Below are 912701 nucleotides of genomic sequence, written 5' to 3' on the forward strand. Positions count from 1 at the left end.
AACGAGAAGCTGCTCTCCGGACAGCAGGTCCAGCTGACCTTCGACTTCGGCAACGGCCGGGTCATCCGTACCGGCGCCCCGGTCGGCGTCCCGCTGACCCCGGGCGCGCCGGCCTCGCCGATCGTCAGCCGGGAGGGTGGCGCGGGTGAGGGCGGCGCCGGCCACGGCGGCTGACCGCAGGCGTACGAGAGTCGACGGCACCGTCGGCGTGGCGACCGCCACGCCGACGGTGTTCTCGTTTTCGCTGGGTTTTGGTCGTACCGGGCGGTTAGCGTCCTGGGGTGACCACCTCCCGATCGACTCCCGCCCGCGCCGGTTCGGGCACCGGCCGCGGCCGGGCCGCCGCCCGCGAGCCACGCCCCGCCTACGAGTGCGACGCCTGCGGCCACCAGCCGCCGAAGTGGGTGGGACGCTGCCCGGAGTGCGGCGAGTGGGGCTCGGTGGTCGAGTGCACGGTGACCGGGCCGCTGGTCTCCGGCAGGGTGGTCAGCTCCCGGATGCCGGCCGAGCCGGCCCGGCCGATCGCCACCATCAGCGCCGCCCCGGCCCGGGCCCGGCCGACCGGCGTCAGCGAGCTCGACCGGGTGCTCGGCGGCGGGCTGGTGCCCGGCGCGGTGGTGCTGCTCGCCGGTGAGCCCGGGGTGGGCAAGTCGACCCTGCTGCTCGACGTGGCCCAGCAGTGGGCGGTCGGTGCGGGCAGCCCCTCCCTGGTGGTCAGCGGTGAGGAGTCGGTCAGCCAGGTGCGCCTGCGCGCCGAGCGGATGGGCACCCTGCACGACCAGCTCTACCTGGCCGCCGAGAGCGACCTGTCGGCGGTGCTCGGGCACCTCGACGCGGTCAAGCCGGGTCTGCTGGTGCTCGACTCGGTGCAGACCATCTCCACCACCGGCACGGAGGGGGTGCCCGGCGGGGTGACCCAGGTGCGGGCGGTGACTGCGGCCCTGGTCGCGGTCGCCAAGGAGCGGGGCATCGCCACCGTGCTGGTCGGCCACGTCACCAAGGACGGCCAGGTGGCCGGCCCCCGGGTGCTGGAGCACCTGGTCGACGTGGTGCTGCACTTCGAGGGCGACAAGCACTCGTCGCTGCGGATGGTCCGCGGCGTGAAGAACCGGTTCGGCGCGGCCGACGAGGTCGGGTGCTTCGAGATGCACGAGGGTGGCATCAGCAGCCTGGCCGACCCGTCCGGGCTCTTCCTCACCCGCTATTCGGAGCCGGTGCCCGGCACCTGCGTCACGGTGGCGATGGAGGGGCGGCGGGCCCTGGTCACCGAGGTGCAGGCGCTGATCGGCGCGACCGTGGCCGGCTCACCCCGGCGGACGGTCTCCGGTCTCGACGGCGCCCGGCTGGCGATGGTGCTGGCGGTGCTCCAGCGGCGCACCGAGAAGCTCACCCTGCACGACCGGGAGGTCTTCGCCGCGACGGTGGGCGGGATCCGGGTGGTGGAGCCGGCGGCCGACCTGGCGGTCGCGCTCGCGGTCGCCTCGGGCGGCCTCAACCTGGCCATCGCGCCGCACCTGGTAGCGATCGGCGAGGTCGGGCTGACCGGCGAGGTGCGCCGGGTCGGCGCGGTGCCGCGCCGGCTGGCCGAGGCGGCCCGGCTCGGCTTCCGGCTGGCCCTGGTGCCGCCCGGCTGCGGCCCGGACAGCAGCGGCGTGGCCCCGGGGAACATGCGGGTGATCGAGGTCACGGACGTGCGCGCGGCCCTCCAGGCTGCCGCTCGCGCGTCGGCGGAGTGACCGACGGTGAGCACGAGGAGGGGCCGGGTGGGCGATATCGGACAGCCGGCACGCCAGGTCGCCGAGCAGGAGAGCCGGACATCGTGACACATCACAGTAACCACGAGAGCACCCACCGCAGGGCAGTCCGTAGACTGTGCCCGTGCCGATCGACCGCGATGCCACCAAGCCCGCCGCGACGACGCCGCACGCCCGCACCGGCGCCGTGGGCTCTTCCGCCCGTCCGATCAGCGTCAGCGTGACCGGGAACGTCGGCGGAGCCAGCGGCGACCCGCTGCGGGCCAATCTCGCCCTGATGGCGCCGGGCACCGCGCTCCGCGACGGGCTCGAGCGGATCCTGCGCGGCCGCACCGGCGCGTTGATCGTCCTCGGCTACGACAAGGTCGTCGACCAGATCTGCACCGGCGGCTTCCCGATGGACGTGGAGTTCTCCGCCACCCGGGTCCGTGAGCTGTGCAAGATGGACGGTGCCGTGGTGCTGTCCAGCGACGGCACCCGGATCGTCCAGGCCGGCGTGCACCTGATGCCGGACCCGTCGATCCCGACGGAGGAGTCCGGCACCCGGCACCGCACCGCGGAGCGGGTGGCCCGGCAGACCGGCTACCCGGTCATCTCGGTCAGCCAGTCCATGCGGATCATCAGCCTCTACGTCAACGGCCAGCGCCACGTGCTGGACGACTCGGCGGCGATCCTGTCCCGGGCCAACCAGGCGCTGGCCACCCTGGAGCGCTACAAGCTGCGACTGGACGAGGTCTCCGGCACCCTCTCCGCGCTGGAGATCGAGGACCTGGTCACCGTCCGGGACGCGGTCGCGGTGGTGCAGCGACTGGAGATGGTCCGCCGGATCGCCGACGAGATCGCCGGTTACGTGGTCGAGTTGGGCACCGACGGCCGGCTGCTGGCCCTCCAGCTCGACGAGCTGATGGCCGGCGTGGACGCCGACCGCACCCTCGTCATCCGGGACTACCTCCCGACCGGCCGCAAGCCGCGCACCCTCGACGAGGCGCTGGTCGAGCTGGACCTGCTCAGTGCCACCGAGCTGATCGACCTGGTGGCGGTGGCCAAGGCCATCGGCTACCCGTCCGCCTCGGACGCGCTCGACGCGGCGGTGAGCCCGCGCGGCTTCCGGCTGCTGGCCAAGGTGCCCCGGCTCCCGGTCGCGGTGGTCGACCGGCTGGTGGTGCACTTCGGCAGCCTCCAGCGGTTGCTCGGCGCGACCGTCGAGGACCTGCAGGCCGTGGAGGGGGTGGGCGACGCCCGGGCCCGGGGCGTCCGGGAGGGCCTCTCCCGGCTCGCCGAGGCGTCCATCCTGGAACGCTACGTCTGAGCCGATCGCGGCTACCGGCCCGGCCGCCGGTCAGCCGGTGATGGTCAGCTTCACCGGTTCGCTGAGCTTGGTGCCGACCCGGGCGAAGACCTGGTAGGTCCCGATCTGCGCGAAGTCACCGGCGGCCACCCCGTTGCTGCACCGGCTGGCGTCCCGGCCGTTCCAGCCCAGCTCGTAGAGGCGCTCGAAGCCCGGCGTGAAGGACTGCACGTCGGAGCCCTTGCCGGTGCCGCAGGTGTCGGAGGACCAGATCTTCTCCGCACCGGCCTTGATGAACAGCTCCTGCACGTCCGCGCCCACGTCCCGGCTGCAGGTGCGCTGGGACTTGTTCTTGATCTTGAGCTGGAGGTTCACCACCGTGCCCCGCTGGGCCGTCGCCGGCACCGCCACCGGGGTCACCAGGATCTCGGCGTCCGTGCAGGTGCCGTCGTCCACCACCGGGGCGACCGGCGCGCCCGGACCGGCCGGAGCGTCGCTGGTCGCGGTGCCACCACCGGCCGGAGCACCCCCACCGGTGTCGCCGGCACCCGGCCCACCGACACCCGGCCCACCGGCACCCGGGCCGCCGCCGGAGTCGCCCGGCGTGGCGGACGGATCCCCCGACTGCGGGGTCAGCACCGACCCAGACGCCTCCGGAGCCGCCGCCGACGTGGTCGGCGTCGAGGAAGACTGCGGTGTGGCGCCGGTGTTGCGCTCCGTGCCGTTGCAGGAATAGAGCAGGACAATCAGGAAAAGAAGCCCCGCTCCGAGTACGACGGCGCGACGCCGCCAGTACACGGTGGATGGCAGGGGGCCGACCGTCAGACGCATGATGTCCTCACCGTAGCCCGGTGGCGCACGGGGTGCGGGGCGACGCGCCGGGATCGATACGGCCCGCCGTCGATGGTGTCCACAGTCGACACGATCCGTGAGCCCTCAGAGATAGACCTTGCGCTGGTAGACGGCGTGCGCCCCGGCCACCCGGTCGAGGAAGAGCAGACCCGCGCAGTGGTCGATCTCGTGCTGCAGGGCGCGCGCCTCGAAGCCGTCGGTGACCAGCCGGACCTGACGGCCCGTACCGGGGAGTGCGCCCTCGACCACCAGGCGGCTGGCCCGCTTCACGTCGCCGGTCAGGTCGGGCACCGACATGCAGCCCTCCCGCCCGGCCTTCCACCGGCTGGCCTCCACCACCCGCGCGTTGCAGAGCACGAAGACCCCGTGCACCGTCACCGCCTTGGGATGCCCCGTCACGTCCACGGCGAAGACCTGGGCGGCCACCCCCACCTGCGGCGCGGCGAGGCCCACACAGCCCGGCGAGACCCGCATCGTGGCCACCAGGTCGGCGGCCAGCCGGACCACCTCGTCCGACGTCGGGTCCACCTCCGGCCCGGGACGGCTGAGCACCGGTTCGGGGGCGCAGACCACCGGGCGGACCACACCCGGCACGGCGAGCGCCTCGGGGGTCCAGCCGCCGAGGCCGACGTCCTGAGCCGTCACAGCAGGTCCGTGTCCGCCGGGCGGAGGCTCACGCCGACCCCCAGGTCGGCAGCCGTACGCGCCAACCGGCCGGCCACCTCGTCGGAGCTGCCCGGCGGCAACTCCACCTCGGCCACCACCACGTAGAGCGAGCCGGTCAGCCGGGTGCTCAGGTCGGTCACGTTGCCACCCGCGTCGGCCAGCACCCGGGTCATCGCCGCCACGATGCCCATCCGGTCCGCGCCGTGCACCGCCAGCACGTACGGCTCACCGGCCGGCGTCGTCCCACCGTCGGGGGTGACCGCGCGTACGGTCGCCAGCAGCTGGCCGTCGGCGGCGAGCGGGGCCAGCGCGGCCTCGACGTCGGCGGCGGCCGGGCCCACGCAGATCAGCGTCATCGCGAAGTGTCCCCGCAGGCGGGTCATCGTGGAGTCGGTGAGGTTCGCGCCGAGCCGGGCGAGCGCCTCGGCCACGTCGGCCACGATGCCGGGGCGGTCCCGGCCGATGACGGTGATCGCGAGCTCGTTCATCCGGACATTCTGCCCCGACGACGTCGGCCGCCTCCGCCGGCCCGCCCTGCCCGCCCATCCAGCGGGAATCCGGGCCGTGACATCATCGGCAACGCGATGTCTGAGCCCACTTTCGCCACCCTGGTCAGCCGGTGGTACGAGGAGAACGCCCGCGACCTGCCGTGGCGCGAGCCCGGCACCACCCCGTGGGCCATCCTGGTCAGCGAGGTCATGCTCCAGCAGACCCCGGTGGTGCGGGTGCTCCCCGCCTGGCAGGCGTGGCTGGCCCGGTGGCCGGTGCCGGCCGCGCTCGCCGACGACACGCCGGCCGAGGCGATCCGGATGTGGGGACGGCTCGGCTACCCCCGCCGGGCGGTACGCCTGCGCGACTGCGCGGTGGCGATCGTCGAGCGGCACGGCGGCGAGGTGCCGGACCGGTTGGACCAGCTGCTGGCGCTGCCGGGGGTCGGGACGTACACGGCGCGGGCGGTGGCCGCCTTCGCGTACGGGCAGCGGCACCCCGTGGTCGACACGAACGTACGCCGGGTGGTCTGCCGGGCGATCGCCGGCGAGCCCGACGCCGGACCGGCCACCCGTCCCGCCGACCTGGTCGCCACCGAGGAACTGCTCCCGGTCGAGCCGGCCGCGGCGGCGCTGGCCAGCGCGGCGTTCATGGAGCTCGGGGCCGTGGTCTGCACCGCCCGGTCACCCCGCTGCCCGGTCTGCCCGGTCGAGCAGGTGTGCGCCTGGCGGGCCTCCGGCCAGGTCGCCCCCACCGGCCCCACCCGGCGTCCCCAGCGCTACGCGGGCACCGACCGGCAGGTACGCGGTCTGCTCCTGGCCGTGCTCCGGGAGGCCACCGGCCCGGTGCCGCACCAGCGCCTCGACCAGGTCTGGACCGACGACGTGCAACGGGCCCGGGCCCTGGCCGGGCTGGTCACCGACGGCCTGGTCGAACCGGTCGGCCAGGAGTCCTTCCGCCTCGCCGGCGACGGTCCCGCCGTCCCGCTGCCCCACCCCTAGCCACCCGCCACGCACTCTCCCGGAGAGACGCCCGACGCACTTTCCCGGAAAGAGTGGCCTCCCGCCGCAGAATGGCCACTCTTTCCCGGAAAGAGTGGCCATTCGCGGGCCGGACCGGCCGGGAGCGGAGGGGTGCCGGTGCGGAAAGGGCGACGGCCCCGGTGGGCTCTCGCCAACCGGGGCCGTCGCCCTGATCAGATGTCGGTTACTCGTCCGCGCCCGCGGTGGCGGCGCCGCCGAGGTCGGCCGGTACGGCGTCCGGCACCTCGACCGGCTTCTCCGCACCGCGGAAGACCAGCTTCGACTTGTCGATGTTGGTCGGGTCGCCCTCGCAGTCCACCACCACGATCTGACCCGGGGTCAGCTCGTTGAAGAGGATCCGCTCGGAGAGGTTGTCCTCGATGTCGCGCTGGATCGTGCGGCGCAGCGGCCGCGCGCCCAGCACCGGGTCGAAGCCCTTGGTCGCCAGGTACTTCTTGGCGTTGTCGGTGAGCTCGAGGCCCATGTCCTTGTTCCGCAGCTGGGTCTCGATGCGGGCGATCATGATGTCGACGATCGACAGGATCTCGTTCTGCCGCAGCTGGTGGAAGACGATGGTGTCGTCGATCCGGTTCAGGAACTCGGGCCGGAAGTGCTGCTTGAGCTCGTCGTTGACCTTCTGCTTCATCCGGTCGTAGTTGGACTCGGAGTCCTCCGACGCCTGGAAGCCCAGGGAGACGGCCTTGGCCACGTCCCGGGTGCCCAGGTTGGTGGTCAGGATGATGACCGTGTTCTTGAAGTCCACGATCCGGCCCTGGCCGTCGGTGAGCCGCCCGTCCTCCAGGATCTGGAGCAGCGTGTTGAACACGTCCGGGTGGGCCTTCTCGATCTCGTCGAAGAGGACCACCGAGAACGGCCGACGCCGCACCTTCTCGGTCAGCTGCCCGCCCTCGTCGTAGCCGACGTAACCGGGAGGGGCACCCACCAGCCGGGAGACCGTGTAGCGGTCGTGGAACTCGGACATGTCCAGCTGGATGAGGGCGTCCTCGCTGCCGAAGAGGAACTCGGCGAGCGCCTTGGAGAGCTCGGTCTTACCGACGCCGGACGGGCCGGCGAAGATGAACGAGCCGGACGGCCGCTTCGGGTCCTTCAGGCCGGCCCGGGTCCGCCGGATCGCCTTCGAGACCGCCTTGACCGCGTCCTCCTGGCCGATGACGCGCTTGTGCAGCTCGTCCTCCATGCGCAGCAGGCGCGAGGTCTCCTCCTCGGTCAGCTTGTAGACCGGGATGCCGGTCCAGTTGCCGAGCACCTCGGCGATCTGCTCGTCGTCGACCTCGCTGACGACGTCCAGGTCACCGGCCTTCCACTCCTTCTCCCGCTGGGCCTTCTGGCCGAGCAGCTGCTTCTCCTTGTCGCGGAGCTGGGCGGCCCGCTCGAAGTCCTGCGCGTCGATCGCGGACTCCTTGTCGCGGCGCACCTGGGCGATCCGCTCGTCGAAGTCACGCAGGTCCGGCGGCGCGGTCATCCGGCGGATCCGCATCCGGGCCCCGGCCTCGTCGATCAGGTCGATCGCCTTGTCCGGCAGGAAGCGGTCGGAGATGTACCGGTCGGCCAGGGTCGCGGCCGCCACGAGAGCAGCGTCCGTGATCGAGACCCGGTGGTGCGCCTCGTAGCGGTCGCGCAGGCCCTTGAGGATCTCGATGGTGTGGGCCAGCGAGGGCTCACCCACCTGGATCGGCTGGAAGCGGCGCTCGAGGGCGGCGTCCTTCTCCAGGTGCTTGCGGTATTCGTCGAGGGTGGTGGCGCCGATGGTCTGCAGCTCACCACGGGCCAGCATCGGCTTGAGGATGCTCGCCGCGTCGATCGCGCCCTCGGCGGCACCCGCACCCACCAGGGTGTGGATCTCGTCGATGAACAGGATGATGTCGCCGCGGGTGCGGATCTCCTTGAGCACCTTCTTCAGGCGCTCCTCGAAGTCACCGCGGTAGCGGGACCCGGCGACCAACGCACCGAGGTCGAGCGTGTAGAGCTGCTTGTCCTTGAGGGTCTCGGGCACCTCGCCCTTGATGATCTTCTGGGACAGCCCCTCCACGACGGCGGTCTTGCCGACGCCGGGCTCACCGATCAGGACCGGGTTGTTCTTGGTACGGCGGGAGAGCACCTGCATGACCCGCTCGATTTCCTTCTCGCGCCCGATCACCGGGTCGAGCTTGCCCTCCCGGGCGGCCTGGGTCAGGTTGCGGCCGAACTGGTCCAGCACCAGGCTGGTCGACGGCGCGGCCTCGCCCGGCGTGGCGCCCGCCGCGGCCGGCTCCTTACCCTGGTAGCCGGAGAGCAGCTGGATCACCTGCTGGCGGACCCGGTTGAGGTCGGCGCCGAGCTTGACCAGCACCTGGGCGGCCACGCCCTCGCCCTCACGGATCAGCCCGAGCAGGATGTGCTCCGTGCCGATGTAGTTGTGGCCGAGCTGCAGCGCCTCGCGCAGGGACAGCTCCAGCACCTTCTTGGCCCGCGGCGTGAACGGGATGTGCCCGCTCGGTGCCTGCTGGCCCTGGCCGATGATCTCCTCGACCTGCTGGCGGACGCCCTCGAGGGAGATGCCGAGGCTCTCCAGGGCCTTTGCCGCGACGCCTTCACCCTCGTGGATGAGGCCCAGCAGGATGTGCTCCGTACCGATGTAGTTGTGGTTGAGCATCCGGGCCTCTTCTTGGGCCAGGACGACAACCCGTCGCGCTCGGTCGGTGAACCGCTCGAACATGCCCTCGTGCTCCTCACGTGCCGTGCGCCTTGATGGTCAAGATCTTGGCGGGGCCGGTGCGCGGACGTCCGGGACGGGCGTCCGTGCCTCCTTACTCTATCGCCGCGGACCGACTCCGCTGAGGTCGTGTCTCCCCGCGAAAGCCCGTGTACGCGTCGTTTCTGACAACCGTCCGCGCTCAGGAGGTGTTCCGGTACCCCCGCCTGTACGCGCAGAGCGAAATTCGACCGTCGGCGGAAAAGCCCGGTCGTGGCTCCCGGGAGGGTTCCCGGGGCTCCGGGTCGACCGGCGACGGTGCCGTCCGTCGGTCGTCCACAGCTGTGGACACACTCTCCACCGCCTGTGGACAACACCCGTCCCGGCCCGGTTCTTCCCACCCGGACCCGCGTCCCACGCGCCCGTCCGGCGGGTGGGGACGGACCGGACAGAGGGCGCGGCCGGGCGGATACGGCGACGCCGGCCCGGAGTGGTGCTCCGGTCCGGCGTCGTGTCGCCCGTGACGGGTCCCGCGTCAGTGGCCCGCCTTCGAGTGGAACTCGTCGACGATCTCCTGCGGGATGCGCCCCCGGTCGGAGATGTCCTTGCCGGACTTCTTGGCCCACTCCCGGATCGCCCGGTTCTGCTCCCGGTCGGCGGTCGCGCCGCCCCGGCCGCGCGCCGCCCGGCCGCCCACGACCACGCCGCCCCGACCGACCTTCGTGCCGGCCGCCACGTACGGCGCGAATACGTCGCGCAATTTTTCAGCGTTGGAAGCGGAGAGGTCGATCTCGTACTGCACTCCGTCGAGCGCGAACTTGACGGTCTCGTCAGCGTCCCCGCCGTCCAGGTCATCGACCAGCTTGTGAATGATCTGCTTGGCCACGTCCCACATTCCTTTCGAGCAGGGTCTGCTCCTGCAACTAATCAAGGAGCACAATAACCTGCGCGATGCTTGCCGCGTCAATAGGACGCGGTAACGAGCCGGAGAAGCTCCGCGGCTACTCCGGCCGGACCAACGGGAACAGGATGGTTTCCCGAATTCCCAGGCCGGTCAGCGCCATCAAGAGCCGGTCGATTCCCATTCCCATACCACCGGCGGGGGGCATTCCGTACTCCATCGCCCGGAGAAAGTCCTCGTCGAGCCGCATCGCCTCGTCGTCGCCGCGCGCCGCGAGCTGCGCCTGGGCCACCAGCCGCTCGCGCTGCACCACCGGGTCCACCAGCTCGGAGTACGCGGTGCCCAGCTCGAAACCGAGCACGTAGAGGTCCCACTTCTCGGCCAGTCCCGGCTCGCTGCGGTGCGACCGGGTGAGCGGGCTGGTCTCCTCCGGGTAGTCCCGCACGAAGGTCGGCTCCTGCAGGCCCGGCACGACCAGTTCCTCGAAGAGCTCCTCGGCCAGCTTCCCGGGCCCCCACTTCGGGTCGACGGAGACGCCGACCTTGTCGGCGTACTCGACCAGACGGGAGCGGTCGGTGCGGACCGTCACCTCCTCGCCGAGCGCCTCGGAAAGCACACCGAAGAGACTCACCGAGCGCCACTCGCCGCCCAGATCGAACTCGCGGCCGTCCGCGTGGGTCACCACCGTCGAGCCGCTGACCGCGATCGCCGCCTGCTGCACCAGATTGCGGGTCAACTCGGCCATCGTGTTGTAGTCGCCGTACGCCTGGTAGGTCTCGAGCATCGCGAACTCCGGCGAGTGCGACGAGTCGATGCCCTCATTACGGAAGTTGCGGTTGATCTCGAAGACCCGGTCGACGCCGCCGACCACGGCCCGCTTGAGAAACAGTTCCGGTGCGATTCGCAGATACAGATCGGTGCTCAACGCATTGCTGTGGGTCACGAATGGGCGGGCCGCCGCGCCGCCGTGCAGCAACTGGAGCATCGGGGTTTCCACCTCGACGAAGTCCCGCGCGTGCAGGGTGTCCCGCAGGCTCCGGACCGCCGCCGCCCGGGTGCGTACCATCTGGCGGGCCTGCGGGCGGACGATCAGGTCCACGTACCGCTGGCGGACCCGGGCCTCCTCGCTCAACGGCTTGTGCGCCACCGGCAGCGGGCGCAGCGCCTTGGCGGTGACCGCCCACTCGTCGGCCAGCACCGACAGCTCACCGCGCCGGCTGGTGATCACCTTGCCGGTGACACCGACGTGGTCACCGAGGTCGACCAGGCGCTTCCAGTCGTCCAGCCGCTCCGCGCCGACCCGGTCCAGGGAGAGCATCGCCTGCAGCTCGGTCCCGTCGCCGTCCCGCAGGGTGGCGAAGCAGAGCTTGCCGGTGTTGCGTACGAAGATCACCCGGCCGGTGACCGACACCCGGTCGCCGGTGGCGGTGTCGGTGGGCAGCTCGGCGTACTTCGCGCGGATCTCCGCCAGGGTGCTGGTGCGGGGGAAGCCGACCGGGTACGGCTCGACGCCCTCGGCGAGCATCCGGTCCCGCTTCTCCCGGCGGACCTTCAGCTGCTCGGGAAGGTCGTCGGCGGGGTCCACTGGCACGGCGTTCTGCTCGGTCACGGCACGCTTCCTCAGGAGGGAGTTGTCGGGCGGGGTCACGCCCGAGCGTACTCAAGGCCCCAGGTCGACCGTCACGAGATAACCGCCGCGCCCACCCGGTGGTCCTCAGGTGTTGCGCTCGTAGACCATGCGCAGCCCGATCAGGGTGATCATCGGCTCGTGGTGGGTGATGCTGCGGCACTCACCGATCACCACCGAGGCCAGCCCTCCGGTGGCGATCACCGCCTTCACCTCGCCCAGCTCCTCGACCATCCGCTCGACGATCCGGTCCACCTGGCCGGCGAAGCCGAAGTAGAGGCCGGACTGGAGGCACTCCACGGTGTTCTTGCCGATCACCGAGCGGGGCTTGGTGGCCTCCACCTTGCGCAGCTGGGCGGCGCGGGCGGCGAGCGCGTCGAAGGAGATCTCGATGCCCGGGGCGAACGCGCCGCCGAGGAACTCGCCCCGCCCGCTGATCACGTCGAAGTTGGTGGTGGTGCCGAAGTCCACCACGATCGACGGCCCGCCGAAGAGGGTGTACGCCGCCAGCGTGTTCACCACCCGGTCGGAGCCGACCTCCTTCGGGTTGTCGATGGCGAGCTGCACCCCGGTCCGCACCCCGGGCTCCACGATCACGTGGGGCAGGTCGGCGTAGTAGCGGGCCAGCATGGCGCGCAGCGAGCGCAACGCGGCCGGCACCGTCGAGCAGGCGGCCACCCCGGTGATCTCCACGGCGTCACCGGCCAGCAGCCCCCGGAACATCAGACCCAGCTCGTCCGCCGTGGAACGGGCGTCGGTCTTGATCCGCCAGGAGTGCACCAGCTTGTCGCCGTCGAAGGTCGCCAGCACGGTGTTGGTATTTCCGATGTCGATGCAGAGCAGCACGCACGCAGCCTAGACGCCGCGGGCCGCCACCCTCACTCCTCCCGGAGGTCCAGCGCGATGTCCAGGATCGGCGAGGAGTGCGTCAGCGCACCCACCGAGATGAAGTCCACGCCGGTCGCCGCGTACTCGGCCGCCACCGCCAGGGTGAGCCCACCGGTCGCCTCCAGTTCGGCGCGGTCGCCGACCTCCGCCACCACCTCGCGCAGCGTCGGCGGGTCCATGTTGTCCAGCAGCAGGAAGCCGGCTCCGGCCTCGACCGCCTCCACCGCCTCGGCGACCGTGTCCACCTCCACCTGCACCGGCACGTCGGGGAAGGTCTCCCGGACCCGGCGGTAGGCCGCCGCGACGCCGCCGGCCGCCAGCTTGTGGTTGTCCTTGATCATCGCGACGTCGTGCAGACCCATCCGCTTGTTGGTGCCGCCGCCGGCCCGGACCGCGTACTTCTCCAGGGCGCGCAGGCCCGGGGTGGTCTTCCGGGTGTCCAGCACCATCGCCTTCGTGCCGGCCAGGGCGTCCGCCCAGGCCCGGGTGTGGGTGGCCACCCCGGACATCCGGCAGAGCAGGTTCAGCGCGGTCCGCTCGGCGGTGAGCAGCAGCCGGGTCGGGCCGGTCACCGTGGCCAGCACGTCGCCGCGCGCCACCCGCTGCCCGTCGTGCGCCACCGTCGACACCTCGACCGTACGACCGCTGCCGGTCACCTCGCCGACCAGCTCGAACACGGCGGCGGCGACGGCCAGCCCGGCCACCACGCCGTCGGCTCGGGCGACCAGGTCGGCGGTGTCGGTCTGCGCGTCCGGGATGGTGGCGACGCTGGTGACGTCGAGGAAGTCCGGCCCCAGGTCCTCGGCGAGCGCGTCGACGATCACCCGCCGGACCCGCTCCGGGTCCAGCCCACCGTCGACCAGCGCCTGCCGGGTCGAGTCCTTCACTGTTGCTCCTTCGTTCGCGACTGCGGGGCTCGCAGAACCGGCTCACTCCTCGCGCTCACGGTGCCGGCTCCCACTGCTGCGCCAACCGGCCCTGCGCACCGACCGCCTCGACGAGGTGACCGCGCCACCGTTCGTCGACCGTCGGGAAGTCCTCCCGCCAGTGGCAACCCCGGGTCTCCTGGCGGGCGTACGCGGCGGCGACCAGGGTCGACGCCACGGTGACCAGGTTCGTCGCCTCCCAGTCGGCGGTCCGCGGGGTGCCCCGCGCGGCGCCCAGCTCGCCCAGGGTGGTGGCGGTGGCCGCCAGGGTCGCCGCCGAGCGCAGCACCCCGGCGCCCCGGGTCATCGCCCGTTGCAGCGTCGCGGTGCCCTCGGCGGGCACCACCCAGCCCGCGCCGCCCACCCAGGCACCGGTATCCGCCGGCTTCGCCTGCTCGGGCAGGCCGGCGGCGATGTCCTCGGCGATCCGTCGGGAGAAGACCAGCCCTTCCAGCAGCGAGTTGCTGGCCAGCCGGTTGGCGCCGTGCACGCCGGTGCAGGCGACCTCGCCGCAGGCGTACAGGCCGGGGATGGAGGTGCGGCCGTGCAGGTCGGTGCGGACCCCGCCGGAGGCGTAGTGGGCGGCCGGGGCGACCGGGATCAGGTCGGTGGCCGGGTCCACCCCGATGGCCAGGCAGGACGCGACGATGGTCGGGAAGCGCCCGGCCAGGAAGTCGCCGCCGAGGTGCCGGGCGTCCAGGAAGACGTGGTCCGCGCCGGTTTCCAGCAGCACCCGGTGGATGCCCTTCGCCACGATGTCCCGGGGGGCCAGCTCCGCCAGCTCGTGCTGGCCGAGCATGAACCGCTTGCCGTCGGCGTCGACCAGGTGGGCGCCCTCGCCGCGCAGCGCCTCGGAGACCAGCGGCTGCTGGGCCAGCCCGGCACCGGGCACCCGGGCGTGCTCGGGCACGATCAGCGCGGTCGGGTGGAACTGCACGAACTCGACGTCGGTGACGGCCGCGCCGGCCCGCAGCGCCAGCGCCACCCCGTCACCGGTGGAGACCGCCGGGTTGGTGGTGGCCGCGAAGACCTGCCCCATCCCGCCGGTGGCGAGCACCACGGCCCGGGCCAGCAGCGCGCCGACGCCGTCCTCGCTGCCCTCGCCGAGCACGTGCAGGGTGATGCCGCAGGCCGGGCCGAGGCCGCCCGGGCCGTCGCCGGGGGCGCGCAGCAGGTCCAGCACCAGGGCGTGCTCGACCAGCCGGATCCACGGGTCGCGGCGGACCGCCGCGTGCAGCGCCCGCTGCACCTCCGCCCCGGTGGCGTCGCCGCCGGCGTGCACGATCCGGTCGGCCCGGTGCCCGCCCTCGCGGGTGAGCATCAGCGACCCGTCGGGGTTCCGGTCGAACTCGGCGCCGATCCGCATCAGCTCGCGCAGCCGGGTCGGGCCCTCCCGCACCAGCACCCCGACCGCGTCCGGGTCGCAGAGCCCGACCCCGGCGACCTCCGTGTCGTACGCGTGCGCGGCCGGGGTGTCCGCCGGGTCCAGCACGGCGGCGATGCCGCCCTGCGCCCAGCGGGTCGAGCCGTCGTCGATGTTGACCTTGGTGACCACGGTGACGTGCAGCCCCGCCTCGCGCAGGTGCAGCGCGGCGGTCAGCCCGGCGACGCCGGAACCCACCACGATCACGTCGGTGGTCTCCACCCAGCCGGGCGCGGGAGCGGCCAGCAGGCTGGGCAGGGCCGGCAGGTCGACGGTCGAGACGTCCATGGGCACAGTCAACCCGAACGTTCCTCGTCCCGGGCGGCGGGGGCGGGACGAGTGGTTCCGGCTACTTCGTCCGTACCGGAAGGGCGGTCGGGCCGGCGGACTTCAGCGAGGCGGTCACCGACCGGTCGCTGAGCCAGAGGTAGCAGCGGATCCCCCGGTCCCCGGCGGTCCACCGGCCCGCGCCAGGCGGCCGGACCACCACGCCGCTGCGGAAGCGCAGCAGCGCGTCGTTCGCCACCCCCACGTAGGTCGCCAGGACACCCCGGCACCCGGCGTAGAGCGGCGCCCAGTCGGCGTCCTTCTTCGGGTACGGCCGGTCCGGTGCCCGCCACACCCCGACGAATTCGGCGTCGTGCCGGCCGGTGCATGCCACCGGGGTCAGCGTCTGCACCCGCCGCGCCGAGATGCCGGTCTGCTGGCAGCCCAGGCGCAGCGCGGACGGCCCCTTCAGCGCGTCCCGCAGGCTGCCCGTCCGGGTGACCACCTCGGCCTTCTCCTCGACCGTGGTCAGCTCGGTCAGGTCGCACCGGTACCAGCGGGAGCCGGCCGCCCAGCCCGGTGCCGACGGCAGCGCCAAGGCCAGCCGCAGCCGCCCGGCCCGCCAGTCGGCGCCGACGTAACCACTGGCCCGGGTGTCGCAGTCGGTGAAGGCACCCCGCAGCTCGGCCGAACCGACCGTGGGCGGTGCCGCCGGGGCCGTACCGAAGACACCGACGTGCACGGTCTCCACCCGGTGCGGCAGGTCGCACCCCACCGGCTCGTACGCGGCCAGGGTGAGCGTGCCGCCGGTGTCGGCGACCTGGCACACCCCGGCGGCCGGGGTGAAGGCGGTGGCCGCCGGCGGGGCGGCCCAATCGTCGGTGAGGTCCCCGTCCAGCCCGCCCGTGGCGGCGCAGCCGGTCAGCGCGGCGCCCGCCACCAACGCGGCGACCACAGTAGTCATCGCTCGGCGCATCGCGGCCTCCCCCAGCCGACGACCGTCACTCGACGGTCCGCTCAGGGTAACCAGAAATGACCTTCCGGTGACAGACCGGAAAGTGCGGCTCAGCCGACGACGGCCAGCGGGCTGGGGACCGGGTCGCCTGCGGTGCCCGGGGCGACGGTCGCCGGGTCGGCGCCCAACTCGATCACCCGGTTCTCCGCGTCGACGTGCACCACCCGGGGCTGCCAGGAGCGCGCCTCGGCGTCGTCCATCTGCCCGTACGAGATGAGGATGACCAGGTCACCGGGGTGTACCAGGTGCGCGGCGGCGCCGTTGATGCCGATCACGCCACTGCCCCGCTCACCCGGGATCACGTACGTCTCCAGCCGCGCCCCGTTCGTGACGTCCACGATCGCCACCTGCTCGCCGGGGAGCAGGTCGGCCGCGTCGAGGAGATCCTGGTCCACGGTCACCGAGCCGACGTAGTGCAGGTCGGCCTGGGTCACCGTGGCCCGGTGGATCTTCGACTTGAGCATGGTCCGGAACATTCGGGATGCCTTTCAGCGGGAGGTGGTGGTGGGGTCAGGAACGGGGGGCGAGCCGGATCGCGGTGTTGTCGATCAGGCGGGTGGTGCCGACCCACGCCGCGACGAGCAGCCGCGCCGGACCGGTCACCGGGCCCGGCTCCAGGTCCGCGTCGGTGAGCACCAGGTAGTCCAGCCGGGCGCCGGGCGTACCCGAGTCGAAGGCCCGGTGGGCGGCGGCCAGCACCGCACCCGCGTCCCCACCACGGTCGGCGGTCTCGACGCCGGCCCGCAGCGCGGCCGAGAGGCCCAGCGCGACCTGGCGCTCCGCCGGGGAGAGGTAGCGGTTGCGGCTGGACAGGGCCAGCCCGTCCGGCTCCCGCACCGTCGGCACACCGACGATCTCCACCGGCACGTCCAGGTCCCGGACCATCCGCCGGACCAGGGTCAGCTGCTGGTAGTCCTTCTCGCCGAAGAAGGCCAGGTCACCTCGGGTCAGCTGGAGCAGCTTCAGGACCACGGTCAGCACCCCGTGGAAGAAGCCCGGCCGGCTCAGCCCCTCCAGGTCCTCGCCCAGCGGGCCCGGGTCCAGCCGCACCTTCGGCTGGCCGTCCGGGTACATGTCGGTCACCGAGGGCGCGAAGACCACGTCCGCGCCGGCCCGCCGGCAGATCTCCAGGTCCGCGTCGAGGGTGCGCGGGTACCGGTCGAAGTCCTCGTTCGGGCCGAACTGCAGCGGATTCACGAAGATCGTCACGAGGACGTGGTCGGCCCGCTCCCGGGCGGCCCGCAGCAGGGCCTCGTGGCCGGAGTGCAGCGCGCCCATGGTCATCACCACGCCGACGGTGCCTTTGAGCCCGTCCCGCGCCGCCGCCAGTTCCGCGCGCGTGTGCACCAGCTCCGTCACGCCAGGGCTCCCGTCCGCGACCGTCCCCGAATCGGCTCGTTCCTCACGCCGCCACCTCCCGATGGATCCCGGCCAGCACGTCCAGCAGCGACTCGGCGTCCACCGGCCGCAGCCGGCCCGCCGCGATGGCCCGGTCCGCCGTCCGTCGGGCCAACGCCAGGTAGGGGGCCACCGATTCCGGCGCGGTCGCCGCCAGCCGGTCCAGGTGCCGGCGTACGGTGCCCGCGTCGCCCCGGGACACCGGGCCGGTCAGCGCGTCGTCGCCCAGCCGCAGCGCGTTCTCCAGCGCCGCCCGCAGCAGCGGGGCGAGCACCTTCTCCGGCCGGTCCACCCCGGCGTCGCGCAGCCGGTCGGCCGCCTCGTTGACCAGGGTGACCAGGTGGTTCGCCCCGTGCGCCAGGGCCGCGTGATAGAGCGCCCGGTCCGCCTCGCCGACCCACTCCGGCACCCCGCCCAGGTCCGCCACCAGCCGGGCGGCGAACGGGCGCAGCTCCGCCGGGGCGGTCACCCCGTAGGAGATGCCGGGCAGGTGGGTCAGGTCGTCCGGCGTACCGGTGAAGGTCATCGCCGGGTGCAGGGCCAACGGGTGGGCGCCCACCGCGGCGGCCGGGGCGAGAACGGTCAGGCCGTGCGCGCCGGAGGTGTGCGCGACCACCTGTCCCGGGCGCAGCGCCCCGGTCTCGGCCAGCCCGGCCACCACGCCGGCCAGGGCGTCGTCCGGCACCGCCACGATCAGCAGGTCGGTGGCGGCGCGGGCGACCGAGGTCGCGGAGCGGTTCCGGGTGCCGGGGAGCAGCAGCGCGATCCGGGCCTTCGCGGCCCCCGAGACGCCGGCGGCGGCGACCACCCGGTGGCCGGCGGCGGACAGCGCCGCGCCGAGCACGGCACCGACCCGGCCGGCGCCGATGACGCCGACGGTCAGGGTACGGGGGAAGACGAGCGGGGCGCCGGCGATGGCGCCACCCGACGGCGCGGCAGGCCCCTGCGGGGCGGCCGGGCGCGGGCGCAGCGGTGCGCTCATGGCAGTCGATCCAGTCCTCGTGCGGGGGTACCGGTCGATGGCAAGTATGCGCCGGGGTTACGGAACGAAAACAAGGATGTGTGAAAACCTTCACCGGGCGCGTGGAGGCCGGAATTCCGGGCCTCGTCCGACCTGCCCGGACGGCGCTCCGGCTACCTTGCGACAGTCACCCGGGACGGTGGCCGTACGGTCGGTCGGTGACGTTCCCCGAGCAGCGAGTGCCGTGGCGGGTGGCGATGGAGCGGGCGCTCTACGGGCCCGACGGCTTCTTCGTCTCCGGGGCCGGGCCGGCCGCCCACTTCCGTACCAGCGTGCACGCCTCCCCGGTCTTCGCCGCTGCCCTGTTCCGTCTCCTCTCCCGGGTCGACGCGGCCCTCGACCATCCGGCACGGCTGGACGTCGTGGACGTGGGCGCCGGTCGGGGCGAACTGCTGCGTGCGCTCCTGGCCGCAGCCGGCTCCCCTGCCAGGTCCGGTGGCGGGTCCGCGGTGGGGGTTTCCGGGGAGCCCACCCGCTCCGGGCGGTCAGGCTTGATCCCTGCGCGGGCGGGCTCCCCGGAAACCCCGACCAGCACGGCCGCCGCCCGCCCCTCGCCGGCCGCCCCGGCCCCGCTCGCCGATCGGGTACGCCTCACCGCCGTCGAACGGGCCCCCCGTCCCCCGGACCTCCCGTCGGAGATCGACTGGGTGCCCGACATCCCCGCCGGGATCACCGGCCTGCTCCTGGCCACCGAGTGGCTGGACAACGTCCCCCTCGACCTGGCCCGGCACACTCCGGAAGGCTGGCGCTACCTGCTGGTCGACCCGGCGACCGGCGCGGAGTCCGTTGGTGCCCTCGTCAACCCGGAGGACGCCGACTGGCTGACCCGCTGGTGGCCGGCGGTCGACGAGGCGCGGGGGGAGATCGGGCGGAGCCGGGACGAGGCGTGGGCCGGGGCGATCGGCCGGATCGAGCGCGGACTGGCGCTGACCGTGGACTACGGGCACCTGCGGGATGGCCGGCCGATCGACGGGACGTTGACCGGATATCGCGGTGGGCGGCAGGTGCCGCCCGTACCCGACGGATCCTGTGACGTCACCGTGCACCTCGCCGTGGACTCGGTCGCCGCCGCCGGGGAGCGGGTGGCGGGGTGTGCGTACTCGCTGGTCACGCAGCGGGAGGCGCTGCTCGCGCTGGGGGCCGACGGCGGGCGACCACCGATCAGCCTGGCCGGCACCGACCCGGCCGGGTACGTGCGGGCGCTGGCCGCCGCCTCGACGGTGGCCGAACTGACCGACCCGGCCGGGCTCGGCGGACACTGGTGGCTCCGGCAACCGGTCGGCATCGACCTCGACGCGCTCATGGCACGATGACGGGCATGACCACGGATGCCGGCGACCTCCGCGAACTGACCGTCGGCACCGGCGCGGGCGGCGAGCAGCTCGGCACCGACATGGTGCTCAACATCGGCCCCCAGCACCCCTCCACGCACGGTGTGCTGCGGCTCAAGCTGGTCCTCGACGGCGAACGCGTGGTCGCCGCCGAGCCGATCGTCGGCTACATGCACCGGGGCGCGGAGAAACTCTTCGAGGTACGCGACTACCGGCAGATCATCGTGCTGGCCAACCGGCACGACTGGCTGTCGGCCTTCTCCAACGAGCTGGGCGTGGTGCTCGCCGTCGAGCGGCTGATGGGCATGGAGGTGCCCGAGCGGGCCACCTGGCTGCGGATGGCGCTCGCCGAGCTGAACCGGGTGCTCAACCACCTGATGTTCCTCGGGTCGTACCCGCTGGAGATCGGCGCGATCACCCCGGTCTTCTACGCGTTCCGGGAGCGGGAGACCATCCAGGCGGTGATGGAGGAGGTCTCCGGGGGCCGGATCCACTACATGTTCAACCGGGTCGGCGGGCTCAAGGAGGAGGTGCCGGCCGGCTGGACCGGGCGGGCCCGCGCCGCCATCGGCGAGGTACGCCGCCGGCTCCCCGACCTCGACCACCTCATCCGGCGCAACGAGATCTTCCTGGCCCGTACCGTCGGGGTGGGGGTGCTGTCCGCCGCCGAGGCCGCCGCGTTCGGCGCGTCCGGGCCGGTCGCCCGGGCCTCCGGCCTCGACCTGGACCTGCGCCGCGACGAGCCCTACCTGGCGTACGACCAGCTCGACGTGCCCGTGGTCACCAAGACCGCCGGGGACTGCCACGCCCGCTTCGAGGTGCTGCTCGACCAGGTGTACGTCTCCCTCGACCTCGCCGAGCAGTGCCTGGACCGGGTCGACCGGCTCACCGGGCCGGTGAACACCCGGCTGCCGAAGGTGGTCAAGGCGCCCGAGGGGCACACCTACGCCTGGACCGAGAACCCGCTCGGGATCAACGGCTACTACCTGGTGTCCCGGGGCGAGAAGACCCCGTGGCGGCTCAAGCTGCGCACCGCCTCGTACGCGAACGTGCAGGCGCTGGCCACCCTGCTGCCCGGGTGCCTGGTGCCGGACCTGATCGCCATCCTCGGCTCGATGTTCTTCGTGGTCGGCGACATCGACAAGTAGGCCGGCCGGTCAGCGCCGGCGGCCACCGGCCCGGGGGACGTCGTCGCGGGGCGGATAGCCGTACCGCTCGCCGTCGCCGCGCGGCTGGTCGTAGCGGACCGGTTCCGGCTCGGCCGTCCGCCACAGCGGCTCCGCGCTCCGCTGCCGCGGCGGGCGCCACTCGTCGGGCACCGGTACGCCGCCGACCGGGAGGGCCGGCCGGTTCTCCTCCGCCCAGCCGCCGCCCCAGCCGGCGTCGTCGTCCGGTTCGCGGCGGGGTTCGGCCCGGCGTACGGAGGCCCACCGGTCCTCCACCCGGTACTCGGTGCCGCCGCCGTCGGCGTGCACGGCGGCCCGCCGCTCACCGACCCGTACCTCGCGGCCGTGCTCGTCCTGGCGCACCGAGGCCCACCGGTCCCCGGCGCGCAGCTGCGACCAGTACTCCCCGTCCTGGTCGCCGACGGCCGGGGCGGACGGTTCGGGGGCGTCCCAGGACCGGCCGTCGGTCGGACCCCAGGCCTGCCCCGTCGAGCCCTGCCCCGCCCAGCTCGGCTCGTCGTCGGCGGACGTGGACCACCGGTCGTCCCGAGGAGCCGCGGCGGCGGACGCCCAGGGCCGGCCGTCGTCGTGGCCGGCCCGGTCGTCGACCGGGGTCGCCCAGGACCTGTCCCGGGCGGCACCGGGACCCGGGCGGCCCGCCCCTCGGCCCGCTCGTCGCGCTGCCCCGACCAGGACCGCTCCTCCGGCGCGGCCGCCGACCAGGAGCGGTCGGGCTGCGCGGCGCGGGACCGGTCGTCGGCCGACCAGCCCCGGTCGTCGCCGTAACCGGAGCGGGGGCGCTCGTCGGGCTCGGCGGCACCCCGGGACCGCTCCTCGGGGCCGGGGACCAGCGGCCGTAGCGGTTGCCGGCGGCCGGATCGGCACCGTCCACGATGGTGTGCCGGGTGGTCACGTGCACGGTCTCGGTGTGGTGCACCACCCCGACCGGGCGGGGCCGGGCTCCGGCCGGCCGTCCTGCTCGGCGGCCCGTGCGGCCCCGTAGCCGCCGGAGGGGGCGGTGCCGTAGACGCCGGCCTGGCCGCCGTAGCCGCCGGACGGAGCGCCGTGGACGCCGGACTGGGCGGCGTACCCGCTGGACTGGGCGGTGCCGTGGACGCCGGACCGGGCGGCGGCGGGCTGGGCGGCCACGCCGGGGTGCCCGGCTGGGCGGTGCCGTAGCGGCCGACGGGCCGGGGGCGGCGGGCCGCCTCGTCCTCGTCGTGGCGCTCGGCCGCCGGCTCGCTCCACGCCGACTCGTCCGGCGCGGCGTAGCGGCCCCGGGGAGCCGGGTCGTCGTACCCCTCTCCAGCCGGCACCCGGGCACGCCCGCCGACCGCCTCGTCAGCCGGCGCAGCGGTGACACCCGCGGCGGCGGCGATGCCCGCGGCCATCGCGTCGAGCCGGCGGCGCATCGCGGTGACCGAGTCCTCGGCCCGCTGCGCCTGGTCCATGGCCTGGTTGCCGCGCTGGGCGGCGGCCACGATCTCGGCCCGCAGCTCCCGGCGCAGCTGCTCGATCTCGTCGCCCAACTCGACGGCGGGAGCGCCGCCCTCGGCCCGCAACGCGATGGAGAGGCCGATCAGGACGACGGCCAGGATGGCGAGCACGGCACCGAACCGCAGCGGACCGTTGCCGTCGGCCACCAGCAGGATCAGCGCGGCCAGGGGCGCGAGCCCCACCCCGATCCAGAACAGGACGGTCAGCAGGGCGGGAGTGCGCTTCTCGGCGAGAGCAACCGGGGCGGGCATGGCTGTGCACAGTACCGAGAGTTCCGGCCCCGGGGAACGGGCCGAAAGCACCGATGTGCCCCGGTGAGAAGGGAAATCCGGCCGCCGCCGGACCCTCAGTGGGCCCGGCGGCGGCCGGAATCGGTCAGCTGGCGGCGAGCGCCGCGTCGGAGGAGAAGACCAGACCGACGCTGGCGCTGCCGGTCTTCAGGGCGTTCTTGGTCTGCGGCCCACCGGCGTCCAGCGAGCTGAACGAGCCGGCCTTGAAGTCGTAGACCTGGACCAGGCCGGCCTGGCACTTCGGCCGCTGCGGGCACTCCGGCGGGCCGGCCAGCACGGTGGCCTGGCCGGAGCACTTGGCCGCCAGGTCGGAGAGGCTGGTCACGCCGTACTTGTCGGCGAAGGCCTTGGTCACCGCGAAGGCGTTCTGGTCCTGCGCGGCGGCCGGCTTGCCGAAGCTGATGCCGGCCTTGTCACCCGCGGCCTTGAGCGCGGCCACCGTCTTGTCCAGCTCCGGCGAGGAGACCGGCTGGGCGTCCTTGCCGTTGGCCTTGGTGTTCAGGAACTCGGCCATGGTGGCCGCGTACTCCGGGACGACCTGGATCTCGCCCTTCTCCAGGGCCGGCTCGTAGAGCTCCCGGTTTCCGACGGTCTGCACCTTGACCTGGTAGCCGGCCGAGGTGAGCGTGATCTTGTAGAGCTCGGCGAGGAGCTGGCTCTCGCTGAAGTTGCCGGCGCCGACCACGATCGACCCGCCCGGACCCTTCTCCACCCCCGAGGTGAGCCCGTTGGCGTCCGCGAACTCCTTCGCCGCCACCTGCGGGGTCTTCCGGTCCACGTCGACGGCCTTGTTCAGCCCGATCAGCTTCGGCGTGTCCAGCGCCGCGGAGACCTTGTCCAGCGCGGCCAGGAGCTGCGGGTTGGCCGCCTTGGCGTTGACCGCCGGGATGATGTTGTCGGTGTTCTGGAGCTTCTTGTCGTCGTTGAGGACCATTAGCTGGTCACCCGCGACCGGGGCGCACCCCGCCCCGGAGGCACCCTTGTCCGGCGCGTCGGTGCCCGAGGAACCGGCGTCGCCGCAGCCGGTGAGGAGCCCGGCCGCGGTCAGGGCCCCCATCGCGCCGATCGCCAGCCGTGTACGTGCGCGCATCCTGCCCGCCTTCCGTGTCCCGGCGCGACCCACCGGGTCGGCCGCGTGTCCGACGGGCGATCCGTATCGGTCGCCCGCGATCTCCACCCAACATCGTCACCGGCGGCACCGACAACCCGAGGGGATCTTCGTCACCGGATCGTCACCCGCCGTCGGGGCGTACCGGACGGATCAGGTCCCTTCGACCGCATTCGCCGCCCGACGGGCCGCGCGGCGGCGGACCGGGCGCAGCGGGCGCGGGGTGACCGCCCGCTCGACCAGCGCGAGCACCAGCTCCACGGCGATCGCCAGCCCGGCCACCAGCACGCCACCGGCGATGATCTGACCGCCACCGGCGGCGATGTCCAGCCCGAAGCCGGCCCGGATGATCTGACCGAGACCGCCGCCGTTGACGAAGGAGGCCAGCGCCGCCGTGGCCACCACCTGCACCGCGGCGGTACGGAAGCCGGTCGCCAGGTAGGGCACGGCCAGCGGCAGCTCCACCCGGCGCAGCACCTGCCCGCCGGAGAGCCCCATCCCGCGCGCCGCGTCCCGCGCCTCCGGATCCGCCTGCCGCACCCCCGTGTACGCGTTGGCCAGCAGCGGCGGCACCGCGAAGACGGCCAGCGCGACCACCACCGACGGTCGGCCGAAGCCGAGGAAGGTCAACGGCAGGATGGTCAACAGGGCGAGCGTGGGCACCGCCAGGCTGACGTTGGAGACCAGCAGGACCAGGCCGCCGCCCCGACCGCTGTGCCCGAGCCAGAGGCCGAGCGGCCAGGCCACCAGGCAGCCCAGCAGCACCGCGGCGGCCGACATCGACAGGTGCTCGCCGAGCCGGTCCAGGACGCCGCCCGGGTTCGTCCAGTTCAGCGGGTCGTTGAGCCAGAGCACCGCCTGCCCGATCGCACTCATCGTGCCGGCCTTTCGTTCGCGACTGCGGGGCTCCGCTTCGCTGCACTCCTCGCGCTCACCGGTTCCGCCCGCGCAGCCAGGGGGTGAGCAGCCGGCCGACGCCCGCCAGCAGCAGGTCCAGCGCCAGCGCCAGCAGGACGCAGAGCAGCGTGCCGGTCATGATCTGCGCCTTGTAGAAGTTGTTCTGGAAGCCGGCGAAGATGAGCTGGCCGAGACCGCCCCGGCCGACCACCACCCCGACCGTGACCAGCGCCACCGTGGAGACGGTCGCCAGCCGCAGGCCGGTGAGGATGCCGGGCAGCGCGAGCGGCAGCTCGACCCGGAACAGGCGGCCCCAGCGGCCGTACCCCATCCCCTCGGCCGCCTCGCGGACCTCGGGAGGCACCTGGTTCAGCCCGGCCACCGCGTTGCGGACGATCACCAGCAGGGCGTACAGCACCACCACGCTGAGCACGGTGACCACCCCGATGCCCAGATAGGGCGCGAGGAAGGCGAAGAGCGCCAGCGACGGGATCGTGTACAGCACCCCGGTCAGGGCGAGGATCGGCCCGGCCAGCGACCGGAACCAGTACGCCGCCACCGCCAGCGGCAGCGCCACCACCGCCGCGATCAGCACCGCCCGCGCGGTGAGCCAGGCGTGCTCGCGCAGCGCGTCGAGGATCGTGTCAGAGTTGTCCCGCACGTACTGCCAGGAGAACCACGGGTTACCGGGAGCGGCCCGGTAGCTCAGGTGGAAGGACACACGTGGACGTTACCCCGGACACCACCGTCGACGCCGGACACAGCGCGGCGTCGATCACGCTGGACGGCATCCGCAAGCGCTATCCGGACGGCACCGAGGCCGTCCGCGAGCTGAGCCTGGAGGTGAAGGCCGGCGAGCTGGTGGTGCTGATCGGGCCCTCCGGCTGCGGCAAGTCCACCGTGCTCCGCATGATCAACCGGCTGATCGAGCCGACCGCCGGCCGGATCCTGCTCGGCGACGACGACGTCACCGAGGTCGACCCGGTCGAGCTCCGCCGTCGGATCGGTTACGTGATCCAGAACGTCGGTCTCTTCCCGCACCAGACGGTCAGCGCCAACGTGGCCACCGTGCCCGGGCTGCTCGGCTGGTCGCGGGAGCGTACCCGGCAGCGCGTCGACGAGCTGCTGGAACTCGTCGGGCTGGACCCGGCCCAGTTCGGCCGCCGCTACCCGCACGAGCTCTCCGGCGGCCAGCGGCAGCGGGTCGGGGTGGCCCGGGCCCTCGCCGCCGACCCGGTGGTGCTGCTGATGGACGAGCCGTTCTCGGCCGTCGACCCGATCGTCCGGACCCGGCTCCAGGAGGAGTTCCTCCGGCTCCAGGCCGAGGTCCGCAAGACCATCGTGCTGGTCACCCACGACCTGGACGAGGCGGTCCGGCTGGGCGACCGCATCGCGGTGCTCTCCGAGGGCGGCACGCTCGAGCAGTACGACACCCCGGCCGCCCTGCTCGGCGCTCCCGCCTCGGCGTTCGTCCGCGAGTTCGTCGGTGCCGACCGGGGCATCCGCCGGCTGGCGGTGACCCCGCTGACCCGGGACGTCCTCGACCCGTTCCCGGCCGGCGACACCACGGACCTGCCGACGGTGCCGCTGGGCGGCTCGGCGTACGACGCGCTGGCGGTGCTGCTCACCTCGGCCACCGAGCGGGTGGTGGTCACCGAGGACGACCGCCCGGTCGGGGTGCTCGACCGGCAGCGCCTGCTCGCCCTCGGCCACCCCGAGCGCTGACCCGCCGGTCGGGCCGGCCCTGAACGAGCCGGTCCGGCCGGACGGTCAGGCGCGACCGCCGAGGCTGGCCAGGCCGATGACCCAGCCGGCGAAGAAGCCGTAGGTGGCGCCGACGCCGGTGGCCTGGAAGGCGGCGTAGAGCGAGCCGTCCGGCCCGAGGAGGGCGGCCAGCAGCGCGGCGAAGCCGGCGGCCAGCACGTAGGCGGCCCAACCGGAGAAGAACTGACTGGCCGAGCCCTGCACCCGGGCCACCTGCGAGGTGGGCAGCAGATAGAGGAAGGTGACCGCCAGGATCACCAGCAGGATGGCGCGCAGGTCGTGCGCGAACACACCCTGCTGCGGGTCGTCGGTGTGCAGCTTCCAGGCCGGCCAGGCGAGCAGCCGGAGGAAGAAGCCACCGGCGCCGTTCGGGTCGGTGTGGTCCTGCACCCAGCCCACGTACATCGGGCTGCCACAGATCGCGACGAGCAGGAAGGCGGCCAGGGAGCCGGTGCCTGCGGCGGTGCCGTACCCGCTGACGGTCCGGGGGCGGTTGGTGAGGGCCATGGGGCGCTCAGTTCCCGGCCCCCGCCGCCGGGCAAACCTGCGGGTACGCGCCACCGCCGCAGGCCGGCGGGTCGCCATCGCCCTAGTGCTTCAGCAGGTAGTCGATGAAGGCGGCCCGCAGCAGCGGCGCCGACTCCTCGTAACCGTGGCCGGTCAGCTCCCGCCACAGCGCCGACGCCTCGTCGATGGTCGGGCCGACCGAGTTGGGCGCTCCGTCCAGCGCGGCGGCCTCGTCGGCGTTGGGCAGGTGCCGCAGCACCGACCAGAAGAACCTGACGTCACGCCGCTCCCGGGCCAGGTGGAACGCCTGCTCGCGGAGCTCCTCGGTGGAGAGTCGGTCGAGCTCGTCGAAGGTACGGCCGCCGGCGCCGGTGGCAGGAGTCTCGGTCATGCGCCGAGCCTAACCGGCGAGATCACCGGCGGCCCGTCGGACGCGGCGCGACGCCGGTTCACCGGTCGTCGGCGTCCCACCGCTGGGCCCCGGTCTCCCAGCGCGGAGTCGACTCCCACGGGTCGACGGCGCTCTCGGTGGCCTGCACCGGCAGCACCGGGGGCCAGTTCTGTGCCCGGCCGGGCCGGGCCAACGACCAGCCGGCGCTGATGGTGCCGTCGGCGGGCGGGAGGGTCTCGACCTCGCCGGTCGCCGTCCGGGGCCGGCCGAACGCCTCGACCAGGCGGGTGACCAGCAGGCCGAGGGCCAGGGCGACGCCGCCGACCGCCCACCGGCCGGGTGCCCAGCCCCGGGCGTGCGCCCAGGCGAGGAAGACGGTGACCAGGGACACCGCGATCAGCGTGCCGAACATCCCGCCCCGGCGGCCGTACGCGCTGGTGCCCGCGAGCAGCGCGGTGCCCACCGCCAGCACCGTCCAGTCCAGTCCGGCGGTGGGCTCGACCGGCCCGTCGCCGTTGGCCGCGATCAGCACCCCGGCGAGCGCCGCCAGCACGGTCGACACGATCAGCGCCAGCGCGGTCACCACCGCCGCGACCGCGCCCCGACGCCGGGCCGGGTCGGCAACCGGCCGGAACCGGCCGACCAGCCGCCGGATCGCCCGGACGGCACCGAGCAGTCCGCCGAGGACGGCCACCGCCGCGAAGCCGGCGAAGAGGTAGAAGGCCGTGCCGCGGGGTCGTACCCGCCCTGGACCGCGACGGGTGCGGTCCGCCGCCCGATGTACACGACCACGCCGGCCGCCGCCGCCAGGCTCGCCGCCCAGGCGGGCACGTGCAGCAGCACCACCGCCAGGGCGAGGGCGAGGCCGCCGAGCGCGGCGGCCACCAGCGCGGGCAGCAGGGCCGCCCGGACACCCCGGTCGCCCTGCTCGGCGAAGTGCAGCGCGGCGGCCACCGCGACCGGGCCGACCGCCAGGTTCACCGCGGCGACGCGCAGGCTCAGGCCGGCGGCGAGCACCAGCAGACCGAGCGCGACCGCGTCGACCAGCAGGGACCTCAGCCCGTCGGCGCGCAGGGCGGCCGCGTCCACCCGCCAGAGCAGGTACGCCACGGCTCCCAGCCCGGCCAGCAGGAGGATCTCCCAGACCACGTGGACGGCGATCCGGTCCCGGCCGGGCTCACCGTGCAGGGGGTCGTCGAAGACGTTCTCCAGCACCGCCGCGGGCACTCCGGACGACGGTTCCGCCGACCCGGTCCGGCCCGTTTCGTCGTACCCCATGGCGGGTGCCTCCCACGTCGCGGCCGGCAGGGTCCGACGCGGCGGGCGGACCGGCGGCGGCCGTTGCTTCCGGTCGCCAGGGACGGTACCTGCGGGCGCGGGTGGCGGGAACCCCCCCGGCTCAGCGCTGGCCGGGGCGCCGGTCCCGGTCGCCGGGCAGCCGGTCCTCGTCGTCCTCCTGCTCCGGCACCCGGCAGGCCCGCTCCAGCCAGAGCGCGGCGGCGACCAGGGCGAGCGAGGCGAGCAGGCCCGCGCCGGCGGACGGCCGGTCCCCGATCGCGGCGTTGGTGTCCTCCACGAAGAGCCACCCGGTGAGCGCGGCGTACCCGCCGACGAAGATGGCCCCGGCCAGCGCGGAAGCCTTGGCCAGCACGACGAACCGGGCCACCAGCAGCGGGTTGACCGGGTCCCGGCCGGGCCGACGCTCGATCCGGGCGCGCGTGTTGACCGCCGCGTACGCCTCCAGCACCGCGAGCCCGGCCAGCGTGACCACCGGCAGCCAGGGCAGGTTGGGGGTGACGTCGTAGTAGAAGGTGCTGATCAGCAGCCAGGCCAGCGCCGCGGCGGCCAGGGCGGCGACGACCAGCGTGGAGATCCGGGTGGGACCCATCCGGAAGTCGGGGTCGCCCCCGCGCGGGGACTGCGCCTGGCTCATGCCGTCCGGCTCCACAGGGTCATGCGTCCGACTCTAACGCCAGATCGGGCCGGGGACTCAGTTCCAGCGCGTCGGACGCCAGTGGCTCGGCGTTGAGCAGGTCGGTCAGCCAGCCGTGGCCGGGCAGCCGGCCGTGCGGCTCCATGTCGATCCACGGCCGCAGCACGAAGGCCCGCAGGTGGGCCCGGGGGTGCGGCAGGGTCAACTCCGCGTCGTCGCTGAGCACCGGCTCGCCCGCGTCGTCCCAGACCGCGATGACGTCCACGTCGAGCGTGCGCGGCCCGAAGCGGCGTTCCGGGTCGCGGGTCCGGCCGGCCGCCGCCTCGGCGGCGCGGGCCCGGGCCAGCCAGTCCCGCGCGTCCGCCGCCGGGTCCACGACCATGACCGCCGCGTTCAGGTACGCCGGCTGGTCGGCGTCCCCCCACGGTGGAGTCTCGTAGACCCCGGACACCACCTGCACCGCGTCGCCGAGCGCGGCCACCACGCCGCGCAGGTGGGCGAGCCGGTCGCCGAGGTTGCTGCCGATCGACAGCACGGCCCGGGTCATCGGGTACGCCGCATCGTGACGGCCACGTCGGCGAAGGTGTGCGGGATCGGGGCCTCCGGCTTGTGCACGGTGACGGTCGCCGCGCCGACCAGCGGTTCGGCCAGGCAGACCGCGAGCAACCGGTCGGCCAGGGTCTCGATCAGGTTGACCGGTTCGCCGGTGACCACCGCGACCAGCTTCTCGGCCAGTTCGCCGTAGTGGACGGTGTCGGTCACCTCGTCGGAGCGGGCGGCCGGGGCGAGGTCGAGTTCGAGGACGGCGTCGACGACGAACTCCTGCCCCTGGGCGCGCTCGAAGTCGTAGACGCCGTGCCGGCCGTACGCGCGCAGGCCGGTCAGCTCGATCCGGTCGGTCATTCGTCTCCTCTGTTCACGGCTGCCGGGCGGGCGAGGCGGGGGCGGCCGGTGGCGCGCCAGACGGCGAGGGCGTCGGCGGTGCCCTGGACGTCGTGCACGCGTACCCCCCAGGCGCCGGCGGCGACGGCGAGCACGCTGGTGGCGATGGTGGCCGCCTCGCGCCCGGCGGTCGGCCGGGGGGTGCCGTCCGGGCCGGCGAGGAGCCGGCCCAGGTAGGACTTGCGGCTCGCCCCGAACAGCAGCGGGAAGCCGAGGTCGAGCAGCTCCGGCAGGCGGGCGCTGAGTTCCCAGTTGTGCGCGGCGGTCTTGGCGAAGCCCAGCCCCGGGTCGACGATGATCCGGTCGGCGGCGACCCCGGCGGCGAGCGCCTCGTCGACCCGCTGCCCCAGCTCGGCGCGGACGTCGGCGACCACGTCGGTGTAGCTGGCCAGCTCGCGCATGCCCCGCGAGTGACCGCGCCAGTGCATCAGCACCCAGGGGCAGCCGGCGTCGCGGACCACCCGGGCCATGTCCGGGTCGGCGAGACCGCCGGAGACGTCGTTGACCACGTCGGCGCCGGCGGCGAGGGCCGCCTCGGCCACCCGGGCCCGACTGGTGTCGATGCTGACCGGGATGCCGGCCGCGGTCAGCTCCCGGATCACCGGCAGCACCCGGGCCGTCTCGGTCTGCGCGTCGACCCGGTCCGCGCCGGGTCGGGTGGATTCGCCACCGACGTCGATAAGGTCCGCGCCGGCCGCGCGCAGTCGCACTCCGTGTCCGACGGCGGCGTCGAGATCGGCGTATCTCCCGCCGTCGGAGAAGGAGTCGGGCGTGACGTTGAGGACGCCCATCACCACCGGGGCCTGCGCCCGTACCAGATCGGTCACGACTAGACCGTACCGGTCGTGGAGAGGGGTTCCCGCAGCCCGGGGCGGGGCCGTCCGCAGCGCCCCTGACATGCGAATTGGAACAGGTGTACGATCGGTCGTCCGGGCCGGATCGGGTCGAGTCTTCGCGGGTTGTCGCAAAGGGGGCCGGCCCGTACGCTTTGGAATTGCCCAGCAGAGAGACGGCGAAGCCTGGAGGGAGGGCCGAAGCGGGATAAATCCCCCCAAAGCTCACCACCCTCCGTGGTGGGTGACAAACCCAGCGTCGCCGACGCTGAGCACACCGAGCACATCCCGCCAGGCTTGACTACTGCACCACCGCGGCACCGCCGGCCGCGACATGGGGAGGTTTCCAGTGATCGCCATCGAGCTCATGGGGACGGTGACGTCCACCGTCGACCACGCGCTCCACACCCTGGCGTCGACTCCACTCGCCGAGCCGGCTCCCAAGGGCATCGACACCAACGGCATCGTCACCTTCTTCGCCAGCAAGATCGCGCCGATCCTGCTCGCCGTGCTCGGCGTCATCTTCATCGGCCGCGCCAGCCGGGGCGAGATCTCCAAGGTGCTCACCAGTTCGGCCATCGCCATCGTCGGCCTGGCCTTCATCGCCGGCGCCGCCACACTCTTCTTCGTCGGTGACTACCTGATCGACCTGATCTTCCAATAGGACCGGGCGACAATGCGGCTGCGCACCGACGACGACATCTACCGGGCCCGCCTGGTCTACCTCGGGCCGCCCGGCTACACCCTTCCCGTCCACCTGCCGTACGCCCAGTACGGCCTGTTCATGCTGCTCGTACCCCTCTACATGTTCATCCACTGGTTGTTCACGTTGCAGGTGGAACTCTTCCCCGCCTGGGAGATCGCCCTCGCCATCGTGACCACCTCGTTCATCTTCCGGCACGTCGACCCGGACCGGCCGGCGCGGATGGTCATCCGTACCGCGCTGACCGACTGGCGACGCACCCGGGAGCCGGCCGCCGAGCTGCGCGACCCGCGCCTGCGGGCGAGCCGGATCAGGATCCGGGAGGAACTGGCATGACCGGGCGTACACACGGGCAGTCGAACCACGCGGGTGAGGCGGTCGCATGAATCGCTCGTCCACGCCGGGTTCCCCGGCAGGCCGTCAGGTCGGCCCGCACGGTAACCGAGCGCGATCGTTCGACTACCCGACGGATGAGGAGCTGGACGAGGTCGAACTCGACCCCGCCCTGCTGAGCGCCCCTGGGCACGGCCGCGTCGGTGTCTTCCAGCCGCCCCGGCCGACCGCGCAGCGCGCCGCGTCGGCCGGCGAGCAGCCCGTGCTCCCCGACGGTGGTGACATCGACTCGCCCTTCCTCGACCTCTTCGGCGGGGCGCAGCCCGGTGCCCGCCGCCCGGCGTCACTGCCGGCGGGACGGCCCGCGGCGCTGCCGGCCATCGAGCCGGTGGTGGCACCGCCGCGACGCGGAGTGGGCCGCGAGGCACTGCCGATCCCGCACCAGCACGCGGCGCCCACCGGCCCGGCCGGCGCACCCCCGTCGAGCGCCGACCCGCCCGGACCCCGGACGGCCCGCAGCAGCCGCCGGCACCCCGGCACGCCACCGAGCAGGACCGGCCGGCGGTCCGGCAGGCACCGGAACCGGACCGGTCGGCGACGCGGCACGCACCGGAATCGGACCGGCCTGCGGTGCGACACGCACCGGAACCGGACCGGCCGGTGGCCCGGTCCCGCGCGCACACCGACCTCGACGCACCGGCGGGCCGGCCCCTGGAGGTCGACGTGGACCGGCTGGCGGGCCGGTCCCGCGAGGCCGAACTCGACCCACCCGGCCGACCGCACCGGCTGCCGGACCTTCCGCCGCCGCCCGCTCTCCAGCGTCCGGGCGCGGCGGCCGACCGGGTCGGTGGCGTCGAACCGCGCGCACCGGCCGGCGGCCCGGACCCGGGTGCCGCACCAGGCCGGGGACCGGCTCCCCGCGCTCCGACCGACCGTCGACCCCGACCTGACCGAACCGGAGCCGGAGCTCCCGGCCGGGCCGCCGGCTCTGGACGGTGCGCCGGCCACCGGAGTCGGCCACGACATGGCCGCGCCGCCCGCCCGCGAGCTCACCGGGCCGCCGGCCCGCGACGTCGCCGCTCCGCCGGGCCGCGAGGTGGCCCCACCTCGGCAGCGGTCGGCCGCCGAGCGCCGCGACCGACCCGTCAAGCCGACCCGGGTACGCCCCCCGAAGATCAAGTTCGGTGACCGCGATCCCGCCATCGACCTGGCCGTCACCGAGATCGCGGGCCACCTCACCTTCACCCCCAACACGGTCACCGCCTGGTACTGGCTGCCCGAGGTGCGGTGGGCGTTCCGGCCCGACGCGGAGCGGGAGGCGCTGCTCTCTGCCATCTCCGAGCAGTACGCCGGCCTCGCCGGCTTCCGACTGCACCTGCGCCGCACCACCCGGCCGTTCCCCGCCGACGAGTGGGCCCGCACCATCGACGCGCACACCGCGTCGCCGCTGCCCGACGTCCCCGGCACCCAGGGCTGGGCCGACCACCTGGTCGCCGCCCAGCGGCACCTGATGGCGGTCAACCACGCCGAGGGGCAGACCTACCTCGGTGTCACCTTCGCCCGGCGCTCGCTCGGCGACTCGCTCACCGAGCGGCTGCTGCGCACCTTCGGCCGGGGCACCGCCGACGCCGAACGACGCAAGCTCGGCCGCACCGTCGAACAGTTCGACGAGGTGCTCGGCGCGTTCGGCATGCGTGGCCGTCGGGTCACCTCGCAGGAACTGGAGTGGCTGCTCTACCGCTCGGTAGCGCTCTGCATGGCACCGCCCAGCTCGCTCTCCCCGGTGACGAACGGCCACTGGGAGCGGGGTGACCTGCTCGCCCTCACCGAGCAGGTCGAGCGCTACCGCACCCCGTACGGCTCCACCGTCAAGCTGGTCAACCGGATGACCGGCGAGGAACGGCACGTCGCCGTGCTGGCCGTCGGCCGGATGGAGCCGTTGGAGATCCCCGAGCGGCACGAGCCGTGGCTGCACTTCCACGAGCGGCTGCCGTGGCCGATGGAGATCTCCACCCGGGTCGACATCCTCGGCCCGAACGACTCCTTCCGTAACCTCGAACACCGGCTGCGGATGATCCGCTCCCAGCAGCTCGACTACGCCGAGCACGGCATCGACGCGCCGCCCGAGCTGGAACGGCTCGCCAAGCGGGCGCTGGTGATCGGCGACGAGATGACCACCGGCCTGCCGGTGGACTCGGCGCGCGCCCACGGCTGGCACCGGATCGCCGTCGGCGGCCGGACCCGCGAGGAGTGCCTGGAACGGGCCCGACGGCTCATCCAGCTCTACTCACGCGAGCTGCGGATCTCGCTGCAGCACCCGAAGAACCAGGACTGGCTGGCCCGCGAGTTCATCCCCGGCGAGCCGATCGCCAACACCGGGTACGTCCGCCGGATGCCGGTCAACCTGCTCGCCGCCGCACTGCCGCAGGCCGCCTCCACCGTCGGCGACCGGCGCGGCGACCTGATCGGGCGGACCGCCGGCACCTGCCGCCGGCCGGTCTTCCTGGACCTGCACTTCCCGATGGAGGTGCGGGAACGCTCCGGCCTGGCGGTCTTCGTCGCCGAGCCGGGCGGTGGCAAGTCGACCCTGCTCGGCGCGCTCGGCTACCTCGCCGCCCGGCGCGGGGTCCAGGTCACCCTGCTGGACCCGTCCGGCCCGCTGGCCCGGCTCTGCGCCATGCCGGAGCTGCGGCCGTACGCGCGGGTGCTCAACCTGACCGGTTCCGAGCAGGGCACCCTGGCGCCGTACTCGCTGATCCCGACACCGCTGCGCAGCGAGTTCGGAGTGGGCGCGGCCGGCGACCGGGAGTTCGAGATCGCCGTCTCCAACGCCCGCGCCGAGCGCCGGATGCTGGTGCAGGACATCTGCATGATGCTGGTGCCGCCGCAGGTCGCGCGCGAGTCGAGCACCGCCACCCTGTTCCGGCACGCCGTACGCCAGGTGCCGGCGGAGGAGACCTCCACCCTGGACGACGTGGTCGCCTGCCTGCAAGGGCTGGACGACGACGCCGGCCGGGAACTGGCCAACCTGCTGCTGGACACCGCCGAGATGCCGCTGGCGATGCTCTTCTTCGGCCGGCCGCCTGAAGGGCTGCTCGGCGCCGACGCGGCGCTCACCGTGATCACCATGGCCGGGCTGCGGCTGCCCGACCTCAAGATCGAGCGGGAGTACTGGTCCGCCGAGGAGGCGCTCGCCCTGCCGATGCTGCACACCGCGCACCGCCTCGCGGTCCGGCGCTGCTACGGCGGGTCGATGGCGTCCCGCAAGCTGGTCGGCCTGGACGAGGCGCACTTCATGGAGGGCTGGCGGTCCGGCCGGTCGTTCCTGGTCCGGCTCGCCCGCGACTCCCGCAAGTGGAACCTAGCCGCGCTGGTCGCCTCGCAGAACCCGAAGGACATCCTCGGCCTCGACGTGCAGAACCTGGTCTCCACCGTCTTCGTCGGCCGGATCGCCGAGGACTCCGAGATCGCCTCCGAGGCGCTCCGGCTGCTCCGGGTCCCGGTCAACGACGGCTACGAGGCGACCCTCGCCTCGCTCTCCCAGGCGGACGCCGGCTCGGCCGCCCGCCTCGGCTTCCGCGAGTTCGTCATGCGGGACGTCGACGGCCGGGTGCAGAAGGTCCGGGTCGACGTGTCGTACGTCGACGGACTGCTGGAACACCTCGACACCACTCCCGCCGCGGTCGCCCAGGCCGCTGCGCTGCTGCCGACCATCCTGCCTGACCTGGAGGCGTGACATGGCGAGGGCCCGGGCACGGATCACGGCGCTCCTCCTCGCGCTCGGCGTACTCGCCGTGGCCACCGTCGCCTGGCCGGTGCTCGGGACGACACCGGCGTACGGCGCGACACCGGTCGCCCAGGCCCGGGCCGAGCTGTGCAGCACCAAGGAGTGGCAGGCCGACTTCCGCGCCTGCGTCGCCAAGCTCCAGGAGGTCAGCCAGGACCAGGTCGAGTGCCGCAACGCCCCGGTCCCCGACGCGCCGGACTCCGGCCTGGCGGGCTGGTTCGCCGCCCGCCCGGACTCCGCCAAGCTGCCCGGCCCGAAGGGGCTCTACAGCGACTACGGCTACGCCGGCTACAGCTACACCACGTACGACGTGGACGGCGGGTGCGCGTCGTCGGTGCTGCACCCGGACTACCGCTTCACCACGATGGTGGCGAACGGGGAGTTCATGTTCGCCGACGCGGTGATCGGCGCCTCCAACGCCCTGCGCGAGCGCGCCTGGGATCCCCGCTCGATGTGGCGCTGGGCGGACCCGCTGGTGGAGCAGGCCACCAAGGCCGTCTACCAGAAGGTGTTCAGCGTCTTCGGCATCATCACGCTCTGCGTGGTCGGCCTCTATCTGCTCTGGCGCTCGCGCCAGTCGGACATGAGCAACGCGATGACCACGGCCGGCTGGGCGCTGCTGGTGATGGTGGCGGTCACCGCCCTGGCCGCATGGCCGGTCAAGTCGGCGAACATCGCCGACAACACCCTGGTCACCACCCTCGGCGTCGTCCACGACGCCGTCGGCCCGGCGACCAGGGACCTCCCACCCGGCCAGTGCGACGACCCCACTCACCCTGAGGCGTGCAAGGACCACCGCCCCCCGGCCGTACGGGCCAGTGACACGGCGACCGAGACGATGCTCTACCGGAACTGGCTGCGCGGCGTCCTCGGCTCGGCCGACAGCGAGACCGCGAAGAAGTACGGCCCGGCGCTCTACGACGCCAAGTCGCTCTCGTGGGAAGAACTCGAGAAGCTCCGCAAGAACCCGGCTACCCGCGAAGCGACCATCAAGGCCAAGCAGCAGCAGTGGGCCCGGGTCGCGGAGCAGATCAAGTCGGAGGACCCGGAGGCGTACCAGTATCTCCAGGGCGTCCGGGACATGGACCGGATCGGTGCGGGCTTCATCGCGGTGCTGGCCTCGCTGCTCTTCGCGATGTTCGACCTGACCGCCTCGGTGCTGGTGCTGCTCGGCTTCCTGATCTTCCGGTGGGCGGTGATCGCCGCACCGATCCTCGGCACGGTGGGTCTGATGCGTCCGGCGAGCGCCGGTCTGCGTCGACTGGCGAACGCCGTGGTCGCGGCCGTCTTCAACATCGCCATCTTCGGCACCGGCGCGGCCGTCTACCTCTTCGCGGTCGACCTGATCATGAACACACCGACCCTGCCGGGCTGGCTGCAGGTGGTGCTGGTCTGGCTCTGCGGCGTGGTGGGCTGGCTGCTGCTGCGCCCGTACCGGCGGATCACCCAGCTCGGGGGCAAGGACGGCAGCGAGGCGGTCAGCTCGGCCGGATCGTGGCACCGCCGCTTCTTCCGGGACATGCGGGTGGCGGCCCGGCTCGACGTGGTCGAGCCCGGCGGCACCGCCGAACCGGCGATCGGCCGGCGACGCGGGCCGTTGCTGGAACAGACGAACCTGCGGCCGGAGGCGCGGCACGAGGACCCGTCGCACTCCGCCACCACCGCGACGGAACGGCAGCGGCCGGACGGTCAGGAGCGGGCGGACGAGGCTCCGCCGCCGGAGCGGCAGTCGGCCGGCGGCCGGACCGCGCCGCGTCCCCGGCGTCACCAGCCGGCCAGCTGGACCGAACCGGACGTACCGGAGGAGGCGCCTTCCTTCGCCGTCTACCGTCCCGACTCGGCCGAGCGCGCACCGGCGAACCCGACCCCCCGGGTGCGCTCCGAGGCCCGGTGAGTGCGATGCGACGGGCGCTGGAGTTCCTCTTCACCCGGGTCCTGCGGTCCCGGCTCGGCATCGCGGTGGTGATCGCCGTCCTGGTCTTCGGGGTGATCGGCGCCGCCCGACTGGTCGCCGGTCCGACCGACCCGACGAGCGGCCTCAGCAACCGGCCGGCCGAGCCGATCAGCACGGTCGACCCGGAGGCCGGTGACGACGGTGTGCTGGCGTCGGCGGCCCCGGCCTCGCCGAAGACCCGCCCGGGCGAGCTGACGCCCGAGCAGACCGCCGACCGCTTCACCACCGCCTGGCTGGGCGGCCCGGGCAGCAGCGGTGACGAGTGGCAGGCCCGGCTGCGTCCGCTCTCCACGTCCGCCCTCACCGAGAAGCTGACCGGCGCGGACCCGGAGAGCGTTCCGGCGCGGCGGGTGACCGGTGCGGTCACCCTCCGACCCCGGACCGACGCCTTCGTCGAGGCGCTGATCCCCCTCGACAACGGTCGGCTCCGACTCGAACTGGTGGCCCCCGACGGCCGGTGGCTCGTGGACGCGGTGGACTGGGAGCGGCAATGACTGACCTGCCCGGGGAGACCGGTTCCCCGCCGCTGCGCCGGAAGCTGCGGCTGGGCGTGCTGGCCGGCGCGCTGACCGCGGTTCTCTCCCTGCTCTGCTGCGTCGGTGGTGCGGCGGCGTTCTTCCTGACCGAGCTGGGCGGCGAGGAGAAGGACGGGACGAGCAACGCGGGGCTCGCCTGCACGGTGGGCCAGCAGGTCAGCATCACCGGCGCGATGCCGCGGTTCGCCGAGTACGGCGAGGGCCAGCTCCGCAACGCCGCGGTCATCATCAAGGTCGGCCAGGACATGAAGGTGCCGGCCCGGGGCTGGGTGATCGCCCTGGCCACCGCGATGCAGGAGTCCGCCCTGCGGAACCTCGCCAACACCACGGTACGGGCGTCCCTGTCGCTGCCGCACGAGGGAGTCGGCTCGGATCACGACTCCCTCGGCCTGTTCCAGCAGCGGCCCGGCTGGGGCAGCGTGCAGGAGCGGATGACGCCCTCCTACACGGCCCGCAAGTTCTACGAGAAAATGATCAAGGTGCCCAACTGGGAGCACCGGCCGCTGACCGTGGTGGCGCAACGGGTCCAGGTCAGCGCCTTCCCCGACGCCTACGGCAAGCACGAGGAACTGGCCAGCCGGATCGTGGACGCGCTGGCCGGCGGTGCCGCACGGACCGTCCAGATCGCCGGCAAGGCGGTCTGCGACGCCGCCGCCGGCGCCCGGATCGCGGCGTCGGGCTGGACGGCACCGATCCCCGGGCGGGCCGGCTCCGGTTTCCGGACGGCCGAGCGGCCGAAGCACAACGGCGTCGACATCGCCGCCGAGAAGCGGACCGAGATCCACGCGGCGGCGACCGGACGGGTGCTGGTGGCCCGCTGCGACCCGGACCACTCGGGTCGACGGGACTGCGACCGGGACGGCTGGCCGGGCAAGGGCGGCTGCGGCTGGTTCGTCGACATCCTGCACGCCGGCGGCTACATCACCCGCTACTGCCACATGATCGAGCGGCCGCACGTGGTGCCGGGTCAGCTGGTGGCGGCCGGTGACGTGATCGGTCTCTCCGGCACCAGCGGCAACTCGTCCGGTCCGCACCTGCACTTCGAGGTGCACGTCGACGGTGACCGGTCCAGCCGGGGCGCCATCAACCCGGTGCCCTTCATGCGGGAGCACGGCGCGCCGCTGGGAGGCACCCCGTGAGGCCCGCCGACGCATGACCGGCCCGCTGCCCGACCCGTTCGCGGACCAGCCTGACTGGGCCCCGCTACCGCCCCGACCGATCGAGATCGTCCCCGCCACGGCCCGGGTCGACCTGCGCGGTCGCCGGGTGCTGGTCGGGCTGCCCGGGCTGGGCTGGCGCGGCGACCTGCGCGCCGACGAGCGCGTGGTCCAGGGCAGTCGGACGTACGTGCCGGTCATCCCGGAACACGAGTGGTACCGCGCCGAGTCGGAGCAGGTCGAGGTCTTCGCGCCGCTGGTGCCGGTCGAACGGGTCTGGGTGGAGACGCTGGGCGACCGCCGACCCACCACCCGGCCCTCGGAGTCGGGGATCCGGCTGGTCTCGCTCGACGCGCCGAGCCGCCCGGCACCGACCCCGGTGTTCGAGGCGGACGCGGTGACCGGCCGGCGGGTCGTGCACGTCGCGGAATCGGTCGAACACCGCGACCTGCGCGCGGTCACCGAGACCTACTCGGGCGCCGACGGCGACATCTGTGTGCGGGTCACCCCCGAACTGGAGTGGTACCGCTGGGCCTGGCGCGGCCAGGCACCCACCACCCTGGAGGTCCCGGTCCACCTGCTCTGGATCGAATAACTGCGTTAGGCAACCTTGCGACCAGCGCAAACCCGCCAGCCGTCCTTGTCGACCACTTCGAACTGCCAGTCCTCACGCCGGCTGCTGCGCGTCTGCCCGTTCGATGCGCTGGCGATGGTCAAAGTCGTGGTCACGGACTCACCACTCTGACTCTTCGTCCTAGTCAGCGCTCCCCAGCTGACCTTCACTACAACGTTAAAGTTCACCTCTCGCTGCTGCAGTTCGGTTCGCAGATCGCGTACAGCACTGAGGTCAGCGTTGCCTTCGCAGGTGTACTGGCTGGCCTTGGTGTCGTTGCGGTCCACCAGGAACGCGCGTAGGTAGTTGTCCACCACCACGTCCGGAGCGCTGCGGTCCGGGGCGGTTGCGCGGTCGTACAGGACGTAGCCGGCGACCGCACCGCCCGCGCAGAGCAGCGCGAGCGCCCCCGCCACCACGGTGAGGACGGTGCGCAACCGGCGCGGCGGACGCGCGGGTGCCGGAGCGGGCGCGGGGGGCGCCAACTGCTCGGACGGCGGGGTCCGCTGCGCCGGTACGCGGGAGACCTGGGAACCGGCGGGGGGCTGCACTGATTCCACCTCCTGAGGCTATCGGCTGCGCGCCGCGTACCCAATGCCCCAGATCCACCGATCGTGGCGAACCGCCGGTAAAGACCGGCGCAGCGCCGACCGACATCCGGCGGGCGGACCGCCGCCTGGGATACCGTCACTGGTCGGAGGAGATGTCGGCCTCGGGAAGAGAGGTGGACGCGGTGGCCAGTCCGAAGGCGCGAGCCGGCCGGGCCGCCGCCCTGCACCGGCGGGCCGCGGCCACGGCGGTCGCCGCGGCCGGGATCCTCGACGAGATCCGGCCGGCCCCCGCCGACCATCACCGGCAGTACGAGCTGGCGGAGCGGCTCCGGGCGGCGGCGGCGCTGGCCGCGCCGGGCTGGTCCGGCGAGCCGCTGGAGCGCCTGGCCCAGGACGTCCCGCCCGGTGAGGGTCCACCGCCGTTGGTCCGGGTGGGCACCGCCGCGCCGCTGGACGACGCCCGGTTCCCGGCCCTGGTGCCGCTGGTCGGCAGCGGTCACCTGAGCGTGGACGCCGATGCCACCGAGCCCCGGGTGGCGGGGCTGCTCCGGGCGGTCCTGCTGCGGATGCTGGCCGCCACGCCGGCCGGCGCGCTGCTGGTGCGGGCGGTGGACGCCGTCGGGGACACCTTCGGGGCGTTCGCGCCGCTGGCCGACGCGGGGCTGCTGCCCCGCCCGCGGTGGACGTGGCCGGGCTGCGCGCGGTCCTCGACGAGGCCGAGCAGTGGGTCGGCGCCGGCTCCGCACGGCAGCGCGGGCACGACCGTACGCTGCTGGTGATGGTGGCCGCGCTGCCCGCCGGCACCGGCGCCGCCGAGATGGGGCGGCTGGAAGCCCTGGCCGACCAGGGCCCCCGGGCCGGCCTGCACCTGGTGGTGGCCGGCTGGCCGGCCACCGGGCGGGACCCGCTGCCCCGGACCACCCCGATCGCGGTACGCAACGCGTACGCGCTGGTGGGGGATCCGCCGGAGGCGGCGTTCAGCAGTCCCGGCGGGGAGGCGCCCGGCGGTCTGAACTCCCCCGTCTTCGTGGACGACGACCCGCCGGCGGAACTGGTGACCGGGGTGTGCCGGCGGCTGGCCCGGCTGATCGAGGACGGCTCCCGGCTGGCCCTGACCGATCTGCTGCCCGCCGGGGAGCTGTGGGAGTCGACCTCCGCCGAGGGCCTGGCCACCACGGTCGGCGACGCCGCCGGCCGGCCGGTGACCCTCGGCTTCACCGAGTTGACCCCGCACTGGCTGGTCAGTGGCCGGTCCGGGGTGGGACGGTCGGCGTTCCTCACCAACGTGCTGTTCGGCCTGACCGCCCGGTACGGCCCCGACGAACTGGTCCTCTATCTGGTCGACCTCGCCGACGGCGAGTCCTTCGTGGAGTTCCTGCAGACCGAGCGGGACCGCTCGTGGGTGCCGCAGGTCCGGGCCGCCGGGATGGCCGCCGACCGGGAGTACGTGGTCGACGTGCTCGGCGAGCTGGAGGCGGAGCTGCGCCGCCGGGAGGAGGCGGGGCGGCGGGCCGGCGGGCAGCGCTTCGGCGAGCTGCGCCAGCACCAGCAGCTGCCCCGGATCGTCTGCGTGATCGACAACTTCCCCCTGCTGGTCCGCGAGCGGGACCGGCTGGCCGGTGACTTCCTGACTCGCCTGGACTCGCTCGCCCGCACCGCCCGGGCGTACGGGATCCACCTGGTGCTGGCCGGCGAGGGTGACCTCGGCCTCGGCGGTCCCCGGGATCCGCTGCTCGGCCAGTTCCCGGTGCGGGTGGCGTTGCCCGGCGGGTCGGCGGTGCTGGAGCCGACGAACGACGCGGCGGCCGGCCTGCCGGTCGGCAGCGCGGTGGTGAACACGGCCGGTGGGCTGGGTGGGCCGCGGGGAGCGACCCGGGGCCACGAGCGGATGATCCGGTTCCCGGACCCGCACGACGATCCCGACACGGTGGCGAAGTTGCGGCACCGGCTCTGGTCGGCCCGGCCGGAGGAGGCCGCCGCGCCGCTGGTCTTCGCCGGCTACGCCCGGCCGGTGCTGGCGAACGATCCCCGCTACCGGGCGGCGCTGGCGGGACGGGCGCACGGGCCGGCCGTGCTACTCGGCCGGCTGGTGGACGTGCGTCGCTCGACGGCGTCGGTACCGCTCGGGCCGGCCGCCGGCCGGAACCTGGCCGTGCTGGGCCGTGACACGGAGGCGTGCCGGTTGCTGGTGACCGCGGCCCGGAGCCTCGCCGCGCACCGTCCCGCGACGCGGTTCGTGCTGGCACCGCTGGTGGAGGGCTCGACGGCGGCGGCCGGCGAGCTGGCCGCCGCGCTGGACGGGCACCGGGTGGAGACGGTGGACGTCGCCGGCCTGCGGGCGGCGATGGAGAGCGACGAGCCCGGCTACCTGGTGGTGTTCGGGTTGGACGTGCCGGGCGAGGCGGAGCTGCCGGCCGAGCTGCTGCGGTCGCTGCTGCTGGCGGGCCCGCCGGCGGGGGTGCACCTGCTGGGCTGGTGGCGGACGCCGACCCCGCTGGCCGCGCTGCTCGGTGCGGAGGGCGAGGTGGGCAAGCTGACCGCGGTGGTGGTGACGGACCTGCCGGGCAACCGGTTGGAGCAACTCTTCGACCGGCCGGTGCTGTGGCGTCCACGCCCGGGCCGGGCCGTGCTCTGGGACGGCCCGGACGAGCAGGGCACGGTTCTGGTGCCGTTCGGCCAGGAAGCACCATGAGCGAGAGCGGCACGGCGGTGCCCGCGCCCCGACCGGGTCGCCCGGCGACCGAATCCGACCCGGTCGGCGCGGCCTGGGCGGACTATGTCGCGGCGGCCCGCCAGCTCGACGGGGTACGTCGGGCCGCGGCGACCGCCGCCGGTGAGCAGGCCCGTTCGGTGCAGGCCGCCCGGGACGAGCTGACGGAGGTCCGGGCCCGGCTGGCGCCGCAGAGTTCCCGGCTGCGGGAGCTGGGCGTGGCCCCGATCTCGCTGCTGCCGACACCGCCGGAGCTGACCGAGGCGGCGCGGTCGATGGCGGCCGGGCCGGCCGCGGTGCTGACGTCGTTGCAGGCCGCCCGGAAGTGGTCCGAGGCGGCGGACGACACGCTGGCCGCGCGGGGCCTGCCGCGGATCGCCCGCTGGCCGTCGCAGCCCCGCAACCTCCTCGTGTACGGGCCGCTGGCGCTGGTGGTCCCGCTGCTGCAACTGGTGCTCTTCCTGGCCACCGGCACCGGACCGGTGAGCGTCCTGGCGCTGGTGGTCGGGTTGCCGATGCCGGCGGTCGCCTTCATGACGGGTTGGCTGGCGGTGGGTCGGCTGTTCCGGCCCCGCCCGACCGACCGGGTGGACCGGACGCCACGGTTGGGTGCGCTGGTCTGCCTGGTCCCGGCGGTGGTGGCCGCCGCCGGGATCGTGCTGGCGATGCTGGCCGGCTGACCGTCGTCCCGGTACGTCGATAAGGGCCCCTCCTCCGGGTGGAGGAGGGGCCCTTTCGTGAATCGTTCAGCGGGGGATGATCAGCGCCATCGCTTCGGCGCGGGACTTGGCGTCGTCCTTGAGGGTGCCGCGGACGGCCGAGGTGATGGTCTTGGCACCGGACTTCTGGATGCCGCGCATCGCCATGCACATGTGCTCGCACTCGAGCACCACGACGACGCCGCGCGGCGCGAGCCGCTCCATCAGCAGGTCGGCGATCTGCGAGGTGAGCCGCTCCTGCACCTGGGGGCGGCGGGCGAAGACCTCGACGAGCCGGGCCAGCTTGGACAGGCCGGTGATCCGCCCGTCCGGGCCGGGGATGTAGCCGATGTGCGCGCTGCCCCGGAAGGGCAGCAGGTGGTGCTCGCAGAGGCTCATCACGTCGATGTCCCGGACCAGCACCAGTTCCTCGTGGTTGGCCTCGAAGGTGGTGCTGAGCACCTGCGCCGGGTCGACCCGCAGGCCGGCGAAGAGTTCGGCGTACGCGCGGGCGACCCGGGCCGGGGTCTGCTGGAGGCCGTCGCGGTCCGGGTCCTCTCCGACCGCGATGAGGATCTCCCGGACGGCCTTCTCGATCCGGCCGAGGTCGATGGCCTCCTCGACCGGTCGGCCGGTGAGCTTGCCGCTGATCAGTCGGGCGGCGACGTAGTCGAGGGCTTCGTCACCGTCGGGTTCGGTGGACGAAGCGGCCAGCCCCGAGTGCTCGGGGCTGGCCGCGTGGTCGGTGTTCAGTGGGTACCGTCCGAGTTGTTCGAGGAGCCACCGACGGAGATGCCGTCGGCGGTGGCCTGCGCCTGGAGCTTCTCCTTCTCGGCCGGGGTGAGGACCGGCGGCTCGGTGGAGGGCTGGCGCTTGCCGAAGCCGTGGTACGGGGCCATCGGCGGGCGCTTCACCACCCGGGCGCAGATCCGGGCCATGTCGGCGGTGGAGAGGGTCTCCTTCTCCATCAGCTCCAGGACCATGGTGTCCAGGACGTCCCGGTATTCCACCAGGATCTCCCAGGCCTCGTCGTGCGCCAGCTCGATCAGCGCACGCATCTCACCGTCGATCTCGGCGGCCACCGCGTCGGAGTAGTCCCGCTCGTGGCCCATGTTGCGGCCGAGGAACGGCTCGTCCCCGCTGGTGCCGTACTTGATCGCGCCGAGCTTGGAGCTCATGCCGAACTGCGTGATCATCGCCCGGGCCAGCCCGGTGGCCTTCTCGATGTCGTTGCCGGCGCCGGTGGTGGGCTCGTGGAAGACGAGCTCCTCGGCGGCCCGGCCACCCAGCGCGTACGCCAGGGTGTCGATCATCTCGGCCCGGGTCTGGGTGTACTTGTCCTCGGTCGGCAGGACCAGGGTGTGCCCCAGCGAGCGGCTCCGGGACAGGATGGTCACCTTGTGCACCGGCGCGGCGTGCGGCAGTGCCCAGGCGACCAGCGCGTGCCCACCCTCGTGGTACGCGGTGATCTTCTTCTCCTGGTCGCTCATCACCCGGGTCCGGCGCTGCGGGCCGGCGATCACCCGGTCGATCGACTCCTCCAGGGTGTCGTTGCTGATCGCCCGCTGTTCCTTGCGCGCGGTGAGCAGCGCAGCCTCGTTGATCACGTTGGCCAGGTCGGCGCCGCTGAAGCCGGGGGTACGCCGGGCGACCGAGTCGAGGTCGACGTCGGGCGTGAACGGCTTGCCCTTGGCGTGCACCCGCAGGATCGCCTTGCGGCCCTCCATGTCGGGGGCGTCGACCGGGATCTGCCGGTCGAAGCGGCCGGGGCGCAGCAGCGCCGGGTCGAGGATGTCCGGCCGGTTGGTGGCGGCGATCAGGATCACGCCGCCCTTGGTGTCGAAGCCGTCCATCTCGACGAGGAGCTGGTTGAGGGTCTGCTCCCGCTCGTCGTGCCCGCCACCCATGCCGGCGCCACGGTGCCGGCCGACGGCGTCGATCTCGTCGACGAAGACGATCGCCGGGGCGTTCGCCTTGGCCTGCTCGAAGAGGTCGCGGACCCGACTGGCGCCGACACCGACGAACATCTCCACGAAGTCCGAGCCCGAGATCGAGTAGAACGGCACCCCGGCCTCGCCGGCGACCGCCCGCGCGAGCAGCGTCTTACCGGTACCGGGCGGGCCGAAGAGCAGCACACCCTTGGGGATCTTGGCGCCGAGGGCCTGGTACTTCGCCGGGTTCTGCAGGAAGTCCTTGATCTCGTGCAGTTCCTCGACGGCCTCGTCCGCGCCGGCCACGTCCCCGAAGGTGGTCTTCGGGGTGTCCTTGGTGATCATCTTCGCCTTGGACTTGCCGAAGTTGAGCACCCGGGAGCCGCCGCCCTGCATCTGCGACATGAAGAACAGCAGCAGGAGCACGAGCAGCGCGATCGGCAGCAGGTTGACCAGCAGGCTCACCCAGATGCTGTCCGAGGAGACCTTGGCGTCGGCCGGCCCGGTGACCCGGTTCGCGGCCTTGGCCTCGAGCACCTGGTTCCAGACGTCGTCGCCCGCCTCGTACGGGAACTGGGCCTCGATCCGGTCGGTGGTGGTGTCACCGAACTTCGTCTTCTGGGCCAGGTCGAGCTGGAGCGTCTGCTCCTTGTCCTGGAAGACGACCCTGTTGATCTTCGAGGTGTGGAGCTGGTCCAGCGCCACGGACGTGTCCACCCGGTGGTAGCTGGGACCAGCGGTGAAGAGTTGACTGAGCACAACGGCGCCGAGGATGACCAGGATGATCCAGACCACCGGTCGGCGGAAGAAACGCGTACGTTCCATACTGTTGTCGGGCACCGAGGCGCCCGCATCCTCCTGATCGACGTCCTGACCGTCTGAATGGTGTCGCCGCATCGGGCGGCGGCCGGAGCCGCCGTGCGGGCCGGCCTCGACCCCGAAGCGCGCGAATTGCCGCGCTGCGGTCATTCGACGGTACACCGTGCGTGCCAGATGTGAGCCCGCGAGCCCAGCTGTTACGCGTACGGCGAACCGGCGTTTCAGCCGGCGTGGCGGGAGCTCCGGCGCCCGGCCACCCGACCGCACGGTCGGGCGGCGCGGGGGTCGGGCGTGGAGGGTGCCTCCACGCCACCGACCCCTACCGTAGTCCGAACAGCTGAGAGTCCGCTGAACGTCCGCTTGACGACCACCGATACGGGCAGGTCAGCGAGCCGGTCAGGCCCGGGCGTACACCTCGGGCTTGAGCACGCCGACGTAGGGCAGCTCCCGGTAGCGCTCGCCGAAGTCGAGGCCGTAGCCGACCACGAACTCGGTCGGGATGTCGAAGCCGACGTACTTCACCGGGACCGGCACCTTGACCGCGTCCGGCTTGCGGAACAGGGCGACCACCTCGACGCTCGCCGCCGAGCGGGACTCGAGGTAGCGCAGCAGCCAGGAGAGGGTCAGTCCGGAGTCGACGATGTCCTCGACCACCACCACGTGCCGGCCGGCGATGTCCCGGTCCAGGTCCTTGAGGATCCGGACCACCCCGGAGGAGGTGGTGCCCTGGCCGTACGAGGAGATGGCCATGAAGTCCAGCTCGGCGGGGGGACCCTGCCGGCCCAGCGCGCGGGCGAAGTCGGCCATGAACATGACCGCACCCTTGAGCACGCAGACGAGCAGCAGTCCGTCCTGCACGTGGGCGTAGTCCGCCGAGACCTGCTTGGCCAGCTCCGCTGTCTTCTCGCGGATCTGCGCCTCGGAGATGATCACGTGGTCGATGTCGGCGTCGTACCAGGAGCCGTCAGCCATGCTCCTAGCCTGCCGTACGCCCGATGGCCTCCGTCGGCGGGGCCGCCCCTTTTGGCGCGGTCCCGCCGGGGATTTTCGGCTCGGAACGGGCAAATCACCTCAGCAGGTGCCGGAGCGCCAACGGCGACCGTCGGCCGTGGGCTTCCAGTCGGCCGAGTCGCGGGTGTCGGCGCCCAGTCCGGCCGCTGCGGCGGCGACCAGGATCAGCAGGAAGAGAAGGAACAGCAGGAACTCCATGGCGGCGCTCGCTTTCGCGTGGTTGGGGTGGGTTTCGCCGCCGGTGCGCACCGGGCTGACTCCAGTCTGCGACCACCCGGGTCGGCCGGACAGTGGCAGGAATGCCATTACCCGTCGATTTTCTGCCAGCCTCGGGGTTACCCTCGTCACATGCTCAGGTCCGTGGCCGTCGTCGCGCTCGATCAGGTCGCCGCGTTCGAGTTGGGTGTCCTGGCGGAGGTGTTCGGCACCGACCGGACCGCCGACGGCTTCCCCGGCTACCGCTTCGACGTCTGCACGGTCGACGGGGCCCCCGTACGCAGCCGCTCGGGCTTCCTGCTCACCCCGCACGCCGACCTGACGCCGGTCGAGGACGCGGACCTGGTGGCGGTGCCGGCCCATGGCGACGGGGCGGCCGTGCCCGAGCCGGTGCTCGACGCGCTGCGCCGGGCCGCCGACCGGGGCGCCTGGCTGCTCAGCGTCTGCTCCGGCGCGTTCGTGCTCGGCGAGGCGGGGCTGCTCGACGGCCGCGACTGCACCACGCACTGGCGCCACGTCGACGAGCTGCAGCAGCGCAACCCGAAGGCCCGGGTCCGGTGCAACTCCCTCTACGTCCAGGACGGCCGGCTGCTCACCAGCGCGGGCACCGCCGCCGGCATCGACGCCTGCCTGCACCTGGTCCGTCAGGAGCACGGCTCGGCCACGGCCACCCGGCTGGCCCGCCGGATGGTCGTACCGCCGCACCGGGACGGCGGCCAGGCCCAGTACGTCGAGGCGCCCATCGCCCGCGCCCCCGAGGCGCCCACCCTCGAACCGGTGCTGGAGTGGCTGATGGGCCACCTCACCCGGCCGGTGACCGTGGACGAGCTGGCCACCCGGGCGGGCATGGCCCCCCGGACCTTCGCCCGCCGGTTCCGGGCCGAGACCGGCACCACCCCGCACGACTGGCTCACCAACCAGCGGGTGCTGCTCGCCCGCCGGCTGCTGGAGGAGACCCAGCTGAGCGTGGAGACGGTCGCCGACCGGACCGGCTTCGGCGACGCGGCGGCGCTGCGGCACCACTTCACCCGCCGGGTCGGCACCACCCCGCAGGCCTACCGGACGACCTTCCGGGAACGGGTCGAGGCCTGATCACCAGCCCAGCATCGCCCCGTCGACCCGAGACTCCGAGCCGGCCACGTACCCGCCCGACGGGTGGCGCCAGATCGCCTGGCCGTACCCGAAGACCGACGGCTCGCCGACGACGGTGACCTGGTGGCCGCGGACCCGCAGGTCGGCGACCACCTCGGGGTCGAGCGTGGGCTCGACCAGCACCGTGCGGCCGGCGTGCCAGTACCAGCGCGGGCTGTCCAGCGCCGCCTGCGGGTCGAGGCCGGCGTCGACGGTCGCGGCGACCAGCTGCACGTGCCCCTGCGGCTGCATGTGCCCGCCCATCACCCCGAACGGGCCGACCGGCGCGCCGTCCCGGGTGAGGAAGCCCGGGATGATGGTGTGGAACGGGCGCTTGGCCGGCGCCACCACGTTCGGGTGCGCCGGGTCCAGCCGGAAGCCGGTGCCCCGGTTCTGCAGGGCGAACCCGCGGCCGGGGAGCACCACGTGCGAGCCGAAGGCCAGGTAGGTGGACTGGATCAGGCTGACCATCATGCCGCCGGAGTCGGCCGTGCAGAGATAGACGGTGCCGCCCCGCTCCGGATCGCCGGCCGTCGGGTCGCCGGCCCGGTCGGTCACCAGGGCCCGGCGGGCGGCGAGGTAGCCCGGGTCGAGCAGCGCCGCCGTGGCCGGCACCGGCGCCCGCTCGGGGTCGGCGACGTGGGCGTGCGCGTCGGCGAAGCCGAGCTTCACCGCCTCGAGCTGCCAGTGCAGCCGTTCCTCCGGCGGCAGGGCGGCCAGGTCCACCCCGTCCAACACGCCCAGCGCCTGCAACGCGGCCACCCCCTGGCCGTTCGGCGGCAGCTCCCACACCTCGTGTCCCCGGTAGCGGACGCTGACCGGGTCGACCCAGGTGGAGGTGTGCCGGGCCAGGTCGTCGCCGGTGATCAGCCCGCCGGTCCGGGCCGCGTGCGCGTCCAGCGCCGCCGCGATCCGGCCGTGGTAGAAGTCCGCCGCCCCGGTCGCCGCGATGCGGCGCAGGGTCTCCGCCGCGTCCGGGTTGCGCCACCACTGACCGGGCCGGGGTGCCCGGCCGGCCACGGTGAACACCCGCTCGAACTCGGCGTACTCCTCGGCGACCGGGCCGGCGTGGGCGGCGACGCCCCGGGCCCAGGTCGCGGCGGTTCCGGCGGCCACCGGGTAGCCGCGCTCGGCGTAGCCGATCGCGTCCGCGAAGAGCTCGGCGAAGGGCAGCGAGCCGAACCGGTCGTGCAGGTCCCGCCAGCCGGCCGGGGCGCCCGGCACGGTCACCGGCAGCCAGCCCCGGGCCGGCATCGCCGGCCCGGTCGCCTGCGCGCCGCCCAGCGCGTCGACCGGCTCCGCACCCCGCCGGTCCGTCGCGGCGAGCACGATCTCCTGGTCAGCCCGGCCGGGGACCGCCCCGAGGCGTTCAGCCCGTGCAGCCGCTCGCCGTCCCAGACGATCGCGAACAGGTCGCCACCGATGTCGTTCGAGGGCGGCTGCACGACGGTCAGGGTGATCGCGGTGGCCAGCGCGGCGTCGACGGCGTTGCCGCCGCGCCGCAGCACGGCCAGGCCCGCGGCCGCCGCGAGCGGCTGGCTGGTCGCGACGGCACCGTTGGGGGCGAGGAGCGGCTGCCGGGGGTACGCCATGCGCCATGTCTACCGCGTTCCGCGGCTCCCGGGCTCACCGACGGACCGGGGCGAACGCCGGCGGTGACCGGTCTACCGTCCCGGCCGACGGTGCCCCGCGCTCGGGTGGGCCGTGAGGCTCAGCCCAGCGCCGTCAGCCGAGCGAGCAGCTCGGCCCGTGGCCCGGTGACCCGCTCGTCCGCGACGGACGTCCACGGACACGCGATGTCCACGGCGACCACGCGGCCGGTCGCCACCACCCGGCGACACGCCGCCACCACGTCGTCGGCCGACGGGCCATCCGGGGCAGGGAACAGCAGTCCGGGCAGGACGGCCGCGTCGACGACGTCCACGTCGACGTGCAGCACGATCGGGCCGTCCGGCAGCGACCCGGCAGCCAGCTCGGCGACCGGCACCCGCCGGACCGCGCCGCCGGCCAGGAAGTCGGCCTCCGCCGGGTCGAGGTCACGCGCGTCGACCAGCACCGCCCGCTCCTCCGCGACCGGCCGCAGGCCGAGCGGCTGCGCCACCAGCTCCGGGTGCGCACCGAGGACCAGCCGCAGGGACAGCCCGCCCAGGTATCCGGACGTGGTGGTCTCCAGCGTGTGGACGTCGCCGTGCGCGTCGAACCAGACGATCGCCGGGTCCAGCCCGGCACGCTGCACACCGGCCACGGTGCCCAGTGCCACGAGGCAGTCCCCGGACACCACCGTGGGAACGGCGTCCGACGCGGCGACCGCATCGGCGACCGCCGAGTAGAGGCTCACCAGCCGCGACCAGATCTCGCCCGCCGGGAGGTCGGCGACGACCGTCGCGCTCTGCCCGTCGGGAAGCGGGAAGTGCGCGGGCGGCAACTGCTCGTCCTGGTGGTACGGCACGAGGATGGTGGTCATTCCACGAGGCTAATCGGCCCCACCCACATGGTGGAGATCACGACGGTCCGGCGCTACCCCGAACCGGCGTCATCCGAGTCCTCCCGGCGGGCGTCGACCAGGGCGAGCCGGCCCGCGCGGCGGACCACGCGCAGGCCGCCGGGCAGGTGGACGGAGCCCTGTCCGCGCCATCGCGTCACCAGTGCGTCGAGCGCGGTGACGTGCCGGTGCGACAGCGCTGCCGGTGCGGTGCCCAACTCCCGGGCCCAGACGTGCAGCACCCGGGTCCGCAGCGCCGCCGGGAGCGGGTCCAGTGCGTCGACGGCGAGTCCGCCCTCGGGTGAGCGGGCGCGGGCCAGGGCGGTGGCGGCGAGGTCGTCCAGCGCGGCGGTGTCCGCGGCCAGCAGCCGGGCGGTCCGGGCCAGGTTGTCCAGCACCCCCGGGCCGAGCGCCTCGACCAGCACCGGCAGCACGTCGGCCCGGACCCGCGCCCGGGCGTACGCCGGGTCGGCGTTGTGCGGGTCCTGCCACGGGGTCAGCCCCAGCGCGGCGCAGGCCTTGCGGGTGTCCTCCCGGCTCACGTCGAGCAGCGGTCGCAGCAGCGGCACCCCGTCGAGGTCGCGGCGCTCCGGCATGCCGGCCAGCCCGCGCGGGCCGGCGCCCCGGGCCAGCGCGAGCAGCACCGTCTCGGCCTGGTCGTCGCGGGTGTGGCCGAGCAGCACCGCCGCCGCACCGTGCCGCCGGGCGGTGGCGACGAGCGCCTGGTAGCGCGCCTCGCGGGCCGCTGCCTCGGGACCACCGGGGCGACCGTCGACGGTCACCGCGACGGAGTCGACCGGATCGAGGCCCAGCTCGCGGGCCCAGCCGGCCACCGCGCCGGCCCGCTCGGCCGACCCGGGTTGCAGCCCGTGGTCCACCGTCACCAGGCCGGCCGGTCGACCGGACCGGGGCGCGACGAAGGCGGTTGCGGCGGCGAGGGCGAGCGAGTCGGCGCCGCCCGAGCAGGCCACCAGCACCGGCCCGTCGCCGGTCAGCCCGGTCAGCGCCCGGCGGACCGCGGCCCGGACCGCGGCGACCGGTGGTGCGAGCGCGGCCACCCGGTCAGTCCGTCGCTCGCACCGGCCGGGTTCGCCGGACCGACCCGATTCGTGCGCGCACGGCCGGCCCGGTCAGCCGGCGGCCGGCGTGGCACCGGCCGGCCCGTGCACCCGGGCCACCCAGGCATCCGGGTCGCCCAGCTCCTCCAGCCGGGGCAGGGTCAGCGGCGAACCGAAGATGCGGTTGAAGCCCGCCATGCCGACCCGGTCGACCACCCCGTGCACGAACTTGCGGCCCTCGGCGTACTGGCGCATCTTGACCTCGACGCCGAGCAGTCGGCGGATCGCCTTCTCCAGCGGGTTGCCGGACTCCCGACGCCGGTTGAACGAGGCCCGGATCGACTCCACGCTCGGGATCACCTGCGGGCCGACGCCGTCCATCACGAACTCGGCGTGCCCCTCCAGCAGCGTCATCAGGGCGGTGAGCCGGTCCAGGACGGCCCGCTGCGCGGGGGTCTGCACGATGTCCAGCACGCTGGCCCGGCTCTCCGGGTCCTTGACCGCGTCGGAGAGCGTCGCCACGCCGCGCCGCAGCCGCTCCAGCAGGTGCTCGCCGCCCTGCGAGGCGTCCACGAACGCCTGCACCTCGCTGAGGAAGTACGCCCGCATCCACGGCACCGCGGTGAACTGGGTCCGGTGGGTCACCTCGTGCAGGCACACCCAGAGCCGGAAGTCGCGTGGGTCGGCCCCCAGCTTCCGTTCCACCTCGACGATGTTCGGCGCGACCAGCAGCAGCTGGCCCGGGTCACCGGCGAAGACCTCGTACTGGCCGAGGACCCGGCCGGAGAGGTAGGCCAGCACGGTGCCGGCCTGCACGCCGGTGAGCCGGGAGCCGATCGCCTCGGTCAGCGGCCCCGGCTTCTTGTCGCCGGAGAGCCGGTCCACCAGGGGAGTGATCACCTCACGCAGCCCGGCGATGTTGGCGGCCGCCCAGTCGCGGCGGTCCACCACCCGCACCGGCGGGTGGGCCACCTGCGACCGCAGGCCGGTGTAGTCGGCCACGTGCCCGGCCGCCTCCTCGGTCAGCCGTCGCAGGTCGCCGACCACGTCGGTGGCTTCCGCGTACGACACCCGGGGGCCCGACTTGCTCAGCGCCCCCGCGGTCGCGGCGGCCAGATCCCAGTCCACGAACTGCGCCATGCACCCACCGTACCCGCGCCGGAACACCCCAACCGGGGCCCGCGTCGCGGCCCGGGTCAGCGGCAGCCGCAGCCGGCCAGCGCGGAGCTGATCCGGTCGAGCGCCTGCCGGGTCGCGTCCAGGGTGTCCGGCGGGGTCCGGTCGGTGAGCACGGCGAAGGTGAGCAGCCGGCCGTCGGCGGTGGTGACCAGCCCGGCGATCGCGTTGACCCCGGTCAGCGTGCCGGTCTTGGCCCGGACCACACCGGCACCCGCCTTCGTGCCGGCAGCCTGGTAGCGCTCGTCCAGGGTGCCGGACCAGCCGCCGACCGGCAGGCCGCCGAAGATCGCCGCCAGCTCGGGGTGGCTGCCGTTGCCGGCGAGGGTGAGCAGGTCGGTCAGGAGCGACGGGCTGATCCGGTTGGTCCGGGACAGGCCGCTGCCGTCGGCCAGGCTGATCTCGTCGGCCGGCAGCCCCAGCTCGGCGATCACCTCGTCGGTCGCGGCGGCGCCGCCCGCGAAGGAGGCGGGCTTGTTCCGGGCCAGCGCCACCTGCCGGGCCATGAACTCGGCGATCACGTTGTCGCTGTCGCTGATCATGATGTCGACCAGCCGGATCAGCGGCAGCGACTCGACCTTGCCCAGCTCGGTCCCGGGCGTCGGCGCGCCGGCCGTCGGGCTCGCCCCGGTGGCGGCGGGCGCCTTGCCGCGCCCCACCGCGGCGGCGTCGCCGGTCAGCCCGAGCAGCCGGGCGAACTGCCGACCGGCGGCCAGGTCGGGCTGCGGGACCCGCTCGGCGGCGTGGTTGGTCTGGTCCTGGGTCTTCCGGGCCGTTTCCGGGTCCCGCCGGGCGCCGTCGGTCATCAGCGCGGTGATGGGTGCGCCGAAGCCACCGGTCGGGATGTCGGCGTCCCAGCCGGGCTCGTAGACCGGGCCGGTGAACAGGGACGAGTCGACGGTCACCCGGGCCGGCGCGGTGCCGCCGAGTGCGGTGCGTACCTGGGCGGCCAGGTCGTCGAGGCGGGCCGCGCCCGGATAGAAGCCGTGGCCGTCGACGGCCAGGGTCGGGTCGCCACCGCCGACGAGGACCACCTCGCCGGGGTTCGCGCCGGCCACCGCGCGGGTGGGGATCCGGTACGCCGGGCCCCGGGCGGCCAGCACCGTCACCGCGGTCGCCAGCTTCGTCACCGACGCGGGCACCGTCGGGGTGTCCTGCCCGCTGCCGTAGAGCGCGGTGCCGGTGGTCACGTCGGCCACCGAGATGTTCACCCGGTCGCCGAGGGCGGCGGCGCGGGCCAGCGGTTCGAGGGCGGCGCGGACCCCTCGGGGGTGGGCAGCGGCGCGTTGGGGTCCGGCCGGCGAGGACGGCCGACGGGTCGGGTTCGGGGGTCCGGCGCCGGCCTGCGGCGTGGTCGCCCCGCCGTCGAGCCAGCCGGCCACCGGGCCGGGACGCACCACCGCGACGCCGACGCCGGCCAGCACCACGAGCAGCACCACGACCAGGACGAGCGGCCAGCGGCGCCGCGACGGTGCCGGGCCGGGAGCCGCCGGGACGCCGCCGTCGACCGGGCCGGCGTCGTGCTGCGGTGCGCCGAGGTCCGGGGCCGGGTCGTGCGGCCGGGGGCCGGCGGGCGGCTCCGGGCGTACCCTGGACGGGGCCGACCGGCGCGGAGCCGGCGGCGGCGCCGGAGCTGCCGGGGAGGTACGCGTCGGGCACCGGGACCCGGCCGCTGGCGCTACCGGAACCCGGACTTTTCGACATCCGCCCGTCAACCCCTTCCGGGCGGTAGTGTGAATCTTCCCTCCCCACGACCCCCTCCTCCCCCGCCGAAAAACACCTTGGGTGACACTACTTCGGTCCGAACACTATGCGGCGGCCGGAGCCGACGGGTGGCATTCACCTGTCCGGGAGCGGCGCCACTGGTTCCGTTAGCCAGCGTGGGCAAACGAGGGAGCGTGGGAAATGGATTTCGACGTCACGGTTGAGATCCCGAAGGGTCACCGAAACAAGTACGAGGTGGACCACGCGACCGGCCGCATCCGGCTGGACCGCACCCTCTTCACGTCCACGCAGTACCCGGCGGACTACGGCTTCATCGAGGGCACCCTGGGCGAGGACGGCGATCCGCTGGACGCCCTCGTGCTCGTCCCCGAGCCGACCTTCCCCGGCTGCCTGATCCGCTGCCGCACCATCGGCATGTTCCGGATGACGGACGAGAAGGGCGGCGACGACAAGGTCCTCTGCGTGCCCTACGAGGACCCGCGCCAGGAGCACCTGCGGGACATCCACCACCTGGGTGAGTTCGACCGCCTGGAGATCCAGCACTTCTTCGAGGTGTACAAGGACCTGGAGCCCGGCAAGTCGGTCGAGGGCGCGACCTGGGTGGGCCGGGTCGAGGCCGAGGCCGAGATCCGGGCCTCGTACCAGCGGGCCAAGGACGCCGAGGCGCACGGCGACGCGCACTGATCACTGCACGCTGACGGGCCCGGGTCGCCACGCGACCCGGGCCTTTCCGTCGGTTCAGCCCAGCAGGCCGCGGGCCCGGTCGTAGAGGTCCAGCACCGCACAGGCCACCGGGACCACGGAGACCACCAGCGCGGTGTCGGTCAGGTCGGCCAGCCGACCGAGGTACGGGGAGACGGGCCGGCGGGCGTACGTGGTGCCCGCGGCGACCGACACCAGGGCCAGGAGCAGCCCGCCGACGGCGAGTGCCAGCAGCGCGTCCGGACCGGCCCGGCCGGCGAGCACCCCGCCGAGGACGGCCGACCCGGTCAGCCCGGCGGCGACCGTGGGCACCCGGTGGCGTACCGCGACGAAGAGCCGGGACCGCAGCAGCAGCACCGCCGACCCGACCGCCACCAGCAGCCGCCCGGCCACCCCGCCGGCCGTGGCGAGCACCGTCGCGGCGGCCACCGCGAGGACGGCGTGCCCGAGCAGCATCCCGGTCAGCATCTCCTCGGTCCGGCCACCGCCGCGTGCACCCGCCCGCGGTCGGGCAGGTCACGAACACCGTCCGGCCCGCCGGAGGGGCGGTCGACGGGAGGGTGATCGGCGGCAGCGGCAACTTGCCGAGCCGGATCGCCAGCAGCGGCAGCGCGCCGAGGGCGAAGACCAGTACGCAGAGCAGCACCGCCGCGGTGCCCTCCGGGCTGAGCACGAGCCCGCCCAGCCCGGCCGCCGCGCCGACCAGGCCGACCGTCGTGCCGGCCACGAAGACCCGGGACCGGCTGGCCACCCCGACCAGGCCGAGCACCGCCACCAGCAGCAGCGCCACCGAGCCGGCCAGCAGCTCCGGTGCGCCGAGCCAGCGCAGCGGCGCGAACGGGCCGACCGGGTCGCCGGAGCCGACCGCCAGCGCGCCGGCCGCCGCCGCGTACGGCAGGGCGTACCCGCCGAGGGTGGCGCCGGTCGGGCCGTCCCCGTACGCCCGGGAGGCGGCGGTGCCGGCGAGGGTGAGCAGCAACGCCACCCCGAGCGCGACGGGCCAGCCGGTGGGTCGACCCGGCCCGGCGACCAGCACGGCGACCAGCCCGACGGCGAGCGGCACGCCGGCACCGGCCAGCACGGCGGTCCGGGTGGCGGCCGGCGACCAGGCGCTGCCCCGGCGGCGGGCCGTCGGCGATCGCCTCGACCACGTCGTCGTACTCCAGTTCCGGCCACTCGGCGTGGGCCGGTACCAGGTGCAGCACCTCCCCGTCGCGGACGCCCTGCGGCAGCAGCGCCTGAGCGGTGGTCAGGACCACCCCGTCGGTGCGGCGCAGCACCCAGCCACCGTGCCGTTCGCCGTCGTCGGCCAGCCCCTCACCGGCGTGCCGGAGCACCTCGGGGAGCAGCTCGGCCAGGGGAACCTGCTCCGGCAGGGCCACGTCGAGGCGCCGCTGCGGGGCGCTGATCGTGACCCGGGCCAGCCCGGATTGCATCGACGTGACTCCATATCGAGCGGGAACGGTGGCTGACGGACGACCGCACTTTACCTACCATGAGCCAGGCTCGGGTTACCGAGCGCTGTCAGGAGGTGCCGTGTCCACTGTCGTCATCAAGCGGCCACCCCGTCGCCCGGCACCGGAGATCCCGGTCGGCGAACTGCCCGTCGACCCGCCGCCGGAGATCCCCGCCGTGGCCGGTGGACGCTGGCAGCAGGCCCTGATGGTGCTGCCGATGGTCGGCGGCACGGTGGCCATGGCGATGATGTTCGGCCGGGGCGGCGGCGCCTACTCGTACGTGGTCGGCGGCATGTTCGGGCTCTCCTCGGTGGCCATGCTGGTCACCACCTGGGGCAGCGCCTCCGGCATGCCGAAGAAGTCGGAGATGATGGCCGCCCGCCGGGAGTACCTGCGGCACCTCACCGGGCTGCGCCGCCGGGTCCGGCAGACCGCCGGCGCCCAGCGGGCCGGGCTGCACTACCGGCACCCCGACCCGGGCCGGCTCTGGTCCACCGTCGACAGCCACCGGGTCTGGGAACGCCGGCCGGGCGACCCCGACTTCGCCGTGGTCCGGGTGGGCGTCGGCCCGCAGACCCTGGCCACCCCGCTCGTACCGCCGGTCACCCGGCCGCTGGAGGAGCTGGAACCGATGACCGCCGGGGCGCTGCGGCGCTTCCTCGACGCGTACTCGGTGGTGCCGGACCTGCCGGTGGCGCTCTCGCTGCGCAGCTTCGCCCGGGTCTTCGTCCGGGGACCGGCCGGCGGGCGGGGCACCGGGGCACCCGCCGCCCAGGCGCTCGCCCGGGCTGTGCTCACCCAGCTCGCCGTCTTCCACGCCCCCGAGGAACTGCTCGTCGCCGTCTGCGCCGGACCGGAACGGCGCGGGCTGTGGGAGTGGGTCAAGTGGCTGCCGCACGCCCACCACCCGACCCGTACCGACGCGCTCGGCCCGGTCCGCCTGGTCACCAGCTCCGCCGTCGAGCTGGAACGGCTCCTCGACGACGTGCTGGCCAGCCGCTCCCGGTTCAGCCCGGTCGGCTCCGCCACCGACGGCCCGCACGTGGTGGTGGTCCTCGACGGCGGCGACCTGACCGGGTCGACCGACCTGGCCGGTGACGGCGGCATCGACGCGGTCACCCTGCTCGACCTGGACACCCCGCCGCCCCGCCTGCTCGACCGGTACGCCCTGCTGCTCGACGTGGTCGACGGCCGGCTGCACTCGTACGCGGCCGACGGGCAGGCCGAGGTGGGCACCCCGACGCGCTGGCCGTCGCCGACGCCGAGGCGGTCGCCCGCCGGCTCGCCCCGCTGCGGCTCGCCAGCACCGTACGCGGACCGGACGACCCGGCCGGCGCCGAGCTGGGCCTGCCCGAGCTGCTCGGCATCGGCGACCCGGACAACTTCACCGCCGAGCAGGGCTGGGCGCCCCGGTCGGCGCGGGACCGGCTGCGGGTGCCGATCGGGGTGGGCGCCGACGGCGGCGCCATCGAGCTGGACCTGAAGGAGTCGGCGCAGGACGGCATGGGCCCGCACGGCCTGCTCATCGGGGCCACCGGCTCCGGCAAGTCGGAGCTGCTGCGGACCCTGGTCCTCGGCCTGGCCGCCACGCACAGCTCGGAACAGCTCAACTTCGTCCTGGTCGACTTCAAGGGCGGGGCGACCTTCGCCTCCTTCGAGCGGCTGCCGCACACCGCCGCCGTGATCACCAACCTGAAGGACACCCTGCCCCTGGTCGACCGGATGGTCGACGCGATCAACGGGGAACTGGTCCGCCGGCAGGAACTGCTGCGCCGGGCCGGCAACTTCGCCGGCCTCCGCGACTACGAACGGGCCCGCGCGGCGGGCACCCCGCTCGCCCCGCTGCCGTCGCTGCTGCTGATCTGCGACGAGTTCTCCGAGCTGCTGTCGGCCAAGCCCGACTTCATCGACCTGTTCGTGCAGATCGGCCGGCTGGGCCGGTCGCTGGGGGTGCACCTGCTGCTGGCCAGCCAGCGGCTGGAGGAGGGGCGGCTGCGCGGGCTGGACACCCACCTGTCGTACCGGATCGGGTTGCGGACCTTCTCGGCGCTGGAGTCCCGGACGGTGCTCGGCGTGCCCGACGCGCACGAGCTGCCGCGTACCCCCGGGCACGGCTACCTGCGCGCCGGCACCGACCCGCTGGTCCGGTTCAAGGCCACGTACGTCTCCGCGCCGGTCCGCCGGGCCGGCGGGCCCGCGGGCGCGGCCGGTGCCGGCGTACCCCGGCTGCTCGCCTTCTCCACCCACCTGGTGCCGGTCCCGGAGCCGACCGTCCCGGCCGCGCTGCCCGCCGCCGAGGAGGAGCCCGGCCGGGAGACCCTGGTCGACGCGCTGGTCGACCGGCTGGTCGGGCAGGGCCCCCCGGCGCACCAGGTGTGGTTGCCGCCGCTGGACCTCTCCCCCACCCTCGACGACCTGCTCGGCCCGGTCGGCACCGACCCGGTACGCGGCCTGGCCGCCGCCAACCCGGAGCTGCACGGTGCCCTCCAGGTGCCGGTGGCCGTCGTCGACAAGCCCTACGAGCAGCGCCGGGACCTGTTCTGGCTGGCCCTGGACGGCGCGGCCGGGCACGTCGCGGTGGTCGGTGCGCCGCAGAGCGGCAAGTCGGGCCTGCTGCGGGCGCTGATCTGCGCGCTGGCGCTCACCCACACCCCGGCCGAGGTGCAGCTCTACTGCCTCGACTTCGGCGGCGGCGGGCTGGGTGGGCTGCGCGACCTGCCGCACGTCGGCGGGGTGACCGGCCGCACCGACCCGACCGCGGTGCGGCGCACGGTCGGGGAGATCGCCACGCTGCTCGCCGAGCGGGAACGGCGCTTCGCCGAGCTGGGCGTGGAGTCGATGGCGAGCTGGCGTCAGCGGCGGGCCGCCGCGCTGGCCACCGGGCAGCCGGGCACCGACCCGTTCGGCGACGTGTTCCTCGTGGTCGACGGCTGGCACACCCTGCGCGCCGAGTACGACGACCTGGAACCGCTGGTCACCGACCTCGCCACCCGGGGCCTGTCGTACGGGGTGCACGTGGTGGCGAGCGGTCTGCGCTGGACGGACTTCCGGCCGGCGATCCGCGACCTGTTCGGCTCGCGGCTGGAGCTGCACCTCGGTGACCCGGCCGACTCGGCGCTGGTGAAGCGGGTCGTCGCGGCGAACGTGCCGGAGAAGAAGCCCGGCCGGGGCATCACCGCCGAAGGGCTGCACTTCCTGGCCGCCCTGCCCCGGCTCGCCGGCCTCGGCGACGGCACGGGCGACCTGGTGAAGGCGGTCGCCGGGGCGTGGGCCGGTCCGGTGGCACCCCGGGTCCGGCTGCTCCCGCCGGTGCTGCCGTACGCCGAACTGGACCTGGCCGCGACCACCGGGCTGGCCTTCCCGGTCGGGGTGGCCGAGGCGGACCTGCGCCCGGTGGTGCTGGACTTCGCCACCGAGCCGCACTTCCTGGTCTTCGGCGACGCCGAGTGCGGCAAGTCGTCGTTCCTGCGCGCGCTGGCCACCTCGATCGTCGGCCGGTTCACCCCGGAGCAGGCCCGGGTGATCCTGGTGGACTACCGGCGCAGCCTGATGGGGACGATCGAGACGCCGCACCTGATCGGGTACGGCACCGCCGCGCCGTACACCACCGAGCTGATCGAGTCGGCGGCCGGCTACCTGCAGAACCGGATCCCCGGCCCGGACGTCACCCCCGCCCAGCTGCGCAGCCGCTCCTGGTGGTCCGGTCCGGAGCTGTTCGTGCTGGTGGACGACTACGACCTGGTGGCCGGCGGGCCGACGAACCCGCTGCGGGCCCTGGAGGAGCACCTGCCGCACGCCCGGGACGTGGGACTGCACCTGGTGCTGGCCCGCCGCTCGGGCGGCGCCGGCCGGACCCAGTTCGAGCCGATCGTGCAGCGGCTGCGGGAACTCTCCACCGCCGGGCTGGTGATGTCCGGCAGCCCGGAGGAGGGTGCCCTGGTCGGTCAGGTGCGCCCGGGTCCGCTGCCCGCCGGTCGGGGCCGGCTGGTCACCCGCCGGGAGGGCGTACGGCTGGTGCAGTTGGCGCATCTGCCGCCAGGTTGAGTGGTGTCCCCGGTTTCCACCGGGGCGGGCGGGAAAACCGGTAATCTCCGAGCAGCATGTTTCTGTCGCGATGAATGGCTGGGGATGTGACCACGGATCGGCACGGAGGTCGGATCGCGACCCGACGGCTCGTCGGACGCGCGCTGCTTTCAGTGGCGGCGACGGCGGCGACGGTCGCCGGTCCGCTCGCCCCGCCGGCGCACGCCGCTGCGGTCGTCCAGACGCGACCGGCCGCCGGTCGGGCACCGGCCTGGCTGGCACCGGACCGGCCCAGCCGGGTCGACCAGGTCCGCGACGAGCAGTGGCAGCTCGACGAGTTGCGGGCCCGTACGGCGTGGCGCACGTCCACCGGTCGCGGCGTGATCGTCGCGGTGATCGATTCCGGGGTGGACGGTTCCCACCCGGACCTGGCCGGTCAGGTGCTGCCCGGCATCGACCTGGTCGCCCCCGGCGGCGGCGAGGGTCCCGACCCGGTGGGGCACGGCACCACGGTCGCCGCGCTGATCGCCGGGCGCAACGACGACGACCGGGGGGTCGTCGGGCTCGCCCCGGACGCCCGGATCCTGCCGGTCCGGGTCCTCGACGACGAGAACCGGTACGACGACGCGATGATCGTCGCCAAGGGGGTGCGCTGGGCGGTCGATAACGGCGCCAAGGTCATCAACCTCTCCCTCGGCGGCAGCGGCGACAGCCCGGCCCTGGCCGCCGCCCTCGACTACGCGTTCGCCCGGGACGTGGTCGTGGTCGCCTGCACCGGCAACCTCGCCACCTCGAACAGCCCGAAGGTCTGGTACCCGGCCCGGGAGCCGGGCGTGATCGCGGTCGCCGGCCTGGAACGCAGCAGCGAGAACCTCTGGTCGGGTTCGATCACCGGGCACGAGACCGTACTGACCGCCCCGGCCACCTCGCTGTACGGTGCCCGGCCCCCGGACGGCTACTGGCGGGTGCAGGGCACCAGCTTCGCGTCGCCGCTGGTGGCCGCCACCGCCGCGCTGGTCCGGGCCCGCTATCCGGAGCTCCCCGCCGGGGAGGTGGTGAACCGGCTGCTGGTCACCGCCCGGGACATCGGCCCCACCGGCCGGGACGACCGCTTCGGCTACGGCCTGGTCGACCCGGTGGCGGCGCTCACCGCCGACGTGCCGCCGGTCGGCCGCAACCCGCTCGACGACAACGACTCGCCCGGCGTGGTCGGCTTCGGTCCCGCCCCGGGCACCGGCCGGGACGCCGGGACCGCGGGGCGCGGCCCCGACCCGTTCACCTTCTCCGCGCCCAAGCAGCAGAGCCGGTGGGCGGCCCGCCCGGCCGGTGAGGTGGACGATCCCGCGCCGGAGCGGCTCTGGACCGGGCTGGCCCTCTTCGCCGCCCTGCTGACCGGTGCCGCCCTGATGATCCACCGGTTCCGGCGGTCCCGCCGCTGAGCAGCGCCGGATCGGCGGTCTGACCGGGGCCCGGGCTGGGTAGTGCTGCCTCCATGAGTACGTCAGGTCAGCCCGGAACGGTCTCCGCGACGCAGCGGTCATGGCGCAGCCGCCGCCTCGACCGGGACCACTCGCTGGGTCTCCGGCTCACCGTCGCGTCGGTGGCCGCGTTCCTGGTGCTGGTGCCGTTCGCGCTGCTGGCCCTGCTGGTGCTGGGCGCCTGGCCGCCGCTGTTCCGGCTGGACGCCGCGGTGACCGACGCGCTGCACGGCTATGCCCTCGACCATCCGGCCTGGGTACGCCTGATGAGCGGTTGGACCGACATGTTCGGCCCGGGACCGATGCGGACCGTGGTCGGCGTCGTGGTGGCCTGGCTGCTGTTCCGCCGGGCCTGGCGGCTGGCCCTGTGGGCGGTCACCACGATGGTGGTCGGCGGTCTGCTCGGCGCGCTGCTCAAACTGCTCGTCGGGCGGCACCGGCCGGACCTGCTCGACCCGGTGGCCCGGGCCGCGGGCTTCTCGTTCCCGTCCGGGCACGCGCTGAACGCCACCCTCGCTGCCGGGGTGCTGCTGCTGGTCCTCCTGCCGTACGCCCGCAACCGGCGGCCACTGCGCTGGCTGCTCTGGGCCGGGGCGCTGATGATCGCCGTGGTGACCGGGTTGAGCCGGATCGCCCTCGGGGTGCACTGGACCAGCGACGTGCTGGGCGGCTGGGTGCTCGGGGTGGCGGTGGTGGCGGCGACCTCCGCGGCGTTCGCGACCTGGCGGACCCGGACCGGACGGCGCCCGACGCGTCCCGTCCGGGAGGGGGTGGAGCCGGAGCTCGCCGAACCCGGCCCGGACGAGGCACGCCCGGGGCACGCGTAGTTGCCGGCTCCATGGGGTAATGCGCGGCGCATGTCCGATGTCGCGGTCCAGGTCGTCAAGCGGGTGCTGCTGCCGGTCGCCCTGCTCTTCTCCGTCATGGTGGGACTGGGTCTCCTGGTCACCCGGGTGCTGGCGAAGAGCTGGCCGTTCACCGTGGAGGACGCGGTCAACCGCGAGCTGGCGGCCGACCGTACCGGCGGGTGGAACGACGTCTCGCTGGTGTTCAGCACGCTCGCCAGCACGCAGCTGATCGTCGTGGTGACGGTGCTGGTCGCGCTGGTGCTGCGGCTGGTGCTGCACCGGTGGCGGGAGCCGCTCTTCCTCTGCGCCGCGGTCACCGCCCAGGCGCTGGTCTTCCTCTTCACCACCATGGTCATCGACCGCAGCCGGCCGGCCGTCGAGCACATGGACGTCTCGCCGCCGACGTCGAGTTTCCCGTCCGGGCACACGTCGGCGGCGGTGGCGCTCTATGTCGGCATCGCCGTGCTGCTCGCCCTGCGGGCGAAGAGCACCCCGGCGAAGGTCACCTGGTGGACGCTGCTGGTGCTGGTGCCGATCGGCGTCGCGGTCACCCGGATGTACCGGGGCATGCACCATCCGAGCGACGTGGTGGCGTCCTTCATCAACGGCGGCACCTGCGTGGCGATCATGGCCCGGGCGGTGCTCGACCGGAGTCTCACCTGGGGCCGCGCCAAGCTCCCCGGCCTCGGCAAGCCGGGCGACGACGTGACCACGGCCCCGGCCGCCGCGAGCTGACCCCACCCCGTCCAGGAATCGTGGCAGGGCCGGCCCCCTGCCACGTCCGCCGCCGCACGGACGCTCAGGTGCACTCGCCGGTGCCGACCCCACGGGTACGCTCCGCGCCGGCCAGCGCCACCGGCCGGGCCTCCTCGGCGGTGACCGCGAAGCCCGTGTTCGGGTCGTCGGCCGCCGCCGCGAAGATCACTCCCAGCACGAGGCCGTTCGCCGAGACCAGCGGGCCGCCGGAGTTGCCGCTGCGCACCAGCGCCCGGATGGTGTAGATCTCCCGGGTCACGTCCCCGGAGGAGTAGATGTCCGGGCCGGTGATCCGGTCCACGTCCCGCACCCGGGCCGGGCGGGCGTCGTACGGGCCGTCGAGGGGGAAGCCGAGGACGATCGCGTCCGCCCCGCTGCCCGCCTTGCCGGCGGCGAACCGCAGCGACGGGCCGGGCAGCCCGGGCACGTGCAGCACGGCCAGGTCCCGCTCCGGGTCGTAGACGACCACCTCGCCGTCGTACCGCTCGCCGCGCAGCTCCACGGCGACCGAGCGGGTGCCGGCGACGACGTGCGCGTTGGTCATCACCCGGTCGTCGGCGTACACGAAGCCGGAGCCCTCGATGCGGCGCGCGCAGCTCGGCGCGGAGCCGAGCACCTTGACCACCGACCGCTGGCTGTTGGCGACCACCTGCGAGCCGGCCAGCGCCGGGTCGGGCGGGGAGACCTGCCGGGCCCGGGTCGGCGCGAGGTCGCCGAAGACGTCCGGGAAGCCGTTGGTGTCGACGGTGTCCCGCAGCGCGGTGGAGAGCTCCTGGGCCTGGTCGGGCAGGACCCGGTCGACCACGGTGAGCAGTGCGCTGTTCCGGATCGACGAGGCCAGCCACGGCAGCGACGACGAGCCGAGCGGCACCGCCACCAGCCAGGCCACCAGCATCACCGCGAAGACCGAGATGAACGCCCCGCCGATGTCGTCGATCTTCCGCCCGGCCGGGTCGGTGATCGCGGCCCGCAGGTTGGAGCCGAGCCAGCCGGCGAGCGCCTGGCCGAGCACGGCCAGTCCGAAGATCGCGACCAGGGAGATCAACACCCGGGTGCCGCTCTCGGCGAACTGCCGGGCGACCAGCGGGCCGACCTGGAGGCCGAGCAGCGCGCCCAGGAAGAACCCGGAGAACGACAGCGCCCCGATGACGAAGCCCTGACGGTATCCGCTGATCGCGAACACGAGCATGAGCAGGAGCAGAACGAGATCCACGGCGGACACGGCTCAAGGGTACGGGCAGACGTCGCGTCTCCGGCCCGCCGCTCGCGGAACGTGACCGTCAGGTCAGCGGACCGGACTCTCGTCCACCTCGTCGGTGCCCGCCGAGGGGGCCGGGTCGGCCCCGGAAGGCGGCAGTTCGACGACCCGTCCCTGCGGCCACGGGCGGGCCCAGCCACCCATCTCCAGCAGGGTGGCCAGCACCCCGGCGGTGAACCCCCAGACCAGCATGCCGCGGGCCGAGAAGGCCGGTCCGATCCAGCCGCTCGGGTGGCGTACCCGCATCCGGTTCTCCGGATCCACCAGCTCGGCGACCGGCAGCCGGGCGACGTGCGCGACCTCGGCCGGTTCCCGGGGGTGCACCGGGTGCGGGGCGTGCCACCAGGCCAGCACGGGGGTGACCACGAAGTCGCTGACCGGGATCCACAACCGGGGCAGCTCGGCGAGCACGGTGACGCTGGTCGGGTCGAGGCCGACCTCCTCGTTCGCCTCGCGCAGCGCGGTGGCGCTGGCGTCGACGTCCTCCGGGTCGGCCGCGCCGCCCGGGAAGGCCGGTTGGCCGGCGTGGTTGCGCAGGGTGGCGGCACGCTGGAGGACCAGCACGTCGGGGCCGCTGCCGGGCTCCTCGCCGAGCAGCACCAGCACCGCGCTCTCCCGGCCGCCGTTCTCCGGCGTGGTGAGTCGGGTGAAGTCCTCCGCCGTCGCGGTGCCGAGCCGGCCGAGCAGCGGCTCCAGCCAGGTCGGCGGCTGCCTGGTCACGACGGGGTCACCTCCGGTCGCGGCTGCCGGGCTGTCGTCGCGTTCACCGGACCTCGATGCCCAGGTGCGTACGGACCAGCTCGGCGAGGTGGGCGTCGTCGAGGGCGCCGGAGGCGTCGGTGTGCCGGATCCGGCCGTCGGCGTCCACGAAGAGGGTCAGCGGGAAGGAGTTCCGGTTGAGCGCCCGTTCGAAGGCGTCCCCCTGGTCGACCAGCATCGGGAAGCGCACCCCGAAGTCCTCACCGATGGACTGGGCCCCGCCCCGGCTGTCCCGGCTGTTCACCCCGACCACCTGGAACCGGCCGGCGGCCCGCTCGCTGAGGCGCTGGAAGGCGGGCAGCTCCTTGCGGCAGGGTGGGCACCAGGACGCCCACACGTTGATCACCGCAGGGCCCCGCACGTCGCGTACCGCGACGGGGGCGCCGCCGGTGAAGCAGGAGAGGGTCAGCTCGGGCAGGGCAGCACCGGCCGGGCCGGGCGGCGCGGGTACGGCCGAGGCCGGCGCGGCGGCCAGCGTGGCACAGTCGGCGAACGGGGAGGGGCGTTCGGCGCGGGTCGGCGCCGCCCCGGACGTCGCCTCCTCGGTGGCGGTGCAGCCGGCGATCATGAGCAGCGCGGGCACGAGCAGTACGGCGAGTCGGCGGTTCACGGCACCTCCGCGGCGACCGCCTGCTGCGGCACCAGCTCCGGGTCCAGCCCGACGGCCACCGCGAGCTCCCGGGCCCGGGGGCCCTTGAGCAGCTTCACCGCCGCCGCCGGCTCGGTCGGCCCGGTCCCGTACGACGGGCAGAGCTTGGCGAGCGTGCAGGCCCCGCAGGCCGGCTTGCGGGCGTGGCAGACCCGCCGGCCGTGGAAGATGATCCGGTGCGACAGCATCGTCCAGTCGCGCTTCGGGTAGAGCGCGCCGATGGCGTGTTCGATCTTGACCGGGTCCGTCTCGGTGGTCAGCTTCCAGCGCTGCACCAGCCGCTGGAAGTGGGTGTCGACGGTGATGCCGGGGACGTCGAAGGCGTTGCCGAGGATCACGTTGGCGGTCTTGCGGCCAATCCCGGGCAGCGTCACCAGGTCGACCAGCTTGCCGGGGACCTCGCCGTCGTACCGCTCGCAGAGGGCCTGACCGAGGTTGATCAGGGAGCTGGTCTTGTTGCGGTAGAAGCCGGTGGGCCGGATCAGCTCCTCCAGCTCGGCCCGGTCCGCGCCCGCGTAGTCGGCGGCGCTGTGGTAGCGGGCGAAGAGCTTCGGGGTGACCTCGTTGACCTTCTTGTCGGTGCACTGCGCCGAGAGGATGGTGGCGACGGCGAGCTCCAGTGCCGACGAGTGGTCGAGTTCACAGTGCGCGTCGGGGTGCGTCTCGGTGAGCACCCGGCCGATCCGCCGGGCGCGGCGCGTACGGCCGAGGTCGGTCTCGGGGGAACTGGTGGTCACGCCGGCCAGCCTACGTCGCGCCCCCGACGCTCCGGCGGGCCCACGCGCCGGGCTAGCGGGCGGTGATCCGCCCGGCGTCGTCGAACTGCGCCCCGGTCTGCGGGAAGTCGGCCGCACTCACCTGCCGGACCAGCCCGAGGCCCTTGCCGGCCGGGTCGATCGCCGGCCGCCCGACGCCGTTCATCGCGGTGGAGGTGAACGTGCCCTCGACGAAGCTGCCGTCCGGCTTGAGCGACACCTTCAGCACGCCGCCCCAGCCGAGCCGGCCGGTGGACTGCAACGACTTCCCACCGCCGGAGAAGTTGCCCAGGCTGTACGCGATCAGCCGCCCCTGGTAGACCTCCATGCCGCGCAGCACGTGCGGGCCGTGCCCGACGACCAGGTCGGCCCCGGCGTCGATCACGGCGTGCGAGAAGCGGATCGGGTCGCCCCGGTTCTCGCCGAAGAACATCTCGGTGCCCGGCTTCACCCGGGTCCGGTCCGCACCCTCGGCGCCCATGTGCACCTGCACCACGACCACGTCGGCCATCCCGGTGGCCATGGTGATCACCTTCTTGGCCGCCTGGATGTCGGTGAGGCTGTTCGACCACGGGTACGACGAGAAGCCGACCACCGCGACCTTCACCCCCGCCACCTCGACCACGGTGATCTCGCCGGGTGCCCCGGTGTGCTTGAGGCCGTGCGCCTCCAGCGTGCTCTGGGTGTTCTCGTAGCCCTGCGGGCCGTAGTCGTAGCCGTGGTTGTTGGCCTGGTTGAGCAGGTCGAACCCGGCGTCGCGCAGGTGCGCCGCCCACTTCGGGGGCGCCCGGAACTGATAGCAGTTCTTCGGGGTGGGGCCGCACTTGCCGGCACCGGTGTCGTCGGTGAGCGGCTCCTCCAGGTTGCCCATCACCAGGTCGGCCTCGAGGGCCTTCTCGACCTCGTCGAAGAAGCCCTTGCCGCCGTTGGACGGCAGCCGGGACGGCGCGTTGCCCATGATCACGTCACCGGTGGCGGCGAGGGAGATGGTCTTCCCCCCGGCCGCGTTCGCCGGCCCGGCCTTCCCGCCGGACCCGGTGCCGCCCGGGACGGTCGAGCCGGCGGCTCCGCCCGGCTGCCAGACCGGGCCACCGTCCGGGTCGTCGCTGCCGCAGCCCGCCGCCAGGGCGGCGACGAGCAGGGCGACGAGCAGGGCGGAGAGCCGACGACGGGTACGGGGCGCGGAGCGGACGGAAGAATGCATCACCCACGACGCTACCGGGCGGGAAACACCCGGACGACGGCCGATCGGCTGGAAGATCCGTCCGGCTGCCCCCGGCGGCCCGGACGGCTCAGCGGGCTCGCCGATCGGACCAGGGGACGACGGTGCCGGCCCCGCCGGCGAGGACGGCGGCGTGCACGGCCCGGGCCAGCGGGGCGCCCCAGGTCGAGCGGGGGCCGCCGTAGGGGACGGGATCGCCGGTGGCCGGGCAGAGCACGGTGACCGCGTCGGTGGGGGTGCCGGTGGCGGGCAGGCCCAGCTCCCAGATCGCCTGCGCCTTCGCCTCGGTGGCGGTGGCGACCGCGTTGACCAGGGCGGCGTCGCCGAGCGGAGCCGGGACGTACGCGACGATGTTGACCGTGCCGACCCGCTGCGCGGGCGGCGCGGGGGCGGGGTCGGCGGCCCAGACCGGGGTGCCGAGCCCGACGGTCGCCCAGACCCGGACCCCGCCGTCGGTCCGGGTCAGCACCTCGGTCACGTCGACCCCGGTGAGCAGGCCGATCCCGGGCCCGGCCAGGCCGAGCCCGGCGGCCAGTCCGGCCAGGTGGGCGGCGGGGTCGTCCCGGTCGTACGACATCGGCACGGTCGCGTTGACCACCCACCGCCGGACGCCGACGCCACCGCCCAGCGGGGCGGAGCTGACCGCGCGCAGCGGCCCGTCGGCCCGCCACACCAGCAGCGGCACGTCCCACCCGTCCTCGTGCCGGGTGGTCAGGATCGGCTCGTTCAGCACGCCGATGACCCTACGATCGGGTCGGGGACGGAGGGTCACCGCCCGCACGGGGGCGGGAGCATAGTGTCTGATCAGGTCGGGAAGGTTACGCCCACCGATCAAGATTCCAGGGGTGCACCTCTGATTCCTGCTCACGTGCGCCTAGACTGGCTGCGCGCGAGGGGATCAGCGGACGGCGGACCCCGCCGACGGACGGCACGCGCTGGCGGAGGTGCGCATGGACGAGGTACTGGCCCGCAGCGGGATCTTCCAGGGTGTCGACCCGGAGGCCGCCGAGGCGCTCGCGAAGGAGATGGAGACGATCGAGGTCCGCAAGGGCGAGATCGTGTTCAACGAGGGTGAACCCGGCGACAGTCTCTACATCCTCCTGTCCGGCAAGATCAAGGTGGGTCGTCGCGCCGCCGACGGCCGGCAGAACCTGATCGCCGTGATGGGCCCGTCGGACATGGTCGGCGAGTTGTCGCTCTTCGACCCCGGCCCGCGTACGGCGACGGCCACCGCGGTGACCGACACCCGCCTGGTGCGGCTGCGCAAGCAGGCGCTGCGCCCCTGGCTGAACAACCGTCCCGAGATCGCCGAGCAGCTGCTGCGGGTGCTGGCCCGCCGGCTGCGCCGGACCAACGACTCGCTGGCCGACCTGATCTTCACGGACGTGCCGGGCCGGGTCGCCAAGAACCTGCTCCAGATGGCCGGCCGGTTCGGCACCCGCGACGGCGGCGTGCTGCGGGTGACCCACGACCTGACCCAGGAGGAGATCGCCCAGCTCGTCGGCGCCTCCCGGGAGACCGTCAACAAGGCGCTCGCCGACTTCGCCTCACGGGGCTGGCTGCGACTGGACGGCAAGAGCATCATCATCCTCGACCCGGAGCGACTGGCCCGCCGCGCGCGGGTCTGACCCTCCGGGCTCGGCCCCACCCGATCCACCCGGCCCGGCCCGGCCCGCGTCAGCGGTCCGGGCCGGTCCTGTTCCACCCCCGCGGCCCGGCCCGCCACTGGGTCCCCGCGGATCGCGTCGAGACACTGCCCGACGGCGCTTCCGGCTCTGCCCGGCGCAGAATCGCTGGACCGGGGGCCGAGGGAGCGACGACGGTGGGCTGATGTCCGAACGCGTCGCCGTCCTCTCCGACATCCACGGTGTGCTGCCCGCGCTGGAGGCGGTGCTGGCCGAGCCGGACGTGGCCGCCGCCGACCTGGTCGTGCTCACCGGCGACATCGCCTCCGGCCCGCAGCCGGTCGAGGTGCTGGACCTGCTGGCCGGTCTCGGCGACCGGGCCTGCTGGGTGGGTGGCAACGGCGAGCGCGAGCTGGTCGAGGCGCGGGCCGGCCGCCGCTCCCCCTTCGCGGTCGCGAACTGGGCCGCCACCCAGCTCCGCGATGACCACGTCGCCCGGCTGGCGGCGCTGCCGCTGACCGTCACCCTGCCGGTCGCCGGGCTGGGCCGGGTGCTCTTCTGCCACGCCACGCCCCGCGACGACGAGGAACTGGTGCTGGTGGACTCCCGGCCGGCCCGCTGGGCGGAGGTCCTCGCCGGGCTGCCGGGTCAGGTCGACGCGGTGGTCTGCGGGCACACCCACATGCCGTTCGCCCGACTGGTCGACCGTCGCCTGGTGGTCAACCCGGGCAGCGTCGGCATGCCGTACGGCGGCACCGGTGCCTGGTGGGCCCTGCTGGGCCCCGGCGTGCAGTTGCGGCGCACCCGCTACGACGTGGACGCCGCCGCCGCCCGGATCGCCGCCGGATCCGCCTTCCCGGAGGCGGCGCAGTGGGTCGACGAGTACCTGCGCGGGCGGTATTCGGACCTCGACGCCCTCGACACCTTCGGTCCCGGGGACGGCCGCTGACCCGGCGGACCCTCCACCCTGGACGGGGTCATCCTGATCCGCCACTCTGCGATAGCGTGGCGAGATGGGCAGGCGCTACCGGGTGCTCCTCGTCTCCAGCAGCGGTGGTGTCCTGCTGGACCTGCTCGCGCTGCGCCCGTGGTGGGAGCGGCACGACCCGGTCTGGGTGGCGGTCCGCGCCCCCGACACCGAGGTCGCGCTGGCCGGGCAGCGGGTGCACTGGCAGCCCGAGCTGTCGACGCAGACCCGCCTGCGGGTGCTGCCGGCTGCCTGGCGGGCCCTGCGGCTGCTGCGCCGGGAGCGCCCCGACGTGGTGGTGTCGGCCGGCACCGGCGTGGCCGTCGGCGTCTTCCTCGCCGCCCGCCTGCTCCGGGTGCCGTCGCTGTGGTTGGAGACGTTCAACATGACCGGGCCCGCCGGTGCCGCCGCCCGGCTCTGCTCCCGGCTCGCCGCCGCCGTGCTGGTGCAGCGGCCCGCCCTGCTGGCGTCCCGGCCCCGCGCGGTGCTCATCGGGGAGCTCTACTGAGCATGGCGCGCGTCCTGGTCACCGTCGGCATGGGCCCGTGGCCGTTCGACCGTCTGGTCGACGGCATCGCCCCGCTCTGCGCCGCGCACGAGGTGTTCGTCCAGACCGGCACCTCGACCGTGACACCGCCGTGCCCGCACGCGGCGTTCCTGCCCCTGGACGACCTGCGGGAGCGGCTGGCCGCCGCCGACGTGGTGGTCACCCATGCCGGCAACACCGTACGGCTGGTCCAGCGGCTCGGCCGGGTGCCGGTCGCGGTGGCCCGGGAGGCGGCGCGGGGCGAGATGGGCAACGACCACCAGGTCGCCTACCTGCGCGAGGAGGAGCGTTCGGGCCGGGTGCTCGCGGTGTGGGACGTCGCCGACCTGGCCGCCGTGGTGGCCGCCCACCCCGAGCGGCAACGCCGGTTGCTCGCCGAGCGGCCGCTGCCCGGCGCGGTCGACGGCGAACGGCTGGCCGCCACGCTGGACGCGCTCTGCGCTCGGCTGGTCCGATGAGCCGGGCCACCGAGGCGGCCCGGCAGCCCTTCGCCACCCACCCGCTGCGCCGGTACGCGTTCGCCTGGGCGGTGCTGGCCGGCCGCACCGGCCGGCACCTCGACCTGGGCTGCGGTCCCGGCGACTTCCTCGCCGTGCTGCACGAACACGGCACCGTGGCCTGCGAGGGCGCCGACCCGCACCCGGGCTACCTGGCCGGGCTGGCCGCCCGCCACCCGGGCCTGCCGCTGCACCGGCTGACCGTCGGCGGGCCGCTGCCGTTCCCCGCCGGCCACTACGACTCGGTCAGCCTGCTCGACGTGCTGGAGCACGTACCCGACGAGGCGGCGCTGCTCGCCGAGGCGCACCGGGTGCTCGCCCCCGGTGGCCTGCTCGTGCTCACCGTGCCGCGCCGGCACGTCTTCAGCTTCCTCGACCCGGACAATGCCAAGTTCGACTTCCCCCGGCTGCACCGCCGGATCTACTCCTGGCGGTTCGGGTCGGAGGTCTGGCACCGCCGGTTCGCCGACCTCTCCGACGGCCTGCGCGGCGACATGTCGGTGGGTCGGGACCGGCACACCAACTACCGCACCGGCGACCTGCTCGACCTGCTGCGCGCGGCGGGCTTCGCGCCGACCACGGTGACCGGGGCGAACCTGTTCTGGCGCTGGTTGCAGATCCCCGCGCTGCTCACCGGCGGGCCGGTACGCCGCCTGCTGGAACGCGGCATCCACCTCGACGGCCGGCTGTTCCGCTCGGCCAACCTCTTCGTCGCCGCCCGGAGGCTGCCGTGAGCATGCCGCACATCCGCCCGGAGACTGCCGCGAGGCAGGCCGACGCCGCCCGGAGGCTGCCGTGAGCGTGACCGACACCGCCCGGCTGGCCTGGTTCTTCGGGCGGCTCGCCGTCAAGGAACGGGTCGCACCCCGGCTGCACGTCCGGCCGCTGGTCGCCGAGTTGTTCCTCACCGACAACTGCAACCTGCGCTGCACGAGCTGCGGCTGCTGGACCAGCAACACCAAGGGCGAACTCTCCACCGAGGAGTGGCGGGACGTGCTGCGCCAGCTCGTCGCGCTGCGGATCCACAAGGTCAACTTCACCGGCGGGGAACCGTTGATCCGGCCGGACGCGCTGGAGCTGATGGCGTACGCCCGCGAGGTGGGGGTGCGCCACCTGCACCTGAACACCAACGGCATCCGGCTCACCCCGGTCGTCCTGCAGCAGGTGTTCGCCGCGGGCGTACGCAGCTTCAACGTCTCGGTCGACGGCCCGACGGCGCTGGTGCACGACCGGATCCGGGGTCGGCTCGGCGCGTTCGAGACGACGACCCGGCACCTGCGGAACCTGATCGCCCAGCGCGACCGGCTGGGCCTGAAGGTACGGATGAACTTCACCGTGATGCGGGACAACGTGGACAGCCTGCCCGGCATCGCGGCACTGGCCCAGGAGCTGGGCGTGACCCTCTATCTCAACCTGGTCACCGACCGGACGTTCCTGTTCCGCACCGACGCGGTCACCGGGCAGACCGAGGTGGCCGGCGACCGGCTCGACGCGGCGCTGGCCGAGCTGGAGGCGATGGCCCGGGCCGACCGGCGCTGGCTGCCCCGCTACTCGGAGCTGCGCTACCTGCGCGGGCACTTCGACGACCTGCTGCAACGCGACCTGCCCTGCGCCGAGTCGCAGCTCAAGCTGATGATCCACTCCCGGGGTGAGATCGGCGGCTGCTGGGCGCACGACCCGACCGCGTCGGTACGCCAGCGTCCGATCGCGGAGATCGTCGACGCCCCCGAATACCGCGCCGAGCACGAGCGGCTGTTCCGCAAGGAGTGTGTCGGCTGCGGCAGCAACTACAGCCTCAACCTGCGCTGGCGGCCGGGCACCTATCTGGCCGACCGGCAGTGGCGGCGCGGGCGGCGCAGCCTTGTCTGAGCCGATGCGCCCCAGCCAGCCGCTGTACGACGCGCTGGCCCCCGGCTACGAGGAGCACTTCGCGGTGCCGCACCGGCGGGCGTACGACGACCTGGCGTGGGAGCGGGTGGAGGCGCTGCTGCCGCCGGACGGCCCGGTGGTGGACGCCGGCTGCGGGGTGGGCCGCTGGGCCCGGCGGCTGCTCGACCTCGGCCATCCGGTGACCGGTGTCGAGCAGTCGCCGGGGATGCTCGCCGAGTTGCGCCGCCGCCCGCCCGGGCCCGGCTTCACCCTGGTCGAGGGCTCGATGACCGAGGTGGCGCTGCCGGCGACGGCCGGCGCGGTGCTGGCGATGGGGTCCCTGCAGTACACCGCCGACCCGGAGCGGGCGGTGGCCCACCTGGCCGGTTGGCTGCGCCCGGGCGGGGTGCTGGCCGTGCTGGTCGACTCGCTGGTGGGCCTGGTGCTGGAGCTGGTCGGTGCCGGCCGGGACGAGGAGGCGGTGGACCGGTTGGCCCGCCGCCGGGGTGTGTGGCGTTCCGAGGGGCAGGCTGCCGACCTGCACCTGCTGGACCGCGCCCGGTTGGAGGCCGCGTTCTCCGCCGCCGGCCTGGTCGAGGTCCGCAGCGCCGGGCTGCTGGTCAGCGCCGGGCCGCTGGGCCGGGGCGGTCTGGCCGAGCGGCTGGCCGGCGACCGGGAGGCGCTGCTGGCGCTGGAGCGCCGGCTCGGCGACGATCCGCTCCTCGCCGACGCCGGCAAGCAACTGCTGGTGACCGGCCGCCGCCCTCCGGCCTGACCGCCGGGTCAGCCCAGGCAGCGGTGCAGCGCGGCGACGACCCGTTCCGCCTGCTCCACGGTGAGTTCCGAGGACATCGGCAGGGCGAGCGCCTCGGCGTCCAGCCGCTCGGTCACCGGCAGTCGCTCGCCGCCGCCCAGCGGACCACGGTGGATCGCCGCGAAGTAGGGCTTGGTCTGCACGCCGAGGGCGGCCAGCGCCGCCGCCACCCGGTCCCGGTGGGCGACCCGGGCCACCCAGTGCACCCAGCAGTGCCGGTCCCCGGGGCGGACCTGCTGGAACTCCACCGGCAGGCGGCGAGCGGCGGCCGCGTACACCTCGGCGACCTCGGTCCGGCAGCGGACCAGCGTGTCCAGCTCGGCGAGCTGGTCGACCGCGACGACGGCGTGCAGCTCGTTCATCAGTTCCGAGCGGGTCCAGCCGGCCGGGGAGGCGAGCACCGCCTCGGCGGCGTCGGCGGGCAGCACCAGCGCGCCACCGGCCCCGCCGGCCGAGACCACCTTGGCGAAGCTCATCGAGTACGAGTGGGCCAGCGCCTGCTGCGCCACCGGGCGCCCCTGGTGCAGGCTGCCGAGGGCGGCGGCGGAGTCGGCGAGCAGCGCCACCCCGGCCGGGTCGCAGACCGCCCGCAGGGCCGGATAGTCGCACGGGTTGCCGAAGGTGTCGACGCAGAGCACGAGTCGTACGCCGCCCTGCGCGACGGCGACGGCGACCCCCTCCGGGTCGAGCGTCCAGGTCGCCGCGTCCACGTCGACGAAGCGCAGCGCGTACCCGAGCTGGACCAGGATCTCCGCGGTCGCGGGAAAGGTGTACGACGGCAGCACCGCCACGTCGCCGGGGCGGGCCGGACCGACGGTGGCGGCCACCATGATCCGCAGCGCGGCGGTGCCGGACGCGGTGACCAGCACCCGGTGGTCGTCGTCGAGGTCCAACTCCTTGCCGAGTCGTTCGGTGAGCTCCCGCGTCCACCGGTTGCCGTGCTTGACCTCGCCGCTGGTGAGCGCCTCCTGCTGGCGGGCGGCCACCAGCTCCGGGTGGACCGGCGGCGGCGGTACGACCACCGGCAGCGGCGGCCGGAACAGCGGCGTCGGGTCCCGGTCCACCTCGGCGACCAGCTTCGCCAGCTGGGGGCGGAGCGGACCGATCCGGTGCCCGGCAGCGGTCAGCCGGTCGGTGACCACCAGGCCGGAGCTGTCCGGCGTCCGGCGGGGGGTGGTGAGCAGCGGTGCCGACGAGTCGCACAGCTCGCGGATCTGCGTGGCGAGGTCGGTCAACGGCACCGGCTCCCCGCCGACGTTCCAGACGCCGGGGCCGATCCCGTCGAGCAGCAGCCGCGCGAGGGCGTCGGCGGGCAGGAAGCTGCGTACGGTGTCCGCGGTGACCGGCAGCGGCAGCCCTTGGCGGGCCCGGCGGGCCAGTCGGGTGGCGACCCGGTGCTGGCCGGCCCCGATGACGTTGGCGAGCCGGAGCACGGTCAGCCGGTCGGGGTCGACCGCGCCGGTGACGAGCCGTTCCTGGGCGAGCTTCGCCAGCGCGTACGTCCACCGGCCGGTGGGGTCGGCGTCGGCCACGGCCCGGGCCAGCGGGGCGGCCCGCCAGGGTGGGCAGGGTGACCGGGCCAGGTCGCGGGCCCGTACGCACCAGCGGTCGATCTCCTCGACGGTCCACGGCAGCTCGGGCGGGGTGTCCTCGGTCAGCGGGCCGGCCGCGCCGCCGTAGACCTCGACGGAGGAGGTGAGCACGACCTGCCGGCCGGCCAGCCGGGGCAGCAGCCGGGCGGTGCTGATCGCGTTGTGCAGCGGCAGCGTCCAGGGCCGGCGGGGGCGGGGGTCGCTCGCGCCGAGCAGCACCACGACCACTCCGGGGGGCAGCTCGGGCGGGTCGTCGACCAGCAGGTCGACGCGGAGCCAGTCGACCGCGCCGGCCGGCGGATGGCGGTCCACCGTGGTCACCCGCGCGCCTGCGGCCAGCAGTGCCTCGGCGGTCGCGGTGCCCAGGAAACCGGACCCGCCGACCAGCACGAATTGATCCATGGTCGTGCCTCCCCGTGAACGGAGCACAGTATCGCGGAAAGGGCCGCCGGAGGGTGTCGGATAACGGCTCGGGGAGCGGCGCAGAAAAAAGTCAGGCTTGACTGTTTGTTTCCGGGACGGGACGCTGTCCCCGTGCCCACCGCATCGACCCGCGTGCCGCAGCAGGAACGCAGTCGCGCCACCCAGGCCCGGCTGCTGGAGGCGACCGTCGAGTGCCTGGTGGAACACGGCTGGTCCGGCACCACCACGACCGTGGTGGCCGCCCGGGCCGGCGTCTCGCGGGGTGCGCAGCTGCACCACTACCCCACCAAGGCGGCCCTGGTCACCGCCGCCGTCGGTCACCTCGCCGAGCGCCGGGCGGTGGAGCTGCGCACCGAGGCGGACGCCCTGCCGGCCGGCCCGCAACGGCTGGACCGGGTGATCGACCTGCTCGGCGCGGCCTTCACCGGGCCGCTCTTCGTCGCCGCCCTCGAACTCTGGGTGGCCGCCCGCACCGACGCCGAGCTGCGCGCCGCGCTGGTGCCGCTGGAGGCCACGGTGGGCCGGGAGATGCACCGGCTCACCGTCGGGTTGCTCGGCGTCGACGAGCGTCGCCCCGGCGTCCGGGAGGCGGTGCAGGCCACCCTCGACCTGCTGCGCGGACTGGGCGTGGCCAACCTGCTCAGCGACGACTCGCCCCGCCGTACCGCCCTGCTGCACACCTGGAAGCGCCAGCTCGCCACCCTGCTCACCCCGGACACCGCCGACCCCACCCACGTCGACCCGGCCGGCCCGGAACCGACAGCCGGTGAGCCGGCCGCACCCGGGCCGCCCGGCGGCGACCCGCACTGACCCGAACGCCCCTGACCGGCCCACCCGCCCGGAGGCACCATGGTCGACCTGACCGCACTGCTCGCGGATCTCGCCGCCGAGTCCGACCAGCTCGACGCCCTCGTCGGCGGGCTGCCCCGCCAGGACTGGGCCCGGGACACCCCGGCCGCCGGGTGGACCGTCGCCCACCAGATCGCCCACCTGGCCTGGACCGACCACGTGGCCACGCTCGCCGCCACCGACCCCGACGCCTTCTACGCCTCGGTCCTCTCGGCGCCCGACCCGGCGCGGCTGGTCGACGACGGGGCGGAATCCTTCCTCGCCCCGCCGGCCGCGCTGCTGGCCGCTGGCGCGACGGCCGGACCGCGCTCGCGGCGGCCCTCGCCGCCACCCCGGCCGGCGAGAAGCTGCCCTGGTACGGGACCCGGATGTCGCCCGCCTCGATGGCCACCGCCCGGATCATGGAGACCTGGGCGCACGGCGAGGACGTCGCCGACGCGCTCGGCGTCAGCCGTACCCCGACCGCCCGGCTGCGGCACGTGGCGCACCTCGGCTTCCGTACCCTCGGGCACGGTTTCGCGGCCCACGGCCGACCGGTGCCGGCGGACCCGGTGCGGGTCGAGCTCGCCGCCCCGACGGACGGTGACGTCTGGGTGTTCGGGCCGGCGGAGGCGACCGACCGGGTGACCGGCCCGGCGCTCGACTTCTGCCTGCTGGTCACCCAGCGGCGGCACCGCGCCGACCTGGCGCTGACCGCGACCGGCCCGACCGCCGACGCGTGGCTGGACGTCGCCCAGGCGTTCGCCGGGCCGCCCGGGACCGGCCGCGCGGCGTCCGCCGCCGGCCCCGCGGGGACCCGGGCATGAGCGGGGTGCTGCGGGTCGGCAACGCGTCCGGCTTCTACGGCGACCGGTTCACCGCCTGGCGGGAGATGCTCGACGGCGGCGAGCTGGACGTGCTGACCGGCGACTACCTGGCCGAGCTGACCATGCTGATCCTCGGCCGGGACCGGATGCGCGACCCGTCGCTCGGCTACGCGAAGACGTTCCTGCGGCAGGTGGAGGGCGTGCTCGGCACCGCGCGGGAGCGCGGGGTCACCCTGGTCACCAACGCCGGCGGCCTCAACCCGGCCGGCCTGGCCGACGCGGTACGGTCGCTCGCCGCGCGGCTCGGCCTCGACGTGCGGGTCGGGTACGTCGAGGGCGACGCCCTCCAGCGCCCCGACGCGCTCACCGCCAACGCCTACCTCGGCGCCTTCGGCATCGCGGCCTGCCTGGACGCGGGGGCGGACGTGGTGGTCACCGGTCGGGTCACCGACGCCTCGCTGGTGGTCGGGCCGGCCATCGCCCGGTTCGGCTGGGGGCGGGACGACCTGGACGCGCTGGCCGGCGCGACGGTCGCCGGGCATCTCATCGAGTGCGGCGCGCAGGTCACCGGCGGCAACTTCAGCTTCTTCACCGAGTTGCCCGACGGCGGCCACCGGCCCGGCTTCCCGATCGCCGAGCTGCACCCGGACGGCTCGGCGGTGCTCACCAAACACCCCGGCACCGGCGGCGCGGTCACCGTGGAGACCGTCACCGCCCAACTGTTGTACGAGGTGGGCGGCCCGGACTACCTCGGGCCGGACGTGGTGACCCGGCTGGACACCGTCGAGCTGACCCCGGACGGTCCGGACCGGGTCCGCGTCTCCGGCGTCCGGGGCACCCCGCCACCGGACACCCTCAAGGTGGGCGTCAACAACCTCGGCGGCTTCCGCAACTCGATGACGTTCGTGCTCTGCGGGCTCGACATCCCCGCCAAGGCGGCCCTGGTCCGGGGCCAACTGGAGGCGGCCGTCGGCACCGACGGGCTGGAGTTCGACCTGGCCCGTACGGACCACCCCGACGCGACCGGGACCGAGGCGGCGAGCGCGCTGCTGCACGTACACCTGCGGGACGGTGACAAGGCGCGGGCCGGGCGGGCGTTCTCGGCGGCGGCGGTGGAACTGGCGCTGGCCTCCTACCCGGGCTGCACGCTGACCACGCTGCCCGGCGACGCCACCCCGTACGGCGTCTTCACCGCCGACACGGTGCCGCAGGACGCGGTCGCCCACGTCGCCGTGCTGCCCGACGGCACCCGGATGCCGATCCCCCCGCCCCCCGTGACGACATGTTTGCAGGGGCCCCCTGTACAACAGAATGCGTTAACAGGGGGCCCCTCCTTACATCCGACCCGGCGGGGAGCGCTGGGCGAACTGGTGGGCGCGCGCTCCGGCGACAAGGGCGGGGACGCCAACCTGGGGGTCTGGGCGCGCACCGACGCGACCTGGGCCTGGCTGCGCGGCTGGCTGACCGTCGAGCGACTGGCCGAGCTGCTGCCGGAGACCGCGCCGCTGACCGTCGAACGGCACGAGCTGCCCAACCTGCGGGCGGTCAACTTCGTCATCCGAGGGCTCCTCGGGCAGGGGGTGGCCGCCTCCACCCGCTTCGACCCGCAGGCCAAGGCGCTGGGCGAGCTGCTCCGCTCCCGCGTGGTCGACCTGCCGGCGGAGCTGACTCCCGCGGTGCCGTCATGACCATCGTGGACACCCCGGAGCGGCGGCAGCTCCGCGAGCTGACCCGGGCCTTCGTGACGAAGGAGGTGCTGCCGCACCTGGCCGACTGGGAACGGGCCGGCGAGGTGCCCCGGTCGCTGCACCGGACGGCGGCGGAGATCGGGCTGCTCGGGGTCGGCTTCCCCGAGTCGGTCGGCGGCAGCGGCGGCGACCTGCTCGACTCGATCGTCGTCACCGAGGAGATCATCCGCTCGGGCGGTTCGTCGGGGCTGATCGCGGCGCTCTTCACGCACGGCATCGCGCTGCCGCACATGGTCGCCGCCGCCGGTCGCCGGACCGGCGGTTCGCTCGGCGGACGGCCGGCCGGCAGCCCGAGCCCGACCGACGACGACCTGGTCGACCGGTACGTCCGCCCGACGCTCGCCGGCACCCTGATCGGCGCGCTGGCGATCACCGAGCCGGACGGCGGCTCGGACGTGGCCGCGATCCGGACCACCGCCCGCCGGGACGGCGACCACTACCTGGTGAACGGGTCGAAGACGTACATCACCAGCGGGATCCGGGCCGACTTCGTGACCACCGCCGTCTGCACCGACTTCCCCGGCAGCGGGGAGCTCAGCCTGCTGGTGATCGAGAAGGGCACCCCCGGCTTCACCGTCGGGCGACGGCTGGAGAAGCTCGGTTGGCACTGCTCGGACACCGCCGAACTCTCCTTCGTCGACGTCCGGGTCCCGGTGGCGAACCGGATCGGCGCGGAGAACACCGGCTTCCTGGCGATCATGCAGCAGTTCGCCGCCGAGCGGCTCTCCCTGGCCACGCAGGCGTACGCGACCGCGCAGCGCTGCGTGGAGCTGGCCACCCGCTGGTGCCGGGACCGGTCCACGTTCGGCCGGCCGCTGGCCAGCCGGCAGCTCGTCCGGCACCGGCTCGCCGAGCTGCACACCCGCGCCGAGGCGGCCCGGGCGTACGTGCACGAGGTGGCCACCCGGGTCGCCGCCGGTGAACCGGTGGTGACCGAGGTGGCGATGGCGAAGAACGTCGCGGTGGCCGCCTGCGACCACGTGGTCGACGCGGCCCTGCAACTGCACGGCGGCTTCGGCTATCTGCGCGACGCCGAGGTGGAACGGCACTACCGCGACGCGCGCATCCTCGGCATCGGCGGCGGCACCACCGAGATCATGAACGAGATCATCGCGAAGGGCATGGGACTGTGACCACCTTGGACAGCGCGATCGACCCGTCCGCGCCGGCCTTCGCGGCGAACCGGGAGGCGCTGCTGGAACGTCTCGCCGAGCTGGACGCCGCGCTCGACCAGGCCCGGGCCGGCGGCGGCGAGAAGTACGTCGCCCGGCACCACAAGCGCGGCAAGCTGCTGCCCCGGGAGCGGATCGAGCTGCTGCTCGACCAGGACAGCCCGTTCCTGGAGCTCTCCTCGGTGGCCGCGTACGGGACGGACTTCCCGGTCGGGGCCAGCACGGTGACCGGCATCGGCGTGGTCGAGGGCGTGGAGTGCCTGATCGTCGCCAACGACCCGACGGTACGCGGCGGGGCGATCAACCCCTGGTCCCTCGCCAAGACCCGGCGGGCCGGCGAGATCGCCCTGGCCAACCGGCTGCCCATGGTGAACCTGGTGGAGTCGGCCGGCGCGGACCTGCCCACCCAGGCGGAGATCTTCATCCCGGGCGGCCGGGTGTTCCGCGACCTGACCCGGCTCTCCGCGGCGAAGATCCCCACGGTCAGCGTGGTCTTCGGCAACGCCACCGCCGGTGGCGCGTACGTGCCGGGGATGTCCGACTTCACCATCATGATCCGGGACCGGTCGCAGGTCTACCTGGCCGGCCCGCCGCTGGTGAAGATGGCCACCGGCGAGGTCACCGACGACGAGTCACTGGGCGGCGCGGCGATGCACGCCTCGAAGTCCGGCCTGGCGGACTTCCTCGCCTCCGACGAGCGGGACGGCATCCGGCTGGCCCGGCAGTGCGTCCGCCGGCTCAACTGGCGCAAGCAGGGCCCACCGCCGCGTACCGCCTCCCCCCTGGAGCCGAAGTACGACCCGGAGGAGTTGCTCGGCATCGCCAGCGGTGACCTGAAGGTGCCGTTCGACCCGCGCGAGGTGCTGGCCCGGGTGCTGGACGGCAGCGAGTTCGACGAGTTCAAGCCGAACTACGGCACCGCATTGGTCACCGGCTGGGGCGAGCTGCACGGCTATCCGGTCGGTGTGCTCGCCAATGCCCGGGGCGTGCTGTTCAGCGAGGAGGCGCAGAAGGCCACCCAGTTCATCCAGCTCGCCAACGCCGCCGACACCCCGCTGGTCTTCCTGCAGAACACCACCGGCTACATGGTCGGCACCGAGTACGAGCAGCGCGGCATCATCAAGCACGGCGCGTTGATGATCAACGCGGTGTCGAACTCGACGGTGCCCCACCTGACGGTCAACCTGGGCGCCTCCTACGGTGCCGGGAACTACGGCATGTGCGGCCGGGCGTACGAGCCGAGGTTCCTCTTCACCTGGCCGAACGCCAAGTCGGCGGTGATGGGGCCGGCGCAGCTCGCCGGGGTGCTGTCGATCGTCGCCCGGCAGGCCGCCGCCGCCCGGGGCCGGGACTACGACGAGGACTCCGACGCGGCGATGCGGATGATGGTCGAGCAGCAGATCGAGTCACAGTCCGGGGCGCTCTTCCTCTCCGGTCGGCTCTACGACGACGGGGTGATCGACCCCCGGGACACCCGTACCGTCCTCGGGCTCTGCCTGTCGGCGATCCACAACGGACCGGTGAAGGGCGCCGACGGCTTCGGCGTCTTCCGGATGTGAGGATGAAGATGATCCACAGACTGTTGGTCGCCAACCGGGGGGAGATCGCCCGCCGGGTCTTCGCCACCTGCCGGGCGCTCGGCGTGGAGACGGTCGCCGTGCACTCCGACGCGGACGCCGACGCGCCCTTCGTCGCCGACGCCGACCAAGCCGTCCGGCTGCCCGGGAACACGCCGGCCGAGACGTACCTGCGGATCGAGCTGATCCTGGACGCGGCACGCAGGGCCGGCGCGGACGCCGTGCACCCGGGTTACGGCTTCCTCGCCGAGAACGCCGACTTCGCGGCGGCAGTGACCGACGCGGGCCTGACCTGGGTCGGACCGCCGGCCAAGGCGATCGCCGCGATGGGCGACAAGATGGCGGCGAAGGCGCTGCTCGCCGAGGCGGGCGTGCCGATGCTGCCGACCTGGACCGACGCCGACCAGGTCACCGCCTTCCCGGTGCTGGTGAAGGCGTCCGCCGGTGGCGGCGGGCGCGGCATGCGCGTGGTCCGCGACCCGGCCGGCCTGGCCGAGGCCGTCGCCTCCGCGCGCCGCGAGGCGGCTGCGGCGTTCGGCGACGGCACGGTCTTCATCGAGCGGTACGTCGAGCGCGGGCGCCACGTCGAGGTGCAGATCTTCGGCGACACCCACGGCACGGTGCTGGCCCTCGGGGTACGCGACTGCTCGATCCAACGCCGACACCAGAAGATCGTCGAGGAGGCACCGGGGGTGCTGCCCCCGGCGGTGCGGGAGCGGCTGCACGCCGCGGCGGTGGCCGCCGGCCGGGCCGTCGAGTACGTCGGCGCGGGGACCGTGGAGTTCCTGCTCGCGCCGGACGGTGAGGTGTACTTCCTGGAGATGAACACCCGACTCCAGGTGGAGCACCCGGTCACCGAGGCGGTCACCGGGCTGGACCTGGTCCGGCTGCAACTGCTGGTCGCCGAGGGGGAGCCGCTGCCGCTGACCGGTACCCCACCGGCGGACGGCCACGCGATCGAGGTAAGGCTCTGCGCCGAGGACCCGGCCCAGGGGTTCCGCCCGGCGACCGGCACTCTGCACCGGTTCGCGATCCCTGGTGTGGCCGGCGAGTTCACCCCGCTTCGAGGGCTCCGGTCGGACTCGGGCGTCACCGACGGTTCGACGGTGAGCGTGCACTACGACTCGATGCTGGCCAAGGTCGTCGCCTGGGCGCCCACCCGGGCCGAGGCGGCCCGCGCCCTGGCCGGCGCGCTGGCCCGGGCCGAGCTGCACGGCGTGGCCACCAACCGGGACCTGCTGGTCCGGGTGCTGCGCAGCCGCGAGTTCGGGGCCGTGGAGATCGACACCGGCTTCCTGGAGCGGCACGCCGAGGTCTTCGCCCCGCTGCTGCCGGCCGACCAACTGCCCCTGGCGGCCCTGGCCGCCGCCCTGGCCTCGGCAGGCGGCCGTCGGTCGGCGGCCCGGGTGCTCGCCGGGCTGCCCTCGGGCTGGCGGAACGTGCCCGCCTTCCCGCAGGTCACCCGCTTCGCCGGGGCGGACGGGGGCGAGGTCGAGGTGCGCTACCGGCTGGACCGGGCCGGCGGTCTGGCCGAATGGTCCGTGGAGCGGACTGCGGGCGCGGGTGCCGCAGCCGCGACGTCGGCCGACCGGACCGGGGTCGGAGCCGGCGAGCCCGGCGGGTCGGCGGTGGGCGACGATGCCCCGACCGTCGCCCTGGTCGAGGCGGCCCCGGACCGGGTGGTGCTCGACGTCGACGGGGTGCGGCGGGTGTTCCGCGTACACCGGGTGGGGTCGGCGGTCTTCGTGGACGGCCCGGCGGGGGCGGCGAGCCTCGTCGAGCTGCCGCGTTTCCCGCTGCCCACCGCGGAGCTGGCGGCCGGGTCGCTGCTCGCGCCGCTGCCCGGCGCGGTGACCCGGGTGCACGTCGAGGTCGGCCGGCGGGTGACCGCCGGTGAGCTGCTGCTGACCCTGGAAGCGATGAAGCTCGAACATCCCGTGCTCGCCCCGGCCGACGGGGTGGTCACCGAGCTGCCGGTGCCGGCCGGCGGTCAGGTCGAGACCGGTGCCGTGCTGGCCGTGGTCACCACCGAGGAGGACGACCGATGAACTTCGACCCCACCCCCGAACAGGACCAGCTCCGCGACGCCGTCCGGGCGCTGGGCCGGCGGTACGGCCACTCCTACTTCGTCGAGAAGGCGAAGTCGGGCGGGCACACCACCGAGCTGTGGCACGAGGCGGGCCGGCTCGGCTACCTCGGCGTCAACATCCCCACCGAGTACGGCGGCGGGGGCGGCGGCATCACCGAGCTGGCCATCGTCTGCGAGGAGCTGGCCGCGGCCGGCTGCCCGCTGCTGCTGCTCGTGGTCTCCCCCGCGATCGCCGCCACCGTGATCAACAAGCACGGCACCGAGGAGCAGCGCAAACGGCACCTGCCCGGCCTCGCCGACGGCTCCCAGAAGATCGTCTTCGCGATCACCGAGCCGGACGCCGGCTCGAACTTCCACCGGCTCGGCACGGTGGCCCGCCGGGACGGCGACGACTGGCTGCTCTCCGGCCGCAAGGTCTACATCTCGGGCGTCGACGAGGCCGGTCACGTGCTGGTCGTCGCACGCACCGAGGACTCGGCGACGGGCAAGCTCAAGCCGGCGCTGTTCATCGTGCCGACCGACGCGCCCGGCCTGGAGAAGTCCCGGCTGGACATGGAGATCCTCTCCCCGGAGAACCAGTTCCTGCTCTTCCTGGACGACGTGCGGCTGCCCGCCGACGCGCTGGTCGGCGAGTCCCTCGACGCGGGCCTGCCGGCGCTCTTCGCCGGCCTCAACCCGGAACGGATCACGGTCGCCGCGATGGGCGCCGGCACCGGCCGGTACGCCATCGAGCGGGCCAGCGAGTACACCGCCACCCGCAAGGTCTGGGGCGGGCGTTCCATCGGCTCGCACCAGGGCGTGGCGCATCCCCTGGCGCACGCAGCGGTGCAGGTGGAGCTGGCCCGCCTGATGATCCACAAGGCGGCCACCCTCTACGACGCCGGGCGCGACCTGGAGGCCGGCGTCGCCGGCAACATGGCCAAGTACGCCTCCGGCGAGGCCGCCGCGCTCGCCGTGGACACCGCCGTCCAGGCCCTCGGCGGGGCCGGCATGACCACCGAGTACGGGGTGGCCACCCTGCTCGGCGCGGTGCGGGCCGGCCGGATCGCCCCGGTCAGCCGCGAGATGATCCTGAACTTCGTCGCCCAGCACGTCCTCGGCCAGGAGAAGTCCTACTGACCGACGCCGGGACCGGGGCACGGCGGACGTCGATCGTCCACCGTGCCCCGGTTCGCCTCAGCGGACGGTGAGGGTGCCGGTCACCGGGAGCGGGGCGACCACGGGCGGGAGCCGCTTCGGCTCGCCGCGCCCCGGCTGGCCGGCCCGGGCCAGCGCGCTCTTGGACGACTCCGCCCGGACCGCCTCCGGCAGCTCCTCGAACGGCTGCGAGTCACCGAAGCAGCGGGTGCCCCGCGCCGGCAGCCTCCCGGTCAGCAGGTACGAGTCCACGGCGGCGGTCACGCACTCCGAGGTGCCGTACGCGGTGTGGCCCCAGCTGTCGCTGCTGAGCAGCCGGCTGTTCGGCAGCAGCGCCGCCGAGCCGACCGCCCCCTGGTAGTTGGTCGCCGGGTCCCAGTAGTTGCCGACCACCAGCACCGGCGCGTCGGTACGCCGGTTGAACGGACCGGTATAGGCGTCGGAGTCCCGTACCGTCCAGGCGTTCCGGGCGCAGGGCGCGGTGCCCCAGGCCCAGGCCCGACCGAAGTACGGCGCCCGCTTGTCCTCCGCGGCGGAGAGCGCCGGCCAGTCGGCCAGGTCCTTCGGGTGGAAGCCGTCGGTGCAGTCCACCGTCAGGAAGGTCTCCAGCCCGTTGTCGTACGGGAAGTCGTAGCCGCGCTGCTGCCGGGCCTTCGCGGCGCGCTGCACGAGGGCGGCCCGCGCCGTCGCCCGGGTCGCCGGGGCGGCGGCCGGATCGGTCAGCGCCAGCAACTGCTCGGTGATGCCGATCACGTCCTGCCAACCGTACGGGTCGTAGAGGGCGCTGAGGGTGGCGCCGACGAAGTCGGCGTAGCGAACGGTGAACGAGCCCTGTTCGGGGTCGTCGATGACCACCGGCTTCTGGCGCAGCCGCTTCGCGACCAGCTCGTACGCGGCGACCGGGTCCCCGGCGGCCAGCGAGCAGGTCTTCCTACCGGCCTTCGCGCAGCGCACCAGGATCTCGTGCAGCGCCTTGTACGCGCCGTCCGCGCTGCGCAGCCGGGTCTCCTGGAGCTGGTTGCGGGCGCTGCCCTGGCCGACCCAGGCGTTCGGGTTGAGCACGCCGTCGACCACGAGGGCGCGGAACCGGTCCGGGAACATGTTGGCGTAGTACTGGCCGAGCGCGGTGCCATAGCTGAAGCCCAGGTAGCTCAGCTTCCGGTCACCGACCCCGCGGCGCAGCACGTCCATGTCGCGGGCGACCTCGGCGGTGGAGGCCGCCCCGGTCAGTGGCCGGCCGCTCGTCGAGCAGGCCCGGCCGACCGCCTTCGACGACGCGAGGTAGGCCTTCTCCTCGGCCTTCGTCCACGGGAAGGCGACGTTCAGCCCGGCGTACGCCCGGGACTGTTCCTTGGCCGACGGGAAGCACTTGACGTTGTCGCTGGCCGCGATGCCGCGCGGGTCCACGCCGACGATGTCGAACCGGTCCAGCAGGTCGTCGCCGAGGAAGTACGGCGCGGCGAGGGCGATGCTGGTGCCGGAGCCGCCCGGACCGCCCGGGTTCACGAAGAGGCTGCCGATCCGGTGCTTCTGGTCCCGGGCCTTGACCCGCAGCACCGCCACCTCGGTGGTGGCGCCCTTCGGGTCGTCGTAGTCGAGCGGCAGCCGGACGGTGGCGCACTCGGCGTAGTCGTAGCAGCCGTACCAGTCGAGCTTGGGGGTCGGCACGCTGTCGACCCGCCTGGCCTCGACGGCGCTGGTGCGGTCCGAGCTGGACGGACGGCCCGAGCCGGTGAGGGTCGGCGCCGCGGCGGCGGGCGTGACCGCCATCCCGGCGAGGACGATACCGGCGATCCCTGTTGCGGCCAGGGACCGGACTGTACGTGGCATGTGGACGCCTTCCGGTGGGGAACGGGGTCTGTCGAGGAGACCTCGACCTTCGTCACTCTAGGGACTGCGGACCAGGAAAGCGGGTCGTCAAACACCCACCAAAGCGACAAGTTGCCGATCGACGTAACGAATTTTTCATGGTCGACGCTGTTCGCTCCATCGCCGAAGACGGACGCCGCTCGCCGACCGGGACGTCGGACCCCGGGGCCGCCGCCCGATCCGGCGGTTGACAGCGTGGTGACCTACGCCATGCTTGTCGGGTGAGCTCGTTCCCCAAGCCCGACGCGCGCTTCCGGGCCGCCGCCGCGATCCTGGCCGCGGTCGCCCTGCTGGCGACACTGCTGATCTGGCGTCCGGACGGTGTCCTGGCCGTGGTGCTGGCGCTCGTCCTCGTGCTGCTCGCGATGACCGCGGGCGTGGCCGTGACCGCGGCCCGGGAGACCCCCCGCGCCACGCCGGCCCCCGCCAACCCAGCCGGCCAGCCGCTCCCCGCCGACTACGGCGTGGACGCCGACACGCTGGAGGCACTGGACCCCCGCGCGGTGCGCGACCGGCGGCGACTGGACGCGGACACGCTGGAGACCCTCGACCCCCGGCAGGTCCAGGACTGGCGGACGGTGAACGGGGTCAGCGACCGGTGAGCGTCGGCGCGGCGAGCGCGTCCACGCCCCGTCCCGCCAGGCAACGGTAGGTCCGGTCGGCACCTGCCCCCGACGGCGGCAGCACCTCCAGGTTCCAGCCGGTGGCATAGCGGATGCCGCTGGTGAGCCGGAACGTGCGGACGTTGCAGACCTGCCGGACGGTGGGATCGGCGCTGACCTCGGTGTGCCGCGCACCCACCAGCGCCGCCGGCAGCTCACCCTCGGCGTAGCTCTCCCAGGTGTGCCGGCCGTCGCAGGGCACCCGGGTCGCCTCCGCGTGGTCGCGGCGCAGCCGCACCGGCCCGAAGCACTCCAGCTCCGGCACGCAGTGCCCACCCGCCGGCAGGATCAGGCCGGCGGTCGAGCAGCCCGGCAGCACCGCCGGCCCGGTCGGGTCGGCGATCGCGCTGGCCACCGGCGTCGGCGACACCACCTGCGGCGCCCCGCCGGCCAGCCACGCCCCGGCACTCGCCGAGGCGGCCAGCGCCAGCACGCCGGCACCCCCAGGAACCAGCGCCGCCGCCGACGGCGCTGCGGGGTCGCCACGGTGGGATGACCGTCGTCGGCCGGCGGGCGCGGCCCCGGCTGACCGGCCCAGCCGTACGGGCCGGTGGTGCTCTCCCCCCAGGTCGGCCCCCCGCTGACCGGGACGCCGGAGACCGGGGCACCGCTGACCGGGGACGGCCCCGGGTCCAGCGGGAGCCCGGCGAGCAGCCCCCGCAGTTCCACGGCGGACGGACGATCACCCGGGTCGTTCGACATCCCGGCCCGGAGCACGTCGATCAGCTCCTCGGGCACGCCGGGCAGCCCGGGGATCGGCTGGTGGAACATCTCCAGCACGGTCACCAGGCTGGGGCTGCGCTCGGACTGCCAGCGCGGCGGCCGGCCGTGCATCACCGCGTAGAGGGTGGCGCAGAGGGCGTAGACGTCGACCGCGGGCGACGGCGGGCTGTGGCTGAACATCTCCGGCGGCGCGTACGCCGGGGTGAGCACCTCCAGGGTCACCGAGGCGTCCCGCACCTCGGCCAGCACCGCCAGCCCGAAGTCGGCCAGCACCGCCGGGTTGAAGTGCGAGTGGAGGATGTTCGCCGGCTTCACGTCCCGGTGCAGCACCCCGGCCGCGTGCGAGTGGGCCAACGCGTCGGCGATCTTGACGCCGAGGTCGCGGGCCTCCGCCGGACCCAGCGGCGAGGTCCGCATCCGCTCGGCGTACGAGCCGTCGCAGAGCTCCATGATCAGATAGGGGTGCTGGTCGACGGTGACCCCGACGTCGAAGAGGTCCACCACGTGCGGGTGGGACGACATCTTGCCGGCCGCCCGCGCCTCGCGCAGGAACCGGGCCTGGTCCCGTTCGCTGTCCAGGGTGCGGTTCTCGACCTTGACCGCGACCTCGCGCCCGACCGAGATCTGGGTGGCCCGGTAGACGGTGGCGTACCCGCCCCGGGCGAAGACCTGCAGATCGGTCAGACCGGGCACGATGGGCAACCGCAGGGCGCCGGGCGGGGTGTCGGTCACGACTCGAAAATACCTGTCCGCACCGTCGGCTCAGCGGGCCGGATCAGCCGTGGGGGTGCCACCTGCGACATCGGCCACCGCACCGGACCGGGTGGACTCCCCGGCCCGACCGGCCGGCGACCCGACGCGGCGGGCGTCCCACCGCAGGGCCAGCGCGGTGGCGACCGCGCCCAGACCCTCCCACGCGGCCACCCCGAAGAACCGGTCCGGGGCGACGTCGGAGAGCACCGCGATGCTGAAGACGGTGAACGTGACCAGCCGGAAGACCACCGTGAAGCGGTAGAACGCCCGCCACTCGGTCGCCGCGGAGAGCAGATAATAGACACCCATGTTGAACGAGGCCATCGAGGACGCGGTGAGGAACGTGCCGGTGTAGTCCCCGGCGGCGCGGCGCGCCGGCACCTCGAAGCCGAGCAGCCGCAGCTGCGCCTCCGGCCAGATCAGCCCGAGCGCGCCCAGCAGCAACGCCAGGACGCCGAAGACGGCCATCGTCCAGCCGGCGCCGGAGCGCGGCAGCCTCATTCGTCCTCCCCCACCCGGACGGTCACGACGGACCGCCTCCCCTCAGTCAGCACACACGCTAACCGCCACCGGGGACGGGCACATCCCCGGAACCGTCAGTCCTGCCGACACCGGGCCGGGGGTCAGGGCCGGGTCAGCCCGGCGCGGAGGGCGTCGGCGGCGGCCCGCTCGCTGCGCTGCTCGGTCGCGTACGCCAGGCGTACCGCCTCGTCGGCGCTGGCCAGCGCCTCGACGGAACGCCCGCAGGCGGCCAGCGCCTCGGCCAGCACCATGGCGGCGACGACCTGGCTGCGGACGTCCTCGGCCGGGGCGGCGACCGCCCGCTGCGCCCAGTCCAGCGCCTGCTCCCGCTGCCCGTGGGCGAGCAGCGCGGAAGCGTACCGGGCCATCGTCTGGCGGCGGGAGAAGAGCAGCGACGGGGTGTTCGCGGCGGTGGTCGCGACCGGGGCGAGCAACCCGACCGCGGTCGCCGGGTCGCCGGCCGCGAGCCGGGCCATGGCGAGCAGCACCCGGGGCCCCACCTGCGCCGGCGCCTGCGGGTTGTGCGGCTCCACCGTGGTCAGCACCGCCCGGGCGTCCCGCTCGGCCGTCTCGCAGTCGCCCATGTCCAGCGCCACGAAACCGCGCAGCGTGCCGGCCATCCCGGTGAGCAGCGGGTGCGACGTCCGCTCGGCGAACCCGAGTGCGTCGGTGAGCAGGTCCGCGGCGTGCTCCGGCTCGCCCAGCCCGCGCGCCACCACACCCCGTACGACCAGCGCGAAGCCCTGCCCCCAGTCGTCGGAGACCTCGGCGAACTCCCGGTAGGCCTGGCGTGCCCCCCGGTCCGCCTCGGCCAGCTCGCCCAGCTCGGCGGTGGCGTACGCCTCGACCGCGCGCAGGGTGCCCACCGCCCACGCCTCGCCGACCCGCTCACCGAACGGCAGGAAGACCTTCGCCATCCGGCAGGCCTCCTTCAGCCGGCCGGCGAGCAGCCGGGCGAACGCGGTGGTGCCGCGCAGCCAGGCCCGCCCGTATGGGTCCTTCAGCTCGGCGAAGAGCCGGGCCGCCCGGCCCAGCACCGCGTCGGTGCCGGCGAAGTCGCCCCGGGTGGTGGTCACCCAGGCCAGGTTCTGCAACGACCAGGCCTGCCCGCGCGGGTCCTTCGCCGAGAGGCTGACCTGGTAGGACGCGGCGAGCCGGCTGCTCGCCTGGCCGAGTCGGCCGCCGATGAAGTCGGCCATGCCGAGCCGGCGCATCGCCGAGGCCCGCAGCGTGGGCAGCTCGGCCTCGGTCGCCACCTGCAACGCATCCTGCCAGCAGCGTTCCGCCCGGGCCTGGTCGCCGAGGGTCTGGTGGGCCTGCCCGGCGAGCAGCAGCGCGCTGACCCGGGTCGCCGCGTCACCGGCGTTCGCGGCGATCTTCTCGGCGAAGGCGAGCGCGTCGGCGGGTCGGCCCACCTGCAACAGTGCCCGGGCGTGCACCACCCGGTCGGCCGGCGGTACGCCGTCGCGGGCCAGCTCGGCAGCGCGTTCGGCGTACTCGACGGCGAGAGCCGGCTCCCGGCGCGCATCGAGCGGCGGGCGGCCCGGCCGAGGGCGGCGACGCCGAGCGGGACGACCGCCCGGGCCGGCGCGTCGGGGCGCAGCTTCACCGCGTCGGCGAGGGCGGCGGCCCGCTCGACGTGCTCGGCGACGAGGTCGTCCCGGTCCGCCTCGGTGGAGCCGCCGGCGACGCTCGCCCCCGGGGCGGCACTCTCCGGCGCGGCCCAGCGGGCCAGGGCGGCGTGTCGCTCGGCCAGCTCGGCCTTGCTCACCCCGGCGTACGCGGCCTCCCGCATGAGCGGGGTGGCGAAGGCGTACCCGGTGCGGGTGCGGTGCAGCATCCGGCGTTGCAGCAGCTCCTCCACGGCCCGGTCCAGCTCGACCGCGACCACCGCCCCGGCCGGCCGTCCCGCCCGGCACGCTGGTCGCGGAGCGCCTCCAGCGCACCCGCCGGCACGGTGTCCCCGACCACGGCGGCGTCCCGCAGCACCGAACGGGCGTCCACCGGCAGTGCGTCGATCCGCGCCGCGAGCACGGCGGCGAGGTCCCGGGAGAGCAGCCGGCTGCCCAGCGAACCGGGCACCAGCCGCCAGCCGACGTCGGCGCCGCGACCCGGCCCGGCGGTCAGCGCCCCGCGCTCCATCAGCAGGGTGACCAGTTCGGCCAGATAGAACGGGTTGCCCTGGGCGGTGGCGAGCAACCGGTCGGCGTCGGCCTGCGGCAGCCTGCCGCCGCCCAGATAGCTGGTGAGCAGCCGGGCCGCGTCCGCGCCGCGCAGCGGCGGCAGCGCGTGCACCTCGGCGTCCGCGAGCCGGGTCAGCGCGCCCGCCGTACGCACCAGCTCGGGGCGACCGAGCAGCAGCACCAGCACCGGGCCGCCGAGCCGGTTGAGCGTCAGGGCGAGCGCCTTGACGGTCTCGGCGGTCGCGTCGTGCAGGTCGTCCACGACGATGACCAGGGGCGCCTCCACGGCGAGCGCGCTGAGCAGCTCCGCCACCGCGTTCGGCACCGCCTCGGCGTCCGGCGGCGGGGAGGCCACGTTCCACTCGCCGTTCTCGGCGGCGGCGGGAAGTTCGGCGTACCCGAGCAGGGCCAGGAGCTGGTCGGTGGCGAGCGGCGGCAGGTCTCCGGGGAGCCGGCCGAGTCGCTGGCCGAGCCGGCGCAGCCGTTCCTCCACGGCCGGTCGGGTGAGCGCGGTGGCAGCGTCGTTGGGCAGGCCGACCGCCGCCCGGACCAGGTCGGCGAGGGGGGCGAGGCGGCGCCGCTCGCCGAACGCGGCGCAGCGTACGGAGAGCACCCGGGCGCCGGTGTGCGCGGCGTACCGGCCGGCGCCCACGTCGTAGCCGGCGGCGAGCCGTTCCACCTCGGCGGCGAACCGGGACTTGCCGATCCCCGCCTCGGCGGTCATCAGCAGCACCCGGGGTTCGCCCCGGTCGATCACCTCGGCGAGCCGGCCGGCGACCCGCCCGATCTCGGTCTCCCGGCCGACGTACGGCGCCTCGTCGCCGAGGCCGGAGCGGGTGCCCGGCGCGTCCAGCAGACCCAGCAGCTCGTACGCCTCGACCGGCTCGCGCTTGCCCTTGAGCCGCAGCGGGCGCAGCGCCCGCCAGGAGGCGACGTGCCGGGTGGCGGCGGACGTCCGCGCCCCGGCGTAGACCGCGCCGACGGCGGCGGCGTCGGCCAGCCGGGCGGCGGTGTTCACCGTGTCGCCGATGACGGTGTACTCGATGGCGGCCTGGATGCCGGCGATCACGTCACCGGTGTTGAGGCCGACCCGCAGGCCGAGCGGCGCACCGCCGCCCTGCTCGTCGTCGAGCACCCGGCGGACCGCCCGCTGCATGGACAGCGCGGCCCGGACGGCGCGTTCGGCGTCGTCCTCGTGGGCGACCGGCGCGCCGAAGACCGCCATGATCCCGTCGCCGGTGAGCTTGTCGACGTGCCCGCCGAAGGTCTTCACCGCGCCGGCGAGGGCGGCCAGCACCCGGTCGGTGACCGCGCCGACCCGCTCCGGGTCCAGGTCCTCCGACCAGGAGGTGAAGTCGGAGAGGTCGCCGAAGAGCACGGTGACGACCCGCCGCTCGGCGGCGGGCAGGGTCGCGGCGGCCGGCAGGGCCGCCCCGCAGTTGTGGCAGAACCGCGCGCCGGGGACGGCGACGGTGCCACACACCGGGCAGGTCACGTCTGCTCCAACCCACCGGCCCCCGCGCCGGATTCCCGGTCCTCGACACCGAGATGGGCGAGCTGGGCCCGGACCGACCATTCGGCGGCCCACCACAGCGACCGGTCCACGTCGGCATAGACCCGGGCGACCACCTCCGGCGCGCTGGTGACACCCTCGGCGACCACCTGACGGACCTGGTCGAGCCGGGCGCGGCGGTGGGCCAGGTAGAAGTCGGCCGCCGCACCGCAGTCGGCCAGCGCCGGGCCGTGCCCCGGCAGCGCCGGGATCCCCCGGTACGCCGACAGCAGCTCCAGGCTGGCCAGGTAGTCACCGAGGTGGCCGTCCGGGTGGGCGACCACGGTGGTGCCCCGCCCCAGGATGGTGTCCCCGGTGAGCACCACCCGCTCGTCGCCGTGGCCGACCAGGAAGCAGACCGAGTCGGCGGTGTGCCCGGGGGTGGGCACGAGCCGCAGGCTGAGGCCGGCGGCGTCGAGCGGGGTGTCGGCGGTCAGCGGCTCGGCGCCGACGGTGTGCGCGGGGTCGACGGCGCGTACCGGTGCCCCGTCGAGCAGTTCGTGCAGCCGGGCGGAGCCTTCGGTGTGGTCCGGGTGGCCGTGGGTGATCAGGACGGCGGCGACCGGCCCGTGCGCCGCGATCGCGGCCAGGTGTGCCTCGTCGGCGGGGCCCGGGTCGACCACCACGGCCGGCTCACCGGGGGCCGCGCGCAGCACCCACGTGTTGGTGCCGTCGAGGGTCATCGGCCCCGGGTTCGGCGCCCGCAGCAGGGTGACCCACCCCGGCACCTCGTCGGCCAGCGCCCCTGCCGCTCCCGTCACACGCCCGCCCATGGCAGCGATCGTACGACCCCGCCCGCCACTCCCCGCGATCTTGCCGCCCGGGCCACTGGTTCGTGCCCCTTCACGGCTTTCGCCGCGTCGACGGACCGCAGGATCGCGGGGAGGGAAGGGTCAGCCGACCTCGACGATGACCTCGACCTCGACCGGGGCGTCCAGCGGCAGCTCGGCCACCCCGACGGCGCTGCGGGCGTGCCGGCCGGCCTCACCGAAGACGGCGCCGAACAGATCCGAGGCGCCGTTGATGACGCCGGGCTGGCCGGTGAAGCCGGGGGCGCTGGCCACGAAGCCGCTCAGCTTCACGATCTTGACGACGTTCTCCAGGCCGACGAGCGAGTCGATCGCGGCCATCGCGTTCAGCGCGCACCGCTCGGCCAGGTCCTTCGCCTGCTCGGCGGAGACACCCGCGCCAACCTTGCCGGTGGCGAGGAGCTTCCCCTCCGCCATCGGCAGCTGGCCGGAGACGTAGACGTGCTGGCCGGACTGGACGGCCGGCACGTAGCTGGCCACCGGCGGCACCACCTCGGGCAAACTCAGACCCAGCTCGGCGAGCTTCGCGTGCGGTCCGTTGCTCATGCCGCCGCCCCCTCGCTGCGCTCGCTCATGCCTTCGGCCGCTTCAGGTAGGCGACGAGCTGCTCCGGGTTGGGTCCGGGGACCACGGAGACCAGTTCCCAGCCGTCCTCGCCGAAGTTGTCGAGGATCTGCTTGGTCGCGTGGACCAGCAGCGGGGCCGTGAAATATTCCCACTTCTGCATCGCTGGCGGGTTTCCTCTCCTGGCGTAGGCTCTTCCGACACAGCCTACGGTCCCTCCCAGGAGCGGGGAGCGGGACGCTGCTCGGGCGGCCCGGGCGGCTCCGGCAGCTCACCGCAGGGCCCCTCGTGGCCGTAGCGCTGGGGGCAGCGGCTCCGGTCGGGCAGCAGCAGGTCGCAGAAGACCCGGTGCCGGTTGTTCTGGTCGTCGGCGTTCGAGACGGTGGTCTCCCCGGCGTCCAGCTCGCTCAGGAAGCCGAGCGAGACGGCCACCGTGCCGGCCAGCGCGGTGGCGGCGGCCAGGTCGGCCACCCGGACCGGCAGGTGGATGACGTATCCCGGGTCCTCGTCGTCCCGGCCCCGCTCGCCGGGACGGATCAGCGTACGGATCACCTCGGCCGACTCGACGCAGCGGCGGTACGACCGCTCGTTGAACGGCAGGCCACCCCCGGGACCCTCGCCCTCACCTGGCCGCCCGGCCCGGTCTCCCGCCGGGAACTGGGCTCGGGGAACGTTCTCCGCGTCGCGCATTCACTGCCTCCGGGCGTCTTACCTGGTCAAAGTCACCACCGTCCGGCTCGGACTTCCCGCCCGGTCCGGCCCCCGCACCGCGACGAACGTAGGACCGATCCGAGGTGCCGGCAACGGGACGCGCACGCGTGATCACCTCAAGTCACATATGCGACACATGCATAGTCCGGGAGGTGACAACATGCTCACGTTCCACGGTGGTGAGGAACCCCGGCTCGACCCGGCGCGGCACGCGGGGCAGGCAAGCAGCCCATCGACCGCTACCCTTCCGGTCGGACGGGCCACGCGTGCTCGCCCGCCACGCTCGAACACGCGTCGGTCGCCAGGGGCGGCGACCGCGCCGCACCCCGGGGGAACGACATGACCCAACCGCCCATCGGCGGCGCCAGCGGATCGCCCGCCGGGCCGGCGCACCAGGACCCGCCGGGCGTCGGCCAGGCCCCCGGAGCGGTTCCCCCGCCCGTGCCGGGCCACCCGGCGTACCAGCACCCGGCCGCGCCGAAGCGGAAGCGCGGCCTGCTGATCGTCTCGATCGTGCTGGCCGCGGCCCTGCTGCTCTGCGGCGGCGGGGGGACGGCCGCGTTCCTCGCCCTGCGCAACGCGGAGGACGGCCAGGGCGCCAAGGACCCGACGGTCGCGGTGGACAGCTTCCTCACCGCGGTCTACAAGGACCGGGACGCGAAGAAGGCCGCCACCTTCGTCTGCTCCGCCGCCCGGGACGACAAGAAGATCGCCGCCAAGGTCGCCGAGGTGCAGAAGTACGCCGGGGAGTACCAGAACCCGCGGTTCCGCTGGACCAGCCCGAAGGTGGACAACCAGACCGGGGACCGGGCCACGGTCACCACCAAGGTCACCATGACCACCTCCGACGAGAAGGTCGCCGACCAGGACCTGCGCTTCACGGTGGTGCGGAAGACGGGTTGGTGGGTCTGCGAGGTCGCCTGAGCCCGGCGGCTGGATAGGCTCGACGGGTGGCAGCAGCAGAGCAGCCGGCCGATCCGGCCGGCACCGGATGGCCGGCCCGCCTGCACGTGGTGACCGGTAAGGGCGGCACGGGCAAGACCAGCGTGGCCGCGGCGCTGGCCCTCGGGCTGGCCGCCGGCGGGCGGCGCACCCTGCTGGTCGAGGTGGAGGGGCGGCAGGGCATCGCCCAGCTCTTCGGCACCGACCCGCTGCCGTACGAGGAACGGCACCTGACCGACGCCCCCGGCGGCGGCGAGGTGCGGGCCCTGGCGGTGGACGCCGAGGAGGCCCTCCTCGAATACCTGGACATGTTCTACAAGCTCGGCGCGGCCGGCCGGGCGCTGCGCAAGCTCGGCGCGATCGACTTCGCCACCACCATCGCCCCGGGCCTGCGGGACGTGCTGCTCACCGGCAAGGTGAAGGAGGCGACCACCCGCACCAGCGGGCAGCGCCGGACGTACGACGCGGTGGTGCTGGACGCGCCGCCGACCGGGCGGATCGGCCGCTTCCTGAACGTGACCGCCGAGACCGCCCGGCTGGCCCGGGTCGGCCCGATCAAGACCCAGAGCGAGGGCGTCTCCGCGCTGCTGCGCTCGCCGATGACGGCCGTGCACGTGGTGACGCTGCTGGAGGAGATGCCCGTCCAGGAGACGGTCGACGCGATCGGCGAGCTGACCGAGCTCGGCTTCCCGGTCGGTCGGGTCATCGTCAACGGCGCCCGGCCGCCACTGCCCGCGGGCCGGGCGGTGACCCAGGCGGAGCTGAAGCGGGGGCTGCTCGCCGCCGGGCTGCCCGCCGACCGGGAGACCGTCGCCGGGCTGGCCGGGGAGGCCCGTGACCAGCTCGTCCGCCGGGAGCTGGAGGACTCGCTCCGGGGCGACCTGGTGGAGCTGGGCCGGCCGGTGACGGAGCTGCCGCTGCTCCCCGACGGGGTGGACCGGGCCGGCCTGGAGACGCTGGCCGACCTCCTCGTCCGGGCGGATTGACTCACACCTGGGGCCGGCACGGAGCAGAGACACCCTCCGGCCCGATACGCTCGATTGGTGCCTTCCGAAGACGCGGCGCCGCAGCTGGACGTCGACCAGATCCTCGCCGACCCCGGCGTACGGATCGTGGTGTGCTGCGGTGCGGGCGGAGTGGGCAAGACGACCACCGCGGCGGCCCTGGCACTGCGCGCCGCCGAACGGCACGGCCGGCGCACGGTGGTGCTCACCATCGACCCGGCCCGCCGGCTGGCCCAGTCGCTCGGGCTGACCGAGCTGGACAACACCCCGCGCCAGGTCAAGGGGATCGACGTCGAGGCCAGCGGCGGTGAGCTGCACGCCATGATGCTCGACATGAAGCGGACCTTCGACGACGTGGTGCTCCAGCACACCGATCCGGCGAAGGCGGCGGAGATCTTCGCCAATCCCTTCTACCAGGCGATGAGCTCGACCTTCGCCGGCACCCAGGAATACATGGCGATGGAGAAGCTCGGGCAGTTGCACGCCCGGGGCGAGTGGGACCTGATCGTGGTGGACACCCCGCCGTCCCGTTCGGCGCTGGACTTCCTCGACGCGCCGGCCCGGCTCTCCCGCTTCCTCGACGGGCGGATGCTGCGGCTGCTGCTCGCGCCGGCCCGCAGCGGGGGGCGGAGCATGTTCAGCTTCGTCACCGCGAGCTTCGGGATGTTCTCCAAGGTCGTGCAGAAGGTGATCGGCGCCCAGCTGCTCACCGACCTCTCCGGCTTCGTGGCCGCGCTGGACTCGATGTTCGGCGGGTTCCGGCAGCGGGCCGAGCAGACGTACCGGATCCTGCAGGCCGACGAGACGGCCTTCCTGCTGGTCGCGGCCCCGGAGCCGGACGCGGTCCGGGAGGCGGCCTACTTCGCCGGGCGGTTGCGCGCCGAGCGGATGCCGCTGGCCGGCCTGGTGCTCAACCGGGTGCACCGGCCGGCGGTGCCGGGGCTGTCGGCGGCCGACAGCCTGGCCGCCGCCGAACGGCTGGAGCGCGAGGGCGGGCACGAGGCGACCGTCGACGTGCTGCGGGCACACGCCGGGCTGGCCCGGCAGGCGGCCCGCGAGCAGCAGGTGGCGGCCCGGTTCACCGAGGCCTTCCCGGCGGTGCCGGCGGCGTCGGTGACGGCGCAGCCCGCCGACGTGCACGACGTCGACGGGCTGCGGACCATCGGTACGGCGATCAGCCGGCCCTGACGCGCGGCGCTCAGCCGGCGGTGGTCACCAGGACCTTGTCCTTGCCGGCCTTCTCCTTGGCGTTCTTCCTCATCGCGGCCTCGAACATCTTGCGCCAGCTCGTGACCTGCGGGTGACGACGCAGCAGCGCCCGGCGTTCCCGCTCGGTCATGCCGCCCCACACCCCGAACTCGATCCGGTTGTCGAGCGCGTCGGCCAGGCACTCGTACCGAACTGGGCAGCTCCGGCAGATCCTCTTCGCCACGTTCTGTTCGGCGCCTTGGACGAACAACGCGTCCGGGTCCCCGTTCTGACATGCCGCCAGTGACGGCCAGTCAGCGATCATGCCCATGTGTACACGTCCCCCCTTGCAGTACCTACCGACTTCGCGCGACCAGCCGTCGATTCCCCCCGTCGTCCGTCCGGCCTCCCCAGGGCGGCACGGACGACATGTGGCTGCCTGTCGCCGCCATCATCATGCTCTGTAGTCGCCTGATTACGCAACGTTGTCGGCGAAATCCATCATTCCGGACACTCCCGGCTTCCCGGGCCTTCGCCCGCCGTCTACCCGTCCCGAGTACGTGAAAACGCTGCGCGGGTCCGTCGTTCTCCAGAAGACTCATCGGCGGGTTCACGCAACCTCGCACCAGGGTTCGTGCGTTTAGCACAACGAGGTCGGCGCGCGCAGGAAATGGGGAAACATGGCCCCGCGCCCCTCGTTCCCTACTCGCGTACCCTGTCGAGGTGACCTGGATGCGGAAACGTGACCACAATGTGCTGACCAACGCCGCATCGCTACTCATCTGTGGCCTGTTGGCCGGCGTGGTGGTCGCAGCGGCGGCCTTCCCCGCGGTGGCGATGTCCGGACTGGCCGCGAAGGCCGGGGCGGAGACCTTCGGCGCGCTGCCCAGCGAGCTGACCGTGGCGCGGGCGCCACAGATCAGTTACCTGCTCGCCTCGGACGGCAAGACGCCGCTCGCGACCATGTACGACGAGAACCGCAAGGACGTCAAGCTCAAGGACGTCTCGCCGCTGATGCAGAAGGCGATCATCGCGGCCGAGGACCACGACTTCTACAAGCACAACGGCGTCGACCTCAACGGTGTCGCCCGCGCGTTCGTCAACAACCAGTCCGGCGGGGGGAACGGCCGCCAGGGCGCCTCCACGCTGACCATGCAGTACGTCCGGCTGGCCATCGCGTACTCGGCGACCCACCCGGCCGACGTGGTCGCCGCGACCGAGGACACCAGCGCCCGCAAGCTGCGTGAGATGAAGTACGCGCTCCAGATCGACAAGGAGCTCTCCAAGGACGAGATCCTGGAGCGCTACCTGAACATCGCCGCCTTCGGCAACGGCGCGTACGGCATCTTCGCCGCCAGCCAGGTCTACTTCGGCGTGCCGCCGAGCAAGCTCGACATCCAGCAGTCGGCCATGCTCGCCGGCATGGTGAAGGCGCCGACCGCGTTCGACCCGACCACCCCCAGCGGCTATCCGCAGGCGGTGGGCCGGCGCGACTACGTCATCCAGAACATGGTGCAGATCGGGGCCATCACCCAGCAGCAGGCCGACCAGGCCAAGGCCGTCAAGCTGGTGGTGAAGGACAAGCGCACCCCGAACGGCTGCGTCGACACCAAGGAGAAGACCTGGGGCTTCTTCTGCGACTACTTCTACCGCTGGTGGATGGGGCAGGAGACGTTCGGCTCGACCTCGTACGACCGGGAGCGGCGGCTCAAGAGCGGCGGCTTCACGATCGTCACCAGCCTCGACGTGCAGGCGCAGCGCGCCGCCGACAAGGCGGTCCGCAACCACCTGGGCGTGAACAGCAAGGCAGCCAGGATGGTGGCGGCGATCGAGCCGGGCAGCGGCCGGGTACGGGCCCTCGCGGTGAACCGGAACTTCAAGCTCGACGACCCGAACCACCCGCAGAACAAGATCTCGAGCGACCCGCGGAAGGCGAAGAAGAAGCTCCGCGGCAGCTACCCGAACACCACCAACCCGCTGCTCAGCGGCGGCGGTGACATCACCGGCTACCAGGCCGGCTCGACGTTCAAGATCTTCACCCTGGTGGCGGCGCTGGAGAAGGGCTACCCGCTCAGCTACTCCATCAACGCGGAGAAGCTCTTCAAGTCGGAATACATCGTGGAGCAGGGCTCCCCGGCCGCCTGCCCCGGCACGCACTTCTACTGCCCGACGAACGCGAACCCGGCGATGGTCGGCGTGCACAACATGTGGAGCGGCTTCGGCTTCTCGGTGAACACCTACTTCATCCCGCTCCAGCAGCGGGTCGGCGCGGAGAACGTGGTCAAGGCCGCGGAGAAGCTCGGCATCACCTTCCGGGCGCCGAGCGACGCCAAGTTCGCGGCGACCAAGGACGCCGCCCACCAGTGGGGCGCGTTCAGCCTCGGCGTCTCCCAGACCACCCCGCTGGAGCTGGCCAACGCGTACGCCACCCTGGGCGCGGACGGCAAGTACTGCGAGCCCATCCCGGTGCAGGAGATCCGCGGCCCGGACGGCGACAAGCTCGACGTCGCCAACCCGCGCTGCGAGCAGCGGATCAGCACCGAGGTGGCCCGCGCCGCCGTGGACGCGGCGCGCTGCCCGCTCGGCGACCACTCGGCGACCTCGAAGTGCAAGGTCGGCACCGCGCGCAACGTCCGTGGGATCGTCGGCGCGCCGGTCGCCGGCAAGTCCGGCACCACCGACTCGGAGAAGACCTCCGCCCTGGTCGTGATGACCAAGCAGTACGCGGTGGCCGGCATCATGGCCGACCCGGACTGGCCGCAGACCAACCAGAAGATGGGGCACGACGTCCCCACCGGCATCAACCCGGCGGTCTACGAGACGCTGCGCGACGCCATGAAGGGCAAGGAGCGGATCGAGTTCACCCCGCCCAGCGGGAAGATCATCGAGGGTGACCAGCGCTCCATCCCCGGGGTGAAGTGCGAGTCGGTCGAGACCGCCAAGTCGCGGCTGCGCGGTGCCGGCTTCGAACCGGTCGTCTCCAGCAGCAAGGTGCCGTCCGAGTGCCCGGCCGGCACCGCCGCCGGCACCAGCCCGGACGGGCGCACCATCAAGGGCGGCGTGGTGACCATCGAGGTCAGCGCCGGCGGCGGTAACACCCCGCCGGCCGGCGGCAACACCGCCGGGCCCGCGGTCCCGCCGCCGGCCAACAACGGCCGCCCCGGACGACCGCCGGGCCGCTGACCGGCGACACCCGACAGCGGGCGGGCACCCAGGTGGGTGCCCGCCCGCTTCGTCATGACCCGGCGTACGCGGGTGGCCGGGGCGACGGCCCGGCGTACGGTCGGTGCAGGGCTTCTCCGGTCAGAGAGCGAGTTGCCGGCGTACCTCGGCGGCCACCCGGCCCCCCTCGGCCCTGCCGGCCACCGCGGCCTGGGCCGCCTTCATGGCCGGGCCCAGCTGCGCCTTCCCGGTGAAGCCGCCCGCGGTGAGCGCCCCCGCGACCAGCTCGGCCAGCTCGTCGTCGGAGAGCTGCTTCGGCAGGTAGCGCTCCAGCACCGCACCCTCGGCGGTCTCCTTGGTGGCCTGCTCGGTACGCCCGGCGTCGGCGAAGGCGGTCGCGGCCTCCCGCCGCTTCTTCGCCTCCTTGGTCAGCACCGCGAGCACCTCGTCGTCGGTGAGCTCGCGCTTGGCCTTGCCGGCGACCTCGGCGTTGCCGACGGCGGCCAGGGCCATCCGCAGGGTGGACGTGGTCAGCTCGTCGCGTGCCTTCAGGGCGGCGCGCATGTCTGCGGTGAGGCGGTCCTTCAGCGTGCTCATGGTCGGTCAAACTACCCTGAACGCCATGCGAAAGCGCACACTATTCCGGCTCGCCGCCGGGACCGTCGCCGCGGGCACGGCCACCCTGGCATACGCGTCGCTCATCGAACGCAACATGTTCACCCTGCGCCGCTACGACGTGCCGGTGCTGCCGGCCGACGCCGAACCGCTGCGCGTACTGCACGTCTCGGACCTGCACATGATGCCGAACCAGCGGCGCAAGCAGGACTGGGTCGCCTCGCTGGCGGCCCTCGACCCGGACCTGGTGGTCGTCACCGGGGACAACATGGCCCACCCGGACGCCCTACCGGGGGCGCTGCGGGCGTTGCAACCACTGCTGGACCTTCCCGGTGCCTTCGTCTTCGGCTCGAACGACTACACCGGGCCGGTCTGGAAGAACCCGTTCAGCTACTTCCTGCCCGACCGGGAGTACACCGAGGGCGCGGCACTGCCGTACGAGGAACTGCGGAACGTCCTCACCGGCGCCGGCTGGGCGGACCTGAACAATGCCCGGACCGCGCTGAAGGCTGGCGGCCGACTGATCGAACTGCTCGGCGTCGACGACCCGCACATCGAGCGGGACGACTACGCCGCCGTCGCCGGGCCGGCCAACCCGGAGGCCGACCTCTCCGTGGCGCTGACCCACTCGCCGGAGCCGGCCGTGCTCGACCGGATGGCCGCCGACGGCTTCGACCTGCTGCTCGCCGGGCACACCCATGGCGGGCAGGTCTGCGTGCCGGGCTACGGCGCGCTGGTCACCAACTGCGGACTGCCCCGGTCCATGGCCCGTGGCCTGCACCGCTGGCCGGGCTCCGACGCCTGGCTGCACGTCTCCGCCGGGCTCGGCACCCACCCCACCGCGCCGGTCCGCTTCGCCTGCCCACCGGAGGCGAGCGTGCTCACCCTCATCCCCCGCTGAACCCTGCCGCCGGGCCCCGGACCGGGGCCCGGCGGGGCGGGGGTACCGAATTTGATCCTGGGGCCGGGTGGGCTACTATTTGTCGGCACGCCTCGGGGTGTGGCGCAGCTTGGTAGCGCGCTTCGTTCGGGACGAAGAGGTCGTCGGTTCGAATCCGGCCACCCCGACCAGAGGTAAGAGTCAGGGCCCCTCCACGGAGGGGCCCTGACTCATTCCAGGGCTCCTTCTCTGCGTGATCGTCTGCATGCCCCGGCTCCGACCCGCCGGTCGCGAGTGCCGGGAACGACAAACGATCGGAAGCACAGCGGTGATGCTGCCGACCTCCCGCCGAAAGGGCACCCGACCGGATTTCCTGGCATTGTTGACCGATGGCGGCCCTGATCAGATCCCGAGTGACCGACTGGACCTTCGTCGTACCCCTGATCGCGGTGGTGGTGCTCGCCGCCGCCTGGGGGCGGGACCTGCCCGGGGTGCTGGTGACGGTGGTGGCCGCGCTGCTGGCCGGCGCGGTGCTGGCCGCCGTGCACCACGCCGAGGTGGTCGCCCACAAGGTGGGTGAGCCGTTCGGCTCGCTGGTCCTCGCGGTGGCGGTCACCGTGATCGAGGTGGCCCTGATCGTGACGCTGATGATCAGCGGCGGCGACAAGGCCCAGGCGCTGGCCCGGGACACCGTCTTCGCGGCTGTCATGATCACCTGTAACGGCATCCTCGGGCTTTCGCTGCTGCTCGGGGCGTTGCGCCGCCGGGTGGCCGTCTTCAACCCCGAGGGCACCGGCGGGGCACTGGCCACCGTGGCCACCCTGGCCACGCTCAGCCTGGTGGTGCCGACCTTCACCACCAGCCGTCCCGGCCCCGAGTTCTCCCCCGCGCAGCTGGCCTTCGCCGCCGTGGCGTCGCTCGCGTTGTACGGGCTCTTCGTGCTGGTGCAGACCGGCCGGCACCGGGACTACTTCCTCCCGGTCAGCCAGGACGGACGGATCGTCGACGCGGACGGGGACGGGCACGCCGACCCGCCGTCGGCGCGCACCGCCTGGACCAGCCTGGCGCTGCTGGTCGTGGCGCTGGTCGCGGTGGTCGGCAACGCAAAGATCATCTCGCCGACGATCGAAGCCGGAGTGTCCGCCGCGAACCTGCCGCAAGCCTTCGTCGGCGTGATCATCGCCCTGCTGGTGCTGCTGCCGGAGACCCTCGCGGCGTCCCGCGCCGCCCGCCGCGACCGGGTGCAGATCAGCCTCAACCTGGCCCTCGGCTCCGCCATGGCCAGCATCGGCCTGACCATTCCGGCCATCGCGCTCGCCTCCATCTGGCTGGACGGCCCGCTGCTGCTCGGCCTCGGTGGCACCCAGCTCACGCTGCTCGCGCTGACCGCCGTGACCGGCGTCCTCACCGTCGTACCGGGCCGGGCGACCGTGCTCCAGGGCGGGGTGCACCTGGTGCTCCTCGCCGCCTTCGTCTTCCTCGCCGCCAGCCCCTAGCCCTGCTCCCGCCACGGCGGGCGGCGCGGGCGGGTCAGTCGTGGAGTTCGGTGCGGGCGACTTCGGCGAACGCGGCGGCCAGGTAGCCGGGCAACGGCCGGCGGGTGACCGCCAGCAGGTCGGCGACGAGCAGCGGGGCGTGTCGGGCGATCTCCCCCGGACCCGGGGGCGCGTCGTCCTCCCCGGGGTCGTAGACGCCGAGGGAGCTGGCCAGCAGCACCAGCAGCACGTGCGGGTCGACCTGTGGCCACCACGGCAGCACCGACCGGACGCAGCGCTCCAGCACCTGGCGTACGTCGTCACCGTCCAACCCGTCCGGATGGCCCTCCTCCAGCAGCAGCCGGACCACCCCGCCGAGCACCAGACCGGCCCGGTCGGCGGCGGTGAGGCGCTCCACCGCCGGCTCGTACGCCTCGGCGTCCCGGTCCCGGGCGGCGTCGACAGCGGCCGTGGCGGCCGCCGCGATCTCACGGGCCGGGGCGGGCAGGTCTCGCCAGGTCGCGGTCACCGGGTCAGCATGGCAGACCACGGTCGTCGGCTCCCCCACCGGCTCCATCGTCGCGGGACCGTCGGTTATCCGGTCGCGGATGGTCGTACCCGGCGCAGAGAATCCAGCCATGCTGCGCCGCGCCCTCCCCGCCCGCCCGGAAGCCCGCCGGATCCTGCTCGGCACCCTGCTGTCGGCCGTCGGGCGCGGCCTGACCCTGCCGTTCCTCTTCATCTACCTCACCGACCTGCGTGGACTGAGCGACACCACGGCCGGTCTGGCGATCGGCTGGTTCGGTGCGGTGACGCTCGCGCTGTCCCCGGTGGGCGGCGCGTTGATCGACCGGTTCGGTGCCCGCCGGGTGGTGCTGCCCTGTCTGGTGCTGGAGGCGGTGGGCACCGGGTCGCTCGCCCTGGTCCACTCCACCGGCAGCGCCTTCGCGGTCCTCACCCTCGTCGCGGTGGGCAGCTCGGCGCTCTGGTCCGGGCAGGCCACCATCCTCGCGTCGTTGACCGACGACGGCGAGCGGCAGCGCGTCTTCGGCCTCCAGTTCGCCCTGCTCAACCTCGGCATCGGGCTGGGTGGCCTGGTCTCCGGCGCGGTGGTGGACGTGACCCGCCCGGTCACCTTCCAGGTGATCTACCTGCTGGACGCGTTGAGCTACCTGGTGCCGGCGGCGATCCTGCTGACCCTGCCGCACGTCGGCCACCGGCTCGCCACCGCCACGGGCACCGAGCACCGGCCGGCCACCGGGGGCTACCTCACGGTGCTGCGGGACCGCCCCTTCCGCCGCCTGGTCGTCTTCGGCCTGGTCCTCACCACCTGCGGGTACGCGCAGATCGAGGTGGGCTTCACCGCGTACGCGGTCCGGGTGGTCGGGGTGTCCCCACGGGTGGTGGCGTGGGCCCTCGCCGCCAACACGGTGATGATCGTGCTCGCCCAACTGGTGGTGCTCCGCCGGCTGGAGGGACGCAGCCGGACCGGCGCGCTCGCCGCGGTGGGCGCGGTCTTCGCCACCGCCTGGCTCGTGCTGGGCGCGGCCGGCCTGATCGGTACGCGGAACGCGCTGTTCGCGGCGCTCGGCGTGGTGGCCTGTTCGGCGATCTTCGGCTTCGGCGAGACGCTGCTGTCACCGGTCATGCCGGCGCTCACGAACGCGCTCGCCACCGACGAGCTGCGCGGCCGGTACAACGCGATGAGCTCGATGATCTTCGGGATCAGCGGGGTCATCGGTCCGGTCACCGCCGGTCCGCTGATCGGCGCGGCGGACGGCCGGATCTGGGTGGTCGCCGTGGTCGGCGGCTGTCTGACTGCCTCGGTGCTCGCCCTCTCCCTGCGCCGGCTGCTCACCCCCGGCCAGGACGGCCGCGCCACACCGGCCTCGGTCCGCGAGCCCGAGGCCGTCGCCCGCTGACGGCCACCCCACCCGGAGATGCGGACGGGCCCCGGAGCGGTTGCTCCGGGGCCCGTCGGGCGTACGGCCTGCCGTCAGGCGGCGGGCACCTCGGCGGTGGTCTGGATCCGGTCCAGCGCCGGCGCGGAGACCGGCGACTTCGCGGTCAGGTACGCGGTGAAGGCGTCCAGGTCGATCATGCCGGTGACCTGGTTCGTGCCGCCGGTGAGGACGCTGAAGCCGTCACCGCCGCCGGCGAGGAAGTTGTTCACCGTGACCCGGTAGGTCGCGGTGTCGGTGACGGGAGCACCGTTGATGGTGAGGCTGCCCCGGACCACCCGGCTGCCGCTGCACGGCGCGCCGGCCGCGGCGGTGGTGCCGTTGGTGTCCACGACGTAGTGCACGGTCGACGAGGCGTACAGCACCCGGGCGACGGTGAACTGCTGCTCCAGCATGCAGTAGAGCTGCGCGCCGGTGAGGTCGAGCGTCACCAGGTTGTTGGCGAACGGCTGCACGGTGAACGCCTCGGCGTAGGTGACCGGGCCGGCGTCGAGGTCGGCGCGGACACCACCGGGGTTCATGAACGCGGCGACCGCGTTCTGCTCGTTGTCGGTGGCGGCGAGCTGGGCGTCGGCGATCACGTTGCCCAGCGGCGACTCACCGGTCTGGTACGTCGGCTTGCCGTTGGCGTCGACACCGGTCTGGTACAGGTTCTCCTGGGTCTTGGTGATCGCGCTGGTGGTCTCGCCGACCACCTTGTCGGCGACCGGACCGAGCGCGGTCTTGTAGTGGTTGATCAGCTCGGTGCTGGCCGGGTCCTTCGGCACGTCGCGGGTGACCACGGTGTTGTTCGCGGTGGCGCTGACCACGTCCCGGGTACGCGGGTCGATCTTCAGGTCGATGTCGGTGACCAGGCGACCGAAGGAGCTGGCGCTGGTGACCAGCTTGCCGTTGATGTTGCAGTTGTACGCGGCGTGGGTGTGCCCGCTGACGATGACGTCGATGGACGGGTCCATCCGGTTGGCGATGTCGACGATCGGGCCACTGAACCCGGTGCAGTCGTTGATGCCGCCGCCGTTCTGCACGCCACCCTCGTGCAGCAGCACGACGATGCTCTGCACGCCGAGCAGGCGCAGGATCCTGGCGTACTTGTTGGCGGTGTCCGCCTCGTCGGCGAAGCGCAGGCCGGCCACGCCCTGCTGGCTGACGATGTTCGGCGTGCCCTCGAGGGTCATGCCGATGAAGCCGATCGGAACGCCCTTGACGATCTTGATGCCGAACGGCTGCATCAGGGGCAGGCCGGTGGAGGTCTTGAAGGCGTTCGCGGAGAGGTACCGGAACTTCGCACCGTCGAACGGGGTGCCGTCGGCGCAGCCGTCCACCGGGTGGCAACCGCCCCGCTGCATGCGCAGCAGTTCCTTGGCGCCCTCGTCGAACTCGTGGTTGCCGACGCTGGTGAACTCGAGCCCGGCGAGGTTCATCTCCTCGATGGTGGGCTCGTCGTGGAAGGCCGCGGAGAGCAGCGGCGAGGCGCCGATCAGGTCACCGGCGGCGACCGTGACGGTGCCCTTGCCCTGCTCGGCGGCGGCCGCGCGCATCGCCTTCAGGTGGCTGGCCAGGTATTCCGCGCCACCGGCCGGCTGTCCCGCGATGGTGCCGCTGGACCCGGTCGGGGGCTCCAGGTTGCCGTGGAAGTCGTTGATGGCGAGCAGCTGGACGTCGACCGGCTTGGCAGCGGCCTCCGCCTGGGCGGGGTGTACGGCGACCGCACTGAACGCGGTCACGGCGAGTGCGGCCAGGCCGACGGCGGCCCGACGCATCCCGGGGACGGACATGGAACTCCTCGTGAGATAACGACGCGTGGCATCCGGGCGATGGTTCGCCCGGCGACCGGTGAACGTGTCGTGACAGGGGTCGGCGCGACGGCGGCAGTCGGGGGGACGCCACCCCGCCGGGGCAAGCTTGCCACCCGAGGCACGATCGGTCGACCGGACCAGTCCAGCGGACCTTCGCATACCGGGGGCGACATGTGCGGGTCCGACGGACGTGTCGGACATGACGGGCAGGTGAAATCCTTCACGAGCCCCCGCTGTCAGGGGGTCGGGCTAGAAAGTAGCCATGACGTCGATCCCCACTGCCTGGACGGTGGACTCGGTCCGCTCGGCCGACGGCACCACCATCGCCTACGAGAGGGCCGGCGACGGCCCGCCGATCATCCTGGTCGGTGGGGCCTTCAACGACCGATCCACCACCCGGCCGCTGGGCGCGGCCCTCGCCGCCGACTTCACCGTGTTCGGCTACGACCGGCGCGGCCGCGGCGACAGTGGCGAGACCGCACCGTACGCGGTGCCGCGCGAGATCGAGGACGTGGCGGCCCTGATCGAGGCGGCCGGCGGCCGGGCGTACGTCTACGGCCTCTCCTCCGGCGCGATCCTCGCCGCCGACGCGGCGGCCGCCGGGCTGCCGGTCGCCGGCCTGGCCCTCTTCGAGCCACCGTTCCGGGTCGGCGGGCCCGCCGGCACCCCACCCGACCTTCAGGAACGGCTGACCGAGCTGGTGTCGGCTGGCCGGCGGGGCGACGCGGTCGAGCTCTTCCTGACCGTCGCCGTGGGGGTGCCCGCCGAGGCCGTCGCCGGAATGCGGGGCGACCCGGGATGGTCCTGGATGGAGGGGCTGGCCCACACCCTGGCCTACGACTGCGCGGTGAGCGGCGACGGGGCCCTGCCGACCGACCGGCTCGCGGCCATCGCCGCGCCGACCGTGGTGGTCGACAGCGCGGGCAGCCCGCCCTGGTTGCGGGAGGCGGCCGTCGCCACGGCGGACGCGATCCCGGGTGCCGTGCACCGCAGCCTGCCCGGCGGCTTCCACGAGGTGCCGCCCGAGGTGCTGGCGCCCGAGGTGCGCCGTCTCCTGCTGGGCTGAGCCCGGGGTCCCACCCGGCACGGGGCCGGCTCCCAGGGACCGGGGAGCCGACCCCGTGGCACCACAGTGGTGTCCGCCGCAGGTGCGGCCACGGAACCACCAGCAGGGTGGATCAGCAGGGCTCTCGCCCAGAACGACGTTATAAGTGCCGGACGGCAATTGTGACCCTGGGAAACCTTCCCATCGGCAAGTACGTCCGCCGGGCGGAGGCCGTCCCATCCGGACGGTGACCCCGCGTTGGGCCGGTCGGTCGGACATTCGGTGATCCGGTTTCGGCACCGCCAACGTCCGCGTGTCAATCCGGTGGGAAGGCCGCATCGGATGCCCGCTGCACGACGATCAGGGCCACTTGCCGCGACGCGTCCGCCCGGGTCAGAACGCGCAGGTGCTGCCGGCGGCGTGGCTGACCTGGACGGTGTGGGTGACGCAGCCACCGTCGGCCACCCGGTGCAGCAGGAAGGCGCTCGGCTCGCCGACCAGCCCGATCTCCTCGTCGGCGCTCATCGTCAGCGTGGACTGCACCCAGGTGCTCGGGGCGGTGGTGAGCACCGTGCCGGCGAACGCGGTGGTCACCGACCGGTGCAGGTGGCCGGCGGTGACGCGTACGACGTGAGGGTGGCGGCCGACGACGGCCGCGAGCGCGGCACCGTCGGCGAGCCGGATCTCGTCGGCGGCCGGGATGCCGACCCCGACCGGCGGATGGTGCAGGCACACGACGGCGGGCACCTCCGGCCGGCCGCCCAGCACCCCGTCGAGCCAGGCGAGCTGGTCGTCGCCGAGCTGCCCACCGCTGCTCCCCGGCGTGAGCGAGTCCAGCACCACGACGGTCGCCTCGGCGTGGTCGACGTGGTAGTAGGCCGAGAACCCGCCACCGAGGCAGGGTGTGCCGCCGAAGGTGTCCAGCAGCGACTCCCGGTCGTCGTGGTTGCCGGCGGCCAGGTGCACCGGCAGCGGGAACCGGCCGATGATCTCGCGGAGCGCTGCGTACTCGTCCGGTCGGCCGTGGGCGACCAGGTCACCGGTGATCACCACGCAGTCCGGACGGGGTCGCACGGCGAGCACCCGGCCGAGGGCCCGGTGCAGCCCGGACGCCGGTTCGGCGGCGAGCAGGCCGGTGGTCACGTGCGGGTCGCTGAGCTGGGCGATGAGCATCGACGCCTCCTCGGGGACCGGACCCCCACGCTATCGCCGATCGTCCCCACCGCGCGGCCCCGCGCCGTCCACAGGCCGCATCCACAGGCTGTGGATAGCACATGTGTACGAAGGTCGGCCGACTCGTCGCTGAGTACCCTTGATCGCGTCACCCGGCCTGTCCGGCCCCTCTCACCAGGAACGACGTGGATCACGAGCGAGTCGTCCGAGACGTCACGGTCCGCCTTCCGATGGCGTCGACCGCCCTGGAGGCGTGCCAGTGGACGATCGCCACGCTCGCCCGGTACACCCCGGCGACCGTCTCGATCCTGCTCCAGGTCCACGACCGGCTCCGCTGCGTGGCGGCCACCGGCGCCTGGCAGGTCTTCTCCACGGTGCCGCCGAAGGCCGGCATCGTCGGCCGGGTACACGCCTCCGGCACGCCCGCCGCCGTCGCCGACGTCACCGCCGACCCCGACTACCTGCCGATCCGACCCGACGTCACCAGCGAGGTCTGCGTTCCGGTGCTGGACCCGGCGGGCCGGCCGCTCGGGGTGCTCGACCTGCAGTGGAGCGACCCGGCCGACCTCGCCGCGTGGCAGCGGACCGCGGCACGGCTGGCCGCCCGGCTGGGCGCGCGGATCGTGGCGCTCGGTGGGCCGCCGGCCGAGAGCCGCAGCGAGAAGCTGCTCCGGCACGCCGCCGCGATGACCTCCGCCCCCACCGACTGGGACCCGATGGCGGCGGCGATCACCGCGGCCCGGGACGTATCCACCCTCTCCGCCGCCGTGCTGGTGCTCGCCGGCCGCAGCGGGCCCAGACTCGGCGCGCCGACCAGCGCTCCCGGCGAACTGGAGTCGCGGATCCGCGCCGAACTCGCCGAGGTCGGCGCCGGACCGCTCGGCCGGCTGATCGCCCGGGCGCACCGGAACGGCTCGTCGTACACGCTGGGCGAGGCGGGACACCCCCCGACCGGCGACTACCAACCGCTCGCCCGGGCCGGGGCACGCACCCTGGTGGCGGTGCCGGTCGGCCCGACGGACGGCGGCGGGGTGCTGCTGGTGGCCGACGAGCGGCTGCTGCGCCCCGACCCGACCACGGTCAACCTGATGGAGTTGCTGGCCGGCCAGGCGTGGACCTGCCTCGACCGGCTGCGCAGTCTGGCCCGGCTGCGTGAGCAGGCCAGCTCCGACCCGTTGACCGGGCTGCGACACACCGGGCCGTTCGGGCAGCGGATCGCGGCGGCCACGCCGGGGCGTACGGCCCTGCTGGCGATCGACGTGGACGGCTTCAAGACCGTCAACGACACGTACGGCCACCAGGCCGGTGACCGGGTGCTGGTGGGGCTGGCCCGGGCGCTGGAGGGGGCGCTGCGCCAGGGCGACGAGCTGTACCGGGTCGGCGGCGACGAGTTCGTGGCGGTGATCGAGGTGAGCCGCCCGGACGAGGCGGTCCGGATCGCCGAGCGACTCACCGAGGCGGCCCGGCACACCGGCCGCACCATCAGCATCGGGGTCGCCCTCCCCCAGCCCGGCGAGTCCCCCGAGCTGACCCTCCGCCGCGCCGACCAGGCCCTCTACGCCGTCAAACGCCAGGGCCGCGACGGCGTCCACCTCGCCGCCGCCTGACCCCCACCCTCCGCCCTCCGCCCTCCGCCCTCCGCCCTCCGCCCTCCGCGGCGATCATGGAGTTGTGGTGCCGGACGAACTGCGCAGAACCGGCAGACGAGGCACCCCAAGTCCATGATCGACCGGACCGGGGGACGTGGGGGGCGGGGTGCGGGCCGACGGCGGGTGGGTCAGGGGTGGGTCAGTTCCTTGGCGAGGAGTTCGGCGATCTGGGCGGTGTTGAGGGCGGCGCCCTTGCGGAGGTTGTCGCCGGTGACGAAGAGGTCGAGGGCGCGGGGGTCGTCGACCGCGCGGCGGATGCGGCCGACCCAGGACGGGTCGGTGCCGACGGCGTCGATCGGCATCGGGAACTCGCCGGCGGCCGGGTCGTCGACGAGGATCACGCCGGGGGCGTTGCGCAGCGCCTCGCGGGCTCCCTCGGCGTCCACCTCGGTGGCGAAGACCGCGTGCACGGCCACCGAGTGGCCGGTGACCACCGGCACCCGTACGCAGGTGGCGGAGACCTTGAGGTCGGGCAGCCCGAGGATCTTGCGCGACTCGTTGCGCATCTTCAGCTCCTCGGACGACCAACCGCCGTCGGCCAGCGAGCCGGCCCAGGGCACCACGTTGAGCGCCAGCGGGGCCGGGAACGGACCCAGCTCGTCGCCGACCGCCTGCCGCACGTCGCCGGGGCGGGAGCCGAGCACCCGGTCACCGGCGATCTTGCCGAGCTGGGCGTGCAGCGTGTCCACGCCGGCCTGCCCCGCCCCGGAGACCGCCTGGTACGACGCGAGCACCAGCTCGCGCAGGCCGTACTCGCGGTGCAGCGGGGCGATCGCCACGATCATCGCCAGGGTGGTGCAGTTGGCGTTGGCGACGATGCCCCTGGGGCGGTTGCGGACCTGGTCCGGGTTGATCTCGGGGACCACCAGCGGCACGTCACGGTCCATCCGGAACGCACCGGAGTTGTCCACCGCCACCGCGCCCCGGGACACCGCGACCGGCGCCCACTCGGCGGAGACCTCGTCCGGCACGTCGAACATGGCCACGTCCACCCCGTCGAACGCCTCGGGGGTGAGGGCCTGGACGGTCAGCGTCTCGCCCCGGCACTGCACCTGCCGGCCCACCGAGCGCGCGGAGGCGAGCAACCGGATCTCGCCCCAGACGTTCCGCCGGGCGGAGAGCAGCTGGCACATCACCGTGCCGACGGCACCGGTCGCTCCGACCACGGCGAGGGTGGGCAGCGACGACACGGGGGCTACCGCCCGGTGCCCGCGTAGACCACGGCCTCGGCGTCGCCGCCCAGTTCGAACTGGTCGTGGATGGCCCGGACGGCCCGGTCGAGGTCGGTGTCCCGGCAGACCACGGAGACCCGGATCTCGGAGGTGGAGATCATCTCGATGTTCACCCCGGCCGCGCCGAGGGCGGCGAAGAAGCCGGCCGCGACGCCCGGATGCGAGCGCATGCCGGCACCGATCAGGGAGACCTTGCCGACGTGGTCGTCGTAGAGCAGGCCCTTGAACTTGACCGGCTCCTGGATCTTGCTGAGCGCGGCCATCGCGGTCGGGCCGTCGGCCTTGGGCAGGGTGAACGAGATGTCCGTACGCCCGGTGCCCTCGGTGGAGACGTTCTGCACGATCATGTCAATGTTGATCTCGGCACCCGCGACGGTGTCGAAGATCCGCGCGGCGGCGCCCGGCTCGTCCGGCACCCCCACGATGGTGATCTTCGCCTCGCTGCGGTCGTGGGCGACCCCGGTGATCAGTGCCTGTTCCACGGGAAGGTCCTCCATCGATCCGGTGACCATGGTGCCGGTGTTGGTCGAGTATGACGAACGGACGTGGATCGGCAACCCCGCGCGCCGGGCGTACTCCACGCTGCGCAGGTGCAGCACCTTGGCGCCGCAGGCGGCCAGTTCCAACATCTCCTCGTAGGTGATGTGCTTGATGTGCCGGGCGTTCGGCACGATCCGCGGGTCGGCACTGAAGATGCCGTCCACGTCGGTGTAGATCTCGCAGACGTCGGCGTGCAGCGCGGCGGCGAGCGCCACGGCGGTGGTGTCCGAGCCGCCCCGACCCAGCGTGGTGACGTCCTTGGTGTCCTGCGAGACGCCCTGGAAACCGGCGACGATGACCACCGAGCCCTCGTCCAGCGCGCCCTTGAGGCGGCCGGGCGTCACGTCGATGATCCGCGCCCGGCCGTGCACCGAGGTGGTGATCACGCCGGCCTGCGAACCGGTGAACGAGCGAGCCTCGTATCCCAGGTTGTGGATGGCCATGGCGAGCAGCGCCATGGAGATCCGCTCCCCGGCGGTGAGCAGCATGTCCAGCTCGCGGCCCGGCGGCAGCGGGCTGACCTGGTTGGCCAGGTCGAGCAGCTCGTCGGTGGTGTCGCCCATCGCGGAGACCACCACCACGACGTCGTCGCCGGCCTTGCGGGCGGCGACGATGCGCTCGGCCACCCGCTTGATCCGCTCGGCGTTGGCGACGGAGGACCCGCCGTACTTCTGCACCACGAGTGCCACGACGGCGCACTCCCTCCCAGCGACGACCCTGAGCGTGCCGACGCCGCCGGGTTCCGGTCCGGCGGCGCGTGTCAGACCACCTCAGGGTATCGGTCGGCGCGGCGCGGCGGGTCGGGTGATCCCACCATCCGGCCCGGCGTGGGGCGGCTCACCAGCCCGTGGGGGCGTTGCGGAGGTGCCGCGACACGCCGTGACGGCAGCCGTCCGGCGGACTCCGGCCGTCGGTCCCGCACCGCAGAATGACCCGGTGCACGCTCATCTTCGCGCGGCCCGAGGGCTGACGGCCGCCCTGGCGCTCGGCCTGCCGGCACTGCTCGCCGCCTGCACCGCCGACGACCGGCCGAGACCCGCCCCGCCGTCGACCACCGCCGATCCGGTGCCGGCCGGGGTGGACGCCGCCCGGGACGAGCTGGCCGCGCTAGCCGCCGCCGCGCTCGACCGCCACCTGACCGCCCGCTACACCCTGGTCACGCCGGACACCCCGACCCGCACAGTGCTGGTGACCAGCGCGAACGACGGCACCTGGCGGGTCGACGTGCCGGCCTGGGGGCTGGGCGGCACGGTGGACGTCTCGCTCGTCACCACGCCCGACGGGCTGTTCCAGTGCGCCCTGCCCTCGCCCGGCCGACCGGACCCGGCGAGCTGCGTACGCCTCGGCGACGCCGACGACACCGTCCCCCGCCGGCTCGACCCCCGGGTGCAGCACCCCTTCACCGACTGGCTGGACGTGCTCACCGACCGGCGTGCCCCGCTGGCGGTCTCCCCCGCCGCCGCGCCGGCCGGCGTCCCTGGTGGCTGCTACTCGGTGGAGTCGACCTCCGCGTCGTTGAACGCGCCGTTGGACGTGGGGATCTACTGCTACCTGCCGGACGGCACCCCGACCTACGTACGGGCCGCGCTGGGCACCCTGACGCTGGCCGGTACGCCGACACCCGGCCCGGCCACGGCCCCGCTAGCCGGGCCGGTGGTGGAGAGCGAGCCGATCGGCCGTACGGCACCCGAGCCGACCGACAGTCCGATCGCGGGAACGGGCTGACCCCCGCCCGGTTACGGGTGTTATGGGACACAGCGGGCTGACCCGACGTAAGAGACGAATCGCCCATCTGGGACGCTCTTCGCATGGTTGACCTCACCCCGCTGCTCGCCTTCCGCTGGAGTCCCCGCGCCTTCGACCCGGACGCGACCCTCAGCGGCGACGAGGCTGCCTCCCTGCTGGAGGCCGCCCGCTGGGCCCCCTCGGCCGGCAACGCCCAGCCGTGGCGATTCGCCCTCGGCCACCGGGAGGAGGCGACCTGGAAGCGGATCCTGGTCAACCTGCCGGCCGGCGACCAGCGGTGGGCGCGGCACGCGTCCGCCCTGGTGGTGGGCGCGCACGTCGGGGGCACGCGGGGCCCGGCCCGCGGCGGAGCCGTCGAGCGGGCCGCCTACGACCTGGGGCAGGCGGTCGCCCACCTGACCGTGCAGGCCACCGCGCTCGGCCTGCACGTGCGACAGATCAGCAACTTCGACCCGGTCGGCCTCGCCACCGAACTGGACCTGGCGGACGGGATCCACCCCCTGGTGGTCGCCGCCGTCGGTCGACTCGGCGACCCGTTCGCGCTCCCCGCGGAGCTACGGGCCCGGGAGACCGGGCTGCGCCACCGGCACCCCGTCGCGGCCCTCCTGCTCCGCTGACCACGACGCGACGCCCGGAGGCTGCGACACCCATCTCAAAGTCCGGACCTGCCTTCCCACTCCCCGTCTCACCACGTAGGGTGACCCTGTCATGTGGCAGGCGTACCTTCTCCTTGGTCGCCGCGACGGGGCCTGACCAGGCCGGCACCTCGTCGCGGAGTCGAACCGCGCCGTCCAGCACATCCGAACTTCACCTCGGCACCGCCCGGCACCGCCGCCGCGCACCTCGCCGACACCTTCCGATTGCTGACGCCAGATGTTCCCAGGGAGCACTCCGCCATGGCACAGACCGCCACTGACGCCGAGACCGATCCGATCGCCCGGCAGCGCCCCAGCCGGATGCCGTTCCAGCGCTACCAGCCCTACGACCAGCAGTTCCGGGTCGACCTGCCGGACCGCACCTGGCCGACCCGCCGGGTAGAGGCCGCCCCGCGCTGGTGCGCGGTGGACCTCCGCGACGGCAACCAGGCGCTGATCGACCCGATGTCCCCGGAGCGCAAGCGCCGGATGTTCCAGCTGCTGGTGCAGATGGGCTACAAGGAGATCGAGGTCGGCTTCCCGTCGGCCAGCCAGACCGACTTCGACTTCGTGCGGCAGCTCATCGAGCAGGACCTGGTCCCGGAGGACGTCACCATCCAGGTGCTGACCCAGTGCCGCGAGCACCTGATCGAGCGGACCTTCGAGTCGCTGCGCGGCGCCCGCCGGGCCATCGTGCACTTCTACAACTCGACCTCGACGCTCCAGCGCCGGGTGGTCTTCGGCCTGGACCGGGACGGCATCACCGACATCGCCACCCAGGGCGCCCGGCTCTGCCGGAAGTACGCGGAGATCCACACCCCGGACACGGACATCCACTACGAGTACTCGCCGGAGTCGTACACCGGCACCGAACTGGAGTACGCGCTGGAGGTCTGCAGCAAGGTCATCGAGGTGATCGACCCGACCCCGGACCGGAAGCTGATCATCAACCTGCCGGCCACCGTGGAGATGGCCACGCCGAACGTGTACGCCGACTCGATCGAGTGGATGCACCGCCGGCTGCCCCGCCGGGAGAGCCTGGTGCTGAGCCTGCACCCGCACAACGACCGGGGCACCGGGGTGGCCGCCGCCGAGCTGGGCCTGCTGGCCGGCGCCGACCGGATCGAGGGCTGCCTCTTCGGCAACGGCGAGCGGACCGGCAACGTCGACCTGGTCACCCTGGGCCTGAACCTCTTCTCCCAGGGCATCGACCCGATGATCGACTTCTCGAACATCGACGAGGTCAAGCGCGCGGTCGAGTACTGCAACCAGCTGCCCGTGCACGAGCGCCACCCGTACGCGGGCGATCTGGTCTACACCGCCTTCTCCGGCTCCCACCAGGACGCCATCAAGAAGGGCTTCGAGGCGCTGGCGAAGGACGCGGCGGCGGCCGGGGTGCCGATCGACGAGCACACCTGGGCGGTGCCCTACCTGCCGATCGACCCGAAGGACCTGGGCCGCACCTACGAGGCGGTCATCCGGGTCAACTCGCAGTCCGGCAAGGGCGGCGTCGCGTACATCATGAAGTCCGAGCACCAGCTCGACCTGCCGCGCCGCCTCCAGATCGAGTTCTCCGGCGTCGTGCAGCAGGTCACCGACCACGACGGCGGCGAGGTCGACCCGGGCACCATGTGGGAGATCTTCGCCCGCAACTACCTGGTCGACCACCAGGTCGACCCGGCGGTCACGCTGGCCGGCTACACCATCGGCACCGTCGACGGCAAGGTCGAGATCGAGGCCCAGGTCGGTCTCGGCGGCGAGGCCCGGCCGCTCACCGCGGTCGGCAACGGCCCGATCGACGCGTACGTCAACGCGCTGCAGTCCGTGGGCGTGACGGTACGCGTGCTCGACTACCACGAGCACGCGCTCTCCTCGGGTGGTGACGCGCAGGCCGCCGCGTACGTGGAGTGCGAGGTGGACGGTCGGACGGTGTGGGGCGTCGGTACGGACGCCAACATCGTCACCGCCTCGGTGAAGGCGGTCACCAGCGCCGTCAACCGCGCCCGGAGCTGAACCGGGGAGGGTCCCCGGTCTCGTCGATCGGGGACCCTCCGCCATCGCTCCGGACCCGTCCGTCCCGTTCCGGTGCCGCCGGTCGTTGATCCGTCCGGAGCCGGTCGCCCGACCGGACCGGAAGGGATCCGGATGCACCGCCAGCCCGTGACCCGGCGTGGCCTGCTCGTGGCCGGTGGACTCGCCGCGCTCGGCCCGACGGCGGTGACCGCCGCGGCGACGGCCGCCGCAGCGGCCGGGAGACCCGCCGCCCCGCCGGTCCGCACCGCTGCCCCACCCCGCGACACGGGCACCCAGCCGCAGCCCGGACCGCGCGCCGCGCTGGCGGCGCTGCTCGCCGGCAACCGGCGGTTCGCCGCGGGTCGGGCGGAACGGCCGCGCCAGGACCCGGACACGCTGCGCCGGCTGGCTTCCGGGCAGCGGCCGTACGCGGTCGTGCTCGGCTGCGCCGACTCCCGCGTACCGCCCGAACTCCTCTTCGACCAGGGGCTCGGTGACCTCTTCGACGCCCGACTCGCCGGCAACCTGGTCGACGAGTTCGTGCTCGGCACCGTCGAGTACGCCGTGCTGACCTTCGCCAGCCCGCTCGTCGTGGTGCTCGGCCACGAGCGGTGCGGGGCGGTCGCGGCCACGGTCGACGCGCTCCGTAACGGCACCACCCCGCCGTACCACGTCGACGCCCTGGTGGCGGCGTTGCGGCCGGTCGTCGCACCGGTGCTCGACCGGCCCGGCGACCCGGTGGAGAACGGGTGCCGGGCGAACGTCCGGGCCCAGGTCCGCGCTCTGCGCGACGGCAGCCCGTTGCTCGCCGGACGGGTGGCCCGCGGGGAACTGCTGATCGTGGGGGCCCGCTACGACCTCGACGACGGGCTGGTCACCCCGGTCTGACCGGTTGCCCGGGGGCCGACTGTCCGTCGGCGGGTCCGCGCGGCGGGCGGTGGATGAGCAGGGCGGCCGTCGCGGCGGCGGCGAGCAGCAGCCCGGCGCACCACAGCAGCGCCCCCCGGTACGCGCCGGTCAGCGCACTTCGCTGCTCGTAGCCGGTCCCGGAGAGGCCGACGAGCAGTGGCAGGGCGGCCACGGCCAGCAGGCTCCCGGCCCGGGAGGCGGCGTTGTTGAAGCCGCTCGCCACCCCGGCGAACCGGTCGGCGACGGCGGCCAGCACCGAGGCGGTCAGCGGGGCCACCACCAGCGTCAGGCCCGCTCCGAACAGGACCACCCCCGGCAGCACGTCCACCCAGTACGACGCCCCCGGCCCGACCCGGCGCAGCAGCAGCAGGCCGACCGCGGCGACCACCGGACCGACGGTGAGCGGCAGCCGGGGGCCGATCCGGGCGGCCAGCGCCCCCGCCCGCGACGAACCGAGCAGCAGCAGCACCGTCATCGGCAGCGTGGCCAGCCCGGTCAGCAGGGCTGACCAGCCGACCACGTTCTGCAGGTAGACGGCGAGGAAGAAGGTGAACCCGCCCAGCGCGGCGTACACCGCGACGGTGAAGAGGTTGAGCACGGAGAAGAGCCGGCTGCTGAAGAGGCCGGTGGGGAGCATGGCGGTGTCCCCGCGCCGCCGTTCCACCAGCACGAAGACCACCGCGGCGGCCACCCCGACCAGCGCCGAGGCCAGCACCGGCAGCGTGCCGGCCCCGCGCGCCGGGGCGTCGATCAGGGCGTACGTGACACCGCCCAGGCCGACCGCGCCGAGCAGTGCCCCGGCCACGTCGAAGCGCCGCCGCCCCGCCCCGGTACGCGAGGCGTCCTCGTCCCGGCTCTCCGGCACCCAGCGCAGCGCGGCGAGCAGCACGCCCACGGCCAGCGGCAGGTTGATGAAGAAGATCCACCGCCAGGAGAGCGCGTCGATCAACCAGCCACCCAGCAGCGGGCCGAGCGCGGTGGAGACACCGGACAGTCCGGCCCAGGTGCCGATGGCCCGCCCGCGGTCGTCCGGGTGGAAGCTGGCCTGGAGGACGGCGAGCGAGCCGGGGGTGAGCAGCGCGCCGCCGGCGCCCTGGAGGAACCGGGCGGCGACCAGCCAGCCGGTGCCCTGGGCCAGCCCGCAGAGCACGGAGGCGACGGCGAACCAGGTCACCCCGAGCAGGAAGACCCGACGACGCCCGAAGCGGTCCCCGAGCGCCCCGCCGAGCAGCACGAACGCGGCCAGCATCAGCAGGTAGCCGTTGACCGTCCACTGCAGATCGGCGACCGTCGCGCCGAGTTCGGCGCCGAGCCGGGGCAGGGCCACGTTGACGACGGTGCTGTCGAGGAACACCATGCCGGAGGCGAGGATCGCGGCCAGCAGGGTGCCCCGCGCGGCGGGGGTTCCCGTCCGGAGCGCGGGAGCGGATGCGGTCATGGCTCCAATCTGCCCGGCGATCGGTCCCGACGCCACGAATCACGGAAACCGCGCCGGGGTACTGTGCCAACTCGCCGGGAGCCCGCAAGCTGGAGAGGTGTCGTCTGTGCGTACCAGATCAGGAGCCCGGGCCGCGATGGCGGCCGCGTTGGCCGCGGCGCTGGCCCTCGCCGTGGCCGGCTGCGACCCGGCCGTCGAGCCGGATGCGCCGCCGCCCAGCGGCGGCAACGTCACCCAGGAACTCGGTGAGCTGACCGTCGCGGCCGCCGGGTCCATGAAGGGCTACAGCCGGACCCGGTTCCCGCACTGGCGGGACACCGGCAAGAACTGCGACGTACGTGACAGCGTGCTCCAGCGGGACGGCGAGAGCATCAAGCTCTCCGGCTGCAACGTGGTGGGTGGACGCTGGGAGAGCGCCTACGACGGCCGGGTCTTCACCGACCCGTCGGACGTGGACATCGACCACGTGGTGCCGTTGGCCAACGCGTGGCGGTCGGGTGCGGACGAGTGGGACGACTCGAAGCGCGGCGACTTCGCCAACGACCTGACCCGCCCGCAGCTCATCGCGGTTTCCCTGACCTCCAACCGGGCAAAGGGTGACCAGGACCCGTCGCAGTGGAAGCCGGCGAACCGGTCGTACTGGTGCCAGTACGCCGCGGACTGGGTGACGGTCAAGCACTACTGGCGGCTGACGGTGACCAGTGCCGAGAAGGCCGCCCTCACCGACATGTTGGAGGGCTGTACATGGGCGAGCAAGCGGTGACCGGGGCCGGGGGGACACCCGCGCCGGAGCGGACGCCGGCCGCCGGGGACGCCGCGGCGGCCACCGGCAGCGCGACCGGCGCCACCTCGGCGGGGATGACCGCGGACGGCACGCCGGCGGCGCCCGCCGACGTCTCCGGGGCCGGCATGTCCGCCGACACCACCCCGCCGGCCGCCGGGGCCACACCGGAGGCCGGGGCCGCGCCGGGTGCCGCACCCGCCGAAGGCGCGGCGCCCGCCGGGGCGGCGCCGGCCGGGGGTACGCAGGAGCGCACCGCCGACATCACCCCCGGTCCGGGCGGCGTGATGACCGACGAGGTCGGCGTGGTGACCGGCGAGCTGACCCTGCGCACCGCGTACGCCGACGGCCAGGTGACCCTGCACGTGCAGTACAAGGACGCCGACGAGTGGTACGCGGTGACCGGCGGAAAGGCCGCGCTGGCCGACCCCGCCGGCCTGGACGCCGTGCACGGCATCGCCGTCGCCCTGCTCCATCGCCCCGAGGGCTGAGCTGCGCAGAGGCCCCCTTCCCGGGATCGGGAAGGGGGCCTCGTGCCGTGCTCAGGGGGTCGGGATCAGCTCACCGGTGTCGCCCGGTGCCGCGCCGTCGTCCGGGCGGACCAGCTCCGGCTCCACCTCGTGCGGCCGGAGCCGCCCGGCCGCGATGTCCTCCGCGTAGTGGCAGGCCACCCGGTGTCCGTCGAGCACGTCGCGCAGCGCCGGCCGCTCGTCGGCGCAGCGGGTCGGCTGGGCCCACGGGCACCGGGTGTGGAACCGGCACCCGGGCGGCGGGTTCGTCGGCGAGGGCAGGTCGCCGGCGAGCAGGATCCGCTCGCGGCGGTCCTCCACCAGCGGGTCCGGCACCGGCACCGCCGACATCAGCGCCCTCGTGTACGGGTGCATCGGCTCGCGGTAGAGGTCGTCGCTGGACGCCTCCTCCACCAGGCCGCCGAGGTACATCACCCCCACCGTGTCGGCGATGTGCCGGACCACCGCCAGGTCGTGGGCGATGATCAGGTACGTCAGGCCGCGCTCGTTCTGGATGTCCTCGAGCAGGTTGAGCACCTGCGCCTGGATGGACACGTCCAGCGCCGAGACCGGCTCGTCGGCGACGATCAGGTCGGGGTCGAGCACCAGGGCCCGGGCGATGCCGATGCGCTGCCGCTGACCGCCGGAGAACTCGTGCGGATACTTGCTCAGCGCCGAGGCGGGCAGGCCGACGGCGTCCAGGGCGTCCCGCAGCCGCTTGGCGGTGGCCGCCTTGTCGTCGGCGAGGCCGTGCGCCTTGAGCCCCTCGACCAGCAGCGACTCCACCGACTGGCGGGGGTCCAGGCTGGACAGCGGGTCCTGGAAGATCATCTGCATCCGGCGGCGGGCCTTGCGCATCGACTCGCCCTTGAGCGAGCGGACGTCCGTGCCGTCGAAGACGATCTCGCCGTCGGTCGGCTCGACCAGCCGCAGCAGGCCCCGCCCGAGGGTGGACTTGCCGCAACCCGACTCGCCCACCAGCCCGTACGTCTCACCCGCATTGATCGACAGCGAGACGCCGTCGACGGCGTAGACGTACCCGACGGTGCGGTCGAAGAGCACGCCGCTCTTGATCGGGAAGTGGACCTTGACGTCGCGCAGTTCGACAAGTGGTCCGGTCCGCTCGGTCACGGTACCGCCACCTCCTCGGAGACAGGGTTGTTGCAGCGCAGGTCGCCGCCGGTCGCGGTGGGTTCGAGCGGGGGCGTGCCCTCCAGGCAGGCGTCCACCACGTTGTCGCAGCGGGGCGCGAAGGCGCACCCCTCACCCCACGGGATGTTGTCGGCCACCGAGCCGCGGATGGCGTGCAGCCGCTCGCCCCGGGGCGAGTCCAGCCGCGGCACCGAGCTCAGCAGCCCGTGCGTGTACGGGTGCCGCGGCCGGGCGAACAGCTCGTGCCGGGCGGCCCGCTCGACCACCTTGCCGCCGTAGAGCACGTTGACCGTGTCGCAGAGGCCGGCCACCACACCCAGGTCGTGCGTGATCATGATGAGCGCGGTGCCGGTCTCGTCGACGAGCTGCTTGAGCAGGGTGAGGATCTGCGCCTGGATGGTCACGTCCAGCGCGGTGGTCGGCTCGTCGGCGATCAGCAGCCGCGGCTTGCAGGCCAGCGCGATGGCGATCAGGGCGCGCTGCCGCATCCCGCCGGAGATCTGGTGCGGGTATTCCTTCAGCCGCCGCATCGGGTCGGGGATGCCGACCGCGTCGAGCAGCTCCCGGGACTCCTTCAGGGCCGCGCTGCGCTTCATCCCCCGGTGCCGTTCCAGCACCTCGGCGACCTGCACCCCGATCGGGACGACCGGGTTCAGCGAGGAGAGCGGGTCCTGGAAGATCATGCCGATGTCCCGGCCGCGCCGGTCGCGCAGGTCGTCCGGGCGGAGCCTCAGCAGGTCGGTGCCGTCGAAGAGCACCTCCCCGGAGACCTTGTTGCCCCGCTCGGGCAGCAGACCCATGATCGCCAGGCTGGTCACGCTCTTGCCGCAGCCGGACTCGCCGACCAGGCCCACGGTCTGCCCCGGCTCCACGCTGAAGCTGACCTTGTCGACGGCGGTGAACGGCCGCTCACCGCGACGCTGGAACACCACGCTCAGATCGCGTACGTCGAGCAGGCTCATCGGGTCACTTCCTCACTGCGCTGGTGCGTGGTTCCCATCGCCGTCACCGCCGGTTCTTCGGGTCGATCGCCTCGCGCATCGCCTCACCGAGCAGGGTGAAGCCGAGCGCGACCACGATGATCGCGGCGGCCGGGTAGTAGGCCAGCTCGGGCCGGACCTCGAAGTACCGCTGTCCGTCCACGCCGAGCATCAGGCCCCACTCGGCGCGGTTGATGTCCGGGTCGCCGAGGCCGAGGAAGGAGAGCGAGGCCGCCTCCAGGATGGCCGTGGAGAGGGTGAGCGTGGCCTGCACGATCACCGCGGTCATCGCGTTGGGCAGCATGTGCCGCAGCACGATGGCGTGCTGCTTCACGCCGAGCGCCCGGGCGGCCAGCACGTGGTCGCTCTCCCGCTGGGCGAGCATCGAGCCGCGCAGCAGCCGGGCGAAGATCGGCACGTTCACGACCGCCACCGCGAAGATGACCGTCCACTGGCTGGACCGGCTGGCCATGGCCACCAGGCTGATCGCCAGCAGCAGGGCGGGCAGGGCCAGCATCACGTCGGTGAAGCGCATCAGGATGTTGTCGACCCAGCCGCCGAACGCGCCGGCCAGCGCGCCGATCAGCACGCCGAGGCCCAGGCCGATCAGGGTGGCCACCACGCCGACGAAGAGCGTCTGCTGGCTGCCGTAGATCATGCGGGAGAGGAAGTCCCGGCCGAGCGGGTCGGAGCCGAGCGGGAACTCGCTGCTGCCACCGGGGATGCTGTCGACGGTGAGGTTCTTGGTCAGCTCGTCGAAGCGCTGCGCCGGGTCGTGCGGCGCGAGCAGCGGCGCGAAGATCGCCACCAGGACGAAGAGCGCGACGATCGACGCGCCGACGATGGCGACCGGGTTGCGCCGCAGCCGGCGGAACGCGTCCCGGACGAGGCTCACGCCACCGGAGTCGGCGCCGGCCCGGGCCAGCGCGTCGAGCCGCGCCTTCTTCCGCTCGCCGAGCAGGGCGAGGTTGCGGGGGGTCACGCCCTCGGGCTTCTCCCGGGCCTCCGACGGGTCGGCCTGGGTGAGGTCGGACTCGGGCAGGCCGGACTCGTCCCGGGGAGCCGGCACGTTGGGCCGGGTGATGGGGTCGCTCATGCGGCCACCTCGCTTCGCTCGGCGGCCGCACGAGGCTCCGCCGCACTGTGCCTGATGATTCCCTCGCTCCGCTCGCTCATCGCACACGCACCCTCGGGTCGATGAAGGCGTAGGAGACGTCGACCAGGAGGTTGACCACCACGAAGACCAGCGCGGCCAGCAGGATCAGCGCCTGGAGCACCGGGTAGTCGCGACCACCGCTGATCGAGTCGTAGATCAGCGTGCCGAGGCCGCCCCAGTTGTAGACCTTCTCGGTGAGCACCGCGCCGGAGAGGAGCGCGCCGGTCTGCAGACCGATGGTGGTCACCACGGGCAGCAGGCCGTTGCGCAGGATGTGCCGGCCACGGATCGTCCGGTGCCGCAGGCCCTTGGCCTCGGCCGTCCGGACGTAGTCCTCGTTGAGCACGTCCAGCACGCTGGCCCGGGTGATCCGGACGATCACCGCCAGCGGGATGGTGGCCAGGGTGAACGCCGGCAGGATCAGGTGCCAGAGCGCGTCGGCGGTGACGTCGAACTCCCGGGTGAGCAACCCGTCGAGGACGAAGAAGCCGGTCACCTCGGTGTTGTCCATTCCGGTGCTGAGCCGCCCGGAGGGCGGGAACCAGTGGACGTTCTGGGTGAAGACGTCCTTGAGCAGATAGCCCAGGAAGAAGATGGGGATCGAGATGCCGAGCAGGGTGCCGGCGATGCTCAGGTTGTCCAGCAGCCGCCCGTGGTAGCGGGCGGCCAGGTAGCCGAGCGGCACGCCGATCCCGATCGCGATGATCAGGGCGGCCACAGCCAGCTCGATGGTGGCCGGGAAGGCGCGGCCGATCACTGAGGTGACGGCGTCGCCGGACCGGATGGAGTTGCCGAAGTCGCCGGTCACGACCCGAGACATGAACTTGCCGTACTGGACCAGGATCGGCTGGTCGTAGCCGAGCGCCTTGGTCAGCAGCGCGCGCCGCTCCGGGGTGGCCCGCTCACCGAGCAGCGCCTCGATCGGGCCACCGGGCAGGTTCCGCAGCCAGACGAAGATGAGCGCCGACAGCGCTATCAGGGTCACCACCAGCTGGAGCAGGCGGCGGACTATGACTCGCAACATCTCTCACACCAGATTCTCGATATCAGCGGTTCGGCCCGGGCCGGGGGTCTTGCCCCGGCCCGGGCCGATCCGCGTACGGCGTCAGTGGTTCAGCGTCGTCCTCAGGAGACGCTGACCGTGTTGAAGCGCTCGTCGGTCAGCGGGCTGGCGACCAGACCCTTGACGTTCTTGGTGACCACGATGGCCGGCGGGGCGTGCCAGATCGGCACGGCCGGCAGCCACTTGGCGGCGATGTCGCGGTTGACCTGCTCCCACGCGGCCTTCTTGCCGGCCTCGTCGACGGCGGCGTCGGCCTTGGCGATCGCGTCGAACATGTCGGTCATGCCCTGGTCACCGAACTCGCCCTTGGCGCGGCCGAAGAAGGTGCCGACGAAGTTGCCCGGGTCGTTGTAGTCACCGGTCCAGCCGAGGATGTGCAGGTCCTGCTTGCCGAACTGCTGCACGTCGTCCTTGTAGCCACCGTTCCACGGGCGGGCCACACCGTTGACCTTGATGCCGACCGACTGGAGGTCGTTGGCGAGGACGGTGAAGATCTCCTGCGGGTTCGGCATGTACGGCCGGGAGACGTCGGTCGGGTAGTAGAAGTTCAGGGTCAGCCCCTCGGCCCCGGCCTCCTTGAGCAGCTGCTTGGCCTTCTCCGGGTTGTAGTCGTACTTCTGCACGTCCGGGGCGTAGCCGAGCACGCTGTCCGGCAGGAACTCGTCGGCGACCTTGGTGCCACCCGGGCCCTTGGTCTGGACGAGCTGCTGGCGGTTCAGGGCGTAGGCGATCGCCTGACGCACCCGCAGGTCCTTGAGCTTCGGGTTGTTCTTCTGGTTGATGCCCAGGTAGAGGATGTTGAACGCCGGGCGGTTGATGACGTTGAAGCCCTCGCTCTCCAGCGCCTTGCGGTCGGCCGGCGCCGGGAAGTCGATGCCCTGGACGGTGCCGGCGCGCAGCTCCTGCTTCCGGGTGTTCTCGTCCTTGATGATCTTGATGATCATCTTGTCGACCTTGGCCTTCTCGCCCCAGTAGTCGGGGTTCCGGTTCAGGGTGATCTCACCCTTGGCCTTGTCCCAACCGCCGAAGGTGAACGGGCCGGTGCCCACCGGGTGCTCGGTGGCGAAGGCGCTGTACTCGAAGGAGTCGCCGTTCTGCTTCACCGTGTCGGCGTCGTACTTCTTCAGCGCGTCCGGGCTGGCGATGGAGAGCGCGGTCAGCGCGAAGGCGCCCGGGAAGGCACCCTTGTACTGGTTCATCGTGATGACGGCCGTGGCGTCGTCCTTGGCCTCGCACTTGTTGTAGACCGCCTGGCCGGCACCCTCGGCCTCGTTCTTGGCGAAGCCGCCGAAGACGTCCGAGTAGTAGATCATCTGCGACTGGGCGGCGGCGCCCTTCATGTTGTACCAGCGGTCGAAGTTGTAGCAGACGGCGGCGGCGTTGAAGGCGGTGCCGTCGTGGAACTTGACGCCCTTGCGGAGCTTGAAGGTCCAGACCTTGCCGGCGGGGTCGTGCTCCCAGCTCTCGGCCAGGCCACCCACCAGGTCCGCCGTGCCCGGCTTGTTCATGACCAGGGTGTCGTACATCTGCCGGACGGGCCGGAACGACTCACCCTCGTCGTTGAAGATCGGGTCGAAGTTCTTCGGGTCACCCGCCCCCGCGAAGACGAAGGTGCCGCCAGTCTTGGCCTCACCGCTGCCCCCGTCACGCTCGCTCTTCGCGCAGCCGGACGCCCCGACCGCCAGAGCGGCAACGGCCGCGAGGGCCACAGCCGCCTTTAGCCTGCCTGCCTGCATCTCTCACCTCTGTCATGCGCATGACCACGCCGAGTTGTGGCTCAGTCTGTGAGCCGGAGGCTATGACAGGACTCACGGAAGCGGAACGCCCGTTAGGCAATCGCTATCAAGCCGACACCAAGTCACCGGGTCTGACAGCGTCTGATCTCCAGACAAAGGGGACTGTCACAGGTCGGGGAGAACCGCGAGTGGGGCGAAAGCCCCTAAAATGCCGATCGCCGGCCGACCCCCGGAGGGAGCCGGCCGGCGGTACGGATCAGACCGCCCGACGACCCTCGAAGGCCCGACCCAGCGTGATCTCGTCGGCGTACTCCAGATCGCCGCCGACCGGCAGACCGCTCGCCAGCCGGGTGACCGCGATGCCCATCGGCTTCACCATCAGGGCGAGATAGGTAGCGGTTGCCTCACCCTCCGTGTTCGGATCGGTGGCCAGGATCAACTCGCGCACCGTGCCACCGCTCAGCCGGGTCATCAGCTCCCGGATCCGCAGGTTGTCCGGGCCGATCCCCTCCAGCGGATTGATCGCGCCGCCGAGCACGTGATAGCGCCCGCGGAACTCACCGGTCCGCTCGATTGCCACCACGTCCTTCGGTTCCTCCACCACGCAGAGCACCTCGTCCGTACGACGGGGGTCGCGGCAGATCCGGCACTGCTCCGACTCGGCCACGTTGAAGCAGGTGGTGCAGAACCGCACCAGCTCCTTGACCTTGCGCAGCGCGCCGGCCAGCCGGTTGACGTCGGCCGGGTCGGCGGACAGGACGTGGAAGGCGATCCGCTGGGCGCTCTTCGGGCCCACGCCCGGCAGCCGTCCCAGCTCGTCGATCAAGTCCTGGATGGCACCCTCGTACATCTGCCGCTCAGAAACCGGGCAGGCCGAGGCCGCCCATGCCGCCGGTGACCGGGCCCATCTTCTTCTCAGTCAGCTCGCGGGCCGCGTCGGCGGCGTTGCGCACGGCCGCCACGACCAGGTCCTCCAGGGTCTCCATGTCGTCCGGGTCGACCGCCTTCGGGTCGATCTTGATCGCCTTCAGCTCGCCGGTGCCGTCGACCGTCGCGGTGACCAGCCCGCCACCGGCGGTCCCGGTCAGCTCCGCGTCGGCCAGCTCGGCCTGGGCCTTGGCGATCTGCTGCTGCATCTTCTGCGCCTGCTTCAGCATCTGCTGCATGTTCGGCTGTCCACCTGGGCGCACGGATGGCTCCTTCTCGCACTCGTCTGCTCGGCCGCGCCCAGCCTAGTCGGGCGGCGGCACCCGTCCCCGCCGGTCGCCCACGCGCCTCAGCGCGCGTCGACCTCGTCGATCTTCTCGGCGCCGAACGCCTCCCGGAGCAGCTGCACCGCCTGCTCCTCGCTCGACTGCCGGGCGGTCCGCTCGTCGATCACCTCGTCCAGCGGCTCGTCACCCGGGTCGAAACCCTCGTAGGCGGGAGCGGCCGGGGCGGCGCTCGCCCGGGCCCCGCCACCCCGGATCGGCCCGTCGTAGTCCGGGTCGTAGGGCGGCTCGCCGGCCCACTCCGGGTCGGCGGTCTTCCGCCCGGACGGCGCGGGCCGCGGTCCCCGACCCGCGCCGGCACCCGCCGCAGCCGCCCGGGCCGCCGCGATCGCGCTGCTCACCGGCGGTCCGCCGGTCGCGGCCGGGGTCGGCTGCGGCACCGGCCGGGGTACGGCGGGAGCCGCCGTGGCCGCCGGGGCGGCGACCGCCGTCGCGGTGGCCGTGGCACCACCCGGCCGGGCCGGCTCGGGCCACGCCTCCGCGTCGCCGGTCGCACCGCCGGGACCGGCCAACTCGGAACGCTGGTCGGCGCCGGGCGCGCTGCCGCCCGGGCGGGCCGGCTCGGGCCAGTCCTCGTCGTCGACCGGCGCACCCGACACGCCATCGCCACTGGCCATCTGGCTGCCGGAACCGGTCATGCCCGGCCCGGAAGCACCGGCGGACGCGCCGGCCGAAGCGTGGGACGCGCTCCCCACCGGGCCGCCAGCCGGTCCGGCGCTCCGACCCGGCGCACCGCCGGCACGACCTGCCGGCCCACCGGAGTTTCCGGCCGGGCCGCCGGAGCCGGCCTGACCCACGGAGCCAGACCCGGTGGCCTGACCCGGGCCGGCGACCGGCGCGGATGCTCCCGGACCACCGGACAGGTTCGGCGCACCGGACGGACCTTGGCCACCGGAGGGACCTGAGCCGCCGGACTCGCTCGGACCACCGGACGCGCTCGGACCGCCGGCCTGGGCGGACGAGCCTGGGCCACCGGGCTGCGCGGACGGGCCTGGGCCGCCGGCCTGGGTGGACGGGTCGCCGGACGGCGGTGCGGGAGCCGGGCGGGCGGGACGCGAGGAGCCGCCGAGCGACACCCCGCCCCGCTCGCCGGCCACCTCGCAGCGGATCTGCCAGCGACCGCCCAGCTCCTCGTAGAGCGCGTCGGTGAGCACCGCGGCGTGGTCCGACATCATCTTGGCCAGCACGGTCGACTTCACCGTCAGCACCAGGACGTCGCCGTCCAGCTCACGGACCACCGCGTCCCGCATCAGCGCGGCGATCCGCTTGTTGGTCCGGTTGACCTTGCCGACCACCTCGGGCCAGACCCGGCGTACCGCGACGGCGTCCAGCGCGCCGGGGGCGGCGGCACCGGGACGCGGCGGCTCGGGGTGCCGGGGTCGGGCATGACCGCCGACGGCGGCACGACCCGCCGGGGCGGGACCCCGGAATCCGGGCCGGCCGGACCAGCGGCGGCGACGCCGGCCGGCACGCCGCCACCGGGGCCAATGGATTCAGGGGCGGAACGGGCGGCGTTCGCCGAGTCGGGGACGGCCGGTGCGGAACGGGCGGCGGTCGCGGCGGCGCGGGCGGCAGCCGCCCCGGTCGGCGCGGCGGCGGCCGCCGGCGGGCCGGCGGTCTGCGGGTCGGACGCGGCGCTCGGGGCGGGCGGCTCCTGGCGTACCGGAGAAGGATGGGCGACCGGTACGGAGCCGGCGGCGGCCGGCGGCGGCTCGGAGCCACCCAGGGTGAGCCGGCGTTCCATCCGCTCCAGGCGCTGGAGCAGGCCACCGGTGGTGTCGTCCACGCCGGGCAGCAGCATCCGGGCGCAGATCAGCTCCAGCAGCAGCCGGGGCGCGGTGGTGCCGCGCATGTCGACCAGGCCGTTGTGCACGATGTCGGCGCAGCGGGACAGGGTGCCCGGGCCGAGCCGCTGGGCCTGGGCGGCCATCCGCTCGATCTGGTCGGACGGGCCGTCGATGAGCCCCTTGGTGGCGGCGTCCGGCACCTGCTGGAGCACGATCAGGTCCCGCAGGCGCTCCAGGAGGTCGGCGGCGAACCGGCGCGGGTCGTGCCCGGCCTCGGCCACCCGGTCGACGGTGGCGTACGCCGCCGCGCCGTCCCCGGCCGCGAGGGCGTCGCACATCTCGTCGATCAGCGCCGAGTCGGTGACCCCGAGCAGCGCGGCGGCCCGGGCGTAGCCGACCCCGTCGGGGCCGGCGCCCGCGATGAGCTGGTCGAGCACGGAGAGGCTGTCCCGGGCACTGCCGCCACCGGCGCGCACGACGAGCGGGAAGACGGCAGGGTCGACGGTCACGCCCTCGGCCTCGCAGAGCTGCTCCAGATAGGGCCGGAGCGTCTTCGGCGGGATCAGCCGGAACGGGTAGTGGTGGGTACGCGACTTGATCGTGCCGAGCACCTTCTCGGGCTCGGTGGTGGCGAAGATGAACTTGACGTACTCCGGGGGCTCCTCGACCAGCTTGAGCAGGGCGTTGAAGCCGGCCGACGAGACCATGTGCGCCTCGTCGATGACATAGATCTTGAAGCGGCTGCGGGCCGGTGCGAAGAACGCCTTCTCGCGCAGCTCCCGGGCGTCGTCGACGCCGCCGTGGCTGGCCGCGTCGATCTCGATGACGTCGATCGAGCCGGCGCCGTCGGTGGCCAGCGAGCGGCAGGACTCACACTGCCCGCACGGCTCCGGGGTCGGGCCCTGCTCGCAGTTGAGCGAGCGGGCCAGGATCCGGGCGCTGGAGGTCTTGCCGCAGCCCCGGGGGCCGGAGAAGAGGTACGCGTGGTTGAGCCGCCCGCTGCGCAACGCCTGCGACAGCGGTTCGGTGACGTGCTCCTGCCCGATGACCTCGGCGAACGTACGGGGCCGGTACTTGCGGTAAAGGGCCAGTGCCACCCGTCCCGCCTCCTCTCGACCGAGCCATTCTGCGCCGGTCAGGCGCGGGTGACCACCCACCACCCCGTGACCTGACCCGCAGGGACGTTACCGGCACCCGGAGACAGAAAGGCCCCCCGTGCACCCGTCAGAGCCCGCTTATCCTTGCTGCCTTCCGGCCCTGGGGAGGTTCACGAGATGCACGCCGCACGGGGGGTGCCGCCAAGCCTACCCGACCCGGCGTGGATCTTCAGGGGGTGGTGGGGTGGCCGGCCGTCACGGGACCTGTATCCTGGCTCGCGGAGGATTCGCCTAGAGGCCTAGGGCGCACGCTTGGAAAGCGTGTTGGGTTAACACCCTCACGAGTTCGAATCTCGTATCCTCCGCCTTCGACAAAGGGCCGGCCCGGTTCAGGGCCGGCCCTTTCTCGTTCCACGAGCCGCCACGGAGGCGTGCACCGGCGACATCGCGGCCCGGAACGCGGCGTCTGATCACCGCCAGACGGCCGGCCCGCCGCCGAGCAGGCTGGTGGCATGAGCGGAGTTCTGGACGGAAAAGTGGCGTTGGTGACCGGCGGCAGCCGGGGGATCGGGGCCGCGGTGGCCCTGCGGCTGGCCCGGGAGGGCGCCGACGTGGCGCTCACCTACGAGCAGCGCGCCGACCGCGCGACGGAGCTGGTCGAGCAGATCAAGGCGGTCGGGCGCCGGGCGTGGGCGGTACGGACGGACAGCGCGGACGAGACCGCCGTACGCGCCGCGGTGGACCGGACCGCCGCGGAGTTCGGCCGGCTGGACGTGCTGGTGAACAACGCCGGGGTGCTCCTGGTGGGCCCGGTGGAGGAGCTCGGTCCGGCCGAGTTCGACCGGACGGTGGCGGTCAACGTGCGAGCGCCGTACGTGGCCTCGCAGGCGGCGGCCCGGCACATGACCGAGGGTGGGCGGATCATCAGCATCGGCAGCAACATGGCGGAGCGGACGGTGTTCCCCGGTTTCGCCCTGTACGCCCTGAGCAAGACCGCCCTGGTCGGCCTGACCAAGGGTCTCGGCCGGGAGCTGGGTGAGCGGGGCATCACGGTGAACCTGGTGAATCCGGGACCGACCGACACCGACGCCAACCCGGCCGACGGGCCGAACGCGGGAACCGTCCGGGGCTTCACCGCGCTGGGCCGGTACGCCGCGCCGGCCGACATCGCCGGCGCCGTGGCCTTCCTGGCCGGGCCGGACGGCGGCTACGTCACCGGCGCGACGCTGAACGTCGACGGCGGCTTCACCATCTGACCCGTGACGGTGCGGCGCGCAGCTGCTCCCGTGGCTCGCGCCGCACCGTCGCTCTGGAGCGGTTCAGCTTCGTTTGCTGCAAACAGATGGGCAATGAGCAAGTCGAAGACGACCGGAGCGCAGATTTGAGGCTTGACAAGTTAACCGGTTCATCAGCACCATCGTCGATATCTTTCTCTGGTCCGGCCGTCGGGGGCAACCGGCAGCCGGGCCGGTCCGGGCAGAGCTGGGTGACCACCACAGGGACGCGCCACGTCCGTACCCACCACCACCCGTACGGGAGATCCTGATGACCCATCGCACCCGCACGCGGGCCTGCCTGGCCGGGGCGGCGGCAGCCGTCACCGTGCTGGCCGGCACCCTCGTGACGATGCCGTCCGCGCAGGCCGCGGCCGGCACCTGCTCGGTCCAGTACCAGGTCACCAACGACTGGGGTTCCGGCGCGACCACGAACCTGACCGTCACCAACCTCAGCGCCACCCCGGTCAACGGCTGGACCCTCGCCTGGACCTTCCCCGGCAACCAGGTCGTCGGCGACATCTGGAACGCCACCAAGACCCAGTCCGGCGCGAACGTCACCGCCACCAACGTCAGCTACAGCGCCGGGATCCCGGCGAACGGCGGCACGGTCAGCTTCGGCTTCAACGTGACCTACAGCGGGTCGAACCCGGCCCCGACCGCGTTCACGCTCAACGGGGCGGCCTGCGGCGACCCGACGCCCGGTCCGAGCGGCACCCCGACCGGCACGCCCAGCCCCGGCCCGACGAGCCCGAGCCCGAACCCGAGCCCGAGCAGCACCGCGCCGGCCGGCAACCTGGCGTTGAACCGGCCGACCACCGCCTCGTCGAACGAGAGCACCAGCCTCAGCTCGAACCTGGCGGTCGACGGGAACGGCGGGACCCGCTGGTCCAGCCTCTACACCGACCCGCAGTGGATCCAGGTGGACCTGGGTGCGACGTACCCGATCTCGCTGGTCCGGCTCCGCTGGGAGGCCGCCTACGGCAGGGCGTACCAGATCCAGACCTCGACGGACGGGACCAGCTGGACCCCGGTCTACAGCACCACCAGCGGCGACGGCGGCACCGACGACCTGGCGGTGACCGGCAGCGGCCGGTACGTCCGGATGTCCGGCACCGCGCGCGGCACCGCCTGGGGTTACTCGCTCTACGAGTTCGAGGTGTACGCGGTCAAGCCGCCCACCCCGCCCGGCCCCAACTGCGGCCAGGAGCCGGCCGACCCGCAGGCGAACTCGAAGGTCCGCAACCTGATCTGCTACCTGAAGACGCACTCCTACGTCAGCGGGCAGACCGACCTGCCGGACGCCGACAAGGTGCAGCAGCTGACCGGCCGCTACCCGGCGATCGTGGCGTTCGACTTCATGGAGTACACCAAGGGCAGCATCCAGACCCAGCAGGTGATCGACTGGGCGAAGAACCGCAAGGGCATCGTCGCCTTCCAGTGGCACTGGTACTGCCCGCGCGGCGGCAACTACTCCGCCCCGTGCGACTTCCAGCCCGACCTGAACAACCCGTCGTCGCAGCTCTACAAGGACATCGACCTGGTGGTGGCCGAGCTGAAGAAGATGGGCGACGCCGGAGTGCCGGTGCTGTTCCGGCCGCTGCACGAGGCCAACAACAACTACATGTGGTGGACCAAGAAGGGTCAGGACGCCTACAAGCAGCTCTGGCGGCTGATCTACCAGCGCGCCCAGCTCGCCGGGGCGCACAACATCGTCTGGGTCTTCAACGGCATGGCCTCCGGCCAGGGCAGCTCGCTGGCGTCCTGGTACCCGGGCGACGCCTACGTCGACCTGGTCACCTCCGACTACTTCCAGAGCTGGAGCGACTTCGACACGACGAAGGCGGTCAGCAGCAGCAAGACCACCGGGGTGGCGGAGACGTTCAGCCCGCTGAACCCGTCGTCCGACCCGGCCTGGCCGTACTTCGTGGTCTGGGCGTCCCGCGACTGGGCCGGCAGCGGCAAGGACGTGGCCGGTCTGTGGAAGACCGCGATGGCGAACCCGAAGACCATCTCCATCGACCAACTGCCGGACATGTCCGCCTGGTGATGACCTGACCGCAAAGGGGCCGGCTCCGCGCGGAGCCGGCCCCTTTGCGGGTACGGACCCGGTTGCGATGATCTGTGCCGGGGCACCCGGACCGGCAACGGCGGATCCGTCGTACACATGTTCCATCCACAGGCTGTGGACGGCGAGAGGATCGGATGAGTTACCAGCTCAGCGCGGTGGTGGCCGACGTGGACCTGTTGCGCGAGCAGACCGCCGAGTTGGACCACGCGGTGCTCGGCGCGCTGCGACAGGACTTCGCGCTGCTACCGGTGACGCCGCAGCTGGTGCAGGAGCTGACCGGCGCGCTGCCGGACTTCGCGGTCGAGGAGCCGTCGGCCGAGCAGCCGTTCCAGCTCGTCCTCTCGCCCCTGCTGGCGGAGCTGTTGGCCGGCTGGTCGCGGCGGGGACCGGTGGCGTATCTGGAGGCGGAGTTCGCCGGCGGGCTGGGCCATCAGGCGTCGGTGGTGTGGCTGGGCGGCGAGGTGAGCTGGGGCCCGCACTTCGACGACGCCCTGGACCGGCCGCGCGAGCAATGGCCGATCAACGAGGCGCTCGCCCGGCTGGGTGCCGAGCCGGGACCGTGGATCGACCCGTTCGCCGAGCTGGGCCTGCACCTGGAGCGGGACACCGCCGGCTGGCTGGCGCACGGCCGGCGCGGGCTGTCCGCCGACTACTGGGACGAGCTGGCCGAGGAGTGGGAACTCCGGCAATCCGGCCGGCACCAGCAACCTGATCGCCCCGGTCCCGTTGGGGACTGGGGGATTCCATGAAATTGCGACAATTTGCTTTTATCACTGTGCTGCTGGTGGCCGCGTCGGCGGCCGGCAGCGGCGTACGTCCACTCGGGCCGCAGGTGCCGGTCCGCCCGATCGGGGCCGCCGAGGTGGTCAGCCTCGACGGGTTGGACGACATCGAGTTCGGCGCCACCGAGGAGGAGCTGGTCCGGCGCGGGGTGCTGCACACCGGGACCGACTCCTGCGGTTCCGCGCTCACCGGCCACGGCGACGTCAGCCCGGTCTTCGTCGACGACCGGCTGGTGCTGCTCTGGCTGGACGACCCGATGAGCACGCCGGAGGGGATCACCGTCGGCACCCCGGTCGACGAGGTACGGGCCAGCTATCCGACGGCCGTCCCGCTGCACGCGCCACGGCGGACCGAACGGTTCGACGGTCTGCTCGTCCGCAACGGCGACCGCGCCTACCTCTTCCTGCACGACGGGACGACCGTCCGGGAGATCATCGCCGGGTACGCCGAGTGGGCGCGACGCCTCTTCGACGAGGCGTACGGCCCCTGCTGACCGGCTGACCGGAGATGACGAAGCGCCCGGGATCCCCGGGCGCTTCGGTTGGCGGTGGCGGCGGGATTTGAACCCGCGGAGGGCGTAAACCCTCACACGCTTTCGAGGCGTGCTCCTTAGGCCACTCGGACACGCCACCGCCGACGAGGGTACAGGACCCCGGGTTGGGACGCCGAACCGGTATCCCCGTCGTCGGCCTGGCAGGATCTTTGCCATGAGTACGCACATCGGCGCTAAGCCGGGAGAGATCGCCGAGCGGGTCCTGATGCCGGGCGACCCGCTGCGGGCCAAGTGGATCGCGGAGACCTACCTCGAGGGCGCCACCTGCTACTCGACGGTCCGCGGCATGCTGGGTTTCACCGGTCGCTGGAACGGCGTCGAGGTCTCCGTCCAGGGTTCCGGCATGGGCATGCCCTCCGCCTCCATCTACGCCCACGAGCTGATCAACGAGTACGGCGTGAAGACGCTGATCCGGGTGGGTTCCTGCGGGGCCCTCTCCGAGGAGCTCCAGCTGCGCGACGTGGTCGCCGCGATCGGGTCGTCCACCGACTCGAACATGAACCGGATGCGGTTCGACGGGCTGATCGACTACGCCCCGGTCGCCGACTTCGGGCTGCTGCGTACCTCGGTCGACGTGGCCGAGCGGCGCGGCATCAGCATGCGGGTCGGACCGATCCTGGCGGCGGACGCCTTCTACACCGACCGGCCGGACCTCTACGACACGCTCGCCGACTACGGCGTCCTGGCGGTGGAGATGGAGTCGGCGGCGCTCTACACGATCGCGGCCCGGTTCAAGGCCCGGGCGCTGACCATCCTGACCGTCAGCGACCACATCAAGACCGGCGAGAAGACCACTTCGCAGGAGCGGGAGCAGACCTTCGGCCAGATGGTCGAGATCGCCCTCGACACGGTCATCGCCTGATCCGGCGTGTTAACAGGGGCCCCTTCATATACCGGAGGCGTTAAGAGGGGGCCCCTCCTTACCTGAAGAAGGCGCGCAGCAGGGCCGCGCTCTCGGTCTCCAGCACACCGGCGTAGACCTCCGGCCGGTGGGTGAGGCGACGGTCCCGCAGCACGTCCCAGAGCGAGCCGACGGCACCGGTCTTCGGCTCCCACGCGCCGAAGACCACCGTCGAGATCCGGGCCAGCGCGATCGCGCCCGCGCACATCGTGCACGGTTCCAGGGTCACCACCAGCGTGCAGTCCTCCAGCCGCCAGCGGCCCAGCCGCTCGGCGGCGCGGCGCAGCGCCAGCACCTCGGCGTGCGCGGTCGGGTCACCGGTCAGTTCCCGCTCGTTGCGCCCGACGGCCAGTTCCGTGCCGTCCGGGCCATAGAGCACCGCGCCGACCGGGACGTCCTCGACGGCGTCCGGGCCGGTCGTGCCGACCGTGTCCGGGCCGGTGACGGCGACCTCCAGGGCCCGCCGCATCCAGCGTTCGTGCCGCTGCCGCCGGCCGGTCCCGTCCGGGTCGGCCAGACCCTCGTCAGCGCCCGGCCCGACCCGGCCGACCGCGCCGGGCGTGGGCTGCCCCGGGCGTACGGTCTCCAGCGCCGGGTCGGTGACGTCGGCCGGCTCGCCGCCGACCGGTCCGAGCCCGTCCGGGTCAGACCTCACGCAGCTCCTCGACCTCGTCGGCGCAGCCGAGCACCTGGCAGATCTCGGCGGTGACGTCGCCCGGCAGCATCCCCTCGTGGGCGCAGAGGTTCAGCAGCTTCTGCGCGGAGATGCCCAGGTCGGCGAGGATGTCGGCGTCGCCGACCGGGTCGGCCTCCGGGTCCACCGCCGGCTGTTCCGTCTCGTCGTCACCGCCGGTGGCCGGGCGCGGCTCGTCGCCGTCGTCTATCCCGGTGACCGACGTCTTCAGGTCACCGACCAGCAGGGCACCCAGCTTGGACTCCTCCGCGTACGCGGAGTCCGAACCGAAGATCCGCAGGTCCTCGCCCTCGTCCAGGCGCAGGATCACCAGGTAGGCGTCGTCGGCCTCGACGAAGAGCAGCGACAGGTCGGCCTCCAGCTCGACGTCGCGCAGCCGGTCGGCGACCTCGTCGATGTCGGTGGCACCGCGCAGGTTCACCTCCGCGGCGGTCCAGCCGCCCTCGTCGCGCGCCACGGCAGCAGCGAAGTACGACACGGTCCCCCCAAAATTGGCCTCGGCAGCACGCCGACTCGTTACGCGTGCACGTTAACCGGTCGCGTCGGCGGGCGACCGGTCAACGCCCCGAAGGGCCGCTCAATCCCGGTGAAAGTGGCTCGACCCGGGACGGTCGCCGGGTGGCGATGAGCTGCCGCAGCTGATCGGTACGGACCCGCTGTGGCCGCACCCGCTGTCGTACCGTGCGGGCACCGGCCAACTCGGCGAGGAGTTGCAGGCGGCGGCGGCATCGCTCGGGGTCGAGCTGCGGGGTGTCCCAGGCCATATTGCGAGCGTGGACCGTCACAGCGGGTACGTCAAGGTGCTCTTCGCTGCGCAGCGGAACCGGTACGCCACGTCACCAGAGCGGCCAGTCACCGGCCTGTGCCCAGCGCACCGCCAGCACCGCCGCGGCGATGCTCCAGCCGCCCGCGGTGACGATGGCGATGCCCGTCGCCACGCCCCGGTCGCCGTACCGGACGAGGGCCAGGGCGGCCAGCCAGGCCAGCCCGCCGGCCACCACCGTCCACCACGCGTAGCCCGCCACGTCGTGCCCGAGCAGGCCGAAGAGGACCAGCCAGAGCGCGGTCAGCGCGCCGCCCGCGGCCACCCCGCCACCGGTGACCGGGTACGGCTCCCGCCAGGTGGGTCGGGTCGGCGGCCCGGACGGGAAGAGCCCCGACGGGACGTGCGGCATCGGACGGGCCCCGCCGGACGGCGGCTCACCGGGACCGGCGTTCCAGTTCATCGCCCTGCTCCCTTCACGGACCGTACCCGGCACGTCGCCACGAACGGTGACGCTGAGCGACCGCCCGGGTGTCGACGCGGTGCCACGCCGTTCGGCTTTCGTCCCTACGGTAGTGGTCTGTCAGGATGTCCGAATGCGCTCGCGATCGATCGGACGCCGCCGCGCGCGTTCGGCGTACCCGGTCCTGCTGCTGCTCGCCCCGGCGCTGGTCGCCGGTTGCGCGTCCGGCGCCCGCCCCTCGGCGTCGCCGTCGAGCGTCTGGGCAGGTCCGTCCGCGATGGCGACGGCCGAGCAGCCGCCCGCCACCCGGGCGACGCCGGCGCCGAGCCCCGCTGCCCCGACGCCGTCGCCGACCCGTACCGACCTGCGACACGTCTTCCCGGTCCGCGCCGGCAACGTCGACTACCACCCGACCCACTCCGCGTACCCGGGGACGGACATCTTCGCCGACTGCGGCGAGCCGGTGGTCGCGGTCACCGACGGGAAGATCCTCGAGGTGAGCCGGGTGGACCGGTTCGACAAGCGCGGCCCGTTGGGGCCGTACAACGGGGGGCTCTCGGTGTCGCTGCTCGGCGACGACGGGGTCCGCTACTACGGCTCGCACCTGAGCGCCATCGCCACCGGCATCAGCGCCGGCGTACGGGTCGAGGCCGGTCGGCAGCTCGGCCGCGTCGGGCACACCGGGAACGCGAACAACGTCTGCCACCTGCACTTCGGTCTCTCCCCGGCGTGCCGGGGCCACGACGACTGGTGGATCCGGCGCGGGGTGGTCTGGCCGGCCCGCTACCTGGACTCGTGGCGGAAGCGGGGCAACCGGTCGCCCGCCGCGGAGGTGGTGGCCTGGCAGCGCAGGCACGGCTGCCCGAAGGCCCCGACCACCACCAGCGGCGCCGGCTGACGGTCGTCCACCGGGGACGCCGGTCGCCCGGCGTGGGACACCCCGCGAACGCCGGCCCGGGCGCGTAGGTTGCAAGGCATGAGCGCCCGGGACCCGATCGCCGACCTGCGCCGGATCGCCTTCCTGCTGGAACGGGCCAACGAGGCCACCTACCGGGTCCGGGCGTTCCGCTCGGCCGCCACGGCGCTCGCCGCGCTGCCCGCGTCGGAGCTGGCGGAGCGGGCGCGGACCGGGAAGCTGACCGAGCTGCCGGGCGTCGGTGACGTCACGGCCCGCTGCGTGGCGGAGTCGCTGGCCGGCGAGGAGCCGGTCTATCTGCGCCGGCTGGTCGCCACCGAGGGCACCGACCTGGACGCCGCCGCGACCGCGCTGCGGGAGGCGCTGCGCGGCGACTGCCACACCCATTCCGACTGGTCGGACGGCGGGTCGCCGATCGAGGAGATGGCGCTCGCGGCGGTCGAGCTGGGCCACGAGTACGTGGTGCTGACCGACCACTCGCCCCGGTTGAAGGTGGCCCGGGGGCTGACCGCGGACCGGCTGCGCAAGCAGCTCGACCACGTGGCGGCGGTGAACGACGCGCTGCCGAAGGGCTTCCGCATTCTCACCGGCATCGAGGTCAACATCCTGGCGGACGGTTCGCTGGACCAGGACGAGGAGTTGCTGGCCCGCCTCGACGTGGTGGTCGGTTCGGTGCACAGTGGCCTGAACGACGAGCGGGCGAAGATGACCCGGCGGATGCTGACCGCAGTGGCCAATCCGCACCTGGACATCCTCGGTCACTGCACGGGCCGGATGGTGTCGTCCCGGCCGGCCGGGGTGAAGGGGCCGGGTGACCGGGCGCACCGGCCGCGTACCCGGGCGGAGAGCGACTTCGACGCGGACGCGGTCTTCGCGGCCTGCGCGGAGCACGACGTCGCCGTCGAGATCAACTCCCGGCCGGAGCGGCAGGACCCGCCGAAGCGGCTGATCCGCCGGGCCCTGGAGGCGGGCTGCCGGTTCGCCATCAACACCGACGCGCACGCGCCCGGCCAGCTCGACTGGCAGCGGTTCGGCTGCGAGCGGGCGGCGCTCTGCGGCGTACCGGCCGACCGGGTGGTCAACACCTGGAGGGCCGACCGGCTGGTGAAGTGGACGCACACCCGCCGCTGACCCGCCACGGGCAGGCGATCGGACGGTCGGCCCGGCCCGCCCGGCGGCAGCCGGCCGTCAGGTGCGGGTGGCCGGCTCGACGGCGGGCACGGCCGGCGTACCGGCGCTGACCGGGGTGGCCCGGCGTCGGCGGCCGACGACGCCCTGGGCGATCGCCACGCCGAGCAGCACGACCAGCGCGCCGACCGGCTGGTGCCAGTTCATCCGCTCGCCGAGCACCACGGCTCCGACCAGCACCGCGAAGACCGGGATCAGGTAGGTCACCGTGGAGGCGGTGCTCGCACCGGCCACCCGGATGTTGCGCAGGTTGATCACGAAGGCCAGCCCGGTGCCGAGCGCGCCGAGGGCCAGCACACTGCCGACCACCCGGGCGGAGAGCCCGGTCGGCACCGGCGGGGCGCCGGCCACCAGCGGCGCCACCACCGCGAGTTGCGCGGTCGCGACCAGCAGCTGCGCCGCCGAGAGGGAGAGGCCGGAGTACGCGCTGCCGGCGACGAACTTCTTCTGGTACGGGATGGCCACGCCGTAGCAGGCCGCCGCGCCCAGACACATGAGCTGGCCGGTGAAGTGTGCCCCGCCCACGCCCTCCCAGACGCCCAGCACCACCAGCACGCCGAGGAAGCCCAGCCCCAGCCCGACCCCCCGCCGCACGGTCAACCGCTCGGTACGGAACACGAGCACCGCCAGCGGCAGCACGATCAGCGGGGTGGTGGCGTTCCAGATGCCCGCGAGCATCGACTCGACCCGCTGCTCACCGAAGCCGAAGAGGGTGAACGGGATCGCCACGCCGAACGCGGCGATGACCACCATGTGTGCCCAGACCCGGGGCTCGCGGGGCAGCCGGTCGCGGAGCACGGCGAGCACCACCAGCAGGGTCACCGCCCCGGTGGCCACCCGGTAGAGGGTGAGGTGCAACGGGTGCAGCTCGGCGACCGCGACCTTGATGAACAGGAAGCTGGAACCCCAGATCACACCGAGCGCCACGAACCCGGGCAGCCAGCTGCGCAGCGCCGCCCGGTCAGGAGTGAAGTCCGTTGTCACCCCTGACACTCTGCCCGAGCCGTACGACGAAGTCCCGCGAAAATCGGACGCCGTGTCGACCACCACAGCAACCGCCTCACATTGGAGGCGTTGACCAGCTCAGGAGGTGGGCAGGATGGCCATGCCGCAGAAGTTCGACCCGCTCTACGACCTGGACGGCGAGTGGACGACACAGCTGGCTGACCGCTTCCTTCCGACGCGCGAACTACCCGACGCGCGGTACGAGTGCGTAGATGGAAGGCTGGTCATGACCCCAGCGGACGCCGGCGCGAACAGCTTCGGCGAAGCGAAGCTGATTCGGATCCTCGGCCCGGCGGCGGAGGCTGCGGGGCTCTACGTCTATGGCCAGGTCAACCTGACGTTCAACCCGCGCAGTTGGATCCAGCCGGACCTGACCGTGCTGCACACCGTGCCGAAGACGGACGACGAGGACCGGTGGGTCCCCGGGCAGTACTGCACGATGGCGGTGGAGTTCGTCTCTCCCGCCGGCCGACAGCAGGACTTCGTGGACAAGCCGCGCCGCTGCGCCGAGAACGGCGTGCCGTACTTCATGCGGGTCGAGATCGTCCGACGGTTGCGACACGTCTCCGTCGAGCTGCACTCCCTGGGCGACGCGGGTGCCTACGTCCCGTTGGCAGCGGCGACCGGCGGGCACCGGCTCCAGGCCGACGTGCCGTTTGCGATCGACTTCGATCCGGCGGAGCTGCTGCCCTGAACACGGCAAACGGGGTCGACAGCGGGGCACCCGGTTCCCGTAGGGTCACAGCGTGGGACGAATCGATGACCTCGCCAACCGTTACGTGGCCGACTGGGCGCCGCTGAGCCCGACCGGCGCCACCTACGTCGGCATCGCCGGCTACGACGACCAGCTGGACGACCTCTCCCCCGAGGGCTACGCGGCCCGCGCCGAGCTGACCCGGCGCACCCTGGCCGACCTCGACGTGACCGAGCCCGACTCGGAGTCGGAGCGGACCGCCAAGGAGGCCATGCAGGAGCGCCTCGGCCTGGAGCTCGCCCGGCACGAGGCCGGCGAGACGACCAGCGAGGTCAACGTGATCGCCAGTGGGCTCCATGAGATCCGCATGGTCTTCGACCTGATGCCGACCGAGGGCGACGACGCGAAGGCCAACGTCGCCGCCCGGCTCAACCGGTTCGCCGGGGCGCTGGAGGGCTACAAGACGACCCTGCGGGAGGCGGCGGCCGCCGGCCGGGTCAGCTCCCGGGCCCAGCTGGTGGAGGTCGCCAAGCAGTGCGACGTCTGGACCGACCCGGCGGGCGACAACTTCTTCCACGGTCTGGTCGAGCGGCTCGGGGCAGAGGGCACGCTCGGCGCCGAGCTGCGCAAGGGTGCCGCCGCGGCCACCGCCGCCACCGCCGGGTTCGGCGAGTTCCTCCGCACCGAGTTGGCCCCGCAGGGTCGGGAGAAGCAGGCCGCCGGCCGCGAGCGCTACGAGTTGGCCTCGCAGTACTTCCTCGGCGCGAAGGTCGACCTCGACGAGACGTACGCCTGGGGTTTCGCGGAGCTGGCCCGGCTCGAGGCGGAGATGCGGACGGTGGCCGGCCGGATCGCCGGCCCCGGTGCCACGGTCGACGAGGCCGTGGCCAGGCTGGACGCCGACCCGGCGCGGACGATCCAGGGCAAGGAGGCGTTCCGGGACTGGATGCAGGCGCTCGCCGACAAGGCGATCAGCGAGCTGCACGGCACCCACTTCGACATCCCGGAGCAGGTCCGCCGGATCGAGTGCTGCCTCGCCCCGACCAGCGACGGCTCCATCTACTACACCGGCCCCAGCGAGGACTTCTCCCGCCCGGGGCGGATGTGGTGGGCGGTGCCGCAGGGCATCACCGACTTCTCCACCTGGCGCGAGGTGACCACGGTCTACCACGAGGGCGTGCCGGGTCACCACCTCCAGGTCGCGCAGACCGCGGTCCGGGCCGAGCTGCTCAACCGCTGGCAGCGGCTGCTCTGCTGGGTGTCCGGGCACGGTGAGGGCTGGGCGCTCTATTCGGAGCGTCTGATGGACGACCTGGGCTATCTGGAGGACCCGGGCGACAAGCTCGGCATGCTGGACGGGCAGGCGTTCCGCGCGGCCCGGGTGATCGTCGACATCGGCATGCACCTGGAGCTGGAGATCCCGAAGGACAATCCGTTCGGGTTCCACCCGGGCGAGCGGTGGACGCCGGAGCTGGGCTGGGAGTTCATGCGGGCGCACTGCCGAGTGCCGGACGAGAACCTGCGGTTCGAGCTGAACCGCTATCTGGGCTGGCCGGGGCAGGCTCCGTCGTACAAGGTGGGCGAGCGGATCTGGCTGCAGGCCCGGGACGAGGCGAAGGCCCGCAAGGGCGCCGACTTCGACCTGAAGGAGTTCCACCGGCAGGCGCTCGACCTTGGCTCGCTGGGGCTGGACCCGCTGCGCCGGGCGTTGGCCCGCCTCTGAGTGGTGGGACCGGGGGCGGGTGGATCGACCCGCCCCCGGTGCCCGGTGGTGGTGGGACGGAGGTCAGACGAGGCTGAGTTCCAGCGTGGGCCGGGCGGTCAGCGTGTTCGAGTCGACGAAGGCCAGGTCGATCACCGGGTCGGTGAAGGTGATCGGGATCGGCGAGGTGATCGGGATGCCGTCCGGGAACGGCAGGTCCGGGGTCAGCGTGATCTTGATGCCGAGCAGCCGGCCGACGAACCGGGTCGCATAGAACGCCACGTCGCCCTGCACGGTCAGCCGGTCGGTCGCGTACTGCTGGTGACGGCCGGCGGGACCGTCCGCGACCAGCTTGAAGTCGTCGGTCACCGCCTTGGCCATGCTGAACTTCAACGCCTTCAGGGTGCCGTTCGCGGTCGGCAGCTCGACGATCCCCTCGAAGCGCAGCCCGGTCATGGTGACCTTCGAACCGGTCAGCTTGGACGGCCGCTGCGCCACCCTCGGCTGCCCCGGCTCCGGGGCGATCTTCGGCATCAGCCGGCCCGGCTCGACGGTCCGGGACGGGCCCGGCTGCACCGGCGGGCAGCCGGTGGGGGCACCGGACGGGCGGCCGGCGGTCGGCGTCGGCCGGGCCGACGCGCGAGGCGTCCCGGTCGCGCTCGGCCTCGGGCTCGCCGACGGGCTCACGGTCGGGCTCGCGGTCGGCGTGCTCCGCTGACCACCGGTGAGCAGGTCCCCGATGCCGTGCAGGATGTCGGTGATGATGTTGCCGCCCGAGCTGGGCGTGGGCGACGGGCTCGGGCCGGCCGTGGGCGTCGCGGGCGGCGTGCCGGGACCGCGCGGGGTGGACGGCGTGGGGGTGCCGGACGGCTTCGAGGCGCCGGCGGTGGGCGTAGGGCAGGCGGTCGGGGCGGTGACGGGTGCCGCCGGAGCGGCCTGCACCGGTGCCGGTCGGGCGATCATCAGGCCACCGGCGGAGAGGCCGAGCACCACCAGCACCACCCCGAGGTGGCGGGCATCCGGGTGTCCCCCGACCGCCGGACCGGCGGCACCGGGCGCGGGTGGGACCGCACTCGCGCCCGGTGCCACCGGAGCCCACACCGGCGCCACCTCGTCGCGCGGCCGGGGTACGTCGGGCAGCGGCTCGCCCGCCCGGTCGTCGGGTTCCGGCCCGGTCGGGTCGGACGACCCGACGGGCGGGGCGGTGGCGTCGGGGCCGGCCGGGGCGGGGCGGCTGATCGGGGTCCACGCGAACGCGAGGGCGCTGCCGACCAGGCCGAGCAGCAGGCCGACGAAGAACCCGCCGAGGTTGAGGCCCATCAGCGAATAGATCGTGGTGACCGCCGCGACGATCGAATAGAACAGCCGCTGGGCCGGGCTGAACCAGAGCAGCAGCGCGCAAGTGACCAGGATGATCGGGATGAGCAGGGAATACAGGCCGGTCGCTCCGCTGTGGAAGCTCAGGCCGTTGATCGTCATCCGGGTGGAGGCGAACATCTCCACCCCGGCCAGCGCGGTGAACAGGCCGCCCCAGAACGGCCGGCTCCGCCGCCAGCGGCGGAAGCCCTGCCACACCCGGCCGACGCCACCGGCGCGGACGTGTTGCGGATCGGCGGTTGTCACGTACTCCTCCTGGCGGCGCTGGGGGACGAGGGACCGGGAGCGGCCCGCGGCGGGTGCGCGCCGCGGGCCGCGGCTCAGCTCAGAAGCACTCCTTGTCCTTCGCGGCGTCCCCGACGTTGACCTTGAGCCGCAGCCCGGTCAGGTTGAAGGTGGCGGCGGTGGTGTAGCGGGACACCTGCCGCAGGCCGAGGATCGTGACGTGCTTGGAGTTCTGGCCGAAGGACCCGGCCTGCGCGGTCGGGTTCAGGTCGGTGGCGTCCCGGCCGATCTTGATGTCGGTGAAGGTGGCGTCGCCCTCCAGGGTGTCCATCGCGATCAGCATGTCCTTGGCGGTCGCCGGGTCCTTGTCGCCGGCGTTGATGGTGAGCACCACCGGGAGGCCGGGCAGGTCCGCACGGACCGACTGGCAGAGCTTGTACAGGTCGGCGCTGCCGATCTCGGAGAGGGCGACGGGGTGGACCTTGCCGTTCTTCTCCCGGACGATGCCGCCGTACTGCTTGAAGCCCTCCCCCTCCAGCCGCTCGGCCCCGATCTTGAAGGTCTGGCCGGAGACGGTGATGTCAGAGGCGATGGCGCCGCTCTGCATGCCGAACAGGATGGCACCGACCGCTGCGGTCGCGGGCACCATCATCGCGGCGAATCGCCGCCAGCGGGTACGTCCGGAATTGTCGACCGGATCCTGCACGGCTTCCTCCTCTGGTGGGGGCTGCTGCTCTTCGGGGTGGCCGGTCGGCGGTGGTGGCCCCGGGCCGGGCCGCAGCACCTGTTACCGGCGGGTAACGAACGTGCGGCCTGATGGTGCACCCGATGAGGCGCGGGTCACAAGGGCTCGGCTACCGATTGGTAACCGACGGACCGGGAGCGGCAACCCGTCCACTCACTCCGGGTGCACCGCATCGCGTACCTCTGACCAGCGAAAAGCCGACCAAGGGAGCGTGGCCCGCCACCGAAGGTCACGCTGAGCAGCGAAACCATCGACACGTCACGATTTCGTAACGAGTGCGCAGGGTGACGACGGAGGTGGCGGAGCGGAAACCCCGAGGGGCGGACCGGAGAACCGGTCCGCCCCTCGGGGTCCGCCGTACGGCGGGTTGTCGTGCTCGCGGGTCAGTGCTCCCGCCCGACCTCGGTGTCCGCGCCACTGGCGGGTGCCCCCGCGGTCACCTCGTCGCGCTCCGGCGCCGCCGACTGCGCCGGCACGTCGTCGACCACGTCGTCCGCCCGGTGCCGGGCGGCGGCGGTGGACCGACGGCCGGCCAGGAACAGCCACAGGCCGGCGATCAGCGCCAGCGCGCCGAGCACCGCCAGGGCCAGCGGCAGCGTACGACCGACCAGGTTGAGCTGGTCACGGGTCTTGCCGGCCGACTCGGCGCTGTTGGCGATGGTCTTGTCGTTGTAGACGAAGTCCGCGTCCAGCAGGGTCGTCGGCGTGCCACCGTCCGGCATCAGCATTTTCTTCTGCTGCTCACGCACCTTGATGTAGTTGCCGCTCACCGGCTCGACCCAGAGCGTGCGGGTGTTGGAGTACATCACCTTGCCGCTCGTCGCGGTCGGTGCGAACGTGCCGAGCAGGAAGCTCAGCTTGTCCGCCGCCGGACTCACGTCGGTCTCCGGGATCACCTGCTCGAACCGGTACACCTCGGTGCCCTTGATCGTCTCGGTGCCCTTGAAGCTGATCGGCACCGCCTTGCGCAGGTCCCGGTCGAAGTACTGGTAGGTCTTCTTCTCGGTGTGGAAGGGGAACTTGTAGATCTGCCCGGCGAAGGTGACCTCGTCCGGACCGTCCGGACCGTCGGCCTGGAGGTACTGCTTGTCCCAGGCCACCGCGGCGGCAGTCTCGCGGTCGATGGCGAACTCGGCCGCGTACTGGCTGATCACCTCGTTCTTCTCGGCCCACTTGACGGTGCCGTAGCCGTCCCAGACGACCGCCTTGCCGTCGAGCTTGCCGGTCATCGCCTTCTCGGTCGTCTCGGCCTGCGGCGCCACCTCGGTGGTGGCCTCCAGCGTGCCGGTCTGGACCGTCGGCGGGGTGTCCTTCTTGAGCTGCAGGAACTTCGCGTTCTCGGCGACGGCGACGCTCGGTTTCAAACAGCCCTCCGGCTTACCGTCGGCGTTGCACAACTGCAGGTCGTACGGCAGCTTCGTCACCGTCGGCGCCACGTAGAACGCCACCCCGGCGGCGACCACGAGGCACAGAACTCCTATGCCGAACAGCAGGGCCCCCAAGCGAGCCTTCACTGATCCTCCTCAACAAAGACAGTCAGCCGGTGTCCGGCGAGCGGTCTGGTCCCTAAACTTGGCCGCACGTTACTCCCCGGTTACTTATTCACGCGACCCTCTGGACGGCTGATGTCTGCGCCAATTCCGCAACAAGTGATGCGTCGGCTACCCGCGCTCGACGCCGTGCGGATCATCGGCGCGCTCGCCGTGGTCGGTCACCACGTGGGCTTCGCGACCGGCCGCAACACCGGCGACAGCGCGCTCGGGGCGTGGCTGTCCCGACTCGACGTGGGCGTCGCGATCTTCTTCGTGCTCTCCGGTTTCCTGCTCTTCCGGCCGTACGCCCAGGCGCTGGCGACCGACCGGCCACGGCCGCGCACCGGCCGCTACCTGTGGCGACGCGCCACCCGGATCCTGCCGGCCTACTGGGTGACCGTGGTGGTGTGCCTGCTCGTGCTGCCGCAGAACCGCCCGGCGTCGACCGGCGACTGGCTGCGGCACGCCACCCTGACCCAGATCTACCAGCACGGGCAGCTCCGCCACGGGCTCAGCCAGACCTGGAGCCTGGCCACCGAGGTCGCCTTCTATCTGGCCCTGCCGGTGCTGGCCACGCTGCTGCTGGGCCACCGCTGGCGACCCGGCCGGGCGGTCACCGTCGCGGTCGCCGGGCTCGCCGTCACCGCGGGGTGGCTCGCCCTGATGGCCGCCGGCCTGCTCAACATGGGCCTGCACACCATGTGGCTGCCCTCGTACGCCGGCTGGTTCGCCGCCGGCATGGCGCTGGCCACCGTGCACGTGTCGTTGCGTACCCACGGCGACGCTCGCTGGCGCTGGCTGGACGACCTCGGGGCCGCCCCGCTGGCCTGCTGGGCGGTGGCCCTCGCCGCGCTGGCCGTCGCCACCACCCCCGTGGTCGGCCCGCGCGACCTGGCCGAGCCGACCGCCGCCCAGTTCGGCCTCAAGCTGGTGCTCTACGCGGTCGTCGCGGTGATGGTGGTGCTGCCGGTCGCGTTCGGTCCGGAGACCCGCACCATGGCCGTCCTCGGCAGCGGGCCCGGCCGGTGGCTCGGCCGGATGTCGTACGGGCTCTTCCTCTGGCACCCGTTCGTGCTGGAGGCCATCTACGTGCTCACCGACCGGCCCGAGTTCACCGGCGACCCGCTGGACATCTTTCTGCTCACCACGCTGGGCGGGCTGTTCCTCGCCACCGTCAGCTACTACCTGATCGAACGCCCCTTCCAGCAGTGGGGCAGTCAGTGGCCGGGCCGGCGGCGCAGCACCACCGAGACCCAGAGCGCCGTGGCGGTGGCGACCGCCGCCAACTGAGGCGCCACGGCGGTGTGGCCGCCGAGGGTGACCGCGTACCAGGCGGCCACGGCGAAGGTGCCGACCGGCAACCAGCGCAGCAGCGCCTGGTAGAGGCCGCGCGCCCGACGCCGGTCCGGCGGGTGCAGGTGCGGTTCCAGTCCCCGGGCCAGCAGCAGCAGGACCGCCCAGAGCAGCGCCACCCCCACCGCCGCCGGGCCACCGACCAGCAGCAGGGCCGCCCCGCCGAAGACGGCGACCAGCAGCCGCCGGCCCCGCCGGGCGGGCACCCGCACGGCCACCGGTACGGCCCTGCGCCGGCCCGGCAGCACCGCCACGACGGCCACCCCGGCCAGCAGCAGCGCACCCGCGCTCAACGCCAGCACGTACCCGTTGTCGGGGGCGAACCGCAGCACCACCTCGCCGGTCAGCCCCGCCGGCACCAGCCAGCCCTGCTGCCAGCCGTCCACCACGAACGGGGTGAGCGTCCGGCCGCCCGCGGTCGCCACCCAGCCGGCGTTCGCGTTCTCCCGCAGGGCGAGCACCCGCTGGTCCGGGTACGCGTCCAGGTGCAGCCTCCGCTCACCCGCCGACCAGCGGTCGATCCGCACCGGGGTCCGGACGACGGTCGGCGTACCACCGGCACCGGCGACGGTCGAGCCGCCGGCGCCGGCCGGCTGCCCGGCACCCGGGGTCAGGACGAGTTGCGTCGGCGTGGCCAGTCGGCTCCCCGTCGCCACCACCCGCACCTCCCCGGCGGCCAGGGCGAGCGGCACCCGCGCCGGCGGACCGCAGAGTCGCGCGTCGACCTCGCTCAACTCCAGCAGCTGCCGACGGCTGACGTCCAGCGTGGTCTGCCGCCGTACGCCACCCACCTGCACCGTGGGACCGCTGCCGCAGGGCAGGGTCACCCGCTGGTCGGGCGGGTAGCGCAGCACCGGCGGGTCGGCGAGCACGGTCAGCTCGCCGATCCCGACCGGCAGGTTCTGGGTGAGCCGCCGGTACGGGTCGTACGACCGGGCCGGGACCACGTCGGAGATCAGCACGGTGATCTCGTTGCTGCGCAGCGGGCGGTCGAAGATGACGGTGCCGCCCTCGTCCAGCGCGCCGCCGCGCATGCCACCGTCCCCGATCACGGTCACCTGCCAGGGTCGGGCCGCGGCGGCGGTCGGCGGCAGGGTGATCCGCAGGCCGCTGATCGTGCGCGCCCTCGGCCAGGTCAGCCGCACCCAGGGTTGGCGGTCCGAGTCCGCGGCGTACCAGGTGGTGGCCGGATCACCGTCGACCACCGCGCCGGGCCGGGCGGTCGGGTGCAGCACACCGGCGCTCGACGCGATGACCACCGGCGTGACGCCCCGGGTCACCGCGGCCCGCCCGCCCGCGTCGAGCAGGTCGTTGAGTTCCCCGCCCGGTCGGGGGCGCACCCGCAGCGCCAGCTGGTAGTCGGCGGCCACCGGCAGGTCGACCGTCCGGTCGATCCGGTTGCCGTCCTCCGAGTCCCGGGCCAGCCCGCCGTCGCAGATCGGCCGTCCCTGGTCGAAGACGCAGGCCGGGGCGTCCGGCGCGGCGGTCAGCACGACCCCGGCCGGGCGGTCGGTGGCCGGTGGCGCCGGCACGTCCAGCGTGCGCTGCGCGGTGACGCCGGGGATGGACAGCTCGGCGATGCCCACGCCGCCGAAACCGGCCCGGATGTCGAAGACCTGGTCGATGGAGACCCGTACCCGGCGGGTGGGGTAGCCGGCGGGCAGCGTGACCAGGGTGGTCTGGCCGGGGTTGTCGACCACGGTCTGCTGCCGGCCGGCGCTCACGGTGATCCTGGTGGGTACGGAGTCGGCGCCGGTGTCGAAGCTGATCCGCACCTGGCCGACCGCTTGCGGCTCGGTCAGCTCCACCTCGAACCACTGCTGGGTGGCCACCGTCCCGGGTGCCGACCGCCAGGAGGTGTTCGGGTCACCGTCGAGCGCCGCGTACGGCTGGTGCGCGGGCCGGCCACCGACCAGGGGCTGGGCGTCGGACCAGGAACTCGACGCGGTGACGCCCTCGATGCCCAGGTAGCGCACCGTGGTGGCCTGCGCGTCACCCCATTCGGGCAGGTAGTCCCGGGCGGGTGCGCCGAGCTGCGCCCGCTCCGTGCCGGTCATGGTGGCGGAGACGTTGTCGTGCGGCTGGCCGAAGGCCACCTCCCGGCGGCGCATCCCGTCGGTGAGCAGCACCGGCCCACCGGTCAACTCCTTCGGCCGGTCGCCGGCCAGCACCGTGGGCGCGTCCGTGAGTCGTCCTGCCGCCGCCGCCCAGAGCAGCGACTCGGGTCCGCCGACGACCGTGGTCAGCCCGGCCGCGTCGTACGCGGCGACGGGGCTGACCGGGCCGGTCACCTCGTACACCTCCAGGGCGGGGACCTGGACGTCCAGGCCACGGTCCACGAAGTTGCCGGGGAGCTGACCGCCGCCGACCTGCGGTCCGAAGGCGCGTACCGCCCGGATGCCGGGCGACCGTTTCAGCGCCTGGCGGACCACCACCGGCTGGGTGGCACCGGAGTGCCCGTAGTCCAGGTCGGAGCGGAGCAGCAGGTAGCGGACGCCGGAGCGGGCCAGCAACGCGGCCAGGCCGGGCGAGCCCTCCCCGTTGGCGAGCGCCGACTCGACGGCGTCCAGCAGCCGGATGGTTCCCGGCGGGGTGAGCGGTACCGAGCTGCGTACCCCCCAGGGGGTCTCCAGCAGCGGCTGGGTGATCTCGTCGCTCGGGCTGCCCCACAGATAGCGGGGGAAGCGGGCCGCCGGCACGACCAGCACCCGGTCCTCGCCGACGTTCCGGTCCAGCCAGGAGGTGGCCTGCCGCCAGTAGCCGGGGACGTCCCGGAAGCTGCCCTGCGCGGCCAGCCCACCGGCGAGCGCCGGGCTGGCCACCGCCGCCACCGCGACCAGGGCGGTCCCGGTCAGCAGGGTGGCCCGCAGGCGGACCGGTTGCAGCTGGCGCGGCAGTCCCGGGTTCAGCTCCGGCCGGTCGGCGACCCGGGCGGCCCGGAGCACCAGGCCGACCAGGTGGGCCAGGCCGAGGATCAGCGGCAGCCGCAGCACCACGTCGAACTTGTGCACGTTGCGCAGCGGCGCGCCGGCCGCGTCGAGGAACGTCCGCTGGGTCTGCGCGCCGAAGCCGTCGATCGTGGCGACGTGGCCGAGCCCGACCAGGGCCAGCCCGACCAGCAGGCCGGTGATGAGGAACCGCCGGTGCGGCATGCCGCGGCGGGCCAGGCCGGCGATGCCCAGACCGGCCACGAGCAGGGTCGCGACGACCAGGGGCCGCTCGGTGGCCAACCGCCAGCCCGCCGTCCACGGCGGGCCGTACGCGCCGTTGAGGTACGCGTGCCAGTGCGACGCGCCGCGCAGCACGGTGACCATGTCGGTGGGGCCGGTGGTGACCGGCCCGGTCTCGATGTAGTCGAGGAACGGCGGGCTGTACCGGCCGAGCAGCAGCAGCGGGATCAGCCACCAGGCGGTCGCGGCGGCCACCGCCAGGCCCCAGGCCAGCAGCGCCTTGACCCGCAGCCGCGCCGGGTGCAGGCCGAGCAGCCAGAGCCCGGCCAGCGGCACCACGGCGAGCACGGCGGTGGCGTTGACCCCGCCCGCGCACGCCACCACCAGGGCGGAACGGGTCACGGCGCGGCGTACCGGCACCCCGTCGGCGAGCCCGATCAGCGGGACCAGCACCCAGGGGGCGAGCGCGCTCGGCCACGCCTCCACCGAGATCGGGCCGAGTTCGGTGAGCAGCCGGGGGGAGAGCGCGAACGCGACCCCGGCCAGCAGCCGGGCCCAGGGCGTGCCGATGTGCAGCCGCCCGGCCAGCCGGACCACACCGGTGCAGGCCACGATCATCAGCAGCGCCCACCAGAGCCGCTGCACCACCCAGGCCGGTACGGCGAGCAGCTTGCCGAGAAGGAAGAACGGTCCCATCGGCCAGAGATATCCGTACGCCTGATTCTGCAGCTGCCCGAAGGTCCCGTCCGGGTCCCAGACGTGCAGCGCCCGGCTCAACCATCCGGCCGGATCGATCGCCAGGTCGACCTTGGTGTCGATGGCGATCAGGCCCGGGTCCTGGATGAACGCGAGCGCGGTCAAACCAAGACAGACCGCAACCAATCGAAGGCGCCAGACGGCCTTCGATGTCCGCTCCGTCCCTTCGACCGGCTCCCGACGGCCCGGCGCCTGCAGCATCTCGCCTCCGATCGGGCATTGCGGGTTCCGTGACGCAGCCCATAGTGTGACGCGACCGCGAAGACTACTCGCCAGTAGGAGCGACGTTGGAAGCACCGGCTGCCCCCACCCGGCACGTACTCTTCCTCAACTGGCGAGACACCCGGAACCCGGAGGGCGGCGGCTCGGAGGTCTACGTCGAGCGGATCGCCGGGGAACTCGTCCGGCGCGGTCACCGGGCCACCCTGCTCTGCGCCGGCCACACCGCCGGCCCGGCCGAGGAGATCACCGCCGACGGCGTACGGGTGCTGCGGCGCGGCGGCCGGCACACCGTCTACCTGCGGGCGGCGCTGGTATACCTGGCCGGCGCTCTCGGCTTCGGCCCGCTGTCCCGGCGCCGCGGTGGCCGCCCCCACCTGATCGTGGACGTCGGCAACGGCCTGCCCTTCCTCTCCGCGCTCTACGCCCGCCGCCCGGTGATCGCCCTCGTGCACCACGTGCACCGGGAGCAGTGGCCGGTGGTGCTGGGCCCCCGCCTGGCCGCCTTCGGCTGGTGGGTGGAGTCCTGGCTCGCGCCCCGGGTCTACCGCCGCTGCCAGTACGTCACCGTCTCGGCGGCCACCCGGCGGGAACTCGCCGGCCTGGGCATCGACGAGGACCGGATCGCGATCGTGCACAACGGCACCCCGGACATGACCGTCGGCCCGGTGCCCCGCACCCCGCACCCCTCGCTGGTGGTGCTGGGGCGGCTGGTCCCGCACAAGCAGGTCGAGGTGGCGCTCCGGACCGTCGCCGCCCTCTCCACCGAGCTGCCCGAGCTCACCCTCGTGGTCGCCGGTCAGGGCTGGTGGGAGCCGCAGCTGCGGCAGCAGGCCGCGGACCTGGGCATCACCGACCGGGTCCGGTTCACCGGCTTCATCAGTGACGAGGAGAAGCGGACGCTGCTGGCCGGTGCCTGGGTGGCGCTCACCCCCTCCCTCAAGGAGGGCTGGGGGCTCACCATCGTCGAGGCCGGCGCGGTCGGCACCCCGACGGTGGCCTTCCGGGGCGCCGGTGGGGTGGAGGAGGCGCTGGTCGACACCGAGACCGGGCTGCTCGCCGACGGCGTCGAGGACTTCGTGACCAAGGTGCGCGGGCTGCTGGTGGACGACGCGTACCGGGCGGCGATGGGAGCCGGGGCGCGGGCGCACGCCGCGCGGTTCACCTGGCCGGTGTCGGGAGAAAAGTTCGCGGCCCTCGTGGCGAGGGCCGCGAACGCGCCGGCGCTGGAGCCGGTCAAGCAGATGGAGCCGGTGGAGCCGTCCTACCTGGTGCCGTAGACCAGCGGGGTGTTGCCGCTGGCGTCGCCACTGCCCGAGCCGCCGGTACGCGCCGCCTGCTCGGTCTTCGCCGCCTCCGACGAGGGCGTACCGTCCAGCGTGCTGGCCAGCGCCACCGTGCCGAAGACGCCGAGAGCGAGGGCGATCACTCCGGCCAGGACCAACGAGAGAGCACTGCGCATGGTTGCTGTATTCCTCCTCGTGAGCTGCGTGGGTCGGGACGTTACCACCAAGTAGCCAGCGAAAGGAGGGCCGCGAGGGCGATCAATCCCGGCGGCTCGGCCAGGATCATCGGCGCGGCCCGACCGCCGGATTCTCGTACAGGGACAGCTCCTCGCCCAGGTAGACCGGGCGGAGCCCGGCCAGCACCGCCGGGTCGACCCGCGGACCGCCGGCCAGCCGTTGCACCACGACCCAGCGCATCCCCGTCGCGGCGGCCGGTGCGCCCTCCGCCAGCAGCCGCCGGACCCGGGCCGCCCGCGGATTCTCCCCGGCCACCTCGGTGTCGCCCACCCAGAGCGTGTCGTCGACCAGCACGTCCGCGTCGACGTACCGGGGCAGCGGGTCGAGCACGGTCCGCGCGCCGTTCCACGGATACGCCCGGTAGGCGCCGAACGGCAGCGACAGCACCTCGCCCGGCCGACCCGCCAACCGGGCGGCGACCGCGTCCCAGTCCGCCGGGTACTGCACCGGACGCAGCCGGCCGGCCACCCCGAACGCCAGGTCGGGCAGGAGCGCCACCGGCAGCAGCAGCGCACCGGCCAGGACCGCCACCCCACCCGTACGCCCCAGCCGGGCGGCGACCGCCCCGGCCAGCCGCTCCGCACCGAGCGCGAACCCCACGGCGACCAGCAGCGCGTACGGGACGAGGAACTTCTGCCCGTCGCGCAGCAGCCCGGCGCCCGGCACCGTGGCGACCAGCCACTCCAGCCCGGCGGCCACCCCGGGCAGCACACCCAGCGCGGCGACCACGAAGGAGGCGGCGGCCAGCCCGACCAGCCGACCGGCGAAGCCGCCCGGCCAGCGGCGGCGCAGCAGTCGCCAGCCGAGCACCGCCACCGCCAGCACCAGCACGGTGCCGACCGGGGCGAGCGGCGACGAACGGCTGACCGGGGCGGTCTGCGCGTTCCAGATGCCCCCGGTGCCGGCCAGCGCACCCAGCGCGCCGCTCCAGTTCTCCGCCCGGGCGGAGAAGGCCGCCACCCCGTCCGGGTCGCTGCGGCCGCTCGCCCCGGTCGACGCCGCCGCCACCAGCCACGGGGCGTTGAGCAGCAGGACCCCGCCGACCGCCACGGCGGTCACCCGGGCCGCGCCGCGCCGGGCCAGCAGCACCGCCGTCGCCGCCAGCGCGATCAGCCCGCCGGTGGGGGTGACCGCCGCCGGTGCGGCGGCCAGCAGCAGCACCGGCAGCGCCCGCCGACGCCTCTCCCGTACGCCCAGCGCCGCCGCCACCAGCCAGGGCAGTGACCCGTACGCCAGCAGCAACCCCCAGTGCCCGATCACCAGCCGCTCCGCCAGGTACGGCGTCCAGGCGTAACCGACGGCGGCGACGAGCCGGGTCACCGGGTGCCGCGCCGGCACCAGCCGACCGGCGCCGAGCGCGGCCAGCAGCAGCACGGCGGCGAGCACCAGCCGTTGCAGCAGCCAACCCGGCACCGCCTGGCCGGCCAGCGAGACCAGCGCGTCCAGCGGCACCGCCCGGGGCAGCGACTGCGCGGGCGCGACGAGTTCGGCGCGCAGCGGTTGGTGCGGCACGAACACCATGTCGTAGCTGAGCACGTAGCCGGGCGCCGCCAGCGGGGCCAGCACCAGCAGCGTGACGAGCAGACCCACCCCGGCCAGCATCGACCTCTCGCGCAGGGTTGACCTCCTCATTACGCTGACCGGTCGAGGGCGCCGGTGTGGCGACACTGTACGCGCGCCGGCACGGGCCCGGCGGAGCCGGCGACACGGGGCGGTCATGCAGAGAGAGTCGGACGGGCGGGCGGCCGGGCTGGGCGTCGCCGGGGTCGCGGTGACCCTGGCCGGTGTGTTCGTCAACGGCCTGGCGTACGTGGTGCCGGTGCTCGGCGCCCGGCACCTGCCCCCGGCGGAGCTGAGCGCGCTGGCCACCCTCCTCGCGCTCGGCTCGATCGGTGGGGTGGCCAGCACCGGCCTGCAGATCGCGGTGGCGGTGCACCGGGCCCGGCACGGGCGCGCCCCGACCACCCGGCCGACCCTGCTGACCGTGGGCGTGACCGCCGCGCTGCTGGCCGTCGGGCTGCCGCTGGCCGCCACGCAGCTCCGGCTCACGCCCACCGCGGTGCTGCTGCTCGGCGTGCTCACCGTGGCGGTGGTGGCCGCCGGGCGCTGGCTCGGCGAGTTGCAGGGCGACCAGCGTTTCCTGCGGCTGGCCGGCGGGATGGCCCTGCTGGCCGCCGGCCGGTACGGCGGCATGGTCGCCGGGCTGGCGCTGGGCGGCGGCCTCACCGGCTCACTGCTCGCGGGCGCGGTCACCTCCGTCCTGGTGCTGGCCCTGCTGGTCCGGCTCAACCGGGGCGCCGGGGTCGACCCGACCGCCCCGACGCTGGCCACCCGGACGGTGCTGACCGCCGGGGCGGCCACCCTGGCGATGCTGGTCGTCTCGTACGCGGACCTGCTGCTGGCCCGGCGGTTCCTGCCGGCCGACGCCTCCGGGGCGTACGCGGTCGGCACGGTGTTGACCAAGGGCGCGCTCTGGGCGCCCCAGGTGGTGACGGTGATCGCGCTGCCCCGGCTGGCCCGGGGCGACCGGCGGACCCTGGTCACCGCGGTGGCCCTGGTCGCCGCGTCCGGGGCGGCGCTGGTGCTGGCCGCCGCGCTCGCCGGCGGGCTGGCGTTCCGGCTGGCCGGCGGCCCCGACTATGTCGACCAGGGCCGCAACGCGGTGCTCTTCGCCGGCGCGGGCGCGCTGTACGCGCTGGTCTTCGTGCTGATCAACGCCCGGGTCGCCGCCGCTGCCCGGTGGCCGTCGGCGCCGCTGTGGGCGTCCACGGTGGCCTTCGTCCTGGCCGTGGTCACGGTCGTGCCGCACACCGTCCCGGGTATCGCCGGCGCCGCCCTGGTCACCGCGGCGGTCACCGCGCTGGTCACCGGAGTGCTGACATTCGGGCAGAAAACCTCCGCGCTGGCCGTTTCCAACCGTCCGGCCGCTTCCGTGACGACCGGGGGACGTGACACGCTACCGGCCGAGTGACCAGTGGACGGGGGTTTCTGGTGACCGGACCGGCCGACGGTGGCCGCCTGACGGGTGCGCGCCGGCACCGCCGTTGGCTGCTGCTCGCCCTGCCCGCCGTCCTGCTGCTGGCGGTCGGCTTCGCCGTCGTCCCCGACCGACGGACCGACGACCGGGGCGTCGCCGCCGCCCGCCTCACCGAGCTGTTCGACCGGTACGGCGACACCTCCGGTCAATGGAACGGCGCCGACCGGACCGCCTCCGTCGCGTTGCCCGACGGCCGGACGCTCTGGCTCTTCTCCGACACCTTCCTCGGCCCGGTCGGGCCGGACGGCTCCCGGCCGCGTACCGCGCCGTTCGTCAACAACTCGGCCGTGGTGCAGCAGGGCGACGAGCTGCGGGAGACCGTGCACGGCGGGTCGGCGGCGGACCCGGCCTCGCTGGTGCCGCCCCCCGCGCCCGACGAGTTCTACTGGATCGGTGACGCCGAGGTCGTCGGGCAGAGCGTTCAGGTGCTGGTGAACCGCTACCGGCGGACCGGTTCGGGGCCGCTGGACCACGCCCTGCTCGGCACCGCCCTGGCCACCCTCGCCCTGCCCGCGCTGACCGTGACCATGCTGCGGTCGCTGCCGCTGGGGGCCCGGATCTCGTGGGGTTCCGAGGTGCTCCACGACGGCGACCACACCTACGTGTACGGCACCGAGACGGTCGGCGAGTCCCGGTTCGCGCACGTCGCCCGGGTGGACGGCACCGACCTGGGCGGCCGGTGGGAGTTCTGGACCGGCTCCACCTGGGCACCGGCCGAGGATGCCTCGGCGCGGCTGCTCAGCGGCGTCGGCACCGCCTACGGGGTGCAGCGGGTGGCCGGCCGGTACGTGCTGGTCACCCAGGAGAACAACGTCGTGTTCAGCCCCGACGTGGTGGCGTACACGGCCGACTCACCCACCGGGCCGTTCACCGGGCCGGACTATCTCTACCGCGCCCCGGAGAACGCCGCCGGGCACATCGTCTACGACGCCGACCTGCACCCCGAGCTGGCCCGCCCCGGTCGGCTACTGATCTCCTACAACGTCAACGACCTCGACGACGCCGTCACGTACGCCGACGCCGGGGTCTACCGTCCGCGCTTCGTCGAGGTCGACTGGCCCCGCCGCACCGACTCGGCGGACCTGCCCCCGCAGCCCACCGACCTGACCGCCGTGGCCGACGGGGCGGGGCACGCCCGGCTGGCCTGGCGGGCGCCCCGGGCCGGACTGCGCTACCAGGTGCACCGGCGGGACGTCACCGCCGGCCACACCCACTTCGTCCGGCTCGGCGAGCCGGTCGACGGCACCGGATTCTCGGCCGACTTCCTGGTCAACGGGCACGACTACGAGTTCCGGGTGACCACGGTCAGCGGCGCGGCGGAGAGCCGGCCGTCGCCGGTGGCCACGATGACGGCCCAGGTGCCGCCACCACCGCCGCCGGCCGGCGTACGGGCCGTGGCGGGGAAGGCCGGCGACGTCGCGCTGCACTGGGATCCGGTGCCGTTCGTGCAGGTGTTCCGGGTCCAGCAGCGCAACCTGACCACCGGCGAGCGGACGTCGGCGGGTACGCACACCGGCACCAGCGCCACCGTCGGGTCGCTGCGGCACGCCCAGACGTACGAGTTCACCGTGACCGCGGTCGGCGGTGGCGGCGACAGCGTGCCGTCGGCGCCGGTGCGGGCGACCGCCTTCGTCACCCCGCCGTCCCCGCCGGCCGGGCTCACCGCGACACCGCGACCCGACGGCACGATCGCCCTGACCTGGGACACCCTCGGCCGGGGCGTCTCCTACCGGGTCTACCGGCGGGACGTCACGGCCGGGGAGACCACGCTGGCCCGGCCGTCCCTGGACACCCGGGCGGCGCACACCGCCGGCCAACTCGTCCACGACCACGAGTACGAGTTCGCGGTCACCGCCGTCAACAGTGGCGGCGAGGGCCCGAAGTCCACCCCGGTACGCGCGACCGCCCGCTACACGGCCCCGGGCACCGCCCCGACCGGGTTGCGCGCCGAGCCGGGCCGCGGCTCGGTCGAGCTGACCTGGCGCTCGCCCCAACCGGGCGGATGGCACCGGGTCTACCGGCGGGACCTGACCGCGCAGGAGCGGGAGTTCACCCCCGAGGAGGTCGCGGTCCGGGGCCAGCGGGCCACCGTCAACCGGCTGCGCAACGGCCACGAGTACGAGTTCGCGGTGGCCGCCGTCAACCAGGCCGGCGCCGGGCCGATGAGCGAACCGGTCCGGGTCACCCCGCTGCTGCCCGTCCCGACCGGGCTGACCGCGACCGCCACCGGCAACGGCGAGGTGCGACTGAGCTGGCGCTCCGCCGGGCCGGGCCTGTTCTACCGGCTCTACCTGCGCGACAGCACCACCGGTGAGGCGTGGCACCCGGACCCGTACCCGGTGTCCGACACGTCGTTCACCGCCGTGCTGCTGACCCGCGGCCACCGCTACGAGTTCCGGGTGGTCACCGCGGACGGCACCGACGAGAGCCGACCGACCGAGCCGGTCCCGGTCGACGTCCGGTGAGCCCCGGCCTCAGTCGCCGGCGGCGAGCCAGGTGCCCAGCAGGTGGCGGTCGATCGAGTCGATCCGGCCCAACGGCCGGCCCTGTGCCACCCGGGCCCGCAGCTCCGCCCGGGTGAACCAGCGCGCCTCGACCAGTTCCTCGCCGTCGACGCGCACCTCCTCCGACGTCGCGGTGGCCCGGAAGGCCACCATCAGCCCGGCCGGGAAGGGCCAGGCCTGTGAGCCCTGGTACGCCAGGTCGGTGACGGTCACCCCGGCCTCCTCGGCCATCTCCCGCCGGACCGCGTCCTCCAGGCTCTCGCCGACCTCGACGAAGCCGGCCAGGGTCGACCACGAGTCGGACCGCGCGCCGCCGTGGCGGGCCAGCAGGCAGCGGTCGGGCGCGTCCGGCGCCTGCACCAGCACGATGACCGCCGGCTCGATCCGGGGGAACGTCAAACGGTCACAGCCCGTGCAGAACCGGCTGTGCCCACCGTCCCGGGCCTCGGTGGCCGCGCCGCAGCCGCCGCAGTACCGCTGCCCCCGGTGCCAGTGCAGCAGCCCTCGCGCGTACGCCTGGACGGCTGCGTCGGCCGGCTCCAACCCGCCCACCACGGCCCGCACGTCCACCGTCTCGACCGCCCCGGCCAGGGCCAGCGCCGCCGCCTCGGTCGACGGGGAGAGGTCGACGGCGAAGACGGCCGTGCCGGCGTCCAGCCCGAGGAAGACGGTCTGCCCGGCGGCGGCCAGCAGCTCGGCGGCGGCGGCCACGTCGACCCGTACCGGGGTGCGGTCGGCGGCCACCAGGCAGCGGTCCCGCCAGAGCGGCACCAGCACGCTGCCGGGTTCGGCCAGTCGCGCCGCGATCCAGTCGGGATCGGCCCGCCGGTCACCCGCCCGGTCCAGCCACCCGCCCCCGTACGTCAGGCCCCGCTCGTCGGTCCGCACCCCCATACCGTGCCACGGGTCCCCGCCGGGCGGAGGACCGGACTCCGCGTGCCATCGGTGACGGGCCCGACACCGTACGGTGCGGCCTGCGACACGCGCCACCGGGCAGGCCCGATCGGAGACTCCCGGGCGGCCCGAGCGTTGGTTACCGTAGGTGTCTTCCGGGTGGGGGAGCGTTCCCCACGTGGTACTTCCGATCGAGGTTCCTGTGACGCTGTACGGCGAAAAACCCCCGGTCGCCGACGACCGGCCCACGGTGCAGGTCACCGCGGTGACCTGGCCCGACGACGCGCCGGGCCCCGACGCCGCACCGGCCGGCGGTCGGCCGGACGGACCGTCCCGCGCCAGGCGCGGCCGGCTGTTGCTCGCCGGCGGTCTCACCGCCGCACTGCTGGCCGCCGGGGTGGGCGTCGGCGCCTACGCGTACGCCGGGGACGTGCCCCGGGGCACCACGGTGCTCGGCACGGAGCTCGGCGGGCGCAGCCGGGCCGACGCGGCCCGGGAGCTGCGATCGGCGCTGGAACGGCGCGCGGCGACCCTGGACGCCCCGGTGCAGGTCACCGTGGGCGAGAAGGTCACCGAGGTGAAGCCCGCCGACGTGGGCCTGACGGTGGACGTCGACGCCACCGTGGCAGCCGCCGCCGAGGCCGACGCGCACGCGGTGAGCCGCCTCGTCGGTTCCCGGACGGTCGACCCGGTGGTGTCCGTGGACGTCGCCCGGCTCGACACGGTGCTGCGCGGCGCGCTGGGTAAGCAGGGCCGGGAGATGACCATGCCGGCGATCATCTTCACCGGCACCAAGCCGAAGCCGGTCTATCCGAAGCCGAGCCTCAGCCTGGACCCGCCGCGCTCCGCCGAGGTGGTGAAGCAGGGCTGGCTGAGCGGCCGGCCGGTGACCGTGCCGCTGGTGGAGAAGGCCCCGGCCACCAGCCGGGCGGAGGTCGACTCGCTGGTCGAGGAGCTGGCGAAGCCGGCCGTGGCGGCACCCGTCACGCTCACCACCGACAAGGGCTCGGTGACCATCCCACCGGCCGCGATCGCCCGCAGCCTGCGCTTCTCCGCCGACGAGGCGGGCAAGCTGACCCCGCGGGTGGACGTGGAACGGCTGCGCGACGCCCTGGGCGACACCCTGACGAAGATCGAGGTGGCGCCGAAGGACGCCGGCCTGACCATCTCCGACGGCAAGCCGAAGGTGGTGCCCGGGCGGGCCGGCCAGCAGGTCGACTCGGCCGCGCTGGCCCGGGACCTGCTCGCCGTGCTGCCGAAGGCCGACGGCCGTACCGTCACCGGCCGGTTGGCCGCGGCCCAGCCGGCGCTGACCGAGGCGAAGCTGGCGGAGCTGGGCATCAAGGAGCGGGTCTCCACCTTCACCACGAAGTTCCCCGGCGGGCTCTCCTCTCCGCGCAGCCAGAACATCATCCAGGCGGCGAAGGACGTGGACGGCACCATCGTGCAGCCGGGCGAGACGTTCTCGCTCAACGGCCACACCGGTGAACGCGGCTACGACCAGGGCTACCAGGACGCGCCGGTGATCGTCGACGGCAAGCTGGTCCCCGGGGTGGGCGGTGGCGTCTCCCAGTTCACCACGACGCTCTTCAACGCCAGCTACTACGCGGGTATGGAGGACGTCGAGCACAAGCCGCACTCGTACTGGTTCGACCGCTATCCCGCGGTGATCGAGTCGACCATCTTCTGGCCGAACCTGGACTTCAAGTTCCGCAACAACAGTCCGCACGGTGTCCTGATCGACACCTCGTACACCGCCAACACGGTCACCGTGTCGATGTGGAGCACGAAGATCTACGACAGCGTCAAGACGGAGTACGGCCCCCGGCGCAACATCACCAAGCCGAAGACCATCCACCTGACGCCCGGCCCGAAGTGCATCGCGAGCAACGGCATCGACGGCTTCAGCCAGGACGCCTACCGGGTGATCCGCAAGGACGGCAAGGTGATCAAGCGGGAGAAGTTCAGCTGGACCTACCAGGCCGAGCCGAACTACGTCTGCGGGCCCAAGCCCTCCTGAGGTCCGGGCAGCGAGAAGCCCCGCCGGCTGCGTCGCCGGCGGGGCTTCTGCTTCTCGTACGGCCTCAGGGTCGCGCCTCGGCCAATCCCTTGCGTACGCCGTCCGCGTCGCGGTCGGTGCCGTAGACCGGGGTGTCGGGCTGCTGGCGCCAGCTCTCGTCGAGGGTGCCGGCGTCGACCGGGTCGAAGCCGAGCGCGTCCACCAGCTCCATCACCGTCTGCTTGGCCTGGGCGTCGTCGCCGGCCACGGGCAGGGCGATCCGGTCGGCAGTGCCGGCGGGCCGGCCGCTCTCCATCAGGTGCGCCGCCTGGATGTTGTTGAACGCCTTCACCACCCGGGCGCCCTTGAGGTGCTCCGCGGTCCACCGGCTGGAGCTCAGGCTGCGGTCCAGCAGCTCGGCGATGTCGCCGTCGCGCTGCGGGTAGTAGTTGTTCGCGTCGACGACCAGCCTGCCGTCGAAGAGTTCCACGGGGAGCGCCGGTACGGCCTTGAGCGGGATGGCCACGACCACCAGTTCCGCCCCCTGCACCGCCTCCTCCAGCGTGCCGGCCGTGGCACCGGTCTCCGCCGCGAGGTCCGTCAGGCTCTGCGGGCCGCGCGAGTTGGTCACCGTGACGTCGTGCCCGAGCGTGCTCAGTCGACGGGTGAGGGTGCCGCCGATGTGCCCCGACCCGATGATTCCGATCTTCATGCCCACTCCTGCCTCCGCCAGCACCTGGCGGTCAGTTCCGGCCGAACCATCAGCAGGTACCCCGACCGCTCCGGTCCACCCCGATACGGGACGAGGCGTGCGCCACGTCCCGTTCCCGGCCACGAGTGCGAGGACGTCCCGGGGGAGTGGTTCCCGCACCGACGGTACCGAGGCACGGGTGCAGGAGCGGGCCGATTCACGGAACGCGCCGTTGCGGTGCCGGCGGAAAGCGTGTGGAAACGCAGTTGAGGCCACCCCGCAAGGGGTGGCCTCAACTGGAATGTTTGTCCGGCGGTGTCCTACTCTCCCACACCCTCCCGAGTGCAGTACCATCGGCGCTGGAGGGCTTAGCTTCCGGGTTCGGAATGTAACCGGGCGTTTCCCCTCCGCCATGACCGCCGTAACTCTATGAACATGTCAAAACACACCGGGCTGACTCACGGGTGTTCGCTTGTTCAGAGTTGCACAGTGGACGCGTAGCAGCTTCGTAGTCAAGTCCTCGGCCTATTAGTACCGGTCAACTGAACCCGTTACCGGGCTTACATTTCCGGCCTATCAACCCAGTCGTCTAGCTGGGGGCCTTACCCCACCAAAGTGGGTGGGATACCTCATCTTGAAGCGAGCTTCCCGCTTAGATGCTTTCAGCGGTTATCCCTTCCGAACGTAGCTAACCAGCCGTGCCCCTGGCGGGACAACTGGCACACCAGAGGTTCGTCCGTCCCGGTCCTCTCGTACTAGGGACAGCCCTTCTCAAGTATCCTACGCGCACGGCGGATAGGGACCGAACTGTCTCACGACGTTCTAAACCCAGCTCGCGTACCGCTTTAATGGGCGAACAGCCCAACCCTTGGGACCTGCTACAGCCCCAGGATGCGACGAGCCGACATCGAGGTGCCAAACCATCCCGTCGATATGGACTCTTGGGGAAGATCAGCCTGTTATCCCCGGGGTACCTTTTATCCGTTGAGCGACACCGCTTCCACTCGCAAGTGCCGGATCACTAGTCCCGACTTTCGTCCCTGCTCGACCTGTCAGTCTCACAGTCAAGCTCCCTTGTGTACTTGCACTCAACACCTGATTGCCAACCAGGCTGAGGGAACCTTTGGGCGCCTCCGTTACCCTTTAGGAGGCAACCGCCCCAGTTAAACTACCCACCAGACACTGTCCCTGAACCGGATAACGGTCCGAAGTTAGATACCCAAATCAACCAGAGTGGTATTTCAAGATTGCCTCCACCCATACTGGCGTATGGACTTCACCGGCTCCCACCTATCCTACACAAGCTAATTCGGATACCAATGTCAAGCTATAGTAAAGGTCCCGGGGTCTTTCCGTCCTGCCGCGCGTAACGAGCATCTTTACTCGTAATGCAATTTCGCCGGGCCTGTGGTTGAGACAGTGGGGAAGTCGTTACGCCATTCGTGCAGGTCGGAACTTACCCGACAAGGAATTTCGCTACCTTAGGATGGTTATAGTTACCACCGCCGTTTACTGGCGCTTAAGTTCTCCGCTTCGCTCGTGAGAGCTAACAGGTCCCCTTAACGTTCCAGCACCGGGCAGGCGTCAGTCCATATACATCGAATTACTTCTTCGCATGGACCTGTGTTTTTAGTAAACAGTCGCTTCCCCCTGCTCTCTGCGGCCATACAACGCTCCACCCGCGCGGGGCTTCACGTCTCCGGCCCCCCTTCTCCCTAAGTTACGGGGGCAATTTGCCGAGTTCCTTAACCACAGTTCGCCCGATCGCCTCGGTATTCTCTACCTGACCACCTGTGTCGGTTTGGGGTACGGGCCGCTAAGAACTCGCTAGAGGCTTTTCTCGGCAGCATAGGATCACTGACTTCACCTGAATCGGCTCGGCATCACGTCTCAGCCTACATGCACCGCGGATTTGCCTACGGTACGGCCTACACGCTTACCCCGGCACAACCACCGGCCGGGCTCAGCTACCTTCCTGCGTCACCCCATCGCTTGACTACTACCCGCCAGGTTCCCACGCTCCCCACCTTTGGTCCGAAGACCGCCGGCGGTTCGGGTGGTTAGCACAACGAGGTTCATCAGGGACGCTCTTTCGCGGGTACGGGAATATCAACCCGTTGTCCATCGACTACGCCTCTCGGCCTCGCCTTAGGTCCCGACTCACCCAGGGCGGATTAGCCTGGCCCTGGAACCCTTGGTCATCCGGCGGAAGGGTTTCTCACCCTTCTTTCGCTACTCATGCCTGCATTCTCACTCGTGCCGCGTCCACAACTAGGTCACCCCGTTGCTTCACCCCCGGCACGACGCTCCCCTACCCATCCACACACCTGCACGGCACATCAAGGCGCCGCGAGGTTGAAATGTGAATGCCACAGCTTCGGCGGTGTGCTTGAGCCCCGCTACATTGTCGGCGCGGAACCACTTGACCAGTGAGCTATTACGCACTCTTTAAAGGGTGGCTGCTTCTAAGCCAACCTCCTGGTTGTCTATGCGACCCCACATCCTTTTCCACTTAGCACACGCTTAGGGGCCTTAGCTGGTGATCTGGGCTGTTTCCCTCTCGACTACGAAGCTTATCCCCCGCAGTCTCACTGCCGCGCTCTCACTTACCGGCATTCGGAGTTTGGCTGATTTCGGTAAGCTTGTGGGCCCCCTAGACCATCCAGTGCTCTACCTCCGGCAAGAAACACGCGACGCTGCACCTAAATGCATTTCGGGGAGAACCAGCTATCACGGAGTTTGATTGGCCTTTCACCCCTAACCACAGGTCATCCCCCAACTTTTCAACGTTGGTGGGTTCGGCCCTCCACGCGGTCTTACCCGCGCTTCAGCCTGCCCATGGCTAGATCACTCCGCTTCGGGTCTAGAGCATGCGACTACAGAGCGCCCTATTCAGACTCGCTTTCGCTACGGCTCCCCCACACGGGTTAACCTCGCCACATGCCACTAACTCGCAGGCTCATTCTTCAAAAGGCACGCCGTCACCCCGCAAGGCTCCGACGGATTGTAGGCGAACGGTTTCAGGTACTATTTCACTCCCCTCCCGGGGTACTTTTCACCATTCCCTCACGGTACTCGTCCGCTATCGGTCACCAGGAAGTATTTAGGCTTACCAGGTGGTCCTGGCAGATTCACGGCAGATTTCAGGGGTCCGCCGCTACTCGGGAACACCCACAGAAGATCAGCAACTTTCACGTACCGGACTCTCACCGTCTACGGTCAGCCATTCCAGACTGTTCCGCTAGCCACTGACTTTGTAACTCCTCAAACGAGTGTCAGCTCGTTTCGCAGGGTCCCACAACCCCGACCACGCAACCCCTGACAGGTATCACACGCAGCCGGTTTAGCCTCAATCCGCTTTCGCTCGCCACTACTCACGGAATCACTATTTGTTTTCTCTTCCTACGGGTACTGAGATGTTTCACTTCCCCGCGTTCCCCCCATACACCCTATGTGTTCAGGTGCAGGTGACACCACATGACTGGTGCCGGGTTCCCCCATTCGGACACCCTGGGATCACAGCTTGGTTGACAGCTCCCCCAGGCCTATCGCGGCCTCCCACGTCCTTCATCGGCTCCTGGTGCCAAGGCATCCACCGTTCGCCCTTGACAACTTGACCACAAAGATGCTCGCGTCCACTGTGCAATTCTCAACAAACGACCAACCCACAACCCGACAGTCTCCCACCAGCCCGACGTCACCGCCGGCGGTATGAGAAACCAGGCCATGCCTGGCAGACTCCCGAAACCCACCATCGGGCTCCGCAGCAGTCTCCGAAAGAAACAACCAAAAGTTGTTCTTTCAGGACCCAACAGGGTGCTCTACGCCAGTCACCAGCCGCACCAGGACCAACCCGTTCCCACCACCCCGAAGAGCAGCTGTACTAGGAAGTCCCGGCCGTTGCCGGCGCCTGACTGACCAGTGTCTCCGCCATTCGAGCACCCCACCATCGCATTCGGACGGTGCGGGCTCCATGCCGTCTTTCGACGGATGGTGCTCCTTAGAAAGGAGGTGATCCAGCCGCACCTTCCGGTACGGCTACCTTGTTACGACTTCGTCCCAATCGCCAGCCCCACCTTCGACGGCTCCCTCCACAAGGGTTGGGCCACCGGCTTCGGGTGTTGCCGACTTTCGTGACGTGACGGGCGGTGTGTACAAGGCCCGGGAACGTATTCACCGCAGCGTTGCTGATCTGCGATTACTAGCGACTCCGACTTCACGGGGTCGAGTTGCAGACCCCGATCCGAACTGAGACCGGCTTTTTGGGATTCGCTCCACCTCACGGTATCGCAGCCCATTGTACCGGCCATTGTAGCATGCGTGAAGCCCTGGACATAAGGGGCATGATGACTTGACGTCATCCCCACCTTCCTCCGAGTTGACCCCGGCAGTCTTCGATGAGTCCCCGCCATAACGCGCTGGCAACATCGAACGAGGGTTGCGCTCGTTGCGGGACTTAACCCAACATCTCACGACACGAGCTGACGACAGCCATGCACCACCTGTGACCGCCCCCGAAGGACCCCCCATCTCTGGAGGTTTTGCGGCCATGTCAAACCCAGGTAAGGTTCTTCGCGTTGCATCGAATTAATCCGCATGCTCCGCCGCTTGTGCGGGCCCCCGTCAATTCCTTTGAGTTTTAGCCTTGCGGCCGTACTCCCCAGGCGGGGCGCTTAATGCGTTAGCTGCGGCACAGGGAACCGGAGAGGCCCCCCACACCTAGCGCCCAACGTTTACAGCGTGGACTACCAGGGTATCTAATCCTGTTCGCTCCCCACGCTTTCGCTCCTCAGCGTCAGTATCGGCCCAGAGACCCGCCTTCGCCACCGGTGTTCCTCCTGATATCTGCGCATTTCACCGCTACACCAGGAATTCCAGTCTCCCCTACCGAACTCTAGCCTGCCCGTATCGACTGCAGGCCCGCGGTTGAGCCGCGGGTTTTCACAGTCGACGCGACAAGCCGCCTACGAGCTCTTTACGCCCAATAAATCCGGACAACGCTCGCGCCCTACGTCTTACCGCGGCTGCTGGCACGTAGTTGGCCGGCGCTTCTTCTGCAGGTACCGTCACTTACGCTTCGTCCCTGCTGAAAGAGGTTTACAACCCGAAGGCCGTCATCCCTCACGCGGCGTCGCTGCATCAGGCTTCCGCCCATTGTGCAATATTCCCCACTGCTGCCTCCCGTAGGAGTCTGGGCCGTGTCTCAGTCCCAGTGTGGCCGGTCGCCCTCTCAGGCCGGCTACCCGTCGTCGCCTTGGTAGGCCATCACCCCACCAACAAGCTGATAGGCCGCGAGCCCATCCCAGGCCGAAAAACTTTCCACCAAAAGACATGCGTCCAAAGGTCGTATTCGGTATTAGCCCCCGTTTCCGAGGGTTATCCCAAAGCCTAGGGCAGGTTGCTCACGTGTTACTCACCCGTTCGCCGCTCGAGTACCCCGAAGGGCCTTTCCGCTCGACTTGCATGTGTTAAGCACGCCGCCAGCGTTCGTCCTGAGCCAGGATCAAACTCTCCAACAAAAACTTGTTGAAAAAATGTCCCGACAACAAAAGTGTTGCCAAAGGAATCCCCACCAGCCAGACCTCCGAAAAGGACCGACCAGTGCGGGGTATAAAACAATTGGCACTGGCTTATCAAGCACCCTGTTGAGTTCTCAAAGAACAACCACACACCGCCGCGAACCCCACACCGTGGAGCCCAACACCCGGGGCATTTCGTCCGTCCGCGTCCGCCGCTCTCGCGCCGGGCACTTTTACTACGTTACCTCACCGTCTTCCCCGTGTCAACCGGTGTGTCCCGGTGTGTCACGCTTCGTACGGTTCAGCGCCGCTGAACACACGCAGCAGCGAACCACTGCGCCTGATCCTCGGATTTGGCAGGACGGCCGCCCTGCGGTCTCCCGCGAGCTCGTCCGTTTCCCTGCCGGTCGAAAACCTTACCCGGTCGGCTCCGCTCCGCCAAATCCGCCTCGCGGCTGATCCGTCGGGCCCCGCCCGGACCGTGTCGTTCGGGAGCGAACTCCCGGCTGACCCGGCGCCAGTCCGGTTCGGCGCTCCAGGACCTTCATCCTGTTTGCCCCGTTCCGCGCTGGCAGAGAGAAAGTTACGCGTCTGCGGGTTTGATCGTCAAATCCGCGGGTAGCGTCCCCGGTCACATCATTTCCGCCCGGCTATCTTGCCTGGTCAGCGCGGTGCCAGGGGCACACGCGCCAGGCCGGTGAGTCGGCCCGGGGACCCGACGAGCTGGTACGCCCGCACGAACCACCGGCAATCAGCTCGCTCCGGGCGCCGCGCCCGGTCGGCCCGTCAGGCGGCACGGCGGGCACGGACAGCAATCCGGCGATGGTTCGACCCGCAGGCAGCACGGCGGACAGCGGACCGCGATCAGTCGACCCGCCGGACAGCGCGGCGACGCGCCGACCGGAAGCCGCGGACTCCCAGCACTCCCACGGTGGTGCCGATCGCCAGCGACGCCGCGATCAGCACCGCGTGCACCCAGAGGAAGGCGGTGGCCGGACCGCTGCCGACGGTGCCGCTGGACCAGGCGCGCGGGTCGTTCCAGATGGCCAGCGCGAACCTCGGCCAGATCACCCAGGTCCAGACCCCGACCCCGACCAGGAAGAGCGACCAGCCGCGCGACAGCACCATGGCTGACCAGTATGCCAGCGCACCGGACGCGTGCCCGGTGAGCCGCTTCCGGGATCCGGCCACCGGCACCGCTTCGCTGTCGACGACGTACCGGAGGTGGTCGTGCGGCCGTTCGATCCCCGGACCTGGCGGGCGCCGTCCGCGCCGGCCCGCGGTACGACCGGACCGGAGAGCTACCGCCGGGGCTGAGGGGCAGCCGGGAGGCCGTCCCGGCGGTTACCGTGTCAGGCATGGTCCGGCCGAGCATCCCCACGACGGAGACCCGCGGTGGTCTCCCGGTGGCTGCCGCGCCGGTTCTCCCGGTCCGCGCCGACGACGGCCGGGAGCAGATCCTGGACGTACTCCGTGCCGGTGGGCTGCGCTTCCGCGCCGGCGGGCGATGGCGGTTCGCGCTCTGACGAGCCGTCCCCACTGATCCGGCACCGCCGGGTCGGTCCGCGCGCCCGCGCGCCCTCCACCGTTTCCTCGGCACGAAAGGCGTACCACCATGTCCGCAGCACGGATGCTCACCGGCGACCGCCCCACCGGGCGGCTGCACCTCGGGCACTACGTCGGCAGCATCGCCAACCGGGTGCGGCTGCACCAGCGCTACGAGAGCTTCTTCATCATCGCCGACCTGCACATGCTCACCACGAAGAACACCCGCGAGGACATCGCGCAGGTCTCCGCCAACGCCCGCGAGATGGTCACCGACGTCCTCGCCGCCGGCGTCGACCCGGCCCGGGCGACGTTCTATCTCCAGTCGGCGATCCCGGAGGTCGGCGACCTGAACACCCTCCTGCAGAACCTGGTCACCGTGCCCCGGCTGGAGCGGGTCCCGTCGCTGAAGGAGATGGCCCGGGACTCCGGCAAGGAGGAGATGCCGTACGGGCTGCTCGGCTATCCCGTCCTCCAGGCCGCCGACATCCTCTGCGTGAAGGGCCAGGTCGTGCCGGTGGGGAAGGACAACGCCGCGCACGTCGAGGTGACCCGGGAGATCGCCCGGCGCTTCAACCACCTCTACGGCGACGTCTTCCCGGTGCCCGAGCTGATCATGTCGGAGACGCCCACCCTGGTCGGCACCGACGGGGCGGCGAAGATGAGCAAGAGCAGGGACAACGCCATCGCCCTCTCCGACGACCCGGCGACCGTCCGCCGCAAGGTGATGGGCATGTACACCGACCCGAACCGGGTCCGCGCCGACGTGCCCGGCACCGTCGAGGGGAACCCGGTCTTCGCGTACCACGACGTGTTCAATCCCGACCGGGGAAAGGTCGAGGAGCTCAAGCAGCGGTACCGGGCCGGGCGGGTCGGTGACGTCGAGGTGAAGGAGGAACTGGTGGCTGCGCTCAACCGGTTCCTCGACCCGGTCCGGGAGCGGCGGGAGCGGTTCGCGTCGACCACCGGGCTGGTCGACGAGTTGATCGTGGAAGGCACCGAACGGACCCGCGAGCAGGTCCGCCGGACCCTGGTCGAGGTGCGCCGGGCGATGGGCCTGACCAGCGCGTACACCCAGGTGCGGCGGAGGGCCGAGCGCTACCGCAAGGCCGTGGGCACGCCGGCCTGACTCTTCGCGTACGCCATCGGGCCGGCCCGGGAACGGCCTTGCGTCGTCCCCGGGCCGGCCGGTTACGCTGCTCCCGTGACCAGCTTCCGCACCTTCGTACCGACGTCCTGCGACGTGTCGGTCGGTGCGCGACGCCGGCGGTCCCACGACCGCCTGCGCTGAGTTCACCCTCCTGCGACCGGCGGCTCGAGCCGCCGGTCGACGTCGATCGCCTCTCGGTCCGCCCCGCACTCCCCGTCCGGAGATCCGCGAGCGGCGGATCCGAGCGAGATCGGCGTACCCATGGATCTGGAGAAGTTGCTGACCGACCGGCTGGCGCCGGCGTTCTCGGCGGTGGCCGGCGGCCCGGTCGACCCGGTGGTCCGGCGCTCCCAGCGCGCGGACTTCCAGTCGGACGCGGCGCTGGCGCTGGCCCGGCGGTTGGGCCGGCCGCCGCGCGCGATCGCCGAGGAGGTCCTGACCCGCGCGGAGCTCGACGAGCTGTGCTCCTCGGCCGAGGTGTCCGGGCCGGGGTTCATCAACCTGACCGTCGCCGACCGGACCCTCGGCGGGCTGGTGTCGGCGTTGGCCGCCGACCCGCGGCTCGGCGTGCCGGTCAGCGCCGAGCCGGAGACGGTGGTGGTGGACTACTCGGCGCCGAACGTGGCGAAGGAGATGCACGTCGGGCACCTGCGGTCGACGGTGATCGGCGACGCGGTGGCCCGGCTGCTGGAGTGGCGGGGGCACCGGGTGGTCCGGGCCAACCACCTGGGCGACTGGGGCACCCCGTTCGGGATGCTCATCGAGCACCTGGTCGACCTGGGTGAGGCCGAGGCGACGCAGGAACTGTCGATGGGCGACCTGGACTCGTTCTACAAGGCGGCCCGGGCGAAGTTCGACGCCGACGAGGCGTTCCGGGAGCGGGCCCGGCTGCGGGTGGTGGCGTTGCAGGGCGGCGACGAGCGGACCCGGCGGCTGTGGCGGCTGCTGGTGGAGCAGTCGGAACGCTACTTCCTCACCGTCTACGACCTGCTCGACGTGACCCTGACCGAGCGGGACTTCCGCGGCGAGAGCAGCTACAACGACCTGCTCGGACCGGTGGTGGACGACCTCGACCGGCTCGGGCTGCTGCGGGAGAGCGAGGGTGCGGCCTGCGTCTTCCCGCCGGGCTCGGTCGGCCGGGACGGCGAGCCGTTGCCGCTGATCGTCCGCAAGTCCGACGGCGGGTACGGCTACCCGGCCACCGACCTGGCCGCCGTCCGGCACCGCACCGGGACGCTGGACGCGACCCGGCTGCTCTATCTGGTCGGCCTGCCGCAGCAGCGGCACTTCCAGATGGTGTACGCCGCCGCCGCGCAGGCCGGTTGGCTGGTGCCGCCGGCCCGCGCCGAGCACGTCGGGTTCGGCTCGATCCTCGGGCCCGACGGGCGGATGCTGCGCAGCCGGACCGGCGAGTCGGTGAAGCTGGTCCGGCTGCTGGAGGAGGCGGTGGCCCGGGCGACCGCGCTCACCCGGGAGCGGAACCCGGAGCTGACCGACGCGGAGGCGGCCGAGGTGGGTCGGGCGGTCGGCATCGGCGCGGTCAAGTACGCCGACCTCTCCAACGACCGGCACCGCGACTACGTGCTGGACTGGGAGCGGATGCTGTCGCTGGACGGGAACACCGCGCCCTACCTGCAGTACGCGTACTCCCGGATCCGGTCGATCTTCCGGCGGGCCGGCCTGACGTCCCCGCCCGCGGCGGCGGTCAGCCTGACCGGGCCGGCGGAGCGGGCCCTCGCGTTCGAGCTGGTCGGCTTCGCGGCGGTGGTGACCGGAGTGGAGCGGAGCCTGGAGTTCCACCACCTGACCGGTTACCTGCACCGGTTGGCCACCGCGTTCAGCGCCTTCTACGAGCGGTGTCCGGTGCTGCGCGCCGACGAGCCGGTCCGGGACAGCCGGCTGGTGCTGGCCGACCTGACCGCGCGGGTGCTGCGGCAGGGCCTGCACCTGCTCGGCATCCGTACGCCGGAACGGTTGTGACCGGCGGTCAACGGGCCGTCCAGGTCTGCACCTCGACGAGGTTGCCCTCGGGGTCGCGCAGGTAGGCCGAGCGGACGCCCCAACCGGGTCGGTCGGCGGGCGGAAGCGCCACCGACCCGGCCGGCAACCCGGCGATCATGGTGTCCACGTCGGGCACCGGCAGGACCAGCAGTACGCCGCCGCCCCGGCCGGCCGGCAGCACGGCATCGGCCGCGGACCGGTCGAGGATCGCCAGCACGGTCTCGCCGCCCTGGTCGAAGCTCGCGTACCCGAACTCGGGCACGAGCCGTTCGGGGGTGCCCAGCAGGTCGGTGTAGAAGCGCAGGGTCGCCGGGAAGTCATCGGCCACCACGCGCGCGTGCAGCGCCATGCCGTGACCGTAGCGGGGTCGACGGCACGGCGCTGCCCGCCCGGGTCACTTGACGACGGACTTCGGGGTGGTCTTCGAGTCCAGCCAGGTGTTGATCAGTTTGGTGAGGTCCCGGCCGGTCTGCTCGTTGACGAAGGCGATGAAGGCGGCCCGGTCCTGCTGGGTGTTCTTCCGCTCCTGCACCCAGGCGGTCGCGAGCGCGAAGAACTTCTTGTCGCCGATCAGGTTGTGGATCTCGCGGAGCATCGCCTCGGGGCAGAGATAGACATTGCCCTCGGCGAAGTTCTTCGGGTTCGGTCTGCCGGGCGGCCCGAGCTTCGCCCGCAGCTTGGCGTCGGCCTGGCGCAGGTAACGGTCAAGGCTCGCGTCGCTGAGCTTCAGGGTCTCCTGGGTGTAGAGGTCCTGGGCGTAGGTGGCGAAGCCCTCGTTGAGCCAGAGGTCGTTCCAGGTGGTCGGCGTGACCGAGTCCCCGAACCACTGGTGGGCGTACTCGTGCAGCAGGTCGGTGCCCCAGCGGTCGCGCCGGGCCTTGCTGTCCTCGATCTTCCGGCCCATCGTGATCATCTGCTGGGTCTCCATGCCGGACTCGGAGTCCACCAGCACGATCCCGCCGGAGGGGAACGGGTACGGCCCGAACCGCTTCTCCAGCCATGCGAGGTACTGCGGCGACTTCTTCAGGTACGGCAGCAGCTTGTCGTCGGCGCCCTTGCGGTACCAGTAGGTGAGCGGGATGCCGTGCGGCCCGGTCGCGGTCAGCTTCTGGTACTTCCCGACCGCGAGAGTGGTCAGGTACGTCGCCACCGGGTCGGTGCTGCGGTAGGTGAAGGTGGTGCCGGACGGCGGCTCGGGGGTGCCGCTGGCGATCGCGGACCAGCCCGTCGGGACGGTCACCTCGATGTCGTAGAGCGCCTCGTCCGACGGCATGTCGTTGGCCGGGTACCAGGTGAACGCCCCGAACGGCTCCTGCATCGTCCAGAGGCCGCCCTCCTTGGTCACGGTGAGCCCGAGCGGCTCCACGTCGCTGCGGTGCGAGGGCATCGGGGTGGTCCTCGGGCTGCCGTGGTACTTCACCACCAGGGTGACCGGCTTGTCGGCGGTGACCGGGGCGGCGACGGTCAGCTTCTCCTTCGCCACCGCGCCGGTGACCGTCGTGCCGTCCAGGGTCACCGCGTCCACCTGGTAGGGCATGAAGTCGAGGACCAGGTTCGGTGCGTCCTTCGTGGGGCGGATCCGCAGTGTGGCGGTGCCGGTGAGGGTCTTCGTGGGCGGTGCCCAGTCCAGCGCAAGGCCGTAGTGCAGCACGTCGAGCGCGGCCGTGCCACGGGCCGGATACACCGGGTCGGCGACCGGGGTCGACTTTCCGGCCTGCCAGGCCGTGTAGTCGACAGCCGGGGTGCTCGGGCTGGCCGAGGCGGCGGGGGTGCCGGTCGCCGGGGCCTTCGCGGTGGAGGTGCAGCCGGCCACGAGCAGCGGCGGCAGCAGCAGCAGGGTCAGGAGTACGGGGCGGCGCATCAGCGCACCGTACGGGAGCCACGGTGCACCGTGGGGGCACGGCGTGACCACCCGTCCCCGGTCGCAATTATCAAACGCCGGAAACAATCGAAACAAACTGCACCGTTGATACTGTCCTCACAGGACCAACGGCCCATTGGAATCCCGTTTGGACGGATGCTAGAAAGGATTCGACAACAGGAACGTGAGGCGAGCCCGAGACACAAATCACAGGGCTTGAGCGGAATCGGTGACCGCCGTCACGCATTGCCCCACGTTCCGCCATTCCCACAAGGAAAGGGGTTCAGCCATGTCTGCCATGCTGCGCGTCATCGGACGGGCCATCACGGCGTTTGCGCTGCTCATCGGCGTCGGCGGCGGGTTCCTGGCGATCGCCGGACCGGCCCAGGCCGCCCGGAGCACCGCCGAGCAGGTCACCGTCACCCGCACCGGCGGATTCGCCGGTCTCACCACGGAGTTCACGGTTGCTTCCAACACCGTTCACGCCGCCACCACGGATCTGATCTACACCGTGAACGGACGGGAATTCCGCACTCTCGCACCGTCGTACCTGCCCAGCTCGAATGGTGCCGACCGGTACGTCTACACGGTGACCGTGTCGTACTCGAACGGCGCCACGAAGACCGTGACCACCATGGACGGCGCCGAGGCGCCGGCCGTGCTGTGGCAGGTGATCGACACCACCGTGCAGATCACCAACGACCTGGCCGCCGCCACCATCGGCTGAACCCCGGACCACCTGTTGGCCGGCCCGCACCTGCGGGCCGGCCAGCACATCCGGACAAAGGTTCCTTTCGCGGCGTTCCTCTCAGGCCCTGCCGGGTGCCGCCCAGCACACCGGGCGGCACCGGAGAGGACCAGACGTTGAGCGGCAACCAGTACCAGGAGCAGTACCGCGGGCCGGATGAGCAGACCGGCGGCAAGCAGTCGGCGGGTCCGGACGGCTGGCGGCCGTCGACGGCCGGTCGGCCATCCGTGCCGTCCGACCGTCCTGATCGGAGCTGACGGTCTCGTCGATGTCTGCCGCTCGTGCGATCCTTCCCTGCGCGGGCGCTCGGCATGTTGCCCGCCATCATCACGGGGAGGACCAGCTTGCGTGCCCACGCGCGCGCTTCTCGGCGCTTTTTGTCAACTGCCATGGCCCTTGTCATCGGCTGCGGGACGGTGGTCGGCGCGAACGCCAACCCGGCCGCGGCCGATGTCGGCGGGCCGACCGAACTCACCACCGCCGGCCAGGCGTGCGCCGCACAGGCACCCGGGCCCTACCTGAGCCCGGACCGTCTCAACGACGCCCACGCCGTGGTGCTCCAGGGCACCTGGACCCAGGCGCCCCAGAGCACCGACCCGCAGGCCGACTTCCAGGTGTGGGACGTCACCAGGCCGGATGAGCCGCAGCAGTGGCGCGACGGGGTCGACCAGCGCAACAACCGGGTCTACATCCAGCTTGAGGACCCCGCCCGCCAGCTCGACGGCGTCACGTACGCATGGCGGGTCCGCGTCCTCGACGGTGCGGTGACGTCGCCGTGGAGCGACACCTGCTACTTCACGCTCGACCGCACCGGCGGTGCGGCACCGGCCGTCGCCTCGACGAAGTACCCGTCCGGGAGTTGGGACAACGCCGGCGGTGAGGTGGGTGCCCCCGGGGACTTCGTCTTCACCTCGGCCTCCGACGACACCGTGAGCTACCGCTACCGGTTCTATTCCGGGGAGACCGGTGGCGACGACGACTACTCGACGGTGCCGGCGACGAACCTCGGTGACCCGGCGACCGTCACCTGGACGCCGAACGGCGCCGGCTACCACTCGGTGACCGTGTACGCCGTCGACCGCGCCGGGAACTGGTCCGACCAGGCGGTCTACGAATTCTGGGTACGGGAGACGCGGCCCTCCGTCTTCTCCGCCGCCTATCCGGACTGGAGCACCAACCTGGACTACGGCATCGGCGTACCCGGAGCGTTCGAGTTCACCGCCAACGTCCCGGGCACGAAGTCGTTCGCCTGGCGCATCGACGGCGACGGCCCGTCCGGCTCGGTCGCGGCCGACGCCGACGGCAGGGCCGTGGCGATGGTCGCCCCGACCCGGGCCGGCCGGCAGACCATGTACGTACGCAGCGTCACCAGCGACGGCACGACGCACCCGGAGCGGGCCTACACGTTCGTCGTCGACAACGCGCCCCGGGTCACCGGCGACGTCGACCGGAGCGTCATCATCGGGTCGTCCCTCCGGTTCCACCTCGCTCCGCGCATGCCCGACGTCGAGTCCTACCTCTACTGGCAACGCGACTACAACGGGAACGAGTCCGACCAGAAGACCGTCCTGCCGGCCGGCGCGGACGGCACCGCGGACCTGACCTGGACCGCCACCAACGAGAACATGAACACGCGGGCGCTTCTCGTGCAGAGCCGCAGCGCCGACGGCACCCTGTCCGAGCCCCGGTTCATCGCCATCTCGGTCCAGGACGCCAGCCCGTACGTGACCCGCAGCGGCGGCGACGTGCTCGGGTCGACGGCCACCTTCACCGCGCGCACCGAGATGGCGAACGTCGCGGAGTACGAGGTGCTCCTCAACCGCGACCCCGCCACCCGGCAGGTACTGCCGGCCGCAGCCGACGGAACGGTGACCTTCCGGTACACCCTCACCAAGCGCGGCTACACCTACGTCACCGTGGTCGCCCGGAACGCGGCCGGCGTGCGGACGGGCGAGGGTGGCACCTCCTGGTCGGTCACCGACTCCCCGGTGGTCGTCTCCACCGACTTCCCCTCGTCGGGCTCCGGCAAAATCGCGCCGGGCACCTTCACCTTCAAGCCGCGGCAGCCCGGCGCGGTGAAGTACACGTACCAGGTGGGCGGCGTGGAGGAAACCGTCGCGGCGGCGGCGGACGGCACAGCGACGATCACCTGGACGCCGCCGGACTCCGGCTACCACACGCTCTACGTGAAGAGCCTGACGGCGGACGGCGTCCAGTCGTTGCAGACCTCCTACTCCTTCTACGTGGCACCCGACCCGCTCACCGTGACGTCCGTGTCGCCGACCTCGGTCGTCGCCGGCGGCGTACGCACGATCACCGTCACCGGTACCGGATTTCACCAGGAGGACCAGGTCACGGTCACTCCGACGGGCGGCGCGACGCTGACCGCGACGGTGCAGAGCGTCTCCGCCGACCACCGGACCCTCACCGCCGAGGTGGACCTGACATCCGCCGCCGCGGGCAAGGCGTCCGTCTCGGTACGGCCCAACGACTGGAGCGACGCGGTGTCGCTCGCCGGCGCGTTCTCGATCACCTCTGCACCGGCCATCCGGTCGGTGACCGCGCCGACCATCACCGGCACGGTGGCGGTGGGGGCGACCGTCCGCGCCTCGACCGGGCAGTGGAGTCCGGCCGCCACGGCGTACACCTACCGGTGGGCGGCCGACGGCACCGCGATCAGCGGGGCGACCGGGTCGACCTACCTGATCCCGGCGTCCCTGCTGGGCAAGCGGCTGACCGTGACGGTCACCGCGACCAAGCCCGGCTACTCGGCGGGGCAGGCGACGTCGAAGGCCACCGCGCCGGTCGTCAAGGGCGCGGCGCTGCGGGCCACGGTGAAGCCGACCATCACCGGTACGGCACGGGTCGGCCAGACCGTGCAGGCGACCACCGGCACCTGGACGCCGGCCGCCGACTGGTACCGCTACGAGTGGCGGGTGGGCGGGGTGCTGTCCGGCACGACGACGAAGACGCTGAAGCTGACGGCCGCGATGCGCGGCAAGGCGGTCACCGTGACCGTGATCGCCGGGAAGGCGGGCCACACCGCCGGCCGCGCCACCAGCACAGCGGTGACCGTCCGCGCATAGCACGACAGACCGGCCGGTGCGCCACCTCGCCGATCCGACCCACGGGGCGGCGAGAGGGCGTACCGGCCCGGTCCGGGCAACGATCCACCGACGAGGGCTCAGGTCTCGATGATGTTGTTGTTCTCGTCGATGCCGTGGCTGCGCCAGTAGACGTCCCACTCGTCGTCGACGTGCTTCGGGACCTTGCCCTCCGGATAGCGGACGTACGGCGGGGTCGGCTCCTGCCCGTCCGGGAAGCAGGCGCTGCCGCCCTGCGCGCCCACCGCGATGGCCGGATACTCACCACCGGCGCAGATGCTCTCCTGGAACGAGCACCCGGTGGTGGCCATCAGCCCACCCAGGCCGGCCACGGCCAGGACGATCATGATTCGCGTTCGCATGGGGAGAATTCTGGTCGCCCCGGCCACGCCTGCCATCCGCACGTGTACTCAATCCGGGCACCGCTCCGGCCATCCGTCGCACTGAGCCGGAGGAAGCCATGACCGCTGCTGTACCGCACGGAAAAGGGGCCGTCCCGGCTTCCCGGAACGGCCCCTCACCTGCTGTGCGCCCGAAGGGACTCGAACCCCTAACCTTCTGATCCGTAGTCAGATGCTCTATCCATTGAGCTACGGGCGCTTGCTGCTCGGCCAGTCTACACACCGGCTTTCGCGCGGAGACTCCGGGATTCGAACCCGGGAGGGGCTTTAAGACCCCAACCGCATTAGCAGTGCGGCGCCATAGACCAGACTAGGCGAAGTCTCCCTGGTGATCCGGAGACCACCGCGCCCGAGAATACAGGTCCCCACCCATCGGGGGCAAAGCGGCTATCGACGCCGCGCCCAGCCCTGCGTTTCCGAGGTGTGCGAGGTCACTGTCGGGACTACGCTCCATCGATATGCAGGAGCAGCCGCCGAGCGACCCGCCCCGCCGCGAGCCCACCGGCAAGGCCCGGCGGAGCCGCTCCCCGAAGGCCACCTTCACCCCGCCTACCAGCCCCGAAGCTGCCGTACCGCCGGCCCGGCAGCCCGAGACGGCGGAGCCGGGGACGTCGCCGGCCCGACGGGCGAGGCCCGCGCCGGCCGTGCTCTTCCAGCCTCCCGAGCGGGAGGAGGCCGCCGCCACGCCCCGGCCCCGACGCACGCCGGCAGCTGCCGGGCCGACCGGCGACGACAGGGGTACGCAGAGCCCGCGCCCCGGGTCGCCCGGCCCAGCGGCGGTCAGCGAGCCGGAGCGACCGGCCGGCCCGGTACCGGAGGCGGTCAGCGAGCCGGCCGCCGACGAGGCGCGGAGGCCCGCGCGCCGGGTCACGCCGAAGAAGGCGACCCCGGACGCACGGAAGCGGGCCGACCGACCGGTCGCAGAGCCGACGGCACCAGTCAGTGATCTGCCACACATCGATCCGAAGACGGGGGCCACGGCACCGGGGACGGGGGCCACGGAACCGACCGGACCGGTCGGCTCGTCCACTCCCACAGATCCGGTGACGGCGATCGGCCCGGCGGCGTCCGCCACGGCGGAGCCACTGCCGGCGACCGGGCCGTCGACGCCCCGGAAGTCGAACCCGCGCGGCACCACCGCGAAGAAGACCGCCAGCACCCCCAGGAAGACCACCACCGCCGCGAAGTCGACCGGCAGCACCACGACGAAGGCCGGCAGCACCGCCGAGAAGACCGGCAGCGCCATGACGAAGGCCGGTAGCACCGCCGAGAAGACCGGCAGCGCCGCGACGAAGGCCGGCACCGCGAGGACCGACGGCACCGCCCGGACGGGTCCGGGCACCGGGACGGCCGGCGTCGTCACCCCGACCCCGCCCGACCTGGTCGAACAGTCGGTGTCGCGTACCCCCGGGGTGGAGCTGCGGGCGGTGCGGGCGCGGATGCTGGAGCACCCGGGGTTCGCCCCGGAGCTGCTGGCCCTGGCCGCGGTCGAGACGCTCGGGCCGCGCGCGCGGGAGTGGGCCGAGCGGCTGCGCGAGGCGTACCCCGATGCGGACGCCGACGGCTGGCCCGGCTGGCGGCCCGGCGGTTCGTCCGGCTGGCCGGCACCGGCGCGGCGGTGTCCGCGGCGGCCGGGCTGTTCGCACCGGTGGCGGAGCTGGCGACGGTGCTGTGGACGCAGGCCAACCTGGTGCTGCACCTGGCGGCGGCGTACGGGCGCGACCCGGCCCACCCGGACCGCGCGGTGGAGCTGCTGGTGCTGACCCAGGTGCACCCGGACGCCGACAGCGCCCGGGCGGCGCTGGACGCGGCGCGGGCGGCGGACGGGCCGGGGAGCAGCCGTGGCCACGGGCGGCCGAGGCGGCCTGGCGGTTGGCGGCCCCGCTGGCCGCGCAGGCCGGCGGCTGGCTGGGGTTGCGGTTGGCCTCGCGGCTGCTGCCGGGGGCGGCGGCGCTCGCCGCAGCGGCCGGGAACACGGCCGCCGCGGAACGCCTGGCCGCCCGGGCGGTCGGTGCCTACCGGCCGGCGCGGGCCCGCTGACCGGTCAGAGCCAGTCGAACCAGGCCCTGGGCAGCAGCGCGTAGCCGACGAAGGCGACCACGTCGAGCAGGGTGTGCGCGACGATCAGCGGCAGCACGCGGCGGGTGCGCAGGAAGAAGAACGCGAAGATCACGCCCATCACGGCGTTGCCCAGGAACGCGCCGAAGCCCTGGTAGAGGTGGTAGGAGCCGCGCAGGACCGCGCTGGCCGCGAGCACCGCGCCGAGCCGCCAGCGCAGCTGCCGCAGCCGGGTGACCAGGTAGCCGACCACGATCACCTCCTCCAGCACGGCGTTCTGCACGGCGGCCAGGATCAGCACCGGCACCGCCCACCACAGGTGCGGCAGCGCCGCCGGGACCAGGGTGGCATTGACGCCGAGCTGCGCCGCCGCCCAGAACAGGGCCAGGCCGGGCAGGCCGATCAGCGCCGCCAGACCGGCGCCCCGGGCCAGGTCCGACCCGGGCCGCCTCAGGTCGACCCCGAGCGTCCGCGCCGGCTCGCCCGGGTCCCGGGCCAGCAGGTGTACGGCGAGCAGCACCGGCAGCAGCGCGAAGCAGATGCCGACGAGCTGGTACGTCAGGTCCAGGTAGGGCCGGGGCGACTGGGAGGTGTTCAGCGCCGCGGTCTGCTTGGACAGCGGACCCGCGGCGGTCAGCTTGGCGGCCAGCGAGACGATCGCGTAGACCGCGGACTGGCCGAGGGAGAGCCCGAGCACCAGCAGCGTCTCGGTGCCCAGCATCCGGCGGGACACGCCACCTTCTGTTCGCGACTGCGGGGCTCGCTGGCCCGGCTCGCTCCTCGCGCTCACGGGACCCACTGTGCCGCATGCGAGGCCCCGGTGGCACCGCCCTCACGACCGGCGTGAGGTGATCGCACATTCTGTGCGACCGATGTGCACGCTCCGTGGACATTCTATGCGGGCCCGATCCGCCGTAAGGAGAAGGAGCGTGCCCCCGTGGAGAACTTCGCGCGGCTGTTGAAGGAGAGCTGGACCCTGGTCGAGGAGGACCGGGAGCGGCTGAGCGGGCACTTCTACGCCCGGCTGTTCCTGCTCGACCCTGAGCTGCGCAAGCTCTTCCCGGTGGCGATGACCGGGCAGGGCGACCGGATCCTCGAGGCGATCGTCACCGCCACCCAGACCGTCGGCGACCCGGAGAGCTTCGACGAGTACCTCCGCGCGCTGGGCCGGGACCACCGCAAGTACCACGTCGACGCGGCGCACTACGAGACGATGGGCGTCGCCCTGCTGGACGCGCTGCGCAGCACCGCCGGGGACGGCTGGAACCTGGAGTACGACCAGGCCTGGCGGGACGCGTACGCGGGGATCTGCGAGAAGATGCTGGCCGGGGCGGCGGCGGACGGGAACCCGCCGTTCTGGCACGCGGAGGTGCTGACCCACGAGCGGTACGGCCCGGACACCGCGGTGCTGACGGTCCGCGCGTTGCAGTCCCCGCTGGTCTGGCAGGCCGGCCAGTACGTCAGCGTCGAGGCGCCCCGGCACCTGCCCCGGGTGTGGCGGACGTACTCGGTGGCGAACGCGCCGAACGACGACAACGTGCTGGAGTTCCACATCCGTACGCCGGCCGGCGCGGGCTGGCTCTCCGGTGCGCTGGTCCGCCGCACCAAGCCGGGTGACCTGCTGCGGCTGGCCGCGCCGATGGGCTCGATGACGCTGGACCGGTCCTCGCCGCGGGACATCCTCTGCGTGGCCGGCGGGGTGGGGCTGGCCCCGATCAAGGCGCTGGTCGAGGAGCTGGCCACGGTCAACCGCACCCGCTGGGTGCACGTCTTCTACGGCGCCCGCCACCGGGAGGAGCTGTACGGTCTGGCCGGCCTGGCGGAGCTGGTGGCCGCCCATCCCTGGCTGTCGGTGACCCCGGCGTGCAGCGCGGACCCGGACTTCGACGGTGAGCTGGGCGACATCTCCGACGTGGTGAGCCGCTACGGACCGTGGACGGCGCACGACTGTTACGTGTCGGGCTCCGCCCGGATGGTCCGGTCCACCCTGCGCGTACTGGCCGAGGACGAGGTCCCGCCGGACACCATCCGGTACGACACCTTCGGCAATCTCTAGACATTCCTCCCCCCGAGCCGGGTCGCGTGCCCCCGCCCCCTGGGGCACGCGACCCGGCCCCCCGTTCGCCGGTACGCGGGCCGGGCCGGCAACCGGCCCGCGTACCGGGATCTCAGTAGCGCCAGGGATTCCCGGTCTCGCGGTACTCCTCGACGGGCACCAGCGGTACGCCCGGGGCCATCCGGTCGACGTAGAGCCGCCCCTCCAGGTGGTCGATCTCGTGCACGACCAGCCGCGCCATCGCGTACTCGAAGGACGTGATGATCCGGCTGCCGTCCCACTGGGCGTGTTCCACGTCGATCCGCAGCGGGCGGGGCACCAGGCCACGGTGGTCGAAGAAGGAGAGGCAGCCCTCGTACTGCTCGTCGGTGTCGTGGGCGGTGTCCACCACCCGGGGGTTGAGCAGCACGACGGGCTCGGCGGCCCGGTCGGCGGGTCGGATCACGGCGGCGGCCCAGCCGAGGCCGAGCTGGGGAGCGGCGATGCCGACGCCCTTGCTGAACGGGTGCAGCTCGTCCAGGCGGTCCAGCATCGCGGCGAGCCGGTCGACCACGGACCGGGCGGTCCGTTCGTCGCGGGGCAGGTCGAACTGCCGGGCGTGCTGCCGGAGCACATCCTCGCCGCGCTGGACGATGCCGATGTCGCGCATCCGGTCGCTGGGCCGGACGCGGGCCCCGCCGGCCGGCTCCGGTTCGACGTCCGGCGGTTGGCCGCGGAACCGCCACTGGAGGCGGTAGCGGGCGTTGAGCGGCGGTTCGTCGGTGGCCCAGTCGAAGATCGCCCGGCCGCCCCGGTCGTGGCGCTGGATCTGCGTACGCAGCGGGCCCTCCTCGGCGGAGAGCGAGGTCTGCACTCCCCAGACCTGCGGGTCGAGGTCGGCGGGCAGGTCCAGCCGGACGGCGAGGTGCCGGGTGGGCAGCCGGACGGCCCGCTGGAACCACGGCCCCCACTTCTCCCGCCCGACCTGGTACGAGTACTCGATGGTGACCCGGTCGCCGGGATAGAGCGGGAAGCGACCTTCGCCGTTCTCGAAGAGCAGCCAGATCTCCTTGAACGCGTCCCGGTCGTGCTTGGCCCGCCAGTGCATCGGCTCCCGTTCGCCCCCGTCGTCCCGGTAGGCCCGCAGGTCCAGCTCGGCGAAGGTGAGCGGGTGTTCCCGGTGGTGCCGGTTGGAGCGGCCGGGGTCGTTGGGGTAACGGTCGACGGCGACCCGGACCAGGTAGCGGCTGACCGGCTCGGTGCCGGCGTTGTAGAGCTCGCGGCTGATGACGCAGCGGTAGCCGTCGTCGGTGTGGGTGAGGGTGGCCAGTTCCCGTTCGACCACCAGGCCGGTGCCGGGCGGCAGCCACTGGCCGGGCACGGGCAGCTCGCGGTGGCCGTTGCCGGTGCGGGCGTGCCGCAGGTCGTCGTACTCCCGGAAACGCTGCCAGATCGCGCCGCTGGCCTCCAGGACGGCCTCGGCCCGGCGGGCGAAGTCCTCGGTGGGGCGGTGCCGGCGGCCCTCGACGTGGCTGACGTACGACGGGTCGAAGCCCATCAGGGTGGCGAGCTGCTTCTTGGACAGCCCCCGGCCGGTGCGGTGGCGGGCGAGCTCGGCCGCGAACGAGTCGGCGGCCCGCTCGATGGGAGAGGTCGTCATCAGTTTCCTCGTGGCCGGGAGTAACCAGTTTCACGTTCCGTGCCCGAACGTGTACTGAAACTGCCTCGTATTCGACAGTGTGCTTGACAATCCAGCAATGTTCGTCAATGCTTTCGCCGCCTCGACGCCCCGCTGGCCGGCGTTTTCCGGCCCCACCGCCGGGTAGTAGGCGGATACGGGTCGCCGGAGTGACCGGGACCTCCTCATCCGCCGCCGCCGTCCCTTCCCCCGGACCGACCGCTGTGGTTAGGCTAGCCTTAGCTCAGCTGACAGGTACGGGCCGAGCGCCCGGCGACCAGACAGGGGACGGATCAGGTGACAGCGGTGATGCCGGGGCAGGACGTCGCCGCGCCGCTCGCCCCGGTGACCGCGACCCTGCGTGCCATGTTCGGCACCGACGACCTGCCCGGCCTCACCCCCGGGCTGCTGGTCACCACGGAGGAGCCCCACTGGAGCCCGGCGACCCGGCTGGTCGACGGCACCCTCCTGCCCCGGTTCCTGCAGGCCGCCTCGGTCCGCTGGGGCGGTACGCCGCACGCCTGCGCCGCGCTTGCCTGGAAGTCGTACAGCTACTGGGCGGCCCTGCCGGTCGTGCTCGGCTGGGCCTCGGCCCGGCGGGTGCCGCTGCTCGACCCGGCCGACGTGCTGGTCCACTTCGAGGACCACCGGCCGCTGCTCACCCTCGGCCTGCGCCGCTCGACGACGGTCGCGGTGCTGCCGACCGACCCGCTGGCGCTGACCGGCGCACCGGAGATCCGGGTGGTCGCCGACGAGGCCGCGCTGCTGGCGCAGCTGCGGGGCTCCCTGCTCGACGCCCACCTCGCCCCGCTGATCTCGGCGATCCAGGCGGAGGTCCGGCTCGGCACCCGTACCCTGCTCGGCTCGGTCGCCTCCGGGATCGCCCACGGCATCCTGCGGGCCGCCGACGCGCTGCCCGGCTCGTCGACCCGGAGCATCGGCACGCTGCTCGACGCCCTCGACCTGGCCGACCTGGTGGAACTGGTCCCTGGCCCGGCCGGCGAGCCGACCGTGCAGCGCCGCACCTGCTGCCTCGCCTTCACCCTGCCCCGGCCGAAGATCTGCCAGGGCTGCTGCGTCCGCCCCTCCTGACCGCTGCCGTTCAGTCGACCAGCGGGCGGACGTCCCAGAGCCAGACCCCGCCGGTGCGGACCGGCTCGATCCCGGTCAACGCGGTCATCCCCCGGTACAGCGAGCCGGCCTGCCGCAGCCGGGGGTCGAGGATCACCGCCCCGGCCCGCCAGTAGCGCAGGTCGTCGACCGCGGTGACCCGGTCCAGCGGGCTGATCGGCGGCACCGCGTCCGTCTGCCGGATGATGCCGAAGAAGGTGCTGGTGCGCCGGGGCGGCGCGGTGAACAGGGCGACCCGGTGCGCGCCGGGCCGGGTGTCCGGGCCGAGGAAGTAACCACGGGCGAGCGGCATCCCGAGCCGGGTCTCGGCCGACCAGCGCAGCGGGTCGGCGTAGGTGGTGTCCGGCAGCGGCAGGGTGACGATGCTGTGCCCGCCCGCCACGTAGGGTCGCCAGGCGCCGGAGGTGACGAACCGGGGCGTCGGGTCGAGGCGTACCGAGGGCAGCGGGGTGGGCAGGATCGGCAGCAGGGCCATCGTGAGCACGGTGGCGGTGGTGAACCGGATCCCCGGCCGGGCGGCCGGATGCCGCCGGGCCAGCAGGCGTACCTGCTCGGCGCCGAGGGCCAGCAGCACCCCGATGATCGGGGTCAGCGCGAGGGACCAGCGGGTGGGCACCACCGAGTGCAGGACCGGCAGGTTCTCCAACGGGGCCCACGGCCCGGGGATCCCGGTCTCCCGCCCGTCGTAGACGATCTCGCGGCCCAGCGAGAAGAGGCCGAAGAGCAGGCCGAGGGCGGCCAGGCCGAGCACGACCGCGCTGCGCCGCAGCCACCAGACCAGCGCGATCACGAGTACGACCAGCGGCCAGCCGAAGAAACCGTTCTCCTCGGTGGCGTTCCTGGCCAGCCAGGCGCTGCCGCGCGCGTCCCCGGCCAACGACTCCCGGGACCAGGCGACGAAGGAGGCCAGGTCGGTGCGGTAGCCCCGGATCAGCGGCGACAGCCCCCGGTACGCGCCCGGCCCGAAGAACTGCACGTACAGCGGGTACGCCAGCAGCGTCCCGGCGACACCGGCGGCCACCGCGAGTCCGGCGCCGAACGGCCGTACGCCCCGGCGCAGCTCCGGTCGGGCGAGCGCGAGCACGGCCACCATGACGGCGAGCCCGATCGCGGTCATCAGCAGGATCTCCAGGTTGAGGAACGCCTGCCAGACGACCAGCAGCCCGAGCAGTACGCCGTTGCGCAGCCACCGCCCCGGTTCGGCCAGCCGCAGGGTGCGCCAGACCAGCAGCGGCACGACGAACTGCGACACGATGTTGGGGTGGGCGTTGGCGTGCGACACCATCGCCGGCGCGAAGGCGCAGAAGCCGGCCCCGAGCCAGGCCGGTCCCCGGCTGCCGACGAGCACCCGGGACAGCACGAAGTACCAGGCGACGCCGGTGGCGATCAGCCCGGCGGTGAGAAAGACCAGAAAGGCCGTCCGGGGACCGAAGAGCACGGTGACCGGCGTCATTGGCAATGAAACGGATAATACGGACGTGTTCGCCATGAGATTGACGGCGTCCGGGACATTCATCCGGTCCGAGGTGAATGGATAGGCTAATTGCGTGACCACTCGCGCACCGTGCGCCATCATCCACTCGAACTGCGCCTGATCGGTACGGTTGTCCCGTACGCCGGCGGCCGGGTGCAGCCAGAACCGCCCGGTCACCCAGAAGGCGAGCAGCACGAAGCTGAGCACGGCGGCGGCATCGGTCCACGCGCCCCGGGCGACCCGACCCGGGGCCTCGCGCGCGTCCGATTCAGGAGTAGTCATAACAATTCGGAGCGTAGTCAGGGTATGGCAGGCCCGTGACATGTTTCTGAGTACTGGCGTACTATGTGCCGGGTTCGCCGACCGCCGATCACGTGCCCACCCCCGACCGCAATTCGGCCACCACGGTGCCCCGATTCTTCCGCCGTCCCTCTGGATGGTTCACTCTGTCGGTCCAGGCGCGGGTCAGTCATATCGTGAGGAATCGACGCATGGCAGAAATCACTGGGGATCAGCGCGTCCAGTCGGAGGTGCTCGAAGGCCTGGCAACGGCGGTCAACCACCGTAGGTGGTTCGTCGAGCTGGCGGTGCCCTACCTCGGTGACAACCCCATCGAGATCGGCAGCGGGCTCGGTGACTATGCGCTGGAGTGGTCGGCGCACCTGCCCCGGATCACGGCCACCGAGGCCGACCCGGACCGGCTGGTCCAGCTCAAGGAGCGGCTCGCCGAGCACCCCAACATCGAGGTCCGGCAGATGCTGCTGCCGCACTCCGAGCGCGGCGACTACAGCGCGGCCGTGTCGTACAACGTGCTGGAGCACATCGACGACCACGTGGGCGCGCTGCGCAGCATGCGCGAGCTGGTCCGGCCCGGCGGCGCGGTGGTCATCATCGTGCCGGCCTTCCAGTTCGCCATGAGCCCGGCGGACATCGCCACCGGCCACGTGCGGCGGTACACGAAGAAGAGCCTCTCCGCTGCGATGACCGAGGCGGGGCTGACCGTCGAAAAGATCCACTACGCGAACGCGCTCGGCCTGATCGGCTACTTCATGGCGACCAAGGTCTTCCGGCTGATGCCGAAGGAGGGGCCGATGGTCAAGGTCTACGACACCCTGGTCCTCCCCGCGACGAAGGCGGCCGAGCAACTCGTCCGGCCGCCGTTCGGGCAGTCCGTCTTCGCCGTCGCCCGCGTCCCCGCCTGAGCGGTGCGGGGAGGGCCTCGTCGACCGGGGCCCTCCCCGCCTCCCGCTACTCGCTCACGTGGAAGGTCGGGCGGATGACCGCCCGGGCCAGGGTGTGGAACGCCAGGTTGAAGCCGACGTACGCGGGGCTGGCCCCCGGGCCGACGTCGAGGCGCTCCACATCGAGCGCGTGCACCGCGAAGACGTAGCGGTGCGGGCGGTCACCGGGCGGCGGGGCGGCGCCCCCGTACCCGGTGTCGCCGTAGTCGTTGCGGACGCTGAACGCGCCGCCCAGGTCGGCCTCCTTCACCCCGCTCGGCAGCTCGGTGACCGAGGCGGGGACGTCCACCAGCACCCAGTGCCAGAAGCCGCTGCCGGTGGGCGCGTCCGGGTCGAAGCAGGTCACCACGAAGCTCTTCGTCTCGTCGGGGAAGCCCAACCAGGCCAGCTGCGGGGAGACGTTCCCGCCACCGACGCTGTCGTGCGCGTACCGCGCGTCCATCGGCTCGCCGTTGTGCACGTCGTCGCTGGTCAGGGTGAACGACGGCACCGTCGGCAGCAGCTCGTACGGGTCGGGGGCGATCGGTCGTTCCAGGGTCATCGGGACGGGTCCTTCCGGTACACGGGTTCCTGCGCCCCCTTCATACCCCCTCCGCACCCCCGTCCGAACCGAAAGCCCGCCGTGTCCGAGCCGACCCTGTTCGTGGACGAGTCCCTCCGGACGTACGAACACCCGGGCGTGATCTTCCGATCCGGCCCGGCCGGCCGCCGGGCGGCGCTCAACGGCGGCCCGGACGTCTGGGAGGTGGTCGGCGCACTGCACGCCGTGCGCGCCGAATCCCCCGACCTCGAAGGTGAGAAGCTGGCGGCCGAGCTGATGGAGGTCACCGGACTCGGTCGGGAGCAGATCGCCACCGCCCTGCGCTACTACGCCACCTACTCGGCGGAGATCGACCAGCTGATCAGGGCCAACCACGAGGCCGCCGAGCGGGAGGAACGGCTGTGGCAGGCCGAGCAGGGCCTGCTCCGGCGCCGCGACGCATGACCGGCCTGCTGCTCGACGAGATGTACCCACCGCTGCTCGCGCGTCAGCTCCGGGAACGGGCCCACGATGTCCTGGCCGCGCTTGACCTGGAGGTCGGCCTGTCAGCCCGCTCGGACGAGGACGTCCTGGCCTGGTCCACCCGGCACGAACGCTGCGTCGTCACCGAGAACGTCAGCGACTTCGCCCGGCTGGCTCCGCTGATGCCCCACGCCGGAATCGTCCTCGTGTCGGCCAGGCGGTTCCCCGGACCCGACCAGGGCTCGTCCGGTGAGCGGACGCGCTGGATGCGGTGCTGACCAAGCGCCTCCCGGCCCTGACGGCGTGAGCTGGCTGGGTGTCGGCTGAGACTGCGGAGGGTGTGGGATTCGAACCCACGAAGACATCGCTGCCTTACCGGTTTTCAAGACCAGCGCCATCGGCCACTAGGCGAACCCTCCCGGCCCGCGCCCCCGAGGGGTACGCGCCGTGCCTAGTCTGCCACGCGCCGGCCGTCGGGCGAGCGCGTGTCCCACCGTCGCTGACAGGATGGCGGGATGTGGGAGACCCCGTCGGTGGTCCTGATCACCGGAATCATGGCCGCCGGCAAGTCCACAGTGGCCGAACTGCTGGCCCGGCGGCTGCCCCGCTCGGTGCACCTGCGCGGTGACCTGTTCCGCCGGATGGTGGTGAACGGCCGGGCCGAGATGACCGCGCAGCCGTCCGAGGAGGCGCTGCGGCAGTTGCGGCTGCGCTACGACCTCGCCGCGCAGGCCGCCGACGGGTACGCGGTGGCCGGCTTCACCGTCGTACTTCAGGACGTGGTGCTCGGCGCGGAGCTGCCGGCCATGGTCGCGCGGATCCGGCACCGGCCCCTCGCGGTGGTGGTGCTCGCCCCGCGTCCGGAGGTGGTCGCGGCGCGCGAGCGGGACCGGCCCAAGCGGGGGTACGGCGACTGGCCGGTCGCCGACCTGGACGCGGGCTTCCGGGCCGACACCCCCCGGATCGGGCTCTGGTTGGACACCTCGGCGCAGACCCCGGCGGAGACGGTGGACGAGATCCTGGCCCGGGCGTGGACGGACGGCCGGATCGGGTAAGACTGGGCCATGCGCGCGATCACGATCCCGGAACCCGGTGGACCCGAGGCACTCGTCTGGGCGGAGGTGCCCGACCCGCAGCCCGGCCCCGGTGAGGTGGTGGTGCAGGTGCGGGCGAGCGCGGTGAACCGCGCGGACCTGCTCCAGCGGCAGGGGCACTATCCGCCGCCGCCGGGCGCGCCCGCGTACCCCGGGCTGGAGTGCTCCGGGGTGGTCGCCGCCCTCGGTCCGGACGTGACCGGCTGGGAGGTCGGCCAGGAGGTCTGCGCCCTGCTGGCCGGCGGCGGGTACGCCGAGCGGGTCGCGGTGCCGGCCGGGCAGCTGCTGCCGGTGCCGGCGGGCGTCGACCTGGTCGACGCCGCGGCGCTGCCCGAGGTGGCCTGCACGGTCTGGTCGAACGTGGTGGCGCTGGCCCGGCTCGCGGCGGGCGAGACGCTGCTGGTGCACGGCGGCGGCAGCGGCATCGGCACCTTCGCGGTGCAGCTCGGGGTGGCGCTCGGCGCGACCGTGGTGGTGACCGCCCGGTCGGCGAAGCACGAACGGCTGCGCGAGCTGGGTGCCGCGCACACCATCGACTACCGGGAGCAGGACTTCGTCGAGGAGGTCCGCAAGGTCACCGACGGTCGGGGCGCGGACGTGGTCCTGGACATCATGGGCGGCGCCTACCTGCCCCGGAACGTGGCGGCGCTGGCCACCGGCGGCCGGCTGGTGGTGATCGGCATGCAGGGTGGCCGCAAGGGCGAGCTGGACCTGGGGATGCTGCTGGCGAAGCGGGCCTCGGTGGCGGCCACCGCGCTGCGGTCCCGGCCGCTCGACGAGAAGGCGGAGATCGTCCGCGGGGTCCGCGAGCAGGTGTGGCCGCTGGTCGCTTCTGGTGCGGTCCGGCCGATCGTGGACCGCCGGGTGCCGATCGCCGACGCGGCGCAGGCGCACCGGCTGGTGGAGGCGAGCGACCACTTGGGCAAGGTGCTGCTGGTGGTGTGACGGCTCAGACGGGTGCCGGGTCCGCTCCGGCGTGCGGCAGCACGAGCCGCGCGCCGGGGCCCTCGGCGGCCAGCGAGTCCTCCGGGTTGTAGAGGGCGCAGCGCTGCAACGACAGGCAGCCGCAGCCGATGCAGCCCTCCAGGTCGTCGCGGAGCTTCCCGAGCAGCCGGATCTTCTCCTCCAGCCGGTCCCGCCAGGCGGTGGAGAGTTCCGCCCAGTCGGTGGCGGTCGGCGTACGGGAGGCCGGCAGCGAGTCCAGCGCGGCCCGGATCTCGTCCAGCGAGACGCCGACCTGCTGGGAGATCCGGATGAACGCCACCCGGCGCAGTTCGGAGCGGGCGTAGCGGCGCTGGTTGCCGCCGGTGCGGTCGGCCCGGATCAGGCCGAGGCGCTCGTAGTAGCGCAGCGCCGAGGGGGCCACGCCGCTGCGCGCGGCGAGCTGGCCGATGGTCAGCAGGGATTCGTGCATCACGTCGCCTTGAGTTGAAGTGCCCTTCAACTTGCAGGCTAACCGCATGACCACGACCACCGCCACCGCCCTCGGACCACTGCTGGAGCGGGTACGCGCCGGCCGCGAGTTCGGCCCCAACGTGTACTCGACCCTCGACGTGCTCCAGGTGCTCTACGACCGGGTGCTCCGGATCACCCCTGCCACTGTCGACGACCCGGACCGGGACCGCTTCCTGCTCTCCAAGGGGCACGCCGTCGCCGGCTACTACGCGCTGCTCGCCGCGAAGGGCTTCGTCCCCGTCGAGTGGCTGGACGACCAGGGCGGACCCGACAGCCGGCTCGGCGACCATCCGGACCGGCTGCTGGTGCCCGGCGTGGAGATCGGTTCCGGCTCGCTCGGGCACGGCCTCGGCCTGGGCGTGGGCACCGCGCTCGGCCTGCGCGCCCAGGGCCGACTCGACCCCCGGGTGTACGTGCTGCTCGGCGACGCCGAACTGGACGAGGGCAGCAACCACGAGGCGATCGCGTACGCCGGGGCGACCGGGCTGGCGAACCTGACCGCGATCGTGCTGGACAACCGCTCGGCGAGCCACGGGTGGCCGGGCGGGGCCGCCAGCCGGTTCACCGTCAACGGCTGGACCGCCGCCACCGTCGACGGGCGGGACCACGACGCCCTGCACGCCGCCCTCACCGGGCACGACAACCACCGGCCGCACGTCGTCGTCGCGGTCGTCAAGGACGGGGAGTGACATGCGGGAGACGTTCATCGACACCATGACCGGGCTGCTGGCCGAGGACCCGCGTACGGCGGTGGTGCTGGCGGACATCTCCGCCGCCGCGTTCGCCCCGGCGGCGGAACGCCACCCGGACCGGGTGCTCAACGTGGGGATCCGGGAGCAGTTGATGGTGGGGGTGGCCGGCGGGCTCGCGCTGACCGGGCTGCGGCCGGTGGTGCACAGTTACGCGCCGTTCCTGGTCGAGCGGGCGTACGAGCAGATCAAGCTGGACCTCGACCACCAGGGCGTCGGCGCGGTGCTGGTCGGCATCGGCGGCTCGTACGACCGGGCGGAGGCCGGGCGTACCCACCTGGGGCCGGCCGACGTGGCGCTGCTCGACACCCTGAACGGCTGGACGGTGCACGTGCCCGGGCACCGGGACGAGGTGCCCGGTCTGCTGCGCGACGCGGTGGCCGGGGAGGGCTCGACCTATCTGCGGCTGTCGACCCTGAGCAACGACCGGGCCCACCCGGGCGACGGGAGCCTGCGGGTGGTCCGGGACGCCGGCCCCGGCGCGCCGCTGCTGGTGGCGGTCGGCCCGGTGCTCGACGCGGCGCTGGCCGCGGTGGCCGGGGTGCCGGTGACCGTGGCGTACACCCATCGGCCGCGCCCGTTCGACGCGGCCGGGCTGCGGGCCCTGGCCGGCACCGAGGTGATCCTGGTGGAGCCCTACCTGGCGGGCACGTCGGCGCGGGTGGTGGCCGAGGCGCTGGCCGACCGGCCGCACCGGCTGCTCGCCCTCGGCGTGGGCCGCGCGGAGCTGCGCCGCTATGGCTCGGCCGAGGACCACACCCGGTGGCACGGCCTGGACGCGGCCGGCATCCGCCGCTCGGTCGACGCGTTCCTCACCCGGGTCCCGGCCGCCGCCTGAGGCCCGGGGTTCCGGCCGGCGCCAACGGGGACGGCACCATCCAGTTCGGACCGGTGGCCACCGACTGCGCCGTACGCCGGGTCTTCCTCCAGGGCACCTGCTACGGCACCTACACCGACCAGTGGACGATCCGCACCGACGGCAGCCGGCGCGCGGTGATCGACGCGGTCGACTCCATCCGGCAGACCATGACCGGGGCCGGCTACCTCCGCTCCGACTACGAGCTGGTGCTGATGTCGTACCCGAGCCCGGGCAGCCCGGACGTCGAGGACAACCCGAACTTCCCCGGCTGGTACTCCGGCGGCTGCCTGCTCTATCTGGCCGACGCCGCGTTCGCCCGGAACAAGGCGGTGCCGCTCTTCGAGTCCGCGCTGCGCGCGGCGGCCACCGCGACCGGCACCCGCTACCTGGACGCCAGCCGGCTCTTCCACGGCCACGAGGTGTGCACCGACAACACCTCCGTACGCGGCCTCTACATCGAGGTCGGCATCTGGGACGAGAACGCGGCCCGGCAGTCGTTCCACCCCAACTACCGCGGGCACGGCATGTTCGCCCAGTGCATCACCCAGTTCTGGAACTCCGGCCAGCAGCAGGCCACCTGCGTCGACCCGGCCAGCACCGGGCAGGGCGTGCTCTATCCGGGGCTGCTGGAGTTCAAGCAGCTCCGCAACGCCGCCACCGGCACCTGCGTGGACGGCAAGGGGTACGACTCACGCAACGGCACGGTCCAGCAGTCGTACGCCTGCCACGGCGGCCGTAACCAGGGCTTCTGGTACGACCCCATCCGGCAGAGCCTGCACTCCGAGCTCTCCCACGACCGCTGCCTGGACGTCTCCGGCGGGTCGCTGACCGCGAACACGGCGGTCAACATCTACGACTGCCACGGCGGGGCCAACCAGAAGTTCGTCTTCGCCGGCAACCAGCTCAAGCCGGCCGGCGCGACGAACCTCTGCGTGGCGTTCGACAACCCGTGGCTGGGCACCCCGCGGCTGCGGCTGGCGACCTGCTCCACCAGCACCCGCCAGCAGTGGTCCTTCGAGTCGAGGTCGTTCGCCAACCCGGTCGGCTACGGCCACGACGACTTCATCGGCTCCCGGGTCTACTGAGCCGACGTGTTAACAGGGGCCCCCTGTACAACGGAATCCGTTAACAGGGGGCCCCTCCTTTCAGCTCTGCTTGCGCGGGACGACGACGAGCCGGGCGACGCCGCCGGAGCCCTCCTTCGCGCCGGCCACGCCGACCGTGGTGCCGACCTTGACGTCCGTCGACTGGATGGTGCTGCGCCGCTCGACCACCCGCAGGTCGTCGCCGAAGGTCCAGGTCATGGTGAAGCCGTCGGTGGACTTCACGGTCATCGACTTGTCGTCGATCGCGGTCACCTGGCCGCGCTGCACGGCGACGGTCTTCGTGCCGCCGTCCTTGGTCTGCACCACGACCTCGCCGTGCAGGGTGTTCTTCCGCAGCAGCACCCGGGCCCGGTGCCGCTTGCGCCACTCCTGCCCCCGGGCCCCCTGCTTGTCCTTCGGACCCGCCTGGGTGGAGGCGGACGGGTCGGGCGACGCGGTGGCGGCGACCGGCTCCACGTCCAGGTCGGCCGCGTCGAAGCCCATCGCGGTGAGCGCCTGACCGTCCGCCCCCATCGCGGCGGCCACGTCGACCGCGGTCTGCTTGGCCGTACCCTCCGCCAGTTGGGCCGGGCCGCAGCCGGCGAGGCCGAGCGCGGCGGCGGCGAGCAGCGCGGTGACGCCGGTGGCGATTCCCTGACGTGACATCGGTTGTCCTCTCGTCCGTGGAACCCCAGCCTCCCGCGCCTCGGCGAGCGGAGCGTCAGCCCCGTGTTCGGGTCAGGTAAGGATCACCGGGCAGCCGGACCGTGAAGGCCGCCCCGCCCTCCGCCGCGTGCCCGGCGGCGATCTCGCCACCGAGCCGGCGGACCAGCCCGGCGGCGAGCGCCAGCCCGAGCCCGCTGCCCACCTTGCGCACCCCCCGGTACCGCTGGTGCAGCGCACCCCGCTCGAAGGCCACCGCCAGGTCGTCGTCGGTGAAGCCGGGTCCGCCGTCGCGGACCTCCAGCACGCCGCCGGCCGCCGGGTCCGCGCCCGCCGGCCGGACCGCGAGCACCACCTGCGCCCCCGGGGGTACGACCCGCAGCGCGTTCTCCAGCAGCCCGTCGACCACCTGCCGGATCCGCCCCGGATCGGTGTACGCGGGCACCGGCCCGGCCGGCACCTCCACCCGGAACGGCACGCCCATCGCCGCGCACCGGTCCGACCAGGTGCGTTCGGCGTCCATTGCCAACCGGGTCAGGTCGACCGGTCCCGGGTCGAGCGGGAAGTCGGCGGCCTCCAGGCGGGCCAGCGCCAGCAGGTCCCGGACCAGCCGGTCCAGGTGTTCCGCCTCGGCCAGCATGGTCCGCCCGGTGGCGGGTGTGTCGGCTGCGTCGATCACCCCGTCGGCGAGCGCCTCGGCATAGCCCCGGATCGCGGTCAACGGGGTGCGCAGCTCGTGCGAGACGGAGAGCAGGAACTCCCGCTGCCGTCCCTCGCTGGTGGCCAGCGCCGCCGCCAGCCCGTTCAGCGCGTACGCCAGGTCGGCGACCTCGTCCGGCGGCTCCACCGGTACGCGTACCGCCCGGTCCCCGGCGCGCAGCCGGGCGGCGGCGGTCGCGGCGACCCGGATCGGGCGGGCCAACCGGCGGGCGAGCAGCAGCCCGGCCACCACCCCGGCGGCGAGCCCGGCGAGCAGTGGCAGCCAGAGGCTGCGCAGCACCTGCCGCCAGGGGCCACCCCGGGTGGTCCGGGTCAGCACCACGCCGTCGCCGCCGGGCAGCGCCCGCCCCTCGACCAGGGCCCGTTCCCCGTCGACCAGCCGCCGGCCGGAGACGTTTCGACCGGCGGAGACCCGGTTCACCACCTGCTGGGGCAGCCCGGGGCGGTCGGCCCGGCCGGCGTGCACCACGTACACGTCGATCTCCTGCTGCTGGAGCTGGCGGATCAGCCGCTCCCCGGCGGTGTCGCGCTGCCGGGCCGGGCGGATCCGCAGCACGTCGGCGGCGAGGCGGGCCTGCGCGGCGAGCGCCTCCTGGTCGCGTCGTTCCACGCCGCGTACCGCCAGCGGCACCGCGACCAGCGCGGTGACCAGCACCGAGACCAGCGCCACCGCGCAGGTGACCAGCACCGCGCGGGCGGTGAGCGTGCGGGCGAACCGGCGGCGGGCGCCGGCGGCGGCGCGGTCCGTGCCCCGATCACGGGCAGGGCGACGGTCGGCTGGTGCGCCCGGCCCGCCCCGGCGGACGGCGGTGGGCCGGCGGGCGGTGGGCCGGCGGGGTCAGGCATCGGCCGCGTACCCGACGCCGCGGTGGGTGCGGATCACGCTGGCCGGGCCGAGCTTCGCGCGGACCTGGGCGACGTGCACGTCCACGGTCCGGGTGCCGGCGTGCGCGGCGTAGCCCCAGACCCCGGCGAGCAGTTCCTCCCGGGTGAAGACCCGGCCGGGGCGGGCCATCAGGTGGGCGAGCAGGTCGAACTCGGTCGAGGTGAGCTGGACCGGGCGGTCGGCGGCGGTGACCGTCCGGCGGGCCGGGTCGAGGGTGACCGGCCCGACGACGCGCGGCTGCTCCGCCCCGGCCGGTGCCCCGGCGGTGCGGCGCAGCACCGCGCGGACCCGGGCGACCAGTTCCCGCGGGCTGAACGGCTTGGTCACGTAGTCGTCCGCACCCAGCTCCAGGCCGACGATCCGGTCCACCTCGTCGTCGCGGGCGGTGAGGAAGATGACCGGCGTCCAGTCGCCGGCCTCGCGGAGCCGCCGGCAGATCTCCGTACCGGCCAGGCCGGGCAGCGCGATGTCGAGAACGCAGGCCACCGGGCGCAGCCGCCGCGCGGCGGCCAAGCCCGCGGTGCCGTCCCGTTCCAGGTGTACGCCGAACCCGTCCCGGCTCAGATAGAGCCGGACCAGGTCGGCGATGGCCGGTTCGTCCTCCACCACCAGGACGAGCCCGCGCTGCGCGGCGTCGACGGTCACCGGCCCATGATTACCGACCGGTGGCCGTCGCAGTGGTCAGCGGAACGTTCGGATCAGGTAAGGAACTCGTCAGCGCACCGGAGCCGGGCGGAACGCCGCCGGCCGGCCGGCGGCGGGCGACTCGCCGATGGTGGCGACCAGCCGCTCGGCCGGCGTCCGCAGGCGGGTCCGGAAGGCGTGGTGCAGCAGGGTGTCCAGCTCCCACACCTGCTTCGGGTGCTGGGTGCGGATGAGGAACCGCTCGCGCAGCCCGTCGACGGCGGTGGCCGCCAGCTCGACGCTGTGCGAACGCGGGTCCGGGCTCCAGGTCACGTTGCTCAGCTCGCGGAGCTCGGTGTTGAGGTGCAGGCGCAGCCGGTGCAGGACCCGGGTCTGCTGGGTGACCACCAGCCGGCGGTGGGTGAGCAGCAGCAGGTAGTCGCCGCCGACCGGGTGGTCGGGGCGGCTGCACCGGGCGACCAGGACGGTGGCGTCACCGGAGCCGACGCAGCGCCGGAAGATCGGCATGTGCCGGCTGACCGTCTGGGTCGCCAGGCCGGTGTCGGCGGCGGCGGGAAGGAACGTTCGGGAGAAGACGTCCATGCCCTGTGCAACGACCGCTGAGCAGGGGTGATATGGGTCACCGCCGATTTCTGCAACTTCCACCGCGCACATCGCACGTGCTGTCCGACGCCGGATCGCACCGGCAGACCGGGTCGGACCGGCAGGGGGTGAGACCGGCGGGTCGGGTCAGACCGGGAGGTCGGGTCAGACCGGGAGGTCGGCGAAGAGCTCGCCGAGCCAGCCGGGCACCGCCGACGCGTACTCGGCGCGGGCCGGGTCGCTCGTGCGCAGGGCCCGCCGCCAGGACAGCGCCCGGCCCACCGTGGCCACCCGCATGGCCAGGCCCGCCGACTCCCGCAGGGTCGGACGGTCGTACCGGTCGGTCCAGGGCTCCAGGTAGGCGTCCCGGAGCCGGACCAGCGCCGGGTCGCCCGGCTGCAGCCCACCGGCGTACGCCGCCGAGCGGAGGGTCACCAGCAGGGTGCCGAACGGATGCGCCACGGAGGCGTCCCCCCAGTCGAAGAAGCGGTATCCGTCGTCCGCCACGAAGACGTTGCCGTCGTGCAGGTCGTCGTGCTGGATGCTGGCCGGCACCCCCGTCGCCGCCAACCGGCGGCAGAGCTCCCCGAACTCCGGCCGGTACGCCCGCAGCCGCCCGTGCAGTTCGGCGGTGAGGCCGTCCGGCGCACCGAGCAGCAGCGCCTCCCCGTCGGCCAGCAGCCGGTCGAACAGCGCCGGCATCCGCTCCGGCCGCTGGTCGGGCACACCCCGCCCCACCAGGCGTGCCGCCTCCGGCGCGACCGCGATCTGGAGCGCCGCGTACGCCGGCAGCACCCGCTCCCAGTGCGTCACGTCGGGCCGCCCGGCCAGGGTGTCGCGCAGGCTCGGACCGCCGTCGGGCAGCAGTGACCAACCGCGCTCCTCGTCCACCGCGATCGGGTCGAGCAGCGCGCCGGGGCAGCGGCCGGGCAGCTCGGCGAGGAGCACCGTCTCGTACCGGGTGCCCGGGTTGTTGGCCTTGAACCAGACCGGGCCGGCGTCGGTGGGCAGCCGCCAGACCAGCGACCAGGGGCGGACCCGGGGCTCGGCCGGACCGGTGACCCGCCGCCCGTGCCGGGCCAGCGCGGCACCGACCCAGGCCAGCGCCTCGTCCTGCCACCGCTCGGTCGACCACTCCGGTCCCGCTGCGGCCGCCTGCGGGCCGCCGGCAGGCGTCGTCTCCGAACTGTCGGCGGGGAACTGCTCCGGCGCGTCGGTGCGGGGCGTCGTCACGCCCCGGAGACTAGGCGGTGGCCGGGCCGGTGGCGAGCAGATTCCGGCCCGCCACCGGGCGCAGCGTCAGCGGGTCAGAGCAGCTCGACGATGGTGGCGTTGGCCATGCCGCCGCCCTCGCACATGGTCTGCAGGCCGTAACGGATGCCGTTGTCCCGCATGTGCTGGAGCATCGTGGTCATGATCCGGGCGCCGGAGCCGCCGAGCGGGTGGCCCAGGGCGATCGCCCCGCCGCGCGGGTTCAACCGCTCCGGGTCCGCCTCGGTCTCCGCCAGCCAGGCCAGCGGCACCGGGGCGAACGCCTCGTTCACCTCGTACACCCCGATCTCCTCGATGCCCAGCCCCGCGCGGCGCAGCGCCTTGGCGGTGGCCGGGATGGGGGCGGTGAGCATGACCACCGGGTCGTCGGCGGCGACCACGGCGGTGTGCACCCGGGCCAGCGGGCGCAGCCCGTGCCGGCTGGCCCACTCGCTGGTGGTGACGGCGAGCGCCGCGGCGCCGTCGGAGATCTGCGACGCGGACCCGGCGGTGACCACCCCGTCCTCCCGGAACGGGGTCTTCAGCTCGCCCAGCTTGGCCAGCGTGGTGTCCCGGCGGATGCCCTCGTCGGCGGCGAACTTGCCGCCGTCGGCCAGCGCCACCGGGGCCAGCTCCGGGTCGAACGCCCCGGCGTCCTGCGCGGCGGCCGCCTTCTCGTGGCTGGCCAGCGCGAACTCGTCGAGCTGGGTGCGGGAGAAGTGCCACCGCTGGGCGATCAGCTCGGCCCCGACGCCCTGGTTGAAGGGGAGCGGGGAGTCAGCGGCGACCCCCTCGACGCCCCGGTAACGCTCCAGGATCGCGTCGCTGAACGGCATGCCACCGGCCACGCTGGAACCCATCGGCACCCGGGTCATCGACTCGACGCCCCCGGCCACCACCAGGTCGGCCTGGCCGGAGAGCACGGTGGCGGCGGCGAAGTGCAGCGCCTGCTGGCTCGACCCGCACTGCCGGTCGAGGGTGGTGCCGGGGACCGACTCGGGCCAGCCGGCGGCGAGCACGGCGTTACGGGCGATGTTCCAGGACTGCTCGCCGACCTGCGACACGCAACCCCAGACCACGTCGTCGACCAGCTCGGGGTCGATGCCCGTCCGCTCGGCGAGGGCACGCAGCACGTGCGCCGAGAGATCGACCGGGTGGACGCCGGCGAGGCTGCCCTTGCGCCGCCCGACCGGGGTCCGTACCGCACCGACGATGACCGCGTCACTCATGTTTACTCCCCGGTAACTTGGGCTGCTCCCGATATTACGTCCTGCGGGGCCCGTCGTCCGCCCCCGTCCGGCGACCGGTGCGCTGGCATGCTGGGGCGGTGCATCCATCCCCGAACCGGCAGTGGCGGGTCCCGAGGGTCCTGCCCGTCGCGAAGCTGATCGGTGCGGCGTTGCTGGTCGCGCTCGGACTGCTCCTCGCCGACGGCGACCCGGTCCGGCCGGTGGTGGCCGGGGTCGTCGCCGCACTCCTGGCCGGCTGGGCGGCACGCGACCTGGTCGCCCCGGTCCGGCTGGCCGTCGATCCCGGCGGGATCACGGTGGCGCACGGTTTCGCCGGGCGTCGTCGCCTGCCCTGGTCGCAGGTCGAGGCGATCACCGTGGCACGCCGGTCCCACCGGGGGCTGACCAGCGAGACGCTGGAGATCGACGCGGGCGAGTCGCTGCACCTCTTCGGCCGGTACGACCTGGACGCGCCGCTCGACGAGGTGGCCGGGACACTGCACGCCGCCCGGGACGCCGCCCGCTGAGCCGTCGACGCGCCGCCGGGGCCTCCGGGCGCCCGCTGGGCGTCCGGGCCGACGCCGGTGAGCCGCTGCCTCAGCCGCCGGTCAGCATCCCGGTGCGGACCAGGGCCAGCCCGACCAGCGCCACCAGCACGATCGCGCTGCCGGCGGCCTGGAAGACGGTCCGCCGCATCCGCGGGGCGTACGCCAGCACCAGCGCCATCACCGCACCGATTACCAGGCCGCCCAGGTGACCGGCGATGGAGATGCCCGGCACGGTGAAGGTGAAGATCAGGTTGATCACCAGGATCGGCACGATCGACGAGGTGTCCCGGCCCAGCCGGCGCATGATCACGAAGATGGCCGCGAAGAGGCCGAAGATGGCCGTCGACGCGCCGGCCGACGTGCTGTTGGGCGCGCTGAACAGATAGACCGCGACGTTGCCGCCGAGCCCGGCGAGCAGATAGAGCGCCAGGAAACGCAGCGGACCGAGCACCGCCTCCAGGGTCCGGCCGAGCACCCAGAGCGCCCACATGTTGAGCAGCAGGTGGACCACGCCGTAGTGCAGGAACATCGCGGTGACCAGGCGGTACCACTCACCGGCCGCGACCCCGTGCAGCGGCCCACCCTCGGTGTACGTGGCGTAGGCCAGCACCGAACCCCAGTCGGTCAGCGGGGTGCTGCCGCCCATCAGCCCGCCGAAGCCGGAGCCGCCGGCCGCCGCGTCCCCGCCCCGGTCCGAGGCGATGGAGAGGACCATCATCAGCACGTTCAGCGCGATCAGGACCTTGGTCACATAGCCGTGCCGGCCGGCGGCACCGCCACCGAAGGCGGTACGCGCCGGCCGCACGCCACGGCGTCCCTCGCTCACACACTCCGGGCACTGGTGCCCGACCGACGCGTCCCGCATGCATTCCGGGCAGATCGGCCGGTTGCACCGGGTGCAGCGGACGTACGTCTCCCGGTCGGGGTGGCGGTAGCAGACCGGAGTGGTCGGCACCGACCCACCGGTGGTGTCGCCTGCCGGCCCGGAGCGCTCAGTCATGTGGGCAAAGGTACCCGGCTGATGCTCAGACCGGCTTGCGCTCGATCTCGACGCGCTCGATCACCACGTCCTGGCGCGGCCGGTCGCTCGGGCCGGTCGGGGTGTTCGCGATCTGGTCCACGACCTTCCGCGACGCCTCGTCGGCCACCTCACCGAAGATGGTGTGCCGGTTGTTCAGGTGCGGCGTCGGCGAGACCGTGATGAAGAACTGCGAGCCGTTGGTGCCCGGCCCGGCGTTCGCCATCGCGAGCAGGTACGGCCGGTCGAAACGCAGCTCCGGGTGGAACTCGTCGGCGAACGTGTAGCCCGGCCCGCCGCGACCGGTGCCGGTCGGGTCGCCCATCTGGATCATGAAGCCGCTGATCACCCGGTGCGAGATGGTGCCGTCGTAGTACGGCCCGTTGCCCGGCTGACCGGTGCGCGGGTCGGTGTACTCCTTGGTGCCCTCGGCCAGGTCGACGAAGTTGCGGACGGTCTTCGGCGCGTGGTTCGGGAAGAGCTCCAGCCGGATCGGGCCAGCGTTGGTGTGCAAGGTGGCGTAGACAGCCTCGGCCACGGGTACTCCTCACTCGTTGGTCAGTTCCATGCGGATCCTCCCATGTGCCCGATCTGGCATCGCGGAGGCATCCGAAGGTGGAGGATGACGAAGGATCGACTCCCAGGAGGTGGGAACGTGTTTGGAATCGGGCGGCGTAAGACCCAGGGGCAGCTGGCCAAGGCCGAGCTGAACCAGGGCATCGGTCACCTCAGGCAGGCCGCGACGTACGCGGCGAAGGGTGCCGGCGCCACGGTCGGCCCGCGGGTCCAGGCAGCCCGGGGTGCCGTCGCGCCCACCGCGGTCGTCGTGCGGGACCGCGCGTCGAGCGGTGTCGCGTCGACGGTGGCGGCCATCGCGCCGCTGGTGCTGGCCGTGCGCAACGCGCAGGCCCAGACCGCGGGCAAGGCTCTCACCGGCCGGAAGGCCGCCGCCGCCAAGATGTCGGCGGCGGGCAAGCAGGCCAAGGCGAAGAACCTGAAGGCGGCCAAGAAGAAGCAGAAGAAGTCGCGCGGCGGCATGATGACCGGCCTGCTGGCCGCCGGCACCGTCGCCGGCCTGGCCGGGGCGATGGCCATGCGCCGCCGCCGCGAGCAGCAGGAGTGGGCCGAGTACGACCCGACCGGCAAGCTGGACCCGATGCGCGAGGACGTGGACACCATCGTGGTGGAGACCCCCGACCCGAGCGCGAAGGTGACCGACGCCTCGACCATGTCGAGCGGCTCGGGCATGGCCGGTGGCCCGACCGGCGCCGGCAGCTCGGCGGTGGCCGGCGGCGACAGCGCCTCCACCACCACCCCCGGCACCCAGCCGGTGATCCACCCGAACGACAAGGTCCCGTCGGTCGCCGAGGGCGCCACCGAGGTCACCGGCCGGCCGGCCGACGACATCACCAAGGCGCTGAACAACGGCAGGAGCACCGCGAAGACCAGCGGTCGTCGCTGACCACCGGGTCACGGAAAGCGCCGGCGCGCGGGGATGCCCCCCGCGTGGCCGGCGCTTCCGCGTCCCGGTCCGGCGCTTCGGCCGTACGGGTCAGAGCCAGCCGTTGCGGCGGAACCAGCGGTAGAGGAGGAAGGACAGGCCCAGGTTCACGGCCCACACCCCCGGATAGCCGTACGTCCAGCCCAACTCCGGCATGTTCTTGAAGTTCATGCCGTAGATGCCGGCGATCGCGGTCCACACCGCGCCGATCGCGGCCCAGGCGGCGATCTTGCGCATGTCGTCGTTCTGGTCGACGGTGACCTGGGCCAGCCGCGCCTGGAGGATCGAGTTGAGCAGGTCGTCGTAGGAGTTCACCTGCTCGACGGTGCGGCTCAGGTGGTCCTGCACGTCGCGGAAGTAGCGCCGTACCTCCTGCGGCACCTCCCGGTTGACCTGCGCGGTGAGCGTCAGCAACGGGCGCTGCAACGGCATCACCGCGCGCTTGAACTCCACCAGCTCCCGCTTCATCTGGTAGATCCGCTGGATCCGGCCGTTGCCCTGCCGGTCGAAGACGTCCGCCTCCAGCACGTCGAGGTCGTCCTCCAACTGGTCGGCGACCTCCAGATAGAGGTCGACCACCCGGTCGGTGACCGCGTACGCGACCGCCCAGGGACCGTGCAGCAGCAGGTCGCGCTTGGCCTCCAGGTCGGCACGGACCGGGGCGAGCCGGCAGGCGTCGCCGTGCCGGACGCTGATCAGGAAGTTCGGCCCGATGAAGAGCATCACCTGGCCGGTCTCCACCACCTCGGAGTTCTCGGTCAGCTCGGCGTGCTCGCAGTACCGGGCGGTGCGCAGGACCAGGAAGGTCACCTCGCCGAAGCGCTCCAGCTTGGGCCGCTGCTGGGCCTTGACGGCGTCCTCGACGGCCAGCTCGTGCAGCCCGAAGGTGTCGGCGATGGCGGTCATCTCGGTCAGTTCGGGCTCGTGCAACCCCAGCCAGACGAACGCGTTGCGCTCCCGGCGGGCCGCCTCCAGCGCGTCGGCGTAGTGCCAGTCGCCGGGCTGACGCTCACCGTTGACATAGAGGCCGCAGTCGACCACCCCGCTGCGTCCCGGACCGGCCGGCGCGGGGGTGCGCGGCGAGCCGTCGGCGTTGAGGATCCGCGACATGGCGCGCACCGGGGCCGCCCAGGGGCGCGGCCTGACCATCCGGTTGCCGTCCTGCCCGGTGGATCGGTCGCGTTCCGTCCGGTCCGTCATCTCGCCCCCCTCCGCGCGCTGACACTGCGGGTTGCAGGTTACGCCGCCGTGGGTGACCCCGCGCGCGGGCGAGCGGGCCGGGACGGTGGGCGGTGCCGGGCGGGCCGGCCGCGTCAGGGGGGTGAGGGGCGACACGGCCCACCCGGCACCTCGGGGGCGGGAGTGATGCTGCGCGCGCCGGGCTCCGGCGGCGGCCGGGGGTACGGCTACCGAGCCTCGGACCTGACACCGGAAAGGTGAACGGCGCTCGCAGCATTGTGGGCCGCCGGTCGACTCAGGGGGAGACCCGAGCCGACCGGCATCGCTCAACTGTCGGAAACTCGACAGAAATCAGCCTCGGACGGCCTCGACCGCCTCGGCCAACCGCCGGACGCCCTCGTCGATCCGGTCCGCGGTCACCGCGGAGAACGCCAGCCGCAGCGCGTGCCGGCCGCCCTCCAGGACGAAGTCGCTCCCCTTCACCACGGCCACGCCCCGCTCCGCCGCGGCCGGCGCCACCCGGTCCACCTCGACGTCCTCCGGCAGCTCCACCCAGAGGAAGTAGCCACCGTCCGGCTCCACGAACCGGGCCTCCGGGAGGTGCCGGCGCAGCGACTCCGCCAGCACCCGGGCCCGCTCGCCGAGCGCCGTCGAGACCGTCCGGATCGAGCGCTGGATGTCACCGGAGACGCAGAACTGGTGCACGATCGCCTCGGAGACCATGCCCGGCGAGATGTAGAGGTTCGTCGCCTTCTTCGCAATGTTGGCGATCAGGTCGGTCGGGCCGACCAGATAGCCCACCCGGACCCCCGGGCAGACCGTCTTGGTGAAGCTGGACGCGTGCACCACCACGCCCCGGGTGTCCATCGACAGCATCGACGGCAGCGGCTCGCCCCGGAACCGGATGTCCGCGTACGGGTCGTCCTCGAAGATCGTGAACTCGTACTCGGCGGCGAGGTCCAGCAGCTCCCGGCGCTTCTCCAGGGAGAGCGTCACGCCGGCCGGGTTCTGGTAGTTCGGGATGACGTGGGCCAGCCGGGGACGCACCCCGGACTCCAGCAGCTTGCGCAGCTCGGCGGTGTCCAGACCGTCCGGCTGGATCGACACGCCGTGGATCTCGCCGCCCATCTTCTGCAGGTTGAGCAGCGTCCGGTCGTACGTCGGGCGCTCGACCACCACCGCGTCCCCGCGCCGCACCAGGTGGTCGAAGAGAAAGGCGTCGGCCTGGAGCGAACCGTTGGTGATCAGCACCTGGTCGGCCTCGACGCCGTGCTTCTCGGCGATCCACTTCCGCAGGGGCGGGTAACCGACGGAGGTGCCGTACGCGGTGACCCCGGCGGGGTCGGCGTCGAACGCGCGGACGGCGGCGGCCTTGAGCCCCTCGACATCGACGATGTCCAGCGAGGGAGCGCCACGGGCGAAGGAGATCAGCTGCTCGGCGGTCATGGGCACGAGCCTAGGGCCTGGCCCGGGCGGTCCGACCGGCATACACGCCAAGTTCAACATGCGGGCAACCGAACCCACCGGAGACCCGAAACCGGCTCGCGACCTGTCGCCCATCGGACCGTACGCTGGCGTCGATCGCAGGGCGACCGGATGATTGCTGGTCGCTGTCGGACCAGCACGAGGTGGTGGCGCACGTGACCCAGGACGGAACCGGTCAGCTCGACGACCAGGCCTTCGCGGAATGGCTGGCCGGGGAGGCGGGCGCGGCGTTGACCGCCCTGCGGGCCCGGCAGGGCTTCGCGGACCCGGCCGCCCTCAAGGACGCCGGTGACCGCGCCTCGCACGAGCTGATGACCGCCGCGCTCGCCCGCTGGCGCCCGGCGGACGCGGTCCTCTCCGAGGAGGAGGCCGACGCCCGGCGTGCGTGGGCCGCCGGGGAGGGCGACGCCCCCGCCCGGCTCACCGCCGACCGGGTCTGGATCATCGACCCGCTCGACGGCACCCGGGAGTTCTCCGAGACCGGGCGGACCGACTGGGCGGTGCACGTCGCCCTCTGGCAGCGGTCGGCCGGCCCGGACGGTGCGCTGGTGGCGGGCGCGGTCGGCATGCCGGCACGGACCACGCCGGACGGTGCGCCGCTGGTCCTCGGCACCGGCTGCCCGACCCCGCCGGCCGTGGACGGGCCACTGCGCATCGCGGTCAGCCGCAGCCGTCCGCCGGCCTTCGTCGGCGAGCTGGTCGAACTGCTCGGCGCGCGTACCGTGCCGATGGGCTCCGCCGGGGTGAAGGTCTGCGCCGTGGTGACCGGCGAGGTCGACGCGTACGTCCACGCCGGCGGCCAGTACGAGTGGGACTCGGCGGCCCCGGTCGCCGTCGCGCTGGGCGCCGGGATGCACGCGTGCCGGGTCGACGGCTCGCCGCTGCGCTACAACCGCGCCGATCCCCGCCTGCCGGATCTGGTGGTCTGCCGCCCCGAAGTGGCCAGCCAACTGCTCGACGCGATCGCCCGTACCGGGGTCAAGTTGCCCGCTTCGGCCGTCACCGGCAGCACCGGTCAGGCGTTCGGTTGAGTGTTGCGGTACCCACGGCCCACCTGACCGGGAGATAGTGTCGGGCGGAAAGGCACCGCCGACCTACCGCCCGTGACGGGCCGCTGTCCAGCCAGGGAGGGTCATGCCGGCCGACCGAGACCATCACACCGCCCCCGGGACGGGGCAGTCCACCAGCCTCTGGCCGGGTCAGGACATCCCCCGCCAGCACGGCTCGCCCGACGCCGACCCGGCCCTGCCGTGGCCGGACGTCGAGGCTCCGCACCGACCGGCACCGGCTGCCGTCCGGTCGTCGCTGCCCTGGCCGGACGGTGACCGGCCGACGCAGCCGGTCGGCCGGCAGGCCCACCGGGGACAGTCGTGGCCAGCCGACGGCCACGAGCCACAGTGGCCGGCCGACCACCCGGCCGACGGCTTCCCGCAGCAGTGGGCGGAGGGCACCACTCCGACCGACGGCTACGCCCAGCAGTGGGCGGAAGGCGCCGCGTCGGCCCACGGCCACCCGCAGCAGTGGGCCGCTGCGGCCGTACTCGATGACGGCTCGCCGTCGGCAGCCGGCGCGCCACCGGTCGCCCTGGCGGACGAACCGTCCTGGTCGGACGCCGAGCACCGGGCGGCCGGCCCGGACGGCGGCTCCGCACCTCCGCCGGTGGGCCCGGACCTGCGGTTCCCCGGCCCGCCGCCGGTCTCCGCACCGTCCGGCGGTGAGCGACGTCGCTGGACGATTATCGTCGCGGCGGCCGTTGCCCTGGCCGTCGCCGGCGGCGGAGTGGCCGTGGCCACCATGCGCGACCCGGACCGGGCCCCGGAGCAGGCGATCGGCACGGCCGAGAGCGGCGTGGCCAGCGCGCCCGCACCCGGTGCCAACGGTGCCGCCGCTCCCTCGGCCACCCCGGGCGGCACCCAGGGGCTGGGCGACCGTCCGGCCAGCGCGTCACCGCCGGCCGCGGCCGTACCGGGCCAGGCACCGCCCTTCGCCGGCACCCGCCAGACGCTTCCCGGTGCCTCGATCGCGGTGCAGAGCGGCGAGACCTTCTCCCAGGCGCTCAACCGCTCGGACCGCACCTTCGGCACCCTCAAGATGGCCCGGGTCTTCTACCCCGGCCTGCCGCCCGCGTGGGAGAAGAGCCGGGCCGACGTCGCGGACCGGACCGTGGTGGTCTCCTTCAAGGCGTCACCGCAGGAGGTCAACACCGGCAAGTACGACGCCCGCCTGACCTCGTGGTTCCGCTCGATCCCCCGCGACCACAACGTCTACTGGTCGTACTTCCACGAGCCCGAGGACGACGTGGAGCGGGGTGCCTTCACGGCCGCCGCCTACAAGTCCGCCTGGCGGCGGATCGCCGGACTCGCCGCGAAGGTGGACAATCCCAAGCTGATCAACACGCTGATCCTGATGTGCTGGACGCTCGACCCCAAGTCCCGGCGCAGCTTCGACTCCTTCTACCCGGGCAGTGACGTGGTCGAGACGCTCGGCTGGGACTGCTACAACTGGGGCGCCAAGTGGAAGCGGTACGCGCCTCCGCAGGAGATCTACGGCGAGATGATCAGCAAGTCACGGGAACTGGGCAAGCCCTGGGGCGTCGCCGAGACCGGCAGCGACCTGGTGCCGGGCGACTCCGGCACCGGGCGCGCGGCGTGGATCCGCTCGATGACCAGCTACCTCAACGGCCAGCGGCCGGAGTTCGTGGCGTACTACAACCAGGTGGTCAGCCAGGGCGACTTCCGCCTCCAGGACGCCCCGAGCATCCAGGCCTGGCGATCGTTCTGCGTGGCCTGACCAGCTGAGCACGGAAAGGGCGGGTGACCGGTCGGTCACCCGCCCTTTCCGTCGGCTCAGATGCCCCGGCCGCGCTTGTGCAGCGTGCGCAGCACCCGGTCGGCGTGCACCGCCCGGCTGGCCACCGCCAGCGCCAGGTAGGCCCGCGGCTCGCGCGGGTTACGGGCCAGGGTGCGCCGGGCCCAGCGGACCGCGTCGCGGCGGTTGCCCATGGCCGCCTGGGCGAACGCGATCTGACCGGCCACCCGGGCCTCGCCGTGCGGCACCGTGGCGAACTCCGGGTAGCGCCGCAGCAGCCACTGCAGCGCGGTCGAGATGGTCTCCCAGCGCTGCGCGAAGTACGACCGCTTGTGCCAGCGGACCAGCACGTACGGCGCGTCCACGTTGACCAGTGGAGCGTACCGGGCGGCGCGGAGCAGGAACTCGTAGTCCTCGGCGTAGCTGCCCGGGATCTGCTCGTCGACCAGGCCGATCGCGTCGAGCAGGGCGGCCCGCCGGATCAGGAACGTCGACGGGTGCAGCTCGGTCAGCCGGTCCCGCAGCAACGCCTCCAGTGACACCCGGGACCGGTCCAGCGACCGGTCCACCGTCCGGTCGTCGTAGCTGACCCGGATGCCGCAACTCACCAGGGCGCCGTCCGGGTGCACGTCGAGCGCGCCGAGCTGGGCCGCGAGCTTGCCGGGCAGCCACTCGTCGTCGTCGTCGCAGAACGCGACCAGGTCACCGGTCGCCGCCTCGATGCCGGTGTTGCGGGCCCCGGCCAGCCCGGGCGTGTGGGTGTTGGTGATGACCCGGACCCGCCGGTCACCGTGATCGGTCTCCAGCGACCGGTCCGGCTCCGACTGGTCATAGACCACGATCGCCTCGATCGGGCCCGGGTGCGCCTGGCTGAGGATGGCGTCGAGTGCCGCCCGCAGCAACTCCGGACGGTCCCGCGTCGGCACGACGACGGAGATGCTCGGACCACTCACTGTGTCTCCTCGGTTCGCGACTGCGGGGTCGTTCCCTGCTGGCCCAGGTAGCCGTAGCGGACCCGGAACGGGAGGGTGGCCAGGCTGACCATGGCGCGGCTGCGGCGGGGCAGCCGGGACCGCCAGGCCTCGTCCCGGCGTACCTGCAGCGGGCCGCCGCTGAACCGCAGCGGGTTACCGGCGATGCTGTGCGCGCGGACCGGCTCCGCCGGCGGATCGGTGAGGATCCGCAGCGCCTCCGGGTCGTCCGGCAGCCCGGCGAACTCGCGGAGCCGGCGGACCGTGCCGGCCGGGTCCGCGGTGAAGTCCTCGTAGCGCAGCCGGAGCACCGACGCGCGGGAGGCCAGCAGGTGGAACGCGGCGTTCTGCGCCGTCCACAGCTTGCTCACCTCGAACGGCGAGAAGGTGGGCATGAAGTCCTCGCCGTCGACCACCTCGGGCCGCCGGACCTGCTTGCCCCAGGAGTACGCCACCGCACGGCTGTCCCGCACCAGGTGCAGCACCCGCAGGTCCAGCCCCTCGGCCCAGCGCAGCGCGAAGGCCAGCGAGGCGTGCTTGCTGGAGTCGACCACCACCCGGGCACCGGTCACCTCGGTCGCCGCCCGGTAGATGCGGGTGTAGAGATCGGCGTACCGGCGGACGTCGGCGAGTTCGGCGTCGCCGAGCGAGCCCTTGGCCAGCCGGGGGATGTGCCGGGTCCGGTCGACCCGGTCCTTCAGCGCCAGCGTCTCGTCCCGGTCCACGCTCGACCAGCCGCCGAAGGCGCGCTCACCGACCTGCTGCCAGAACGGACAGGCGGTGAAGCGTTCGCCGCAGCCGCACCGCTCGTCGGCGCCGAGCGCCCGCTCCCACAGGTGCACCACCTCGCCGACCGCGCAGACGTCCGGGCTCTGGGCGAGGAGCAGTTCCAGCAGGGTGGAGCCGCTCCGGCCGAGCCCGCCGACGAAGAGCACCCGGGGCAGGTCGGGCGGCAGGTCCGGGGTCATCCTCGCCGCCCACCGGCGCGCTGGCGTACCCGGCGGGCCACCAGGTCGTCGACCACCTGCCCGACCCGGGCCACCGCCTCGGCACGCGGGTCCGGGCGGTCCGGGTCGGCGGCGAGCACGAAGCGCGACGGGTCGGCCACCCCCTCGTCGAGGGCGGCCACCAGCTCGGTCTCGGACTCGCAGAGCCGGACCAGGCCGGCCGCGCCGAGCCGGCGGGAGAAGAGCTGCTGGTGGTTGTCGACGTGCTCGTCGTGCGCCGGGTTCCGGGGCACCACGATCGGCAGGTGTCCGGTACGACGGGCCTCGGTGATGGTCGCCGGGCCGCCGTGGCTGACCACGAGCGTGGCCTCGGCCATCGCCCGCTGGAGTTCCTCGTGGCCGAGGAACGGGGTGGCCTCGGGCAGTCGCGGAGGGCGGCTGTGGCCGTACTGGAGCACCAGGCGGACGGCGTCGGAGCGGCCGGCGTGCCAGCGCTCCAGCCACTCCACCAGCCGGTCGAACCGGTGCACGTCGGTGCCGACCACGGCCAGCACGTACGGCACCGCGCCGCGCTGCCGGGGCACGAACCCGCTCACCGTGACTCCTTCGTTCGCGACTGCGGGGCTCGCAAACCCGGCTCACTCCTCACGCTCACAGCGCTCGCCTTCGTTCGCGACTGCGGGGCTCGCAGGACCGGCTCACTCCTCGCGCTCACAGGAGATTCCCCACGACGGTCGCCTCCGGGTACATCCGGCGCTGCTCCTCCCACTGCACGAGCATCGCGGAGAGGAACGGGCGGCAGAGCCGGGCGGTCAGCGTCGCGCTGTCGATCCGGTCGTACACCTCGATGTAGACGGTCGGGACGCGGCGCAGCCGGGCCGCGACGACGAACGGCACGGCGACCCCCGCGCCGGTGGTGACCACCGCGTCCACCCGACGGCCGCGCAGCACCCGGAACGCCAGGAAGGCGTTGCGGATCAGGTTGCGGACGTTGCGGGTGGTGGGGTGGTAGGCCCACACCACGTCCTCGCCGTCGAGCAGCGACCGGGCGTCCGGCGTGTCGAACGTCACCCACGCCCGACGCCGGTCCCGGTACCAGGACTCCAGCGCCAGGAGCTGGGCGAGATGCCCGCCGCTGGATCCGACCAGCAGGATCTGCCCCGAGTCCTCGGTTGACCCGCCCACCAACGTTTCCTCCCCGTCCCGTCATGACACGTCCGGATTTTCGTGAATGACCCACGGACGCGCCCTGACAACCTACTGGCGGGTGGGTGGACAACTGAAGGGGCCGTTGGACCGATCCGGTCCCGCCGGTCGGCTCACCGTCCGATGGACGGCCCGACGGCCGGACGCCGACTCCACCGTGTCGGCCCGGCGTCGAGGTCAGGCCCGGTGCCGGGGCCGGAGCACCCGAATCTTCACGTGATGTGTCAGGATTCCGTCACCCGCTCCGGACGACTGTCGACGTGGACGCCGCGCCGTGGTGGGTCGGCGCGGAGGCCGGTGCCCCGCCGAATGGTCAAGCGAGGGTCGGCCGATCCGTGCGGACTGCCTACACCTGGACAGTCTTGCCGGGCGTGAGCGGACTTCCCCTCGTCGTTCGGATCGGGGACACTCGAGTCCACGGTCCGGTCCAAGCTGCGCCGTGGACTGCCCGGCTCGGTCGAAAGGGAGCGACAGAATCCGATGCCCTCACCCCACCTGGCCGAGAGCGACTCCGACGGACCCGTCCTGATGGCATATCTGGGCTGGCTCCGCCGCCGCTGGTGGATCCTGCTGCTGGCAGCGGTCCTCGGCACGGCCGGTGGGCTCGCGGTGAGCCAGGTCCAGCAGGCCCGCTACACCTCCACCACCTCGCTGCTGGTGCGGCCGGTGGGCGCGAGCGCCGGCGACAGCAACCCGAACGCGAAGGTCAACCTGGACACCGAGGCGCAGGTGGTCCGGTCGCTCGTCGTCGGGGAGCGGGCCAAGGGCCTGATGAAGAGCAGCACCCCGGCCGACGAGCTGGTCCAGTCGGCGACCGTCAACGTGCCGCCGAACAGCCAGGTCCTCCAGGTGTCGTACGAGGCGGACAGCCCGAAGGAGGCGCAGGCCGGTTCGCACGCGTTCGCCCAGGCTTACCTCGACCTCCGCCGGGCCACCGCCCAGGCGTCCCTGGACAACCAGGTGAAGAGCCTCCAGCAGCAGATCGCGGACCTCAACAAGCAGCTCACCGCAGTCTCCGGGAAGGTCGCCGCGGCGCCGGCGAACTCGGTCGAGCGGAAGCGGGCCGAGGCCGACCAGAGCGTGCTGACCAACAATCTGACCTCGCTGAACAACCGGCTCAGCCCGCTGCTCTCCGAGGGCATCGACCCGGGCGAGATCATCTCCGACGCCCCGCTGCCCGACAGCCCCAGCTCGCCGAACCGCACCCTGAACCTGGCCAGCGGCCTCGGCGCCGGCCTGCTCCTCGGCATCGTGCTGGCGCTGGTGCTGGACCGCCTCGACACCCGGGTCCGCCGGGGCCGGGACATCAGTGACCGGACCGGGCTGCCGCTGCTGCTGGAGCTGCCGCAGAAGACGGCCACCGTCGGCGTGCTGCCCGCCACCCACAAGATCTCCCGGGAGCTGGGCCGGCTGCGCAACGTGCTGCTCTCCGCGGTGCCCCCGGCCCGGGAGGCCGGGCGGGGACGCCTGCTGCTGCTCTGCGACGGCTCGTCCGGCTCGGCGGCCGGCTTCGTCGCCGCCAACCTCGCCGCCGCGTACGCCCGGACCGGGCAGCAGGTGGCGCTGCTGACCACCAAGCCGGACTCCACGCTGACCGCCATCACCGGCGTCACCGAGGGCCGGCACAGCCTGGCCGCGGTGCTCCGGCGGGACGTCCCGGCACTGAAGGCGCTGACCCCGGTCCCCGGGCTCGGTCAGCTCCGGGTGCTGGTCCCCGGCGACCTGGAGGCCGACGTGGAACTGCCGGTGGCGGCGCTGCTGGAGATCCTCGCCGAGCTCTCCGCCCGCTTCGACCACGTGCTCATCGAGACCGCCCAGCCGACCGTCGCGGTCGAGGCGCAGGCGCTGGGCCGGCACGTCGACGCGGTGATCGTGGTGGCCGAGAGCGGCCGTACCCGCAGCGGCGAGATCAGCGCCGCGTTGAAGCAGTTCGAGCAGGTCGACGCGCCCGTCCTCGGTGCCGTGCTGGCACCCCGGATGCCGGCCTCGGCCGCCCCGGCGAAACCGGCACCGACCGTTGCGAAGCCGCGGCCCCGGCCGAGCCCCGGGCCCTCCGGGGGCGCCCCTTCGGTGGAGTCGACCATGGTGCTGCCCCGGATGAACCCGTCCCCCACGGGCGCCTCCGCCGGGTCGGCCAAGCCGGCCGGTCCGCCCAAGCCCACCGGTCAGGCCAAGCCGACGGGTCAGGCCAAGCCGACCGCCCCCGCCGGACCGGTGCCGGTGGCCGGCAGCGGTCACGGCCACGGCAGCACCTACCGGTCCCGCGGCGACGCCGGGTCCGTCGACGGCTCCGGCCGCAGCTACGCCCTCGACTCCGGCGAGGACCTGGGGTGAACCGACGGCAGATGCTCCGCGCCGCCCTCGTCCCGGCCGTCGTGATCGGCCTCGGCACGGCCTGCAGCGAGCCACAACCGGCCGGCAGCACCGACGTGGTCGACCCCGGCACGGCCGCCCCGACCAGCGCCAGCCCGACCCCGAGCCAGCCGGCGGCGCCGCTGACCGGCCTGCCGGTCGCCGCCGCGGCGGTCGCCGCCCGACCCGCGGTCGCGGTGCCGATCCGGGTCAGCCCGGCCACCACGCCGGCCGGGCTCGGCTCGGCGGACCTGGTCTACGCCGAGTTCGCCGAGTCCGACACGCTGCACCTGACCGCCGTCTTCCACTCGAAGGACGCGGCCAAGGTCGGGCCGGTCACCGAGATCCGCCCGGTCGACATCCGGTCACTCGGTGTGCTGCACCCGTTCGTCGGCTATGCCGGCGGGCCGACCGGGTTCCTCACCCAGTTCGAGAACTCCAAGCTCGCCGGGGTGACCCCCGCCGACGACGGTGACAAGGTGTTCGCCGGCGACCAGACGTCCACCGCGGCGCTGTGGAAGGCGGCCCCGAAGGGTGCGCAGCCGCCGCCGAGCGTGCTCGACTACGCGACCCCCGGCTCGGCGCTGGCCGGCCGGGACGTGACACCGGCCCAGGAGCTGACCATCAGCGTCCCCGGTGGTCCGCCGCAGGTCTGGCGGTACGACGCGGCCAAGTCGACCTGGGTCGGCAAGGTCGGCACCGCCACGGTCACCGCAGCCAGCGTGCTGGTCCTCACCATGGAATACAAGACGCTCGACGTGCGGAAGCCCTCGCCGCGCTCGCTGCCCTCGGCGAACGTCTTCGGCGAGGGGGCCGTGGTGGCGGTCTCCGGTCCGTCGGGTGCCAAGGGCAAGTGGCGCAAGCCCGGGCTCGACCTGGTCTGCAACATCACCGACCTCAACGGCGAACTGCTGCACCCGACGCCCGGCAACGCGTGGGTGTTCTACGTGCCGAGCAGCGCCAAGGTCACTCTCAGATGAGTACGGTCACCCCGAACCGCCCGGCCCGCGGCTCGGCGTCGGTCGTCGGCGTACCGGTCTCGCCGGTGGCCACGCCGGCGCCCGCCCGGCCGAAGTCCTGGTCGCTGCGGCTGCCCAAGGCCTGGCCGCTGACCGCGCTGTTCGTGCTCTACCCGGTGTGGTGGGCGCTCGGGGTGGCCTCCTTCGTCGTCGTCATCCTGGCCGTGCCGATGGCGGTGCAGCTCTACCGGCGCGGCCCGGTACGGGTCCCGCCGGGCTTCGGCATCTGGTTGGTGCTGCTGCTCTGGGTGCTGCTGTCGGTGGTGATGCTCGACCTCACCGCGCCGGACACGCTCCCGCCGGGCGGCGGCGGCCGGTACATCGGCTGGGCGATCCGGCTGGCGAACTACGTGGCGACGACCGTGGTCATGCTCTACGTGTTCAACCTGAGCGAGCGGGAACTGCCCCGGCGCCAGGTGATCCGCAACTTCGGCTTCATGGGCGTCGTCGTGGTGATCGGCGGCTGGGTGGGCTCGCTCTTCCCCACCGGGGGCTTCGTCGCGCCGCTGCGCTTCGTGCTGCCGCCCTCGATCGCCAGCCAACCCTTCGTCGCCTCGCTGATGGACGTCAAGTTCGCCCAGGTCCAGCAGGTGATCGTCGGCGAGGCGACTTCACCCCGGCCGTCGGCGCCCTTCGCGTACACCAACTCGTGGGGTGAGAACACCGCCGTCCTGCTGATCTGGCTGATCGTCGGCTGGGTGGTGCTGGGCGGCCCGGTGCGGCGGGTGCTCGGCATCGCGATCGCCCTGGCCGCGGTCTTCCCGATCGTCTACTCGCTCAACCGGGGCCTCTGGATCGGTCTCGGCATCTCCGCGGTCTACGTGGCGGTCCGGATGGCGTTGCGCGGCCGGATGGCGGTGCTCGGCGGGTTGGCCCTGGCGGTGGGGTTGATCGGCATCCTGATCATCGCCACTCCGCTCGGCAAGACCTTCGACGAGCGGCTGCAGAACGGCCACAGCGACGAGATCCGCACCACCCTCTCCGAGTCGGCCCTCACCGCCGCGAACCACTCGCCCGTGCTCGGGTACGGCGGCAACCGGGCGCTGATCGGCAGCAACCGCTCCATCGCGATCGGTAAGACCGACGACTGCAAGCAGTGCGGCAACCGGGAGCTGGGCAGCAACGGCCAGCTCTGGGCGTTGCTGGTCGGCCAGGGCTATGTCGGCGCGCTCTGCTACAACGGGTTCTTCCTCTACAGCCTCTGGCGCTACCGCCGCGACCACAGCGCGATCGGGATCGCCGGCAGCCTCGTGCTCGTCCTGATGCTCTTCTTCCAGTTCACCTATGGCGCAATGGAAGCCACCCTCGCCTACGGCCTGATCTCGGTCGCCCTGCTCGCCCGCAACGACCGGCTGCGCCGGGCCGTCGCGCCGGCGCCGCCGTTGGGCACCGTGGGCGGGCTACGGGCCCGACTCGAAGCAGCCGGTGACCGCTGATGGTGTTCCGTGTCCCTCCGGACGGCGACGGCCGCTCCGCGTACCTCGCCGACCTGGCCGGGCTGATCTGGCCTGCGCCCGCCGAAGCCACGCTGCGTCGGGGCGGGCGGGACGGCTGGGTGGTCGTACCGTCGGCGACCCGGCCACGGCTGCTCGTGCCGACCGGGTCGGGGCGGGCGGCGGCCAGCGCCGTCCGGCACTCGACCGAGGCGGTCGGCCGGAAGGCGAAGCTGGTCCGGCAGGGGCTGGCCACCGCGTTCCGGCTCGGGCTGGGCCCGCTGGTGTTCCGGGACCGGGTGGCGGTGACCGGCGGCGGGCTGGACGCGTACCTGGCCGAGGTGCTGGGCACGCCGACGCTGGTCAGCATGCACATCGGTCCGGCCCGGGCGAACCGCAAGCCGGTCCTGCAACTGCTCGGCCCGGACGGGCGGGCACTGGGCTACGCCAAGCTGGGCGTCGACCCGCTGACCCGGGCGCTGGTGGACGTGGAGGCCGCCGCGCTGCGCCGGCTGGCCGAACTGCCGCTGGGCCCGGTGACGGTGGCCGGGGTGCTGCACCACGGCGACTGGCACGGGCACGCGCTGCTGGTGCAGGAGGCGCTGCCGGTACGGCTGCCCCGGGCCGCCCCGGCCGCGGCCGAGGCGGCGGAGCGGGCGGCGATGGTGGCGGTGGCCGGCTGTCTCGGGGTACGGCACCGGTCGTACGCCGGAAGTTCGCACGCGGCCCGGCTGGCCGAGGAGATCGACGCGCTGGGCGGTCGGCCGGAGGCCGGGCGGCTGCAGACGGTGCTGAAGACCGTCGCGGACGCCGACCCGACGGTCGCCTTCGGTGCCTGGCACGGCGACTGGAACGGCGGCAACAGCGCGGTCCTCGCCGACGGCCGGGTGCTGGTCTGGGACTGGGAGCGGTTCACCGGTGACGTGCCGGCGGGTTACGACGCGCTGCACCGGGTGGTGCAGACCGCCATCGGCCACGACGGGGTGGAGCCGACGGACGCGGCGCGGGCCCTGATCGCCGGCGCGGCGGGCACGCTGGCCCCGTTCGGGCAGGACGGCCGGGACGCCGACCTGGTGGCCGTGCTCTACCTGGTGGAGCTGGCCACCCGCTATCTGCGGGACCGGCAGGCGGAGGCGGGTGCGCGACTGGGGCACGTCGACGCCTGGCTGCTGCCGGCCGTCGAGGAGCACCTGGCCCGTCGGGCCCGGTGAGAGTGAGGAGTGGGGACGTGACGGTGGCCAAGGAGCAGGCGCTCCGCGCGGTGAAGTCGATGAGCCGGACGGTCGGCCGGTTGACCGCCGGGAGCCGGATGACGCCCGGTTTCCTGATCGTGGGAGCGCAGCGCTGCGGCACCACGTCGCTGTTCAAGACGCTCTCCCAGCACCCGGGCGTGCTGCCGCCGGCCTACCACAAGGGCGTGCACTACTTCGACACCGACTACCACCGGGGGATGAACTGGTACCTCGGGCACTTCCCCACCACCGCGAAGGCGGAGGCGGTCCGGGCGCAGCTCGGCGTCCGGGGGATCACCGGGGAGTCGAGCCCGTTCTACATGTTCCACCCGCTGGCCGGTCAGCGGATCGCCGCGGACCTGCCCGGCGTACGGCTGCTGGTGCTGCTGCGCGACCCGGTGGAGCGGGCGTACTCGGCGCACTCGCACGAGCTGGCCCGGGGTTACGAGACCGAGTCGTCGTTCGAGCGGGCGCTGGAGCTGGAGGAGGAGCGGACGGCCGGTGAGCGGGAACGGATGACCGCCGACCCGAAATACCTGAGCCACCACCTGCAGCACAACGCGTACCTCGCCCGGGGGCGGTACATCGAGCAGCTGGAGCGGCTGGAGGCGCTGGTCGGCCGGGAGCGGCTGCACGTGATCGACAGCGACGACTTCTTCGCCGACCCGCGCCCGTCGTTCGACGCGGTCTGCGACTTCATCGGCCTGCCCCGCTGGGCGGACATCTCCTTCGGCAAGCACAACTCGCGGTCACGGTCGCCCATGTCGGCGCAGCTGCGGGCCCGACTGGAGGACCACTTCGCCCCGTACGACGAGCGGCTGGCCTCCTGGTGGGGACGCGTGCCGTCGTGGCGGCGGTGACTCGGACGGACACCGGTGACGACCCGACGGTGATCCTGCCGGCCGTCGGTGGGTCGACGGCGCCCGGCGGCGGACCGGCGGCAGCCGGCGCGGGTCTGGGCGGCGCGGCCCGGCAGGGCTTCGCGAACCTGGTCGGGGTGGGCATCGCGGCGGTGGCCGGCTTCGGGCTGAACATCGTCATCACCCGGGGCTGGTCGGTCCGGGACGCCGGCATGTTCTTCGCCGCGACGAGCGCCTTCATGATCGCCGTGTCGGCGGCCCGGCTGGGCACCGACGTCGGCACCGTCTACTTCGTCAGCCGGCAGCGCACGCTCGGTCAGCGGGACCGGATCCGGGGCACGATCCTGGCCGGACTGCTGCCGGTGCTGGCCGTCGGGGCGCTGCTCGCCGGGGTGGGCTGGCTCGCCGCGCCGGCGCTGGCCCGGCTGACCATGCCCGAGGCGGGTCCGGGCGCGGTGACCGCACTGCGCATCCTGCTGGCCTTCGTGCCGCTGGCCGCGCTCAGCGACTACGCGCTCGCCGCCTGCCGGGGCTTCGGGCAGATGCGTCCGCTGCTCACCGTGGAGCGACTCGGCCGTACGCTGATCCAGTTCGTGGCGGTCGCGGTGGCCGCCTGGCTGGGTCTGAGCGCCACCCGCGCGCTGCCGCTGGCCTGGGCGGTCCCTACCTGCTCGCCGCCGCCGTCGCGCTGGCCTGGCTGGGCCGGCTCGTCCGGCGTGCCGAGCGCGAGGTGGCCCGGCCGGTGCCGACGGCCGAACTGGCCGGGCCGTTCTGGCGGTTCACCGGGCCCCGGGCCCTGAGCAGCCTGGCCGCCATCGTCGTGCAGCGGCTCGACATCGTGCTGCTCAGCGCGTTGCGCGGGCCGGCCGACGCGGCGGTCTACACGGCGGCGACCCGGTTCCTCGCGCTGGGTCAACTCTCCAGCGTGGCGCTGGCCGGTTCGGTGCAGCACCGGATGGCCGCCGCCTTCGCCCGCTCGGACAACGCCGAGGCACGGCAGCTCTACCAGGCCGCCACCGGCTGGCTGGTGCTGCTCTCCTGGCCGGCATACCTGGTCTTCGCGGCGTTCGCCGGGCCGATGCTGTCCCTCTTCGGCTCCGGTTACGGCGCGGGCCGCCGGGTGGTGCTGCTGCTCGCGCTGACCATGCTGGTGGCCACCGGCTGCGGCATGGTGGACATGGTGCTCAACATGGCCGGGCGGACCGCCTGGACCTTCTACAACGCGATGGTCGGCACCGTGGTCAACGTGGTCGCCAACGTCGCGCTCATCCCGGTGTACGGCATCCTCGGCGCCGCCCTGGCCTGGACCGCGTCCATCCTGGTCACCAACCTGGTGCCGTTGGCGCAGCTCTGGTGGTCGCTGCGGCTGCACCCGTTCGGGCGCGGCACCCGTACCGCGATGGCGCTCGCCGTCGTCTGTTTCGGCCTCCCGCTGGGGCTGGCCAGCCTGCTCGGTGCCGCCGCGCCGCTGCTCGCCGTGGTGAGCGTGGCCGGCGCGGCGGCGTACCTGGCCGGCGCCTGGCACTGGCGGACCACCCTGCACCTCGACGCGCTCCGCGCGCTGCGGCGCGGCCGGAACCGCTCCGGCCCGACGCCGGCCGCTCAGTCGTGACCTGCCCCTGCGTACCGATGGGACACCGATGACCAGCAGCACGCCCCTCGCCCCGCACACCGGCCTCTCCGCGGTGAAGGCCGCGAAACTCGCCGCCGTCGGTCTGGTGGCGGACCGGAAGGAACGCCGCGAGCTGGAGCGGCCGGTTCCCGCGGCGAACCGGAAGTTGAGCCTGAAGGTCGAACGGCCCATCTTCATCCTGGGTGCGCCGCGCTCGGGCACCACCTTCCTGGGCAGCTGTGTCGGCGCGTTGCCGGAGGTGTCCTACCACTTCGAACCCCGGCTGACGAAGGCCGTGGCGCGCTGCGTCTACGAGGGCAGTTGGACGCCGCAGCGGGCGGCCCGCTACTTCCGCGGCTACTACGGGGCGCTGCTGGCCGCGTCCGGCCACGGCGGGCTGCGGTTCGCCGAGAAGGATCCGGAGAACTGCTTCATCGTGCCGTTCCTCACCGAGGTCTTCCCGGACGCGGTCTTCCTGCACGTCTACCGGGACGGTCGGGACGTGGCGGTGTCGCACGCCGAGCAGCCCTGGCTGAACGCGTCCTCCACCGGCTCCGGCAAGAGCGGCCGGGGCGGTACGCCGTGGGGCGCCGCGCCCCGGTTCTGGGTGGAGCCGGAGCGGCGCGACGAGTTCAGCCGGGTGTCCGACCTGGCCCGTTCGGCCTGGATGTGGCGCCGGTTCACCAGCAGCGCGCTCACCCAGCTGGCCGAGCTGCCCGCCGACCGGGTACGCCACCTGCGCTACGAGGACATCGTCAGCCGCCCGGCGGAGGCGGCCGAGGCGGTGGCGGACTTCCTGCAGGTCGGCGACGCGGCGGGCCGTCAGGCGCTGCACGCCCGCTTCGGTAAGGCCCGGCCGAACTCGGTGGGGCGGTGGCGGGCCCGGCTCGACGAGAACGACCTCGCCGACGTGCGGGCACAGGCCGAACCGCTGCTGACCGAGCTCGGCTACACCACGTGAACGTCGCCCCACTAGTAGAGTGCATGGGGTCGTCCGCCCGCCCCGGCGGTGCGCCCCGCCGTGGCGGGGTGGTCGGGGCCTCCTGACAGCCGGGCCGACGATCTTCCTGGGGAGAGGTTGCGGTGATGGCTCGACTACGGCGGACGATGGCGGCTGTGCTCACCCTGGCCTTCGTGGTCCCGGCGGTGGCGGCGTGCGAGTCGGAGAAGCCGGCCCGGCAGGACCAGCCGAGCCCGACGACGACGGCGCCCACTGTGGAGCCGCGGACCGCTCCGGTGCGGACCACCGGGCGGGGTCCGGAGCTGCCGGCGGAGGGCGCCTGGCTGGGCGCGTGGGTGAAGCCGCAGTTCCACACCGCGGCCGGGCGGGCCGAGGCGCTGGAGGAGTTCGACCGGGCCGCCGGCGGCAAGCTCGCGCTGGCGCACATGTTCCACCAGTGGAACGAGCCCTTCCCGGGCCCGACGGAGCAGGCCTTCCAGAGCCTGGGCAAGCTCCAGATGATCTCCTGGCAGGGCACCGACACCCGCTCCACCACCAGTGGCATCTACGACTCGCTGATCCGGCAGCGGGCGCAGGACGTCAAGGCGTTCGGCGTGCCGGTGCTGCTGCGCTACCGCTGGGAGATGGACCGGCCCAACCTGGCGGCCACCATCCACTCCCCGGAGGACTACGTGGCCGCGTGGAAGCACGTCCGGGCCATCTTCACCGAGGCCGGCGTCACCAACGCCGCCTGGGTGTGGTGCCCGCACGCGGACGGCTTCGCCGAGGACGAGCGGGCCGCCGAGGCGTACTACCCCGGTGACGACCAGGTGGACTGGCTCTGCGCCGACGTCTACCCGAGCCCGGAGTGGAACGGCTTCGGCGAGCGGATGGACCATTTCATGGCCTTCGCCCAGCAGCACCCGCGGCCGGTGGTGGTCGGTGAGTTCGGCCTCACCCAGGAGGGCCGGCCGGGGCAGCGGGCCGCCTGGCTGCGCGAGGTCGGGCCCTACCTGAAGAAGCACCCGCAGATCAAGGCCGCGGTCTATTTCGCCGCTAAGCAGACCCAGAAGCCGTTGTACGACAGCACGTTCCGCAACGATCCGGAGAGCGCGGCGGTCTTCAAGGAGTTGGCGACCGACCCGTACTTCACCCAGCCGCCGCCCGACCTGTCTCCGTCCGCCGGAGCGTCGCCCACCCCGGCCCGGTGATCATCCCTCGTCTTTTCGTGTGACCTGTGGGGGTTGCTCGGCGAAAAAGGCGTTCCGGGGTGGACGCGGACCGGCCGGATGCGAGAAGGTGTTGCTTTCACGTCTGCGGTCGGCCGCCCGGGCGCCTCACCCCGCGCCGATTTCCGGTCCCGATCGCAGCGTCTCCGACGTGCACCCGGAGTTGCCTGTGGCTTCCTCTGTACTGAGACACCGCTCGGTGTCCGCGCTCGGCGCTGCCATCCTCGGCATCGCCACGCTCTTCACCCCCACTCCCGCGCTCGCGGCCGCACCGAACCACGACACGATGGTCTCGGACGTCTCGTCCAGCCTGTCGCCGAACATCATCGACGGCAACGTGGTGGCGATCTACGACGCCGGCACCAAGATCATCGCCGCCGGTTCGTTCACCCAGGCCCAGAACCGCGGCACCTCGCAGCCCGTCGTGACGCAGAAGTACCTGCTGGCCTTCGACAAGGCGACCGGCAAGATCGACACCTCCTTCGCCCCGGTCCTCGACCGGGCCGTCACCGCGGTGATCGCCGGTCCCACCCCGGGGACGTTCTATGTCGCCGGTGAGTTCACCCAGATCAGCGGGGTCAACCGGCGCAAGCTCGCCCTGCTGAACGTGGCGGACGGTTCGCTGGTCACCACCTTCAAGCCGCCGGCGCTCAACGGCAACGTCAACGACATCGCCAAGGTCGGTGACCGGCTGCTGCTCGGCGGCATCTTCAGCACCGCCGGCACCGCGACCCGCAACGGCCTGGCCTCGGTCGACGCCACCACGGGCGCGCTGGACGAATACCTCACCGTGTCGCTGTCCGAGCACCACAACTGGACCACCGGCAGCACCGGTGCGTCCTCCGGCGTCGGCTCGGAGAAGCTCGCGGTCTCGCCGGACGGCAAGCAGCTCGTCGTCATCGGCAACTTCAAGAAGGCCGAGGGCGTCGTCCACGACCAGATCGTCCGGATCAGCCTGGGCGACACCTCCACCAGCATCATGGACTGGAACACCGACCGGTACTCGGCCGCCTGCCTGTCGGACTCGTTCGACTCGTACGTGCGGGACGTGGCGTTCTCGCCGAACGGCAAGTACTTCGTCGTGGTGACCACCGGTGCGCCGTTCCCGGGCACGCTGTGCGACGCCGCGGCCCGCTGGGAGACCTCGGCCACCGGCGCCGGCCAGACGCCCACCTGGGTGAACTACAGCGGCGGCGACACCTTCCTGTCGACCGGCATCAGCGAGGAGGCCGTCTACGTCGGCGGTCACTTCCGCTGGGCGAACAACCCCGCCGGCAAGAACGTCGCGGCGCCGGGCGCCGTCGGCCGGGCCAGCATCGCCGCCCTCGACCCGGCCAGCGGCCTGCCGCTGTCCTGGAACCCGGGCCGCCATCCCCGCGGCTACGGCGTGACCGAGATGCTGGTCACCCCCGAGGGCCTCTGGCTCGGCAGCGACCAGGACTGGATCGGCAACTTCGACGCCAAGCGCGGAAAGATCGCCTTCTTCCCGCTGACCGGGGGCAACGCGCCGCACTCCACCGCCACCAAGGGCCTGCCGGGCGACGTCTACCAGGCCGGCCGGGCGGCGCAGACCGAGGTGCTCTACCGGATCAACGCCGGCGGCCCGACGGTCAACGCGATCGACGGCGGCCCCGACTGGGCCGGCGACACCGCCACCGCGCCGAGCCCGTTCCACAACGCCGGCAGCAGCGTCACGACGTACGCGGCGGACGCGACGGTCGACTCGACCGTCCCGTCGAGCACGCCGATCTCGCTCTTCAGCAGCGAGCGGTGGGACCAGACCACCGCCCCGGACATGCAGTGGGACCTGCCGGTCCAGGCCGGCACCCGGGTCGACGTCCGGCTCTACCTGGCCAACCGGTTCGCCGGCACGGCGACGGCCGGCAAGCGGAAGTTCGACGTCAGCATCGACGGCGTGCTCAAGCTGAACGACTTCGACCCGGTGGCCGCGGCGGGCGGCAGCAGCAAGGGCACCATGCGGTCCTTCTCCGTGGTCAGCGACGGCATGATCGACATCGACTTCGGTCGCGTCCTGGAGAACCCGCTCGTCCAGGGCATCGAGGTGGTCAAGACCGCCCCGACGCCGACCGCGTCGGACGTCCTCTACCGGGTCAACGCCGGTGGCGACACGCTCCCCGCGGCCAGCGGGCCGAGCTGGGCCGCCGACACCTCGGCCGCGCCGAGCGCCCTGCACAACACCGGCAACGAGGTGACGAACTACTTCACCAACGCCACGCTCGACTCGACGGTGCCGACCGGCACCCCGGTGGAGCTGTACAACTCCGAGCGCTGGGACCTGACCGGCGCGCCGAACATGGAGTGGAACTTCCCGGTCCCCGCGGGCCAGCAGGTCCAGGTGCGGCTCTACCTCGCCAACCGGTACGCCGGCACCGCGACGGTCGGTAAGCGGAAGTTCGACGTCAGCATCGACGGCGTGCTCAAGCTGAACGACTTCGACCCGGTCGCCGAGGCCGGTGGCACCAACCGGGGCACCATGCGTGCCTTCGCCGTCACCAGTGACGGCAACGTGGACGTCGACTTCGGTCCGGTGCTGCAGAACCCGCTGGTCCAGGGCATCGAGATCGTCAAGATTCCCGCCGTACCGTCGGTCACCACCGCCAACTCGGTGAGCAAGCGGTCGTACGACGGCGCGACCGGGGTCGGTACGCCGACCTCGGTGGGGAACCCGGACGGCACCTCCTGGTCGAGCGTCAAGGGCGCGTTCTGGGTGGGCGGCGACCTGTTCTACGGCATGAACGGCGCGCTCTACCGCCGCAAGTTCGACGGCGTCGACTTCGGCAGCCCGACCAAGCTGGACCCGTACCACAACGCCAAGTGGGACGCGGTGCAGACGGGCTCCGCCCCGGAGGGGCAGACCTACGTCGGCGTCACCACGAACTTCTACGCCGAGATCCCGAACGTGACCGGCATGTTCTACAGCGCCGGCCGGATGTACTACACGCTGGCCGGTCAGAGCACCCTGTTCTGGCGCTGGTTCACGCCGGACACCGGCACCGTCGGTGCGGAGCGCAACACCGTCACGGGCACCACGGCCTTCGCCGACGCCGGTGGCATCTTCCTGGACGGCGACACGCTCTACGTCGTCTCCCGGAACACCGGCAACCTCTCCTCGATGGACTGGTCGAGCGGGGCCCCGACGGGTGCCGCGACGGTGCGCAGCGGCCCGGACAAGGACGACGTGGACTGGCGGGGCACGGCGGTCTTCGTCGGTCCGTGACCTGAACACCTGCCACAACGCGATGGCCCGGCCGGTATCGGCCGGGCCATCGCCCGTTCCGGGGTCCGGGGCGACCGGCCCGCCGGTTCAGACCCGGGTGGGGGTGTGCTCGCGGGCCCAGACCCGCATCAGGTCCCGCACCGAGATCACCCCGGCCACCTCCCGGCCGTCGAGGACCACCAGGTGGCGGAAGCCGCCGCGGGCCATGGCGGCGGCGGCCTCCTCCACCGTCCAGTCCGGTCCGGCATAGACGGCGTCCCAGGTCAGGTGGGCGGCGGTACGTTCGACGTCGCAGTCCAGGCCGGCGCCGATCGCGTTGAGCACGTCGCGTTCGGTCATGATCCCCACTCCTTCGGAGTCCGGGTCGATCACGACCGCCGACCCGACACCGCGGGCCGACATCATCCGGGCCGCCTGGCGGAGCGTGTGCTCCGGGCCGACCACGAGCACGTCGCTGGACATCGCTTCTCGAACCTGCATCACGCATCACCCCTTTGGGACGGCGGCACCGGTACGGACATGGTGGGCCATCGATGCGTACCGGGACAAGACCGGGCATCGCCGCAGCGGTGCGGGCTCGCTACTGTCGTGACGTGCCCACCGACCCGCTCCGCCGCGCCGGCGCGCTGATCGTGGACGCCGCTTCGTGAGCGACTCGACCGTCGGGGACCGCTGCGCGGCCCGGGCTTCGACGCGCCGCGCCGGAACGGCCGACCAGGTCGAGCTGGCGCCGCACCGGTTCGCCGGGCTGGTCGCCCCGGCGGTCGACCGGGCCTTCGTCGCCGGCATGCTCGCCGGCCGCGACGGTGGCGGCGCCGAGCTGAGTTCACGGTACGGCGGTCCGGCGGCGACCGCCCTGCTCGTCGAATTCCGGACCCGGCTGGCCGTGCCGGGCGGGACGGTCGACGGGGCGGGTTTCGCCGCGGTGACCCGCTACCGCGATCCCGCCGCCTCCCAGCGGACGCTGGACCGGCACGTGGCGCACGGCATGGTGTACCGGATGCCGGACGGCGGCTTCGCCGCGACCGAACGGGGCATCGCCTTCCTGACCGAGATCTATCAGGTGCACGGCGAGGTCACCGAGGAGCTGTGGGCGGGTCACGACGACCGGGTGGTCCGCTTGGTGGAGGCGCTCGGGCGGGTGCTCGCGTACGCGCTGGTGCTGGCGGAGCCGGCGGGGCCGGGGGCGTTCGGCACGATGGCGCCGCCGTACGAGCCGGAGGGCACCGCGCCGGGGGTGCTCCTGCTCAACCGGTTGAGCACGCTGCGCTACCACCGGGCGGACGCGCACGCGGCGGCGTGGGGCGCGGCGGGGCACACCGCGGCGAGCATCGCCGAGCTGCCGCCGGGTCCGGAGCTGCTGGCGATCGAGCTGGAGACCGACCGGCGGGCCGCCGGCCCGTACGTGGTGCTGACCGCCGAGGAGCGGTTGACGATGCTGGCGGACCTGGCCGCCCTGCCGGGCTGAGACCGGTTGGCGGCGGCCCGACCGTGCTCCGGCGCTATCCTCCACCGGTGACCCGGAGTCGTACTGAGGAGGAGCCCGGCATGATCGGGATGGTGCTCGCGGCCGGTGCGGGGCGCCGACTGCGCCCGTACACCGACACCCTGCCCAAGGCGTTGGTGCCGGTGGACGGTGAGATCACCATCCTGGACATCGCGTTGCGCAACCTCGCCGAGGTCGGGCTGACCGAGGTGGTGATCGTGGTCGGCTACGCGGCGGACGCGGTCGTCGCGCGGCAGGCGGCGCTGGAGGAGAAGTACGGCGTCACGATCACGCTGGTGCACAACGACAAGGCCGAGGAGTGGAACAACGCCTACTCGCTCTGGCTGGCCCGGGAGCACTTCGCCCGGGGGGTGCTGCTGGTCAACGGTGACACCGTGCACCCGGTGAGCGTGGAGAAGACCCTGCTGGCCGAGCGCGGCCCGGGGATCCTGCTGGCGGTCGACAACATCAAGGCGCTGGCCGAGGAGGAGATGAAGACCACCTTCGACGCGGCCGGGCAGCTCACCCGGATCACCAAGCTGATGGACCCGGGCGAGGCGTACGGGGAGTACATCGGCGCGACGCTGATCGAGCCGCAGGTGGCCGACGCGCTGGCCGACGCCCTGGAGGCGACCTGGCGGCGGGATCCGAACCTCTACTACGAGGACGGCTACCAGGAGTTCGCCGACCGGGGCGGCGAGGTGCGGGCGGCGCCGATCGGCGACGTGTCCTGGGTCGAGGTCGACAACCACGCCGACCTGGCCCGGGCGCGGGAGATCGCGTGCCGCTACTAGCCCGGACCATCCTCACCCCGCTCCACATCGACGTGCGGCGGGGTGCGGTGGCGGACCTGGCCGCGATCCTGGTCGACGGGCGGATCTCGGCCGGCGGTGACGTGGCGGTGGTGGTCGGCCCCGGGCAGGGCGAGCAGATCGCCGAGCTGATCCGGCCGTCGCTTCGCTCGGCGGACGTGTTCACCGTGGCCGGCGGCACCCTGGACGCCGCCGACGACCTGGGTGCGAAGCTGCGCCACCGGTCGTACGACGCGGTGGTGGGGATCGGCGGCGGCAAGACCATCGACGTGGCGAAGTACGCCGCCACGCGGCGCGGGTTGCCCATGGTGACCGTGGCGACCGCGCTGGCCAACGACGGCATCGCGTCGCCGGTGGCGAGCCTGGTCACCGACGGGATCAAGGGCTCGTACGGGGTGCACATCCCGATCGCGGTGATCGTGGACCTGGACTTCGTCGAGGCGGGCCCGGAGCGGCACAACCGGGCGGGCATCGGCGACGTGGTGAGCAACATCAGCGCCCTGGCCGACTGGGAGCTGGCCCGGCAGGTACGCGGCGAGCCGGTCGACGGGTTGGCCGCCTCGCTGGCCCGGATGGGTGCCGAGGCGGTGCTGGCGCACCGGGGCGACATGACCGACGACGCCTTCGTCACCGTGCTCGCCGAGGCGCTGATCTCCAGCGGCCTGGCGATGGCGGTCTGCGGCACGAGCCGCCCGTCCAGCGGCGGCTGCCACGAGATCATGCACGCGGTCGACGCGCTCTTCCCCGGCACCGCCTCGCACGGTGAGCTGGCCGGGCTGGGGGCACTGTTCTGCACGTTCCTGCGCGGCGACGAGCGCCGGTTCGCCGAGATGTCGGCCTGCCTGTCCCGGCACAACCTGCCCCGGCTGCCCGCCGACGTGGGTCTCACCGACGACCAGTTCGTGGAGGCGGTGCAGTTCGCGCCGGCGACCCGGCCGGACCGCTACACGATCCTCGAACACCTGGCGATGTCGCCTACCGAGACGCGGGAGCGGCTGGCAGACTACGCCGGTGCACTCCGCGACCTTGGCTGAGCCGTCCCGCCCCACCGTCGCCGACTTCCACCGGGTGAACCGGGGCGGCGGCCTGTTCAGCGAGTCGGTCAGCCAGTGGCTGGGCGCGGTCTTCGCGCTGGGCGCCCAGCGGCTCGGCCTGCGCCCGACCGCGCTGACCATCGCCAACCTGCTGCTCGGCCTGGCCGCCTCGGTGACCGTGGTGGCGCTCGCCGGCCGGGTCGCCGCCGGGTCCGTCCCGGCCTGGGTGGTCGGGCTGGTCGCGCTGCTGGGCTGGCAGATCGCGTACGCCCTGGACTGCGCCGACGGCCAGCTCGCGCGGGTTACCGGTCAGGGCAGCGCGGCCGGTGCCCGCGTCGACGTGCTCTGCGACGTGGCCGCCCAGATCGCCCTGGTCACCGCCCTCGGGGCGACCGCCGTGGCGCAGCGCCCGACGACGCCGACCTGGCTGGTGGCGGTCTTCGCCGGCACCTGGATGGTCAACCTGGTGACCTCGGTGATGCAGGCGGGCCCGAACGCGGCCAGCATGGTCACCTCGACGTCCCTGCCCGTACGCGTGCTGAAGCTGGTCCGCGACTACGGCGCGGTGATCTTCCTGGCCGGCCTGGTGCTGACCTTCGCGCCAGCCCTGACGGTCTGGGTGATCGTGGCGTTCACCGTCGTCAACGGCGGCTTCCTGCTGGCGAGCATCGCCTTCTCCGCCCGCGCCTCCCTGCGCTGAACCCCGTCCGGCTGCGGCCGCAAATTCAGAGAAAGAGTGCCTATAAGGCGCCGAAAAGACACTTTTTCCGTGAATTTGCGCGCCGTTGGGCGGCGGGGGCGGCGGGTCGCCTGGGTCAGGCGGGGTGTGGGGGGTGGGGTACGCCGGCGTAGATGTCGAGGAGCTGCCTGGTGACCACTTCGGGGTGGAAGGTGCGCTCGTAGCGGGCGCGGGCGGCGGGCGCCAGCGCGGCGGCACCGGCCCGGGCCACCGGCAGCGCGGCGGCCAGCGCGGCCGGCTCCGGGGCGACCACCCAGCCGGCCTCGCCCGACTCGATCCCGGCCGGCAGCGGGGCCGGCACGGCAGCCGACGAGAGGGCCGGCCCGGCAGCGGAACCCGCGACGGCCGAGTGGGCGCCGGCCGGTCCGGTGCCGGCGGGCTCCCGGGGGGCGTCCGCGCCGACCAGATAGGGGATGCCGCCGAGCGCGGTGCCCAACACCGGCCGGCCGCTCGCCAACGCCTCGATGATCACGGTCGGCAGGACGTCGTGCCAGGTGGAGGTCGCCAGGACCACCGCGCTGGCGTCCAGCGCGGCGCGCACCCCGGCGCGGTCGAGCGGACCCAGGAACGTCACGTCGGCCCGCTCGGCGGCGGCCGCCTCGACCAGTGGGCGCAACTCGCCGTCGCCGGCGATCCGCAGCGGCCCCAGCGCGCCGTCCGGGTGCCGTCGCCACGCCTCCAGCAGCAGGTCGAGGCCCTTCTCCGGCGAGAGCCGGCCGAGGAAGAGGAAGCCCTCGCCGAGCGGCGCGGGCGGGCCCGGGTCGGGAATCGCGTTCGGCTTCACCACGATCCGCTCCGCCGGGATGCCGTAGTCCCGCAGGTGGTCGGCGACGGCGGTGGTGAGCGCGATGAACCGGTCGACGGACTTCCAGGTGGGCCGGTGCACCGCGAGCGTGGTGGCCATCAGTGCGCTCTGGGCCCGGGAACCCCGGTAGCAGCGGTGCACGATCGCCGGCACGCCCAGCGCCCGCCCCCGGCAGTCCTGGCAGATCACGCCGTCCCGGAAGTAGAGCCCGGAGGAGCAGACCTGCCGGTAGTTGTGCACCGTCTGCACCACCGGCACGCCGTGCCGGTGCGCCGTCCGCACCACCCAGGGCGAGAGCAGCGGGTACGGGTTGTGCAGGTGCAGCACGTCCGGCCGGTGCGCGGTGAGCAGGCGGTCCAGGTCGTGCTGGGCCTTCGGCGCCCAGATCGGCGAGATCGGCAGCAGCGCCTTCGCCGTCCGCGACATCGACGGGATCTCGTCGGAGCTCCGCAGGAACGGCAGCACCTCCACGCCGGCCGCGGTCAGCTGGTCGATCTCGGCGTCGACGATGGTGTTCTCGCCGGACGGCTGAGCTTCCCGGTACCGGTTGTGTGCCACCACGATTCTCACGGGAAAGAAGGCTACCGTTGGGTGATGCCTGAGCTACCGGAGGTGGAAGCGCTCGCCGGCTATCTGCGGGAGCGCGCGGTGGGGCGGCGGGTCGACCGGATCGAGGTCGCCGCGATCAGCGCCCTGAAGACGTACGACCCGGCGCCGAGCGCGGTCGCGGGCCGGCCGGTGGTCGGCGCCGGCCGGCACGGCAAGTTCCTCGACGTGGTCTTCGACGGCGGCCTGCACCTGGTGGTCCACCTGGCCCGGGCGGGCTGGCTGCACTACCGGGAGGCGTTCCCGTCCGCCGCGCCGCTGCGCCCCGGCAAGGGCCCGATCGCCCTGCGGGTACGCCTCGACGACGGCTCCGGGTTCGACCTGACCGAGGCCGGCACCCAGAAGAAGCTGGCCGCCTACCTGGTGACCGATCCGGCCCAGGTGCCGGGCGTGGCGAAGCTCGGTCCGGACGCGCTCGGCGCCGACCTGGCCACCTTCGCCGAGCGGCTGCGCAGCCGGCGGGGCCAGGTCAAGGGAGTCCTGACCGACCAGGCGGTGCTGGCCGGGATCGGCAACGCGTATTCGGACGAGATCCTGCACGCGGCGAAGCTCTCCCCGTTCGCGATCACCGACCGGCTCACCGACGACCAGCTCGCCACCCTGCACGCGGCGACCCGCGCGGTGCTCGGCGACGCGGTACGCCGCTCGGCCGGGCAGCGGGCCGCCGAGCTGAAGGGGGAGAAGCGGTCCGGGCTGAAGGTGCACGCCCGCACCGGCCTGCCGTGTCCGGTCTGCGGCGACTCGGTGCGCGAGGTCTCCTTCGCCGATTCCAGCCTCCAGTACTGCCCCACCTGCCAGACCGGCGGGAAGCCGCTCGCTGACCGTCGGTTGTCCCGACTCGTACGGTGAGTAACAACACGATCTGGTTACGGAGAGGAATCGGCCCCCGATCGCCGAAGCTCCCGGTCCACGCCTCTACCGGGGCCGCCATCCATCGGTATAGTGGCTCGGTCCCCGGCTTCACAACCGATCCGGAGCCGGCCAGATCCCCACAGGTGACGACGCGCGGTGGTGTCCCCCGGGACAACGCCCGGTTCGGAACCCGCGTGGGAGACTGGGACGGTGGGCGACCCGGGCCCTCACTGCGAGTGAGTGGCGCGAGTCATGCGGGAGGACATGGGTTGAGGTGACGACAAGCCTCCAGCGCCCGGTAACCAACACAGGCCGGAGCAAGAGCGTGCGGCACGTCGACAGCTTCGAGATCCAGCCGCCGACTCCGCCGTCGCACAACGGCGTACCCCGGTCGGCGTGGGCCCGCGCCCGTCGGCGGGTGTCGCGCTGGCACCGTCCCTACATCCTGCTGCTGCTGGTGCTGGACTTCGGTGCGGCGGCCCTGGCCAGCTGGGCCGCGGTCCAGACCTTCGACCAGGCCGCCTCGGGCTTCTCCGGCACCAAGGAGGACCCGACCTGGTTCCACACCGTCTCCTTCCTGCTGCTGCCGCTCGGCTGGTTGATCATCCTGTGGGGCAACCGGGCGTACGACCGGCGCTATCTGGGCCTCGGTCCGGACGAGTTCAAGCGGGTCGTCCGGGGTGGGGTGGCGGTCGCCGCGACCGTCTCCTTCATCGCCTTCGCCACCAAGACCGAGCTGTCCCGGTGGACCGTCGGCTTCGCGCTGCTCGGGGCGCTGCTGCTCATCCTCTTCGGGCGCTTCATGGCCCGCTTCCTGCTGCACCTGCTGCGCCGCAGGGTGGGCCAGGCCGGACACCGGATGGTGCTGGTGGGCACCCTGCCGGAGTGCCTGGAGGTCTACACCGCGGTCACCCGCAACACCGGCGCCGGCCTCCTCCCGGTGGCCATCCACCTCACTGACGGTTACGCCGCCGCCCGGGGCATCGAGACGCCGGTGCCGGTCCACGCCGGCCGGGACGTGCTGGCCCTGGTCCGGGAGGTCGGCGGGGACACCATCGCGGTCTGCGGCTCGGCCAGCGCCGAGCCGGGCGAGCTGCGCCGGCTCGCCTGGCAGCTGGAGGGCTCCGGCGTCGACCTGGTGGTCGCCCCGCAGCTCACCGACATCGCCGGCCCCCGGGTGCACATCCGCCCCATCGAGGGCCTGCCGCTGCTGTACGTCGAGGAGCCGACCCTGTCGGGGCCGGCGCTCCTGGTCAAGAACCTGATGGACCGGGTCGCCGCCGGGCTGGGCCTGCTGCTGCTCGCTCCGCTCTTCCTCGCCATCGCCATCGCCATCCGGATCTCCGACCCCGGACCGGTCTTCTTCCGCCAGCCCCGGGTCGGCCACGAGGGGCGGACCTTCCGGGTCTGGAAGTTCCGCACCATGTACGTGGACGCCGAGGAGCGGCTGGCCGGGCTGGTCGACCAGAACGAGACCGACGGCATGCTGTTCAAGATGAAGGAGGATCCCCGGGTCTTCCCGGTGGGCCGCTTCCTGCGCGCCTCATCGCTGGACGAGCTGCCCCAGCTGATCAACGTGCTGTGGGGCGAGATGTCCCTGGTCGGCCCGCGTCCGCTCCCCGCCGACGACGGCGACTTCCTGGGCGACGTACGCCGCCGGCTGCTGGTGCGGCCGGGCATGACCGGGCTGTGGCAGGTGTCCGGCCGGTCCGACCTGTCCTGGGACGAGGCGGTCCGGCTGGACCTCTACTACGTCGACAACTGGTCGCTGGCGTACGACCTGAGCATCCTGTGGCGCACCGTGGGCGTGGTGCTGGCCCGCAAGGGCGCGTACTAGCGCGGACGGTCGTCCACCGGTCAGGATCGCTGCGTGGGTGGCAACCTCTCCGCCGTCGTCGGCGTCGTCTCGCTGGTCACCGCGCTGGCCGCGGCGCTCTGGGCGGTGGTCCGGCTGCGCGCCCGACGGGGCATCGCCACGGCCACCCAGCGGGCCACGTACGAGGTGCTGCACACCGCCGGCCTGGCCGCCGAGCCGCTGCGGGCGGGACTCAGCGGCGCGGGCGCGGCGAAGGCCGTACGTCATCTGCGGGCGCTGGTGGGCGCGGCCGGGCTGGCGCTGACGGACCGGGAGGCGCTGCTCGCCCTGGACGGGCGGGGGCGCACCACGGTGACCAGCTGCTCGCGGCGGCCCGGCGGGCGGCCACGGCCGGCCGGTCGACGGTGCTGCGCGAGTCGGAGTTGCGGTGCGACCTGGTGGACTGCCCGGTACGCGGCGCGGTGGTGGCCCCGCTGAGCGCCGACGGCCGGGTGGTCGGCGCGCTGGTGGCGATCGCCGACGGGCCACCGGCCCCGGGCCTGGTGCAGGCCACCCTGGAGACCGCGCACTGGGCCGGTGACCAGCTCGCCCTGGCCGAGCTGGACTCGTCCCGGGAGCGCCTGGCCCGGGCCGAGGTACGCGCCCTGCGCGCCCAGATCAGCCCGCACTTCATCTACAACGCGCTGACCGCGATCGGCTCCTTCGTCCGCACCGACCCGGACCGGGCCCGCGAGCTGATCCTGGAGTTCGCCGAGTTCACCCGCTACTCGTTCCGCTCGCACGGCGAGTTCACCACGCTCGCCGAGGAGCTGCGCTCGATCGACCGCTACCTGACCATCGAGCGGGCCCGGTTCGGCGACCGGCTCCAGGTGCGGTTGCAGATCGCGCCGGAGGTGCTGCCGGTGACCCTGCCCTTCCTCTGCCTCCAGCCGCTGGTGGAGAACGCCGTCCGGCACGGGTTGTCCCGCAAGCCGGGCACCGGCATGGTGAGCATCGAGGCCCGGGACGCGGGCGCGGAGTGCCACATCACGGTGGAGGACGACGGAGTGGGCATGGATCCGACCACGCTGACCGCCGGGATCGCCGAGCTGACCCGGGCCGGCAGCGATCCGACCGAGGACCCGGGGCAGCACGTGGGCCTCTCCAACGTCGACGAGCGGCTGCGGTCGGTCTTCGGGGACCGGTTCGGCCTGGTCGTCGAGACGGGCCTCGGCTCGGGTACGCGGGTGAGCATGCGGGTGCCGAAGTTCCACCCCGGCGTACGGGCGGGTTCGTGAGCGAGCCGCAGCGGGTCGGCGCGGTGGGCACGTCGGGATTCCTGCGGGTGCTGGCGGTGGACGACGAACCACCGGCGCTGGACGAGTTGGCGTACCACCTGCGGGCCGATCCGCGGGTGGCCCGGCTGCACACGGCCGGGGACGCGACCGAGGCGCTGCGGGTGCTCCGCGACGGTGACGTGGACGTGGTCTTCCTCGACATCCGGATGCCCGGTCTGGACGGGATGGAGCTGGCCCGGGTGCTGCGCCGGTTCGCCCGGCCGCCGGCGATCGTCTTCGTCACCGCGTACGACGACGGCGCGGTGGACGCGTTCGACCTGGGCGCGACGGACTACGTCCGCAAACCGGTCCGGGCGGAGCGGCTGGCCGAGTCGCTGCGCCGGGTGATCGGCGCCCGGGTGGTGCCGTCGCATCCGGCCGCCCTGGCGCGGGCGGAGGAGGACCCGGCCATCCCGATCGAACTGGCCGGGACGACCCGGATGCTGCCCCGCTCGGCGGTGCGCTGGGTGGAGGCGCAGGGCGACTACGCACGGCTGCACACCGCGGAGGGCTCCCACCTGGTCCGGGTGTCGCTGGCCACGCTCGCGGAACGCTGGGCGGATGCCGGCTTCGTCCGGGTGCACCGGTCGTACCTGGTGCAGTTGAAGCTGATCGCCGAGCTGCGCCTGGTCAACTCCGGCTATGTGGTGGTGGTCGACTCGACGGAGCTGCCGGTCAGCCGCCGGCACACCCGGGAGCTGAAGGACAAGCTGGTCCGCGCGGCGAAGCAGGACTGGAGCCGCTGAGTCGGGGCCGGCCCCCGTGGGGCGGACGGGTGTCCGCCCCACGGAGGTGGTCAGGCGTACGCCTGCACCGGGTGGTCAGGCATACGCCTGCACCGACCAGAGGGAGTAGCCGAACGGCGTATCGCGGGCGGTGTTGTAGATCCGCAGGTAGCGACCGCTGCCGTTGAGCCCGGTTAGGTCGTCCAGCCCGCCGTCACCGGTGGAGGTGGAGTAGACCGATGTCCAGGTGATTCCGTCGTTGGACAGTTGCACCTGGTACGTCTTCGCGTACGCGGCCTCCCAGTTGAGCATCACCCGTCTGATCGTTTGCGTGGCCCCGAGGTCGATCTGGAGCCACTGCGTACCAGCCAGGATGGTGGCCCAGCGGGTACCGAAGTCGCCGTCGACGGCTTTGTCTGCGGAAAACGCGTCCGCCTGGGTGGTGGACGCGGTGGCGGGCCGGTCACGAGCGAGGTCAGGCGCGCTCACCGTGCTGTGCCGGGCGATCGCCTGGGCCGTGGCGATGCTCTGCATCATCATCTCGACCGCCGGGATGCCCTCGGTGTAGCCGGGCTGGGTGGCCAGGCGCACGCTGGCCGCTTCCAGCCGGTCACTGAGGCTGGCGGAGCGCGTCGTGGCGAGCCACCAGACGCACTCGCCCACCGGGTCGGGGTTGACCACCGACGCCCGGTCCGGGTGGGCCGTCGAGGTGCACGGCAACAGCTTCGGCCGGCCGTCGTTCTGCCCGGTACGCGGGTCGAGCACCGTGTCGGGCCGCACCACGCACCTCAGCCCGTCGATCTTCGAGCAGTAGGTGTCCCGGGCCTTGCGGAACGGTGCCACCACCTGCGACCAGCCGAACTCCGACGGCAGCCGGTCCACGCCGGTCAGGGTCAGCGCCAACTGCTCGTCCTGCAGCAGCGAGCGGGCGAAGCCGAGCCGCACGTACGCGTCGAGCAACCGCGCCGAGGTGGTCATCTTGCGGACGTTGCCGTACATCGTCCCCGTCGGCGTGATCATCTCGCGCTCGACCTCGGCGTAGTAGTCACCGGCGATCGAGTTGTGCCAGTCGCGTACCCGGGCGACGGCGGCATTGTCCTCCGTCACGGTCTGGGCGGCCGACGACTCGAACTGGGCCTTGTAGGTGGAGCCCCACTTCTCGTCCAGCACCTGCTTGGGCGACTTCAGCCAGGTGGTGTACCGGCTGCCCGGCGGGTAGTACTGGCCGATCTTGCCGTACGGGTGGACCCGCTCCCACTGCCGGACGGTGATGAACTGGCCGTCCCAACCCTGCTGGACACGCATCGTCACCTTGAGGTCGGCGTAGGTGGCGTACGGGACGTCACCCTCGGTCTCCTCGGGCTGCACCAGGTTCGCCCAGGCCAGGTCGTAGCACAGCCGCACCGAGGTGTTCGGCCGCGCGTAGGCGGCCACCCACAGCTCCTGCGGTACGGCCAGCAGCGACACGTTGGCCGGGCGACTCGGCATCGGGTCGGTCGGCCGGGTGCAGCTGGCGACCGTGGTCGGCTCGGCGGTGGGCTTGCCCGGCACGGCCTGGTCGGGCGGACCGAACTGGTTGTACGCCGGTCGTCCTTCCCTGGTCTTCTGACGCATCGTGTCGAGGGTGTCGCGGATCCCGTCGGCGGCGTCGCGGTAGTCGGTGATCAGCTTCTTCATGACCGGGTTGAGTCGGCTCGGGTCGGTGTCGGGCGTGCGCGGCCTGCTGAACTTCGCGGCCGCGTTGAGAATGTCGTTGCCGGCCGCCAGGGCCAGGTCCGGCCGGGTGGGCTGACTGCGGGCGTGGTCGGGGTTCTGGGTCATCAGCATCCGGTACGGCTCCGTCGCCGCCAGCCAGAACTCCACGTTCGGCGTCTGGCCGACCGCGTCGGCGGCCGGCATGCCCAGGTAGCGGCGGGCGTAGTCGTTGAGGTACTGCAGCGACCCGAAGTAGCCGTAGGTGGACAGGACGGTCTCGACGTCGGCGTCCGGGTTGGCGGCGTCCACCGTGGTCGTGCGGGCCATCGGCTCGATCCGGCTCTCGTTGCTCGCCGCCGTCACGAACGTGTTGGCGGCGGCCAGGTAGCTGGCCGGGATCGGATCGTTCCACGGCAGGTCGCGCCCGTTCATCGCCTTGAACCCGACCGCGCCGTTGGTCCACCAGGCCAGCGGTGCGTACCGGTCGGCCCGCTGCCCCTCGAACAGGGTCTTGCCCCAGAAGTCGACCCGGTAGGTCAGGTCGGCCAGCCGGCGGGTGATGGCGGCGAGCTGCTGGCCGGTCGCCTCGTGCAGTTCCAGCAGTGTCTTGAACTGCGTGAGCATCTGGCCGTAGATCTCGGTGAGCGCCGACTCGATCCGGTCGAACCGGTCGTTCATCTGGTTCGACAGGTCGTCCACCTGCTGGCGGAGCTGCTGCAGCTCTTCCAGGACCTGCTGGTCGGGGGAGGGTCCCCCGCCGAAGAGCGGCACCAGCGCGGTGATCGCGCCGAGCACGTTGCCGGCCATCGCCAGGGTGCTCATCGAGGTGAGCGCCGCGCTGAGCCCCTTGCCCGCGATGGTCGGCACCCAGGCGTTGATGGCGGTGGCGATCTGGATGGCCGCCTTGCCGCTACCGGCGGCGATCTCCCCGGCCCGCTGGTCGGCGAACCCGATCAGCGTGGAGAGCAGCTGTACGGCACCGGCGGCGCCGTCGAGCCACGCCTGCCGCTGGGCGGCCTCTGCCTTGGCCCGGTCCAGCGCCGCCTGCCCGGGACTGGTGCCGTTGACCGGGAACTGGGCGTTCAGCGTGGACGCGGCGGCCGCGGTCTCGGCCAGGTGGGCGTTGATCTGGTCCAGCAGGCGCTTGAGCTCGCTGTTGCCCTCGGCGACGTACTCGGCCAGGTTGGTCGAGTGATCGAGCAGGCCCTGCACGCTGAGGTACGTCGCGATGACGGGGTCCGCCTGCAACTGGTCCGAGCTGGCCGTGGCCGACACGTTGTACCGGAGGCCGAACTGCCCGTCCCAGGCCTGGGCGAACGTCGGGTCCGTCTCGCCGAGCCGGGCCACGCTGCCCCAGACCCGGTCCTGGAACGCGTACACCTGCTCGAAGAACGAGTACTGGAACTGTGACGCGGCGACCTGGTCGACCATGTCCCCGTAGTTGCGCAGCTGCTTGCCCAGCGTCGACTCGATCAGGTTCTGCATGATCGGCGACGCGACCGCTCCCGCCGGATGTTTCGCCGACAGTTCGATCAGCTTCATCACGAACTGGTACGCCGGCCGCTCCAGGTCCTCGACCCGCAGCTTGCTGTCGTACCAGTTGCCCATCACCACCGCGTGATCCATCAGCTCCTTGGCGGTCGCGGCCGGGTGCTGCTGGCGGTAGCCGATCATCTCGGCGCTGAGGAACATGTGCCGCAGCCCCTGCACGCCCTGCGCCCGGTTGCGCATGTGCGCGGAGAAGAGCCGGTCCCGCAGTGCGGCGTTGTCGACCTGCACCTCACCGGCCGCATACGCGGGCCCGGCCGGCACCGCGCCGGTGCCGGCGATCGTCGCCAGCACGAGGACCGCGGCGAGCAGGTGCCGCCAGCGTCCGGCGGGCAGCCCCGGCCGGAGCCCTCGCCGTCGTCTTCCGAACATGGTGGTGTCCCTTCCGGCCGCGCTTTCCCGAGCGGACAGTCCCGCGCCGGGGCGGCCCGCGAGCGGGACCGCTGCCGTCGGCCAAGACGACCCTCGATGGGGACCTGTCCCGGGCACGAGGGACAGGTGTCCCGGGCACCCCGGACCGTTGCTGTCCGGTCGCGGACATGCCATCGCCGGAGAATTCGTGGCAGCGGAACACCGAGATGCCGTACGCTGTACGGTAGACCGTACGACACTCGTGGAGGTCACCGTGTCCGAGTCCCTGTCTACCAGCGCCGCCCTGCCGTTCGACGCCGCAGCCGAGTTCGACCGGCAGGTCGGCACCCTGCTCCGGCTCGGCTACCCGGCCCTGGCCGGACTCACCGAGCAGGCCTTCACCGACCTGGTCACGCCGCTGCGGGCGGCGGCCGTCGCCGGCCCCCCGCCCACCGAGGGCACCCCCACCCCGATCCCCGGTACGCCCACCGACGCCCACGTGCCGTTCCTGCTCGTCGTCACCCGCGACCTGGTCGGCGTGCAGGAACGGCTCGGGCTGACCACGCTGGCCGGGAAGCGCAAGCCCGGCGTCCTGGACCGCAACTTCCCCGCCGCCGACCTGCCGACCTTCCAGCCGATCAAGGAGCTGGAGGTGCCGGCCGGCCCGGCGTACCTGCTCTTCGACGTCGACCGGGGCGAGGAGTTCCGCAACCTGCCGCCGGCGACGGCGCTGGAGCAGATGACCGCCCAGGGGCGGCTGCCGCTCACCATCGACGAGGGGATCGCCTTCGTGACGCTCCACCCGGCGGCGCTGGCCTCGAACCGGTGCTTCTCGCTGGTCGGGTCGCGCTGCGGGGACAAGCGGGTGCCGGCGCTCTGGATCAGCCAGGGCGCGCCGAAGCTCGGCTGGTGCTGGTACGGCAACCCGCACACCTGGCTCGGCTCCGCCACCGCCCACCCCGTCCGGGTCGGCCTGGACTGAGCACCACCGGCCGGGGCTGCGACACGGACGTGCCGCTGCCCCGGCCGGCCTCACTCGGGCAGCGGGAACCGCGTCCAGGTCACTCCGTCCGGCGACAGCTGGACATGGTCCGGCCCGACCAGGGAGCGGTCGTCCCGACCGTAGAGCCAGACGAAGCCCCGACCCGCCCCGACGCCGCCGTCCTCGCCGACCTGCTCACCCCGGATGAAGTGCCGGCCGCCGTCGCTGCTCACCCGGGCGAACGAACCGAACCCGTCCGGGTCGACGTCACCGACGAGCAGGACACCGTCCGAGCCGACCGTGAACTGTCTCATCATGCTGGTGGTGGGCAGGTCCGTGCCGACATCGGTCCAGGTCCGGCCACCGTCGGTGGTGTGCATGAGCCGGGAGGAAGCCGCCCCGGGCGCTGTCGTCGGCTCCGACGGCACCGGCTCGGTGAGCAGGTACGCCTCCTGTCCGCGACCTGCCGCCACCGAGATGGTCGTCGTGCCCACCGGCGCCCGGGAATTTGTCCAGGTCGCACCCCGGTCGAAGCTCACCGCGATCGTGGACGGCTTGCCGTCGCCCGCCCAGAAGGTCGCCCAGAGCGCGCCGTCACGACCCTCGTCGACGCTGGACGGCGGGTACGGCGACGGTGGATATCCGCTGAGCCGGTACACCCTCCCGGTCGCCGGGTCCACCGCCATCAGCCGCCGTACCAGGTCACAGGTGGGCTGACAGCGCACCGGCCGGGTGCCCGCCGGAAAGGCGGTGACGTCCAGCATCGCCGAGTCGGCGTCCCGCCAGGTCCGCCCGGCGTCGACGGACAGATAGACCCGGTTGTCGACGCTGATCAGGTAGGAACGCTCACCGAGCACGGCGTACTCGACGTGGGAGCTGACCTTTCCCTCCGACTCGGGGCGGCAGGTGCCGCCGTAGCGGGCCGGTTGGAAGTCGGTCCAGCTGCGACCGCCGTCACTGGTGCGGGTGAAGCGGATCGTGCAGCCGTATCCGGTGACCTCGACGCCCACGGCGGTCCGGTCGTCGAGCACGTAGAGCTGGGTTCCCCTGGACCGGATCTCCACGTCGTCGTCCGAGCCGGCCGGGCCGACGCCGCCCAGCCGGCCGGCGATCGGCCCGAACGCCATGCCGGCCATGGCGATCATCAGGACCAGCGCGACGCCCACGTTGCGGCGCCTGCTGCGGGCCCGGGCGGCCGACCACAGGTCGTCCAGGGGCGGCTGGCGGACGGAGTCGACGACCGTGTCGACGTCGAAGCCGGTGAACTCACGATCGGACATCGATCCTCCCGGTACGCGTGCTGTCGGTGGCGTCGGAGTCGGAGTCGGTGAGCAGCGCCGCCAGCGCCTGCCGGCCCCGCGACAGGCGGGACTTGACCGTGCCGGCGGACACCCCGAGCGTCGCCGCGACCTCGTCCACCGGCAGGTCGACGAGGTAGTGCAGGGCCAGCGCGTGCCGCTGCCCCTCGGGGAGTCCGCGCAGCGCGGTGAGCAGCGCCAGGTGCTCCGGCGACCGGTCGGCGACCACCGGCGGTGGCCCGATCCGGCGCAGCAGCCCGTCCAGCACCCGCCGCCGCCGGTGCCGGCTGCGGGCCACGTTCACCGCGACCCGGCGCAGCCACGCCTCCGGGTTGTCCAGCGCGGCGAAGCGCCGGGGTCCGGCCAAGGCGCGGATGAACGCCTCCTGGACCGCCTCCTGCGCCTCGCTCAGGTCGCCGGTCACCGCATAGAGCTGGACCACCAGCCGGCGGAAACAGGCGGCGTACAGCTCGGAGATCAGATCACCGTCGGACACCGTCACCTCCCTTCTCCACCTCTTCCACTCCCCGGCCGGCGGAAAGGTTCCGTCGTCCACAGCGAATCCGCGCTCGTCCACCGGGTTATCCACAGGGGTGAGGCGTTCTCCACAGGTTGTTCACAAGCCGCGCCACCGATCTCCACGGCTGCTCCCTACAGTCGGGAGCCATGAACGAACGCCGGGTACTGGTCGTCGAGGACGAACGGACCATCGCCGAATCGGTCACGGCCCGCCTGCGCGCCGAGGGGTTCGCCGTCGACATCGCCGGGGACGGGCCGAGCGCCGTGGAGCGCTTCCGGACCGGGCGGTACGACCTCGTCGTCCTCGACGTCATGCTGCCCGGTTTCGACGGCCTGGAGGTGTGCCGGCGGATCCAGGCCGACCGCCCGGTCCCGGTGCTGATGCTGACCGCCCGGGACGACGAGACCGATCTGCTGGTCGGGCTGGCCGTGGGTGCCGACGACTATCTGACCAAGCCGTTCTCGATGCGGGAACTGGCCGCCCGGGTGCACGTGCTGCTGCGTCGGGTGGAGCGGGCCGCCGCGGCCCCGCCGGCCACCCTGCGGCTCGGCGACATCGAGATCAGCCCGGCCGAGCGGCGGGTGGTCCGGGCCGGTGCCGAGGTGCACCTGACCCCGACCGAGTTCGACCTGCTGGTGCACCTGGCCGGTCGGCCGCGCACCGTACTGCCCCGGGAACGGCTGCTCGCCGACGTCTGGGGCTGGGCCGACGGCGCGGGCACCCGGACGGTGGACAGCCATGTCAAGGCGTTGCGCCGCAAGCTCGGCGCGGACCTGATCCGCACCGTGCACGGCGTGGGGTACGCCCTCGAGGTGCCCGCGTGACCGGCAGGACGGTCGACTGGCTGAACCGGGTGCTGCCCCGGCCGCTGGACCCGGTCCGCTCGATCAAGATGAAGCTCGGCGTCCTGCTGGTCGCCTCCTGGGCGGTCGCCGTCGGCTACTTCTGGTACGGCGTCGGCTGGCTGCCGCCGGGCACCGCGCTGACCGCCATCGGCATCGCCCTGCTCACCGCGCAGGTGCTGGCGCACGGCATGACCTCCCCGTTGCGGGAGATGACGGCGGCGGCCGGGGCGATGGCGCGCGGCGACTACACCCGCCGGGTCCGCGCCACCTCCCGGGACGAGGTCGGGGAGCTCGCCCAGGCGTTCAACAAGATGGCCGGCGACCTGGCCGCCGCCGACCAGCGTCGGCGCGAGCTGATCGCGAACGTCTCGCACGAGCTGCGTACGCCGATCACCGCTCTGCAGGGGGTGCTGGAGAACCTGGTGGACGGGGTGGCCGCCCCGGAACCGGCGGCGTTGCGGGCGGCGCTCGGGCAGACCGAACGGCTCGGGCACCTGGTGGCCGACCTGCTCGACCTGTCCCGGCTGGACGCGGGCGTGGTGCCGTTGCGTCGGGTCCGCATCGACGTCGCGGACTTCCTCGACGAGGCGGTGGAGCACGCCACGGCGACCGCGGCCGGGGCCGGACGGGACGTCACCTTCCGGCTGGACCCGCTGCCGGCCCCGCTGATCGTGCACGCGGACCCGTGGCGGCTGCACCAGGTCTTCGCCAACCTGCTGGACAACGCGGCCCGGCACAGCCCGCCCGGCGGGACGGTGCTGGTCACCGCCGAGGAGCGGACCGGGCAGCTGCACGTCGAGGTGACCGACGAGGGCGAGGGCATCCCGCCGGCCGAACGGTCCCGGGTGTTCGAGCGGTTCACCCGGGGCGAACGGACCGCCGGTGGCGGCACCGGGCTCGGGCTGGCGATCACCCGCTGGGTGGTGGAGCTGCACGGTGGCACCATCCGGGTCGCCGACCCGCCGGCCCGGACGGGTGGCGCCCCGCCCGGCTGCCGCATCCAGGTCACCCTGCCGCACGTCACCTCCGCCGGAGAAGAGGAAGCATGACCACCGCGCCCCCACCCCAACCGCCGATCGACCGGCGCGTCGCGCTGCCCGGTCCGGTCGTCGCAGGTCAGCAGCACTTGCCGCGTCCGGCCGCCGTCCGCCCACCGGTGGGACCGTCGGCGTGGGAGCGGCGGTGGCCCGGGGCCACCGGCTCGGCGCGACCGGTGGTGCTCGGGACGGTGGCGGTCGCGGCCACGGTCGCCGCGTCGGTGGTGCCGCTCGACCGACCCGGGCTGGGCTGGCTGGTGGCCACCCTGGCCGGGGCCGCCGCCCTCGGCACCGCCGCCCTCGCGCCGTCCCGGTCGACCCTGCCTCACCGCACCCGGCACCGCCAGGTTCGACCACGCAGGTACCCCGGGCCCGACCACACCGCCACCGCCAGGCACGACCACGCAAGCCGCAGCCACGCCGGCACCGGCAGGCGTGGTCACCCCGATGCCGGCCGCGGCGGCGGCTGCGAAGGCACCGGCGGCGCCGCGCGTACCGGAGGAGAGCAGCACCACGACGGGGGCCGGCAGGGCCGTCCGTCCCGGCGCCACGGGGGCGTCGGGCCGGGCGGTCCGGCTGGCCTGGACCGCCGCCACCGTCGCCCTGGTCGGCGTGGGCACGGTACGCGCCGCCGGGTGGCTCTTCGTGCTCTGCGTGCTCGCCGCCGTCGGCACCGCCTCACTCGCCGTCTCGGGCGGCCGGACGCCGCTCGGCCTGCTCACGGCCGGGGTGCTGCCACCGGTCGCCGCCGTGCGGGCGCTGCCGTGGGCGGCCCGCGGCCTGCCCCGGCAACGTCCCGACGGTACGAGCGTCGGCCGGATCCTGGTCAGCGTCGGCGTCTCGGCCGCCCTGCTGCTCCTCTTCGGGCTGCTCTTCACCTCCGCCGACGCGGTCTTCGCCGACCTGGTGGCCGGGGCGCTGCCGGACGCCGCCCCGCCGAACGTGTTCGGCTGGGTGTTCCGGCTGCTGCTCGTCGGCGCGGTGCTGCTCGGTGGGGCCTACCTGCTGGCCGCCCCGCCGGACCTGGAGTTGCGGGCCGGACCGGCCCGTACGGTCGGGCGGCTGGAGTGGGCCCTGCCGCTGGCCCTGCTCGACGTGCTCTTCGGCGCGTTCGTGCTGGTGCAGCTCGCCGTGCTCTTCGGCGGCTCCGGTCACGTGCTTCGCACCGCCGGCCTCACCTACGCCGAGTACGCCCGCGGCGGCTTCTGGCAGCTGCTCACGGTCTCCGCGCTCACCCTGCTGGTGATCGCCGGCGCGCTGCGCTGGGCGCCCCGGCGGACCGGGACCGACCGGGTGCTGATCCGGGTGCTGATCGGCGGGCTCACCGTGCTGAGCCTGGTGGTGGTCGCCTCCGCCCTCTACCGGATGTGGGTCTACACCGACGCGTACGGCGCGACCCGGCTACGGCTGGTGGTGGCCACCGCCGAACTCTGGCTCGGGCTGCTCTTCGTGCTGGTCGGGGTGGCCACGATCCGACTCAGGGGCGACTGGCTGCCCCGGCTGGCGCTCGGCACGGCGGTGGTCGCGCTGCTCGGGCTGGCGGTGGTGAACCCGGACCGGTCGGTCGCCGACTGGAACGTGGACCGCTACCGGCGGACCGAGCGGTTGGACGTGGCCTACCTGTCGCAGCTCTCGGCGGACGCCGTACCGGCGCTGGACCGGCTGCCCGAGCCGATGCGGTCCTGCGCGTTACGGGACATCGCCGGGCAGTTGCCGGCGGACGGGTGGCGCAGCGGAAACCTCGGCCGGGCCCGGGCCCGGGCGCTGCTGCGGTCCGACCCGGTGACGGCGGACTGTCCCCTCCCACGCTGGTGACCGGGCGGGAGCGGCAGCCCTTGACATTCCCGGCGGGCGGGCGAGACTGCCGGGGATGACCGGAGCGGCGGAGCAGGACCGCCCGGGGCGGCCGGCCGGGGCCGTCCCGGTCCCGGTGCCGCGCCCGCCGCAGCCGCGTACCCGGATCGTGCTGGCCGAGGTGTCCCGCCGGGACCGGCCCGCCGACCGCACCCGCACCGAGCTGACCCAGCAGACCCGGGTCGGCGAGGCGCTGGTCCAGGGCCTCGTCCGGGCCCAGTTGGCGCTGGCGCTGCGGCTGAGCCTGGTGGTGCTGATCGCGCTCGGCGGGCTGCCCTGGCTGTTCGCCATCGCGCCCTCGGTCGGCCGGGTCACCGTGCTGGGCGTCAACCTGCCGTGGCTGCTGCTCGGGGTGCTCTCCTTCCCGTTCCTGATCGTGGTCGGCTGGGCGTACGTGCGGTGGGCGGAACGCAACGAGCAGGACTTCACCGACCTGGTCGAGCGGCCGGAGCGCTGAGGTGGGCAACGGCTACGTGGTCCCGGCGATCGTGGCGGTCACCCTGGTCACCGTCGGGATCGGCTTCTACGGGCTGCGGCTGGCCCGGACCACGTCGGACTTCCTGGTCGCCTCCCGGGCGGTCAGCCCGACCTGGAACGCCGCCGCGATCGGCGGGGAGTACCTGTCGGCGGCGAGTTTCCTGGGCGTGGCCGGGCTGATCCTCAAGTACGGCGTCGACGTGCTCTGGTACCCGGTCGGCTTCGCCGCCGGCTATCTGGCGCTGCTGCTCTTCGTGGCCGCCCCGCTGCGCCGCTCCGGGGCGTTCACCCTGCCGGACTTCTGCGAGGTGCGGCTCGGGTCGCGGCGGCTGCGCGGGATCGCCACCGTCTTCGTGATCTTCATCGGCTGGCTCTATCTGGTGCCGCAGTTGCAGGGCGCCGGGCTGACCCTGGCCACGGTGGCCGGCTCGCCCTATCCGGTGGGGGCGCTGCTGGTCGCGGTGGTGGTGACCGCGAACGTGGCGCTGGGCGGGATGCGGGCGATCACCTTCGTCCAGGCCTTCCAGTACTGGTTGAAGTTGACCGCGCTGGCCGTACCCGCGATCTTCCTGGCGTTGCAGTGGCAGGCCGACGCCCGCCCGGCGGTGACCCCGCCCGACGGGCCGGCGTTCCGGACCGCGACCACCGTCGTGGTCGAGCACCGCGCCACCCTCACCCTCGCCGACGGCGACATCCGGGAGGTACGCCCCGGCGACCGCCTCGACTTCGCGGCCGGCGACCCGGTGCCGGAGGTCTCCGGTACGGCCACCGACGCGGCCGACTGGCTGCTGCCGGACACCGCCGGGGACGACGACCGAGGGCTGTTCGCGACGTACTCACTGATCCTGGCGACCTTCCTGGGCACCATGGGGCTGCCGCACGTGCTGGTGCGCTTCTACACCAACCCGGACGGCGCGGCGGCCCGGCGCACCACGCTGGTGGTGCTCGCCCTGGTCGGCCTCTTCTATCTGCTGCCCACGATCTACGGCGTGCTGGGCCGGATCTACACGCCGCAACTGCTGGTCAGCGGGCAGACCGACGCGGTGGTGGTGCTGCTGCCCGGGGCGGCGCTCGGCGGCGGCACGACCGGGCGGCTGCTCGCCGCGCTGGTCGCCGCCGGGGCGTTCGCCGCCTTCCTCTCCACCTCGTCCGGGCTGCTCACCAGCGTCGCCGGGGTGATCTCCACGGACGTGCTGGGCCGCGGCTCGGTACGCGGTTTCCGGCTGGCCACGATCATCGCGGGCGGGGTGCCGGCCGTGCTCGCCCTGAACGTCTCCGGGCTGGACGTCTCCCAGGTGGTGGGGCTGGCCTTCGCGGTGGCCGCGTCGAGCTTCTGCCCGCTGCTGGTGCTGGGCATCTGGTGGCGGGGCCTGACCGACCTGGGCGCGACGGCCGGGGTGCTGGTCGGCGGCGGTGCCGCGATCGGGGCGGTGCTGGTCACCGTGCTGGGTCCACCGCTGTCGGGCTGGCCGGCCACGCTGACCACCCAGCCGGCGGCGTGGACGGTGCCGCTGGCGTTCACCGTGATGATCGCGGTTTCTCTCGCGACCCGCCGCCGGCTGCCTTCCGACGTCGGCGCGACGATGCTCCGCCTGCACGCCCCGGAGGCGCTGCGCCTCTAGTCCCGGCGGCGCTCGACCGGCCGGTAGACCGGGCCCTCGACATGGACCTCCTGCTGCGGCTGGAGGATGACGTTGCTGCCCTCGTTGTGCATGGTGCCGATCATCAGCCCGCCGGCGACCGCCGTGGGCGCCAGGTCGGCACCGGGGCCGCCGGGAAGGGCATCGTTCCTCGTCCCGGTCCTGTCCGGTGCCGGGGCCCGGCGCATCGTCCAGAGGCTCAGTCCCAGGCCGATGAAGGCGATCACGAAACTGCCGACCCCGGCGTACTCGTCGGCCGCGCCGAGTTCGCGGCTCGCCAGGAAGACGAGGGCACCGACCAGCACCGCCGCCAGGGTCAGCGGCAACCACCACTTCGTCACGTCTGCTCCTCCCACCCGCGCTGCCGGCTCGCCGTCAGAAACCGAAACTGAAATCGAAGTCGTAGCCCCGGCGGTGCGGTTCCGGCTCCGGCTCCGGCTCATCAACCGCCTGCTCCGCCACCGCGCGCTGCAACTCGGCCAGCTCGGCCGCGTGCTCGGCCACCTCCGTCACCACCTCGAGCCCCTGGGACGGGGCGAGGCCGTAGACGTCCGGGCGTCGCACCTCGAGACTGCGGTCCAACCGGTTACCGGTACCGAGCAGCACACCCACCGCGTCACTGACCACCTCGTGGCCCACGGCCCGGAACACGCTCGTCCCGGGGTCGCGCAGATCCTGGGCGCCCCTGATCAGTTCGAGGTCCTCGACCTGGCCGGCGGCAGCGGCGAAGAGACTCGTCAGCGGCTCACGGGAGGCCAGGTCGACCGAGGTCAGGTGGTCGAGGAAGGCATTGACCAGCCCGGAGTCCCGGGCGAGCAGTTCCACCGCGTCGATCGTGGTCAGCTCACTGATGAACTCGACCTTCCGAGTGACCCGGGTGCCCTCCCCGAGCACGACGGCCGAGGCCCGGGTGGTGACGGAGACCGGTTGCCGGACACGCAGCCGCGCCTGGTTGTCGGTCTCCGGCTCGGGGGGCGGCGCGCAGAGCCCGCGTACGGCGTCCCGGAAGTGGCGGGTGTGCCGGGAATCGCCCGGCTCCGCGAGCGCCACCCTGAGCGCGTCCAGCGCCTCCGGGGACTCGACGAGCCGGTCGAAGGAGACCTCCACGTGGTGGAAGTGGAAGTGCTCCTCCTGCCGGAGGACGCAGCCGTCGCCGATCACCGCGGTCGACCTTTCGAGGTGAACCGTGTCGGCCGGGAAGAAACGGGCGACGCCGGTCAACCGCACGGTGCCGTGCGTCGCCATCGTCACCGTCAGGTCGACCGGCAGCCGGCGCGGCCGGACCTTCAGCGGCCCGCTCTCGGTGTGGACGGTGAAGACGGACACGTCGCCGCCTTCGCCCTCGTGGCGCGAAGGTCCGAACTGCACGGCCACCTCCCAGGAGCACGTGAGGTCGCCTCATGGTGACATCCCGTATCCATGGCCGCCAGGGATCGTCCGGCGTCGACCCGGCAACCCTGAGCGGCCCGGCCGCATCCGTACCGCTCAGGGAGGAGGAGAAGATCATCCTTCGGCCGGAACTCCGGCTGGCCGCGAGCGGCTACGGTCGGGGCATGACCGATCACCAGCCGGCGCTGTCCCTTCGTGGCCTGGCCAAGCGGTTCGACAGCAAGGTCGCGGTGGCCGGGGTGGACCTGGACGTCCCGGCCGGGTCGTTCTACGGGCTGCTCGGCCCGAACGGCGCCGGCAAGACCACCACCCTCTCGATGGCCGTCGGCCTGCTGCGGCCCGACGCCGGCGAGGCCCGGGTGCTCGGGTACGACGTCTGGGGCGACCCGGTCCGCGCCAAGGGCCTGCTCGGCGTGATGCCGGACGGCGTACGCCTCTTCGACCGGCTGAGCGGGGCGGAGCTGCTGGCGTACCACGGTCTGTTGCGCGGCATGGACCCGGCGGTGGTCGACCAGCGGGCGGCGGAGCTGCTCGACGTGCTGGCGCTCACCGACGCGGGCCGGACCCTGGTGGTCGACTACTCGGCCGGCATGAAGAAGAAGATCGGCCTGGCCTGCGCGTTGCTGCACGGCCCCCGGCTGCTGGTGCTGGACGAGCCGTTCGAGGCGGTCGACCCGGTCTCGGCGGCGCTGATCCGCGACATCCTGCACCGGTACGTGGTGGGCGGCGGCACGGTCGTCTTCTCCAGTCACGTGATGGAGGTCGTCGAGCGGCTCTGCTCGCACGTGGCGATCCTGGCCGAGGGCACCATCAAGCGGGTCGGCACCCTCGCCGAGGTGCGCGGCGACCGGTCGCTGGAGGAGGTCTTCGTCGAGGTGGTCGGCGGACGGACCGCGACGGGTGAGGAACTGTCGTGGCTGTCCCGGTGACCGCGCCGGCCGGACCGGCCCGGCGGGTCTCCGCCCGGCACTTCGTACGCCTCAAGCTGCGGGTGCTCGGCAACAACTTCCGCGGCCAGGGCTGGCGGATCGCGCTCTTCGTGGCCGGCGTGCTGGTCGGGCTCTGGTTCGCCGCCACCGGCTTCTTCGCGCTGGCCGCGCCCGGCCTGGCCGGCGAGCCCCGGTACGCGCTGATGACCGCCGCCTTCGGCGGCGGGCTGCTGGTGCTCGGCTGGCTGCTGCTGCCGCTGGTCTTCTTCGGCGTCGACGAGACCCTCGACCCGGCCCGGTTCGCGCTGCTGCCGCTGAGCCGCCGCACCCTGGTCACCGGCCTCTACGTGGCCGCCCTGGTCAGCGTGCCCGCGCTGGCCGCCCTGCTGGCCATGTCCGGGCTGGTGGTCACCGCCGGGCTGCTCGGCGGCTGGTCCGCCGCGCTGGTCGAACTGGTCGGGGTGGTCGCCGGGCTGCTCCTCTGCGTCGCGGCGGCCCGCGCGGTGACCAGCGCGTTCGCCACCATGCTCCGGTCCCGCCGGGTACGCGACCTGGCGGCCGTGCTGCTGGCGGTGCTCGCCGCGCTGCTGGGCCCGTTGCAGATCGCGGTGCTGGCGGCGGTCCGCCAGGCCGACTGGGACCGGCTGACCGGAGTCGCCCGGGTGCTCGGCTGGACCCCGTTCGGCGCGCCCTGGACGGCGGGGATCGACCTGGCCGAGGGGCGGGTCTGGGCCGTACCGGTGAAGCTGCTGATCACGGCGGCGAGCATCGGCGCGTTGCTGCTCTGGTGGTCCCGCTCGCTGGAGACGGCGATGGTGGGCGCGGCCAGCGCCGGCCCGGCCCGGGACCGACGCGGCCCGGTCGGCGGCGCCGTCGCGCAGCTCTTCCCGCGCGCGGTCGGCTGGACCCGCCGGGACCGCTTCGGGGCGCTGGTCGCCCGCGAGTGCCGCTACTGGTGGCGGGACGCCCGCCGCCGGGCGAACCTGATCACCATCGCGGTGGTGGGCATCTTCGTGCCGTTGATGGTCAACCTGGGCGGCCCGCAGTTCGTCGACGAGGGCGGCGCAGCGTTCGACGACGCCGCCGCCAGTTCCTCGCCGGTGCTGGTCGGCCTCTCGATGCTCTTCGTCGGGGTGCTCGCCTCGGTCACCCTGGCCAACCAGTTCGGCTTCGACGGCAGCGCCTACGCGGCGAACGTCGTGGCCGGCGTGCCGGGCCGGCTGGAGCTGCGCGCCCGGATGACCGCCTTCGCGGTGTACGTGCTGCCGATGCTGGCGGTCGTCGCGGTCGTCCTGGCCGTGCTGCTGCGGCACCCTGGTTGGCTGGGCGTGATGGCCGGCACGCTGCTCGCCGCGTACGGGGCCGGGCTGGCGATCAACGGCTTCGTCTCGGTGCTGGGCGCGTACTCGCTGCCGGAGACGAGCAACCCGTTCGCGATGAACAGCGGCGCCGGGGTGGCGAAGGGTTTCCTCACCCTGCTGTCCATGCTCGCCTCGGCGGTGGCCGCCGCCCCGATGGTGGTGGCCGCGGCCCTGCTCGGCGACCTCTGGCTCTGGTTGGCCCTGCCCGTCGGCCTGGCTTACGGGTTGGGTGCGGCGCTGCTCGGGTCGTACCTGGCCGGCGAGGTGCTGGACCGGCGTCAGCCGGAGCTGCTGGCCACGGTCACGCCGCGTCGCTGACGCCGCTCGACTCGCCCGACCGGTCAGGCCGTCCGGCGCATGGCGGCGTAGATGTGGTGTCCCTCCCCGACGGCCACGATGTTGACCAGTTCCCAGCCGTAGTTCGACAGGTGCTCGACCGCCTCCATGAGCGGGGGGAAGGCGCTGCGGCTGAAGGTGTGGCGGGCCTTCAGGACGAGGTGCCGGTACGGATAGGCGCGCAGGTCGACCTGGCCGCCGAGGATGACCTCGACCTCGACCACCCGGTCCTGCGCGAGCTGCTGCGGCGACATGAACGACATGCGTGGCACGCTAGTCGGTCCACGCTCGGCGTACCCGCGCCGCCGCTCCCGGTCGATGGCGCGGGGTCGGGTGCCGGCGCTACCCGGTCAGCGGCGGTGCAGGAACGCGTAGAGGAAATGGTTGCGGCTGACGCCGGTCACGTTGACCAGCTCCCACCCGAACTGCCCCAGGTATTCCACGCCCTCCAGCAGCCGGGTGACGCCGCTGCCCGTCAGCCCCGGCTGGACCATCAGGGCGAGGTTCCGGTGCGGGTAGGTCCGCAGGTCCACCTCGTTGCGGGCCAACGCGTCGACGTCGAGGACCCGGGTCTGGGCGAGCTTCTGCGGTGTCAGGGGGGCCATGCCCGGCACGATAGGCGCTCCGCGCACCCGCCGTGTGGGCCGGCCGTCGGTGCGGTGGGCCCGGCCGGTGCGGGTGTGCGGTGGGCGGCTTGCGGGCGGCGACACAATGGGGCGATGCCAGTCGTCGAAGCGGTGACCACCGTGCCCGTGCCACCCGAGCTGGCGTTCGCCGTGTCGCAGACCGTCGCGCCGGTACGCTACCGCTGGGATCCGTTCGTCCGCGAGCAGCACTTCACCGACGGCGCCACCCGTCCGGGCAAGGGCGTCCGCACGTTCACCCGCTCCCGCCACGGCCTGGTGATGGTCAGCGAGTACGTCTCCTTCGCCCCGCCCAGCCGCGTCGGGATGAAGATGGTGCGCGGCCCCTGGTTCTTCGAGATGTTCGCCGGTGGCTGGCGCTTCGCGCCCGCCCCGGAGCCCGGCCACACGGTCGCCACCTGGCGCTACAACTTCCGCTGCCGCCCGGCGTTCCTGCGCCCGGTCGCGGACCGGATCGGGGTCTGGCTGCTCGGCCGGGACATCAACCGCCGCATCGCCGGCTACGCCGCCGGCTGCACCGACCCCGAGGTGCTGGCCGCCGCCCGCCGCTCCCTCACCCCCGACGGGACACGCGACCGGGCGTGATCGCCACGCCCGCGCTCACCCTGCCTGCCCCGCAAGGGCGGCGCTCGCCCTGCGCAAGATCGTGCTCGATCCGGGAAGCAGTGGCCTCGTAGGCGCTTGGCTTCAAGTGGTTGTTGCAACGGCTGGTGGGAGGGCACTGTTTCCCGGATCGAGCGTGATCTTCGGGTCAGAACTCAACGCATGGCCGGCCGAGCTGCACGAGCGCTTCCCGGGTGGAGCACGGGCGCGGGGCGGCACAATGTTTCACGTGAATCATGAGCCGGGCGCCGAGATCCACCACACCGACCCGTTCGCCGTGCCGGCCGGGCAGCGGTCACCCGTACGCCGGTTGCGCGGGCGGCTCGCCGCCCCGGTCACCCTCTGGACCGCTCCCGGGCCGGCCGGGCTGACCGTCTCGTCCACCCTGGTCGCCGAGGGCGAGCCGGACCGGCTGCTCGGGCTGATCGACCCGGAGGCCGACCTGTGGGCCGCGATCGAGGAGGCGGGCCGGTTCGCGGTCGCCCCGCTGGGGCCGCCGCACCGGCAGCTCGCCGATCGCTTCGCCGGCCTCTTCCCGTCCCCGGGTGGCCTCTTCGCCACCGGTTCGTGGACCGAGACCCCTTACGGCCCGGTGCCGTCCGACGCCGGCGGGTGGGCCGGTTGCCGCCTGGACACCGCCCGGGAGTACGGCTGGGGCCTGCTCGTGGAGGCCACCATCGAGGCCGTCGACCTGGCCGAGGAGTCCACGCCGCTGCTGCACTACCGGGGCCGCTACCGGGAGCTGACCGACTAGGCCGCCGCCCGCTGGGACGCCGCAACTCCACCAGGGTGACCTGCGGCGGTGCACCGACCCGGACCGGCGGACGACCAGGGCGTCCGGCGGCGTCGCCAACGGGCGACGACCGCTCAACGGAGTGATCCAGGTCACTCGGCGCAGCCCGGCGGCCGTTCGGCGCAGCCGTCGACCGCCTTCGATCCCGCTCTTCCCCGGCGGGGAGCGCGCTCTCTACCGTGCGCGAAACTCCCCACGCCTGTGAAGGTGGTGATCCACAGATGTCCACGGACACACCCGCGTCCGCGCCCGCCGAGTCGGCGGCGGAGCGGTACCTCGCCGTACAACGGTCGGACGAGTTCGCCGGGTTGCGGCGCGCGCTGCGCGGCTTCGTCTTCCCGATGACCGTCGCGTTCTTCCTGTGGTACGCGCTCTACGTGATCCTCTCCGCCTACGCGCGCGGCTTCATGGGCACGAAGCTCTTCGGCAACATCAACGTCGCCCTCGTCTTCGGCCTGCTCCAGTTCGTCTCGACGTTCGTGATCGCCTGGCTCTACTCGCGGTTCGCCGACCGGCGGATCGACCCGGTCGCCGACCGGATCCGCGCCGAGATCGGGGAGGTGACCCATGACCACGGTCCTCGCGGCTGAGGCGGGCGGCACCACCGCCCGGAACCTCACCATCACGCTCTTCCTGGTCTTCGTGGCGATCACGCTGGCCATCACCGTCTGGGCCAGCCGGCAGACGAAGACCGCCACCGACTTCTACGCCGGCGGCCGGTCCTTCTCCGGCTTCCAGAACGGCATGGCGATCGGCGGCGACTACATGTCGGCCGCGTCCTTCCTGGGCATCGCCGGGATCATCGCCCTCTACGGCTACGACGGCTTCCTCTACTCGATCGGCTTCCTGGTCGCCTGGCTGGTGGCGCTCCTGCTGGTGGCCGAACTGCTGCGCAACTCCGGCCGGTACACGATGGCCGACGTGCTGGCGTTCCGGATGCGCCAGCGTCCCGTCCGGACGGCCGCGGCGGTCTCCACCATCACCGTGTCGATCTTCTATCTGCTGGCCCAGATGGTCGGCGCGGGTGCGCTGGTCGCGCTCCTGCTCGGCATCAAGCCGGGCACCACCTTCCTCGGCATGGACGCCGACACGGCGAAGGTGGCCACGATCATCATGGTCGGCGCCCTGATGATCATCTACGTCACCGTGGGCGGCATGAAGGGCACCACGTACGTCCAGATCGTCAAGGCGTTCCTGCTGATGACCGGCGCGGTCGTGATGACCCTGCTGGTGCTGGCGAAGTACAAGTTCAACCTGTCGTCGCTGCTCGGCGACGCCGCCGCCGCGTCCGGCAAGGGGAGCAACTTCCTCGAACCCGGCCTGCGGTACGGCGTGGAGACGCCCGGGGACGCGCTGAAGACCTTCTACAGCAAGATGGACCTGCTGTCGCTCGGCATCGCGCTGGTGCTCGGCACCGCCGGCCTGCCGCACATCCTGATCCGCTTCTACACCGTGCCGACCGCCAGGGCGGCCCGCAAGAGCGTGCTCTGGGCGATCGGCATCATCGGCACCTTCTATCTGCTGACCCTGGCCCTCGGCTTCGGCGCGGCGGCGCTGGTGGGCGGCAAGGCGATCACCGCCCAGGACAAGGCCGGCAACACCGCCGCGCCGCAGCTCGCGGAGGTGCTCGGCAAGGACTTCCTCGGCGGCAACCTGGGCGGCGCGACCCTGCTGGCGATCATCGCGGCGGTCGCCTTCGCCACCATCCTGGCGGTGGTCGCCGGGCTGACCCTGGCCTCGTCGTCCAGCCTGGCGCACGACTTCTATGCCAACGTCATCAAGAACGGTCAGGCTTCCGAGCGGCAGGAGGTCCGGGTCGCCCGGATCTCCGCGCTGGTCATCGGCGCGGTCTCGATCGCGTTGTCGATCTATGCGCAGAGCCTGAACGTGGCCTTCCTGGTGGCGCTGGCCTTCGCGGTGGCCGCCTCGGGCAACCTGCCGGCGATCCTCTACAGCCTGTTCTGGCGCCGGTTCAACACCTCCGGCGCGGTCTGGGCGATCTATGGCGGGCTGCTCGCCGCGGTGGTGCTGGTCTTCTTCTCCCCGGTGGTGTCCGGGGCGCCGACGGCCATGTTCCCCGACCACGACTGGCACTGGTTCCCGCTGTCCAACCCGGGCATCATCTCCATCCCGTTCGGCTTCCTGTGTGGCTGGATCGGGACCCTGGTCTCCAAGGAGAACGACGCGGAGAAGTACGCGGAACTGGAGGTGCGCGCCCTGACCGGCGCCGGCGCCCACTGACGCCACACCCCTGGTGGGCCGGAGCCGCGAACGGCTCCGGCCCACCGGCCTGGGTAGGCTGACCGGCATGAAGGTAGAGCCCCGCTTCGGACCCGGACACCGAATCCTCGTCACCGGCGGCGGCGGCTTCGTGCCGTCGCACCTGGTCGACGCGCTCATCGCCCGCGGCTGCACCGTCGTGGTGCTGGACAACTTCGTCACGGGCTCCAAGGACAACGTCGCCCACCTGTTCGAGAGGCCGACCTTCACGCTGGTCGAGGCGGACATCTCTGAGGGCCTGCCGACCCACCCGGCGCTGACCGAGCGGTTCGACGCCATCCTGCACATGGCCTCCCCGGCCAGCCCCACCGACTTCGAGAAGCTGCCGGTGGAGATCCTCCGGGTCGGCTCGGTGGCCACCCTGCACCTGCTGGAGCGGGCCACCGCCGACGGCGCCCGGTTCCTGATGGCCTCCACCTCTGAGGCGTACGGGGACCCGAAGGAGCACCCGCAGCGGGAGACGTACTGGGGCAACGTCAACCCGATCGGCGTGCGGGCCGTCTACGACGAGGCGAAGCGCTTCTCGGAGGCGGCCACCATGGCCTACCACCGCAGCAAGGGCACGGACACCGCGATCGTGCGGATCTTCAACACGTACGGCCCGCGGATGCGCCCGGACGACGGTCGCGCCATTCCGACCTTCATCTCGCAGGCGCTGCGCGGCGAGCCGATCACCGTGCACGGCACCGGCAACCAGACCCGCTCGATCTGTTACGTCGACGACCTGGTGCGCGGCATCCTGCTGCTGCTGGACTCCACCGAGACCGGTCCGATCAACTGCGGCACCGAGCACGAGATGTCGATGCGGCAACTCGCCGAGACGATCGTGTCACTCACCGGAAGCACGTCCGAGGTGAGCTACATCACCCGCAGCGCGGACGACCCGGAGATGCGCCGCCCGGACCTCACCCTGGCCCGCGAACTGCTCGGATACGAGCCCACCGTGGCGCCCGAAGACGGCCTGGGACGCACGATCGGGTACTTCCGCGAGCGGCTAGGGTACTGAACCCGGCTGGCAGCACGCTGACACCGGGACGCGCCTGAGGGCGATGCTGGCCCCGGCGACCTACCCTCGGTGACATGTCAGCTAGCACCTCTGCCGGCGTCCCCCTCCCCCACCTGAACCGGAGCGCGGGTCGCGCCCAGGTCCCCGGCCCCGGCCGGGGCGCCTCCGGGCGCGCCCGCTCCGCCGAGGCGCAGTGGTACCCGTCGTACGACGAGGAGCCCCGCCGGGGCGGTCCCGGTGGCCCGGTCGGACCCATCGGTCCGGGCGGCCGTGGTCCGGGCGGGCGCGGCCCCCGCCCGCGGTGGGGACGGATCGGCCTGGTCGCGGGCATCGCGGTGCTGGTGCTGGCGCTGCTCGGGGGTGCCGGCGCCTGGTTCTACGCCCGCAACCTCAACGGCGACCTGGCCCGCACCGACCCGTTCTCCCAGATCACCGGGGGGCGGCCGGCCAAGACGGTCGACGGCGCGCTCAACATCCTGCTGGTCGGCAGCGACTCCCGGGACCCGGACGCCCCGGTGGAGAGCGCCGGCAAGTGGCGCGCGGACACGCTGATCGTCATGCACATCCCGGCCGACCACAAGCACGCCTACCTGGTCTCCATCCCGCGTGACCTGTACGTGCCGATTCCGGAGAACGCTGGCGCCTCCTGCGACACCGACCGGCGGGCCAAGGTCAACGCCGCGTTCGCCTTCGGCGGTCTGCCGCTGGCGGTGAAGACCGTGGAGTGCTTCAGCGACGTGCGGATCGACCACGTGATGGCGATCGACTTCGCCGGGTTCAAGCAGGTCACCGACGCGTTGGGCGGGGTCGACCTGAAGGTCGAGCGGAGCATCACCTCGATCCACAAGCCGTACCGGAAGTTCGCCAAGGGCGTGAACCACATGGACGGCGCGGAGGCGCTGGACTGGATCCGGCAGCGCAAGCAGTTCCCCGAGGGCGACTTCGCCCGGATGCGCCACCAGCAGGAATTCCTCAAGGCGCTGATGGACAAGGCGGCGAGCACCGACACATTGACCAACCCCCGGAAGCTGAACGATTTCCTGAAGTCGGTCACCGACGCCGCGACCGTGGACCAGGGATTCTCGGTGGTCGACATGGCGGTGCAGTTCCGCAGCCTGCGGGGCCAGGACCTGACCTTCATCACCAACCCCAACGTCGGCAGCCAGACCATCAACGGCGAGTCGGTGGTGGTCTCCGACCGGGAGAAGGCGCTGGCGATGTACAAGGCGATGTCGGGGGACACGATGGCCGACTGGGTCAAGGCCAACCAGCCGAGCGACGGCAACTGACGCCGGCACCTCCGGAACACGCCGCCGGTCGGCGGTCAAGCTCGTCCCATGGCGAGCCAACCGCCGACCGGATGCTTTCAATTGGCCGTTCGGGCAATTCACGTCGACGACTGCCGGGACAAGCGGGAATAGCCGGACAAGGAGGTCGCCAGAACGGGAACCGGTACGTACAGTGGTCCCGCCCCCCGATCACGAGCTGGAGCACGCATGCCGGTTCAGACCAGCCGTCGCCCACAGTCACTGGAACCCGGCGCACCCGGCCGGGTGCCGCCGATCATCCCCACCCAGCCGGGCGCCGGCGGTCGGGGGACCGGTGGCGCCAAGAAGAAGCGCCGCAAGGATCCGCTCTGGGCTCGACTGACGCTGATCTTCGGCGCGGTGCTGATGATGACCAGCGGCCTCGCCATCGTCGGCAGCAAGGCGGTGATCGGTCAGGCCACCGGCAACATCGCCCAGCGCAACCTGCTCGGTGACGCCGGCAAGACCGACGCCGAGGGCGGCAACAGCCTCGACGGCCCGATCGACATGCTGCTGCTCGGCGTCGACGCCCGGGCCCGCTGGGCCGCCGACGACGTCCGCTCGGACACCATCATCATCCTGCACATCCCGGCCAGCCACGACCAGGCGTACCTGATCTCGATCCCCCGGGACACCGAGGCGCAGATCCCGGCGTTCGAGAAGAGCGGCTACAAGGGTGGCACCGACAAGATCAACGCAGCCTTCCAGGCCGGCGCCCGCAACGGCGGCGGCTGGGAGGGCGGCGCGCAGCTGATGGCCAAGACCATCAAGAAGATGACCGGGATCAGCTTCGACGGCGCCGCGATCATCAACTTCGGCGGCTTCAAGAACGTCATCGACGCCCTCGGCACCGTCCGGATCTGCGTCAGCCACGAGGTCCCCTCGCACCACATGTCGATCGTCGACGGCAAGCCGATGTGGAACGCCGACGCGAAGAAGACCGGCAAGCCGATGAAGCCGGTGGTGCACAAGAAGGGCTGCAAGGAGATGGAGGGCTGGGAGGCGCTCGACTACGCCCGCCAGCGCTACGGCCTGCCGAACAGCGACTACGACCGCCAGCAGAACCAGCAGCAGCTGATCAAGGCGATGGCGAAGAAGGCCACCGAGAGCGGCACGCTGAGCAACCCGATCAAGCTGAACGCGCTGATCAAGGCGGCCGGCAAGGCCTTCGTCCTGGACACCGGCGGGGTGCCGATCGACGACTTCATCTACACGATGAAGGGTGTCAACGGCAACGACCTCACCACGCTGCGCACCAACGGCGGCACGTACGCCACGGCGGCCAGCGGCCGGGAATCGCTCAACGAGCTGAGCATGGAGATGTTCCGGGCGGTCAAGGAGGACAAGCTCGCCGAGTTCGTGGTGGCCAACCCGAGCGTCCTGTCCACGCGTAAGTGACCTCGCGCTCCGGCGGCTGCGGCGAAAGCGGCACCGCCGGGCGGCGCGGACCGTAGCCTGACGTGAGCGGGTCTCACGTCACGGCTGCGGGGAGGGTGCCACGTCCAGGCCAGCACGGCGTACACCCGGGCGGGGTCGACCCGCCCGCTGGTCCCGCTGGTTGCTCGGCGTCGGGCTGGTGCTCGTCCTGCTGGCGGGCGTCGCCGTGGCCGGGCTGCACTGGCTGACCGGCCGCTACGACCGCACGGTGGTCAAGGAACAGCTCCTCGACCCGATCGCCCGCACCCGCCGCACCGACCTCGCCGGCCCGCTCAACTATCTGCTGATCGGCTCCGACCACCGGCCCGGGGCCGACGCCGACGACCAGCGCTCCGACACCGTGCTCATCGTGCACGTGCCGGCCGGCACGGAACAGGCGTACCTGATCTCGGTCCCGCGCGACCTGCTGGTCGCCATCCCGCCCGCCGGCGACTGGGGCGGCGGCCCGGACAAGATCAATGCCGCGTACGAGCACGGCGGCGGCGGTGCCGGCGGTGCCCGCCTGCTCTCGGCCACCCTGGCCCGGCTCACCGGGATCCGCTTCGACGGGGCCGCCCTGGTCGACTTCTCCGGCTTCAAACAGGTGATCGACCTGCTGGGCGGCATCCGGATGTGCGTGGACACCCAGGTCCGGTCCATCCACACGAAGACCCTGTTCACCCCCGGCTGCCAGCAGATGGACGGCGCCCGGGCGCTGGACTACGTCCGCCAGCGCTACGACCTGCCCGGCGGGGACTACGACCGGCAGCGGCACCAGCAGCAGATGCTCCGCGCCGTGCTGGACAAGGCCGGTCAGACCCACCTGCGCAACGACCCGGTGAAGCTCGACCGGGTGCTGCGGGCGGTGGGCGGCTCGCTGACCGTGGACACCAACGGCGTACCCCTGGAGGACCTGGTGCTCGCGTTCCGCTCGCTGCCCGCGGACGCGCTGCGGGGGGTGCAGGTGCCGTCCTATCCGCAGACCATCGACGGGGTCTCCTACGTGGTGCTCGACAACGGCGGCGGCGGGCTCTTCGAGGCCGTCCGTGGTGCCCGGCTGGCGGACTGGGCCGGGGCCAACCCCCGCTGGGTCACCCGGCTCTGACCGTCGGGGCACCCGGCCCGGGAGCACTGTCCGGCTGGGCAGGGGCCGCGCGCCCGGTGTGCTCATCTGGTCAATGCGCCGCACAGACGACGAAGAAGACACTCAAGGCATCCCATCATCGTTCCGAAAGGGGTGCCATGTCCGTCTCACTCCGCACGCGCCGGGCGCTGACCGCGCTCTTCGCGGCCCTGCTGGGGGCGCTGACCCTCGCCAGCGTCGCCTCCCCGGCCGCCGCCGCCCCCGCCACCATCCAGGGCGACCGGATGATCATGAACTACACGGACATCTGGGGGGCCCACGAGGTCGGCTGGTACGACTACAAGCTCTCCCTGGACTTCGTCAACAACCGGCCCAGCGTGTACGGCTCGATCCTGGCGATCCAGCCGTACAACGGGTGGAACGCCGTCGGCTACGGCAGCCAGACGCTGGTCCAGTGCACCAACGGCCTCTGGAGCGGCTCGTACTACTTCTCCCGCTGCTACGTGAAGGCGAAGATGGAGAAGCCGGGCAACGTGGTCGGCAGCATCAGCGGTAGCTACAAGGGCGTCACCTTCAGCGGTGGGTACGACTCCGGCAGCGGCCGGTCGTACATGTTCTTCACCGGTGAGGTCACCGTCCGCCGGGACAGCTGGGGCTCGCCCTACACGGTCTGCTACGTGTACGGCAACGCCCGCTGCGTGAACTACATGGTCTGATCCGGACCGTCTGCCGGGTCGGCTCACCGCCGGCCCGGCACCCGGCGTTCAGGGCGCGGTCCGGCGGAGCCGCCGTGCACAGAGCGCGGCATTGAGCACCAGGGAGCCCCGGGCGGTGGTCGGCGAGTGGCCGGTCAGCTCGGAGATCCGGTGCAGCCGCAGTTGCAGGGTCCGCCGGTGCAGGAACAGCGCCCGGGCCGAGCGGGTCCGGTCGAAGTCGTTGGCGAAGAACGTCTCGAGCGTCTCGATCAGGTCGGGACGACCGTCGAGGCCGTCCAGCACACCGGCGAGCCGGTCCGCCGCCGAACCGGCACCCACCACGGTCGATTCCAGCACCACGTCGGTCAGGGTGTGCACCCGGGCGACCGCGCCGGTGGCCACCGCCAGTCTCGCCACCAGCCCCGCCTCGGCACGCGCGCGGGGCACCTCGGCGCGGGTCGGGGCCCAGGCCCGGCCGGCGGTCGCCTCGACTGCGTCCCGGGCGAGCACGTCGACGAGCTGCTGCGCGGACGCCTCCACCACCCGCCGCCGCGCCGCGACGTCCCCTACCGCCGACACGCCGAAGAGGAACACCTGCTGGCCGGCCTCGACCAGGTGCAGGACCCCACCGGGCGGCGGACGGTCGGCCGGCCCGCCACGGACCACCAGCACGAGGAAGGAGGCCGGCAGGGTGAGACCGGCACTGGCGGCGAGCGCGTCGACGTGGCGCCCGGCGAGCAGAGCCTCCGCCAGCATGCGCCGGACCCGGACGGTGCCGAACTGTTCGCGGAGCTGCCCGCAGTATCCCCGGCTGACCGCCGCCAGGGTGGCCGGCAGGTGCTGGTGCAGCCAGCTGCTCAGGTGGAGCAACTCCTCGGTGCCGGTCTCGTCGATCAGCGACCACAGGGTCTGCAGGCTGACGTTCACGCACACCCGGACCCCGAACTCCAGCGGGCCGGCCGGTATGCCGAGCGCGGCGGCGTGCCCACCAGCCCGGGCGAGGAGATCGAGGTCGGCCGGCGTCCACGGTTCGCCGGCCGCCGCCCGGCGCAGCGCCCGACGGAGGAACACCCGTACCAGGCGTCCGGGCGAGTGCCGGGGCCGTACCGGCCGGCCGGCCGGGGCCGGGAACTCGCCGGCCAGCGCGTGATCGACGGCGGACGCGGCCTGCCCGACATGTCGCACCAGGGCCGAGGAATGGCGTGGCGCACGCGACAAGGCTTTCCCTCCCAGGTCGTCACCATCAGTAACTTGGAGCGTTCAAAGACGTACGCTCCGTACTGAGTGCAGTGTCGAAGACGGTGGATGCCCCTGCAACGCTTAGCCCGGAGCTGCAAGCGGGATGAAAGCGGGGCGCCGCCACGCCCGGTTGCGACCACCCCTCCGGGTGGGCATCATGATTCACGTGCATCGATGCAGAGGCTCGCCGGTGGGAGGCCCTCGGGAACACGGCCGGCTGCTCGGTGGCGTCGGTTGGGAGGTCGCCGGCACCCCGCTGCCGATCAGCGGACGACAGCGGCGTCTCCTGCTGGGCCTGCTCATGCTCCACGCGCCCGCGGTCGTACCGGTCTCCCGGATCGCGACCGCCCTCTGGCCCGGCCGGGACCCCGCCGACGCCCGACCCGCCGTCCACGTGCAGCTGCACCGGCTCCGGCGGGCACTGCCCGCGCTCGACCTGCCGGGCGGACGGATCCCCGCCGACCAGAGCGGCTACGCGCTACGCCTGGACGGGCTGGACCTCGACGTGCTCGTCTTCCGGCAACACCACCACGACGCCCTCCGGATGGTGGACGAGGGCCGCCCCGACCTCGCGCTGAACCTCCTCCGGGAGGCCCTCGGCCGGTGGACCGGCCACCCGCTCGGCAGCCTCCACCCGCAGGCCTCGGGCTGGCCGGAGGTGGCGGCGCTCGAGGACGCCCGCGAGCGCGCGCGGGAAACCCTGGTCGACCTGGAGATCGCGCTCGGCAGACCGGCCGCGGCGCTCCCGGTGCTGCGGAAGGCCGTCGCCGAACACCCGGAGCACGAAGGCTTCCAGCGACGGCTGGTGCAGGCCCTCACCGAATGCGGCCGCCACGAGGAGGCGGTCGACGCCTACCGGGCGTACCGGTCCCGGAGGGGCGCGATCCCCGGCGGGGAACCCGGCCCCGCACCGTGGAGCCCGCGCCGCACGTACCAGGGCCGCACCCCCGCCCCGGCGGTACGCCCGACTCCGTCGGCACCGGCCGACCCGCACCCGGCGGCCCGGCACGCGCTGCTCCGCGCCGCCGACTTCGCCGAGCGGACGGGTGGGCACGGACAGGCCCAGGAGTGCCTGGCAGCCGTGCTCGCCACCACCGCGCCCGACGAACCGGAACGCCCCCGACTCCTGGTACGCCTCGCGGACCAGCGGGCCCGGGACAGCGGCGAGGGCGTGAGCGAGGCACGGGAGGCGCTACGGATCTTCACCCATCGGGGCGACCTCGCCGGCATCGCCGAGGCACGGCTGCTCCTCGCCCGGATCGCCTGGTGCCGCAGTGACCGGCGCGCGGCGCTCGACGCCGTGGCCCCAGCCCGTCAGGTGCTCGCCGCGCGACCCCAGGTGACCTGGCCGGTGCCGCTGGTCGCCTCGCTGGTCGGCCTGCTCGCGGTCACCGGGCAGCCGGACGAGGCCGTCGGCCGGGCGGACGCGGCGCTGCGCTCCGGCGAGCGGACGCCCGCGCCACGCGATCGCAGCCGCCTGCTCAGCAACCGGGGCATCGCCCGGCTGGACCTCGGCGACCCGGGCGGGTCCGGCGACTGCCTGGACGCCATGACGTCTCACGAGCGCAGCGCCGGCTGGACGCCCGTCGTGCTCTCGGTGAACGCCATGGACGCGGTGGCCGGCCTGGGCGACCTCGCCCGGTACGCCCGGATCCTCGCCCGGGCCCGCGCCACCGCCGAGACCCGGGGCTGCACCCAGGACCTGCGCTACCTGGACGCCGCCCGCGCCTGGTGCACCTTCTGGTCGGGGGACCCGGCCGACGCGGAGCGACAGGTCCAGCACTGGCTGGCCCACGAGGACCGGCACTTCCTGACCGACCAGTGCCTCTATCTGGACGGCCGGCTGAAGCTGCTCCGGGGCAACAGGAGCGGGGCGGCGCAGGCCCTGGAACGGCTCACCGAGCAGAGCCGCCGGGGCGTCCGCTGGCAGGCCCGGGTCTATGCGGCGGTGCTCGCGGCAGCGCTCGCCACCGGGCGGAACCGTCCGACGCGCGGGGTGCCCGCCCTGGTCGAGGAGGCCATCGGCGTCGTCGGGACCGCCTTCCTGCCGCCCGAACTCGGCGTGGACCTGCCGATCCTGATGCGGATCGCCGGGGTGCCCGCGACCGCGCTCGCCCGGGTCGCGCCGAGTCCCTGGCGGAGCGCGGCCGAGGCGTACCTGAGCGGGAACCGCCACCAGGCGGCGCAGCGGTACCGGGTGATCGGCTCGCGTACCGACCTGGCGGGCTGCCGACGGCGGGTCGAACTGCCACCCCGGACCGCCGCCGCACGCCGGTCGTCCCACTAGGCTTGTCCCCGTGTTCGGACCCCAGATTCCCAGCGTGCCCGCGTCGGCCGTGCCCGACGACAGCTACCTGCTCGACGTCCGGGAGGACGACGAGTGGACCGCCGGCCACGCCCCCGGTGCCCACCACCTGCCGATGACCGAGCTGCCCGGCCGGCTCGCCGAGGTGCCGAACGACCACGAGGTGTCGGTCATCTGCCGCTCCGGCGGCCGCTCCGCGCAGGTCGTGGCCTATCTGCTGCGCAACGGCTGGGAACAGGTGCGCAACGTCGACGGCGGGATGGGCGAGTGGGCCGCCGCCGGTCGACCGGTGGTCACCGACGACGGACAGCCGGGCCGGGTCGCGTAACGGCCGACCGGCATGGGCGACCCCCTGGTCTTCGCACACCGCGGCTCGTCGTACGACCTGCCCGAGCACACCCTCGCCGCCTACCTGCGCGCCCTGGACGAGGGTGCCGACGGGCTGGAGTGCGACGTCCGGCTCACCCGGGACGGGCACCTGGTCTGCGTGCACGACCGCCGGCTGGACCGGACCAGCAACGGTCACGGGCTGGTCAGCGCGCGTACCCTCGCCGAGCTGGAGACCCTCGACTTCGGCTCCTGGCACCCCGGCGCGGTGCCGGCCGAGGGCGACGAGGTGCTGGACGACACGCACACCCGGCTGCTCACCCTGGAGCGGCTGCTCGACGCCGTACTGGCCGCCGGCCGGCCGGTCCGGCTGCTGGTGGAGACGAAACACCCCACCCGGTACGGCCGGGACGTGGAGCGGCGGCTGGTGGCCCTGCTGCGCCGCTACGGGCTCGCCGAGCCCGGCCCCGACGACCCGGTACGGGTCACCGTGATGTCCTTCTCGCCGCTCGCCGTCCGGCGGGTGCGCGAACTCGCCCCGGCCCTGCCGACGGTGCTGCTGCTGGAGGTGCTGCCGCGCTGGCTGCGGCTGGGCCGGCTGCCCTTCGGCACCCGGATCGCCGGGCCGGGGATCGCGCTGCTGCGGGCCCGTCCGCAGCTCGTACCCGCGCTCCGGGCCGCCGGCAACCAGGTCTACGTCTGGACGGTGAACGAGCCCGACGACCTGGCGTTGGTCCTCGACGCCGGGGTGGACGGCGTGATCACCGACCGGCCCGCGCGGACGCTGGCCCGGCTGGGCCGCTGAGCGGGCCCCGCGCCGCCCGGTCCGACCCGCCCCGATGGCCGGCCCGGTCCGAACCGCGCGACGGTCGGCCCGGCCCGGACGGTGGTCGACCCGGGCCGGACGGGCGGGGGTGTCCCGTGGACCGGTCGGCGGGGCACACTCGGGACATGCCGGAGCAGACCGATTTCGCCGCCCTCATCGCCGGCCACACCAGCGTGATCAAGATGATCAACTGCGGTGAGTCCGGCCTGCCGGTGCTCACCCGCCTGCTCAGGGTGGTCCAGCCGGCGATCGGTGCGGCCAGCCTCGCCTTCGTGGAGTTCGCGCCCACCGGCGGGCGGGTGATCGCCGCCACCGGCGGCGCCGAATGGACCATCGGCCGGCCGCTGCCCGCCACCGACCCGGCCACCGTCTGCCTCCTCTCCGGGCCACCGGTCCGCGAGGTGTCGGTGGACCGCATCCCCGGAGCGCTCGCCGGCGAGGTGGCCGGCCGGGGTCTGCGTCGCATGATCGTGGCCCGCGCCGAGATCGGCGGCCTCACCGTCGGCAGCCTGCACGCGCTCTATCCCGACGGCGACCCGCTCGACAGCTCCCAGGCCGCCGTCCTGGGCTACGTCGCCTCCTGCATCGCCCACATGTACGGCGACCAGACCGGCCTGCCGGTGCACGGCGACGGCCCGGTCGTCGCGGCGCTCGCCGACGGGTTGGCCGTGGTCGACCGGGAGCACCACGTACGGCTCTGGAACCCGGCCGCCGCGCTGGTCACCGGCCGCCCCACCGGTGAGGCGATCAACCGGCCGCTGCCCTTCCCGCTGCCGGAGTCCGGGCAGGTGCTCGACCACCGGCTGCCGGACGGCCGCTGGCTGCGGATCACCTCCGGCGAGCTGCCCGGTCCGGGCGCGCTGCGGGTGGTCACCTTCCGGGACATCACCGACCAGCAGCGGCGCGACCTCGACCGCGACCTCTTCGTCGCGGTGACCAGCCACGAGCTGCGCACCCCGGTCACCGTCATCAAGGGGTACGCGGACACCCTCACCGACCACTGGAACTCGCTCGGCGACGACGACCGGCGGCAGGCGGCCCGGATCATCGGCCAGCGCGCCAACGAACTGGCCCGGCTGGTGGACCGACTGCTCACGGCGGCCACCGAGCACCGGCCCGGCAACGAACCGGCCGCCCCCTTCGACCTCGCCGACGCGCTCCGCGCCGCGGTGGTCGACCTGCCCGCGGATGTCCGGCACCGGATCGTCCTCGACCTTCCCGACGACCTGGCCAAGGCGCTCGGCGACCGGCACAGCCTGGCCACCGTGCTGACCGAGCTGAGCACCAACGCCGGGAAGTACTCGCTGCCGGACACCCCGATCGAGGTGACCGCCGAGGCGAACGAGCGGACGGTCTCCTTCCGGGTCGCCGACCGCGGCATCGGCATCCGCCCGGAGCACGTGGAACGGGCGTTCGACCGGTTCTGGCAGGGCGAGTCGGGCGACCGGCGGCGCTATCCGGGGGCCGGACTCGGTCTCTATCTCGTCCGGCAGATCGTTGAACAACAGAATGGCTGGGTATCCCTTCGACCGAGGACCGGTGGCGGTACGGTCGCAGAGGTGCGGCTGCCACGGGCCTGACCTGACCCGGACAGCGGGGCGAGAAGGGACGGCGGTGTCGACCGAGTCGACGGAGCGTTCGTGGTGCGTGGTGGTGCCACACCACGCGACCGGTGCGCGCCTCGCCCGGCACCGGCTCGCCGACGAGCTGGCCGACGTCGTACCCCCGGCCCTGCTGGCCGACCTGGTCGCGGTCCTCGCCGAGCTGGTCGGCAACGCGGTTCGGCACGCCGACCCGCTGCCCGGCGGGGTGGTCCGGGTGGCCTGGCGGTTGCGCCCGACGCCCGACGGGCCGTGCGTCCAGCTCCGGGTCACCGACGGCGGTGCCCCCTCCGGCCCCCGGATGCGGGCGGCCAGCCCGGACGCCGTCGACGGGCGCGGCCTGCACATCGTCTCCGGCCTGGCCAGCCGCTGGGGCGTCGAGCGGGACGGCCTCGGACAGAGCGTCTGGGCCGAGTTCGACCCCGCCGGTACGCCCCGACCCGACCTGGTCCCGGCCGGCTGACACCTGGTCCCGCCCGGCCGGGCGGTCGCCGGGGCGGGTCGTCCCCACCCGGCGCCGGCCGAGCTCTAGGCTGTCTCGCCATGAGCGAGCGCAGCGAGCGAATCATCAGGCACCGTGCAATGGAGCCTCGTGCGGGTGCCGAGCGGAGCGAGGCGACCGCATGAGCAAGCGTCGGAAGAACCAGCAGGCCGCCGGAGCCGTACCGAAGCGGGAGAAGGTGCGCGACGTCTTCGTGCCCCGCCCGTTCGAGGGGCTGGTGGACGAGCCGGAGTGGATCGCGCTGCGCGAGCTGGTCCCGGCCGCCTCCGCGCCGCTGCGGCTGACCCCCGAGCTGACCGAGGAGTACGGCGACCGCCCGGTCACCCTGGCCACCGTGCTGCCGATGGCCGCCCCGGCGATGGCCAAGGCGGACGGCCGGGTCTTCGTCGGCCTCCAGCGGCACCAGCAGTCCGGGGACGTCTCCCGGGACCTGGCCGAGGCGCTGCTCTGCGCGCTGCGTACCGAGCCGGGTGGCCAGGTGAGCGTGCCGCCGCTGCCCGGCCCGGGACCGCGTCTGCAGGACGTGCTGGTGGACGGCCCGCTGGAGATCAGCATGCACGACGGGTTCGACTTCTGGCTGGATCCGGGGGCGACCGACGACCCGACCGTGCAGGCGTCGCTGGAGCGGGCCAACGCGGCGGTCTACCCGACCGTACGGTTGGCGGCGGCCCGGGCCGCGTACTGGTGCCAGGTGCCGGAGAAGGCGCACGTGCGCTGGGTGCTGCCGGAGGACGAGGACACCGCGCTGGACACGCTGTCCCGGCTGAGCGCGGCCGGCACGCTGACCCTCGGCGAGCGGACCCGCTTCGCGGGCATGTTCCGGGCGCACGGCCGGCTGGTCCCGGTCTGGGACCTGCCCGAGGACGTCCCGGCGACCGAGTGGGAGGCCCCGGTGGCCGCCTTCGCCGAGCGGTACGCCGCCGCGCTGAAGGAGACCGACCCGCTGGACGCCGCGGGCCGCCGGGCCCGCCAGGGCCTCGTCGGTCGCCAGCTCACCCTCCGCTGACCCCGGATGCAAGCAGGGGCCCCCTCTTAACGCCTGGTGTTAACAGGGGGCCCCTGTACAACGTCCGGCGTTAACAAGGGGCCCCTCCTTCAACCGCCGAGCGGGTCGCGGACGAGGGGGCAGGACATGCAGCGCGGGCCGCCCCGGCCGGAACCGAGCTCGGAGCCGGCGATCGGGATGACCTCGATGCCGGCCCGCTCCAACTGGGCGTTGGTCTCCACGTTGCGTTCGTAGCCGACGCAGAGCCGCGGCGCGAGGGCGAGGGTGTTGTTGCCGTCGTCCCACTGCTCGCGTTCGGCGGTGACCGGGTCGAGCCCGGTGTCGATCACCCGGAGCTGGTCCAGGCCCATCGCGTCGGCCGCCGCCCGCAGGAAGGGCGCCGGGCCGTCGACCCGCGGGTCGTCGCCGTCCGCGCCGGCCACCACGGTGTACGCCGACAGCGTGCTGGCGATGTTCGGGTACATCAGCACGGCGTCCACGTCGACCATGGTGCAGACGGTGTCCAGGTGCATGGTGGCTCGTTCCTGGGCGATCGGGACCACCAGGATGGTGTGCGCGAGGCCGGCGGCGAAGACCTGCCGGGCGAGGCGTTCCGCGCCGGCCGGGGTGGTCCGCTCGCCCACCCCGACGGCGAGTACGCCCGGCGCGAGCAGCAGCACGTCGCCACCCTCCAGGTGCTCCAGTTCGGGGTGGTAGACGAACCCGGTGCCGGCGAAGCGGGGGTGGTGGCGGTAGATCGCGTCGGTCAGTGTGGTCTCCCGGCGGCGGGCCGGCATGGCGAGGCTGGTCACCCCGACCCGGTCGCCGATCCAGACCGAGGAGTCCCGGGTGAAGAGCAGGTTGGGCAGCGGGTCGATGACGAAGTCGTGCCGGTCCATCAGCGTCCAGACCAGACCGCCCGGCCGGTCGCGGCCGAGCCGCAGCTCCTCGTGGGCGAGCCCGGCGGTCAGCACGTCGGCGAGGGCCACCGGGTCGAGGTAGGCGAGGTGGTCGGAGACCCGGCGGCGGAGGGTGTCGCCGAGCCGGGGCGAGCGGAGCACGAGGTCGACGAGTTCGGCCCGGGCGTCGGGGACGGCGAGCGTCTCGGCGAGCAGGGTGGCCAGATAGAGCACCTCGACGCCCCGGCTGCGCAGCTCGCCGGCGAAGGCGTCGTGCTCCTCCTGCGCCCGTCCCACCCATGGGATAGCGTCGAAGAGGAGCGAGTCGTTGTTGCGGGGGGTGAGTCGGGCGAGTTCGGGCCCCGGGCGGTGCAGCAGCACCGTGCGGAGTCGGGCGACCTCGCTGTCCACGAAGTGGGTCACCTTCGCAGCGTAGGGCAGGCGTGAGCACCATTCGAGAAAAGAACAGCGGATGAATATGGCATTCATCCGCACTCATTCCGGCGCTCCAACTTGCCGAACACCGGGGTCGGCAACGTAGGGTAGTGGAGACATAACTTCGAGGGACCTTTTGCCGGAGGTCGCGATGACTGTCTTTCCCGCTCGTCGAGCCGTACCCACGCGGGCACTGCCGCCCGCCTCGGTGCCGCACCCCCGGGTCGAGCCCACCTCGGTGCTCGAACCGGCCCGACCCACTCCACTGGAGTGGGCTCGTCGTCGTCGCGCCGAACGGGGTGCCCGCCGGCTGGAGGCGGCCGGTGCGCGCGCCCTCGGTCAGCTCGACCACCTCGGGCCCGGGTGGCACGTCATCGAGTGGCCCCGCACGGACATGGCCGACGTCCTGCTCGACCGTGGCCAGGAGGAGCGCGCCGGGTTCCTCGCCATCGGCCCGAGCGGGCTCTTCGCGGTCACCATCGCCGACCACGGCCGGGCCCGGGTGCTCGTCGCCGGCGACGTCGTGCAGATCAACGGGAAGCGTCCGCCCTATGTGGCCGAGGCCCGCCGGGACGCGAAGCGGGCCAGCAAGGCCCTCTCCGACGCGGTCGGTCTGCAGATCCCGGTGACGCCGGTGCTGACCTTCGTCGGCTCCGGCGTGATCAGCGTCTACGGCCTGCCCAAGGACTGCCTGATGGCCACCCACCGGGAGCTGGACCGCCTGCTCGTCGCCGGGGGCAACCGGATCAGCCCGGCCACCGCCGAGAAGCTGTCCCGGGTCGCCCAGCACCCCGGGACGTGGCTCAACGGCACGTACCGTCCATCCGCCGACTACCGGTGGTACGACGAGGGCCGAACGGCCGCTGACAAGCGGGCCGCCCGCCGGTAACGTCTCCGACGACGCCACGCGGTCGCCGAACCCGCCCCGGCGGTGCCGTCGGTCCGCGCCGTCACCGGCGCACGCGCCGCAGCACCCCTGGTGGGCGGGCAGCTCACCGGGAGCGGCGGCCGGTGGCACCAGCTCGGTCGTCGCGGTGACCGGCTAGCGTGGACAGACCGTCGGTGCATATAGGAGGCGCGGTGGCCCACGTCGAACTGTCGCTCTCGGAAGTGTTCGTGCCCGCGGCACGGACACCGGCAGAGCACGAGTTCGACAGTGTCGGGCAGTGGTCCCACACGGTCTCCCACGCCGCCGAGCCCTGCCTGCTGATCGACGCCGACACCACCGTGGTGGCGATCTCGTCGTCCGGCTGCGAGCTGCTCTGCCTGGGCGACCCGGAGGACGTGATCGGCCGGCCGTTGCTGGACGGCGGGCTGCGCCTGGTCGACTTCACCGCCTACAGCAGCGAGCTGACCGAGCAGGAGTCCGACAAGATCCCCCCGCTGCTCGCCCTGCACTCCGGGCGGCTGGCCCGTGGGCTGCTGCGGGTCCGCGAACCGGACACCGACGCCCCGGGCACCACCGTCGACGCGATCTCCACGCCGGTGCTGGCCGACGGCGACGTCGCCGGTTCGCTCACCTTTTTCTCGAAGGTCTGACCAGCAGGGACGGTCGGTGACCCCGACTGTGTCCACAGGCGAGCTTCACCTCGCCCGGCGATCCTCCTACGATGGGCTCGGCCACCCGGCCGCAACCATGCCTGTCGATGCGAGGATCGGATCGTGCCGCCCACCGCACCGCGTCCCGCCGGTCCGCGCCGGCTCGCCGCCCCGGTCGCGCTGCTCGTCGTACTGCCCCTCACCGCCTGCGGCACCCCGCCGGAACTGCGGCAACCCCCACCCTCGGCGGCGGTCGCCCCGACCGCCAGCGGCTCGCCCGTGCCGGTCACGCCGAGCGTCGCGCCGACCACCCCGGGCGCCCCACGGCCCGTACCCACCCCCGCCGACCTGGTCGCCACCCGATGCACCGACGGGCCGTCGGGGAACCGGGTGGCCCGGCTGCTGCGCGGTCCGGACGGGATCCTGCCCGCAGCGGTACGGGTCACCGTCCGGACCGGGCCGCTCTGCGCCGGCGAATGGCAGTACACCGTGCTGGCGGTGACCGGGCACGAGGAGCTCCAGGTGGTCACCCGGGGCCGGTCGGCGGCACTGGAGCTGGTCACCGCCGGTACGGACGTCTGCGGGGTGCAGGTACGCGCCGTCGCGCCGCCCGGCATCCGGACCTTGGCCTGCGACGGCACGCCGGGTGCGTAGGCTGGTCGGCATGCCGGGAACACCGCCGACCCGCTTCGTCTACCTCGGGCCCGAGGGCACCTTCGCCGAGCAGGCGCTGCGTACCGTCTCCGCCGCCGAGCGTGGTTCCCGTACGCCCGCCCGCAGTGTCGGCGAGGCGCTGGACAGCGTACGGGTGGGGGACGCGGACGCGGCCCTGGTGCCGCTGGAGAACTCGATCGGCGGTGCCGTCGGGGTCACCCTCGACGAGATGATCGAGGGGGAACCCCTGGTCATCACCCGCGAGGTGATCCTGCCGGTGGAGTTCGTGCTGGCCGCCCGCGCGGGCACGTCGCTCGCCGACGTCCGGGGCGTGGCCGCCCACCCGCAGGCGTCCACCCAGTGCCGGGGCTGGCTGCGCGACCACCTGCCCGACGCGACCGTGGTCGACGTGCTCTCCAACGGCGCGGCGGCGGCCGGTGCCGCGACCGGCGAGTACGACGCGGCGATCTGCGCCCCGATCGGGGCGTCCCGACACCGGCTCACCGTGCTCGCCGAGAAGATCGCCGACCACCCGGACGCGGTGACCCGCTTCGCGCTGGTGTCCCGCCCCGGCCCGCCCCCGCCCCCCACCGGGGACGACGTCACCTCGCTGGCGATCTACATCGCCCACGACCGGGTGGGTGCCCTGCTGTCGGTGCTGATGGAGCTGGCCGTCCGGGGGGTCAACATGTCCCGGATCGAGTCCCGCCCGACCGGCGAGGCCCTCGGCCGGTACGTCTTCTTCCTCGACTGCACCGGTCACGTCGCCGACGTCCGACTGGGTGAGGCGTTGCAGGGGCTGCGCCGGGTCTGCGCGGACGTCCGCTTCCTGGGGTCGTACCCCCGGCACCGCTGGAGTGCGGCGGCGGCCGAACGGCCGGTCCCCGCACCGGCCGGCCTCTCCGACGTCGACTACGCCGACGCGGCGGCCTGGGTGACCCGACTGCGCGCCGGTGAGCTGAGCTGACGGTGCGCGGGCGCCCCACCCCGGGCGCCCGCGCACCGGGCGGTCACTGCAGCAGGCCGCCGAGCAGGCCACCCTGCTGCTGCTGTGCTCCGCTGCCCTGCACCGGCGGCTCCTCCGACGGCTGCACCACCACGAAGCCCTGACCGGCGAAGCTCATCGTGAACGCCTCACCGGTGCTGCGGCCGAGCAGCGTGCCCAGGCCGAGCTGCTCGGCCCGGTGGTAGCCGGTCTGCAGGTTCGCCGACCAGCAGACCGCCGCCTGCGGGTCGACGTAGGTCGGGGCGTCGACGTTGAGCACCACCGGGGTGCCCTTGGTGGTGATCGCGATCCGGCCGTGGCCGGTGAAGACGCAGTTGAACAGGCCGGACGAGGACGCCATGCCCATCCCGCTGACCATCTTGATGTCGTACTGGAGGGTGGAGTCGAAGGCGAGCACGCTGGACCCGTTGATCGACAGCGCGTCGCCGGGCTCCAGGTCGATGATGTGCACGTCCTTGGCCAGCTCGGCGAGGAAGACGTCACCCCGGCCGGAGAGCTTCATCAGCGGGACACCCTCGCCGGTGAGGCGCTGCTTGATGAACTTGCCGATGCCGCCGGAGCCGAGCGCCTGGAACTGCACCTGCCCCTGGTAGGCGACCATCGACCCGACCCGGGCCATCGCCTCGCCGTTGAGCTCGATCTTCAGCATCTTGGAGTTCTGCAGCCGCATGCCCGGCTGCTGGGACTCCTTCTCGAGGTTCTCCGCGGAGAACAGGGCGCTGCGCATGGGTTTCCTCCTGCATCGGGGTGTGCCTGTTCCGCAGGTTAGGGGACCCGCGCAACGGCCGGCATCGGCCGAGCGGGGTGGAGCGGGGTGGACCGGTCAGCCCCAGCCGAGGGCGTGCAGCCGTTCGTCGTCGATCCCGAAGTGGTGGGCGATCTCGTGCACCACGGTGACCGCGACCTCCTCGACGACGTCGTCGTCGGAGTCGCAGATGCGCAGGATGGGCTTGCGGTAGATCAGGATGCGGTCCGGCAGGACGCCGGAGTAGTCCCAACCCCGGTCGGTGAGCGCGTGCCCCTCGTAGAGGCCGAGCAGGTCCTCGCCGGGCGGCGGGTCGTCCTCGACCAGGATCACCACGTTGCTCATCAGCCCGAGCAGCTCCTCGGGCACCTCGTCGAGGGCCTCGCCGACCAGCTCCTCGAACCGCTCACGGCTCATCTCCACGGCCACCCGACCATTCTCCCCCGCGCGGCGCCGCCCGTACCGGCCGAGATCGGGGCAGCGGGACGGAAGCGGGTGCCCGCCGACATCGCGACGGGCACCCTTCCGGGACCGCGCGGGCCGCGCGCCCGCCCGGGGTGGGACGTCAGGAGGCCAGGCGGGCGTTCAGGGTGATCTGGGCGCCCGGGGAGAGCAGCCGCGAGATCGGGCAGTTCTCCTTGGCCGCCTCGGCGAGCTTGCCGAACTGGGCCTCGTCCATGCCCGGGACCTGGCCGACCGTGTCCAGGTCGATCCGGGTCACGGTCATGCCCGCGTCGGTCTTGTCGAAGTGGACCTTGGCGGTGGTCTCCACCGAGGTGTCGGTGGCGCCCGCGTCGGCGAGCTGCTTGGACAGCGCCATCGAGAAGCAGCCGGCGTGCGCGGCGCCGATCAGCTCCTCGGGGTTGGTCCCCTCGCCCTCCTCGAAGCGCGACTTGAACGAGTAGTTCCCGGTCAGGCCGCCCTTGCCGGTGCGGACGGTCCCGGCACCCTCGGTGAGGTTGCCCTGCCAACGTGCGGATGCGGTACGGATAGGCATGCCCCGACGCTAGCCGAAACCGGACGCGGGTGCACCGAGCAGCACGGACCCGCCTGCCGGACTCGCGGTGCCGGTTGTCGAGTGCCGGCTGTGGAATGATTCGACTCTGGCCCGCGCACTCGGAAGGGTGGCCATGTCCCAGGATCTCCCCGTTCCCAGGCAGGACAGGCGGCCCGACGGGACGACCGTCGTCGAGTGGGGTGACACCGGTACGACGTCCCCGGGCCGGCTCGGGCGTTCCCTCGCCGACCTGGGTCGGGACCGCCGCCTGCCGCCGGTGCTCGCCGGACTGGGTGCGGTGGCCGCGGTGGCCTCGCTGGTCGGCGAGTGGCTGGTGATGACGGTCCCGAACGGCGGTCCGGAGGGCAACACCCCGATCCGGGTGCCCGCCGGCGTCTCCGACGTGGCCGGCTTCGGGGTGGGCTACCTGGTGGGTCTGCTCGGCCTGGCCGTCGCGGTGGCGCTCGCCCTGAGCGGCACCGCCGCCGTCCGGCGCAACGCCCGGGTGGCGGGCCTCGGTCTGGCGGCGGCTCTGCTGGCCGTGCTGACCGCGACCGCGCTCTCCCTGGACGACTCGGGCCAGCGGACCCTCTTCTACTCGTCCGAGGAGGGCTTCCGGGTCGAGTACGGACGGGGCCTGGTGACCGCCTTCCTCGCGACCGCCCTGCTGGCGGCGGCGCTGCACCTGTCCGGCCGGTCCACCGCCGAGCCGGTCGGCCCGGCGGCCGAGGGCGCGGACGACGGGTCGGACCCGGCCGAGCCGCCCCCGGTGCACCGGCGCCGCCGGGCGCGGTCGGTCGACGAGCGACCGCCCGCGCCGGCCGATCTGACGGTCGAGCCCACGGTGCCGTTCGCCCGCCTCGAACCACCGCGCTGACGACCGGGTGCCGCACGTCCGAGGGCGGGTGATGGACACCGGACGGCCACCCCGGGTTGGTGCCCGATTCGTCGGGAAGCCGTGGTTGCGGCCGGTTCGGCGAGGTACGGTTGCTGCCCGCCGTTCGTGGGCCGAGGCACCGACGACCAGGACGGCTGGCGTGACGGCGGCGGGCGAAGGAGGACCGATGACCCGCCCGGGACTGCCCAAGCTGATCGCCACCGACCTCGACGGCACGCTCGTCCGCAGCGACGACACCGTCTCCGCGTACACCCATGGGGTGCTCGACCGGGTCCGGGCCGCCGGGATCCCGGTCGTCGGCGCCACCGGTCGCGGGCCGCGGCTGACCGAGCTGACCCGCAACGACATCCGGGCCGCCGACTTCCTGGTGATGGCGGGCGGGGGCCGGGTGGTCGACCAGAGCGACCCCGCCGGGCCGGTGGTGCTGCGCGACGAGCGGCTGCCGGCCGAGGTGCTCGCCGGCCTGCTGGCCGGCCTGGAGGCCGAGGTCGGCCCGCTGACCGTGATGGTGGAGGCGTCCGACGAGCACGACGCGCCGCTGTGGGGCGACTACCACCCGAGCTGGCCCTACCAGGACCGGTTCGAGGCGCGCAGCCGGGCCGAGTGCCTCTCCTGCGACGTGATCAAGGCGTTCGTCCGGACCGCCGACCACCACGTCGACGAGCTGCTGGAGGTGGCCCGGGCGATCGTGCCGCCGGAGGTGGCCACGCTCACCCAGGCCGGTCTCAACTTCGTCGAGATCTGCCCACCCGGGGTGGACAAGTCCACCGGGCTCAGCGTGGTCGCGCAGCGCCTCGGGGTCGATCCGGCCGAGGTGCTGGTCTTCGGTGACATGCCCAACGACCTGCCGATGTTCGCCTGGGCCGGCTGGGCCCGGGTGGCCGTCTCCAACGCCCACCCCGCCGTCCGCGCCGCCGCCGACGAGGTGACCCTGCGCAACGACGACGACGGAGTCGCGATCTACCTGGACCGACTACTGTCCCGGTGATGCGAGAGGTACCCCGGCTGGTCGCGACCGACATCGACGGCACCCTGATCGACGACGACCGGGTGGTCAGCCCGCGTACCGCGGGGGTGCTGCAGCGGATCTCCGCGGCGGGCACGCCGGTCGTGCTGGTCACCGGCCGCCCGATCCGCTGGCTGCAACTCGTGTACGACCAGCTCGCCGCCCCGCTCCCGGCGATCTGCGCCAACGGGGCGGTGGTCTACGACCCGGTCGCCGACGAGGTGCTGCGGGCCGACCCGCTCGCCCCGGAACTGCTCGCCGAGGTGGCCCGGCGGCTGCGGGCCGAGGTGCCCGGGGTCAGCTTCGCGGTGGAGATCGTGGACAGCCGGCAGATGCGGCACGAGGCGCACTACCCGCTGCGCTGGGACGCCGACGCCGAGGCGATCCGGGCGATCGAGTCGCCGGAGGAGCTGCACTCCGTGCCGGCGGTGAAGTTGCTGGCCCGGGCCGGCGAGCAGGACCCGGACGCGTTCGTCCGGGTGGTGGCCGGGGCGTTGCAGGGGCTGGCCGAGGCGACCCACTCGTCGTACAGCGGGCTGGTCGAGATCTCCGCCGCCGGGGTGACCAAGGCGGCGGGACTGGCCTGGTACTGCGCCCGGCTCGGCATCGACGAGCGGGACGTGCTGGCCTTCGGCGACATGCCGAACGACGTGCCGATGCTCACCTGGGCCGGCCGGGCGGTGGCCGTGGCGAACGCGCACCCCGCCGTCCTGGAGATCGCCGACGAGGTCACGGCGGCGAACTCCGCCGACGGCGTGGCGGCGTACCTGGAGCAGGTCTTCGGGCTGGCCTGAGCGGGCCCGGGCGCCGCCCTTCGCGCGGCGCCCGGGCCCGGTCAGAGGTACTGGCCGGTGCTGTGACCGTCGCCGCCCTGCGGCTGGCCCATGCCGGGCATCCCCGGCATGATCCCGCCGGGGCCGCTGGGGAGCGCCTGCCGGCCGGAGCGCATCTGCTCCAGCTGCACCCGGGCGGCCATCTGCTGGGCCACCAGCGCCGCCTGGATGCCGTGGAACAGGCCCTCCAGCCAGCCGACCAGCTGGGCGTGCGCGATCCGCAGCTCACCCTCGCTGGGCGCCTTCTCCTCGGTGAAGGGCAGCGAGATCCGCTCCAGCTCCTCGCGCAGCTCGGGGGCGAGGCCCTCCTTCAGCTCGACGATCGAGCGTTCGTGGATCTCGCGCATCCGGTGCCGGCTGGCGTCGTCGAGCGGCGCGGACTTGACCTCCTCCAGCAGCTGCTTGATCATGCTGCCGATCCGCATCACCTTGGCCGGCTGTTCGACCAGGCGGGTGGGGTCCTCGCCGTGGCCCTCCTCGGTCGGCACGGCGCCGACCGGCCGGCCGTCCGGGCCGACCACCACCACGGTGCCGGGGATGCCGTCCTGGCCCGGCTCGTCATTCTGTCCAGCTGAGCGCGCGTCGGTCATGCCACCCATCTTTACCCAGCGCCCGCCGGGCACACGCGCCGGGACCGGCTCCCGGGGCGGCGGGACGCCGCCGGGCCCGCGCTACCGTCGCTGCCATGTCCACCGACCCGCGCGACGTGCTGACCCGGCCCGCCCCGGCGCCGGACGTCACGGTCGCCTACGGCGACCGTCCCGACCAACTTGCCGATCTGCGCCGACCCGCCGGCAGCGGTCCGGCCCGCCCGCTGGTGATCGTCGTGCACGGGGGCTTCTGGCGAGCGGAGTACGACCGGAGCCACACCGGCCCGATGGCGGCGGCACTGGCCGCGCTGGGCCACCCGGTCGCCCAGGTCGAGTACCGCCGTACCGGGCAGCCCGGCGGGGGCTGGCCGGGCACCCTCACCGACGTGCTGGCCGGGGTGGCCGCACTGCCCGGACTGGCCGCCGCCGCACTGCCCGGCCGGGTGAGCGCCGCGCCGCCGATCCTGGTCGGTCACTCGGCCGGCGGCCACCTGGCGCTGTACGCGGCGGCGCAGGCCCCGGCCACGGTCGGCGGGGTGCTGGCGCTGGCCCCGGTGGCCGACCTCGCCGAGGCGTACCGGCTGGACCTGGACGGTGGGGCGGTGGCCGCGCTGCTCGGCGGGGGCCCGGCCGAGGTGCCGGACCGGTACGCGGCGACCGATCCATCGGCGTTGGTGCCGATCCGAGTACGCACAGTAGTCGTTCACGGGACGCTGGACCGTCAGGTCCCGATCGCGATGAGCCGCTCCTGGGTCGCCGCGGCCCGGGCGGCGGGTTCCCAGGCCACGCTGGTTGAGCTGCCCGAATCGGAGCATTTCGGTCTCATCGCGCCGGGATCGTCGGCCTGGCCGACAGTCCTCGACGCGTTGCGGTCCCTGCACGGTGATCTTCGGGGCATTGACGCAGCGTCGCCAAGCAGGTAGAACGCCGGAGGGGCGGTCAGCCCTGCCAGCGCTTTTGGAAGGAAACCGGTGTCGCAGATGAACCGTAGGCGGGCACTCCAACTGCTGGCCGCACTCGGCACCACGGGGCTGGCGGCCGGCTGCGGCCCCGACTCCGACGGCGCGGGGGACGAGCCGGGCAGCGCGGTCAAGATCGGACTGATCGCGCCGGGCACCGGGCCGAACAAGCCGATCGGCGACGAGATCACCAACGGTTTCGAGCTCTTCCTCGCCCTCAACGACCAGCGCCTCGGCGGCCACCCGGTGACCCTCGTGCAGGCCGACGAGGGCGACAGCGCCAAGAGCGCCCAGACCGCCGCGGACCGGCTGCTCAAGGAGGGCGTGGTGGCCCTCACCGGCGTGGTCGGCTCGACAGCGATGTCCGGTATCCGGGACATGGTCGAGCAGGCCCGCGTCCCGTTGATCGGCTCGAACGCCTCCCCGGCCAGCCTGCAGAGCGTCGTCTACATCTGGCGCACGTCGTACGTGCTGGACGAGCCGGGCCAGGCGCTCGGCGACTACCTCCGGCAGACGCTCAAGGCCGGCGACCGGCTGATGATCGTGGCCCCGGAGGGGCAGGGCAGCCTGGACGTGATCGCGGGCTTCCGGCGGGGCTACGAGGTGGGCGGGGTACGCCTCACCGACGCCCCGATCATCACCACCAACAGCGCCAGCCCGAGCAAGGGCGACTTCGCCCCCTACATCCGCCGCGCGCTCAACCGCAAGCCGACCGCCATCTTCTGCCACTACGCCGGCAAGCCGGCGGTCGCGTTCATCAAGCAGCTCTACGACGAGGGCTACCAGGGCCGGATCTACGCCCCCGGCTTCCTCACCGAGGGCTCGGTCCTGGGCGACCTGGAGAGCGAGACCAGCACCATCGAGAAGTACGGCATCGAAACGGCGCTGAACTACTCCGCCGACCTGAACAACACCGCCAACCGGGTGTTCGCCTCGGCCTACCGCAAGACCTACAACAGCTCGCCGACCACCTACGCGATGGCCTCGTACGACGCCGCGCAGGTGCTCGACAAGGCACTCCGGATCGCCGGACCGAACCCGAACCCGCAGCAGGTCAACCTGGCGCTCGGTCAGATCGGTCAGATCGACAGCCCGCGCGGGGCCTGGCAGTTCAACCAGCCGCGTACGCCGCAGCAGAAGTGGTACCTGCGCCGGGTGCAGAAGGACGGGCAGCTGTTGTCGAACGTCGTGATCAGCGAGCTGGCCACGCTCGGCTGAGCGGCCCCCCCGTACGCCGACGGGCCGGCCTCCGCGAGCGGAGGCCGGCCCGTCGTCCGCAGCGTCAGTCGCGCAGCTCGGCGATGCAGCACTTCACGCTGCCGCCGCCCTTCTTCAACTCGGCCAGCTCCACCGGCACCGGATGGTAGCCGGCGGCCTTGAGCTTGCCCGCCAGCCGGCTGGCCTCGCTGTTGAGCACGACGTTGAGGCCGTCGCTGACCAGGTTCAGCCCGAAGGCCAGGGCGTCGGAGTCGTCCGCGTGCACCGCGTCCGGGAAGAGCTGGGTGAGCACCCGCTGGCTGGCCGCCGAGAACGCGCCCGGGTAGTAGACGACGTTCCCGTCGTCGATCGAGGCGAGCGCCACGTCCAGGTGGTAGAAGCGCGGGTCGACCAGGCGCAGCGACACCACCGGCCGGCCCAGCGCCTCCTGCGCCTCGGCGTGCGCCGGCAGCTCCGTCCGGAAGCCGTGCCCGGCCAGGATCAGGCCGCCGTGCGCCTCCGGCAGGTACGCGAAGTCGCCCTCGCCCTCGTTGGTCTCGCTCGGCGCGATGAACCGCCAGTCCCGCGACTCGTAGAACGCCCGGTGCAGGGCGGCCTCGGCGGCCCGCTGCTCGTGCTTGAACTGGGCGCCGTAGACCGTGCCGTCGACCACGAAGGCGCCGTTGGCCGCGAAGACCATGTCGGGCAGCCCCGCCTCGGGCGTGAGCAGGTGCACCTCGTGACCGAGGCCGACCAGCGTCTCCCGCAGGCGGTCCCACTGCTTGACCGCCAGTTCGGCGTCGACCGGCGCGGTCACGTCCATCCAGGGGTTGATGGCGTACTCGACCGCGAAGTGCTCAGGCGAGCACATGAGATATGTCCGCTTTCGCGGGACTCGCTGCTGGTTCACGGTCACCAAGAGTAGGTACGGTACAACTTTGGTAACAGCCACAACCATTGCTTCCCAGAGGCGGAACGTTGCAGATAGATGCGGTCGACCAGCGAATCATTGCGTTGCTCGTGGCGGACGCCCGCGCGTCGTACGCCGACATCGGCACCCGGGTGTCACTCTCCGCCCCCGCCGTCAAGCGACGGGTCGACCGACTGCGCGCCACCGGGGTCATCCGCGGCTTCACCGCCGTGGTCGACCCGGCCGCCGTCGGCTGGACCACCGAGGCGTTCGTCGAGCTGTTCTGCGCCGGCCGGACCACCCCGGCACAGATCGGTGCCGCGGCCCGCCGCCACCCCGAGGTGGTCGGCGCGTACACCGTCTCCGGGGAGGCCGACGCGCTCGTCCACCTGCGGGCCGCCGACATCTCGCACCTGGAGGACGCGCTGGAACGGCTGCGGGCCGAATCCTTCGTCACCTCGTCGCGCAGCACCATCGTCCTGTCCCGGCTGGTCGAGTCGCCCGGCGTCGGCCCCTCCACCGGCTGACCCCGGCCGTCGACGCTGCGGGGGAACCGGGGCGGGCAAGCCGCCGTCGAACCGGACATGAACCGGATGACCGCCTCCGCCACGACCGGCACGCTGCTCGCGCTGAGCCTCCTCGCCGGCAGCGGCGTCACGCTCGGGGCGGCCGTACCCGAGGCGGCGTCGCCCACCGGCACGGTCCGGCTGGTCTCCTACGACTCCTGCGCGGAGGCGCTGGCCGGGCTGCGGGCGGCGGCCGCAGCCTCGGTCGGGCCGTGGGGCCACGGCGGCGGTTGGCGCACCTTCGGCGGCGAGGGGCCGGCGCCGGCCGGCCCCGCCCCCGGCGGCATCGCGGCCCGGCCCGCCGACGTGGCGGGCGGCGCCGCCGAGCACTCGCGGACCAACAGCCACGAGCCGGGCGCGGACGAGCCCGACCTGGTCAAGACCGACGGCCGGCGGATCGTCACCGTCACCGGGGGCGTGCTGCGGGTGGTCGACCCGGCCACCCGGCGACAGACCGGGCGGCTCGACCTCGTCGACGGGCAGCCGGGCCGCTGGTGGCCGGAGGCGAACCTGCTGCTGCACGGCGACCGGGCACTGGTGCTGCTGCGCCCGGGTGCGCCCGAGGCCGGCCCGGACCAGGCCGGCCCGGTGCGCCGCGCCGACCGCCCCGACGGGCCACGGCTGCTCCTGGTCGACCTGACCGGACCGCCCACGGTGGTCGGCACGTACCGGATCCGGGGGAGCCTGCTCGACGCCCGGCAGACCGGTGCGACCGCCCGGGTCGTGGTCCGCTCGCAGCCCCGGTTCTCCTTCCCGTACGACGAGCGGCGCGACAAGACCGCGCGGACCGCCGCGAACCGCGCGGTGATCGCCAAGGCCGGCCTGGACGCCTGGCTACCCGGCTACGAGTGGACCGACGGCGTTGGCACCCGGCACGCCGGCCGGGTCGGCTGCGACCGGCTGAGCCGCCCCGCCACCGGCACCGGCACCGCGCTGCTCACCGTGCTCAGCTTCGACCTCGCCACCGGTTCCCTCGGCGACGGCGACCCGGTGAGCGTCGCCGCCGACGCCGACACCGTCTACGGCACGGCCGGCAGCCTCTACCTCGCCGGGCAGACGAATCCGGGCTGGCCGACCGGGCGGGTGGGCCTCCGGCGGCCCGGGCCCGAACGCACCGAGATCTACCAGTTCGACGCCACCGGCCCCGGCCACCCCCGCTACCTGGCCGCCGGCAGCGTGCCCGGGACGCTGGTCAACCAGTACGCGCTCTCCGAATGGCAGGGGCACCTGCGGGTGGCGACCACCCGGACGGACGGCGCTGCCGGCGCGACCGAGTCCGCCGTACACGTGCTGGTCCGGCGGGGCGACCGGCTGGCCGGGACGGGCCGGGTGGACGGCCTCGGCCGGGGCGAACGGATCACCTCCGTACGCTTCCTCGGCGGCACCGGCTACGTGGTCACCTTCCGCCGGACCGACCCGCTGCACGTGCTCGACCTGACCGACCCGACCACGCCCCGGCTCACCGGTGAACTGAAGATCACCGGCTGGTCCGCGTACCTGCACCCGGTGCCGGGAGAGCGGCTGCTCGGCATCGGCCAGGAGGCCGACGAGCTGGGCCGGGCGCAGGGGCTCCAGCTCTCCCTCTTCGACGTCCACGACCCGGCCCACCCGACGGTCCTGGCCCGCCACCACCAGCCGTACGACACCTCGGCGGCCGAGTTCGACCCGCACGCTTTCCTGTTCGAGCCGACCACCGGACTGGTGGCCCTGCCGGTGGCCCGGGGCGGGCTCCGCCTGTTCACGGTGACCGACCGGGTGATCCGGGAGATCGGGACGGTCACCGACCGGCAGGGCGGCGCGGTCACCCGGTCACTGCTGGTCGACGGCCGGCTCTGGACCGTCTCCGACACCGGCCTGACCGTCACCGACCCGACCACCGCCCACACCCTCGCCCGCCTCCCCTGGACCTGACCCACCCGGTCCCCCGCCCCCGCCCCCGCCCGTGCCCGTGCACTTTCGGTGAAAGCGTGGCCATTTCGCGGGTGATGGGCGCTCATTCCCCGAATCAGCGGCGTGGCGGGTCGCGGGGTGGTGGGTCGGGGGTTGGGGGGTGGGGGTGGGTCAGAGGTACATGCCGGTGCGGTGTTCGGCCGACTCGGACCGGGTCGGCTTGTCGCCCTCGCCGAAGAAACGCTTGCCGCCGAACTCGCCGTGCAGCCGGTCGTCCAACTCGTCGGCCAGCCCGGTCATCACCTGCACGGCCAGCATCAGGTGGGTGGCCTGGAAGTTGCGGCCGAAGACCGGGATCGAGGCCCAGACCGTGTCGTCGGCGCAGTAGAGCCGACCGATCGGCATCCGGTTGGTGAGCTCGGAGAGCTTCACATAGAGCCGCTCGGTGGGCTCGACCTCGGTGAGCACCGGGGAGAAGACGTCCACCAGCGGCGGGTTGTCCCGGACCCGGACGAACACCATGGCCGAGCCGGCCCGGATGTTGATGTCGCCGTCGGAGTCGATCTGCAACTGGTCGGAGTCCGACTTGAGCATGGTGGAGACGACCGTACGGACCCGCTCCTCCAGCGCCAGCACGTCGTTCTCGCCGGTCTGCGCGGTCGCGGCGGCTGCCAGCGCCTCGTCGAGGTCCGCCTCGATGTTCCGGTCCGGGCCGAACTCGCTCCGCGCGGTGCCCATCGGCTCCACCGGCAGCGGCTCGCCCTCCGCGTCGTGCACGAGATAGACCAGGAACGCCGGATGCGGTGCCCCGTAGACGTCGCGCAGCGTGCGGGAGAGCACCGCCGCCAGGCGGTTCGACTCGCTGGTGACGCAGTCCAGACCGAAGTGCTCGCCGGAGCCCTCGACCACCCCGGGCGGGGACCAGCCGAGCGCGATCATGTCGGCCACCGCCGCCCGGTCCAGCCGGTAGCCCGGCGGCAGGGTGGCGTTGCCGACCGCCCGCGCGGCGAGCCGCCCCTCGTCGCCGACGTCCACGCTGATCGAGTAGACGGCGTCCCCCGTACCGGAGGCGGTCGGGTCGAGGGTCAGCTCGACGTGCGCACCGGTGGGCAGCGCCCGCACCCGGTCGGCGAGCGCCCGGGCGAACTCCCGCCACGCCTCGGTCACCTTCGCCCGCAGGTCGGCCGTGGTCGGCTCGTCCAGCAGGATCGACTCGTACTGCTCCGGCGCCTCGCCGGCGCGGTCACCGATCGGCGCCGAGGGGTGGTCTGCCGTCATGATCGCCTCCGTCCGTCACCGCCACCCTACCCACCGGGTAAGAGGGTCGAATCAGCCCGGACCGGGATCGGACACCCTCGGTCAGCCCGCGGGAGTGGTCCCGTCGAGCTCCACCGGCCAGGTCCCGGCCAGCCCGCTGAGCCGGGCGGCCGCCGTGGCGAGGTCGGCGCCCCGACCGACCGCCAGCCCCAACAGGTACGCGCTGACCGGCGCACCGGGGCGCAGCACCTGGTGGGCCACGTCCTTGGCCAGGTCGAGCACCACCGGCACCGGCACCTCGGCCGGGTCGAGCCCCAGCTCGGCGCAGGCCGCCGTGACCCACTCGTCCATCACCGTCATCGTGTCCACTCCTCGGCCCGGCGTACGTCCTCGTCAGTGTCGCAGTCGAACCACGGCGGCGGACCGGAGCCCGACCACGGCACCTCCAGCACGGTCAGCCCGCCCAGCAGCGCCCGGAACGGGGCACCGTCGAGCGTCCCGCCCCGCTCGGCGGTGAGCCGGTCCAGGGCGGCCCGCAGCGCGGCGACCCGCCACATCCCGCAGAGCTGCTGCCGGCGACCGTCGCCGTCGAGGTGGCAGACCCCGTCGGCCGTCGACCCGGCGAGCCGCCGCAGCAGGTCGGCCACCGCCTCCGGGGTGAGCAGCGGCAGGTCGCCGGCGAACAGGGCGACGGTGGTCGTGCCGGCGTCGAGCAAGGCCAACCCGGCAGCGGTGGCGGCGACGGGACCACCACCGGGCGGCTGCTCGCGGGTCACCCGCACCCCGGCGGGCGCGTGGTCCACCGGCCCGACCAGCACGCGCGGCTCCGCGTCGGCGACCGCGGCCAGCACCCGGTCACGCATCGGCCGACCCCCGACCGGGAGCGCCGGCTTGTCCACGCCGCCCATCCGCCGGGCCGCGCCGCCGGCGAGCACCACCGCCGCATACGTCATCACCCGTCCCACGCTAACCGCACCGTCGCCGACGGCGATCGACCGCGGCCACCCCGCACCCCGCTCGATCCCGGCGGCCCGGCTCCGGTCGCCGTGCGGGTCACCCGGTCGGCGGGGCAGGATGGGCGCCATGGGACGGGCGACTGACCGGCGGGGCGTGCAGCGGATCGACCTCGACGCGGCGGCGGACGGACGCGCCTCGGTACGTCGCCAGGACACCCTGGCCGTCGAGGAGCCGCTGGAGATCCGGGTCGGGCCGGGTGGTCCCGGCCGGCGCAAGCCGCTCGCGGTGACCATGCGGACCCCCGGCGACGACCTGGACCTGGCGATCGGCTTCCTGCTCACCGAAGGGCTGATCCGCTCCACCGACGACGTGCACACCGCCCAGCTCTGTGCCGGCGCCGAGACCCCGAACACCTACAACGTGGTCGACGTGGTCCTCGCCCCCGGCGTGCCGGAGCCCGTCACCGACGTGTCGCGCAACTTCTACACCACCAGTTCGTGCGGGGTGTGCGGCAAGGCCAGCATCGACTCGGTGCGTACCCGATCGCGCTTCGCCCCGGCCGACGATCCGCTGGTCGTGCCGGCCGGCACCCTGGCCGACCTGCCCGACCGGCTGCGGGCGGCGCAGCGGGCGTTCGACCGGACCGGCGGGCTGCACGCGGCCGGGCTGTTCACCGCGGCCGGTGAGCTGGTGGCGCTCCGGGAGGACGTGGGCCGGCACAACGCCGTCGACAAGGTGATCGGCTGGGCGGTACGCGAACGCCGGCTGCCGCTGGCCGGGCACGTCCTGCTGGTCTCCGGCCGGGCCAGCTTCGAGCTGACGCAGAAGGCCTGGATGGCCGGGGTGCCGCTGCTGGCGGCGGTCTCCGCGCCGAGCACCCTCGCCGTCGAGTTGGCCGACGAGGCCGGGATGACCCTGGTCGGCTTCCTGCGGGGCCGGACGATGAACGTCTACACCGGGGCACACCGCGTGCGCGACACCGACTGAACGGGCCCGGTCCCGCCGCGACGCCGGTGACCGGAGCACTGTCCCGGTCGGGGGCGGCATCAGATCGTCCGGCGGGAGACACCGCGTCGGCGGGCCCGCCGCCGGACCACGCCGGGTAGGCCGACCGCCGGCCAACCGTCCAGCTCGGACGGCGGTACGCCCCGGCGGAGCAGGTCGTCGAGGAGCAGCGCGAGCGAGTAGTCGGGGTGCGCGGCCAGCACCCGTTCCAGGGCCACCGCGGCGAGCGCGCCGAGCCCCGCGCGCCAGGCCGCGAAGGCGAGCAGGCTCCCCGGGGCGGCGGTCAGTTCCGGCTCGGCGCGGCGCAGCACGTCGGTCCACAGGCTGATGTCGGTGTCCCGCCCGTCGGTGCGTTCCCACGCGTGGTCGCGGACCGGGAGCCGGGTGAGCAGGACGCTCAGCCAGGCCGCCTCGTCGTCGGTGAGCCGCTCGCCCCGGCGGTGCCGGCGCAGCGCCACCCGGACCGCGGCGACGCCCGCCGAGCGGACCGACCGGCCGCCGACCAGCGTCTCGTCCAGATCCTCGGTCAGCTCGGCCAGCCGACTCCTGGCCCGGGCGGTGGCCTGGCGCATCGCCACCCGGACCGGCCCGTCGACGGGGGCCACCTGCGCGGTCAGCGCCGCGCGGTCGGGGAGGGCCACCTGCCCGGCGAAGACCGCCGCCGCGCTGACCTCGCTCGCGCCCGGGTCGTACGGAGTGCCGTCGGGCGGGCAGCAGTCCGGCTCGGTGCAGAGGTAGGACCACCAGCGTCCGTCGGTCACCCGCAGCGAGTCGAGGACGACGAGTCCGGCCCCGGCCAGCGCGTCGCTGACCGCGTCGACGGCCGGGGTGACCCGGGCGGCCGGGCCGTACCCGACGACGGTGGCGGCAGCGGCGTGCTGCCGGGCGATCACGTCGGCGAGGTGCCGGGCCGCCTGCTGCGGCTCCGCCGTGGGTGGTGGCAGGTCGGCCCGGGCGGCGAAGACGACCCGTCGACCGCGCATCGCGACCACCACCACGCTGTCGGTGGGGTGGAAGCCGAGCAGGTAGGGCACGGCGGCGATCAGGTCGGCGGGTGAGCGGACGGCGAGCCGGGGGCGGTCGGTCGGAGTCATGCCGGGAGCGTGCGACGGCGCCACACCCCACCGACAGGCCCTGTGGACGACACGCTGGTTGTCCACAGATACGGAGAGTATTGATGCAGGTCCGGGCGTTTCGGCACCTGTCGGGGAGCGGCACGACCCCCGCCGTCGGGCGGGACGGGCTACGTTGCGCTCATGGACCTGGCGTACCTGCGGGCACACCCGGAGCACCTGCCGACCTTCCTGACCCACCAGCGGATCCGGGAGACGCCGGTGCCCGGCGGCGACAGCTGTGCCGCCTCCCGGCTCACCCTGGACGACGGTCACTCGATCTTCGCGAAGACCTGGCCGGAGGGGGCGGGACGGCCGGCGCCGGCGGACTTCTTCGCCACCGAGGCGGCCGGCCTGCGGTGGCTGCGCGCGGCGGGCACGGTGGCCGTACCGGAGGTGGTGGTGGCGCTGCCGCAGCTGCTGGCGCTGGACTGGGTGGAGACCGGCGAGCCGACGCCGGAGGCCGCCGAGCGGTTCGGCCGGGAGCTGGCCGGGTTGCACCGGGCCGGCGCACCGGCGTTCGGGGCCGAGTGGACCGGCTTCATCGGCGCGGCACCGCAGGACAACACCCCCGATCCCGGACCGTGGTCGGAGTGGTTCGCCCGCAGCCGGCTCCTGCCGTACCTCCGGATGTCGGTCGACAACGGTGCCCTGACCGGGGCCGGGGCTGCCCTGGTCGAGCAGGTCGTCGAGCGGATCGGGGAAGTCGGCGGCGACGAACCGCCGGCTCGGATCCACGGTGACCTCTGGCCGGGCAACCTGCTCTGGGGCGCCGACGACCGGGTGTGGCTGGTCGACCCGGCGGCGCACGGCGGGCACCGCGAGACCGACCTGGCCCAGCTCGCCCTCTTCGGTGGTCCACCGCACCTGGACCGGATCCTGGCCGCCTACGACGAGGCGTGGCCGCTGGCCGACGGGTGGCGGGCCCGGGTGCCGCTGCACCAGCTCCACCTGCTGCTGGTGCACACCGCGCTCTTCGGCGGCGCGTACGCGGACGCGGTCGGCAGCGCCGCCCGTGCCGCGCTGGGTGGGGCCGGACGCGCTACCGTCGACAGGTGACCGCCGCCCCGACCACCGACGGGGTCCTCGTCGACCGGTACGGCCGTGTCGCCCGGGACCTGCGGGTCTCGCTGACCGACAAGTGCAACCTGCGCTGCACGTACTGCATGCCGGCCGAGGGGCTGCCCTGGCTGGCCGGGTCGCAGCTGCTGACCGACGACGAGATCGTCCGGCTGATCCGGGTCGCGGTGCGGCGTCTCGGCGTCACCGAGGTCCGCTTCACCGGCGGTGAGCCGCTGATCCGGCCCGGCGTGGTGGACATCGTGGCGGCGGTGGCGGCACTGGAGCCCCGCCCCCGGATCTCGGTGACCACCAACGGCATCGGGCTGGCCCGGCTCGCGCCCGCCCTGCGCGGCGCCGGCCTCGACCGGGTGAACGTCTCGCTGGACACCCTCGACCGGGACCGGTTCGCCGCCCTGACCCGCCGGGACCGGCTGGCCGACGTGCTCGCCGGCCTGGCCGGGGCGGCCGAGGCGGGACTCACCCCCGTGAAGATCAATTCGGTGCTGATGCGCGGGGTCAACGACGACGAGGCCCCGGCGCTGCTGCGCTTCGCCCTGGCCCACGGCTACCAGCTGCGCTTCATCGAGCAGATGCCGCTCGACGCGCAGCACGGCTGGGACCGCGCCACCATGGTCACCGCCGACGAGATCCTGGCCGCCCTGGGCCGGGAGTTCGCGCTCACCCCCGATCCGGTGGCGCGGGGTGCCGCGCCCGCCGAGACCTGGCTGGTCGGCGGCGGCCCCGCCAAGGTCGGCGTGATCGGCAGTGTGACCCGACCGTTCTGCGGTGACTGCGACCGCACCCGGTTGACCGCCGACGGCCAGGTGCGCGCCTGCCTCTTCGCCACCGAGGAGTCCGACCTGCGCGCCGCGCTGCGCGGCGGCGCGGACGACGCCGAACTGGCGGCCCGCTGGCGTACGGCGATGTGGGGCAAGCGCGCCGGCCACGGCATCGACGACCCGACGTTCCTGCAACCCGCCCGACCGATGTCGGCGATCGGAGGCTGACCGGTGCAGCTCACCGTCCGCTACTTCGCCGGTGCCCGCGCCGCCGCCGGCCGGTCCGAGGAGACCGCATCCGCCGGGCGATCCCTGGACGAACTCCTCGACGAACTCACCGAGCGGCACGGTGACCGACTCGCCACCGTACTGAAGGCGGCGAGTTTCCTGGTCGACGGCCTGGCCTGCCATGATCGTCAGGCACCGCTGCCGGCCGGGACGACGGTGGACGTACTGCCCCCGTTCGCCGGGGGCTGAGGAGGCTCACGTTGTTGGCGATGGCGACCTTCGTGGGCTTCGCGGTGCTCGTGACCGCCCTCATCCACCTCTATCTGTGGAAGCGGCTGGTCCGGGACACCACCGGACCGGGCCGCTGGCGCCGTTTCGGCGGCCTCGTGGCGCTGCTGCTGGCGCTGCTGGTCCCGGCCACCATGGCGGGCACCCGCAACGGCATGTACTGGCTGGCCTGGCCGGGCTACGTCTGGCTCGCGCTGATGTTCTACCTCCTTGTGCTGCTGCTGGTGCTGGAGGTGCCGATGGCGGTGGCGAAGCTGGTGCTGCGCCGCCGGGCGGTGGCCGCCGCGCCGGCCGTCACCGCCCCGGAGCCCGCCCTGGTCGGCGCCGAGTCCAACCCCGTGCCGGCCGGCCCCACGTCGACCCGGTCCGACTCCGCGTCGGCCGGGGCCGATCCCGCAGTCGGGCCCGACCGGTCCGGCACCGTGCCGACCCGGCCCGCAGGCCCACCGGCCGTCGCGGATCACCCGGACCAGGCGGACCACGATCCGTCGCGGCGGCTGCTGCTGGCCCGGGGCGCGGCGATCTTCGCCGGCCTCACCGCCGCCGGCGTCACCGGGTACGGCGTCCGCACCGCGATGGGCCCCCCGCAGCTCGACCGGGTACGCATCCCGCTGGCGAAGCTGCCGCGCAGCATGGACGGCCTGCGGATCGCCACCGTCTCGGACATCCACCTCGGCCCGCTGCGCGGACGGGCGCACACCGAGCGGATCGTCGAGATGATCAATCGAATGGACGCCGACCTGGTGGCCGTCGTCGGTGACCTGGTCGACGGCTCGGTCGCCGAGCTGGGCGAGGCGGCGGAGCCGCTGCGCGACCTGCGCTCCCGCTACGGCAGCTTCTTCGTCACCGGCAACCACGAGTACTACTCGGGCGTCGAGGAGTGGGTCCGGGAGGTCGACCGGCTCGGACTGCGGGTGCTGCAGAACGAGCGGCAGGAGATCCGGGCCCGGGGCGGCGTACTGGACCTGGCCGGGGTGAACGACGTGAGCGCGGCCGGCACCGGTCTCGCCGCCCCCGCCGACTACGCCGCCGCCCTCGGCGACCGCGACCCGAGCCGTCCGGTGGTGCTGCTCGCCCACCAGCCGGTGGCCGCGCACGAGGCGGCGAAGTTCGGCGTCGACCTCCAACTCTCCGGGCACACCCACGGCGGCCAGATGGTGCCCTTCAACCTGGCCGTCAAGCTCCAGCAGCCGGTGGTGTCCGGTCTGGGCGAGGTGGACGGCACCAAGGTCTATGTGACCAACGGGGCGGGCTTCTGGGGCCCGCCGGTCCGGGTCGGCGCACCGCCGCAGGTCACCCTGGTGGAGCTGCGCACCCCATAGCGCGCCGGGGCCGCGCAGTCCAGCACCGGATTGCTCAGGTCACGCGTACGCGTGGCGGCGCACGGGTAGTGGACCGGCCGTGACAGGATGCGGCGTGCCTCCGTTCAGTGCCGTACCCTCCGGTGGCCTCCCGTCGTTCGTCGCGGACCTGCACATCCACTCGAAGTACTCGCGCGCGTGCAGCCGCGACCTGACCCTGCCGAACCTCGGCTGGTGGGCCCGGCGCAAGGGCATCGGCGTGCTCGGCACCGGCGACTTCACCCACCCCGCCTGGTACGACCACCTCCGCGAGACCCTGCACCCGGCCGAGCCGGGGCTGTACCGGCTCTCCCCCGAGGCGGAGCGGGACATCGCCCGCCGGCTGCCGCCCCGGCTGGCGAGCGCGGCCGAGGCGGACCCGGTGCGGTTCATGTTGAGCGTGGAGATCTCCACGATCTACAAGCGGGACGACCGGACCCGCAAGGTGCACCACCTGATCTATTTGCCGGACCTGGACGCGGTGGCCCGGTTCAACGCCGCGCTCGGCCGGATCGGCAACCTGGGCTCGGACGGCCGCCCGATCCTCGGCCTGGACTCCCGGGACCTGCTGGAGATCACCCTGACGGCCAGCCCGGACGGCTACCTGGTCCCGGCGCACATCTGGACGCCGTGGTTCTCCGCGCTGGGCTCGAAGTCCGGCTTCGACGCGATCGCCGACTGCTACGCCGACCTGGCCGACCACATCTTCGCGGTGGAGACCGGCCTCTCCTCCGACCCGGAGATGAACTGGCGGGTCGGCAGCCTCGACCGCTACCAGCTGGTGTCCAACTCGGACGCCCACTCACCGCCCGCGCTGGCCCGGGAGGCCACCGTCCTGGACTCGGCCCGGGACTACTTCGCCATCCGGGACGCGCTGCGGACCGGTGACGGACTGGCCGGGACGATCGAGTTCTTCCCCGAGGAGGGCAAGTACCACGCCGACGGGCACCGGCTCTGCGGCGTCAACTGGTCGCCGGAGCGGACCCGGGAGGCGGGTGGCCGCTGCCCGGAGTGCGGCAAGCCGCTGACCGTGGGGGTGCTGAGCCGGGTCGAGGAGCTGGCCGACCGGCCCGAGGGGCACCGGCCGGCGCACGCCCGCCCGGTCACACACCTGGTGCCGCTGGCCGAGATCCTCGGCGAGATCAACCAGGTGGGCGCCCGCTCGAAGCGGGTCGAGGGGAAGCTCAACGACCTCGTCGCGGCGCTCGGCCCCGAGCTGGAGATCCTGACCAGCACCCCGCTGGACGAGGTCGGCCGGGTGGGCGGGGAGCTGCTGGCCGAGGGGATCGGCCGGCTGCGCCGGGGTGACGTGCGCCGGGTCCCCGGCTACGACGGCGAGTACGGCGTGATCACCCTCTTCGACCCGGCCGAGCTGGCCGGTGGCGGCACCCCGGGGACCCAGGACACGCTCTTCGACGTACCCGTGCCGGTGCAGCGACGGCCGACGGAGCCGACGGCGAAGGCGAAGGCCGGACGCCCGGCGGCGGCGAAGGCCGAGCCGAAGCGGAAGGCCACGCCGCCACCGCCCCCACCGATCGCGCCGGCACCCTCCCCGCACGAGCCGTTCGAGCCGATGCTCGCCGGCATGGAGGAGGTCGGCACCGGCCTGCTGGACCGGCTGGACGCGATGCAACGGGTGGCGGCCTCGGCGCCGGGCGGGCCGCTGCTGATCGTGGCCGGCCCGGGCACCGGCAAGACCCGGACGCTGACCCACCGGATCGCCTATCTCTGCGCGGAGCTGAACGTCTTCCCCGAGCAGTGCCTGGCGATCACGTTCACCCGGCGGGCCGCCGAGGAGCTGCGGCACCGGTTGGACGGCCTGCTCGGGCCGGTCGCCGAGGACGTCACCGTCGGCACCTTCCACTCCCTCGGGCTGGCCATCCTGCGGGAGAACGCCGAGGCGGCGGGGCTGCCGGTGGACTTCCGCATCGCCGACGACACCGAACGGGCCCAGGCCCGGTCCGAGGCGGGCACCGACGACGCCGCGTACACGGCGCTGCTGCGCAAGGACGACCTGGTCGACCTGGACGAGCTGCTCACCCTGCCGGTCGCGCTGCTGAAGGCGGACCGGAAGCTGGTCCGGGAATATCGGGACCGCTGGCGGTGGATCTTCGTCGACGAGTACCAGGACGTCGACGCCGTCCAGTACGAGCTGCTGCGTCTGCTCAGCCCCGCCGACGGCAACCTCTGCGCGATCGGCGACCCGGACCAGGCGATCTATTCCTTCCGGGGGGCCGACGTCGGCTACTTCCTGCGCTTCTCGCAGGACTTCACCGACGCCCGGCTGGTCCGGCTGAACCGCAACTACCGCTCGTCGGCGCCGATCCTGGCCGCCGCGGTGCAGGCCATCGCGCCGTCGTCGCTGGTGCGCGGTCGCCGGTTGGACCCGGCCCGGCTCGACCTGGAGGCCCCGCTGGTCGGCCGTTATCCGGCGGCCACGGTCGCCGACGAGGCCGACTTCGTGGTCCGTACGGTCGACGAGCTGGTCGGCGGCCTCTCCCACCGGTCGCTCGACTCGGGCCGGATCGACGGCCGGTCGACCACGCTCTCCTTCTCGGACATCGCCGTGCTGTACCGCACGGACTCCCAGGCCGCGCCGATCGTGGACGCGCTGTCCCGGGCCAACATCCCGGTGCAGAAGCGCTCGCACGACCGGCTGCGGGACCGGCCCGGGGTGCTGGCCATCGCCCGCGAACTGCGGCACGCCGACGGGCTCGACGGCGCGTTGGCCGCCCGGGTCCGGCTGGCCGGGCAGGTGCTGGCGGAGCGGTTCGCCGTACCGACGCTGGACGGCACGGGCAGCGTCCGCCCCGAGGACGTCCGGACGGCGGTGGACCTGCTGACCCCGCTGGCCCGGCGCTGCGGCGACGACCTGGGGCTGTTCCTGGCCCAGCTCGCGACCGGCGCGGAGGTGGATGCCCTCGACCCGCGCGCCGAGGCGGTCACCCTGCTCACCCTGCACGCGGCGAAGGGCCTGGAGTTCCCGGTCGTCTTCCTGGTGGGGGCGGAGGACGGGCTGCTGCCGCTGCGCTGGCCCGGCAGCGAGCCGGACGACGACGCGGTCGCCGAGGAGCGCCGGCTCTTCTTCGTCGGCCTCACCCGCGCCCAGGACCGGCTGTACGTCAGCCACGCCGCCCGCCGGGTCCGGCACGGCGCGGAACGCGACTGCCGCCCCTCGCCGTTCCTGGACGTCATCGACCCGGGCCTCTTCGAACGCTTCGGCGAGGCCGAGCCGCGCCGCCCGAAGGACCGCCAACTGCGGCTGATCTAGCCGGGCCGGATCCGTGCCGCTCGGCTGAGCGGTGCGGGGCTCAGCCGAGCAGCACCGCCAGCCAGAAACCGGCGAGGAGGGCCGGGCCGAACGGCAGCGCGGTGTCCCGGCGTACCCGTCGGGTGGCGAGCAGGGCGAGCACGGCGACCCCGTTGAGCAGGTGCGGCAGGAGCAGTCCGAGCCCGAGGGCCGGCCAGCCCAGCCAGCCGAGCGGCAGGCCGAGCGCGGCGGCGAGCTTCACGTCACCGAACCCGAGCCGCGAGCCGGGCAGCAGGGCGAGCACGACGTAGCCGGCGAGGAGAGCGCCGCGCCGGCCAGGGCCGGGAGCAGCCGGCCGGGCGCGCCGGTGGCCAGCGCCGCGCCGGCCAGGCCCAGCCCGCCGCCGACCGCCACGGCCGCCACCAGCGGGTCCGGCAGCCGCAGGCAGGCCAGATCCACCGGTACGAGCACCAGCCCGACCGCCGCGACCAGCAGCAACGCCGGCAGTGCCGGGTCACCGCCCCGGTCGGCGGCGAGCCCACCGAGGACGACCGCCCCGACGGCTGCTCCGACGGCCGACCCCCATCCCGGTCGGGCCGGCCGAGTCGACAGCGACGGCGACGCAGCTGGCCGGACCGGTGGCGCGTCCGGCGGACCCGCGTCGGGCGGTCCGGAAGTGGTGAAGCGGCGGGCCACCACGGGGGCGGCGCCGCCGGCCAGCCCGCCGAGCAGCGCCACGGCGGTCACCAGTCCGGCGGACACGAAGCGGGATGTTACCGGCGGGCCGCCGCCGGTTCCGCCCCGTCGACCGGCCGGCGGGGTCGCTCGGTGCTCACCACCAGCGCCACCCCGGCCACGATCACCGCCCCGCCGAGCAGCACCTGCGCGGTGACCGGCTCCGCCGCGACGAGCGCGCCGAGCGCCACCGCGACCCCCGGGTTGACGTACGCGTAGGTGGAGACCAGGGAGATCGGCGCGTGGTGCAGCAGCCAGACGTACGCGGTGAAGGCGACCAGCGAGCCGGCCACCATGAGGTACGCCAGCGCCGCCCAGGAACGGCCGGTCACCCGGTCCGGGGAGAAGTCGCGCAGCTCGCCCCGGACCAGGGCGAGCCCGGCCAGGGCGGCGGCGCCGGCGACCATCTCGTAGACGGTGGCGACGAAGGGGTCGGTGGGCATCCGGAGCCGGTTGGACAGGAACGAGCCGACCGACCAGCAGGTGGCGCCCAGCACCACGGTCAACGCCCCGAGGATCGGCACCGCGCCGGACCCGCCGGTGGGGAGCACGAGCAGCACCAGGCCGAGGAAGCCGAGGGTCACCCCGGCGAAGGTCCAGAGCCGGGGGCGGTCGCCGGTGAGCGTACGCAGCAGCACCACCAGCAGCGGGACGGTCGCCACCAGCAGCGCGGCGATCCCGGAGGGGAGCGCGACGCCGGGCGGCCCGGACTCGGCGAGCACCACCAGACCGTTGCCGCCGGTGAGCAGCAGCACCCCGACCAGCGCGGCGGAGCCGAGCTGCCGCCGGTCGACCCGGAGCGCTCCCGGTCCCCGGCGCAGCCGCAGCACGACCGCCAGCACCAGGGCCGCGGCGGCGAACCGGAGGGCCGCCGAGGCGAGTGGCGGCAGCGACTCGACGGCGATCCGGATGCTCAGGTAGGTGGAACCCCAGAGAACGTAGACGAGGATCAGTGCGGTCCAGATCAGCGCAGGTCGGGTAGGGGCGGCGACCTGCGCCGGGGCGGTTCCGGTGGACCCGGGACCGGGTGGCGTCGCACTTGCGGGAGGTGAGCTCATCGGTGGTCCACGCTACGGTGACCACGGCGTCGCGTCGCCTCCTGGTGGCCGGCTTCTCACCACTGGCGTACGCGGGAGGGCGTTGATGACGAACTTCGGACCACCGACCGGCGGCTCTGGACAGCCGTGGGGACGGCCCGACGACGCGTACCGCCCGGCACCCGATCCCCGTTACGGGCCGCCGCACCAACCGTCGCCGGGTGGGTGGGAGCAGCCGGCCGTCGGTGACGGCTGGGACGAGCCGGCGGGCGGGAGCGACTGGGACGCCGGTCAGCGGGGCCGCCAGCCGGCCGCCGCCCCGGGTTACCCGCCCTACCAGCCGGCGACCGAGGCGTACCCTGCCGGCCCGCAGCCCGGCTACCCGAACGGCCCGCAGCCCGGCTACCCGAACGGCCCGCAGTCCGGCTACCGGCCCGACCCGTACGCCCCGCCCGTGACCCCGTACGCCGAGCCGACGCCGCCGAAGCGCGGCCGTGGGCGGCTGATCGCGGTGCTCGCCGCGCTGGTGGTGCTGGTCCTGGCGGGCGCGGCCGCGGTGGTGTTCCTGGGCCGGGACGACCCGCCGCCGGCGAAGACGCCGACCGGCCTGCCCTCGCAGGTCACGGAACCGACGGCGGTGGCGACCGAACCGGCCGCTCCGCCGTCCAGCGCGCCCGCTCCGCAGTCGTCCGCCGACCCGCGCTTCGTGAAGGTGGGGCAGTGCGTCCGCAACGAGGGCCCGGCCGGCGGCAAGCCGAAGCTGCTGATCAGCGAGTGCGGCCCGAAGACCTACCAGGTGCTGCGGCGTTTCGACGGCGCGACCAGCGGTGAGAAGGACGCCGAGGCGAAGTGCGCCAAGGTCGACGGCTACACCAACTGGTTCTTCTTCGACAGCGAACTGGACACCCTCGATTTCGTGCTCTGCCTCAAGCAGCGCTGAACCGCCCCTCACCCCTGGGAATCGCATGTCAACCTACGGTCCTTACGACTCCGGTCGGTCCGACGACCCCTACCAGCGCCCGGCCGGCCCGCCGCCGGTCGACCCGACCCTCCCGCAGTGGGGGCCGCCGCCCACCGAGCCGCCGACCACTCCGTACCCCGGCCAGCAGCCCACCGCCGGCTACCCGCCGCCCCCGGCGGGGAGCTATCCCCCGCCCGGCGGGGCGGTCCCGCCGACCTCGGGTAGCGGCTACCCGCCACCCCAGGGGAGCTACCCGCCGCCGGGTGGCGGCTATCCGCCGGTGGGTGGGGCGCCGGTGTCCGGTGGCGGCTATCCCCCGCCGCCGGGACCGTATCCGCCTACCGGGCCCACGCCCGCGCCGTTCCCGCCGGCCGGCGACCCGGGTGCCGCGCCGTGGGGTCAGCCCCCCGCGACCGGGTACCCGGTCGCCCCGCCGGCACCGAAGCGCGGCGGGCGGGTCGCCCTGATCGTCACGCTGGTGGTGCTGCTCGTGCTCTGCCCCTGTCTCGGCCTGGCGGGTTGGGGCTTCTACCAGGCCGGCAAGGACGACGACAAGCCGGTGACGCCGTCGACCAGCGCCCCGGCACTGCCGACGGACGAGCCGAGCGTGGAGCCCACGACCGCGGAGCCCAGCCCGAGCGAGACCAAGGACTACAGCTTCGTCAAGGGCGACTGCGTGGTGAACGACGGTACGGACGCCGACGCGTCGCTGCGCAAGGTGAAGTGCGGTCCCGGCACGTATCAGGTGCTGCTGCGGATCCCGGGGACCACCGACGGTGACAAGTGCAAGAAGGCGGCACCGACGGCGACGGCCAACTACGTCAGCGACAACCCGCTGGACTCCCTGGACTTCGTGCTCTGCCTGAAGAAGCGCAGGTAGGTCCGCCGGTAGCCGAAACTAGGGCTGTCTAGCGTCCACGCTAGACAGCCCTAGCTTTGTCTCGACAGCCCCGACACGCCGGTAGCCGCATCTATCCATCTCTAGCCCACCGGCTAGACGGCCCGATACGGTGCGAGACGTGGATCCGGTCCGCAACCCGTACGCCCCGGGCGCCGGCCAGCGCCCGCCCGAACTCGCCGGGCGGGGGCGGGAGCTGGACGTCTTCGACGTGGTGCTGGAACGGATCGCCCGGGGCCGACCCGAACGCAGCCTGATGCTCACCGGGCTGCGCGGCGTCGGCAAGACCGTGCTGCTCAACACCCTCCGCTCACAGGCCATCAACCACCTCTGGGGCACCGGCAAGATCGAGGCGCGGCCCGACCAGTCGCTGCGCCGCCCGATCGCCGCCGCCCTGCACATGGCGGTCCGCGAGCTGGCTCCCCGGCACCGGGCCCCGGACCGGATCGACGCGTTCCTCGGCGTGCTCAAGGCGTTCGGCCAGCGTCCCGCACCGGCCGGGCGCGGCGCGGCCACCGCCAAGCTGCGCGACCGCTGGCAACCAGGCATCGACGTGCCGGCCACCATCGGCCGGGCGGACTCCGGGGACATCGAGATCGACCTGGTCGAGCTGCTCAGCGACGCGGCGGCGGTGGCCGCGGACGTCGGCACCGGGATCGCGATCTTCATCGACGAGATGCAGGACGTCGGCGCCGAGGACGTCTCGGCGCTCTGCGCCGCCTGCCACGAGTTGTCCCAGCTCGGCGCGCCGCTGATCGTGGTCGGCGCCGGGCTGCCGCACCTGCCGGCCGTGCTCAGCGCCGCCAAGTCGTACTCCGAGCGGCTCTTCCGCTACCAGCGGATCGACCGGCTGGACCGGATCGCCGCCGACCAGGCCCTCTGCGCGCCGGCCGACCGGGAACAGGTCGAATACGAACAGAAGGCCCTCGACCTGCTCTACGAGAAGTCCGGCGGCTACCCCTACTTCGTCCAGGCGTACGGGAAGGCCACCTGGGACCACGCGCCGCGCTCCCCGATCACCGCCGCCGACGTACGGGTCGCCGCCCCGGAGGCCGAGGCGGAGCTGGCGGTCGGTTTCTTCGGCTCCCGCTTCGAACGGGCCACCCCGGCGGAGCGCGAGTACATGCGGGCGATGGCGACGCTCTCGCTGGTGGAGGGGGAAGAGGGCGCCGGCCGTGACGACATGGACGCGGCCGTCCCGACGGCGGAGATCGCCCGGTCCCTCGGTCGCAAACCGGCCAGCCTCTCCCCGGCCCGGGACGCGCTGATCAAGAAGGGGTTGATCTATTCCGGGGAGCGCGGCACGGTCGCCTTCACCGTGCCGCACTTCGGCCGCTACCTGCGCACCCAGCCGGCCTGACCGTGGACGCGGCCCGGAACCGGCCGGACCGCCGACGCGCGCGGCGGGACACGGGACGGGCCCGGCTGCGGGCGGGAGGTGCCGCAACGCGCCGGCGCGGGCCGGCCGTTCACACCTTCGACCAGGGCGGCGGGAAGACCACCTCGCCGCGCGGCGGTGGCGACTCGCCGCTGACCGACGGCGGCAGCTCCAGCGCCTGCCACGGGTCGCCCAGCCCGGACCAGGGGCTGGTCAGCCCCATCCGGTCGGCGCGGGCGAAGCCGAACCGCCGATAGAAGGCGGGGTCGCCGAGCACCACCACCAACCGCTCGTCCAGCTCCGTGGCGGCATCCAGGGCGGCCTGCACCACGGCGGTGCCGTGCCCGATCCGCTGCCGGTGCGGTGCCACCGCCACCGGGCCGAGCGCGAGCGCCGGGGCCGAACCGCCGTCGGAGCGGACCCGGACCCGGCTGAGCAGGGCGTAGCCGACCACCTCCCCGCCGGACTCGGCGACCATGGCCAGCTCGGGGATCCACGCGTCGCTGTGCCGCAGTTCCTCCACCAGCCCCACCTCGGGCGGGGTGGCCACGTCGGGTCGGGCGAAGGCGGCGGCCAGCACCCGGGCGACCGGTGCCTCGTCGGCCGGGTCCTCGGGGCGGAGCCGCAGCGTCGTCACCCGCGCGACGTTACCGCGCGTACCGGGTCCATCCGCGACGGTCGCTGGAATTCGGCGTGGCGACCCCGCCACCGACGGACGTCCATGTCGGCCGATCCCTTTCGGGTGTTGCGGGGGTAGGCGCGTCCGCGGCGGGGTATGACTGATCCATGAAACCCGTGCGATCCCTCGCCCGTGTCATGTTGAGCGGCATCTTCGTGGTCAGCGGCGCCCGCAATCTGCAGAACCCCGGCCGGCTGGTCCCCGCCGCGAAGCCGGTCACCGACCGGGTGACCCCGCTGCTGCAGAACCTCTCCCCCCGGATCCCGACCGACACCGAGAGCCTCGTCCGGATCAACGCGGCCACCCAGCTCGTCGGTGGGCTGATGCTCGCCACCGGGAAGTTCACCCGCCCGGCCGCGCTGGTGCTCGCCGGGACGCTGGTGCCGACCACCGCCGCCGGCCATCCCTTCTGGAACTCCGAGGACCCGGCGTCGCGCAACAACAACCAGATCCACTTCCTGAAGAACCTCGGGCTCCTCGGTGGCCTGCTGCTCGCCGCCGCCGACACCGAGGGCAAGCCGGGGCTGCGCTGGCGTACCGGCCACCGGATCGGCCACTCTCGACGTTCGGTGCAGCGGGCGGTCCGCACCGCCCGTCGAGAGGCAAAAATCGCCGTACGCTCCGCGGCCACCGCCCGCCGACTGCCCGGCTGACCTGCATCTATCCGGCCACCACCCCCCGCAAGGCCGCGAATTACCTGAACCACCAGACACCCGTTAACGCGGTGGAAATGTCGCAAACATGTGTGGGATCGGACACGGTCGTATAACGCGGGAGGCATCAACGTGAGGCGCCGTTCTAGGCTCCGTGCTGGACCTGGACGGGCACAACGACCTTGGTACGGGGGTGGCCACGCCATGCCGGCGACCGTCGGAAGACGGATGAGCCGCTTCGCACCAGTCCACCGGGTGACCCGTGGGATCGATCGCAGGACAGTCGTACGGACCGGCATCGTGGCCGCCGTCGCCTACGCCGCATGGCTCGCCATCGGCACTTTCGGGCGGCCGTACAACTTCTTCGACATGAAGATCTATCACGGTGCCGTGGTGTGGTGGGCGAACGGCAACGAGCTCTACGACTTCATCGCACCCTCGACGACCCTGGGTTTCACCTATCCGCCCTTCGCCGGCCTGGTCATGCTGCCGATGTCCTGGCTGCCGGTCGAGGCGGCCGGCTGGCTCAACGCGCTGGCCAGCATCGCGGCGCTGGCGGTCGTGCTGGCCGCACTGCTGCGTCCGGTGGTGGACCGGCTGGGCTGGTCGCTGCGCTTCACGGTGGCCATCGCGGTGCCGATGGCGGTGGCGATCGAGCCGTCCCGGGAGACCCTCGGCTACGGCCAGGTCAACCTGCTGCTCTTCGCGTTGATCATGGCGGACCTGGTGGGCCTGCGCTGGCGGGCGAAGCGGGGCACCCACCACGACACCGCCGACTCGGCGGCGGCCCGGTTCCTCTACAGCGGGGTCTGGGCCGGTGCGGGGATCGGGCTCGCCACCGCGGTCAAGCTGACCCCGGCGCTCTTCGTCGTCTACCTCATGATCACCCGTCAGTGGCGGGCCGCGATGACCGCGGTCGGCACCACGATCGGCGTCACACTCGGCTCGTTCGCGCTGGTCGGCGAGGAGTCACGGACGTACTTCACCAGCGTGCTGTGGCAGACCGAACGGGTCGGCGCCGCCGACATGACCCCCAACCAGTCCCTCGCCGGACTGCTGGCCCGGCTGTACGACTCGATCGAGACGCCCAAGCTGCTCTGGCTCGCCTTCGCCGTGCTGGTCCTCGCGCTGGGCCTGTCCCGCGCGGCCACCGCCCGGGCCGACGGCGACGAGCTGACCGCGTTCACCCTGGTCGGCCTCACCGCCAACGTGATCAGCCCGATCTCCTGGTCGCACCACCTGGTGTGGGTCATCCCGGCGATCATCGTGCTGGCCGACGCCGCGGTACGCCGCCGCGAGGCGAGCCGCGGGCTGCTGCCCCGGGTCACCTCGTCCACCGCCGGCGGGCCGCCTGCGGTCACCAACCTGCGCCCGCCGATCTGGTACCCGACGCTCACCGGCCTGCGCCACGGCGTGGCCGCGCTCGGGCTCTATCTGCTCTTCCTGATCTCGCCCATCTGGCCGTACGAGCACCAGCTGCCCGAGGTGTCGCACTATCAGGACGGCCTCTTCGGCGCGCTGATGGAGAACTCCCTGGCGATCGCCCTGATCGTGCTGGTGGCGGCGCTGCCCTGGCGCCCCGGGGCCGAGCCGGCGTTCTATCACGACCGGCTGACCCGGGCCGGTCAGCTCACCGGCCGCCGCTGAGGCGTCCGGGCGGACGGCGACCGGCCGGACCGCCCGCTCAGGGGCAGTTCACCCACTCCTCGGTGCCGTCGGCGAACACCTGCCGCTTCCAGATCGGCAGCCGGGCCTTGACCTCGTCGACCAGTCGGGCGCAGGCCGCGAACGCGGCGGCCCGGTGGGCGGTGGCGACCGCCGCGACCAGGGCCGCGTCACCGATCTCCAGCGGCCCGATCCGGTGCGACACCGCCACCGCGTAAACGTCCGGGTCGGCGGCGATCTCGGCGGCGACCTCCCGGAGCACGGCCTCGGCGGTGGGGTGGCCCTCGTACTCCAGGCTGGTGACCCCGCGACCGTGGTCGTGGTCGCGGACCACGCCCTGGAAGGAGACCACCGCGCCGGCCCGGCGGTCGGCGACCGCCGCCTCGTGCGCGGCCAGGTCCAGCGGCTGATCGGTGACCGTGCCGTACGCGACCGTGCCGGCGGGGCTCACCACGTCCGCTCCCCGGGCAGCAGCGGCAACGGCACGACCGGCACCCGAGCGCCGACCTCCCCGCTGGTGCCGGGCCGGATCACCGCGAACCCGTCCGCCCCGGCCAGCCCACGCAGCATCGCCGAGCCGACGTGCCGTACCGGGTGCGCGGTGCCGGCCGCCCGGTCCAGCCGGACCAGGGCCAGGTGCGTGTAGTCGCCCCGACCGGGGATCGGCTCGGCGAGAGTGGCCTGCGGCAGCACCGGCATGGGTCGACCCTGGAGGCCGGCCAGCAGCGGGGCGACCAGCGACACCAGCGCGACGATCGCGGACTGCGGATTGCCGGGCAGGCCGGCGACGAAACGGATCCGGCCGTCGGCGCCGACCAGCCGGGCCAGCAGCATCGGAAAGCCGGGCCGGACCGCGACCGTGTTCACCACGTAGTCGGCACCCAGCGCCTCCAGCGTGGGGTGCAGGTGGTCGACCGGGCCGTGCATGGTGCCGCCGGTGGTGCAGACCAGGTCGGCGGTGGCCAGCGCCCCGCGCAGGGCGGCCACGTGGGCGGGCAGGGTGTCCGCCACCGGGCCCACCACGTCGACCGGGCGCACCACGCAGCCGTACCGGCGCAGCCAGGCCGGCACCGCCGGTCCCAGCGCGTCCCGCACCCGACCGGCGGCGGGCGGGCCGGCGGTGAGCAGCTCGTCACCGAAGACCAGCAGCGCCGCGCGCGGCTGCCGACGGACCCGCAGGGAGTCGTGGCCGCAGGAGGCCGCCAGGCCGATCAGCGCCGGGTCGACCGGGGTCCCGGCCGGGACCAGCTCCTCACCGGCGTACGCCTCCTCGCCGGGCTCGCGCCACTCGGGCGACGGGCGCGGAACACCGGTGACCAGGCCCTCCGCGGAGCGGGTGGATTCCTCGACGCGCAGGATCGCGGTGGTCCCCTCGGGCACCATCGCGCCGGTGGCGATCTCGACGGTGGTGCCGTCGGCGGTCAGCGGTGGCGGGGTGTTGCCGGCGAGCACCCGCCCCACCACCCGCCACGGGCCGTCCCCCCGCAGCGCCCAGCCGTCGATGCTGGAGGTCGGGAAGGCCGGCAGGTCCGTCCGGGTGGTCAGCGGCTCCGCGAGGGTGTGCCCGTCGAGGTCGGCGAGCGCCCGGTTGACCGGGGGGAGCGCGGCGGCGAGGCCCACCGCGTACACCCGGGAGCGGGCCTCCTCCCAGCCGGCGGGCGGCGGCGCGGCGACCGGGGCCGCCTCGGCTGCGGTTTCCGTGCTCATCCGGCGAGCCTAGCGCCGCGACGGCACCCCCGCGTGGTCAGTGGTCCCCGCCACGGAGCTGGTCGACGGCGTGGACGAGGATCGGCCCGAGCACGGCCAGCCCGTCCTTCGCGCCACCCCGCGAGCCCGGCAGGTTCACCACCAGCATCCGGCCGGCGACGCCGGCCAGCGCCCGGGAGAGGGCGGCGGTGGGCACGCTGTCCCGGCTGTGGGCGCGGATCGCCTCGGCGATGCCGGGGATCTCGTAGTCGAGCAGGGCGCGGGTCACATCGGGGGTGCGATCGGTCGGGGTGATCCCGGTGCCGCCGCTGGTCAGCACCACGTCGACCCCGTCGTCCCGGGCGGCCCGCAGCGCCGCACCGACCGGATCGCCGTCGGGCACCACCACCGGCTCGTCGACCTCGCAGCCCAGCTCGCGCAGCCCGGCGACGAGCAGCGGACCGCTGGTGTCGGCGTAGACCCCGGCGGCGGCCCGGTTGGACGCCACGATCACCCGGGCCCGGATCACGGCCGGTCCGCCGGTCGGACCCACTCGCCGGTCTTGCCGCCCTCCTTGCGGAGCACCCGGACCGCGTCGACCGACGCCGCCGGGTCGACCGCCTTCACCATGTCGACCAGGGCGAGCCCGGCCACCGCCACCGCGGTCAGCGCCTCCATCTCGACGCCGGTGCGGTCGGCGGTCCGCGCGGTGGCGGTGATCTCCACCGTGTCGGCGGTCAGCCGCAGGTCGACGGTCACCCCGTGCAGCGCGATGGGGTGGCAGAGCGGGATCAGGTCGGGGGTGCGCTTGGCCCCCATGATGCCGGCCAGCCGGCCGACGGCGAGCGCGTCACCCTTGGGCAGACCGTCGCGGCGCAGCAGGTCGACCACCTCGGCGGTGGTGCGCAGCCGACCGGCGGCGACCGCCGACCGGCCGGAGACCGGCTTGGCGGAGACGTCGACCATCCGGGCCGCGCCGGCCGGGTCGACGTGGGTGAGCTGGGCGGGATCCGTCACGGTCGCGAGCCTATCTTTCGGGTACGACCAGCACTCCCGGGGCGTTCGGGAAGCCGCAGCGCGATGGTTTCCGCCGGGACGTGAAAAGGACAGCGAGGAGTGCAGCGATAAGAAACCCGTAAGCGCGTCCATTGGAGCCGGCGGGCGTTACCGGGGCTGCTGGCGATACGACGCCGCACCCGATGCTGCTCGGGCCTGCCCCACCAGACGGAGAGGGTCGGTGGACGGCCGGTCGAACCCGATTCTCGACCGGCCTGCCCGAGCGTCGATCGCCATCGAAGAGGTGCGGAAGTCTAGCGACCACCTCCGCGTCTCGCCGCCTCGGGGTGCGAATGAGGGCTCGGGACGGTGGCCCCGTGGCGGAGCAGGGATCAGCGCAAACACCGACCGAACTGCTGATGAAGATTGGCGGGAAAGCGGTAAGGCTGACGATCGGGATTGACCTGCACACACGACGGGGATTGCCGTAGGCGACGAGCCAAATACTTCTCGCGTACGAGTGAATGCGCTCCGCACAGTGACTGTGGACAGAACGTCATGAAGCACCACGATGTTAGCTAATATTGCGCATACTGACATTTATGCCTTCAAAACTTGCACACCGAACCTCTAATCTGTCTTTCGCAGGTTAAAGGTCCTGTCGGACCTTTCAGAAAAGACGGATCTGAAAGGAGTCGGGCGATGCGCGGCAGCGAGTGGCACTGACCAAGACTTCACGCAGGGAACCTCTGACGGTAGGCTCCGGGCATCAAGATGCTGGTTGATGCCGGCCCAGGCTTCAGCCGTTCAGCCACTGGAGCTGGATGAGCCACACCGACGGACGACGTGATGAGACCGATCGGCACTTGGTGGCGCTCGTCGGTCTCGTCGTCCTTCTGGCCTCCGCCGCCACGGCCTCGGCGTTCATCTTCTTCCTACGAGACCCACCCGACTCCGTCCGGGACTTCGCCACCCTGACGACGCTGACCTTCCTGATCGCGGTCAGCGTGATCGTGAAGACGCCCGTACGGATCCGCTCCACCACCCTCGCGATCGCCTGGGTGGAGACCGCCATCGTGGTCGGGGTGGCCATCGCCCCCCGGTCCTGGGTCATCCTCGGCACCGGCGTCGGTGTGGCCGCCGCCTCCGCCGCCCTCCGTCTTCCCCCCATCAAGACCGCCTTCGGAGTCGCCAAGAACATCCTGATCGCGGCGGGCACCGCGTGGACCGCCAGCGTGCTCGACTGGCACTGGACATCTGCCTCGATCGGTGACCTGATCGGCACCCTCGGCGCGGTGTACCTGGTCGCCGCCCTCCTGGACGACCTCCTGGCCATGCCCGTCATCGCCCTCGCCTCCGGCACCCGCATCTCCCGCCAGTTCCGAACCGACCTCGATCTCCGTCTCGCGGGCTTCGGCGTCCGTTTCGTCGTGGCCGCGTGCACCCTGCTCATCCTGCGCGCCGATCCCCGGCTGCTGCTCGCCGTGCCACCGCTGGTGCTCAGCCTGCACCTCGCCTACTCCACCCGGATCCGCACCCGTACCGAACAGCAGGCGTGGCAGCGGCTCGCCCGCACCACCGACGCACTCAACGTCGTCGACCTCGACGAGGTGCTCACCACGGCCGTCACGCAGGCCGCCGAGCTCTTCTCCGCCGACGAGGTGGAGATCGAGCTACGGGGCACCGAACGCATGCTCCGGGGCACCGCCGCGGGCATCGGCTACGACGGCGCCGCCGCCGAACCGAGCGAGGTCGCCGGCACCGTCATCCCGGTGGCACTCGAGGGCCACGACCGCTCGATCGACCTCGGTGTGCTGCGGTTGCGCTTCACCGGCCCGGTCGCGCTCTCCGAGCGGGAGCAGTACACCCTGCGTACCTTCGCCTCCGCGCTCTGCACCGCGGTCCGCAACGCCCAGGCGTACGCCGAGCTGGCCCGGATCGCCGAGGAACACGCGTACGCCGCCAGCCACGACGCGCTGACCGGGCTGGCCAACCGGCGGCAACTCCTCGACGAGGGCACCGAACAGCTCGGCAGGCGGCACGCCGAGGGGGTGACCGCGCTGGTGCTGATCGACCTGAACCACTTCAAGGAGGTCAACGACACCCTCGGGCACGCCGCCGGGGACCAGGTGCTGATCAAGGTCGCCGACCGGCTGCGCGGAGCGGCCCGCCCCGACGACCTGGTGGCCCGGCTCGGCGGGGACGAGTTCGCCGTACTGCTGCGCGGGCTGCCGGCCCCGGCGGTCGCCGCGCACCGGGCGGAGGCACTCCTCGGCGCGCTGCACGAGCCGCTGGACGTGGACGGCATGCGGATCAGCGTGGAGGCCAGCGGCGGCATCGCCATCGCGCCGGCCAGCGGTGGGGTGGCCGAGCTGCTGCGCCGCGCCGACGTGGCGATGTACCAGGCGAAACGGGCCGGCCAGCGGATCTCCACGTACGCCCCGACGCGGGACACCGCGGACCTGGGCCGGCTCACGCTCGGCGGTGAGCTGCCCCGGGCCGTGGCCGACCACGAGTTCACGGTCAACTTCCAGCCGATCGTGGACCTCGGCACCGGGCAGGTCACCGGCGCCGAGGCCCTGGCCCGCTGGCACCACCCGACCCACGGCATGATCGACCCGCTGCGCTTCCTGGAGGCCGTGGAACGCTCCGGCCTGCTCCCGGCCTTCGCGGAGGCCATCCTCGACCAGGCGCTGATCGCTGCCGGCAGTTGGCGGGCCGCCGGCCACGACCTGCCGGTCTCGGTGAACGTCTCCCCGCGCAGCCTGCTCGACGCCCGGTTCCCCGGGGCGGTGCTGGCCCGGCTGCGGGCGCACGACCTGCCGCCGGACCGGCTGGTGCTGGAGCTGACCGAGACCCTGACGCTCAGCCAGCTCGACGTGGTCGACCGGGTGCTCAACCGGCTGCGCGACTCGGGCGTCCGGCTGGCACTGGACGACTTCGGCACCGGCTACTCCTCGCTCTCCCTGCTCTCCCGCATCCCCGTACACGAGCTGAAGATCGACCGCAGCTTCGTCACCGCCATGGAGAGCTCGGCCGAGGCCGCCGCCGTGATCCGTTCCACGGTGGACCTGGGCCGCAGCCTCGACCTGGCCGTGGTGGCCGAAGGCGTGGAGAGCGAGCCGCAGCGCCGGGCGCTCTGGGAGTTGGGCTGCGCCGCCGGGCAGGGCCACCTGTTCGCCCGGCCGCTGCCGGCCGGCGCGCTGCTCGCCGCGCTCCACCGCGGTGCGGGCGGCCGACCCGGCACCCTCGCCCCACCGCTGCACGACGCCGGCGCGGTGATCCGGCTGCCCGGACGCCGCCAGGTCGGCCGGGGCCGGCCCGCCGCGACCGGCAACGGGCAGACCGCCGACGAGCCGCGCCGACGCTGACCCGCGTCGGACGGGGCCGGCTCCGCCGTCTGCCAGACTGGCCCGCGTGACCGCCACCCCGACCCGGAACCGCCCACCGAGCGTCGCTGGTCGGCGCTGGACACCGCCGCCGGTGGCCTCGCCCTCGACCTCGGCCTGTACGCCGTGTCGGCGCTCTTCGCCGCGGTCACCGCCGTCACCTCGACCCTGCCGCCGCACCGACCGTGGGGTGCCGTCGCGGCCGTCGGATACCTGGTCGCGGCGCTGGCCGTAGCCGGTCAACTGCTGCTCCGCCGCCGGCACGGCGACTCGCCGGCCGCCGGGCTGACCGCCCGCTGGACGGTGACCGGGTTCGCCTGGGCCACCACCACCCTGCTGCCGCTGATCGTGGAGAGCTGGCAGCGGGCGTCGGGGCGTACCGGCCGGGCACAGGAGGAGGTGGTGGTGGTCGAGCACGCCGGGGCGCGGCTCGCCGAACACGGCACCCCCTATCTCGGGCACGACGCGATCGCCGCGCTGCCACCGGCCGAGCAGCTGCTCGGCTACACCCCGTACCAGCCGGGGATGGCGCTGTTCGGGCTGCCCCGCGCGGTCGTCGACGCCTGGTGGACCGACGCCCGGGTCTGGTTCGCGCTGGCCACCGTCGTGGCGCTGGCCCTCGCGGTGGGCACCCTGCGCCGCACCGCTTCACCCACCCCCCGACGGGACGCGGCAGTGCTGCGCGGTGTCCAGGCCGCCACCGTGCTGCCGGTCTGCGCGCTGACCCTGGCCACGGGGGGCGACGACCTCCCCGTACTCGCCCTCTGCCTGCTCGCCCTCGCGCTGGCCGCCGCCGACCGGCCCGGCCGGGCCGGCGTCGCGGTCGGCCTGGCCGGCGCGCTGAAGCTCTTCGCCTGGCCGGTCGCGGTCGTCCTGATCTGCTGGGCGGCGACCCGGCGGGCCGGCCTGCGGACCGCCGCCGGCGCGCTCGGGCTGCCGGCCGTCGCGCTGCTGCCCGCCCTGTTGATCGACCGGGACGCCCTGGTGGAGAACGTGCTCCGCTTCCCGCTCGGGCACGGCCTGGTGACCAGCCCGGCGCAGTCCCCGTTCCCCGGCCACCTGATCGCCACGGCGCTGCCCGCCGGCCGGGTGGTCGCCGCCGCGCTGCTCGTCGCGGCCGGCGTGGCGATCGCCGTCCGGCTCCTGCGCCGACCACCCCGCACCGCCGCGACCACCGCGCTGATCTGCGGGTACGGCCTCCTCGCCGCAATCCTGCTGATGCCCTCGACCCGGTTCGGCTACCTGCTCTATCCGCTCGCCCTGCTGGTCTGGGCACCGGCGCTGGCGCGCACCGAACGGCCGGCCCACCCGCCCCTCGGCTGACCGGCTTCCGGCAAGTTCCGGACGCGGCGCACCGCCAGGGCGTAGACCTGAGACATGACCACGTACCGCGACCGGACCGAGGCTGGCCAGGTGCTGGCCGACCGGCTCGCCGACCTCGCCGGGCACTCCGACCTCGTCGTCCTCGGGCTGGTCCGGGGCGGCGTACCGGTGGCCCGGCAGGTCGCCGAGCGGCTCGGCGCACCGTTGGACGTGCTGGTGGTCCGCAAGCTCGGCATGCCCTGGGCACCCGAGGTGGCCTTCGGCGCGCTCGGCCCCGGTGGCGTGCAGGTGCTCAACGAGATGGTCGCCGGCCGGCTCAGCGACCGCGACCGGGACCAGGTGCGACGGCGGGAACAGGCCGAACTGGACCGCCGGGAGAGCCGCTACCGGGCCGGCCGGCCCCCGCTGGACCTGCACGGTCGGACCGCGATCGTCGTCGACGACGGCCTCGCCACCGGCGCCACCGCCCGCGCCGCAGTGCAGGTGGCCCGGCGCCTCGGCGCCGCCCGGGTGATCGTCGCCGTCCCGGTCGGCGCCGAGCAGGCGTACGACCTGCTGGCCCCCGAGGCGGACCAGGTGGTCGCCGCCCAGCTGCCGCCGGACTTCGGTGCGGTCGGCGCGTACTACGACGACTTCCACGAGGTCTCCGACGACGAGGTCACCGAGGCGCTCGCCACCACCGCGTGAGCCCACCCGGTACCGTCGGTGCCATGCAGCTCACCTGCCCCAAATGTCACGGAGACATGCGCCAGTACGAGCGCAGCGGTGTCGTCATCGACCAGTGCGGCGAGTGCCGCGGCATCTTCCTCGACCGCGGCGAACTCGAGAAGCTCTTCGAGGCCGAGGCGAACTGGAACCGTCAGCACACCGCCCCGACCCAGGCGCCGCCGCCCGCCGCCGGCGGTTACCCGCCGCCACCGCCACCGCCGCCCGCCGCCGCCCCGCACCAGCCGGGCTACGGCACCGTCCCCCCGCCGCCCCCACCGCCCCCGCCGGGTCACGGCTACGCCCAGCCCGCATACGGGCAGCAGCACTACGGCTACCACGGCCACTACCGGCGCAAGAAGCACCACGGCGGGTTCCTCGGCGAACTCTTCGACTGAGCGCGAACGGGCCGGGGCGGGTGCCCCGGCCCGTTCCGCCGTACCCGCCGGTCCGGGCTGGCCGTGCGGCGTTGCCCGTGCGACGCTCGGGCGATGACCGGGCACATCGCGCTGGCGCAGGCCTACGACGGCATCACGCGGGTGGTGTCCGACCTCTCCGACGCGGATCTGCAACGACCGACGCGCTGCCGCGGCTGGCTCGTCGCCGACCTGCTCCTGCACGTCCTCGTCGACGCCCAACGGGCCCTGGTCGCGCTGGCCAGCCCCGCCGAGGGACCGGCCGACGTCGACGACGTCAGCTACTGGCGCGAGTTCACCCCCGGCCGGGACGACGAGGCCGCCGCGCACGCCTGGTGGGTACGCCGCTCCGCCGCCGCCTTCGGCCGGCCGAGCGGCGTGGTCCGGGTCTGGTGCGACACCGCACCCGCCGCCGTCCGCGCGGCCGGCGCCGCCGACCCGTCCGGCTGCGTCACCACCCAGGGGCACGTGCTCCGCGTACCGGATCTGCTGGCCACCCTCACCACCGAGGCCGTGGTGCACCACCTCGACCTGGTCGTCGACCTGCCGGCCGCGCCACCGCCCGGCGCCGCCGCCGTCGCGGTGGCGGTCGCCACCATGGACGGCCTGCTCAGCGACGACGCGGTCCGACCGACCGGCTGGGACGACCGGGACTATCTGCTCAAGGCCACCGGTCGGGTGCCGCTCACCGAGCGGGACCGGCGGGAGCTGGGCGAGGCCGCCGGCTGGTTCCCGCTGCTCGGCTGAGCGATTTGTAGGGCCTTATAGTTCGAGCCATGAGCCAACGCTGTGTTCTGCGGGTTTGTGCGTTGTCTCACGAGTTGCCGAGAAGCCTTGTCTCACGACGGTGTCAGCTCCTCGGCCGGCGACAGCAGGGTGCGTGGTGATCTCGCGGTCGACCCGAGCGCTTCCGTTTCGGCAGCCAGCACGCATGCCTGCGCTGTCCCATATGCTGCTACCAGCTGCACCGGTACAAGATCAGCGCGAGCAGTCCGCTAGGGAACCCGGGCAAAACTGCTGAACAGCTGATCACGGGCCCGGCGATCTGGCCAGCAGGGCTTAGGCACCTCAGCGAGAGCGGGTCTACGGCGAGGTGACTCCCACGATGGCCAGCAGGTAGGCGGGCGCGGAAACTCTTCGTAAGGGCGCCAGCGCGTCGCTTAGATGCTCGGAGTTGCGCCGCGCGGCTGCAATGGTGGTGTCCACGCCGACGATGCGTCGCTCAAGGTTCGCGCGCTTGTCCTGAGCCTCATTCTCCATCCGCTTCTCTTGCGCGTCCATGGCCACCTGGGCGGCCCTTTCCGCAGCCCGTGCTTGTGCCACTTCACTACGGGCGTGCTGCTTGGCCGCGTTCTCTTCAGCGTTGAGGGCGGCGTGGAACTGCTGGACCTGGGCGGTGACTTCCTGGCGTTGCTGCGAGGTGAGGGACTTGGGCGCCTGGCTCTCGGCGCGCGTCTTGATGCTTTCGCGCCATTGCAGCAGTGACTGAGCGCGTGCCTCCCCGACGTTCTCCACGTAGGTACCAGAGTCAGACGGGTGCCGCCTGATGAAGGTTCGTTCGTAGCGGCCATACCCGGACGCGGTGCGGTACCCGGTGAAGTCAGCTGCCGTGCGGAAGCCGTGTATGGCCAGCGTTCCGGCAATCTTCGCGTTGACCATGCGGGGCGGGTTCTTGGCGATGACGGCGTTGCTCAGCGCGCGCTGAACGTGCTCCGCTGCGATTTCGGCGAGTCGTTTCTGCTCTCGCGCCTGCTGGGTGTTGCTCCAGTCCGAACGCCGCTGCGCGATGCCCTGCAGGGTCTGCTGCAGGACTTGCTGTGCTTGCGCCGTCGCGGTGTCACGCTGCCGGATAGCGGCGTCCCGCTGGCCGCGCAGCGCCTGTTGCTGGGCGGTTATGGTGGCATCTAGTTGGGCCCGCGTCCCCCGGACGGCCTGAGCCTGGGCTTGGGCGGCGGTCAGTTCTTGCTGGGCGGCGGTGCAGGCGTCGCGAGCCTTGCGGCGGGTCACGACCAGCGGATGAGCCAAATAGCTGCCGGCGATCACGACCACGGCGGCTATGACGGTGAGGATCCAGGCGACCGCGGGTATGGCGGCCAGCAAGGACACGCCGACGCCGGCTGCGACAGCACCGGCAACGCCGAGCAGCAAACCAGCGGCAGCGAGGCGGGCGACGTTCAGATGCCTTCCGGTGAACGAGTACACCGGGGTGCCGGCCGGTGTCTCGGCGGGTGCGGCCGGGCTGACCGGCGGTGTCCCCGGTAGGTGGTCGGCCAGCCAATCGGGTATCTCTGTCGCGGAAGCAGCGCGTGCTGCCGGTACCGATGCGGTCACCGTGCCCGCAGGCATGGCCTCCAGTACGGGTACCTGTGAGGGAGTCAGACGGGTGAAGGTGGCGAGCCGGTCGGCGAGAGCGGCCAGATGGGGCGGACCCGCGGCGCGGAGCGTTTGGAAGGCACTGGAGGCCACCGGGTCGAGGTAGTCGTCGGAGGCGAACAGCAGTTTGGTGTCGTCGTCAGTGGCGCGCAGCCGTCGCCAGAGTTCCGGGCGGGCGGCGAGTGCGATCAGGCTGGTGTAGATCACCCAGGCGGAGAACCGGTCGAGGCCGGGCCCGTAGTCGCTGTCGCCGCGGCGGGGATGCTGATAGTTGACAAGGCCTTTCTCGTTCGGTGGCAGCCCAGCGATCTCCGGAACGTACATGCCGTCGTAGTCGATCAGTTTCAATTCGTCCTGCCCAGTGATCAGCAGGTTGCCGTGTTGCAGGTCGCCGTGCGCGATGCCCGCCTTCTCCAGCGTGGTGATAACGTTGAGGAACTGATCGGCAACGCTAAGGAGCCGTTCCGGGTGTGAGATGTGCGTTTCCAGCCACGGCATGAGGCCTTGGGCTTGAACCCAACGCATCTTTAGCAGCGGGTAACGCACGCCGGCCACCATGACCCCGTCGACCTGATAGTCGAAGTCCACCAGGGCCGGATGGCGCAACGCTTGCAGAGCGGTGGCGATCGCGCGGTACCGCCGGTGCCGGTCGAGGTCGGGACGGACAAAACACTTGACCGCCCACTGCTCGCCCGTAGTCCCATAGACATGGAAGACGGAGGCGAAGTTGCCCGATACCGGCTCCGGCATGCCAAGGTCGTCAGCCTTGACCGTGCTGGCCCGCAGCTGCGGGTCGGCGAAGGCCAGGCCCGGCGATTGCAGCGCATCGACGTAATCGCCGCCGGTCGGGTACCGGGCCGGTGATCTCTGCTGGGTCACGGTTGCCGTCCTCGCGCTTCAGCGGTTCACAGGTCGATGCGTAACAGCGTGGTGTCGTCGTTCTTCAGCGACCCGTTGGCGCGGCAGCCGTCGACGAGGGCGGCGAACCCACCGATCTCCGCGTCGGTGCCGAGATCGGACAGGGTGCGCCACGGTGTCCCGCCGGCTCGGGCCTGCGCCAGGAACCACTGGGCCAGCGCGTCACTCGCCAGCAGCAGCTGATCACCCTGCTGCCAGGCGGTGCGCAACGCCACGACATGTTCGCCGATCTTGGCGGGGTCCAGGGGACGGGACGGGGCCAGACCGGGCCGGGTGGTGAACTCGTCGGGGTCGTCGATCGGGAACGCGGTGATCAGAGTGTCGTCGCGCACCTGGAACAGGCAGGCGTCGCCCAGCGCGGCCACCAAAAGTGGCCCCTGCCGGTCGGTGTGGCCGTCCAGCAGGTGCGCGCCGACGACGGTGGCGTAGGCGCCCCGGCGCAGCCCGTCCTCCTCGTACCAGGCGATCGGCTCGCCAGCCTCGTCGCGGGCATGCCGGTAACCGGCCTCGACGTCGTCCCAGCCGGCGGCCGCCGCGAGGATCGTCGCGGCCAGGTCCTGGCCGGCGGGCGCACCCGTGAACGTGGTGGTGAGGTGCCGTGCCCAGCGTCCGGCGAGCATGGCCTCGCTGGCACCGTCGGCGACCGCGGCGGCCAACCATGGACCGGTGACCTCCGCGTCGTCACCGGCCGCGGGTCGCACGTCGCTGGCGTCCTCGTACTCCTGGTCCGTCGAGCCGGCCTTGGGGACTGCGAACGTATTGACGAATGCGCGCATGAGCTATCGCGTCTTGAGGCTCAGCGCAGGTCCGTGGCGCGGGTGCCGATGTCGAGGAACTGCACGATCGTGATCATGTCGGCGTTGTAGACGAAACCGCGGCTGGTGTCGTCGACGGCGATCCCCTGCTGTGCGGCGTAGGAGCGCATGTGCGGGGGCAGCGGGGAGCTCATCGAGAACAGGGTGCGGGCGTACTCATCGTTCAGCTCAGCCGACGCTCTCGGGAAGATGGTCGGCTTGCCACCTTCGCTGGACACGTGCAGGTTGAACAACAGGACGTTGCCGTCGGTGGACGCCAACTCCCGCACCGCCTCTGCGGCGGGGCGCGGATCGCCGTCGGTGGATTGCCCGTCGGTCAGGTTCAGCACCACTGGCGGAAAGCAGTTTTCGTTGGTCGCCAGGAAAGTGTTGGCCAGTACGGCGGCCTGGCGCAGCGCCTCGACCATCGGGGTGCCGTGATTGCCGACCGGCTCCACCCAGACCGGGAACTTGGTCGGTTGCTCGACCAGGCCACCGGCGCCATCGGGAACCTTCTTCATCCGCTCTTCCACCCGGGCCGGATACTTCGCGACCTGCGACAACGGCACCAGGTCACGCCCGCTCAGTTCTCCCTCGAACACCGAACCGACGCGCACGCCGTACCCGATGACCGCCACGTGGAAGTAGTCGCGGACGCCGCCCTCCTTGGCGCACTTGATTGCCAGCTCACGCAGCAGCCGGTTCAGCGCGTCGGCGACCACGTCTGCCTTGCGGCGCACGACCTCGCCTTCGGTGATCTCGTCGAGCATCGACGCCGACTGGTCGAGCAGGAAGATAAAGCAACTGGGGTTCGAGCGGCTGATCTCGGCGGTGTACGCCACGGTGGTTCCTTCCAGGTTTGGGTCGTACAACGGGCAGGTCACGTCTCGATGGGGCGCGACGACAGCTCTGTCGGGGCGAAGGCTTACCGAGGACGGCTTCGTGTCGGACACGGCTCAGACATGGCAGCGGTATTAGGGCGTCTCGTTCCACCACTCCGTCCTGGCCGGGGCGACGACCGGCGGCGGTGCGGTGTTCGCCGGTGTGGTGCTCGCCGGCGCTGCCGGCGCAGGTTGTCGGGCCGCAGGAGCAATCGGCCTTGAACACCGCCGTTCTCGCCTCGACGACCACACCGCCCGTAAGTCGTAAATACGCCGGGCTACTGGAAGCCGTATTAGCCACGCCGGCGCGGAGGTGACCGGCTGGCCGGGAATCGAGGCGATCGGCAACGACAGCGAGTCCGCCCACCGGCCGAGCGTGTCGCGGTCGACGACGCTGATGTGGCACCGCCGGGCCACATCGACGGCCTGAGCGGTGAGGTAGTTGTTCGTGACCAGCAATGCCACGTCCGCGTCATGGATGTGCCGAGCAGTTCCGGCGAAGCGTTGCACCTCAGGGCTGCCGACCTTTGCGCTGTATCGCTTGCACTGCACGACCAGCCGCTGCCCGTCCGGGGCGTATCCGGTCACGTCGGCACCCATGTCGCCAGAACCGCCGGACACCCGCACCCGTCGGCATCCGCTGGCCCACATCAACCGGGCCACCCAGTGCTCGAACTGCGAGCCGGACATGACGTCAGTGACGGCGACCGTACGCTCCTGCTGCACCAGCCGCCGCGACCGCTGAACCCACAACCATCCACTCCCGCACGCCGTCGCCAGCACGGCCACCGCGATCAGGGACGCAGCCACCGGGTGCTGTTGCACCAGCTGCATGACGATGCTGATACCCAGCAATGTCGCGCCTGCCAGCCACCAGAAAGTGTCCGAGCTGATACGCCGGGTTGTGCGTCTGCGTCTAGCCATGATCGTCTTTCTCGCGCCGTCGGTCGCAGCCGTGCGTGGAAAACTGCTTGTCGACTGTAGAGGGAGAGTCTGACGCTTCCGCCAAAGTTGATCTACGCCTCGGCTGTCAAAAACCCGACACCGACGCCTACTGCATCAGCCTTACACGCATCGCCCTCGACGCATTGCCTTGCCGGTCAGTTCGGGGTGAGCGCGCTGCGACTAGACAGGCGAACGCGAATCTCAGATAGACGCCATTTATGGCATACGTATGGCGTTAAGTGAGAGGTTATGGCGCGGGCGTGAGGACCTACACGATTCGACTCAGACGATCGCCATGTCGACGAAGCGGGAGAGGTGCAGCTGCGCCGCGACCGTCACGGTGTCGGTCGGACCATTTCGATGTTTGGCCACGATGAAATCCGCCTCGCCGGCGCGCGGCGACTCCTTGTCGTAGTAATCGTCACGGTGCAGCAGAATCACGACGTCGGCATCCTGCTCGATCGAATTGTGGGTGGCGATGCCGTTGGCGATGAAGTTGTGAGTGCCCAGAACAGTGGCATCGTAGACGTCGCGTTCACCGATGGACTCGATCGACACGATGTCGTCCCAGAAGACGTCGTTGGTCGCGTGCAGGTCTAGATCCGCCGAGTCCAGGACCCCGGCGATCTTCGCAAGCCTGGTACGACTCGGTGCGTGCTTCCACATCGTGCTGCCACAGAACTGTGTGCCGACGGCAGCAGCGAACTGCCGGTGGCTCATGCCCTGTTCTGCCAGGATCTCCCGCACGCGCGTCCAGACGTCGGTCGGCACCGTGTCGACATTTGTGTTGCTCTGCATCGACTCCAGCGAGGTCAGCAACGCTTCGCATCTCGCCGCCCGTACGCCGTGCACACCGATCTCCCGCAGGAACCGGAGCTGGTCGTCCCGCCCGGAAATGTCGAGTGTGTACTGCGGCCTGTGCCGCACAACGGGTACCTGCTTCAGGCGAGCTGTGATCCCGTACCTGAGCAGGAGACGTGAGACGTCCTCGATCATCCGGCGACTGGTGGAGGAGAAGTACACCCGCCCCCCTCGACCGGACTTGTTGACGGTGACGGATCCGTCGGTCGCCCAGAGATGCCGCAGGAACAGGGTGATTTGCTCCTTGGGAAGGCTGAACACCGGTTGTGGCACGAACTTCTCATGAGACCTGAGCCCGAAGAGTCCAAGCTCGTCGAGCCATTCGGCCACCGGATTGCGCCGTCCGCGCGCGAGACGGTAGGGGGCAGGGAGACGGAGAGTGGTGACTCGCGTAGCAGGGTAGTCATCCCGGACCGCAGTGATCCCGAAGTGCTTCGCCGCATCGGCGACCGCCTGAAGGTTCAACTCGTCGCAACTCGCGTAGCGGACTGGCTGACGTCGAACGAAAGAGCCGTCACCCAGCAGATGTGCCAGCAGCACTACTTCACCTTCCGCCCATGGACGAATGTCGAGCGGGGGCGGCACATGGCGAGGAGTGGCGATGCGAGTTCCGACCGTCAATTCCCCGAGCGGCATCCATCCGGCGAAGGTCAGGAACGGGTGGTTCGCGGTCGCCTCGATCAGCTTGCCGGAGGCGAGATTCATTCGGTAAACCTCACGAGTTCCACTGGGGAACACATGCGTCATGGTGCGAGGGGTATAGCGGAGACTCTCGTCCAATGCCCAGACGGGAATGTCGCGAGCCCTGTCCGCCAGTAGCTGACCCAGAGTGACCTCGGCGTTGTTGTCGGCCCGCATCAGTCGCGTCTCCGCGGTCAGACAGCCCGATTCGCGCAAATCAGACAGCTGCGGTCGCTTGTCCGTACGCTGCTCGGGGCCCCGGTTCAGCTGACTCACCGCGATCACCGGGCACTCGACCTCCTTGGCCAGCAGCTTCAGGCCACGGGACAGGTCCGCGACCTCCTGCTGCCGGCTTTCGGTGCGCTTCGGTGAGGTCATCAGCTGGAGATAGTCGACGACGATCATCTTGAGGTTGTGCTTCTGCTTGAGCCGGCGTGCCTTGGCCCGGATCTCCATCAGGTTCATGCTCGGCGTGTCGTCGACGAAGAGCGGGGCCTCGCTGATCTCGCCCATGCACCGGGCGAGCTTGGTCCAGTCGTCGTCGGAGAGCTGCCCGCTGCGCAGCACGTGCAGCGGCACGCGGGCCTCGGCCGAGAGCAGTCGCATGACGATCTCGACCTTGCTCATTTCCAGCGAGAAGATCGCCGCCGCCTGATTGGCCCGAATAGCGGCATTTCGGGCAAAGTCCATACTTGCGGTCGATTTGCCCAGACCAGGCCGGCCGGCCACGATGATGAGCTGCCCCGCGTGCAGGCCGTTGAGGAGCCGGTCCAGGTCGCTGAAGCCGGTCGGCACGCCGGTCATCACGCCGCCCTGCGCGCCGACCGCCTCGATCTCGTCGAGGGTCGGCTGGAGCATGTCGGCGAGGACGGCGAAGTCCTCACTGACCCGGCGCTCGGTGATCTCATAGACGGCCTGCTGGGCCAGGTCGACCACGTCGTCGACGTCGCGGCTGCCGCCCTGGCCGGTGCCGTACCCGAGCTGGACGATCTTCGTGCCGGCCTCGACCAGCCGGCGGAGCACGGCCCGCTCGCCGACGATCCGGGCGTAGTAGGAGGCGTTCGCCGCGGTGGGCACGCTCGCGATCAGGGTGTGCAGGTAGGGCGCGCCGCCGATCCGGGCCAGGTCGCCGGAGTCGGCGAGGGCCGCCGCCACGGTGATCGGGTCGGCCGGCTCGCCCCGGCCGTAGATGTCGAGGATCGCGTCGAAGATCGTGGCGTGCACGGGACGGTAGAAGTCGTTCGACTTCAGGATCTCCACGACGTCGGCGATGGCGTCCTTGGACAGCAGCATGCCGCCGAGCACGCACTGCTCGGCGGCCACGTCCTGCGGCGGGGTCTTGTCGAACTGGCTGTCGCGCTGTGGTGGTGGCGCGGACGACGGCCCCCCGGCCCGCTCCGTCCGCATGTCGTCGGTGACCGACACGGGTCCCCCCTCGTTGCGTCGGATCGAGTCCAGCTCTACCGCCGGGGTCTGACAACTCCCGACGACCCCCTCCGGTCGATCGGGGGCCACCGCCCGGACGGTCGGGGGCCAACGATACGGAACCCGAGGTCAGCCCCTCAACAAGGCCGGTGGACGAGCCTCGGGACAACCTGTGGACGCCGGTGGACGGACATGTGCGCAGGGTGTGCACAGCATGTGGATAAGTGATGGGGAATCCCGGCACTAAACGCTCTGACCTGCGGTTATGCAATCCCCAGCCTGTGGAGGAAAGATTTCGGGTCGAGCCGGGGCGCCGTTCGTCCCGTACTATCTCAGCGAACGGCTACACCTGGACAGCGGATTGCACTTTCGGTTGAGAAGGGTCACGCTCCGGCCGTGAGTTACCGGGACTGGGGACGCGGGGAGGGCAGCCCGCGCGAGCGCCAGCCGATCGCCCCGTGGGACGCTCCCGCCGAGTCGCTCCCGGTCGACCCGTACGCCGCCGACGTCGACCGCTACCGCACTCCCAGCCGCCGCCGCGCGATCGAGCGTGGGCAGGACGAGCCGGTCGACGCGTACCTGCCGCAGTGGGCGCTCGAGTCCGGCATCCGGCGCGCCGACGGCGGTGGCCGGCACGCCGCCCCGGACGACGACGCCGACCAGCCGCGAGCGGACACCGGGTGGCGCGGTGCGACCGACGCCGGCCGGCGCCGCGAGCTCGGCCGGCGCGACGTCCGCGCGATCGGTGCCGGCCCGGCCGCCGAGCACACCGCAGAGTGGATCCTGGACACCCCGCAGGAGCAGGGGTACGTCGGCAGTCGGCGTGCCGAGTCCGCCGAGGACGAGCCGGTCTCCGGGGCGGTCCCGCGCAGCCGGCCCCGCCGCGCCCCGGCCCGTCGCCCACAGGTGGTCTGGTCCGGTCTGGAGGAGTCCGATCAGTCCGCTCCCGGGGTGGATCCGGGAAGTGGCTGGGAGGGCGGGCGGACGACCCGGCGCAGCCGGCGCGCGGCCGAGTCGTCGTGGTCCCGTCCGGCGGCCGAGTCGTGGGACCGGAGCAGGCCGGTCGAACCGGACCCCGCCGAGCGTCCGGCGGTCGACCCGTGGGACGCCTCCGGGGTGCACGCGTGGGATCGTTCCGCCCCGGCCGGCCGCTGGGACCAGGCGGACGGCACCGGCCGCTGGGACCAGTCCGACCACACCGGAGAGTGGGACCGGTTCACCGACACCGGCCAGTGGGACCGCTATGCGGAGCCGGCCCCGTCGGAGCGGTACGCCGACGTCGACCGGTGGGACCGGACGGCACCGCCCGGCCCGGTCCGGGACCGGGCGGCCGAGGGTCGGGCGTCGACGGAGCAGGCCGAGGGATTCTGGTCGGGCACCCGGTTGGCCGGGGACGATCCGCGCTGGGTGGATGCGCCGTCGTCGGCACCTCGGTCGCCCGTGGTGGCGTACACCGCTCCCCGCCCCGTTGCGGCGCCGCGCCGCCGGGTGGGGCCGGCGGGTACGGGCCGGGGCGCCGCTGGCGCGTCGACCCGGAGTCGGACCGAGCCGGCCGGTGGCGGTTCGTGGAGCCGCCGGATCGAGGACGACCTGCTGGATCCGGATCCCGGTGGTCCACTCCGTCCGCTGCTGTACACCGCGGCGTGTTACCTGGTGCCCGCCGTGCTGGTCTTCGGATGGCTGCTGACGTTGAGCGGTCAGGCCCCACCGGGGTGCGTCACCGACGTCACGGGCGGTGGGTGTGACTCACCGCGGGCGCACGCCTTCGACTCGCTCGTCGCCGGGGCTCCCCGCTTCGCCCTGGCGCTGGTCAGCAGCCTGGTGGTGGCGGTGCTGCTGCGCCGGGTAGGCACCACCTGGCGGTCCGCGACCGTGGCGGTCGCCGCGGCGGTGGTCGGCGGTGGTCTCTCCACGGTGATGATCAGTGCGGTGACGGGCCAGCCGATCGGCTGACGTGCCACCGGCGACAGGCACCAGAGCGACAGGCACCAAGGCGACAGGGCCCGCACCGGAGTTCCGGTGCGGGCCCTGTCGTGGGTGTCGCGGGTGTCAGCCCTGAACGACGTTCAGGTCGAACTTGGCGCTCACCTCGGGGTGCAGCTTGACGCTGACCGGGTAGGCGCCGAGCGACTTGATGTGACCGGGCAGCTCCAGCCGACGACGGTCGAGGGTCGGACCGCCGGCCGCCTTGACGGCGTCGACGATCTCGGCCGGGGTGACCGAACCGAAGAGCCGACCACCGTCACCGGCGCGGGCCTTCAGGTTGACCTTCAGGCCCTCGAGCTGGGCCTTGACCTCGTTGGCGTGGCCGAGGTCGCGGATCTCACGGGCCGAGCGGGCCCGCTTGATGACCGTGACCTGCTTCTCCGCACCCTTGGTCCAGCTGATCGCGAAGCCCTGCGGCAGCAGGTAGTTACGGCCGTAGCCGTTCTTGACCTCGACGATGTCGCCGGGGGCACCGAGACCGGAAACTTCCTGGGTCAGGATGATCTTCATGTCGGTGCCTCCTCTCAGCGGGCCGTGGCGGTGTACGGCAGGAGCGCCATCTCACGGGCGTTCTTGACCGCACGGGCGATCTGCCGCTGCTGCTGCGAGGTCACGCCGGTCACCCGTCGAGCGCGGATCTTGCCGCGGTCGGAGATGAACTTGCGCAGCAGCGCGGTGTCCTTGTAGTCGATGTAGGTGATCCCGTCCTTGTCGAGCGGGTTCACCTTCTTCTTCGGCTTGCGAAGTGCCGCAGCCTTGGCCATTGCACGTGCTCCTGGTTTGCGATCGCGGGCGCTTTGCGCCATTAGAACGGAGGCTCCTCGTCGAAGTTTCCGCCGCCCGAACCACCGCGCGAGGGAGCGGGCGCAGCCGAGGCCCAAGGGTCGTCGAAGTTGCCTCCGCCGCCACCCTGGTTGCCACCGCCACCGCCGCCGAAGCCGCCACCGCCGCCGCCGGAGCGGGACATCTTCTGCACCTTCGCCGTGGCGTAGCGCAGCGATGGGCCGATCTCGTCGACCTCGAGCTCGATGACGGTGCGCTTCTCGCCCTCGCGGGTCTCGTACGACCGCTGGCGCAGCCGACCCGAGACGATCACGCGGGCGCCCCGCTGGAGCGACTCGGCGACGTGCTCCGCCGCCTGCCGCCACACGGTGCAGGCCAGGAAGAGCGGCTCGCCGTCCTTCCATTCGTTGGTGGTCTTGTCCATGAACCGGGGCGTCGAAGCGACCCGGAACTTGGCGACCGCCGCACCGGACGGGGTGAACCGCAACTCGGGGTCATCGGTCAGGTTGCCGATGACCGTGATGGTGGTGTCTCCTGCCATGACCATCTCCTCGCGCACTCAATCAGGTCTGTCGTACAGGCTCTCAGAGCCCTCCGACAGAGCTGGTGAGGCTGGTCCGGACGAACCGGAAAGGGGGTGAATGCTTAGCGCATCTCCGGCCGGATGACCTTGGTGCGCAGCACGGACTCGTTCAGCCGCAGCTGACGGTCGAGCTCGGCGACCGCCGCAGGCGTGGCCTGCAGGTCAACGACGGCGTAGATGCCTTCGGCCTTCTTGTTGATCTCGTACGCGAGGCGCCGGCGGCCCCACACGTCGGTCTTCTCCACCGAGCCACCCGCGGTGCGGATCACGTTCAGGTACGTGTCGAGCGACGGGGCGACGGTGCGCTCCTCGAGGCTGGGATCGAGGATCACCATGATTTCGTAATGACGCAAGACGTACTCACCTCCTGTGGGCTATGCGGCCACGGTCCTTCCGTGGCAGGAGGTCTGCGTCGTGGCCCGCTCTGACACCGGGGGAACCCGGCCGGGTGCGGACAACCTGACCAGGATAGCCGGTCCCGACGATCATGCCCGGGCCGGTCGGGTCCGCCGGGCCGGGACGGTGACAGGGGTCCACCTCCGGCGACGAGCGCCGGTGGTGGACCCCTGTCCACGGGGCCGCGGGGTGTCCCGTCCGCATTCCTTGGGTGGGACCTGGGGAGGAACGACCACACCGATGAGGTTGGATCGAGGACACCCCGCGGAGCTTTATCAGGTTGTTATCTGATGTGACCATACAACGGCTCTCGTCACCTCTTGTGGTGATTGGCGGAATTAGCCCGATAATTTGTCGGGCACCGTCGTGGCGAGGTCGGATCCCGCCCCGTCGTGCCGGGCCGCACGGCGGGGCAACCCGTTTCCGGGAGTCCACCTGCCGGCCGGACGCGTTGTGGACCGCGCCCGTCCGGAGCGTCGACCATCGATCCCACCTCGCACAACGACCGCCCGCCCGGCGGGTGACGCGGGCCGGGCGAAGCGCCGACGACGGTCGATCCCCGGATCGGGGTCACCGCGACTCCCCGCCGCCGTCACCCCGCACGTCGCAGGGGCGACGTAGGCTCCCCTGCATGCGAATCGGAGCCCATGTCGATCAGGCCGACCCGCTCGCCGAGGCGACCGCCCGCGACGCCGAGGCCGTGCAGTTCTTCCTCTCCGACCCGCAGGGCTGGAAGGCCCCGAAACCCCGGGAGGACGCCGAGCGGCTGCGCCAGGCGGACGTCGACCTCTACGTCCACGCGCCCTACGTGATCAACGTGGCCACCCTCAACAACCGGATCCGGATCCCCAGCCGCAAGCTGCTGCTCGGCCACGCGTCCGCCGCCGCGGCGATCGGCGCGAAGGGCCTGATCGTGCACGGCGGCCACGTCAACGCCGGTGACGACCTGGCGGTCGGCTTCGACAACTGGCGCAAGACCTTCGCGTACGCGGCGGACTCCGGCGGCTTCGGACTGCCGGTGCTCATCGAGAACACCGCCGGCGGGGACAACGCCTGCGCCCGGCACCTCGACGCGCTGGCCCGGCTCTGGGACGTCCTCGGCGACCACGAGGTCGGCTTCTGCCTGGACACCTGCCACGCGCACGCCGGCGGCGAAGACCTCCTCGGGCTGGTCGACCGGGTCAAGGCGATCACCGGGCGGATCGACCTGGTGCACGCCAACAACTCCAAGGGCGCCTTCAACTCCGGCCAGGACCGGCACGACAATCTGCGCGGCGGCACCATCGATCCCGAACTGGTGGTGGCGGTGATCCGCGCGGCGGGCGCGCCGGTCGTCGTGGAGACCCCCGGCGGGGTCGACGGCCAGGCGGCGGACATCGCCTTCCTGCGCGACCAGCTCGGGGCGGGGAGCCGGGCGGCATGACCACCGGGCAGTCCGACGCGACGGGCGGTCGCGCCGAACCGGCCGGCACGGACGCCCCGGCACCGGCGGGCGCGACCGGTCCCGGCGCGGAGAAGGCCAGAGCGGCGACCGGCGAGATCGTCACCGGCACCGACGGTGACGAAGGCGGCAGCGCCGACAGCAGCCGGAAGCCCGACGACGCCGAGGACGCCGACGCCCCTGCCAGACCCGATACCCCTGGCAAGCGCGACGCCACCGCCGAGGCGGACCAGGGCCACGGGGCCGACGCCACCGCGAAGGCAGACGCGGACCACGGGGCCGACGCCACCGCGAAGCCGGACGGCAGCGGGAAGGCGGTGACCGACGCGAAGGGTGAGGGCCCGGTCGGCGACGGCAAGGGCACGACCGGGCGCAGCGGCCGGCAGAAGGCCGACCTGTGGGACTCCTTCGGACCTGCTCCGGAACCGGTGCCCACGCGGCTCGGCCGGGTCGGCCGCGCGGTCGGCCGGTTCCTGGTGCACGAGTGGACGCTGGCCGCCGTCGCCGCCCTGGCCCTGGCCGTCCTGCTCACCTGGCCGACCCTGCGCTACCCGCTCTACACGCTGCCGCAGGACTACTGGGACCCGAGCCTCCAGGCCTGGCAGATGGCCTGGTCGGGGCACATCCTGCTGACCGACCCGGCGCACCTGTGGGACTCGAACACGTTCTTCCCGGAGCCGTGGAGCTTCGCCTTCTCCGACACCCTGCTCGGCTACGCCCCGGCCGGCATGATCGGCACCGGGCCCGAGGCGGCCGTGCTCCGCTACAACATCATGTTCGTGCTGGCCCACGCCCTCGCCACGTTCGGGGCGTACGCGCTGGCGCGGCAGTTGGGCGCGGGCCGGATCGGGGCCGCGGTGGCGGGAGCGAGCTACACGTACGCGCCGTGGCTGCTCGCCCAGGCCGGACACCTGCACATCGTCTCCAACGGCGGAATCCCGTTGGCGCTGGCCATGCTGGCCCGCGGCCACGGCTGGTCGCTGCGCCACGGCTACCGCCCCCAGCGTCGGCACGCCGGTTGGGCGTACGCGGGATGGCTGGTGGCGGCGTGGCAGCTCAGCCTCGGGTTCGGCATCGGGCTGCCGTTCGCGTACCTGCTGGGCGGCATCGTGCTGGTCTCGGTGGTGATCTGGACGGGCCGGCGGCTGACCGGGGTCCGGCGTCCGTTCGGCGTACGGCTGCTGGTGGCCGACCTGGTGGGCGGCCTGCTCTTCGCCGCGGTGGGCGGCCTGCTCGCCGTGCCGTACTTCAAGGTCAGCGAGCTGCACCCCAACGCGGTACGGACGATCGGCGACATCGCCATCTTCTCGCCGCCGGCGACCGGGTTCTTCACCGCGCCCGCCGAGTCCCGGATCTGGGGCGGGTTGCACGAGGGGGCGCGGGCCGCGCTGCCCTGGCACCCGGAGATGACCCTGCTGCCCGGCTTCGTGCTCTACGCGCTGGCCGCCGGTGGGCTCTTCTTCTCGGTCTGGCGGCTGCGGCACCGGCTGTTGCTGCTGGCGGGGGTGCTGGTGACGATGGTCCTCGCCATGGGCACCCGGTTCCTCGACGGCACCTACACCTACGTCCCGCTCTTCGAGCACCTGCCCGGCTGGAACGGGCTGCGTACGCCCGGCCGGATGATGCTCTGGACCACCCTGCTGCTCGGCCTGCTCGCCGCGGGTGCGGTCACCGCCTTCTGCGCCCGGGTACGCGAGCTGGCCGCCGAGCGGGTGCCGCCCTGGCCGGGCCCGTGGCTGCGACTGGCCACCCTGCTGCCGCTGCTGCTGGTGCTCGGGGAAGGGCTGAACACGACCCCGCACCCGGTGGTGCCGGTGCAGCCGGCGGCGCTGCGCAGCGTGGACGGTCCGATGCTGGTGCTGCCGAGCAGCCAGAACCTGGACCAGCCGGTGATGCTCTGGTCGACGTCCCGCTTCCAGGACATGGTCAACGGCGGCAGCGGCTTCACCCCGGATGCCCAGGCGAAGGTCCGCGAGCTCACCCTCGGCTTCCCCGACCGGCCCAGCGTCGACTACCTGCGCGGCCTCGGGGTCCGCAACGTGGTGGTCCTGCGCGGTCAGCTGGCCGGCACACCCTGGGAGCGGATCGTGGACAAACCGGTCGACGGGCTCGGCATCACCCGCGAGGAAGTTGCGGACGCGGTCGTCTACCGCCTCTGACCCGGCCCGACGGGTGGTCCGGGCAGGTCAGGCCGGGGCGGGTTCGGCCGGCAGGTTCGTCGCCTGCCGGCCGCGGCGGCGGACGTACCAGGGCGCGTCGGGGGCACCGTCCAGGACGCCGCCGTCCGGGTCGTCGGCGTAGGTGGCGCGGACGGCGTCCTGCTCGGGGTGCAGGATGTCCCGGATCACCAGGCCGCAGAGCACCGCGACGGTGACCAGCCGGAGGGTGGCGGCCAGCACGAAGACGCCCTCGGGAAAGACCGGACGGCTGGTCGCCGCGCCGAGCAGTTCGCCGTAGAAGGCGGCGAAGTAGCAGACCTCGGCGAGCTGCCAGGCCAGGAAGGCGCCCCAGCGCGGTCGGGCCAGCACCGCGAGCGGCAGCAGCCAGAGCACGAACTGCTGCGACCACACCTTGCTGAAGATGAGGAAGGCGGCGACGACCAGGAAGGCGAGCTGGCCGAGCCGGGGGCGGCGCGGCGCCAGCAGCGCCAGCGCGGCCACGCCGAGGCAGGCCAGCCCGAAGAGGGCGTACGACACCCAGTTGAGGGTGGGGATGTTCGCGTTCAGCCACTCGAAGGGCCCGAGGTCGCCGGGGGCGGACGGGCTCACCTTGCCGTCGAGGTAACGCCCGATGTACCAGAGGGTGCCCCAGTCGATCGGCCGCGTGGTGTTCAGCTCGAAGAAGCGGTTCCAGTTGTCCCGGTAGGGGATCGCGACGGGCAGGTTCACCAGGACCACCGTCACTGCGGCCGAAGCGACGGCGAGCAGGGCGGTCCGGATCCGGCCGGCCCGGACCGCGAGCACCAGGATCGGCCCGAGGAGGAACAGCGGCCACATCTTCGCCGCGCCGCCGAGCCCGATCAGGGCCCCGGCCAGGACGGCCGGTCCGGCGCTGAGCCGATCGGGTCTGGTCCGCGACCAGGCGTACAGGCCGAACGCGGCGAGACCGATGGCGAGCAGGTCCCAGTTGACGGTGGCGGTGAGCGCCAGCGCGGGGGCGAGGGCGAAGAGGGCCGCGTCCCACGGTCGTCGGCGGCGCAGGGCGAGGATCACCCCGACGGTGGCGACGGCGAGCGCGCCGAGCACCAGCGCGTTGAGGTTGTAGAACCACTGACCCTGGTTGATGCCCGGGTCCTTTGCGCCGAGGGCGTGCACCGGCAGCCCGAGCGCGCCCATGAAGTAGCCGGTCAGCACGGGGTATTCGACGGGGTGGTCGACGTAGGGCACCTTGCCCTCGTTGAGGCCCTCGGCATAGTAGAGCGCCAGCACGTCGGTGTAGCAGAGGCGGGTGTACTGCACGTTGTTCTGCCAGGCGCCGTCCTGGCAGGGCGACTTCTGCACCCAGTGCAGGGCGAGCGTCAGGCAGACCAGCGCCAGCACGATCCGGGCGGCCGTCCAGAACCGGCCCTCGCGGCCGGCGGGCCGGTCCAGGGCGACCGCGTGGTCGCCCAGCGGTCCACCGATCACCTCGGAGACGCCCCGGACGAAGCCGTCCGAGCGGGACGGGTGGTCGGTCGTCCCGGTGTCGTCGATGCCTGCCGTCGACTGGGTGCTCATGGAGACGCATCCTGCCGTACATCGGGGGTCGCCGTCCCGCCCCGCGGGCAAAGATTCCGGTACGCGGAAACGCCGACGGCGGCCGGACGTGGTGTCCGGCCGCCGTCGGCGGCGCTGGCTCAGACGGTCAGTACGTCTGGCGTGGCGGTGTGCTCGGCAGGATCCCGCCACCGCCGCCGCCGGGCCGGCCGCCGCCACCGTTCGGGCCGCCCGGTCCGTTGTTCCCGCCACCGTTGGTCGGCGGGCAGAAGATGCCGAGCGGGTCGGCGCAGTTCGGCTGCTGCGGCTGCTGCGGCTGCGTCGGGTCCGGCGCCGGGGGCGGCGGCGGGGTGCCGTTACCGACGTCGTCCTTGCCGACGTGCGCGGGGGGCGGGAAGTCCATCTTCTCCTCGCCCTTGAGCGCGTCGTTCATGAAGCGCTGGAAGATGGCGCCGGGCATCCGCGCGCCGCTGATCATCCGCTTGTCCTTGTCCCTGATCGCCTTCCGGGCGCCCTTGTTGCCGACCCAGACGGCGGTGGCGAGCTGCGGGGTGTAGCCGATCATCCAGGCGTCGCCGTTGTCGTCGCTGCCGTCGCCGAGTTCCCAGGTGCCGGTCTTCTCGGCGGCCTTCCGGCCGTTGGCCAGCTCGCGGTTGATGCCCTGCGGGTACTGCTCCAGCACCGAGGTGACGTCGGCGACGATGTCCTTGTCGATGCGCTGCTTCGAGGCCAGCTTCTCGCCGCCGACCGTGTCCCACTTACCGGTGGTGGTGTTCTGCTTCTGCACCCGCTTCACGAAGTGCGCCTTGTTGTAGACGCCCTGGTTGGCGAAGGTGGCGACGCCGTTGGCGTGGTCCAGCACGGTGACCGGGTACTGACCGTAGCCGACCACGTTGAAGAAGGGGTCGGGCGCCAGGTCCTTCGGGTCCGCCTTGGTCAGGTCGTACGCCTTGGCGGGGTTGGTGTCGGTGCGCCACATCGTCGTGATACCGGCCTGCTTGGCCATGTCGACGACCTTGTCCGGGCCGATCTTCTCGGTGACGTAGTAGAACGGCACGTTGTAGGAGCGCAGGGTGGAGAACTCGAGGGTGCAGGAGTCGCCGCAGGAGACCTTGTCGGAGCCGGCGTTGCTGACCTTGAACTTGGTGTCCTTCGGGGTGAACGCCGACGCCTTCCACAGCGACTTGACGGAGATGCCCGCCTTGAGCGCCGCGGCGAGGGTATAGATCTTGAAGCTCGAGCCCGGCGAGTGGCCGCCGGTGACCTGGCCGTTCTCGTAGTTCTTGCCGGCGTAGTCGGTGCCGGTGCCGTTGTCACCGCCGTAGTAGGCGCGCACCCCGCCGGTCTTCGGGTCGATCGCCACCACGGCCGCCATCAGGTTCTTGGGCTGTCCGTACAGCTCCGAGTCCTTGTTGGTCGGCTGGGCCGCCTCGACCGCCGCCTTCTGCATCTCGGGGTCGATGGTGGTGGTGATCCGGTAGCCACCCTTCTGCAGGGCCTGCGAGCAGAGCGGCTTGGCCGTGGTGACCTCGGCGTCGTTGTCGGTGCAGAGCTTCATGTCCCGCATCTCCTGCGAGACATAGTTGATCACGTTGCCGTACGGCGTGTTGACCCCGAAGTCCGCAGAGTTGCCCTTCAGGTTGGGCTTCTTGAGCGTCTTCGTCGGGTATTCCGTCGGGTGCGCCGGCTTACCGGAAGCGTCCAGCCAACCCTTGGTGATCATGCCGCTGACCACGTAGTTCCACCGGTCCAGGGCGGCCTCCGGGTTGATCGCCGGGTCGTAGCCCTTGTGCGTGGCGCTCGGCTCCGGCTGCTTGATCAGCGCCGCGAGCACCGCCGCCTCGGCGACGTTCAGGTCGGTCACCGACTTGCCGAAGTACGTCTTGGCCGCCGCCTGGATGCCGTATGCGCCCCGCCCGAAGTAGATGACGTTCAGGTAGTGCTGCATGATCTCCGGCTTGCTGTACTTGTCGTTCAGCTTGGAGGCGAGGATCGCCTCCTTCACCTTGCGACCGTACGTGTCCTGCTGAAGATTCGCGTAGGCGTTGCGGGCGTACTGCTGGGTGATCGTCGAGGCACCCTGCTTGTCGCCGCCGGTGAGGTTGTTCCACGCGGCGCGGGCGATGCCCTTGTAGTCCACACCGGAGTGCTCGTAGAAGTTCCGGTCCTCGGCTGCGGCGACCGCGTCCTGCACGAACTGCGGGATCTGCTGGATGGTGACGAACTCGCGGTTCTCCGCGCCGACCTTGGCGATGGCGGTCTTGCTGTCCTTGGCGTAGATGGTGGTGGCCAGCGGCGGGGTGACGTCCTCCGGAAGGATCACCTTGGTCGAGTAGTAGGTGAACCCGACCACGCCGATGCCGGCGAGCATGATGAAGACCGCGAAGCCGGCGATCAGCATGTTGATCCGTCTGCGCTTCCTGGCCCGCGCCGCCGCGTTCGGGTCGTCACCGCGACCACCACGACGGGGACCGTTCGGCCCGCCGGGACCACCCGGACCACCGCCGGCCATGCCGGGGACACCCGCCCGGGCCACCGCGGCCCGACCGCCCACGGCTGCCGAGCCGACGCTCGCCCGGCCGGCCGTACCCACGCTGGCCGCGCCGACGGAGGCGCGCGCGGCCGGGGCACCCGGAGCCGGGGAGACCGGCACCGACGCGCGGCCCGGAGCCGGCGAGACCGGTACGGAGGCGCGGCCCGCGCCGGCCCGACCGGTGGCGCCGCCGGGTGCCGGGGAGACCGGGACGGAGGCCCGGCCCGCGCCGGCCCGACCCACCGGGGCCGCGCCGGAGGCACCGCCACTGCGGGGCACCGGGGCCGCGCCGCCGACCGAGGCGCGTCCGCTGGACGCGGAACCCCGGGGGTCACGGAGGCCCGGGCCGAGGCCCCGCCGCCCTGCCCCGATGTCCAGCCGTCCCCGGCCGGGCTACCGCCGGGGTCGCCGTTCGGGCCCGGGACCTGGGCCCGCCCACGCGAAGAACTGGGATCGCCGTAGTTCATTCCTCACACCCTGCCGGTCGCGGTGGGGCGCGGGCGCGCCACCACCGGGTTGCCGTGAGCCGGAACACGCGACGCTACACCCCGGACCAGCCGGGGCGCAGGCGTCAATTCCTGATTATTCGGACCAATCAGACCTACGAGCTGTCGAGTGTCCCGTCCCTCGTCCACCGGACCAGGATCGGCCGACACCGCTCGAATCACCGTTGCGCCTCTCGCCTTCGACGAGGGGCCGACCCGGACGTGGTGGCCGAGCCACCCATCGCGTCCTGACCCGACCCGTCCTCCGTGCCACCGGCCAGCCCGTCCCGCCCGAGCAGGAACTGCTCGACGAGATGGTTCCAGTCACACCCGGGGCACACCTCCACCACGAAGACCTGGAACTCACGCACCGTCATCGCCAGGACGGGCAACTCGGCCCGGGTACGCGCCTGGCCGGCGGACTGCTTGAGTTCGTCACCGTAAATGTAGTGGACGTGGATGAGGTTCTCGCTCCGGCAGATCGGACAGCGCTCATCGGTCGGCTCGCCGTGGAACCGGGCGGCGTTCTTCAGGTACGGCGACGCGTCGCAGACGTCGTACGTGCCGACCCGGCCGGCGAGGAGTTCACGCAGCACCGCTCGCTTCCGGAGCGAGTAGTCGACAACCTGGCGCTGCGTACGCATGCGGCAAAGGGTACGCGGTCCGACGGGGCGAGGCGACCACCGTAACCATCAGTGACGACGACATCCCGCGTCCAGGGTTTGCCCTGATCATGGGTCTCCGCTAACGTGCGATGTATCGGTCCGATACATCGCGGTGGTTACCGGGCCCGGTGCCGGGGTAAACAGCTCCGCGCCGGGGGTTGAGAAGGGGTGGCCATGCTCGAGCTCGCCATCCTGGGCCTGCTGCAGGAGGCCCCGATGCACGGCTATGAGCTGCGCAAGGAGTTGACCGCCAAGCTCGGTGCCATCCGGGCGGCGATCAGCTACGGCTCGCTCTACCCGACCCTGCGGCGGCTGCAGGCGGCGGGCTGGATCACCGAGGCCGCCGAGACACCCGCGACCGCCGAGGAGGTGCCCGCCCTGACCAGCCGACGCGGTCGGGTGGTCTACACCATTACCGCGGAGGGCAAGGAACGCTTCGCCCAGCTGATAGCGCAGGCTGGGCCCGAGACGTACGACGACACGGGCTTCGGCGTGCACTTCGCGTTCTTCGCCCGGACCGACCAGGCCACCCGGCTCCGGATCCTGGAAGGTCGTCGCCGCAAGATCGAGGAGCGTCGCGAAGGACTTCGTGACGTGCTCGGCAGGGCAGCCGAGCGGCTCGACGCGTACACCCTGGAACTGCAGCGCCACGGCCTCGACGCCTGTGAGCGTGAGGTCCGCTGGCTGGAGGAGCTCATCGCCAACGAGCGCTCCGGCCGAGCCCCGACCGTCCCGCCCGGGACAGCCGGCGGCCGACGAGAAGACAACAGCCCGCCCCCGCCTGGCGCGTCCAGGACAGAGCGGCCGTGATGAAGAAGAAGGAGGCAGACGCTATGGGCTCCGTCCGCGTCGCCATCGTCGGTGTGGGTAACTGCGCCTCGTCCCTCGTGCAGGGCGTGGAGTACTACCGGAACGCCGACCCGAACGACCGCGTCCCGGGTCTCATGCACGTCACCTTCGGCGACTACCACGTATCGGACGTGGAGTTTGTCGCGGCGTTCGACGTGGACGCCAAGAAGGTGGGCATGGACCTCGCGGAGGCGATCGTCGCCAGCGAGAACAACACCATCAAGCTCTGCGACGTGCCGCCGACCGGCGTCAGCGTGCAGCGCGGTCCGACCTTCGACGGTCTGGGCCAGTACTACCGCGAGATCGTCGAGGAGTCGGACGCCGAGCCGGTCGACGTGGCCCAGGCGCTGCGCGATGCGCAGGTCGACGTGGTCGTCTCCTACCTGCCGGTCGGTTCCGAGCAGGCCGACAAGTTCTACGCCCAGGCCGCGATCGACGCCGGTTGCGCGTTCGTGAACGCCCTGCCGGTCTTCATCGCCTCCGACCCCGAGTGGGCGAAGAAGTTCGAGGACGCTGGCCTGCCGATCGTCGGTGACGACATCAAGAGCCAGGTCGGCGCGACCATCGTGCACCGGGCGCTGGCGAAGCTCTTCGAGGACCGCGGTGTCGAGCTGCTGCGCACGTACCAGCTCAACTTCGGCGGCAACATGGACTTCATGAACATGCTGGAGCGCAACCGCCTGGTCTCGAAGAAGATCTCGAAGACCCAGTCGGTGACGTCCCAGATCCCGCACGAGATGAGCAAGAGCGACGTGCACATCGGCCCGTCGGACCACGTGCCGTGGCTCGACGACCGCAAGTGGGCGTACATCCGGCTGGAGGGTCGCTCCTTCGGTGACACCCCGCTGAACGCCGAGCTCAAGCTCGAGGTGTGGGACTCGCCGAACTCGGCCGGTGTCATCATCGACGCCGTCCGGGCCGCGAAGATCGCGCTGGACCGCAAGATCGGTGGCCCGATCCTCTCGGCCTCCTCGTACTTCATGAAGTCCCCGCCGAAGCAGTACGCCGACCACGACGCGCACGCCGCCGTCGAAGCCTTCATCAAGGGCGAGGTCGAGCGCTGACGCGCTGAACCACGCAGCACCGAGGGCCGGGTCCGCAAGGACCCGGCCCTCGGTCGTTCAGGCCGCCATCTCCGGGTACGGCGACAGCCGCCAACTCGCTCGGACCGGGGCGGACGACGTGTGCGATCAGCCCTCGGGCAGCCAGGCCACGCGCAGCGCGACCGCCGCCTCCAGCTCCAGCAGGGTCACCTTGCGGGGCAGGCCGCCGCCGAAGCCGACCAGCTTGCCGCCCGCCCCGACGATCCGGTGACAGGGCACCAGCACCGGCACCGGGTTCCGGTTGCACGCCACCCCGACCGCCCGCGCCGCACCCGGCTCGCCGACCGCCCGCGCCACCTCGCCGTAGGTGAGCGTCTCGCCGTACGGAATGCGGGTCATCTCCCGCCACACCGCCCGCTCGAACGACGAACCCCGGGGTGCCACCACCGGCACCGTGAACCCGGTCGACTCACCCGCGAAGTACGCCCGCAGCTCCGCCACGGCCAGCCGCGCCACCTCGTCACCGGGTGCCTCGACCGCCGACTCGACCCGCCCGAAGTGCGCCCCGCACACGGCCTCGCCGTCGGTGGCCACGGAGAACTCGCCGATCGGCGAGTCGAGCACGGTCCAGCGCATGTCCGCCATTCTGCTCCTGCCCCACGACATCGACTCCACGCACGGACCGGGGCAAAGTTTCCGGCGTGGCCCGCGTCCTGGATAGCGGAGGTGGGCGGTGACTGAGGTGACCGACGGGGAGTTCACCGCGTTCGTCAACGAACGGGGCAACGCACTGCTGCGGATCGCGTACGCGCTCGCCGGCAACCAGCACGCCGCGGAGGACCTGCTGCAGAACGCGTTGGCCAAGGCGTACGCCCGGTGGCCGAGGATCCGCGGTGACGCCGAGCCGTACGTGAAACGGATCCTCTACCACGACCAGGTCTCCGGCTGGCGGCATCGGGCACGGCGCCCGGAGGTGCCGGTCGCGGTGCTGCCGGAGCGGGCGGCGACCGGTGACAGCGGGCACGACGCCGACCTGCGGATGCTGCTGCGTGAGGCGCTGCTGGCCCTGCCGCCCCGGCAGCGTGCCGTGCTGACCCTGCGCTACCTGGAGGACCTCAGCGTCGAGCAGACCGCGGCGATCCTCGGCTGCCGGCCCGGCACCGTGGCCAGCCAGGCGTCGAAGGCGCTCGCGAAGCTCCGCGTACTGGTGCCCGGACTGGACGACCTGACCGACCGCTCGGAGGTGACGCGATGACCCGGTCGACGGAGGACGCCCTGCGGGCGGCCGTACACGACCTCGCGGACGGGGCCCGGCCGGTGCCGGACCTGGCCGGCCGGGCGCTCGACCGGGGCCGCCGGCTGCGCCGCCGTCGCCGGGTCGCCACCGCCGGGGCCGCCGTGGCGGCGGTGGTCGCGGTGCTCCTGCCGTTCGCGCTGCTGCGGCCCGACCCGGCACCGCACCCGGGCACGCCCCCGCCACGGGCACTCCCGACCCGACCAGGCTGCCCGAGCCGGGGCCGGACTGGACCACGAGGCCGGTGCTGCTGCCGGGCGACCGGCGGGTGGTCGGGGCGGCGTTCCGGAACGGCGCGGGGTCGGCCTTCGTCCTCGACCGGGCCACCGGCCAGTACCGCCGGACCGGCAGCCATGACGGCGTCTATCCGGCGCCCGCCGGGTCGTCCGTCGCGGTCCGGGACGAGAAGCGACCCCGCCAGGTCGGCCTGACCGACGTCCGCACCGGCAAGCTCCACTGGTACGAGGTGGGCCGGGCGCTCTCCGGCCCCCAGTGGTCCCCGGACGGCCGCCGGCTGCTGTTCACCACGCACCAGGTGGACCGGTTCGGCTTCGTCGTGCTGGACACCGACGGCACGACTCAGACGCACCTGACGAACGCGTGGATCGGCTCGTGCAGTGACTTCTGCGACTTCGCCTGGACCAGGGACGGCCGGGAGGTGGCGTTGACGCTCTCCCGTCGCCGGGACGAGGGAGCACCGCGCGACCTCGCCCGGGGCGTGCAGCTCTTCTCCGTCGCCGACGGGCGGCCGACCCGGTTCCTGTCGATGCCCGGCAGACCGATCGGGCCGGATTCCTGGTCACCGGACGGCACACGGGTGGTCGTCCAGGGGCAGCGGGAGCCCTTACTGGTCGACATCGCCACCGGCGAGGTGGTGAACCCACTGCCGGCCGCCGAGGTGGTCTGGGTCGCCGACGACCGGCTGCTCTACCGGCGGCCCTACGGGTCGCACGACTTCGTGCTCGCCGACCTCACCGGACGGGAACTGGTCCGCCAGCCGCTGCCGCGGGAACTCGCCGAACGGGAGATCACCATCGGTCGGGACTGATTGGTCGCTCAGGTCGCTGGGGCGGCCACCGACTTGCCCCAGGGGGCTACCGTGCAGGTCGTGGCCACGGGGACGCTCGTATTTCTGATCATCGGCGGCGTGGGCGTCGGCGTGCTGGCGGTCGCCCTGCTCGGTGCGGGACTGCTCCACATCGGCCACCCCGACGTCGACGGTCCGGTGTCGGTGGAGGCGGTCGCCGGCTTCACCGGCGCGTTCGGCTTCGGGGCCGCCATCGTCAACGAGCTGCTCGGTGGTCGTACCCCCGGGATGGTCGCCGCGGCGGCGGCCGGGGGCGTGCTCGCGGCGGTGCCCACCGCGTGGCTGGCGGTCCGGCTCACCCGGGCGGCGCGCGACATGCGGACCGACCCCACCCCCACCCGCGACGACCTGGTCGGCGCGATCGGCCTGGTCGTCACCCCGGTCCCCACCGGCGGCTACGGCGAGGTCCGGGTACGCGTCGCCGGCCAGCCGGTCAAGCTCAACGCCCGCGCCGACAAGCCGATCCCGGTCGGCGCCCGGGTCTTCGTGGTCAACGCGCTCAGCGAGACCAGCGTGCACGTCGAAACCTACTGAATCCCCGACAGACGGGAACTCCCATGCCCCTGCTCGTCGCCATCGGCGGCGCGGTCCTCCTCGCCGTCGTCCTCGTCCTCTTCGTGCTCTCCCGGATCAAGGTGGCCGGCCCGAACGAGGCGTTCATCGTCACCGGCCGCAAGGGTCGGACCACCCAGAACGCCGAGGGCCTGCGCTCCACCGACATGTCCGGGCAGAAGGTCGTGCTCGGCGCCTCGGTCTTCGTCCTGCCGGTGGTGCAGAAGCTCCAGTCGCTCGACCTGTCCAGCCGCCGGATCGACGTCGGCATCAAGGGCGCGGTGAGCAAGCAGGGCATCCGTACCGAGCTGCACGGTGTGGCGATCGTCAAGGTCGGCGGGACCGAGGACGCGATCCGCGCCGCCGCGCAGCGGTTCCTGCACCAGCAGGACGAGATCGACAACTTCACCCGGGAGGTGCTCGCCGGTGCGCTCCGCTCGATCGTCGGCCGGCTCACCGTCGAGGAGATCATCCGGGACCGGGCGGCGTTCGCCAGCGCGGTCGCCGAGGAGGCCGAGCACTCGATGACCAACCAGGGTCTGGTGCTGGACACCTTCCAGCTCCAGGACATCCTGGCCGAGGGCTCCTACCTGCAGGACCTGGGCCGGCCGGAGGCCGCCCGGGTGCTCAAGGACGCCGCCATCGCCGAGGCGCGGGCCCGGCAGCAGGCCGAGCAGGAGCGGCTGCTCGCCGAGGAGGCGATCGCCGAGGCGAACCGGAACCTCTCCCTCAAGCAGGCCGGCATCCAGGCCGAGATCGACGCCGCCAAGGCGAAGTCCGCCGCCGCCGGCCCGCTCGCCCAGGCCGAGCGGGACCAGGCGATCCTCACCGAGCAGCAGAAGGTGGCCGAGCGCAACGCCGAGCTGAAGCAGCGGCAGCTCGACACCGAGGTGCGCAAGCCGGCCGACGCGGCCCGCTACAAGGTCGAGCAGGAGGCCGAGGCGGCCCGCAACGCGGCCGTGCTGAACGCCGACGCGCGCCGGCAGGCCACCATCGCCGCCGCGCAGGCCGAGGCCGAGCAGGCCCGGCTCACCGGTGAGGGCGAGCGGGCCCGCCGGGCCGCGCTGGCCGAGGCGAACGCGATCGAAGGTGCCAAGGAGGGTGAGGCCGAGCAGCGCCGGCGTACCGCGATCGCCGACGCGATCGAGCGCGAGGGCCAGGCAGAGGCCGCGGCGATCCTGGCCAAGGGCCAGGCCGAGGCCGAGTCGATGGCCCGCAAGGCCGAGGCGTTCGCCGCGTACGGCGAGGCGGCCGTGCTCGACCTGCTGGTCAAGGTGCTGCCGCAGGTCGTCGAGGCGGCCAGCGCCCCGATCGGCGCGATCGACAAGATGACCGTCATCTCCACCGACGGCGCCTCGTCGCTGACCAAGTCGGTCGCCGGCAACGTCGCCCAGGGCCTCCAGCTCGGCACCGACCTGACCGGCATCGACCTGGCCGGCCTGCTCGCCAAGCTGGGCGGCGCGCACACCAACGGCAAGGCCACGGTGGACGGCAGCACCGTCGAGCACTGACCGACCCGCAGAAACGACGGTGCCCGCCGGAGGAATCCGGCGGGCACCGTCGTCGGGTGGTACGTCAGGGCTGGACGGGGGTGAGCGTGAACCGCTCCCAGGCGCCCAGTCCGAGGGTCGGGCTGGAGTAGTCGACGGTCCGGTTCGCGATCAGCGGCTTACCGCCACCGCTCTCCGCGGTGATCGCCTTGTTGTTGACCGCCGCCACCAGATAGAGCGTGCCGTCGGTGTTGTAGTCGAGCACCCAGAGCTTCTCCCACGCCCCGGCGCTGGTGCCCCGGGCGATCAGCGGCTTGGCCCCGCCGCTCTCCGCGGTGACGAACTTGTTGTTCACCTTGGCCCGCAGCGCGATGAAGCCCAGGCCGGCGTCGACCACCTCGTACTTCTCCCAGAGACCGACCGCGGTGGCCTTGGCGAGCAGCGGCAGGGTGCCGCCGTTCTGCGCCGTGACGAATCTGCCGTTGGCGGTGGCCTTCATGCTGATCGTGGGAGGGGGAGCGGCGAAGTCGAACTTCTCCCACAGGCCGATCGCGGTGGACTTGGCGACCAGCGGCAGCTTGCCGGAGTTGTCGGCCGTCACGTACCTACCGTTGGAGGCGGCCTTCAGGCTGACGCTGCCGTCGGTGTTGTCGACGAGGGTGAACTTCTCCGCCGTACCCACCGTGGTCTTGTTCGCGATCAGCGGCGAGGTGCCCGAGGCGGGCGCGGTGACGTACCGGCCGTTGACCTTGGCGCGCAGCGCGACGAAACCGTCCGCCGTCGCCACCACGTCGAACTTCTCCCACGGCCCGAGCGCGGCGCCCCGGGCGATCAGCGGCAGGGTGCCCGCGCTGTCCGCGGTGACCAGCCGGCCGTTGACCCGCGCCTTCAGGCCGAACGAGGAGCGGGCCGCCTGCGTCGCACCGACGTGCAGCAGCCGGTTCACCGAGTTGCGGGCGTCCTGCACCGGGCCGGAGATGCCGCCGGTCACGATCGCGTCGCGGACCTGCTGCGGGGTCCAGTCGGGGTGGGCCGAGAGCAGCAGGGCGGCGGCGCCGGCCACGTGCGGCGAGGCCATCGAGGTGCCGCTCTCCACCGCCGAGCCGTTGGTCTCCCCGATCGACGAGGTGATGTTCACGCCCGGCGCGAAGACGTCCAGGCAGGGCCCGTAGTTGGAGAACCAGGCGCGGAAGTCCAGGTGGTCGGTGGCGCCGACGGTGATCGCGCCGGGCACGTGCGCCGGGGAGGAGAGGCAGGCGTCGCCGTGGTCGTTGCCGGCGGCGACGGCGTACGTGACGCCGGCCGCGATGGAACGGTTGACCGCGTCGTCCACCGACTGCACGATCCCGCCGAAGCCGAGGCTCATGTTCACCACGGCCGGCTTGGCGGCGTTCGCGGTGACCCAGTCGATGGCGGTGAGGAGATCGTCGCTGTAGCCCTCGCCGTTGCAGTCGAGCACCCGTACCGCGACGAGCTCGACGTCCTTGGCGACGCCGTACGTGCTCCCGCCGACGGTGCCGGCGACGTGGGTGCCGTGACCCTCGCAGTCGTCGGCGACCGCGTCGTTGTCGACGAAGTCGTAGCCGTAGCTGGCCCGGCCGCCGAACTGCTGGTGGCTGATGTCGATGCCGGTGTCCACGATGTACGCGGTCACGCCGGCGGCGGTGTTCGGGTAGGTGTAGGCGCGGTCGAGCACCGGGGTGGTCTGGTCGATCCGGTCCAGCCCCCACGACGGCGGGGTGCCCTGGGTGCCGGCGACCTTGAACCGGCGGACCTGCTCGACGTACGCGACGTCGGGGTCGGCGGCGAGCCGGGCGGCCTGGGCCGGGCTCAGCTTCGCCGACCAGCCGCGCAGGCCGCTGGAGAAGATCCGGCCGACCGAGCCGCCGGTGGCCTCGACGAGCGAGTCGGCGGTGGTGCGGACCGTGCGGGCGTTGGCCTTGCGGTCCTTGAGTACGACGATCCAGCGGCCCGGCACGGCGTCGGGCGCGTCGGTGCCGCGCACCTTGTCCGGTGCCAGCGGCGCTGCCGAAGCCGGGCCACCGGTGGTGACGCAGGCCAGTGAGGTCGCGGCGGCGAGGGCGAGCCCGGCCACCGCGGTACGGCGTAGCACGTGTGTTTTCTCCCCGTGGTTCGGCGACCGTCCATGCGGGACGGGCGACGGGTGATCGACGCGTCCCGCCCCGGACATCGGTCAGCGGGGCAGAAGGACGCCGATACATCATGCGGGAAGATCGCCGTGACCGGCGTCAACCTTTCGGTCGATACGCCGGCGTGTCGTCGTCGGAGGCGGCCGGTCGGGCCACCCGGCTCAGCCGACGACGCCCTCGTCGCGGGCCCAGCGCAGCAACTCCGCCTCGGCCTCGTCGCGGTCCAGCGGCCCGCGCTCCAGGCGCAGCTCCTTCAGGTGCTGCCAGGCCCGGCCCACCACCGGTCCCGGCGGTACGCCGAGCAGCTCCATGATCGCGTTGCCGTCCAGGTCGGGGCGGACCCGGGCCAGGTCCTCCTCGGCCGCGATCCGGGCGATCCGCTCCTCCAGCGCGTCGTAGTCCGCGGCCAGGGCGGCGGCCTTGCGCCGGTTCCGGGTGGTGCAGTCCGACCGGGTCAACTTGTGCAGCCGGGAGAGCAGGTCACCGGCGTCGGCGACGTACCGGCGGACCGCCGAATCGGTCCACTCGCCCCGGCCGTACCCGTAGAAGCGCAGGTGCAGGCCGACCAGCTTGACCACCTGGGAGGTGACGTCCTTGGGATAGCGCAGGGCCTTCATCCGGGCCTTGGTCAGCCGGGCGCCGACCACCTCGTGGTGGTGGAAGCTGACCCGACCGTCCGAACCGACCGCCTTGGTGGCCGGCTTGCCCACGTCGTGCATGAGCGCGGCCATCCGCAGCACGAAGTCGCAGCCGCCGGACTCCATCGACATGGCGTTCTCGACGACGGTGAGGGTGTGCTCGTAGACGTCCTTGTGCTGGGCGTGCTCGTCGATCTCCAGCTTGAGGCCGGTCAGCTCGGGCAGGAAGCGCTCGGCCAGCCCGGTGTCGACCAGCAGCCGCAGCCCGGTGATCGGGTCCGCCCCGCAGAGCAGCTTGGTGAACTCGTCCCGGATCCGCTCGGCGGTGATCCGGTCCAGGTCGGCGGCCATCCGCGCCATCGCCGCCCGGACCTCCGGGTGGACGGCGAAGCGGAGCTGGGCGGCGAACCGGGCCGCCCGCAGCATCCGCAGCGGGTCGTCGCGGAACGACTCCTGCGGCGTGCCGGGGGTACGGATGACCTTGGCGGCCAGGTCGGCGAGGCCACCGTGCGGGTCGGTGAACCGGTGCTCGGGCAGGCTCACGGCCATCGCGTTGATGGTGAAGTCGCGCCGCTTGAGGTCGTCGTCGAGGCTGGTCCCGTACTCGACCACCGGGTTCCGGCTGACCTGGTCGTACGCCTCCGCGCGGAAGGTAGTGATCTCCAGCTGGAGGCCGTCGCGTTGGCAGCCGATGGTGCCGAACTCCCGACCGGTCTCCCAGATCGCCTCCGCCCAGCCCTTGACGATCTGCAGCGTCTGGTCGGGGTGGGCGTCGGTGCAGAAGTCGAGGTCCTCGCCGAGCCGGCCGAGCAGGGCGTCCCGGACGGAACCGCCCACCAGGTGCAGCTCGTGGCCGGCGGCGGCGAAGCGGCGACCCAGCTCGTCGGCGACCGGCGAGACGCGGAGCAGTTCGGCGACGGCGTTGCGCTGCGCGGCGGTGAGCTCGCGGCGGTCGGCGGCGTGGGGTGCGGAGGCTTCGGACATGGGATCGCCAGCCTATCGGTCCTCTCCCGGAACACCGCCGCCGGGCGCGGGTAAGAGGTACAGGTTGACTAAGGTTCTTCACCGTCGGGTCGGCATCCTGCCCCGACGTGACCCTGGGAGGCTCCGATGAGCGGCGGGCTCTACCGCAGTTCCAACGCCACGCCGGACGGCGCGATCCCTCCCACGGACGAGGCGACGTTCATCTCGGCCGAGCCGCTGAACCAGCCGGCGGTGGAGGCCACCGCCCCACCGGCGGAGGTGGTCGCCGAGACCAGCGCCGCCGCGAACAGCGCGGTGATGGCCGTCGGCAGCCTGGTCAGCCGGGGTACGGGCTTCATCCGCAACCTGATGATCGGCGCCGCCCTCGGCGGTGGCCTGGTCGGTAACGCCTACACCACCGCCCAGTTCCTCCCGAACCAGGTGTACGAGTTCCTGCTCGGCGGCGTGCTCACCAGCGTGCTCATCCCGGTGCTGGTCCGCCGCCGCAAGGTCGACCCGGACAAGGGTGAGGCGTACTCCCAGCGGCTGCTCACCCTGGCGGTGCTCACGCTGGCGGGCGCCGCGCTGATCGCGGTGATCCTCGCGCCGGTGCTGACCGCGCTGTACGCCAGCGGCAAGGACGGCGCGTACACCGGACTGGTCAACGACCTGTCCTACCTGATGCTGCCGATGCTCTTCTTCACCGGCGTGAGTGCGCTGATCGCGGCGGTGCTGAACACCCGGGGGCACTTCGCCGCCCCGATGTGGGCACCGATCCTCAACAACCTGGTGGTCATCGGCACCTGCGCCGTCTACATCGCGGTCTTCGGGGCGAAGATCCTCAAGCCCGCCGAGATGGGGTGGGCCCGGATCCTGCTGATCGGCGGCGGCACCCTGCTCGGCGTGGCGGTGCAGGCCGTCGGCCTGCTGCCCGCGCTGCGCAAGGTCGGCTTCCGGTGGAAGTGGCGGTTCGACTTCCGCGAGCTGGGGCTGCGCGAGCTGGCCAAGCTCGGCGCGTGGATGTTCTGCTACGTGGCGGTCAACCAGCTCGGTCTCTTCGTGGTGGTCAACCTGCTCACCCGGGCTGCCGGCGACGACAACGCCGGCATCATGATCTACAACAACGTCTTCCTGCTGCTGATGATGGCGCACGGGATCATCGCCGTCTCGATCATCACGGCGCTGATGCCCCGGATGAGCGCCGCCGCCGCCGACGGCCGGTTCCGGGACGTGACCGCCGACCTGTCCCGGGGCACCCGGATGGTCAGCGCGGTGCTCGCCCCGATCGCGGTCTGCTATGCCGTGCTGGCCGGCCCGATCTCCGTGGTGGTGTTCCGCTACGGCGCCTTCACCGGGGAGAACGCAACCGCCACCTCCACCGTGCTGCTGGTCGCCGCGGTGGGGCTGGTGCCCTTCGCGATCAGCCAGCTCTTCACCTTCGCCTTCTACGCGCTGCCGGACACCCGCACCCCGGCGCTGATCAACATCCCGGTGGTGGCGCTGCGGGTGCTCCTCCAGATCGGGCTCTTCCTCGCCTTCTCCGCCACCTTCGCGGCGGCCGGCATGATGCTCGGCAACGCCGTGTCGTACCTGGCGGCGGCGATCATCTCGGCGCTGCTGCTGCGGCCCCGGGTCGGCCGGATCGGGTTGGGCGCGATCATGCGGACCCTGGGCCGGGTGGTGCTCGCCGCGCTCGGCGCGGCGCTGGTCGGTCTGCTCGTGGTCAAGTTGCTGCCCGGTGACCCGGCGCACCTGAGCTGGGTGGCCGCCGCCGTCCAGCTGGTGATCGGCGGTGCGGTGATCGCCGGGACCTACCTGGGACTGGCGATGGTGCTGCGGATCAGCGAGATCACCGAAGTGGTCGGGATGGTCCGCCGCCGGCTGGGTCGCTGACCCGGCTGCCGGTCGAGCCCGCCGAACACGGACGGTAAACGAGGATCACCAGCCTGGGGACACGCCTGTGGATAACTCGGTTTTCCACCGCTCAGCAGGCCTATCGGCCTGTGGACAACCAACCGTACGGATGAGGGTGACGGCCCGAACGGGGGGAATTCGGCAGAGCGTCGGAACGGTCGCCACACCGGTGCCGCCCCTGCGTCGACTACTTGCGGTCAACCTCTAGATTGGCTGGTGCATGTGCCCGCTACGGGACGGACGACGGTCGGCGACCGATGGTCCGCCCCGGCTGCTGGCTCCCCACCGGCCGCGGCGGGAAGATGACATGTCGGAGAACCGGGCATCCCGGGTAAGGTCGCTCTCGACGGGTACGGCAGGTGCCGACGCTGCGGGGTCGACGCCGCTGGGCCGGTTCCACCGAAGGCAGAGCGGAAAGCACATGCCCAGCAGCGCGGATCCATCGATCGACACGATCACCGAGGGAGGACGGGTGACCCAGGTCGGCGAGGGTCAGGAGGCGGAGGAGACTGCTCCGCCGGTCGTGACCTTCGGTGCTCCCACGGCCGGCGAGATCCTCGCCGAGCGGTACGAACTGGTCGAGCACATCAACAACGACAGCGCGGGCCGGCTGGTCTGGCGCGGGGTCGACGTCGTGCTGCGCCGTCCCGTCGCGGTGGTCCTCCGTTACCCGGGTGGCGACTCCGCCACCGAGATGCTCCAGGCCGCCGTCGCGGCCAGCCGCGTGATCCACCCCAACCTGGTCGGCGTCTACGACGCGATCGACGAGGCCGACCGCGCGTACGTGGTCCGCGAGTGGGTGGACGGGCAGTCCCTGCGGGAGATGGTCACCACCGACGGGCCGCTGGACCCGGCCCGGGCGACCGCCATCGGCAACGCGGTGGCCAGCGCGCTGGCCGCGGTGCACGCGACCGGCATGGTGCACGGCAACGTCCACCCCGGCACGGTCATGATCAGCGACGAGGGCCGGGTCGTGCTGGCCGACGCCCGCACCGACGGCGCGGACAGCCAGGAGAACGACATCCGGGCGGTCGGCGGCATCCTCTACTTCGCGCTGACCGGCCACTGGCCGCACGGCGAGGCCCCGCTGCACGGTGCCACCGCCGGACACGGCCGCGCCGCCATCCCGGACGCGGTTCGGGACGCCGCGGGCGGAATCGCCGCGCCCCGCCAGGTCCGGGCCGGTGTCCCGGCCTACCTGGACGACCTGACGATGGACCTGCTCGACCCGGAGATCGCCCCGCCCTCCTCGGACGTGCTCGCGGCCGAGCTGGGCCGGCTGGACATCCCGGCGGACGAGCACTTCCTGGCACAGGCCGGCCCGCTGCGGTTCTCGGCCGACACCGAGGAGGAGCGGTCCCCGCTGGCCGCCGCCGGGGGACGCAAGGTCGCCCTGGGCATCGCCGGTCTGCTGGCCGTCGCGCTGGTCGGGCTGCTCATCGGCATCAGCGCGCTCGGCGGCGGCGACGACAAGGACCCGAAGCCCGAGCCGGTCGGGAAGCCCTCCAACAGCGCTCCGGCCGGTGACACCACCTCGGCCGCGCCGATCCGCAAGCTCGCCGTGCAGGACGTCCGGATCATCGACCCGGACAGCAAGGTCCGCGACGAGCTCGACGACGCCGAGAAGGTGATCGACGGCAGCGAGGACGAGGGCTGGGAGACCCAGACCTACAAGACCGCGAAGTTCGGCAACTTCAAGAGCGGCATGGGGGTCTGGATCGACCTCGGCGCCCCGCACACGGTCAAGTCGGTGCAGGCGCTGCTCTCTGCCAGCGGGGCCAGCGCCAGCCTCTACACCGGCACCAGGGACCAGAAGTCCGACTCCGCCGGGGACAAGGCGCTGGTGGCGGAATACCTGAAGACGCCGATCGGTGAGGGCTTCAACCCCGCCGAGGGCACCACGCTGACCTTCAGCAACGGCTTCGACCCGGACAAGAAATACCGTTACCTGCTGTTCTGGCTCACCGAGCTGCCCCAGAACGACCGGGGCTACAAGATCGGTGTCCAGGAGATCACCGTTCAGGGTTCGTGAACCGGCCGGGGCGTACCGGGGCGGGCGCGGAGGCGTCCGACGTCGACCTGCTCCGCGCCCACGTCGCCGGTGACCGGGACGCCTTCACCGAGCTGTTCCACCGGCACTCCGACCGGCTCTGGGCGGTCGCCCTGCGGACCATCGGCGACCGGGAGGAGGCGGCGGACGCCCTCCAGGACGCGCTGCTCTCGGCGCACCGGGCGGCGGCCCGGTTCCGCGGCGACTCGGCGGTCACCACCTGGCTGCACCGGATCGTGGTGAACGCCTGCCTGGACCGGATGCGCCGGCGACAGACGCACGCCACCGTCCCGCTGCCCGACGGCGTCCACACCGACGCCGAGTCCGGCCGGCACACCGGCGGCGTGGAGCCGGCCGCACCCGCCCGGGACCACGACACCGCCCTGGTGGTCCGCCAGGCGCTGGCCGAGCTGCCCGTCGAGCAGCGCGCCGCCCTCGTCCTGGTGGACGTGCAGGGCTATCCGGTCGCCGAGGTGGCCCGGATCCTCGGCGTCGCCGAGGGGACGGTCAAGAGCCGCTGCGCCCGGGGCCGGGCCCGGCTGGCGGTGCTCCTCGGTCACCTGCGCACCGGCTCCGACGAGCCGAGCCCGGTGGGTCGACCGGCCGCCCGTACGGCACCCGACGTGCCCCGGGTCACCGCCGGGAACCCCAGGGCGTCCGGCAGCGTCGGATCGTCGTCGGGGCTCGCCCGACGGGACCCCAGCCAGGAGGAGACGTGACGTCCGGGAGGTTCAGGGAGGTCGACCACGACCTGCTCGCCGACTACCTCGGCGGCGCCCTGGACGGCACCCCGGAGCAGGTCACCGTCGCCCGGCTGGTCGACGAGGACCCGGCCTGGCGGGAGGCGTACACCCTGCTGGCGCCGGCGCTGGACCTGGTCCGGGCCGACCTGGCCGACTGGGCCGCCGCCCGCGCCGGAGCTGCCGCTGGCGGTCGCCGACCGGATCACCGCGGCGCTGGCCGGCGCCGGACCGGCCGCCGCCGACGTGCCGCAGCCCCGCGCCGCCACCGCCGACGGCCCGGCCACCCCGATCCACGGCGAGACCGCCCCCGACACCGACCTGCCCGGCACCGCCCGTCAGCGGCGCACCGCCGCCCCGGCGGCCACGGCCGTGGGGCAGCGGCCCGTCGGCCCGGGCCGCAGCAACCGGGCCGACGGACCGTCCCGGCGCCGGTCCGGGCGCCGGCAGCGCCGGTGGGCCCGACTGGCCGGGCCCGTGGCGTTGGCGGCCGCGTCCCTCGCCGCCGTCGGGCTGGGCGTCAACCAGCTGGTCGGCACGGCGGGCGGGGACGGCGCGGGGGTGACCGCGCAGGACCAGCGCGCCGGGAGCGCGGCCCGCCCCGGCCCGCTGGCCGCGGCGCCGTTCCGCACCATCGGCCCACCCCGCCGCAGCGGTACGGACTACACGCCCGACCGGTTGTCGGGCGGCGACCTGACGACGACCTCGCCCGAGCGCACCCTGGGCATGGTGCCGCCCGGCGGCACCGGGGGATCGAAGAGCCCGCAGGACGGGCCACAGGACGACCGACAACGGCTCCCCGCCGTCGGTGACCTGGGCCGGCTCACCGGTCCGGACGCCCTCGGTTCCTGCCTCACCGCGGTGGCCGCCGAGCACGCCGGCGGTGCGCTCACCGTCGACCTGGTCGACTACGCCTCCTTCCAGGGCCGGCCCGCCCTGGTGGTCGCCTTCGTCGACGCCGCCGGAGCCCGGTGGGCCTGGGTGAGCGGTCCGGAGTGCGGTGTGCCCGGATCCGGCGCGGACACCCGTTTCCGTACGCGGGTAGGGTGAGGGCGCGGTCACGACAGGTTGTCCCGCCACGTGACCTGACCCACCGGATGACCGGCTCGGGAATCCCCGCTTCGTACGATGACGTTCTGCAAGTCAGGCGCCGACGCCGCTGAGCCGTCGGCACTCGGGATCGACATCGTCCGGCGGCAGATCAGCCGGAACGGATGACGAACACACACATCGGGAGACGGCAGTGGACGAGGTCCGCAACCTGATCATCATCGGCTCCGGGCCGGCCGGTTACACCGCGGCGGTGTATGCCGCCCGGGCCAACCTGAAGCCGCTCGTGATCGAGGGCGTGCAGTCCGGCGGCGCGTTGATGACGACCACCGAGGTGGAGAACTTCCCCGGTTTCGCGGACGGCATCCTCGGTCCCGAGCTGATGGACAACATGCGCAAGCAGGCCGAGCGCTTCGGTGCCGAGTTCCTCACCGACGACGTGACCCGGGTCGAGCTGAAGGACACCGGCGACACCGGTTCCGGCGCGGTCAGCACCGTCTGGGTCGGCGAGACGGCCTACCGCGCGAAGGCGGTCATCCTCTCCACCGGTTCGGCGTGGCGTCCGCTGGGCGTCCCCGGTGAGCAGGAATACCTGGGCCACGGCGTCTCGTCCTGCGCCACCTGTGACGGTTTCTTCTTCCGCAACCAGCACATCGTGGTGGTCGGCGGCGGCGACTCGGCGATGGAGGAGGCCAGCTTCCTCACCCGGTTCGCCGACTCCGTGACGATCATCCACCGCCGCGACTCGTTCCGGGCCAGCAAGATCATGGCCGAGCGGGCGCTCGGCAACGAGAAGATCAAGGTGGAGTGGAACTCCACCGTCGAGGAGATCCTCGGCGACGACGGCAAGGTCAGCGGGGTCCGGGTGCGCAACGTGCACACCGGCGACACCAAGGTGCTCGACGTCACCGGCGTCTTCGTCGCCATCGGGCACGACCCGCGCAGTGAGCTCTTCCGCGGGCAGGTGGAACTCGACGACGAGGGGTACGTGAAGGTGCAGGCGCCCAGCACCCGGACCAACGTGCCGGGTGTCTTCGCCGCCGGTGACGTGGTCGACCACACCTACCGGCAGGCGATCACGGCGGCCGGTACGGGTTGTGCCGCCGCCCTGGACGCCGAGCGTTTCATCGCCACCCTGCAAGACTGAAAAACCTTCAAGAAAGCAGTTCCCGGAGGAGGGGTTCATAGTGGGAGCAACCAAGGCCGTCACCGACGCGAGCTTCGCGAGCGACGTCCTGAAGTCCGACAAGCCGGTGCTGGTGGACTTCTGGGCGGAGTGGTGCGGCCCGTGCCGCAAGGTCTCGCCGCTGCTCGAGGAGATCGCCGGCGAGATGGGCGACCAGGTCAGCATCGTCAAGCTCAACATCGACGAGAACCCCGAGACCGCCCGGGCGTACCGGGTGATGTCCGTGCCGACCCTCACCGTCTTCAAGAACGGCGAGCCGGTGCAGTCGATCGCCGGGGCCAAGCCGAAGGGCGAGCTGGTCAGGCTCATCGAGTCCGCCCTGTAGAGCCGACGTACCCCTGCGGAACCCCGCGCCCGATCCCGGGCGCGGGGTTCCGTTCTTTTCCGCCGCCCACGCCGATGACCTGCGCGAACCCGGCGCCGCTCGGTGACCGGCCACGGTACGCTCCGTAAGCATCCGCAGCAGAGGGGGTCGTGCGTGCGTCCGATCCGACCCGGTGACCGGGGACCCGCGGTGGCGGAGATCCGTACCATCCTCGCCGGCCTCGACCTGCTTCCGTCCGACGGCCACGGGGACGACTTCGACGCCGGGACGGAACGCGCCGTCCGCGCGTTCCAGCAGTCCCGCGGCCTGAGCGTGGACGGCCGGGTCGGCACCGAGACCTGGCAGGCGCTGGACGCCGCCCGCTGGCGGCTCGGCACCCGCACCCTCTACCACGCGGTGCCCGAGCCGCTCATCGGCGAGGACGTCCGATCGCTGCAGGAACGGCTCCTGGAGATGGGGTACGACACGGGCCGCGCCGACGCCATCTACGGCGTCCGCACCGCCCGGGCGGTCGCCCAGTTCCAGCGAGAGATGGGCCTGAAACCGGACGGCTCGTGCGGCCCGCACACGATGGGCGCGCTGCGCCGGCTCGGCCGGAAGGTGGTCGGCGGCCGGCCCCAGTGGCTACGCGAGTCCGACGCGATCCGGCAGGCCGGGCCGACGCTCGTCGGCCGGACCGTGGTCATCGATCCGGGGCACGGCGGCACCGACCCGGGCATGGTGGTGCCGGACGGGCCGCTGCGCTGGACCGAGGCGGACCTGGTGCACGACCTGGCCAGCCGGCTGGAGGGCCGGCTCGCCGCCGCCGGGGTGCGGGTGCAGCTCACCCGGGGCCCCGCCCCGCAGACCTGCCTGCCGGACGCCGACCGCGCCCAGCTGGCCAACGCCCTCGGCGCGGACGTCTTCATCTCGCTGCACACCGACGGGCACGCCAACCCGGCCGCGAACGGCGTGGCGACCTACCACTACGGCACCGACAACGGGGTCACGTCGGCCACCGGTGAGCGGCTGGCCGGCCTGGTGCAGCGGGAGATCGTGGCGCGGACCGGGCTGCGCGACTGCCGTACCCACGCCAAGGCGTGGGACCTGCTCCGGCTGACGAGAATGCCGGCGGTACGGGTCGAGGTCGGCTACCTGACCTCACCGGAGGACCGGGGCCGGCTGGTCGACCCGAGGTTCCGGGACCGGGTGGTCGAGGCGATCGTCGCGGCGGTGCAGCGGATGTACTTCCCGATCGAGCGGGACGTGCCGACGGGCTCGATCGACGTGAGCGAACTGCGGGCGGTGGTGGCCGCCGGCACGGTGGTCGACTGAGCGCCGGCCGGTGCGTGGGGCGGTGGCTCAGCCGGTCGTCGAGCGGGTGGCCGGGGCCGGGCGTACCGGCCGCAGCAGCGTCTCGGGGCTCATCGAACCGAGCAGCTTCTCCAGCGCGTACTCGACGTCGGACTTCCAGCTCAGCGCGGTACGCAGCTCCAGCCGCAGGCGCGGGTAGCGGGGGTGCGGGCGGACCGTCTTGAAGCCCACCGACAGGAAGAAGTCGGCCGGGGCGACGCAGGCCCGGGTCGGGTCGCTGTCGTCGCCGTCGCCGAACTTCGCGTCCCCGAACGCCTCGATCGCCTTGATGCCCCGTTTGGTGAGGTCCCGGGCCACGCCCTGCACCAGCATCCGGCCCAGGCCCCCGCCGGCGAAGGCGGGCACCACGTTGGCGGTCATCAGCAGCGCGGCGTCGGCGGAGACCGGCGAGGTCGGGAAGGCCATCGAGCGGGGCACGTAGGCCGGCGGGGCGTACATGACGAAGCCGGCAGGCATGCCGTCGACGTACACGAGCTTGCCGCAGGAACCCCACTCCAGCAGCGTCTGGGAGACCCAGGCCTCCTTCTCCAGACCCGGGTCACCGGCGGCGCAGGCGCGGTCGGCGGAGACGGGGTCGAGCTCCCAGTAGACGCACTGCCGGCACGGGCGGGGCAGGTCTTCGAGGGTGTCGAGGGTCAGACTGACCAGACGTCGCGACATCAGCGCATCCCCACAACTCGGTTCGGAGGGGGAACCGCCGCGGCCCGGCACCGCCTTCCTGCCCCCGACGAGCGATCGTACGCCCCCGTCGGACCGTACGGGAGGGGACGCGCGAACGCCCACCCGGGCCGGTGACGACGGTCCGGGATGTGGAAGGACCGCACCACGTGGGGTCGTTCCAGGCCAGGGCGGACTACCATCGAACAACCGGTGTCCGCACACCGCCATGGTCGCCGGCGTCGCGGGTACCACACCGGGCGGCAGCTCCGCCGACACCCGATCGAGGTGATGTCATGACCGGCACGACGCTCGACGACTACACCGACCGGTACGCCCGCCGCGTCCGGGGGATGACCGCCTCCGAGATCCGGGCGCTGTTCGCGGTGGCCAGCCGGCCGGAGGTCGTGTCGCTCGCCGGTGGGGCCCCCTACATCGCCGCGCTCCCGCTGGACGCGGTCGGCGAGATGCTCGGCCGGCTCGGCTCCGAGCACGGCGCCACCACCCTCCAGTACGGCATCGGCCAGGGCACCCTGGAGCTGCGTGAGCGGATCTGCGAGGTGATGTCGCTCTCCGGGATCGACGCGTCCTGCGGCGCCTCCCCGGAGGACGTGGTGGTCACCGTCGGCGGCCAGCAGGCGCTGGACCTGGTGGCCCGGCTCTTCCTCGACCCGGGTGACGTGGTGCTCGCCGAGGGCCCGACCTACGTCGGCGCACTCGGCGTGTTCCAGGCCGCCCAGGCGCAGGTCGTGCACGTGCCGATGGACGACGACGGGCTCGTCCCCGAGGCGCTGGAGGCGGCCATCGCCGACCTCGCCCGGGCGGGCCGGCGGGTGAAGTTCCTCTACACCATCCCGACCTACCAGAACCCGGCCGGCGTGACGCTGAGCGAGGAACGCCGGGAGCGGGTGCTCGACATCTGCGAGCGCGCCGGCCTGCTGGTGGTGGAGGACGACCCGTACGGTCAGCTCGGTTTCGAGGGTGAGGCCCCGAAGCCGCTGCGCGCCCGGCGGCGCGACGGCGTCTTCTACCTGAGCACCTTTTCCAAGACCTTCGCCCCCGGCCTGCGGGTGGGGTGGATCCTCGCGCCGCACGCGGTCCGCGACAAGCTGGTGATCGCCAGCGAGGCGCAGATCCTCTGCCCCAGCGGCTACGCCCAGGCGGCCGTCTCGACCTACCTCGGCACCATGCCGTGGCGGCAGCAGCTGAAGGTCTACCGGGAGGTCTACCGGGAGCGCCGCGACGCGCTGCTCGACGCGATGACCGACCTGATGCCGACCGGCACTACCTGGACCACGCCCGCCGGTGGCCTCTTCGTCTGGGCGACCCTGCCGGACGGCCTCGACTCGAAGGCGATGATGCCCCGCGCCATCGCCGCGCGCGTGGCGTACGTGCCCGGGACCGGCTTCTATGCCGACGGCACCGGCACGGGCAACATGCGGCTCAACTTCTCCTTCCCGTCCCCGGAGCGGATCCGGGAGGGCGTCCGCCGGCTGGCCGGCGTGATGGAGCAGGAGATCGCCATGCGCCGGGTCTTCGGCGCGGTGGGCGGTCCCGGTCCGCGGCGGCGCCAGGGCGGCTCCGACGCGCCCGGACCCGACTTGGCATGATTCCCGCATGGCCGTCAGCTCCACCGCCCGGAATCCCATGACCGACCCTGCCGTCGCCGGCGACCTGCACGTGCTGGTCCTCGCCGGTGGGCTCTCCTACGAGCGGGACGTCTCGCTCCGCTCCGGCCGTCGCGTGCTCGACGCCCTGCGGGCGGTTGGCGTGGAGGCCGAGCTGCGGGACGCGGACGTCGCGCTGCTGCCCGCGCTCGCCGCCGACCCGCCGGACGCGGTGGTGATCGCCCTGCACGGCGCCACCGGCGAGGACGGCTCGCTGCGCGGCGTCCTCGACCTCTGCGACGTGCCCTACGTCGGCTGCGACGCCCGGGCGTCCCGACTCGCCTGGGACAAGCCGTCGGCGAAGGCGGTGCTCCGCGAGGCCGGCATCCCCACCCCGGACTGGGTGGCCCTGCCGCACGACCGGTTCTCGGAGCTCGGCGCGGTGGCGGTGCTGGACCGCATCGTCGACCGCCTCGGCCTGCCGCTGATGGTCAAGCCGGCGCAGGGCGGCTCCGGCCTGGGCGCCGCGGTGGTCCGGGACGCCGGGTCACTCCCGGCCGCGATGGTCGGCTGCTTCGCGTACGACCAGACCGCCCTCGTCGAGCGCTACGTGCCGGGCATGGACGTGGCGGTCTCCGTGGTGGACCTCGGCGACGGCCCGCAGGCGCTCCCGCCGGTCGAGATCGTCCCCCGCAACGGCGTCTACGACTACGCCGCCCGCTACACCGCCGGCCGGACCACCTGGCACGCCCCGGCCCGGCTGGACGACGAGGTGACCGGCCGGGTGGCCGAGGTGGCGCTCGCGGCCCACCGGGCGCTCGGTCTGCGGGACCTTTCCCGGGTGGACCTCATCGTCGACGCGGCCGGGGAGCCACACGTGCTGGAGGTCAACGTCTCCCCGGGTCTGACGGAGACCTCCCTGCTGCCGTTGGCGGTCCAGGCCGCCGGGCTGGACCTCGGCCGGGTTCTCGGCTCGCTGGTCACCCGCGCGGCGGCCCGTCGGCCCTGACCGTTCCTCGGGCCTGACCGTTCCTCGGCCCAGGCCGCTCCTCGGGCCTGACCGTTCCTTGGGCCTGACGGCCCTTTCGGCCCTGGCGGCTCTTTCGACCCTGACAAGTCCCTCGGTTTGACTGGCCCTTGACCCTGATCGGCCCCCGGCCCGGGCCGCTGCTCGGATGGGGGCGGTCAGCTCGGGCGGGGGGCCTTCGCGTGGTCGTCGGTCCCGTCGGTCTCGGTCTCGGTCTCGGGCCCGGTCTCGGTCTCGGTCTCGGTCTCGGTCTCGGTCAGAGGCTCCGGCTCGGGGATCTCCTCGGCCGCTTCGATCACGGACACCGGCTCGTCGTCGACGACGTCGGCATCCGGCGTCGGGGAGGCGGAGAGGCTCGACGGTGCCTGCCACTGAATGCGCGGCGGCTCCGCCAGCGGTCGACCACCGAACTCGGCCAGCCAGGCGGCGACCATGGCGAGGTTCTCTCTCCACTGCGACTCGGAGATGGGCGGCAGGATCGAGTCCCAGAGGGAGAGGAAGGTGCCCCGGAGTTGGAGCCGCCCGTACGGCCGGGCGAGGAACCACATGTGCAGGTGAGCCGAGCCGTCACCCCAGCGGTTGACATGCACCCGGGCCACGCCGTCGAGCGAACGGATCGCGCGCTCGAGTCGTACCGTCATCACGCCGAGCTCGGCGGCGAGCAGGTTCGGCAGGTCTCCGAGATCCAGGTGCGACCGGGATTCGAGGATGAGCACCATCGGCAGGCCGGTCGGCCGGTCCATCGTGCGGACCCGCCATCGTTCACCCACCCAGATGTACGCCTCATCGGGCGCATTGCACGCGGTGCATTCCCGGTCTCCCTCACCCCGGCGGGGCGGTTCGACCGGAACCGGGTCTTCGAGCTTCTTGACGCGGAGGTCGCCCTCGAAGGGGAAGGAGGGCCACAGGGTGAAGTCCGGAACTGAGGGAGGGGTGTCCTGCACGACGCTGACCCTAACCGAGACGGCGACCGCTGTCCCTACCCGAATTCGCTTCGGGTCACCCGAGCCTCCGAGCGGATCGTCCTCCGTTTCAGCCTCGTCCACGAGGTTGTCCACAGGGTGCTGAGATCACCACCACACCGCGTCATCCACAGGTCAGCATGCGTTTTTACGCGGGGTTTCACGTGAAACAGGGGTGGCCTGTGGAAAACCGCTGTGGATAACCGAGGGGTCGTGGCGACCCGTCATCCACAGCCCGTGATCCGTCCCGCCGGACCCTCTTTCCCTAACGAACGAACCCGAGATCGGTACCGCCCAGGACCGAGGTTTCTGGGCCAGTCGGCGCGTACTCCGATTGCGCTCGTTCGGGTCGCCGCGTGAGACCGCGTCACCGGCCGGCATCGTTTCACGTGGAACATGGCCGTTCCTGCGGGGCCGGACCGCACCATCCGGACGCCCGGCCTAACGCGCGTGGGGAACGGTCCGCATCTCGCGGACGAGGCGACCGATGCTTCCCGCGGTCAAGGGCGGCAGCGGCCCTGTGGCAGCTCCGCTCGTCGGCAGCGGCAGTGTTGGCCTTTCCCGAGTGGGTCAGTCGACGCCAAGCGCCCCGATCTGCGGTCGACGGAAACGCCCCCTCTGACGGCATCGCTGGTACAGGCTCGGTCGAGAGCGCGATCGCGGACCGGCGCCGCTTGGGCGCGTTTCACGTGAAACCGGGAACGTCGACAGCACCGCCGATACGCGTTTCACGTGAAACCGAGGAAGCCGGCCCGGGTAGCTGACGCACGAGGCGTCCGAACGCCCTCAGCGGCACGCAGAGAGGCTGCCGTCCGGCGCGGGTGCCGCGGCCAGGCTCACCGCACTCCCGCCGCTGAGAAGCGCCCAGGCGAACACGAGTGCACTGCGACACTGGCACCCGCAGAGCCGAGGACCTTCACCTCGCCGGTGGGCAGGTTGCCGAGCGCCGCTACCGCCCTCGCACCGAGGTGCCGAGGTGCCGAGGTGCCGAGGTGCCGAGGCACCATCTCCGATGACCAATGGATTCGCCAAGTCGCCCGGGCACCGTTCGGAGCAGCCCGGTCCGGCGACCTTCGCGGGACCTCCCGCACAAATGAATCGGCCGCGTGCCCCGGTCAGGGGGACGCGGCCGAAAGCCGGACGGGTGGGTCACTCGCCGGGCTGTTCCTCCTCGGTGACCCCGATGATCCCCACGATCCGCTCCAGGTCGTCGACCGTGGCGAACTCAATGGTGATCTTGCCCTTGCTCCGGCCGATGTCGACCTTCACCCGGGTGTCGAACCGGTCGGAGAGCCGGTCCGCCAGGTCGGTCAGGGCGGGTGCGTGCGGCTTCGAGCGCCGCTTGGCGGCGGGGGTCTTCGCCGGTCCGTCGGCCAGCGCCAACGCCACCAGTTCCTCGGTGGCGCGTACGGAGATGCCCTCGGCGACGATGCGCAGCGCGAGCTGCTCCTGCGCCTCCGCGTCGTCGAGGCTCAGCAGTGCCCGGGCATGGCCGGCGGAGAGCACCCCGGCGGCGACCCGGCGCTGCACCTGAGCCGGGAGGTTCATCAGCCGGATCGTGTTGGAGATCTGGGGCCGGCTCCGGCCGATCCGCCGGGCCAGCTCTTCATGCGTGGCGCCGAACTCCTCGAGCAACTGCTGGTACGCCGCCGCCTCTTCCAACGGGTTCAGGTTGGCCCGGTGGATGTTCTCCAGCAACGCGTCCCGGAGCATCGCGTCGTCCTTGGTGTTCCGGACGATCGCGGGGATGTGCTCCCGGCCGACGGCCTGGGCCGCCCGCCAGCGCCGCTCACCCATGACAAGTTCGTACTTCTCGCCGTCGAGTTGGCGCACGACGATCGGCTGAAGGAAGCCGACCTCCTGGATGGAGGTCTTCAGCTCCTCCAGGGCCTCCTCGTCGAAGACCTGCCGAGGCTGCTTGGGATTCGGCAGGATCGCGTCGACCGGGATCTCGGCGAACTGCGCACCGGGCACCGGACTCAGCTGCGGACCGGTCTCCGCCGCCGGAGGCACGGGGGCCGGGACGGATGGTTCGGGGACGCCGGCCGTCGTCGCCGGGCCGGACGCCTCCGGCTCACCGTTCAGCGGAGCGGCGGGCTCCACCGGCGCGGTCGGGATGAGTGCCCCGAGCCCTCGGCCCAGACCGCCACGGGGACGGTTCTTCATGCGACGCCTCCCAGCGACTTGTCCGCACTACGCATTCCGGCTCACCGGCTCCTTGACGCCGCGCTCCGCGATTTCCTGGGCGGCTTCGAAGTAGCTCGTCGCCCCCCGCGATCCGGGATCGTAGGTCATGACGGACTGCCCGTAGCTGGGTGCCTCGGAGACCCGGACGTTGCGCGGGATGACGGCCTGGAGCACCTTGTCGCCGAAGTGGTTGCGGACGTCCTGCTCGACCGCGTCGGCCAGGCGGGTACGCCGGTCGTACATGGTGAGCAGGATGGTGGAGACCTCGAGCTGCGGGTTGAGGTGCTGGCGAACCAGGTTGATGTTGTTGATCAGCTGGTTGAGTCCTTCCAGCGCGTAGTACTCGCACTGGATCGGGATCAGCACCTCCTGCGCCGCCACGAGCGCGTTGACGGTGAGCAGACCGAGCGAGGGCGGGCAGTCGATGAAGACGTAGTCGAAGTGGCCGGGGTAGGCGGCGATGGCCCGGGCGAGCCGGGACTCCCGGGCGACCACGGAGACGAGTTCGATCTCCGCACCCGCCAGGTCGATGGTGGCCGGTACGCACCACAGGTTCGGGATGCCCTCGACCGCCTGCGCCACCTCCTCCAACGGCACGCTGTCGATCAGGCAGTCGTAGACGTCCGGCACGCCGGTGTGGTGCGGGACGTTGAGCCCGGTGGAGGCGTTGCCCTGTGGGTCGAGGTCCACCACGAGTACCCGGTTGCCGTGCAGGGCCAGCGCCACCGCCAGGTTCACCGTGGTCGTGGTCTTCCCCACGCCGCCCTTCTGGTTCGCGACGCACATGACCCGCGTCCGTTCCGGGCGAGGCATGGTCACTTCGCCACTCGGATTAAGGATCTGCACGGCGCGCATCGCCTCCATAGCCAACGGTGGGTCATCCTCTTCGCGCGTCGGGGTTTCACGTGAAACGTACGTGCTGGGGTCGGGGTCGGCACCGAAGCCGGCGGCTGATGGCGTGTCGCCCGGGAGCACGACGGCAGCGACGTCCGCAACCGAGTGCGGGGACGGCTGCTGGGGCACCACTGCGGCCACGCCGGTGGCGGGTGACTCGAACCGGGCAGCCGCCGCGGCGTTCCCTCGTACGGGCACCGGCCGGGAGGCGGCCACGTTGGCCGGCCGGCCGGTGGTCTCCTGCCCGTCCCGCACCGGCGGCAGATTCGCCGGAACCGACGCGGCCGGCCGGACCCCACCGACCACGGGCGGCTCCCGCCGGACGACAGGATCGCAGTTCTCGGGGCGTACCGAGGGGTCGCGGGAGTCCCCGTTCACCGGCCAGTCCTGGTGCTCGGTTTCACGTGAAACGGGTTCCGCGCCGGAGGGTCGCCCTCCCGGCCCGGTCACCCGTGGGTCGTCGTACCTACCGTCGTCATGCACCTGTCATCCCTGCCCGCTCCGGATGGTCGGTCCGCACCCCGTCAATCGGCCGTACCCGTGCTCGCACCGCACGGCGTACGGCCCGTCGAGAACGGTCGGGGTCGGGTGCCACCCGGCACCGCCGTTCCACACTATCGACGCGCGGTCAGCCTACGGCGGACAGGCGTAGCGGGTCCACGTCGGGTTCTGATCGATCGGCCACCTCGCACCCTTTCCAACGACCGAACCGCCGGCCGGAAAGGCGTTACGCCATCAGCGTTCCCGGCCACGATCCCCACGCTTGCGGCCACCCCGCGACCGCTTCGCCGCGGTCTTCTTACCCGCCGGTCCGACCACCCGCTCCCGCACGACCTCGATGACGGTGGCGGGCGGCTCGATCACGTCGACCCCGCACAGGTGCACCTGCGGCTCACTCCCACCGAGCTTGGCGACCGCCTCGGTGTGCTCCGCTGCCTCCTCGGCGGCGGACGCGCCCTTCAGCGCGATCAACCGTCCCTTCGGCACGACCAGCGGGAGACACCAGGCGGCGAGCCGGTCCAGCGGCGCGACGGCCCGGGCGGTCACCACGTTCCCGCTCAGCGCGGGTCGCTCCCGCGTACCGGTGGCGGCTTCCTCGGCGCGCCCCCGGAACACCCGGACCATCTTCGTCAGGCCGAGTTCCTGCACCGCTTCGATGAGGAAGGAGGTCCGTCGGGCCAGCGGCTCGATCAGGGTGACGGTCAGGTCGGGCCGCGCGATCGCCAGCACCAGGCCGGGCAGCCCGGCGCCGGAACCCACGTCCAGCACGGTGGCACCCTCGGGAATCCGCTCGGCCAGCGCCGCGCAGTTGAGCAGGTGCCGCTCCCAGATCCTGGGGGCCTCACGGGGGCCGATCAGACCGCGGACCACGCCGTCCGTGGCCAGCAGTTCCGCGTACGCGGCGGCCAGGTCGAGCCGGTCGCCGAAGAGGGTACGGGCGGCCTCCGCCAACTCCGGTGGCAGCGTCACCTCCGACGCGGCGGGTGGCCCGACGGGCACCTCCCCGGCCGGCAGGTCAGCGGTGGCCTTGTCGTCGGCCGACGGTTCGTCGACACCGTCCGACGAGGACGCAGCGCGCTCCTCCACCCGAGCGGGCTCGACGGCCGGGCCGGACGACACTCCTGGAGCGACCACCTCCGGGCGATCGGCCGCACCCTCGGCACGCGCCACCCCGGTCCGACCCGGCGGAATCTCGGAACGCGCCGGCTCGGCCTGGCGCGACGAACCCTCCGAGCGGGCCCGCTCAGCCGCACCCGACGGGCCCTCGGAACGCGCCGGACCAGCCGCGCCCGACCGAGCCTCGGCACGGGCCCGCCCGGCTGCGTCCGAGGAGACGTTGGGACCGCTCGTACCGGTCCTGCTGGCCGAGCCGTCGGCGAAGGCGGGACCGACCTCACCGGTGGGGGCGACGCGGCGCGCGGCCTCGGGCTGGGGCGAGGAGAACGCCGCGTCGACGGAGCCCGCCGGCGCGGCCGGGACGGCCCCGTCCGACGGGCTGGACGGCGTACCCGAGAAGGGTGCCTCCGGGGTCGTGGCCGGCGCCGCCGGTGCGGTCGGGGTGTGCTCCGCGTCCTCGGAGAAGAGTGGGGTGGCCGGGTCGCCGCGCTCGGGGCGGACAGGCGACGGCCCGGGCGGCGTGCCACCCGGGCCGGACACGGCACCCGCCGTGCTGTCGTCGTGGGTCACTCGATCAGTCCGCCGGCCGGACGATGATGCGCCGGTTGGGCTCGACGCCCTCGGACTCGCTCTCCACGCCGCTCATCGCGTTGACGACGTCGTGGACGCACTTACGCTCGAACGCGTTCATCGGCTCCAGGCGCACGGCCTCACCGTGCTCCTTGACCTTCTCGACGGCGTTCTTGGCGACCGCGGCGAGTTCCTTGCGGCGGTTGGCCCGGTAGCCACCGACGTCGAGCAGCAGGCGGCTCGGCGAACCGGTCTGCCGGAACACGGCGAGCCGGGCCAGCTCCTGGAGCGCCTCCAGGGTGGCACCGCGCTGACCGACCAGGTTCTGCAGGCCGGCACCGACCACCTCGACGACCGGGCGGCCACCGGCGACCAGCTCGTCGATGTCACCGTCGTAGTCGAGGATGTCGAGCAGACCCTCGACGTAGTCGGCGGCGATCTCGCTCTGCTGGAAGAGGTCGCTCTCGGCCGGGGACTTCTTCTCCCGGGTGCCCGCCTCCACCTCGTCGGCGTCCTCGGTCACGGCGGCCGGCGTGGTCTCCTCGTCCAGGGACTGCTCGGCGCTGGGGATGCTGGTGTCGGTCACGGTCTCTTCTCCGTACTCGCTCGGCCGGACCGTCGGGTCCGCTGGTCTCCCGGGGCCGGCAGGAGGTCCGGCCGGTGCCCACGGGCACGTCTGTACGGGCCAGTCTCGCCCGTGACCGCGCTGCGCGCGGCGGTTCCGGACCGGCGCCGACCGTACGGTGGCTGCGCGGTGCCGGAGCCGGGCCGCCGCCGAGCTGGCAGCGGCCCGCAGGGGTTCAGCCCTGACGCTTGGCGGGCCGGCTCTTCTTCGGGTTCATCGGCTTCGCGCCCGGCTTCGGACCGGCCACCTTCGGGGCGGCCGGCTTGGCGGCGGGCACCTGCGCGGCGGGCTTACGACCGAGCAGGCCACCGGTCTTGGCGGGCTGCGCTCCGGCGCGGGCCCCGGCGCCGGTCTTGGCGGTCACCAGCGGCGGGAACTTGCGCAGCACCCACTGCTGCTGGCCGAGGGTGAAGAGGTTGTTGGTGACCCAGTAGATGATCACACCGATCGGGAAGATCGAGCCGGAGACCAGCAGCGAGACCGGGATGCCGTAGAGCATCAGCCGCTGGACCATCCGCTGCTGCGGGTCCTCTGCCCAGCCGGTCTTGAGGATCATCTGCCGGCTGGTCAGGTACGTCGTGGCAATCATGATCGCGACCAGGATGCCGGCCACGATCTTGACGGTGTGCCCGCTGGCGCCCAGCCGGGCCAGCTCGTCGGCGGTGGAGCCGAACTTGCCGGCGATCGGGGCGGTGAAGAGCTTGGCGTTCGCGGCGCTGTTGAACTGCTCGACGGTCCAGCCGTAGAGGGTCTTTCCGGCCTCGCTCTTGTCCGGGCTGAGCCGCCGCAGCGTGTGGAAGAGGCCGAGGAAGACCGGAATCTGGAGGAACATCGGAAGGCAGCCCATCAGCGGGTTGGCCTTTTCCTTCCGGTAGAGCTCCATCATCTCCTTCTGGAGCGTCTCCCGGTCACCCTTGTGCTTCTCCTGGAGCTCCTTGACCTTCGGCTGGAGCGCCTGCATGGCCCGCTGCGACTTGATCTGCTTCACGAAGACCGGGAACAGGATCACCCGGACCGTGACCACCAGGAAGATGATGGCCAGGATCCAGGACCAGTTCGTCCCGATCACCGCGTCGACCGGCACCCCGATGGCGTTCCAGGCCGAGTGCCAGGTCAGCAGGATCCACGAGATCGCGTAGTAGACCCAGTCAAGACTGAACAATTCTCAGGCTCCAGTCACATCGGCACGGCGGTGACCGCCCGGCTCCGGCACCGGGTCGTGTCCACCTGGGTGAAAGGGGTGGCAGCGCGACAGCCGTCGGACCGTCAGCCAGGCTCCCCGGAGCGCGCCGTGCCGCGACAGCGCCTCGACGGCGTACGCACTGCACGACGGGTAGAACCGACAGCGGGCCGGCAGCGCCGGGCTTATCCACCGACGGTACGCGATGACGGGGGCGATCAGCACTCGGGCACCGATAGAGCCCCGCCGCGGCGCGGCGCTCGTGCCGCTCACCGCGACCGCCGGTCCCGAGCCGTCCGCGCGGCGGCGAGAGCGGCGTCCAGGTCGGCCCCGAGTCGGGCGTACGACGCCTCGGCGGCCGGCGGCAGCGCGCGTACGACGAGGGTGCTGCCGGCGGGGAGCCCGGGCAGCCGCTCGCGGACCAGGTGCCGCAGCCGACGGCGGACCGTGTTCCGGACCACCGCGTTGCCGACTGCCTTGGACACGACGAAGCCGGCGCGGGTCGGCACGGATGTCTCCGCACCGACGTTCCGCGCCGGCTCCGGCGAGGTTGTCGCGGCAGCTCCGGTCGTGGCTCGGGGAAGGGTCAGGTGGACCACGACGGCGCCTCGGCCGACGCGTCGCCCACCGCGGACCGCTGCGGCGAAGTCGTTACTGCGCCGCAGTCGCTGTGCGGCGGCCAGCACGACTGCCCACGTCCCCGGACCGGACCGATCGGCCTCAGGCCGACAGGCGGGCGCGGCCCTTGGCGCGACGGGTCGAAAGGATGGCGCGGCCGGCACGGGTGCGCATGCGCAGCCGGAAGCCGTGGGTCTTCGCGCGCCGGCGGTTGTTCGGCTGGTAGGTGCGCTTGCTCACGTCAGGCTCTCCGTTTTCGTACGCGCCCCGCGCGACGGGATCGCCGGGGTCGTGTGGTGGTCCAGGCCACCTCTGCGGTGGCCCCGATCGGTGCTGCCCGGGCGGTGCGGGACCTCGACGGCGCGAGGAGACGACCGCGGACAGCAAGCACCCATCACCCTAGCAGAGGGCGAGAGAGCAGCCGCTCCAGCCTACGCAGGGGGGCAACGACCGTCAAACATCACACTCGGGCCCCGGCCAGCGGCGCAGCACGACCGAAGGGGCGGTTTTCGCTGATGTTGACAAGGGCACTACCGCGTCGACGGTTGATGGCGTGGGGTCCACGCTGTTAGCGTGCCCGATTGCGGTCAGCGTCGGTACTCCGGGTTGTCGCTGACAGGCAAGACCGGACCAGGTAGTGAATCGTTCGGCACGGTGAACCCGCTTCAGCGCCTCTCGCGAACCAGGGGGGCAGGTCCGACCCGCGTCCGGTGGGCGGCCACAATCGGTCGGTACACACAGGCTGTGGATAACTTGTGGACGACGACCGGTCGGCCGTCCGGGAGGGTGTGACGTACACCCCATCGGGACGCGGTGGACGGGCCGGGACGGCCGGTGGGCAGCAGCGGCGGTCGGAGCAGAGGCGAGGGGGTGGCACGACGGTGACCGGAGCGACCGACCTTGCCGCGGTGTGGACGGCGACCACGGACGAACTCGCCGACGAGATCATCTCCGCGCAACAACGGGCGTACCTGCGGCTGACCCGGCTGCGCGCGATCGTGGAGGACACCGCGCTGCTCTCCGTCCCCGACGCGTTCACCCGGGACGTGATCGAGTCGCGGCTGCGGCCCGCGATCACCGAGGCGCTCAGCCGTCGGTTCGGTCGTGCGATCCAGGTCGCCGTCACCGTCCGGGTCGCCGAGGACCCCGCCGGCCGCCCCGCCGGCACCGTCTACCGCAGCGCCCCCGAGGCCGCGCCCGCCGACCTCGACGGCCAGCCGGACCTGCTCCCCGGCTTCGACCCGTCCGGACCCGCCCCCGACTACTCCGACCGCCGCTTCCCCGACGAGTCGGGCTACCCGGCCGAGTCCAGCTACCGGGACGAGCGCGGCGAGCCGGCGGCCGAGGAGACCGCACCCCGCCAGCGCGCGGCGGTCGACGGCGGCAGGTCGCACCTGATCCCCACCAGCCGTGACGGTCAGGACACCCTCTTCGGCACCGCCTTCGCCGAGCCGGCGCGGACCGCCCGGCCACCGGCACCGCCCGAGCGCCGCGGCTTCGACGAGCGCGCCCGGGTCGAGCAGCCCTCCGCCGACCCACGAGGCTACGAGCCGCGCTACCGGGAGGATCCCGGGCCACGGGACCAGCAGCCGATGCGGGGCCTGCCCCGGGACGGCGGCACCGACAGCGGTCCGGGTCGCAGCGGCTCGGACCACCGGCCGGGCGGCCGCGACGACCGGCGGCTCCCCGGGGGTACGGAGAGCGGCGGGAACCGGCTCAACCCCAAGTACATGTTCGAGACGTTCGTCATCGGCTCGTCCAACCGGTTCGCGCACGCGGCGAGCGTCGCGGTGGCCGAGTCGCCGGCGAAGGCGTACAACCCGCTGTTCATCTACGGGCACTCGGGGCTGGGCAAGACCCACCTGCTGCACGCCATCGGGCACTACGCCACGACGCTGGGCAACGCCCGCTCGGTCCGGTACGTCTCGACCGAGGAGTTCACCAACGACTTCATCAACTCGCTCCGGGACGACAAGACCAGCGCGTTCCAGCGGCGCTACCGCGACGTCGACATCCTGCTGATCGACGACATCCAGTTCCTGGAGAACCGCGAGCGCACCCAGGAGGAGTTCTTCCACACCTTCAACACCCTGCACAACGCCAACAAGCAGATCGTGATCACCTCCGACCGGTCGCCACGCCAACTGGCCACCCTGGAGGACCGGATGCGGACCCGGTTCGAGTGGGGGCTGCTGGCCGACATCCAGCCGCCGGACCTGGAGACCCGGATCGCGATCCTGCAGAAGAAGGCGGCGCAGGAGCGGATGTACGCCCCGCCGGACGTGCTGGAGTTCATCGCCTCCCGGGTGTCGAACTCGATCCGCGAGCTGGAGGGGGCGCTGATCCGGGTCACCGCGTTCGCCAGCCTCACCCGCTCGAGCGTCGAGCTGTCGCTGGCCGAGGAGGTGCTGCGGGACTTCATGCCCGACGGCGCCGGCCCGGAGATCAACGCCGACCAGATCATGGCGTCGACCGCCGACTACTTCGGGGTGAGCCTGGAGGACCTGCGCGGTCAGTCCCGCTCCCGGGTGCTGGTCAACGCCCGCCAGGTCGCCATGTACCTGTGTCGGGAGCTGACCGAGCTGTCCCTGCCCCGGATCGGGCAGGCCTTCGGCGGCCGGGACCACACCACCGTCATGCACGCGGACCGGAAGATCCGGCAGCAGATGGCCGAGCGGCGCTCGCTCTACAACCAGATCGCCGAGCTGACCAACCGGATCAAGCAGAACACCTGAGTCGTACGACACGTCGTCGCCCGGTCGGGATCTCCCGACCGGGCTTTTTGGTGTCCTCCGGAGGCCCGGGAGTTGACCCTCGACCGGGTCGAGGCCCCAGCATCGGTGTCATGTTCGTCCACAGCACGACCCGGTTGTCCACATCCCCTGTTCCACAACGGTGGATAACCACGCTCCGCACAAGACCGGTTACCCACAGACTGTGGACAACTCCTGGGGACGAGGCTGTGGACGCCTGGGGACAACGTCACGGTTGTCCACCGAAGACGGTGTCCCTGTGGGCGAGCTGTTGAAGGTTCTGGGGACAACGTCGACCGGGGCCGGCGCGTTCGTCCACAGCGTTGGGGAGAAACCCGGTGGATTACCGGTGGACAACCGGTGGACAACTGTGGGAAACCTGGGGACCGCCGCCGCCTGTGGATCGGGCCACGGGTTTTACCCCTGGTTCTCCACAGCCAAACCACCGGTGGATAACCTGTCTGACCTGCGCAGACGCTAGTTCTCCACAGTTTGCACAGGTGCGATGAAGACGATGAGTTATCTCTTCTAAAGAATCAAAAACCAATCATCACCGTTGGACTTCCTGTGGATCGGGCCGGAGCGCTGCCGTCGGCAGTCACCCCGGCACCTGGATCCACGGGGTCGGGCGCACAGCCGATGCCCGCGCGCCCTAAGGTGCGATGGGTACCCGCACGGTCGGGCGGGACGGCAGGCAGCGGTCGGCATGAGAGAGTTGTCGCTGACGTCGACGCGGAGGCATTGATGAAGTTCCGAGTGGAGCGCGACGCGCTCGCCGAGGCGGTCGCGTGGACCGCCAAGAGCCTGCCCAGCCGGCCTTCCGTACCGGTGCTCGCCGGGGTGATGCTCCGGGTCACCGACGGCAACCTCCAGGTCTCCGGCTTCGACTACGAGGTCTCCAGCCAGGTCACCGTCGAGGTGCAGGGTGACGCCGACGGCGCCGCGCTCGTCTCCGGCCGCCTGCTCGCCGAGATCACCAAGGCCCTGCCGGCCAAGCCGGTGGACATCGCCGCCGTCGGCGCCCACCTCGAACTGGTCTGCGGCAGCGCCCGGTTCACCCTGCCCACGATGCCGGTCGAGGACTACCCCAGCCTCCCGGAGATGCCGGAGAGCGCCGGCACCGTCGACGCGGCCGCCTTCGCCGCCGCCGTCGCCCAGGTCGCCGTGGCCGCCGGCCGGGACGAGACCCTGCCGATGATGACCGGCGTCCGGATCGAGCTCACCGGCACCACCCTCGCCATGCTCGCCACCGACCGCTACCGCCTCGCGCTGCGCGAGATGGAGTGGCGCCCGGACGACCCCGACGTCAGCATCAACGCCCTGGTGCCGGCGCGTACCCTGCACGACACCGCGAAGGCGCTCGGTCCGCTCGGCGGCCAGGTCACCATGGCCCTGTCGCAGGGCGGCGCGGGCGAGGGCATGATCGGCTTCGCCGGTGGCACCCGCCGGACCACCAGCCGGCTGCTCGACGGCGCCAACTACCCGCCGGTGCGGTCCCTCTTCCCGGCCACCCACAACGCCGAGGCCCGGGTCCCGGTCAGCACACTGATCGAGGTGGTCAAGCGCGTCGCGCTGGTCGCCGAGCGGACCACGCCGGTGCTGCTCAGCTTCAGCGCTGACGGCCTGGTCGTCGAGGCCGGTGGCACCGAGGAGGCCCGGGCCAGCGAGGCCATGGAGGCCACCTTCACCGGTGACCCGCTGACCATCGGCTTCAACCCGCAATACCTCATCGACGGCCTGAACAACCTGGGCGCGCAGTACGCCCAGCTGGCGTTCGTCGACGCGTTCAAGCCGGCGGTGATTTCTCCCGCGGGTGAGGATGGCGAGGTCATCCCGGGGTACCGATACCTCATCATGCCGATCCGCGTGTCCCGCTGATCGCACCGGAGAAGACCCGACGCACGGAGGTAGGAGCAGATGCAGCTCGGCCTGGTAGGACTCGGCCGGATGGGCGGCAACATGCGCGAACGGTTGCGCGCCGCCGGGCACGAGGTGGTGGGCTACGACCGCGATCCGCAGCTGAGCGACGTGGCGAGTCTGGCCGAACTGGCCGAGAAGCTCGAGGCGCCGCGTGCGGTGTGGGTCATGGTTCCGGCCGGCGTCACCGACGCCACCATCGACGAACTCGCCGGGGTGCTCGGCGAGGGCGACCTCATCGTCGACGGCGGCAACTCGCGGTTCAGCGACGACGGCCCGCGCGCCGAGCGGCTGAACGAACAGGGCATCGGCTACCTCGACGCCGGGGTCTCCGGCGGCGTCTGGGGCAAGCAGAACGGCTACGCCCTGATGGTCGGCGGCGCCCAGGAGCACGTCGAGCGGCTGATGCCGATCTTCGAGGCGCTCAAGCCGGCGGGCGAGTTCGGGTTCGTGCACGCCGGCCCGGTCGGCGCCGGCCACTACGCGAAGATGGTGCACAACGGCATCGAGTACGGCCTGATGCACGCCTACGCCGAGGGCTACGAGCTGCTGTCGAAGTCCGAGCTGGTGACGAACGTGCCCGGCGTCTTCAAATCCTGGCGCGAGGGCACCGTGGTCCGCTCCTGGCTGCTCGACCTGCTGGACCGGGCCCTCGACGAGGACCCGGAACTGGCCGAGCTGAGCAGCTACACCGAGGACACCGGCGAGGGCCGCTGGACGGTCGACGAGGCGGTCCGGCTGGCCGTCCCGCTGAACGTCATCACCGCCTCCCTCTTCGCCCGGTTCGCCTCGCGGCAGGACGAGTCGCCCGCCATGAAGGCTGTCGCCGCGCTGCGCCAGCAGTTCGGCGGGCACGCCGTCCACAAGCGCTGAGCGGTATCCACAACCTGTGTACGTCCGCCGGCTCGAACTGGTCGACTTCCGCTCCTACGAGCGGGTCGGCGTCGACCTCGACCCCGGTCCGAACGTGCTCATCGGCGCCAACGGCGTCGGCAAGACCAACCTGGTCGAGGCGTTGGGCTACGTGGCGACCCTGGACTCCCACCGGGTCGCCACGGACGCCCCCCTCGTCCGGCTGGGTGCCGCCTCGGCGGTGATCCGCTGCGCGGTGGTGCACGACAGCCGGGAACTGCTGATCGAGCTGGAGATCGTCCCGGGCAAGGCCAACCGGGCCCGACTGGGACGATCCCCCGCCCGCCGGGCCCGGGACGTGCTCGGCGCCCTGCGGCTGGTGCTCTTCGCCCCGGAGGACCTGGAACTCGTCCGTGGCGACCCGGCCGAGCGCCGCCGCTACCTCGACGACCTGCTCGTCACCCGCCAGCCCCGGTACGCCGGCGTGCGCGCCGACTACGAGCGGGTGATCAAGCAGCGCAACGCCCTGCTGCGGACCGCGTACCTGGCCCGGAAGACGGGCGGGTCGCGGGGTGGGGACCTGTCGACCCTCGCGGTCTGGGACGCCCACCTCGCGCAGCACGGCGCGGAACTGCTCGCCGGCCGGCTGGAACTCGTCGCCGCGCTGACCCCGCACGTCGCGAAGGCGTACGACGCGGTGGCGGCCGGGAAGGGCGCGGCGGGGATCGCGTACCGGCCGTCGGTGGAGCTGCCCGACCCGACGGTGGACCGGGCCACGCTGGTCGAGGCGTTGACCACCGCGCTGGCCGAGTCCCGGTCGGCGGAGATCGAACGCGGCACCACCCTGGTCGGTCCGCACCGGGACGACCTGGCGCTCACCCTGGGCCCGCTGCCCGCCAAGGGGTACGCCAGCCACGGCGAGTCCTGGTCGTACGCGCTGGCCCTGCGCCTGGCCGCGTACGACCTGCTGCGCGCCGACGGGATCGAACCGGTGCTGGTCCTCGACGACGTCTTCGCCGAGCTGGACGCCGGTCGCCGGGAGCGGCTGGCCGGACTGGTCGGCGGGGCGAGTCAACTGCTGGTGACCTGCGCGGTGGACGACGACGTGCCGGCGGCCCTGCGCGGCGCCCGGTACGAGGTCGGCGAGGGGACGGTACGCCGTGTCGGATGAACCCCTGCTCCCGCCGGCCCGGCTCGGGCCGGGACGCGGTGAACGTACCCCTGCTGCCGGAACGGGCGGCGGCGCGGAACGGACCGGTGGCCGGCGCGCGGTCGATGCCGGCGCGCCGGGCGGAGCGGCCGGCAGGGACGCCGCGGCCGGCGGACCTGCCGCAGCGGGTGGCGACGCCGCGGCGGGCGCGGCCGGGCCGGAGCTGGCCCGGGCGGTGCTGGACGCGGCGAAGGCGCGGCGGCAGGCGGCGGCCCAGAACCGCAGGCGCAGCGCGGTCGGTAACGAGGGCGGCGGCGAGCGGCGGCTGCGCGGCTATTCCGGCCCGGGCCCCGATCCGCGCGATCCGCAGTTGCTCGGGGCGGTCCTGGAGCGGCTGGTCAAGGCGCGCGGCTGGCAGCAGCCGGCCGCCGAGGCGACCGTCTTCGGCGCCTGGGAGCGGGTGGTCGGCGCGGAGGTGGCGCAGAACAGCCGCCCGGTGAAGCTGGAGAACGGCGAGCTGACCGTGGAGGCCCGGTCCACCGCGTGGGCCACCCAGCTGCGGCTGCTGGCCGGCTCGCTGCTCAAGCAGATCGCCAGCGAGGTGGGCCACAACGTGGTCCGCAAGCTGCACATCCACGGACCGGCCGCACCGTCCTGGTCGCGGGGGCCGCGACGGGTGCGGGGCCGCGGACCGCGCGACACCTACGGCTGACCCGGCCGCCGCCGCTCCCGGCGCGATCCGGCCGGCAGCGGCGGCCGGCGGTCAGGCGTCGGCGTAGACGGCGAAGCCCCGGTCCGCGCAGCGTCGGTAGAAGGCGGCCAGCACGCTCAGCTCGGCGCAGGTGAAGTTCCACTGCGGTGGGTCGCCGCTCTCGTCGCGCAGCCCGTCGAGCCGGCTGTCCAGCCAGCGCAGCTGCTGCTCGGCCAGACGCCCGTCGCCCAGCAGCGAGCGCAGCACCTCGCTGACGGACTCGAACGTCACGGCCTCACCGAACGGCCGGTGCTGGACGACGAACTTCTCCACCCCACCGGCGATCCAGGCGCAACCGTCCGGGTCGATCACCGGATCCTCGTCCTCCGCCGCCGCCTCAGTGGCGTAGAGCACATTTTCCAGGCCGAGGATCAGGTCCACCAGTTCCGTGTACGCGGTCGCCCGCACCGTGCCCGTCTTCGCGATCAGTTCGGCGAGCGCCGCGGTGGGCGCCGAGATCCGCGGCATGTCGACGATCTCGCCGAAGTCCACGAACTCGGCCGGTGCGACCGGGTCGTAGAAGCGGCCGGTACGCGGCCAGTGCACCGCCACATTGTCCAGCCCCATCTGGCGTCACCTCTTACAGCACGTTGTCGGACCGGTCGGGTCGATCGTCCCGGTTCGACCCGGGAAAGATCAAGACCGGCGGCGGTGGGCGCCGCAAAGGTACGGCACACCGGCGTTCGACGCGACCCCCGAGGGGCCGTGCCGGGGTGTCGATCCGGTGCCCGGCCAGGCCCGGGGATCACGAGCGGTCGGAACGCGTCTGACGCCGCACCGCTACCGGAAGCCCTCCGTGGCGTGTAGGGGGAGTCGCAGACAGCAGGATTCGGGCCGCTACGGAGTTCTCAGACGCCTTGCGGGGGTGCCGAGTGGCGGTTCTGTCGTGCGCGCACAGTAAGATTGGACGCGAGACGACGACCCGACACGGAGCGACGGACACGGGCCCCCCAGGGCCCTTGATCATTGTACCGGGTCAGGTCCCGCCGATCGCGATCCGCGGGCAACCGCGGCGACCGGCGTACGAGATCCGTGACCTGGAGTTCCGGGCCGGTCCGTGCGCCGACGTCGCGTCCTGTCCGCCGAACCCGCGCCCCCGCGCCTCGGCGCGGTCGGCGCGAGAAAGTGGCCGAGGGTGGCAGCGCAGGACAAGCAGGAGTACGGCGCCGAGTCGATCACCGTTCTCGAGGGGCTGGAGGCCGTCCGGAAGCGGCCCGGTATGTACATCGGGTCCACCGGCGAGCGCGGCCTGCACCACCTCGTGTGGGAGGTCGTGGACAACGCGGTGGACGAGGCGATAGCCGGCTACTGCGACACCATCGACGTGGTGCTGCTGGCCGACGGCGGCGTCCGGGTCACCGACAACGGCCGTGGCTTCCCGGTCGACCTGCACCCGAAGCTGAAGAAGCCGGGTGTCGAGGTCGCGCTGACCGTGCTGCACGCGGGCGGCAAGTTCGACGGCAAGGCGTACGCGGTCTCCGGCGGTCTGCACGGCGTCGGCGTCTCCGTGGTGAACGCCCTCTCCACCAGGATGGCCGTGGAGATCCAGAAGTCCGGCTTCTACTGGCGGCAGCAGTACGACCACTCCAAGCCGACCCCGCTGGAGAAGGGCGAGCCGACGGACGGGACCGGTTCGGCGGTCTCCTTCTGGCCCGACCCGGACGTCTTCGAGACCGTCGAGTTCGACTTCCAGACGATCTACCGCCGGCTCCAGGAGATGGCCTTCCTGACCCGCGGCCTCACCATCCACCTGCTCGACGAGCGGGTCCCGGAGGGCGAGGAGGGCAAGCTCCGCGAGGTCACCTTCCACTACGAGGGCGGCATCGCCGACTTCGTCCGGCACCTCAACGCCTCGAAGAACCCGATCCACAAGACCGTGGTCGAGTTCGGCGCCGAGGAGGAGGGCATGTCGCTCGAGATCGCCATGCAGTGGAACGAGTCGTACGGCGAGTCGGTCTACACCTTCGCCAACAACATCAACACCCACGAGGGCGGCACCCACGAGGAGGGCTTCCGGTCCGCGCTGACCAGCGTCGTCAACCGCTACGGCGCGGAGAAGAAGCTGCTCAAGGGCGACGAGAAGCTCTCCGGCGAGGACATCCGCGAGGGCCTGGCGGCGATCATCTCGGTCAAGCTGACCAACCCGCAGTTCGAGGGTCAGACCAAGACCAAGCTGGGCAACACCCCGGTCAAGAGCTTCGTGCAGCGGGTCTGCAACGACCGGCTGGTCGACTGGTTCGACCGGAATCCGGCCGAGGCCAAGACGATCATCCAGAAGGCGTCCCAGGCGGCCCGGGCCCGGATCGCCGCGCAGCAGGCGCGGAAGCTGGCCCGGCGCAAGTCGCTGCTGGAGTCCGGGTCGATGCCGGGCAAGCTGGCCGACTGCCAGTCCACCGACCCGCGCGAGTCCGAGGTCTTCATCGTCGAGGGCGACTCGGCGGGCGGCTCGGCGAAGCAGGGGCGCGACCCACGGGTCCAGGCGATCCTGCCGATCCGCGGCAAGATCCTCAACGTGGAGAAGGCCCGGATCGACCGGGTGCTGAAGAACAACGAGGTCCAGGCGCTGATCACCGCCCTGGGCACCGGCATCCACGACGACTTCGACATCGAGAAGCTGCGCTACCACAAGATCGTGCTGATGGCCGACGCCGACGTCGACGGCCAGCACATCCAGACGCTCCTGCTCACCCTGCTGTTCCGCTTCATGCGGCCGCTGGTCGAGCTGGGCCACGTCTACCTGGCAGCCCCGCCGCTCTACAAGATCAAGTGGAACAAGAAGGGCGACGACGCCCAGTACGCGTACTCGGACCGGGAGCGGGACGGGCTGATCGCGCTGCGCCAGCAGAAGAAGCCCAACGCCAAGCCGGACGACATCCAGCGGTTCAAGGGTCTCGGCGAGATGAACTATCCCGAGCTGTGGGAGACCACGATGAACCCGGCCACCCGTACGCTGCGCCAGGTCACCCTCGACGACGCGGCAACCGCGGACGAGCTGTTCAGCGTGCTGATGGGTGAGGACGTCGAGGCGCGCCGTTCGTTCATCCAGCGCAACGCCAAGGACGTTCGGTTCCTCGACATCTGACGGTCCGCCCGGGCCGGCGGTGCAGCCACCGGCCGGCCCGACGGTCCACAGAGTTATCCACAGCTTGGCCGCTTTCCACAGCGGTTATCCACAGCACGAAAACGACTCTGAGTCTGATAAGGGTTAACAGTGACCGATACTCCCGAGTCCACCCCGAGCGAGCCGGAGAACCCGGAGACCATCGCCGCCGTCGTACAGCACGACCGGATCGAACCGGTCGGGCTCGAGGTGGAGATGCAGCGCTCCTACCTCGACTACGCGATGAGCGTCATCGTCGGGCGGGCGCTGCCGGACGTCCGGGACGGGCTCAAGCCGGTCCACCGCAAGATCCTCTATGCCATGTACGACTCCGGCTACCGGCCGGACCGGGGCTACGTGAAGTGCTCCCGGGTCGTCGGCGACGTGATGGGTCAGTTCCACCCGCACGGCGACTCGGCGATCTATGACGCGCTGGTCCGGATGGCACAGACCTGGTCGCTGCGCTACCCGCTGGTCGACGGCAACGGCAACTTCGGCTCGCCCGGCAACGATCCGGCTGCCGCGATGCGCTACACGGAGTGCAAGCTCGACCCGCTGGCGATGGAGATGCTGCGGGACATCGACGAGGACACCGTCGACCTGCAGGACAACTACGACGGTCGGGCCAAGGAGCCGACGATCCTGCCGTCCCGGATCCCGAACCTGCTGGTCAACGGGTCCGAGGGCATCGCGGTCGGCATGGCCACCAAGATCCCGCCGCACAACCTGCGCGAGATCGGCGCGGCGGTGCAGTGGTGCCTGGAGAACCCGGACGTCGACGAGGCGACCACCCTCGAGGCGCTGCTGGAGATCGTCAAGGGTCCGGACTTCCCGACCTACGGTCTGATCGTGGGCCAGTCGGCGATCCAGGACGCGTACCGGACCGGGCGTGGCTCGATCCGGATGCGCGCGGTGGTGGAGGTCGAGGAGGACAAGCGGGGACGTCCCGCGCTGGTGGTCAGCGAGCTGCCCTACCAGGTCAACCCGGACAACCTCGCCGAGCGGATCGCCGAGCTGATCAAGGAGGGCAAGCTCGCCGGCATCGCCGACATCCGGGACGAGTCCTCCGGGCGTACCGGCATGCGGATCGTGCTGGTGCTCAAGCGCGACGCGGTCGCCAAGGTGGTGCTGAACAACCTCTACAAGCACACCCAGCTCCAGGAGACGTTCGGCGCCAACATGCTGGCCCTGGTCGACGGGGTGCCGCGGACGCTCAACCTGGCCCAGTTCATCCGCTACTACGTCGAGCACCAGATCAACGTGATCCGCCGGCGGACCGCGTTCCGGCTGCGCAAGGCGGAGGAGCGGGCGCACATCCTGCGCGGTCTGGCCAAGGCGCTGGACGCCCTCGACGAGGTCATCGCGCTGATCCGGCGTTCGCCGACGGTGGAGGACGCCCGGCAGGGCCTGATCCGGCTGCTGGAGATCGACGAGATCCAGGCGACCGCGATCCTGGACATGCAGCTGCGCCGCCTGGCCGCCCTGGAGCGGCAGCGGATCATCGACGACCTCACCAAGCTCGAGATCGAGATCGCCGACCTGAAGGACATCCTGGCCAAGCCGGAGCGGCAGCGGAAGATCGTCTCCGAGGAGCTCGGCGAGATCGTCGCGAAGTGGGGCGACGAGCGGCGTACGAAGATCATCCCGTTCGACGGCGAGGTCTCGATGGAGGACCTGATCGCCCGCGAGGACGTGGTCGTCACCATCACCCGCACCGGGTACGCCAAGCGCACCAAGGTCGACCTCTACCGCTCGCAGCGGCGGGGCGGCAAGGGCGTCAGCGGGGCGACGCTCCGGCAGGACGACATCGTCAGCCACTTCTTCGTATGCTCTACCCACGACTGGATGCTGTTCTTCACGAACAAGGGTCGGGTCTACCGGGCCAAGGCGTACGAGCTTCCCGAGGCCAGTAGGGTGGCCAAGGGCCAGCACGTGGCCAACCTGCTCGCCTTCCAAGCAGACGAGCAGATCGCCCAGATCATCGAAATCCCGAACTACCAGGTCGCTCCCTACCTGGTACTGGCCACGAAGAACGGCCTGGTGAAGAAGACGCGGCTCGAGGAGTTCGACTCCAACCGGTCCGGCGGAATCATCGCGATCAACCTGCGCGATGAGGACGAGCTGGTCGGTGCTGCCCTGGTGGGCCCGGAGGACGATCTGCTGCTGGTCTCCAAGAACGCCCAGGCGATCCGCTTCAACGCCACCGACGAGGCGCTGCGGCCGATGGGCCGGGCCACCTCGGGTGTGATCGGCATGCGGTTCAGCGAGGACGACGTCCTGCTGGCGATGGAGGTCGTCCGGGAGGGCCTGGACGTGCTGGTCGCCACGAACGGGGGATATGCGAAACGTACCCCGATCGAGGAATACCCGGTCCAGGGCCGGGGAGGTAAGGGCGTGCTGACTGCGAAGATCACCGAGCGACGCGGTGGTCTGGTCGGCGCGGTGGTGATCGATCCGGACGACGAGTTGTTCGCGATCACCAGTAACGGTGGTGTCATCCGGACTCCGGTGAAGCCTGTACGCCGTACGCGTGACCGGAACACAATGGGGGTCAAGCTGATGGACCTCCCGGACGGCGTGACTATCGTGGCGATTGCTCGCAATGCCGACGAGCCTGACGAACAGGACTAGTTGATGACGGAGACACAGGCGAAGTCGGGGAACAAGGGGACCTCGGCCAACCCGGTCGACGAGGAGGCCGCAAAGGGCGGCACACCAGCGACCGGCCGCGCGGCCGTGGGCCGGGCCACCGTCCCCGCCGACGCGCCTGCCCCGAAGTTCACCCGGGCCCCCGGCATGGTGCCGCCGCCGGAGACACCGGGTGAGGAATCGGGGGCGAGCGACGAGTCGCCCGACAAGACGCGGATCGACGCGCCGACCTCCGCCGACGGCCTGGCCGCCCCGGCCGTGTCCGCGGCGAAGCCGGCGACCACCCAGCCCGTCAAGGCCGGGGCTGCCACCCGGCCGTCGAGCGGCACCACGGGCACCCAGCCCCGGGTGACCGGTGCCGGGACCGCCGCCGCTCCGTCGGCGGACGGTGCCCGCCCGGCCGGGGGCGCCCGCGAACGGTGGGGGCCTGCCGCCGGGGATCAGCGGCGCGGCGGCCGTCGGGGCCGCCCGCGTGGGTGAGGCGGTACGCGCTGCGCGTACCTCGGTCAGCTCGGCGGCGTCCCGCGGGCCGCGCCGGGCCCGGCTGAACCTCAAGCGGATCGACCCGTGGTCGGTGATGAAGTTCGCCTTCGCGGTCTCGGTGGTGCTCTTCATCGTCGTGGTCGTCGCCACCTCGGTGCTCTATCTCGCCCTGGACGCGATGGGCGTGTTCAAGAGTGTCAACGACAGCCTGACCGACCTGGTGAGCGCCGGCGGTGGGCAGGGTGCCAACGGCTTCCGGATCACCGCCAAGGGCGTGATTCTCAGCTCGGCGCTGATCGGCCTGGTCAACGTGGTGCTCTTCACCGCGCTGGCCACCCTCGGCGCGTTCGTCTACAACGTCTGCGCCGACCTGGTCGGCGGGATCGAGCTGACGCTCGCCGAGCGGGACTGAACTGATCCTCCGACACCGGGGCACCGCGTAAAGCGGTCGCCCCGGTGTCGCGTATCCGGGTAGGTTCGACTCGTGCGGGCGAGGGGTTCGCCACGGCCACCCCGATTTGGGGGCGGACGAGGCGATGGGTTAACCTTGCTCGTCGCCAACGCGGGGCTATAGCTCAGTCGGTTAGAGCGCAGAGCTGATAACTCTGAGGTCGCTGGTTCGATTCCAGCTAGCCCCACCGCACATCGTCCGACGGTAGTCGAGCGCGAGGGGTCGCCCCAATGTTCAAGAAGCTGCTGATCCTGGCCGGCATCGTCGGAGTGGCCGCCGTCGTGGCCAAGAAGGTCAAGTCGTCGAACGACGAGCGCGCCCTGTGGCACGAGGCGACCACCGCCCCCGACCTGCGCTGAGCGTCCGCCAGCACCGGGCGGCTCCGTCCGCCTTTCGGGGCCCTAGCTCAACTGGCAGAGCACTGCCTTTGCAAGGCAGGGGTTAGGGGTTCGAGTCCCCTGGGCTCCACCAGCACTTCCACCGGTTGACCTCGGTCCCGAGTACAGCCAAGCGGTCACGCCGTCCCCTCCTCGCCCAGCACCCGGTCGATGGCCGAGGCAGCCTGACGAGCCCGCGCCGGCAGGACGTGCCCGTAGGTGTCGGCCGTCATGCGGATCGTGGAGTGCCCGAGCAGCTCCATCACCGTTCGCAGCTCCTCGCCCTGGTCGAGCAGGAACGTGGCGAACGCGTGCCGCAGGTCGTGCAGGTGCAGCCACTCCAGCCCGGCCGCCGCGCGGAGCTGGTCGAAGCGCCGGTTGACGTTCCGCGGCTCCATCCCGGTGCCGATGGTGCTGGCGAAGACCAGGCCCAGATCCGTCCACAGCTCACCGGCCGCGAGCCGTTCCTTGGCCTGGCGTACCCGCTGTGCCTCCAACGCCCGAACGGCCAGAGCCGACAGCGGCAGAGGACGACTCGACCGGTGCGTCTTCGGTGGCACGAACTCCAACCCGTGATCCGTCCGCTGGAGCGTCTGCCGAACGAACTGCGCCCGTCTCGGCAGGTCCACGTCCGACCACCGGAGACCCAACAGCTCAGCCCGCCGCAGCCCGGTCGCCAGCGTCAGGACGAACAGCGATTCGAGCCGGTCCCCGGTCAGGGCCGACAGCAACGTCTTGGCTTCCTCAGGCGTCAACGCGCGCCGTTCGGTCCGGCCGAGAGCCGGCGGCTTGGCGGCCTTGGCGACGTTGCGCGGCACCAGGTCCATCCGTTCAGCGTCGGCCAGGGCGACGCGCAGGACGGCGTGCACCTTGATGATGCCGGCCGGCGCGAGCTTGCCCCGGAGTCCGGTCAGGAACCGCTGCACGTCCCGAGGCGTCAACCGATCAAGGCGGCCCGCAAGCGGGCCGCGCCGGCCCGGCCCGGCCTGCTGGCGACCTCCGGCCGGCATCGGCCGGGCCGGCCGGCAATGCTTTGGAACGACCAGACCATGAAGACCTCGGGGCTCCGCCCCGAACCCCGACCCTCCTCAGAGATGCCGCCGCGGCTCACCTCGCCGGGCACCACAAGGGCTACCCGCCTCCCCGGACGGGGGCCAGGTCGTTCGTCCGGCAGGGCGCTCCACCTGGCCCCCGTCCGGGGAGGCTGGACGGTCTGACGACTGCCCGACGAGGAGATCCGCTGAAGCGAGCATGCCGTTGACCCCGCTGTCACCCGCAGGGGGGAGAACGCCGGGGTCAGGTACCGGTTGGGGCAACGCCGATCTCGCCGCGCAGTCGGGGTAGCCACTGAAATTCAGGCATGTAAAGATCACGCCGTGCTCACCCCGTCAACATTCCCGCCTGTCCCCGTCGTGTGGGGCTTTGTGCTTTTCGGCATCACTGGCATAGCTCTAGGCATCGGAATAATCGTCACGCGGCGTGTCCCGTGGCTATTTCAGGAGGGACTCGTCTTCAAGAGCCGACAGTCGCCACCCCGACCGACTCGTACAGGCGGCTCCGTCGCCCTGGGCGGTGGCGCCGTCGTCCTGTATACGTCAGCGTGGTTTCCATCGGTGCCGCATCCGGTCGCAGTAGCGCTGACCGCAGCGTCTTTTGTCACCGGTGCGGCCGGCGTGGCCTGGAAGAGGTTTGTGAAGCGCTAGCAGCCAAGTCGGCTAGATCGACCACTCCCATGTTGACAGTTTGGGAGCCACCGGGGCGGACTGGACCGAACGGGACGGGACCGATCGAGTTGCCGAGCGCTTGAGGACCAGGACCAGGCGGACGGCATCGGTCCCGAGTACAGCCAAGCGGTCACGCCGTCCCCTCCCGCCCTGGTCGAGCAGGCACGTGGCGAAGGCGTACCGCAGGTCACGCGGGTGCAGTCAGTCCGATCCGGCTGCCAGGGCTCGGTTGCGTAGTCTCGCACGGTGACTGCGATGAAGCCTGACGTGACCGTCATCGACAAGATCGCCTGGATTCGGCTGGAGGACGGCGCGATCCTGAGTTCCCGCTCACGGGGCAAGGACGTCTACTACATTCCCGGCGGCAAGCGTGAACCGGGTGAGAGCGACATGGCCACCCTGACTCGTGAGATCCGGGAAGAACTGAGCGTCAGCATCGCTGTCGACACCGCCGAACACGTTGGGACCTTCGACGCTCAGGCTCACGGACACCCTGACGGCACGATCGTGCGAATGACCTGCTATTCCGCCGACTACCAAGGCACGCTGCAGCCGGCCAGTGAGATCGAGGAGATCGTCTGGTTGACCCACGCCGACCGCCACCGCGTCTCCCCAGTCGACCAGATCATCTTCGACCACCTACACCAGACGGCCCGTCTTCGTTGACCAGTGATCCTGGCCAACTACGGGCTTGACGTACAGCCGAACCGGTTGACAGACAGCAGCGGGAACCGACGGCAGTCGACATATCGAGCAGGCCCGGCTGCCGCTTACAGCTGCTCGAAGAGCCCGCGGCTAGCCACCCGCGCCGGCACCTGGGCCAACTCCCCACGGCGAGGCGGCCGGAGACGGGTCGGAGCCGGTGCTTGCGGTCTCCTCGATCGGCCACGGCACGGGATCGGGACCTGGACGGTGGGGCTGCGCCCAGAGGAAGAGGCCGAGCAATCCACACGTCGCCACCACGGAGATCAGCAGGATCACGACGACTGTCACCACGGCGGTCCGAATGCCCCCGCGACGAGCCTCCAGCGTCCCGCTCTCACCAGCGCCCATGGCAGGAGGGTAGGGGTCCAGGGTGCGGGTGCCAATGGCCGACCAGCCATCCGCGATCTTCTTCTGATCCCAAGGCAGCCACGGGCCTCCGTCAGGCGGCACCGACAAGAAGGTGGTCCGTGGGACCGTAGTCGATCTTCCAATCGGCGTGGACGCCCAACGTGCCGTCCCGGGTGCAACGCAGCGCCGCCGATCACCCCCGAGGGGGAAGGCGCACCCTCCACACGGGGAGGTCCCCCGCATCGATCCTTCCTACCGTGAACGGCATGCGGAAAGGTGAAGGGCGGGAGGGCGCGGTGTCGCCCGGCTCGGTGGTCGGCACAACGGCGGGAGTGGCCGACCCGTACGCGACGACGGAGACCAACCGGTCGAGAGTCGGGCGTGTTGCTGCGTACGGCGCAGCGGTGGCCATGACGCCGTACTTCGTCATGAAGATCTTCTGGACCATGGACGGGCTGCGTGGCGGAGGTCTGCACGAAGGAGCCTGGAGCCACCTCGACTGGGCGGTCGTCAATGGACTGACGGTGGTCATGTCCGGGCTCGCCATGCTGCTCGGTCTCGCGCTCGCGCAGCTCTGGGGGCTGCGGGTGCCGGCCTGGCTGATGCTGCTCCCGGCCTGGATCGGCATGGGTTTCCTGGTGCCGGTGATCCCGCTCATCCCGGTTCTGGCGCTGATCACGGAGACCGGCGGCACCACCGGCGAAGCGCCCATGAGTGCCGGGGAGACGGCTCTGCTGTCCGTGTCGTTCGCCGGGTTCGCGCTCGGGGTGGCGATCGCCGCCCCGGTCTACGCCGCACGGCGCTGGCCTGAGGCGTTCTCCGGCGGGGCTGTCTCGCGGCTGGGCCTGCGGGTCACCATGGCGCGGCTGGCGGCGGCGCTCTGCGTCGCGCTCGGCCTGCCGCAGCTGTTCTGGGCGTTGGGCGGGACGTTCGGCCTGAACGGGGCGACCCTCGCCGGTCGCGACGTGCGGTGGCACCTGCTGACCGCCAACGGTGCGGTGTGGGCGCTGTGTGCCGCCGCCGGGTTGTGGCGGTTGACCCGCCGGGTGAGCCGGGCGACCCTGCTGTTGTCGTGGTTGGCCTCCGGTTTCCTGTTCGCGTGGGGGTCGTGGAAGGCCACTTTCTCCTTCGCGGTGGCGCCCGAGTCCCCGTCACCGGAGCAGCCGTGGGTGTCGACCCTGGAGAACCACTTCGGTGCGGTCGCCGGGCTGCTGATCCTTGTCGTGGTGCTGCTCACGGTGGCCGAACGCCGGCCGCCCACCGGCGTGCTCCCGGCTCAGAGTGGGCCGAGCGCCGACAGCAGCAGCCGGGCGACGGCTGCCGGCCGGGTGACCATCGCCAGGTGATCGGCGTCCATGCCTCGGACCAGATATCCGTGCTCTTCCGCCTGTTCCGCAGTGGCCCGGTAGGCGGCGCTGAGCTGGAGGTAGACCCGCCTGGCGGCGTGCCACGCCGCGCCCGCCTCGGGCAGCACCTCGGACACGATCGTCCACGGGAGTTCGGGCAGGCCGGCCAGGACCTGGTGCCGCCGGCCGGGGTCGGGCAGGAGTTCGTCGAGGGAGAGGTCCGGGAACCAGGTATCCCACGAGGGCAGCCGGCCCGACCCGGCCATCCCACGCAACCAGGCGGCCCGCTCCGGGTCGAGCGAGCCGATCCAGCTCGTGCCGGGATGTGGCAGGCGGGCGTCCAGGAAGACGACGTCCAGCCGGTCGCCGCCGATCGCGTCGGCGATGCCGGGCAGGTAGGCGCCGGCGCGGCTGTGGCCGATGACGACGGTGGGCGTACCGGGGGCGATGCCGGCGGCGGCTGCCGCGCAGACCGCCGCGTGGAAGGACGGCGCCTCGACCAGGGGGCGGAGGTCCGGCACGCAGACGCGCCACCCGGCCGCTTCGAGGTGCGGTCGGAGGGCGTCCCACGTCGCCGAGGTGAGCAGCGGACTGTGGACGAGGAGCATCGTCGGTTCGCCGGGCACGTCTGCCATCCTGCCGGCGGTCCGTACCGGGCCGGTCGCGGTCAGCGTCGGGCGTCGGCCAGCACCTCGGCGAGCGCGTGGGACGTCTGGCGGATCATCCCCGGGTTGGTGTCCCAGTAGTAGGACATCGCCATCACCGCCTGGAGGAGCGCCCAGCCGCGACCCCGCAGCCACGACGCGTCGTCCACGGCCAACTCGGCGCGGAACCGTCGCCTGCTGTCGCCCGTGAAGACGTTCCACGCCGGTTGCAGGTCGCACGCCGGGTCGCCGACGTTGAGGCCACCGAAGTCGATGACCGCGGAGAGCCGGCCGTCGACCACGAGCAGGTTGCCGGGCAGCAGGTCACCGTGCACCCACACCTCTTGAGCGTCCCAGACCGGGGCGTCCAGGGACTGCTGCCAGGCACGCAGCGTTGCGGGCCCGTCGATCCGGTCGCCGAGCTTCGCCACCGCCCGGCGTACCGCGTCGTCGAACTCCGTCAGCGGCCCGCCCCGCTTGCCGGGTGGCCGGGCGTACGCGCCGGTGGTGTCGACGCGACGCAGCGCGACGATGAACGCGGCCAGGTCCACGGCGGCCCGGTCCAGGTCGTCGAGGGTGCCGTTGGCGTTCTCACCGGGCAGCCACTCGTAGACCGACCAGGTGAAGGGGTAGCCCTCGGCGGGGTCGCCCAGCGCCAGCGGCACCGGCAGGGCCAGCGGGAGGTGGGGGGCCAGCCGGGGCAGCCACTCCGCCTCCCGGGCGGCCTGCTCGGTTGCCCAGCCGATGCGGGGCAGCCGGACGGCGAGCTGCTCGCCGAGCCGGTAGATGTCGTGGTCGGTCCCGTAGGACTCGACCAGCCGCACCGGCAGCCCGGCCCACCGGGGGAACTGTGCGGCGAGCAGCCGGTGGACGAGCGCGTCGTCCGTCTCGACCTCGTCGGCGTGCATCCTGACGCGACCCATGCCGGCCATCCTGGGCCGGCCACCGCCGGCCGGCAACCGACTTACCCACGGCCGGTCACGCCGTACCGCCGACCCGTGGCGCCGGTCCGCCGCCGGCAGGCTAGCGTCGGGGCGTGAGCACCGGATCCCCGCGCGTCCTGCCCGCCGACAGCGGCGTCGCCGAAGCCGCCGCCGTCCTGCGTACGGGAGGGTTGGTCGCCTTCCCCACCGAGACGGTGTACGGGCTCGGTGCGAACGCGCTCGACGCCCGGGCCGCCGCGCGGATCTTCGAGGCGAAGGCGCGGCCCAGCTTCGACCCGCTGATCACCCACCTGGCCGACGCGGCGGACCTGACGGAGCTGGTCGGCCCGGTCCCGCCGGCGGTGGCGGCGCTGGTCGAGCGGTTCTGGCCCGGCCCGCTGACCCTGATCGTGGACCGGCCGGCGGTCATCCCGCCGATCGTCACCTCCGGGCTGGACACCATGGCGGTCCGGGTGCCGGACGAGCCGTCCGCGCGGGCGCTGATCGCCGCCGCCGGGGTGCCGGTCGCCGCGCCCAGCGCCAACCGGTTCGGGCAGCTCAGCCCGACCCGGGCCGAGCACGTGGTGGCCGGGCTGGGAGACGCGGTGGACGTGGTGCTCGACGGAGGGCCGACGCGGTGCGGCATCGAGTCGACGATCGTGGACGCGCGCGGTGAGCGGCCGGTGGTGCTGCGGCTGGGCGCGCTGCCGGTGGAGGCCCTGGTCGAGGCGGTCGGCCCGGTCACCGTAAGGCCGGGCAGTTCGGGTCAGCCGGTGGCGCCGGGGACGTTGGCGGCGCACTACGCACCGCGTACCCCCCTGGTGTTGGGGGCGGCGGGGCCGGCGGCCGGCGAAGGCGGCCGACGCGGCTTCCTCGCCTTCCGGGACCGCCCGGCGGACGGCTGGGCCGCGGTCGAGGTGCTCTCGCCGGAGGGTGACCTGACGGCGGCGGCCGCGCGGCTCTTCGACGCCCTGCACCGGCTCGACGCCGCCGGGGTGACCGAGATCGTCGCCGAGCCGGTGCCCGACGAGGGGGTCGGTCGGGCGATCAACGACCGGCTGCGGCGCGCGGCGGCCACCTGGCACTGACCGGGCTCACCGCAGTTCGGTGGCGATCCGGTCGACGTCGGCGCTCAGCTCGGCATAGCCGGCCGCGGTCAGCCTGCCGCCGCGCCGCAGCTCGGCGAGCTTGTCCCGCAGCTTCTTGAGCTGGTCCGCGGCCCGTTTCGGGTCGCCGTTGGCGGTCTCCTTGGCGATCGCGTCCACCTTGGCGTGCAGGTCCTTCGCCGCGTCCGGGTTGAGTTGGCCCGTGGCGACCTGCTCCTGGATGGACAGCCGGATCGCCACGATCGGGTCCGCGGGCGGTGCCGGCGTGCGGGACGTGGGCGGCGGGCTCGGCGTCCGGCTGGTCGGGGACGGTGTGGTGGGGGTGGACGTCCGGGGCGCCGGGGTGGTCGGGGCGACGGTGACCGGCACCACCGGTGCGGCCGGTGCCGGTGCCGTGGCCGTGGCGGCCGGGGTGGGCGCGACGGTGGGCTCGGCGACCGGCGATCCGGTGTCGCGGTCCAGCAGGGTCACGCCGGCGAGCGCCAGCAGCACGACGCCCGGCACGGCGACCGCCGCCAGCGCGAGGCGGCGGCGGTGCCGGCGGACCGGCGGCTCGCCGGATCCGCCGGCCGGCGATGTGCGCTCCCCGGCCGCGGGCGGCCCCGCCGGCACCGGGACGGCGGAGGAACCCGCCGCCGGCAGCAGCGCCGCGAGCCGGTCCCGCACCGCGGCGGCGTCGGTGGGCCGGGCCGCCGGGTCCTTCGCCAGCAGCTCCGCCACCAGGGCGTCCAGTTCCACCGGTACGTCGGCGCGACGGTCCCGCAGCGGCGGTGGTGGTTCGTTGACGTGCTGGTGCAGCACGCTCAGCGGGTCGCCCGCGAACGGTGGGCTGCCGGCCAGCATCGCGTAGAGGGTGCAGCCCAGGCCGTACAGGTCGGTGCGGGCGTCGACCGGCCGGCCCAGGGCCTGCTCGGGGGACATGTACGAGCTGGTGCCCAGCTTGGTCGCCGGACCGGTGAGGGTGTTCTGGCCGGCCGTCCGGGGGAGGCGGGCGATGCCGAAGTCGCAGATCTTCACGGTGCCGGCCGGGGTGACGATCAGATTGCCGGGCTTGACGTCCCGGTGCACCACCCCGGCGGCGTGCGCGGCGGCGATCCCGTCGCAGGCCTGCCCGGCGATCGACAGCGCCCGGTCGACGGGGAGCGGCCCGTCGGCCATCAACTGCGCCACCGTACGGCCCTCCACCAGCTCCATGACCAGGTAGGAGTCGTCCTGTTCGGTGCCGAAGTCGTAGACCGCGACGATGTGCGGGTGGCTCAGTCGGGCCGCCGTACGGGCCTCGCGGTCGAAGCGTTCGGCGGCCTGCGGCTCACCGAGGCCGGCCTCGGTGAGCACCTTTATCGCGACCGGGCGGTCGAGCCGCAGGTCACGCCCCCGCCACACCTCACCCATGCCGCCGGTGCCCAGCAGCTCCTCGGACTGGTAGCGGCCATCCAGCAGACGTCTCAGCACGACGTCACTCTTTCCAGTCGCGGCCCCCGCTACACGGGCTCACGGGTGGCACGGTCCGTCCGGCGCCCGCCGGGCGGGGGTCTGCGGACCGGTCGTCGGGAGTTGCTCGCCGTGGACCATCCCCCACGTCAGTGGGCGGGCGGCCGGATGCCGGCGCTCCGGGTGCCACCGCTGAGCAGGGTGAACCCACCGATCCGCAGTACGGTCGTGGCGGTGCCCACGAAGGTCACCTCGGGTACGTCGCCGGCCATCCCTGAGCCCTACCCCGCAGCGCCGTCCTCGACCGGGGGCCCGCCCGGCACGGTGCGGTCGACGAGGCGGGTGAGGGCACCGTTGGCGAGGGTGGCGCCGAGCGCCGAGCCGGCGGCGATGCCCCAACCCACCGGACCCAGCGGCGTGCAGCCGAAGAACTGGCTGACCCCCGGGGTCTGCACCACCGCGACCAGCACCCCGACAGAGGCGGCGGTGGAGGCGAGCACGGTGGGGCTGGTCCCGCCGGCCAGCACGGTCTGCCCGAGCTGGGTGCCGACCAGCGAGGCCAGGGCGACCGTGCCGGCCCGCCGCCGCCGACCGGTGTACCGGGCGAGCGTCCAGCCGGCGGTCGCGCCCAGCGTGGTGGCGGCGGCCCGCAACGCGATCTCCCGGGTCATCGTCTCGCCGAGCGAGGTGTCCGGGCCCTCCCGCAGCAGGTGGTCGGCACCGTCGGCGGCGGGCGGCCGGACCGCGATGGCCAGCGCCGGGGCCAGGTCGGTGAGCAGGTTGACCAGGAGCAACTGCCGGCCGGTCAGCGCGGACCGGCCGGTCGAGGCGGCGGAGAGCACACTGAACGCGATCTCACCGAGGTTGCCGCCGACGAGGATGCTCAGCGCGTGCCGTACGGAGGACCACATGGCCCGCCCCTCGACGAGGGTGGCGATGATGGTCTCCAGCCGGTCGTCGGTGACCACCAGGTCGGCGGCGGCCCGCGCGGCCGGGGTACCCCGCTGGCCGAGGGCGATACCCACGTCGGCCAGCCGGATCGCCGGTGCGTCGTTGGCACCGTCGCCGGTCATCGCCACCGTCCGGCCGCACTTCTGCAGCGCCTGGATGATCCTCACCTTGTGGGCCGGGGTGCAGCGGGCCACCACGTCGGTGTGGGCGAGCCGCTCGGCGAGGGCGTCGTCGTCGAGCCGGTCGAGGTCGGTCGCGGTGACCACCCGCTGCGCGCCGTGGTCGGGGCTGATGGTGGCGGCGATCGCCTCGGCGGTGGCCGGATGGTCCCCGGTGATCATGATGGTGTGCACGCCGGCCTGCCGGATCCGCCGGACCGCCGGGGCGGCGCTCTCCCGCACCCCGTCGGCCAGCGCCAGGAAACCGACGAAGACCAGTCCGCGTACCTCGTCGTCGGTCACCTCCTCGGTGCCGATCCGGCACTCCGCCACGGCGAGGATGCGGTGCCCGGCACCGGCCCGCTCGGCGAGCATCGCGTGCAGCGCCGCCCGGCCGCCGTCGTCCAGCGGCTCGTCGCCCGCCCCGGTACGCCGGGCCGCGCAGCGCGGCAGCACCGTCTCGGGTGCCCCCTTCACGCTGAGCAGCAGCCCGTCGGCGTCGCACCCGACGGTGGCGTGGTAGCCCCGGGACGGTTCGAAGGGCAGCCCGCCCAGCGCCGTCCAGCCGGTCGCGCCGGTCTGCTCGGTCACGTCGGCCACGGCCGCGCCGCGTCGTACCGCCCGGTCGGTGTGCTGGGGCAGTTGGTCCGGGTCGGCCGCCGCGGGGGTGGCGCGCAGCGCCGTCGCCAGCGTCGACCGGAGCGGTTCGTCCAGCCGGTCCGGTGGGTCGTACCGGTGACCGTCGCCGTCGCCCACCCCGGCCAGCAGCAGCTTCCCCTCGGTGAGGGTGCCGGTCTTGTCGAAGCAGAGCACGTCGACCCGGCCCAGCGCCTCGATGGTGCGCGGGTTGCGGACCAGGGCGCCGTGTTCGGCCAGCCGCCGGGCCGCCGCCAGCTGGGCGGCGCTGACCAGGAACGGCAGCCCTTCCGGCACGGACGCGACGGCCAGGTTCGCGGCGGTCGCGGCCGTCTCCGCCAGGGGTACGCCCCGCAGCAGCCCCGCCCCGGCCACCGCGATCGCCGAGCCGGCCGCCAGGGGTACGGCCGCGCTGGTCAGCTTGCCGAGCCGGGCCTCCACCCCGCTGGCCGGGGGCGCCTGCCGGGCCAGGGCGAGGCTCCGGCCCGACTCGGTCTCCGGTCCGGTCGCCACCACGACGGCGGTGCCGTGTCCGGCGGCGACGGTGGTGCCCTCGTAGAGCATGGAGCGTCGGTCGGCGACGGCGGCGGCCACCACCGGTTCGTCGGTCTTGGCGACCGGCAGCGACTCACCGGTCAGTGACGACTCGTCGGTCTCCAGCCCGTCGGCGCCGAGCACCCGGCAGTCGGCCGGGATCGCATCGCCCGGACCGACCGTGATCACGTCCCCGGGCACCAGGTCCTCCGCCGCGAGCACCTGTTCCGCGCCGTCGCGGAGCACCCGCGCGGTCACCGCCGAGCGGGACAGCAACTCCGCCAGGGACCGTTCCGTGTTGCGCTGGTGCACCGCGCCGACCAGGGCCGAGCCGCCCACCACCCCGCCGACCAGGGCGGCGTCGACCAGTGAGCCGAAGGCGGCGGAGAGCACCGCCCCGGCGGCGAGCACCGGGGTGAGCGGGTTGGCCAACTCGTCGAGGAAGGCCCGGAGCAGCCCGGCCGGGCCGGTGCCGTCGCCGGTCACCACGCACCGGCGGCGGGTCGCCTCGGCGTCGCTCAGTCCCTGCGGCCCCGTGTCGAGTTGCCGCAGCACGGTCTCCACCGGCATCAGATGCCACGCGGTGAGCGCCGGTACGGGGGTGGCGCTCCGGTCCGGCAGCCGGCGGGCCCGCCACACCCCGTGCGCGAAGGCGAGCGCGGCGGCACCGTTCACCGCGATCAGTGACCGCCCGGGAAGCTGGCGGGGGTCGGCGGTGAACGCCCCGAGCGCGCCGAGTCCGCTGCCGGCCATCGCGATCCGGATGTTCTGCTCGGTCATCCGGCGGGCCACGCCGGTCGCCTCGATCAGCAGGGCGGGCACCCGCAGGTCGGTGCCGACCAGCAGGTGGGCGCCCCACGGCGGCAGGTCCTCGTCGTCGGCCACGCCCAGTCCGCAGTCGGCGGCGGCGAGCGCCGCCCGATCGCCGGAGACCACCATCACCACGGCCCCGTCGCGTTGCAGGGCGCGGACGGACTCGGCGAGCCGGTCGCCGCCGGGCAGGAGGGCGTCGGCGAAGCCGTACCGGCCGTCGTCGTCGCCGGCCACCACCAGCCGCAGGCCGGCCCGGCGGGCGGCGGTCGGCAGGGTTTCCACACCGGGGGCGGGTTCCGGCTCCACCCGCAGCAGCGCGGCGAGCCGACCGCCCTCGGCCAGGCCCAGCAGGGTGCCGCCGGTCTCCCGGAGCCGCCGGCTCTCCTCGGTGTCGCCCGGGTCGTCGGCGTCGACCCGGTCCAGCGGGCCGAGTCGCCAGCCGTCGGCGCGCTGCAACCGGTCCGGGGCGGCCGGGTCGAAGAGCGCGAAGGCCTGCGCGGCCACCCGGCCGGTGTCCGCGCCCGGCAGCGGGGCCAGGTCGGCCAGTACGCCCCGGTCGGAGCCGAGGACCGCCGCGTCCAGCACCACGGTGTCGATCCGGTCGAGTTCCCGCAGCACGCTGCGGTCCATCGCGATGACGCCCCGCCGGGCCAGGATCCGGCCGAGCTGGGCGGCGTATCCCTCGCGCCCGCTGCCGGGTGCCTTGGGCAGGCTGGCGAGCGCCAGCGCGGCGGCGCGTTTCGGGCCGACCACCGGCAGGGCCGCCGCCCCCGCCGCCGCCCCGAGGGGAAGCACCCGCTGGATGTACCGCTCGACCGGCCCGTCCGGCTTCGGGGTGGGGCGTTCGCCGTCGGGCACCCGGGCCACCGCCCGGTCCGGGTCGCCGGTCAACCGTGGTTCGGCCTTCGACCAGGCGGTGAGCTGGGCGCGCGCCTCGCCCCACTGCACGATGCGCTGCGCGCCGTCCAGCACGATGCCGGCCCAGCCGCCGGTGAGGCCCTGCACCACCGCCTCGGCGAGGGGGAAGAGCACCTCGGCGCGCGGGTCGGCGCGCAGTCCCCGGCCGGCGAGGTGGTGCAGCTTCGGGTGCAGGTCGATCGCGCCGAGCAGGCCGGCCACCTCGCCCGGCACCGGGGTGAAGGGCAGGATCCGGGTGGCCGCCGAGATGGTCAGGCCGAGCGCGTCGGAGGCCAGGCCGCCCAGGGTGCGGGGCGTCCGGGGCCCTTCCTCGGGCGGGTGCGGGGGTGGGATGTCCGGGTCGGGCTCGTGCGGGCAGACCCGTTCGGTGCGGGCGACCGTGGCGATCAGGTCGCGCAGCGGCGGCTCGGGCTCCTCGACGGCCACCACCACCCGGCCGGAGGGCGCGTTGACCCGGGCCCAGGTCACCCCGGGGATCCGTTCGAGCGCCTGTTCGACCTGGCGGGCCAGCCGGTCGCCGCCGTCCTGGCAGACGCCGTGCACCTCGATGTGGTGCCGGCCGTCGCGGGACCAGACCCGTCGGCGGGTCAACCCGGCGACCCGGGCCAGCCGTGCGGCGGCGGCGCCCACGCTCCGCGCGGCGTCGCCGACGGGCTCGGGCACGGCGGCCCGGGCGGTGCCGCCGAGGGCCGCCCCGCCGGTCCGGGCCGCGTCCGGCACTGCCGACGCCGCGTGCCGCGCCGCATCCGGTAGGGCCGTGGCGACACTCCGGGCCGCCTCCGGCACGGCGGCGGCGACGGTACGGGCCGCGTGCGCCACCACCTCCGGCACGCCGAGCGGCGGCAGCAGGCGACCGGCGGCCCGGCCCAGCAGCGTCATCGAGGGGTACGGCCGAACCGCCGGCCACGCTCCCCGGTGCCACCGTCGTGCCCGCCGTACGCCATCTCGCCTCCCACGCCTCGTCCCGGCGGCCTGGCTTCCCGGCACCGCGTCCGTTATGCCACCGCAGGTGGCGGAAGTTTCCGGTGCGTGCCGAGGCATGGACGGCGTCCCCGGTGGAATGCGTCCGGACGTCGATGGCCGTTGGCGGAGACGGGGAACCGGGGAGGCCGGGATGAGCACGTTGACGCGACACCTCAGCGGGGCGCACGAGACGATCCGGACGTACAGCCGGCGGGTGGAGATCCCGCTGCTCGGCGAGGTGGCGGTGCCGCCGCCGGACAAGGTGGCCTACTACGCGGGGCTGGGGGTGCTGGCCGCGCTCCAGGTCATCGAGTGGCCGCTGGCCCTGGTCGTTACGGCCGGGCACCTGCTGGCCGACCAGCACATGTCGGGACTGGTGAAGGGGGTGGGCGAGGCGTTGGAGTCGGCGTGACGAGACCGGGCTCACGGTTGACCTCAATCCGGGTTGAGGTCGGAAGCTGAGCCCATGCCGATCCCGACCCCCGGCGGTCAGCGGTGACCGTCACCGCCGCTGCCGCGGCCCCTCCCGAGCACCTGTACGCCCCGCGCCTGCGCGCCCTGACGGTGGGCAGCGTCGCCCTGGTGTCGCTGCTGGCGTTCGAGGCGCTCGCGGTGGGCACCGCGATGCCGACCGTGGCCCGTCACCTGGACGGGTTGGCCCTCTACGCGCTCGCCTTCGGCGGCCCGTTCGCCTCCGGTGTGGTGGCGATGGTGGTCTCCGGCATCTGGTGCGACGCCCGGGGGCCACGGGCACCGGTGTGGCACGGGGTGGGCTGGTTCATGGTGGGGCTGCTCGTCGCCGGCAGCGCCCCGACCATGGGGCTGCTGGTCGCCGGTCGGGTGGTGCAGGGCTTCGGCTCCGGACTGCTCTCGGTGGCGTTGTACGTGGTGGTCGGGCAGGCGTACCCGGAGGTGTTGCGGCGGCGGATCTTCGCCGCGTTCGCGGCGGCGTGGGTCGTACCGTCGCTGGTCGGTCCGGCGCTGGCCGGGCTGATCGTCGAGCACCTGGGCTGGCGTTGGGTCTTCCTCGCGGTGCCGGTGGTGGCGGTGCCGGCGGCGCTGCTGGTCCAGCCGGGCCTCCGGGCGCTGGGCGCGGCGGTGCCGGTCCGGCCGCCGGCCGGTGCGCGGGCCCGGATCGGCTGGGCCGTCGGGGCGGGGGCGAGCGCCGCACTGCTGCACCACGGGGGCAGCAGCGCGGCGTGTCCGCCGCCGTCACGGTCGCGGTCGCGCTGGCCGGGTTGCTGTCCTGCGCGCCGCGCCTGCTGCCGGCCGGTTTCCTCCGGGCCCGCCGGGGGTTGCCGACGGTGATCGGGCTGCGCGGGCTGGCCTCGGCGGCGTTCGCCGGCGCGGAGGTGGTGATCCCGCTGATGCTGTCCCGGGAGCGCGGCTTCTCGCCGACCGCCGCCGGCCTGGTGCTCACCGTCGGCGCGGTCTCCTGGTCGGTGGGTTCCTGGGTGCAGGGCCGGCTCGCCGCGCCGCGGTCCGCCGCGACGCTGCCCCGCGTCGGCTTGACCTGCATCACCGCCGGTACGGCGACCGTGGCGCTGGCCGTCCTGCCGTCCGTGCCGGTGCCGCTGGCGGTGCTCGGCTGGGCGACGGCCGGGCTGGGCATGGGCCTGCTCTATCCGTCGCTGTCGGTGCTGACCCTGGCTTTGTCCGCCCCCGACGAGCAGGGCCGGAACAGCTCGTCGTTGCAACTGGGCGACTCGTTGTTCGCCGCCACCGTGCTGGCCCTGACCGGTGCCGTGCTGGCCGCCGGGGCGGCCCCGGGCCCGGGCAGCTATGCGACCACCCTGGCGGTGGCGGCCGGCTGTGGACTGCTGGGCGTCCTCCTCGCCGGCCGGGTGGTCGTGCGGGCCTAGCGCGACGCCTCCCCGGGAGCCGTGGCGCGGCCCGGTGCCGTCACAGGTGCGAGGGCTGTCTCGTCCGAGGGGGCGAGGGAGGGGTTGTCGATGAGGGTTCTGGTGACCGGGGCGAGTGGCCGGCTCGGCCGGGTGGTGCTGCCCGGGCTGCGCGCCGACGGGTTCACGGTGCGGGCGGCGAGCCGGCACCGCCGCGCGGATGCCGGGGTGGAGTGGGTGGCAATGGACCTGGCCACCGGTGAGGGGCTGGTCGAGGCGGTCGCCGGGGTGGACGCCGTGCTCCACCTGGCCTCCGCGCCGAACGCCGGCCGGCGTACCCACGAGGTGGACGTGCTCGGCACCCGGCGGCTGGCGGTGGCCGCCGGTCACGCGGGCGTCGGGCACCTGGTGTACGTGTCGATCGTCGGCGTCGACCGGGTGCCGTTGGCCTACTACCGGCACAAGCTCGCCGCCGAGCAGGTAGTCCGGTCCGGGCCGGTGCCGTGGAGCATCCTGCGGGCCACCCAGTTCCCGGAGTTCCTGGACGAGCTGCTGCGCCAGGCGAGCCGGCTCGGGCCGACGCTCGGGGACCGGGCGGTGCTCGCCCAGCCGGTCGACGCGCGGGAGGTGGCCGGTCGGCTCACCGGGATGCTGGCGGCCGGCCCGTCGTCCGCGATCGAGGACTTCGGCGGACCGCAGGTCCTCCGCTTCGACGAGGCGGTACGCGCCTGGCGGGCGGCCCGCCGGTCGCGCCGGCCGTTCCTGCCGGTACGGATCCCCGGGCGGCTCGGTCGGGCCCTGCGCGCGGGTGCACTCGTCACCACCGCCACCCCGACGGGCACGCGCACCTGGGCGGATCACCTCGCCGACACGTACGGGGGAACCGGCGGGAAGTGAGACCGCCACCCGTTCACGTTCGTCCTACGGTGAGTTCATGCTGGTCATGGTCATCACGGTCATCCTCTACGTGTGCGGCTTCGTCTTCCTCTACGGCGTGATCCGGCTGGGTGTCCGGCACGGGATGGAGGACGTCGAGGCGGCTCGGGCCCGTACCCTGCGCGCGGAGCGGGTGATGTCGGCGCAGGAGCAGGACTTCGCCCGGCAGAACGCGTTCCTCACCGGCAGCAACTGACCCGCGCCGGGTCGGGCCGCCGCCGGGGCGCGGCACGTCGACGAGCGGATCCGGGTGGCGGGTGCGAGGATCCACCTCGTGATGGGGACGCTGAAGACCGAGCCCGCCCGGACCCGACTCGACCTGCTGGCGCCGCCGGTGGCCGCGGCGGTCGAGCGGTGGCCGGCCGAGGCGCCGGTGGACGTCGACTCGGTGCTGGTCGCGCCGATCGACGCGGACCTGGCCGACACGGCCGCCTTCTGCGTGGCGTACGAGGTGGGGCTGGACGAGTCGGCCAACTGCGTGGTGGTCGCCGGCAAGCGGGAGGGCGAGATCAGGTACGCCGCCTGCATGGTGCTGGCCACCACCCGGGCCGATGTGAACGGCACGGTCCGCCGGCTGCTGAACGTGCGCAAGGCGAGCTTCGCGCCGATGGTCGAGGCGGTGGAGCTGACCGGCATGGAGTACGGCGGGATCACCCCGATCGGCCTGCCGGAGCAGTGGCCGATCCTGGTGGACTCGCGGGTGATCGCCACCCCGCATGTGATCATCGGGTCCGGCGTGCGGCACAGCAAGATCGCGCTGCCCGGCCCGGCGCTCGGCGCGCTGCCCGGCGCGACGGTGGTGGAAGGGCTGGCCAGGCCCGCCTAGAACGTCACATCCGTCGATACCGTTGCACGTGAAACATCACCGGCGTCGATACGTCAGGCGGCACCGGACTCCCGGCGTTCGACCTCGGTGAGGGCGGCGAGCAGCGTCTCGGGCTCCTGGGCGCCGGTGACCGCGTACTTCCCGGCGAGTACGAAGGTGGGCACGCTGGACACCCCGATCTCGTGGGCGGCGGCGAGGTCGGCGGCGACCTCCCGTCGGCCCAGGTTCGACTCCAGGTAGTCCCGGGTCTCGGCCTCGTCCAGGCCGACCTCGGTGGCGAGGGCGACCAGCGCCTCCGTCGAGCCGACGTCGACCCCGTCGGTGAAGTGCGCCCGGTAGAGCGCTTCGATCATCTCGGTGGCCCGGTCCCGCTCGGTCGCGAACCGGATCAGCCGGTGCGCCTCGAACGTGTTGGCCTGCACCGCCCGGTCGAAGCGCAGCTCCAGACCCACGCCGGCTCCGACCTGGCTCACCTGGGCGAACATCGCCTCGGCCCGCTCCCGGCCGCCGAACTTCGCGGCGAGCGCCTCGACCAGCGGCCTCGGCTCGGTCACCGGCGTCGGGTCGAGCTGGAACGGGCGGTACCGCACGGTCACGTCGCCGTCGTACGACGCCAGGGCCTGCTCCAGCCGGCGCTTGCCGATCCAGCACCAGGGGCACACCACGTCGGCGTAGATCTCGATCTCCATGATCGAGGTGAACGCCCAGCTCAGCCGGCTTGTTCCCGGACCTGCCGCTTCATCCGGGCGAGGATCGCGGTTCCCCCGCGTACGCGCAGCGGGCTGATCGCCTGGGCCAGCCCCATCCGCTGGTAGAGGTCGTCCGGCACGGCCAGCACCTGCTCGGCGGTGGCCCCGGCCAGCCCTTCGGCGAGGATGCCGGCGAAGGCCCGGGTGGTGGGCGCCTCCGGCGGGCAGTCGAAGATCGTGGTCACCGTCCGGTCCGGGTTGACCCGGGCGCGCAGGAAGAAGGCCGTCTGGCACTCGGGGACCTGCTCCAGTTCGGCCCGGTCCACCCCGGCCGGCAGCGGCGGGATGACGTCGGAGTATTCGAGCAGCAGCTCCAGCACCACGTCGCGGGGCGCGGTGGCGAACTCGTCGACGATCTCGGCCAGCTTGGTCGGCATCTCGGGCATCCCGCCAGGTTACCGCCGTCCGCCCGGCCCGCCACCGCTACGACAGGTGTTAAGAAGGGGCCCCTGCTCTACCGGAGGCGTTAACAGGGGGCCCCTCCTTTCAGTTGTTGGGGGCGGCTTCGCTGATGTCGGCCAGCGTGGAGTTCGGGTCGAGCTGCACGGCGAGGTCACCCAGGGAGACGATGCCGACGAGCTTGCGGTCGGTGTCGCAGACCAGCACCCGGCGGATGTTCCGCTCCCGCATCAGCGCCGCCGCCTCGCCGGCCGTGGAGTGCTGCTCGATCATGACCACCTCACGGGTGATGATCGAGCCGATCGTGGTGTTCGCCGGGTCGGCGCGCTCGGCAACCGCCCGCACCACGATGTCCCGGTCGGTGAGCAGGCCGGCCAGGGTGGCACCGTCGGTGACCACCACGTCGCCGATGTCCGACTCCTTCATCACCCTGGCGGCTTCGTCCAGGGTGGTCTCCGCCGACAGGTAGACCACCTGCTTCGTCATCACGTCACTGACCCGGTACATGAGAGCCTCCGAACAAACCTTGGTCGATCCCGCTGCGGTACCCCGTGGCGCGTCCGCTACACCCGGTCGCGGCGCGCCGCGACCACCTCTTCGGTCAGCCGCTCGACCAGACCGTCGAGCGGCAGCTCCACCCGCTCGCCGCGGGCGCGGTCGCGCAGCTCGACGTACCCGTCGGCGAGACGGCGGCCGACCACGACGGCGCGCGGGATGCCGATCAGCTCCGCGTCGGTGAACTTCACCCCGGCCGAGACGTGCGTGCGGTCGTCGACCAGCACCCGCAGGCCAGCGGCGGCCAGGCGTCCGCCGAGGTCGAGCGCCGCGTCGAGCTGCGGCCCCTTCCCCGCCGCCACCAGGTGTACGTCGCACGGCGCCACCTCGGCCGGCCAGACCAGTCCCCGGTCGTCGTGGTGCTGTTCGGCGATCGCCGCGACCGCCCGGGACACCCCGATGCCATAGCAACCCATGGTCGGCCGGACCGGCTTCCCCTCGGGACCGAGCACGTCCACCGCGAACGCGTCGGTGAACCGCCGGCCGAGCTGGAAGATGTGTCCGATCTCGATGCCCCGTCGGATGACCAGCTCACCGGCCTGGCACACCGGGCAGGGGTCACCCGCGCGCACCTCGGCGGCCTCGATCGTGCCCGCCGGGGTGAAGTCCCGACCGCAGACCACGTGGACGGCGTGCCGGCCCGGCTCGTTGGCGCCGGTCAGCCAGGCGGTCCCGGGCACCACCCGGGGGTCGACCAGACAGCGGACGCCGAGCTTCGCCAGCAGCTGCGGCCCGAGGTAGCCGCGGACCAGGTCCGGGTGGGCCGCCCAGTCGTCGAAGACCTCGACCGTGGCCGGGTGCAGGGCCGCCCCGACCCGCTTCAGGTCCACCTCCCGGTCGCCGGGCACCCCGACGACCAGCAGTTCGGCCTCCTCGGCGCCGGGCCGGCGTACGGTCAGCACCACGTTCTTGAGCGTGTCGGCGGCGGTCCAGTCCCGGCGACCGCCGAGGCCGCGCGCGTTCGCCAGCTCGACCAGCGAGGCGATGGTCGGGGTGTCCGGCGTGTCGTGCACGGTCAGCGCCGGGTGCGCGTCCGGGTCCCCGGCCGCCGGGGCGCGGGTCAGCACCGCCTCCGTGTTGGCCGCGTAGTCGCAGGCGGTGCAGCCGACGAAGGTGTCCTCGCCGACGGGAGTGGCGGCCAGGAACTCCTCCGACGCCGAGCCGCCCATCGCCCCGGACATCGCGTGCACCACCGTGAAGTCCAGCCCCAGCCGCTCGAACACCCGGACGTACGCGTCGCGGTGCCGCTGGTACGCGGCCCGCAGGCCGGCGTCGTCCAGGTCGAACGAGTAGGCGTCCTTCATCAGGAACTCGCGCCCGCGCAGCAGACCGCCCCGGGGCCGGGCCTCGTCCCGGAACTTCGTCTGGATCTGGAAGAGCGTCACCGGGAAGTCCCGGTACGACGAGAAGACGTCCTTGACCAGCAGTGTGGCCAGTTCCTCGTGGGTCGGTGCGAGCAGGTGCTCGGCTCCCCGGCGGTCGGCCAGGGTGAAGATGTCGTCGCCGTACTCCGTCCACCGACCGCTGGTCCGGTAGGGCTCGGCCGGCAGCAGCGCCGGGAAGTGCACCTCCTGGTCACCGATCGCGGTCAGCTCCGACCGGACGATCTCACTCACCCGGTCCAGCACCAGCTTGCCCAGCGGCAGCCAGGTGTAGCCGCCCGGCGCGGCGCGGCGGACGTAGCCGGCGCGCAGCAGGAGCCGATGGCTCGGCACCTCCGCGTCCGCCGGGTCCTCACGCAGGGTCCGGAGCAGCAGGGTGGACATGCGCAGCAGCATCACCGCAGCCTACGAAGGACCGGGGCGACCGGCGAGCGGATTCCGCCCGCAGGTCCGGCCGTCCTGCCTCCCCGCGCGGTGGCGCCGCACCGAGCCGATCGGTGGAGGGCAGGTGGATCGTGGGGTGGGGCGGGTGGCCGGTGCGGCCGGAATTGATGTCGAGCGGTCGGTTTCCGGCCACGGCTCTTATCAATAGCGGTCAGCGCCCCTACGGTGACTCCGGTACTCCCGCGGGTGGACGGTGCCGGGGTCCGCCCGGTGGCGCGCTCCGGGCGTTTACAGGGGGTTCTCTCGATGCACGTACGGAGCCGCGCGATAGCCGGCCTGGTTGCCGGGGCGGTCGTGTTGACCGCCGTGCCGGCGGCGGCGAGCACGATGGCGGGGAGTCTCGGCGACGCCGCCGCCGCGGGCACCGCCGCCCGCGCCGTGGTGAAGACCGTCGGCAGCGACGCGGTGGACACCGTCGCCCGCACGGTCGCGCTCGCCGCCCAACCGGTGCCGGGGCAGACCCGGCTGGTGCCGAGCACGCCACGCACCGACACGCCGCGGATCAACGACGGCGAGATCAAGGACATCGAGGTGATCGGTAACCGGGTCTTCATCGCCGGCACCTTCACCTCGATCGCCAACGTCGGTGGGACGGCGATCACGCAGCGGTCACTCGCTTCGTACAACATGGACACCGGCAAGGTGGACACCGGCTTCCGGCCGACGTTCGACGGCTCCGTCGAGGCCGTCGAGGCCTCCCCGGACGGCACGGCGCTCTATGTCACCGGGTCGTTCAACACCGTCGGTGGCGTCACCAAGCGCAAGATCGCCAAGCTCAACCCGACCACCGGCGCCCCGGTCGCGGCCTTCACCGCCACCGCGGACGGCCGGGGGACGGCCCTCGCGGTGAGCAGCACCGCCGTGTACGTGGGCGGCCAGTTCAACAAGGTGAACGGGGTGAGCCGGCCCAGCCTCGCCGCGGTCAACCCGACCACCGGGGCGGTGGACACCGGGTTCAACCTGCCGCTGTCCGGCGGCATCGGCATCGGCGGCCTGCTCACCGTGCAGCAGCTCAAGCTGACGCACGACGGCAAGCGGCTGCTGGTGGTGCACACCGGTCGGCAGATCGCCGGCCAGGACCGGTACGGCGTCGGCCTGGTCGACACCGCCACCAAGGCGCTGCTGCCCTGGCGGACCCGCCTGTGGGAGGACAACCTCTCCTTCGTCGGCGGCATCCAGCGGGTCTTCGCCGGTGACATCGCCCCGAACGACTCCTACTTCGTGGTGACCAGCGGCTCCGGTGGCGACCGCCCGCCGATCAACGACACCGCGATCGCGTTCTCGATGACCGGAAACGACAACGTGGAGCCGCTCTGGGTGTCCCGGCACTTCGACAGCATCTACTCGGTCGCCATCACCGAGAAGGCGGTGTACGTCGGCGGTCACTTCAGCTGGCAGGAATCGCCCACCTCCAACGTGCCGTGGCCCGGCCTGGACAACGTCGGCTACGGCACCGGCCAGGGCCTGAGCGGCTACGGCCTCGGTGACCAGGTGGTCCGCCGCGACCACCTCGGCGCGCTCGACCCGACCACCGGCACCGCGCTGGAATGGAACCCCGGTTCCAACTCGTACGAGGGCGACAAGGCCATGCTGGCCACGCCCCGCGGTCTCTTCGTCGGCGGCGACGGCAACATCAAGGGCGGCAAGACGGTCGGCCGGGTCGGCTTCTTCGACCTGTCGAAGGAGCCGGCGGCCTCGGCAGTCGACACCACCGTCGTCACGCCCATCGAGGGCGCGGTCAAGCAGGCCAACGAGGCGTTCGTGCTGGACGGCAAGGCGATCGCGCCGGCCGGCGTCAGCCGGGTCCAGGTCGAGATCCAGAACCGCGGCTCCAAGCAGTACCTCCAGGACGACCTGAAGACCTGGGGCGCCGCGAACAGCATCAACGCGACGCTCGCCGCGCCGAACGCCACCTCCACCGGTTGGTCCCTGTCGGTGTCGCTGCCCGTCGCCGAATACCAGGTCCAGGCCAAGGCGTTCGCCCGCGACGGGACGAGCGACCCCACGAAGACGGTCAAGAAGATCGAGACGTTCCGCTTCGACGACCTGCCGCCCACCACGGCGGTCGCCGCGCCGGCCGCCGGCCTGCTCACCACCAAGGCGTTCACCGTCACCGGCACCGCGACCGACGACAAGGGCGTCAGCGCGATGACCTACTGGCTGCGTACGGCGGACAACCGGTACCTCCAGGACGACGGGACGCTCGCCCCGGTCTACAACACCTTCCGTGGCGAGCCGGACGTGATCGGTGCGCTGTCGACCACCTGGCAGCTGGAGGTGAACCTGCCGGTCGAGGGCGACTGGAAGCTGATGGCCACCGCCGTCGACACCGCCGGCCAGGCGGACCTGCGCGGTGCCACCCGGGAGTGGACCGTCTCGTCCACGGGTGTCGCCCCGACTGTGGCGATCAGTGCCCCGGTGTCGATGACCCCGCCCACCGCCGCCCAGCCGGTCACGGTGGCGCCCGGTGAGCGGATCACCTTCTCCGGGACCGCCACCGACGACGACACCGTGAAGTCCGTCGAAGTCTACCTCCGCAACACCACCACCAAGGAGTCGCTGGCCGCCGACGGCAGTTGGGGCGTCGACGCGGTCGCCGCCTACCACCGGGTGTCCCCGACGAACCTCAGCGCTCCGTCGTACACCTGGTCCTTCACCACGGAGCCGCTCACGGCCGGCGTGTACGACTTCCGGGTGCGGGCCACCGACAACCTGGGCCTGACCACGCCGACGGCCAACCTCGGCAAGCTCACCGTCACCGCCCAGGTGCCGAACGACGCATTCCCGAACGGGACGCTGAACTTCACCGGCACCGACCAGAACATCGAGCAGTTGCACCTCGACCTGGCCGGCAAGGCGACCGACGACAAGGGCGTGCAGGCCGTCCGGGTGGCCCTGCGCGACCTGGACACCGGCCGGTACGTGCAGCCGAACGGCACCATGGCGGCGGCCTTCGCCACGGTGAACGCCACGCTCGCCTCGCCGGGCGCGACGAGCACCACGTTCACCCTGCCGATCGACCTGCCGACCAAGGGTGAGTACAGCGTCGAGGCGTGGGCCGTGGACACGGCGGGTCAGCTCGACGGCTCGACCTCCGGTGCCACCGCCAAGTACCTGGTCTACCCGGGTGACCTCGACCCCCGACTGGAGCCGAGCCTCACCCCGACCGACGGTCAGGTCTACACCGAGGGCCGGATCATCGCCAGCGGGCGGGGCGTGGACGACGTCGGGATGCTCCGGGTGGAGATCCAGATCGTCAACTCCGCGGGCAAGGGGATGAACTCCACCGGCGTGTTCGGCAACAGCACCCCGTGGATCACGACCTTCCTCACCAGCCCGGGCTCGCCGGGGTCGAACTTCGCGTACACCTCGCCGGTGATCCCGGCGGGCGCCTACACGGTGTCGATCCGCGCGGTCGACAACTACGGGCAGGTGCAGCAGACGCCGAAGGTCGTCACGGTGACCGTCAGCTAGTCCCGATCAACGGCACGACGATGGCCCCGGCGCTCAGCGCCGGGGCCATCAACGCATCATCCGCAGCGGCGCGGCGACCAGCACCAGGGTGGCGACGACGGCCAACAGCACCCGCGGCGTACGCAGGCCACGCCACCACGGCACCAGCCAGAGCAGCAACCACACCGCGCCGAAGAGCACGGCGTGCTCGCCCAGCATGGCGAGGGTCTTCTCCTCGCACCGGTTGTCACTGACGACCGACTCGCAGAACGTCGGTGACTGGGAGAAACCACCGCCGAGCAGGATGAGCACCCCGACGGCGCCGGCCGTCACGGGCGCCGCCACGAGCGTGACCAGCGGGGTCAGCAGCCACCCGGCGAGATCACGGCGTCGATCCGGCCAACGGGCGCGAAGCATGTCAGGGCGGTGAGCTTCCGGCACCACGAGAACGTTACCGATCCGGCCGGCCCCTGACTGTCCCGTCGCGGCCGTGCCTGAATGATGGCTGCCGTACTAGTCAAACTTGCAGCTCCCGCCAACCACGCCACCAGTCGTTCCGTATCCACCAGTCACGGCCGATCCGACAAATGTTCCGTCATCGAGCCACCAGTTTATGTTCATGACAACAGCAGCGATGTTGGCCTGGAAGCTGCCGGACCTTCCCTTGATCTCGCGGTAAGGGAAATTCAGCCAAGCCGTGCCCCATCCCTGACCAACTCCGAGAATCAATCCGCCGCCCATGCCGGAGACCGATCCCACTGAGGAGCCCGCCTCCTTGAGATCAGCGGTGACCGCCGTGAAGTAAACGCCGGCTATGGTCAGCATGCAGTCGTAACTGTGAGTCTCGTGTGCGTCAGGAAAGCCGGGCGGCATCACCATCTCAGCATCTGGATTAGCCTGGGCGATGCGACTGATCTGCTGATTGATGTTCCGAAAGACTTCTTGCGCCTCGTCGGCGTGCTTCTGTACGCGAGTGTCCGCCCGAGTTGCCATCTTCTACCACACCTTCCCGATAAGAGGATCGGAAGAAATAATCCGGAACACACCAGTGTCGCTGGCGGATCCGGTGCTCCCCCGGAGATCCTGGATGTGGTCAGGTTACAGCGGTGAAATCTCACTCACCTGCGGTAAGCGAGAATTGCCGTAGCAGATAGTCAGGTTTATCAGACGGCGAGAAAATGGCGTTGCGATCTTCTTTCTCCGTGGAGGACTGCAGCACCGCCTCCGTCAATGGTGCTTGGCGTACTGGATGAAGGTGCGCCAGGTGTCGGAGGTGAAGGTGAGGGCCGGGCCGGTCGGGTCCTTGCTGTCGCGTACGCCGACCACACCGGGCAGGTTGTCGGCCACCTCGACGCACTCGCCCTGACCGCTCCGGCTGGACTTCCTCCAGATAGCGTCGATCAGCTCCATGACGTCATCACTTCCTTCATCAGCTCGATCGACTGCCTGCGGGACAGGGCCTCGTTACGAACGCTCTCCCATCTCGACAGGAGAATAGCCAGATCCTCGTCCCTGTCGACGACCACGCCGCCGAGCTGGGTCTCCAGGTGGCCGACCCATCCGCCGTTGGCGTCCCTGCCCAGGACGAAGGGGCCGATGAGTCCTACGTGCACGCTGACCTCGACGGGGATGACGTGCACGCTGACGTGTGGCCGCTCGGCGCACTCGATCAGGTGGGCCGTCTGCTCGGCCATGATCGCCTTGAAGCTTTCGTCGGCGCGCCGGAGGACGGCTTCTTCGATCACCGCAACGAACTGCGGTGGCTTTGGTTTCGAGAGGATCGACTGCCGATCCAACCTGACACTCAGCCGCTGCTCCACCTCGTCCTCGCTCAGGGTGTCAGCCGATCTGATGACCGCGCGGGCGTAGTTCTCCGTTTGTAGGAGCCCCGGAATCAGAGTGGGTTGATAACAGCGCAACTGTTGCGCCTGCTGCTCGGCGTCCAGCCAGGGGCGTAGCCAGCTCGGTTGGCCGTCGCGTTCGGCGAGCTTGAGCAGGGACGTCAGCAGGCCGCCCGTGCCCAGCACCTCGTCGGCGCGCTGGAGGAAGAACCGGTCGAGCGGCCGTTGGCCGAGCTCGACCGCCGACACCTGGGAGCCGGAGAAGTGGACCAGCCGGCCGAACTCCTCCTGGCTCAGGTCGGCGGTCAGCCGCAGCCTGCGTAGCTGGGCCCGGATCAACTCGGCGGTCGGCTCACCTTCCACACGTCCTCCACGACTCTCCCGGCGTCTCCACAGCCTCGCCGCTCGGCCCTGCCCCCCGACCTGACCTCGCCCCGGCCGTCGTCGGCGGCTTCCCAGGGTAGTGGTGTCCTCAGCAGACTGTCACCCAGTGGGTCACCCTCCGTCAGATCCGCTGCGGGGCCGCCCGTGTCCCCCCGTGCAGGGGCGGCCCCACCCGTCGAAAGGAGCTCGTCGGTGATCCTCGGACCGCTCCCGGTACCGCGCCTCGGCCCGTACGCCGATCGGCCGCGCGCCCACCCGGCGGACCGGCCGCCGCACGTGCCGCTGCGTCCGCTCTGGATGTGCCGGGCCTGTGGGTCGCCGTGGCCGTGCGCCGCCGCGCGCCTGCTGCTCAAGATCGAGTACGACAGCAGCCCCGTCGACCTGGCCGTCTATCTCTCCGGGCTCTATCACGAGGCGACCCACGACCTGTTCCGGCTCAACCCGTACGACGGCCCGACCCCGCGCGAACTCTTCGAACGCTTCGTCTCCTGGGGCCCGTACCGGAAAGGGCCGGCCGGAACTTGACAGCGGGGCACGGCAACCACGATGGGTGAGGGTGACGTCTGGAAGGGCGTCACGATGGTGCACCACCTCACCCCAAGGATCGGCTCGTGTGGACCCTCTGTTGAGTGAGTTCGACTCGTTCGTCCGCCACCGCACGCCGGCGCTGCTGCGCTCGGCCTACCTGCTCACCGGCGACCAGCACCTGGCCGAGGACCTCGTCCAGTCCGCGCTGGCCCGGACCCACCGGTCGTGGGGCCGGCTGCACGACAGCGGCAACGCCGAGGCGTACACCCGCAGGACCATGTACCACCTGCAGGTCTCCTGGTGGCGGCGACGCCGGGTGGCCGAGTCGATGCCGGGCGACCTGCCCGAGCCACGCGGAGGCGACTCGGCCGCCGACCACGCCCAGCAGACCGCGCTCCGGCTGACCCTGCGGGCCGCCCTGGCGAAGCTGTCGGCGAAGCAGCGGGCCGTGCTGGTGCTGCGGTTCTTCGAGGACCGTTCCGAGGCGGAGGCCGCCGATCTGCTCGGCGTCACCGTCGGCACTGTCAAGAATCGTTAGAAGCTATGGTCGATGTTGCCGACACGAACGTCGATCTAGGGGGACGGTTCTGATGGTACGGCGTAGGGCCCGGTCGGGGAACCGGGGCCGGTTCGACAGCAAGGACGCGCTGCTGGCCGGTGGCGTAGAGGTGCGCGCGTTGCGGTATCAGCGCGCGAGTCAGGACAAGAAGGAGCAGGGCAAGAGTGTTCACGACCAGGGTGTGCTCAACCTGGCGGAGATCACGAAGCGGTCGTGGACGGACGCGGGGTCGTTCACGGACAACCACCGTTCGGCGAGCCGGCGTGCGACGAAGGAGCGGGAGCAGTTTGAGTTGTTGATCGAGCAGATCCGCGCGGGCAAGGGTGACGTGTTGGTGGTCTGGGAGATCTCCCGCAAGGAGCGGGACCTCGCGGTGTTCGTGAAGATCCGGGACATGTGCCACGAGGTCGGTCTCTACTTCTGGCTGGTCGGCGGGGTGCTGTATGACCTGCGGGACAAGAACGACCGGATGATGCTCGGCTTCCAGGCGGTGCAGGCCGAGTGGATGGCCGACTCGATCCGCGACAACGTGCTGCGCGGCATCGTCGGCGCCGCCGAAGCCGGGCGCCCGCACGGGAAGATCACCTACGGGTACCGGCGCATCTACGACCAGCGAACCAAGGCCCTACTGCGCCAAGAACCCGACACCGAGATCCACACCGCCGTGGCGGCGGATGGGACGGTGACGGAGTATTCGCACGCGCAGGTGGTGCGGGACACCTTCCGCAAGATCGCCGAAGGCATGCCCCTGACCGTGCGGGAGGCGGAGTTGAACCGGCTCGGGATCCCGGCCTCGCAGGGCGGGATCTGGCGGCGGGGGATCCTGCGCAAGCAGGTGATGAACCCGGCCTACATCGGCAAGCGGGTGCTCCGCGGGGAGATCGTCGGCGATGGGATCTGGCCCGCCCTGGTGGACGAGGAGACGTACTGGTCGGTGGTGCGGATGCTGGAGGACCCGTCCCGTACGACGACTCGTCCGGCCCGTGCGGTGCATCTGCTGTCGTACATCGTGCGCTGCGGCGTGTGTGACGGGCCGTTGTCGTCGCAGCGGGTGAACCGGCACGGCTGGACGGGGCAGGTGTACTCCTGCCTGCACAAGCGGTGCGCCGCGGTGAAGGCCGAGTTCCTCGACGAGTATGTGCAGCGCGCGGTGGTGGCGTGGCTGTCCCGCCCCGACGTGTACGACATCCTCACCGCCGCTAGTGCCAGCGACGAGGAAGTCGCTCACGCCCGCGCCGAAGCACAACGGCTGCGGGGAGAGTTGGAGGAGTGGCGCAAGCTCGGCGAGGAGGGCGAGGTCACCGCGATCGCCTACGCCCGCGCCGAGAAAGGTCTCCTCGCGCAGATCGCCGAGCACGAGCAACGCGCCGCCGACGCCGGCATCCCCGCCGTGCTGCGCGGACGCATCGGCGACCAGGCCGTGCAGGCGTGGCAGGACCTCGGCGACGACATCCCGGTCAAACGGGAGATCATCCGCCTCGTCGCCGACATCAAACTCCTGCGCGCCGGGTTCAAGGGCGAACGCCGCACCTTCGGCCGCCATCGCCTCGGCTGGCGGTGGAAGTTCGGCCCGCAAGACCGGCAAGCGGCCTGAGTCGCGTCGACAGGTGCGAGCGTCGGCGGACGCCTTGACCTTCCGGCCGGCGTGAGCGTCGATCATGTCCACCGCCCGGCCCCGGACCTGCTGGGTCCAGGTGGTGTGACCCCTTGACGGGAGGTGGACCGCCGTGGAGAGACTCAGCGCCCTGGCTGTGGTGCCGGACGACGCGACCCATCCACTGCTGGGGCGGCTTGCTCTCGACGTCGCCGCCGCACGTCAACCCAACGAGCACGGTGACTGTCGCAACCTGTAGTGCACCGGCTAGCGGGGCATGTGCGCTGAGGCGCGCCACGGGCGCCGCGCCATGAGACTCGCCCGACGGTGCCGTCCGGCTGCCGCGCAGGCCACGCCGGTTCGTAGTCGAGCCGTCGGCCGCGTTCGGGTGCCCACACCCTATCGCGCTGGTTCGCAGGTCCAGCTGCCTAGAAGCTGCCGTCGGCTCAGCCGCATCTGAAGCAGGTAGTCGAGGTGGCCTGCTGCTGAAGGTGGGGATGGACGACCTTGACCCAACACATCGAAGGTCTTGCCTTTCAGTGGTGGTCCGAGTGCGTTCGGTGAGACGCGGGGGTGTCCTGATCGATTCAAGGCCTTGAGGTCGCCTCTTGTGTTTCGCGACTCCCAGGAACGAGACCTGCTCAATCTGAGCGGAGGAGTGCGATCGAGGGCAGTCGAAGCGCTAACTCCTTGCCTTCTTGGTCGTTCGCGGGTGCGTCGCGATCACCGCAACCAGTCCGGGGACGAAGCCGTTCTCGGACCAGCGACAGGGAGGTCGGATGAAGAAGAAGTTGCTCGCCGTTGCGGGTGGGTTCCTGCTGTCGGTCGGAGCGTGGGCGGTACCGGCGCTTGCCGGTGATATCGGCATTCAGTCTGGTGTCTGCAACAGCAATGGGTCCGCATGCAGCTACGACTACTCGAACTGGGGCGGCGTCCAGATCAGCGACCAGGCATGTGACAGTGCCGGGGTGTATTCGAACTACTACCGCGACACAGGCGGCCAGCAGACGCTCAACAACTACAACGGTTGCCAGCATGACGTGCAGTCCGGAGTGGACAGTAGCAACCGGGTCAGCAGTCACCGGGCCTGCACGAACTACACCGGCCCCGACTGGTGCTCCAGCTACGTGAGTCGGTGAGCGTGCCGTGGTCGCACGGCGGCGACGGCCTCCGTGCGGCCACGAATCGCGCGGTCAGATTGCGCTTTATCCTGCGCAGGCAGGCGGCGAGCCACCTTGCCCTTCCCTGGCAGGCGCGGTGTACTTGAGCCGATAGACTGCGCGATTCGTGTGTGTGGCCGCGCGAGTGGGTCCGTGCCGCGGAAGACCTCGCGCCATCACCTAGACCGATGGGTGTAAGAGTGCCAGTTAACACCGACGAGTCTGCGCTAGTCGTTAACGACCTCGCCTACGAGGTCGATGATCGAGTTCTCCTGAACGAGGTCAACCTCGACGTTCCGGCCGGCTGTTCCGTCGCCATCATGGGTCCTAGCGGCAGCGGCAAGACCACCCTGCTCATGTGTCTGGCGGGCCTCCTGCCTCCCGCCGAGGGCACGGTGCTCGTCGGCGGCCAGGACATGACGCGAGCGTCCACCCGGCAGCGCGCGCGAATCAGACTGCGCGACATCGGAGTCGTCTATCAGTTCGGTGAACTGATTCCCGAGATATCGCCGAAAGAGAATGTTGCTCTTCCGGCGTTGTTGGCTGGCACTCCGACTGGGCAGGCATACGCGAGGGCGATGCACCTGCTCGAGCAGATGCGGATCGCTGAGCTAGCGGAGGCCAAAACGGTCACGTTGTCCGGAGGGGAGCGGCAACGGGTCGCGATTGCCAGGGCATTGATCAACGAACCGCTTCTTGTTCTCGCTGACGAGCCCACGGGAGCATTGGACAGTGACACCGCGCGCGAGGTTACTGACCTGCTTTTCGCTCTGCCCGAGCAGCAACGCTGCGCCCTAGTCGTGGTGACGCACAACCATGGGGTCGCTCGCGCGGCGGACCTGTGCGTCCAGCTCGAGGCTGGCTACCTGAGCGGGGTCGACGCGTGAGGGCCGGGGTGGCGACATCAGCCATCATGCTGCGCCTCGGCGGGAGGCTCTCCATCCGGCCGCACGTCGGCGCGACCGCGCACCGCATCGCACTCGTCGTGGCCAGTGCCGTGGCGTTTCTGACCGTATGGGTCTTCATCGGCGCGCACCTGGTCGCGACCGAGCGCGGCGCGCGTGTAGCCAGTCGTGAACCGATTTTCACGACAAGCGCAGGCGGCAGCTACGGGTTCTGGGTCGCCCGTGCCGACTTCGTCGACGATAAGCAGATCACCATCATCTACATCGACCCAGGCCGGTCAACTCTGCCTGCCCCGCCTGGCTTGGATGGCTGGCCGAGGCCCGGCGAGGCGTACCTTTCCCCCGCGCTGCGCAGCGATATGCCTGTCCGGGACGGCACCTGCGTCTACGGGAGGCTCGCCGGCATCATCAAGCCGGCAGGGCTGTCCGACCCGAACGAGAAGATCGCCTATATCCGCCCTCGAGATTCCACGGTGTTTGCCCGGTACGATGGTCCCGCTCGGATCAGCGGCTTCGGCCGCGTCCCCACGGACGACTATCCCGCGTACTCGACCGACAGAGCTGGGCGCACGATCGGCGAGTTCTACTGGCTCACGATCATGGTGCTGGCGGTACCCACGATTCTACTGCTACTCATCGCCGCCCGCTCGAACGCCGAGCTGCGAGATCGTCGGCTCGCAATGCTCGACGCGCTGGGAGCACCCACAAGCAGCAGGATCTTCTTGATCATCGGTGAGGCGGTAGGAGCGGCGGCGGTCGGTACTCTGCTGGGCGCCATCACGGTTGCCCTCGCCATGTGGCACGGAGTCCGCATTCCTATCATCGACTACAGCGTCCGCGGGTCTGACCTGGCCACCGGCCTCATCCTCCTTCCCTTCACAGCCTTGGGGTTCACCGGCTTCGTCGCGCTGTTTTGTCTCGCCGCGCAAATACGTTCCCGGAAGGTGGCAGGAACCCGACCGAACATCATCCACAGCCGGCTGCAGGGGTGGCCGAGTCTGGTCTTCCTAGTCGCGTTCGCGATCCTGATTTGGATTTCCACCACCGCGTATCAGGGTGGTGGCGTTCCCTTCTTCTCGCGCCGCACTCAAGGCTTCCTGCTGACCCTCGTGATCGTTATCGCCGCGCTGCCTGCCACGATTGCTTCCATCACGAGCCCGCTCGGCCGAGCCGTCGGTTACATCGGCGCCAGACGAGGATGGCCCTCCGCCCTGATCGGTGGACGCTGGATCGCCGAGCGGCCTACCGCCTTGGCCCGCATGTGTGCCGCTACCGTCGTCGGACTCGCCCTGCTGACGCTGTCCCAAGCGCTGGTCAGCCAAGCCGCGAACGCTAACCAGCCACAGACCAACGAGACCCGTGCGGATCGGGTCATCTCCATCCGAACCACCGCAAGCACCGAGCAAGAAGTCAGCCGCTTCCGTGAGGCGATCGGAAGCGGCCACACCCTCACCGTCTATCAAACACCGCATGAAGAACCCGTCATCGTCGCTGCGTGTCCGGCGCTCGCCGCGCTCGGCCGTCTCGGCGCCTGCGTGGACAGCAGCCTGACAGAGGTGGAGCTACAGCAACTGAGCCCGCTGGGCACCGAGGTCCTCGACCGCGGGGCCTCGATCCTCATCGACAGACCAGCCAGACTGCTCACGCAACCATCAACCGGAGCGTCGATCGTCGGCCTTGTCATCCTCAACGACCAAGGATCCAACGGTGTTCAAGCGGCAAAAGCCCAAGCCTTCCGCGACCTTGCCTTTCCCGGAATCTCCACCATCGGCCAGTATGGCGTCGGCGGGGACACCGAGCTCGCATTGGTCTACACCTGGCTATGGGCGTTCCTGCTGCCCGGCATGGCAATCCTTCTCATCGCCTCCTTGGTCAGCGCCATTGACACCTTCCTCTTGCAAGCACGCACCTTGGGCTTCCTCGGAAGCCTGACCCAGAAGACATCTCTGTACTTCTCGATCGCTCTCTGGAGCATCCTGCTGCCCCTCACCGCCGCCGCCCTAGGAGGCGCCGGCGTCGCCGCGATCCTCGGCAACCTCTTCGTCAAGCTCCGGGCGACCGGGCACGTGCACCTTTCGTCCATCGCCTTCGGTGTCCTTGCGATCTCGATCTTCGCGGTGGCCCTGACTTGGGCTTGCGCCGTCATCGGACTCAGATCGGCGCGGCGCTGGTCCCCGTCCTCGGACTGACGCTCCTAGCCTCTATGGGTGGTTGGGGCGCGACCGCCGGGCGCGCGAGATCCGCGTGTTGAGATCGGCATTTCGAGCTTCGGGCGGCCTCGAAGGTTTTTCTGCCGGATGACCGGACGGGATTGGACTCAGGAATAGCGGAGCGGTGTGGGTAGCACTGCACCGGGCTGGTGGCAAGACCCGGTTACCTAATCGTTATAAAGGAGAGGTTGACTCCATCGGCTTCCCGGGGCGTAATGGAGTGACGTTCCCGCAGCGCCGGTTGGCGCGGTCGGCCACGCACGCAGCGGGCAGGCACCCCCGGACGGGGTGCCTGCCGTTGTTCGTGCCGACGACGCGCGGGGCGTTGAGAGTAGGGAGGCACCACATGAAGGATCGCCCGTCGGCGAGTTGAGCCGCCGCACCACCTGAGCGCTTCATGGCGCTGGCGGTGGTGAGTTCCGATCTGTGGCTCGGCTTGGCCGTCTGCCCTATGTCCGCGCGTCGAAACGCAGCCCTGTTATGCGGGTTGTGTCGATGCCTGCTGCCCTGGTGCCTGCCCGTGCGCGGGGTGAGGCGTGTTCGTTGACTTGACCATAGCGTCTTCTTTGCCGTCCCCTGCCCAAGCGACGGATACGCCCGGCCAGGCGTCACCCGGCAGGGTCGCGCCTGCCCGGAAGCTGATCCCGAGCCGGGCAGGCTCGACCTGGGGCCGATCGTTCCATGCCCGCACCCGCAACCTGATCGAGGAGCAGAACATGATGGCGCACCACACCAACCTGTCCGAGACGCCGGCTGCCGTCGCAGACCGCCGTCACACGACAACGCCGTCCGCAGCCGTGCACGCGCCGCCTGGACCGAGGCGGTGGGCCGTTGGCGACACCTGACCAACGAAGCCCCCGCTCACCGACCGAGGCGGGGACGAGGCGGCAGCGGTGGGAGGACCGCGTCCAGGTGGCGATCATGCTGTTGATCGGCGGCGCGGCTGGCGCGGCGTCGTTCACCCACGTGCACGATGTCGCCGCCGCGCACGGCCAGCCGGGCTGGCTGGCCTGGGCCAATGCGATCGTCCTCGAGCTGATGTCGATCGCCGCCGGTCTGGAGCTGCGCCGCAAGCGGTGCCTTGGTAACCCCGTCGCTTTTCCTGCAGCAGTGCTCGTGGTGGCGGTACTGCTGTCGCTGGCCGCCCAGGTGGTCGAGGCGGAGGCGTCGGTGATCGGCTGGATCGCCGCCGCCCTACCAGCCCTCGGATTTCTGGCGATGGTGAAGATTGCCCTCGGCCGCGCCGACTCCACCTCGCCCAAGCAGACCGCCCCGCCCAGTCAGACGGAGCCCGGACCGCCGCCCGCTGTCGACGCGTCAGTCCCGCATACCGCCACTGCGGTCCCCGTCACCGCCACTGCGGTCCCGGACCGCAGGACTGCGGTCCCCGTCGTTGCGGACCAAACCCCGGCGGTCCCGGACCGCCGGGACACCGAGATGACGACAGACGAGGACGGTCCGGAGGTCGCCGCGCTGGTCCCGGCCGCCCGGACCGCCGCCCACACCCTCACCACCGAAGGGACACCGCTGTCCCGCAAGGCCCTCGCCCACCAGCTACGCGCGGACGGGCACCAGCTGTCCAACGCCACCGCCTCCGCGCTCGTGCGCGTTCTCCGCGCCGAGACCACCCTGCCCGAATCGGATCTGTCACCGCAGGAGGCTGCGTGACAGAGCTTCGAACAGCGGCTTCTGTCAGATCGAGCCGCCGCTGTCAGACCCGCATTCACGTCTGCCAGAAGACTCGGCAGCTGACACCACCTGACCAGACCTGTCAGCGCGTTCCCGCCGGCCGCCGGCGGGCAGACACGCACCACACACCCACCCACATCCTCGCCCCTGGAGCAGCAACGATGATGACCCCAATCGACGACCTCCACCGGCACCGCCGACCGGACTCACACAGACTTGCACGGCGCCGTCGCTCGGCACCCGTTGTGCCCGGCGGTTCAGCAGTCAGTGCCGCTCTCCGTTCTACTGTCCGTCTTGATCCTGACCCCCAACCTGACCCCTCACGGCCGCTCACAGCCCAGGTCAGACCCGCTGTCAGGAGTCTGGGATTGCTCCAGACAGACCCTCCAGTCTCGGGTCTCCCCCCAGGGGCTTCTGCTCATGGGTAAACACCTACCGACTGCGGATCCGCTGCTTCGCCTGCAGGCCAGCATCACCGCCCGCGACGACCGGCTGCTGGGCTGGCTCTACGACCACGGCGTGCTCACCACCGACCAGATCGCCGCCGCCCTGTTCCCGTCCCTGGACTTCACCCAACGCCGCCTACGCCGCCTCACCGCCCTGCGGGCGGTCGACCGGTTCCGACCCAACAAAGCCGACGGAGGCTCCCACCCCTACCACTACGTCCTGGACCAACTCGGCTACGACCACGTTCACGTCCAACGCGGACTCCCACGAGGCCGCCGGGACCAGGCCCGCCGCCGCAAACAATCGCTGACCTCCCGGCCGGACCTGCCGCACTTGCTCGGCGGCAACCAGGTCTTCATCGACCTCGCCGCCCACACTCGCACCCACCCCGACACCGAGCTGGTCCGCTGGCAGCCCGCATCCGCCTACCACGAACCGGGCACTCTCTACCGCGAAGGCGGCGACCCGCAGATCATCATCGCGGGAGCGACCGGCTTCCCTCGCCCGGACGGCGCCGGGGTGTGGACCGAGGGCGGACGGTCCGTGCCGTTCTTCCTCGAGTACGACACCGGTGGGGAAAACCTGCAGGTCCTCATCGACAAGGTCATCAAGTACGAGCGGCTTTACAAGATGAGCACCTGGGCATGGCCGGTGCTGTTCCATCTCCCCTCCGCACGAAGGGAGGCGAACCTGCACCACCGCCTCGCCGCCGTCCCCGACCTGACAACGGTCATCGTCACCACCACCGCCGAACTACGCACCGCACTCGCCGCCAGCCCCGCCCACCAGATCTGGCAGCTACCCGGCCGCAGGGGCCGGCACTGCCTCATCGACCTGCCCTACACCGACGCGCACCACGATGAGGAATACCGCAGCCGAGACCGGCCCGCCCCAGATGAGCGGGTGGCCTGATGAAGTCTGGCGGGACATGGCGTGTACGGCGGCCCTGAACGCCCACACCCCGCCGGACCTACCCGCACGCCAACCAGTCGAGGCGGTAGCCGTTGTTCGCGTGCGGGCGCGAGGGCGACGAGAGCGGACCGCCCGCGTCGAACAACTGTCAGAGTCTGTCAGCAGCGCAGTTCGGCGACGGACCCGCGTCCGTCCGAGTACTCACACCGACGGCACGCCGCTGTGAGTCGCTGTGAGTCGCTGTGAGTGACGAACCCTGCACTTCCGCGGCCACCGGAGGTACCGTCCGCGGCCCTCCACGCGCTGCTCGCCGCACCCGAAGTCGCCCGACCGGCAACCGCGTCGATCCGCCGCCCGGCTCCGGCTGGCGGAATCCGGCGATCGATCCTGCGAACTGCCTGCCAACCGAGAGAGGAGATGCCCATGGCCCTACACCTCACCCCCATGCCACGAGCCGTCCTGGGAGGGACATGGCCACACGCCGTGACCGGCAATCACGTGCGAACACACCACACCCGTCGTCGCCGACCGCGCCCACGTGGACAACCGGCGGCGAGGCCCCGACCGCACGCCCCGACGCGGATGCTCCGCTCCTGCCGGGGACGCTATCGATGGCCCACTACCTGACCGACTCGGCCACCGAGACCGAGATCCAAGCTTTGGCCGCTGAAGCCGGCCTCCCGACCGTTGACCAAGCCGCCACCCTCGCCCGCCTGCTCCGCCTGCACCACCCCGCTCCGCCCCGCGCCGCGTGACCTGCGCCCGCTCCCCATCGGAGCGGGCGCAGGCTCCTTCACGGATCGCCAACCGAGTGAGCAGCCATCGCAGGCCGCGATCCCTGCCGCCCGCGACGAGGTGCATAGCCAGCAGGTGTGGGTTCGACGATCACCACAAGGGGTGGCATGACGGACGTAGAAAATGCTTCAGGAACCGAGTTCTACCGTGGCGTACGGTTCCCACACGTACATGCCCTCGTCCCGGTTGAGGACAATGAGCTGACACGAGGTGATCAGCGCGTCGGCGCTGATCTTCGGGGCGGCGGAGAGGGCCTCGATGAGCGGCGCTGCGGGACCGTCGGTGTTGGTGTAGGCCAGGCTGAGGTGAGGGTTGTAGGGCTCGGCGGCCTCGGGTACGCGGTCCTGCCCCCAGACGTCGGCGATGGCGGCACGAATGGCGGCGCGTAGTTGCCGCACGGGCTCGATTGGGTCGACAGCGATCTGGATGGACTCGGGATCGACGTGGGGGGTGCCGATGGTGAGTTTGAAGGGTGACAGGCGCGAGCACCGGTCAGTGGCGGCAGCCACGATGGCGTCGACGTCGTCGGTGGCGACATCTTGGACGAAGCCGATGCCCTGCATGGTGAGGTGAAGCCATCGGTTCGGAATGACGTCGAGGCTGGGCTGCGAAGATAGTAGGGACCGGTACTGGTCAGCGAGCTTCTCGACTTCGGGTTGCCCGTTGAAGGTGATGTGCCAGGTGTAGAAGCGGGAGCCGATTCCCCAACCCGGTCGCCAGTACCAGTGGTTACGGATATTGGTGGCGTGCGGGACTGCCATGGGTTCTCCAGGTTTCATGGAAGTTGCCGGGCGGCGCCGGTGGCGCAGAACTCGGTGATGGCTGCTTGGACACTGCGGGCCTCGATGCTCGCGCGCAGTGACGGGTTGCCGGCGATGTTGCGCCCGACGCCCCGTAGGCGGTGCACCAGCGGGTCGAGCCGCTGCTCGGGTGGTAGAGCCAGCACCGGCGACAGGACCGAGACCGCGCCGTCGATGCTGCCGGCTTTGAGATGTGCTGCGGCGGCCCAGATGCGGATTTGGGCGAGCGTGCCGTACGCGACCGAGGGGTCTGCGGCGGCTTCGGTCAGTGCGTGCTCGGCGTGTTCGATGGCGTTGGCGGCCTCGCCGATGCGGAGCAGTACTGATCCAGCGTAGTTGTGTTGGCGCACCGTGCCGCAGGCGAGTAGGCCACCCACCGGGTCGCGGCTGGCATGTTGGCGGGCCTCTTCGGCGCGTTGCAGTGCTGCCCGGGCCGGCTCGACGGCGCCGATCTCCGCCCACGCGTCCGCTTCCTGGCACGCCAGCATGACTGCCGCGCTGCCCTCGGCGGCATGGCCGTAGCCGCGCACGGCGGCGTTGGCCGCGTCTTCGAACCGCCGCTCCCACAGGTGCGTCTTGCTGATCGTGGAGAGGACCCAGGCGCGGAGGGTGTTGTCGCCGACGGTCTCGGCGCACATCCAGGCGGTGCGTGCCTGGGATTCAGCCGCGGCTGGGTGTCCGAGATCGCCGGCCATCCAGGCAAGCAGCGTGCAGAGGTAGCCCGCCCAGGTGTAGAGCTCCCGAGACTGATCAGGGTTCTGACGCCCAGTCTGCAGAAGGCGGAATACGCGGTCGGCCAAGAGCCCGGCCCGCGCGTAGACGACGACGGGCGGCTCGGTCAGGTAGTCGACGGCGATCCTGCGGGTGGTGGCGGCGACATCGTCGAGGGTGAAGGGCCCGACGTTGGAGGCTTGCGCCCATGCGCCGAAGCTCGCCGTGCGTTCTGCCATCGCTATCACCAGTTCCGTCTCGTCCTGCAGCGCGCCGAGGTCCCACCGCAGAGGCTCAGCCATCGCGCCAGGCGGTGCTGAAGATGCGACCGATGGTGCAGGCATCGGGGCGGCGCTCCTGCCGCTCAGCACCACTCGGTCTGCTTCCGGCATAGCGGTCAGGTCGTCGAGGTCGACCAGACTGCTCGGTTCGGTGCCGAAGACCTGCGCCAGTGCGTTCAAGGCGGCCAAGGTGGGCCGACGACCGCCGAAGGGCCACCGCTCGTAGTCGCTGATCCGCGCCCCGGTGAACGTCGCCGAACCGTTTCCTTTGGCGTTCAATTTTTCGGCTACCGAGTCCTGGGTCCAACCATGGGCCTGGCGGAAGGCATCCCGGGGGCGTAGCCCGAAGCGGCGCTGCAGCTCGGCGGCGATGGCTGTGGGTGTCGCTCCGAAATCGGCCAGTGTCTGGCGTACGTGATCACGCTGCGCCTTGGTGCCCGTCGTCCTTGCCATCGCGGTCACCTCCTACGTGCGGCCTCCTGTCGCACGGTAGCGCCCCTCTCATCGGAATCGGTACGGGGCGCGGCGAGGCCACCGGCCCGGGGGTGGGGAGCTAGCCGCTAATTGATCAAATTTTGTGCAGGTCGCGAGCGTGCGCGGGTGGGGGAAAATCTCACCACCTCTGGGGATCCATTGACGTGGATGCGCTTGGCAAGCTTGCTGAGCCGGATCACCGTCGGTCCGGATGTAGCCACCACCAGTGATGAATGGAGTGGCTGCCATAGCACCGTCAACTGCGGATGCCCGTCGCCGTCGGGTCGTTGATGACCACCCGGCAGGCGTCTCTCCGCGCCCTGCTCGTGCTTCTCATCCTCGTGAGGATTACCGATGACAACCTCGAACGACTTGGCCCGCTACGGCTATCGGCAGGAACTCAGCCGCCAGCTGCGGTTTCGGGACCTGTTGGCGTACGGCTTGGTGTACATGGTGCCGATCGCGCCGATGGCGATCTTCGGCAGCGTCTATGCGGGCTCCGGTGGCATGGTGGCCCTCGCCTACGTCATCGGTGTGGTGGCGCTGGTGTTCACCGCGTTCTCGTACGCGCAGATGGTGAAGGCGTTCCCGATGTCGGGCAGTGTCTACAACTACGCGGGTCGGGGGATCAGCCCGCCGGTCGGGTTTCTCGCCGGCTGGGTGATCCTTCTCGACTACGTGCTCGTGCCTGGTCTGTTGTATCTGGTGGCGTCGGTGGCGATGCACTCTACGGTGCCGGCGGTGCCGGTGTGGCTGTGGTTGCTCGGGTTCGTCGCGGTCAACACGGTCGTCAACTCGGTGGGCATCCGCATGACGGCGGTGGTCACTCGGGTGATGCTCGTCGGTGAGTTGATCGTCTTGGCGTTGTTCCTGGTCGTCGCCGGTTGGGCGCTCGCGACGGGTAGGGGCCGGTTCAGTTGGGACGCGTTCTACAACGCCGACACCTTCACCTGGTCCCTGGTGGCGGGGGCGGTGTCGATCGCGGTGCTGTCGTTCCTGGGCTTCGACGGCATCTCCATGTTGGCGGAGGAGACCCGTGACGGCGCCCGGCAGATCGGCCGGGCGATGGCGGCTGTGCTCGTCCTGGCGGGGGTGTTGTTCATCGCGCAGACGTGGCTGGCGGCGATGCTCGTGTCCAACCCCGACGGGCTGCTGGCCGAGGGTGATGTGAACGGCACTGCCTTCTACGACGCCGCCGCGGTGGCCGGCGGGGGCTGGTTGGCGACGGTGTGCGCGGTGGCGACGGCGATCGCGTGGGGTTTGCCGAACTCGATGGTCGCGCAGGTCGCCACGTCGCGGCTGCTGTACGCGATGGCCCGTGATCGGCAGCTCCCGGCGTTCCTGGCGAAGGTGTCGGTGCGCCGCAGCGTGCCGATCAACGCGACCCTGCTCACCGGTGTCGTGTCCCTCGCCCTGGGCTTGTACATGGCCACCCGCTCCGACGGGATCACGCTGTTGTCGTCGCTGATCAACTTCGGGGCGATGGTGGCGTTCCTGGTCCTGCACGTCTCCGTGGTCGTGCACTACCTGATCCGCCGTCGCAGCGGCGACTGGTTCGCGCACCTGCTCATGCCCGCAGTCGGGTTCGTGATCCTCGCCTACGTGGTGGTGAACGCCAACATCGCCGCCCAGCGCCTCGGTCTGGCCTGGCTGGCCCTCGGCGTGGTCGTCCTCGCCTGCCTGTATCTGACTGGCCGCCGGCCGGTGCTGTCCGGCCTGGCCCCCACCCAGGCCGCCGGGCGTGACATGGAGCGGGTGTGATCGCGATGAGCCCTTTCACCTACCGACCCGCCCGCGACGAGTTGGCCTACACCTTCGGTGGACGCCTGCCCGTGGCGCACGTCCGCTCCGGCGACGTGATCACCGTGCACACCGAGGATTGCTTCGGCGGCCTCGTACGGGGACCTGCGGACCTGCCGTCGCAGGTCTGCCAGATGCCGTATCTGAACCCGGTGTCGGGGCCGTTCTTCGTCGAGGACGCCGAGCCCGGCGACACCCTCGCCGTGCACCTCCTGTCGATCGAACCGGCCCACGACTGGGGCGTATCGGCGACGTTCCCGTACTTCGGGGCACTCACGTCGACCTCGCACACGGCCACCCTGCAGCCGCCGCTGGAGGAGCGGGTGTGGGTGTACGGCGTCGACCGGCAGGCGGGTGTTGTCCGGTATCGGGCCACCGCGAGTGATCACCTGGTCGAGCTGCCGCTGGATCCGATGATCGGCACGATCGGCGTCGCCCCAGGTGGCATGGAGTCCCGGTCCACGATCGTCCCCGACTACTACGGCGGGAACCTCGACACACCGGAACTGCGCGCCGGGACCACCCTGTATCTCGGGGTGAACGTGCACGGAGCGATGCTCGCCCTCGGCGACGGACACGCCCGCCAGGGCCACGGCGAAGCGTGCGGGGTTGGCGTGGAGATCGCCACCGTCACCACACTCGCGATCGAGGTGATCAAGGGTGCCGGCACCGCCTGGCCGCGCCTGGAAACCGACACCGAGATCATGTCGGTCGGCTGCGCCCGCCCGCTGGAGGACGCCTACCGCATGGCTCATCAGGACCTCACCGCCTGGACCGTCGACCTGTGCGGCCTGCAGACCCTGGACGCCTATCAGCTCATCTCGCAGGCCGGGCGGGCACCCATCGGCAACGTCTGCGACCCCAACTACACCGTCCTGGCCGCCATCGACAAAGCGCTGCTTCCGCAGCCGCAGCCCGCCTACCGCGACGCGCACGCCCGGCTGCGGGACATTGCCGCAGTTCAGGAATAGGGGCGTGGGATGACCGCGTCGATACCCCAGCTGTCGCTGCGCGACGAGCTGTTCCTGCTCGGGCACCACGACGACACCGGCCAGCCGCACGTGCACCGCCAAGCCTTGGCCCTCGGCATGGCCGGCGCAGTGCTGATCGACCTGTTCCTAGCTGGACTGGTCACCCTCGGCTCCTACGACGACCACCCGGCCTCCGACCGGTGGCTACGCCTGAACTCCGACCAGCCGGTCGGTGACCTGATCGCCGACACCGCCCTCGCCGCGATCCACCACTCCCGGACCACCCCGACCGTGAAGGCGTTCCTGCGTAGCTTCGCCGACGACCTGTACGAACGCACCCGCGCCGGACTCGTCGCCGCCGGCATCCTGCGCCACACCGCCCGCCGCCGCCTCGGCGGCCTGGTCCGCGCCGACGCCTACCTCGCCACCGACACCAAATGGGCCGTCGTCGCCCGCGCCCGCCTGCGCTACCTCGCCGCCGGCCGCGAACAACCGGACAACCACACCGCCGCCCTCGCCGGACTCGTCGCCGTCCTCGGCCTCGCCGACCACCTCTACCTCGACGACGACACCACCACCCTCACCGCCCACCTGAAAACCATCGCCGCCCAACACCACCGCCCCGTCCGGGAGATCACCGCCGCGGTCGACGCCGCGGTCGGTGACCTCGCCACCGCCGCCTACCGATAGACCGCCGAGGGGGACGACAACACCGTGGACTCAAGTGTTCGTATCCGCGCCGCCCGCTGGACAGACAGACAGGCCGTCGCCGCGTTGATCGCCGACGCCCTGCACCCCAGCCCGTTCGCCGGCTGGCTGGTGCCGGACGCGGCCCAGCGCCGCCGGGTGATGACCGAGGTCGTCGCGGTGTGGGTGGAGCACGCGATGTTCTTCGGCGACGTGCACCTCACCGACGACCTCACCGCCACCATCGTCGGCTTCCACCGCTACCGGCCGATCCCGCCACCGGCCAACTACCCGACCCGCCTCATGGAGGCCACCGGGTCACACGCTGAGCGCTTCACTGCCCTTGAGGGCCTGATCGCCCAGCAGCAGCCCACCGAACCGCACTACCACTTGGCGCTCCTCGCGGTATCCCCAACCCGGCAGAAGACCGGCTACGGCAGCGCCCTGCTCAGCCATCACCGCGCCCGTCTCGATCGCATCGACCTGCCCTCCTGGACCACCGTCCCCGCCGAAATGGAGCACCTGCTCGCCCGCTACGGGTACACGCACCGCCCGCTCCTCACCCTGCCAAACGGACCAAGCCTGCGACCCATGCGCCGCAACCCCCACCACGCCAGCAGCCCCATGCCGATCAACCCCGCCCGCCCAGCCAGCAATCACTGGCATGACCAGCACGCCTAACCCAGCCACCCCCTCTCACGGACAGGTCATGGCCTTCCCCCGCAGATACCCACCCGACCTCGTGGACGCCGTCGTCCAGCGGGTCGCCGACGCCCGCACCGTCAAGGCCTACGGCGCCGTCACCACCGTCGCCCGGCAGCTGGACCTCGATCCCCGCACCGTGCAGAAATGGGTCACCAAGATCACCGCTCCCCAGGCGCAGCAGGCAGACCGACGGGCGAATGGCACCGGACCGTGGGAGTTCTCCTTGCACCCCGGGCTGCTGCACTGCAAGTTCTGCCGCCAACCAGCGACTCGATCCGAGACAACCGATGCGCCCCCGGCGTACCTCTGCGGAAACGACTGCTGGCCCAGACCACTCGATGCCATCGCCATCGCCGATCATGTCGGTCGAGCGATCCTGCGACACGCGCCACGAATCGTCCCCTCCCACGCAGGGACACCGACGCCTCCACACCTGGCCGCCCTCCACGCTCACCGCGTCCTGACCCGCGTCACCGTCGGCGCCACCGCCCGCGATATGACCCTCACCTGGCGGGCGGCACCCCTGGCCAACCCAGACCGCTGGGAGACCGAACGCGCGCAGCGGGTCGCCGCCGCCCGCGACCTGACCATCGGCGATCCGCTACGCGCCCGGCAGCTCCTACACGAAAGCCTCACCGGCATCGACCCTGCCACCGCCCCACCCCACCCGGTGCACACCGAAGCCGCCACCCTCCTGGCCGCACTGCACCTGCGGCTCGGCGACCTCGACGCCGCCACCGCCTGGGCCGGATACGCCCACCACAGCGCCGACCACCTCTACGGCCCCACGCACCGGCGCAGCCTGCACGCCCTGCACCTGTTCGCCGCAGCCCACCGCCGCGCCGGTCACCACCAACGCGCATACCACCTCTACCGGCAGCTCGGCGAGCACCACGCAAGCAGCGACAGCCCTCGCGGCCACCGCACCCTCGCCGTTCACGCCACCACAGCCCTCGTCCTGCACGACCTCGGCCACTGCCAAGCCGCCCAGGACCTCCTCGCCGACACCATCGCCACGCAGCGCCGTGAGCACCCCGGAAACCCCACCACCGCCCGCATGACCCACCACCTCGCCCGCATCCGACAGGACTGCGCCACCAACAGTCACCACCACGAGGACGGTCAGCGATGAGCGTCCCCCCGTGACCGCCCTCATCGCCACAACGCCAGCACTGCCGTCGCCACCGACCGCTCAGTGCCAGGAAGGAACCCCGACACCGTGATGGCCACCCCGACTGCCCCCGCCCGCCGCCTGGCCGTCAGCCTCCTCGGCAGCGTCCTCCTCACCGGCTGCCACACCACCACCCCAGCCCACCAGAAACCTCCGCCGACGGCGCCCGCCGTAACCGACAGCCGGGCCATCGCCACGCAGCCGGCCGCTACCGAGCCGGGTCTCACCCCGTCACAGCGGCTGACCGCCCTCGCCGACACCGTCACCGCCACGCCCGGCGACACCACCACCGCTCTGCCATACACCTACCTGCACACCCAGTCCTGGACCCGCGCCACCAACGCCGTCACCCGCACCGAACTGCGCCAATGGCGCCGCCACACCGACGGCTCGGGCCAAGAGAAAACTCGCCGCCTCCCCGACCTGCCGGGACTCAACCACCAACCCGAACGCCGCGAGCCGGCCCAGTTCACGCAGGCGCCTGAGACAACGACTCAGCACCTCTCAGGCGACCTGCACCCATATCTGCCAGAACCGCTGCCCAACGACGCGCACACCCTCGCCGACATGCTCGCCCCCCGAGAACTGGCCAACGAACCCGCCTACCCGCGGCTGCTCGCCAACGGCGTCGTCGCACTCGTGAGCACCCAGTACCTCAACCAAGCCCAACGGGCCACAAGCCTGCGCGTCCTCGCGGCCATCCCCGGCATCACCTACCGCGGACAGAGCACCGACATCCTCGGCCGCACCGGCCTGACCTTCACCATCACCGCCGACGGATCCACCTCTCAGCTACTGATCAACCCGCACAGCGGCGAGATCCTCGCCGCGCACGAGCGGCTGAGCAGGCGCCGGCCGGGCCTGTTCTCCGCCGTCCTCATCCTCGAACGCGGCCACACCACTCACACCGGCACCACCCTCCGCCCCTGACAGGCCAAGCACCGGCCGCCGCCCTACCAAGGACCAAGGAGGCTCACCCATGCCCCTCCGCTCCGTCGGTGACCCACCACTCGCCCCCGACCCGCAGCGTTGTCCACCGCTGCCCAGCTCAGACCTAATCACCAGTACGTTCGGCGGCCGTCGGCGAGTTCTGCCAGAGGTGTGGGCGGTGCCCCTTCACGCGGCGTCCCGGCTCGCCTCGCACCACCGCGAACAATGGGCGGCGGAGACGATCTCCCGCGACTCGGCTGCTGACGACCACGTGGTGGCTGCTGCCAAGAGATCGATCGATCGTCTCAACGCCACTCGCGTCGCTCTGGTTGGGGAGATCGACTCCTGGGTCGAGCATGTGATCAGGCCGCCGGGCGGGGCACCGTTGCACACCGAGACGATCGGCTCCGTGATTGACCGCCTGGCCATCGCATGGGTTCGGTGGAGGCAATTCTCGGAGACCGCCCAGCTGGACCCGAGCGACGTCGATCCTTCACTGGCGCTCCAGCAGTTCACCGAGCTCACCGAAGCCTTCGACACCCTTGTGCTCGACATCCATGAAGGTCGCCGCCGCATTCCTCACTGGCGCACGCTCAAGAGCTATCGGGAGCCGCGATGAGGACTGCCGTCACCCTCAACGGCGCCGACAACGTAGGCAAGACCACGAACGCCCGCTGGCTGGCGTCGGCGATGCCGGATATCGAGTTCACCGGGACAGTCGATCGGTGGGACCGGCGATGGGCCGAGGTGTCGCGACAGGACTTCAGTCAGTGGTGGTTCGTCGACAGCACCACCGACGAACACATCGACCTCGTTTTCAGCTCCCACGCCGCACGGTGTGCCGCTGGCGGCCCCTTGGCTTTGGAGGACCGCGGTTGGCCGATGCTTGTGGCGACCTGCGCGGCGACAGCGGCGGTCAAGGACGGCACCTCCACCGTCGAGGCGCTCGCGCAAGTCGAGGCCAGAGCACGCCGCTATGCCCCCGCGCCGCGCCGTGAGCTACACCTGCTGCTGCGCCACAGCGACCAGCCGGCGGCCGAGGCGCACCACGCCATGGCGCGTGAACCCGTGCCGACCACCGAGCGCTACGCCGAGTATCAGCGTCGACTGGCCGAGGCGATCGACCTTCAAGTCGGCAGCGGGGAGTACCAGGCCATCGTGGTACGCGGGCACCGCCCACTCCTCGATGTGCAGCGCGAAATCCGCCAAATCCTGACGCAACTCGACGTGCCCGTCGTTCCGCTGCCGCCAGACCGGATCCAGCACCTATGGGTGCTCGCTGGCATGTCCGAGAGTGGCAAGAGCACGGCCGGCGAGTTGCTCCGCACGGAGCACACAGCCACCAGGCTGAAGATCGGCTACCTCATGCAGCTTGCCGCCGATCGGCTCGGTGCGGCAGATCCGTATCGCGAATGGGACGAGCTGACCCAGGCGCAGATGCTCACAGAGGAGATCCTGCGGTTCGCCGCGCTGAACCCGGGCTCGCACCGGATCAGCCTAGAAAGCGCGCACCGCTTCGACGCCACGGCACATCTCCGCAGGATCTGGGGTGAGCGCTGCGAGATTGTGTTCCTCCGCCTCCCGGCCAGGCTTCGCGCGCAGCGCGCCACCGAGGCCATGCAGTCGCTCTCCGCCCGCGACGCGATCAAGCGAAGCCGGGGCGGAGACCGCATCGCGTCAATCGCCGACACGGTCATCGACAACGGCCACAGCCTCGCCGCGCTGAAGAGGGCGGTCACGGAAGTTGTTCACCCCAGGTCCGGGGCAAGGGTTCCACCGCACGCGGACACGGCCATCCCCGATGCCCTGCAACCGGTACTCGCCGACTGCGTCGCCAAACTGACCGATTCTGAGACTGCGCTCGTCGCCGCCACCGGGAGCCTCGCCCATCAGGGCTGGCAACCGGGATGGAGCGACATCGACCTCCTTGTCGTACGCGACACGCTGCCGCTGCACTGGCTCCGGAACAGGCGTGTACCCCGGAGCGGACCGGCGGGGGAGAAGATCGCACTGTCGTCGTTCACCACCCGGGAGATGCTCGCCGGGTTGGTCCCACCCCGGGTACTGCACGCGGTGCGGCAGATAGCCCGCGATGGCTGCGGCCTGCTCTACCGCCGAAGCGACCTCGTACTCAACGCCTTCGACGCACCAGCCGACGACCGCGCCTCACGCAGCGAGCTGCCGCTCGTGGCGATGGTGCTGCGGCGACTCGCCGCGAACCCCGAGCCTGATGTCCGCGCGGTCTACAAGCACGTCGTGCTGATCATGAAGATCATCCTGCGTGCCGACGGGGTGGACCTCGACGCTAGCGAGGAGGTCCGTCTCGCCTTCACCACCAGCCATCCGGACGCCGACATCGACCTCCCACCGGTCGCCGAGATCAGTGGCAACCGGTGGCGACAGGACGAAACCCTCTCCCATCGGGTCCGCGGAGCCGCCGCCAAAATCCTCGCCTACCACGACACGCTCGGCTGCTCGGCCGCATTCAAGACGTCCCAAATGGAAGGATCAGATCTTCAATGACCACAGCCTTTGACGAGGTCTTGCACGCCGATCGGGTGACCCGGCTCGGGGTGGGAGACACCGCTCGTCCGATCCGCGTCGTCCACGGCCTTGATGGCATCCGCACCGACGTGGCCGCGGAACAGGTCCTGGCGACGGGACGCAGCTTGTGGAAGCGATGGTGCGAGCACCCGGCGTATCGGCCGCACGATCTTCTCCTGGGCCTGGACGCCGGCGGCATCGTGCCGACAATCGCGGTGGCCTGGGCCAGTGGTAGCCAGTATCGGCTCGCCTGGAAGGTCAACCTCGACCTACCCGGGAAGCTCGTGTTCCACGAGCCGCATGCCCGGCGTCTTGAGGTCTTCGCCTACGGCGACTTCGAAGGACTGCGCGTCCTCATCGTGGACGACGAGATCACCACTGGACTCACTCTGGCCAATCTCGTCGAGGCGCTTCGCGCGGCCGGCGCCGACATCACCGGCGCGCTCTGCCTCGTCGAAGACACCGCTGGCGAGGGCCGACAGCTACTCGAACGCAATGGGGTCCCGCTGTGCGTACTGACAACGCTGTGACCCTCACCGAGGAACCGGTGTGCCACCGTGGCGGACGGTACGTCGTCCGACGTGAACAGGCGCCGCTCGGCCGGCTCCTGCCGTATCGCCGGGCCAACGGAGAAACCCCACCCCGGCGGGCACGCCTCGACGCGGTTCGGGAAATCGGGTGGCGCGTCGACTTCGGCTCTCGCGGACTCGGCGACCTGCTACTCGGCCTCGCCATGGCACAGGCGCTTCACGACGCCACACACGACCAATTCGGCGCCCTGGAGTACGTCGGCAGCCGGGCGGACCTGATCGCCCGGTGCACCCTTCCAGTCACGGTCACTGGCGGCGACGGGCACCAACTGGGCACGCTCGGCAGCGAAGACACCTTGCAGTTCAACGCGGTACCGGAATCGCCTCCAACACTGCTCGACCTCATCGACGCCGACATTGTCGAGGTCCATGCTGCGCTGCCGATGCGCTACTACCTCGACGTCGAGCAAGCCCTCGGAGTCAGGCTCCCCGCATCCGATGACCCGTCCCCCAGGTTCCGGTCGTCGGTCGCAGCGCCGAAGCCCCTCCACGTGATCTTCGTGGCCACGACGAGTCGCCCCGACCGCAAGGACTACGGCATCGACAAATTCGGCGCGCTCGCCGAACGCCTGTCGGCCCGCCACTCGGGCGCCTGGCGCTTCAGCCTGGTGACACCACCGGGCCACCAGCCACCGGCATCCGTCGGGCAGATCGAGGTACTTCACGGACCAACGGCGGTCGAGTGCATTGATCTGTTCGCCGCCGCCGAACTGGTCATCGGCAACGACACCGGCCTGACCCATCTCGCCGCGCTGACCATCCGAGGGGACGGCACCCAGCCGCAGGTGGTCGGCCTCTACGGACGGCACGGCTACGCCAAGTGGATCACCGGATCAGCAGGGCACCACGCGGTGGCCACCCCGTTCTCGCACCTGATGTCGGTCGCCGACGCGTGTCCCGTGCGGGACCGCTACGACGACACTCTCTGGTCCACCGCGAGCGACCTTCGCGCCATCCCCGCCAAGGTCATAGCCGACTTCGCGGGGCAGTGCGCGGGCTGGTGGACTCGATGATCCGCGTCGGCCGCTACCGCCGCTTCACCATGAACCGCACCTTCCACCTCGACATCGGCGCACACCGCCTCTTCGCCAAGCTGAACCCGAACCCCGTGGAGGCCGCGGCCGAAGTCGCCGGGTACCACCGGATCCGCAACCACTACCGGCTACCGAAGCTGCATTCCCAGCACCGCGTCGGGCACTGGACCCTCACCCTCTACGACCGCCACCGACCCGATCTTCCGGACACCGGCCTACTCCTCGACGCTCTCACGTCCACCGGCCCCGGCAGCGCGGCCAACCTCGACTGCGGGCTCGACGCAACCTTCCGGCACTACCGCCGAACCATCGACGCGACCATCTGCCGAGTCCCCGCCTCACGCACCAACAGCAAGCTCTACCGCGACCGGGCCCAGCCCGGCGGCAGGCTGGACCACTACTACCGCCACAACCCAATCGTGCTCAAACTTACCGACGCCGACGCCGACGCCGACGCCGACGCCGACGCCGACGGTCTCCGGCCCTCCGAGCTGCGGGAGACCACCCTCATGGTCAACGGACAACCCCGACGGCTCGACCTTCCTGCCCTCCTCGGGGAGCTACGCGACGCCTTCCACCCGAACGAGCAGGTCTGGGCCGCGATGACCCAGGGCGACCCCACCGACTTCAACATCGGCCTCGACACCGACAACCAGCCCGTCTGGTTCGACTACGACACCGCAGGCCTCAACGCCCTCCCCGGCGAGATCGCCTGCTTCCTCTGGTACCAGAGACTGCACGGCGCCTGGCTCGTCCCGCACTACAACACCGACGCCTACGCCGACCACAGGAAAGCACTCGCCGAAGCTGTCGAACCCACCGTACGGCTCAGAAGACTTTCCCACCGAGCCGTCGGCATCGACTACCAGCACCAACCATCGCCGGCCCGGCAGCAAGCCATCACCCGATACCTCACGACGCTCGCCCGGCCGCTCGCACTCTCCGCCGCCACGGATCTGCTCACCTGGATACGCCCGTACCTCGCCATGCGGATCCTCGCCGTCTACCCCCTACAGCTCCTGGAACCCCGCGACGCCGCTCTGTCGCTGGGCCTACTCGCCGACCTCTACGCACCCGACGCCGACCTGGAGCAGATCCTCGGACTCACCACTCATACGCCAGCGGAGCCGCCCTCATGAATCGCCCCATCGCGGTCATCACCGGAGCAGGCACCGGCATCGGAGCGGCCATCGCCGCCCGGCTGTCAGCCGCCTTCGACCTCGTCCTGACCCACCTGCACGACGACACCAACCTCGACGCGGTCGTCGAGGCCGCCCACCGCCACGGCGCACAGACCCACACCGTCACCGGCGACCTGACCGCCGCTGACACCCAGACCGCACTCCGTACCACCGTCGAGCAACACGCCACCCAACTCGCAGTCCTGATCAGCAACGCCGGCGCATACCCACGCATCCCGTGGAGCCGGACGGACCTCAACATCCTTCGCGACCAGCTCGAACTCAACCTCGTCACGCACGCCGCCGCGATCCGCGCCGCCACACCAGCCTTCGTCGCCAACGACTACGGCCGAGTCATCGTCGTCTCCTCAGTCATGACCCAGCTCGGACGCGTGGACCTCGCCGGCTACATCGCCGCGAAAAGCGGCCTGGAAGGACTCGTCCGCGCGCTCGCCCGCGAACTCGGCCCCCACAACATCACCGTCAACACCGTGCGGCCCGGCTCGATCGAGGTCCCTGCAGAGCACAGCGTCGTACCCGATCACGAGGCCATGGTCCGACGCCAGCTCGACCGACAGTGCATCAAGCGACGGGGTCAACCCTCGGACGTCGCCGCCGCCATCGCCTTCCTGGCCACCCCAGAAGCGGGATTTATCACCGGCCAAGCGATCAACGTTGACGGCGGTTGGCACCTGTCATGACGACCCTCTGGATCCGCCACGGAACCAGCCTCGACGGAATCACCATCCCCCACGCCCATGCCCGACCCGACACGCCCCTCACCGCGCGCGGCGCGGCACAGATCGCCGCCACCGCCCACGTACTTCGTGACCGCGGTGTCCGGCCCGCAATCGTGTTGACCAGCCCGCATCCGCGCGCCGCCACAAGCGCGGAGATCCTGGCTGCGCTGCTCGGCGTGCCGCTCGCCGCCCCCAACCCGCTATACGCCGAGTGGCGCGCCCCCGACTGCGTCCTCGGCAAAGGACCTGACGAGTACCCATCTGAGTACCAGACCTGGCGCACCCACCGGCTCCGCGACCCGGACTCAACCCTGGCCGGCGGCGAAAGCCTTACTGCGTTTTACGAACGGGCGATGGCCGCCGCGACGGTCCTCGGACACCCGGTCGAAGGAAACATCGCCCTGATTGTCTCGCACCGAGTGCTCATCGGCGCCGTCGCGGCGATCACCGCCGGAGCGAGCCGTCCCCAGGACGTGTTCCAAGCCGCGCGCCGATTCATGCTCGAACCCGCAGGGATCTGGCCTGCCTTAGCTGAACTCCGATAGCAACGCGTCAGTGTTCGCGAGGATGAAATCCTTCAGGGCCTCAGGCTTCAGATCGACCTCGGGAAGGCGGTCGACAGCCACCCGGTCCAGGGCATAGCCACCACGGCCCGGATCAGTGAACTCCGCGCCCGTGCGGGCGCTCTCGTCTACCCGGGTGAGCCGGCAGGATACGAAGTACTGTACGGACACTCCCTCGCCCGACAGCGAGCTGAACAAGAACACCTGGCTGAGCCGTTCTGCCTCTGCGCCCAACTCCTCCCGCAGCTCACGGCGCAGGGCCGCATCGAGCGATGCGTCCGTCGGCTCAAGGCCGCCACCGGGCGCAGTCCAGTAAGGGGCTTGGCCAGGCTTCGTCCTCTTGATCAACACGAGCTGATCGCGTTCATCCCACAGGATCGCCCGTACTGACCGACGCACGACTTCGCGCATGTAGACCCCATCACATTTAGACGACCCTGCCGAACCAAAGTTACCGCGAGACGTACGGCGGACGTCACCGTCCGGGCCATGCCGAGGACCGTCCGACAACCATCGATGGTTACCCACCGGGCCGCACCCGGACCTACCGGCACACGAACGGCTCCCGGCTGGCTCTTGGCACAAAGCACCTCGACCACGACAGCGACTGCACTGTCGTACGGGCGTCCTAGCGTGGCACGCATGCGTAGGTCGATGGGAAGTCCGACTGGCCGTTACCAGGCAGCCTGCGGTGATGGGCACTGCGCGTTGCAGGGCGGCGCGGGCCGCTCCAAGTTGCAGGGGCAGATCTTCACGCTCCTAGACCTGGCCCTCGGGCCGGGCATCAGCGACGCGCCGGTCGCTACGGCGGTCGGCCGTGTCAACGTCGACATGCTCTTCCGCCTCGGCGCGGGCAACATCGTCGTGGAGTACGACGGCGCCTACTTTCACCAGCACCGAGCGCGCACAGACAGGATCAAAGCGGACGCGTTGCGAAGACGTTCGGAGCTGCTGCCGGCACACGTGCTGCGCATCCGGGAGCAGCCGCTGCCGCGCCTACATCATCACAATGTGCTTGCACCGCCGCGGCCGACGCCGCAGCAGTGCGCACAGCTTGCGCTGTTACACATGCTGCACACTCTGTCTCGAAGCCTTCCCGGGGACGTGTTGGCCGAGCTCGAACCTCGCATCCAGGCTTTCCTGCAGGCCGGAAAGCAGCTCGCGCCCGATGTGATCGCGTGCGTGATGTGTCGGCATCTCCAGCCGGCCCTGCATAGCGACTTTCGTGACCGATGGTGCTGCGGCGGCCCGACGGAATTCCGGTACCGCGAGGTGCTGCGGCGGGCGAGGCGAGACTTGCTCGTCGCCAGTGACCCCGATTGATCCGTGGCCGAGGGCCACAGGCCGACCGCCTAGTTGGCGCGTAGCCAAAATACGTCACCTGGCGGCAAGTGAAGCAGCGAGCGGAGGCAGTATGGGTGTTCCTCGTAATCCGTTGCGCTTGCCCGACGGCCGCGTGGTATATGGCCGGTGGCCGCAGGGGATGCCCGCGACAGGTGAGGGTCCCTACATCGCTGCCTTGGCTCGCCAGGCCGGCGGCGTCTGCGAGGTGGTTCTACCGGTGGGCCGGGCTGACGTGGCCAACCCCACGACCGTCTTCGAGGTCGAGCCTGCCAGCCAGTGGCGGACTGCCATCCGCCAGGTCCTCGGCTACGCGGGGCAGACCGGCCTGGTTCCGGCCATCGCGCTTTTCGGCCCGGAGGATTACCTGCGCATCTATCTGTTCGTGCGGGATCGCCTGCCGGGTCTAGAGCTCTGGGTCTACCGGCATCGGTGGGAACATGTCCAGAGCAGGAAGGCCGCCGCTTTGAAGTACCAGTCGTCCTACACAATCCGCACCTGACCCCAGGACACCCCGACAGGTCGTGTCCGTGTTTGGCAGCGGGTGGCTGCAGAGCTGTCTGGTCTAGCCATCTCTGCCTGCCCTGCTCGTCCGAAGCCGGCGGCGAAGCGGCGTCAAGCGGGGAGGCTCGGCAACCCGGCTGAATTTGTGGGCCCTGGCGCGGTCGCTATCGAATCGGTTCCAGGTGACGGCGCTTCAGCAGGTGGCAAGCGGACAGGAGCAGGAAGTACGTTGACTTGGCCGCGAGCAGGAAGGCTTCGTCGTCGATGACAAGCTCCACGGTGAAGCCACCGGGAACCTCGGCCTCGACTTTCCGGTGGGTTCCGTTCAGCAGCGCCCAGCCGAGGCCATGTTCGAAGCCGGAGAGTAGACGCCAGGTTGCTACCAGAAACGGAGCGAACTCGCGCTGCTGCTTGACGAAGCTCAGCTTGGGCAACTCATCCGCGACGTTGACTTTCTGGTGCACCTTGTCCCACGGGCGCCCAAGTTTGGCCGCCTCTTCGCGATATGTCTTCAGTGAGCCTCGGTCAAGATCCTTCTCGGCCTTCTCGATGAGGTGGCGAACCTCGGGGAGGACCTTGAAGGCCGCGCGTTGGCTGCGCTGCTGGTAGCAGTCGTTGACTTCGCATCGAAGCCCCCGGGTTCGGCGTTCACGGCCGTCGTCCGGGTCAAGCAGCCATGCGGCGTAGAAGGATGTCTCGAAGGTGGGCCGCAGCAGACTCCACGGCGCCCACAGCGTGGCGCCGTGATGCTTCAGCAACGCGAGCAGCGCGAGGTGGTTATCTCTGGCGACGCCGAGGTACCTGATCACCTCCATGTAGGTGCGAGGACCGGCTACCTGCGCCTGGTCGAATGCCCGCGCGGACAGCAGGCGGTGCCCCTCCAGGGAAGGCAAGGCGTCAAGCGCCTTGAACTCCTGGTCGATCGCCTGCCAGTAGATCTGAAGGTTGCCGAGACCCATCGACTCGCCGGTCAGAAAAGGTTCCCGCACGTCGCACAGGGTAGGCGTGACTGGCCGATCCGCCTATTGGTTATGCGCCCGCCGCGCTGCCCGGTCCCATCGACGGTTCTTTGTCTGGTTCCGCAGGCAGCGAGCTGACCACGGGCGACGAGCCGTCGGAGGACCTGAATTGTGCGACAACGTCGGTTCCGGCCCGGGCGGCGGCCTCGACTTCAGCGCGATTCTTAACGACGACGCGGGGGAAGCGGATCTCCACAGGACCGAGTTCTAGCTGCATGCCGGCGGGGCTGACAGCAAGGTTAGGGTGTCTGAGCACGAGCTCGCCGGGCTCGCTGGACCAGAGCGGGTGTTCCATGAAGGCGCTGACACCGTCGGCGGCCACAGGGTGGTTAAGGACGGCATTCGGCCAGCTACCGTGACCGGTCGACAGAACCGACCAGGCCATCGCGAGCGTCTGAACGTCCGGCTCGGTCAGATCATCCGGTACCGGCTCTGACAGCCCAAGGTGCTCCTGCAGATCGTCGAGGAGCAGGACGAGGTCGGCGACATCGGCCAAGTCGGCCATGATCGGAGCAGGCAGGCTGGCCAGCCGCTGCCTGCCGAGGCAGACATGCAGCGACGCGCCGCCACCGACGCATGCCTTGACCAGCTCGGCCATCGGGCGCAGCGTCGACGGCAAGTGTCCGGCCGGACTCGCCCAGCCGAGCTTCAACTGCCCCACCAGGGCCTGCCAGCCGTCTTCCACCTTCTCGCCCGGCGGCATCGTGTAGCTCAGCTGCAGATTAGCTGTCACCGTACCCGACACGTCGGCGCCGACAGTCGTCGCGCCCGTGGAGCCGGCGAGGCGAGTGGTGAAGCTGATCGGAAGGCTGCACACCTGTCTGCCGCCGCTGTCCTCGGCAACGAGGTGAAGCAGCACTGGGGTCGCCAACTCGGCCTGCGGGGAGCTGAACTGAACCGTCCCGGGCCCAAAGCTGGGAGGAAATAGGTCCTGCAGGTCCTCCGGTAGCACCATCGTCACGTCTTCGACGAAGCGCTCCTCGACGGTCACCGAGCCTCCGAAGGCGAGGGCGTCCAGCCAACTTTGCTGAACAGCGGCGGCTGCGGCGTCGTCGGCTGGAAACGCGAACTTGCCGCGCACGGTGAAGGTTGCGTCGTTGCCGGGACGAGGCCTGATCTCGACCTGCTGGTAGTTCTCATCAGTCGAGATCGTCCAATCCCATCGCCGAGGCGCCATCTCTGCGGCCCGGGTGTGAAGTGTTCGCTGCCGGCGGAACAAGTCAGGTACGCCGTTGACCATCCCCGCCTGCTCCATGTTGAGCTCGGCGAGACGTTGGCTGACTTGGTACTCGTCGCCTTCGAGGAAACGGCGCAGGCCCTCGTCTTGGTTGAAGTGACCGTCGAGCCAGTCGATGCACCACCGGTCCAGCCTGACGTCCGGGTACTGCGCTTCCAGCCTTTCCCACCAGACGATTTCCGCTGGCGAGAACTCAAGTGGGACGATCAGGACCCACTCCGACGGCGAGTGCTCCTTGACGGCCTTTGCCAGCGACTTCTTGGTCTGCGACCGCCGCGATCCGGTCATCCGGCCTGTGAAGGACTTCACCTCGTAGACTCGCACGCCATCCCCGGAGACGTAGCGGCTGGGGATGTAGCTGTCGCGGCCACCGTCGCCCCCGGCGCCGTCGACGCCTTGCGCGTGCGGATCGATCTTCTTGATGAGAATCTTCACCGCGCGCTCAAACCGCGCCGGGTCCCGAGCAGCAGACGGCCAATGGATCATGACAGCCCCTCACACTTCAGTCGGCCACTCACCGTAGCCCGGCGCGCACGCGGACCCGCAACGACACTCGCGCCTCGATGTACGCCAGCCAAGCGAGCGCGGACGGCATCGGAGCGCGCGGATCAGATCGCCCGCAGCGTCTCGGAGAGTCCTGTTCGGCTGGTCCGCCCAGTTGCCCGGTATCGCCGCGACCAGGGACCTGCCCGCCCCGCGAAGCGGTGGCCGGCAGTCCATGCGGCCAGCAAGGGCTGCGCCGGCGGTGAGTTGGCGACGGGCGACGGCTGACCGCTGCTCGAGACGGCGGTGGAAGGGATATCCAATATCTGGCTTCTATGAACGCTTGACTACGGTGAAGGTGCACCATTCAAATAGGTTGACTCCTACCCAATCTAGGCAATGGTGTTGATACCGCCCTGACCTAGTCGAGCAGCCCGCGTATGGCGCTCGCGAGGTTGGCAAGCCTTTCGTCTGCGCGGTCGCGTCGGTGTTTGACCCATTCCTTGCCTTCGGCGGCGACGCCTTCGAGGACGTGCAGGGTGTGACTGAGCCCGGCAGCGTCTAGTGCCTCGTCACGCGGCCTTGAAGGGGTAATCTGGGTGGCGGATCTTGGACTTGGTCGCGTATCCCGTTTTCGGACGGGCGCGCTGGTTGTGCCAGCGGATGTAGTCGCCGATGACGGTGTCCTGCTCGGCGTGGGTGCGGTGGTCGGTGCCGTTGAGGGCGAAGTAGCGCAAAGCGGCGAACTCGGCTTCGATCCAGTTCAGCCAGGAGCTGTAGGTCGGCAGGAAGACCAGCTCAACGTCGTTGGCCTGGCACCAGGCCCGGACGGTGGGGTGCTTGTGCGGGGAGAAGTTGTCCAGGATCAGATGCAGCGTCTGTCCTGGCCAGCGGCGCCGCAGGGTCTTGAGGAAGTCGAGGAACTCGCTCGATCGTTTCCGGTCCCGGATCCGGTAGTGGATTCGTCCGGTGGCCAGGTCGAGGCTGGCGATCATGTGCCGGACACCGTGGTCACGGTGGTAAGTCGCCCGGAGTCGGACCGGGTTGCCCTGCGGTTTCCAGGCTTTGCCCGGCCGGGGCTGCAGGTTCAGCGGCCCGAACTCGTCGACGCAGATGACCCGGCCGCCGGCCGGTGGATGGTCGTAGAGGTCGAGGACCCGACGCATCTTGGCGGTGAAGTCCGGGTCGTTGCTGGCTTTCCACGTCTTCGACGTCTGCCAGGTGACGCCGCGTTCGTGCAGGATCCGCCGGACGGTCTCGATGCTGATCGTGTCCACCTGGCCAGTGGCGATCAGGTAGTCACGCAGCTTGGACAGCGACCAGGTCGAGAACGGCTGGCCGAGGAAGCGGGGGTCACACCGGGCGATCACACAGATCCAGTCGCGGGTCTGCTCATTGATCTTGTTCGGTGTGCCCCCTCTCCATTTTGGGTCCAGCGCGTCGAACCCCCGCTCGTTGAACGCGTGGATCACGTCGCGGACGTAGTCCTCGGTGGCCTTGAGCAGGTACGCGATGTCGGGCGCCGGCTGGCCCTGGCCAGACATCAGAACCACGATCGCCCGGCGCAGCTTGACCGGGTTCTTCGCGGTCCGCGTGATCTTCTGCAGCCGCTGGCCCTCGGCCATCGACAGCGCCCGCACGAACACCTCCGGGCGTCGTCCCACCCGGCATCACCTCCCACACAACAGCGAGAGGGACAGCCTGCCCGAGACGGCCTCCGAACCGACGGATTACACGGCCAACGTCCAAAGACGAGGCACTAGCGACAGTTCAGCGATCTTGGTTGGGTTCTCGTCGTGCTGGAGCGTCCCGTTGTCAGGATCGCTCACTCGGATTGAGATGGGTTCTCCGTTGAACAGAGTCAGCTCGAAGGTCTGCTGTCGGGTGGCGATGCCGTCGATCCGTACGGCGGCGACGGCGTCGAAACGGTAGTTGAGCCGTTGGGTGGTGCGGCTTGCGGAGGTTTCGAAGTCGAGATCGATGTTGACCTGCCGGACGCCGTCGTCGGTGAGGAGAAACAGCAGCAGGCGATACCGGGAGTACCGCCATGGTCCTTGCGGGTAGCGAGCCTTTTTGCATGAGGGTGCCGGCGCCTCGATGAAGGCGTGTGCGATTACCTGGCTGGGGCGGAGTCGGTATTGCTGCATGGCTTGGTCGACCAGGACTTTGCGGTCGCTTTCCAACCAGGTGGCCATCTCGGTGTCCGCCGGCTTGTCGGACAGCTTGTGGCACCACCGGTGGTATGCCGCCCAGCGGGCCGTGTCCTTGTCGTTGCGTTCCGCTTGGTCGTCGGCGACCCTGCGTCGCTCGGCGACGATCCGAAACGACGAGCGCACCGCCGGCACCGCGGACGCCATCGCGAGCACGAACCAACCTGTGCCGGACAAGGGGGCGCTGGTCACGACGGCAGGAACGGCCCAGAGGCTCCCCGTGGCAAGGAGGGCCAGTCCCCCGACGTGGAGGGCCTTGGTCCTGGCAGGGTTACGCAGCTGCTGGCGGTACGCCGTCAGCGTGTCTCGTTCCCATTGCCCTCGGACATCTCCCACCAGGTGTCGGACGAGCCAGGCGACCCGTTCGGCCTCGATGCGCTGTTCCCGGTAGAGCTCGACCACCTCGTCGCGGAGGTGCCGCCGGATCCCCGCCGTCTGGTCGAGCCAGTAGGCTCGGTCGGTTCCTTCGGGCACGTACCGGCGGAAGTAGCGGTCGAAGAGCCGGTCCACCTTGCGGGCGAAGCCTCCCGGTGGCGCCTCTCTTCGCCGCTGCTGGGGTGGACGGATCTGTGCTTCCTTCGCGCGCAGCCGTGTTCCGCGGTAGTACCGGTCCGCCCCACCAACGCAAAACGCGGCCAGTCCGACCAGGGCGGCGAATAGACCGAGGAACGGGTCGAGCGTGCCGCGGTCCGTCGCCAGCACGATCATCTGCACCACGGCGAGAGTGAACACGGCCGCGCCGGCGCCGGCGCGTAGCCAGTCGCGCAGCGCAACAGCAGCGGGTTGCACCGGAAGGGTCCGAGGCTGCGCGGGTGTGGGATGAAAGAACTTCCAGACGCGGTTGAATCGGTCCGCCGCTGTGCGCTGCGAGTCCGCCAGGGCGACGGACTTCCGCCACATCTCTTCTTGCATCGCGCCTTCGAGTAGCGCTTCGAGGTGGCCGTAGATCCCGTCGCGTTGACGCCGGTTTAGCGCGTCGATCTCTTTGACCACGAGATCCGTCTCGGCGGCGCCGACGGGGGTCAGGAGGCGGGTGATTACCTTCAACCCCGCAGTCCACTCGTCATTGTCGTCGAGATGGGGCAGTCTGGCGCAGATGGCGGTGAGGCGATCCAGCTCCTCGGGGGCGAGTTGGCGCAGGGTACGTCCGCTTAACAGGGCGATCAGCCGGTAGAACTGGACCTCCGTGGTCGCATACCCACCGGCGACGGCCTTTTCGATGAGCTCGCGCGCCTGATCACGAACTCGCGCGTCGAGATACTTCAGCGCGAAGGCGAACTGCTCCTCCGGACTCGGGTTTGGCGGCAGCCGGTAGAAGTTGACGTCACCGTGGACTACGCCTGCCTGTACGTCGACGTGCGCATCTCCTTGGGCGACGTTGGTCGTGGTCGTGGTCGTCATCACATGCCCCGCACCACGGCGATGATCGCCGCAAGCCGCGCCGCCAGCTCAGACACGTCGGCTACCAGGCCCCGCAACCGCTTGAGCGCGACCATCAGGCCACTCTTCTTCTCGGCTGTGCCCGCCGAGACGCATGCCGTCGCCGTCTCCAGTTCCGACTCGGCCGCGGCGTAGGTTTCTTCGTCCACCTGTCCGTCGAGGTGGGCCTGCTTGAGGTGCGTTCGCAGGTCTGCGATGCTCGCTGCCAGATCGATCGGCTGATCGGCGCCAGCGCCGACGGTGACGTTGCCGTAGATCTGTCCAGCTTGCACTCCGACGTGGGCGTTCCCGGTGGCGATGTTGCGGTTGGTCGTCGGCATCGTGGGGCTCCCGTCCCGGTTCGCGCCGCCTCGGCTGGCCGGCCCGTCGATGATGAGTTCTCGCGCCAGTGCGGTGGCGAAGGCGGCGGCGTGGCGTGCGGCCTTCGGTTGCCAGTCCTGTCCGTCCGTGGCTGCCTTGCTGCCGTCGGCATGGTCGCTGATGCCGCGCACGACAACCACGGGCAGGGCACGGTTGAGATGGCCCGCCTGGGCCACACCGGCCGCTTCCATCTCGATCGCTACGGCGTCGTTGTAGTGCTGGCGGATCCAGCGGGCCTGTTCCGAGATTCCCGAGTCCTGCACCACTTCCCCTGCCGCAATCGGCCCGAAGTGGACTTTGGGCGCTGCGCCTACGGGAAGACCCCGGCGCCACGCGGCGGACCTGTCGACGTGGTGGGCGATCTGGTCGGCCTCGTGGGGGATCTCCCACGCCTTCGGTCGGGCCTTCAGACCGTCGTCCTCGCTGGTGCCGCCGTGGTAGGCGTAGATTTTGCTGGCGACGACGACATCACCGAGTCGGATGTTGGGCCAAAGGCCACCGGCGACTCCCACGAACAGCACAGCGGCCGGGGAGAACTCGGCCATCGCCCGCTCGGCGAGCACCGCGGCCGGATGATTGCCCTTACCGACCAGCCCCAAGGCGACCCGGCAGTCGCTTTGACTGATCCGGCCGACCTCGAAGCGGGTGCCGGCGGGGTGCCGCCGTACACGTAGGTCGGTCAGTTGGTCGCGGACCGCTGCGTATTCGAGGTCCAGCGCCGTGAGGATCACGACGAGACCGCTGTTCGTGCTCACGCTGTCTCCCTGTCTGCCTGGCTGAGGGGGCGGATCATCGGAGGGTGCAGAGTCGTGCGGGGCCCGGGACGGAATAGCCGAGCGGGACGCCCACCATCGGTCTTGCGACTCGGCCCGGCGGGGACGATGAAGCCGTCCACGCTCTGCACTTTCCGGTAGAAGTTCCGCGCATCGAGCGGCACGCCCCACACCGCCTCGTAGACGTCCTGAAGCTCGGAGATCGTGAAGGTTGGACCACAAAAGGCGGTGGCGAGCGCCGAGCGCTCCAACTTCTCCCGCGCCCGGTCGATCCCGTCGGTCAGGATCTGCTCATGATCGAAGGCGAGTTGCGCGTCACCGGACAACGCCTGCTCCACCGGGGTCCACCACGCCCGGGATGCGTCGGTGCCGGCGACCGGCTGAGGTAGCCGAGGGGCGATGGCCAGGTAAGCCGCGGAGACCACCCGCCCTCGGGGGTCACGATCCGGCGCACCGTAGACGCCAAGTTGTTCGAGGTGCAACTGATCCGGCCCCAAGCCCGCCTCCTCGGCAAGCTCTCGATGGGCAGCCGCCACGAGGTCTTCCTTCTCGTGGCCGAGGAAACCGCCCGGCAGGGCCAAGGCGCCCTGGTAGGGCTCAACCCCGCGCTCGATCAACAACACATGAAGGCAGGACTCCCGCAAGGTGAGGATGACGAGGTCAACCGCAAGAAAAACGGTCGGCGGAACCCAACGATCGTCAGACATGAATCAACCATAGGCTTATTGTCGCTCTGACAGGAAGGCTGCCGAGTGTCGGATTTCAGCGCCCGCGCACACAATCTGGCTTCTATCAACGCTTGACTACCGTCAAGAGCCAGACCTCGAAGGCCCTGGCCAGGCTGCGCACCGTCGCCCCGGAACTCGCCGAGCTGTACGTCCTGGAAGGAAGCGCCCGATGAACCACGACCGCCTCCGGTCCGACCTGGCCGGGCTCGCCGACGAGGTCACCCCGGTCGACCTGCGGGACCGGGCGCTGCGTACGTCCCGGCGGCTCGGCATCCAGCGCACGGTCGCCACCACGGCGGCGGCCCTGGTGCTGCTCGCCGCCGCCACCGGCACCGCCCTCGCGGTACGCCCGAACGGCTCACCGCCCCCGGCCCCGGCCGGCCCCAGCATCACCGGCACCACGCCCGGGCCCGACTCCACCCCGACCCGCGCACCGAGCACCGAGCCGAGCGCCGGACCGAGCAGCCCTGCCCCGGATGCCGGGGAGTCCGGGCCGGCCGCCCGGATCGGCCGGGTCTTCTACGGGGCGGCGCCCGGCACCCAGGATGTCGGCGACACCCGGCTGCGTTCCTGGACGCCGGGCGGCGCGCCGGTGTCCCTGCTCAGCATGCCGACCAGTTCGGCCTGGGCGAACGCGGCCGTGTCGCCGGACGGCGAGCGGGTGGCCTGGGTCGACCGGGACGCCACGCTCTGGGTGGCGGACGTCGACGGGTCGAACCGGCGCAAGCTGCACAGCGACGTGGACGGCCTCTGCTGGGGGCCGACCTGGCACCCGGACGGGAAGACACTGAGCGTCGCACTCAACGACATGACCGGGCGGGGCGACATCACGCGCGGCAACCTCGACGTCCGCACCGGCAACTTCACGAAGCTGAGCTGGAAGCAGGAGGGCTGCCACCCGCTCGCGTCGGCAGACGGTCATTACCTGGCATACCCGGACGGATCCACCGGCCGGGTGTTCGTCACCACCGCCGGGGGAAAGGTGGTCCGGACCGTCCCCGGGCTGGGCGGCAGTTCGAAGTACGACTGTTTCGACGTGGCGAGCCTCTCCCCGGACGGATCCCGGATCGCGTTGTTCCGCCGGGGTCCCGGCGACGACGCGGGTGACGTGGCGCGCGAGTTGACCGCCGACGCGGTGCTCGACACCCGCACGGGTGCGGAGCTCGACCTCCCCCTCGGCCCCCGCACCTTGGATCAGGCCTTCTTCCAGTCCGACGGGACGATCGTGGCCCGGGCCCTCTCGTTGACCGGGAACGTCCTGGTGCTGATCGGTGCGAACGGTCGGAAGATCAGCGAGGAGCCCGAACCGTCCGCGTTCAGCGACATGCAGATCATCGCCGTCGCTGGTTGACGCTCTGCGGGGGCGGGCCAGTGCGGCCCGCCCCCGCATCGATCGGGATGACCTCCGCCACCTCCGACGGCGGGTGCGGGTAGCCCCTGCCGGTGGCGGTGACAAACTGGCTGACGCAGTTCTGCCGGGACGTCACAGGGGAGGCTCACGTGCGCTGGCGCAGTTACGTGGCGGTGGGGGACAGCTTCACCGAGGGCATGGACGACGCGTACCCGGACGGCAGCTACCGGGGCTGGGCCGACCTGGTCGCCACCCGGCTCGCCGCCGAGGCCGGCCCCGATTTCGGGTACGCGAACCTGGCGATCCGCGGTCGCCTCTTCCCCGGCGTGGTGGCCGAACAGGTGCCGGCCGCCCTGGCCATGAAGCCCGACCTGATCAGCTTCGCCGCCGGCGGCAACGACGTGCTGCGCCGTACCTTCGACCCGGACGCCCTGGTCACCCGCTTCGACGACGTGGTCGCCCGGCTGCGTTCCGGCGGGGCCGACGTGATCCTCTTCCGGTTCGCCGACGTGATGGCCCGGCTGCCCGGGCAGCGCCTGGTGGCTCCCCGGATCGCCCTGCTGAACAAGGCGGTCGGTGAGACCGCCGAGCGGCACGGCGCGATCCTGGTCGACCTCTTCGCCGACGACACCTTCCTCAACCCGATGCTCTGGAGCACCGACCGCCTGCACCTGTCGGCGGCCGGGCACCGCCGGGTCGCCGGGCAGGTGCTGAACGCGCTCGGTGTCGGCTGCGACGAGGACTGGCTGATGGTGCCGCCGCACCCGGCGCCCAGCCCCTGGCTGGCGGCCCGCGCCGCCGACCTGCGCTGGGCGGGCCGGCACCTGGCCCCCTGGATCAAGCGGCGGCTCACCGGCCGTTCCTCCGGCGACACGGTCACCGCGAAGCGCCCGGTGCTCGGCCCGCTGGTCGACTGACCGTGCGGACCCTGCACGCCGCCCCGCTGCTGCGGCACACCCTCGACGCGCCACCCGTCGCCGACCACGCCGTGCTGGTGACCGGTGCCCGGATCGAGGCGGTCGCGCCGGCGGCCGAGCTGACGGCGGCGTACCCCGAGGTGCGGGTGCGGCGGTGGGCCGGCACCCTCGGGCCGGCGCTGGTGCACGACGGGCCGTTGCCGCCGGCCCCGACCGCACGCGAGCGGGTGCACGCCCTGTTCCGGCTCGGCGCGACCGCCGTGCTCGCCGCCCACGTCACCGACCCGGAACTGCGGGCCGCCGCCGGTCGCAACGACGTCGCGGTGCTGGACCGGGTCCGACCGCCCGCGCTGCGCGCCGGCGACCGGGCCGACCTGGCGGTCTTCGCCGGCGACGGGAGCTGCCTGGCCACCGTGGTAGCCGGCCGGCTGGTCCACCGCCGCGCCTGAGGCACCGGACGCCCGCTGTGCCGGTCGCCACATCCGTGGCACCCGATTTCCGGTGCCCGACCGTCGGCCCGGCCGGCGGGCGTACCTTGGGGATCATGCCTGTGCCGAGCGATCCGAATCCCCGCCTCCAGTCGTACGCCGACCCGCAGCGGCTGGTCACCACCGAGTGGCTGGCCGAGCACCTGGGCGACGAGGGCCTCGTCGTGGTGGAGTCCGACGAGGACGTGCTGCTCTATGACACCGGGCACATCCCAGGTGCCGTCAAGGTGGACTGGCACACCGAGCTGAACGACCAGGTCACCCGCGACTACCTGGACGCGAAGAGCTTCGCCGAGCTGTGCGCCGCGAAGGGCATCGGCCGGAACGACACCGTCGTCTTCTACGGCGACAACTTCAACTGGTGGGCCGCGTACGCCCTCTGGGTCTTCTCCCTCTTCGGCCACGCCGACGTGCGGCTGCTCGATGGCGGCCGGCAGAAGTGGATCGCCGAGGGGCGGGAGCTGACCCGGGAGAAGGCGACCCGGCCCCGCGCCGACTACCCGGTGCCGCAGCGGAACGACGCGCCGATCCGGGCGTACCGGGAGCAGGTCATGGCGCACGTCGCCGCCGGTCGTCCGCTGGTCGACGTCCGTTCGCCGGGTGAGTACACCGGCGAGATGCTGCACATGCCGGACTACCCGCAGGAGGGCGCGCTGCGCGGCGGGCACATCCCGGGCGCGGTGAGCAAGCCGTGGAAGTCCGCCGCGAACGACGACGGCACCTTCAAGTCGGCCGAGGAGCTGCGCGCCATCTACGCCGACCAGCTCGGGCTGAGCCCGTCGGACGACGTGGTGGCGTACTGCCGGATCGGGGAGCGGTCCAGCCACACCTGGTTCGTGCTGCACCACCTGCTGGGCTACCCGCAGGTGCGCAACTACGACGGCTCGTGGACCGAGTGGGGCAACCTGGTCCGGGCCCCCGTCGTGAAGGGCGACCAGCCGGGCGGCCTCGCCCGCTGACGCCTTCCCACGCCTCCGACGGCCGTGGTCACCTCCGGGTGCCCACGGCCGTCGCCGTTCCGACCGTGGGGGCGGGGGCGGTGAGGTAGCGCTGGACGGTGGGGGCGACCCAGGCGACCAGCTCGGCGGCGGGTGCCTCGGCCAGCGGGGGCAGGGCGACGATCCACCGGGTGAGGGCCAGCCCCAGGATCTGGCTGGCCACCAGGCCGGCCCGTCGGGCGGCGGTCACCGGGTCGGGGTCGAGCCGGGCCACGGCCGTACCGAGCTGACCGGCGAAGATGTCGCGCATCCGCTGGGCGGCGACCGGGTTGGTGCTGGCCGTACGGAGCAGTGCGGCGAGGGTCTCGTCTCCCTCCCAGCGGTCCAGGAAGTGCCGGACCAGCACCTCGCCGAGCCGGTCGGTGGGCACCTCGGCCAGCGCGGGTAGCCGCAGGTCGAACTCGGCGGCGGCGGCGAAGAGCCCCTCCTTGCTGCCGTAGTAGCGCATCACCATCGACGGGTCGATCCGGGCGTCGGCGGCGATGGCGCGGATGGTGGCCCGCTCGTACCCGTCGGCGGCGAACCGCTCGCGGGCGGCCCGCAGGATCTCGGCCCGGGTGGCGTCGGAGCGGCGGACGCGGGGTGCGGCATCGGTCATGTCCACGACTGTAGGCCAACAAGCGTTGACATTGACGGCGGGACGCGCCTAACGTTGCCAACAAGTGTTGGCAAACAATTGTTGACCTGTGGAGGTGGGCCATGCTGCCCGAACGCACCGACGTCCTCGTGGTGGGAGCCGGCCCGACCGGCCTGGCCGTCGCCGTGACCCTGGCCCGGCGCGGCGTCGAGGTGACCGTCGTCGACCGGCGGGACCGACCGGCGGAGACCTCCCGCGCCGCCGTCGTGCACGCGTACACCCTGGAGGTGCTGGACCGGATCGGGGCCGCCGCGCCGCTGGTGGCCCGGGGACTGCCCGCGCCGGGGTTCACCGTCCGCGACCGGGACCGGACGCTGCTCAGCGTCCCCTTCACCGCGCTGCCCTCCCGCCACCCGTACGCACTGCTGGTCTCCCAGGCGGAGACCGAGGCGGTGCTCACCGCGCGGCTGACGACGCTCGGCGGCCGGGTGCTGCGGCCGTACGAGATGACCGGCCTGACGCGCGACGAGGCCGGCGCCACGGCCCGCTTCGCCGGCGGGGAGACGGTCCGGGCCCGCTGGGTGGTCGGCGCGGACGGCATGCACAGCACCGTCCGTGAGCTGGCCGGCATCCCGTTCGGCGGGCCGGCCGACCGGGGCGAGTCGTTCCTGCTCGCCGACGTCCGGGTGGACAGCGCGCTCCCCCGCGACCAGGTCTCCCTCTTCATGGCCCGGCAGGGACCGCTGGTCTGGGCGCCCCTGCCGGACGGCCTGGTCCGCCTCGTCGCCACGGTGGCCGACGCGCCCGCCGAACCGGACCTCGCCACGTTCCAGGCCCTGCTCGACGAGCGCGGCCCGGCCCGCCGGCCGGACCGACTGACCGAACTGCTCTGGGCCTCCCGGTTCCGCATTCACCACCGGGTCGCCGGGACGTTCCGGTCCGGTCCGGTGCTGCTGGCCGGCGACGCCGCGCACGTGCACAGTCCCGCCGGCGGGCAGGGGATGAACCTGGGCATCTGCGACGCGGTCACCCTCGGCGACACCCTGGCCGACGTACGCGACGGCGGTCCGGAGCAGCTGCTCGACGACTGGGCCGCCGCGCGCCGGCCCCGCGCCGAGGAGGTCGCCGGCTTCGCCGACCGGCTGACCCGGCTCGCCACCCTGCCGCCGGCCGCCCGACCCGTGCGCGACCTGCTGCTGCGTACCGTCTCGGCGGTGCCGCCGGCCCGGCGGCGGCTCGCCCTGCGGCTCTCCGGCCTGAGCCAGCGGGCCGGCTGACCCGCGCGGACCGACCGGGGACGGCGGCGTGCGGAGGCGACCGGCGGGTAACCGAGGCTCCAACTGGGCGGGCGCGAGGTCTAGGCTTGCCGGCGTGGCGGTGGAACAGCAGGCGCGGGGCGGAGCGAACGCAGTGACGGGTGCGGGTCGACGGCGCTCCCGGCGGGACGAGATCCTGGAGATCGCGGTCGGCCTCTTCGCCGCCCGTGGCTACCACGGCGTGTCGATGGACGACATCGGGGCGGCTGCCGGCGTCACCGGTCCGGCGCTCTACCACCACTTCGCCGGCAAGGAGGCGATGCTGGCCGCCGCGCTGATCCCGGTCAGTGAGGGGCTGCTCGCCGGTGGCGGTGAGCGCGCCGGCGACCATCCGGGCGACCCGCGCGCCGCGCTGGAGTCGCTGATCGACTTCCACGTCGACTTCTCGCTGGCCAACCCGGCGGTGATCGCCCTGCACCTGCACGAGCTGGACCGCCTCCCCGACGAGCCGCGCCGCCGGATCCGCAAGCTCCAGCGGCTCTACGTCGAGGAGTGGGTCACCGTGCTGACCGCGCTGCACCCGGGGCTGCCGGACGGCGAGGCGCGGGTGCTCGCCCACGCCGCGTTCGGTCTGATGAACTCCACCCCGTTCCTCGGCGGCGAGGTGGACCGCCGTCGGCGGGCCGAGCTGCTGCGGGCGGCCACCCTCGCCGCCCTGCTGGCCCCCACCGACCCCACCTGACACGCCGCCCGCGCCTTAACGCATGTTAAGAAGGGACCCCGGGTGTGCACGAGGCGTGGAGAAGGGGCCCTTCCTTGCAGAACATGATTGAGTCGGTGCTGGTCGCCAATCGGGGCGAGATCGCCCGCCGGATCATCCGGACCGCGAAACGGCTCGGCATCCGGGCGATCGCGGTGCACTCGGAGGCCGACGCGGGGCTGCCGTTCGTCACCGAGGCCGACGAGGCGGTCTGCGTCGGACCGGCCAACCCCGCGTCGAGCTACCGGAACGTCGAGGCGATCATCGCCGCCGCGAAGCAGACCGGCGCGCAGGCGATCCACCCCGGCTACGGCTTCCTGTCGGAGAACGCGGAGTTCGCGCGTACCGTCGAGGCGAGTGGCCTGATCTGGGTGGGGCCCGGCGCGGACGCGATCACCGCGATGGGCGACAAGATCAACGCGCGGAACCTGATGGCGGCGGCCGGGGTGCCCGTCGCGCCGGGCACCACGGACCCGGCGGCCGACGTGGCCGCGGCGGTCGCCGCCGCGGCCGGGATCGGCTACCCGGTGATGGTTAAGGCCGCGGCCGGTGGCGGCGGCATGGGCATGGGCGTGGCCACCGACGAGGCCGCGCTGCGCACCGAGTACGACAAGGTCCGCGCGTTCGCCGAGCGGATGTTCGGTGACGGCTCGGTGCTGATCGAGCGCTACTTCCCCCGGGTACGCCACGTCGAGGTGCAGATCCTCGGCCTGGCCGACGGCCGGGTGGTGGCGCTGGGCGAACGCGAGTGCTCGGTGCAGCGCCGCAACCAGAAGCTGGTGGAGGAGTCGCCCTCCCCGGCGGTCTCCCCGGAGCTGCGGTCGCGCTTCCTGGCCGCCGCCGTGCGCGCCGGTGAGGCGGTGGGTTACCGCAACGCCGGCACCGTGGAGTGCCTCCTCGATCCCGAAACCGGCGAGTTCTTCTTCCTGGAGATGAACACCCGGCTCCAGGTCGAGCACCCGGTCACCGAGTACGTCTACGGCGTCGACCTGGTCGAGGAGCAGTTGCGGGTGGCGGCGGGCCTGGCCCCGACCTTCGACCCGGACGCGCTCACCCCGCGCGGCCACGCCATCGAGCTGCGGATCAACGCCGAGGACCCGAAGCGCTTCCTCCCCGGCCCGGGTGTGATCGCCACCTGGAACGAGCCCACGGGCGAGGGCGTACGGGTCGACTCCGGCTATGTCGCCGGCAACACGGTCACCCCGTTCTACGACAGCCTGATGGCCAAGCTGATCGTCAGCGGGGCGACCCGCGCGGAGGCGCTGGACCGCGCCCGGGCGGCGGTCGCCGGGTTCGAGATCGCCGGCCCGAAGTGCAACCTGCCGTTCTTCGCCGAGCTGCTGGAGAACGACGAGTTCCTCTCCGGCGACTACGACACCGGCATCGTGGGCCGGATGCGCTGATCACCGGCCGGCCCGGGCCGGGTGGGATGCTGGGAAAACCCAATCACGTACCACCGTCACAGTGAGGTGACCCCTTATGGCGGACATGCCAGGTTCGGTGTCGATCCGGGAGGTCGGGCCGCGGGACGGACTCCAGAACGAGGAGCCCATCCCCACCGACGCCAAGGTGCGGCTGCTCGACGCGCTGTCGCGTACCGGCGTGCGGCGGATCGAGGCGGTGTCGTTCGTGCACCCGAAGGCGATCCCGCAGATGGCGGACGCGGACGAGGTGTGGCAGCGGGCCACGAAGGTCGACGGCGTGCGCTATTCGGCGCTGGTGCCGAACACCCGGGGCGCGCAGCGGGCCCTGACCGCCGGGTTCACCGAGATCGAGGTGGTGGTCTCGGCCAGCGACACGCACAACCGGCGCAACGTGAACCGCTCCACCGACGAGTCGCTCGACGACATCGCCGAGCTGATCGACCTGCTGCACGGCGCGGGCGCCCGGGCCGAGGTGATCGTGGCGACCAGCTTCGGCTGCCCGTACGAGGGGGACGTGGACCCGCAGCGGGTCGCCGGGATCGTCGACCGCGTGGTCCGCGACGGCGCGGACCGGGTCGCGTTCGGCGACACCACCGGCATGGGTACGCCCCGGCGGGTCCGGGAACTCGTCACCGCGGTCCGTGACCGCAACGCCCAGGTCCCGGTGCTGCTGCACTTCCACAACACCCGGGGCACCGCCCTGGCCAACATGCTGACCGCGATGGAGCTGGGGATCACCGAGTTCGACGCCAGCGTCGGCGGTCTCGGCGGCTGCCCCTACGCCCCCGGGGCGAGCGGCAACCTGGCCACCGAGGAGGCGGTGCACATGCTGCACGACATGGGCATCGACACCGGCATCGACCTGAACGCCCTGATCGAGGCGGCCGAGCTGGCCGAGGAGCTGGTCGGCAAGAAGCTGCCCTCCGGTGTGCTGCGGGCCGGCCCCCGCACCCGGCTCACCCCGCTGCCCGCCTGACCCTGGCGGGAGCGCCGACGACGGTACGACAGTCATGACCGCCGTACCGTCGTCGGCGACCCGTCAGCGGGTGGGGCGTTCGGTGGTGCTGTCCACCACGCTCGTCGTGCGGACCACGGAGAGGGCGCCGGCAGTGCCGAGGAGTTGCCCGCTGCGTGGGTCCAGGATCAGCCGGTAGTCGCCGCTCAGTGGACCACCGATGGCGATCCCCCGGCGACCCAACGCGTCGGTCTCGGACCCGTGCTTCTGGATCCCGGGAACCCGGGACAGCGCCCGCATGACGGTCGCCCTCAGCTGCGGCGTGAGGTAGGGGGAACCACTCCAGAGCAGGGCCGCCAGGTATTCGAAGGTCCGCTGGTCCTTCTCCTCGGAGCCGGCGGCGGTCGCGTCACGGAGCGCCCGCTCGTACAGCGCCCCGGGGCCGGTGGGTAGTTCGGCGACGAACGCCGCGGTCGGGGTGTCCCAGTCGCCCCTGCTCGCCGCGTTGACCGGTTCGTCGAGGGCCATCTTCCGGCAGCCCTTCTGCGCGGGCAGGACGGCCGGATCGCCGTGCCAGTCGGGACCGGGTACCTTGACCCCGTCCGCTCGCACCACCCGGCCCGCCCGCTTGCCGTCGGCGGCCTGCCACAGTTCGTAGCTCAGTCCGCAGCCGCGCTGCGCGCCGATCTCCCGGTAGTAGACGAACTGGTCGGGTCCTGGCACCGGCGGGGCCGGCGCCCGTTCGGCAGCCGCCGCCGTGCTGTTCAGCACGGCGGCCGCAGCCGAACTGCTCGGCCCGTCACCCCCGAGCGGGAGAACGGACGGAGCCACCACGACGCCCGCGACCACCGCGGTGGCCACCGCGAAGCCGGCCAGCAGCCGACGTCCGGCCAGCCCGCGCCGGCCGGGTGCCGGGTTGCCTGCCAACAGCTTCACGGCACCGACGGGAGGTGCCTCGGTGGGCAGGTCGGCCAGCGCGTGGCTGAACTCGTCGCTCAGCTTCCGGTCGAGATCACGCATTGTGGTTCAGCCTTTCGCGCAGTCGTGCCAGGGCACGGTTGATCAGCGACTTGACGGTGCCCGGCCGGCAGCCGAGCACGGTGGCGATCTCCTGCTCGGAGAGATCCTCGTGGTAGCGGAGGAACAGAGCCGCGCGTTGACGCGGGGACAGGGGGGCCAGCATCGCGACGAATTCCAGCGTCACCGCGGGCACGTGGGTCGCTGCCCCGAGCTGTTGCCGGTGACGGCGTTCCACCTGGCGCCGCCGTACCCAGGAGGTCACCCGGTTCGCCACCGCGTGGCGTAACCACGCCTCGGGACGCTCCACGGTGTCCCGGTGCCGGTAGAGCTGCACGAAGACGTCCTGTACGACCTCCTCAGCGTGAGCCAGCGATTCCGTGGTCACGTAGGCGAAGCGGACCAGCGGACCCCACTGCCGGCGGTAGACGACGTCGAAGTCCCACTGCTCGCCTGATGTTCGCCACACATCGGTCCTACTCTCAGCAAGTGTCACGTCGGAAGGGCGCACAGCAGCGGCCGCAGGTTCCGTGGTTCTCGGGGGGAAGGTCCGACCCTGCCCGCAGCCGGGGGGTCGCCGGACCATCGTGCGATACGTTAACCTAACGATCGTTCAGGTCAGTTGGTCCGCTCACGAGGCGGTCCATGGCGAGGGAGTCGGCGTGACGCTCGACGGTGAGGCACTGGAGCAGCTGCGTAAGCGGGCCCGGGCCGGTGGTGCGGACAAGTACCACGCGGCGAACGCCGCCAAGGGCAAGCTCTTCGCCCGCGAGCGGGTCTCGCTCCTGGTCGACGAGGGCTCCTTCGTCGAGGACGGCCTCTATGCCAACGCGATGGCCGAGGGCCTCCCCGCCGACGGCGTGGTCACCGGCACCGCCACCATCGACGGCCGGCCGGTCTGCCTGATGGCGAACGACTCCACGGTCAAGGCCGGCAGTTGGGGCGCGCGTACCGTCGAGAAGATCATCCGGATCATCGAGCGGGCCTACTCGACCGGCGTGCCGATGGTCTACCTGGTCGACTCGGCCGGTGCCCGGATCACCGACCAGGTCGACCTCTTCCCCGGTCGGCGCGGCGCCGGCAAGATCTTCTGGAACCAGGTCCGCGCCTCCGGCTCGATCCCGCAGGTCTGCGCGCTGTTCGGGCCGAGCGCCGCGGGCGGGGCGTACATCCCGGCGTTCTGCGACGTGGTGGCCATGGTGGACGGCAACGCCAGCATGTATCTCGGCTCCGACCGGATGGTCGAGATGGTCACCGGGGAGAAGACCACCCTGGAGGCGATGGGCGGGGCCAAGGTGCACTGCGCCGAGTCCGGCGTCGGGCACTTCCTCTGCAAGACCGAGGCCGACGCGCTCGACGTGGTGAAGACCTACCTGTCGTACCTGCCGGGCAACTGGCAGCAGCAGCCGCCGGCCGTCGCGCCGGTGCCGGCGTCCGAGAAGGTCGACCTGGCCGCGCTGGTCCCGGCCAGCGAGCGGCAGGCGTTCGACATGCGCCGGTACGTCAAGGGCCTGCTCGACGAGGGCTCCTTCTTCGAGATCCAGGCGCTCTGGGCCAAGGAGCTGACCATCGGCTTCGGCCGGCTGAACGGCGAGGTCGTCGGCGTGGTCGGCAACAACTCGATGTTCAAGGGCGGCGTGCTCTTCGTCGACTCGGCCGACAAGGCGACCCGGTTCGTGCAGCTCTGCGACGCGTTCAACGTGCCGCTGCTCTTCCTGAGCGACGTGCCCGGGTTCATGGTCGGTAGCGCGGTGGAGAAGCAGGGCATCATCCGGCACGGCGCCAAGATGATCACCGCGATCTCCGAGGCGACCGTACCCAAGATCTGCGTGGTGGTCCGCAAGGCGTACGGTGCCGGCCTCTATGCGATGGCCGGGCCCGGCTTCGAGCCGGACGCGACGATCGCGCTGCCCACCGCGAAGATCGCGGTGATGGGCGCGGAGGCCGCGGTCAACGCCGTCTACGCCAACAAGATCGCCGCGATCGAGGACGAGGCCGAGCGGGCCGCCTTCGTCGCCGCGAAGCGCGAGGAGTACGAGCGGGACATCGACGTCGTCCGGCTCGCCAGCGAGCTGGTGATCGACGCGATCGTCGAGCCGCACGAGCTGCGCGCCGAACTGGTCCGCCGGTTCACCGCCGCCCGCACCAAGGACCGGCACTTCTCCCGGCGCCGGCACGGCGTCACCCCGGTCTGACCGGACCGCGATCCCGCGGGACCGCCACCGCTCGGCACCGCGAACAGACCCAGCGATCCTCCGGCGTCACGAGCGACCGGCGGAGCCGTCCTTGACAGGAGGAACCGATGGACTTCCGGCTCAGCGAGGAACAAGAGGCGCTGCGGGAGAGCGTGCGGGAATTCGCCCGCGAGGTGGTCGCCCCGACCATCGCCGAGCACTACGAGAAGCACACCTTCCCGTACGAGATGGTCCGGCAGATGGGCAAGATGGGGCTGTTCGGCCTGCCCTTCCCGGAGGAGCACGGCGGCATGGGCGGCGACTACTTCGCGCTCTGCCTGGCCCTGGAGGAGTTGGCCCGGGTCGACTCCAGCATCGCGATCACGCTGGAGGCGGCGGTCTCCCTCGGCGCGATGCCGATCTACCGGTTCGGCACTCCGGAGCAGCAGGCGCAGTGGCTGCCCAAGCTGCTCAGCGGTGAGGCGCTCGCCGGCTTCGGGCTGACCGAGCCGGGCACCGGGTCGGACGCCGGTGGCACCCAGACCCGTGCCGTGCTGGACGAGACGACCGGCGAGTGGGTGATCAACGGGTCGAAGGCGTTCATCACCAACTCCGGCACCGACATCACCGCCCTGGTCACCGTCACCGCGGTCACCGGCACCCGGCCGGACGGCTCGAAGGAGCTCTCCACCATCATCGTGCCGTCGGGGACGCCCGGCTTCACGGTCGCGCCGGCGTACTCGAAGGTCGGCTGGAACGCCTCGGACACCCACGAGCTGACCTTCGACGACTGCCGGGTCCCGGCGGCGAACCTGCTCGGCGAGCGCGGCCGGGGCTTCGCCCAGTTCCTGCGCATCCTCGACGAGGGGCGGATCGCCATCGCCGCCCTGGCCGTGGGCCTCGCCCAGGGCTGCGTCGACGAGTCGATCAAGTACGCCAAGGAGCGGCACGCCTTCGGCCAGCCGATCGGCAACTACCAGGCGATCCAGTTCAAGATCGCCGACATGGAGCTGAAGGCGCACACCGCGCGGCTGGCCTACTACGACGCGGCGGCCCGGATGCTCGCCGGTGAGCCGTTCAAGCGGCAGGCCGCCATCGCCAAGCTGCACGCCAGCACCATCGCCGTGGACAACGCCCGCGAGGCCACCCAGATCCACGGCGGCTACGGCTTCATGAACGAGTACCCGGTGGCCCGCTTCTGGCGGGACTCCAAGATCCTGGAGATCGGCGAGGGCACCAGCGAGGTGCAGCGCATGATCATCGCCCGCGACCTCGGGGTCTGAGTAAGGAGGGGCCCCCTGTTAACGCCTCCGGTAGAGCAGGGGGCCCTGCTTAACACCCGCGTCGCGGCAGCCGCTGTCGGATATCCGCAGCCGGCCGTCGGTTGGCCGACGCTGTGCTGCCGATCGTCGGACCCGATCCGTACTCTTCGGGCCCATGACTCCGGATCATGATCGTTCGCGGAGCCCGATCGGCCGTACCGGACTGGCCGATCTGCTGCGGGGGCACCGGCGTACGGCCGGTCTGACCCAGGCCGAGCTGGCCTCCCGGGCGGGCGTCGGCGTGCGGACCGTCCGTGATCTGGAGCGGGGTCGTGCCGCGCGACCCCAGCGCACCACCGTCGAGCTGCTCGCCGACGCCCTGGCGCTGACCGGCGGGGCCCGCGCCGCCTTCCGCGCCGCGGCCCGGCCGGCCGCCACCGCGCCGCCCCACGAGGCCGCCGGGCAGCCCCGGCCACCGCCCCGGAGGCGCCGCACCACGAGGCCGCCCGGCAGCTCCCGGTCACCGGCCCCGCCGGCACCCCCACCGGTACGCCGATCGCGCTCCCGCCGCCGGTCCCGCTGGTCGGCCGGGACCGGGACGTCGCCGAACTCGCCGGGCTGCTCACCGCCGACCCGCCCGTGGTGAGCCTGGTCGGGCTGGCCGGGGTCGGCAAGACCGCGCTGGCCCTGGCGGTGGCGCACACCGTCGCCGCCGGCCATCCCGCCGGTGTCGCCGGGGTGCTGGTGGGGGAGGAATCCGACCCGGCGGACGTGCTCGCCACCTGTGCCGCGGTGTTCGGGGTGACCCGTCCGCACGAGCTGCCCGGCCGGTTCGCCGGACGGCCGGCGCTGCTGGTGGTGGACGCCGTCGAACGTGCCCCCGGGCCGGTGGCCGAGGCGCTGCACCGGTTGGTGGCGGCGGCCCCCACGCTGCGGGTGCTGGTCACCGGTCGGCATCCGGTGGGCGTGCCCGGCGAGCGGGTCTGGCCGGTCGCGCCGCTCGACGTGCCGCCGGCCGGGACCGAGCTGTCCGACCCGGCGGCTTTGGCGCGCTGGCCCGCGGCCATGCTCTTCACCGTCCGGCTCGCCCAGGCCCGCCGCGACCCGCCGACCCCCGCCGAGCTGCCCGCCCTGGTGGCGCTGGTGCGCCGGCTCGGTGGGCTGCCGCTGGCGATCGAGCTGATGGCCGCGCGCGGCCGGATCCTCGACGTCACCGAACTCCTCGACCGGTACGGCGACCGGGTGCTCGACCTCGCCACCGCCCCCGGCGGCCAGCCGACCTGGGACGCGTCCGACCGGGCGGCGGGCGCGGTGACCCTGCGGGAGGCGGTCGCGGCCAGTTACCGGCTGCTCGCGCCGGACGAGCGGGCGGCGCTGCGCCGGCTCTCCGCCTTCCGCAACCGCTGGTCGGTGGAGCTGGCCGAGGACCTGCTCGCCGAGGGCGTCGACGGGCAGGAAGCCGTCGACCCGGTGCCGGTGCTCGACCGGCTGCGCGAGCTCGGCCTGCTCAGCGTCCGGGGCACCGGCCCGTTGCGGTTCCGGCTGCTCGACGCGGTCCGCGACTTCGCCACCGAGCAGGCGGCCGGCGAGGGGGAGCTGACCGGCGTACGACGCCGGCACGCCCGGGTCGTCGCCGCCCTGGTGACCCGGACCGCGCCGGACCTGCTCGGGGTGGACCTGCCCGGGGCGGCGCACCTGCTGGACGAGTCGACCGGCGACATCATCGCCGCCCTGACCCACGCCGCCGTCGACGAGCCGGTCACCGCGCTGAGGCTGGCGGCGGCGCTGCCCCGCTGGTGGCGGCTGCGTGGTCGGGACGTGTCGGGGCGGCAGTGGCTGCGCCGGCTGCTGGCGGATCCGCGTACCGCCGCCGCGGATCCGGTGCTGCGGGCGTGGGCGTTGCTGGGGGTGGCCCGGCTGGCCGCCGAGCACGGGGCGGGTGCCGAGGAGTTGCCGGCGGCGCGCACGGCGTTGGCCGTGTTCCGGGACGCGGGTGAGGTGACCGGGGAGGTGTCGGCGCGGACGGTGCTCTGCGCACTGTTGCAGGCGACCGGCGGGCACGAGGAAGCCCGCGAGCAGGCGGAGGCGGTCCTGGAGCTGGCGACCCGGCACGGTCGTACCCGGGACGTCGCGGTGGCCCAGAACAACCTGGCCTGGCACGACGTCCGGGTGGGTGACCTGGCGGGTGCCCGGCGACGGCTGGCCAGGGTCGACCGGCTGGCCGCGCAGTCCGGGCAGCAGCGCCTGCGGTTGCTCGCCCGGGCGAACCTGGCGGAGGTGACCCGCCTGGAGGGCCGGTACGCGGACGCGGCGGAGCAGGGTCGCCGGGTGGCGACGGCGCTGGCCGGACTGGGCGACCCGGGGCATCGGCGCCGGGTGCTCGGCACGGTGGGACTGGCGTTGGCGCAGGCCGGCCGTTCCGCCGAGGCGATGGAGGTGGTGGCCGAGCTACGGGCCGGCGGGGCGCGCGGGCCGGGTGGCGACGGCGACCGGCCGGAGGTGACGGTCTGCGCGCTGATCGAGGGTCAGCTCGCGTTGCACCAGGGGGACCGGGAGTTGGCGGCCGAGTGGTTCGCGGCGGCGGCCGAGGCGGGGGTCGACGGCCAGGACCGGCGGGACGTCGTCGAGGCGCTGGTGGGTCTGGCCGCGAGCACCGCCGACGTGACGGTGCTGGACCGGCTGGACCGGGTCCGGCGGACGGGTGGGATCACCCTGCTGCCGCACGAGGAGGGGTTGCTCTACGCCCTGATGGCGCGGCGGGCCGGCGGGCCCGGTGGAGGCGTCGCCCGGAAGTGAGAGCGGGGGGTGGCGCGAGCGAAGAAGCCCCCTGGTGTTGCCCCTCGCTCATCGCTCGCGCCGGCACCCCCCGGTGCTCCCCCGCTGCTCGGTAGCCTATCCGCCCCCGCTGGGCTGATTTGTCGGTTTCGGGACGCTATTCGCCGCCGGCCGGTGAGTTCTGCCGGTCCTTCTGCCGGTTCCCGGTCCGCCGCTTCACCGCGCCGCCCGTTGGCGGTCCGTCGGTCGACGTGGGGTGCCGCGGGGCCGGGGTTCAGGGCTTCGGGCAGGTGGACTCGTCGGTCGGGGCGGGATCGGTGCTGCCGGCGGTCGCGCCCGGGTGGACCGCGTCCCGGACCCGGCGGAGGCCGTCGAGCAGGGCGTCGAGCGCGGCCGGCGCCAACTGGCCGGTGAACCACTGCTCGATGATCTGCAGGTGCCCGGGCAGGGTCTCCTCGAGTCGTTCCATGCCGGCCCGGGTGACCACCGCGTACGAGCTGCGGCGGTCGGAGGGGCAGGCCCGGCGGCGGAGCAGTCCGTCACGTTCCATCCGGTCCACCACCCGGGTGACACCGCTGGTGGAGAGCGAGGTCTGGGCCGCGAGGTCGGTCATCCGCAGCTGGTTCCCGGGCGAACGGACGAGCCGGGTCAGCACCTCGAACTCCACCGGGGAGAGGCCGTGTTCCTCGTACTGGGCGGCGAACCGGGCGAACAGGCCGGCGTGTGCCTCCACGAGGAGGCCGACGGCGGTGATCCGGGGGTCGTCGAACGCGTTCTGGTCCACGAAGCCATCCTAGCAGTACTTGACAGGGGGAATATTGCTGTGGCTATAGTTGCTACGTCAGCCGTTGGGCTACTAAACAAACTTCCCTGGAGGACAGCACCATGACCAGCAGCACCGGATCGGTTACCCGCGAGTGGGGCGGCCTCACCATCCCGGCGGCCGGCACCTACCTGCTGGACGCCGCGCACAAGCGGGTCGGCTTCGTCGCCCGGCACATGATGGTCAGCAAGGTCCGCGGCGAGTTCGCCGACGCGACCGCCACCGTCACCGTCGCCGAGGACCCCATGCAGTCCTCGGTGACCGCCACCATCCAGGCGGCCAGCATCGACACCAAGCAGGCCGACCGGGACGCGCACCTGCGCAGCCCCGAGTTCCTGGACGCCGAGGCGTTCCCGACCCTGGAGTACCGCAGCACCGGGGTGAAGTCCCGCGACGGCAACGAGTTCGTCCTCTCCGGCGAACTGACCATCAAGGGCGTCACCCGGCCGGTCGACCTGGAGGTCGAGTTCGAGGGCGTGGGCCGCACCCCGTTCGGCACCGACGTCTTCGGCTTCACCGCCAGCACCGAGATCGACCGTGAGGACTTCGGTCTGACCTGGAACGTCGCCCTGGAGACCGGTGGCGTCCTGGTCGGCAAGAAGATCAAGATCGAGATCGAGGGCGAGGCCGTCCGCCAGGGCTGACCTCCCGCACCACGAACCACGAACCACGGGCCCGCGCCGTCGCACCACGGCGCGGGCCCGTTCGCGTACGACCGGCCGGGGTGCGAATTGTCACCCGATGTTCGGCGCCGGGACCCGGTGACCGTCGCCCCACCTGGGTAGAGATCGGCCGGGAGCGCACCTCGTCGCCGTACCGCCCGTGATCCGGTGGATCCGACCTCTGGCCCCGACGACGTGGGCGCTCCTAACGTAAAGGGTTCACAATGCGTTCCGGAGCGGTACGGTTCCGTTGCGCCGCGCGCCGGGAGGACACATGGGCAGGGACGTCGAGCAGGGCGCCTTCTCCCGGGAGGACCGGGTCCGCTACCGGCAGAAGGTCCGGCGGTGCCTGGACGTCTTCGCGCTGATGCTGGACGACTTCGGCTTCGACGCGGACCGCCCGATGACCGGGCTGGAGATCGAGCTCAACCTCGTGGACCCGGCCGCCGAGCCGGCCATGCGCAACGACCAGATCCTCGCCGACATCGCCGACCCGCTGTTCCAGACCGAGCTGGCCCAGTTCAACCTCGAACTGAACGCGTCGCCCCGCCTGATCGAGGGCACCGGCTTCGCCGACTACGAGCAGGACCTGCGGGGCAGCCTGAGCCGCGCCGAGGAACGGGCCGCCGGGTCCGACGCCCGGATCGTCATGGTCGGCATCCTGCCCACCCTCACCGAGGACCACCTGGTGGCGGAGAACCTCTCCACCGACGAGCGCTACCGGGTGCTCAACGACCAGATCGTCGGGGCCCGGGGCGAGGACATCGAGCTGGACATCCGCGGCGTCGAGCGGTTGCAGACGCACACCGACTCGATCGCGCCCGAGGCCGCCTGCACCAGCCTCCAGTTCCACCTCCAGGTCGCGCCGGACAGCTTCGCCGACTACTGGAACGCCTCCCAGGCGATCGCCGGTGTGCAGGTGGCGATCGGCGCCAACTCACCGTTCCTCTATGGCCGGCAGCTCTGGGCGGAGACCCGGATCGCCCTCTTCGAGCAGGCCACCGACACCCGGCCGGACGAGCTCAAGGCCCAGGGGGTACGCCCCCGGGTGTGGTTCGGGGAACGCTGGATCACCTCGATCTTCGACCTCTTCGAGGAGAACGTCCGCTATTTCCCGCCGCTGCTCCCGATCTGCGAGGACGAGGACCCGGTCGAGGTGCTGCACGCCGGCGGGGTGCCCGAGCTGGGCGAGCTGCGGCTGCACAACGGCACCGTCTACCGGTGGAACCGGCCGGTCTACGACATCATGAACGGCCGCCCGCACCTGCGGGTGGAGAACCGGGTGCTGCCGGCCGGCCCGACCGTGGTGGACATGCTCGCCAACGCCGCCTTCTACTTCGGGCTGGCCCGGGGGCTGGCCGAGTCGGACCGGCCGATCTGGAGCCAGCTCACCTTCAGCTCGGCCGAGGAGAACTTCCACGCCGCCGCCCGACGGGGCATGGACGCCGTGCTGCACTGGCCCCGGCTGGGCGAGGTCCCGGTCACCAAGCTGGTCCTCGACGTCCTGCTGCCGAAGGCCGAGCAGGGGCTGGACCGGTTCGGCGTCGCGCCGGCCGAACGGGACCGGCTGCTCGGCATCATCGAGCAGCGCTGCCGTACCGGCCGCAACGGCGCGGTGTGGCAGACCGAGACGGTCTGGGCGGCCGAGCGGCACCGGGGGATGGACCGGAGCGCCGCGCTGCACCACATGCTGCAGTGCTACGCCGATCTCCAGCGCGGCAACGAGCCCGTGCACACCTGGCCGGTCGGCTGACCCGCCGGGCCCGCACCACGCCGGCCCGTCCAGGGGTACGACGGTCCTCACCCGGGGCCGCGCCACCGGGCCTCGCCCGCGCTGGAGAGGAACAGCCCGGTCCCGCCGGCAGGTCGGCTCAGCGGCTGCGCCGCCCGGGCCGGCTCCTCGCCCCGCCGGCCGGTACGTCCGCCCCACCGTCCACCGACCCGGTCGACTCCGTCGTGCCACCCATGTCGCCTGTCGGTTCCGCCCCGCCGTCCACCGGTCCGCCGGTCTGCGCCCTGCCACCCACCGGCCCGATCGGGTCGGTGGTGCCGCCCCGCCGTCCGGTCCTCCCGATCGCGGCTTCCGATGCTGGAGTCGGCTCCGCCGTGCCCTCGCTCCGGGTGACGGCGCCCGGGGTCGGACCTACCGGATCGGCGGCAGGTGCGGTCGTGGAGGTGGTCGCTTTCGGCGGGACAGCGGTGGACCGGGCCCGGGAGGACGCTGCGCGGGTGGCGGCCGGCCGGGTCCGGGTGCCGGCGCGCGGGGCGGGCGAGCTGTTGTCGACCGTGGGCGCGACCAGGGTCGGGGTCGACCCGTCCGGCGTCCGGTGGGACGTACCCGGCTCGGAAAGGTCTCCGCCCGCGGCGTCCGGTGGATCGACCGCGAGCGCGTCGTCGGACCCGCCGGTCCGCTGCCGCGGCACGGTGACCCCGGCGTGCGCGGCGGCCCGCCGGTCGCGGCGCTGCGCCAGCGCCGTCACCAGCACCGAGCCACCCACCCCGGCGATCACCGCGTACGGGGCGATCAGGTGGGCCGACAACTGCTCCGGGGCGATCCCGGCGAGCCTCGGCACCGCCAGCAGGTACGCCACCGCCACCAGCAGCGGCCCGGCCGCCCCGGACGCCGCCGCCCCCACCCGCCGGTGGGCCGACCGGGCGGCACCCCGGGCGGCGAGCGCGCCGATCACCAGCGCCGAGCCGGTGGCCAGGACCGCGCCGGGCCAGTAGAAGTAGTCCCGGATCCAGAACGAGCCGCGGTCCGCGCTGATCTGCCAGATGCCGAGTTGGGCGCTGGTCAGTCCCCGTCCGGAGAGCACGCCGTCGACCACCGCGACGACGGCGAGCAGCCAGAGCCAGCCGACCGTGGCGATGACGTTGCCGGCGGCGGCCCGCGAGTGCAGCGCCCAGAGCGCCACCAGCGCCCCGGTCAGGAGCCCGGCCGCCGCGTAGCCGGCCGCGACCGCCTGGGGCGAGCCGACCTGCGGCACCACCGCCGCCCGGGCGGGCACCGCGACCAGCAGCACGGTGACCAGCGCGCCGACCGCTGCGGCGAGGGTCAGGGCCAGCTTCGACCCCGAACCGCCCGGCGACTCCTCGTCGGCGCCGCGGTCGCGTAGCCGCTGGGCGCAGATCGCTCCCGCGATCACGGAGGTCGCGGCGACCCAGGTGGCCCAGGCGAGGCTCGCGACCCAGGCGGCCTCGGCCCGGTCGCCCCCGGCCGTCGTCCAATTGATGATCCCCAGGCCGTAACCGAAGCCCAGTTGCGCCGCACCCGCACCGGCAGCGACACCGATCGCGGTGGCGATCGATCCTCCCCAGCCTCGTCTGGCCATGCGGGGGAGCGTAACGTCCCGTGGTCGGCGGGGCGAGTCGTGCGCAGCAGCCGTCACGCGCCGTGACAGCGGGCTTGGCGCAACCGGATACGGTCGCCGGTGAAGAGGCGGTGGGCGTGATGACGGACGGATATCCGGAACGGGCGGGCGGGTCGGACGGGCCGGACCGGACCCGGCTGCTGCTCGGCGGCGCGGTGGCGACCGTGCTGCTGGTGGTGATCGGCGCGAGCGGCGGCTGGGTGCTGGCCGGCAGCGACGACGGCGCCCCGCCCGACCGGCCGGTCGCCGCCGCGACCACCGACGCGGCGACCCCGCCCACGGACGAGCCGACCAGTTCGTCGCCCCGTACCAGCGGTCCGGCGCCCCGCACGACGGCGCCCTCCTCGGCCGGGCTGACCGTACCGGAGGTCGTCGGTACGGACTTCGAGTCGGCGCGGGAGCGGCTGCGCGAGCACAAGCTCGGCTGGCGGCTCGTCTTCGGCACCGGCACCGGACAGGACGTCACCCGCAGTTCCCCGGCACCCGGCACGCCGGTCCGCAAGGGGGTCACCGTCACCCTCTGGGTGGCCGGCCCGGCGCCCGCCGTCGACGTACCGGAGCTGACCGGGGACGACTGCGGCGACGCGGCCGACGACCTGGTCGAGGCCGGCCTCTATCCCCGGTACGCCACCGGTCGGTCCGGGAAGGTGAGCGCCCAGGAACCGGCGGCGGGTACGGCGGCCCGGTGGAACGACCCGGTGAGCATCTCCTGCGGCACCGGGCCGTCCGCGTCGCCGACGCCGTCCGCGACACCCTGACCCGGCACGCCGCACGGGTCCCGCCGACGGGTCACCCGCCGCGCGACCGGTGACGCGGCGCGCGCCGATCCCGCCCGTCCCTTGCCCCGCGGGCTAGCGTGAAGGCGGGGGCCGTCACGCCGCCCGGTGGCGAGAGGACGTGCCATGAGCAACGACCGTCAGGAACCATCCGCCGGGGAGAACGTCGACGCCACCCGCCCGCTGCCCCGGGCGGACCGGAGCGGTCCACCGGACGCGGACGCCACCCGGCCGATCCCCGGCGACGCGGAGCGCCCGGCGCCGGCGAACCCCACGGCACCTCTGCCGCCCACCCCGCCCGCGTGGTCCGGCCGGGCCGGGGTCCCGCCGCCGCGACCGCCCGACCAGTCCACCGACTGGTACACCGAGGAACAGGCCGACCGGCGTTGGTGGATGCCGATCCTGCTGGGCATCCTGGCCCTGGCGTTGCTCGCCCTGATCGGGCTCGGTGTGTGGCTGGTGCTCCGGGCGGCGGACGAGGGTCCGGCACCGTCCCCCACGCCGTCGCCCCGACCGACCACCGCCCCGGCGACCAGTGCCGCACCGACCTCGGCGGCGCCGAGCACCGCACCGCCGACGACCCCGCCCGCCACCACCGCTGCCGCCGAGGTGCCGATGCCGCCGCTGGTGGGACTGCCGGAAGCGGCCGCCCGGCAGATCCTGGACCGGCTGGATGTCGACTACCGGGTGCGGACCCGGACGTCGGAACAGCCGGCCGGCACGGTGCTGGAGACGGACCCCGGGGCGGGTGAGCCGATCCGCGAGGGCGACCGGGTCACCGTCGTGGTCGCCGGGGCCGCGGCCCCGACGAGCAGCGCCGGCACGCCCACGCCCGGCCCGTCGGCCACCTCGACCCCCTGACCCTCACCACTGCCGCCGTCTCGTGCCGACCAGGCCGAGACCGGCGAGCGAGATGGTGAGCCCGAGCAGCCCGGAGTAGAACAGCGACCGGCTGACGTCGCCGGCGGTGGTGCCGCCGCCCCCGACGCCGGTCAGGGCCTCGGCACCGCCGCCGGCCCCGGCCGTGTCCGGGGTGGGCGCGGGATCGAGGGGCTCGTCCACCGGCCAGCCCGGTTCGGTGGGATCCGTCGGGGGGCGGTCGCCCGCGCCGGCCACCGTGATCTCGGGAGCCGGCACCGGTTCGCGCAGTTCCTGCGCCTCGGAGACCGCCGGGTAGCGGGCCACGACCAGGAGGGCGGTCGTGGCACCGAGCAGTGCCAGCAGCCCGAGGGCGTAGCCGATGCGGGACCTGTGGTGCCGCCGCGCGGCGGGCAGATTGACCATGGCCATCCCAGGTTCAGGGTCCGGGACGCGCGGGGTGGAGACTTCGCCGGGGTGGGCGTACCGATTCTATGGCGGCGGCACGCCCCCCGACCTGGTAATCGTGGGTCAGCCCACTCGGACCGGGGTCCGGGTGACCGGCCGTCGGGCGCCGCCGCGCACGTTGTACGGGCGGGTGGCGGTGTGCGGACGGGGCGCGGGCGCGGCCTGGAGCTGCTCGAGCCCGGCCGACTGTACGAAGATCGACCGCCGGTTGACCGCGTCCCCCGCCGCGTTCAACTCGTAGCCGTCGAGCCACAGCCAACCGTCGTAGGTGGGCCAGTCGAGCACCCGGATCACCCGGAACGTGATGGGTCTGAGGAACTGGACACTCGCCGCGCGAGTCACGCTCAGTACGTCACCGGAGCGGGGAAGCACATGGGCTCCTGGGGAGGATCGGCCGGCAGCGGGCCGGCGGGGGCTGATCGGGGGGACAGGTCGGCCCGCTTCGCGGGATCGTGCCTGGTGGGCCGGCTTGCTCAGGTCTCCGGTGGTGGTCGGGCCGTACCCGCTGGTGGCGTGCCGCCACCCGACCATCACCCGGCTGCTCCGGTTACCGCTCCCGCCGCCACAGCCAACTGGCGTGCAGCGGCGAGGTCATCACCCCGGGGCAGGTCTTCGTAACGCGGCGCGGGAGGGCTCCCCGCCCGCTGCCCCACGGTCGGTGGGATGACCACTCCGAGGGATCATGCGAGGACGGTGAGTAACCCGTGCCATACGGACAGACTGCATCAGCGGCGTGCGACATGCAAGTTGCACGTCGCCTTTTGCTCATACGTGAGCAGGACACGTGAACGGCATGCTTGAACACGTGTACACCGGGGCGGCACACTGGACGCCGGTTTCGCCCGTCGCGGCCGGTCGACGACCGGCACCACCCCATGCCGCGAACGATCGCCCGCCGTCGACGGTCGCGCCCCCGGCGGGTGTGGATCCGGGCGCGATCGACCGGAGGTAGCCGGGTGAACGCGAAAGGCAGACGTTCCCGTCCGACGACCACCGGAGCCGCGTCGTGAGTGAGCGGCGCAGTCCCACGATCCGGCGTCGCCGGCTGGGTGCGGAACTCCGGCGCCAGCGGGAGACCGCCGGCATCACCATCGAGGCGGTCGCCGAGCAGCTGGAGTGCTCGGCCTCCAAGGTCTCGCGGATCGAGACCGGCCACACCACCGCCACCCCACGCGACGTGCGGGACATGCTCCGGATCTACGGGGTCGTCGGCGCCGAGAGCGACGAGCTGGTGCAGATCGCCCGGGAGGCCCGGCAGAAGGGCTGGTGGCATCCGTACAGCACGGTGCTGGTCGGGGCGTACGTGGGGCTGGAGGCGGCGGCCGGTTCCATCCGGGCGTACGAGCAGCAGGTCGTGCCGGGACTGCTGGAGACCGAGGAGTACGCGGGCGCGATGATCCGGGCCGCCCGGCCCGACTTCACCGCCGACCAGGTACATCAACGGGTGCGTGTCCGGTTGGGCCGTCAGTCGTTGTTGACCCAGGACGATCCGGTCGATCTGTGGGTGGTGCTCGATGAGGCGGTGCTGAGCCGGCCGGTGGGCGGCGACGCGGTGATGCGTGGCCAGCTCCAGCGGCTGGTGGAGGTGGCCCAGTTGCCGAACGTGACGTTGCAGGTCCTGCCCTTCGACGTGGGAGCGCACGCCGGCATGGACGGCACCTTCACCATCCTCAGCTTCCCCGAAGCGAGTGATCCCGATGTCGTGTACGCGGAGAACGCCACGGGTGGGCTCTTCCTGGAGAAGAGCGACGAACTGCAGAAGTACAGCTTCATCTTCGATCACATTCGAGCAGCGGCCATACGACCGGAGGAATCCATCGCACACATCGCAAAACTGGCAGAGGAGCCACTGTGGAAATCGCGACCAAGGAGTTCCCCGCGGACCTGACGCAGGCGACCTGGTTCAAGAGCTCGAAGAGCGGGCCGAACTGTGACAACTGCGTGGAGGTCGCGTACGTGACCGGGGCGGTCGGGGTCCGGGACTCGAAGGACAAGCGGGGTCCCGCTCTGGTCTTCGCCCCGGGTGACTGGCACGCCTTCGTCGCCGGCGCCAGAGACGGTGTGTTCGCCGGGGCCTGACCCGGCGATTCCGGACCCGGCGTGGTCCCGACCGGCAGCGTCGCCGGGCGGGCCACGCCCTGGGTCCGGGTGGAGAGTGGACGGTGGATCGGCCGGGATCCACCGTCCGCCCGTCGCCACTTCCGTCCCGCCTCGTTGTACCCCTCGGTACGGCGCGGGTCGACGACCCGCCGCCCCCGGGATCGGCAACCGAGCGAGGCAGGCGAGACGGATGACGACGATCGGCTCAGAGAACCTCACGAACGGCCCGGGCAAGCCCGAGCGGTTCGGCGGGAAGTACCGCGGGGCACGCCGGGACACGGTCCTCACCGAGGTGGTCTCCAGCGACACCGAGTTGGACGGCCGGGACGGCGGCCCGTCCGCACCGGAGCAGGCCGCGCCGCCGCTGTCGCTGCCGTCGCTGGACCCCAACCCGCTGACCGAGCCGTCCTTCCCGCCGGCCGGCTGGCCGCCGGAGCCCACCGAGTCCCTGGTGGACCACCCACTGCTGCGGGGCCTGCTGCTGGAGCTGCCCCCCAGGGGGAGCGTCCCGCCGCCCGGCTGGCTGGACCGCTGGTTCGAGGCGACCCGGGCGATCCTGGAGCTGCTATACGTGCAGGGCGCCGGCCGTTCGCGGTGAGCTGACCGCCGCCGGCATCGCCCGCTCGGCGAGCCGGTTGTGCCGCAGCGCGTGGCGTACCCCGATCGCGGCCACCGCCAGGACGCCGACGGTGACCGCGGCCCCCGTGACGCCGGGGTCGGCGAAAAGGTCCCCGGCCGCGGCCGGGACCAGCGCCGCGACGGTCGCCAGCGCGGTGACCTGGAGGGGCAGGCCGACCAACGGGTGCGCCGCGGCGGCCCGCAGGCCGTGCGCGCCGGGGTCTCCGGTGCCCGGGCGAAAGCGCCCGCGCCGGTCCGCAGCCGCCGCACCCGGCGGACGGTGCAGACCGCCACCACCAGCGCCGGGGTCGCAGCGAGGCCCAGACCGGCGGCGGCCCGGTCCAGCACGGTGGTGGTGCCGGCGCTCTGCAGGCCGCCGAAGAGCACCGCCGCCGTCAGCCCCAGGCCGGTCAGGGTCAGGGCGGACAACCATCCGGTACGCCGGCGCAGCGCTCGGGCGCGGTCCAGCCGGGGCAGTCCGTCCGCGACGATCCCGGCGGCCGTCCAGACGGCCGCGATCGGGAGCAGTACGGCGAGATGGTCATCCATGCCGCCAGCCTTGCCCACTTCGACGTCGGCCGAATCCGGGCCGACCCCCGGTTCACCCCGGACAGCCGACCCGTAGGGGCGGTCCGGGGGCGTCCTCGCCGGACGGACCGGGTCAGACGGCGAAGGTGGCGGGACGTTCCGTGGCCGGGGGCGGTGGAGTGGCCTTCCACAGGCCGGTCTTCTGCGCCGCCAGCCGGGCCAGGTAGGCCGGGTTGAGGATCACGTACCGGCGCCAGAGTCGCTTCGGTTCCAGGCCGAGCCGCCAGAACCACTCCAGGCCGGCGCGCTGCATCCACGGCGGCGGGTTGCGCAGCAGGCCCGCGTGGTAGTCGAAGGCCGCCCCGACCGCCATCATCGGCATGTCCAGCAGCGGTCGCATCGCGTACGCGAAGACCTCCTGGCGGGGGCAGCCGAGCCCGACCAGGACGAGCCGGGCCCCGCTGGCCTTGATCCGGTCGGCGATCTCGACGTCCTCGCCGGGCTGCACCTGCCGGAACTTCGACGGTTCCACCCCGGCGATCTTCAGGGCCGGGAACTTCGCCTCCAGCGCCGGGATCAGCCGGGCCAGGGTCTCCTCGGTCGAGCCGTACAGGTAGACCGGCAGGCCCTCGTCGGCGAAGCGGCACAGCACCCGCAGGGTGAGCTCCGGGCCGTAGACCCGGTCGGTGAGGCCGGCGCCGTGCAGCAGGTTGAGCGCCCAGCGGACCGGCTGGCCGTCCGGGGTGACCACGTCGAACGAGTTCAGCCGGGCGTTGTGCGGCGGGTCGAGCACGCCGGTCATCACGCCGTGCACGGCCAGCGCGGTGAGCGCCATCGGCCGGCGGTCCCGCGCCGCCGCCAGCACCGCCTCCGTGGCCCGGGTGTAGTCGGTCGCGTCGACCAGCACGCCGAGGACGTTCCGCTTGGTGCCGGTGGTCATGCCTGCGGCACCCACTTGTCCACGTTGGCCTCGTAGATCTCGCGCGCGATCATCGGCACGTCGTAGACCTGCTTCCAGTCTGGGTAGTCGGCCTGGAACGCCTCGTTCGAGCCGATCCACCACTTGTGGTCGCCGATCCGGTTCGCCTCGACGTACTCGCTGATCATCTCGTGGCCGGTGATCTCCTGGGCCAGCGCGAAGACCTCGCGCATCGAGATGTTGGAGTGCCGGCCGCCGCCCAGGTTGTAGACCGCCGCCGAGCGCGGGTTGCGGAAGAACGCCTCGAACGCCGACACCACGTCCGAGCTGTGGATCGCGTCCCGGACCTGCTTGCCCTGGTAGCCGAAGATCTTGTACGTCCGGCGCTCCATGTTGGCCCGCATCACGTAGCCGAGGAAGCCGTGCAGCTCGGTGGCCGAGTGGGCCGGGCCGGTCAGCGTGCCGCCCCGGAAGCAGGCGGTTCGCATGCCGAAGTAGCGGCCGTACTCCTGGACCATCACGTCGGCGGCGACCTTGGAGGCGCCGAAGACCGAGTGCAGGCAGGCGTCGATCGACATGTCCTCGCGGATGCCCTGGAAGTAGGGGTGGTCCTCGGGCAGCTCGTAGCGGGTCTCCAGCTCCACCAGGGGCAGGCTGTTCGGCCGGTCGCCGTAGACCTTGTTGGTCGAGCAGTGGATCACCGGCGCCTCGATGCAGTGCTCGCGGACGTTCTGCAGCACGTTGAGGGTGCCGCCGGCGTTGACGTCGAAGTCGGTGAACGGGTCGCGCACGGCCCAGTCGTGCGACGGCTGGGCAGCGGTGTGGATCACCACGGCGATGTCGTGGCCGTACCGGGCGAAGAGCTTGCCCAGCGCGGCCCGGTCCCGGATGTCGATGCTGTGGTGCGAGTACGCCGACCCCAGCTCGTCGGTCAGCCGCCGCACGTTCCACGCGGTCGACGCCTCGGCGCCGAAGAACTCCTGCCGCATGTCGTTGTCGATGCCGACCACGTCGAGACCGAGGCCGGCGAAGTGCCGGACCGCCTCGGAGCCGATGAGACCGCCCGAGCCGGTCACCAACGCGACACTCACACGACACTCCTGGTCAATGGGAGGCAGGAAACCATCGGAGCATAGCGCGGCGCTCGATTCGCCCCGATACGACGCGAGGGCCCCGCAAGTTGCGGGGCCCTCGTCGATCTGGTGGGGATGGGGGGAGTTGAACCCCCACGTCCTTTCGGACACACGGACCTGAACCGTGCGCGTCTGCCATTCCGCCACATCCCCGTGGCCTGACTCGGGTCAACGTAGCTGATCCGGCTCCCGCTCCGTGCGGCGGGTTGCCCGGACATATTACGCTGGTCCCGGTCGTCGCCACGAGCGATAACCGTTCGTGGCGGACGAAACTGTAGCACGGTCGCAGGGGTCTCCTCGAACGGGCCGCCGGCAGCTGGCCGAGCGGCATGTGAGCTGCGGAGGCGGTGTCCGGATACCATCATGTCCTCGGGACCCGAGGAGGAGCCGGTGAGCGTGCTGCAACGCTTCGAGAAGCGTCTGGAAGGCCTGGTAGAGGGGGCCTTCGCCAAGGTCTTCAAAGGGGTGGTCCACCCCGTGGAGATCCTCAACGCCATGCAGCGGGAGGCCGAGGCGCACAAGGCGATCCTGGCCGGTGGGCGCACGTTGGTGCCCAACCGCTACGTGATCGATCTCTCGCCGTACGACCACAGTCGGCTGGCGCCGTACGCCGCCGCGCTGGCCCAGGAACTGGCCCAGTCGCAGGCGGAGTTCATCGGCGAGCAGGCCTGGACGGTCTACGGCGACGTGATCGTGGAGATTGAGCGCGGCGAGGGGCTGGACACCGGGATGTTCCGGGTCACCGCCGAGGTCTACACCGGTGGCGACGTCGCCCCGGTCTCCGCGCCCGGCGGTTACGACGCCGGCCCGCCGGCCTACCCGGCGTACGACCAGGGCGGCGGCTACGGTCCCCCGCCCGGCCACGGTGGCGGTCGCAACGTGCGGCTGGTCTCCGGCGACGGGCGTACCTATCCGCTCCAGATGGGGTCGACGGTGATCGGCCGCGGTGACCAGGCCAACCTGCGCCTGCCCGACGTCGGGATCTCCCGGCGACACGCCCGGCTGGACTTCGACGGTGGGCAGGTCGTGCTGACCGACCTCGGCTCCACGAACGGGACGATGGTCAACGGCCAGCGTGTCTCGGCGGTCGCCCTCAACCCCGGCGACATGATCCAGCTCGGCACGACCACCCTGACCTTCCGCGTGGACGGCTGACCCGCCTTGCCGGAACTGGTCATCACCGTCGCCCGGTTCGGATTCCTGATCCTGCTGTGGATCTTCGTGTTCACGGTGGTCGGCGTCATCCGCCGGGACCTGTTCGCGGGGGCCCGGTCGGGTCGGCTGGTGGCCGCGCCACGCGCGGTCGGGGCGTCGACGGGACAGGCGGCGGCGAAGCCGGCGAAGGTGAAGCGGGGCAGGGCCGCCCACCAGCTGGTGGTGACCGCCGGCCAGTTGGCCGGCACCCGGATCACTCTGGGTGAGGCGCAGATCACCATCGGTCGGGCCGAGGACTCCACGCTGGTGATCACCGACGACTACGCCTCGGCGCGGCACGCCCGGCTGGTGCCCCGCGAAGGACAGTGGTTCGTCGAGGATCTCGGCTCGACTAACGGCACATACCTGGATCGCGCTAAGGTCACCGGACCAACCCCCGTCCCCCTCGGCGTGCCGATCCGGATCGGCCGCACTTCTCTCGAATTACGGCCATGACTCTGACCCTGCGCTATGCGGCCCACAGCGACCGCGGTCTGATCCGAGACGGTAATCAGGATTCCGTCTACGCCGGACCGCGGCTCCTCGCCGTCGCCGACGGCATGGGCGGCATGGCCGCCGGTGACGTCGCCAGCAACATCGTCATCGGTGCCATGGCGCCGCTCGACGAGGACGTCCCGGGGGACGCCCTCGTCGATGCGTTGCGTTCGGCCGTCGGCACCGCCAACCAGCAGCTCCGTGACACCGTGGACGCCAACCCGCAGCTGGAGGGGATGGGCACCACGCTCACCGCCACCCTCTTCTCGGGCAGCAAGCTCGGCATGGTCCACATCGGTGACTCGCGGGCCTATCTCCTGCGCAACGGTGAGTTCGCGCAGATCACCAAGGACGACACGTACGTCCAGATGCTCGTCGACGAGGGCCGGATCAGCGCGGAGGAGGCGAGCAGCCACCCCCAGCGCTCGCTGCTCACCCGCGCCCTGGACGGCCGCGACATCGACCCGGAATACAGCGTCCGCCAGGTGCTGCCCGGTGACCGTTACCTGATCTGCAGCGACGGGCTCTCCGGCGTGGTCAGCGCGGACACCATCGGCGACACGCTGCGCGAATACCCGGATCCGCAGCAGTGCGTCGAGCGCCTGGTGCAGCTCGCGCTGCGCGGCGGCGGCCCGGACAACATCACCGTGATCATCGCGGACGCCACCGACCAGGACATCGTCGAGGCGTCCCCGATCGTCGGCGGCGCCGCCGCCCGGGACCGCGGCATGGCCACCTCGGCCGACGTCTCCACCCCGGCGGCCCGGGCCTCCGCGCTCAACGCGCCCCGGCCGCCCGCGCCGGAGGAACCGGCGGACAACCGGGACGACGAGCCGGAACGGCGCCGCCGCCCGCTGCGCACCGTGGCGATGGCGCTGGCGCTACTGGTCATCCTCGGCGGCGGCCTCTTCGCCGGGTGGAGCTACACCCAGCGGCAGTACTACGTCGGGGCGACCGACGAGGGCCGGCTCGCGGTCTTCCGGGGCGTACCCGGACAGGTCGCCGGGCTCGACCTGTCCAGCGTGCACTCGACCAGCGACGCCAAGCTGGACGACCTCACCCTGGCCGCCCAGGAGCAGGTGAAGCAGGGCATCCAGGCCCGCAACGAGCCGGACGCCCAGCGCCGGCTCGCCGAGCTGACCAGCGACGACCCGGCGAACCCGAACCTCAAGCCGATCTGCCCGCCGAGCCCGACGGCCACCCCGCCGGCAGCCACCCCGCCCGCGCCCACCGGCACCCCGGTGGCGCCGGCGGCCAGCGGGAGCGCCGGGCCGGTCGGCAGCGTCCCGGCCGCGCCCACCACCACGCCCGACGCCGTTCCCTCCGACACGGTTCCGCCGGTCGACCCGGCGGGCTGCCGGTCGCCCGAGTGAACGTCGGCTCGACACCGAGGACCTCTTCGTGACCGCAGCGGCCGTACCCGCAGCCTCGCCCGCCTCGACGGGCGAGCAGCCCGGCGTACGCCTGGCCCGGTCCCGGCGCAACGCCGAGCTGTCGCTGCTGCTGCTGGCCATGGTGCTGGTCGCGGCGTACGCGGCGACCGTCGAGGCGAACGTGCTGGACACGGTCACCCCGGACTTCTGGATGCCGGCCGCCGCGCTGGGACTGGTCTTCCTCGGCCTGCACCTGGTGATCCGCTGGCTGGCGCCGTTCGCCGATCCGGCGCTGCTGCCGGCGGTGGCCCTGCTCAACGGCATCGGGGTGGGCTTCCTGCGCCGGTACGACCTGGCCAAGGCGGCCCCGGCCGACCGCGAGACGCTGGCGATCTTCGCCGGTACGGGTGGCCGTCAGCTCGCCTGGACCCTCGGCGCGGTGATCCTCGCCGCCGGCCTGCTCGCCCTGATGCGCGACCACCGGTCACTCTCCCGGTACGCGTACACCCTGGGGTTGGCCGGCATCGTGCTGGTGATGATCCCGGCGGTGCTGCCGGCCCGCTTCTCCGAGATCAACAACGCCAAGCTGTGGATCCGGATCGGCGGCTTCTCGATCCAGCCGGGTGAGTTCGCCAAGCTCGCCCTGCTGGCGTTCTTCGCGTACTACCTGGTCCGCAAGCGTGAGGTGCTCTCGCTGGCGAGCCGGCGGGTGCTCGGCATCGACTTCCCGCGCGGGCGGGACCTCGGCCCGGTCCTGGTGGTCTGGATGATCAGCCTCCTGGTGCTGGTCTTCGAGAAGGACCTGGGCACCTCGCTGCTCTACTTCGGCATGTTCGTGGTGACCCTCTACATCGCCACCGAACGGGTCAGTTGGCTGCTCATCGGCCTGACCCTCTTCTTCGGCGGCGCCTACCTGGCCTACTTCCTCGGCAGCACGGTCGGCGGTCCGTTCCTCAACTTCTACGACCGTGCGCAGATCTGGCTGGACCCGTTCGCCGAGCCGTACGACCGCGGCTACCAGCTGGTCCAGGGTCTGCTCACGCTCGGCACCGGCGGTCTTTTCGGGGCCGGCCCGGGTGGCGGCCAGCCGACCCTGCTGCCGGAGGTGCAGACCGACTTCATCTTCGCCGGCATCGGTGAGGAGATCGGTCTCTTCGGGCTCTCCGCGCTGCTCGTGGTGTATCTGTTGATCGTCGAGCGGGGCCTGCGGGCGGCGCTGGCGGTGCGGGACTCGTTCGGCAAGCTGCTCGCCGGTGGCCTGGCCTTCACCCTGGCGCTGCAGGTCTTCGTGATCGTCGGCGGGATCAGCAAGCTCATCCCGCTGACCGGCCAGACCACCCCGTTCCTCTCCGCCGGCGGTTCGTCGCTGATGGCGAACTGGCTGCTCATCGCGATCCTGCTGCGGGTCTCCGACGGGGCCCGGCGGCCGGTGACCGGCGGCGGTCCGGCCGCCCGTCCGGCCGGTGCCCCGCCCGAGCAGCTGCACGGTGCCCCCACGGAGGTGATCCGGCCGTGAACGCACCCCTGCGCCGCGTCGGCGTCGTTGTCATGATCCTGTTCGGTCTGCTCTTCGCGAACCTGAACTGGATCCAGGCCTACAAGGCCGACGAATACCGCAACAGCGACTACAACGGCCGGGTCCAGGTGGCCGAGTACGAGCGCAAGCGCGGCAACATCGAGGCCGGCGGCACCGCCCTGGCCACCAGCAAGGAGACCGGCGGCAAGCTGCGGTTCCAGCGGACCTACCCGGGCGGCGAGAAGTACGCCCACGTGCTGGGCTACAAGCCGGTCAACCTCGCCGACACCGGCATCGAGAAGATCGAGAACGACTTCCTCGCCGGCACCAGCGACCAGCTGATCGCCAACCGGGTGAAGGACATGTTCACCGGCGACGAGACCGGCGGCGGCAACGTGCTGCTCACCCTCTCGAAGCGGGCCCAGGAGACGGCGTACAAGCAGCTCACCGACAACCAGGTGGGGGCGACCAAGGGCGCGGCGATCGCGATCGACCCGCGTACCGGGGCGGTGCAGGCGCTGGTCTCGATGCCGAGCTTCGACCCGAACCCGCTGGCCAGCCACGACACCACGGTGGCCGAGACGGCGTACAACAAGCTCGACAGCGACCCGGCCGGGCCGTTGAAGAACCGGGCGCTGTCGGAGACGCTGCCGCCCGGTTCGACCTTCAAGATCGTGGTGGCCGCCGCCGCCCTGGAGAACGGGGTCGGTAAGACCACCCAGATCCCGGCGGGACCCAGCTACACCCCGCCGACCTCGGGCCAGCCGATCCGCAACGCCGCCCCCTCCATCTGCCCGGAGGCACAGGTCAGCCTGATCGAGGCGGTCACCGAGTCCTGCAACACCGGCTTCGCCCAGCTCGGCGTGCGGCTGGGTGCCGACAAGATCAAGGAGAAGGCCCGCCAGTTCGGCTTCGAGCAGGAGGACCTCACGGTCGGGCAGCTCGGCGAGGGCGGCCTGGGCGTGGCGGCCAGCCGGACCGGTGACATGGAGGCCCCGGGCGGCGCCACCGACCCGGCCGCCCTGGCCCAGTCCTCGATCGGCCAGCGAGACGTCCGGATGACCCCGCTGCAGGGCGCACTGATCGCCGGGTCGGTCGCCAACGGCGGGAAGCAGATGCGGCCCTACCTGGTCAAGCAGCTCCTCGCCCCGGACCGCACCACCAGCTACTACACCGCCAAGAATCCCCGCGAGCTCCGCCAGCCGGTGAGTGGCCAGGTCGCCGCCGACCTGCGGGACATGATGGTCAGCGTGGTCGAGAACGGCACCGGGCGGAAGGCGGCGATCGACGGGTACACCGTCGGCGGCAAGACCGGCACCGCCCAGTCCGGCCCGGACACGCCCGACCACGGCTGGTTCATCGGCTTCGCCATCAACAAGAACGGCGAGGCGGTCTCGGCGGTCTGCGTGGAGCTGGAGCAGGCCGGCAGCGGCGGCAGCTCCGAGGCGGCCCGGATCGCCGGGAAGATCATGCAGGCGGCCATCGCCGACTCCGGAGGCCGCTGACATGCTCAGCCCGGGGGTGCAGCTCGGCAACCGCTACCGCCTCGACGAGCGGATCGCCAGCGGTGGCATGGGCGACGTCTGGCGCGGCACCGACCAGGTGCTCGGCCGTACGGTCGCGGTGAAGAGCCTGCTCCCGGCGCTGCTCGACGAGCCGGGCTTCGCCGAGCGGTTCCGCGGCGAGGCGCGGACCATGGCCACCATCAACCACCCCGGCGTGGTCGACGTCTACGACTTCGGCAGCGACCAGCACATCGCCTTCCTGGTCATGGAGTACGTCGAGGGCGACGCTCTGTCGTCGACGCTGAGCCGGGTCGGCCGGCTCACCCCGGCCCGCACGATGGCCCTGCTCGCGCAGGCCGCCGACGCGCTGCACGCCGCCCACGAAAAGGGCATCGTGCACCGGGACGTGAAGCCGGGCAACCTGCTGGTCCGCCCGAACGGCACGCTGGTGCTCACCGACTTCGGCATCGCCCGCTCGGAACTGGTCGGCCAGCTCACCGCCGCCGGCTCGGTGCTGGGTACCGCGTCGTACATCTCGCCCGAGCAGGCCACCGGCGCGGTGGCGACGCCCGCCTCGGACGTCTACGCGCTCGGCGTGGTCGCCTACCAGTGCCTGGCCGGCCGCCGCCCGTTCGAGGGCGACAACCCGCTCGAAATCGCCATGAAGCACGTCCGGGACACCCCCCGGCCGCTCCCCGGTGACATCCCGCCGCAGGTCAAGGCCATCGTCGAGCGGGCCCTGGCGAAGGATCCGGCAGCCCGCTGGCCGAGCGCAGCCGCGCTGGCCGGCGTCGCCCGGCAGGCCAAGGCCGCCCTCTCCCAGCAGGCACGCGCCGGCCACTCCGGCCCGATCTCCGGCGTACCCGCGTCGCCGGCCGCGCCGTCGGCCCGGGCCCAGGTCCCGACGTCCGCCCGGCCGCCCGTCGCGCAGCCGCAGCCCCGGCCGCCGGTGGCGCACCAACAGCCCCGACCGCCGGTGGCACAGCCGCAGGCCCGGCCGCCGGTGGCGCCGCAGCGCCCGCCGGCCATGGCTCCCCGGCCGACCGCGGTGGCGCCGGTCGCGCCGCAGCACCGGCCGCCGATGGCGCAGCCGGTCCCGCCGCGCGGTGCGGCGGTCGTGCCGCCCCGCCAGCACCACCCCCTCGGGTACGCCCGGCCGCCGGCCGCTCCGCCGCCGGCCCCCCGCCGGTCCAGGTCGGGACTGTGGCTGGTCGCCGTCCTGCTCGGCGTGCTGGTCGTGCTCTGCTCCGGCGTGATTTCCTACAGCCTGAAGAAGGGCAACGCGTCCGGTGACCCCGGCGTGTCGGCCCCGGTGAGTGTCGACTCCGGCGCGCTGCGGGGCCACGGACGCGACGATCTGGCCCGGGCGTCGTACCGTCGGATGGTATGGCTCCAGCCGGGTGGCGCCGGGACGACGACGAGCGAAGGACGAGAGACGCGATGACAGCGCAGGCCCGCCTGCTCGGTGGCAGGTATCAGGTCGGCGAGCTGCTCGGCTACGGCGGCATGGCAGAGGTGCACCGCGGTCGCGATCTCCGGCTCGGTCGGGACGTGGCGATCAAGATGCTCCGGGCCGACCTGGCGCGGGACGCCACCTTCCAGATGCGGTTCCGCCGGGAGGCGCAGAACGCCGCCTCGCTCAACCACCCGGCCATCGTCGCCGTGTACGACACCGGCGAGGAGACCGGGCCGACCGGCGAGACGCTGCCGTTCATCGTGATGGAGTTCGTCAACGGGCGGACCCTCAAGGAGGTGCTGGGCGCCGAGGGGCGGCTCCAGCCCCGTCGGGCGCTGGAGATCTGCGCCGACATGTGCGCGGCGCTGGAGTTCAGCCACCGGCACGGCATCATCCACCGGGACATCAAGCCCGGCAACGTGATGCTCACCCAGACCGGCCAGGTCAAGGTGATGGACTTCGGCATCGCCCGGGCCCTGGCCAGCGGCGCCACCACGATGACCCAGACCAGCGCCGTGATCGGCACCGCGCAATATCTTTCCCCCGAGCAGGCGCGGGGCGAGGCCGTCGACGCCCGCTCCGACGTGTACGCGGGCGGCTGCGTGCTGTTCGAGCTGCTCTGCGGGCACCCGCCGTTCGTCGGGGACAGCCCGGTCAGCGTCGCGTACCAGCACGTGCGGGAGGCGCCGCCCACGCCGAGCGACATCAACCCGGACGTGAACCCGGCGGTCGACGCGATCGTGCTGAAGGCGCTGTCGAAGAACCCGCTCAACCGCTACCAGAGCGCCGGCGAGATGCGGGCGGACCTGCTCCGCGCCGCCGCCGGCCGGCCCGTGCTGGCCACCCCGGTCATGCCGGCCGAGGAGACCGCGCCGATGGCTCCGGCCGCCGCCGGCTACCAGCAGACCCAGGTGATGGGTCCGCAGACGCGGCAGCAGATGCCGGCCCGGGTCGGCGACCCGCGCAAGCGGAAGAGCTCCTCCTGGGTGATCGCCACGTTCGCCGCGCTGGGTGTGCTGGCGGTGATCGCCCTGGTCGCCGCCCTGATGCTCAACAAGAGCGGCAGCGGGAAGGTCCAGGTGCCGTCGGTCAAGGGGTTGTCCCAGGCCGCGGCGGAGGCCGAGGTCCGCAAGGCCGGCCTGATCCCGGTGGCCGGCGACCCGGTGCAGAACACCACCTGCCAGAAGGGCAGCGTGGTCGACCAGGAGCCGCCGGCGAACTCGGAGCTGGAGAAGAACCGCAACGTCACCCTCTCCGTCTGCACCGGCCCGGGGAAGGTCACCATCCCGCAGGGGCTGGTCAAGTCGCAGTTCACGAACGTCAAGCAGCAGCTCGAGGCCCTGGGACTGAAGGTCGACGACACGCTGGTCAACGACAGTGCGCAGGAGGGCACGGTCGTCGACATCAGCCCCAACGAAGGGACCGACGTGCCTCCGAACAGCACCGTCAAGGTGCAGGTCTCGCGGGGCAACGTCACCGAGGTCCCGGACGTGCGGGGCTACACCAAGGAGCAGGCGACCAAGCGGCTGGAGGACGCCGGCTACAAGGTCCGGACCCGCGACGGCGACGAGGTGCCGGCGGCCGAGGCAGGCAAGGTGACCGATCAGTCGCCGAAGGCGGGGACGAAGCTGGCCAGGGGTGAGCGGGTGACCATCGAGGTGAGCGTGCCGCTGCCCGAGCCGTCCGACTCGCCGAGCGCCACGCCGACCAGCCCGGCTCCCTCCGGATCGCCGACCACCCCCGGGGGTACGGGTGGCGGCGGCCTGCCGTTCCCGACCACCCCGCCCGGCCGGCTCCCGGTCGACTGACCCCGGCGCCGGTCCGCTCGACGCCGCCGTCGACCAGGGCGGCCGGCTGCTCGATGGCGGTCAGGTGGTGGCGAAGGCGGCGCGGCGACGGGCGTCCACCTCGGCGGCCAGCTCCGGGGCGCGCTCCAGCGCCTCGGTGAAGCCGCACACCGCCAGCCAGTTCGCCAGCATCAGGTGACCGCCCTCGGTCAGCACGGACTCCGGGTGGAACTGGACGCCCTCGATGGGCAGCGTCCGGTGCCGCATCGCCATCACCACCCCCGATTCGGTCCAGCCGGTCACCTCCAGCTCCGCCGGCAGCGTCTCGGGCAGCACGGCGAGCGAGTGGTAGCGGGTGGCGGTGAACGGGTCCGGCAGGCCGGCGAGCACGCCGACGCCGTGGTGGCGTACCTCGGAGGTCTTGCCGTGCAGCAGTTCCGGCGCCCGGGTGACGGTGCCGCCGAACGCCTCGCCGATGGCCTGGTGGCCGAGGCAGACGCCGAAGAGCGGGAGCTTCCCGGCGTACTCCCGGATGACGTCCAGGCAGATGCCGGCGCGGTCCGGGCTGCCCGGTCCGGGCGAGAGCAGGACGCCGTCCGCGCCGACCCGGCCGACCTCGGCCACGTCGATCTCGTCGTTGCGGCGGACCTCGCAGTCCACGCCGAGCTGGCCCAGGTATTGCACCAGGTTGAAGACGAACGAGTCGTAGTTGTCGATCACCAGGACGCGCATCGGTTCACCTGTTCGGGGTGGAGGGCGGGGCGTTGTTCGAGTGGGTGCTGTACGGCAGTTCCTCGTCGGTGGGGGCGTTGCTGGGCACCGTGAGGCCGCCGTCGCCGCTGTCACCGGGCACCCCGGAGTCCTGGGTGACCTGGACGTCGTCGAAGGGGAGCAGCGGCTCGGCCCAGGGGAAGACGACGAACCAGAGCAGCGCCACCGTCGCGGCGGTGATCAGCACCGAGCCGACCAGCTTGCCGGGCAGCCCGAACGGGAGCTTGCGCCAGATCCACGCGTACATGTCAGCCTCCCAGCTCCGCCGGACGGCCGGCCGACTTGGCCTGCACGTGGTCCAGCCGGGCATGGATGATCAGGCGCTGGTAGTTGTCGAACTTCGGGTTGCAGGTGGTCAGGGTGAGCAGCTTCTCGGTCGGCTTCGCGCCGGGCTTCATCGGCACCGGTGCCACCGCCTCGACCTGGCGCGGCGTGACGATGTGGCTCTGGTAGACCTTGTAGACGTACCACTCGGTCTGGCCCTCGACGACGATGTCGTCGCCGCTGTTCAGCTCGTCCAGCCGCCAGAAGGTGGCCCGGATGCGGTGCCCCGCGACGGCGAAGTTGCCCACCTCGCCGGGGAGCGCGCTCTTCGGGTAGTGGCCCGGGGCGTACCGGATGTCCTCGGGGGTGACTCCCTCGACGACGATCCAGTGCTTGTCGAACTTGGGGATGTAGAGCCCGGCGATGGGCTTGCCCTCCACCGGGGGCCCGGGCTTCTTGGTCGGTCCCGGCGTCGGCCCGACCGTGGGATCGGGCGCCCAGGCCTGGGCGAGTTGGCTGTTCAGGTCGTTCTGACGGGCGTCGACGATGATCGACTTGCCCCAGATCTCATAGCCGGCGAAGAGCAGTACGACCAGGCCGAAGGTGATCAGCAGCTCACCGGTGACGCGGACGCCGGTCCGCAGCCGGGAGGTCAGTGAGGGCCGGGTCAGCTCCGAGTAGACGCTCTTGTAGCCCTCGCCGGTCTGCTCGGGCCGCAGCTGTACGACCCGTTCGCCCCGGCGGGGGCGCGGCGGTTCGGCCGGGGTGTCGCCCTCCCCGTCGGCCGGTTCGCCGGTGTCCCGCACCGGTGGTACGGCACCCATCAGGGCCGTCGAGTCCACTGGCGGGGTGGGTCGTCGACCGGTGACCGGCGGGATCACGGCGGTGGCCCCCGGATCCACGGGCCCGCCCGGTTCGCCGTGGGGTGGCTGCCGGCGGCCCGCACCGGGCGAGTCGGGCCGAGCGGGGTCGTTCCTGCGGGTGGGCCCGGGACGGTCACCCACCTTGGGGATGATCGCCGTCGGCGCCTCGCCCATGGCCGCCGGCCGTACCGTCGGCGGGCCGGGCCGATCGCCACTCGCCCGGCCGTCGAGCGGCCCGGCTGCAGGATCGTGGGGTCCGTCGAGCGGGCCGCCGGTGGCCGGCGGCCGCGGTCCCGGGCGTTCGTCCCGGTCGCCGGTCGGCCGTCCCACCGCAGGCCCGGGGCCGCCGGGCCGCCGTTCGGCCGGTGGCGTCGCGGAGCTGCGCGGTCCGACCGGCGGAACCACCTCGGTGGGCCCGTCGACCGGACCGGCCGCAGGGGTACGTCGCTCGCCGGGGGAGCGGTGAAGGCAGGAGACCCACCGGCCGGGCCACGCCGGCCGGCCGGCGTGGCAGCGGGACCCCGTCCACCGGTACGCGGAGCATCGGTGGGTGGGGCGGTGGCGCGCCCGCCGAACGGGTCGCCCGGCGGGGCGCCGGTCGGACGTCGGACAGGCTCGTCGGCGGCACCCGGCCGGCCGGCGGGCTGGCGCTGACCGGTCCGGCGGCGGCCGGACGCTGCGCGGGGCCGGGAGCCGGGTGCTGGGGGGTGGCGGCGGTCGAGCGCTGCGGGGCGGGCTGGCGGGTGCCCGGGTCGGCGGCGGCCGGACGTTGGGGGGCACCGGGAGCCGACGGTCCGGTCGGGGCGTTGCCGGGCCAGGCGGGCGGCGGGGCGCGGAACCGGTCGCCGCCGCCCCCGGGGGCACGGGCACCGGTGACGGGTCGGGCGGTACCGGCGGCGGGCCGGGCCGGGCGACGGGCCGGTTCGGCCCGCCGGTCGTCGTCCGGCCAGGGCAGGTCGAGCGGCGGCCGGGGCGGGCCCGGCCGGTCGACCTTGCGGAGGAACGCGGTGGGGTCCTCGCCCTGATCGCGGTGACGCCCGTCGCGGTCGTCCTCGGTCACCGGGGGACCTTCGCCGAGCGCAGGGTGGTCGAGTCCTCGAACGCCGGGACGGTGACCGGGGAGACCGTCTGGCGGTAGCCGAGCTGGTAGTGGTCGACCGCTTCCTTGAACAACCGGACTCCCTCAGACGCGGCGAGGGCCTGCTCGAGGGCAGCGGGATCGCCAATCGCTACGATCTTGAACGGAGGGGAGTACACCCGGCCGTGCAGCAGCAGGGTGTTACCGACGCAGCGTACCGCGCTGGTGCTGAGCACGCGGACGTTCATGATTGACATGGCTTCGGCCCCGCCGGCCCAGAGCGCGTTCACGACCGCCTGGACGTCGCCCTGGTGGACGACCAGGTCGTCGTTGCTGGCCCCCTTGGGCAGTGGCTGGTCGTTGCGTCGGGGCGGCGCGTCGTTCAGTTCGATCGTGATGCCGGTCCCGGTGAGCGCGGTCAAGCCGGCGGCCTGCCGGCTGGCGGCGGCCCGGTCCTGTTGCAGTTTGATCGGCCTGTCGGTGTTGGCCAGGGCGGCCGTCTCGCTCTCGACCTCGGCGCGCAGCCGGGCGGCCCGCAGTTCGCTGGCGGCCACCTGCTCCCGCCGGTCCTCGATCAACTGGGTGAGCTGGGGACGCCGGTCCTCGCGCAGGGCGGTGCCGCCGGCCGTGGTGGCGGTGGTGGTGAAGAGCAGCCCGGCGGCGGCGGCGATCAGCGGCACCCCGACCGACCAGCCCGGCCGTCGCTGCCGGGGCCGCCGTGGCAGCAGGCCGGCGACCGCCCGCCGGAGCACCTTCTGCCAGGAGGCCGCGCCGGATGTGTACTCCACCGAGCGTTCCTTCCCCGTCGTCTCGTGCCGGGCCGCGGGCTGCGGACCGGGTGCCCGACCCGAAAAAGTCGGTCACTCCGCGCACCGGCCTGACCCCATTCGTGGCCTGGACGGTCCGTCGGGACTACGCTAGCTGTCGAACATTATTGGCCATGGACCGTCGCCCCCGCGCCCGGTTGTCAGGCCGGACGAGGTCGTCACCCCCTCTGGAGAGCGTCGTGCCCAAGTCTCAGGTCCGCAAGAAGAAGGTGTACACCCCACCGACGGACGTACGTCCGACGGCGACGGCGGCGACGCGCAAGCCTAGCCCGGTCTGGCTGCCGATCACCGCTGTCGCGCTGATCGTGGGTGGCATCGGCTGGCTGGTCGTCTACTACCTCTCCGAGCAGGCCTACCCGGTCGCCACGTGGGGGTACTGGAACCTCGCGGTGGGCTTCGGCGCGATGGTCGCCTCGCTGGTCCTGCTCTCCCGCTGGCGCTGACCCGGTCGAGGTCCGGCCCGGTTCCCGACGGCTCCGGCCCGGCGCGTCCCGCGCCGCGCCGCGACCGTCCGGGATCCGGGCCGTCGTCGTGTGCCGGGCCGTCCGGTCCATCCGGCCGGGGGCCGTCCCGGCGGGCGGACGTACGTCACGCCACGACGCCCCTGACCGGCGCGCTGCGCCGGGTCCACCTAAGGTGTGCGCAGGGCGGCGTGGCCGGATGCGAGATGACTCACGTTACTGCTGGGTAACCTTGCGCGTAGGCTGCACTGCATGACCGAGCGGAGCGAGGTCATCGACCGGTCGGGTCGGGGAAGCGGGTCGGGCACCACGCCATCCGCTCCTTGAGCCGACCCCGGTCGCCGAGCCGCTCGACCAGGCAGCAGACCGGGAGGCCAACTCGATGGGCAGCGTCCAGATCGTCACCACGATCCTCGCGGCCGCCATCACCGCGGTGGCGGTGTGGCTTGCGGTGCGCGCGGTCATGAAGATGACGGCGGTGATCCGGCTGGGGCAACCGGCGCCGGAGCGCTTCACCGACAAGGGCACCCGTACGAAGACCATGCTGACGGAGACCGTCGGCCACACCCGCATGCTCAAGTGGAGCGTGGTGGGCGCGGCGCACTGGACCGTGATGGTCGGCTTCGTCGTGCTGTCGCTGCTGGTGCTCGAGGCGTACTTCGAGGTCGTCACCCCGACCGGCGGGCTGCCGATCATCGGGGGCTGGACGGTCTTCGGCCTGGTCACCGAGTGGATCGGCATCCTCGGCCTGATCGGCATCGTGGTGCTGATGGCGATCCGGCTGCGCAACCGGCCGACCCGGCCGGGCGGGCGGTCCCGGTTCACCGGCTCCACGATGTGGCAGGGCTACTTCGTCGAGTGGATCGTGCTGCTGGTCCTGATCTTCGGCTTCGTGATCCGGGGCTTCAAGGTCGCCACCGACCACTTCGAGTACCCGGTCTGGGCCACCCCGCTCAGCCACGCCGTCGGCGCGGTGCTCCCCGCCTGGCAGAGCGGTGCCAGCGTCGCCGCGCTCATCAAGATCATCATTTCGATGACCTGGCTCATCGTCATCTCGCTGAACGTCACCATGGGTGTCGCCTGGCACCGCTTCCTGGCCTTCCCGAACATCTTCTTCAAGCGCGACCCGGCGAAGCCGGCCGGTTCCGGCCTGGGCCCGCTCCGCCCGATGATGAGCGAGGGCAAGCCGCTCGACTTCGAGGAGGCCGACCCGGAGAAGGACCAGTTCGGCGTCGCCCAGGTCGAGCAGTTCAGCTGGAAGGGCCTGCTGGACTTCAGCACCTGCACCGAGTGCGGCCGCTGCCAGTCGCAGTGCCCGGCCTGGAACACCGGCAAGCCGCTGTCGCCGAAGCTGCTGGTGCTGAGCCTGCGCGACCACGCGTACGCCAAGGCGCCGTACCTGCTGGCCGGCGGCGGCAAGGACCTGACCGGTGAGGAGAAGGCCACCGAGGCGCAGCTCGCCCACCTGGACGTGCTGACCCTGGCCGAGTCGAACAAGCCGCTGATCGGCACCGCCGACGAGGGCGGGATCATCGACCCGGACGTGCTGTGGTCCTGCACCACCTGCGGCGCCTGCGTCGAGCAGTGCCCGGTCGACATCGAGCACGTCGACCACATCGTCGACATGCGCCGCTACCAGGTGCTGATCGAGTCGAGCTTCCCGTCCGAGGCCGGCGTCATGCTCCGCAACCTGGAGAACAAGGGCAACCCGTGGGGCGCCCCGCAGAACACCCGTGAGGACTGGACCAAGGGGCTGGACTTCGAAGTGCCCCGGGTCGGCGAGGTCGAGGACTTCGAATACCTGTTCTGGGTCGGCTGCGCCGGGGCGTTCGAGGACCGGGCCAAGAAGACCACCCGGGCGGTCGCCACGCTGCTCAACGAGGCGGGCGTGAAGTTCGCCATCCTCGGCGAGGGCGAGACCTGCACCGGTGACCCGGCCCGCCGGATCGGCAACGAGTTCGTCTTCCAGATGCTGGCCCAGCAGAACGTCGAGACGCTGAACGAGGCGTTCGAGGGCCGGGAGAAGACCAAGCGCAAGATCGTCGCCACCTGCCCGCACTGCTTCAACACCCTCGGCAACGAGTACGGCCAGCTCGGCGGCGAGTTCGAGGTGGTCCACCACACCCAGCTCCTGGCCCACCTGGTCAGCACGGGCAAGCTCACCCCGGTGCAGCCGGTCGACGGCGGTGTGACCTACCACGACCCCTGCTACCTGGGCCGGCACAACCGGGTGTTCGCGGCTCCGCGCGAGGTGCTCGGCGACTCCATCCAGGGTGAGCTCACCGAGATGCCGCGCAACAGCGAGCGCTCCTTCTGCTGCGGCGCCGGTGGTGCCCGGATGTGGATGGAGGAGAAGATCGGCAAGCGGATCAACGTGGACCGGGTCGAGGAGGCCATGTCCACCGGGGCGAAGACCATCGCGGTCGGCTGCCCGTTCTGCTCGACGATGCTCAACGACGGGGTCAACGGCAAGGGCGCCGGCGAGGACGTCGAGGTCGTCGACGTCGCCAGCGTGCTGCTCCGCTCCCTCAAGCCCGAGGACGCCGCCGGCGCGCCGGAGACCGCCCCCACCGCCGGCTGACCTTCACCCACGCCCGACCAGCGGCGCCACCCGTACCCCGGGTGGCGCCGCTGTCGTCGGCCGAGGGCCGGGCACGCGCCGCACGGGTGGACGGGTGGGGACCAGGTGCGCGGCTCGTCCGGTCGGCGGGCTCGTGGGAGAATCGCGGCGAGGTGAGGCGATCATCGACGGGCTCCTGGTCACCACGCTGTTGCCCCTGGTCGGTTTCGTCCTGCTGACCGCCGGCAACGCGTTCTTCGTCGTGGCCGAGTTCGCCCTCGTCACGGTGGACCGCGCGGAGATCGAGCGGCGGGCCGGCGAGGGTGACAACCGGGCCGCCACCGTACGGCGGGCGCTGCGCGAGCTCTCCTTCCAGCTCTCCGGGGCGCAGCTCGGCATCACCATCACCGCCCTGCTCACCGGCTATCTGGCCGAGCCGGCCCTGGCCCGACTCTTCGCGCCGCTGCTGCGGCCGGTGGGCGGGGCCGAACGGTTCAGTCCGCTGCTCGCCCTCGCCCTGGCCACGCTGCTGTCGATGCTCTTCGGCGAGCTGGTGCCCAAGAACCTCGCGCTGGCCCGGCCGATGCCGGCCGCGCTCGCCACCGCCGCCCCGATGCGGAGCTTCTCCCGGGCGTTCGGCTGGCTGATCCGGGGGCTGAACGACTCGGCGAACCGGCTGGTCCGGCAGCTCGGCGTGGAGCCGCAGGAGGAGCTGGCCAGCGCCCGGTCGCCGGAGGAACTGGGGCTGCTCGCGGCGATCTCCGCCCGGGCCGGCGCGCTCCCGCCGGACACCGCGATGCTGCTGCGCCGCACCATCCGGTTCGGCGACAAGCGGGCCGCCGAGGCGATGACCCCGCGGGTGGACGTGGTCGCCCTGCGGGCCACCGCGACCGTCGCCGAGCTGCTGGAGCAGTCCCGGCAGACCGGCCGGACCCGCTTCCCCGTCTTCGAGGAGACCCTGGACCTGGTCACCGGCGTGGTGGGGGTGCCGGACGCGCTCGGCGTACCGCTGGACCGCCGGGCCTCGACGACCGTCGCGGCGGTCGCCCGGGAGCCGGTGTACGTGCCGGAGAGCCTGGACCTCGACGGGGTCCTCGCCGCGTTGAAGGCGGCCGGGGCCGACCTGGCCATCGTGGTCGACGAGTACGGCGGCACGGACGGCGTGGTGACCGTGGAGGACCTGGTCGAGGAACTGGTCGGGGAGATCGCCGACGAGTTCGACCCGGACGCGGTCGACGACCTCGGCCCGGTCGAGCTGACCGTGCCGGGCGGTGAGCGGACCGTCCTGGTCGACGGCGTGCTGCGCGAGGACGAGCTGGCCGAGCAGACCGGCTTCCGGCTGCCCGAGGGCCCGTACGAGACGCTGGCCGGCTTTCTGATGGCCCGGCTCGGGCACATCCCGGTGCCCGGCGAGACCGTCGACGAGGCCGGTTACGAGTTCACCGTGGTCGAGGTGGACCGGCACCGGATCGAGCAGGTCCGGGTGCTGCGGCCGGAGGAGCCCGACGACGGTGAGTGAACTGCTGGTGGCCGCGCTGCTGCTGTTCGGCAACGCGTTCTTCGTGGGCGGCGAGTTCGCCCTGATCGCCTCCCGCCGTACGGTGATCGAACCGCTCGCGGCGGCCTCGAAGCGGGCCCGGTGGGCGCTGTCGGCGATGAACCAGATCCCGCTGATGATCGCCGGGGCGCAGCTCGGCATCACGGTCTGCTCGCTGGGGTTGGGCGCGATCGCCGAGCCGGCCCTGGCGCACCTGCTGGAGGCGCCGTTCGAGGCGGTCGGGCTGCCGACGGGGGCCGTGCATCCGGTGGCCTTCGTCATCGCCCTGGGCGTGGTGGTCTTCCTGCACACCGTGGTCGGCGAGATGGTCCCGAAGAACATCACCCTGGCCGGACCGGAGCCGTCGGCGCTCTGGCTGGGGCCGGCCATGCTGGCCTTCTGCGTGGCCACCAAGCCGCTGCTGCTGGCCATGAAGTGGGCTGCCCGGCAGGTGCTGGGGCTGTGGGGGATCGAGGCGACCGACGCGGTGAAGACGGTGTTCACCGCCGAGGAGATGGCCGGCCTGGTCTCCCAGGCACGGACGGAGGGGCTGCTCGACGCGGAGGAGCACGCCCGGATCACCGGTGCGCTCGCGCTGCACAGCCGGACGGCGGGGGACGCGCTGCAACCATGGTCGACGGTGACCACCGTCGCCGAGGACGTGTCGCCCGCGTCGTTGGAGGTGCTGGCGACCCGGACGGGCCGGTCCCGTTTCCCGGTGGTGCAGCGGTCGACCCGTCGGGTGCTCGGATTCGTGCACGTGAAGGACGTTCTCGGCTACTCCGGCGCGGGCCGCCGGGCCCCGGTGCCGGCGGAGGTCTACCGTCCGCTGGCGGTGGTGCCGCCGGACCGTACGCTGGCCGACCTGCTGCTGTCGATGCGGCGCGAGCGGCGGCACATGGTGCTGGTGAGTGACGGTCGCCGTCCCCTGGGTGTGGTGACGCTCGATGACGTATTGACAGCTATCGTTGGGACCTGACAAATACCCTTTGTGTGCAAGCGGTTGCACAGACGTGACTGAACAAAAGGTCACCTTGATTCCGCTCCCGGCCTTCCCTAATGTGGGGCACCGGTCGCTGTGGCTCGTCAGTCTCGCCCTTCCCCCTTCGCGAGGCGCCCGGCGGCCGGTCGCAAAAGGAGTCGGTGCCGGTGGCAACCATGCCCCCTCATCGTCACGTCCCGATCCCGCCGCTCACCCGGCCGGTCGGCGTGCGCCGGGTCGTACACCGTCTGCTCACCCTGGTCGCGGCCGTCGCGGTCGGTGCCGGGGTGGCCGTCGCGCCCGCGCACGCGGCGCCGCCCTCGGTGGATGAGATCGAGGCGCAGATCGACAAGCAGTGGGAACAGCTCGAGCCCACGATCGAGAGCTACAACAAGGTTCGTGCCGAGCTGAAGGTCAACCTCAAGAAGTCGGCCGAACTCGAGAAGAAGATGGCTCCGCTGGAGCTGGAGTCGACGCTCGCCATGAACCGGGTGGGCGACCTGGCCTCCCACTACTACATGCAGGGTCCGTCCCAGGACCTGGGCGCGCTGCTGGTCGACGCCAAGCCCGGCGCGCTCGCCGAGCAGCTGACCATGCTCGACCGGCTGGCCGCGCAGGAACGCAAGCAGGTCGCCGGCGTACTCGCCATCCGGGACAAGTACAACAAGCAGAAGCAGAAGCTCGACGCACTGATCGCCACCCAGGTGAAGCAGCAGAACGACCTGGCGGCGAAGAAGAAGCACATCGACTCCGAGATCAAGCGGCTGACCGCCTCGCTGCCGAAGACCACGGTGAAGGTCACCGGCTGCCCGACCATCAACGGTGTGGTGAGCAGCGCCGCGCAGACCGCGATCCGCGTGGCGTGCCAGCAGGTCGGTGACCCGTACGTCTGGGGTGCCGTCGGCCCGAACTCGTTCGACTGCTCCGGTCTCACCCAGTACGCCTACAAGGCGGCCGGTATCTATCTGACCCACTTCACCGGTGCCCAGTGGAACGAGGGCAAGGCCGTCTCCCGCGACGACGCCCGCCCCGGCGATCTGGTCTTCTTCTTCAGCGACCTGCACCACGTCGGCCTCTACCTCGGCGACGGCATGATGATCCACGCACCCCGGACCGGCAAGCCGGTCCAGGTCACGAAGATCGCCTACATGCCGGTCGCCGGCTTCCGTCGGGTCACCTGATCCCCTGCCGCGCACGAAGGCCCCCGCTCGATGCGAGCGGGGGCCTTCGTCGTCGGCGGGCGAACTACTGCGGTGCGCCGACCGCGGCCGGCAGGATCTGCACGTCGTCCAGGTTGGCGAACATCACCCGGTGGCCGAACTGGATCTGCACGTACCGGTTCGTGCCGCGGACCACCGTGCGGTCACCGGGGGCGGAGCCGTCGAAGGAGACCGCCCGGTAGTACTCGCCCGGCACGATCCCGCCGAGCGCGTACCGCTGCCCGGCCGCGAAGGTGTACTGCAGCGGTGAGATCGACTGGTACGGGATGGTGTCCGGGTACGCCTCCCGTTCCGGATAGGCCCGCCCGTACACCGGGATGCTGGCGCGGCCGGGCTTCGGGGTGACCACGAAGCCCTGGGCCCAGGTCGCCGTCGGCGCGGCGGCCGGGTTGAGGAACCAGGCCCGCTGGCCGAGGTACCAGATCGCCGTCCAGTCGCCCTGCACGCCGGCGAGGGCGTACGTCTGGCCGGCGGAGGCGCGGGCGCCGTGGTCGGAGATGTACATGGTGTCCGGCGTGCCGTTGGGCCGCAGGCCGCGGTCGTTGACCAGCGGCGCGTCCGGGCTCGGCGCGGTACGCAGGATGACCGACGAGGAGCCGCGCAGCGGGCACGGGGCGGCCGGCGGGGTGGGCTTCGGCACGCCGGGCGGCTGCTGGTTGCAGCCGGTGAAGGCGGGCTGGTTGGTGGCGTAGTCGGGGTCGATGGTGACCAGGCCGGTGTGGCTGGTGCCGGTACCCCGGAACGGCGCCTTCATCAGGTCGAAGTAGTGCGACCAGTCCCAGTAGGGCCCCGGGTCCCAGTGCATGCCGGCCACCGTCCCGGCGGTGGTGCCGGGGACGTTGTCGTGGCCGAGGATGTGCTGCCGGTCCAGCGGGATCTGGAACCGCAGCGCCAGGTGCCGGACCAGCTTCGCCGAGGCCCGGTACATCGCCTCGGTGTACCAGGTGCCGTGGCCGGCGAAGCCCTCGTGCTCGATGCCGATCGACTTGGCGTTGACGTACCAGTTGCCGGCGTGCCAGCCGACGTCCTTGGCCTTGATGTGCTGGGCGACGTAGCCGTCCACCGAGCGCAGCGTGTAGTGCCAGCCCAGGTAGGTCTTGGTCTGCACCAGCTTCACGCTCGGGCCGAAGTAGCCCTCGGTGTCGTGGATGACGATGTACTCGATCTTCTGCTGCGCCGGCCGCTCACCGAGGTCGTGGTTGCCGTAGTCGCCCGGGTTCGGGCCGTACTTCTCGTAGGGCGCGGGGATCCACTCGCAGGCGAGCCGCACCGGGCACTCCAGGCCGTCCGGCCGCTCGGCCCGGCGCAGCCCCAGCTTGTGCAGGCCGGACTCGTCGGGCGTCACCGACCGGGCGGCGAGGGTCACCCGCTGCCCGTCGTCGGTGGTCCGGCTGGCGCCGAGGCCGATCTGGTCGTACACCTCGTCGGCGAAGGCCGCCGCGGCGTCCTCGGTGTCCGCGCCGGAGTAGCGGGCCACCGCGCCGTACCAGGCCGCCGGGTCGCTGCCGGCGCCGACGGGCGCGGCCAGCTCCTTCTGGTACGACGCCAGCAGCGCCGCGCCGCCCCGGATGTTGGCGGCGGCGTCGTCCCGCAGCGTCTCCTCGGCCACCCCGGTGAGCGCGGCGGCGGTGTCGAGGGTCTGCAGGGACGCCGACGGCAGCAGGTCGCCGGTCGGCTCGGCCGCGGCGGCGGTGTCCACGGTCAGCGGCCGGGAGTCGTCGCCCCGGGGGTCCTCGTTCTCGTCGACGTGCGCGCCGGACGGGGTGGCGGCGACCTGCACGGCGTCGGTCAGGTGCATGGGCCCGTAGCCGCCGCTGGTGCTCGGCTGGCCGGGATGGGTGTCCCAGCGGGACTCGAGGTAGGAGACGCCGAGCAGGACGCTCTCCGGTACGCCGTACTCGGCGGCGGCGGTCGCGTACTGCTGCTGGCGGTCGGTGGGTTGGTCGGTCCCGGTGGTGGCCGGGTCGGCGGTGACCGGGCCGGCGGTGAGCAGGACGGTGGCCGCCGCCACGGCGCCGGCGAGCAGGATCCGTCGGCGTGGCGGGACGGGGGTGAGGTGCATGGAACCTCCAGGTTCGATGGGGGTCACTGCGTGCCCACCCTCGCCCCCGGTACCGCTTCAGGTCAATACCTTCCGGTTAAATGATGTTGCCTGAAAGATTTCTTCACGAACCGCGATCCGGCGCCCTCAACAGGTACGGAGTGTCACGGCGTCGCGGGTTGCGGATCGATAACGGCCATCTCTACTCTGGTCAATCGTCGACCGGAAACTGGACCGTCCATCCCGGGCGGTCACGGTCGGACACCGCCGAGTCGCCTCCGGGCGAGCCGGGGACCCAGGTAACCGGGGTGAATCCGCAGCACTGCGGTAGGGCGGCTCCCTTCCCGCCCGAACCCGTCAGCTAACCCGGTAGGCGGTCACGCAGAAGGAGTACGGAAGCCCGGTGGCACACCATGCCCCGCGGCGACCGTCGGTCCGGTCGGTCGACCGGATGACGGCTGCGCCGCGCCCACGCTGGTCCCGCTTCACCACCCTCCTCGCCGCCCTGGCCGGCACCGCCGTCATCCTGACCGGCGGCGCCACGGCGGCCCACGCCGAACCCTCGGTCACCGAGATCGAACGCCAGATCGACCAGGACTGGGAGAAGCTCGAACCGATCATCGAGCAGTACAACGCCACCAGTCAGGACCTCGCGGTCAAGAGCCGGCAGGCCGACGCCCTCGCCAAGCAGATCGCCCCGCTCCAGCTCCAGGTCGACCTCGCCATGGGGCAGGTCAGCGGGCTGGCCGCCGAGGCGTACAAGGGGCAGAACGTCTCCACGGTGAACGCGCTGCTGGGCAGCCGCTCGCCGGGCGACGTGCTGGCCGGCCTCGAACTGCTCGACCGCTTCGCACACCGCCAGCAGCAGGAGGTGCGGTCGGTCGTCGACCTGCGCGACCAGCTAACCGCGAAGAAGAAGCCGCTGGACGAGATGGTGACCCAGCTGACCCGGACCAAGGCCCAGCTGGCGGCGAAGAAGCAGCAGATCAACGCCGAGATCGCCCGCCTCGGCAAGCTCCGGCTCAAGGTGTACGGCAGCGGCGGCGGCGGTCCGCTGCGGCCCGCGCCGTGCCCGTCCGGCTACCCGGGTGGCCCCGCCGGGGTCGCCGTCAAGTTCGCCTGCGCCCAGATCGGCAAGATCTATGTCTGGGGCGCCGCCGGCCCGGACCACTTCGACTGCTCCGGTCTGACCATGGCCGCCTGGGACAAGGCGGGTGTCTCGCTGCCGCACAACGCCCGGCAGCAGCACGACGTCACCCGACGGGTCAGCCGCAGCGAGCTGCGCCCCGGTGACCTGGTCTTCTACTACAGCGACCTGCACCACGTCGGCATGTACGTCGGCGACGGCTGGGTGGTCCACGCCTCCCAGTCCGGCAAGCCCATCACCATGAAGCGCGTCGACGACGGCCAGATCAACAGCTACGGCCGTCCCGGCTGACGGTGAAAGGAGGGGCCCCTTCTTAACGCCTCAGGTAGAGGAAGGGGCCCCTGTTAACACTCGGCTGGCCGGTCAGCGGGTCGGCCAGGTGCGCCAGTTCTGCCAGGCGCGGCTCGGGGTGGGGCCGCGCTGCCCCTGGTAGCGCGAGCCGTAGACGACCGAGCCGTACGGGTGCTCGGCCGGCGAGGAGAGCCGGAAGATGCAGAGCTGGCCGATCTTCATGCCCGGCCAGAGCGTGATCGGCAGGTTCGCCACGTTGGACAGCTCCAGCGTGACGTGCCCGGAGAAGCCCGGGTCGATGAAGCCGGCGGTGGAGTGGGTGAGCAGCCCGAGCCGGCCCAGGCTGGACTTGCCCTCCAGGCGGCCGGCGAGCTGGTCGCCCAGCGAGATCACCTCGAGCGTGGAGGCGAGCACGAACTCGCCCGGGTGCAGCACGAACGGCTCGCCGTCGGGCACCTCGACCATCGAGGTCAGGTCGTCCTGCTGCATGGCCGGATCGATGTGGGTGTAGAGGTGGTTGTTGAACACCCGGAAGAGCTTGTCCAGGCGTACGTCGATGCTGGACGGCTGCACCAGCGTGGGCTCGAAGGGCTCCAGCGCGAGGGTGCCCGCCTTGATCTCGGAGACCAGGTCACGGTCGGAGAGCAGCATCGGAACACCATAGCGACCGATACGGGCGAGCTGCGTGTCGGACTGCGCGTTAGTACGTGTGTTCGATAGAATGTCGGCATGGCTTCCTGGTCCGAATTCGCCGCCGACGAGCCCCGCCTCGCCGACGAGATCCGCCTCCTCATGCAGCAGTACGGGCCGGGTTTCGGCTATCTCGCCACGGTCCGCGCCGACGGTGGGCCCCGGGTCCACCCGGTTTCCCCGGTCATCACCGACGACGGGCTCTACTGCTTCGTCGTCGACTCGCCCAAACGCCGCGACCTGGAGCGCGACGGCCGCTACGCGCTGCACTCCTTCCCGCCGGAGGAGAGCGACGACGAGGCCTACGTGGCGGGACGCGCGCGCCCGGTGACTGACCCGGCGCGGGTGGCACGGCTGGCCGAGCTCGGTCGGGCCGCACCCCAGGTCGACTGGCGGCTGTTCGAGTTCACCGTCGACGTGGCGATGCTGACCCGCCGCGACCAGGGCGGATTCCGTCCGGCCGAGGCGCGACCGGCGGTGCAGGTCTGGCTCGACCCCCGGGGCACTGCGACGGCGTCCCCGATCACCGCCGCCGGTGAGAGCCTGCGCGGCCGGCACGGCTTCGACACCCGCCGCACGGCCGCCTGAGCCCGGGCAGCCCCTAGCCCCGCAGACACGCCGGTGCCGGCCCCGTTCGAGGGGGCCGGCACCGTTGTCGTGCTGGTGGTTACGCCGCGCGGTAGGCGTTCCACGCGGTCAGCATCCGGCTCGCCTGACCAGGGGTGAACTGGTACATGCACGAGTCGTAGGTGTAGTCCATGAAGTTGGTGATCGGGTCCAGGCCGGTCGCCGAGCAGGTGTCCCGCCCGGTCGGGCACTGGTACGCCGGCGAGGACTCGGCCGGGGTGTCACCGACGCTGTCGCCCGAGCCGGAGCAACCACCCTGGAAGGTGTGGTAGAGGTTCAGCCAGTGGCCGATCTCGTGGGTGCCGGTGTCGCCCTGGTTGTAGTTGGTGGCGGTGCCGCCCGGCAGCGACTCGTTCAGCGCGACCACGCCGTCCATGCTGTCCAGCTTGCGCTTCGGGAAGGTCGCCCAGCCGAGCAGGCTGTCGCTCAGCTCGCCGAGGTAGATGTTCAGGGTGTTCTTGCCGCCCTCGCGGAGCGAGGTCTTCATGTTCCGCTCGGCGGTCGAGCCCTGCACGATCGGGTACCACGCGGCGTTGGTGACGTGGTGGACCTTCGACAGCTGGAAGCTGAACGCGGTCGCCGCGCCGCCGGTGGCCCCGCTGTACGCCTTGTTCAGCACGTCGATCTGCGCGGTGACCAGCGAGTCCGGGATGTTACCGCCGGCCCGCGTGGTGTCCCGCTGGATGACGTGCACGACGACGGGGATGGTGACCGTGGCGAGCGGGGTGGCCCCGGCGCCGGCACGGAAGTTGGCCCGCTCGCGCAGTGCGGCGGCGAGGTCGGCCTCACGGTCGCGGACCTGCTTGGCGGTCAGCTCGTTCGGGTCCAGCTTGGCCGTGCCGCCCTTCTTCACCCGGGCGTTCGAGTGCGCGTCCGTCGGCTCGGCGCAGGACGCACCGGGCGCCGCGGAGAAGGCGGATGCAGCGGGAACGACGCCCACCGCAGCGGTGCTGAGCAGCAGCGCGAGGGTCGTCGACGCGACGCCGGCAGCACGCCGGGTCAGCAGGTTGGGACGGAGTCCCATGGGCCCACCTCTTTCTGGCGGCGCGACAGGGGGTATGTCACGCCGTGGCTGAGAACGTGTGGGAGACGTTACATCGCATCGACAGATTTGAGAACGGGCATATATTGCCGCAGGGAAACTTTCTGGTGCATCGGCTCATGCCGGTGATTTCACGATCGTGTCGGGCAGGTTTCGCTGCTCCGGACAGGTGCGCGCGGAGTGCGGACGCGCCCGGGGTACCTGGGTGCACGGGGGTGGTGACCTCAGGTACAGTGGTCCCGCCTGCGGGTGTAGTTCAATGGCAGAACATCAGCTTCCCAAGCTGACAGTGCGGGTTCGATTCCCGTCACCCGCTCCAGCGCGAGGCCCCAGCCCAGGACAGGTTTCCTGGCTGGGGCCTCGGTCGTTGCCCTGCTTGCCGCGCCGGCCGTCCCACGTCCGGAACGGGTCCGGCTACGCCGGGACCTCGGCGAAGAACTCGCGCAGGGTGTCCGCGACCAGGGCGGGTGCCGTCATGGTCACGAAGTGGGACTGCCCCGGCCAGCTGACCTGCCGCGCGCCGGGCACCGCATTCGCGAGGGCGTCCATCGTGCTGGGCATCGGTTCCCAGGTGTCGGCACCCCCCATCAGCAGGGTCGGCACCGCGATCGAGGACCAGCGACCGATGTCCGTGTCGTCCTGGGCGAGCGCTTCGAGGTCGTGCAGCCAGCCGATCGCCGAGCGTCGGGCCTCCACCGGGTCGGGCGTCCGGTCGCCCGCGGCGGCGGCGAACGCGGCGACGATCTCCGCCGGAACCCGGGTGACCTCGTTCAGTACCGCAGCCATCGCCGCGGCGTCGTCCCGCTCGAAGGCGGCACGGTACCGATCGAGGAGTGGCGCGATCCGCGCCCCGGCCGCGAAGAGCGGGGGTTCGAAGACGGCGAGCGACCGAAGGTCGCCCGGGGCCGCCGACGCGGTGTGCAACGCCAGCGTCGCCCCGTAGGAGGCTCCGACCAGGTGTACGGGCTTCCCGGCCGACTCGTACGCCGCCCCGACGACAGCGGTCAGGTCGGACGTCTCGTCCTGGAAGGAGTTGGGTCCGGGCGGGACGTCACTGGGGCCGTATCCGCGTCTCGCCGGCATCCAGAGCTCGTAGTGGGCGGCGAGCCGGTCGGCGACCGTGGCCCAGGAGTGCAACCCACCGCCCGACCCGTGCACCAGGACGACAGGGTCACCGCTGCCCACCCGCCGGACCACCAGGCGGGTGCCGTCGGCGGACCTGACGTCCTGATCGCGGTACTCGTGGTCGTTCACTGCTGATCCCTCTTCCGTCCGGTCGACTGCTCACCGTCGACTGTGGTTCGTACCGGTGGAGGGCGCCACAGATTTAGGGAACTCGTGACCCTCGGCGCCGGCCAGGCGGTTCGCGCATCCGCCCGCCGCTGTTGCGCCCGGCCTGCGGTCGCGGTCGCCACGATGCAGACTGGCCTGCGGAGGTGACGAAGGTGACCGAGCGGGAAAGCGTGCCCAAGCTGTGTCAGGTGGTGCTCGACTGCACCGACGCCCGGGCGCTGGCGGAGTTCTACCGGTCCCTGCTCGGCCTGGTCTACCGGCCCGGTGACGAGCCGCCGGAAGCGGGGCGGCCGGACGAGCGCGGCCGGGACTGGCTGGTGCTCCGGACGCCGGACGGCACCCCGCAGATCGCCTTCCAGCAGGTCGACCAGCTGCCGGCGGCGAGCTGGCCGGAGGGTCCGGTGCCGCAGCAGCTGCACCTGGACCTGACCGTCGCCTCGGTGGAGGAGTTGCGGGTGCAGCACGACCGCGTCCTGCGCCTCGGCGGCCAGCTGCTGCGCGACCGCATCGACGACCCCGAGGAACCCCTCCGGGTGTACGCCGACCCGGCCGGCCACCCGTTCTGCGTCTTCGTCGGGTAACCCCTCGGCGCGGATGCCGGCGAGGCGCTCGGTGGCGCGTACCTGAGAGCCTATGGACGTGGAGAGGCCGTGGCGCACGACCCGTACCCGGGAACCGGACGAGGCGACGGCCGTCCCTGGCTCACTGCCGTGGCAGGTCGTCGGGGCACTCCTGGCAGCCGTCCTCCTGGCGATCGGCAGCTCAGTCTCGCTGTGGCTGCTGCTCGGTCGGCCGGGCCTCGGCCCTGCGCGTACGACGCTCGACCCGAAGGACCTGTACGACGGGCTCCGTATCTCACTGGCCGTCGTCGCCGGGCTCGGCGGTGTGATCGCACTGGTGGTGGCCTATCAGCGCCAGCGGGTCACCGAGGCGCAGCATGCGCTCGCCCGGAGCGCGGACCGGCGCGAGGCCACCAAGCTGTTCGGGGAGCGGTTCCGGTCCGCGTCGGAGCAGCTCGGCTCGACCGAGGCCGCAGTGCGGCTCGCCGGCGTCTACGCGATGTTGAACCTCGCGAACGACTGGCCGTCGGGTCGACAGATGTGTGTCGACGTCCTCTGCGGCTATCTGCGGATGCCGTTCGACCTCGCGGCGACGGATCCGGAGATCGCCTACTCACGGCTCTATCCGAAGCGGGAGGCCCCGCAGCCGGCGGGTGGCCCGGGTGGCGGGCCGCCGGCAGCGGCGGGCCGGAAGAAGAGGCAGGAGTTGCAGGTCCGGCTGGCGATCCAGCGAGGTCTCGCGGCTCACCTTCGTGACCCGTCGGACGACCATGACCACGACGAGGAGATCCTCGACTTCTGGCCGGAGATCCGGCTCGACTTCTATGGTGCGACGCTGTGCAACGCCGACTTCGAGGGTTGCGACGTGGCCCTGCTGGATCTCCGCAGGGCGACGCTGCTGGGGGACGCGCAGTTCTGGCAACTCCGGGTACGGCGGAAGGCCGACTTCACCGGGGCGACCTTCACGGGCGGGGCGCTGTTCAGTGGAGCGGCGTTCGACGGCCACGCGAGCTTCGTCGAGGTTCGCTTCGAACGCAAGGCGGCCTTCAACACGGTCCGGTTCGGGAACGACGGCGAGTTCCACCGGGCGGTCTTCGGCGGTGATGCGAGCTTCACGAGGGCCACGTTCGGCGGCGGCGCCTACTTTCCCGAGGTGCGCTTCGCGGGAACGGTGTCGTTCCGGCGGAGCAGGGCGGAAACCGGCCACCGGCTGGACGGCGCGGAGGTCGGGAGCGTGAAGCGGCGCCACGTGTGGCCGGCGGGCGTCGAGGTGGTCGGCGGACGTCTCCGGCGTACGGCATAGGCAGGCCGTGACTTCCCTCCGTGCCGCGGTCGGCCCGTGGGCTGATGGGTGTCGTACCCGGCTGGCAGCCTTTGCGACATGCGCGTGCAGATGGAGATCCGGGCGCTGGTCGAGTCGATGACGCCCCTGGACGAGCTGGAGGTGCGGCACCGGGCGGAGTGCCTGACCTGGCTGGCCACGACCGACGACATCTTCCGGCGGGAGAAGCCGCGCACCCCCTCACCGCACCTGGTGGCCTATTTCCTGCTGCGCGACGCGGCGGACGGCAGCGTGCTGCTGGTGGACCATCGCCTGGCCGGGATGTGGCTGCCGAGCGGCGGTCACGTCGAGCCGGGCGAGCACCCGGCCGACACCGTACGCCGGGAGATGGTGGAGGAACTGGGCGTGCCGGCCGTCTTCGCGCCGGAGTCCGGCGAGCGTCCGGTCTTCCTCACGGTGACCGAGACGGTCGGGCGGCCGGAGGAGCGGCACACCGACGTGAGTCTCTGGTTCGTGCTCAGCGGCAGCCGCGACCAGAAGCTGGTCCCGGACCTCGACGAGTTCCGTGGGGTCCGGTGGTGGACACCGCAGGAGGTCGCCGCCGCCGGTCCGGGGACGTGCGAACCGCATCTGGGCCGGATGTTGGCCAAGCTGTCCATCTGACCCGAGGGCTCGCGGCGTTCAGCCGGCGGCGGCGACCGCCACCCCGAGCAGGGCGGTGACCGAGCCGAGCAGGAGGAAGGGCCCGCCGGCCGGTTGGCCGAGCCATTCCCACAGCGGCGGCCACTGCGGGTGCGGCTCCCGCACCAACTGCCGGACGGTGAGGGTGCCGAAGAGCGCGACCGGGATCCACCAGAGCAGCATGGTGGCCCCGAAGAGCTGGTTGGCCAGCGCCCGGGCCGAGCGGGAGCGGTCGGTGCGCCGGCTCGCCCAGCCGAACACCAGCCAGCCGGTCACGGCACCGAGCAGCCCCGCCGAGGCGGCGGCCGGGTACGCGACGGTCGGGGTCCGGCGCTGCAAATCCACGAAGAGGTATCCCGGGTCCGGTCCCGGACGTCCGGACTGGACGATCAGGTGCAGGACGGTGTCCCCACGGCCGGCGATCAGGATGCTCTCGGTGAATGCCGGCCCGGAGCCGGTCCTGACCTTGTCGACCTGCCGGTCGACGTGCCAGCCGGCGGCGTGCAGGTGTCGTCGGGCCAGGCCGAGCACCTGCTCGGCGGGGACCGGCGGGGTGCCCTCGGCCGAGGCGGTGACGGTGCCCTCCCGGTATTCCCCACCGTCGCCGAGCAGCAGGTCGACCAGACCGTGCCGGCGCAGCGGCTCGTCGTACATGACGAAGAGCGACGGTGGGACGGAGATCTCGCCGAGGTGGTGTTCGGGCAGGGCGGTGCCGAGGACCGCGCCGGCCTCGGCGCGGTCCAGCTGCGGACGGGAGGTCTCCCAGGCCAGCCGGGTGGCCACCGCCGCGGAGAAGAGGCCGCAGATCAGCGCGGCGAGCGCGGCCCACCCCACGACGGTACGGCTGGCCGGCCGGCCGAGGCGGCAGCGGAGCCCGCTGCGGACCAGGTCGACGGCCACCCGGACGGCCGGACGGGTCCGCCCGGCGGGGGTGGTGTCCAGCAGCAGGTCGAGCAGTTCCGCGCCGCGTTCCCGGCGGTAGGCGCGGGGATAGCAGCGCAGCAGCCGCTGGTAGCGGCGGACGAGCGGGTCGCCGGTCGACGACATGATCTCCCCCTCCTCGGGTCCGGGCGGATCAGGCGGTACGGGGGCGTAGGGCGCGCAGCCGGGCCTCGGCGGCGGTGGCGAGCTGCCGCAGCCGGGCGGTCTCCGCGTCCAGCGCGTCGATGCCGGCCGGGGTCAGCCGGTAGTAGCGGCGCAGCCGGCCGTCGACCACCTCCTCCCGGTCACGGCACACCAGCTCCTGTCCGGTCAGCCGGTCGAGCGCGGTGTAGAGGGTGCCCGGCAGCAGGGTGACGCGCTGCGCGGACAGGGCGGCCACCTCCTGGATGATCCCGTAGCCGTGCCGGGGGCCGCCGGCCAGCGCGGTGAGGATGAGGAACGTCGGCTCGCGCATCGGGGTCATGTAGGCAACATATATAGATGATCGATGCATGGTCAAGCCGTCGCCGGACCGGATCCGCCGCCGGTCCGCGTACCCTGGCGATCATGCGGATTGGCATCGTGATCCTTCCCGACCAGCGCTGGTCGGACGCGCAGCGCCGCTGGCGGCAGGCCGACGAGTGGGGCTTCGACCACGCCTGGACGTACGACCACCTGGGCTGGCGGGACCTGGTCGACGGGCCGTGGTTCGACTCGGTGACGACGCTGACCGCCGCCGCGACGGTGACCTCCCGGATCCGGCTGGGCACCCTGGTCGCCTCGCCCAACTTCCGGCACCCGGCCACCTTCGCCCGGCAGGTCACCGCGCTGGACGACGTCTCCGGCGGCCGGCTGCTGCTGGGCCTCGGGGCCGGCGGCATCGGCTTCGACGCGACCGTGCTGGGCGGGGAGACCCTGCCGCCCCGGCAGCGGGTGGACCGGTTCGCGGAGTTCACCGAGCTGCTCGACGCGATCCTGCGCGGGGACGGGACGACCTGGCGCGGTGACTGGTTCGCGGCGGTGGACGCCCGCAGCAACCCCGGCTGCCTCCAGCAGCCCCGGGTGCCCTTCGTGCTGGCCGCCAACGGCCCGCGCTCGATGGGGCTGGCGGCACGGTTCGGCCAGGGGTGGGTGACCATCGGCACCGACACCGAGGACCTGGCGGCCTGGTGGTCGTCGGTGGCGGAGCTCTCCGCGCGGATGGACGCGACGCTCGACCGGGTGGGCCGCGACCCGGCCACCCTCGACCGCTACCTGTCCCTCGACTCGGCCCCCGTCTTCTCGCTGAGCAGCGCGGACTTCTTCGCCGAGCAGGTCGACCGGGCCGCCCGGCTCGGCTTCACCGACGTGGTCACCCACTGGCCCCGGGCCAGCAGCTGGTACGCCGGCGACGAGGCCGTCCTGGTCGACGTCGCCACCCGCCTCCTGCCCGACCTGCGCCGCGTCTGACCGGCGGCGGGGTCGACCCGGGGCCGCTGTTCGCCACTCAGGTGCTGAGGTCGCCGGTGGTGACGGCGTCGCCGGTGGAGACCAGCCGGAACCGGATGCAGACGATCTCGCTGTCGTCGGTGACCGGGGTGCCCTGCCGGGCCCAGTAGGCGGAGTGACCCTCCCGCCACTCCTCGATCGACCGGTCACCCTCGCCCTCCGAGCGGGCGAAGTCCCACGGGACGTCGGCGAGGCGGACCACCTCGACCCCGGTCACCTCGACCACGCCGACCAGCGCGTCGTGATCGTCGACCAGGGCGAGCCGTTCGCCGACGTGCTCCAGTTCCTCGTTCTCCTCGGCGTACTCGGTGCTCAGGCCGGCGGTCGCGGTCTTCACGCCGGCCAGCACCAGGGTGTTGAGGGTGGCGCGCAGCTCGCCGGGCGTGCCGAGGGCGAGCGTGCGGAGTCCACCGATCCGGGGCCACATCCTGCCGAGGCTAGCCGGGCCTCCGGTGGCACGTCGCGGCATTTCGCGTGCCGACCACTCGCTGCTGGTCCCCGGCCCGCTGGCCCGCTCCGCCGAGGTGCTGGGCCGTGTCTGCACGGCCGTGGAGGAGTTCGTCGGCTGAGCCTCCGAACCGGTCGACCCGGGCGGGCGCCGTCGGGCCGGGTCGCGGTGGTGGGCGGTGCGCGTCAGGCCAGCAGGCGCTCGGCGTCGACCAGGGCGTGCACCCCCAGCTCGGTGGCGACCTGGGGTGGGCAGTCGGCGACCACGGCGGCGGTGCCGACGACCTCGGCGCCGCGCCGCGCGCAGATGTCGTGCAGCGCGCGCAGTTGGGCGCCGGTGGCCACCCAGTCGTCGACGAGCAGCACCCGGTCGCCGGGTCCGAGGTGCCGGTCCCGTACGCCGAGGGTGACCTGCCGACCACGGAAGTCGGGCGGGCTCTGCGCCCAGCTCACCGCCCCGGCCGGCAGTCGCCCGTCGCCGGCCTTGTACGCCGGCACGAAACCCACCCCCAGGGCGGTCGCGGCGAGCGGACCGAGCAGCACGCCGGTGACCGCCGGGGCGAGCACCACCGTCGGGCGGGCCGGCCGGAAGGGCGCCACCAGGGCGGGACCGAGCGCGGCCAGCACCCCCGGGTCGCGCCACCAGCCGGAGACGTCGCTGACCAGATGATCGCTGCCCGGGCCGGGGTCGACCCAGCGGAACAGCTCGACCAGACGATCGTTCAGCACCATCCCATCCTGAGGCACCGACGTCGGGCGATGACGCACCGGCTCCGGCCAGCGATCATTCCCCCGATCGGGCCAGTCGACCTCGGCCGATCGGCTACACGTACCAGGGTAAACACGGGCATACCACCATGATCACGTTGACTTCGGAAGTGCTTCTCTCGCTACGGTCCGACCCGTTCGTTCCGCTGACGAAAGGATCCGGCCGGTGGCTGGTAGGCACTTCCGCAACCGCAAGTTCTCCTCGCCGGCCGGCATCGCGGCCACCGCCGCGGTCGGGGTGGCACTCGCCGTCGGCGGCACCGTCGGTGCGGTCCAGCTCACCTCCGGTCCGGCCACGCCCGAACCGGCCGTGGCGGAGGCGCTGCCCAGCACCCTCGCCCCCAGTTCCGCGTCCCCCTCGCCCAGCGAGTCGGTCGCGCCGAGCCTCAGCCCGTCGCCGACGGCCACCTCGCCGAGCCCGAAGGCCACCCGGACCCAGGCGGCGTCCCGCAGCAAGGTGCGGACCGCCATCCCCCGGCCGACCGCCACGGCGACGAAGAAGAAGGCCGCCCCGGCCGTCAAGGTCCTCGAGAGCGGCTCCTGCGGCGCCTCCTTCTATGACGAGGGGCAGATGACCGCCAACGGGGAGACCTTCAACCCGGACGCGCTCACCGCCGCGCACAAGACGCTGCCCTTCAACACCAGGGTGCGGGTGACCAACCCGGCAAACGGCAAATCCGTCGTCGTCCGGATCAACGACCGCGGGCCGTACGTCGACGGTCGCTGCATCGACCTCTCCCGGGCCGCCTTCGCGGCCATCGCCTCGGTCGACCTCGGCGCGGTCGACGTCAAGTACGAGGTGCTCGGCTGATCGGGTGACCGGCGGCGATCGGGTCGGTGGCGGCATCCGGCCGGGCAGAACGTCCTCGGACGACGGGCCAGGTTCATTCACCTGTTCACGTCGATCAGGCATGCTGTCCGATGTACGCACGCAACCCTTCCAGTCGGGCCGAGGCCCACTGAGTCCCGGATCCCGCGCCGGCCTCGGCGCGGCCCTCGCGGTGCTCGCACTCGTCTCGGCGGTGGAACTCGCCGACGGCCGGCCCGCCCACTATGTGGCGTTGATGGTGGCGGCACCCTTCCTCGCCGCCGCGCTGGCGTCCTGGCGGGTGGTGCTCGGGGTGGGCGCGCTGGCCACCCTGATCGGGGCGGGGTTCGCCCTCGCCGAGCGGACCATGTCGCTGGTCACCGCGGTCAACGTCGCCGGTATCGCCCTGGCCACCGGGATCGCCGCGGCGGTCGCCTCGGTCCGGCAGGGGCAGGCGGAGCGGATCGCCGAGTTGTCCAAGCTGGCGGCGGTGGCCCAGCAGGCGGTGCTCCGGCCGCTCGGTCCGCAGGTGGGCACCCTCTCGGTGGCCGGTCGTTACATCTCGTCGACGGCGACCGCCGAGATCGGCGGCGACCTGTACGAGGCGATGGACACCCCGTACGGCGTCCGCATGATCATCGGTGACGTCCGGGGCAAGGGGCTGGACGCGGTCCGGCTGGCCAGCATCGTGCTCGGCTCCTACCGGCACGTCGCGTACGAGCGGGCGGACCTGCGTGCCGTGGTGACCGACCTGGACCGAGCGGTGGCCCGCAACGTGGGCGACGAGGACTTCGTCACGGCCGCGCTGGTCGAGGAGCGCGGCGGCACCCTCACCATCGTCAACTGCGGTCATCCCGCGCCGCTGCTGCTGCGCCGGGGCCAGGTGATCCCGCTCGAACCACCCGCGCCCGCGCCGCCGCTGGGCTTCATGCCGGTGGTCCGTCCCCGGGTCGAGCGGCTCGAACCGGGCGACCGCCTGCTGCTCTTCACCGACGGGCTGGGTGAGGCCCGCCGGGACGGCGAGTTCTTCCCGACGGCCGACCGGGCCTGGCGGCTGCTCGGCCACGGCACGGTCGGCGACGGGCTGGCGTCGCTGGAGACCGCGCTGGTCGAGTGGGTGCACGGCCGGCTCGACGACGACATCGCCCTGGTGCTCATGGAGTACACCGGCTCACGCCGTGCCCCGAGTGCTGCCGTGCCGAGCTGGGAGGTCGGCGCGGCGGAGAGCTGAGCGCCCTCCGGTGAACCGCAGGTGTGTAATCGCTGTCACTTCCTCGATCGGCTTGTCGTTGCCTACCCGCGAGTAATACAGTCGGGGTTACTGATCGGTAACACCTGTCCGGAAGCGGGGCCAGCGAGCATGACCCACTACAAGAGCAACCTTCGGGACCTCGAGTTCAACCTGTTCGAGGTCTTCGGGGCGGACCGGACGTTCGGCCAGGAGCCGTACACGGACCTGGACGTCGACACCGCCCGTAGCTTCCTCTCCGAGGTCGACCGCCTGGCCCGCGAGGACCTGGCCGCCAGCTACACGGACAGCGACCGCAACCCGCCGGTCTTCGACCCGGCCACGCACACCGCGCCGCTGCCCGAGTCGTTCAAGAAGTCGTTCCAGGCGTTCATGGACTCCGAGTTCTGGCGGCTGGACCTCCCCGAGGCCCTGGGCGGCACCAACGCGCCGCGCGCCCTCTGGTGGTCGCTCGCCGAGATGGTCCTCGGCGCCAACGCCCCCGTCTGGATGTACGCCTCCGGCCCGTCCTTCGCGCACGTGCTGCACGTCGAGGGCACCGAGGAGCAGAAGAAGTGGGCCCGGCTCTTCATCGAGAAGCAGTGGGGCTCGACCATGGTGCTCACCGAGCCGGACGCCGGCTCGGACGTGGGCGCCGGTCGCACCCGGGCCATCCCGCAGCCGGACGGCACCTGGCACATCGAGGGCGTCAAGCGCTTCATCACCTCGGGTGAGCACGACCTGAGCGACAACATCGTCCACTACGTGCTGGCCCGTCCGGTCGGCGTCGAGGGCGTCGGTGGCCCGGGCACCAAGGGCCTCTCCCTCTTCGTCGTGCCGAAGTACCACTTCGACGCCGAGACCGGCGAGCTGGGCGAGCGCAACGGTGTCTACGCCACCAACGTCGAGCACAAGATGGGCCTGAAGGTCTCCAACACCTGCGAGGTGACCTTCGGCGAGCACGGCGTACCGGCCAAGGGCTGGCTGCTGGGCGAGAAGCACGACGGCATCCGGCAGATGTTCATGATCATCGAGTACGCCCGGATGATGGTCGGCACCAAGGCGATCGCCACCCTCTCCACCGGCTACCTGAACGCCCTGGAGTACGCCAAGAACCGGGTGCAGGGCGCCGACCTGATCCAGCAGGCCGACAAGACCGCCCCCCGGGTGACCATCACCCACCACCCGGACGTGCGCCGCTCCCTGCTGCTGCAGAAGTCTTACGCCGAGGGCCTGCGCGCCCTGGTCTGCTACACCGCCTCCTGGCAGGACAAGGTCGCCATCGCCGAGGCGGCCGGCGACGAGAAGGCCACCAAGCTGGCCAAGCGGGTCAACGACCTGCTCCTCCCGCTGGTCAAGGGTGTCGGCTCGGAGCGGGCGTACGAGCTGCTCGGGCACGAGTCGCTGCAGACCTTCGGCGGCTCCGGCTTCCTCCAGGACTACCCCCTGGAGCAGTACGTCCGGGACGCCAAGATCGACACCCTGTACGAGGGCACCACCGCGATCCAGAGCCTCGACCTGATCTTCCGGAAGATCGTCCGGGACAACGGCAAGGCCCTGATGGCGGTCGCCGGCGAGATCCAGGAGTTCATCGCCACCGAGGGCGGCAACGGCCAGCTCAAGGAGGAGCGGCAGGCGCTCGGCAAGGCGCTCGCCGAGATCCAGAACATCCTCGGCGTGATGACCGGCTGGATGGGCGAGGCCCAGGCGGGCGACGCCCGGGCCCTCTACAAGGTCGGCCTGAGCAGCCGCCGGTTCCTGCTGGCCATCGGCGACCTGGTGGTCGGCTGGCTGCTCCAGAAGCAGGCCGACGTGGCGCTGAAGGCGCTGGCCGGTGAGGTCTCCGCCACCGACAAGGCGTTCTACACCGGCAAGGTGGCCGCCGCCCGGTTCTTCGCCCGCGAGGTGCTGCCCCGCATCGGCGCCGACCGGCGGATCATCGAGGGCGCCGACCTGGAGATCATGGACCTCCCGGAGGAGGCGTTCTGATCCCCTCGGGGATCCGGCACTGACCCGGCGGCCGGCGAGCGACAGCTCGCCGGCCGCCGTCGTGCTTCCCGTATCGAGGAGGCCGGGTCGGAAATGCGGGTCGGGGCCGGTAGGCCGGCCGCCTGGCGGGTAACCGTCGCGGACCACGTCAGGAGCACGCCCAAGGGCCATCGCACAGGGGAGTGCAGCGCACATGGGCATTGGTAGCGGCATCTTTCTCATCGCGCTCGGCGCGATCATGACCTTCGCCATCCGGGCCAACGTCTGGTGGATCGACCTGCGCGCGGTCGGCTGGGTGTTCATCCTGGCCGGGCTGGCCGTGCTGCTGACCACGCTCTGGTTCTGGCAGGACCGGCGCAAGCGGGCGCGCACGCTGATCGTGGAGGAGAACCGGCTCTCCCACCCGACCGCGATGATGCCCCCGCCGCCCGACCCGCCGCCGCCCACCGCCCCGCCGTCCTGACCCGTACGGCCGGGCAGAGTGTTAACAGGGGGCCCCGGTACAACCGAATGCGTTAACGGGGGGCCCCTCCTTGCACCTCAGCCGCGTGCGGTGTGGCGGGTGGTGATGGGGGCGTGGGTGAGTTCGGACCAGGGGTTGGTCGGGCGGTGCACCACCAGGTCGGTGGTGCGCAGGCCGTCCTGGTCGGCCCGGTCCGGGTCCAACAGCGCGGAGAGCAGCGAGATGCCCGGGTTGTGGGCCACCAGCAGCACCGTCCCGACCGTCGGCGACACCGACCGGACCAGCTCCAGCAGCTGTTCCGGGCTCGCCTCGTACGCGGCCGGCTCGTAGCGCACCAGCGGTGACGACCCCGCCGGCCCTCCTTCCGGCGGGGATCCCGTCATGCCCAGCGCCACCCCGTGCCAGGTCTGCCGGGTGCGCCGCGCGGCGGAGCAGAGCACCACGTCGGGCAGGAGTGCGTGCCGGGCGAGCCACGCGCCGGCCGCGGCGGCGTCGGCGTGCCCCCGGGCGGTCAACCGGCGTTCCGCGTCCGGGGTGCCCGGGGACTGTTCGGCCTTGGCGTGCCGGAGCAGCACCAGTGTCCGCTCCTGGGTCCTGCCGTCCGTCATCTGCACAGCTTGCCTGATTGGCGATGGAAGTGCCTGGGTAAGTCGATGGATGCCGCTACCTCATCCGTGGCCGCGGCGGGTAGCAAACGCCAGCGCAACGCCAAGGAGGCGACGTCATGGGCATCGGTGCCAGCATCTTTATGATCGCACTGGGTGCGATCTTCGCGTTCGCCGTCAACGCCAACCTGGGGTGGCTCGACCTGCACGTCGTCGGCTGGGTGCTGATGCTGGTCGGCCTCGTCGGTCTGGCCCTGACCCTCTACTTCTGGAACACCCGTCGCCGCGTGGTGGCCGCGCCGGTGCGGCAGCGCGTCGTCGCCGACCCGACCGTGCCGGTGCAGGACGGCCGGGTCGTGCGCGAGGAGTACCGCGAGGTGCGCCGCCCGGGTTACCCGGCCTGATCGACCCGAGACCTCGGGGGCCCCGCAACGGCGCGGGGCCCCCGATTTCTGTGCCCAGGTCAGGCGAAGAGCGCGAAGTAGATGGCGACGTGGTGGCAGATCGCGGCCAGCAGGGTGCAGGCGTGGAAGAACTCGTGGTGCCCGAAGACGGTGGGCCACGGGTTGGGCCGGCGCAGTGCGTAGAAGACCGCGCCCACGCTGTAGATCACGCCGCCGACGCTCAGCAGCACCAGCGCGGTGACCCCGCCGGAGTGCAGGATCTCGGGCAGCATCGTCACGGCGACCCAGCCGAGGGCCAGGTAGAGCGGCGCGGAGACCCAGCGCGGCGCGTGCGGCCAGATCAGCTTGACCGCCACGCCGGCCAGCGCCCCGCCCCAGACCAGGCTGAGCATGACGGTGGCGTGCCGGGTGTCCAGCAGCAGGGCGCAGAACGGCGTGTACGTGCCGGCGATGAACACGAAGATCATCGAGTGGTCCATCCGGCGCATGATCTGGTAGCCGCGCTCGGACCAGACCCGCCGGTGGTAGAGGGCGCTGGTGCCGAAGAGCCCGCACACGGTCAGGCTGTAGACGAGGCAGCTGACCAGGGGCGCCCAGCCGGGCCGGCTGGCCGCGATCGAGCAGAGGACGATGCCGCAGACGACCGCGACGAAGAACGCGTACGTGTGCAGCCAGCCGCGCATCCGGGGTTTACCGATGTCGACCGGCTTGAGCCGAAGCGGTGCGGAGGTAGTCACGCCCATCAGGCTACGGCACCGTAGGTTACTTTCAAGTAGTGTGTGAGGCTTCCCGAGAATGGTTTGGTGCTTCACCCGACCGGCCCCACCCGGGGAACCCGGCCGCCCACCGCGTCCGCGAGTATGGCGGGATGCGGATCCGACCCGTCGGCGCACACGCCCTGCTGCTCGACTGCGAAGACCCCGACCAGGTGCAGGCGTGGCGGGCCGAGCTGTGGCACCGCCGCGACGCGGGCGAGCTGACCGCCGTCGAGATCGTCCCGGCCGCCGCCACCGTCCTGCTCGACGGCGTACCCGACCCGGCGGCGACCGCCGCGCTCATCGCCGGTTGGACGCCACGCCCGACGACCACCACGGCCGCCACCGACCAGGTCGAGGTCCCCACGGTGTACGACGGGGAGGACCTGCCCGTCGTCGCCCGCCACTGGGGCGTCGACGTGACCGAGGTGGTGCGGCGGCTGCGACGGACCGAGTTCCGGGTGGCGTTCTGCGGGTTCGCGCCCGGCTTTGCGTACCTGACCGGGCTGCCGGCCGGGCTGGCCGTGCCCCGGCTGGCCACCCCCCGCCCCCGGGTGCCGGCCGGGTCGGTGGCGCTCGCCGGCCCGTACGCCGGGATCTATCCCAGCGCGTCCCCCGGCGGCTGGCTGCTGGTCGGCCGGACCGACCTGGTCCTGTTCGACGTGCACGCGGACCCGCCGGCCCGGCTCACCCCCGGCACCCGGGTCCGCCTGGTCGCCCGCTCATGATCGAAGTGCTCCGGGCCGGTGCGCTCACCACCGTGCAGGACCAGGGCCGACCCGGGTACGCCCACCTCGGCGTGCCCCGCTCCGGCGCGCTCGACCCGGCGGCACTGCGGCTGGCCAACCGGCTCGTCGGCAACCCGGAGAACGCCGCCGGCCTGGAGATCACCCTCACCGGCTGCGAGCTGCGGTTCACCCGGGCCACCACCGTCGCCCTCACCGGCGCGCCCGCCGACCTCCGGATCCGGTACGCACCGACCGGCGGAACCCGCGACGGGCGGCCCGGTGCCGGGGCGGAGCGCGCGGCGGACGTGGGACGGGTCCTCGCGCTCCCCGCCGGGGCGGTGCTGCGGGTCGGGCCGGCCCGCGCCGGGGTGCGTACCTGGCTGGCGGTCTCCGGCGGGATCGCCGTACCGCCGGTGCTGGGCAGCAGGTCCACCGACACCCTCGCCGGCCTCGGGCCGGCCCGGCTGCGCGACGGCGACCGGCTGCCGCTCGGCCCGGCCCTCGGGCCACCCGCGCCCGTCGACGAGGTGGTGCTGCCGGCCGTCCCCGCCGAGCTGCGGCTCACCCTCCGCCCCGGCCCCCGCCACGACTGGTTCGCCCCGGCCGCGCTGGAGTTGCTGTGCGGCACCGCGTACACGGTCAGTCCGGTGAGCAACCGGGTCGGCGCGCGACTGACCGGCGCGGCCCTGCCCCGCGCGGTCGCCGGGGAACTGCCCAGCGAGGGACTGGTGCTCGGTGCGGTGCAGGTGCCGGCCGACGGGCAGCCGCTGGTCTTCCTCGCCGACCACCCCACCACCGGCGGCTACCCCGTCATCGGGGTGGTGGCCGACGTGACCGGGCTCGCGCAGGCCCGCCCAGGGACTACGGTGAGGTTCCATGGACCTCAACGCTGACCTCGGCGAGGGATTCGGCATCTGGCGGCTCGGCGACGACGAGGCGCTGCTGGACCTCATCACGTCGGCCAACGTGGCGTGCGGCTTCCACGGCGGCGACCCGGCCACCATGCACCGGGTCTGCGAGGGCGCCGCGCGCCGCGGCGTCGCCGTCGGCGCCCAGGTCGGCTACCGGGACCTCGCCGGCTTCGGCCGCCGGGCCATCGCGTACGACTTCGCTGAGCTGCGCGACGAGACGATCTACCAGCTCGGCGCGCTCGACGCGTTCTGCCGGCTCTACCGCACCCGGGTGCGCTACCTCAAGCCGCACGGGGCGCTCTACCACGCGGTGGCCTGCGACGAGGCCCAGGCCGCCGCGCTGGTCGCCGCCGTCAGCGGATACGACTACGAGCTGCCGCTGCTCTGCCCGCCCGGCTCGGTGCTGGCCCAACTCGCCGTCGGCGCCGGACTCCGCGTGATCGCCGAGGGCTTCGCCGACCGCAACTACCGGCCCAACGGCTCGCTGGTGCCCCGAAGTGCGGCGAACGCCCTGGTCACCGACCCCGACCAGATCGCCGAACGGGCCGTCCGGATGGCCACCGAGGGCACCGTCGTCGCGGTCGACGGGACCGTCGTCCCCTGCCCGGTCGAGTCGATCTGCCTGCACGGCGACACCCCCGGCGCCGTACGCTCCGCCGAACTCGTCCGCGCCGCCCTCCTCAACGCCGGCACCACCCTCACCCCCTTCGCCTGACCCGCCCCGCCCCTCCCCTCCCGCCCCCGCCCGCCCAAGCTCGGCGCCAAATTCACGGAATCAGGGGCCATTCTCCGTTCGGAAGGCACTGATTCCGTGAAACTGCGGGAAGCCTCGGGCGGGGGCGGGGGGGCGGGGCGGGGGGTGGGGGTCAGGTGTCTAGGCCGCGGAGGATGAGGGGGAGGCGGGTGGTGCCGCCGTCGACCACGCGGACGGGGACGCCCCAGTCCTGCCGGGTGAGGTGGCAGGCGGCGTGTTCGACGTCCGCGTCGCAGGTGGCGGCTTGGGCGGTCACCTGCAGCACGCCGCCGTCCACCGTGCCGTCGACCACCAGCCGACGGGACAGGTCGGTGGTGGTGCCCGCCCCCTCCAGCAGCAGCTCCGGCGGGGACGCCGAGACCACCAGCCGGGTCGACGGGCCGTACGTGTCGTCCAGCTTCTGACCCGGCGCCGGGGTGAAGATCACGTCCAGGGTCAGCTCACCCGGCGCCACGTCGGTCGGCTTGCGTTCCAGCCGGTGCCGGGGGCCGTCGACCGTGTTCGCCCCGGCGGCGGTCAGCGCGCCCGGGGCGAGCCGGGTCAGCCGGTGCGCGGCCGACTCGACCACCAGCACCTCGCCGTCGGCGGTCAGCACCAGGTCGCTCGGCTCGGCCAGGCCGTCCGCCACCGTGCCGACCTGGCCGGTCGCCGGGTCGAAGCGGCGCACCGCCCCGTTGTACGTGTCGGCGACCAGCACCGAGCCGTCGGGCAGCGCGCACACCCCCAGCGGGTGCTGGAGCAGTGCCCGGTCGGCCGGCCCGTCCACGTGCCCGAAGTCGAAGAGGCCCTGCCCGACCGAGGTGTGCAGCACCCCGTCCTCGACGTACCGGACGGCGCTGGTCTCGCTGTCGGCGATCCAGAGCCGCGTGCCGTCGGCGGAGACGGAGAGGCCGGACGGCTGCGCCATCCAGACGTCCGGCAGGGGGCCGTCGCGCAGCGCCTCGACGGTGGTGCCCGCGTACATGCCGGCGGTCCGCCTGATCGGGTCGAACCACCAGAGCTGGTGGATGCCGGCCATCGCGATGACGATCCGGTCGTCGTACCAGGCGACGTCCCAGGGGGAGGAGAGGTCGACGACCCGGGCGTCGTGGGCGTGGTCGTCGACCGTGGAGCGCCACTGCCGGCCGGTGCCGGCGACGGTGACCACCTCACCGGTGGCCAGCTTCACCCCGCGCAGCAGGTGGTTGACGGTGTCCGCGACGACCAGGTCGTACCCGGCCACCTCGGCGGCGTGCGCGGGGAGCAGGCAGAGCCCCTGCGGCTCGGAGAAGGTCGCGGTCTCCGCCGGACCGTCGGCGTGGCCCCGGGCACCGGAGCCGATCCGGCGGAGCAGCTTCTCGCCGTCCGGGGCCAGCTCCACCAGGGAGTGCCGGGCCGAGTCGGAGACCAGCAGGTTGCCGCCGTCGAGCACCACCGCCTTGCCGGGGAAGCGCAGGGTGGTCTCGGGCTCGGCCGGCGGGACGTACGGGCCGTCGCCGCGGTGCAGGGTGCCCTTCGCCTCGTGGGTGGCGATCAGGTCGTCGATCAGCCGGGACAGCCCTTCGGCGTGCCCCTCGCCGGCCATGGTGGCGACCACGTAACCCTCGGGGTCGACCACGGACAGGGTCGGCCAGGCCTTCGCCGCGTACTGCTGCCACATGTCCAGCTCGGGGTCGTCGAGCACCGGGTGGTGCACGCCGTACCGCTCGACGGCCGCGGCGAGCGCGTCCGGGTCCTTCTCGTGCTCGAACTTGGGCGAGTGCACGCCGATCACGACCAGCACGTCGCCGTACTTCTCCTCCAGCGGGCGGAGCTCGTCGAGCACGTGCAGGCAGTTGATGCAGCAGAAGGTCCAGAAATCCAGCAGGACGATCCGACCCCGCAGGTCGGCCAGCCGCAGGTCCTTGCCGCCGGTGTTCAGCCAGCCCCGGCCGCGCAGCTCGGGGGCGCGTACTCGTGCACTCATGCCGACAAGCCTGCCATGTCCGACGGCGGCCGACCCGGGGCCGTGGCCGACCCGACAGCGCGCCCGACCCGCCCACGACAACCGAAAGCGCCCGTCCCAGGTCGGGACGGGCGCTTTCGGTACGGCGGGACCGGGCGGAGCTGTTACTTGCCGGCGGCCGGCTTCAGGCAGAGCACCTTGTTCGGTACGTCACCCTGCAGCATCACCTGCGGCTGCGCCGGGTCGGGGCACTTCTCCTTGGCGTCCACCTTCGACACGACGGTGAAGGCGTCCGGCTGACCGCACTCGACGGCGACCGCGCTCTGGCCGGACTGCTTGACGCAGGAGCCCACCGCCGGGTCGAACGCGGCCGGCTTGTCGTCGCCGCCGATCTTGCCGAGCAGGGTGAGCAGGCCCAGCGGGACGGCCAGGATGAGCACCGCCGCGATCAGCACCAGGGCCAGCACCTTGCCGTTGCGTACCTTCGGCGCGGGTGCCTCGGTCTTCGGCTCGGCCTCGGGCTTGAAGGCGTCGAAGCGGCCCTGGTCGGATTCTCCGCTGCCAGGGCTCTGCTGCTGCTGCCAGGCCGGCGGGGCGGTCTGGGACGGCGGCGGGAAGCCACCCGGACCGTTCACCGAGGCGCGACCGGCGCCCGGACCCGCGAACGCGTCCCCGGGCCCGCCGAACGGGTCGCCCGGATTCCCGGGCCCGCCGAACGGGTCGCCGGGACCACCGGGGCCGCCGAACGGGTCACGCGGACCGTTCTGGCCCACGAAGGAGTCACGCTGACCGCCTGGACCGGCGAAGGGGTCGCCGGGACCGCCGGGACCACCGAAGGGGTCGCCGAACTGGTCCGCGGGACGGTCGTCGTTGTGCGGATGCACCCCGTTGACCGGGCGGTTGTTGGCGGGCTGGTCCACGAACGACGGCACGCCGGGCGGGAAGGGCGGCGGACCGGCGGGCGAGGACGGCGGCGCGGAGGGCACCGGTGGCGCGTCGGTGAAGGCGTTCCGGTGCGGCTCGGGCTCGTCGAAGTGGGGCTGCCCGCCCTGCTCGGGGTGACCGTCCGGGCCGTCCTGCCCGGGGCCCTCCTCGGGCTCGGGACGGGCCGGTCGGCCGTACACCCGGGGCTGCGGGGCCGCGGTGCCGCCGGGCAGCTGGACCTGGTCGGTGGGGGGCGTCACCCGGCTGGCCAGCGGCACGGACGCGCTCGCCGAGACGCTGCCCGCTCCGCCGGGCTCCGCCGGGGGTACGGACGCCCGCCCACCGGCTCCCGACTCGGGGGGTACGCGGGGCCGGCACCACCGGTCCGGCCGGCGACTGCGGCTCCTCGTGTGCCGGCTCGCCACCGCCCCAACCGCCCGCCCGCTGCGGCTCGTACGCCTGCGGCGCGCCACCGTGCTCCGGCGGGCCGAACTGGCCGGCGGCGCGTAGTCGGCCGGGGGTGCGGCGGCCAGGCTGGCCCCGGGCACCCGCTGCTCCTGTCGGGGCAGCGGCACCGCGTTCTCCGGCGAGATGCCCGGGCCGAGGCTCGGCTGGTAGGCCGGCGGTTCCTCGGCGCGGCCCTGGTCCCAGCCGGTGGACTGCGCCGCAGCGGGCTCGGCCTCGGCGGCCCGGCCCCACACCTCGTCCGGCGACCACGGTTCGCCCTCGGGGACGACCGGCCGCTCGGGGCGGTTCCACTGCGGCGCCTCGGCGTCCGGGGCGGTGCCCCAGGCGGGCGGCCGTCGCCGGCCGGCACGGAGGCGCTGGCCCGGGCGTTGCCCGGCGGGGTCCACTCCGGCGCGTCCGATCGCTCGTCCCGCGCCGGTACGGACGCGGCCGCCCAGCCGCCGGACTGCGCCGGCTCGTCGGGCCCGCCCCAGTCCGGGGTGGGGCGTCCTGCTGCTGCGGTGCGTCGCTCCAGCCCTGGGCCGGCGAGTTCTCCGGGGCACCCCAGGACGGCTGCTGCTCCACCCGGGCGGCGGCCCGGCCGGCGGCCCACCCGCCGGAGCGGTCGGGGTCGTCGTCGCGCGCGTGCGCGGTGCCGGCCTCCCAGCCGCCGGAGCGGACCGATTCGTCATGTTCCTGGCCGGTGCCCGGGTTCCAGGAGCCCTGCTCACCGTCGTCCTGCCGGGCCGGGGTGGGCCAGCCGCCGGAGCGGGCCGGGTCCTCCTGCTGCGGGGCGGGCGTCGCCCCCCACGCCTCGCGCGGCTGCGCCGCCGGGGCCGACACCTGCGCGGCACCGCGCCGCGGGCTCGCTTGCCGTCGCCCAGCCGACCGGTCCGCCCGGCTGTGCCCAGGCGGGCTGGTCGCTGCCCGGTCCACTCTGCTGTGCCCAGGCGGGTTGATCGCCGCCCGGTCCACTCTGCTGTGCCCAGGCGGGCTGCTCGCCGTCGACGGGCCAGGCGGCCGGGCGGGCGGGGCCGTCCTGCGGCTGGGCGGCGGCACCCACGGGCCAGCCGCCGGAGCGGTCGTCCTGGGCCTCGGGGGCGGGCTGCCAGCCGCCGGAGCGGGACGGCTCGTCCTGCTGCGGTGCGCCGGCCCAGTCGCGGGCGGGGGCGTCCTGCTGCTGCGGGGCCGGGACGGGCACCTGCGCGGCACCCCGGGCGGCGGGCTCACCGGCCTGCGCCCAGCCGGGCTGGGGCTGCTCGCCGGCGCCACCGGCCGGGCCGGCCCAGCCGGGGCGGGACTGCTCGCCGGCGTTCCCGGCCCACGCGGGCCGGACTCCTCGGGTGGGTTCACCCAGGCCGGCGTGGGCAGCTCCTGCGGGGCGGCGGCGGCCCGGGCGGGACCACCCTGCTCCTGCGGGGGAGTCCAGGCGGGCTGGGGCGGGTTCCAGCCGGCGGGCTCACCCCGCGCCGGCACCTGCGCGGCTCCCCAGGCGGCGGTCGCCGGCTGGTCACCCTGCTGTCCCCAGGCGGGGGCGGGCGGGTTCGGCCGGCCAGCCGGCGGGGGCGGGGCCCAGCCGAGGTCGGGGGAGCCGGGATACCCGTTGTCCTGGTGCGCCGTGCGGTCGCCGTACGGCGCCGGTCCGCCGGCGCCCGACGACACCTCGCCCGGCTCCTGGCCAGGGCGGTGCGGGGCCTCGGACGTCATGGGTGCGCCTCCTCCATCACATGTCGGCCGCCGATGCCGGTCGGGGACCGTCGGCATGGTTGCCGGCGTCGCCGGCGGGTACCGGCCGTGCGGGCTCCCCGCACCGTATCCGGTGGCCGCCCGGAGGCGTCCGGGGAGCACCGGCCGTCACTCACCGTCCTCGACCGGTGTCGATCGGTTTCTCTCGGCTCGCGGTGCGCGCCGGACCGGTGGGTGGCGACCGAGCCCCACCGTACCGGGCGGTGCGGCGAGGTGGAATCCCGGTGTCAATCGCACCCGAAACGCCGAGGACCCGCCCGGTGCGACCGGGCGGGTCCTCGAACTGGAGGAGGTGAGGAAAGTTTTCGGGGCGTCAGCTCATGTGACGCTGGGCGATGGCGAGAAGCTCATCGCGGACCGCGGGCGAGTTGGCGGAACGCAGCGCGTGCTCGATGGCGCGGGCACGGCGGTTGGCGTCGCGGCGGGTGCGGATTCGCTCGATCATGCTCATCTCGGGTCTCTCCTCCTGGCTATTCGGTTGTTGGCCCCTTGATGTCTCTATTGAAGCGCAGAACGCCGCCAAATTCCATCGATTCTTAGGTGAGCTGAACCACGCACCTTTGGATCGTAGGTCAAGAGCCGGTCCGGGCCGACGATTCTTCCCGCAACGGCAACGGCCGGTGTGCCGGGCGTTCACCCGTGGCACACCGGCCGTTGCCTGGTGCGTGGAACCGTCAGGTCCAGGCGAGCAGCGCCGCCTCCGGATCGGCCAGGAAGTCCCCGATGTCGCGCAGGAACTTCGAGCCCAGCTCCCCGTCGATGATGCGGTGGTCGAAGGAGAGGCCGAGCGTGGTGACCAGCCGCGGCTTGACCTTGCCCTTGTGCACCCACGGCATCTCGCGTACGGCGCCGAAGGCCAGGATGGCCGACTCGCCGGGGGGCAGGATCGGCGTACCGGTGTCGACGCCGAAGACGCCGACGTTGGTGATGGTCAGCGTGCCGCCGGACATGTCGGCCGGGGAGGTCTTCCCGGTCTTCGCCGTCTGCACCAGCGCGGTCATCGCGTCCGCCAGTTCGCGCAGCGAGAGCCGCCCGGCGTCCTTGATGTTCGGCACGATCAGGCCGCGCTCGGTGGCCGCCGCGATCCCGAGGTTGACGTAGTCCTTGACCACGATCTCGTCGCCGGCCCAGGTCGAGTTGACCATCGGGTACCGCTTGACCGCCAGCAGCACCGCCTTCGCCACCAGCAGCAGCGGCGAGACCCGGACGTCCCGCCACTCCCGCCGCTCGCGCAGCCGGTCCAGGGCCTTCATCGCCCGGGTCACGTCGACGGTCAGGAACTCCGTCACGTGCGGGGCGGTGAACGCCGAACGGGACATGTTCTCGGCGGTGAGCTTGCGTACCCCCTTGACCGGGATGCGCTGCTCGCGGTCCGCGCCGAAGCTCGCGGCGGCCGTGGCCGGCGCCGCGACCGTCAGCGGCTCGGCCGCCGCCGGGGTCCCGCTCGCCGCCCGCTGTACGTCCTCCCGCGTGATCGACCCCAGCGGCCCCGACCCGGTCAGCGTGGCCAGGTCGACGCCGAGGTCCTTGGCGAGCTTGCGCACCGGCGGCTTCGCCAGCACCAGCCCACCGGCCCGCCCGCCACCACCGTTGCGTCGATCATGGAGCTGTGGTGCCGCATTTGTGGCGATCGGGGTGGCCTTGTTCCCCGCCACAACTCCATGATCGACGGAGGTGGGGGTGGGGGTGGGTTGGGCCGGCACGCCACCCTTGCGCGGGCGGCGCTTGGCCGGGGCGTTGCGGGGGCCGTAGCCGACCAGGACGGCGGTACGGCCGCCCGGGGCCACGCCACCGATCAGGCCCGGCTCGACCATGCCCTCCTCGGGGGCGATCTCCACCGCCGCCAGCGAGGCCGCCGACGGGGTGGGCAGCGCCGACGACGGGGCGGCCGTGGTCGACTCCTCGATCGGGCCGGCGCCCGGGTCGGTGTCGATCGAGATGATCGGCGTGCCGACCTCGACCGTGGTGCCCTCCGGCTGGAAGATCGCCCGCACCTGGCCGGCCCACTTCGCCGGGATCTCGACGGCCGCCTTCGCCGTCTCCACCTCGACGATCGGCTGGTTCAGCTCGATGACGTCGCCCACCTTGACCAGCCAGGCGAGGATCTCGCCCTCGGTCAGGCCCTCACCGAGGTCGGGGAGGTTGAACTCCTTGATCCGGGACATGCCGCTCACCAGCCGAAGGTGCGGTCGACGGCGTCGAGCACCCGGTCGAGGTCGGGCAGGTACTCCTCCTCCACCCGGCTGGCCGGGTAGGGGGTGTCGAAGCCGGTGACGCGCAGCACCGGGGACTCCAGGGAGTAGAAGCACTCCTCGGTGATCCGGGCCGCGATCTCCGAGCCCAGGCCCAGGTTGCCCGGGGCCTCGTGCACGACCACGCACCGGCCGGTGCGCTTCACCGACTCGTACGCGGCGGTCAGGTCCAGCGGGGAGAGCGTGCGCAGGTCGATGACCTCCAGCTCCCGGCCGTCCTCGGCGGCGGCGGTCGCCGCGTCCAGGGCGGTCCGCACCATCGGCCCGTACGCCAGCACCGTGGCGTCGGTGCCGGCCCGGGCCACCCGGGCCGAGTGCAGCGGGTACGCCGCGTCCAGCGGGGCGTCCAGCTCGACCGGCCCCTTCTCCCAGTAGCGCCGCTTCGGCTCCAGGAAGACGATCGGGTCGTCCGACGCGATCGCCTGCTGGATCATCGAGTACGCGTCCTGCGGGTTCGCGCAGGTCACCACCTTCAGGCCGGCGGTGTGCGCGAAGTACGCCTCGGGCGACTCGGAGTGGTGCTCGACCGCGCCGATGCCACCGCCGTAGGGGATCCGGATCACCATCGGGATGGTGACCTTGCCCTGCGAGCGGTAGTGCATCTTCGCCACCTGCGACACGATCTGGTCGTACGCGGGGTAGACGAAGCCGTCGAACTGGATCTCGCAGACCGGGCGGAAGCCCCGGATGGCGAGGCCGACGGCGGTGCCGATGATGCCGGACTCGGCCAGCGGGGTGTCGATCACCCGTTGGTCGCCGAAGTCCTTCTGGAGCCCGTCGGTGATCCGGAAGACGCCGCCGAGCTTGCCGACGTCCTCGCCCATGATGACGACCTTCGGGTCGTTCTCCAGGGCCCGACGCAGACCGGTGTTGAGGGCCTTGCCGAGGGTGAGCGTCTCCGTGGCCATCAGTGCGCGCTCCCCTCGAACGACTCCATGTACTTGCTGAACCGGGCCCGCTGCTCGTCGAGCTCGGGCGACCCGTGCGGATAGACGTGGTCGAACATCGTCACCGGTTCCGGGTTGGGCATGTTCAGCACCCGCTCGCGCAGGTGCACCGACTCGGTACGGGCCTGCTCGTCCACGGACGCGAAGAACGACTCGTCGGCGATCTGCTGCTTGGTCAGGAACGCCTTCATCCGGGCGATCGGGTCCTTGGCCTGCCAGGCCTCGACCTCGCTGGCGATCCGGTAGCGGGTCGGGTCGTCGGAGGTGGTGTGCGCCCCCATCCGATAGGTGTACGCCTCGATCAGGCTGGGGCCCTGGCCGAGCCGGGCGTTGTCCAGCGCGTGCCGGGTCACCGCGTACGACGCGAGCACGTCGTTGCCGTCCACCCGGACACCGGGGAAGCCGAAGCCGCCGGCCCGCTGGTAGAGCGGGACGCGGGTCTGCCGCTCCAGCGGCTCGGAGATGGCGTACTGGTTGTTCTGGCAGAAGAACACCAGCGGGGCGTTGAAGACGCTGGCCCAGACGAACGCCTCGTTGACGTCGCCCTGGCTGGTGGCGCCGTCGCCGAAGTAGGCGATCACCGCCTCGCCGTCCTCGGTGCCGGTCTTGCCGTCCATGTGGACGCCCATGGCGTACCCGGTCGCGTGCAGGGTCTGTGCCCCGATCACGATCGTGTACATGTTGAACTTGAACTCGTTCGGGTCCCAGCCGCCCTGGTCGACGCCGCGGAACAGGCCGAGCGGCATGATCGGGTCGATGCCCCGGCAGTAGAGGACGCCGTGCTCCCGGTAGGTCGGGAAGGCCATGTCCTGGGTGCGCAGCGCGCGGCCGGAGCCGACCTGGGCCGCCTCCTGGCCGAGCAGGCTGGCCCAGAGGCCCAGCTCGCCCTGCCGCTGCAGCGCGGTGGCCTCGGCGTCGAGCTTGCGGACCAGCACGAGGTCGCGGTAGAGCCCGCGGTACTCCTCGTCGGTGAAGTCGACGCGGTACTCGGTCCCGTCCGGGCCGATCGCGCTCTCGATCCGCTCGCCCTCGGGCGTCAGCAGCTGTACGAGGTCCGGCTCGCCGGTGGCCGCCGAGGCGGCTCGCTTGGAACGGGGTGCGGCCCGCCGGCCGCGGGTGGTGACCCCGGGGTCGCCCTTTGCCATCCGTCTCTCCCTGTCGTGTCTGCGCCGGCGCGGGGGGTGACCCGGTCCGCGCAAATCCTGCGCCGGCCCGGCAGGTGCCGGGCTGGTTCCTGGCGGCCGCGCCTAGCCCCGGTGAGGGTTGCCGCGCGGCGTGAGCCGGATTCTGGGACGAACCCGGTTCGGGAGCGCCGGCGCCGTACCGCGCCTGCCGCGTGGGTGCGCGGAGGTCGCGGCTGCGTTGCCGTCGTGCCTGAATGATTGCAGAGGAGGTGAGCGGGCCCACAGTACGGCCTCCCCGTCGGTCGACGTTTGTCTGCTTCACGACGCATCGAGGTATTTGTCGTCGTGGCGCTCGGTCCGGGTCGACGACCCGACGGACAATTTGTGTGTCGACACGCTGTGGCGCCTGGTGAACTGACGGTCACTGGTCCAAGCTGACTGGTGCCGGGAAGTTCCTTTTGTCCGTTTAAGACAGGCTTCCGGTCCGGCACGTGTCCGTGGTCGACGACGAGGAGAGTCGGTGCCCGAGCCAGCAGAAGGTCCCGCGTTCCTCGGCCGCCACCGGGCCGCGCCCGGCGGCTACCGCCGGGTCGTCGGCGCACACCGCGCGGCCGGTCTCGGCGGTCCCAGCCGCGGCTACCTCTTCACGGTCGCCCTCCTGGCCGGGACCGCCTCGATGCCGATCCTCGCCGCGCTCAGCGCCGGGTCGGCCACCGTCGGGAGCACCGCGCTGCCCAACAGCAGCACCCCGTTCCTCCCCACCCCGTCGATCGGCCCGGTGGTGGTGCCGGTGCCGGTCACCGAGCAGCCCGCGCTCCCCTCGCCCGGCGTGCCGGCCGCGGTGACGCCCCGGCCGGCCGCACCCGGAACGACGGCCGCCGGTGCGCCCGCCGCCCCGTCCGGCCCGCCACCGAGGACTCGGCGTCGGCGCGGCGGCCCCGGCCGATCCCGACCTCGCCGGCCGTGCCCAGCCGGTCGGCCGCTCCCACGCCGTCCCGCAGCACCTCGCCGAGCCCGTCCCCGAGCGGCTCGGCGAGCCCACCCCCGAGCGCGCCGCCGAGGCCGGATCCGTGGCCGCTGCCCCTCCCGCTGCCACTGCCGTTGCCCACGGTCACCCTCTCCCTGCCGGCTCCCGATCCGACGCCCAGCGCGACGCCGGGCGACCAGGTCCCCGCGCCGGTCCCGTCGGCGAGTTCTCCGGCACCGTGCGATCCGCCGTCGAGCACCCCCACCGTCGAGGCCCGCGCCGGTCGCGCCCCGGCTGCCGGCCCGGCCCGGTCCCGGGCCGCGCGACCGTTCCGTCCGCCGGTCCGGCCGGCGCCGCCCGCCCGCGCAGGGCGAGGCCGGCAGCGAAGGTCGCGGCACCGGCACCGGCACCGGCACCGGCACCGGCACCACAGCCACCGCCTGCGCCGCAGAGCCACGGCGTTCCGCTTCCCGTCGTCCCGGCCTGGCCGCCGGTGGAGCTGTTCCTCCTGCTGCGGGTCGGGTAGGCCGGCTCTCCCGCAGCTCGATCCTCCTGACCGGGCCTGGTCGGGCAGGCCGTCCCCGATGGACGTCCGTCGGTCAGCGGTCCGGGCGGAGCATCGGCGGGTGCAGCCGGCTGGCGGGGCCACGGCGGAAGAGCTGGGCCGGCCGGCCCCGGTCCCCCTCGGTGGACCGGCCGACCGGCTCGACGAAGCCGGGCGTGCCGGTGACCTTGCGGTGGAAGTTGCGGGGGTCCAGGCGGGTGTCCCAGACCGTCTCGTAGACGGCCCGCAGTTGCGCCACGGTGAACTCGGCCGGGCAGAAGGCGCTGGCCAGGGGCGTGTACTCCAGTTTGGCGCGGGCCCGTTCCAGCCCGTCGGCCAGGATCCGGTCGTGGTCGAAGGCGAGCTGACCGGGGGTGAGCCGGGAGACCGGCAGCCACTCGGCCGAGGCCGCGTCGCTGCCGGCGACCGGGCTCGGCAGGTCGGGCAGCAGGGCCAGCCAGGCCACCGTCACCACCCGGCCGCGCGGGTCCCGGTCCGGCCGACCGTACGTGCCGAGTTGTTCGAGGTGGCCGGCGGGCTCGGGTAGCCCGGTCTCCTCGGTCAACTCGCGGGCCGCCGCGTCGGGCAGGTCCTCGTCGATGCCGACGAAGCCGCCGGGCAGCGCCCAGCACCCCTCGTACGGCGGGATGCCGCGCCGGACCAGCAGGACGTTCAGCTCGTCCGCGCGGACGGTGAGCACGACCAGGTCGGCCGTCACCGCGAAGGGCGGGTACTCGGGCATCTCTTTATCACCACCTTGACGATAACTTAGCAGAACAGTTATCGTCGGCTGGACGAAAAAGGGGAGGGAACCGATCATGGCTGATGTGACGAGGCGCCTGTTCCTGCGCCACCTGCGCGGCACGCCGACCAGCTGGGTCCGGCTGCACGTCGGCGGCAAGGTCCGCCGCGAGGGCATCGGACAGTCCTTCTGGTACCGGCCGCTCAACGCGGTGCTCAGCGAGGTGCCGGTGGACGACCGCGAGCTGCCGCTGCTCTTCCACGCCCGCACCGGCGACTTCGCCGACATCACCGTCCAGGCCACCGTGACCTACCGGGTCGCCGATCCGGCCCGCGCCGCCGGCCGCCTCGACTTCTCCGTCGACCCACGTACCGGTACGCCCCGCTCGCGCCCCCTCGACCAGGTCGCCACCCTGCTGGCCGAACTGGCCCAGCAGCCCGCCCTCGACCTGCTCGCCCGGGTGCCGCTGGCAGAGGCGCTGACCACCGTCGCGCCCGTCCGCGAGGCGGTCTCCGGCGCGCTCGGCGACGACCCCCGCCTCACCGACCTCGGTGTCGCCGTGGTCAGCGCCCGGGTGGTGGCGATCCGTCCCGAACCCGAGCTGGAACGGGCCCTGCAGACCCCGACCCGGGAGGCCGTCCAGGTCCAGGCCGACCGGGCCACCTACGCCCGGCGCGCCCAGGCCGTCGAGCAGGAACGCTCCATCGCCGAGAACGAGCTCCAGAACAAGATCGAGCTGGCCCGCCGGGAGCAGCAGCTCGTCGAGCAGCACGGCGCGAACACCCGCCGCCGGGCCGAGTTGGACGCCGACGCCGAACTGGCCGGCGCGCAGGGCAAGGCGGAACGGGAGAAGGTCGCCAACGCGGCCGCCGCCGAACGGGCCCGGGTGCTGGCCGCCGCCGAGGCGGAGAAGGAGCGCGTCCTGGCCGGGGGCGCCGCCGAGAAGGAACGGCTGCTCGCGGCGGCCCGCGCCGACGGCGTACGCGCGGTCGGCCACGCCGAGGCGGAGGCGGAGGCGGCGAAGCTGGCCGCGTACGCCGAACTGCCGCCGGAGGTGCTGCGGGCCCTGACGGTCCGCGAGATCGCCGGGCAGCTGCCGCAGATCGGCCAGCTCACCGTCACCCCCGACGTGGTGACCGACCTGCTGGCGCGGCTCGCGCCGGGCCGGTGAGCGCGACCCTGGCCCCCCGGGTGGTCGTGGTGAGCCGCCGCAGCGAGCTGGACGAGCTGCTGGCCCGGCACGGCACCCGCGCGGCGGCGGCCTGGTACCTGCGGGAGCGGGGCCGGGACCTGGCCGAGGTCGTCGACCGGCACGAGGCCCTCCAGGCGGCGCTGACCACGGTCGGCGCCGCCGTGCCGGCCGACTGGCGGCGCGGCGCGGTGGACCGCGACGACCTGCCCCGGTTCCTGTTCGGGCCGGAGGACGTGGTGGTCGCGGTCGGGCCGGACGGCCTGGTCGCCAACGTCGCGAAGTACCTCGACCGGCAGCCGGTGATCGGCGTCGACCCGGAACCCGGGCGCAACGCCGGCGTCCTGGTGCGGTTCACCGCAGGGCAGCTCGCCGCCCTGCTGCCGGCGGTCGCCGCCGGGGCCGCGCCCGTCCGGGGCCGTGCCATGGTCCGGGCCGCGCTCGACGACGGGCAGGAGCTGGTCGGCCTCAACGAGGTGTACGTCGGCCACGCCTCCCACCAGTCCGCCCGCTACCTGCTCACCGTCGCCGACGGCGGGCCGGCCCGGCGGGAACGGCACTCCTCCTCCGGGGTGGTGATCGGCAGCGGTACGGGGGCGACCGGCTGGTGCGCGTCCATCGCGCGCGACCGTCCGGGTGCGCCGCAGCCGCCCGCCCCGGAGGAGCCGGCGCTGTGCTGGTACGTCCGCGAGGCGTGGCCCTCCCCGGTCACCGGGGTCGGCCTCACCGCCGGCCGGATCACCGGCGCCGAACGGCTGGAACTGGTCGCCGAGTCCGACGGGCTGGTCGCCTTCGCCGACGGCCTGGAAGGCGACCGGCTGGCCCTGAGCTGGGGCCAGCGCCTCACCGTCGACGTGGCGCCCCGCCGGCTCACCCTCGTCGAACCGTGACCCGCACGCCGGCCTCGCGCCGGCGTGCGGGCAACGCTCCACTCAGGCGGTGTCGTCGGTGAGGCGGTGGCGGTTGGCCTCGATCCAGGCGTCGAGGGCGGCCGGGTCGTCGGGGTCGACACCGTCGGCCATCAGCTGGGCCACCGCGGCCGTCGCCGGGCTGCGCCGCTCGCCGGTGCTGTAGAGGCGGGCGAACTCCGGGATCATCTCCTCGATCGCCTCGTCGGTCCGGCGGGCCGCCGCCTCCGGCAGCCCCTTCCAGCGGGCCGCGTACGCCGCCCAGGCGCGGAGCACCCGGGGCAGCATGGCGGCGTCGTCCATGTCCAGCACGGCGCGTCGGTGCACCCAGTCCAGCAGGAACAACTCGGCCACCGTCGGGCTCCACCGCATCGGGTCCGCGTCGGTGAAGCTGTCCGCGTGGTCGAGCAGCAGGCCCAGGCAGAAGTGCAGGGAGGGCAGCTCCGGGCCGTCCACCGCGTCCAGCCCGAACCGGGCGGCCTCCGGAGAGTCGAGGAAGCCCCGCAGCAGGGTCGTCCGCCGCTCGTCGGTCAGCGGCTCGGTCGCCCCGGCACCGGTCCGGACGGCCGGGGCGGGCAGCGCCGCCAGCCGGGCACCGACCAGCGCCCGGTCGGTGGCGAGCGACCCCTGCGCCGGCAGTTCGGACAGGTCGTCGGTGACCGCCAGGTGGCGGGCCACCTCGGCGTGCATCCGGCCCCCGTCCTCGGGACGGAACCAGGTCAGCTCGTCCTCGGTGCACATCTCGCGGACCTGGCCGAGGATCCGTTCGGCCGGCCCGCCGACGTAGACGTCCTTGATGATGCCGATGTTGTGGTCCACCAGCGCCACCATGGCGTGCTCCGGGCCGCCGTCGGCCTCGTCGTACGCGAAGGTGGCCAGGTAGGAGGTCTGGTCGCCGTACACGTCGCCGTAGGCCCAGACGCCGGTGAGGTGGACCCGGCCGAGCTGGCCGGTCCAGGCGGGGGTGAGCGCGCCGGGCCGGACCTTGCCCGCCCCCTCGGCGTCGGGGACCAGCGCGGCGAAGACGGCGCGGATGGTGGTGGCGGCGGCGCTGCGCCGCCGGGAGGTGGTGGCGAGGAAGCCGCCCACGAACTCGCGGACGGCGTTGTCCCGGTCGGTTTCCGCGACGGAGTAGACGCTGCCCAGCAGCGCGGCGCCGAGCATCTCCGCGTCGAGGGCGCTGTCGAGCCTCGTCACGTCGCGAGCGGCGTGCAGTACCGCCTCGTAGGGGGTCTGTGGCGTGGCCATGCACCGACCCTACGCCGCCGCCGGGACACCGACGGGACGAGCGGATCAGCGGGTCGCGTCGCGCAGCGCGTCGCGCGCCTGCCCGTAGCGGGTCAGCACGGCCCGCACCGGCACCAGGACGTACTCGTCGCCGACGTTCCCCACCGCGATGGTGAGCCGCTTCTCCGCCCGGCGTCGGGCCCGCCGGGCCGCCCACCGGACCACCGGCCGGGTGAGCGCCGCCACCAGCAGGCCGGCGAGCAGCCCGCCGAGCAGCAGCACCGTCGGCCAGGGCACCTCGCCGAGCCTCGGGTAGTCCGGCGCGGGCAGGCCGAGCGCGCGCAGTCCGTAGCCGAGGGCCAACCAGCCCAGGCCCGCGACGGCGGCGAGGGTGACCAGCCACTGGAGGACGCCGATCAGCCGCCACCAGGCGGGCCGCCGGTCCATCCCCAGGTCGGTGCCGGCCACCGCGCGGTCCAGCGCGTCGGGCAGGTCGCCGAGGCGGGACCGGGCCGCGGCGGTCACCGCGGTCGGCCACGGCGCCGGCAGGCCCGCGCCGGAGCGGTCGCCCACCGCGCGGATCGCCAGCCCGAGCGCCGAGCGCTGGGCGGCGGTCGGATCGGGTACGGAGGTGGCCGCGACCAGGCTCTCCGCCGGCTCGTCGGCGCCTGCGGCCGGTCCGGGCAGGTGCAGCCGACGCAGCGGATCGGGGCGCAGCTTCCGCCAGCCCTTGACCAGCGGCCAGCCCGTGGTCCCGCCCGCCCGGTGCCGGTACGCGCCCTCGACCGCGTCGGCCACCGACGGCACCCCGGCCGCCCCGGCCAGTGCCCGGGTCAGCTCCCGCGTCGACCCGTCGTCCGGCCCGGTACGCGGTGGCTCGGCGGCGACCAGCGGCTCCAGCCCGGCCACCACGGTGTCGACGTCGCCGGCGAGCCGACGCAGGGCCGCCTGCCGTTCGGCGACCGTATGCTCCAGCGCGGCCCGCAGCCCGTCCAGCCCGGCCGGGTCGACGGCGACGGTGGGCAGCAGCGGCACCCCGGTCAGCCCGTCGGCGTCGAGCAGTCGGCGCAGGTCGTCGAGGACCCGGGGCAGTTCGGCCGGGGCCAGCCGGTCGGCCTGGTTGAGCACGACCACCGTCACGTCCCGGTGCCGGTGGAACTCGCGCAGGTAGCCGGTGTGGATCACCCGGTCGGCGTACTTCTGCGGGTCGACCACCCAGACCACCAGGTCGACCAGGCCGAGCAGCCGGTCCACCTCCAGCCGGTGGGCCCGCTGCACCGAGTCGAAGTCGGGCAGGTCGAGCAGGACCAGCCCGTGCAGGTCGGACTCGTCGTCGCCGTCCAGCGCGCTCTCCCGGACGAACCGGTGCCGGGGCAGTACACCGATCCAGTCGAGCAGCCGGGAGGCGCCGTCCAGGTCCCCCCAGACGCAGGCGTGCGCCACGCCGGTGGTCGGCCGGCGGACGCCGACCGGGGAGAGTTCCAGTCGGGCGAGCGCGTTGAACAGGCTGGACTTGCCGCTGCCGGTGGCCCCGGCGAGGGCGACCACGGTGTGGTCCCCGGAGAGTGCCAGCCGGGTGCCGGCCCGTTCCACCACGGTGTGCGCGGGCACCAGCTGCGTGTCGGGCACCTGGCCGTCCACCGCGCCGAGGAACCGCTGCACGGCCGCCAGGCGGCCGACCAGCTCGTCGGGGTCGACCCGCTGGTCGCCCCGGAACGCCTCGCGCATCCGTCCGACGATGTTGCTCACGGGCCGTCCGTCCCGGCCGGCGGCAGCGCCGGCCCGTCGTTGCGGGACAGGCCGCTGCGGTGTCGGGCGACCTCCACCTGGTCGGCGGCCCCGCGCAGTTCGGCTGCGGTGTCGCCGGAGGGCCGGGCCTCCGCCGTCCGGGTGAGGTAGCGGGCCGCCTCCTCGTCGAGCAGCGCCCGGACCCGGTCGAGCAGGTCCACCCGCGCCTTGGCGGCCAGGTCGCGGACCGCCTGGTCGCCGAAGATCGCCTGGAGCACGGCCTGCGCGGCGACGGTGGTGCCGGCGCCGGTGGCGACCTCCAGGCCGGTGGGGATGAAGGCGGTGGAGGCGAAGACCGCGATCATGACGGCGAGGCCGGTGGCGTTCACCGCGTACGCCGCGGTGCGGGCCACGAAGCGCCGGTCGCCGCCCTCGGCCCGGACCAGTTCGAGCACCTCGCGCTGCCAGTCGCGGACCAGCCGCTCGGCGCGCTCGGCGAGGTCGTCGGCGGGGTGGGCCAGCGCCGGGTCGAGCAGCGCCGCGCCGGCCGGGTGCGCCTTCCACCCGGTGTACGCGTTCTCCGCCGCCTCGGAGGCGACCCCGCGCAGCAGCGTCACCAGTTGCGACTCGATGGCGGTACGCAGCTCGGCGGCGGGCGCGGGCCGTCCGGTCACGGCGGCGACCACCCGGTCCCGCAGCCGGCCGATCCGTGCCTCCAGGGTGCGGAAGAACTCGCCGGTGCCGACGAACTCCTGCCACCGGGCCAGCACCTCGCCGCGGAGCAGCCGGCCGTCCTTCAACCCCTGCTCGACGGTCCGTTCCGCCCCCCGGTACGCCGCCCGGACCCGCTCGTCGAGCGCGTCGGCGGCGGCCACCTGCTCGTCGGCGGCGTCGGCGAGTGCCGCCACGGCGGGGCGCAGCGCGGCGAGCGCGCCGTCCAGGGTCTGCCGGACCACGGCGGCCCGGGCGTCGGCGTCCGCGGCGAGCCGGGAGAACCAGTCGCTGAGCGGGGCGGTGACCCGGCCGGGCAGCAGGCCCTGCCCGTCCACCCAGGTCTCCGGGAGCACGAAGAGCGGTGCCGCCTCGAGGCCCTGGGCGGCCAGCATCTCGGACAGGTGGGCGGCGATCTCGTCGGCGGCCTCCGGCGGCACCCGGTCGAGCACCATGGCGATCACCGCGCCCCGGGCCCGCGCGCTGCGCAGCAGCTCCCAGGGGACGGCGTCGGCGTACCGGGCGGCGGTGGTCACGAAGAGCCAGAGGTCGGCGGCGGCCAGCAGCTGCCCGGCGAGGGCGCGGTTGGCGTCGACCACCGAGTCGATGTCGGGCGCGTCGAGGAAGGCCAGCCCGGCGGGCAGGTGCGGCGCGGTGACCAGGTGCAGGGTGCCCGGGTTCTCGCTCGGCTCGTTGGTCCGGGTGAGGCCGGGCAGCAGTTCGCCCTGGCGGAACCACGCCGAGTCGGCCGGGTTGCAGACCAGCACCGGCGAGCGCGTGGTCGGCCGGAGCACGCCGGCGGCGCTGACCCGCGCCTGCACCAGGCTGTTGACCAGGGTGGACTTGCCGGCCCCGGTGGAGCCGCCGACCACCACCAGCAGCGGCGCGTCGAGCCGGGCCAGCCGGGGCAGCAGATAGTCGTCGAGCTGGTCGACGAGGGTGGCGGCGGAGCGGCGGGCCGGCTCGGCCGAGGGCAGGGCGAGCGGGAAACGGGCCGCCCCGGTCGCGGCCCGCAGACCGGCGAGGGCGGCGGGCAGACCCGTCGCGCCGGTGGCGGGCAGGTCGTCCCCGGCGTCCGACGATCCGGTACGGGCGGCGACGGCGGGCGTGCCGGCATGGGTGGCGGGATCGCCGTGCGTCGTCACCGCTAAAGCGTGCCCGACCGATGCAAGGGAAGACAACCGGACGGTAATAACGCCTCGGGTTGCGTCGGGTCGACTCAACCTCGACTTGCGGTTTGCCGCAGGCGTGGCACTATTGAGTCAAGTTCACTCAACTTGTGGTGCGGTCGCTGCGGGCGGCCCGCCGGGCAGTTCGGGGGAAACCCCCTCCGACCTGCTCACCGTTACGAAGCGAGGAAGCGAACATGGCACGTGCGGTCGGCATCGACCTCGGCACGACGAACTCCTGCGTCAGCGTTCTCGAGGGCGGTGAGCCCACCGTCATCGCCAACGCCGAGGGCTCGCGGACGACTCCTTCGATCGTCGCGTTCGCCCGCAACGGCGAGGTGCTCGTCGGTGAGGTCGCCAAGCGCCAGGCGGTCACCAACCCCGACCGGACCATCCGGTCCGTCAAGCGGGAGATCGGCACCAACTGGACCGTCGACATCGACGGCAAGAAGTACACCCCGCAGGAGATCTCGGCCCGCACGCTGATGAAGCTGAAGCGGGACGCCGAGGCGTACCTGGGCGAGCAGATCACCGACGCGGTGATCACCGTCCCGGCCTACTTCAACGACGGCCAGCGCCAGGCCACCAAGGAGGCCGGTGAGATCGCCGGCTTCAACGTGCTGCGGATCGTCAACGAGCCGACCGCGGCCGCCCTGGCGTACGGGCTGGACAAGGGCTCCAAGGAGCAGACCGTCCTGGTCTTCGACCTGGGTGGCGGCACCTTCGACGTCTCCCTGCTGGAGCTCGCCGAGGGCGTCGTCGAGGTCAAGTCGACCAGCGGTGACAACCAGCTCGGCGGCGACGACTGGGACCAGCGGATCATCGACCACCTGGTGAAGACCTTCCGGGGCGAGCACGGCATCGACCTGGCCCAGGACAAGATGGCGCTGCAGCGGCTCCGCGAGGCGGCCGAGAAGGCCAAGATCGAGCTGTCGGCGGCCACCACCACCAACATCAACCTGCCGTACATCACCGCCGGCTCGGCCGGCCCGCTGCACCTCGACGTGACGCTGAGCCGCGCCGAGTTCCAGCGGATGACGCAGGACCTGCTGGACCGCTGCAAGGGCCCGTTCGAGCAGGCCGTGAAGGACGCCGGGATCAAGGTCTCCGACGTCGACCACGTCATCCTGGTCGGCGGCTCGACCCGGATGCCTGCCGTCACCGACCTGGTCAAGCAGCTCACCGGTCGCGACCCGAACAAGGGCGTCAACCCGGACGAGGTCGTCGCCGTCGGCGCCGCCCTCCAGGCCGGCGTGCTCAAGGGCGAGGTCAAGGACGTCCTGCTGCTCGACGTGACCCCGCTGAGCCTGGGCATCGAGACCAAGGGCGGCATCTTCACCAAGCTCATCGAGCGCAACACCACCATCCCGACCAAGCGCTCCGAGGTCTTCACCACGGCCGACGACAACCAGCCGTCGGTGCTGATCCAGGTGTTCCAGGGCGAGCGGGAGATCGCGGCCTACAACAAGAAGCTCGGCACCTTCGAGCTGACCGGCCTCCCGCCGGCGCCGCGCGGCGTGCCGCAGATCGAGGTCACCTTCGACATCGACGCCAACGGCATCGTCAACGTGCACGCCAAGGACCTGGGCACCGGCAAGGAACAGAAGATGACGATCACCGGCGGCTCCTCGCTGCCGAAGGACGACATCGAGCGGATGCGCCGGGACGCCGAGGAGCACGCCGACGAGGACAAGCGTCGCCGCGAGGAGGCGGAGACCCGCAACGTCGCCGAGGCCCTCCAGTGGCAGACCGAGAAGTTCCTCGCCGAGAGCGGCGACAAGCTGCCCGCCGAGAACCGGGAGCAGCTCAACGAGGCCCTCGGTGAGCTGCGCGGCGCGCTCGGCGGCCAGGACATCGAGAAGATCAAGGCGGCCCACGAGCGGCTGGCCCAGGTCTCCCAGCAGGCCGGTTCGCTGCTCTACTCCCAGCAGGCCGAGCAGGGCGGCGAGCAGCCGGGTGCGGCCGGGCCGGGCGCGGGTGCGACCGGTGGCCCGCAGGCCGGCGGCCCGGACGACGTGGTCGACGCGGAGATCGTGGACGAGGACGGCAAGAAGTGACCTGCCGCCGTCGGACGCGCACCCACGCAACAGGGATGAGGTAACCGCATGACGGAGAAGCCACGAGCCGCCGACCCGGGCTCCGGGTCGACGCCGGGTGGCTCCGCGGGCGCCGGGCAGGCCGCCGGCGAGGAACCGCGGGTCGTCATCCGTGACAAGCGCAAGGTCGGCCGGCCGACCGGGGAGCCGTCGGCCGCCGCGGACGCCGCCGCCGACGCGCCGGCCGAAGGGCTCGTCGAGGACGCCGAGGTCGTCGTCGACGAGATCGAGGTCGAGGCGGACGCGGTCGACGGCCCGTCCCCGGCCGGCCCGCCGGTGGTGGACGCCCCGGCCCAGCCGGTGGAGCCCGGCGGTTCGCCGCTCGGCGCCGAGCTGGAGTCCCTGCGCGGCGAGCTCGACGAGCGGACCCGGGACCTCCAGCGGGTGTCGGCGGAGTACGCCAACTACCGCAAGCGGGTCGACCGGGACCGCAGCCTGGTCCAGGAGCAGGCGACCGGCTCGGTGCTGGCCGCGCTGCTGCCGATCCTCGACGACCTGGACCGGGCCCGTGAGCACGGCGACCTGGTGGGCCCGTTCGGCACCGTGGCCGAGCAGCTCACCAGCGCGCTCGGCAAGTTCGGCCTGACCGCCTTCGGCGAGCAGGGCGACCCGTTCGATCCGACCCGGCACGAGGCGGTGGCCCACCAGACCTCCGCCGACGTGACCGAACCGACCTGCGTGCAGGTCATGCGCCGGGGCTACCAGCTCGGCGAACGGTTGCTGCGACCGGCCCTGGTCGCGGTGGCCGACCCGGAGTAGTGCCGACCCGTGTCGTCCCGCCCGCCCACCGAGGGCGGGCGGGACGTCCGGGGTACGTCCCGTGGAAGGGGGTGGACCGGTGAGTTCCAAGGACTGGATCGAGAAGGACTACTACGCCGCGCTCGGCGTGGAGAAGTCCGCCTCCTCGGACGAGATCAAGAAGTCGTACCGGAAGCTGGCCCGGGAGTCGCACCCGGACCACAACCCGGGTGATCCCAAGGCCGAGGAGCGGTTCAAGACCGTCTCCGAGGCGTACGCCGTGCTCGGCGACGAGGCCAAGCGCCGCGAGTACGACGAGATGCGGTCCCTCTTCGGCTCCGGCGCGTTCCGCCGCAACGCCCGCGGTGCGGGCCAGCCGGGCGGGATGCCGTTCGACGTCTCCGACCTGTTCGGTGGCGCGACCGGGGGTGCGGGCGCCGACAACCGGTTCGGCGGTGGCGGCTTCACCGACCTGTTCAGCACGATCTTCTCCGGCGGTGGCGCCGGTGGTCCGGCCCGGGCCCGTGGCCCGGCCCGTGGCCGGGACATCGAGACCGAGGTGGCGCTCGACTTCCCCGACGCCGTACGCGGGGTGACCCTGCCGTTGTCGCTGCGCGCGCCCGGTGTCTGCGACACCTGCCACGGCAACGGGGCGAAGCCCGGCACCCAGCCGGTGACCTGCCAGGTCTGCCACGGCGCCGGGGTGACCACCCGTAACCAGGGGTCGTTCAGCTTCTCCGAGCCGTGCCGCAACTGTCAGGGCGTGGGCACGGTCGTGGAGGAGAAGTGCCCGGAGTGCCACGGCACCGGCGCGGTCACCAGGACCCGCACGCTGAACGTCCGGTTCCCCGCCGGGGTCGCCGACGGCCAGCGGATCCGGCTGGCCGGGCGGGGCGAGCCCGGTGAGCGGGGTGGCCCGGCGGGCGACCTGTTCGTCCAGGTGAAGGTCCGCCCGGACGAGCTGTTCGGGCGTACCGGGGACGACCTGACCCTGACCGTGCCGGTCACCTTCGCCGAGGCCGTGCTCGGCACGGACCTGCGGGTGCCCACGCTCGACGGCACGGTGACCCTGCGGGTGCCACCGGGTACGCCGAGCGGTCGGGTGCTGCGGGCCCGGGGCAAGGGCGTGGTGCGCAAGGACGGTCGGGCCGGTGACCTGCTGGTCACCCTCGACGTGGTGGTGCCGGCGACGGTGTCGGACGAGGCGCGGGCGGCGCTGGAGGCGTTCGCGGAGCAGACCCCGCCGGCCGCGCGGGAACATCTCGACGCGCGGGTGCGTCGGTTCAGTTGACCCGGTGTGAGGCAGCGGAGGTGAGCGGGGATGTCGCAGGAGTTCGTCGGCACGGGTGACCCTGCCTACGAGGCCAAGGTGCTGATGATCTCGGTCGCGGCGCGGATGGCGGGCATGCACCCGCAGACCCTGCGCCAGTACGACCGGCTGGGGCTGGTGCAGGCCGGCCGGGCGGCCGGCGGCGGTCGCCGTTACAGCGTCCGGGACGTGGTGCTGCTCCGTGAGGTGCAGCGGCTCAGCCAGGACGACGGGATCAACCTGGCCGGGGTGAAGCGGATCATCGGCCTGGAGCAGTTGCTGGAACAGGCACAGCAGCGGGTGGCCCGGCTGGAGGCGGAGCTGGACGCCGCGTACCGGCGGATCGCCGAGCTGGAGTCGCTGGGCGGCTTCGCCCGTGGTGACCTGGTCCCCACCAACCGCACCTCGACCGCCCTGGTCGTCTGGCGTCCCCGCCGCACCGACCGCTGACCCCGCCCACCACCGAGCCGCTCCGGCCCGGTCCGCGCTACCGGTGAATCCCGGCGCGGACCGGGCCGGTTCCGTTAACCTGAAACCGGCCGCACCAGCTCAAACCGGATGTTCCGGATCGACGAGGGGGAGAGATGGCGGAGTCGGCGAAGAAGGTGGCGGAACAGGCGGAGGACCGGCTGGAGAAGGTGGCCGAGAGCGTCCGCGAGAAGTTCGAGGGCATCACCGGGGGCAGGTTCTCGGACCAGGTCAAGGACGGCCGCTTCGCCGACCAGGTCGACCACGGCGTCGATCGGGGCCGTGCCGACGTACAACGCCGCGAGCAGGGCGGATCGCCCGACTGACGATCCGCCGACGTGCGGGCCGGGACCCACGGGGGGTCCCGGCCCGTTCGCGTCGGTGGTGCGGGCCGGGACGCGGTGATGCCCGTGCAGGGGGTCCCGGCCCGTTCGCGTACCCGGTCCGTTCGCGTACCCGGCTAGTCGACTCTGGTCAGGACCACGTTCATGGACGGCGCGTACGTCTGCCCGTCGTCGGTGCGCTCGTGCCGGACCGTCTGGACCCGTCCGCCGTCGCTGAAGGTGACCGAGGCGCGGGTGGTCTCGCCCTGGTATGTCCAGGTGTCCCCGGCCACGGTGAGGGTGTGGATGCTGGCATTGCCCTGGCTGTCGAAGAAGTGTGACCGGTAGCAACCCGCTGCCCGGTCGTACCCGATGATCTCCGCACCGCCGCCCACGCCGGAGTCGCCGATCTTCCCGTACGCGGTGTGCAGGAGGAAGAACCGGCCCGGCAGCCACTCGTACACGTCGCTGGTGATGATCCGTACGGCCGGGGTGTCGCTGTCACCGACCGTGCTGCCCTCGTTGATCCATCTGCCCACCCACACCTCGAGCCGGTCGTGCTCGGGGCCGCGAACGGGCTCCGGCAGGTCGGTCTGCTCGACGCCGCGGTTGACGGCGACCACCCGGACGGTCGGCTGAGCGTTCATGACGTCTCCCTGATCCTGGGCGCCCGACGGGCGACCTCACCGTTGGATCGGAGCGGGGGCCACCCGTCCCTACACTCGCGGAACGATCTCTTTCGAGGCCCGGTGACGGCTGTCCGGCGTCGGCGCGGCGCCGCTGGCCCGGTAGGCGGGGTGAGGCCGCTGACCGGCCGCGGTCTGGACTCCGCCTCGGTTCGACCGCGGACTCCGTCCCAGGCGCTAGAGGCGGCGGTTCTCGCGGACCAGGCCGCCCTCGCACCAGTCCCGGTAGACGAACAGGTTCGGCCGGGCCAGCAGCACCCGGCTGTTGTGCGCCCAGTTGCCCATCAGTTCGTCGCCGGTCCGTTCGGCCTGCTCGACGAGCTTGCGGAAGCGGCGCTTGGGGTGGGCCCGGAAGTTCGTCCGGATGCCGTCGGCGGCATAGATGTAGAGGCAGTGCAGGGCGAACCGGCGGGCCGGGCAGGCCGGGTCCATGGCCAGTTCGAAGAGGGTCTGCACCAGGTGGTCACCGGCGACCAGCAGGTCCCAGTCCGGCGGCATGGAGGCCAGCGGCACCGAGTCCGGCTGATAGGCCCAGGCCCGCAGCTCCGCCGGCGACGGGTCGACGGGGTTGGCAAAGCCGTGGAACGTCGACTCCTGCACGCTCACCGGCCAACCCTTCGCTTCCGCCGGGCGGGGGCACCGGCCACCCGCGGACCTTGGCTGCTGGGGCGACACGGTAACGCGGTTTCGCTGATCAGCGGAAGGGCTGTCCGACACCAATTCGGCAACCGTTGGCCGGGCCGGGTCCACCGTACGGTCGACCCGGCCCGGACGCAGTGACTCCGCGTCAGTCCCGGGCGGGCACCGGCACCGGCTCCGGCCGGCGGATCGCCGCCCGGCGGCGCAGCCACCGCTTGAACCACGGGAAGTCCGGCAGCCGGGCCAGCATCGGCCCGGTCACCACGGTGATCAGCACGTACGCCGTGGCGAGCGCGGCGAGCTTCGGTTCGACCGGGTACGCGGCGGCGACGGCGAGCCCCGCGATGACGATCGAGAACTCACCACGCGGGGTGAGCGCGAACCCGGCCCGCCAGCGACCCGGCTCGGCGATCCCGGCGCGTCGGGCCGCCAGGTAGCCGGTGAGCAGCTTGGTGCCCATGGTGACCACGGCCAGCGCGAACGCGGGCAGCAGCACCGGCGGCATGTCCAGCGGGTCGGTGACCAGCCCGAAGAACACGAAGAACACCGCGGCGAAGAGGTCCCGCAGCGGCGAGAGCAGCTCCGTCGCGTGGTGCGCCACCGGCCCGGAGAGCGCGATGCCGACCAGGAACGCGCCGACCGCTGCGGAGACCTGGAGCTTGGCCGCGATCCCGGCGACCAGCAGGGTCAGGCCCAGCACGCCGAGCAGCAGCGCCTCCGGGTCCTTGGCGGAGAGCGCGGCGGAGATGAGGTGGCCGTACCGGATCGCGACCGCCAGCACGGCGACCACGGTGAGCACCGCGACGGCCAGCGCGATGCCGCCCTTGACCAGGCCGACCCCGGCGAGCAGCGCGGTGACCAGCGGCAGGTAGAGGGCCATCGCCAGGTCCTCGATCACCAGCACGGAGAGGATCACCGGGGTCTCCCGGTTACCGACCCGACCCAGGTCGCCGAGGACCTTGGCGATCACGCCCGACGAGGACACCCAGGTGACCCCGGCGAGCACCACCGCAGCCACCCAGCCCCAGCCGAGCAGCAGCGCGAACGCGAAGCCCGGCACGGCGTTGAGCACCGCGTCGATCAGTCCGGCCGGCGCGGCCGAGCGGAGGTTGCCGACCAGTTCGTTGGCGCTGTATTCCAGGCCGAGCATGACCAGCAGCAGGATGACGCCGATCTCCGCGCCGACGGCGAAGAACTCCTCGCTGGCGTTGAGCGGCAGCAGGCCGCCGTGGCCGAAGGCGAGCCCGGCGAGCAGATACAGCGGGATGGGGGAGACGCCGACCCGACGGCTGAGCCGGCCGAGGAGACCGAGCAGGAGCAGCAGCGCGCCGACCTCGACGAGCAGGGTTGTGGTTTCGTGCATCCGCCTCAGCCGTCCGGGTCACTGTCGGCGAGGATGGCGGTCACCCCGTCGAGACCCTGGCGGGTACCGACCACGACCACCACGTCACCGGCCGCGAAGCGGAAGGTGGGGTCCGGCGAGACGATGACGTCCCCCTGCCGCAGCACCGCCACGATGGAAGCGCTGGTCCGGGTACGCGCCCTGGTGTCGCCGAGCCGCTTGTTGACGTACTTCGAGCCGGCCGGGATGGCGATCTGCTCGGTGAGCAGGCCGGCGGCCTGCTCCCGCAGCCCGGCGAGCTGACCCAGCATCAGCGACGCGCCGAGGATGTCGGCCAGCGCCTCCGCCTCGTCGTCGGTCAGCGGGATGTCGGCCTGGCAGGAGTCGGGATCGTCGGGGTCGTAGAGGACGAGGTCCCGGCGGCCGTTGCGGTGGGAGACGACTCCCAGCCGACGGCCCGATTCGGTCACCAGGTCATGACGTACGCCGATTCCCGGTAGGGCAGTCTGTTCGACACGTACTCGCACCGGGGCAAGGCTACCGGGGCCCGCTACTTCCGCTCGGCAACGAAGACGCCCACCCCTTCGAGGGTCTCGGTGAGGCCGGTCGCCCGCAGGATCATCATGGCCTTGCCGACCACCGTGTCCGACACGCCGTACTCCTTGCACAGCTGAGAGCGGCTGGGCAGCTTTGTGCCCGGGGCCCACTCCCCTGAGTCAATCTTGCTTTTCAGCTCGTCTGCGAGCACCTGGTACTGCTGCTTGGGCATACACACTCCCCGGATGGCATGCCCATTCGATCACGCAGCAACCTCCAACCTCAAGCAATTGGAGGTTGGTCGTTGACCTACAACCGCTACCGATTGTAGGTTCCTCGTGAACGCCTCCGGATGGCACTTGGGGCGCTCACCTGGTCGGGGCGGGCACCCCCGTGGCCCGTCCCGACCGCTGACAGCCCTGGTGTCGTACTGCCGATCTGGGCTGCGGCGGCAGGGCGGGGCGGCTCGGCCGGTCAACGGCGCTCGGGCGGGCCGCTCCTTCCAGCTCCCGCACATCCCGTCGAGGAAGGGACCGAACATCGTGCGTAATCCCCTACGGCCACTGCTCAGGCGACGCAACGCCGGCCCGCCGACCAGGTCCGGTCCACCGAACCGGTCGCCGGCCGGGGCCTACCGCTCCACGTCGTACCTCCCGTTGCGGCCCTGGCAGGTGCGGAGCCGCACCTTTGCCACCTGCCGTCGCGGCCTCGACCCGGTCGAGGTGGCCGCGTTCCTCGACCGGGTGGCCGCCGACCTCGCCGCCGCGTACGCCGAAGTGGCGCGGAGCCGGACGGAGACGGCCCGGATCAAGGACGCGCTCCGCGAGTGGCAGTCCCGCCAGGCCCCCACGATGCGTGACCTGGCCCGGCGCCGGTGACCGGCCGGTACGTCATCCACCTGCCGGTCGTCGCGGCAGACCTCGTCCGGGCCAGGATCCTGGCCCGGACCGCCGCCCGCTCGCTGGCCTTCCTCACCCACGTGGATGCCGGCGAGACCACCGTCTCCACCGAGGACAACCAGGGGGTACGCCACCGTGTCTTCTGCGACCGGCGTCTCGACAACGGTCGCCGCTGCGTCCTGCGCGCCGACCACGAGACCCCCTGCACCGCCCGCCTGCCGCGCTGACTCATCCGGCCGCAGATCTTGGTGCGAAACGGCCCCTGGAGGGGCTGAAATCCTGCAAGATCTCCACCAGCACCCCAGGGGAGTGACTCAGGTCACAAGGCTAAAGTTGAGCGGAATAGACTCAACTCTGGTTGTGTCCTTCCTAGTGGACACGCCGATCCAGGGGAGCCCATGAACACGGAACGTCTCACCACCAAGAGCCGCGAAACCATCACCGGTGCCGTCGCGCTGGCCAACCAGCGCGGGCACGCCACCGTCGAGCCCTGGCACCTGCTGCTGGCGCTGCTGGACACCGAGGGTTCCACCGCCGCCGGCCTGCTGCGCGCCGTCGGGGCCGACCCCGCCGAGCTGCGCCGGGTCGCCCAGCGCTCGGTCGACGCGTTGCCCGCCGCGCGCGGCTCCAGCATCGCCGAGCCCACCCTGGCCCGCGAGTTCGTCAACGCCATCGGCGCCGCCGAGCAGATCGCCCGGCCGCTCGGCGACGAGTACACCTCCACCGAGCACCTGCTCGCCGGCCTGGCCCGGGTCGGCGGCGCGGTCTCCGTCGCGCTGAAGAACTCCGGCGCCACCGAGGAGAACCTGGTCGCCGCCTTCCCGACCGTGCGCGGCGGGGACCGGCGGGTCACCACCGCCGACCCGGAGCAGACCTACCAGGCCCTGGCCAAGTACGGCGTCGACCTGACCGCCAGCGCCCGGGACGGCAAGATCGACCCGGTGATCGGCCGGGACTCCGAGATCCGCCGGGTGATCCAGGTGCTCTCCCGGCGTACCAAGAACAACCCGGTGCTGATCGGTGAGCCGGGCGTCGGCAAGACCGCCATCGTCGAGGGCCTGGCCCAGCGGATCGTGGCCGGCGACGTGCCCGAGTCGCTGCGGGACAAGAAGCTCGTCTCGCTCGACCTCGGCGCGATGGTGGCCGGCGCGCAGTACCGCGGCCAGTTCGAGGAGCGGCTGAAGTCCGTCCTGGAGGAGATCAAGAACTCCAACGGCCAGGTCATCACCTTCCTCGACGAGCTGCACACCGTCGTCGGCGCCGGCAAGGGCGAGGGCTCGATGGACGCCGGCAACATGCTCAAGCCGATGCTGGCCCGCGGCGAGCTGCGGATGGTCGGCGCGACCACCCTCGACGAGTACCGCGAGCACATCGAGAAGGACCCGGCGCTGGAGCGCCGCTTCCAGCCGGTGCTGGTCGGCGAACCGACCATCGAGGACACCATCGGCATCCTGCGCGGGCTCAAGGAGCGCTACGAGGTGCACCACGGCGTACGCATCACCGACGCCGCGCTGGTCGCCGCCGCCGCCCTCTCCGACCGCTACATCACCGACCGGTTCCTGCCCGACAAGGCGATCGACCTGGTCGACGAGTCCGCGTCCCGGCTCCGGATGGAGATCGACTCCCGGCCGGTCGAGGTGGACGAGATCGAGCGGGCGGTCCGCCGCCTGGAGATCGAGGAGATGGCGCTGGCCAAGGAGCCGGACGCCGCCTCCGCCGAGCGCCTCGAACGGCTCCGCAAGGAGCTGGCCGACAAGCGCGAGCAGCTCACCGCCCTGTCCGAGCGCTGGCAGCTGGAGAAGAGCCACATCACCAAGCTCTCCACCGCCAAGGAGGAGCTGGAGAAGCTAAGCGGCGAGGCCGAGCGGGCCGAGCGCGACGGCGAGCTGGAACGCGCCGCCGAGCTGCGGTACGGCCGGATCCCCGCCCTCAAGGCCGACCTGGCCAAGGCCGAGGAGGAACTGGCCCGGCTCCAGGCCGACGGCGCGATGCTCAAGGAGGAGGTCGGCGCCGACGACATCGCCGCCGTGGTCGCCTCCTGGACCGGCATCCCCGCCGGCCGGCTGCTGGAGGGCGAGACCGCCAAGCTGCTGCGGATGGAGGAGTCGCTGCGCGACCGGGTGGTCGGCCAGACCGAGGCGGTCGCCGCGGTCTCCGACGCGGTCCGTCGCGCCCGGGCCGGCGTCGCCGACCCGGACCGCCCGACCGGCAGCTTCCTCTTCCTCGGCCCGACCGGCGTCGGCAAGACCGAGCTGGCCAAGGCGCTCGCCGAGTTCCTCTTCGATGACGAGCGGGCCATGGTCCGCATCGACATGAGCGAGTACGGCGAGAAGCACTCCGTGGCCCGCCTGGTCGGTGCCCCGCCCGGCTACGTCGGCTACGAGGAGGGCGGCCAGCTCACCGAGGCGGTGCGCCGCCGGCCGTACTCGGTGATCCTGCTGGACGAGGTGGAGAAGGCCCACCCGGACGTCTTCGACGTGCTGCTCCAGGTGCTCGACGACGGCCGGCTCACCGACGGTCAGGGTCGTACGGTGGACTTCCGCAACGCGATCCTGATCCTCACCTCCAACCTCGGGTCGTCGGTGATCAGCGACCTGACGCTGGCCGAGGAGCAGCGCCGGGAGGGTGTCCTCGCGATGGTCCGGTCGCACTTCAAGCCGGAGTTCCTCAACCGCCTCGACGACATCGTGGTCTTCGCCGCCCTCCAGGGCGGGGATCTGCGGGCCATCGTCGACATCCAGCTCGACCGGCTGCGCAAGCGGCTCGCCGACCGCCGGCTCACCCTGGACGTCACCGAGCCCGCCCGGACCTGGCTCGCCGAGCACGGCTACGACCCGATCTACGGTGCCCGCCCGCTGCGCCGCCTGGTCCAGTCCGCCATCGGCGACCAGCTCGCCAAGGCCCTGCTGGCCGGCCAGATCCGCGACGGCGACACCGTCCACGTCGACCTCGCCGACACCAAGGACTCCCTCTCGGTGACCGCCTGACCCACCCCCCTCGGCCGGCCCCTCCCGGGACCGGCCGAGGGACGCGTTGATCATGGAGTTGGCGGCTCGAATGAGCCCTTCGACCGCCGCCAACTCCATGATCAACCTGAGTGCCGGGGGGTGGGGGGTGGTGGGGTGGGGCAATAGGGAGGGCATGTTGGGGATGGGGAAGAAGGACCGCGAGTTGGATGCGGCCGTGAAGGAGCTCGCGAAGGCGGACACGGTGGCCTTCGGTGGGGTGGGGATCGCGGGCACGCTGCTGCCGGCGACCGAGGCGTACCGGCACGTGGAGCGGGCCCTCGACGAGCATCCGGCCGAGGCGCGCAAGAAGGTGGACTGGCTGCTGAAGCACGGCTCGCCGGCCGGGAAGGCGTACGCCGCCTCGCTGCTGGACCGGGTCGACGCCGAGGCGGGCCGGGCGGCCTGGTCCCGCCTGCGCGACCACGACGACGAGTTCACCACCTTCAGCGGCTGCGTCATGGGCCGCGCCACCCTCGGCGAGTACGCCGCCGAACGCCTCGCCGGCCACTGACCCGGCCACTGACCGTCCGTCGCGGCGATCACTCTATGTAGTTGAGCAGTGGCTCAGTCGACAACCTTTCCCAGTGGGTGCGTGGGGTTGTTACCGTCTGCGCCGACGCACGTGGGGAGGCGGTCGGCGTGAACGGTTCAGTGGCGTACCTGGTGACGACGCTGGGGTGTCTGATCGGGGTGGCCGGAGTGGTGATCGCGGTGGTGGCGCTGCGCCGCGCCCGGGCCGGATCACGGCCGGTCACACCCGGTGACCCCTTCCGCGACGCCGACGCCGACGCGCTGCGCGGCGACCCTCGACGGCTCAAGCCCGGTGACATCGTCGAGATCCGCCAGGTGCCCTACACCGTGCGCGGCTCCGTGCACCTGGTCGAGGGCGGCTGGAGCTGGGCCGAGCACCTGCTCGACGACGCCGGCGGGGTGAAGCGCTGGCTCTCCGTCGAGGCCGAGCCGGACCTGGAGCTGGTGCTCTGGACGGCCGAGCCGTCCGCCACGGTCACCCCGGGCGCCCCGACCCTGGAGATCGCCGGCCGCAGCTACAACTGGGACGAGTCCGGCCAGGCCCGCTACACCGCCACCGAGGGCACCGGCCTCGATCCGAACGGCACCATGCGCTACTACGACTACCAGGCACCCGGCGGTGCGCGGCTCTCCTTCGAGGCGTACGGGGAGGCCGGCTGGGAGGTGGCGCTCGGCGAGCAGCTGCACCGGTCCGAGGTGATGATCTACCCGCAGGGTGATGGCCCGGAGAAGGCGGCCTGAGCGTGCTCGTCACTCTCCACACCCCGTACGTCGACACCAGCGCCGCCGATCTGAGCCTGGCCCTCGGTGGCCCGGAGCGGCCCGCGCTGCACGTCCGGGAGCTGACCCTGCCCGGCGGGCCGACCCTGCGGCTGCGCCTGCTCGGCGCCTCCCACCAGGTCGTCTGCGGTCCGCTGACGGAGACCGTCGCCTGCCTGCCCGGCACCCCGCCGCACCTCCCCGGTGACCTGCACGACGACGACGCCGGCTACCGGTTCACCGCCACGGTGCTCCGGCCCGAGGGCGACGGGCTGCGGGCCCGGGTCGCCGCACTCCGCGCCGACCTGGCCGACGACCCGTACGCGCTGGTCGGGGTCTTCCCCGGCGACGTGGACGCGGTCACCGCGCTGTCGGTGCGCCCCGACCCGCCCGACGGCACGGTCGCCTGGCGCACCTGGCACGCGTACCCCCAGACCAACGAGCTGGTCCTGACCGAGACGGTGGTGAACCTGTGAGCACGGCGTACCGGCGGTGGATCGTGGTGGGGGTGGCGGTCGCGGTGGTCGGCGCGCTGATCGCCGCCTTCGCGATCTTCTACGGCAACTTCTCCCCGCGCGGCTACGTCCAGGACCACTACCGCCGCGCGTCGAGCCGGGACATCGGCCGGGACGCGATGGCGTACACGTCGACGCGGACCCCGAGCCAGGTCTCCAAGGACATCACCGGCGCCTGGAAGCCCGCCGACCAGTACGTCGACAGCAGCGGGGTCTACCTGCGCTACGACGACGACTCGGTGGTGATCCTGCCGATCGCCGCCGGCTCGGTGATCCTGCTGGAGCGGATGACCACCGCCTACCCCCGTTACCACTCCCACGTGGGCAGCTACTGGGGCTGGGGCCGTGGCAGCACCGTCCGGGGCGGTGGCCCCGGCGCCGGCAAGTAGCCCCCCTCGACCCCCTCACCCTGGAGCCTTCACGTGCAGCACCTCGCCACTGATCTGCTGGTCACCCTCGCGTACGGCGTGGTCGGCGTCGTCCTGATGGGCATCGGTTACGCGCTGGTCGACCTGGCCACCCCGGGCCGGCTGAACCACCTCATCTGGCACGAGCGCAACCGCAACGCCGCTCTGCTGCTCGCCTCGAACCTGGCCGGCGTGGGCATCATCGTGGTGGCCGCGATCGCCGCCAGTGAGGACGACTTCGTGCTCGGCCTGGCCGGCTCGGCCGCGTACGGGATCCTCGGGCTGGTGATCATGGCGGCGGCCTTCGTGCTGCTCGACGTGGCCACCCCCGGCAAGCTCGGTGAGCTGCTGGTCGACCCCGAGCCGCACCCGGCGGTCTGGGTCTCCGCGGTCGTGCACCTCGCCACCGGCGCGATCATCGCCGCCGCCATCAGCTGATGACCACCTCCGCGACGCCCCCGGGGAAGACCCCCTCGAAGAAGGCCACCTGGCAGACCTGGCTGGTGATCGCGGTGCTGGTCGCGCCCTGCGTGGTGATCGGCATCGTCAACGGCTCCGAGAGCACCGACGTGCCCGCACCGGCCGCCGACGAGCGGGCCGACACCGTGCCGCTGCTCCAGACCGCCGCCGACAGCCAGGGCATCTGCTACGGCTGGCGGCTGTACGACAACAGCACCCAGATCGACGTCGGGTCCAACCTGGGCGACCAGGTGGCGGTCAAGGACGATCCCCGCTGCCCGCGCTGGCTCGAGGTCTCCGCCGTCGTCCGCTACACCTCGTCGAGCAGCGAGTCGTCGGACTCCGCCAACATCAGCGTCGCCGGCTCCGCCGACATCGATCCGGCCGACCTGTGGACCGTCGCCGAAGGTCTGGACCGGTTCGAGCTGGACCCCGAGGCGTTCGTCGACGACCCGGGCTGGGCGATCACCCGGGCCGCGACGGTGCTGCCGCTGCTCGCCACCGAGGCCGGGCTGGCCGAACCCGCCGCCGCCCCCACCGCCACCCCGGCCACCCCGGCCGCCGCGCCGAGCCCGCTGCCGGCCGCCGGCAACGACCTGTGGCGGGCCCGGGGGCGGTGGCTGCTCGCCGCGGTCGGACTGGTCCTGCTGGCCGCGCTCTTCGTCACCGTGGGCGTGGTGCAGCGCCGCCGGACGACTGCTCCGGGTCGCGGCGCGGCGTCAGACGCGCCGAGCCGGAGTGGTCGCAAGCGACGGGCGCCGGGCCCGCGCAGCGCGCCGGGGCGGAAGCCGCCGGGCGTACCCGGGAGACGGCGTGACCACCGACGCGCCGGCGCGACCGACGTGGCGGCCGGCCCGCGCGGCGGTCCTGCTCGCGGTCTTCGTCTGCGCGGCCTGCGGCCTGGTGTACGAGTTGGCGCTGGTCGCGCTCGGCAGCTATCTGATCGGGGACGCGGTCGGCCAGGCGTCGATCGTGCTCGGCGTGATGGTCTTCGCGATGGGCGTCGGCGCGCTGGTGGCGAAGCCGTTGCAGTCCCGGGCCGCCGCCGCGTTCGCCGCGATCGAGCTGCTCCTCGCGCTGCTCGGCGGCCTCTCCGTGCTCGGTCTCTATGCCGCGTTCGCCTGGCTCGACCTGTACGCCCCGGCCCTGGTCGGCACCGCCTTCGTGCTCGGCCTGCTGATCGGCGCGGAGATCCCGCTGCTGATGGTGATGCTGCAACGCATCCGTGAGCAGTCCGCCGGCAGCGCGGTGGCCGACCTGTTCGCCGCCGACTACGTCGGCGCGCTGCTCGGCGGCCTGGCCTTCCCGTTCCTGCTGATGCCGGTCTTCGGGCAGCTCAAGGGCGCCCTGGTCGTCGGCGCGGTGAACGCGGTGGCCGGCGTCGCCCTGGTCTGCACGGTCTTCCGGCGGGAGCTGAGCCGCCGCGCGCGGGTCGCGCTCGCCGCCGGCTCCGTCGTGGTCGCCCTCTGCCTGGGGTACGCCTGGATCACCGCCGCCGACTTCGAGGTGACCGCCCGGCAGCAGCTCTACCGGGACCCGGTGGTGCACGCCGAACGCAGCCGCTACCAGGAGATCGTGCTCACCCGGTCGGTGCGGGAGGTCGGCCACGCCGACACCGACCTGCGGCTCTTCCTCAACGGTGACCTCCAGTTCAGCTCGATCGACGAATACCGCTACCACGAGTCGCTGGTGCACCCGGCGATGGCCGGGCCGCGCGGCGAGGTGCTGGTGCTCGGCGCGGGCGACGGGCTGGCGCTGCGGGAGATCCTGAAGTATCCGGACGTGCGCCGGGTGACCCTGGTCGACCTCGACCCGGCCGTGGTCCGGCTGGGGCGTACCGAGCCGCAGCTGCGCGAACTGAACCACCACTCGTTCGCCGACCCCCGGGTCCGGGTGCTCAACGTCGACGCGTTCGGCTGGCTGCGTACCGCCACCGAACGCTTCGACGTGGTGGTGGCCGACCTGCCCGACCCGGACGAGACGGCCACCGCCAAGCTCTACACCGTCGAGTTCTACGCGCTGATCCGGTCGGTGCTCGCCGAGCGGGGGCGGCTGGTGGTGCAGTCCGGCTCGCCGTACTTCGCGCCCCGGTCGTACTGGTCGATCGAGCGGTCGGTCCGGGAGGCCGGCTTCGCCACCGTGCCGTACCACGTGGACGTGCCGAGCTTCGGCGACTGGGGCTTCGTGCTGGCCGCGCCGGGCGGCAGCCCGCCGGCGCTGACCCTGCCCGCCGACGCGCCACCGCTGCGCTTCCTCACCCCGTCGGTGCTCGCCGCGGCGGCGACCTTCCCCGCCGACCGGGGTCGGCTCGACGTGCCCGCCTCCACGTTGTTGCAGCCCAGGGTGCTGGAGTACGCCCGCACGGAGTGGCGCGGCTACTAACGTCCGGAGCATGTCGCCGCCGCCTCGCCGCCCCGCCCGGCCGGGCCTCGGCTGGCTGCGGCGGCGGGTGCCGACCCGGGCGCTGGACGCCGCCGCGTACCTCCAGGCGTTCGTGCTCTCCGGGGTGGTCACCGTGCTCGCCACCCGCGCCTACCTCCAGGCCACCGGATATCCGCAGCTCGGTGGCGGTGGCCTGCACATCGCGCACGTGCTCTGGGGCGGGCTGCTGATGGCGGTCGGCCTCGGCGTCGCGTTCGTCTTCCTCGGCGGTGGGCCCCGGACCGCCGGGGCGATCGTCGGCGGGGTCGGGTTCGGGCTCTTCATCGACGAGGTGGGGAAGTTCGTCACCACCCGGACCGACTACTTCTACGCCCCCGCCGCCGGCATCATCTACGGCGTCTTCGCCCTGCTGGTCATCCTCACCCAGGCGGTACGCGGCCGGACCCGGCTGACCACCGCCGAACGGACCGCCAACGCGCTCGACCTGGTGCTCAGCGGGCTGCCCGGCGGGCTCACCGACCGGCGCCGGGTGGCGGTGCTGCGGCTGGTCCAGGGCACCGGCCCGACCACCGAGGGCGCGATCGTCCGGCTGCTCGACGCGGTGCCCCGCCGCGAGCCGCCACCGGTCCGGTTCTGGCAGCGCTGGGCCGCCCTCGGCCGGCGGACAGCCGCCTGGCTGGTCGCCCGCCGCTGGCTGGTCTGGCCGGTGGTGGTCTATCTGGTGGTCGAACCGGTGGTCACCGTGGCCGCCGTGGTGGTCGACGGGGTGACCGGCCGCCTGGACCAGCAGCGGGAGTGGGGCGCGGTGCTCGGCACCTCGATCGCCGCGCTGGTCACCGCCGTGCTGAGCATCCGGGCGGCAATACGGCTGCGCGGGGACCGGACCGGGGCGTTCCGGCTGTTCAAGCTCGCCCTCCTGGTCGACCTGCTGTTCGGGCAGCTGTTCAACTTCACCGTCAACCAGTTCGGCGCCGTCTCCGCCCTCGTCGTCGACCTGCTCCTGCTCGGCGTGGTCACCGCCGAACACCGCCGGCTGTGCCGGCAGGAGGCCCGGTCCGCGCCCTGGACACCGCCGGACTCGACGGCCGATAAGGGCGACGCCGACGGTCCCGCCGAGTAGGTTGCAAGCCGACGCCTACCGGAGGGAGCTGTCGTGTCGTACCCGGATCGGGCGCCGGCCCGCCGTCCCGCCGCGGTCGTCGCGGCGGCCGCGCTGCTGGTGCTCATGGCGCTCGGCGCGGTGGCGTACGCGGTCATCGGCCTGGCCGCCCTCGACGGCACCGTGGACCGCTTCCGGGCCGCGGCGAACGGCACCGGGGCCACCGGCGGCGAGGTCGACGGCGTGGTGTCGCTGCTGCGCGTCTCCGGCATCCTCGCCGCGGTGGTCACCGTGCTGGTCGGTCTGGTCCTCGTCGGGCTCGCCCTCGGCCTGCTCGCCGGCCGCCCCGGCGCCCGGGTGACCACCTGGGTGGTCTGCGGGCTGGGGCTGCTCTGCGGCTGCGGCGCGCTGGGAGTGCTGGTCGTCGAGCGCACCGCACCGCTGCGGCTCGGCACCGACCAGCGGGTCACCGCCGACCTGCTCGCCCGGGCCGGGGACGCCTATCCGTCCTGGTGGATCCCGCTGAACGCCGCCGCGTCGGTGGGGCAGCTCCTCGGTTACCTGGTGGTCGCCGCGCTGCTCACCCTGCCGGCGGCGCGCGCCTGGTTCCGGCGGGGTGCCGCGCCGGCCGGTCCGGTGCCGACCCACGGCCCCGGGTCGACGCCGCCGGGTCCGTGGCCCGGGTCCGCCCCAGCGGGCCACCCGCCACCCACCTCCTCGCCGTACGCGCCGCCGGCCTCCGCTGTGCCACCGGCTTCCGGGCCGGCCGGACCGCCCGGACCCCGCGAGGAGTCCGGGCCGGCCGGACCCCCCGAGGAGCGTGTGTGACGAGCCGGCCGGTGGCTGCTCCCCGACGGGCGCTGATCACCGGGGCCACTGCGGGCATCGGGGCGGCCTTCGCCGACCGGCTGGCCGCCGAGGGCTGGGACCTCGTCCTGGTGGCCCGGGACGCCGCCCGACTCGACGCGTCGGCCGCCGAGCTGACCGGACGGCACGGTCGGGAGGTCGAGATCCTGCCCGCCGATCTGTCCACGGACGACGGCTGTGCGCTCGTGGAGCGACGACTCGTCGCGGGCCCACCGGTGGAGCTGCTGGTGAACAACGCCGGGATCAGCCTGAACACCCCGTTCCTGCGGTCCGCCGTCGCGGACGAGGCCCGCCTGCTGCGGCTCAACGTGCTGGCGGTGCTGCGGCTGACCCACGCCGCCCTCGGACCGATGGTGGAGCGCGGCAAAGGGACAGTGATAAATGTCTCTTCGGTTGCGGGTTTCGGCGCGGTGATGCCTGGCTCCACCTATTCGGCCAGCAAGGCATGGGTGACGAATTTCAGTGAGTCGATCGCTGCTTCGGTGGCACCACGCGGGGTGCGGGTGATGGCCCTCTGCCCGGGCTACACCAGGACCGGCTACCACGAACGCGCCGGTATCGACATGTCGCGGACCCCGCCCTGGATGTGGCTCAAGGCCGACGAAGTGGTCGATGAAGCACTGCGTGACCTGCGGAAAGGCAAGGTCGTCAGCGTGCCGACCTGGAAATACAAGCTGGCCGTGGCCGGTCTGCGGCACGCGCCCCGCCGCCTGCTGCGGGGTGCGTTCCGGGACACCCGGGGTCGGACGAGCCGCGACGACGGCTGACCCGGGTCGGACCCGGCCGGCGGTCCCGGCTGCGGGACGACACCGTACCGACCCGGGTGGACGGTCGCGCAGGGTAGTCGAACATCGCCAACCATCGGTCGCCCGCAGGGCTGACCCGAGCGGACCCGAGGCACGCCTCCCAGACTTGCGCAGTACCCTCTATCGACATGGGGGACCGCGACGACCTGCGTAAATTCATCACCGATCTGGCTGTGGTCCACGGGCGGGTAGTGCTCTCGTCGGGCCGCGAGGCGGACTGGTACGTCGATCTGCGTCGGGTCACGCTCCATCACCAGGCGGCACCATTGGTCGGTCGAGTGCTGCTCGACCTGACCGCCGACTGGGAGTACGACGCGGTCGGTGGCCTGACCCTGGGTGCCGACCCGGTGGCCGTCTCGATGCTGCACGCGGCGGCCGCGACCGACCGGTCAGTGGACGCGTTCGTGGTCCGTAAGGCCGGCAAGGCACACGGTCTGCAGCGGCGGATCGAGGGACCGGAGGTGGCCGGCCGTCGGGTGCTGGCGGTGGAGGACACCTCCACCACGGGTGGCAGCGTGCTCACCGCCGTCGAGGCGTTGCGCGAGGCCGGGGCCGAGGTGGTGGGTGTGGCGGTTATTGTTGATCGAGGCGCCGGCGACGCGGTGCGAGCCGCCGGACTGCCGTATCGGGCGGCCTATACGTTGGCTGACCTCGGCCTTGTGGCGTAAAAGTTTGCCGATTCGGATCTGCTGATATGCAGGCGGATCGATGCTGCTGGTGGAAGGATGGAATACGTGGGAACTGCGTTGGCTGAAATGACCATGCCTCAGATCTCGCCGCTTGCCGGCGAGCCGATCGAACGTGCCGATGCCGAGCGTCTCGCGGGGGTCCTCAAGGCCCTCGCGGATCCCGCTCGGCTGCGGCTGCTCAGCCTGATCCAGTCGGCCCCCGAAGGCGAGGCGTGCGTCTGTGACCTGACCGCGCCGCTCGGCCTTTCACAGCCGACGGTCAGTCACCACCTGCGTATCCTCACCGAGGCCGGCTTGCTGGAGCGGGAGAAGCGCGGTGTCTGGGCGTACTACCGGCTGGTGCCGACCGCGATCGCCACGATCGCGGATCTGCTGACCCCGCCGCGCAAGCGGGCCACCAAGAAGGCCCGCTGAAACTGGACGTCTCCGACCTCCGGGTGGGCTCTCCCGGGTCGTGGCGTGGCGTCAGCCGCGTCGGGTCCGGATGGCCAGGGACCGTCCCGAACAGGGACGGCGTCGGGTGGCGTGCCAGGGGTGGCGCCACCACCGCACGATGACGGCTGTCCGTCACCGGTTCCATCCGCAGGTCGACAGGCCGAACACGACGACGGCCGGCCCCGCCCGGGGCCGGCCGTCGTCGTCGTAGCCGGGGTCAGCGCTCGTGCCGGCCGCGCGGGTGGCCGTCGTCCTCGATGGCGTCCCGCACCGCCTCGACCGCGCCCGCCGCACTGGCCGCCGCGATCACCGCGACCGCCTCGCCGCGCTTGCGGGCCCGCCGGTCGCGGAGGAACTCGAAGAAGATCGGCAGCACCGAGATCAGGATGATCACGGCCACCACCGGGAGGATGTACCGGTCGATCTTGTCGCCGATCGTCTGGTAGATCCGGTCGGCGAGCAGGTAGCCGATCAGCAGGATGCCGTCCACCCAGAGGATCGCGCCGACGACGTTCCAGATGAAGAACTGCCGGGCGGGCATGCCCAGCACCCCGGCCACCGGGTTGAGGAACGTGCGCACGATCGGGATGAACCGGGCCAGCACCACGGCCTTCGCCGGGCCGAACTTCCGGAAGTAGTACTCGGCCTTCTCCACGTACTCCCGCTTGAACAGGCGGGAGTTGGGGCGCTCGAACATCCGCCGGCCGTACCGGTGGCCGAGCCAGTGCCCGAGCTGCGCCCCGGCGATCGCGCAGGCCGGCCCGCCGATCAGCAGTGCGACCAGGTGCAGCCGGGTGCCGCTGCCGAAGATCGCGTCCGCCACCGGCGACGCGGCCACCCCGGCCAGGAAGAGCAGCGAGTCACCCGGGAAGAAGAACCCGACCAGCAGGCCGGTCTCGGCGAAGAGGATCGCCCACACGCCGATCAACCCGAAGGTGTGGATCAGTTCCTTCGGGTCGAGCGGGTTCAGGGCGAGGTTCTCGGAGAGCACCCGGGTCTTCTCTGCTGTGTCCACGGCCACACAGGCTACCGAACCCAGGTCGGATGCCGTGCCGCACCGTCCCGCCTGCGGCGTTCCGTCCCGGCGCGGGCCGCGCTCCGGGCCCGGACACGACGGTGCCCCGTCGACCGCGAGGGTCGACGGGGCACCGGTGTGCGGGTGGATCAGGCCACGAAGCGGGTACGCCGACGGCGGGCCACCACGTAGCCGCCGAAACCGGCCGCCAGCAGCAGGACGCCGATGCCGGCGATCAGGCCGGTGGAGCTGCCGGTGATCGGCAGGGTGCCGCCGTCACCGCCGCCCTCTCCGCCGTTGCCCCCACCGTTGCCGGCGGCGGCGTTGACCAGGACCTTGGCGGTGTCGTTCGCCGGCTTCAGGTCACGGGTGAAGCCGCCGTCGCACTGGCACGTGACGTTGATCTTCACCAGCCCGGTCGCGTTGGCGACAACCTTGTCGATCCGGAGCGAGATGTCCACCATGTCGGACTCGCCGGCCTTCAGCAGGCTGCCGAAGTAGCAGAAGTAGTTGCGGTGGCCCGGCTCACCCGGCTCGCCCCAGTTGTCGCCGTTCCTGGTGAGGCAGTTCTCCGGGACCGCGACCGCCGTGGTGCCCTGCGGCACGTCGAAGCTCAGGTAGGTGATCGAGCTGCCGGCCCGGCTGTAGTCGAGGGTCGCCGGACCGTTGTTGCGCAGCCCCACGGTCGCCTTCACCGTGGTGCCGGCCTTGCCGGTCAGCGAGGTGCCGAGCGCCTCCAGGTCGGTGCCGTTCTTGCCGGTGACCGTCACCATGATGTTCGTGCCGTTGTTCTCCGGCCGCGGGTCGGCCTGGAACCCCTGAGCGGTCGCCTTGTTCGGGACCGCGGTGAGAGCCAACGTGCCGTCGGTGCCCGGCTTGCCGATGGTCACGTCGTGGTGGCCCAGGTAGCTCTGGAAGTCCTCGAACTCGGACCCGGTCATCCAGACGATCTCGCCGTACTTGGCGCCGGGGGCGTAGCTGTCCGCGCCGAGGACGTACGGCAACGACGCGCTGAAGGTGCTGCCCACGGGCAGTTCCTCGTCGAACCGGCAGGTGCGCAGCTCGTCGCCCACGTAGGTGCAGTTGCTGTAGTGCTTGGCGGCGTTCATGCCGTAGTCGTTGTAGAAGATGACGACAGGACCCTTCGCGGTGGCCCCACCCACGTTGCTGACCGTCACCGGCGAGGTGAAGGTCTTGCCGGGCGCGGCCGACGCCTTGACCTCCGGCCCGGCCGCCAGGTCGACGCTCTCACCGACCCGGACCTTCGCGTCGTGCGAGACCGGATCGTGGCCGGCCGCGGTCATGGTCACCTTCAGCGTGCCGGCGTCGCCGTCCTGCGCCTTCGCGGTGGCCTTGAGCTGCACCTCGAAGATCGCGCTCGAGCCCCACACGTCGACGTCGACGTCGAACGGGTCGGTGCAGAGCAGGACGTAGGCAGACGGCGTGGTGCAGGTGTTGCCCTCCTCCGGCTCACTGACGGTCACCTTGCCGGCGAGGTCGGAGAAGTCGTAGCGAACGCTGACGTCGTGCAGCACAGTCGGCGCCGAGCTGGAGATCGTGCTTCTCTCGATCTTGCCGTCGGAGTTCGTCGCGATCGTGGTGTCGCCGAAGTAGAGCCCGAGCTCGATCTGGGATCCGGCCGCCGCGGCGGGGGTGGCGGAGGCGGCGACGAACGCGCCTGCGACGCCCAGCCCGGCGAGCCAACGCCGGGTGGAGTGGGAAAACATGCTGGGGGTTCCTCCCGTTAATGATCAGGTGGAGCCCGTGGAGCTTAAAGAACCCTTAAGCGGCCCCGCTGTCCCAAGGCGCCTTCACCCGCAGATATTGACCGAACGGCTGATCAGACTCGGTGCAATGTTCCGCCGGCCCGAGCCCGTCAACAGGGCGGGACACCGGGAGGTGGAGTGACGTACGAGGAGTTCGCCGACTCGCGGCTGAGCGCCCTGCTGCGGTACGCGGTCATGCTGACCGGCGATCCGCACCAGGCGCAGGACCTGGTCCAGGAGACCATGGTGCGGGTCCAGCTCAACTGGCGGCGGGTGGCCCGGACCGACTCCCCGGAGCGGTACGTCCGCCGGATGCTCACCAACCAGTACGTCGACTGGCGTCGCGGTTCGTGGGCGCGTCGGGTGCTGCTGCGCGGGGAGCCGGACGAGGCGGTGCCGGCGCCCGTCGATCACGCCCAGTCGGCGGTGGACCGGGACCAGGTGTGGTCCTGGCTGTCCCGGCTGCCCCGCCGGCAGCGGGCCACCCTGGTGCTGCGCTACTACGAGGACCTGCCGGACGCGGAGATCGCCGAGATCCTCGGCTGTGCGGTCGGCACCGTCCGCTCCTGCATCTCCCGCGCCCTGGCCACCCTGCGCGCCGAGTACGTGGAGGTCTGCTCATGATCGAGGACGAGCTGCGGGCCGCGTTCGCCCGCCACGAGACCCTGGCTCCCGAGGCCGCACCGGTCCGCGTCGCGATCGACCGGACCGCGCTCCGCAGACGTCGCCGCCGGTTCCGACTCCGGCTCGGGGGTACGGCGTTGGCGCTGATCGTGGCCGCCCTGGTCGGGGTGCCGGCGTTCACCCCGGACCGGCCGCCCACCGTGCCGCTGCTGAGCGAGTCCGTCCCGCCGGAGCCCACCGGCGCGCTGAACGTGCTGCTGCTCGGCCTGGACGCGGCCCGCCCGGCGGACGCCAGGCGGGCCGACTCCATCCTGCTGCTGCACGTCCCCGCCGACCGGAGCCGGCCCTACCTCGTCTCGCTCCCGCGCGACCTGGTGACGTCCATCCCCGGACACGGGAAGGACAAGCTCAACATGTCCTTCTTCTACGGCCTCGGCACCGGCAGGGCCGACCTGACCAGTGGCTACGACCTGACCCGGCGGGTGGTCAGCGAACTCACCGGCGTACGGATCGACGCCGGGGCCGTGCTGACGTACCGGGCCGTGCGGGAACTCACCGATGCCGTCGGTGGCGTGCCGGTCTGCCTGCCGTCCAGGGTCCAGTCCCACCACACCCGGCGGGTCTATCCGGCCGGCTGTCAGCAGCTCGACGGCGTCGCCGCAGCGGACCTGCTCCGCCAGCGTTACGGACTGCCCGAGGGTGGCCTGGACCGGGACCGCAATGCGCAGCGGTACGCGGCCGGGTTGCTGCGCCGCGTCGGCGAGCGGGGAATGCTGACGAACCCGGCGCTGCTCTCCCAGTTGCTCGCCCGGCTGGGCCCGGACATGGTGGCCGACACCGGCGGCACGTCCCTGCTGGCGTTGCTCTCGGCCGCTGCTCAGGGAGTCGGCCGAGCGCCGGTTGCGCTCGAACTCCCCGTCCGGTACATCGACAAGGCCCCGTACCTCGAACTTGATCCCCGGCTGGCCCCTGGCTTCCTGACCGCGCTGCGCGACGACCGGCTGCGAGCGTGGACGGCGGCCCACCCGGATCGGCTGACCAAGCTGGGGTGACCGTCAGCGGTAGTCGTCCTCGTCGGCGGTGACCACGCGGGCCTGCTCCATCGCGTCCCAGTCGTCGACCTCCAGGCCGCGGTGCGGCTCGGTGTCGCCGTCGGGGGCCACCACCGCCGCCTGCTCGACGGCGTCGGCCGGTTCCGCCTCCGGGTCCCGCTCCTCCGGAGCGAGGTGGTCGCTCGGGGTGAAGTCCTCGTCGGGCTGACCCATCGTCCCTCCCTGGATCCCGGTGCCGGCAGCTACCCAACCCACCGTACGGGCTCCGGGTGCGGCCTGCCCGGAGCCGGGCGGAACCGGAGTCGGCCGATTGAACCTCCGCGGGGCGTACCCGGTGCCAGGATGGTGCCGTGGGCTTCCTGATCCGACTGGTGATCACCGCGATCGCGCTGTGGGTCACCACGCTGATCGTGCCCGGGGTCCACGTGACCGGCCGGAACGGCGCGAACACGACGCTGACCCTGCTCGCGGTGGCGCTCATCTTCGGCGTGGTCAACGCGGTCCTCAAGCCGGTCATCAAGGTGTTCGGCTGCGTGTTCTACCTGCTCACGCTGGGTCTGTTCGCGCTGGTCGTGAACGCGTTGCTGTTCCTGCTCACCGACTGGATCGCCCGCGGGCTGCACCTGCCGTTCCGGGTGGACGGCTTCTGGGCCGCCTTCTGGGGGGCCATCGTGATGGCGGTGGTGAGCTGGTTGATCAGCGTCGTGGTGCCCGACCGGTCGGCGGAACGGTGATCCGGGTGGGTGGGCAGGTCCCGGGTCGGTTGTGCCCGCCGCCACCTTCTACGGGATACTGCCCGCGGTGGACAGCGCGGTCCGGCGCAGCCAAGGAAGACAACGGCCAGCACGGCCGAGAGCGGTAAGTAAGGAGCGCATCACATGCCCATCGCTTCCCCCGAGGCCTACGCGGAGATGCTGGACCGGGCCAAGGCCGGCCGGTACGCGTACCCCGCGATCAACGTGACCTCCTCGCAGACGCTGAACGCGGCGCTCAAGGGCTTCGCCGACGCGGAGAGCGACGGCATCATCCAGGTCTCCACCGGTGGTGCCGAATACCTCTCCGGTCCGTCCGTGAAGGACATGGTGACCGGTGCCGTGGCGTTCGCCGCGTACGCGCACGAGGTCGCCAAGAAGTACCCGGTGAACATCGCCCTGCACACCGACCACTGCCCGAAGGACAAGCTGGACAAGTTCGTCCGGCCGCTGCTGGCCATCTCGCAGGAGCGGGTGAAGGGCGGCCAGGAGCCGCTGTTCCAGTCGCACATGTGGGACGGCTCCGCGGTGCCGGTGGCGGAGAACCTGGAGATCGCCGCCCAGCTCCTCGATGAGGCCGCCAAGGGCAAGATCGTCCTCGAGATCGAGGTCGGCGTGGTCGGTGGCGAGGAGGACGGCGTCGAGAACGCCATCAACGACAAGCTCTACACCACCGTCGAGGACGGCCTGGCCATGGTCGAGGCGCTGGGCCTGGGCGAGAAGGGCCGCTACATGGCGGCGCTGACCTTCGGCAACGTGCACGGCGTCTACAAGCCGGGCAACGTGAAGCTCCGCCCCGAGGTGCTGAACCAGATCCAGGAGGCGGTCGGCGCCAAGTACGGCAAGGACAAGCCGCTCAGCCTGGTCTTCCACGGTGGTTCCGGCTCGCTGCTGTCGGAGATCCGGGAGGCGCTCGACTACGGCGTGGTGAAGATGAACATCGACACCGACACCCAGTACGCCTTCACCCGCCCGGTCGCGGACCACATGTTCCGCAACTACGACGGCGTGCTGAAGGTCGACGGCGAGGTCGGCAACAAGAAGATGTACGACCCGCGGGTCTGGGGCAAGGCGGCCGAGGCCGGCCTCGCCGCCCGCGTCGTCGAGGCCTGCGAGCACCTCCGCTCGACCGGCACGACCATGAAGTAATCGGCACCGCCGGTTAGGAGGGGCCCCTTGTTAACACACGTGTGTTAACAAGGGGCCCCTCCTTTCATGCGGTCAGCACCCGGACCGCCTCCTGCACGTCGTCGGTGAGGTGGACGGTGGCCGACAGGTCACCGAACGGGGAGGCGGCGAAGAGTGGCCGCAGCAGCGACTCGATCGGCAGCTCGTCCGTCCAGTAGGAGCGGTCCAGGAAGACGTACGCCCCGCTCGCCCCGTCGGTGCCGTAGTAGGTCTTGGTGGCCGCCTGGAACACCTCCTGCACCGTCCCGGCCCGGCCGGGCGCGAAGACGATCCCGCCCCGGGCCAGCCGCAGGATGGTGTCCTCCCGGATCGCGTTGGAGAAGTACTTGGCGATCCGCCCGGCGAAGAGGTTCGCCGGCTCGTGCCCGTACAGCCAGGTGGGGATGGCGAGGCCGCCGGAGCGGGCCCAGGCGGTGTCGACGGGGGCGGGGCGTTGCGCGGGCAGCGTCGGCCCGGCCGCGTACCGGGCCCGAACCCGGAGGGCGACCTCGGTGTAGCGGTCGTGGTCGGTGAAGTCGGGTGCGGTGGCGAGCAGGTCGATCGCCGCCGTCAGCTCGTCGGCCGGCCACGCGGAGAGGAACGCGCCCAGGTTGGCCGCCTCCATCACGCCGGGACCGCCGCCGGTCACCACCAGCCGGTCGGCCCGGGCCAGCTCCCGGCCCAGCACGGCCGCCATCCGGTACGCGGCGCTGCCGCGCGGCACCGCGTGCCCACCCATCACGCCGACCACGGACTGTGGCCCGTGCGCGTCGAGCCAGGCCCGGGTCGCGTCCACCAGGGCGTTGTCGACGCCGTGGTCGTGCAGCCGCTGGCCCAGCGCCTCCCGTACGTCGGGCAGCGCGCCGCCGTGCGCCCGGAAGTGCTCGTAGACCCGGGTGTCGTACATCCCGGCGAAGCCGCCCTCGGCGAACCCGGCGGCCAGGTCGTCGGCGGTGTAGAGGTGGGACGGCTGGGTCGGGTAGGGCAGGCCGGAGAAGGGCGGCACCACGTTCGCGCCACGTCGGACCAGGTCGGCGCCGACCTCGCGGCCGGCGAACCGGCAGCCCACGAAGAGGGTGCCGGTGACCTCGACGGCGGTCAGGTCGGGGACGGGGTCGAGATCCAGGCGCAGGCCCTGCACGGTCACCCCGGCGAGGCTGCCGGTGGCCAGCCGCCGGTCGAACGCGGCGCGGGTCTCGATCTCTTCGACGGTGCGGTGGTGCGGCGCGATGACGTCCGCGGGAGGTGGGGTCGGCACCCGCTCATCCTGCCCGGGGCGGGCAACCCGGCAAACCTGGGCGACGGTCGGCCCCCGGACCGACAGGAGCCCGACGGCCAGGCCGCCGGGCTCCTGCGTAACCGGGTCCTGGGGAGGCTCCGGACCATTAGTTGTAGTGGAAAACATCCCGCCGTGGCATGGGCCGCAGGTATCTGCATGGGGGCCACGGGCGTGACCAACACCTCAGCCGTTCAGTCAGCCGGCTCGCCCGACCCCCTCGCGCGCCCCGGGGCGAAGCGGGTTGAATGGGGCGATGCAGAACCTGTTGCCTGAGCCACCGGCCACCCTCCTGCCCGCGCACGAGGAGGCCGACGCCGCCCTGGCCGCCGCCGCCGAACAGGACACCGACGAGGCGTTCGCCGAGGTGGCCGCCCGTTTCCCGACCCACAGCGCGGCGTGGGCGGCGCTCGCCACCCGGGCCTTCACCGCGGGCCAGGTCATCCCCGCGTACGCCTTCGCCCGGACCGGTTACCACCGTGGCCTGGACCAGCTGCGCCGCAGCGGCTGGAAGGGGCACGGCCCGGTGCCGTGGTCGCACCGGCCGAACCGGGGCTTCCTGCGCTGCCTCTACGTGCTCTCCCGGGCCGCCGGCGAGATCGGTGAGGCGGACGAGGCGGCCCGCTGCGCCCAGTTCCTCCGCGACTGCGACCCGGCCGCCGGGGACGCCCTCGCCGGCAACTGACCGTCGGCGACCGACCGTCCGCGACGGCCGGTCCGACCAGTCGGTCGGGTCGGCCGTCGCGCCGCGTTCAGAGCCCTTCGGCCACCGAGGCGGCGATCTTGAGCCAGGCGTCCCGGGTGGCCGAGGAGAGCTGTCCGTACCGGATCGGCTCACCGGTGTCGATCAGCCGCTCGTAGGGCGCGAGCAGCACCGCCCGGGTCCGGGCCGCGAAGTGCTCCTGGATCGCCGGCAGGTCGATCTCCTTGCGGGACGGCGGCATCGACACCACCGTCACCGCCTGCCGGACCAGCCGCTGCCGTCCGCTCTGCTCCAGGTGGTCGAGCATCCGGGCGGCGGTCTCCGCCGAGTCGTTCCGGGCCGACATGGTGACCACCAGCTGGTCGGTGGCGTCCATCGCGGCCTGCCAGTTCTGCGCCCGGACGTTGTTCCCGGTGTCCACGAAGATCAGCTTGTAGAAGCGGCTGACCACCTCGCGGATCTCCGCGAACGCGGCGGCGGTGAGCATCTCCCCGCCGGTCGCCGACTCGTCCGAGGCGAGCACGTCGAACATCCCCTCGCCCTGCGAGCGGACGTACTGGGACAGGTCGCCGACCCGGCCGTGCGCGCCCTGGAACTGCCCCAGGTCACGCAGCATGTCCCGGACCGTACGGGAGTGGAAGTCCTGCTGGGCCCGCATCCCCAAGGTGCCCTGGGTCTCGTTGTTGTCCCAGGCCAGCACATAGCCGCCGCGCTTCTGACCGAAGGTCATGGCGAGCAGCAGGATCGCCACCGTCTTACCGGCGCCGCCCTTCGGGTTCACCACCGTCACCTGACGCAGCCCGCCGAAGTTGCGCCGGACCATCTCGATGTCCCGCTTGAGTTCCTGCTCGTGCCGGCCCGGCGGCAACCGGACCAGGCCGATCCGGTTGACCACCGCCCGTACCCCCATGGTGGCGACCGGGTCGGCGGGCCGGACCTGGCGGCGCCGGGAGAAGTCCTCAGCGGTCGGGGTGACACCGTTCTCCGACAACCAGGAGGGGTCCGGATAGGCCGGCAGGCCGGCCCCCGGCGGGTAGGGCCCGGGCGGCTGCGGTGCCGGCCCGCCCTGCGCCGGCCAGGCCGTCGGCTGCCAGCCGGGCAGTCGGGGTACGCCGGGGGCGCGGCCGGCCCGGGTGCCGGCGGCGTCGGCCCGGCCGGTGGCCCGGCGTACGGCGGCACCGGTTCCGGCGGACGGTCGGTGGCGCCGCCGGGGGTGGAAGCGAGGCAGCCGGGCCGGGGTGCTGCGCCGGCCCGGTCCCGGCGGGAACGGTCCGAGCGGCGGCGGCGCAGGTAGCGCGCCGAGGGCCGACGGACCCGGCTCGGCGGCGGGACCGGCCGGCCCGAGGGCCGGGGTCCGGCGGGCGGCGGACCGGCGTCCGGAGTGCCGGCGGTCGGCGCTGCGGCGATCGGCGACGGGGGAGCGCCCGGCCCGGGGCGGGGCGGGGCGGTGCCGGTCGCCGGGGGCGCCGTCGGGTCGGTCGTCGTGGTCAGGCGCTGCGGCGGTTGGGCCCAGGGGGACTCGCCCGCGCTCCGCGCCGTGGCCGGCTGCGCTCCGTCCGCACCCGGGCGCTCGTCCCCCGGCCCGGCGGTCGGTGCGCCGGCGGAGGCGGCCGCGGCGGGACCGGCGAACCCTGCGGCGGCGTCGTCCCTGGTGGGCCCGGCGAGCGCGGCGGCCACGGAGTCGGCCGGGGTCGGACCGGCGGCAGGGTCGCTCGGAGTGGGTACGGCAGTCGGGCGGGCCGGGGTAGGACCGGCTGCGGCGACCGGAGCGGGAGGCGTCGGGGCCGGGACGGCGGCGACCGGGGTGGGTACGACCGGAGTCGGGGGCGCCGGCCGGTACGCCCGGCTGGGTCGGGACCGCCCAGCCCGAGGCGAGCGGAGCCGGGGTGGCCTCCTCCGGCCAGAGCGGTTCGATGTCCCGCTCGGGCACCGGATGTTGGCCCGGCACGTGAGCCCGGTCGACGTTCTCGTGCATCACGATTCCCCCATTCCTCCCGCCGAGGATAGGCCGTCCGGTTCAACCCGCGACCGGCCCGGGGATCGACGGAGGTCAGCCCGCCCAGACCGCCCAGGCGCCCGCCTCGGTCCACCAGGAGCGCTTCCGGCTCAGCTCTCCCTCGACGCCGTCGTCGAGGAAGGGCACCTTGCCGTCGCGCGGGACGACCGCCACCGCGCGACCGCGGGCCCGCCGGATCTCCAGTCGTACCCGCTTCCTGCCCAACGCCGACCGGGTGACCACGGGAACGGCCACCGCCACCTCGACCCGTCCGTCGGTCGGGTCCGGGTCGGCCAGCAGGGTGACGTCGTCGAGCCGCGCGTACCCACCGGCGTTGCCGACCGCGCAGGCCATCAGCGGGTCCTCGCCGTCGGAGAGCACCAGGTCGTCCACCTCGACCCGGGCCCGCCAGTGCAGCGGCCGGCCGTCGTCGTCGGCCGCGCCGAGCAGCGCGCCGTCCAGCGTCACCGAGCCGCCGTCGTTGCGCAGCAGGTCCAGCCGGCGGGGGTGCCGTCCAGCACCGCGGCGGCCACCCCGGCCGGGTCGCGGGGCAGGCCGAGCTGCGCAGCCAGGTCCCGGTGGGTGCCGCTGCGGGCGGATCGAGCGGGAGTACGCCGATCGTCGGCAGGTCCGGCACGGTGCGGTCGGCGGCCAGGTCGGCCGGACGGCGGCTCGGCGGTGGGGCGTACCGCCGGACCAGCCGGCGCACCACGGCGCGCAACTGTCCGTCACTGGCCGTGGCGATCACCAGCCGGGTCTTGCTGTCCGGGTCCGGCCAGGCGAGGCCGTCGGGGCGGGGCGGGCCGTCCAGCCGGGCCAGCACCTCGTCGATCTCCGCGTCGGAGCGGGCGGTGACCGTCTCCACCCGGGCGCCCCGGGCGGTCAGCGCGTCCGCGCAGGCCAGCACCGGTACGCGCGGCGTCTCGCAGCGCTCCTCCGGCTTCTCCGTGGCACCCGACCTGTCGGCGGCGGCCCCGTCGGCGCCGCCGCAGCAGGCTCCACCGCTGCCGCAGCCCCCACCGGGAGCGTCCCGCTCCGAGCCGAGGGTGAGCAGCACCACGTCGTACACGAAGGAGCCTCCTACTTCTCGCGCGACCCCTGCCGGTCCCGCCGTCACTACTTGTTAGCCTGACACCCCGGGCTCGCCGACCGGTCGCCACCTGGCACCCGAGCCTTCTGGAGGCGGACAAGATGCCAGCGATCGTGCTGCTCGGTGCCCAGTGGGGCGACGAGGGCAAGGGCAAGGTTACCGACCTGCTGGGTGAGCGGGTCGACTACGTCGTGCGCTACTCCGGCGGCAACAACGCCGGGCACACCGTGATCACCCCGGACGGGCAGAAGTACGCGCTGCACCTGATGCCGTCGGGGGCGCTCTCGCCGAGCGCGATGATCGTCATCGGCAACGGCGTGGTGGTCGACCCGAAGGTGCTGCTGGAGGAGATCGACGGCCTCGCCGAGCGCGGCGTGGACGTCTCCCGGCTGCGCATCTCCGGCGACGCGCACCTGATCATGCCGCACCACCGGGCGCTGGATCGGGTGGTCGAGCGCTACCTGGGCACCCGGCGGATCGGCACCACCGGCCGGGGCATCGGCCCCGCGTACGGCGACAAGGTCGCCCGGATGGGCATCCGGCTGCAGGACCTGCTGGACCCGGGCATCCTGCGCAAGAAGCTGGAACTCGCGCTGCGCGAGAAGAACCAGCTCCTGTTCAAGATCTACAACCGCAAGGCGATCGACGTCGACGAGACGGTCGAGGAGTACCTGCGGTATGCGGAGCGCCTCAAGCCGTACATCGCGGAGACCCGGGTGATGCTCTGGGACGCGCTGGACCGCGGCGAGACGGTCCTGCTGGAGGGTGCCCAGGCCACCATGCTCGACATGGACCACGGCACCTACCCCTTCGTCACCTCGTCGAACCCGACGGCCGGTGGGGCGTGCGTGGGTGCCGGCATCCCGCCGACCGCCATCACCAAGGTCATCGCGGTGAGCAAGGCGTACACCACCCGGGTCGGTGCCGGTCCGTTCCCGACCGAGCTCTTCGACGACAACGGCCAGCACCTGCGCAAGGTCGGCCACGAGTACGGCACCACGACCGGCCGGGAGCGCCGCTGCGGCTGGTTCGACGCCGTCGTCGCCCGGTACGCCTGCCGCCTCAACGGCGTCACCGACCTGGTGATCACCAAGCTCGACGTGCTCACCGGCATGCCGAAGGTGCCGATCTGCGTCGGGTACGACATCAACGGCGAGCGCTTCGACGACATGCCGATGACGCAGACCGACTTCCACCACGCCACCCCGATCTACGAAGAGCTCGACGGCTGGTGGGAAGACATCACCAAGGCGCGTACCGAGGACGAACTCCCCGAGAACGCCCGCCGCTACATCGCCCGGATCGAAGAACTCTGCAACACCCGCGTCAGCGTGGTGGGCGTAGGCCCCGGCCGCGAGGAAAACGTCCTCCGCCACCCCCTCCTCCCCTAACCCCACCCCACCCCACCCCACCCCGCCCCGCCTTGGTGATCATGGAGTTGGCGGCACTGATGGCGATCAAATTCGCCGCTAATCCCATGATCAACGAGGCGGGGCGGAGAGTTGTCCACAGGGTGGAGTGGGTTTTTCCACAGGGGTCGAGGGGTGGTGGTCGGGTGGTGGAGCGTGGTCGGGTGTGGACCGCGGAGATGTTCTCAGGGCGATAGCGGCCGGCCAGGGCGGGGTGGTCACCCGGGCGCAGGCCATTGGGGCCGGGTTCAGTCGACATGAGGTCGACAACTTCATCGCCTTCGGGCGATGGCGGCGGTTGGCCCGTGCCGTCTACCTGGTCGAAGCCAGGAGCTTGACACTGTCGGAGCGCCGTGGCCGGATCCGCGCGGCAGTGCTGTCGTGCGGTGGACTGGCGCACGCCGTCCTCGGGACGGCCGCGGAGCTTCACGGCATTGCGGGCCTACGCGAAACGGCGAAGATCCACGTTGCCGTTCCGGGGCGAGCGGCCAGGGCGGCCCGGGTAGGTGATCCCGCCGTTGTGGTGCACCAACTCGAACACGATCTTGGTGACCTCACGACGGTCGAGGGCATCCCCACCACCGCACCGCTGCGGACCGTCGTCGAACTGATTCTCCGAGAGTCCCGGTATCCGGCTGTTTCGTTGCTCGATTCGGCGCTGAACCGTGGTCTCGTCAGCGACGCCGATCTGCTCAAGGTTCCCCCGCTGATTCGAGGACGCCGAGGCGCTGTCACTGCCCGTGGCTGTTTGGCCGAGACGAACGGCTTGGCGCAGTCCCCGCTGGAGACGCGGGCCCGGCTCCGGTGCGTTGACGGTCGGGTGCCACCGGACGTCCTGCAACTGGAGGTGCGCGATGACGACGGCTACCTGCTCGGGGTCGGCGACATGGCGTGGCGGGCCGCCCGCGTCATCGCCGAGGCCGACGGCAGGCACGCTCACGACTCGCCGAGTGCCCTCTTCAACGACCGCCGCCGCCAGAACCGGCTCGCCAACGCCGGCTGGACCGTCCTCCGCTTCACCTGGCCCGACACCTTCAGCCCCGACTACATCCCCTGGGTGGTCCGCCAAGCCATCGCTGCCTCGGCCAGAGCCCGGCGATCATGAGGTTGGCGGCGATGAAAGAGATCGACTTCGCCGCCAACCTCATGATCAACGGAGGGTGGGGGGAGGGGTCGGTAGGATCCCGGATCGTGCGCGTACTTCTTGTGGGAGGTGGCGGGCGCGAGCATGCACTCGCCCTGGGCCTCGCCGGTGACCCGTCCGTCGAAGCACTGATCGCGGCACCGGGCAACCCCGGCGTCGCCGCCGTCGCTGGGCTGCGCGAGGTGAGCCCGAGCGACCCGGCGGCGGTCGCCGCGTTGGCCGTGGAGGTCGGGGCTGACCTGGTGGTGATCGGGCCGGAGGCGCCGCTGGTCGCGGGGGTCGCCGACGCGGTGCGCGCCAAGGGCATTCCCGCGTTCGGGCCGTCCGCCGAGGCGGCGCGGCTGGAGGGGTCGAAGACGTTCGCCAAGGACGTGATGACAGCTGCCGGGGTGCCCACCGCCCGCGCCTTCACCTGCACCGACGACGAGAGTGTCGGCCGGGCGCTGGACGAGTTCGGTGCGCCGTACGTGGTGAAGAACGACGGGCTGGCCGCCGGCAAGGGCGTCGTGGTCACCGACGACCGCAGGATCGCCGAGGAGCACGCGCGGGAGTGCGGCCGGGTGGTGATCGAGGAGTACCTCTCCGGTCCCGAGGTCTCCCTCTTCGTGGTCACCGACGGGGAGGCCGCCCTGCCGCTGCTGCCCGCGCAGGACTTCAAGCGGGTCGGCGACGGCGACACCGGCCCGAACACCGGCGGCATGGGGGCGTACGCGCCGCTGCCGTGGGCGCCCGCCGGTCTCGTGGACGAGGTCATGCGGGACGTCGTCCACCCGACCCTGGCCGAGATGCGCCGCCGGGGCACCCCGTTCGCCGGCCTGCTCTACGTCGGGCTGGCGATCACGCCCGCCGGCCCCCGGGTGATCGAGTTCAACGCCCGCTTCGGCGACCCGGAGACCCAGGTGGTGCTGGCCCTGCTGGAGACACCGCTGGCCGGGCTGCTGCACGCCGCCGCCACCGGCACGCTGGCCGGGCACCCGCCGCTGCGCTGGCGGGACGGCGCCGCGGTCACCGTGGTGGTCGCCGCCGAGGGCTATCCGGCCGCGCCGCGTACCGGCGACGTGATCACCGGCGCGGACCGGCCGGGCGTCATCCACGCCGGCACCGCCCGCCGGGCGTCCGACGGCGCGCTCGTCTCCGCCGGGGGCCGGGTCCTCTGCGGTACGGCCACCGGCCCGGACCTGGCCGCCGCGCGGGACGCCGCCTACGCCCTGGTACGCGGCATCGACCTGGCCGGCTCGCACCACCGCACCGACATCGCCGCCGCCGCGATCGACGGCACCGTCACCATCCCCGACTGACCGGGCGACCGCGACGTCCACGGCCGGCCGGCGCACCCGCACCGCACCGGCCGGTCCGTCGGGCCGGGATGCCGCCGGTCTGGTCGAGAGCCACGGCCGCCGGGCGGGCCGGGGCCGGCGTGCCAGCCGGGCGGGGCGGCTATCCCCGGGCCGGGGTGTCGGCCACCGGGCGGGTGCGGCCGGTGATCCGGTCGAGCAGGTTGGCGGTGGCCCGTTCGATCCGCTCGTCCCGGTAGCCGGGCTGGTTCAGTGCCGCCGTCCAGCACAGCGTGCCGGAGGCGAAGACGAGCCCGCCCTCCGGCGTGCCGTACAGGTGGGTGTTCTGCACCTGGCGCCGGCCGTACCGGGTGCGGTACGGCGAGGCGCTGAGCACGGTGGCGGTGCTGGCGGCGGGCCGGGGGGCGGTCGGGTCGAGACCGTCGGCCTCGCCGCAGACCACGCCCGGGATCCGGTCGCCGTCGGCGACTCCGGTGCCGGCCCAGAACCAGTGTTCCGCCGACCGGACCACCAGCGGCTGGCGGCCGTCCACGATGCCGTTGTACTGCACGCCGATCATCGCCTGTTCGGGGCGGCCGATCTCGCGCCACCGGATCGTCGGCCCGTCGGCGTCCAGGCCCGGGTCGTCGGCGCTCTTCGCGCAGGCCACCACGCGTTCCGGGCGGCCGTCGGCGGCGGACCTGACCCGGATGTGCCAGTAGCTGCTGTTGGCGCCGAAGAAGGCGAGGCTGCCGCTGGCGGCCACCGCGCGTTCCGCGGCCCGGCGCATCTGGACCGACCAGTACTCGTCGTGCCCGGCGAAGACGATCCCGGCGTGCCGGGTCGGGTCGAGGCGCCCGGAGTGCAGGTCGAGGCTGGTCGCGTAGCTGACGTCGTAGTGGTTGCGTTCCAACCACTGGATGGCGTCGTGGTCCCGGGCGAGGTGCGTCGGGATGCCGTCACCGGCGTACGGCCGGTCGTAGGAGACCTCCATCGCCCGCGTGTCCGGGGTCTGGCGGCCGGTCTCGCTGTAGCCGTTGTAGAGGCTCCGGCCGTGCTGCCGGTCCATCGGCCACTGGTTGTACGCCTGCCAGGTGGTGACCGGCAGGACCACGGCGATCGCGGCGGCTCGGCGGTCGTCGCGGACCACGAAGGGCGTGCAGGCGCGCCACCCGTCGGCGGAGGTGAAGACCGCCTGGTAGAGGCCGGACGTCCAGTCGTCCGGGATCCGGACCGTCCAGGAGACCGGCCAGCGGCAGGCGATGGTGCCGGTCGTCGGGTCGGCGGGCGGCACCGGCTGCGGCGCCCCGTCGAACTCGGGGCTGGTCAGCACGGTGCGGGCACCGGCGCCGCCGTACCAGCCGAGGCGGTGCAGCGAGATCCGGTACCGGCCGACGGGGTCGACCGCGACGTGGAAGTCGATGGACTCGCCGGGGGCGACGCTGGTCGCCGAGGCGTACCCCTGGATCTGCCGGCGGTGGTCGTCGGAGTCCCGGCCGGGGTCCTGCGTCGGCCACCACGGCTCGCCGGCGGCCCGGTTCTCCCGCTCCACGGGGGACGGGAGCCGGCGGACGAGGGTGCCGCTGTCGGGGATGCCGTCGGGCAGTTCCGCGCCGAGCGCGGCGGCGGAGACGCCGCCGGCGAGCAGACCGAGGGCGGTGCGCCGCCGGATTCGGAACATGGAACAGCTCCTGAAAGGAAGACAGAACTGCCGGAACCGGCGCGATGGAAACCTATCACCGTGCGTAGGAGCCGTCTGTCCCCTGTGGGCTCAGCCGATCAGCCGTAGTAGCGACGCAGTTCCCGGCCGAGCACCTTGCCGGTGGCGTTGCGCGGCAGGTACTTCACGAAGATCACGTCGCGCGGCACGGAGAAGCGGGCCAGGTAGTGCCGGACGTACTCGCGGACCGCCTCCGGGTCGAGCGTCTCGCCGGGGTGCAGGCCGAGGAACGCGGCGAGGCGCTGGCCGTACTCGGGGTCGGGGACCCCGATGACCGCGGCCTCCCGGACCTGCGGCAGGCGGGTGAGCAGGTCCTCCACCTCGGAGGGGAAGACGTTCTCGCCACCGGAGACGATCATGTCGTCGGCCCGGCCGTCGACGAAGAGCAGACCGTCGGCGTTGACCCGGCCGAGGTCGCCGGTGTCGAGCAGGCCGTCGTGGGTCTCCCGCCGCGCCCCCGAGGTGTACCCCTCGAAGAGCATCTCGTTGCCCACGAAGATCCGCCCGACCCGGCCCTGCGGGACCGGGCGATCGGCGTCGTCCAGGATCTCCAGCCGGGTGCCGTGCGGTGGCCGGCCGGCCGTGGTGGGCGCCGCCCGCAGGTCCGCCGGGCCGGCGATGGAGGCCCAGGAGACCTCGGTCGAGCCGTACAGGTTGTAGAGGACGTCGCCGTAGCCGTCCATGAACCGGGTGGCCAGCCCGCCGGGCAGCGCGGAGCCGCTGACCGCGACCACCTTCAGCGGTGGCCGGGGAGTGGGCGGCGGCACCTCCAGCAGCCGTTGCAGCATCACCGGTACGGCGAAGAGCGCGTCGCACGGCTGGGCGGCCAGTGCGGCCAGCGTGGCGGCCGGGTCGAAGCGGCGGTGCAGCACGATGGTGGCGCGCAGCGCGAAGGCCACCTGCAGGGCCGCGTACCCCCAGGTGTGGAAGAGCGGGGCGGCGATCATCACGACGTCCCGGGCGTGCAGCGGGATCCGGTCGATGATCGAGACCAGCGGGCCGAAGCCGTGCGGGGTGGGGCGGCGGGCGCCCTTCGGTGCGCCGGTGGTGCCGGAGGTGAGCACGATGGTCCGGCCGTCCCGCTCCGGCGGCGTGAGCTGGTCACCGGGGAGCGCCCCGGCGATCAGCTCCTCGTGGGCCCGCTCGTCGACCCGAGACACGTCGGCGGGGAGACCGAGCACCCGTTCGGCGAACTCGGTGTCGTGCACCAGCACCCGCAGCGACTGTTCCTCCGCGACGGTGGCGAGCTGCGCGGCGGAGAGCCCGGTGTTCACCAGGACGGCGTCCGCGCCGAGCAGCATCGCCGCCACGATTGCCTCGATCAGGCCGTGGTGGTTGCGGCAGAGCACCCCGATCCGGTCCCCGGTCCGGACGCCGAGCCCGGCGCGCATGGACCGGGCCAGCCGTTCGGCCCGGTCCAGCAGCTCCTGGTACGTCAGCTCGACGCCCTGCTCGTCGACGACCGCGACCCGGCCCGGGTCCCGCGCGGCGGCCTGCCGCAGCTCACCGGCGAGACTCCAGCCCCACTTGCGCAGCGCGCCGAGCTGGGAGGCGACCCGGATCGGCCGGCCCGGGGTGAGCAGGCCGCGACGGGTCAGCGTGGTGACGATGAACGGCAGGTCCACGTCGCAGCCCTCCTTCTCCGAGCCCGGTCACCACGGGTCGCGGTCAGCGGATGTGCATTCCGGAGATGGCGCGGGAGATGACCAGTCGCTGGATCTCGGAGGTGCCCTCGAAGATGGTGTAGATCTTCGCGTCGCGGTACCAGCGTTCGACCGGGTGGTCGCGGAGGAAGCCCGCCCCGCCGAGCAGCTGCACCGCCCGGTCGGTGACCGACACCGCCACCTCGCCGGCTTTGAGCTTGGACATCGAGCCCTCGCCGGCGGTGAACGGGCGGTTGTTGCGCCCCATCCAGGAGGCCCGCCAGACCAGCAGCCGGGCCGCGTCGATCTCCATCTTCATGTCGGCGAGGGCGAATGCGACGGCCTGGTTGGAGATGATCGGGCGACCGAACTGGACCCGCTCCTTCGCGTAGTCCAGGGCGTACTCGTAGGCGGCCCGGGCCACGCCGAGCGCCTGCGCGCCGACCGTCGGCCGGGACAGCTCGAACGTCCGCATCGCCGCCTGGCCGGAGGCCCGCTGTCCGGAGCGGGCCCGGGCCAACCGCTCGTCCAGGGCCTCCTTGCCGCCGAGCAGGCAGCTCCCCGGCACCCGTACGTCGTCGAGGAAGACGTCGGCGGTGTGTGACGCGCGCAGCCCGAGCTTGCGCAGCTTGCGGGTCGCGTCGAGTCCCGGCGTCCCCGGCGGTACGACGAACGCCGCCTGTCCGCGCGAGCCGAGTTCGGGTTCGACGGAGGCGGTGACCACGTGCACCCCGGCGATCCCGCCGTTGGTGGCGTACGCCTTCTGCCCGCGCAGCACCCACTCGTCGGTGGCCTCGTGGTAGACGGCGCGGGTCCGCATGGCCCCGACGTCGGAGCCGGCCTCCGGCTCGGTGGTGCAGAACGCGGCGACGGCCGGCCGGTCGACGTCGCCGAAGCACTGCGGCACCCATTCGACCAGCTGGTCGGGGGTGCCGGCGCCGTAGATGGCGGCGACCGCGAGGGAGGTGCCGAAGATGCCCAGGCCGATGCCGGCGTCGCCCCAGAAGAGCTCCTCGCTGGCGATGGGCAGGGAGAGGCCGGTGGGGTCGGCCCAGCAGGTGGCGAGGAACTCGAAGCCGTAGAGGCCGACCTTCGCCGCCTCGGAGATGATCGGCCAGGGAGTCTCCTCCCGGGCGTCCCACTCGGCCGCGGCCGGGCGCACGACCTCGGCGGCGAAGCCGTGCACCCAGTCGCGCAGATCCCGCTGTTCCTCGTTCAGGTCGAGCGAGAACTCGGCCATGGTCAGGCCTTGGGGATGTCGAACAGGTTGGCGATGTTGGCGGCCAGGCCCAGGTCGCCCTTGGCCTTCAGCTTGCCGGTCATGAACATCATCACCGGGTTGGCGCCACCGGAAACGATCTTCAGGAACTCCACCGGGCCCATGGTGAGGCTCAGCTTCGGGTCGCGCTGCGCGCCCTCGTTGACCGTGCAGGTGCCGTTCTCGACGACCACCTCGTAGGTGTCGGTGCCACCGTCGGGGCGACCGGTGATGTTCCAGTGGATGACCGCGTTGGTGCTGCCGGCCCGGTCGGCGCGGAACAGCGACGGCATCCGGCCGAAGACCTCGCTGAGGACCTTGCCGCGCAGGTCGCCGGACATCACCTCGGCGATCTTGTCGTCGGGGGTGGACTTGACCAGCTGCGCGAACTCCTTGGGGCCGACGTTGGCGAAGTTGGCGGGGTCGAAGTCAGTCATGGGGGATGCACCTCTCGGGCGGTCCGACTTTGGCTACTCTGGCGTAACCCTACGCACGAGTAGGTATGCTCGCAAGGGTGTCCACCGCCCCGACGTTCAAGCGCCTGCCCCGGGCCGTACGCGAGCAGCAGATGCTCGACGCGGCCGTCAAAGTGTTCTCACGCAGGGGTTTCCATGCTGCCAGCATGGACGAGATCGCCGAAGACGCCGGCATCTCCAAACCCATGGTCTACGCGTACCTCGGCACGAAGGAAGAACTCTTCGTCGCCTGCCTGCACCGGGAGGGCACCCGGATGATGGAGGCGATCGCCGGCGCGGCCGTCCCCGACCTTCCCGCCGACGTCCGGCTCTGGCGCGGACTGCGCGCCTTCTTCGGGTTCGTCGGCGCGCACCGGGACGGCTGGGCGGTGCTCTACCGGCAGGCCCGCGGCGAGCAGCCCTTCGCCGGGGAACTGGCCACCATGCGTGGCCGGCTGGTCGAGGTGGTCGCCGGGATGCTCGACCACGCGCTGCGCGCCGAGGGGCGCGAGGCGAGCGCCACCGACCTGGAAGTGGTCGCGTACGCCCTGGTCGGGGCGACCGAGTCGCTGGCCGACTGGCTCGCCGACCACCCCGACGCCGACCCGGAGAAGACCGCCACCCGGATGATGAACGTCGCCTGGCTCGGCGCCGGCCAGCTCCTGCACGGCGTCACCTGGCGACCGGAGCAGTAGGACGGATCACCCCCGCAGGGTGCCGGTGAGGTGGGGGCGCCCGGTGCGCGCGTCGTGCAGGGCGAAGTCCCAGGCGGGGCCGGCACTGAAGGCGACCGTCGAGGGCAGCGGCACGGGCAGCTTGAACGCCACGTCGACCGTCCAGGCGTCCGGCAGCCGGTTCTCCAGCGCCGCCAGGCAGCGGGCCTTGCTCCACATCCCGTGCGCGATCGGCCGGGGGAAGCCGAACAGCCGCGCCCCCAGCTTCGAGGTGTGGATCGGGTTGTGGTCGCCGGAGACCCGGGCGTAGTCCGTACCGATCCGGGGGGTGAGCCGCCACTGCGCGGCGGCGGCCGGCGGGGTCGGCCGGTCACCCCGGTCGCGCCGGGCACCGCCGCCGGGCGTGCGCTCCTTCCCGAGGTACGTCGAGACGCCGCGCCACACCTCCTCCCCGTCGACCGACCCGACGAGCACCACGTCGAGCTGCCGCCCCCGGTCGTGCGGGCGCAGGTTCTCCGCGTACGTCCGGAAGGCCAGCGTCTCGCCGGCGTCGACCGGCCGGTGCACGGTGATCCGGTTGGCCACGTGCACCACCCCGGTCAGTGGGATCGGGAAGCCCGGCGCGGTCATCAGCCGCAGCGCCAGCGGAAACCCCAGCACGTGCGGGTACGTCCCCGGCAGCCGGTCGGTCAGCCGGAACCCGCAGACCCGGTCGTAGTCGGCCAGGTGGGCCCGGTCGACGGTGACACCGCCGACGGCGAGTTCCAGCGCGGGGACGCTGTCGCCGCGCCGGCCGCCGACACCGGGCAGCGCGCCGAGCAGGGCCCGGCGGTAGAGCGCGCCGGCCGCCGGCATCCGGGGCAGCTCCTCCACGGTCCGGCCGGCCGGCGTGGGCGTCGCGGTCCCGCTCCCGCTCCCGGTCTCGCTCACGTCGAGCGCGGAGAGGTCCCGGGTGGCCTCGCCGTCCGTCGACAGCTCCCCGGTGGCGTACCGGCTGAGGTCGTGGGTGGCCAGTTCCCCGACCGCGTCGGGGGTGACCACGAGGCCCGAGAGGTCGCGGGTCGGGCCGTCGATCAGTTCGTGCACCGACAGTTCCTCGTCCGGCGTGCGCCGGTCCTTCCGCTTCGCCATCACGCCCCCAACAGGCTCTGGCCGCAGACCCGGACCACGTTGCCGCTGACCGCGCCGCTGGCCGGCCAGGCCAGCCAGCCGATCGTCTCGGCCACGTCCACCGGCAGCCCGCCCTGGGCGAGGCTGTTCATCCGGCGGCCCGCCTCGCGCAGCATCAGCGGGATCCGCGCGGTCAGCCGGGTCTCGATGAAGCCGGGCGCGACCGCGTTGACGCTGATGCCGCGTTCGCGCAGCACCGGGGCGAGCGAGTCGACCAGCCCGATCACGCCGGCCTTGCTGGTGGCGTAGTTGGTCTGGCCCCGGTTGCCGGCAATACCGGCGATCGAGGAGACCGCGACGATCCGGCCGCCGGCCGGGATCAGGTCCCGCGCCAGCAGCACGTCGTTGATCCGTTCCTGGCTGGAGAGGTTGACGTCGATGACGGAGTCCCACCGGTCGGCGTCCATCCGGCCGAGGGTCTTGTCCCGGGTGATGCCGGCGTTGTGCACCACCGCGTCGACCCGGCCGTGCCGGTCGGCGAGGTGCTTCGCGAGCCGGTCGGGGGCGTCCGGGGCGGTCAGGTCGAGCTGCACGGCGCTGCCGCCGATCTCGTTCGCCACCGCGGCCAGCTCGTCACCGGCGGCGGGGACGTCCAGGGCGACGACCTGGGCGCCGTCCCGGGCGAGCACCCGCGCGAGGGCCGCGCCGATGCCGCGCGCCGCGCCGGTGACCAGCACGACCTGGCCGTCCAGCGGCCGGTCCCAGTCGGCCGGGGGCCGGGCGGTGCCGGCACCGACCGGGACGACCTGCCCCGAGACGTACGCGGAGCGCCCGGACAACAGGAAGCGCAGGGTCGACTCCAGGCTGGTGAGGGTGCCGGCGTCGGCGTCCTTCGTCACGTACACGAGTTGGGCGGTGACGCCCCGGCCGAACTCCTTGCCGATGCTGCGGGTGAGCCCTTCCAGGGCGCGCTGGGCGGTCGCCTCGCGGGGCGTGCCGCACTCGGCGGGCGGGGTGCCCAGCACGATCACCCGGCCGCTGGGCAGCACCGACCGGGCCTGCGGGTGGAAGAAGTCGTAGAGCTGCCGCAGCTCGGTGGAGTCGGTGATGCCGGTGGCGTCGTACACCAGGGCGGCGTAGCGTGCCGTGGCGTCGGTGGCCGCGACCGGATCGCGCAGCTCGACCCCGGCGAAGGTCAGCAGCTTGGTGACCTGCTCGGTGAGCCGGCTGCCGTCGGCGGCACCGAGCAGGACCGGCCCGGGGACGAGCGGGTCGCCCGGCGTGTGCCGGCGCAGTCGAGGCGGGTCGGGCAGCCCGAGGCGCTTGACCAGCGCGCGACCGGCCCCCGATTGGACGAAGCTCGCGTACCTGTCCGTCATGGGCGTAGCCTACTGGCCAGTAGGTTCGGACAAAAGCGTGGAGGAGGCCGATCGTGCAGAGTGTCCGGCGGGTGGCGGTCATCGGGGGCAACCGCATCCCCTTCGCCCGGTCCAACTCCCGCTATGCCAGCGCGTCCAACGCGGACCTGCTCGGCGCGGCCCTGGACGGGCTGGTGGCCCGCTTCGGGCTGGCCGGCCAGCGGGTCGGCGAGGTGGTCGCGGGCGCGGTGCTCAAGCACTCCCGGGACTTCAACCTCGCCCGCGAGGTGGTGCTCGGCTCCAGGCTGGACCCGCACACCCCCGCGTACGACATCCAGCAGGCCTGCGGCACCGGCCTGGAGGCGGCGATCCTGGTCGCCAACAAGATCGCCCTCGGGCAGCTCGAGGTCGGCATCGCCGGTGGCGTGGACACCACCTCCGACGCGCCGCTGGCGATCAACGAGGACCTGCGCCGTACGCTGCTGCGGCTCAACTCCGCCCGGACCCTCGGCGAGCGGCTGAAGGTCGCCGCGAAGCTCCGCCCGCACCAGCCGTTCCGGCCGGAGATCCCGCGCAACGCGGAACCGCGTACCGGGCTGTCGATGGGGGAGCACGCGGCCCGGACGGCGCTGCGCTGGGACGTCGACCGGCAGGCCCAGGACGAGCTGGCGCTCCGCTCGCACCAGCGCCTCGCGGCCGCGTACGACCGGGGTTTCTTCGACGACCTGCTGACCCCCTACCTGGGGCTGACCCGCGACCAGAACCTCCGCCCGGACACCACCCTGGAGAAGCTCGGCTCGCTCAAGCCGGTCTTCGGCACCCGTGGCCCGGACGCCGAGCGGGCCACCATGACCGCCGGCAACTCCTCGCCGCTCACCGACGGCGCCTCGACGGTGCTGCTGGCCTCCGAGGAGTGGGCGCGCGCGCACAGCTTGCCGGTGCTGGCCTGGTTCAGCTGGTCGGAGACCGCCGCCGTCGACTTCGTGCACGGCGACGAGGGCCTGCTGATGGCCCCCGCGTACGCCGTGCCCCGGCTGCTGCACCGGGCCGGGCTGACCCTGCAGGACTTCGACTTCTACGAGATCCACGAGGCGTTCGCCGCGCAGGTGCTGGCCACCCTGGCGGCGTGGGAGTCGGCGGAGTTCTGCTCCGACCGGCTCGGGTTGGACGCGCCGCTCGGGTCGATCGACCGGGACCGGCTCAACGTCACCGGCTCCTCGCTGGCCGCTGGGCACCCGTTCGCGGCCACCGGCGGGCGGATCGTCGCCACCCTGGCCAAGCTCCTCGCCGAGAAGGGGAGCGGGCGGGGCCTGATCTCCATCTGCGCGGCCGGCGGCCAGGGCGTCACGGCGATCCTGGAACGGTGAGACACACCGACGCCCGCCCCGAGGAGATCCGGGGCGGGCGTCGGACGTGCCGGTGCGGCTCAGCCGAGGGTGAACTTCTCCCACGCGCCGATGGTGGTGCGGTTGGCGATCAGCGGCTTCGCGCCGGCGCTCTCCGCGGTGACGTAGCGCCCGTTCACGGCGGCCTTCAGGGACACCGTGCCGCCACTGTTGCGGACCAGGGTGAACCGCTCCCAGGCGCCGACCGACGTCCGGTTGGCGATCAGCGGCAGGGTGCCACTGCTGTCGGCGCTCACGAAGCGGTTGTCCGCCCGGGCGAAGATGCCGATCTGGCCGTTGCCGAGGTCGACCAGGTCGAACCGCTCCCACGGGCCGACACTGGTCCGGCTCGCGATCAGGGGCTTCGCGCCGGCACTGTCGGCGGTGACGTACCGGCTGTTGGCGCCGGCCTTCAGCGACCGGTCCGTGTCCGTGACGGTGACCCGGTAGAACTTCTGGTCGGTGCCGACCGTGGTGGCGTTGGCGATCAGTGCCGTGGTGGCGTTCGCCGGCGCGGTCACGTACCGGCCGCTGGCGATGGCCCTGAGACTGATCGTGCCGTCGGTGTTGCGGACCTGGGTGAACCGTTGATTGGTGGTCACCAGCGTGCCGCCGGCGGTGACCGCCTGGACACCCGCGAAGTCGGCGGCGAGATACTGCCCTTTCGCGCGCCAGAAGAGCGCGATCTGCCCGCTGCCGGCGTCCACCACGTCGAACTGGCCCGTCGCGTCCAGGGCCGGGCGGTCACCGCTCAACCCCGGCCAGGGGGCCGCCAGCGAACCGACGTACCGCAGACCGGAGAGGGTGAGCAGGCCCACGGTCCCGGTACGCGGCAGCACGCTCGCCTGCTGCGAGGCGGCGTCGTGCCGACCGTCGGTCCCGGTCACGACCAGGTAGACGTTGAAGGTGCCGCGGGTGGCGTACCGGTGGGTGGCGATCGGGGTTGCCTGGGTCGTGCTGGTGCCGTCGCCCCAGTCGAACTGGTAGGAGGCGATCGGCGCGACACCCGACCCGGAGGAGGAGGCGTCGGCCGTCACCGCGCCCGCACCGAGGTCCAGCGCCAGGCTGATCCGGGCCTGCGGTCCGCGAATGGTCTCCAGGGCACCCCGGTCGGCGTACGTCACCGGTCCGGCGCCGGTGTCCGCCACCGCCGGATCGTCGACGCGTGCCCTACCCACCCGGTCGGTGGTCGGGTAACCGGGGGCGGCCGAGTTCGCCGAGTCGTAGTTGGCCCTCGGGTCCCCGGTCTCCAGGTCGTGGGCGGCCTGACCGGATGCGGCTTGGAAATCCGCCAGGCTCAGTTGGGCGCCGTTCCAGGCATAGAGCGTGGGATAGCCCGAGCGGTAGTGGTCGAGGGTGTTGTAGTCGACCACGGTGTCCCGGACGGCCTCGTCATGGACTCCCAGCAGGACCCCGTGCCGCACCGTGTCGGTGCAGTATTCGGTGCCGAGCGGACTGCCGTAGGTGACGAGGTTGTTCTGCACCGAGACCCCGGTGGAGGCCCCGTCGACCCGGATGCTGTCTAGGCAGCGATCCTCCACCGTGTTGTTGGTGATCGCTGTGCCGGTGGCGCCGTGGTTGTGGATGCCGTAGCCCCGCCCGCCGGCGATCTGGTTGTTGGCCACCACGGTGCCGTCCGCGCCGGCCTCGACCGTGATGGCCGCGCCGGTGAAGTGGTCGATGTCGTTCCCGACGATCGTGTTGTCGTCGCCCTCGACGCGGATGCCGACGCCGTGGTCGGCGTCGTCCGGCAGGCTCGCCGTCACCGTCATCGCGCTGATCTTCACGCCGGTGGTGGCGGCGTCCAGGGTCACTCCGGCCAGGAGTGGCCGCCCGCTGACGTTGCCGCGGGTCAGGGACGACCGGTTGACGCCGACGAGCCGCACGGCGGGTACGGACGCTCCGTCGGCGACCCCGAAGCCGCCGCCCTCGACGGTGATGCCCGATGCGTCGCGGAGGTCGAGAGCGGGTGCCTCCATCGCCCCGACGACCTGGAACCGCTGGATCGTGACGTCGTGCTCGCCGGCGACTGTGATCCCGGCCGTCGGTCCGGCCAGGACTGCTGTCATGGTCGATGAGGAGCTGCGGAAGACGATCGGCTCATCCGGGGTGCCGGAACTGGCGATGGTCACCCGTTCCCGGTAGGTGCCGGATCCGACGTCGACCGTCTGGCCGGCGGTGACCGCGGCGGCGGCCGGCTTGATCGTGCAGAACGGCTGTGCCAGGGTGCCCGGCCCGGTGTCGGAGCAGGCGGTGGAGAGCTGGCGGACGTAGAAGACCGTCGGGTCGGCGGCCTGGGCCGGTGCGGCGGAGAGCAGGGTGCCGCCGGTGAGCGCGACGGCCGCGAGGCCGGCGAGCAGGGGTTTGCGCATGTGTGTCCTCGGAGGGAGGAAGAAGGATTCGGCTCGGCCGAAGTCAGATCGGGCGATGATCTCGTGATCGCGGGGCGCCCGCCGTCCCGGGCGACATAAGCGACACGTGGCTACCAGGTGACGGATTCCCTATCAGGTAGTGAAAGGTACATAAGCTCACATTCATGTTGAGAACCACCCACGATGGAGGCACCGATTGTCCTCAACTGGGAGGTTCTGAGTGAAAACGCGACGTTGGTTGCTGGCCGTCGTCTCCGGTGCGGCCCTGATCCTGGTGCCCGGCGCCGCCCAGTCGGCGGCCCCGAGCGCGGCCGTCCGGGCCGCCACCCTCGCCGGCGCCGGCTCCGGCGACCTGGACCCCGACCGGCAGGGTGCCCCGCAGAGCCGGCCGCCGCAGCCTCCGCCCGGCGGCAGCCTCTGCGTCCCCGGCACCCCGCCGAACGCCCCGCAGACCACCGTCTTCTACGGCGGCGACCCGCTATTCGGGCCGGCGCAGTTGCCCACCGCCTCCCCGGTCGGCCCGCTGCTCGCCGGATACGAACGGTTCGGCGCGCAGAGCCAGGTCGAGTGGGTGCAGAACTACACCACCCAGACCACGCCCAACAAGCTGATCTTCCCGCCCGGGAACGGTTTCGTGCTCGGCCCGCACGGCGAGCAGGTGAAGACCCGGCAGAGCATGCTCCCCGGCTACCGCCTCGACCGCTTCGGTTTCCCCGGCGGGTCCTTCCTGGCCCCGCTCGGCACCCCGTTCAGCGCCCGCTCGCTGGCCCCGCAGAGCCTGAACACGCCGGCCAACGCGCCGCTGGCGAACTACCACACCTACTGCGTGCTGAAGACGTTCGACGTGGACTCCGGCCCGATCGCGCCGTGGTTCGCCCAGACCGGCCTGGGTACGCAGTTCCAGTTGAACGCGGCGTACCTGCCGCAGGCGGGCGGCTCGGTCAGCGTCCAGTGGCTGCTCGACCACCAGTTCATCGTCGAGGAATACCTGGACGGCGTCTGCACCACCACCAGCGTGCCCCGGCAGTCCAGCACACCGGTCCCCGGGTACGTCTGCTGACCGTGGCACCGACAGGAGGTCGAGGATGGACCGGCACCAGGTCCGGGCGGCCCTGCTGGCGACGGGACTCTCGCCGGACGCCTTCGAGTTGGAGGACGTGCACGAGCACGTACCGGTCCCGCCCGACTTCTGGTTCCTCCGCCGCGCGCCCGCCGGTGGATGGGAGATCGGCGCCTACGAGCGCGGCGTGTACGACGTCCGGGGCACCTTCGACACCGAGGAGGCCGCCTGCGCGGCCCTCTGGACCGCCCTGACCGGCCGGCCCGCACCGACCTGAGCGACCGACGACAGACAGCTCCTGGCAGTCCCCGCACGGGGGGCTGCCAGGAGCTGTGTCGGCCGGATGCACCTGCCCACTGCGCGCCGATCCGGTCACCGGGTGCGCGCTCCGGAGCGGTGTTGCCGGCCGTCCCTACGCTGACCCCGACCGCTCGGATCTCGGCGTGGGCGGCATACCCGAGGGGACCCCTGATGTCCGGTCGAGCCCTGCCCCGTACCCCTGTCCTCGCCCTGGTCGCCGTGCTGGCGGTCGCCGGCTGCGGAGCCACCGGCAAGAGCGCCACGGAGTCCACCGCCAGCACGTCGGTCACCGGGGCCCCGGACGACGCGTCGGCCGGATCCGGCACCCTCACCATCGACGGGTCGACGCCGGCCGGCACGCCCACCACCAGCGGCGGCGGCTCGACCGGCGGCGGCACGACGGGCGGTGGCACGACCGGCGGCGGTTCGACGGGCGGTGGCTCGACCGGCGGGGGCACCGGGAGCAGTGGCGGGAAGTCCGGGTCGACCACGAGCAGCGGTCCTGCCATCACCTACTTCCGGGTCGCCAGGCAGCCGTCCTGCCCGGCCGGCACCAGCGCCAACCCGATCGCCGGCACGCCGGTCGTGGTCGAGTGGAAGACCGGCAACGTCGACTCCGTCGCCCTCTCCGTCGACGGCCCCGGCGTGTACGCCGACAACTACCCGCCCAGCGGCAGCGAGACGCTGAACTTCCCCTGCTCCGGGGCCGACGGCAGCACCCAGCGGCACACCTACCTGCTGACCGTCCGCAACGCGCACGGCAAGGCGACGAAGACCCTGGTGGTGAGCGCGACCGTGCACGACGTGCCCACGGTGTGACGGGTCCCGGGCTGGGCGGCGACCCGCCCCGGCGGTGCGAAAGAATGCGGTACGTGACGACGATCCCGAACGTGCTCGCCAACCGGTACGCCTCACCCGAACTGGTCGCCCTCTGGTCGCCGGAGGAAAAGGTACGCATGGAACGGCGGCTCTGGCTCGCCGTGTTGAAGGCCCAGCGGGACCTCGGGGTGAGCGTGCCGGACGGGGTGGTCGAGGCGTACGAGCGGGTCGTCGACGACGTCGACCTGGCCTCCATCGCGGCGCGGGAGCGGGTCACCCGGCACGACGTGAAGGCCCGGATCGAGGAGTTCAGCGCGCTCGCCGGGCACGAGCACGTGCACAAGGGGATGACCTCCCGCGACCTCACCGAGAACGTCGAGCAGCTCCAGGTGCGCGCCTCGCTGGAGCTGATCCGGGACCGGCTGGTCGCCGCGCTGGTCCGGCTGGCCTGGCACGCCAACGAGTACTCCGGCGTGGTGATGACCGGACGGTCGCACAACGTGGCCGCGCAGGCCACCACGCTGGGTAAGCGGTTCGCCTCGGCCGCCGAGGAACTGCTGATCGCGTACGAGCGGCTGACGGACCTGATCGACCGGTATCCCCTGCGCGGCATCAAGGGGCCGGTGGGCACCGCCGCCGACCAGCTCGACCTCTTCGACTCCGACGCCGGGAAGGTGGCCGAGCTGGAGCGCCGGGTCGCCGGGCACCTGGGCTTCGCGCGGGTGCTGGACAGCGTCGGCCAGGTCTATCCGCGGTCGCTGGACTTCGACGTGCTCGCCGCGCTGGTCCAGGTGGCCGCCGCGCCGTCGTCGCTGGCCACCACGATCCGCCTGATGGTCGGCCAGGAGCTGGTCACCGAGGGTTTCAAGCCCGGCCAGGTGGGCTCCAGCGCGATGCCGCACAAGATGAACACCCGCTCGTCGGAGCGGATCAACGGCTTCGCGGTGATCCTCCGGGGCTATCTGTCCATGGTCGGCGAGTTGGCCGGTGACCAGTGGAACGAGGGGGACGTCTCCTGCTCGGTGGTCCGTCGGGTCGCCCTGCCGGACGCGTTCTTCGCCGCCGACGGGCTGTTCCAGACCTTCCTCACCGTGCTGGACGAGTTCGGCCCTTACCCGGCGGTCATCAACCGGGAGCTGGAGCGCTTCCTGCCGTTCCTGGCGACCACGAAGATCCTGGTCGCAGCGGTGCGGCGGGGCGTCGGCCGGGAGGTCGCGCACGAGGTGATCAAGGAGCACGCGGTCGCCGTCGCGCTCGCCATGCGGGAACAGGGCGCCGGAGAGAACGACCTCTTCGACCGCCTGGCGGCGGACGGCCGCCTCGGCCTCTCCCGCCCCGAGATCGACGCCCTCGTCGCCGACCGCAACGCCTTCGTGGGTGCCGCAGCCACCCAGATCGACCACGTCACCGCCCGCATCACCAAGATCGCCGAAACCCACCCCCAGGCCGCCGCCTACACCCCACCCCCCATCCTCTGACCCCACCCCGCCTCCAAGGCGTTGATCATGAGGTTGGCGGCGGGATTGATCTCCATTGCTGCCGCTAACCTCATGATCAACACGGCGGGGCTCGAGATGGGTGGGTCAGTCGCGGGTGGGGGTTTCGGCGGCGGAGGAGAGGTTGGGGGCGCTGGCGGGTTCGGCGATACCGCCGGGTGCCCCCGTGATCTCCGGCTCGTGGGCCGTCTCGGCGGCGACCATGGGCTGGTCCGCGGGCATGACGTCCGGCATCTTGGGTACGACGATCACCGCTGTCCCGTACGCGCAGATCTCCATCCACATCTCGCCGCAGTCCCGGCTGTCGAAGCGCATCCCGATCACGGCGTTGGCGCCGAGTCGCTGCGCCTCCTCGCCGAGCCGGGCCACCGAGTCGGTACGCCAGCGGGTGAGGTTGTCCGGCGCCATCGGGTCGTACGCGCCGCCGCGCAGGTTCTTCACGCCCTCGCGGTAGGGGTTCCGGGTCCTGGCCATCGAGGACACCACTTCGCCGAGGATCTGGCGGATCTCGTAGCCGGGCAGTTGATCCGTCGTCACGACCAGCACGGTTCCGATGCTGTCATCCGGCGGGCGACACGTTCGTGAGGCTTGTTCACCTGATCGGATGCTGCAAAACGACGCGCCGAGGTCGGACCGGCCCTGCCGGGTCGGACCAGTGGCACGAGGGCCGGACGGGTGGCACGAGGGTCGGACCGGTCGCAGCAGGGCCGGACAGGTCGCACGAGGGTCGGACCAGTCGCAGCAGGGCCGGACCGGCCGTGCTGGGGTCGGATCGGTCATGCAGAGCCGGACCGGCCCTATCCGCGGCCGGACCGGCCCGGTGGGGCGGGAAGTGTCGGAGATCGGCCACTCCACCCGGCCGCCCCCGACCGCGTCCGGATCCAGCCGGATGCCCCGGAAGGCCCCATCGGTCCGGAAGGTGAGTCCGGCTCGACCCGATCGGCCCGGCGGCCCGGCGCGGGCCCCGTCCGGCCGCCCCGCGCGACCGTCCGGCATGGAGCGCCGCCGATGCCGCCGGACCGCCGAACGGCCCCCGACATGCGATAGCGCGACGACCGCCGATGTAACGATTCGGCCTCCGTGGCAGCCCTGTACTGCCTGGTAACGGCACGTTCCGCGCACGCGGGGACACCGCTCGCAGCGACCCCCGACCGGTTACGTCGATCACTGTCCGAACCGCGCCCGGCCGGTGCGTCCAGGGCGGTATCTGCCAGGTAGGCTGGCTGCGCTCGCCCGTTGTGGGTCGGCACCCAACTGCGTACACAGTCAGGAGTGCCCAGTGCCTCGCGTCGTCGTCGACGTCATGCTCAAGCCCGAGATCCTCGATCCTCAGGGCCAGGCCGTCGCAAACGCGCTGCCCCGGCTCGGCGTCAGCGACGTCGCCTCTGTCCGGATCGGCAGGCGGATCGAGATCGATTTCACCGGTGAACCGGACCTGGACCGCGCCCGGGAGATCGCCGACAAGCTGCTCGCCAACCCGGTCATCGAGGACTTCACCGTCCGCCTGGTCGAGGCCGACGAGACCGTGGACGCGCACCCGTGACCGCCCGGGTCGGTGTGGTGACCTTCCCCGGCTCGCTCGACGACGGCGACGCGGCCCGGGCCGTCCGGATCGCGGGCGCCGAGCCGGTCCGGCTCTGGCACGGCGACCCGGAGCTGCACGGGGTGGACGCCGTCGTCCTCCCGGGTGGCTTCTCCTACGGTGACTACCTGCGCTGCGGCGCCATCGCCCGGTTCGCCCCGGTGATGGGGACGATCGTGGACGCGGCCCGGGGCGGCCTGCCGGTCCTCGGCATCTGCAACGGCTTCCAGATCCTCTGCGAGGCCCACCTGCTGCCCGGTGCGCTCACCCGCAACCAGCACCTGCACTTCCGCAACCGGGACCAGGTGCTGCGCATCGAGTCCGCCGGCACCGCCTGGACCAACGCGTTCCAGCCGGGCCAGGAGGTGCTCGTCCCGGTCAAGAACGGCGAGGGCTGCTATGTCGCCGACGCCGCGACGCTGGACCAGCTCGAGGCCGAGGGCCGCGTCGTCGCCCGCTACCTGGGCGGCAACCCCAACGGTTCGCAGCGCGACATCGCCGCGATCACCAACCAGGCCGGCAACGTGGTCGGCATCATGCCGCATCCCGAGCACGCGGTGGAGGCCCTCACCGGTCCCTCCCTCGACGGTCTCGGCTTCTTCACCTCGGTGTTGAAGCACCTGGTGGGGGCGCCGGCGTGAGCACGGTTCGGCGCAACCGCCCGCAGGGCGGCGAGCGCAGCGAGGAGACTTCATGACCACCCATCCGGACCCGGCCGTACGGGAGACACCGGGCGCCTTCCCGGCCGCCCCGGCGGATCCGCGTGCGGCCTCCGTGGTGCCGCAGGCCGGCCCGGCCGACGACTGGACGCTCGGTGTGGACACCGTGCCGCAGGCGGCCGGCACGCCGGAGGAGCTCCAGCCGTACGCCGAGCTGGGCCTGCGCGACGACGAGTACGAGCGCATCCGGCACATCCTGGGTCGTCGTCCCACCCAGGCCGAGCTGGCCATGTACTCGATCATGTGGAGCGAGCACTGCTCCTACAAGTCCAGCAAGGTGCACCTGCGCCAGTTCGGTGAGAAGGCCCCGCCGAGCGACCGGATGCTCGCCGGCATCGGCGAGAACGCCGGTGTGGTGCAGATCTCCGACGAGCTGGCGGTGACCTTCAAGGTCGAGTCGCACAACCACCCGAGCTTCGTCGAGCCGTACCAGGGTGCGGCGACCGGCGTGGGCGGCATCGTCCGCGACATCCTCGCCATGGGCGCCCGCCCGGTCGCGGTGATGGACCCGCTGCGGTTCGGCGCGGCCGACCACCCGGACACCGCCCGGGTGCTGCCCGGCGTGGTCGCCGGCGTCGGCGGCTACGGCAACTGCCTGGGTCTGCCCAACATCGGCGGTGAGGTCGTCTTCGACCCCTGCTACCAGGGCAACCCGCTGGTCAACGCGCTCTGCCTCGGCGTGCTGCCGGTCAACCGGCTGCAGCGCAAGGAGGCCGCCGGCCCCGGCAACGTGGTCGTGCTGATGGGTGCCCGGACCGGCCGCGACGGCATCGGCGGCGTGTCGGTGCTGGCCAGCGCCACCTTCGACGAGGGCAGCGAGCAGCGCCGCCCGTCGGTGCAGGTCGGCGACCCGTTCATGGAGAAGCTCCTCATCGAGGCATGCTTGGAGCTGTACGATGCCGAGCTGGTCGTCGGCATCCAGGACCTCGGCGGCGCGGGTCTGACCTGCGCGCTCACCGAGACCGCCGCCTCCGCCGGCACCGGCATGCGGGTCTGGCTGGAGCGGGTCCCGCTGCGCGAGGCGTCGATGACGCCGCACGAGATCCTGGCCAGCGAGTCCCAGGAGCGGATGCTGCTGGTGGTCGCCCCGGACAAGCTGGAGGCGGTGCTCAAGACCGCCGAGAAGTGGGGCGTCTGGGCCACCGCCATCGGCGAGGTCACCGCACCGTCCCCGGACGGCCAGCCCGGCCGCCTGGTGATCACCTGGCGCGACCAGCTGGTGGTGGACGTGCCGCCGGGTTCGCTGGTGGACGACGGTCCGGTCTACGCCCGCCCGATGCGGGAGCCGGCCGACCTGATCCTGCTCCAGGCCGACCGGGCGGAGACCCTGCCCCGGCCGAGCGACCCGGACGCGCTCCGGGAGACCGTGCTGCGGATGATCGCGTCGCCGAACCTGGCCGACAAGACCTGGGTCACCGAGCAGTACGACCGCTACGTCCTGGGCAACACCGTGCTGGCCCAGCCGGAGGACTCCGGGGTGATCCGGATCGACGAGCGGACCGGTCTCGGCGTCGCCCTGTCGCTCGACGGCAACGGCCGGTACGCCCGCCTCGACCCGTACCACGGGACGAAGCTCGCGCTGGCCGAGGCGTACCGGAACGTGGCGGTGACCGGCGCGAAGCCGATCGCCGTGACCAACTGCCTCAACTTCGGCTCGCCGGAGGACCCGGGCGTGATGTGGCAGTTCGCCGAGGCCGTGCGCGGCCTGGCGGACGGCTGCCTGGAGCTGGGCATCCCGGTGACCGGCGGCAACGTCAGCTTCTACAACCAGACCGGGGCCGCGGCGATCCACCCGACCCCGGTGGTCGGTGTCCTCGGCGTGCTGGACAACGTCGCCGACCGGGTGCCGATGGGCTTCGTGCCGCGGCCCGGCGGCGACCACGACCAGCTCTTCCTGCTCGGTGAGACGCACGTGGAGCTCTCCGGCTCGGAGTGGGCCTGGGTCACCCACGAGCACCTGGGTGGCATCCCGCCGCAGGTCGACCTGGCCCGTGAGCGGCAGCTCGGCGAGCTGCTGGCCGAGGCGGCCCGGGTCGGGCACGTCAGCTCGGCGCACGACCTCTCCGACGGTGGTCTCGCGCAGAGCCTGGTCGAGTCCTGCCTGCGGCGCGGGGTCGGCGCCCGGATCGCGCTGCCGGAGCACTTCACCGGCGGGTCGATGCCGTTCGTCTACCTGTTCAGCGAGTCCGCGGGACGGGTCCTGGTGTCGGTGCCGCGCGGGCACGAGAAGGCGTTCACCGCGCTCTGCGGCGAGCGCGGGGTGCCGTGGGAGTTCATCGGGGTCACCGACCCGGCCGGTGGTGCCCTGGAGGTGCACGGCCAGTTCCGGATCGGCCTGGACGAGCTGCGCGCCGCGCACACCGCGACGCTGCCGCGCCTGTTCGGCACCGAGGCACCGGCCCAGGTGGCGGTGGAGGCGACCCGGACCGGGACGACCACCGTCCTCCCGGCCACCGCCGAGCAGCCGGTGGACGTACCGGTGGCCCGGCCCACCACGGAGTCCCGGTCCGCCGAGGCGACCGTCCCAGCGACCGGGGAGACCAAGCCGGCTGACGCCGGCACCGTCTCGGACGAGCCGCGGGACGGGCGCGAGGCCGGCGAACCGCGCGCAACCACCGACGTCCGCGATGCGGCGGACGCCGGTGAGGGCGCGGGCACCCGTGACGCCACGGACACCGACGACGCCACGGGTCCGCGTGCCGCCACGGACAGCCGGGAGGCCACGGAACCGCGCGCGGCCACGGATGCCCGTGATGCGGCGGGCGCCGGTGACGGCTCGGTCTCCCCGGCCGGGGAGACCGGCGACAGCACGGCGGGCTCCGCGACGGATTCCGGTGACCCGGACCAGCACTCGACCGATCAGCGCTGAGGCGTTGGCCGCGGCCGTACACGCCCAGCCCGGATCCGGGGCCCGGTTCGACTGGGGCCTGACCGGGGCGGCCGAACTCGGCCGGGTGTGTGCGGCCCTGGTGGTGGTGGACGTCCTCTCGTTCACCACCGCCGTCGAGGTGGCGGTCGGCCGCGGCATGCGGGTGCACCCGTTCCCGTGGGGCGAGCAGGCGGCCGACTACGCCCGCCGGGTCGGGGCGGTCGCCGCCGTCGGCCGCCGGCGGACCACCCCGGAGCATCCGTGGTCGCTCTCCCCGGCGGCGCTGCGGGCCGCGCCGGTCGTACCGGACCTGGTCCTGCCGTCACCGAACGGCTCGGCGATCAGCGCCGCCGCCAGCGCCACCGGCCTGCCGGTGATCGCGGCGTGCCTGCGCAACGCCCGCGCCGTCGGGCGTTGGCTCCAGGCCGAGGGGTACGGCTCGATCGACGCCCCGGTCGGCGTGGTCGCCGCGGGTGAGCGCTGGCCGGACGGCTCGCTGCGTCCCTCGGTGGAGGATCAACTCGGGGCGGCCAGCGTGCTCGACGCCCTCTCCGACGTGTCGGGTGGGTTGTCGGTGGAGGCGGCGATGGCGTTGGCCGCGCTGGCCAGTACCCCGGACGTGGCGGCGGCGGTCCGTGGCTGCGTCTCCGGACGGGAGTTGATCGAGGGCGGCTTCGCGGCCGACGTGGCGGTCGCCGTCCAGCTCGACGTCTCCGACGTGGTACCGGTGCTCCGCCAGGGCGTCTTCACCGCCTGACCCGGGCCCGCCCCGTCGAGTCCGCCATGTCGCCGGCTGGTAGATCCCCGGCCTGTTCGAGCCGACAGGTCGGCGGCACGGTGTGCCTCTTGCCGTCGGCGTGACGGGGAGAAGGGGAAGCGGGCAGCCCGGGATGAGACACGGCAGTGGCCGCCCGGGAAACCCGGGCGGCCACGTGTCGGTTCGTCGGTGGGTCAGTCGTCCAGCCAGTCCAGCCTGCGGCCGCCCCGGTCCTGCGGCGGCGGCCCGTCCGGGCGGGCCCGCCCGGCCTGGGCCGGGTCACCGTAGTAGCCGCCCTGCTCCTGGCCCTGGTTGTCGTAGCCGGGGCTGCGCTGCTGCGGCGGCTCCTGGCCGTAGCCACCCTGCTGGCCGTAGCCGCCCTGCGGTGCCTGACCGTAGCCGTCGCCCTGCTGCGGCTGGCCGTAACCGCCGCGCTGGTCGTAGCCGTCGTAGCCCTGCTGCTGACCACCGTCGTAGCCGCCGCCGGCAGGCGCGTTGTCGTAGCCGCGGCCGGTCGGCGCGTTGTCGTAGCCGCGACCCGCCGGGGCGTTGTCGTAACCGCCGCCCGCCGGGGCGTTGTCGTAGCCGCCGCCGGGCGCGGTGCCGTAGCCACCACCCGAGGCGCCGTAGCCGCCGTCCTGGCCGTAGCCGGTGCCCGGCTCCGGCGCGCGGCCGTACGGGCCCGGCTCGGGTTGGCCGTAGCCCCGGCCCTGGTCCGCCTGCGGCTGGTAGGTGCTGGTCGGATACGGGTCGGCCGCCGGGGCGTAGGACGTGCTGTCACCGGTGTAGCGGCCGGTGGGCTCGTCGTACCGCTCGCCGCCGTAGCCGCCGCCCTGGGCCGGCGGGTAGCCCGCCGCCCCGGCAGCGCCGGCCGCACCGGCACCGTAGTCCCGGCCGCCGTAGCCACCGCCGGACGCGGGTGCGTCGCCGTAGCCGCCACCCGAGGCCGGCGCGTTGCCGTAACCGCCGCCCGAGGCGGGCGCGTTGCCGTAGCCGTTGCCGGCGCCGTAGCCGCCCTGAGCGGGGGCCTCGTCGCCGTAGCCGCTGCCGGCCCAGCCCGGCTGCCCGCCCGATCCGTACGCGGGCGGTGGGGCACCGTACGGGTCCGGCGGGACGTCGTCGACCACCGGGCGGTGCATCATCGTCGGGGCGTCGCTGAGCGAGGTGCCACCGACCATGGTGGGAGCCGGGCCGAGACCCATCCCGCCGTTGACCACCCGGGTCTGGTCGTCCGTACCCCGGTAGGCGCCCCGGGCGTTCGGGACCGGGCTCGCGGCGGCGGCCGGGACGGCCTCGTCGTCGGGGTCGTCGCCCTCGTTCTTGCGGCGCATGTAGAGCAGCACGATGGTGCCGACGCCGACGGCCACGAAGAGGCCGCCGAGCAGGATCAGCAGCCACGAGCCGAAGCCGCCCGAGTCCTCGTTGGCGGCGGCGGCCACCTGGCCGGGGCTCGTCTCGGGGGCGCTCTCCTCGGGGGAGGCGTCGTCGCTCGCCTCATCCGACGGGGTGGCCTCGGCGCTCGCCGACGGGCTGGCGCTCGGGGTGGCCTCGGTCTTGATCGGCAGGCTGAGCCGCTGGCCGGTCACGCTCTGGCCGGCGTTCGCGGTGAAATTCTTGTAGACCTTGACGTCGTTCAGGACGGCACCGAGGTCGATCCGGCCCGGCGCGATCGGCGCCGACTCGGAGCCGTTGAACCGGTAGTTGCCCTTGTCGTCGCTGATCGTGGTGTACCGGTGCTGCTGCGAGTCGAGCAGCATCACGGTGGCGTTCGGCACCGCGTCGCCGGTGGACGAGTTGGTGACCTTGCCGGAGACCAGCTTGACCGTCTGCACCTGCTGCTGGGTCGGGCTGGGCGCGGCCTTCGCCTTCACCGTCAGCGAGAAGGTCGGCGTGGCCGGGTTGGACTTGTCCGGCTTGACCTGCACCGTCACGTTCGTGTTGGCGTCCGACACGTTGTCGTTGGCCCGGATGGTCAGCACCTGCGTCTTCGGCGAACCGGGCGGGCCGTTGAACTGGAAGTTGCCGCAACCGCTGCTGCAGCTGACGCCGGACGGGAGGCCGGTGAGGTTGAGGTCACCGCTCTTGTCCTCGGTACCCGGCGTGATGACCACGGTGACCGTGGCGTCGCTACCGGCGTTCAGGGTGACCGACTGTGGCTGCACGACGGCCTCGGCCGCGAGGGCCGGTGTGGCGGGGACGGTGAGCAGGGCGCCGGCAACCAGCGCTACGACCACACCGGCCCGCTGCTTCCAGGCACGTCGGTGTGTTGACACGTCCACCGCCTTCCGGTCTGACCTCCCTGGCCGGCGGATGCCGGGCCCGGGATCATCACGGTACGAATACGCCGTCGGCAACTATGCCTTGTCTGACCGGATCGGCGCGACCCAGGGCCAGCGTCGGAAGCGCTGCACTCGGGTCGTATCGTCCCGTCGTGTCCTCTCCGCACTCTAAGTCCGCCGCGGTCGCGGCAGCGTTGTCGGCGCTGGACGAGGGGCGTACGCCCGAACGGCCGGTGTTCCGGGAGGCGGTCCGTACCCTCTTGGCCGTCCTCGTGGAGCGCGCCCCCGGCCGTTCGGTGGAGGTGCGGGTTCCACCTTACGGTGCCGTGCAGTGCGTAGCCGGTCCGCGACACACCCGTGGCACCCCGCCGAACGTGGTCGAGATGGATCCGGGCACCTGGCTGGCACTCGCCACCGGCCGCCTCGAGTGGGCGGCGGCGGTCACCGAGGGTCGCGTACGGGTGAGCGGGGTCCGGGCCGACCTCTCCGCGTACCTGCCGCTCTAGCTGCGTCGACGCCGCACCTACCATCACTGGGCGGAGCCCGGTCGTGACTATGTGTATTGACTTCGATTCGCGTACACTGACAGGCGACGACGGTCCCGGCCGACCGCGCGGAGCTCTCCCCCGACTCCGCCCAGGCCAGTCCAGACCAGCATGAGGGAGCGGCAGGTGCCCCGAGGCGATGGCCGGCTGAGCCACGACCTTGACCCCCAACGACCCGGCCCCCAGGACGCGTGCGGCGTCTTCGGTGTCTGGGCGCCGGGGGAAGAGGTCGCCAACCTCACCTATTTCGGGCTCTACGCCCTCCAGCACCGTGGCCAGGAGGCCGCCGGCATCGCGGTCAGCGACGGCTCCGGCGTGGTGGTCTACAAGGATCTCGGCCTGGTCGCCCAGGTCTTCGACGAGCCGACCCTGGCCAGCCTGCGCGGGCACCTCGCCATCGGGCACGCCCGCTACTCCACCACCGGCGGGTCGACCTGGGAGAACGCCCAGCCCACCATCCGGTCCACCACCTCCGGCACGACCATCGCGCTGGCCCACAACGGCAACCTGGTCAACACCGCCGAGCTCCAGCGGGAGGTGGCCGAGCGGGGTCTCGACTCCGACGGCTCGACCAACGACACCTCGCTGGTCACGATGCTGCTGGCCGGCCGGCCGGATCTCTCCGTCGAGGCGGCCGCGCTGGAGGTGCTGCCGCAGCTGCGCGGCGCGTTCAGCTTCGTCTTCATGGACGAGTCGACGCTCTACGCCGCCCGTGACCCGCACGGCGTGCGCCCGCTGGTGCTGGGCCGGCTGGAGTGCGGCTGGGTGGTGGCCAGCGAGACCGCCGCGCTGGACATCGTCGGCGCCAGCGTGGTGCGCGAGGTCGAGCCGGGCGAGTTGATCGCCATCGACGAGGACGGGCTGCGCTCCACCCGGTTCGCCGCGCCGGAGCCGAAGGGCTGCCTCTTCGAGTACGTCTACATCGCCCGCCCGGACGCCACCATCGCCGGCCGGAACGTGCACGCCGCGCGGGTGCAGATCGGCCGCCAGCTCGCCAAGGAGCACCCGGTCGAGGCGGATCTGGTGATCCCGGTGCCGGAGTCCGGCACCCCGGCGGCGATCGGCTACGCCGAGGAGTCCGGCATCACCTACGGCGCGGGCCTGATGAAGAACCCGTACGTGGGGCGCACCTTCATCCAGCCGTCGCAGACGCTGCGCCAGCTCGGCATCCGGCTGAAGCTCAACCCGCTGCGGCAGAACGTGCGCGGCAAGCGGCTGGTCGTGGTGGACGACTCGATCGTGCGCGGCAACACCCAGCGCGCCATCGTGCGGATGCTGCGCGAGGCCGGGGCGCTGGAGGTGCACGTCCGGATCTCCTCGCCGCCGGTCAGCTGGCCGTGCTTCTACGGCATCGACTTCGCCACCCGGGCCGAGCTGCTGGCCAACGGGCTGGACAACGACGGCATCCGGCGCTCCATCGGTGCCGACACGCTGGGCTACGTATCGCTCCCCGGTCTCATCGCGGCGACCGAGCAGCCGAAGACCCGGCTGTGCCGGGCGTGTTTCGATGGGGAATACCCGATCGAGCTCCCGGCCGGGAACCTGATCGGCAAGCACGTCCTCGAAGGAGTGGGACGTCGGGTCGCCACGGAGGCGGCCGACCCCACGGGGCACACCGCCCCTCCGCTCGTCGCCACTCCGGGCGGCGCGACCAACCGCCCGTAGCACCACCCGACGCGGGTCCACACCGTGGTGCGGCTCCGCGAGAACCACAAAGGGGAGAACCGTGACGCACGTGTCCGAGCGCAGCGGCGCAGGAAGCAGCCCGACGGGCGCCGGCGGCGACCGCCAGCCCTGGACGGCCGGCACCGGCCGCACGACGCGCAAACGCTCGGTCTCGTACGCGGACGCCGGAGTGTCGATCGAGGCGGGCGACCGCGCGGTCGAGCTGCTGAAGTCCAAGGTCAAGTCCACCCGGCGCCCGGAGGTCATGGGTGACCTGGGCGGTTTCGCCGGCCTGTTCCGGCTGGACACGAAGAAATACAAGAACCCGATCCTGGCGTCGTCCACCGACGGTGTCGGCACCAAGCTGGTCATCGCCCAGCAGCTCGACATCCACGACACCATCGGCATCGACCTGGTCGCCATGGTCGTCGACGACCTGGTCGCCTGTGGTGCCGAGCCGCTCTTCCTGCTCGACTACATCGCCACCGGCGAGGTCGTGCCGGACAAGGTCGCCGAGATCGGCGCCGGCATCGCCGACGGCTGCCGGTACGCGGGCTGCGCCCTGCTCGGCGGAGAGACCGCCGAGCACCCGGGTGTGCTGCGCCCCGACGAGTACGACGTCTCCGCCACCGGTGTGGGTGTGGTGGAGGAGAGCGAGATCCTCAGCCCGGAGCGGGTCGAGGTCGGCGACGTGGTCATCGCGATGCGCTCCTCGGGCCTGCACTCCAACGGCTACTCGCTGGTGCGGCACGTGCTGCTCGGCGCGGGCCGGATGCGGCTGGACGTGGTGATCGAGGACTTCGGTCGGCAGCGCACCCTCGGTGAGGAGCTGCTCACCCCCACCAAGATCTATGCGCAGGACTGCCTCAAGCTGATCGCCGAGGCCGAGGTCCGCTCGATCGCCCACGTCACCGGCGGCGGCATCCCGGGCAACCTGGTCCGGATCCTGCCGGAGCACGTCGACGCGGTGGTCAACCGCTCCACCTGGAAGCCGCAGCCGATCTTCGACCTGATCCAGTCCAAGGGACGGATCGAGGACCCGGAGATGGAGCAGACGTTCAACATGGGTGTCGGCATGTTCGCGATCGTCTCCCCCGAGGACGCCGACCGGGCGCTGGCCACCCTCACCGGGCGGGGCGTGGAGGCCTGGCAGGCCGGCGAGATCATCGAGGGTTCGGGCAACGTGCAGATGATCGGCCAGCACACCCGGGGCTGATCACGCTGGGCTGATCATCCGGGCACCTGATCGGGGGTTCACCCGAGTGGCCACCGACGCCTAGCCTGAAGGTCACTTCAGGCTGGGCGGAGGAGAGTGGATGGCTGCTCGTACGCACCCCGGTATGCGCGGCGTCGCCGCTGTGCCGTCGTACGTGGTGATGCAGCCGACGACCCTCTGCAATCTGGACTGTGCCTACTGTTACCTGCCGCTGCGGGCGGCCGACCGGCGGATGCCCGTGTCGGTCGCCGAGGCGGTGGCGGCCTCGGTCAACCCGTGGGCGGCAACGGGCCGCTTCTCCGTCGTCTGGCACGGCGGGGAGCCGCTCGCGGCCGGCCGGGAGCACCTGGCCGCGCTGATCGCCCCGTTCGGGCCGGCGGTGGAGCACCACGTCCAGACCAACGCCACGCTGATCGACGACGCGTGGTGCGCGTTCTTCGTCGAGCACGGCATCCGGGTGAGCGTCAGCGTGGACGGGCCGCGTGAGCGCAACGGCGAGCGGGTCACCCGGGGTGGGCGTCTGGCGTACGACCGGATCGTGGCCGGGGTGGCGGCGCTGCGCCGGCACGGGCTGCCCTTCTCGGCCCTCGCGGTGGTCTCCCGGCCCGGCCCGGGGTTGGCCGCCGAGCTGTACGACTATTTCCTCGACCTCGGTTGTGACGTGCTGGGGGTCAACATCGAGGAGACCGAGGGCGTCAACCTGCGGGGCAATGCCCACGAGGCGGGCGCGGTGACGGCGTTCTGGGCCGAGCTGGTGGCCGCCTGGCGGCGGGAGCCGCGGATCCATCTGCGCGAGGTGGAGTGGTCGCTGCGCTACACGGCTGCGGTCCTGGCCGGCGGTGCGGACGACCTGCTGCCCCGGCAGCTCGACCCGATCCCGACGATCGGCCACGACGGCTCGGTGGTGGTGCTCTCACCGGAGCTGGCCGGCTTCACCGACCCCCGGTACGGCGACTTCACCAGCGGCAACGTGCTGGCCACCCCGTTGGCGGAGATCCTGGCCGGCGCGGGGCGGACGGGCTGGGTGGGGGAGTTCCTCACCGGGGTGGAGGCGTGCCGGTCGTCCTGTCCCTATTTCGGCTTCTGCGGTGGTGGTCACGCCGCCAACCGCTACTTCGAGCAGGGGCGTTTCGACGGTACGGAGACCGAACACTGCCGCAACAGCAAGATCCGCCTACTGGAGGGAGTGTTGGAGCATGCCCGAGACCACGAGTCACCGGCAGCCTGAGCGCGTCGGGGAAGCCGTCGGAGATCCGGTGACCGACCGGGTACGCGAAGCCGCGGCGGGATTGACCGCGCTGCTCCACGAGGCCGAGGCCGCACGCGTGCGGCGGTCGGAGGTGTCGGGCGGCGACGGTGCCAGCGCGGTCTGCGCCTGGAACCACTTCGAGAACATCCCGACGTTCTACAACTGGAACAACCGGCCCCGCTGAGGTAGGCGTCCGGGATCAGGGACCCGCCGGACGGCCGGAGCGTGCTCCGGGGCGGCGGGGTCCCTGATCGTCGGCGTGGTGCCGCTTCAGGCGGGCACATGCGTGAGCACGCGGGGAGTCACCGCGTGCTCAGCTGTGTCCGGAGGTCAGCGGGTCGGACGGACCCAGGTGTCCGGGTCCTCGTCCGCGTGATCCTCATCATCGTCGTCGACATACTCTTTGTAGTCGTCGTCGAAGTGCTGTTCAGACTTCCCACCAGCACCCGCCAGTTCGCGCTGCAAGGCGGTGAGGTCGGTGTTCGGGGAGTGGTACTTCAACTCCCGGGCCACCTTCGTCTGCTTGGCCTTAGCACGGCCGCGCCCCATGGCTCGACCCCCTCGCACAGAATGCGGGGCAGCCCGAAGGCGGGCCCCGATGACGTCAGGCATCTCTCGTGGCTCTTACGGTACATGGGGATGCCACCGTTCGGCACCTCGGGTTACCGTCAGCCGGGGCTGCGCGTCGCAGTCATCCGGCCGTCACAAATTGTACCCGGTAAGGAGTGGGTGCCGGGACCGGCCGTGACAGCGGGCAAACGGTACGAAGTTTCCCAAAATCAGCTTAGCGCCGGCCGGCCCCGAACGGTGCTCCGGGGACGGAGCCGGAGCCCCGCCCCCGGAGGGAAATTCTCAGCGCAGGTGGATCGTCCGGAGCCGGCCGACCTCGGCCATCCGCCGCTCGGCGAGCCGGTCCGCGGCCACCGCCGGCGGCACACCCTCGGCGTCCGCGAGCCGGAGGATCTCCCGGGTGGTGTCGTAGATCCGGGTGGCCCGCAGCTTGGCGCGGTCGAAGTTGAAGCCCTCGATCTCGTCGGCCACCTGGATCACACCGCCGGCGTTCACCACGTAGTCCGGGGCGTACAGGATGCCCCGGTCGGCGAGGATCTTCTCGATCCCGGCATGGGCGAGCTGGTTGTTCGCCGCTCCGGCGACCACCTTGGCGCGCAGCACCGGCACCGTGTCGTCGTTCAGGGCGCCGCCGAGCGCGCAGGGGGCGTACACGTCGATGTCGGACGCGACCAGCGCGGCGGCGTCGTCGACCAGCTCGACCTGCGGGTGGGTGGTGCGGACCCACTCCAGCGCCTTCGGGTTGACGTCGGTCGCCACCACCTCGGCGCCGTCGGACAGCAGGTGGCCGGTGAGGTACTTGCCGACCTTGCCCAGGCCGGCCACGCCGACCCGGCGGCCGGCCAGCGACGGGGTGCCCCAGACGTGCTCGGCGGCGGCCCGCATGCCCTGGAAGACGCCCCAGGCGGTCAGGATCGACGAGTCGCCGGCGCCGCCGTGCTCCACGCTGCGACCGGTGACGTAGCTGGTCTCCCGGGCGATCACATCCATGTCGGCGACGTAGGTGCCGACGTCGCACGCGGTGTAGTAGCGGCCGTTCAGCGACTCCACGAAGCGGCCGTAGGCGCGCAGCAGCGCCTCGCTCTTGGTCTGCTCCGGGTCGCCCCAGATGACGGCCTTGCCGCCGCCGAGGTCCAGGCCGGCGAGCGCGTTCTTGTACGCCATGCCACGGGACAGGTCGAGCACGTCGGCGAGGGCGTCGGCCTCGCTCGCGTACGGGTAGAACCGGGTTCCGCCGAGCGCGGGGCCCAGCGCGGTGGAGTAGATCCCGATGATCGCCTTGAGGCCGGACTGCTTGTCCTGGCAGAACACGACCTGTTCGTGACCGGTCGATCCCGGGTCTTCGGTGCTGGCGAATACGCCCATGGCTGACTCCTGTGACGGTGTGCGCCCTTGTGGGGCGCGGACCTGGTGGCACGCCGGCGGGATGCTGCCGGTGCTGCTGAGCCTAATATCGGCCGTGGCCGTACTGTCGCCGACGTCACGCCCGCCGTCGACGTCGAGGGGGTGCGGAGTCCGTCTCGTGGGAGGATCGCGCCGTGCCCTCGCTCTTCGCTTCGTACCTGCGCGTGTACGAGCCGCTGACCGCCTTCGACCGGGACCGGCAGTCGTACTGGCGCCGGTACGTCAACGAGGGTCGGGCCGTGGCGCCCCTGGAGGGGCCGGTCCGGCAACGGACGTCGGTGATCGAGGCGCTCGGCGCGGGCTGGACCCGACTGCCCGACCTGCCGGACGAGGCGTACGTCCTGGAGACCGACGACGCGCTGCTGGTCTGCCCGTGGAACCTGCGGATCCGGGTGGCCGAGGCGGCGTTGAGCGCCCGGGACGGGGTGCCGTCGGTGCTGGCCGACGCGTTCGTGCCGCCGATCCTGGCCGGTCAGGCCAAGGCGGTGGTGGAGGACTGGCGCAGCGGGGCCCGGGTGCTGGAGCACGGGGTGCCCCGGGTGCACGAGCAGGTCGCCACCTGGGGTGTGCCGCTGAGGTGGTTCGTGCTCTTCGATGCCGACGAGCGGCACCTGGTGACCGACCCGGGCCGGCGGGCGATGCGCTACCGCACCGAGATCTCCAAGGCCCGCCGCCGGTCGTCCCGGGCGCTGTCGGTGCTGCGCAAGTCGGTCGGCGAGGCACCGATCACCGAGGCGGTCGAGGAGGCCGCCCGGTGGCTGGAGGAGTTCCACCCGCGTTCGGTGGTCGAGCTGGACTACGGCGGCCTGGTGCAGCTGCTCCCGGACGACACCCTGACGGCCGACGACTCGACGGAGCTGGTGGCGAACGGCCTGGCCGCGCTCTCCCGGGGCGAGGCGGACGAGGCCTCCGCCGCCTACGACAAGCTGGTCGCCCGCTGGCGGGCGGTGCAGCTGCTGGAACGGTGCAACTAGCGCGAAACTTCGCGGGGAGCGCTCCCAATTTGAGAATGCCTCGTAGTTTACGCATCACCATCCGTGATCATGAGTCCGAATAAGGTACTTTCTGACGTGTAAAAGTCGTAAAAATCGGGCATGGTTCATCCGTCCGTCTAGGGACCTTCAGCCGTTCGGCCCATGTCGGACATCGGGGACTAGCCGGACCATGGGAGACGCGTCGGCCGGCGGGACCCCGGCCGATGTCTATACATGTGGAGGAGTGACCCGATGGCATCGCGAACGCACGAACCAGAGCCGCTACTCACGCCGGCCGAGGTGGCGTCGATGTTCCGTGTCGACCCGAAGACGGTGACCCGGTGGGCCAAGGCTGGCAAGCTCAGCGCCATCCGGACCCTCGGCGGCCACCGCCGCTACCGCGAGTCGGAGGTCAGGGCCCTGCTGCAGGGTCAGATCCCGCAGCAGCGCCAGGGGGACTGACCCCGCCGACAGCACACGCTCTCCGATCAGGGGCGGCCGGACGTACGCGACAGCGACGATCCGCCGCCCCTGACTCGTGTCCCGGGTCGCATCGTCCCGTGCCCGCTCAGGCGTCCAGCACGATGCGCAGCCCCACCGTCCCGCTCTCGCCCCGGCGCAGTCGGCTGCCGAGCAGGCTGAGCCGGCCGATCAGCCGGTACTTCTGCTTCAACAGGTCGCGTACCCGACGGGTGTCGGCGGGGTCGCAGATCGTCGCGTGACCCGGCACCGCCGCACCGCGCGGATTCCCCCGGACGTCGCAGGGCGCCACCGTCACCCGGCCGTCCCGCCGGATCCGCTTCACCTTGCCGGCGTCCGACACGGTCCACACCGCGAGGGCGTCACCGTCGCGTACCGCCCACACCGGGGTGGGCACCGCCCGGCCGTCCTTCCGGAAGGTGGTCAGCAGGACGTACTTCTCCGCCGCCAGGCGGTCCAGGTCGGTCACGTCGCCCAGGATACGGCCGCGACAACCGGACCAGGCCCGGATAGCGTGATCACCATGGTGGGGGAACCGGTGATCGGCGACGTCTTCGGCGAGCTGATCCGCGACGCGTACGCGGTGGCCACCGGCATCGGCCCCCGGCCCCTGGTCGGTGGGCGGCTGCCCCGGCCGGTCATCGAGATCATCGAGCGGGACGACGGACTGGTCAACGGCGCACCCGCCGCGCACTACCTGGACCCGCCGCAGGCGTGGCAGCCGTACGACCACCGGGCGGTGGACCGGGTCCGCGGCCGGACGCTCGACATCGGGGTGGGTGGCGGCCGGATCGCCCTGCACCTGCAGGAGCGCGGGGTGCCGGTCACCGGCCTGGACACGTCCCTCGGCGCGCTGCGGGTCAGCCGGCACCGGGGCGTCCGCGAGCTCGTGCACGGCACGATCGACGAGCACGTCGCCGACGGCCGGCGCTACGACACCTTCCTGCTGCTCGGCAACAACCTCGGGCTGATCGAGGGGCGGGACCGGGCGCCGGGCTTCCTCGCCGCACTCGCCGCGCTGGCCCGTCCCGGTGCGCAGGTCATCGCGCACGGCACCGACCCGTACGGGACCACCGACCCGCTGCACACCGGCTACCACGAGCTCAACCGGCGGCGCGGCCGGCTCGGCGGCCAGCTGCGGTTGCGGCTGCGCTACCGGCAGCTCGGCACCGAGTGGTTCGACTATCTGGTCTGCTCCGTCGACGAGCTCACCGAGCTGCTGCACGGCTCCCCGTGGCGGCTGACCGACGTGGACACCCTGGACGCCCCCTACTACCTCGCCACGCTCACCCTCGCCGGCTGAGCGCGGGCGGGCGCGGGTTAACAGGGGCCCCCTGCTATATCGAATGCGTTAACAAGGGGCCCCTGCTTTCAGACCTGGATGGTGGGGGTGTGCTGCTCCGGGGGGAGGCCGCCGTCGCCGTCGACCACCTCGTCGGGCGTACCGTCCTCGTCGATGTCCACCATGGTGATGTCGACCTTGCCGTCACCGTCGGTGTCGAACTGGAACAGGTCCGCCTTGCCGTCGCCGTCGGTGTCGACCACCCACACGTCGGTCTTGCCGTCGTTGTTGGTGTCGGCGCGCAGCAGGTCCACCCGCTCGTCCCCGCGGGTCTCCACGGTCTCCGTGCTCTCGGCGCTCTCCGGTGCCTGGCTCATGTCGGTCCTTCCCTTGACGTTGACGGCCGTCTGTACCCGATCCGGTCGGCCCCCACGCATGCCGGGCCGACCGCTGCCGCCTAGGGTCGCACCCAGGAACGAGCGGAGCGTACGGCCGGGCGTGGCGGAGACCCCGCGCGTCGCCGCACGCGGCGAGGGGACGACATGAGTGGTCGATTCGTGGTCGTCGGGGCCGGCACCATGGGCCTCGGCATCGCCTATGTGGCAGCCGGCGCGGACTATGCGGTCGAACTGGTCGAGGTGGACCCGGCGCGCGGTGCCGCCGCGCTGACCCGCCTGGACGAGCTGTGGGCACGGGGCGTGCAGCGGGGCAAGCTGACCGCCGACCGGGCGGCGGCGAACCGGCAGCGGGTCACCCTGCGGGCCGGCCTGGCCGAGGTGGCCGAGGGACCGGACGTGATCGTGGAGGCGGTGCCGGAGCGGCTGGACCTCAAACGGGCGGTGCTGCGGGAGGCGGCCGACCGGCGGCCCGCCCTGCTCGGCAGCAACACCTCCAGCATCCCGATCGCCGACCTCGCCGCCGGACTGGACCGGCCCGCCGACTTCCTCGGACTGCACTTCTTCAACCCGGTCTGGGCGATGGCCCTGCTGGAGATCGTGGTCGGCCCGGCCACCGCGGCGGAGACCACCGACGCGGCCGTCGCGCTCGCCGGCCGGCTCGGCAAGGACCCCGTCGTCGTACGCGACATGCCGGGCTTCGCCACCTCCCGGCTCGGCGTCACCCTCGGGCTGGAGGCGATCCGGATGGTCGCCGACGGGGTGGCCAGCCCCGGTGACATCGACAAGGCGATGGTGCTCGGCTACCGGCACCCGGTCGGCCCGCTGGAGCTGACCGACCTGGTCGGGTTGGACGTCCGCCTCGACATCGCGCGCACCCTCCAGGCCGCGTACGGGGACCGCTTCGCAGCCCCGCCGCTGCTGGTCGAGATGGTGGCGGCCGGGAAGCTCGGCAAGAAGTCCGGCCAGGGCTTCTACACCTGGAAGGACGGGCAGAAGCGGTGAGCGCGAGGAGTGAGCTTGCGAGCCCCGCAGTCGCGAACGGAAGGTGGGCACGGTGAGTGGACTGAAGGTCGAGGAGCGGACCGACCGGCTGGTGGTGACGCTGGACCGGCCGGAGAAGCGCAACGCCATCGACGCCGACCTGATCGCCGAGCTGCACGCGGTCTGCGCCGAACTGGAGGCGCGGCCCCGGCTGCTGCTGCTCACCGGCGGCACCGAGGGGATCTTCGCCGGCGGCGCCGACATCGCCCAGCTCCGCGAGCGCGGTCGGCTGGACGCCCTGGCCGCGATCAACCAGGCCGCCTTCGCCCGGATCCGGGCGCTGCCCATGCCGACCGTCGCGGCCGTGGACGGCCCGGCGCTGGGCGGCGGCGCCGAGCTGGCGTACGCCTGCGACCTGCGGGTGTGCACGGCCCGCGCGGTCTTCGGCCAGCCCGAGGTGCGGTTGGGCATCCTGGCCGGCGCGGGTGCGACCCACCGGCTGCCGGCGCTGATCGGCGAGGCCCGGGCCAAGGAACTGCTCTTCACCGGCCGCCGGGTGGACGCCGACGAGGCGCTGCGGATCGGCCTGGTGAACCGGGTCGTGGCGGAGCCGGCGGAGCTGCTGGCATGCGCGCACGGCCTGCTCGACGAGATGGCGAAGGGTTCCGCCCTGGCGCTGCGGCTCACCAAGCTGGCCGTGGACGCGCCACCCACCGCCCATCCGCACCTCGACCTGCTCAGCCAGGCGGTGCTCTTCGAGGACGACGAGAAGCACCGCCGAATGACCGACTTCCTGGAGCGCCGCCGCGCCCGGTGAACCCCGGACAGCACGAAGGCCGCACCGGTGCCCGGTGCGGCCTTCGTCGTCGTTCAGTGCCGGATCTGCACCCCGGCGTCGGCCAGCGCGGTCACCACGTGCGCCGACTCACCGAAGCCGATGATCAGGACGGCGTCCGCGCCGTAGTCCTTGATCTCCCTGGCCCCCGCGCTGAAGTCCACCGGGGGTGCCTTCGCGTCGGCCGGCGGCTCGTAGGTCAGCAGCTTGACCTTGTCGGCGCCCATGCCGGCCCGCTCCAGCTCCGCCCGGACGTTCTCCTGGAGGCCCTCGCCGTAGGAGTCCTTACGGGCCACGATGGCGATCTTGTGCGGGCCGTCGCGCAGGATCACGTCCGCCAGGGCCCGGCCCTGGAGACTGTCCGGCGGGGCGGTACGGAAGTAGAGACCCTTGTCGTCGACGGTGGTCAGCCCCGCGTCGGTGTTCGACGGGGAGAAGAGCACCCGACCGGCGGCGACCACGTCCGGCAGCACCGCCCGGGAGATGCCCGAGGCACCCGCACCGATGATGACCGGCACGCCCCGGGCGATGTGCGAGGCGACGGTGGCCTTCGCGACGGCCGGGTTGGTGCCGTCGTCGCCGTCGATCCAGACCACCGGCTCGCCGAGCACCCCGCCGGCCGCGTTGATCTCGCGGATGGCCAGCGCGGCACCGGCTTCCAGCGCCGGGTTGGCGATCGCCAGGTCACCGGTCTTGGGCAGCAGGCCGCCGAGGACCAGCGGCGAGCCGTCGCTCTTGTCCGCCTTGCCGCCACGCTGCTTCTTCGGCCGTGGCGGCGCCTTGGTGCTCGCCGCCGAGTCGTCGCCGGCCCCGACGAACTCGGTCTTCCCGTCGTCGATCACCTTGTCGTCGAAGTGCAGGGTGGCGTAGCTGGCGGTGGCCGGCTCACCGGCGTCGGTGAACCCGGCCCGGGTCAGCGACACCCCCCGGTACTCGATGTCCTGGCCGGCGCGGGCGAGTTCCAGGCAGCTGGCGACCTGGTCGCAGCGGTGTCCGCCGGTGGTCACCCCGACGATCTGCTTGGCGATCGCCGCCGGGTCGGTGCTGCCGGCGAGCTGGGCGGCCAGCGCGCTGATCGCCACCGCGTCGTAGGACTCGGCGGAGTAGAGGAAGTCACCCAGCTTCGGGTCTACGGTGCGTAGCCGTTCCTTGAAGTTCTCCGGCAGCCGGGTCAGCGGGGTGGTGCCCTTCATGCCGTTGACGAGGTCGGCCCGGTCCTTCAGCTCGGCGGCGAAGGAGTTCAGCATGTTGCCGTCCGTGCCGTAGAGGCGCGTCTGCGAGGTGGTGGGTGCCTCCTCGGGCTTGTCGTTCCCGCATGCGCTGGTGGCGAGCAGGAGCGCCGCGCAGGCCGTCGAGATGGCTGCGCGCGAACCGCGTGATACGAGCATGGTCGGCCTTTCTCCGGCGAAGGTCCGCTGCGCACATTAGCGTGCCCGGCCGGATGACGGGACCGTGGATGCAGGTCCGTCGGCAGGTCGACAGGCTGTCGTACGGAGAGTGACGGCGAGGCTGTGCGCGGTCACCGCTTGACCGTCCGTCCTACCGTTTCCCAGGTGACCGACGTAGCACAGCAGACGCTGGACGACGCGACCGCCGTGCTCCGCTCGGCGCTGGCCGGGGACGGTGACGGGGTGGTGGGCACCTTCGACGCCGTGGTCGACCGCTCCGGGTTGGCCGGGGCGTACGGGGTGGCCTGGTGCCTGGCCGCGACGATGCTCGGCGACGACGCACCGGCGGGGAGCTGCGCACTGGACTTCCCCGGCATCGACCAGGCCGGCTACGACACCCGCTGGGTGGCCCGTTTCGTCAGCGCGTACGCCAATGACGACCTGGACACCGGCGAGGCGCTGTTCGGGGCGGCGGTGGCCGACGGGCTGCTGCCGGACTGCCTGCTCACCCTCGCCGGGTCGACGGTGGCGACGCTGCGCAGCCGGACCGACTGAACGGCGCGGCGCCCGACCGCGAGGGCCGGACGCCGCACCCGGCCGGGTCAGAAGGCGTGGTACGCGATCAGCGGCTCGTACTCGTACCGCAGGTTCTCGAAGCGGATCCGGAAGTTCGCCCCGTCCCGGACGTTGGTCGCCACGGTGATGTAGCCCGAGTTCGCCGGCAGGTAGGTCAGGTAGTTGCAGGCGTTCGTCTTGTCGACGAAGACCACGCAGGCCTGGGTGCCGAACGCGCTGGCGTTGCGCACGTTGATGTCCCGGCAGCGGGTGGTGGTGCGGTAGGTGCCCGCCTCACCGCCCCACGCACCGGTGGTGAAGTAGGACCGCGTCGCGCCGCCGTAGCAGGTGGTGGCGCTGGCGAAGAGGTTGGCGCCGGGGGCGGCCTGGGCGGGGGAACCGAGGGCGAGCAGCGGCAGCGCCGCCGTCGTGGCGAGCAGACGGACGACCGGGGATGCCATGGAGCCTCCAGGGGTGGGTGAACCCTGAGTTGCGGTCAGGGTGCCGAGCGTGAAGATGGTATCCGTCGATCTCCGGCCCGGCCATCCCGCCCGCGTCGCAGGGCTGTGATAGCTGTGGTGCATGTCCGAGGCGATGCTCAGCAAGGTGCGCAAGCTGCTGGCCCAGGCGGAGGACCCGGCCTGCACGCCCGCCGAGTCGGCGGCCTTCACCGCCAAGGCGACCGAGCTGATCGCCCGCTACGGGGTGGACCGGGCGCTGCTGGCCGCCCGCGACCCCGGCACCGACCCGGTCGGTGACCGGGTGGTCGACGTGGTCGCCCCGTACGCCCGGGACAAGGCGGGGCTGCTCGCCGCCGTGGCGGACCCGCTGCGGTGCCGCTGCGTACGCCGCCGGCACGGGGACGGCTTCGCCATGCACCTCTTCGGCTTCGCCAGCGACCTGGAACGGGTCGACCTGCTCTTCACCTCGCTGCTGGTCCAGGCCGCGCACGGGCTGGCCGGTGCGGCCGTGCCGGCCGGCGAACAACCGGCCGCGTACCGTCGCTCCTGGCTGGCCGGTTTCGCCCAGGTCATCGGCGGCCGGCTGCGGGTGGCCGAGGCGGGCGCCGCGGCCGAGGCGGGCGCGCCCTCGATGGCGCTGGTGCTGGCCGACCGCTCCGACCGGGTGCAGCGCCGGCTGGCCGAGGTCTATCCGCAACTGCGTACGGCGGCACCGCGCCGGCTCGCCGGCACCGGCTTCGGTTCGGGGGCGGCGGCGGGCCATCGGGCCGACCTGGGTGGCAGCGCCGTCGACACCGCAGCCGCCAGGGGCATCGGATGGTGACCGTCGCGCACGTCCGCGGGATCGCCCGCGCCCTGCCCCGCACCGAGGAGGCACTGGTCCGGGACCGGATCAAGTTCCGGGTCGGCCGGATCGTCTACCTGGCTCTCTCCCGCGACGAGACGGTGCTCGGCTTCGCCTTCCCCAAGGCGGAACGGGACGCTCTGGTCGCCGCCGAGCCGGCGAAGTTCCTCCCGCCCGACCGGGTCGACGAGCGCTACCACTGGGTGCAGGTCCGGCTGGCCGCGATCGACGAGGCGGAGCTGCGGGAGATCGTCGTGGAGGCGTGGCGGATGGTGGTGCCGAAGCGGGTGGCGGCGGCCCACCTCGGGTGAGCCGGTGGCTCAGTCGGCCGCGCGCGCCACCGTGGCCAGATAGCGGCAGAGCAGTTCCTGCCAGCCGGCCGTGAGGGCCTCCCGGTAGCCCTCGGCGGCCTCGCCGTGCCGGTCGAAGTGCCGGTGCTCGACCTCCACCCGGGTGCTGTCCGGTCCCTCCGGGTGGAAGAGCACCTCCACCTCACTGGCCCGCGCCGGGTCCGGCACCGGCACCCGGTCCGGGCCGATCTGCCAGGTGAACACCAACCGGCGGGGCGGATCCCAGGTCAGCACCCGGCCCCAGTCGCTCCGGAAGCCGTACGGCCCGATCTCGTGGAGCATGCCACCGGCGTGCGGCTCGATCCCCAGCTCGGCCAGCGCGTCCGGCCCGGACCAGGTGTATTCGCGTACCCACCAGTCGGTGAGGCGGCCGGTGAAGACCGCGAAGGCGCGCTCCGCGGCGGCTGGGGCGAGGAGACTGCTGCGGAGGGAGAACCGGTCGACGTCCTGACGGACCTCATCCGGGTCGGCCATCTCCTGTCCCATAGGTCCGGACCATACCGGCTGATGCCCGGCTGTGCAGCTTCCCTGGTGGCGGCATCCGGACACCCGGGCACTCCTGTCCGGCGCGGGCTCCGCCGGGCCGAGCCGGGACGGATGCCGGTGGGGAAACCGGGTAACCGCGGCTGATCCGGCCCGGCGACCCGGGCCAGCTTGGAGTGGGGAGCATGAGCGAGAGCGGAGCGACCGAACGGGAGCCGGACCCGACCAGCGAGCGGCTCGCCCAGCGGGGTGGAGCGACCGAGCCGGACGTGCTGCTCGACATCCCGGAGCTGACGGTCGACCAGCTCCGGCTGGCGGTCGACGGCCTCGACGCGGACCTGTCGCTGCGCGCCCGGCTGGCCAACCTGGTCCAGATCGACGCCGGCGTCCGGGTGCACCTGGAGGGTGTGGAGCTGGACGTCAGCGGCGTCAGCGCCGAGGCACTGCTGAAGGTACGCCTGGAGAAGCTGGTCCAGATCCTGGACCGGGCGCTGACCACCATCGACCGGAATCCGCACGTCATCGACGCCCTGGCCCGGACGGCCGCGGTGAGCATCGACGACGTCGACCGGGTCGCCCCGACGCTGGGCGGCGAAGCTGTGCCGGTGGGGGACCGGATCGGTCAGCAGGTGGGGACGGTCGGCGCGGTCGCGGACCAGACCCTGCGGGAGCGGATCGCGGAGCCGTCGCCACCGGCTCCCACGCCGCCCGTCGGGGCGCGGCCACCGGAGCCGCCGACCGGGCCGGGTCCGACCGGCCTCGTCCCTGCCGAGACGGGTGCCGCCGGTGGTGAGCGGCCGGGTTCGGGTGGTGGCGCCGCCGAGGAGCCCGATACCGGCCGAACCGATGGCCCGGAGGTTGACGCGGTGCCGGCCGGGGCGGAGCAGTCGGCGACCGGTCCGGAGGCAGGGAAGGCGGCCGGCGGGCGGGGTGCCGGCCGGCCGGGAGCATCCGGGGCGGCCCAGATGGCGGGCCAAGCCGGTGAGACGCTGCGCCAGGCCGGCCGGAGCGTCTGGGAGGCGATCCAGGGCGGCATGGGCCAACACCGCCCGAAGCGGTGACCGCCGGGACCTGGCGGCGGCGTCGGGTCGGGCCCGGAGGATCCACCCGGCCCGACCCGGCGTACGACCACTCCGGCTGCACGGCTATGAGGTGAGTCACACCCGAACTGCCGCCGGGCCGAGGTGGAGGACCCCGGCACAGCGAAAGCCCCTCACCGCGTTGCCGCAGATGAGGGGCTTCCTGTAGCCCGGCGAAAGGCTATGTGGCCAGGGGCGGGGTCGAACCGCCGACCTTCCGATTTTCAGTCGGACGCTCGTACCAACTGAGCTACCTGGCCGTGCTGCTCGGCTCATGCTACCCAACGGACGGGATCACCGCCGGAAGGCTCATGCTCCGATACGCAGAACGCCGCGCATGATTCGCGCGGCGCCAGCGCTTGCGGTCCTGACGGGACTTGAACCCGCGACCTCCGCCTTGACAGGGCGGCGAGCACTCCAACTGCTCCACAGGACCTTGCTCTGTTGCACCCGACCGAGGTCGGACCGTGCCCCCAACGGGATTCGAACCCGTGCTACCGCCTTGAAAGGGCGGCGTCCTGGGCCGCTAGACGATGAGGGCGGCCCCGCCATCATTGCACACTCGCAACTTCAAGCGGACTTGCTCCCATCCGGCCCCGCCGGAGGCTTGGAAAGCATACGTGATGGCCGGCCTGCCGACCAAACCGGTATGGCGCGGGGCACATCGGGGAGCAAAACAGCAGGTCAGAGCGGGTGTCAGTGGAGTCGGGCGATCCCGTAGCGGCGCTTCAGGTCAGGGATCAGCTGCCGGCAGGCGGCCAACGTGGCCCGCCGATCGCCGCCCCCGTCGTGCATCAGCACCACGGCACCGGGCTTCACGGCGTGCTCCACCCGCGCGGTGATCGTCCGGCTGGTGGGCTTGTCCCAGTCCTGCGGGTCGACACTCCAGTGCAGCGAGTGCATGCCGAGCTGGCGGGCCACCGCCACCACCTCGGGCGTCCACCGGCCGCCCGGCTGCCGGTACCAGGAGACCTTCGCGTTCGGCACCGCCGCGTGGATCGCCCGGTCGGTGCGGAGCAGGTCGGCCCGGATGTCGGCGACCGGTCGCCGACCCAGGTCCAGGTCGTGCCGCCAGCTGTGGTTGCAGAGCTGGTGGCCCTCCCGGACGATCCGGACGACCAGCTCCGGATGGCGCTGGACCTGCCGGCCGACCAGGCAGAACGTCGCGGTGACGTGGGCCGCCCGGAGCTGGTCGAGCAGTCGGGGCGTCCACCGTGGGTCCGGCCCGTCGTCGAAGGTGAGCGCCACCGCCCGGTCACCGGAGCCCCGGCGCAGGCCCGCCGGCAGGGTGCTGGGCACCGGCCGAAGGTGCGGCTTCGGCTTGGTGGTGCGGGAAGGCCGCGGCGAGGGCGTCGGCTTCGGCGCCGGTGGAGCCGCGACCGCCGGTGACGGGCCGCCGGCCTGGCCCGGGTTGCGGCCGGGATCGCCGCATCCGGTGAGGATCAGCACCAGGCCGAGGGCGAACGCCAGTACGGCGCGTGAACGCATCGTCGCTCCCGGAGGGGTCGGGGAAAGCGGATACTCCGACGCTAGTTCACGCCGTCGCGCACCGGGAGAGGCGGTCAGTCCGTTGTCGACTGATCCAGCGAGTCGCGTACGGCCACCGCCAGCGACACCGCCTCGCCCAGGCCGACCGGGCGCACCACCCCGGCGGGCAGCGTGTCGGCCCGCCACCCGGGGCCGGCGGCGAGCACCAGCAGCGGTCGGCGCGGCACGGCGAGCAGGGCGGAGAGTTGCCCCGGGTCGGCGGTGGCCCGGGTTTGCGACCAGACCACCACGGCGGCCGGGCCGGTCCGGGTGACCGCCTCGACGAGGGCCGCCACCGGCACCCGGGAACCGAGCATCCGGTAGGCCACCCCGGCCTCGGCCAGCGCGGCGGCCAGCGCCTCCAGCGGCAGGCTGTGCTGTTCCTCGTCGGCGCAGGAGAGCAGGATCCGGGGCGGTCCGGCGGGGGCGTGGGCGCGGGCGACCGCGGCGAACGCCTCCGACACGCACCGGGACACCAGGTGCTCCACCTCGATCAGGCCGCCGGTGGTGACGTGCCGCTCACCGATCCCGGTGAGCACCGGGCGGAGGAGCCCGTCCCAGGTCGCGACCACTCCGTCGGTGGCCAGGGCATGGGCGATGGTCTCCCCGATCGCCACCGAGTCCAGCCGCATCGCGGCCCGGGCCAACCCGCGGGCGACCGGGCCGGCCCGGCCCACCGGGATGGTCAGCCCGCCACCGTCCCGGGTCAGCCCCGGACGGGTGGTCATCGCGGCCAGGTCCCCGGTGCTGCCCGCCGGGGCCTGCCGGGCCCAGCGGGCCGCCTCGGCCGGGGTGACGCCCTCCGCGGTGAGTCGCCGCATGATCTCCAGGCGCGCGAGATCGGCCGGCGTGTACCGCCGGTGGTGTCCCGGTACGTGCTCGCTGGGGCCGAGCCCGTAGCGCTGGTGCCAGGTGCGCAGCGTGGTGACCGCGACGCCGAGTCGGCGTGCCACGGCCCCCGCGCTCAGCGCCTCATCGGCCACCCGACCGCTCCGACGCCTCGTCGGCCGGTGCCCCGGACGGGATCGCGGCCGGGCCGGGGGCGCCGGCCACGGGACGGAGCAGCCGGTTCACCACCCCACCCAGCCAGGGGGCGTACGCGCGGGGATCGACGTCGAGGTCGGCCTCCAACTCCACCGGATCGACCCAGCGCAGCTCGGCGACCTCGTCGGGATCGGGCAGCACCCGCAGGTCGGCGGGGACGTCGGCGCGCAGCACGTGGTCGTACTCGAACTCGACCCGGCCGGTGGCCGGGTCCTCGGCGTAGTAGACGTACACCCCGACCTCGGTCAGGGTGACCGGGGCGGCGCCGAGCTCCTCGCCGAGCCGGCGGTTGGCGGCCTCGACCAGCGACTCGCCCGGGGTGGGGTGGCCGCAGCAGGCGTTCGCCCAGCGCAGCGGGAAACGGGTCTTGGTCGCGGCCCGGCGCTGGAGCAGCACCCGACCGTCCGGGTCGACCAGCAGCACCGAGAAGGCCCGGTGCAGCTGGCCCGGCGGCTGGTGGGCGGCGGCCACGGTGGTCTCGCCGAGCGGGTGCCCACCGTCGTCGACCAACTCCACCAGGTGCTCTTCGCGGGAGGGGACGGTCACCGTGCCGGTCCTTCGTTCGCGACTACGGGGCTCCGCTGCGCTGCACTCCTCGCGCTCACCGGCCGGCCCCGGTGATCCGGTTGGCGGCCAGCTTGCCGGAGATGAGCACCATCGGCACGCCCACCCCGGGCTGGGTGCCGGAGCCGACGAAGACCACGTTGGACAGGGTGCGGTGCAGGTTCGACGGGCGGAACGGCCCGGTCTGGAAGAGGCTGTGCGCGGACGCGAACGGGGTGCCGGCCGCCATGCCCTGCTCCTCCCACTCGGCCGGGGTGACCGTGCGGAGCACCTCGACGCCGTCGCCGAAGCCGACGTACCCCCGCTCCTCGAGGGTGTCGACGAGCTGGTCGGCGTAGCGGCGGCTCAGGTCGCCGCGCCAGTCGAACGGCGCCCGGTGCAGGTTGGGCACCGGGGCCAGCACGTAGTAGGTGTGCCGGCCGGCCGGGGCGACCGACGGGTCGGTCCGGCTCGGGTTGGTGACCAGCAGGGACGGATCGGTCATCAGCTCCCCCCGCCGGATCACCTCGTCGAACGTGCCCTTCCAGGACCGTCCGAAGTGGATGTTGTGGTGGGCGATCTTCTCATAGCCCTGCTTCGAGCCGACGTGCAGCACCACGCAGGACGGCGAGTAGGTGAGCTTGCGGGCGCGGGCCGGGGGGAGCAGGTCGCGGTAGGCGACCGGCAGGTCCGGGTTGAGCACCACCACGTCGGCCGGGACGAACTCGCCGTCCGAGGTGACCACGCCGGTCGCCCGGCCGTGGGCGGTCTCCACCCGGGTCACGGTGGTGCCGTAGCGGATCTGCACGCCGTGCTTCTCCGCCGCGCCGGCCATCCCCCGGGAGACCGCGTGGATACCGCCGCGCGGGAAGGACACCCCGGCCACCGAGTCGAGGTACGCGATGACCGCGTAGATGGCCAGCGCGTCGTGCGGCGAGAGGCCGGCGTACATCGCCTGGAAGGAGAAGATCCGCTGGGTACGCGGGTCGGAGAAGAACTGGTTGATCTTCGTCTGGAGCCGGCGGAACGCCCCGCTCGCCATCAGCTGCACCAGGTTCCCGGTGAGCAGGTCGGTCGGGGCGTCCAGGTTGCGCTCGATGAAGTCGGCCCGCTCCAGCTCCCACAGCTTCCGGGCGTAGTCGACGAAGCGCAGGTAGCCGTCGGCCTCACGCGGGCCGCAGACCCGGGAGATCTCGGCCGCCATCCGGGTGGTGTCGGTGATGACGTCCAGCGTCGAGCCGTCCGGGTAGTAGGCCCGGTAGGCGGGGTCGAGCGGGGTGAGGTCGAGCCAGTCGTGCAGCTCCTCGCCGACCGCGCCCAGCGCCTCGGCGATCAGGTCCGGCATGGTCAGCACGGTCGGCCCGGTGTCGAACTCGTAGCCGTCCACGCTGAGCCGGCCGGCCCGCCCACCGGGCACCGCCTCGCGTTCCAGCACGGTCACCTGCCGACCACTGCCGGCCAGGTGCAGCGCACAGGCCAACCCGCCCAGGCCGGCACCGACGACCACCACCCGGTCGGTACGTCCGTTCACGGTCCGCACTCCGACCACCTCCCTCACAAAGTTGCCCATCATGCCCGCCGCGCGGTGGCGGCGGTGGCGAGGCCCGTCAGCGCGGTGCGCGCGGTCTCGTCGATCGAGGCGGTGTCGAGCGCGGTCAGCGCCTCGGCCACCCGCTCGGAGATCATCTGTTCGACCCGGGCGACCGCCCCGGTGTCGGCGACCACGTCGGCCAGCCGGGCCACCTCGCGGGCCCCGGTGACCGCACCGGCCCGGTCCAGCACCCGGCGCTGGGTCGGGGTGGCGAGCTGGCGGGCCAGCATCAGCAGCGCGGTCGGCTTGCCGGTACGCAGGTCGTCGCCGGCCGGCTTGCCGGTGGTGGCGGGGTCGCCGTAGACGCCGAGCAGGTCGTCGCAGAGCTGGAACGCCTCGCCCACGGCCAGGCCGTAGCGGGTGTACGCGGCGGTCAGCGGCGCGTCCGCGTCGGCGCCGGCGAGACAGGCACCGAAGAGCAGCGGTCGCTGGACGGTGTAGCTGGCGGTCTTGTAGCGGGCCACCCGCAGCGCCCGGTCCACCGACCAGCCGGCCGCGTCGTTCTCGCCGAGGATGTCGAGGTACTGGCCGGCGACCGTCTCGACGCGCATCTGGTCATAGCAGCGCCGCACGTCGAACAGCCGGGACGGGGGCACCGTGGCGTGGCTGAGCAGCCGGTCGGCCCAGACCATGCAGAGGTCGCCGATCAGCACGGCGACCGCCTCGCCGAACCGGTCCGGGTCGCCGACGTGGCCGGCGGCGACGTGCCGGGCGGCGGCGGCCCGGTGCGCGGTCGGCCGGCCGCGTCGGGTGTCCGAGGCGTCCATGACGTCGTCGTGGACCAGCGCGAAGGTGTGCAGCAGCTCCAGCGCGGCGAGCGCGGGCAGCACCGATCCGAGCGGCTCGTCGCCGCCGACGACCCCGCGCCAGCCCCAGTACGCGAAGGTGGGGCGGACCCGCTTGCCGCCGGCCAGCACGCAGTCGCGCGCCGTGGCGGCGAAGCCACCCATCGCTGCGTCGATCTCGGTGAGCGAGTCGATCTCCGCGGCGAGGAACCCCGCGAGCGTCTCGTCGACCCCCTCGACGAGGTCCCTGGTGAACGCGGCCAGGACGCCGCGGACCGGATCGTCCGTCGCTACCGGCTGTGCCGGCGCGACGCGGAGCGTATTACCCGCAACTGCGTCGTTGGCCATGTCGGCGAGCGTACCCTAGGGTTACGAGTTGCGTCGATTGCTGCGTCGAATCCCCGAGGAGGGCCGGTGGACACGGATCTCACCGCTGCCTATGCCCGCTGCCAGGAGCTGCATAAACGGCACGGACGTACCTACTATCTCGCCACTCGGCTGCTGCCCGCGTGGAAACGGCGGCATGTGCACGCCTTGTACGGCTTCACCCGGTACGCCGACGAGATCGTGGACCGCACCGAGGACCTGCCACCGGCCGAGCGCGCGGCGCGGCTCGAGGAGTGGTCGGCCCGCTTCGTCGCCGGCCTGCACGGCGAACCCGTCGACGACCCGCTGCTGCCCGCCGTGCTGCACACCATCGCCGTCTTCGACCTGGACCGGGGCGACTTCGCGTCGTTCCTGCGCAGCATGGCGATGGACCTGACGGTCATGGCGTACCCGACCTACGACGACCTGCTCGACTACATGGAGGGCTCGGCCGCCGTCATCGGCACCATGATGCTGCCGATCCTGGGCAGCTCCGACCCGGCCGCCGCCCGGGAGCCGGCCCGGCAGCTCGGCTTCGCCTTCCAGCTCACCAACTTCATCCGGGACGTCGCCGAGGACCTGGACCGGGGCCGCACCTACCTGCCCGACGAGGACCTCGCCAAGTTCGACGTGACCCGCGAGGACCTGCTGGCGGCGAAGGCCGCCGGCCGGACCACGCCCCGGATCCGGGAGCTGATCGAGTACGAGGTGACCCGCGCCCAGGCCCACTACGCCGCCGCCGCGCCGGGCATCCCTCTGCTCTCGCCCGCCTCGCAGGCCTGCATGCGGACCGCGTACGCGCTCTACGGCGGGATCCTCGACGAGGTGGCCGCCCAGGACTACGACGTGTTCGTGCGGCGTGCCCTCGTACCCCAGCGGCGGCGGATGGCGGTGGCCGCGCGGGCGTTGCTCACCCCGACCGGCACGCCGGTGGTGGTCCCCGGCCCGGCGCTCACCCCGGTCCCCGTACCGTGACCGACCGCACCGCGGTCGTGCTCCTCACCCGCGACCTGCGGGTGCACGACCACCCGGCGCTCGCCACCGCCTGCGCGGCGTTCGACCGGGTGGTCCCGCTGTACGTCCTCGACCCGGCGCTGGCCGGGCTGTCCCCGAACCGGACCCGGTTCCTGCACCAGAGCCTCGCGGACCTGCGGGACGCGCTCCGCGAGCGCGGCGGGGACCTGGTGATCCGCCGCGGCGACCCGGTGGCCGAGACGATCAAGCTGGCCCGGGAGGTGAACGCCGAGGGCGTCGGCCTCTCCGCCGACGTCAGCCGCTACGCCCGGCGCCGGGAGGAACGACTGCGCGCGGAGTGCGAGCGGCACCGGCTCTTCCTGCGGCTCTTCCCCGGCCTCACCATCGTCGACCCGGGGGCGCTGCGTCCGGCCGGTGGGGACCACTACCGGGTGTTCAGCCCGTACTTCCGCAGCTGGCAGGGGGCGGCCTGGCGGGAGGAACTGGCCGCGCCGAAGCGGGTCGCGCTGCCCGACGGCCTCGACCCCGGCCCGCTGCCCGCGCCACCGGACGGCGCCTCCCCGGACGCGGCGCCCGGCGGCGAGAGCCACGCCCGACGCCGGCTCACCCGGTGGCTGCCCACGCTCGACCGCTACGACGACATCCACGACGACATGGCCGGCGACGAGACCTCCCGACTCAGCCCCTACCTGCGGTTCGGCTGCGTGTCGCCGCTGGCCGTGGCGAACCGGGCCGGCAGCCGGGAGGGGCCCTTCGTCCGGCAGCTCTGCTGGCGGGACTTCTACTACCAGGTGACCGCCGGTTTCCCGGACATCTCGACCGTCGCCTACCGGCGGGGTGCCACGGAACAGTGGCGGGACGACCCCGAGGCGCTGGCGGCCTGGGCCGAGGGGCGTACCGGGATGCCGATCGTGGACGCCGGGATGCGGCAGCTGCGCGCCGAGGGGTGGATGCACAACCGGGCCCGGTTGATCACCGCCGGCCACCTGACCAAGACGCTCCGCCTGGACTGGCGGCCCGGGGTGAAGGTCTTCTCCCGGTGGCTGCTCGACGGGGACGTGGCGAACAACTCCGGCAACTGGCAGTGGGTGGCCGGCACCGGCAACGACAGCCGGCCGTACCGCGGCTTCAACCCGGTCCGCCAGGCCGAACGCTACGACCCCGTCGGCGCGTACGTGCGGCGGTGGGTGCCCGAGCTGGCGTCGGTGCAGGGCAAGGCGGTCCACCAGCCGTGGCGGCTGCCGCCCGAGGTGCGCCGCACCCTGGACTATCCGGCGCCGCTGGAGGTCCCCGGCGCGGACCCGGTCTGGCTGCGCTGACCCAGGCGGCCGGCGATCGGGTCGGCGGTCGCAATCATTACCGGCGGGGAAATTCCTGGCCGGTACGGTGGCCCGCCGCCGGACGGTGCGGAATGCTGGCGGGGTGGCAGATCCGGAACTGGTGGACGTGGTCGTCGTCGGGCTCGGCGTGGGCGGCGAGGAGGTGGCCGGGCGGCTCGCCGAGGCCGGCCTGACCGTCGTCGGCATCGAGCGGGACCTGACCGGCGGGGAGTGCCCCTACTGGGGCTGCATCCCGAGCAAGATGATGATCCGGGCGGCGAACGCCCTCGCCGAGGCCCGCCGGGTCAACGAGCTGGCCGGGGCGGCGCAGGTCCAGCCCGACTGGGCGCCGGTGGCGAAGCGCATCCGCGAGGAGGCCACCGACACCTGGGACGACAAGGTGGCGGTCGACCGGTTCGTCGGCAAGGGCGGCCGGTTCGTGCGGGGCAGCGGCCGGCTCGACGGCCCCGGCCGGGTACGCGTCGGCGACCAGGTCTTCCAGGCCCGGTACGGCATCGTGCTGGGCACCGGCACCCGGCCGTCGATCCCGCCGATCGACGGCCTCGCCGACACCCCGTACTGGACCAACCACCAGGCGATCGAGGTCGAGGAGCTGCCCGGGTCGCTGCTGGTGCTCGGCGGCGGGGCGATCGGGCTGGAGCTGGCGCAGGTCTTCGCCCGGTTCGGCGTACGGGTCACCGTGGTCGAGGCCGCCGACCGGGTGCTCGCGATCGAGGAACCCGAGTCGTCCGAGCTGGCCGCCGCCGCGCTGCGCGCCGACGGGGTGACCATCTCCACCGGGGTGAAGGCCGAGCGGGTCAGCCACGACGGCAGCCGGTTCACCGTGCACGCCACCGGTGCCGAGTTCACCGGCGACCGGCTGCTGGTGGTGACCGGGCGGAAGGCGCACCTGGACGAACTCGGCCTGGAGACGGTGCACGTCGACGCCGCACAGCGCTACCTGCCGGTCGACGAGCGGATGCACGTCACCGACGGGATCTGGGCGGTCGGCGACCTCACCGGCGAGGGCGCGTTCACCCACATCGCCATGTACCAGGCGGCCATCGTCGTCGCCGACGTACTCGACCACACCCGCCGCGCCCGGGGCGGCCCGGACGCCAGCGGCACCGCCAGTGCCGTCGGCGGTGCGGCCGGCCCGGCCGGCGCGGTCGGCGAGGCGGCGGGCGGGTCCACCGCCGCGCCGGGCAGCGTTCCGGTCGCCGACTACCGGGCGCTGCCCCGGGTCACCTTCACCGACCCCGAGATCGGCGCGGTCGGTCTCACCGAGCAGCAGGCCCGGGACCGCGGCGTCAACGTCCAGGTCGGTTACACCGACCTCACCTCGTCCTCGCGCGGCTGGATCCACAAGGCGGGCAACGCCGGCTTCATCAAGCTGGTCGCCGACGCCGACCGGGGCGTGCTGATCGGTGCCACGTCGGCGGGTCCGGCCGGCGGCGAGGTGCTGTCGGGTCTGGCGGTGGCGGTGCACGCCGCCGTGCCGATCAGCCAGCTCCGGCACATGATCTACGCCTATCCGACCTTCCACCGGGCCGTCGAGGACGCGCTGCGCAACCTGAGGTAGCTAGGCCGGGGTGCCGTGGCGGCCGGCGCCCGCCGTGAAGCGGGCGGCGCCGGCCGCCGCGTCCGTGGCCAGCGACTCCACGCCGTAGGCCAGCTCGGTGGCGAGCGCCTCCGGCTCGGGCCGGCCGGCGCCCGCCAGCAGCGCGGCGCGGTCGTTGCGCAGGCAGGTCTGCGGATGCCGGGCGATCCCGGCGGCCAGTTCCTCGGCCGCCGACCGGGCCTCACCCGGCGCGACCAGCCGGTTCACCAGACCCATCGCGTACGCCTCGGCGGCGGGCACCGGACGGCCGGTGAGGATCAGGTCCATCGCCCGGCTCTCCCCGATCAGCCGGGGCAGCCGCACGGTGCCGCCGTCGATCAGCGGTACGCCCCACCGCCGGCAGAACACCCCGAGCGTCGCGTCGGACTCGGCGACCCGCAGGTCGCACCAGAGCGCCAGCTCCAGGCCGCCGGCCACCGCGTACCCGGAGATCGCGGCGATCACCGGCTTGGACAGCCGCATCCGGGTCGGCCCCATCGGGCCGTCGCCCTCCGGCTCGACCCGGTTGCCACGCGGCGTACCGATGGCCTTCAGGTCGGCGCCCGCGCAGAACGTGCCGCCGGCACCCCAGAGCACCGCGACCGCCGCGTCCGGGTCGGCCTCGAAGGCGCGGAACGCGTCCGCGAGGGCCCGCGCGGTCGGGCCGTCGACGGCGTTCCGGGCCGCCGGCCGGTCCAGGATCACCGTGGTCACCGGCCCGTCGTGCGCCACGCGTACGCCCATGAGGGCCAGCATGCCCGTCGACCGCGCCGGCACGCCAGACCGGGTGACGGTCAGGTGCGACGGACCAGGGTGGCACCGAGCGCCGCGCCCACCACGCAGGCGACGCCGAGCAGCTGCGCCCAGGCCAGCAGCTCGTCGAGGAGCAGCGCGCCGACCAGCGCGGCCACGGCCGGCTCCAGGCTGAGCAGCACCGCGAAGACCCGCGCCGGCATCCGGCGCAGCGCGGCCAGCTCCGCCGAGTACGGCAGCACCGACGACAGCAGCGCCACCCCGAGCCCGAGCGCCAACATCCGTGGATCGAGCAGCTCGGCCCCGCCGGACGCCACCCCGAACGGGAGCACGCAGACCGCGCCGGCCGCCATACCCAGCGCCAGCCCTCGACTGCCCGGGACCCGCCCGCTCATCGCCTTGCCCAGCAGCACGTACCCGGCCCAGCCGGCCGCGACCAGCGCGCAGAGCAGCAGGCCGAGCGCGTCGAGCCCGGCCCCGCCGAGCCCCGCCAGCAGCAGGACCCCGGTGCCGGCCAGCAGCGCCCACAGCACGTCGACCACCCGCCGGCTGCCCAGCAACGAGACCAGCAGCGGGCCGGCGAAACCGACGGTGACCGCCACCCCGAGCGGCACCCGCTGGAGCGCGGCGTAGAAGACGAGGTTCATCGTCGCCATGGCCAGCCCGAACGCCCCGATCAGGCCGGCCGCCCGCCAACCGGGCCAGCGCGTCGGGCGGCCGACGGCCAGCAGGACCAGCGCGCCGAGGCCGAGCCGCAGGGTGGTCGTACCCCCGGCGCTGGTAGCGGTGAAGAGCTGCTTGGCGACCGCGGCGCCGACCTGGGTGGAGACCATGCCGAGCAGCATGAGCAGCGGCGGCGGCACGGCCTCCGGGCGACCCAGCGCGGCGACGAACCGGACCGCCGGGGCGGCGGACGGGGTACGAGAGGCATGCGCGTACACCCGACCACGATCGCGGGCGCCCGGCGCCCTCCGCCATCGATTTCCCGGCCGCGGCGGCTAGCATCGGCGGCGGCACGATCATGCGAGGTGCCCCGCGCGAGCGGGGAGAATCGGGAAGCCGGTGGAAATCCGGCACGGGCCCGCCGCGGTGACCGGGGAGCCACCGTCCACGCGCGACACGCGCAGCCACTGGCCGTACGGCCGGGAAGGCGGACGGCCAGGCGTCGATCCGGGAGTCCGAAGACCGGCCTCGCGTCAGTCGCCCACCCCCCCCCGGGGGCCGGGCCGAGCGCAGCGGGAGCCTGCCTTGGATCTGTACGACGTCATCCACCGCCGTCGGGACGTGCGCGCCGAGTTCACCGGAGCACCGGTGCCGGACGACGCCCTCGACCGGGTCCTGCGCGCCGCGCACGCCGCACCGAGCGTCGGCAACACCCAGCCGTGGGACTTCGTCCTGGTCCGCGACCCGGACACCCGGCACCGCTTCCACCAGCACGTCCAGACCGAGCGGGACACCTTCGCCGCCACCCTGGACGACGCGGCGGCGGCCCGGTTCGCCCAGATCAAGATCGACGGGGTGCTGGAGTCGACGCTGTCGGTCGTCGTCACGTACGACGCCGCGCGGGGCGGGCCGGCGGTGCTGGGCCGGCACGCCATCGCCGACGCCGGGCTTTACTCGGTCTGCCTCGCCATCCAGAACCTCTGGCTGGCGGCGACCGCGGAAGGGCTCGGCGTCGGCTGGGTCTCGTTCTACCGGGAGCCGTTCCTGGCCGATCTGCTCGACATTCCCGCCGGCATCCGGCCCGTCGCCTGGCTCTGCCTCGGCCCGGTCACCCACCTGGAGGCCGTACCCGACCTGGTCCGCCACGGCTGGCGTACCGGCCGCCCCCTCGCTGCCGCCGTCCACACCGACCACTGGCCCACCTGACCACACCCGTCTTTTGCGTCCCGGCCCCGTCCGTCCGGGGCCGGTCCCGCCGGCGTTCGGTGGCGGGCGGGTCGGGTACCGGACGGGTGATTCGGGGTTGCCGCCCGGTTTGCGACCGCCCGGGTCGGGAAGTCTGAACCGGTGCGAGAACTCCTGACGAAACTCGAACAGGCATCGGCGCTGGACCGGGTCGGTGACCGGTTGCAGCGCGCCGTCCAGGCCACGCTCCGCCCGCAGCGGGTACGCGACGCGCTGCACGGCGTCTGGCTGGGGCACCCGCTGCACCCGGCGATGGTGCAGGTGCCGGTCGGCGCCTGGATCTCCGCCGCTGTCGTCGACCTGCTGCCGGGCCAGCGGCGGGCCGCCACCGTCCTGGTCGGGCTCGGCACGGTCAGCGCCGTACCGGCCGCCGTGGCCGGGCTCAACGACTGGGCGGCCCTCTCGCGCGACCAGCGTCGGATCGGCCTGGTGCACGCCGCCGCGAACAGCGTCGGGTTGGCGCTCTACGCCGGCTCGCTGGCCGCCCGGTTGAACGGCCGGCACGGGCTGGGGCGCACGCTGGCCTACCTGGGCCTCTCGGCGGCGAGCGCCGGGGCGTACCTGGGTGGGCACCTGGCGTACAAGCAGGGTGCGCAGGTCAATCAGAGCGTCTCCGAGCTGCACCGGATGAGCGACGGCTGGCACTCGTTGGCCGACCTGGCCAACCTGCCGCAACGGCAGCTCGTCACCCGCGAGGTGGACGACGTGTCGGTGATCCTCTACCGGCACGGCGACGACGTCACCGTGATGCTGGAGCGCTGCCCGCACCAGAGCGGCCCGCTCGGCGAGGGCGAGGTGCAGGAGATCGACGGTCACGCCTGCGTGGTCTGCCCGTGGCACGGCAGCGCGTTCCGGCTCAACGGCGGCGAGGTGGTGCACGGGCCGTCCGCGAACGACCAGCAGATCCTGCCGACCCGCGTGGTCGACGGCGTCCTGCAGACCCGCCTGCCCTGACCCCCGCCCGACCCCGCCCGACTCCGCTCGGCCCCGACCTGGCCTTGACCGGCCCGGCCCGGCTTGCCCCGGCCCGGCTCGTGGTCCGGCCTCGTCCCGGGTGGTGGCCCTGCCCGGGACGAGGCCGGCCGGGTCAGTCCTTGCGGTGCCGGCCGATGGCCAGCGCCCGCCCGGCGGCCCGCACCACCGGTCGGCGGCGCAGGCCGAGCACGGCACCGATCTGGGCGCCGACCATGCTCGCCACCGCCAGCACCGCGGAGATCGCCAGCGGCCGGTTGATCCCGTCGTCCACGGTGGCCCGGGACGCGCCGGCCGCCATCGACGGCGCCCGGCCCGCCGGCTCGTCGGCCGGCGGCGCGACGGTACGGGTCACCCCGGTCCCGGCGACGGCTTGCCCTTCGGTGCCTGACCGGTGGCCCCCGCCCCGCCGGCGTCACCCGGCTGGGCGCCCGGACCGTGCGGCGCCGCCCCGGACCATTGGGCACCGCGCTCGGCCCGGCCTGGCTGGGCGTACGCGGTGCGGGGCCGGCCGCGACGGCCGCACCACCAGCCGGCCGGCGGCGTGCGCGCGGGCCCCGCGTCGGACGCGCTCTCCGGCAGTTTCAGCAACTGACCGGGGCGGATCCGGTTCGGGTCGGCGAGCCGGTTGAGCCGGGCCACCTCGCCGTACCGGTCGAAGTCGTCCAGGTACCGTTCGGCCACCTCGCCCAGGTAGTCGCCCTTCGCCACCCGGTAGAGCGGCGGCGCGGCCTCCGGGGTGGCGACCGGGGCGGACCGTACCGACGCGCCGACGCCGGACCCGGCCACCGGGTTCGAGACGGCCAGCGTGACGGCCGACGTCGAGGGGTTCAGCGTGCCGGCCGACGTCGGCGCGGCCATGGCGACGGCGGGCGTGGGGGCGGCCAGCGTGGCGGCGCTCGCGGCGGCCGGGCTGGCCGCCAGGATCAGGGCGACCGAGCCGACCAGTGCCGCCGCAGCCCGCTGCTGCCGGCCCATCCCGGGCAGCTTCGGCGCGGGCCGGCGCAGCACCTGCGCCACCAGCTCCACCACCACGGAGAAGGCGAACGTCGCCCAGCCGAACCAGCCGACCACGGCCAGCGCCCGCAGGAAGAGCTGCCCGTCGTCGCGGCTGGTCAGGGCGGTGCCGACCTCGGCGAGCGTGGGCAGGTGGTCGGGGAGCGGGTTGCCGGCGAAGGCGAGGAGCGCGATCGGTGCGCCGGCCAGCACCCCGCAGAGCACGACGAGAGCGCCGAGCCCGGTGAGGACCTGGCCGGTCCGCCGTACGGCGGAACGCTGCGGTGCGGCCATGGCTGCCTTCCCTTCCTACGGTGCCCCGGTGAGTGCGCGGGCGGTGGCCTCACCGGTGACGGTGACGGTGTTGTCGAAGCCGAAGAGGCCGAGCAGGTCCCGGCGGTAGGTGATGCGGACGCGTACCCGGATCTGTTTCTCCCCGTCGACCACCGGGAAGCTGACGTCGTGGCCGCCGACGTCGCCCGCGGCGGTCAGGTAGTCGGCGACGGCGGTGCGGGCGCTCGGTTCGTCGATCTCCTTGGGCCCGCCCTCGATGGCCCGGGCCCGGTCGATCATCTGGCCGCCGCTGCGGGCCGCCTCGGCGGCCAGGTCGTCCGCGCGCTGCAACGAGCGCAGCTGCCCGGCGCCGTCATAGGCCAGCCCGACGATCGCGAGTACGCCGATCATCGCCACGGCGAGGAAGAGGCTGACCCGGCCGCTCTCCCGGCCCGCCCGCCCGCTCACCGCCGGCTCCGGTACGTGTCGAGCGGCGAGGTGAAGGTGGCGGAGACGCCCTTCCCGCCGGGTACCCCGGGCAGCCCGGGGGCGCGCAGGTCCGCGAAGGAGACGGTGCAGCTCACCGACACGGTCACGGTGGCCGGCACCCCCGCCGCAGTCCGGTAGGCCCTCTCGAAGGTGGTCTTCTTCGTCCCGACGGAGCCACTGAACGTCAGCCGCGGCGTGCCGACGCAGTTCAGCCCTCGCCAGTCGAGCTGCCGTTGAGCGGCCTCGACGGCGGCGTCCCGGCCGTGGCGGGCGTCCCGGGCGATCGAGGCGGCGCGGGCGGCGTCGTGTGCGGCGGACTCCACCGCCTCGTCGGCGACCGCGGTCCGCCCCGCCACGCCGGCCAGCACCATCAGCGCGATGAAGGCCGGGGCGAGCACCGCCACCTCGATCGAGACGGAACCCCGGTCGCGCCGGTCGACCATGCGGCTCACCCCGTCGTCCAGCGTTCGGCGGTGCCGTGCGCGGTCTGTCGCACCGGGAAGCTCACGCCCGGGATGACCGACAGGGAACGCCCGCTCACCGTGCAGCTGACCTCGGTGGGCTCGGGGGCGTCGGTGGTGCAGGTCGACTCCCAGCCGACCAGCCAGTCCCCGGCGGTACGCAGGAAACGGGTGGCCCGCGCCTCGCCGGCGCCGGGCGGCGCCTGGAGCAGCCGCTGCGCGTTGACGCCGCTCTGCGCCGCGTTCAGCGCGGTGGAGCGCGCGACGAACCAGACGGCCACCTGGATGGAGGCGAAGAGCAGCACCAGGATCAGCGGCATCACCACCGCCAGCTCCACCGGGTTGGCGCCCCGCTCCGTACCGCCCGCGGTGAGCCGCCGCCGGACGACCTCGACGATCCGTCCCGCCCCGCGCAGGCCGGTGAGCCGGTCGGCGGCTGCCGACCGGCTCCGGTCCGTGCGCGCGGGACACACCGTCACGGGGCCTTCGGTGCCGTGTTGTCCGGGATGGCGTTCATCCAGTTGTTCGCCTTGGCCAGGGCGAAGCCGGTGACCGCCATGGCCACCGCGACCAGCCCGAAGATGATCACGGCGGTCGGCACCGGGCTGTCGCCCCGCTCGCTCTCCCGGCGCAACTCGGCCAGGCGCGTGCTCACCGCGGCGTGCAGATAGGTGTAGAGGAACATGGCTTCTCCTTCTGATGGACGGGTTCACAGGCGGGCGAGGAACGGATAGATGGCGAAGCCGAGCAGGACGAAGACCAGCAGCGAGCCGGGGATGTCCAACTTGCTGGTCACCCCCTCGGCGCGGGTCAGGTTGTCGGTGCGGATCTGGTCGCGCAGCGAGTCGGCCCGGCTGCGCAGCGTCTCGTGCACCTGCGCCCCCTCGCTGCCGGAGGAGCGCATGATCGCGCCCACGTCGCCGAGCTCCGCGATGCCGATCCGGTCGGCCAGTTCCTGGAGCTCGTCCCAGGGGGAGTGCATCTGCAACTGGGCGATCCGCAGCGACTCGCGGATCCGGTCGAAGACCCAGCCGTCGCAGACCGCCGCCGCCCGCTCCAGCGACTGCACCGGGCCATGCGCGGCGGAGAGCTGCAACGCCACCAGGTCCAGGTAGGTGCAGACCGCCTGCCGGAACTCGTCCCGCGCCGCGTCCGCCTTGGCCAGCACCGTGCGGTGCGCGAGCAGGCCGGCGACCAGCGCCATCCCCAGGCTCCCCAGCACGGGTACGACCACCGGCAGCGACACCCCGCCGAGGAAGAGCACGGCCGACAGCACGGTCGGCAGGGCCAGCCCGACCAGCGCGGAGAGCAGCACCGACAGGGCGTACTGCTCGGGGGTCTGGTCGATCAGGGCGAGCTGCCGGTGCGGCGGGCGCAGCCAGCGGGAGAACCCGCCCAGCCAGTCCGGCCCGGCACCGGCCACCGGGGCCTGACCGGGTGGCTGGTGCAGCCGGCGCAGCGCCGGGCCGAGCGCCGGGGTGGCCGGCAGCGCCTCCCGGACCACCAGGAAGAGCCCGAGCCCGACGATCCCGCCACCCACCACGGCGATGGCCAGCTGCCAGTTCAGAATCACGCGATCGCCTCCTCCGGGTCGGGGGCGGGCAGGAAGCGGGCCGGCCGGGGCGGCTGGCTCATCGACCGCACCCAGACCAGCAGCCCGATGAACGCCGCCCCGAGGATCGCCATCACCAACTGCCCGAACGCGGTCCCGTACGGCTGCACGTACTCGCGGTTGACCAGCCCGTACGCCAGGGTGGCCAGGGTCATCCCGGTGAGGAAGCGGACCGCGAACCGGGGCTGGGTGCGCTTCGCCTCGATCTCCCGCCGGGTGGCCACCTCGGCGGACGCGGCGGAGGCGATCGAGCCGAGCACGTCACCGAGGCGCTCACCCCGGTCGGTCAGGTGCAGGATCAGCGCCGCCACCACCTGGTCGCAGACCGGGTCGCCGATCTCGTCGGCGAAGGCGAGCAGGGCGGCGCGGGCCAGCCAGCCGGCCTGGAGGCGGGCGGCCAGGGTGCGTACCTCCTCCTGGATCTCCTCCGGCGCGGTGGCGATGGTGCCGATGATGGCCTGCTGGAGGCCCTGGCCGGTGTTGGAGATGTCCTTGAGCCGGCGGGTCCACTCGCCGACCGCCTCGATCCGGGCGATGGCCCGCTGCTCGGCCCGGCCCACCGCGAACAGCCACGGCACGCCGGGGACCGCCAGGGCCACCAGCAGCCCCACCACCGGCAGCCCGGTCAGCAGGAAGGCCAGCGCGCCGGCCACCACCGCGCCGCCGAGCAGCACCTGGTGGTTGCGCTGCTCCCGGCGGCTCGCCCCGGAACCGGTCCACAACCGGCGTACGCCACCCGAGCCGGCGCCCGGGGTCGGGCCCGGCGGCCGGCGGGTGCCGACCAGCGCGACCACGGCCAGCACCAGCCCGGCCACGCACGCCGCCCCCGACACCAGCGCGATCAGTTCGAGCGTCGTCATGTCAGCGCCTCGCCAGGCGGGTGTGGCGCGGGCGGCGCCAGGCGCCGGTGCCGGCCTCGATGAAGCGGGTCAGCAGCCGGGCGTCGTAGCCGACCCGGAGCAGTTGCTCGCGGATCCGCTCCGGCAGGTGCCGGGGCACCGCCCGGCCGTCCGGGCCCGGCCCGAAGACGGTGGTGGTGGTGATCCGGTTGCCGTCACCGACCCCGATCACCTCCTCCACATGGGAGACGAACCGGTGCTTGCGACCCCCGATCGCGGTCTCGTCCTCGACGGTGACGTAGACGATCAGGTCCAGCGCGTTGCCGGCCATCCGGCGGGCCTGCTCGACGGTCATCTCCCGGCCGTGGGCCAGCGCCAGCTCGATGATCCGCTCACCCACCCCGCTCGGGGTACGCGCGTGGATGGTGCACATCGACCCGCGGCTGGTGGTCATCGCCTGGAGCATCGGCACGATCTCCCGGGACCGCACCTCGCCGACGATGATCCGCAGGACGCCCATCCGCAGCGAGACCGGGATCAGGTCGGCGATGCTCACCTCACCGGCCGGTCGCCCGTCCATGCCGCGTTCGCCGTGCCCCTCCCGGGACTCGAAGCTCATCACCGCCCGGTGCTTCTGCCCGCGCCGCGCCGGCAGCAGTTCCCGGCTCTCCTCCAGCAGCACGTACGGCTCGTCGGCCGGGATCTCGTTCATCAGCGCCCGGATGACCGTGGTCTTCCCGGCGCCGGCCAGCCCGGCGACCATGATGTTCAGCCCGGCCCGCATGGACGCGCGGAGGAAGTCGCGCAGCAGCGGGTCGATCATCTCGTCCAGGTCGGCCCGGGTGCCGGCGATGTCCTCCAGGCTCACGTCGAGCGTGTTGTGCTTGCGGATCACCGCGTACGGGCGGTGGCTGACCAGGAAGACCGCGGCGAGCCGGCTGCCGTCGGGCAGTTGCAGGTCCAGTGTCGGCTTGGAGGTCGAGAGGGACCGCTCGGTCGCCCCGGCCCGACGGGCCGCCGCCTGGAGGATCTCCACCAGTTCGTCGTCGCTGTCGGCGATCGGTTCGACCCAGTCGACGCCGCCGCCGTGCCGGGTGATGCGTACCTGGTCGCAGCCGAGGATGTGCACCTCCTCGATGGTGTCGTCGACCAGCAGCGTCTGGAGTCGACCGAGACCGACCAGTTCGGCGGTGACCTGGTCGAGCAGGATCCGCTCGGCGTCGGCGGGCATCGGCGTGCCGGCCCGGCGCACCGAGTCCGCGTACGCGGACACCACCGCGACCGCGAGCCGGGCCCGCTCCACCTCCTCGGCGTCCGCGTCGAACTCCCGGCCGCGCTGCCAGAGGGTGAGCCGTTCGCTCAGTTCCCGGCGCAGTTCCCGGACCACCGCGAAGTCCACCCGGGGGCGCGGCGGGGCGAGGGGCGGCGGCGGGGGGAGGGCGGCCGGGGGCGCGGCGTGGTGGTGGCGACCGTTCGGCGGTGCCGCGAGGATCGGCGGCACCGTGGAGGTGGCTCCCGGCTGCTGGCCGCGCGGGTCGTGGGAGACCGGTTCAAACCGCACCGGACACCCCCGGCGTGCTGCCGGCCCGCAGCTGCGGCGTGCTCTGCGGGACCGGCCAGGCCAGCCGGGCCAGCCGCCGCTCCAGCAGCGCCCGGACCGGCACCTCCAGGGCACCGGCCGCGCGCATCAGCGGCCGTCCGGCCCGCACCGTGCCGCCCAGGCTGAGCACCTCGGCGGTACGCGGGTCCTCCGGCAGCCGGGCGATCACCGGGAGCCGCAGCGCCTTGCTGATCTCAGCGTTGCCATGGCCGTCCCCGACCACCAGCAGCCGCAGCGTGCCCGGCGGCACCCGGTGCTCGGTGAAGTCCCGTTCGATGGCCCGGATCGTCGCCCGGGTGGCCGACAGGTCGGGCAGTTTCGCCCGGGTGACCAGCAGTACCACGGCGGCGGCCCGGAGCACCGGCCACGGTGGACCGGCCACCTGGAGCCGCCCGCAGTCGACCAGCACGTCGTACGGGGGGACGCCCTTCTCCAGCCCGGTGAAGAAGTCGGCGAAGCGCTGCCAGAGCGGGGTGACGCTGCCGGCCTGGGCGGGGTCCACCACGCCGGGCAGCAGCAGCCGTTCCCGTTTCGGCGCGTCCAGGTCGACCAGCTGCGACCAGAAGGCACTCTCCAGGTTGCCGTCGCGCAGTTCGCCGACGGCGAGTTCACCGATGCCGCGCGGACCGTCCAGCGCCCCGCCCAGATAGCCGGCGAGGACGGACCCGCCGGCCGGGTCGCACTCGGCCAGCACCAGCCGCCGGTGCCAGCTCAGCGCGGCGGCCAGCGCGGACGTGGTGACGCCCGGTGAGCCCTTCGCCGAGACCAGCGCGATGATCGCCATCAGGCCGCCCGGGTGAGCACGACCGCGATCCGGTCGTCGGCGGCCAGCACCACGACCGCCGGTACGTCCCGGACGGCCAGCGCCAGGTAGACCACCACGTCGTCGTTCTGCGGGGTGGCGGTGTCGATCACGGTCGCCTCGAACCGGGTGCCACCGGCGCGCGCGGAACCCTGCGCGTTGTCATCGGGGGTGCTGACCAGCAGGAGCTTGTCGCCGGGGTGCAACCGACGGGCGGGCACCTTGCTGGTGTCCAGGCCGAGGGCGATCTGCTGCTGGCCGGGGCCGAGCAGCGGGGCGTCGGTGAGCTGTCCGGCGGTGAGCAGCGTGCCGGGGGTCAGCGACACGGCGGCGCGCAGTCCGACCACCTCCTTGATCCGGGCGGCCGGCACGGGGGCCAGCCCCTGACCGCCGGAGACCTGCACGGCGACCAGGTCGTCGGCGCTGAGCTGGCTGCCGACCTCGACCGGGCGGGCCACCGCGAGATAGCTGCCGGTGGCCCGGACGGAGGTGACCGCGAACGCCGCACCCAGCCCACCGAGGGCGATCAGCAGCACGGCCAGGCCGAGCAGACCGGGGCGTACCCGCCGCTGCCGGACCACCTTGGGCGGCGCGACCGGCGCGTCGACCGGGGTGCCGTTCCGGGTTGCGATGCTCATCGGGCGACCACCTGGAGTTCCTGGATCTGGATGGGGATGGTGTTGCTGGTCCGGATCTGGGGGAGTTCACCGCTGGGCGAGCCGTCGCCGGTCTCCCAGTGCACCGACCAGTGCGTGGTGGCCCGGACCCGGTACGTGTCGGCCCGCTGGTAGCCGCCGTCGTAGCCGCAGTCGGGCGAGGGCCGGCCGGCCAGGCCGCCCTTCGCGTCGTACGGGGTGCCGGGGCCGTGGCAGGTGACCTCTTGGCCGTCGCCCATGTCCCAGACGATCGAGTCGACCTTCGCGGTGATGGTGACCGTGAGCCCCCGGTCGGAGGCCGACTTGGTCAGCGGCCCGAAGTAGTTGGGGCCCTTGCTGGCCCACATCCAGACCGGCAGGCCGACCAGACCCGGCCCCTTGCTCCGCCGGGGCGCGACCGCGATCCGGGGCGGCAGCAGGCTGATCGAGGCGAGCGCCCGACGGGCCAGCTCTTCCGGGTCGGGCGGGGCGCCGTAGCCGGGCGGCGGGCCGTCCCGCAGCACCACGGTCTGCGCGCCGAGGTCGCCGCCGTTGCAGGTCTGCAGGTACCACTGCTTGCCCTCGGGGGCGGTCGGCTGCGGTTCGGCGAGCTTGTAGTAGCAGCCGTCGCCGGTGTTGAACCAGCCCAGGACGTCGTCGTAGCAGGGGATGACCCGGCCGTTCCACTGGCACTTGGCGGCCCCGCCACCACCGCCGGTGTTGCCTCCGCCGCCGGTGTTCCCGCCGCCCCCGCCCGGGTCGCCCGGCACGCCCGGGTCGTCGTCCCAGACCGAGCAGTCGTTCTGGCCGGGCGGGCACTCCGCTCCCGGGTCACCGGGGCGGGCCGCCGAGGCGGGGACGCCGGAGAGGGCCACCAGCAGGGCGAGGCCGGCCGCCACGAGGAGCCGGCGCGGCGTCCCGGCGCGGCCCGGGGTCAGCACGGCTGGTCCTCGTGCGCGGCGCCGGTGCTGATCAGCCACCGGCCGTCGGGGTACCGGGTGGCGGTCGCCGTCGCCAGATAGCGACCGCCACCCGTCCCCGGGACCACCCGATGGTCCCGGGCGTACACCAGCCGGTAGCCGGTCGCGTCGAGGCAGTCCTGGATCTCCACGGTGGGCGGGTCGGCGGCCAGGTCGACCGAGGTCACGGTGGGATCCGAGACGAGCTTTCCGGTACGCATCGCGCCGTGCTCCTTCGCGTCACGAATTGCCAGCCGCACCCGGGTCAGCAGCGGATCGGCGAGGAACCTGGCCAGCGCGGGGTGCCGTGGATCGCTGCGCGCGCTCGCCTCCCGGGACGCGTCCAGATAGCCGGAATAGGCGGTGAGGGCGGCTTTTCCGGCGGCTTGCTGGTCGGCGTCCGAATGGGCGGAAGGGCTGGTGTGGTGGCGGGGCAGCGGCGTCACCGCCGTGTCCCGCTGGGTGCCGCAGCCACTGGTGCCGCCCAGCATCGCCAGGCTGAGCAGGCAGATCGTCCATCGGCGGGAATGCCGTGTGCGCAACGCCTCGCCCTCCTCGGTGGCGACCCGGAGCCGCCGGAACCGCGCTGCTCCGGGCAGGCGGAAGTGCGCCCGGATGTGCGCCACCGGGCTCGTCTCACTGCCGCTGCATTTACCTGTACGGATCTTTTACGAATCCGGAACCTGTTGTCTCCGTCGGCCTCCGACGCCTATTGATCGGGGGTTGCGTCGTACCCAAGGGGCGAGCATAGGCTGACGTCCGCCGATGCAACAGAGGCAATTCGTGTGAACACGCTCAGTGATGACGGGTGGTGGTGACGGGTGGGTGTCCGGAGGATGACGCCGGAGCGCCGGCCGGTGATTGCCACCGGTCGGCGGGGTGCGGCCGGTGGGCCGGGGCGCTCCGGGGAGAGGGCGGTGTCCCGCCGGTGGATTGGGCGGCAAAGTGGGCTCTGGTCCGATCCGTCCCGCCCCGATCCTGCCCTGCCGGGCCGTCGAGGTGCCGGCCCGGCGATGATCCCATCCGGTCCCGGCCGGACCGGCGATCCCGCCGGCTCCCACGTCCCGGACCGGACCTCGGCGGGCCGAAAACTACGCTGCGTGCTCCATGCTGGAACGCATCGCGACGACCCGGCGGACTCGGCATGACCGGTCCCCGTCCTCCTGCCACCCCCGCACCGCCGCCCGCCTCGCCGCCGGTCGCTCCCGGCCCGCCGCCGGCCGCCGCTCCCGCCGCACCGGCGCCAGCCGCTGACAGCTCGTCCCGCGGTGCGCCCGCCGGGCGCCCGCCGCCCGTCGGGGCGTACAGCTGCTGGCCGCCCTGGCGGTCGGGCCGCTGGTGCGGCTGGCGGTGGCCCGGTACGCCGTACCCCCGGGGTGTGTCGACCGGGCGGGGTGCGCCGGCTGCGGCGCGCCGCTCGGGCTGGACCGGCCGCTGCCGGCGCTCGGGCCGGCGGCCCGCTGCCCCGACTGCCGGCGACGGATCGGCGCGCCGCCCGGTGTGGTGGAAGCGGCGCTGCTGACGGCGCTGGTGGTGGTCGCGCTGGTCGACGGGTCCGTCGGCGAGCGGGCGGCGCTGGCCTGGTGGCTGGTGTGGGCGGTGCCGCTGGCCCTGGTCGACGCGGCCGTGCACCGGCTCCCGGACCGGCTGAGCTATCCGGCCGCTGCGGGCACCTGGGTGCTGCTCGGGCTGACCGCGCTGGCCGGGGCGGGGCCGACGCCCTGGTTGCGGGCCACGGAGGCGGGCGTGGGGTTGGCGCTGGGGTTCGCGGCGACCACGCTGCTGCTGGGGCGACGCGGCTTCGGGCTCGGCGACGCCAAGCTGGCGCTGAGCGTCGGCACGCTGCTCGGCTGGTACGGCTGGCCGGTCCTGCTGGCCGGCCTGGTGCTGACCTTCGCCCTCTCCGCCCTGGTCGCCCTGCTCCTACTGGCGGCCCGCCGGGCCCGCTGGTCCAGCCACCTCCCCTTCGGCCCCTTCCTCATCACCGCCACCACCCTCACCCTCACCCTCCTCACCCACACCTGACCCCCGCCCCTCCTCTCACCGCCCCCACCCCGCCCACCCCACCCGCCCCGCCCCGCCCGCCCACGTGCCGTCACTTTCACGGAAAGAGGGGTCATTGCGCGTGAAATGGCCACTCTTTCCGTGAAACTGCGGCGCGCGGAAGCGCGCGGCGCGGCGCGGCGGAAGGGGCGTGGGTCAGGGGCGGGGGGTGGGGTGGGTGAGGGGGTGGGGGGTGCGGGTTGTCCGTCGGCGGAGGGCGTCGGCGAGGGGGCGGGCGACCAGGGGGGTGAGGGCGGCGGTGACCAGGGCGCCGAGGAGGAGGCCGGCGGCCACGTCGTGCGGGTAGTGCACCCCGACGAAGGTGCGGGAGATCGCGGCGAGGAGCGCCAGCGGGGCGGCCACCAGCAGCCCGAGCCGGCGGTGCAGCAGCAGGGTCGCGGCGGCCAGCGCGCCCGCGATCGTGGCGTGGTTGCTGGGGAAGGACCAGTCGCCCACCGGTGGACAGTGCCCGGCGACGATCACCAGGTCGGCCGGGGTACGGCAGGGCCGGTCCTCGGCCACCAGCGACTTGATCCCCTCGCTGGCGGCGTACGCCACCAGGACCGTCAGCGGGGCGGCCAGGGCGAGCGCCCGTCCCCGCGCGTCGGGGCGGAACAGTTTCGGCGCGGCGACCACCACCAGCAGCAGACCGAGCAGCAGGAGCGCGCCCTCGGTGAAGTGCGTGGCGAACCAGTGCACCGGCTGCGGGGTGGCGTCGGCGAAGTCCACGACATCGCGGTACCACTCGACGCTGATGTCCGGAACATCCGTCATGCCCATGCAGAAAGCTTAGAAGAGGGTCCGCCCTCAATCGGCGGACGCGCCGGACATCCGCTCGATCACCGCCTCCAGCGCCTCGAAGGCGTACGCCCAGTTGTGGCACTTGAAGCTGCGCAGGCCGTCGATCGGGGTACGGCAGTCGGCGCAGTACACGCCCGGGACGGCGGCCGGGACCTCGGTGTTGACGTACTTGCGGTCACCGAGGATCACCCGGGCGATCATCGCCCGGTCGTGCACGCCGTGCAGCGCCGAGGCGACGATGTCGTACCAGTTGACCCGGCGACCGCACTTCGGGCAGTCCGGCTGGTCGCCGCTGACCCAGAGCGGCGCGCCGATGCTCCGTGCCGGCATGCCGAGCAGCTTCTCCAGCCGGCGTACGTCGGCCTCCGGGGTGGTCCAGGTGTGCCGTCCGGGCAGCGACGCGGGTGAGTCGTAGACGGCGCGGAACAGGACCGGGTCGACCTCGACGGTCTCTCGCTGACTGGTCATCGCCATCTCCTCCTCGACGATCGGTGCTCCCACCGTCGTACCAGGTCAGGGGCGGGCGCAGCCGGATCACGGACACGACGGGTCAGCGGTGTGTCGCGCAGGGTGCTAGACATCAGGACGCGAGGACGTCCGTCGAGGGAGGAACCCTGTCGTGACCGGTGAGCCGCCGACCACCCCGACCGAGGCCGAGGCCCGCCCGAACGTGGCCCGGATGTACGACTACTACCTGGGCGGCTGCCACAACTTCGCCGCCGACCGGGCCGCCGCCCAGCGGGTGCTGGAGATCTTCCCGGACACCGGTGTCGCCGCGCAGACCAACCGGGCGTTCCTGCGCCGGGCCGTCCGCTTCGCGGCCGAGCGGGGCATCCGGCAGTTCCTCGACATCGGCGCGGGGCTGCCCACCCAGGGCAACGTGCACGAGATCGTCCGGCCGCTCGCCCCCGACGCCCGGGTGGTCTACGTCGACAACGACGAGGTCGCCGTCGCGTACGCCCGGCGGTTGCTGCCGTCCGACGGCCGTACCGTGGTGGTCCAGGGCGACCTGCGGCGGCCCGGCCGCCTGCTGGCCGACCCGGACGTCCGCCGCCTGATCGACTTCGACCGGCCGGTGGCCGTGCTGCTCGCCGCGGTGCTGCACTTCGTGGTCGACGCCGACAACCCGTGGGCCGCGGTCGGCCTGCTGCGCCACGCCACCGCGCCGGGCAGCCTGCTCGCGGTCTCCCACCTGACCCTGGACGGCGCGCCGCCGGTCGGCGCCGCCCAGGGCCAGGCGGTCTACCGGCAGAGCAGCGCGCCGCTCGTTCCGCGCCCGCACGCCGAGGTCGCGCGCTTCTTCGAGGGGTACGACCTGGTCGAGCCGGGCCTCGTCCGGTTGGCCGAGTGGCGGCCCGACGGCGAGCCGCGCGCCGGCGTGTCGCACGGCTACGGGGGCGTCGGCGTCCGCCGCTGACCCGCCTCAGTCCAGGCAGAACTCGTTGCCCTCGGGGTCGGTCAGCACGAGGTGACCGGCGCTCATCGGTGGCGCCGGCTCCTCGCGGCGTACCCGCGTCGCCCCCAGCGCGACGAGCCGGTCGCACTCGGCCTCCAGCGCCGCCATCCGCTCCGCACCCCGCAGCCCGGGGGCCGCCCGGACGTCGAGGTGCACCCGGTTCTTGGCGACCTTGCCCTCCGGCACCCGCTGGAAGAACAGCCGTGGTCCCGGTCCGTCCGGATCCTCGATGGCCGACCGCGAGTTGCGCTCCTGCTCCGGTACGCCCGTCCGGGCGAGGAAGTCGTCCCACGCGGCCAGCGGGTCGGCACCCGCCGGCAGTTCGACGCCGGGCGGCCCCGGATGTACGTAGCCCAGCACGTCGCGCCAGAAGCACGACAGCGCCCGCGGGTCGTGTGCGTCGAAGGTGACCTGGATGTGCCGGCTCACTGTGCCTGCTCCGTTCGTCGTGGTGTCCGTCCCGCTCACCCTGACATGCCTGGCGGACAGGATCGGTCCGCTATTGCTGCCTAGGCTGAGCGACATGGGCAGGGCAGGCGGTGCCGAGCGCGGTACGACGGAGCGGGTGCTCACCCTGCTCGGGCTGCTGCAGCAACACCCGGTCCGGACCGGCCCCGAACTCGCCGAGCGGCTCGGCGTCACGCCGCGCACCATCCGGCGGGACGTCGAACGGCTGCGGGCGCTCGGCTATCCGGTGCACGCCGACCAGGGCGTCGGCGGCGGCTACCGGCTCGGTCCGGGGCGGAACCTGCCGCCGCTGCTCCTCGACGACTCCGAGGCGATCGCCACTGCGGTCGCCCTGCTGGCCGGTGCGGTCGACGACACCGGTGACGCCGCGCTGCGGGCGCTGACCAAGCTGGACCGGGTCCTCCCCGCCCGGCTGCGGCACGACGTACGCGCGCTCTCCGGCGCGGTGGAGTCCTTCGGCGGCGGACGCGCACCCGTCGACCCCGAGGTGCTGATGACCCTGGCCCGGGCCTGCCGCGACGAGGTCGAGGCCGGCTTCGACTACCCGTCCGGTGACGAGCTGCGCCGGCGGCGGGTCGAGCCGTACCGCCTGGTCGCCGCCGACCGGCGCTGGTACCTCCTCGGCTACGACCTCGACCGCGCCGACTGGCGCAGCTTCCGGGTCGACCGGATGCGGGGGGTGGCCGCCCGGACCTGGCGGTTCCGCCCGCGCGCGGCACCCGACGCGGCCACGTACGTGCAGGAGGCGGTGGCCAGCCGGGCCTACCGGCACCGCGCCCGCTTCCTGGTGCACGCGCCCGCCGACACGGTACGCGCGCAGGTCCCGGCCTCGGCGGCCGTCGTACGGTCGGCGGGGAGCGGGCGCTGCGAGGTGGTCAGCGGCGCGGACAGCCTCGACTTCGTCCTCATGCACGTGGTGCTGCTCGGGCACGACTTCGAGGTGGTCGAGCCGCCGGAGCTCGGGGAGCGGTGCCGGGTGCTGGCGGAGCGGCTGCGCTCGGCCGGGACGCGCCAGTGATCCGGCCAGTCGGGCGGCTCCAGGTGGACGCCGTAGCCGTCCACAGCGGTCTCCGGTCTGACCACTGTCGCGCTGTCGGGGTCACCCGTCACGGCTTTCCATGGCACTGTCGGGACCAGACGTGCGGATCCACTGTCCAGGGAGGCGGCGACATGTCCAACGCTCAGTTGTACGACACCATCGGGGCCACGTACACGGTGACCCGGCGGACCGAGCCGCGGATCGCCGCGCAGGTCTGGGCCGCGCTCGGCGACGCGCGGACGGTGCTGAACGTCGGGGCCGGCACCGGCTCCTACGAGCCCACCGACCGGGACGTCCTCGCGGTGGAACCGTCGGCGCTGATGCGCGCGCAGCGCCCCGCCGGCGCGGCACCGTGCGTGGCCGCCGCCGCGGAGAACCTCCCGTTCGAGGACGGCTCCTTCGACGCGGCGCTGGCCTTCGCCACCATCCACCACTGGCAGGACCCGATCGCCGGCCTGCGGGAACTGCGGCGGGTCGCCCGGCGGGTGGTGGTGTTCACGGCCGACACCGGCGAAGCCGCCTGGCTGCACCGGTTCTGGCTCACCCGCGACTATCTTCCCGAGGTCGCCGACATGCTGGTCGGCAAGCCTTCGCTGACCGAGCTGGCCGACGCGATCGGAGCCCGCGCCGAGCCGGTGCCCATCCCGTGGGACTGCGTCGACGGCTTCTTCGAGGCCTACTGGCGCCGCCCCGAGGCATACCTGGACGAGAACGTCCGTCGCGGCATCTCGGTCTGGACCACGGTCGGGCCGGACGCCGAGCAGCGGGCCGTGCAGCGCCTCCGCGCCGACCTCGCCTCCGGTCGGTGGGCCGAACGCAACCGCGACCTCCTCGACCTCGACGCGGCGGAACTCGGCCTCCGCCTGCTCATCGCCTGAACCAGCCACCTCCTGCGGTCACTGTCTCCTGCCTGATGGTCCGCGGCTCCTCGCCGTGGCGAAACTGACACCCGTCCACGGCATGATCCTTCGCGTGACGGACTACACCGAACTCCTGGCTCGCATCGCCGCACGGGCTCGCGACGACGAGCCGGACATGCCGCCTGCCGCCCCGCTCACCCAGGACGGGATCGATGATGCCGAGGCGCGCCTCGGATTCCACCTGCACCCCTTGCTGGCAGCGATCTATCGGGACTTCGCGAACGGTGGCTTCGGTCCCGACTACCAACTACTGAGCCTCACGGGCGGACCGACATCCGAACAGGCCGTCGAGCGCTACCTCGAAGCCCGGGCCGACCACGCCGGTACCGATTGGGCCTGGCCGGAGGGCGTCCTGCCGATCCTGGACTGGGGTTGTGGCATGTATGCCTGCGTCGACTGCCGAAGTGAGGAAGGGACCGTCCTGCTCTTCGAACCCAATCCCGGGGATCCCGATGCCGCCTGGTGGGTCGATTCCCCCAGCCTGGCGGCATGGTTCGAGCACTACGTCGACGACACCGGGTGGTGGGTCAGGGCCGAGGAAGGCGAAGACCTCGACGACATGCCACCCTGGCCGGATGCCAAGGAGCGCGCGGCCAGGTGACCGACCGCCCGCGGTGTGCCTCGGTTCCCGGGCCGAGTGCCCGCTCTCGTGCCGTGGCCCGGGAGGGAACTGGCGGGTTCGGAAGGAAAATGCGAGCGCGGCGTTGATCTTCACCGGCCATACTGGTGCCCATGAAGCTCGCTGAGGCCCTGGCGCTGCGCGCGGACGCGGCGCGCCGCGCCGAACAACTCCGTGCCCGCATCACGGCCAGCGCCCGCTACCAGGAGGGCGAGGCACCCGCCGAGGACGCCTCGGCTCTCCTCACGGAGGCCGGTGAGGCGCTCGGTGAGCTGGAGTCGCTGATCCGGCGGATCAACCGCACCAACGCCGCCACTCTCGTGGAGGGTGCGGGCACGCTCACCGACGCGCTCGCCCGTCGGGACGTACTCCGGCTGCGGCACCGCGTGGTCACCGTCGCTGCGGACGCCGCCGGCGGTGAAGGCCAGCGCGGCTACCGGCAGCTACGGTCGGAGCTGAAGATGATCCCGGCGCTGCCGGTGGCCGAACTGCGCAGGCAGGCGGACGACCTGGCCCGGCAGATCCGGGAGGTCGACACGCTGATCCAGCGGACGAACTGGGAGGTCGAGCTGCTGGACTGAGGGGTTGCGGAGCAGGTAGCCGACGTGGAGGCGTGCACGACCAGAGGGCCGGCTGTAATCCGGCTCACCTCCTGGCGCGCCGAGGGCAGGCGCAGGGGTTCGACTCCCCGGCAGACACCGCATGCTCAGCACAGCACACAGGTGACGGCGCACAGGGCACGGCACACCACCGGGTGCAGATCCACGACGGCGAGGGCGGGACAGGGGACCTCTGCAAACCTCGTACGACAGGGCTCGGCCGCGCGACCACACCGGCGTGGATGCCACGCCGCCCGCGGTGGCTCTCTGATCCCTGCAGCCGAGGTGGGGGATGAGGCCGCTGCCGGTGCCGGTTCGGTCCGCTATCGGTCGCCGTAGTGGTACCGGCAGGCGATGATCTCGACGTCGTCCTTGGTGATCCGATACACCAGGCGGTGTTCGCGATCGATCCGGCGGGACCAGAAGCCGGACAGCTCTCCCCGCAGGGGCTCCGGTTTGCCGATGCCCTCGTATCCGTTGCGCATCACGTCCGCGATGAGATCGTTGATGCGCTTGACCAGCTTTCGGTCCGTGTGGCTGAGGTACTGGCTCCACGCCGTCGCGGTGAAGACCAACCTCACGCGATGTCCCGCACGGTCGCCGGGTCAACCAGCTCCCGCTCGGCCGCATCACCCTTCTCCAGCTCCGCCATCGATCGGCGCAGTGCGGCGGCGTTGCTCGGGTTGCGCAGGAGGTACTCGGTCTCCTTCATCGACTCGTACTCCGCAAGCGGCACGATCACCACGGGCTCGTGGCCGGATCGGGTCACCACCACTTCCTCCGCGTCGTTGATGACGCTGTCGAGTTCTGCGGCCAGGTTCTGGCGTAGCTGGGTGAAATTCACGGTCCGCATGACCACCTCCATGAGAAGTACAGAAAACTGTACCTCAGATGGGTCGATGGTGACATGCATCTGCGTGACCGGCTCGCCGCTGTACGGGGCCACGCGCACCAAAGCGAAAGACCGGTGGATGGGTGGCCGGCCTGCGGAAGGAGTGGGCCGCCAGGGACTCGAACCCTGAACCTATGGATTGCCGGCGGCCTGGTCGTCTGCGGTGTGGTCCGAGGTCATCGGGCTTGTCTTCGTCGTTGCCGGCCTGATGCGGCTGGCACGGTTGCTGTACTTCGCTGCTGTACTGCTGGCATCAGACGAGGCGTTGGATGCGGACCTTGGGGCGCTCGTTCCTGAGGTGGCCGTGCTTGTGCTGGCGGACCTGCTCGTTCCAGACGTCCTGGTCGTAGTCGGGGTCCGGCGGGATCCATTTGTGGGAGCCGTCGCTGTAGTGGTACTTCTCGTCGCCGGGTCGAAGGATGCTCATCGGGTCCAGCCGAGGAACCGTTGGTGCAGGTGGCCGGCGGGGACGTGGGCCAGGTCCTGGGCGGCGTCGACGAGTTGGGTGGCCAGGTAGAGGGCCAGCGAGACCGGGGCGCGGTCGTACTCGGCTCGCAGTTCCCGCCGCCGGGTCAGGCACGGCCAGTCAGCACCGCAGCCGCCGCACGTCCAGGTAGGGGTGACCGGAAGGTGGGTCGTCATCGCGGCGCAGCCTGGCTCGGCCAGTGGCCGCGGTTGATCGGGATGGGATGACGGTTTCGGCAGGGTAGGCCGCTTCCGCAGCGGCAGATGCGGCGCCAGTGCTGCCATGACCAGACGGGTCGGTGCCGGCGGGCGAGGGTGAGCGCCACCGCCAGGACGTACTCGTCGTAGGAGACGCGCCGCCGGCTGTTGTCCTGCCTCTGGTGGTACCCGGTATCCGGCACGGCACCTGCGGTCGGATCAGTTGCATCGTTCGGTCTGGTCATCACGCCTCCGGCCGACGCCTGGGGTCCCGTGGGCACCCGGTCAGCCGTGTCCGGAGACAGGGCACCCACGGCAGGACGACCCGGCCGCCAAGCTGGGTAGCCCCACGAGCAACTTAGGACGCAATGTGCGCAGGGTCAACAGCTGTGACACATAGCGTTGTAAGTCGAGCGTGTGGTGTGGTCTGCTTGCACCAGCCGCCAAGCTGGGAGCACCACCTATGTCTGAAGCTGCCTACCTACAGGTCGCCCGGGATATCCGAGAGCATGTCAGCTCCGGCCAGTTGAAGCCGGGCGACAAGCTGCCGTCGTTCGCCGCCCTCTGCGAGCACTACAAGGTCAGCAACACCGTCATCCGGGCCGCGATGCTCTTGCTCAAGGCCGAAGGGCTGATCGACGGCCGGCAGGGCAAGGGCGTCTACGTCGCCAACCCGCTGCCCCGATAAGCCCGCTCGCCAGCCCAGGCGCGACATCTCGCTTACAAGTTCTGGGCGCTTCGTCCGGCGAGGTCCGCCCGTGTCCGCGACCTCGGGCGACTGTCGGCGATCGGCGGCCGGCGGCGTCCCCGTACCTACCCGTTGCTGTCGCCGTTGCTGTCGACGGTCGCTATGCCTCGGACTCAGGAGTCGTGGTGCCGAAGCCTGCTTGCTCGGTGTGGAGGATGGCGGCCCACCGCTCGCAGGTCAGCCTGTGAATGCTTCGGACGATCATCCAGTCAAGCAGGTAGCCAGATGTAGTGACCTCCGCGAGCGTGTCACAGAGGGTTAAGTCGGCGGGACCGCCTTGATCGAGTCCGTTGCTGACGGCGTTGTTGACGGCATCGGGTCGGGTAACCACCCGCAGAGCAACAGGAGTCGTGCGCTCGCTGGCGGCCACGACCGTCGCATATCGAACGCGGGCTTCCCCTGCAACGTCGCGGTCGCTGGACAACTCGCACGAGGCCCACCCGACACCATCACCAGCCGGCGTAGCAGCCACAACCGGATACCGTGTCCGCAGCTCCGCGACCAGCTCGTCGAGGAGGCGCTGTGCCACCGGCTCGCCGGACCGCATGAATAAGGTCATCACTTCCGCCACGGCCGCATCCTTGCTGGCCCTCGATGCGCCCGGCTAGCCGGGCGTCCATAGCTCGGGGAGTTGAAGCGGAACTAAGAGCCGCAAGCTCGCAACCAGCGGGATCAGCCCTGCACGCCTGCTCATGCGGCGTCTCGGGCTCCCATGGTTCGGCACTGGTTGACGACGTTTCACGATGTCTTGTGCCCCACCTGTGCCCCAGACCCTTCGACGAGGGCTGCCCTCTCTTGCCCGCGTCCCCAAGCATGCTCTCGATTGTCGACGCCTTGGCCGGCAACCCGCGCACCGCCTAGCCTCTGCGGCATGGAGCAGCTGCGCGACCTTGCCATTCGGCTAGCGATGGACGAGCCGGTCGGAGATGACCTGCCGATGACGGCTGCTCACGCTCTGACCCGAGGCGTCGACTCTCCAAGCTTGCGTGAACTGGCTGGCCTTTCCAAGGGCCAGTCACGGGAGGCCGTCGACCTGTTCCGGCAGGCGATGGACGAGCTCGGCTGCCCGGTCCCGGACAAGAATGGCGCCCGGCTACACCTCATGCGTCAGGCAGCGGCGAACATCGTTGCTGGCAAGGGTGATCCCGAGGACCTGGCCCACGAGATCTACTGGCAGGCCTGCTACTCCGGAATGCCGGAACTGCGAGCGGTGGGCGATCGCTTCTTAGAGCTGTATGCCGGATGGGGCGCAACGTATGACCAGGCAGACGAAGCGGTAGCGGCCCTGAAGGCAGCGGCGCAGTCGTTCCTTCGCACCTATCCAGCCTGAGCGGTCATCGCTACGACGAGGCGCTTGGATGACCCCGACTCCTTGACCCCCAGGCAACCAACATGGCTCGCTGACCTGTGCTGTCGTGGTCATGCACCTGCGGCAACTGTCCACGCTCGTCCGTCCACGTCCGCCACCACTCGTGCCTGTCGTCACCCAGATAGTCACTCAGCCGTTGCTCGGACTGGATATCCCACGTTTCGCGAACGACGCCGCGACCTCATCGAAGACGCCAGCAGCAAGCTCTGCCTGCGCGACGGCATCCGACAACGACAACTCCAACTGGGGGTCGTACCCGGGTAGGCCCGTGACCGCCTGGACGGCATCGCCGAGTTGATACATCGCCGTGACGACCGCCCGCGCACCTTCGCCTCGGTACCAGTAGGGAACCGTGACCGCTGCTTCTTCTGGGTAGTAGCTGATCTGGATGCCAGTCGGCTCGTGGGTCAACTCGTAGTTGTGGGCCCCCTCGAAGACGGAAACCTCACCCAGAACCTGTCGCGCCGCCGCCACCAGTCGGGCCCAAGCCTCGCCGCTTGGCCGCTCGTCGCTGTCGGCCTCCTCCGCCGCCTCCAACGCGTCATCCCAGGACTGGTCGTCCCTTCTGGGTACAAAGATCAGGTCATAGCTCATGGCGATGGACCGTACATCCATCCGGTCTTGCCGGTCGGGGAGGTCTCCCAGACCTGCGTCAGCTTGGAAGGTGCCGACTGTCAGCTTGGGAATCGGGTTGGGTCACGGCCTCCCGGCTTGGTGCTGGCTGGTCATCGAAGCACGGGCAATACGGCCAAGCTCTGCAATGGGCCTCCGCTGGCCGGTATCGACCTTTGTATCGGGCACGGATCGGGCACGGGCCCAGGTGGGGCTGAGGCTCGAACCCCTGCCTTGCAGAGACGGCTTGGTACAACGCCCTCGAGTCAACCAGGGCAAATGAGTGGCTTTCGTGTCTGGCAACGTGGTGTCCAGTGACAGCCCCGCGCTCCTGCGAAAGCCCTTGGGTTGCGCAGCTCCGCTAGGCTGCCGAAGTGGGCCTGCTGACATCGCTCCTCCCTGGGCTGCGGGATCTTCGCGCGCCACTCGCTAGCGGGTTGCTTTGGCTCGGCGTCCTCGTGGCAATCTTCGCTCCTCACAGCGACCGAATCTTGCGTGACACGCCTGAGGGTGCTGCCATTAAAGAACTGCTTGCTAGCGGCTCGGGGACCGCAACGGTGCCGCTTCTAGTCTCCGTCGCCTTCTTGATTGGATCCGCCGCCAACACTCTTTCTCAGTTAACCGCCAGACTGATCGGATCGGTCGGGCTTGATTTGCTCGCCAAGCTAGAGAAGCTGTCGCTGAGTCGATTTAGGTTTAAGAAGGGGGCCGCATGGCTACCCATTCGACTATTCGCGAATTTGGTAACCGCGAGAAAATCGCTGCAACCCATTAGCCTCACCGCCCGTCAGCTAATCGTCGACGCCGTCCAAAATATATTCGGCAGATCCAAGGCGCCTGGGTCCGTCAGTCTGATCTATCCGATAGACTCCGTGCTCGATTCTTTAAGCTACAGCGCGGCACACCTAGCTGTTGCCGCACCAACCCTGTATCAAGAGTATGACCGCCTTCGCTCAGAATCCGAATTCCGGGTAGCTGTTGTACCGCCGATGCTTACTCTGGCGATCTTGCTACCGCTAGAGCACTCGCCCTACATCATCCTATTTACAGCGGTCGGGTGCTGCGTCTTACTGGCGCAAGCAGTGCAACAAGTGCGTGCCGCAAACAACATTCTCGCCAATGCCGTATACCTAGACCATGCAACACTGCCAAACATTCAATCCGTGGCGGACGCGTTCAAGGACCTTGTGCCGCAGCCTGAGACCGACGGGCAATGGATCGGAGCATTGATCGCAATCCTCGACCACAAGGGGCTGTTCGACGAAGCTAATGCCGCAACCGGAGAGCTCGCCGATCATAGCGAGCGGATACTAGAGGACGCCGCATGGTACTTGCGGGAGCACGATCGCCCACAGTTCAGGTACCTTTTCACTCTATTGAAGGAGAAGGATGACCCCCATCAGGCGGAATTGGTCGCACGACTGCTTGATGCGGAACGGTTCAGCGACCTAGTGGCGGAGGACCGTGAATAGGTGCCTCCCAGATCACTCTGCGGTCATCCTTCCGAGCATCGTCATCGCCATCCCTTCTGCCGTCGATCCGCCCTTCTGGGAGCGGGCTGCCGCCCGTCCCGCCACGTCAAGGCGGCCTTGACGCACGGATGGCCCCTGAGAAGAGACCGAGTCGGCTTTCGTGTCACGGACCGCGCCCCCGGCGGACACCGCCACAGCGGCGCAGTTGACCTGGCCTCGCCCGGTACGGAGCCGGCTCCCGGGGTCGGATCTGGCCACCGGCGGGCACCCCTCCCCCTCCCAGGTGAGCAGTTGCCCTAACCGTGAGCGACTGCGGAGCCGGCTCCTGGACGACCGGCATGCCCTCGACGGACACCGCCCCCATGCTCGGGGCTTGCCGCGCGGACCCGGTAGCGCGTTTCCTGCGCCGCGCTGCTCAAGCGCGGCGCGGCCGGCCGCCGGCGACGGACCTCACCGCTTTCCTCGCTATCCCGTCTGCGGCGGCCCCCGGGCTTCCCGCTCTCCGCGCCAGCCGCCGGGCGTGTTGCGTGGCCGGAGTCGGAGCGCCAGCGGAGCGACGGACACGCGCCCAGGCGGCGGCGCGTGCGGCCCGTTCAGGGCCGCCTTGATAGACGTACAGAAAGTTCTCCCGCTCGGCCGCCGGCAGCCGGCTGTCACACCCAGCCGATGCGGGCAACGCGTGCGCCGCAGCGTGAAGTGAGTCGGTGGTTCGGCTTTGGGTGATCGGGCTACGGTTCGCGGATGAGCATCCTGCCCGGTGCCACGAGGCAGTCGTTTGTTGGCCGCGATCTTCGGCATCGCACCCTGGATGGGCACTACTTCAAGTTCTGTGATTTTCGTGGTGCCGACCTCCGGGGCGCCTCTCTTCGGGGTGCCCGATTTGCTGGCTGCGATCTGCGGGACGCCGACCTCCGCGACGCAGATCTGTCCTATGCGCAGTTCAGCTACGTCTCGACTCATGACCCGGAATACGGGCGCACGGACGTTACCGGGGTCCGGTGGGATGGAGCCATCCTTCGAGACGTCACCGCCAAACGCGTCATCGGATGGCCGGATGACCTCTCCGCGCCTGGAGTTACCACTAGTTGACGTGTAGGCACGCGGTGCTACTCTGGCGCTCGTCGAGCACGCTAGCGCGGCCTTCCTGCCGGATCGCTGGTCTCGACATCGGAGGTGCCGAGCGGCCTTCCTGCCGCTGATGCGGGCCATGTCCCGCCGGCTCTCGATCGCACCGGCCCCGTGCCGGTTCCCCGAATCCGCTGAGCGGCCCAGCACGGTCTCCCCTGCCGTCCTCGATGGCCCGGATTCGTATCTCCACGGGTGGGGGCAGCCTGCGGCAATCCGCCGGATGCCGGTATCCCAGGCTCCCCACCCGTGCCGGTCCAAGGCTTAGTCAGCGCGAAAGGACACGACTCATCGGCGGGAAGTGGCACGACCACGATTCCGCCCTCCGGCGTCAGCCGCCCTCTCGGCGGTGCCAGGAGACACGACGAACACCACCAGCGGACCCACGTCCACGGCTGGTGGTGCTTCGTCTCCCGTCCCTGCCACCCCCTGATGAGGAGACAGTCATGTCCAGCCCGCTCACCATCTACCGGCCCGGTCTCGCCGTTGGCCGTGACGCCCAGGTCCTGCACCGCGCTGCCTCGCCGGAGTTCTCCGGCTGGCTGGAGCACACCCGCCCCGCCGGCGGCTGTAGCCGTCCGATCCGCCTCACCGGCACCATCGCCGCCGTCGAGCGAGATACCGGCCGCCTTACCGGCCAGCTGCACACCGACGAGCTGCCCGACCGGACGCTCTACAAGGCGTGCGGCAACCGCCGCGAATCGCAGTGCCCCGACTGCGCCTGGGTCTACCAAGGCGACGCCTACCAAGTCGTCTGTCGCGGCCTGACCGGCGGCAAGGGCGTCCCCACCTCGGTCGGCCGACACCCGGTCGTCTTCGCGACCTTCACCGCACCGTCCTTCGGCCCGGTCCACCACCGCCACGTCCCCCGCCACACCTGCCGCAACCGGCAGCGCTGCGGCTGCCGACCCGCCCCCTGCCACGCCCGCAGCACCGTCGGCACCTGCCCGCACGGGCAGCCCGCAGCGTGCTTCGCCCGTCACGAGGCCGACGATCCGCGGCTCGGCCAGCCGTTGTGCCTCGACTGCTATGACCACGCCCACCAGGTCGTCTGGAACTACTTCTCCGGGGAGCTGTGGCGGCGCACCAAGCAGGCCATCGAACGCCAACTCGCGGTCCTCTGCCGCAAGCGCGGCATCCCCTTCGTGCGAGTCGTCACGGCCTCCGGCAAGGTCCGCTGGGTGCCGCCCGTGCGGGTGTCCCACGGCAAGGTCGCCGAGATGCAGCGCCGGGCAGCCGTGCACTTCCACGTCCTGCTGCGCCTCGACGGCGTTGATTCCGACGACCTGGACGCGCTCGTCCCGCCACCGGCCGGCATCACCGTTGACGACCTGGAGGAGGCGGTCCACACCGCCGCTTCGCGGATCACGGTCACTACGCCAGCGCACCCCGACCGGCCGCAGGGCTGGTTGGTCGCCTGGGGTGAGCAGGTCGACGTTCGGCGGATCAACACCGCTGGCGACGAGTTGACCGACGGCAAGGTGGCCGCTTACCTGGCGAAGTACGCCACCAAGGCCACGGAAGCCACCGGGCACTCGTTGACCCGGCTCACCCCGGCCACGATCGACGACTATGCCGACCCGGAAGGCGACCACGTCGCCCGCCTCATCGATGCCTGCTGGCACCTCGGCCGCCCCACCCAGACCGACGGGAGCGGTGGCGCCGCAACGGCCGGCGACCGTCAAGGCGGCCTTGACGCCCATCCGAACGTCTACGGCGGGCTGCGCCGCTGGGCGCACATGCTCGGCTTCGGCGGTCACTTCCTCACCAAGGCCCGCCGCTACTCCGTCACCTTCGGTCTGCTCCGCGACTCCCGCGCCACCTACCGCCGCACCGAAGACGACGGACCCACCGAAACGATCACCGTCGGCACTCTCACCTACATCGGGTCCGGCTGGCTCTCCGACGGGGACGCCCTGCTCGCCAACACCGCCGCGAGGCAGCGACGGGAGAGCAGCCGCATAGGCCGGGAAGAACTTGCCCACGAAGCCTGGCTCATCGGAGCCGCCGCATGAACCAGGACCTCCGCCCTCGCTGGTACTCGCCCGCCGAGGTCGCCGTGCTGCTCGGCTTCGGCATCTCCAAGGTCAAGATGAAGATCGCCACCGGCGAGCTGCGCTCCATCAAGGACGGCAAGTACCGCCGCATCCTCCCCGAATGGGTCGACGACTACATCCGCGAGCAGGTCGAACGTCAGGAGGCGGCCTGATGCCCGGACGTGCACGCGCCAACGGCGAAGGCTCGATCTTCCCCTACCGGAACGGCTTCGCCGCGTACGTCTGGGTCGAGAAGCCCGACGGCAAGCGGGGCCGGAAGTGGGTTTACGGCAAGACTCGCGAGGAGGTCCACGACAAGTGGATCAAGTTGCACGGGCAGGCCAAGGCCGGCCCGGTGGCGACCCGCTCCCCGACCCTGGGGGAGTACGCCGCCTACTGGCTTCGCGAGATCGTCAAGCCGAACCTCGCCCCGGGCAGCTACGTCACCTACGAGGTGGTGGTCCGGCTCTACCTCGCGCCCGGGCTGGGTCGGAAGCGACTCGACAAGCTCCGGGTCAGCGACGTCCAGACCTGGATCAACGAGGTGGGCCGGACCTGCCAGTGCTGCGCCCAGGGCAAGGACGAGCGGCGCAAGCCCGCCCAGCGTCGCTGCTGTGCCCTCGGCCGCTGCTGCCGCGATCTGCCGTCGGCAACCAGCGTCACCCACCTGCGGACCGTGCTCCGAACGCTGCTCTCCCAGGCGATCACCGAAGGGCTGATCTCCCGCAACGTCGCGTCCCTGGTGAAGCTGCCCCCGGTACGGAAGCGCAAGCGGAAGGCGTGGACGAGCGACGAGGCGCGGCGCTTCCTGGAGTCGGCCCGCGCCGACGACGACCCGCTCTACGCCGCGTACGTCCTGGTCCTGGTGCTCGGTCTGCGCAAAGGCGAGATGTTGGGGCTCACCTGGCCTGACGTCGACCTCGACGCGGGGGAGTTGACCATCGATCGGCAGCTCCAGCGGGTCGGTGCCGAACTGCTGCACCGGGAGACGAAGACGGCCGCCTCGGACGCCACCCTGCCGCTGCCGGATATCTGCACCGTTGCCCTCGGCCGTCGCCGTGCCGCGCAGACCGCCGCCCGGGACGCCGCCGGCCCAGCCTGGCAGCCGTCGGACCTGATCTTCACCACCCGCTACGGCCGGCCGGTCGAGCCAAGGAACTTCAACCGCTTCTGGGACCGGCGCTGCGACGCGGCCGGAGTCAGGCGGATCACCGTCAGGGATGCCCGGCGGACCTGTGCCTCGCTCCTGGCGGACCTGGACGTGCACCCCCGGGTGGCGATGCAGATCCTCCGGCACGCGCAGTTCGCCATCACGATGGAGGTCTACACGGTGGTCTCCTCGGCAGCCACCCGCGACGCCCTCAAGCGGCTCGGCAAGGCACTCGACCGGTGAGTGGTGATTCGTTTACGTCATCAAGTCTGTAGGCGGCTACTGCTGTACTTCGCTGCTGTACGAGCCGTGCTGACGAAAACAGCGGCCCCGGAAAGGGCCGCTGAGCTGGAGCAGAGTGGGCCGCCAGGGACTCGAACCCTGAACCTATGGATTAAAAGTCCACAGCTCTGCCATTGAGCTAGCGGCCCGCCCGCTCAGGTTACCGGAACCCGCCGGATCGGGGCTTCCCGCCGCCGTCGATGCGCTGCCCACGCTGCCGCCGGTTCGGCCCGGGCCACCGCAGCCGACCCGTACAGATCCAGGAAGCCGGGTATGGCTGGCCCTACCAGATGACTCGATCCAGTGTCCTGGTTCGTGCCGGCCGCCCTTGGCAAGCTTGAGCCCATGACGTCGGCAACCACGCTGCTCGGGGCGGTGATGCGGCCTCGGTTCCTCCTGTCGGTGTGGCCGTGGCGTGGGGTCGCCTACTCCGCGACGACGGCGGTGGTGGCGGGTCTGCTCTGGCTGGTGCTCTCCTGCCTGCTGGCTCCGCTGGCCCTGGCCGTCGGGGTGCTGCGGGCGGAAGGGGCACGGTTGGGCGAGGCGGCGCCCTTGCACTGGGCCGGCACCTACGTGCTGGTCGCCGCAGTGCTCGGTCTGCTCGGTGTGGGCCTGCTCGCGCTGGCGGGGCCGAGGCTGGCGCTCGCCGTGGCCGGCGTGGAGCGGTGGCGGCTGCGGTTGGCGGACGACGCTCCGAAGCCGTCGCGGCGCAGGGGCAGCCTCTACACCGATCCGGCGACCTGGCGTGCGGTGGCGTACATGCTGCTTCTCGCGGCTGTCGCGCCGGTGTGGCTCGGCGTGCTGGGCCTCGCCGGTCTGCTCGTCGTCTCCACCCCGTTCGCGGTGCACTACCGCGTGGTGATCATGGAACCGACGGGCAGCGTGGTCGGGCGTGCCGCGCTGGGGCTGGTGTTGATCCCCGTCCTGCTCTATCTGAGTTCGGCGTTCGGTGGCGCGCACGGCGCGCTCGCCCGGTTGCTGCTGTGCAGCGAACCGGACCCGGCCGAGGCCGAACTGGTCGAGGTGACCCGGTCCCGGGCGCGGCTGGCCGACGCGTTCGACGCCGAGCGGCACCGTATCGAGCGGGACCTGCACGACGTCGCGCAGCAACGGTTGGTCAGCCTGACCATGCAGCTCGGCCTGGCCAAGCTCGACCTGCCGGGTGACTCGCCGGCAGCGGTCGCGGTGGCCTCGGCGCACGAGCACGCCAAGGCGTTGATGGTGGAGTTGCGCGACCTGATCCGGGGCATCAGCCCGCGTACGTTGCGGGAGCTGGGGCTGCGGGCCGCGGTCGAGGAACTGGCCGCCGGCAACCCGCTCCGGGTGCGTGTCGACGCCGACCCGGGCCGGTGCACGATCGTGGTGGAGACGGTGGCCTTCGCCGCGGTGTCGGAGGCGCTCGCCAACGCGGTGAAGCACGCCGCTGCCACCGAGGTCGAAGTCACCGCCCGACGCTCCGGGGACACTCTGACGGTCCAGGTGCGCGACAACGGGAGCGGGGGTGCGGACCCGTCGCGTGGCTCCGGCATCACGGGGCTGGCGGACCGGGCGGCGGCGGCCGGCGGCCGGCTTCTCATCTCCAGTCCGCCCGGTGGGCCGACGATCCTGCGAGTGGAGTTGCCGTGCGCGTCGTGATCGCGGAGGACTCGGTGCTGCTCCGCGAGGGGCTGGTCGGGCTGCTGTCCCGGTTCGGCTTCGACGTCGTCGCCGCCGTCGGTGACGCCGACGCGCTGATCGCGGCCGTGGCGGAGACGAGCCCCGAGCTCGTCGTCACCGATGTGCGTATGCCGCCGGACTTCACCGACGAGGGGTTACGGGCGGCGGTGGCGCTGCGGGCGGCCCGACCCGGACTCGCCGTGGTGGCGCTGAGCCAGTACGTGCAGCACAGCTATGCCGGCGAGCTGCTCGCTTCGGGTCAGGGCCGGGCCATCGGTTACCTGCTCAAGGACCGCATCGCCGACGTCGCGGAGTTCGCCGAGATGCTGCGGCGGGTGGCCGGGGGCGGCACGGTGGTCGATCCCGAGGTGGTACGCCAGCTGATGCTGCGCGGCCGGGACCCGCTCGACCACCTGTCGCCCCGGGAACGCGAGGTGCTGGCGTTGGTCGCCGAGGGCCACTCGAACGCGGCGATCGCCCGCACGCTCGTCCTGACCGAAGCGGGTGTGGGCAAGCACATCGGCAGCGTCCTGGCCAAGTTGCACCTCCCGGTCAGCGACGACACGAACCGCCGGGTCCTCGCCGTCCTCGCATACCTGCGGGGACAGCAGTGAGGCGGCCGGAGGTGACCGCGCGGCCTGATGCGGCAGCGGCACCGGGCATTCACTCGATCGACTCGGAGGAGTCCTGTTGAACCGTTCCACAGCCCCGCCGCGGCCGGCTGGTGTCTCCGGTGGTGCCATCGCCACGCTGGGTGCCCTCGCCGCTGCCCTGGGCGCCGCCTTCGTGCTGGCCCCGCCCGCCCTGGCGGCGGACGCGACGAGCGGTGACCTCGCCGACCAGCGCCGGCTCACCGACGCCCTGCGTGCGGCGTTCGTCGACTACTGGCGTTCCGGCGACCGGGAGTTCTCGCCGGCATTGGAGCGGGTGGTCGACTACTGGTTCCGTTTCCACCTCGTCAAGGCGGCGATCGCCGCGGTCCTGCTGATCGTGCTCATCGCCGCTGGCGTTCGCCTCTGGACGGCGTTCGTCCGGGCCGGTGGTCTCGGTGCAGCCAGGAGAGCCACCCTCGCCTCGGCCGGTGTCGTCGTCGCGCTGCTCGTGCCGTTCTCGCTGGCGATGGTGATGGCCAACATCCAGGGGGCGGTGGCGCCCTACGCCTCGCTGTTGCCCATGCTGACGGACGGAGCGACGGAGAGCGCGACCGTCGAGGCGCTGACGCAGATCAGGCAGCAGTTGGCCGACTCGGGGCGCAACGGTGGCCGGACCGGTGCCGCCGTGGAGGTGATGATCAGTGACTTCGCCCGGTACCACGCCGTGATGGCCGTCATCGCCGCTGTCGTGGCGGTCGCCCTCGTCGTCCTGGCCGTGGGGTTGTGGAAGCGAGCGGGGAGAACGGACTCGTCCGACCGGCGGGCGAGGCGTGTGCTGCGGTCGTTCGGTGTTCTGGCGGCCTTGTCGTCGCTGCCGGTGATCCTGGTCCTGGTGGCGAACACGCTCACCGCTGAGGACCCGGCCCCGGCCCTGCTGGCCTTCTTCGAGGGCGGATGGTGACAGCCCGCCGGATGATCACGCTCCCCGCCCGTGACCGGTAGCGCGATTGGAGTCCGGTTCAGCGGGTACGGCAGCCGGTATGCGGATCGTGATCGTCGGGGCCAGCGGCAACGTGGGGACGGCGCTGCTGCGCCGGCTGCGCCAGGAGAGCGGTGCGGAGCTGGTCGGCGTGGCCCGCCGGCTGCCCGGCCCCGACGCCGGCTCGCCGTACGACGGGGTGGAGTGGCACTCCTGCGACATCGGGGCGCCGGGCGCGGCGGAGAAGCTGTCCGCGATCTTCGCGGGGGCGCGGGCGGTCGTGCACCTGGCCTGGCAGATCCAGCCCAGCCACGAGCAGCGCACACTGCACCGGACCAACGTCGGGGGCAGCCGCGCGGTGACCGAGGCGGTCGTCCGCGCCAAGGTCCCGGCCCTGGTGTACGCCTCGTCGGTCGGCACGTACGCGCCCGGCCCGAAGGACCACCCGGTCAGCGAGCAGTGGCCGGCGACCGGGGTGCCCGGATCGTCGTACAGCCGGGACAAGGCCGAGGTGGAGGCACTGCTCGACACCGTCGAACGGGAGCACCCGGAGCTGCGGGTGGTCCGGCTGCGCCCCGGTCTGATCTTCCAGCGGGACGCCGGCACCGAGATCACCCGCTACTTCCTCGGGCCACTCGCCCCGGTGCGGCTGCTGCGTTACGGGCGGATCCCGCTCGTACCCGCGAACCGTCGGCTGCGGATGCAGGCCGTGCACGCCGACGACGTCGCCGACGCGTACGCGAAAGCGGTCCTGGGTGAGGCGCGCGGGGCCTTCAACGTCGCCGCGGACCCGGTGCTGACTCCGGAGCTGGTGGCCCGGCACTTCCACGGCTGGACCGTGCCGGTGGCCGCCCCGGTGCTGCGGGTCGCGGCGGCGCTGACCTGGCGGGCGCGGCTACAACCGGTCGACGCCGGCTGGGTGGAGCTGGGCCTGAACGCGCCGCTGATGTCCAGCGCACGGGCCGAGACGGAGCTGGGTTGGACGCCGAGGATCGATGCGCTCACCGCGCTGAAGGAGCTCTTCGCCGGCATGGCGCACGGCGAGGGCACCGACGGCCCGCCGATGTCCACCGACGACGACCTGCCCGGCCGTCCCGGCGGCCTCCTCAAGGCCCGCACCCCCGGCGACGGCAACCCCTACTGAGGTACGCCCCCCGTCAGCTCAGGCGGGCGCCGAGGAAGAAGATGCCGGGGTGGCCCTTCGTCTCGAAGCCGTCGCTGGGGTTGCGGCGCAGGGTCGAACTCTCGATGTCCAGGGTGCCGGTGCGGTTGTTGCTGACGAAGAAGATCGCGCCGCCGCCCTCGTTGGCGTGGTTGTCCTCGATGACGGTGCCGGCGACCCGCACGGCGAACTCGTTGCCGTCGCAGTAGATCGCGCCGCCGCTGCCGCCGCCGGGCGTGCCGGAGCGGGCCGGGTTCGCGCCCGTGCCGACCGCCTTGTTCTGCCGGAAGACGCTGTTCAGGATCGTCCACGACACGCCGATGCTGCTGGTCGCCGCCCCGTTGGCGCAGACGCCGCCGGTGAAGGTGCTGTTCACCACGTAGACCGGCTTGTTGTCGTACTGGCTGAGCACGCGGAGCGCACCGCCGCCCAGGTCCTGACCGGTCCGGTCGCAGCGGTTGTCCACGAACCGGGAGTTGACCACCTTGAAGCGTCCACCCCGGACGAAGATCGCGCCGCCCCCGCCGCCCTCGGTGGTGTCCCCGGTGGAGTTGCCGTCCGCGAAGGTCAGGTTCTGCACGGTGAGCTGTGGGTGGTCCTGGTTCTGGCAGTGCGAGGTGGTCCAGCCCTGCGCGCCGTCGCAGGTGTTCAGGTAGAGGATCCGCCGCTGGCCGCCGCCGCTCAGGGTGACCTTGCCGCCGCCGTCCAGCACGATTCGCGGCCCGTTGGCGTTACGGATCTTCGCGGTGGCGGTCATCCGGATGGTCACCGGGGCCGGACCGCAGTCGAAGGTGATGATCCCGCCGGCCGCCACGGCTTTCACCACCGCGGCGGACGTGCAGCTCGCGGCGGTGCCGCTGCCCACCGTACGGGTCGGGTGCGAGGTGTCCACCGCCCGCGCCTCGGCCGGCACCGCCGCGTGCCCGTCCGGGTTGCCGGCCTTCGGCACCGCTGACGGCTTCGCGGACGCGCTCGGCTTCGGCGTGCCGAAACCGGTCCGCGCGGCGGGAGTGCCCGACGGGGTGCCAGCCGGGGCGGCAGTCGGGCCGGCGGAGCCGGCGGGCGCGGTGGTGTCGGCGGCCGGCACGGTCGCCGGGCGACCCGCGTCGGGGCGGGCCGATCCGCAGGCCGGCAGGGCTGCGCTGGCGACACAGAGGACGAGCAGGGGCACCACGGACTTCACACGCACCCGCCGATGCTAGGAGCCCCACCCCGCCCCACACGAATCCCCACCCGATTCTTAACCCACCCCTAACCCCCCACCCCGCCTCACCCCGCCTCACGCTGCGCGCAATTTCAGAGAAAGAGTGGCTTCACAGCGTCGTGAAGGCACTCTTTCCCAGAAACCGCACAAGGCCGGGAGGCGGGCGAGGAGCGCGGTCCGGGAGGCGGGATGTGGATCAGCTGTGGGAGAGGGCGAAGGCGACCAGGAAGCCCAGGACGGTGATCAGGCCGACCAGGAGGTGGGCGTCGTCGAACGCCTCCGGGACCATGGTGTCGGTGATCATGGCGAGGATCGCGCCCGCCGCCAGCGCCGTGATGGTGGCCAGCACCTCCGGCGGGGCCCCGCCCAGCAGCGTGTAGCCGGCCAGTGCGGCCGCGCCGCTGACCACGGCGATCACCGTCCAGAGCAGGAAGACGTACCTCTTGGTGCGGCCGGCCAGGCGCATGCCGGCGGCGCTGGAGAGGCCCTCCGGCACGTTGCTGAGGAACACCGCGATCACGGTGACCAGGCTGACCGGGCCGCCGGTGAGCAGGCTCGCGCCGATCACCACCGACTCGGGGATGCCGTCGAGGAGCGCGCCGACGGCGATCGCGCTGCCGGAGCCGGGTTTCTCCTGTTCGGAGGGTTGCACGTCGGCGGAGCGCTTACGGTGCCGGGCGCCGCGTCGGGCCAGCAGGACGTTCGCCCCGGTGTACGCGAGTGCGCCGACCGCCGCGCCGATCGCGGTGGGCAGCAGGCCGCCCTGTTCGTGCGCCTCGGCGATCAGCTCGAACGAGACGGCGGAGAGCAGCACTCCCGCGCCGAAGGCCATCACCGAAGCGATGATCTTGGGAGGCACCCGGGCGAAGTATCCGACGACCGCCCCGATCAACAGGGCGGAACCGGCCAGCAGTCCCCAGGCACCCGCTTGCAACCATTCCGGCATTTGCAGGACCGTACCCGAGGCCCCCAGCGGGAAACCGGAGTGTGAGAAAGCGAGCGGGTCAGAAGTCGGCGAAGAGGTAGGGCAGTGCGCGGGGGAAGATCCGGCGCAGCTCGACGGCCGCGTCCGCGGACACCTCGCCCAGTCCCCGGATCGCCACCTCCGCCGGGTCGAGCACCCCGTACGCCAGGGCGGAGAGCCCGGCGGCGGTCAGCGTCGCGGTCGGCACGCCGCTCCCGGCGGTGGCCGCGCCGAGCAGTTCCAACTGCCCGGTGGCCCCGTCGAGCAGGTGCGTACCGGCCAGCCAACGGTCGCCGACCAGCTCCACGGTGACCCGCCCGGCCCCGGTCGGCAGGCCGGCCAGCGCGTCCAGGGACAGCAACCGGGCCATCGGGGCCGGCGTACCGGGTCGGGCGATCCGCGCCTCGACGTCCACCGCCAGGTCGGTGAGCCACAGTTCGGGCAGCTCGTCGGCGGGCAGCCGGACCCGGATCCGGGCCACCTGGTCGACGTGCCGGGCGAAGAACTGCAACAACGACGCCCGCGCGTACGGGTCGGCGGCGAGCAGGTCGTCGGCGATCAGCTCGCCCCCGTGGTCGTCGATCCGGTAGGTCACCGCGCCGACCGTGCCGCCGTCCCGGACGACGGTGACCAGCCAGCGGTCGTCCCGGTCCCGCAGTCCGATGGCCCGGAAGTCGGGGAAGACCGCGAACCCGTGCCGCTCGGCCAGGCAGCGTTCGGTGAACGCCCGCCAGGTCGGATAGCCCGCCCCGATCCGTTCCCAGTTCAGCGTGCCGGGCAGTTCGGCGGTGAGCAGCGGGGCCAGGTCGGCCGGGGAGAAGACCGCCGTCCGGGGCTGGGGCAGCCCGACATAGCCGAACCGCTCGTAGAACGACGCCCGGAACGGGTAGAGCGCGGTGAGCGGATGCCCCTCGTCGCGCATCTCGTCGAGGAGCTGGTGCAGCAGCGCCCGGACGTGGCCGCGCCGCCGGGCCAGCGGGTGGGTGGCCACCCCGGCGACACCGGCCATGGGCAGCACCTGACCGCGCAGGTTCTGCCGCATCGGGATCGCCGAGGCGCTGGCCACCGTCGCGCCGCTCTCCTCGACGACCAGCGTCCGGTTGCCCGCGTTGTAGGGCAGGTAGGCGCAGAACTCGTCCACCCGGGACGCGGCCGGCGGCGACGCCTCGAAGGCGTACGCCTGGAGCGGAAAGCTGATGGTGGGTCGTTCCCGGGCGGCCAACCGGCGGATGGGCATCCCTCATCCCAACCCGCCGGGTGGACCCGCGCAACTCGGTCGGCCGGGTTCAGACCTCGGTCACGTCGGAGACGACGACGGTGACGTTGTCCGGCGCGCCGGCCTGGTGGGCGAGCTTCACCAGCTGCTCCCCGCACTGCTGACGGTCGCCGTACGTGCCGAGCGCGGCGGCGATCGCGCTGTCGTCCACATAGTCGGAGAGGCCGTCGCTGCACAGCAGCAGCCGGTCGCCGGGAAAGACGGTGAGCACGCCGACCGCCGGTGGCGCGTCGGCGCCCTGCACGGCCCGGGTCACCAGGGACCGCTGCGGGTGGTGCCGGGCCTGGTCGGGGGAGAGCGCCCCCTGGTCGACCAGCGCCTGCACGAAGGTGTCGTCCCGGGTGAGCTGGGTCAACTCCCCGTCCCGGAGCAGATAGCAGCGGGAGTCACCGACCTGGGCGAGGACCAGGGTGTCGCCGGCGAGCAGGGCGGCGGTCAGCGTCGTACCCATGCCGTCGCGGGCCGGGTCCACCGTGATGGCCGCGCGGATCCGCTGGTTGGCGGTGCTCACCACGGCGCGTAGCGCGTCGGCGGCCTCGTCCGGCACTGTCGGCGGGGTCAGCTCGTCCAGGATGCGGATGACGATCTCGCTCGCCACCTCGCCGGCGGGCAGCCCGCCCATGCCGTCGGCGACGGCCACCAGGCGGTCCCCGGCAAGGGCGGAGTCCTCGTTGTTGGTGCGGACGAGGCCGACATCGTTGCGGATGGCGGAGCGGAGGATCAGCGTCATGGGGTCAAGCTTGCCAAGAACACCCTGCCGCCGTCTCTACGCACTACTGCGTAGGGTGTGAGAAATGATGCCGGTGTCCATGGTCGGGCGGGCCGGCGAGCTGGCCGAGCTCGACCGGGCCTGGTCCACCGTGGCCGCCGGCGGCCGGCCCTCGGCAGCCGTAACGGTGATCACCGGGGCCGCAGGGGTGGGGAAGTCTTCGCTGGTCGGGGCCGCTCTGGAGCGCTTCGACCCGCGTCCCGCCGTGCTGTTGGCCGGGGCTGCGCGGGTGCACGACCCGGCCCCGTACGACTGGTTGGCGGCGGTCCTCAGCGGTCGGGACACCAGCGATCTGGATCTGCCGCCGGACGCGCTGGCGTGGCTCGCCCAGCAACCCACCGCGCCGCGCGAACGTTACGCTCCGGGCACGCTGCTGCGACTCGCCGTGCGTACCGTGCGGTTGCTGGTCGGCGCGGGCCCGGCGGTGCTGGTGGTGGAGGACCTGCACGCCCTCGACCCGGCGAGCCTCAACCTGCTCTGCGAGCTGGCCGTCGCCCCGCAGCTGCCGGCCCTGCTGGTGGTGGCGACCCGGCCGCCGGCGGACGCGCTGGCGCCGGACCTCGCGGTCCGCCCTGGCCCGCCTCTGCGGGGTACGCGGCGCCGTGCGCCAGCATCTCGCGCCGCTCACCCCCGCCGAGGTGGCCGAGGTGCTGACCCAGGTGTACGACGGCAGCCGCCCCGCCGAGCCGGTGGTCACCGCGGTCTGGCGGCGCACCGGCGGCAACCCGTTCGCGTTGACCGAGCTGCTCGCCGCGCACGGCGCCCGGGGCCCGGAAGGGCTGCTGCGCGAGCCGCTGCCGGCGCACCTGCGTCCGGCGGTGCTCGAACCGGCGGTGCTCCGGCCGGCGGCCCCGCCGGACGCCGAGCTGACCGGCCGGGAGGTCGAGGTGCTCGGCTGCCTGGTCGCCGGGATGTCCAACAAGCAGGCGGCGCGGGCGCTCGGCATCTCGGTGCGTACGGTCACCGTGCACGTGTCGAACCTGCTCCGCAAGACCGGCTCGGCGTCCCGTACCGAGGCCGCTCTCTGGGCCGTACGCCACCGGCTGCCGGTGGCCGCGCCGCCCCGCTGAGCGGGCACGGCCTCCCGGGCACCCTCGACCTGTCCGCGCACCCGAACCTGAGCCGCTGGCTTTTTTGGGGCCTGGAGCCGGCGTGCGACCGCCCTCCGGCCGGCTGTCACGGTGACTACAGCTTTGATGGCGTAGATGAATCACCGGTCGACGGGTGCGTTTGTTGTCGTCCCGACGACAACAAACGCACCCGAATGCCGGCGGAGTGCCGCCATGGGTGGGGGCCGGGCGCTGCCGAAAGGTGGCTACGGCCGGCCGGTCACGCGGGCGACGAAGGCCCGCCACGCGGCGGGCGGGAAGGTCAGGGCCGGGCCGGTCGGGTCCTTCGAGTCGCGTACGCCGACGACGCCGGCAAGGTTGTCCGCGACCTCGACGCACGCGCCGCCGTTGGAGCTGCTGCGGGTGCTCTTGCGCCACTGCGCGCCGGTCAGCTCAGCCATGATCGTTCTCTCAGGAAGTCGATGGTCTGGTCGCGCGGCAGCGAGACCGACCTCACGGTATCCCAGACCGCCCAGAGCGGAGCAATGTCATTTGTGATGCGTCCGGCAGCCTGGTCGTCCAGGTAGCCGACCTCATCGCCGTCGGTGGTGCTGGCGATGATGAAGGGCCCGGCCTGCCCCGGATGTAGCCCGGCACGGAGTGGCACGACGCCCGCTTCCTCGGCTGGATCCGTCCGCGCGGCTAGCGGCCCCTGGGCCCGGGCGGCACCCTCGGTCGGTTGGCCGGCGCGTTGACGGTCAGTGGCGGGGGTAGCGCAGCAGCAGGCTGGCGCGGACCTGCTCGTCGCCGACGGCGGCGTAGCTGTGCGGCACGTCGGAGTTCCAGCGCAGGTAGCCGCCGGGGCCGGCGGTCAGCGGGGCGTCGACCGGGCCGGCGCACAGCACGCCGGAGAAGACGGTGACGTGCTCGGTGACGCCGGGCTGGTGCGCGGGGCTCAGCTGCGCCGGGCCGGGGCTGACCCGCATCCGGTACAGCTCGTACGTCGCGTCGGTGTCGGAGAAGACCTCCAGCAGGGTGGCGCCGACCGACACCCCCCGTACGGTCGGCGTCTCGGCGGGCCCGGACAGCACGGCGGTGAGTGGCACGCCGAGCTGCGCGGTGATGGCGTACAGGGTCTCCAGGGTGGGGTTGCGGGTGCCGTTCTCCAGGCCGGAGAGGGTGGCCTTCCCGACGCCGGCCAGCCGGGCCAGCGCGGTCAGCGACAGGCCGCGCTCCTCGCGGAGCGCGCGGATCCGGGGGCCGACCGACCCGAGCGCGGGATCCGGAGGTGTGGAGGGCGTCGCCATGCCGCTATGGTGCTACACATCGCTGTTCCGTAAACGGAACAGCCGGTGACAGGGGGAGCCGATGGCGGGTCGACTGCAACCGGTGCTGGCGGGTGTCGTGACGGCCCTGGTGGGCTTCGCCAGCTCGTTCACCGTGGTCCTCGCCGGCCTGCGTGCGGTCGGCGCCAGCGACGCGCAGGCCGCCTCCGGTCTGCTGGTGCTCTGCGTCGCCGCCGGGCTCTGCGCCGTCTGGCTCGGGCTGCGGCACCGGCTGCCGATGGCCATCGCCTGGTCCACCCCCGGGGCGGCGCTGCTGGTCGCCACCGGTCCGGTGCCCGGCGGCTGGCCGGCCGCCGTCGGCGCGTTCCTCGTCACCGGCCTGCTGATCGTCGCGGCCGGACTGGTCCCGGCGCTCGGCCGGGCGGTCGCCGCGATCCCCGGGCCGCTCGCCAGCGCCATGCTCGCCGGGGTGCTCCTGCCGCTCTGCACCGCGCCGGTCCGGGCCCTGGTCGAGGTGCCCCGGCTCGCCGGGCCGGTGGTGCTCACCTGGCTCGTCCTGCACCGCTTCGCCCGCCGCTGGGCGGTACCCGCCGCCCTCGCCGTGGCGGCGGTGGGCATCGCACTGACCGCACCCGCCCCCGGCCGACTGCACCTGGCCCCGTCGTCGAACTCACCGCGCCGGCCTGGACGGTCTCCGCCGTGGTCGGGCTCGCGTTGCCGCTCTTCCTGGTCACCATGGCCGCGCAGAACGTACCCGGGATGGCCGTGCTCGCCGGCTACGGCTACCGCGCGCCGCTCGGCTCCGCGCTCCGGGTCACCGGGCTCGCCAGCGCGCTCGGCGCGTCGGCCGGCGGGCACGCGGTGAACCTCGCCGCGATCACCGCCGCGCTGGCCGCCGGCCCGGACGCCCACCCCGACCCCGACCGCCGCTGGATCGCCTCGGTCACCGCCGGCATCGGCATGGCCTGCTCGGCCTCGGCGCGGGCGCGGCGACCGCCCTGGTGCTGCTCTCCCCGCCGATCCTGGTCGAGGCGGTGGCCGGCCTGGCGCTGCTCGCCGCCCTGGCCGGCGCGGTCTCGGCCGCCGTCGCCGCGCCGGACACCCGGGAGGCGGCCGTGGTCACCTTCGTGGTCACCGCCTCCGGGGTGAGCCTGCTCGGCGTCGGCGGGGCGTTCTGGGGACTGCTCGCCGGCTGGCTCATGCTGCTGCTCTTCCGCCGCCGGCCGGCCGTCTCCGAAGCGCCGGCCGACCGGCCGGAGACCGCCGAGGATCGGCCGCTGACCGTCCGTTGAGGTCAGGACGCCGGTACGGCCACGCCGATCTCCATGATCCGCAGGCGTACGCCGGTGACGTTCTCCTCGACCATCCGGCGCAGCGCGCGGGCGTTCTCCAGCGAGTCGAGGACGACCAGGGCGTGGCCGAGGCTCGGGTCGTCGTCGTCCGTGCCCCACCAGCCGCGGACGAAGCCGGGACTCTGCCGCGTCACCTCGGCCATGTGCGTGAACTGGGCGACCCGCTCGTCGGTATCGGCCGGCGTGCCGTGCTGCTCCCCGATCACCATCCACATACGAGCCACGCTAGCGGATGCAGCTTCACCTGCGCCGACACGCCTCCGCATGAGGCGCCCGTTGTCTGGATCTGGTCGTACCCTCGCCTGGTGCTCCTCACCTACGTCGACGAGTCGGCCACCGATCGCTTCTACTGGGTCGGGGCGCTGCTGGTTCCGGCCAAGGTGGCGATGCCACTGAGCGAGGCGCTCGACCAGGTGATGGATCACGCGGTAAAGACGTACGGGGTGCCGGCCGACACCGAGCTGCATGGATATGACATCTTCCATGCCCGTTCGGTGTGGAAGGGGGTGCCCCCTCGTGCGCGGATCGCGGTCTACCGCGCGGCCATGGAGGCCATCGGTGCTGAGGACGTCACGATCATCCTTCGAGGCGTACAGCGCCTGGCCCTCGCGGAGCGGTACGGCCCCTCTGCGCGCCCCGCGCACGAGGTGGTCCTGTCGCATCTGCTGGAGCGAGTCGACGGCTATACGGCGAGCCGGGACGAGTATGCGTTGGTCATCGCCGACGAGGTGCACAATCCGGCCGTGCATCGCGCTGACCTGAGCCGATACCGGGTTTCGGGCACCGGTGGCTACCGGTCGAGGAGGCTCACCAGGATCGTCGATACGCTGCACTTCGCTCCGTCGCACGCCAGTCGGCTCGTGCAGGCGGTCGACCTGGTCACGTTCCTGTTCCAGCGGCTCCACCGGTCAGGTGCCGATCCCCGGGCGGTGGCGGCCAACGAGCGGCTGTGGTCTCTGGTCCGGGCGCGCTGCTATCACAGCTGGTGCTGGGATCCGATGGCTACGAAGTCCTGACCCGGATGCACGAGAGGCCCGCGTGCGCGGGCCTCAAGGCGGGTGCGGGAGCCCTGAAGAGCGTCCTGCGTCTGCCAGCCTAACAGGAGTTTGGGTGTGAGACACAAAGAACCGCAGGTGGGACCGGCTATTCCGCGGCGGGCAGGGCGGTGGTGGGGACGTCGAGGTTTACCTGGTGGTCGGTGACGGCGGCGATCTGGTCGGCGAGCACGTAGACCGCGCCGGTCCGGGCCAGATCGGTGGAGACCTTCAGGTAGCCGCTGTGCAGCAGCCGGGCGGCCAGGTCGGCCGGTACGTCCGGCTCCTCGACGGCGGTCGAGGCGATCAGCTCGTCCAGGCTGCTGCCCGGGTCGGCGGTCGGCGGTCCCTGCACGGTCACCGCGGCCGGGTCGCCGCGCTGGACGAGATCCACGGTGCCGACCTCGACGCCGGTCGCGTCGACCACCCGCATGCCGGTGGTGACCCGGGAGATGACGGCCTGCTGCGTGCCCTGCTGCTTCATCCAGGCGCGGTTCCCGGGTCACCCCGGCGCTAAACGGGCGGGGTCCAGCCGCCCGGCGGGCGGGGGGAGAGTTCGCGCCAGCTGTCCGGTCCTTCCAGCAGCGCGCGGACGGTCTCCTCGGCCTCCTCCACGCTGTCGTACTCGTAGAACTGGGAGACCCCCTCGGCGCCGCCGGCCCGCTGCTCCACGTGCCAGCGGTCGGCGTCCGCCCGGAGGAAGACGTCCCGCCGGGCCAGCCGTCCCCATTTCCCGTTCCACCAGTGCTTTCGCTGTTCCATGGCGGGACTCTATCGAACATGTGTACGACACGGGACGGCCCCTGCGGGAATCCCGCAGGGGCCGGTGTGCCGGGGTCGGTCAGCGCGCGTGCGGCGGCTCGTTCCGGCGTCCCAGCACGTCGTCCAGCGCGCCGCGCTGCTGCGCCGGGATCGACTGTCCGCCGGCCAGCAGCGCGTCGCGGATCTCGGTGAGCAGCTTGACCTCCTCGCTCGGCGCCGAGGGCGGCGGCTCCTCGCCGCGCTTGCGCCGCTCGGCGAGCCGGTTCATCGGGTAGACGACCAGGAAGTACAGCGCCGCCGCGGTGAGCGCGAAGGTGATCACCGCGTTGACGAAGGCCACCCAGTCGAACGGGATGCCCCGGAACGACGGCGTCGAGCCGCTGATGCCCTTGGGGTTGCCGGTGATCAGAACGATGATCACCCGGACCAGTGGTTCGAGGAACGACTTGGTGAGCTGGGTGACCACGCCGGTGAACGCGGCACCGATGACGACACCGACCGCCAGGTCGACGACGTTGCCGCGCATGATGAAGTCTTTGAAGCCCTTGAGCATCCGTACTCCTGTGCTGTCCGATTCTCCGTCGGGCACAACCTATGCCCCCGAGGGCGGCTCCAGAAAAGCACCGGCCTCGATCGCCGCGCGGGCCGGATCGCCGGCCCGGATCGCGTCGACGAGTCGACCGTGGTCGACGTACCGCTCGGGGGTGAGGGCGTCGCCCATGGCCTGGGCGACGGTGCCGCGCAGCGCCGTGCCGACGGAGGCGTAGAGCTCGGCGAGCATGCCGTTGTGGGCGGCGGCCACCACCGCCGTGTGCAGCGCCGCGTCGGCCTCCACGAACCCGGCGACCCGGCCGGAGCGCCAGGCGGCCTCCCGGGCGGCGAGCGCCGCGTCGAGCGCCGCCAGGTCGTCGGGGGTACGCCGCAGCGCGGCCAGCCGGGCGGCCTCCACCTCGAAGGCGCGCCGGACCTCGATCACCTCGGCCATCCGGTCGTCGGTGACCCGGCGGGCCACCACCGGCGCCAGCTCGTCGGTCGACACCACGTACGTGCCGGAGCCCTGGCGGCACTCCAGCACCCCGGCGTGCACCAGGGCGCGGACCGCCTCGCGGACGGTGTTCCGCCCCACCCCGAGCGCGGCGACGAGCTGTGGCTCGGTCGGGATGCGCCCGCCGACCGGCCACTCGCCGCCCAGGATGCGCTCGCGGAGCTGGGCGATGGTGTCGCGGACCCGCTGACCGCGGGGTGGCACGGCGACGGAACGGTCGGCGGGTGTCACCGGTTACAACTCCTGCCGAAATTCATCCCATGATTGTAGGTTCGAGGTCATGACCCCGCCACCCACCTGCGCCGAGGCGCCGCCCCGTCGATCCGGCCCCGCCCACCGCCGACGTGACGCCCGGTCCGGCGCCCGCCGCCGCACCGCCGGCCCGGACGTCCACGCCAGCCGCCGGGGGCGCGCTGGTGCTGGTCGGCATGCTGCTGGTCGCGCTCAACCTGCGGGCCGCGGTGACCAGCCTCGGTGCCCTGCTGGACGAGGTGCGCGGCGGTCTCGGCCTCTCCGGCACCATGGCCGGCCTCGTCACCACCCTGCCCACCATCGCCTTCGCCGGCCTCGGCGCGCTCACCCCGTGGCTGGTCCGCCGGTACGCGCCGGCCCGCGTCCTGGTGGTGGCCATGGTCTCGCTCACCGTCGGGCAGGTGCTCCGGGTGGTGACCGACTCGACGCTGGTCTTCGTGCTCACCAGCGCGCTGGCGCTGGCCGGCATCGCGGTCGCCAACATCCTGCTGCCGATGCTGGTCAAGCAGCACTTCCCGCGCCGTACCGGGCTGGTCACCGGGGCGTACACGATGTCGCTGACCATCGGCACCACGGTGGCCGCCGCGTCGGCCGTGCCGATCGCGCACGCCTTCGGCTCCTGGCGCGCCGGGCTGGGCGTCTGGGCCGGGCTGGCCGCGCTGGCCGTACTCCCGTGGGTGCCGCTGGCGCTGCGGGCCCGCGCCGCGCGACGGGCCGCGGGTCCGGCGGTGGCCGTCGCCCCGCGGGTGCGGATCCGCCCGGGGCGGACCCGGCTCGGCTGGGCGATGGCGGTCTACTTCGGGGCGCAGTCGCTCAGCGGGTACGCGATCATGGGCTGGCTGGCCCAGCTCTTCCGGGACGCCGGCTACCGCCCGGAGGCCGCCGGACTGCTGCTCGCCGGGGTGACCGCGCTCGGCGTGCCGGTGGCGCTGACCATGCCGGCGCTGGCCGGCCGGCTGCGCACGCTACGGCCGCTGGTGCTCTCGCTGACCGCCTTCTCCACGGCCGCGTACGTCGGCCTGGCCCTCGCCCCGCACGGCCTGGCGCCGCTCTGGGTGCTGCTGCTGGCCCTCGGTCAGGGCGCGTTCCCGCTGATCCTGACCACCATCGGGCTGCGCGCGCGGACCGCCGAGGGCACGGTGGCGCTCTCCGCCTTCGCGCAGAGCACCGGGTACGTCATCGCCGCGCTCGGCCCGCTGCTGGTCGGCATCCTCTACGAGGCGACCGGCGGCTGGACCGCGCCCATCGGGTTCCTGCTGGCGGCGCTCGCCGTGCAGACCGGTGCGGGCATGGTGATCGCCCGTCCCCGGTACATCGAGGACGAGCGCTGAGGAGCCTGGGGTCAGGAGGAAGCCGGCGTCGGGTCACCCGCGACGGCCTGCTCCACCGTCGGATAGGTGTGCAGCACCTCGACCAGGCCGCTGACCTCGAGGATGCGCAGCACGCCCCGCTGCGGGGCGGCCAACCGGACGACGCCGCCGGCCTCGTCGCAGCTGTTCTTGGCGCGGACGAACACGGACAGCCCGGTGGAGTCGCAGAACGACACGTCCGCCAGGTCGAAGACGAGGCGGCTGCGCCCCTTGTCCAGCAGATCCGTGATCTGGTCCTGCAACTGCGGCGCCGTCGCCATGTCCAGCTCGCCAGCGACCGACACGACGACCACGTCGCCGCGCTGTTCCGTGTGCACCGTCAGGGACATTCGCCGACCTCCTGTATTCGGTGGAACGGTATCCCACGCACGGGGTGCCATGCAGAACGGGAGGCCGTACCGGTGCCCACGATCATTGTTTGCGGTGGCGCAACTAATTGCCAGGGGGCCGGTGATAGAGTCCGGCCGGTTCGAAGTCCAGGGAGGTCACGATGCCGTTGAGCACCGAGGAGAGCGGCCGGCTGGCCGATCTGCTGAACCAGCACGCCGACCGGCTGACCGAGCGCTGGACGGAGATCGTCGCCACCTCGCTGCGCGGCCGGCTCAGCCGGGCGGAACTCGGCCGCCAGGTGCGCGAGCTGCACCGCGCCATGGTCGACGCGGGCGGCAACGGCCTCACCGCCCTCGACTCCGAGCAGGGCGGCGAGCTGCGCGCCGTGCTCTCCGAGCTGTCCCGTGGGCGGGCCCGGCAGGGCTTCACCGCCACCGAGACCGCGATCAGCGTGCTCGCGCTCAAGGACGCGCTGCTGGAGCTGGTCGGGCAGGACGGGTCGGCCACCGGTCTCCGGGACTACATCGCCTGGTCCGCGCTGATCGACCAGATGGGGCTCTTCACCTTCGAGAGCTTCGTGCAGACCCGGGAGAGCCTGATCGCCGACCAGGCCGAGCAACTGCTGGAGCTCTCCACCCCGGTGGTGAAGCTCTGGGAGGGCGTCGTCGCCGTCCCGCTGGTCGGCACGCTCGACTCGGCCCGCGCCCAGGTGGTCATGGAGCGGCTGCTCCAGACGCTGGTCGACACCGGCTCGCCGTACGCGATCATCGACATCACCGGCGTCCCGGCGGTCGACACCCAGGTCGCCCAGCACATCCTCAAGACCGTGGTGGCCGCCCGGCTGATGGGTGCCGACTGCATCATCTCCGGCATCCGCCCGCAGATCGCCCAGACCATCGTCGCCCTCGGCATCGAGTTCGGTGACATCGCCACCAAGGCCAGCCTCGCCGACGCGCTGCGTCACGTGCTGCGGCTGACCGGTGTCGAGACCACCCGCCGCCACCCGCGTCGGGAGTCCTGATGGAGCGGGTGCCGATCCTCAAGATCGGCGACATCCTGCTGGTCTCCATCCAGGTCGACATGTCCGACCAGACGGCCGTGACGCTCCAGGAGGACCTGGCCGAGCGGATCGTCGACACCGGCTGCCACGGCGTGATCATCGACATCACGGCGCTGGACATCGTCGACTCGTTCGTCGGCCGGATGCTCTCCACCATCGCCTCCATCTCCAAGGTGCTGGACGCCGAGACGGTGGTGGTCGGGATGCGTCCCGCCGTCGCCATCACCCTCGTCGAGCTGGGCCTGTCGCTCAACGGCATCCGGACCGCGTTGAACGTCGAACGCGGCATGGAGCTGATCGCGGCGTCCCGGGACGACGAGTGGGACGGGGCGGTGGGCGACGAGGACGCCGAGACGACGGCCGGGTCATGACCGCCGACGTCGTCCTGGGCGTGCCGCAGACCCAGACGATCCGCAGCGACGAGGACGTCGTCCGGGTACGGCAGCTCGTGCGTACCGCCGCGGTCTCGGCCAAGCTGTCGCTGGTCGACCAGACCAAGCTGGTCACCGCGGCGAGCGAGCTGGCCCGGAACACCCTGATCTACGGGGGCGGCGGCAGCGCCGAGGTGATCACCGCCGAGGACGGCCGCCGGCGCGGGGTACGGATCGTCTTCACCGACTCCGGGCCCGGTATCCCCGACCTCGACCTGGCGCTCACCGACGGGTACACCACCGGCGGTGGCCTCGGGCTCGGGCTGAGCGGCGCCCGCCGACTGGTGGACGACTTCGACATCTGGACCGAGCCCGGCAAGGGCACCCGGATCACCATCACCAAGTGGTCCCGATGAGCCACGAGGCCGTGACCGACGCCGGCCTCTGGTTCCGGGTGGAGAACGGCAGCGCGGCCAGCGGCGTACGCCGGGCGGCCGAGCGGCTCGGCGCTCAGCTGGAGCTGGGCGAGCGGAGCGTCGCGGACCTCGCCATCCTCACCGCCGAACTGACCAGCAACCTGGTCAAGCACGCGCAGGAGGGCATGGTGCTGCTCCGCCCGGTGCGGCGGGCGGGCCGGGCCGGGGTGGAGCTGATCGCCGTCGACTCCGGCCCCGGCATGGCCGACCTGACCGTCTCGTCCCGGGACGGGCACTCCACCACCGGCACCCTCGGCATCGGCCTCGGCGCGATCAGCCGGCAGGCGAGCTGGTTCGACAGCTACTCGATGCCCGGTCGTGGCACCGTCTTCGCGGTGCAGGTCTGGTCGGGCCCGCCGCCGGAGCCGTCCTGGGCCGCCGGGCTGACCCGGCCGATCACCGGTGAGCAGGTCAGTGGGGACGGCTACGCCGTCCGGGTCGCCGACGGCCGACGCCAGGTGCTGGTCTGCGACGGGCTCGGGCACGGGCCGCTGGCCGGCGCCGCCACCGACGCGGCGCTCCGGGCGTTCCGGGCCGCGCCGCCCGGGTCACCGGGCATCGTGGTACGACACCTGCACGGCGCCATGTCGCACACTCGGGGCGCCGCGCTGGCCGTGGCCGAACTGGACCTCGAGTCGGGCTTGCTGCGCTACGCCGGGCTGGGCAACATCGCTGCCATGACGGTGGCGGAGGGTGAGCGGCGGCGGGGTCTCGTCTCGCTGCCCGGCATCGCCGGGCACCAGCGCCCCAACGTGCGGGAGTACGACTACCCGTTCCCGGCCGGCACGACGCTGGTCATGCACAGCGACGGGGTGGTCGACCGCTGGGACCTCGCGGACTATCCGGGGTTGACCGGACGGGCCCCCCTGGTGATGGCCGCCACCCTGCTGCGGGACGCCGGGATCCGTCGCGACGACGCCTGCGTCCTGGTCGCCCGGGCGGAGCCGTGACCGGCCCGGCCGTGCTGCTCCAGATGGCGCTCCGGGTCGAGCACGACATCTTCCTGGTCCGGCAGCGCGGTCGGGAGGTCGCCGCGGCGGTCGGGCTGGAACACCAGGACCAGGTGCGGATCGCCACCGCCCTCAGCGAGGTGGCCCGGGACCTGCTCCGCTCGTCGAGCGGCGCGGACGTCACCTTCGCGGTCGCCGAGGGGGCGGCCGGCCGGTTCGTGCTCCAGGTGGACCTGACGCCGGTGCGCCCGTTGGCCGACGGCGGCTACCGGCCGCAGTCCGGCGCGGTGGCACGTCTGGTGGACATGCTCGGCGTGGTGGGGGAGGAGGGAGATACGGTCGTGAGGATGTCCCGACGTGTCCCGGCCAACGCGCAGGCGCTGACCCCGGAGCGGCTCGCCGAGCTCCGCGAGGAGTTGGGCCGGAGCGCTCCCGGCAGCGCCCTGGACGAGCTCACCGCGCAGAACGGTCAGCTCATCGCCGCGCTCGACGAGGTACGCAGCCAGCGCGACGAGCTGGCGGTCCTCAACGAGGAGCTGCAGGAGACCAACCGTGGGGTGATGGCCCTCTACAACCAGCTCACCGAGGAGCTGGAGGAGACCAACCGCGGGGTGGTCGCCCTCTATGCCGAGCTGGACGAGAAGTCCGCCCAGCTCCGGGCGGCCAGCGAGTCGAAGAGCCGGTTCCTGGCCAACGTGAGCCACGAGCTGCGGGCGCCGGTCACCGCGATCATCGGGCTGTCCCGGCTGCTCTCCGACTCCGCCTCCGACCCGCTCACCGCCGAGCAGGCCCGTCAGGTGGGCCTGATCCGTTCCTCGGCGTCCGACCTGCTCGGGCTGGTCAACGAGCTGCTGGACCTGGCCAAGGCCGAGTCCGGCCGGATCGAGCCGAACTGGGCCGAGGTGGACCTGCGGGCGCTCTACGGGCAGCTGCGCGGCACGCTCCGGGCGCTGGCCACCCGACCGAAGGTGGAGCTGGTGGTGGAGGAGCCACCGGCCCCCGCCATGGTCCGTTCCGACGAGGTGCTGCTCGCCCAGGTGCTGCGCAACCTGCTGCACAACGGGCTCAAGTTCACCGAGCAGGGCGAGGTGCGGCTGCGCGCCGAACGGGTCGGTGACCACTGGTCGCTGTCGGTCTCGGACACCGGGGTCGGCATCCCACCGGAGCTGCACGAGCGGGTCTTCGAGGAGTTCTACCAGGTGCCCGGCGCGACCCGGGTGGGCGGCACCGGCCTCGGCCTGCCGTACGCGCGGCGGCTGGTCACGATCCTCGGTGGGACGCTGGAGCTGTCCAGCGAACCCGGTCGGGGCAGCACCTTCACCATCTTCCTCCCCGCGGGCGGAGCGTGACGGTGGAGGGCGGCGGGGCGACCGTGCTCGTGGTGGACGACAGCAGCACCAAGCGCTACCTGCTGGTCAGCTGGCTCACCCGGGCCGGGTTCGTCACCATCGAGGCGGAGAACGGCGCCGGTGCGCTGGCCCGGGTCGAGACGGACGAGATCGACCTGGTGGTGCTCGACGTACGGCTGCCGGACCTGAGCGGTTTCGAGGTCTGCGAGCGGATCAAGGAGCGCCACCCGGCGATCCCGGTGATCCACGTCTCGGCGCACGCGGTCGACGTGGTGGACCGGACCCAGGGGCTGACCCGGGGCGCGGACGCCTACCTGGCCGAGCCGATCGAGCCGGAGGAACTGGTCGCCACCGCGCACGCGGTGCTGCGCTACTACCAGGCCCGACAGCGGGCCGAGCAGCTCGCCGAACGGCTCGCCGCACTCGCCGACGCCACCGTGCAGATGCACGCCGCGCCGAACTTCGTCCGGCTGCTGGAGGCGGCGGCGGTCGGTGCGGCGCAGATATTCAAGAGCCCGGCGGCGGTGGTCGCGGAGACCTTCGACGGTGACTGCCTGGCGGGCGTGACGGCGGGGCCGGACGCCGAACCGTCGGTCATCCCGTGGGTGGTCGACGACTCCGGGGTGCCGATCGGTGCCACCGTCCGGGTGGAGCCGCCGGACGCGTGGGGCCGGATGGAGTGGCCGGCCGACGACACGGTGACCGTGGCCGCGGCGAAGCTGCGGGAGGACCGGGCGCCGCTCTACGTCGTGGTCCCGACCGCCACCCAGACCGTACGGACGCCGGTGCTGGTGCAGTTGGCCCAGGCGGTGGCCTCGGCGGTGGAGGCGCAGCGCTCCTTCGACGAGGAGCACCGGATCGCGGTCACCCTCCAGCGCAGCCTGCTGCCGCGCCGGCTGCCCGAGGTCGCCGGCCTGGACCTCGCGGTCCGGTACGAGCCGGCGAGCGCGCAGACCGAGGTGGGCGGCGACTTCTACGAGCTGGTGATGCTCGACGGGCACCTGCTGGTGGCGATCGGGGACGTGGCCGGTCACTCCCTGCACGCGGCGACGGTGATGGCCGAGCTGCGGCACGCGGTGCGCGCGTACGCGGTGGAGGGACACCAGCCCGGGGTGATCCTGGAGCGGGTCAACGAGTTGATGCGTACCCTGCTGCCGAACGAGCTGGCGACCATCTGCGTGCTGTTGCTGCACCCCGGCAGCGGCCTGATCCGGCTGGCCAGCGCGGGACACCTGCCGGCCCTGGTCAGCGCCGACGGCCGGGTCGAGTACGTCCAGCAGTCCGCCCCGCTGCTGGGCGTACGGGCACCCCGCCCGGCCGACCTGGAGTTCGTGCTGCCGGCCGGGGCGACGCTGGTGCTCTACACCGACGGGCTGATCGAGCGCCGGGACGCGACCATCGACGACGGGCTGGCCGCGCTGGCTGCGGTCGCCTCCCGGGTGGACGACGACCTGGACGCGTTCTGTCAGCGGCTGCTGGTCGAGCTGGCCCCGCCGGAGATCCACGACGACGTCGCCGTGGTCGCCGTCCGCCGCCGCTGACCGTCCTCCCGCCGCCGGCTGATCGAGTGGCGTGAGCGGCAGGGCAGCCTGATCGAGTGGCGTGAGCGGCAGGGCGGCCTCGGGGGCGGCGGTGGCCCGCCGATCAGGGGCACCCGCGCGCCGCGGCACCCGCATAGGCTGGCCCTCATGAGCACGAAGACCAGTGAGCTGCTGGCCACCGCCGCAGCCGGAACGGCGACCGTGGTCCGCAACATCTCCGACGACCAGCTTTCCCGGCCCACTCCGTGCCCCGACTACACCGTCCGCGAGCTCCTCAACCACCTGTACGACGTGGTGGTCAACTTCCAGGCGCTCGCCCGGAAGCAGCCGGTCGACTGGTCGGCGAGGACCGAGCACCTGGCCGACGGCTGGCGGGACGGCTTCGCCGCGGAGACCGTACGCCTGGTGACGGCCTGGTCCGACCCGGCCGCGGTGGAGGGTGACTCGCCCGGCATGGGGCTGCCGCAGGAGACGCTCGGCGCGATGGCGCTCATCGACCTCACCGTGCACGGCTGGGACCTGGCCCGGGCCACCGGCCAACGATTCGAGGTCGAGCCCGACGTGCTGGCCGCGACGCACGGCTTCATGGACCGGATGGGCGACACCGGCCAGCGGAGGGGCGCCTTCGCCGAACCGGTTCCCACCACCGCCGACGCCACCGATCTCGACCGCCTCCTGGGCCGTACCGGACGGGATCCCGCCTGGCGTCCGTGACGCCACCGTATCGACCCGACGGCGGCTGATGTGACGCCGACCCCGCCCCGCACGCTGTCGGGTACGGGGGTCCGCCCGGCGGGCCCCCGTACCGGCTCGTGCCGGCCGGCGGAGCGCGAAACATCGGGAGATCACCAGCCATGCGGAACCAGCCCGGCGGTTCGCCGGTGTTCGTCGACCGGACCGGGCGGCGTCGCCGGGTCACCGTCATCGCCGGTACGGCGATGGGCCTCGGCCTGCTCACCAGCCTCGGACTGATCCTCGCGGGCCTCTTCCTCGACTCCACGGTGCCGCTGCCCGGCTGGTCCGACTCGCGGGTGTCACCGCCGATCGAAGCCGGGGTGGACGCCCCCGTCGCACCCCGCGCGAAGCCGAGCCGGACGCCGGCGCCCCGCACGTCGACCAGCACCGCGGCACCCGTGCCGTCGTCCGCGCCCGCCGCCACCGCCGTCCGCACCGCGAAGCCGACCACCGCGCCGGCTCCCCGGCAGTCCGGCACCGTGCCGGGCCTGGGGGACGAGCGGCGCAGCACCGCCAAGCCCAGCAAGACCCAGGGCAAGCCCTGACGATGGCCCGCCACATCGCCCGCCGCGACCCCCGGGCGCACTGGGTGCTGCTGCTGCTCGGTCTGGTCGCCCTGCTCGCCGCGCTCAGCTTCCACGCCCTGGTCACCAACGTCGGCGGCGGCTCCGGGCCGGCCGACGCGTACGCCTCGCCGGCCTCGTCGCAGGTGACCTCCGGTGGTCCGGTGCTCCGGCTGGACGGGCCGACCCCGGTGAGCCGTCGGGTGCCGACCCGGACGGTCGCGCTGACCTTCGACGACGGGCCCGACCCGCGTTGGACGCCGCAGGTGCTCGACGTGCTGCGCCGGCACCACGCGCATGCCACCTTCTTCGTGGTCGGCGCGCGGGTCGACGAACACCCCGAGCTGGCCCGGCGCATCCTCGCCGAGGGGCACGAGCTGGGCTCGCACACCTTCACCCACGCGGATGTCGCTGCGGTGCCGGCCTGGCGGGCGGCCGCCGAACTGTCCTGGACCCGCAAGGCGATCGCCGGGGCCACCGGGCGGGAGGTGACCCTGTTCCGGCCGCCCTACTCGTCGACCGTCGATGCCCTCACCGCGCCGCAGTACGACGCGCTGCGGGCCGCCGCGGGCAGTGGGCACGTCGCGGTCCTCGCCGACCGGGACACCCGGGACTGGGAGCGGCCCGGCGTGCCGGCGATCGTCCGGGCGGCCACCCCGCAGGGCGGGGCGGGCGCGGTGGTGCTGATGCACGACGGCGGCGGCGACCGGACGCAGACCGTGGCGGCGCTCGACCAGTTGCTGACCCGGCTCACCCGCGACGGCTACCGGTTCACCACCGTCTCGGCGGGCGTCGGGGCACCCGACTCGATGGTGTCGGCCACCGCCGGCGCCCGGCTCAGCGGCATGGTGCTGCGCTGGGCGCAGAGCGGGGCCGACGGGCTGACCGGCCTGATGAACCTCCTGCTCGGCGTCGCGCTGGTGCTCGGCGTCGCCCGGCTGGCGGTGCAGGTGGTCTGCGCCCAGGTGCACGTGCGCCGGGTGCGCCGGCCACGCCGGGCGTGGGTGGTGGACGCCCCGGTCTCGGTGATCGTGCCGGCCTACAACGAGGCGGCGAACATCGCCGCCACCGTGCGGTCGCTGGTGTCCAGCGACTACCCGGCGCTGGAGGTGATCGTGGTGGACGACGGGTCCGGCGACGGCACCGCGGACATCGTGGAGCGGCTGCGGCTGCGCGGCGTACGGGTCATCCGGCAGGCCAACGCCGGCAAGCCGGCGGCGCTGAACACCGGCATCCGGGCCGCCCGGGCCGACCTGCTGGTGCTGGTCGACGGGGACACCGTGTTCCAGCCGGACACCGTGCACCGGCTCGTGCAGGGCTTCGCCGACCCCCGGGTCGGCGCGATCTCCGGCAACACCAAGGTCGCCAACCGGCGGCGGCTGCTCGGCCGCTGGCAGCACCTGGAGTACGTGATCGGCTTCAACCTCGACCGCCGGATGTACGACGTGCTGGAGTGCATGCCGACGATCCCCGGCGCGATCGGGGCGTTCCGCCGGCAGGTGCTGCTCGCCGTCGGCGGGGTCCCCGCCGACACCCTCGCCGAGGACACCGACCTGACCATGAAGGTGCTCCGCGCCGGCTGGCGGGTGGTCTACGAGGAGCGCGCGATCGCCTGGACGGAGGCACCGTCGTCGCTGCGTCAGCTCTGGCGGCAGCGCTACCGCTGGTGCTACGGCACGTTGCAGGCGATGTGGAAGCACCGGCACGCGCTGCGCGAGTCGGGCGCCGGCGGCAAGCTGGGCCGGCGCGGGCTGCCGTACCTGACCGTGTTCCAGATCGTGCTGCCGCTGGCCGCCCCGGCGGTCGACGTCTTCGCCCTGTACGGGTTGATCTTCCTGCCCTGGTCCTCGCTGCTGCTCGCCTGGGCAGGCCTGCTGCTGCTCCAGGGGGTGACCGCCGCGTACGCGCTGCGGCTGGACCGGGAACGCTGGGGTCCGCTCTGGACGCTGCCCTTCCAGCAACTGGTCTACCGGCAGGTGATGTACCTGGTCGTGGTGCAGTCCGTGGTCACCGCGGTGGTCGGCAACCGGCTCCGCTGGCAGCGGATGGCCCGTACCGGCGAGGCCGCCGCCCTGGTCGGCGTACCGGGCGGGACCCACTCCTGACGCCCGAGCGGGCAGGATGGGGTGATGCCGCTCGTTTCGATCGCCGACGTCCGCGCCGCCGCCGACGACATCGCCGGGACGGTGGTGCGTACCCCGTTGCTGCCGACGCTGTGGGACGACGAGCTGTGGTTGAAGCCGGAGAGCCTGCAGCCGGTCGGGTCGTTCAAGCTGCGCGGGGCGACCCACGCGGTGGCCCGGCTGGACGCCGCGGCCCGGTCCCGGGGCGTGGTGACACACTCCTCGGGCAACCACGGCCAGGCGCTGGCGTACGCGGCCCGGGCGCTCGGCGTCCCGTGCGTCGTGGTCGTCCCGGAGGGCGCGCCGCAGGTCAAGGTGGACCGGATCCGCGCGCTCGGTGCGGAGGTACGCCTCGTCCCGCCGGCCCGACGGGCCGTCGAGGCGGAGCGGATCGCGGGCGACACCGGGGCGACGCTGGTGCCGCCCTTCGACGACCCGCGCGTCATCGCCGGGCAGGGCACCGTCGGGCTGGAGATCGTCGCCGACCTGCCCGAGGTGGACGTGGTGCTGGTGCCGGTGGGCGGCGGCGGGCTCGCCTCGGGCGTCGCCACGGCGGTGCGGGCGCTGCGGCCGTCGGCGACGGTGATCGGGGTGGAGCCCGAGCTGGCCGCCGACGCCCGGGACTCGCTGGCCGCCGGTGAGCTGGTGTCGTGGGACATCGAGCAGGCCTACCGGACCAGTGCGGACGGGCTACGGATGCAGCTGTCCGAGCTGACCCTCGCGCACCTGCGGGAACGCCTCGACGGCATCATCACGGTGACCGAGGAGGAGATCCACGCCGCCGCCGGCCGGCTGGTGCGCGACGCCCGCCTGGTGGTCGAGCCGAGCGGGGCGGTGGCGCTGGCCGGCCGGCTCTACCACCGCGCCGAGCTGCCCGCCGGGCGTACCGTCGCCGTGGTGACCGGCGGGAACGTCGAACCGACCCGGCTCGCGTCGCTGCTCGCCCCCCGGCGCTGACGACGGGCCCCTGCTCGACGTGTGGTCGGGCAGGGGCCCTCCGGCATCAGGCGCGGCCGAGGCGGTCGAGGATCCAGGCGTTGACGAACGCCTCCTCGCGCCAGGCGTCGTAGCGTCCGCTGGGCCCGCCGTGGCCGGCGCCCATCTCGGTCTTGAGCAGGTAGTCGCCCTGCGGCGCGACCGCGCGCAGCCGGGCGATCCACTTCGCCGGCTCGTGGTAGAGCACCCGGGTGTCGTTGAGGCTGGTCACCGCCAGGATCGCCGGGTAGTCGACCGCCGCCACGTTCTCGTACGGCGTGTACGACTTCATGTACGCGTAGACCTCGGGGTCGTCGAGCGGGTTGCCCCACTCCTCCCACTCGGTGACGGTCAGCGGCAGCGACGGGTCGAGGATCGAGGTGAGCGCGTCCACGAAGGGCACCTGCGCGACGATGCCGGCGAACGCGTCGGGGGCCAGGTTGGCCACCGCGCCCATCAGCAGGCCACCGGCCGAGGCGCCCCGGGCGACCAGCCGGTCGTCGGCCGTCCAGCCGGCCTTGACCAGGTGCCGGGCGCAGGCCACGAAGTCGGTGAAGGTGTTCTTCTTGGCCAGCAGCTTGCCCTCGTCGTACCAGCGGCGGCCCAGTTCGCCGCCGCCGCGGATGTGCGCCACCGCGAAGATGACCCCCCGGTCGAGCAGCGAGAGCCGGGAGATGGAGAACCACGGGTCCATGCTCGCCTCGTACGACCCGTAGCCGTAGATGACGGCGGGGGCGGAGCCGTCGCGCGGGGTGCCCCGGCGGCAGACCAGCGAGATCGGCACCCGGGTGCCGTCGTCGGCGAGCGCCCAGTCGCGGTGCTGCTCGTAGTCGGCCGGGTCGTACGCCCGACCGTCCGGCCCGGGCAGGACCGGCTTCTGCTTGCGCAGCACCAGCTCCCGGGTGACCAGGTCGTAGTCGTAGACCGAGTCGGGGGTGACCAGCGAGGTGTACTGGAACCGGACCTCGTCGGTGCGGTACTCCGGGTTGGCGTCGAGCGCGACGCTGTAGATCGGCTCGGGGAACTCGATGTCGTACGCGTCCCCGCCGCCGACCGGCAGCACCCGCAGCCCGGTCAGGCCGTTGCTGCGCAGCGAGACGACCAGGTGGTTGGAGAAGGCGTCGACGGACTCCAGCCGGGTGCCCGGGGTGTGCGCGATCAGCGGCGTCCAGTCGCCCGGCGCGTCCGCCGAGGTGTACGCCAGCGCGAAGTCCTCGGCCCCGTCGTTGTGCAGGATCAAGAACCGGTGGCCGTGGTGCTCGACGGAGTACTCGACGCCCTGCCGGCGCGGGGCGACGACGGCCGGCTCGCCGGTGGGGTTGCCCGCCGGGATGACCCGTACCTCGCTGGTGACCTTGCTGTGGATCTCGATGAGCACGAAGCGCTCGGAGCGGGTCAGCTCGACGCCCACCCAGAACCGCTCGTCGTCCTCCTGGTGGACCACCACGTCCTCGCCCGACGGGGTGCCGATGCGGTGCCGCCAGACCCGGTCGGGCCGCCAGGCGTCGTCGACCGTGACGTAGAACAGCGTGGAGGCGTCGGTGGACCAGGCGGTGCCGTAGAAGGTGTCCGGCACCTCGTCGGCGAGGACCTCGCCGGTGGCCAGGTCCTTGACCCGCAGGGTGAACCGCTCGTCGCCGGCGAAGTCCGTCGAGTAGGCCAGCCAGCGCCCGTCGGGGCTGACGTCGCACGCCCCGAGGGCGAAGAAGTCGTGCCCCTCGGCGAGCTGGTTGCCGTCGAGCAGCACCTGCTCACCCTCCAGCGGGGTGCCGTCGGCGCTGATCGGCGGCGCGGTCTCGCCGTCGCGGACGGCCCGGCGGCAGTGCACGCCGTACTGCTGGCCCTCGACCGTGCGGGTGTAGTACCAGTACCCGCCCTTGCGGGTGGGGACCGACAGGTCGCTCTCCTGGGTGCGCCGGCGGGTCTCCTCGAACAGCTCCGCGCGCAGCCCCGCCAGGTGTGCGGTGCGCGCCTCGGTGTAGGCGTTCTCCGCGGTGAGGTGGGCGATCGTCTCCGGGTCGTCCTTGGCGGCCAGCCAGGCGTACTCGTCGAGGACGGTGTCGCCGTGGTGGCTGCGCTCGGTCGGGACGCGCTTGGCGACGGGCACGTTCGACGGCTCCGGGTCGTGGTGCGGCGTCAGCCGCGCCGAGCCGGAGTTGTCGTTGGTCTCGGTGGTCACGGCGTCACGTTACCGGCCGATCGCTGCTCGTCGCGGCGGGCGAGGCGACGTCGCTCGCGCGGAAGGAGATCGTGCCGATCAACCGGCCACCACGATTTTCGAACACATGTACGATTACCGCCATGGCGGCTGCAGTGAGCGTGACGGACCAGATCACCCGGCGACTGGCGGAGATCTGCGGCCCGCCCTTCGCCCGCTTCGCCGGTCCGGCCGACGAGGTCGCCGGTCGCACCGCCCGCTGGGTGGCGGTTCCCGGCGGGCCGTACGCCGCCGCCGAGGTGATCCGGCTCGCCGCGGCGCACGACCTGACCGTCGTACCCCGGGGTGCCGGCACGAAGATCGACTGGGGTGCGGCCCCCGACCAGGTCGACATCATGCTCGACACCGGCCGGCTCGCCGGTGTCTGGCACGAGCCGCGCGGGGCGGGAGTGGCCGAGATCGGCGCGGGGACCCGCTCCGCGCGGCCCAGGCCGCGCTGGAACGCACCGGCCAGCGGCTGGCGCTGGACGCCCCGTCGCCCGGCGCGACCCTCGGCGGGGTGCTCGCCGCCGACGAAGCCGGCCCGCTGCGCCACCGGCACGGCAGCCCCTGCGCGCAGCTCGTCGGGGTCCGCTACCTCGACGCCGACGGGGAGCTGGTCAGCGTCGGCGAGCCCGGCACGGCGCTGCTCGGCCGGGCCGGTCCGGCACGGAACCACCGCGCCGCCGCGCTGCCCGGCGCGGCCGACCTGCCCGGGTTCGACGTCGCCCGGCTGCTCTGCGGCTCGCAGGGCGGGCTCGGGGTGCTGGTCTCGGCCACCATGCGGGTGCAGCCCGTGCCGGCCGGCCGGGTATGGGTGTCCCGGCCGGTCTGGACCCCGCTGGAGGTGCACGACCTGGTCCGCGCGGTGCTCGCCGCCCGACTCGACCCGTCGGCGATCGAGCTGGACCTGCCGGTCCCGGTGCCGCTGCCCCGCCGCCGGGTCCACCCCGCGCACCCCTCCGTGGTCCACCGCCCCGACCACCCGGCGGTGACCGGTCGGACGGGTCGGCCGGCCGCCGCCGGCAGCCTGGTGGTGCTGCTGGAAGGCGGCCCGGCGGACGAGGCGGAACGCGTCGAGCGGCTGACCGCCCTGTTCGGCCCGGAGGCCACGGTCGGCCACACCGCTCCCGAGTGGTGGGGGCGCTACCCGTTCGGCCCCGGCGACACCGCGCTCCGCATCGAGGTGCCCATCAACGACCTGCACGCCGCCGTCTACGCCCTCCGCGACGCGGCCGGCGCCCCCGTTCCGGTACGCGGTTCGGCCGGCGTCGGCACCGTGCACGCGGTGCTGCCCGCCGCCCTGCCGGCCGACCGGGTCACCTCGATCGTCGCCGGCGTACGCGGGGTGCTGCTCGCCCGGCAGGGCCGCTGCACGGTGGTGGCCGCACCTCCGCCGGTCCGCCGGTCGGTCGACCTGTGGGGCGAACTGCCCTCCCTGCCCCGGCTCCGGGCCGCCAAGGAACGCCTCGACCCGCACCAGCGGCTGGCCCCGGGCCGCCTCCCCGGCGGCCTATGACGACCCGCCCGGCGGCGTCGGTGCGGGCGGACCCTCAGAGGGCGTCGTTGCGCAGGACGAGGATGGCGATGTCGTCGCGGGGCGCCTCGACGGAGAAGCCGATCGCGGCGGCCCGGAGGCGGGCGGCCACCACGTCCGCCGAATAGCCGGCCAGCGGGGCGGCCGCGTCGCGCAGCCGGTCGGTGCCGAACAGTTCCCGGCCTCGCCGCCGCTCGGTCACCCCGTCGGTGTAGAAGACGAGCGCGTCGCCCGGGCCGAGCGGGACGTCCGCGGTCGGCGTGGTGATGGAGTCGAGCAGCCCGAGCGCGGTGCCGCCGGTGCCCACGAAACCGGCACCCCCGCCGGAGAGCAGCACCGGCCGGTCGTGGCCGGCCAGGTGCAGCGCCACGTCGAGCTGATCGCCGTGGCCGGGCCCGACGGCGGCCAGGGCCAGCGTGCAGTACCGCCCCCCGCCACGCTCCACCAGCGTCTCGTTGAGTCGGGACAGCACCTCCGGCAGCGGTTTGCCGTCACCGACCAGCACCCGGATCACGTCCCGGACCAGGCCGGTGACCGCCGCCGCCTGCACGCCCTTGCCGGAGACGTCGCCGACGACCACCAGCCAGCGGCCGTCCGGCAGTGGTACCACGTCGTAGAAGTCGCCGCCGACCTCGGCGTCGTCGCCGGTGGGAACGTACTCGGCGGCGAAGCCGATGCCCTCCACCACGGGCAGCACCGGCGGGAGCAGCGACTGCTGGAGGGTCTGGGCCACCCGCCGCCGCTCGGCGTGGATCCGGGCGTTCTCGATCGCCAGGGCGGCGCGGCGGGCCACGTCCTCCAGCACCGAGACCTCGTCCGGATCGTGCCGGTGTCGCTGGTGGCGCCCCACCGCGAGGGTGCCGAGCCGCTGGCCACGGGCGATCAACGGTACGGCGAAGCCCTCCATCGGGCCGGCGAGCGGCACCTGCGCCGCGCTCCGGGACGCCTCACGCAGCCGGGCCTGGATCGAGTCCGGGCCGGTCTCCTGGAGCACCTTGTGCAGCTGCGGCAGCACCGACTCGTCGGCGTGGGTGGCGGTGGCCAGCCGCAACCGACCCCACTCGTCGGTGGTGTGCACCGCGCACCACTGGCCGAGTCGAGGCACCACCAGCTGGGGGATCAGCGCCATCGTCAGCTCGACGTCGAGGGACTGGGCGAGCAGTTCGCTCGCCTCGGCGAGGAAGGTCAGCCAGGCCTGCCGCCGGACGTCCAGCCGGCGCAGCCGGTCGTTCTCCAGGTGCAGCGAGAGCCGCTCGGCGGCCAGGATCGCCAGCGGCCGGGCGTACGCCGAGGGCGCCGCGTCGAGCTCCAACTCCCCGGCGTACGGGCGGTGCACGGCCAGCGGCACCCGGAGCAGTTCGTTGCTCGCCCGGGGCTGCCGGCCGTAGCGGGCCAGCAGTTGGGAGCCCTGGGCGTCGCCCCGGTCCAACCGGACCACCCCACCGGCCGCGCCGACCATCTCGGCCAGCCGGGTCAGCAGCCCGGTGGCGAACTCCGGCAGCGGGTCGTCCGCGTACGGGTCGGGGCTGATCTGCATCAGCTCGCTCATCGCGGCCGCGCTCGGGGTGCCGCCGTCCGGGGCGGCGCCACCCGCGTCGCGGGTGTCCCCGCCGCCGGCCCGGGTCGGTGGGGCGGTGCCGGGCCGGTCCAGCCGGAACCAGACGCCCTTTCCGCTCGGCAGGTACGTCGTGCCCCAGCGGCTGGAGAAGTGGTCGACCAGCAGCAGCCCCCGCCCGCGCGGGGAGACCTCGTCGATCTCCGGGGTGTCGTTGCGGACGCCCACCACCAGGTCGTCCACCGGGCCGGCGGCGAAGTCGGAGACGGTGACGGTCAGTCCGGTGCGGTCGGCGACGACCTCGATGTCCAGTTCGGTGCGGGCGTGCTCGACGGCGTTGGTGGAGAGCTCGGTGGTGAGCAGCAGCGCCTCGTTGAGCAGTTCGTCCAGGTCGGCCTCGGCGAGCACCGAGCGGACCAGGGCGCGGGCGGCGGCGGGCGTACGCCGGTCGGCGGGGAGCCGGACGTGCCGGACGTGGTCCTCCGCCTCGCCGGTCCTCGGGGGCCCCGCCTCCGCTCCTGACACCTCCGTATCCTCCACCGCCCCCACCCCACCTGCCAACCCACCCCGCCTTCCCGCCCTCCTGCGGCCCCTCCCGCCCTCCTCGCTCCGGTGATCATGGGGTTGGCGGTGCGGAACCGGGCGGATCGACCCGCCAACCCCATGATCAGCGGAGGAAGGGGGGCCGACGTGGTGGGGTGTTGGGAGGTCGGCCTCGACGGTGGCGCGGGCAGAATGGTGGGATGGCTGCGTGTCGGCACGAGCCGGTGGGCCCCGAGCTGAGCGAGGAATGATGACCACGGCGAAACAGTCGGTAGCCGCGGATCCGTCCGCGCCGGACCACGAGGTGCTGCTCGGCGAGCTGGTCGAGGCGCTGCGCCGGGTGCGCGGCGGCGACCTCCGGGTACGCCTGCCCCGGCGGGCCGGCACGGCCGGCGAGGTGGCCGACGCCTTCAACGACGTGGTGTCGCTGCAGGAGCGGCAGCACCTGGACCTGCGCCGGATCAGCCGGATCGTCGGCCGGGACGGCCGGCTCACCGAACGCCTCGACGACGAGGGCCTGGACGGCTCCTGGGCGGAGGGGCAGCGGGCGGTCAACTCGCTCATCGACGACCTGGGGCGGCCGACCACGGAGATCGCCCGGGTGATCGTGGCGGTGGCCGACGGCGACCTCTCCCAGCACATGGCGCTGGAGATCGACGGTCGCCCGCTGCGCGGCGAGTACCTGCGCATCGGTCGCACCGTGAACACCATGGTCGACCAGCTCTCGTCCTTCTCGAACGAGGTGACCCGGGTGGCCCGCGAGGTGGGCACCGAGGGCAAGCTCGGCGGCCAGGCCGACGTACGCGGTGTCGCCGGCACCTGGAAGGACCTCACCGACTCGGTGAACACCATGGCGTCGAACCTGACGTACCAGGTGCGGTCGATCTCGCAGGTGGCCACGGCGGTGGCGAAGGGCGACCTGTCGCAGAAGATCACCGTGTCGGCGAAGGGCGAGGTGGCCGAGCTGGCGCACACCTTCAACTCGCTGACCGACACACTGCGCCTCTTCGCCGAGCAGGTGACCCGGGTGGCCCGGGAGGTGGGCACCGAGGGGAAGCTCGGCGGCCAGGCGGAGGTGCCGAACGTCGCCGGCACCTGGAAGGACCTGACCGACAGCGTCAACTCGATGGCGTCGAACCTGACCGCCCAGGTGCGGAACATCGCCCAGGTGTCCACGGCGGTTGCCCGGGGCGACCTCAGCCAGAAGATCACGGTCGCTGCCCAGGGCGAGATCCTGGAGCTGAAGGACACCGTCAACACCATGGTCGACCAGCTCTCGTCGTTCGCGGACGAGGTGACCCGGGTGGCCCGGGAGGTGGGCATCGAGGGCAAGCTCGGCGGCCAGGCGCAGGTACGCGGCGTCTCCGGCACCTGGCGCGACCTGACCGAGAACGTGAACCAGCTCGCCGGCAACCTGACCAGCCAGGTCCGCAACATCTCCCAGGTCTCCACGGCGGTCGCCAAGGGTGACCTGAGCCAGAAGATCACCGTCGACGCGCAGGGCGAGATCCTGGAGCTGAAGAACACCGTCAACACCATGGTCGACCAGCTCTCGTCGTTCGCGGACGAGGTGACCCGGGTGGCCCGGGAGGTGGGCACCGAGGGCAAGCTGGGCGGCCAGGCCCAGGTCAAGGGCGTGCTGGGCACCTGGCGGGATCTCACCGACAACGTGAACTCGATGGCGTCGAACCTGACCAGCCAGGTGCGGAACATCGCCTCGGTCACCACCGCCGTGGCCAAGGGTGACCTGTCGCAGAAGATCACGGTGGATGCCCGGGGTGAGATCCTGGAGCTGAAGTCGACGGTGAACACGATGGTCGACCAGCTCTCGTCGTTCGCGGACGAGGTGACCCGGGTGGCCCGTGAGGTGGGCACCGAGGGCAAGCTCGGCGGCCAGGCCCAGGTGCGCGGTGTGGCCGGCACCTGGCGGGACCTGACGGACAACGTGAACTCGATGGCGTCGAACCTGACCGCCCAGGTGCGGAACATCGCCCAGGTCTCCACGGCGGTCGCCAAGGGTGACCTGTCGCAGAAGATCACGGTGGATGCCCGGGGTGAGATCCTGGAGCTGAAGTCGACGGTGAACACGATGGTCGACCAGCTCTCGTCGTTCGCGGACGAGGTGACCCGGGTGGCCCGCGAGGTGGGCACCGAGGGCAAGCTGGGCGGTCAGGCCCAGGTCAAGGGCGTCAGCGGTACGTGGCGGGACCTGACCGACAACGTGAACTCGATGGCGTCGAACCTGACCAGCCAGGTGCGGAACATCGCCTCGGTCACCACGGCGGTGGCGAAGGGCGACCTCGGCCAGAAGATCACCGTCGACGCGCAGGGCGAGATCCTGGAGCTGAAGAACACCGTCAACACCATGGTCGACCAGCTCAGCTCGTTCGCCGACGAGGTGACCCGGGTGGCCCGCGAGGTCGGCATCGAGGGCAAGCTCGGCGGTCAGGCGCAGGTCAAGGGGGTCTCCGGCACCTGGCGGGACCTCACCGAGAACGTCAACCAGCTCGCCTCGACGCTGACCACCCAGCTCCGCGCGATCGCCCAGGTCTCCACCTCGGTGACCCGGGGCGACCTGACCCAGCGGATCGCGGTCAAGGCGCAGGGCGAGGTCGCCGAGCTGAAGGACAACATCAACCAGATGATCGTCACCCTCCGGGAGACGACCAAGAAGAACGCCGAGCAGGGCTGGCTGGACTCCAACCTGGCCCGGATCGGCGGGCTGCTCCAGGGCCAGCGGGACCTCGGCGAGGTCTGCCGCATGATCATGATGGAGGTGACCCCGCTGGTGGACGCGCAGCTCGGCGCGTTCTTCCTGGCGGACAGCTCCGACGGCAGCATGCGGCTGCGCCTCACCGCGTCGTACGGCTATGTGGCGCGGGGACACGACGTGACGTTCGGTCCCGGCGAGGGACTGGTCGGGCAGGCCGGCCTGTCCCGCCGGACGATCCGGGTCAACGCCCAGCCCGACGGGCGGCTGGTGCTGCGCTCCGGGCTGGCCGAGACGCCCCCCGCCGACCTGGTGGTGCTGCCCGTCCTCTTCGAGGGCGAACTGCTCGGCGTGATCGAGTTCGCCGGGGTCGCCACCTTCTCCGAGCTGCACCTGGCGTTCCTGGAGCGGCTGGTGCTGACCATCGGCATCGCGGTCAACACCATCCAGGCCAACCGGCGTACGGAGGAGCTGCTGGCCCAGTCGCAGCGGCTCGCCCACGAGCTGCAGGAGCAGTCGGCGGAGTTGCAGCGCACCAACGCCGAGCTGGAGGACAAGGCCCAGCTGCTGTCGGAGCAGAAGGCGAACATCGAGACCCAGAACCGGGAGATCGAGCTGGCCCGGCTGGGCCTGGAGGACAAGGCGCAGCAGCTCACCCGGGCGTCGGCGTACAAGTCGGAGTTCCTGGCGAACATGAGCCACGAGCTGCGTACGCCGCTGAACTCGTTGCTGCTGCTGGCCCGGCTGCTGGTGGAGAACTCGGAGCGGAACCTGACGCCGAAGCAGATCGAGTTCGCCCGGACCATCCACAGCGCCGGCTCCGACCTGCTGTCCCTGATCGACGACATCCTCGACCTGTCGAAGATCGAGGCGGGCCGGATGGACGTGGAGCCCACCGAGGTCCGCTTCTCGGAGATCCGCGGCTACGTCGAGCAGGCGTTCGCCCCGCAGGCCGAGGAGAAGGGCCTCGACTTCCAGGTACGCATCGCCAAGGACCTGCCGCCGGCGGTGGTCACCGACGCCCAACGGTTGCAGCAGATCCTGCGCAACCTGCTCTCCAACGCGATGAAGTTCACCGACAACGGCGCGGTCACGTTGCGGATCGGCCCGGCCGCCGAGAACGCCGTCTTCGACGTGCCGGCGCTGACCAACGCCCGGCAGGTGATCGCCTTCACGGTGATCGACACCGGCATCGGCATCTCCGACGACAAGCTGTCGCTGATCTTCGAGGCGTTCCAGCAGGCGGACGGCACCACCAGCCGCCGGTACGGCGGGACCGGGCTGGGCCTGTCGATCAGTCGGGACCTGGCCCGACTGCTCGGCGGTTCGATCACCGTGTCGTCGGCGCCCGGGCAGGGTTCGACGTTCACTCTCTTCGTACCCGATGTGCTGGCGCCGGACGCGGTGGTGGCGCCGCAGGCACCCTCGCCGAGCCGTGCGGGCCTGCCGTCCTCCCTGCTCATGCCCATGGAGCTGCCGCAGGCGACGGAGACGCCGTCGACCCGGCGGCTGGACGGGGTGACCGTCCTGATCGTCGACGACGACGTCCGGAACGTCTTCGCGCTGACCAGCGCATTGGAACTGCACGGCATGACCGTGCTGTACTCGGACAACGGGGCGGACGGCGTCCGCCTGCTCGCCGAGCATCCGGAGGTGGACATCGTGTTGATGGATGCGATGATGCCGGACCAGGACGGGTACGAGACGACCGGGCAGATCCGGCGCAACCACCGCTTCGCGGACCTGCCGATCGTGTTCCTGACCGCGAAGGCGATGCCGGGGGACCGCGAGTCGGCGCTCGCGGCCGGGGGCAGCGACTACATCACCAAGCCGGTGGATCTGGACGAGCTGATCGAGCTGATGGCGTCCTGGATCAGCGGTGGCCGAGGCGAGGAGAGTTCGTGACACAGACGGCCAAGGCGCTGCTGGTGGACGACCGTCGGGAGAACCTGATGGCGTTGGAGGCGATCCTCCAGGGGCTGCCGGTGCAGTCGGTCGCCGTGGAGAGCGGCGAGGCGGCGCTCAAGCAGCTGCTGGTGGACGACTTCGCGGTGATCCTGCTGGACGCCCAGATGCCGGACATGGACGGGTTCGAGACGGCCAGCCACATCAAGCGGCGGGAGCGGACCCGGCACGTACCGATCATCTTCCTCACCGCGGCGGACAAGGACGCCCAGCTCGCCCTGCGTGGCTACGCGGTCGGCGCGGTCGACTACCTGACCAAGCCGTTCGACCCGTGGGTGCTGCGCGCGAAGGTGTCGGTCTTCGTCGAGCTGTGGGTGAAGACCCGGCAGCTCGCCGCCCAGTCCGACGTGGTCCGGGAGCGGGACGCGCAGTGGCGGGTGCTCACCGACGCGGTCGACGAGGCGAGCGCGCTGCTGCGCGCCGACGACAGCACGGAGGCCCGGGACCGCGCGGTCGACCTGCTCGAACAGGCCCGCTGGGGCAACACCCACTGACCTATCAGGCGTCGGCCCGGTCGCCGTGTCCGGTCGCGGCCCGCCAGGCCCGCCACCGGTCACCCATCGAGTCGATCTCCTTCTGTACGAAGAGGAAGAAGTCCCGCATCTCGGCGACCCGTTCGCCGGCCGGGGTGTCCCGTCCGTGCAGGGCGTCCACGCCGCCGCTGGCGATGTCGATGAAGGTCTTGTAGATGCTGGTCTTGGTGATGGTCACCTCGTACCAGGGGTTCTCCGGCATCCGGTAGCGGTCCCGCCGGGAGCCCTTCACCGGCTCGCGGATCAGCATGCCGAACTGGGTGAGATAGCGGACCGCCCCGGAGACGGCCGCCGCGCTGACCCCCAGCCGCTCGCCGATCTCGGCGGCGGTGAGTGGTTCGTCGGCGCTCATCACGGCGAAGAGCACCCGGCCGGCCATCCGGGGGAAGCCGACGTCGGCCCAGGCCATTGCCATCCGCTCGACGAAGAGGTGGACCTCCTCCTCGTTGCGGGTGGGGCGGGGTACGTCCGGCATGGGTGCGGGCTCCTCACTGCGCTGTCGTGGACCCGATCGTGCCTCACATATTAGTGTCTTCACAAGTTTGTGAAACAAGCGTAGCTTCCAAATCATGGAAACTCCGATTGAGGTGTCCGGCCTGGTGAAGACCTTCGGCCGGATCCGCGCGCTCGACGGGCTCGACCTCACCGTCCGTGCCGGAGAGGTGCACGGCTTCCTGGGCCCCAACGGGTCCGGCAAGTCCACCACCATCCGGGTGCTGCTCGGCCTGCTCCGGGCGGACGCGGGGGCCGTCCGACTGCTCGGCGGCGACCCGTGGCGGGACGCCGTCGCCCTGCACCGCCGGCTGGCGTACGTCCCCGGCGACGTCACCCTCTGGCCCAACCTCTCCGGCGGCGAGGTGATCGACCTGCTCGGCCGGATGCGCGGCGGGCTGGACCCGAAGCGCCGCGCCGAGCTGCTGGAATCGTTCGAACTGGACCCGCGCAAGAAGGGTCGGGCCTACTCCAAGGGCAACCGGCAGAAGGTCGGCCTGGTCGCCGCTCTCGCCTCCGACGTGGAACTGCTCGTCCTCGACGAGCCCACCTCCGGGCTGGACCCGCTGATGGAAGAGGTCTTCCAGCACTGGATCCGCCGGGCCCGGCAGGACGGCCGCACCGTCCTGCTCTCCAGCCACATCCTCGCCGAGGTGGAGGCGCTCTGCGACCGGGTGACGATCATCCGCAACGGCCGGGCGGTGGAGTCCGGCACCCTCACCGAGCTGCGCCACCTGCACCGCACCTCGATCGACGCGGAGCTGGCCGCCCCGGTCGACGGGCTGACCGACCTGGCCGGGGTGCACGACCTGCGGGTCGACGGCAACCGGGTGCGCTTCGACGTGGACACCGCCGCCCTCGACGCCGCGCTGCGCCGGCTCACCGAACTCGGCGTACGCAGCCTGGTCAGCCAGCCGCCCACGCTGGAGGAACTGTTCCTGCGCCACTACGAGTCCACCGAGGCCGGTGCCGCCCCCGCCGCAACGACCGGGGTGACCGCATGAGCACGCTGACCGGGGCGCGGCACCTGGCCCGGCTGATGCTGCGCCGGGACCGGCTGCTGCTCCCGCTCTGGATGCTGGTCCTCGCCGTGCTCCCCGCCACCTACGCCAAGAGCTTCTTCGAACTCTTCTCCACCCCCGCCGAGCGGGCCGCGTACGTGGTCGGCACCGGCCGGAACCCGTCCGTCGTCGCCCTGCTCGGCCCGCTCTACGGCGACAGCGTCGGCGCGCTCACCGCCCAGCGGGGCGGTTTCCTGCTGACGCTCGTCGCGCTGGCCAGCCTGCTCACCGTCATCCGGCACACCCGTACCGAGGAGGAGGCCGGTCGCCGGGAACTGCTCGGCGGCTCCGTCCTCGGCCGGTACGCCGGACTGACCGCCGCGCTGGCCGTGACGTACGCGGCCGACCTGCTGCTCGGCCTGCTCACCGCCGCCGGCCTGGTCGCCACCGGGCTGCCGGCGGTCGGCTCGCTGGCGTACGGGCTGGGCACCGCCCTGACCGGCATCGTCTTCGCCACCGTCGGCGGGCTCACCGCCCAGCTCACCGAGACGGCCGGCGGCGCCCGGGGCATCGCGATCGCGGTGCTCGGGGCGGCCTTCGGGCTGCGCCTCGCCGGTGACACCTCGGAGCGGGACTGGTTGAGCTGGCTCTCGCCGTTGGGCTGGGCCCCGCGGGTCCGCGCGTACGAAGGGGACCGGTGGTGGGTGCTGGTGCTGCCGGTGCTGCTGGCCGGGCTGCTCGCCGCGGTCGCGTACCCCCTCTCGGTGCGTCGCGACCTGGGCGCCGGGCTGCTGCCGCCCCGGCTCGGTCCGGTCGCCGCCGGGCCGGGCCTCGCCGGCCCGTTCGGGCTGGCCTGGCGGCTGCACCGCAGTCAGCTCCTCTGGTGGTCCGTCGGGTTCGGCCTGCTCGGGCTGATCCTCGGCGGGGCCGCGCAGGCCGCCGGCCGGTCGGTCGAGGGCAACCCGCAGCTGGAGGAGATCATGGCGCGGCTCGGGGGCGCCGCCGGGATGGCCGACGCCTACCTCGGTGTGTCGCTGAGCCTCGCCGGGTGGGCCGCTGCCGGCTTCGGCATCCAGGCGGCGCTGCGGATGCGGGCGGAGGAGACCGCCGGCCGGGCCGAACCGCTGCTGGCCACCGGGGTGCACCGGTCCCGCTGGCTCCTGGCGCACCTGACGTTCGCGCTGCTCGGGCCGGCGGTGGTGCTCGCGGTGACCGGGTTCGCCACCGGCCTCGCCTACGGGATCAGCATCCACGACGTGGCCGGTCAGCTGCCGCGGATGGTCGGCGCGGGCCTGGCGCAGCTACCGGCGGCGTGGGTGCTGACCGGCCTCGCCGTGCTGCTCTACGGCCTGCTGCCCCGGCTCGCCCCGACTGCCTGGGCGGTGCTGGCGGTCTGCGTGCTGCTCGGCCAGCTCGGCGCGGTCCTGAAGCTCGGCCAGTGGCTGCTGGACCTCTCCCCGTTCACCCACACCCCGCAGGTCCTCTCGCCGAACTGGCACGCCACCCCGCTCTGGCTGCTGACCGCCCTGGCCCTCCTCCTGGCCACCACCGGCCTGACCACCTTCACCCGCCGAGACATCCCCACCACCTGACCCCACCCCGCCCTCGCCCCGGGGGCGACCGCCAGAACCGCAAGATCGTGCTCGATCCAGGATCGAGTGGTGTCCGCCTCGACCCCACCACGTCCCGGATAGAGCATGATCGCGGCGCGGTACGCGGTCCGCGGTACGCGGTGCGCCGCGTTGATCAAGGGGTTTGCGTCAGAAACGGGCTTTCCGGAGACGCATACCTCTTGATCAACGCAGTGAGGCAGGGCGCAGGAGGGGTGGGGAGGGCCCGAGGGGTCAGGGGGCGGTTTCGTTCTTGATCATCAGGGCGCTGCGGAGGCCGGTGATGTCGAGGACGCGGAGCAGGAAGTCGCCGACGTTGCTGAGCACCAGCAGGCTCTGGGCGTGGCTGGCCTTGCGGCTGAGCACGACGAGGGTGCCGAGGCCCTGCGAGTCGCAGAAGGTCACCCCGCCCATGTCCAGCACGATGCGGGGCGGCGGCTCGGCCAGCACCTCATTGACGACAGTCGACAGCTGGGCGGCCGTGAGCATGTCGATCTCACCAGCGAGGCGAAGAACCACTTCATCGCCCGTCCGGTGTAGCGTGATGGACAGTTCGGCACGATCCACGCGGTCAGCCTATCGCGATCTCGACCGGCCGGCCCGTCGAGCGGACTCCCGGCCGTCCAGCCGCCCGGTCTCGACCCTGCCGGTGTGCGGCGTGCCGGCTCTCGCGAACGGGCGCGCGGCGTGCCGGCCGCCGCGACGGGTGGCGGGCGGGTGGCGGGTGAGCCCGGTAACCCTGCTGCGGGGTGGCTGCCGATTCGCCGTCCGGCGCTGACACAATGGCCGCATCGTGACCGATACCTTTTCCGCCGGATCCGGCCGCTACCCGGCCGATGCACCGGCCTCCGAGGCCCTGTTCGACCGCGCCAAGGCCATCGTGCCCGGCGGGGTGAACTCCCCCGTGCGCGCGTTCGGTGCCGTCGGTGGCACCCCGCGCTTCATGGTCCGGGGGGAGGGTCCCTGGCTCTTCGACGCCGACGGGCGGCGCTATGTCGACCTGGTCTGCTCCTGGGGGCCGCTGATCCTCGGGCACGCCCACCCGCAGGTGGTCGAGGCGCTGCGGGAGGCCGCCGGGCTCGGCACCAGCTTCGGCACGCCGACACCGGGCGAGGTGGAGCTGGCCGCCGAGATCGTCGACCGCACCCCGGTCGAGCAGGTCCGGCTGGTCAACTCGGGCACCGAGGCCACCATGTCGGCGATCCGGCTGGCCCGTGGCTTCACCGGCCGCGCCAAGATCATCAAGTTCGCCGGCTGCTACCACGGCCACTCGGACGCGCTGCTCGCCGCCGCCGGCTCCGGCGTCGCCACCTTCGGGCTGCCCGACTCGCCCGGGGTGACCGGCGCGGCGGCCGGCGACACCATCGTGCTGCCGTACAACGACATCACGGCGGTCGAGGCGGCGTTCGCGGCCGAGGGCCCGCACATCGCCGCGGTGATCACCGAGGCCGCCGCCGGCAACATGGGCGTGGTCGCCCCGCGCGACGGCTTCAACAGTCAGCTCGCCCGCATCGCGCACGCGCACGGCGCGCTGCTGATCGTCGACGAGGTGATGACCGGGTTCCGGGTCTCCCGCGCCGGCTGGCACGGCCTCGACCCGTCGGAGGCCGACCTGTGGACGTACGGGAAGGTCATGGGTGGCGGGCTGCCCGCCGCGGCTTTCGGTGGCCGCGCGGAGATCATGGCCCGGCTGGCCCCGGCCGGCCCGGTCTACCAGGCCGGCACCCTCTCCGGTAACCCGCTCGCCTGCGCCGCCGGCCTGGCCACGCTGCGGCTGGCCGACGACGCGCTCTACCGCAAGCTCGACGAGACGGCCGCCGTCGTGGGCAGGCTCGCCGCGGACGCGCTGGCCGCCGCTGGGGTCCCGCACCGCCTCTCGTACGCGGGCAGCATGTTCTCGATCTTCTTCACCGACGCCGACGTGGCCGACTACGACAGCGCCCGCACCCAGCAGGTGCCCGCGTTCAAGGCGTTCTTCCACGCGATGCTCGCCGCCGGCGTCTATCTGCCGCCGAGCGCGTTCGAGTCGTGGTTCGTCTCGACGGCGATCGACGACGCCGCGATGGAGCAGATCGCCGCGGCCCTGCCGGGTGCGGCGCGGGCAGCGGCAGCGGCGGGACACGGGGGTTGATCACATGAGTGAGACGGTGGTGCACGTGCTGCGGCACGGCGAGGTGCACAACCCGGACGGCATCCTCTACGGCCGGCTGCCCGGTTTCCGCCTCTCCGAGCTGGGCGTTCAGATGGCCAAGGCCGCCGCCCAGGCGCTCGCCGAGCGGAACGTCGTGCACGTGGTGGCGAGCCCGCTGGAGCGCGCGCAGCAGACCGCCGAACCGATCGCCGGGCAGTTCGGCCTCCCGGTCGGGGAGGACGAGCGGCTGATCGAGAGCGCCAACTGGTTCGAGGGCAAGAAGGTCTCCCCGGGCGACGGCTCCTTCCGCGACCCGCGCAACTGGTGGGTGCTGCGCGACCCGGTCACCCCCTCCTGGGGGGAGGCGTACCAGGCGATCGCCGAGCGGATGTTCGCCGCCCTGAACGCCGCCCGGGTCGCCGCCGAGGGGCGCGAGGCCGTGCTCGTCTCGCACCAGCTGCCCATCTGGACCCTGCGGCGGTACGTCGAGCGCAAGCGGCTCTGGCACGACCCGCGCAAGCGGCAGTGCGGGCTGGCCAGCCTCACCACGTTCCACTTCGACGGCGCGAAGGTCGTCGGCATCGGCTACTCCGAGCCGGCCGCGCACCTGATCGCCATCTCGCCGACCGCCCGGACGGCCAAGGGGGCCTGACATGCGTTCCCGGAGGCTGATCGCCGCCCTCCTCGCCGCCGTCACCGCCGGGACGGCGCTGGTCGGCTGCTCCGCCGGGAACGAGGAGAGCCGCTGCACCAACCGCGACGGCATCGTCGAGTGCGCCCCGGACCAGCGGTCCGCCGCCCCGAAGCTCGCCGGTGACCTGCTCACCGGCGGGACGTACGACGTCAGCCGGGCGCGCGGCCAGGTGGTGGTGGTCAACTTCTGGGGCTCCTGGTGCGCGCCCTGCCGCGCCGAGGCCGACGACCTGGAGGCCACCTACCAGGCCACCAAGGGCTCCGGGGTGACCTTCCTCGGGATCAACGTGCAGGACAGCCGGGACAAGGCGGTCGCCTTCGAGGAGGGCCGGGTCACGTACCCGAGCATCTTCGACCCGGCCAGCCGGCTCGCGCTGGCGTTGGACATCCCGCCGAACACCATCCCCGCCACCGTCGTGCTGGACCGCGACGGCCGGATCGCCGTGGTGATCCGCGCCGCGGTCACCCGGGACGGCCTGCGCCCGATCGTCGAGCGGATCGCCGCCGAGCAGCCGGACGCCGGGTCCCGCTGATGGACGAGACGTTCCGCGAGCTGGCCCGGTCCGGCCCGCTGCTGCTGGCCATCGGCGCGGCGGCGCTCGCCGGCCTGGTCAGCTTCCTCTCCCCGTGCGTCCTGCCGCTGATGCCCGGCTACCTCTCCTACGTCACCGGCCTCGCCGGCGCCGAGCTCGAAGGTGAGCGGACACCTCCCGCCGACCCCACCACCGGCGGCGGCGTGGCGGTACGCGAGCGGGTGGCCGTGGCCGCCGTCAAGGGTCGGGTGCTCGCCGGGACGCTGCTCTTCATCGCCGGCTTCACCGTGGTCTTCGTCGCCACCGCGATCCTCTTCGCCGGCTTCGGCCGGTTCTTCTTCGAGTACGAGCGGACGTTCCAGGTCGTCATCGGTGCGCTGATCATCGTGCTGGGCCTCGGCTACCTCGGCGTGGTCCCGGGCCTGCAACGGGAGTTCCGGATCAACCGGCTCCCCGCCGCCGGCCTGCTCGGCGCGCCCGTGCTCGGTGCGGTCTTCGCGTTGAGTTGGATGCCGTGCACCGGCCCGACGCTCGGCGCGGTGCTCGGCATGGCGGCGGCCGGCGGGCAGACCGACCGGGCGGTGGTGCTGGCCGTGGCGTACTGCCTCGGGCTGGGGGTACCGTTCGTCGTCTTCGGGCTGGGCTTCCAGCGCCTGCTCGGGGTCTTCCGCGCCGTGCGGCGCAACAGCCGCTGGGTCACCCGGATCGGCGGCGCCCTGCTGATCCTGATCGGCCTGGCGCTGGTCACCGGCGGTTGGCAGAACTTCCTGATCTGGTTGCAGACGACCGTGGGTCCGGGCGAGGTGAGCATCTGATGACGACCGTGGACGACCGGCCGGCGAGTCCGCCCGCCGAGGCGCCCCGCCGCCGGCCGAACCCGCTGCTGGCCCTGCTGCGTAACTCGTGGCGGCAGTTGACCAGCATGCGTACGGCGCTGGTCCTGCTCTTCCTGCTCGCGGTGGCCGCGATCCCCGGCTCGGTGCTGCCGCAGCGCGGGGTGAACCCGGAGAAGGTCAACCAGTACTTCGTCGACCACCCCGACCTGGCCCCGAAGCTCGACCAGGCCGGCATGTTCGAGGTCTTCGGCTCGGTCTGGTTCTCGGCGATCTATCTGCTGCTCTTCACCTCCCTGGTCGGCTGCGTGCTGCCCCGGGCCCGGGACCACTGGCGGGCGCTGCGGATGACGCCGCCGGCCGCGCCGAAGCGGCTCGACCGGCTGCCCCAGCACGCCCTCCTCGCGGCCCCTGCCGCCGACGCGCAGGCCATCGCGGCCGTGCTGCGCCGCCGTCGCTGGCGGGTGGCGGTACGCGGCGACGAGGTCTCCGCCGAGAAGGGCTACCTCAAGGAGACCGGCAACCTGCTCTTCCACACCTCGCTGGTGGCGATCCTGCTCGGCGTCGCGGTGGGTTCCTGGTACGGCTGGCACGGCAACCGGCTGCTGGTGGCGGGGGAGGAGAACGCCTTCTGCAACACCCGCCAGCAGTACAGCGAGGCCTCGCTCGGCGCCCGGGTGGACAGCGCCGACCTGCCGCCGTTCTGCCTCACCCTGGACGACTTCGAGGCGAAGTTCCTGCCGTCCGGGCAGCCGGAGAGCTTCCGGGCCCGGGTGACCGTGGACGAGCCGGACGGGGGAGCGAAGCGGACCGCCGACTTCTCGGTCAACTCGCCGCTGCGGCTCGGCCCCGCCAACGTCTACCTGCTCGGCCACGGGTACGCCCCGATCCTCAAGTACACCGACCGGTACGGCGTCTCGCAGACCAGCACGGTGCCGTTCCTGACCACCGGGGACGTCGGCCTGACCGGCGAGGGCCTGGCCGCCTTCCCCGACGCCAACGTCGACCCGAAGACCGGCAAGCGGGCCGCCGACCAGCAGGTCGCCTTCGACGGGCTCTATCTGCCGACCGCGCCGGAGAGCGCGCCGTTCGTGAAGTCCCAGTTCCCGGCGGAGCGGAACCCGGCGGTGGTGCTGGTCGCGTACCGGGGGAACCTGGGGCTGGACGCCGGCATCCCCGGCTCGGTCTACAAGCTCGACCAGCGGCAGGTCACCAACGGCAAGCTCAAGCAGGTCGGCGACAAGAAGCTGGGCGTCGGCGAGAAGTGGACCCTGGACGACGGCAGCACCCTGGAGTTCCTCGGCACGAAGCCGTACGTCACCCTCTCCGTCCGGTACGCGCCGGGGCAGACGCTGATGCTGGCGGCCTGCGTGGTGCTGCTGGCCGGGCTGATGGGCTCGCTCTTCGCCCGGCGGCGCCGGGTCTGGTTCCGGGTCACGCCCCCCGACGGTGGATCTCCGACGAGCGGTAGTAGCTTGGTGGAGGCCGGTGGGCTGCCGCGCACCGAGCATCCAGGGTTCGCCGACGAGTTCGAGCAGCTCCTCACCGCGGTCAGCGACGAGGGGCGGACCGACCGGCGGGCGCGAGAAGGAGACGAGTGATGTCCGCACTCTCCGACCAGCTGGTCACGTACGCGATCCTGGCGTACCTGGTCGCCATGATCAGCCACGCCGTCGAGTACGCGCTCGGCAACGCCCGCGCGGTCCCCGCGACGGTGGCCCCGGCCCGGGAACTGGTCGGCGCGGGCGTCGGCGTCCCGGGCGGCACCGTCGAGGCACCCGCCGCCGACCCTGTCGGGACCCGGCCCAGCCGCTCGGCCGCCCGGGCCGCGCTGGCCGGTCGGATCGCCACCGGGCTCACCGCGCTCGCCGCCGCGCTGCACCTGGGCGCGCTGGTCACCCGGGGCATCGCCGCCGACCGGATGCCCTGGGGCAACATGTACGAGTTCGTGCTGACGGTCACCTGGATCGGGTCGGCCGCCTGGCTGGCGGTGCTGGCGAAGCGTCCGCAGTTGCGCCGGCTCGGGCTCTTCCTGACCCTGGTCATGGTGCTGCTGCTGGCGTTCGCCGAGCTGAAGCTCTATGTGCAGGTCACGCCCCTGATGCCGGCGCTGCAGTCGTACTGGTTCGTCATCCACGTCTCGACGATCGTCTTCGCCTCCGGCATCTTCCTGCTGGGCGTGGTGCCCGCGGCGGCCTACCTGATGCGCTCCGGCTGGGAGCAGGGGCGGCGCAGCTTCCCGTACACCCTGGCCCGCCGGCTGCCGACGGCGGCCGGCCTGGAGCGGTTGACCTTCACGCTGCACGCCTTCGCCTTCCCGATCTTCACCTTCGCGGTGATCGCCGGGGCGATCTGGGCCGAGGCGGCGTGGGGTCGGGCCTGGGGTTGGGACCCGAAGGAGACCTGGGCGTTCATCTCCTGGGTGGTGTACGCGGGCTATCTGCACGCCCGCGCCACCCCGAGCATCAAGCGGAACGTGGCCACCTGGATCTCGATCCTCGGCTTCGCGACCATGCTGATGAACCTGTTCGGAGTGAACTTCTTCTTCACCGGCCTGCACTCCTACGCCGGCGTCAACTGACCGCACGCACCGACGACCGCCGAAAGCCTTACGCCTTCCGGCGGTCGCGTCGTCTCAGCGGGCCGGTCGCCGGCCGGTCAGCACCCCGTCCACCCGCAAGGTGATCTGGTACGCCACCTCGGGCAGGTCGGACAGGTCGAGCCGGTCGGCCCGCAGGGCGAACTGAGCGTGCAACTCCCGGGCCACCGCGTCCCGGATCTCCGCCTGGAGCGGGGTCAGCCCATCCACGTCGCCCGCCACGTACGCATCGTCCATCCGGCCATGATGCCGGTTCGGCGTGGCGCTGCCCTGGACAGATTCTTATGACTACACTTCTTAGAACTGTAGTCATAAGAATTGTGGTGCGGGGATGGCTCTTCCGATAAAGCCGACCGGGATCTTCGATCGTGACGTCGAGTGGGCGGAACTTGCCCGATTCGTCGCTGACCAGCGGTCCGGCGCCACTCTCGGCGTTGTCAGCGGCCGTCGTCGGCAGGGCAAGACGCTGCTGCTCTACGAACTGGCCCGCGCTGGTGGCGGCTTCTACTTCGGCGCCACCGAGGCGACGGCGACCGAATCGCTCCGGCGACTGGGTGACGCCCTGGGCACGTTCACGAAGGCACCCGGGCCGGTGCACCTGACCGACTGGAGTGCCGCCGTCGACGCCCTGCTCGCCCTCGGGTACGACCGCCCGGTGACCGTGGTGCTCGACGAGTTCCCGTACCTCGTGCGGGCGGCCCGTGACCTTCCCTCGATCATCCAGCATGCGCTCACGCCCGGTCGGCCGCAGCGAACGGAGTCCCGGACACGCCTGCTGCTCTGCGGATCGGCGCTCTCCTTCATGGGTGGACTGCTGGCCGGCTCCGCGCCCCTCCGCGGCCGGGCCGGGCTGGAACTGCCGGTGCATCCCTTGGACTACCGCGCGGCCGCGAACTTCTGGGGGATCGAGGATCCACTGCTGGCGGCTCGGGTCTTCGCCATCGTGGGCGGGACTCCGGCGTACCGACGGGAGTACGTCCAGGACGACGCGCCGGCCGGGTCGGCCGACTTCGACGACTGGGTGGTCCGGTCGGTTCTGAACCCCGCCCGTCCCCTGTTCCGAGAAGCGCGTTACCTGTTGGCCGAGGATCCGGACCTGCGCGACACGGCGCTGTACCACTCGGTGCTGGCGGCCGTGGCAGAGGGCAATGCGAGCCGTGGTGGGATCGCGAGCTACATCGGGCGCAAGGCCACCGACCTTCAGCATCCGCTGACGGTCCTTGAGGATGCCGGCCTGTTGGTCAGGGAGCCGGACCCCTTCCGGAGCGGGCGCAGCAGTTACCGGATCACCGAGCCTTTGATCACCTTCTACCAGGCGATCATGCGGCCGGCCTGGACAGCGCTGGAACAGCGTCGGGGCGGGGATGTCTGGCGTAGGTCGCAGCGGCGTTACGCCAGTGCGGTCCTCGGGCCCCGATTCGAGGAGATGGTCCGGCACTGGTCGCTCCGTTTCGCGGACCCGGAGGCGCTGGGCGGGCCGGTCGCGGAATCGAGCGCGGCCACGGTGACCGATCCGGTGAGCCGGACCAGTCACGAACTGGACCTCGTCGCACTCGGTGAACCGCCGTTGGGTGATGGTCCCCGCCGCTTGCTCGCCATCGGTGAGACGAAGTGGGGCAGGCGGCTGGGCCTCGCCGATCTGGAGCGATTGGAACGCATCAGGTCATTGCTCCAGAGGCGACCTGGATTCGACGCGACGGACGTGCGTCTGCTGTTGGCCAGCGGTCAGGGCTTCGCCGATGAACTGACCCGTGCCGCATCGGTTCGGCCAGACGTCGTCCTGCTCGACCCGGTGGGCCTCTACCACGACTGAGGTGCGGTTCACCCGCTGAACCAGCCGGGGACGTCGAGGCGGAAGACGTCGGAGGGGACCATCCGGCGCAGGTCGTCCTCCATGGCGGCGACGCGGTCGGGGCCGAGGGTGGCGGCCCAGCGGTCGCGGAGCTGGTCGAAGAGGACCGCCGAGCGGCGTAGCCCGTCGAGGCCCCGCTCGGTCATCCGGACCAGCTTGCGGCGGGCGTCGGCGGGGTCGTCGACGCGTTCCAGGTAGCCGAGGGCGACCAGCCGGTCGATCGTCTTGCCGGCGGCCTGCTTGGAGACGCCGAGGCGTTGGCCCAGGTCGGAGGCGGTGGTGCCGGCCGGGCCGACGGCCTGGAGCACGAAGCCGTGGGCGGGGCGCAGCTCCGGGTGCCCCTGCTGGGCCAGTTCGGCGTGCAGGTCGTCGATGAGCGTACGGAAGCCGGCCAGCAGGAGCAGGGGCAGCGCGAAGCCGGGGCGGTCAGGTGTTGCCATGTTCGACAACCCCGTTTACTATTTGGTCAACCACGTTGACTATCTTAACCGAGGGGTGCCGTCATGTCCCGACCGGCCTTCACCATCCACACTCCCGACACCGCGCCCACCGCCGTGCGGCCCGTCATGGCCGCCGTCCAGCGCAAACAGGGCCACCTGCCCACCGCCGTCGCCCTGATGGCCGAGTCGCCGGAACTGCTCAAGGGCTTCCTGGGCGCCGTCGCCGCCTTCGACTCCACCGACCTCGACCCCGTCGCGCGGGAGGTGGTCGTGCTCACCGTCGCCACCCGTAACGAGTGCCACCTCTGCGTGGCCATGCACACCCCGGCCCTCGCCCGGCACGGTGGCACGCCGGAGCTGGTCGCCGCGCTGCGGGCCGGCACCGCGCTGCCGGAGGCGCGGCTCGAGGCGCTGCGCCGGTTCACCCTCGCCGTGCTCGACCACCGGGGCGACGTGCCCGACGACGAGCTGGACGCCTTCCTCGCCGCCGGCTGGCAGCCCCGGCACGCCCTCGACGTGGTGCTCGGCGTCGGGACGTACACCATCTCCACCTTCGCCAATCGGCTGGTCGACGCCCCGCTCGACCCGCCGCTGGCCGCGTACGCGTGGGAGCCGGCCGCCTGAGGCCTGTCCGGCAGGTCTTCGGACAAGCGTCCCGGACATCGATGTGAGCAGGCCGGACATTCCGTCACCTGTCCGGGACGAGCCGAGCCCCTTTTCGAGCCCGCGCAGGGTGGACCAGGGTGGCCACAGGACGGCGGTCGTCGTCCATCACCGATCCACGATCCTGGGTCGTACCGCCACTCGGTACGGCCGGGAATCCACAAACGGAGGGACTTTGCTCATGAGAAGTCGGATTGCCAGGGCCGCCACCACGGTGGGGCTCGGCGCGGCGGTCGCCTTCGGCGCGTTGGCCGCCACGCCTGCCCAGGCCGTCGAGTCGGCCGCGAACATCCTGCCGTCGCCTCGGGATGGGTGTACGAGGGCACCTACTCGAGCCGATCGGAGTGCAATGCCGTAGCTGACTACAACTTGAAGTACTTCAACATCTACGGTCAGTGCCGTGGGCCGTACTCGGGCGGCGTGTATCACCTCTATCTGTACTTCTAGGGAAGGCTGAACCGGCGTGCGGCCGGCAGTCGGGCCGGGCCCTCCCGTCCGACTGCCGGCCGCCGCACTGCACGGATCGCTCCTCCCGCGTCGGCACCTGGTCGGCCGTGAGCAAGGCCACCCCGACCCGGCGGAGCTGGGGCGGCGGCCGGTGGGGGAGACTGGCGGGTATGGCGGCTCGTGGCTTCCCGTACACCGATCTCAAGGACTTCCTCGCGGCGCTGGAGCGCGCGGGTGAGCTGCGGCGGGTGAGCGTCCCGGTCGACCCCACGCTGGAGATCAGCGAGGTGGTCACCCGGACCGTCCGGGCCGGCGGGCCGGCGCTGCTCTTCGAGCGCCCCACCCGGGGCGAGATGCCGATCGCGATCAACCTGTTCGGCACCGAGAAGCGGATGGCGATGGCGCTCGGCGTCGACTCGCTCGACGAGATCGGCGAGCGGATCGGCGCGCTGATCAAGCCGGAACTGCCGGTCGGCTGGTCCGGCATCCGCGAGGGTCTGGGCAAGGTCATGCAGCTCAAGTCGGTGCCGCCGCGCAAGGTCAAGACCGCACCCTGCCAGCAGGTGGTCTACCGGGGCGACGACGTCGACCTGAACAAGCTGCCCGGCCTCCAGGTCTGGCCCGGCGACGGCGGGATCTTCCACAACTACGGACTGACCCACACCAAGCACCCCGAGACCGGCAAGCGCAACCTCGGCCTCTACCGCCTCCAGCAGCACGGCCGGAACACCCTCGGCATGCACTGGCAGATCCACAAGGACTCCACCGCCCACCACGCCGTCGCCGAGCGGCTCGGCCAGCGCCTGCCGGTCGCGGTCGCGATCGGCTGCGACCCGGTCGTCTCGTACGCCGCCTCCGCGCCGCTCCCCGGCGACATCGACGAATACCTCTTCGCCGGCTTCCTGCGCGGCGAGCGGGTCGAGATGGTCGACTGCCTCACCGTGCCGCTCCAGGTGCCCGCGCACGCCCAGATCGTGCTGGAGGGCTACCTGGAGCCCGGCGAGCGGCTGCCCGAGGGCCCCTTCGGCGACCACACCGGCTTCTACACCCCGGTCGAGCCGTTCCCGGTGCTGCACATCGAGACGATGACCATGCAGCGCGAGCCGGTCTACCACTCGATCGTCACCTCCAAGCCGCCGCAGGAGGACCACGGCCTCGGCAAGGCCACCGAGCGGATCTTCCAGCCGCTGCTCAAGCTGCTGATCCCGGACATCGTCGACTACGACCTGCCGGCCGCCGGGGTCTTCCACAACTGCGCGATCGTGTCGATCCGCAAGCGCTACCCGAAGCACGCGCAGAAGGTGATGAACGCGATCTGGGGCGCCCACCTCATGTCGCTGACCAAGCTGATCGTGATCGTCGATGAGGACTGCGACGTCCACGACTACAACGAGGTGGCGTTCCGCGCCTTCGGCAACGTCGACTACGCCCGCGACCTGCTGCTCACCGAAGGTCCGGTGGACCACCTCGACCACTCGTCGTACCAGCAGTTCTGGGGCGGCAAGGTCGGCGTCGACGCGACCCGCAAACTGCCCACCGAGGGCTACACCCGGGGCTGGCCGGAGGAGATGACCATGTCGCCGGAGGTCACCGCCCTGGTCGACAAGCGCTGGAAGGAGTACGGGATCTGATGGCGACCGCCGTCGCGGAGCGGCCCCGCCGGGTCACCTCCTTCCTCAAGCTGGTCGCGATCGAGCACTCGGTCTTCGCGCTGCCGTTCGCGTACCTGTCGGCGCTGACCGCGATGCAGGTCGACGGCGGGCGGGTGCGCTGGCTCGACCTGCTGCTGATCACCGTGGCGATGGTCGGCGCACGGACGTTCGCGATGGCCGCCAACCGGATCCTCGACCGGCGGATCGACGCGCGGAACCCGCGTACCGCCAACCGGGAACTGGTCACCGGGGCGGTCAGCGTGCGGACGGCCTGGAGCGGCGCGGCCGTCGCGCTGGTGGTCTTCCTGGCCGCCGCCGCCCTGCTCAACCCGCTCTGCCTGGTGCTCGCCCCGCTCGCCGTGGTGCCACTGGTCGTCTACCCCTACGGCAAGCGGTTCACCAACTGGCCGCACGCCATCCTGGCGATCGCCCAGGCGGTCGGCCCGGTCGGCGCCTGGCTCGCGGTCACCGGCACCCTCGCCGGGTCGTGGCCGGCCTGGCTGCTCGGTGCGGCCGTCGGCCTCTGGATCGGCGGCTTCGACCTGATCTACGCCTGCCAGGACTCCGAGATCGACCGGGAGATCGGCGTGCACAGCGTGCCGGCGCGCTACGGCCGGCGCTTCGCGCTGCACGCCTCCACCGTCGCGCACGTGATCACCTTCGGGCTGTTCCTGTGGTTCGGCGCGCTGGTCGGCTTCGGCTGGCTCTGGTGGATCGGGCTGGCATTCACCGCCGTAGCCTTCGGCTACCAGCACCTGGTGGTCAGCCCCACCGACCTGAGCAAGGTCAACCGGGCGTTCTTCACCGCCAACGGCTTCGTCGGCATCGTGCTCTTCGTCTTCGCCCTGCTCGACCTGGTGGTCCGCCTCGGCCTGCGCGCCTGACCGCCGGGCCGGCTCGACGGCCTGACCGGGTCGGCTCGACGGTAGCCGGGCGGGCGGGTCAGGGCTGGGCGGTGACGGGGTAGCGCTCGCTCTCCAGGGTCCAGTCGACGGTCCCCCGGACCGCGTTGGCCACCCCGTCGAGGTGGGCGGTGACCGCCTCGTCCAGCGCCGGTCCGAACGACGGCACGGCCGCGCAGAGCGCGACGAAGCGCTCCATCGCCGCCCGCCAGCGCTCGGCCACCAGGTCCACGGCCACGGCCAGCGGCACGCCCCGCTCGGCGGCGAGCGCCAGCACCAGGTTGTGCCCGCCGGCGGAGACCCGGTCCCGCTCCAGCGACGCCACGTCGTTGAACCAGGAGAGCAGGTCGTTGCCGAGGTCGCCGACCCGCCGCAGGGCGGGATGGTGGTAGACCGCGTCGGGCAGCGGCCGGCCCGTCGCGAACTCGATCAACGGGTACGACACGTACGCCGCCGAGGTGGCCCGGCGCAGCTTCATGTACTCGTCGACGTCCGGCCTCCGCCCGGCGTGCGTGGCGACCGCCTCCCGCCAGGTGCCGTCCAGGTGATGCGCGACCGCGTCGGTGAACCGGAGCCGCCACCGGGCCGGCATCCGGCGGCGGGGCTCCCGCCACCCCTGCACCAGCAACCGACGCAGCGGCCCCGAGAAGCCCGGATGGCGGGCCCGCGGCCCCTCCCGGAGCAGGGCGAGCGCGCCGTCCCGCAGCGCCCGGATCTGCGTGGGGGCGAGCCGGTCCGGCCCGTCGCAGGCGTCGTCGACCAGGAAGAACCAGGTGAAGAGCGTGGCGAGGGTACGCAGGTCGGGCTCGGCGGCGCCCGGATAGAGCCGGCCGGCATAGCGGGCGAAGCCGGCCCGGACCAGCCGTTCCCGGGCGGTGGCCTCCAGCGGCAGACCGAGGCGGGTCAGCCGGTCGGCCAGCCACTCCTGCACCGGATCGGCGTACGGGGAGAGCCGGGGCGGGATCGGGCAGGCGGACCGTAGCGACGACAGGATCGCCTCGGTCATCACCGATCCCTCCCGTACGACGTCGATCGCCGACGGAAGCATGGCAGGTCGGCGGAGGGGCCGCCGCCCGTGGGGGCAACGGGGACGCTCCGGACAGCGGCGAACCGGGGGGTGCCGACCCGGCCGCCGCCGTGACCAGGCAGGCTGGACGGTATGCGCGAACCATGGGTGGTCGGCGTCTCCGGGGCCTCCGGCACGCCGTACGCGGCGGCCGTCGTCCGGGCGCTCCTCGACGCCGGTGAGCCGGTGGACCTGATCGTCTCCCGGGCCGCCCGGCTGACCATCCTCGACGAGACCGGCCGCCCGTTCCGGGACGGGCACTGGGCCGAGGACCTGGCCGGGTGGCTGGGCCGGGACCTGACCGGCGCGGACCTGCGGCACTGGCCCGCCGGTGACCTGGCCGCCGGCCCGAGCAGCGGCTCCTACCGGGTACGCGGGATGGCGGTGGTGCCGGCCAGCACCGCGGCCTGCGCGGGCATCGCGATCGGTCTGTCGAAGGACCTGTTGCAGCGCGCCGCCGAGGTCAACCTCAAGGAACGCCGGCCGCTGGTGGTGGTGCCCCGGGAGACCCCGGTGACCCGCAGCCACCTGGAGCACCTCATCGCGCTGCACGACGCCGGTGCGGTGGTGCTGCCCGCCAGTCCGGGCTTCTACGGTGCCGGCGCGGCGGCCTCGGCCCAGCAGCTCGTCGACTTCGTGGCCGGCAAGGTGCTGGACGCGCTCGGCGTGTCGCACACGCTCTTCCGGCGCTGGTCAGGCGAGCTGGCCGCCGACCGTTCCCAACCGGGTTGACCGGTCGCGGCGGGACGCGGACCGGGCCTGACGGCCGGTCCGCGTGCCGATCCGCACCACTCAGTACATGCCGGCGTTGGCCGGTCCGGGGCCGGTCGAAGCGGCCGGGCCCATGTTGCGTGGCTTGCCCATGTCCTCCGCCTCTTCCAGCATGCCCTCCCCCTCAAGCAGGGCCCGCACCTCGGATTCCCGAAACCGGCGATGCCCGCCTGGAGTCCGGATGCTGCCGATCCGGCCGGCCGCCGCCCAGCGCGTCACAGTTTTCGGGTCAACCCGAAACAGCGCGGCGACCTCACCCGGTGTCAGCAGGCGATCTCCAGTGTCCACAGCCCCCTCCTCGCGTCGACGAAGCCCCCGGCTGAACACACTGCCCCCGGCCGGTGCGAGCCCAGAGCCGTCATGAGGGACGTATGGCAATTACAGCACCAGCGACCTGGCCTGTCCGCCAAACGCGAAAAAAGCACTGAGTGGGAAGTTAGGAAATGTTACCCCCGGCAAAGCCTCCTTGGCGCTGAGTCCGTAAATAGTTACGCGTTGTCATGCTCAACGGGTGCCGGGTGCGGGACGTTACGGCCGGGCGGCTAGGGTCACAATCCGTGGACGCGATCGACATGAGCCTCGTGGAGCTGCTCCGCGGCAACGCCCGTCTGTCGTACGCCGAGCTGGCCCGCCAGGTGGGCCTCTCCGCGCCGGCGGTGCACGAGCGGGTCGGCAAGCTGGAGTCGAGCGGGGTCATCCGGGCGTACCGGGCAGAGGTCGAGCCGGAGGCCATCGGGCTCGGGGTCACCGCGCTGATCGGCATCGTTGAGGACTCCGGCGGGGACACCGACGACGTGCTGGAGGCGTTCCGGCAGATGCCCGAGATCGAGTCCTGCTACTTCATGGCCGGCGTCGAGTCCTTCCTGCTCAAGGCGCGGGTCGGCACGATCGTCGAGCTGGAGCAGTTGATCGTCCGGCTGAACCGCACCCCCGGCGTCGCCTCCACCCGGACCGGCATCGCCCTGTCGACCAAGTGGGAGAACCGCCCCCAGCCCATCGAGCTGCCCACGCCGTGAGCTTCACGGCACGGGCCGGCGCTTTGGCTCGGCCGCAGGCCCTGGCCGCCCGTCAGCACCGGTGTCCGGTCGGGCGGGAAGCGATGCCGGCGGGGGACCCGATCCCCACTTCCGCGCCTACAGCTTTGATGACGTAAATGAATCAGCGGCCGTTGCGCCGTCGGCCACGCCTGTCGGCCGTCGGCTGTGGCCGTGCTGATTCATCTACATCATCAAAGCTGTAGCGGGTTGACGGAGAGGTCGGGCCCGCGCACGGGTCTGGCGCCGCTCGGCCGCCCGGCGATACCGTGCGCCGATGACGACGCCACCGCCCGGCCCAGCCTCGGGGACGCGCCAACCCGGGGAGGCAGGGCGGGCCGCGAAACCCGGGCGGGCCACGGGGGCGGCGGTGGTGACGGGGGCGGCCGGTGGGCTGGGCCGGGCCATCGCGGCAGCGCTGCACGCCGACGGCTGGGCCGTACTCCTGACCGATCTGGACGCGGACGCGGTCGCCGCCGCCGCGGCCCCGCTCGGCGGCTGGTCCCGGGCACTCGACGTCCGCGACGAGGCGGCCTGCGCGACTGTCGCCGCCGAGGCGGCGGCCGGTGGAGCGGGCGGTGGGCTCGGGCTCTGGGTGAACAACGCGGGGATACTCGCGACCGGGCCGTCCTGGACGCAGGACGCGGCGACCCGCCGCCGGCTGGTCGAGGTCAACACCCTCGGCGCGATCAACGGGACCCTCGCCGCACTGGAGATCATGCGGGCCCAGGGTCACGGGCACGTCCTCAACGTCGTCTCGCTCGCCGGGCTGATCGCCGCGCCGGGCGAGACGATGTACGCCGCCAGCAAGCACGCCCTGCTCGCGTTCAGCCTCGGCACCCTGAGCGACCTGCGGATGGCCGCGCTCCGGGACGTACACGTGTCGTGTCTGTGCCCGGACGGGATCTGGACGCCGATGCTGCACGACCGGCTCGACGACCCCGGTGCGCTGGCCTCCTTCACCGGGTCGATGCTGACGCCCGAGCGGGTGGCCGTCCGGGCCGCGCGGCTGGCCCGCCGGCCCCGGCCGGTGGTCAGCCTGCCGCGCTGGCGCGGCGCCCAGGTACGCCTCCTCGACGCGCTGCCCCGGCTGGCGCTCGCGCTCACCCCGGTGATCCGGGCCGCCGGGCGGGCCGGGCAGCGTCGCCAGCGCCGCCGGGCCGGCCGGCGGTAGCCGGAGACCGGCCTACCGGGCCGGATGTGGGCGGGCCTCACTTGTAACGTTGCCGGCGTGACACATCTGGACCGGTGCGACGAAGCCAGCCGGACGTGGGTGACCGCGGCGATCGCCGCGGTCGAGGCCGACGCCAACCGGTCCGCCGACACCCACCTGCTGCCCTTCCCGCTGCCCCGGGAGTGGGGCGTCGACCTCTATCTCAAGGACGAGTCGGTGCACCCCACCGGGTCGCTGAAGCACCGGCTGGCCCGCTCGCTCTTCCTCTACGGGCTCTGCAACGGCTGGATCGGTCCCGAGACGACCGTCATCGAGGCATCCTCCGGCTCCACCGCCGTCTCCGAGGCCTACTTCGCCCGGATGCTGGGGCTGCCGTTCATCGCCGTGATGCCGGCCTCGACCTCGCCCGAGAAGATCGCCCAGATCGAGTTCCAGGGCGGCCGCTGCCACCTCGTCCAGGACCCGGCGAAGGTGGTGATCGAGGCCCGTTGGCTGGCCGAGGACACCGGCGGGCACTTCATGGACCAGTTCACCTACGCCGAGCGGGCCACCGACTGGCGGGGCAACAACAACATCGCCGAGTCGATCTATGCGCAGCTCGCCCTCGAACGGCACCCCGTACCGGCGTGGGTGGTGGTGGGCGCCGGCACCGGCGGCACCAGCGCCACCATCGGCCGGTACGTCCGCTACCGGCGGCTGCCCACCAAGCTCTGCGTGGTCGACCCGGACAACTCCGCCTTCTATCCCGCCTGGCAGGCCGGGGACTGGTCCGTGCACACCGGCCGCGGCTCCCGGATCGAGGGGATCGGCCGACCCACCGTCGAGGCGTCCTTCCTCCCGTCGGTGGTGGACCGCATGGTCCAGGTGCCGGACGCCGCCTCGCTGGCCGCGATGCGGGCCGGCTCCGCGGTGCTCGGCCGGCGGGTGGGCGGCTCCACCGGCACCAACCTGTGGGGCGCCTTCGGACTCATCGCCGAGATGCTCGCCGCCGGGCGGACCGGCTCGGTGGTCAGCATGATCTGCGACGCCGGCGACCGCTACGCGAACACCTACTACGCCGACGAGTGGGTGGCCGGGCAAGGGCTCGACCTGGCACCGCACCGGGCCACCATCGACCGCTTCCTGAGCACCGGCACCTGGCCGGCCTGACCCACCGTCCGGTCCCGGCCCCCGGCGTCGGCGCTCAGCGCGGGCCGACCCGCTCGGCCAGACCCGGGTAGCGCACCACGTAACCCTCCGGGTCCACGTCCAGGTCGGCGCTGAAGGTGTCGCTGGCGAACCGGACCCGGGCCGGCCCGAGCGACGAGTAGACCTGCTCGGCGGGCACCACCACCAGGCTCGGCACCAGCACCCAGGCCACGGTGACCCGACGGGCCTGGTCGGCCGGGCCGCGGGCCAGCCCGAGCCGGCGTACCGGCAGGGTGTTGAAGAGCGGGGAACCGCCCAGGTCCACGTCGATGGCGTCGGCCAGCCGGTCCGGGTCGTCGGTCCCCGGCAGGCCGGCCGGCGGGTGCCCGGCCGCCCGCAGGGCCGCGTCCAGGTCACCCTCCTCGCCGGTCCGCACCCGCCAGCCGTCCCCGGCGCGTTCCAGGCGTACGCTCCGCGACCAGCCCGCCCCCTCGGCCTCCACCTCCAGCCGGGTGGTGGCCCAGTCCGGCCCGGTCGCCAGCTGATAGCGGCACGTGTACGGGACCGGGTCCACCGCCAGCACGGTGCCCCGCGCGGTCAACCCCTGACGGTCGTCGAAGCTGACGTGTTCCGCCCCGGCGGTGTCCGTCCGGCTCCAGTAGAGGGACTTCGGCATGGTCGGCATGAACCGGACGTTACGCCACCCGCCGGACCCCGGCACGGAATGCGGAAACGCCGCCGCGGAGCGGGTGCTCCACGGCGGCGTCGGTCCGTCAGGTCAGTGGGTACGCGCCGGCGGTCGCCCGCCGAACCCGCGCCGATCGTCGCGCGGCCGGTCGTCCCGGCCCCGCCCCTCGGTGCGGAACCCGCCCCGGCGGTCCGCCGGACGGAAGTCGCCACCCCGCTCGCCGCGGGTGTCCCGGTCGCCGAACCGCCGGTCGTCGGCCGGCCGGTCACCGAACCGCCGCTCACCCTGCGGCCGGTCGTCGAAACGACGCTCACCGCGCGCGTCCCGGTCGCCGAAGCTCCGACCGCCGGTCGGACGGTCGCCGAAGCGTCGCTCACCGGTCGGCCGGCCGAAGCGCTGCTCGCCCCGGTCGTCCCGGTTGACGGAACGCCGCTCCCCGTACGAGCCACGGTCGGCGGTGGGCCGGTCGCCGTACCGGCGCTCGCCCCGGCCGTCCCGGTCGCCGAAGCGGCGCGGGCCGGACGACCGGTCGCCGTACCGGCGCTGCTCCGCGGCTCCTCGCGGACCGGCACACCGCTCGGCGCCTGCGCACCGGTCAGCTCGGCCAGGGCCGGGTCGCCGGCCCGCACCCGGGCCTCCGCCGGCTCGACGCCCGCCTTCTCCAGCATGGCGAGGGTGGTGCGGCGCTGCTTCGGCAGCACCAGGGTCGCCACCGCGCCCGACTCGCCGGCCCGGGCGGTACGTCCCGCCCGGTGCAGGTAGTCCTTCGGGTCCTTCGGCGGGTCCACGTGCAGCACCAGGGAGACCCCGTCGACGTGGATGCCGCGGGCCGCCACGTCGGTGGCGACCAGCACGTTCATCCGGCCCTCCCGGAACTCGGCGAGGGTCTTGGTACGCATCCGCTGGGTCTTGCCGCCGTGCAACCCACCGGCGCGTACGCCCACCGCGGCGAGCTGCTCGACCAGCCGGTCGACGCCGAGCTGCGTACGGGCGAAGAGCATGGTCCGGCCGGCACGGGCCGCGATCGAGGCCGCCACGGCGAACTTGTCGTGCGGCGGGATCAGCAGCAGGTGGTGGTCCATGGTGGAGACCGAGGCGGTCGACGGGGCGGTCGAGTGCGTCACCGGGTCGTTCATGAACCGCTTGACCAGCGAGTCGACGTCACCGTCCAGGGTGGCCGAGAAGAGCAGCCGCTGGCTGTCCGCCGGCGTCTTCGACAGCAGTTCGGTCACCTCGGGCAGGAAGCCCATGTCGGCCATCTGGTCGGCCTCGTCCAGCACGGTGATCTCGATGTCGTCGAGCTTGCAGACGCCCCGGGCGATCAGGTCGCCGAGCCGCCCCGGGGTGGCCACGACGATCTCCACGCCCCGGCGGAGCGCGTCGATCTGCCGGTCGTACGGCACCCCGCCGACGGCGGTCTTGAGGAAGATGCCGACGGCCTTGCCGAGCGGCATCAGCGCGTCGTTGACCTGCATCGCGAGTTCCCGGGTGGGGACCAGGACGAGGGCGCGCGGGTGCAGCGGCCGGGCCCGGTTGCGCTCGGCGAGCCGGGCGATCACGGGCAGGCCGAAGGCCAGCGTCTTGCCGGAGCCGGTCTGGCCCCGGCCGAGCACGTCGCGGCCGGCGAGGGCGTCCGGGACGGTGGCCCGCTGGATCTCGAAGGGGGTGGTGATGCCCTGGCGGGCCAGCGCGGCGACCACCGGCTGGGGCAGCCCGAGCGCGGCGAAGTCGGGGGCGTCGGTGGAGTGCTCCACCGGGGCGTCGGAGACGGACGGGGACGTGCTGGGCTCAGCGAAGGTGGTCAAGAAATGCCTTTCGAGCGGGGCGCATCTTCGCGATGGCCCGCCGCAGCTGAACGCCGCCGAATCGCCCGCAAGATCGCCCATGGGCGCGCAGATCCGCGCGCCGGGTCAGTGATCTACACCAGTGTACGGCGCTGCGCCGAACCCGCCACCGCACCGCGAGGTCGTAGTGGGCGGGCTCACCATGCCCCGCCGGTGGCGCTCACTTGGTCAGCAGGTTGCCGGTCAGCCCGCTCACCGCGTCGTCGGCGAGCAGCACGACCAGCACGCTGACGGCGACCAGCAGGCCCAGCGCCGCGGCCAGCACGATCACCACCCGGGTGTTGCGGGACCGGGCCGCCGGAGCGTCCTCGGCCCAACCCTGGGCCAGGATGTGCCCGGTCAGCGAGCCGGAATTCTCCAGCTGGTTGGCCTGGGGGAGCGACACGGTGGCGAATCCGGGGCCCTCGGTGCCGCCGTAGACGGTGCTCGCCAGGTCGCGCTGCCCGAGCGGCGCGGCCGACCCGCCGGACCGGGCCGGCGGTGCGCTTGTCGGGTACGTCGCGGCGCTCCGGTGCGCGGTCGGGTTGGTGGGCGGCGGCCAGGCGGGCAGCGCCGCCGCCGGCACCACCGGCGGCCCGGATGTCGGCGCAGCGGGCGGTGCGGAAGTCGGCGCAACCGGGCGTGCGGAGGACGACGCGATCGGCGGCGCGGAGGTCGGGGCGATCGGCGGCGCGGAGAAGGCCGCCGGCGCGGAGGCCGTCATGGCGGGCGGCGGCGGGAACGGCGGGGCCGGCATCGGGCCCGGCGGCGGCGGAGGCGCGGGGACCGGCGGGGCGGGCGGCGGCACCGGCGGCCCGGGAACCGGCGGATCGGACCGGGTGGGCCCGGCCGCGGTGCGGGCGGTGACGGCACCGGGAACGGACGTTCCGGCTCCGGCACGGGCGGTGCCGGCGAGGGCGGGGTCGGCCCCGGTACCGGCGTGGGAACCGGCTCCGGCCCCGGTACCGGCGTGGGAACCGGTTCCGGCTCCGGCGCGGGCGGCGTGGGCGGCTGCACCGGCTCCGGCGGCTGGGCCGGCTCGGGCGGCTCCGGGTTGACCGGTGCCGAGCGGTATACCTTCGTCCCGCCGGCCCGGGCCGCCACGGCGGCACCGGCGGCCCCTGCCTCGTCGGCCGAGAGCCGGCTCAGTCCCGGCACCGAGGCGCTGGCCCGGGCGGGAGCCGCGCCGGCGGTGCTGCCCCGCTGCGCGGGCACGCCGCTCGCCGGCGACACGGCGCCCGCCGCCGCTGCTGCCACCGCGTTCGCTGCCGCTGGTGCGGCGCTCGCCGCCGCCCCCTCTGTGCCGCTCGCCGCCGGCCCTACGGCGCTCGCCGCAGGTGCCTCAGCGCTCGGCGCAGGTGCCACGGTGCTCGCCGGTGGCGGTGGCACGGTGCCCGTCGGCGCGAGCGAGCCGGCCGGGGCGGATGCGGCGCCCATCGGGGCGTCCTGCGGCGGGGTCGGTCGGTCGGCCTTCCGCTCGGCGGCGGCGAAGCCGGACCAGCTCGACGGGGCGGTCGGTACGCCCGGGCGGCGGCGGTCCAACGGCGGGACGGATTGCCCGGTCGGTGGTGCCGGCCGCTCCGTCGGCACCGGGGCGGGAGCGGCGGCGGTCCCATGCGACGGGGGCGTCTCGCTCGGTTGGCCCGATCGGTAGGTGGTGGCGGTGGCCGGGGCGGCGGGCCGCTCCTGACCGGACGGTGGAGCGGCGGCACCGGCGACACTGACCCGGGCGCGGGCCACCGTGCTGGCGGGCCGGGCGGACGGCACGGAGCCGTCGGGGAGGTCGGTCCCGTCGGTGGCGCGGTCCGGCTGCGCCGCGGGCCGGTCGGTGGGGTCCGGCTCGGATCCGGGGTCGACCCGCTCCGCCGGAACCTCTTGCTCGCCCATGCTCGCCCTCCGCGCCCACGCTCGCACCGGACCGCGGCATCGGCCCGGAGTGCCAGGAACTCAACCGTGCCACATTCCGGGCCGGCAGCACAGCCGGAGTGGACGGTTGGGTCAGCTGCTGGCGCTCGGGCTGCCCGAGGCGGCCTCGGAGGTGCTGTTGCTCGGGGCGATGCTGCTGGTCGTCGGGCTGGGCTCGGTGCTCGTCGCCGAGCTGGGGGCCGTCGACGGCGAGGTGGACGGGCTCGGCGACGGTGACGTGCTGGGCGACGGCGAGGTCGTCGGGCTCTTCGTCGGGCTCGGCGTGGTGCCGGTCGGCTTCGGCGTCGCCGTCCGGGTCGGCTTCGGGCTCGCGGTCCTGGTGGGCTTCGGCGTGGCGCTCGGCTTCGGCGTCGTGCTCGGCTTGGGCGTACCGGTCGAGACCGGCGGCACGGGGATCGGCCGGACCGGGCCGGCCGGGGCGGGCACCCCGCCGATCACCCGGGTCGCGGCATAGAGCCGGGTCCAGCGGACCACCGAGATCTTGACCACGTCGCCCGTCCGGGGCGCCTCGACCATCCGGCCGCCACCGATGTACATGGCGACGTGGTGGATGGAGGTCCAGCTGCTGCCGGAGGCGAAGAAGAGCAGATCGCCGGGGAGCAGGGCGGTCGGGTCGACCGTCCGGCTCCGGGTGGCGTAGTACTGGTCCCGGGAGACCCGGGGCAGGTCGTGGTAGCCGGCGGACTCGTAGGCGGCCAGCATCAGGCCGGAGCAGTCGAACCGGTCCGGCCCTTCGGCCGCCCACAGGTAGGGGTCGCCGAGCTGGGCGAGGGCGTACCGGACGGCGGCGAGGGCCTTCGGGTCGGCGGCCAGGCCGCTGACGCTCTGGCTGCTGACGTACGACGTGCCGATCCGCTGCTCGGCGGCGTCCTCGCGCTTCTCGATCTCGAGCAGCTGCGCCGCGTTGTCCCGGCGGAGCTGGAGCAGGATCGCCTCCTGCCGGTGCAGGTCGGTCTCGGCCCTGGTGAACTCCTGCGTCTTGGTCCGGACGCGCAGCTCCGCGGCGGCGTACGCCTCGCGGGCGATCTTCTCGGCGGCGGTGGCCCGGGCGACCTCGCCGTCGGCCGCGGTGGTACCCCCCTCGGCCCGGTCGCCGCGGACGATCCGCTGGAGCCGGTCCAGGTCACGCAGGTCCGCGCCGAACTCGCCGGGCGGCAGCGCGGCGGCGGCCTTGACCGCGTCGGCGGCGGCGTCCTTGGCGTTCTCCTGGGCCTTGGCGAGCGCCTCCTGGGCCCGCTTCAGCTGGGTGCCGGCGACGGTGAGCTGGCCCTGCGCGTCGTCGCGTTCCCCCTTGATCTGCACCAGGTCGTCACCGAGCCGGCCGACCAGCGCGTCGACGGCGGTGATCTGCGCGATCAGCGGCCCCGCGGCCGGGTTGGCCGGGGTGATCGGCGTGGTGGGCGCACCGGGGACGCGGCCGGGGGCGGTGCCCGTGCCGGGCCGGACCGGGACGGAACTGGGCAGTTGCAGGCTGCCGGTGACGACCGGACGGGTGCCGGCGTCGGGGATCCGGTCGGGCAGCGGTGGCTCGGCCCAGGCCGGGGTGGCGAGGGCGGCCGCGGCGACGGCGCCGAGCAGTGCGGACCAGAGCGCCGGACGCAGCACCGGCGAGATCACCGGGCCCCGACGTCGTGGTTGCCGCCGCCCGTGCTGCCTGTCGACCATTCCGCTCCCCGTCCGGTCTGGCGTGGTTCCGCGCCGGATGGGCGCGGAGATCCAGGACGGTACCGGTGTGTGTGTTCCGCCCCACCCTGTCTTACCTCACGTCGACAAGGTTGTCGATGCGCGACGGGTGAGAGTCCGCTGAGAGTCCGGTGAACTACGTCGCTGGGGTCGACCGGCCCGCCGGTTCGTCGGAGGACCGACGTACGCTCGACCGGGACCGCAGGTGGAAGGGACGTGGCTTTCGATGGACGCCGGACTCAAGCGCGAGCTCGAAGCGAAGGTGTACGCGGGCGAGCGGCTGACCCGCGAGGACGGGATCGCCCTCTACGACAGCGACGACCTGGCCTGGCTGGGGCGGCTGGCGCACCACAGGCGCACCGAGCTGAACGGCGACCGGGTGATGTTCAACGTCAACCGGCACCTCAACCTCACCAACGTCTGTTCCGCCTCGTGCGCGTACTGCTCCTTCCAGCGCAAGCCGGGGGAGAAGGACGCCTACACGATGCGGATCGACGAGGCGGTCCGCAAGGCCAAGGAGATGGAGGACGAGCAGCTCACCGAGCTGCACATCGTCAACGGCCTGCACCCGACGCTGCCCTGGCGCTACTACCCCAAGGTGCTGCGCGAGCTGAAGGCCGCGCTGCCCAACGTGAAGCTCAAGTGCTTCACCGCGACCGAGGTGCAGTGGTTCGAGAAGATCAGCGGCCTGTCCGCCGACGCGATCCTCGACGAGCTGATGGACGCCGGCCTGGAGTCGCTGACCGGCGGTGGCGCGGAGATCTTCGACTGGGAGGTCCGGCAGCACATCGTGGACCACGAGTGCCACTGGGAGGACTGGTCGCGGATCCACGCGCTGGCCCACTCGAAGGGCATGAAGACCCCGGCGACGATGCTGTACGGCCACATCGAGGAGCCCCGGCACCGGGTCGACCACGTGCTGCGGCTGCGTGAGCTGCAGGACGAGACCGGTGGCTTCGCGGTCTTCATCCCGCTGCGCTATCAGCACGACTTCGTGGACTCGGCGGACGGCAAGATCCGTAACCGGATCCAGGCGCGGACCACGATGGCGTCGCCGGCCGAGTCGCTGAAGACCTTCGCGGTCTCCCGGCTGCTGTTCGACAACGTCCCGCACGTCAAGTGCTTCTGGGTGATGCACGGCCTCTCGGTCGCGCAGATGTCGCTGAACTTCGGCGTGGACGACCTGGACGGCTCCGTCGTGGAATACAAGATCACCCACGACGCCGACTCGTACGGCACCCCGAACACGATGCACCGGGACGACCTGCTGCACCTGATCTGGGACGCCGGTTTCCAGCCGGTCGAGCGGGACACCCGCTACAACGTGGTCCGGGAGTACGACAAGCCCTCCTCGCTGGCGGAGCGGCGCGCCGAGCCGCAGCAGGTCTGGGCCTGACCCGCGCACCGATGACCGAGCAGCAGCAGCGGGCCTTTCCGCGGCGGGACGCCGACGGGCGCATCCTCACCCTGGGCGACCTGCTCGGGGTGAGCCTCGCCGGCCTGGTCATCGGGGTGCTGGCGCTGGTGCTCTTCGAGTGGGCCTTCGCCTCGGTCGGGGCGGGCAGCTTCGGGCGTACCAATGGCTGGCTGGCGGTGATCCTGCCGCTCTGGCTGTTCTGGGACGACTTCCGGGCCTGGGAGTTCGGCGCGGCCCGGGTGGTCGCGGCCCTGGTGGCCGCCGCGGTGGGGGTCTTCGCCGGGCTGCTGACCGCGGGCCTGGCCGCCGACCTGCCGCCGCTGGCCTCGGGCGCGCTCGCCGCGGCGGTCTTCACCCTGGCGTACGCGGTGATCTGGTTTCATGGCGTCCACTGGCTGGCCCGGCGGACGGGCTGAACCTCCCGCCACCGGCACTGCCGTTGCGGAGATCGGAGTACGACCTTGAGTGCGGCGGTCAAGTACACGCTGGGCCGGATCGGGCTGTTCGTCGCCGTGCTGGCGGCCCTCTGGTTCGTCGAGATGAACATGTTCCTCCGGCTGATGCTGGCGCTGGCGTTCTCCGCCGCGTTGTCGTTCTTCCTGCTGCGCGGTTGGCGGGACGAGATGGCCGGCGAGATGGCCGAGGCGTCGGAGCGGCGGCGGGCCGAGAAGGAGCGGCTGCGCTCCGCGCTGGCCGGTGACGACCAGCCCGCCGAGGACGGCCCGGGAGAGCACCGCGGTTGACCCGCGCCGCTAGGGTCGGCGGTCGTGGTCAAGAAGATCGTCACGTGGGTCCTGAGGTGGGTCGTGCCGCCGGTCGTCGCGCTGGTCGCCCTGGGCGGGATCGGCTCCGAGGTCGGGCCGGCCTGGCAGGCGAGGTCCGGTGCCGGCACCCCCGGGACCTTCACCGCCGTCCACGAGAGCTGCGGCCGGCAGGCCTGCACCTGGTACGGCGACTTCGCGCCCGCCGACGGCTCGGCGGTCCGCCGTGACGTCATCCTCTACGACTCGCCGGACGGGCTGGCGCGGGGCGGCACGGCGGCGGCCCGCGACACCGGGGCCCGGGGCGTCTTCGCCGACGCGGGTGGGAAGTTCTGGCTGGCCGCCACGGTCTTCGCCGCGGTCGGCATGGCCGTCGGGCTGCTCTGGCTGGTCTGGCTCGTCCGCGCGATCCACCGCCGTCGCGGCACGCCCCGCCCCGCGCAGGCCCGCTGACCGGCCCGCCCCGCGCAGGCCGCGGGCCTGCCCCGCCCGGCGCAGGCCCGCTGAACGGACCGTCCGGCCGGGTCCGCTGCCCGGCCCCGGACGGGGGACAGGGCCCCCGCGCACCGGATGCGGTGAGCAGGGGCCCCGTCCCGACGGTCACCAGTTGGTGGAGCCGGGGATCACCGGCCAGGGCCGGTCCGCCGGCTTGATCAGGTACGCGATGCCACCCGAGCCGGAGGCCACGGAGCCGTTGGCCCGGTGCCGCTTGGTCCGCAGCCAGATCTGCTCGAACTGCTCCCGCTTGTAGACGTTGCGCACCTCGGCGTCCGAGGAGGAGGCGGGGTCGTTGACGATCACGTCACCGTCTGCGGTGAAGCCGACCACCACGAAGAGGTGCCCGGCGGTGCCGTAGTTCGCCCCGTCCAGCTCGCTGGCCAGGAAGGACTGCGAGGTGACGACGGGGATGCCCGCCTTGATGAAGCGTTCCACCTCGTCCAGCGAGTGCAGCCGGGTGACCCGCGCGTCCAGGCCGGGGAAGCTGGCCGCGTACGCGGTGTTGAACGGCCAGTTGCCGGCGCCGGAGTACTCGTAGTCGTAGGTCATCCGGGCGGCGTGGTCGACGGTGGGGTCGGCGTACGCCGGGTCGACCCACGCGGTGTCCTCGGCCGAGGGCTTCCGACCCCAGTACTCGACCACCATCTCGGTGGAGGTCGGTGAGCACCAGGCCTCGCCGCCGTTGTCGTACTCGGGGTACTCGCCCCGGTGGATGTTCTGCGAGTAGCGCGGCACGGGCAGCTCGGTGCCCCACGCGATGCCCCCCTTGCTCGGGGTGACGGTGAACCGGTCGGGCACGTTGGAGGCCATCGCGCCGAGCATCCGGACCCGGGGCGAGGCGGTCTGCCCCGGCGCGCGGTAGAGGGTGAGCCGCAGCTGGTACGCCCGCAGCAGCACCCCGGCCGTCGCGTCGTCGATCGAGAAGGTGTCGGTCCAGATGCTCGACCAGGGGTCGCCCTGGCCGTCCAGGGTGGCCCGCTTGATGTCCTGGTCGCCGGAGGCCCAGCGGCCCATCACGTACCAGGGGGTCTGGTTCCCGGTGTTGTAGGTGCCCTGGAGTTCGACCTGGATCCAGGTGCCGGCCGGGGTGTCGGCGTTCCACGAGGCGACCAGTTCGGTGGCGTCGAAGCCGACCTGCTGCTCGGGGGAGGTCCAGGTGGCGTACTCCCAGGTGCGGGTGGCACCGGTGTGCTCGTCGGTGAACGCGGTGGTGCCGGCCGGCTGGCCGATGGTGATCCCGGTGCGGTGCCCGGGCACGGCGTACGTGCCCTGGTGGGTGCCGCCGCGCCAGTCCGGGTACTTCGAGAACTCATGGAAGGTGACCTGCTCGTCGTGCGCGACGACGGGCAGGTTGTTGTCGGCCTGGGCGGGGACCGCCGTGCCGAGCAGGGCGAGCGCGGCGACGCCGGCGAGGGCGACCGCCCGCAGGGCTGGTCTGACCATGTGAACTCCGAAAGGTGGGAAGGGGTGGGTCACCAGTTGGTGGAGCCGGCGACCGCCGGCCAGGCCACCGTGGTGGGCTTGATCAGGTAGACGATGCCGCCGGACCCGCTGCCGGTGCCGCCGCTGGCGGTGGTCCGCCTGGTCCGCTGCCAGATCTGTTCGAACTGGTCCCGCTTGTAGACGTGCCGGACGGCGGCGTCGGTCGGCGAGGCCGGGTCGTTGGCGATCACGTCGCCGGTGGCGGTGAAGCCGATCACCGTCATCAGGTGCCCGGACGTGCCGTAGCCCGCCCCGTCCAGCTCGCTGGCCAGGAAGGACACGCTGGTCGCCACCGGGATGCCGGCCGCGATGAAGTACTCCAGCTCGGCCAGCGAGTGCAGCCGGGTCACCTTGCCCTCCAGCCCGGGGAAGGTGGCCGCGTACGCGGTGTTGAACGGCCAGTTCCCGGCGCCCTGGTACTGGTGGTCGTAGGTCATCCGGGCGGCGTGGTCGACGGTCGGGTCGGCGTACGCGGGGTTCACCCAGGACGTGTCGGCCGGGGACGGCTTGCGGCCCCAGTACTCGACCAACATCTCCGTGGAGGTGGGCGAGCACCAGGCCTCACCGCCACCGTCGTACTCGGGGTACTGGCCGGCGTGGATCTCCTGCGAGTAGCGCGGCACGGCCAGCTCGGTGCCCCAGGCGGTGCCGCCGGTGCTCGGGGTGACGGTGAACCGGTCCGGGACGTTCGAGCTCATCGCGCCCACCGAGCGGAGCACGGGGGAGACGGTCGACGCCGGGTCCCGGTAGAGGGTCACCCGGAGCTGGTGGGCGCGGAGCAGCGTCCCGGCGGCCGGGTTGTCGATCGCGAGGGTGTCGGTCCAGACGCTGGAGGTCTTGTCGGTCTGCTTGTCGACGCTGGTCCGTTTGATGTCGGCGTCGCCGGAGGCCCAGCGGCCCAGCACGTACCAGGGGGTCCGGGCGCCGGTGGTGTAGGTGCCCTGGACCTCGACCTGGAGCCAGGTGCCGGCCGGTGTGTCGGCGTTCCACGAGGCGACCAGTTCGGTCGCGCCGAAGCCGACCTCGGTGAGCGGCGCGGTCCACGTCCCGTACGCCCAGGTGCGCCGGGTGCCGGTGTGCGGGTCCCGGTAGACGGTGGTGCCGACCGGGGTGGCGAGGATGAGGCCGGCGGCGGTGGCCGTGGTGCCGGCGCCGGTGCCGGCGGACCAGCCGGTGCCGGACCAGCCCTGCCAGGTGACCTGTTCGTCGTGGGTGACGGTGACGCCGCCGGTCGCGGGGCGGCCGGCGGAGACGGGGGCGGTGGTGCCGAGGAGGGCGAGCGCGGCGAGGCCGGCGACGGCGGTCGCGCGCAGGGATGTCTTGACCATGGCAGCTCCACAGGAGGACGACATCGTTGCCGTTCACTGTCGCGCCTGGAAGGAAGTTTCGCCAGAGGTCAGCTCATGGAAAATCATTGCCGGGATGAGGATCCGGTCGGGATGGAGCATTGCAGCGACGAATGTTGATATGAACATGTGACGTACCCCGAGGAGGTATCCATGGCCCTGCGCACCTCCCAGCTCCGCCGCCGGCTGGCGCTCGTCGCCGCCGTCGGCCTCGGCCTCGTCACCGTCGTCACCGGTCCGGCCTCCGCGCGGCCGGCACCGGACCGCACCGCCTCCGACGCCGTCGCCTACCAGGTGGTCGGCCCGCGCACCTTCGCCGACCGGGACGCGGTCGCCCGCACCGGCGCGTCGATCGACCTCGTCGAGGACGGCCGGCTGTACGTCTCGGCCACCCGCGCCGAGGCGGCGGCGATCAGCCGGCTCGGTTTCCGGCTGGAACGCGACGCCGCCCCCGCCCCCTCCGGCCAGGTCGGCACGTACGCCTTCCCGCCGGCCGACTCCAACTACCACGACTACGCCGAGTTGACCGCCGTGGTGGACCAGGTGGTCGCCGCCCACCCGACCATCGCGCGGAAGACCAGCATCGGCCGCTCCTACGAGGGCCGGGACCTGATGGCGGTGAAGATCTCCGACAACGTCGGCGCCGACGAGAACGAGCCGGAGATCCTCTTCAACGCCCAGCAGCACGCCCGTGAGCACCTGACCGTCGAGATGGCGATCTATCTGCTCAACCTCTTCACCGGCAGCTACGGCACCGACTCCCGGATCACCAACATCGTCAACTCGCGGGAGATCTGGATCGTCCCCACCCTCAACCCGGACGGCAGCGAGTACGACATCGCCACCGGGTCGTACCGGTCCTGGAGGAAGAACCGGCAGCCCAACAGCGGCTCCTCGTACGTCGGCACCGACCTGAACCGGAACTGGGGCTACCAGTGGGGCTGCTGCGGCGGCTCGTCCGGCTCGACCTCGTCGCTGACCTACCGGGGTCCGTCCGCCTTCTCCGCCCCGGAGACCCAGGCGTTGCGCAACTTCGTCAACAGCCGGGTGGTCGGCGGGGTGCAGCAGATCAAGGCCAACATCGACTTCCACACCTACTCGCAGCTGGTGCTCTGGCCGTACGGCTACACCACCGCGAACACCGCCACCGGGATGAACGCCGACCAGTACAACACCTTCGCCACCATCGGTCAGCAGATGGCGAGCAGCAACGGCTACACCCCGGAACAGTCCAGCGACCTCTACATCGCCGACGGCACCAGCATCGACTGGATGTGGTACGCCCACAAGATCTGGGCGTACACCTTCGAGATGTATCCCGGGTCGTCCTCCGGCGGCGGCTTCTACCCGCCCGACGAGGTGATCCCGACGCAGACCGCCCGCAACAAGGAGGCCGTCCTGCTGCTCTCCGAGTACGCCGACTGCCCGTACCGGGCGATCGGCAAGCAGAGCACCTACTGCTGACCCAGAGTCCTGATTCCGGGTGGGGCCCCGAACCAACCCCCGTCGTAGGGGCCCCACCCACCCCCTCCCGTCCGGACGATCTCCGCTGGTCGTGCGCTACCGTGGCACCGACCAACCCGCAGCGAAGCCGGTGCGAAACCGGCGCTGTCCCGCAACTGTGATGCCCCCGCACGGCGTCGGCTCCGGCCGACGCCGACGTGTGTGGGGACGAGCCAGGTCGCCTGCGGCTGGTCGCGACACGCGCCTTCGAGGAAGGGCGCCTCGCGGACGGGCACGCGGAGGCGGTCCCTGTCGGCGAAGCACCACGCTCCTCGACCGACAGGAGGACCCATGTCCAGACGTACCCCCCGGCTCTTCGCCGCGACCCTCGCGGTGGCCGCGCTGGCCCTCGGCGCCTGCGCCGAGAAGACCTCGACCGACACCCCCGCCGCCGGCGGCAGCTCGGCGGCCGCCGCCTTCCCGGTCACCGTCGGCAAGCTGACCCTGGACAAGCGCCCCGAGAAGATCGTCTCGCTGTCGCCGACGGCGACCGAGATGCTCTTCGCCATCGGCGCCGGCAAGCAGGTCACCGCCGTCGACGACCAGTCGAACTACCCGGCCGACGCGCCGAAGAGCGACCTGTCCGGCTTCCAGCCGAACGCCGAGGCGATCGCCGGCAAGAGCCCCGACCTGGTGGTGCTCTCCAACGACACCAACAAGATCGTCGACCAGCTCACCACGCTGAAGATCCCGGTGCTGCTCACCCCGGCGGCGGCCACCCTCGACGACAGCTACCGGCAGATCACCGACCTGGGCGCGCTCACCGGCCACCCCACCGAGGCGGCCGACGTCACGAAGAAGATGAAGGACGACATCGCCGCGCTGACCAAGGACCTGCCGCAGCGGGCGAAGAAGCTGACCTACTACCACGAGCTGGGCCCGGAGCTGTACAGCGCGACCAGCAAGACCTTCATCGGCTCGATCTACGCCCTCGCCGGGCTGGAGAACATCGCCGACGCCTCCGACGCGGACGGGAAGAACGGCGGCTACCCGCAGCTCTCCCAGGAGGTCATCGTCAAGGCCAACCCGGACTTCGTCTTCCTGGCCGACACCAAGTGCTGCAAGCAGACCCCCGACACGGTCAAGGCGCGCAGCGGCTGGGCCGGCGTCACCGCGGTGAAGAACAACCAGGTCGTCGCCCTCGACGACGACGTCGCCTCGCGCTGGGGCCCCCGCGTCGTCGACCTGCTCAAGGCGATCGTCGACGCCACCGCCAAGGTGCCCGCGTGACCCGTCGATGACGGTCCGACCACCCGCCGCCCGGTCGGCCGGGACGCTGACCGCGTCCCGGCCGGCCGGGCTGCGCAAACGCTGGCTGACCGCCGGCATCGTCGCCGTGTTCGTCGCGCTCGTCGCCGGGGTGTCCCTCGGGCCGGTCAGCCTGCCGCCCGGCAGCGTCGCCGCCGAACTGCTCAACCTGCTGCCCGGGGTGCACCTGGACAGCGGGCTCACCGAACGCGAGATCGCCATCGTCACCGAGCTGCGGCTGCCCCGGGTGGTGCTCGGCCTGCTCGTCGGCGGGCTGCTCGCCCTGGCCGGCGGCTGCTACCAGGGCGTGTTCCGCAACCCGCTGGCCGACCCGTACCTGCTGGGGGTGGCGGCCGGCGCGGGGCTCGCGGTGACCGCGGTGATCGCGCTGGGTGCCGGGGTGGGCGGGGCGCTGAGCGGACTGCCGGTCACCATTCCCCTCGCCGGGTTCGTCGGCTCGCTCGGGGCGGTCGCCATGACCTACCTGCTCGGCGCGGCCGGTGGACGGGACCGGTCACCCGCGACGCTGATCCTGGCCGGGGTGGCGGTGTCGGCGTTCCTCTCCGCCGGGCAGACCTACCTGCTGCAACGGCACTCCGACAGCATCCAGCAGGTCTATTCCTGGCTGCTCGGCCGGCTCGCCACCGCCGGCTGGGCCGACGTCCGGCTGGTCCTGCCGTACTTCGTGGTCACCGCGATCGTGGTGCTGCTGCACCGGCGGGAACTCGACGTGCTCTCCGTCGGCGACGACGAGGCCACCAGCCTCGGCCTGCACCCGCAGCGCTCCCGCTACCTGCTGGTCGCCGCCGCCTCGCTGGGCACCGCCGCCGCCGTCTCCGCCTCCGGCCTGATCGGCTTCGTCGGGATCATCGTGCCGCACACCGTACGGCTGCTCGCTGGCTCCAGCTACCGGGTGATCCTGCCGCTGTCGATGCTCTTCGGGGCGGCGTTCCTGGCGCTGACCGACGTGGTGGCCCGGACCGTCGCCGCCCCGGCCGAGATCCCGATCGGGGTGGTCACCGCGCTGCTCGGCGGCCCGTTCTTCGTACTGGTCCTGCGGACCGCCCGGCGGGTGCTGACGTGAGGGCCCGGCCGCCCGGCCCCGCCGACCCGCCGGCCGTCCAGGTGCGTGACCTGCACGTGCGGCTGGGCGACGCGCCGATCCTGGCCGGCGTCGACCTGAGCGTGGCGGCCGGCGAGTGGGTCACCGTGATCGGCCCGAACGGCGCCGGCAAGTCGACCCTGCTGCGCGCCGTCGGCGGCCTGCTGCCCGCCCGGGGCGCGGTCGACCTCTTCGGTACGCCGCTGACCGCGCTGCGCCGCCGCGACCGGGCCCAGGTGGTCGCCACCGTCGCCCAGTCCCCGGTGGTGCCGGCCGGCATGCCGGTCCTCGACTACGTGCTGCTGGGCCGGACCCCGTACATCCCGCCGCTGGGGCGGGAGTCGGCCGCCGACCTGGCCGCCGTGCACGAGGTGCTGGACCGCCTCGACCTCGCCGCGTTCGGCCACCGGGAGCTGGCCACCCTCTCCGGCGGGGAACGGCAGCGGGTCTTCCTGGCCCGGGCGCTGGCGCAGGGTGCCACCCTGCTGCTGCTGGACGAGCCGACCAGCGCGCTGGACATCGGCCACCAGCAGGAGGTGCTGGAGCTGGTCGACCAGCTGCGCCGCGAGCACGGCCTGACCGTGCTCGCCACCATGCACGACCTCTCCGTCGCCGGTGAGTACGCCGACCGGATGGTGCTGCTCGCCGACGGCCGGGTCGCCGCCGCCGGCCCGCCCCACGAGGTGCTCACCGAAGAGCTCCTGGCCAAGCACTACCGCGCCCACCTGCGGGTCATCCCCGGCGACCACGGGCCCCTCGTCGTCCCCATCCGCCCGAGGTGAAAGGAGGGGCCCCCTGTTAACGCCTCCGGTATAGGAGGGGCCCTCTGTTAACACCTCGGGCGGCATCGTGCGGTCAGGCCAGGGCGGTGACGGAGAAGAGGGCGCCCTGCGGGTCGCGGAGGGCGGCGGTGCGGCCGGCCGGGTTGTCGTACGGCGGGACGAGGATGGTGCCGCCCAGCTCGGCGGCGCGGGCGGCGGTCGCGTCGGCGTCCTCGACCGCGAAATAGACCGTCCAGTACGCCCGCAGGTCGGCCGGCAGCTCCGCCAGTGGCGGCGTCATGCCGGCGACGATCCGGGCCCCGCACCGCCAACCGGTGTAGGTGACCGGCCCGAGCGGCTGGTCCTCCGCCTGCCAGCCGAAGACCAGCGCATAGAACTCCTTCGCCCCCTCCGGGTCCGGGCTGACCAGCTCGGTCCAGCAGATCGAGCCGGGCGCGTTGAACAGCTCGGCGCCGCGCATCGCCATCGGCTGCCAGACGCTGAACGCGGCACCCGCCGGGTCGGCCAGCACCGCCATCCGGCCCTGGTCGAGCACGTCGAACGGGGCCACCACCACCTGCCCACCGGCCGCCTCGACCCGGGTGGCGACCAGGTCGGCGTCGTCGGCGGCCACGTACGTCGACCAGATCGGCACCTGGTCCCGGGTGGCCGGCGGTCCGGCCCCGGCGACCGACCTGCCGTCCTTCAGGAAGACGGTGTAGCCGCCCGCCTCCGGCTGCGGGGAGACCCGGCCGGTCCAGCCGAAGAGCTGCGGATAGAACCGCTTCGCGTCCTCCAGGCCGGGCGTGGCCAGGTCGGCCCAGCAGGGCGTGCCGGGCTCGACGGTACGCACGCGGACCCCTCTCGCCGGTGGCACGCCCCGCTGGCACGCCCTGTCGGCATCGTGGCACCGTCCCGTGGTCCACCGGGCCGGAATCGGACAGATCGTCAGGGGACACCGCATCCCCGCCGGCAGCGGTATCGGCCTGCGCCGATCTCCGGTAGGTTCCGCCCATGCGGATGCGTGCGCTCACCTCCCTCGTCCTGGCCGCCGCCGTCGTCGTCACCGGGTCCGGGGCCGCCTGGCGGCCGGCGCCCCGCTGGCAGCTCACCGACACCGGGGTCACCGCCCGGCTGCGCGGGCTCGCCCCGGTCGACGGCCGGGTGGCGTGGGCCAGCGGCAGCGACTCCACCGTGCTGCGTACCGTCGACGGTGGACGGCACTGGGCGCGGGTCGGACCGACCACGGACGTACCGCTGCAGTTCCGCGACATCGAGGCGTTCGACGCGCGCCGGGCGGTGGTGCTGTCGATCGGGCCGGGCGGCGAGTCCCGGGTCTACCGCACCGACGACGCCGGGGGCACCTGGACGGAGACGTTCCGCAACAGCGACGACGCCGCCTTCTACGACTGCCTGACCTTCTTCGACGACCGGCACGGGCTGGCCCTGTCGGACCCGGTGGACGGTCGGTTCCGGCTGGTCTCCACCGCCGACGGCGGCCGGTCGTGGTCGGTGCTGCCGACCGACGGCATGCCGGCGGCGCTCCCCGGCGAGTTCGCCTTCGCCGCCAGCGGCACCTGCCTGGTGACCGCCGACCACGGCCCGGACCGGGCCTGGTTCGCCACCGGCGGCGGGGCGACCGCGCGGGTGTTCCGCACCGCCGACCGGGGGCTGACCTGGCAGGTCACCGACACCCCGGTGCCGGGCGGCCCGTCCGCCGGCATCTACTCGCTGGCGTTCCGGGATCCCCGGCACGGCGTCGCGCTGGGCGGTGACTTCGCCGCCCCGAGCAGCGCCGGACGGCGCGGCCCGCACCGGCGACGGTGGTCGCACCTGGACGGTCGCCGACGCCCAGCCCGGCGAGTACCGCTCCGGCGCCGCCTGGGTGCACGGTGACACCGCGCTGGCGGTGGGGCCGACCGGCAGCGACGTGAGCCGGGACGGCGGCCGCACCTGGCAGCGCTTCGACACCGGCAGCTTCGACGCGGTGGAGTGCACCCCGACGGGCGCCTGCTGGGCGTCGGGCGAGCAGGGCCGGGTGGCCCGGCTGGCCTGGCGCTGACGGCTCAGCCGAGCGGGTCGGGCAGTGGCGCGGTGTGCAGCACCGACAGCCGGGAGACCGCCCGGGTCAGCACCACATAGAGGCGGTGCAGCCCGCGCGGTTCCGCCGCCACGATCGCGGCCGGCTCGACGACCACGACGTGGTCGTACTCCAGGCCCTTGACCAGGGTGGCGGGCACCACGGTGACCCGCGCGGCGGTCTCGACGTCGTCGGCGGTCGCGGTCTCGACGCCGTCGGCGTGCAGCGCCGCGCGGAGCCGGTCGACCGTGTCGTCGGCGGCGATCACGCCGACCGAGCCGTCGTGCGCGAGCGCCGCCCGCACCTCGGTCACCGTCGCCGCCACCAGGTCGTCCACCGTACGCACGTCGAGCGTCCCGTCGCGGCGCAGCGACTGGGCCGGGGGTACGTCGACGGCGAGCACCGGCAGCAGCCGGTTGGCGAACGCGACCACGGCGGCGGGTACCCGGAAGCCGATGCTCAGCGGCACCACCGCGGCGTCCGGCTTGCCCAGGTGGGCCAGGGACTCCCGCCAGTCCCGAGCGGCCCACGGGGCGGTGCCCTGGGCCAGGTCGCCCAGGAGCGTGATCGAGCCGTGTTCACTGCGCCGGGCGATGGCCCGGCACTGCATCGGGGAGAGGTCCTGCGCCTCGTCCACCACCACGTGCCCGAAGCCGGCGGGGCGTTCCAGCAGCCCAGCGGCCTCGTCGATGAGCACCGCGTCGGCGGCCGTCCACCGGGTCGCCTTCGGCGTGCGCCCGAGCTTCGTGCCGGTCGTCGGCCGGCCACGTCGCCCCGCGGCCGGCGCGTCGTTCCTGCCGGCGTCGTCGACCGGCCGGCGGCCCTGGAGGAGGGCCTGCTCGTCGGCGGTGAGCAGCCCGTCCGCCGCCCCGGCGAGCGCCTCGGGGTCGCCGAGCAGCGTGTGCACCAGCCCTTCCGGGGTGAGCGCGGGCCAGACCGCGTCGAGGAACTCGGTGACCGGCTTCGCCTTCCCCATCCGGCGCAGCCAGGCGTCACCCGGTGACTCGGCGCGGCGCGCCTCGGCCTGGCGTTGCAGCAGCCCCACCACCCGCGCCCGGACCCGGTCCCGGCCGGTCGCGTGGGGCAGCCCCTCCCGGCGGGTCTCCTCGACCAGCCGGTGCAGCGGGTCGAGGCCGATCCGCCAGCGGAACGAGCCGTCCGACACCATGATCGGCTCGGTCGGCGTGCCGATCTGCGCGTCGACCGCCCGGCGCAGCACCTCGGCCATCCGGGCGTCGTGCTTGAGCGTGGCGACGGCCGGGTCGTCGACGGCCCGTACCGGCACCCGGGCGATCAGGTCCTCCACCGTCGCCTGCGCGACCTCGACCTCGCCGAGCGCCGGCAGCACCGCCGCGATGTACGACAGGAACGCCCGGTTCGGCCCGACGATCAGCACACCCGACCGGCGCAGCCGTTCCCGGTGCAGATAGAGCAGGTAGGCGGCCCGGTGCAGCCCGACGGCCGTCTTGCCGGTGCCGGGCGCGCCCTGCACGCAGATCGAGTCGGCCAGGTCGGCCCGGACCAGCTCGTCCTGCTCGGGCTGGATGGTGGCGACGATGTCCCGCATCGGGCCGACGCGGGGGCGCTCGATCTCGGCGGTCAGGATCCGGCTGGTCGTACCCAGCTCCTCGCCCCGGTCCAGGTGTTCGTCCTCGAAGCTGGTCAGCGCGCCGCTGCTGAAGCCGAACCGGCGGCGGACGGCGACGCCCTGCGGGTCGCGGGCGCTGGCCCGGTAGAACGAGCGGGAGATCGGGGCCCGCCAGTCCAGCACCAGCGGCTCACCCGCCTCGTCGGTGACGTGCCGCCGCCCGACGTGGTAGTCCCGCCCGGCGTGGTCCGGGTCGGCCGGACCGAAGTCGAGCCGGCCGAAGAAGAGCGGGGTGGTGGGGTCGTCGGCGAGTTCGGCGACCCGCCGGGCCATGTGCCGGCCGAGTTGTTCGGCCGTGTACGCGTCCCCGGCGACCTTGTCACCGGTGGCGAAGAGGGCCTCGGCGCGTTCCCGCATCCGGCGCAGGGCGGCGCGGGAGGTGTCCAGGTGGGCGCGTTCGGCGCCGAGCTCGTCGTCCAGGGTCTGTTCTTGGGCGTGCAGGGTCATCCACGTACTCCTCGACACGGGAAAAACGCTGCCGCTCGCGTTTCCGACCTCGTCGGGTCGGCGCGGGACGTCCGCTGCGGTGCTGAACACCTCGGCCGTCGGGCGGGAGACGGAACAGCCTACCGCCGTCCACCGGTTCGGCAACCGAATTTCGGGTCGGGTGGGTCCGGCCGGTGGTCGGGGCGTCGACCGCACGGGATCATGGGGGGATGACCGAGGCGCGTCCCGAGCAGCGGCGGATGACGATCAGCGACCCGCAGGTGATGCGGGCGCTGGCCCATCCGGCCCGTATCGCGATCATGGAGCACCTGAGCACCCGGGAGGCCGGCGCGACCGCCACCGAGTGCGCCGAGATCGCCGGGCTGTCGCCGAGCGCGACCAGCTATCACCTGCGGGCGCTGGCGAAGTTCGGGTTGGTGGAGCAGGCCCCGAGCCGGGGCGACGCGCGGGAGCGGGTGTGGCGCACGTTCAGCCCGCACTGGATGGTCGACGCGGGCCGCGGTGCCGGACCGGATGCGCGGGCGGCCGAGCAGGCGGTGGTGGAGGCGCACGCGGCCCGGGACCTGGAACGGACCCGGGACTGGCTGCGCCGCGCCGGCGACGAGCCCGCCGAGTGGTACGACACCGCGCTGTTCAGCGACACCCTGCTGCTGCTCACCGCCGAGGAGTTGGCCGAGCTGAACCGGGCGGTGCTGGCGCTGTTCGAGCCGTACCGGCAGCGGCAGCGGGCGGCCGACCCGCCGGCGGGGGCCCGGACGGTGGCCGCGCAGTACAAGGTGGTGCCGTTGGCCTAGCTGTACTGCCCAGGGAGATTGGTTGAGGTCGTGTGACGACACGGCGTAGATAGACGTGATGACGAAGGCCTCCGGTTGTGGAGTGGAGCTGTCTAGGAACCGCTCCGGCAACCAGGAGGCCTTCGTGTCCCACGCTAACGCCGCTTTGACTCCTCGTGCACGTCTTCGCCTGGCGCGTCTGATCGTGGATGAGGGGTGGCCGGTCGCCCGGGCGGCGGAGCGCTATGACGTGTCCTGGCCGACGGCGAAACGGTGGGCGGTGCGCTACGCCGAGCTCGGCGCCGACGCGATGACGGACCGGTCGTCACGGCCGCACCACAGCCCTACCCGCACGCCGCAGCCGGTTGTTCGCAAGGTGGTGCACCTGCGATGGAAGCACCGCCTGGGGCCGGTGCAGATCGCCGGTCGCCTCGGCATGCCCGCCTCGACGGTGCACGCGGTGCTGACCCGCTGCAGGGTGAACCGGCTCTCGCACATCGACCGGCGCACCGGCGAACCGGTGCGTCGTTACGAGCACGACCACGCCGGGGCGATGCTGCACGTCGACGTCAAGAAGCTCGGCCAGATCCCCGACGGCGGCGGGTGGCGTTACGTCGGTCGGGTGCAGGGCGACCGCAACCGTGAAGCCACCGCCCGCCGCACCGGCACCCGCAACCAGCACTGGGAGCCGCGGATCGGGACCGCGTTCGTGCACACCGTCGTCGATGACCACTCACGGGTCGCCTACGCCGAGATCCGCGACGACGAGAAAGCCGTCACCGCCATCGACGTGCTCCACCACGCGGTCGCCTGGTTCGCCGCCCGAGGCGTCACCGTCGAGCGGGTGCTGACCGACAACGGCTCCGCCTACAAGTCCTACGCCTGGCGCGACGCCTGCACCGAACTCGGCATCACCCCGAAGAAGACCCGCCCCTACCGACCCCAAACCAACGGCAAGGTCGAACGCTTCCACCGAACCCTCACCGACGGCTGGGCCTTCGGCCGGTTCTACACCTCCGAAGCAGCCCGACGCAAAGCCCTACCCGCCTGGCTGCATCACTACAACCACCACCGCCCCCACACCGCAACCGGCGGCAAACCGCCCATCACCAGGCTGACCAACGTCCCTGGGCAGTACACCTAGCGGGGGTTGCTCCATCAGTTGTGAAGGATTATTTTCGAAGTATGTCCTTCACAACTGACGCGTCGCGCTGGCCGGACGTCTGGATCGCCGCCGCCGCCCGGGGCGCCACCGTCGGCGGGGACTTCCTCGCCGCCACCGCGCTCGCCCTCGCCCTCCAGGCCGCCGGCGCGGGCGGCCTCGCCGTGTCCGGCCTGCTGCTGGCCGCCACCCTGCCGCTGGTGGTCCTCGCCCCGCTGGCCGGCCGGCTCGCCGACCGGATCGACAGCCGCACCCTCCTGGTGGTCGTCGGATCGGCCCAGGCCGCGGTCTGCGCGGCGCTGGCCTGGACCGACCGGCAGGTCGTGATCGTCGGGCTGGTCGCCCTGCTCTCCTGCGGGCTCGCGGTGACCCAGCCCTGCCTGGCCGCGCTGCTGCCCCGGATGGTGCGCCCCGACGACCTGCCCCGGGCCGGCGCGCTCAACCAGACCGCCGTCTCCCTCGGCGCACTGGCCGGTCCGGTCCTCGCCGGGCTGCTGGTCGGGCAGTTCGGCACCCGGGTGCCGCTGCTCGTCGACGCCGGGACCTACCTCGCGCTGGTCGCCGCCGGCCTGCTGCTGCGTACCCGACGGGGTGGGGGCAGCGGCGCCACCGCGACGGCCGCCGCCACGCCGGCCCCGGCGTGGCGGCTGCGCACCGACCCGCTGATGCTGGCCATGGTGGTCGGTACGGCGGCCGTGATCACCGCGATCGGTGGCATCAACGTGGTCGAGGTCTTCTTCATCCGGGAGACCCTGGACTCCTCCGCCACCGTGTACGGCCTGGTCGGCGCCGCCTGGATGGCCGGGATGCTGCCCGGCAGCTGGCTCGCCGCGCGGGTGGCCCGCCGCCTCACCCACGACGCGGCCCTGGTACGCGGGGTGCTGGTGACGCTGGCCGGCTGCTCCCTGATGGTGGTCCTCGCGGCGGCCGTGCCAGCGGCGGCGCTGCTGGTCCCGCTCTGGCTGCTCGGCGGCGCGGCCAACGGCGGCGACAACGTCTTCGCCACCGTGCTCACCGCCCGCCGGGTGCCCGAGGCCCGGCGTGCCCGGGCGTACGCGCTCACCGGCGCCGCCGTGCAGGGTGGCTCGATGGTCGGCTACCTGCTCGGCGGTGCCCTGCTGGCGGTCCTGCCACCGCGCCCGGTGATCGCCGGCTTCGGGATCACCGGACTGCTGGTGGTGCTCGCCTTCGTGCCGGTCGTCGCGGGGGCGACCCGCCGGGCGCGGACCGGCCCGGACGGTGACCCGCAGCCGGCGGCGGGTGCGGAGTTGGCCACTCCGGCGGCCTCCCGCTGAGGCGGGCGACGCGAGCGGGGATACGGTCGGGTCATGGCTGACCGCATCGCCCGTCCGCGGGTCGGACACATCCAGTTCCTGAACTGCCTGCCGATCTACTGGGGGCTGATGCGGTCCGGTGCCCTGCTCGACGTCGAACTGCACAAGGACTCGCCGGACCGGCTGAACGCCGCGCTGGTCGCCGGCGACCTGGACATCGGGCCGATCTCACAGGTGGAATACCTGCGGCACGCCGACGAGCTGCTGCTCCTGCCGGACCTGGCGGTCGGCAGCGACGGCCCGGTGCTCTCGGTCAACGTGGTCTCCACCCGGCCCCTGGACCAGCTCGACGGTGCCCGGGTCGCGCTCGGCTCGACCTCCCGGACCGGGGTGCTGCTGGCCCGGCTCCTGCTCGGCGAGCGGTACGGCGTCCGTCCCGACTACTTCCGCTGCCCGCCGGACCTGACCCAGATGCTGCTGGAGGCCGACGCGGGGGTGCTGATCGGTGACGTGGCGCTGCGCGCCCTGCACGAGGCGCCCCACCGGGGCCTGGCGGTCACCGACCTCGGGCAGGCCTGGCGCGAGTGGACCGGCCTGCCGATGGTCTTCGCCGTCTGGGCGGTACGCCGGGACTTCGCCGCCGCCCACCCGGGGGTGGTCAAGGAGGTGCACCAGGCGTTCCTGCGCTCGCGCGACCTCTGCCTGGCCGAGCTGGACCAGGTGGCCGAGGCGGCCGCCCGGTGGGAGCCGTTCGACGCGGCGACCCTGGCCAACTACTTCCGTACCCTCGACTTCTCCCTCGGCGAGCGGCAGGTCGCCGGGCTGCGCGAGTTCGCCCGCCGGGCCGCCGCCATCGGCGAGGCCCCGCCGCTGCCCACCGGCGGCCCCGAGTTCTTCGCCGGCTGACCCGCCCGGCGCCGGCCCCGCAACGGCGACGTGGCGGTGTCCCGACCTCCGGGACACCGCCACGTCGACGACACTGCTGGGCTCAGGTCCCGGGTCGGAGCAGGCCCTCGGTGATCCGCTGGCAGTTCTTCATGCCGTAGTCGTAGCCCATGTTGATCGGGTAGCGGACCATCACGCCCATCGTCCAGGTGTCGCCGATGGCGAGGCAGTTGATGTGCATCTCCTGCTCGCGGGTCCGGTCGATCCACCCGTTCTTGATGGCGATGGTCTTCTGCTCGGCCGTCGGGAACGCCTTGCGGATGCCGAAGTCGCCGGCGCCGCGGACCAGCCGCATCTCGTTCAGCAGCCACTTCGTCCACTTCGGCCCGGCGGCCCGGCCGTCGTCGATGCAGAGCCCGAGCCGGGCGGTGTCCCGGGGCGACAGGTTCGTCCGGCTCCAGCCGCCGTCGCCGGCGACCTTGCTGTCGGTCAGCTTGCACATCGAGATCAGGCGCTTGATCGACGCGGCCCGGCCCACGCCGTTGTAGAACTGCTCGGCCCGGGTGTTGTCGCTGTCCCGGATGATCCGGGTGGCGTCGGCCAGCTTGGCGTCGCTCGGGGTCTGCCCCGCCTCGGCGGCCCGACGAAGGTAGTCGGCGACGATCCAGGACTTGATCATCGAGGCGGTGGTGCTGGTCTCGTTCATGTTCTTCGAGCCGATGATCTCGCCGGTGCGCTTGTCCAGCACGCTCCAGGCGTACCAGCCCTTGATGTCGAGGTCGAGGTCCTGCGCCTGGAACGGCAGCGGCTCCAGCGAGGGGGACGGCGTCGGCTTCGGCTGGGGTCGGGAGCTGCGGTCGGTCGGCGCGGTGGTGGAGCGGCTGCCGGCCGGCGCGGCGGGGTGGGCGGCGGCTGCGGGTCGCAGCGGCGAGCCGGGCACCAGCCGGAGCGAGACGAGCACCAGGCCGACCAGGACCACGACGGCCGCGGTGAACGCCAACGGCCGGCGGTGGCTGCCCGGCCGGCGGCGGCTGCCCGCCATCAGAGCTTCCCGACCGGCTGCTGCGGCACCTTGAGGGCGGCGCCGGGCTGCGGCGTCACCAGTTGGGTGGCCACGCTGGCGCAGACCTTCGCGCCGTACGAGGGGGCCATGCTGGTGCCGGCGGGATAGCGCATCATCACCGCGAGGCTCCAGCTGTCGGTGACCGCCAGGCAGTTGACGTGCCAGTTGTTGTCGTAGGCGAGCCGCGTCCAGCCGTTCTTGATGCTCACCGGACCCTGCGCCTTGATCTCGGCGGGCAGGCCGTCGACGATGCCCCACTTGCCGCCGCCGGACTTCTCCTGCTGGTCCTTGACGCTGCCCCGGACGTTGGCCATCTCGCTGAGGACCCACTTGGTCCACTTGGGCCCGGCGGCCTTGCCGTCGGCGATGCAGTCGCCGAGCCGGACGGCGTCCCGCGGGGACATCCGGGTGAAGCTCCACCAGCCGTTGTACATGGCGGGGGCGGGAGGGCCGCTGCGCGTGGTGTCGGTCAGGCCACAGATCTTGATGGCCCGCTGGATCACCGGGTCCGGCTTGCCGTTCGGTTGCGGCTTGTACGACCCGCCGGCCGCCGCGTACACCTTGTTGGCCCCGACGTCGTTGCTGTCCCGGATGGCCAGACCCGCCCACTTCTTCAGCTCGGGGGTCGGCTGCTTGTTGCCGAGCTGACGCAGGTAGTCGGAGACGATCCAGGTCTTCAGCATCGACTCGGTCGAGTTTGTCCGGTTCATGTTGGCCGCACCGTCGATCTTGCCGGTCTGCCGGTCCATCAGCGCCCAGGAGAAGAACTCGCCTTTGAAGTTCACCGAGACGGGGGCATTGGCCAGGGTGGGCGGGGGCGGCGCACTGGGCGCGGGCGCGGGCACCTGCTCCGCACCGCCGCCGACGCCGCCGAGGCCCGCGACGCCGTCGCCGCCGGAGAGGCGGGCGTACGCGGCGGGCACCAGCATGACGCCGCCGATGAGGACCGCCACGATGGCGAGCACCATGGTCACGCGAGGTCGCATGAGTGGGTGAGCTCCAGATGTCTGGCCGGGGGGACCGGCGCTCCGGTTGGGTACGACCTGATCGCCGCGGCCGGGGGAGTGGCCGTGAAAGCCGGTGGCGATCGTCAACAGCCGATCGGTGTGCCGGGGGAAGTCTACGTCCGGACCGGGCTGACGCCAGAATCTGACAGCCGCCAACTCGCCGCGAAGGCGGGGCAATGGGGCGCTGTGCCGCCGTTGCGAGGATTTATCTCTTCATCGTGGGCCAAGTCACACGTTTGCCCGGGTGCACGGGTTCCTCCGGAAAGTGGCCATCCGGTGACGGAAGGTGTGCGGGGTTTCCTGTTACACCCTCTGGTGTCATCGGGGGCGAGCTGTAACACTGGCCTCATGTATGGCAACGACTTCTCCGCGCCGGACGACGCGCCCGGCGGTGGCCTGCTCGGCGAGGTCGAGGCGGCGGAGGCGGCGCTGCGTGAGGCCGCCGCCCGGGCCCGACGCGGCGGACCCGCCCCGGGTGAGGACCTCGCGGCGTACTTCACCGAGGTCATCGACGCCGACCAGAAGATCGAGCCGCGCGACTGGATGCCCGAGGCGTACCGCAAGACGCTGATCCGGCAGATCGCCCAGCACGCGCACTCCGAGATCATCGGCATGCAGCCCGAGGGGAACTGGATCAGCCGGGCCCCCTCGCTCAAGCGCAAGGCGATCCTGCTGGCCAAGGTGCAGGACGAGGCCGGCCACGGCCTCTATCTCTACGCCGCCGCCGAGACGCTCGGCATCAGCCGGGACGAGCTGGTGGAGCTGCTCCTGGGCGGCCGGCAGAAGTACAGCTCGATCTTCAACTACCCCACGCTGACCTGGGCCGACGTGGGCGCGATCGGCTGGCTGGTGGACGGCGCGGCGATCGTCAACCAGGTCCCGCTCTGCCGCTGCTCCTACGGCCCGTACGCGCGGGCGATGATCCGGGTCTGCAAGGAGGAGTCGTTCCACCAGCGGCAGGGCTACGAGATCCTGCACACCCTGGCGCACGGCACCCCCGGGCAGAAGGCGATGGCGCAGGACGCGATCGACCGCTGGTGGTACCCGTCGCTGGCGATGTTCGGCCCGCCGGACGGCGACTCGACGCACTCCGCCCAGTCGATGGCCTGGAAGATCAAGCGGTTCTCCAACGACGAGCTGCGCCAGCGCTTCGTGGACATGTGCGTCCAGCAGGCCGAGATCCTCGGCCTCACCCTCCCCGACCCCGACCTGCGCTGGAACGACGAGCGGCAGGCGTACGACTACACCCAGCCCGACTACGACGAGCTGATGCAGGTGATCAAGGGCAACGGCCCGTGCAACCGGCAGCGGATGGAACACCGCCGGGCCGCCCACGCCGAGGGCGCCTGGGTACGCGAGGCCGCCGCGGCGTACGCCGCCAAGCGGGCGGAACAGAAGGAGAAGGTGGCCGCGTGAGCGAGCGTAGTGAGCGACCCGGTCAGCTCGGCGCAGGGAATCCTTCGCCTCTCTGGGAGGTCTTCGTGCGGGCGCGGCGCGGGCTGTCGCACACCCACGTCGGCAGCCTGCACGCCCCCGACGCGGAGCTGGCCCTGCGCAACGCCCGCGACCTCTACACCCGCCGCCAGGAGGGGGTCTCCATCTGGGTGGTGCCGGCGGGCGCGATCACCGCGTCCAGCCCGGACGAGAAGGACGCCTTCTTCGACCCGGCCGCCGACAAGGTCTACCGCCACCCCACCTTCTACGAGGTGCCGGACGGGGTGGCCCACCTGTGACCTCCGTCGAATTCGTGCTGGGGCTCGGCGACGACGCGCTGGTCGCGGCGCAGCGGCTCGCCGAGTGGACCACCCGCGCGCCGGAGATGGAGGAGGACATCGCGCTGGCCAACATCGCCCTCGACCAGCTCGGCGCGGCCCGCCTCCTGCTGACGTACGCGGGTGAGCTGGAAGGCGCCGGCCGGGACGAGGACGCGCTGGCCTACCTGCGCGACGACCGGGAGTTCCGCAACTGCCTCCTGGTCGAGCTGCCCAACGGCGACTTCGCGGTGACCATGGCGAAGCTGCTCATCCTGTCGGCCTGGCAGCTGCCGCTCTACACCGCCCTGTCCGGCTGCGCCGACGAGCGGCTGGCCGCGATCGGGGCGAAGGCGCGCAAGGAGTCGGCGTACCACCTGGACCACGCCTCGCTCTGGGTGAAGCGCCTCGGCGACGGCACCGAGGAGTCGCACCGGCGCATGCAGGTCGCCCTGGACGAGGTGTGGCCGTACACCCACGAGCTGTTCGTGGCGGACCCGGCGGCACCGGTCGACCCGGCCACCCTGCGGGCCGACTTCGACGCCGTCGTCGCCGCGGTGCTGGACGAGGCCACCCTGACCCGCCCGGCGGACGGCTGGCGGCCCGGCGGTGGGCGGGACGGCGTGCACAGCGAGCACCTGTCGTACCTGCTGGCCGAGATGCAGGTGCTGCACCGCGCCCACCCGGGAGCCGAGTGGTGACGGACCCGAGGGAGGCCGCGGCGTCGGTGGTGGATCCGGAGATCCGGGTCGTCACCATCGACGAGCTGGGCATCCTGCGGGCGGTCGACGAGGACCCGGCCACCGGTCGGGTCGTCGTCACCATCACCCCCACCTACACCGGCTGCCCGGCGATGGACGTGATCCGGTCGGACATCCGCCGGGCGCTGGCTGCCGCCGGCCACCCGGACGCCGAGGTCCGCACGGTCCACAGCCCGGCCTGGAGCACCGACTGGATCTCCGACCGGGGCCGGGCCAAGCTCGCCGCCGCCGGCATCGCCCCGCCGCACCCGGTGCGGACGGGCACCGTCGTGCCGCTCACCCTCGCCGTACGCTGCCCGCGCTGCGGCTCGGTGGAGACCGAGCAGGTCAGCCGCTTCGGCTCCACCGCGTGCAAGGCCCTCTGGCGCTGCCGTTCCTGCGCCGAACCCTTCGACCACCTGAAGGCGCTGTGACTGTCACCATCACCCGACCGGTCCGTCGCCGGCCGGTCTTCCACCCGTTGCCCGTCGCCGTCGTCGACCGGCTCACCGACGATTCGGTGGCGGTCACCTTCGCCGTGCCGACGGAGCTGCGGGAGACCTTCGCGTTCTCCGCCGGCCAGCACCTGACCGTGCGGCGCGTCGCCGACGACGGCGAGGAGGTGCGGCGGTCGTACTCGATCTGCTCGACGCCGCAGGAGCTGGCCCGGCACGGCCGGTTGCGGATCGGGGTGCGGGAGGTGCCCGGCGGCGCCTTCTCCGCGTTCGCCTGCGGCGCGCTGCGCGGCGGCGACACCGTCGAGGTGCTGCCCCCGCTCGGGCACTTCACCACGGCCTTCGCGCCGGACCGGGTCCGCCACTACGGCGCGGTGGTCGCCGGTTCCGGCATCACGCCGGTGCTCGCGCTGGTCGCGACCGCCCTGGCCGTCGAGCCGGCCAGCACCTTCACCCTGGTGTACGGCAACCGCACGGCGAACACGGTGATGTTCGCCGAGGAGCTGGCGGACCTGAAGGACCGCTACCCGACCCGGCTGCACCTGGTGCACGTGCTCTCCCGGGAGCAGGGCGAGTCGCCGCTGCTGTCCGGGCGGATCGACGCCGAGCGGCTGGACCGGCTGCTGGACACCATCGTGCCGGGCGACGCCATCGAGGAGTGGTTCCTCTGCGGCCCGTACGGGATGGTGGTGGACGCGAAGGCGGTGCTGGCGGGGCGGGGTCTGCCGGAGTCGGCGGTGCACACCGAACTGTTCCACGTCGACGCGCCGCCGGAGCCGGTCCGCCGCCCCGGCGACGAGCCGGGGGCCGGCGCCGAGGTGACGATCGTGCTGGAGGGCCGCTCGTCGACCTTCACCATGGGCCGGGACGAGCGGGTGCTGGACGCGGCGCTGAAGGTCCGCGCCGAGCTGCCGTACGCCTGCAAGGGCGGGGTCTGCTCCACCTGCCGGGCCAAGGTGGTCCGGGGCGAGGTCTCGATGGCCCGCAACTATGCCCTGGAGCCGGACGAGGTGGCCGCGGGGTACGTCCTGACCTGTCAGTCCAGCCCGACCACCGACCAGGTCGTCGTCGACTACGACGCGTGACGTGTAGAACGGATCGTTCTACACTTGCGGCCATGGAGCAGATCGCCATTCGTGAGCTCAACCAGCACACGAGCAGAGTGCTCGCCAGGGTGCGCGCCGGTGAAACGGTGGAAGTCACAGATCGGGGAGAGCCGATCGCCCGACTCGTGCCCGTCGTAGCGGGCGACGCCCTCCTCGGCCGTCTCGTGGCGGAGGGCCGGGCGACCGCGCCGACGTCGACCGGCCCGCTGCCCGTGCCGCCCGTGCTCGGTGATCCCGCCGAGGACGTGGCGTCGGCGCTGGCCGGATACCGGGACGAGGAGCGCTGGTGATCTATCTGGACTCAGCGGCGGTCATCAAGCTGCTCCGCCGGGAGCTGGCGACCGAGGACCTCGTGGCCTGGTTGAACGAGCGGCCCGGGACGTCACTGGTCGCGTCGGCTCTGGTCGAGGTCGAGGTGCCCCGGGCGCTTCGTCGCGCGGCACCGCAGGCTCTCGTGGGGGTCCCCACGATTCTCTCCCGGTTGTACCGGGTGGAGATCGACGCGACCGTTCGCGCGGCGGCCGGCGCGTACGCGGAGCCGTTGCTGCGCAGCCTCGACGCGATCCACCTCGCGACGGCCGAGATCCTGGCTCGTCAGGCAGGTAGCGACTTCGCAGCCTTCGTCACCTACGACCGTCGGCTGCTCGACGCGGCCAAGGGGGTCGGACTCCCGGTGGCGAGCCCGGGCCTGGACTGAGCGCGGTCCCTGGGGTCCTCGTCACGGCGGGTGGAGGTGGGTGCCGGCCTCCGGACGGGCGACGTACGCTCGGAGGCGTGACGGTGAGCCGGGAGATCGACGACATCCTGCAGCGCGGCGCGGACGGTGGGCGGATCACGCCCGAGGAGGCCCTGCTGCTCTACACCGAGGCGCCCTTCCACGCGCTGGGTGAGGCGGCGGACGCGGTACGCCGACGGCGCTACCCGGACAACATCGTCACCTACCTGATCGACCGCAACATCAACTACACGAACGTCTGCGTGACGGCGTGCAAGTTCTGCGCCTTCTATCGCGCGCCCAAGCACTCGGAGGGGTGGACCCACCCGACCGAGGAGATCCTGCGCCGCTGCGGCGAGGCGGTCGAGCTGGGCGCCACCCAGGTCATGCTCCAGGGCGGCCACCACCCGGACTACGGCGTGGAGTACTACGAGGAGCTCTTCTCCTCGGTCAAGAAGGCCTACCCGCAGCTGGCCATCCACTCCATCGGGCCGAGCGAGATCCTGCACATGGCCAAGGTCTCCGGCGTCAGCCTGGACGAGGCGATCGCCCGGATCAAGGCGGCCGGCCTGGACTCGATCGCCGGTGCCGGCGCGGAGATGCTGCCCGACCGGCCGCGCAAGGCGATCGCGCCGCTGAAGGAGTCGGGCGCGCGCTGGCTCGAGGTGATGGAGCTGGCCCACCGGCAGGGCCTGGAGTCGACCGCCACGATGATGATGGGCACCGGCGAGACCAACGCCGAGCGGATCGAGCACCTGCGGATGATCCGCGACGTGCAGGACCGCACCCGAGGCTTCCGGGCCTTCATCCCGTGGACGTACCAGCCGGAGAACAACCACCTCAAGGGCCGCACCCAGGCGACCAACCTGGAATACCTGCGGCTGGTGGCGGTCGCCCGGCTCTTCTTCGAGACGGTGCCGCACCTGCAGGCGTCCTGGCTGACCACCGGCAAGGACGTCGGCCAGCTCGCGCTGCACATGGGCGTGGACGACCTGGGCTCGATCATGCTGGAGGAGAACGTGATCTCCTCCGCGGGCGCCCGGCACCGGTCCAACCTGCACGAGCTGATCGAGATGATCCGCACCGCGGACCGGATCCCGGCCCAGCGCGACACGCTCTACAACCGGCTCGCCGTGCACTGGACGCCGGCCGACGACCCGAGCGACGACCGGGTGGTCTCGCACTTCTCCTCGATCGCCCTGCCGGGCGGTGGGGCCGGGAAGTCGCTGCCCCTCGTCGAGGTCAACTGACCTGCTCCGGCACGTCCCGCAACACTCCTGTGCACCGTCGGTGACCGTCCCGCCAGTCGGGACGGTCAACCGTTCGGTCAGCTGACAGTTGTCGAAGGGCGAGTTTCTGCTGCCCGTTCTCCGGAGGGGCGTCCGGGGTCACTGCCAACAAGACCCATCAATTCGGGCACTCCTTAAGTGACTCTTAGGCGGGCAGGTGGTGAAGGGTCGGCGCGGGGGGTGGCGAGGGTGATCGTCGCCCGCTAACGTGCCCGCTCGTACCTTTCCTTCACCCCACGGGGGGACCTCTTCCATGATCTTCCGTAACCGGCCGCTGGTGCGGCTCGGCGCTGCCGCGCTGCTCGCCTCCGGTGCGTTCACCGCGCTCGGTGCGCCCGCCCAGGCCGCCGGCACCGAGACGGACCTCTCGCTCGACGTGGTGGGCACCCGGGTCGCCGAGGGCGCGCAGGGCAAGCTCGCCTTCGTCAAGGTGACGAACAAGGGCGAGAACACCCCGTCCGAGCTGGCCGTCCGCGCGGACGTGTCCAAGGTGGACTTCTCCAAGGTCGTCGCGTACCCGGCCGTCGAGGACGGCTGCGAGCTGGAGGGCACCGAGTCCAAGCCGATCGCCTGGACCTGCTACGCCACGAAGAGCGGCCTGCCGGGCGCCGGTGAGACCGTCGACCTGCCCGTCGTGCTCTTCAAGCTGGCCGGCACCCTGGACAAGGCGTACAGCGCCCCGGTGAGCTTCAGCATCGTCTCCAAGGACGACACCGACAAGACCAACAACACCAAGGCCGCGAACCTCGAGTTCACCAAGGAGAGCGGCGCCGACCTGGTCGTCCTCGCCGACGACGTGAAGACGGCGGTCACGGTCAAGAACGGCAAGATCCAGGCCGCCGGTGACCTGCACGCGGGCGACACCGCGCAGCTCGTCTACACCGCCTGGAACCAGGGCGACCGGGCCACCGCCGGCCTGAAGATCTCGGTCAAGCTGCCCAAGGGCGTGACCTTCACCGAGACCGAGGAGGGCTGCGAGTACAACGCGGACAAGACCTCCCTGGTCTGCACCTACGCCAACGCGCCGTTCGTCCCGCAGGACCAGGACGAGAAGGACGGCGACAACATCGTCTCGGGCGGCCGGTTCTACCACCTGCTGACGGTCGCCAAGGACGTGAAGGCCGGCGCGCTGTCCGGTGGCACCGTCGAGGTCGAGCCGATCCTGCCGGCCAAGGGTGTCGCGCCGCAGTCGACCGAGATCAAGAACCTGCCGGAGAACATGACCCCGGTCCAGGCCGCCGACCTCGACGCCAGTGACAACACCGATGGTTACGCTGTCGTCGTCGCCGCCAAGGGTGGCGCGGGCGGCGGTGACGGCAACGACGCCGGTGGCCTGCCGGTGACCGGCGCCAAGGCCGGTCTGATCGGTGGCGTCGGCGTGGCCGTCCTCGCCGCGGGTGGCGCCATGTTCCTGGTCGCCCGCCGCCGCCGGGTGGTCCTGGTGACCCCGGGCGACGAGAAGCCGACCGCCTGACGGTCGTCCTCCATCGGCCCATGAGGGCCGTTCACATAACGCACGGCGGCAGGGGCGGGATGGGTCACCATCCCGCCCCTGCCGTGTCCGCCACCCGTCGACGGTCGGTCCGGGGGCGGCTGGCAGAGTGGAGGGGTGAGCCGTACCCCGCAGGGCCAGCGCGCCGGCCTGGACAAGTCCCCGCACGAGGTCGCCGCGATGTTCGACGGCGTGGCCGCCCGCTACGACCTGACCAACACCGTCCTCTCCTTCGGCCAGGACCGGTCCTGGCGGCGGGTCACCCGGGAGGCGCTCGGCTTGCGCCCGGGTGAGCGGGTGCTGGACGTGGGCGCGGGCACCGGCGTCTCGACCGAGGAACTGGCGCACTCCGGCGCGTACGTGGTGGGCGCCGACCTGTCCCTGGGCATGCTGCGCGCCGGCAAGCGGACCCGTCCGCAGGTGCCGCTGCTGGCCGGGGACGCGCTGCGGCTGCCCTTCGCCGACGGCAGCTTCGACGCGGTGACCATCTCCTTCGCGCTGCGCAACGTCACCGACACCGACGCGGCGCTGCGCGAGCTGGCCCGGGTCACCCGGCCCGGTGGCCGGCTGGTGGTCTGCGAGTTCAGCACCCCGGTGAACCCGGCCTTCCGCACGGTCTACCTGTCGTACCTGATGCGGTCGTTGCCGGCCGTGGCCCGGAAGGTCTCCAGCAACCCCGACGCGTACGTCTATCTCGCCGAGTCGATCCGGGCCTGGCCGGACCAGGCGGCCCTCGCGGCGCGGATCGGCGCGGCCGGCTGGGGCCGGGTGGCCTGGCGCAACCTGACCGGCGGGGTCGTCGCGCTGCACCGGGCGATCCGGACCTGACGCAGGCGGTGGTGCCCGCCGGGCGGCGGGCGGCCGGTCTCGTTTCATGAATATCCGGTTTTGTGTCACTTCGCGCCGTAGGCTCGCCCGCATGACGGCACCAGACCAGGCGGCCGGCGGGACAGCCGGCGACGATGACGCCATCGAGCTCGTCGCCCAGCTCAGGGAGTTGGCCGGGGCGGACCCCGGCGACGTCCGTCAGGTGGTGGCCGAGGTGCTGGCGGCGCTGGACCGGGTGGCCGGCGGGGCGCTCCGCGAACACCTGCCCGAGGCGATCCGGGCGGACGCCGGCCTCGACCGGACCAGCCCGGCCCACCCCTGACCTGCCCGGGGGCTCCCACCGGTAGGTTTCCGGGAAGTTAGGTACCCCTCACCGCCTACTGGTGTAACGGCGGTCATAGACTCCAACCCGATCGGCTTGTGAAGCATTTCACGAGCATGCGGGAGGAGGCGCAGATGACCGCGGTGGAGAACGACGCCGACGTGATCGTCGTGGGCGCCGGTCCCGGAGGATCGGCGACCGCGTACCACCTGGCGCGGCACGGCGTACGCGTGCTGTTGCTGGAGAAGACCGAGTTTCCCCGGGAGAAGGTCTGCGGCGACGGGTTGACCCCGCGCGCCGTGCGCCAGCTCGTCCGGATGGGTGTGGACACCTCGCCCGAGGCCGGCTGGCTGCACAACCGGGGCCTACGGGTGATCGGCGGCGGGGTGCGCCTCGAACTCGACTGGCCCGACCTGGCCAGCTTCCCCAACTACGGCCTGGTCCGCACCCGGCTCGACTTCGACGACCTGCTCGCCCAGCGGGCGGTCTCCGCGGGCGCGAAGCTGCGTACCGGCGTGAACGTCGTCGGCCCGGTGCTCGACGCGGACGACCGGGTGATCGGCGTGACCGCCGAGGTCGGCCCGGACAAGGAGCCGGCCACCTTCCACGCCCCGCTGGTGGTCGCCGCGGACGGCGTCTCCGGCCGGTTCCCGCTCGCCCTCGGGCTGGCCAAGCGGGAGGACCGGCCGATCGGCGTGGCCGTCCGCCGCTACTACCGCTCGCCCGCCAAGCACGACGACGACTACCTGGAGTCGTGGCTGGAGCTGCGCGGCAAGGGCAGCGACACGCTGCTGCCCGGCTACGGCTGGATCTTCGGCCTCGGTGACGGACGGGTGAACGCCGGCCTCGGCATCCTCAACTCCTCCTCCGCCTTCGGCAAGACCAACTACCGGCGGCTGCTCACCGACTGGCTGGCCAACACCCCCGAGGACTGGGGGCTGACCGACGAGACCAACGCGGAGGGGCCGATCCTCGGCGCCGCGCTGCCGATGGGCTTCAACCGGGTCCCGCACTACACCCGCGGCGTGCTGCTGGTCGGCGACTCCGGTGGCATGGTCAACCCGTTCAACGGCGAGGGCATCGCGTACGCGATGGAGTCCGGCGAGCTGGCCGCGGAGGTCGCGGTCCAGGCGCTCGCCCGGCCGGCCGGCGCGGACCGGGAGCGGGCGCTGCTGGCGTACCCGCAGGAGCTGAAGGCCCGCTTCGGCGGCTACTACCGGCTCGGCGGGGTCTTCGTGAAGCTGATCGGCCGCCCGGAGATCATGCGGATCGCCACCAAGCACGGCATGCCGCACCCGGCGTTGATGCGCTTCGTGCTCAAGCTGCTGGCCAACCTGACCGACCCCCGGGGCGGGGACGCGATGGACCGGGTCATCAACGCGATGACGAAGGTGGCGCCGGCCGTCTAGGACAACCACGCCCGGGGTGGGCGACGGCCCCGGGCGCGGACAGAGATCGACCCCCGCTGACGGACGTCACGAGGGACGTGAATAGTGTGATTTTCGCCAAGTAGCACGGGCAGGGGAAGGACGAGCAGGAGAAAAGATGTCGCTCTCGCCTTACGCACCGATCATCGGGCTGTTCGCCCTCGCCGCGGGGTTCTCGCTGTTCTCCGTGGCCGCCGCCCGCTTCGCCGGTCCCCGGCGCTTCAACAAGGCCAAGCTCGAGGCGTACGAGTGCGGCATCGAGCCGAGCCCGCAGCCGGTCGGCGGCGGCCGGTTCCCGATCAAGTTCTACCTGACGGCGATGCTCTTCATCGTCTTCGACATCGAGATCATCTTCCTCTACCCCTGGGCCGTCTCCTTCGACGCCCTGCCGATCTTCGGCTTCGTGGAGATGGTCATGTTCATCGTCGCGGTCTTCGTCGCATACGCCTATGTCTGGCGGCGCGGCGGCCTGGACTGGGACTGAGGGAGGTACGTCAGATGGGCATCGAGGAGAAGCTCCCGGCCGGCGTCCTGCTCACCTCCGTGGAGAAGCTGGTCAACTGGTCGCGGAAGTCGTCCGTCTGGGGCGCCACCTTCGGCCTGGCCTGCTGCGCCATCGAGATGATGGCCGCCGGTGGTCCGCACTACGACATGGGCCGCTGGGGCATGGAGGTCTTCCGGGCCTCGCCGCGGCAGGCGGACCTGATGATCGTGGCCGGCCGGGTGAGCCAGAAGATGGCCCCGGTGCTGCGCCAGATCTACGACCAGATGGCCGAGCCCCGCTGGGTCATCTCGATGGGCGTCTGCGCCAGCAGCGGCGGCATGTTCAACAACTACGCCATCGTGCAGGGCGTCGACCACATCGTGCCGGTCGACATGTACCTCCCGGGCTGCCCGCCCCGGCCCGAGATGCTCATCGACGCGGTGCTCAAGCTCCGCGAGAAGATCATGTACGAGCCGCTGGGACCGAACGGTCGCAAGATGCTGGAGGCCCGCAAGGAGCGCGGTGACGTGCCCGTCGTGCCCTACGGCTCGATGCCGTCGTCGTACCGCAACGACAAGGCCCGGCGTGCCGAGTGGACGAAGGCGGTCCGCGAGGGACGCGAGGAGCAGTTGCGGATCGAGAACTGGATGAAGGCCCAGAACCACCTCCACACCCAGCAGGGACCGAAATGACCGCGCCGAACGACAGGAAGAACGACGGCGGGGTGCCGGTGCCGGTCACCCCGGCCGGCGCCAGCGGCACCGCTCCGGCGGAGTACCCGCCGGCCGGCCCGGCCGGACGCGGCATGTTCGGCAACCAGGGCAGCGGCGACGTCTCCGGCTACGGCGGCCTGGTCCGCCAGCGCACCCCGATCGAGGAGGCCGCCCGGCCGTACGGGAGCTACTTCGACGAGGTCCGCGACGCGCTGGAGGAGGCGTACCCGGCCTTCGGCGACGCGGTCGAGAAGGTCGTGGTCGACCGGGGCGAGCTGACCCTGCACATCCGTCCGGAGCGGATCGCCGAGGTCTGCCAGGTGATGCGGGACGACCTGGCGCTCCGCTTCGAGCTCTGCTCCTCGGTGTCCGGTGTGGACTACCTGGGCGCCGACGGTCGCCGGCTGCACGTCGTCTACCAGCTCACCTCGATGACCTACCGGCGCCGGGTCCGGCTGGAGACCGCGGTCTCCGCCGAGGCTCCGCACCTGCCGAGCGTCACCGCCGTCTACCCGACCGCCGACTGGCAGGAGCGGGAGGCGTACGACATGTTCGGCGTCGTCTTCGACGGCCACCCCAACCTGACCCGGATCCTGATGCCGGACGACTGGGAGGGGCACCCGCAGCGCAAGGACTACCCGCTCGGCGGCGTGCCGGTGGAGTACAAGGGCGCTGAGATCCCGCCGCCGGACCGGAGGAGGTCCTACCAGTGAGCGCGAGGAGTGCAGCGAAGCGGAGCCCCGCAGTCGCGAACGGAGGGCTGGCACGGTGACCACGTCGAACTACGCGACCGAGCGGGAGACGACCGAGGGCAAGGTCTTCACCGTCACCGGTGGGGACTGGGACCAGGTCGTCTCCGGCACGGACCCCATCAACGACGAGCGGATCGTCGTCAACATGGGTCCGCAGCACCCGTCCACGCACGGCGTGCTCCGGCTGATCCTGGAGCTGGAGGGCGAGACGGTCCGCGAGGCCCGCTCGGTCGTCGGCTACCTGCACACCGGCATCGAGAAGAACCTCGAATACCGCAACTGGGTCCAGGGCTCGACCTTCGTGACCCGGATGGACTACCTCTCCCCGCTGTTCAACGAGACGGCGTACGCGCTCGCGGTGGAGAAGCTGCTCGGCATCACCGACGAGGTGACCGAGCGGGCCACCACCATCCGGGTGCTGATGATGGAGCTGAACCGGATCTCGTCGCACCTGGTCTGGCTGGCCACCACCGGCATGGAGCTGGGCGCGATCAACATGATGTTGTACGGCTTCCGCGAGCGGGAGTACATCCTCGACATCTTCGAGACCATCACCGGCCTGCGGATGAACCACGCGTACGTCCGGCCGGGCGGCGTGGCGCAGGACGTGCCGGAGGACGCGATCCGCAAGATCCGCGACTTCCTGGCGCTGATGCCGAAGAAGCTCAAGGAGTACGAGAACCTCCTCTCCGGACAGCCGATCTGGGCCGAGCGGACGAAGAACGTCGCGGTGCTCGACGCGACCGCCTGCCTCGCGCTCGGCGTGACCGGGCCGGTGCTGCGCTCGGCCGGCCTCGGCTGGGACCTGCGCAAGACCATGCCGTACTGCGGTTACGAGACGTACGAGTTCGACGTGCCGACGCACACCGACGGTGACGTCTGGGGCCGGTACCTGGTCCGGCTGGCCGAGATCCGGGAGTCGCTGAAGCTGGTCGAGCAGGCGCTCGACCGGTTGAAGCCGGGCCCGGTGATGGTCGCCGACCGGAAGATCGCCTGGCCGGCGCAGCTCGCCATCGGCGTCGACGGCATGGGCAACTCGCTGGAGCACGTCGCCAAGATCATGGGTCAGTCGATGGAGTCGCTGATCCACCACTTCAAGCTCGTCACCGAGGGCTTCCGGGTCCCGCCGGGCCAGGTGTACGTCGCCGTCGAGTCGCCCCGTGGCGAGTTGGGCGTGCACGCGGTCTCCGACGGTGGCACCCGGCCCTACCGGGTGCACTACCGGGAGCCGAGCTTCGTCAACCTCCAGGCCCTGCCGGCGATGGCCGAGGGCGGCCTGATCGCCGACGTGATCGCCGGTGGCGCCTCGCTGGACCCCGTGATGGGTGGTTGTGACCGGTGAGCGCGAGGAGCGAAGCGAAGCGGAGCACCGCAGTCGCGAACGAAGGACGGCTCTGATGACGACTTTCAGTGACACGACTCGGGAGCGGGCGCGGGAGATCATCGCCCGGTACCCGGCGGACCGGTCCCGCTCGGCGCTGCTGCCGCTGCTGCACCTGGTCCAGTCCGAGGAGGGCTACGTCTCCCCGGCCGGTGTCGAGTTCTGCGCCGAGGTGCTCGGCCTGAACAAGGCCCAGGTCGGCGCGGTGGCCACGTTCTACACCATGTACAAGCGCAAGCCGACCGGTGACTACCTGGTCAGCGTCTGCACCAACACGATGTGCAACGTGCTGGGCGGCCAGGCGGTCTACGACACCCTCGCCGAGCACCTGGGCGTCGGGCACGACGAGACCACCGGCGACGGGAAGATCACCCTGGAGCACGCCGAGTGCCTGGCGGCGTGCGACTACGGCCCGGTGATGACCGTCAACTACGACTTCTTCGACGGCGTCGACCCGCAGACGGCGGTCGGCGTGGTCGACGAGCTGCGTGCCGGTGGCCGGCCGATGCCGACCCGGGGCGCCCGGCTCTGCACGCTCAAGGAGATGGCGGTGCAGCTCGCCGGCTTCGCCGACGAGCGCGACGGCGCGGTCGCCGACGGCGGCCCGGGCGAGCCCACCCTGCGCGGGCTGCGGTTGGCGGAGCAGCACGGCATCTCCGTACCCGGCTTCGACCCGAACACCCCGATCCGGAGCAAGGCCGAGGCCGACAAGGCCGCCGCCGAGGCGAGGCGAAGGCCGAGGCGGCCAAGCCGGCCCCGGCACCCGAGCCGGCCGGGGCCGCGCCCGCCGAACCGGCGAAGCCGGCGCAGCCGACCGGCAGCACCGCGCCGGACGTGAAGGCGCCGGACGACAAGTCGCCGCAGGTGCGTACCGCCGAGACCCGGCAGCCGGACGCGTCGACCGCCGTGCCGGACGCCCCGGCACCAGGGTGCCGACGGACGGCACCGCCCCGGCGCCGCGCGACGCGCAGGCGGCCGAGGCCGCCGGCGCGGCGGCGAACGCCCCGGCCGGCGACGGCAAGCCCGCCGGTGACTCCACCGGTGCGCAGCAGCGCAACCTCAACGAAGCGGCGGCGGGCGCCAACGGCGCGAGCCCGACGGTCGCGAGCGAAACGGGGGGCCAGAAGTGACCACTCCTCGGCCGGAGACGCTGGCCAAGCTGACGCCGGTGCTGACCAAGCGCTGGCTGTCGCCGGACGCCTGGCGGATCGGCACCTACGAGAAGCTGGACGGCTACGCCGCCCTGCGCAAGGCCCTCAAGGCCCACCCGGACGACCTGATCCAGCTGATCAAGGACTCCGGGCTGCGCGGTCGCGGCGGCGCGGGCTTCCCGACCGGCCTGAAGTGGGGCTTCATCCCACAGGGCGACGGCAAGCCGCACTACCTGGTGGTCAACGCCGACGAGGGCGAGCCGGGCACCTGCAAGGACCTGCCGCTGATGACGCACGACCCGCACTCGCTGGTCGAGGGCGTGATCATCGCGTCGTACGCGATCCGGGCCAGCCGCGCCTACATCTACATCCGCGGCGAGGCGGTGCACGCCGCGCGCCGGCTGCGCAACGCGGTGGCCGAGGCGCAGGCCAAGGGTTATCTCGGCCGGAACATCCTGGGCAGCGGGTACGACCTGGAGCTGGTGGTCCACTCCGGCGCCGGGGCGTACATCTGCGGTGAGGAGACCGCGCTGCTGGACTCGCTGGAGGGCTTCCGGGGTCAGCCCCGGCTCCGCCCGCCGTTCCCGGCGACCCACGGCCTGTACGCCAGCCCGACGGTGGTGAACAACGTCGGCACCATCGCCAGCGTGCCGTACATCGTGCTGGGCGGGGCCGACTGGTGGAAGACCATGGGCACCGAGAAGTCCTCCGGGCCGATGATCTATTCGCTCTCCGGCCGGATCGCCAACCCGGGCCAGTTCGAGGCCTCGATGGGGATCACCCTGCGCGAGCTGATCGAGCTGGCCGGCGGCATGCAGCCCGGGCACGAGCTGCGGTTCTGGACGCCGGGCGGCTCGTCGACGCCGCTGCTGACCGCCGAGCACCTGGACGTGCCGCTGGACTTCGAGGGGGTGGCGGCGGCCGGCTCGATCCTGGGCACCACGGCCACCCAGATCTTCTCCGACCAGGACTGCCCGGTCTACGCGACCTACCGGTGGCTGGAGTTCTATCACCACGAGTCGTGCGGCAAGTGCACCCCGTGCCGCGAGGGCAACTACTGGATGGTCCGGGTCTATCGGCGGATCCTCGCCGGCCAGGGCACCCACGAGGACCTGGACACCCTGCTCGACACCTGCGACAACATCCTCGGCCGCTCGTTCTGCGGTCTGGGTGACGGTGCGACCAGCTCGGTGACCTCCTCGCTGAAGTACTTCAAGCAGGACTACCTCGACTACATCGAGGGACGTACCGCGCCGAAGCTGTCGGACAAGCAGCTGGTGGGAGCCCACTAATGACCGACGTCGCCAAGCAGACCGAGACCGTCACCCTCACCATCGACGGCGTCGAGGTCACCGCCGAGAAAGGCGCCCTGCTGATCCGGGTCGCCGAGCAGCTCGGCACCGAGATCCCGCGCTTCTGCGACCACCCGCTGCTGGCCCCGGCCGGCGCCTGCCGGCAGTGCCTGGTGGAGGTGGAGGGCCAGCGCAAGCCGGTCGCCTCCTGCACCCAGACCGTCGCCGACGGCATGGTGGTCCGCACCCAGCTCACCTCCCCGGTCGCCAAGAAGGCCCAGGAGGGGGTGATGGAGCTGCTGCTCCTCAACCACCCCCTCGACTGCCCGATGTGCGACAAGGGCGGCGAGTGCCCGCTGCAGAACCAGGCCATGTCGACCGGCCGCACCGACTCGCGCTTCCACGAGCACAAGCGGGAGTACCCCAAGCCGCTGCCGATCAGCACCCAGGTGCTGCTCGACCGCGAGCGCTGCGTGCTCTGCCAGCGCTGCACCCGGTTCTCCGAGGAGATCGCCGGCGACAAGTTCATCGACCTGATGGGCCGGTCGTCCGCCGAGGAGATCAACATCTACCGGGACGACGCGTACGGGGCGGAGGCCGGGGATGACAGCGGTGACGTGCCGTTCAACTCGTACTTCTCCGGGAACACCGTGCAGATCTGCCCGGTGGGCGCGCTGACCGGCGCGCAGTACCGGTTCCGGGCCCGCCCGTTCGACCTGGTCTCCAGCCCGAGCGTCTGCGAGCACTGCTCGGCCGGCTGCGCGCAGCGCACCGACTGGCGGCGCGGCAAGGTGCTGCGCCGGCTGGCCGGCGACGAGCCGCAGGTCAACGAGGAGTGGAACTGCGACAAGGGGCGGTGGGGCTTCCAGTACACCCGCGCCTTCGACCGGATCACCACCCCGATGGTCCGCGACGAGCGGACCGGTGAGCTGCGCGAGGCGTCCTGGAGCGAGGCGCTGACCCGCGCCGCCGAGGGGCTGCGCGCGGCCCGCGACGGCGGCCAGGGCACCGCGGTGCTCACCGGCGGCCGGTTGACCGTCGAGGACGCCTACGCGTACGCGAAGTTCGCCCGGGTCGCGCTGAACACCAACGACATCGACTTCCGGGCCCGGCCGGTCTCCCGCGAGGAGGCCGAGTTCCTGGCCAGCAACGTCGCCGGGGTCACCGACGTCACCTACACGGACGTGGAGAACGCGCCTGCGGTGGTGCTGGTCGGCCTTGAGCCGGAGGAGGAGTGCCCGATCCTCTTCCTGCGGCTGCGCAAGGCGTACCTGAAGAAGAAGCTGACCGTCTACGCGATCGCGCCGTTCGCGACGCGTGGCCTGGAGAAGCTCGGGGCCAAGCTGGCCCGGGTGGTGCCGGGTGAGGAGGCCAGCGTGCTCGCCGAGCACGCCACGGTCGCCGAGGCGCTGAGCCGGCCGGGCGCGATCCTGCTGGTCGGCGAGCGGCTGGGCGCCGTGCCGGGCGGGCTCTCCGCCGCCGCGGACGTCGCCCGGCGTACGGGTGCCAAGCTGGCCTGGGTGCCGCGGCGCGCGGGTGACCGCGGCGCGGTCGACGCGGGCTGCCTGCCCAACCTGCTCCCCGGTGGCCGCCTGGTCACCGAGCCGGCCGCGCGGGCCGAACTCGGCGAGGCGTGGGACATCGCCGCCGGCGTGATCCCGAGCCAGGCCGGCCGGGACACCGACGGCATCCTCGCCGCCGCCGCCAACGGCCAACTCGGCGCCCTGGTGGTGGCCGGGGTCGACCCGGCCGACCTGGCCGACCCGCGGCTGGCCGAGCAGGCGCTCGACGCGGTGCCGTTCCTGGTCAGCCTGGAGCTGCGCAACAGCGCGGTGGCCCGCCGGGCGGACGTGGTCCTCCCGGTCGCCCCGGTGGTCGAGAAGGCCGGCAGCTTCCTGGACTGGGAGGGGCGGCTGCGCCCCTTCGACGCGGTGCTGGAGACGGCCGCGATGACCGACGGCCGGGTGCTCGACGCGCTCGCCGCGCAGCTCGACGTGCGGCTCGGCACCGGCGACGTGCTGAGCGTCCGCCGGGAGCTGGGTGCGCTGCCGCCGACCCGGGTCGACCGGCCGTCCGCGCCGTCGGTGGAGCCCGCCGCGGTCCCGCACCCGGGACCCGGGGAGGCCGTGCTGGCCACCTGGCACCAGCTGATCGACCTGGGCAGCCTGACCGACGGCGACGAGCACCTCGCCGGCACCGCCCGCCCGCCGGTGGTCCGGCTGGGCAAGGGCAGCGCCGAGGCGCTCGGCGTCGCCGACGGTGACCCGGTGACGGTGGGCACCGACCGCGGGGCGATCACCCTGCCGGCGGCGATCACCGAGATGCCGGACGGCGTCGTCTGGCTGCCGACCAACTCTCCCGGTTCGACCGTGCGGCGCAGCCTCGGCGCGACGTCCGGCACGGTCGTACGGGTCTCCGTTCCCGCCCCCGCCTCGGCCGTTCCGGCCGGCCGGGTCGCGGCGGACGAGGCCGGTCGCCCGGGTCCGCTCCTCAACTCCGGGAGTGTCCAGTGACTCTCTACCTCGCCGCGCAGGATCCGACGCTGGCCGACTTCGGCAAGGATCCGTGGTGGCTGGTCCTCGGCAAGATCGTCTTCGCCTTCGCCTTCGGTCTGCTGGCCACGCTCCTCGGCGTCTGGTTCGAGCGCCGGGTCGTCGGCTTCATGGCCGTCCGGCCCGGTCCCAACCAGGTCGGCCCATTCGGTCTGCTGCAGACCCTGGCCGACGGCCTGAAGATGGCCTTCAAGGAGGACATCCTCCCGCGCGCCGCCGACAAGGTCGTCTACTTCTTCGCGCCGACCATCTCGGTGATCTGCGCGGTGACCGCCCTGTCGGTGGTGCCGTTCGGCCCGAAGGTGAGCATCTTCGGCCACTGGACGCCGCTGCAGGTCACCGACGTGCCGGTGGCGGTGCTGGTGCTGCTGGCCTGCTCCTCGATGGGCATCTACGGCATCGTGCTCGGCGGCTGGGCCTCCGGCTCGACGTACCCGCTCCTCGGTGGCCTGCGCTCCAGCGCCCAGATGATCTCGTACGAGGTCGCGATGGGGCTGAGCATCGTCGCGGTCTTCATGACCGCCGGCACCATGTCCACCAGCGGGATCGTCGCCGCCCAGGGGGACGCCACCCGGTTCACCCTGTTCGGCACCGAGATCCCGGCACCGGGCTGGTACGCGATCCTGCTGCTGCCCAGCTTCATCATCTTCTTCATCGCCACCGTCGGTGAGACCAACCGGGCGCCGTTCGACCTGCCCGAGGCGGAGTCGGAGCTGGTCGCGGGCTTCATGACCGAGTACAGCTCGCTGAAGTTCGCGCTCTTCATGCTCTCCGAGTACGTCTCGATGGTGACCATGTCCGCGGTCACCACCACGCTCTTCCTCGGTGGCTGGCGGGCACCCTGGCCGATCACCCTCTGGTCGGGCGCCAACTCGGGTTGGTGGCCGATGCTCTGGTTCTTCGGCAAGGTGCTGATCCTGGTCTTCGTCTTCGTCTGGCTGCGGGGCACCCTGCCCCGGCTCCGCTACGACCAGTTCATGCGCTTCGGCTGGAAGGTCCTGCTGCCGATCAACCTGGTCTGGATCCTCGTCCTGTCGGGCCTGCGCTCGATCGAGGACTGGCAGACCCGGGACCGGCTCCTGGTGACCGCGATCGGCGCGGGCGTGCTGCTGCTCGCCGCGCTGTTCTGGCCGAGCCGCAAGAAGGAGCCGAAGCCGACCCCGCAGGAACAGGCCAACAGCCGTCCGCACGGCAGCTTCCCGCTGCCCCCGATGGACCTGCAGGTACCACCGAGCCCGCGCACCAAGCGCGTGGTCGCCGAGCGGGAGCCGGCCAACGTCGCCGCCGGCTCGGACTCCAGGGAGGTGTGACGTGGGCACGATCACCGGAACGTTCAAGGGCTTCGGGGTCACCTTCTCGCACATGTTCAAGAAGGTGGTCACCACCGACTACCCGTTCAAGCCGCCGGTCTCGGCGCCGCGCTACCACGGGCGGCACATCCTGAACCGGCACCCGGACGGGCTGGAGAAGTGCATCGGCTGCGAGCTGTGCGCCTGGGCCTGCCCGGCGGACGCGATCTATGTGGAGGGCGGCGACAACACCGAGGAGCAGCGCTTCTCCCCGGGTGAGCGGTACGCCAGCGTCTACCAGATCAACTACGCCCGGTGCATCTTCTGCGGGCTCTGCATCGAGGCCTGCCCGACCCGTTCGCTCACCATGAGCAACGAGTACGAGCTGGCCCGGGACAACCGGCAGGACCTGATCTTCACCAAGGAGCAGCTGCTCGCGCCGCTGCTCGAGGGCATGGAGCAGCCGCCGCACCCGATGCGGCTCGGCGACAGCGAGAAGGACTACTACATCGGCTCGCTGACCAACCCGGGCACGTCGGCCGGCGCCGAGCGCTCCCCGGCGGGCGGTCGGTACCAGGTCGAGGAGCACCCGGGCGTGACCTTCCCCGGTGCCGAGCAGGCGGCCCAGCGGGCCGCCGACGGCCAGGTCGCGGCGGGCAAGGGAGAAGGCGCATGACCACGTCCACGGTGCTCGCCGAGGCGGCCCAGGTCTCCGGCGGCGAGGCGGTGACCTTCTGGATCCTCGCCCCGCTCGCGCTGATCGGCGCGATCGGCATGGTCTGGGCCCGCAACGCGGTGCACTCCGCGCTCTGGCTGGTGCTGACCATGCTCTGCCTGGGCGTCTTCTACGTGCTCCAGGCGGGTCCGTTCATCGGCATGGTGCAGATCATCGTCTACACCGGCGCGATCATGATGCTCTTCCTGTTCGTGCTGATGCTGGTCGGCCGGGACGCCTCGGACTCGCTGATCGAGACGCTGCGCGGGCAGCGGGTCGCAGCGGTCGTGCTCGGGCTCGGCTTCGCCGGCCTGGTCGGCAGCGGCCTCTACCGGGCGGTGCACGGCGTCCGGGCGGTCGGGCTGGAGCAGGCCAACGCCGAGGGGAACGTGCAGGGCATCGCCCGGCTGCTCTTCACCAAGTACGTCTTCGCCTTCGAGCTGACCTCGGCGCTGCTGATCACGGCGGCCGTCGGCGCGATGGTGCTGGCGCACGTGGAGCGGCGCAAGGAGGACCGGATGGACCAGGTCGCCACCATGAAGGCCCGGTTCCGCCCCGGCAACTACCCCGGCCCGAAGCCCGGTCCGGGCGTCTTCGCCACCTCCTCCTCGGTGGCCACCCCGGCCCGCCTGCCCGACGGCCGGCTGACCGACCGCAGCACGCCGGACATCCTGCCGGTCCGTGAGCTGACCGCCGAGGAGACCTCGTTGAAGGGGACCGAGATCAAGTGACCCCCGACTACTACCTGATCCTCGCCGCGGTGCTGTTCACCATCGGTGCCGTCGGCGTGCTGGTCCGGCGCAACGCGATCGTGCTGTTCATGTGCGTCGAGCTGATGCTCAACGCGGCCAACCTGACGCTGGTCACCTTCAGCCGGATCAACGGTGACCTCAACGGCCAGATCATGGCGTTCTTCGTGATGGTGGTGGCGGCGGCCGAGGTCGTGGTCGGGCTCGCGATCATCATGTCGATCTTCCGGACCCGACGCTCCGCGAGTGTCGACGACGCCAACCTGCTGAAGTACTGAGGGGCCCTGCGGTGGAAGAGACTGTGGAATACGCCCACGCCAGTGGACTCCTGGGCAGCGTCTGGCTGCTGGTGGCGATCCCGCTGGCGAGCGCGGCGATCCTGCTGCTGCTCGGCCGGCGGGCCGACCGCTGGGGGCACTGGTTGGGGGTGGCCGCCATCGGCGCCGCCTTCGTGCTCGGCCTGACCTACTTCTTCCAGCTGCGTGGCCTGGAGAACAAGTCGGTCGAGCAGAGCCTCTGGCAGTTCATCTCGGTCGGCAACTTCAAGGTGGACTTCGGCCTGCTCTTCGACCCGCTGGCCGCGGTCTTCGTGCTGCTGATCACCGGGGTGGGCTTCCTGATCCACCTCTACGCGGTGGAGTACATGGCGCACGACGAGGGCCGGCGACGGTTCTTCGCGTACTTCAACCTCTTCGTCGCCGCGATGCTGCTGCTGGTGCTCGGCAACAACTACGTGATGCTCTACTTCGGCTGGGAAGGCGTCGGTCTGGCGTCGTACCTGCTGATCTCCTTCTGGTACGGGCGGCCGAGCGCGGCCACCGCCGGTAAGAAGGCGTTCCTGATGAACCGGGTCGGCGACGCCGGCCTGGCCATCGGCATCTTCGTCATGTTCGCCACCCTCGGCACCACCCAGTACGACGAGGTGTTCAACGGGATCGGCTCGGTCGGCGCGACCACGGTGCTGGTGCTCGGCCTGCTGCTGCTGCTCGGCGCGACCGGCAAGTCCGGCCAGTTCCCGCTCCAGGCGTGGCTGCCGGACGCGATGGAGGGTCCGACCCCGGTGTCGGCGCTCATCCACGCGGCCACCATGGTCACCGCGGGCGTCTACCTGATCGCCCGGTCCAACCCGATCTTCTCGGCCAACGCGACGCTCCAGCTCGTGGTGGTCAGCGTCGGCGCGATCACCCTGCTGATGGGCTGCCTCATCGGCGCGGCCAAGGACGACATCAAGCGGGTGCTGGCCTGGTCCACGGTCAGCCAGATCGGCTACATGTTCCTCGGCGTCGGGCTCGGCGGCGCGGCGTACGCGCTGGCCATCGTGCACCTGCTGGCGCACGGCTTCTTCAAGGCCAACATGTTCCTCGGCGCCGGTTCGGTCATGCACGGCATGAACGACCAGGTGGACATCCGCCGCTTCGGCAACCTCTCCAAGTACATGAAGGTCACCTGGCTGACCTTCATGATGGGCTGGCTCGCCATCATCGGCATGTTCCCGTTCTCCGGCTTCTTCTCCAAGGAGCCGATCATCGTGGCCGCGTTCGAGCGGGAGGGCTGGACCGCCTGGCTCTTCGGCGGTGCGGCGCTGCTCGGTGCCGGGCTCACCGCCTTCTACATGACCCGGCTCTTCGTGCTCACCTTCCACGGTCCGGCCCGCTGGACCGAGGACATCGAGCACCCGCACGAGTCGCCGAAGCTGATGACCATCCCGCTGATCCTGCTGGCGATCGGTTCCGTCGGCGCCGGTTTCCTGCTCGCCACCTCCGTGCCGGACTGGCTCCAGGCCACCGCCGGGCTGGGCGGCCAGGAGGAGGGACAGGAGGCGGTCCTCGCGCACTGGCTGATCACCGCGCTCTCGCTGCTGGTCACCGTGCTCGGCGCCGGGCTTGCCTGGTTCCTGTTCCGTAACGGCACGGCCACCGAGCCGCAGCCGGCGGGCGTGCTGGTCACCGCGGCCCGCCGCAACCTCTACACCGACGCCGTCAACGAGGCGGTCTTCGAGAAGCCGGGCATCTTCCTCACCCGGGCGCTGGTCTTCCTCGACAACCGGGGCGTCGACGGGCTGGTCAACGGCCTCGCCGCCGCGGTGGGCGGTGGCTCGGGCCGGCTCCGGCGGCTGCAGACCGGTTTCGTGCGGTCGTACGCGACCTCGATCCTGACCGGCGCGCTGCTCGTGGTGGCGGCGTTCCTGGCGGTGCAGGCGGGGTGGCTGGCGTGATCGACCTCAACCCGGCCGCCCCCGCCGGCGGACCACGCAGTCACGACGGAGGTAAGGCCGAATAATGTCCAACTTCCCGTTCCTCTCGGTGCTGACCGTGGCACCGCTGGTCGGCGCGCTGGTGGTGGCCCTGCTGCCCCGCCGGTCGCCGGACCTGGCCAAGCTGGTGGCGTTCGGCTGGTCGCTGTTGGTGCTGGTGCTCTCGGTGGTCATGTGGATCACGTTCCAGGCGGGCGGTGACCGGTTCCAGTTCCGTGAGTCGTACGCCTGGATCCCGAACTGGGGCGTGAACTTCACCTTCGCGGCCGACGGCATCGCCCTGGTCATGCTGATGCTGATCGCGATCCTGGTGCCGCTGGTGATCCTCGCCTCCTGGCACGACGCCGAGTCGTCGAAGCGTTCGGTGCCGGCCTATTTCGCGCTGCTGCTCGTCCTCGAGTGCACGATGATCGGCGTCTTCGCCGCCGCCGACGTCTTCCTGTTCTATGTGTTCTTCGAGGTCATGCTGGTGCCGATGTACTTCCTGATCGGCAGCTACGGCGGCCACCAGCGGCAGTACGCGGCGGTGAAGTTCTTCCTCTACTCGCTGGTCGGCGGCCTGTTCATGCTGGCCGCGGTGATCGGCCTCTGGGTGGTCGGCGGGAAGACCTTCGACTGGCAGGCGCTGAGCCAGGTGGACATCTCCACCGGCACCGCCCGCTGGCTCTTCCTGGGCTTCTTCCTCGCCTTCGCTATCAAGGCGCCGTTCTTCCCGTTCCACACCTGGCTGCCGGACGCCGGTGGTGCGGCCCCGGCGGGTGCGGCGGCGCTGCTGGTCGGCGTACTCGACAAGGTCGGCACCTTCGGCATCCTGCGCTACTGCCTGCCGCTCTTCCCGGAGGCGTCCCGGTGGTTCGCGCCGTGGGCGCTGGCGCTGGGCCTGATCGGCATCATCTACGCGGCGCTGCTGGCGGTCGGCCAGAACGACCTGAAGCGGCTGGTGTCGTACACCTCGATCGCGCACTTCGGCTTCATCGGGGTCGGCATCTTCGCCTTCACCACCCAGGCCGGCACCGGCGCGGTGCTCTACATGCTCAACCACGGCCTCGCGACCGGCCTGCTCTTCCTGGTGGTGGGCATGCTGATCGCCCGCCGCGGCTCGTCGCTGATCAGCGACTTCGGCGGCGCGGGCAAGCTCGTCCCGCTGCTGGCCGGGGTGCTCTTCTTCGCCGGTCTCGCCTCGCTGGCGCTGCCCGGCACCGCGCCGTTCGTCTCCGAGTTCCTGGTGCTGATCGGCACCTTCACCACCAACAAGCCGGTCGCGGTGATCGCCACGCTCGGCATCATCCTGGCCGCCGCGTACGTGCTCTGGATGATCCAGCGCACCACCCAGGGCACGCTCAACCCGGCGCTGACCGAGACCCCGGGCATGCGCCGGGATCTCAGCCTGCGCGAGAAGATCGTGGTAGCCCCGTTGATCGCGCTGATCGTGCTGCTCGGCTTCTATCCCAAGCCGGTCACCGATGTCATCAACCCCGCCGTGCAGGCGACCATGCAGGACGTCGGTCGCACCGACCCGGCGCCCACGGTCGGCAGCGTCCAGGAGGCCGCGAAGTGAGTGAACTGAAGCTGCCGTCGATCGACTACGCGGCGCTCGCTCCGATCCTGATCATGCTGGGTGTTGCCCTGGTGGGCGTGCTCGTCGAGGCGTTCGTGCCGCGCCGGCTGCGCAACACGGTGCAGTTGCTGCTCGCCCTGGCGGCGGTGCTCGGCGCGCTCACCATGGTGATCCTCAACGCCGACGACCGGCTGGTCACCGCCGGCCAGGCGATCGCGGTGGACGGGCCGACGCTCTTCCTCCAGGGCACGATCCTGGTCCTCGCCGCGATGGCGCTGCTGCTGATGGGCGAGCGCGCGGTGGAGCGGGGCGGGGTCTTCGTGGCCCACGCCGCGGTCACCGCCGAGTCGGTCGACGACCGGCGGCAGGCCGAGGGTGCCGGCGGCACCACCGAGGTGTACCCGCTGACCACGTTCGCGATCGGCGGCATGCTGATCTTCGTGGCGGCGAACGACCTGCTGACCATGTTCATCGCGCTCGAGGTCTTCTCGCTGCCGCTCTACCTGCTCTGCGCGCTGGCCCGTCGCCGGCGGCTGCTGAGCCAGGAGGCGGCGATGAAGTACTTCCTGCTCGGCGCGTACGCCTCGGCGTTCTTCCTGTTCGGCGTGGCGCTGGTCTACGGCTTCACCTCGGGCATCCCGGGCCGGGTGGCCGGCGTCGACTTCGCCACCGTGCACGCCGCGGTCGAGGAGTCCTCGTCCAGCCGGGTCCTGCTCTTCGCCGGCATGGCGCTGCTCTCCATCGGGCTGCTCTTCAAGGCCGCCGCCGCGCCGTTCCACGTCTGGACGCCGGACGTCTACCAGGGTGCGCCGACCGCGGTCACCGGCTTCATGGCGTCCTGCACCAAGGTGGCCGCGTTCGGCGCCCTGCTGCGGGTCTTCCACGTGGCCTTCTCCGGGGCCGCCTGGGACTTCATCCCGGTGCTCGGCGTGGTGGCGGTGCTGACCATGCTGGTCGGCGCGGTGCTGGCGGTCACGCAGACCGACATCAAGCGGCTGCTGGCCTACTCGTCGATCGCGAACGCCGGCTACCTGCTGGTCGGCGTGCTGGCCAAGGGCGGCGTCTCCGGCACCATGTTCTACCTGGCCGCGTACGGCTTCTCGGTGCTGGCCGCGTTCGCCGTGGTGACCCTGGTCCGGGACGCCGACGGGGAGGCCACCCACCTGTCCCGCTGGGCGGGTCTGGGCCGACGGTCGCCGTTCTTCGCCGCGATCTTCACCTTCATCCTGCTGGCCTTCGCCGGTATCCCGCTGACCAGCGGGTTCACCAGCAAGTTCGCCGTCTTCGCCCCGGCGCTGGACGCCGGCCAGGCCTGGCTGGTGATCGCCGGTGTGCTGACCAGCATGGTGCTGGCCTTCCCCTACCTGCGGGTCGTGGTGATGATGTGGCTCTCCGAGCCGGGCGAGTCCACCCCGACCGTCACCGTGCCCGGCGCACTCACCTCGGCGGCCCTGGTGATCGGCGTACTGGCCACCGTCGCCCTGGGCGTGGTGCCGGGTCCGCTGCTCGACCTGGCCAACGGTGCCGCCGATTTCGTGCGATGACCGAGGTCGTCCCACCGGGGGCCGGTACGCGTCGCGTACCGGCCCCCGGTCCGTATCCCCTCCGCCGGGCTGGTCGAACGGGTGTGGCATGGTTGGAGACGTGGTGATTCCGGCTGGCGAGCGTTCAGGTGCTTCCGGCTCCGGCGGCCGTCGGGGCGCCGAGGGCACGGGTCAGTTCGGCACGCTCGGCCTCCATCTCGCCGACCCTCGTGTCGAGGCGTCCGTGCTGAGCGTGCTCGACTCCGTCGAGGGTGAGCTGCGGGCCAACGTGGCGAGCGCCGACCCGCTGGTCAGCGAGGCGGCCCGGCACCTGGTCGAGGCCGGCGGGAAGCGGTTCCGGCCGCTGCTCGTGGCGCTGGGGGCGCAGTTCGGTGATCCGGCGTCGCCGGCGGTCGTACCGGCCGCGGTGGTGATGGAGCTCACCCACCTGGCGACGCTGTACCACGACGACGTGATGGACGAGGCGGTCGTCCGGCGGGGTGCGCCGAGCGCCAACTCGCGCTGGACCAACTCGGTGGCCATCCTGGTCGGCGACTTCCTCTTCGCCCGCGCCGCGGACATCTCCGCCGACCTCGGCACCGAGGCGGTACGCCTCCAGGCGCGCACCTTCGCCCGGCTGGTGCACGGTCAGATCGCCGAGACCGTCGGCCCCCGGGGCGACGAGGACCCGGTCGCGCACTATCTGCACGTCATCGCCGAGAAGACCGGTTCGCTGATCGCCACCTCGGCCCGCTTCGGCGGCCTGTTCAGCGGTGCGTCCACGGCGCACATCGAGGCCCTGGCCGGCTATGGCGAGACCATCGGGGTGGCCTTCCAGCTCTCCGACGACCTGCTCGACATCGCCTCCGAGTCGACGCAGTCGGGCAAGACGCCGGGCACCGACCTCCGGGAGGGCGTACCGACGCTGCCGGTGCTCTACGCGCTCGCCTCCGACGACGCGGACGCCGCCAGCGTGCGGCTGCGGGAGATCCTGGCGACCGGCCCGCTGGTCGACGACGCCCTGCACGCGGAGGCGCTCGGCCTGCTGCGCGAGTCGCCCGCGCTCAAGCGGGCCCGTGAGACGGTCCGCAGCTATGCCGAGGACGCCCGCACCCAGCTCGCCCCGCTCCCGCCCGGCCCCTCCCGCCGCGCCCTCGAATCCCTCTGCGACTACATCGCCGACCGCACCAGCTAACCCCCACCCCACCCCCTCCCCTCCCGCCTCACCCGGCCGCGCCGAGGCACACCGAGTCGATCATGGGGTTGGCGGCGGTGTGGATCTCCTTGACTGCCGCCAACCCCATGATCAACGGGCCGTCCGGCCGTCCGGCCGTCCGGCCCGGGTGGCCCGGGTGGGAGGGCCGGGTCAGGGGTGGGTGAGGAGGCGGGTGGCGGTGAGCATGAGGAGGGCGGCGAGGAGCATCGCGGTGGCTGCGGTCGCCCACATGGTCGGGTAGCCGAGGGACTCGGCGAGGGCGCCGAGGCCCAGCGGGCCGAGGCAGCCGCCCGCGTACACGCCGGTCTGGGTGATCGAGGTGGCCGCGGCCGGGGCCTGCGGGTGGAGCCGGACCACCGCGAAGTTCATCAGCCCGGGCCAGGCCCAGCCCAGGCCGAAGCCGAGCACCACGCCGGCGACCAGCGGCACCGGGCCGGCCAGTGCGAGCAGGCCCAGCCCGCCGGCGCCGACCACCAGCATGCCGGCGATGAGCGCGACGTGCCCGCCCGCCCGGCGGTCGGCGAGCCAGCCGACGCCGATCCGGGCCGCCACGCAGACCGCGCTGCCGAGGGTGAGGGTGAGGCCGGCCAGGGCGGGGAGAGTCCCCGGCCGGCCGACGAGGCGACCACGAAGGTGCCCAGGGCGTTCGCCGCGGCGGCCGCCAGGGTGGCGGCCAGCCCGACCACGACCAGCGCCAGGGTGGCCCGGTCCGACCGGGCCGCCGCCGGCTGCCGGTCCCGCGCCGGCTCCTCGAGGGGTACGGCCGGCAGCGCGGCCAGGGCGGCGACGGCAGCCGCCACGAAGGCCCACCGCCAGCCCACGGTCAGCGCGACGGCGGGCACCGCCGCGCCGGCCAGCAGCGTCGAGATCGGGACGGCAGCCTGCTTCACCCCGAAGGAGAGTCCCTGCCGGTGGGCGGGCACGTGCCGGGCCAGCGCGGCGTTGCTGGCGAGCTGCCCGAGGGCGTTCGCGGCGGCGCTGAGCCCGAGCAGGCCGACCAGCGTCGGGTACGACCGGGCCAGCCCCGCCACGGCCAGGAGCGAACCGGCGGAGAGCAGGATGCCGGCGCGGGCGACAACGGCGGGGCCGTACCGCTCGACGAGCGCCCCGGAGGGCGTCGAGGCGAGCGCGCTGATCCCGAAGTAGACCGACACGGCCAGCCCCAGGCCGGCGGGGGAGAAGCCCAGCTCGGCACCGAGCTGGACAGCGAGCCCGCCGACCAGGAAGACCGGCAGCACACAGGCGACGGTGGTGGCGACGGCACCGGCGCCGACGCGGGCGGCGTTCGTCGTCGGCCGCGTCGCCACCACCTCGATCACCCTCCCGGGTCGGTCGCCCGGGGTGACCGGGCCGGGTCAGGTCACGGTCACCGGCGGCGTCGGCATCGGTTCGGGGTCCCGCCGGACCGAGAAGCGGCGCATCATCGGCCGTTCCACCAGCGTGTGGAGCAGCCAGGACAGCAGTACGGTCACCCCCGCCAGCAGGCCGAGCACGCCGAGCGCCGCGGCGTTCGGCCAGCTGCGGCCGCCGAGCCACCGGTGGCCGTAGTCCAGCACCAGCGGGTGCCACAGGTAGAACGCGAAGGATATCTCACCCAGCCAGACCAGCACCGGATGAGCGAGCCAGGTGCGCGGTCGCTCCTCCGTGTCGGTGACCGCCGCGGCCGCGATGACCAGACCGAGGGGCACCACCATCACCGCCACGTACGCGTAGGTGAGCGGAAAGAGCCCGGCGACCGCGTACGTCGCCAGGGCGAGGGTGACCGCGCCGCCGAGGCGCAGCGGCATGCGGTGCCCGGTGAGGACCAGCCGGGCCAGCAGGATGCCCAGCACGAACTCCAGCAGCCGTACGGGCGGGAACAGGTACAGGAACCAGAACGCCCACGCCGAGACCGGCTCCGCCGCGTACGGGAGCAGCGGCTGGTCGGGCAGGGCCCGCGCCACGGTCGGCATGGCGGCGACGGCCAGGACTGTCGCGCCTGTCCAGAGCCAGAGCCGGTCCGGTCTGATCCGCAGCACGGCGCGCAGCAGGACCGGGAATAACAGATAGAACAGCAGCTCGCAGGAGAGCGACCAGGCGACCGGGTTGATCGCCAGTGCGGTCTCCAGCCGGGGTGACCAGGCCTGCACGAGCAGCAGCGTGGCCAGCGCGTCGCCGGTGGACACCGCCGTCCCCGCCACGAGGAGCAGGAGCAGCAGCGCGACGACGGTGGTCACCAGGTAGTTCGGGTAGATCTTGACCAGGCGGCGTCGCCAGAAGGCCGTCACGGTGTCCGTCGGGCGGGCCACCCAGGTCAGCACGAAGCCGCTGAGCAGAAAGAAGAAGCTCACCCCCGCCCAGCCGCCCTGGAACAGCAGCGCGCTGAGCGTGGTCGAGACCCGTGGTGAGGCGAAGAAGGCCTGGTACGTCGCGTGGAACGCGAAGACCATGGCGGCGGCGACGAAGCGCAGCCCGGTCAGGGACGGCAGGCGGGACTGGCGGTCGATGCGGAAGGCATCGATGGGATTCGTGGAAACCATGGCCAGACGGTCACACGGGGTGACGGCCCGGACAGCTTCGAGATTGCGCACTTGGCCCGGGCCGGCGGGAACCGCACAAGATCGGTTGACAGGACCGGTGCGATACCGGGACCGAACGGGCCATCGGGCGAGGTTTTGCAGCTCTTCGTGTCTGTCGGTGCACGCAGTGTGTCCGGTGATCTGGCATCCTCCATCCGAACAGGCATTTCGCACTCGGCCTGTTTTTCATATGGTGTAAGTCCCCGGCGGCGGAGGTGGTTGTGCGCGACCCCTTGGCGGAACCTTCGGACCTCATCCGAAGTGTCTCCCGCGCGCTTCGAGTGCTCGAGTCGGTCGGTCGTGCGCCGAAGGGCCTGACCGTCAAGCAGATCGCCCGCCGCTGCGAGCTGACCGTGGCCACCACGTACCACCTGGTCCGGACGCTGGCGTACGAGGGCTACGTGATCCGCCGGGAGGACGGCACCTACATCGTCGGGCTGGAGGTGGCCGACCGGTACCGGGAGCTGGTGACCGCCTTCCGTGGGCCGCCCGCCGTCGGTGAGTCCCTGCGCCGGGCCGCCGCCGACACCGGCTACAGCCACTACCTCGGGCGCTTCGTCGGCGGCCAGGTCGCCATCACCGGGGTCGCCGAGGGGCCGCGCTCGCCCTACCTGGAGGACCTGGTTCCGGGCTTCGACGAGGGCGCGCACGCCACCGCGCTCGGCAAGAGCCTGCTCGCCACCCTCACCGCCGAGCAGCGCTTCCGCTACCTGCGCGAATACGGCATGCGCCCGTTCACCGGCGCCACCCTCACCACCACCGAGGCGTTCGAGGCCGACCTGGCCGCCGGGGACCGGCGCGGCATGCAACTGGAGCTGGGGCAGTTCCGGCAGGGCGTCGCCTGCGCCGCCGTGCTGGTCACCCCCGACAAGGACATCGAGCGGCGGGTGGTGCTGGCCTGCGCGCTGCCGGCCAGCGAGATGATGACCTCCGCCCGGGTGGTCCGGGCGAAGCTGCTCACCGTGGCGCGCTCCGTCGCCGACGGCATCGCCACCGACAACTGACGCCGACGGGCCCCCTCCCGGGCAGGAAGGGGCCCGTCGGGACGGTCCAGCGCCGGATCGCCGGGGGAGGGTCCTCAGCTACCCACCGGGCCGCCGACGAGGCGGCCGGCAACGGGAGCAGCAGGGACGGCTGAACCGATCCGGGTCACCGCACGTATTCACGGGCGAACGCACCGCCGGGCTCACCGTCCGAGGAGACCGCCATCAGCGACCACGACGCCCACCTGCTCCGCGCGCTGCACGACGAACATGCCGACGCGCTCTTCGCGCACGCCCTGCGGCTGGTCAACGGCGACCGGACGCGCGCCGAGGACCTGGTGCAGGAGACGCTGCTGCGGGCCTGGCGGCACCCGGAGTCGCTGGACCCGCGACGCGGTTCGGTCCGGGCCTGGCTCTTCACCACCGCCCGGAACCTGGCCATCGACGCCTGGCGACGCCGGTCCGCCCGGGTCGGCGAGGTCTACACCGACGAGCTGCCCGAGCCTCCCGCGACGGTCGACGAGGCGGAGCGCGCGGTGGAGGCGTGGACCGTGGCCGAGGCCCTGAACCGGCTCAGCCCGACCCACCGGGAGGTGCTGGTCGAGTGCTTCTATCAGGGACGGTCGGTGGCCGAGGCCGCCGCCCGGCTCGGCGTCCCGCCGGGCACGGTGAAGTCGCGCACCCACTACGCACTGCGCTCACTACGGTTGGTGCTGGCCGAGATGGGGGTGACCGGATGACCCACTGCGAGTTCGCGCACGACGACGGCGCGTACGTGCTGGGTGCCCTCGCCCCCGCCGACCGCGCCGCCTACGAACGGCACCTCGCCGGCTGCGCGGCCTGCCGGGAGGCGGTGGCCGAGATCGCCGTGCTGCCCGGCCTGCTCGGCCGGCTCGACCCGGCCGGGCTGGAGCAGTTCCTGCCGTCCGGGTCGGAGACCTCCCGGCTGCCCGCCCTGCTCGACGCCGCGCGGGAGCGCCGGCGCCGGGACCGGTCCCGCTCACGCCGACGGTACGCGGTGAGCACCCTCGCCGCGGCCCTGCTCGCCGTGCTGGTGGGCGTCGGGGTGACCCTGCTCCGGCCGGCCGCGCCACCCCCGCCGAAGGTGCCGCTGGTGGCGATGCGCCCGGTCGCCGAGGCGGTGCCGGTGCACGCCGAGCTGGCGCTGAACAGCACCGGCTGGGGGACCGAGGTGACCATGCGCTGCGGCTACGACCGGCGGGCCGGGCACCGCGAGGCGTACACCTTCCGGCTGGTGGCGCACGGCCCGGACGGCGCGACGGAGCAGGTCGGCTCCTGGCTGGCCGCCCCCGGCGACGACGTGCGCCTCACCGGCGCCACCCATTTCACCCGCGGTGAGCTGGTCCGGCTGGAACTCCTGCGCGGCGACGGCACCCCGGTCCTGGCCTACGACGTCCGCTGAGGGGTCAGCGGGCGGCGGGGACCGGGGTGGCCTCGGCCGCCGCCCGGGCCTCGGCGCGGGCGTGCCCGGCCTGGCGCAGGGCGTCGACCGTGAAGACGATCAGGGCGGCCCAGACCAGCGCGAAGCCGGCGAGCCGGGCCGGTGGCATCGGCTCGTGGAAGATCAGCACCCCGCAGCCGAGCTGGAGCGTCGGGGTCAGGTACTGCAGCATGCCGACCGCGGAGAGCGGCAGCCGGTTCGCCGCACCGGCGAAGAGCAGCAGCGGGACGGCGGTCGCCGCGCCGGCCAGCACCAGCAGCGTGGTGTGCCCGGCCGACACGTGCCCGAACGTCGACTCGCCGCGCCGGACCAACCAGCCGAGGTAGGCCAGCGCGGGCAGTGCCAGCACCGCCGACTCGACGAAGAGCCCCTCGGCGGCCGGCAGCCCGAGCCGCTTCTTGACCAGGCCGTACCCGGCGAAGCTGACCGCCAGGGTGAGCGCCAGCCAGGGCAGGCGTCCGTAGTCGACGGTCAGTACCGCGACGGCCAGCGCGCCCACGCCGAGGGCGGCCCACTGCGCCGGGCGGAGCCGCTCCCGCAGCACGAAGACCCCGAGCAGCACCGAGACCAGCGGGTTGATGAAGTAGCCGAGGGCCGTCTCCACCACCCGGTCGGAGTTCACCCCGTAGATGTAGACGCCCCAGTTGACCGCGATCAGGGCGGCTGCGCCGACGATGCCGGCCAGCGTCCGGGGCCGGTGGGCCAGGGCCCGCAGGAAACCGAAGTTGCGCAGCGCGGCGAGCAGCAGCGCCACGAACGCCACCGACCAGACCACCCGGTGCGCCAGGATCTCCATCGGCCCGGCCGGGCGCAGCAGCTTGAAGTAGATCGGGAAGAAACCCCAGAGCAGGTACGCGCCGAGCCCGTACAGGTAGCCGAGGCGGGTCTGGTTCACCCCTCCACCGTAAGGGGCGAATCGCCGGACGGTTCCTTTCCGGTGACCCGGTTCACCCGCTGGTCCCACTCCATGAAGCGGTCCGGCGCGACCAGGGTGAAGCCGAGCTTCCCGTACACCCCGTGCGCGTCCGCGGTGGCCAGCAGGATCCGGCGTACGCCGAGCTCGGCCAGGTGGTCGCGGACCGCGCCGGCCAGCCAGGTGCCCAGCCCCCGACCCCGCTCGGCCCGGTCCACGTAGACGTCGCAGAGCCAGCCGAAGGTCGCCCGGTCGGTGACCACCCGGGCCACGGCCACCTGCCGGCCGTCGCCGGGCCGGTAGACGCCGAAACCGAGCGAGCCGGCGAAGGCGCGCGCCACCGTCTCCCGGTCCCGCCCCAGCGCCCAGTACGCGTCGGTGGAGAGCCACCGGTGCACCAGGTCGAGGTCGAGGCGGTCGGCAGCGGTGCTGAGCTGGTAGCCGTCGGGGCGGGTCACGGTGAACACCCCTGCGACGCTAGTCCCGGCGCCGGGCCCCCTCGCCAGCCAATTCCCGCCCACTGGCCTGGCCGGGTGGGCGGGAACCGGCGGACGGCTCAGTCGCGGTCGAGGACCGCGCCGAGGAGCCAGGTGACGATGCCGACGAAGAGCGCGCCGAGGACCGCAGCCGGCCAGAAACCGTCCACGTGGAACGGCAGGCCGGCCTGGTCGGCGATCCAACTGGTCAGCAGGAAGAGCAGGCCGTTCACCACCAGCGCGATCAGACCGAGGGTCAGCAGGTAGAAGCCGCAACCGACGGTCTTGATGATCGGCTGGAGCACCGCGTTGACCACTCCGAAGATCACCGCGACCAGCACCAGGGTGAGCACCGCGTCGGTCGCCGAGTCGGAGTCCAGCGAGATGCCCGGGATGAGCAGCGTGGCCAACCAGAAGGCGACCGCCGTGGAGCCCAGCCGGATCAGAAGACCCTTCAGAAAACCCATGGCCGGGATCGTGCCACGCCCCGGCCACCGACGGAACCCGCTCAACCCCGGGTCGGGCGCCCCACCAACTGCGACTCGATCGGCGTCGGGGAGAGCAGTGCCCAACGCAGGGCCCGCCGGTTCACCACCGCCACCATGTCGTCCCGGATCCGGGTCAACCACTCCGCCGACCCGCCGAGCCCCAGCGCGGCACCGGCCAGCGCGGCCTCGCCCGGGTCCAACGGTTGCAGGATCGCCAGGTCGGCCCGGCCGAGCGCGTCCACGTCGGCCGGGGTCAGCTCGTCCCGGACCACCAGGGTGGACTGCCAGGGCGGGCCGGGCGGGGCGTCGGCCGGCGCCGGACCGGCGTCCAGCACCAGCAGCAGCGGCTGCAGCGGGCTGCCGGGCGGGCCACCCACCGGACGGCCGGGCGGCGTCACCGGGATCGCGCCGACCCCCCGGACGAACCGCTCCCACACCTGGGGACGGGTGGTCTGCACCACCACCCGGGCACCGAGGGCCAGCGCGCGCAGCACGGTGAGCTGCGCGACGCGTACCCCGCCGACCAGCATCAACCGGGTCGCCTCCGGACGGAACAGCCGGACCGTGACCGCCCCGCCGTGCCGGTTCGCCCCCACCATCAGCCCGGCCTCGCCCAGCGGCAACTCCAGCGCGTCCAGCGCCGCACCGCCCACCGAGGCACCGGGGCGGGCCACCGCCAGCGGCAGGGTGGCGGCCAGCCCGTCCACCTGCTCGCCGTCGAGCCGCCGCAGCTCGCCGCCGGCATCGGCGACCAACCGCCGCGCCGCCTGGGCGGCCAGCGCCAGCTCACCGGCGGTCCAGGCGGCCAGGCGTACGGTCAGCTCGGCCGGCACCGGACCGGATCCGGCGTGCGGACCGAACCCCAGCGACACGGTGGTCGCGGTGGCCGGCAACGCGAGCAGCCGGGGCACCAGCCGCTGGCCGGCCTCGACGCGCGGGTCCGGCCAGCGACGCATCCGGAAGGTGGTCTGCAGCAGACCCCCGGTGTGCACCGTCTGCCAGGACCCGCGGGTCGGTCCGCCGGCGTCGTGGTGGGCCAGTTCCGCCAGTACGCGCAGCGCCGCCTGCTCGCCCAGCGGACGCCCGGTCAGCGGGCCCAGCCGGCGGACGACCCGCCGGACCGTGCCGGAGAGGGCGCGCCGCAGCTCCTCGTCCGACCAGCCGTCGACCCGCAGCACCCGGACCGCCAGCACCGCCCGCTCCCGCCCGGCCAGCCGCCCGTCGGTGAGCTGCCGGTACGACGTGCCCGCCGTGCCGGCCGCGACCGCCGGGGCGGGCGCCGGTGACCCGGAGAGCAACAGCTGCACCCGGACCGGCGGGCTCTCCGGGGTGGCCGGCGGGAGCAGGGCGAGCGGCCCCGGCAGCAGCCGTCGGCCGTCGCCCAGCAGGTCGCCCGGGTCGCCGATCTCCAGCAGTGCGGTCAGCCCGGCCGCGTCGTCCACCACCGCGGCCGGGCCGCCGGCCAGCTCGGCGGAGCGCAGCTGTGCGCCCCGGTCGACCAGGTCCAGCAGCGCGGTCGGCCCGGCGGCCGGGGGCAGGACCCGCCGACGGGACAGGTGGGCCAGCCCGACGACCGCCCACTCGAAGAGCCACCGCCCGCGCAGCCGTACCCAGGCGCCGGGCAGCAGCAGCACGGCCAGCAGCAGGGCCCCGACAGTCGGCCAGGGCCCCCGCCCGACGGCCGCCGCGAGCACCGCCACCGCGACCTGCGCGGCCACCACCTGACCCACGCGTACGCCCACCCGGGACGCCGGGATCCACTGTGGTGGCAGCGGCTGGTGGCGGGCAGCCGGAAGTCCGGTCGCGCTCACCCTGCCTCCTCCGCCGCTCGTCGGGTGACGGTGGCGTGGCTCATCGTAAGGGGTCCGCCCCGGGCGCGTTGTCCACAGGGGAGCACCCGGGGGTAGCACATCAGGAACCGGACCGCTACCGTCAGCGACGAGTTCGCCGCGCGCCGCCGTCCCCTGCCCCACGCTCCGGCATCGCGTGGCTGTCCACGGTGGCCGTTCACACGGCCGACCACGACCGAGGAGACGAGGTGACGTCCGGGTGTCCCAGACCCAGGCAGAAGCCGCGGTGATGCAGCAGACCGCCGCGAAGTTCGAGCAGGTGGACCAGTCGTTGCAGACCATGCTGAGCGGCCTGATGGCGGAGCTGGAAGTGCTGCAACAGGCCTGGCGGGGTGCCGGCGGGCGCTCCTTCGAGCAGGTGAAGCAGCAGTGGGCGCAGGACCAGGCGGCGCTCCAGCGGGCCCTGCGGGAGACCGCCACCGCGATCCGCACCGCCGGCCAGCAGTACGACGTCTCGGACACCGAGGCCGCCAGCCGCGTCGCCGGCACCAACCGCGGCATCCAGTTGCCGCTCTGACCCCAGGGGAGAACCGATGGACCACGGTGTGCTGGTCGTCAACTTCGCCGCGCTGCACCAGGCCGGCGCGGACATCCAGAAGGCGCTGAACACCCTCGACAGCCAGCTCGGGCAGCTCGAACGCGACGCCGCGCCGCTGGTGGCGAGCTGGAACGGCGAGGCCCGCCAGGCGTACGAGCAGCGGCAGGCGCGATGGCGTGCCGCCTCGCAGGACCTCCAGGCGATGCTGCGCGACATCAAGCTGGCGGTGGAGGACTCCGCCTCCGACTACCTCGACACCGAGAAGAAGAACGTCGGCCTCTTCCAGTGAGGCCGGGCGGACGGCGGCGCGGACGACCTCGTCCGCGCCGCCGCCCGTGTCGGGTGCCGACGCACCGATCTTCGCTCGCCGCCGGGATCGCGAGCACCACCGGCAGCCGGCCGGGGTCGGTCTGCCGGCCGGGGTCGGTCAGGCGGGCGCCAGCGGCGCCGGTTGCCCCTCGGCAGCACCACGGCCAGCAGCACGGTGACCGTCGCCGCCGCCCCGGTGGCCCCGGCCACCAGCAGGGCCCGCCGCCGGGCCGTCGCCCGCCGTTCCTGCCGGGCCAGCGCCGCCGGGTCCACCCGCTCCGCCGGCAGCGCCGCCGCCCGACCCGGTCGCCCGGTGACCCGACCCGGCATCTCGGTGACCGCCCGGTACGGGTTCAGCGTCCCCGCGCCGTACCCGCCGGCCCGGCCGGGGGCCGGATCGGTGCTCTCGACGATCCGCTGCGCCACCTCGGCGGCGGTCAGCTCGGGGCGGTACTGCCGCACCAGTGCCGCCGTGGCGGCCACGAAGGGCGCGGCATAGCTGGTCCCCTCCGCCCGGTGGTGCCCCTGCTCCGGGGCGGCCATCAGCACGTCGGTGCCGGGGGCCACCAGGTCGACGTAGGGGCCGGTCTGCGAGAAGGGGGCCCGCACGCCGTCCGCCCCGATCGCACCCACCCCGAGCACCCCGTCGTACGCGGCCGGATAGGGGCGGGGGTCGCCGTTGTCGTGCAGGTTGCCCGCGGCGGCCACCACGACCACGTCCCGCCGCACCGCATAGGCGACCGCCGCCCGGACGGCCGGGTCGTCGGCGTAGAGCACCACCGAGAGGTTCAGCACGTCCGCGTGGTGGTCCACCGCCCAGCGGATCGCCCGGGCGAAGTCGGCCGCCCCGACCGTACGCCCCGACTCCCGCCCGTCGACCACCTGCTGCTCGCTGACGCGTACCGGCAGGATGCGGGCGCCCGGGGCGAGGCCCCGGAACGCCATGCCGGGGCGCGGCGACGCGACGATGATGCTCGCCACGCCGGTGCCGTGCCCGGCGCAGTCCCGGGTGCCGTCACCGCCCGGGTCGAGGAAGTCGGCGCCGTCGAGCACCCGCCCGGCGAGCTGCGGATGCCGGCGGTCCACCCCGGAGTCGACCACGGCGACCAGCACGCCGGCCCCGGTGGCGAGGGGGGTGAGCCGGTCCGGGGCGTACCGTTGCTGTGGCCACGGCTGGTCGGCGACCGGCCGGGCGGGCGCGGGCGGGTTGGCGCAGGTGGTCGCGGCCCGGGCGGCGACCGGCGCGGCCGGCAGGACGGCGACGAGGAGCGCCGCCAGCGCGGTGAGGGTCGGGCGGACGGTGGGCCGGGACATCGACGGCCTCCGTATCGTGTCGACTCCGGAACGCGATGTTAGCGCCTCGTCCGCGACGCGGTGAGCCGCCGACGGCCCACCATTGTGATCTTGATACCACCTTGTAGGTTGTACGCGATACCTATGGCCTGTTGGCGGGAGGAGGGGTGGCCGTGACCGAATGGGAGCCGGCCACCGAGGCCGAGACGGACCTGCAGGACGCCCTGCGCGCCCATGACCAGGAGCTCTACTTCCGCATCCTGACCCGCACCGAGCTGCTGCTGCCGGTCTCCGCGGAGGCGCTCGCCGGGCGGGCCCCGATGGGCTGGGGGACCTGGACCACCGGCGGCCGGACCCACGTGCTCGCCTTCACCTCCGCCGCCGCGCTGCGGGCCTGCCTCGGTGAGCACGCCGGCACCAGCCGCCGCGTCGCGTACGCCGACCTGGCGGCCGACTGGCCCAACCACGAGTGGTGGCTGGCGGTCAACCCCGGCCTGCCGATCGAGGGCTACCTGCCCGCCTGGTTCGTCGCGCAGCTCTCCCGCGGCGACGTCCGGCTGCCCGGCCGCACCATGGGTGCCCGCGCCCGGTTGGAACGCGCCGAGAACGCCGCCCGGGCCCGGGCCGGCGCGGACGCTCCGGTCGCGGCACCGGCCCCGGCGCCCCCGAGCATCCGGCCGCCCCTCGCGAGCCCGCCACGGTGCGGATCCCCACCGTTCCCGCCGCACCCGTCCCGGCACCCGCACCCGTCCCGCCGCCGGTGCCCACTCCGGCCGCCCCGCCGCCGCCGGTGATCGCCCCGCCGACGGTGCCGGTCCCGCCGACGGTGCCCGCCCCGGCCGGTCCGCCCGCCCGTGGTGGCGTGCCCGGGCAGCCGGCGTCGAACGGGGACCGGACGGCGGCGATGCCGACTCCCGCGCGGGTGTCGCTGCGCCGCGCCGCCGCGGAGGGCGAACAGCGCGACGCCGTCCGTGACCGGCCCACCCCGCCACCCCGGTCCCCGCTGCGCGCCGAGGAGAGCGGCGACAACCTGAGTGGTTGGCTCGCCGACCTCCGGCCCCGCCCGGACGGGACCGAGGCCGACGGAACGGGCACCGCCGCCGCGCCGGCCGGGACCGAACCGGCCAACGGCCGCCCCGGCGAGCCCGGTGGGCGTTCCTTCTTCGAGCCGGCATCCGGCCGCAGCCGCCGGATGTCGCCACTGGACAAGCCGCGCCGGACCGGTGACCGGGCCGTCCCGCCGACCCGCCTCGGTCAGGGCGGCCAGGCGTTCCCGCGTCGACGCCCGCTGAACGAGCCGGTGCGGGAGGAGCCCACCCGGGCCTTCCGGTTCAACGCCGACGAGACCACCCGGGCGATGCCCCGCCCCGCGCCGCCGGCCGACGAGACGACCCGGGCCTTCCCGACGCCCGCACCGGCGGGCGAGCCGGCCGTGGCGTTCCACGCGCCGGTGGGCGAGCCGGCCGGGGCGTTCCCGACGGTCGCGCCCGGCGACGAGTCCACCCAGGCGCTGCCGCGACGCCGGCCGCCCTCGGCCGAGCCGGCGGAGCCGGTGGCACCCGTGGTGCCGCCGGAGCCGACCCGGCCGATCCCGACCGGCCCGGCGTTCGCCCCGGTCGAGGAGCCGGAGGAGGTCCCCACCTCGGTCGTCGAGCCGGCCTCCGGGCCGCCGGCCGCCCGACGGGGCTTCTCGCCGATCGTCATCGAGGGCACCGTCATCGAGTCCCGGGACCTGGACCTCGCCGAGCCGGTGAGCCCGGCCGCGTCGGCCCCGGCCGAGGCCGCCCCCTGGGCCGGTCCGTCGACCGTGGCGGACGCACCCGCCGCCCCGGAGGAGGCCGACCCCGCGCCCGACACCGAGGTGCTCGGGACGGTCCGGACCGCTGCCGATCCGGTGCCGGCAGCCACCCCCGACGACCCCACGCTCCCGTTCCGCGCCGACGACAGCACCGTCCCGCTGGGCGTGCCGGCGGACCCGCCCCGGCCCGCGCCGGCCGCGGTGGCCGAGCCGGTCACCGAGGCGGTCCCGGCCGGGCCCGTCCCGGTCGACTTCCTGCCGGCCAACGAGGTCGAGGAGGACCTGCTCGGGGCCGCCGGCAGCGGCAGCACCGACACGTTCCTCTCCACCCTGCTGCTGGCCCGGGTGCTGCTGCCGGTGGCACCCGGTTCGGTGCCGGGCAGCCGACCGGGCGAGCCGGGCTTCGTCTGGCACACCGAGGAGCTGGACGGCGAGACGTACGTGGTGGTCTACACCTCGCCGGAGCGGCTCGCGGACCGGGCCGACGGGCCGGTCGACACGGTGCTGGTGCGGTTCGTGCAGCTGATCCGGCGCTGGCCCGACGAGAACTGGTCGTTCGCCGTCAACCCGGGCACCCCGGTCGGCGCGAAATATCCCGGCGAACAGGTCGTCGGGCTGGCGAACTGGGCCGCCGAGGTGGGGCTGGGCGACGACGCGGAGAGCGAACCGGAGCAGGCCGCCGCGGAACCGGTGAGCCGGCCCCGGCCCGCGCCCCCGGCCGTCGACCCGACCCTTCCGGTGACCATGCAGAAGGCGGTCGCCCCGAGCCAGCTCGCGTACTACCTGGAGCGCGGCTACGACCGGGTCTCCGGCTTCGTGCACCGGGCCAACGAACTGGCCCACCTGAACACCCCGGCGCAGCTCTACGATGCGCTCGGCCTCGGCCACCCCGACTCGCCGTTCACCCGGGACGCCGGCGAGATCTACGTGCTCCGCTGGCCGGCGCACCGCCCGAGCCTCTACCGCATCCCGTACGGGGGGCAGAACGAGGCGGCGATGCGGGCCATGGAGGGCTGGGTCATTGAACGCCCGCCGTTCCGGGGCAACGGTTTCGCCCCGGGCGAGAGCAGCGACGTGGTGGCCGAGTTCAAGGTGGACAGCGCCCGGCTGCCGCACGGCGCGCAGCTGTGGCGGATCGGCGCGGACGGCAGCGAACGGGTGATCGCCATCCTGGACACCGACGCGCTGCTCTGGCGACAGGTCGGTGCGGCGTGATCCGCGACGGTTACGTGGCCCGCTGGCAGGGCCGGGAATACCTGGCCAGCCCGGACGGCGACGACGTCCGGCTCTACCAGCCGGAACCCGGCGAGGGCTTCGAGGAGGTACGCCCCGGCCGGTACGTCCGGGTGCTGCCGCTGACCGAGGTCGACGACCTGGCGTACGTCCGGACCACCTGCACCTGGCAGGGGCAGCCGTTCATCGTGCTCGGCGAGCACGAGGGCTGGCTGCGGGTGGAGTACACCGGCGGCCGGTGGCCGGTGGCCCGGGCGATGGGGCTGGAGGTCTTCGACTTCGGCGTCTACCAGGGCTGGGCGCCGGCCGGCGAGGTGGCCGACCTGCGCGAGAAGCGGGTCTGACTCAGGACTTCGCCCAGCGCAGGATCTCGCCGAGCACCACCTCCGGCGCCTCCACGTGCGGGAAGTGGCCGACCTCGTCGAGCAGTCGCCACTCGTAGGGGGCGGTGACGTACCGGCCGGAGCCCTGGGCGGTGCGCGGCAGGGACGCGGTGTCCAGCGCCCCGTGCAGCTGGAGGGTCGGCGTGACCAGCGGCTTCTGCATCAGCCGGACGAACCGGTAGCCGTGCAGTCGGAGCACCGAGCGGAACGCCCAGCGGTAGCCCTCCAGCGCGCAGAAGGCGGCCTGCGGGATCCGCATGGCGGCCCGGCAGCAGCGGGCGTACTCGGCGAAGTCGGGGCCGGTGACCCAGCGTGGCCCGCCCCAGCGGCGCAGCATCTCCTCGACGGCTGCGGCGTCGTCGCGGGTCAGCACGTGCTCGTAGCGCGGTAGCTGGAACCGCAGCGCGGGGGTGGAGGCGGCGAACTGGCCGCGCGGGTCGGCGAAGATGGCCGCCCGCAGCCGCAGCGGGTGCGGTGCGCCGAGCACCACCAGCCGCCGGACCAGGGTGGGGTGGAACGACGCCGCCGTCCAGCCGATCAGCCCGCCGGCACCGGTGCCGACCACGGTGGCCGCGCGTTCGCCGAGCGCCCGGATCAGTCCGGCCACGTCGGCGGCGAGGGTGTAGCCGTCGTACCCCCGGGGTGGCTTGTCGCTGGCGCCGTAGCCGCGCAGGTCGACCGCGACCGCCCGGAACCCCGCGTCGGCGACCGCCGGCAGCATCTCCCGCCAGGCCCACCAGTATTCCGGGAAGCCGTGCAGGAAGAGCACCATCGGGCCGGTGCCGGCCTCGACGGCGTGGAACCGGCTGCCGTTCGCCCCGACGAACCGGTGCGTCCACGGTCCCTCGGTCAGGACGCAGGACTCGTCGACGGGCCCGCCATGCTGCTCGGTCATGTGCCACAGCCTAGGACCCGGGAAACCGCTGTCCGTCCCGACGACCCCGTCCGGCGCGGAACCGGCCGCCGGCACCTCAGCCGACCGGCTCGATCTTCCGCAGCTCGACCCGGGTGCCGGGCCCGCAGTCCACCCCGCTGGCGGGTGGTCCGACGGTGACCCGGACCCAGGTCCCGGTGCCCCAGTTCCCCATGTTCTCGCCGTGCAGCGCGTACTCCCGGCCGTCGTCGGTGACCAGGCCGTAGCAGGGGCCGGGGCCGCCCCGGCTGATCCGGCCGGCGAGCAGGTCGGGCCGGCGCAGGTCGGTGGGGTTGTCGGGCGGCGCGGTCGGTCGCCGCAGCGTCGGCAGGTCGGTGGCGGAGAACGGGGTACGCCCCGACGGCGCGACGGGCGACGGCGCGGCCGGCGTCGACGGTTCGGCTCCGGTGGGCGAGCTGGTGGACGGGTCGGGGGAGGCGGCCACGGGGGCTCCGTTCTCCGGCCGTGCGCAGCCGGCGAGGGTGGTGAGGACCAGCAGGGCGGCGAGACCGGTGTACGGGGCGGTGGCACGGGTGATGGGCACGCCGGTTGGACGGGTCGGGCCGGCACCGGGTTCCCGGTGTGACGAGGTGCCGAGCCGGACGACGCGTCTGGCCGGATCACCTGCCGGAACGGGCGATGCCCGGGCAGGTGACCCTGCCCGGGCATCGCTTCGTGCGTGTTGCGTGGTGCGGTGTTGCGCTGATCAGCGGATCAGGAGAAGCGGACCGTCATCGAGGTGCCGTTCTGCTTCAGAACCTTGACCTTGGTGCCGGTGGCCGGGAGCTTGACGCCGTGGTTCGGCAGCTCCGGGAACCAGTACTGCTTGGTGTCGTCGAACAGCGGCTGCGCAGCCTGGCCGCGGATGTACTGCGGCACGCTGTTGATGTGCAGCGTGAACGAGTCGGCCTTCTTCAGGCTGAACGGCGCGTCGTAGACCTGGACGCGGGCCCGCCAGGGGTTGCCGGTCAGGTTGTAGATCGGCCGCGGGTGCGCGTCGATGATCATGTTCCGACCCTCGCCCGGGTGGACGAACGTGTCGTTGTCGGCCCACCGGAGGTTCCAGTAGGAGATCAGCAGACCCGTCTGGTACGCGTAGTGGTCCACGTAGTCCGGCTTGGTGTTGGCGTAGCCGAAGTAGTACGGACCGGTCTTCAGGTACTGGTCGTACGAGACGTACGACCGGTTGCCCATGATGTAGTAGTTGTCGAACAGCCGGGTGTAGGTCTCGGCCACGATGTCGAAGCCGTTGAGGGCCCAGTCGCCCGCGCCCGCCTCGGCACCGTCGGTGAGCAGGGTCTGCCCGTCGGCGGTGACGGTGATCGCGTCACCGTAGAAGCCACCGGCGGAGAAGCCACCGTCGGTCTGGTAACGGAGCCGGAACTGCACGACCTTGCCGGCGACCGCGTCCATCGGGATGTTGACGTCGACCCACTTGTCGTCGCTGGAGCCGTCCAGGGCGTAGCGCCCGGGCGAGATCTCCTTGAGGGCCTTGCCGTCGACCGTGCCGGGCAGCGAGACCCAGCTCTGGCCACCGTCGGTGGACGCCTCGAAGAAGAGGTAGTCGAAGTCCTCTTCGATGTTGTAGCGACCCTTCATCGACAGCGCGGCGGTGGTCTTCCCGGTGAGGTCGATCGTCCGCGTCATCGTGTTGTTCAGGTCGTCGTCGTTGCCGGAGAAGTACTGCTTCTCACCCTCGAACGGCTTGCCGTTCTGGAAGGTGTACTCCCGCTGCGGGAGAACCACGACGGCGCCCTGCGCCTTCTTGGAGTTGTACTCCTGCGGACCCAGCTCCAGGGTGCGCTTCTGGCCGGCCTTGATGGTCTCGTAGTCGAGCCAGCCGAGCTGGAGCTTGTTCCAGGCGCCGAGGTCGCCGCCCCGCTCGCCGATGCCGGCGTCGGTCTTGGCGCCGAGCCGGCTCTGGGCCATCAGGGTCCAGTGCTCGTTGTTGTTGTCCCCACCCGAGGTGACGTTGTAGTCGTCCGGCAGACCGAGGTCGTGGCCGTACTCGTGGTAGAAGACGCTCCGGCCGCCGTTCTCGGGCTGGATCGTGTAGTCACCGATCCACACGCCGGTGTTGCCGATCTGGGTGCCGCCGGCCGGGAAGTTGGCCGGGCCGGTGTTGCCCTGGTCGGACGCGAACGCGTACCACCGGTGGCTCCAGATGGCGTCCTCACCCTGGATCGGGTCACCGTCGGCCTGGTCGCCGCCGGCGTGGACGATCTGGAAGTGGTCGATGTAGCCGTCCGGCTCGTTGAAGTTGCCGTCGCCGTCGAAGTCGTAGCGGTCCCACTGGTCCATCGACTTGACGTCGGCGGCGATCTGCTCGTCCGTACGGCCCTGGGCCTTCTGGTCGGCGACCCACTGGTTGGCGGCGTCCCGGACCAGCGCCCAGGTGTTGCTGCAGACGTTCGAGGCGCAGGGGTAGCCGTCGGAACGGCCGTACCGGGCCTCGTTGTACTTGACCTTGACCCAGTTGGTGACCTCGCCGTCGACGCTGTAGCGACCCGAGGACTGCGCCTCGTAGTACTGCTTCAGCGACTCGTCGCCCTGGCCGGTGCCGAAGTACATCTTGCGGAAGTAGTCCGCGCTGTAGTCCGGGTGCCAGTTGGTGGAGTTGTCGACATTGCGGTCGGGGGCCGGGATCTGGTTGTGCAGCGGACCGTCGAACCGGGTCGGGCCCGCCGTGTCCGGGTCGGTGTCCTGGTCCGGGTAGTTCGGGTGCCGCTCGTCGCCGAACTCGGCGAGGATCACGAAGATCTTGTCGGTACGCTCGCGAGCGAGCTCGACGTACTGGTCCTTCGTCTGGGCAGCGCTGGGGCCGGCCTTGGCGACACGGGCGTTGCCCGCACCCTTCGCCTGCTCCTTGCCGACCTTGACGACGGTGCTGCCGTTGATCTTCTGCGCCTTCGCCTTGCCCGAGAGGACCTCGCTGAGGCCCTCCTGGCGCAGCGCCCGCCGCTTGGTCTCGAGCGGGTTGGGCAGATCGTGCTCAGCCTGCTGCGGCTCGCTGACCGACGGCGTGGACGCCGGCAGCTTCGGGGCCGGCGCCGCGCTGGCGGACGTGCCCGCCACCAGTCCCGTCGCCGTCAGCGAAAGCCCGAGCAGACCCACTGCGACTTTGCGCACGTGGTACCTCCGGTGTGAGGGAACCGGCCCAACGGGGGTACGGGCCGGTGAAGACATCCCACGAGTGGGACCAAAGTGAACATAGACATTCCTGTGACTGGTGGGAAGACGGTCGCGTCGATTTGTTGCAACTTTTTGATGGGAACGCTTTTCACCGTCACACCGCGCGGCGTTGCCATGCCGCTGAGCAGCGTCGTCGCGGCGATCACGGAATGCAGTGACGTGCTTCGATCACCCCGGAAAGCCGGAAGGGCCGGTGGCGTTTCCGCCACCGGCCCTCCGACGTGCTATCTGATCAGTTACTGACCTTCACGACCATGTCGTCGGTCGGGTTGGTGCCCTGCTTCAGGATCTCGATCTTGGTGCCGGTACCGGCCACCTTCACCGAGTTCCACGGGTTGTTGCTGTTCCAGTACTTGGTGATCCCGTTGTCGGTGAACACCGGGGTCGGGTCGAGCCGGGGCACGGTGACCGCCACGCCGTTCTTGTGGAAGGTCTGCGCCGGCTTGGCGTACAGGCTGAACGTCGCGTCGTAGCCGTTGCGCCGGTTGCTGATCGTGCCCTGGTTGCCGACCTGGATCGCGCCGGAGCGGACGTCCACCGGCAGGTTCAGGCCGTAGCCCGGGTGCTGCGAGGTGTTGTTGTCGCCGTACGCGTAGTTCACGTACCAGACCAGCAGGCCGGGCTGGTTCGCGAACCGCTCCACGAAGTCCGGCCGGGTGTTGCCCCAGCCGAAGTTGTACCCACCGGTCCGCAGGGTGTCGTCGTAGCCGACGTAGGTCCGGTTCTCCGCGATGTAGAAGCGGGGGTACGAGTCGGTGACCGAGCCACCCATCCGGGTGAAGCCCTTGGCCGTCCACGCGGCGTCCAGCGTCTCCGCGTCGTCCGAGAAGACGACCGAGCCGTTCTTGGTCAGCGCGATGTTGTCCAGGAACGCGCCCGCCAGGTGCACGCCGCCGTCGGTGGCGTAGCGGTAGCGGAAGGTCACCGTCTTGCCGGCGTACGCCGACAGGTCGTAGGTCGAGTCGACCCACGCGCCGCTGCTGGAGCCGGTGATGCCGTTCGCACCCGCCGGGACCAGGTTGTTCTTGACGTCGGCCCAGGTGGCACCGCCGTCGGTCGACACCTCCGCGTAGAGGTAGTCGTAGTCGGTCTCGATGTCGTACATCAGCTTCGACGTGATCGACGCGGTGGTCGCGCCGGTCAGGTCGAGGGTGCGGGTCAGCGTGGTGTTCAGGTCGTCCGCGCTGCCGCCCCACCACTCGTTCGACCCGCCGAACGGCGTGTTGTAGCTCGTGGTCTGGGTCTGTGCGGGCAGGTTCACCACGACCGCCTGGGCCTTCGGCCCGTCGCTGTCACCGGCCGGGCCCAGGGTCACCTGGGTGCTGCCCTTGCCGTACTCGACCGTGCTGTAGTTCAGCCAGCCCAGGTAGAGCTTCGACCACGGGTCCATGTAGCCCGGGGTCGAACCGATGTCGTCGGTGCCGTGGCTCAGCCACGAACCCGAGGACATCAGCGTCCAGAAGCCGGTGCCGTTGTCGCCACCGGCGGTGTCGTACAGGTCCGGCAGACCGAGGTCGTGACCGTACTCGTGGGTGAAGACACCCAGGCCACCGTTCTCGGGCTCCGTGGTGTAGTCACGGATCCACATCCCGGTGTCGCCGATCTGCACGCCACCGGCCAGGTTGCCGGCCGGTCCGGCCTTGCCCTCGAGGTTCGGGAACGCGGCCCACCGGTGCGACCAGATGGCGTCCTCGCCCTGGGCACCCCCGCCGGCCTCCTCGCCCTCACCGGCGTGCACCGCCTGGAAGTGGTCGATGTAGCCGTCGGGCTCGTTGAAGTTGCCGTCGCCGTCGAAGTCGTACCGGTCCCAGACGTCGAACTGGGCCAGGTAGTCCTTGATCTGCTGCGGCGTCTTGCCGGCCTTGATCTGGGAGTCGTACCAGGACGTCGAGCTGTCCTTGACGAAGTTCCAGTAGCCGTCGGCCTCGGAGATGGCGTTGCTGCCGTACCGGGCCTCGTTGTAGGGAACGGTGACCCACTCGCTCACGTCACCGTTGACGGTGTACCGACCGCCGGACTGCTTGAGGTAGAAGTCCTTGAACGACTCGCCCGCACCGAAGAACATGTCCTGGTAGTGGGCCCGGTTGAAGTCGGACCGCCACAGGGTGCTGTTGTTGTCGGTGACGCTGCCGTCCCAGTTGCGGTCCGGCTCCGGGATCTGGTTGACCACGGGGCCGGGGGTGCCGCCGGTGCGGGGGTCGGTCTTGTCGCCGAAGTTGACCAGCATCGTGAAGATGGGGTCGGTCTTCGGCGCCTGCTGGTACTCGACGAACAGGTCGTCCTTGACCTGGATGACCTTCGAGCCGTTGCGCGTCTGGAGCTTGGCCTTGCCCCTGAGCAGGTCGGCGATCGCCTGCTTCTTGACCTCCCGCTGCTGATCCGCCAACGGATCGGGCAGGTTGTCCTTGCCGTGCTTGGCCTTGTCGACGCCGGGGGTGGGCTCCGCCGCCGAAGCGGCGGACGCCGGGGTCGTGACGACGCCGGCTGCCAGCAGCGCGGCCGCGGCCGAGACCAGGCCCGCCGTGACTCGTCTCCTCAAAGGTCCTCCTCCTTTGTGGAACTGTTACATGACAGAGACAACTAGAGCTATCACTGTCATGTCATGCGTCACTCACAATGACAGAGGTTTCCATCGTTGTCACCAGGCAACTACCCGGGAAGACGCCCATCTTTCACGGGCAAATCAGGACCAACTCGGGCGTGGATTCGACCCGGATTCGCATTACGTTTTGGCCACGATCACTTAGAGTAACGGTGATTATGAGGTCCCCTAGGGGAGCGCAGAGGGCCGAGAAAATGTCACACGGAAAGTTCGTCGGAGGCCGGGCGGCGTAAGAGAACGGCGGGGCCCGTCCGGAGCAGTCTGCTCCGGACGGACCCCGCCGTGGGTCCCGTCGTGACGAGCCTCAGCTCACCTCGGCGAGTCTCGGCTCACCGGGTGGCCGAGGTGACGTAGACCGTGGCGTACGAGTTGTCCTTGGCGGCCCGCTTGACGGTGATCGTGACGCCGTATCCCACGCCCTGGTCACCCGGGTTCCCGGTGCCCAGCACGATCGCCCCGCCGCCGAGGGTCGCCCCGTAGTACGCCGTCGCCGGCGAGCCGTCCGGGTTCACCACGCGGGTGGAGTACTTCGCGTTGCCCTTCGACGGGACGACCACCGAGGCGTCGTTGTCCCGGGCGTACGCCGCGCCGTTGCGGATCTCGATGCCCGGGTACCAGCCCCTGGCGTCGCTGAACGCCGGCACCGCGCCCTGCGCCCCGAAGTCCGTGCAGTACTCGCTGTAGGGCTCGTCCGCCGCCTCCAGGCACTCCTTGAAGGGGTACGTCGGGTTCAGCGAGAACGCCGCGTTCGACGACTGCGGACGGCTGGGCAGGTTGTCCAGCACCGACGGGTCCTTGGCGGCCGCCTCGCCCTGCCGCCGGTACGGGTCGAAGTGCGAGTCGACGATCAGCAGGCCACCCTTGGCGCCGTAGCTCGGCAGCGCCGTCATCTGCGCGGTGACGTGGTTGACGTCGCCCAGCACCGTGTCCCGGTACCAGACCAGCATGCCCGGGGCGTTGTACGAGATCCGGTCGACCTTCCACGCCTCGTGCGAGTAGACGGTGTCGTACGCGTACTTCAGGCCCTTGTCGAACCCGTCGAAGTTGCGCCACTCGGCCAGGTAGTACTGCGCCTTGACCTGGGTGCCGGCGTCGACGTGCCAGCCGGCGCCGGTGGTGTCGGTGAAGGTGCCGCCGGACTGCGTCCAGCCGGCCGTGCCGCCCTCGACGTCGTCGCTCCAGGTGGTGGCGCCGCCGCCGGTGACCGAGAAGTCGTCGGCGAACCAGCCGCGCTCCACGAACGCCTCGTCGGTGGCGTAGCGCAGCCGCACCTGCACGGTCTGCCCCGCGTACGCCGACAGGTCGACGTAGTCGTGCCGCCAACCACCGGTGGTGCCGGTCAGCCCGTACTTCTTGTTGCCGTAGTCGACCATCCGGCCGTTCGGGTCGGCGTAGCCGTCGTCGGTGGTGACCAGCTTGCCGGTGGCGTCGTAGACCTTCTGCTCGGCCCAGGTGGTGCCGCCGTCGGTGGACACCTCGACGAAGCCGTAGTCCCAGTCGGCCTCGATGACGAAGTTGTTCCACATCCAGAACTTCGCGTCGGCCGCGTTCGGGACGGCGACCTGGCGGCTGAGCTTGACGTCGGCCCAGTTCTGGTCCGCCCCGCCGTACCACATGTTCGCGCCGCTGTGCGGCTGGGCGAGGGTGATCACCTTGTCCGGCAGGTTGACCTTGAGGCCGTCCTTGGTGCCGACCGGGGTGTTGGAGGTCTGCCCCAACTGCACCGAGCGGGCGTCGTCACCGGGGTTGACGACCTGCGGCTCGGCCCAACCGAGCACCCACTTGTCCCAGATCCCCATGTGGGTGGGGAGCGCCTGGAAGATCTCGCCGCTGTGCGAACCCGACGCCATCAGGTCCCAGAAGTCGACGTCCGAGTCGGCGTTGCCCGAGGTGTCGTAGAGGTCCGGCAGACCCAGGTCGTGACCGAACTCGTGGGCGAACACGCCCACCCCGGCGTCCTCCGGCTGCACGATGTAGTTCGACACCTTCAGGTTGGTGCCGGGGATGGTGTAGCCGCCGGCCACCGTCGAGGAGTGCGCCCAGACCGAGTAGACGCCCACGTCGCCGCCGCCGCGGGACTTGCCCTGGTTGGCGTGCACCAGCACCAGGTGGTCGATCACGCCGTCCGGCTCGTTGACGTTGCCGTCACCGTCCCGGTCGCCCTGGTCCTCGACGTCGTAGTCGGCCCACGGGAAGTTCGGGTCCATCTTCGCCAGCGCGTCGATCGCGTCGGTGGCCAGGCGGCCGGCGCCCTGCGGGTTGTCCGGGTGCCCGTTCATCGACTGCTGCCGCCCGGCGACCCAGTTGCCGTTCTCGTCCTTGAAGCAGCGGGACGCGGCGTACCAGCCCTCCGAGTGCGGCACGGTGATCCACGGGCTGGCCTGCCCGTCCACCGTGTACGCGCCCTTGGACATCTCCAGGTACATGTTGTGCATGGTCCGACCGGCGAGGCTGACGCCCGGCTTGCCGTCCGGCCCGGTCAGGTCCTTGCGGACCCGCTCGGTGATGCCTTCCTTGGTGTAGAGCATCTTGTCGAAGTGCTCCGGCGAGAAGTCCGGCACCCACATCGAGTTGTTGTCCTGGTGCGGCAGGGTCGCCGGGTCCGGGATGGTGTTGTGCCGCGGTCCGTTCTGCACGGTGCCGAGGACACAGCTCCGGTCCTCGAATACCGTCTTGGGGACCATCACGTTGGTGAAGTCGTCGTTGGCGTGGTCGTTGAACTCCACCAGCAGGGTCAGCAGCTTGGCGGTCTGGGTGCCCTTGGCCTGCTTGATCTGACGCGGGCTCTGGCCGGTCCGGATCGCCTTCGCTTCCAACTTCGCCAGCTGCCGGGCCGCCACCGGGTTGCCACCGGCGAACTTGCGGTCGTAGGCGCGGGCCTCGTCCGCCGCCGAGGTGTAGACCCCGTCGGCGCCCTTGACCTCCTTGCCGGAGCTGTCCGGCTGCACCTCCGGCTCGGCGTAGTTGATGTAGTAGTCGTCCGCCCCGACGGTGGCCCGGGCCGGGCCGGACGACTGGGCGGCCGCGCTGCCGGTCACGGTCAGTGACGCGGCCGCGAGGGCGATGGCGGGCAACGCGACGAGTAGGCGTCGGCGCGACCCGGATTGCGGAAATGTGTTCATGCCGCTCCGTTTCTCGGGCATGGGGAGAGGGAGCCGGCGACGCATCATCGTCGATGTGATGACCATCGAAGCGTCCCGACCTGCGTGAAACTAAATGAGAAAGAAGATGAACGACAGGGTTCGGCGGCGGGGGTGACCGTTCAGCCGCTCCGGTCGCCCCGATCGACCGATGTGACACGCCCCGCTCGCTGCGGGGCGTACCCGTCAGAAAACGACGGTGGGTGACGGTCCGTCCGGACCGCCACCCACCTCGGAGTACGCCCTGCCGTCAGTCCTCGTCGGACTTTCCGCCGCCCATGCCGGAGGAGATCAGGTCCATCACCGAGGAGTCCTGGAGCGTGGTGACGTCACCGAGCGACCGGTTCTCCGCCACGTCCCGCAGCAGCCGGCGCATGATCTTGCCGGAGCGGGTCTTCGGCAGCTCCGGCACCAGCATGATCTGCCGGGGCTTGGCGATCGGGCCGAGCGTCCGGGCCACGTGGTTGCGCAGCTCGGCGATCAGCTGCTCGCCCGCCTCGCCGGAGACATCCGTGGTGCCACGCGGGATGGCGAACGCGACGATCGCCTGCCCGGTGGTCGGGTCGGTGGCGCCCACCACCGCCGCCTCCGCCACCGACGGGTGGCTGACCAGCGCCGACTCCACCTCCGTGGTGGAGATGTTGTGCCCCGACACCAGCATCACGTCGTCGACCCGGCCGAGCAGCCAGATGTGCCCGTCGTCGTCCTTCTTCGCCCCGTCACCGGCGAAGTACATCCCCTCGAACCGCGACCAGTACGTCTCGATGAACCGGTTGTCGTCACCCCAGATGGTCCGCAGCATCGACGGCCACGGCTCGCGCAGCACCAGGTAACCGCCGCCGCCGTTCGGCACCGACTGGCCCTGGTCGTCCACCACGTCGGCGACGATCCCCGGCAGCGGGGTCATCGCCGAGCCGGGCTTCGTCTCGGTCACCCCCGGCAGCGGCGAGATCATGATCCCCCCGGTCTCGGTCTGCCACCAGGTGTCCACGATCGGCAGCGCGCCCTTGCCGACGTGCTGCCTGTACCACATCCACGCCTCCGGGTTGATCGGCTCGCCGACGCTGCCCAGCAGGCGCAGCGAGCTCAGGTCGTACCCGGCGGGGATGTCCTCGCCCCACTTCATCATGGTGCGGATCAGCGTCGGCGCGGTGTACAGGATGCTGACCCCGTACTTGTCGACCAGCTCCCAGAACCGGCCCTTGTGCGGGGTGTCCGGGGTGCCCTCGTACATCACCTGGGTGGCGCCGTTGGCGAGCGGGCCGTACACGATGTAGGAGTGCCCGGTCACCCAGCCGATGTCGGCCGTGCACCAGTAGACGTCCGTCTCCGGCTTCAGGTCGAAGACCGCGTGCGTCGTCCAGGCCACCTGGGTCAGGTAGCCGCCGGTGGTGTGCAGGATGCCCTTCGGCCGGGCCGTCGTGCCGCTGGTGTAGAGGATGAAGAGCGGGTGCTCCGCGTCGAACGGCTGCGCGGTGTGCTCCGGCGCCGCCGTCTCCACCGTCTCGTGCCACCAGCGGTCCTTCGCCGACCAGGCGACCTCCTCGACGGTGCGCCGGACCACCAGCACGTGCTCCACCGACGGGCACTTCGCCACCGCCTCGTCCACCGTCGGCTTCAGCGCCGACGGCTTGCCGCGCCGGTAACCGCCGTCCGCGGTGATCACCACTTTGGCGCTGGCGTCCTGGATCCGGTTGGTCAGCGCGTCGGCCGAGAAGCCGCCGAAGACCACGCTGTGCGTGGCGCCGATCCGGGCACAGGCCAGCATCGCCACCGCCGCCTCCGGGACCATCGGCAGATAGATCGCCACCCGGTCACCGGCCTCGACACCCAGCTCGGTCAGCGCGTTCGCCGCCTGACAGGTGAGCCGGTGCAGGTCGGCGTAGGTCAGGGTGCGGGTGTCGCCCGGCTCGCCCTCCCAGTGGATCGCCACCCGGTCGCCCCGGCCCGCCTCGACGTGCCGGTCCAGGCAGTTGTACGCCACGTTCAGCTGCCCGCCGACGAACCACTTCGCGAACGGCGGGTTCGACCAGTCGAGCACCTCGTCCCACTGCTTCGCCCAGTCCAGCCGCCCGGCCTGCCGCGCCCAGAAGCCCAGCCGGTCCTCGGCCGCCTCGGCGTACGCACCGGCGGTGACGTTGGCGTTCGCGGCGAGTTCGGCCGGCGGCGGGAACTGGCGCGTCTCGTTCAACAAGTTGGCCAATGCCTCGCTCATGCGGGAACTCCTTCGTCGCGTGACCTGCGTCTCCTACCCGGCTGAGGTTAGTCGGGCCGTACCCCCTCCGCGACCGCCCGGTGACCGCCGCCGCGCCCAGCGGCCGGCATCGCGCGCCCAGTAGTAAGGACGGCTGCCTTTTTCGTCGCCCCCCGCGCGCCGGACCGCGCCGCACCCGCGTGCCGGACGTGGCTCGGGTCGCGTTGCGGGCGGGTGCGGGCCGGGCGGGCCGTCCGGGTGGATAGCGTGACGGGGTGACCGCCGATCCGCTCGCCCCGCTGCTCGCGCTCGCCGACATCGCGCCCGCCGTCGAGCGCGCCCGCGACCAGGTCGACCAGGCCCACCGGCACCGCGCGCTGCGCCGGCACGGTGGCCAGGTCGCCGCCGAGGTCAGCCTCCGCTGCGCGGTCGCCAGCGCCGCGCTGGAGGGGCACGTCCACGAGCGGGAGGCGGTCCGCGCCGGCACCGTCACCGACCCGGTGCTCCAGGGTGCGCTGCGGGTCGCCGGGGCGCTGCCCGGACTGGCCGACCTCTGGCCGAAGGCTCCCCGGCAGGCCCTCGCCCGGCTGCACGTCCTCGCCGCCCGCGACGTGGTCCCGGAGGCGGAACTGGGCCGACCGGTGGCCGACCCGGTGGTCGCCGCCCGCCTCGACGGGCTGGCCGGCCTCGTCGCCGGCGGCACCAAGGTCTCCCCGCTGGTGCTGGCCGCCGTGGTGCACGGCGAACTGCTGAACCTGCGTCCGTTCGCCGGGCCGTCCGGGGTGGTGGCGAGGGCCGCCGCCCGGCTGGTGCTGATCTCCACCGGGTCCGACCCGCGCGGGCTGGTCGCCACGGACGTCGGCCACCGGGAGCGGGAACCGGAGTACGTGGGCGCGGCCGGCGCCTTCGCCACCGGCACGCCCGACGGGCTGCGCTCCTGGCTGCGCCACTACCTGGCCGCCGTCGAGGTGGGCGCCGACCAGATCGGTCTGATCGGCGACGAGGTGCTCGCCGCCGACTGAGCCGGGTCAGTCCCGGCGGACCGCCCGGTTCACCTTCGACTGGAGGGCGCGCCGGGCCAGCGGCCCCAGGTCGTCCACGATCTCGATGAGCACCGCGAGCTGGTCGAGCGCGGCCAGGGCCCGGTCCGCAGCCGCCCGGTCCACACCGTCGTAGAGCTCGAACCCGATGAACGCGGCCGAGACGGCGCGGGCCAGCCCGGGAACGTCCGCGATCTCGGCGAACGGGGAACCGGCGAGCAGCCGACGCAGCACCGCTTCGAGCTCGTCCACCCAGAGCTGCAGCGCCCCGGCGGTCGGGGCGGCGAGCCGCTCGTCGGTCTGCGCCCCGGCGAGCATCTGGGCGAGGAACGAGACGTTGCCCAGCTCGCGTTCCTGCTCGTGCAGGGCGCGCCCGACGGCGAGCAGCTCCCGCAGCGAGCCGACCCCGGACAGGCGGTCCGACCAGTGCGCCACCCGCTCGGCGGTGCTGGCCCGGCAGGCCGCCGTCAGCAGGTCGTCGACACTGCCGTAGTGGTAGAACACCAGCGCCTGGTTCACCCCGGCGGCGGCGGCGATGGTACGCGCCGAGATCCCGGCGATGCCGTGCTGACGGATCGCCGCGATCGCCCCGTCGAGGAGGCGTTGCTTGGTGTCGGACATGGTTCTCCTCGGGGCGTCGCCGGATGCGGCGGTGCGATCATCGCATCGGTGACCAGCTGGGCCAGCCAGGCCGGACCGGGCAGCCGCAGCGTCCAACCGACCAGCGCCCAGCCCAGGTGGAGATGTTCGAGCGCGCGGGCGACGGCGGCCACCCCCCGTTCCTCGTGGCCGTCGTCGCCCGCGTACCCGGCCCGGGAGAGCACCCGGGAGTGTTCCCGGGCGGGCCGGACGATCAGCCCGACCGGACGCCGCCGGGCGAGGAAACGCCACGTCGCCGCGCACGGCCCGCAGTCGTCGTCGAGCCAGAGCACCGCCGGCTGCCCCGAGGCGTACGGCCGCCAGCGCGGCCACCAGTCCCGGACGTGCCGCCGGTAGGTGTGCCAGGTGTCGCCGTACCGGATGGCGAGGTCGTGCCGTTCGTGTGGCTCGGCCACCCCGGCGGAGAAGGCCACGGCCGCCACTGCCGCCGCCGGCAGCGTGACGCTGCCGGTCACCACGGCGGTGAGCAGCAGCAGGGCCACGGCACCGCACTGCATCGGGTTGGCCAGGTAGGCGTAGGGACCGGTGGTGACGAGCCGGCGAGGTGGATCCCAGGGGTACGGGGTGCCCCCGCCCCGGGTGACGAACTCCCGTACAGCGGTGAGCGCCGGCGTGGCGACGAGCAGGGCGACCTGCGCGACGAGCAGCGCCGTGCCCGCCGGCAGTGCGGTGAGCCGGGCCCAGGAGCCGTCACCCGATTCGAGGGCCAGCGACGGCACGAACCAGAGCAGCAGGGCGGTGAAGAGGGCGACCTGGAGCAGGGCCCGGGCCCGCAGGTGCCGCCGGTCGGCGCAGAACCGGCCGAGCAGCTGCGCCGGCAGGGCCACGGCCACCAGACCGACCAGCTCGCCGACCAGCCAGTGCGGACCCAGCCGCACCAGCGGGTGCAGGGCGGGCATCGCGACGACGTCGACCCAGAGCAGCAGGCCGATCGCCGACGGCAGCGGCAGCACCCGGCGGAGCAGCACCGGGACCGCCCCCCACAGGACCGCCCAGCCGATCCAGAGGTCCACCGGCATGCCCCGGTAGGCGCCCCGTACCGGGGCGAAGGCGTACCAGCCGGTCGACCGGGCCGCCTCGTGCAGGGCGGCGATCCCGACCAGGGCGGCCACGAACGCCAGCAGCGCGGCCGCGCGGGCGTCCCGGTGCCGTTCGTACCGGCCGGCGGCGACCAGTGCGGCGAGGGGCACCGCCAGGCCGAGGTAACGGACCGCCGTCATCGCGGTCCCCTCATCGTCGTCACGGTCCGGTCACCGTCGTCGCGGTCGGTCGTCGTCATCGCAGGTCCGTCATGTCGAGCAGGTGCCCGACGCCGGCGCCGAGGAGGAACTGCTGCAACGGGCCGAAGTACCAGGAGGGGTCGAGGCCCCGCCGGTAGTCGACGACGACGGTGACCTCCGTGTGCCCGGGATCGACCGCCCGCCACCGGACGTCGGCGTGCTGCCAGGTGAACCACCGGGCGGTGATCGAGGTGTCCTCGACGAACCGGAAGGCGACGTGCTGAGCTTCCCGGGCCTCGACCTCGGCGACGAGATGACCGCCCGGTCCGTGCGCGCTGCCGTGGTAGCCGAACATCCAGCGGTCACCGGCAGCGAGTCCGTCGCCGGTGATCCGGCCGGGCATGGGCACACCGAGCATCCGCAGCGGCACCGAGCGCGCGGGCTCCGGGTGCGGGCCGGCGGTGAGCCGAGCGGCCACCTGGTCGGCCGGTAGCGCGACGACGCGGACCACCTCGACCCGCTGCCCGGGGGAGACCCGCGGACCGAGCCCGGTCCCTTCGAGACCCGGCAGGAGCAGCAGCGGCACGGCGACGATCGCATAGGCCCGGGACGACTTCCGCAGCGCGCGAAGCAGGGCGGTGGTGCCGTGCACCACCGCATAGACCAGCGGTGCGGCCAGCACCACGCAGACGGCCCCCTCGTGCAGCGCCACCGCCGCCAGCAGCAGGACGATGGTGGTGACGACGAAGACCCGCCCGTGGGCCGTACGCCCGGGGGTGAGGGCCAGCCCGGCGGCCAGCAGCACGGGCAGTCCCACGAAGAGCAGGGCGCTGTCGGCGCGTCCCTCCCGCACGGTCAGCACGAAGACGACCACCCCGAACGCGGCGATCAGTCCGGCCAGGACCCAGTTGGCGGTGGTGCGTCGAGGTGGCTGTTCATCCTGCTCGGTCATGGCGCTTCCCCCGTCTTTGAGCGAGTGCTCAAAACGCAGCATAGGCGGTTTTGAGCAACTGCTCAATCCCGTGCCGGGCGCGTTGTTCGGCACCAGCGGGGTCGGGCCGGCAGCCGGCGGTCCGGATGGTCCAGAGCGGGAGAGAGAGGGCATTCCCCGGCGGCACGGCAGTAGGGGGCGCAGGGGGCGGTGGTCGTGCCGGCGTCCCGGTCGGGCGGCGATGCCGCCGTTCGGTCAGGCGGTGACGTTGCCGTTCCGGTCAGGCGGTGACGGCGGGAGTGGCGCGGGTGCGGCGGTGACGGCCGTACCAGGCGATGCCGATGGCCACGCCGACGCCGACCCCGAGCGCCGCGGCGGCGACCGGCACGCCGGGACGCTCCCGCAGCCGCCGGCCCAGCGGGACCGGGTGCCGGAACTCCAGCACCGGCCAGGAGTTCTCCACGGCCAGCTTGCGCAGCGCGCGGTCCGGGTTGACCACGGTCGGGTGGCCGACGCACTCCAGCAACGGCCGGTCACTGTACGAGTCGGAGTAGGCGTACGAGTCGGCCAGGTCGTAGCCGCGCGCGGCGGCCAGCTCGCCGACCGCGTCGACCTTCCTCGGGCCGGCCGCGTAGAACTCGACCTCGCCGCTGTAGCGGCCGTCCTCGACCGCCATCCGGGTGGCGATCACGTCGGTGACCCCGAGCAGCTCGCCGATCGGCCGGACCATCTCGTCGCCGGAGGCGGAGACCAGCACGACGTCCCGCCCGGCGGCCTGGTGCTCCTCGATCAGGGCGGCGGCCTCGGCGTACACATAGGGGTTGATCAGCTCGTGCAGCGTCTCCGCGACGATCTGGCGGACCTGTTCCACCTGCCAGCCCTTGCAGAGTGTGGCCAGGTAGTCCCGGGTGCGGGCCATGGTCTGCTCGTCGGTGCCGCCCAGCCGGAACATCAGCTGCGCGTACGCCGACTTGACCACGTCCCGCCGGGTGATCAGCCCATCCCGGTAGAACGGCCGTCCGAATGCCAAGGCGCTCGACTTGGCGATGACGGTCTTGTCCAGATCGAAGAAAGCGGCACTTCGGCCCACGGCGCGAAAGTCTAGCCCGATGGCACCGGGTCGGCGGGTGCCCGGGGGTTCCGGTACGGCATCACTCTCCGACGTCTCACCCTACAGTGACGGCGATCACACTCTCCGAACATAAATTAGCGGTCCGTGGACCGGACACCACTCGACGTATACCGGTTCACTGCGGCATGCTGGTGCACGCGACGGTCGTTCACGTCCGGTTCGCGCAGCAGGCCCTCGGCGGTTGCACCCCCCGTGACCGCTGAGTGGGTTCGGCTCAACCCCCCCGGAGCCGAACCTCCGACGACCCCCGTCACCCCCCGACGGGGGTCGTCCCTTTCCGATGGAGCGCTCCAACCCCGGGTCACCGCTCGAATTCCCGGTGGAACCGCTGCCGGGTAGCGTTCCACGGCGTGGTACGTAGTTGGAGCCTGGCCGTCCTGATGCTGGCCTGTGGCGTCGTCGTGGCCGTCACCCAGGAACTGCCCTGGATCGGCGGCATCGAGTTCGTGTTCTTCGTGGCCCTGGCCGGCCTGCTGTCGCCGCTGGTCTTCCCGCGCTCGCTGCCTGCCCTGGAAGCGCAGCGACGCAGTAGCGTGGACGGCCGTCCGATCGTCTACTGGCGTCCCGGATGCCGGTACTGCCTCCAACTCCGACTGCGCCTCGGGCGCTCGGCATCCCGGGCTCACTGGGTCGACATCTGGCGCGACCCGACGGGCGCGGCGACGGTACGGGCGGCCACCGGCGGCGACGAGACGGTGCCGACGGTGGTGGTCGACGGGGAGCCGTACGTCAATCCCGGGCCGGCATGGGTGCGGCAACGGCTGACCCGATGACAGCGGGCCGGCGGCGCGGACCCGCATCGCCGGTGGGCGAACCCGAACGAGTGCCGGCCCCCGTCCCGGAGTCAGGGTCGACGCGGGCGAGGGCCGGATCGCGGGCGGTGTTGAGCCCCGGCGGTGGGATCGAGGGTCAGTCGATCGTCAGCAGCGGACCACTGCGGCGTCGATGACCGCCTCGCCGCCGGCGGTCAGGGCCGCCGGGTTGCTGGAGGCGTCACCGCCGCCGTACGAGTAGTTGTGGAACATTGCCAGGTCCCCGTCGGCCGAGTCGGCGAAGCAGTACGGCGACTGGATGGTGAAGCTGGCCACCACGTCACCCGGCCGGAACGGGACGGTCCAGGTGCCGTCCGCGGCCACGGTGGCCCGCACGTACGTCATGCCGGTCAGCACGTCCTGCACCCCGACCGACAGTTGGGCACCGGTGACGCCGCTCTCGTCGGCGTCGCGTACCCCGTCGCGGTCGGCATCCAGCCAGACCGTGCCGCGTACCGTGCCCGGCTCGGCCAGGGTGACCGACGCCTGACCGGTGTTGTCGGTGAGGTCGTCCTCCGGTGAGGTGGTGGCCGCCGTGGCGGTGAAGGTCACCACGTCGCCCGGGGTGCCGGTGCCGATGGTGGCCGACAGGTGCAGCGGCTCCGGCGTCCAGCCGTTCACCATCCCCGAGTACAGGCAGTCCCAGCCCGGCTGGCCGGCGACCAGGTCGGCACCGTAGTCGCAGTACCAGGGGCTGTTGTAGTCCTCGCTGACCCGGGTGAGGCCGGCGGGCAGCGGCACCGTCACGTGGACCTGCTCCGCCGTCATGTTCCCGGCGTTGCGCACCTGCACCGAGACGTCGACGGTGTTTCCCACGATCGGTCCGGCGGGGTCGGCCTGGGCCGCGACGACCTCGAGGTCGGTCACCCCTCGTACGTACGTGATCGGGGCGCTGCCGGTGTTGTTGCCGGTGGAGAGCTCGGCACCGGTGGTCCTCGCCGTCGCGGTGACCGCCGAGACGGTGCCGGCCGGCGCGGGCGGCAGATAGAAGTCGAACCGGAGCGGTGGTGCGCTCGCCCCCGCGGCCAGCGCGCCGTACGTGCAGGTGGCAGCCGGGCCGAAGTCGCAGGTCCAGCCCTGGGGTGCACCGTTGCCGTCGGTGAAGTAGGCACCGTCCGGCAGCCCGTAGCTGAGGGTGACATCCGGCGCGGACCGGGTGCCGGCGTTGCGGACCTGCACCTCGACGGTCACCCCGCCGCCCACGTCGACGACCTGGTCGCGGGGGGCGATGGCGGTGGCGGTGACCGTCAGGTCCGCCCGGGGCGGCGCCGCGGAGGCCGGCGCGGCGGGCAGCGTGGTGACGGCCAGTGAGAGCAGCGCGGCGAGGCCGGACGCTCGGGCGAGGCGGCGGATCGGAGGAGGGGTGGGATGCACGAGTTCCTCGTCTGTCGAAGGATCCGACCGGCGGTGGGCACGGCCGGAACGGGCGTCCGTGCCCGTTCCGTGGTTCAGCGCCGGCTGCCGGTGGTCCGTCACAGTGGACGGTCTCCTGGCGGTCGCTTCACCGGGTCGACGGGGGCGCGCATCCGGACCGGGGCAGGTCAGCGGATCACCGCCCGCATCGTCCGGTCCGCCGGCTGGAAGCAGACCAGCCCGACGCCCTGCCCGTTCGTCACCACCCACGGATGTCCGAGGTAGGTCTGCTGCCGGTAGGACTGGCCGGGCTGGAGCACGGCGTACTGCTGTCGCCGGCCGTCGTAGTCGAGCCAGTCGACGATCACCGCCTCGGCGCGGGCGTTGACGAAGTCGATGAACGTCTCCGGGCCACCCCCGGTGGACCGCAGGTTCGGCTCCTGCGCGGGCGGCAGGGGCGTCAACTCGTCCGGCCGGGGTGTCGGGGGCGTCGGTGAACTGGGCGACGGCTTCGGGCTCGGCTTCCGGCTGGGTGGTGGGGTCGGCCGGTGCGACGGGCGCGGCGGCATCGACGCGCGGGTGGAGAGGGAGACCGGTGCCGGTGAGTAGCTGACGGTCGGTGGCAGGTCCGGATCGGCCGACTGCGTCGGGTCCGCCTTGATCGCCTCCCCGGCGAGGGGTGGCGGCAACTCGGGCCGCGGGGGCGTGTGGAAGATCGTGAGCGCGCCGGCCACCACCAGGACGACCAGGCCGACGGCCAACGAGGCCAGCGTCGCCGGGGACAGGTCCCGCAGCCACGCCTCACTCCAGGGCCGTCCGTCCGGTGCCGTCGTCGGTCCGACCCGGGAGGGTACGCGGCCCGTCCGCTGCTGCCCGTCGCGGACCGCCGCCACCGTGTGCAGCGCCGGTGGCGGTGTCGGGCGGTGCTGGGGACCGCTCGGCCGGCCGGCCGCTCGTCGGCGTGGCCGGGCTCCGTGCCCATCGTCCGGTGAATCCGCCATGGCCCCGATTCCGAGTGCACGGTGCCGCCCGATCGGCGACACGGGGGATCGATTATGTGCGGCCCGTGCTCCCTGCCGTCAATGGTTCCGTCCGGCCAAATCGGCGCGGTTGTTGACCGTCGGTTTTCCTGCTCCGGACGTCGATCGTCGGCAGGTCGCCGACCGTCCGGACGACATTTTCCGGAAGCCGTGACGATGTCGGCCCGCAGATCGCTATTGGCGTTCCGGCCGCCGACTTCCCCGCCGTCCATAGCAGATCCGGCCACCCGGCGGTGGTTTTCCACAGGGGCCACGGTTGTCCACAGCCGACGGCATCGGGACGGCACACCCGGGTGATCGCCGGGCACGCTCGCCGACAGCATCCGAGCCCGACTGCTGGAGGCCGCCATGCCGCCCCGTACCCCGCCGCCCGCGCACCGCCGCCTTCCCCTCCTCGTCACCGCCGACGGCGACCTCCTCGACGAACTGCTCCGGCTCGCCGCCGCGGGCGGCACCGAGGTCGAACTCGCCGCCGACCCCGCTGCGGCGCGGGCCCGCTGGCTGCCCGCGCCCCTCGTGCTCGTCGGCGGCGACCAGGCACCGGCCTGTCTCCGCGCCCGGCTGCCCCGACGGTCCCGGACGGTGCTGGTGGGGCGGACCGGGCAACTCGATCCGGCCACCGACATCGCGGAGCTGATCGGCGCGGAACACGTCGCCACCCTGCCCGCCGCCGAACCGTGGCTGGTCGACCGCTTCGCCGAGTGCGCCCCCGACCGGCCGGGCGACGGCACCGCCCGGATCGTGGCCGTCCTCGGCGGGCGGGGCGGTGCGGGTGCCAGCGTGCTCGCCGGTGGCCTGGCCGTCACCGCCGCCCGGGCCCGGCTGCGCACCCTGCTGGTCGACGCCGACCCGCTCGGCGGCGGGCTGGACCTGGTGCTCGGGTGGGAGCAGCTCGAAGGGCTGCGCTGGCCGGCGCTCACCGCGACCGACGGCCGGATGGACCCGCCCTCCCTGGTGCGCGCCCTGCCCAGCCGCGGTGACCTGGTGGTGCTCTCCTGGGACCGTGGCGACCTGCGGCACCTGCCCGCCGAGGCGATGGTCGCCACCGTCGACGCCGCCCGGCGCGGGCGGGACGTGGTGGTCGTCGACCTGCCCCGGCAACTGGACGACGCGGCGGTCGTCGCGCTCCAGGCGGCCGACCGGGTCCTCGTGGTCGTACCGGCCGAGCTGCGGGCCACCGCCGCCGCGGCCCGGGTGGTCGCCGCCGTCGCCCCGCACTGCGCCGACCTCGGGGTGATCGTGCGCGGCCCGGCACCGGGCCGGCTCAAGGCCACCGAGGTGGCCCGGGCGCTCGGGTTGCCGCTGGCCGGCACGCTGCGCCCGGAGCCGGGACTCTGCCGAGGGCTGGAACGCGGGGAAGCACCCGCCGCCGCCGGGCGCGGTCCGCTCGCCGCACTGTGCCAGCGGCTCGTCGACGAACTGACCGGCCGGCCCGCGACGGGGGCGGCGTGACCGGGCCCACCGACCCGGGGGAGTTGGCGGCCCGGGTACGACAGCGGTTCGCCACCGCCGCCACCCCGGTCACCCCGGCCGCCATCGTCTCCGCCGTACGGGCCGAGCCGGACGCCGCCGTGCTCGGCGACACCGCGCTGCTGCGGATCGCCGACCGGGTCCGCGACGACCTGGTCGGTGCCGGTCCGCTCGCCCCGCTGCTGGCCGACCCGGAGGTGACCGACGTGCTGGTGAACGGCACCCGGGTCTGGGTGGACCGAGGGCAGGGGCTGCACCAGGTGGCGGTGCCCCTCGGCACGGTCGACGACGTACGACGGCTGGCGCAGCGCCTCATCGCGGCCACCGGACGGCGGCTCGACGACGCCGCCCCGTACGCGGACGCCCGACTGCCCGACGGGACCCGCCTGCACGCCGTCCTGCCTCCGGTGGCGACCGACGGGCCCTACCTGTCGCTGCGCACCTTCCGGCAACGTCCCTTCACCCTCGACGACCTGGTCCGCCAGGGCACCGTGCCCCGGCCGGTCGCGCCGGTGCTCACCGCCCTGGTGGCCGCCCGACTGGCCTACCTGGTCACCGGCGGCACCGGGTCGGGCAAGACCACGTTGCTCAACACCCTGCTCGGGCTCGTCCCGACCACTGAACGGATCGTGCTGGTGGAGGACGCGGCCGAGCTGCGCCCGGTGCACCCGCACGTGGTCGGCCTCCAGGCCCGGACGTCGAACGTGGAGGGATCGGGGGCGGTCGGCCTCACCGACCTGGTCCGGCAGGCGCTGCGGATGCGGCCGGACCGGCTGGTGGTGGGCGAGTGCCGGGGCGCGGAGGTGGTCGACCTGCTCGCCGCGCTGAACACCGGGCACGACGGTGGCGCGGGGACGCTGCACGCCAATGCGGCCACCGACGTACCGGCCCGGCTGGAGGCGCTCGGGATGCTCGGCGGGCTGCCCCGGGCGGCGCTGCACGCGCAGGTCGCCGCCGCCCTCCAGGTGCTGCTCCAGGTGCGCCGTGGCGCGGAGGGACGGCTGCTGGAGTCGATCTGCCTGCTGGTGCCCGAAGGCCCGGACCGGCTGCTGACCGTCGTTCCCGCCTGGATCCGCGGCCGAGGGCTGGGCCTGGCGGCCCGGGCGCTGGGCGCACTGCTGCGGGAACGCGGAGTGACCGTTCCGCCGATCCTCTGTGCCGCCTGGCCCGGCTCGGCAGGTCCGGCGTGATGGGGACAGCCTGGCTGGTGACGGTGCTCCTCGGTACGGCCGCGGCGGTGGTGGCGTGGCCGGTGCGGAGCAGTCGACGGCGGCGTCGGGCCGTCCTCGGCACGTCGGCGGGCGGTGGAGCAGACCTCGGCCCCGGACGGCGAACGCCCGAGGGACGGACCCACCCGCGTCCGGCGGTAGGGCGTCCGGCCCGGGCCCGCCTGCTCGCCGCCGCCCGGTTCCGGGCGACTCCGATGTCACCCGACGTCCTGCCGGGTCCCCGCGATGATCAACGGTACCGGCCGGAGCCGGTCCGGCCGCCCGGCCGGCACGACCCGCGAGGCCCCGTCGGTCGGCGCAGCGAGCCGACACCGCAGCCGGTCGGCCGACGGGACGAGCCGACACCGCAGCCGGTCGGCCGACGCAGCGGGCCGACACCGCAGTCGGGAGCCGCCCTGCTGGTCGGGGCGGTCGATCCGCGCCAGCCGGCCGGTGACCGCGCGGCGGTCGACCGCGGTCACCGCGGGGCAGCCGTCGACCTCGCCCCGGAGCGCGGTGGGTCCCGGGGGCCGGCGGAAAGGCTCGGCTCCGCCGTGGCGCGCTCACCGGGTCGGACCCTGGCCGCCGTCGTGCTCGTCTCCGGGGTGGTCGGTGCCGTCCTCGCCGGCCCGGTCGCCGGGGTGGCCCTCGCCGCCTACGGCGGACTGGGCGTGCGCGGTGCGCTCCGCCGGCAGGCCCACCGACACGCCGACCTGCTGCGGCGGCGTGCCCTGGAGCAGCTCGCCGGCCTCGCCGCCGACCTGCGGGCCGGGCTGCCCGTGCCGGCCGTCGGCACCTGGGCGGGGCCGGTACGCGTGACGGCGCTGGCCCGGGCCGCCGTGCACCTCGCCGAGCGCACCGGCGCACCCCTGGCCGAACTGCTCGAACGGGTCGAGGCCGACGCCCGGGCGGCCGACCGTGGGCTGGCCGCGGCGGCGGCGCAGGCGGCCGGGGCGCGCGCCACCGCCTGGCTGCTCGCGGCGCTTCCCCTCGGCGGCATCGGCCTCGAGTACGCCATCGGCGCCGACCCGGTCACGGTGCTCCTGCACACCCCGATCGGCGGTGGCAGTGCCGTCCTGGCGATCGGGCTCCAGGTGGCCGGACTGCTCTGGGCCGAGCGGCTCGGCGGCGCACGAGGACCGGTCCGCTGATGTCCGGGCAGGTGCTGGCAGCCGGCTTCCTGGTCACGGCGGCGCTGCTCACCGGGCTGGCGGGGGCGCCGGGCCTCCGGCCGGGCAGGCGACTCCGCCTGCTGCGCGGCTCGGAAGACCCGACCGGGAGGCTCGGTCAGCCGGACGGAGTTGCGCCTCATGCCTCGTTCCCGTGGCCCGACCTGCGCAGCCACCTGACCGACGACCGGGCCGCGTCCGGCCCGGTGCCCCGGTGGTCCGCCCGCCGTGGTGCCGGGGACGACGTCCGGGCCGCGTCCGGTCCGGTGCCCCGATGGCCCGCCGGCCGAGGTGCCGGGGACGACGACCCGGCCGGGACAGGCCCGTGGCGGTCCGACCTGCCGGACGGCGGCACCACCGGCCGATCGATCTGGTGGCCCGACCGGATCCGGGTCGGGGCGGGATTCGCCGGTGTCGCCGCGCTGGTCGTCGTCGGTGGCTGGACCGGGCTGCTCGTCGGGACGCTGGTCGCGTTCGCGGCGGACCGGCTGTTGCGGCGGCTCACCCCGCGTGCCGTCCGGGACCGGCGACTGCGGGAGATCGCGGACCTGCCGCTCGCCGCAGATCTGCTCGCGGCGGCGATGCGCGCCGGCGCGCCGGTGGACCGCTCGGTGCTGGCCGTGGCGGAGGCGCTCGGCGGACCGCTCGCCGAGCGGCTGGCCCGGGGGGCGGACACTCCTGCTCGGCGGCGGCCCGGAGGAGGCCTGGTCGCACCTGCGCCCGGTGGCCGGTGCCGACCGCCTGGTGGATGCCGCGCTCCGCTCCACCAGCAGCGGTGCGGCGCTGGCCGGCGCGCTCACCCGGCTCGCCGACGAACTGCGGGCCGAGCGGGCCACCGCGGCCGAGGCCGGCGCCCGGCGGGCCGGTGTGCTGATCGTGCTGCCGCTCGGGCTCTGCTTCCTGCCCGCCTTCATTCTCGCCGGTCTGGTGCCGGTGATCGTCGCCGTCCTCGGCGACCTGCTCTGATCCATCGAGAAGGGGTACGACATGCGCAAACTCCTCCGTCGCCTGCGCGGAGACGCCGGCATGAACACCGCCGAGTACGCCGTCGGCACGCTCGCCGCGGTCGCCTTCGCCGGCATCCTGCTCAAGGTGCTCACCTCCGGCAACGTGCAGAGCGCGCTCACCGCCGTCATCGACCGGGCGTTGAAGTGAGCGGGCGCCGGCCGGCCGGGGGCGGGCGCGCGCCGGTTCTCCCTGCCGACGACCCCGGACGGGCGAACGGTGACCGGGGTTCGTTCACCGCCGAGCTGGCGGCCGGCCTGCCGGCGCTGCTCCTGCTCCTGTTCGCCGGCCTGACCGCCATCGACGCGGTCAGCACGAAGGCCGACTGTCTCGACGCGGCCCGGGAGGCGGCACTCGCCGCCTCCCGGGGCGGGGTGGGTTCCGCCGCCGGTACCCGGGTCGCCCCCGACGGTGCCGTCGTCACCGTCGAGGTGAACGGCGACCGGGTGACCGCCACCGTCCGTGCCCCGGTCCGTGCTCTCACTGCCCGGCTGCCCCGGGTCACCGTGACGGCCAGCGCGGTGGCGGCCGTGGAGCCCGGCGGCCCGGATCCACCCCGATGACCCCGCGACCGATGCCGGGAACCGACCACGGGCGGGAGCGCGGCGGGGCGACGGTGTGCCTGCTCGCCGTCGGTCTGGTGCTGCTGCTGTCCGGGCTCTTCGGTGCGGCGGTCGCCGCCGCTCGGCTGGGGCGACAGCGGGCCGGGGTGGCGGCGGACTTCGGGGCGCTCGCGGCGGCGAGCCGGGTGACGGCCGGCGAGCAACCGGCCTGCGCGACCGCCGCGGAGCTGGTGCGGGCCAACGGTGCCCGGCTCGTCGGCTGCCGACTCGACGGGCTGGACGTCCTGGTCACGGCCGAGGTGACCATCCGGCCGGTGCCGGGCCTGGTCCGGACCGCCTCGGTCACCTCACGGGCCGGACCGGTCCGTGCGTGAACCGCCGATTTCGGAGGTGCGAGGCGGTCCGGAGATGGGCGGAGATTCGTGCGGCCGGAGGTGCTGGGTGGTCCCGAGGTGTCGAGTGGGACGGCCGGGCCGGGCGCGTGCCGGCTCGGCACGCGCCCGGGTACGGGTCAGCGGGCCTGGAGGGCGTCCAGGCCGACCGCCATGGCGATGACGAGCCGCCGGTCGATCTGCGGGTTCTGGATCTCCACGACGTACTTGTCGCGCAGGCCCCACTTCTTGACCACCGAGAACACCGGCTGGCCGCCGGCGACGAAGTCGAAGTGGTACGGCAACCAGGAGAGCGAGTCGACGAACCGGCGCAGCAGCGCCACCGGCAGGCTGCGCTCCTGCCCGGTGACCTGCGGCAGGCCGGCCTGCTCCACGTGCCACGTCGACCGCAGCAGCGACTGGGCGAAGTCCTTGCGGAACAGCCCGATCGGGTTGCCGGCGTGGTCGGTCACGTCGTACGTGGCGCCGAGGTCGAGCCGCTGGCGGGCCTTGAAGCCGAGCAGCGGGGTCTGCTTGGAGTCGTCGGTGTAGATGGTCACCTGCTCCTTGAAGGCGAGCCGCTTCTGCTGCGCGAACGCGAGCAGTTCGCCCTCGGTGCCGTCCGCCGCCACGGCGCGGACCTCGTACTGGTTGACCATCATCCGGATCCGCTGGCGGATGAAGAACTGGTGCTGGGTCTGCAAGGTGTCGAGCTGCATGGAATCTCCTTCAAGGGTGAACGCCGGAGTCTGGCACAACCCGGCCCTCAGCGTCCCCCCTCGATGGTGGCCTTCATCGCCCAGGCGTTGAGCACCTGGTGGATGCCGCGCAGACGTTCGTTGATCTGTTCCAGGCGTTCCGCCTGGGCGAGGGTGGCCAGCGCGGAGCCGAGGGCGATCTGCTGGTCGGGGGTGAGGTTCTCCTGGTTGATCGTGTAGAGCAGGTCGACGGTCTCCGCGATGGTGTCGGCCACGGCTCCTCCTCCGGCGTCGGGACGCAGATCGGCTGACGGCTGAGCGCAACCCACGATGGGGGACTCATGGAAGCGCTCCCATGTTTCAATGCCCACCTGCCTCGCCGATCATGCACGGTGCGGTCGCCGGATCGTCGACGTGGCGGTGTCCGTCCTGCGGGATCCCGCTACGTCGCCGGAGTGGAGTGGATCAACGGGTCGGTCCGTTCTGGTGCGGCACCGCAGGCGTGCCCCCACCGGGCCCACCAGCTCCGACCGCACGGGCCGGAGCGCCATCGGGGGCGGCGGGCTCCGCCGGAGCGCCGTCCACCGGGGGGAGGTTGGCCAGGACCACGTCGAGGACCTGCACGGCGTCCGACTTGCCCAGCGGGTTGTTGCCGTTGCCGCACTTCGGGGACTGCACGCAGGACGGGCAGCCCGACTCGCAGCCGCACTCGGCGATCGCGTCCCGGGTGGCCCGCAGCCAGGCCGCCGCCGTCCGGTACGCCCGCTCGGCGAAGCCGGCGCCGCCCGGGTGCCCGTCGTAGACGAAGACGGTCGGCGCCTCGGTGTCCGGGTGCACGGCCGTCGACAGGCCACCGATGTCCCAGCGGTCACAGGTGGCGATCAGCGGCAGCAGGCCGATCGCGGCGTGCTCGGCGGCGTGCAGCGCCCCCGGGATGTCGGCCGCCTCCACCCCGGCGAGCGCCAGCGACTCCGGCGAGACGGTGAACCAGACCGCGACGGTGCGCAGCTCCCGGGCCGGCAGGTCGAGCGGGCGGGTGTCGATCACCTCGCCGGAGGCGATCCGGCGCCGCTGGTACGACACGACCTGGCTGGTCACGTCCACCTCGCCGAGGAAGAGCCCGACCGGCCCGGCGTCGACGTACGACCGGACCGACACCACCGAGAGCGAGGTGACGTCCCGGGCGTGGGTGGACCAGTCCGGCTCCTCGGCGTGCACCAGCGCGCACCCGTCGGCCAGGTCCAGCGAGTCGACCACGTACGAGACGCCCTGGTGCAGATAGACCGCGCCCGGGTGGACGAGGAAGTGCGACGAGCCGCCGTCGACGGTGCCGAGCAGCCGGCCGGTGGACGCCTCGACCACGCAGACGGGTGCCCCGCCCTCGCCGCGCAGGTCGACCTCGGGGCGTTCCCGGTGCCGCCAGTACCAGCCGGTGGGGCGCTGCCGCAGCGCGCCCGCCTCGACCAGCGAGTCGACCGCCTCCTTCGCGCCGTCGCCGAAGAGTTCCAGGTCGGCGGGGGTGAGCGGGGCCTCGGCGGCGGCGCAGGCGAGCTGCGGGGCCAGCACGTACGGGTTGGCCGGGTCGAGCACGGTGGCCTCGACGGGCCGGCCGAAGAGCGCCTCCGGGTGGTGCACCAGGTAGGTGTCGAGCGGGTCGTCCCGGGCCACCAGCACCGCGAGCGCCTCGTCGCCGGAGCGCCCGGCCCGGCCGGCCTGCTGCCAGAGCGACGCCCGGGTGCCGGGCCAGCCGCAGATCAGCACCGCGTCCAGCCCGACCAGGTCGACGCCGAGTTCGAGGGCGTTGGTGGAGGCGAGGCCGAGCAGGTCGCCGGTGAGCAGGGCGCGTTCCAGCTCGCGCCGCTCCTCGCGCAGGTAGCCGGCCCGGTAGGCGGCGACCCGGTCGCCGAGCCCGGGCACCGCCTCGTCGAGCGAGCGCCGGGCGTTCGCGGCCACCACCTCGGCACCCCGCCGGGAGCGGACGAACGCCAGGGTGCGTACCCCTGCGGCGACGGTGTCGGCGAGCAGGTCCGCGGTCTCCCGCAGCGCCGACCGGCGGACCTGGAGCAGATCGGCGTCGGGGGAGGGGGCGTCGGAGGAGGGGAGCAGCGGCGGCTCCCAGAGCGCGAAGGTCACCCCGCCGCGCGGCGAGGTGTCCTCGGTGACGGCGGCGACCGGCAGGCCGGTGAGCCGCCCGGCCGCCGTCGCCGGGTCACCCGACGTCGCCGAGGCCAGCACGAAGATGGGCGTACGACCGAAGCGGGCGCACTGTCGACGCAGCCGCCGCAGTACGTGCGCCACGTGCGAGCCGAACACTCCACGGTAGGTGTGGCACTCGTCGATCACCACGTACGCCAGCCGGCGCAGGAAGCCGGACCAGTGGGCGTGCCCGGGGAGGATGCCGTGGTGCAGCATGTCGGGGTTGGTCAGCACAAACCGGGAGTGCCGGCGGATCCACTCCCGCTCGGCGCGCGGGGTGTCCCCGTCGTAGGTGGCGGGGCGTACCCCGTCGAGTTCCAGGCCGGCGACGGCGCGCAACTGGTCGGCGGCGAGTGCCTTGGTCGGCGCCAGGTAGAGCACGGTGGCGCGCGGGTCGGCCAGCAGGGTGGCCAGCGCCGGCAGCTGGTACGCCAGGGACTTGCCGGACGCCGTCCCGGTGGCGACCACCACGTGCTTCCCGGCGTACGCCAGCTCGGCGGCCTCGGCCTGGTGCCGCCACGGGGCGACGACGCCGCGCCGGTCGAACGCCGCCCGCAGCTCCGGCGGAGTCCATGCCGGCCAGGCGGCGGGCTCGCCGGCGCGGGCCGGCACCCGTTCCACGTGGGTGACCGGGTCGACGGGCCGGTGGGTGCGCAGCCGGTCCAGCAACTCGGCCGGCGGTCGCCCGGGGCCGGTGCCGGCGGATACGGTGGCCGACGGGTCGCGGGGCGGGGCCAGCCGCGCCGCGCCGATGTCGTCGACAGTCACGTCCTGCACTCTCGCACTGGTGTTCGGAATTGGGAACCCGCGGCCGGGGGTATGAGGAAGCCCTCGCCGGTGACCCGCCAGAGGGTCGGCGGCGGGATGGTTAGATGCCCAGAAGAGTCTACGAGGAGGACCGATGGAGCTGTCGCTGGCGACCCGCACCGTGGGGGAGCACACGGTGCTCGAGGTCGGCGGTGAGGTGGACGTCTACACCGCACCGCGGCTGCGGGAACGGCTCCTGGAGTTGATCGACGGTGGGGCACGTCGGGTCGTGGTGGATCTGGGTCGGGTGGACTTCCTCGACTCGACCGGCCTCGGCGTGCTGGTGGGTGCCCTGAAGCGGCTCCGCGCGGCGGGCGGTTCCTTCGCCCTGGTCTGCGACAAGGAGCCGCTGCTCAAGATCTTCCGGATCACCGCCCTGGACCAGGTCTTCCCGCTGCACCCGACGGTCGACGCGGCGATCAGCGCCGACCCGACCGGCACCGGCGCGTGATGGCGACCGTCAAGCTCTCCTTCTCGCCCGCCCCGGTGCACGTGCGTACGGCCCGCCTGGTCGGCGTCGCGGTGGCCCGCCGGGCCGGGGTGCGCGAGGATCTGCTCGACGAGGTGCGCCTGGCCATCGGTGAGGCGTGCACCCGGGCGGTGGCCCTGCACCGGCAGTACGGCGTGGCCGACCCGGTGCTGGTGGAGATGTCGGACTCGGGGGCGTACTCGGTGCGGGTGGTGGACCGGGCCCCGATCGAGGCGGGCATCGGCCTGGCCGCGCTGGCCCCGGACGAGTTGGCGAAGGAGTCGCTCAGCGAGGACGCGTTGACCACCGGCGTCGGCTTCGCCCTGCTCGCCGGTTTCGTCGAGGACCTCCAGGTCCGCCCGGTGGACGAGGGCATCGGCACCGAGGTCCGGATGGTGTGGCCGGTCGGCCGCTGAGCCGAGTCGCGAACCGCAGGCCGCGCTTCCCACGGGGGAGCGCGGCCTCGTCGTGCTGGTCGACCCGTATATCAGATTTTTCCTCATAACACAGTTATGAAGATCATCGAGACACGGTGCCCCCTCCATGTGACCTCCAACACTGCGTAGGGCTACAGTACGCGGGTTGTCAGCAACGCGACCCGTCCCGCAGCCAGCAGGAATGGGTGTTCATCGCTGGTCCGCACGGGTGGGTTGGCGCGCTGGCGAGTTCGCATCCGGGCGTCGGCCGCGTGTCCCCACCGGCCGACGCGATTGTTCGGTACAGGAGGACATAGATGTCCGGGACCTTGGCCGCCGACGGCGGCGCACTGTCCCTTACCGGAGCCAACCTGACGTACGTCGTCATCGCCGCGGTCATCGCGTTGGTGGCGCTCGTCTTCGCCGCCGCCTTGACCAAGGCCGTGCTGGCAGCCGGTAAGGGAACCACCAACATGCAGGAGATCTCCGGGGCGGTGCAGGAGGGCGCGTCGGCGTACCTGCTGCGTCAGTTCCGGACCCTGGCGATCTTCGTGGTGATCGCCGTCGTGCTGCTCTTCCTGCTGCCGGTGCACGACACCGACGGCAACCAGACCCTGGTGAAGATCGGCCGGTCGGCCTTCTTCGTGGTGGGCGCCCTGTTCAGTGCGTTCATCGGCGGCGCCGGCATGTGGCTGGCCACCCGCGCCAACCTGCGGGTCGCGGCCGCCGCCCGGGAACGCGAAGGCGGGCGCGAGGGCGCCATGAAGATCGCCTTCCGGACCGGTGGCGTGGTCGGCTTCCTCACCGTCGGCCTCGGCCTCTTCGGTGCGGCGCTGGTCGTCATGCTCTTCAAGGGCGACGCCCCGACCGTGCTGGAGGGCTTCGGCTTCGGTGCCGCGCTGCTCGCCATGTTCATGCGGGTCGGCGGCGGCATCTTCACCAAGGCCGCCGACGTCGGCGCCGACCTGGTCGGCAAGGTCGAGCAGGGCATCCCCGAGGACGACCCGCGCAACGCCGCCACCATCGCGGACAACGTGGGCGACAACGTCGGCGACTGCGCCGGCATGGCCGCCGACCTCTTCGAGTCGTACGCGGTCACCCTGGTCGCCGCGCTGATCCTGGGCCGCGCCGCGTTCGGCGAGGACGGGCTGGTCTTCCCGCTGGTCATCTCCACCATCGGCGTGCTGGTCGCGATCGTCGGCGTCTTCATCACCCGGCTGCGCGCGTCCGACCGCAACGGGCTGACCGCGATCAACCGGGCCTTCTACATCTCGGCCGTGCTCTCCGCGGTGCTGGTGTCGATCGCCGCCTACGCGTACCTGCCGGCGACCTTCGCCGAGCTGGAGGGCGGGCTGACCGACGTCGACCGCAACCCGCGGCTGGTGGCCATCGGCGCGGTGATCATCGGTATCGTGCTGGCCGCCGCGATCCAGGCGCTGACCGGCTACTTCACCGAGACCAACAAGCGCCCGGTGCAGGACATCGGCAAGAGCTCGCAGACCGGTGCCGCCACCGTCATCCTCGCCGGCATCAGCGTCGGCCTGGAGTCGGCGGTCTACTCGGCGCTGCTGATCGGCGCCGGCGTCTTCGGCGCGTTCCTGCTCGGCGGCAGCTCCATCACGCTGTCGCTCTTCGCGGTCGCGCTGGCCGGCACGGGCCTGCTCACCACCGTCGGCGTGATCGTCGCGATGGACACCTTCGGCCCGATCTCCGACAACGCGCAGGGCGTCGCGGAGATGTCCGGCGACATCGACGAGCACGGCGCGCGGATCCTCACCGAGCTGGACGCGGTCGGCAACACCACCAAGGCGATCACCAAGGGCATCGCGATCGCCACCGCGGTGCTGGCCGCCACCGCGCTGTTCGGCTCGTACACCGACACGCTGCGCTCCTCGTACGAGGACGCGGGCGTGGGCGACGTCGGGCAGGAGATCCTCAACGCGCTGAACGTGGCCAACCCGCGCAACCTGGTCGGCCTGATCATCGGTGCGGCGGTGGTCTTCCTCTTCTCCGGGCTGGCCATCAACGCGGTCTCCCGCTCGGCCGGTGCCGTGGTGATGGAGGTCCGCCGGCAGTTCCGTGAGCTGCCCGGGATCATGGACCGCACCCAGCGCCCCGAGTACGGCAAGGTCGTCGACATCTGCACCCGGGACGCGCAGCGCGAGCTGATGACCCCCGGTCTGCTCGCCATCCTCGCGCCGATCGCGGTCGGCTTCGGGCTCGGCCCGGGCGCGCTGGCGTCGTACCTGGCCGGTGCGATCGGGGCGGGCACGCTGATGGCGGTCTTCCTGGCCAACTCCGGTGGTGCCTGGGACAACGCCAAGAAGCTGGTGGAGGACGGCGCGTACGGCGGCAAGGGCTCCGAGGCGCACTCCGCCACCGTCATCGGTGACACCGTCGGTGACCCGTTCAAGGACACCGCCGGCCCGGCGATCAACCCGCTGATCAAGGTGATGAACCTGGTCTCGCTGCTGATCGCGCCGGCCGTGGTGGCCTGGAGCGTGGGCGACGACCGGAACACCGGCCTGCGGATCGCGATCGCGGTCGTCGCGGCGCTGATCATCGTGGCGGCGGTGGTGTTCAGCAAGCGCAAGGGCATCGCCATGGACGACTCCGGCAGCGACACCGGCGCGGGTAACCCGGACCAGCGGCCGGAGACGGTCAACGCCTGATCCGGTGGGGGTTCCCGGTCGGCGCGTGCCGACCGGGAACCCTCCCGTCGAAACCTGACCGGTGGCACTTCCCCCCGGAAGCCGTACGCTGCTTCGCATGCGTACGCGCCGGGCGGCAGCCGCCGGAAAGCTCACGGTGGTCCTGGCCACGCTCGTCCTCGTCGTCGCCGGCTGCGGCGGCCCCAGCCCCCGGGCCTGGGCCTCGTCCGTCTGCCAGGCGCTCACGCCGTGGCGGGCGGAGATCAACAAATTGACCAGCAGCACCCAGCAGCAGATGACCGCGCAGACCACCCCGGCGCAGGCCAAGGAGAACCTGGTCCGGCTCTTCGCCGGGGCGGAGCAGGCCAGCGAGACGGCCCGACGCAAGGTCGAGGAGGCCGGCGTGCCGGAGACCGACCACGGCGCGGAGATCTCCGCCGGGTTCCGCGGCTCGCTCAGCAAGGTGCGGGACGCGTACGGGCGGGCCCGGGCGACCATCGAAGGGCTCGACACCGGGCAGGCCGGCCCCTTCTACGACGGGGTACGGGCCGCCGTGGACACCCTGAACAAGGAGTACGACGCGAGCGCGCTGGACACCGGCAAGCTCAACTCGAAAGAACTCAAGCAGGCCTTCGACGAGGTCCCGGAGTGTCGCTGACGGCCCCTGACCCCCCACCCCCCGACCCGGTCCGCCAGCTCTCGCTGTTCGGCACCGAGGCGGCCGACCCGTCCCTGGCGGACCTGGCCGGCCTGCTCGCCGGGCCGGGGGAGGTGGTCCGGATGGGTGGTACGGCGCGACTGTCGATCGTGGTGGACGCCGCCTGGCGGGTGCACGTGCTCGTCGCCGAGCTGGCCGCGCGGGGGATCGCGGCGGGCTGGGAGCCGACCGGGGACGGCCGGCACCGGGTCCGCACCTCGTACGCCAGCACCCTCGCCCCGCTGGCGACGGCCTGGCTGCGCGGCACGGTGAAGCGACCACCGGCCGGGTTCCACCTGAACGGGCGGCGGCTGCGGCTCTGGCTGGCCGCCGCCGGGGCCGCCGAGCCGGCCGGGTTCCGGCTCCGCCTCGGCGCGGCCGACCAGACCTGGTGGCCGCAGCTGCGGGCGGCACTGGCCGCGGTCGGGCTGCCCGGCGCGCTGCTCGACCCGGAGGCGGGCGGGCCGCGTACCGGATCAGCGGCCGGCGGCTGGCCCGGCTGGCCGAACTGGTGGGGGACCGGCCGGCGACCGCGCCGGAGGCCGAGTGGCCGGGTGCGGTGGGCTGACGCGCGGCGCGCAACCCCGCCGGCTGTCCGATCCGTGGCACCCGCCGGCCGGCGGTTTGCGCAGGAAAACGGTCCGGTGCCGCTCGGCCGAGGGTCCGTGATCGTCACAGTGACCCGCTCGGAGCCCTACCCACGGTGTACGGTGGCGCCGTCCGGCGACAGTCCGCGCGACCGCCCGGCCCCGCCGCGACGGGCCGGTTTGCCGCCCACGAAACCCGGAACGCGGGCGGCGCGTTACGTTGGACATCCGGACCGCCCGTGGCCCGGCCGGTGCAAGCCGCCCGAAACCGGGCACGAGGGGATACGGCCCGCAACGGGCATGGCGCAGGAGTGAGGTCGGAGAGAGACGTGCCGAGCAGAGCTGGAACCACCCGTCTGGTCATCGTCGAGTCACCGGCGAAGGCCAAGACGATCTCGGGCTACCTGGGCCCGGGATACGTCGTGGAGGCCAGCTTCGGCCACGTCCGGGACCTCCCGCGCAACGCCGCCGACGTGCCGGCCAAGTACAAGGGCGAGCCGTGGGCCCGGCTCGGGGTGGACGTCGACAACGGCTTCCACGCCCTCTACGTGGTCTCCGCCGACCGCAGGCAGCAGATCAGCAAGCTGATGAAGCTGGCCAAGGAGGTCGACGAGATCCTCCTGGCGACGGACGAGGACCGCGAGGGCGAGGCCATCGCCTGGCACCTGGTGGAGACCCTCAAGCCCAAGGTGCCGGTCAAGCGGATGGTCTTCCACGAGATCACCAAGCCGGCCATCCAGGCCGCGGTGGCGAACCCGCGCGAGATCGACCGGGACCTGGTCGACGCGCAGGAGGCCCGCCGCATCCTCGACCGGCTGTACGGCTACGAGGTCTCGCCGGTGCTGTGGAAGAAGGTCATGCCGAAGCTCTCGGCGGGCCGGGTGCAGTCCGTCGCGACCCGGATCGTGGTCGAGCGGGAACGGCAGCGGATGGCCTTCCGCACCGCCGAGTACTGGGACATCCTGGCCACCCTGGCGGTGGCGAAGCCGGGCGAGGGGCCGCGCACCTTCAACGCGACGCTGGTCGCGCTGAACGGCGACCGGATCGCCACCGGCAAGGACTTCGAGCCGACCACGGGTCGGGTCCGGGCCGGCGCGGGCGTCGTGCACCTCGACGAGAGCGGGGCGCGCGGTCTCGCCGCCCGACTGGAGGGGCGGCAGTTCACCGTCACCCGGGTCGAGGAGAAGCCCTACCGCCGTCGCCCGTACGCGCCGTTCATCACCTCGACCCTCCAGCAGGAGGCGGCCCGCAAACTGCGGCTGTCCTCGCAGCAGACGATGCGTACCGCGCAGCGGCTGTACGAGAACGGCTACATCACCTATATGCGTACCGACTCGGTGAACCTGTCGGAGACCGCCATCGCGGCGGCCCGCCGGCAGATCGCCGAGCTGTACGGCGAGCGCAGCGTGCCGCCGGAGCCCCGCCGCTACACCGGCAAGGTGAAGAACGCGCAGGAGGCGCACGAGGCGATCCGCCCCGCCGGCGACAACTTCCGCACCCCCGGCGAGGTGGCCAAGGAGCTGTCGGCCGAGGAGTTCAAGCTCTACGAGCTGATCTGGCGGCGCACCATCGCCTCGCAGATGACCGACGCGGTCGGCTCCAGCGTCTCGGTCCGCATCCGGGCGGTCTCCACCGCGCAGGAGGAGGCCGACTTCGGCGCGACCGGCAAGACCATCACCGACCCGGGTTTCCTGCGCGCGTACGTCGAGTCGAGCGACGACGAGAACGCCGAGGCCGAGGACGCCGAGCGCCGGCTGCCCACCCTGGTCAAGGACCAGCCGCTGACCGCCGACGAGCTGGCCGCGCAGGGGCACCACACTCAGCCGCCGTCGCGCTACACCGAGGCGTCGCTGGTGAAGGCCCTGGAGGAGCTGGGCATCGGCCGCCCGTCGACGTACGCGTCGATCATGCAGACCATCCAGGACCGCGGGTACGTGATGAAGCGCGGCCAGGCGATGATCCCGACCTTCCTGGCCTTCGCGGTGATCGGGTTGATGGAGCGGCACTACCCGCGCCTGATCGACTACGACTTCACCGCCAGCATGGAGAACGAGCTGGACGAGATCGCCGGTGGTGACCACGCCGCCGTCGACTTCCTCACGGCGTTCTACTTCGGCAGCGCCAACGGCACCGGCGACCAGGCCATCGCGCACGCCGGTGGGCTGAAGAAGCTGGTCACCGAGAACCTCAGCGACATCGACGCGCGGAGCGTCAACTCCATCCCGCTGCACACCGACGCCGAGGGCCGCGAGGTCGTCGTCCGGGTCGGCCGGTTCGGTCCCTACCTGCAGCGGGCGCTCCCCGGCGAGCAGCCGACCCCGAAGGTCGAGGGTGAGGAGGGCACCTCCCAGGGCGACCGGGCACCGATCCCCGAGGGGCTGGCCCCCGACGAGCTGACCCCGGAGAAGGTGCACGAGCTCTTCCTCGGCGGCGGGGGCGAGCGGAAGCTCGGCGACGACCCGGCCACCGGCGAGCCGATCCTGCTCAAGTCCGGCCGGTTCGGCCCGTACGTGGCCAGTGGTGAGCGGAAGTCCTCGCTGCTGAAGTCGCAGACGCCGGACTCGCTCACCCTCGACGAGGCGCTGAAGCTGCTCACCCTGCCCCGGCTGATCGGGGTCGCCCCGGACGGCGGCGAGGTCGTCGCCAACAACGGCCGCTACGGCCCGTACGTCAAGCGCGGTGACGAGTTCCGCTCGCTGGAGTCGGAAGACAAGATGTTCACCGTCACGCTGGAGGAGGCGCTGGCGCTGCTGGCCGCCCCGAAGACCCGCCAGCGTCGGGCCGCCGCGCCGCCGCTGCGGGAGATGGGCGTCGACCCGGCGACCGAGAAGCCGCTGGTCATCAAGGACGGCCGGTTCGGGCCGTACGTCACCGACGGGGAGTTCAACGCGTCGCTGCGACGCGGGCAGACCCCGGAGGAGCTGACCGTCGAGCAGGCTTCCGAGATGCTCGCCGAGAAGCGGGCGAAGGGTCCGGCGCCGAAGAAGAAGGCGGCGGCGAAGAAGGCCGCCCCGGCCAAGAAGACGGCGGCGAAGAAGACCGCAGCCGCCAAGTCCACCGCCGCCAAGAAGACCACCACCGCCAAGGCCACGGCGGCCAAGAAGACCCCCGCCAAGAAGGCAGCCCCCCGCAAGGCGACCTCCGCGTCGGAGTGACCCACGCGTGATCGTGCTCGATCCCGGATCCGGTGGCCTCCCGCAGGCAGCGAGGCCACCGGTTCCGGGATCGACCGTGATCGTGCGCGGCGTCAGCCGAGGACGCGCCGCAGGTAGGGGTTGGTGAAGAGGCGGTCCGGGTCGAGCCGGTCGCGGACGGCGAGGAAGTCGCCGAACCTCGGGTACGCCGGAGCGAGCGACGCCGCCTCCCGGTAGTGCAGCTTCCCCCAGTGCGGCCGACCGCCGAGTTCCGTCGCCACCTGCTCGAACGCCCGGAAGTACGGCTCGTACGGCATGCCGACGTACTGGTGGATCGCCACGTACGCGGAGTCCCGGCCGTAGCCGTGCGACAGCCAGACGTCGTCGGCGGCGGTGAACCGCACCTCCACCGGGAAGAGCACCTTGAACGGCAGTCCGTCGACGACGCGGCGCAGCGCGTCGAGCGCGGTGGGCAGCACGGCGCGCGGCAGCGCGTACTCCATCTCCACGAAGCGGACCCGGCGCGGGGTGCAGAAGACCCGGTCGGACCGGCCGGTGTAGCTGCGTTCGGTGAGCGCGCGGGCGGAGACGGCACTGATGCCGGGGGCCAGCGCGGGCACGGCGCGGCCGAGCCGGCAGGCCCCGGCGAAGACGGTGTTGGCCAGGAACTCGTCGTCCAGCCAGCCGCGCCACCGGGGCAGCGGCCGGTCGTCGGCGGGCACCCGGTCGTTGGTCTTCACCTGCACCCGCGAGGTGTAGGGGAACCAGTAGAACTCGACGTGGTCGTGCCCGGCGACCAGTGACGGCAGGTCGCCGAGCACCGCGTCCAGCGCGGCCGGCCGTTCGTGCGCCCGGAGCACGAAGGCGTCGACGCAGCGCAGGGTGACCTCGACCAGGACACCGACCGCGCCGAGGCCGACCCGGGCGGCGGCGAAGACGTCCCGGTGCTCGTCGGCGGAGCAGCGCAGCACCTCGCCGGTGCCGGTGACCAGGGTCAACCCGACCACGAAGGTGGAGAGGCAGCCGAGTTTCGCCCCGGTGCCGTGGGTGCCGGTGGAGATCGCCCCGGCGATGGTCTGTGCGTCGATGTCGCCGAGGTTGGGTAGGGCGAGACCGTGGCGGGCGAGCAGGTCGTTGAGGGCGTGCAGGGGCGTCCCGGCGGGTACGGTGACCAACCGGCGGGCGGCGTCGACCGTGACGCCGGTGTCGAGGTTCGACAGGTCCAGCCGGTACCCGTCGGTGACCGCGGTGTCGGTGAACGAGTGGCCGCTGCCGACCGCCCGGACGGTCCGACCCGCCTCGGCGGCGGTGCGGACGGCCTCGACGACGTCATCGGTCGTACGGGGGCGCAGGATGGCGGTGGCCGTGCTGCGCTGGTTGCCGGCCCAGTTGGACCACTCGGCTGCGGTACCGGGCATGGACGCTCCTCGACATGAATATGAACTGACTTCATATCAGGAACGTTGTGCCTGGTAAATACCGCATCCGGGGTCCGCTCGTTGTACCGGTAGTCACACTTCAGTGACGTGTAGATATGTTCATCCGTCGAAGGGGGGTGGCGCCGAGTGTCCACACCAGCCGCCACGACCGGGCCGCTGCGCCGCGTACCGGTGCAGGGTCGAAGTGTCGCGCGGGTCCAGCGGATGCTGGACGCCTGCGCCGAGCTCGTCGACGAGGTGGGGTACGAGGGCTTGACCACGACCCTGCTCGCCGAGCGTGCCGAGGTGGCGATCGGGTCGGTCTATCAGTTCTTCCCGGACAAGCGGGCGATCGTGCAGGCGCTGACCCTGCGCACCATGGAGTCCTACCTGCAGCGGCTCGACGAGCGGTTCGCCTCGGACGACATGACCCACTGGTGGGACGGCGTCGACGCGGGGATCGACGAGTACATCACCATGCACCGCACCGTCCCGGGCTTCCGTACCCTGCACTTCGGCGACGTGGTCGACCTGCACCTGCTCGACGAGCAGCGCGACAACAACGGCGTGATCGCCGACCAGCTGGCGCGGGTGCTGATCGAGCGGTTCGGGCTGACCGACGTGCCCGACCTGCGGTTCCACCTGGAGGTCGCGGTGGAGGCCGCCGACGCCCTGATCAAGTTGGCGTTCCGCCGTCAGCCGGAGGGCGACGGGCGGGTGCTGGTCGAGGCGAAGGCGCTGATCCGGGAATACCTGCACCGGCAGGTCGACGCCCGCGGCGGGATCACCCAGCCCAGCTGAGCGACGGCGCGGCGCAGGAACGCCCGGGTGCGACCGGGCGGCACGACGAGAGCGGGAACGCCCGGGGTGCGACCGGGCGGCACGACAGCGGCGGGGTGCCCGAGGTGCGAACCGGGCCCCGCCGGACCGGGTCCGGGCTCCTACAGGAACGCCCGACCCTCGCCGCGGTAGGTGGGGACGGTCGCCACCACGACGTCCCCCTCCACCAGGTGCACCTCGTTGACGTGCTCGCAGAGCTCACCGGCCTTGGCGTGCCGGAACCAGACCCGGTCGCCGACCCGCAGGGCGCTCGCGGCGGGGCCGCCCAGCGGGGTCTGCACCTCACCGGCGCCCTCCGCGCCGAGCAGCTTCAGCCCCGTCGGCAGCCAGGGCAGGGGGAGCCGGCTCCCGGCGGCCGGGCCGGAGGCGATCCAGCCGCCGCCGAGCACGGTGGCCAGCCCGGGGGCCGGCCGGCGGACCACCGCGCAGGCGAAGAAGGCCGCCGGGGTGGGGCGCCAGGCACGGTACGCGTCGAAGAGCGTCGGCCCGTACAGGCCCGATCCCGCGGTGACCTCGGTGACCGCGGGATCGGCGCTGGTCGCGGCCACGCTGCCGGTGCCGCCGCCGTTGACGAACTCCAGGTCGGCGTGCTGGCGGACGGCGGTCACCGCGGCACCCCGGCGGGCCAGCAGTTCCCGGTACGACCCGCGCTGGGCCACCCGGATCGCGCGCCCCAGCAGCGCCTGCCCGGGCGGTGCGTCACCGAGACCGGCGATCTGTGCCTCGTACGCCATCAGCCCGACCAGCCGGAAGCCCGGCCGGCCGGCGACGGTGGCGGCGAACGCGCCGGCGGCCCGGGCGCTGTGCAGCGGGGAGCGGCGCACGCCGACGTGCACCCGGCCGCGCAGGGGTCGCCAGGAGGCGTCCAGGTCGAGGCAGACCCGCAGTTCGGCGCGGCGGTCGGGGGCGCACACGGCGTCGATCAGGTCGAGGTGTTCGATGCTGTCCACCATCAGGGTGATCGTGCCGGCGAGGGTCGGGTCGGCGGCGAGTTCGGCCAGTGCCGCCCGGTCCGCCGTCGGATAGGCCACCAGCACGTCGTCCGAAACCCCCGTACGGGCCAGCCAGATCGCCTCGGGCAGGGTGAAGGCCATCACGCCCCGCCAGCCGGGCCGCCCGAGCGCCCGGGTCAGCAGGTCCCGGGCGCGGACCGACTTGCTGGCCACCCGGACGGGCTTGCCGTCGGCGCGGCGGGCCAGCGCACCGGCGTTGGCCTCGAAGGCGGCGAGGTCGACCACCGCGTACGGCGGGTCGAGGTGGGCGGTCGCACGGTCGAGGCGATCGCGAAGTTTGTCACTGTCGGTGGCCACGTGGTGCACGCTAACCGTCCGGGCGTCAATGCGAAATACCCTCGCGTCTGTCGGGCTGTCCCGGGTGGCTCCGGCGGCCTAGGCTCGGCGAGCAGCAATGTCGCGGACGGGGAGGCTCCCCGCCGGGACTAGAGTGTTCCACCGGGGATGCCCAGCTCTGGGCCGGCACGTGGAGGTACGGCCATCGAAAGCCAGAAGAACGGCGAGTCGCCCGGCGTGTCGTCGCCCGGCCCCCAGAGCGACCCGTCCGGGGCCGCCGCGATCCGCTCGGTGCTGCGCATCCGACCCTTCCGCCGGCTCTGGATCGTGCTCGGCGCGGCGTCGTTCGGTGACTGGCTCGGCCTGCTCGCCACCGCGCTCTTCGCCGCCGCGCAGGTGCAGGGGAGCACCGCCCAGGGCGCCGCGTTCGGTGGCGTGACCGCGATCCGGCTGCTGCCGGCGCTTGTGCTCGGCCCGGTGGCCGGCGTCTTCGCCGACCGGTTCGACAGGCGCTGGACGATGGTCATCTGCGACCTGCTGCGGTTCGTGCTCTTCGCCTCGATCCCGCTCTACGCGCTGACCGGTGCCGGCGGTGGACTGGTGGTCGGCTGGGCGCTGATCGCCACCTTCCTGATCGAGTCGGTCACCCTGCTGTGGATCCCGGCCAAGGAGGCCGCGGTCCCCAACCTGATTCCGCGCGCCCGGCTGGAGGCGGCCAACCAGCTCACCCTGATCACCACGTACGGCCTCACCCCGGTCGCCGCCGCCATCGCCCTGGCCGTGCTGGACCGCGGCGTCCGGGGGGCCGTCGGCGGCGAGCTGCCCTCCTGGGCCGAGCCGGCCCAGCTCGCCCTCTGGTTCAACGCCATCTCCCGGCTGGCCACCGCGCTCGTGGTGGCCTTCGGCATCAAGGAGATCAGCGAGGCCCAGCGCGGCGAGGGCGAGCGCGCCGAGCAGAGCATGTTCCGCCAGTTCTCCGAGGGCTGGAAGTACATCGGCCAGACCCCGCTGGTGCGCGGCCTGGTGCTGGGCATCTTCGGGGCGTTCGCCGGCGGCGGCATCGTGGTCGGCACGGCGAAGTTCTTCGCCAACTCGCTGGGCGCCGGCGACGCCGCCTTCTCGCTGCTCTTCGGCGCGATCTTCATCGGCCTGGCGCTCGGCATCGGGCTCGGCCCGATGATCGTGCGGGACATGTCCCGGCGCCGTTGGTTCGGCATGAGCATCGTGCTGGCCAGCGCCTCGGTCCTGGTCCTCGCCTTCGCCATCCACCTCTCCATGGCGATCCTCGGCGCGATCCTGGTCGGCGCGGGCGCCGGCATGGCCTTCCTCGCCGGCACCACGCTGCTCGGCGGCGAGGTCGCCGACGAGGTACGCGGCCGGGTCTTCGCCGTGGTGCAGATCGGCACCCGGCTGGTGCTGATCCTGGCCATCGCGCTGAGCAGCCTCCTGGTCGGCGTCGGCGGCTCCCGCAAGCTAACCATCGCCGACCTCGGCATCTCCGTCTCCTCCACCCGGCTGCTGCTGCTCGTCGCCGGTGCGGCCGGCATCTTCGCCGGGATCAGCGCCTTCGGCCAGATGGACGACAAGAAGGGCGTGCCGGTCCTGGCGGACCTCTGGGGCTCGATCCGGGGCCGCCCGCTGATGCCGGCCGAGCACTTCGTCTCCAGCGGCCTCTTCGTGGTCTTCGAGGGTGGTGAGGGCGCCGGCAAGTCCACCCAGCTCGCCGCGCTCGCCGAGCGGTTGCGCGCCGAGGGCCGCGACGTGGTGGTCACCCGGGAGCCGGGGGCCACCGGGGTCGGCGAACGGATCCGGGCGCTGGTGCTCGAACCGGCCGGGGAGACCGCGCCGTCGCCGCGCGCCGAGGCGCTGCTCTACGCCGCCGACCGGGCGCACCACGTCGCCACGGTGGTCCGGCCGGCGCTGATCCGGGGCGCCGTGGTGATCAGCGACCGGTACGTCGACTCGTCGCTGGCCTACCAGGGTGCCGGTCGTACGCTGCCGGTGCAGGAGGTCTCCTGGCTCTCCTCGTGGGCCACCGGTGGGCTCAAGCCCGACCTGGTGGTGCTCCTCGACGTGGACCCGCACACCGGGCTGTCCCGGGTCGAGTCCCGCAACGCCGGCACCGACCGCCTGGAAGCCGAGTCGATCGCCTTCCACGAGCGGGTCCGGTACGCCTTCCTCGACCTGGCCGCCGCCGACCCGAAGCGCTACCTGGTGCTGGACGCCGCCCGCCCGGCCGAGGAGATCGCCGCGGCGGTCGCCCGGCGGGTGGACGAGTTCCTGGTCGACCCGGCCGGCATCGTGCACCCCCGCCCGGCCCAGGGCCCCGACACCTCGGTCCAGCCCGAGTTATCCGACACGGAGCTGGTGAGCCTGGAGCGCCCCACCTGATGTCGGACGTCTTCGCCGACCTGGTCGGCCAGGACGAGGCGGTCGACACGCTGCGCCGGGCCGCCGCCTCGGCCGCCGCCGTGCTGCGCACCGCCACCGTCGCCGCAGCCGCCCCGGCCGGCACGAGCGGATCGGCCGGCACGAGCGGTCCGGCCGGCACCGGGCCGGCCACCGGGCCCGACCCGGGGGCCGGGATGACCCACGCGTGGATCTTCACCGGGCCGCCCGGCTCCGGTCGGTCGGTGGCGGCCCGCGCCTTCGCCGCCGCGTTGCAGTGCGTGCACGGCACCGGCTGCGGGGAGTGCCCCGGCTGCCACACCACGCTGACCGGCACCCACGCCGACGTGCGGCTGGTGGTGCCGGAGGGGCTCTCCATCGGCGTCAACGAGATGCGCGCGCTGGTGCTCCGCGCGGCCAGCACCCCGTCCGGCGGGCGCTGGCAGGTGGTGATCATCGAGGATGCCGACCGGCTCACCGAGGCGGCCGGCAACGCTCTGCTCAAGGCGGTCGAGGAGCCGCCGCCCCGGACGGTCTTCCTGCTCTGCGCCCCCTCCGTCCACCCGGACGACATCTCGGTGACCATCCGGTCGCGCTGCCGGGTCGTACCGCTGCGGCAGCCGTCGGCGGCGGCGGTGGCCGAGGTGCTCGTACACCGGGACGGGATCGCCCCCGACGTGGCGCAGTGGGCCGCGGCGGCCGCGCAGGGGCACGTGGGCCGGGCCCGGCGACTGGCCCGCGACCCGGAGGCACGGCAGCGCCGGGACGCGGTGCTCGCGGTGCCGCGCCGGCTGACCGGGGTGGGTGCGGCCTTCGACGCCGCCTCGGCGCTGATCGAGGCGGCCGAGGCGGAGGCCGCGGCGTCGGTGGCCGAGGCCGACGAGTCCGAGCGGCGGCGTTGCAGACCGCGCTCGGCGCAGGCGGCACCGGGCGCGGCGCGGCCGGGCGATGCGCGGTGCCGCCGGTCAGCTCAAGGAGCTGGAGAAGCGGCAGAAGTCGCGGGCCACCCGGGCCCAGCGGGACGCCCTGGACCGGGCCCTGGTCGACCTGGCCGGCTTCTACCGGGACGCGCTGACCATGGCGTTGCGCGCGCCGGTCGGGCCGGTGCACACCGACACCGCCGAGGTGGCGCGGGCCGGCGCGCAGAAGTGGGAGGCCGAGGGGGCGCTGCGCCGGCTGGAGGCCGTGCTGGAGTGCCGGGCGGCGATCGAGGCGAACGTCAAGCCGCGGATCGCGGTGGAGGCGATGATGCTCGCCCTCTGGCGCGGCTGACCGTCGTCCAACCGTCATCCACAGGGCATCGACAGTCGCGATTGACGTGCGGTACGGTCCGGTGTGCCGTGGTGACGGTGGCGGCACGCTGAGTGAGTGGGGCCGTCTGCCGGGGAGGAGTCCGCCCATGCCGCGGGGGGAGATCGACGAGGCCTGGATCGAGGAGGCGGTGCGGCGCTACCGGCGCATCGAGTCCCTGCAGGCCGAGTTCGACCAGGCGGTGACGACGGTCGAGGTCACCGTCCGCTCACCCGACGGGCTGGTCGAGGTGGTGGTGACGGCCGGCGGGCGGATCACCGACGTGCGCTTCCTCGGCCCGCTGCACCAGCGCAGTCCCCGCGACGTGGCCGGGTCCGTGCAGGCCGCGGTCACCGCCGCGGCCGACGCCGCGCAGTGGGCGCGGGAGAAGCTGCACAACGAGACCTTCGCGACCTACCGCCCCCTGGCCGGAGCCTGAGATGGAGAGCCTGCACGCCCTGGCCGGTCGCCTCGACGAGGCGAGCGCCGTCCTGGCCACCGTCGCTCACACGGTCACCGCGAGCGACCCGCCGCACCCGCCTTCGGCGCGCACGTCGCCGGCCGTCCCGGCGAGATCGGGCGCGCCCTGCACCGGCAGTGGACCACCGCCACCGACAGCCGGGCCCGGGAGGCCCGCGCCGCCGCCGCCCGGCTGGCCGCTGCCGCGGCTGCCCTGCGCAGCGCCGCCGACCGATACTCCGACACCGACGACGCCGTCCGCCGCCGGCTGGCCCGGGAGGCGTGATGGACGCCCTGGACCGGCTCGCCGAGCCCGGCCTCGACCTGCTGGACCGCGTCGACCCGCTGCTCGCCTCCGGGGTGCCCGAGGCGCACCGGCTCTGGCCGCTGCTGCGCCGCATGCAGGTGCTCCCCGGCGACGCGGTGCGCGGCTTCCTCGAGCTGCATCCCGCGCCGCTGGCGACCGCCGGCCACGCCGTGCGCCGGCTCGTCCGGGGGTACGACGACGCCGGTGCCACCCTCGCCGACCCGGTCGCCTGGTCCGGCCCGGCCGCCTCCGCGTACGACGAGGCCCGCGGCGCGCTGCTGCGGCACCTCGACGAAGGTCCGGAGAGCCTGGTCGGGCGGCTGGACTCGACGGCGGGCTATGCCGACGCGCTGGCCGACTGGGTGGAGGGCAGCCGGCTCGCCCTGGCCCGGGCACTGGCCGACGTGCTGCGCTCGGCCGAGGCGGTCACCGTGCTCGCCGCCACTCGACCCGGGGCCGACACCGGCCTCACCGGGGTGCTGGCGGCGGCGGAGATCGCCGTACGGGTGCTCTCCGTCCTCGGGGTGGCCTACGACGGCGCGGAGACGCTGCTGCGGCAGTGGGGGCCCAGCCTCGCCGAGACGACCTGGCGGGACCGCCCGGTGAACGCCCCCCGCTACGGCGGCACCACCCGGATCGGTCGCTGACCCGGACACGGCCACGGCGTCGCGCTGCATCCGGCGTGAACCGGCTGCGGCGGCGACGCCGTGGCTTTCCCTGCACCCCCCGCAGGTCTGTGTTCACTCAACGCTGTCGGCGGGCGTTTGTCCCCGGTGCCGGCCAGGAATCAGCCGTCCGGGCGAGGGGCAACCACACGACGGGTGGGGTGCCGGTCGGTCGAGTCGACAGTCGTGGATCGCTGCACGGCGTGACCGGGTGACGACGCCCCGGCGGGCCGGCGGCGGTCCGCCGTCGTAGGGTGGACGGCATGGGCATGCTCTGCGCGGTCAGCTTCAACCGGTACGGGCGCCTCTACTACCTCGACCCCGGTGAGTTCCGTCCACAGGTGGGCGACCGGGTGCTGGTGCCCACCGACGACGGGCCCGAGGTGGCCGAGTGCGTCTGGGCGGCCCAGTGGGTGTCCGAGGAGACCGGGGGTTTCCCCCGGCTGGCCGGGCTGGCCGGCGAGGACGACCTGCACCGCGACGAGCTGCTGCGCCAGCGCAAGGCGGAGGCGAAGGTGGCCGCGAAGCGGCTGATCCGGGAGCACGGCCTGCCGATGAAGGTGGTCGCGGTGGACCACGTGCTCGGGCCGGCGGACGCCGGCACCGACCGGACCACCGTCTACTTCACCGCGCCGCACCGGGTGGACTTCCGCTCGCTGGTCCGCGACCTCGGCGCCACCCTGCGCTGCCGGGTGGAGCTGCGGCAGCTCTCCGCGCGGGACTCGGCGCGGGTCCAGGGTGGCATCGGCTCCTGCGGCCGTGACCTGTGCTGCGCCACCTTCCTCAACGACTTCGAGCCGGTCACCATCCGGATGGCGAAGGACCAGGACCTGCCGCTGAACCCGCTGCGCATCTCGGGCGCGTGTGGTCGCCTGATGTGCTGCCTCAAGTACGAACACCCGCTGTATCAGAAGTTCCAGGAGTCCGCCCCCGCCGTCGGCACCCGAGTGACCACCCCCGAGGGCGACGGCCGCGTGGTCGGCCACAGCGTCCCGAGAGACGCGGTGACCGTCCGCCTCGACGCCGACGGCTCCCGCTGCTCCTGCAGCCGCGCCTCCGTCTGCGCCCCCCGCCAAGCCCACGACCAGCACTACACCCCCTGACCCCCGCCCCCTCCCGCAGCGTCCCTGCCCAGTGGCGTTGATCAAGAGGTCTGCGTCTGCGTGCGCGCTCTTCGAGACGCAAACCTCTTGATCAACAGGCGGAGCGAGGAGGGGAGGGCGGTCAGGGGAGGGTGATGGGGGGTTCGGCCAGGCGGGGGAGCAGGGGGTGTTGGGGGGTGAGCCAGGAGGCGGTGGGGGACTGGTCGGGGTTGAGCTGCCAGGCGTGGGAGACCTTGTCCAGGGCGATCGGATAGATCGTGAGCGTGCCGTCGGGGTCGATCCGCATCCGTAGGAAGGACTTCGAGTCCTCAATGCCCTGGCCGGCGAAGAGCTCGTTCACGTTCACCCCGAACGCGCCCGCCACCAGCAGGTACAGCGCGACCACCTGGCTGGAGACCAGGCCGATCACCGGGCCGTACACGACGGCGGCGGCGACCGCCGGCAGCGGCCACGGCCACTCGTAGAGAGGCAGCGACAGCCAGGCCCAGGTGCCGGCGGCGGCCAGCGCCACGTGGGCCAGGCCGTGGCCGACGCCGAGGATCCAGTGCCGGACGTGCCGTTTCCCGCCGGCGCTCGGTGGCTTGGCGAAGAACGCCGCGCTCAGCATCGTCACCACGAACATGATCACCAGCGGCACGCTGAACAGCCGCTGCTCGGTGGCGCCGGCCCGGTGCGCGGCCACCCCGGCCATCGCCAGCATCAGCAGGGTGTGCAGCGTGCCGAGCAGCGTGGTGAAGCCCGGGTTGCGGAACGGCAGCCGGGCGAAGATGCCCCAGCCGTAACGCCGGGAGCGGGCCGCGTCCGGGAAGCGGGCCACCAGGTCGTACGGGCGGGTGCGGCTGGCCCGGCGGGACGGGGTGTCCCGCGGCGGCACCTCGATCCGCTCCGGCAACTTGTGCGTGGGATAGAGGTAGGCGCCGCCGCCACCACAGGTGACGAGCTGCCGGTCCGGGCCGGTGTAGCGGGCGTAGTGGTGCAGGTCGCCGGAGAGCAGCAGGCGCACCTGCGCACCCGTGGGGGCGATGATCGTACGGATGAAGTAGTCGACCGAGTCGTACGCCGTGGGGTGGTCGACGGCCTTGACCCAGGTCGGCTCCGGCACGGCCAGGATCACCTTGCAGCGCGGGGTGAGCTTCCGGGCGACCTCGTCGAAGTAGGTGAGCTGCGGATCGTCCAGGTACGACCCGGACTGGTCGTCCAGGCCCAGCAGCCACCAGCCGCCCGGCAGCTCCACCGCGAAGTACGACCGGGACTGCCCGGTGCCCCAACCGGCGAAGTGCCGGTCCCGGGAGCGGACGAAGAGCCGCAGGAAGGCGGTCAGCCCGTCGTACCAGTCGTGGTTGCCGGGCACCGCGAAGAGGGTCGGCCGCTCGGGCGGCGAGCAGGGCAGCGCCGCCTGGTACGGCCCCTTGGCCCGGTCCTCGTACGCCTCGTAGGACGCCGACGGATAGACCTGGTCGCCCCCCATCACCAGGGTCTGCGCCCGGGGCAGCCGGTGCCCCTCCACCTCCAGCTCCGGCTGCGCCAGCAGGTACGCCACCGAGTAGGTGGCGTCGAAGCCGTCCCCCAGGTCCGCCACGTAGTCCAGCCACAGCCCGCCGTCCGGCCCGACCTGGTGGAAGATCCCGTCGCCGAACGCGTTCTGCAGCTCCCGCTTGTCCAGGTACGCCCCGAACAACATCGCCAGCAGCGTCCGGATGCCGGTGCTGATCAGCAGGAACGGCGCCAGCCAGGGCACCGGCTTGCGCGGGGTGAAGCCCAGCTCCAAGGGGTCGAGGCTGCGTGGCCGGCGGGCGGCCCGCTCGCCCGGCTGCGCCTCGGGGATCGGCTGCTGCTCCGGTACGTGATCGTCGCTCACTCGCCGCAGGGTAGTCCTGACGCGCTGCGAGCGGTGTCCGGTGAACGTCTGAAGATGCCGCAGTGTCCGGATCGGCGCGCGGGGGGGGATCCCGTTCGGTCGCGGGTGGGGGTGTGCCGTACACTTGATGATCGTTGCCGCCTTAGCTCAGTCGGCTAGAGCGACGCACTCGTAATGCGTAGGTCGACGGTTCGATTCCGTCAGGCGGCTCGGTGAAGAAGCCCAGGTCAACGACCTGGGCTTCGCCGTTTCCCGAGGTCGACAACAGCGCCCGCCGGTCCACGAAAGGTCCGCATCCGCGTCGCGACCGCCTCGTCCCCGATGCGATCGCGACGCGCGCGCTCCAGGTGTACTGGCGGCGCCCGGGAGCCGCGGGTCGGCGCGGTTGTTCAGCGCAGCCCGCACCGCTTGAGGATGTCGATGATGATCGCCGTCTTGCCCTGGACGTACAGCGCCATGTCCATCGGGTGTTCCTGTGCGATGCGCTGCTTCTCGGCCGCATAGCGATCGCGATCTTCCGAGTGGGTGCGGAGCCGGTCTCTGAGGATCAGGTGCCGGAGGTACTCATCGCAGTCAGGGCCGAAGACGTGCAGATTCACGCCGTGGTCGTGGGTCCAGAGGCAGCGGTGCCCGTACCAGTCGGGGTCGCGGGTGCGGAGCAGGTAGCCGGCGGCTTCCAACGGCGGCACGTAGGCGTCTTCGTCTGCCGGGTCCGCAACGATGAGGTCGATGTCGAGTCGATTCTTGGCCGCCAACCCGGGCACCGCGGTGGACCCGACGTGCTCGACGGCAAGAGCCTTGGCGCCGAGCGCGGCCCGGATGGCGGCCTCCTCCTTGGCGAACATGGCGGGCCACTCAGGGTTGTAGGCGTCGATCGTGATGGGTGAGGTGACGTTCGCCGGACGGTTGCCGACTGCTCGCTTCGTAGCCTTGTCGCCGGTGAGATCCAGCGATGCCTTGGGCAGAGGTGGAATGCGCATTGGAGGCACCTTAGTGAGGCCGCCCCCGATTCGCGGCCCCGTCCGCCCGGCCCGCCACTGCGCCTGCCGTACGACGGGCACCTTCCGGCCAGCACTCTCTTCCCACCCGTAACCGGCCGATTCGGCCCGGACGGCACCGGCGTCTTCCTCGGCGACGACGAGTACGACGCCCGCCCGATCCGGGCGCGCTTCATCTGGTCGGAGGTCACGGAGAACAGCGCTCACTGGGAGCAGGCGTTCTCCGTGGACGGTGAGCGGACCCGGATCACCAACTGGCACATGCACTTCACCCGCCGCCCCGCCTGACCGTCACCCGGTCCAGCCGACCGCAGCGGCTAGGAACCGGTGGGGACGAACTGGAAGGACGGGCTGCCGGGCGTCGGCGACCAGGACAAGCCGGCGGTGTCGGTGAAGTTCCGGAGCCGGGCGAGGGCCGCCTCGGCCGAGGTGGTGTCCGACAGGTGCACGGTGATGCCGGAGAAGGTCAGCCAGGCGTCGGCGACCACCCGGTCGATGCCGAGGCGGTCCACGTCACCCCGCAGGGCGGCCCGGGCGTGGACCGCCCGTTCGCGCTGCTCGACGATCTCCAGGTCGATGAGGTCGTACTGGTGGTGCGAGAAGAAGTAGACGCTGGCTTCGGCCGGCTCGCCGATGTCCCGGACCGTTTGACCTGCCATGTTGCGCCAGCCGGGCACAGGGAGGGAGAGCCAGTCGACGTCCAGGAAGACGGGGCTGCTCCCGTAGTCGCGGCTCACCTCCTGGAACGGGAAGCGGAAGCTCCAGGTCAGGGCCGGCGGCAGGCCGATCCGCGGGTTGTCGAAGAGCAGTCCGCCCCACGTTCCACCCTCGACCTGGAGGAGTTCCCGGGCGGTCAGGACGTCGTCGTCGGCAGCCTGCGTCGTCACGCGCGGAGTCTCCCACAGGCGCGTCGGGTTGACGCGTCACTGGTCGGTGCGATGCAGGGGCGTCGAGGGTGGGGACGTATCCCTGGCACGCCACGGCAAACGTCAGCGCCCCTGGCGGGCCGCGCGCTCGGCGCGCTTGCGCTCGCGCTGCTCCCGGCTCCACTGCTTGCGCCGTTCGAGGTCCTGCTTCCACAGGTCCCGCGCCTGCTGGGAGCCGCCCTGGACGGCGTTCTCCACGGTGGCCGGGCCGGCGAGGTTCTGATAGACCCAGCCGAGGATCCGCCCGCCCCGGCCCGCGTCCTGCTTCTCCTCGGCCATCTTCCACTCCTCCGACCATTGGCGTGCAAACAATTGGTGCCCCAACTATTGGTACGGTAGCAGCGGTGAGAGGGAAGGAACCGGATGGGTGACCTGGGCGACATCGACGATCCGCTGGCGCTCGAACAGCAGGTCTGCTTCGCCCTCTCGGTGGCTGCCCGAGGCGTGGTGGCCGTCTACCGGCCGCTGCTCGAACCGATGGGACTCACCCACCCGCAATACCTGGTCATGCTGGCGCTGTGGCAGCACGCCCCGCTCTCCGTACGCGAGCTGAGCCGGCTGCTGCAACTCGATCCCGGCACCCTGTCGCCCCTGCTCAAGCGCCTCGAAGCGAGCGGCTATCTCCGGCGAGAGCGGGACCCGGCCGACGAGCGCAGCCTCGCCGTGACGCTCACCGAGCGGGGGCGGGCGCTGCGCGCCGAGGCCGAGCGGATCCCGCCGGCCATCGTCGAGCGGCTCGGTATGCCCGTCGCGGAGTTGACGCGGCTGCACGGCACCCTGACCGAGGTCATCGAGGCGGCCCGGCAGGCGTCGAAGTCGGGCCCGCCGCCCGCCGACCGCGCGGACTGAACCACACCGGCACGACGACGCCCGGCGGACCGGGAGCGGTCCGCCGGGCGTCGCCGGCAGGGAAGGACGTACGTCAGATGGTGCGGCGCGGGTCCGTCGGGTAGGCGGTCGTGCCGGGCTCCGGGACGACCTCGACGTCGGTCACCACGTACTCGGTCTCGGTCTCCGGGGTCGTCGGGGTCTCGTCACCCGAACGGTGCTTGGCGAGCGCCGCGGCACCCGCCGCCGCGCCGGCTACGGCCGCGCCCGCCGCGACGGCCTTGCCGGAGATGCCGGCCTTGCCGTCGTCACCCCGGGAGGAGGCGGCGTGCTCGACGCCGGGCGTGCCCAGGTTGCGGCCCTCGTCGACCGTGCCGCGCCAGGCGCCCGTCTCGACGCCCCGGCCCTCGATGTACGACTTGAACTTCTCCAGGTCGGCCTCGGCCCGCTTCTCGACGATGTGCAGCTTGTCGCCGGCCTTCTCGACCAGGCCCTCCGGCTCGTACTCCAGGGAGAGCCGGACCTGGGTGCGGTCGGTGCCGACCGGCTGGAAGTAGACGGCGCCGGCGTTGGTGGCCCCGTCGGTGGCGGCCCAGGCGACCTTCCGGTCCGGCACCTGCTCCAGCACCTTGGCGTCCCACTCGCGCTTCACGCCCGCGATCTCGGCGACCCAGTGCATCCGCTTGTCGTCCAGCTGGCGCACCTCCTGGACGCCGCCCATGAACCGGGGGAACTCCTCGAACTGCGTCCACTGGTTGTAGGCGGTGCTGACCGGGACATTGACTTCGATGGACTTCTCGACCTTGGTGGTCATGAGCACTCCTTCGTCGTTGAGTGTTCTCAGGACGGCTTTCCTCGCGTCTGAAGAATTGGTACCCACCGCATACGGCCTAAACCAGAAAGGTCGACGGCCATGCGCCGGACAGCGCGAAGGCCCAGGTCGACGCGTCGACCTGGGCCTTCGGGGCCGGTGTACGAGGGCGTCAGCCGTCCTCGCGGTCCGGGCTCTCCAACCGGAAGAAGTTGCTCTGCCGCCCGTCGGAGCGCTCCTCCTGATAGATGAAGTTGAGCCGCCGCTCGTCGAACGCGCGGAACCACTCCTCCCAGCTGATCTCGCTCAGCCGTTCCTCGCGTCCGTTGGCCAGGAAGTCGATGCGCAGCACACCGGCGTGCCCGTCGTGCTCACTGCCGTCCACCGTGGTCGGTACGCCCTTGCGCGCCTCGGCCCAGCGCCGGATCACCTCGTGGTCGGTGGTGACCAGACTGCGCCCGGCCCGCTCCGGCTCGTCGTCGACCGAGGTGATCTCCTGCGAGTACCTGATCGAGCTCGAGGTGTGCGCGCCGGTCCGGATGCCGCCGGACGAGCCCGAGCCGCCGGAGGAGCTGCGGCCCGAATCGTCGCGCATGCTCTTGATCAGAGCCTTGACCAGGTCGTCCTTCTGCATGTCGGTGGTGTCGGTGACGCCGCGTCGGCGCAGCCGGTCGCGCAGCTGGTCCACCTTGAGCCGGGCGATGTCGCTCTCGTTGATGTCGGGCGTGTTGGGGGTCTGGTTACCCGGCGGGTTCGTGGTCGAGCCACTGCCGCGCCCGGAGTTCTTCGTCGTCGGCATCGCACATCGTCCTTCCTCGACCCGTGTCCTGAGGGGGTTGCCGCACCGCGCGATCGCGGTGCGCCGTCCCTTGATCTGTACCCTCAGTCGCCCGGTGAAACGCCGGACCGTCCCGGATCCCCCGGCTGCCGGTGCCGCAACGGCTCGGCGGCCGGGCTCGGCGCTGAACTCCACGCGGAGCGGCCGGCCGGTGTGGACGGTCAGTACATGGTCTTCAGGTAGTCGGGGCCGTAGTGGCGCTCGAGTTCCTCCAGGGTCGCCGCCGGGGCCTCCACCTCCTTGATCAGCCGGGGCCGGGACGGCAGCGCCTCCGGCCGCCAGGTCTCCGGGCGCCACAGCTGCGAGCGGAGGAACGCCTTCGCGCAGTGGTAGAAGATCTGCTCGACCACCACCTCCACCGCCAGTACCGGCCGGTGCCCCTTGACCACCATGTCCTCGAAGTACGGCGCGTCGCGCACCAGCCGGGCCCGACCGTTGATCCGCAGCGTGTCCGTCCGGCCGGGGATCAGATGGATCAGCCCGACGTGCGGGTTGTCGAGAATGTTGCGGTAGCCGTCCGCCCGCCGGTTGCCGGGCCGCTCCGGGATGGCGATCGTCGTGTCGTCCAGCACCAGCGTGAAGCCGGGCGGGTCGCCCTTCGGCGAGACGTCACAGCTGCCGTCCGCGCCGGCCGTGGCGATCAGGCAGAACGGCGAGGCGGCCAGCCACTCCCGGTCCCGCTGGTGCAGCACCGTGCGTTCCTTGGTGACCGCCCGGGGCATCGGTGCCCCCAGCAGCTCGCGCAGCTCCTCGTACGACGTGATCTCCACGTGGACCTCCCCCGTCGGTGGGACCCCGCCGGCGTTCCGACCCGTGACCGGCGGGGCTCTGCCACCGTTCAGCCTAGAGAGCGCGTCGAGTGCGTTTGCCCCCCGTCGGGTCGGGTACGGCCTCACACGCAGCACGCCGGACGCGACCGGACGGAGGTGGCAGTGGAGAGCCGACTCAAGGTGCTCGGCCACCCCGTACACCCGATGCTGGTGATGTTCCCGGTCGCCCTCCTGGTCACCGCGGTCGGATTCGACGTGATCGACACCGTCGGCGGACCGCGGCTGCTCGGCGAGTTGGCGTACTGGAACATCACCGTCGGCCTGGTCGGCGGCCTGCTGGCCGCCGCGGCCGGCAGTGTCGACCTGCTCGCCATCCCCGCCGGCACCCGGGCGAAGCGGGTGGGGCTCACCCACGCCGCCGCCAACCTCGCGGTGATCCTGCTCTTCGCCGCGGTCTGGGTGGTCCGGCTCAATGCCGACTCCCGGGCCGCCGGCGGCGCGCTGATCGCGATCGAGGTGGTCGCGGTGGCCCTGCTCGGCCTCAGCGCCTGGCTCGGTGGCGAACTGGTCGACCGGCTCGGCGTCGGCGTCGACCCCGAGGCCGACCTGAACGCGCCGAGCTCGCTGCGATCCCCCTCGGCACACCAGCGGATCGGAGACGTGCGATGACGGAACAGAGCGGTGGGTTCGCCCGGGGCTGGCGCGGGCGGCAGCAGGGCTGGGACCCGATGGGCGAGCTGCAGTCGCTGCGTTCGGAGCTGAGCCGGCTGGTCGGCGGCCGGTCCGGGCCGCCCGACGTGGAGCTGACCGAGACCAACGACGGCTGGGAGGTCACCGTCCGGCTGCCCGGGGTGGCGCCCGAGGAGGTGGCCGTCGAGCTGGACGACCGGGAGCTCTGCGTCCGGGCCCGCTCGGAGGCCGAGGTCAACGCCGACCAGGGCATCCCGGGCGGGTTCGAGACCCGGGGCTTCGAATACCGGGTCGACCTGCCGTCCCGGGTGGACCCCGACTCGATCGACGCGGTGATGGACCACGGCCTGCTGCGGGTGCGACTGCCCCGGGCGTCCCGGCCCGCGCCGCGCACCATCACCGTCGGCCGGACCGGCCCGCGCCCCACCGGCACCACGACGGGTACGTCCACCCGCGCCGACCCGGCCGCCGACCGGGAGATGCACCACCCCGACACCACCGTCGACGAGATCGACCGGCCCTGACGCGTGACCGCCCCGTCCCCGCTCGGCCCAGGTCCGCTCGGCCCGGTGGGCGAGCGCGTGCCCGACGTCGAGCGGATCGCCGTGCTGCGGGCCAACGCGCTCGGTGACTTCATCTTCATCCTGCCCGCGCTGGAGGCGGTGCGGGCCGCGTACCCGGCGGCGGAGATCATGCTGCTCGGTGCGCCCTGGCACGCGAAGTTCTGGCGCGACCGGCCGGGCCCGGTGGACCGGGTGCTGGTGGTGCCACCGGCCCCCGGCATCCGGGTGCCCGACCCCGGTGAGCCGGAGTCGTCCCTGGCCGACTTCCTCGCCGCGGCCCGCGCGGAACGCTTCGACCTGGCCCTGCAACTGCACGGCGGTGGGGCCAACTCCAACCCGATCGTCGCCGGCCTGGGCGCCCGGGTGACCGCCGGACTGCGGGCCGAGGACGCGCCACCCCTGGACCGCTGGCTCCGGTACGTCTACTACCAGCACGAGGTGATCCGCTATCTGGAGGCCGTCGCGCTGGTCGGCGCGGCGGCCACCACGATCACCCCGGCGCTCGACCCCACCGACACGGACCGGGCGGAGGCCCGCGCGGTGCTCGGTCCGGCGGAGCGTCCGCGGGTGGCGCTGCACCCAGGGGCCACCGACAGCCGGCGGCGCTGGCCGGCCGAGCGGTTCGCCGCGGTGGCCCGGGCGCTGGCCGGCGACGGGTACGAGGTGCTGGTCACCGGCACCCCCGTCGAGCAGGAGGTGGTGGACGAGGTGGTGGCGGCGGCCGGCGTACCGGTCCGTCCCCAGGTGGGCACGCTCGGGCTGGGCGCGCTGGCCGCCTGCTATGCCGACTGCGCGCTGGTGGTCTCCAACGACTCCGGGCCGCTGCACCTGGCCGGTGCGGTCGGCGCCCCGACCGTCGGTATCTACTGGATCGGCAACATGATCAACGGGGCGACGCCGTTGCGGGGCCGGCACCGGCCGATCGCCTCCTGGACCACCCACTGCCCGGTCTGCGGCGTCGACTGCACCCCCGGCATCTATCCGCACCGCCCCGGCGACGGCGACTGCCCGCACCGCGACTCCTTCGTCACCGACGTCCCCGTCGTCGAGGTGGTCGAGGCCGCCCGCGAACTGCTCGCCGGCTGACACCGGACGGTCCGGCACCGCCGCCGGTCGGCCGAGGGCTCAGGCGGGCTGCGGGGTGTCCGAGTCGGTGAGCACCACCTCCCACGCCTCCACGTCCCGCTCGGTGACGGTGGTCGGCGACTCCAGGTGGTAGGCGCCGCTGGGCAGCACCCCCGCGCCGCCGTGCCGGGCCAGCACCGCCAGCTGGGCGGCCACGTCCTCGCCCTGGTGCTGCTCCGGCACCCGCCGCCAGAACTCGAAGCCGCCGGCGTCGACCAGCTTGGCCCGGTCGTAGAGCACGCACCCGCCGATCCAGGAGATCTTGTACGCCCGCCACGCGCCCGCCGGCAGGCGCAGCTTCTGCGTCACGTGCAGCAGGTTCGCCGCCGGATGGATCCGCGCCCGGTCCCAGGCCGGGGTGCCGGGGCGGACCCGCTCGGGGGTGGGCGGGCCGTCCCACTCCTCGTAGTGGCGGTGCGTCTCGGGTCGCACGTCGTCGGCGTACGACAGGCCGTGCACGGCGTTGCCGACGAACCCGCAGCCCAGCTCCCGGATCGCGGTGACCAGCCGACCGACCGCCCCCGGCTCCAGCCAGACGTCGTCGTCGAGGCAGAGGACGTACCGGGCGACGGAGTTGTCCAGCAGGAACGCGCGGTGCTCGGCCAGCCCGCGCCGGGGCAGCCGCCGGGTCAGCAGCACCGGGTGGCCCCGGTGGCGCAGCGCCCGGACCATGGTGGCCGCCGCCGGGTGCGCGTACGCGGGCCCGCCGTCGGACTGGTCGCTCACCACCACCCCGAAGTCGGGTACGTCCTCCTGGGCGGCCAGCCCGGCGAGGGTGACCGCCAGCTCGGCGGGACGGTTGCGGGTGGGGATCAGCACGTCGAGTTGCCGGTGCCGGCGGAACTGCTCCGGCGTGCCCGGGTCCAGCGGTCGGTTCACGCCGGCCCACCCGGTACGCCGTCGGTGACCGACCGGTCGGTGACGGCCCGACCGGCGGCTTCGTGCCGGACGGCCGGACCGGCGACGGGATGCGCCCGGATCCGGTCGATGATCGCCGAGGTGGAGCGGTCCGGCACGTACCCGAGGGTGCGGACCTGCCCACCGAGCCGGCGGACCAGCGGCGCCTCGGGGACCATCTCCGGCGGGTAGTCGCCGCCCTTGACGTAGACGTCCGGCTGGACCGCCTCGATCAGGTGGGCCGGGGAGTCCTCCTCGAAGACCACCACGTGGTCCACGCAGGCCAGCGCCGCGAGCAGCGTGGTGCGGTCCTCCACCGGGTTCACCGGCCGGTCCGGCCCCTTCAGCCGGCGGACGCTGTCGTCGGAGTTGACCGCCACGATCAGCAGGTCGCCGAGGGCGCGGGCCTGGGTGAGATAGCGGACGTGCCCCGGGTGCAGCACGTCGAAGCAGCCGTTGGTGAAGACCACCGAGCGCCCGGACCGGCGGTGGTCGGCGACGACGGCGGTCAGTTCGGCCGCATCCACCACGGTCGGGTGCCCGGCGTCGTCCGGTCCGCTGCCGAGCGCGGCGAGCAGGTCCTCCCGGCGGCACACGCAGGTGCCGGTGTCGGAGACCGTGATGGTCGCGGCGAGCTGGGCGAGCTGCGCGGCGGTCGGCAGCGTCGCCGAGGCGGCCAGGGCCAGCGTCATCGCCGCCAGGTAGGCGTCCCCGGCGCCGACCGCGTGGCTGGCCGGGACCGGGGTGCTGTGGCTGCGCCGCGGTTCGCCGTCGACGCCGCCGACCACCGCGCCCTCGGTGTCCAGGGTCACCGCCACCACGTCGGCGCCGGTGTGCGCGCGCAGCTCCGCCAGGCGCGACTCGGCCAGCACCGCCCGGTCCACGCCCTCGCCGGCCGCCGCGTTCACCGTCACACCGGTGCCGGTCACGCTGAGCCCGTCGCCGGTCAACGCGACCCGTTCCTCCGCGGGGGTCGGCTCGCCGGTCGGCCCGGCGGGCACGGCCGCCCCGCCGCCGACCGGTGCGCCGGACCTCGGATGAGGGCTGCCGGCCCCGCCCGGGGCCGCGCCGACCACCAGCTCCGAGGGCCCTCGGCCGGGTCGGCCGGGTGGTCGAGGTGCAGGCCGGAGGTGCCGGTGGCGGTGGTCCGGCCGGCCACGTTGAAGCCGGCCGCCGCGCGGGCCAGCAGCCGGGTGGCCTCGGCGAAGCTCGGGGTGACCACGGTCGGGGCGAGTCCCCGCCAGTCCGCGAGGTCGTGCGCGTCGAGCGCGACGGTGGCGTAGCGGTCCCGGTTGGCGACCAGCCAGGCGCGCACCGCCGAGGGCAGCGCGCCGAGCCCGTAGTCGCAGACCACCAGCGTCAGTGGCGCGCCCCCGGCGGCGGCGGAGAGTTCCTCGGTGGCGCAGTGCAGCGCGGTGAGCAGCCGGGCCACGGCGTCGTCGTCGAGCGTCTCCTCCGGGTCGCCGGAGTCCTCGCGCAGCAGGATCTGGTTGCCGGCGAGCATCCGTCGTTTCACCGGGGTGGGACGACCCTCGCGACTGACCGTCCGGTCCCAGACGCCCGCGCGGTCCAGGCAGTCGTGCAGTTCGTCCCCGGCCACGTCGGCGCCGACCGGGGCGACCAGGACCGCCCGGCCGCCGAGGGCGGAGATGTTGACGGCGGTGTTCGCCGCACCGCCGGCCGCGGAGATCCGCCGGCGCAGGGTGAGGACGGGCGCGGGTGCCTCCCGGCAGAGCCGCTCGGACTCGGCGAACCGCCACTCGTCCAGCATGGCGTCGCCGACGACCAGCACGGGACGCCCGAGCCAGCTCTCCACGACGGTGGCGAGCCGGCGTTCTTCCGCTGCTGCTCCTGCCATGCCCTTCGGGGTCCCCCGGGCCCGGCCGAACAAACCTGACGCCCGGCGGGTGGACCACGAACGGCCAGGTCGGGGATGGCGTTTCGGGCATCCCGGCGCGGGAAGGGACTTCAGGTACCCCGAGAGGAGAACCGACATGGCAGCGAACCTGCAGGGCAAGCGGATCGCGTTCCTGGCCGCCGACGGCGTCGAGGAGGTCGAGTACGTCCAGCCGCGCGAGGCGGTCGAGAAGGCCGGCGCGCGGGTCGAGCTGGTCTCGCTCGAGTCCGGCTCGATCCAGTCCTTCAACCATCTCGACCACGGCAAGACGTACGACGTGGACGTGACCGCCGCCGAGGCGGACGCCGGCGCGTACGACGCGCTGGTGCTGCCCGGCGGGGTGGCGAACCCGGACTTCCTGCGGTCGGACCCGGAGGCGGTCCGGTTCGTGAAGTCGTTCTTCGACGCCGGCAAGCCGGTCGGCGTGATCTGCCACGGCCCGTGGACGTTGATCGAGGCGGACGTGGTGCGGGGCCGCCGGATGACCTCCTGGCCGAGCCTGCGCACCGACCTGACCAACGCCGGCGCGAACTGGGTCGACGAGCAGGTCGTCACGGACAACGGACTGGTCAGCAGCCGCAAGCCGGACGACCTGCCGGCCTTCTGCGCGAAGATCGTCGAGGAGTTCGCGGAGGGGCCGCACGCCGTACGGTGATCATGAGTGGGCGGCGACGGCCCGGTACGCGTCGCCGCCACACCTCATGCCCGGCGGCCCGTCCGGGTCGGCCGGGGGATCCGGGGCGGGTTGTACCGGCCGGTCGCGGCGCGGACGGCGATGGTCAACAGGTCGACGTGCCCGGAGAAATTATTGATCTTGGTGGGGATCTCGCCCGGCGGATAGGCCCGGGTCACCGGCACCTCGCAGACCCGCAGACCCAGCCGGGCCGCCCGCACCGGCAGGTAGGCCAGCAGCTCGTACGAGTCGAAGACGTCCCGGAACGCGGCCACCCGGGGATCGGTCAGCAGTCGCGCCGAGTGACCGCGGAACCCGTTGGTGGTGTCCGTGTACCAGGTCCGCGCGCCGGCCGAGAGGACGGGCGCGTGCACCAGACGGATGCCGAGGTAACGGGCCCGTGGGGTGTTCACCGCCCGCCCCTGGCGCACGAACCGGGAACCCTGCACGAAGTCGTACCCGTCGTCCAGCCGGGCGGCGAAGCGGGCGATCGCCTCGACCCCGTCCTTGCCGTTGCCGTCCACCGTGATCACGCCCCGGTAGCCGTCGTTCAGCGCGGCGGCGAAGGCCGTCCGTAGCTGCGCGCCGAGCCGCCCGGCACCGGTCTTCACCAGCACGGACCGCACGCCGTGCGCGGCCAGGAAGTCCGCGTCGAGGGAGCCGTCCGTGCTGCCCCCGTCGGCGATCAGCACGTCCAGGCCGTGCCCGGTGGCGTGCATCCGGCGCACCTGGGCGCGGATCCGGTCACCCTCGTTGATCACCGGGACCACCACCGCGTAGCGGCTGCGCCGGGGGGCGAAGTCCCGTCGCTCGTACGACGGGACCTGCCAGGCCGGAGCGGTCGTCAGCCGGGCCGCCGTCATGGCCGGCCACCGCAGAGGCTCACCGCGTACCGGGCGGCCCGCTCCACGGACACCACGCGTTCGTCCGTCGACGGGCGCATCTCCACGCTGACGTGCCCCGGGTAGTCCGCCGCCCGCAGCGCGGCGACGAAGTCGGCGTGCCGTGGATCGGGATCGCCGACCGGCCCGAGATCCGGTTCGCTCAGGTGCGCATGCCGCAGCAGCGGGGCAAACTCGCGCACGCACGCCGCCGCGTCGTCACCGGCCAGGGCCATGCAGGCCGTGTCCAGGTGCAGCCGCAGGCCCGGCGAGCCGACCGCGCGTACGAGGGCCGCCGCCTCCGCCGCCGTGGTGAGGTGGTCGGCGCCGTACGCCGGAGGGTTCGCCTCCAGGCAGAGGCACGCCCCCGCCCCGGCGGCCCGCTCCGCCAGCCGGCCGAAGACGTCGACCGCGATCCGGTCGGCGACCTCGACCGGCAGGTCGTGCCGCTGCCGGTTGCGGGGGCTGCCGAAGACCAGCGCGGTGGCGCCGAGTTCGGCGCACACCTCGACGACCCGACCCAGGTACGCGACGAACTCGTCCCGCCCCGGACCGAACAGGGTGAGATCCGGCCGGCCGAAGAGCAGCGACTGGGCGGCGACCACCGGGAGCCCGGCTGCCGCCCACCACCGGCCGTACGCGCGGGCCTGTGCCGGCGTCACGGTGGTCAGGTCGGGCCAGACCTTGGTGGGCGCCACCTCGACCCCCGCGACGCCGGCCCGGCGCAGCACGTCCGCGACCTTCTCGTCGTCGGTGGGCTCCCAGGCGATGTTGCTGACCGCCACCCTCATGCCGGCACCTGCTCCCCGACGAACGCGCGCAGCCCGGCGAGCACCTCGTCGCGGCTGCTCACGTACGGCCGGGCGCTGCCGAACAGGTCGCCGTGCCGGGTGTGCATGTCGTACTCGACCCGGGGCACGGTCTCGCAGGTCAGCGTGCGCCCGAACACCTCCTGCGCCACGGTCTGCGCGGCGGTGGGCTCGGTGGCCAGGTTGAGCACGGACAGCCCGGCCGCGACGGCCAGGTCGATGTCGGCGGTCAACCGCAGCAGGTCGTAGAACTGGAAGACCGAGTCGCGGTGGCAGTACTCCTCGGTCCGCCCGGTCATCAGGTCGTGGACGAGGTTCTTGCGCAGACCCGGCCCGTGGAGCGACGGCAGCCGGACCACCAGGCAGCGGGAATAGTGCCGCTGGACGAACTGCTCCAGCCGGGCCCGGTTGCGCCCGTACGCCTGCGGGTGGCCCGCCGGGTCGACCGGTGTCTCCTCGTCCACCCCGAGCGGCTCGGGATAGACGTCGACGGTGGAGATGAGCACCGCCTCGTCGGCCGTGGTCGTCCGCAGGTGGTCGATCAGCGTGTCGATGGCCGCGGCGTCGGCGTCCGGCTCCGCGTTCGCCCGCCACTTCAGCCCGGGCGCGCCGCTGATGACGAGCCGGGTGAACCGCCGCCCGTCGATCGTGTCCACCGTGGCGCTGTTCACCTGCATGTCGTAACGGCGTTGCAGTGCGAGATTTCCTCCGACAAAACCCGTATGGCCGATCAAACCACTGAGCATTATTCACCTCGGCTGAAATCAATATGTGGTGTCAGGGAAAATGCTAGCGTCCGGCCGTGACCAGGGGACGGTTTTCCATCGACAGTGTCGTTTTCGGAGCCGGGGTATTCGGCCTGTGGGCGGCGCTTCGACAACTCGCCCGGGGCCGCTCCGTCGCGGTGGTCGACCTGGACCGGCGCCCCCTGGTGCGGGCCAGCCTGATCAACCAGGCCCGCGGCCACAACGGCTACCACTACCCGCGCAGCGTCTACACGGCCGTGCACTCGGCCGGCTACTACGACCGTTTCCTCCGGGACTTCCCGACGGCGGTCAACCGGCGCTTCCGGGCCGTGTACGCGGTCGCGGCGGAGGGCTCCTTCGTGGACGCCGCCCACTTCGAGAAGTTCTGTGCCACCGTCGGGGTGCCGGCCCGCCGGATCGACCCGGCGGAGTTCTTCCACCACGGCAGCGTCGAGGCGGCGTACGAGACCGACGAGTTCAGCTTCGACGCGCCGGAGCTGCGGGAGGCGCTGCTGGCCCGGCTGGCCGCGTTCCCCGACCGGCTGCGCTGGTTCCTCAACGACACCGTGGCCGAGGCGGGGCGGGACGGTGACGCGTGGCGGATGACGCTGCGGTCCGGGGCGCAACTGGAGTGCGCCGCCGTCGTCAACGCGACGTACGCGGGCACCAACACCCTGCTCGCCGCGTTCGGCCTGGCCCCGGTGCCGCTGAAGTACGAGTTGTGCGAGGTGGCGCTGGTCGACGCCCCGGCCCACCGGGACGTGGCACTGACCGTGATGGACGGGCCGTTCTTCTCGCTCATGCCGTTCGGGCACAGCCCGTGGCACAGCCTCTCCGCCGTGCCCTACACACCCCATCTGACCAGCGCCGACGTCCTGCCTTCCTTCCCCTGTCAGCGGCACGTCGAGGACTGCCGGCCGAGCCTGCTGGCCAACTGCGGACCGTGTCCGGCCCGCCCGGTGAGCAGTTACCCGTACATGCACGCCCTGACCCGTCGCTTCCTGCCCGACGCGGACCGGATCAGGCAGCGGGAGAGCCTCTTCGCGGTCAAGGCCGTACTGCGTACGGCGGAGGTCGACGACTCCCGCCCGACGCTGATCCGGGTGGAATGCGAAAGGCCGTCGTTCGTCACATTGTTCGGGGGCAAGGTGAATACGATCTTCGACCTCGATGAGGTGCTATGAAATACAAGACCTTCGTGAGTGTCGTGCTCTACTGCCGCAACGAGGAGACGGCGCTGGAGGGGTTCCTGGATTCGGTGGGACCGTGGCTCGCCGAGCATGTCGAACTGCATGAACTGGTAGTGGTCGACGACAATTCGGCGAACGACCCGACCCCCCTCGTGCGCGCCTGCGCCGCCCGGCACCGGCTCAACGCGGTGGTGATCCGACTGGCCCGCCGGCACGGCGTGGAGGCCGGCATCAAGGCCGGGCTGGACCGGGCGATGGGCGACTGGGTCTTCGAACTGGAGAGCCCGGCCGTGGACTTCCCGTTGGACACCCTCGGGCTGATGTACGAACTCGGCACGACCGGCGGCTGCGACATCGTCACCGCCAGCGGGGACGACGGGCCGCTGCGCAGCCGGATCTTCTACCGCCTGGTCAACCGGTACAGCGACCTGGACGCCCCGCTGCGTACCGAACGCCTGCGGCTGACCTCGCGGCGCACGCTGGCCGCGATGCTCGTGATGCGGGAGAAGGTGCGGTACCGCAAGGCCCTGTACGCCGTCCTCGGCCACCGACACGAGCACCTGCGGTACGACCGGATCACCGTGGACACCACCGCGCAGCGGCGGCGGCTGGACCGGGAGACGTCCAGCCTCGCCTTCGACATCCTGCTGTCGTTCTCCGGCTTCGGGCTGCGGGTGGCGCACCGGTTGTCCCTGGCGTTCGGCGTGCTCTCCCTTGCCGGCATCTGCTACGCGGTGGTGGTCTACCTGGTGAAGTCCAACCTCATCCAGGGCTGGACCACGCTGGCGATCCTGGTCTCCGGCGGCTTCACCGGTCTCTTCCTCATCCTCGGGGTGCTCGGCGAGTACCTGGCCCGGATCCTGGTCGAGGTGCGGGCCCGGCCCATGTACTCGGTGCGGGACACGGTGGTGTGCCAGGCGGCCGAGGTGCCGGGGCAGACCGCCGGGCCGCCGGGGCCGTTCCTGCGCGGGCAGGTGGCCGGTGACCCGACGACGATCGGGCTGGCGCAGTGAGCGCCCCCACGCGGGTGGAGAGCCACCCGGACGCCGGCCGGGTGGACGACCGGAGCGGACCGGTCGGGCCCGGCTGGCTGGTGGCCGCCGGGTGGGTGACGCTGGTCGTGGTGCTCGCCGCGCTGCTGGTCCGGTACTGGAACGGTCCGCCGTACAGCCCGGACTCGTGGGGCTACTACGAGCTGTCCCGGCACCTGGGCGCCGACTTCTTCCACATCGACGGCTGGCGCAGCTACCAGTCGACCGCCCCGTACGGGATGTCGTTCGGGCCGCTGTGGCCCGTGCTGATCGGCCTCACCGCGGCGGTTACCCGGACCGGTCCGCACGCCGCCCTGGTGGCGGCCACGGGCTGCGTACTGGCCACCGCCGGGGTGCTTTCGGTGCTCGGCCGCCGGTTCGGCGTGCGGGCCCTCGGGCCGGTCGTCGCGGTGGGCCTGCTCGGCTTCCCGCCGTACGTCGACGAGGTCCTGTCGGGTCGGACCTTCCCGCTGGCCGGGCTCCTGCTCAGCCTGTTGCTCCTCGCCCTGGTCACGGCGGCCCGGCGTCCCGGGTGGGCCGGGCCGGCGGCGGGTGCCGCCGCGGCCGGAATCGTGCTCACCCGGCCGGACACGCTCCTCGCGGTCGCCCTGCTGGCGGTGCTGGTGATCGTGGCGCGCCGCCGGCACTGGCGCGGCCTGCTGGCGGCCGGCCTGGTCTTCGCGGTCCTGATGGTGCCCTGGGCGATCTACGGGCTGGCCCACTTCGGCACACCCTTCGTCGCGGACAACCGCCTCGTCGCGTCGGCCGTCCCGCCGCTTCACATCCTGGACTTCTTCCCCGACGTGAGCCAGGTACCGACGGTCGCCGACGACCCGGTGGGCTGGCTGGCCCGGGTCGGTCGCAACCTCCCCCCGGTGGCCACGCAGGCGGTGCTCGCCGGGTTGGACGCGCCGACCGTGGTGGCGACCGCGCTGGCCGGGCTGCTGCTCCTGCGCCGCGGACTGGCGCTGCGGGGTGAGCGGCGGTGGCTGCTGCCGGGCCTGGGCACGCTGGCCGCCTTCACCGTGCAGGTGCTCTCCGCCGAGCTGACCACGGGCTACCCGTACCCGCGCTATCTCTCCCTGGTCGTGCTGATCGTGCTGGTGATGGCCATCGGGCTGATCAGTCGGGCACCCGCACCGGCCCGGCTGGCCGGGCGGCGGACCGGGACCGCCGTCGCCGTCGCCCTGCTGGCACTGCCGGCCGGCTGGGCGCTCGGCCACCAGTTCAGCACCGTGCCGCCCCGACCGGACTACCTGACCGGCGGCGCGGTCGAGCAGGAACTGCGCCGCTGTCACGCCGACACCACGCTGACCATGTCCGACGGCCGCCTCGCCGGGCTGCACGCCGCGCTGACCGGCCGGCGGACCGCCGTGTTCCCGAGGAACTTCGCCGACCTCCCGGTGGCGGCGCGGCGCGAATGGCTGGTCCGCTACGGCGTCGGCCAGCTCTATGTGCCGCCGCTGCCGCCGGACACCGACCCGCTCGTCGTGAAGATGACCACCGACGCGCTGCCGTTGATCGCCGGCGCGGCCCGGGTGACGCCGGATCCGTGCGCCACGCTCGGCCGGTCGTACCGGGTGTCGGTCGACTAGCCGGACGGTCGGGTTTCGCCCCGTCGGGAGCATGTTTCGCTTCCGGCGGGGAAGCACGGCGGGATGACCAGCCACGCTGAGCCCCGTGCCGTGCTGCACGGGCGGCAGATCCGCCTGTTGATGTTCGGCCTGATGACCGGGATGCTGCTGGCCGCACTGGACCAGACCATCGTCGGTACGGCACTGCCCACCATCGTCGGCGAGCTGGGCGGGATCAACCACTACTCGTGGGTGGTGACCGCCTACCTGCTCGCCTCCACCGCGTCCACCCCGCTGTACGGCAAGATGGCCGACCTGTACGGGCGCCGGCCGGTCTTCCTCTTCTCGATCGGCACGTTCCTGCTGGGCTCGCTGCTGGCCGGCCTGTCGCAGAACATGACCCAGCTGATCCTCACCCGGGGGGTGCAGGGCCTCGGCGCGGGTGGCCTGATGACGCTGGCGTTCACCATCATCTCGGACGTCGTCTCACCCCGGGAGCGCGGTCGCTACCAGGGGCTCTTCGGCGCGGTCTTCGGGCTGTCGTCGGTGGCCGGGCCGCTGGTCGGTGGCTACTTCGCGGAGACCAACTGGCGGTGGATCTTCTATATCAACGTGCCGCTGGCGATCCTGGCGATCGTGGTCTGCTATCACGTCATGCGGCTGATCCCGTTCCAGCGGCGGGAGCACGCCATCGACTGGCTCGGCGCGGGTCTGCTGGTCGCCGGGGTGAGCTGCCTGCTGCTGGCGCTGAGCTGGGGCGGTAACGAGTACGCCTGGGGCTCCGGGGTGATCATCGGGCTCTTCGTGGCCGGCGCGGTGCTGGCCGTGCTCTTCGTGCTCCAGGAGGCCCGGGTCGCCGAGCCGATCCTGCCGCTGCGGCTGTTCCGCAGCGCCACCTTCGCGCTGGCGAACTCGGCGGGTTTCGTGCTCGGTCTGGTGATGTTCGGGTCGATCATCTTCATCCCGCTCTATCTCCAGATCGTCAAGGGCGCCTCGCCGACCCGCAGCGGTCTGCTGATGCTGCCGATGATGGCCGGCATCATCGTCACCTCGGTGCTGACCGGTCGGGCGATGAGCCGGATCGGCCGCTACAAGTGGTTCCCGGTGGCCGGCGCTTCCGTGCTGGTGGTCGGCATGCTGCTGTTCCGGCAGCTCCAGGTCGACACCTCGCTCTGGCTGGCCTTCGGCTACATGGTGGTGATCGGCGTCGGCCTGGGCCTGTGCATGCAGTCGCTGATCCTCGGCGTGCAGAACGCGGTGGACCCGCGCGACCTGGGCGCGGGCACCTCCGCGGCGACGTTCTTCCGGTCGCTGGGCGGCTCGTTCGGGGTGGCGATCCTCGGCGCGGTGCTGTCGTCGCAGCTCACCGCGCAGCTGGCCGACCGGCTGCCGGGCGCCATCGCGCAGCTCCCGCCGGACCAGCGGGCCGCCGTGGCCGCCCGTGGCGGGGCCAACATCTCGATCAACGATCCGGCGACCATCCTCGCCCTGCCCGGGCCGGTCCGCGCCGCCATCCAGGCCGCGTTCGTCGAGTCGCTGCACCTGGTCTTTCTGACCACCGGGCTGATCGCCATCGTGGCCGTGCTGGTGACCCTGGCCATGCCGAACCGGGAGCTGCGCGGGGCCGGCCCGCAGGGTGCCACCGGCGGCGCCGACCCGCTCGGCGGGAAGGCCGCCGCCCCGGGCGGCAAGCCGTTGTCGAAGGAGTCGAAGTCCGAGGCCGCCGCCGAGATGGAGGCGAAGTCCCAGACGATGCTCTGACGGATCGATGCCTGTGGTGTAACGCAATCACGCGGCTCGACGTCTGTTGAACAGGAGCCGATGCTTCCCGGCCGGCGCCACGGGGGCGCCGGCCGGGCTGTGCCCGGCCGGCTCGGTCGGCGGTGGCTACTTGAGGATCAGCCGGTTGGTCTGCTCGAAGACGTCCAGGTCGGCGAGGGTCTCCGGGACGCTCGCGGAGAGCGGGGCGGGGAACTCCACGGGGTGGAAGAAGCCGGCGTCGGTGGTCTCGTCGGTGACCCGGGCCAGCTCGCCGTCCCACTCGTCGATCCGGAACGCGGTGGTGAAGATCTGGTAGGTGTGGCCGTACATGTTGGTGTGGGTGCGGTCGGGGCCGGTGTAGAGGGCGAAGGCGCTGACCCGCAGGGCGCGCAGCCCGGTCTCCTCGTACACCTCGCGGACCGCGCAGTCGGCGATCGACTCGCCCAGCTCCATCGCGCCGGCCGGCAGGGCCCACTGGCCGTTGTCGGAGCGGCGGATCAGCAGCACCCGGGCGGCGTTGTCGCGGACCACGGCGCGGGCGCCCACGAACATCAGGGTGCGGTCACCGGCGAGGGCGCGCAGCTGCCCCACGTACGAATCTGCCCAGGAGATGCTCACCCGGGCCAATTTACGGCCGTTCGGCGAGGTGGACCGGGATTCCGCACTTCCCAACGTGTGACCGCCGACACTAGCTTGTTACCCATGCGTAGCACGATGATGGACGCCCCCCTGCAGATCTCCCGGATCCTCGAACACGGCGCCACCGTGCACGGCACGGCCGAGGTGGTGACCTGGACCGGCGCCGAACCGCGCCGGATGTCGTACGCCGAGGTGGGCCGGACGGCCGCCCGGCTGGCCCACGCGCTGCGGGCCGAGTGCGGGGTGACCGGCGACGAGCGGGTCGCCACCTTCATGTGGAACAACAACGAGCACCTGGTGGCCTACTTCGCGGTGCCGAGCATGGGCGCGGTGCTGCACACCCTCAACATCCGGCTCTTCCCGGACCAGGTCGCCTACATCGCGAACCACGCCGAGGACCGGGTGGTGCTGGTCGACTCGACGCTGATCCCGCTGCTGGCCCGGGTGCTCGGCGAGATGACCACGGTGCGGCACGTGGTGGTGGTCGGCGGCGGTGACCCGGCCCCGCTGGTGGCCGCGGCCGGCGACCGGATCGCCGTACACCACTGGGACGCCCTGCTGGCCGACCGGCCGGAGGTGTACGACTGGCCGGAGCTGGACGAGCGCGACGCCGCCGCGCTCTGCTACACCTCCGGGACCACCGGCCACCCCAAGGGGGTGGCCTACTCGCACCGCTCGATCTATCTGCACTCGTTGCAGGTCTGCATGCCGGAGGGGTTCGGTCTCGGTCCGACCGACCGCGAGCTGGCGATCGTGCCGATGTTCCACGCGATGTCCTGGGGGCTGCCCTACGCGGCGTTCCTCTCCGGCGCGTCGCTGATCATGCCGGACCGGTTCCTCCAGGCCGCGCCGATCGCCGAGATGATCGCCGCCGAGCGGCCGACCCTGGCCGGCGCGGTGCCGACCATCTGGAACGACCTGCTGGCCCACCTGGACAGCCACGACGTGGACACCTCCTCGCTGAAGGAGGTGATCGTCGGTGGCTCGGCCTGCCCGCCGGCGCTGATGCACGCGTTCCACGACCGGCACGGCATCGACGTGATCCATGCCTGGGGGATGACCGAGATGTCGCCGCTCGGCTCGGTCTCCCGGCCGCCGGCCGGCGCCACCGGCGACGACGCCTGGCGCTACCGCTACACCCAGGGCCGGGTGCCGGCCGGGGTGGCTGCCCGCATCGTGGGACCGCTCGGCGAGCCGCTGCCCGCCGACGGGACGGCCGTGGGCGAGCTGGAGGTCCGTGGGCCGTGGGTGACCGCCACGTACGTCGGTGACGACACCCCGGACGAGGAGAAGTTCCGCGACGGCTGGCTGCGTACGGGGGACGTCGGCACGCTCTCGCCGGACGGTTACCTGACCCTCACCGACCGCGCCAAGGACGTGATCAAGTCGGGCGGGGAGTGGATCTCCTCGGTCGAGCTGGAGAACGCCCTGATGGCGCACCCGGTGGTGCTGGAGGCCTGCGTGGTGGGCGTGCCGGACGAGCGGTGGGACGAGCGCCCGCTGGCGACCGTGGTGGTCCGCGAGGGCGCCGCGGTGACCGCCGAGGAGCTGCGCGACTTCCTGGCGAAGTCGGTGGCGCGCTGGCAGTTGCCGGAGCGGTGGGCGTTCATCGACGCGGTGCCGAAGACCAGCGTCGGCAAGTTCGACAAGAAGGTCGTCCGGTCGCAATACGCCGACGGCGGGCTCGTAGTGCGGGAACTGACCGCGCCGTAACGCTTTACGGCGTACCGTCGCCTAACGGGTAGGGACATGGCCTCACGGACATCCCTCCCCAGAGGGCGGCCCCGGCGTTCGCACCGCGCCGGGGCCGCCCGTCCATGCGGGTGGTCCCGCAACGTCATTCTCGCGAAACTTGTTCGCCTCTGTCCTGATGTCTGAGAAATCCGTTTCGCGTTATTCGGTGGCGCTGGTCGTGATGAGCACCTTGCCGACCACCGAGTTCTCCACCGCCTCGTGCGCCGCCTGCGCGGAGGCCAGCGAGTGGCGGTGCAGCGGCAGCCCGGCCTCCTCGCCGACGCGTACCGCCCCCTGCGCGACGGCCGCCGCCACGTCCGCCACCGCCTGCGCCTTCGCCGCCTTCGGCTCGGTGTAGATCAGCACGAACTGCCAGCGGGCGTTCAGCACCATCAGCGGCCGGAGCGGCAGGCTCACCTCGGTGCCGCCGTCGTCGGCGTACACACAGACCGCGCCGCCGGTCCGGAGCAGCTGCACGTCGGCCGCCGCGTTCCGCGCCGCCGACACCTCGACGATCGTGTGCACCCCGTCGGGGGCGATCTTGCGGACCTCCTCGACCACGTCCTGCTGCCGATAGTCGATGACGAAGGACGCGCCCGCCGCCGCCGCCAACTGCGCCTTCTCCGGGCTGCTGACCGTGGCGATCACGCAGGCGTCCGCCCAGCGGGCCAGCTGGATCGCCGCGTTCCCGACCGCGCCCGCGCCGCCCTGCACCAGCACCACGTGGTCGCTCAACGCCCCGGCGTGCAGCTTGTCCGGCATCAACTCGCCGGCCGTGAGGCAGCGGTGCGCGGTCAGGAACGGGATGCCGAGGCACGCGCCCAGCTCGAAGGAGGCGTCGCCCAGGCGGACCGCCTGCCGGACCGGGATCACCGTGTATTCCGCGGCGGTGCCCCAGGTGCGGTGCCAGGCGGCCTCCCAGAGCCACACCCGCTCGCCGATCCACTGCCGGTCGACGCCCTCGCCGACCGCCTCCACCACACCGGCGCCGTCCTGCCCCGGCGTCTGCCAGCCCGCCGGCAGCGGCCACTGCCGCCGCGCCTTCCAGTCGGTCGGGTTCACCCCGGAGACGGCCACCCGCACCAGCACCTCACCCGGCCCCGGCTCCGGCACCGGCCGGTCGACCAACTGGAGCACCGACGGGTCACCGGTCCGCTCGTACACGATCGCCTTCATCGCCGTCTCCTCACCGTCGCCACCGTGCGCTGCCCTACCCGGCCGGTTCCCGGTCATGCCGAACCGGACCGACCCGGAAACCGTACAACCGGGTAGTCGGCGGCAGGAGGCATGGCATGCGGGACGAACCGGAGGCGGACCCGGTCCCGGCGGCGGCGCGCGACGGCGCGGACGCCACCGGACCGGGCCAGTCCGCCGACGCCCACGCCGACGCCCACGCGGCGGCCCGACCGCCTGGCCCGGCGCCCGGCGTCACCTGCCGAGGTCCAGCCGGAGCCGGGCGATCTGAGCGCCGGCCGGGGTCCCGACCGGCCGGCGAGCGGCGGTCAGCCCGCCGCGACGGACCGCTTCACGTAGTCGATCAGCTCCGGCGACGGGCCGCCGTACTGCTGGCTGATCTGCTCGCTGTTCTCCGCCTGCATCCGGTAGAGCGAGTCCCGCAGCCCCGGGTCGCCGCCGTGGAACGCCTCCAGCAGCTCCATCCAGCGCCCGGCCAGCGCCCGCACCCGCGGTTCGGCCGGGTCGGTCCCCGCGTCCAGCTCCGCCTGCACCTGCGCGATCAGCGTCGGCCACTCGTCCTGGACACCCCGGACGGTCTCCTCACCGAGCCGCGCCCGACGCTCGTCGAGCGCCGCGAGCTGCTCCGGCGTGAAGTAGTTGCGGACCGTGTCGTCCACCCTGCTCACCTCCTCGATAACCGCGAGCAGGTCGACGGGCGTGGCGCTCCCGGCGGACCGGACCAGCGGCACCAGCGTGGCCAGCCGGTCCCGCAGGCCGCCCAGCGCGGCGAGCTGCCGCTCCACGTGCGCCAGATGGTCCCCGAGCAGCTCCGCCAGCTCCGGTCCGCCCGGCGTACGGTCGTCGAGCAGGCCGCCGATGGTCTCCAGCGGCAGGCCCAGCTCGCGCAGCGCGACGATCCGGTACAGCCGGTCCACGTCCCCCTCGGCATAGAGCCGGTGCCCCGCCGAGCTCCGCGCGGACGGCCGCAGCAACCCCACGTGGTCCCAGTGGTGCAGCGTGCGGACGGTCAGTCCGGTACGCCGGCACAGCTCGCCGATCCGCCAGGTGGACGCCACGTCCCACTCCCTCTCGCGTGGTCACCGCACCCTGCGACGACCGGAACCGACGCTAGGACCTGACGCCGCGTCAGGAGCAAGCCGCGCGTTCCACCACCTCGGGGGTGAGCGCGTCCACCGAGGTCAGCAGCACCGCCGCCAGTTCCTGCGCGTCCGGGTCCAGCGGGTAGGACCCGTGCGGGACGGCCACCACCGTCATGCCGGCCGCCGCCGCCGAGCGCACCCCGTTGGAGGAGTCCTCGATCGCCACGCAGCGGGTCGGGTCGACGCCGAGCCGGTCGGCCACCGCCAGCCACACGTCCGGGGCCGGCTTGCCGCGCGCGGTCTCCTCCGTCGACAGGGTCGCGGCGAACGCGTCGGCCAGGCCGGCGGCGGCCAGCGCCGCCGCGATCAGCCGGGTCGGCGACGAGCTGGCCAGCCCCAGCGGCCACCGTGCGGCCAGCCGCCGCACCACCGCGTCGGCGTCGTCGATCAGGGGTACGCGCTGCGCGTACCGCCGGGTCATCTCCGCCACCACCTCGGCGGCGACCTGCTCGGGGCCCCGGTCGACGCCCAGCTCACCACTGAGGTAGGCGGCCCACTCGCCGGTGCTCATGCCCATCAGCCGGCGCTGGGTGTCCGGCTGCCACGTGCCGCCGTGCGCGGCCACGTACGCCCGCCGGACCTCCTCCCAGACCGGCTCGGAGTCGACGAGCACGCCGTCCAGGTCGAAGATCACCGCGTCCACCACGCCCCCATCCTGCCGGACGGGACGGGTCACCGCGCGGGTGCCTCGGCGGCCGGCCGGCCCATCGGGCTCTGCTTCGGGATGATCGAGCCGCAGCGGCGGGCGATCGGCTCCAGCAACTCTCGCAGCCGCTCCGTACGCTCCGCACCCAGCGCCCGCCACGGCCCGGCGGCCGCCCGGTCGGTGGCCTCCTCGACGGCCCGGAAGGCGGCGGTGCCCTGCGCGGTCGGCGCGAGCCCGGCGGTCAGCCAGCCCTTCTCGACCAGCCGCTCGTCGGCGGCCGACCACTCCTCGTCGGTCCAGCCGCGGGCCATCCGGTGGAACTCGCGGGACTGGTCCACCCGGCACCGCCAGGCCAGCACCTCGATCGGGTCCAGTCCCGTCGACACCAGCGCGGCGACGTGCCCGTCACCCCGGTGCTCGCGCAGCGTGGTGGCGGCCTGCCAGAGCCGGGCCAGCGGGTATTCCCCGGCGGGCAGGGCGGCGTTGACCGCGCCGAGCAGCCGGCCGGCGGTCTCCACCCGGCCGGCGGCGGCCTCCAGCAGCTCGGCCGCCTCGACCAGGTGCGTCTCGGGCAGCTCGTAGGTGAACTCGGCGAGCGCCTGCACCGCGCCGGTGAGCCGGGCGCGCAGCGCCTCCGCCGGGGTGGCCAGCCGCCACACCGACGGCAACGCCCGCTCCACCATGCGCGGGGCGAAACTGAAGAAGGCGGCGATCACCGGTGGGGCCTCGGTGGCGCCGAGCGGTGCGGCCCGGCCGGCGAAGTAGCCCCGCCAGTAGCCGCGCAGCCCGACCGCCTCGTACGCGGCGCGGGCCCGCGGGTGGAAGTAGGTGACCGCGTGGACCGGCTCGAAGTGCGTCCACAGCACCCGGGCGAGCCCGCTCATGTCGTCCAGCGCCGCCACGTGCACCTCCGAGGTTCGGTGACAGGTCACCGTGGGCGCAGCGAGCCGCCCACGGTGACTGTGAACCTACTGCCGGTAGGTGACCGGACGGAAGACGGTTGTGACCTACTGGGCGGCGAGCACGTCCACCACGAAGCGCAGCGGGCCGGCCGGCGCGCCCTGCGGCGGGGTCTTGCCGTACGCCAGCTCGGCCGGGATGTCGAGCTGGACCCGGCTGCCCACCGGCACCCCGACCAGGCCCTTGTCCCAGCCCGGGATGACCTGGCCGACGCCGATCGGGAAGGTGGCCGGCTCGCCCCGGCTCCACGAGGAGTCGAACGGCTTCCCGTCCTTGTAGAGCACGCCCACGTAGTTGGTGGTGATCTGCTGGCCGGCCTTCACCGCCGCGCCCTTCCCCTTGATCAGGGTGGTCACCGTGAGCTTCGTCAGCTCACCCGTGCCCTTGCCGACCGTCGGCTCCTTGGCCAGCGCCGGGTCCGCACCCGGCGGCAGCTGCTGCGGGGCGGGGGCGGTGGGCTGCTGCTCCTGGGCCGGCGTGGCCGCCGCCGACGACGGGCTGCCGGCGGTCGGCTTCTTGTCGTCGTCGCCGCTGTTCATCCAGACCAGGCCGCCGACCAGCGCCACCACCGCGATGACACCGACGGCCGCACCCAGGATCGACTGCCGGCGGCGCTTCGCCTCGGCGGCCTTCTTCGCCGCCAGCTGGGCGGCCAGCCGCCGCTCCGCCTTGCTGCCCGGGCCCTGGCCCGCCGACCGGTTCTGCACGCGCTCGCTCACGTCGACTCCCTGCTGGGTGGTGGGTGCGACCCGGCGGCCGCCGCCGAGACCAGCGCACACGGTACCCGCCCCGACGCCCCGCGTGCTCCCACGGCCGGACCGGAACGGACATGCGGGCCGCCGGTGACACGTTCCGGTAGTAGTTTTCGACCATGGCGATCCTCACCGAAGAAGACCTGGCCCTGCTCGCCGAGCCGCAGCTCGCCCACGTGGCGACGATCGAGGCCGACGGCTCCCCGCACGTCACCCCGGTCTGGGTGGACACCGACGGCGAGCACATCGTGTTCAACACGGCCAAGGGCCGGCAGAAGTACGTCAACATCGCCCGCAACCCGATCGTCGCGGTGTCCGTCGTCGACAAGGCGAACGACTTCCGCACCCTCTGGGTGAAGGGCACCGCCGAGTTCGTCACCGAGGGCGCGGACGAGCACATCGACCGGATGGCGCAGAAGTACCTCGGCCAGGACACCTACCCGTTCCGGCAGCCCGGCGAGGAGCGCGTCATCGTCCGGATCACCCCGACGGAGAAGCTCGGCCGGGGCTGAGCCCGGTTCGTCACCCTGCCGGGCGGCCGACCCGGCAGGGTGACCGGTCACCGCTGCTTGGTGCAGGTCAGCACGACGACGTCGTCGAGTGCCACCCGGCTGCCCTTCTTGTGGGACTGCTTGGTCACCGTCCAGTTCGCCGCGAGGATCACGAAGGTGTCGTTCTCGTCCTGGCTGCCGAGCTGGACGTTGGTCAGGCCGAGTTTCTCCAGCTTGTCCTGCGCGACGGCGGCGTTCATCCCGACGAGGTTCGGCATGACGACGGTGGTGGGCGTCGGCGGGGCCGGCGGGGTGGTGGTCGGTGCCGCGGCCGTGGTCGGAGCCGCGGCCGTGGTCGGAGCCGCGGCCGTGGTCGGGACGAGCGACGGGACGGCCGGGACCGGCGTCGGGCTGGCCGAGATGGCGGCGGTGGACTTCGGATCATCGTCCGAGAACAGGGCACCCAGGCCGGCGAGACCGCAGCAGCCGACGAAGAGTGCGCCGATCACGATGCCGATGATCGCGCCGGTGCCGAGCTTGCGCCGGGGCGCGGCCGGTGCCGGAGCAGCGAACGTGGGCGGGAACGGGCCCACCGGCGGCTGGGATGGTGTCGACCAGGGCTGGGTGGGGGGATCGGTTGTCACTGAACAATCTTTGCCGCCTCAACCACTTAGCTGAACCGTCCGCTCGGTCATTCAAGATCAGCTTCCGGGGCGCATCGGCCGATCCGAACGGTCGCCGGCAAACGGCAGGTCAGGCGGTCTTGCGCGGGGCGGCCTTCTTCTCGGCGGCCTTCTTGGCGGGCGCCTTCTTCGCGGCGGTCTTCTTCGCCGGCTCCGCCTTCTTCGCGGCCGTCTTCTTCTCGGCGGTCTTCTTGGCGGGGGCCTTCTTCTCCGCCGCCTTCTTCGCGGGTGCCTTCTTGGCGGCAGCCGCCTGCTTGGCCGAGCGCGCGGCCGAGATCGGGGTCGGCTCGCCGGCCCCGCCCTCCGGCTGCTCGCCCCGGGCCGCCCGGGCCCGCTCCACCGACGCCTTCAACGCCGCCATCAGGTCCACCGCGGCGGCCGGCGCGGCCTCTTCCTCCTCCGGCTGGACCACCTCACGCCCCTCGACCTTCGCGTCGATGACCTCCTGCAACGCCGCCCGGTAGTCGTCGGTGAAGGCGTCCGGCTCGAACTCGCCGGCCATCGAGTCGATCAGCGAGCTGGCCATCGCCAGCTCCGGCGGCCGTACCTTCAGGTCCTCGTCCAGGAAACCGAAATCGGGGGTACGCACCTCGTCCGGCCAGAGCATCGTGTTGAGCAGCAGCACCCCCTCGCGGACGCGCAGAGTGGCGAGCTGTTCGCGCTGGCGCAGCGCCACCTTGACGATCGCCACCCGCTCCGAGTCGGCCAGCGCGTCCCGCAGCAGCACGTACGGCTTGGTGGCCGTGCCCTCCGGCTCCAGGAAGTACGCCTTGTTGTAGAGGATCGGGTCGACCTGCTCGGCCGGGACGAACTCCAGCACGTCGATCGCGTGCGAGGTGGTCAGCGGCAGGTCGGCGAAGTCCTCGTCGGTCAGGATCACCATCTCGCCGCCGCCGATGTCGTACCCCTTGGCGATGTCGTCGTAGGTGACCTCCTCGCCGCAGACCGAGCAGGTGCGCTTGTACCGGATGCGGCCGCCGTCGGAGCGGTGCACCTGATGGAACCGGATGTCCTTCTCCTCGGTGGCCGAATAGACCTTCACCCCGATCGACACCAGGCCGAAGGAGACCGCTCCCTTCCAGATCGCCCGCATACCGCCGCTCCTCTCCCCGGTTCTGCCCAGGATCGCAAATGATCGAAGGGGACGCACGCGCTTCCGTGCGCAACTACAGTCAGGAGGTGCCCGGCGCGCCGATGAAGCCGATGCTCGCGATGACCGGGCAGCTCCCGGCCGGTGCCGGCTGGGCGTACGAGTTCAAGTGGGACGGGGTCCGGGCGCTCGCCGACATCGTCGGTCACCGCCAGCGGTTGTACGCCCGTTCGGGCGTGGACATCACCGTCGCGTACCCGGAGTTGATCCCCCTCGCCGAGCAGGTCGACGACGCGCTGCTGGACGGCGAGGTGGTGCTCTTCACCGACGGCCAGCCCTCGTTCACGGCGCTCGCCGAGCGGATGCACGTCCGCAACGCGGCGAAGGCGGCCCGGCTGGCGGCGAGCGTGCCCGTCACGTACATGATCTTCGACCTGCTGCGGTTGCGCGGCCGGGACCTGACCGGGCGCCCCTACCGGGAGCGGCGGGCGGCCCTGGAGGCGCTCGGGTTGGGGGCCGCCCGGTGGGCGGTCCCGCCGCGCTTCGGCGACGGCCCGGCCACCTACCAGGCGGCCGGTGAACACGGCCTGGAAGGGGTGATGGCCAAGCGGGTCGACTCGGCCTACCGGCCCGGGGTGCGCTCGCCGGACTGGGTGAAGGTCAAGCTGGAGGTCACCGCCGACTTCGTGGTGGGCGGCTGGCGGCCCGGCGCGCGGAAGATCGGCGGCCTGCTGGTCGGGGTGCCCGGCCCGGACGGTCGGCTGGTCTACCGGGGGCGGGTCGGCGGCGGCATCGGCGCGGCCATCGAGCGGGAACTGCTGCGCGAGCTGGAACCGCTGCGTACCGGCGCGTCGCCGTTCGCCGGGGACGTGCCGCGCGAGGATGCCCGGGGGGCGATCTGGGTAACTCCGCAGGTGGTGGTGGAGGTGAAGTACGGCCAGCAGACCCCCGACGGCCGGCTGCGCTTCCCCCGGATCCTGCGGCTGCGTCCCGACAAGCCGCCCGAGGAGGTCGACGATGCCGGCTGACCGGTTCAAGGTGGACGTCGAGGGACGCTCCCTGGAGCTGTCCAACCTGGACAAGGTGCTCTATCCGGAGGCCGGGTTCACCAAGGGCGAGGTGATCGACTACTACACCCGGATCGCCCCGGTGCTGCTGCCGCACCTGACCGACCGGGCGGTCACCCGGATCCGCTTCCCCAACGGCGTCACCGGTGGCTCCTTCTTCGAGAAGAACGCCCCCGCCGCCACCCCCGCCTGGGTACGCACCGAGAACCTGCCCGCCCCCGGCTCCAGCAAGGGCCGGGAGACCATCGACTACGTGGTCGCCGACGACCTGCCCACCCTGGTCTGGCTGGCCAACCTCGCCGCCCTGGAACTGCACACCCCGCAGTGGAAGATCGGCGCGCACCCGGACCTGATGGTGGTCGACCTGGACCCGGGCGCGCCCGCCGCGCTGAAGCAGTGCTGCCAGGTGGCGCTGCTGATGCGCGACCGGCTCGCCCGTGACGGGGTCTCCGCCTACCCCAAGACGTCGGGGAAGAAGGGCATGCAGCTCTGCTGCCCGATCGCCGGCACGCAGGACGCCGACGACGTGTCCGCCTACGCCCGGCGCATCGCGCAGGAGTTGGAGCAGGCGCACCCGAAGCTGATCGTGTCGAAGATGGCGAAGAACCTGCGACCCGGGAAGGTCTTCATCGACTGGAGCCAGAACAACGCGGCGAAGACGACGGTGGCGCCGTACTCGCTGCGGGCCCAGTCGGTGCCGTCGGTGTCGACCCCGTTGACCTGGGACGAGGTGGAGGCGGGCGCGGCCGGGAAGCGGCCCTCGACGAAGCCGTACACGGCGACGGAGGTGCTGAAGCGGGTGGAGAAGTCCGGCGACCTGCTCGCCCCGCTGCTCGACGCCGGCCCGCAACTCCCGACGCGCTGACCCCGCCCGCAGGGTCGTGCTCGATAGGGTGGGCGGATCCCAGCGAGGAGGATCTGATGGCCGGGCAGTCCACCGCCGTCGCCGGTGTCGCGTCCACCGATCGTGAGCCGGCGCTGCTGACGTATCTCGACGGGGTCACCGGGGAGCGGACGGAGTTGGGCGCGGCCCAGCTCGGTGAGTGGGTGGCGCGGAGTGCGGGGCTGCTGCGGGACGGGTGCGGGCTCGGCCCGGGCAGCCGGGTCGCGGTGCTGCTGCCGCCGCACTGGCGTACCGCGGCGGTGCTGCTGGGGGCGTGGTCGGTCGGGCTGGCCGTGTCGTTCCGGCCCCGGGCGACCGCCGGCCTGCCGGTGCTCGAAGCGGGTGGTGACCGGCCGTACGACGCGGTCCTCGTGACGCCGGAACGGCTCGACGACTGGCTGGAGGACGTGCCCGAGGGGACCCACCGCTACCTGGTCGGCACCGGTGCCGGGCCGCTGACGGAGGTGCCGGTCGGCTGGCTGGACTGGTCGGCGGAGGTGCTGCGGCACCCGGCCACCACGCCGGCGTACACCGCGATCCACCCGGCGGATCCGGCCAGCCCGGACGGCACCAGCTACGGCGCATGGGGTCGGTTGGCGAAGGAGGTCGCCGGGCAGCTCGGGCTGAGGGCCGGGGACCGGCTGCTGGTCGACGCCGCCGAGCACGAGCAGCCGCTGAAGTGGCTGCTGGCGCCCCTGTCCGTCGGTGCCTCGGTGGTGCTCTGCGCCCACCTCGACCTGGCCACCCGCGACAGCCGGGTCGCCGCCGAGCGCGTCACCCACACCCTCTAGACCAGGGCGGCCAGCGCGGCGGCGGTCTGCCCGTCTGCGGGGAGGAACGCCTCCATCCGCAGCTCGGCCAGGGCGACGTCCACCGCCGTACCGAAATGGGTCAGGGTGGTCAGCAGCCGCAGCTCGCCGTCGCGGTGCCGCAACCGCAACGGTACGGCGAACCCGACGTAGTCCGGGCCCGGCTCCCGGGGCCGGTCCGGGGCGAGCGCGGCGAGTTCGGTGACCAGCGCGACCAGCCGGGGGTCCTGGTTGCGGACCGACTCGGCGCGCAACCGGTCGATCACGTGCCAGGCCCACTCGTCGAGGTTGACGATCAGCGGCGCGAGCCCGTCGGGGTGCAGCAGCACCCGGGGCACGCTCACCGGCGGCGCCAGCAGCTCCGGCGCGGCCGGTGCGGTCAGCGCGGTGAAGGCGGCGTTCGCCAGCAGCAGCGTGCCCGCGCGGTCGACCACCACCGCCGGGAAGGGCAGATGCCCGGCCAGCACCCGCTCCAGGGCCGTGCGGACGGCGGCGAGGCCCGGACCGTCGAACCGGTTCTCCGGGTACGCGGGCGCGTAACCGGCCGCCAGCAGCAACGCGTTGCGGTCCCGCAGCGGCACCTCCAACGACTCGGCCAGCCGGATCAGCATCGCCCGACCGGGGTGGGACCGCCCGCTCTCGATGAAGCTGACGTGCCGCTGGGTGGTGCCGGCGCGCAGCGCCAGTTCGAGCTGGCTCACCCGGCGGCGGGTCCGCCACCGGCGCAGCACCGTCGCGTAGTCGTCGGATCCGGACAGGACGGTCACCGGACCGTGTCTACTCCCACCGCTGCCCCGCCGCCATTCCCTGCGGGGAATTGTCCGCCGGCACGGGCGCCGGGAAGGTCGACCCGACCGGTGATGCCCGACGGAGAGGGTTCGAGATGATGCGCAGCTTCCACGTCGATTCGGGGGCGGGCATCGCCGGCCTGGCGGTACGGGAACACGAGCGGCCCACGCCCGGGCCGGGCGAGGTGCTGGTGGCGGTCCGCGCGGTCTCGCTGAGCTTCCGGGAGCTGATGATCCTGCGCGGCACCTACGTCCTCCCGGTCCGGCCCGACGTGGTGCCGGTCTCCGACGGCGTGGGCGTGGTGGTGGCCCGGGGACCGGGCGTCGACCGGCCGGCCGAGGGGGAGCGGGTGGCGGCGGCGGTCTTCCCGTACTGGCGGGACGGGCCGTTGGAGCCGGCCTACCTGGCGCAGTTGGGCGGCTCGCTCGACGGCATGCTCACCGAGTACGCCGTCCTGCCGGCGGCGGCGCTCGTGCCCGTCCCGACGCACCTGTCCGACGAGGAGGCGGCGACGCTGCCCTGCGCGGCGGTCACCGCCTGGAACGCGCTGGAAGGGGTACGGGCCGGCGACGTGGTGCTGACCCTCGGGTCGGGCGGGGTGTCGCTGTTCGCCGTGCAGTTCGCGCGGCTGCTCGGTGCCCGTGTGATCGCCACGACGGGCGACCCCGGCAAGGCGGCCCGGTTGGCGGGGCTCGGCGCGGGTGACGTGGTGGACCGGCGGACGTACCCGGAATGGCAGCTTCGGGTGCGGGCGCTGACCGACGGTCGCGGGGTGGACCGGGTGGTGGACGTGGTCGGGGACCTGGACCGGTCGCTGCGGTCGGTGGCGCTGGCGGGGCAGGTGGCCTGCGTCGGGTTCCGCTCGGGTGAGCGCCCGGCGGTCGACTCCGGGCTGCTCTTCGCCGCCGGCGCCACCGTCCGCCCCATCGCGATCGGCAGCCGCGCCCACTTCGTGGCGATGAACCGCGCCATCGAGGCGAACGGGCTGCGCCCCGTGATCGCCCGCGTCTTCCCCTTCGACGAGGCGGAAGCCGCGTTCCGCCACTACGAGTCGGCCGACCCCTTCGGCAAGGTCGTCATCACGGTCCCATGATCGTCTGCACGCGACTGCACTCCGGCTCGGCGTGTCGGTGCCCTGACGTGCAGACGATCATGAGACCTGGGGTCGGGTGGGTCAGTTGAAGGCGTCGGCGAACATGCCGGGCTGGTAGGAGCCGCCCTTCTGGTGCACGATCACGGCGAACCGGTTGGCCGCGTTGATCAGGGCGACCAGCGCAACCAACGCGGCGACCTGGTCGTCGTCGTAGTGCTTGCGGACCTGGGCCCACGTCTCGTCGGAGACGCCCGGGGCGGCGTCGGCGAGTCGGGTGCCCTCCTCGGCGAGCGCCAGCGCGGCCTGCTCCGCCTCGGTGAAGACGGTCGACTCGCGCCAGGCCGCGACGAGGTTGAGGCGTACCGCGCTCTCGCCCTCGGCCAGGGCATCCTTGGTGTGCATGTCGATGCACCAGCCGCAGCCGTTGATCTGGCTGGCCCGCAGCGACACCAACTCCTGGGTGGCCTTGGGCAGCGGCGACTGCTGGATCACCAGGCCGGCGTTGGCGAACCGCTTGGCGAACCTCATGGCCAGCTCGTTCTCGAAGAGGTTGAATCGGGCGTCCATGGCTTCCGTCCTTCGCTCTGTTCCGTTGCGCTCTGTTCCGTGGGGACGACCATGAGATGCCGGCGGTCGGCACGCTGTGACGGCGCGGACGGGTGGCGACCGCCACAGCCTCCGGGTGTCACAGAACCGTGGGCTCCGGCATCACGTGGGTGACGCAGTGGCGAGTGGACAGGAGTCACCGATGACGGACACGCCCCCGACGGACCCGGCCACCGAGGTGTTCCTGGCGCACCGCAACCTGCTCTTCACCGTCGCGTACGAAATGTTGGGGTCGGCGGCGGATGCGGAGGACGTACTCCAGGAGACCTGGCTGCGGTGGGCGGGCGTCGACCTGGGCGCGGTCCGCGAACAGCGCGCCTACCTGGTGCGGATCACCACCCGCCAGGCGCTCACCCGGCTGCGGACGCTGGGGCGCCGCAAGGAGTCGTACGTCGGCCCGTGGCTGCCGGAGCCACTGCTCACCACCCCCGACGTGGCCGAGGACGTCGCGCTGGCCGAGAGCGTCTCGATGGCGATGCTGCTGGTGCTGGAGACGCTCGCGCCGACCGAACGCGCGGTGTTCGTGCTGCGCGAGGTGTTCGACCTCGGGTACGACGAGATCGCCGACGCCGTCGACAAGAGCCCGGCCGCGGTCCGGCAGATCGCCCACCGCGCCCGCGCCCACGTCGCCGCCCGCCGGCCCCGCCAGGCCGTGTCGGCGGCCGAGACCCGACACGCGCTCGACGCGTTCCGGCGGGCCCTCGACACCGGCGACCTGCAGGGTCTGCTCGACATCCTCGCGCCGGACGTCGTCCTGCTCGGCGACGGCGGCGGCGTGAAGCAGGCCGTACCCCGGCCGATCGTCGGGGTGGACAAGGTGGCCCGGCTGCTGGCCGGCGGCTGGGGCCGGATCGCGGACCACACGTCGTGGCGGTCGACGCAGGTCAACGGGCACCCGGCGCTGGTCGTGCAGCTCGACGGCGAACTGGACAGCGTGCTGGCCCTGCGCATCGACGACGGCCTGATCACCGGCATCTACGCCGTCCGCAACCCGGAGAAGCTGTCCCACATGGACCGGGAGACGGCGCTCCGCCGCTGAGCCTGCGTCGGCACCGGCCACCGTCAGCAGGGTCAGCGCGAGCAGCCCGCCGGCCAGCAGCGCCCTGGCGCCTTCGGCGCCGCCGTGACGCCTCCAGGGCTCGGTCGTCCGGCGCGTGCCGCCTCCGGGCCCTGCCCTCCGACGCGTGCCGCCTCCGAGCCCCGCCGGCCGGCGCGGGCCCCGGAGGCGTCGGCGGTCGCCACCTCCACCTCAAGTGACTACGAGTTTGATGACGTAAATGAATCACCGTCGGCGGAGCCACGGTGGGCGCGGCGCGCAGGCGGAGGTGTGGTCCGTCGGCAGCGCGCACCGGCCGCGCCCGCCCGGCAGCGGCCGATCACAGAACACCCAGTGGCGTACGGACTGCGCGTCCTCGGCCGACACGGTCACCCCGCCCGGCTCGACGCGGGCGGTGAGCTGGGCCAACACCCGAGCCGCGGTACGCGCGAAGATCCGCGCCCGGTGCAGGTCGGGCGCGGTCACCGGCAGGTGGATCACCCAACGCTCGGTCATCGGTAACGGTGGCTCGCCGACTGGGCGCTCTGCCAGGCACGCAGGGCGTTCTTGATGCGTACGTTCTCCTCCTGCACCGCGACCAGGGCGGTCTGCGCGACGGTGAGCTCGTCGGCGACCCGATGCAGGAAGGCGCGCAGCTCGACTGGGTCGACGCCGCGCCGGCGGACGTTGAAGCAGCGTTCCCGCACCTGCCAGGGGCGCAGCGGGGCGCGGTTCAGCGGCGTCCCGTGGGCCGGATTTGGTTGCGGAGCGTGGTGCCGGCGGGTCAGCCGGCGGAGCAGGTTGCGCACGAGGTGACCGCCCTTCGTGGAGGTCGCGGGTCGTGGGGGAGGGGCCGGCCTCCGCCGTCGGAGGCCGGCGGAGACCGCCCCGCCCTGCCGCCTCAGCAGGGAGAACGGCAGGGCCGCGCCGGGGGAGCGCGCAGGGTTGAGGTCTCGACGGCGATGCGAGACCGGTACGAGAGGCGCCAACCGACCGCAGCAGCACCGCATCACCGAGAGCGACGCTACCGATACCTATCACCTCTGTCAACGCTCTCTTACCTGTCGAATCTCTCTAGGGCGCCTGCCTACTGCTCCTACGTCAGTTATTGCCGCTGTTTCACCTGTTGCTCAATACTGGGAGGGCCAACCGACTGCAAGGGGCCTCCACGTGCCGATTCCGCCGACCATGAGCGAGTTGATCAAGGATCTGCTGAGGCGGATCGAGGAGGGCGAGTTCCCGCCCGGGTCGCAGATCCCGTCCACGCAGCAGCTCTCCGACCACTACGACGTGTCGGTCTCGACTATCCACCGAGCGGTGGCAACGCTGCGCGAGCAAGGTGTGCTGGTGGGCCGTCCAGGTCGAGGCGTCTTCGTCGCCGAGTCCACCCGGTCCTGAGGACCGGGCTCGAGCCTGCGCCGGCCCCTGCCCTTTATGCGCCTATCTAGCGGCATGTAAGTCTTCGTGTGCCCTTTAGGAGGGCAAGAGGACATGGCAGATCAGCGCGAGTAGGTGCCGCAGCGCCCCTCACGCGGGCGAGTCACCTCCTGCGGCCTGCACAGTGAGGTCGAAGGTGTGCGGGTCGACGTCGAGCATGAGGGCAATGGCTTCGCGTGCCATGCCCTCGACCTGGTCGAGGCGGCGAGCTTGGGAGAAGACACCCTTGAGCTCCGGCACGCTGATCGCCCACCACGCGCTTGAGCGCTCAATTCTGGCGGTATACCTCATCGATGTTGCCCCCGAAGGTTCTGCTGACGGGGTGGCTGATTCGTATCCGTCATCAAAGCTGTAGCGCGTGCGCCCGGCACCCGCGCCCGGCCGGGCGTCAGTCGAACGACGGCAGGGACGGGCCGAGGACGTCGTCGGCGTCCACGATGGTGTACGCGTACCCCTGCTCGGCGAGGAAGCGCTGCCGGTGGGCCGCGTACTCGGTGTCGATGGTGTCGCGGGAGACGACGGTGTAGAAGTGGGCCTGGCGCTTGTCGGCCTTCGGGCGGAGCACCCGGCCCAGTCGCTGCGCCTCCTCCTGGCGGGAGCCGAAGGTGCCGGAGACCTGGATCGCCACCGCCGCCTCCGGCAGGTCGATGGAGAAGTTCCCCACCTTGGAGATCACCAGCGTCCGCACCTCACCGGAGCGGAACGCGTCGAACAGCCGCTCCCGCTCCTTGTTGGTGGTCGACCCCTGGATGATCGGCGCGTCCAGGTATTCCCCGAGCTGGTGCAACTGGTCGATGTACCCGCCGATCACGAGCACCTGGTCGTCCGGGTGCCGGTCCACGAGGGCCCGCACCACGGGCAGCTTCGTGCGGGCCGTGGCCGCCATCCGGTAGCGCTCCTCGGCCTCGGCCGTCGCGTACGCCATCCGCTCGGCGTCGGTCAAGGTCACGCGGACCTCGGTGCACTCGGCGGGGGCGATCCAGCCCTGCGACTCGATGTCCTTCCACGGGGCGTCGTACCGCTTGGGGCCGATCAGGCTGAACACGTCGCCTTCGCGGCCGTCCTCGCGTACCAGAGTTGCCGTGAGGCCCAAGCGGCGGCGGGCCTGGAGGTCCGCGGTGAAGCGGAAGATCGGCGCGGGCAGCAGGTGGACCTCGTCGTAGACGACCAGGCCCCAGTCGCGGGCCCCGAACAGGTCCAGGTGGGTGAACGCGCCGCCGCGCCGCGAGGTGAGCACCTGGTACGTGGCGATGGTGACCGGGCGGATCTCCTTGCGCTCCCCGGAGTATTCGCCGATCTCGTCCTCGGTGAGCGAGGTGCGGGCGATCAGCTCGCGCTTCCACTGCCGGCCGGCGACCGTGTTGGTGACCAGGATCAGCGTGGTGGCCTTCGCCTCCGCCATCGCCGCCGCCCCGACCAGCGTCTTGCCGGCGCCGCAGGGCAGCACCACCACGCCCGACCCGCCGGCCCAGAACGCCTCGACGGCCTCCCGCTGGTAGGACCGCAGGGTGAACGGCTTGCCGCCGTCGCCGCCGTCCTCGGCCAGCTCGATCGGGTGCGCCTCGCCGTCCACGTAACCGGCCAGGTCCTCGGCGGGCCAGCCGAGCTTCAGCAGCGCCTGCTTCAGGCGGCCCCGCTCCGACGGGTGGACCTGGATCGTGTCGTCGTCGATCTTGTTGCCGAGCATGCCGGCGAGCTTCTTGCTCTTCGCCACCTCGATCAGCACCATCCGGTCCAGCGCCCGCAGCACCAGGCCGTGCGCCGGGTCGTTGGCGAGCTGGAGCCGGCCGTACCGGTCCATGGTGTCGGCCACGTCGACCAGCAACGCGTGCGGCACCGGATAGCGGGAGTACTTGAGCAGCGAGTCGACCACGCTCTCCGCGTCGTGACCGGCGGCCCGCGCGTTCCACAACCCCAGCGGGGTGAGCCGGTAGGTGTGCACGTGCTCCGGGGAGCGCTCCAGCTCGGCGAAGGGCGCGATCGCCATCCGGCAGGCCTGCGCGTCGGGGTGGTCGATCTCCAACAGCAGGGTCTTGTCCGACTGCACGATCAGTGGTCCACCGCTCAAGACAGTGTCCTCTCCCTTGCCGAAGCGTCGCCCGATCCCGGCTGACCTGCCGAAGGCCGACCATCCAGTGTTGCACGCCGCACGGTGTCCGGAAAAAGTTGCGCGCGACAGGCAACGTCATGGTTGTCCCGTACGTCTAGCAAGCGGGACAACTGCCCGGAGGAGGGCCCATGCCGCGTGTCCGGTTCGTCGCTCGGGTCGTCGCCCTGGCGGTTGTCGTGTTGGCCGGCGTGGGTGCGTGCGCGCTCGATCCGCAGGCCGGCGGCTCCGGGGCGGCAGCGCCGGCACCCGTCGGCGTGACGGAGACAGCATCGGGGGCGAGCGCGCCGCCCACGCCGAGCCGACCCCCCACCGTGTCCCCGTCCGCGACGCCCACCCGCACCGCCGGCCCGAAACCCAGCCGTACGCCGACGGCGAAGCCGAAGCCGACCGGGTTCACCGGCTGCCCGGAGGGCGAGCACCAGCGGGACGTGGAGACGTACCTGAGTCGGTTGGGCGGGTTCGGGAAGCTCACCGTGGACGGGAAGCAGTCCGCCGCCGACTGCGCCGCGATCAAGAAGTTCCAGCGCCGGTACGGCATCAGCCCCGCCGCCGGCCGCGCCGGCTCGACGACGTACGACGTGGCGAAGCGGCTGGCCGGCACCGACGTGCACCGCTGCAAGGGCGGGTCGGGGCTGACCTTCTGCGTCGACCTGACCCGGCAGACCGTCTGGGCGATGCGGGGCGGCAAGGTGCTGCTCGGCCCCACCGTCACCCGCACCGGCATGGCCGGGTACGCCACCCCGGCCGGCACCTACTCCGTCGGCGGGCGGAACCTGAAGGAGTGGTCCAACCCGTACGAGGTGTGGCTGCCGTACTGGCAGCAGTTCAACGGCGGGATCGGGTTCCACGAGACCACCACGTACCTGCACAACTCGGCGATCGGCTCGCACGGGTGCGTGAACCTGCTGCACGCCGACGCGGTCCGGCTCTGGGAGCTGGGCTCGATCGGCACCCGGGTGGTCGTGATGGGCCGCCGCCCGGGCACCTGATCCGGCCGGCCCGGCACCTGGGCTCGCGTCGGCGGTTGAGTCGTCGGGCGGGTCAGTCCTCCAGCACGGCCGCGGTGATCCGGTGCAGGGCGAAGGTGTGCAGCATCTCCGTCCGCTCGTCCTCGGCGCGCAGGTAGCCCGCGCCGATCGACACCGGCCGCAGCAGTCGGGACGCGGTCGCCCCGTGCGCGTCGACGTAGCCCACCCAGACCAGCGCCTTGTCCCGTACCGCCTGCTGGAGCACCGCCAGCGCCTCGGTGTGCCCGTGCGCCGGCGCCGGACCGGTAGCCGCCGCGCCGCCGCGTACCACCGCCGGGGCCCGCCGGGCCGCCCGCGCCGCCGCCTCACCGCGCCGGATCTGCTCCACCACGCCGAGCAGCCGAGGCAGCGGCAGCTTCGGGGTGGCCAGCGGGTCCAGGCTGCGAGTCGTCACCGGCACCCGGGCGGGCGCCCGCCGGGTCTTCGGCCGGGCCAGCACCGCCGCGCCGCTGGCGTCCTCCGGCACCGGCGCGTAACCGGCGTCGCGCAATGCGAGCAGCATCCGCTGCACCTGGTACGGGGTGGCCAGCACCGTCGGCGCGAGCCGCCGGAACGCCAGCGGCTCCAACCGCCGGTCGGCCAGCACCTCGGTCAGCAGCGCCTCGTCGTCGCTGCGGACGTACCCGCCGGCGGAGCCGACCCGCAGCCCGCCGTGCTTGCGCGCCACGTCGTCCACCAGATAGGTCAACCCCTGTGGGATCGGGGTACGCGACCGGCGGCGGAACAGCGCGTGCAGGTCGTCGGCGGTGTAGCCCGCGTCGAGGGCCCGCCGGATGCTGGCCGTGGTGATCCGGTGCACGCTCGCCCCGCCGGCCGACTCGTGCTCGGCCACCACCTCCAGCTCACCGGCGAGCGCCGGATCAGGTGGGCCGGGGACCACCACGGTCAGGTCGGCCTGCAGCAGGAAGTGGTCCACCGGGGCGGGCAGCAGGGCGTCCAACGCCCGGACGGCCGTCGACGGGTCACCCGACTCGGCCTCGGAACGCAACCCGAGCGGGTCGTCCGCTCCCCGCTCGTCGGCGTCCGCCACGTCGGCCAGCAGCAGCCGCCCGTACGAGGTGAGCGCCCCGAGCCCGGTCACGCCGAGCTGGGCCGCCTCGGCCAGCACCTCCCGGTGCGCGGCCTCCCGCCCCCGGGCCCGCCGGGGTGTCCGCCAGTCCAGCAGCTCCAGCACCTCGTCCGGGGTGGGCGCGGCGGCCGGTTCCAGGTCGGCCAGCACCCCCAGCACGGCCCGTCGGGCACCCGGCGCGCCGGCCCGTTCCGCCTCGGCGGAGAGCACCGAGATCGGCCGGTCCCGCTCGTCCCGCTGCCCGACCAGCCCCACCTGCCGGGTCATCCCCAGCCAGGCCCGGGCCAGGTGTTCCCAGCGCTGGGCGAGCGAACCGGCGCGCCACACCTCGTACCCACCGGTGGGCAGGATCTGCTGGTCGCCGCCGTAGCGGGCGCCGGCGCTGCCGGTCAGCTCCAGCTCACCCACCAGCCCCGCCGCGTACGCGACCTCGAACAGCAGCGCGGTCGTCGGGTCGTCCAGCCCGAGCGCCCGGGCGAGCCGGCGCAGGTCCCGGACGCCCACCCCGCCGGAGCGGAGCACCGGGGCCGGTTCGGCGGCGAGGCTCTCCAGCAGCGCCTCGGTGTGGCGTACCACCTCCATGGTCTGCCCCGCGCCGGCCGAGTCGACGGCCTTCGGCTCGCGCGGCGGGCTCGCCACCAGCGGCGGGCTGGTCCGCAGCGGACCGAGCGGACCGCTGTCGCGGCGCAGCAGCAGGCCGACCTCGCGGGGCAGCTCGACGGTGCCACTGCCCCGCCCCGCCGAGACGGGGACGAGCAGCCGGTTGTCGACCAGCCACCGGATCGGCGAACCGGTCGGCGCGCCTCCGTTCGTGTCGTCCGGGGGGAGGCTGTCCTCCGCGCCGACGGCGGGGGCCTGGAGCGCGCCCTGGGGCACGCTGCCGACCGGCGGTCCGGCCGCGAGTCGGTCGAGGATCGCCCGCGCCGACGGGGGAGCGGCCAGCAGCGTCCGCCGCAGCGTCGCCGGGTCCGCGCAGAGGGCGGCCGTGCGCGGGTCCAGCTCCGCCGCCGGTCGGCCCAGGCCCGCCGGGTACGGGGACACCTCGTCGACGCCGCCCACCACGCGCAGGTCGTGCTCCGGGCCGTACAGGAGGAAGAGCGCGCGGAGCTTGTCCACCGCGCGCCGGACGTCGGTCGGGGCGGGCGGGTGCGGACCGGCGGTGGCCATGGCCAGGATCGTGTCGGTGGCGGTGCCGCCCTGCTCGGGGTCGCGGGTGAGTCGGGCGGCGTCCAGGATCAGCAGGGTGAACTGGTCCAGCCCGTCGAGGGCGCGGGCCACCGAGACCCGGGACTGGGCGCGGATGGCGAGCGCGGAGACGTCGGCCGGCACCGGCACGACGAGGTCGGGCCGCAGCTGGAGCAGGGCGGCCAGGGACTCGTCGGGCAGGGTCCGCAGATGGTCGGCGAGTGAGGTGGTCATCGTCGTTCCACGCTAGCCCGACGAGGGCCGGTCCCGCCCCTCGGACGTCCGGCTGGGCCGGGGATGTGCGGGTACGTTCTCGACATGCCCCCACTGATGGTCGGCTTCGACCTCGACATGACCCTGGTCGACTCGCGTCCCGGCATCGCCGCGGCGTACCGGGCCCTGACGGCACGCACCGGTGTGCACGTGGACGCCGACGCGGCGGTGTCCCGGTTGGGCCCGCCGCTGCGGGTGGAGATCGCCCGCTGGTTCCCGCCGGAGCAGGTGGAGGAGGCGGTGACGACGTACCGGGAGCTCTATCCGGCGTACGCGATCACCCCGACCCTGCCGATGGCCGGCGCGGCGGCGGCGATCGAAGCGGTGCACGCCCGCGGCGGCCGGGTGACGGTGGTGACCTCGAAGATGGGCCGGCTGGCGAAGCTGCACCTGGACCACCTGGGGCTGGCGGTGGACGAGTTGGCCGGGGACCTGTTCGCCGAGGAGAAGGCGACCGCGCTGCGGGCGCACGGCGCGACCCTCTACGTCGGCGACCACGTGGCCGACATGGTGGCCGCCGAGGCGGCGGGAATCCCAGGGCTGGGAGTGGCGACGGGACCCTGCTCGACGGACGAGTTGCGGGCCGCCGGGGCGGCGCTGGTGTTGGATGATCTAGGCGCATTCCCGGCGGCGCTCGACCGGATCATCGGGCTAGCCTTGGAGCGGTAGAGGTGTCGAGTGAAGCAGGGGTTTTCAGGTGCCGACGGGTCGAGTGAAGTGGTATGACGCGGCCAAGGGATACGGGTTCGTCACCAGCGACGAGGGTGGCGACGTGTTCCTGCCCAAGGGCGCGCTACCGGCGGGCGTCAGCGACCTGAAGGGTGGCCAGCGGGTCGATTTCAGTGTGGTCGACAGCCGGCGGGGCGCCCAGGCGATGGGGGTCAAGCTGCTGGAGGCACCGCCCTCCGTGGCGGAGCTGCGTCGCCGACCGGCCGAGGAGCTGCACGGGCTGGTCGAGGACATGATCAAGGTGCTGGAGGCGAAGGTCCAGCCGGACCTGCGCCGGGGTCGGTTCCCGGAGAAGAAGACCGCGCAGAAGATCGCTCAGCTGGTCCACGCGGTCGCCCGCGAGCTGGAGGTCTGAGGGACGAGCCCGGCGTCGGCGGCCCGGCCCAGCAGCGCTTCCACGGCGGCGAAGCCGGCCTCACCCAGGTCGGCGGTGAACTCGTTGACGTAGAGGGCGATGTGCCGGTCCACCACGTCGGGCTCCATCTCCTGCGCGTGCGAGAGCACGTACCCCCGGCTGGCCTCCGGGTCGTCCCACGCCTGGCGTACCGACTCGCGGATCCAACCGGCCGCCTCGACCGGGTCCACCACGCCCTTGCGGGCCAGGATGGCGCCGAGCGGGATCGGCAGCCCGGTGTCCGCCTCCCACCATTCACCGAGGTCGACCAGGGCGGTCAGCCCGTGCCGGGGGTAGGTGAAGCGTGCCTCGTGGATCACCAGCCCCGCGTCGTACGTGCCGGCGGCGACACCCGGCATGATCTCGTGGAACGGCACCACCACGATCCGCGCCGGTGGCTGCTCCGCCGCCCAGAGTCGGAACAGCAGGTACGCCGTGGTCCGCTCGCCGGGCACCGCCACCGTCGCGCCGGACAGGTCGGCCCGGTCGCCCCGGGTGAGCACCAGCGGCCCGCAGCCCCGGCCCAACGCGCCGCCGCAGGGCAGCAGGTGGTAGTCGTCGAGCAGCCACGGCAGCGCCGCATAGCTCACCTTGACCAGGTCGAACGCGCCCCGCTCGGCGGCCGTGTTGGTGACGTCCACGTCGGCGTAGGTCACCTTCACCGGCGGCGCGCCGGGTACCCGCCCGTGCACCAGCGCGTCGAAGACGAACGTGTCGTTGGGACAGGGCGAGATAGCCAGCGAGAGCGCCACACCCCCACGTTAGCCCCGCCCCCGTCCCCACCCCCGCGCCCCCGGCACCGTTGTGACCGCCGCCCACCCGACCGCCGCCCTCCACCGCCGCGCCTGGCTTCCGCTTCCTGGCGTCCGTCCGGGCCCGCGCCCGGCGTCTCGTCCTGTCCCCGGCGGCTGCCGTCTCGTAGGCATCGCCCGCCCGCCTCCGGTCCATGCCTCTTTTCCTGCCCGTCTCTCTTCCTGCCCTGCGGCTGCCGCCTCCTCCGGCGCGCCCGCGTCCTTGGGCGGACGGGTCTGGAGTTCGCTACGAGTTTGATGACGAATATGAATCAGGCCGTCTTCGTCGGCGCCGGAGCCTCGGCCGTCAGAGGGGACCAGGAATGCCCGAATGCCGGAGAGGAGCCGATTCATTCACGTCATCAAACTCGTAGCGAGTTGTCCGGTCCCCTCCATCCCCAGCCGGGGGCGATTTCCACAGGGTTTTCCACAGGCTGGCGGCAGGTGTTGAGGAGGGGCAGTCCGGCACCGAGCATGGGCTGGTGACGGAGTCGACGGAGCCCCGGCCGCAGCTCGACCTTGGGGCAACCCTGCGGGCGCTGCGGCGGGAGGCCGATCTGAGCCAACGACAACTGGCCGCACGTTCCGGGGTGCCGCAGGCGACCATCGCCCGGATGGAGTCGGGGCTGACCACTGATCCGCGCTTCCGCACCTTCGAGCGGCTCCTGACGGCGGCGGGAGGGTGCCTCACCGTCACTCTCGCCGCCCCTGCCGCCCCTGCCGCCCCCGCCGGGACCGCCGGGACGGCCGTGGTGACTTCGGCCAGCCCGGACGTGGCCTACTCGCTGCCGGTCGTGCCGCACGAGGCGGTCCGCGACGCGGCGGGTCGACACTGCCCCGCGCACCTCGATGCCCGTCCGGTCCGGGAGCCACGGGACTGGCCCGGGGCCTGGTGGTCGCACTGGTACGACCTACCGCCCGGGCAATGGCCGCTCCCGTTGCCGGCGGCGACCTTCGTACGGGATCGGGGCGAGCGGGATCGGCATCGGCGGCGTGAACAGGTCCGGCGTGAGGTTCGGGTGCGGCGGTTCACCGACATCGGGCTTCCGGCGACCTCGTGGCGGTTCCTTGCCGAGCTGCCCGACGGGGAGCTGGTCGGGGAGCTGCGGGCGCACGAGCGCAGCGTCGACCTGCTGCTCGGTTACGAGCTGGGCGACCGGCGGGAGCTCGTGCTCGACGGCGTCCTGGTGGGCGCGGAACATCGGCTGCTGGGCATCGGACGTCGGCTGGTCGAGGCGATCCGCACCGAGATGGCGCGAATCGGTGTCGGCACGGTCCACGCCGTCGCGGAGTTCGGCGGCGCCGGGTTCCTGGTCGCCTGCGGTTTCCAGGTGGCGTGGAGCCGGCCGACGGCGCTGCGGTGGGAAACAGCTGCGGGGGGAACGACCGGTCAGCGGAGGGCGTGAGCCGCCTCGGTGAGGGCGGCGAAGGCCTCCTTCATTCGCCACGCTCCCCGGTCCCGGGGACCGATCGGGTTCGACACGGTCCGCAGCTCGGCGAAGGGCACCCCGGCCTGGGCGGCGGCGACGGCCACGCCGTACCCCTCCATGGCCTCGACCACGGCGTCGGGGTGCCGGGCGGCCAACGCGTCGGTGCCGGTGGCCGTGCCGGTCACGGTGCTGACGGTGAGCACCGCCCCCACCGCGGCGGCCGGCAGGGCCGTGCGCAGCGCAGCCAGCAGGTCGGGGTCGACGGGTACGTCGTTGCCGACGCCGAGCAGCTCCGGCGGCATGCCCAGCTCGTCGACCGGGATGAAGCCCTCGGGCGACTCGGCGCCCAGGTCGGCGGCGACGCTGCGGGTCGCCAGCACGGTGTCGCCGACCGCCACCCGGCCGACGAAACCGCCGCCGATACCGGCGCTGACCACCGCCCGGTAGGGTCGGCCGGCGGACTCGGCGAGCGCGAGCAGCCGGGCGGTCGCCGCTCCCGCCGCGGCCGGGCCGACCCCCACCGGCAGTACGGTCACCGAGTCGTCGGACAGCCCGGCCCGGACCGCCTCCGCCTCGGCGGGCACCGCCGTCACCACCAACAGTCCGGTCATGCCAGCGGCCCCCTCGGTTCCCGGCGGTTCTCGTCCTCCGCACCACCCGGCCCACCGACCGCCGACGAGGGGCGGTAGATGTGGAAGCCGGGCGGGGCGAGATCATCCTCGTCCACCGTCGTGCTCGCCCCGCCGCCGGGCGGGGCCGGCGAGGTCGGGGCGGGATCGGCGTACTCGTCGGTCGCCGTCGCCGTCGCCGTTGCCGTCGCCCTAGCCGCCGTCGCGGTGGCGGCCCGTCCGGTCTGCTCGGCGGCCAGCTCCTCGTCGGCGAGCGGGCGGCCCATCAGCCGCTCGTCGCGCAGCCGACCGGCGACCAGCACGCCACGGGCGGCGATGAGCGCGGCCACGCAGGCCGCGACCGCGATCCCGATCCGGCCGTCGAAGGGTACGAGCCCCAGCCCGCCACCGGCCACGAAGGCGAGCATCAGCGCGGTCTCCGAGTGCGCGAAGGAACTGGCCCGCAGCCGCTCCGGGATCCGCTCCTGGATCGAGGCGTCGACGGCGAGCTTGGCGATCCCGCTGATCAGCGATGTCACCAGGCAGAGGAGCGCCACCAGCGGCAGCGAGAACTTCAACGCGGCGAGGACCGCCACGCCGGCCACCACGATCATGCCGCTGGACTGGATCGCCGTCGGCCGGTGGATGCGCAGCCGGGTGCCCACCGCGGTGGCCAGGAAGCCGCCCACCGCCAGGGCGCCGCCGATCAGGCCCAGCGCGGCCTGGGCGCTCAGGTTCCGGCCGAAGAAGTCGGTGGTGAGGTCGCCGGCCTTGATCGCGAAGGCGAGAAAGAGCAGCAGGAAGCCGTAGACACTGCGCAGCGCCGCCGCGCCGATCAGGGTGGCGATCACCACCCGACCCGCCGGACGGCCCCGGCCCAGCGGACGCTCCCGGTCCCGTCGACGCAGCGCCCGCAGCGGATGGGGAACTCGCTCCGGTGGCTCGGAGTCGGCGCGGGGCGGCAACCGCAGGGCGACCACCATGCCGACCAGACAGATCACCGAGGCCACCCGGAGCGGCCACTGCGGCCCGAACCAGAAGGCGGCGACCCCGATCGGCGCGACCAGCGCCCCGGCCACCGTGCCGTAGACGCTCGCCCGGGCCCCGACCTGGGACAGCCCGACCCCCTCCGGCAACAGCCGGGGCACCGCCGCCGAGCGGGCCACTCCGTACGCGCGGGAGAGCGCGAGCACGCCGAACGCCGCCGGGTAGAGACCGAAGCTGCCGATGTAGTCGGAGATCAACCAGGCGAGGAAGGCCCGGCCGAGCATGGTCGCCGCGAGCGCGTACCGGCGGCCGTGCCGGAAGTGGTCCAGCAGCGGCCCGACCACCGGGGCGAGCATGGCGAACGGCACCATCGTCACCAGCAGGTAGAGCGCCACCTTGTTCCGCGCCTCGCCCAGCGGGACGTCGAAGAAGATCGTCCCCGCCAGGCCGATGGCGATCAGGGTGTCCCCGGCGCAGGAGAGCGCGTGCAGGTCGAAGAGGCGGACCATGCCGACTTCGTTGCCGGCGCTGCGGGCCCGGGCCATGCCGGCCCGGCGGGTCATCCAGCGTCCGCCGCTCACCGAGCCGCGCAGCAGCAGGCGGGTGGCGCGGATGCCCGTGCCGACGGTCCGCCCGAGGACGGACCGCCCGGAGCGGGAGGACAGCGGCATGTGCACCATCCTCGCCCATCCGATCCAGCCGCGCTCCCGCACCTGTCCAGAACGACTCCGGGGAGTGCCTGTCGGTCCACGGCAGCCATGGGGAACAATGGACCGGTGACCAGGCCCGCCTCCACCCGTGCCGCCCGCCTCGACCAGGTCTGCGCCGCCGCCGTCGAGGTGGCCCGCGCCGGCATCACCGAGGTGGACCCCACCGACGTCGGCGAACACCTGCAGGCCGTGGCCGAGGGCGACCGGCTCGTCACCCACTACTTCGAATGTCGGATGGCCGGCTACCGGGGCTGGCGCTGGGCCGTCACCGTCACCCGGGTGCCGCGCAGCCGCACCGTCACCCTCTGCGAGACGGTGCTGCTCCCCGGGCCGGACGCGCTGCTCGCCCCGGGTTGGCTGCCCTGGCAGGAGCGCCTCAAGCCGGGTGACCTCGGCCCCGGTGACCTGCTGCCGACCTCGCCCGACGACGAGCGGCTCGCCCCCGGCTACCTGCTCTCCGACGACCCGGCGGTCGAGGAGACCGCGTGGGAACTCGGCCTGGGCCGGCCCCGGGTGCTGTCCCGCGAGGGGCGGGCCGACGCCGCCCAGCGCTGGTACGACGGCGACCACGGCCCGTCCGCCCCGATCTCGGTGGCCGCGCCGGCCGCCGCCCGCTGCGGCACCTGCGGCTTCTATCTGCCGCTGGCCGGCGCGCTGCGGCTCTCCTTCGGCGCCTGCGGCAACTTCTACGCCCCCGACGACGGTCGGGTGGTGAGCGCCGACCACGGGTGCGGTGCCCACTCGGAGACGCTGGTCGAGGCGGCCGAGACCCCGGTCGACGAGCTGCCCACCGTCTACGACGACAGCGCGGTCGAGGCCATGTCGGTCAGCCGGGCACCGGGTTCGGTGGAGTCGGCCGAGCCGGCGGAGCCGTACGGCCACCCCTGACCGCTGACGCGGCGGGGCTCAGGGCCGCTCGGCCGCTGCCCGTCGGCGACGGCGGTTGGCGTCGTGCCGCATCATCGTCGCCAGGCCGGGGAAGCCCCACAGGAAACCGGCCAGGCAGGTCCAGAGCCAGTTCTGGTGCCCGTGCTCGGTGAGCCAGCCCCGAAAGAAGATCAGCAGCACCAGCCCGACCACCGCCCAGGCGACCAGCCCGGCGACGGCGAACGGGACCATCGGCGGGTCGAGTGGCTCGGGCCTCGGCGGCTGCTCCTGTGGCACGGGGAAAGGGTACGCGATCGGTCTTTCCCGGCCGCCGTCGATCTGGGACGATGCGCCGGACAGTCGCCTCCCTACCCGGCACTGATCAGGACAAACCTCCTGGTGAGCATGCTCATATCGCATGTCGTTAGCCAGGCTCATTAGTTAAGCTAACGATTGTGACGGAGCGGACGGTGACGGCGAACCGCGTGCCACCGGCGCAGCTGGCCCCTCAGCTGCGAGATGCGATCACCCGGCTCAACCGGCGGGTCCGACAGGCCCGCCCGGTGGGCGACCTGACGGTCACCCAGCTCTCCGCGCTCACCAGCCTCAAGCTGGCGGGCGCGCTGACGCCCCGGGAACTGGCCGACATCGAGCGGGTGCAACCGCCGACGATGACCAAGATCGTCGCGAAGTTGGAGGAGCGCGGCCTCGTGCAGCGCACCCCCCACCCGACCGACGGCCGACAGGTCATCCTGGCGCCGACCGACGGGGGCCGGGCCGTGCTCGACCAGTTCGAGCGGGCTCGCAACTCGTGGCTCGCCGGCCGCCTGGCCGCGCTCGACGAGGACGACCGCGACACGCTGCGGCGGGCCGCCGAGATCCTCCAGGAGCTCGCCCGCGCCTGACCGCACCCGCGCCACCGGGTCCGCGCCGTCCGCCGACGATGACGCGTACGACCGCGAGGAGGCGCACCAAGAGTGCAGGCGAAGCTGAGCACGATGTTCCAGTCCCTACGAGTCCGCAACTACCGACTCTTCGCCACCGGACAGCTGATCAAATTGATCGGCGTCTGGATGATGTTCATCGCCCAGGACTGGCTCGTCCTCGAGCTCTCCGACAACTCCGCCACCGCGCTCGGCGTGGTGACCGCGCTCCAGTTCACCCCCGTACTCCTGCTCACCCTGCTCTCCGGCCGCCTCGCCGACCGGTACGACAAGCGCCTGCTGCTCTTCCTCGCCAACGCCTTCTGGACGGTGCTGGCGCTGCTGATGAGCGTCCTGGTGCTCACCGGGCTGGTACAGCTCTGGCACGTCTTCGCGTTCGCGGCCCTGCTCGGCGTGGCCAACGCGGTGGAGACCCCGGTCCGGCAGGCCTTCGTCTCCGAACTGGTCGGCATGTCGCTGCTGCCGAACGCGCTCTCGCTCAACGCGGCGGTGTTCAACTCCGCCCGGATCGTCGGCCCGGCCGTCGCCGGCCTGGCCATCGCCGCCTTCGACGTCGGCCCGGTCTTCCTCTTCACCGCGCTCAGTTCGATCGCCCCCCTGGTCAACGTGGTCCGGATGCGCCCCGCCGAGCTGCACCGCAAGGATCTCCCGCCGGTCGGCGAGCGCGACCAGGCGAAGGTGATCGACGGGCTGCGGTACGTGTGGCGTCGCGCCGACCTGCTGCTGCCGATGGCGCTGATGTCGGTGGTCGGCATGACCCTGTTCAACTTCCAGCTCACCCTCGCCGCGCTGGCCAAGACCGTCTTCCACACCGGCGCCGCCTCATTCGGCCTGTTCAGCACCGCGCTCGCGGTCGGCGCGCTGATCGGCGCCCTCGCCGGCACCGGGCGACGCAGCCGCCCCTCGGTCTGGCTGGTGCTCGGCGCCGCCGTCGGCTGCGCCGGCTTCGGCACCCTGGTCGGGCTCGCCCCGGCGTACTGGCTGGTGGTGGCGCTGCTGCTGCCGACCGGGTTCTTCATGGTCTTCTTCGCCCAGGCCGCCAACCAGCGGGTGCAGCTGGGCGTCGACGCCGCCTTCCGGGGCCGGGTGATGGCCCTGTGGGTGCTCGTCTTCCTCGGCACCAACCCGGTCGGCGCGCCGATCATCGGCTGGGTGGCGGAGACCTTCGGCGCCGGCGCGAGCATCTGGATCGGCGGGCTGATCTCACTGGCCGCGGCGCTGCTCGCACTCACCTGGCAGCTGCGCCACTCGGGGGCCCGCCTCCGCCTGCGGATGCTCCCCATGCCCCGCTTCTATGTCACCTCCTCGCCCGAGTGACAGCACCGGTTCCCCGGCGGTGAGGAAGAGCAGTGCCGAGATGACCGGTTCCCGTCCCGGGGACCGGTCTTCTCGCGTGCGGATGTCGGCAATCGGGTGGCGGGCGACCACGCATACCCTTAGCGTCGATACGTGGGAGTCGGACGGGGTCTGCTGCTGATGCTGGCGATCTTCGCCGTCTGCTGCCTGCCCGCCGCGTTCGCGCTGCTCTTCTGCGCCGACGAGATCCTCGACCGGGTGGCCTGCCGGTGGGCCGAATGGCGGGAACAGCGCCAGGAAAGACGTACCATCGCCCGCCTCGACCGGGCGATCGAGGCCGACGCGCTCACCCGGGACGTGGACCTGACCGCGTTCGACCGGCCCGACCGGCGCCCGCTGGAGCAGCTCGCCGCCGACCTGCGCCGGCTCGGCGGGCACCGGCTCGCCGCGGCCGACCGCTCGGTGGTCTGGCACGGCGCGGTCATCGACGCGTACGACGAGCGCCTGCAGGCCGCCTGCCGGGCACTGGGCATCCCCGAGCACCTGTCCGAACTGGCCGGGGTGGACCGGGAGATCGAACGGCTCCGGGTGGAGGGGCTGCTGCATGCCGCCGGGCTCACCCTGCCCGCCGCCCGCGCCGGCCACCGACAACGCCACCACTGAGACGATGTACGGGTGCGTCTCTTCGTCGCGGTCTTTCCGCCGCCGGCCGCGGTCGACGACCTGACCGCCGAGGTGGCCCGGCTCCGGGTCGGCGCGGCGGCAGCCGCCGGTACGAACGTCCGGCTCGCCGATCCCGCCAGGGCCCACCTGACCCTCGCCTTCCTCGGCGACGTCGAGGAGAGCCGGCTGGTCGACGTGGAGAGTGCCCTCGGCCTGGCGGCCGAGACCTTCCGGGACGGCCGGGACAGCTCACCGCGGCTGCGTCTGGGCGGCGGGGGGAGCTTCGGTCGGGGCCGGTTCACGGTGCTGTGGGCGGACGTCCGGGGTGACGTCGAGGCGCTGGCGGTGCTGGCCCGGCTGGTCCGGTTCGGGCTGCGCCGGGGGCGGCTGCCGCACGACGAGAAGCCGTTCCGGGCCCACCTGACCATCGCCCGGCCGGGCGACCGGATCGACCGGGCCGACGTGCTCGCCGACCGGGCGGCCCTGCACGGCTATCTGGGACCGGAGTGGCCGGCGACCGAGCTGGTCCTGGTCCGCAGCCACCAGGGACCCCGCCCCAGCTACGACCGCCTCGCCGCCTGGCCCATCTGACTTCGACCCGCCCGACCCGCCCGACCTGCCGACCCGCCCGACCTGCCGACCCGCCCGACCTGCCGACCTGCCGGCCTGCCGACCGGCGGGCCCGGCCCCGCCCGGCCCCGGTCGAGGGCCGGGGCGGGGCGGGGTCACCAGGCCCAGGCCTCCGGGCCGGGGCCGCCCTTGCCGACCGGCGGGAAGAGCTCGTCCAGCCGCTGCAACGTCGCCTCGTCCAGCTCCACCTCCAGCGCGCCGAGGTTGCGGTCGAGCTGGTCGACGGTGCGCGGGCCGACGATCGGGGCGGTCACCCCGGGCCGGGAGAGCAGCCAGCTCAGCGCCAGGTCCGCCGGGTCGTGGCCGAGGTCCGCGCAGAGCTTCTCGTACGCCTCGATGGTGGGCCGGTGTTCGGCGAGCGAGTCGGCGGCGCGGCCGGTGGTGCCGCGTGCCGCGCCGCCCTCGGCCATCTTGCGCAGCACCCCGGCGAGCAGCCCGCCGTGCAACGGCGACCAGGGGATGATGCCCAGGCCGTAGTGCTGGGCGGCCGGGATCACCTCCAGCTCGACGTGCCGGGTCATCAGGTTGTAGATGCACTGCTCGGAGACCAGGCCGAGGAAGTTGCGCCGACCCGCCGCCGCCTGCGCCTGCGCGATGTGCCAACCGGCGAAGTTGGACGACCCCACGTAGAGGACCTTGCCCTGGGCGACCAGGGTCTCCATCGCCTGCCAGATCTCCTCCCACGGCGTGGTCCGGGAGATGTGGTGCATCTGGTAGAGGTCGATGGTGTCGGTCTGGAGGCGGCGCAGCGAGTCCTCGCAGGCCCGGATGATGTGCCGGGCGCTCAGACCCTGGTCGTTGGGCCAGTCGCTCATCTTGCCGTAGACCTTGGTCGCCAGGACGACCTTGTCGCGGCGACCGCCGCCCTGGGCGAACCAGCGGCCGATGATCTGCTCGGTGACGCCCTCACCGAGCTGCCAGCCGTAGACGTTCGCGGTGTCGAAGAAGTTGATCCCGTGTTCCAGCGCCCGGTCCATGATGGCGAAGCTGTCCGGCTCGTTCGTCTGCGGCCCGAAGTTCATGGTGCCGAGGCAGAGCCGGCTCACCGACAGACCGGTGCGTCCCAGGTTCGTGTACTCCATCGCTCCACCCTGGCACGCGGACACTTCGAGTGCCTTGTCTTGGCCAGGGTGGAGCGATGGATCAGGATGACTCGCGGGCCGCCGGGCCGCTGCCGAAGAGGACGTCGTCCCAGCTCGGCAGCCGCTTGCGCGGCTTGCCGGCCGCGTCGGTGGCTTCGCTTCCGCCGGCCGCGGCCGCCGCCTGGCCCGTCCGCCGGGGCCGCAGCACAGCGAGCGACGGTACGGCGGGGACCTCCTTCGGCGCGTCCGAGTCGTCGTCGAATGCCGAACCCTGACCGCCGCCCAGCAGCGCCGCCGCGCCACCGCCGACCGCCCGCTGCCGGGGCGCGTCCTGCGCGGCCGGGGAACGCGGGTCGAGCCCACGGCCGGAGGAGGAGCCGAGCGGCCGGTCCAGCGAGGCGAGCAGGGCGTCCCGCCCGGCCCGGATCGGGTCCCGCCCGGGGCGCGCGTGCTCGCCCGCCGACGGCAGGCCGTGCCCACCCCGGCTCGGCTCGCCGCGCGACGGGCCGGGCAGCGCGTGGCCGCCCCGCTCCGGTGCCGGCTCCTGGCCGAGGATCGGCGTGGGCCGCTCGGCACAGAGGTATTGCGCCATGTCGTCGTGCGGGGTGACGTTCTGCCGGAGCTTGTCGAGGTCCCAGACCGCCTGTGCGGTGGCCTTGCCGGACGGCCAGGTGGCGATGATCCGCCAGGTGCCGTCGTCCCGGCGGTAGGCGTCCCAGGAGATCTTCTCGGTGTCGATCCCGTGCTGGGCCAGCCGGCCGTTGACCACCTCGGCCAGCGGGGTGGGCTTCTCCGCACCCTTGAGCCGGGTGCGCCGCGCGTGCTGGGCGAGCATCGCCCGCTCCTGGAGCACCGGGCCGGCGTAGCGCAGCACCCGGTCGACCGGCACACCGGCGATCCGGGCGACGTCCTCGGCGGACTCGCCGGAACGGATCCGGGCCTGGATGTCCCGGGGGGACAGTGACGGCGTCACTTCTGCGGCGCTCGGCACCACCGCGAGCGGCGGTGCACCGGGCTCGGCGTGCAGGGCCGAGGCGATCCGTTCGTCGATGGGCAGGGCGAGCAGGCGCCCGACCTCGTCGGCGAGCACCAGAGCCTGGCCGTCCTCGGAGAGGGCGACGAAGCGTACTGGGCGCATGGCGTTGCCTCCGTCCCGCTTCGCTGGCCGCGTCACGCCACGAGCCGGCCACCCGGGCGTCTCGGACCACCGTACGCTCATCTACCCGAAGGTGGGGGATGCGACACCCCGCATGTCGGGACTGAGCTGCGGCGATGATCACGGTGGGTGGCCGACGGAGCCCCGTCGACCACCCACCGTGACGGTCTGCTAGAGCCGCTCCACGACGTAGTCGATGGACGCGGTCAGCGCCTCCACGTCGGCCGGCTCGACCGCCGGGTAGAGCGCGATCCGGAGCTGGTTGCGGCCCAGCTTCCGGTAGGGCTCGGTGTCGACGATGCCGTTGGCGCGCAGCGCCTTCGCGATCGCCGCGGCGTCCACCCCGTCGGCGAAGTCGACGGTGGCGACCACGTTGGAGCGCAGCGCCGGGTCGGCCACGAACGGGGTGGCGAACGAGGAGCGCTCGGCCCAGCCGTACACGATGCCGGCGCTCTCGGCGGTCCGCTTGGCCGCCCAGGTCAGGCCGCCCTGCGCGTTCATCCAGTCGGTCTGCTCGGCGGCCAGGAAGATGGTGGCCAGCGCGGGCGTGTTGTAGGTCTGCTCCAGCCGCGAGTTGTCGATCGCGGTGACCAGGTCGAGGAACGCCGGGATGTAGCGGCCCGACGCCTTGATCTCGGCGGCCCGCTCCAGCGCGGCCGGCGACATCAGGGCCAGCCAGAGACCGCCGTCGGAGGCGAAGCACTTCTGCGGGGCGAAGTAGTAGACGTCGGTCTCGGCGACGTCGACGTCCAGCCCGCCGGCGGCGGAGGTGGCGTCGACCAGCAGCAGCGAGCCCTCGTCGGCGCCGGCGACCCGGCGGATCGGCGCGGCCACACCGGTGGAGGTCTCGTTCTGCGGGATGCCGTAGACGTCCACGCCCGCCTCGGCGACCAGGGTCGCCGCGGTGCCCGGCTCGGCCTTGCGGATCGTCGGCTCACCCAGGAACGGCGCGTCCTTGACCGCCTTGGCGAACTTGGCGCCGAACTCGCCGAAGCTGGCGAACTGGGCCCGGTCGCGGACCAGGCCGAAGGTGGCGGCGTCCCAGAACGCGGTGGTCCCGCCGTTGCTGAGGATCACCTCGTAGCCCTCGGGGAGGGAGAAGAACTCCGCGATGCCCCGGCGCAGCCGGGCCACCTCGTCGCGGACGGTCTTCTGCCGGTGCGAGGTCCCCAGGTAGCTGGTGGCCACGTCGGCGAGGGCGGAGACAGCCGCCGGACGGATCTTGGACGGCCCGCAGCCGAACCGCCCGTCGGCGGGCTTGATGTCGTCGGGAATCCGGATGGTCGGTGCGTCAGCCACGGTGGTCGAGATCCTTCCGCATGGGCGAGGGCGGGCCCTTCAACGGGCGCGGATCGACGGCGGACGCGTGCGCGGCGCGCACGGCGCGGCCGGGATCCGAGCCCGGTCCGGCGACACTGCCGGCCTTCATCCTTGCACCCGGACGGACCGCCCGGGCCCGTGGTCCCACCCCCGGCGCTGAGGGATGCGCCACAACGAAGGGCCCCGTCCGCGCGGACGGGGCCCTTCGACGGGGTACGCGGGATCAGACGCCGTGCGGGATGGCGTCCCAGCCCTCGACCTGCTGCGGCTTGCGGCTGCCCGGGCCGACGTAGCGGGCCGACGGGCGGACCAGGCGCTGGAGCTTCTTCTGCTCCAGGATGTGCGCGGACCAACCGCCCATCCGGGCGCAGGTGAACATGGAGGTGAACATGTGCGCCGGCACCTCGGCGAAGTCCAGCACCACGGCCGACCAGAACTCGACGTTGGTGGCGAGCACCCGGTCCGGGCGGCGGGCCTGGAGCTCGGCCAGGGCGGCCTTCTCCAGCGCCTCGGCGATCTCGAAGCGCGGCGCGCCCAGCTCCTTGGCGGTACGGCGCAGCACGCGGGCGCGCGGGTCCTCGGCCCGGTAGACCCGGTGCCCGAAGCCCATCAGCCGCTCGCCGCGGTCGAGGACGCCCTTGACGTATCCCTCGGCGTCGCCGCTGCGCTCGACGGCCTCCAGCATGGTGAGCACCCGGGAGGGGGCGCCGCCGTGCAGCGGGCCGGAGAGGGCGCCGATGCCCGACGAGATGCAGGCCGCGGCGTCGGCGCCGGTGGAGGCGACGATCCGGGCGGTGAAGGTGGAGGCGTTCAGGCCGTGCTCGGCGGCCGATATGAAGTACGCGTCGACGGCCTTGACGTGCCGCGGGTCGGGCTCGCCGCGCCAGCGCTTCATGAAGCGCTCGACGATCGTCTCGGCCTTGTCGATCTCCTTCTGCGGCACCGCCGGCAGGCCCAGGCCGCGGGCCGACTGGGCGACGAAGGAGAGCGCGGTGACCGACACCCGGGCCAGGTCCTCGCGGGCCTGGGCGTCGGAGATGTCGAGCAGCTGGCTGAGCCCCCAGTACGGGGCGAGCATGGCGACGGCGGACTGCACGTCGACCCGGATGTCGCCGGAGTGCACCGGCACCGGGAACGGCTCGGCCGGCGGCAGGCCGGGGCCGAAGCGCCCGTCGACCAGCAGCGCCCACACGTTGCCGAAGGAGACCTGACCGATCAGATCCTCGATGTCGACGCCGCGATAGCGCAGCGCGCCGCCCTCGCGGTCCGGTTCGGCGATCTCGGTCTCGAAGGCTACGACGCCCTCGAGGCCCGGTTTGAAGTCGGCCATGTCGTCTCCTGGCTTCCGGCTCGGTGCGCCCGAGCGGGCTTGTCCGGCCCGGCACCTTAGGCGACCCTCAGGGATGGTTTCGTGCCATCTTGCCTGCTGGGTAACCGGAAGCGCGACCCAGTGCGACTGTGCCGCACGCGACATCCCCGCCGCTGGACACGTTCGCCGGCTCGGCCAGACTGGTCGGTAGGGGCTGGCCAGCGCCGGGGGACGTACCCGGCCGGACGAGCGGGGAGTGGAACGTGACCGGCGACACAGTGGTCCCGGCGGGGATGCGTAACGAGTACGCCGCCGACCTGGGCCTTTCCGAAGCGGATCTGGCGGCCGACTGGCACACCCAGTTCGACCGGTGGTTCGCGGATGCGGTGGCCCGTCCGCTCCCCGAGCCGAACGCCATGATCGTCGGCACCGCCGACGCCGCCGGTCGCCCCAGCGGCCGGACCGTCCTGCTCAAGGGGTACGACGCCGAGGGCTTCGTCTTCTTCACCAACTACGGCTCCCGCAAGGGCACCGAGCTGGCCGTCAACCCGTGGGCCAGCCTGGTCTTCCCCTGGTTCCCGATGCAGCGCCAGGTGGTGGTCGCCGGGCGGGTGGAGCGGGTCGACCGCGCGGAGACCGAGGCGTACTTCGCCAGCCGGCCGCGCGGCTCCCAGCTGGGTGCCTGGGCCAGCGACCAGTCCCGTCCGGTGGCCGGCCGGGCCGAGCTGGAGGAGCGGTACCGCCGGGTGGAGGAGCGGTTCGCCGACCGGCCGGTGCTCCCCGCGCCGCCGGACTGGGGTGGGCTGCGGGTCCGCCCCGAGACCGTGGAGTTCTGGCAGGGGCGGGCCGGCCGGCTGCACGACCGGCTGCGGTTCCGGCGTACCGACGCGGGCGACTGGGTCACCGAGCGGCTGGCTCCGTGACGAAGGTCACCGAGGCCCGGTCGTCCGGTGGCCGCCGCTGGGCCATCGACCTGCGTCCGCTGCGGGTCCCGGCGTACCGGCGGATGTGGCTCGGCAACACCCTCGCCATGCTCGGCTTCCAGTTCACCGCCGTCGCCGTGCCGGTGGAGATGTACGCCCTGACCAGAGACTCGTTCTGGGTCGGGCTGCTCGGCGTGGCGGGCTTCGTACCCCTGCTGATCTTCGGGTTGTGGGGCGGCGCGGTGGCCGACGCCCGCGACCGGCGCCGCGTGCTGCTCGCCGGCTCGGCGCTGCTCTGGGCCTCGATGGCCGGCCTGCTGGTGCACGCGCTGGTCGGCGGGGGCAGCCCGGTGCTGCTGCTGGCGCTGGTGGCGGTGCACTCGACCGCCTTCGCGATCAGCTCGCCGGCCCGCGTCGCGATCCTGCCCCGGCTGCTGCCGGCGGAGCTGGTGCCGGCCGGGAGCACGCTGAACTACACCACCTTCACCGCCGCCTCCGTGGTCGGGCCGCTGGCCGCCGGCCTGATCTTCGCGGCCTTCGGCACCGGCCCCGGCCTGCCGGTCGCGTACGCGCTGGACGCGCTGCTCTTCACCGGCCTGGTGGTGGCCACCCTCCGGCTGCCCGCGATGCCCCCGGAGCCACCCGCCGAGGGTGAGGCCCGCCGCGGTGGACTCGGCGGGGTCCTCGACGGGTTCCGCTACCTGGCCACCACGCCGGTGCTGCTGTCGTCGTTCGCCATCGACCTCGTCGCGATGGTCCTGGCGATGCCGCGCGCGCTCTTCCCGGAGATCGCCGCGAGCCGGTTCGGCGGCGGCGCGGCGGTGGGCTGGCTCTACAGCGCGATCGCGATCGGCGCCGTGGTCGGCGGCCTCACCTCCGGCTGGATCGGCCGGCTGCGCCGGCAGGGCCTCGTCCTGGTGGTGGCGGTGGTCGGCTGGGGGCTGGCGGTCGCGGCGGCCGGGCTGGCCCGGCAGCTCTGGCTGATGGTGGCGCTGCTCGCCGTCGCCGGGGCGGCCGACCTGGTCAGTGCCGTACTGCGGCAGTCCATGATGCTGGTGTACGCCCCGGACCGGATGCGCGGCCGGCTCCAGGGCGTCAGCACCGTCGTGGTGGCGGGTGGGCCGCGCCTTGGTGACCTGCGGGCCGGCGCGGCAGCGGCCGGCTTCGGCAGCGGCGTGGCCTGGGTGGGTGGCGGGCTGGCCTCCGCCGCGCTGGCCGTGCTGCTGGTGGTCGCCTTCCCGGCCCTGCTCCGTTACCGCGCCGCCACGAGCCGACCCTGAGACGGGTTAAGGTCGCCGGCATGGAGAACGCCGCGATCCGTCCCCCGTCCGGGACACAGTGGACCATTGCCGCCGACGGCCACGAGGCGGTCATCGTCGAGGTGGGCGGAGGGCTGCGGTCGTACCGGCACGACGGGGTGGACTACGTCGACGGGTACGACGCGGACGAGATCAGCCCCGGCTCGGCCGGTCACGTGCTGTCGCCCTGGCCGAACCGGATCCGGGACGGGCAGTACACGTTCGGCGGCCGGTCGTACCAGCTGGACCTGACCGAACCGGCCCGGGGCAACGCCATCCACGGCCTGGTCAACTGGGTGCGGTGGGACCTGGTCGAGCAGGCGGACGACGCGGTGACCGTCGGGTACGAGCTGCCACCGACCCCGGGTTACCCCTGGCCGCTGCGGCTGCGCAACCGGTGGAGCGTGGGCGCGGACGCGCTGCGGGTCGAGCACGAGGTCACCAACCTCGCCACCGAGCCCTGTCCGTACGGCTACTCGATGCACCCGTACCTCCAACTGCCCGGCGTCCCGGTCGACGAGCTGACGATGCGGGTGCCGGGGCGGTCCCGGATGCTGCTGGACGGTCGGCTGCTGCCGGTCGGCGTCACCGGCGTCGCCGGCACCGAGTACGACTACACCGAGCCCCGCCCGATCGGCGACGCGGTGCTCGACATGGCCTTCGGCGACGTGGTCCGGGACGCCGACGGCACCTCCACGGTGACCCTCGCCGCCCCGGACGGCTCCGCCGCCGTGCACGTCTGGGCGGACGGCGAGTTCGGCTGGTGGCAGGTCTTCACCGGGGACACCCTCAGCGGGGAGCGGCACCGGCGGTCGGTGGCCGTGGAGCCGATGACCTGCCCGGCCGACGCGTTCCGCTCGGGTCGGGACGTGATCACCCTGGCGCCGGGGGACACCTGGCGGGGTGCCTGGGGTGTCCGGCCCCGGGGCTGAGGCAGGGGAGAGCGGCAGTGGAGTTCGCCGAGGTGGTCCGGCGTCGCCGGATGGTCCGCAACTACGACCCGGACCGCCCGGTCCCGCCCGACGTGGTGGACCGGCTGCTGGCCCACGCCACCCGGGCACCCTCGGCGGGCTTCGCGCAGGGCTGGGGCTTCCTGGTGCTGGAGACGCCGGCCGACCGGGAGCTGTTCTGGACGGCGGCCACCCCGGCGGGCGGCGGGCGGGAGCGCTGGCTGGCCGGCATGCGGCGGGCGCCGCTGATCGTCGTACCGCACGCCAACCGGTCCGCCTACCTGGAGCGGTACGCCGAACCGGACAAGGGCTGGGCGGACCGCTCGGCCGAGCGCTGGCCGGTGCCGTACTGGTTCGTCGACACCGGCTTCGCCGCGCTGCTGATGCTGCTCACCGCCGTCGACGAGGGGCTCGGCGCGTGCTTCTTCGGCATTCCGCCGCAGCGGCTGGACGCCTACCGCGAGGCGTTCGGGGTGCCCGAGGAGTACCAGCCGATCGGCGCGGTCACGGTGGGTTACCGGTCACCCGACCATCGGTCACCGTCGCTGCGCCGGGGTCGGCGACCGGTCGACGAGGTGGTCCGCCGGGGCCGCTGGAGTTGACGCGGTTCGGGTCGCCCGCACCGGGTACGGGCGGTAGCGAACCCGACATGAGGGAGTAAAACGCGGTGTGGCGGGGGCGGCTAGGCTGGCACGGACATCATCAGCCGCGCCGCGCGGTGCCCCGCCGTGCACCGGCCGGGCGCCACGGTGCGGCCGGGCGAGGGGGAGGGAGCGTGCCGTGATCTTCAGAGCGGTCCGGGACGGACGTCCCTACCCGGAGCACAACCTCACGCTCAAGCAGTGGGCGGAGATCCCGCCGCGACCGCTGCGGCTGGACCAGCTCATCACCACCAAGCGGGAGCTCGCGCTCGACAAGCTCCTCGCCGAGGACTCCACCTTCTACGGCGACCTCTTCCCGCACGTGGTGCAGTGGAACGGCGGCCTCTATCTGGAGGACGGCCTGCACCGGGCGCTGCGCGCGGCGCTCCAGCAGCGCAACCAGATCCACGCCCGGGTGCTGGTGCTCAGCGGCCAGCCCGAGTGACGCCGGCGGTTCCACCACGTGGTCCCGGCGGTCGGGCCGCGTGACGGCGGCCTGAAGAGTCGTTAAGGTGGCGGCCATGAGCCCTCTCGACCTGCTCGACATCGACGCGTCGCTGAGCGAGGAGGAGCGGCAGATCCGGGCCGTCGTGCGCCAGCTCGTCGACGACCGGGTACGCCCGCACGTCGCCGGCTGGTACGAGGACGGTCAGGTACCGGCCCGCGAGCTGGCCCGCGAGTTCGGCAAGCTCGGCCTGCTCGGCATGCACCTGACCGGGTACGGCTGCGCCGGCGCCTCCGCCGTCGCGTACGGGCTGGCCTGCCTGGAGCTGGAGGCCGGCGACTCCGGCGTCCGCTCCCTGGTCTCGGTGCAGGGCTCACTCGCCATGTACGCCATCTGGCGTTTCGGCAGCGAGGAGCAGAAGCAGCGCTGGCTGCCCGCGATGGCGGCCGGCGAGGCGATCGGCTGCTTCGGGCTGACCGAGCCGGACCACGGCTCCGATCCGGCGTCGATGGCCACCCGGGCCCGCCGCGACGGCGACGACTGGATCCTCAACGGCAGCAAGATGTGGATCACCAACGCGCCGATCGCCGACGTGGCCGTGATCTGGGCGCGCACCGACGAGGGCGTGCGGGGTTTCGCCGTAGCCATGGACACGCCGGGGGTGACGGCCCGCGAGATCCGGCACAAGATGTCGCTGCGCGCGTCGCTGACCGGCGAGATCGCCCTCGACGACGTGCGGCTGCCCGCAGACGCCCGGCTGCCCGAGGCGGTCGGGCTGAAGGCGCCGCTGAGCTGCCTGACCGAGGCCCGGCACGGCATCGTCTGGGGTGCGCTCGGCGCGGCCCGCGACTGCCTGGAGACGGCCCTGTCGTACGCGACCACCCGCACCCAGTTCGGCCGGCCGCTGGCCGGCTTCCAGCTCACCCAGGCCAAGCTCGCCGACATGGCGGTCGAGTGGAACAAGGGCCTGCTGCTGGCGCTGCACCTGGGCCGCCTCGCCGACGCCGGCCGGCTCCGCCCCGACCAGGTCAGCGTGGGCAAGCTGAACAACGTCCGGGAGGCGATCGCGATCGCCCGGGAGTGCCGCACGATCCTCGGCGCCAACGGCGTCTCCGGCGAGTACCCGGTGATGCGGCACGCCAACAACCTGGAGAGCGTGCTGACCTACGAGGGCACCTCGGAGATCCACCAGCTGGTCATCGGGCAGCGCCTCACCGGCCTGTCCGCCTTCGCCTGACCTGCGCCGTTCACCCGTTCGGGTTGCTCGCCGGGCGGGTGTCGCACAGTGGCCGTAACGTCATCACCAGTCGATGTTTCTGACGAGGACGGTGAGGGCGATGGCCCGCGACGGTGACATCAACGAGCCCACCAGGGAGTTCCCCGGTTATCCGACCGGTGAGTCGCTGCGGGAGCGGTCCGACGTCCCTGCCGACCCGACACCGGGGCGGCCCGGGGGCGGGGCGACCCGGGGCCTGCTGGCGGTGCTCGGCGCGGCGGCGCTCGCGGTGGTGGTGCTGCTCGGCGTGCAGGCCACCGGGATCCTGCCGGACTTCCGCAACCCGTTCGCCAAGGAGCAGACCGACCGCAGCCAGCCGCCGCTGCTCAAGTCGATCCGCGACCTCAGCCGTTACGTCGCCGCCGAGGGCAACTTCCAGGTCGTCGTCGACCTGCAGAAGGACCGGAACAACGTGCCGGCGTTCCTGCTCAACGAGCGGACGCTCTTCGTCGGGGCCGGCAGCGTCGAGGCGTACGTCGACTTCGCCAAGATCGCCGACGGAGCGGTGGTGGAGTCCGCCGACGGCAAGTCGGTCGAGATCAAGCTGCCCGCGCCGCAGCTCGGCGAGACCAACCTCGACCTGGAGAAGAGCTATGTCTTCGCCGAGCAGCGCGGCCTGATCAACCGGATCAACGACCTGGTCGCCGGTGACCCCAACAAGCAGCAGCAGGTCTACAAACTGGCCGAGGACAAGATCACCGCCGCCGCCCGGGACAGCGGGCTCACCGCCCGCGCCCAGGAGAACACCCGCAAGATGCTGGAGGGCCTGCTCCGCTCCCTGGGCTACGAGAAGGTCACCGTCACCTACACCGCCCCCTGACGCGCACCCCCCGCTCGCTCACCCGTCCGCCCGCCCGCCTCAGGGGGCGGGCGGCATTTTCACGGAAAGCGGCCCCATTCGCGACGGCGAGGCACCGGATTCAGAGAAACCGGTGCCTCGCGCGCGTCGACGGGGGACGGGCGGGGGTCAGTAGCGGGTGTGGGTGTCCTCGTTCGGCATCAGGATCCAGAGGACCAGGTAGACGATCACCTGGGTGCCGGGCAGCAGCAGCGACAGCAGGAACAGCAGCCGGATCATGCCGGCCGACATGCCGAACCGCTGGGCGAGGCCGGCGCAGACACCGGCGAGCATGCGCCCCTGACGGGGCCGGACCAGTTTGCGACTCATCGTCGTACTCCCACTCTGCGGCGATCCGCCGCGCTGCACTCAACGGTAGGAAGGGGCGCCCACCGCGCCCTCGGCCGCGAGGAGGAGCGGCGGCCCCGGCACCCGTAGGTGCTTACCCCGCCGGGTCCCCGCCGACCCTTCCCCTGGTGCCCCCGTGCCGGAATGTGCGGGGTTGCGGAGGGGGCGGGGTGCGCGCGGGAATGTGGGGTGAGCTGGGCGGGTAGGCTCGCCGGTCGGGCGCCCACACCCCGGGCCTCCACCAGCCGTCCCGGACCCGGGGCGGCACGACCGGGCCGGACTCCGCACAACGGGTACGACGGCGAGGAAGCGCAGCCATGATCAGTGTTTTCGACCTTTTCAGCGTCGGCATCGGGCCGTCCAGCTCGCACACCGTCGGGCCGATGCGGGCCGCCCGGACCTTCGTCACCGGGCTCAAGGCCGACGGCCTGCTCGCCGACACCGCCCGGGTGCAGGCGGAACTCTTCGGCTCGCTGGGCGCGACCGGGCACGGTCACGGCAGTGACCGGGCGGTGCTGCTCGGGTTGGAGGGCGAGGCGCCGGAGACGGTCGACACGGACCGAGTGGGTTCCCGGGTGGCGGAGATCCGTGCCGGGCGCCGGCTGCGTCTGCTGGGCGTACAGGAGGTCGACTTCGACCCGGACCATGATCTGGTGCTGCACCGTCGCCGGTCGCTGCCGTATCACCCGAACGGGATGACCTTCGCGGCGTACGACGCGGCGGGTGGGCAGCTGCGGGCCCGGACGTACTACTCGGTCGGTGGTGGGTTCGTGGTGGACGAGGCGGCGGCCGGGGCGGACCGGATCGTCCCGGACACCACGCGGGTGCCGTACCCGTTCCTCACCGGCGCGGAGCTGCTGAAGGTCACCGCCGACAACGGGCTGTCGATCAGTGAGGTGATGCTCGCCAACGAGCTGTCCTGGCGTACCGAGGGGGAGGTGCGGGCGGGGCTGTTGGACATCTGGCGGGTGATGCGCGAGTGCGTCGAGAGCGGCTGCCGGCGGGACGGCACCCTGCCGGGCGGTCTGAAGGTACGCCGTCGGGCGGCGGAGCTGCGGCGTGGCCTGGAGGCGGACGTCTACTCGATGGATCCGCTGCGGGTGATGGACTGGGTGACGCTCTTCGCGCTGGCGGTGAACGAGGAGAACGCGGCCGGCGGCCGGGTGGTGACCGCGCCGACGAACGGTGCGGCGGGCATCATCCCGGCGGTGCTGCACTACTACACGCGGTTCGTGCCGGGCGCGTCCGACGACGGGGTGGTGCGGTTCCTGCTGGCGGCCGGGGCGATCGGCGTGCTGTTCAAGGAGAACGCCTCGATCTCCGGTGCCGAGGTGGGCTGCCAGGGTGAGGTGGGGTCGGCGTGTTCGATGGCGGCGGCCGGGCTGGCCGAGGCGCTGGGCGGCACCCCGGAGCAGGTGGAGAACGCGGCCGAGATCGGCATGGAGCACAACCTCGGGCTGACGTGTGATCCGGTGGGCGGGCTGGTGCAGATCCCGTGCATCGAGCGGAACGCGGTGGCCAGCATCAAGGCGATCACGGCGGCCCGGTTGGCGCTGCGCGGCGACGGCGTGCACCACGTGTCGCTGGACAAGGTCATCAAGACCATGCGGGAGACCGGCGCGGACATGAAGGTCAAGTACAAGGAGACCGCCCGCGGCGGCCTCGCCGTCAACGTCATCGAGTGCTGACCCCGATGGGGTGACCCGGCCGGTCACCGCCGCCGAGCGGCGACGGCGCGGGCGAGGATGGGGTGGTGACGACAGGCGTCGCGGCGCTCTGGTCGGCCCGCAACTCGCTGCGCATCCTGGTGAAGCGGGACCTCGCGGTGAAGTACCAGCAGTCCGTGCTGGGCTACTTCTGGTCGCTGATCGAGCCGCTGGGCATGGGTCTGATCTACTGGTTCGTCTTCGGCGTGCTCTATTCCGGGGCGACCCGTCGGCACCTGGGCGACGCGGCGGGCTCGTATCCGCTCTTCCTGATCACCGGCATCTTCGCCTGGATGTGGGCCAGTTCGGCGCTCAACGAGGCGACGAACGCGCTGACCGGCCAGGCCCGGCTGATCACCACGATGAACGTGCCCCGGCAGGTCTTCCCGATCGGCCGGGTCACCGGCCGGTTCGCCGAGTACGCCGCCGGCCTGCCCATCCTGCTCGGCATCGCGGCGATCTACGCCTGGCACGGGAAGATCCGCTTCGGCTGGTCGCTGCTCGCCCTGCCGCTGGCCGTGGCGGTGCAACTGGTGCTGCTGGTGGGGATCGCCCTGCTGCTGTCGGCGTTCAACGTGCTGATGCGGGACATCGAGCGGTTCATGCGGCTGATCATCCGGCTGCTCTTCTACGCCACCCCGATCATCTATCCGCTCAGCCTGGTCCGGGAGTCCGGCATGCCGACCTGGGTGAAGGTGGCGTACGAGCTGAACCCGCTGGTCGGGATCTTCCAGCTGCACCACTCGATCTGGTATCCGGACGAGTTCCCCGACGCCTGGCTGCTCGCCACCACCGTGCTGGGCAGCCTGCTGGTGCTGGCGGCCGGCTGGTGGGCGTTCGGCCGGCTGGAACCGGCCGTGCTCAAGGAACTGTGATGCCGCCGATCATCGAGGCCGACGGTCTGGGCATCCGGTTCGTGCGCAACCGGCGCCGGCAGTTGCGGCTGCGGGAGCTGCTGATCCACCGGGACGGCCGGAAGGCCGACGCCGGCCAGTTCTGGCCGCTGCGGGACGTGTCGTTCCGGATCGAGCCGGGCGACACGGTCGGGGTGGTGGGGCGCAACGGCACCGGCAAGAGCACCCTGCTGCGGCTGATCGCCGGGGTGCTGATCCCCGACGAGGGCCGGATCCGGGTCCGGGGTGACGTGGCCCCGCTGCTGGAGCTCTCGGCGGGTTTCTCCAACGACCTGACCGGCCGGGAGAACCTCTATCTGGTCGGCGGCCTGCACGGGCTCTCCACCGGCTACCTGCGCCGGCACTTCGACGAGATCGTCTCGTTCGCCGGTGAGCAGATCGAACGGTCCATCGACACCACGGTCCGGCACTACTCGTCGGGGATGAAGGTCCGGTTGGGCTTCGCGGTGATCGCGCACCTGCCGCATCCCATCCTGCTCGTGGACGAGGTGACCGCGGTCGGGGACGCCGAGTTCCGCGCCAAGTGCTATGCGACCATCGAGCGACTTCTCGCGGAAGGGCGCACGCTGGTGCTGGTGTCACACAACGAAAAGGACCTCACCCGGTTCTGTCGTCGGGGGCTCTATCTCGACGCCGGCCGGCTGACGGTCGACGGGACGATCGACGAGGCACTGGCCGCCTACGCCGGCGCGGCGCAGCGGTGACGCTCGCGATCGTGCTCGCCGCCGACGCGGCGGGCGGGACGGGTGACGCCGCGCAGCGGCTGGCGGAGCAGTGGCGGCGGGCCGGGGCGACCGACGTGCGGGTCGCCGCCGACCTGGCCGAGCTGGCCGCGCTGGTGAGCACTCAGAACGCTGCGGTGCTGGTCAGCGGCACCGATCTGGTGGCGCACACCGCCGTCCTGCGGCACCTGGCGACGAGCCCGGTCGGCCCGACGGTGGCGCTGGTGCTCACCGATCCGCCAGGGGTCGGTCAGGTGGCGGTCCGTGAGGAGCGCGGCCAGGTGGTGGCGGTGGGCGCCCCGGGCGAGCTGCCCGACGCCACCGGCGTCTTCGGCGGCGCGTTCCGCGTCGGCCCGGACGACCTGCCCGCCCTGGCCGCCGCCGCCCGCGCGGCCACCACCACGACCACGGCGTCCGCGGTGGACCGGCTCTTCGCCGATCTCACGGCGCGCGGCACGTTGACCTTCGCCCACCGGGTACGCCTGCTCGTCGCGCACCGGGCCACCGACCCGGCCGACCGGGCCACCGCCGAGGCGGCGGTCGCCGTGGTCGACGAGGACAGGGCGGAACTGCGGCTCTCGGTCAAGGAGCGGGACGACTTCTTCACCACCTTCTTCGTCAGCACCTGGTCGGTGTACGTGACGAAGGCCGCGGCCCGGATCGGGCTGGGCCCGACGGCGGTCACCATGATCTCGGTGGTCTTCGCGGTGGCGGCGGCGGTGCTCTTCGGCGTCGGCGGGCGGCCCGCGTTGGTTGCCGGTGCGGTCCTGCTCTACCTGGGTTTCGTGCTGGACTGCGTGGACGGCCAGTTGGCCCGCTACACCCGGCACTTCAGCGCCTGGGGTGGCTGGCTGGACACCATGGCCGACCGGGCGAAGGAATACGTGGTCTACGCCGGTCTCGGCTACGGCGCCACGCACGCCGGGTTCCGCTACGGCTGGGCCCTCGCGATCGCCGCGATCACCCTGCAGACCGTCCGGCACATGACCGACACCTGGTACGGCGTGCTGCACGACGAGGCGGCCCGGCGACCCCGCCCGGCGACTCCCGACACCGGTGGGATCGGCGGGAAGTTGAACGCCGCGTCGACGAAGGTGCAGGCGGACACCGGCTCGGTGTCGTACTGGCTGAAGCGGACGGTGGTCTTCCCGATCGGGGAGCGGTGGGCGCTGATGGCGCTGGCCGCCGCGCTCTTCGGCCCGCTGGTGGCGCTGGTGGCGGTGCTGGTCTGGGGGACGCTGGCGTTCGCGTACACCGGGGCGTTGCGGACGCTGCGGGCCCGCTGGATGCGGGTGCCGGTGCTGACCACGGTCGACACCGGCCTCTACCGGGACGACGGCCGGCTGGCCCGCATCCTGCCGGCCGCTCGGGGGCCGCTGGCGCTGGCGATGCTCGGCGCGCTCGGCGCGGCGGGGCTGCTGCTCTGGGCGTTGCTGACCGTGCACGACGGCGGGCAGCTGCCGGGCTGGGCCGTGCCGCTGGGGCTGCTGGTGCTGCTGGCCGGCGCGTCCGGAGCGCGGGCGGCGCACGACGGGCCGCTGGACTGGCTGGTCCCGGCGGCGCTGCGGGCCGGGGAGTTCCTCTTCGCGATCGCCGTCGGGGTGGCGGGCCGCGCGCCGGCCTGGCTGATCTTCGGGTACGTCTTCGTGCTCACCCTGCACCACTACGACCTGACCGCCCGGTTGGAGAAGCGGCAGGAGGCCCCGCCGCTGCACGCCGCCACGCTGGGCTGGGAGGGGCGGTCGGGGCTGCTGGCCGTCGGGTCAATCGTCGGAATCACGAGTATTGCTCTGGCTACACTCGGTACGTACCTTCTCGTGGTTTTCGTCGCGAGCGTGGTCCTCGCCTGGGTGGTCCTGCCGGCCCGCGCCCGACGGACGCCGGCCGCCGTTCGGCGGGGGTGACCGCTCGCCGGGCTGACGGAGGCCGGGATGACACTGATCAGCTTCGTCGTTCCGGCCTTCCGAGTGCAGGGCTACCTGCGCGAGTGCCTGGACTCGATCCTCGGCCAGCCCTTCGGTGACCTGGAGGTCGTCGGGGTCGACGACGCCTCGCCCGACGGCAGCGGCGAGATCCTGGCCGAGTACGCCGCCCGCGACCCCCGGGTCCGCGCGGTCCGCCTCGCCGAGAACGTCGGCCTCGGTCCGGCCCGCAACGTCGGGCTGGACCGGGCCGTCGGCGAGTACGTCTGGTTCGTCGACGGCGACGACTGGCTGGTGCCCGGCTGCCTGCCGCACGTCGCCGACCGGCTGACCGCCACCCGCCCCGACGTGCTGATCGTCGACCACGTCCGGGCGCACTGGGACGGCACCGGCACCCGCAGCGCGATGGCCGACGTCTTCCCGACCCCGCCCGGGGAGACGACGTTCCGGCTGCGGGACCGGCCGGAGACCCTGCGGCTGCTGCACACCGCCTGGAACCGGTTGGTGCGCCGGCGGTTCCTGGTCGACCTCGGGCTGCGCTTCGAACCCGGCTGGTACGAGGACGTCCCGTTCAGCTATCCGGTGCTGATGGCCGCCGACCGGATCGGCGTGCTGGACCAGGTCTGCCTCAACTACCGGCAGCGGCGCACCGGTGCGATCACCCGGACCCGCGGCGACCGGCACTTCGAGGTGTTCGCCCAGTGGCACCGGGTGTTCCGCCTGATGGACCGGTGGGACGTGACCGACCTGCGGCCGGCCGTCTTCGAGCGGATGATCTGGCATTACCTGACCGTGCTCGGCAACGGCGAGCGGATCGCCCCCGAGCTGCGGCCGGTGTTCTTCGCCCAGATCCACGCCGACTTCCACCGTTTCCGGCCGTCCGGCGGCTACCCGGTCCCGGGCGGCGTCGAGGGGCTGAAGCACCGGCTGGTGGCGGCCGGCCGGTGGCATACGTTCAGCGCGCTGCGCGGCGCCAACCAGGCGGGGGACGCGGTGCGGCAGGTCCGGCGGCGGGTGCTGCCGGTGGCCCGGCGGGCCGCCCGGTCGGGCCGGGAGGCGGTGTTGCGCGAGTACTACCGGGCCGAGCTGCGCCGGCCGATCGACCCGACGCTGGCCGTCTACGCCGCCTACTGGTACCGCGGCTACGCCTGCAACCCGGCCGCGATCCATGCCGCCGCCCGCCGCCTCGCCCCCCAGGTACGTGGCGTGTGGATCGTCCGGCGGGACCGGATCGACACCCTCCCGCCCGGCGTCGAGTATGTCGTCGCCGGCACCCCGGCCTGCTACCGGGCCCTGGCCCGGGCGCGCTGGCTGGTCAACAACGTCAACTTCCCGGACTTCGTCCGCAAGCGACCCGGCTCGGTCCACGTGCAGACCCACCACGGCACCCCGCTCAAGGTGATGGGCCTGGACCAGCAGCGGTATCCGATCGGCGCGCTCGGGATGGACTTCGGCGCGCTGCTGCGCCGGGTGGACCGCTGGGACTTCAGCGTCACCTCGAACAGCTTCTCCACCCAGATGTGGGAGCGGGCCTATCCGGCCGCGTACACCACGTTGGAGGCGGGCTATCCGCGCAACGACCGGCTGGTCACCGCCACCCCGGCGGAGGTACGCCGGATCCGGGCGGAACTCGGCCTCGACCCGGCTGACCTCGTGGTGCTCTACGCGCCCACCCACCGGGAGCACCTGCCGGGCTGGCGGCCACCGTTCGACCCGGACCGGTTCCTCGACGCGCTGGGCCCGACCGGGCGCCTGCTGATGCGCAGCCACTACTTCCACGACCGGGAGCGACGGCCCCGGCCGGTCGGCGCGGCGCGGCTGCTCGACGTCAGCGCCCACGACCAGGTGGAGGACCTCTATCTGGCGGCGGACGTGCTGGTCACCGACTACTCGTCGGCGATGTTCGACTATGCGGTGCTGGACCGGCCGGTCGTCGTGTACGCGCCGGACTGGGCGGCGTACCGGGTGGCGCGGGGGGTCTACTTCGACGTGACGGCCGAGCCGCCCGGCGCGGTGGCGCTCGACTTTCCCGCGCTGCTGGAGGTCTTCCGCTCCGGGGCCCACCGGTCCGGGGCGGCGGAGGAGGCCCGGCGGGCGTTCCGGGCCCGGTTCTGCGCGCTGGACGACGGGCACGCCGCGGAGCGGGTGGTTCGTCGGGTCTTCCTCGACGGTCCGGCGTGACGCGATTACTCGCCGGTTACCTTACCGATTGCGGTCGGCCGATCCGGTGTAATAGGTCTGTCACGAGCCGAACATGGCACGTTTACCCGATGTGCTGATCGGATGATCCTGGTCACAGTCATTGCCGGGTTCGGCCGACGAGCTGGGGGAGGAGACGGTGACCACCGTCGCGCTCAAGGATGTGACCAAGGTGTTCCAGGACGGGACAGTTGCGGTCGACACCATAAATCTGGACGTCAATGACGGCGAGTTCATGGTGCTGCTCGGCCCGTCGGGCTGCGGGAAGTCCACCGTGCTGCGCATGGTGGCCGGTCTGGAGGACCCGACCACCGGCGCGGTGATGCTCGACGGCGAGCTGGCCAACGACCTGCCGCCGCGGGAGCGGAAGATCGCCATGGTCTTCCAGGACTTCGCGCTCTATCCGCACATGACCGTGGGGGACAACATCGGTTTCCCGCTGCGCCTGGCCGGGGTCGAGCCGACCCCGCGCGGCGAGCGGATCCAGGACGTGGCGAGCGCGTTGGGCATCGGCGACGTCCTCGGTCGCAAGCCGAGCCAGCTCTCCGGCGGTCAGCGGCAGCGGGTGGCGATGGGTCGGGCCATCGTCCGGCGGCCCGGCCTGTTCCTGATGGACGAACCGCTCTCCAACCTGGACAGCGGCCTCCGTGCCGAGCTGCGCGCGGAGATCTCCGGCCTGACCCGGGAACTGGGCGTCACCACCATCTACGTCACCCACGACCAGGCCGAGGCGCTGACCATGGCCGACCGGGTGGCCATCATGCGCAAGGGCGTGCTGCAGGACGTGGGCACCCCCACCCAGGTGTACGGCCGCCCGGCCACCCTCTACGTCGCCGCGTTCCTGGGCAGCCCCCGGATGAACCTGCTGGAGGCGTCGGTCTACGTCCATCTCGACCGGTACGTGGCGCTCAACCTCGGTGAGCAGTCGCTCTATCTGCCGTGGGACGACATCCGCAGCCGGGCTGTGGCGCACTATCACGGCGAGCGGATCGTGGTCGGCATGCGGGCCGAGGCGCTCACCCCGGTCGCCCCGGACACCCCGGGCGACGTGCTCCAGGGGCGGATCCGCTATCTGGAGCACCACGGGCACGAGTCGCTGGCCTTCCTCGACATCGGCGCCACGGCGATCATGGTGGACGAGATGGGTGCCCCCGCGGAGACCGCCGAGAACGGCCAGCGGGGCCTGCGCCGGTTCGGCCAGGTGATGCAGCGGCTGACCGGTCGGGCCAGCGACGCGCCCGTGTCCGCGCCGACCGGCGGCGGCAACCGCACCAGCGTGCTCAACGACCCGGGCCGGCACCACCGACGCCCGGCGGAGCTGGCCGTCCGCCTCGCCCCCTACCCGGCCGTCTCGGCCGGCCACCCGCTGGCGATCCAGGTCCGCATGGACGCCCTGCACTTCTTCGACGAGCGCGGCGACCGCATCGACGTCGGCTGGCGCTGAGCGTGCAAGGAGGGGCCCCCTGTTAACGCCTCCGGTATAGAAGGGGCCCCTTCTCACCCCGTCCGCCGGAGGGCTTGCCCGGAAAGTTACCGGCGAGTAGCGTCGGGGCATGACGATCGACTCTCGCCAGGTGGCGGCCGGTCTGCTCGAGGCCGTGCCGTTCGCCCGTACGCTCGGCATCGAAATCGTCGAGGTCGCGCCCGAGGCGGAGGGCGGGGTCCGGGCCGTGGTCCGGCTCCCCGACTCGCCGGCCACCCACAACCACGTCGGCGGCCCGCACGCCGGGGCGATGTTCACCCTCGGCGAGACCGCGTCCGGCGCGGTGGTGCTCGCCGCGTTCGGCACGGTGCTCGACCGGGCGGTGCCGCTGGCCGTCCGGGTCGAGATGGCGTACAAGAAGATCGCCATGGGTCCGGTGCGCGCCACCGCCCGGCTCGGCCGACCGCCGGCCGAGGTGATCGCCGAGCTGGACGCCGGCACCCGACCCGAGTTCCCGGTGCACGTCGAGGTCGGCACCGAGGACGGGACCGTCACGTCCGTGCTGACCGTGGTCTGGACGCTGCGCCCGAACCGCTGATCCCCGCCACGAAAGCGGGTTTGCCCGACCGCCCGGCTGGATAGATTCCAGACGTGCTGGGTCTACCTGCTCACGTGACCGCCTGTCTCTTCGATCTGGACGGTGTGCTGACGCAGACCGCCAAGGTGCACAACGCCGCCTGGACCGAGACCTTCGACGCGTTCCTGAAGGCCCGCGCCGAGGCCACCGGCGAGCCGTACCGGCCGTTCGACCCGGGACCGGACTACAACCGGTACGTGGACGGCAAGCCGCGCGCCGACGGGGTCCGCTCGTTCCTGGCCTCGCGCGGCATCACCCTGCCCGAGGGCACCCCGGACGACCCCCCCGAGGCGGAGACGGTCAACGGGGTGGGCAACCGGAAGAACGTCATCCTGCTGAAGCGGATCCACACCGACGGGGTCGACGTCTACCCTGGCTCGGTGGCCTACCTGGAAGCGGCCGTCGCCGCCGGGCTGCGGCGGGCCGTCGTCTCCGCGAGCGCCAACTGCCGGGACGTGGTCGCCTCCGCCGGGCTCGACCGGCTGCTGGAGGCCCGGGTCGACGGGGTGGTCGCCCGCGAGCGGAGCCTGCGCGGCAAGCCCCACCCGGACACCTTCCTGGCCGGCGCCGACCTGCTCGGCGTCGCCCCACGCAACGCCGCCGTCTTCGAGGACGCCCTCGCCGGGGTGGCCGCCGGGAAGGCCGGCGGCTTCGGGTACGTGATCGGCGTCGACCGGGTCGGCCAGGCCGACGAACTGCGCGCGCACGGCGCCGACGTGGTGGTCACCGACCTCGCCGACCTGCTGAAGGAGCCCCCGGCATGATCCGCGAACGGGCCTATCCGGTCGAGCCCTGGCACGTCCGGGAGGTCCGCCTCGACATGGACGTGCTGGCCCAGTCCGAGTCGGTCTTCGCCCTCTCCAACGGGCACATCGGCCTGCGCGGCAACCTCGACGAGGGTGAGCCGCACGGCCTGCCCGGCACCTACCTCAACTCCTTCTACGAGCTGCGGCCGCTGCCCTACGCGGAGGCCGGGTTCGGCTTCCCCGAGTCGGGCCAGACCATCGTCAACGTCACCAACGGCAAGCTGATCCGGCTGCTCGTCGACGACGAACCGCTCGACGTCCGGTACGGCGAACTCCTCTCCCACGAGCGGGTCCTCGACCTGCGCGCCGGCACCCTGCACCGGGAGCTGCACTGGCGCTCCCCGGCCGGCCGGGAGGTGAAGGTCCGCAGCACCCGCCTGGTGTCGTTCAGCCAGCGCTCGGTTGCCGTGATCCACTACGAGGTCGAGGCGGTCGACCAGCAGATCCGGGTGATCCTCCAGTCGGAGCTGGTGGCCAACGAGAACCTGCCGGCACAGAGCCGGGACCCGCGGGTGGCCGCCGTGCTGGAGTCCCCGTTGCAGGCCGAGGAGGAGCTCACCACCGACGACGGCGGGCTGCTCATCCACCGGACCAAGGTCAGCGGGCTGCGGGTCGCCGCCGCCATGGCGCACGACGTGTACGGCCCGGAACGCACCACCTTCGAGTCCGAGGGGTACGAGGACTGGGTCCGCACCACCGTCGGCTGCGTGCTCAAGCCCGGCCAGACGCTGCGGGTGGTGAAATACCTGACGTACGGCTGGTCGAGCCGGCGGTCGCTGCCGGCCCTGCGCGACCAGGTCGGCGCGGCGCTGGCCGCCGCCCGCCTCGACGGCTGGGACGGGCTCCGCCGGGAGCAGCGGGAATACCTCGACGAGTTCTGGGACGCCGCCGACGTGAAGGTCGAGGGCGACCCGGAGGTGCAGCAGGCCGTCCGGTTCGGCCTGTTCCACGTGCTCCAGGCCGGTGCCCGGGCCGAGCGGCGACCCATCTCGGCGAAGGGACTCACCGGGCCCGGCTACGACGGGCACGCGTTCTGGGACACCGAGATGTTCGTGCTGCCGGTGCTCACCTACACCCAGCCGACGGCGGTGCGGGATGCGCTGCACTGGCGGCACTCCACCCTGCCCCAGGCGCAGGAGCGGGCCCGCACGTTGAACCTCAAGGGTGCCGCCTTCCCGTGGCGGACCATCGAGGGCCCGGAGTCGTCGGCGTACTGGCCGGCCGGGACGGCCGCGTTCCACATCGCCGCCGACATCGCCGACGCCCTTCGCCGCTACGTCCTGGCCACCGGCGACGACCAGCTGGAACGGGAGATCGGCCTGGAGCTGCTGGTGGAGACCGCCCGGCTGTGGCGTTCGCTGGGCCACCACGACCGGCGCGGTCGCTTCCACATCGACGGGGTGACCGGCCCCGACGAGTACACCGCGGTCAAGAACGACAACGTCTACACCAACCTGATGGCGCAGCGGAACCTGCTCACCGCCGCCGACTGCGCGATGCGCTTCCGGGACGAGGCGATCGACCTGGGGGTGACCGAGGAGGAGGCCGCCGAGTGGCGGGACGCGGCGCACGCCATGCACGTCCCGTACGACGAGGGGCTGCACGTGCACGGGCAGGTGGAGGGGTTCACCCGGCTCCAGGAGTGGGACTTCGAGAACACCCCGCCGGAGAAGTACCCGCTGCTGCTGCACTACCCGTACTTCGACCTGTACCGCAAGCAGGTCGTCAAGCAGGCCGACCTGGTGCTCGCCATGCACTGGCGGGGCGACGCCTTCACCGACAAGGAGAAGGAGCGCAACTTCCACTACTACGAGCGGCGCACCGTACGCGACTCGTCCCTGTCCGCCTGCACCCAGGCGGTGGTGGCGGCGGAGGTGGGGCACCCCGAACTGGCGCACCGCTATCTGCGCGAGGCCGCGCTGATGGACCTGCACGACCTCAACGAGAACACCCGGGACGGCGTGCACATGGCGTCCCTGGCCGGCGCGTGGATCGCCCTGGTCGGCGGCTTCGGCGGCCTCCGCGACCACGACGGCACGCTCTCCTTCTCGCCCCGGCTCTCCAGCCGACTCAGCCGGCTGGAGTTCTCGCTGCAGTGGCGGGGGATGCGGCTCAAGGTGGACGTCCGGCCGCACGAGACCACGTACACCCTGCGCAACGGCGGCCCCGACACGGCGCTGGAGCTGCGCCACCACGGCGAGCCGATCAAGGTCACCGCCGCGCAGCCGGTCACCCTGCCGGTGCCGCCCGCCCATCCGTCCGGGCCGCCGCCGGAGCAGCCGCCCGGCCGGGCACCCCTGCTCCGCCTGCCGGAGAACGCCAGCTGACCGGAGTCCCGGCCCGGGTCGTGACCGGGCCGGGACTCCTCGCGTACGTCAGAACTGGCGGCCGTTGGACGGCCGGCCGGCCGCGTCCCGCGGCGACGTGGTGCGCGGGTCGTCGGAGGTACGGGCCCGGGCCGCCTCGTCCGCCCAGTCCCGGTCGCGCTCGGCGTCCTGTTCGTGCCGTTCCCGCTCGGCGGTCTGCTGCTGGGACCTGTCCCGCTTGGCCATGGCGATCCTCGCGATCCGTCGGGGCGCTGCCGCGCCGTGGGGTCACCCTGCGGCTTCCCGATCGACCCGGGGGCAAACGGGGCCGGTCACCCCTCCAGATGGCGGGCGAAGCTGAGCCGCAGGTGGTTCTTCGGCCGCGAACCGACGATCGAGCCGACGACCTGGCCGGCGGAGAACACCAGCAGCGTCGGCATCGACATCACCTGGTACGCCCGGGTGGTCTCCGGGTTCTCGTCCGAGTCAAGGGCGACGAAGCGCAGCGCGTCGCCGAACTCCTCGGCCAGTTCGGCCAGGTGGATCGAGACGGCCCGGCACGGCGGGCACCACTCCGCCCAGAAGTCGACGACCACCGGAACCGGGCTCGCCAGCACCGTGGCGGCGAAGGTGGCGTCGGTGACCTCGGTCAGTCGGCTCTGGTGCGTGTCCTGAGGCATGTTTCCTCCCGGTGGGCGATGGCGCGGGCGAGCTGGTCGTGCAGCTGGTGACGGACCGTGCCGAGCCGGTCGAGGTAGTCGTCCACCTCGGCGAGCTTGCGGCGCAGCACGGCCACCGAGTCGGGGCAGACGTCGCCGGAGCTGTTGCCGGCCCGCAGGCAGGCCACGAACGGCCGGATGTCGTCCAGGTCGAAACCCACCGCGAGCAGCGCCCGGATCTCGTGCACCACCCGCAGCTCCGCCTCGTCGTAGACGCGGTAGCCGTTGGCGGACCGGCCCGGTCGGACCAGTCCCCGGGTCTCGTAGTAGCGCAGCGTCCGAGTGCTCGTGCCGGCCCGTTCCGCCAGCTCACCGATCCGCATCCGACCTCCCGCGTCCGCCCTCGCGGGCCACGCTAGACCTTGTCGTCGGCGTCAAGGCAACAGGTGAACCGGAGCATCCACGGGGTATGCGCGCCACCGGCGAAACGGTGGGAGGTCGACGATGCGGACGCGTGCGGTGACGATCCCGGTGGTGCCGGACGGCCTGCCGGCGGACCTGTTCATCCCGGACCGGCCGGTGGGGGTGGTGCTCTTCGCCCACGGCAGCGGCAGTTCCCGGCACAGCCCGCGCAACGTGGCCGTGGCCCACGCGCTCAACGAGCGGTCGCTGGCCACCGTGCTGGTCGACCTGCTCACCCCGGCGGAGGACGCGGTGGACGCGCGGACCGCCGAGCTGCGCTTCGACATCGGGATGCTGGCCGGGCGGCTCGCTGCGACCGTCGACTGGATGGCCGGCGACGAGGACCTCGGCCCGCTGCCGGTCGGCCTCTTCGGCGCCAGCACCGGTGCCGCCGCCGCCCTGGTCGCCGCCGCCGCCCGCCCCGACCGGGTCCGCGCGGTGGTCTCCCGGGGCGGCCGGCCCGACCTGGCCGGTCGCGCCCTCACCGAGGTACGTGCACCGACGCTGCTGCTGGTCGGTGGCCTCGACGAGGAGGTGATCGTGCTCAACGAGCAGGCGCGGGCCGAGCTGGGCGAGATCGCCGAGCTGCGGATCGTCCCCGGTGCCACCCACCTCTTCGAGGAACCCGGCACCCTGGACCAGGTCGCCGCCCACGCCGCCACCTGGTTCGCCACCCACCTCCCCGTCCCCGCTCTCCGACGGTGATCATGAGGTTGGCGGCGGTGGAGGAGATCCACTTCGCCGCCAACCTCATGATCACGCGGTGGGGACGAGGCCGTCGCGGTCGCGGTGGCGTTGGACGGTGTCGATGATCCGCCAGGTGACGGCGGCGATCGGGACCGAGACGAAGGCACCGGCGATGCCGGCGACCAGGGTGCCGGCGGTGACCACGACCAGGATGACGGCCGGGTGGAGCTGCACCTGACGCTTCATGATCAGGGGTTCCAGCAGGTTGCCCTCGATCTGCTGGACGGCGATCACCGCGCCCAGCGTCAGCAGTGCCGTGGTGGGGCCGTTCGCGGCGAGTGCCACCAGCACCGCGACCGCCCCGGCCACCGTGGCGCCGATGATCGGCACGAACCCGCCGAGGAAGGTGATCAGTGCCAGCGGGAGGGCCAGCGGCACCCCGAGCAGCACCAGCGCCAGACCGATCCCCAGCGCGTCGATCGCCGCGATGATCATTGTGCCCCGGCTGTACGACCCCAGCGTCCGCCAGCCCACCCGGCCGGCCTCGGCGGCGACCGCGCGGTTCGGCCCGGTGGCCCGGCCCAGCACCCAGTGCCACATCGACCGGCCGTCCTTGAGCAGGAAGAAGAGCAGCACCAGCGCGAGCAGCACCGAACCGACCACCTCGGCGGCGGTACGGGCCCCGCCGACCGGGTCGGGCGCGGTGCCGGTCAGGCCGTCGCGGGTCTGCTGGACCAGCCGGTCCAGTTGGGCGTCCGTCACCGGCAGGGTGGAGGTGACGAAGTCCCGGCTGCGCGCCAGCCCCTCGTCGAGTTGCTGGGTCAGCTCGCCGAACTGGCTCGCGGTCAGATTCCACACCAGAACGCCCACGCCGACCAGCACCCCGAGCAGCAGCAGGATGGTGAGTAGAGCGGCCGGCGCGGCCGGCACCCGCAGCCGGCGCAGCCGCAGCAGCACCGGATCGAGCAGGGCGGTGAGGAAGAGCGTGCCGGCCAGCGCGATGGCCAGCGGCGCGAGCAGCACCGCGACCTTTCCCAGCAGCCACAGCCCGACGACCACGACCACCAGGCAGGCGCTCCAGGTCACCGCCGTCCGGACCAGCCAGGGCAGGCCCGCCCACGCCTGCCGGGGTCCGGCCGTCCGGGCCCGCTCCGTCGTCGCCTCGGGCGTCCGCCCGGTACCGTCCTCGCCCACGTCGACCTCCTCGATCGTGGCCGCTCGATACCCGTCCGGCCGTCGTTCGACACCCGCTCCGAACGTGCCGCACCGGGCCGGGATCCGACGGGCGTTTGTGCCACCGGGCTGGGGGAAGGCTGAAGAGCAACGAAGGGAGAAGCGACATGAGTGACTTCATGGACAAGGCCAAGGACTTCGCCGACCAGCACGACAAGCAGGTCGACCAGGGGCTGGGCAAGGCCGGCGACATGGCCGACCAGCGCACCGGCGGCAAGTACGACGAGCAGATCGACAAGGGCGTCGACATGGCGCAGCAGCGGACCGGTCAGGGCGACACCGACCCCCGCTGACGTCACCGCGCTCCCGGGTCACCTGACGGGTGGCCCGGGAGCGGCGTGTCCGGGCCGCCCGGGACACCCCTGGTCCCCATCGACCGTTCTCGCTACCATCCGTACTCGGGGCATGACTCGCTGTCGAGTCGTGCGGAACCGACCCGCACCGCGCGGCGGTGCCGTGGACGAGAGCGAGCCAGCCGGTGACCGAGACTTCCCAGGCGACCATCCCGCAGCGCTACCCGTTCAGCACCCCGGACCGGCTGGAGCTGGATCCGCGTTACGCGTTGCTGCGCCGCGAGCAGCCCCTCACCCGCGTCCAACTGCCCTACGGCGAACCGGCCTGGCTGGCCACCCGGCACGCCGACGTCCGTATGGTGCTCGGCGACCCCCGGTTCAGCCGGGCCGCGTCGGTGGGCCGGGACGAGCCGCGCAACACGCCCCGGCAGCAGGAGACCGGCATCCTGGCGATGGACCCGCCGGACCACACCCGGCTGCGCCGGCTGGTGGCCAAGGCGTTCACCGCCCGCCGGGTCGACGAGCTGCGCCCGCGGACCCGGGCGGTGGCCGACGAGCTGGTCGACGGCCTGCTCGCCGCCGGCCCCCCGGCCGACCTGGTCGCACACCTGGCCACCCCGCTGCCCATCCGGGTGATCTGCGACCTGCTCGGCGTGCCGGTCTCCGATCAGGACAGGTTCCACACCTGGTCCGAGGCGATCGTCTCGACCACCTCGCTGGCGCCCGAGCTGGCCCAGCAGTACGTCGACAACCTGCTGGCGTACATGGCGGGGTTGATCGCGCGGCGGCGGGAGGAGCCGGCCGACGACCTGCTCACCGCGATGGTCCGGGCCCGCGACGAGAACGCCGACCGGCTCACCGAGGAGGAGGTGGTCACCCTCGCCGCCGGGTTGCTCGCCGCCGGCCACGAGACCACCGTCACCCAGATCCCCAACATGGTGTACGTCCTGCTCACCACGCCCGGCGCCTGGGAGCGGCTGCGCGCCGAGCCGGAGCTGGTGCCCACCGCCGTCGAGGAGCTGATGCGGTTCATCCCGCTCGGCTCGTCCGCCGCCTTCCCCCGGTACGCCCTGGAGGACGTCGAGCTGGGTGGGGTGCTGGTCCGCGCCGGTGAGCCGGTGGTGGTCTCCATCGCGTCGGCCAACCGGGACGAGGCCGTCTTTCCCGACGCCGACCGGCTCGAACTGGGCCGGGAGGTCAACCCGCACGTCGGTTTCGGGCACGGGGTGCACCACTGCGTGGGTGCCCAACTGGCCCGGATGGAGCTGCGGGTGGTCCTGGAGACCCTGCTCGCCCGGACGCCGAGCCTGCACCTGGCCGTACCCGAATCGGAGCTGACCTGGAAGAGCGGCCTGCTGGTACGGGGCCTGGTCGCCCTGCCGGTGGGGTGGTGAGCGCGGTGGACCCGACGGACACCCGGTGGCGGCTGCACGTGGACCCGACCCGGTGCATCGGGTCGGGGATCTGCGCGGGCGTCGCGCCGAAGCACTTCGTCCTGGTGGACGGGTTGTCGCGGCCGGTCGAGGAGCAGGTCACGCCGGCCGACGCGGTGCTCGACGCCGCCGACTCCTGCCCGATGGAGGCGATCGTGGTGTCCGACGTGGAGGGGCTGCGGATCGCGCCGGAGGGGTGAGGGTCACCAGCCCGGGTAGCGGACCCCGTTGACGTTCACCCGCAGCGAGTACAGCGAGCTGGAGGCGCAGAGATAGAGGTGGTTGCGCTTCGGGCCGCCGAAGGTGAAGTTGGCGACCACCTCGGGCACGTGCAGCTTGCCCAGAAGGGTGCCGTCCGGGTCGAAGCAGTGCAGCCCGTCGTGCGCGGCCACCCAGACCCGGCCCGCGTCGTCCAGCCGTACGCCGTCGAAGGAGCCGGCGTCGCAGGTGGCGAAGACCTCGCCGCCGCGCAGGGTGCCGGTCTCGGTGACCGCGAACCGGCGCAGGTGCCGGGCCCGGGTGTCCACCACGTAGAGCTGCGACTCGTCGGCGCTGAAGGCGAGCCCGTTGGGCTGGGCGAAGTCGTCGGCGACCCGGCGCACCTCCCCGTCGTGCGGGTCGACGCGGTAGACGTGGTTGCCGCCGATCTCGCTCTCGGCCCGGTGCCCCTCGTAGTCGCTGTCGATGCCGTAGCTGGGATCGGTGAACCAGATCGACCCGTCGGAGTGTTCGACCACGTCGTTCGGGCTGTTGAGCCGGCGGCCCCGCCAGCGCTCGGCCAGCACCGTGTCGGTGCCGTCCGGCTCGGTGCGGGTGACCCGGCGGTTGCCCTGCTCGCAGCTGACCAGCCGGCCCCGCCGGTCGACCGTGTGCCCGTTGGCGTGTCCGGCCGGCTGGCGGAGGACACCGACCGCCCCGGTCGTCTCGTCCCAGCGCAGCAGCCGGTCGTTGGGGATGTCGCTGAACACGAGGTAGCGGCCGGCGCCGAACCAGGCGGGGCCCTCTAGCCAGCGGCCACCCGTCCAGAGGCAGTCGGTCCACTCGTCGCCGTTGACCCGACGGAACCGTTCGTCGCGTACCTCGAACCGCGTCCTGAACCGGTCGACCATGCTCGCCTCCACCAGTGATTCATGTTCGGCTTCAAGGTAACATCACCGAACGAGAATCGGTGTGACGGGTTTCGGGCGAACACAACACGGGAGGTTGGTGCGTGGACGAGACGGACCGGGGGCTGCTGGCGGCCCTGCAACGGGACGCCACCCAGTCGTACGCGGCGCTGGCCGCAGCCGTCGGGCTCTCCACCGGGGCGGCGCACGAGCGGGTCCGGAAGCTGCGCGAGCAGGGGGTGATCCGGCGGACCACGGTGGACGTGGACCCGGCCGCCGTCGGCCGGGGAGTGCTGGCGTTCGTGCTGGTGGAGGCGAACGCCTGGATGGGCGACGGACCCACCCGCGAGGCGTTGGCGGCGCTGCCCGAGGTGGAGGAGGCACACGTGATCGCCGGCCCCGCCTCGCTCCTGGTGAAGATCCGCGTCGGTACGCCGGAGCAGCTCCAGGCCGCGCTGCGTCGGCTGTTCACCGTGCAGGGAGTCACCGGCACGCAGACCGTGGTGGTGCTGGAGACCTTCTTCGAGCGGCCGCTCGACCCGCACCCGCCGACCCCCTGATCCGACACCGGCCACGCCCCGGGTGGGGGCGTGGCCGGCGACGGTCGTACGGGTCAGGACTGCTTGGCGCGCAGCTCCTCCATCGAGGTGGGTCGGCCGCTGAGGGCGTCCCGCATCCGGTCCACCAGGCCGGTGCCGGGGGCGAGCAGCTTGTTCGCCGGCGGGTGGTCCGGGGCAGCCGGGTGCGGCCGGGTCGGGGCGGCCTTCTTGGCCTTCTCCACCTTGCCGGCCAGCTCCACCAGCTCCTCGGCGGCGACCGCCGCGCGCAGCCGGGGGAAGAGGTCGTTCTCCTCGTCCTTGACGTGGTGGCGGATGGTGGCGGTCAGCTGGCTGAGCAGCTCGTCGAAGCGGGGCTCGGAGGGGTCCAGCGACTCCAGCTCCTTCATGGTCCGCTCGGCGTCGGCGTGCTCGGTGAGCTCGTGGTCGGCGATCCGGTCGCCGTCCGGCAGCGCCTTGCGGGCGGCCGGATAGACGTACGCCTCCTCGGCGACCGAGTGGCGGACCA

At 72.6% G+C, this 912701-nt stretch carries 826 protein-coding genes, 15 tRNA genes, 3 rRNA genes, 1 other RNA gene, 40 pseudogenes and 3 riboswitches (2 of these 888 running past the window's edge); of the genes and pseudogenes, 500 read left to right on the forward strand and 385 right to left on the reverse strand.

Annotated elements, in window-relative coordinates; genetic code table 11:
* From MRQ36_RS11095 to disA, 3 genes are all read left to right on the forward strand, one after another.
* A protein-coding gene (locus MRQ36_RS11095) for a hypothetical protein (RefSeq protein WP_242794781.1) crosses the window boundary here: on the forward strand, positions 1-174 show its end. 600 nt of this gene lie to the left of the window's left edge; the window shows 174 of its 774 coding nt (coding positions 601-774); its start codon lies off the left edge, out of view; its stop codon occupies positions 172-174.
* Positions 175-281: 107 nt separating this feature from the next.
* Positions 282-1736, forward strand: a complete 1455-nt coding sequence (gene radA, locus MRQ36_RS11100) for a DNA repair protein RadA (RefSeq protein ID WP_242794782.1) — start codon at positions 282-284, stop codon at positions 1734-1736.
* Between the two features lie 142 nt (positions 1737-1878).
* Positions 1879-3063: a DNA integrity scanning diadenylate cyclase DisA gene (gene disA / locus MRQ36_RS11105; protein ID WP_242794783.1), complete on the forward strand. Its 1185-nt coding sequence runs from the start codon at positions 1879-1881 to the stop codon at positions 3061-3063.
* A gap of 30 nt (positions 3064-3093) precedes the next feature.
* Here disA and MRQ36_RS11110 read toward each other — a convergent pair whose 3' ends face one another.
* From MRQ36_RS11110 to MRQ36_RS11120, 3 genes are all read right to left on the reverse strand, one after another.
* Complete coding sequence (locus MRQ36_RS11110) at positions 3094-3873, reverse strand: hypothetical protein (RefSeq protein WP_242794784.1); 780 nt, start codon at positions 3871-3873, stop codon at positions 3094-3096.
* A 105-nt stretch (positions 3874-3978) separates the two neighbouring features.
* Complete coding sequence (locus MRQ36_RS11115) at positions 3979-4539, reverse strand: peptide deformylase (protein WP_242794785.1); 561 nt, start codon at positions 4537-4539, stop codon at positions 3979-3981.
* Positions 4536-5048 (reverse strand): glycine cleavage system protein R, encoded by a 513-nt coding sequence (locus MRQ36_RS11120; protein WP_242794786.1) that lies wholly within the window; start codon positions 5046-5048, stop codon positions 4536-4538. Before MRQ36_RS11120 ends, MRQ36_RS11115 begins: the two co-directional genes overlap by 4 nt.
* Positions 5049-5144: 96 nt before the next feature.
* On the opposite strand from MRQ36_RS11120, the gene MRQ36_RS11125 reads away from it, so the two are divergent.
* Positions 5145-6050, forward strand: a complete 906-nt coding sequence (locus tag MRQ36_RS11125; protein WP_242794787.1) for an A/G-specific adenine glycosylase — start codon at positions 5145-5147, stop codon at positions 6048-6050.
* A 205-nt stretch (positions 6051-6255) separates the two neighbouring features.
* Here the strand turns inward: MRQ36_RS11125 and MRQ36_RS11130 are convergent, their stop codons facing one another.
* The 10 genes from MRQ36_RS11130 to MRQ36_RS11175 all read right to left on the reverse strand — a co-directional run bounded on the left by MRQ36_RS11130 (position 6256) and on the right by MRQ36_RS11175 (position 18190).
* A complete protein-coding gene (locus tag MRQ36_RS11130) occupies positions 6256-8787 on the reverse strand; it encodes an ATP-dependent Clp protease ATP-binding subunit (RefSeq protein ID WP_242794788.1) in 2532 nt (843 codons plus the stop codon).
* A 511-nt stretch (positions 8788-9298) separates the two neighbouring features.
* On the reverse strand, positions 9299-9649 hold the full coding sequence (locus tag MRQ36_RS11135) for an Lsr2 family protein (protein WP_242794789.1): 351 nt from the start codon (positions 9647-9649) through the stop codon (positions 9299-9301).
* 115 nt (positions 9650-9764) lie between these two features.
* Positions 9765-11273 carry a lysine--tRNA ligase gene (gene lysS, locus MRQ36_RS11140; protein ID WP_242794790.1) on the reverse strand — a complete coding sequence of 503 codons (1509 nt, stop codon included), beginning with the start codon at positions 11271-11273 and terminating at the stop codon, positions 9765-9767.
* 105 nt (positions 11274-11378) lie between these two features.
* Entirely contained in the window at positions 11379-12137 is a 759-nt protein-coding gene (locus tag MRQ36_RS11145) for a type III pantothenate kinase (RefSeq protein ID WP_242794791.1), read from the reverse strand.
* Positions 12138-12169: 32 nt separating this feature from the next.
* Positions 12170-13066, reverse strand: coding sequence for a carboxylating nicotinate-nucleotide diphosphorylase (gene nadC / locus MRQ36_RS11150; RefSeq protein ID WP_242794792.1), 897 nt, complete (start codon positions 13064-13066; stop codon positions 12170-12172).
* A gap of 55 nt (positions 13067-13121) precedes the next feature.
* Entirely contained in the window at positions 13122-14816 is a 1695-nt protein-coding gene (locus MRQ36_RS11155) for an L-aspartate oxidase (protein WP_242794793.1), read from the reverse strand.
* A gap of 61 nt (positions 14817-14877) precedes the next feature.
* Positions 14878-15786, reverse strand: coding sequence for a septum formation family protein (locus MRQ36_RS11160; protein WP_374251110.1), 909 nt, complete (start codon positions 15784-15786; stop codon positions 14878-14880).
* A 74-nt stretch (positions 15787-15860) separates the two neighbouring features.
* On the reverse strand, positions 15861-16286 hold the full coding sequence (panD, locus tag MRQ36_RS11165) for an aspartate 1-decarboxylase (RefSeq protein ID WP_242794795.1): 426 nt from the start codon (positions 16284-16286) through the stop codon (positions 15861-15863).
* A gap of 34 nt (positions 16287-16320) precedes the next feature.
* The gene (panC, locus tag MRQ36_RS11170) at positions 16321-17169 is read right to left on the reverse strand and encodes a pantoate--beta-alanine ligase (RefSeq protein ID WP_242794796.1); all 849 of its coding nucleotides are present in this window, start codon (positions 17167-17169) and stop codon (positions 16321-16323) included.
* Positions 17170-17212: 43 nt separating this feature from the next.
* A complete protein-coding gene (locus MRQ36_RS11175) occupies positions 17213-18190 on the reverse strand; it encodes a Rossmann-like and DUF2520 domain-containing protein (protein WP_242794797.1) in 978 nt (325 codons plus the stop codon).
* 236 nt (positions 18191-18426) lie between these two features.
* Here MRQ36_RS11175 and MRQ36_RS11180 point away from each other — a divergent pair, with 236 nt between their 5' ends.
* Both MRQ36_RS11180 and MRQ36_RS11185 read left to right on the forward strand, forming a co-directional pair.
* Positions 18427-19542, forward strand: coding sequence for an SAM-dependent methyltransferase (locus tag MRQ36_RS11180; RefSeq protein ID WP_242801019.1), 1116 nt, complete (start codon positions 18427-18429; stop codon positions 19540-19542).
* The gene (locus MRQ36_RS11185; protein ID WP_242794798.1) at positions 19539-20708 is read left to right on the forward strand and encodes an NADH-quinone oxidoreductase subunit D; all 1170 of its coding nucleotides are present in this window, start codon (positions 19539-19541) and stop codon (positions 20706-20708) included. Before MRQ36_RS11180 ends, MRQ36_RS11185 begins: the two co-directional genes overlap by 4 nt.
* 9 nt (positions 20709-20717) lie before the next feature.
* On the opposite strand, the gene MRQ36_RS11190 is transcribed toward MRQ36_RS11185, so the two are convergent.
* The 5 genes from MRQ36_RS11190 to MRQ36_RS11210 all read right to left on the reverse strand — a co-directional run bounded on the left by MRQ36_RS11190 (position 20718) and on the right by MRQ36_RS11210 (position 25239).
* Positions 20718-21089 (reverse strand): hypothetical protein, encoded by a 372-nt coding sequence (locus MRQ36_RS11190; protein WP_242794799.1) that lies wholly within the window; start codon positions 21087-21089, stop codon positions 20718-20720.
* A 546-nt stretch (positions 21090-21635) separates the two neighbouring features.
* Complete coding sequence (locus tag MRQ36_RS11195) at positions 21636-21875, reverse strand: hypothetical protein (RefSeq protein ID WP_242794800.1); 240 nt, start codon at positions 21873-21875, stop codon at positions 21636-21638.
* Positions 21876-22598: 723 nt separating this feature from the next.
* A complete protein-coding gene (locus MRQ36_RS11200; RefSeq protein WP_242794801.1) occupies positions 22599-23603 on the reverse strand; it encodes a glycine betaine ABC transporter substrate-binding protein in 1005 nt (334 codons plus the stop codon).
* 171 nt (positions 23604-23774) lie between these two features.
* Positions 23775-24497, reverse strand: coding sequence for an ABC transporter permease (locus MRQ36_RS11205; RefSeq protein ID WP_242794802.1), 723 nt, complete (start codon positions 24495-24497; stop codon positions 23775-23777).
* A 55-nt stretch (positions 24498-24552) separates the two neighbouring features.
* Positions 24553-25239: an ABC transporter permease gene (locus MRQ36_RS11210; protein ID WP_242794803.1), complete on the reverse strand. Its 687-nt coding sequence runs from the start codon at positions 25237-25239 to the stop codon at positions 24553-24555.
* A 2-nt stretch (positions 25240-25241) separates the two neighbouring features.
* On the opposite strand from MRQ36_RS11210, the gene MRQ36_RS11215 reads away from it, so the two are divergent.
* Positions 25242-26243, forward strand: coding sequence for an ABC transporter ATP-binding protein (locus tag MRQ36_RS11215; RefSeq protein WP_242794804.1), 1002 nt, complete (start codon positions 25242-25244; stop codon positions 26241-26243).
* 45 nt (positions 26244-26288) lie between these two features.
* On the opposite strand, the gene MRQ36_RS11220 is transcribed toward MRQ36_RS11215, so the two are convergent.
* From MRQ36_RS11220 to folP, 7 genes and pseudogenes are all read right to left on the reverse strand, one after another.
* A complete protein-coding gene (locus MRQ36_RS11220; protein WP_242794805.1) occupies positions 26289-26789 on the reverse strand; it encodes a hypothetical protein in 501 nt (166 codons plus the stop codon).
* A gap of 82 nt (positions 26790-26871) precedes the next feature.
* Positions 26872-27180, reverse strand: a complete 309-nt coding sequence (locus MRQ36_RS11225; RefSeq protein ID WP_242794806.1) for a hypothetical protein — start codon at positions 27178-27180, stop codon at positions 26872-26874.
* 58 nt (positions 27181-27238) lie between these two features.
* Positions 27239-28458, reverse strand: a pseudogene (locus MRQ36_RS11230) (ABC transporter permease).
* A gap of 121 nt (positions 28459-28579) precedes the next feature.
* A complete protein-coding gene (locus MRQ36_RS11235; protein ID WP_374251112.1) occupies positions 28580-29068 on the reverse strand; it encodes a DUF3180 domain-containing protein in 489 nt (162 codons plus the stop codon).
* Positions 29069-29132: 64 nt separating this feature from the next.
* Positions 29133-29660 carry a 2-amino-4-hydroxy-6-hydroxymethyldihydropteridine diphosphokinase gene (folK, locus tag MRQ36_RS11240; RefSeq protein ID WP_242794808.1) on the reverse strand — a complete coding sequence of 176 codons (528 nt, stop codon included), beginning with the start codon at positions 29658-29660 and terminating at the stop codon, positions 29133-29135.
* Complete coding sequence (folB, locus tag MRQ36_RS11245; protein ID WP_242794809.1) at positions 29657-30016, reverse strand: dihydroneopterin aldolase; 360 nt, start codon at positions 30014-30016, stop codon at positions 29657-29659. Before folB ends, folK begins: the two co-directional genes overlap by 4 nt.
* A complete protein-coding gene (gene folP / locus MRQ36_RS11250; RefSeq protein ID WP_242794810.1) occupies positions 30013-30882 on the reverse strand; it encodes a dihydropteroate synthase in 870 nt (289 codons plus the stop codon). Before folP ends, folB begins: the two co-directional genes overlap by 4 nt.
* 355 nt (positions 30883-31237) lie before the next feature.
* On the opposite strand from folP, the gene MRQ36_RS11255 reads away from it, so the two are divergent.
* The 7 genes from MRQ36_RS11255 to MRQ36_RS11285 are packed head-to-tail and all read left to right on the forward strand — an operon-like array spanning position 31238 to position 39953.
* Positions 31238-31552: a hypothetical protein gene (locus tag MRQ36_RS11255; RefSeq protein ID WP_242794811.1), complete on the forward strand. Its 315-nt coding sequence runs from the start codon at positions 31238-31240 to the stop codon at positions 31550-31552.
* 12 nt (positions 31553-31564) lie between these two features.
* Positions 31565-31927: a hypothetical protein gene (locus tag MRQ36_RS11260; protein ID WP_242794812.1), complete on the forward strand. Its 363-nt coding sequence runs from the start codon at positions 31565-31567 to the stop codon at positions 31925-31927.
* Between the two features lie 46 nt (positions 31928-31973).
* Positions 31974-35660 (forward strand): ATP-binding protein, encoded by a 3687-nt coding sequence (locus MRQ36_RS11265; RefSeq protein ID WP_242794813.1) that lies wholly within the window; start codon positions 31974-31976, stop codon positions 35658-35660.
* 1 nt (position 35661) lies between these two features.
* Complete coding sequence (locus MRQ36_RS11270; RefSeq protein ID WP_242794814.1) at positions 35662-37605, forward strand: MFS transporter; 1944 nt, start codon at positions 35662-35664, stop codon at positions 37603-37605.
* Positions 37602-38159: a hypothetical protein gene (locus tag MRQ36_RS11275; RefSeq protein ID WP_242794815.1), complete on the forward strand. Its 558-nt coding sequence runs from the start codon at positions 37602-37604 to the stop codon at positions 38157-38159. Before MRQ36_RS11270 ends, MRQ36_RS11275 begins: the two co-directional genes overlap by 4 nt.
* Entirely contained in the window at positions 38156-39340 is a 1185-nt protein-coding gene (locus tag MRQ36_RS11280) for a M23 family metallopeptidase (RefSeq protein WP_242794816.1), read from the forward strand. Before MRQ36_RS11275 ends, MRQ36_RS11280 begins: the two co-directional genes overlap by 4 nt.
* 13 nt (positions 39341-39353) lie before the next feature.
* Positions 39354-39953 (forward strand): hypothetical protein, encoded by a 600-nt coding sequence (locus tag MRQ36_RS11285; protein WP_242794817.1) that lies wholly within the window; start codon positions 39354-39356, stop codon positions 39951-39953.
* A gap of 5 nt (positions 39954-39958) precedes the next feature.
* On the opposite strand, the gene MRQ36_RS11290 is transcribed toward MRQ36_RS11285, so the two are convergent.
* On the reverse strand, positions 39959-40522 hold the full coding sequence (locus tag MRQ36_RS11290) for a hypothetical protein (protein WP_242801021.1): 564 nt from the start codon (positions 40520-40522) through the stop codon (positions 39959-39961).
* 173 nt (positions 40523-40695) lie between these two features.
* Here MRQ36_RS11290 and MRQ36_RS11295 point away from each other — a divergent pair.
* Positions 40696-43214, forward strand: a pseudogene (locus tag MRQ36_RS11295) (FtsK/SpoIIIE domain-containing protein).
* Positions 43211-43912, forward strand: a complete 702-nt coding sequence (locus MRQ36_RS11300; protein ID WP_242794819.1) for a hypothetical protein — start codon at positions 43211-43213, stop codon at positions 43910-43912. Before MRQ36_RS11295 ends, MRQ36_RS11300 begins: the two are co-directional and overlap by 4 nt.
* Before the next feature lie 66 nt (positions 43913-43978).
* Here MRQ36_RS11300 and folE read toward each other — a convergent pair whose 3' ends face one another.
* The 4 genes from folE to MRQ36_RS11320 form a co-directional block, all read right to left on the reverse strand.
* Entirely contained in the window at positions 43979-44644 is a 666-nt protein-coding gene (folE, locus tag MRQ36_RS11305; protein WP_242801023.1) for a GTP cyclohydrolase I FolE, read from the reverse strand.
* A 35-nt stretch (positions 44645-44679) separates the two neighbouring features.
* On the reverse strand, positions 44680-46686 hold the full coding sequence (gene ftsH / locus MRQ36_RS11310) for an ATP-dependent zinc metalloprotease FtsH (RefSeq protein WP_242801025.1): 2007 nt from the start codon (positions 46684-46686) through the stop codon (positions 44680-44682).
* A gap of 390 nt (positions 46687-47076) precedes the next feature.
* The gene (hpt, locus tag MRQ36_RS11315; protein ID WP_242794821.1) at positions 47077-47652 is read right to left on the reverse strand and encodes a hypoxanthine phosphoribosyltransferase; all 576 of its coding nucleotides are present in this window, start codon (positions 47650-47652) and stop codon (positions 47077-47079) included.
* A gap of 99 nt (positions 47653-47751) precedes the next feature.
* Positions 47752-47889 (reverse strand): hypothetical protein, encoded by a 138-nt coding sequence (locus MRQ36_RS11320; protein ID WP_242794823.1) that lies wholly within the window; start codon positions 47887-47889, stop codon positions 47752-47754.
* 150 nt (positions 47890-48039) lie between these two features.
* Between MRQ36_RS11320 and MRQ36_RS11325 the strand changes: the two genes are divergently transcribed.
* Positions 48040-48999 (forward strand): GlxA family transcriptional regulator, encoded by a 960-nt coding sequence (locus MRQ36_RS11325; protein WP_242794824.1) that lies wholly within the window; start codon positions 48040-48042, stop codon positions 48997-48999.
* Here the strand turns inward: MRQ36_RS11325 and MRQ36_RS11330 are convergent, their stop codons facing one another.
* The 6 genes from MRQ36_RS11330 to dacB form a co-directional block, all read right to left on the reverse strand.
* Positions 49000-50367, reverse strand: coding sequence for a gamma-glutamyltransferase family protein (locus tag MRQ36_RS11330; RefSeq protein ID WP_374249991.1), 1368 nt, complete (start codon positions 50365-50367; stop codon positions 49000-49002). It abuts the gene before it with no gap.
* Complete coding sequence (locus tag MRQ36_RS33220) at positions 50265-50630, reverse strand: gamma-glutamyltransferase (protein WP_278187481.1); 366 nt, start codon at positions 50628-50630, stop codon at positions 50265-50267. Before MRQ36_RS33220 ends, MRQ36_RS11330 begins: the two co-directional genes overlap by 103 nt.
* Positions 50631-50749: 119 nt before the next feature.
* On the reverse strand, positions 50750-51502 hold the full coding sequence (locus MRQ36_RS11335; RefSeq protein WP_242794825.1) for an arginase family protein: 753 nt from the start codon (positions 51500-51502) through the stop codon (positions 50750-50752).
* 53 nt (positions 51503-51555) lie between these two features.
* A complete protein-coding gene (gene tilS, locus MRQ36_RS11340) occupies positions 51556-52578 on the reverse strand; it encodes a tRNA lysidine(34) synthetase TilS (RefSeq protein ID WP_242794826.1) in 1023 nt (340 codons plus the stop codon).
* Positions 52579-52650: 72 nt separating this feature from the next.
* Positions 52651-53718 carry a zinc-dependent metalloprotease gene (locus tag MRQ36_RS11345; RefSeq protein WP_242794827.1) on the reverse strand — a complete coding sequence of 356 codons (1068 nt, stop codon included), beginning with the start codon at positions 53716-53718 and terminating at the stop codon, positions 52651-52653.
* Between the two features lie 56 nt (positions 53719-53774).
* Positions 53775-55193, reverse strand: a complete 1419-nt coding sequence (dacB, locus tag MRQ36_RS11350; RefSeq protein WP_242794836.1) for a D-alanyl-D-alanine carboxypeptidase/D-alanyl-D-alanine-endopeptidase — start codon at positions 55191-55193, stop codon at positions 53775-53777.
* A gap of 466 nt (positions 55194-55659) precedes the next feature.
* Between dacB and MRQ36_RS11355 the strand changes: the two genes are divergently transcribed.
* Positions 55660-56163 carry an inorganic diphosphatase gene (locus tag MRQ36_RS11355; protein ID WP_242794838.1) on the forward strand — a complete coding sequence of 168 codons (504 nt, stop codon included), beginning with the start codon at positions 55660-55662 and terminating at the stop codon, positions 56161-56163.
* A 54-nt stretch (positions 56164-56217) separates the two neighbouring features.
* Here the strand turns inward: MRQ36_RS11355 and eccD are convergent.
* Positions 56218-57617 (reverse strand): annotated as a pseudogene (eccD, locus tag MRQ36_RS33875) (type VII secretion integral membrane protein EccD).
* Between the two features lie 100 nt (positions 57618-57717).
* Between eccD and eccCa the strand changes: the two are divergent.
* The 4 genes and pseudogenes from eccCa to MRQ36_RS11380 all read left to right on the forward strand — a co-directional run bounded on the left by eccCa (position 57718) and on the right by MRQ36_RS11380 (position 64722).
* Positions 57718-61682: pseudogene (gene eccCa / locus MRQ36_RS11365) on the forward strand (type VII secretion protein EccCa).
* Positions 61683-61756: 74 nt separating this feature from the next.
* Positions 61757-63100: a type VII secretion-associated serine protease mycosin gene (gene mycP / locus MRQ36_RS11370; protein WP_242794846.1), complete on the forward strand. Its 1344-nt coding sequence runs from the start codon at positions 61757-61759 to the stop codon at positions 63098-63100.
* 53 nt (positions 63101-63153) lie between these two features.
* Complete coding sequence (locus MRQ36_RS11375; protein WP_242794847.1) at positions 63154-63966, forward strand: phosphatase PAP2 family protein; 813 nt, start codon at positions 63154-63156, stop codon at positions 63964-63966.
* Positions 63967-63996: 30 nt separating this feature from the next.
* On the forward strand, positions 63997-64722 hold the full coding sequence (locus MRQ36_RS11380; protein WP_242794848.1) for a phosphatase PAP2 family protein: 726 nt from the start codon (positions 63997-63999) through the stop codon (positions 64720-64722).
* A 64-nt stretch (positions 64723-64786) separates the two neighbouring features.
* Here MRQ36_RS11380 and MRQ36_RS11385 read toward each other — a convergent pair whose 3' ends face one another.
* The 6 genes from MRQ36_RS11385 to MRQ36_RS11410 form a co-directional block, all read right to left on the reverse strand.
* Positions 64787-65965: a MarP family serine protease gene (locus MRQ36_RS11385; RefSeq protein WP_242794849.1), complete on the reverse strand. Its 1179-nt coding sequence runs from the start codon at positions 65963-65965 to the stop codon at positions 64787-64789.
* A 63-nt stretch (positions 65966-66028) separates the two neighbouring features.
* A complete protein-coding gene (locus MRQ36_RS11390) occupies positions 66029-66721 on the reverse strand; it encodes a CoA pyrophosphatase (RefSeq protein ID WP_242794850.1) in 693 nt (230 codons plus the stop codon).
* Positions 66722-66764: 43 nt separating this feature from the next.
* On the reverse strand, positions 66765-67370 hold the full coding sequence (locus MRQ36_RS11395; protein WP_242794852.1) for a TlpA disulfide reductase family protein: 606 nt from the start codon (positions 67368-67370) through the stop codon (positions 66765-66767).
* On the reverse strand, positions 67367-68146 hold the full coding sequence (nth, locus tag MRQ36_RS11400; protein ID WP_242794854.1) for an endonuclease III: 780 nt from the start codon (positions 68144-68146) through the stop codon (positions 67367-67369). The genes MRQ36_RS11395 and nth overlap by 4 nt, the downstream gene beginning before the upstream one ends.
* Before the next feature lie 52 nt (positions 68147-68198).
* Positions 68199-69368: a CapA family protein gene (locus tag MRQ36_RS11405; protein ID WP_242794856.1), complete on the reverse strand. Its 1170-nt coding sequence runs from the start codon at positions 69366-69368 to the stop codon at positions 68199-68201.
* Positions 69369-69456: 88 nt separating this feature from the next.
* Complete coding sequence (locus MRQ36_RS11410; protein ID WP_242794858.1) at positions 69457-70119, reverse strand: adenosylcobinamide amidohydrolase; 663 nt, start codon at positions 70117-70119, stop codon at positions 69457-69459.
* A gap of 217 nt (positions 70120-70336) precedes the next feature.
* Here MRQ36_RS11410 and MRQ36_RS11415 point away from each other — a divergent pair, with 217 nt between their 5' ends.
* The 7 genes from MRQ36_RS11415 to MRQ36_RS11445 all read left to right on the forward strand — a co-directional run bounded on the left by MRQ36_RS11415 (position 70337) and on the right by MRQ36_RS11445 (position 75666).
* Complete coding sequence (locus MRQ36_RS11415) at positions 70337-71014, forward strand: Crp/Fnr family transcriptional regulator (protein WP_007466162.1); 678 nt, start codon at positions 70337-70339, stop codon at positions 71012-71014.
* Between the two features lie 202 nt (positions 71015-71216).
* Positions 71217-71960 (forward strand): metallophosphoesterase, encoded by a 744-nt coding sequence (locus MRQ36_RS11420; protein ID WP_242794860.1) that lies wholly within the window; start codon positions 71217-71219, stop codon positions 71958-71960.
* 64 nt (positions 71961-72024) lie between these two features.
* Entirely contained in the window at positions 72025-72486 is a 462-nt protein-coding gene (locus MRQ36_RS11425; protein ID WP_242794862.1) for a glycosyltransferase, read from the forward strand.
* A 2-nt stretch (positions 72487-72488) separates the two neighbouring features.
* On the forward strand, positions 72489-72983 hold the full coding sequence (locus MRQ36_RS11430; protein ID WP_242794864.1) for a hypothetical protein: 495 nt from the start codon (positions 72489-72491) through the stop codon (positions 72981-72983).
* Positions 72980-73756, forward strand: a complete 777-nt coding sequence (locus tag MRQ36_RS11435) for a bifunctional 2-polyprenyl-6-hydroxyphenol methylase/3-demethylubiquinol 3-O-methyltransferase UbiG (protein ID WP_242794866.1) — start codon at positions 72980-72982, stop codon at positions 73754-73756. The genes MRQ36_RS11430 and MRQ36_RS11435 overlap by 4 nt, the downstream gene beginning before the upstream one ends.
* A 61-nt stretch (positions 73757-73817) precedes the next feature.
* Positions 73818-74891, forward strand: coding sequence for a radical SAM protein (locus tag MRQ36_RS11440; RefSeq protein WP_242794868.1), 1074 nt, complete (start codon positions 73818-73820; stop codon positions 74889-74891).
* A gap of 4 nt (positions 74892-74895) precedes the next feature.
* A complete protein-coding gene (locus MRQ36_RS11445; RefSeq protein WP_242794870.1) occupies positions 74896-75666 on the forward strand; it encodes a bifunctional 2-polyprenyl-6-hydroxyphenol methylase/3-demethylubiquinol 3-O-methyltransferase UbiG in 771 nt (256 codons plus the stop codon).
* 8 nt (positions 75667-75674) lie between these two features.
* On the opposite strand, the gene MRQ36_RS11450 is transcribed toward MRQ36_RS11445, so the two are convergent.
* Complete coding sequence (locus MRQ36_RS11450) at positions 75675-77699, reverse strand: aminotransferase class I/II-fold pyridoxal phosphate-dependent enzyme (RefSeq protein ID WP_242794872.1); 2025 nt, start codon at positions 77697-77699, stop codon at positions 75675-75677.
* A gap of 132 nt (positions 77700-77831) precedes the next feature.
* On the opposite strand from MRQ36_RS11450, the pseudogene MRQ36_RS11455 reads away from it, so the two are divergent.
* From MRQ36_RS11455 to MRQ36_RS11485, 7 genes and pseudogenes are all read left to right on the forward strand, one after another.
* Positions 77832-78434 (forward strand): annotated as a pseudogene (locus MRQ36_RS11455) (TetR/AcrR family transcriptional regulator); the annotation flags it as partial.
* A 135-nt stretch (positions 78435-78569) separates the two neighbouring features.
* Positions 78570-79375, forward strand: a pseudogene (locus MRQ36_RS11460) (TIGR03084 family metal-binding protein).
* The gene (locus MRQ36_RS11465; protein WP_242794873.1) at positions 79372-81063 is read left to right on the forward strand and encodes an acyclic terpene utilization AtuA family protein; all 1692 of its coding nucleotides are present in this window, start codon (positions 79372-79374) and stop codon (positions 81061-81063) included. The pseudogene MRQ36_RS11460 and the gene MRQ36_RS11465 overlap by 4 nt, the downstream one beginning before the upstream one ends.
* Positions 81060-82256, forward strand: coding sequence for an acyl-CoA dehydrogenase family protein (locus MRQ36_RS11470; RefSeq protein ID WP_242794874.1), 1197 nt, complete (start codon positions 81060-81062; stop codon positions 82254-82256). Before MRQ36_RS11465 ends, MRQ36_RS11470 begins: the two co-directional genes overlap by 4 nt.
* On the forward strand, positions 82253-83854 hold the full coding sequence (locus MRQ36_RS11475) for an acyl-CoA carboxylase subunit beta (protein WP_242794875.1): 1602 nt from the start codon (positions 82253-82255) through the stop codon (positions 83852-83854). The genes MRQ36_RS11470 and MRQ36_RS11475 overlap by 4 nt, the downstream gene beginning before the upstream one ends.
* Before the next feature lie 8 nt (positions 83855-83862).
* Positions 83863-85920, forward strand: coding sequence for a biotin carboxylase N-terminal domain-containing protein (locus MRQ36_RS11480; protein WP_242794876.1), 2058 nt, complete (start codon positions 83863-83865; stop codon positions 85918-85920).
* Entirely contained in the window at positions 85917-87080 is a 1164-nt protein-coding gene (locus tag MRQ36_RS11485) for an acyl-CoA dehydrogenase family protein (RefSeq protein ID WP_242794877.1), read from the forward strand. Before MRQ36_RS11480 ends, MRQ36_RS11485 begins: the two co-directional genes overlap by 4 nt.
* A 57-nt stretch (positions 87081-87137) precedes the next feature.
* On the opposite strand, the gene MRQ36_RS11490 is transcribed toward MRQ36_RS11485, so the two are convergent.
* The gene (locus tag MRQ36_RS11490; RefSeq protein WP_242794878.1) at positions 87138-88928 is read right to left on the reverse strand and encodes an alpha/beta hydrolase; all 1791 of its coding nucleotides are present in this window, start codon (positions 88926-88928) and stop codon (positions 87138-87140) included.
* A 260-nt stretch (positions 88929-89188) separates the two neighbouring features.
* On the opposite strand from MRQ36_RS11490, the gene MRQ36_RS11495 reads away from it, so the two are divergent.
* Positions 89189-89569 carry a hypothetical protein gene (locus MRQ36_RS11495; RefSeq protein WP_242794879.1) on the forward strand — a complete coding sequence of 127 codons (381 nt, stop codon included), beginning with the start codon at positions 89189-89191 and terminating at the stop codon, positions 89567-89569.
* On the opposite strand, the pseudogene MRQ36_RS11500 reads toward MRQ36_RS11495, so the two are convergent.
* From MRQ36_RS11500 to MRQ36_RS11530, 7 genes and pseudogenes are all read right to left on the reverse strand, one after another.
* Positions 89556-91084 (reverse strand): annotated as a pseudogene (locus MRQ36_RS11500) (serine/threonine-protein kinase). The gene MRQ36_RS11495 and the pseudogene MRQ36_RS11500 sit on opposite strands and share 14 nt — an antisense overlap.
* Positions 91085-91114: 30 nt before the next feature.
* Positions 91115-91606: a hypothetical protein gene (locus MRQ36_RS11505; RefSeq protein ID WP_242794881.1), complete on the reverse strand. Its 492-nt coding sequence runs from the start codon at positions 91604-91606 to the stop codon at positions 91115-91117.
* Positions 91607-91728: 122 nt separating this feature from the next.
* A pseudogene (locus tag MRQ36_RS11510) lies at positions 91729-95305 on the reverse strand (adenylate/guanylate cyclase domain-containing protein).
* On the reverse strand, positions 95302-96135 hold the full coding sequence (locus MRQ36_RS11515; RefSeq protein ID WP_242794883.1) for an MBL fold metallo-hydrolase: 834 nt from the start codon (positions 96133-96135) through the stop codon (positions 95302-95304). Before MRQ36_RS11515 ends, MRQ36_RS11510 begins: the two are co-directional and overlap by 4 nt.
* A 120-nt stretch (positions 96136-96255) precedes the next feature.
* Entirely contained in the window at positions 96256-96717 is a 462-nt protein-coding gene (locus MRQ36_RS11520; RefSeq protein WP_242794885.1) for a RidA family protein, read from the reverse strand.
* A gap of 25 nt (positions 96718-96742) precedes the next feature.
* Positions 96743-96898, reverse strand: a complete 156-nt coding sequence (locus tag MRQ36_RS11525) for a DUF4177 domain-containing protein (RefSeq protein WP_242794887.1) — start codon at positions 96896-96898, stop codon at positions 96743-96745.
* 44 nt (positions 96899-96942) lie between these two features.
* Positions 96943-97425, reverse strand: coding sequence for a hypothetical protein (locus tag MRQ36_RS11530; protein WP_242794889.1), 483 nt, complete (start codon positions 97423-97425; stop codon positions 96943-96945).
* 360 nt (positions 97426-97785) lie between these two features.
* Here MRQ36_RS11530 and MRQ36_RS11535 point away from each other — a divergent pair, with 360 nt between their 5' ends.
* From MRQ36_RS11535 to MRQ36_RS11545, 3 genes are read left to right on the forward strand one after another with little or no spacing between them, the layout of a single operon-like run.
* Positions 97786-98370: a hypothetical protein gene (locus MRQ36_RS11535; protein WP_242794891.1), complete on the forward strand. Its 585-nt coding sequence runs from the start codon at positions 97786-97788 to the stop codon at positions 98368-98370.
* 26 nt (positions 98371-98396) lie between these two features.
* The gene (locus MRQ36_RS11540; protein WP_242794893.1) at positions 98397-99374 is read left to right on the forward strand and encodes an ArsA-related P-loop ATPase; all 978 of its coding nucleotides are present in this window, start codon (positions 98397-98399) and stop codon (positions 99372-99374) included.
* Between the two features lie 54 nt (positions 99375-99428).
* Positions 99429-100580 (forward strand): ArsA-related P-loop ATPase, encoded by a 1152-nt coding sequence (locus MRQ36_RS11545; RefSeq protein ID WP_242794895.1) that lies wholly within the window; start codon positions 99429-99431, stop codon positions 100578-100580.
* A 10-nt stretch (positions 100581-100590) separates the two neighbouring features.
* Here the strand turns inward: MRQ36_RS11545 and MRQ36_RS11550 are convergent, their stop codons facing one another.
* The gene (locus MRQ36_RS11550) at positions 100591-100911 is read right to left on the reverse strand and encodes a WhiB family transcriptional regulator (protein WP_242794897.1); all 321 of its coding nucleotides are present in this window, start codon (positions 100909-100911) and stop codon (positions 100591-100593) included.
* A gap of 401 nt (positions 100912-101312) precedes the next feature.
* On the opposite strand from MRQ36_RS11550, the gene MRQ36_RS11555 reads away from it, so the two are divergent.
* Complete coding sequence (locus MRQ36_RS11555; protein WP_242794899.1) at positions 101313-103763, forward strand: transglycosylase domain-containing protein; 2451 nt, start codon at positions 101313-101315, stop codon at positions 103761-103763.
* 120 nt (positions 103764-103883) lie between these two features.
* Here the strand turns inward: MRQ36_RS11555 and MRQ36_RS11560 are convergent, their stop codons facing one another.
* Positions 103884-104339, reverse strand: coding sequence for a GatB/YqeY domain-containing protein (locus tag MRQ36_RS11560; RefSeq protein WP_242794900.1), 456 nt, complete (start codon positions 104337-104339; stop codon positions 103884-103886).
* Between the two features lie 25 nt (positions 104340-104364).
* Between MRQ36_RS11560 and MRQ36_RS11565 the strand changes: the two genes are divergently transcribed.
* The 3 genes from MRQ36_RS11565 to MRQ36_RS11575 all read left to right on the forward strand — a co-directional run bounded on the left by MRQ36_RS11565 (position 104365) and on the right by MRQ36_RS11575 (position 106733).
* Positions 104365-105258 carry a metallophosphoesterase gene (locus tag MRQ36_RS11565; RefSeq protein WP_242794901.1) on the forward strand — a complete coding sequence of 298 codons (894 nt, stop codon included), beginning with the start codon at positions 104365-104367 and terminating at the stop codon, positions 105256-105258.
* A 93-nt stretch (positions 105259-105351) separates the two neighbouring features.
* Positions 105352-105428, forward strand: a tRNA-Pro gene (locus MRQ36_RS11570).
* A gap of 198 nt (positions 105429-105626) precedes the next feature.
* Complete coding sequence (locus MRQ36_RS11575) at positions 105627-106733, forward strand: calcium:proton antiporter (RefSeq protein WP_242794902.1); 1107 nt, start codon at positions 105627-105629, stop codon at positions 106731-106733.
* 34 nt (positions 106734-106767) lie between these two features.
* Here MRQ36_RS11575 and MRQ36_RS11580 read toward each other — a convergent pair whose 3' ends face one another.
* On the reverse strand, positions 106768-107262 hold the full coding sequence (locus MRQ36_RS11580; RefSeq protein WP_242801027.1) for a hypothetical protein: 495 nt from the start codon (positions 107260-107262) through the stop codon (positions 106768-106770).
* Positions 107263-107350: 88 nt separating this feature from the next.
* On the opposite strand from MRQ36_RS11580, the gene MRQ36_RS11585 reads away from it, so the two are divergent.
* Positions 107351-108634, forward strand: coding sequence for an MFS transporter (locus tag MRQ36_RS11585; RefSeq protein WP_242794903.1), 1284 nt, complete (start codon positions 107351-107353; stop codon positions 108632-108634).
* A gap of 74 nt (positions 108635-108708) precedes the next feature.
* On the opposite strand, the gene MRQ36_RS11590 is transcribed toward MRQ36_RS11585, so the two are convergent.
* Positions 108709-110448, reverse strand: coding sequence for a bifunctional UDP-sugar hydrolase/5'-nucleotidase (locus tag MRQ36_RS11590; RefSeq protein WP_242794909.1), 1740 nt, complete (start codon positions 110446-110448; stop codon positions 108709-108711).
* 283 nt (positions 110449-110731) lie between these two features.
* On the opposite strand from MRQ36_RS11590, the gene MRQ36_RS11595 reads away from it, so the two are divergent.
* On the forward strand, positions 110732-111535 hold the full coding sequence (locus MRQ36_RS11595; protein WP_278187483.1) for an alpha/beta fold hydrolase: 804 nt from the start codon (positions 110732-110734) through the stop codon (positions 111533-111535).
* A gap of 372 nt (positions 111536-111907) precedes the next feature.
* On the opposite strand, the gene MRQ36_RS11600 is transcribed toward MRQ36_RS11595, so the two are convergent.
* On the reverse strand, positions 111908-112687 hold the full coding sequence (locus MRQ36_RS11600) for a phosphodiesterase (RefSeq protein WP_242794910.1): 780 nt from the start codon (positions 112685-112687) through the stop codon (positions 111908-111910).
* Positions 112688-112917: 230 nt separating this feature from the next.
* On the opposite strand from MRQ36_RS11600, the gene MRQ36_RS11605 reads away from it, so the two are divergent.
* The gene (locus tag MRQ36_RS11605) at positions 112918-114294 is read left to right on the forward strand and encodes a diguanylate cyclase (RefSeq protein WP_278187484.1); all 1377 of its coding nucleotides are present in this window, start codon (positions 112918-112920) and stop codon (positions 114292-114294) included.
* Positions 114295-114464: 170 nt separating this feature from the next.
* Here the strand turns inward: MRQ36_RS11605 and MRQ36_RS11610 are convergent, their stop codons facing one another.
* Both MRQ36_RS11610 and MRQ36_RS11615 read right to left on the reverse strand, forming a co-directional pair.
* Complete coding sequence (locus tag MRQ36_RS11610; protein WP_242794916.1) at positions 114465-115526, reverse strand: aspartate-semialdehyde dehydrogenase; 1062 nt, start codon at positions 115524-115526, stop codon at positions 114465-114467.
* A gap of 5 nt (positions 115527-115531) precedes the next feature.
* Positions 115532-116797, reverse strand: a complete 1266-nt coding sequence (locus MRQ36_RS11615) for an aspartate kinase (RefSeq protein ID WP_242794918.1) — start codon at positions 116795-116797, stop codon at positions 115532-115534.
* Positions 116798-117044: 247 nt separating this feature from the next.
* On the opposite strand from MRQ36_RS11615, the gene MRQ36_RS11620 reads away from it, so the two are divergent.
* The 4 genes and pseudogenes from MRQ36_RS11620 (at position 117045) to MRQ36_RS11635 (ending at position 121390) form a co-directional block, all read left to right on the forward strand.
* Complete coding sequence (locus tag MRQ36_RS11620) at positions 117045-117833, forward strand: hypothetical protein (protein WP_242794920.1); 789 nt, start codon at positions 117045-117047, stop codon at positions 117831-117833.
* Positions 117834-117916: 83 nt separating this feature from the next.
* A pseudogene (locus MRQ36_RS11625) lies at positions 117917-118465 on the forward strand (nitroreductase family protein); the annotation flags it as partial.
* Positions 118466-118750: 285 nt separating this feature from the next.
* The gene (gene leuA / locus MRQ36_RS11630) at positions 118751-120502 is read left to right on the forward strand and encodes a 2-isopropylmalate synthase (protein ID WP_242794924.1); all 1752 of its coding nucleotides are present in this window, start codon (positions 118751-118753) and stop codon (positions 120500-120502) included.
* A gap of 132 nt (positions 120503-120634) precedes the next feature.
* Complete coding sequence (locus MRQ36_RS11635) at positions 120635-121390, forward strand: carbonic anhydrase (protein ID WP_242794926.1); 756 nt, start codon at positions 120635-120637, stop codon at positions 121388-121390.
* Here MRQ36_RS11635 and MRQ36_RS11640 read toward each other — a convergent pair.
* On the reverse strand, positions 121377-122849 hold the full coding sequence (locus MRQ36_RS11640; RefSeq protein WP_242794928.1) for an MFS transporter: 1473 nt from the start codon (positions 122847-122849) through the stop codon (positions 121377-121379). The genes MRQ36_RS11635 and MRQ36_RS11640 overlap by 14 nt on opposite strands.
* Before the next feature lie 136 nt (positions 122850-122985).
* On the opposite strand from MRQ36_RS11640, the gene MRQ36_RS11645 reads away from it, so the two are divergent.
* Both MRQ36_RS11645 and MRQ36_RS11650 read left to right on the forward strand, forming a co-directional pair.
* Positions 122986-123612 carry an HNH endonuclease family protein gene (locus tag MRQ36_RS11645; RefSeq protein ID WP_242801032.1) on the forward strand — a complete coding sequence of 209 codons (627 nt, stop codon included), beginning with the start codon at positions 122986-122988 and terminating at the stop codon, positions 123610-123612.
* Positions 123594-124121, forward strand: a complete 528-nt coding sequence (locus MRQ36_RS11650) for a hypothetical protein (RefSeq protein WP_242794930.1) — start codon at positions 123594-123596, stop codon at positions 124119-124121. Before MRQ36_RS11645 ends, MRQ36_RS11650 begins: the two co-directional genes overlap by 19 nt.
* Before the next feature lie 51 nt (positions 124122-124172).
* Here MRQ36_RS11650 and MRQ36_RS11655 read toward each other — a convergent pair whose 3' ends face one another.
* From MRQ36_RS11655 to ffs, 9 genes and pseudogenes are all read right to left on the reverse strand, one after another.
* Positions 124173-125270 (reverse strand): ABC transporter ATP-binding protein, encoded by a 1098-nt coding sequence (locus MRQ36_RS11655; RefSeq protein WP_242794932.1) that lies wholly within the window; start codon positions 125268-125270, stop codon positions 124173-124175.
* Entirely contained in the window at positions 125267-126253 is a 987-nt protein-coding gene (locus MRQ36_RS11660) for an ABC transporter ATP-binding protein (protein ID WP_242794934.1), read from the reverse strand. Before MRQ36_RS11660 ends, MRQ36_RS11655 begins: the two co-directional genes overlap by 4 nt.
* A 43-nt stretch (positions 126254-126296) precedes the next feature.
* A complete protein-coding gene (locus MRQ36_RS11665; protein ID WP_242794936.1) occupies positions 126297-127367 on the reverse strand; it encodes an ABC transporter permease in 1071 nt (356 codons plus the stop codon).
* 76 nt (positions 127368-127443) lie between these two features.
* A complete protein-coding gene (locus MRQ36_RS11670) occupies positions 127444-128451 on the reverse strand; it encodes an ABC transporter permease (RefSeq protein WP_242794938.1) in 1008 nt (335 codons plus the stop codon).
* Between the two features lie 101 nt (positions 128452-128552).
* A complete protein-coding gene (locus MRQ36_RS11675; protein ID WP_242794940.1) occupies positions 128553-130226 on the reverse strand; it encodes an ABC transporter substrate-binding protein in 1674 nt (557 codons plus the stop codon).
* Positions 130227-130482: 256 nt separating this feature from the next.
* Positions 130483-131076, reverse strand: a complete 594-nt coding sequence (recR, locus tag MRQ36_RS11680) for a recombination mediator RecR (RefSeq protein WP_242794942.1) — start codon at positions 131074-131076, stop codon at positions 130483-130485.
* A 7-nt stretch (positions 131077-131083) separates the two neighbouring features.
* Positions 131084-131392 carry a YbaB/EbfC family nucleoid-associated protein gene (locus MRQ36_RS11685; RefSeq protein WP_242794944.1) on the reverse strand — a complete coding sequence of 103 codons (309 nt, stop codon included), beginning with the start codon at positions 131390-131392 and terminating at the stop codon, positions 131084-131086.
* Between the two features lie 110 nt (positions 131393-131502).
* A pseudogene (locus MRQ36_RS11690) lies at positions 131503-134381 on the reverse strand (DNA polymerase III subunit gamma and tau).
* Between the two features lie 107 nt (positions 134382-134488).
* An RNA gene (gene ffs, locus MRQ36_RS11695) (signal recognition particle sRNA small type) lies at positions 134489-134579 on the reverse strand.
* Between the two features lie 82 nt (positions 134580-134661).
* Here ffs and MRQ36_RS11700 point away from each other — a divergent pair.
* The 5 genes from MRQ36_RS11700 to MRQ36_RS11720 all read left to right on the forward strand — a co-directional run bounded on the left by MRQ36_RS11700 (position 134662) and on the right by MRQ36_RS11720 (position 139002).
* A tRNA-Ser gene (locus MRQ36_RS11700) sits at positions 134662-134746 on the forward strand.
* 147 nt (positions 134747-134893) lie between these two features.
* Complete coding sequence (locus MRQ36_RS11705) at positions 134894-135637, forward strand: 3-oxoacyl-ACP reductase family protein (protein ID WP_242794946.1); 744 nt, start codon at positions 134894-134896, stop codon at positions 135635-135637.
* Between the two features lie 289 nt (positions 135638-135926).
* Positions 135927-137705 (forward strand): glycosyl hydrolase, encoded by a 1779-nt coding sequence (locus MRQ36_RS11710; RefSeq protein ID WP_242794948.1) that lies wholly within the window; start codon positions 135927-135929, stop codon positions 137703-137705.
* 155 nt (positions 137706-137860) lie between these two features.
* Entirely contained in the window at positions 137861-138475 is a 615-nt protein-coding gene (locus MRQ36_RS11715; RefSeq protein WP_242794950.1) for a hypothetical protein, read from the forward strand.
* A gap of 32 nt (positions 138476-138507) precedes the next feature.
* Positions 138508-139002, forward strand: a complete 495-nt coding sequence (locus MRQ36_RS11720; protein WP_374251114.1) for a hypothetical protein — start codon at positions 138508-138510, stop codon at positions 139000-139002.
* Positions 139003-139051: 49 nt separating this feature from the next.
* On the opposite strand, the gene MRQ36_RS11725 is transcribed toward MRQ36_RS11720, so the two are convergent.
* Positions 139052-139141 (reverse strand) — tRNA-Ser (locus MRQ36_RS11725).
* A gap of 75 nt (positions 139142-139216) precedes the next feature.
* On the opposite strand from MRQ36_RS11725, the gene deoD reads away from it, so the two are divergent.
* The gene (gene deoD, locus MRQ36_RS11730; RefSeq protein WP_242794954.1) at positions 139217-139924 is read left to right on the forward strand and encodes a purine-nucleoside phosphorylase; all 708 of its coding nucleotides are present in this window, start codon (positions 139217-139219) and stop codon (positions 139922-139924) included.
* Between the two features lie 58 nt (positions 139925-139982).
* On the opposite strand, the gene MRQ36_RS11735 is transcribed toward deoD, so the two are convergent.
* The 3 genes from MRQ36_RS11735 to MRQ36_RS11745 form a co-directional block, all read right to left on the reverse strand.
* Positions 139983-140432, reverse strand: a complete 450-nt coding sequence (locus tag MRQ36_RS11735) for a nucleoside deaminase (RefSeq protein ID WP_242801034.1) — start codon at positions 140430-140432, stop codon at positions 139983-139985.
* A gap of 175 nt (positions 140433-140607) precedes the next feature.
* Positions 140608-141135, reverse strand: coding sequence for a tRNA adenosine deaminase-associated protein (locus tag MRQ36_RS11740; RefSeq protein ID WP_242794957.1), 528 nt, complete (start codon positions 141133-141135; stop codon positions 140608-140610).
* Positions 141136-141493: 358 nt separating this feature from the next.
* Complete coding sequence (locus MRQ36_RS11745; RefSeq protein WP_374250012.1) at positions 141494-141883, reverse strand: hypothetical protein; 390 nt, start codon at positions 141881-141883, stop codon at positions 141494-141496.
* Positions 141884-142016: 133 nt separating this feature from the next.
* Here MRQ36_RS11745 and MRQ36_RS11750 point away from each other — a divergent pair, with 133 nt between their 5' ends.
* Positions 142017-142781, forward strand: a complete 765-nt coding sequence (locus MRQ36_RS11750; protein WP_242794959.1) for a M23 family metallopeptidase — start codon at positions 142017-142019, stop codon at positions 142779-142781.
* A 78-nt stretch (positions 142782-142859) separates the two neighbouring features.
* A complete protein-coding gene (locus MRQ36_RS11755) occupies positions 142860-143930 on the forward strand; it encodes a PHP domain-containing protein (RefSeq protein WP_242794961.1) in 1071 nt (356 codons plus the stop codon).
* Positions 143931-143987: 57 nt separating this feature from the next.
* Here MRQ36_RS11755 and MRQ36_RS11760 read toward each other — a convergent pair whose 3' ends face one another.
* The gene (locus MRQ36_RS11760) at positions 143988-144971 is read right to left on the reverse strand and encodes a DMT family transporter (RefSeq protein WP_242794963.1); all 984 of its coding nucleotides are present in this window, start codon (positions 144969-144971) and stop codon (positions 143988-143990) included.
* A 115-nt stretch (positions 144972-145086) separates the two neighbouring features.
* Here MRQ36_RS11760 and MRQ36_RS11765 point away from each other — a divergent pair, with 115 nt between their 5' ends.
* Both MRQ36_RS11765 and MRQ36_RS11770 read left to right on the forward strand, forming a co-directional pair.
* Positions 145087-145686 carry a Uma2 family endonuclease gene (locus MRQ36_RS11765; RefSeq protein ID WP_242794965.1) on the forward strand — a complete coding sequence of 200 codons (600 nt, stop codon included), beginning with the start codon at positions 145087-145089 and terminating at the stop codon, positions 145684-145686.
* A 52-nt stretch (positions 145687-145738) separates the two neighbouring features.
* Positions 145739-147409, forward strand: coding sequence for a DUF885 domain-containing protein (locus MRQ36_RS11770; protein WP_242794967.1), 1671 nt, complete (start codon positions 145739-145741; stop codon positions 147407-147409).
* A gap of 63 nt (positions 147410-147472) precedes the next feature.
* Here MRQ36_RS11770 and MRQ36_RS11775 read toward each other — a convergent pair whose 3' ends face one another.
* The 3 genes from MRQ36_RS11775 to MRQ36_RS11785 form a co-directional block, all read right to left on the reverse strand.
* Positions 147473-149011, reverse strand: coding sequence for a DUF6114 domain-containing protein (locus MRQ36_RS11775; RefSeq protein WP_242794971.1), 1539 nt, complete (start codon positions 149009-149011; stop codon positions 147473-147475).
* Positions 149012-149090: 79 nt separating this feature from the next.
* Positions 149091-149696: a DUF6230 family protein gene (locus tag MRQ36_RS11780; protein ID WP_242794972.1), complete on the reverse strand. Its 606-nt coding sequence runs from the start codon at positions 149694-149696 to the stop codon at positions 149091-149093.
* A 422-nt stretch (positions 149697-150118) separates the two neighbouring features.
* Positions 150119-151249, reverse strand: a complete 1131-nt coding sequence (locus MRQ36_RS11785; protein WP_242794975.1) for a DUF3068 domain-containing protein — start codon at positions 151247-151249, stop codon at positions 150119-150121.
* Between the two features lie 111 nt (positions 151250-151360).
* Between MRQ36_RS11785 and MRQ36_RS11790 the strand changes: the two genes are divergently transcribed.
* Entirely contained in the window at positions 151361-152557 is a 1197-nt protein-coding gene (locus tag MRQ36_RS11790) for an acyltransferase family protein (protein ID WP_374250015.1), read from the forward strand.
* On the opposite strand, the gene MRQ36_RS11795 is transcribed toward MRQ36_RS11790, so the two are convergent.
* Positions 152485-156651 (reverse strand): alpha-(1->3)-arabinofuranosyltransferase, encoded by a 4167-nt coding sequence (locus MRQ36_RS11795; protein WP_242794979.1) that lies wholly within the window; start codon positions 156649-156651, stop codon positions 152485-152487. The two genes, MRQ36_RS11790 and MRQ36_RS11795, sit on opposite strands and share 73 nt — an antisense overlap.
* A gap of 182 nt (positions 156652-156833) precedes the next feature.
* Here MRQ36_RS11795 and MRQ36_RS11800 point away from each other — a divergent pair, with 182 nt between their 5' ends.
* A complete protein-coding gene (locus tag MRQ36_RS11800; protein WP_242794981.1) occupies positions 156834-158045 on the forward strand; it encodes a glycosyltransferase family 4 protein in 1212 nt (403 codons plus the stop codon).
* On the opposite strand, the gene MRQ36_RS11805 is transcribed toward MRQ36_RS11800, so the two are convergent.
* The gene (locus tag MRQ36_RS11805; RefSeq protein WP_242794983.1) at positions 158030-158227 is read right to left on the reverse strand and encodes a hypothetical protein; all 198 of its coding nucleotides are present in this window, start codon (positions 158225-158227) and stop codon (positions 158030-158032) included. The two genes, MRQ36_RS11800 and MRQ36_RS11805, sit on opposite strands and share 16 nt — an antisense overlap.
* A 115-nt stretch (positions 158228-158342) precedes the next feature.
* Positions 158343-159920, reverse strand: a pseudogene (locus tag MRQ36_RS11810) (hypothetical protein); the annotation flags it as partial.
* An 85-nt stretch (positions 159921-160005) separates the two neighbouring features.
* Here MRQ36_RS11810 and MRQ36_RS11815 point away from each other — a divergent pair.
* The gene (locus MRQ36_RS11815; RefSeq protein ID WP_242794987.1) at positions 160006-161259 is read left to right on the forward strand and encodes a polysaccharide biosynthesis protein; all 1254 of its coding nucleotides are present in this window, start codon (positions 160006-160008) and stop codon (positions 161257-161259) included.
* Between the two features lie 20 nt (positions 161260-161279).
* Entirely contained in the window at positions 161280-163790 is a 2511-nt protein-coding gene (locus MRQ36_RS11820; protein ID WP_242794989.1) for a fibronectin type III domain-containing protein, read from the forward strand.
* Between the two features lie 9 nt (positions 163791-163799).
* Here MRQ36_RS11820 and nudC read toward each other — a convergent pair whose 3' ends face one another.
* Positions 163800-164717 (reverse strand): NAD(+) diphosphatase, encoded by a 918-nt coding sequence (gene nudC, locus MRQ36_RS11825; protein WP_242794991.1) that lies wholly within the window; start codon positions 164715-164717, stop codon positions 163800-163802.
* Between the two features lie 208 nt (positions 164718-164925).
* Here nudC and MRQ36_RS11830 point away from each other — a divergent pair, with 208 nt between their 5' ends.
* A complete protein-coding gene (locus tag MRQ36_RS11830) occupies positions 164926-166743 on the forward strand; it encodes a VanW family protein (RefSeq protein ID WP_242794993.1) in 1818 nt (605 codons plus the stop codon).
* Positions 166744-166807: 64 nt separating this feature from the next.
* Here the strand turns inward: MRQ36_RS11830 and MRQ36_RS11835 are convergent, their stop codons facing one another.
* The 5 genes from MRQ36_RS11835 to MRQ36_RS11855 all read right to left on the reverse strand — a co-directional run bounded on the left by MRQ36_RS11835 (position 166808) and on the right by MRQ36_RS11855 (position 174060).
* The gene (locus MRQ36_RS11835) at positions 166808-167434 is read right to left on the reverse strand and encodes an NADPH-dependent F420 reductase (RefSeq protein WP_242794995.1); all 627 of its coding nucleotides are present in this window, start codon (positions 167432-167434) and stop codon (positions 166808-166810) included.
* Between the two features lie 286 nt (positions 167435-167720).
* Positions 167721-167837 (reverse strand): 5S ribosomal RNA (gene rrf, locus MRQ36_RS11840).
* Positions 167838-167921: 84 nt separating this feature from the next.
* Positions 167922-171032, reverse strand: a 23S ribosomal RNA gene (locus tag MRQ36_RS11845).
* A 385-nt stretch (positions 171033-171417) separates the two neighbouring features.
* Positions 171418-172932 (reverse strand): 16S ribosomal RNA (locus tag MRQ36_RS11850).
* The 16S, 23S and 5S rRNA genes sit together here, the layout of an rRNA operon.
* Positions 172933-173796: 864 nt before the next feature.
* Positions 173797-174060, reverse strand: a complete 264-nt coding sequence (locus tag MRQ36_RS11855) for an SCO4848 family membrane protein (protein WP_242794997.1) — start codon at positions 174058-174060, stop codon at positions 173797-173799.
* A gap of 230 nt (positions 174061-174290) precedes the next feature.
* On the opposite strand from MRQ36_RS11855, the gene MRQ36_RS11860 reads away from it, so the two are divergent.
* The 3 genes from MRQ36_RS11860 (at position 174291) to argS (ending at position 177607) form a co-directional block, all read left to right on the forward strand.
* Positions 174291-174458: a hypothetical protein gene (locus MRQ36_RS11860; protein ID WP_242794999.1), complete on the forward strand. Its 168-nt coding sequence runs from the start codon at positions 174291-174293 to the stop codon at positions 174456-174458.
* Between the two features lie 89 nt (positions 174459-174547).
* Positions 174548-175606 carry a tryptophan--tRNA ligase gene (gene trpS, locus MRQ36_RS11865; protein WP_242795001.1) on the forward strand — a complete coding sequence of 353 codons (1059 nt, stop codon included), beginning with the start codon at positions 174548-174550 and terminating at the stop codon, positions 175604-175606.
* 282 nt (positions 175607-175888) lie between these two features.
* Positions 175889-177607, forward strand: a complete 1719-nt coding sequence (gene argS, locus MRQ36_RS11870; RefSeq protein ID WP_242795003.1) for an arginine--tRNA ligase — start codon at positions 175889-175891, stop codon at positions 177605-177607.
* 7 nt (positions 177608-177614) lie between these two features.
* On the opposite strand, the gene MRQ36_RS11875 is transcribed toward argS, so the two are convergent.
* The gene (locus MRQ36_RS11875; protein ID WP_242795011.1) at positions 177615-177977 is read right to left on the reverse strand and encodes a VOC family protein; all 363 of its coding nucleotides are present in this window, start codon (positions 177975-177977) and stop codon (positions 177615-177617) included.
* Between the two features lie 45 nt (positions 177978-178022).
* A complete protein-coding gene (locus MRQ36_RS11880; protein WP_242795013.1) occupies positions 178023-179489 on the reverse strand; it encodes a M1 family metallopeptidase in 1467 nt (488 codons plus the stop codon).
* 229 nt (positions 179490-179718) lie between these two features.
* On the opposite strand from MRQ36_RS11880, the gene MRQ36_RS11885 reads away from it, so the two are divergent.
* Positions 179719-180216: a protealysin inhibitor emfourin gene (locus tag MRQ36_RS11885; protein WP_242795015.1), complete on the forward strand. Its 498-nt coding sequence runs from the start codon at positions 179719-179721 to the stop codon at positions 180214-180216.
* A gap of 410 nt (positions 180217-180626) precedes the next feature.
* On the forward strand, positions 180627-183323 hold the full coding sequence (locus MRQ36_RS11890; RefSeq protein WP_242795017.1) for an IPT/TIG domain-containing protein: 2697 nt from the start codon (positions 180627-180629) through the stop codon (positions 183321-183323).
* A gap of 98 nt (positions 183324-183421) precedes the next feature.
* On the opposite strand, the gene MRQ36_RS11895 is transcribed toward MRQ36_RS11890, so the two are convergent.
* The 3 genes from MRQ36_RS11895 to MRQ36_RS11905 form a co-directional block, all read right to left on the reverse strand.
* Positions 183422-183703 (reverse strand): SCO0607 family lipoprotein, encoded by a 282-nt coding sequence (locus MRQ36_RS11895; protein ID WP_242795019.1) that lies wholly within the window; start codon positions 183701-183703, stop codon positions 183422-183424.
* Positions 183704-183868: 165 nt separating this feature from the next.
* Positions 183869-183941, reverse strand: a tRNA-Arg gene (locus MRQ36_RS11900).
* 35 nt (positions 183942-183976) lie between these two features.
* Positions 183977-184067, reverse strand: a tRNA-Ser gene (locus tag MRQ36_RS11905).
* A 718-nt stretch (positions 184068-184785) separates the two neighbouring features.
* Between MRQ36_RS11905 and MRQ36_RS11910 the strand changes: the two genes are divergently transcribed.
* Positions 184786-185505, forward strand: a complete 720-nt coding sequence (locus tag MRQ36_RS11910; RefSeq protein WP_242795021.1) for a hypothetical protein — start codon at positions 184786-184788, stop codon at positions 185503-185505.
* Between the two features lie 109 nt (positions 185506-185614).
* A complete protein-coding gene (locus MRQ36_RS33240) occupies positions 185615-185782 on the forward strand; it encodes a hypothetical protein (protein WP_278187485.1) in 168 nt (55 codons plus the stop codon).
* A gap of 4 nt (positions 185783-185786) precedes the next feature.
* Here the strand turns inward: MRQ36_RS33240 and MRQ36_RS11920 are convergent, their stop codons facing one another.
* Positions 185787-186521, reverse strand: a complete 735-nt coding sequence (locus MRQ36_RS11920) for a CPBP family intramembrane glutamic endopeptidase (RefSeq protein ID WP_242801038.1) — start codon at positions 186519-186521, stop codon at positions 185787-185789.
* Between the two features lie 216 nt (positions 186522-186737).
* Here MRQ36_RS11920 and MRQ36_RS11925 point away from each other — a divergent pair, with 216 nt between their 5' ends.
* Positions 186738-187856, forward strand: coding sequence for a globin domain-containing protein (locus MRQ36_RS11925; RefSeq protein ID WP_242795023.1), 1119 nt, complete (start codon positions 186738-186740; stop codon positions 187854-187856).
* 112 nt (positions 187857-187968) lie between these two features.
* Here MRQ36_RS11925 and MRQ36_RS11930 read toward each other — a convergent pair whose 3' ends face one another.
* Positions 187969-189495, reverse strand: coding sequence for a peptide deformylase (locus tag MRQ36_RS11930; RefSeq protein WP_242795025.1), 1527 nt, complete (start codon positions 189493-189495; stop codon positions 187969-187971).
* 327 nt (positions 189496-189822) lie between these two features.
* Between MRQ36_RS11930 and MRQ36_RS11935 the strand changes: the two genes are divergently transcribed.
* The gene (locus MRQ36_RS11935; RefSeq protein WP_242795026.1) at positions 189823-190605 is read left to right on the forward strand and encodes a ferric iron reductase; all 783 of its coding nucleotides are present in this window, start codon (positions 189823-189825) and stop codon (positions 190603-190605) included.
* A 10-nt stretch (positions 190606-190615) separates the two neighbouring features.
* On the opposite strand, the gene MRQ36_RS11940 is transcribed toward MRQ36_RS11935, so the two are convergent.
* The gene (locus tag MRQ36_RS11940) at positions 190616-192400 is read right to left on the reverse strand and encodes a hypothetical protein (RefSeq protein ID WP_242795027.1); all 1785 of its coding nucleotides are present in this window, start codon (positions 192398-192400) and stop codon (positions 190616-190618) included.
* 209 nt (positions 192401-192609) lie between these two features.
* Between MRQ36_RS11940 and MRQ36_RS11945 the strand changes: the two genes are divergently transcribed.
* Positions 192610-193320, forward strand: a complete 711-nt coding sequence (locus MRQ36_RS11945; RefSeq protein ID WP_242795028.1) for a bifunctional 2-polyprenyl-6-hydroxyphenol methylase/3-demethylubiquinol 3-O-methyltransferase UbiG — start codon at positions 192610-192612, stop codon at positions 193318-193320.
* A gap of 46 nt (positions 193321-193366) precedes the next feature.
* On the opposite strand, the gene MRQ36_RS11950 is transcribed toward MRQ36_RS11945, so the two are convergent.
* On the reverse strand, positions 193367-193900 hold the full coding sequence (locus tag MRQ36_RS11950) for a YbhB/YbcL family Raf kinase inhibitor-like protein (RefSeq protein WP_242795029.1): 534 nt from the start codon (positions 193898-193900) through the stop codon (positions 193367-193369).
* Between the two features lie 81 nt (positions 193901-193981).
* Between MRQ36_RS11950 and MRQ36_RS11955 the strand changes: the two genes are divergently transcribed.
* On the forward strand, positions 193982-194344 hold the full coding sequence (locus MRQ36_RS11955) for a hypothetical protein (RefSeq protein WP_242795030.1): 363 nt from the start codon (positions 193982-193984) through the stop codon (positions 194342-194344).
* Entirely contained in the window at positions 194341-194640 is a 300-nt protein-coding gene (locus tag MRQ36_RS11960) for a DUF5615 family PIN-like protein (RefSeq protein WP_242795032.1), read from the forward strand. The genes MRQ36_RS11955 and MRQ36_RS11960 overlap by 4 nt, the downstream gene beginning before the upstream one ends.
* 54 nt (positions 194641-194694) lie before the next feature.
* On the opposite strand, the gene MRQ36_RS11965 is transcribed toward MRQ36_RS11960, so the two are convergent.
* Positions 194695-194781: transfer RNA gene (locus MRQ36_RS11965), tRNA-Ser, on the reverse strand.
* 96 nt (positions 194782-194877) lie between these two features.
* Here MRQ36_RS11965 and MRQ36_RS11970 point away from each other — a divergent pair.
* Both MRQ36_RS11970 and MRQ36_RS11975 read left to right on the forward strand, forming a co-directional pair.
* Positions 194878-195417: an AAA family ATPase gene (locus tag MRQ36_RS11970; RefSeq protein ID WP_242795034.1), complete on the forward strand. Its 540-nt coding sequence runs from the start codon at positions 194878-194880 to the stop codon at positions 195415-195417.
* A gap of 9 nt (positions 195418-195426) precedes the next feature.
* Entirely contained in the window at positions 195427-196401 is a 975-nt protein-coding gene (locus MRQ36_RS11975) for an NAD(P)H-quinone oxidoreductase (RefSeq protein WP_242795036.1), read from the forward strand.
* A gap of 4 nt (positions 196402-196405) precedes the next feature.
* Here the strand turns inward: MRQ36_RS11975 and soxR are convergent, their stop codons facing one another.
* Complete coding sequence (gene soxR / locus MRQ36_RS11980) at positions 196406-196870, reverse strand: redox-sensitive transcriptional activator SoxR (protein WP_242795038.1); 465 nt, start codon at positions 196868-196870, stop codon at positions 196406-196408.
* Between the two features lie 46 nt (positions 196871-196916).
* On the opposite strand from soxR, the gene MRQ36_RS11985 reads away from it, so the two are divergent.
* From MRQ36_RS11985 to MRQ36_RS33880, 3 genes are read left to right on the forward strand one after another with little or no spacing between them, the layout of a single operon-like run.
* Positions 196917-197600: a transketolase gene (locus MRQ36_RS11985; protein WP_242795040.1), complete on the forward strand. Its 684-nt coding sequence runs from the start codon at positions 196917-196919 to the stop codon at positions 197598-197600.
* Between the two features lies 1 nt (position 197601).
* Positions 197602-198498 carry a transketolase family protein gene (locus MRQ36_RS11990; protein ID WP_242795042.1) on the forward strand — a complete coding sequence of 299 codons (897 nt, stop codon included), beginning with the start codon at positions 197602-197604 and terminating at the stop codon, positions 198496-198498.
* Positions 198499-198551: 53 nt separating this feature from the next.
* Positions 198552-199604 carry a ricin-type beta-trefoil lectin domain protein gene (locus MRQ36_RS33880; RefSeq protein WP_242795044.1) on the forward strand — a complete coding sequence of 351 codons (1053 nt, stop codon included), beginning with the start codon at positions 198552-198554 and terminating at the stop codon, positions 199602-199604.
* 60 nt (positions 199605-199664) lie between these two features.
* On the opposite strand, the gene MRQ36_RS12000 is transcribed toward MRQ36_RS33880, so the two are convergent.
* From MRQ36_RS12000 to MRQ36_RS12025, 6 genes and pseudogenes are all read right to left on the reverse strand, one after another.
* Entirely contained in the window at positions 199665-200270 is a 606-nt protein-coding gene (locus MRQ36_RS12000) for a hypothetical protein (RefSeq protein ID WP_242795046.1), read from the reverse strand.
* Between the two features lie 55 nt (positions 200271-200325).
* Positions 200326-201723: pseudogene (locus tag MRQ36_RS12005) on the reverse strand (sensor histidine kinase); the annotation flags it as partial.
* Positions 201724-201825: 102 nt separating this feature from the next.
* Positions 201826-202518, reverse strand: coding sequence for a response regulator transcription factor (locus tag MRQ36_RS12010; protein WP_242795048.1), 693 nt, complete (start codon positions 202516-202518; stop codon positions 201826-201828).
* A 69-nt stretch (positions 202519-202587) separates the two neighbouring features.
* On the reverse strand, positions 202588-203100 hold the full coding sequence (locus MRQ36_RS12015) for a hypothetical protein (protein WP_242795056.1): 513 nt from the start codon (positions 203098-203100) through the stop codon (positions 202588-202590).
* Between the two features lie 165 nt (positions 203101-203265).
* Positions 203266-204333, reverse strand: coding sequence for a phosphotransferase (locus tag MRQ36_RS12020; RefSeq protein ID WP_242795058.1), 1068 nt, complete (start codon positions 204331-204333; stop codon positions 203266-203268).
* A gap of 74 nt (positions 204334-204407) precedes the next feature.
* Complete coding sequence (locus tag MRQ36_RS12025) at positions 204408-205580, reverse strand: acetyl-CoA C-acyltransferase (RefSeq protein WP_242795062.1); 1173 nt, start codon at positions 205578-205580, stop codon at positions 204408-204410.
* 98 nt (positions 205581-205678) lie between these two features.
* Here MRQ36_RS12025 and MRQ36_RS12030 point away from each other — a divergent pair, with 98 nt between their 5' ends.
* Positions 205679-206107, forward strand: coding sequence for a PH domain-containing protein (locus tag MRQ36_RS12030; RefSeq protein ID WP_242795064.1), 429 nt, complete (start codon positions 205679-205681; stop codon positions 206105-206107).
* Positions 206108-206177: 70 nt separating this feature from the next.
* Here the strand turns inward: MRQ36_RS12030 and MRQ36_RS12035 are convergent, their stop codons facing one another.
* Positions 206178-207128: a rhomboid family intramembrane serine protease gene (locus tag MRQ36_RS12035; protein ID WP_242795066.1), complete on the reverse strand. Its 951-nt coding sequence runs from the start codon at positions 207126-207128 to the stop codon at positions 206178-206180.
* A 25-nt stretch (positions 207129-207153) separates the two neighbouring features.
* Positions 207154-207684: a peptidylprolyl isomerase gene (locus MRQ36_RS12040; RefSeq protein WP_242795068.1), complete on the reverse strand. Its 531-nt coding sequence runs from the start codon at positions 207682-207684 to the stop codon at positions 207154-207156.
* An 84-nt stretch (positions 207685-207768) separates the two neighbouring features.
* Here MRQ36_RS12040 and MRQ36_RS12045 point away from each other — a divergent pair, with 84 nt between their 5' ends.
* Positions 207769-208608, forward strand: coding sequence for a hypothetical protein (locus MRQ36_RS12045; RefSeq protein ID WP_242795070.1), 840 nt, complete (start codon positions 207769-207771; stop codon positions 208606-208608).
* Between the two features lie 90 nt (positions 208609-208698).
* Here the strand turns inward: MRQ36_RS12045 and corA are convergent, their stop codons facing one another.
* Both corA and MRQ36_RS12055 read right to left on the reverse strand, forming a co-directional pair.
* Complete coding sequence (gene corA, locus MRQ36_RS12050) at positions 208699-209847, reverse strand: magnesium/cobalt transporter CorA (RefSeq protein WP_242795072.1); 1149 nt, start codon at positions 209845-209847, stop codon at positions 208699-208701.
* Between the two features lie 330 nt (positions 209848-210177).
* Positions 210178-211272 carry a PLP-dependent aminotransferase family protein gene (locus MRQ36_RS12055; RefSeq protein ID WP_242795073.1) on the reverse strand — a complete coding sequence of 365 codons (1095 nt, stop codon included), beginning with the start codon at positions 211270-211272 and terminating at the stop codon, positions 210178-210180.
* A 185-nt stretch (positions 211273-211457) separates the two neighbouring features.
* Here MRQ36_RS12055 and MRQ36_RS12060 point away from each other — a divergent pair, with 185 nt between their 5' ends.
* Both MRQ36_RS12060 and MRQ36_RS12065 read left to right on the forward strand, forming a co-directional pair.
* On the forward strand, positions 211458-212342 hold the full coding sequence (locus MRQ36_RS12060; protein WP_242795074.1) for a 3'(2'),5'-bisphosphate nucleotidase CysQ: 885 nt from the start codon (positions 211458-211460) through the stop codon (positions 212340-212342).
* Positions 212343-212445: 103 nt separating this feature from the next.
* The gene (locus MRQ36_RS12065) at positions 212446-214101 is read left to right on the forward strand and encodes a hypothetical protein (protein ID WP_242795075.1); all 1656 of its coding nucleotides are present in this window, start codon (positions 212446-212448) and stop codon (positions 214099-214101) included.
* A gap of 56 nt (positions 214102-214157) precedes the next feature.
* On the opposite strand, the gene MRQ36_RS12070 is transcribed toward MRQ36_RS12065, so the two are convergent.
* The 4 genes from MRQ36_RS12070 to MRQ36_RS12085 all read right to left on the reverse strand — a co-directional run bounded on the left by MRQ36_RS12070 (position 214158) and on the right by MRQ36_RS12085 (position 217225).
* Positions 214158-215072 (reverse strand): glycosyltransferase family 2 protein, encoded by a 915-nt coding sequence (locus MRQ36_RS12070; protein ID WP_242795076.1) that lies wholly within the window; start codon positions 215070-215072, stop codon positions 214158-214160.
* Complete coding sequence (locus tag MRQ36_RS12075) at positions 215069-216058, reverse strand: sulfotransferase (RefSeq protein WP_242795077.1); 990 nt, start codon at positions 216056-216058, stop codon at positions 215069-215071. Before MRQ36_RS12075 ends, MRQ36_RS12070 begins: the two co-directional genes overlap by 4 nt.
* Entirely contained in the window at positions 216055-216633 is a 579-nt protein-coding gene (locus MRQ36_RS12080; RefSeq protein ID WP_242795079.1) for a glycosyltransferase, read from the reverse strand. Before MRQ36_RS12080 ends, MRQ36_RS12075 begins: the two co-directional genes overlap by 4 nt.
* Positions 216634-216748: 115 nt before the next feature.
* Positions 216749-217225, reverse strand: coding sequence for a UDP-N-acetylglucosamine transferase subunit ALG14 (locus MRQ36_RS12085; RefSeq protein WP_242795081.1), 477 nt, complete (start codon positions 217223-217225; stop codon positions 216749-216751).
* 498 nt (positions 217226-217723) lie between these two features.
* On the opposite strand from MRQ36_RS12085, the gene MRQ36_RS12090 reads away from it, so the two are divergent.
* The 10 genes from MRQ36_RS12090 to MRQ36_RS12135 all read left to right on the forward strand — a co-directional run bounded on the left by MRQ36_RS12090 (position 217724) and on the right by MRQ36_RS12135 (position 231158).
* Entirely contained in the window at positions 217724-219577 is a 1854-nt protein-coding gene (locus tag MRQ36_RS12090) for a Wzz/FepE/Etk N-terminal domain-containing protein (protein ID WP_242795083.1), read from the forward strand.
* A complete protein-coding gene (locus tag MRQ36_RS12095; protein WP_242795085.1) occupies positions 219574-220575 on the forward strand; it encodes a DUF3048 domain-containing protein in 1002 nt (333 codons plus the stop codon). The genes MRQ36_RS12090 and MRQ36_RS12095 overlap by 4 nt, the downstream gene beginning before the upstream one ends.
* Positions 220572-222050 (forward strand): O-antigen ligase, encoded by a 1479-nt coding sequence (locus MRQ36_RS12100; protein ID WP_242795087.1) that lies wholly within the window; start codon positions 220572-220574, stop codon positions 222048-222050. The genes MRQ36_RS12095 and MRQ36_RS12100 overlap by 4 nt, the downstream gene beginning before the upstream one ends.
* Positions 222050-223258, forward strand: coding sequence for a hypothetical protein (locus MRQ36_RS12105; RefSeq protein ID WP_242795089.1), 1209 nt, complete (start codon positions 222050-222052; stop codon positions 223256-223258). Before MRQ36_RS12100 ends, MRQ36_RS12105 begins: the two co-directional genes overlap by 1 nt.
* A 17-nt stretch (positions 223259-223275) precedes the next feature.
* The gene (locus tag MRQ36_RS12110; protein WP_242795091.1) at positions 223276-224139 is read left to right on the forward strand and encodes a sulfotransferase domain-containing protein; all 864 of its coding nucleotides are present in this window, start codon (positions 223276-223278) and stop codon (positions 224137-224139) included.
* Complete coding sequence (locus tag MRQ36_RS12115) at positions 224136-224939, forward strand: lipopolysaccharide biosynthesis protein (RefSeq protein ID WP_242795093.1); 804 nt, start codon at positions 224136-224138, stop codon at positions 224937-224939. The genes MRQ36_RS12110 and MRQ36_RS12115 overlap by 4 nt, the downstream gene beginning before the upstream one ends.
* Positions 224882-225751, forward strand: a complete 870-nt coding sequence (locus tag MRQ36_RS12120; RefSeq protein WP_242795095.1) for a lipopolysaccharide biosynthesis protein — start codon at positions 224882-224884, stop codon at positions 225749-225751. Before MRQ36_RS12115 ends, MRQ36_RS12120 begins: the two co-directional genes overlap by 58 nt.
* A 28-nt stretch (positions 225752-225779) precedes the next feature.
* Complete coding sequence (locus MRQ36_RS12125; protein ID WP_242795097.1) at positions 225780-226712, forward strand: sulfotransferase; 933 nt, start codon at positions 225780-225782, stop codon at positions 226710-226712.
* Positions 226713-226837: 125 nt separating this feature from the next.
* A complete protein-coding gene (locus MRQ36_RS12130) occupies positions 226838-227902 on the forward strand; it encodes a glycoside hydrolase family 26 protein (protein WP_242795099.1) in 1065 nt (354 codons plus the stop codon).
* 217 nt (positions 227903-228119) lie between these two features.
* Positions 228120-231158: a malectin domain-containing carbohydrate-binding protein gene (locus MRQ36_RS12135; protein WP_242795101.1), complete on the forward strand. Its 3039-nt coding sequence runs from the start codon at positions 228120-228122 to the stop codon at positions 231156-231158.
* A gap of 87 nt (positions 231159-231245) precedes the next feature.
* On the opposite strand, the gene MRQ36_RS12140 is transcribed toward MRQ36_RS12135, so the two are convergent.
* Positions 231246-231638: a cyclic nucleotide-binding/CBS domain-containing protein gene (locus MRQ36_RS12140; RefSeq protein ID WP_242795116.1), complete on the reverse strand. Its 393-nt coding sequence runs from the start codon at positions 231636-231638 to the stop codon at positions 231246-231248.
* A 166-nt stretch (positions 231639-231804) separates the two neighbouring features.
* On the opposite strand from MRQ36_RS12140, the gene MRQ36_RS12145 reads away from it, so the two are divergent.
* From MRQ36_RS12145 to MRQ36_RS12160, 4 genes are all read left to right on the forward strand, one after another.
* Positions 231805-232626 carry a hypothetical protein gene (locus tag MRQ36_RS12145; protein WP_242795123.1) on the forward strand — a complete coding sequence of 274 codons (822 nt, stop codon included), beginning with the start codon at positions 231805-231807 and terminating at the stop codon, positions 232624-232626.
* Positions 232627-232706: 80 nt separating this feature from the next.
* Positions 232707-233438, forward strand: a complete 732-nt coding sequence (locus MRQ36_RS12150; protein ID WP_242795125.1) for a sugar phosphate nucleotidyltransferase — start codon at positions 232707-232709, stop codon at positions 233436-233438.
* On the forward strand, positions 233426-234490 hold the full coding sequence (locus tag MRQ36_RS12155) for an iron-containing alcohol dehydrogenase family protein (protein ID WP_242795127.1): 1065 nt from the start codon (positions 233426-233428) through the stop codon (positions 234488-234490). The genes MRQ36_RS12150 and MRQ36_RS12155 overlap by 13 nt, the downstream gene beginning before the upstream one ends.
* Entirely contained in the window at positions 234468-235190 is a 723-nt protein-coding gene (locus tag MRQ36_RS12160) for a CDP-alcohol phosphatidyltransferase family protein (RefSeq protein WP_242795129.1), read from the forward strand. The genes MRQ36_RS12155 and MRQ36_RS12160 overlap by 23 nt, the downstream gene beginning before the upstream one ends.
* Before the next feature lie 115 nt (positions 235191-235305).
* Here the strand turns inward: MRQ36_RS12160 and MRQ36_RS12165 are convergent, their stop codons facing one another.
* Positions 235306-236604, reverse strand: a complete 1299-nt coding sequence (locus MRQ36_RS12165; protein ID WP_242795131.1) for a glycosyltransferase family 4 protein — start codon at positions 236602-236604, stop codon at positions 235306-235308.
* Positions 236605-236628: 24 nt separating this feature from the next.
* On the opposite strand from MRQ36_RS12165, the gene MRQ36_RS12170 reads away from it, so the two are divergent.
* From MRQ36_RS12170 to MRQ36_RS12185, 4 genes and pseudogenes are all read left to right on the forward strand, one after another.
* Positions 236629-237489, forward strand: a complete 861-nt coding sequence (locus MRQ36_RS12170) for an Fpg/Nei family DNA glycosylase (RefSeq protein WP_242795133.1) — start codon at positions 236629-236631, stop codon at positions 237487-237489.
* 328 nt (positions 237490-237817) lie between these two features.
* Positions 237818-239329: a sugar transferase gene (locus MRQ36_RS12175; RefSeq protein WP_242795135.1), complete on the forward strand. Its 1512-nt coding sequence runs from the start codon at positions 237818-237820 to the stop codon at positions 239327-239329.
* Between the two features lie 33 nt (positions 239330-239362).
* Positions 239363-240585: pseudogene (locus MRQ36_RS12180) on the forward strand (sensor histidine kinase).
* 23 nt (positions 240586-240608) lie between these two features.
* Positions 240609-241370 (forward strand): LytTR family DNA-binding domain-containing protein, encoded by a 762-nt coding sequence (locus MRQ36_RS12185; protein ID WP_242801040.1) that lies wholly within the window; start codon positions 240609-240611, stop codon positions 241368-241370.
* Positions 241371-241445: 75 nt separating this feature from the next.
* Here the strand turns inward: MRQ36_RS12185 and MRQ36_RS12190 are convergent, their stop codons facing one another.
* Positions 241446-244964, reverse strand: coding sequence for a discoidin domain-containing protein (locus tag MRQ36_RS12190; protein WP_242795137.1), 3519 nt, complete (start codon positions 244962-244964; stop codon positions 241446-241448).
* A gap of 253 nt (positions 244965-245217) precedes the next feature.
* On the opposite strand from MRQ36_RS12190, the gene MRQ36_RS12195 reads away from it, so the two are divergent.
* Positions 245218-245925 (forward strand): DUF5701 family protein, encoded by a 708-nt coding sequence (locus MRQ36_RS12195; RefSeq protein ID WP_242795139.1) that lies wholly within the window; start codon positions 245218-245220, stop codon positions 245923-245925.
* A gap of 50 nt (positions 245926-245975) precedes the next feature.
* Here the strand turns inward: MRQ36_RS12195 and MRQ36_RS12200 are convergent, their stop codons facing one another.
* Together MRQ36_RS12200 and MRQ36_RS12205 are read right to left on the reverse strand one after the other, a co-directional pair.
* Positions 245976-247205, reverse strand: coding sequence for a hypothetical protein (locus MRQ36_RS12200; protein WP_242795141.1), 1230 nt, complete (start codon positions 247203-247205; stop codon positions 245976-245978).
* The gene (locus MRQ36_RS12205; protein ID WP_242795143.1) at positions 247192-247719 is read right to left on the reverse strand and encodes an RNA polymerase sigma factor; all 528 of its coding nucleotides are present in this window, start codon (positions 247717-247719) and stop codon (positions 247192-247194) included. Before MRQ36_RS12205 ends, MRQ36_RS12200 begins: the two co-directional genes overlap by 14 nt.
* Positions 247720-247889: 170 nt before the next feature.
* Here MRQ36_RS12205 and MRQ36_RS12210 point away from each other — a divergent pair, with 170 nt between their 5' ends.
* Entirely contained in the window at positions 247890-248567 is a 678-nt protein-coding gene (locus MRQ36_RS12210) for a response regulator transcription factor (RefSeq protein ID WP_242795145.1), read from the forward strand.
* Complete coding sequence (locus MRQ36_RS12215; RefSeq protein WP_374250039.1) at positions 248564-249637, forward strand: ATP-binding protein; 1074 nt, start codon at positions 248564-248566, stop codon at positions 249635-249637. The genes MRQ36_RS12210 and MRQ36_RS12215 overlap by 4 nt, the downstream gene beginning before the upstream one ends.
* A gap of 67 nt (positions 249638-249704) precedes the next feature.
* Here MRQ36_RS12215 and MRQ36_RS12220 read toward each other — a convergent pair whose 3' ends face one another.
* On the reverse strand, positions 249705-249917 hold the full coding sequence (locus MRQ36_RS12220; protein WP_242795147.1) for a hypothetical protein: 213 nt from the start codon (positions 249915-249917) through the stop codon (positions 249705-249707).
* A gap of 155 nt (positions 249918-250072) precedes the next feature.
* On the opposite strand from MRQ36_RS12220, the gene MRQ36_RS12225 reads away from it, so the two are divergent.
* Genes MRQ36_RS12225 through MRQ36_RS12235 form a run of 3 tightly spaced genes read left to right on the forward strand, consistent with a single transcriptional unit; the run spans position 250073 to position 253578 of the window.
* The gene (locus MRQ36_RS12225; protein ID WP_242795149.1) at positions 250073-251440 is read left to right on the forward strand and encodes a DUF4153 domain-containing protein; all 1368 of its coding nucleotides are present in this window, start codon (positions 250073-250075) and stop codon (positions 251438-251440) included.
* 55 nt (positions 251441-251495) lie between these two features.
* A complete protein-coding gene (locus tag MRQ36_RS12230) occupies positions 251496-251936 on the forward strand; it encodes a DUF485 domain-containing protein (protein ID WP_242795151.1) in 441 nt (146 codons plus the stop codon).
* Position 251937: 1 nt separating this feature from the next.
* The gene (locus tag MRQ36_RS12235) at positions 251938-253578 is read left to right on the forward strand and encodes a cation acetate symporter (protein ID WP_242795153.1); all 1641 of its coding nucleotides are present in this window, start codon (positions 251938-251940) and stop codon (positions 253576-253578) included.
* On the opposite strand, the gene MRQ36_RS12240 is transcribed toward MRQ36_RS12235, so the two are convergent.
* A complete protein-coding gene (locus MRQ36_RS12240) occupies positions 253575-253937 on the reverse strand; it encodes a hypothetical protein (RefSeq protein WP_242795156.1) in 363 nt (120 codons plus the stop codon). The two genes, MRQ36_RS12235 and MRQ36_RS12240, sit on opposite strands and share 4 nt — an antisense overlap.
* Before the next feature lie 34 nt (positions 253938-253971).
* A complete protein-coding gene (locus MRQ36_RS12245) occupies positions 253972-254922 on the reverse strand; it encodes a hypothetical protein (protein ID WP_242795158.1) in 951 nt (316 codons plus the stop codon).
* Positions 254923-255149: 227 nt separating this feature from the next.
* On the opposite strand from MRQ36_RS12245, the gene MRQ36_RS12250 reads away from it, so the two are divergent.
* Positions 255150-255914, forward strand: coding sequence for an ABC transporter ATP-binding protein (locus MRQ36_RS12250; RefSeq protein WP_242795160.1), 765 nt, complete (start codon positions 255150-255152; stop codon positions 255912-255914).
* Positions 255899-257593 (forward strand): ABC transporter permease, encoded by a 1695-nt coding sequence (locus MRQ36_RS12255; protein ID WP_242795162.1) that lies wholly within the window; start codon positions 255899-255901, stop codon positions 257591-257593. The genes MRQ36_RS12250 and MRQ36_RS12255 overlap by 16 nt, the downstream gene beginning before the upstream one ends.
* Before the next feature lie 23 nt (positions 257594-257616).
* Here MRQ36_RS12255 and MRQ36_RS12260 read toward each other — a convergent pair whose 3' ends face one another.
* Positions 257617-257874: a hypothetical protein gene (locus tag MRQ36_RS12260; RefSeq protein WP_242795164.1), complete on the reverse strand. Its 258-nt coding sequence runs from the start codon at positions 257872-257874 to the stop codon at positions 257617-257619.
* An 87-nt stretch (positions 257875-257961) separates the two neighbouring features.
* Complete coding sequence (locus MRQ36_RS12265; protein WP_242795172.1) at positions 257962-258216, reverse strand: hypothetical protein; 255 nt, start codon at positions 258214-258216, stop codon at positions 257962-257964.
* Between the two features lie 114 nt (positions 258217-258330).
* On the opposite strand from MRQ36_RS12265, the gene MRQ36_RS12270 reads away from it, so the two are divergent.
* From MRQ36_RS12270 to MRQ36_RS12310, 9 genes are all read left to right on the forward strand, one after another.
* Positions 258331-258840 carry an SRPBCC family protein gene (locus MRQ36_RS12270; protein ID WP_242795174.1) on the forward strand — a complete coding sequence of 170 codons (510 nt, stop codon included), beginning with the start codon at positions 258331-258333 and terminating at the stop codon, positions 258838-258840.
* A 136-nt stretch (positions 258841-258976) separates the two neighbouring features.
* Positions 258977-259612 (forward strand): flavin reductase family protein, encoded by a 636-nt coding sequence (locus tag MRQ36_RS12275; protein WP_242801044.1) that lies wholly within the window; start codon positions 258977-258979, stop codon positions 259610-259612.
* Positions 259613-259872: 260 nt separating this feature from the next.
* A complete protein-coding gene (locus MRQ36_RS12280; protein ID WP_242795175.1) occupies positions 259873-260241 on the forward strand; it encodes a DUF485 domain-containing protein in 369 nt (122 codons plus the stop codon).
* Positions 260219-261892: a cation acetate symporter gene (locus MRQ36_RS12285; RefSeq protein WP_242795176.1), complete on the forward strand. Its 1674-nt coding sequence runs from the start codon at positions 260219-260221 to the stop codon at positions 261890-261892. The genes MRQ36_RS12280 and MRQ36_RS12285 overlap by 23 nt, the downstream gene beginning before the upstream one ends.
* A gap of 67 nt (positions 261893-261959) precedes the next feature.
* Entirely contained in the window at positions 261960-262937 is a 978-nt protein-coding gene (locus MRQ36_RS12290; RefSeq protein WP_242795177.1) for an NAD-dependent epimerase/dehydratase family protein, read from the forward strand.
* A 74-nt stretch (positions 262938-263011) separates the two neighbouring features.
* Positions 263012-264226 carry an LCP family protein gene (locus tag MRQ36_RS12295; RefSeq protein WP_242795178.1) on the forward strand — a complete coding sequence of 405 codons (1215 nt, stop codon included), beginning with the start codon at positions 263012-263014 and terminating at the stop codon, positions 264224-264226.
* Positions 264227-264433: 207 nt separating this feature from the next.
* Positions 264434-265642, forward strand: a complete 1209-nt coding sequence (locus MRQ36_RS12300) for an LCP family protein (RefSeq protein WP_242795179.1) — start codon at positions 264434-264436, stop codon at positions 265640-265642.
* Positions 265643-265829: 187 nt separating this feature from the next.
* Complete coding sequence (locus MRQ36_RS12305; protein ID WP_242801046.1) at positions 265830-266765, forward strand: LCP family protein; 936 nt, start codon at positions 265830-265832, stop codon at positions 266763-266765.
* A gap of 137 nt (positions 266766-266902) precedes the next feature.
* A complete protein-coding gene (locus MRQ36_RS12310; protein WP_242795181.1) occupies positions 266903-267460 on the forward strand; it encodes a hypothetical protein in 558 nt (185 codons plus the stop codon).
* Positions 267461-267508: 48 nt separating this feature from the next.
* Here MRQ36_RS12310 and MRQ36_RS33885 read toward each other — a convergent pair whose 3' ends face one another.
* A complete protein-coding gene (locus MRQ36_RS33885; RefSeq protein ID WP_242795182.1) occupies positions 267509-268624 on the reverse strand; it encodes a CdaR family transcriptional regulator in 1116 nt (371 codons plus the stop codon).
* A gap of 244 nt (positions 268625-268868) precedes the next feature.
* Here MRQ36_RS33885 and MRQ36_RS12320 point away from each other — a divergent pair, with 244 nt between their 5' ends.
* From MRQ36_RS12320 to MRQ36_RS12345, 6 genes are all read left to right on the forward strand, one after another.
* The gene (locus MRQ36_RS12320; RefSeq protein WP_242795183.1) at positions 268869-270965 is read left to right on the forward strand and encodes an AfsR/SARP family transcriptional regulator; all 2097 of its coding nucleotides are present in this window, start codon (positions 268869-268871) and stop codon (positions 270963-270965) included.
* Positions 270966-270975: 10 nt separating this feature from the next.
* Positions 270976-271311: a rhodanese-like domain-containing protein gene (locus MRQ36_RS12325; protein WP_242795185.1), complete on the forward strand. Its 336-nt coding sequence runs from the start codon at positions 270976-270978 to the stop codon at positions 271309-271311.
* A gap of 12 nt (positions 271312-271323) precedes the next feature.
* Positions 271324-272115: a glycerophosphodiester phosphodiesterase family protein gene (locus tag MRQ36_RS12330; protein WP_242795187.1), complete on the forward strand. Its 792-nt coding sequence runs from the start codon at positions 271324-271326 to the stop codon at positions 272113-272115.
* Positions 272116-272261: 146 nt separating this feature from the next.
* Positions 272262-273716 (forward strand): PAS domain-containing sensor histidine kinase, encoded by a 1455-nt coding sequence (locus MRQ36_RS12335; RefSeq protein WP_242795189.1) that lies wholly within the window; start codon positions 272262-272264, stop codon positions 273714-273716.
* Between the two features lie 67 nt (positions 273717-273783).
* Positions 273784-274200, forward strand: coding sequence for an ATP-binding protein (locus MRQ36_RS12340; RefSeq protein WP_374251117.1), 417 nt, complete (start codon positions 273784-273786; stop codon positions 274198-274200).
* Positions 274201-274360: 160 nt separating this feature from the next.
* On the forward strand, positions 274361-275245 hold the full coding sequence (locus tag MRQ36_RS12345; RefSeq protein WP_242795191.1) for a DUF5926 family protein: 885 nt from the start codon (positions 274361-274363) through the stop codon (positions 275243-275245).
* A gap of 89 nt (positions 275246-275334) precedes the next feature.
* Here the strand turns inward: MRQ36_RS12345 and MRQ36_RS12350 are convergent, their stop codons facing one another.
* On the reverse strand, positions 275335-276546 hold the full coding sequence (locus MRQ36_RS12350) for an arginine deiminase (protein ID WP_242795193.1): 1212 nt from the start codon (positions 276544-276546) through the stop codon (positions 275335-275337).
* Positions 276547-276709: 163 nt separating this feature from the next.
* Here MRQ36_RS12350 and MRQ36_RS12355 point away from each other — a divergent pair, with 163 nt between their 5' ends.
* From MRQ36_RS12355 to pheA, 4 genes are all read left to right on the forward strand, one after another.
* Entirely contained in the window at positions 276710-277447 is a 738-nt protein-coding gene (locus tag MRQ36_RS12355; protein WP_242795195.1) for a hypothetical protein, read from the forward strand.
* Positions 277448-277638: 191 nt separating this feature from the next.
* Positions 277639-278097, forward strand: a complete 459-nt coding sequence (locus tag MRQ36_RS12360) for a PAS domain-containing protein (RefSeq protein ID WP_242795196.1) — start codon at positions 277639-277641, stop codon at positions 278095-278097.
* A gap of 123 nt (positions 278098-278220) precedes the next feature.
* Entirely contained in the window at positions 278221-278751 is a 531-nt protein-coding gene (locus tag MRQ36_RS12365) for a hypothetical protein (RefSeq protein WP_242795197.1), read from the forward strand.
* 10 nt (positions 278752-278761) lie between these two features.
* Positions 278762-279718, forward strand: a complete 957-nt coding sequence (gene pheA, locus MRQ36_RS12370) for a prephenate dehydratase (protein WP_242795198.1) — start codon at positions 278762-278764, stop codon at positions 279716-279718.
* Positions 279719-279761: 43 nt separating this feature from the next.
* Here the strand turns inward: pheA and MRQ36_RS12375 are convergent, their stop codons facing one another.
* The 3 genes from MRQ36_RS12375 to MRQ36_RS12385 all read right to left on the reverse strand — a co-directional run bounded on the left by MRQ36_RS12375 (position 279762) and on the right by MRQ36_RS12385 (position 281499).
* The gene (locus MRQ36_RS12375) at positions 279762-280484 is read right to left on the reverse strand and encodes an AIM24 family protein (RefSeq protein ID WP_242795199.1); all 723 of its coding nucleotides are present in this window, start codon (positions 280482-280484) and stop codon (positions 279762-279764) included.
* Positions 280485-280580: 96 nt separating this feature from the next.
* Entirely contained in the window at positions 280581-280925 is a 345-nt protein-coding gene (locus MRQ36_RS12380; RefSeq protein WP_242801050.1) for a metallopeptidase family protein, read from the reverse strand.
* Between the two features lie 142 nt (positions 280926-281067).
* The gene (locus MRQ36_RS12385) at positions 281068-281499 is read right to left on the reverse strand and encodes an OsmC family protein (protein ID WP_242795200.1); all 432 of its coding nucleotides are present in this window, start codon (positions 281497-281499) and stop codon (positions 281068-281070) included.
* Between the two features lie 133 nt (positions 281500-281632).
* On the opposite strand from MRQ36_RS12385, the gene MRQ36_RS12390 reads away from it, so the two are divergent.
* The 3 genes from MRQ36_RS12390 (at position 281633) to MRQ36_RS12400 (ending at position 284197) form a co-directional block, all read left to right on the forward strand.
* Positions 281633-282376, forward strand: coding sequence for a hypothetical protein (locus tag MRQ36_RS12390; protein ID WP_242795201.1), 744 nt, complete (start codon positions 281633-281635; stop codon positions 282374-282376).
* A gap of 187 nt (positions 282377-282563) precedes the next feature.
* Positions 282564-283385: an HAD family hydrolase gene (locus MRQ36_RS12395; RefSeq protein WP_242795203.1), complete on the forward strand. Its 822-nt coding sequence runs from the start codon at positions 282564-282566 to the stop codon at positions 283383-283385.
* Positions 283385-284197 (forward strand): HAD family hydrolase, encoded by an 813-nt coding sequence (locus MRQ36_RS12400; protein ID WP_242795205.1) that lies wholly within the window; start codon positions 283385-283387, stop codon positions 284195-284197. The genes MRQ36_RS12395 and MRQ36_RS12400 overlap by 1 nt, the downstream gene beginning before the upstream one ends.
* Before the next feature lie 41 nt (positions 284198-284238).
* On the opposite strand, the gene MRQ36_RS12405 is transcribed toward MRQ36_RS12400, so the two are convergent.
* On the reverse strand, positions 284239-284835 hold the full coding sequence (locus MRQ36_RS12405; RefSeq protein WP_242795207.1) for a bacterial proteasome activator family protein: 597 nt from the start codon (positions 284833-284835) through the stop codon (positions 284239-284241).
* A gap of 86 nt (positions 284836-284921) precedes the next feature.
* On the opposite strand from MRQ36_RS12405, the gene MRQ36_RS12410 reads away from it, so the two are divergent.
* Positions 284922-285749, forward strand: a complete 828-nt coding sequence (locus MRQ36_RS12410; RefSeq protein ID WP_242795209.1) for a S9 family peptidase — start codon at positions 284922-284924, stop codon at positions 285747-285749.
* Between the two features lie 48 nt (positions 285750-285797).
* Entirely contained in the window at positions 285798-287003 is a 1206-nt protein-coding gene (locus tag MRQ36_RS12415; RefSeq protein WP_242795211.1) for an ABC transporter substrate-binding protein, read from the forward strand.
* 64 nt (positions 287004-287067) lie between these two features.
* On the opposite strand, the gene ddaH is transcribed toward MRQ36_RS12415, so the two are convergent.
* Positions 287068-287901, reverse strand: a complete 834-nt coding sequence (ddaH, locus tag MRQ36_RS12420; RefSeq protein WP_374250052.1) for a dimethylargininase — start codon at positions 287899-287901, stop codon at positions 287068-287070.
* Between the two features lie 59 nt (positions 287902-287960).
* On the opposite strand from ddaH, the gene MRQ36_RS12425 reads away from it, so the two are divergent.
* Both MRQ36_RS12425 and MRQ36_RS12430 read left to right on the forward strand, forming a co-directional pair.
* Positions 287961-288419: an Lrp/AsnC family transcriptional regulator gene (locus MRQ36_RS12425; protein WP_242795214.1), complete on the forward strand. Its 459-nt coding sequence runs from the start codon at positions 287961-287963 to the stop codon at positions 288417-288419.
* A gap of 57 nt (positions 288420-288476) precedes the next feature.
* On the forward strand, positions 288477-290369 hold the full coding sequence (locus tag MRQ36_RS12430) for a beta-propeller domain-containing protein (RefSeq protein ID WP_374250054.1): 1893 nt from the start codon (positions 288477-288479) through the stop codon (positions 290367-290369).
* Between the two features lie 150 nt (positions 290370-290519).
* On the opposite strand, the gene MRQ36_RS12435 is transcribed toward MRQ36_RS12430, so the two are convergent.
* From MRQ36_RS12435 to MRQ36_RS12445, 3 genes are all read right to left on the reverse strand, one after another.
* A complete protein-coding gene (locus MRQ36_RS12435) occupies positions 290520-291626 on the reverse strand; it encodes a YbjN domain-containing protein (protein ID WP_242795216.1) in 1107 nt (368 codons plus the stop codon).
* Between the two features lie 81 nt (positions 291627-291707).
* Positions 291708-291965, reverse strand: coding sequence for a DUF6457 domain-containing protein (locus MRQ36_RS12440; protein ID WP_242795217.1), 258 nt, complete (start codon positions 291963-291965; stop codon positions 291708-291710).
* Positions 291962-292558, reverse strand: a complete 597-nt coding sequence (locus MRQ36_RS12445) for a molybdenum cofactor guanylyltransferase (RefSeq protein WP_242801052.1) — start codon at positions 292556-292558, stop codon at positions 291962-291964. Before MRQ36_RS12445 ends, MRQ36_RS12440 begins: the two co-directional genes overlap by 4 nt.
* 130 nt (positions 292559-292688) lie before the next feature.
* Between MRQ36_RS12445 and fdhD the strand changes: the two genes are divergently transcribed.
* Complete coding sequence (fdhD, locus tag MRQ36_RS12450; protein ID WP_242795218.1) at positions 292689-293549, forward strand: formate dehydrogenase accessory sulfurtransferase FdhD; 861 nt, start codon at positions 292689-292691, stop codon at positions 293547-293549.
* A 59-nt stretch (positions 293550-293608) separates the two neighbouring features.
* Here fdhD and MRQ36_RS12455 read toward each other — a convergent pair whose 3' ends face one another.
* Entirely contained in the window at positions 293609-294661 is a 1053-nt protein-coding gene (locus tag MRQ36_RS12455) for a DUF4192 domain-containing protein (protein ID WP_242795219.1), read from the reverse strand.
* Positions 294662-294823: 162 nt separating this feature from the next.
* On the opposite strand from MRQ36_RS12455, the gene MRQ36_RS12460 reads away from it, so the two are divergent.
* The 5 genes from MRQ36_RS12460 (at position 294824) to MRQ36_RS12480 (ending at position 301647) form a co-directional block, all read left to right on the forward strand.
* Positions 294824-295738, forward strand: a complete 915-nt coding sequence (locus MRQ36_RS12460; protein WP_242795220.1) for a fructosamine kinase family protein — start codon at positions 294824-294826, stop codon at positions 295736-295738.
* Positions 295735-296748: a GTP 3',8-cyclase MoaA gene (moaA, locus tag MRQ36_RS12465; protein ID WP_242795222.1), complete on the forward strand. Its 1014-nt coding sequence runs from the start codon at positions 295735-295737 to the stop codon at positions 296746-296748. The genes MRQ36_RS12460 and moaA overlap by 4 nt, the downstream gene beginning before the upstream one ends.
* Before the next feature lie 3 nt (positions 296749-296751).
* On the forward strand, positions 296752-296997 hold the full coding sequence (locus MRQ36_RS12470; RefSeq protein ID WP_242795224.1) for a MoaD/ThiS family protein: 246 nt from the start codon (positions 296752-296754) through the stop codon (positions 296995-296997).
* 11 nt (positions 296998-297008) lie between these two features.
* Positions 297009-298358: a metallophosphoesterase gene (locus MRQ36_RS12475; protein WP_374250058.1), complete on the forward strand. Its 1350-nt coding sequence runs from the start codon at positions 297009-297011 to the stop codon at positions 298356-298358.
* A 94-nt stretch (positions 298359-298452) separates the two neighbouring features.
* Positions 298453-301647 carry a UvrD-helicase domain-containing protein gene (locus MRQ36_RS12480; protein ID WP_242795228.1) on the forward strand — a complete coding sequence of 1065 codons (3195 nt, stop codon included), beginning with the start codon at positions 298453-298455 and terminating at the stop codon, positions 301645-301647.
* A 40-nt stretch (positions 301648-301687) separates the two neighbouring features.
* Here MRQ36_RS12480 and MRQ36_RS12485 read toward each other — a convergent pair whose 3' ends face one another.
* The 3 genes from MRQ36_RS12485 to MRQ36_RS12495 are packed head-to-tail and all read right to left on the reverse strand — an operon-like array spanning position 301688 to position 303419.
* Entirely contained in the window at positions 301688-301888 is a 201-nt protein-coding gene (locus tag MRQ36_RS12485; RefSeq protein WP_242795230.1) for a hypothetical protein, read from the reverse strand.
* Positions 301885-302388 carry a hypothetical protein gene (locus tag MRQ36_RS12490; RefSeq protein WP_242795232.1) on the reverse strand — a complete coding sequence of 168 codons (504 nt, stop codon included), beginning with the start codon at positions 302386-302388 and terminating at the stop codon, positions 301885-301887. Before MRQ36_RS12490 ends, MRQ36_RS12485 begins: the two co-directional genes overlap by 4 nt.
* Before the next feature lie 11 nt (positions 302389-302399).
* The gene (locus MRQ36_RS12495) at positions 302400-303419 is read right to left on the reverse strand and encodes an EamA family transporter (RefSeq protein ID WP_242795234.1); all 1020 of its coding nucleotides are present in this window, start codon (positions 303417-303419) and stop codon (positions 302400-302402) included.
* Positions 303420-303852: 433 nt separating this feature from the next.
* Between MRQ36_RS12495 and MRQ36_RS12500 the strand changes: the two genes are divergently transcribed.
* From MRQ36_RS12500 to MRQ36_RS12510, 3 genes are all read left to right on the forward strand, one after another.
* Positions 303853-304338 (forward strand): hypothetical protein, encoded by a 486-nt coding sequence (locus MRQ36_RS12500; protein ID WP_242801054.1) that lies wholly within the window; start codon positions 303853-303855, stop codon positions 304336-304338.
* Positions 304339-304822: 484 nt separating this feature from the next.
* Positions 304823-305239: a hypothetical protein gene (locus tag MRQ36_RS33890; RefSeq protein WP_308194967.1), complete on the forward strand. Its 417-nt coding sequence runs from the start codon at positions 304823-304825 to the stop codon at positions 305237-305239.
* A gap of 139 nt (positions 305240-305378) precedes the next feature.
* On the forward strand, positions 305379-306617 hold the full coding sequence (locus MRQ36_RS12510; RefSeq protein WP_242795236.1) for an ATP-binding protein: 1239 nt from the start codon (positions 305379-305381) through the stop codon (positions 306615-306617).
* A 109-nt stretch (positions 306618-306726) separates the two neighbouring features.
* Here the strand turns inward: MRQ36_RS12510 and MRQ36_RS12515 are convergent, their stop codons facing one another.
* The gene (locus MRQ36_RS12515) at positions 306727-307272 is read right to left on the reverse strand and encodes a GNAT family N-acetyltransferase (protein WP_242795238.1); all 546 of its coding nucleotides are present in this window, start codon (positions 307270-307272) and stop codon (positions 306727-306729) included.
* Between the two features lie 149 nt (positions 307273-307421).
* Between MRQ36_RS12515 and MRQ36_RS12520 the strand changes: the two genes are divergently transcribed.
* Together MRQ36_RS12520 and MRQ36_RS12525 are read left to right on the forward strand one after the other, a co-directional pair.
* A complete protein-coding gene (locus tag MRQ36_RS12520; protein WP_242795240.1) occupies positions 307422-307967 on the forward strand; it encodes a DoxX family protein in 546 nt (181 codons plus the stop codon).
* Positions 307968-308171: 204 nt separating this feature from the next.
* Positions 308172-309614 (forward strand): glycosyltransferase 87 family protein, encoded by a 1443-nt coding sequence (locus MRQ36_RS12525; protein WP_242795242.1) that lies wholly within the window; start codon positions 308172-308174, stop codon positions 309612-309614.
* A 37-nt stretch (positions 309615-309651) separates the two neighbouring features.
* Here the strand turns inward: MRQ36_RS12525 and MRQ36_RS12530 are convergent, their stop codons facing one another.
* Genes MRQ36_RS12530 through moaC form a run of 4 tightly spaced genes read right to left on the reverse strand, consistent with a single transcriptional unit; the run spans position 309652 to position 312335 of the window.
* Positions 309652-310083 carry a molybdenum cofactor biosynthesis protein MoaE gene (locus tag MRQ36_RS12530; RefSeq protein ID WP_242801056.1) on the reverse strand — a complete coding sequence of 144 codons (432 nt, stop codon included), beginning with the start codon at positions 310081-310083 and terminating at the stop codon, positions 309652-309654.
* Positions 310080-311339, reverse strand: coding sequence for a molybdopterin molybdotransferase MoeA (locus tag MRQ36_RS12535; RefSeq protein ID WP_242795244.1), 1260 nt, complete (start codon positions 311337-311339; stop codon positions 310080-310082). Before MRQ36_RS12535 ends, MRQ36_RS12530 begins: the two co-directional genes overlap by 4 nt.
* A 37-nt stretch (positions 311340-311376) precedes the next feature.
* Positions 311377-311847, reverse strand: a complete 471-nt coding sequence (locus tag MRQ36_RS12540) for a molybdenum cofactor biosynthesis protein B (RefSeq protein ID WP_242795246.1) — start codon at positions 311845-311847, stop codon at positions 311377-311379.
* The gene (moaC, locus tag MRQ36_RS12545) at positions 311844-312335 is read right to left on the reverse strand and encodes a cyclic pyranopterin monophosphate synthase MoaC (RefSeq protein ID WP_242795248.1); all 492 of its coding nucleotides are present in this window, start codon (positions 312333-312335) and stop codon (positions 311844-311846) included. Before moaC ends, MRQ36_RS12540 begins: the two co-directional genes overlap by 4 nt.
* Positions 312336-313138: 803 nt before the next feature.
* Between moaC and MRQ36_RS12550 the strand changes: the two genes are divergently transcribed.
* The 5 genes from MRQ36_RS12550 (at position 313139) to MRQ36_RS12570 (ending at position 318894) form a co-directional block, all read left to right on the forward strand.
* Positions 313139-315685 (forward strand): bifunctional diguanylate cyclase/phosphodiesterase, encoded by a 2547-nt coding sequence (locus tag MRQ36_RS12550; protein ID WP_242795250.1) that lies wholly within the window; start codon positions 313139-313141, stop codon positions 315683-315685.
* 96 nt (positions 315686-315781) lie between these two features.
* Entirely contained in the window at positions 315782-317026 is a 1245-nt protein-coding gene (locus tag MRQ36_RS12555; protein WP_242801059.1) for a glycosyltransferase family 87 protein, read from the forward strand.
* Between the two features lie 54 nt (positions 317027-317080).
* Positions 317081-317713 carry a phosphoribosyltransferase gene (locus MRQ36_RS12560; protein ID WP_242795252.1) on the forward strand — a complete coding sequence of 211 codons (633 nt, stop codon included), beginning with the start codon at positions 317081-317083 and terminating at the stop codon, positions 317711-317713.
* Positions 317714-317736: 23 nt separating this feature from the next.
* A complete protein-coding gene (locus MRQ36_RS12565; RefSeq protein WP_242795254.1) occupies positions 317737-318129 on the forward strand; it encodes a zf-TFIIB domain-containing protein in 393 nt (130 codons plus the stop codon).
* Positions 318130-318222: 93 nt separating this feature from the next.
* Positions 318223-318894 (forward strand): maleylpyruvate isomerase N-terminal domain-containing protein, encoded by a 672-nt coding sequence (locus MRQ36_RS12570; RefSeq protein WP_242795256.1) that lies wholly within the window; start codon positions 318223-318225, stop codon positions 318892-318894.
* Positions 318895-319230: 336 nt separating this feature from the next.
* Here the strand turns inward: MRQ36_RS12570 and MRQ36_RS12575 are convergent, their stop codons facing one another.
* The 5 genes from MRQ36_RS12575 to MRQ36_RS12595 form a co-directional block, all read right to left on the reverse strand.
* Positions 319231-321399: a hypothetical protein gene (locus MRQ36_RS12575; protein WP_242795258.1), complete on the reverse strand. Its 2169-nt coding sequence runs from the start codon at positions 321397-321399 to the stop codon at positions 319231-319233.
* A gap of 26 nt (positions 321400-321425) precedes the next feature.
* The gene (locus MRQ36_RS12580; RefSeq protein WP_242795260.1) at positions 321426-322214 is read right to left on the reverse strand and encodes a hypothetical protein; all 789 of its coding nucleotides are present in this window, start codon (positions 322212-322214) and stop codon (positions 321426-321428) included.
* 20 nt (positions 322215-322234) lie between these two features.
* Positions 322235-323074 (reverse strand): vWA domain-containing protein, encoded by an 840-nt coding sequence (locus tag MRQ36_RS12585; RefSeq protein ID WP_242795262.1) that lies wholly within the window; start codon positions 323072-323074, stop codon positions 322235-322237.
* 132 nt (positions 323075-323206) lie between these two features.
* Complete coding sequence (locus MRQ36_RS12590) at positions 323207-323947, reverse strand: restriction endonuclease (protein ID WP_242795264.1); 741 nt, start codon at positions 323945-323947, stop codon at positions 323207-323209.
* Positions 323948-324340: 393 nt separating this feature from the next.
* A complete protein-coding gene (locus MRQ36_RS12595) occupies positions 324341-327007 on the reverse strand; it encodes a replicative DNA helicase (protein ID WP_278188175.1) in 2667 nt (888 codons plus the stop codon).
* 414 nt (positions 327008-327421) lie between these two features.
* Between MRQ36_RS12595 and MRQ36_RS12600 the strand changes: the two genes are divergently transcribed.
* Entirely contained in the window at positions 327422-328978 is a 1557-nt protein-coding gene (locus MRQ36_RS12600; RefSeq protein ID WP_242795268.1) for a hypothetical protein, read from the forward strand.
* 96 nt (positions 328979-329074) lie between these two features.
* On the opposite strand, the gene rplI is transcribed toward MRQ36_RS12600, so the two are convergent.
* The 4 genes from rplI to rpsF form a co-directional block, all read right to left on the reverse strand.
* Complete coding sequence (gene rplI / locus MRQ36_RS12605; RefSeq protein WP_242795270.1) at positions 329075-329521, reverse strand: 50S ribosomal protein L9; 447 nt, start codon at positions 329519-329521, stop codon at positions 329075-329077.
* A 14-nt stretch (positions 329522-329535) separates the two neighbouring features.
* Positions 329536-329775, reverse strand: coding sequence for a 30S ribosomal protein S18 (gene rpsR, locus MRQ36_RS12610; RefSeq protein WP_007073789.1), 240 nt, complete (start codon positions 329773-329775; stop codon positions 329536-329538).
* Between the two features lie 41 nt (positions 329776-329816).
* Entirely contained in the window at positions 329817-330353 is a 537-nt protein-coding gene (locus tag MRQ36_RS12615; RefSeq protein ID WP_242795272.1) for a single-stranded DNA-binding protein, read from the reverse strand.
* A gap of 86 nt (positions 330354-330439) precedes the next feature.
* Complete coding sequence (gene rpsF, locus MRQ36_RS12620; protein WP_007073791.1) at positions 330440-330730, reverse strand: 30S ribosomal protein S6; 291 nt, start codon at positions 330728-330730, stop codon at positions 330440-330442.
* Between the two features lie 674 nt (positions 330731-331404).
* On the opposite strand from rpsF, the gene MRQ36_RS12625 reads away from it, so the two are divergent.
* On the forward strand, positions 331405-332196 hold the full coding sequence (locus MRQ36_RS12625; protein WP_242795274.1) for a deoxyribonuclease IV: 792 nt from the start codon (positions 331405-331407) through the stop codon (positions 332194-332196).
* Positions 332193-334373 (forward strand): hypothetical protein, encoded by a 2181-nt coding sequence (locus tag MRQ36_RS12630; RefSeq protein ID WP_242795276.1) that lies wholly within the window; start codon positions 332193-332195, stop codon positions 334371-334373. Before MRQ36_RS12625 ends, MRQ36_RS12630 begins: the two co-directional genes overlap by 4 nt.
* A gap of 27 nt (positions 334374-334400) precedes the next feature.
* On the opposite strand, the gene MRQ36_RS12635 is transcribed toward MRQ36_RS12630, so the two are convergent.
* The 3 genes and pseudogenes from MRQ36_RS12635 to MRQ36_RS12645 form a co-directional block, all read right to left on the reverse strand.
* Complete coding sequence (locus MRQ36_RS12635) at positions 334401-335930, reverse strand: glycosyltransferase family 87 protein (RefSeq protein ID WP_242795278.1); 1530 nt, start codon at positions 335928-335930, stop codon at positions 334401-334403.
* A 127-nt stretch (positions 335931-336057) separates the two neighbouring features.
* Positions 336058-338909 (reverse strand): annotated as a pseudogene (locus MRQ36_RS12640) (transglycosylase domain-containing protein).
* 197 nt (positions 338910-339106) lie between these two features.
* Positions 339107-339571, reverse strand: coding sequence for a DUF5318 domain-containing protein (locus MRQ36_RS12645; RefSeq protein ID WP_242795280.1), 465 nt, complete (start codon positions 339569-339571; stop codon positions 339107-339109).
* Positions 339572-339766: 195 nt separating this feature from the next.
* Between MRQ36_RS12645 and MRQ36_RS12650 the strand changes: the two genes are divergently transcribed.
* Positions 339767-340402 (forward strand): PadR family transcriptional regulator, encoded by a 636-nt coding sequence (locus tag MRQ36_RS12650; protein ID WP_242795282.1) that lies wholly within the window; start codon positions 339767-339769, stop codon positions 340400-340402.
* Positions 340403-340425: 23 nt separating this feature from the next.
* Positions 340426-341505, forward strand: coding sequence for an inositol-3-phosphate synthase (locus MRQ36_RS12655; RefSeq protein WP_242795284.1), 1080 nt, complete (start codon positions 340426-340428; stop codon positions 341503-341505).
* A gap of 126 nt (positions 341506-341631) precedes the next feature.
* On the opposite strand, the gene MRQ36_RS12660 is transcribed toward MRQ36_RS12655, so the two are convergent.
* Entirely contained in the window at positions 341632-342120 is a 489-nt protein-coding gene (locus tag MRQ36_RS12660; protein ID WP_242795286.1) for a methylated-DNA--[protein]-cysteine S-methyltransferase, read from the reverse strand.
* Between the two features lie 97 nt (positions 342121-342217).
* On the opposite strand from MRQ36_RS12660, the gene MRQ36_RS12665 reads away from it, so the two are divergent.
* From MRQ36_RS12665 to MRQ36_RS12680, 4 genes are all read left to right on the forward strand, one after another.
* Positions 342218-342739: a SigE family RNA polymerase sigma factor gene (locus MRQ36_RS12665; protein WP_242795288.1), complete on the forward strand. Its 522-nt coding sequence runs from the start codon at positions 342218-342220 to the stop codon at positions 342737-342739.
* 283 nt (positions 342740-343022) lie between these two features.
* On the forward strand, positions 343023-343826 hold the full coding sequence (locus MRQ36_RS12670; protein ID WP_242795290.1) for a hypothetical protein: 804 nt from the start codon (positions 343023-343025) through the stop codon (positions 343824-343826).
* 51 nt (positions 343827-343877) lie between these two features.
* Positions 343878-344399 (forward strand): NfeD family protein, encoded by a 522-nt coding sequence (locus MRQ36_RS12675; protein WP_242795292.1) that lies wholly within the window; start codon positions 343878-343880, stop codon positions 344397-344399.
* A 23-nt stretch (positions 344400-344422) separates the two neighbouring features.
* The gene (locus MRQ36_RS12680; RefSeq protein ID WP_242795294.1) at positions 344423-345928 is read left to right on the forward strand and encodes a flotillin family protein; all 1506 of its coding nucleotides are present in this window, start codon (positions 344423-344425) and stop codon (positions 345926-345928) included.
* 64 nt (positions 345929-345992) lie between these two features.
* Here the strand turns inward: MRQ36_RS12680 and MRQ36_RS12685 are convergent, their stop codons facing one another.
* Positions 345993-348020, reverse strand: a complete 2028-nt coding sequence (locus MRQ36_RS12685) for a S8 family serine peptidase (RefSeq protein ID WP_242795296.1) — start codon at positions 348018-348020, stop codon at positions 345993-345995.
* Positions 348021-348218: 198 nt separating this feature from the next.
* Entirely contained in the window at positions 348219-349679 is a 1461-nt protein-coding gene (locus MRQ36_RS12690) for a CCA tRNA nucleotidyltransferase (protein ID WP_242795297.1), read from the reverse strand.
* A gap of 126 nt (positions 349680-349805) precedes the next feature.
* Here MRQ36_RS12690 and murJ point away from each other — a divergent pair, with 126 nt between their 5' ends.
* From murJ to MRQ36_RS12725, 7 genes and pseudogenes are all read left to right on the forward strand, one after another.
* Positions 349806-351551 carry a murein biosynthesis integral membrane protein MurJ gene (murJ, locus tag MRQ36_RS12695; RefSeq protein ID WP_242795298.1) on the forward strand — a complete coding sequence of 582 codons (1746 nt, stop codon included), beginning with the start codon at positions 349806-349808 and terminating at the stop codon, positions 351549-351551.
* A gap of 442 nt (positions 351552-351993) precedes the next feature.
* Positions 351994-353604, forward strand: coding sequence for a protein kinase family protein (locus MRQ36_RS12700; RefSeq protein WP_242795299.1), 1611 nt, complete (start codon positions 351994-351996; stop codon positions 353602-353604).
* Complete coding sequence (sigM, locus tag MRQ36_RS12705) at positions 353601-354341, forward strand: RNA polymerase sigma factor SigM (protein WP_242795300.1); 741 nt, start codon at positions 353601-353603, stop codon at positions 354339-354341. Before MRQ36_RS12700 ends, sigM begins: the two co-directional genes overlap by 4 nt.
* Positions 354338-355412, forward strand: a pseudogene (locus MRQ36_RS12710) (hypothetical protein). Before sigM ends, MRQ36_RS12710 begins: the two are co-directional and overlap by 4 nt.
* A gap of 193 nt (positions 355413-355605) precedes the next feature.
* Positions 355606-356559 (forward strand): thioredoxin-disulfide reductase, encoded by a 954-nt coding sequence (gene trxB, locus MRQ36_RS12715; RefSeq protein ID WP_242795301.1) that lies wholly within the window; start codon positions 355606-355608, stop codon positions 356557-356559.
* A 40-nt stretch (positions 356560-356599) separates the two neighbouring features.
* On the forward strand, positions 356600-356923 hold the full coding sequence (trxA, locus tag MRQ36_RS12720) for a thioredoxin (RefSeq protein WP_242795303.1): 324 nt from the start codon (positions 356600-356602) through the stop codon (positions 356921-356923).
* 153 nt (positions 356924-357076) lie between these two features.
* Positions 357077-358237, forward strand: coding sequence for an N-acetylmuramoyl-L-alanine amidase (locus MRQ36_RS12725; protein ID WP_242795305.1), 1161 nt, complete (start codon positions 357077-357079; stop codon positions 358235-358237).
* A 27-nt stretch (positions 358238-358264) separates the two neighbouring features.
* Here the strand turns inward: MRQ36_RS12725 and MRQ36_RS12730 are convergent, their stop codons facing one another.
* A complete protein-coding gene (locus MRQ36_RS12730) occupies positions 358265-358936 on the reverse strand; it encodes a GNAT family N-acetyltransferase (protein WP_242795307.1) in 672 nt (223 codons plus the stop codon).
* 293 nt (positions 358937-359229) lie between these two features.
* Between MRQ36_RS12730 and MRQ36_RS12735 the strand changes: the two genes are divergently transcribed.
* A complete protein-coding gene (locus MRQ36_RS12735) occupies positions 359230-360543 on the forward strand; it encodes a PLP-dependent aminotransferase family protein (RefSeq protein ID WP_242795310.1) in 1314 nt (437 codons plus the stop codon).
* A 37-nt stretch (positions 360544-360580) separates the two neighbouring features.
* Positions 360581-361549 (forward strand): D-alanine--D-alanine ligase, encoded by a 969-nt coding sequence (locus tag MRQ36_RS12740; protein WP_242801061.1) that lies wholly within the window; start codon positions 360581-360583, stop codon positions 361547-361549.
* A 191-nt stretch (positions 361550-361740) separates the two neighbouring features.
* Here MRQ36_RS12740 and MRQ36_RS12745 read toward each other — a convergent pair.
* The 9 genes and pseudogenes from MRQ36_RS12745 to rpmH form a co-directional block, all read right to left on the reverse strand.
* A pseudogene (locus MRQ36_RS12745) lies at positions 361741-362511 on the reverse strand (hypothetical protein); the annotation flags it as partial.
* A gap of 1167 nt (positions 362512-363678) precedes the next feature.
* A complete protein-coding gene (locus MRQ36_RS12750) occupies positions 363679-364695 on the reverse strand; it encodes a ParB/RepB/Spo0J family partition protein (RefSeq protein ID WP_242795312.1) in 1017 nt (338 codons plus the stop codon).
* A 27-nt stretch (positions 364696-364722) separates the two neighbouring features.
* Positions 364723-366093 carry an AAA family ATPase gene (locus MRQ36_RS12755; RefSeq protein WP_308194800.1) on the reverse strand — a complete coding sequence of 457 codons (1371 nt, stop codon included), beginning with the start codon at positions 366091-366093 and terminating at the stop codon, positions 364723-364725.
* Positions 366094-366345: 252 nt separating this feature from the next.
* On the reverse strand, positions 366346-367125 hold the full coding sequence (gene rsmG, locus MRQ36_RS12760) for a 16S rRNA (guanine(527)-N(7))-methyltransferase RsmG (protein WP_278188179.1): 780 nt from the start codon (positions 367123-367125) through the stop codon (positions 366346-366348).
* Between the two features lie 676 nt (positions 367126-367801).
* Positions 367802-368383, reverse strand: a complete 582-nt coding sequence (locus MRQ36_RS12765) for a R3H domain-containing nucleic acid-binding protein (RefSeq protein ID WP_242795315.1) — start codon at positions 368381-368383, stop codon at positions 367802-367804.
* A gap of 214 nt (positions 368384-368597) precedes the next feature.
* Positions 368598-369584 (reverse strand): membrane protein insertase YidC, encoded by a 987-nt coding sequence (gene yidC, locus MRQ36_RS12770; RefSeq protein WP_242795318.1) that lies wholly within the window; start codon positions 369582-369584, stop codon positions 368598-368600.
* Positions 369585-369587: 3 nt separating this feature from the next.
* A complete protein-coding gene (gene yidD / locus MRQ36_RS12775; RefSeq protein WP_242795321.1) occupies positions 369588-369827 on the reverse strand; it encodes a membrane protein insertion efficiency factor YidD in 240 nt (79 codons plus the stop codon).
* Positions 369828-369871: 44 nt separating this feature from the next.
* Entirely contained in the window at positions 369872-370288 is a 417-nt protein-coding gene (gene rnpA / locus MRQ36_RS12780) for a ribonuclease P protein component (RefSeq protein WP_242795324.1), read from the reverse strand.
* A gap of 34 nt (positions 370289-370322) precedes the next feature.
* Positions 370323-370460, reverse strand: coding sequence for a 50S ribosomal protein L34 (gene rpmH, locus MRQ36_RS12785; protein WP_007073824.1), 138 nt, complete (start codon positions 370458-370460; stop codon positions 370323-370325).
* Between the two features lie 668 nt (positions 370461-371128).
* On the opposite strand from rpmH, the gene dnaA reads away from it, so the two are divergent.
* The 5 genes from dnaA to MRQ36_RS12810 all read left to right on the forward strand — a co-directional run bounded on the left by dnaA (position 371129) and on the right by MRQ36_RS12810 (position 377604).
* Entirely contained in the window at positions 371129-372955 is a 1827-nt protein-coding gene (dnaA, locus tag MRQ36_RS12790) for a chromosomal replication initiator protein DnaA (RefSeq protein ID WP_374251120.1), read from the forward strand.
* A gap of 762 nt (positions 372956-373717) precedes the next feature.
* Positions 373718-374851, forward strand: coding sequence for a DNA polymerase III subunit beta (dnaN, locus tag MRQ36_RS12795; protein WP_242795329.1), 1134 nt, complete (start codon positions 373718-373720; stop codon positions 374849-374851).
* A 39-nt stretch (positions 374852-374890) separates the two neighbouring features.
* Positions 374891-375763: a phosphogluconate dehydrogenase (NAD(+)-dependent, decarboxylating) gene (gene gnd / locus MRQ36_RS12800; RefSeq protein ID WP_242795331.1), complete on the forward strand. Its 873-nt coding sequence runs from the start codon at positions 374891-374893 to the stop codon at positions 375761-375763.
* 16 nt (positions 375764-375779) lie between these two features.
* Positions 375780-376913: a DNA replication/repair protein RecF gene (gene recF, locus MRQ36_RS12805; RefSeq protein WP_242795333.1), complete on the forward strand. Its 1134-nt coding sequence runs from the start codon at positions 375780-375782 to the stop codon at positions 376911-376913.
* A complete protein-coding gene (locus tag MRQ36_RS12810; protein ID WP_242795335.1) occupies positions 376903-377604 on the forward strand; it encodes a DUF721 domain-containing protein in 702 nt (233 codons plus the stop codon). The genes recF and MRQ36_RS12810 overlap by 11 nt, the downstream gene beginning before the upstream one ends.
* A 51-nt stretch (positions 377605-377655) precedes the next feature.
* Here MRQ36_RS12810 and MRQ36_RS12815 read toward each other — a convergent pair whose 3' ends face one another.
* Positions 377656-378210 carry a hypothetical protein gene (locus MRQ36_RS12815; protein WP_242795337.1) on the reverse strand — a complete coding sequence of 185 codons (555 nt, stop codon included), beginning with the start codon at positions 378208-378210 and terminating at the stop codon, positions 377656-377658.
* A 568-nt stretch (positions 378211-378778) separates the two neighbouring features.
* On the opposite strand from MRQ36_RS12815, the gene gyrB reads away from it, so the two are divergent.
* From gyrB to MRQ36_RS12845, 6 genes and pseudogenes are all read left to right on the forward strand, one after another.
* Positions 378779-380725, forward strand: a complete 1947-nt coding sequence (gene gyrB / locus MRQ36_RS12820) for a DNA topoisomerase (ATP-hydrolyzing) subunit B (RefSeq protein ID WP_242795340.1) — start codon at positions 378779-378781, stop codon at positions 380723-380725.
* A 129-nt stretch (positions 380726-380854) separates the two neighbouring features.
* Positions 380855-383374 carry a DNA gyrase subunit A gene (gene gyrA, locus MRQ36_RS12825; protein ID WP_242795343.1) on the forward strand — a complete coding sequence of 840 codons (2520 nt, stop codon included), beginning with the start codon at positions 380855-380857 and terminating at the stop codon, positions 383372-383374.
* A 3-nt stretch (positions 383375-383377) separates the two neighbouring features.
* Positions 383378-384287: pseudogene (locus MRQ36_RS12830) on the forward strand (DUF3566 domain-containing protein).
* A 152-nt stretch (positions 384288-384439) separates the two neighbouring features.
* Positions 384440-384513: transfer RNA gene (locus MRQ36_RS12835), tRNA-Ile, on the forward strand.
* A gap of 43 nt (positions 384514-384556) precedes the next feature.
* Positions 384557-384685 carry a DLW-39 family protein gene (locus MRQ36_RS12840; RefSeq protein ID WP_217428834.1) on the forward strand — a complete coding sequence of 43 codons (129 nt, stop codon included), beginning with the start codon at positions 384557-384559 and terminating at the stop codon, positions 384683-384685.
* A gap of 36 nt (positions 384686-384721) precedes the next feature.
* Positions 384722-384797: transfer RNA gene (locus MRQ36_RS12845), tRNA-Ala, on the forward strand.
* A gap of 43 nt (positions 384798-384840) precedes the next feature.
* Here the strand turns inward: MRQ36_RS12845 and MRQ36_RS12850 are convergent.
* A complete protein-coding gene (locus MRQ36_RS12850; RefSeq protein ID WP_242795345.1) occupies positions 384841-385644 on the reverse strand; it encodes a site-specific integrase in 804 nt (267 codons plus the stop codon).
* Between the two features lie 1050 nt (positions 385645-386694).
* Here MRQ36_RS12850 and MRQ36_RS12855 point away from each other — a divergent pair.
* Positions 386695-387093, forward strand: coding sequence for an NUDIX domain-containing protein (locus MRQ36_RS12855; protein ID WP_242801067.1), 399 nt, complete (start codon positions 386695-386697; stop codon positions 387091-387093).
* 653 nt (positions 387094-387746) lie between these two features.
* The gene (locus tag MRQ36_RS12860) at positions 387747-388826 is read left to right on the forward strand and encodes a hypothetical protein (RefSeq protein WP_242795349.1); all 1080 of its coding nucleotides are present in this window, start codon (positions 387747-387749) and stop codon (positions 388824-388826) included.
* Here MRQ36_RS12860 and MRQ36_RS12865 read toward each other — a convergent pair.
* Positions 388757-389452 (reverse strand): alpha/beta fold hydrolase, encoded by a 696-nt coding sequence (locus MRQ36_RS12865; protein ID WP_242795352.1) that lies wholly within the window; start codon positions 389450-389452, stop codon positions 388757-388759. The genes MRQ36_RS12860 and MRQ36_RS12865 overlap by 70 nt on opposite strands.
* 41 nt (positions 389453-389493) lie before the next feature.
* Positions 389494-390393: an aminoglycoside phosphotransferase family protein gene (locus MRQ36_RS12870; protein ID WP_242795355.1), complete on the reverse strand. Its 900-nt coding sequence runs from the start codon at positions 390391-390393 to the stop codon at positions 389494-389496.
* Positions 390394-390530: 137 nt separating this feature from the next.
* Here MRQ36_RS12870 and MRQ36_RS12875 point away from each other — a divergent pair, with 137 nt between their 5' ends.
* The gene (locus MRQ36_RS12875) at positions 390531-391481 is read left to right on the forward strand and encodes an L-threonylcarbamoyladenylate synthase (protein ID WP_242801069.1); all 951 of its coding nucleotides are present in this window, start codon (positions 390531-390533) and stop codon (positions 391479-391481) included.
* A gap of 6 nt (positions 391482-391487) precedes the next feature.
* Here the strand turns inward: MRQ36_RS12875 and MRQ36_RS12880 are convergent, their stop codons facing one another.
* The 3 genes from MRQ36_RS12880 to MRQ36_RS12885 form a co-directional block, all read right to left on the reverse strand.
* Positions 391488-392951, reverse strand: a complete 1464-nt coding sequence (locus tag MRQ36_RS12880; RefSeq protein WP_242795358.1) for a serine/threonine-protein kinase — start codon at positions 392949-392951, stop codon at positions 391488-391490.
* Positions 392952-393079: 128 nt separating this feature from the next.
* Positions 393080-393202: a hypothetical protein gene (locus MRQ36_RS33260; RefSeq protein ID WP_278187493.1), complete on the reverse strand. Its 123-nt coding sequence runs from the start codon at positions 393200-393202 to the stop codon at positions 393080-393082.
* Positions 393203-393211: 9 nt separating this feature from the next.
* Complete coding sequence (locus tag MRQ36_RS12885) at positions 393212-397819, reverse strand: HAD-IC family P-type ATPase (RefSeq protein WP_242795361.1); 4608 nt, start codon at positions 397817-397819, stop codon at positions 393212-393214.
* Between the two features lie 181 nt (positions 397820-398000).
* On the opposite strand from MRQ36_RS12885, the gene MRQ36_RS12890 reads away from it, so the two are divergent.
* From MRQ36_RS12890 to MRQ36_RS12915, 6 genes are all read left to right on the forward strand, one after another.
* Positions 398001-398315 (forward strand): hypothetical protein, encoded by a 315-nt coding sequence (locus MRQ36_RS12890; RefSeq protein ID WP_308194968.1) that lies wholly within the window; start codon positions 398001-398003, stop codon positions 398313-398315.
* Positions 398316-398398: 83 nt separating this feature from the next.
* Positions 398399-399211, forward strand: coding sequence for an MFS transporter (locus MRQ36_RS12895; RefSeq protein WP_242795367.1), 813 nt, complete (start codon positions 398399-398401; stop codon positions 399209-399211).
* Positions 399208-399765: a hypothetical protein gene (locus MRQ36_RS12900; RefSeq protein ID WP_242795369.1), complete on the forward strand. Its 558-nt coding sequence runs from the start codon at positions 399208-399210 to the stop codon at positions 399763-399765. Before MRQ36_RS12895 ends, MRQ36_RS12900 begins: the two co-directional genes overlap by 4 nt.
* Positions 399766-399855: 90 nt before the next feature.
* On the forward strand, positions 399856-400641 hold the full coding sequence (locus MRQ36_RS12905; protein ID WP_242795372.1) for an SDR family oxidoreductase: 786 nt from the start codon (positions 399856-399858) through the stop codon (positions 400639-400641).
* Positions 400642-400678: 37 nt separating this feature from the next.
* Complete coding sequence (locus tag MRQ36_RS12910; RefSeq protein WP_242795375.1) at positions 400679-400876, forward strand: hypothetical protein; 198 nt, start codon at positions 400679-400681, stop codon at positions 400874-400876.
* Positions 400877-400957: 81 nt separating this feature from the next.
* Positions 400958-401506, forward strand: a complete 549-nt coding sequence (locus MRQ36_RS12915; RefSeq protein WP_242795376.1) for a YbaK/EbsC family protein — start codon at positions 400958-400960, stop codon at positions 401504-401506.
* A gap of 53 nt (positions 401507-401559) precedes the next feature.
* Here MRQ36_RS12915 and MRQ36_RS12920 read toward each other — a convergent pair whose 3' ends face one another.
* The 4 genes from MRQ36_RS12920 to MRQ36_RS12935 all read right to left on the reverse strand — a co-directional run bounded on the left by MRQ36_RS12920 (position 401560) and on the right by MRQ36_RS12935 (position 404987).
* Entirely contained in the window at positions 401560-402195 is a 636-nt protein-coding gene (locus MRQ36_RS12920) for a DsbA family protein (RefSeq protein WP_242795377.1), read from the reverse strand.
* 20 nt (positions 402196-402215) lie between these two features.
* A complete protein-coding gene (locus MRQ36_RS12925) occupies positions 402216-402641 on the reverse strand; it encodes a SufE family protein (protein WP_242795378.1) in 426 nt (141 codons plus the stop codon).
* A 100-nt stretch (positions 402642-402741) separates the two neighbouring features.
* On the reverse strand, positions 402742-403161 hold the full coding sequence (locus MRQ36_RS12930; RefSeq protein WP_242795379.1) for a CBS domain-containing protein: 420 nt from the start codon (positions 403159-403161) through the stop codon (positions 402742-402744).
* A 56-nt stretch (positions 403162-403217) separates the two neighbouring features.
* The gene (locus tag MRQ36_RS12935; protein WP_242795380.1) at positions 403218-404987 is read right to left on the reverse strand and encodes a proline--tRNA ligase; all 1770 of its coding nucleotides are present in this window, start codon (positions 404985-404987) and stop codon (positions 403218-403220) included.
* A gap of 294 nt (positions 404988-405281) precedes the next feature.
* Here MRQ36_RS12935 and MRQ36_RS12940 point away from each other — a divergent pair, with 294 nt between their 5' ends.
* A complete protein-coding gene (locus tag MRQ36_RS12940) occupies positions 405282-408509 on the forward strand; it encodes an Ig-like domain-containing protein (protein ID WP_242795388.1) in 3228 nt (1075 codons plus the stop codon).
* 48 nt (positions 408510-408557) lie between these two features.
* On the opposite strand, the gene MRQ36_RS12945 is transcribed toward MRQ36_RS12940, so the two are convergent.
* The 4 genes from MRQ36_RS12945 to MRQ36_RS12960 all read right to left on the reverse strand — a co-directional run bounded on the left by MRQ36_RS12945 (position 408558) and on the right by MRQ36_RS12960 (position 410692).
* Complete coding sequence (locus MRQ36_RS12945) at positions 408558-408905, reverse strand: hypothetical protein (RefSeq protein ID WP_242795390.1); 348 nt, start codon at positions 408903-408905, stop codon at positions 408558-408560.
* A 96-nt stretch (positions 408906-409001) separates the two neighbouring features.
* A complete protein-coding gene (locus tag MRQ36_RS12950) occupies positions 409002-409481 on the reverse strand; it encodes a hypothetical protein (RefSeq protein ID WP_242795393.1) in 480 nt (159 codons plus the stop codon).
* A 234-nt stretch (positions 409482-409715) separates the two neighbouring features.
* Complete coding sequence (locus tag MRQ36_RS12955; RefSeq protein WP_242795395.1) at positions 409716-409898, reverse strand: DUF397 domain-containing protein; 183 nt, start codon at positions 409896-409898, stop codon at positions 409716-409718.
* Positions 409889-410692 carry a helix-turn-helix transcriptional regulator gene (locus MRQ36_RS12960; RefSeq protein ID WP_242795396.1) on the reverse strand — a complete coding sequence of 268 codons (804 nt, stop codon included), beginning with the start codon at positions 410690-410692 and terminating at the stop codon, positions 409889-409891. The genes MRQ36_RS12955 and MRQ36_RS12960 overlap by 10 nt, the downstream gene beginning before the upstream one ends.
* A gap of 213 nt (positions 410693-410905) precedes the next feature.
* Here MRQ36_RS12960 and MRQ36_RS12965 point away from each other — a divergent pair, with 213 nt between their 5' ends.
* The 10 genes from MRQ36_RS12965 to MRQ36_RS13005 all read left to right on the forward strand — a co-directional run bounded on the left by MRQ36_RS12965 (position 410906) and on the right by MRQ36_RS13005 (position 421472).
* Positions 410906-411238, forward strand: coding sequence for a hypothetical protein (locus MRQ36_RS12965; protein WP_242795398.1), 333 nt, complete (start codon positions 410906-410908; stop codon positions 411236-411238).
* Between the two features lie 88 nt (positions 411239-411326).
* On the forward strand, positions 411327-411779 hold the full coding sequence (locus MRQ36_RS12970; RefSeq protein WP_242795399.1) for a SigE family RNA polymerase sigma factor: 453 nt from the start codon (positions 411327-411329) through the stop codon (positions 411777-411779).
* 52 nt (positions 411780-411831) lie between these two features.
* Complete coding sequence (locus MRQ36_RS12975; protein WP_242795400.1) at positions 411832-413394, forward strand: recombinase family protein; 1563 nt, start codon at positions 411832-411834, stop codon at positions 413392-413394.
* Between the two features lie 133 nt (positions 413395-413527).
* The gene (locus tag MRQ36_RS33265; protein WP_278187494.1) at positions 413528-413653 is read left to right on the forward strand and encodes a hypothetical protein; all 126 of its coding nucleotides are present in this window, start codon (positions 413528-413530) and stop codon (positions 413651-413653) included.
* A gap of 520 nt (positions 413654-414173) precedes the next feature.
* Positions 414174-414533, forward strand: a complete 360-nt coding sequence (locus MRQ36_RS12980; RefSeq protein WP_242795401.1) for a hypothetical protein — start codon at positions 414174-414176, stop codon at positions 414531-414533.
* A 221-nt stretch (positions 414534-414754) separates the two neighbouring features.
* Positions 414755-415441, forward strand: a complete 687-nt coding sequence (locus MRQ36_RS12985) for an ABC transporter ATP-binding protein (RefSeq protein ID WP_242795403.1) — start codon at positions 414755-414757, stop codon at positions 415439-415441.
* Entirely contained in the window at positions 415438-417648 is a 2211-nt protein-coding gene (locus MRQ36_RS12990) for a hypothetical protein (RefSeq protein WP_242795404.1), read from the forward strand. Before MRQ36_RS12985 ends, MRQ36_RS12990 begins: the two co-directional genes overlap by 4 nt.
* A 933-nt stretch (positions 417649-418581) precedes the next feature.
* Positions 418582-419337 carry a DUF2637 domain-containing protein gene (locus MRQ36_RS12995; protein WP_374250086.1) on the forward strand — a complete coding sequence of 252 codons (756 nt, stop codon included), beginning with the start codon at positions 418582-418584 and terminating at the stop codon, positions 419335-419337.
* Positions 419338-419778: 441 nt separating this feature from the next.
* Positions 419779-420717, forward strand: a complete 939-nt coding sequence (locus MRQ36_RS13000; protein WP_242795408.1) for a replication-relaxation family protein — start codon at positions 419779-419781, stop codon at positions 420715-420717.
* A 611-nt stretch (positions 420718-421328) separates the two neighbouring features.
* Positions 421329-421472 (forward strand): hypothetical protein, encoded by a 144-nt coding sequence (locus MRQ36_RS13005; RefSeq protein ID WP_242795410.1) that lies wholly within the window; start codon positions 421329-421331, stop codon positions 421470-421472.
* A gap of 168 nt (positions 421473-421640) precedes the next feature.
* Here MRQ36_RS13005 and MRQ36_RS13010 read toward each other — a convergent pair whose 3' ends face one another.
* On the reverse strand, positions 421641-422273 hold the full coding sequence (locus MRQ36_RS13010) for a 2'-5' RNA ligase family protein (protein WP_242795412.1): 633 nt from the start codon (positions 422271-422273) through the stop codon (positions 421641-421643).
* A gap of 14 nt (positions 422274-422287) precedes the next feature.
* Entirely contained in the window at positions 422288-423757 is a 1470-nt protein-coding gene (locus tag MRQ36_RS13015) for a helix-turn-helix domain-containing protein (protein ID WP_242795414.1), read from the reverse strand.
* A gap of 375 nt (positions 423758-424132) precedes the next feature.
* Between MRQ36_RS13015 and MRQ36_RS13020 the strand changes: the two genes are divergently transcribed.
* The 13 genes from MRQ36_RS13020 to MRQ36_RS13080 all read left to right on the forward strand — a co-directional run bounded on the left by MRQ36_RS13020 (position 424133) and on the right by MRQ36_RS13080 (position 436676).
* On the forward strand, positions 424133-425539 hold the full coding sequence (locus MRQ36_RS13020) for an APC family permease (RefSeq protein WP_242795417.1): 1407 nt from the start codon (positions 424133-424135) through the stop codon (positions 425537-425539).
* Positions 425540-425544: 5 nt separating this feature from the next.
* Positions 425545-426549: an acetamidase/formamidase family protein gene (locus MRQ36_RS13025; RefSeq protein ID WP_278187496.1), complete on the forward strand. Its 1005-nt coding sequence runs from the start codon at positions 425545-425547 to the stop codon at positions 426547-426549.
* Between the two features lie 9 nt (positions 426550-426558).
* Entirely contained in the window at positions 426559-427239 is a 681-nt protein-coding gene (locus MRQ36_RS13030) for a GPP34 family phosphoprotein (RefSeq protein ID WP_242795421.1), read from the forward strand.
* Between the two features lie 84 nt (positions 427240-427323).
* The gene (locus MRQ36_RS13035) at positions 427324-427917 is read left to right on the forward strand and encodes a GNAT family N-acetyltransferase (protein ID WP_242795423.1); all 594 of its coding nucleotides are present in this window, start codon (positions 427324-427326) and stop codon (positions 427915-427917) included.
* 28 nt (positions 427918-427945) lie between these two features.
* Positions 427946-429073, forward strand: coding sequence for a hypothetical protein (locus tag MRQ36_RS13040; RefSeq protein WP_242795425.1), 1128 nt, complete (start codon positions 427946-427948; stop codon positions 429071-429073).
* Between the two features lie 90 nt (positions 429074-429163).
* The gene (locus MRQ36_RS13045) at positions 429164-430042 is read left to right on the forward strand and encodes a hypothetical protein (RefSeq protein ID WP_278188192.1); all 879 of its coding nucleotides are present in this window, start codon (positions 429164-429166) and stop codon (positions 430040-430042) included.
* A gap of 178 nt (positions 430043-430220) precedes the next feature.
* On the forward strand, positions 430221-430661 hold the full coding sequence (locus tag MRQ36_RS13050) for a DUF4254 domain-containing protein (protein WP_242795429.1): 441 nt from the start codon (positions 430221-430223) through the stop codon (positions 430659-430661).
* Positions 430658-432565, forward strand: a complete 1908-nt coding sequence (locus MRQ36_RS13055; protein WP_242795431.1) for a hypothetical protein — start codon at positions 430658-430660, stop codon at positions 432563-432565. Before MRQ36_RS13050 ends, MRQ36_RS13055 begins: the two co-directional genes overlap by 4 nt.
* Complete coding sequence (locus tag MRQ36_RS13060; RefSeq protein ID WP_242795433.1) at positions 432562-433116, forward strand: phosphoribosyltransferase; 555 nt, start codon at positions 432562-432564, stop codon at positions 433114-433116. Before MRQ36_RS13055 ends, MRQ36_RS13060 begins: the two co-directional genes overlap by 4 nt.
* Positions 433113-434189, forward strand: a complete 1077-nt coding sequence (locus MRQ36_RS33895) for a glycosyltransferase family 9 protein (protein WP_242795436.1) — start codon at positions 433113-433115, stop codon at positions 434187-434189. Before MRQ36_RS13060 ends, MRQ36_RS33895 begins: the two co-directional genes overlap by 4 nt.
* Complete coding sequence (locus MRQ36_RS13070) at positions 434186-435349, forward strand: hypothetical protein (RefSeq protein WP_242795438.1); 1164 nt, start codon at positions 434186-434188, stop codon at positions 435347-435349. Before MRQ36_RS33895 ends, MRQ36_RS13070 begins: the two co-directional genes overlap by 4 nt.
* Positions 435346-436092, forward strand: a complete 747-nt coding sequence (locus MRQ36_RS13075) for an SDR family NAD(P)-dependent oxidoreductase (protein WP_242795440.1) — start codon at positions 435346-435348, stop codon at positions 436090-436092. Before MRQ36_RS13070 ends, MRQ36_RS13075 begins: the two co-directional genes overlap by 4 nt.
* A complete protein-coding gene (locus MRQ36_RS13080) occupies positions 436089-436676 on the forward strand; it encodes a histidine phosphatase family protein (RefSeq protein ID WP_242795442.1) in 588 nt (195 codons plus the stop codon). The genes MRQ36_RS13075 and MRQ36_RS13080 overlap by 4 nt, the downstream gene beginning before the upstream one ends.
* On the opposite strand, the gene MRQ36_RS13085 is transcribed toward MRQ36_RS13080, so the two are convergent.
* Complete coding sequence (locus tag MRQ36_RS13085; protein WP_242795444.1) at positions 436659-437105, reverse strand: NUDIX domain-containing protein; 447 nt, start codon at positions 437103-437105, stop codon at positions 436659-436661. The two genes, MRQ36_RS13080 and MRQ36_RS13085, sit on opposite strands and share 18 nt — an antisense overlap.
* A gap of 231 nt (positions 437106-437336) precedes the next feature.
* Here MRQ36_RS13085 and MRQ36_RS13090 point away from each other — a divergent pair, with 231 nt between their 5' ends.
* Positions 437337-438017 (forward strand): hypothetical protein, encoded by a 681-nt coding sequence (locus tag MRQ36_RS13090; RefSeq protein WP_242795446.1) that lies wholly within the window; start codon positions 437337-437339, stop codon positions 438015-438017.
* Positions 438018-438255: 238 nt separating this feature from the next.
* Positions 438256-438537, forward strand: coding sequence for a hypothetical protein (locus MRQ36_RS13095; protein WP_242795448.1), 282 nt, complete (start codon positions 438256-438258; stop codon positions 438535-438537).
* Positions 438538-438703: 166 nt separating this feature from the next.
* Here MRQ36_RS13095 and MRQ36_RS13100 read toward each other — a convergent pair whose 3' ends face one another.
* From MRQ36_RS13100 to MRQ36_RS13125, 6 genes are all read right to left on the reverse strand, one after another.
* Entirely contained in the window at positions 438704-439528 is an 825-nt protein-coding gene (locus MRQ36_RS13100; RefSeq protein WP_242795450.1) for a hypothetical protein, read from the reverse strand.
* Positions 439529-439568: 40 nt separating this feature from the next.
* Positions 439569-441281 (reverse strand): hypothetical protein, encoded by a 1713-nt coding sequence (locus MRQ36_RS13105; RefSeq protein WP_242795453.1) that lies wholly within the window; start codon positions 441279-441281, stop codon positions 439569-439571.
* 569 nt (positions 441282-441850) lie between these two features.
* Positions 441851-442942: an IS630 family transposase gene (locus MRQ36_RS13110; protein ID WP_242795455.1), complete on the reverse strand. Its 1092-nt coding sequence runs from the start codon at positions 442940-442942 to the stop codon at positions 441851-441853.
* 66 nt (positions 442943-443008) lie between these two features.
* Positions 443009-444889, reverse strand: coding sequence for a hypothetical protein (locus tag MRQ36_RS13115; RefSeq protein ID WP_242795457.1), 1881 nt, complete (start codon positions 444887-444889; stop codon positions 443009-443011).
* Complete coding sequence (locus tag MRQ36_RS13120) at positions 444889-446043, reverse strand: 5'-methylthioadenosine/S-adenosylhomocysteine nucleosidase (protein ID WP_242795460.1); 1155 nt, start codon at positions 446041-446043, stop codon at positions 444889-444891. Before MRQ36_RS13120 ends, MRQ36_RS13115 begins: the two co-directional genes overlap by 1 nt.
* On the reverse strand, positions 446040-446768 hold the full coding sequence (locus MRQ36_RS13125; protein WP_242795463.1) for an NUDIX domain-containing protein: 729 nt from the start codon (positions 446766-446768) through the stop codon (positions 446040-446042). The genes MRQ36_RS13120 and MRQ36_RS13125 overlap by 4 nt, the downstream gene beginning before the upstream one ends.
* Before the next feature lie 98 nt (positions 446769-446866).
* Between MRQ36_RS13125 and MRQ36_RS13130 the strand changes: the two are divergent.
* From MRQ36_RS13130 to MRQ36_RS13150, 5 genes and pseudogenes are all read left to right on the forward strand, one after another.
* Positions 446867-446962 (forward strand): annotated as a pseudogene (locus MRQ36_RS13130) (SigE family RNA polymerase sigma factor); the annotation flags it as partial.
* Positions 446959-448140 (forward strand): hypothetical protein, encoded by a 1182-nt coding sequence (locus tag MRQ36_RS13135; protein WP_242795465.1) that lies wholly within the window; start codon positions 446959-446961, stop codon positions 448138-448140. The pseudogene MRQ36_RS13130 and the gene MRQ36_RS13135, both read left to right, overlap by 4 nt.
* Before the next feature lie 149 nt (positions 448141-448289).
* The gene (locus tag MRQ36_RS13140) at positions 448290-449057 is read left to right on the forward strand and encodes an SGNH/GDSL hydrolase family protein (protein ID WP_242795467.1); all 768 of its coding nucleotides are present in this window, start codon (positions 448290-448292) and stop codon (positions 449055-449057) included.
* Positions 449058-449059: 2 nt separating this feature from the next.
* On the forward strand, positions 449060-449506 hold the full coding sequence (locus MRQ36_RS13145) for a hypothetical protein (protein WP_242795469.1): 447 nt from the start codon (positions 449060-449062) through the stop codon (positions 449504-449506).
* Positions 449507-449601: 95 nt separating this feature from the next.
* Positions 449602-450504, forward strand: a complete 903-nt coding sequence (locus tag MRQ36_RS13150; protein WP_242795471.1) for a sulfurtransferase — start codon at positions 449602-449604, stop codon at positions 450502-450504.
* Positions 450505-450532: 28 nt separating this feature from the next.
* Here the strand turns inward: MRQ36_RS13150 and MRQ36_RS13155 are convergent, their stop codons facing one another.
* Positions 450533-451141: a TetR family transcriptional regulator gene (locus MRQ36_RS13155; RefSeq protein ID WP_242795473.1), complete on the reverse strand. Its 609-nt coding sequence runs from the start codon at positions 451139-451141 to the stop codon at positions 450533-450535.
* 101 nt (positions 451142-451242) lie between these two features.
* Here MRQ36_RS13155 and MRQ36_RS13160 point away from each other — a divergent pair, with 101 nt between their 5' ends.
* From MRQ36_RS13160 to MRQ36_RS13175, 4 genes are all read left to right on the forward strand, one after another.
* Positions 451243-452397: an FAD-dependent oxidoreductase gene (locus tag MRQ36_RS13160; RefSeq protein WP_242795476.1), complete on the forward strand. Its 1155-nt coding sequence runs from the start codon at positions 451243-451245 to the stop codon at positions 452395-452397.
* Positions 452398-452491: 94 nt separating this feature from the next.
* Positions 452492-453118 (forward strand): TetR/AcrR family transcriptional regulator, encoded by a 627-nt coding sequence (locus MRQ36_RS13165; RefSeq protein ID WP_242795488.1) that lies wholly within the window; start codon positions 452492-452494, stop codon positions 453116-453118.
* A gap of 83 nt (positions 453119-453201) precedes the next feature.
* On the forward strand, positions 453202-454539 hold the full coding sequence (locus MRQ36_RS13170) for an acetyl/propionyl/methylcrotonyl-CoA carboxylase subunit alpha (RefSeq protein WP_242801072.1): 1338 nt from the start codon (positions 453202-453204) through the stop codon (positions 454537-454539).
* A gap of 76 nt (positions 454540-454615) precedes the next feature.
* Positions 454616-455536, forward strand: coding sequence for a hydroxymethylglutaryl-CoA lyase (locus MRQ36_RS13175; protein WP_242795489.1), 921 nt, complete (start codon positions 454616-454618; stop codon positions 455534-455536).
* 63 nt (positions 455537-455599) lie between these two features.
* Here the strand turns inward: MRQ36_RS13175 and MRQ36_RS13180 are convergent, their stop codons facing one another.
* Positions 455600-456535, reverse strand: a complete 936-nt coding sequence (locus tag MRQ36_RS13180; protein WP_242795492.1) for a CU044_5270 family protein — start codon at positions 456533-456535, stop codon at positions 455600-455602.
* Positions 456528-457001, reverse strand: a complete 474-nt coding sequence (locus tag MRQ36_RS13185; protein WP_242795504.1) for an RNA polymerase sigma factor — start codon at positions 456999-457001, stop codon at positions 456528-456530. Before MRQ36_RS13185 ends, MRQ36_RS13180 begins: the two co-directional genes overlap by 8 nt.
* A 193-nt stretch (positions 457002-457194) precedes the next feature.
* Here MRQ36_RS13185 and MRQ36_RS13190 point away from each other — a divergent pair, with 193 nt between their 5' ends.
* The 3 genes and pseudogenes from MRQ36_RS13190 to MRQ36_RS33275 all read left to right on the forward strand — a co-directional run bounded on the left by MRQ36_RS13190 (position 457195) and on the right by MRQ36_RS33275 (position 462764).
* Complete coding sequence (locus MRQ36_RS13190) at positions 457195-458727, forward strand: acyl-CoA carboxylase subunit beta (RefSeq protein ID WP_242795507.1); 1533 nt, start codon at positions 457195-457197, stop codon at positions 458725-458727.
* A 107-nt stretch (positions 458728-458834) separates the two neighbouring features.
* Positions 458835-459989 (forward strand): acyl-CoA dehydrogenase family protein, encoded by a 1155-nt coding sequence (locus tag MRQ36_RS13195; RefSeq protein ID WP_242795510.1) that lies wholly within the window; start codon positions 458835-458837, stop codon positions 459987-459989.
* A gap of 154 nt (positions 459990-460143) precedes the next feature.
* Positions 460144-462764: pseudogene (locus tag MRQ36_RS33275) on the forward strand (helix-turn-helix domain-containing protein).
* A gap of 253 nt (positions 462765-463017) precedes the next feature.
* Here the strand turns inward: MRQ36_RS33275 and MRQ36_RS13210 are convergent.
* The gene (locus tag MRQ36_RS13210) at positions 463018-463527 is read right to left on the reverse strand and encodes a MarR family winged helix-turn-helix transcriptional regulator (RefSeq protein WP_242795513.1); all 510 of its coding nucleotides are present in this window, start codon (positions 463525-463527) and stop codon (positions 463018-463020) included.
* Positions 463528-463628: 101 nt separating this feature from the next.
* On the opposite strand from MRQ36_RS13210, the gene MRQ36_RS13215 reads away from it, so the two are divergent.
* Together MRQ36_RS13215 and MRQ36_RS13220 are read left to right on the forward strand one after the other, a co-directional pair.
* Positions 463629-464210 carry a YceI family protein gene (locus MRQ36_RS13215; RefSeq protein WP_242795516.1) on the forward strand — a complete coding sequence of 194 codons (582 nt, stop codon included), beginning with the start codon at positions 463629-463631 and terminating at the stop codon, positions 464208-464210.
* 292 nt (positions 464211-464502) lie between these two features.
* On the forward strand, positions 464503-465981 hold the full coding sequence (locus tag MRQ36_RS13220) for a glutamate--cysteine ligase (protein ID WP_242795519.1): 1479 nt from the start codon (positions 464503-464505) through the stop codon (positions 465979-465981).
* A gap of 118 nt (positions 465982-466099) precedes the next feature.
* On the opposite strand, the gene MRQ36_RS13225 is transcribed toward MRQ36_RS13220, so the two are convergent.
* On the reverse strand, positions 466100-467560 hold the full coding sequence (locus MRQ36_RS13225) for a hypothetical protein (RefSeq protein WP_242795521.1): 1461 nt from the start codon (positions 467558-467560) through the stop codon (positions 466100-466102).
* A 119-nt stretch (positions 467561-467679) separates the two neighbouring features.
* On the opposite strand from MRQ36_RS13225, the gene MRQ36_RS13230 reads away from it, so the two are divergent.
* Complete coding sequence (locus MRQ36_RS13230; protein ID WP_242795524.1) at positions 467680-468357, forward strand: PASTA domain-containing protein; 678 nt, start codon at positions 467680-467682, stop codon at positions 468355-468357.
* A gap of 144 nt (positions 468358-468501) precedes the next feature.
* On the forward strand, positions 468502-469236 hold the full coding sequence (locus MRQ36_RS13235) for a PASTA domain-containing protein (RefSeq protein WP_242795526.1): 735 nt from the start codon (positions 468502-468504) through the stop codon (positions 469234-469236).
* Positions 469237-469239: 3 nt separating this feature from the next.
* Here MRQ36_RS13235 and MRQ36_RS13240 read toward each other — a convergent pair whose 3' ends face one another.
* Complete coding sequence (locus MRQ36_RS13240; RefSeq protein WP_242795529.1) at positions 469240-469665, reverse strand: hypothetical protein; 426 nt, start codon at positions 469663-469665, stop codon at positions 469240-469242.
* A gap of 99 nt (positions 469666-469764) precedes the next feature.
* Positions 469765-470073, reverse strand: coding sequence for a hypothetical protein (locus MRQ36_RS13245; RefSeq protein WP_242795531.1), 309 nt, complete (start codon positions 470071-470073; stop codon positions 469765-469767).
* Positions 470074-470707: 634 nt separating this feature from the next.
* Between MRQ36_RS13245 and MRQ36_RS13250 the strand changes: the two genes are divergently transcribed.
* The 3 genes from MRQ36_RS13250 (at position 470708) to MRQ36_RS13260 (ending at position 472399) form a co-directional block, all read left to right on the forward strand.
* Positions 470708-471589, forward strand: coding sequence for a helix-turn-helix transcriptional regulator (locus tag MRQ36_RS13250; RefSeq protein ID WP_242795535.1), 882 nt, complete (start codon positions 470708-470710; stop codon positions 471587-471589).
* Positions 471559-471780: a DUF397 domain-containing protein gene (locus MRQ36_RS13255; protein ID WP_242801074.1), complete on the forward strand. Its 222-nt coding sequence runs from the start codon at positions 471559-471561 to the stop codon at positions 471778-471780. The genes MRQ36_RS13250 and MRQ36_RS13255 overlap by 31 nt, the downstream gene beginning before the upstream one ends.
* Before the next feature lie 211 nt (positions 471781-471991).
* The gene (locus MRQ36_RS13260) at positions 471992-472399 is read left to right on the forward strand and encodes a hypothetical protein (RefSeq protein WP_242795537.1); all 408 of its coding nucleotides are present in this window, start codon (positions 471992-471994) and stop codon (positions 472397-472399) included.
* On the opposite strand, the gene MRQ36_RS13265 is transcribed toward MRQ36_RS13260, so the two are convergent.
* The 4 genes from MRQ36_RS13265 to MRQ36_RS13280 form a co-directional block, all read right to left on the reverse strand.
* Positions 472367-472600 (reverse strand): hypothetical protein, encoded by a 234-nt coding sequence (locus MRQ36_RS13265; RefSeq protein WP_242795540.1) that lies wholly within the window; start codon positions 472598-472600, stop codon positions 472367-472369. The genes MRQ36_RS13260 and MRQ36_RS13265 overlap by 33 nt on opposite strands.
* Positions 472601-473080: 480 nt before the next feature.
* Positions 473081-473887 (reverse strand): WecB/TagA/CpsF family glycosyltransferase, encoded by an 807-nt coding sequence (locus MRQ36_RS13270; RefSeq protein ID WP_242795542.1) that lies wholly within the window; start codon positions 473885-473887, stop codon positions 473081-473083.
* Entirely contained in the window at positions 473884-474957 is a 1074-nt protein-coding gene (locus tag MRQ36_RS13275) for an NAD-dependent epimerase/dehydratase family protein (RefSeq protein ID WP_242795545.1), read from the reverse strand. Before MRQ36_RS13275 ends, MRQ36_RS13270 begins: the two co-directional genes overlap by 4 nt.
* Positions 474958-475066: 109 nt before the next feature.
* A tRNA-Leu gene (locus MRQ36_RS13280) sits at positions 475067-475152 on the reverse strand.
* Between the two features lie 210 nt (positions 475153-475362).
* Here MRQ36_RS13280 and MRQ36_RS13285 point away from each other — a divergent pair.
* Genes MRQ36_RS13285 through pknB form a run of 7 tightly spaced genes read left to right on the forward strand, consistent with a single transcriptional unit; the run spans position 475363 to position 484346 of the window.
* Positions 475363-476154 (forward strand): DUF3662 and FHA domain-containing protein, encoded by a 792-nt coding sequence (locus tag MRQ36_RS13285; RefSeq protein WP_242795548.1) that lies wholly within the window; start codon positions 475363-475365, stop codon positions 476152-476154.
* A gap of 6 nt (positions 476155-476160) precedes the next feature.
* Positions 476161-476649, forward strand: coding sequence for an FHA domain-containing protein (locus MRQ36_RS13290; RefSeq protein ID WP_242795550.1), 489 nt, complete (start codon positions 476161-476163; stop codon positions 476647-476649).
* Positions 476646-478061, forward strand: coding sequence for a PP2C family serine/threonine-protein phosphatase (locus tag MRQ36_RS13295; protein WP_242795553.1), 1416 nt, complete (start codon positions 476646-476648; stop codon positions 478059-478061). Before MRQ36_RS13290 ends, MRQ36_RS13295 begins: the two co-directional genes overlap by 4 nt.
* Before the next feature lie 28 nt (positions 478062-478089).
* The gene (locus MRQ36_RS13300; RefSeq protein WP_374250105.1) at positions 478090-479577 is read left to right on the forward strand and encodes an FtsW/RodA/SpoVE family cell cycle protein; all 1488 of its coding nucleotides are present in this window, start codon (positions 478090-478092) and stop codon (positions 479575-479577) included.
* Complete coding sequence (locus MRQ36_RS13305; protein ID WP_242795556.1) at positions 479574-481082, forward strand: penicillin-binding protein 2; 1509 nt, start codon at positions 479574-479576, stop codon at positions 481080-481082. Before MRQ36_RS13300 ends, MRQ36_RS13305 begins: the two co-directional genes overlap by 4 nt.
* 1 nt (position 481083) lies before the next feature.
* The gene (locus tag MRQ36_RS13310) at positions 481084-482526 is read left to right on the forward strand and encodes a serine/threonine-protein kinase (RefSeq protein WP_242795570.1); all 1443 of its coding nucleotides are present in this window, start codon (positions 481084-481086) and stop codon (positions 482524-482526) included.
* On the forward strand, positions 482523-484346 hold the full coding sequence (pknB, locus tag MRQ36_RS13315; RefSeq protein ID WP_242795573.1) for a Stk1 family PASTA domain-containing Ser/Thr kinase: 1824 nt from the start codon (positions 482523-482525) through the stop codon (positions 484344-484346). The genes MRQ36_RS13310 and pknB overlap by 4 nt, the downstream gene beginning before the upstream one ends.
* A 60-nt stretch (positions 484347-484406) precedes the next feature.
* Here pknB and MRQ36_RS13320 read toward each other — a convergent pair whose 3' ends face one another.
* The 4 genes from MRQ36_RS13320 to MRQ36_RS13335 all read right to left on the reverse strand — a co-directional run bounded on the left by MRQ36_RS13320 (position 484407) and on the right by MRQ36_RS13335 (position 488089).
* Positions 484407-485057, reverse strand: coding sequence for an aminodeoxychorismate/anthranilate synthase component II (locus MRQ36_RS13320; protein WP_242795574.1), 651 nt, complete (start codon positions 485055-485057; stop codon positions 484407-484409).
* A 4-nt stretch (positions 485058-485061) separates the two neighbouring features.
* Positions 485062-485343 carry a hypothetical protein gene (locus tag MRQ36_RS13325; RefSeq protein WP_242795575.1) on the reverse strand — a complete coding sequence of 94 codons (282 nt, stop codon included), beginning with the start codon at positions 485341-485343 and terminating at the stop codon, positions 485062-485064.
* 1 nt (position 485344) lies between these two features.
* Positions 485345-486166, reverse strand: a complete 822-nt coding sequence (locus tag MRQ36_RS13330; RefSeq protein ID WP_242795578.1) for a class E sortase — start codon at positions 486164-486166, stop codon at positions 485345-485347.
* A gap of 1113 nt (positions 486167-487279) precedes the next feature.
* Entirely contained in the window at positions 487280-488089 is an 810-nt protein-coding gene (locus MRQ36_RS13335) for a DUF881 domain-containing protein (protein WP_242795580.1), read from the reverse strand.
* Between the two features lie 218 nt (positions 488090-488307).
* Here MRQ36_RS13335 and MRQ36_RS13340 point away from each other — a divergent pair, with 218 nt between their 5' ends.
* The 5 genes from MRQ36_RS13340 to MRQ36_RS13360 all read left to right on the forward strand — a co-directional run bounded on the left by MRQ36_RS13340 (position 488308) and on the right by MRQ36_RS13360 (position 494849).
* On the forward strand, positions 488308-488571 hold the full coding sequence (locus MRQ36_RS13340) for a cell division protein CrgA (RefSeq protein WP_242795582.1): 264 nt from the start codon (positions 488308-488310) through the stop codon (positions 488569-488571).
* A gap of 400 nt (positions 488572-488971) precedes the next feature.
* Positions 488972-491170: a (Fe-S)-binding protein gene (locus MRQ36_RS13345; RefSeq protein WP_242795585.1), complete on the forward strand. Its 2199-nt coding sequence runs from the start codon at positions 488972-488974 to the stop codon at positions 491168-491170.
* Positions 491171-491360: 190 nt separating this feature from the next.
* Entirely contained in the window at positions 491361-492668 is a 1308-nt protein-coding gene (locus MRQ36_RS13350; protein ID WP_242801079.1) for a hemolysin family protein, read from the forward strand.
* Complete coding sequence (locus MRQ36_RS13355; RefSeq protein WP_242795587.1) at positions 492661-493665, forward strand: hemolysin family protein; 1005 nt, start codon at positions 492661-492663, stop codon at positions 493663-493665. Before MRQ36_RS13350 ends, MRQ36_RS13355 begins: the two co-directional genes overlap by 8 nt.
* Before the next feature lie 179 nt (positions 493666-493844).
* Positions 493845-494849: a C40 family peptidase gene (locus tag MRQ36_RS13360; RefSeq protein ID WP_242795590.1), complete on the forward strand. Its 1005-nt coding sequence runs from the start codon at positions 493845-493847 to the stop codon at positions 494847-494849.
* 64 nt (positions 494850-494913) lie between these two features.
* Here MRQ36_RS13360 and MRQ36_RS13365 read toward each other — a convergent pair whose 3' ends face one another.
* Positions 494914-496950 carry an N-acetylmuramoyl-L-alanine amidase gene (locus MRQ36_RS13365; protein ID WP_242795592.1) on the reverse strand — a complete coding sequence of 679 codons (2037 nt, stop codon included), beginning with the start codon at positions 496948-496950 and terminating at the stop codon, positions 494914-494916.
* A 234-nt stretch (positions 496951-497184) separates the two neighbouring features.
* A riboswitch (cyclic di-AMP (ydaO/yuaA leader) is annotated at positions 497185-497321 on the forward strand.
* A 59-nt stretch (positions 497322-497380) separates the two neighbouring features.
* On the opposite strand from MRQ36_RS13365, the gene MRQ36_RS13370 reads away from it, so the two are divergent.
* Complete coding sequence (locus tag MRQ36_RS13370) at positions 497381-498367, forward strand: NlpC/P60 family protein (RefSeq protein WP_242795595.1); 987 nt, start codon at positions 497381-497383, stop codon at positions 498365-498367.
* Positions 498368-498439: 72 nt separating this feature from the next.
* On the opposite strand, the gene dcd is transcribed toward MRQ36_RS13370, so the two are convergent.
* The gene (dcd, locus tag MRQ36_RS13375) at positions 498440-499018 is read right to left on the reverse strand and encodes a dCTP deaminase (protein ID WP_242795597.1); all 579 of its coding nucleotides are present in this window, start codon (positions 499016-499018) and stop codon (positions 498440-498442) included.
* A gap of 78 nt (positions 499019-499096) precedes the next feature.
* Here dcd and MRQ36_RS13380 point away from each other — a divergent pair, with 78 nt between their 5' ends.
* On the forward strand, positions 499097-499645 hold the full coding sequence (locus tag MRQ36_RS13380) for a pyridoxamine 5'-phosphate oxidase family protein (protein ID WP_242795600.1): 549 nt from the start codon (positions 499097-499099) through the stop codon (positions 499643-499645).
* Positions 499646-499724: 79 nt separating this feature from the next.
* Here MRQ36_RS13380 and MRQ36_RS13385 read toward each other — a convergent pair whose 3' ends face one another.
* Positions 499725-500708, reverse strand: coding sequence for a zinc metalloprotease (locus MRQ36_RS13385; RefSeq protein ID WP_242795602.1), 984 nt, complete (start codon positions 500706-500708; stop codon positions 499725-499727).
* Positions 500709-500971: 263 nt separating this feature from the next.
* Between MRQ36_RS13385 and MRQ36_RS13390 the strand changes: the two genes are divergently transcribed.
* Positions 500972-501045 (forward strand) — tRNA-Gly (locus MRQ36_RS13390).
* 95 nt (positions 501046-501140) lie between these two features.
* Here the strand turns inward: MRQ36_RS13390 and MRQ36_RS13395 are convergent.
* Entirely contained in the window at positions 501141-501980 is an 840-nt protein-coding gene (locus tag MRQ36_RS13395) for an alpha/beta fold hydrolase (protein WP_242795604.1), read from the reverse strand.
* Between the two features lie 191 nt (positions 501981-502171).
* Between MRQ36_RS13395 and MRQ36_RS13400 the strand changes: the two genes are divergently transcribed.
* From MRQ36_RS13400 to MRQ36_RS13410, 3 genes are all read left to right on the forward strand, one after another.
* Entirely contained in the window at positions 502172-502600 is a 429-nt protein-coding gene (locus tag MRQ36_RS13400; protein WP_242795606.1) for a VOC family protein, read from the forward strand.
* 58 nt (positions 502601-502658) lie between these two features.
* The gene (locus MRQ36_RS33900) at positions 502659-503882 is read left to right on the forward strand and encodes a pentapeptide repeat-containing protein (protein ID WP_242795611.1); all 1224 of its coding nucleotides are present in this window, start codon (positions 502659-502661) and stop codon (positions 503880-503882) included.
* Between the two features lie 78 nt (positions 503883-503960).
* The gene (locus MRQ36_RS13410) at positions 503961-504524 is read left to right on the forward strand and encodes an NUDIX hydrolase (protein WP_242795614.1); all 564 of its coding nucleotides are present in this window, start codon (positions 503961-503963) and stop codon (positions 504522-504524) included.
* 18 nt (positions 504525-504542) lie between these two features.
* On the opposite strand, the gene MRQ36_RS13415 is transcribed toward MRQ36_RS13410, so the two are convergent.
* Both MRQ36_RS13415 and MRQ36_RS13420 read right to left on the reverse strand, forming a co-directional pair.
* The gene (locus MRQ36_RS13415; RefSeq protein ID WP_242795616.1) at positions 504543-505589 is read right to left on the reverse strand and encodes a hypothetical protein; all 1047 of its coding nucleotides are present in this window, start codon (positions 505587-505589) and stop codon (positions 504543-504545) included.
* A gap of 28 nt (positions 505590-505617) precedes the next feature.
* A complete protein-coding gene (locus MRQ36_RS13420) occupies positions 505618-505938 on the reverse strand; it encodes a PadR family transcriptional regulator (RefSeq protein WP_242801081.1) in 321 nt (106 codons plus the stop codon).
* A 92-nt stretch (positions 505939-506030) separates the two neighbouring features.
* Between MRQ36_RS13420 and MRQ36_RS13425 the strand changes: the two genes are divergently transcribed.
* The gene (locus MRQ36_RS13425) at positions 506031-506912 is read left to right on the forward strand and encodes an LLM class flavin-dependent oxidoreductase (protein WP_242795617.1); all 882 of its coding nucleotides are present in this window, start codon (positions 506031-506033) and stop codon (positions 506910-506912) included.
* 37 nt (positions 506913-506949) lie between these two features.
* On the opposite strand, the gene MRQ36_RS13430 is transcribed toward MRQ36_RS13425, so the two are convergent.
* Both MRQ36_RS13430 and MRQ36_RS13435 read right to left on the reverse strand, forming a co-directional pair.
* A complete protein-coding gene (locus MRQ36_RS13430) occupies positions 506950-507378 on the reverse strand; it encodes an ASCH domain-containing protein (protein ID WP_242795619.1) in 429 nt (142 codons plus the stop codon).
* Between the two features lie 206 nt (positions 507379-507584).
* A complete protein-coding gene (locus MRQ36_RS13435; RefSeq protein ID WP_242795620.1) occupies positions 507585-508130 on the reverse strand; it encodes a phosphoribosyltransferase family protein in 546 nt (181 codons plus the stop codon).
* 202 nt (positions 508131-508332) lie between these two features.
* On the opposite strand from MRQ36_RS13435, the gene MRQ36_RS13440 reads away from it, so the two are divergent.
* The 4 genes from MRQ36_RS13440 (at position 508333) to MRQ36_RS13455 (ending at position 512654) form a co-directional block, all read left to right on the forward strand.
* Entirely contained in the window at positions 508333-508977 is a 645-nt protein-coding gene (locus MRQ36_RS13440) for a septal ring lytic transglycosylase RlpA family protein (protein ID WP_242795622.1), read from the forward strand.
* A gap of 100 nt (positions 508978-509077) precedes the next feature.
* Positions 509078-510205 carry a PP2C family protein-serine/threonine phosphatase gene (locus MRQ36_RS13445; protein ID WP_242795624.1) on the forward strand — a complete coding sequence of 376 codons (1128 nt, stop codon included), beginning with the start codon at positions 509078-509080 and terminating at the stop codon, positions 510203-510205.
* A 129-nt stretch (positions 510206-510334) separates the two neighbouring features.
* A complete protein-coding gene (locus MRQ36_RS13450; protein ID WP_242795625.1) occupies positions 510335-512191 on the forward strand; it encodes an acyl-CoA dehydrogenase in 1857 nt (618 codons plus the stop codon).
* 193 nt (positions 512192-512384) lie between these two features.
* Positions 512385-512654, forward strand: a complete 270-nt coding sequence (locus MRQ36_RS13455) for a DUF6458 family protein (RefSeq protein WP_067300694.1) — start codon at positions 512385-512387, stop codon at positions 512652-512654.
* Positions 512655-512731: 77 nt separating this feature from the next.
* Here MRQ36_RS13455 and MRQ36_RS13460 read toward each other — a convergent pair whose 3' ends face one another.
* Entirely contained in the window at positions 512732-513262 is a 531-nt protein-coding gene (locus MRQ36_RS13460; protein ID WP_242795628.1) for a histidine phosphatase family protein, read from the reverse strand.
* Between the two features lie 116 nt (positions 513263-513378).
* Between MRQ36_RS13460 and MRQ36_RS13465 the strand changes: the two genes are divergently transcribed.
* Positions 513379-513663: a DUF6458 family protein gene (locus tag MRQ36_RS13465; protein WP_242795630.1), complete on the forward strand. Its 285-nt coding sequence runs from the start codon at positions 513379-513381 to the stop codon at positions 513661-513663.
* Positions 513664-513722: 59 nt separating this feature from the next.
* On the opposite strand, the gene MRQ36_RS13470 is transcribed toward MRQ36_RS13465, so the two are convergent.
* Positions 513723-514400 carry a hemolysin III family protein gene (locus tag MRQ36_RS13470; RefSeq protein WP_242795632.1) on the reverse strand — a complete coding sequence of 226 codons (678 nt, stop codon included), beginning with the start codon at positions 514398-514400 and terminating at the stop codon, positions 513723-513725.
* A gap of 131 nt (positions 514401-514531) precedes the next feature.
* Here MRQ36_RS13470 and MRQ36_RS13475 point away from each other — a divergent pair, with 131 nt between their 5' ends.
* From MRQ36_RS13475 to MRQ36_RS13485, 3 genes are read left to right on the forward strand one after another with little or no spacing between them, the layout of a single operon-like run.
* Positions 514532-515146 carry an allophanate hydrolase subunit 1 gene (locus tag MRQ36_RS13475; RefSeq protein ID WP_242795635.1) on the forward strand — a complete coding sequence of 205 codons (615 nt, stop codon included), beginning with the start codon at positions 514532-514534 and terminating at the stop codon, positions 515144-515146.
* Complete coding sequence (locus MRQ36_RS13480) at positions 515143-516039, forward strand: biotin-dependent carboxyltransferase family protein (RefSeq protein WP_242795637.1); 897 nt, start codon at positions 515143-515145, stop codon at positions 516037-516039. The genes MRQ36_RS13475 and MRQ36_RS13480 overlap by 4 nt, the downstream gene beginning before the upstream one ends.
* Positions 516023-516772: a LamB/YcsF family protein gene (locus MRQ36_RS13485; protein WP_242795640.1), complete on the forward strand. Its 750-nt coding sequence runs from the start codon at positions 516023-516025 to the stop codon at positions 516770-516772. The genes MRQ36_RS13480 and MRQ36_RS13485 overlap by 17 nt, the downstream gene beginning before the upstream one ends.
* A gap of 151 nt (positions 516773-516923) precedes the next feature.
* On the opposite strand, the gene MRQ36_RS13490 is transcribed toward MRQ36_RS13485, so the two are convergent.
* The 10 genes from MRQ36_RS13490 to MRQ36_RS13535 form a co-directional block, all read right to left on the reverse strand.
* Positions 516924-518756 (reverse strand): NHL domain-containing thioredoxin family protein, encoded by a 1833-nt coding sequence (locus MRQ36_RS13490; RefSeq protein WP_242795643.1) that lies wholly within the window; start codon positions 518754-518756, stop codon positions 516924-516926.
* A 143-nt stretch (positions 518757-518899) separates the two neighbouring features.
* On the reverse strand, positions 518900-520513 hold the full coding sequence (locus MRQ36_RS13495; RefSeq protein ID WP_242795645.1) for a hypothetical protein: 1614 nt from the start codon (positions 520511-520513) through the stop codon (positions 518900-518902).
* A gap of 320 nt (positions 520514-520833) precedes the next feature.
* The gene (locus tag MRQ36_RS13500; RefSeq protein WP_242795664.1) at positions 520834-521307 is read right to left on the reverse strand and encodes a hypothetical protein; all 474 of its coding nucleotides are present in this window, start codon (positions 521305-521307) and stop codon (positions 520834-520836) included.
* Positions 521308-522165: 858 nt separating this feature from the next.
* Entirely contained in the window at positions 522166-522303 is a 138-nt protein-coding gene (locus tag MRQ36_RS13505; RefSeq protein ID WP_242795666.1) for a hypothetical protein, read from the reverse strand.
* 223 nt (positions 522304-522526) lie between these two features.
* Positions 522527-524017: a dihydrolipoamide acetyltransferase family protein gene (locus MRQ36_RS13510; protein ID WP_242801083.1), complete on the reverse strand. Its 1491-nt coding sequence runs from the start codon at positions 524015-524017 to the stop codon at positions 522527-522529.
* A 5-nt stretch (positions 524018-524022) separates the two neighbouring features.
* Positions 524023-525012, reverse strand: a complete 990-nt coding sequence (locus tag MRQ36_RS13515) for an alpha-ketoacid dehydrogenase subunit beta (protein WP_242795668.1) — start codon at positions 525010-525012, stop codon at positions 524023-524025.
* Entirely contained in the window at positions 525012-526196 is a 1185-nt protein-coding gene (pdhA, locus tag MRQ36_RS13520) for a pyruvate dehydrogenase (acetyl-transferring) E1 component subunit alpha (protein WP_242795670.1), read from the reverse strand. Before pdhA ends, MRQ36_RS13515 begins: the two co-directional genes overlap by 1 nt.
* 615 nt (positions 526197-526811) lie before the next feature.
* Entirely contained in the window at positions 526812-526976 is a 165-nt protein-coding gene (locus MRQ36_RS13525) for a hypothetical protein (RefSeq protein WP_242795672.1), read from the reverse strand.
* A complete protein-coding gene (locus MRQ36_RS13530; RefSeq protein WP_242795674.1) occupies positions 526973-527284 on the reverse strand; it encodes a hypothetical protein in 312 nt (103 codons plus the stop codon). The genes MRQ36_RS13525 and MRQ36_RS13530 overlap by 4 nt, the downstream gene beginning before the upstream one ends.
* 457 nt (positions 527285-527741) lie before the next feature.
* The gene (locus tag MRQ36_RS13535) at positions 527742-528428 is read right to left on the reverse strand and encodes an NUDIX domain-containing protein (protein WP_242795676.1); all 687 of its coding nucleotides are present in this window, start codon (positions 528426-528428) and stop codon (positions 527742-527744) included.
* A gap of 76 nt (positions 528429-528504) precedes the next feature.
* Here MRQ36_RS13535 and MRQ36_RS13540 point away from each other — a divergent pair, with 76 nt between their 5' ends.
* Positions 528505-529599, forward strand: a complete 1095-nt coding sequence (locus MRQ36_RS13540) for an SPFH domain-containing protein (protein WP_242795678.1) — start codon at positions 528505-528507, stop codon at positions 529597-529599.
* On the forward strand, positions 529596-530507 hold the full coding sequence (locus tag MRQ36_RS13545; protein ID WP_242795680.1) for a hypothetical protein: 912 nt from the start codon (positions 529596-529598) through the stop codon (positions 530505-530507). The genes MRQ36_RS13540 and MRQ36_RS13545 overlap by 4 nt, the downstream gene beginning before the upstream one ends.
* A gap of 42 nt (positions 530508-530549) precedes the next feature.
* Here MRQ36_RS13545 and MRQ36_RS13550 read toward each other — a convergent pair whose 3' ends face one another.
* The 3 genes from MRQ36_RS13550 to MRQ36_RS13560 are packed head-to-tail and all read right to left on the reverse strand — an operon-like array spanning position 530550 to position 535336.
* Positions 530550-531773, reverse strand: coding sequence for a hypothetical protein (locus MRQ36_RS13550; RefSeq protein ID WP_242795682.1), 1224 nt, complete (start codon positions 531771-531773; stop codon positions 530550-530552).
* 45 nt (positions 531774-531818) lie between these two features.
* Positions 531819-533480 carry a GTPase gene (locus tag MRQ36_RS13555; protein ID WP_242801085.1) on the reverse strand — a complete coding sequence of 554 codons (1662 nt, stop codon included), beginning with the start codon at positions 533478-533480 and terminating at the stop codon, positions 531819-531821.
* A gap of 17 nt (positions 533481-533497) precedes the next feature.
* Entirely contained in the window at positions 533498-535336 is a 1839-nt protein-coding gene (locus MRQ36_RS13560) for a dynamin family protein (protein WP_242795684.1), read from the reverse strand.
* A gap of 221 nt (positions 535337-535557) precedes the next feature.
* Between MRQ36_RS13560 and dnaK the strand changes: the two genes are divergently transcribed.
* The 5 genes from dnaK to MRQ36_RS13585 all read left to right on the forward strand — a co-directional run bounded on the left by dnaK (position 535558) and on the right by MRQ36_RS13585 (position 540297).
* Positions 535558-537417 carry a molecular chaperone DnaK gene (gene dnaK / locus MRQ36_RS13565; protein WP_242795686.1) on the forward strand — a complete coding sequence of 620 codons (1860 nt, stop codon included), beginning with the start codon at positions 535558-535560 and terminating at the stop codon, positions 537415-537417.
* A gap of 48 nt (positions 537418-537465) precedes the next feature.
* On the forward strand, positions 537466-538215 hold the full coding sequence (grpE, locus tag MRQ36_RS13570; protein WP_242795688.1) for a nucleotide exchange factor GrpE: 750 nt from the start codon (positions 537466-537468) through the stop codon (positions 538213-538215).
* 79 nt (positions 538216-538294) lie between these two features.
* Complete coding sequence (gene dnaJ, locus MRQ36_RS13575; protein ID WP_242795690.1) at positions 538295-539485, forward strand: molecular chaperone DnaJ; 1191 nt, start codon at positions 538295-538297, stop codon at positions 539483-539485.
* 30 nt (positions 539486-539515) lie between these two features.
* Positions 539516-539953, forward strand: coding sequence for a heat shock protein transcriptional repressor HspR (locus tag MRQ36_RS13580; RefSeq protein ID WP_242795692.1), 438 nt, complete (start codon positions 539516-539518; stop codon positions 539951-539953).
* A 134-nt stretch (positions 539954-540087) separates the two neighbouring features.
* Entirely contained in the window at positions 540088-540297 is a 210-nt protein-coding gene (locus MRQ36_RS13585) for a hypothetical protein (RefSeq protein ID WP_242795694.1), read from the forward strand.
* Between the two features lie 134 nt (positions 540298-540431).
* Here the strand turns inward: MRQ36_RS13585 and MRQ36_RS13590 are convergent, their stop codons facing one another.
* The 5 genes from MRQ36_RS13590 to MRQ36_RS13610 form a co-directional block, all read right to left on the reverse strand.
* A complete protein-coding gene (locus tag MRQ36_RS13590) occupies positions 540432-540941 on the reverse strand; it encodes a DUF1579 family protein (RefSeq protein ID WP_242795695.1) in 510 nt (169 codons plus the stop codon).
* Between the two features lie 216 nt (positions 540942-541157).
* The gene (locus tag MRQ36_RS13595) at positions 541158-541586 is read right to left on the reverse strand and encodes a hypothetical protein (RefSeq protein WP_242795696.1); all 429 of its coding nucleotides are present in this window, start codon (positions 541584-541586) and stop codon (positions 541158-541160) included.
* Between the two features lie 181 nt (positions 541587-541767).
* Positions 541768-542982: a cation:proton antiporter gene (locus tag MRQ36_RS13600; protein WP_242795697.1), complete on the reverse strand. Its 1215-nt coding sequence runs from the start codon at positions 542980-542982 to the stop codon at positions 541768-541770.
* A gap of 5 nt (positions 542983-542987) precedes the next feature.
* On the reverse strand, positions 542988-543488 hold the full coding sequence (locus MRQ36_RS13605; RefSeq protein ID WP_242795699.1) for a cation:proton antiporter regulatory subunit: 501 nt from the start codon (positions 543486-543488) through the stop codon (positions 542988-542990).
* 23 nt (positions 543489-543511) lie between these two features.
* On the reverse strand, positions 543512-543730 hold the full coding sequence (locus MRQ36_RS13610) for a winged helix-turn-helix domain-containing protein (RefSeq protein ID WP_242795701.1): 219 nt from the start codon (positions 543728-543730) through the stop codon (positions 543512-543514).
* A 310-nt stretch (positions 543731-544040) separates the two neighbouring features.
* On the opposite strand from MRQ36_RS13610, the gene MRQ36_RS13615 reads away from it, so the two are divergent.
* The 8 genes from MRQ36_RS13615 to MRQ36_RS13650 all read left to right on the forward strand — a co-directional run bounded on the left by MRQ36_RS13615 (position 544041) and on the right by MRQ36_RS13650 (position 550055).
* Entirely contained in the window at positions 544041-544376 is a 336-nt protein-coding gene (locus tag MRQ36_RS13615; RefSeq protein WP_242795703.1) for a DivIVA domain-containing protein, read from the forward strand.
* Entirely contained in the window at positions 544373-544624 is a 252-nt protein-coding gene (locus MRQ36_RS13620; RefSeq protein WP_242795705.1) for a hypothetical protein, read from the forward strand. The genes MRQ36_RS13615 and MRQ36_RS13620 overlap by 4 nt, the downstream gene beginning before the upstream one ends.
* A gap of 171 nt (positions 544625-544795) precedes the next feature.
* Positions 544796-547384 (forward strand): ATP-dependent chaperone ClpB, encoded by a 2589-nt coding sequence (gene clpB / locus MRQ36_RS13625; protein WP_242795707.1) that lies wholly within the window; start codon positions 544796-544798, stop codon positions 547382-547384.
* Positions 547385-547547: 163 nt separating this feature from the next.
* The gene (locus tag MRQ36_RS13630) at positions 547548-547916 is read left to right on the forward strand and encodes a hypothetical protein (protein WP_242795709.1); all 369 of its coding nucleotides are present in this window, start codon (positions 547548-547550) and stop codon (positions 547914-547916) included.
* 128 nt (positions 547917-548044) lie between these two features.
* Entirely contained in the window at positions 548045-548677 is a 633-nt protein-coding gene (locus MRQ36_RS13635; RefSeq protein WP_242795711.1) for a DUF4178 domain-containing protein, read from the forward strand.
* 2 nt (positions 548678-548679) lie between these two features.
* Entirely contained in the window at positions 548680-549171 is a 492-nt protein-coding gene (locus tag MRQ36_RS13640; RefSeq protein WP_242795713.1) for a DUF2617 family protein, read from the forward strand.
* A complete protein-coding gene (locus MRQ36_RS13645) occupies positions 549168-549599 on the forward strand; it encodes a DUF4247 domain-containing protein (protein ID WP_242795715.1) in 432 nt (143 codons plus the stop codon). The genes MRQ36_RS13640 and MRQ36_RS13645 overlap by 4 nt, the downstream gene beginning before the upstream one ends.
* A gap of 33 nt (positions 549600-549632) precedes the next feature.
* The gene (locus MRQ36_RS13650; RefSeq protein WP_242795717.1) at positions 549633-550055 is read left to right on the forward strand and encodes a DUF350 domain-containing protein; all 423 of its coding nucleotides are present in this window, start codon (positions 549633-549635) and stop codon (positions 550053-550055) included.
* Here the strand turns inward: MRQ36_RS13650 and MRQ36_RS13655 are convergent.
* A complete protein-coding gene (locus MRQ36_RS13655; protein ID WP_242795719.1) occupies positions 550048-550260 on the reverse strand; it encodes a hypothetical protein in 213 nt (70 codons plus the stop codon). The two genes, MRQ36_RS13650 and MRQ36_RS13655, sit on opposite strands and share 8 nt — an antisense overlap.
* Here MRQ36_RS13655 and MRQ36_RS34430 point away from each other — a divergent pair.
* From MRQ36_RS34430 to MRQ36_RS13690, 7 genes and pseudogenes are all read left to right on the forward strand, one after another.
* Positions 550160-550822: pseudogene (locus tag MRQ36_RS34430) on the forward strand (hypothetical protein); the annotation flags it as partial. The gene MRQ36_RS13655 and the pseudogene MRQ36_RS34430 overlap by 101 nt on opposite strands.
* Positions 550823-550889: 67 nt before the next feature.
* Positions 550890-552458 carry a polyamine aminopropyltransferase gene (locus tag MRQ36_RS13665; protein WP_242795723.1) on the forward strand — a complete coding sequence of 523 codons (1569 nt, stop codon included), beginning with the start codon at positions 550890-550892 and terminating at the stop codon, positions 552456-552458.
* A gap of 67 nt (positions 552459-552525) precedes the next feature.
* Entirely contained in the window at positions 552526-553578 is a 1053-nt protein-coding gene (locus MRQ36_RS13670; RefSeq protein ID WP_242801087.1) for a hypothetical protein, read from the forward strand.
* 33 nt (positions 553579-553611) lie between these two features.
* On the forward strand, positions 553612-554385 hold the full coding sequence (locus MRQ36_RS13675; protein WP_242795725.1) for a hypothetical protein: 774 nt from the start codon (positions 553612-553614) through the stop codon (positions 554383-554385).
* On the forward strand, positions 554382-555191 hold the full coding sequence (locus tag MRQ36_RS13680) for an SDR family oxidoreductase (RefSeq protein WP_242795727.1): 810 nt from the start codon (positions 554382-554384) through the stop codon (positions 555189-555191). The genes MRQ36_RS13675 and MRQ36_RS13680 overlap by 4 nt, the downstream gene beginning before the upstream one ends.
* A 167-nt stretch (positions 555192-555358) precedes the next feature.
* Positions 555359-555898 carry an orotate phosphoribosyltransferase gene (gene pyrE / locus MRQ36_RS13685; protein WP_242795729.1) on the forward strand — a complete coding sequence of 180 codons (540 nt, stop codon included), beginning with the start codon at positions 555359-555361 and terminating at the stop codon, positions 555896-555898.
* A 57-nt stretch (positions 555899-555955) separates the two neighbouring features.
* Positions 555956-556333: a helix-turn-helix transcriptional regulator gene (locus MRQ36_RS13690; RefSeq protein WP_007073957.1), complete on the forward strand. Its 378-nt coding sequence runs from the start codon at positions 555956-555958 to the stop codon at positions 556331-556333.
* A 238-nt stretch (positions 556334-556571) separates the two neighbouring features.
* Here the strand turns inward: MRQ36_RS13690 and MRQ36_RS13695 are convergent, their stop codons facing one another.
* Together MRQ36_RS13695 and MRQ36_RS13700 are read right to left on the reverse strand one after the other, a co-directional pair.
* A complete protein-coding gene (locus MRQ36_RS13695; protein WP_242795731.1) occupies positions 556572-557375 on the reverse strand; it encodes a DedA family protein in 804 nt (267 codons plus the stop codon).
* Positions 557376-557518: 143 nt separating this feature from the next.
* Complete coding sequence (locus MRQ36_RS13700; RefSeq protein WP_242795733.1) at positions 557519-559096, reverse strand: LPXTG cell wall anchor domain-containing protein; 1578 nt, start codon at positions 559094-559096, stop codon at positions 557519-557521.
* A 177-nt stretch (positions 559097-559273) separates the two neighbouring features.
* Here MRQ36_RS13700 and MRQ36_RS13705 point away from each other — a divergent pair, with 177 nt between their 5' ends.
* Together MRQ36_RS13705 and MRQ36_RS13710 are read left to right on the forward strand one after the other, a co-directional pair.
* Positions 559274-559759: a SigE family RNA polymerase sigma factor gene (locus MRQ36_RS13705; RefSeq protein WP_242795735.1), complete on the forward strand. Its 486-nt coding sequence runs from the start codon at positions 559274-559276 to the stop codon at positions 559757-559759.
* Positions 559756-560811, forward strand: coding sequence for an LCP family protein (locus MRQ36_RS13710; protein ID WP_242795737.1), 1056 nt, complete (start codon positions 559756-559758; stop codon positions 560809-560811). The genes MRQ36_RS13705 and MRQ36_RS13710 overlap by 4 nt, the downstream gene beginning before the upstream one ends.
* Before the next feature lie 3 nt (positions 560812-560814).
* Here MRQ36_RS13710 and MRQ36_RS13715 read toward each other — a convergent pair whose 3' ends face one another.
* Positions 560815-561024, reverse strand: coding sequence for a hypothetical protein (locus MRQ36_RS13715; RefSeq protein ID WP_242795739.1), 210 nt, complete (start codon positions 561022-561024; stop codon positions 560815-560817).
* A gap of 137 nt (positions 561025-561161) precedes the next feature.
* Here MRQ36_RS13715 and MRQ36_RS13720 point away from each other — a divergent pair, with 137 nt between their 5' ends.
* Positions 561162-561545, forward strand: a complete 384-nt coding sequence (locus tag MRQ36_RS13720; protein WP_242795741.1) for a phage holin family protein — start codon at positions 561162-561164, stop codon at positions 561543-561545.
* Positions 561546-561689: 144 nt separating this feature from the next.
* Positions 561690-562712 carry a class II fructose-bisphosphate aldolase gene (fbaA, locus tag MRQ36_RS13725; RefSeq protein WP_242795743.1) on the forward strand — a complete coding sequence of 341 codons (1023 nt, stop codon included), beginning with the start codon at positions 561690-561692 and terminating at the stop codon, positions 562710-562712.
* A 64-nt stretch (positions 562713-562776) separates the two neighbouring features.
* Here the strand turns inward: fbaA and MRQ36_RS13730 are convergent, their stop codons facing one another.
* Entirely contained in the window at positions 562777-563988 is a 1212-nt protein-coding gene (locus MRQ36_RS13730) for an LOG family protein (RefSeq protein WP_242795744.1), read from the reverse strand.
* Positions 563989-564262: 274 nt separating this feature from the next.
* Between MRQ36_RS13730 and MRQ36_RS13735 the strand changes: the two genes are divergently transcribed.
* Positions 564263-564691: a DUF3151 domain-containing protein gene (locus tag MRQ36_RS13735; protein WP_242795745.1), complete on the forward strand. Its 429-nt coding sequence runs from the start codon at positions 564263-564265 to the stop codon at positions 564689-564691.
* Between the two features lie 67 nt (positions 564692-564758).
* On the opposite strand, the gene MRQ36_RS13740 is transcribed toward MRQ36_RS13735, so the two are convergent.
* Both MRQ36_RS13740 and MRQ36_RS13745 read right to left on the reverse strand, forming a co-directional pair.
* Positions 564759-565700 carry a ParA family protein gene (locus MRQ36_RS13740; protein WP_242801536.1) on the reverse strand — a complete coding sequence of 314 codons (942 nt, stop codon included), beginning with the start codon at positions 565698-565700 and terminating at the stop codon, positions 564759-564761.
* 1059 nt (positions 565701-566759) lie between these two features.
* Positions 566760-567774: pseudogene (locus MRQ36_RS13745) on the reverse strand (hypothetical protein).
* Positions 567775-567896: 122 nt separating this feature from the next.
* Here MRQ36_RS13745 and MRQ36_RS13750 point away from each other — a divergent pair.
* The 3 genes from MRQ36_RS13750 (at position 567897) to purD (ending at position 571646) form a co-directional block, all read left to right on the forward strand.
* Positions 567897-569186, forward strand: a complete 1290-nt coding sequence (locus MRQ36_RS13750; RefSeq protein ID WP_242795746.1) for an adenylosuccinate synthase — start codon at positions 567897-567899, stop codon at positions 569184-569186.
* Positions 569187-569370: 184 nt separating this feature from the next.
* The gene (locus MRQ36_RS33905) at positions 569371-570309 is read left to right on the forward strand and encodes a type IV toxin-antitoxin system AbiEi family antitoxin domain-containing protein (RefSeq protein ID WP_242795747.1); all 939 of its coding nucleotides are present in this window, start codon (positions 569371-569373) and stop codon (positions 570307-570309) included.
* A gap of 86 nt (positions 570310-570395) precedes the next feature.
* Positions 570396-571646 carry a phosphoribosylamine--glycine ligase gene (purD, locus tag MRQ36_RS13760; RefSeq protein WP_242795748.1) on the forward strand — a complete coding sequence of 417 codons (1251 nt, stop codon included), beginning with the start codon at positions 570396-570398 and terminating at the stop codon, positions 571644-571646.
* A 139-nt stretch (positions 571647-571785) separates the two neighbouring features.
* Here the strand turns inward: purD and MRQ36_RS13765 are convergent, their stop codons facing one another.
* The 4 genes from MRQ36_RS13765 to MRQ36_RS13780 form a co-directional block, all read right to left on the reverse strand.
* Entirely contained in the window at positions 571786-573303 is a 1518-nt protein-coding gene (locus MRQ36_RS13765) for a N,N-dimethylformamidase beta subunit family domain-containing protein (protein WP_242795750.1), read from the reverse strand.
* Positions 573304-573401: 98 nt separating this feature from the next.
* Positions 573402-574967 (reverse strand): AMP-binding protein, encoded by a 1566-nt coding sequence (locus MRQ36_RS13770; protein WP_242795752.1) that lies wholly within the window; start codon positions 574965-574967, stop codon positions 573402-573404.
* A 43-nt stretch (positions 574968-575010) separates the two neighbouring features.
* A complete protein-coding gene (locus MRQ36_RS13775; protein ID WP_242795754.1) occupies positions 575011-576225 on the reverse strand; it encodes an acyl-CoA dehydrogenase family protein in 1215 nt (404 codons plus the stop codon).
* A gap of 2 nt (positions 576226-576227) precedes the next feature.
* Complete coding sequence (locus MRQ36_RS13780; RefSeq protein ID WP_242795757.1) at positions 576228-576680, reverse strand: SCP2 sterol-binding domain-containing protein; 453 nt, start codon at positions 576678-576680, stop codon at positions 576228-576230.
* Positions 576681-576757: 77 nt separating this feature from the next.
* Between MRQ36_RS13780 and MRQ36_RS13785 the strand changes: the two genes are divergently transcribed.
* On the forward strand, positions 576758-577393 hold the full coding sequence (locus MRQ36_RS13785) for a TetR/AcrR family transcriptional regulator (RefSeq protein ID WP_242795759.1): 636 nt from the start codon (positions 576758-576760) through the stop codon (positions 577391-577393).
* Positions 577394-577399: 6 nt separating this feature from the next.
* Here MRQ36_RS13785 and MRQ36_RS13790 read toward each other — a convergent pair whose 3' ends face one another.
* Positions 577400-578227: a MaoC/PaaZ C-terminal domain-containing protein gene (locus MRQ36_RS13790; protein WP_242801089.1), complete on the reverse strand. Its 828-nt coding sequence runs from the start codon at positions 578225-578227 to the stop codon at positions 577400-577402.
* Between the two features lie 275 nt (positions 578228-578502).
* Positions 578503-579861, reverse strand: coding sequence for a 3-oxoacyl-ACP reductase (locus MRQ36_RS13795; protein ID WP_242795762.1), 1359 nt, complete (start codon positions 579859-579861; stop codon positions 578503-578505).
* A gap of 53 nt (positions 579862-579914) precedes the next feature.
* Between MRQ36_RS13795 and MRQ36_RS13800 the strand changes: the two genes are divergently transcribed.
* Positions 579915-581207, forward strand: coding sequence for an acetyl-CoA C-acetyltransferase (locus MRQ36_RS13800; RefSeq protein WP_242795764.1), 1293 nt, complete (start codon positions 579915-579917; stop codon positions 581205-581207).
* Positions 581208-581266: 59 nt separating this feature from the next.
* On the opposite strand, the gene MRQ36_RS13805 is transcribed toward MRQ36_RS13800, so the two are convergent.
* Positions 581267-583597, reverse strand: a complete 2331-nt coding sequence (locus MRQ36_RS13805) for a right-handed parallel beta-helix repeat-containing protein (protein ID WP_242795765.1) — start codon at positions 583595-583597, stop codon at positions 581267-581269.
* A 220-nt stretch (positions 583598-583817) separates the two neighbouring features.
* On the opposite strand from MRQ36_RS13805, the gene MRQ36_RS33910 reads away from it, so the two are divergent.
* The 4 genes from MRQ36_RS33910 (at position 583818) to purB (ending at position 587254) form a co-directional block, all read left to right on the forward strand.
* Positions 583818-584657 (forward strand): TNT domain-containing protein, encoded by an 840-nt coding sequence (locus tag MRQ36_RS33910; RefSeq protein WP_242795767.1) that lies wholly within the window; start codon positions 583818-583820, stop codon positions 584655-584657.
* Positions 584658-584682: 25 nt separating this feature from the next.
* The gene (locus MRQ36_RS13815; RefSeq protein WP_242795769.1) at positions 584683-584934 is read left to right on the forward strand and encodes a hypothetical protein; all 252 of its coding nucleotides are present in this window, start codon (positions 584683-584685) and stop codon (positions 584932-584934) included.
* A 194-nt stretch (positions 584935-585128) separates the two neighbouring features.
* Positions 585129-585776: a hypothetical protein gene (locus MRQ36_RS13820; protein WP_242795770.1), complete on the forward strand. Its 648-nt coding sequence runs from the start codon at positions 585129-585131 to the stop codon at positions 585774-585776.
* A gap of 53 nt (positions 585777-585829) precedes the next feature.
* The gene (purB, locus tag MRQ36_RS13825) at positions 585830-587254 is read left to right on the forward strand and encodes an adenylosuccinate lyase (RefSeq protein WP_242795772.1); all 1425 of its coding nucleotides are present in this window, start codon (positions 585830-585832) and stop codon (positions 587252-587254) included.
* A 105-nt stretch (positions 587255-587359) separates the two neighbouring features.
* Here purB and MRQ36_RS13830 read toward each other — a convergent pair whose 3' ends face one another.
* Positions 587360-587818 carry a YbjQ family protein gene (locus tag MRQ36_RS13830; RefSeq protein WP_242795774.1) on the reverse strand — a complete coding sequence of 153 codons (459 nt, stop codon included), beginning with the start codon at positions 587816-587818 and terminating at the stop codon, positions 587360-587362.
* A 733-nt stretch (positions 587819-588551) separates the two neighbouring features.
* Here MRQ36_RS13830 and purS point away from each other — a divergent pair.
* The 4 genes and pseudogenes from purS to MRQ36_RS13850 all read left to right on the forward strand — a co-directional run bounded on the left by purS (position 588552) and on the right by MRQ36_RS13850 (position 593199).
* On the forward strand, positions 588552-588815 hold the full coding sequence (purS, locus tag MRQ36_RS13835; protein WP_242795776.1) for a phosphoribosylformylglycinamidine synthase subunit PurS: 264 nt from the start codon (positions 588552-588554) through the stop codon (positions 588813-588815).
* Positions 588812-589495, forward strand: a complete 684-nt coding sequence (gene purQ, locus MRQ36_RS13840) for a phosphoribosylformylglycinamidine synthase subunit PurQ (protein ID WP_242795778.1) — start codon at positions 588812-588814, stop codon at positions 589493-589495. The genes purS and purQ overlap by 4 nt, the downstream gene beginning before the upstream one ends.
* 52 nt (positions 589496-589547) lie before the next feature.
* Positions 589548-591956 (forward strand): annotated as a pseudogene (gene purL, locus MRQ36_RS13845) (phosphoribosylformylglycinamidine synthase subunit PurL); the annotation flags it as partial.
* A gap of 490 nt (positions 591957-592446) precedes the next feature.
* The gene (locus MRQ36_RS13850) at positions 592447-593199 is read left to right on the forward strand and encodes a 2-phosphosulfolactate phosphatase (RefSeq protein ID WP_242801091.1); all 753 of its coding nucleotides are present in this window, start codon (positions 592447-592449) and stop codon (positions 593197-593199) included.
* Between the two features lie 194 nt (positions 593200-593393).
* Here the strand turns inward: MRQ36_RS13850 and MRQ36_RS13855 are convergent, their stop codons facing one another.
* Positions 593394-595472 carry a carboxypeptidase regulatory-like domain-containing protein gene (locus MRQ36_RS13855; protein WP_242795780.1) on the reverse strand — a complete coding sequence of 693 codons (2079 nt, stop codon included), beginning with the start codon at positions 595470-595472 and terminating at the stop codon, positions 593394-593396.
* A gap of 158 nt (positions 595473-595630) precedes the next feature.
* Here MRQ36_RS13855 and MRQ36_RS13860 point away from each other — a divergent pair, with 158 nt between their 5' ends.
* The 5 genes from MRQ36_RS13860 (at position 595631) to amcA (ending at position 600337) form a co-directional block, all read left to right on the forward strand.
* Positions 595631-595984: a sterol carrier family protein gene (locus MRQ36_RS13860; protein ID WP_242795782.1), complete on the forward strand. Its 354-nt coding sequence runs from the start codon at positions 595631-595633 to the stop codon at positions 595982-595984.
* Between the two features lie 165 nt (positions 595985-596149).
* Positions 596150-597688, forward strand: coding sequence for an amidophosphoribosyltransferase (gene purF, locus MRQ36_RS13865; RefSeq protein WP_242795783.1), 1539 nt, complete (start codon positions 596150-596152; stop codon positions 597686-597688).
* 61 nt (positions 597689-597749) lie between these two features.
* The gene (gene purM / locus MRQ36_RS13870) at positions 597750-598904 is read left to right on the forward strand and encodes a phosphoribosylformylglycinamidine cyclo-ligase (RefSeq protein ID WP_242795784.1); all 1155 of its coding nucleotides are present in this window, start codon (positions 597750-597752) and stop codon (positions 598902-598904) included.
* A 124-nt stretch (positions 598905-599028) separates the two neighbouring features.
* Positions 599029-600132 (forward strand): cyclophane-forming radical SAM peptide maturase AmcB, encoded by a 1104-nt coding sequence (gene amcB / locus MRQ36_RS13875; RefSeq protein ID WP_242801093.1) that lies wholly within the window; start codon positions 599029-599031, stop codon positions 600130-600132.
* Positions 600101-600337 carry a multiple cyclophane-containing RiPP AmcA gene (gene amcA, locus MRQ36_RS13880; RefSeq protein WP_242795785.1) on the forward strand — a complete coding sequence of 79 codons (237 nt, stop codon included), beginning with the start codon at positions 600101-600103 and terminating at the stop codon, positions 600335-600337. Before amcB ends, amcA begins: the two co-directional genes overlap by 32 nt.
* A gap of 146 nt (positions 600338-600483) precedes the next feature.
* On the opposite strand, the gene MRQ36_RS13885 is transcribed toward amcA, so the two are convergent.
* Both MRQ36_RS13885 and MRQ36_RS13890 read right to left on the reverse strand, forming a co-directional pair.
* Positions 600484-600702 carry a DUF3073 domain-containing protein gene (locus MRQ36_RS13885; protein ID WP_130330566.1) on the reverse strand — a complete coding sequence of 73 codons (219 nt, stop codon included), beginning with the start codon at positions 600700-600702 and terminating at the stop codon, positions 600484-600486.
* A 303-nt stretch (positions 600703-601005) separates the two neighbouring features.
* Entirely contained in the window at positions 601006-602088 is a 1083-nt protein-coding gene (locus MRQ36_RS13890) for a Glu/Leu/Phe/Val dehydrogenase (protein WP_242795786.1), read from the reverse strand.
* Positions 602089-602261: 173 nt separating this feature from the next.
* Here MRQ36_RS13890 and MRQ36_RS13895 point away from each other — a divergent pair, with 173 nt between their 5' ends.
* The gene (locus MRQ36_RS13895) at positions 602262-603101 is read left to right on the forward strand and encodes a hypothetical protein (RefSeq protein WP_242795787.1); all 840 of its coding nucleotides are present in this window, start codon (positions 602262-602264) and stop codon (positions 603099-603101) included.
* 252 nt (positions 603102-603353) lie between these two features.
* Entirely contained in the window at positions 603354-603563 is a 210-nt protein-coding gene (locus tag MRQ36_RS13900) for a BldC family transcriptional regulator (RefSeq protein ID WP_007073996.1), read from the forward strand.
* A 106-nt stretch (positions 603564-603669) separates the two neighbouring features.
* Here MRQ36_RS13900 and MRQ36_RS13905 read toward each other — a convergent pair whose 3' ends face one another.
* Positions 603670-604050 (reverse strand): PPOX class F420-dependent oxidoreductase, encoded by a 381-nt coding sequence (locus tag MRQ36_RS13905; RefSeq protein WP_242795788.1) that lies wholly within the window; start codon positions 604048-604050, stop codon positions 603670-603672.
* 54 nt (positions 604051-604104) lie between these two features.
* On the opposite strand from MRQ36_RS13905, the gene MRQ36_RS13910 reads away from it, so the two are divergent.
* Entirely contained in the window at positions 604105-604884 is a 780-nt protein-coding gene (locus MRQ36_RS13910) for a bifunctional 2-polyprenyl-6-hydroxyphenol methylase/3-demethylubiquinol 3-O-methyltransferase UbiG (RefSeq protein ID WP_242795790.1), read from the forward strand.
* Between the two features lie 68 nt (positions 604885-604952).
* Here the strand turns inward: MRQ36_RS13910 and MRQ36_RS13915 are convergent, their stop codons facing one another.
* Positions 604953-605240, reverse strand: a complete 288-nt coding sequence (locus tag MRQ36_RS13915; protein ID WP_242795792.1) for a hypothetical protein — start codon at positions 605238-605240, stop codon at positions 604953-604955.
* A gap of 165 nt (positions 605241-605405) precedes the next feature.
* Here MRQ36_RS13915 and MRQ36_RS13920 point away from each other — a divergent pair, with 165 nt between their 5' ends.
* Both MRQ36_RS13920 and MRQ36_RS13925 read left to right on the forward strand, forming a co-directional pair.
* Positions 605406-606263, forward strand: coding sequence for a 3-hydroxyacyl-CoA dehydrogenase family protein (locus tag MRQ36_RS13920; RefSeq protein WP_242795794.1), 858 nt, complete (start codon positions 605406-605408; stop codon positions 606261-606263).
* 52 nt (positions 606264-606315) lie between these two features.
* The gene (locus MRQ36_RS13925) at positions 606316-607059 is read left to right on the forward strand and encodes an enoyl-CoA hydratase/isomerase family protein (protein WP_242795796.1); all 744 of its coding nucleotides are present in this window, start codon (positions 606316-606318) and stop codon (positions 607057-607059) included.
* Between the two features lie 53 nt (positions 607060-607112).
* Here MRQ36_RS13925 and MRQ36_RS13930 read toward each other — a convergent pair whose 3' ends face one another.
* Positions 607113-608465 carry an ABC transporter substrate-binding protein gene (locus MRQ36_RS13930; RefSeq protein ID WP_242795798.1) on the reverse strand — a complete coding sequence of 451 codons (1353 nt, stop codon included), beginning with the start codon at positions 608463-608465 and terminating at the stop codon, positions 607113-607115.
* Between the two features lie 165 nt (positions 608466-608630).
* Here MRQ36_RS13930 and MRQ36_RS13935 point away from each other — a divergent pair, with 165 nt between their 5' ends.
* Positions 608631-609020, forward strand: a complete 390-nt coding sequence (locus tag MRQ36_RS13935) for a hypothetical protein (RefSeq protein ID WP_242795800.1) — start codon at positions 608631-608633, stop codon at positions 609018-609020.
* 47 nt (positions 609021-609067) lie between these two features.
* On the opposite strand, the gene MRQ36_RS13940 is transcribed toward MRQ36_RS13935, so the two are convergent.
* The gene (locus tag MRQ36_RS13940) at positions 609068-609481 is read right to left on the reverse strand and encodes a hypothetical protein (protein WP_242795802.1); all 414 of its coding nucleotides are present in this window, start codon (positions 609479-609481) and stop codon (positions 609068-609070) included.
* Positions 609482-609602: 121 nt separating this feature from the next.
* Between MRQ36_RS13940 and MRQ36_RS13945 the strand changes: the two genes are divergently transcribed.
* Positions 609603-610304 carry a DUF2786 domain-containing protein gene (locus MRQ36_RS13945; protein ID WP_242795804.1) on the forward strand — a complete coding sequence of 234 codons (702 nt, stop codon included), beginning with the start codon at positions 609603-609605 and terminating at the stop codon, positions 610302-610304.
* Positions 610298-610636 carry an MmcQ/YjbR family DNA-binding protein gene (locus MRQ36_RS13950; protein WP_242795806.1) on the forward strand — a complete coding sequence of 113 codons (339 nt, stop codon included), beginning with the start codon at positions 610298-610300 and terminating at the stop codon, positions 610634-610636. The genes MRQ36_RS13945 and MRQ36_RS13950 overlap by 7 nt, the downstream gene beginning before the upstream one ends.
* A gap of 9 nt (positions 610637-610645) precedes the next feature.
* Here MRQ36_RS13950 and MRQ36_RS13955 read toward each other — a convergent pair whose 3' ends face one another.
* The gene (locus MRQ36_RS13955; RefSeq protein ID WP_242795809.1) at positions 610646-611161 is read right to left on the reverse strand and encodes an SRPBCC family protein; all 516 of its coding nucleotides are present in this window, start codon (positions 611159-611161) and stop codon (positions 610646-610648) included.
* A gap of 182 nt (positions 611162-611343) precedes the next feature.
* Between MRQ36_RS13955 and MRQ36_RS13960 the strand changes: the two genes are divergently transcribed.
* Entirely contained in the window at positions 611344-612219 is an 876-nt protein-coding gene (locus MRQ36_RS13960; RefSeq protein ID WP_242795811.1) for a hypothetical protein, read from the forward strand.
* 204 nt (positions 612220-612423) lie between these two features.
* On the opposite strand, the gene MRQ36_RS13965 is transcribed toward MRQ36_RS13960, so the two are convergent.
* The 8 genes from MRQ36_RS13965 to MRQ36_RS14000 all read right to left on the reverse strand — a co-directional run bounded on the left by MRQ36_RS13965 (position 612424) and on the right by MRQ36_RS14000 (position 618075).
* Positions 612424-612497, reverse strand: a tRNA-Phe gene (locus tag MRQ36_RS13965).
* A 102-nt stretch (positions 612498-612599) separates the two neighbouring features.
* A tRNA-Asp gene (locus MRQ36_RS13970) sits at positions 612600-612673 on the reverse strand.
* A gap of 32 nt (positions 612674-612705) precedes the next feature.
* Positions 612706-612778 (reverse strand) — tRNA-Glu (locus MRQ36_RS13975).
* 155 nt (positions 612779-612933) lie between these two features.
* The gene (locus MRQ36_RS13980) at positions 612934-613725 is read right to left on the reverse strand and encodes a polysaccharide deacetylase family protein (protein WP_242795812.1); all 792 of its coding nucleotides are present in this window, start codon (positions 613723-613725) and stop codon (positions 612934-612936) included.
* A 74-nt stretch (positions 613726-613799) separates the two neighbouring features.
* The gene (locus MRQ36_RS13985; RefSeq protein WP_242795814.1) at positions 613800-614747 is read right to left on the reverse strand and encodes a MerR family transcriptional regulator; all 948 of its coding nucleotides are present in this window, start codon (positions 614745-614747) and stop codon (positions 613800-613802) included.
* Entirely contained in the window at positions 614737-615354 is a 618-nt protein-coding gene (idi, locus tag MRQ36_RS13990; protein WP_242795816.1) for an isopentenyl-diphosphate Delta-isomerase, read from the reverse strand. The genes MRQ36_RS13985 and idi overlap by 11 nt, the downstream gene beginning before the upstream one ends.
* Positions 615355-615409: 55 nt before the next feature.
* Positions 615410-616921, reverse strand: coding sequence for a phytoene desaturase family protein (gene crtI / locus MRQ36_RS13995; RefSeq protein ID WP_242795818.1), 1512 nt, complete (start codon positions 616919-616921; stop codon positions 615410-615412).
* Positions 616921-618075, reverse strand: coding sequence for a polyprenyl synthetase family protein (locus MRQ36_RS14000; protein ID WP_242795820.1), 1155 nt, complete (start codon positions 618073-618075; stop codon positions 616921-616923). The genes crtI and MRQ36_RS14000 overlap by 1 nt, the downstream gene beginning before the upstream one ends.
* 66 nt (positions 618076-618141) lie before the next feature.
* Here MRQ36_RS14000 and MRQ36_RS14005 point away from each other — a divergent pair, with 66 nt between their 5' ends.
* The 3 genes from MRQ36_RS14005 (at position 618142) to MRQ36_RS14015 (ending at position 621969) form a co-directional block, all read left to right on the forward strand.
* The gene (locus tag MRQ36_RS14005; RefSeq protein WP_242795823.1) at positions 618142-619068 is read left to right on the forward strand and encodes a phytoene/squalene synthase family protein; all 927 of its coding nucleotides are present in this window, start codon (positions 618142-618144) and stop codon (positions 619066-619068) included.
* Complete coding sequence (locus MRQ36_RS14010) at positions 619065-620387, forward strand: deoxyribodipyrimidine photo-lyase (protein ID WP_242795825.1); 1323 nt, start codon at positions 619065-619067, stop codon at positions 620385-620387. Before MRQ36_RS14005 ends, MRQ36_RS14010 begins: the two co-directional genes overlap by 4 nt.
* Before the next feature lie 103 nt (positions 620388-620490).
* The gene (locus MRQ36_RS14015; protein ID WP_242795827.1) at positions 620491-621969 is read left to right on the forward strand and encodes an FAD-dependent oxidoreductase; all 1479 of its coding nucleotides are present in this window, start codon (positions 620491-620493) and stop codon (positions 621967-621969) included.
* On the opposite strand, the gene MRQ36_RS14020 is transcribed toward MRQ36_RS14015, so the two are convergent.
* On the reverse strand, positions 621970-622731 hold the full coding sequence (locus MRQ36_RS14020; RefSeq protein WP_242795829.1) for a crotonase/enoyl-CoA hydratase family protein: 762 nt from the start codon (positions 622729-622731) through the stop codon (positions 621970-621972). It lies immediately after the preceding gene.
* A 50-nt stretch (positions 622732-622781) separates the two neighbouring features.
* Positions 622782-623681: a DMT family transporter gene (locus tag MRQ36_RS14025; RefSeq protein WP_242795831.1), complete on the reverse strand. Its 900-nt coding sequence runs from the start codon at positions 623679-623681 to the stop codon at positions 622782-622784.
* 68 nt (positions 623682-623749) lie between these two features.
* A riboswitch (cobalamin riboswitch) is annotated at positions 623750-623949 on the forward strand.
* A 39-nt stretch (positions 623950-623988) separates the two neighbouring features.
* On the opposite strand from MRQ36_RS14025, the gene bluB reads away from it, so the two are divergent.
* Together bluB and MRQ36_RS14035 are read left to right on the forward strand one after the other, a co-directional pair.
* Positions 623989-624609, forward strand: a complete 621-nt coding sequence (gene bluB / locus MRQ36_RS14030) for a 5,6-dimethylbenzimidazole synthase (protein ID WP_242795833.1) — start codon at positions 623989-623991, stop codon at positions 624607-624609.
* A gap of 141 nt (positions 624610-624750) precedes the next feature.
* The gene (locus MRQ36_RS14035; RefSeq protein ID WP_242795835.1) at positions 624751-625602 is read left to right on the forward strand and encodes a Rieske 2Fe-2S domain-containing protein; all 852 of its coding nucleotides are present in this window, start codon (positions 624751-624753) and stop codon (positions 625600-625602) included.
* Positions 625603-625735: 133 nt separating this feature from the next.
* On the opposite strand, the pseudogene MRQ36_RS14045 reads toward MRQ36_RS14035, so the two are convergent.
* The 12 genes and pseudogenes from MRQ36_RS14045 to MRQ36_RS14100 form a co-directional block, all read right to left on the reverse strand.
* Positions 625736-626910: pseudogene (locus MRQ36_RS14045) on the reverse strand (LysM peptidoglycan-binding domain-containing protein).
* Between the two features lie 15 nt (positions 626911-626925).
* Complete coding sequence (locus MRQ36_RS14050; protein ID WP_242801096.1) at positions 626926-627300, reverse strand: hypothetical protein; 375 nt, start codon at positions 627298-627300, stop codon at positions 626926-626928.
* A gap of 53 nt (positions 627301-627353) precedes the next feature.
* On the reverse strand, positions 627354-627821 hold the full coding sequence (locus MRQ36_RS14055) for a TadE/TadG family type IV pilus assembly protein (RefSeq protein WP_242795838.1): 468 nt from the start codon (positions 627819-627821) through the stop codon (positions 627354-627356).
* A 5-nt stretch (positions 627822-627826) separates the two neighbouring features.
* Positions 627827-628255, reverse strand: coding sequence for a TadE family protein (locus tag MRQ36_RS14060; RefSeq protein WP_242801098.1), 429 nt, complete (start codon positions 628253-628255; stop codon positions 627827-627829).
* Between the two features lie 59 nt (positions 628256-628314).
* The gene (locus MRQ36_RS14065) at positions 628315-628524 is read right to left on the reverse strand and encodes a hypothetical protein (RefSeq protein WP_242795839.1); all 210 of its coding nucleotides are present in this window, start codon (positions 628522-628524) and stop codon (positions 628315-628317) included.
* Positions 628525-628548: 24 nt separating this feature from the next.
* Positions 628549-629409, reverse strand: coding sequence for a type II secretion system F family protein (locus MRQ36_RS14070; protein ID WP_242801100.1), 861 nt, complete (start codon positions 629407-629409; stop codon positions 628549-628551).
* The gene (locus MRQ36_RS14075; RefSeq protein ID WP_242795840.1) at positions 629409-630311 is read right to left on the reverse strand and encodes a type II secretion system F family protein; all 903 of its coding nucleotides are present in this window, start codon (positions 630309-630311) and stop codon (positions 629409-629411) included. The genes MRQ36_RS14070 and MRQ36_RS14075 overlap by 1 nt, the downstream gene beginning before the upstream one ends.
* Before the next feature lies 1 nt (position 630312).
* Entirely contained in the window at positions 630313-631851 is a 1539-nt protein-coding gene (locus tag MRQ36_RS14080; protein WP_242795841.1) for a CpaF family protein, read from the reverse strand.
* Positions 631841-632674 carry a ParA family protein gene (locus MRQ36_RS14085; RefSeq protein ID WP_242795842.1) on the reverse strand — a complete coding sequence of 278 codons (834 nt, stop codon included), beginning with the start codon at positions 632672-632674 and terminating at the stop codon, positions 631841-631843. The genes MRQ36_RS14080 and MRQ36_RS14085 overlap by 11 nt, the downstream gene beginning before the upstream one ends.
* Positions 632674-633330 (reverse strand): SAF domain-containing protein, encoded by a 657-nt coding sequence (locus MRQ36_RS14090; protein ID WP_242795843.1) that lies wholly within the window; start codon positions 633328-633330, stop codon positions 632674-632676. Before MRQ36_RS14090 ends, MRQ36_RS14085 begins: the two co-directional genes overlap by 1 nt.
* Positions 633327-634268: a hypothetical protein gene (locus tag MRQ36_RS14095; RefSeq protein ID WP_374250151.1), complete on the reverse strand. Its 942-nt coding sequence runs from the start codon at positions 634266-634268 to the stop codon at positions 633327-633329. The genes MRQ36_RS14090 and MRQ36_RS14095 overlap by 4 nt, the downstream gene beginning before the upstream one ends.
* Positions 634262-634828: a hypothetical protein gene (locus MRQ36_RS14100; protein ID WP_374251126.1), complete on the reverse strand. Its 567-nt coding sequence runs from the start codon at positions 634826-634828 to the stop codon at positions 634262-634264. The genes MRQ36_RS14095 and MRQ36_RS14100 overlap by 7 nt, the downstream gene beginning before the upstream one ends.
* A gap of 766 nt (positions 634829-635594) precedes the next feature.
* On the opposite strand from MRQ36_RS14100, the gene MRQ36_RS14105 reads away from it, so the two are divergent.
* Complete coding sequence (locus MRQ36_RS14105) at positions 635595-636311, forward strand: A24 family peptidase (RefSeq protein WP_242801106.1); 717 nt, start codon at positions 635595-635597, stop codon at positions 636309-636311.
* 174 nt (positions 636312-636485) lie between these two features.
* Here MRQ36_RS14105 and MRQ36_RS14110 read toward each other — a convergent pair whose 3' ends face one another.
* A complete protein-coding gene (locus tag MRQ36_RS14110) occupies positions 636486-637103 on the reverse strand; it encodes a phosphatase PAP2 family protein (RefSeq protein ID WP_242795845.1) in 618 nt (205 codons plus the stop codon).
* 33 nt (positions 637104-637136) lie between these two features.
* The gene (locus MRQ36_RS14115; RefSeq protein ID WP_242795847.1) at positions 637137-637598 is read right to left on the reverse strand and encodes a hypothetical protein; all 462 of its coding nucleotides are present in this window, start codon (positions 637596-637598) and stop codon (positions 637137-637139) included.
* Positions 637599-637749: 151 nt separating this feature from the next.
* On the opposite strand from MRQ36_RS14115, the gene MRQ36_RS14120 reads away from it, so the two are divergent.
* Positions 637750-638547, forward strand: a complete 798-nt coding sequence (locus tag MRQ36_RS14120) for an SAM-dependent methyltransferase (protein WP_242795849.1) — start codon at positions 637750-637752, stop codon at positions 638545-638547.
* A 6-nt stretch (positions 638548-638553) separates the two neighbouring features.
* Here the strand turns inward: MRQ36_RS14120 and MRQ36_RS14125 are convergent, their stop codons facing one another.
* Entirely contained in the window at positions 638554-639015 is a 462-nt protein-coding gene (locus MRQ36_RS14125; RefSeq protein WP_242795850.1) for a VOC family protein, read from the reverse strand.
* 94 nt (positions 639016-639109) lie between these two features.
* On the opposite strand from MRQ36_RS14125, the gene MRQ36_RS14130 reads away from it, so the two are divergent.
* The 4 genes and pseudogenes from MRQ36_RS14130 (at position 639110) to MRQ36_RS14145 (ending at position 642213) form a co-directional block, all read left to right on the forward strand.
* On the forward strand, positions 639110-640072 hold the full coding sequence (locus MRQ36_RS14130) for a YafY family protein (RefSeq protein WP_242795852.1): 963 nt from the start codon (positions 639110-639112) through the stop codon (positions 640070-640072).
* Positions 640073-640233: 161 nt separating this feature from the next.
* Positions 640234-640971: pseudogene (locus MRQ36_RS14135) on the forward strand (class I SAM-dependent methyltransferase); the annotation flags it as partial.
* Positions 640972-641065: 94 nt separating this feature from the next.
* On the forward strand, positions 641066-641614 hold the full coding sequence (locus tag MRQ36_RS14140) for an SMI1/KNR4 family protein (RefSeq protein ID WP_242795854.1): 549 nt from the start codon (positions 641066-641068) through the stop codon (positions 641612-641614).
* A 131-nt stretch (positions 641615-641745) separates the two neighbouring features.
* On the forward strand, positions 641746-642213 hold the full coding sequence (locus MRQ36_RS14145) for a DIP1984 family protein (RefSeq protein ID WP_242795856.1): 468 nt from the start codon (positions 641746-641748) through the stop codon (positions 642211-642213).
* Between the two features lie 341 nt (positions 642214-642554).
* Here the strand turns inward: MRQ36_RS14145 and MRQ36_RS14150 are convergent, their stop codons facing one another.
* The 4 genes from MRQ36_RS14150 to MRQ36_RS14165 form a co-directional block, all read right to left on the reverse strand.
* A complete protein-coding gene (locus MRQ36_RS14150; protein WP_111242115.1) occupies positions 642555-642812 on the reverse strand; it encodes a Txe/YoeB family addiction module toxin in 258 nt (85 codons plus the stop codon).
* Positions 642809-643084, reverse strand: coding sequence for a type II toxin-antitoxin system Phd/YefM family antitoxin (locus MRQ36_RS14155; RefSeq protein WP_242795858.1), 276 nt, complete (start codon positions 643082-643084; stop codon positions 642809-642811). Before MRQ36_RS14155 ends, MRQ36_RS14150 begins: the two co-directional genes overlap by 4 nt.
* A gap of 292 nt (positions 643085-643376) precedes the next feature.
* Positions 643377-643550, reverse strand: coding sequence for a hypothetical protein (locus tag MRQ36_RS14160; protein ID WP_242795860.1), 174 nt, complete (start codon positions 643548-643550; stop codon positions 643377-643379).
* Positions 643547-643765: a flavin reductase gene (locus MRQ36_RS14165; RefSeq protein WP_242795862.1), complete on the reverse strand. Its 219-nt coding sequence runs from the start codon at positions 643763-643765 to the stop codon at positions 643547-643549. The genes MRQ36_RS14160 and MRQ36_RS14165 overlap by 4 nt, the downstream gene beginning before the upstream one ends.
* Positions 643766-644249: 484 nt before the next feature.
* On the opposite strand from MRQ36_RS14165, the gene MRQ36_RS14170 reads away from it, so the two are divergent.
* Complete coding sequence (locus MRQ36_RS14170; RefSeq protein ID WP_242795864.1) at positions 644250-644474, forward strand: winged helix-turn-helix domain-containing protein; 225 nt, start codon at positions 644250-644252, stop codon at positions 644472-644474.
* A gap of 160 nt (positions 644475-644634) precedes the next feature.
* Here the strand turns inward: MRQ36_RS14170 and MRQ36_RS14175 are convergent, their stop codons facing one another.
* Positions 644635-645105: a hypothetical protein gene (locus tag MRQ36_RS14175; protein WP_242795866.1), complete on the reverse strand. Its 471-nt coding sequence runs from the start codon at positions 645103-645105 to the stop codon at positions 644635-644637.
* A 300-nt stretch (positions 645106-645405) separates the two neighbouring features.
* Between MRQ36_RS14175 and MRQ36_RS14180 the strand changes: the two genes are divergently transcribed.
* Entirely contained in the window at positions 645406-645864 is a 459-nt protein-coding gene (locus MRQ36_RS14180) for a hypothetical protein (protein ID WP_242795868.1), read from the forward strand.
* A gap of 168 nt (positions 645865-646032) precedes the next feature.
* Here the strand turns inward: MRQ36_RS14180 and MRQ36_RS14185 are convergent, their stop codons facing one another.
* Complete coding sequence (locus MRQ36_RS14185; protein WP_242795870.1) at positions 646033-646497, reverse strand: hypothetical protein; 465 nt, start codon at positions 646495-646497, stop codon at positions 646033-646035.
* A gap of 392 nt (positions 646498-646889) precedes the next feature.
* Here MRQ36_RS14185 and MRQ36_RS14190 point away from each other — a divergent pair, with 392 nt between their 5' ends.
* From MRQ36_RS14190 to MRQ36_RS14210, 5 genes are all read left to right on the forward strand, one after another.
* Positions 646890-647987 (forward strand): hypothetical protein, encoded by a 1098-nt coding sequence (locus tag MRQ36_RS14190; RefSeq protein ID WP_242795872.1) that lies wholly within the window; start codon positions 646890-646892, stop codon positions 647985-647987.
* Between the two features lie 741 nt (positions 647988-648728).
* A complete protein-coding gene (locus tag MRQ36_RS14195) occupies positions 648729-649076 on the forward strand; it encodes a pentapeptide repeat-containing protein (protein ID WP_242795874.1) in 348 nt (115 codons plus the stop codon).
* A 482-nt stretch (positions 649077-649558) separates the two neighbouring features.
* Positions 649559-651127: a replication initiator gene (locus MRQ36_RS14200; protein WP_242795876.1), complete on the forward strand. Its 1569-nt coding sequence runs from the start codon at positions 649559-649561 to the stop codon at positions 651125-651127.
* Positions 651124-651321, forward strand: a complete 198-nt coding sequence (locus tag MRQ36_RS14205; RefSeq protein WP_110562740.1) for an excisionase family DNA-binding protein — start codon at positions 651124-651126, stop codon at positions 651319-651321. The genes MRQ36_RS14200 and MRQ36_RS14205 overlap by 4 nt, the downstream gene beginning before the upstream one ends.
* Complete coding sequence (locus MRQ36_RS14210) at positions 651321-652541, forward strand: site-specific integrase (RefSeq protein ID WP_242795878.1); 1221 nt, start codon at positions 651321-651323, stop codon at positions 652539-652541. The genes MRQ36_RS14205 and MRQ36_RS14210 overlap by 1 nt, the downstream gene beginning before the upstream one ends.
* A gap of 116 nt (positions 652542-652657) precedes the next feature.
* On the opposite strand, the gene MRQ36_RS14215 is transcribed toward MRQ36_RS14210, so the two are convergent.
* Positions 652658-652729: transfer RNA gene (locus tag MRQ36_RS14215), tRNA-Lys, on the reverse strand.
* Between the two features lie 196 nt (positions 652730-652925).
* On the opposite strand from MRQ36_RS14215, the gene MRQ36_RS14220 reads away from it, so the two are divergent.
* From MRQ36_RS14220 to MRQ36_RS14235, 4 genes are all read left to right on the forward strand, one after another.
* A complete protein-coding gene (locus MRQ36_RS14220) occupies positions 652926-654215 on the forward strand; it encodes a histidine kinase (RefSeq protein WP_242795880.1) in 1290 nt (429 codons plus the stop codon).
* Positions 654203-654850, forward strand: a complete 648-nt coding sequence (locus MRQ36_RS14225) for a response regulator transcription factor (protein WP_242795882.1) — start codon at positions 654203-654205, stop codon at positions 654848-654850. The genes MRQ36_RS14220 and MRQ36_RS14225 overlap by 13 nt, the downstream gene beginning before the upstream one ends.
* A gap of 76 nt (positions 654851-654926) precedes the next feature.
* Positions 654927-655790: a hypothetical protein gene (locus MRQ36_RS14230; protein ID WP_242795884.1), complete on the forward strand. Its 864-nt coding sequence runs from the start codon at positions 654927-654929 to the stop codon at positions 655788-655790.
* A gap of 79 nt (positions 655791-655869) precedes the next feature.
* A complete protein-coding gene (locus MRQ36_RS14235; protein WP_242795886.1) occupies positions 655870-656952 on the forward strand; it encodes an NAD-dependent epimerase/dehydratase family protein in 1083 nt (360 codons plus the stop codon).
* 13 nt (positions 656953-656965) lie between these two features.
* On the opposite strand, the gene MRQ36_RS14240 is transcribed toward MRQ36_RS14235, so the two are convergent.
* The 4 genes from MRQ36_RS14240 to MRQ36_RS14255 all read right to left on the reverse strand — a co-directional run bounded on the left by MRQ36_RS14240 (position 656966) and on the right by MRQ36_RS14255 (position 661144).
* Positions 656966-658153, reverse strand: a complete 1188-nt coding sequence (locus tag MRQ36_RS14240; protein ID WP_374251128.1) for a hypothetical protein — start codon at positions 658151-658153, stop codon at positions 656966-656968.
* A gap of 217 nt (positions 658154-658370) precedes the next feature.
* Positions 658371-659120, reverse strand: a complete 750-nt coding sequence (locus MRQ36_RS14245) for a ZIP family metal transporter (RefSeq protein ID WP_242795889.1) — start codon at positions 659118-659120, stop codon at positions 658371-658373.
* Between the two features lie 58 nt (positions 659121-659178).
* Entirely contained in the window at positions 659179-660375 is a 1197-nt protein-coding gene (eis, locus tag MRQ36_RS14250) for an enhanced intracellular survival protein Eis (protein WP_242795891.1), read from the reverse strand.
* Between the two features lie 49 nt (positions 660376-660424).
* Positions 660425-661144: a PP2C family serine/threonine-protein phosphatase gene (locus tag MRQ36_RS14255; protein ID WP_242795893.1), complete on the reverse strand. Its 720-nt coding sequence runs from the start codon at positions 661142-661144 to the stop codon at positions 660425-660427.
* Between the two features lie 79 nt (positions 661145-661223).
* On the opposite strand from MRQ36_RS14255, the pseudogene MRQ36_RS14260 reads away from it, so the two are divergent.
* Together MRQ36_RS14260 and MRQ36_RS33915 are read left to right on the forward strand one after the other, a co-directional pair.
* Positions 661224-661646, forward strand: a pseudogene (locus tag MRQ36_RS14260) (ATP-binding protein); the annotation flags it as partial.
* A 139-nt stretch (positions 661647-661785) separates the two neighbouring features.
* On the forward strand, positions 661786-662253 hold the full coding sequence (locus MRQ36_RS33915) for a response regulator transcription factor (protein ID WP_242795895.1): 468 nt from the start codon (positions 661786-661788) through the stop codon (positions 662251-662253).
* Positions 662254-662498: 245 nt separating this feature from the next.
* Here the strand turns inward: MRQ36_RS33915 and MRQ36_RS14270 are convergent, their stop codons facing one another.
* The 3 genes and pseudogenes from MRQ36_RS14270 to MRQ36_RS14280 all read right to left on the reverse strand — a co-directional run bounded on the left by MRQ36_RS14270 (position 662499) and on the right by MRQ36_RS14280 (position 663539).
* Complete coding sequence (locus tag MRQ36_RS14270; RefSeq protein WP_242795897.1) at positions 662499-662693, reverse strand: DUF397 domain-containing protein; 195 nt, start codon at positions 662691-662693, stop codon at positions 662499-662501.
* Positions 662681-662902 (reverse strand): annotated as a pseudogene (locus MRQ36_RS14275) (Scr1 family TA system antitoxin-like transcriptional regulator); the annotation flags it as partial. The pseudogene MRQ36_RS14275 and the gene MRQ36_RS14270, both read right to left, overlap by 13 nt.
* A gap of 88 nt (positions 662903-662990) precedes the next feature.
* Positions 662991-663539, reverse strand: a complete 549-nt coding sequence (locus tag MRQ36_RS14280) for a helix-turn-helix domain-containing protein (RefSeq protein WP_242795899.1) — start codon at positions 663537-663539, stop codon at positions 662991-662993.
* Between the two features lie 61 nt (positions 663540-663600).
* Between MRQ36_RS14280 and MRQ36_RS34435 the strand changes: the two are divergent.
* The 3 genes and pseudogenes from MRQ36_RS34435 to MRQ36_RS33300 all read left to right on the forward strand — a co-directional run.
* A pseudogene (locus MRQ36_RS34435) lies at positions 663601-664122 on the forward strand (benzoate/H(+) symporter BenE family transporter); the annotation flags it as partial.
* Positions 664123-664217: 95 nt separating this feature from the next.
* A pseudogene (locus MRQ36_RS34440) lies at positions 664218-664418 on the forward strand (benzoate/H(+) symporter BenE family transporter); the annotation flags it as partial.
* A 101-nt stretch (positions 664419-664519) separates the two neighbouring features.
* A complete protein-coding gene (locus tag MRQ36_RS33300; protein ID WP_308194838.1) occupies positions 664520-664810 on the forward strand; it encodes a benzoate/H(+) symporter BenE family transporter in 291 nt (96 codons plus the stop codon).
* Positions 664811-664812: 2 nt separating this feature from the next.
* Here the strand turns inward: MRQ36_RS33300 and MRQ36_RS14290 are convergent, their stop codons facing one another.
* Positions 664813-665085 (reverse strand): hypothetical protein, encoded by a 273-nt coding sequence (locus MRQ36_RS14290; protein WP_242795901.1) that lies wholly within the window; start codon positions 665083-665085, stop codon positions 664813-664815.
* Positions 665086-665175: 90 nt separating this feature from the next.
* Between MRQ36_RS14290 and MRQ36_RS14295 the strand changes: the two genes are divergently transcribed.
* A complete protein-coding gene (locus MRQ36_RS14295) occupies positions 665176-665886 on the forward strand; it encodes a DUF3800 domain-containing protein (protein ID WP_242795903.1) in 711 nt (236 codons plus the stop codon).
* A 127-nt stretch (positions 665887-666013) separates the two neighbouring features.
* Here MRQ36_RS14295 and MRQ36_RS14300 read toward each other — a convergent pair whose 3' ends face one another.
* The 4 genes from MRQ36_RS14300 to MRQ36_RS14315 all read right to left on the reverse strand — a co-directional run bounded on the left by MRQ36_RS14300 (position 666014) and on the right by MRQ36_RS14315 (position 667942).
* Positions 666014-666388 (reverse strand): hypothetical protein, encoded by a 375-nt coding sequence (locus MRQ36_RS14300; protein ID WP_242795905.1) that lies wholly within the window; start codon positions 666386-666388, stop codon positions 666014-666016.
* Positions 666389-666417: 29 nt separating this feature from the next.
* Positions 666418-666666: a hypothetical protein gene (locus MRQ36_RS14305; protein ID WP_242795907.1), complete on the reverse strand. Its 249-nt coding sequence runs from the start codon at positions 666664-666666 to the stop codon at positions 666418-666420.
* Between the two features lie 79 nt (positions 666667-666745).
* The gene (gene mscL / locus MRQ36_RS14310; RefSeq protein WP_242795909.1) at positions 666746-667219 is read right to left on the reverse strand and encodes a large conductance mechanosensitive channel protein MscL; all 474 of its coding nucleotides are present in this window, start codon (positions 667217-667219) and stop codon (positions 666746-666748) included.
* A gap of 39 nt (positions 667220-667258) precedes the next feature.
* A complete protein-coding gene (locus MRQ36_RS14315) occupies positions 667259-667942 on the reverse strand; it encodes a FadR/GntR family transcriptional regulator (RefSeq protein WP_242795911.1) in 684 nt (227 codons plus the stop codon).
* A 113-nt stretch (positions 667943-668055) separates the two neighbouring features.
* Between MRQ36_RS14315 and MRQ36_RS14320 the strand changes: the two genes are divergently transcribed.
* Positions 668056-669294 carry an MFS transporter gene (locus MRQ36_RS14320; RefSeq protein ID WP_242795913.1) on the forward strand — a complete coding sequence of 413 codons (1239 nt, stop codon included), beginning with the start codon at positions 668056-668058 and terminating at the stop codon, positions 669292-669294.
* 11 nt (positions 669295-669305) lie between these two features.
* Here MRQ36_RS14320 and MRQ36_RS14325 read toward each other — a convergent pair whose 3' ends face one another.
* Entirely contained in the window at positions 669306-669662 is a 357-nt protein-coding gene (locus MRQ36_RS14325) for an STAS domain-containing protein (protein WP_088959356.1), read from the reverse strand.
* Between the two features lie 161 nt (positions 669663-669823).
* On the opposite strand from MRQ36_RS14325, the gene MRQ36_RS14330 reads away from it, so the two are divergent.
* The 10 genes from MRQ36_RS14330 (at position 669824) to MRQ36_RS14375 (ending at position 679788) form a co-directional block, all read left to right on the forward strand.
* Positions 669824-670684, forward strand: a complete 861-nt coding sequence (locus MRQ36_RS14330; RefSeq protein ID WP_242795915.1) for an STAS domain-containing protein — start codon at positions 669824-669826, stop codon at positions 670682-670684.
* Positions 670684-671094: an STAS domain-containing protein gene (locus MRQ36_RS14335; RefSeq protein WP_242795917.1), complete on the forward strand. Its 411-nt coding sequence runs from the start codon at positions 670684-670686 to the stop codon at positions 671092-671094. The genes MRQ36_RS14330 and MRQ36_RS14335 overlap by 1 nt, the downstream gene beginning before the upstream one ends.
* Positions 671091-671510, forward strand: coding sequence for an ATP-binding protein (locus tag MRQ36_RS14340; RefSeq protein WP_242795919.1), 420 nt, complete (start codon positions 671091-671093; stop codon positions 671508-671510). The genes MRQ36_RS14335 and MRQ36_RS14340 overlap by 4 nt, the downstream gene beginning before the upstream one ends.
* Entirely contained in the window at positions 671507-672520 is a 1014-nt protein-coding gene (locus MRQ36_RS14345; protein ID WP_242795921.1) for a SpoIIE family protein phosphatase, read from the forward strand. Before MRQ36_RS14340 ends, MRQ36_RS14345 begins: the two co-directional genes overlap by 4 nt.
* Positions 672517-673869 (forward strand): sensor histidine kinase, encoded by a 1353-nt coding sequence (locus tag MRQ36_RS14350; protein ID WP_242795923.1) that lies wholly within the window; start codon positions 672517-672519, stop codon positions 673867-673869. The genes MRQ36_RS14345 and MRQ36_RS14350 overlap by 4 nt, the downstream gene beginning before the upstream one ends.
* Positions 673870-673871: 2 nt before the next feature.
* Positions 673872-675410, forward strand: coding sequence for a SpoIIE family protein phosphatase (locus tag MRQ36_RS14355; RefSeq protein ID WP_242795925.1), 1539 nt, complete (start codon positions 673872-673874; stop codon positions 675408-675410).
* A 147-nt stretch (positions 675411-675557) separates the two neighbouring features.
* Entirely contained in the window at positions 675558-676124 is a 567-nt protein-coding gene (locus MRQ36_RS14360) for a TIGR03086 family metal-binding protein (protein WP_242795927.1), read from the forward strand.
* Positions 676125-676264: 140 nt separating this feature from the next.
* Entirely contained in the window at positions 676265-676690 is a 426-nt protein-coding gene (locus MRQ36_RS14365) for a hypothetical protein (RefSeq protein ID WP_242795929.1), read from the forward strand.
* 2 nt (positions 676691-676692) lie between these two features.
* Positions 676693-678813, forward strand: coding sequence for a bifunctional polysaccharide deacetylase/glycosyltransferase family 2 protein (locus MRQ36_RS14370; RefSeq protein WP_242795931.1), 2121 nt, complete (start codon positions 676693-676695; stop codon positions 678811-678813).
* Positions 678814-678837: 24 nt separating this feature from the next.
* On the forward strand, positions 678838-679788 hold the full coding sequence (locus tag MRQ36_RS14375; RefSeq protein WP_242795933.1) for a threonine/serine dehydratase: 951 nt from the start codon (positions 678838-678840) through the stop codon (positions 679786-679788).
* 46 nt (positions 679789-679834) lie between these two features.
* On the opposite strand, the gene MRQ36_RS14380 is transcribed toward MRQ36_RS14375, so the two are convergent.
* A complete protein-coding gene (locus MRQ36_RS14380; protein WP_242801108.1) occupies positions 679835-681913 on the reverse strand; it encodes a S9 family peptidase in 2079 nt (692 codons plus the stop codon).
* A 194-nt stretch (positions 681914-682107) separates the two neighbouring features.
* Between MRQ36_RS14380 and MRQ36_RS14385 the strand changes: the two are divergent.
* Positions 682108-683522, forward strand: a pseudogene (locus tag MRQ36_RS14385) (FAD-binding oxidoreductase).
* A gap of 34 nt (positions 683523-683556) precedes the next feature.
* Here MRQ36_RS14385 and MRQ36_RS14390 read toward each other — a convergent pair.
* The gene (locus tag MRQ36_RS14390; protein WP_242795935.1) at positions 683557-685635 is read right to left on the reverse strand and encodes a SpoIIE family protein phosphatase; all 2079 of its coding nucleotides are present in this window, start codon (positions 685633-685635) and stop codon (positions 683557-683559) included.
* A 250-nt stretch (positions 685636-685885) separates the two neighbouring features.
* Between MRQ36_RS14390 and MRQ36_RS14395 the strand changes: the two genes are divergently transcribed.
* Complete coding sequence (locus MRQ36_RS14395; RefSeq protein WP_374250169.1) at positions 685886-690253, forward strand: HAMP domain-containing protein; 4368 nt, start codon at positions 685886-685888, stop codon at positions 690251-690253.
* Complete coding sequence (locus MRQ36_RS14400; RefSeq protein WP_242795939.1) at positions 690250-690807, forward strand: two-component system response regulator; 558 nt, start codon at positions 690250-690252, stop codon at positions 690805-690807. Before MRQ36_RS14395 ends, MRQ36_RS14400 begins: the two co-directional genes overlap by 4 nt.
* A gap of 4 nt (positions 690808-690811) precedes the next feature.
* Here MRQ36_RS14400 and MRQ36_RS14405 read toward each other — a convergent pair whose 3' ends face one another.
* Positions 690812-691321 (reverse strand): GbsR/MarR family transcriptional regulator, encoded by a 510-nt coding sequence (locus MRQ36_RS14405; protein WP_242795941.1) that lies wholly within the window; start codon positions 691319-691321, stop codon positions 690812-690814.
* A 94-nt stretch (positions 691322-691415) separates the two neighbouring features.
* On the opposite strand from MRQ36_RS14405, the gene MRQ36_RS14410 reads away from it, so the two are divergent.
* Positions 691416-692342 carry an ABC transporter ATP-binding protein gene (locus MRQ36_RS14410; RefSeq protein ID WP_242795943.1) on the forward strand — a complete coding sequence of 309 codons (927 nt, stop codon included), beginning with the start codon at positions 691416-691418 and terminating at the stop codon, positions 692340-692342.
* Positions 692339-693931, forward strand: a complete 1593-nt coding sequence (locus tag MRQ36_RS14415) for an ABC transporter permease (RefSeq protein WP_242795945.1) — start codon at positions 692339-692341, stop codon at positions 693929-693931. The genes MRQ36_RS14410 and MRQ36_RS14415 overlap by 4 nt, the downstream gene beginning before the upstream one ends.
* Before the next feature lie 252 nt (positions 693932-694183).
* Here the strand turns inward: MRQ36_RS14415 and MRQ36_RS14420 are convergent, their stop codons facing one another.
* Positions 694184-694516 (reverse strand): STAS domain-containing protein, encoded by a 333-nt coding sequence (locus tag MRQ36_RS14420; protein WP_242795947.1) that lies wholly within the window; start codon positions 694514-694516, stop codon positions 694184-694186.
* Between the two features lie 226 nt (positions 694517-694742).
* Between MRQ36_RS14420 and hemL the strand changes: the two genes are divergently transcribed.
* The 6 genes from hemL to ccsB are packed head-to-tail and all read left to right on the forward strand — an operon-like array spanning position 694743 to position 700720.
* Complete coding sequence (gene hemL, locus MRQ36_RS14425) at positions 694743-696080, forward strand: glutamate-1-semialdehyde 2,1-aminomutase (RefSeq protein ID WP_242795949.1); 1338 nt, start codon at positions 694743-694745, stop codon at positions 696078-696080.
* Positions 696081-696084: 4 nt separating this feature from the next.
* Positions 696085-696732 carry a histidine phosphatase family protein gene (locus MRQ36_RS14430; protein ID WP_242795951.1) on the forward strand — a complete coding sequence of 216 codons (648 nt, stop codon included), beginning with the start codon at positions 696085-696087 and terminating at the stop codon, positions 696730-696732.
* 1 nt (position 696733) lies between these two features.
* On the forward strand, positions 696734-697306 hold the full coding sequence (locus MRQ36_RS14435; protein WP_242795953.1) for a TlpA disulfide reductase family protein: 573 nt from the start codon (positions 696734-696736) through the stop codon (positions 697304-697306).
* Entirely contained in the window at positions 697306-698121 is an 816-nt protein-coding gene (locus tag MRQ36_RS14440) for a cytochrome c biogenesis CcdA family protein (RefSeq protein WP_242795955.1), read from the forward strand. Before MRQ36_RS14435 ends, MRQ36_RS14440 begins: the two co-directional genes overlap by 1 nt.
* Positions 698121-699740 carry a cytochrome c biogenesis protein ResB gene (locus MRQ36_RS14445; protein ID WP_242795957.1) on the forward strand — a complete coding sequence of 540 codons (1620 nt, stop codon included), beginning with the start codon at positions 698121-698123 and terminating at the stop codon, positions 699738-699740. Before MRQ36_RS14440 ends, MRQ36_RS14445 begins: the two co-directional genes overlap by 1 nt.
* Positions 699740-700720 (forward strand): c-type cytochrome biogenesis protein CcsB, encoded by a 981-nt coding sequence (ccsB, locus tag MRQ36_RS14450; RefSeq protein ID WP_242795959.1) that lies wholly within the window; start codon positions 699740-699742, stop codon positions 700718-700720. The genes MRQ36_RS14445 and ccsB overlap by 1 nt, the downstream gene beginning before the upstream one ends.
* A gap of 54 nt (positions 700721-700774) precedes the next feature.
* Here the strand turns inward: ccsB and MRQ36_RS14455 are convergent, their stop codons facing one another.
* The gene (locus tag MRQ36_RS14455; protein WP_242795961.1) at positions 700775-700975 is read right to left on the reverse strand and encodes a hypothetical protein; all 201 of its coding nucleotides are present in this window, start codon (positions 700973-700975) and stop codon (positions 700775-700777) included.
* Positions 700976-701330: 355 nt separating this feature from the next.
* Here MRQ36_RS14455 and MRQ36_RS14460 point away from each other — a divergent pair, with 355 nt between their 5' ends.
* A complete protein-coding gene (locus MRQ36_RS14460) occupies positions 701331-702551 on the forward strand; it encodes an ATP-binding protein (RefSeq protein WP_242795963.1) in 1221 nt (406 codons plus the stop codon).
* Between the two features lie 8 nt (positions 702552-702559).
* Here the strand turns inward: MRQ36_RS14460 and MRQ36_RS14465 are convergent, their stop codons facing one another.
* A complete protein-coding gene (locus MRQ36_RS14465) occupies positions 702560-703030 on the reverse strand; it encodes a MarR family winged helix-turn-helix transcriptional regulator (protein ID WP_242795965.1) in 471 nt (156 codons plus the stop codon).
* Positions 703031-703093: 63 nt separating this feature from the next.
* Between MRQ36_RS14465 and MRQ36_RS14470 the strand changes: the two genes are divergently transcribed.
* The 3 genes from MRQ36_RS14470 (at position 703094) to mqnP (ending at position 706676) form a co-directional block, all read left to right on the forward strand.
* Entirely contained in the window at positions 703094-703654 is a 561-nt protein-coding gene (locus MRQ36_RS14470; protein ID WP_242795967.1) for a carboxymuconolactone decarboxylase family protein, read from the forward strand.
* A 656-nt stretch (positions 703655-704310) separates the two neighbouring features.
* Entirely contained in the window at positions 704311-705771 is a 1461-nt protein-coding gene (locus tag MRQ36_RS14475; RefSeq protein ID WP_242795969.1) for a menaquinone biosynthesis decarboxylase, read from the forward strand.
* Entirely contained in the window at positions 705771-706676 is a 906-nt protein-coding gene (gene mqnP / locus MRQ36_RS14480; protein ID WP_242795971.1) for a menaquinone biosynthesis prenyltransferase MqnP, read from the forward strand. Before MRQ36_RS14475 ends, mqnP begins: the two co-directional genes overlap by 1 nt.
* Positions 706677-706734: 58 nt before the next feature.
* Here mqnP and MRQ36_RS14485 read toward each other — a convergent pair whose 3' ends face one another.
* Positions 706735-707700 carry a terpene synthase family protein gene (locus tag MRQ36_RS14485; protein WP_242795973.1) on the reverse strand — a complete coding sequence of 322 codons (966 nt, stop codon included), beginning with the start codon at positions 707698-707700 and terminating at the stop codon, positions 706735-706737.
* 153 nt (positions 707701-707853) lie between these two features.
* On the opposite strand from MRQ36_RS14485, the gene MRQ36_RS14490 reads away from it, so the two are divergent.
* Positions 707854-708492 (forward strand): UbiX family flavin prenyltransferase, encoded by a 639-nt coding sequence (locus MRQ36_RS14490; RefSeq protein ID WP_242795975.1) that lies wholly within the window; start codon positions 707854-707856, stop codon positions 708490-708492.
* Between the two features lie 60 nt (positions 708493-708552).
* Here the strand turns inward: MRQ36_RS14490 and MRQ36_RS14495 are convergent, their stop codons facing one another.
* Complete coding sequence (locus tag MRQ36_RS14495; protein WP_242795977.1) at positions 708553-708819, reverse strand: BldC family transcriptional regulator; 267 nt, start codon at positions 708817-708819, stop codon at positions 708553-708555.
* A 269-nt stretch (positions 708820-709088) separates the two neighbouring features.
* Between MRQ36_RS14495 and MRQ36_RS14500 the strand changes: the two genes are divergently transcribed.
* The 3 genes from MRQ36_RS14500 (at position 709089) to MRQ36_RS14510 (ending at position 711888) form a co-directional block, all read left to right on the forward strand.
* On the forward strand, positions 709089-709547 hold the full coding sequence (locus tag MRQ36_RS14500) for an Lrp/AsnC family transcriptional regulator (protein WP_242795979.1): 459 nt from the start codon (positions 709089-709091) through the stop codon (positions 709545-709547).
* 391 nt (positions 709548-709938) lie between these two features.
* Positions 709939-710739, forward strand: coding sequence for an SDR family oxidoreductase (locus MRQ36_RS14505; protein WP_242795981.1), 801 nt, complete (start codon positions 709939-709941; stop codon positions 710737-710739).
* A gap of 57 nt (positions 710740-710796) precedes the next feature.
* Entirely contained in the window at positions 710797-711888 is a 1092-nt protein-coding gene (locus MRQ36_RS14510) for a PLP-dependent cysteine synthase family protein (RefSeq protein WP_242795983.1), read from the forward strand.
* A gap of 34 nt (positions 711889-711922) precedes the next feature.
* Here MRQ36_RS14510 and MRQ36_RS14515 read toward each other — a convergent pair whose 3' ends face one another.
* From MRQ36_RS14515 to MRQ36_RS14525, 3 genes and pseudogenes are all read right to left on the reverse strand, one after another.
* Positions 711923-712543: a putative glycolipid-binding domain-containing protein gene (locus MRQ36_RS14515; RefSeq protein WP_242801110.1), complete on the reverse strand. Its 621-nt coding sequence runs from the start codon at positions 712541-712543 to the stop codon at positions 711923-711925.
* Between the two features lie 348 nt (positions 712544-712891).
* Positions 712892-714360: pseudogene (locus MRQ36_RS14520) on the reverse strand (DEAD/DEAH box helicase); the annotation flags it as partial.
* A gap of 199 nt (positions 714361-714559) precedes the next feature.
* Positions 714560-714967, reverse strand: a complete 408-nt coding sequence (locus MRQ36_RS14525) for a hypothetical protein (protein ID WP_242795985.1) — start codon at positions 714965-714967, stop codon at positions 714560-714562.
* A 381-nt stretch (positions 714968-715348) separates the two neighbouring features.
* Between MRQ36_RS14525 and MRQ36_RS14530 the strand changes: the two genes are divergently transcribed.
* On the forward strand, positions 715349-716032 hold the full coding sequence (locus MRQ36_RS14530) for a hypothetical protein (RefSeq protein ID WP_242795987.1): 684 nt from the start codon (positions 715349-715351) through the stop codon (positions 716030-716032).
* A 344-nt stretch (positions 716033-716376) separates the two neighbouring features.
* Here the strand turns inward: MRQ36_RS14530 and MRQ36_RS14535 are convergent, their stop codons facing one another.
* Positions 716377-717969, reverse strand: coding sequence for a C40 family peptidase (locus MRQ36_RS14535; RefSeq protein WP_242795989.1), 1593 nt, complete (start codon positions 717967-717969; stop codon positions 716377-716379).
* Positions 717970-718213: 244 nt separating this feature from the next.
* Between MRQ36_RS14535 and mqnE the strand changes: the two genes are divergently transcribed.
* From mqnE to MRQ36_RS14555, 4 genes are read left to right on the forward strand one after another with little or no spacing between them, the layout of a single operon-like run.
* Positions 718214-719383 carry an aminofutalosine synthase MqnE gene (gene mqnE, locus MRQ36_RS14540; protein WP_242795991.1) on the forward strand — a complete coding sequence of 390 codons (1170 nt, stop codon included), beginning with the start codon at positions 718214-718216 and terminating at the stop codon, positions 719381-719383.
* 11 nt (positions 719384-719394) lie between these two features.
* On the forward strand, positions 719395-719820 hold the full coding sequence (locus tag MRQ36_RS14545; protein ID WP_242795992.1) for a hypothetical protein: 426 nt from the start codon (positions 719395-719397) through the stop codon (positions 719818-719820).
* Between the two features lie 45 nt (positions 719821-719865).
* On the forward strand, positions 719866-720147 hold the full coding sequence (locus MRQ36_RS14550) for a DUF4229 domain-containing protein (protein WP_242795993.1): 282 nt from the start codon (positions 719866-719868) through the stop codon (positions 720145-720147).
* Positions 720148-720171: 24 nt separating this feature from the next.
* Positions 720172-720618 (forward strand): hypothetical protein, encoded by a 447-nt coding sequence (locus MRQ36_RS14555; RefSeq protein WP_242795994.1) that lies wholly within the window; start codon positions 720172-720174, stop codon positions 720616-720618.
* A 147-nt stretch (positions 720619-720765) separates the two neighbouring features.
* On the opposite strand, the gene MRQ36_RS14560 is transcribed toward MRQ36_RS14555, so the two are convergent.
* Positions 720766-722106 (reverse strand): C39 family peptidase, encoded by a 1341-nt coding sequence (locus MRQ36_RS14560; RefSeq protein WP_242795995.1) that lies wholly within the window; start codon positions 722104-722106, stop codon positions 720766-720768.
* 29 nt (positions 722107-722135) lie between these two features.
* Positions 722136-723473, reverse strand: coding sequence for a C39 family peptidase (locus tag MRQ36_RS14565; RefSeq protein ID WP_242795996.1), 1338 nt, complete (start codon positions 723471-723473; stop codon positions 722136-722138).
* Between the two features lie 171 nt (positions 723474-723644).
* Between MRQ36_RS14565 and MRQ36_RS14570 the strand changes: the two are divergent.
* The 4 genes and pseudogenes from MRQ36_RS14570 to MRQ36_RS14585 all read left to right on the forward strand — a co-directional run.
* Positions 723645-724952 (forward strand): annotated as a pseudogene (locus tag MRQ36_RS14570) (M14 family zinc carboxypeptidase); the annotation flags it as partial.
* 129 nt (positions 724953-725081) lie between these two features.
* A riboswitch (cobalamin riboswitch) is annotated at positions 725082-725172 on the forward strand.
* A 113-nt stretch (positions 725173-725285) separates the two neighbouring features.
* Positions 725286-726224 carry an ABC transporter substrate-binding protein gene (locus MRQ36_RS14575; protein WP_242795997.1) on the forward strand — a complete coding sequence of 313 codons (939 nt, stop codon included), beginning with the start codon at positions 725286-725288 and terminating at the stop codon, positions 726222-726224.
* A 7-nt stretch (positions 726225-726231) separates the two neighbouring features.
* Positions 726232-727326 carry an iron ABC transporter permease gene (locus MRQ36_RS14580; RefSeq protein WP_242795998.1) on the forward strand — a complete coding sequence of 365 codons (1095 nt, stop codon included), beginning with the start codon at positions 726232-726234 and terminating at the stop codon, positions 727324-727326.
* Positions 727323-728126, forward strand: coding sequence for an ABC transporter ATP-binding protein (locus MRQ36_RS14585; RefSeq protein ID WP_242795999.1), 804 nt, complete (start codon positions 727323-727325; stop codon positions 728124-728126). Before MRQ36_RS14580 ends, MRQ36_RS14585 begins: the two co-directional genes overlap by 4 nt.
* A 73-nt stretch (positions 728127-728199) precedes the next feature.
* On the opposite strand, the gene MRQ36_RS14590 is transcribed toward MRQ36_RS14585, so the two are convergent.
* Positions 728200-728958, reverse strand: coding sequence for a VOC family protein (locus MRQ36_RS14590; protein ID WP_242796001.1), 759 nt, complete (start codon positions 728956-728958; stop codon positions 728200-728202).
* A gap of 161 nt (positions 728959-729119) precedes the next feature.
* Between MRQ36_RS14590 and MRQ36_RS14595 the strand changes: the two genes are divergently transcribed.
* Together MRQ36_RS14595 and MRQ36_RS14600 are read left to right on the forward strand one after the other, a co-directional pair.
* A complete protein-coding gene (locus MRQ36_RS14595) occupies positions 729120-730001 on the forward strand; it encodes an oxidoreductase (RefSeq protein WP_242796003.1) in 882 nt (293 codons plus the stop codon).
* Complete coding sequence (locus MRQ36_RS14600; protein WP_242796005.1) at positions 729991-730167, forward strand: hypothetical protein; 177 nt, start codon at positions 729991-729993, stop codon at positions 730165-730167. Before MRQ36_RS14595 ends, MRQ36_RS14600 begins: the two co-directional genes overlap by 11 nt.
* Before the next feature lie 4 nt (positions 730168-730171).
* Here MRQ36_RS14600 and MRQ36_RS14605 read toward each other — a convergent pair whose 3' ends face one another.
* Positions 730172-732280 carry an AAA family ATPase gene (locus tag MRQ36_RS14605; protein WP_242796007.1) on the reverse strand — a complete coding sequence of 703 codons (2109 nt, stop codon included), beginning with the start codon at positions 732278-732280 and terminating at the stop codon, positions 730172-730174.
* 209 nt (positions 732281-732489) lie between these two features.
* Here MRQ36_RS14605 and MRQ36_RS14610 point away from each other — a divergent pair, with 209 nt between their 5' ends.
* The 4 genes from MRQ36_RS14610 (at position 732490) to MRQ36_RS14625 (ending at position 736395) form a co-directional block, all read left to right on the forward strand.
* A complete protein-coding gene (locus MRQ36_RS14610; RefSeq protein WP_242796009.1) occupies positions 732490-733074 on the forward strand; it encodes a helix-turn-helix transcriptional regulator in 585 nt (194 codons plus the stop codon).
* A 124-nt stretch (positions 733075-733198) separates the two neighbouring features.
* On the forward strand, positions 733199-734197 hold the full coding sequence (locus MRQ36_RS14615; protein WP_242796011.1) for an IS481 family transposase: 999 nt from the start codon (positions 733199-733201) through the stop codon (positions 734195-734197).
* Positions 734198-734238: 41 nt separating this feature from the next.
* Complete coding sequence (locus MRQ36_RS14620) at positions 734239-735510, forward strand: MFS transporter (RefSeq protein ID WP_242796013.1); 1272 nt, start codon at positions 734239-734241, stop codon at positions 735508-735510.
* Between the two features lie 33 nt (positions 735511-735543).
* A complete protein-coding gene (locus tag MRQ36_RS14625; protein WP_242796015.1) occupies positions 735544-736395 on the forward strand; it encodes a menaquinone biosynthetic enzyme MqnA/MqnD family protein in 852 nt (283 codons plus the stop codon).
* An 82-nt stretch (positions 736396-736477) separates the two neighbouring features.
* On the opposite strand, the gene MRQ36_RS14630 is transcribed toward MRQ36_RS14625, so the two are convergent.
* On the reverse strand, positions 736478-737416 hold the full coding sequence (locus MRQ36_RS14630) for a class A beta-lactamase-related serine hydrolase (protein ID WP_242796017.1): 939 nt from the start codon (positions 737414-737416) through the stop codon (positions 736478-736480).
* Positions 737416-738423, reverse strand: coding sequence for a hypothetical protein (locus tag MRQ36_RS14635; RefSeq protein WP_242796019.1), 1008 nt, complete (start codon positions 738421-738423; stop codon positions 737416-737418). The genes MRQ36_RS14630 and MRQ36_RS14635 overlap by 1 nt, the downstream gene beginning before the upstream one ends.
* 369 nt (positions 738424-738792) lie before the next feature.
* On the opposite strand from MRQ36_RS14635, the gene paaA reads away from it, so the two are divergent.
* From paaA to MRQ36_RS14775, 28 genes and pseudogenes are all read left to right on the forward strand, one after another.
* On the forward strand, positions 738793-739860 hold the full coding sequence (gene paaA, locus MRQ36_RS14640) for a 1,2-phenylacetyl-CoA epoxidase subunit PaaA (protein WP_242796021.1): 1068 nt from the start codon (positions 738793-738795) through the stop codon (positions 739858-739860).
* Positions 739857-740177, forward strand: coding sequence for a 1,2-phenylacetyl-CoA epoxidase subunit PaaB (gene paaB / locus MRQ36_RS14645; RefSeq protein ID WP_242796024.1), 321 nt, complete (start codon positions 739857-739859; stop codon positions 740175-740177). The genes paaA and paaB overlap by 4 nt, the downstream gene beginning before the upstream one ends.
* Positions 740174-740896, forward strand: coding sequence for a 1,2-phenylacetyl-CoA epoxidase subunit PaaC (gene paaC / locus MRQ36_RS14650; RefSeq protein ID WP_242796026.1), 723 nt, complete (start codon positions 740174-740176; stop codon positions 740894-740896). Before paaB ends, paaC begins: the two co-directional genes overlap by 4 nt.
* A complete protein-coding gene (paaD, locus tag MRQ36_RS14655; protein WP_242796028.1) occupies positions 740893-741369 on the forward strand; it encodes a 1,2-phenylacetyl-CoA epoxidase subunit PaaD in 477 nt (158 codons plus the stop codon). The genes paaC and paaD overlap by 4 nt, the downstream gene beginning before the upstream one ends.
* Positions 741366-742475, forward strand: a complete 1110-nt coding sequence (gene paaE / locus MRQ36_RS14660; protein ID WP_242796030.1) for a 1,2-phenylacetyl-CoA epoxidase subunit PaaE — start codon at positions 741366-741368, stop codon at positions 742473-742475. Before paaD ends, paaE begins: the two co-directional genes overlap by 4 nt.
* 32 nt (positions 742476-742507) lie before the next feature.
* Positions 742508-742786, forward strand: a complete 279-nt coding sequence (locus MRQ36_RS14665) for a type II toxin-antitoxin system Phd/YefM family antitoxin (protein ID WP_242796032.1) — start codon at positions 742508-742510, stop codon at positions 742784-742786.
* Positions 742783-743193: a type II toxin-antitoxin system VapC family toxin gene (locus MRQ36_RS14670; RefSeq protein WP_242796034.1), complete on the forward strand. Its 411-nt coding sequence runs from the start codon at positions 742783-742785 to the stop codon at positions 743191-743193. The genes MRQ36_RS14665 and MRQ36_RS14670 overlap by 4 nt, the downstream gene beginning before the upstream one ends.
* 77 nt (positions 743194-743270) lie before the next feature.
* Positions 743271-744461, forward strand: a complete 1191-nt coding sequence (gene mqnC, locus MRQ36_RS14675; protein ID WP_242796036.1) for a cyclic dehypoxanthinyl futalosine synthase — start codon at positions 743271-743273, stop codon at positions 744459-744461.
* 292 nt (positions 744462-744753) lie between these two features.
* Positions 744754-745974 carry a hypothetical protein gene (locus MRQ36_RS14680; RefSeq protein ID WP_242796038.1) on the forward strand — a complete coding sequence of 407 codons (1221 nt, stop codon included), beginning with the start codon at positions 744754-744756 and terminating at the stop codon, positions 745972-745974.
* Between the two features lie 135 nt (positions 745975-746109).
* On the forward strand, positions 746110-746820 hold the full coding sequence (locus tag MRQ36_RS14685) for a demethylmenaquinone methyltransferase (protein ID WP_308194848.1): 711 nt from the start codon (positions 746110-746112) through the stop codon (positions 746818-746820).
* Between the two features lie 91 nt (positions 746821-746911).
* Positions 746912-747142 (forward strand): hypothetical protein, encoded by a 231-nt coding sequence (locus MRQ36_RS14690; RefSeq protein WP_242796040.1) that lies wholly within the window; start codon positions 746912-746914, stop codon positions 747140-747142.
* 134 nt (positions 747143-747276) lie between these two features.
* Positions 747277-748551 carry a geranylgeranyl reductase family protein gene (locus MRQ36_RS14695; protein ID WP_242796042.1) on the forward strand — a complete coding sequence of 425 codons (1275 nt, stop codon included), beginning with the start codon at positions 747277-747279 and terminating at the stop codon, positions 748549-748551.
* A gap of 136 nt (positions 748552-748687) precedes the next feature.
* Positions 748688-749053, forward strand: a complete 366-nt coding sequence (locus MRQ36_RS14700) for an NADH-quinone oxidoreductase subunit A (protein WP_088959279.1) — start codon at positions 748688-748690, stop codon at positions 749051-749053.
* A gap of 14 nt (positions 749054-749067) precedes the next feature.
* Positions 749068-749745: an NADH-quinone oxidoreductase subunit B family protein gene (locus tag MRQ36_RS14705; RefSeq protein ID WP_242796044.1), complete on the forward strand. Its 678-nt coding sequence runs from the start codon at positions 749068-749070 to the stop codon at positions 749743-749745.
* A complete protein-coding gene (locus MRQ36_RS14710; RefSeq protein WP_242796045.1) occupies positions 749742-750479 on the forward strand; it encodes an NADH-quinone oxidoreductase subunit C in 738 nt (245 codons plus the stop codon). The genes MRQ36_RS14705 and MRQ36_RS14710 overlap by 4 nt, the downstream gene beginning before the upstream one ends.
* Positions 750480-750534: 55 nt before the next feature.
* A complete protein-coding gene (locus MRQ36_RS14715; RefSeq protein WP_242796046.1) occupies positions 750535-751860 on the forward strand; it encodes an NADH-quinone oxidoreductase subunit D in 1326 nt (441 codons plus the stop codon).
* Between the two features lie 55 nt (positions 751861-751915).
* Positions 751916-752817: pseudogene (nuoE, locus tag MRQ36_RS14720) on the forward strand (NADH-quinone oxidoreductase subunit NuoE); the annotation flags it as partial.
* Positions 752818-752828: 11 nt separating this feature from the next.
* Positions 752829-753029 (forward strand): hypothetical protein, encoded by a 201-nt coding sequence (locus tag MRQ36_RS14725; protein WP_242796047.1) that lies wholly within the window; start codon positions 752829-752831, stop codon positions 753027-753029.
* On the forward strand, positions 753026-754342 hold the full coding sequence (nuoF, locus tag MRQ36_RS14730) for an NADH-quinone oxidoreductase subunit NuoF (RefSeq protein ID WP_242796048.1): 1317 nt from the start codon (positions 753026-753028) through the stop codon (positions 754340-754342). The genes MRQ36_RS14725 and nuoF overlap by 4 nt, the downstream gene beginning before the upstream one ends.
* Positions 754342-756855, forward strand: a complete 2514-nt coding sequence (locus MRQ36_RS14735) for an NADH-quinone oxidoreductase subunit G (protein WP_242796049.1) — start codon at positions 754342-754344, stop codon at positions 756853-756855. The genes nuoF and MRQ36_RS14735 overlap by 1 nt, the downstream gene beginning before the upstream one ends.
* Entirely contained in the window at positions 756852-758204 is a 1353-nt protein-coding gene (gene nuoH, locus MRQ36_RS14740; RefSeq protein WP_242796050.1) for an NADH-quinone oxidoreductase subunit NuoH, read from the forward strand. Before MRQ36_RS14735 ends, nuoH begins: the two co-directional genes overlap by 4 nt.
* Before the next feature lies 1 nt (position 758205).
* Positions 758206-758859 (forward strand): NADH-quinone oxidoreductase subunit NuoI, encoded by a 654-nt coding sequence (nuoI, locus tag MRQ36_RS14745; protein ID WP_242796052.1) that lies wholly within the window; start codon positions 758206-758208, stop codon positions 758857-758859.
* Complete coding sequence (locus tag MRQ36_RS14750; protein WP_242796054.1) at positions 758856-759629, forward strand: NADH-quinone oxidoreductase subunit J; 774 nt, start codon at positions 758856-758858, stop codon at positions 759627-759629. The genes nuoI and MRQ36_RS14750 overlap by 4 nt, the downstream gene beginning before the upstream one ends.
* A complete protein-coding gene (nuoK, locus tag MRQ36_RS14755; protein WP_088959269.1) occupies positions 759626-759925 on the forward strand; it encodes an NADH-quinone oxidoreductase subunit NuoK in 300 nt (99 codons plus the stop codon). The genes MRQ36_RS14750 and nuoK overlap by 4 nt, the downstream gene beginning before the upstream one ends.
* 11 nt (positions 759926-759936) lie before the next feature.
* A complete protein-coding gene (gene nuoL / locus MRQ36_RS14760; protein ID WP_242796056.1) occupies positions 759937-761862 on the forward strand; it encodes an NADH-quinone oxidoreductase subunit L in 1926 nt (641 codons plus the stop codon).
* A gap of 64 nt (positions 761863-761926) precedes the next feature.
* Positions 761927-763459 carry an NADH-quinone oxidoreductase subunit M gene (locus tag MRQ36_RS14765; protein ID WP_242796058.1) on the forward strand — a complete coding sequence of 511 codons (1533 nt, stop codon included), beginning with the start codon at positions 761927-761929 and terminating at the stop codon, positions 763457-763459.
* The gene (gene nuoN / locus MRQ36_RS14770) at positions 763456-765003 is read left to right on the forward strand and encodes an NADH-quinone oxidoreductase subunit NuoN (RefSeq protein WP_242796060.1); all 1548 of its coding nucleotides are present in this window, start codon (positions 763456-763458) and stop codon (positions 765001-765003) included. The genes MRQ36_RS14765 and nuoN overlap by 4 nt, the downstream gene beginning before the upstream one ends.
* An 88-nt stretch (positions 765004-765091) precedes the next feature.
* A complete protein-coding gene (locus MRQ36_RS14775; protein WP_242796062.1) occupies positions 765092-766177 on the forward strand; it encodes a polyprenyl synthetase family protein in 1086 nt (361 codons plus the stop codon).
* A 171-nt stretch (positions 766178-766348) separates the two neighbouring features.
* Here the strand turns inward: MRQ36_RS14775 and MRQ36_RS14780 are convergent, their stop codons facing one another.
* From MRQ36_RS14780 to MRQ36_RS14790, 3 genes and pseudogenes are all read right to left on the reverse strand, one after another.
* Positions 766349-766750, reverse strand: coding sequence for an MFS transporter (locus MRQ36_RS14780; protein WP_374250189.1), 402 nt, complete (start codon positions 766748-766750; stop codon positions 766349-766351).
* A gap of 107 nt (positions 766751-766857) precedes the next feature.
* Positions 766858-767517: pseudogene (locus MRQ36_RS14785) on the reverse strand (MFS transporter); the annotation flags it as partial.
* Positions 767518-767553: 36 nt separating this feature from the next.
* Complete coding sequence (locus tag MRQ36_RS14790) at positions 767554-768717, reverse strand: acyltransferase (protein WP_242796066.1); 1164 nt, start codon at positions 768715-768717, stop codon at positions 767554-767556.
* Between the two features lie 260 nt (positions 768718-768977).
* On the opposite strand from MRQ36_RS14790, the gene MRQ36_RS14795 reads away from it, so the two are divergent.
* From MRQ36_RS14795 to MRQ36_RS14805, 3 genes are all read left to right on the forward strand, one after another.
* Positions 768978-769760, forward strand: a complete 783-nt coding sequence (locus tag MRQ36_RS14795) for an IclR family transcriptional regulator (protein WP_242796067.1) — start codon at positions 768978-768980, stop codon at positions 769758-769760.
* 224 nt (positions 769761-769984) lie between these two features.
* Positions 769985-770479, forward strand: coding sequence for a sigma-70 family RNA polymerase sigma factor (locus tag MRQ36_RS14800; RefSeq protein WP_242801114.1), 495 nt, complete (start codon positions 769985-769987; stop codon positions 770477-770479).
* The gene (locus MRQ36_RS14805; RefSeq protein ID WP_242796068.1) at positions 770476-771162 is read left to right on the forward strand and encodes an anti-sigma factor; all 687 of its coding nucleotides are present in this window, start codon (positions 770476-770478) and stop codon (positions 771160-771162) included. The genes MRQ36_RS14800 and MRQ36_RS14805 overlap by 4 nt, the downstream gene beginning before the upstream one ends.
* Before the next feature lie 4 nt (positions 771163-771166).
* On the opposite strand, the gene rarD is transcribed toward MRQ36_RS14805, so the two are convergent.
* The 4 genes from rarD to eccE all read right to left on the reverse strand — a co-directional run bounded on the left by rarD (position 771167) and on the right by eccE (position 774988).
* Positions 771167-772096, reverse strand: coding sequence for an EamA family transporter RarD (gene rarD, locus MRQ36_RS14810; protein ID WP_242796069.1), 930 nt, complete (start codon positions 772094-772096; stop codon positions 771167-771169).
* Entirely contained in the window at positions 772093-772581 is a 489-nt protein-coding gene (locus MRQ36_RS14815) for a GNAT family N-acetyltransferase (protein WP_242796070.1), read from the reverse strand. Before MRQ36_RS14815 ends, rarD begins: the two co-directional genes overlap by 4 nt.
* Before the next feature lie 89 nt (positions 772582-772670).
* The gene (locus tag MRQ36_RS14820; RefSeq protein ID WP_242796071.1) at positions 772671-773057 is read right to left on the reverse strand and encodes a phage holin family protein; all 387 of its coding nucleotides are present in this window, start codon (positions 773055-773057) and stop codon (positions 772671-772673) included.
* Positions 773058-773098: 41 nt separating this feature from the next.
* Positions 773099-774988, reverse strand: coding sequence for a type VII secretion protein EccE (gene eccE, locus MRQ36_RS14825; protein WP_374250193.1), 1890 nt, complete (start codon positions 774986-774988; stop codon positions 773099-773101).
* Between the two features lie 139 nt (positions 774989-775127).
* Between eccE and MRQ36_RS14830 the strand changes: the two genes are divergently transcribed.
* Together MRQ36_RS14830 and MRQ36_RS14835 are read left to right on the forward strand one after the other, a co-directional pair.
* On the forward strand, positions 775128-775445 hold the full coding sequence (locus MRQ36_RS14830; protein ID WP_242796073.1) for a WXG100 family type VII secretion target: 318 nt from the start codon (positions 775128-775130) through the stop codon (positions 775443-775445).
* A 16-nt stretch (positions 775446-775461) separates the two neighbouring features.
* Positions 775462-775755: a WXG100 family type VII secretion target gene (locus MRQ36_RS14835; protein ID WP_242796075.1), complete on the forward strand. Its 294-nt coding sequence runs from the start codon at positions 775462-775464 to the stop codon at positions 775753-775755.
* A gap of 137 nt (positions 775756-775892) precedes the next feature.
* Here the strand turns inward: MRQ36_RS14835 and mycP (MRQ36_RS14840) are convergent.
* Positions 775893-777089, reverse strand: a pseudogene (mycP, locus tag MRQ36_RS14840) (type VII secretion-associated serine protease mycosin); the annotation flags it as partial.
* A gap of 152 nt (positions 777090-777241) precedes the next feature.
* Here mycP (MRQ36_RS14840) and MRQ36_RS34445 point away from each other — a divergent pair.
* The 3 genes from MRQ36_RS34445 to MRQ36_RS14855 are packed head-to-tail and all read left to right on the forward strand — an operon-like array spanning position 777242 to position 780443.
* Positions 777242-777862, forward strand: coding sequence for an SseB family protein (locus MRQ36_RS34445; protein ID WP_374250195.1), 621 nt, complete (start codon positions 777242-777244; stop codon positions 777860-777862).
* On the forward strand, positions 777829-780081 hold the full coding sequence (locus MRQ36_RS14850; RefSeq protein WP_242796077.1) for an SseB family protein: 2253 nt from the start codon (positions 777829-777831) through the stop codon (positions 780079-780081). The genes MRQ36_RS34445 and MRQ36_RS14850 overlap by 34 nt, the downstream gene beginning before the upstream one ends.
* Positions 780078-780443, forward strand: coding sequence for a hypothetical protein (locus MRQ36_RS14855; protein WP_242796079.1), 366 nt, complete (start codon positions 780078-780080; stop codon positions 780441-780443). Before MRQ36_RS14850 ends, MRQ36_RS14855 begins: the two co-directional genes overlap by 4 nt.
* Position 780444: 1 nt before the next feature.
* Here the strand turns inward: MRQ36_RS14855 and MRQ36_RS14860 are convergent, their stop codons facing one another.
* From MRQ36_RS14860 to acs, 6 genes are all read right to left on the reverse strand, one after another.
* Positions 780445-781377 (reverse strand): alpha/beta fold hydrolase, encoded by a 933-nt coding sequence (locus tag MRQ36_RS14860; RefSeq protein ID WP_242796081.1) that lies wholly within the window; start codon positions 781375-781377, stop codon positions 780445-780447.
* A gap of 76 nt (positions 781378-781453) precedes the next feature.
* Positions 781454-781939 carry a hypothetical protein gene (locus tag MRQ36_RS14865; protein ID WP_242796084.1) on the reverse strand — a complete coding sequence of 162 codons (486 nt, stop codon included), beginning with the start codon at positions 781937-781939 and terminating at the stop codon, positions 781454-781456.
* A 170-nt stretch (positions 781940-782109) separates the two neighbouring features.
* The gene (locus MRQ36_RS14870) at positions 782110-784509 is read right to left on the reverse strand and encodes an immune inhibitor A domain-containing protein (RefSeq protein ID WP_242801118.1); all 2400 of its coding nucleotides are present in this window, start codon (positions 784507-784509) and stop codon (positions 782110-782112) included.
* Positions 784510-784819: 310 nt separating this feature from the next.
* Positions 784820-787126 (reverse strand): immune inhibitor A domain-containing protein, encoded by a 2307-nt coding sequence (locus tag MRQ36_RS14875; RefSeq protein WP_242796086.1) that lies wholly within the window; start codon positions 787124-787126, stop codon positions 784820-784822.
* A 392-nt stretch (positions 787127-787518) separates the two neighbouring features.
* On the reverse strand, positions 787519-790311 hold the full coding sequence (locus MRQ36_RS14880; protein ID WP_242796088.1) for an immune inhibitor A domain-containing protein: 2793 nt from the start codon (positions 790309-790311) through the stop codon (positions 787519-787521).
* A gap of 268 nt (positions 790312-790579) precedes the next feature.
* Positions 790580-792544, reverse strand: a complete 1965-nt coding sequence (acs, locus tag MRQ36_RS14885; protein WP_242796090.1) for an acetate--CoA ligase — start codon at positions 792542-792544, stop codon at positions 790580-790582.
* Positions 792545-792798: 254 nt separating this feature from the next.
* On the opposite strand from acs, the gene MRQ36_RS14890 reads away from it, so the two are divergent.
* Positions 792799-793545, forward strand: coding sequence for an oxidoreductase (locus MRQ36_RS14890; RefSeq protein WP_242796092.1), 747 nt, complete (start codon positions 792799-792801; stop codon positions 793543-793545).
* Positions 793546-793551: 6 nt separating this feature from the next.
* Here MRQ36_RS14890 and MRQ36_RS14895 read toward each other — a convergent pair whose 3' ends face one another.
* The 4 genes from MRQ36_RS14895 to MRQ36_RS14910 form a co-directional block, all read right to left on the reverse strand.
* Positions 793552-794184 carry a TetR/AcrR family transcriptional regulator gene (locus tag MRQ36_RS14895; protein ID WP_242796094.1) on the reverse strand — a complete coding sequence of 211 codons (633 nt, stop codon included), beginning with the start codon at positions 794182-794184 and terminating at the stop codon, positions 793552-793554.
* The gene (locus MRQ36_RS14900; RefSeq protein WP_242796096.1) at positions 794079-795443 is read right to left on the reverse strand and encodes a methyltransferase; all 1365 of its coding nucleotides are present in this window, start codon (positions 795441-795443) and stop codon (positions 794079-794081) included. The genes MRQ36_RS14895 and MRQ36_RS14900 overlap by 106 nt, the downstream gene beginning before the upstream one ends.
* Positions 795444-795498: 55 nt before the next feature.
* Positions 795499-796395 (reverse strand): hypothetical protein, encoded by an 897-nt coding sequence (locus tag MRQ36_RS14905; protein ID WP_242796098.1) that lies wholly within the window; start codon positions 796393-796395, stop codon positions 795499-795501.
* A gap of 259 nt (positions 796396-796654) precedes the next feature.
* Positions 796655-797464 (reverse strand): HAD family phosphatase, encoded by an 810-nt coding sequence (locus tag MRQ36_RS14910; protein ID WP_242796099.1) that lies wholly within the window; start codon positions 797462-797464, stop codon positions 796655-796657.
* A 392-nt stretch (positions 797465-797856) separates the two neighbouring features.
* On the opposite strand from MRQ36_RS14910, the gene MRQ36_RS14915 reads away from it, so the two are divergent.
* Positions 797857-798279 carry a glutaredoxin domain-containing protein gene (locus tag MRQ36_RS14915; protein ID WP_242796101.1) on the forward strand — a complete coding sequence of 141 codons (423 nt, stop codon included), beginning with the start codon at positions 797857-797859 and terminating at the stop codon, positions 798277-798279.
* 147 nt (positions 798280-798426) lie between these two features.
* Here MRQ36_RS14915 and MRQ36_RS14920 read toward each other — a convergent pair whose 3' ends face one another.
* Both MRQ36_RS14920 and MRQ36_RS33920 read right to left on the reverse strand, forming a co-directional pair.
* Positions 798427-799692 (reverse strand): DUF11 domain-containing protein, encoded by a 1266-nt coding sequence (locus MRQ36_RS14920; protein ID WP_242796103.1) that lies wholly within the window; start codon positions 799690-799692, stop codon positions 798427-798429.
* A 167-nt stretch (positions 799693-799859) separates the two neighbouring features.
* Positions 799860-800564 (reverse strand): hypothetical protein, encoded by a 705-nt coding sequence (locus MRQ36_RS33920; protein ID WP_242796105.1) that lies wholly within the window; start codon positions 800562-800564, stop codon positions 799860-799862.
* Positions 800565-801059: 495 nt separating this feature from the next.
* Here MRQ36_RS33920 and ssd point away from each other — a divergent pair, with 495 nt between their 5' ends.
* The 7 genes and pseudogenes from ssd to MRQ36_RS14960 all read left to right on the forward strand — a co-directional run bounded on the left by ssd (position 801060) and on the right by MRQ36_RS14960 (position 806500).
* Positions 801060-802163: a septum site-determining protein Ssd gene (gene ssd, locus MRQ36_RS14930; protein WP_242796107.1), complete on the forward strand. Its 1104-nt coding sequence runs from the start codon at positions 801060-801062 to the stop codon at positions 802161-802163.
* Positions 802160-803371, forward strand: coding sequence for a TadA family conjugal transfer-associated ATPase (locus MRQ36_RS14935; protein ID WP_242796109.1), 1212 nt, complete (start codon positions 802160-802162; stop codon positions 803369-803371). The genes ssd and MRQ36_RS14935 overlap by 4 nt, the downstream gene beginning before the upstream one ends.
* A gap of 572 nt (positions 803372-803943) precedes the next feature.
* Entirely contained in the window at positions 803944-804540 is a 597-nt protein-coding gene (locus MRQ36_RS14940; RefSeq protein WP_242796111.1) for a hypothetical protein, read from the forward strand.
* Positions 804541-804896: 356 nt separating this feature from the next.
* Positions 804897-805524 (forward strand): annotated as a pseudogene (locus MRQ36_RS14945) (type II secretion system F family protein).
* Positions 805525-805545: 21 nt separating this feature from the next.
* Positions 805546-805713 (forward strand): DUF4244 domain-containing protein, encoded by a 168-nt coding sequence (locus MRQ36_RS14950; RefSeq protein ID WP_242796113.1) that lies wholly within the window; start codon positions 805546-805548, stop codon positions 805711-805713.
* A 95-nt stretch (positions 805714-805808) separates the two neighbouring features.
* Complete coding sequence (locus MRQ36_RS14955; RefSeq protein WP_242801120.1) at positions 805809-806126, forward strand: TadE family type IV pilus minor pilin; 318 nt, start codon at positions 805809-805811, stop codon at positions 806124-806126.
* An 11-nt stretch (positions 806127-806137) separates the two neighbouring features.
* Positions 806138-806500 carry an Rv3654c family TadE-like protein gene (locus MRQ36_RS14960; RefSeq protein ID WP_242796115.1) on the forward strand — a complete coding sequence of 121 codons (363 nt, stop codon included), beginning with the start codon at positions 806138-806140 and terminating at the stop codon, positions 806498-806500.
* A 137-nt stretch (positions 806501-806637) separates the two neighbouring features.
* On the opposite strand, the gene MRQ36_RS14965 is transcribed toward MRQ36_RS14960, so the two are convergent.
* From MRQ36_RS14965 to MRQ36_RS14975, 3 genes are all read right to left on the reverse strand, one after another.
* Positions 806638-807216, reverse strand: coding sequence for a hypothetical protein (locus tag MRQ36_RS14965; RefSeq protein ID WP_242796117.1), 579 nt, complete (start codon positions 807214-807216; stop codon positions 806638-806640).
* Positions 807217-807263: 47 nt separating this feature from the next.
* The gene (locus MRQ36_RS14970) at positions 807264-807470 is read right to left on the reverse strand and encodes a hypothetical protein (protein ID WP_242796119.1); all 207 of its coding nucleotides are present in this window, start codon (positions 807468-807470) and stop codon (positions 807264-807266) included.
* 190 nt (positions 807471-807660) lie between these two features.
* Positions 807661-810129 carry a DEAD/DEAH box helicase gene (locus MRQ36_RS14975; protein ID WP_374251131.1) on the reverse strand — a complete coding sequence of 823 codons (2469 nt, stop codon included), beginning with the start codon at positions 810127-810129 and terminating at the stop codon, positions 807661-807663.
* Positions 810130-810292: 163 nt separating this feature from the next.
* Between MRQ36_RS14975 and MRQ36_RS14980 the strand changes: the two genes are divergently transcribed.
* From MRQ36_RS14980 to topA, 6 genes and pseudogenes are all read left to right on the forward strand, one after another.
* On the forward strand, positions 810293-810649 hold the full coding sequence (locus MRQ36_RS14980; RefSeq protein ID WP_242796123.1) for an STAS domain-containing protein: 357 nt from the start codon (positions 810293-810295) through the stop codon (positions 810647-810649).
* On the forward strand, positions 810649-811083 hold the full coding sequence (locus MRQ36_RS14985; RefSeq protein WP_242796125.1) for an ATP-binding protein: 435 nt from the start codon (positions 810649-810651) through the stop codon (positions 811081-811083). Before MRQ36_RS14980 ends, MRQ36_RS14985 begins: the two co-directional genes overlap by 1 nt.
* A gap of 317 nt (positions 811084-811400) precedes the next feature.
* Positions 811401-813755, forward strand: coding sequence for a sodium-translocating pyrophosphatase (locus tag MRQ36_RS14990; RefSeq protein WP_242796128.1), 2355 nt, complete (start codon positions 811401-811403; stop codon positions 813753-813755).
* A gap of 97 nt (positions 813756-813852) precedes the next feature.
* Positions 813853-814392 carry a hypothetical protein gene (locus MRQ36_RS14995; protein WP_242796130.1) on the forward strand — a complete coding sequence of 180 codons (540 nt, stop codon included), beginning with the start codon at positions 813853-813855 and terminating at the stop codon, positions 814390-814392.
* Positions 814383-814999: pseudogene (locus tag MRQ36_RS15000) on the forward strand (hypothetical protein). The gene MRQ36_RS14995 and the pseudogene MRQ36_RS15000 overlap by 10 nt, the downstream one beginning before the upstream one ends.
* A gap of 348 nt (positions 815000-815347) precedes the next feature.
* The gene (gene topA, locus MRQ36_RS15005) at positions 815348-818173 is read left to right on the forward strand and encodes a type I DNA topoisomerase (protein ID WP_242796132.1); all 2826 of its coding nucleotides are present in this window, start codon (positions 815348-815350) and stop codon (positions 818171-818173) included.
* Positions 818174-818265: 92 nt separating this feature from the next.
* Here the strand turns inward: topA and MRQ36_RS15010 are convergent, their stop codons facing one another.
* On the reverse strand, positions 818266-819570 hold the full coding sequence (locus MRQ36_RS15010) for a D-arabinono-1,4-lactone oxidase (protein WP_242796134.1): 1305 nt from the start codon (positions 819568-819570) through the stop codon (positions 818266-818268).
* Positions 819571-819795: 225 nt separating this feature from the next.
* On the opposite strand from MRQ36_RS15010, the gene MRQ36_RS15015 reads away from it, so the two are divergent.
* Complete coding sequence (locus MRQ36_RS15015) at positions 819796-820371, forward strand: TetR family transcriptional regulator (protein ID WP_242801122.1); 576 nt, start codon at positions 819796-819798, stop codon at positions 820369-820371.
* A 140-nt stretch (positions 820372-820511) separates the two neighbouring features.
* Here the strand turns inward: MRQ36_RS15015 and MRQ36_RS15020 are convergent, their stop codons facing one another.
* Entirely contained in the window at positions 820512-821720 is a 1209-nt protein-coding gene (locus tag MRQ36_RS15020; RefSeq protein ID WP_242796136.1) for an amino acid deaminase/aldolase, read from the reverse strand.
* Positions 821721-822026: 306 nt separating this feature from the next.
* On the opposite strand from MRQ36_RS15020, the gene tmk reads away from it, so the two are divergent.
* The 6 genes and pseudogenes from tmk (at position 822027) to MRQ36_RS15050 (ending at position 827911) form a co-directional block, all read left to right on the forward strand.
* Complete coding sequence (gene tmk, locus MRQ36_RS15025) at positions 822027-824090, forward strand: dTMP kinase (RefSeq protein ID WP_242801123.1); 2064 nt, start codon at positions 822027-822029, stop codon at positions 824088-824090.
* A pseudogene (locus MRQ36_RS15030) lies at positions 824090-825359 on the forward strand (DNA polymerase III subunit delta'). The gene tmk and the pseudogene MRQ36_RS15030 overlap by 1 nt, the downstream one beginning before the upstream one ends.
* 127 nt (positions 825360-825486) lie before the next feature.
* Positions 825487-825816, forward strand: coding sequence for a YbaB/EbfC family nucleoid-associated protein (locus MRQ36_RS15035; protein ID WP_242796138.1), 330 nt, complete (start codon positions 825487-825489; stop codon positions 825814-825816).
* Position 825817: 1 nt separating this feature from the next.
* Positions 825818-826122: pseudogene (locus MRQ36_RS33310) on the forward strand (type VII secretion target).
* The gene (locus tag MRQ36_RS15045; protein ID WP_242796139.1) at positions 826122-826790 is read left to right on the forward strand and encodes a hypothetical protein; all 669 of its coding nucleotides are present in this window, start codon (positions 826122-826124) and stop codon (positions 826788-826790) included. Before MRQ36_RS33310 ends, MRQ36_RS15045 begins: the two are co-directional and overlap by 1 nt.
* Before the next feature lie 281 nt (positions 826791-827071).
* Entirely contained in the window at positions 827072-827911 is an 840-nt protein-coding gene (locus tag MRQ36_RS15050; RefSeq protein WP_242796140.1) for a regulatory iron-sulfur-containing complex subunit RicT, read from the forward strand.
* A gap of 121 nt (positions 827912-828032) precedes the next feature.
* On the opposite strand, the gene MRQ36_RS15055 is transcribed toward MRQ36_RS15050, so the two are convergent.
* Positions 828033-829778 (reverse strand): metallophosphoesterase, encoded by a 1746-nt coding sequence (locus tag MRQ36_RS15055; protein WP_278188291.1) that lies wholly within the window; start codon positions 829776-829778, stop codon positions 828033-828035.
* Positions 829779-829905: 127 nt separating this feature from the next.
* On the opposite strand from MRQ36_RS15055, the gene MRQ36_RS15060 reads away from it, so the two are divergent.
* Positions 829906-829979: transfer RNA gene (locus tag MRQ36_RS15060), tRNA-Thr, on the forward strand.
* Between the two features lie 179 nt (positions 829980-830158).
* On the opposite strand, the gene MRQ36_RS15065 is transcribed toward MRQ36_RS15060, so the two are convergent.
* The 3 genes from MRQ36_RS15065 to MRQ36_RS15075 all read right to left on the reverse strand — a co-directional run bounded on the left by MRQ36_RS15065 (position 830159) and on the right by MRQ36_RS15075 (position 831972).
* Entirely contained in the window at positions 830159-830749 is a 591-nt protein-coding gene (locus MRQ36_RS15065; RefSeq protein WP_242796141.1) for a GrpB family protein, read from the reverse strand.
* A gap of 335 nt (positions 830750-831084) precedes the next feature.
* Positions 831085-831654 carry a hypothetical protein gene (locus MRQ36_RS15070; RefSeq protein ID WP_242796142.1) on the reverse strand — a complete coding sequence of 190 codons (570 nt, stop codon included), beginning with the start codon at positions 831652-831654 and terminating at the stop codon, positions 831085-831087.
* Between the two features lie 102 nt (positions 831655-831756).
* Positions 831757-831972: a hypothetical protein gene (locus tag MRQ36_RS15075; protein WP_242796143.1), complete on the reverse strand. Its 216-nt coding sequence runs from the start codon at positions 831970-831972 to the stop codon at positions 831757-831759.
* Positions 831973-832056: 84 nt separating this feature from the next.
* Between MRQ36_RS15075 and MRQ36_RS15080 the strand changes: the two genes are divergently transcribed.
* The gene (locus tag MRQ36_RS15080; protein ID WP_242796144.1) at positions 832057-832542 is read left to right on the forward strand and encodes a MarR family winged helix-turn-helix transcriptional regulator; all 486 of its coding nucleotides are present in this window, start codon (positions 832057-832059) and stop codon (positions 832540-832542) included.
* 343 nt (positions 832543-832885) lie between these two features.
* Here MRQ36_RS15080 and MRQ36_RS15085 read toward each other — a convergent pair.
* From MRQ36_RS15085 to MRQ36_RS15095, 3 genes and pseudogenes are all read right to left on the reverse strand, one after another.
* Positions 832886-833335 (reverse strand): annotated as a pseudogene (locus MRQ36_RS15085) (SRPBCC family protein); the annotation flags it as partial.
* Positions 833336-833504: 169 nt separating this feature from the next.
* The gene (locus tag MRQ36_RS15090; protein ID WP_242796145.1) at positions 833505-834131 is read right to left on the reverse strand and encodes a hypothetical protein; all 627 of its coding nucleotides are present in this window, start codon (positions 834129-834131) and stop codon (positions 833505-833507) included.
* Positions 834132-834331: 200 nt separating this feature from the next.
* Entirely contained in the window at positions 834332-834892 is a 561-nt protein-coding gene (locus MRQ36_RS15095) for a pyridoxamine 5'-phosphate oxidase family protein (protein ID WP_242801127.1), read from the reverse strand.
* Positions 834893-835102: 210 nt separating this feature from the next.
* Between MRQ36_RS15095 and MRQ36_RS15100 the strand changes: the two genes are divergently transcribed.
* Genes MRQ36_RS15100 through MRQ36_RS15110 form a run of 3 tightly spaced genes read left to right on the forward strand, consistent with a single transcriptional unit; the run spans position 835103 to position 837279 of the window.
* Positions 835103-835609 carry a DUF2231 domain-containing protein gene (locus MRQ36_RS15100; RefSeq protein WP_242796146.1) on the forward strand — a complete coding sequence of 169 codons (507 nt, stop codon included), beginning with the start codon at positions 835103-835105 and terminating at the stop codon, positions 835607-835609.
* Positions 835606-836154: an Hsp20/alpha crystallin family protein gene (locus MRQ36_RS15105; RefSeq protein ID WP_242796147.1), complete on the forward strand. Its 549-nt coding sequence runs from the start codon at positions 835606-835608 to the stop codon at positions 836152-836154. Before MRQ36_RS15100 ends, MRQ36_RS15105 begins: the two co-directional genes overlap by 4 nt.
* Before the next feature lie 3 nt (positions 836155-836157).
* Positions 836158-837279: a glycosyltransferase family 9 protein gene (locus MRQ36_RS15110; RefSeq protein ID WP_242796148.1), complete on the forward strand. Its 1122-nt coding sequence runs from the start codon at positions 836158-836160 to the stop codon at positions 837277-837279.
* 39 nt (positions 837280-837318) lie between these two features.
* On the opposite strand, the gene MRQ36_RS15115 is transcribed toward MRQ36_RS15110, so the two are convergent.
* Together MRQ36_RS15115 and rfaE2 are read right to left on the reverse strand one after the other, a co-directional pair.
* Positions 837319-838197, reverse strand: coding sequence for a glycosyltransferase family 2 protein (locus MRQ36_RS15115; RefSeq protein WP_242796149.1), 879 nt, complete (start codon positions 838195-838197; stop codon positions 837319-837321).
* Positions 838194-840073: pseudogene (gene rfaE2 / locus MRQ36_RS15120) on the reverse strand (D-glycero-beta-D-manno-heptose 1-phosphate adenylyltransferase). The gene MRQ36_RS15115 and the pseudogene rfaE2 overlap by 4 nt, the downstream one beginning before the upstream one ends.
* 136 nt (positions 840074-840209) lie before the next feature.
* Between rfaE2 and MRQ36_RS15125 the strand changes: the two are divergent.
* Complete coding sequence (locus MRQ36_RS15125; protein WP_242796150.1) at positions 840210-840767, forward strand: type 1 glutamine amidotransferase domain-containing protein; 558 nt, start codon at positions 840210-840212, stop codon at positions 840765-840767.
* 44 nt (positions 840768-840811) lie between these two features.
* Here the strand turns inward: MRQ36_RS15125 and MRQ36_RS15130 are convergent, their stop codons facing one another.
* The 3 genes from MRQ36_RS15130 to MRQ36_RS15140 are packed head-to-tail and all read right to left on the reverse strand — an operon-like array spanning position 840812 to position 843146.
* Positions 840812-841648 carry a glycosyltransferase family 2 protein gene (locus MRQ36_RS15130; protein WP_242796151.1) on the reverse strand — a complete coding sequence of 279 codons (837 nt, stop codon included), beginning with the start codon at positions 841646-841648 and terminating at the stop codon, positions 840812-840814.
* Positions 841645-842457 carry a sugar phosphate isomerase/epimerase gene (locus MRQ36_RS15135; RefSeq protein WP_242796153.1) on the reverse strand — a complete coding sequence of 271 codons (813 nt, stop codon included), beginning with the start codon at positions 842455-842457 and terminating at the stop codon, positions 841645-841647. Before MRQ36_RS15135 ends, MRQ36_RS15130 begins: the two co-directional genes overlap by 4 nt.
* The gene (locus MRQ36_RS15140; RefSeq protein WP_242796155.1) at positions 842454-843146 is read right to left on the reverse strand and encodes a hypothetical protein; all 693 of its coding nucleotides are present in this window, start codon (positions 843144-843146) and stop codon (positions 842454-842456) included. Before MRQ36_RS15140 ends, MRQ36_RS15135 begins: the two co-directional genes overlap by 4 nt.
* A 131-nt stretch (positions 843147-843277) precedes the next feature.
* Here MRQ36_RS15140 and MRQ36_RS15145 point away from each other — a divergent pair, with 131 nt between their 5' ends.
* The 4 genes from MRQ36_RS15145 (at position 843278) to MRQ36_RS15160 (ending at position 848777) form a co-directional block, all read left to right on the forward strand.
* On the forward strand, positions 843278-844405 hold the full coding sequence (locus MRQ36_RS15145) for an FAD-dependent oxidoreductase (protein ID WP_242796157.1): 1128 nt from the start codon (positions 843278-843280) through the stop codon (positions 844403-844405).
* Positions 844402-845424: a glycosyltransferase gene (locus MRQ36_RS15150; protein WP_242796159.1), complete on the forward strand. Its 1023-nt coding sequence runs from the start codon at positions 844402-844404 to the stop codon at positions 845422-845424. The genes MRQ36_RS15145 and MRQ36_RS15150 overlap by 4 nt, the downstream gene beginning before the upstream one ends.
* Entirely contained in the window at positions 845421-847037 is a 1617-nt protein-coding gene (locus MRQ36_RS15155) for a hypothetical protein (protein ID WP_242796160.1), read from the forward strand. The genes MRQ36_RS15150 and MRQ36_RS15155 overlap by 4 nt, the downstream gene beginning before the upstream one ends.
* A gap of 63 nt (positions 847038-847100) precedes the next feature.
* A complete protein-coding gene (locus MRQ36_RS15160) occupies positions 847101-848777 on the forward strand; it encodes an MDR family MFS transporter (protein ID WP_242796161.1) in 1677 nt (558 codons plus the stop codon).
* Between the two features lie 126 nt (positions 848778-848903).
* Here the strand turns inward: MRQ36_RS15160 and MRQ36_RS15165 are convergent, their stop codons facing one another.
* Entirely contained in the window at positions 848904-849395 is a 492-nt protein-coding gene (locus MRQ36_RS15165; protein WP_242796162.1) for an NUDIX domain-containing protein, read from the reverse strand.
* A gap of 99 nt (positions 849396-849494) precedes the next feature.
* Between MRQ36_RS15165 and MRQ36_RS15170 the strand changes: the two genes are divergently transcribed.
* Complete coding sequence (locus MRQ36_RS15170; protein WP_242801129.1) at positions 849495-851129, forward strand: fatty acid--CoA ligase; 1635 nt, start codon at positions 849495-849497, stop codon at positions 851127-851129.
* Between the two features lie 180 nt (positions 851130-851309).
* Here MRQ36_RS15170 and MRQ36_RS15175 read toward each other — a convergent pair whose 3' ends face one another.
* The 5 genes from MRQ36_RS15175 to MRQ36_RS15195 all read right to left on the reverse strand — a co-directional run bounded on the left by MRQ36_RS15175 (position 851310) and on the right by MRQ36_RS15195 (position 855811).
* Entirely contained in the window at positions 851310-852326 is a 1017-nt protein-coding gene (locus MRQ36_RS15175; protein ID WP_242796163.1) for an NADPH:quinone reductase, read from the reverse strand.
* A 326-nt stretch (positions 852327-852652) separates the two neighbouring features.
* On the reverse strand, positions 852653-853402 hold the full coding sequence (locus MRQ36_RS15180) for a MerR family transcriptional regulator (RefSeq protein WP_242796164.1): 750 nt from the start codon (positions 853400-853402) through the stop codon (positions 852653-852655).
* A 70-nt stretch (positions 853403-853472) separates the two neighbouring features.
* Positions 853473-854132: an HAD family phosphatase gene (locus MRQ36_RS15185; protein ID WP_242796165.1), complete on the reverse strand. Its 660-nt coding sequence runs from the start codon at positions 854130-854132 to the stop codon at positions 853473-853475.
* A 26-nt stretch (positions 854133-854158) separates the two neighbouring features.
* Complete coding sequence (locus tag MRQ36_RS15190; protein ID WP_242801131.1) at positions 854159-855016, reverse strand: hypothetical protein; 858 nt, start codon at positions 855014-855016, stop codon at positions 854159-854161.
* A 123-nt stretch (positions 855017-855139) separates the two neighbouring features.
* Complete coding sequence (locus MRQ36_RS15195; RefSeq protein ID WP_242796167.1) at positions 855140-855811, reverse strand: FKBP-type peptidyl-prolyl cis-trans isomerase; 672 nt, start codon at positions 855809-855811, stop codon at positions 855140-855142.
* A gap of 152 nt (positions 855812-855963) precedes the next feature.
* Between MRQ36_RS15195 and MRQ36_RS15200 the strand changes: the two genes are divergently transcribed.
* Positions 855964-856356, forward strand: coding sequence for a PPOX class F420-dependent oxidoreductase (locus MRQ36_RS15200; protein ID WP_242796168.1), 393 nt, complete (start codon positions 855964-855966; stop codon positions 856354-856356).
* Positions 856357-856403: 47 nt separating this feature from the next.
* Here the strand turns inward: MRQ36_RS15200 and MRQ36_RS33925 are convergent, their stop codons facing one another.
* Both MRQ36_RS33925 and MRQ36_RS15210 read right to left on the reverse strand, forming a co-directional pair.
* Entirely contained in the window at positions 856404-856979 is a 576-nt protein-coding gene (locus MRQ36_RS33925; protein WP_242796169.1) for a PASTA domain-containing protein, read from the reverse strand.
* A gap of 109 nt (positions 856980-857088) precedes the next feature.
* Complete coding sequence (locus tag MRQ36_RS15210; RefSeq protein WP_242796170.1) at positions 857089-858111, reverse strand: Ku protein; 1023 nt, start codon at positions 858109-858111, stop codon at positions 857089-857091.
* Between the two features lie 86 nt (positions 858112-858197).
* On the opposite strand from MRQ36_RS15210, the gene ligD (MRQ36_RS15215) reads away from it, so the two are divergent.
* The 3 genes from ligD (MRQ36_RS15215) to MRQ36_RS15225 are packed head-to-tail and all read left to right on the forward strand — an operon-like array spanning position 858198 to position 860849.
* Positions 858198-859136: a non-homologous end-joining DNA ligase gene (ligD, locus tag MRQ36_RS15215; RefSeq protein ID WP_242801133.1), complete on the forward strand. Its 939-nt coding sequence runs from the start codon at positions 858198-858200 to the stop codon at positions 859134-859136.
* Positions 859126-860040 carry a non-homologous end-joining DNA ligase gene (gene ligD / locus MRQ36_RS15220; protein ID WP_242796171.1) on the forward strand — a complete coding sequence of 305 codons (915 nt, stop codon included), beginning with the start codon at positions 859126-859128 and terminating at the stop codon, positions 860038-860040. The genes ligD (MRQ36_RS15215) and ligD (MRQ36_RS15220) overlap by 11 nt, the downstream gene beginning before the upstream one ends.
* 56 nt (positions 860041-860096) lie before the next feature.
* Positions 860097-860849, forward strand: a complete 753-nt coding sequence (locus tag MRQ36_RS15225; protein ID WP_242796172.1) for a TIGR03089 family protein — start codon at positions 860097-860099, stop codon at positions 860847-860849.
* Here MRQ36_RS15225 and MRQ36_RS15230 read toward each other — a convergent pair.
* Positions 860846-861634 carry a helix-turn-helix domain-containing protein gene (locus tag MRQ36_RS15230; RefSeq protein WP_242796173.1) on the reverse strand — a complete coding sequence of 263 codons (789 nt, stop codon included), beginning with the start codon at positions 861632-861634 and terminating at the stop codon, positions 860846-860848. The two genes, MRQ36_RS15225 and MRQ36_RS15230, sit on opposite strands and share 4 nt — an antisense overlap.
* Positions 861635-861750: 116 nt before the next feature.
* On the opposite strand from MRQ36_RS15230, the gene MRQ36_RS15235 reads away from it, so the two are divergent.
* A complete protein-coding gene (locus MRQ36_RS15235; protein ID WP_242796174.1) occupies positions 861751-862749 on the forward strand; it encodes an NAD(P)-dependent alcohol dehydrogenase in 999 nt (332 codons plus the stop codon).
* Between the two features lie 81 nt (positions 862750-862830).
* Here the strand turns inward: MRQ36_RS15235 and MRQ36_RS15240 are convergent, their stop codons facing one another.
* Positions 862831-863316 carry a carboxymuconolactone decarboxylase family protein gene (locus MRQ36_RS15240; RefSeq protein ID WP_242796175.1) on the reverse strand — a complete coding sequence of 162 codons (486 nt, stop codon included), beginning with the start codon at positions 863314-863316 and terminating at the stop codon, positions 862831-862833.
* 181 nt (positions 863317-863497) lie between these two features.
* Here MRQ36_RS15240 and MRQ36_RS15245 point away from each other — a divergent pair, with 181 nt between their 5' ends.
* Positions 863498-864394 carry an RNA polymerase sigma-70 factor gene (locus MRQ36_RS15245; RefSeq protein ID WP_242796176.1) on the forward strand — a complete coding sequence of 299 codons (897 nt, stop codon included), beginning with the start codon at positions 863498-863500 and terminating at the stop codon, positions 864392-864394.
* Between the two features lie 243 nt (positions 864395-864637).
* Here MRQ36_RS15245 and MRQ36_RS15250 read toward each other — a convergent pair whose 3' ends face one another.
* Positions 864638-864907, reverse strand: coding sequence for a hypothetical protein (locus MRQ36_RS15250; protein WP_242796177.1), 270 nt, complete (start codon positions 864905-864907; stop codon positions 864638-864640).
* The gene (locus tag MRQ36_RS15255; protein WP_374250216.1) at positions 864904-865200 is read right to left on the reverse strand and encodes a DivIVA domain-containing protein; all 297 of its coding nucleotides are present in this window, start codon (positions 865198-865200) and stop codon (positions 864904-864906) included. Before MRQ36_RS15255 ends, MRQ36_RS15250 begins: the two co-directional genes overlap by 4 nt.
* Before the next feature lie 361 nt (positions 865201-865561).
* On the opposite strand from MRQ36_RS15255, the gene MRQ36_RS15260 reads away from it, so the two are divergent.
* Positions 865562-865789 carry a winged helix-turn-helix domain-containing protein gene (locus MRQ36_RS15260; protein WP_242796178.1) on the forward strand — a complete coding sequence of 76 codons (228 nt, stop codon included), beginning with the start codon at positions 865562-865564 and terminating at the stop codon, positions 865787-865789.
* A gap of 129 nt (positions 865790-865918) precedes the next feature.
* On the opposite strand, the gene MRQ36_RS15265 is transcribed toward MRQ36_RS15260, so the two are convergent.
* Positions 865919-866068 carry a type II toxin-antitoxin system HicB family antitoxin gene (locus MRQ36_RS15265; protein ID WP_242796179.1) on the reverse strand — a complete coding sequence of 50 codons (150 nt, stop codon included), beginning with the start codon at positions 866066-866068 and terminating at the stop codon, positions 865919-865921.
* Positions 866069-866216: 148 nt separating this feature from the next.
* The gene (locus MRQ36_RS15270) at positions 866217-867896 is read right to left on the reverse strand and encodes a DNA repair helicase XPB (protein ID WP_242796180.1); all 1680 of its coding nucleotides are present in this window, start codon (positions 867894-867896) and stop codon (positions 866217-866219) included.
* Positions 867897-868066: 170 nt separating this feature from the next.
* On the opposite strand from MRQ36_RS15270, the gene MRQ36_RS15275 reads away from it, so the two are divergent.
* Positions 868067-868927, forward strand: coding sequence for a L,D-transpeptidase family protein (locus MRQ36_RS15275; RefSeq protein ID WP_242796181.1), 861 nt, complete (start codon positions 868067-868069; stop codon positions 868925-868927).
* Positions 868928-868979: 52 nt separating this feature from the next.
* On the opposite strand, the gene MRQ36_RS15280 is transcribed toward MRQ36_RS15275, so the two are convergent.
* Entirely contained in the window at positions 868980-871454 is a 2475-nt protein-coding gene (locus MRQ36_RS15280; RefSeq protein WP_242796183.1) for a helicase-associated domain-containing protein, read from the reverse strand.
* 84 nt (positions 871455-871538) lie between these two features.
* On the opposite strand from MRQ36_RS15280, the gene MRQ36_RS15285 reads away from it, so the two are divergent.
* Together MRQ36_RS15285 and MRQ36_RS15290 are read left to right on the forward strand one after the other, a co-directional pair.
* A complete protein-coding gene (locus MRQ36_RS15285; protein WP_242796185.1) occupies positions 871539-872162 on the forward strand; it encodes an HAD family hydrolase in 624 nt (207 codons plus the stop codon).
* Positions 872163-872190: 28 nt separating this feature from the next.
* Entirely contained in the window at positions 872191-872577 is a 387-nt protein-coding gene (locus tag MRQ36_RS15290; protein ID WP_242796187.1) for a cold-shock protein, read from the forward strand.
* Here MRQ36_RS15290 and MRQ36_RS15295 read toward each other — a convergent pair.
* The gene (locus MRQ36_RS15295) at positions 872538-873368 is read right to left on the reverse strand and encodes a 1,4-dihydroxy-6-naphthoate synthase (RefSeq protein WP_242796189.1); all 831 of its coding nucleotides are present in this window, start codon (positions 873366-873368) and stop codon (positions 872538-872540) included. The genes MRQ36_RS15290 and MRQ36_RS15295 overlap by 40 nt on opposite strands.
* Before the next feature lie 521 nt (positions 873369-873889).
* Between MRQ36_RS15295 and MRQ36_RS15300 the strand changes: the two genes are divergently transcribed.
* On the forward strand, positions 873890-874813 hold the full coding sequence (locus tag MRQ36_RS15300; RefSeq protein ID WP_242796191.1) for a GNAT family N-acetyltransferase: 924 nt from the start codon (positions 873890-873892) through the stop codon (positions 874811-874813).
* Here the strand turns inward: MRQ36_RS15300 and MRQ36_RS15305 are convergent.
* Together MRQ36_RS15305 and MRQ36_RS15310 are read right to left on the reverse strand one after the other, a co-directional pair.
* A complete protein-coding gene (locus tag MRQ36_RS15305; protein WP_242796193.1) occupies positions 874798-875448 on the reverse strand; it encodes a futalosine hydrolase in 651 nt (216 codons plus the stop codon). The two genes, MRQ36_RS15300 and MRQ36_RS15305, sit on opposite strands and share 16 nt — an antisense overlap.
* Complete coding sequence (locus MRQ36_RS15310; RefSeq protein WP_242796195.1) at positions 875445-877103, reverse strand: MFS transporter; 1659 nt, start codon at positions 877101-877103, stop codon at positions 875445-875447. Before MRQ36_RS15310 ends, MRQ36_RS15305 begins: the two co-directional genes overlap by 4 nt.
* Positions 877104-877190: 87 nt before the next feature.
* Between MRQ36_RS15310 and MRQ36_RS15315 the strand changes: the two genes are divergently transcribed.
* Positions 877191-878030: a DUF3027 domain-containing protein gene (locus MRQ36_RS15315; protein WP_242796196.1), complete on the forward strand. Its 840-nt coding sequence runs from the start codon at positions 877191-877193 to the stop codon at positions 878028-878030.
* An 18-nt stretch (positions 878031-878048) separates the two neighbouring features.
* On the opposite strand, the gene MRQ36_RS15320 is transcribed toward MRQ36_RS15315, so the two are convergent.
* A complete protein-coding gene (locus MRQ36_RS15320; protein ID WP_242796197.1) occupies positions 878049-878306 on the reverse strand; it encodes a DUF2530 domain-containing protein in 258 nt (85 codons plus the stop codon).
* 158 nt (positions 878307-878464) lie between these two features.
* Here MRQ36_RS15320 and MRQ36_RS15325 point away from each other — a divergent pair, with 158 nt between their 5' ends.
* From MRQ36_RS15325 to thpR, 4 genes are all read left to right on the forward strand, one after another.
* Complete coding sequence (locus MRQ36_RS15325) at positions 878465-878914, forward strand: MarR family winged helix-turn-helix transcriptional regulator (protein WP_242796198.1); 450 nt, start codon at positions 878465-878467, stop codon at positions 878912-878914.
* A gap of 72 nt (positions 878915-878986) precedes the next feature.
* Positions 878987-880270, forward strand: a complete 1284-nt coding sequence (locus MRQ36_RS15330; protein WP_242796199.1) for an MFS transporter — start codon at positions 878987-878989, stop codon at positions 880268-880270.
* A 132-nt stretch (positions 880271-880402) separates the two neighbouring features.
* The gene (locus MRQ36_RS15335) at positions 880403-880912 is read left to right on the forward strand and encodes a hypothetical protein (protein WP_242796200.1); all 510 of its coding nucleotides are present in this window, start codon (positions 880403-880405) and stop codon (positions 880910-880912) included.
* A 12-nt stretch (positions 880913-880924) separates the two neighbouring features.
* Complete coding sequence (thpR, locus tag MRQ36_RS15340) at positions 880925-881503, forward strand: RNA 2',3'-cyclic phosphodiesterase (RefSeq protein ID WP_242796201.1); 579 nt, start codon at positions 880925-880927, stop codon at positions 881501-881503.
* A gap of 134 nt (positions 881504-881637) precedes the next feature.
* On the opposite strand, the gene MRQ36_RS15345 is transcribed toward thpR, so the two are convergent.
* The 4 genes from MRQ36_RS15345 to MRQ36_RS15360 form a co-directional block, all read right to left on the reverse strand.
* Complete coding sequence (locus MRQ36_RS15345; protein WP_242796203.1) at positions 881638-882624, reverse strand: aldo/keto reductase; 987 nt, start codon at positions 882622-882624, stop codon at positions 881638-881640.
* A 61-nt stretch (positions 882625-882685) separates the two neighbouring features.
* The gene (gene sepH, locus MRQ36_RS15350) at positions 882686-883762 is read right to left on the reverse strand and encodes a septation protein SepH (protein ID WP_242796205.1); all 1077 of its coding nucleotides are present in this window, start codon (positions 883760-883762) and stop codon (positions 882686-882688) included.
* Positions 883763-883951: 189 nt separating this feature from the next.
* Complete coding sequence (gene serC, locus MRQ36_RS15355; protein ID WP_242796207.1) at positions 883952-885079, reverse strand: phosphoserine transaminase; 1128 nt, start codon at positions 885077-885079, stop codon at positions 883952-883954.
* A gap of 244 nt (positions 885080-885323) precedes the next feature.
* Positions 885324-886430 carry a citrate synthase 2 gene (locus MRQ36_RS15360; RefSeq protein WP_242796208.1) on the reverse strand — a complete coding sequence of 369 codons (1107 nt, stop codon included), beginning with the start codon at positions 886428-886430 and terminating at the stop codon, positions 885324-885326.
* A gap of 272 nt (positions 886431-886702) precedes the next feature.
* Here MRQ36_RS15360 and pdxH point away from each other — a divergent pair, with 272 nt between their 5' ends.
* The 7 genes from pdxH (at position 886703) to MRQ36_RS15395 (ending at position 892762) form a co-directional block, all read left to right on the forward strand.
* Positions 886703-887332 carry a pyridoxamine 5'-phosphate oxidase gene (gene pdxH, locus MRQ36_RS15365; protein WP_242801137.1) on the forward strand — a complete coding sequence of 210 codons (630 nt, stop codon included), beginning with the start codon at positions 886703-886705 and terminating at the stop codon, positions 887330-887332.
* Positions 887329-888612, forward strand: a complete 1284-nt coding sequence (locus tag MRQ36_RS15370) for an MFS transporter (protein WP_242796210.1) — start codon at positions 887329-887331, stop codon at positions 888610-888612. The genes pdxH and MRQ36_RS15370 overlap by 4 nt, the downstream gene beginning before the upstream one ends.
* Before the next feature lie 20 nt (positions 888613-888632).
* Complete coding sequence (locus MRQ36_RS15375; protein WP_242796212.1) at positions 888633-889562, forward strand: aldose 1-epimerase family protein; 930 nt, start codon at positions 888633-888635, stop codon at positions 889560-889562.
* Positions 889563-889579: 17 nt separating this feature from the next.
* On the forward strand, positions 889580-890182 hold the full coding sequence (locus MRQ36_RS15380; protein ID WP_242796214.1) for a nitroreductase family protein: 603 nt from the start codon (positions 889580-889582) through the stop codon (positions 890180-890182).
* A 178-nt stretch (positions 890183-890360) separates the two neighbouring features.
* On the forward strand, positions 890361-890666 hold the full coding sequence (locus MRQ36_RS15385; RefSeq protein ID WP_073839113.1) for a type II toxin-antitoxin system VapB family antitoxin: 306 nt from the start codon (positions 890361-890363) through the stop codon (positions 890664-890666).
* Between the two features lie 76 nt (positions 890667-890742).
* On the forward strand, positions 890743-891903 hold the full coding sequence (locus tag MRQ36_RS15390; RefSeq protein WP_242796216.1) for an acyl-CoA dehydrogenase family protein: 1161 nt from the start codon (positions 890743-890745) through the stop codon (positions 891901-891903).
* Positions 891904-892003: 100 nt separating this feature from the next.
* The gene (locus tag MRQ36_RS15395) at positions 892004-892762 is read left to right on the forward strand and encodes a DUF4230 domain-containing protein (protein ID WP_242796218.1); all 759 of its coding nucleotides are present in this window, start codon (positions 892004-892006) and stop codon (positions 892760-892762) included.
* Between the two features lie 147 nt (positions 892763-892909).
* Here the strand turns inward: MRQ36_RS15395 and MRQ36_RS15400 are convergent, their stop codons facing one another.
* A complete protein-coding gene (locus MRQ36_RS15400; protein WP_242796219.1) occupies positions 892910-893110 on the reverse strand; it encodes a PspC domain-containing protein in 201 nt (66 codons plus the stop codon).
* Positions 893111-893445: 335 nt separating this feature from the next.
* Between MRQ36_RS15400 and MRQ36_RS15405 the strand changes: the two genes are divergently transcribed.
* The 9 genes from MRQ36_RS15405 to MRQ36_RS15445 all read left to right on the forward strand — a co-directional run bounded on the left by MRQ36_RS15405 (position 893446) and on the right by MRQ36_RS15445 (position 905784).
* Positions 893446-894816, forward strand: a complete 1371-nt coding sequence (locus MRQ36_RS15405; protein WP_242796220.1) for an L-serine ammonia-lyase — start codon at positions 893446-893448, stop codon at positions 894814-894816.
* A gap of 65 nt (positions 894817-894881) precedes the next feature.
* Positions 894882-895709 (forward strand): ABC transporter permease, encoded by an 828-nt coding sequence (locus MRQ36_RS15410; RefSeq protein WP_242796221.1) that lies wholly within the window; start codon positions 894882-894884, stop codon positions 895707-895709.
* A complete protein-coding gene (locus tag MRQ36_RS15415) occupies positions 895706-896452 on the forward strand; it encodes an ABC transporter ATP-binding protein (protein ID WP_242796222.1) in 747 nt (248 codons plus the stop codon). Before MRQ36_RS15410 ends, MRQ36_RS15415 begins: the two co-directional genes overlap by 4 nt.
* Positions 896449-898374, forward strand: a complete 1926-nt coding sequence (locus MRQ36_RS15420) for a DUF5941 domain-containing protein (protein ID WP_242796223.1) — start codon at positions 896449-896451, stop codon at positions 898372-898374. Before MRQ36_RS15415 ends, MRQ36_RS15420 begins: the two co-directional genes overlap by 4 nt.
* Positions 898375-898401: 27 nt before the next feature.
* On the forward strand, positions 898402-900573 hold the full coding sequence (locus tag MRQ36_RS15425; RefSeq protein WP_242796224.1) for a bifunctional glycosyltransferase family 2 protein/CDP-glycerol:glycerophosphate glycerophosphotransferase: 2172 nt from the start codon (positions 898402-898404) through the stop codon (positions 900571-900573).
* 157 nt (positions 900574-900730) lie between these two features.
* The gene (locus MRQ36_RS15430; protein ID WP_242796225.1) at positions 900731-902035 is read left to right on the forward strand and encodes an ABC transporter ATP-binding protein; all 1305 of its coding nucleotides are present in this window, start codon (positions 900731-900733) and stop codon (positions 902033-902035) included.
* Between the two features lie 109 nt (positions 902036-902144).
* Positions 902145-902612 (forward strand): DUF4442 domain-containing protein, encoded by a 468-nt coding sequence (locus tag MRQ36_RS15435; protein WP_242796226.1) that lies wholly within the window; start codon positions 902145-902147, stop codon positions 902610-902612.
* A gap of 53 nt (positions 902613-902665) precedes the next feature.
* Positions 902666-903415: a beta-phosphoglucomutase family hydrolase gene (locus tag MRQ36_RS15440; protein ID WP_242796227.1), complete on the forward strand. Its 750-nt coding sequence runs from the start codon at positions 902666-902668 to the stop codon at positions 903413-903415.
* Positions 903412-905784, forward strand: coding sequence for a glycoside hydrolase family 65 protein (locus MRQ36_RS15445; RefSeq protein ID WP_242796228.1), 2373 nt, complete (start codon positions 903412-903414; stop codon positions 905782-905784). Before MRQ36_RS15440 ends, MRQ36_RS15445 begins: the two co-directional genes overlap by 4 nt.
* 48 nt (positions 905785-905832) lie before the next feature.
* Here the strand turns inward: MRQ36_RS15445 and MRQ36_RS15450 are convergent, their stop codons facing one another.
* From MRQ36_RS15450 to MRQ36_RS15460, 3 genes are all read right to left on the reverse strand, one after another.
* Positions 905833-906009 carry a hypothetical protein gene (locus tag MRQ36_RS15450; protein WP_242796229.1) on the reverse strand — a complete coding sequence of 59 codons (177 nt, stop codon included), beginning with the start codon at positions 906007-906009 and terminating at the stop codon, positions 905833-905835.
* A gap of 86 nt (positions 906010-906095) precedes the next feature.
* A complete protein-coding gene (locus MRQ36_RS15455) occupies positions 906096-906443 on the reverse strand; it encodes a co-chaperone YbbN (protein ID WP_278187515.1) in 348 nt (115 codons plus the stop codon).
* Positions 906413-906805: a MerR family transcriptional regulator gene (locus MRQ36_RS15460; RefSeq protein ID WP_242796230.1), complete on the reverse strand. Its 393-nt coding sequence runs from the start codon at positions 906803-906805 to the stop codon at positions 906413-906415. Before MRQ36_RS15460 ends, MRQ36_RS15455 begins: the two co-directional genes overlap by 31 nt.
* Before the next feature lie 121 nt (positions 906806-906926).
* Here MRQ36_RS15460 and MRQ36_RS15465 point away from each other — a divergent pair, with 121 nt between their 5' ends.
* Complete coding sequence (locus MRQ36_RS15465; RefSeq protein WP_242796232.1) at positions 906927-907589, forward strand: dienelactone hydrolase family protein; 663 nt, start codon at positions 906927-906929, stop codon at positions 907587-907589.
* A gap of 51 nt (positions 907590-907640) precedes the next feature.
* Here the strand turns inward: MRQ36_RS15465 and MRQ36_RS15470 are convergent, their stop codons facing one another.
* On the reverse strand, positions 907641-908765 hold the full coding sequence (locus MRQ36_RS15470; RefSeq protein ID WP_242796234.1) for an AI-2E family transporter: 1125 nt from the start codon (positions 908763-908765) through the stop codon (positions 907641-907643).
* 146 nt (positions 908766-908911) lie between these two features.
* Between MRQ36_RS15470 and MRQ36_RS15475 the strand changes: the two genes are divergently transcribed.
* The 3 genes from MRQ36_RS15475 to MRQ36_RS15485 all read left to right on the forward strand — a co-directional run bounded on the left by MRQ36_RS15475 (position 908912) and on the right by MRQ36_RS15485 (position 910730).
* Positions 908912-909097 carry an antitoxin gene (locus MRQ36_RS15475; protein WP_242796236.1) on the forward strand — a complete coding sequence of 62 codons (186 nt, stop codon included), beginning with the start codon at positions 908912-908914 and terminating at the stop codon, positions 909095-909097.
* Positions 909098-909282: 185 nt separating this feature from the next.
* A complete protein-coding gene (locus tag MRQ36_RS15480) occupies positions 909283-910491 on the forward strand; it encodes a cytochrome P450 (RefSeq protein ID WP_242796238.1) in 1209 nt (402 codons plus the stop codon).
* Entirely contained in the window at positions 910488-910730 is a 243-nt protein-coding gene (locus MRQ36_RS15485; protein ID WP_242796240.1) for a ferredoxin, read from the forward strand. Before MRQ36_RS15480 ends, MRQ36_RS15485 begins: the two co-directional genes overlap by 4 nt.
* Positions 910731-910733: 3 nt before the next feature.
* Here MRQ36_RS15485 and MRQ36_RS15490 read toward each other — a convergent pair whose 3' ends face one another.
* Positions 910734-911639 (reverse strand): SMP-30/gluconolactonase/LRE family protein, encoded by a 906-nt coding sequence (locus tag MRQ36_RS15490; RefSeq protein WP_242796242.1) that lies wholly within the window; start codon positions 911637-911639, stop codon positions 910734-910736.
* A 101-nt stretch (positions 911640-911740) separates the two neighbouring features.
* On the opposite strand from MRQ36_RS15490, the gene MRQ36_RS15495 reads away from it, so the two are divergent.
* Positions 911741-912196 (forward strand): Lrp/AsnC family transcriptional regulator, encoded by a 456-nt coding sequence (locus MRQ36_RS15495; protein ID WP_242796244.1) that lies wholly within the window; start codon positions 911741-911743, stop codon positions 912194-912196.
* Between the two features lie 53 nt (positions 912197-912249).
* On the opposite strand, the gene MRQ36_RS15500 is transcribed toward MRQ36_RS15495, so the two are convergent.
* A protein-coding gene (locus MRQ36_RS15500; protein ID WP_242796246.1) for a hemerythrin domain-containing protein crosses the window boundary here: on the reverse strand, positions 912250-912701 show its 3' portion. 148 nt of this gene lie beyond the right edge of the window; only the last 452 of its 600 coding nucleotides appear in the window; the start codon falls outside the window, past its right edge; the stop codon is at positions 912250-912252.

This window comes from Micromonospora sp. R77 (assembly GCF_022747945.1).
Classification (GTDB): domain Bacteria; phylum Actinomycetota; class Actinomycetes; order Mycobacteriales; family Micromonosporaceae; genus Micromonospora.

Coding starts and splice junctions, on each gene's coding strand:
- MRQ36_RS11110 (WP_242794784.1), bottom strand. CDS start 3,873: ATGCGTCTGACGGTCGGCCCCCTGCCATCCACCGTGTACTGGCGGCGT.
- MRQ36_RS11120 (WP_242794786.1), bottom strand. CDS start 5,048: ATGAACGAGCTCGCGATCACCGTCATCGGCCGGGACCGCCCCGGCATC.
- MRQ36_RS11125 (WP_242794787.1), top strand. CDS start 5,145: ATGTCTGAGCCCACTTTCGCCACCCTGGTCAGCCGGTGGTACGAGGAG.
- MRQ36_RS11130 (WP_242794788.1), bottom strand. CDS start 8,787: ATGTTCGAGCGGTTCACCGACCGAGCGCGACGGGTTGTCGTCCTGGCC.
- MRQ36_RS11155 (WP_242794793.1), bottom strand. CDS start 14,816: ATGGACGTCTCGACCGTCGACCTGCCGGCCCTGCCCAGCCTGCTGGCC.
- panD (WP_242794795.1), bottom strand. CDS start 16,286: ATGTTCCGGACCATGCTCAAGTCGAAGATCCACCGGGCCACGGTGACC.
- MRQ36_RS11175 (WP_242794797.1), bottom strand. CDS start 18,190: ATGAGCGCACCGCTGCGCCCGCGCCCGGCCGCCCCGCAGGGGCCTGCC.
- MRQ36_RS11180 (WP_242801019.1), top strand. CDS start 18,427: ATGGAGCGGGCGCTCTACGGGCCCGACGGCTTCTTCGTCTCCGGGGCC.
- MRQ36_RS11185 (WP_242794798.1), top strand. CDS start 19,539: ATGACGGGCATGACCACGGATGCCGGCGACCTCCGCGAACTGACCGTC.
- MRQ36_RS11200 (WP_242794801.1), bottom strand. CDS start 23,603: ATGCGCGCACGTACACGGCTGGCGATCGGCGCGATGGGGGCCCTGACC.
- MRQ36_RS11205 (WP_242794802.1), bottom strand. CDS start 24,497: ATGAGTGCGATCGGGCAGGCGGTGCTCTGGCTCAACGACCCGCTGAAC.
- MRQ36_RS11220 (WP_242794805.1), bottom strand. CDS start 26,789: ATGGCCCTCACCAACCGCCCCCGGACCGTCAGCGGGTACGGCACCGCC.
- MRQ36_RS11225 (WP_242794806.1), bottom strand. CDS start 27,180: ATGACCGAGACTCCTGCCACCGGCGCCGGCGGCCGTACCTTCGACGAG.
- MRQ36_RS11235 (WP_374251112.1), bottom strand. CDS start 29,068: ATGGGTCCCACCCGGATCTCCACGCTGGTCGTCGCCGCCCTGGCCGCC.
- folK (WP_242794808.1), bottom strand. CDS start 29,660: ATGACCCGGGCCGTGCTGTCGATCGGCAGCAACCTCGGCGACCGGCTC.
- folB (WP_242794809.1), bottom strand. CDS start 30,016: ATGACCGACCGGATCGAGCTGACCGGCCTGCGCGCGTACGGCCGGCAC.
- MRQ36_RS11260 (WP_242794812.1), top strand. CDS start 31,565: ATGCGGCTGCGCACCGACGACGACATCTACCGGGCCCGCCTGGTCTAC.
- MRQ36_RS11265 (WP_242794813.1), top strand. CDS start 31,974: ATGAATCGCTCGTCCACGCCGGGTTCCCCGGCAGGCCGTCAGGTCGGC.
- MRQ36_RS11270 (WP_242794814.1), top strand. CDS start 35,662: ATGGCGAGGGCCCGGGCACGGATCACGGCGCTCCTCCTCGCGCTCGGC.
- MRQ36_RS11280 (WP_242794816.1), top strand. CDS start 38,156: ATGACTGACCTGCCCGGGGAGACCGGTTCCCCGCCGCTGCGCCGGAAG.
- MRQ36_RS11285 (WP_242794817.1), top strand. CDS start 39,354: ATGACCGGCCCGCTGCCCGACCCGTTCGCGGACCAGCCTGACTGGGCC.
- MRQ36_RS11300 (WP_242794819.1), top strand. CDS start 43,211: ATGAGCGAGAGCGGCACGGCGGTGCCCGCGCCCCGACCGGGTCGCCCG.
- ftsH (WP_242801025.1), bottom strand. CDS start 46,686: ATGGAACGTACGCGTTTCTTCCGCCGACCGGTGGTCTGGATCATCCTG.
- hpt (WP_242794821.1), bottom strand. CDS start 47,652: ATGGCTGACGGCTCCTGGTACGACGCCGACATCGACCACGTGATCATC.
- MRQ36_RS11320 (WP_242794823.1), bottom strand. CDS start 47,889: ATGGAGTTCCTGCTGTTCCTTCTCTTCCTGCTGATCCTGGTCGCCGCC.
- MRQ36_RS11325 (WP_242794824.1), top strand. CDS start 48,040: ATGCTCAGGTCCGTGGCCGTCGTCGCGCTCGATCAGGTCGCCGCGTTC.
- MRQ36_RS33220 (WP_278187481.1), bottom strand. CDS start 50,630: ATGGCGTACCCCCGGCAGCCGCTCCTCGCCCCCAACGGTGCCGTCGCG.
- MRQ36_RS11335 (WP_242794825.1), bottom strand. CDS start 51,502: ATGACCACCATCCTCGTGCCGTACCACCAGGACGAGCAGTTGCCGCCC.
- MRQ36_RS11345 (WP_242794827.1), bottom strand. CDS start 53,718: ATGGCGCAGTTCGTGGACTGGGATCTGGCCGCCGCGACCGCGGGGGCG.
- MRQ36_RS11355 (WP_242794838.1), top strand. CDS start 55,660: ATGGATTTCGACGTCACGGTTGAGATCCCGAAGGGTCACCGAAACAAG.
- mycP (WP_242794846.1), top strand. CDS start 61,757: ATGGCTGGGGATGTGACCACGGATCGGCACGGAGGTCGGATCGCGACC.
- MRQ36_RS11375 (WP_242794847.1), top strand. CDS start 63,154: ATGAGTACGTCAGGTCAGCCCGGAACGGTCTCCGCGACGCAGCGGTCA.
- MRQ36_RS11380 (WP_242794848.1), top strand. CDS start 63,997: ATGTCCGATGTCGCGGTCCAGGTCGTCAAGCGGGTGCTGCTGCCGGTC.
- MRQ36_RS11405 (WP_242794856.1), bottom strand. CDS start 69,368: ATGCATTCTTCCGTCCGCTCCGCGCCCCGTACCCGTCGTCGGCTCTCC.
- MRQ36_RS11415 (WP_007466162.1), top strand. CDS start 70,337: ATGGACGAGGTACTGGCCCGCAGCGGGATCTTCCAGGGTGTCGACCCG.
- MRQ36_RS11420 (WP_242794860.1), top strand. CDS start 71,217: ATGTCCGAACGCGTCGCCGTCCTCTCCGACATCCACGGTGTGCTGCCC.
- MRQ36_RS11425 (WP_242794862.1), top strand. CDS start 72,025: ATGGGCAGGCGCTACCGGGTGCTCCTCGTCTCCAGCAGCGGTGGTGTC.
- MRQ36_RS11430 (WP_242794864.1), top strand. CDS start 72,489: ATGGCGCGCGTCCTGGTCACCGTCGGCATGGGCCCGTGGCCGTTCGAC.
- MRQ36_RS11435 (WP_242794866.1), top strand. CDS start 72,980: ATGAGCCGGGCCACCGAGGCGGCCCGGCAGCCCTTCGCCACCCACCCG.
- MRQ36_RS11445 (WP_242794870.1), top strand. CDS start 74,896: ATGCGCCCCAGCCAGCCGCTGTACGACGCGCTGGCCCCCGGCTACGAG.
- MRQ36_RS11450 (WP_242794872.1), bottom strand. CDS start 77,699: ATGGATCAATTCGTGCTGGTCGGCGGGTCCGGTTTCCTGGGCACCGCG.
- MRQ36_RS11465 (WP_242794873.1), top strand. CDS start 79,372: ATGAGCGGGGTGCTGCGGGTCGGCAACGCGTCCGGCTTCTACGGCGAC.
- MRQ36_RS11470 (WP_242794874.1), top strand. CDS start 81,060: ATGACCATCGTGGACACCCCGGAGCGGCGGCAGCTCCGCGAGCTGACC.
- MRQ36_RS11480 (WP_242794876.1), top strand. CDS start 83,863: ATGATCCACAGACTGTTGGTCGCCAACCGGGGGGAGATCGCCCGCCGG.
- MRQ36_RS11485 (WP_242794877.1), top strand. CDS start 85,917: ATGAACTTCGACCCCACCCCCGAACAGGACCAGCTCCGCGACGCCGTC.
- MRQ36_RS11490 (WP_242794878.1), bottom strand. CDS start 88,928: ATGCCACGTACAGTCCGGTCCCTGGCCGCAACAGGGATCGCCGGTATC.
- MRQ36_RS11505 (WP_242794881.1), bottom strand. CDS start 91,606: ATGAGGCTGCCGCGCTCCGGCGCCGGCTGGACGATGGCCGTCTTCGGC.
- MRQ36_RS11515 (WP_242794883.1), bottom strand. CDS start 96,135: ATGGGCGGGCGTGTGACGGGAGCGGCAGGGGCGCTGGCCGACGAGGTG.
- MRQ36_RS11520 (WP_242794885.1), bottom strand. CDS start 96,717: ATGAGCAACGGACCGCACGCGAAGCTCGCCGAGCTGGGTCTGAGTTTG.
- MRQ36_RS11525 (WP_242794887.1), bottom strand. CDS start 96,898: ATGCAGAAGTGGGAATATTTCACGGCCCCGCTGCTGGTCCACGCGACC.
- MRQ36_RS11530 (WP_242794889.1), bottom strand. CDS start 97,425: ATGCGCGACGCGGAGAACGTTCCCCGAGCCCAGTTCCCGGCGGGAGAC.
- MRQ36_RS11535 (WP_242794891.1), top strand. CDS start 97,786: ATGACCCAACCGCCCATCGGCGGCGCCAGCGGATCGCCCGCCGGGCCG.
- MRQ36_RS11550 (WP_242794897.1), bottom strand. CDS start 100,911: ATGGGCATGATCGCTGACTGGCCGTCACTGGCGGCATGTCAGAACGGG.
- MRQ36_RS11555 (WP_242794899.1), top strand. CDS start 101,313: ATGCGGAAACGTGACCACAATGTGCTGACCAACGCCGCATCGCTACTC.
- MRQ36_RS11560 (WP_242794900.1), bottom strand. CDS start 104,339: ATGAGCACGCTGAAGGACCGCCTCACCGCAGACATGCGCGCCGCCCTG.
- MRQ36_RS11565 (WP_242794901.1), top strand. CDS start 104,365: ATGCGAAAGCGCACACTATTCCGGCTCGCCGCCGGGACCGTCGCCGCG.
- MRQ36_RS11575 (WP_242794902.1), top strand. CDS start 105,627: ATGGCGGCCCTGATCAGATCCCGAGTGACCGACTGGACCTTCGTCGTA.
- MRQ36_RS11585 (WP_242794903.1), top strand. CDS start 107,351: ATGCTGCGCCGCGCCCTCCCCGCCCGCCCGGAAGCCCGCCGGATCCTG.
- MRQ36_RS11590 (WP_242794909.1), bottom strand. CDS start 110,448: ATGTCCGTCCCCGGGATGCGTCGGGCCGCCGTCGGCCTGGCCGCACTC.
- MRQ36_RS11595 (WP_278187483.1), top strand. CDS start 110,732: ATGACGTCGATCCCCACTGCCTGGACGGTGGACTCGGTCCGCTCGGCC.
- MRQ36_RS11600 (WP_242794910.1), bottom strand. CDS start 112,687: ATGCTCATCGCCCAGCTCAGCGACCCGCACGTGACCACCGGCCTGCTC.
- MRQ36_RS11605 (WP_278187484.1), top strand. CDS start 112,918: ATGGCGTCGACCGCCCTGGAGGCGTGCCAGTGGACGATCGCCACGCTC.
- leuA (WP_242794924.1), top strand. CDS start 118,751: ATGGCACAGACCGCCACTGACGCCGAGACCGATCCGATCGCCCGGCAG.
- MRQ36_RS11635 (WP_242794926.1), top strand. CDS start 120,635: ATGCACCGCCAGCCCGTGACCCGGCGTGGCCTGCTCGTGGCCGGTGGA.
- MRQ36_RS11640 (WP_242794928.1), bottom strand. CDS start 122,849: ATGACCGCATCCGCTCCCGCGCTCCGGACGGGAACCCCCGCCGCGCGG.
- MRQ36_RS11645 (WP_242801032.1), top strand. CDS start 122,986: ATGGCGGCCGCGTTGGCCGCGGCGCTGGCCCTCGCCGTGGCCGGCTGC.
- MRQ36_RS11650 (WP_242794930.1), top strand. CDS start 123,594: ATGGGCGAGCAAGCGGTGACCGGGGCCGGGGGGACACCCGCGCCGGAG.
- MRQ36_RS11660 (WP_242794934.1), bottom strand. CDS start 126,253: ATGAGCCTGCTCGACGTACGCGATCTGAGCGTGGTGTTCCAGCGTCGC.
- MRQ36_RS11665 (WP_242794936.1), bottom strand. CDS start 127,367: ATGAGCGACCCCATCACCCGGCCCAACGTGCCGGCTCCCCGGGACGAG.
- MRQ36_RS11670 (WP_242794938.1), bottom strand. CDS start 128,451: ATGTTGCGAGTCATAGTCCGCCGCCTGCTCCAGCTGGTGGTGACCCTG.
- MRQ36_RS11675 (WP_242794940.1), bottom strand. CDS start 130,226: ATGCAGGCAGGCAGGCTAAAGGCGGCTGTGGCCCTCGCGGCCGTTGCC.
- recR (WP_242794942.1), bottom strand. CDS start 131,076: ATGTACGAGGGTGCCATCCAGGACTTGATCGACGAGCTGGGACGGCTG.
- MRQ36_RS11685 (WP_242794944.1), bottom strand. CDS start 131,392: ATGCAGCAGATGCTGAAGCAGGCGCAGAAGATGCAGCAGCAGATCGCC.
- MRQ36_RS11705 (WP_242794946.1), top strand. CDS start 134,894: ATGAGCGGAGTTCTGGACGGAAAAGTGGCGTTGGTGACCGGCGGCAGC.
- MRQ36_RS11710 (WP_242794948.1), top strand. CDS start 135,927: ATGACCCATCGCACCCGCACGCGGGCCTGCCTGGCCGGGGCGGCGGCA.
- MRQ36_RS11715 (WP_242794950.1), top strand. CDS start 137,861: ATGAGTTACCAGCTCAGCGCGGTGGTGGCCGACGTGGACCTGTTGCGC.
- deoD (WP_242794954.1), top strand. CDS start 139,217: ATGAGTACGCACATCGGCGCTAAGCCGGGAGAGATCGCCGAGCGGGTC.
- MRQ36_RS11735 (WP_242801034.1), bottom strand. CDS start 140,432: ATGCGGCGGGCCCTGGAGGTCGCCGTCACCGGCCCGGACACGGTCGGC.
- MRQ36_RS11745 (WP_374250012.1), bottom strand. CDS start 141,883: ATGAACTGGAACGCCGGTCCCGGTGAGCCGCCGTCCGGCGGGGCCCGT.
- MRQ36_RS11750 (WP_242794959.1), top strand. CDS start 142,017: ATGCGCTCGCGATCGATCGGACGCCGCCGCGCGCGTTCGGCGTACCCG.
- MRQ36_RS11755 (WP_242794961.1), top strand. CDS start 142,860: ATGAGCGCCCGGGACCCGATCGCCGACCTGCGCCGGATCGCCTTCCTG.
- MRQ36_RS11765 (WP_242794965.1), top strand. CDS start 145,087: ATGGCCATGCCGCAGAAGTTCGACCCGCTCTACGACCTGGACGGCGAG.
- MRQ36_RS11790 (WP_374250015.1), top strand. CDS start 151,361: ATGTCTGCGCCAATTCCGCAACAAGTGATGCGTCGGCTACCCGCGCTC.
- MRQ36_RS11805 (WP_242794983.1), bottom strand. CDS start 158,227: ATGCGCAGTGCTCTCTCGTTGGTCCTGGCCGGAGTGATCGCCCTCGCT.
- MRQ36_RS11815 (WP_242794987.1), top strand. CDS start 160,006: ATGCAGAGAGAGTCGGACGGGCGGGCGGCCGGGCTGGGCGTCGCCGGG.
- MRQ36_RS11835 (WP_242794995.1), bottom strand. CDS start 167,434: ATGAAGATCGGAATCATCGGGTCGGGGCACATCGGCGGCACCCTCACC.
- MRQ36_RS11855 (WP_242794997.1), bottom strand. CDS start 174,060: ATGGTGCTGTCGCGCGGCTGGTCGCTCTTCCTGGTCGGGGTCGGGGTC.
- MRQ36_RS11860 (WP_242794999.1), top strand. CDS start 174,291: ATGGTCCGGCCGAGCATCCCCACGACGGAGACCCGCGGTGGTCTCCCG.
- trpS (WP_242795001.1), top strand. CDS start 174,548: ATGTCCGCAGCACGGATGCTCACCGGCGACCGCCCCACCGGGCGGCTG.
- argS (WP_242795003.1), top strand. CDS start 175,889: ATGGATCTGGAGAAGTTGCTGACCGACCGGCTGGCGCCGGCGTTCTCG.
- MRQ36_RS11875 (WP_242795011.1), bottom strand. CDS start 177,977: ATGGCGCTGCACGCGCGCGTGGTGGCCGATGACTTCCCGGCGACCCTG.
- MRQ36_RS11880 (WP_242795013.1), bottom strand. CDS start 179,489: ATGCGCCGCCCCGTACTCCTGACCCTGCTGCTGCTGCCGCCGCTGCTC.
- MRQ36_RS11890 (WP_242795017.1), top strand. CDS start 180,627: ATGGCCCTTGTCATCGGCTGCGGGACGGTGGTCGGCGCGAACGCCAAC.
- MRQ36_RS11895 (WP_242795019.1), bottom strand. CDS start 183,703: ATGCGAACGCGAATCATGATCGTCCTGGCCGTGGCCGGCCTGGGTGGG.
- MRQ36_RS11920 (WP_242801038.1), bottom strand. CDS start 186,521: ATGCTGGGCACCGAGACGCTGCTGGTGCTCGGGCTCTCCCTCGGCCAG.
- MRQ36_RS11930 (WP_242795025.1), bottom strand. CDS start 189,495: ATGACGACCTCTCCCATCGAGCGGGCCGCCGACTCGTTCGCGGCCGAG.
- MRQ36_RS11935 (WP_242795026.1), top strand. CDS start 189,823: ATGCCGGGGCAGGACGTCGCCGCGCCGCTCGCCCCGGTGACCGCGACC.
- MRQ36_RS11940 (WP_242795027.1), bottom strand. CDS start 192,400: ATGACTACTCCTGAATCGGACGCGCGCGAGGCCCCGGGTCGGGTCGCC.
- MRQ36_RS11945 (WP_242795028.1), top strand. CDS start 192,610: ATGGCAGAAATCACTGGGGATCAGCGCGTCCAGTCGGAGGTGCTCGAA.
- MRQ36_RS11950 (WP_242795029.1), bottom strand. CDS start 193,900: ATGACCCTGGAACGACCGATCGCCCCCGACCCGTACGAGCTGCTGCCG.
- MRQ36_RS11960 (WP_242795032.1), top strand. CDS start 194,341: ATGACCGGCCTGCTGCTCGACGAGATGTACCCACCGCTGCTCGCGCGT.
- MRQ36_RS11970 (WP_242795034.1), top strand. CDS start 194,878: ATGTGGGAGACCCCGTCGGTGGTCCTGATCACCGGAATCATGGCCGCC.
- MRQ36_RS11975 (WP_242795036.1), top strand. CDS start 195,427: ATGCGCGCGATCACGATCCCGGAACCCGGTGGACCCGAGGCACTCGTC.
- soxR (WP_242795038.1), bottom strand. CDS start 196,870: ATGCACGAATCCCTGCTGACCATCGGCCAGCTCGCCGCGCGCAGCGGC.
- MRQ36_RS11985 (WP_242795040.1), top strand. CDS start 196,917: ATGACCACGACCACCGCCACCGCCCTCGGACCACTGCTGGAGCGGGTA.
- MRQ36_RS11990 (WP_242795042.1), top strand. CDS start 197,602: ATGCGGGAGACGTTCATCGACACCATGACCGGGCTGCTGGCCGAGGAC.
- MRQ36_RS12000 (WP_242795046.1), bottom strand. CDS start 200,270: ATGTCACGTCAGGGAATCGCCACCGGCGTCACCGCGCTGCTCGCCGCC.
- MRQ36_RS12015 (WP_242795056.1), bottom strand. CDS start 203,100: ATGGACGTCTTCTCCCGAACGTTCCTTCCCGCCGCCGCCGACACCGGC.
- MRQ36_RS12025 (WP_242795062.1), bottom strand. CDS start 205,580: ATGAGTGACGCGGTCATCGTCGGTGCGGTACGGACCCCGGTCGGGCGG.
- MRQ36_RS12035 (WP_242795066.1), bottom strand. CDS start 207,128: ATGACTGAGCGCTCCGGGCCGGCAGGCGACACCACCGGTGGGTCGGTG.
- MRQ36_RS12045 (WP_242795070.1), top strand. CDS start 207,769: ATGACGAAGGATCGACTCCCAGGAGGTGGGAACGTGTTTGGAATCGGG.
- corA (WP_242795072.1), bottom strand. CDS start 209,847: ATGACGGACCGGACGGAACGCGACCGATCCACCGGGCAGGACGGCAAC.
- MRQ36_RS12055 (WP_242795073.1), bottom strand. CDS start 211,272: ATGACCGCCGAGCAGCTGATCTCCTTCGCCCGTGGCGCTCCCTCGCTG.
- MRQ36_RS12065 (WP_242795075.1), top strand. CDS start 212,446: ATGCCGGCCGACCGAGACCATCACACCGCCCCCGGGACGGGGCAGTCC.
- MRQ36_RS12075 (WP_242795077.1), bottom strand. CDS start 216,058: ATGACCCCGGACCTGCCGCCCGACCTGCCCCGGGTGCTCTTCGTCGGC.
- MRQ36_RS12090 (WP_242795083.1), top strand. CDS start 217,724: ATGCCCTCACCCCACCTGGCCGAGAGCGACTCCGACGGACCCGTCCTG.
- MRQ36_RS12100 (WP_242795087.1), top strand. CDS start 220,572: ATGAGTACGGTCACCCCGAACCGCCCGGCCCGCGGCTCGGCGTCGGTC.
- MRQ36_RS12105 (WP_242795089.1), top strand. CDS start 222,050: ATGGTGTTCCGTGTCCCTCCGGACGGCGACGGCCGCTCCGCGTACCTC.
- MRQ36_RS12125 (WP_242795097.1), top strand. CDS start 225,780: ATGACCAGCAGCACGCCCCTCGCCCCGCACACCGGCCTCTCCGCGGTG.
- MRQ36_RS12130 (WP_242795099.1), top strand. CDS start 226,838: ATGGCTCGACTACGGCGGACGATGGCGGCTGTGCTCACCCTGGCCTTC.
- MRQ36_RS12140 (WP_242795116.1), bottom strand. CDS start 231,638: ATGCAGGTTCGAGAAGCGATGTCCAGCGACGTGCTCGTGGTCGGCCCG.
- MRQ36_RS12150 (WP_242795125.1), top strand. CDS start 232,707: ATGATCGGGATGGTGCTCGCGGCCGGTGCGGGGCGCCGACTGCGCCCG.
- MRQ36_RS12170 (WP_242795133.1), top strand. CDS start 236,629: ATGCCTGAGCTACCGGAGGTGGAAGCGCTCGCCGGCTATCTGCGGGAG.
- MRQ36_RS12190 (WP_242795137.1), bottom strand. CDS start 244,964: ATGTTCGGAAGACGACGGCGAGGGCTCCGGCCGGGGCTGCCCGCCGGA.
- MRQ36_RS12200 (WP_242795141.1), bottom strand. CDS start 247,205: ATGTCCGATCGTGAGTTCACCGGCTTCGACGTCGACACGGTCGTCGAC.
- MRQ36_RS12210 (WP_242795145.1), top strand. CDS start 247,890: ATGAACGAACGCCGGGTACTGGTCGTCGAGGACGAACGGACCATCGCC.
- MRQ36_RS12225 (WP_242795149.1), top strand. CDS start 250,073: ATGCCGGCCGCGGCGGCGGCTGCGAAGGCACCGGCGGCGCCGCGCGTA.
- MRQ36_RS12230 (WP_242795151.1), top strand. CDS start 251,496: ATGACCGGAGCGGCGGAGCAGGACCGCCCGGGGCGGCCGGCCGGGGCC.
- MRQ36_RS12250 (WP_242795160.1), top strand. CDS start 255,150: ATGACCGATCACCAGCCGGCGCTGTCCCTTCGTGGCCTGGCCAAGCGG.
- MRQ36_RS12260 (WP_242795164.1), bottom strand. CDS start 257,874: ATGTCGTTCATGTCGCCGCAGCAGCTCGCGCAGGACCGGGTGGTCGAG.
- MRQ36_RS12265 (WP_242795172.1), bottom strand. CDS start 258,216: ATGGCCCCCCTGACACCGCAGAAGCTCGCCCAGACCCGGGTCCTCGAC.
- MRQ36_RS12270 (WP_242795174.1), top strand. CDS start 258,331: ATGCCAGTCGTCGAAGCGGTGACCACCGTGCCCGTGCCACCCGAGCTG.
- MRQ36_RS12280 (WP_242795175.1), top strand. CDS start 259,873: ATGTCCACGGACACACCCGCGTCCGCGCCCGCCGAGTCGGCGGCGGAG.
- MRQ36_RS12285 (WP_242795176.1), top strand. CDS start 260,219: ATGACCACGGTCCTCGCGGCTGAGGCGGGCGGCACCACCGCCCGGAAC.
- MRQ36_RS12290 (WP_242795177.1), top strand. CDS start 261,960: ATGAAGGTAGAGCCCCGCTTCGGACCCGGACACCGAATCCTCGTCACC.
- MRQ36_RS12295 (WP_242795178.1), top strand. CDS start 263,012: ATGTCAGCTAGCACCTCTGCCGGCGTCCCCCTCCCCCACCTGAACCGG.
- MRQ36_RS12300 (WP_242795179.1), top strand. CDS start 264,434: ATGCCGGTTCAGACCAGCCGTCGCCCACAGTCACTGGAACCCGGCGCA.
- MRQ36_RS12310 (WP_242795181.1), top strand. CDS start 266,903: ATGTCCGTCTCACTCCGCACGCGCCGGGCGCTGACCGCGCTCTTCGCG.
- MRQ36_RS12330 (WP_242795187.1), top strand. CDS start 271,324: ATGGGCGACCCCCTGGTCTTCGCACACCGCGGCTCGTCGTACGACCTG.
- MRQ36_RS12335 (WP_242795189.1), top strand. CDS start 272,262: ATGCCGGAGCAGACCGATTTCGCCGCCCTCATCGCCGGCCACACCAGC.
- MRQ36_RS12345 (WP_242795191.1), top strand. CDS start 274,361: ATGAGCAAGCGTCGGAAGAACCAGCAGGCCGCCGGAGCCGTACCGAAG.
- MRQ36_RS12355 (WP_242795195.1), top strand. CDS start 276,710: ATGACTGTCTTTCCCGCTCGTCGAGCCGTACCCACGCGGGCACTGCCG.
- pheA (WP_242795198.1), top strand. CDS start 278,762: ATGCCGGGAACACCGCCGACCCGCTTCGTCTACCTCGGGCCCGAGGGC.
- MRQ36_RS12375 (WP_242795199.1), bottom strand. CDS start 280,484: ATGCGCAGCGCCCTGTTCTCCGCGGAGAACCTCGAGAAGGAGTCCCAG.
- MRQ36_RS12385 (WP_242795200.1), bottom strand. CDS start 281,499: ATGCCTATCCGTACCGCATCCGCACGTTGGCAGGGCAACCTCACCGAG.
- MRQ36_RS12390 (WP_242795201.1), top strand. CDS start 281,633: ATGTCCCAGGATCTCCCCGTTCCCAGGCAGGACAGGCGGCCCGACGGG.
- MRQ36_RS12395 (WP_242795203.1), top strand. CDS start 282,564: ATGACCCGCCCGGGACTGCCCAAGCTGATCGCCACCGACCTCGACGGC.
- MRQ36_RS12400 (WP_242795205.1), top strand. CDS start 283,385: ATGCGAGAGGTACCCCGGCTGGTCGCGACCGACATCGACGGCACCCTG.
- MRQ36_RS12405 (WP_242795207.1), bottom strand. CDS start 284,835: ATGGGTGGCATGACCGACGCGCGCTCAGCTGGACAGAATGACGAGCCG.
- MRQ36_RS12410 (WP_242795209.1), top strand. CDS start 284,922: ATGTCCACCGACCCGCGCGACGTGCTGACCCGGCCCGCCCCGGCGCCG.
- MRQ36_RS12430 (WP_374250054.1), top strand. CDS start 288,477: ATGAACCGGATGACCGCCTCCGCCACGACCGGCACGCTGCTCGCGCTG.
- MRQ36_RS12435 (WP_242795216.1), bottom strand. CDS start 291,626: ATGACGGCAGACCACCCCTCGGCGCCGATCGGTGACCGCGCCGGCGAG.
- MRQ36_RS12440 (WP_242795217.1), bottom strand. CDS start 291,965: ATGACGGTGATGGACGAGTGGGTCACGGCGGCCTGCGCCGAGCTGGGG.
- MRQ36_RS12445 (WP_242801052.1), bottom strand. CDS start 292,558: ATGACGTATGCGGCGGTGGTGCTCGCCGGCGGCGCGGCCCGGCGGATG.
- fdhD (WP_242795218.1), top strand. CDS start 292,689: ATGGGACGGGCGACTGACCGGCGGGGCGTGCAGCGGATCGACCTCGAC.
- MRQ36_RS12455 (WP_242795219.1), bottom strand. CDS start 294,661: ATGACTCCGACCGACCGCCCCCGGCTCGCCGTCCGCTCACCCGCCGAC.
- MRQ36_RS12460 (WP_242795220.1), top strand. CDS start 294,824: ATGGACCTGGCGTACCTGCGGGCACACCCGGAGCACCTGCCGACCTTC.
- MRQ36_RS12495 (WP_242795234.1), bottom strand. CDS start 303,419: ATGAGCTCACCTCCCGCAAGTGCGACGCCACCCGGTCCCGGGTCCACC.
- MRQ36_RS12520 (WP_242795240.1), top strand. CDS start 307,422: ATGAAACCCGTGCGATCCCTCGCCCGTGTCATGTTGAGCGGCATCTTC.
- MRQ36_RS12525 (WP_242795242.1), top strand. CDS start 308,172: ATGCCGGCGACCGTCGGAAGACGGATGAGCCGCTTCGCACCAGTCCAC.
- MRQ36_RS12535 (WP_242795244.1), bottom strand. CDS start 311,339: ATGAGCACGGAAACCGCAGCCGAGGCGGCCCCGGTCGCCGCGCCGCCG.
- MRQ36_RS12550 (WP_242795250.1), top strand. CDS start 313,139: ATGAGCCACACCGACGGACGACGTGATGAGACCGATCGGCACTTGGTG.
- MRQ36_RS12560 (WP_242795252.1), top strand. CDS start 317,081: ATGACCACGTACCGCGACCGGACCGAGGCTGGCCAGGTGCTGGCCGAC.
- MRQ36_RS12565 (WP_242795254.1), top strand. CDS start 317,737: ATGCAGCTCACCTGCCCCAAATGTCACGGAGACATGCGCCAGTACGAG.
- MRQ36_RS12570 (WP_242795256.1), top strand. CDS start 318,223: ATGACCGGGCACATCGCGCTGGCGCAGGCCTACGACGGCATCACGCGG.
- MRQ36_RS12580 (WP_242795260.1), bottom strand. CDS start 322,214: ATGCGCGCATTCGTCAATACGTTCGCAGTCCCCAAGGCCGGCTCGACG.
- MRQ36_RS12590 (WP_242795264.1), bottom strand. CDS start 323,947: ATGCAGCTGGTGCAACAGCACCCGGTGGCTGCGTCCCTGATCGCGGTG.
- MRQ36_RS12595 (WP_278188175.1), bottom strand. CDS start 327,007: ATGCGGACGGAGCGGGCCGGGGGGCCGTCGTCCGCGCCACCACCACAG.
- rplI (WP_242795270.1), bottom strand. CDS start 329,521: ATGAAGATCATCCTGACCCAGGAAGTTTCCGGTCTCGGTGCCCCCGGC.
- rpsR (WP_007073789.1), bottom strand. CDS start 329,775: ATGGCCAAGGCTGCGGCACTTCGCAAGCCGAAGAAGAAGGTGAACCCG.
- MRQ36_RS12625 (WP_242795274.1), top strand. CDS start 331,405: ATGCGAATCGGAGCCCATGTCGATCAGGCCGACCCGCTCGCCGAGGCG.
- MRQ36_RS12630 (WP_242795276.1), top strand. CDS start 332,193: ATGACCACCGGGCAGTCCGACGCGACGGGCGGTCGCGCCGAACCGGCC.
- MRQ36_RS12635 (WP_242795278.1), bottom strand. CDS start 335,930: ATGAGCACCCAGTCGACGGCAGGCATCGACGACACCGGGACGACCGAC.
- MRQ36_RS12645 (WP_242795280.1), bottom strand. CDS start 339,571: ATGCGTACGCAGCGCCAGGTTGTCGACTACTCGCTCCGGAAGCGAGCG.
- MRQ36_RS12650 (WP_242795282.1), top strand. CDS start 339,767: ATGCTCGAGCTCGCCATCCTGGGCCTGCTGCAGGAGGCCCCGATGCAC.
- MRQ36_RS12655 (WP_242795284.1), top strand. CDS start 340,426: ATGGGCTCCGTCCGCGTCGCCATCGTCGGTGTGGGTAACTGCGCCTCG.
- MRQ36_RS12660 (WP_242795286.1), bottom strand. CDS start 342,120: ATGCGCTGGACCGTGCTCGACTCGCCGATCGGCGAGTTCTCCGTGGCC.
- MRQ36_RS12680 (WP_242795294.1), top strand. CDS start 344,423: ATGCCCCTGCTCGTCGCCATCGGCGGCGCGGTCCTCCTCGCCGTCGTC.
- MRQ36_RS12690 (WP_242795297.1), bottom strand. CDS start 349,679: ATGTCCGAAGCCTCCGCACCCCACGCCGCCGACCGCCGCGAGCTCACC.
- murJ (WP_242795298.1), top strand. CDS start 349,806: ATGAGCGGCGGGCTCTACCGCAGTTCCAACGCCACGCCGGACGGCGCG.
- MRQ36_RS12700 (WP_242795299.1), top strand. CDS start 351,994: ATGCCCAGCAGCGCGGATCCATCGATCGACACGATCACCGAGGGAGGA.
- MRQ36_RS12730 (WP_242795307.1), bottom strand. CDS start 358,936: ATGTCGCGACGTCTGGTCAGTCTGACCCTCGACACCCTCGAAGACCTG.
- MRQ36_RS12735 (WP_242795310.1), top strand. CDS start 359,230: ATGACCGGCACGACGCTCGACGACTACACCGACCGGTACGCCCGCCGC.
- MRQ36_RS12740 (WP_242801061.1), top strand. CDS start 360,581: ATGACCGACCCTGCCGTCGCCGGCGACCTGCACGTGCTGGTCCTCGCC.
- MRQ36_RS12750 (WP_242795312.1), bottom strand. CDS start 364,695: ATGAAGAACCGTCCCCGTGGCGGTCTGGGCCGAGGGCTCGGGGCACTC.
- dnaN (WP_242795329.1), top strand. CDS start 373,718: ATGAAGTTCCGAGTGGAGCGCGACGCGCTCGCCGAGGCGGTCGCGTGG.
- gnd (WP_242795331.1), top strand. CDS start 374,891: ATGCAGCTCGGCCTGGTAGGACTCGGCCGGATGGGCGGCAACATGCGC.
- MRQ36_RS12815 (WP_242795337.1), bottom strand. CDS start 378,210: ATGGGGCTGGACAATGTGGCGGTGCACTGGCCGCGTACCGGCCGCTTC.
- MRQ36_RS12840 (WP_217428834.1), top strand. CDS start 384,557: ATGTTCAAGAAGCTGCTGATCCTGGCCGGCATCGTCGGAGTGGCCGCC.
- MRQ36_RS12860 (WP_242795349.1), top strand. CDS start 387,747: ATGCGGAAAGGTGAAGGGCGGGAGGGCGCGGTGTCGCCCGGCTCGGTG.
- MRQ36_RS12870 (WP_242795355.1), bottom strand. CDS start 390,393: ATGGGTCGCGTCAGGATGCACGCCGACGAGGTCGAGACGGACGACGCG.
- MRQ36_RS33260 (WP_278187493.1), bottom strand. CDS start 393,202: ATGGCCGGCGACGTACCCGAGGTGACCTTCGTGGGCACCGCCACGACC.
- MRQ36_RS12885 (WP_242795361.1), bottom strand. CDS start 397,819: ATGACGCTGCTGGGCCGGGCCGCCGGTCGCCTGCTGCCGCCGCTCGGC.
- MRQ36_RS12890 (WP_308194968.1), top strand. CDS start 398,001: ATGCGTCCGGACGTCGATGGCCGTTGGCGGAGACGGGGAACCGGGGAG.
- MRQ36_RS12905 (WP_242795372.1), top strand. CDS start 399,856: ATGAGGGTTCTGGTGACCGGGGCGAGTGGCCGGCTCGGCCGGGTGGTG.
- MRQ36_RS12910 (WP_242795375.1), top strand. CDS start 400,679: ATGCTGGTCATGGTCATCACGGTCATCCTCTACGTGTGCGGCTTCGTC.
- MRQ36_RS12915 (WP_242795376.1), top strand. CDS start 400,958: ATGGGGACGCTGAAGACCGAGCCCGCCCGGACCCGACTCGACCTGCTG.
- MRQ36_RS12920 (WP_242795377.1), bottom strand. CDS start 402,195: ATGGAGATCGAGATCTACGCCGACGTGGTGTGCCCCTGGTGCTGGATC.
- MRQ36_RS12925 (WP_242795378.1), bottom strand. CDS start 402,641: ATGCCCGAGATGCCGACCAAGCTGGCCGAGATCGTCGACGAGTTCGCC.
- MRQ36_RS12930 (WP_242795379.1), bottom strand. CDS start 403,161: ATGTACCGGGTCAGTGACGTGATGACGAAGCAGGTGGTCTACCTGTCG.
- MRQ36_RS12935 (WP_242795380.1), bottom strand. CDS start 404,987: ATGCTGCTGCGCATGTCCACCCTGCTGCTCCGGACCCTGCGTGAGGAC.
- MRQ36_RS12940 (WP_242795388.1), top strand. CDS start 405,282: ATGCACGTACGGAGCCGCGCGATAGCCGGCCTGGTTGCCGGGGCGGTC.
- MRQ36_RS12945 (WP_242795390.1), bottom strand. CDS start 408,905: ATGCTTCGCGCCCGTTGGCCGGATCGACGCCGTGATCTCGCCGGGTGG.
- MRQ36_RS12950 (WP_242795393.1), bottom strand. CDS start 409,481: ATGGCAACTCGGGCGGACACTCGCGTACAGAAGCACGCCGACGAGGCG.
- MRQ36_RS12955 (WP_242795395.1), bottom strand. CDS start 409,898: ATGGAGCTGATCGACGCTATCTGGAGGAAGTCCAGCCGGAGCGGTCAG.
- MRQ36_RS12975 (WP_242795400.1), top strand. CDS start 411,832: ATGGTACGGCGTAGGGCCCGGTCGGGGAACCGGGGCCGGTTCGACAGC.
- MRQ36_RS12980 (WP_242795401.1), top strand. CDS start 414,174: ATGAAGAAGAAGTTGCTCGCCGTTGCGGGTGGGTTCCTGCTGTCGGTC.
- MRQ36_RS13000 (WP_242795408.1), top strand. CDS start 419,779: ATGGGTAAACACCTACCGACTGCGGATCCGCTGCTTCGCCTGCAGGCC.
- MRQ36_RS13005 (WP_242795410.1), top strand. CDS start 421,329: ATGGCCCACTACCTGACCGACTCGGCCACCGAGACCGAGATCCAAGCT.
- MRQ36_RS13010 (WP_242795412.1), bottom strand. CDS start 422,273: ATGGCAGTCCCGCACGCCACCAATATCCGTAACCACTGGTACTGGCGA.
- MRQ36_RS13015 (WP_242795414.1), bottom strand. CDS start 423,757: ATGGCAAGGACGACGGGCACCAAGGCGCAGCGTGATCACGTACGCCAG.
- MRQ36_RS13020 (WP_242795417.1), top strand. CDS start 424,133: ATGACAACCTCGAACGACTTGGCCCGCTACGGCTATCGGCAGGAACTC.
- MRQ36_RS13025 (WP_278187496.1), top strand. CDS start 425,545: ATGAGCCCTTTCACCTACCGACCCGCCCGCGACGAGTTGGCCTACACC.
- MRQ36_RS13030 (WP_242795421.1), top strand. CDS start 426,559: ATGACCGCGTCGATACCCCAGCTGTCGCTGCGCGACGAGCTGTTCCTG.
- MRQ36_RS13040 (WP_242795425.1), top strand. CDS start 427,946: ATGGCCTTCCCCCGCAGATACCCACCCGACCTCGTGGACGCCGTCGTC.
- MRQ36_RS13045 (WP_278188192.1), top strand. CDS start 429,164: ATGGCCACCCCGACTGCCCCCGCCCGCCGCCTGGCCGTCAGCCTCCTC.
- MRQ36_RS13055 (WP_242795431.1), top strand. CDS start 430,658: ATGAGGACTGCCGTCACCCTCAACGGCGCCGACAACGTAGGCAAGACC.
- MRQ36_RS13060 (WP_242795433.1), top strand. CDS start 432,562: ATGACCACAGCCTTTGACGAGGTCTTGCACGCCGATCGGGTGACCCGG.
- MRQ36_RS13070 (WP_242795438.1), top strand. CDS start 434,186: ATGATCCGCGTCGGCCGCTACCGCCGCTTCACCATGAACCGCACCTTC.
- MRQ36_RS13075 (WP_242795440.1), top strand. CDS start 435,346: ATGAATCGCCCCATCGCGGTCATCACCGGAGCAGGCACCGGCATCGGA.
- MRQ36_RS13080 (WP_242795442.1), top strand. CDS start 436,089: ATGACGACCCTCTGGATCCGCCACGGAACCAGCCTCGACGGAATCACC.
- MRQ36_RS13085 (WP_242795444.1), bottom strand. CDS start 437,105: ATGCGCGAAGTCGTGCGTCGGTCAGTACGGGCGATCCTGTGGGATGAA.
- MRQ36_RS13090 (WP_242795446.1), top strand. CDS start 437,337: ATGCGTAGGTCGATGGGAAGTCCGACTGGCCGTTACCAGGCAGCCTGC.
- MRQ36_RS13105 (WP_242795453.1), bottom strand. CDS start 441,281: ATGATCCATTGGCCGTCTGCTGCTCGGGACCCGGCGCGGTTTGAGCGC.
- MRQ36_RS13115 (WP_242795457.1), bottom strand. CDS start 444,889: ATGACGACCACGACCACGACCAACGTCGCCCAAGGAGATGCGCACGTC.
- MRQ36_RS13125 (WP_242795463.1), bottom strand. CDS start 446,768: ATGTCTGACGATCGTTGGGTTCCGCCGACCGTTTTTCTTGCGGTTGAC.
- MRQ36_RS13135 (WP_242795465.1), top strand. CDS start 446,959: ATGAACCACGACCGCCTCCGGTCCGACCTGGCCGGGCTCGCCGACGAG.
- MRQ36_RS13150 (WP_242795471.1), top strand. CDS start 449,602: ATGCCTGTGCCGAGCGATCCGAATCCCCGCCTCCAGTCGTACGCCGAC.
- MRQ36_RS13155 (WP_242795473.1), bottom strand. CDS start 451,141: ATGACCGATGCCGCACCCCGCGTCCGCCGCTCCGACGCCACCCGGGCC.
- MRQ36_RS13160 (WP_242795476.1), top strand. CDS start 451,243: ATGCTGCCCGAACGCACCGACGTCCTCGTGGTGGGAGCCGGCCCGACC.
- MRQ36_RS13170 (WP_242801072.1), top strand. CDS start 453,202: ATGATTGAGTCGGTGCTGGTCGCCAATCGGGGCGAGATCGCCCGCCGG.
- MRQ36_RS13175 (WP_242795489.1), top strand. CDS start 454,616: ATGGCGGACATGCCAGGTTCGGTGTCGATCCGGGAGGTCGGGCCGCGG.
- MRQ36_RS13180 (WP_242795492.1), bottom strand. CDS start 456,535: ATGCGTGATCTCGACCGGAAGCTGAGCGACGAGTTCAGCCACGCGCTG.
- MRQ36_RS13195 (WP_242795510.1), top strand. CDS start 458,835: ATGGACTTCCGGCTCAGCGAGGAACAAGAGGCGCTGCGGGAGAGCGTG.
- MRQ36_RS13215 (WP_242795516.1), top strand. CDS start 463,629: ATGACCAGCAGCACCGGATCGGTTACCCGCGAGTGGGGCGGCCTCACC.
- MRQ36_RS13220 (WP_242795519.1), top strand. CDS start 464,503: ATGGGCAGGGACGTCGAGCAGGGCGCCTTCTCCCGGGAGGACCGGGTC.
- MRQ36_RS13225 (WP_242795521.1), bottom strand. CDS start 467,560: ATGGCCAGACGAGGCTGGGGAGGATCGATCGCCACCGCGATCGGTGTC.
- MRQ36_RS13230 (WP_242795524.1), top strand. CDS start 467,680: ATGACGGACGGATATCCGGAACGGGCGGGCGGGTCGGACGGGCCGGAC.
- MRQ36_RS13235 (WP_242795526.1), top strand. CDS start 468,502: ATGAGCAACGACCGTCAGGAACCATCCGCCGGGGAGAACGTCGACGCC.
- MRQ36_RS13240 (WP_242795529.1), bottom strand. CDS start 469,665: ATGGCCATGGTCAATCTGCCCGCCGCGCGGCGGCACCACAGGTCCCGC.
- MRQ36_RS13260 (WP_242795537.1), top strand. CDS start 471,992: ATGACGACGATCGGCTCAGAGAACCTCACGAACGGCCCGGGCAAGCCC.
- MRQ36_RS13270 (WP_242795542.1), bottom strand. CDS start 473,887: ATGACCACCGGCACCAAGCGGAACGTCCTCGGCGTGCTGGTCGACGCG.
- MRQ36_RS13285 (WP_242795548.1), top strand. CDS start 475,363: ATGTCCTCGGGACCCGAGGAGGAGCCGGTGAGCGTGCTGCAACGCTTC.
- MRQ36_RS13295 (WP_242795553.1), top strand. CDS start 476,646: ATGACTCTGACCCTGCGCTATGCGGCCCACAGCGACCGCGGTCTGATC.
- MRQ36_RS13310 (WP_242795570.1), top strand. CDS start 481,084: ATGCTCAGCCCGGGGGTGCAGCTCGGCAACCGCTACCGCCTCGACGAG.
- pknB (WP_242795573.1), top strand. CDS start 482,523: ATGACAGCGCAGGCCCGCCTGCTCGGTGGCAGGTATCAGGTCGGCGAG.
- MRQ36_RS13320 (WP_242795574.1), bottom strand. CDS start 485,057: ATGCGCGTCCTGGTGATCGACAACTACGACTCGTTCGTCTTCAACCTG.
- MRQ36_RS13325 (WP_242795575.1), bottom strand. CDS start 485,343: ATGTACGCGTGGATCTGGCGCAAGCTCCCGTTCGGGCTGCCCGGCAAG.
- MRQ36_RS13345 (WP_242795585.1), top strand. CDS start 488,972: ATGGGCAGCGTCCAGATCGTCACCACGATCCTCGCGGCCGCCATCACC.
- MRQ36_RS13360 (WP_242795590.1), top strand. CDS start 493,845: ATGCCCCCTCATCGTCACGTCCCGATCCCGCCGCTCACCCGGCCGGTC.
- MRQ36_RS13365 (WP_242795592.1), bottom strand. CDS start 496,950: ATGCACCTCACCCCCGTCCCGCCACGCCGACGGATCCTGCTCGCCGGC.
- MRQ36_RS13370 (WP_242795595.1), top strand. CDS start 497,381: ATGACGGCTGCGCCGCGCCCACGCTGGTCCCGCTTCACCACCCTCCTC.
- dcd (WP_242795597.1), bottom strand. CDS start 499,018: ATGCTGCTCTCCGACCGTGACCTGGTCTCCGAGATCAAGGCGGGCACC.
- MRQ36_RS13380 (WP_242795600.1), top strand. CDS start 499,097: ATGGCTTCCTGGTCCGAATTCGCCGCCGACGAGCCCCGCCTCGCCGAC.
- MRQ36_RS13385 (WP_242795602.1), bottom strand. CDS start 500,708: ATGGGACTCCGTCCCAACCTGCTGACCCGGCGTGCTGCCGGCGTCGCG.
- MRQ36_RS13410 (WP_242795614.1), top strand. CDS start 503,961: ATGCGCGTGCAGATGGAGATCCGGGCGCTGGTCGAGTCGATGACGCCC.
- MRQ36_RS13415 (WP_242795616.1), bottom strand. CDS start 505,589: ATGTCGTCGACCGGCGACCCGCTCGTCCGCCGCTACCAGCGGCTGCTG.
- MRQ36_RS13420 (WP_242801081.1), bottom strand. CDS start 505,938: ATGCGCGAGCCGACGTTCCTCATCCTCACCGCGCTGGCCGGCGGCCCC.
- MRQ36_RS13425 (WP_242795617.1), top strand. CDS start 506,031: ATGCGGATTGGCATCGTGATCCTTCCCGACCAGCGCTGGTCGGACGCG.
- MRQ36_RS13430 (WP_242795619.1), bottom strand. CDS start 507,378: ATGTGGCCCCGGATCGGTGGACTCCGCACGCTCGCCCTCGGCACGCCC.
- MRQ36_RS13435 (WP_242795620.1), bottom strand. CDS start 508,130: ATGGTGCTGAACGATCGTCTGGTCGAGCTGTTCCGCTGGGTCGACCCC.
- MRQ36_RS13445 (WP_242795624.1), top strand. CDS start 509,078: ATGCTGTCCGATGTACGCACGCAACCCTTCCAGTCGGGCCGAGGCCCA.
- MRQ36_RS13450 (WP_242795625.1), top strand. CDS start 510,335: ATGACCCACTACAAGAGCAACCTTCGGGACCTCGAGTTCAACCTGTTC.
- MRQ36_RS13455 (WP_067300694.1), top strand. CDS start 512,385: ATGGGCATTGGTAGCGGCATCTTTCTCATCGCGCTCGGCGCGATCATG.
- MRQ36_RS13460 (WP_242795628.1), bottom strand. CDS start 513,262: ATGACGGACGGCAGGACCCAGGAGCGGACACTGGTGCTGCTCCGGCAC.
- MRQ36_RS13465 (WP_242795630.1), top strand. CDS start 513,379: ATGGGCATCGGTGCCAGCATCTTTATGATCGCACTGGGTGCGATCTTC.
- MRQ36_RS13475 (WP_242795635.1), top strand. CDS start 514,532: ATGCGGATCCGACCCGTCGGCGCACACGCCCTGCTGCTCGACTGCGAA.
- MRQ36_RS13480 (WP_242795637.1), top strand. CDS start 515,143: ATGATCGAAGTGCTCCGGGCCGGTGCGCTCACCACCGTGCAGGACCAG.
- MRQ36_RS13485 (WP_242795640.1), top strand. CDS start 516,023: ATGGACCTCAACGCTGACCTCGGCGAGGGATTCGGCATCTGGCGGCTC.
- MRQ36_RS13490 (WP_242795643.1), bottom strand. CDS start 518,756: ATGAGTGCACGAGTACGCGCCCCCGAGCTGCGCGGCCGGGGCTGGCTG.
- MRQ36_RS13505 (WP_242795666.1), bottom strand. CDS start 522,303: ATGAGCATGATCGAGCGAATCCGCACCCGCCGCGACGCCAACCGCCGT.
- MRQ36_RS13510 (WP_242801083.1), bottom strand. CDS start 524,017: ATGTCCCGGATCAAGGAGTTCAACCTCCCCGACCTCGGTGAGGGCCTG.
- MRQ36_RS13515 (WP_242795668.1), bottom strand. CDS start 525,012: ATGGCCACGGAGACGCTCACCCTCGGCAAGGCCCTCAACACCGGTCTG.
- pdhA (WP_242795670.1), bottom strand. CDS start 526,196: ATGGCAAAGGGCGACCCCGGGGTCACCACCCGCGGCCGGCGGGCCGCA.
- MRQ36_RS13535 (WP_242795676.1), bottom strand. CDS start 528,428: ATGCCCGAGTACCCGCCCTTCGCGGTGACGGCCGACCTGGTCGTGCTC.
- MRQ36_RS13540 (WP_242795678.1), top strand. CDS start 528,505: ATGGCTGATGTGACGAGGCGCCTGTTCCTGCGCCACCTGCGCGGCACG.
- MRQ36_RS13550 (WP_242795682.1), bottom strand. CDS start 531,773: ATGGCCACGCCACAGACCCCCTACGAGGCGGTACTGCACGCCGCTCGC.
- MRQ36_RS13555 (WP_242801085.1), bottom strand. CDS start 533,480: ATGCGCGAGGCGTTCCGGGGCGACCAGCGGGTCGACCCCGACGAGCTG.
- dnaK (WP_242795686.1), top strand. CDS start 535,558: ATGGCACGTGCGGTCGGCATCGACCTCGGCACGACGAACTCCTGCGTC.
- grpE (WP_242795688.1), top strand. CDS start 537,466: ATGACGGAGAAGCCACGAGCCGCCGACCCGGGCTCCGGGTCGACGCCG.
- MRQ36_RS13580 (WP_242795692.1), top strand. CDS start 539,516: ATGTCGCAGGAGTTCGTCGGCACGGGTGACCCTGCCTACGAGGCCAAG.
- MRQ36_RS13585 (WP_242795694.1), top strand. CDS start 540,088: ATGGCGGAGTCGGCGAAGAAGGTGGCGGAACAGGCGGAGGACCGGCTG.
- MRQ36_RS13590 (WP_242795695.1), bottom strand. CDS start 540,941: ATGAACGCTCAGCCGACCGTCCGGGTGGTCGCCGTCAACCGCGGCGTC.
- MRQ36_RS13600 (WP_242795697.1), bottom strand. CDS start 542,982: ATGCACGAAACCACAACCCTGCTCGTCGAGGTCGGCGCGCTGCTGCTC.
- MRQ36_RS13610 (WP_242795701.1), bottom strand. CDS start 543,730: ATGCCCAAGCAGCAGTACCAGGTGCTCGCAGACGAGCTGAAAAGCAAG.
- clpB (WP_242795707.1), top strand. CDS start 544,796: ATGAACACGGAACGTCTCACCACCAAGAGCCGCGAAACCATCACCGGT.
- MRQ36_RS13630 (WP_242795709.1), top strand. CDS start 547,548: ATGGGGAAGAAGGACCGCGAGTTGGATGCGGCCGTGAAGGAGCTCGCG.
- MRQ36_RS13655 (WP_242795719.1), bottom strand. CDS start 550,260: ATGCCCTGGCTGTCGGCGGCGGTCTGGAGCAGCGGCACGGTGTCGGCC.
- pyrE (WP_242795729.1), top strand. CDS start 555,359: ATGGGGGACCGCGACGACCTGCGTAAATTCATCACCGATCTGGCTGTG.
- MRQ36_RS13690 (WP_007073957.1), top strand. CDS start 555,956: ATGGAATACGTGGGAACTGCGTTGGCTGAAATGACCATGCCTCAGATC.
- MRQ36_RS13700 (WP_242795733.1), bottom strand. CDS start 559,096: ATGTTTTCCCACTCCACCCGGCGTTGGCTCGCCGGGCTGGGCGTCGCA.
- MRQ36_RS13710 (WP_242795737.1), top strand. CDS start 559,756: ATGATCGAGGACGAGCTGCGGGCCGCGTTCGCCCGCCACGAGACCCTG.
- MRQ36_RS13715 (WP_242795739.1), bottom strand. CDS start 561,024: ATGGGTCAGCCCGACGAGGACTTCACCCCGAGCGACCACCTCGCTCCG.
- fbaA (WP_242795743.1), top strand. CDS start 561,690: ATGCCCATCGCTTCCCCCGAGGCCTACGCGGAGATGCTGGACCGGGCC.
- MRQ36_RS13735 (WP_242795745.1), top strand. CDS start 564,263: ATGCAGAACCTGTTGCCTGAGCCACCGGCCACCCTCCTGCCCGCGCAC.
- MRQ36_RS13750 (WP_242795746.1), top strand. CDS start 567,897: ATGCCAGCGATCGTGCTGCTCGGTGCCCAGTGGGGCGACGAGGGCAAG.
- MRQ36_RS13765 (WP_242795750.1), bottom strand. CDS start 573,303: ATGTTCCGAATCCGGCGGCGCACCGCCCTCGGTCTGCTCGCCGGCGGC.
- MRQ36_RS13775 (WP_242795754.1), bottom strand. CDS start 576,225: ATGGCCGAGTTCTCGCTCGACCTGAACGAGGAACAGCGGGATCTGCGC.
- MRQ36_RS13780 (WP_242795757.1), bottom strand. CDS start 576,680: ATGACTGACTTCGACCCCGCCAACTTCGCCAACGTCGGCCCCAAGGAG.
- MRQ36_RS13790 (WP_242801089.1), bottom strand. CDS start 578,227: ATGCCGGCGGCCGGCGCGCTCTACCGCCGGGCCCTGCTCGGCGCGCTG.
- MRQ36_RS13795 (WP_242795762.1), bottom strand. CDS start 579,861: ATGACGGACAGGTACGCGAGCTTCGTCCAATCGGGGGCCGGTCGCGCG.
- MRQ36_RS13805 (WP_242795765.1), bottom strand. CDS start 583,597: ATGCGCAAACCCCTGCTCGCCGGCCTCGCGGCCGTCGCGCTCACCGGC.
- MRQ36_RS13815 (WP_242795769.1), top strand. CDS start 584,683: ATGGACCGGCACCAGGTCCGGGCGGCCCTGCTGGCGACGGGACTCTCG.
- MRQ36_RS13820 (WP_242795770.1), top strand. CDS start 585,129: ATGTCCGGTCGAGCCCTGCCCCGTACCCCTGTCCTCGCCCTGGTCGCC.
- amcB (WP_242801093.1), top strand. CDS start 599,029: ATGCGCGGCGTCGCCGCTGTGCCGTCGTACGTGGTGATGCAGCCGACG.
- amcA (WP_242795785.1), top strand. CDS start 600,101: ATGCCCGAGACCACGAGTCACCGGCAGCCTGAGCGCGTCGGGGAAGCC.
- MRQ36_RS13885 (WP_130330566.1), bottom strand. CDS start 600,702: ATGGGGCGCGGCCGTGCTAAGGCCAAGCAGACGAAGGTGGCCCGGGAG.
- MRQ36_RS13890 (WP_242795786.1), bottom strand. CDS start 602,088: ATGGGCGTATTCGCCAGCACCGAAGACCCGGGATCGACCGGTCACGAA.
- MRQ36_RS13900 (WP_007073996.1), top strand. CDS start 603,354: ATGGCATCGCGAACGCACGAACCAGAGCCGCTACTCACGCCGGCCGAG.
- MRQ36_RS13910 (WP_242795790.1), top strand. CDS start 604,105: ATGGTGGGGGAACCGGTGATCGGCGACGTCTTCGGCGAGCTGATCCGC.
- MRQ36_RS13915 (WP_242795792.1), bottom strand. CDS start 605,240: ATGAGCCAGGCACCGGAGAGCGCCGAGAGCACGGAGACCGTGGAGACC.
- MRQ36_RS13920 (WP_242795794.1), top strand. CDS start 605,406: ATGAGTGGTCGATTCGTGGTCGTCGGGGCCGGCACCATGGGCCTCGGC.
- MRQ36_RS13930 (WP_242795798.1), bottom strand. CDS start 608,465: ATGCTCGTATCACGCGGTTCGCGCGCAGCCATCTCGACGGCCTGCGCG.
- MRQ36_RS13940 (WP_242795802.1), bottom strand. CDS start 609,481: ATGGCATCCCCGGTCGTCCGTCTGCTCGCCACGACGGCGGCGCTGCCG.
- MRQ36_RS13945 (WP_242795804.1), top strand. CDS start 609,603: ATGTCCGAGGCGATGCTCAGCAAGGTGCGCAAGCTGCTGGCCCAGGCG.
- MRQ36_RS13950 (WP_242795806.1), top strand. CDS start 610,298: ATGGTGACCGTCGCGCACGTCCGCGGGATCGCCCGCGCCCTGCCCCGC.
- MRQ36_RS13955 (WP_242795809.1), bottom strand. CDS start 611,161: ATGGGACAGGAGATGGCCGACCCGGATGAGGTCCGTCAGGACGTCGAC.
- MRQ36_RS13960 (WP_242795811.1), top strand. CDS start 611,344: ATGAGCGAGAGCGGAGCGACCGAACGGGAGCCGGACCCGACCAGCGAG.
- MRQ36_RS13980 (WP_242795812.1), bottom strand. CDS start 613,725: ATGCGTTCACGCGCCGTACTGGCGTTCGCCCTCGGCCTGGTGCTGATC.
- crtI (WP_242795818.1), bottom strand. CDS start 616,921: ATGGGCAACTTTGTGAGGGAGGTGGTCGGAGTGCGGACCGTGAACGGA.
- MRQ36_RS14000 (WP_242795820.1), bottom strand. CDS start 618,075: ATGGCCAACGACGCAGTTGCGGGTAATACGCTCCGCGTCGCGCCGGCA.
- MRQ36_RS14020 (WP_242795829.1), bottom strand. CDS start 622,731: ATGGGCGTACGCGTGGCGCACGACGGGCCGGTGACCACGGTGATCCTG.
- MRQ36_RS14050 (WP_242801096.1), bottom strand. CDS start 627,300: ATGATCGGCGTACTCGCGATCGTCGGGCTGGCCTATGACGGCGCCGGG.
- MRQ36_RS14055 (WP_242795838.1), bottom strand. CDS start 627,821: ATGGTCGACCGGCGCGACCGGGGTTCCGTCTCGATCGAGGTGGCGGTG.
- MRQ36_RS14065 (WP_242795839.1), bottom strand. CDS start 628,524: ATGTTCCTCTACACCTATCTGCACGCCGCGGTGAGCACGCGCCTGGCC.
- MRQ36_RS14075 (WP_242795840.1), bottom strand. CDS start 630,311: ATGACGACGCTCGAACTGATCGCGCTGGTGTCGGGGGCGGCGTGCGTG.
- MRQ36_RS14085 (WP_242795842.1), bottom strand. CDS start 632,674: ATGGCGATCATCGCGCTGGTCTCGGCGAAGGGCTCACCGGGCGTCACC.
- MRQ36_RS14090 (WP_242795843.1), bottom strand. CDS start 633,330: ATGAGCATCGCAACCCGGAACGGCACCCCGGTCGACGCGCCGGTCGCG.
- MRQ36_RS14110 (WP_242795845.1), bottom strand. CDS start 637,103: ATGACGGATGTTCCGGACATCAGCGTCGAGTGGTACCGCGATGTCGTG.
- MRQ36_RS14115 (WP_242795847.1), bottom strand. CDS start 637,598: ATGACCAGTCAGCGAGAGACCGTCGAGGTCGACCCGGTCCTGTTCCGC.
- MRQ36_RS14130 (WP_242795852.1), top strand. CDS start 639,110: ATGGGCAGGGCAGGCGGTGCCGAGCGCGGTACGACGGAGCGGGTGCTC.
- MRQ36_RS14145 (WP_242795856.1), top strand. CDS start 641,746: ATGAAGCTCGCTGAGGCCCTGGCGCTGCGCGCGGACGCGGCGCGCCGC.
- MRQ36_RS14155 (WP_242795858.1), bottom strand. CDS start 643,084: ATGCGGACCGTGAATTTCACCCAGCTACGCCAGAACCTGGCCGCAGAA.
- MRQ36_RS14160 (WP_242795860.1), bottom strand. CDS start 643,550: ATGAGCATCCTTCGACCCGGCGACGAGAAGTACCACTACAGCGACGGC.
- MRQ36_RS14165 (WP_242795862.1), bottom strand. CDS start 643,765: ATGACGACCCACCTTCCGGTCACCCCTACCTGGACGTGCGGCGGCTGC.
- MRQ36_RS14170 (WP_242795864.1), top strand. CDS start 644,250: ATGTCTGAAGCTGCCTACCTACAGGTCGCCCGGGATATCCGAGAGCAT.
- MRQ36_RS14180 (WP_242795868.1), top strand. CDS start 645,406: ATGGAGCAGCTGCGCGACCTTGCCATTCGGCTAGCGATGGACGAGCCG.
- MRQ36_RS14185 (WP_242795870.1), bottom strand. CDS start 646,497: ATGAGCTATGACCTGATCTTTGTACCCAGAAGGGACGACCAGTCCTGG.
- MRQ36_RS14195 (WP_242795874.1), top strand. CDS start 648,729: ATGAGCATCCTGCCCGGTGCCACGAGGCAGTCGTTTGTTGGCCGCGAT.
- MRQ36_RS14200 (WP_242795876.1), top strand. CDS start 649,559: ATGTCCAGCCCGCTCACCATCTACCGGCCCGGTCTCGCCGTTGGCCGT.
- MRQ36_RS14205 (WP_110562740.1), top strand. CDS start 651,124: ATGAACCAGGACCTCCGCCCTCGCTGGTACTCGCCCGCCGAGGTCGCC.
- MRQ36_RS14210 (WP_242795878.1), top strand. CDS start 651,321: ATGCCCGGACGTGCACGCGCCAACGGCGAAGGCTCGATCTTCCCCTAC.
- MRQ36_RS14220 (WP_242795880.1), top strand. CDS start 652,926: ATGACGTCGGCAACCACGCTGCTCGGGGCGGTGATGCGGCCTCGGTTC.
- MRQ36_RS14235 (WP_242795886.1), top strand. CDS start 655,870: ATGCGGATCGTGATCGTCGGGGCCAGCGGCAACGTGGGGACGGCGCTG.
- MRQ36_RS14245 (WP_242795889.1), bottom strand. CDS start 659,120: ATGCCGGAATGGTTGCAAGCGGGTGCCTGGGGACTGCTGGCCGGTTCC.
- eis (WP_242795891.1), bottom strand. CDS start 660,375: ATGCCCATCCGCCGGTTGGCCGCCCGGGAACGACCCACCATCAGCTTT.
- MRQ36_RS14255 (WP_242795893.1), bottom strand. CDS start 661,144: ATGACGCTGATCCTCCGCTCCGCCATCCGCAACGATGTCGGCCTCGTC.
- MRQ36_RS14270 (WP_242795897.1), bottom strand. CDS start 662,693: ATGGCTGAGCTGACCGGCGCGCAGTGGCGCAAGAGCACCCGCAGCAGC.
- MRQ36_RS14280 (WP_242795899.1), bottom strand. CDS start 663,539: ATGGCGACGCCCTCCACACCTCCGGATCCCGCGCTCGGGTCGGTCGGC.
- MRQ36_RS14290 (WP_242795901.1), bottom strand. CDS start 665,085: ATGTGGATGGTGATCGGGGAGCAGCACGGCACGCCGGCCGATACCGAC.
- MRQ36_RS14300 (WP_242795905.1), bottom strand. CDS start 666,388: ATGAAGCAGCAGGGCACGCAGCAGGCCGTCATCTCCCGGGTCACCACC.
- MRQ36_RS14305 (WP_242795907.1), bottom strand. CDS start 666,666: ATGGAACAGCGAAAGCACTGGTGGAACGGGAAATGGGGACGGCTGGCC.
- mscL (WP_242795909.1), bottom strand. CDS start 667,219: ATGCTCAAGGGCTTCAAAGACTTCATCATGCGCGGCAACGTCGTCGAC.
- MRQ36_RS14325 (WP_088959356.1), bottom strand. CDS start 669,662: ATGTCCCTGACGGTGCACACGGAACAGCGCGGCGACGTGGTCGTCGTG.
- MRQ36_RS14330 (WP_242795915.1), top strand. CDS start 669,824: ATGCCGTTGAGCACCGAGGAGAGCGGCCGGCTGGCCGATCTGCTGAAC.
- MRQ36_RS14335 (WP_242795917.1), top strand. CDS start 670,684: ATGGAGCGGGTGCCGATCCTCAAGATCGGCGACATCCTGCTGGTCTCC.
- MRQ36_RS14340 (WP_242795919.1), top strand. CDS start 671,091: ATGACCGCCGACGTCGTCCTGGGCGTGCCGCAGACCCAGACGATCCGC.
- MRQ36_RS14345 (WP_242795921.1), top strand. CDS start 671,507: ATGAGCCACGAGGCCGTGACCGACGCCGGCCTCTGGTTCCGGGTGGAG.
- MRQ36_RS14360 (WP_242795927.1), top strand. CDS start 675,558: ATGAGCACGAAGACCAGTGAGCTGCTGGCCACCGCCGCAGCCGGAACG.
- MRQ36_RS14365 (WP_242795929.1), top strand. CDS start 676,265: ATGCGGAACCAGCCCGGCGGTTCGCCGGTGTTCGTCGACCGGACCGGG.
- MRQ36_RS14370 (WP_242795931.1), top strand. CDS start 676,693: ATGGCCCGCCACATCGCCCGCCGCGACCCCCGGGCGCACTGGGTGCTG.
- MRQ36_RS14375 (WP_242795933.1), top strand. CDS start 678,838: ATGCCGCTCGTTTCGATCGCCGACGTCCGCGCCGCCGCCGACGACATC.
- MRQ36_RS14395 (WP_374250169.1), top strand. CDS start 685,886: ATGATGACCACGGCGAAACAGTCGGTAGCCGCGGATCCGTCCGCGCCG.
- MRQ36_RS14405 (WP_242795941.1), bottom strand. CDS start 691,321: ATGCCGGACGTACCCCGCCCCACCCGCAACGAGGAGGAGGTCCACCTC.
- MRQ36_RS14410 (WP_242795943.1), top strand. CDS start 691,416: ATGGAAACTCCGATTGAGGTGTCCGGCCTGGTGAAGACCTTCGGCCGG.
- MRQ36_RS14415 (WP_242795945.1), top strand. CDS start 692,339: ATGAGCACGCTGACCGGGGCGCGGCACCTGGCCCGGCTGATGCTGCGC.
- MRQ36_RS14430 (WP_242795951.1), top strand. CDS start 696,085: ATGAGTGAGACGGTGGTGCACGTGCTGCGGCACGGCGAGGTGCACAAC.
- MRQ36_RS14435 (WP_242795953.1), top strand. CDS start 696,734: ATGCGTTCCCGGAGGCTGATCGCCGCCCTCCTCGCCGCCGTCACCGCC.
- MRQ36_RS14440 (WP_242795955.1), top strand. CDS start 697,306: ATGGACGAGACGTTCCGCGAGCTGGCCCGGTCCGGCCCGCTGCTGCTG.
- MRQ36_RS14445 (WP_242795957.1), top strand. CDS start 698,121: ATGACGACCGTGGACGACCGGCCGGCGAGTCCGCCCGCCGAGGCGCCC.
- ccsB (WP_242795959.1), top strand. CDS start 699,740: ATGTCCGCACTCTCCGACCAGCTGGTCACGTACGCGATCCTGGCGTAC.
- MRQ36_RS14455 (WP_242795961.1), bottom strand. CDS start 700,975: ATGGACGATGCGTACGTGGCGGGCGACGTGGATGGGCTGACCCCGCTC.
- MRQ36_RS14465 (WP_242795965.1), bottom strand. CDS start 703,030: ATGGCAACACCTGACCGCCCCGGCTTCGCGCTGCCCCTGCTCCTGCTG.
- MRQ36_RS14470 (WP_242795967.1), top strand. CDS start 703,094: ATGTCCCGACCGGCCTTCACCATCCACACTCCCGACACCGCGCCCACC.
- MRQ36_RS14475 (WP_242795969.1), top strand. CDS start 704,311: ATGGCGGCTCGTGGCTTCCCGTACACCGATCTCAAGGACTTCCTCGCG.
- mqnP (WP_242795971.1), top strand. CDS start 705,771: ATGGCGACCGCCGTCGCGGAGCGGCCCCGCCGGGTCACCTCCTTCCTC.
- MRQ36_RS14485 (WP_242795973.1), bottom strand. CDS start 707,700: ATGACCGAGGCGATCCTGTCGTCGCTACGGTCCGCCTGCCCGATCCCG.
- MRQ36_RS14490 (WP_242795975.1), top strand. CDS start 707,854: ATGCGCGAACCATGGGTGGTCGGCGTCTCCGGGGCCTCCGGCACGCCG.
- MRQ36_RS14515 (WP_242801110.1), bottom strand. CDS start 712,543: ATGCCGAAGTCCCTCTACTGGAGCCGGACGGACACCGCCGGGGCGGAA.
- MRQ36_RS14535 (WP_242795989.1), bottom strand. CDS start 717,969: ATGGTCGACAGGCAGCACGGGCGGCGGCAACCACGACGTCGGGGCCCG.
- mqnE (WP_242795991.1), top strand. CDS start 718,214: ATGGACGCCGGACTCAAGCGCGAGCTCGAAGCGAAGGTGTACGCGGGC.
- MRQ36_RS14545 (WP_242795992.1), top strand. CDS start 719,395: ATGACCGAGCAGCAGCAGCGGGCCTTTCCGCGGCGGGACGCCGACGGG.
- MRQ36_RS14560 (WP_242795995.1), bottom strand. CDS start 722,106: ATGGTCAGACCAGCCCTGCGGGCGGTCGCCCTCGCCGGCGTCGCCGCG.
- MRQ36_RS14565 (WP_242795996.1), bottom strand. CDS start 723,473: ATGGTCAAGACATCCCTGCGCGCGACCGCCGTCGCCGGCCTCGCCGCG.
- MRQ36_RS14575 (WP_242795997.1), top strand. CDS start 725,286: ATGTCCAGACGTACCCCCCGGCTCTTCGCCGCGACCCTCGCGGTGGCC.
- MRQ36_RS14580 (WP_242795998.1), top strand. CDS start 726,232: ATGACGGTCCGACCACCCGCCGCCCGGTCGGCCGGGACGCTGACCGCG.
- MRQ36_RS14595 (WP_242796003.1), top strand. CDS start 729,120: ATGCGGATGCGTGCGCTCACCTCCCTCGTCCTGGCCGCCGCCGTCGTC.
- MRQ36_RS14605 (WP_242796007.1), bottom strand. CDS start 732,280: ATGACCCTGCACGCCCAAGAACAGACCCTGGACGACGAGCTCGGCGCC.
- MRQ36_RS14610 (WP_242796009.1), top strand. CDS start 732,490: ATGACCGAGGCGCGTCCCGAGCAGCGGCGGATGACGATCAGCGACCCG.
- MRQ36_RS14620 (WP_242796013.1), top strand. CDS start 734,239: ATGTCCTTCACAACTGACGCGTCGCGCTGGCCGGACGTCTGGATCGCC.
- MRQ36_RS14625 (WP_242796015.1), top strand. CDS start 735,544: ATGGCTGACCGCATCGCCCGTCCGCGGGTCGGACACATCCAGTTCCTG.
- MRQ36_RS14630 (WP_242796017.1), bottom strand. CDS start 737,416: ATGGCGGGCAGCCGCCGCCGGCCGGGCAGCCACCGCCGGCCGTTGGCG.
- MRQ36_RS14635 (WP_242796019.1), bottom strand. CDS start 738,423: ATGCGACCTCGCGTGACCATGGTGCTCGCCATCGTGGCGGTCCTCATC.
- paaA (WP_242796021.1), top strand. CDS start 738,793: ATGTATGGCAACGACTTCTCCGCGCCGGACGACGCGCCCGGCGGTGGC.
- MRQ36_RS14665 (WP_242796032.1), top strand. CDS start 742,508: ATGGAGCAGATCGCCATTCGTGAGCTCAACCAGCACACGAGCAGAGTG.
- MRQ36_RS14680 (WP_242796038.1), top strand. CDS start 744,754: ATGATCTTCCGTAACCGGCCGCTGGTGCGGCTCGGCGCTGCCGCGCTG.
- MRQ36_RS14690 (WP_242796040.1), top strand. CDS start 746,912: ATGACGGCACCAGACCAGGCGGCCGGCGGGACAGCCGGCGACGATGAC.
- MRQ36_RS14695 (WP_242796042.1), top strand. CDS start 747,277: ATGACCGCGGTGGAGAACGACGCCGACGTGATCGTCGTGGGCGCCGGT.
- MRQ36_RS14700 (WP_088959279.1), top strand. CDS start 748,688: ATGTCGCTCTCGCCTTACGCACCGATCATCGGGCTGTTCGCCCTCGCC.
- MRQ36_RS14705 (WP_242796044.1), top strand. CDS start 749,068: ATGGGCATCGAGGAGAAGCTCCCGGCCGGCGTCCTGCTCACCTCCGTG.
- MRQ36_RS14710 (WP_242796045.1), top strand. CDS start 749,742: ATGACCGCGCCGAACGACAGGAAGAACGACGGCGGGGTGCCGGTGCCG.
- MRQ36_RS14735 (WP_242796049.1), top strand. CDS start 754,342: ATGACCGACGTCGCCAAGCAGACCGAGACCGTCACCCTCACCATCGAC.
- MRQ36_RS14750 (WP_242796054.1), top strand. CDS start 758,856: ATGACCACGTCCACGGTGCTCGCCGAGGCGGCCCAGGTCTCCGGCGGC.
- MRQ36_RS14765 (WP_242796058.1), top strand. CDS start 761,927: ATGTCCAACTTCCCGTTCCTCTCGGTGCTGACCGTGGCACCGCTGGTC.
- MRQ36_RS14775 (WP_242796062.1), top strand. CDS start 765,092: ATGGTTGGAGACGTGGTGATTCCGGCTGGCGAGCGTTCAGGTGCTTCC.
- MRQ36_RS14790 (WP_242796066.1), bottom strand. CDS start 768,717: ATGGTTTCCACGAATCCCATCGATGCCTTCCGCATCGACCGCCAGTCC.
- MRQ36_RS14805 (WP_242796068.1), top strand. CDS start 770,476: ATGACCCACTGCGAGTTCGCGCACGACGACGGCGCGTACGTGCTGGGT.
- MRQ36_RS14820 (WP_242796071.1), bottom strand. CDS start 773,057: ATGGGTTTTCTGAAGGGTCTTCTGATCCGGCTGGGCTCCACGGCGGTC.
- MRQ36_RS14835 (WP_242796075.1), top strand. CDS start 775,462: ATGGACCACGGTGTGCTGGTCGTCAACTTCGCCGCGCTGCACCAGGCC.
- MRQ36_RS14860 (WP_242796081.1), bottom strand. CDS start 781,377: ATGACCGAGCAGCATGGCGGGCCCGTCGACGAGTCCTGCGTCCTGACC.
- MRQ36_RS14880 (WP_242796088.1), bottom strand. CDS start 790,311: ATGAACACATTTCCGCAATCCGGGTCGCGCCGACGCCTACTCGTCGCG.
- acs (WP_242796090.1), bottom strand. CDS start 792,544: ATGAGCGAGGCATTGGCCAACTTGTTGAACGAGACGCGCCAGTTCCCG.
- MRQ36_RS14895 (WP_242796094.1), bottom strand. CDS start 794,184: ATGTCCGACACCAAGCAACGCCTCCTCGACGGGGCGATCGCGGCGATC.
- MRQ36_RS14900 (WP_242796096.1), bottom strand. CDS start 795,443: ATGACGGCGGTCCGTTACCTCGGCCTGGCGGTGCCCCTCGCCGCACTG.
- MRQ36_RS14905 (WP_242796098.1), bottom strand. CDS start 796,395: ATGACCGAGCAGGATGAACAGCCACCTCGACGCACCACCGCCAACTGG.
- ssd (WP_242796107.1), top strand. CDS start 801,060: ATGCCGCCCCGTACCCCGCCGCCCGCGCACCGCCGCCTTCCCCTCCTC.
- MRQ36_RS14950 (WP_242796113.1), top strand. CDS start 805,546: ATGCGCAAACTCCTCCGTCGCCTGCGCGGAGACGCCGGCATGAACACC.
- MRQ36_RS14960 (WP_242796115.1), top strand. CDS start 806,138: ATGCCGGGAACCGACCACGGGCGGGAGCGCGGCGGGGCGACGGTGTGC.
- MRQ36_RS14965 (WP_242796117.1), bottom strand. CDS start 807,216: ATGCAGCTCGACACCTTGCAGACCCAGCACCAGTTCTTCATCCGCCAG.
- MRQ36_RS14980 (WP_242796123.1), top strand. CDS start 810,293: ATGGAGCTGTCGCTGGCGACCCGCACCGTGGGGGAGCACACGGTGCTC.
- MRQ36_RS14985 (WP_242796125.1), top strand. CDS start 810,649: ATGGCGACCGTCAAGCTCTCCTTCTCGCCCGCCCCGGTGCACGTGCGT.
- MRQ36_RS14990 (WP_242796128.1), top strand. CDS start 811,401: ATGTCCGGGACCTTGGCCGCCGACGGCGGCGCACTGTCCCTTACCGGA.
- MRQ36_RS14995 (WP_242796130.1), top strand. CDS start 813,853: ATGCGTACGCGCCGGGCGGCAGCCGCCGGAAAGCTCACGGTGGTCCTG.
- MRQ36_RS15010 (WP_242796134.1), bottom strand. CDS start 819,570: ATGCCCGGTACCGCAGCCGAGTGGTCCAACTGGGCCGGCAACCAGCGC.
- MRQ36_RS15015 (WP_242801122.1), top strand. CDS start 819,796: ATGCTGGACGCCTGCGCCGAGCTCGTCGACGAGGTGGGGTACGAGGGC.
- MRQ36_RS15035 (WP_242796138.1), top strand. CDS start 825,487: ATGCCGCGGGGGGAGATCGACGAGGCCTGGATCGAGGAGGCGGTGCGG.
- MRQ36_RS15045 (WP_242796139.1), top strand. CDS start 826,122: ATGGACGCCCTGGACCGGCTCGCCGAGCCCGGCCTCGACCTGCTGGAC.
- MRQ36_RS15050 (WP_242796140.1), top strand. CDS start 827,072: ATGGGCATGCTCTGCGCGGTCAGCTTCAACCGGTACGGGCGCCTCTAC.
- MRQ36_RS15065 (WP_242796141.1), bottom strand. CDS start 830,749: ATGCGCATTCCACCTCTGCCCAAGGCATCGCTGGATCTCACCGGCGAC.
- MRQ36_RS15075 (WP_242796143.1), bottom strand. CDS start 831,972: ATGGCCGAGGAGAAGCAGGACGCGGGCCGGGGCGGGCGGATCCTCGGC.
- MRQ36_RS15080 (WP_242796144.1), top strand. CDS start 832,057: ATGGGTGACCTGGGCGACATCGACGATCCGCTGGCGCTCGAACAGCAG.
- MRQ36_RS15090 (WP_242796145.1), bottom strand. CDS start 834,131: ATGCCGACGACGAAGAACTCCGGGCGCGGCAGTGGCTCGACCACGAAC.
- MRQ36_RS15095 (WP_242801127.1), bottom strand. CDS start 834,892: ATGCCCCGGGCGGTCACCAAGGAACGCACGGTGCTGCACCAGCGGGAC.
- MRQ36_RS15105 (WP_242796147.1), top strand. CDS start 835,606: ATGACGGAACAGAGCGGTGGGTTCGCCCGGGGCTGGCGCGGGCGGCAG.
- MRQ36_RS15125 (WP_242796150.1), top strand. CDS start 840,210: ATGGCAGCGAACCTGCAGGGCAAGCGGATCGCGTTCCTGGCCGCCGAC.
- MRQ36_RS15130 (WP_242796151.1), bottom strand. CDS start 841,648: ATGACGGCGGCCCGGCTGACGACCGCTCCGGCCTGGCAGGTCCCGTCG.
- MRQ36_RS15135 (WP_242796153.1), bottom strand. CDS start 842,457: ATGAGGGTGGCGGTCAGCAACATCGCCTGGGAGCCCACCGACGACGAG.
- MRQ36_RS15150 (WP_242796159.1), top strand. CDS start 844,402: ATGAAATACAAGACCTTCGTGAGTGTCGTGCTCTACTGCCGCAACGAG.
- MRQ36_RS15160 (WP_242796161.1), top strand. CDS start 847,101: ATGACCAGCCACGCTGAGCCCCGTGCCGTGCTGCACGGGCGGCAGATC.
- MRQ36_RS15170 (WP_242801129.1), top strand. CDS start 849,495: ATGGACGCCCCCCTGCAGATCTCCCGGATCCTCGAACACGGCGCCACC.
- MRQ36_RS15175 (WP_242796163.1), bottom strand. CDS start 852,326: ATGAAGGCGATCGTGTACGAGCGGACCGGTGACCCGTCGGTGCTCCAG.
- MRQ36_RS15190 (WP_242801131.1), bottom strand. CDS start 855,016: ATGAGCGGGCTCGCCCGGGTGCTGTGGACGCACTTCGAGCCGGTCCAC.
- MRQ36_RS15200 (WP_242796168.1), top strand. CDS start 855,964: ATGGCGATCCTCACCGAAGAAGACCTGGCCCTGCTCGCCGAGCCGCAG.
- MRQ36_RS15210 (WP_242796170.1), bottom strand. CDS start 858,111: ATGCGGGCGATCTGGAAGGGAGCGGTCTCCTTCGGCCTGGTGTCGATC.
- ligD (WP_242796171.1), top strand. CDS start 859,126: ATGCCGGCTGACCGGTTCAAGGTGGACGTCGAGGGACGCTCCCTGGAG.
- MRQ36_RS15225 (WP_242796172.1), top strand. CDS start 860,097: ATGGCCGGGCAGTCCACCGCCGTCGCCGGTGTCGCGTCCACCGATCGT.
- MRQ36_RS15235 (WP_242796174.1), top strand. CDS start 861,751: ATGATGCGCAGCTTCCACGTCGATTCGGGGGCGGGCATCGCCGGCCTG.
- MRQ36_RS15240 (WP_242796175.1), bottom strand. CDS start 863,316: ATGGACGCCCGATTCAACCTCTTCGAGAACGAGCTGGCCATGAGGTTC.
- MRQ36_RS15245 (WP_242796176.1), top strand. CDS start 863,498: ATGACGGACACGCCCCCGACGGACCCGGCCACCGAGGTGTTCCTGGCG.
- MRQ36_RS15250 (WP_242796177.1), bottom strand. CDS start 864,907: ATGACCGAGCGTTGGGTGATCCACCTGCCGGTGACCGCGCCCGACCTG.
- MRQ36_RS15275 (WP_242796181.1), top strand. CDS start 868,067: ATGCCGCGTGTCCGGTTCGTCGCTCGGGTCGTCGCCCTGGCGGTTGTC.
- MRQ36_RS15280 (WP_242796183.1), bottom strand. CDS start 871,454: ATGACCACCTCACTCGCCGACCATCTGCGGACCCTGCCCGACGAGTCC.
- MRQ36_RS15285 (WP_242796185.1), top strand. CDS start 871,539: ATGCCCCCACTGATGGTCGGCTTCGACCTCGACATGACCCTGGTCGAC.
- MRQ36_RS15305 (WP_242796193.1), bottom strand. CDS start 875,448: ATGACCGGACTGTTGGTGGTGACGGCGGTGCCCGCCGAGGCGGAGGCG.
- MRQ36_RS15310 (WP_242796195.1), bottom strand. CDS start 877,103: ATGCCGCTGTCCTCCCGCTCCGGGCGGTCCGTCCTCGGGCGGACCGTC.
- MRQ36_RS15315 (WP_242796196.1), top strand. CDS start 877,191: ATGGGGAACAATGGACCGGTGACCAGGCCCGCCTCCACCCGTGCCGCC.
- MRQ36_RS15345 (WP_242796203.1), bottom strand. CDS start 882,624: ATGGAGTACACGAACCTGGGACGCACCGGTCTGTCGGTGAGCCGGCTC.
- sepH (WP_242796205.1), bottom strand. CDS start 883,762: ATGCGCCCAGTACGCTTCGTCGCCCTCTCCGAGGACGGCCAGGCTCTG.
- MRQ36_RS15360 (WP_242796208.1), bottom strand. CDS start 886,430: ATGGCCGACTTCAAACCGGGCCTCGAGGGCGTCGTAGCCTTCGAGACC.
- pdxH (WP_242801137.1), top strand. CDS start 886,703: ATGCGTAACGAGTACGCCGCCGACCTGGGCCTTTCCGAAGCGGATCTG.
- MRQ36_RS15375 (WP_242796212.1), top strand. CDS start 888,633: ATGGAGAACGCCGCGATCCGTCCCCCGTCCGGGACACAGTGGACCATT.
- MRQ36_RS15390 (WP_242796216.1), top strand. CDS start 890,743: ATGAGCCCTCTCGACCTGCTCGACATCGACGCGTCGCTGAGCGAGGAG.
- MRQ36_RS15395 (WP_242796218.1), top strand. CDS start 892,004: ATGGCCCGCGACGGTGACATCAACGAGCCCACCAGGGAGTTCCCCGGT.
- MRQ36_RS15400 (WP_242796219.1), bottom strand. CDS start 893,110: ATGAGTCGCAAACTGGTCCGGCCCCGTCAGGGGCGCATGCTCGCCGGT.
- MRQ36_RS15405 (WP_242796220.1), top strand. CDS start 893,446: ATGATCAGTGTTTTCGACCTTTTCAGCGTCGGCATCGGGCCGTCCAGC.
- MRQ36_RS15425 (WP_242796224.1), top strand. CDS start 898,402: ATGACACTGATCAGCTTCGTCGTTCCGGCCTTCCGAGTGCAGGGCTAC.
- MRQ36_RS15435 (WP_242796226.1), top strand. CDS start 902,145: ATGACGATCGACTCTCGCCAGGTGGCGGCCGGTCTGCTCGAGGCCGTG.
- MRQ36_RS15445 (WP_242796228.1), top strand. CDS start 903,412: ATGATCCGCGAACGGGCCTATCCGGTCGAGCCCTGGCACGTCCGGGAG.
- MRQ36_RS15450 (WP_242796229.1), bottom strand. CDS start 906,009: ATGGCCAAGCGGGACAGGTCCCAGCAGCAGACCGCCGAGCGGGAACGG.
- MRQ36_RS15455 (WP_278187515.1), bottom strand. CDS start 906,443: ATGCCTCAGGACACGCACCAGAGCCGACTGACCGAGGTCACCGACGCC.
- MRQ36_RS15460 (WP_242796230.1), bottom strand. CDS start 906,805: ATGCGGATCGGTGAGCTGGCGGAACGGGCCGGCACGAGCACTCGGACG.
- MRQ36_RS15465 (WP_242796232.1), top strand. CDS start 906,927: ATGCGGACGCGTGCGGTGACGATCCCGGTGGTGCCGGACGGCCTGCCG.
- MRQ36_RS15475 (WP_242796236.1), top strand. CDS start 908,912: ATGAGTGACTTCATGGACAAGGCCAAGGACTTCGCCGACCAGCACGAC.
- MRQ36_RS15490 (WP_242796242.1), bottom strand. CDS start 911,639: ATGGTCGACCGGTTCAGGACGCGGTTCGAGGTACGCGACGAACGGTTC.